The 898,970-nt window shown below is 66.3% G+C and carries 819 protein-coding genes, 12 tRNA genes, 3 rRNA genes, 1 other RNA gene, 27 pseudogenes and 7 riboswitches (2 of these 869 only partly in view); of the genes and pseudogenes, 477 read left to right on the plus strand and 385 right to left on the minus strand.

Features of this window, described 5'->3' with window-relative positions:
* The 5 genes from ACQCSU_RS11540 to ACQCSU_RS11560 all read left to right on the plus strand — a co-directional run.
* Positions 1 to 678: the 3' portion of a LacI family DNA-binding transcriptional regulator gene (locus ACQCSU_RS11540; protein WP_426975394.1), read on the plus strand. Its footprint begins 390 nt before the window's first position; the window shows 678 of its 1,068 coding nt (coding positions 391-1,068); the start codon falls outside the window, past its left edge; it ends in the stop codon at positions 676 to 678.
* Positions 679 to 1,088: 410 nt separating this feature from the next.
* The gene (locus tag ACQCSU_RS11545; protein ID WP_426975395.1) at positions 1,089 to 1,847 is read left to right on the plus strand and encodes a LamB/YcsF family protein; all 759 of its coding nucleotides are present in this window, start codon (positions 1,089 to 1,091) and stop codon (positions 1,845 to 1,847) included.
* Positions 1,848 to 1,960: 113 nt separating this feature from the next.
* Positions 1,961 to 3,298 carry an MFS transporter gene (locus ACQCSU_RS11550; protein WP_426975396.1) on the plus strand — a complete coding sequence of 446 codons (1,338 nt, stop codon included), beginning with the start codon at positions 1,961 to 1,963 and terminating at the stop codon, positions 3,296 to 3,298.
* A gap of 46 nt (positions 3,299 to 3,344) precedes the next feature.
* The gene (locus tag ACQCSU_RS11555; protein WP_426975398.1) at positions 3,345 to 5,018 is read left to right on the plus strand and encodes a 5-oxoprolinase/urea amidolyase family protein; all 1,674 of its coding nucleotides are present in this window, start codon (positions 3,345 to 3,347) and stop codon (positions 5,016 to 5,018) included.
* On the plus strand, positions 5,018 to 6,772 hold the full coding sequence (locus tag ACQCSU_RS11560) for a biotin carboxylase N-terminal domain-containing protein (RefSeq protein WP_426975400.1): 1,755 nt from the start codon (positions 5,018 to 5,020) through the stop codon (positions 6,770 to 6,772). The genes ACQCSU_RS11555 and ACQCSU_RS11560 overlap by 1 nt, the downstream gene beginning before the upstream one ends.
* 133 nt (positions 6,773 to 6,905) lie before the next feature.
* On the opposite strand, the gene ACQCSU_RS11565 is transcribed toward ACQCSU_RS11560, so the two are convergent.
* The 3 genes from ACQCSU_RS11565 to ACQCSU_RS11575 form a co-directional block, all read right to left on the minus strand.
* Positions 6,906 to 7,742 carry a carbohydrate ABC transporter permease gene (locus ACQCSU_RS11565; RefSeq protein WP_426975401.1) on the minus strand — a complete coding sequence of 279 codons (837 nt, stop codon included), beginning with the start codon at positions 7,740 to 7,742 and terminating at the stop codon, positions 6,906 to 6,908.
* Positions 7,736 to 8,335: a carbohydrate ABC transporter permease gene (locus ACQCSU_RS11570; RefSeq protein ID WP_426975402.1), complete on the minus strand. Its 600-nt coding sequence runs from the start codon at positions 8,333 to 8,335 to the stop codon at positions 7,736 to 7,738. Before ACQCSU_RS11570 ends, ACQCSU_RS11565 begins: the two co-directional genes overlap by 7 nt.
* A gap of 276 nt (positions 8,336 to 8,611) precedes the next feature.
* The gene (locus tag ACQCSU_RS11575) at positions 8,612 to 9,184 is read right to left on the minus strand and encodes a recombinase family protein (protein ID WP_426975403.1); all 573 of its coding nucleotides are present in this window, start codon (positions 9,182 to 9,184) and stop codon (positions 8,612 to 8,614) included.
* A gap of 402 nt (positions 9,185 to 9,586) precedes the next feature.
* Here ACQCSU_RS11575 and ACQCSU_RS11580 point away from each other — a divergent pair, with 402 nt between their 5' ends.
* The 5 genes from ACQCSU_RS11580 (at position 9,587) to ACQCSU_RS11600 (ending at position 13,854) form a co-directional block, all read left to right on the plus strand.
* The gene (locus tag ACQCSU_RS11580; protein WP_426975404.1) at positions 9,587 to 10,495 is read left to right on the plus strand and encodes an alpha/beta hydrolase; all 909 of its coding nucleotides are present in this window, start codon (positions 9,587 to 9,589) and stop codon (positions 10,493 to 10,495) included.
* A gap of 93 nt (positions 10,496 to 10,588) precedes the next feature.
* Positions 10,589 to 11,455: a helix-turn-helix transcriptional regulator gene (locus ACQCSU_RS11585; protein WP_426975405.1), complete on the plus strand. Its 867-nt coding sequence runs from the start codon at positions 10,589 to 10,591 to the stop codon at positions 11,453 to 11,455.
* A gap of 35 nt (positions 11,456 to 11,490) precedes the next feature.
* Complete coding sequence (locus tag ACQCSU_RS11590) at positions 11,491 to 11,679, plus strand: hypothetical protein (protein WP_426975406.1); 189 nt, start codon at positions 11,491 to 11,493, stop codon at positions 11,677 to 11,679.
* 326 nt (positions 11,680 to 12,005) lie between these two features.
* Positions 12,006 to 12,566 (plus strand): hypothetical protein, encoded by a 561-nt coding sequence (locus ACQCSU_RS11595; RefSeq protein WP_426975407.1) that lies wholly within the window; start codon positions 12,006 to 12,008, stop codon positions 12,564 to 12,566.
* Positions 12,567 to 12,660: 94 nt separating this feature from the next.
* Positions 12,661 to 13,854, plus strand: coding sequence for an IS30 family transposase (locus ACQCSU_RS11600; RefSeq protein ID WP_426975408.1), 1,194 nt, complete (start codon positions 12,661 to 12,663; stop codon positions 13,852 to 13,854).
* A gap of 50 nt (positions 13,855 to 13,904) precedes the next feature.
* Here ACQCSU_RS11600 and ACQCSU_RS11605 read toward each other — a convergent pair whose 3' ends face one another.
* Positions 13,905 to 14,690, minus strand: a complete 786-nt coding sequence (locus tag ACQCSU_RS11605) for an SDR family NAD(P)-dependent oxidoreductase (protein ID WP_426975409.1) — start codon at positions 14,688 to 14,690, stop codon at positions 13,905 to 13,907.
* Positions 14,691 to 14,815: 125 nt separating this feature from the next.
* Between ACQCSU_RS11605 and ACQCSU_RS11610 the strand changes: the two genes are divergently transcribed.
* Positions 14,816 to 15,331 (plus strand): MarR family winged helix-turn-helix transcriptional regulator, encoded by a 516-nt coding sequence (locus ACQCSU_RS11610; protein ID WP_426975410.1) that lies wholly within the window; start codon positions 14,816 to 14,818, stop codon positions 15,329 to 15,331.
* A gap of 690 nt (positions 15,332 to 16,021) precedes the next feature.
* On the opposite strand, the gene ACQCSU_RS11615 is transcribed toward ACQCSU_RS11610, so the two are convergent.
* Positions 16,022 to 16,408 carry a YunG family protein gene (locus ACQCSU_RS11615; protein ID WP_426975411.1) on the minus strand — a complete coding sequence of 129 codons (387 nt, stop codon included), beginning with the start codon at positions 16,406 to 16,408 and terminating at the stop codon, positions 16,022 to 16,024.
* Positions 16,409 to 16,610: 202 nt separating this feature from the next.
* On the opposite strand from ACQCSU_RS11615, the gene ACQCSU_RS11620 reads away from it, so the two are divergent.
* Positions 16,611 to 17,171 (plus strand): GrpB family protein, encoded by a 561-nt coding sequence (locus ACQCSU_RS11620; RefSeq protein ID WP_426979769.1) that lies wholly within the window; start codon positions 16,611 to 16,613, stop codon positions 17,169 to 17,171.
* Between the two features lie 140 nt (positions 17,172 to 17,311).
* Here the strand turns inward: ACQCSU_RS11620 and ACQCSU_RS11625 are convergent, their stop codons facing one another.
* Positions 17,312 to 17,875 (minus strand): dihydrofolate reductase family protein, encoded by a 564-nt coding sequence (locus ACQCSU_RS11625; protein ID WP_214966453.1) that lies wholly within the window; start codon positions 17,873 to 17,875, stop codon positions 17,312 to 17,314.
* A gap of 380 nt (positions 17,876 to 18,255) precedes the next feature.
* On the opposite strand from ACQCSU_RS11625, the gene ACQCSU_RS11630 reads away from it, so the two are divergent.
* From ACQCSU_RS11630 to ACQCSU_RS11680, 11 genes and pseudogenes are all read left to right on the plus strand, one after another.
* A complete protein-coding gene (locus ACQCSU_RS11630) occupies positions 18,256 to 18,417 on the plus strand; it encodes a hypothetical protein (protein WP_426975413.1) in 162 nt (53 codons plus the stop codon).
* On the plus strand, positions 18,414 to 18,992 hold the full coding sequence (locus ACQCSU_RS11635) for a dihydrofolate reductase family protein (protein ID WP_426975414.1): 579 nt from the start codon (positions 18,414 to 18,416) through the stop codon (positions 18,990 to 18,992). The genes ACQCSU_RS11630 and ACQCSU_RS11635 overlap by 4 nt, the downstream gene beginning before the upstream one ends.
* A gap of 554 nt (positions 18,993 to 19,546) precedes the next feature.
* On the plus strand, positions 19,547 to 19,687 hold the full coding sequence (locus tag ACQCSU_RS11640) for a dihydrofolate reductase family protein (RefSeq protein WP_426975415.1): 141 nt from the start codon (positions 19,547 to 19,549) through the stop codon (positions 19,685 to 19,687).
* 368 nt (positions 19,688 to 20,055) lie between these two features.
* Positions 20,056 to 20,381: pseudogene (locus ACQCSU_RS11645) on the plus strand (recombinase family protein).
* A gap of 67 nt (positions 20,382 to 20,448) precedes the next feature.
* Positions 20,449 to 21,450: a DUF3179 domain-containing protein gene (locus tag ACQCSU_RS11650; RefSeq protein WP_426975416.1), complete on the plus strand. Its 1,002-nt coding sequence runs from the start codon at positions 20,449 to 20,451 to the stop codon at positions 21,448 to 21,450.
* Positions 21,447 to 22,118: a hypothetical protein gene (locus ACQCSU_RS11655; RefSeq protein WP_426975417.1), complete on the plus strand. Its 672-nt coding sequence runs from the start codon at positions 21,447 to 21,449 to the stop codon at positions 22,116 to 22,118. The genes ACQCSU_RS11650 and ACQCSU_RS11655 overlap by 4 nt, the downstream gene beginning before the upstream one ends.
* Positions 22,119 to 22,279: 161 nt before the next feature.
* Positions 22,280 to 22,471, plus strand: coding sequence for a hypothetical protein (locus ACQCSU_RS11660; RefSeq protein ID WP_426975418.1), 192 nt, complete (start codon positions 22,280 to 22,282; stop codon positions 22,469 to 22,471).
* Between the two features lie 363 nt (positions 22,472 to 22,834).
* Entirely contained in the window at positions 22,835 to 23,317 is a 483-nt protein-coding gene (locus ACQCSU_RS11665; protein WP_426975419.1) for a MerR family transcriptional regulator, read from the plus strand.
* 199 nt (positions 23,318 to 23,516) lie between these two features.
* Positions 23,517 to 23,813: a hypothetical protein gene (locus ACQCSU_RS11670; protein WP_426975420.1), complete on the plus strand. Its 297-nt coding sequence runs from the start codon at positions 23,517 to 23,519 to the stop codon at positions 23,811 to 23,813.
* A 282-nt stretch (positions 23,814 to 24,095) separates the two neighbouring features.
* Positions 24,096 to 24,218, plus strand: coding sequence for a hypothetical protein (locus ACQCSU_RS11675; protein ID WP_426975421.1), 123 nt, complete (start codon positions 24,096 to 24,098; stop codon positions 24,216 to 24,218).
* The gene (locus ACQCSU_RS11680) at positions 24,212 to 24,391 is read left to right on the plus strand and encodes a hypothetical protein (RefSeq protein WP_426975422.1); all 180 of its coding nucleotides are present in this window, start codon (positions 24,212 to 24,214) and stop codon (positions 24,389 to 24,391) included. The genes ACQCSU_RS11675 and ACQCSU_RS11680 overlap by 7 nt, the downstream gene beginning before the upstream one ends.
* On the opposite strand, the gene ACQCSU_RS11685 is transcribed toward ACQCSU_RS11680, so the two are convergent.
* Positions 24,364 to 24,735, minus strand: a complete 372-nt coding sequence (locus ACQCSU_RS11685) for a recombinase family protein (protein WP_426979770.1) — start codon at positions 24,733 to 24,735, stop codon at positions 24,364 to 24,366. The genes ACQCSU_RS11680 and ACQCSU_RS11685 overlap by 28 nt on opposite strands.
* A gap of 178 nt (positions 24,736 to 24,913) precedes the next feature.
* Between ACQCSU_RS11685 and ACQCSU_RS11690 the strand changes: the two genes are divergently transcribed.
* Entirely contained in the window at positions 24,914 to 25,426 is a 513-nt protein-coding gene (locus ACQCSU_RS11690; protein ID WP_426975423.1) for a YceI family protein, read from the plus strand.
* 427 nt (positions 25,427 to 25,853) lie between these two features.
* On the opposite strand, the gene ACQCSU_RS11695 is transcribed toward ACQCSU_RS11690, so the two are convergent.
* The 3 genes and pseudogenes from ACQCSU_RS11695 to ACQCSU_RS11705 all read right to left on the minus strand — a co-directional run.
* Complete coding sequence (locus ACQCSU_RS11695) at positions 25,854 to 26,525, minus strand: class I SAM-dependent methyltransferase (RefSeq protein WP_426975425.1); 672 nt, start codon at positions 26,523 to 26,525, stop codon at positions 25,854 to 25,856.
* 448 nt (positions 26,526 to 26,973) lie between these two features.
* Positions 26,974 to 27,363: a hypothetical protein gene (locus ACQCSU_RS11700; protein WP_426979771.1), complete on the minus strand. Its 390-nt coding sequence runs from the start codon at positions 27,361 to 27,363 to the stop codon at positions 26,974 to 26,976.
* Positions 27,364 to 27,438: 75 nt separating this feature from the next.
* A pseudogene (locus tag ACQCSU_RS11705) lies at positions 27,439 to 28,359 on the minus strand (dihydrolipoyl dehydrogenase family protein); the annotation flags it as partial.
* A 57-nt stretch (positions 28,360 to 28,416) separates the two neighbouring features.
* Here ACQCSU_RS11705 and ACQCSU_RS11710 point away from each other — a divergent pair.
* Positions 28,417 to 29,100, plus strand: coding sequence for a class I SAM-dependent methyltransferase (locus ACQCSU_RS11710; RefSeq protein ID WP_426975427.1), 684 nt, complete (start codon positions 28,417 to 28,419; stop codon positions 29,098 to 29,100).
* Between the two features lie 10 nt (positions 29,101 to 29,110).
* Here ACQCSU_RS11710 and ACQCSU_RS11715 read toward each other — a convergent pair whose 3' ends face one another.
* Entirely contained in the window at positions 29,111 to 29,359 is a 249-nt protein-coding gene (locus ACQCSU_RS11715; RefSeq protein WP_426975428.1) for a LapA family protein, read from the minus strand.
* Between the two features lie 1,076 nt (positions 29,360 to 30,435).
* Here ACQCSU_RS11715 and ACQCSU_RS11720 point away from each other — a divergent pair.
* From ACQCSU_RS11720 to ACQCSU_RS11730, 3 genes and pseudogenes are all read left to right on the plus strand, one after another.
* Positions 30,436 to 30,978, plus strand: a complete 543-nt coding sequence (locus ACQCSU_RS11720; protein ID WP_426975429.1) for a DM13 domain-containing protein — start codon at positions 30,436 to 30,438, stop codon at positions 30,976 to 30,978.
* 136 nt (positions 30,979 to 31,114) lie between these two features.
* Positions 31,115 to 31,435, plus strand: a pseudogene (locus ACQCSU_RS11725) (NDP-hexose 4-ketoreductase); the annotation flags it as partial.
* 19 nt (positions 31,436 to 31,454) lie between these two features.
* Positions 31,455 to 32,561, plus strand: coding sequence for an FAD-dependent oxidoreductase (locus ACQCSU_RS11730; protein ID WP_426975430.1), 1,107 nt, complete (start codon positions 31,455 to 31,457; stop codon positions 32,559 to 32,561).
* 96 nt (positions 32,562 to 32,657) lie between these two features.
* Here ACQCSU_RS11730 and ACQCSU_RS11735 read toward each other — a convergent pair whose 3' ends face one another.
* A complete protein-coding gene (locus ACQCSU_RS11735) occupies positions 32,658 to 33,935 on the minus strand; it encodes a TrkH family potassium uptake protein (RefSeq protein WP_426975431.1) in 1,278 nt (425 codons plus the stop codon).
* Between the two features lie 467 nt (positions 33,936 to 34,402).
* Between ACQCSU_RS11735 and ACQCSU_RS11740 the strand changes: the two are divergent.
* A pseudogene (locus tag ACQCSU_RS11740) lies at positions 34,403 to 34,492 on the plus strand (IS5/IS1182 family transposase); the annotation flags it as partial.
* Positions 34,493 to 34,580: 88 nt separating this feature from the next.
* Here ACQCSU_RS11740 and ACQCSU_RS11745 read toward each other — a convergent pair.
* From ACQCSU_RS11745 to ACQCSU_RS11760, 4 genes are all read right to left on the minus strand, one after another.
* Entirely contained in the window at positions 34,581 to 35,792 is a 1,212-nt protein-coding gene (locus tag ACQCSU_RS11745; RefSeq protein WP_426975433.1) for an ArsB/NhaD family transporter, read from the minus strand.
* A 74-nt stretch (positions 35,793 to 35,866) separates the two neighbouring features.
* Positions 35,867 to 36,355 carry a hypothetical protein gene (locus ACQCSU_RS11750; RefSeq protein WP_426975434.1) on the minus strand — a complete coding sequence of 163 codons (489 nt, stop codon included), beginning with the start codon at positions 36,353 to 36,355 and terminating at the stop codon, positions 35,867 to 35,869.
* A 292-nt stretch (positions 36,356 to 36,647) separates the two neighbouring features.
* Positions 36,648 to 37,835: an FAD-dependent monooxygenase gene (locus tag ACQCSU_RS11755; protein WP_426975435.1), complete on the minus strand. Its 1,188-nt coding sequence runs from the start codon at positions 37,833 to 37,835 to the stop codon at positions 36,648 to 36,650.
* A gap of 394 nt (positions 37,836 to 38,229) precedes the next feature.
* The gene (locus tag ACQCSU_RS11760; protein WP_426975436.1) at positions 38,230 to 38,946 is read right to left on the minus strand and encodes a class I SAM-dependent methyltransferase; all 717 of its coding nucleotides are present in this window, start codon (positions 38,944 to 38,946) and stop codon (positions 38,230 to 38,232) included.
* Positions 38,947 to 38,973: 27 nt separating this feature from the next.
* Here ACQCSU_RS11760 and ACQCSU_RS11765 point away from each other — a divergent pair, with 27 nt between their 5' ends.
* The 5 genes from ACQCSU_RS11765 (at position 38,974) to ACQCSU_RS11785 (ending at position 42,997) form a co-directional block, all read left to right on the plus strand.
* Entirely contained in the window at positions 38,974 to 40,398 is a 1,425-nt protein-coding gene (locus tag ACQCSU_RS11765; protein ID WP_426975437.1) for a dihydrolipoyl dehydrogenase family protein, read from the plus strand.
* 332 nt (positions 40,399 to 40,730) lie between these two features.
* On the plus strand, positions 40,731 to 41,042 hold the full coding sequence (locus ACQCSU_RS11770) for a thioredoxin family protein (protein WP_426975438.1): 312 nt from the start codon (positions 40,731 to 40,733) through the stop codon (positions 41,040 to 41,042).
* Positions 41,043 to 41,472: 430 nt separating this feature from the next.
* Positions 41,473 to 41,925: a hypothetical protein gene (locus ACQCSU_RS11775; RefSeq protein WP_426975440.1), complete on the plus strand. Its 453-nt coding sequence runs from the start codon at positions 41,473 to 41,475 to the stop codon at positions 41,923 to 41,925.
* A 125-nt stretch (positions 41,926 to 42,050) separates the two neighbouring features.
* Positions 42,051 to 42,710, plus strand: coding sequence for a Crp/Fnr family transcriptional regulator (locus ACQCSU_RS11780; protein ID WP_426975442.1), 660 nt, complete (start codon positions 42,051 to 42,053; stop codon positions 42,708 to 42,710).
* Positions 42,707 to 42,997, plus strand: a complete 291-nt coding sequence (locus ACQCSU_RS11785; RefSeq protein WP_426975443.1) for a DUF427 domain-containing protein — start codon at positions 42,707 to 42,709, stop codon at positions 42,995 to 42,997. Before ACQCSU_RS11780 ends, ACQCSU_RS11785 begins: the two co-directional genes overlap by 4 nt.
* 894 nt (positions 42,998 to 43,891) lie before the next feature.
* Here the strand turns inward: ACQCSU_RS11785 and ACQCSU_RS11790 are convergent.
* Entirely contained in the window at positions 43,892 to 44,428 is a 537-nt protein-coding gene (locus ACQCSU_RS11790; protein ID WP_426975444.1) for a mismatch-specific DNA-glycosylase, read from the minus strand.
* A gap of 763 nt (positions 44,429 to 45,191) precedes the next feature.
* Between ACQCSU_RS11790 and ACQCSU_RS11795 the strand changes: the two genes are divergently transcribed.
* Positions 45,192 to 45,806 (plus strand): hypothetical protein, encoded by a 615-nt coding sequence (locus tag ACQCSU_RS11795; RefSeq protein WP_426975445.1) that lies wholly within the window; start codon positions 45,192 to 45,194, stop codon positions 45,804 to 45,806.
* On the opposite strand, the gene ACQCSU_RS11800 is transcribed toward ACQCSU_RS11795, so the two are convergent.
* Both ACQCSU_RS11800 and ACQCSU_RS11805 read right to left on the minus strand, forming a co-directional pair.
* Complete coding sequence (locus ACQCSU_RS11800; protein ID WP_426975446.1) at positions 45,781 to 46,191, minus strand: hypothetical protein; 411 nt, start codon at positions 46,189 to 46,191, stop codon at positions 45,781 to 45,783. The genes ACQCSU_RS11795 and ACQCSU_RS11800 overlap by 26 nt on opposite strands.
* A gap of 378 nt (positions 46,192 to 46,569) precedes the next feature.
* Entirely contained in the window at positions 46,570 to 46,866 is a 297-nt protein-coding gene (locus tag ACQCSU_RS11805; protein WP_426975448.1) for a hypothetical protein, read from the minus strand.
* A 264-nt stretch (positions 46,867 to 47,130) separates the two neighbouring features.
* Here ACQCSU_RS11805 and ACQCSU_RS11810 point away from each other — a divergent pair, with 264 nt between their 5' ends.
* Positions 47,131 to 47,526, plus strand: coding sequence for a hypothetical protein (locus ACQCSU_RS11810; RefSeq protein ID WP_426975449.1), 396 nt, complete (start codon positions 47,131 to 47,133; stop codon positions 47,524 to 47,526).
* Positions 47,527 to 48,353: 827 nt separating this feature from the next.
* On the opposite strand, the gene ACQCSU_RS11815 is transcribed toward ACQCSU_RS11810, so the two are convergent.
* On the minus strand, positions 48,354 to 48,986 hold the full coding sequence (locus ACQCSU_RS11815; protein WP_426975450.1) for a TetR/AcrR family transcriptional regulator: 633 nt from the start codon (positions 48,984 to 48,986) through the stop codon (positions 48,354 to 48,356).
* 136 nt (positions 48,987 to 49,122) lie between these two features.
* Here ACQCSU_RS11815 and ACQCSU_RS11820 point away from each other — a divergent pair, with 136 nt between their 5' ends.
* The 6 genes from ACQCSU_RS11820 to ACQCSU_RS11845 all read left to right on the plus strand — a co-directional run bounded on the left by ACQCSU_RS11820 (position 49,123) and on the right by ACQCSU_RS11845 (position 56,859).
* Positions 49,123 to 50,781: an amidohydrolase gene (locus tag ACQCSU_RS11820; RefSeq protein WP_426975451.1), complete on the plus strand. Its 1,659-nt coding sequence runs from the start codon at positions 49,123 to 49,125 to the stop codon at positions 50,779 to 50,781.
* 149 nt (positions 50,782 to 50,930) lie between these two features.
* Positions 50,931 to 52,331: an APC family permease gene (locus ACQCSU_RS11825; RefSeq protein ID WP_426975452.1), complete on the plus strand. Its 1,401-nt coding sequence runs from the start codon at positions 50,931 to 50,933 to the stop codon at positions 52,329 to 52,331.
* Positions 52,332 to 53,132: 801 nt separating this feature from the next.
* Complete coding sequence (locus ACQCSU_RS11830; protein WP_426975453.1) at positions 53,133 to 54,104, plus strand: helix-turn-helix transcriptional regulator; 972 nt, start codon at positions 53,133 to 53,135, stop codon at positions 54,102 to 54,104.
* A gap of 177 nt (positions 54,105 to 54,281) precedes the next feature.
* Positions 54,282 to 55,043: an SDR family NAD(P)-dependent oxidoreductase gene (locus ACQCSU_RS11835; RefSeq protein ID WP_426975454.1), complete on the plus strand. Its 762-nt coding sequence runs from the start codon at positions 54,282 to 54,284 to the stop codon at positions 55,041 to 55,043.
* Between the two features lie 25 nt (positions 55,044 to 55,068).
* Positions 55,069 to 56,049 carry an aldo/keto reductase gene (locus ACQCSU_RS11840; protein ID WP_426975455.1) on the plus strand — a complete coding sequence of 327 codons (981 nt, stop codon included), beginning with the start codon at positions 55,069 to 55,071 and terminating at the stop codon, positions 56,047 to 56,049.
* Positions 56,050 to 56,190: 141 nt separating this feature from the next.
* Positions 56,191 to 56,859 (plus strand): MFS transporter, encoded by a 669-nt coding sequence (locus tag ACQCSU_RS11845; RefSeq protein WP_426975456.1) that lies wholly within the window; start codon positions 56,191 to 56,193, stop codon positions 56,857 to 56,859.
* A 242-nt stretch (positions 56,860 to 57,101) separates the two neighbouring features.
* Here the strand turns inward: ACQCSU_RS11845 and ACQCSU_RS11850 are convergent, their stop codons facing one another.
* On the minus strand, positions 57,102 to 57,797 hold the full coding sequence (locus ACQCSU_RS11850; RefSeq protein ID WP_426975457.1) for a TetR/AcrR family transcriptional regulator: 696 nt from the start codon (positions 57,795 to 57,797) through the stop codon (positions 57,102 to 57,104).
* Between the two features lie 332 nt (positions 57,798 to 58,129).
* Here ACQCSU_RS11850 and ACQCSU_RS11855 point away from each other — a divergent pair.
* The 3 genes and pseudogenes from ACQCSU_RS11855 to ACQCSU_RS11865 all read left to right on the plus strand — a co-directional run.
* Positions 58,130 to 58,243: pseudogene (locus ACQCSU_RS11855) on the plus strand (IS630 family transposase); the annotation flags it as partial.
* A gap of 897 nt (positions 58,244 to 59,140) precedes the next feature.
* Positions 59,141 to 59,377, plus strand: a complete 237-nt coding sequence (locus ACQCSU_RS11860; protein ID WP_426975458.1) for a hypothetical protein — start codon at positions 59,141 to 59,143, stop codon at positions 59,375 to 59,377.
* 452 nt (positions 59,378 to 59,829) lie between these two features.
* Entirely contained in the window at positions 59,830 to 60,570 is a 741-nt protein-coding gene (locus ACQCSU_RS11865; RefSeq protein ID WP_426975460.1) for an ankyrin repeat domain-containing protein, read from the plus strand.
* Positions 60,571 to 60,708: 138 nt separating this feature from the next.
* On the opposite strand, the pseudogene ACQCSU_RS11870 reads toward ACQCSU_RS11865, so the two are convergent.
* Positions 60,709 to 61,598: pseudogene (locus ACQCSU_RS11870) on the minus strand (NADP-dependent oxidoreductase).
* A gap of 938 nt (positions 61,599 to 62,536) precedes the next feature.
* On the opposite strand from ACQCSU_RS11870, the gene ACQCSU_RS11875 reads away from it, so the two are divergent.
* Positions 62,537 to 63,094: an NADPH-dependent FMN reductase gene (locus ACQCSU_RS11875; RefSeq protein ID WP_426975461.1), complete on the plus strand. Its 558-nt coding sequence runs from the start codon at positions 62,537 to 62,539 to the stop codon at positions 63,092 to 63,094.
* A gap of 276 nt (positions 63,095 to 63,370) precedes the next feature.
* Here the strand turns inward: ACQCSU_RS11875 and ACQCSU_RS11880 are convergent, their stop codons facing one another.
* From ACQCSU_RS11880 to ACQCSU_RS11895, 4 genes are all read right to left on the minus strand, one after another.
* Positions 63,371 to 63,922 (minus strand): flavin reductase family protein, encoded by a 552-nt coding sequence (locus tag ACQCSU_RS11880; protein WP_426975462.1) that lies wholly within the window; start codon positions 63,920 to 63,922, stop codon positions 63,371 to 63,373.
* Between the two features lie 161 nt (positions 63,923 to 64,083).
* Positions 64,084 to 64,968, minus strand: a complete 885-nt coding sequence (locus ACQCSU_RS11885) for a LamG domain-containing protein (RefSeq protein ID WP_426975463.1) — start codon at positions 64,966 to 64,968, stop codon at positions 64,084 to 64,086.
* A complete protein-coding gene (locus ACQCSU_RS11890) occupies positions 64,965 to 65,954 on the minus strand; it encodes a S26 family signal peptidase (RefSeq protein WP_426975464.1) in 990 nt (329 codons plus the stop codon). Before ACQCSU_RS11890 ends, ACQCSU_RS11885 begins: the two co-directional genes overlap by 4 nt.
* A gap of 98 nt (positions 65,955 to 66,052) precedes the next feature.
* Positions 66,053 to 66,712, minus strand: a complete 660-nt coding sequence (locus ACQCSU_RS11895) for a hypothetical protein (protein WP_426975465.1) — start codon at positions 66,710 to 66,712, stop codon at positions 66,053 to 66,055.
* 702 nt (positions 66,713 to 67,414) lie between these two features.
* Here ACQCSU_RS11895 and ACQCSU_RS11900 point away from each other — a divergent pair.
* On the plus strand, positions 67,415 to 67,978 hold the full coding sequence (locus ACQCSU_RS11900) for a dihydrofolate reductase family protein (protein ID WP_214966453.1): 564 nt from the start codon (positions 67,415 to 67,417) through the stop codon (positions 67,976 to 67,978).
* A 475-nt stretch (positions 67,979 to 68,453) separates the two neighbouring features.
* Here the strand turns inward: ACQCSU_RS11900 and ACQCSU_RS11905 are convergent, their stop codons facing one another.
* Positions 68,454 to 69,065 carry a TetR/AcrR family transcriptional regulator gene (locus tag ACQCSU_RS11905; RefSeq protein ID WP_426975466.1) on the minus strand — a complete coding sequence of 204 codons (612 nt, stop codon included), beginning with the start codon at positions 69,063 to 69,065 and terminating at the stop codon, positions 68,454 to 68,456.
* Between the two features lie 144 nt (positions 69,066 to 69,209).
* On the opposite strand from ACQCSU_RS11905, the gene ACQCSU_RS11910 reads away from it, so the two are divergent.
* The 3 genes from ACQCSU_RS11910 to ACQCSU_RS11920 all read left to right on the plus strand — a co-directional run bounded on the left by ACQCSU_RS11910 (position 69,210) and on the right by ACQCSU_RS11920 (position 72,524).
* Positions 69,210 to 69,944 (plus strand): SDR family NAD(P)-dependent oxidoreductase, encoded by a 735-nt coding sequence (locus tag ACQCSU_RS11910; RefSeq protein ID WP_426975467.1) that lies wholly within the window; start codon positions 69,210 to 69,212, stop codon positions 69,942 to 69,944.
* 33 nt (positions 69,945 to 69,977) lie between these two features.
* Positions 69,978 to 70,601, plus strand: a complete 624-nt coding sequence (locus ACQCSU_RS11915; RefSeq protein WP_426975469.1) for an NADPH-dependent F420 reductase — start codon at positions 69,978 to 69,980, stop codon at positions 70,599 to 70,601.
* Between the two features lie 168 nt (positions 70,602 to 70,769).
* Entirely contained in the window at positions 70,770 to 72,524 is a 1,755-nt protein-coding gene (locus ACQCSU_RS11920; RefSeq protein ID WP_426975470.1) for an IS30 family transposase, read from the plus strand.
* A gap of 187 nt (positions 72,525 to 72,711) precedes the next feature.
* Here the strand turns inward: ACQCSU_RS11920 and ACQCSU_RS11925 are convergent, their stop codons facing one another.
* The 6 genes from ACQCSU_RS11925 to ACQCSU_RS11950 all read right to left on the minus strand — a co-directional run bounded on the left by ACQCSU_RS11925 (position 72,712) and on the right by ACQCSU_RS11950 (position 79,056).
* Positions 72,712 to 74,298 (minus strand): Na+/H+ antiporter, encoded by a 1,587-nt coding sequence (locus ACQCSU_RS11925; RefSeq protein ID WP_426975471.1) that lies wholly within the window; start codon positions 74,296 to 74,298, stop codon positions 72,712 to 72,714.
* Between the two features lie 255 nt (positions 74,299 to 74,553).
* Positions 74,554 to 75,252 carry a response regulator gene (locus ACQCSU_RS11930; RefSeq protein ID WP_426975472.1) on the minus strand — a complete coding sequence of 233 codons (699 nt, stop codon included), beginning with the start codon at positions 75,250 to 75,252 and terminating at the stop codon, positions 74,554 to 74,556.
* Positions 75,240 to 76,490, minus strand: a complete 1,251-nt coding sequence (locus ACQCSU_RS11935) for a sensor histidine kinase (protein ID WP_426975473.1) — start codon at positions 76,488 to 76,490, stop codon at positions 75,240 to 75,242. The genes ACQCSU_RS11930 and ACQCSU_RS11935 overlap by 13 nt, the downstream gene beginning before the upstream one ends.
* 112 nt (positions 76,491 to 76,602) lie before the next feature.
* Complete coding sequence (locus tag ACQCSU_RS11940) at positions 76,603 to 76,989, minus strand: hypothetical protein (RefSeq protein ID WP_426975475.1); 387 nt, start codon at positions 76,987 to 76,989, stop codon at positions 76,603 to 76,605.
* 163 nt (positions 76,990 to 77,152) lie between these two features.
* Entirely contained in the window at positions 77,153 to 77,695 is a 543-nt protein-coding gene (locus ACQCSU_RS11945; RefSeq protein WP_426975476.1) for a hypothetical protein, read from the minus strand.
* 5 nt (positions 77,696 to 77,700) lie between these two features.
* A complete protein-coding gene (locus ACQCSU_RS11950; RefSeq protein ID WP_426975477.1) occupies positions 77,701 to 79,056 on the minus strand; it encodes a DJ-1/PfpI family protein in 1,356 nt (451 codons plus the stop codon).
* A gap of 711 nt (positions 79,057 to 79,767) precedes the next feature.
* On the opposite strand from ACQCSU_RS11950, the gene ACQCSU_RS11955 reads away from it, so the two are divergent.
* Positions 79,768 to 80,187, plus strand: coding sequence for an antibiotic biosynthesis monooxygenase family protein (locus tag ACQCSU_RS11955; RefSeq protein ID WP_426975479.1), 420 nt, complete (start codon positions 79,768 to 79,770; stop codon positions 80,185 to 80,187).
* Positions 80,188 to 80,191: 4 nt separating this feature from the next.
* On the opposite strand, the gene ACQCSU_RS11960 is transcribed toward ACQCSU_RS11955, so the two are convergent.
* Both ACQCSU_RS11960 and ACQCSU_RS11965 read right to left on the minus strand, forming a co-directional pair.
* Positions 80,192 to 80,809: a DUF6919 domain-containing protein gene (locus ACQCSU_RS11960; RefSeq protein WP_426975480.1), complete on the minus strand. Its 618-nt coding sequence runs from the start codon at positions 80,807 to 80,809 to the stop codon at positions 80,192 to 80,194.
* A gap of 5 nt (positions 80,810 to 80,814) precedes the next feature.
* A complete protein-coding gene (locus ACQCSU_RS11965) occupies positions 80,815 to 81,366 on the minus strand; it encodes an SRPBCC family protein (RefSeq protein ID WP_426975481.1) in 552 nt (183 codons plus the stop codon).
* A gap of 249 nt (positions 81,367 to 81,615) precedes the next feature.
* On the opposite strand from ACQCSU_RS11965, the gene ACQCSU_RS11970 reads away from it, so the two are divergent.
* Positions 81,616 to 82,605 carry an ABC transporter substrate-binding protein gene (locus ACQCSU_RS11970; protein WP_426975482.1) on the plus strand — a complete coding sequence of 330 codons (990 nt, stop codon included), beginning with the start codon at positions 81,616 to 81,618 and terminating at the stop codon, positions 82,603 to 82,605.
* A 203-nt stretch (positions 82,606 to 82,808) separates the two neighbouring features.
* Here ACQCSU_RS11970 and ACQCSU_RS11975 read toward each other — a convergent pair whose 3' ends face one another.
* The 7 genes from ACQCSU_RS11975 to ACQCSU_RS12005 are packed head-to-tail and all read right to left on the minus strand — an operon-like array spanning position 82,809 to position 90,343.
* A complete protein-coding gene (locus ACQCSU_RS11975) occupies positions 82,809 to 84,245 on the minus strand; it encodes an NtaA/DmoA family FMN-dependent monooxygenase (RefSeq protein WP_426975483.1) in 1,437 nt (478 codons plus the stop codon).
* A 10-nt stretch (positions 84,246 to 84,255) separates the two neighbouring features.
* Entirely contained in the window at positions 84,256 to 85,476 is a 1,221-nt protein-coding gene (locus tag ACQCSU_RS11980; RefSeq protein WP_426975484.1) for an LLM class flavin-dependent oxidoreductase, read from the minus strand.
* Positions 85,473 to 86,327, minus strand: coding sequence for a DUF1684 domain-containing protein (locus ACQCSU_RS11985; RefSeq protein WP_426975486.1), 855 nt, complete (start codon positions 86,325 to 86,327; stop codon positions 85,473 to 85,475). Before ACQCSU_RS11985 ends, ACQCSU_RS11980 begins: the two co-directional genes overlap by 4 nt.
* Positions 86,311 to 87,411: an LLM class flavin-dependent oxidoreductase gene (locus ACQCSU_RS11990; RefSeq protein ID WP_426975487.1), complete on the minus strand. Its 1,101-nt coding sequence runs from the start codon at positions 87,409 to 87,411 to the stop codon at positions 86,311 to 86,313. Before ACQCSU_RS11990 ends, ACQCSU_RS11985 begins: the two co-directional genes overlap by 17 nt.
* Complete coding sequence (locus ACQCSU_RS11995) at positions 87,408 to 88,433, minus strand: transporter substrate-binding domain-containing protein (protein ID WP_426975489.1); 1,026 nt, start codon at positions 88,431 to 88,433, stop codon at positions 87,408 to 87,410. Before ACQCSU_RS11995 ends, ACQCSU_RS11990 begins: the two co-directional genes overlap by 4 nt.
* 9 nt (positions 88,434 to 88,442) lie before the next feature.
* Positions 88,443 to 89,288, minus strand: a complete 846-nt coding sequence (locus ACQCSU_RS12000) for an amino acid ABC transporter ATP-binding protein (protein WP_426975490.1) — start codon at positions 89,286 to 89,288, stop codon at positions 88,443 to 88,445.
* Positions 89,285 to 90,343: an amino acid ABC transporter permease gene (locus ACQCSU_RS12005; protein WP_426975492.1), complete on the minus strand. Its 1,059-nt coding sequence runs from the start codon at positions 90,341 to 90,343 to the stop codon at positions 89,285 to 89,287. Before ACQCSU_RS12005 ends, ACQCSU_RS12000 begins: the two co-directional genes overlap by 4 nt.
* A 259-nt stretch (positions 90,344 to 90,602) precedes the next feature.
* Between ACQCSU_RS12005 and ACQCSU_RS12010 the strand changes: the two genes are divergently transcribed.
* The 7 genes from ACQCSU_RS12010 to ACQCSU_RS12040 all read left to right on the plus strand — a co-directional run bounded on the left by ACQCSU_RS12010 (position 90,603) and on the right by ACQCSU_RS12040 (position 97,590).
* Positions 90,603 to 92,543: an FAD/NAD(P)-binding protein gene (locus ACQCSU_RS12010; RefSeq protein ID WP_426975494.1), complete on the plus strand. Its 1,941-nt coding sequence runs from the start codon at positions 90,603 to 90,605 to the stop codon at positions 92,541 to 92,543.
* A gap of 101 nt (positions 92,544 to 92,644) precedes the next feature.
* Positions 92,645 to 93,112 carry a GNAT family N-acetyltransferase gene (locus tag ACQCSU_RS12015; RefSeq protein ID WP_426979773.1) on the plus strand — a complete coding sequence of 156 codons (468 nt, stop codon included), beginning with the start codon at positions 92,645 to 92,647 and terminating at the stop codon, positions 93,110 to 93,112.
* Positions 93,113 to 93,181: 69 nt separating this feature from the next.
* Positions 93,182 to 93,829 carry a LacI family DNA-binding transcriptional regulator gene (locus ACQCSU_RS12020; protein ID WP_426975496.1) on the plus strand — a complete coding sequence of 216 codons (648 nt, stop codon included), beginning with the start codon at positions 93,182 to 93,184 and terminating at the stop codon, positions 93,827 to 93,829.
* A 124-nt stretch (positions 93,830 to 93,953) separates the two neighbouring features.
* Positions 93,954 to 94,631 (plus strand): GntR family transcriptional regulator, encoded by a 678-nt coding sequence (locus ACQCSU_RS12025; RefSeq protein ID WP_426975497.1) that lies wholly within the window; start codon positions 93,954 to 93,956, stop codon positions 94,629 to 94,631.
* A gap of 209 nt (positions 94,632 to 94,840) precedes the next feature.
* Positions 94,841 to 95,560 (plus strand): DUF969 domain-containing protein, encoded by a 720-nt coding sequence (locus tag ACQCSU_RS12030; protein WP_426975498.1) that lies wholly within the window; start codon positions 94,841 to 94,843, stop codon positions 95,558 to 95,560.
* A complete protein-coding gene (locus ACQCSU_RS12035) occupies positions 95,557 to 96,528 on the plus strand; it encodes a DUF979 domain-containing protein (RefSeq protein ID WP_426975500.1) in 972 nt (323 codons plus the stop codon). The genes ACQCSU_RS12030 and ACQCSU_RS12035 overlap by 4 nt, the downstream gene beginning before the upstream one ends.
* A 27-nt stretch (positions 96,529 to 96,555) precedes the next feature.
* Positions 96,556 to 97,590, plus strand: coding sequence for a DUF2891 family protein (locus tag ACQCSU_RS12040; protein ID WP_426975501.1), 1,035 nt, complete (start codon positions 96,556 to 96,558; stop codon positions 97,588 to 97,590).
* A 23-nt stretch (positions 97,591 to 97,613) separates the two neighbouring features.
* Here ACQCSU_RS12040 and ACQCSU_RS12045 read toward each other — a convergent pair whose 3' ends face one another.
* Positions 97,614 to 98,621, minus strand: a complete 1,008-nt coding sequence (locus tag ACQCSU_RS12045) for a bile acid:sodium symporter family protein (RefSeq protein WP_426975503.1) — start codon at positions 98,619 to 98,621, stop codon at positions 97,614 to 97,616.
* Positions 98,622 to 98,826: 205 nt separating this feature from the next.
* Between ACQCSU_RS12045 and ACQCSU_RS12050 the strand changes: the two genes are divergently transcribed.
* Complete coding sequence (locus ACQCSU_RS12050; protein ID WP_426975504.1) at positions 98,827 to 99,633, plus strand: IclR family transcriptional regulator; 807 nt, start codon at positions 98,827 to 98,829, stop codon at positions 99,631 to 99,633.
* Here the strand turns inward: ACQCSU_RS12050 and ACQCSU_RS12055 are convergent.
* Together ACQCSU_RS12055 and ACQCSU_RS12060 are read right to left on the minus strand one after the other, a co-directional pair.
* Entirely contained in the window at positions 99,630 to 100,763 is a 1,134-nt protein-coding gene (locus ACQCSU_RS12055; protein ID WP_426975506.1) for an aromatic ring-hydroxylating oxygenase subunit alpha, read from the minus strand. The genes ACQCSU_RS12050 and ACQCSU_RS12055 overlap by 4 nt on opposite strands.
* 70 nt (positions 100,764 to 100,833) lie before the next feature.
* Positions 100,834 to 102,024, minus strand: a complete 1,191-nt coding sequence (locus ACQCSU_RS12060) for an NAD(P)/FAD-dependent oxidoreductase (protein WP_426975508.1) — start codon at positions 102,022 to 102,024, stop codon at positions 100,834 to 100,836.
* 236 nt (positions 102,025 to 102,260) lie between these two features.
* Here ACQCSU_RS12060 and ACQCSU_RS12065 point away from each other — a divergent pair, with 236 nt between their 5' ends.
* From ACQCSU_RS12065 to ACQCSU_RS12100, 8 genes are all read left to right on the plus strand, one after another.
* Positions 102,261 to 102,611, plus strand: a complete 351-nt coding sequence (locus tag ACQCSU_RS12065) for a bifunctional 3-phenylpropionate/cinnamic acid dioxygenase ferredoxin subunit (protein WP_426975510.1) — start codon at positions 102,261 to 102,263, stop codon at positions 102,609 to 102,611.
* Between the two features lie 105 nt (positions 102,612 to 102,716).
* Positions 102,717 to 103,679 (plus strand): formyltetrahydrofolate deformylase, encoded by a 963-nt coding sequence (gene purU / locus ACQCSU_RS12070; protein ID WP_426979774.1) that lies wholly within the window; start codon positions 102,717 to 102,719, stop codon positions 103,677 to 103,679.
* A gap of 76 nt (positions 103,680 to 103,755) precedes the next feature.
* Complete coding sequence (locus ACQCSU_RS12075; RefSeq protein ID WP_426975511.1) at positions 103,756 to 106,263, plus strand: GcvT family protein; 2,508 nt, start codon at positions 103,756 to 103,758, stop codon at positions 106,261 to 106,263.
* Between the two features lie 59 nt (positions 106,264 to 106,322).
* Positions 106,323 to 108,068, plus strand: a complete 1,746-nt coding sequence (gene betA / locus ACQCSU_RS12080) for a choline dehydrogenase (protein WP_426975512.1) — start codon at positions 106,323 to 106,325, stop codon at positions 108,066 to 108,068.
* Positions 108,065 to 109,594 (plus strand): aldehyde dehydrogenase family protein, encoded by a 1,530-nt coding sequence (locus ACQCSU_RS12085; protein WP_426975513.1) that lies wholly within the window; start codon positions 108,065 to 108,067, stop codon positions 109,592 to 109,594. The genes betA and ACQCSU_RS12085 overlap by 4 nt, the downstream gene beginning before the upstream one ends.
* Positions 109,591 to 110,625, plus strand: coding sequence for a quaternary amine ABC transporter ATP-binding protein (locus tag ACQCSU_RS12090; RefSeq protein WP_426975515.1), 1,035 nt, complete (start codon positions 109,591 to 109,593; stop codon positions 110,623 to 110,625). The genes ACQCSU_RS12085 and ACQCSU_RS12090 overlap by 4 nt, the downstream gene beginning before the upstream one ends.
* Positions 110,625 to 112,658 (plus strand): ABC transporter permease, encoded by a 2,034-nt coding sequence (locus ACQCSU_RS12095; protein WP_426975517.1) that lies wholly within the window; start codon positions 110,625 to 110,627, stop codon positions 112,656 to 112,658. The genes ACQCSU_RS12090 and ACQCSU_RS12095 overlap by 1 nt, the downstream gene beginning before the upstream one ends.
* A gap of 75 nt (positions 112,659 to 112,733) precedes the next feature.
* Positions 112,734 to 113,711: an ABC transporter substrate-binding protein gene (locus ACQCSU_RS12100; RefSeq protein WP_426975518.1), complete on the plus strand. Its 978-nt coding sequence runs from the start codon at positions 112,734 to 112,736 to the stop codon at positions 113,709 to 113,711.
* Positions 113,712 to 113,735: 24 nt separating this feature from the next.
* Here ACQCSU_RS12100 and ACQCSU_RS12105 read toward each other — a convergent pair whose 3' ends face one another.
* Positions 113,736 to 114,029, minus strand: a complete 294-nt coding sequence (locus ACQCSU_RS12105; protein ID WP_426975520.1) for a DUF4287 domain-containing protein — start codon at positions 114,027 to 114,029, stop codon at positions 113,736 to 113,738.
* Positions 114,030 to 114,179: 150 nt separating this feature from the next.
* Here ACQCSU_RS12105 and ACQCSU_RS12110 point away from each other — a divergent pair, with 150 nt between their 5' ends.
* The 3 genes from ACQCSU_RS12110 (at position 114,180) to ACQCSU_RS12120 (ending at position 116,998) form a co-directional block, all read left to right on the plus strand.
* Positions 114,180 to 114,620: a protein-tyrosine phosphatase family protein gene (locus tag ACQCSU_RS12110; RefSeq protein ID WP_426975521.1), complete on the plus strand. Its 441-nt coding sequence runs from the start codon at positions 114,180 to 114,182 to the stop codon at positions 114,618 to 114,620.
* Positions 114,621 to 114,952: 332 nt separating this feature from the next.
* Positions 114,953 to 115,237, plus strand: a complete 285-nt coding sequence (locus tag ACQCSU_RS12115) for a DUF1540 domain-containing protein (protein WP_354238685.1) — start codon at positions 114,953 to 114,955, stop codon at positions 115,235 to 115,237.
* A gap of 96 nt (positions 115,238 to 115,333) precedes the next feature.
* Complete coding sequence (locus ACQCSU_RS12120) at positions 115,334 to 116,998, plus strand: IucA/IucC family protein (RefSeq protein ID WP_426979775.1); 1,665 nt, start codon at positions 115,334 to 115,336, stop codon at positions 116,996 to 116,998.
* A 71-nt stretch (positions 116,999 to 117,069) separates the two neighbouring features.
* Here the strand turns inward: ACQCSU_RS12120 and ACQCSU_RS12125 are convergent, their stop codons facing one another.
* A complete protein-coding gene (locus ACQCSU_RS12125) occupies positions 117,070 to 118,176 on the minus strand; it encodes a GTP pyrophosphokinase (protein WP_426975523.1) in 1,107 nt (368 codons plus the stop codon).
* Positions 118,177 to 118,404: 228 nt separating this feature from the next.
* Here ACQCSU_RS12125 and ACQCSU_RS12130 point away from each other — a divergent pair, with 228 nt between their 5' ends.
* The 10 genes from ACQCSU_RS12130 to ACQCSU_RS12175 all read left to right on the plus strand — a co-directional run bounded on the left by ACQCSU_RS12130 (position 118,405) and on the right by ACQCSU_RS12175 (position 128,476).
* Positions 118,405 to 119,196 carry an alpha/beta hydrolase gene (locus ACQCSU_RS12130; RefSeq protein WP_354238681.1) on the plus strand — a complete coding sequence of 264 codons (792 nt, stop codon included), beginning with the start codon at positions 118,405 to 118,407 and terminating at the stop codon, positions 119,194 to 119,196.
* Between the two features lie 61 nt (positions 119,197 to 119,257).
* Positions 119,258 to 120,649, plus strand: coding sequence for a TrkH family potassium uptake protein (locus ACQCSU_RS12135; RefSeq protein ID WP_426975525.1), 1,392 nt, complete (start codon positions 119,258 to 119,260; stop codon positions 120,647 to 120,649).
* Complete coding sequence (locus tag ACQCSU_RS12140) at positions 120,642 to 121,337, plus strand: potassium channel family protein (protein ID WP_426975527.1); 696 nt, start codon at positions 120,642 to 120,644, stop codon at positions 121,335 to 121,337. Before ACQCSU_RS12135 ends, ACQCSU_RS12140 begins: the two co-directional genes overlap by 8 nt.
* Positions 121,338 to 121,412: 75 nt before the next feature.
* A complete protein-coding gene (gene nhaA / locus ACQCSU_RS12145) occupies positions 121,413 to 122,774 on the plus strand; it encodes a Na+/H+ antiporter NhaA (RefSeq protein WP_426975528.1) in 1,362 nt (453 codons plus the stop codon).
* A 153-nt stretch (positions 122,775 to 122,927) separates the two neighbouring features.
* On the plus strand, positions 122,928 to 123,230 hold the full coding sequence (locus tag ACQCSU_RS12150) for a rhodanese-like domain-containing protein (RefSeq protein ID WP_426975530.1): 303 nt from the start codon (positions 122,928 to 122,930) through the stop codon (positions 123,228 to 123,230).
* Positions 123,231 to 123,277: 47 nt separating this feature from the next.
* Complete coding sequence (locus ACQCSU_RS12155; protein ID WP_426975531.1) at positions 123,278 to 124,642, plus strand: MBL fold metallo-hydrolase; 1,365 nt, start codon at positions 123,278 to 123,280, stop codon at positions 124,640 to 124,642.
* Positions 124,643 to 124,704: 62 nt separating this feature from the next.
* On the plus strand, positions 124,705 to 125,721 hold the full coding sequence (locus ACQCSU_RS12160) for a carbohydrate kinase family protein (protein ID WP_426975533.1): 1,017 nt from the start codon (positions 124,705 to 124,707) through the stop codon (positions 125,719 to 125,721).
* Positions 125,718 to 126,230, plus strand: a complete 513-nt coding sequence (locus ACQCSU_RS12165) for a YbhB/YbcL family Raf kinase inhibitor-like protein (protein ID WP_426975534.1) — start codon at positions 125,718 to 125,720, stop codon at positions 126,228 to 126,230. The genes ACQCSU_RS12160 and ACQCSU_RS12165 overlap by 4 nt, the downstream gene beginning before the upstream one ends.
* Positions 126,231 to 126,433: 203 nt before the next feature.
* Positions 126,434 to 127,252, plus strand: coding sequence for an HAD family hydrolase (locus ACQCSU_RS12170; protein ID WP_426975536.1), 819 nt, complete (start codon positions 126,434 to 126,436; stop codon positions 127,250 to 127,252).
* A gap of 423 nt (positions 127,253 to 127,675) precedes the next feature.
* On the plus strand, positions 127,676 to 128,476 hold the full coding sequence (locus ACQCSU_RS12175; RefSeq protein WP_426979776.1) for a glycerophosphodiester phosphodiesterase: 801 nt from the start codon (positions 127,676 to 127,678) through the stop codon (positions 128,474 to 128,476).
* Here ACQCSU_RS12175 and ACQCSU_RS12180 read toward each other — a convergent pair.
* Entirely contained in the window at positions 128,436 to 128,627 is a 192-nt protein-coding gene (locus ACQCSU_RS12180; protein ID WP_426975537.1) for a hypothetical protein, read from the minus strand. The two genes, ACQCSU_RS12175 and ACQCSU_RS12180, sit on opposite strands and share 41 nt — an antisense overlap.
* Between ACQCSU_RS12180 and ACQCSU_RS12185 the strand changes: the two genes are divergently transcribed.
* Positions 128,626 to 129,750, plus strand: a complete 1,125-nt coding sequence (locus ACQCSU_RS12185) for a glycerate kinase (protein ID WP_426975539.1) — start codon at positions 128,626 to 128,628, stop codon at positions 129,748 to 129,750. The two genes, ACQCSU_RS12180 and ACQCSU_RS12185, sit on opposite strands and share 2 nt — an antisense overlap.
* Before the next feature lie 60 nt (positions 129,751 to 129,810).
* Complete coding sequence (locus tag ACQCSU_RS12190) at positions 129,811 to 131,325, plus strand: MFS transporter (RefSeq protein WP_426979777.1); 1,515 nt, start codon at positions 129,811 to 129,813, stop codon at positions 131,323 to 131,325.
* 44 nt (positions 131,326 to 131,369) lie between these two features.
* Here ACQCSU_RS12190 and ACQCSU_RS12195 read toward each other — a convergent pair whose 3' ends face one another.
* Together ACQCSU_RS12195 and ACQCSU_RS12200 are read right to left on the minus strand one after the other, a co-directional pair.
* The gene (locus tag ACQCSU_RS12195; protein WP_426975540.1) at positions 131,370 to 132,032 is read right to left on the minus strand and encodes a DUF6766 family protein; all 663 of its coding nucleotides are present in this window, start codon (positions 132,030 to 132,032) and stop codon (positions 131,370 to 131,372) included.
* A 60-nt stretch (positions 132,033 to 132,092) separates the two neighbouring features.
* Positions 132,093 to 132,536: a DUF6328 family protein gene (locus tag ACQCSU_RS12200; RefSeq protein WP_426979778.1), complete on the minus strand. Its 444-nt coding sequence runs from the start codon at positions 132,534 to 132,536 to the stop codon at positions 132,093 to 132,095.
* 355 nt (positions 132,537 to 132,891) lie between these two features.
* Between ACQCSU_RS12200 and ACQCSU_RS12205 the strand changes: the two genes are divergently transcribed.
* A complete protein-coding gene (locus tag ACQCSU_RS12205) occupies positions 132,892 to 133,386 on the plus strand; it encodes a hypothetical protein (RefSeq protein ID WP_426975542.1) in 495 nt (164 codons plus the stop codon).
* A gap of 97 nt (positions 133,387 to 133,483) precedes the next feature.
* On the opposite strand, the gene ACQCSU_RS12210 is transcribed toward ACQCSU_RS12205, so the two are convergent.
* The gene (locus ACQCSU_RS12210) at positions 133,484 to 134,839 is read right to left on the minus strand and encodes a uracil-xanthine permease family protein (protein WP_426975543.1); all 1,356 of its coding nucleotides are present in this window, start codon (positions 134,837 to 134,839) and stop codon (positions 133,484 to 133,486) included.
* Positions 134,840 to 135,066: 227 nt separating this feature from the next.
* On the opposite strand from ACQCSU_RS12210, the gene ACQCSU_RS12215 reads away from it, so the two are divergent.
* The 3 genes from ACQCSU_RS12215 to ACQCSU_RS12225 all read left to right on the plus strand — a co-directional run bounded on the left by ACQCSU_RS12215 (position 135,067) and on the right by ACQCSU_RS12225 (position 137,785).
* Positions 135,067 to 135,672 (plus strand): malonic semialdehyde reductase, encoded by a 606-nt coding sequence (locus ACQCSU_RS12215; protein ID WP_426975544.1) that lies wholly within the window; start codon positions 135,067 to 135,069, stop codon positions 135,670 to 135,672.
* Between the two features lie 263 nt (positions 135,673 to 135,935).
* Complete coding sequence (locus ACQCSU_RS12220; protein ID WP_426975545.1) at positions 135,936 to 136,448, plus strand: 2'-5' RNA ligase family protein; 513 nt, start codon at positions 135,936 to 135,938, stop codon at positions 136,446 to 136,448.
* 182 nt (positions 136,449 to 136,630) lie between these two features.
* Positions 136,631 to 137,785 (plus strand): GGDEF domain-containing protein, encoded by a 1,155-nt coding sequence (locus ACQCSU_RS12225; protein WP_426975547.1) that lies wholly within the window; start codon positions 136,631 to 136,633, stop codon positions 137,783 to 137,785.
* A gap of 17 nt (positions 137,786 to 137,802) precedes the next feature.
* On the opposite strand, the gene pgm is transcribed toward ACQCSU_RS12225, so the two are convergent.
* Positions 137,803 to 139,452, minus strand: coding sequence for a phosphoglucomutase (alpha-D-glucose-1,6-bisphosphate-dependent) (gene pgm, locus ACQCSU_RS12230; protein ID WP_426975549.1), 1,650 nt, complete (start codon positions 139,450 to 139,452; stop codon positions 137,803 to 137,805).
* Between the two features lie 135 nt (positions 139,453 to 139,587).
* Between pgm and ACQCSU_RS12235 the strand changes: the two genes are divergently transcribed.
* Positions 139,588 to 140,139: a DUF4190 domain-containing protein gene (locus ACQCSU_RS12235; RefSeq protein ID WP_426975550.1), complete on the plus strand. Its 552-nt coding sequence runs from the start codon at positions 139,588 to 139,590 to the stop codon at positions 140,137 to 140,139.
* Positions 140,140 to 140,173: 34 nt separating this feature from the next.
* Here the strand turns inward: ACQCSU_RS12235 and ACQCSU_RS12240 are convergent, their stop codons facing one another.
* The 6 genes from ACQCSU_RS12240 to ACQCSU_RS12265 form a co-directional block, all read right to left on the minus strand.
* Positions 140,174 to 140,692 carry a hypothetical protein gene (locus ACQCSU_RS12240; protein WP_426979779.1) on the minus strand — a complete coding sequence of 173 codons (519 nt, stop codon included), beginning with the start codon at positions 140,690 to 140,692 and terminating at the stop codon, positions 140,174 to 140,176.
* Positions 140,693 to 140,813: 121 nt separating this feature from the next.
* Positions 140,814 to 140,936: a hypothetical protein gene (locus ACQCSU_RS12245; protein WP_426975551.1), complete on the minus strand. Its 123-nt coding sequence runs from the start codon at positions 140,934 to 140,936 to the stop codon at positions 140,814 to 140,816.
* A gap of 4 nt (positions 140,937 to 140,940) precedes the next feature.
* Positions 140,941 to 142,410 (minus strand): peptide MFS transporter, encoded by a 1,470-nt coding sequence (locus tag ACQCSU_RS12250; protein ID WP_426975552.1) that lies wholly within the window; start codon positions 142,408 to 142,410, stop codon positions 140,941 to 140,943.
* Positions 142,411 to 142,578: 168 nt separating this feature from the next.
* Positions 142,579 to 143,691 (minus strand): alcohol dehydrogenase catalytic domain-containing protein, encoded by a 1,113-nt coding sequence (locus ACQCSU_RS12255; protein WP_426975554.1) that lies wholly within the window; start codon positions 143,689 to 143,691, stop codon positions 142,579 to 142,581.
* A 118-nt stretch (positions 143,692 to 143,809) separates the two neighbouring features.
* Positions 143,810 to 145,249, minus strand: a complete 1,440-nt coding sequence (locus ACQCSU_RS12260) for an amidase (protein ID WP_426975555.1) — start codon at positions 145,247 to 145,249, stop codon at positions 143,810 to 143,812.
* Positions 145,242 to 146,096: a Type 1 glutamine amidotransferase-like domain-containing protein gene (locus ACQCSU_RS12265; RefSeq protein WP_426975556.1), complete on the minus strand. Its 855-nt coding sequence runs from the start codon at positions 146,094 to 146,096 to the stop codon at positions 145,242 to 145,244. Before ACQCSU_RS12265 ends, ACQCSU_RS12260 begins: the two co-directional genes overlap by 8 nt.
* A 110-nt stretch (positions 146,097 to 146,206) precedes the next feature.
* Between ACQCSU_RS12265 and ACQCSU_RS12270 the strand changes: the two genes are divergently transcribed.
* The 3 genes from ACQCSU_RS12270 (at position 146,207) to ACQCSU_RS12280 (ending at position 147,863) form a co-directional block, all read left to right on the plus strand.
* Positions 146,207 to 146,533: a rhodanese-like domain-containing protein gene (locus ACQCSU_RS12270; protein WP_426975557.1), complete on the plus strand. Its 327-nt coding sequence runs from the start codon at positions 146,207 to 146,209 to the stop codon at positions 146,531 to 146,533.
* A gap of 18 nt (positions 146,534 to 146,551) precedes the next feature.
* Positions 146,552 to 147,532: a prephenate dehydratase gene (gene pheA / locus ACQCSU_RS12275; RefSeq protein ID WP_426975559.1), complete on the plus strand. Its 981-nt coding sequence runs from the start codon at positions 146,552 to 146,554 to the stop codon at positions 147,530 to 147,532.
* Between the two features lie 94 nt (positions 147,533 to 147,626).
* Entirely contained in the window at positions 147,627 to 147,863 is a 237-nt protein-coding gene (locus ACQCSU_RS12280) for a hypothetical protein (RefSeq protein WP_426975561.1), read from the plus strand.
* Here ACQCSU_RS12280 and ACQCSU_RS12285 read toward each other — a convergent pair.
* Entirely contained in the window at positions 147,860 to 148,924 is a 1,065-nt protein-coding gene (locus ACQCSU_RS12285) for a diacylglycerol/lipid kinase family protein (RefSeq protein WP_426975562.1), read from the minus strand. The two genes, ACQCSU_RS12280 and ACQCSU_RS12285, sit on opposite strands and share 4 nt — an antisense overlap.
* Before the next feature lie 78 nt (positions 148,925 to 149,002).
* Between ACQCSU_RS12285 and serS the strand changes: the two genes are divergently transcribed.
* Complete coding sequence (gene serS, locus ACQCSU_RS12290) at positions 149,003 to 150,283, plus strand: serine--tRNA ligase (protein ID WP_426975564.1); 1,281 nt, start codon at positions 149,003 to 149,005, stop codon at positions 150,281 to 150,283.
* Positions 150,284 to 150,388: 105 nt separating this feature from the next.
* Positions 150,389 to 151,258, plus strand: a complete 870-nt coding sequence (locus ACQCSU_RS12295) for an HAD family hydrolase (protein WP_426975566.1) — start codon at positions 150,389 to 150,391, stop codon at positions 151,256 to 151,258.
* Positions 151,259 to 151,335: 77 nt separating this feature from the next.
* Here ACQCSU_RS12295 and ACQCSU_RS12300 read toward each other — a convergent pair whose 3' ends face one another.
* The 4 genes from ACQCSU_RS12300 to ACQCSU_RS12315 form a co-directional block, all read right to left on the minus strand.
* Positions 151,336 to 151,935 carry a hypothetical protein gene (locus tag ACQCSU_RS12300; protein ID WP_426975568.1) on the minus strand — a complete coding sequence of 200 codons (600 nt, stop codon included), beginning with the start codon at positions 151,933 to 151,935 and terminating at the stop codon, positions 151,336 to 151,338.
* A gap of 116 nt (positions 151,936 to 152,051) precedes the next feature.
* Entirely contained in the window at positions 152,052 to 152,807 is a 756-nt protein-coding gene (locus tag ACQCSU_RS12305; protein WP_426975569.1) for a DUF429 domain-containing protein, read from the minus strand.
* 63 nt (positions 152,808 to 152,870) lie between these two features.
* The gene (locus ACQCSU_RS12310) at positions 152,871 to 154,196 is read right to left on the minus strand and encodes a carboxylesterase family protein (protein WP_426975571.1); all 1,326 of its coding nucleotides are present in this window, start codon (positions 154,194 to 154,196) and stop codon (positions 152,871 to 152,873) included.
* A 119-nt stretch (positions 154,197 to 154,315) separates the two neighbouring features.
* Entirely contained in the window at positions 154,316 to 154,804 is a 489-nt protein-coding gene (locus ACQCSU_RS12315) for an inorganic diphosphatase (protein WP_426975572.1), read from the minus strand.
* Between the two features lie 142 nt (positions 154,805 to 154,946).
* Here ACQCSU_RS12315 and dacB point away from each other — a divergent pair, with 142 nt between their 5' ends.
* From dacB to ACQCSU_RS12390, 15 genes are all read left to right on the plus strand, one after another.
* Positions 154,947 to 156,434, plus strand: a complete 1,488-nt coding sequence (dacB, locus tag ACQCSU_RS12320) for a D-alanyl-D-alanine carboxypeptidase/D-alanyl-D-alanine endopeptidase (RefSeq protein WP_426975574.1) — start codon at positions 154,947 to 154,949, stop codon at positions 156,432 to 156,434.
* 110 nt (positions 156,435 to 156,544) lie between these two features.
* Positions 156,545 to 157,663 carry a zinc-dependent metalloprotease gene (locus ACQCSU_RS12325; protein WP_426975575.1) on the plus strand — a complete coding sequence of 373 codons (1,119 nt, stop codon included), beginning with the start codon at positions 156,545 to 156,547 and terminating at the stop codon, positions 157,661 to 157,663.
* 134 nt (positions 157,664 to 157,797) lie between these two features.
* Positions 157,798 to 158,835 carry a tRNA lysidine(34) synthetase TilS gene (tilS, locus tag ACQCSU_RS12330; RefSeq protein ID WP_426979781.1) on the plus strand — a complete coding sequence of 346 codons (1,038 nt, stop codon included), beginning with the start codon at positions 157,798 to 157,800 and terminating at the stop codon, positions 158,833 to 158,835.
* Between the two features lie 29 nt (positions 158,836 to 158,864).
* On the plus strand, positions 158,865 to 159,416 hold the full coding sequence (gene hpt, locus ACQCSU_RS12335) for a hypoxanthine phosphoribosyltransferase (protein WP_306907421.1): 552 nt from the start codon (positions 158,865 to 158,867) through the stop codon (positions 159,414 to 159,416).
* Positions 159,417 to 159,626: 210 nt separating this feature from the next.
* Positions 159,627 to 161,696, plus strand: coding sequence for an ATP-dependent zinc metalloprotease FtsH (gene ftsH / locus ACQCSU_RS12340; protein WP_426975577.1), 2,070 nt, complete (start codon positions 159,627 to 159,629; stop codon positions 161,694 to 161,696).
* 9 nt (positions 161,697 to 161,705) lie between these two features.
* Positions 161,706 to 162,368 (plus strand): GTP cyclohydrolase I FolE, encoded by a 663-nt coding sequence (folE, locus tag ACQCSU_RS12345; RefSeq protein ID WP_426975579.1) that lies wholly within the window; start codon positions 161,706 to 161,708, stop codon positions 162,366 to 162,368.
* 9 nt (positions 162,369 to 162,377) lie between these two features.
* A complete protein-coding gene (gene folP, locus ACQCSU_RS12350; protein ID WP_426975580.1) occupies positions 162,378 to 163,295 on the plus strand; it encodes a dihydropteroate synthase in 918 nt (305 codons plus the stop codon).
* A gap of 14 nt (positions 163,296 to 163,309) precedes the next feature.
* Complete coding sequence (gene folB / locus ACQCSU_RS12355) at positions 163,310 to 163,669, plus strand: dihydroneopterin aldolase (protein ID WP_426975582.1); 360 nt, start codon at positions 163,310 to 163,312, stop codon at positions 163,667 to 163,669.
* The gene (gene folK / locus ACQCSU_RS12360; RefSeq protein WP_426975584.1) at positions 163,666 to 164,205 is read left to right on the plus strand and encodes a 2-amino-4-hydroxy-6-hydroxymethyldihydropteridine diphosphokinase; all 540 of its coding nucleotides are present in this window, start codon (positions 163,666 to 163,668) and stop codon (positions 164,203 to 164,205) included. Before folB ends, folK begins: the two co-directional genes overlap by 4 nt.
* Complete coding sequence (locus ACQCSU_RS12365) at positions 164,202 to 164,729, plus strand: DUF3180 domain-containing protein (protein ID WP_426975586.1); 528 nt, start codon at positions 164,202 to 164,204, stop codon at positions 164,727 to 164,729. Before folK ends, ACQCSU_RS12365 begins: the two co-directional genes overlap by 4 nt.
* Positions 164,710 to 165,222 (plus strand): PH domain-containing protein, encoded by a 513-nt coding sequence (locus ACQCSU_RS12370; RefSeq protein ID WP_426975588.1) that lies wholly within the window; start codon positions 164,710 to 164,712, stop codon positions 165,220 to 165,222. Before ACQCSU_RS12365 ends, ACQCSU_RS12370 begins: the two co-directional genes overlap by 20 nt.
* A gap of 39 nt (positions 165,223 to 165,261) precedes the next feature.
* Positions 165,262 to 166,842 carry a PH domain-containing protein gene (locus tag ACQCSU_RS12375; RefSeq protein ID WP_426975590.1) on the plus strand — a complete coding sequence of 527 codons (1,581 nt, stop codon included), beginning with the start codon at positions 165,262 to 165,264 and terminating at the stop codon, positions 166,840 to 166,842.
* Positions 166,835 to 167,743, plus strand: coding sequence for a Rossmann-like and DUF2520 domain-containing protein (locus ACQCSU_RS12380; RefSeq protein WP_426975592.1), 909 nt, complete (start codon positions 166,835 to 166,837; stop codon positions 167,741 to 167,743). The genes ACQCSU_RS12375 and ACQCSU_RS12380 overlap by 8 nt, the downstream gene beginning before the upstream one ends.
* A 14-nt stretch (positions 167,744 to 167,757) precedes the next feature.
* The gene (panC, locus tag ACQCSU_RS12385) at positions 167,758 to 168,669 is read left to right on the plus strand and encodes a pantoate--beta-alanine ligase (protein ID WP_426975594.1); all 912 of its coding nucleotides are present in this window, start codon (positions 167,758 to 167,760) and stop codon (positions 168,667 to 168,669) included.
* A gap of 117 nt (positions 168,670 to 168,786) precedes the next feature.
* A complete protein-coding gene (locus ACQCSU_RS12390; RefSeq protein WP_426975596.1) occupies positions 168,787 to 170,289 on the plus strand; it encodes a DHA2 family efflux MFS transporter permease subunit in 1,503 nt (500 codons plus the stop codon).
* 73 nt (positions 170,290 to 170,362) lie between these two features.
* Here the strand turns inward: ACQCSU_RS12390 and ACQCSU_RS12395 are convergent, their stop codons facing one another.
* Positions 170,363 to 171,196, minus strand: a complete 834-nt coding sequence (locus ACQCSU_RS12395; protein ID WP_426975597.1) for an alpha/beta fold hydrolase — start codon at positions 171,194 to 171,196, stop codon at positions 170,363 to 170,365.
* 59 nt (positions 171,197 to 171,255) lie between these two features.
* Positions 171,256 to 171,882, minus strand: a complete 627-nt coding sequence (locus ACQCSU_RS12400; RefSeq protein WP_426975599.1) for a thymidine kinase — start codon at positions 171,880 to 171,882, stop codon at positions 171,256 to 171,258.
* Between the two features lie 120 nt (positions 171,883 to 172,002).
* Here ACQCSU_RS12400 and lysS point away from each other — a divergent pair, with 120 nt between their 5' ends.
* From lysS to dhaM, 10 genes are all read left to right on the plus strand, one after another.
* Positions 172,003 to 173,535, plus strand: a complete 1,533-nt coding sequence (gene lysS, locus ACQCSU_RS12405; protein ID WP_426975601.1) for a lysine--tRNA ligase — start codon at positions 172,003 to 172,005, stop codon at positions 173,533 to 173,535.
* A 2-nt stretch (positions 173,536 to 173,537) separates the two neighbouring features.
* Entirely contained in the window at positions 173,538 to 173,729 is a 192-nt protein-coding gene (locus ACQCSU_RS12410) for a hypothetical protein (protein ID WP_426975603.1), read from the plus strand.
* 132 nt (positions 173,730 to 173,861) lie between these two features.
* Complete coding sequence (locus ACQCSU_RS12415; RefSeq protein ID WP_426975605.1) at positions 173,862 to 174,188, plus strand: histone-like nucleoid-structuring protein Lsr2; 327 nt, start codon at positions 173,862 to 173,864, stop codon at positions 174,186 to 174,188.
* Between the two features lie 379 nt (positions 174,189 to 174,567).
* A complete protein-coding gene (locus tag ACQCSU_RS12420; RefSeq protein ID WP_426975607.1) occupies positions 174,568 to 176,340 on the plus strand; it encodes a PxKF domain-containing protein in 1,773 nt (590 codons plus the stop codon).
* A gap of 123 nt (positions 176,341 to 176,463) precedes the next feature.
* Positions 176,464 to 178,956: an ATP-dependent Clp protease ATP-binding subunit gene (locus tag ACQCSU_RS12425; protein WP_426975609.1), complete on the plus strand. Its 2,493-nt coding sequence runs from the start codon at positions 176,464 to 176,466 to the stop codon at positions 178,954 to 178,956.
* A gap of 198 nt (positions 178,957 to 179,154) precedes the next feature.
* A complete protein-coding gene (locus tag ACQCSU_RS12430) occupies positions 179,155 to 181,287 on the plus strand; it encodes a prolyl oligopeptidase family serine peptidase (protein WP_426975611.1) in 2,133 nt (710 codons plus the stop codon).
* A 124-nt stretch (positions 181,288 to 181,411) separates the two neighbouring features.
* A complete protein-coding gene (locus ACQCSU_RS12435) occupies positions 181,412 to 181,921 on the plus strand; it encodes an amino-acid N-acetyltransferase (protein WP_426975613.1) in 510 nt (169 codons plus the stop codon).
* Positions 181,922 to 182,499: 578 nt separating this feature from the next.
* Positions 182,500 to 183,501 carry a dihydroxyacetone kinase subunit DhaK gene (dhaK, locus tag ACQCSU_RS12440; RefSeq protein WP_426975615.1) on the plus strand — a complete coding sequence of 334 codons (1,002 nt, stop codon included), beginning with the start codon at positions 182,500 to 182,502 and terminating at the stop codon, positions 183,499 to 183,501.
* Between the two features lie 2 nt (positions 183,502 to 183,503).
* Positions 183,504 to 184,130 carry a dihydroxyacetone kinase subunit DhaL gene (gene dhaL / locus ACQCSU_RS12445; protein WP_426975617.1) on the plus strand — a complete coding sequence of 209 codons (627 nt, stop codon included), beginning with the start codon at positions 183,504 to 183,506 and terminating at the stop codon, positions 184,128 to 184,130.
* Positions 184,127 to 184,798: a dihydroxyacetone kinase phosphoryl donor subunit DhaM gene (gene dhaM / locus ACQCSU_RS12450; RefSeq protein ID WP_426975618.1), complete on the plus strand. Its 672-nt coding sequence runs from the start codon at positions 184,127 to 184,129 to the stop codon at positions 184,796 to 184,798. Before dhaL ends, dhaM begins: the two co-directional genes overlap by 4 nt.
* Positions 184,799 to 184,844: 46 nt before the next feature.
* Here dhaM and ACQCSU_RS12455 read toward each other — a convergent pair whose 3' ends face one another.
* Complete coding sequence (locus ACQCSU_RS12455; RefSeq protein ID WP_426975620.1) at positions 184,845 to 185,543, minus strand: hypothetical protein; 699 nt, start codon at positions 185,541 to 185,543, stop codon at positions 184,845 to 184,847.
* A gap of 141 nt (positions 185,544 to 185,684) precedes the next feature.
* Entirely contained in the window at positions 185,685 to 186,521 is an 837-nt protein-coding gene (locus ACQCSU_RS12460) for an A/G-specific adenine glycosylase (protein WP_426979783.1), read from the minus strand.
* Positions 186,522 to 186,798: 277 nt separating this feature from the next.
* On the opposite strand from ACQCSU_RS12460, the gene ACQCSU_RS12465 reads away from it, so the two are divergent.
* Positions 186,799 to 187,539 (plus strand): hypothetical protein, encoded by a 741-nt coding sequence (locus tag ACQCSU_RS12465; protein WP_426975622.1) that lies wholly within the window; start codon positions 186,799 to 186,801, stop codon positions 187,537 to 187,539.
* A gap of 26 nt (positions 187,540 to 187,565) precedes the next feature.
* Here the strand turns inward: ACQCSU_RS12465 and disA are convergent, their stop codons facing one another.
* Positions 187,566 to 188,642 carry a DNA integrity scanning diadenylate cyclase DisA gene (gene disA, locus ACQCSU_RS12470; protein ID WP_426975624.1) on the minus strand — a complete coding sequence of 359 codons (1,077 nt, stop codon included), beginning with the start codon at positions 188,640 to 188,642 and terminating at the stop codon, positions 187,566 to 187,568.
* Positions 188,643 to 188,974: 332 nt separating this feature from the next.
* On the opposite strand from disA, the gene ACQCSU_RS12475 reads away from it, so the two are divergent.
* Positions 188,975 to 190,588 (plus strand): peptide chain release factor 3, encoded by a 1,614-nt coding sequence (locus tag ACQCSU_RS12475; RefSeq protein WP_426975626.1) that lies wholly within the window; start codon positions 188,975 to 188,977, stop codon positions 190,586 to 190,588.
* 122 nt (positions 190,589 to 190,710) lie between these two features.
* On the opposite strand, the gene ACQCSU_RS12480 is transcribed toward ACQCSU_RS12475, so the two are convergent.
* Complete coding sequence (locus ACQCSU_RS12480) at positions 190,711 to 191,913, minus strand: PucR family transcriptional regulator (protein ID WP_426975628.1); 1,203 nt, start codon at positions 191,911 to 191,913, stop codon at positions 190,711 to 190,713.
* A 99-nt stretch (positions 191,914 to 192,012) separates the two neighbouring features.
* Here ACQCSU_RS12480 and ACQCSU_RS12485 point away from each other — a divergent pair, with 99 nt between their 5' ends.
* Both ACQCSU_RS12485 and ACQCSU_RS12490 read left to right on the plus strand, forming a co-directional pair.
* Entirely contained in the window at positions 192,013 to 193,095 is a 1,083-nt protein-coding gene (locus tag ACQCSU_RS12485) for a ferredoxin reductase (protein ID WP_426975629.1), read from the plus strand.
* Positions 193,096 to 193,108: 13 nt separating this feature from the next.
* Positions 193,109 to 194,311 (plus strand): fatty acid desaturase family protein, encoded by a 1,203-nt coding sequence (locus ACQCSU_RS12490; protein ID WP_426975631.1) that lies wholly within the window; start codon positions 193,109 to 193,111, stop codon positions 194,309 to 194,311.
* A gap of 172 nt (positions 194,312 to 194,483) precedes the next feature.
* On the opposite strand, the gene ACQCSU_RS12495 is transcribed toward ACQCSU_RS12490, so the two are convergent.
* The gene (locus ACQCSU_RS12495; RefSeq protein WP_426975632.1) at positions 194,484 to 195,245 is read right to left on the minus strand and encodes a FadR/GntR family transcriptional regulator; all 762 of its coding nucleotides are present in this window, start codon (positions 195,243 to 195,245) and stop codon (positions 194,484 to 194,486) included.
* 204 nt (positions 195,246 to 195,449) lie between these two features.
* Here ACQCSU_RS12495 and ACQCSU_RS12500 point away from each other — a divergent pair, with 204 nt between their 5' ends.
* The 5 genes from ACQCSU_RS12500 to ACQCSU_RS12520 all read left to right on the plus strand — a co-directional run bounded on the left by ACQCSU_RS12500 (position 195,450) and on the right by ACQCSU_RS12520 (position 202,243).
* The gene (locus ACQCSU_RS12500) at positions 195,450 to 196,967 is read left to right on the plus strand and encodes an ABC transporter substrate-binding protein (protein ID WP_426975634.1); all 1,518 of its coding nucleotides are present in this window, start codon (positions 195,450 to 195,452) and stop codon (positions 196,965 to 196,967) included.
* A 48-nt stretch (positions 196,968 to 197,015) separates the two neighbouring features.
* A complete protein-coding gene (locus ACQCSU_RS12505; RefSeq protein WP_426975636.1) occupies positions 197,016 to 197,963 on the plus strand; it encodes an ABC transporter permease in 948 nt (315 codons plus the stop codon).
* Positions 197,963 to 198,844, plus strand: a complete 882-nt coding sequence (locus tag ACQCSU_RS12510) for an ABC transporter permease (RefSeq protein WP_426975637.1) — start codon at positions 197,963 to 197,965, stop codon at positions 198,842 to 198,844. Before ACQCSU_RS12505 ends, ACQCSU_RS12510 begins: the two co-directional genes overlap by 1 nt.
* A gap of 3 nt (positions 198,845 to 198,847) precedes the next feature.
* A complete protein-coding gene (locus tag ACQCSU_RS12515; RefSeq protein ID WP_426975638.1) occupies positions 198,848 to 200,746 on the plus strand; it encodes a dipeptide ABC transporter ATP-binding protein in 1,899 nt (632 codons plus the stop codon).
* 72 nt (positions 200,747 to 200,818) lie between these two features.
* Positions 200,819 to 202,243, plus strand: coding sequence for an amidase (locus ACQCSU_RS12520; RefSeq protein WP_426975639.1), 1,425 nt, complete (start codon positions 200,819 to 200,821; stop codon positions 202,241 to 202,243).
* Between the two features lie 75 nt (positions 202,244 to 202,318).
* Here the strand turns inward: ACQCSU_RS12520 and ACQCSU_RS12525 are convergent, their stop codons facing one another.
* The 3 genes from ACQCSU_RS12525 to ACQCSU_RS12535 all read right to left on the minus strand — a co-directional run bounded on the left by ACQCSU_RS12525 (position 202,319) and on the right by ACQCSU_RS12535 (position 205,511).
* Entirely contained in the window at positions 202,319 to 203,107 is a 789-nt protein-coding gene (locus tag ACQCSU_RS12525) for a FadR/GntR family transcriptional regulator (protein ID WP_426975640.1), read from the minus strand.
* Between the two features lie 106 nt (positions 203,108 to 203,213).
* Complete coding sequence (locus tag ACQCSU_RS12530; RefSeq protein ID WP_426975641.1) at positions 203,214 to 204,023, minus strand: SDR family NAD(P)-dependent oxidoreductase; 810 nt, start codon at positions 204,021 to 204,023, stop codon at positions 203,214 to 203,216.
* A gap of 39 nt (positions 204,024 to 204,062) precedes the next feature.
* Positions 204,063 to 205,511, minus strand: coding sequence for an aldehyde dehydrogenase family protein (locus ACQCSU_RS12535; RefSeq protein ID WP_426975642.1), 1,449 nt, complete (start codon positions 205,509 to 205,511; stop codon positions 204,063 to 204,065).
* A gap of 282 nt (positions 205,512 to 205,793) precedes the next feature.
* Between ACQCSU_RS12535 and ACQCSU_RS12540 the strand changes: the two genes are divergently transcribed.
* Positions 205,794 to 206,510, plus strand: a complete 717-nt coding sequence (locus ACQCSU_RS12540) for a GntR family transcriptional regulator (RefSeq protein WP_426975643.1) — start codon at positions 205,794 to 205,796, stop codon at positions 206,508 to 206,510.
* Entirely contained in the window at positions 206,507 to 207,637 is a 1,131-nt protein-coding gene (locus ACQCSU_RS12545; RefSeq protein ID WP_426975644.1) for a 3-isopropylmalate dehydrogenase, read from the plus strand. Before ACQCSU_RS12540 ends, ACQCSU_RS12545 begins: the two co-directional genes overlap by 4 nt.
* A 70-nt stretch (positions 207,638 to 207,707) precedes the next feature.
* Here ACQCSU_RS12545 and ACQCSU_RS12550 read toward each other — a convergent pair whose 3' ends face one another.
* Together ACQCSU_RS12550 and ACQCSU_RS12555 are read right to left on the minus strand one after the other, a co-directional pair.
* Complete coding sequence (locus ACQCSU_RS12550) at positions 207,708 to 208,013, minus strand: hypothetical protein (RefSeq protein ID WP_426979927.1); 306 nt, start codon at positions 208,011 to 208,013, stop codon at positions 207,708 to 207,710.
* Positions 207,997 to 208,332: pseudogene (locus ACQCSU_RS12555) on the minus strand (aminotransferase class III-fold pyridoxal phosphate-dependent enzyme); the annotation flags it as partial. The pseudogene ACQCSU_RS12555 and the gene ACQCSU_RS12550, both read right to left, overlap by 17 nt.
* Positions 208,333 to 208,594: 262 nt before the next feature.
* Between ACQCSU_RS12555 and ACQCSU_RS12560 the strand changes: the two are divergent.
* From ACQCSU_RS12560 to ACQCSU_RS12570, 3 genes are all read left to right on the plus strand, one after another.
* The gene (locus tag ACQCSU_RS12560) at positions 208,595 to 210,028 is read left to right on the plus strand and encodes an FAD-binding oxidoreductase (protein WP_426975645.1); all 1,434 of its coding nucleotides are present in this window, start codon (positions 208,595 to 208,597) and stop codon (positions 210,026 to 210,028) included.
* A gap of 83 nt (positions 210,029 to 210,111) precedes the next feature.
* Positions 210,112 to 211,473 carry an MFS transporter gene (locus tag ACQCSU_RS12565; RefSeq protein ID WP_426975646.1) on the plus strand — a complete coding sequence of 454 codons (1,362 nt, stop codon included), beginning with the start codon at positions 210,112 to 210,114 and terminating at the stop codon, positions 211,471 to 211,473.
* Positions 211,474 to 211,598: 125 nt separating this feature from the next.
* A complete protein-coding gene (locus ACQCSU_RS12570; RefSeq protein ID WP_426975647.1) occupies positions 211,599 to 213,473 on the plus strand; it encodes a helix-turn-helix domain-containing protein in 1,875 nt (624 codons plus the stop codon).
* 95 nt (positions 213,474 to 213,568) lie between these two features.
* On the opposite strand, the gene ACQCSU_RS12575 is transcribed toward ACQCSU_RS12570, so the two are convergent.
* The 8 genes from ACQCSU_RS12575 to ACQCSU_RS12610 all read right to left on the minus strand — a co-directional run bounded on the left by ACQCSU_RS12575 (position 213,569) and on the right by ACQCSU_RS12610 (position 221,177).
* Positions 213,569 to 214,282 carry a relaxase/mobilization nuclease domain-containing protein gene (locus ACQCSU_RS12575; protein WP_426975648.1) on the minus strand — a complete coding sequence of 238 codons (714 nt, stop codon included), beginning with the start codon at positions 214,280 to 214,282 and terminating at the stop codon, positions 213,569 to 213,571.
* Positions 214,283 to 214,624: 342 nt separating this feature from the next.
* Positions 214,625 to 215,266: a class I SAM-dependent methyltransferase gene (locus ACQCSU_RS12580; RefSeq protein WP_426975649.1), complete on the minus strand. Its 642-nt coding sequence runs from the start codon at positions 215,264 to 215,266 to the stop codon at positions 214,625 to 214,627.
* A gap of 168 nt (positions 215,267 to 215,434) precedes the next feature.
* Entirely contained in the window at positions 215,435 to 216,169 is a 735-nt protein-coding gene (locus ACQCSU_RS12585; protein WP_426975650.1) for a maleate cis-trans isomerase family protein, read from the minus strand.
* Positions 216,170 to 216,176: 7 nt separating this feature from the next.
* A complete protein-coding gene (locus tag ACQCSU_RS12590; RefSeq protein WP_426975651.1) occupies positions 216,177 to 217,619 on the minus strand; it encodes an amidohydrolase family protein in 1,443 nt (480 codons plus the stop codon).
* Between the two features lie 10 nt (positions 217,620 to 217,629).
* Positions 217,630 to 218,448: an aspartate/glutamate racemase family protein gene (locus ACQCSU_RS12595; RefSeq protein ID WP_426975652.1), complete on the minus strand. Its 819-nt coding sequence runs from the start codon at positions 218,446 to 218,448 to the stop codon at positions 217,630 to 217,632.
* The gene (locus tag ACQCSU_RS12600) at positions 218,445 to 219,128 is read right to left on the minus strand and encodes a GntR family transcriptional regulator (protein ID WP_426975653.1); all 684 of its coding nucleotides are present in this window, start codon (positions 219,126 to 219,128) and stop codon (positions 218,445 to 218,447) included. The genes ACQCSU_RS12595 and ACQCSU_RS12600 overlap by 4 nt, the downstream gene beginning before the upstream one ends.
* Before the next feature lie 70 nt (positions 219,129 to 219,198).
* Entirely contained in the window at positions 219,199 to 220,539 is a 1,341-nt protein-coding gene (locus ACQCSU_RS12605; protein ID WP_426975654.1) for an MFS transporter, read from the minus strand.
* Between the two features lie 494 nt (positions 220,540 to 221,033).
* Positions 221,034 to 221,177 (minus strand): hypothetical protein, encoded by a 144-nt coding sequence (locus ACQCSU_RS12610; RefSeq protein ID WP_426975655.1) that lies wholly within the window; start codon positions 221,175 to 221,177, stop codon positions 221,034 to 221,036.
* A 259-nt stretch (positions 221,178 to 221,436) separates the two neighbouring features.
* On the opposite strand from ACQCSU_RS12610, the gene ACQCSU_RS12615 reads away from it, so the two are divergent.
* Complete coding sequence (locus ACQCSU_RS12615) at positions 221,437 to 221,856, plus strand: VOC family protein (RefSeq protein WP_426975656.1); 420 nt, start codon at positions 221,437 to 221,439, stop codon at positions 221,854 to 221,856.
* A 152-nt stretch (positions 221,857 to 222,008) separates the two neighbouring features.
* Here the strand turns inward: ACQCSU_RS12615 and ACQCSU_RS12620 are convergent, their stop codons facing one another.
* Positions 222,009 to 222,620 carry a nitrilase-related carbon-nitrogen hydrolase gene (locus ACQCSU_RS12620; protein ID WP_426975657.1) on the minus strand — a complete coding sequence of 204 codons (612 nt, stop codon included), beginning with the start codon at positions 222,618 to 222,620 and terminating at the stop codon, positions 222,009 to 222,011.
* Between the two features lie 131 nt (positions 222,621 to 222,751).
* Positions 222,752 to 224,203: a purine-cytosine permease family protein gene (locus tag ACQCSU_RS12625; protein WP_426975658.1), complete on the minus strand. Its 1,452-nt coding sequence runs from the start codon at positions 224,201 to 224,203 to the stop codon at positions 222,752 to 222,754.
* A gap of 139 nt (positions 224,204 to 224,342) precedes the next feature.
* On the opposite strand from ACQCSU_RS12625, the gene ACQCSU_RS12630 reads away from it, so the two are divergent.
* Positions 224,343 to 225,344 carry a LacI family DNA-binding transcriptional regulator gene (locus ACQCSU_RS12630; RefSeq protein ID WP_426975659.1) on the plus strand — a complete coding sequence of 334 codons (1,002 nt, stop codon included), beginning with the start codon at positions 224,343 to 224,345 and terminating at the stop codon, positions 225,342 to 225,344.
* A 23-nt stretch (positions 225,345 to 225,367) separates the two neighbouring features.
* Here the strand turns inward: ACQCSU_RS12630 and ACQCSU_RS12635 are convergent, their stop codons facing one another.
* The 7 genes from ACQCSU_RS12635 to ACQCSU_RS12665 form a co-directional block, all read right to left on the minus strand.
* The gene (locus ACQCSU_RS12635) at positions 225,368 to 226,414 is read right to left on the minus strand and encodes a 2-hydroxyacid dehydrogenase (protein ID WP_426975660.1); all 1,047 of its coding nucleotides are present in this window, start codon (positions 226,412 to 226,414) and stop codon (positions 225,368 to 225,370) included.
* 20 nt (positions 226,415 to 226,434) lie between these two features.
* The gene (locus ACQCSU_RS12640; protein ID WP_426975661.1) at positions 226,435 to 227,091 is read right to left on the minus strand and encodes a histidine phosphatase family protein; all 657 of its coding nucleotides are present in this window, start codon (positions 227,089 to 227,091) and stop codon (positions 226,435 to 226,437) included.
* Entirely contained in the window at positions 227,088 to 228,578 is a 1,491-nt protein-coding gene (locus ACQCSU_RS12645) for an FGGY-family carbohydrate kinase (protein WP_426975662.1), read from the minus strand. Before ACQCSU_RS12645 ends, ACQCSU_RS12640 begins: the two co-directional genes overlap by 4 nt.
* Positions 228,575 to 230,203: an FGGY family carbohydrate kinase gene (locus ACQCSU_RS12650; RefSeq protein ID WP_426975663.1), complete on the minus strand. Its 1,629-nt coding sequence runs from the start codon at positions 230,201 to 230,203 to the stop codon at positions 228,575 to 228,577. The genes ACQCSU_RS12645 and ACQCSU_RS12650 overlap by 4 nt, the downstream gene beginning before the upstream one ends.
* A gap of 48 nt (positions 230,204 to 230,251) precedes the next feature.
* Positions 230,252 to 231,508: a sugar ABC transporter permease gene (locus ACQCSU_RS12655; RefSeq protein ID WP_426975664.1), complete on the minus strand. Its 1,257-nt coding sequence runs from the start codon at positions 231,506 to 231,508 to the stop codon at positions 230,252 to 230,254.
* On the minus strand, positions 231,505 to 232,341 hold the full coding sequence (locus ACQCSU_RS12660) for an ATP-binding cassette domain-containing protein (protein WP_426975665.1): 837 nt from the start codon (positions 232,339 to 232,341) through the stop codon (positions 231,505 to 231,507). The genes ACQCSU_RS12655 and ACQCSU_RS12660 overlap by 4 nt, the downstream gene beginning before the upstream one ends.
* A gap of 75 nt (positions 232,342 to 232,416) precedes the next feature.
* Positions 232,417 to 233,496, minus strand: a complete 1,080-nt coding sequence (locus ACQCSU_RS12665) for a sugar ABC transporter substrate-binding protein (RefSeq protein ID WP_426975666.1) — start codon at positions 233,494 to 233,496, stop codon at positions 232,417 to 232,419.
* A 204-nt stretch (positions 233,497 to 233,700) separates the two neighbouring features.
* Between ACQCSU_RS12665 and ACQCSU_RS12670 the strand changes: the two genes are divergently transcribed.
* Positions 233,701 to 234,519: a DeoR/GlpR family DNA-binding transcription regulator gene (locus ACQCSU_RS12670; protein WP_426975667.1), complete on the plus strand. Its 819-nt coding sequence runs from the start codon at positions 233,701 to 233,703 to the stop codon at positions 234,517 to 234,519.
* Here the strand turns inward: ACQCSU_RS12670 and ACQCSU_RS12675 are convergent.
* The 6 genes from ACQCSU_RS12675 to ACQCSU_RS12700 form a co-directional block, all read right to left on the minus strand.
* Positions 234,513 to 235,703: a cytochrome P450 gene (locus ACQCSU_RS12675; protein WP_426975668.1), complete on the minus strand. Its 1,191-nt coding sequence runs from the start codon at positions 235,701 to 235,703 to the stop codon at positions 234,513 to 234,515. The two genes, ACQCSU_RS12670 and ACQCSU_RS12675, sit on opposite strands and share 7 nt — an antisense overlap.
* Entirely contained in the window at positions 235,700 to 236,383 is a 684-nt protein-coding gene (gene bioD / locus ACQCSU_RS12680; protein ID WP_426975669.1) for a dethiobiotin synthase, read from the minus strand. The genes ACQCSU_RS12675 and bioD overlap by 4 nt, the downstream gene beginning before the upstream one ends.
* The gene (locus ACQCSU_RS12685) at positions 236,380 to 237,543 is read right to left on the minus strand and encodes an 8-amino-7-oxononanoate synthase (RefSeq protein ID WP_426979785.1); all 1,164 of its coding nucleotides are present in this window, start codon (positions 237,541 to 237,543) and stop codon (positions 236,380 to 236,382) included. Before ACQCSU_RS12685 ends, bioD begins: the two co-directional genes overlap by 4 nt.
* 8 nt (positions 237,544 to 237,551) lie before the next feature.
* Positions 237,552 to 238,919: an adenosylmethionine--8-amino-7-oxononanoate transaminase gene (locus tag ACQCSU_RS12690; RefSeq protein WP_426975670.1), complete on the minus strand. Its 1,368-nt coding sequence runs from the start codon at positions 238,917 to 238,919 to the stop codon at positions 237,552 to 237,554.
* A 229-nt stretch (positions 238,920 to 239,148) separates the two neighbouring features.
* Positions 239,149 to 240,174, minus strand: a complete 1,026-nt coding sequence (gene bioB, locus ACQCSU_RS12695) for a biotin synthase BioB (RefSeq protein WP_426975671.1) — start codon at positions 240,172 to 240,174, stop codon at positions 239,149 to 239,151.
* 349 nt (positions 240,175 to 240,523) lie between these two features.
* Positions 240,524 to 240,901, minus strand: a complete 378-nt coding sequence (locus tag ACQCSU_RS12700) for a MarR family winged helix-turn-helix transcriptional regulator (RefSeq protein WP_354238499.1) — start codon at positions 240,899 to 240,901, stop codon at positions 240,524 to 240,526.
* A gap of 159 nt (positions 240,902 to 241,060) precedes the next feature.
* On the opposite strand from ACQCSU_RS12700, the gene ACQCSU_RS12705 reads away from it, so the two are divergent.
* Complete coding sequence (locus tag ACQCSU_RS12705) at positions 241,061 to 242,479, plus strand: MFS transporter (protein WP_426975672.1); 1,419 nt, start codon at positions 241,061 to 241,063, stop codon at positions 242,477 to 242,479.
* Positions 242,480 to 242,690: 211 nt separating this feature from the next.
* Here ACQCSU_RS12705 and radA read toward each other — a convergent pair whose 3' ends face one another.
* Both radA and ACQCSU_RS12715 read right to left on the minus strand, forming a co-directional pair.
* Entirely contained in the window at positions 242,691 to 244,064 is a 1,374-nt protein-coding gene (radA, locus tag ACQCSU_RS12710) for a DNA repair protein RadA (protein ID WP_426975673.1), read from the minus strand.
* Positions 244,065 to 244,107: 43 nt separating this feature from the next.
* Complete coding sequence (locus ACQCSU_RS12715) at positions 244,108 to 245,235, minus strand: FUSC family protein (protein WP_426975674.1); 1,128 nt, start codon at positions 245,233 to 245,235, stop codon at positions 244,108 to 244,110.
* A 253-nt stretch (positions 245,236 to 245,488) separates the two neighbouring features.
* Between ACQCSU_RS12715 and pstS the strand changes: the two genes are divergently transcribed.
* From pstS to pstB, 4 genes are all read left to right on the plus strand, one after another.
* The gene (pstS, locus tag ACQCSU_RS12720; protein WP_426975675.1) at positions 245,489 to 246,610 is read left to right on the plus strand and encodes a phosphate ABC transporter substrate-binding protein PstS; all 1,122 of its coding nucleotides are present in this window, start codon (positions 245,489 to 245,491) and stop codon (positions 246,608 to 246,610) included.
* A 141-nt stretch (positions 246,611 to 246,751) separates the two neighbouring features.
* Entirely contained in the window at positions 246,752 to 247,684 is a 933-nt protein-coding gene (pstC, locus tag ACQCSU_RS12725; protein ID WP_426975676.1) for a phosphate ABC transporter permease subunit PstC, read from the plus strand.
* Positions 247,685 to 248,794: a phosphate ABC transporter permease PstA gene (gene pstA / locus ACQCSU_RS12730; RefSeq protein WP_426975677.1), complete on the plus strand. Its 1,110-nt coding sequence runs from the start codon at positions 247,685 to 247,687 to the stop codon at positions 248,792 to 248,794.
* Between the two features lie 50 nt (positions 248,795 to 248,844).
* The gene (pstB, locus tag ACQCSU_RS12735) at positions 248,845 to 249,624 is read left to right on the plus strand and encodes a phosphate ABC transporter ATP-binding protein PstB (protein ID WP_426975678.1); all 780 of its coding nucleotides are present in this window, start codon (positions 248,845 to 248,847) and stop codon (positions 249,622 to 249,624) included.
* Between the two features lie 98 nt (positions 249,625 to 249,722).
* On the opposite strand, the gene ACQCSU_RS12740 is transcribed toward pstB, so the two are convergent.
* The 4 genes from ACQCSU_RS12740 to ACQCSU_RS12755 all read right to left on the minus strand — a co-directional run bounded on the left by ACQCSU_RS12740 (position 249,723) and on the right by ACQCSU_RS12755 (position 253,634).
* Complete coding sequence (locus ACQCSU_RS12740; protein ID WP_426975679.1) at positions 249,723 to 250,808, minus strand: ATP-binding protein; 1,086 nt, start codon at positions 250,806 to 250,808, stop codon at positions 249,723 to 249,725.
* A 168-nt stretch (positions 250,809 to 250,976) separates the two neighbouring features.
* The gene (locus ACQCSU_RS12745; RefSeq protein ID WP_426975680.1) at positions 250,977 to 251,993 is read right to left on the minus strand and encodes an inorganic phosphate transporter; all 1,017 of its coding nucleotides are present in this window, start codon (positions 251,991 to 251,993) and stop codon (positions 250,977 to 250,979) included.
* A 1-nt stretch (position 251,994) separates the two neighbouring features.
* Positions 251,995 to 252,612 carry a DUF47 domain-containing protein gene (locus tag ACQCSU_RS12750; protein WP_354238480.1) on the minus strand — a complete coding sequence of 206 codons (618 nt, stop codon included), beginning with the start codon at positions 252,610 to 252,612 and terminating at the stop codon, positions 251,995 to 251,997.
* A gap of 365 nt (positions 252,613 to 252,977) precedes the next feature.
* A complete protein-coding gene (locus tag ACQCSU_RS12755; RefSeq protein WP_426975681.1) occupies positions 252,978 to 253,634 on the minus strand; it encodes a hypothetical protein in 657 nt (218 codons plus the stop codon).
* A 211-nt stretch (positions 253,635 to 253,845) separates the two neighbouring features.
* Here ACQCSU_RS12755 and ACQCSU_RS12760 point away from each other — a divergent pair.
* Together ACQCSU_RS12760 and ACQCSU_RS12765 are read left to right on the plus strand one after the other, a co-directional pair.
* A tRNA-Lys gene (locus tag ACQCSU_RS12760) sits at positions 253,846 to 253,918 on the plus strand.
* Between the two features lie 298 nt (positions 253,919 to 254,216).
* A complete protein-coding gene (locus ACQCSU_RS12765; RefSeq protein ID WP_426975682.1) occupies positions 254,217 to 254,891 on the plus strand; it encodes a ScbR family autoregulator-binding transcription factor in 675 nt (224 codons plus the stop codon).
* Here ACQCSU_RS12765 and ACQCSU_RS12770 read toward each other — a convergent pair.
* The 5 genes from ACQCSU_RS12770 to ACQCSU_RS12790 all read right to left on the minus strand — a co-directional run bounded on the left by ACQCSU_RS12770 (position 254,807) and on the right by ACQCSU_RS12790 (position 260,245).
* Positions 254,807 to 256,384: a glycosyltransferase 87 family protein gene (locus tag ACQCSU_RS12770; protein WP_426975683.1), complete on the minus strand. Its 1,578-nt coding sequence runs from the start codon at positions 256,382 to 256,384 to the stop codon at positions 254,807 to 254,809. The genes ACQCSU_RS12765 and ACQCSU_RS12770 overlap by 85 nt on opposite strands.
* A gap of 302 nt (positions 256,385 to 256,686) precedes the next feature.
* Entirely contained in the window at positions 256,687 to 257,880 is a 1,194-nt protein-coding gene (locus ACQCSU_RS12775; protein WP_426975684.1) for an ABC transporter permease, read from the minus strand.
* Positions 257,877 to 258,575, minus strand: a complete 699-nt coding sequence (locus ACQCSU_RS12780) for an ABC transporter ATP-binding protein (protein WP_426979786.1) — start codon at positions 258,573 to 258,575, stop codon at positions 257,877 to 257,879. The genes ACQCSU_RS12775 and ACQCSU_RS12780 overlap by 4 nt, the downstream gene beginning before the upstream one ends.
* A gap of 11 nt (positions 258,576 to 258,586) precedes the next feature.
* Positions 258,587 to 259,276 (minus strand): hypothetical protein, encoded by a 690-nt coding sequence (locus ACQCSU_RS12785; protein WP_426975685.1) that lies wholly within the window; start codon positions 259,274 to 259,276, stop codon positions 258,587 to 258,589.
* Positions 259,277 to 259,918: 642 nt separating this feature from the next.
* The gene (locus ACQCSU_RS12790; RefSeq protein WP_426975686.1) at positions 259,919 to 260,245 is read right to left on the minus strand and encodes a hypothetical protein; all 327 of its coding nucleotides are present in this window, start codon (positions 260,243 to 260,245) and stop codon (positions 259,919 to 259,921) included.
* A 384-nt stretch (positions 260,246 to 260,629) separates the two neighbouring features.
* Here ACQCSU_RS12790 and ACQCSU_RS12795 point away from each other — a divergent pair, with 384 nt between their 5' ends.
* Both ACQCSU_RS12795 and ACQCSU_RS12800 read left to right on the plus strand, forming a co-directional pair.
* Positions 260,630 to 261,010 (plus strand): VOC family protein, encoded by a 381-nt coding sequence (locus ACQCSU_RS12795; RefSeq protein ID WP_426975687.1) that lies wholly within the window; start codon positions 260,630 to 260,632, stop codon positions 261,008 to 261,010.
* A gap of 81 nt (positions 261,011 to 261,091) precedes the next feature.
* The gene (locus ACQCSU_RS12800) at positions 261,092 to 261,778 is read left to right on the plus strand and encodes a haloacid dehalogenase type II (RefSeq protein ID WP_426975688.1); all 687 of its coding nucleotides are present in this window, start codon (positions 261,092 to 261,094) and stop codon (positions 261,776 to 261,778) included.
* Positions 261,779 to 261,822: 44 nt separating this feature from the next.
* Here the strand turns inward: ACQCSU_RS12800 and ACQCSU_RS12805 are convergent, their stop codons facing one another.
* The 3 genes from ACQCSU_RS12805 to ACQCSU_RS12815 all read right to left on the minus strand — a co-directional run bounded on the left by ACQCSU_RS12805 (position 261,823) and on the right by ACQCSU_RS12815 (position 264,152).
* On the minus strand, positions 261,823 to 262,518 hold the full coding sequence (locus ACQCSU_RS12805; RefSeq protein ID WP_426975689.1) for a maleylpyruvate isomerase family mycothiol-dependent enzyme: 696 nt from the start codon (positions 262,516 to 262,518) through the stop codon (positions 261,823 to 261,825).
* A 138-nt stretch (positions 262,519 to 262,656) separates the two neighbouring features.
* A complete protein-coding gene (locus ACQCSU_RS12810) occupies positions 262,657 to 263,421 on the minus strand; it encodes a YcnI family protein (protein ID WP_426975690.1) in 765 nt (254 codons plus the stop codon).
* Between the two features lie 119 nt (positions 263,422 to 263,540).
* The gene (locus ACQCSU_RS12815) at positions 263,541 to 264,152 is read right to left on the minus strand and encodes a hypothetical protein (RefSeq protein ID WP_426975691.1); all 612 of its coding nucleotides are present in this window, start codon (positions 264,150 to 264,152) and stop codon (positions 263,541 to 263,543) included.
* Between the two features lie 314 nt (positions 264,153 to 264,466).
* On the opposite strand from ACQCSU_RS12815, the gene ACQCSU_RS12820 reads away from it, so the two are divergent.
* Both ACQCSU_RS12820 and ACQCSU_RS12825 read left to right on the plus strand, forming a co-directional pair.
* A complete protein-coding gene (locus tag ACQCSU_RS12820) occupies positions 264,467 to 265,207 on the plus strand; it encodes a response regulator transcription factor (RefSeq protein WP_426975692.1) in 741 nt (246 codons plus the stop codon).
* The gene (locus ACQCSU_RS12825) at positions 265,204 to 266,352 is read left to right on the plus strand and encodes a sensor histidine kinase (protein ID WP_426975693.1); all 1,149 of its coding nucleotides are present in this window, start codon (positions 265,204 to 265,206) and stop codon (positions 266,350 to 266,352) included. The genes ACQCSU_RS12820 and ACQCSU_RS12825 overlap by 4 nt, the downstream gene beginning before the upstream one ends.
* A 104-nt stretch (positions 266,353 to 266,456) precedes the next feature.
* On the opposite strand, the gene ACQCSU_RS12830 is transcribed toward ACQCSU_RS12825, so the two are convergent.
* Genes ACQCSU_RS12830 through ACQCSU_RS12840 form a run of 3 tightly spaced genes read right to left on the minus strand, consistent with a single transcriptional unit; the run spans position 266,457 to position 269,925 of the window.
* Entirely contained in the window at positions 266,457 to 267,530 is a 1,074-nt protein-coding gene (locus ACQCSU_RS12830; RefSeq protein ID WP_426975694.1) for an NAD-dependent epimerase/dehydratase family protein, read from the minus strand.
* Positions 267,527 to 268,408: an MTAP family purine nucleoside phosphorylase gene (locus ACQCSU_RS12835; RefSeq protein ID WP_426975695.1), complete on the minus strand. Its 882-nt coding sequence runs from the start codon at positions 268,406 to 268,408 to the stop codon at positions 267,527 to 267,529. Before ACQCSU_RS12835 ends, ACQCSU_RS12830 begins: the two co-directional genes overlap by 4 nt.
* Positions 268,409 to 268,458: 50 nt before the next feature.
* Entirely contained in the window at positions 268,459 to 269,925 is a 1,467-nt protein-coding gene (locus ACQCSU_RS12840) for a glycosyltransferase 87 family protein (RefSeq protein ID WP_426975696.1), read from the minus strand.
* A gap of 111 nt (positions 269,926 to 270,036) precedes the next feature.
* Here ACQCSU_RS12840 and ACQCSU_RS12845 point away from each other — a divergent pair, with 111 nt between their 5' ends.
* Together ACQCSU_RS12845 and ACQCSU_RS12850 are read left to right on the plus strand one after the other, a co-directional pair.
* On the plus strand, positions 270,037 to 271,263 hold the full coding sequence (locus ACQCSU_RS12845; protein ID WP_426975697.1) for a molybdopterin-dependent oxidoreductase: 1,227 nt from the start codon (positions 270,037 to 270,039) through the stop codon (positions 271,261 to 271,263).
* A 50-nt stretch (positions 271,264 to 271,313) separates the two neighbouring features.
* A complete protein-coding gene (locus ACQCSU_RS12850; protein ID WP_426975698.1) occupies positions 271,314 to 271,745 on the plus strand; it encodes a hypothetical protein in 432 nt (143 codons plus the stop codon).
* On the opposite strand, the gene ACQCSU_RS12855 is transcribed toward ACQCSU_RS12850, so the two are convergent.
* From ACQCSU_RS12855 to ACQCSU_RS12870, 4 genes are all read right to left on the minus strand, one after another.
* Positions 271,700 to 272,407 carry a class I SAM-dependent methyltransferase gene (locus ACQCSU_RS12855; protein WP_426975699.1) on the minus strand — a complete coding sequence of 236 codons (708 nt, stop codon included), beginning with the start codon at positions 272,405 to 272,407 and terminating at the stop codon, positions 271,700 to 271,702. The genes ACQCSU_RS12850 and ACQCSU_RS12855 overlap by 46 nt on opposite strands.
* Positions 272,404 to 273,072 carry a TIGR04282 family arsenosugar biosynthesis glycosyltransferase gene (locus ACQCSU_RS12860; RefSeq protein WP_426975700.1) on the minus strand — a complete coding sequence of 223 codons (669 nt, stop codon included), beginning with the start codon at positions 273,070 to 273,072 and terminating at the stop codon, positions 272,404 to 272,406. The genes ACQCSU_RS12855 and ACQCSU_RS12860 overlap by 4 nt, the downstream gene beginning before the upstream one ends.
* 8 nt (positions 273,073 to 273,080) lie before the next feature.
* On the minus strand, positions 273,081 to 273,797 hold the full coding sequence (locus ACQCSU_RS12865) for a glycosyltransferase family 2 protein (protein ID WP_426975701.1): 717 nt from the start codon (positions 273,795 to 273,797) through the stop codon (positions 273,081 to 273,083).
* Between the two features lie 153 nt (positions 273,798 to 273,950).
* Positions 273,951 to 274,619, minus strand: a complete 669-nt coding sequence (locus ACQCSU_RS12870; protein WP_426975702.1) for a hypothetical protein — start codon at positions 274,617 to 274,619, stop codon at positions 273,951 to 273,953.
* Positions 274,620 to 274,905: 286 nt separating this feature from the next.
* On the opposite strand from ACQCSU_RS12870, the gene ACQCSU_RS12875 reads away from it, so the two are divergent.
* Both ACQCSU_RS12875 and ACQCSU_RS12880 read left to right on the plus strand, forming a co-directional pair.
* Positions 274,906 to 275,517 (plus strand): nucleotidyltransferase domain-containing protein, encoded by a 612-nt coding sequence (locus ACQCSU_RS12875; protein ID WP_426975703.1) that lies wholly within the window; start codon positions 274,906 to 274,908, stop codon positions 275,515 to 275,517.
* 44 nt (positions 275,518 to 275,561) lie between these two features.
* Complete coding sequence (locus ACQCSU_RS12880) at positions 275,562 to 275,765, plus strand: hypothetical protein (protein WP_426975704.1); 204 nt, start codon at positions 275,562 to 275,564, stop codon at positions 275,763 to 275,765.
* 490 nt (positions 275,766 to 276,255) lie between these two features.
* On the opposite strand, the gene ACQCSU_RS12885 is transcribed toward ACQCSU_RS12880, so the two are convergent.
* The gene (locus ACQCSU_RS12885; RefSeq protein ID WP_426975705.1) at positions 276,256 to 276,498 is read right to left on the minus strand and encodes a hypothetical protein; all 243 of its coding nucleotides are present in this window, start codon (positions 276,496 to 276,498) and stop codon (positions 276,256 to 276,258) included.
* 620 nt (positions 276,499 to 277,118) lie between these two features.
* Between ACQCSU_RS12885 and ACQCSU_RS12890 the strand changes: the two genes are divergently transcribed.
* The 7 genes from ACQCSU_RS12890 to ACQCSU_RS12920 all read left to right on the plus strand — a co-directional run bounded on the left by ACQCSU_RS12890 (position 277,119) and on the right by ACQCSU_RS12920 (position 284,239).
* Positions 277,119 to 277,610, plus strand: a complete 492-nt coding sequence (locus ACQCSU_RS12890) for an RNA polymerase sigma factor (protein WP_426975706.1) — start codon at positions 277,119 to 277,121, stop codon at positions 277,608 to 277,610.
* Complete coding sequence (locus tag ACQCSU_RS12895) at positions 277,607 to 278,746, plus strand: CU044_5270 family protein (RefSeq protein WP_426975707.1); 1,140 nt, start codon at positions 277,607 to 277,609, stop codon at positions 278,744 to 278,746. Before ACQCSU_RS12890 ends, ACQCSU_RS12895 begins: the two co-directional genes overlap by 4 nt.
* A gap of 263 nt (positions 278,747 to 279,009) precedes the next feature.
* Entirely contained in the window at positions 279,010 to 279,606 is a 597-nt protein-coding gene (locus ACQCSU_RS12900; protein ID WP_426975708.1) for an RNA polymerase sigma factor, read from the plus strand.
* Positions 279,572 to 280,627 carry a CU044_5270 family protein gene (locus tag ACQCSU_RS12905; RefSeq protein ID WP_426975709.1) on the plus strand — a complete coding sequence of 352 codons (1,056 nt, stop codon included), beginning with the start codon at positions 279,572 to 279,574 and terminating at the stop codon, positions 280,625 to 280,627. Before ACQCSU_RS12900 ends, ACQCSU_RS12905 begins: the two co-directional genes overlap by 35 nt.
* A gap of 143 nt (positions 280,628 to 280,770) precedes the next feature.
* Positions 280,771 to 281,298 (plus strand): PadR family transcriptional regulator, encoded by a 528-nt coding sequence (locus ACQCSU_RS12910; RefSeq protein ID WP_426975710.1) that lies wholly within the window; start codon positions 280,771 to 280,773, stop codon positions 281,296 to 281,298.
* Complete coding sequence (locus ACQCSU_RS12915) at positions 281,295 to 282,008, plus strand: ABC transporter ATP-binding protein (RefSeq protein ID WP_426975711.1); 714 nt, start codon at positions 281,295 to 281,297, stop codon at positions 282,006 to 282,008. Before ACQCSU_RS12910 ends, ACQCSU_RS12915 begins: the two co-directional genes overlap by 4 nt.
* Before the next feature lie 8 nt (positions 282,009 to 282,016).
* Positions 282,017 to 284,239 carry an FtsX-like permease family protein gene (locus ACQCSU_RS12920; RefSeq protein ID WP_426975712.1) on the plus strand — a complete coding sequence of 741 codons (2,223 nt, stop codon included), beginning with the start codon at positions 282,017 to 282,019 and terminating at the stop codon, positions 284,237 to 284,239.
* Between the two features lie 411 nt (positions 284,240 to 284,650).
* On the opposite strand, the gene ACQCSU_RS12925 is transcribed toward ACQCSU_RS12920, so the two are convergent.
* The 5 genes from ACQCSU_RS12925 to ACQCSU_RS12945 all read right to left on the minus strand — a co-directional run bounded on the left by ACQCSU_RS12925 (position 284,651) and on the right by ACQCSU_RS12945 (position 287,211).
* The gene (locus ACQCSU_RS12925; RefSeq protein WP_426975713.1) at positions 284,651 to 284,980 is read right to left on the minus strand and encodes a pyrophosphatase; all 330 of its coding nucleotides are present in this window, start codon (positions 284,978 to 284,980) and stop codon (positions 284,651 to 284,653) included.
* A gap of 101 nt (positions 284,981 to 285,081) precedes the next feature.
* Entirely contained in the window at positions 285,082 to 285,561 is a 480-nt protein-coding gene (locus tag ACQCSU_RS12930; RefSeq protein ID WP_426975714.1) for a histidine phosphatase family protein, read from the minus strand.
* A gap of 371 nt (positions 285,562 to 285,932) precedes the next feature.
* Positions 285,933 to 286,298, minus strand: coding sequence for a GNAT family N-acetyltransferase (locus ACQCSU_RS12935; RefSeq protein WP_426975715.1), 366 nt, complete (start codon positions 286,296 to 286,298; stop codon positions 285,933 to 285,935).
* Between the two features lie 88 nt (positions 286,299 to 286,386).
* Positions 286,387 to 286,791, minus strand: coding sequence for an NUDIX domain-containing protein (locus ACQCSU_RS12940; RefSeq protein WP_426975716.1), 405 nt, complete (start codon positions 286,789 to 286,791; stop codon positions 286,387 to 286,389).
* A gap of 117 nt (positions 286,792 to 286,908) precedes the next feature.
* Entirely contained in the window at positions 286,909 to 287,211 is a 303-nt protein-coding gene (locus tag ACQCSU_RS12945) for a DUF4193 domain-containing protein (RefSeq protein WP_426975717.1), read from the minus strand.
* A 261-nt stretch (positions 287,212 to 287,472) separates the two neighbouring features.
* On the opposite strand from ACQCSU_RS12945, the gene ACQCSU_RS12950 reads away from it, so the two are divergent.
* Positions 287,473 to 287,958, plus strand: a complete 486-nt coding sequence (locus ACQCSU_RS12950; RefSeq protein WP_426975718.1) for a hypothetical protein — start codon at positions 287,473 to 287,475, stop codon at positions 287,956 to 287,958.
* Positions 287,959 to 288,074: 116 nt separating this feature from the next.
* Here ACQCSU_RS12950 and ACQCSU_RS12955 read toward each other — a convergent pair whose 3' ends face one another.
* Entirely contained in the window at positions 288,075 to 288,617 is a 543-nt protein-coding gene (locus tag ACQCSU_RS12955) for a hypothetical protein (RefSeq protein ID WP_426975719.1), read from the minus strand.
* A 145-nt stretch (positions 288,618 to 288,762) separates the two neighbouring features.
* Positions 288,763 to 289,815: a diguanylate cyclase gene (locus ACQCSU_RS12960; protein WP_426975720.1), complete on the minus strand. Its 1,053-nt coding sequence runs from the start codon at positions 289,813 to 289,815 to the stop codon at positions 288,763 to 288,765.
* A gap of 317 nt (positions 289,816 to 290,132) precedes the next feature.
* Here ACQCSU_RS12960 and ACQCSU_RS12965 point away from each other — a divergent pair, with 317 nt between their 5' ends.
* On the plus strand, positions 290,133 to 291,155 hold the full coding sequence (locus ACQCSU_RS12965) for a PHP domain-containing protein (protein ID WP_426975721.1): 1,023 nt from the start codon (positions 290,133 to 290,135) through the stop codon (positions 291,153 to 291,155).
* 118 nt (positions 291,156 to 291,273) lie between these two features.
* Here the strand turns inward: ACQCSU_RS12965 and purU (ACQCSU_RS12970) are convergent, their stop codons facing one another.
* The 9 genes from purU (ACQCSU_RS12970) to gcvP (ACQCSU_RS13010) all read right to left on the minus strand — a co-directional run bounded on the left by purU (ACQCSU_RS12970) (position 291,274) and on the right by gcvP (ACQCSU_RS13010) (position 303,103).
* Positions 291,274 to 292,182: a formyltetrahydrofolate deformylase gene (gene purU / locus ACQCSU_RS12970; RefSeq protein WP_426975722.1), complete on the minus strand. Its 909-nt coding sequence runs from the start codon at positions 292,180 to 292,182 to the stop codon at positions 291,274 to 291,276.
* Positions 292,183 to 292,276: 94 nt separating this feature from the next.
* On the minus strand, positions 292,277 to 293,749 hold the full coding sequence (cycA, locus tag ACQCSU_RS12975) for a D-serine/D-alanine/glycine transporter (protein ID WP_426975723.1): 1,473 nt from the start codon (positions 293,747 to 293,749) through the stop codon (positions 292,277 to 292,279).
* On the minus strand, positions 293,746 to 294,573 hold the full coding sequence (locus tag ACQCSU_RS12980) for a methylenetetrahydrofolate reductase (protein ID WP_426975724.1): 828 nt from the start codon (positions 294,571 to 294,573) through the stop codon (positions 293,746 to 293,748). Before ACQCSU_RS12980 ends, cycA begins: the two co-directional genes overlap by 4 nt.
* Positions 294,574 to 294,592: 19 nt before the next feature.
* Positions 294,593 to 295,606, minus strand: a complete 1,014-nt coding sequence (gene lipA, locus ACQCSU_RS12985) for a lipoyl synthase (protein ID WP_426975725.1) — start codon at positions 295,604 to 295,606, stop codon at positions 294,593 to 294,595.
* Between the two features lie 102 nt (positions 295,607 to 295,708).
* Positions 295,709 to 297,124, minus strand: coding sequence for an L-serine ammonia-lyase (locus ACQCSU_RS12990; RefSeq protein ID WP_426975726.1), 1,416 nt, complete (start codon positions 297,122 to 297,124; stop codon positions 295,709 to 295,711).
* A gap of 189 nt (positions 297,125 to 297,313) precedes the next feature.
* Positions 297,314 to 298,627, minus strand: coding sequence for a serine hydroxymethyltransferase (glyA, locus tag ACQCSU_RS12995; RefSeq protein ID WP_426975727.1), 1,314 nt, complete (start codon positions 298,625 to 298,627; stop codon positions 297,314 to 297,316).
* Positions 298,624 to 299,007, minus strand: coding sequence for a glycine cleavage system protein GcvH (gene gcvH / locus ACQCSU_RS13000; protein ID WP_426975728.1), 384 nt, complete (start codon positions 299,005 to 299,007; stop codon positions 298,624 to 298,626). Before gcvH (ACQCSU_RS13000) ends, glyA (ACQCSU_RS12995) begins: the two co-directional genes overlap by 4 nt.
* 32 nt (positions 299,008 to 299,039) lie before the next feature.
* The gene (gene gcvT, locus ACQCSU_RS13005) at positions 299,040 to 300,191 is read right to left on the minus strand and encodes a glycine cleavage system aminomethyltransferase GcvT (protein ID WP_426975729.1); all 1,152 of its coding nucleotides are present in this window, start codon (positions 300,189 to 300,191) and stop codon (positions 299,040 to 299,042) included.
* Positions 300,192 to 300,202: 11 nt separating this feature from the next.
* Entirely contained in the window at positions 300,203 to 303,103 is a 2,901-nt protein-coding gene (gene gcvP, locus ACQCSU_RS13010) for an aminomethyl-transferring glycine dehydrogenase (RefSeq protein ID WP_426975730.1), read from the minus strand.
* Positions 303,104 to 303,142: 39 nt separating this feature from the next.
* Positions 303,143 to 303,250: riboswitch (glycine riboswitch) on the minus strand.
* 1 nt (position 303,251) lies between these two features.
* A riboswitch (glycine riboswitch) is annotated at positions 303,252 to 303,349 on the minus strand.
* Between the two features lie 335 nt (positions 303,350 to 303,684).
* Here gcvP (ACQCSU_RS13010) and ACQCSU_RS13015 point away from each other — a divergent pair.
* Positions 303,685 to 305,163, plus strand: coding sequence for an amino acid permease (locus ACQCSU_RS13015; protein WP_426975731.1), 1,479 nt, complete (start codon positions 303,685 to 303,687; stop codon positions 305,161 to 305,163).
* Between the two features lie 141 nt (positions 305,164 to 305,304).
* On the opposite strand, the gene ACQCSU_RS13020 is transcribed toward ACQCSU_RS13015, so the two are convergent.
* From ACQCSU_RS13020 to ACQCSU_RS13035, 4 genes are all read right to left on the minus strand, one after another.
* Positions 305,305 to 305,811, minus strand: coding sequence for a hypothetical protein (locus ACQCSU_RS13020; RefSeq protein WP_426975732.1), 507 nt, complete (start codon positions 305,809 to 305,811; stop codon positions 305,305 to 305,307).
* A gap of 65 nt (positions 305,812 to 305,876) precedes the next feature.
* Complete coding sequence (locus ACQCSU_RS13025; protein WP_426975733.1) at positions 305,877 to 306,674, minus strand: enoyl-CoA hydratase/isomerase family protein; 798 nt, start codon at positions 306,672 to 306,674, stop codon at positions 305,877 to 305,879.
* Positions 306,671 to 307,888, minus strand: coding sequence for a CaiB/BaiF CoA transferase family protein (locus tag ACQCSU_RS13030; RefSeq protein ID WP_426975734.1), 1,218 nt, complete (start codon positions 307,886 to 307,888; stop codon positions 306,671 to 306,673). The genes ACQCSU_RS13025 and ACQCSU_RS13030 overlap by 4 nt, the downstream gene beginning before the upstream one ends.
* A gap of 46 nt (positions 307,889 to 307,934) precedes the next feature.
* Positions 307,935 to 309,314 carry an SLC13 family permease gene (locus ACQCSU_RS13035; RefSeq protein ID WP_426975735.1) on the minus strand — a complete coding sequence of 460 codons (1,380 nt, stop codon included), beginning with the start codon at positions 309,312 to 309,314 and terminating at the stop codon, positions 307,935 to 307,937.
* Between the two features lie 126 nt (positions 309,315 to 309,440).
* Here ACQCSU_RS13035 and ACQCSU_RS13040 point away from each other — a divergent pair, with 126 nt between their 5' ends.
* From ACQCSU_RS13040 to ACQCSU_RS13055, 4 genes and pseudogenes are all read left to right on the plus strand, one after another.
* Positions 309,441 to 310,205, plus strand: coding sequence for an IclR family transcriptional regulator (locus tag ACQCSU_RS13040; protein ID WP_426975736.1), 765 nt, complete (start codon positions 309,441 to 309,443; stop codon positions 310,203 to 310,205).
* Positions 310,180 to 310,923 (plus strand): annotated as a pseudogene (locus ACQCSU_RS13045) (acyl-CoA dehydrogenase family protein); the annotation flags it as partial. The gene ACQCSU_RS13040 and the pseudogene ACQCSU_RS13045, both read left to right, overlap by 26 nt.
* Positions 310,924 to 310,934: 11 nt before the next feature.
* Positions 310,935 to 311,154, plus strand: a pseudogene (locus tag ACQCSU_RS13050) (hypothetical protein); the annotation flags it as partial.
* A 313-nt stretch (positions 311,155 to 311,467) separates the two neighbouring features.
* Complete coding sequence (locus ACQCSU_RS13055; protein WP_426975737.1) at positions 311,468 to 312,337, plus strand: putative protein N(5)-glutamine methyltransferase; 870 nt, start codon at positions 311,468 to 311,470, stop codon at positions 312,335 to 312,337.
* Here the strand turns inward: ACQCSU_RS13055 and ACQCSU_RS13060 are convergent, their stop codons facing one another.
* The 4 genes from ACQCSU_RS13060 to ACQCSU_RS13075 form a co-directional block, all read right to left on the minus strand.
* Positions 312,338 to 312,805 (minus strand): hypothetical protein, encoded by a 468-nt coding sequence (locus tag ACQCSU_RS13060; protein ID WP_426975738.1) that lies wholly within the window; start codon positions 312,803 to 312,805, stop codon positions 312,338 to 312,340.
* An 89-nt stretch (positions 312,806 to 312,894) separates the two neighbouring features.
* Positions 312,895 to 313,158, minus strand: a complete 264-nt coding sequence (locus tag ACQCSU_RS13065) for a GlsB/YeaQ/YmgE family stress response membrane protein (RefSeq protein ID WP_426975739.1) — start codon at positions 313,156 to 313,158, stop codon at positions 312,895 to 312,897.
* Between the two features lie 131 nt (positions 313,159 to 313,289).
* Positions 313,290 to 314,261, minus strand: coding sequence for an aldo/keto reductase (locus ACQCSU_RS13070; protein ID WP_426975740.1), 972 nt, complete (start codon positions 314,259 to 314,261; stop codon positions 313,290 to 313,292).
* A 33-nt stretch (positions 314,262 to 314,294) separates the two neighbouring features.
* Positions 314,295 to 315,170 (minus strand): aldo/keto reductase, encoded by an 876-nt coding sequence (locus ACQCSU_RS13075; protein ID WP_426975741.1) that lies wholly within the window; start codon positions 315,168 to 315,170, stop codon positions 314,295 to 314,297.
* 141 nt (positions 315,171 to 315,311) lie between these two features.
* On the opposite strand from ACQCSU_RS13075, the gene ACQCSU_RS13080 reads away from it, so the two are divergent.
* Positions 315,312 to 315,593 carry a hypothetical protein gene (locus tag ACQCSU_RS13080; RefSeq protein ID WP_426975742.1) on the plus strand — a complete coding sequence of 94 codons (282 nt, stop codon included), beginning with the start codon at positions 315,312 to 315,314 and terminating at the stop codon, positions 315,591 to 315,593.
* 36 nt (positions 315,594 to 315,629) lie between these two features.
* Here ACQCSU_RS13080 and ACQCSU_RS13085 read toward each other — a convergent pair whose 3' ends face one another.
* Both ACQCSU_RS13085 and ACQCSU_RS13090 read right to left on the minus strand, forming a co-directional pair.
* On the minus strand, positions 315,630 to 315,839 hold the full coding sequence (locus ACQCSU_RS13085; RefSeq protein WP_426975743.1) for a dodecin: 210 nt from the start codon (positions 315,837 to 315,839) through the stop codon (positions 315,630 to 315,632).
* A gap of 75 nt (positions 315,840 to 315,914) precedes the next feature.
* Positions 315,915 to 316,709, minus strand: a complete 795-nt coding sequence (locus tag ACQCSU_RS13090; protein WP_426979787.1) for an SGNH/GDSL hydrolase family protein — start codon at positions 316,707 to 316,709, stop codon at positions 315,915 to 315,917.
* 258 nt (positions 316,710 to 316,967) lie between these two features.
* Between ACQCSU_RS13090 and ACQCSU_RS13095 the strand changes: the two genes are divergently transcribed.
* A complete protein-coding gene (locus ACQCSU_RS13095; RefSeq protein WP_426975744.1) occupies positions 316,968 to 317,225 on the plus strand; it encodes a metal-sensitive transcriptional regulator in 258 nt (85 codons plus the stop codon).
* A 65-nt stretch (positions 317,226 to 317,290) separates the two neighbouring features.
* On the opposite strand, the gene ACQCSU_RS13100 is transcribed toward ACQCSU_RS13095, so the two are convergent.
* Positions 317,291 to 318,001 (minus strand): FadR/GntR family transcriptional regulator, encoded by a 711-nt coding sequence (locus ACQCSU_RS13100; RefSeq protein ID WP_426975745.1) that lies wholly within the window; start codon positions 317,999 to 318,001, stop codon positions 317,291 to 317,293.
* A gap of 174 nt (positions 318,002 to 318,175) precedes the next feature.
* Between ACQCSU_RS13100 and ACQCSU_RS13105 the strand changes: the two genes are divergently transcribed.
* From ACQCSU_RS13105 to ACQCSU_RS13120, 4 genes are all read left to right on the plus strand, one after another.
* The gene (locus ACQCSU_RS13105; protein ID WP_426975746.1) at positions 318,176 to 319,699 is read left to right on the plus strand and encodes a four-carbon acid sugar kinase family protein; all 1,524 of its coding nucleotides are present in this window, start codon (positions 318,176 to 318,178) and stop codon (positions 319,697 to 319,699) included.
* 76 nt (positions 319,700 to 319,775) lie between these two features.
* On the plus strand, positions 319,776 to 320,678 hold the full coding sequence (locus tag ACQCSU_RS13110; RefSeq protein ID WP_426979788.1) for an NAD(P)-dependent oxidoreductase: 903 nt from the start codon (positions 319,776 to 319,778) through the stop codon (positions 320,676 to 320,678).
* A gap of 67 nt (positions 320,679 to 320,745) precedes the next feature.
* Positions 320,746 to 322,212, plus strand: coding sequence for a GntP family transporter (locus tag ACQCSU_RS13115; RefSeq protein WP_426975747.1), 1,467 nt, complete (start codon positions 320,746 to 320,748; stop codon positions 322,210 to 322,212).
* Positions 322,212 to 323,087: a class II fructose-bisphosphate aldolase gene (locus ACQCSU_RS13120; protein ID WP_426975748.1), complete on the plus strand. Its 876-nt coding sequence runs from the start codon at positions 322,212 to 322,214 to the stop codon at positions 323,085 to 323,087. The genes ACQCSU_RS13115 and ACQCSU_RS13120 overlap by 1 nt, the downstream gene beginning before the upstream one ends.
* 376 nt (positions 323,088 to 323,463) lie before the next feature.
* Here the strand turns inward: ACQCSU_RS13120 and ACQCSU_RS13125 are convergent, their stop codons facing one another.
* Both ACQCSU_RS13125 and ACQCSU_RS13130 read right to left on the minus strand, forming a co-directional pair.
* Complete coding sequence (locus ACQCSU_RS13125; RefSeq protein ID WP_426975749.1) at positions 323,464 to 324,159, minus strand: alpha/beta hydrolase; 696 nt, start codon at positions 324,157 to 324,159, stop codon at positions 323,464 to 323,466.
* Positions 324,160 to 324,801 carry an NADPH-dependent F420 reductase gene (locus ACQCSU_RS13130; protein ID WP_426975750.1) on the minus strand — a complete coding sequence of 214 codons (642 nt, stop codon included), beginning with the start codon at positions 324,799 to 324,801 and terminating at the stop codon, positions 324,160 to 324,162.
* A 451-nt stretch (positions 324,802 to 325,252) separates the two neighbouring features.
* Between ACQCSU_RS13130 and ACQCSU_RS13135 the strand changes: the two genes are divergently transcribed.
* Together ACQCSU_RS13135 and ACQCSU_RS13140 are read left to right on the plus strand one after the other, a co-directional pair.
* Positions 325,253 to 325,597, plus strand: coding sequence for a GNAT family N-acetyltransferase (locus ACQCSU_RS13135; RefSeq protein ID WP_426975751.1), 345 nt, complete (start codon positions 325,253 to 325,255; stop codon positions 325,595 to 325,597).
* A gap of 98 nt (positions 325,598 to 325,695) precedes the next feature.
* On the plus strand, positions 325,696 to 326,478 hold the full coding sequence (locus ACQCSU_RS13140; RefSeq protein ID WP_426975752.1) for an SDR family NAD(P)-dependent oxidoreductase: 783 nt from the start codon (positions 325,696 to 325,698) through the stop codon (positions 326,476 to 326,478).
* Positions 326,479 to 326,482: 4 nt separating this feature from the next.
* On the opposite strand, the gene ACQCSU_RS13145 is transcribed toward ACQCSU_RS13140, so the two are convergent.
* Positions 326,483 to 327,526: an FUSC family protein gene (locus ACQCSU_RS13145; protein WP_426975753.1), complete on the minus strand. Its 1,044-nt coding sequence runs from the start codon at positions 327,524 to 327,526 to the stop codon at positions 326,483 to 326,485.
* Between the two features lie 208 nt (positions 327,527 to 327,734).
* Complete coding sequence (locus ACQCSU_RS13150; RefSeq protein ID WP_426975754.1) at positions 327,735 to 329,333, minus strand: MFS transporter; 1,599 nt, start codon at positions 329,331 to 329,333, stop codon at positions 327,735 to 327,737.
* Between the two features lie 398 nt (positions 329,334 to 329,731).
* Here ACQCSU_RS13150 and ACQCSU_RS13155 point away from each other — a divergent pair, with 398 nt between their 5' ends.
* Together ACQCSU_RS13155 and ACQCSU_RS13160 are read left to right on the plus strand one after the other, a co-directional pair.
* Positions 329,732 to 329,962: a hypothetical protein gene (locus tag ACQCSU_RS13155; protein WP_426975755.1), complete on the plus strand. Its 231-nt coding sequence runs from the start codon at positions 329,732 to 329,734 to the stop codon at positions 329,960 to 329,962.
* Between the two features lie 179 nt (positions 329,963 to 330,141).
* The gene (locus ACQCSU_RS13160; protein WP_426975756.1) at positions 330,142 to 330,399 is read left to right on the plus strand and encodes a hypothetical protein; all 258 of its coding nucleotides are present in this window, start codon (positions 330,142 to 330,144) and stop codon (positions 330,397 to 330,399) included.
* Positions 330,400 to 330,517: 118 nt separating this feature from the next.
* Here the strand turns inward: ACQCSU_RS13160 and ACQCSU_RS13165 are convergent, their stop codons facing one another.
* The gene (locus ACQCSU_RS13165) at positions 330,518 to 333,100 is read right to left on the minus strand and encodes an ATP-dependent DNA ligase (RefSeq protein ID WP_426975757.1); all 2,583 of its coding nucleotides are present in this window, start codon (positions 333,098 to 333,100) and stop codon (positions 330,518 to 330,520) included.
* 40 nt (positions 333,101 to 333,140) lie between these two features.
* Between ACQCSU_RS13165 and ACQCSU_RS13170 the strand changes: the two genes are divergently transcribed.
* A complete protein-coding gene (locus ACQCSU_RS13170; protein ID WP_426975758.1) occupies positions 333,141 to 334,148 on the plus strand; it encodes a Ku protein in 1,008 nt (335 codons plus the stop codon).
* A 29-nt stretch (positions 334,149 to 334,177) separates the two neighbouring features.
* On the opposite strand, the gene ACQCSU_RS13175 is transcribed toward ACQCSU_RS13170, so the two are convergent.
* Positions 334,178 to 334,465: a DUF7218 family protein gene (locus ACQCSU_RS13175; protein WP_426975759.1), complete on the minus strand. Its 288-nt coding sequence runs from the start codon at positions 334,463 to 334,465 to the stop codon at positions 334,178 to 334,180.
* A 337-nt stretch (positions 334,466 to 334,802) separates the two neighbouring features.
* Here ACQCSU_RS13175 and ACQCSU_RS13180 point away from each other — a divergent pair, with 337 nt between their 5' ends.
* Positions 334,803 to 335,234, plus strand: a complete 432-nt coding sequence (locus ACQCSU_RS13180) for an SRPBCC domain-containing protein (protein WP_426975760.1) — start codon at positions 334,803 to 334,805, stop codon at positions 335,232 to 335,234.
* 123 nt (positions 335,235 to 335,357) lie between these two features.
* Here the strand turns inward: ACQCSU_RS13180 and ACQCSU_RS13185 are convergent, their stop codons facing one another.
* The 4 genes from ACQCSU_RS13185 to ACQCSU_RS13200 all read right to left on the minus strand — a co-directional run bounded on the left by ACQCSU_RS13185 (position 335,358) and on the right by ACQCSU_RS13200 (position 339,543).
* On the minus strand, positions 335,358 to 335,636 hold the full coding sequence (locus tag ACQCSU_RS13185) for an HPr family phosphocarrier protein (RefSeq protein WP_354245651.1): 279 nt from the start codon (positions 335,634 to 335,636) through the stop codon (positions 335,358 to 335,360).
* Between the two features lie 72 nt (positions 335,637 to 335,708).
* Positions 335,709 to 337,757: a PTS fructose transporter subunit IIABC gene (locus ACQCSU_RS13190; RefSeq protein WP_426975761.1), complete on the minus strand. Its 2,049-nt coding sequence runs from the start codon at positions 337,755 to 337,757 to the stop codon at positions 335,709 to 335,711.
* A 2-nt stretch (positions 337,758 to 337,759) separates the two neighbouring features.
* A complete protein-coding gene (locus tag ACQCSU_RS13195) occupies positions 337,760 to 338,746 on the minus strand; it encodes a 1-phosphofructokinase family hexose kinase (protein WP_426975762.1) in 987 nt (328 codons plus the stop codon).
* Positions 338,743 to 339,543, minus strand: a complete 801-nt coding sequence (locus ACQCSU_RS13200; protein ID WP_426975763.1) for a DeoR/GlpR family DNA-binding transcription regulator — start codon at positions 339,541 to 339,543, stop codon at positions 338,743 to 338,745. Before ACQCSU_RS13200 ends, ACQCSU_RS13195 begins: the two co-directional genes overlap by 4 nt.
* 432 nt (positions 339,544 to 339,975) lie before the next feature.
* Here ACQCSU_RS13200 and ACQCSU_RS13205 point away from each other — a divergent pair, with 432 nt between their 5' ends.
* The 5 genes from ACQCSU_RS13205 to ACQCSU_RS13225 all read left to right on the plus strand — a co-directional run bounded on the left by ACQCSU_RS13205 (position 339,976) and on the right by ACQCSU_RS13225 (position 345,559).
* Positions 339,976 to 341,196, plus strand: coding sequence for a beta-ketoacyl-[acyl-carrier-protein] synthase family protein (locus ACQCSU_RS13205; RefSeq protein ID WP_426975764.1), 1,221 nt, complete (start codon positions 339,976 to 339,978; stop codon positions 341,194 to 341,196).
* 9 nt (positions 341,197 to 341,205) lie between these two features.
* Positions 341,206 to 341,823: an alpha/beta hydrolase gene (locus ACQCSU_RS13210; protein WP_426975765.1), complete on the plus strand. Its 618-nt coding sequence runs from the start codon at positions 341,206 to 341,208 to the stop codon at positions 341,821 to 341,823.
* A gap of 205 nt (positions 341,824 to 342,028) precedes the next feature.
* Positions 342,029 to 342,241, plus strand: coding sequence for a hypothetical protein (locus tag ACQCSU_RS13215; RefSeq protein WP_426979789.1), 213 nt, complete (start codon positions 342,029 to 342,031; stop codon positions 342,239 to 342,241).
* Between the two features lie 141 nt (positions 342,242 to 342,382).
* Positions 342,383 to 343,132 carry an HAD family hydrolase gene (locus tag ACQCSU_RS13220; RefSeq protein WP_426975766.1) on the plus strand — a complete coding sequence of 250 codons (750 nt, stop codon included), beginning with the start codon at positions 342,383 to 342,385 and terminating at the stop codon, positions 343,130 to 343,132.
* A 96-nt stretch (positions 343,133 to 343,228) separates the two neighbouring features.
* Positions 343,229 to 345,559, plus strand: a complete 2,331-nt coding sequence (locus ACQCSU_RS13225; protein WP_426975767.1) for a glycoside hydrolase family 65 protein — start codon at positions 343,229 to 343,231, stop codon at positions 345,557 to 345,559.
* A gap of 54 nt (positions 345,560 to 345,613) precedes the next feature.
* On the opposite strand, the gene ACQCSU_RS13230 is transcribed toward ACQCSU_RS13225, so the two are convergent.
* Positions 345,614 to 346,975: an MFS transporter gene (locus tag ACQCSU_RS13230; protein ID WP_426975768.1), complete on the minus strand. Its 1,362-nt coding sequence runs from the start codon at positions 346,973 to 346,975 to the stop codon at positions 345,614 to 345,616.
* A gap of 273 nt (positions 346,976 to 347,248) precedes the next feature.
* Here ACQCSU_RS13230 and ACQCSU_RS13235 point away from each other — a divergent pair, with 273 nt between their 5' ends.
* Together ACQCSU_RS13235 and ACQCSU_RS13240 are read left to right on the plus strand one after the other, a co-directional pair.
* Positions 347,249 to 348,160, plus strand: coding sequence for a hypothetical protein (locus ACQCSU_RS13235; RefSeq protein WP_426979790.1), 912 nt, complete (start codon positions 347,249 to 347,251; stop codon positions 348,158 to 348,160).
* Positions 348,151 to 348,900 (plus strand): LamB/YcsF family protein, encoded by a 750-nt coding sequence (locus tag ACQCSU_RS13240; RefSeq protein WP_426975769.1) that lies wholly within the window; start codon positions 348,151 to 348,153, stop codon positions 348,898 to 348,900. Before ACQCSU_RS13235 ends, ACQCSU_RS13240 begins: the two co-directional genes overlap by 10 nt.
* 626 nt (positions 348,901 to 349,526) lie before the next feature.
* On the opposite strand, the pseudogene ACQCSU_RS13245 reads toward ACQCSU_RS13240, so the two are convergent.
* Both ACQCSU_RS13245 and ACQCSU_RS13250 read right to left on the minus strand, forming a co-directional pair.
* Positions 349,527 to 349,712 (minus strand): annotated as a pseudogene (locus ACQCSU_RS13245) (DUF302 domain-containing protein); the annotation flags it as partial.
* Positions 349,713 to 349,724: 12 nt separating this feature from the next.
* Entirely contained in the window at positions 349,725 to 349,982 is a 258-nt protein-coding gene (locus ACQCSU_RS13250; RefSeq protein WP_426975770.1) for a metal-sensitive transcriptional regulator, read from the minus strand.
* A gap of 131 nt (positions 349,983 to 350,113) precedes the next feature.
* Here ACQCSU_RS13250 and ACQCSU_RS13255 point away from each other — a divergent pair, with 131 nt between their 5' ends.
* The 4 genes and pseudogenes from ACQCSU_RS13255 (at position 350,114) to ACQCSU_RS13270 (ending at position 353,385) form a co-directional block, all read left to right on the plus strand.
* Complete coding sequence (locus ACQCSU_RS13255; protein WP_426975771.1) at positions 350,114 to 350,749, plus strand: rhodanese-like domain-containing protein; 636 nt, start codon at positions 350,114 to 350,116, stop codon at positions 350,747 to 350,749.
* Positions 350,746 to 351,591, plus strand: a complete 846-nt coding sequence (locus ACQCSU_RS13260) for a sulfite exporter TauE/SafE family protein (protein WP_426975772.1) — start codon at positions 350,746 to 350,748, stop codon at positions 351,589 to 351,591. The genes ACQCSU_RS13255 and ACQCSU_RS13260 overlap by 4 nt, the downstream gene beginning before the upstream one ends.
* A pseudogene (locus tag ACQCSU_RS13265) lies at positions 351,545 to 351,793 on the plus strand (rhodanese-like domain-containing protein); the annotation flags it as partial. The gene ACQCSU_RS13260 and the pseudogene ACQCSU_RS13265, both read left to right, overlap by 47 nt.
* A gap of 188 nt (positions 351,794 to 351,981) precedes the next feature.
* Positions 351,982 to 353,385: an MBL fold metallo-hydrolase gene (locus tag ACQCSU_RS13270; RefSeq protein WP_426975773.1), complete on the plus strand. Its 1,404-nt coding sequence runs from the start codon at positions 351,982 to 351,984 to the stop codon at positions 353,383 to 353,385.
* 202 nt (positions 353,386 to 353,587) lie between these two features.
* Here ACQCSU_RS13270 and ACQCSU_RS13275 read toward each other — a convergent pair whose 3' ends face one another.
* Entirely contained in the window at positions 353,588 to 354,895 is a 1,308-nt protein-coding gene (locus ACQCSU_RS13275; RefSeq protein WP_426975774.1) for a DUF445 domain-containing protein, read from the minus strand.
* Positions 354,896 to 354,946: 51 nt separating this feature from the next.
* Here ACQCSU_RS13275 and ACQCSU_RS13280 point away from each other — a divergent pair, with 51 nt between their 5' ends.
* Complete coding sequence (locus ACQCSU_RS13280; RefSeq protein ID WP_426975775.1) at positions 354,947 to 355,846, plus strand: glycerophosphodiester phosphodiesterase; 900 nt, start codon at positions 354,947 to 354,949, stop codon at positions 355,844 to 355,846.
* 16 nt (positions 355,847 to 355,862) lie between these two features.
* On the opposite strand, the gene ACQCSU_RS13285 is transcribed toward ACQCSU_RS13280, so the two are convergent.
* Entirely contained in the window at positions 355,863 to 357,455 is a 1,593-nt protein-coding gene (locus ACQCSU_RS13285; RefSeq protein ID WP_426975776.1) for an ABC transporter permease, read from the minus strand.
* Positions 357,448 to 358,455, minus strand: coding sequence for an ATP-binding cassette domain-containing protein (locus ACQCSU_RS13290; protein ID WP_426975777.1), 1,008 nt, complete (start codon positions 358,453 to 358,455; stop codon positions 357,448 to 357,450). Before ACQCSU_RS13290 ends, ACQCSU_RS13285 begins: the two co-directional genes overlap by 8 nt.
* Positions 358,456 to 358,560: 105 nt before the next feature.
* Here ACQCSU_RS13290 and ACQCSU_RS13295 point away from each other — a divergent pair, with 105 nt between their 5' ends.
* The 4 genes from ACQCSU_RS13295 to ACQCSU_RS13310 all read left to right on the plus strand — a co-directional run bounded on the left by ACQCSU_RS13295 (position 358,561) and on the right by ACQCSU_RS13310 (position 360,390).
* Positions 358,561 to 359,043, plus strand: a complete 483-nt coding sequence (locus tag ACQCSU_RS13295; protein ID WP_426975778.1) for a DoxX family protein — start codon at positions 358,561 to 358,563, stop codon at positions 359,041 to 359,043.
* Positions 359,040 to 359,804, plus strand: a complete 765-nt coding sequence (locus ACQCSU_RS13300) for an AzlC family ABC transporter permease (protein ID WP_426975779.1) — start codon at positions 359,040 to 359,042, stop codon at positions 359,802 to 359,804. Before ACQCSU_RS13295 ends, ACQCSU_RS13300 begins: the two co-directional genes overlap by 4 nt.
* Positions 359,801 to 360,112, plus strand: a complete 312-nt coding sequence (locus ACQCSU_RS13305) for an AzlD domain-containing protein (RefSeq protein WP_426975780.1) — start codon at positions 359,801 to 359,803, stop codon at positions 360,110 to 360,112. The genes ACQCSU_RS13300 and ACQCSU_RS13305 overlap by 4 nt, the downstream gene beginning before the upstream one ends.
* Before the next feature lie 86 nt (positions 360,113 to 360,198).
* A complete protein-coding gene (locus ACQCSU_RS13310) occupies positions 360,199 to 360,390 on the plus strand; it encodes a hypothetical protein (RefSeq protein ID WP_426979928.1) in 192 nt (63 codons plus the stop codon).
* 161 nt (positions 360,391 to 360,551) lie between these two features.
* On the opposite strand, the gene ACQCSU_RS13315 is transcribed toward ACQCSU_RS13310, so the two are convergent.
* Entirely contained in the window at positions 360,552 to 361,184 is a 633-nt protein-coding gene (locus ACQCSU_RS13315) for a TetR/AcrR family transcriptional regulator (RefSeq protein WP_426975781.1), read from the minus strand.
* Positions 361,185 to 361,329: 145 nt separating this feature from the next.
* Here ACQCSU_RS13315 and ACQCSU_RS13320 point away from each other — a divergent pair, with 145 nt between their 5' ends.
* The 3 genes from ACQCSU_RS13320 to ACQCSU_RS13330 all read left to right on the plus strand — a co-directional run bounded on the left by ACQCSU_RS13320 (position 361,330) and on the right by ACQCSU_RS13330 (position 363,860).
* The gene (locus tag ACQCSU_RS13320) at positions 361,330 to 361,695 is read left to right on the plus strand and encodes a thiamine-binding protein (RefSeq protein ID WP_426975782.1); all 366 of its coding nucleotides are present in this window, start codon (positions 361,330 to 361,332) and stop codon (positions 361,693 to 361,695) included.
* Positions 361,696 to 361,763: 68 nt separating this feature from the next.
* Positions 361,764 to 362,441, plus strand: coding sequence for an O-methyltransferase (locus ACQCSU_RS13325; RefSeq protein WP_426975783.1), 678 nt, complete (start codon positions 361,764 to 361,766; stop codon positions 362,439 to 362,441).
* Positions 362,442 to 362,897: 456 nt separating this feature from the next.
* On the plus strand, positions 362,898 to 363,860 hold the full coding sequence (locus tag ACQCSU_RS13330) for a polysaccharide deacetylase family protein (RefSeq protein WP_426975784.1): 963 nt from the start codon (positions 362,898 to 362,900) through the stop codon (positions 363,858 to 363,860).
* 53 nt (positions 363,861 to 363,913) lie between these two features.
* Here ACQCSU_RS13330 and ACQCSU_RS13335 read toward each other — a convergent pair whose 3' ends face one another.
* Both ACQCSU_RS13335 and ACQCSU_RS13340 read right to left on the minus strand, forming a co-directional pair.
* A complete protein-coding gene (locus ACQCSU_RS13335) occupies positions 363,914 to 364,915 on the minus strand; it encodes a zinc-dependent alcohol dehydrogenase family protein (protein WP_426975785.1) in 1,002 nt (333 codons plus the stop codon).
* Positions 364,916 to 364,988: 73 nt separating this feature from the next.
* Positions 364,989 to 365,930 carry a universal stress protein gene (locus ACQCSU_RS13340; RefSeq protein ID WP_426975786.1) on the minus strand — a complete coding sequence of 314 codons (942 nt, stop codon included), beginning with the start codon at positions 365,928 to 365,930 and terminating at the stop codon, positions 364,989 to 364,991.
* Between the two features lie 218 nt (positions 365,931 to 366,148).
* Here ACQCSU_RS13340 and ACQCSU_RS13345 point away from each other — a divergent pair, with 218 nt between their 5' ends.
* Positions 366,149 to 367,075: a spermidine synthase gene (locus ACQCSU_RS13345; protein WP_426975787.1), complete on the plus strand. Its 927-nt coding sequence runs from the start codon at positions 366,149 to 366,151 to the stop codon at positions 367,073 to 367,075.
* Here the strand turns inward: ACQCSU_RS13345 and ACQCSU_RS13350 are convergent.
* Positions 367,061 to 367,969, minus strand: a complete 909-nt coding sequence (locus ACQCSU_RS13350; protein ID WP_426975788.1) for a LysR family transcriptional regulator — start codon at positions 367,967 to 367,969, stop codon at positions 367,061 to 367,063. The two genes, ACQCSU_RS13345 and ACQCSU_RS13350, sit on opposite strands and share 15 nt — an antisense overlap.
* Before the next feature lie 139 nt (positions 367,970 to 368,108).
* On the opposite strand from ACQCSU_RS13350, the gene ACQCSU_RS13355 reads away from it, so the two are divergent.
* A complete protein-coding gene (locus ACQCSU_RS13355) occupies positions 368,109 to 368,858 on the plus strand; it encodes a 3-hydroxybutyrate dehydrogenase (RefSeq protein WP_426975789.1) in 750 nt (249 codons plus the stop codon).
* A gap of 83 nt (positions 368,859 to 368,941) precedes the next feature.
* On the opposite strand, the gene ACQCSU_RS13360 is transcribed toward ACQCSU_RS13355, so the two are convergent.
* Both ACQCSU_RS13360 and ACQCSU_RS13365 read right to left on the minus strand, forming a co-directional pair.
* On the minus strand, positions 368,942 to 369,574 hold the full coding sequence (locus tag ACQCSU_RS13360) for a LysE family translocator (RefSeq protein WP_426975790.1): 633 nt from the start codon (positions 369,572 to 369,574) through the stop codon (positions 368,942 to 368,944).
* Positions 369,575 to 369,613: 39 nt separating this feature from the next.
* Positions 369,614 to 371,122, minus strand: coding sequence for an amino acid permease (locus tag ACQCSU_RS13365; protein WP_426975791.1), 1,509 nt, complete (start codon positions 371,120 to 371,122; stop codon positions 369,614 to 369,616).
* 208 nt (positions 371,123 to 371,330) lie between these two features.
* Between ACQCSU_RS13365 and ACQCSU_RS13370 the strand changes: the two genes are divergently transcribed.
* The 3 genes from ACQCSU_RS13370 to ACQCSU_RS13380 are packed head-to-tail and all read left to right on the plus strand — an operon-like array spanning position 371,331 to position 372,954.
* Positions 371,331 to 371,759: a hypothetical protein gene (locus tag ACQCSU_RS13370; RefSeq protein ID WP_426975792.1), complete on the plus strand. Its 429-nt coding sequence runs from the start codon at positions 371,331 to 371,333 to the stop codon at positions 371,757 to 371,759.
* Positions 371,753 to 371,986, plus strand: coding sequence for a helix-turn-helix transcriptional regulator (locus tag ACQCSU_RS13375; protein ID WP_426975793.1), 234 nt, complete (start codon positions 371,753 to 371,755; stop codon positions 371,984 to 371,986). The genes ACQCSU_RS13370 and ACQCSU_RS13375 overlap by 7 nt, the downstream gene beginning before the upstream one ends.
* Entirely contained in the window at positions 371,983 to 372,954 is a 972-nt protein-coding gene (locus ACQCSU_RS13380; RefSeq protein WP_426975794.1) for an NAD(P)-dependent alcohol dehydrogenase, read from the plus strand. The genes ACQCSU_RS13375 and ACQCSU_RS13380 overlap by 4 nt, the downstream gene beginning before the upstream one ends.
* A gap of 46 nt (positions 372,955 to 373,000) precedes the next feature.
* Here ACQCSU_RS13380 and ACQCSU_RS13385 read toward each other — a convergent pair whose 3' ends face one another.
* Together ACQCSU_RS13385 and ACQCSU_RS13390 are read right to left on the minus strand one after the other, a co-directional pair.
* Complete coding sequence (locus ACQCSU_RS13385; RefSeq protein WP_426975795.1) at positions 373,001 to 373,378, minus strand: hypothetical protein; 378 nt, start codon at positions 373,376 to 373,378, stop codon at positions 373,001 to 373,003.
* Positions 373,342 to 373,917, minus strand: a complete 576-nt coding sequence (locus ACQCSU_RS13390; protein WP_426975796.1) for an SDR family NAD(P)-dependent oxidoreductase — start codon at positions 373,915 to 373,917, stop codon at positions 373,342 to 373,344. Before ACQCSU_RS13390 ends, ACQCSU_RS13385 begins: the two co-directional genes overlap by 37 nt.
* A gap of 307 nt (positions 373,918 to 374,224) precedes the next feature.
* Here ACQCSU_RS13390 and ACQCSU_RS13395 point away from each other — a divergent pair, with 307 nt between their 5' ends.
* From ACQCSU_RS13395 to ACQCSU_RS13410, 4 genes are all read left to right on the plus strand, one after another.
* A complete protein-coding gene (locus ACQCSU_RS13395) occupies positions 374,225 to 375,010 on the plus strand; it encodes an IclR family transcriptional regulator (protein WP_426979791.1) in 786 nt (261 codons plus the stop codon).
* A gap of 242 nt (positions 375,011 to 375,252) precedes the next feature.
* Entirely contained in the window at positions 375,253 to 376,950 is a 1,698-nt protein-coding gene (locus ACQCSU_RS13400) for a urocanate hydratase (protein ID WP_426975797.1), read from the plus strand.
* Between the two features lie 7 nt (positions 376,951 to 376,957).
* The gene (gene hutH, locus ACQCSU_RS13405; protein ID WP_426975798.1) at positions 376,958 to 378,550 is read left to right on the plus strand and encodes a histidine ammonia-lyase; all 1,593 of its coding nucleotides are present in this window, start codon (positions 376,958 to 376,960) and stop codon (positions 378,548 to 378,550) included.
* Positions 378,551 to 378,700: 150 nt separating this feature from the next.
* Positions 378,701 to 378,937, plus strand: a complete 237-nt coding sequence (locus ACQCSU_RS13410; RefSeq protein WP_426975799.1) for a hypothetical protein — start codon at positions 378,701 to 378,703, stop codon at positions 378,935 to 378,937.
* A gap of 125 nt (positions 378,938 to 379,062) precedes the next feature.
* On the opposite strand, the gene hutG is transcribed toward ACQCSU_RS13410, so the two are convergent.
* Complete coding sequence (hutG, locus tag ACQCSU_RS13415; protein ID WP_426975800.1) at positions 379,063 to 380,019, minus strand: formimidoylglutamase; 957 nt, start codon at positions 380,017 to 380,019, stop codon at positions 379,063 to 379,065.
* A 186-nt stretch (positions 380,020 to 380,205) separates the two neighbouring features.
* Positions 380,206 to 381,651 carry an NCS2 family permease gene (locus ACQCSU_RS13420; RefSeq protein ID WP_426975801.1) on the minus strand — a complete coding sequence of 482 codons (1,446 nt, stop codon included), beginning with the start codon at positions 381,649 to 381,651 and terminating at the stop codon, positions 380,206 to 380,208.
* A gap of 111 nt (positions 381,652 to 381,762) precedes the next feature.
* On the opposite strand from ACQCSU_RS13420, the gene ACQCSU_RS13425 reads away from it, so the two are divergent.
* The gene (locus ACQCSU_RS13425; protein ID WP_426975802.1) at positions 381,763 to 382,485 is read left to right on the plus strand and encodes a copper resistance CopC family protein; all 723 of its coding nucleotides are present in this window, start codon (positions 381,763 to 381,765) and stop codon (positions 382,483 to 382,485) included.
* 5 nt (positions 382,486 to 382,490) lie between these two features.
* Here the strand turns inward: ACQCSU_RS13425 and ACQCSU_RS13430 are convergent, their stop codons facing one another.
* Positions 382,491 to 383,120, minus strand: coding sequence for an FAD-dependent monooxygenase (locus ACQCSU_RS13430; RefSeq protein ID WP_426975803.1), 630 nt, complete (start codon positions 383,118 to 383,120; stop codon positions 382,491 to 382,493).
* A 522-nt stretch (positions 383,121 to 383,642) separates the two neighbouring features.
* Between ACQCSU_RS13430 and ACQCSU_RS13435 the strand changes: the two genes are divergently transcribed.
* From ACQCSU_RS13435 to ACQCSU_RS13460, 6 genes are all read left to right on the plus strand, one after another.
* Entirely contained in the window at positions 383,643 to 384,677 is a 1,035-nt protein-coding gene (locus tag ACQCSU_RS13435) for a universal stress protein (protein WP_426975804.1), read from the plus strand.
* A gap of 39 nt (positions 384,678 to 384,716) precedes the next feature.
* Positions 384,717 to 387,440 carry a PEP/pyruvate-binding domain-containing protein gene (locus ACQCSU_RS13440; RefSeq protein ID WP_426975805.1) on the plus strand — a complete coding sequence of 908 codons (2,724 nt, stop codon included), beginning with the start codon at positions 384,717 to 384,719 and terminating at the stop codon, positions 387,438 to 387,440.
* Positions 387,441 to 387,518: 78 nt separating this feature from the next.
* Positions 387,519 to 388,238: a hypothetical protein gene (locus ACQCSU_RS13445; RefSeq protein WP_426975806.1), complete on the plus strand. Its 720-nt coding sequence runs from the start codon at positions 387,519 to 387,521 to the stop codon at positions 388,236 to 388,238.
* 113 nt (positions 388,239 to 388,351) lie between these two features.
* Positions 388,352 to 389,482 carry a LolA family protein gene (locus ACQCSU_RS13450; RefSeq protein WP_426975807.1) on the plus strand — a complete coding sequence of 377 codons (1,131 nt, stop codon included), beginning with the start codon at positions 388,352 to 388,354 and terminating at the stop codon, positions 389,480 to 389,482.
* 42 nt (positions 389,483 to 389,524) lie between these two features.
* Entirely contained in the window at positions 389,525 to 390,553 is a 1,029-nt protein-coding gene (locus ACQCSU_RS13455; RefSeq protein ID WP_426975808.1) for an ABC transporter ATP-binding protein, read from the plus strand.
* A 97-nt stretch (positions 390,554 to 390,650) separates the two neighbouring features.
* Positions 390,651 to 391,400, plus strand: a complete 750-nt coding sequence (locus tag ACQCSU_RS13460; RefSeq protein WP_426979792.1) for an ABC transporter permease — start codon at positions 390,651 to 390,653, stop codon at positions 391,398 to 391,400.
* A 45-nt stretch (positions 391,401 to 391,445) separates the two neighbouring features.
* Here ACQCSU_RS13460 and ACQCSU_RS13465 read toward each other — a convergent pair whose 3' ends face one another.
* The 4 genes from ACQCSU_RS13465 to ACQCSU_RS13480 all read right to left on the minus strand — a co-directional run bounded on the left by ACQCSU_RS13465 (position 391,446) and on the right by ACQCSU_RS13480 (position 394,820).
* Positions 391,446 to 392,366: a cation diffusion facilitator family transporter gene (locus ACQCSU_RS13465; protein ID WP_426975809.1), complete on the minus strand. Its 921-nt coding sequence runs from the start codon at positions 392,364 to 392,366 to the stop codon at positions 391,446 to 391,448.
* A 10-nt stretch (positions 392,367 to 392,376) separates the two neighbouring features.
* Positions 392,377 to 392,820 (minus strand): metallopeptidase family protein, encoded by a 444-nt coding sequence (locus tag ACQCSU_RS13470; protein WP_426975810.1) that lies wholly within the window; start codon positions 392,818 to 392,820, stop codon positions 392,377 to 392,379.
* Positions 392,821 to 392,841: 21 nt separating this feature from the next.
* Positions 392,842 to 393,849, minus strand: coding sequence for a DMT family transporter (locus ACQCSU_RS13475; protein WP_426975811.1), 1,008 nt, complete (start codon positions 393,847 to 393,849; stop codon positions 392,842 to 392,844).
* 89 nt (positions 393,850 to 393,938) lie between these two features.
* Complete coding sequence (locus ACQCSU_RS13480; RefSeq protein WP_426975812.1) at positions 393,939 to 394,820, minus strand: ArgP/LysG family DNA-binding transcriptional regulator; 882 nt, start codon at positions 394,818 to 394,820, stop codon at positions 393,939 to 393,941.
* Positions 394,821 to 394,889: 69 nt separating this feature from the next.
* Between ACQCSU_RS13480 and ACQCSU_RS13485 the strand changes: the two genes are divergently transcribed.
* The 4 genes from ACQCSU_RS13485 (at position 394,890) to ACQCSU_RS13500 (ending at position 396,044) form a co-directional block, all read left to right on the plus strand.
* Entirely contained in the window at positions 394,890 to 395,492 is a 603-nt protein-coding gene (locus tag ACQCSU_RS13485; RefSeq protein WP_426975813.1) for a LysE/ArgO family amino acid transporter, read from the plus strand.
* Between the two features lie 185 nt (positions 395,493 to 395,677).
* A tRNA-Glu gene (locus ACQCSU_RS13490) sits at positions 395,678 to 395,750 on the plus strand.
* A 96-nt stretch (positions 395,751 to 395,846) separates the two neighbouring features.
* Positions 395,847 to 395,920 (plus strand) — tRNA-Asp (locus ACQCSU_RS13495).
* A 48-nt stretch (positions 395,921 to 395,968) separates the two neighbouring features.
* A tRNA-Phe gene (locus tag ACQCSU_RS13500) sits at positions 395,969 to 396,044 on the plus strand.
* A gap of 635 nt (positions 396,045 to 396,679) precedes the next feature.
* Here the strand turns inward: ACQCSU_RS13500 and ACQCSU_RS13505 are convergent.
* Both ACQCSU_RS13505 and ACQCSU_RS13510 read right to left on the minus strand, forming a co-directional pair.
* Entirely contained in the window at positions 396,680 to 397,612 is a 933-nt protein-coding gene (locus tag ACQCSU_RS13505) for a GGDEF domain-containing response regulator (protein ID WP_426975814.1), read from the minus strand.
* On the minus strand, positions 397,609 to 400,920 hold the full coding sequence (locus tag ACQCSU_RS13510; RefSeq protein WP_426975815.1) for a response regulator: 3,312 nt from the start codon (positions 400,918 to 400,920) through the stop codon (positions 397,609 to 397,611). The genes ACQCSU_RS13505 and ACQCSU_RS13510 overlap by 4 nt, the downstream gene beginning before the upstream one ends.
* 759 nt (positions 400,921 to 401,679) lie before the next feature.
* Between ACQCSU_RS13510 and ACQCSU_RS13515 the strand changes: the two genes are divergently transcribed.
* The 13 genes from ACQCSU_RS13515 (at position 401,680) to ACQCSU_RS13575 (ending at position 410,677) form a co-directional block, all read left to right on the plus strand.
* The gene (locus ACQCSU_RS13515; protein WP_426975816.1) at positions 401,680 to 401,814 is read left to right on the plus strand and encodes a hypothetical protein; all 135 of its coding nucleotides are present in this window, start codon (positions 401,680 to 401,682) and stop codon (positions 401,812 to 401,814) included.
* Between the two features lie 401 nt (positions 401,815 to 402,215).
* Positions 402,216 to 402,671: a hypothetical protein gene (locus ACQCSU_RS13520; RefSeq protein WP_426975817.1), complete on the plus strand. Its 456-nt coding sequence runs from the start codon at positions 402,216 to 402,218 to the stop codon at positions 402,669 to 402,671.
* A 532-nt stretch (positions 402,672 to 403,203) separates the two neighbouring features.
* The gene (locus ACQCSU_RS13525) at positions 403,204 to 403,356 is read left to right on the plus strand and encodes a hypothetical protein (RefSeq protein WP_426975818.1); all 153 of its coding nucleotides are present in this window, start codon (positions 403,204 to 403,206) and stop codon (positions 403,354 to 403,356) included.
* Positions 403,357 to 403,528: 172 nt separating this feature from the next.
* Positions 403,529 to 403,990, plus strand: coding sequence for an Asp23/Gls24 family envelope stress response protein (locus ACQCSU_RS13530; protein ID WP_426975819.1), 462 nt, complete (start codon positions 403,529 to 403,531; stop codon positions 403,988 to 403,990).
* Positions 403,987 to 404,178 (plus strand): hypothetical protein, encoded by a 192-nt coding sequence (locus tag ACQCSU_RS13535; RefSeq protein WP_426975820.1) that lies wholly within the window; start codon positions 403,987 to 403,989, stop codon positions 404,176 to 404,178. Before ACQCSU_RS13530 ends, ACQCSU_RS13535 begins: the two co-directional genes overlap by 4 nt.
* The gene (locus ACQCSU_RS13540) at positions 404,175 to 404,558 is read left to right on the plus strand and encodes a hypothetical protein (RefSeq protein WP_426975821.1); all 384 of its coding nucleotides are present in this window, start codon (positions 404,175 to 404,177) and stop codon (positions 404,556 to 404,558) included. Before ACQCSU_RS13535 ends, ACQCSU_RS13540 begins: the two co-directional genes overlap by 4 nt.
* Positions 404,555 to 405,217 carry a DUF6286 domain-containing protein gene (locus ACQCSU_RS13545; RefSeq protein ID WP_426975822.1) on the plus strand — a complete coding sequence of 221 codons (663 nt, stop codon included), beginning with the start codon at positions 404,555 to 404,557 and terminating at the stop codon, positions 405,215 to 405,217. Before ACQCSU_RS13540 ends, ACQCSU_RS13545 begins: the two co-directional genes overlap by 4 nt.
* Positions 405,214 to 405,825, plus strand: a complete 612-nt coding sequence (locus ACQCSU_RS13550; protein ID WP_426975823.1) for a hypothetical protein — start codon at positions 405,214 to 405,216, stop codon at positions 405,823 to 405,825. The genes ACQCSU_RS13545 and ACQCSU_RS13550 overlap by 4 nt, the downstream gene beginning before the upstream one ends.
* Positions 405,826 to 406,047: 222 nt before the next feature.
* Complete coding sequence (locus ACQCSU_RS13555; protein ID WP_426975824.1) at positions 406,048 to 407,334, plus strand: ABC transporter substrate-binding protein; 1,287 nt, start codon at positions 406,048 to 406,050, stop codon at positions 407,332 to 407,334.
* Positions 407,335 to 407,340: 6 nt separating this feature from the next.
* The gene (locus ACQCSU_RS13560; RefSeq protein ID WP_426975825.1) at positions 407,341 to 408,378 is read left to right on the plus strand and encodes a carbohydrate ABC transporter permease; all 1,038 of its coding nucleotides are present in this window, start codon (positions 407,341 to 407,343) and stop codon (positions 408,376 to 408,378) included.
* Entirely contained in the window at positions 408,375 to 409,262 is an 888-nt protein-coding gene (locus tag ACQCSU_RS13565; RefSeq protein ID WP_426975826.1) for a carbohydrate ABC transporter permease, read from the plus strand. The genes ACQCSU_RS13560 and ACQCSU_RS13565 overlap by 4 nt, the downstream gene beginning before the upstream one ends.
* A 10-nt stretch (positions 409,263 to 409,272) precedes the next feature.
* Positions 409,273 to 409,527, plus strand: coding sequence for a hypothetical protein (locus tag ACQCSU_RS13570; RefSeq protein ID WP_426975827.1), 255 nt, complete (start codon positions 409,273 to 409,275; stop codon positions 409,525 to 409,527).
* Between the two features lie 82 nt (positions 409,528 to 409,609).
* Entirely contained in the window at positions 409,610 to 410,677 is a 1,068-nt protein-coding gene (locus tag ACQCSU_RS13575; protein ID WP_426975828.1) for a LacI family DNA-binding transcriptional regulator, read from the plus strand.
* Between the two features lie 28 nt (positions 410,678 to 410,705).
* On the opposite strand, the gene ACQCSU_RS13580 is transcribed toward ACQCSU_RS13575, so the two are convergent.
* Positions 410,706 to 411,641 carry a hypothetical protein gene (locus tag ACQCSU_RS13580; protein ID WP_426975829.1) on the minus strand — a complete coding sequence of 312 codons (936 nt, stop codon included), beginning with the start codon at positions 411,639 to 411,641 and terminating at the stop codon, positions 410,706 to 410,708.
* Positions 411,642 to 411,672: 31 nt separating this feature from the next.
* Positions 411,673 to 412,479: an exodeoxyribonuclease III gene (locus ACQCSU_RS13585; protein ID WP_426975830.1), complete on the minus strand. Its 807-nt coding sequence runs from the start codon at positions 412,477 to 412,479 to the stop codon at positions 411,673 to 411,675.
* A 132-nt stretch (positions 412,480 to 412,611) separates the two neighbouring features.
* On the opposite strand from ACQCSU_RS13585, the gene ACQCSU_RS13590 reads away from it, so the two are divergent.
* From ACQCSU_RS13590 to ACQCSU_RS13605, 4 genes are all read left to right on the plus strand, one after another.
* Entirely contained in the window at positions 412,612 to 414,111 is a 1,500-nt protein-coding gene (locus ACQCSU_RS13590) for a CoA-acylating methylmalonate-semialdehyde dehydrogenase (RefSeq protein WP_426975831.1), read from the plus strand.
* Entirely contained in the window at positions 414,111 to 415,232 is a 1,122-nt protein-coding gene (locus ACQCSU_RS13595; RefSeq protein WP_426975832.1) for an enoyl-CoA hydratase/isomerase family protein, read from the plus strand. The genes ACQCSU_RS13590 and ACQCSU_RS13595 overlap by 1 nt, the downstream gene beginning before the upstream one ends.
* Positions 415,233 to 415,323: 91 nt before the next feature.
* Complete coding sequence (gene mmsB, locus ACQCSU_RS13600; RefSeq protein WP_426979793.1) at positions 415,324 to 416,196, plus strand: 3-hydroxyisobutyrate dehydrogenase; 873 nt, start codon at positions 415,324 to 415,326, stop codon at positions 416,194 to 416,196.
* A gap of 61 nt (positions 416,197 to 416,257) precedes the next feature.
* Positions 416,258 to 417,037 carry an enoyl-CoA hydratase gene (locus ACQCSU_RS13605; RefSeq protein ID WP_426975833.1) on the plus strand — a complete coding sequence of 260 codons (780 nt, stop codon included), beginning with the start codon at positions 416,258 to 416,260 and terminating at the stop codon, positions 417,035 to 417,037.
* Between the two features lie 31 nt (positions 417,038 to 417,068).
* Here ACQCSU_RS13605 and ACQCSU_RS13610 read toward each other — a convergent pair whose 3' ends face one another.
* Complete coding sequence (locus tag ACQCSU_RS13610; RefSeq protein WP_426975834.1) at positions 417,069 to 418,043, minus strand: NAD(P)/FAD-dependent oxidoreductase; 975 nt, start codon at positions 418,041 to 418,043, stop codon at positions 417,069 to 417,071.
* A gap of 78 nt (positions 418,044 to 418,121) precedes the next feature.
* On the opposite strand from ACQCSU_RS13610, the gene ACQCSU_RS13615 reads away from it, so the two are divergent.
* Positions 418,122 to 418,700, plus strand: a complete 579-nt coding sequence (locus ACQCSU_RS13615) for a helix-turn-helix domain-containing protein (RefSeq protein WP_426975835.1) — start codon at positions 418,122 to 418,124, stop codon at positions 418,698 to 418,700.
* Positions 418,701 to 418,765: 65 nt separating this feature from the next.
* On the opposite strand, the gene ACQCSU_RS13620 is transcribed toward ACQCSU_RS13615, so the two are convergent.
* From ACQCSU_RS13620 to ACQCSU_RS13635, 4 genes are all read right to left on the minus strand, one after another.
* Positions 418,766 to 419,194, minus strand: a complete 429-nt coding sequence (locus ACQCSU_RS13620) for a DUF1761 domain-containing protein (RefSeq protein ID WP_426975836.1) — start codon at positions 419,192 to 419,194, stop codon at positions 418,766 to 418,768.
* A gap of 155 nt (positions 419,195 to 419,349) precedes the next feature.
* A complete protein-coding gene (locus ACQCSU_RS13625; RefSeq protein ID WP_354247642.1) occupies positions 419,350 to 420,138 on the minus strand; it encodes an amino acid ABC transporter ATP-binding protein in 789 nt (262 codons plus the stop codon).
* On the minus strand, positions 420,135 to 421,136 hold the full coding sequence (locus ACQCSU_RS13630) for an amino acid ABC transporter permease (protein WP_426979794.1): 1,002 nt from the start codon (positions 421,134 to 421,136) through the stop codon (positions 420,135 to 420,137). Before ACQCSU_RS13630 ends, ACQCSU_RS13625 begins: the two co-directional genes overlap by 4 nt.
* Before the next feature lie 5 nt (positions 421,137 to 421,141).
* Positions 421,142 to 422,068, minus strand: a complete 927-nt coding sequence (locus ACQCSU_RS13635; protein ID WP_426975837.1) for an ABC transporter substrate-binding protein — start codon at positions 422,066 to 422,068, stop codon at positions 421,142 to 421,144.
* Positions 422,069 to 422,238: 170 nt separating this feature from the next.
* Here ACQCSU_RS13635 and ACQCSU_RS13640 point away from each other — a divergent pair, with 170 nt between their 5' ends.
* The 3 genes from ACQCSU_RS13640 to ctlX all read left to right on the plus strand — a co-directional run bounded on the left by ACQCSU_RS13640 (position 422,239) and on the right by ctlX (position 424,832).
* Positions 422,239 to 422,670 carry an Lrp/AsnC family transcriptional regulator gene (locus ACQCSU_RS13640; RefSeq protein WP_426975838.1) on the plus strand — a complete coding sequence of 144 codons (432 nt, stop codon included), beginning with the start codon at positions 422,239 to 422,241 and terminating at the stop codon, positions 422,668 to 422,670.
* 181 nt (positions 422,671 to 422,851) lie between these two features.
* Positions 422,852 to 423,883 carry an ornithine cyclodeaminase gene (locus tag ACQCSU_RS13645; protein WP_426975839.1) on the plus strand — a complete coding sequence of 344 codons (1,032 nt, stop codon included), beginning with the start codon at positions 422,852 to 422,854 and terminating at the stop codon, positions 423,881 to 423,883.
* Between the two features lie 7 nt (positions 423,884 to 423,890).
* The gene (ctlX, locus tag ACQCSU_RS13650; protein ID WP_426975840.1) at positions 423,891 to 424,832 is read left to right on the plus strand and encodes a citrulline utilization hydrolase CtlX; all 942 of its coding nucleotides are present in this window, start codon (positions 423,891 to 423,893) and stop codon (positions 424,830 to 424,832) included.
* 9 nt (positions 424,833 to 424,841) lie between these two features.
* Here ctlX and ACQCSU_RS13655 read toward each other — a convergent pair whose 3' ends face one another.
* Both ACQCSU_RS13655 and ACQCSU_RS13660 read right to left on the minus strand, forming a co-directional pair.
* Complete coding sequence (locus ACQCSU_RS13655; RefSeq protein ID WP_426975841.1) at positions 424,842 to 425,348, minus strand: MarR family winged helix-turn-helix transcriptional regulator; 507 nt, start codon at positions 425,346 to 425,348, stop codon at positions 424,842 to 424,844.
* A gap of 36 nt (positions 425,349 to 425,384) precedes the next feature.
* On the minus strand, positions 425,385 to 427,124 hold the full coding sequence (locus tag ACQCSU_RS13660) for an AMP-binding protein (protein WP_426975842.1): 1,740 nt from the start codon (positions 427,122 to 427,124) through the stop codon (positions 425,385 to 425,387).
* Between the two features lie 227 nt (positions 427,125 to 427,351).
* On the opposite strand from ACQCSU_RS13660, the gene ACQCSU_RS13665 reads away from it, so the two are divergent.
* Positions 427,352 to 428,533 (plus strand): acyl-CoA dehydrogenase family protein, encoded by a 1,182-nt coding sequence (locus ACQCSU_RS13665; RefSeq protein ID WP_426975843.1) that lies wholly within the window; start codon positions 427,352 to 427,354, stop codon positions 428,531 to 428,533.
* A 73-nt stretch (positions 428,534 to 428,606) separates the two neighbouring features.
* Here the strand turns inward: ACQCSU_RS13665 and ACQCSU_RS13670 are convergent, their stop codons facing one another.
* Genes ACQCSU_RS13670 through eat form a run of 5 tightly spaced genes read right to left on the minus strand, consistent with a single transcriptional unit; the run spans position 428,607 to position 434,418 of the window.
* On the minus strand, positions 428,607 to 429,389 hold the full coding sequence (locus ACQCSU_RS13670; protein ID WP_426975844.1) for a 3-oxoacyl-ACP reductase: 783 nt from the start codon (positions 429,387 to 429,389) through the stop codon (positions 428,607 to 428,609).
* A gap of 39 nt (positions 429,390 to 429,428) precedes the next feature.
* Positions 429,429 to 430,802, minus strand: coding sequence for an aldehyde dehydrogenase family protein (locus tag ACQCSU_RS13675; protein WP_426975845.1), 1,374 nt, complete (start codon positions 430,800 to 430,802; stop codon positions 429,429 to 429,431).
* On the minus strand, positions 430,799 to 431,548 hold the full coding sequence (locus tag ACQCSU_RS13680; RefSeq protein ID WP_426975846.1) for a gamma-glutamyl-gamma-aminobutyrate hydrolase family protein: 750 nt from the start codon (positions 431,546 to 431,548) through the stop codon (positions 430,799 to 430,801). The genes ACQCSU_RS13675 and ACQCSU_RS13680 overlap by 4 nt, the downstream gene beginning before the upstream one ends.
* Positions 431,529 to 432,911 (minus strand): glutamine synthetase family protein, encoded by a 1,383-nt coding sequence (locus tag ACQCSU_RS13685; RefSeq protein ID WP_426975847.1) that lies wholly within the window; start codon positions 432,909 to 432,911, stop codon positions 431,529 to 431,531. Before ACQCSU_RS13685 ends, ACQCSU_RS13680 begins: the two co-directional genes overlap by 20 nt.
* Before the next feature lie 52 nt (positions 432,912 to 432,963).
* Entirely contained in the window at positions 432,964 to 434,418 is a 1,455-nt protein-coding gene (eat, locus tag ACQCSU_RS13690; protein WP_426975848.1) for an ethanolamine permease, read from the minus strand.
* Positions 434,419 to 434,666: 248 nt separating this feature from the next.
* Between eat and ACQCSU_RS13695 the strand changes: the two genes are divergently transcribed.
* Positions 434,667 to 435,377, plus strand: coding sequence for a FadR/GntR family transcriptional regulator (locus tag ACQCSU_RS13695; protein WP_426975849.1), 711 nt, complete (start codon positions 434,667 to 434,669; stop codon positions 435,375 to 435,377).
* 135 nt (positions 435,378 to 435,512) lie between these two features.
* Here ACQCSU_RS13695 and ACQCSU_RS13700 read toward each other — a convergent pair whose 3' ends face one another.
* From ACQCSU_RS13700 to ACQCSU_RS13710, 3 genes are all read right to left on the minus strand, one after another.
* A complete protein-coding gene (locus ACQCSU_RS13700; protein ID WP_426975850.1) occupies positions 435,513 to 436,187 on the minus strand; it encodes a response regulator in 675 nt (224 codons plus the stop codon).
* On the minus strand, positions 436,187 to 438,904 hold the full coding sequence (locus ACQCSU_RS13705) for a DUF4118 domain-containing protein (protein WP_426975851.1): 2,718 nt from the start codon (positions 438,902 to 438,904) through the stop codon (positions 436,187 to 436,189). The genes ACQCSU_RS13700 and ACQCSU_RS13705 overlap by 1 nt, the downstream gene beginning before the upstream one ends.
* Positions 438,905 to 439,330: 426 nt before the next feature.
* Entirely contained in the window at positions 439,331 to 439,741 is a 411-nt protein-coding gene (locus ACQCSU_RS13710) for a hypothetical protein (RefSeq protein WP_426975852.1), read from the minus strand.
* A 774-nt stretch (positions 439,742 to 440,515) separates the two neighbouring features.
* Here ACQCSU_RS13710 and ACQCSU_RS13715 point away from each other — a divergent pair.
* A complete protein-coding gene (locus tag ACQCSU_RS13715) occupies positions 440,516 to 441,385 on the plus strand; it encodes a hypothetical protein (RefSeq protein ID WP_426975853.1) in 870 nt (289 codons plus the stop codon).
* A gap of 10 nt (positions 441,386 to 441,395) precedes the next feature.
* Here ACQCSU_RS13715 and ACQCSU_RS13720 read toward each other — a convergent pair whose 3' ends face one another.
* Positions 441,396 to 441,614 carry a hypothetical protein gene (locus ACQCSU_RS13720; RefSeq protein ID WP_426975854.1) on the minus strand — a complete coding sequence of 73 codons (219 nt, stop codon included), beginning with the start codon at positions 441,612 to 441,614 and terminating at the stop codon, positions 441,396 to 441,398.
* Here ACQCSU_RS13720 and ACQCSU_RS13725 point away from each other — a divergent pair.
* Positions 441,590 to 442,173: pseudogene (locus ACQCSU_RS13725) on the plus strand (recombinase family protein). The gene ACQCSU_RS13720 and the pseudogene ACQCSU_RS13725 sit on opposite strands and share 25 nt — an antisense overlap.
* A 198-nt stretch (positions 442,174 to 442,371) precedes the next feature.
* Here ACQCSU_RS13725 and ACQCSU_RS13730 read toward each other — a convergent pair.
* The 6 genes from ACQCSU_RS13730 to ACQCSU_RS13755 all read right to left on the minus strand — a co-directional run bounded on the left by ACQCSU_RS13730 (position 442,372) and on the right by ACQCSU_RS13755 (position 449,087).
* On the minus strand, positions 442,372 to 442,575 hold the full coding sequence (locus ACQCSU_RS13730; protein ID WP_069950491.1) for a cold-shock protein: 204 nt from the start codon (positions 442,573 to 442,575) through the stop codon (positions 442,372 to 442,374).
* Between the two features lie 319 nt (positions 442,576 to 442,894).
* A complete protein-coding gene (locus ACQCSU_RS13735; RefSeq protein ID WP_426975855.1) occupies positions 442,895 to 445,624 on the minus strand; it encodes a PEP/pyruvate-binding domain-containing protein in 2,730 nt (909 codons plus the stop codon).
* 21 nt (positions 445,625 to 445,645) lie between these two features.
* A complete protein-coding gene (locus tag ACQCSU_RS13740) occupies positions 445,646 to 445,963 on the minus strand; it encodes a hypothetical protein (protein WP_426975856.1) in 318 nt (105 codons plus the stop codon).
* Positions 445,964 to 446,094: 131 nt separating this feature from the next.
* Entirely contained in the window at positions 446,095 to 447,150 is a 1,056-nt protein-coding gene (locus ACQCSU_RS13745; RefSeq protein ID WP_426975857.1) for a zinc-dependent alcohol dehydrogenase family protein, read from the minus strand.
* A 93-nt stretch (positions 447,151 to 447,243) separates the two neighbouring features.
* Positions 447,244 to 447,870: a response regulator gene (locus tag ACQCSU_RS13750; protein WP_426975858.1), complete on the minus strand. Its 627-nt coding sequence runs from the start codon at positions 447,868 to 447,870 to the stop codon at positions 447,244 to 447,246.
* Positions 447,867 to 449,087, minus strand: a complete 1,221-nt coding sequence (locus tag ACQCSU_RS13755) for a sensor histidine kinase (protein WP_426975859.1) — start codon at positions 449,085 to 449,087, stop codon at positions 447,867 to 447,869. The genes ACQCSU_RS13750 and ACQCSU_RS13755 overlap by 4 nt, the downstream gene beginning before the upstream one ends.
* A 205-nt stretch (positions 449,088 to 449,292) precedes the next feature.
* Between ACQCSU_RS13755 and ACQCSU_RS13760 the strand changes: the two genes are divergently transcribed.
* Together ACQCSU_RS13760 and ACQCSU_RS13765 are read left to right on the plus strand one after the other, a co-directional pair.
* Positions 449,293 to 449,889 (plus strand): GlcG/HbpS family heme-binding protein, encoded by a 597-nt coding sequence (locus ACQCSU_RS13760; RefSeq protein WP_426975860.1) that lies wholly within the window; start codon positions 449,293 to 449,295, stop codon positions 449,887 to 449,889.
* Between the two features lie 10 nt (positions 449,890 to 449,899).
* A complete protein-coding gene (locus ACQCSU_RS13765) occupies positions 449,900 to 450,637 on the plus strand; it encodes an ankyrin repeat domain-containing protein (protein ID WP_426975861.1) in 738 nt (245 codons plus the stop codon).
* A 31-nt stretch (positions 450,638 to 450,668) separates the two neighbouring features.
* On the opposite strand, the gene ACQCSU_RS13770 is transcribed toward ACQCSU_RS13765, so the two are convergent.
* The 5 genes from ACQCSU_RS13770 to ACQCSU_RS13790 form a co-directional block, all read right to left on the minus strand.
* On the minus strand, positions 450,669 to 451,688 hold the full coding sequence (locus ACQCSU_RS13770; protein ID WP_426975862.1) for a glycosyltransferase family 4 protein: 1,020 nt from the start codon (positions 451,686 to 451,688) through the stop codon (positions 450,669 to 450,671).
* A gap of 20 nt (positions 451,689 to 451,708) precedes the next feature.
* A complete protein-coding gene (locus ACQCSU_RS13775) occupies positions 451,709 to 453,862 on the minus strand; it encodes a glycogen debranching N-terminal domain-containing protein (RefSeq protein WP_426975863.1) in 2,154 nt (717 codons plus the stop codon).
* A gap of 262 nt (positions 453,863 to 454,124) precedes the next feature.
* A complete protein-coding gene (locus ACQCSU_RS13780) occupies positions 454,125 to 455,309 on the minus strand; it encodes an acetyl-CoA acetyltransferase (RefSeq protein ID WP_426975864.1) in 1,185 nt (394 codons plus the stop codon).
* Entirely contained in the window at positions 455,306 to 456,016 is a 711-nt protein-coding gene (locus ACQCSU_RS13785; protein ID WP_426975865.1) for a CoA transferase subunit B, read from the minus strand. Before ACQCSU_RS13785 ends, ACQCSU_RS13780 begins: the two co-directional genes overlap by 4 nt.
* Before the next feature lie 49 nt (positions 456,017 to 456,065).
* Positions 456,066 to 456,803 (minus strand): CoA transferase subunit A, encoded by a 738-nt coding sequence (locus tag ACQCSU_RS13790; RefSeq protein WP_426975866.1) that lies wholly within the window; start codon positions 456,801 to 456,803, stop codon positions 456,066 to 456,068.
* Positions 456,804 to 457,016: 213 nt separating this feature from the next.
* On the opposite strand from ACQCSU_RS13790, the gene ACQCSU_RS13795 reads away from it, so the two are divergent.
* Complete coding sequence (locus ACQCSU_RS13795; protein WP_426975867.1) at positions 457,017 to 457,793, plus strand: IclR family transcriptional regulator; 777 nt, start codon at positions 457,017 to 457,019, stop codon at positions 457,791 to 457,793.
* Positions 457,794 to 458,057: 264 nt separating this feature from the next.
* Entirely contained in the window at positions 458,058 to 459,032 is a 975-nt protein-coding gene (locus ACQCSU_RS13800; RefSeq protein ID WP_426975868.1) for a plastocyanin/azurin family copper-binding protein, read from the plus strand.
* 115 nt (positions 459,033 to 459,147) lie between these two features.
* Here the strand turns inward: ACQCSU_RS13800 and nadE are convergent, their stop codons facing one another.
* Positions 459,148 to 459,969 carry an ammonia-dependent NAD(+) synthetase gene (nadE, locus tag ACQCSU_RS13805; RefSeq protein ID WP_426975869.1) on the minus strand — a complete coding sequence of 274 codons (822 nt, stop codon included), beginning with the start codon at positions 459,967 to 459,969 and terminating at the stop codon, positions 459,148 to 459,150.
* Positions 459,970 to 460,199: 230 nt separating this feature from the next.
* Here nadE and ACQCSU_RS13810 point away from each other — a divergent pair, with 230 nt between their 5' ends.
* The 6 genes from ACQCSU_RS13810 to ACQCSU_RS13835 all read left to right on the plus strand — a co-directional run bounded on the left by ACQCSU_RS13810 (position 460,200) and on the right by ACQCSU_RS13835 (position 467,105).
* A complete protein-coding gene (locus tag ACQCSU_RS13810; RefSeq protein ID WP_426975870.1) occupies positions 460,200 to 461,444 on the plus strand; it encodes an FAD-dependent oxidoreductase in 1,245 nt (414 codons plus the stop codon).
* Between the two features lie 52 nt (positions 461,445 to 461,496).
* Positions 461,497 to 462,069: an orotate phosphoribosyltransferase gene (gene pyrE / locus ACQCSU_RS13815; protein ID WP_426975871.1), complete on the plus strand. Its 573-nt coding sequence runs from the start codon at positions 461,497 to 461,499 to the stop codon at positions 462,067 to 462,069.
* Between the two features lie 95 nt (positions 462,070 to 462,164).
* Entirely contained in the window at positions 462,165 to 463,091 is a 927-nt protein-coding gene (locus ACQCSU_RS13820; protein WP_426975872.1) for a LysR family transcriptional regulator, read from the plus strand.
* 112 nt (positions 463,092 to 463,203) lie between these two features.
* Positions 463,204 to 464,301 (plus strand): tartrate dehydrogenase, encoded by a 1,098-nt coding sequence (locus ACQCSU_RS13825; protein WP_426975873.1) that lies wholly within the window; start codon positions 463,204 to 463,206, stop codon positions 464,299 to 464,301.
* 145 nt (positions 464,302 to 464,446) lie between these two features.
* Positions 464,447 to 465,949 (plus strand): C4-dicarboxylate transporter DctA, encoded by a 1,503-nt coding sequence (dctA, locus tag ACQCSU_RS13830; protein ID WP_426975874.1) that lies wholly within the window; start codon positions 464,447 to 464,449, stop codon positions 465,947 to 465,949.
* Position 465,950: 1 nt separating this feature from the next.
* A complete protein-coding gene (locus ACQCSU_RS13835) occupies positions 465,951 to 467,105 on the plus strand; it encodes a glycerate kinase (protein WP_426975875.1) in 1,155 nt (384 codons plus the stop codon).
* A 166-nt stretch (positions 467,106 to 467,271) separates the two neighbouring features.
* Here ACQCSU_RS13835 and ACQCSU_RS13840 read toward each other — a convergent pair whose 3' ends face one another.
* From ACQCSU_RS13840 to ACQCSU_RS13850, 3 genes are read right to left on the minus strand one after another with little or no spacing between them, the layout of a single operon-like run.
* Positions 467,272 to 467,712 carry a ribbon-helix-helix protein, CopG family gene (locus tag ACQCSU_RS13840; RefSeq protein ID WP_426975876.1) on the minus strand — a complete coding sequence of 147 codons (441 nt, stop codon included), beginning with the start codon at positions 467,710 to 467,712 and terminating at the stop codon, positions 467,272 to 467,274.
* Positions 467,709 to 467,987: a hypothetical protein gene (locus ACQCSU_RS13845; RefSeq protein WP_426975877.1), complete on the minus strand. Its 279-nt coding sequence runs from the start codon at positions 467,985 to 467,987 to the stop codon at positions 467,709 to 467,711. The genes ACQCSU_RS13840 and ACQCSU_RS13845 overlap by 4 nt, the downstream gene beginning before the upstream one ends.
* Positions 467,988 to 468,007: 20 nt before the next feature.
* Positions 468,008 to 468,277 carry a hypothetical protein gene (locus ACQCSU_RS13850; RefSeq protein ID WP_426975878.1) on the minus strand — a complete coding sequence of 90 codons (270 nt, stop codon included), beginning with the start codon at positions 468,275 to 468,277 and terminating at the stop codon, positions 468,008 to 468,010.
* Between the two features lie 469 nt (positions 468,278 to 468,746).
* Here ACQCSU_RS13850 and ACQCSU_RS13855 point away from each other — a divergent pair, with 469 nt between their 5' ends.
* Positions 468,747 to 469,409: a hypothetical protein gene (locus ACQCSU_RS13855; RefSeq protein WP_426975879.1), complete on the plus strand. Its 663-nt coding sequence runs from the start codon at positions 468,747 to 468,749 to the stop codon at positions 469,407 to 469,409.
* Between the two features lie 311 nt (positions 469,410 to 469,720).
* Positions 469,721 to 470,761 carry a thioesterase domain-containing protein gene (locus tag ACQCSU_RS13860; RefSeq protein WP_426975880.1) on the plus strand — a complete coding sequence of 347 codons (1,041 nt, stop codon included), beginning with the start codon at positions 469,721 to 469,723 and terminating at the stop codon, positions 470,759 to 470,761.
* Between the two features lie 15 nt (positions 470,762 to 470,776).
* Here ACQCSU_RS13860 and ACQCSU_RS13865 read toward each other — a convergent pair whose 3' ends face one another.
* Complete coding sequence (locus tag ACQCSU_RS13865) at positions 470,777 to 471,631, minus strand: HAD-IIA family hydrolase (RefSeq protein ID WP_426975881.1); 855 nt, start codon at positions 471,629 to 471,631, stop codon at positions 470,777 to 470,779.
* A 91-nt stretch (positions 471,632 to 471,722) separates the two neighbouring features.
* Between ACQCSU_RS13865 and ACQCSU_RS13870 the strand changes: the two genes are divergently transcribed.
* From ACQCSU_RS13870 to ACQCSU_RS13880, 3 genes are all read left to right on the plus strand, one after another.
* Entirely contained in the window at positions 471,723 to 472,397 is a 675-nt protein-coding gene (locus ACQCSU_RS13870; RefSeq protein ID WP_426979795.1) for a TrmH family RNA methyltransferase, read from the plus strand.
* A gap of 143 nt (positions 472,398 to 472,540) precedes the next feature.
* Positions 472,541 to 473,563, plus strand: coding sequence for a class II fructose-bisphosphate aldolase (gene fbaA / locus ACQCSU_RS13875; RefSeq protein ID WP_426975882.1), 1,023 nt, complete (start codon positions 472,541 to 472,543; stop codon positions 473,561 to 473,563).
* The gene (locus ACQCSU_RS13880) at positions 473,563 to 473,985 is read left to right on the plus strand and encodes a DUF3151 domain-containing protein (protein WP_426975883.1); all 423 of its coding nucleotides are present in this window, start codon (positions 473,563 to 473,565) and stop codon (positions 473,983 to 473,985) included. Before fbaA ends, ACQCSU_RS13880 begins: the two co-directional genes overlap by 1 nt.
* Before the next feature lie 132 nt (positions 473,986 to 474,117).
* Here the strand turns inward: ACQCSU_RS13880 and ACQCSU_RS13885 are convergent, their stop codons facing one another.
* Entirely contained in the window at positions 474,118 to 474,750 is a 633-nt protein-coding gene (locus tag ACQCSU_RS13885) for a uracil-DNA glycosylase (RefSeq protein ID WP_426975884.1), read from the minus strand.
* A 237-nt stretch (positions 474,751 to 474,987) separates the two neighbouring features.
* Positions 474,988 to 475,160: pseudogene (locus tag ACQCSU_RS13890) on the minus strand (epoxyalkane--coenzyme M transferase); the annotation flags it as partial.
* 48 nt (positions 475,161 to 475,208) lie between these two features.
* Here ACQCSU_RS13890 and ACQCSU_RS13895 point away from each other — a divergent pair.
* The 6 genes from ACQCSU_RS13895 to ACQCSU_RS13920 all read left to right on the plus strand — a co-directional run bounded on the left by ACQCSU_RS13895 (position 475,209) and on the right by ACQCSU_RS13920 (position 479,602).
* A complete protein-coding gene (locus ACQCSU_RS13895) occupies positions 475,209 to 475,544 on the plus strand; it encodes a hypothetical protein (RefSeq protein ID WP_426975885.1) in 336 nt (111 codons plus the stop codon).
* Between the two features lie 188 nt (positions 475,545 to 475,732).
* Positions 475,733 to 477,022: an adenylosuccinate synthase gene (locus ACQCSU_RS13900; protein ID WP_426975886.1), complete on the plus strand. Its 1,290-nt coding sequence runs from the start codon at positions 475,733 to 475,735 to the stop codon at positions 477,020 to 477,022.
* 278 nt (positions 477,023 to 477,300) lie between these two features.
* Entirely contained in the window at positions 477,301 to 477,819 is a 519-nt protein-coding gene (locus ACQCSU_RS13905; RefSeq protein ID WP_426975887.1) for a hypothetical protein, read from the plus strand.
* Positions 477,820 to 477,907: 88 nt separating this feature from the next.
* Positions 477,908 to 478,456, plus strand: coding sequence for an RNA polymerase sigma factor (locus ACQCSU_RS13910; protein ID WP_426975888.1), 549 nt, complete (start codon positions 477,908 to 477,910; stop codon positions 478,454 to 478,456).
* Complete coding sequence (locus ACQCSU_RS13915) at positions 478,453 to 479,196, plus strand: hypothetical protein (RefSeq protein ID WP_426975889.1); 744 nt, start codon at positions 478,453 to 478,455, stop codon at positions 479,194 to 479,196. Before ACQCSU_RS13910 ends, ACQCSU_RS13915 begins: the two co-directional genes overlap by 4 nt.
* Before the next feature lie 220 nt (positions 479,197 to 479,416).
* A complete protein-coding gene (locus ACQCSU_RS13920) occupies positions 479,417 to 479,602 on the plus strand; it encodes a hypothetical protein (RefSeq protein ID WP_426975890.1) in 186 nt (61 codons plus the stop codon).
* A gap of 11 nt (positions 479,603 to 479,613) precedes the next feature.
* Here ACQCSU_RS13920 and ACQCSU_RS13925 read toward each other — a convergent pair whose 3' ends face one another.
* Genes ACQCSU_RS13925 through acs form a run of 4 tightly spaced genes read right to left on the minus strand, consistent with a single transcriptional unit; the run spans position 479,614 to position 484,835 of the window.
* The gene (locus tag ACQCSU_RS13925; protein ID WP_426975891.1) at positions 479,614 to 480,108 is read right to left on the minus strand and encodes a CoA-binding protein; all 495 of its coding nucleotides are present in this window, start codon (positions 480,106 to 480,108) and stop codon (positions 479,614 to 479,616) included.
* On the minus strand, positions 480,108 to 481,511 hold the full coding sequence (locus ACQCSU_RS13930) for an O-acetylhomoserine aminocarboxypropyltransferase/cysteine synthase family protein (RefSeq protein WP_426975892.1): 1,404 nt from the start codon (positions 481,509 to 481,511) through the stop codon (positions 480,108 to 480,110). The genes ACQCSU_RS13925 and ACQCSU_RS13930 overlap by 1 nt, the downstream gene beginning before the upstream one ends.
* Positions 481,511 to 482,719 (minus strand): dimethylsulfone monooxygenase SfnG, encoded by a 1,209-nt coding sequence (gene sfnG, locus ACQCSU_RS13935; protein WP_426975893.1) that lies wholly within the window; start codon positions 482,717 to 482,719, stop codon positions 481,511 to 481,513. Before sfnG ends, ACQCSU_RS13930 begins: the two co-directional genes overlap by 1 nt.
* A gap of 10 nt (positions 482,720 to 482,729) precedes the next feature.
* The gene (acs, locus tag ACQCSU_RS13940) at positions 482,730 to 484,835 is read right to left on the minus strand and encodes an acetate--CoA ligase (RefSeq protein ID WP_426975894.1); all 2,106 of its coding nucleotides are present in this window, start codon (positions 484,833 to 484,835) and stop codon (positions 482,730 to 482,732) included.
* Positions 484,836 to 485,161: 326 nt separating this feature from the next.
* On the opposite strand from acs, the gene ACQCSU_RS13945 reads away from it, so the two are divergent.
* From ACQCSU_RS13945 to ACQCSU_RS13965, 5 genes and pseudogenes are all read left to right on the plus strand, one after another.
* Positions 485,162 to 485,587 carry a CoA-binding protein gene (locus tag ACQCSU_RS13945; RefSeq protein ID WP_426975895.1) on the plus strand — a complete coding sequence of 142 codons (426 nt, stop codon included), beginning with the start codon at positions 485,162 to 485,164 and terminating at the stop codon, positions 485,585 to 485,587.
* A gap of 108 nt (positions 485,588 to 485,695) precedes the next feature.
* Complete coding sequence (locus ACQCSU_RS13950; RefSeq protein WP_426975896.1) at positions 485,696 to 486,526, plus strand: polysaccharide deacetylase family protein; 831 nt, start codon at positions 485,696 to 485,698, stop codon at positions 486,524 to 486,526.
* A gap of 50 nt (positions 486,527 to 486,576) precedes the next feature.
* Positions 486,577 to 486,976: pseudogene (locus tag ACQCSU_RS13955) on the plus strand (MmcQ/YjbR family DNA-binding protein).
* 89 nt (positions 486,977 to 487,065) lie between these two features.
* A pseudogene (locus ACQCSU_RS13960) lies at positions 487,066 to 487,518 on the plus strand (DUF1990 family protein); the annotation flags it as partial.
* Between the two features lie 98 nt (positions 487,519 to 487,616).
* Positions 487,617 to 487,910: a DUF503 domain-containing protein gene (locus ACQCSU_RS13965; RefSeq protein WP_426979796.1), complete on the plus strand. Its 294-nt coding sequence runs from the start codon at positions 487,617 to 487,619 to the stop codon at positions 487,908 to 487,910.
* 96 nt (positions 487,911 to 488,006) lie between these two features.
* On the opposite strand, the gene purL is transcribed toward ACQCSU_RS13965, so the two are convergent.
* Genes purL through purS form a run of 3 tightly spaced genes read right to left on the minus strand, consistent with a single transcriptional unit; the run spans position 488,007 to position 491,411 of the window.
* Positions 488,007 to 490,403: a phosphoribosylformylglycinamidine synthase subunit PurL gene (gene purL / locus ACQCSU_RS13970; RefSeq protein ID WP_426975897.1), complete on the minus strand. Its 2,397-nt coding sequence runs from the start codon at positions 490,401 to 490,403 to the stop codon at positions 488,007 to 488,009.
* On the minus strand, positions 490,400 to 491,158 hold the full coding sequence (purQ, locus tag ACQCSU_RS13975; RefSeq protein ID WP_426975898.1) for a phosphoribosylformylglycinamidine synthase subunit PurQ: 759 nt from the start codon (positions 491,156 to 491,158) through the stop codon (positions 490,400 to 490,402). Before purQ ends, purL begins: the two co-directional genes overlap by 4 nt.
* Position 491,159: 1 nt before the next feature.
* On the minus strand, positions 491,160 to 491,411 hold the full coding sequence (purS, locus tag ACQCSU_RS13980; RefSeq protein ID WP_011690410.1) for a phosphoribosylformylglycinamidine synthase subunit PurS: 252 nt from the start codon (positions 491,409 to 491,411) through the stop codon (positions 491,160 to 491,162).
* A gap of 238 nt (positions 491,412 to 491,649) precedes the next feature.
* Here purS and ACQCSU_RS13985 point away from each other — a divergent pair, with 238 nt between their 5' ends.
* Together ACQCSU_RS13985 and ACQCSU_RS13990 are read left to right on the plus strand one after the other, a co-directional pair.
* Positions 491,650 to 491,835 carry a hypothetical protein gene (locus ACQCSU_RS13985; RefSeq protein WP_426975899.1) on the plus strand — a complete coding sequence of 62 codons (186 nt, stop codon included), beginning with the start codon at positions 491,650 to 491,652 and terminating at the stop codon, positions 491,833 to 491,835.
* 291 nt (positions 491,836 to 492,126) lie between these two features.
* The gene (locus tag ACQCSU_RS13990) at positions 492,127 to 495,360 is read left to right on the plus strand and encodes a S8 family serine peptidase (RefSeq protein ID WP_426975900.1); all 3,234 of its coding nucleotides are present in this window, start codon (positions 492,127 to 492,129) and stop codon (positions 495,358 to 495,360) included.
* Positions 495,361 to 495,520: 160 nt separating this feature from the next.
* Here ACQCSU_RS13990 and ACQCSU_RS13995 read toward each other — a convergent pair whose 3' ends face one another.
* Genes ACQCSU_RS13995 through ACQCSU_RS14010 form a run of 4 tightly spaced genes read right to left on the minus strand, consistent with a single transcriptional unit; the run spans position 495,521 to position 497,962 of the window.
* Positions 495,521 to 495,901 (minus strand): serine protease inhibitor, encoded by a 381-nt coding sequence (locus ACQCSU_RS13995; protein ID WP_426975901.1) that lies wholly within the window; start codon positions 495,899 to 495,901, stop codon positions 495,521 to 495,523.
* On the minus strand, positions 495,898 to 496,905 hold the full coding sequence (locus tag ACQCSU_RS14000; RefSeq protein ID WP_426975902.1) for a 3-methyladenine DNA glycosylase: 1,008 nt from the start codon (positions 496,903 to 496,905) through the stop codon (positions 495,898 to 495,900). Before ACQCSU_RS14000 ends, ACQCSU_RS13995 begins: the two co-directional genes overlap by 4 nt.
* Positions 496,862 to 497,425 carry an SSI family serine proteinase inhibitor gene (locus ACQCSU_RS14005; RefSeq protein WP_426975903.1) on the minus strand — a complete coding sequence of 188 codons (564 nt, stop codon included), beginning with the start codon at positions 497,423 to 497,425 and terminating at the stop codon, positions 496,862 to 496,864. The genes ACQCSU_RS14000 and ACQCSU_RS14005 overlap by 44 nt, the downstream gene beginning before the upstream one ends.
* Positions 497,426 to 497,452: 27 nt before the next feature.
* Positions 497,453 to 497,962, minus strand: a complete 510-nt coding sequence (locus tag ACQCSU_RS14010; protein ID WP_426975904.1) for a MarR family winged helix-turn-helix transcriptional regulator — start codon at positions 497,960 to 497,962, stop codon at positions 497,453 to 497,455.
* Positions 497,963 to 498,043: 81 nt separating this feature from the next.
* Between ACQCSU_RS14010 and ACQCSU_RS14015 the strand changes: the two genes are divergently transcribed.
* Together ACQCSU_RS14015 and ACQCSU_RS14020 are read left to right on the plus strand one after the other, a co-directional pair.
* Complete coding sequence (locus ACQCSU_RS14015; protein ID WP_426975905.1) at positions 498,044 to 498,268, plus strand: hypothetical protein; 225 nt, start codon at positions 498,044 to 498,046, stop codon at positions 498,266 to 498,268.
* A gap of 153 nt (positions 498,269 to 498,421) precedes the next feature.
* Positions 498,422 to 498,649 carry a hypothetical protein gene (locus ACQCSU_RS14020; protein WP_426975906.1) on the plus strand — a complete coding sequence of 76 codons (228 nt, stop codon included), beginning with the start codon at positions 498,422 to 498,424 and terminating at the stop codon, positions 498,647 to 498,649.
* An 86-nt stretch (positions 498,650 to 498,735) separates the two neighbouring features.
* Here ACQCSU_RS14020 and ACQCSU_RS14025 read toward each other — a convergent pair whose 3' ends face one another.
* From ACQCSU_RS14025 to ffs, 6 genes and pseudogenes are all read right to left on the minus strand, one after another.
* Positions 498,736 to 500,094, minus strand: a complete 1,359-nt coding sequence (locus ACQCSU_RS14025; RefSeq protein ID WP_426975907.1) for an aspartate kinase — start codon at positions 500,092 to 500,094, stop codon at positions 498,736 to 498,738.
* A gap of 280 nt (positions 500,095 to 500,374) precedes the next feature.
* A complete protein-coding gene (locus ACQCSU_RS14030; RefSeq protein ID WP_426979929.1) occupies positions 500,375 to 500,509 on the minus strand; it encodes a hypothetical protein in 135 nt (44 codons plus the stop codon).
* 6 nt (positions 500,510 to 500,515) lie between these two features.
* A pseudogene (locus ACQCSU_RS14035) lies at positions 500,516 to 500,937 on the minus strand (GNAT family N-acetyltransferase); the annotation flags it as partial.
* A gap of 14 nt (positions 500,938 to 500,951) precedes the next feature.
* Complete coding sequence (gene recR, locus ACQCSU_RS14040; protein WP_426975908.1) at positions 500,952 to 501,551, minus strand: recombination mediator RecR; 600 nt, start codon at positions 501,549 to 501,551, stop codon at positions 500,952 to 500,954.
* Between the two features lie 69 nt (positions 501,552 to 501,620).
* A complete protein-coding gene (locus ACQCSU_RS14045) occupies positions 501,621 to 504,680 on the minus strand; it encodes a DNA polymerase III subunit gamma and tau (protein ID WP_426975909.1) in 3,060 nt (1,019 codons plus the stop codon).
* Positions 504,679 to 504,775, minus strand: an RNA gene (ffs, locus tag ACQCSU_RS14050) — signal recognition particle sRNA small type. The genes ACQCSU_RS14045 and ffs overlap by 2 nt, the downstream gene beginning before the upstream one ends.
* Positions 504,776 to 505,003: 228 nt before the next feature.
* Here ffs and ACQCSU_RS14055 point away from each other — a divergent pair.
* Positions 505,004 to 505,088 (plus strand) — tRNA-Ser (locus ACQCSU_RS14055).
* Between the two features lie 103 nt (positions 505,089 to 505,191).
* On the opposite strand, the gene ACQCSU_RS14060 is transcribed toward ACQCSU_RS14055, so the two are convergent.
* The gene (locus tag ACQCSU_RS14060) at positions 505,192 to 506,103 is read right to left on the minus strand and encodes an oxygenase MpaB family protein (protein WP_426975910.1); all 912 of its coding nucleotides are present in this window, start codon (positions 506,101 to 506,103) and stop codon (positions 505,192 to 505,194) included.
* A 576-nt stretch (positions 506,104 to 506,679) separates the two neighbouring features.
* Between ACQCSU_RS14060 and ACQCSU_RS14065 the strand changes: the two genes are divergently transcribed.
* Both ACQCSU_RS14065 and ACQCSU_RS14070 read left to right on the plus strand, forming a co-directional pair.
* Positions 506,680 to 507,654 carry a M23 family metallopeptidase gene (locus ACQCSU_RS14065; RefSeq protein ID WP_426975911.1) on the plus strand — a complete coding sequence of 325 codons (975 nt, stop codon included), beginning with the start codon at positions 506,680 to 506,682 and terminating at the stop codon, positions 507,652 to 507,654.
* Between the two features lie 739 nt (positions 507,655 to 508,393).
* A pseudogene (locus tag ACQCSU_RS14070) lies at positions 508,394 to 508,699 on the plus strand (M23 family metallopeptidase); the annotation flags it as partial.
* A gap of 215 nt (positions 508,700 to 508,914) precedes the next feature.
* Here ACQCSU_RS14070 and ACQCSU_RS14075 read toward each other — a convergent pair.
* Entirely contained in the window at positions 508,915 to 509,451 is a 537-nt protein-coding gene (locus tag ACQCSU_RS14075) for a hypothetical protein (RefSeq protein ID WP_426979930.1), read from the minus strand.
* Between the two features lie 92 nt (positions 509,452 to 509,543).
* Between ACQCSU_RS14075 and ACQCSU_RS14080 the strand changes: the two are divergent.
* From ACQCSU_RS14080 to ACQCSU_RS14090, 3 genes and pseudogenes are all read left to right on the plus strand, one after another.
* Positions 509,544 to 509,705 (plus strand): annotated as a pseudogene (locus tag ACQCSU_RS14080) (glutathione peroxidase); the annotation flags it as partial.
* Positions 509,706 to 509,962: 257 nt separating this feature from the next.
* Positions 509,963 to 511,174: a formaldehyde dehydrogenase, glutathione-independent gene (gene fdhA / locus ACQCSU_RS14085; RefSeq protein ID WP_426975912.1), complete on the plus strand. Its 1,212-nt coding sequence runs from the start codon at positions 509,963 to 509,965 to the stop codon at positions 511,172 to 511,174.
* A 258-nt stretch (positions 511,175 to 511,432) separates the two neighbouring features.
* On the plus strand, positions 511,433 to 512,374 hold the full coding sequence (locus ACQCSU_RS14090) for a phosphodiesterase (RefSeq protein WP_426975913.1): 942 nt from the start codon (positions 511,433 to 511,435) through the stop codon (positions 512,372 to 512,374).
* Positions 512,375 to 512,381: 7 nt separating this feature from the next.
* Here ACQCSU_RS14090 and ACQCSU_RS14095 read toward each other — a convergent pair whose 3' ends face one another.
* Positions 512,382 to 514,016: a stealth family protein gene (locus tag ACQCSU_RS14095; protein WP_426975914.1), complete on the minus strand. Its 1,635-nt coding sequence runs from the start codon at positions 514,014 to 514,016 to the stop codon at positions 512,382 to 512,384.
* 94 nt (positions 514,017 to 514,110) lie between these two features.
* The gene (locus tag ACQCSU_RS14100; protein WP_426975915.1) at positions 514,111 to 515,025 is read right to left on the minus strand and encodes a hypothetical protein; all 915 of its coding nucleotides are present in this window, start codon (positions 515,023 to 515,025) and stop codon (positions 514,111 to 514,113) included.
* Between the two features lie 179 nt (positions 515,026 to 515,204).
* On the opposite strand from ACQCSU_RS14100, the gene ACQCSU_RS14105 reads away from it, so the two are divergent.
* Together ACQCSU_RS14105 and ACQCSU_RS14110 are read left to right on the plus strand one after the other, a co-directional pair.
* Complete coding sequence (locus tag ACQCSU_RS14105; RefSeq protein ID WP_426975916.1) at positions 515,205 to 515,504, plus strand: type II toxin-antitoxin system VapB family antitoxin; 300 nt, start codon at positions 515,205 to 515,207, stop codon at positions 515,502 to 515,504.
* Complete coding sequence (locus tag ACQCSU_RS14110) at positions 515,497 to 516,174, plus strand: LytR C-terminal domain-containing protein (RefSeq protein WP_426975917.1); 678 nt, start codon at positions 515,497 to 515,499, stop codon at positions 516,172 to 516,174. The genes ACQCSU_RS14105 and ACQCSU_RS14110 overlap by 8 nt, the downstream gene beginning before the upstream one ends.
* On the opposite strand, the gene ACQCSU_RS14115 is transcribed toward ACQCSU_RS14110, so the two are convergent.
* The 4 genes and pseudogenes from ACQCSU_RS14115 to ACQCSU_RS14130 all read right to left on the minus strand — a co-directional run.
* On the minus strand, positions 516,171 to 516,809 hold the full coding sequence (locus ACQCSU_RS14115) for a TetR/AcrR family transcriptional regulator (RefSeq protein ID WP_426975918.1): 639 nt from the start codon (positions 516,807 to 516,809) through the stop codon (positions 516,171 to 516,173). The two genes, ACQCSU_RS14110 and ACQCSU_RS14115, sit on opposite strands and share 4 nt — an antisense overlap.
* A gap of 152 nt (positions 516,810 to 516,961) precedes the next feature.
* Positions 516,962 to 517,681, minus strand: a complete 720-nt coding sequence (locus tag ACQCSU_RS14120) for a DsbA family oxidoreductase (protein WP_426979797.1) — start codon at positions 517,679 to 517,681, stop codon at positions 516,962 to 516,964.
* A gap of 91 nt (positions 517,682 to 517,772) precedes the next feature.
* Positions 517,773 to 517,865, minus strand: a pseudogene (locus ACQCSU_RS14125) (GNAT family N-acetyltransferase); the annotation flags it as partial.
* Positions 517,864 to 518,048, minus strand: a pseudogene (locus ACQCSU_RS14130) (sugar phosphate isomerase/epimerase); the annotation flags it as partial. The pseudogenes ACQCSU_RS14125 and ACQCSU_RS14130, both read right to left, overlap by 2 nt.
* Before the next feature lie 99 nt (positions 518,049 to 518,147).
* Between ACQCSU_RS14130 and ACQCSU_RS14135 the strand changes: the two are divergent.
* Positions 518,148 to 519,341, plus strand: a complete 1,194-nt coding sequence (locus ACQCSU_RS14135; RefSeq protein WP_426975919.1) for a CynX/NimT family MFS transporter — start codon at positions 518,148 to 518,150, stop codon at positions 519,339 to 519,341.
* A gap of 206 nt (positions 519,342 to 519,547) precedes the next feature.
* Here ACQCSU_RS14135 and aceB read toward each other — a convergent pair whose 3' ends face one another.
* Together aceB and aceA are read right to left on the minus strand one after the other, a co-directional pair.
* A complete protein-coding gene (gene aceB / locus ACQCSU_RS14140; protein WP_426975920.1) occupies positions 519,548 to 521,212 on the minus strand; it encodes a malate synthase A in 1,665 nt (554 codons plus the stop codon).
* Between the two features lie 250 nt (positions 521,213 to 521,462).
* On the minus strand, positions 521,463 to 522,794 hold the full coding sequence (gene aceA, locus ACQCSU_RS14145) for an isocitrate lyase (RefSeq protein WP_426975921.1): 1,332 nt from the start codon (positions 522,792 to 522,794) through the stop codon (positions 521,463 to 521,465).
* A 143-nt stretch (positions 522,795 to 522,937) separates the two neighbouring features.
* Here aceA and ACQCSU_RS14150 point away from each other — a divergent pair, with 143 nt between their 5' ends.
* From ACQCSU_RS14150 to ACQCSU_RS14160, 3 genes are all read left to right on the plus strand, one after another.
* Positions 522,938 to 524,449: a helix-turn-helix domain-containing protein gene (locus ACQCSU_RS14150; RefSeq protein WP_426975922.1), complete on the plus strand. Its 1,512-nt coding sequence runs from the start codon at positions 522,938 to 522,940 to the stop codon at positions 524,447 to 524,449.
* 114 nt (positions 524,450 to 524,563) lie between these two features.
* Positions 524,564 to 526,312 carry a pyruvate dehydrogenase gene (locus ACQCSU_RS14155; protein WP_426975923.1) on the plus strand — a complete coding sequence of 583 codons (1,749 nt, stop codon included), beginning with the start codon at positions 524,564 to 524,566 and terminating at the stop codon, positions 526,310 to 526,312.
* A 215-nt stretch (positions 526,313 to 526,527) separates the two neighbouring features.
* Positions 526,528 to 527,793 (plus strand): serpin family protein, encoded by a 1,266-nt coding sequence (locus tag ACQCSU_RS14160; RefSeq protein WP_426975924.1) that lies wholly within the window; start codon positions 526,528 to 526,530, stop codon positions 527,791 to 527,793.
* Between the two features lie 78 nt (positions 527,794 to 527,871).
* Here the strand turns inward: ACQCSU_RS14160 and ACQCSU_RS14165 are convergent, their stop codons facing one another.
* Genes ACQCSU_RS14165 through ACQCSU_RS14175 form a run of 3 tightly spaced genes read right to left on the minus strand, consistent with a single transcriptional unit; the run spans position 527,872 to position 530,985 of the window.
* Positions 527,872 to 528,891, minus strand: a complete 1,020-nt coding sequence (locus ACQCSU_RS14165; protein WP_426975925.1) for a TAXI family TRAP transporter solute-binding subunit — start codon at positions 528,889 to 528,891, stop codon at positions 527,872 to 527,874.
* On the minus strand, positions 528,884 to 530,320 hold the full coding sequence (locus ACQCSU_RS14170; RefSeq protein ID WP_426975926.1) for a HAMP domain-containing sensor histidine kinase: 1,437 nt from the start codon (positions 530,318 to 530,320) through the stop codon (positions 528,884 to 528,886). Before ACQCSU_RS14170 ends, ACQCSU_RS14165 begins: the two co-directional genes overlap by 8 nt.
* Positions 530,317 to 530,985 carry a response regulator transcription factor gene (locus ACQCSU_RS14175; RefSeq protein ID WP_426975927.1) on the minus strand — a complete coding sequence of 223 codons (669 nt, stop codon included), beginning with the start codon at positions 530,983 to 530,985 and terminating at the stop codon, positions 530,317 to 530,319. Before ACQCSU_RS14175 ends, ACQCSU_RS14170 begins: the two co-directional genes overlap by 4 nt.
* Positions 530,986 to 531,243: 258 nt before the next feature.
* On the opposite strand from ACQCSU_RS14175, the pseudogene ACQCSU_RS14180 reads away from it, so the two are divergent.
* Positions 531,244 to 532,668: pseudogene (locus ACQCSU_RS14180) on the plus strand (MFS transporter).
* A gap of 242 nt (positions 532,669 to 532,910) precedes the next feature.
* Positions 532,911 to 533,606: a queuosine precursor transporter gene (locus ACQCSU_RS14185; protein WP_426975928.1), complete on the plus strand. Its 696-nt coding sequence runs from the start codon at positions 532,911 to 532,913 to the stop codon at positions 533,604 to 533,606.
* Between the two features lie 279 nt (positions 533,607 to 533,885).
* On the opposite strand, the gene tgt is transcribed toward ACQCSU_RS14185, so the two are convergent.
* The 5 genes from tgt to ACQCSU_RS14210 form a co-directional block, all read right to left on the minus strand.
* A complete protein-coding gene (tgt, locus tag ACQCSU_RS14190; protein WP_426975929.1) occupies positions 533,886 to 535,184 on the minus strand; it encodes a tRNA guanosine(34) transglycosylase Tgt in 1,299 nt (432 codons plus the stop codon).
* 33 nt (positions 535,185 to 535,217) lie between these two features.
* Entirely contained in the window at positions 535,218 to 535,943 is a 726-nt protein-coding gene (locus tag ACQCSU_RS14195) for an SRPBCC domain-containing protein (protein WP_426975930.1), read from the minus strand.
* A gap of 49 nt (positions 535,944 to 535,992) precedes the next feature.
* Positions 535,993 to 536,991, minus strand: coding sequence for a DUF6707 family protein (locus ACQCSU_RS14200; RefSeq protein ID WP_426975931.1), 999 nt, complete (start codon positions 536,989 to 536,991; stop codon positions 535,993 to 535,995).
* 119 nt (positions 536,992 to 537,110) lie between these two features.
* Positions 537,111 to 537,650 carry an NUDIX hydrolase family protein gene (locus ACQCSU_RS14205; protein WP_354242255.1) on the minus strand — a complete coding sequence of 180 codons (540 nt, stop codon included), beginning with the start codon at positions 537,648 to 537,650 and terminating at the stop codon, positions 537,111 to 537,113.
* A gap of 42 nt (positions 537,651 to 537,692) precedes the next feature.
* Positions 537,693 to 538,094 (minus strand): RidA family protein, encoded by a 402-nt coding sequence (locus ACQCSU_RS14210; RefSeq protein WP_426975932.1) that lies wholly within the window; start codon positions 538,092 to 538,094, stop codon positions 537,693 to 537,695.
* Here ACQCSU_RS14210 and ACQCSU_RS14215 point away from each other — a divergent pair.
* Positions 538,081 to 538,392, plus strand: a pseudogene (locus tag ACQCSU_RS14215) (M20/M25/M40 family metallo-hydrolase); the annotation flags it as partial. The gene ACQCSU_RS14210 and the pseudogene ACQCSU_RS14215 sit on opposite strands and share 14 nt — an antisense overlap.
* Positions 538,393 to 538,399: 7 nt before the next feature.
* Here the strand turns inward: ACQCSU_RS14215 and ACQCSU_RS14220 are convergent.
* Entirely contained in the window at positions 538,400 to 539,137 is a 738-nt protein-coding gene (locus tag ACQCSU_RS14220; protein WP_426975933.1) for a VOC family protein, read from the minus strand.
* A 103-nt stretch (positions 539,138 to 539,240) separates the two neighbouring features.
* Here ACQCSU_RS14220 and ACQCSU_RS14225 point away from each other — a divergent pair, with 103 nt between their 5' ends.
* Positions 539,241 to 539,837, plus strand: a complete 597-nt coding sequence (locus ACQCSU_RS14225) for a YdeI/OmpD-associated family protein (protein ID WP_426975934.1) — start codon at positions 539,241 to 539,243, stop codon at positions 539,835 to 539,837.
* A gap of 95 nt (positions 539,838 to 539,932) precedes the next feature.
* Positions 539,933 to 540,739 carry a phosphatase PAP2 family protein gene (locus ACQCSU_RS14230; protein WP_426975935.1) on the plus strand — a complete coding sequence of 269 codons (807 nt, stop codon included), beginning with the start codon at positions 539,933 to 539,935 and terminating at the stop codon, positions 540,737 to 540,739.
* A gap of 121 nt (positions 540,740 to 540,860) precedes the next feature.
* Here the strand turns inward: ACQCSU_RS14230 and ACQCSU_RS14235 are convergent, their stop codons facing one another.
* The 4 genes from ACQCSU_RS14235 to ACQCSU_RS14250 all read right to left on the minus strand — a co-directional run bounded on the left by ACQCSU_RS14235 (position 540,861) and on the right by ACQCSU_RS14250 (position 546,152).
* Positions 540,861 to 542,051: an ABC transporter ATP-binding protein gene (locus ACQCSU_RS14235; RefSeq protein ID WP_426975936.1), complete on the minus strand. Its 1,191-nt coding sequence runs from the start codon at positions 542,049 to 542,051 to the stop codon at positions 540,861 to 540,863.
* Positions 542,048 to 543,640, minus strand: a complete 1,593-nt coding sequence (locus ACQCSU_RS14240) for an ABC transporter permease (protein WP_426975937.1) — start codon at positions 543,638 to 543,640, stop codon at positions 542,048 to 542,050. The genes ACQCSU_RS14235 and ACQCSU_RS14240 overlap by 4 nt, the downstream gene beginning before the upstream one ends.
* 4 nt (positions 543,641 to 543,644) lie before the next feature.
* A complete protein-coding gene (locus tag ACQCSU_RS14245) occupies positions 543,645 to 544,694 on the minus strand; it encodes an iron ABC transporter substrate-binding protein (RefSeq protein ID WP_426975938.1) in 1,050 nt (349 codons plus the stop codon).
* Positions 544,695 to 544,859: 165 nt separating this feature from the next.
* Positions 544,860 to 546,152 (minus strand): glycoside hydrolase family 76 protein, encoded by a 1,293-nt coding sequence (locus tag ACQCSU_RS14250; protein ID WP_426975939.1) that lies wholly within the window; start codon positions 546,150 to 546,152, stop codon positions 544,860 to 544,862.
* 219 nt (positions 546,153 to 546,371) lie between these two features.
* Between ACQCSU_RS14250 and ACQCSU_RS14255 the strand changes: the two genes are divergently transcribed.
* Both ACQCSU_RS14255 and ACQCSU_RS14260 read left to right on the plus strand, forming a co-directional pair.
* The gene (locus ACQCSU_RS14255) at positions 546,372 to 547,205 is read left to right on the plus strand and encodes an SDR family NAD(P)-dependent oxidoreductase (RefSeq protein ID WP_426975940.1); all 834 of its coding nucleotides are present in this window, start codon (positions 546,372 to 546,374) and stop codon (positions 547,203 to 547,205) included.
* Positions 547,205 to 548,422 (plus strand): acyl-CoA dehydrogenase family protein, encoded by a 1,218-nt coding sequence (locus ACQCSU_RS14260; protein ID WP_426979798.1) that lies wholly within the window; start codon positions 547,205 to 547,207, stop codon positions 548,420 to 548,422. The genes ACQCSU_RS14255 and ACQCSU_RS14260 overlap by 1 nt, the downstream gene beginning before the upstream one ends.
* A gap of 121 nt (positions 548,423 to 548,543) precedes the next feature.
* Here the strand turns inward: ACQCSU_RS14260 and ACQCSU_RS14265 are convergent, their stop codons facing one another.
* A complete protein-coding gene (locus tag ACQCSU_RS14265) occupies positions 548,544 to 549,386 on the minus strand; it encodes a DUF1684 domain-containing protein (protein ID WP_426975941.1) in 843 nt (280 codons plus the stop codon).
* A gap of 84 nt (positions 549,387 to 549,470) precedes the next feature.
* On the minus strand, positions 549,471 to 550,118 hold the full coding sequence (locus ACQCSU_RS14270; protein WP_426975942.1) for a TetR/AcrR family transcriptional regulator: 648 nt from the start codon (positions 550,116 to 550,118) through the stop codon (positions 549,471 to 549,473).
* A 130-nt stretch (positions 550,119 to 550,248) separates the two neighbouring features.
* Between ACQCSU_RS14270 and ACQCSU_RS14275 the strand changes: the two genes are divergently transcribed.
* The 3 genes from ACQCSU_RS14275 (at position 550,249) to ACQCSU_RS14285 (ending at position 554,348) form a co-directional block, all read left to right on the plus strand.
* The gene (locus ACQCSU_RS14275; protein WP_426975943.1) at positions 550,249 to 550,929 is read left to right on the plus strand and encodes an NADPH-dependent F420 reductase; all 681 of its coding nucleotides are present in this window, start codon (positions 550,249 to 550,251) and stop codon (positions 550,927 to 550,929) included.
* Positions 550,930 to 551,172: 243 nt separating this feature from the next.
* Positions 551,173 to 553,992, plus strand: a complete 2,820-nt coding sequence (ppc, locus tag ACQCSU_RS14280) for a phosphoenolpyruvate carboxylase (RefSeq protein WP_426975944.1) — start codon at positions 551,173 to 551,175, stop codon at positions 553,990 to 553,992.
* A gap of 50 nt (positions 553,993 to 554,042) precedes the next feature.
* On the plus strand, positions 554,043 to 554,348 hold the full coding sequence (locus tag ACQCSU_RS14285) for a hypothetical protein (RefSeq protein WP_426975945.1): 306 nt from the start codon (positions 554,043 to 554,045) through the stop codon (positions 554,346 to 554,348).
* A 13-nt stretch (positions 554,349 to 554,361) separates the two neighbouring features.
* On the opposite strand, the gene ACQCSU_RS14290 is transcribed toward ACQCSU_RS14285, so the two are convergent.
* Positions 554,362 to 554,988 (minus strand): DedA family protein, encoded by a 627-nt coding sequence (locus ACQCSU_RS14290; RefSeq protein WP_426975946.1) that lies wholly within the window; start codon positions 554,986 to 554,988, stop codon positions 554,362 to 554,364.
* Between the two features lie 90 nt (positions 554,989 to 555,078).
* Positions 555,079 to 556,041, minus strand: a complete 963-nt coding sequence (locus tag ACQCSU_RS14295) for an RluA family pseudouridine synthase (RefSeq protein WP_426979799.1) — start codon at positions 556,039 to 556,041, stop codon at positions 555,079 to 555,081.
* Between the two features lie 173 nt (positions 556,042 to 556,214).
* On the opposite strand from ACQCSU_RS14295, the gene ACQCSU_RS14300 reads away from it, so the two are divergent.
* Both ACQCSU_RS14300 and ACQCSU_RS14305 read left to right on the plus strand, forming a co-directional pair.
* Positions 556,215 to 556,880, plus strand: coding sequence for a helix-turn-helix domain-containing protein (locus ACQCSU_RS14300; protein ID WP_426975947.1), 666 nt, complete (start codon positions 556,215 to 556,217; stop codon positions 556,878 to 556,880).
* On the plus strand, positions 556,873 to 557,571 hold the full coding sequence (locus ACQCSU_RS14305) for an SRPBCC domain-containing protein (RefSeq protein WP_426975948.1): 699 nt from the start codon (positions 556,873 to 556,875) through the stop codon (positions 557,569 to 557,571). The genes ACQCSU_RS14300 and ACQCSU_RS14305 overlap by 8 nt, the downstream gene beginning before the upstream one ends.
* A gap of 102 nt (positions 557,572 to 557,673) precedes the next feature.
* Here ACQCSU_RS14305 and ACQCSU_RS14310 read toward each other — a convergent pair whose 3' ends face one another.
* Positions 557,674 to 559,161 (minus strand): PLP-dependent aminotransferase family protein, encoded by a 1,488-nt coding sequence (locus ACQCSU_RS14310; RefSeq protein ID WP_426975949.1) that lies wholly within the window; start codon positions 559,159 to 559,161, stop codon positions 557,674 to 557,676.
* A gap of 61 nt (positions 559,162 to 559,222) precedes the next feature.
* Between ACQCSU_RS14310 and ACQCSU_RS14315 the strand changes: the two genes are divergently transcribed.
* Positions 559,223 to 559,852 (plus strand): YczE/YyaS/YitT family protein, encoded by a 630-nt coding sequence (locus tag ACQCSU_RS14315; protein ID WP_426975950.1) that lies wholly within the window; start codon positions 559,223 to 559,225, stop codon positions 559,850 to 559,852.
* 98 nt (positions 559,853 to 559,950) lie between these two features.
* Here ACQCSU_RS14315 and ACQCSU_RS14320 read toward each other — a convergent pair whose 3' ends face one another.
* From ACQCSU_RS14320 to ACQCSU_RS14380, 13 genes are all read right to left on the minus strand, one after another.
* The gene (locus ACQCSU_RS14320; RefSeq protein WP_426975951.1) at positions 559,951 to 560,886 is read right to left on the minus strand and encodes an Fpg/Nei family DNA glycosylase; all 936 of its coding nucleotides are present in this window, start codon (positions 560,884 to 560,886) and stop codon (positions 559,951 to 559,953) included.
* Positions 560,879 to 566,041 (minus strand): Lhr family ATP-dependent helicase, encoded by a 5,163-nt coding sequence (locus ACQCSU_RS14325; protein WP_426975952.1) that lies wholly within the window; start codon positions 566,039 to 566,041, stop codon positions 560,879 to 560,881. The genes ACQCSU_RS14320 and ACQCSU_RS14325 overlap by 8 nt, the downstream gene beginning before the upstream one ends.
* Before the next feature lie 98 nt (positions 566,042 to 566,139).
* Positions 566,140 to 566,781: a DUF4232 domain-containing protein gene (locus ACQCSU_RS14330; protein WP_426975953.1), complete on the minus strand. Its 642-nt coding sequence runs from the start codon at positions 566,779 to 566,781 to the stop codon at positions 566,140 to 566,142.
* 120 nt (positions 566,782 to 566,901) lie between these two features.
* Positions 566,902 to 567,048, minus strand: coding sequence for a hypothetical protein (locus ACQCSU_RS14335; protein ID WP_426975954.1), 147 nt, complete (start codon positions 567,046 to 567,048; stop codon positions 566,902 to 566,904).
* Complete coding sequence (locus ACQCSU_RS14340) at positions 567,035 to 567,277, minus strand: hypothetical protein (RefSeq protein WP_426975955.1); 243 nt, start codon at positions 567,275 to 567,277, stop codon at positions 567,035 to 567,037. The genes ACQCSU_RS14335 and ACQCSU_RS14340 overlap by 14 nt, the downstream gene beginning before the upstream one ends.
* A gap of 123 nt (positions 567,278 to 567,400) precedes the next feature.
* Positions 567,401 to 567,952: an SRPBCC family protein gene (locus ACQCSU_RS14345; RefSeq protein WP_426975956.1), complete on the minus strand. Its 552-nt coding sequence runs from the start codon at positions 567,950 to 567,952 to the stop codon at positions 567,401 to 567,403.
* A 257-nt stretch (positions 567,953 to 568,209) separates the two neighbouring features.
* Complete coding sequence (ppsA, locus tag ACQCSU_RS14350) at positions 568,210 to 570,615, minus strand: phosphoenolpyruvate synthase (protein ID WP_426975957.1); 2,406 nt, start codon at positions 570,613 to 570,615, stop codon at positions 568,210 to 568,212.
* Between the two features lie 151 nt (positions 570,616 to 570,766).
* Positions 570,767 to 571,585 carry a pyruvate, water dikinase regulatory protein gene (locus tag ACQCSU_RS14355; RefSeq protein ID WP_426975958.1) on the minus strand — a complete coding sequence of 273 codons (819 nt, stop codon included), beginning with the start codon at positions 571,583 to 571,585 and terminating at the stop codon, positions 570,767 to 570,769.
* 46 nt (positions 571,586 to 571,631) lie between these two features.
* Positions 571,632 to 573,302 (minus strand): amidohydrolase, encoded by a 1,671-nt coding sequence (locus ACQCSU_RS14360; protein ID WP_426975959.1) that lies wholly within the window; start codon positions 573,300 to 573,302, stop codon positions 571,632 to 571,634.
* 33 nt (positions 573,303 to 573,335) lie between these two features.
* On the minus strand, positions 573,336 to 574,934 hold the full coding sequence (locus ACQCSU_RS14365) for a 5-guanidino-2-oxopentanoate decarboxylase (protein ID WP_426975960.1): 1,599 nt from the start codon (positions 574,932 to 574,934) through the stop codon (positions 573,336 to 573,338).
* A 137-nt stretch (positions 574,935 to 575,071) separates the two neighbouring features.
* On the minus strand, positions 575,072 to 575,848 hold the full coding sequence (locus ACQCSU_RS14370) for an amino acid ABC transporter ATP-binding protein (RefSeq protein ID WP_426975961.1): 777 nt from the start codon (positions 575,846 to 575,848) through the stop codon (positions 575,072 to 575,074).
* On the minus strand, positions 575,845 to 576,573 hold the full coding sequence (locus ACQCSU_RS14375) for an amino acid ABC transporter permease (protein ID WP_426975962.1): 729 nt from the start codon (positions 576,571 to 576,573) through the stop codon (positions 575,845 to 575,847). The genes ACQCSU_RS14370 and ACQCSU_RS14375 overlap by 4 nt, the downstream gene beginning before the upstream one ends.
* Before the next feature lie 30 nt (positions 576,574 to 576,603).
* On the minus strand, positions 576,604 to 577,458 hold the full coding sequence (locus ACQCSU_RS14380) for a transporter substrate-binding domain-containing protein (protein ID WP_426975963.1): 855 nt from the start codon (positions 577,456 to 577,458) through the stop codon (positions 576,604 to 576,606).
* Positions 577,459 to 577,705: 247 nt separating this feature from the next.
* On the opposite strand from ACQCSU_RS14380, the gene ACQCSU_RS14385 reads away from it, so the two are divergent.
* Positions 577,706 to 578,650 (plus strand): Lrp/AsnC family transcriptional regulator, encoded by a 945-nt coding sequence (locus tag ACQCSU_RS14385; protein WP_426975964.1) that lies wholly within the window; start codon positions 577,706 to 577,708, stop codon positions 578,648 to 578,650.
* 512 nt (positions 578,651 to 579,162) lie between these two features.
* Positions 579,163 to 580,557 (plus strand): amino acid permease, encoded by a 1,395-nt coding sequence (locus tag ACQCSU_RS14390; protein ID WP_426975965.1) that lies wholly within the window; start codon positions 579,163 to 579,165, stop codon positions 580,555 to 580,557.
* Positions 580,558 to 580,732: 175 nt separating this feature from the next.
* Here ACQCSU_RS14390 and ACQCSU_RS14395 read toward each other — a convergent pair whose 3' ends face one another.
* The 3 genes from ACQCSU_RS14395 to ACQCSU_RS14405 are packed head-to-tail and all read right to left on the minus strand — an operon-like array spanning position 580,733 to position 584,438.
* Positions 580,733 to 582,511, minus strand: a complete 1,779-nt coding sequence (locus tag ACQCSU_RS14395) for a cobaltochelatase CobT-related protein (protein ID WP_426975966.1) — start codon at positions 582,509 to 582,511, stop codon at positions 580,733 to 580,735.
* Between the two features lie 8 nt (positions 582,512 to 582,519).
* Positions 582,520 to 583,539 carry an AAA family ATPase gene (locus ACQCSU_RS14400; RefSeq protein WP_426975967.1) on the minus strand — a complete coding sequence of 340 codons (1,020 nt, stop codon included), beginning with the start codon at positions 583,537 to 583,539 and terminating at the stop codon, positions 582,520 to 582,522.
* Entirely contained in the window at positions 583,527 to 584,438 is a 912-nt protein-coding gene (locus ACQCSU_RS14405) for an IclR family transcriptional regulator (RefSeq protein WP_426975968.1), read from the minus strand. Before ACQCSU_RS14405 ends, ACQCSU_RS14400 begins: the two co-directional genes overlap by 13 nt.
* Positions 584,439 to 584,640: 202 nt before the next feature.
* Here ACQCSU_RS14405 and xsc point away from each other — a divergent pair, with 202 nt between their 5' ends.
* The 4 genes from xsc (at position 584,641) to ACQCSU_RS14425 (ending at position 589,722) form a co-directional block, all read left to right on the plus strand.
* Complete coding sequence (gene xsc, locus ACQCSU_RS14410) at positions 584,641 to 586,539, plus strand: sulfoacetaldehyde acetyltransferase (protein WP_426975969.1); 1,899 nt, start codon at positions 584,641 to 584,643, stop codon at positions 586,537 to 586,539.
* Between the two features lie 131 nt (positions 586,540 to 586,670).
* Entirely contained in the window at positions 586,671 to 588,164 is a 1,494-nt protein-coding gene (locus ACQCSU_RS14415; RefSeq protein ID WP_426975970.1) for an NAD-dependent succinate-semialdehyde dehydrogenase, read from the plus strand.
* A 94-nt stretch (positions 588,165 to 588,258) separates the two neighbouring features.
* Positions 588,259 to 588,492, plus strand: a complete 234-nt coding sequence (locus tag ACQCSU_RS14420) for a phosphate acyltransferase (protein ID WP_426975971.1) — start codon at positions 588,259 to 588,261, stop codon at positions 588,490 to 588,492.
* 135 nt (positions 588,493 to 588,627) lie between these two features.
* Positions 588,628 to 589,722 carry a YeiH family protein gene (locus ACQCSU_RS14425; RefSeq protein WP_426975972.1) on the plus strand — a complete coding sequence of 365 codons (1,095 nt, stop codon included), beginning with the start codon at positions 588,628 to 588,630 and terminating at the stop codon, positions 589,720 to 589,722.
* 451 nt (positions 589,723 to 590,173) lie between these two features.
* On the opposite strand, the gene ACQCSU_RS14430 is transcribed toward ACQCSU_RS14425, so the two are convergent.
* On the minus strand, positions 590,174 to 593,002 hold the full coding sequence (locus ACQCSU_RS14430; RefSeq protein WP_426975973.1) for an FAD-binding and (Fe-S)-binding domain-containing protein: 2,829 nt from the start codon (positions 593,000 to 593,002) through the stop codon (positions 590,174 to 590,176).
* A gap of 55 nt (positions 593,003 to 593,057) precedes the next feature.
* Here ACQCSU_RS14430 and ACQCSU_RS14435 point away from each other — a divergent pair, with 55 nt between their 5' ends.
* Positions 593,058 to 593,783 carry a GntR family transcriptional regulator gene (locus ACQCSU_RS14435; protein WP_426975974.1) on the plus strand — a complete coding sequence of 242 codons (726 nt, stop codon included), beginning with the start codon at positions 593,058 to 593,060 and terminating at the stop codon, positions 593,781 to 593,783.
* Positions 593,784 to 593,850: 67 nt separating this feature from the next.
* Here ACQCSU_RS14435 and ACQCSU_RS14440 read toward each other — a convergent pair whose 3' ends face one another.
* The 5 genes from ACQCSU_RS14440 to ald form a co-directional block, all read right to left on the minus strand.
* A complete protein-coding gene (locus ACQCSU_RS14440; protein ID WP_426975975.1) occupies positions 593,851 to 595,233 on the minus strand; it encodes an MFS transporter in 1,383 nt (460 codons plus the stop codon).
* Positions 595,230 to 596,501 (minus strand): hydroxyacid-oxoacid transhydrogenase, encoded by a 1,272-nt coding sequence (locus ACQCSU_RS14445; RefSeq protein ID WP_426975976.1) that lies wholly within the window; start codon positions 596,499 to 596,501, stop codon positions 595,230 to 595,232. Before ACQCSU_RS14445 ends, ACQCSU_RS14440 begins: the two co-directional genes overlap by 4 nt.
* A 210-nt stretch (positions 596,502 to 596,711) precedes the next feature.
* On the minus strand, positions 596,712 to 597,494 hold the full coding sequence (locus tag ACQCSU_RS14450; protein ID WP_426975977.1) for an IclR family transcriptional regulator: 783 nt from the start codon (positions 597,492 to 597,494) through the stop codon (positions 596,712 to 596,714).
* An 18-nt stretch (positions 597,495 to 597,512) separates the two neighbouring features.
* Positions 597,513 to 599,039 (minus strand): PLP-dependent aminotransferase family protein, encoded by a 1,527-nt coding sequence (locus tag ACQCSU_RS14455; protein WP_426975978.1) that lies wholly within the window; start codon positions 599,037 to 599,039, stop codon positions 597,513 to 597,515.
* A gap of 93 nt (positions 599,040 to 599,132) precedes the next feature.
* Positions 599,133 to 600,254: an alanine dehydrogenase gene (gene ald / locus ACQCSU_RS14460; RefSeq protein WP_426975979.1), complete on the minus strand. Its 1,122-nt coding sequence runs from the start codon at positions 600,252 to 600,254 to the stop codon at positions 599,133 to 599,135.
* A 230-nt stretch (positions 600,255 to 600,484) separates the two neighbouring features.
* On the opposite strand from ald, the gene ACQCSU_RS14465 reads away from it, so the two are divergent.
* The 5 genes from ACQCSU_RS14465 (at position 600,485) to ACQCSU_RS14485 (ending at position 605,882) form a co-directional block, all read left to right on the plus strand.
* Complete coding sequence (locus ACQCSU_RS14465; RefSeq protein WP_426975980.1) at positions 600,485 to 601,849, plus strand: aspartate aminotransferase family protein; 1,365 nt, start codon at positions 600,485 to 600,487, stop codon at positions 601,847 to 601,849.
* A 63-nt stretch (positions 601,850 to 601,912) separates the two neighbouring features.
* A complete protein-coding gene (locus ACQCSU_RS14470) occupies positions 601,913 to 602,998 on the plus strand; it encodes a phosphotransacetylase (RefSeq protein WP_426975981.1) in 1,086 nt (361 codons plus the stop codon).
* A 92-nt stretch (positions 602,999 to 603,090) separates the two neighbouring features.
* Positions 603,091 to 604,158 carry a YeiH family protein gene (locus tag ACQCSU_RS14475; protein WP_426975982.1) on the plus strand — a complete coding sequence of 356 codons (1,068 nt, stop codon included), beginning with the start codon at positions 603,091 to 603,093 and terminating at the stop codon, positions 604,156 to 604,158.
* Between the two features lie 236 nt (positions 604,159 to 604,394).
* Entirely contained in the window at positions 604,395 to 604,733 is a 339-nt protein-coding gene (locus ACQCSU_RS14480; RefSeq protein WP_426975983.1) for a hypothetical protein, read from the plus strand.
* 285 nt (positions 604,734 to 605,018) lie between these two features.
* Positions 605,019 to 605,882, plus strand: coding sequence for an endonuclease/exonuclease/phosphatase family protein (locus tag ACQCSU_RS14485; RefSeq protein WP_426975984.1), 864 nt, complete (start codon positions 605,019 to 605,021; stop codon positions 605,880 to 605,882).
* Between the two features lie 313 nt (positions 605,883 to 606,195).
* Here ACQCSU_RS14485 and ACQCSU_RS14490 read toward each other — a convergent pair whose 3' ends face one another.
* A complete protein-coding gene (locus tag ACQCSU_RS14490) occupies positions 606,196 to 608,601 on the minus strand; it encodes a hypothetical protein (RefSeq protein WP_426975985.1) in 2,406 nt (801 codons plus the stop codon).
* A 1,745-nt stretch (positions 608,602 to 610,346) separates the two neighbouring features.
* On the minus strand, positions 610,347 to 610,535 hold the full coding sequence (locus tag ACQCSU_RS14495; protein ID WP_426979800.1) for a hypothetical protein: 189 nt from the start codon (positions 610,533 to 610,535) through the stop codon (positions 610,347 to 610,349).
* A 453-nt stretch (positions 610,536 to 610,988) separates the two neighbouring features.
* Here ACQCSU_RS14495 and ACQCSU_RS14500 point away from each other — a divergent pair, with 453 nt between their 5' ends.
* Positions 610,989 to 612,656, plus strand: coding sequence for a competence protein CoiA family protein (locus ACQCSU_RS14500; RefSeq protein ID WP_426975986.1), 1,668 nt, complete (start codon positions 610,989 to 610,991; stop codon positions 612,654 to 612,656).
* An 814-nt stretch (positions 612,657 to 613,470) separates the two neighbouring features.
* Here the strand turns inward: ACQCSU_RS14500 and ACQCSU_RS14505 are convergent.
* Positions 613,471 to 614,236 (minus strand): annotated as a pseudogene (locus ACQCSU_RS14505) (DDE-type integrase/transposase/recombinase); the annotation flags it as partial.
* A 697-nt stretch (positions 614,237 to 614,933) separates the two neighbouring features.
* Between ACQCSU_RS14505 and ACQCSU_RS14510 the strand changes: the two are divergent.
* Positions 614,934 to 615,485 (plus strand): hypothetical protein, encoded by a 552-nt coding sequence (locus ACQCSU_RS14510; RefSeq protein WP_426975987.1) that lies wholly within the window; start codon positions 614,934 to 614,936, stop codon positions 615,483 to 615,485.
* Between the two features lie 96 nt (positions 615,486 to 615,581).
* On the opposite strand, the gene ACQCSU_RS14515 is transcribed toward ACQCSU_RS14510, so the two are convergent.
* Both ACQCSU_RS14515 and ACQCSU_RS14520 read right to left on the minus strand, forming a co-directional pair.
* A complete protein-coding gene (locus ACQCSU_RS14515) occupies positions 615,582 to 616,565 on the minus strand; it encodes a hypothetical protein (RefSeq protein ID WP_426975988.1) in 984 nt (327 codons plus the stop codon).
* A 2-nt stretch (positions 616,566 to 616,567) separates the two neighbouring features.
* Complete coding sequence (locus ACQCSU_RS14520) at positions 616,568 to 617,074, minus strand: ImmA/IrrE family metallo-endopeptidase (protein WP_426975989.1); 507 nt, start codon at positions 617,072 to 617,074, stop codon at positions 616,568 to 616,570.
* Between the two features lie 708 nt (positions 617,075 to 617,782).
* Here ACQCSU_RS14520 and ACQCSU_RS14525 point away from each other — a divergent pair.
* Positions 617,783 to 619,738, plus strand: a complete 1,956-nt coding sequence (locus ACQCSU_RS14525) for an ATP-dependent nuclease (protein ID WP_426975990.1) — start codon at positions 617,783 to 617,785, stop codon at positions 619,736 to 619,738.
* Positions 619,735 to 621,663 (plus strand): UvrD-helicase domain-containing protein, encoded by a 1,929-nt coding sequence (locus ACQCSU_RS14530; RefSeq protein ID WP_426975991.1) that lies wholly within the window; start codon positions 619,735 to 619,737, stop codon positions 621,661 to 621,663. Before ACQCSU_RS14525 ends, ACQCSU_RS14530 begins: the two co-directional genes overlap by 4 nt.
* A 1,285-nt stretch (positions 621,664 to 622,948) precedes the next feature.
* On the opposite strand, the gene ACQCSU_RS14535 is transcribed toward ACQCSU_RS14530, so the two are convergent.
* Positions 622,949 to 623,956 carry a LacI family DNA-binding transcriptional regulator gene (locus ACQCSU_RS14535; protein ID WP_426975992.1) on the minus strand — a complete coding sequence of 336 codons (1,008 nt, stop codon included), beginning with the start codon at positions 623,954 to 623,956 and terminating at the stop codon, positions 622,949 to 622,951.
* Between ACQCSU_RS14535 and ACQCSU_RS14540 the strand changes: the two genes are divergently transcribed.
* Entirely contained in the window at positions 623,880 to 625,502 is a 1,623-nt protein-coding gene (locus tag ACQCSU_RS14540; RefSeq protein ID WP_426975993.1) for an MFS transporter, read from the plus strand. The genes ACQCSU_RS14535 and ACQCSU_RS14540 overlap by 77 nt on opposite strands.
* Before the next feature lie 41 nt (positions 625,503 to 625,543).
* Here ACQCSU_RS14540 and ACQCSU_RS14545 read toward each other — a convergent pair whose 3' ends face one another.
* Positions 625,544 to 626,569, minus strand: coding sequence for a LacI family DNA-binding transcriptional regulator (locus tag ACQCSU_RS14545; RefSeq protein WP_426975994.1), 1,026 nt, complete (start codon positions 626,567 to 626,569; stop codon positions 625,544 to 625,546).
* Between the two features lie 211 nt (positions 626,570 to 626,780).
* On the opposite strand from ACQCSU_RS14545, the gene ACQCSU_RS14550 reads away from it, so the two are divergent.
* The 14 genes from ACQCSU_RS14550 (at position 626,781) to ACQCSU_RS14615 (ending at position 640,216) form a co-directional block, all read left to right on the plus strand.
* Positions 626,781 to 627,254 (plus strand): iron-containing alcohol dehydrogenase, encoded by a 474-nt coding sequence (locus ACQCSU_RS14550; protein ID WP_426975995.1) that lies wholly within the window; start codon positions 626,781 to 626,783, stop codon positions 627,252 to 627,254.
* Positions 627,247 to 627,723 carry a hypothetical protein gene (locus tag ACQCSU_RS14555; RefSeq protein WP_426975996.1) on the plus strand — a complete coding sequence of 159 codons (477 nt, stop codon included), beginning with the start codon at positions 627,247 to 627,249 and terminating at the stop codon, positions 627,721 to 627,723. Before ACQCSU_RS14550 ends, ACQCSU_RS14555 begins: the two co-directional genes overlap by 8 nt.
* The gene (locus ACQCSU_RS14560) at positions 627,720 to 628,481 is read left to right on the plus strand and encodes an SDR family NAD(P)-dependent oxidoreductase (RefSeq protein ID WP_426975997.1); all 762 of its coding nucleotides are present in this window, start codon (positions 627,720 to 627,722) and stop codon (positions 628,479 to 628,481) included. The genes ACQCSU_RS14555 and ACQCSU_RS14560 overlap by 4 nt, the downstream gene beginning before the upstream one ends.
* The gene (locus ACQCSU_RS14565; protein ID WP_426979801.1) at positions 628,481 to 629,293 is read left to right on the plus strand and encodes a sugar phosphate isomerase/epimerase family protein; all 813 of its coding nucleotides are present in this window, start codon (positions 628,481 to 628,483) and stop codon (positions 629,291 to 629,293) included. The genes ACQCSU_RS14560 and ACQCSU_RS14565 overlap by 1 nt, the downstream gene beginning before the upstream one ends.
* A 6-nt stretch (positions 629,294 to 629,299) precedes the next feature.
* Positions 629,300 to 629,974 carry an HAD-IA family hydrolase gene (locus tag ACQCSU_RS14570; protein ID WP_426975998.1) on the plus strand — a complete coding sequence of 225 codons (675 nt, stop codon included), beginning with the start codon at positions 629,300 to 629,302 and terminating at the stop codon, positions 629,972 to 629,974.
* A 95-nt stretch (positions 629,975 to 630,069) separates the two neighbouring features.
* A complete protein-coding gene (locus ACQCSU_RS14575; protein ID WP_426975999.1) occupies positions 630,070 to 631,269 on the plus strand; it encodes a glycosyltransferase in 1,200 nt (399 codons plus the stop codon).
* On the plus strand, positions 631,266 to 632,033 hold the full coding sequence (locus tag ACQCSU_RS14580; RefSeq protein WP_426976000.1) for an SDR family NAD(P)-dependent oxidoreductase: 768 nt from the start codon (positions 631,266 to 631,268) through the stop codon (positions 632,031 to 632,033). Before ACQCSU_RS14575 ends, ACQCSU_RS14580 begins: the two co-directional genes overlap by 4 nt.
* 134 nt (positions 632,034 to 632,167) lie before the next feature.
* On the plus strand, positions 632,168 to 633,415 hold the full coding sequence (locus tag ACQCSU_RS14585; protein ID WP_426976001.1) for an aspartate aminotransferase family protein: 1,248 nt from the start codon (positions 632,168 to 632,170) through the stop codon (positions 633,413 to 633,415).
* Positions 633,412 to 634,470 carry a zinc-dependent alcohol dehydrogenase gene (locus tag ACQCSU_RS14590; protein WP_426976002.1) on the plus strand — a complete coding sequence of 353 codons (1,059 nt, stop codon included), beginning with the start codon at positions 633,412 to 633,414 and terminating at the stop codon, positions 634,468 to 634,470. Before ACQCSU_RS14585 ends, ACQCSU_RS14590 begins: the two co-directional genes overlap by 4 nt.
* 1 nt (position 634,471) lies before the next feature.
* Positions 634,472 to 635,641 carry a glycosyltransferase family 2 protein gene (locus ACQCSU_RS14595; RefSeq protein ID WP_426976003.1) on the plus strand — a complete coding sequence of 390 codons (1,170 nt, stop codon included), beginning with the start codon at positions 634,472 to 634,474 and terminating at the stop codon, positions 635,639 to 635,641.
* A 73-nt stretch (positions 635,642 to 635,714) separates the two neighbouring features.
* Positions 635,715 to 636,239 carry a DUF1349 domain-containing protein gene (locus ACQCSU_RS14600; protein WP_426976004.1) on the plus strand — a complete coding sequence of 175 codons (525 nt, stop codon included), beginning with the start codon at positions 635,715 to 635,717 and terminating at the stop codon, positions 636,237 to 636,239.
* Between the two features lie 34 nt (positions 636,240 to 636,273).
* Positions 636,274 to 637,035 carry an inositol monophosphatase family protein gene (locus tag ACQCSU_RS14605; protein ID WP_426976005.1) on the plus strand — a complete coding sequence of 254 codons (762 nt, stop codon included), beginning with the start codon at positions 636,274 to 636,276 and terminating at the stop codon, positions 637,033 to 637,035.
* Positions 637,032 to 638,294: an MFS transporter gene (locus ACQCSU_RS14610; protein ID WP_426976006.1), complete on the plus strand. Its 1,263-nt coding sequence runs from the start codon at positions 637,032 to 637,034 to the stop codon at positions 638,292 to 638,294. Before ACQCSU_RS14605 ends, ACQCSU_RS14610 begins: the two co-directional genes overlap by 4 nt.
* Positions 638,295 to 638,800: 506 nt before the next feature.
* Positions 638,801 to 640,216, plus strand: coding sequence for a DUF2130 domain-containing protein (locus tag ACQCSU_RS14615; protein WP_426976007.1), 1,416 nt, complete (start codon positions 638,801 to 638,803; stop codon positions 640,214 to 640,216).
* 106 nt (positions 640,217 to 640,322) lie between these two features.
* Here the strand turns inward: ACQCSU_RS14615 and ACQCSU_RS14620 are convergent, their stop codons facing one another.
* A complete protein-coding gene (locus tag ACQCSU_RS14620; RefSeq protein ID WP_426976008.1) occupies positions 640,323 to 640,658 on the minus strand; it encodes a hypothetical protein in 336 nt (111 codons plus the stop codon).
* A 92-nt stretch (positions 640,659 to 640,750) separates the two neighbouring features.
* On the minus strand, positions 640,751 to 641,722 hold the full coding sequence (locus tag ACQCSU_RS14625; RefSeq protein ID WP_426976009.1) for a DMT family transporter: 972 nt from the start codon (positions 641,720 to 641,722) through the stop codon (positions 640,751 to 640,753).
* A 75-nt stretch (positions 641,723 to 641,797) separates the two neighbouring features.
* Between ACQCSU_RS14625 and ACQCSU_RS14630 the strand changes: the two genes are divergently transcribed.
* The 4 genes from ACQCSU_RS14630 (at position 641,798) to ACQCSU_RS14645 (ending at position 644,312) form a co-directional block, all read left to right on the plus strand.
* Positions 641,798 to 642,109, plus strand: a complete 312-nt coding sequence (locus tag ACQCSU_RS14630; RefSeq protein ID WP_426976010.1) for an ArsR/SmtB family transcription factor — start codon at positions 641,798 to 641,800, stop codon at positions 642,107 to 642,109.
* 309 nt (positions 642,110 to 642,418) lie between these two features.
* On the plus strand, positions 642,419 to 642,760 hold the full coding sequence (locus tag ACQCSU_RS14635) for a transposase (RefSeq protein WP_426976011.1): 342 nt from the start codon (positions 642,419 to 642,421) through the stop codon (positions 642,758 to 642,760).
* Positions 642,699 to 643,097 (plus strand): transposase, encoded by a 399-nt coding sequence (locus ACQCSU_RS14640; RefSeq protein WP_426976012.1) that lies wholly within the window; start codon positions 642,699 to 642,701, stop codon positions 643,095 to 643,097. The genes ACQCSU_RS14635 and ACQCSU_RS14640 overlap by 62 nt, the downstream gene beginning before the upstream one ends.
* 918 nt (positions 643,098 to 644,015) lie before the next feature.
* Complete coding sequence (locus ACQCSU_RS14645; RefSeq protein WP_426976013.1) at positions 644,016 to 644,312, plus strand: hypothetical protein; 297 nt, start codon at positions 644,016 to 644,018, stop codon at positions 644,310 to 644,312.
* 628 nt (positions 644,313 to 644,940) lie between these two features.
* On the opposite strand, the gene ACQCSU_RS14650 is transcribed toward ACQCSU_RS14645, so the two are convergent.
* Together ACQCSU_RS14650 and ACQCSU_RS14655 are read right to left on the minus strand one after the other, a co-directional pair.
* On the minus strand, positions 644,941 to 646,092 hold the full coding sequence (locus ACQCSU_RS14650) for a hypothetical protein (protein ID WP_426976014.1): 1,152 nt from the start codon (positions 646,090 to 646,092) through the stop codon (positions 644,941 to 644,943).
* A complete protein-coding gene (locus ACQCSU_RS14655) occupies positions 646,089 to 647,153 on the minus strand; it encodes a helix-turn-helix domain-containing protein (RefSeq protein ID WP_426976015.1) in 1,065 nt (354 codons plus the stop codon). The genes ACQCSU_RS14650 and ACQCSU_RS14655 overlap by 4 nt, the downstream gene beginning before the upstream one ends.
* Positions 647,154 to 647,615: 462 nt before the next feature.
* Between ACQCSU_RS14655 and ACQCSU_RS14660 the strand changes: the two genes are divergently transcribed.
* Positions 647,616 to 647,831 (plus strand): hypothetical protein, encoded by a 216-nt coding sequence (locus ACQCSU_RS14660; RefSeq protein WP_426976016.1) that lies wholly within the window; start codon positions 647,616 to 647,618, stop codon positions 647,829 to 647,831.
* A gap of 422 nt (positions 647,832 to 648,253) precedes the next feature.
* On the opposite strand, the gene ACQCSU_RS14665 is transcribed toward ACQCSU_RS14660, so the two are convergent.
* Positions 648,254 to 648,742, minus strand: a complete 489-nt coding sequence (locus ACQCSU_RS14665) for a hypothetical protein (protein ID WP_426976017.1) — start codon at positions 648,740 to 648,742, stop codon at positions 648,254 to 648,256.
* 844 nt (positions 648,743 to 649,586) lie between these two features.
* Entirely contained in the window at positions 649,587 to 650,027 is a 441-nt protein-coding gene (locus tag ACQCSU_RS14670) for a hypothetical protein (RefSeq protein WP_426976018.1), read from the minus strand.
* 577 nt (positions 650,028 to 650,604) lie between these two features.
* Here ACQCSU_RS14670 and ACQCSU_RS14675 point away from each other — a divergent pair.
* Together ACQCSU_RS14675 and ACQCSU_RS14680 are read left to right on the plus strand one after the other, a co-directional pair.
* Complete coding sequence (locus ACQCSU_RS14675) at positions 650,605 to 651,408, plus strand: hypothetical protein (RefSeq protein WP_426976019.1); 804 nt, start codon at positions 650,605 to 650,607, stop codon at positions 651,406 to 651,408.
* Positions 651,401 to 653,128 carry a hypothetical protein gene (locus tag ACQCSU_RS14680; protein ID WP_426976020.1) on the plus strand — a complete coding sequence of 576 codons (1,728 nt, stop codon included), beginning with the start codon at positions 651,401 to 651,403 and terminating at the stop codon, positions 653,126 to 653,128. Before ACQCSU_RS14675 ends, ACQCSU_RS14680 begins: the two co-directional genes overlap by 8 nt.
* Positions 653,129 to 653,390: 262 nt before the next feature.
* On the opposite strand, the gene ACQCSU_RS14685 is transcribed toward ACQCSU_RS14680, so the two are convergent.
* Positions 653,391 to 653,480 (minus strand) — tRNA-Ser (locus ACQCSU_RS14685).
* 138 nt (positions 653,481 to 653,618) lie between these two features.
* Between ACQCSU_RS14685 and ACQCSU_RS14690 the strand changes: the two genes are divergently transcribed.
* Genes ACQCSU_RS14690 through ACQCSU_RS14705 form a run of 4 tightly spaced genes read left to right on the plus strand, consistent with a single transcriptional unit; the run spans position 653,619 to position 657,553 of the window.
* Positions 653,619 to 654,641, plus strand: coding sequence for a zinc-dependent alcohol dehydrogenase (locus ACQCSU_RS14690; RefSeq protein WP_426976021.1), 1,023 nt, complete (start codon positions 653,619 to 653,621; stop codon positions 654,639 to 654,641).
* A gap of 4 nt (positions 654,642 to 654,645) precedes the next feature.
* Entirely contained in the window at positions 654,646 to 655,044 is a 399-nt protein-coding gene (locus ACQCSU_RS14695; protein ID WP_426976022.1) for a 6-pyruvoyl trahydropterin synthase family protein, read from the plus strand.
* A 9-nt stretch (positions 655,045 to 655,053) separates the two neighbouring features.
* Positions 655,054 to 656,253, plus strand: coding sequence for a glycosyltransferase (locus ACQCSU_RS14700; protein WP_426976023.1), 1,200 nt, complete (start codon positions 655,054 to 655,056; stop codon positions 656,251 to 656,253).
* A gap of 4 nt (positions 656,254 to 656,257) precedes the next feature.
* On the plus strand, positions 656,258 to 657,553 hold the full coding sequence (locus ACQCSU_RS14705; protein ID WP_426976024.1) for a DNA glycosylase AlkZ-like family protein: 1,296 nt from the start codon (positions 656,258 to 656,260) through the stop codon (positions 657,551 to 657,553).
* A 47-nt stretch (positions 657,554 to 657,600) separates the two neighbouring features.
* Here the strand turns inward: ACQCSU_RS14705 and ACQCSU_RS14710 are convergent, their stop codons facing one another.
* Positions 657,601 to 658,104 (minus strand): nucleoside deaminase, encoded by a 504-nt coding sequence (locus ACQCSU_RS14710; protein WP_426976025.1) that lies wholly within the window; start codon positions 658,102 to 658,104, stop codon positions 657,601 to 657,603.
* A 61-nt stretch (positions 658,105 to 658,165) separates the two neighbouring features.
* Here ACQCSU_RS14710 and ACQCSU_RS14715 point away from each other — a divergent pair, with 61 nt between their 5' ends.
* The 3 genes from ACQCSU_RS14715 to ACQCSU_RS14725 all read left to right on the plus strand — a co-directional run bounded on the left by ACQCSU_RS14715 (position 658,166) and on the right by ACQCSU_RS14725 (position 660,174).
* Complete coding sequence (locus ACQCSU_RS14715; RefSeq protein WP_426976026.1) at positions 658,166 to 659,041, plus strand: phosphatase PAP2 family protein; 876 nt, start codon at positions 658,166 to 658,168, stop codon at positions 659,039 to 659,041.
* Between the two features lie 12 nt (positions 659,042 to 659,053).
* Entirely contained in the window at positions 659,054 to 659,689 is a 636-nt protein-coding gene (gene upp, locus ACQCSU_RS14720) for a uracil phosphoribosyltransferase (RefSeq protein ID WP_354242128.1), read from the plus strand.
* Positions 659,690 to 659,796: 107 nt separating this feature from the next.
* Entirely contained in the window at positions 659,797 to 660,174 is a 378-nt protein-coding gene (locus ACQCSU_RS14725) for a VOC family protein (protein ID WP_426976027.1), read from the plus strand.
* Positions 660,175 to 660,300: 126 nt separating this feature from the next.
* Here the strand turns inward: ACQCSU_RS14725 and ACQCSU_RS14730 are convergent, their stop codons facing one another.
* The 3 genes from ACQCSU_RS14730 to ACQCSU_RS14740 form a co-directional block, all read right to left on the minus strand.
* The gene (locus ACQCSU_RS14730; protein ID WP_426976028.1) at positions 660,301 to 661,095 is read right to left on the minus strand and encodes a hypothetical protein; all 795 of its coding nucleotides are present in this window, start codon (positions 661,093 to 661,095) and stop codon (positions 660,301 to 660,303) included.
* A riboswitch (cyclic di-AMP (ydaO/yuaA leader) is annotated at positions 661,094 to 661,253 on the minus strand. (Overlaps the previous gene by 2 nt.)
* 240 nt (positions 661,254 to 661,493) lie before the next feature.
* Positions 661,494 to 662,972, minus strand: coding sequence for a HAMP domain-containing sensor histidine kinase (locus ACQCSU_RS14735; RefSeq protein WP_426979802.1), 1,479 nt, complete (start codon positions 662,970 to 662,972; stop codon positions 661,494 to 661,496).
* Between the two features lie 96 nt (positions 662,973 to 663,068).
* Entirely contained in the window at positions 663,069 to 663,809 is a 741-nt protein-coding gene (locus tag ACQCSU_RS14740; protein ID WP_426976029.1) for a response regulator transcription factor, read from the minus strand.
* A 689-nt stretch (positions 663,810 to 664,498) separates the two neighbouring features.
* On the opposite strand from ACQCSU_RS14740, the gene ACQCSU_RS14745 reads away from it, so the two are divergent.
* From ACQCSU_RS14745 to ACQCSU_RS14765, 5 genes and pseudogenes are all read left to right on the plus strand, one after another.
* Entirely contained in the window at positions 664,499 to 665,368 is an 870-nt protein-coding gene (locus tag ACQCSU_RS14745) for a winged helix-turn-helix domain-containing protein (protein WP_426976030.1), read from the plus strand.
* Between the two features lie 292 nt (positions 665,369 to 665,660).
* Positions 665,661 to 665,864: a dodecin family protein gene (locus ACQCSU_RS14750; RefSeq protein WP_354189975.1), complete on the plus strand. Its 204-nt coding sequence runs from the start codon at positions 665,661 to 665,663 to the stop codon at positions 665,862 to 665,864.
* 67 nt (positions 665,865 to 665,931) lie between these two features.
* A complete protein-coding gene (locus ACQCSU_RS14755; RefSeq protein WP_426976031.1) occupies positions 665,932 to 666,459 on the plus strand; it encodes a SixA phosphatase family protein in 528 nt (175 codons plus the stop codon).
* A 113-nt stretch (positions 666,460 to 666,572) separates the two neighbouring features.
* Entirely contained in the window at positions 666,573 to 667,070 is a 498-nt protein-coding gene (locus ACQCSU_RS14760; RefSeq protein WP_426976032.1) for a hypothetical protein, read from the plus strand.
* A gap of 98 nt (positions 667,071 to 667,168) precedes the next feature.
* Positions 667,169 to 668,161: pseudogene (locus ACQCSU_RS14765) on the plus strand (EamA family transporter); the annotation flags it as partial.
* A 684-nt stretch (positions 668,162 to 668,845) separates the two neighbouring features.
* Here ACQCSU_RS14765 and ACQCSU_RS14770 read toward each other — a convergent pair.
* From ACQCSU_RS14770 to ACQCSU_RS14790, 5 genes are all read right to left on the minus strand, one after another.
* Positions 668,846 to 669,526, minus strand: coding sequence for a TetR/AcrR family transcriptional regulator (locus ACQCSU_RS14770; RefSeq protein ID WP_426976033.1), 681 nt, complete (start codon positions 669,524 to 669,526; stop codon positions 668,846 to 668,848).
* Positions 669,523 to 671,571, minus strand: a complete 2,049-nt coding sequence (locus ACQCSU_RS14775; RefSeq protein ID WP_426976034.1) for a YhgE/Pip family protein — start codon at positions 671,569 to 671,571, stop codon at positions 669,523 to 669,525. The genes ACQCSU_RS14770 and ACQCSU_RS14775 overlap by 4 nt, the downstream gene beginning before the upstream one ends.
* Positions 671,568 to 672,314: an ABC transporter ATP-binding protein gene (locus ACQCSU_RS14780; RefSeq protein ID WP_426976035.1), complete on the minus strand. Its 747-nt coding sequence runs from the start codon at positions 672,312 to 672,314 to the stop codon at positions 671,568 to 671,570. Before ACQCSU_RS14780 ends, ACQCSU_RS14775 begins: the two co-directional genes overlap by 4 nt.
* A 171-nt stretch (positions 672,315 to 672,485) precedes the next feature.
* Positions 672,486 to 673,943 (minus strand): dihydrolipoyl dehydrogenase family protein, encoded by a 1,458-nt coding sequence (locus ACQCSU_RS14785; RefSeq protein ID WP_426976036.1) that lies wholly within the window; start codon positions 673,941 to 673,943, stop codon positions 672,486 to 672,488.
* Positions 673,944 to 674,080: 137 nt separating this feature from the next.
* Positions 674,081 to 674,154 (minus strand) — tRNA-Arg (locus ACQCSU_RS14790).
* A 277-nt stretch (positions 674,155 to 674,431) separates the two neighbouring features.
* Here ACQCSU_RS14790 and ACQCSU_RS14795 point away from each other — a divergent pair.
* The gene (locus ACQCSU_RS14795) at positions 674,432 to 676,258 is read left to right on the plus strand and encodes a phosphoenolpyruvate carboxykinase (GTP) (RefSeq protein ID WP_426976037.1); all 1,827 of its coding nucleotides are present in this window, start codon (positions 674,432 to 674,434) and stop codon (positions 676,256 to 676,258) included.
* A 199-nt stretch (positions 676,259 to 676,457) separates the two neighbouring features.
* Here the strand turns inward: ACQCSU_RS14795 and ACQCSU_RS14800 are convergent, their stop codons facing one another.
* From ACQCSU_RS14800 to ACQCSU_RS14815, 4 genes are all read right to left on the minus strand, one after another.
* Positions 676,458 to 677,618, minus strand: a complete 1,161-nt coding sequence (locus tag ACQCSU_RS14800; protein WP_426976038.1) for a globin domain-containing protein — start codon at positions 677,616 to 677,618, stop codon at positions 676,458 to 676,460.
* A gap of 224 nt (positions 677,619 to 677,842) precedes the next feature.
* The gene (locus ACQCSU_RS14805; protein WP_426976039.1) at positions 677,843 to 678,292 is read right to left on the minus strand and encodes an RrF2 family transcriptional regulator; all 450 of its coding nucleotides are present in this window, start codon (positions 678,290 to 678,292) and stop codon (positions 677,843 to 677,845) included.
* Positions 678,293 to 678,312: 20 nt separating this feature from the next.
* Entirely contained in the window at positions 678,313 to 678,798 is a 486-nt protein-coding gene (locus ACQCSU_RS14810) for a hypothetical protein (RefSeq protein ID WP_426979803.1), read from the minus strand.
* A 13-nt stretch (positions 678,799 to 678,811) separates the two neighbouring features.
* On the minus strand, positions 678,812 to 680,224 hold the full coding sequence (locus ACQCSU_RS14815; protein ID WP_426976040.1) for a phosphomannomutase/phosphoglucomutase: 1,413 nt from the start codon (positions 680,222 to 680,224) through the stop codon (positions 678,812 to 678,814).
* 135 nt (positions 680,225 to 680,359) lie between these two features.
* Here ACQCSU_RS14815 and ACQCSU_RS14820 point away from each other — a divergent pair, with 135 nt between their 5' ends.
* Positions 680,360 to 682,561 (plus strand): RecQ family ATP-dependent DNA helicase, encoded by a 2,202-nt coding sequence (locus ACQCSU_RS14820; protein WP_426976041.1) that lies wholly within the window; start codon positions 680,360 to 680,362, stop codon positions 682,559 to 682,561.
* On the opposite strand, the gene ACQCSU_RS14825 is transcribed toward ACQCSU_RS14820, so the two are convergent.
* From ACQCSU_RS14825 to ACQCSU_RS14840, 4 genes are all read right to left on the minus strand, one after another.
* Positions 682,506 to 684,002: an MFS transporter gene (locus tag ACQCSU_RS14825; protein ID WP_426976042.1), complete on the minus strand. Its 1,497-nt coding sequence runs from the start codon at positions 684,000 to 684,002 to the stop codon at positions 682,506 to 682,508. The two genes, ACQCSU_RS14820 and ACQCSU_RS14825, sit on opposite strands and share 56 nt — an antisense overlap.
* Entirely contained in the window at positions 683,999 to 685,693 is a 1,695-nt protein-coding gene (locus ACQCSU_RS14830) for a phytoene desaturase family protein (RefSeq protein WP_426976043.1), read from the minus strand. The genes ACQCSU_RS14825 and ACQCSU_RS14830 overlap by 4 nt, the downstream gene beginning before the upstream one ends.
* Positions 685,694 to 685,832: 139 nt before the next feature.
* Positions 685,833 to 685,920: transfer RNA gene (locus ACQCSU_RS14835), tRNA-Ser, on the minus strand.
* A gap of 142 nt (positions 685,921 to 686,062) precedes the next feature.
* Positions 686,063 to 688,357, minus strand: a complete 2,295-nt coding sequence (locus ACQCSU_RS14840) for a prolyl oligopeptidase family serine peptidase (protein WP_426976044.1) — start codon at positions 688,355 to 688,357, stop codon at positions 686,063 to 686,065.
* A gap of 98 nt (positions 688,358 to 688,455) precedes the next feature.
* Here ACQCSU_RS14840 and ACQCSU_RS14845 point away from each other — a divergent pair, with 98 nt between their 5' ends.
* Positions 688,456 to 690,573, plus strand: coding sequence for an FAD/NAD(P)-binding protein (locus tag ACQCSU_RS14845; protein WP_426976045.1), 2,118 nt, complete (start codon positions 688,456 to 688,458; stop codon positions 690,571 to 690,573).
* Between the two features lie 94 nt (positions 690,574 to 690,667).
* Here the strand turns inward: ACQCSU_RS14845 and ACQCSU_RS14850 are convergent, their stop codons facing one another.
* The 4 genes from ACQCSU_RS14850 to ACQCSU_RS14865 form a co-directional block, all read right to left on the minus strand.
* Positions 690,668 to 690,895, minus strand: coding sequence for a hypothetical protein (locus ACQCSU_RS14850; protein WP_426976046.1), 228 nt, complete (start codon positions 690,893 to 690,895; stop codon positions 690,668 to 690,670).
* Complete coding sequence (locus tag ACQCSU_RS14855) at positions 690,892 to 692,331, minus strand: glycosyltransferase family 2 protein (RefSeq protein ID WP_426976047.1); 1,440 nt, start codon at positions 692,329 to 692,331, stop codon at positions 690,892 to 690,894. Before ACQCSU_RS14855 ends, ACQCSU_RS14850 begins: the two co-directional genes overlap by 4 nt.
* Before the next feature lie 435 nt (positions 692,332 to 692,766).
* The gene (locus ACQCSU_RS14860; protein WP_426976048.1) at positions 692,767 to 693,570 is read right to left on the minus strand and encodes a VOC family protein; all 804 of its coding nucleotides are present in this window, start codon (positions 693,568 to 693,570) and stop codon (positions 692,767 to 692,769) included.
* A 197-nt stretch (positions 693,571 to 693,767) separates the two neighbouring features.
* A tRNA-Ser gene (locus ACQCSU_RS14865) sits at positions 693,768 to 693,855 on the minus strand.
* A gap of 151 nt (positions 693,856 to 694,006) precedes the next feature.
* Here ACQCSU_RS14865 and ACQCSU_RS14870 point away from each other — a divergent pair.
* The 7 genes from ACQCSU_RS14870 to ACQCSU_RS14900 all read left to right on the plus strand — a co-directional run bounded on the left by ACQCSU_RS14870 (position 694,007) and on the right by ACQCSU_RS14900 (position 700,667).
* A complete protein-coding gene (locus tag ACQCSU_RS14870; protein ID WP_426976049.1) occupies positions 694,007 to 694,990 on the plus strand; it encodes an NAD(P)H-quinone oxidoreductase in 984 nt (327 codons plus the stop codon).
* Between the two features lie 150 nt (positions 694,991 to 695,140).
* Entirely contained in the window at positions 695,141 to 695,677 is a 537-nt protein-coding gene (locus ACQCSU_RS14875) for a PadR family transcriptional regulator (protein WP_426976050.1), read from the plus strand.
* 180 nt (positions 695,678 to 695,857) lie between these two features.
* The gene (locus ACQCSU_RS14880; RefSeq protein WP_426976051.1) at positions 695,858 to 698,158 is read left to right on the plus strand and encodes a carbon starvation CstA family protein; all 2,301 of its coding nucleotides are present in this window, start codon (positions 695,858 to 695,860) and stop codon (positions 698,156 to 698,158) included.
* A 13-nt stretch (positions 698,159 to 698,171) separates the two neighbouring features.
* Complete coding sequence (locus ACQCSU_RS14885; RefSeq protein WP_426976052.1) at positions 698,172 to 698,363, plus strand: YbdD/YjiX family protein; 192 nt, start codon at positions 698,172 to 698,174, stop codon at positions 698,361 to 698,363.
* Between the two features lie 199 nt (positions 698,364 to 698,562).
* A complete protein-coding gene (locus tag ACQCSU_RS14890) occupies positions 698,563 to 699,255 on the plus strand; it encodes a bacterial proteasome activator family protein (RefSeq protein ID WP_426976053.1) in 693 nt (230 codons plus the stop codon).
* A 7-nt stretch (positions 699,256 to 699,262) separates the two neighbouring features.
* Complete coding sequence (locus ACQCSU_RS14895; protein WP_426976054.1) at positions 699,263 to 699,718, plus strand: hypothetical protein; 456 nt, start codon at positions 699,263 to 699,265, stop codon at positions 699,716 to 699,718.
* 103 nt (positions 699,719 to 699,821) lie between these two features.
* Complete coding sequence (locus ACQCSU_RS14900) at positions 699,822 to 700,667, plus strand: aldo/keto reductase (RefSeq protein ID WP_426976055.1); 846 nt, start codon at positions 699,822 to 699,824, stop codon at positions 700,665 to 700,667.
* A 123-nt stretch (positions 700,668 to 700,790) separates the two neighbouring features.
* Here ACQCSU_RS14900 and ACQCSU_RS14905 read toward each other — a convergent pair whose 3' ends face one another.
* Positions 700,791 to 700,970 carry a hypothetical protein gene (locus ACQCSU_RS14905; protein WP_426976056.1) on the minus strand — a complete coding sequence of 60 codons (180 nt, stop codon included), beginning with the start codon at positions 700,968 to 700,970 and terminating at the stop codon, positions 700,791 to 700,793.
* A 39-nt stretch (positions 700,971 to 701,009) separates the two neighbouring features.
* The gene (locus ACQCSU_RS14910) at positions 701,010 to 702,026 is read right to left on the minus strand and encodes a hypothetical protein (protein WP_426976057.1); all 1,017 of its coding nucleotides are present in this window, start codon (positions 702,024 to 702,026) and stop codon (positions 701,010 to 701,012) included.
* An 18-nt stretch (positions 702,027 to 702,044) separates the two neighbouring features.
* On the opposite strand from ACQCSU_RS14910, the gene ACQCSU_RS14915 reads away from it, so the two are divergent.
* On the plus strand, positions 702,045 to 702,572 hold the full coding sequence (locus ACQCSU_RS14915; RefSeq protein ID WP_426976058.1) for a hypothetical protein: 528 nt from the start codon (positions 702,045 to 702,047) through the stop codon (positions 702,570 to 702,572).
* Here the strand turns inward: ACQCSU_RS14915 and ACQCSU_RS14920 are convergent.
* Positions 702,529 to 703,827, minus strand: a complete 1,299-nt coding sequence (locus ACQCSU_RS14920; RefSeq protein ID WP_426976059.1) for an MFS transporter — start codon at positions 703,825 to 703,827, stop codon at positions 702,529 to 702,531. The two genes, ACQCSU_RS14915 and ACQCSU_RS14920, sit on opposite strands and share 44 nt — an antisense overlap.
* A 264-nt stretch (positions 703,828 to 704,091) precedes the next feature.
* Between ACQCSU_RS14920 and ACQCSU_RS14925 the strand changes: the two genes are divergently transcribed.
* Both ACQCSU_RS14925 and ACQCSU_RS14930 read left to right on the plus strand, forming a co-directional pair.
* Positions 704,092 to 704,550 (plus strand): hypothetical protein, encoded by a 459-nt coding sequence (locus tag ACQCSU_RS14925; protein WP_426976060.1) that lies wholly within the window; start codon positions 704,092 to 704,094, stop codon positions 704,548 to 704,550.
* Positions 704,543 to 704,863, plus strand: a complete 321-nt coding sequence (locus ACQCSU_RS14930) for a hypothetical protein (protein ID WP_426976061.1) — start codon at positions 704,543 to 704,545, stop codon at positions 704,861 to 704,863. The genes ACQCSU_RS14925 and ACQCSU_RS14930 overlap by 8 nt, the downstream gene beginning before the upstream one ends.
* A 63-nt stretch (positions 704,864 to 704,926) precedes the next feature.
* Here the strand turns inward: ACQCSU_RS14930 and ACQCSU_RS14935 are convergent, their stop codons facing one another.
* The 5 genes from ACQCSU_RS14935 to tmk form a co-directional block, all read right to left on the minus strand.
* Positions 704,927 to 706,393: an FAD-binding oxidoreductase gene (locus tag ACQCSU_RS14935; protein ID WP_426976062.1), complete on the minus strand. Its 1,467-nt coding sequence runs from the start codon at positions 706,391 to 706,393 to the stop codon at positions 704,927 to 704,929.
* 89 nt (positions 706,394 to 706,482) lie between these two features.
* A tRNA-Thr gene (locus ACQCSU_RS14940) sits at positions 706,483 to 706,555 on the minus strand.
* A 136-nt stretch (positions 706,556 to 706,691) separates the two neighbouring features.
* Entirely contained in the window at positions 706,692 to 708,260 is a 1,569-nt protein-coding gene (locus ACQCSU_RS14945) for an alpha/beta hydrolase (protein ID WP_426976063.1), read from the minus strand.
* An 87-nt stretch (positions 708,261 to 708,347) separates the two neighbouring features.
* A complete protein-coding gene (locus tag ACQCSU_RS14950) occupies positions 708,348 to 709,490 on the minus strand; it encodes a DNA polymerase III subunit delta' (RefSeq protein ID WP_426976064.1) in 1,143 nt (380 codons plus the stop codon).
* Positions 709,487 to 710,143 (minus strand): dTMP kinase, encoded by a 657-nt coding sequence (gene tmk / locus ACQCSU_RS14955; protein WP_426976065.1) that lies wholly within the window; start codon positions 710,141 to 710,143, stop codon positions 709,487 to 709,489. Before tmk ends, ACQCSU_RS14950 begins: the two co-directional genes overlap by 4 nt.
* A gap of 88 nt (positions 710,144 to 710,231) precedes the next feature.
* On the opposite strand from tmk, the gene ACQCSU_RS14960 reads away from it, so the two are divergent.
* Both ACQCSU_RS14960 and ACQCSU_RS14965 read left to right on the plus strand, forming a co-directional pair.
* Entirely contained in the window at positions 710,232 to 711,428 is a 1,197-nt protein-coding gene (locus ACQCSU_RS14960) for a trans-sulfuration enzyme family protein (RefSeq protein ID WP_426976066.1), read from the plus strand.
* A 9-nt stretch (positions 711,429 to 711,437) separates the two neighbouring features.
* On the plus strand, positions 711,438 to 711,794 hold the full coding sequence (locus ACQCSU_RS14965; protein WP_426976067.1) for a DUF2516 family protein: 357 nt from the start codon (positions 711,438 to 711,440) through the stop codon (positions 711,792 to 711,794).
* 1 nt (position 711,795) lies between these two features.
* On the opposite strand, the gene ACQCSU_RS14970 is transcribed toward ACQCSU_RS14965, so the two are convergent.
* Positions 711,796 to 712,644 (minus strand): class I SAM-dependent methyltransferase, encoded by an 849-nt coding sequence (locus ACQCSU_RS14970; protein ID WP_426976068.1) that lies wholly within the window; start codon positions 712,642 to 712,644, stop codon positions 711,796 to 711,798.
* A gap of 83 nt (positions 712,645 to 712,727) precedes the next feature.
* On the opposite strand from ACQCSU_RS14970, the gene ACQCSU_RS14975 reads away from it, so the two are divergent.
* Complete coding sequence (locus tag ACQCSU_RS14975) at positions 712,728 to 713,474, plus strand: phosphoglyceromutase (protein ID WP_426976069.1); 747 nt, start codon at positions 712,728 to 712,730, stop codon at positions 713,472 to 713,474.
* A 104-nt stretch (positions 713,475 to 713,578) separates the two neighbouring features.
* Here ACQCSU_RS14975 and phoU read toward each other — a convergent pair whose 3' ends face one another.
* Entirely contained in the window at positions 713,579 to 714,241 is a 663-nt protein-coding gene (gene phoU, locus ACQCSU_RS14980; RefSeq protein WP_426976070.1) for a phosphate signaling complex protein PhoU, read from the minus strand.
* 207 nt (positions 714,242 to 714,448) lie between these two features.
* Here phoU and ACQCSU_RS14985 point away from each other — a divergent pair, with 207 nt between their 5' ends.
* The 5 genes from ACQCSU_RS14985 to ACQCSU_RS15005 all read left to right on the plus strand — a co-directional run bounded on the left by ACQCSU_RS14985 (position 714,449) and on the right by ACQCSU_RS15005 (position 717,749).
* On the plus strand, positions 714,449 to 715,696 hold the full coding sequence (locus ACQCSU_RS14985; RefSeq protein ID WP_426979804.1) for a sensor histidine kinase: 1,248 nt from the start codon (positions 714,449 to 714,451) through the stop codon (positions 715,694 to 715,696).
* Entirely contained in the window at positions 715,693 to 716,373 is a 681-nt protein-coding gene (locus ACQCSU_RS14990) for a response regulator (RefSeq protein WP_426976071.1), read from the plus strand. The genes ACQCSU_RS14985 and ACQCSU_RS14990 overlap by 4 nt, the downstream gene beginning before the upstream one ends.
* Positions 716,374 to 716,410: 37 nt before the next feature.
* Positions 716,411 to 716,698 (plus strand): hypothetical protein, encoded by a 288-nt coding sequence (locus ACQCSU_RS14995; RefSeq protein ID WP_426976072.1) that lies wholly within the window; start codon positions 716,411 to 716,413, stop codon positions 716,696 to 716,698.
* 132 nt (positions 716,699 to 716,830) lie between these two features.
* Positions 716,831 to 717,454: a spherulation-specific family 4 protein gene (locus tag ACQCSU_RS15000; protein ID WP_426976073.1), complete on the plus strand. Its 624-nt coding sequence runs from the start codon at positions 716,831 to 716,833 to the stop codon at positions 717,452 to 717,454.
* Positions 717,351 to 717,749 (plus strand): spherulation-specific family 4 protein, encoded by a 399-nt coding sequence (locus ACQCSU_RS15005; RefSeq protein ID WP_426976074.1) that lies wholly within the window; start codon positions 717,351 to 717,353, stop codon positions 717,747 to 717,749. Before ACQCSU_RS15000 ends, ACQCSU_RS15005 begins: the two co-directional genes overlap by 104 nt.
* Before the next feature lie 163 nt (positions 717,750 to 717,912).
* On the opposite strand, the gene ACQCSU_RS15010 is transcribed toward ACQCSU_RS15005, so the two are convergent.
* Positions 717,913 to 718,470, minus strand: a complete 558-nt coding sequence (locus tag ACQCSU_RS15010; protein WP_426979805.1) for a hypothetical protein — start codon at positions 718,468 to 718,470, stop codon at positions 717,913 to 717,915.
* A 361-nt stretch (positions 718,471 to 718,831) separates the two neighbouring features.
* Between ACQCSU_RS15010 and ACQCSU_RS15015 the strand changes: the two genes are divergently transcribed.
* The 6 genes from ACQCSU_RS15015 to rlmB all read left to right on the plus strand — a co-directional run bounded on the left by ACQCSU_RS15015 (position 718,832) and on the right by rlmB (position 723,979).
* On the plus strand, positions 718,832 to 719,314 hold the full coding sequence (locus ACQCSU_RS15015) for a CarD family transcriptional regulator (RefSeq protein WP_026266570.1): 483 nt from the start codon (positions 718,832 to 718,834) through the stop codon (positions 719,312 to 719,314).
* Positions 719,315 to 719,497: 183 nt separating this feature from the next.
* Positions 719,498 to 720,316: a 2-C-methyl-D-erythritol 4-phosphate cytidylyltransferase gene (gene ispD, locus ACQCSU_RS15020; RefSeq protein WP_426976075.1), complete on the plus strand. Its 819-nt coding sequence runs from the start codon at positions 719,498 to 719,500 to the stop codon at positions 720,314 to 720,316.
* A 2-nt stretch (positions 720,317 to 720,318) separates the two neighbouring features.
* Entirely contained in the window at positions 720,319 to 720,858 is a 540-nt protein-coding gene (ispF, locus tag ACQCSU_RS15025; protein WP_426976076.1) for a 2-C-methyl-D-erythritol 2,4-cyclodiphosphate synthase, read from the plus strand.
* Between the two features lie 102 nt (positions 720,859 to 720,960).
* A complete protein-coding gene (locus ACQCSU_RS15030; RefSeq protein ID WP_426976077.1) occupies positions 720,961 to 721,314 on the plus strand; it encodes a hypothetical protein in 354 nt (117 codons plus the stop codon).
* Between the two features lie 72 nt (positions 721,315 to 721,386).
* On the plus strand, positions 721,387 to 722,853 hold the full coding sequence (gene cysS / locus ACQCSU_RS15035; RefSeq protein ID WP_426976078.1) for a cysteine--tRNA ligase: 1,467 nt from the start codon (positions 721,387 to 721,389) through the stop codon (positions 722,851 to 722,853).
* A gap of 139 nt (positions 722,854 to 722,992) precedes the next feature.
* Complete coding sequence (gene rlmB / locus ACQCSU_RS15040) at positions 722,993 to 723,979, plus strand: 23S rRNA (guanosine(2251)-2'-O)-methyltransferase RlmB (RefSeq protein ID WP_426976079.1); 987 nt, start codon at positions 722,993 to 722,995, stop codon at positions 723,977 to 723,979.
* 568 nt (positions 723,980 to 724,547) lie between these two features.
* Here the strand turns inward: rlmB and ACQCSU_RS15045 are convergent.
* The gene (locus ACQCSU_RS15045) at positions 724,548 to 725,360 is read right to left on the minus strand and encodes a carbon-nitrogen hydrolase family protein (RefSeq protein ID WP_426976080.1); all 813 of its coding nucleotides are present in this window, start codon (positions 725,358 to 725,360) and stop codon (positions 724,548 to 724,550) included.
* A gap of 116 nt (positions 725,361 to 725,476) precedes the next feature.
* On the opposite strand from ACQCSU_RS15045, the gene glgX reads away from it, so the two are divergent.
* The gene (gene glgX, locus ACQCSU_RS15050; RefSeq protein WP_426976081.1) at positions 725,477 to 727,615 is read left to right on the plus strand and encodes a glycogen debranching protein GlgX; all 2,139 of its coding nucleotides are present in this window, start codon (positions 725,477 to 725,479) and stop codon (positions 727,613 to 727,615) included.
* A gap of 122 nt (positions 727,616 to 727,737) precedes the next feature.
* Here the strand turns inward: glgX and glgP are convergent, their stop codons facing one another.
* Complete coding sequence (gene glgP / locus ACQCSU_RS15055) at positions 727,738 to 730,356, minus strand: alpha-glucan family phosphorylase (RefSeq protein WP_426976082.1); 2,619 nt, start codon at positions 730,354 to 730,356, stop codon at positions 727,738 to 727,740.
* Between the two features lie 150 nt (positions 730,357 to 730,506).
* Between glgP and ACQCSU_RS15060 the strand changes: the two genes are divergently transcribed.
* The 7 genes from ACQCSU_RS15060 to ACQCSU_RS15090 all read left to right on the plus strand — a co-directional run bounded on the left by ACQCSU_RS15060 (position 730,507) and on the right by ACQCSU_RS15090 (position 744,810).
* Positions 730,507 to 732,579, plus strand: coding sequence for an alpha-1,4-glucan--maltose-1-phosphate maltosyltransferase (locus ACQCSU_RS15060; protein ID WP_426976083.1), 2,073 nt, complete (start codon positions 730,507 to 730,509; stop codon positions 732,577 to 732,579).
* A 5-nt stretch (positions 732,580 to 732,584) separates the two neighbouring features.
* A complete protein-coding gene (gene treS / locus ACQCSU_RS15065) occupies positions 732,585 to 734,381 on the plus strand; it encodes a maltose alpha-D-glucosyltransferase (RefSeq protein ID WP_426976084.1) in 1,797 nt (598 codons plus the stop codon).
* A gap of 1 nt (position 734,382) precedes the next feature.
* The gene (locus ACQCSU_RS15070; RefSeq protein ID WP_426976085.1) at positions 734,383 to 738,066 is read left to right on the plus strand and encodes a 1,4-alpha-glucan branching enzyme; all 3,684 of its coding nucleotides are present in this window, start codon (positions 734,383 to 734,385) and stop codon (positions 738,064 to 738,066) included.
* A gap of 465 nt (positions 738,067 to 738,531) precedes the next feature.
* Positions 738,532 to 740,055, plus strand: a 16S ribosomal RNA gene (locus ACQCSU_RS15075).
* A 547-nt stretch (positions 740,056 to 740,602) separates the two neighbouring features.
* Positions 740,603 to 743,751: ribosomal RNA gene (locus ACQCSU_RS15080) — 23S ribosomal RNA — on the plus strand.
* Positions 743,752 to 743,987: 236 nt separating this feature from the next.
* A 5S ribosomal RNA gene (gene rrf, locus ACQCSU_RS15085) occupies positions 743,988 to 744,104 on the plus strand.
* The 16S, 23S and 5S rRNA genes sit together here, the layout of an rRNA operon.
* 205 nt (positions 744,105 to 744,309) lie before the next feature.
* Complete coding sequence (locus ACQCSU_RS15090; RefSeq protein WP_426976086.1) at positions 744,310 to 744,810, plus strand: SRPBCC domain-containing protein; 501 nt, start codon at positions 744,310 to 744,312, stop codon at positions 744,808 to 744,810.
* Positions 744,811 to 745,001: 191 nt separating this feature from the next.
* On the opposite strand, the gene ACQCSU_RS15095 is transcribed toward ACQCSU_RS15090, so the two are convergent.
* Together ACQCSU_RS15095 and ACQCSU_RS15100 are read right to left on the minus strand one after the other, a co-directional pair.
* Positions 745,002 to 745,625 (minus strand): dihydrofolate reductase family protein, encoded by a 624-nt coding sequence (locus ACQCSU_RS15095; protein WP_426976087.1) that lies wholly within the window; start codon positions 745,623 to 745,625, stop codon positions 745,002 to 745,004.
* A 14-nt stretch (positions 745,626 to 745,639) separates the two neighbouring features.
* On the minus strand, positions 745,640 to 746,452 hold the full coding sequence (locus ACQCSU_RS15100) for an SDR family NAD(P)-dependent oxidoreductase (RefSeq protein WP_426976088.1): 813 nt from the start codon (positions 746,450 to 746,452) through the stop codon (positions 745,640 to 745,642).
* A 291-nt stretch (positions 746,453 to 746,743) separates the two neighbouring features.
* Between ACQCSU_RS15100 and ACQCSU_RS15105 the strand changes: the two genes are divergently transcribed.
* Positions 746,744 to 748,111 (plus strand): FAD-binding oxidoreductase, encoded by a 1,368-nt coding sequence (locus ACQCSU_RS15105; protein WP_426976089.1) that lies wholly within the window; start codon positions 746,744 to 746,746, stop codon positions 748,109 to 748,111.
* A 36-nt stretch (positions 748,112 to 748,147) separates the two neighbouring features.
* Here the strand turns inward: ACQCSU_RS15105 and ACQCSU_RS15110 are convergent, their stop codons facing one another.
* The 4 genes from ACQCSU_RS15110 to ACQCSU_RS15125 form a co-directional block, all read right to left on the minus strand.
* Positions 748,148 to 749,566 carry a DUF4032 domain-containing protein gene (locus tag ACQCSU_RS15110; protein ID WP_426979806.1) on the minus strand — a complete coding sequence of 473 codons (1,419 nt, stop codon included), beginning with the start codon at positions 749,564 to 749,566 and terminating at the stop codon, positions 748,148 to 748,150.
* Positions 749,567 to 749,734: 168 nt separating this feature from the next.
* Positions 749,735 to 750,817, minus strand: a complete 1,083-nt coding sequence (locus tag ACQCSU_RS15115) for an ABC transporter ATP-binding protein (RefSeq protein ID WP_426976090.1) — start codon at positions 750,815 to 750,817, stop codon at positions 749,735 to 749,737.
* Positions 750,818 to 751,045: 228 nt separating this feature from the next.
* The gene (gene otsB, locus ACQCSU_RS15120) at positions 751,046 to 751,864 is read right to left on the minus strand and encodes a trehalose-phosphatase (protein ID WP_426976091.1); all 819 of its coding nucleotides are present in this window, start codon (positions 751,862 to 751,864) and stop codon (positions 751,046 to 751,048) included.
* Positions 751,854 to 753,374: an alpha,alpha-trehalose-phosphate synthase (UDP-forming) gene (locus tag ACQCSU_RS15125; RefSeq protein ID WP_426976092.1), complete on the minus strand. Its 1,521-nt coding sequence runs from the start codon at positions 753,372 to 753,374 to the stop codon at positions 751,854 to 751,856. Before ACQCSU_RS15125 ends, otsB begins: the two co-directional genes overlap by 11 nt.
* A 179-nt stretch (positions 753,375 to 753,553) precedes the next feature.
* On the opposite strand from ACQCSU_RS15125, the gene ACQCSU_RS15130 reads away from it, so the two are divergent.
* Positions 753,554 to 754,444 (plus strand): DsbA family protein, encoded by an 891-nt coding sequence (locus ACQCSU_RS15130; RefSeq protein ID WP_426976093.1) that lies wholly within the window; start codon positions 753,554 to 753,556, stop codon positions 754,442 to 754,444.
* A 184-nt stretch (positions 754,445 to 754,628) separates the two neighbouring features.
* Positions 754,629 to 754,702: transfer RNA gene (locus tag ACQCSU_RS15135), tRNA-Thr, on the plus strand.
* 87 nt (positions 754,703 to 754,789) lie between these two features.
* Here ACQCSU_RS15135 and ACQCSU_RS15140 read toward each other — a convergent pair.
* From ACQCSU_RS15140 to ACQCSU_RS15150, 3 genes are all read right to left on the minus strand, one after another.
* Complete coding sequence (locus ACQCSU_RS15140) at positions 754,790 to 756,169, minus strand: hypothetical protein (RefSeq protein WP_426976094.1); 1,380 nt, start codon at positions 756,167 to 756,169, stop codon at positions 754,790 to 754,792.
* Positions 756,170 to 756,497: 328 nt separating this feature from the next.
* Positions 756,498 to 756,791, minus strand: coding sequence for a putative quinol monooxygenase (locus ACQCSU_RS15145; RefSeq protein WP_426976095.1), 294 nt, complete (start codon positions 756,789 to 756,791; stop codon positions 756,498 to 756,500).
* 46 nt (positions 756,792 to 756,837) lie between these two features.
* On the minus strand, positions 756,838 to 757,836 hold the full coding sequence (locus ACQCSU_RS15150; RefSeq protein WP_426979807.1) for a LacI family DNA-binding transcriptional regulator: 999 nt from the start codon (positions 757,834 to 757,836) through the stop codon (positions 756,838 to 756,840).
* A 166-nt stretch (positions 757,837 to 758,002) separates the two neighbouring features.
* On the opposite strand from ACQCSU_RS15150, the gene ACQCSU_RS15155 reads away from it, so the two are divergent.
* The 4 genes from ACQCSU_RS15155 to ACQCSU_RS15170 all read left to right on the plus strand — a co-directional run bounded on the left by ACQCSU_RS15155 (position 758,003) and on the right by ACQCSU_RS15170 (position 762,149).
* The gene (locus ACQCSU_RS15155) at positions 758,003 to 759,121 is read left to right on the plus strand and encodes a substrate-binding domain-containing protein (protein WP_426976096.1); all 1,119 of its coding nucleotides are present in this window, start codon (positions 758,003 to 758,005) and stop codon (positions 759,119 to 759,121) included.
* A 105-nt stretch (positions 759,122 to 759,226) separates the two neighbouring features.
* Positions 759,227 to 760,273, plus strand: a complete 1,047-nt coding sequence (locus tag ACQCSU_RS15160) for an ABC transporter permease (protein WP_426976097.1) — start codon at positions 759,227 to 759,229, stop codon at positions 760,271 to 760,273.
* Positions 760,270 to 761,064: an ATP-binding cassette domain-containing protein gene (locus ACQCSU_RS15165; protein WP_426976098.1), complete on the plus strand. Its 795-nt coding sequence runs from the start codon at positions 760,270 to 760,272 to the stop codon at positions 761,062 to 761,064. The genes ACQCSU_RS15160 and ACQCSU_RS15165 overlap by 4 nt, the downstream gene beginning before the upstream one ends.
* A 128-nt stretch (positions 761,065 to 761,192) precedes the next feature.
* On the plus strand, positions 761,193 to 762,149 hold the full coding sequence (locus tag ACQCSU_RS15170; protein ID WP_426976099.1) for a carbohydrate kinase family protein: 957 nt from the start codon (positions 761,193 to 761,195) through the stop codon (positions 762,147 to 762,149).
* A gap of 91 nt (positions 762,150 to 762,240) precedes the next feature.
* Here ACQCSU_RS15170 and ACQCSU_RS15175 read toward each other — a convergent pair whose 3' ends face one another.
* From ACQCSU_RS15175 to ACQCSU_RS15185, 3 genes are read right to left on the minus strand one after another with little or no spacing between them, the layout of a single operon-like run.
* Positions 762,241 to 763,803, minus strand: coding sequence for an APC family permease (locus ACQCSU_RS15175; RefSeq protein ID WP_426976100.1), 1,563 nt, complete (start codon positions 763,801 to 763,803; stop codon positions 762,241 to 762,243).
* A 12-nt stretch (positions 763,804 to 763,815) separates the two neighbouring features.
* Positions 763,816 to 764,841, minus strand: coding sequence for an agmatine deiminase family protein (locus ACQCSU_RS15180; protein ID WP_426976101.1), 1,026 nt, complete (start codon positions 764,839 to 764,841; stop codon positions 763,816 to 763,818).
* On the minus strand, positions 764,838 to 765,872 hold the full coding sequence (locus tag ACQCSU_RS15185; RefSeq protein ID WP_426976102.1) for a nitrilase-related carbon-nitrogen hydrolase: 1,035 nt from the start codon (positions 765,870 to 765,872) through the stop codon (positions 764,838 to 764,840). Before ACQCSU_RS15185 ends, ACQCSU_RS15180 begins: the two co-directional genes overlap by 4 nt.
* A 204-nt stretch (positions 765,873 to 766,076) precedes the next feature.
* On the opposite strand from ACQCSU_RS15185, the gene ACQCSU_RS15190 reads away from it, so the two are divergent.
* Complete coding sequence (locus ACQCSU_RS15190) at positions 766,077 to 766,565, plus strand: GyrI-like domain-containing protein (protein WP_426976103.1); 489 nt, start codon at positions 766,077 to 766,079, stop codon at positions 766,563 to 766,565.
* 46 nt (positions 766,566 to 766,611) lie between these two features.
* On the opposite strand, the pseudogene ACQCSU_RS15195 reads toward ACQCSU_RS15190, so the two are convergent.
* Positions 766,612 to 766,950, minus strand: a pseudogene (locus ACQCSU_RS15195) (hypothetical protein); the annotation flags it as partial.
* Positions 766,951 to 767,182: 232 nt separating this feature from the next.
* Between ACQCSU_RS15195 and ACQCSU_RS15200 the strand changes: the two are divergent.
* A complete protein-coding gene (locus ACQCSU_RS15200) occupies positions 767,183 to 767,485 on the plus strand; it encodes a DUF4193 domain-containing protein (protein WP_354247890.1) in 303 nt (100 codons plus the stop codon).
* A 253-nt stretch (positions 767,486 to 767,738) separates the two neighbouring features.
* The gene (locus ACQCSU_RS15205; RefSeq protein WP_426976104.1) at positions 767,739 to 768,284 is read left to right on the plus strand and encodes an AMIN-like domain-containing (lipo)protein; all 546 of its coding nucleotides are present in this window, start codon (positions 767,739 to 767,741) and stop codon (positions 768,282 to 768,284) included.
* Between the two features lie 28 nt (positions 768,285 to 768,312).
* Here ACQCSU_RS15205 and fliW read toward each other — a convergent pair whose 3' ends face one another.
* From fliW to ACQCSU_RS15225, 4 genes are read right to left on the minus strand one after another with little or no spacing between them, the layout of a single operon-like run.
* Positions 768,313 to 768,702 (minus strand): flagellar assembly protein FliW, encoded by a 390-nt coding sequence (gene fliW, locus ACQCSU_RS15210; protein ID WP_426976105.1) that lies wholly within the window; start codon positions 768,700 to 768,702, stop codon positions 768,313 to 768,315.
* A complete protein-coding gene (flgL, locus tag ACQCSU_RS15215) occupies positions 768,699 to 769,586 on the minus strand; it encodes a flagellar hook-associated protein FlgL (protein ID WP_426976106.1) in 888 nt (295 codons plus the stop codon). Before flgL ends, fliW begins: the two co-directional genes overlap by 4 nt.
* 2 nt (positions 769,587 to 769,588) lie before the next feature.
* Complete coding sequence (flgK, locus tag ACQCSU_RS15220) at positions 769,589 to 770,998, minus strand: flagellar hook-associated protein FlgK (RefSeq protein ID WP_426976107.1); 1,410 nt, start codon at positions 770,996 to 770,998, stop codon at positions 769,589 to 769,591.
* A gap of 10 nt (positions 770,999 to 771,008) precedes the next feature.
* Positions 771,009 to 771,539, minus strand: coding sequence for a flagellar protein FlgN (locus tag ACQCSU_RS15225; RefSeq protein WP_426976108.1), 531 nt, complete (start codon positions 771,537 to 771,539; stop codon positions 771,009 to 771,011).
* A gap of 231 nt (positions 771,540 to 771,770) precedes the next feature.
* Between ACQCSU_RS15225 and ACQCSU_RS15230 the strand changes: the two genes are divergently transcribed.
* The 13 genes from ACQCSU_RS15230 (at position 771,771) to ACQCSU_RS15290 (ending at position 782,026) form a co-directional block, all read left to right on the plus strand.
* Positions 771,771 to 772,643, plus strand: coding sequence for a flagellin (locus ACQCSU_RS15230; RefSeq protein ID WP_426976109.1), 873 nt, complete (start codon positions 771,771 to 771,773; stop codon positions 772,641 to 772,643).
* Positions 772,644 to 772,828: 185 nt separating this feature from the next.
* On the plus strand, positions 772,829 to 774,160 hold the full coding sequence (fliD, locus tag ACQCSU_RS15235; protein WP_426976110.1) for a flagellar filament capping protein FliD: 1,332 nt from the start codon (positions 772,829 to 772,831) through the stop codon (positions 774,158 to 774,160).
* The gene (fliS, locus tag ACQCSU_RS15240) at positions 774,157 to 774,687 is read left to right on the plus strand and encodes a flagellar export chaperone FliS (protein WP_426976111.1); all 531 of its coding nucleotides are present in this window, start codon (positions 774,157 to 774,159) and stop codon (positions 774,685 to 774,687) included. Before fliD ends, fliS begins: the two co-directional genes overlap by 4 nt.
* Before the next feature lie 10 nt (positions 774,688 to 774,697).
* Positions 774,698 to 775,099, plus strand: a complete 402-nt coding sequence (locus tag ACQCSU_RS15245) for a hypothetical protein (RefSeq protein WP_426976112.1) — start codon at positions 774,698 to 774,700, stop codon at positions 775,097 to 775,099.
* A gap of 147 nt (positions 775,100 to 775,246) precedes the next feature.
* Positions 775,247 to 775,588, plus strand: coding sequence for a flagellar basal body rod protein FlgB (gene flgB, locus ACQCSU_RS15250; RefSeq protein WP_426976113.1), 342 nt, complete (start codon positions 775,247 to 775,249; stop codon positions 775,586 to 775,588).
* Entirely contained in the window at positions 775,588 to 775,980 is a 393-nt protein-coding gene (locus tag ACQCSU_RS15255; protein WP_426976114.1) for a flagellar basal body rod protein FlgC, read from the plus strand. Before flgB ends, ACQCSU_RS15255 begins: the two co-directional genes overlap by 1 nt.
* Complete coding sequence (gene fliE / locus ACQCSU_RS15260) at positions 775,980 to 776,285, plus strand: flagellar hook-basal body complex protein FliE (protein ID WP_426976115.1); 306 nt, start codon at positions 775,980 to 775,982, stop codon at positions 776,283 to 776,285. The genes ACQCSU_RS15255 and fliE overlap by 1 nt, the downstream gene beginning before the upstream one ends.
* Positions 776,285 to 777,889, plus strand: coding sequence for a flagellar basal-body MS-ring/collar protein FliF (gene fliF, locus ACQCSU_RS15265; RefSeq protein ID WP_426976116.1), 1,605 nt, complete (start codon positions 776,285 to 776,287; stop codon positions 777,887 to 777,889). The genes fliE and fliF overlap by 1 nt, the downstream gene beginning before the upstream one ends.
* Positions 777,886 to 778,902, plus strand: coding sequence for a flagellar motor switch protein FliG (gene fliG / locus ACQCSU_RS15270; RefSeq protein ID WP_426976117.1), 1,017 nt, complete (start codon positions 777,886 to 777,888; stop codon positions 778,900 to 778,902). Before fliF ends, fliG begins: the two co-directional genes overlap by 4 nt.
* 79 nt (positions 778,903 to 778,981) lie before the next feature.
* Positions 778,982 to 779,587 carry a FliH/SctL family protein gene (locus ACQCSU_RS15275; RefSeq protein WP_426976118.1) on the plus strand — a complete coding sequence of 202 codons (606 nt, stop codon included), beginning with the start codon at positions 778,982 to 778,984 and terminating at the stop codon, positions 779,585 to 779,587.
* The gene (locus tag ACQCSU_RS15280; protein WP_426976119.1) at positions 779,584 to 780,912 is read left to right on the plus strand and encodes a FliI/YscN family ATPase; all 1,329 of its coding nucleotides are present in this window, start codon (positions 779,584 to 779,586) and stop codon (positions 780,910 to 780,912) included. The genes ACQCSU_RS15275 and ACQCSU_RS15280 overlap by 4 nt, the downstream gene beginning before the upstream one ends.
* Positions 780,909 to 781,343, plus strand: coding sequence for a flagellar FliJ family protein (locus ACQCSU_RS15285; protein WP_426976120.1), 435 nt, complete (start codon positions 780,909 to 780,911; stop codon positions 781,341 to 781,343). Before ACQCSU_RS15280 ends, ACQCSU_RS15285 begins: the two co-directional genes overlap by 4 nt.
* Positions 781,344 to 781,345: 2 nt before the next feature.
* Positions 781,346 to 782,026 (plus strand): C40 family peptidase, encoded by a 681-nt coding sequence (locus ACQCSU_RS15290; RefSeq protein WP_426976121.1) that lies wholly within the window; start codon positions 781,346 to 781,348, stop codon positions 782,024 to 782,026.
* Positions 782,027 to 782,582: 556 nt separating this feature from the next.
* Here the strand turns inward: ACQCSU_RS15290 and ACQCSU_RS15295 are convergent.
* Positions 782,583 to 783,479 carry a hypothetical protein gene (locus ACQCSU_RS15295; RefSeq protein ID WP_426976122.1) on the minus strand — a complete coding sequence of 299 codons (897 nt, stop codon included), beginning with the start codon at positions 783,477 to 783,479 and terminating at the stop codon, positions 782,583 to 782,585.
* 70 nt (positions 783,480 to 783,549) lie between these two features.
* Between ACQCSU_RS15295 and ACQCSU_RS15300 the strand changes: the two genes are divergently transcribed.
* From ACQCSU_RS15300 to ACQCSU_RS15310, 3 genes are read left to right on the plus strand one after another with little or no spacing between them, the layout of a single operon-like run.
* Complete coding sequence (locus tag ACQCSU_RS15300) at positions 783,550 to 784,491, plus strand: flagellar hook-length control protein FliK (RefSeq protein ID WP_426976123.1); 942 nt, start codon at positions 783,550 to 783,552, stop codon at positions 784,489 to 784,491.
* An 18-nt stretch (positions 784,492 to 784,509) separates the two neighbouring features.
* Positions 784,510 to 784,944 carry a flagellar hook assembly protein FlgD gene (locus ACQCSU_RS15305; protein WP_426976124.1) on the plus strand — a complete coding sequence of 145 codons (435 nt, stop codon included), beginning with the start codon at positions 784,510 to 784,512 and terminating at the stop codon, positions 784,942 to 784,944.
* A gap of 31 nt (positions 784,945 to 784,975) precedes the next feature.
* Positions 784,976 to 786,148: a flagellar hook protein FlgE gene (locus tag ACQCSU_RS15310; RefSeq protein ID WP_426976125.1), complete on the plus strand. Its 1,173-nt coding sequence runs from the start codon at positions 784,976 to 784,978 to the stop codon at positions 786,146 to 786,148.
* Between the two features lie 631 nt (positions 786,149 to 786,779).
* On the opposite strand, the gene ACQCSU_RS15315 is transcribed toward ACQCSU_RS15310, so the two are convergent.
* Positions 786,780 to 788,483 carry a DUF222 domain-containing protein gene (locus ACQCSU_RS15315; RefSeq protein ID WP_426976126.1) on the minus strand — a complete coding sequence of 568 codons (1,704 nt, stop codon included), beginning with the start codon at positions 788,481 to 788,483 and terminating at the stop codon, positions 786,780 to 786,782.
* A 213-nt stretch (positions 788,484 to 788,696) separates the two neighbouring features.
* Between ACQCSU_RS15315 and ACQCSU_RS15320 the strand changes: the two genes are divergently transcribed.
* The 13 genes from ACQCSU_RS15320 to ACQCSU_RS15380 all read left to right on the plus strand — a co-directional run bounded on the left by ACQCSU_RS15320 (position 788,697) and on the right by ACQCSU_RS15380 (position 799,528).
* A complete protein-coding gene (locus ACQCSU_RS15320; RefSeq protein ID WP_426976127.1) occupies positions 788,697 to 788,984 on the plus strand; it encodes a flagellar FlbD family protein in 288 nt (95 codons plus the stop codon).
* Between the two features lie 3 nt (positions 788,985 to 788,987).
* On the plus strand, positions 788,988 to 789,803 hold the full coding sequence (locus ACQCSU_RS15325) for a motility protein A (protein WP_426976128.1): 816 nt from the start codon (positions 788,988 to 788,990) through the stop codon (positions 789,801 to 789,803).
* Entirely contained in the window at positions 789,800 to 790,627 is an 828-nt protein-coding gene (locus tag ACQCSU_RS15330; protein WP_426976129.1) for an OmpA/MotB family protein, read from the plus strand. The genes ACQCSU_RS15325 and ACQCSU_RS15330 overlap by 4 nt, the downstream gene beginning before the upstream one ends.
* A 56-nt stretch (positions 790,628 to 790,683) precedes the next feature.
* On the plus strand, positions 790,684 to 791,571 hold the full coding sequence (locus ACQCSU_RS15335; RefSeq protein WP_426979808.1) for a flagellar motor switch protein FliM: 888 nt from the start codon (positions 790,684 to 790,686) through the stop codon (positions 791,569 to 791,571).
* The gene (gene fliN, locus ACQCSU_RS15340) at positions 791,568 to 792,287 is read left to right on the plus strand and encodes a flagellar motor switch protein FliN (protein ID WP_426976130.1); all 720 of its coding nucleotides are present in this window, start codon (positions 791,568 to 791,570) and stop codon (positions 792,285 to 792,287) included. Before ACQCSU_RS15335 ends, fliN begins: the two co-directional genes overlap by 4 nt.
* A complete protein-coding gene (gene fliO / locus ACQCSU_RS15345; RefSeq protein ID WP_426976131.1) occupies positions 792,288 to 792,902 on the plus strand; it encodes a flagellar biosynthetic protein FliO in 615 nt (204 codons plus the stop codon).
* A 50-nt stretch (positions 792,903 to 792,952) separates the two neighbouring features.
* Positions 792,953 to 793,795, plus strand: a complete 843-nt coding sequence (fliP, locus tag ACQCSU_RS15350) for a flagellar type III secretion system pore protein FliP (protein WP_426979809.1) — start codon at positions 792,953 to 792,955, stop codon at positions 793,793 to 793,795.
* Positions 793,792 to 794,067, plus strand: a complete 276-nt coding sequence (gene fliQ / locus ACQCSU_RS15355) for a flagellar biosynthesis protein FliQ (RefSeq protein ID WP_354248230.1) — start codon at positions 793,792 to 793,794, stop codon at positions 794,065 to 794,067. Before fliP ends, fliQ begins: the two co-directional genes overlap by 4 nt.
* Before the next feature lies 1 nt (position 794,068).
* Positions 794,069 to 794,827: a flagellar biosynthetic protein FliR gene (locus tag ACQCSU_RS15360; protein ID WP_426976132.1), complete on the plus strand. Its 759-nt coding sequence runs from the start codon at positions 794,069 to 794,071 to the stop codon at positions 794,825 to 794,827.
* On the plus strand, positions 794,827 to 795,951 hold the full coding sequence (locus ACQCSU_RS15365; protein ID WP_426976133.1) for an EscU/YscU/HrcU family type III secretion system export apparatus switch protein: 1,125 nt from the start codon (positions 794,827 to 794,829) through the stop codon (positions 795,949 to 795,951). Before ACQCSU_RS15360 ends, ACQCSU_RS15365 begins: the two co-directional genes overlap by 1 nt.
* A 37-nt stretch (positions 795,952 to 795,988) precedes the next feature.
* Positions 795,989 to 798,037 carry a flagellar biosynthesis protein FlhA gene (locus ACQCSU_RS15370; protein ID WP_426976134.1) on the plus strand — a complete coding sequence of 683 codons (2,049 nt, stop codon included), beginning with the start codon at positions 795,989 to 795,991 and terminating at the stop codon, positions 798,035 to 798,037.
* On the plus strand, positions 798,015 to 799,193 hold the full coding sequence (locus ACQCSU_RS15375; protein ID WP_426976135.1) for a hypothetical protein: 1,179 nt from the start codon (positions 798,015 to 798,017) through the stop codon (positions 799,191 to 799,193). Before ACQCSU_RS15370 ends, ACQCSU_RS15375 begins: the two co-directional genes overlap by 23 nt.
* 74 nt (positions 799,194 to 799,267) lie before the next feature.
* A complete protein-coding gene (locus tag ACQCSU_RS15380) occupies positions 799,268 to 799,528 on the plus strand; it encodes a carbon storage regulator (protein ID WP_354248220.1) in 261 nt (86 codons plus the stop codon).
* A gap of 19 nt (positions 799,529 to 799,547) precedes the next feature.
* On the opposite strand, the gene flgN is transcribed toward ACQCSU_RS15380, so the two are convergent.
* On the minus strand, positions 799,548 to 800,102 hold the full coding sequence (flgN, locus tag ACQCSU_RS15385; protein ID WP_426976136.1) for a flagellar export chaperone FlgN: 555 nt from the start codon (positions 800,100 to 800,102) through the stop codon (positions 799,548 to 799,550).
* Positions 800,103 to 800,335: 233 nt separating this feature from the next.
* Between flgN and ACQCSU_RS15390 the strand changes: the two genes are divergently transcribed.
* From ACQCSU_RS15390 to ACQCSU_RS15405, 4 genes are all read left to right on the plus strand, one after another.
* Positions 800,336 to 801,154: a sigma-70 family RNA polymerase sigma factor gene (locus ACQCSU_RS15390; RefSeq protein WP_426976137.1), complete on the plus strand. Its 819-nt coding sequence runs from the start codon at positions 800,336 to 800,338 to the stop codon at positions 801,152 to 801,154.
* Positions 801,155 to 801,306: 152 nt separating this feature from the next.
* Entirely contained in the window at positions 801,307 to 801,789 is a 483-nt protein-coding gene (locus ACQCSU_RS15395; protein ID WP_426976138.1) for a Dps family protein, read from the plus strand.
* A 114-nt stretch (positions 801,790 to 801,903) separates the two neighbouring features.
* Positions 801,904 to 802,275 carry an ArsR/SmtB family transcription factor gene (locus ACQCSU_RS15400; RefSeq protein WP_426976139.1) on the plus strand — a complete coding sequence of 124 codons (372 nt, stop codon included), beginning with the start codon at positions 801,904 to 801,906 and terminating at the stop codon, positions 802,273 to 802,275.
* A gap of 20 nt (positions 802,276 to 802,295) precedes the next feature.
* Complete coding sequence (locus ACQCSU_RS15405) at positions 802,296 to 802,769, plus strand: SRPBCC family protein (protein ID WP_426976140.1); 474 nt, start codon at positions 802,296 to 802,298, stop codon at positions 802,767 to 802,769.
* 10 nt (positions 802,770 to 802,779) lie between these two features.
* Here the strand turns inward: ACQCSU_RS15405 and ACQCSU_RS15410 are convergent, their stop codons facing one another.
* The gene (locus tag ACQCSU_RS15410; protein ID WP_426976141.1) at positions 802,780 to 804,387 is read right to left on the minus strand and encodes an MFS transporter; all 1,608 of its coding nucleotides are present in this window, start codon (positions 804,385 to 804,387) and stop codon (positions 802,780 to 802,782) included.
* 68 nt (positions 804,388 to 804,455) lie between these two features.
* On the opposite strand from ACQCSU_RS15410, the gene ACQCSU_RS15415 reads away from it, so the two are divergent.
* The 7 genes from ACQCSU_RS15415 (at position 804,456) to ACQCSU_RS15445 (ending at position 813,469) form a co-directional block, all read left to right on the plus strand.
* Positions 804,456 to 804,995 carry a TetR/AcrR family transcriptional regulator gene (locus ACQCSU_RS15415; RefSeq protein WP_426976142.1) on the plus strand — a complete coding sequence of 180 codons (540 nt, stop codon included), beginning with the start codon at positions 804,456 to 804,458 and terminating at the stop codon, positions 804,993 to 804,995.
* A 226-nt stretch (positions 804,996 to 805,221) separates the two neighbouring features.
* Positions 805,222 to 805,320: riboswitch (glycine riboswitch) on the plus strand.
* Position 805,321: 1 nt separating this feature from the next.
* A riboswitch (glycine riboswitch) is annotated at positions 805,322 to 805,438 on the plus strand.
* Between the two features lie 39 nt (positions 805,439 to 805,477).
* Positions 805,478 to 808,429: an aminomethyl-transferring glycine dehydrogenase gene (gcvP, locus tag ACQCSU_RS15420; RefSeq protein ID WP_426976143.1), complete on the plus strand. Its 2,952-nt coding sequence runs from the start codon at positions 805,478 to 805,480 to the stop codon at positions 808,427 to 808,429.
* 12 nt (positions 808,430 to 808,441) lie between these two features.
* Positions 808,442 to 809,590, plus strand: a complete 1,149-nt coding sequence (gene gcvT / locus ACQCSU_RS15425) for a glycine cleavage system aminomethyltransferase GcvT (RefSeq protein WP_426976144.1) — start codon at positions 808,442 to 808,444, stop codon at positions 809,588 to 809,590.
* Between the two features lie 608 nt (positions 809,591 to 810,198).
* Positions 810,199 to 810,582: a glycine cleavage system protein GcvH gene (gene gcvH / locus ACQCSU_RS15430; protein WP_426976145.1), complete on the plus strand. Its 384-nt coding sequence runs from the start codon at positions 810,199 to 810,201 to the stop codon at positions 810,580 to 810,582.
* Entirely contained in the window at positions 810,579 to 811,904 is a 1,326-nt protein-coding gene (gene glyA, locus ACQCSU_RS15435) for a serine hydroxymethyltransferase (RefSeq protein ID WP_426976146.1), read from the plus strand. Before gcvH (ACQCSU_RS15430) ends, glyA (ACQCSU_RS15435) begins: the two co-directional genes overlap by 4 nt.
* Before the next feature lie 19 nt (positions 811,905 to 811,923).
* Complete coding sequence (locus ACQCSU_RS15440) at positions 811,924 to 812,058, plus strand: hypothetical protein (RefSeq protein ID WP_426976147.1); 135 nt, start codon at positions 811,924 to 811,926, stop codon at positions 812,056 to 812,058.
* 13 nt (positions 812,059 to 812,071) lie between these two features.
* On the plus strand, positions 812,072 to 813,469 hold the full coding sequence (locus tag ACQCSU_RS15445; protein ID WP_426976148.1) for an L-serine ammonia-lyase: 1,398 nt from the start codon (positions 812,072 to 812,074) through the stop codon (positions 813,467 to 813,469).
* A gap of 32 nt (positions 813,470 to 813,501) precedes the next feature.
* Here ACQCSU_RS15445 and ACQCSU_RS15450 read toward each other — a convergent pair whose 3' ends face one another.
* Entirely contained in the window at positions 813,502 to 813,891 is a 390-nt protein-coding gene (locus ACQCSU_RS15450; RefSeq protein WP_426976149.1) for a hypothetical protein, read from the minus strand.
* Between ACQCSU_RS15450 and ACQCSU_RS15455 the strand changes: the two genes are divergently transcribed.
* The 4 genes and pseudogenes from ACQCSU_RS15455 to ACQCSU_RS15470 all read left to right on the plus strand — a co-directional run bounded on the left by ACQCSU_RS15455 (position 813,884) and on the right by ACQCSU_RS15470 (position 817,658).
* A complete protein-coding gene (locus tag ACQCSU_RS15455; RefSeq protein WP_426976150.1) occupies positions 813,884 to 814,972 on the plus strand; it encodes an acyl-CoA dehydrogenase family protein in 1,089 nt (362 codons plus the stop codon). The two genes, ACQCSU_RS15450 and ACQCSU_RS15455, sit on opposite strands and share 8 nt — an antisense overlap.
* 107 nt (positions 814,973 to 815,079) lie before the next feature.
* Positions 815,080 to 815,759: pseudogene (locus tag ACQCSU_RS15460) on the plus strand (enoyl-CoA hydratase/isomerase family protein).
* A complete protein-coding gene (locus ACQCSU_RS15465; RefSeq protein ID WP_426976151.1) occupies positions 815,756 to 816,619 on the plus strand; it encodes a 3-hydroxybutyryl-CoA dehydrogenase in 864 nt (287 codons plus the stop codon). Before ACQCSU_RS15460 ends, ACQCSU_RS15465 begins: the two are co-directional and overlap by 4 nt.
* A gap of 31 nt (positions 816,620 to 816,650) precedes the next feature.
* The gene (locus ACQCSU_RS15470) at positions 816,651 to 817,658 is read left to right on the plus strand and encodes an alpha/beta fold hydrolase (RefSeq protein ID WP_426976152.1); all 1,008 of its coding nucleotides are present in this window, start codon (positions 816,651 to 816,653) and stop codon (positions 817,656 to 817,658) included.
* 187 nt (positions 817,659 to 817,845) lie between these two features.
* Here ACQCSU_RS15470 and ACQCSU_RS15475 read toward each other — a convergent pair whose 3' ends face one another.
* From ACQCSU_RS15475 to ACQCSU_RS15525, 11 genes are all read right to left on the minus strand, one after another.
* Entirely contained in the window at positions 817,846 to 819,030 is a 1,185-nt protein-coding gene (locus ACQCSU_RS15475; RefSeq protein ID WP_426976153.1) for a thiolase family protein, read from the minus strand.
* 71 nt (positions 819,031 to 819,101) lie between these two features.
* On the minus strand, positions 819,102 to 820,034 hold the full coding sequence (locus ACQCSU_RS15480) for a cytochrome b/b6 domain-containing protein (RefSeq protein WP_426979810.1): 933 nt from the start codon (positions 820,032 to 820,034) through the stop codon (positions 819,102 to 819,104).
* On the minus strand, positions 820,031 to 821,041 hold the full coding sequence (locus ACQCSU_RS15485) for an electron transfer flavoprotein subunit alpha/FixB family protein (protein WP_426976154.1): 1,011 nt from the start codon (positions 821,039 to 821,041) through the stop codon (positions 820,031 to 820,033). The genes ACQCSU_RS15480 and ACQCSU_RS15485 overlap by 4 nt, the downstream gene beginning before the upstream one ends.
* Positions 821,042 to 821,055: 14 nt before the next feature.
* A complete protein-coding gene (locus ACQCSU_RS15490) occupies positions 821,056 to 821,838 on the minus strand; it encodes an electron transfer flavoprotein subunit beta/FixA family protein (protein WP_426976155.1) in 783 nt (260 codons plus the stop codon).
* Positions 821,839 to 821,889: 51 nt separating this feature from the next.
* Positions 821,890 to 823,047, minus strand: coding sequence for an acyl-CoA dehydrogenase family protein (locus ACQCSU_RS15495; RefSeq protein ID WP_426976156.1), 1,158 nt, complete (start codon positions 823,045 to 823,047; stop codon positions 821,890 to 821,892).
* Positions 823,048 to 823,109: 62 nt separating this feature from the next.
* Positions 823,110 to 824,534: an aldehyde dehydrogenase family protein gene (locus ACQCSU_RS15500; RefSeq protein ID WP_426976157.1), complete on the minus strand. Its 1,425-nt coding sequence runs from the start codon at positions 824,532 to 824,534 to the stop codon at positions 823,110 to 823,112.
* On the minus strand, positions 824,531 to 826,132 hold the full coding sequence (locus ACQCSU_RS15505) for a thiamine pyrophosphate-binding protein (RefSeq protein ID WP_426976158.1): 1,602 nt from the start codon (positions 826,130 to 826,132) through the stop codon (positions 824,531 to 824,533). Before ACQCSU_RS15505 ends, ACQCSU_RS15500 begins: the two co-directional genes overlap by 4 nt.
* Positions 826,129 to 826,935 (minus strand): SDR family oxidoreductase, encoded by an 807-nt coding sequence (locus ACQCSU_RS15510; protein WP_426976159.1) that lies wholly within the window; start codon positions 826,933 to 826,935, stop codon positions 826,129 to 826,131. The genes ACQCSU_RS15505 and ACQCSU_RS15510 overlap by 4 nt, the downstream gene beginning before the upstream one ends.
* 11 nt (positions 826,936 to 826,946) lie before the next feature.
* Positions 826,947 to 829,031, minus strand: a complete 2,085-nt coding sequence (locus tag ACQCSU_RS15515; RefSeq protein WP_426976160.1) for an acetate--CoA ligase family protein — start codon at positions 829,029 to 829,031, stop codon at positions 826,947 to 826,949.
* A complete protein-coding gene (locus tag ACQCSU_RS15520) occupies positions 829,028 to 830,239 on the minus strand; it encodes a Glu/Leu/Phe/Val dehydrogenase dimerization domain-containing protein (protein ID WP_426976161.1) in 1,212 nt (403 codons plus the stop codon). Before ACQCSU_RS15520 ends, ACQCSU_RS15515 begins: the two co-directional genes overlap by 4 nt.
* 84 nt (positions 830,240 to 830,323) lie before the next feature.
* Positions 830,324 to 830,929, minus strand: coding sequence for a TetR/AcrR family transcriptional regulator (locus ACQCSU_RS15525; RefSeq protein WP_426976162.1), 606 nt, complete (start codon positions 830,927 to 830,929; stop codon positions 830,324 to 830,326).
* 155 nt (positions 830,930 to 831,084) lie between these two features.
* On the opposite strand from ACQCSU_RS15525, the gene ACQCSU_RS15530 reads away from it, so the two are divergent.
* From ACQCSU_RS15530 to ACQCSU_RS15555, 6 genes are all read left to right on the plus strand, one after another.
* Positions 831,085 to 831,951 carry an ABC transporter substrate-binding protein gene (locus ACQCSU_RS15530; RefSeq protein ID WP_426976163.1) on the plus strand — a complete coding sequence of 289 codons (867 nt, stop codon included), beginning with the start codon at positions 831,085 to 831,087 and terminating at the stop codon, positions 831,949 to 831,951.
* A gap of 8 nt (positions 831,952 to 831,959) precedes the next feature.
* Positions 831,960 to 833,060 carry an amino acid ABC transporter permease gene (locus ACQCSU_RS15535; protein WP_426976164.1) on the plus strand — a complete coding sequence of 367 codons (1,101 nt, stop codon included), beginning with the start codon at positions 831,960 to 831,962 and terminating at the stop codon, positions 833,058 to 833,060.
* Positions 833,061 to 833,068: 8 nt separating this feature from the next.
* The gene (locus ACQCSU_RS15540; protein ID WP_426976165.1) at positions 833,069 to 833,812 is read left to right on the plus strand and encodes an amino acid ABC transporter ATP-binding protein; all 744 of its coding nucleotides are present in this window, start codon (positions 833,069 to 833,071) and stop codon (positions 833,810 to 833,812) included.
* A gap of 34 nt (positions 833,813 to 833,846) precedes the next feature.
* Positions 833,847 to 834,617, plus strand: coding sequence for an enoyl-CoA hydratase/isomerase family protein (locus ACQCSU_RS15545; RefSeq protein WP_426976166.1), 771 nt, complete (start codon positions 833,847 to 833,849; stop codon positions 834,615 to 834,617).
* Positions 834,618 to 834,822: 205 nt separating this feature from the next.
* The gene (locus ACQCSU_RS15550) at positions 834,823 to 835,896 is read left to right on the plus strand and encodes a lipid II:glycine glycyltransferase FemX (protein ID WP_426976167.1); all 1,074 of its coding nucleotides are present in this window, start codon (positions 834,823 to 834,825) and stop codon (positions 835,894 to 835,896) included.
* Between the two features lie 31 nt (positions 835,897 to 835,927).
* Positions 835,928 to 837,424, plus strand: a complete 1,497-nt coding sequence (locus tag ACQCSU_RS15555; RefSeq protein WP_426976168.1) for a threonine/serine ThrE exporter family protein — start codon at positions 835,928 to 835,930, stop codon at positions 837,422 to 837,424.
* 61 nt (positions 837,425 to 837,485) lie between these two features.
* Here ACQCSU_RS15555 and ACQCSU_RS15560 read toward each other — a convergent pair whose 3' ends face one another.
* Entirely contained in the window at positions 837,486 to 838,325 is an 840-nt protein-coding gene (locus ACQCSU_RS15560) for a siderophore-interacting protein (RefSeq protein WP_426976169.1), read from the minus strand.
* 66 nt (positions 838,326 to 838,391) lie between these two features.
* A complete protein-coding gene (locus tag ACQCSU_RS15565; RefSeq protein ID WP_426976170.1) occupies positions 838,392 to 839,192 on the minus strand; it encodes a uracil-DNA glycosylase in 801 nt (266 codons plus the stop codon).
* A 92-nt stretch (positions 839,193 to 839,284) separates the two neighbouring features.
* On the opposite strand from ACQCSU_RS15565, the gene ACQCSU_RS15570 reads away from it, so the two are divergent.
* The 6 genes from ACQCSU_RS15570 (at position 839,285) to ACQCSU_RS15595 (ending at position 845,132) form a co-directional block, all read left to right on the plus strand.
* A complete protein-coding gene (locus ACQCSU_RS15570) occupies positions 839,285 to 839,602 on the plus strand; it encodes a DUF3263 domain-containing protein (protein ID WP_426976171.1) in 318 nt (105 codons plus the stop codon).
* Positions 839,603 to 839,683: 81 nt separating this feature from the next.
* On the plus strand, positions 839,684 to 840,307 hold the full coding sequence (locus ACQCSU_RS15575) for a LytR C-terminal domain-containing protein (RefSeq protein ID WP_426976172.1): 624 nt from the start codon (positions 839,684 to 839,686) through the stop codon (positions 840,305 to 840,307).
* A gap of 159 nt (positions 840,308 to 840,466) precedes the next feature.
* The gene (locus tag ACQCSU_RS15580; protein ID WP_306913114.1) at positions 840,467 to 840,670 is read left to right on the plus strand and encodes a cold-shock protein; all 204 of its coding nucleotides are present in this window, start codon (positions 840,467 to 840,469) and stop codon (positions 840,668 to 840,670) included.
* 74 nt (positions 840,671 to 840,744) lie between these two features.
* The gene (locus ACQCSU_RS15585) at positions 840,745 to 841,989 is read left to right on the plus strand and encodes an ABC transporter substrate-binding protein (RefSeq protein WP_426979811.1); all 1,245 of its coding nucleotides are present in this window, start codon (positions 840,745 to 840,747) and stop codon (positions 841,987 to 841,989) included.
* Between the two features lie 315 nt (positions 841,990 to 842,304).
* Positions 842,305 to 843,942, plus strand: a complete 1,638-nt coding sequence (gene groL, locus ACQCSU_RS15590) for a chaperonin GroEL (RefSeq protein WP_426976173.1) — start codon at positions 842,305 to 842,307, stop codon at positions 843,940 to 843,942.
* Between the two features lie 206 nt (positions 843,943 to 844,148).
* Positions 844,149 to 845,132, plus strand: coding sequence for an RNase H family protein (locus ACQCSU_RS15595; protein ID WP_426976174.1), 984 nt, complete (start codon positions 844,149 to 844,151; stop codon positions 845,130 to 845,132).
* A gap of 29 nt (positions 845,133 to 845,161) precedes the next feature.
* Here ACQCSU_RS15595 and ACQCSU_RS15600 read toward each other — a convergent pair whose 3' ends face one another.
* The 4 genes from ACQCSU_RS15600 to ACQCSU_RS15615 form a co-directional block, all read right to left on the minus strand.
* On the minus strand, positions 845,162 to 845,449 hold the full coding sequence (locus ACQCSU_RS15600; RefSeq protein ID WP_426976175.1) for a WXG100 family type VII secretion target: 288 nt from the start codon (positions 845,447 to 845,449) through the stop codon (positions 845,162 to 845,164).
* Between the two features lie 262 nt (positions 845,450 to 845,711).
* The gene (locus tag ACQCSU_RS15605; RefSeq protein WP_426976176.1) at positions 845,712 to 847,256 is read right to left on the minus strand and encodes an ATP-binding protein; all 1,545 of its coding nucleotides are present in this window, start codon (positions 847,254 to 847,256) and stop codon (positions 845,712 to 845,714) included.
* Between the two features lie 2 nt (positions 847,257 to 847,258).
* On the minus strand, positions 847,259 to 847,969 hold the full coding sequence (locus ACQCSU_RS15610) for a response regulator transcription factor (protein WP_426979812.1): 711 nt from the start codon (positions 847,967 to 847,969) through the stop codon (positions 847,259 to 847,261).
* 54 nt (positions 847,970 to 848,023) lie between these two features.
* Positions 848,024 to 848,479 (minus strand): MarR family winged helix-turn-helix transcriptional regulator, encoded by a 456-nt coding sequence (locus ACQCSU_RS15615; protein WP_426976177.1) that lies wholly within the window; start codon positions 848,477 to 848,479, stop codon positions 848,024 to 848,026.
* 62 nt (positions 848,480 to 848,541) lie between these two features.
* On the opposite strand from ACQCSU_RS15615, the gene ACQCSU_RS15620 reads away from it, so the two are divergent.
* Positions 848,542 to 849,756, plus strand: a complete 1,215-nt coding sequence (locus ACQCSU_RS15620) for a phosphotransferase (RefSeq protein WP_426976178.1) — start codon at positions 848,542 to 848,544, stop codon at positions 849,754 to 849,756.
* Here the strand turns inward: ACQCSU_RS15620 and ACQCSU_RS15625 are convergent.
* The 3 genes from ACQCSU_RS15625 to ACQCSU_RS15635 are packed head-to-tail and all read right to left on the minus strand — an operon-like array spanning position 849,753 to position 854,135.
* Positions 849,753 to 851,399 carry a DNA repair helicase XPB gene (locus ACQCSU_RS15625; RefSeq protein WP_426976179.1) on the minus strand — a complete coding sequence of 549 codons (1,647 nt, stop codon included), beginning with the start codon at positions 851,397 to 851,399 and terminating at the stop codon, positions 849,753 to 849,755. The genes ACQCSU_RS15620 and ACQCSU_RS15625 overlap by 4 nt on opposite strands.
* Positions 851,396 to 853,891, minus strand: a complete 2,496-nt coding sequence (locus ACQCSU_RS15630; RefSeq protein ID WP_426976180.1) for a helicase-associated domain-containing protein — start codon at positions 853,889 to 853,891, stop codon at positions 851,396 to 851,398. The genes ACQCSU_RS15625 and ACQCSU_RS15630 overlap by 4 nt, the downstream gene beginning before the upstream one ends.
* Positions 853,892 to 853,901: 10 nt before the next feature.
* Positions 853,902 to 854,135 carry a hypothetical protein gene (locus ACQCSU_RS15635; RefSeq protein WP_426976181.1) on the minus strand — a complete coding sequence of 78 codons (234 nt, stop codon included), beginning with the start codon at positions 854,133 to 854,135 and terminating at the stop codon, positions 853,902 to 853,904.
* Positions 854,136 to 854,312: 177 nt separating this feature from the next.
* Here ACQCSU_RS15635 and ACQCSU_RS15640 point away from each other — a divergent pair, with 177 nt between their 5' ends.
* The 3 genes from ACQCSU_RS15640 to ACQCSU_RS15650 are packed head-to-tail and all read left to right on the plus strand — an operon-like array spanning position 854,313 to position 856,815.
* Entirely contained in the window at positions 854,313 to 854,696 is a 384-nt protein-coding gene (locus ACQCSU_RS15640; RefSeq protein ID WP_426976182.1) for a cold-shock protein, read from the plus strand.
* A gap of 8 nt (positions 854,697 to 854,704) precedes the next feature.
* Positions 854,705 to 855,406, plus strand: coding sequence for a DUF3027 domain-containing protein (locus ACQCSU_RS15645; RefSeq protein ID WP_426976183.1), 702 nt, complete (start codon positions 854,705 to 854,707; stop codon positions 855,404 to 855,406).
* Between the two features lie 41 nt (positions 855,407 to 855,447).
* Positions 855,448 to 856,815 carry an MFS transporter gene (locus ACQCSU_RS15650; protein WP_426976184.1) on the plus strand — a complete coding sequence of 456 codons (1,368 nt, stop codon included), beginning with the start codon at positions 855,448 to 855,450 and terminating at the stop codon, positions 856,813 to 856,815.
* A 30-nt stretch (positions 856,816 to 856,845) separates the two neighbouring features.
* Here ACQCSU_RS15650 and serC read toward each other — a convergent pair whose 3' ends face one another.
* Positions 856,846 to 857,973: a phosphoserine transaminase gene (gene serC / locus ACQCSU_RS15655; protein ID WP_426976185.1), complete on the minus strand. Its 1,128-nt coding sequence runs from the start codon at positions 857,971 to 857,973 to the stop codon at positions 856,846 to 856,848.
* A 331-nt stretch (positions 857,974 to 858,304) separates the two neighbouring features.
* Here serC and ACQCSU_RS15660 point away from each other — a divergent pair, with 331 nt between their 5' ends.
* The 9 genes from ACQCSU_RS15660 to ACQCSU_RS15700 all read left to right on the plus strand — a co-directional run bounded on the left by ACQCSU_RS15660 (position 858,305) and on the right by ACQCSU_RS15700 (position 868,998).
* Positions 858,305 to 859,000 carry a metal-dependent transcriptional regulator gene (locus tag ACQCSU_RS15660; RefSeq protein ID WP_426976186.1) on the plus strand — a complete coding sequence of 232 codons (696 nt, stop codon included), beginning with the start codon at positions 858,305 to 858,307 and terminating at the stop codon, positions 858,998 to 859,000.
* Positions 859,001 to 859,149: 149 nt separating this feature from the next.
* Positions 859,150 to 859,362, plus strand: a riboswitch (cyclic di-AMP (ydaO/yuaA leader).
* Between the two features lie 4 nt (positions 859,363 to 859,366).
* Positions 859,367 to 860,185: a M23 family metallopeptidase gene (locus ACQCSU_RS15665; protein WP_426976187.1), complete on the plus strand. Its 819-nt coding sequence runs from the start codon at positions 859,367 to 859,369 to the stop codon at positions 860,183 to 860,185.
* A gap of 135 nt (positions 860,186 to 860,320) precedes the next feature.
* A riboswitch (cyclic di-AMP (ydaO/yuaA leader) is annotated at positions 860,321 to 860,490 on the plus strand.
* A gap of 308 nt (positions 860,491 to 860,798) precedes the next feature.
* Positions 860,799 to 861,533, plus strand: a complete 735-nt coding sequence (locus tag ACQCSU_RS15670; RefSeq protein ID WP_426976188.1) for an NlpC/P60 family protein — start codon at positions 860,799 to 860,801, stop codon at positions 861,531 to 861,533.
* A 240-nt stretch (positions 861,534 to 861,773) separates the two neighbouring features.
* Entirely contained in the window at positions 861,774 to 862,274 is a 501-nt protein-coding gene (locus tag ACQCSU_RS15675; RefSeq protein WP_426976189.1) for an HNH endonuclease, read from the plus strand.
* An 83-nt stretch (positions 862,275 to 862,357) separates the two neighbouring features.
* Positions 862,358 to 863,080, plus strand: coding sequence for a molybdenum cofactor guanylyltransferase (mobA, locus tag ACQCSU_RS15680; RefSeq protein ID WP_426976190.1), 723 nt, complete (start codon positions 862,358 to 862,360; stop codon positions 863,078 to 863,080).
* Positions 863,064 to 863,351 carry a DUF6457 domain-containing protein gene (locus tag ACQCSU_RS15685; RefSeq protein ID WP_426976191.1) on the plus strand — a complete coding sequence of 96 codons (288 nt, stop codon included), beginning with the start codon at positions 863,064 to 863,066 and terminating at the stop codon, positions 863,349 to 863,351. Before mobA ends, ACQCSU_RS15685 begins: the two co-directional genes overlap by 17 nt.
* Positions 863,348 to 864,805 carry a molybdopterin-binding protein gene (locus ACQCSU_RS15690; RefSeq protein WP_426976192.1) on the plus strand — a complete coding sequence of 486 codons (1,458 nt, stop codon included), beginning with the start codon at positions 863,348 to 863,350 and terminating at the stop codon, positions 864,803 to 864,805. Before ACQCSU_RS15685 ends, ACQCSU_RS15690 begins: the two co-directional genes overlap by 4 nt.
* 158 nt (positions 864,806 to 864,963) lie before the next feature.
* Complete coding sequence (gene fdhD / locus ACQCSU_RS15695) at positions 864,964 to 865,833, plus strand: formate dehydrogenase accessory sulfurtransferase FdhD (RefSeq protein WP_426976193.1); 870 nt, start codon at positions 864,964 to 864,966, stop codon at positions 865,831 to 865,833.
* A gap of 132 nt (positions 865,834 to 865,965) precedes the next feature.
* Positions 865,966 to 868,998 (plus strand): alpha-mannosidase, encoded by a 3,033-nt coding sequence (locus ACQCSU_RS15700; protein WP_426976194.1) that lies wholly within the window; start codon positions 865,966 to 865,968, stop codon positions 868,996 to 868,998.
* A gap of 202 nt (positions 868,999 to 869,200) precedes the next feature.
* On the opposite strand, the gene ACQCSU_RS15705 is transcribed toward ACQCSU_RS15700, so the two are convergent.
* Genes ACQCSU_RS15705 through ACQCSU_RS15715 form a run of 3 tightly spaced genes read right to left on the minus strand, consistent with a single transcriptional unit; the run spans position 869,201 to position 871,464 of the window.
* A complete protein-coding gene (locus ACQCSU_RS15705; RefSeq protein ID WP_426976195.1) occupies positions 869,201 to 869,944 on the minus strand; it encodes a hypothetical protein in 744 nt (247 codons plus the stop codon).
* Between the two features lie 45 nt (positions 869,945 to 869,989).
* Positions 869,990 to 870,721, minus strand: coding sequence for a hypothetical protein (locus ACQCSU_RS15710; protein WP_426976196.1), 732 nt, complete (start codon positions 870,719 to 870,721; stop codon positions 869,990 to 869,992).
* Positions 870,718 to 871,464 (minus strand): hypothetical protein, encoded by a 747-nt coding sequence (locus tag ACQCSU_RS15715; RefSeq protein ID WP_426976197.1) that lies wholly within the window; start codon positions 871,462 to 871,464, stop codon positions 870,718 to 870,720. Before ACQCSU_RS15715 ends, ACQCSU_RS15710 begins: the two co-directional genes overlap by 4 nt.
* Before the next feature lie 260 nt (positions 871,465 to 871,724).
* On the opposite strand from ACQCSU_RS15715, the gene ACQCSU_RS15720 reads away from it, so the two are divergent.
* Together ACQCSU_RS15720 and ACQCSU_RS15725 are read left to right on the plus strand one after the other, a co-directional pair.
* Positions 871,725 to 873,425 (plus strand): ABC-F family ATP-binding cassette domain-containing protein, encoded by a 1,701-nt coding sequence (locus tag ACQCSU_RS15720; protein ID WP_426976198.1) that lies wholly within the window; start codon positions 871,725 to 871,727, stop codon positions 873,423 to 873,425.
* A complete protein-coding gene (locus ACQCSU_RS15725; RefSeq protein WP_426976199.1) occupies positions 873,422 to 875,335 on the plus strand; it encodes an ABC transporter ATP-binding protein in 1,914 nt (637 codons plus the stop codon). Before ACQCSU_RS15720 ends, ACQCSU_RS15725 begins: the two co-directional genes overlap by 4 nt.
* Before the next feature lie 74 nt (positions 875,336 to 875,409).
* Here the strand turns inward: ACQCSU_RS15725 and ACQCSU_RS15730 are convergent, their stop codons facing one another.
* The 3 genes from ACQCSU_RS15730 to ACQCSU_RS15740 form a co-directional block, all read right to left on the minus strand.
* Positions 875,410 to 875,814 carry an NUDIX hydrolase gene (locus ACQCSU_RS15730; RefSeq protein ID WP_426976200.1) on the minus strand — a complete coding sequence of 135 codons (405 nt, stop codon included), beginning with the start codon at positions 875,812 to 875,814 and terminating at the stop codon, positions 875,410 to 875,412.
* Positions 875,811 to 876,314 carry a DUF6314 family protein gene (locus ACQCSU_RS15735; protein WP_426976201.1) on the minus strand — a complete coding sequence of 168 codons (504 nt, stop codon included), beginning with the start codon at positions 876,312 to 876,314 and terminating at the stop codon, positions 875,811 to 875,813. Before ACQCSU_RS15735 ends, ACQCSU_RS15730 begins: the two co-directional genes overlap by 4 nt.
* 1 nt (position 876,315) lies before the next feature.
* Positions 876,316 to 876,388, minus strand: a tRNA-Arg gene (locus ACQCSU_RS15740).
* A gap of 86 nt (positions 876,389 to 876,474) precedes the next feature.
* Here ACQCSU_RS15740 and ACQCSU_RS15745 point away from each other — a divergent pair.
* The 3 genes from ACQCSU_RS15745 to ACQCSU_RS15755 all read left to right on the plus strand — a co-directional run bounded on the left by ACQCSU_RS15745 (position 876,475) and on the right by ACQCSU_RS15755 (position 879,567).
* Positions 876,475 to 877,263: a hypothetical protein gene (locus ACQCSU_RS15745; protein WP_426976202.1), complete on the plus strand. Its 789-nt coding sequence runs from the start codon at positions 876,475 to 876,477 to the stop codon at positions 877,261 to 877,263.
* 221 nt (positions 877,264 to 877,484) lie between these two features.
* On the plus strand, positions 877,485 to 878,060 hold the full coding sequence (locus tag ACQCSU_RS15750) for a hypothetical protein (RefSeq protein WP_426976203.1): 576 nt from the start codon (positions 877,485 to 877,487) through the stop codon (positions 878,058 to 878,060).
* A complete protein-coding gene (locus tag ACQCSU_RS15755; protein WP_426976204.1) occupies positions 878,050 to 879,567 on the plus strand; it encodes a putative bifunctional diguanylate cyclase/phosphodiesterase in 1,518 nt (505 codons plus the stop codon). Before ACQCSU_RS15750 ends, ACQCSU_RS15755 begins: the two co-directional genes overlap by 11 nt.
* A gap of 132 nt (positions 879,568 to 879,699) precedes the next feature.
* Here ACQCSU_RS15755 and ACQCSU_RS15760 read toward each other — a convergent pair whose 3' ends face one another.
* Positions 879,700 to 879,852, minus strand: a complete 153-nt coding sequence (locus ACQCSU_RS15760; protein WP_426976205.1) for a hypothetical protein — start codon at positions 879,850 to 879,852, stop codon at positions 879,700 to 879,702.
* 200 nt (positions 879,853 to 880,052) lie between these two features.
* Between ACQCSU_RS15760 and ACQCSU_RS15765 the strand changes: the two genes are divergently transcribed.
* Positions 880,053 to 881,078, plus strand: coding sequence for a hypothetical protein (locus ACQCSU_RS15765; protein WP_426976206.1), 1,026 nt, complete (start codon positions 880,053 to 880,055; stop codon positions 881,076 to 881,078).
* Between the two features lie 94 nt (positions 881,079 to 881,172).
* Here the strand turns inward: ACQCSU_RS15765 and ACQCSU_RS15770 are convergent, their stop codons facing one another.
* Positions 881,173 to 881,826, minus strand: coding sequence for a hypothetical protein (locus tag ACQCSU_RS15770; RefSeq protein ID WP_426976207.1), 654 nt, complete (start codon positions 881,824 to 881,826; stop codon positions 881,173 to 881,175).
* A 78-nt stretch (positions 881,827 to 881,904) separates the two neighbouring features.
* Here ACQCSU_RS15770 and ACQCSU_RS15775 point away from each other — a divergent pair, with 78 nt between their 5' ends.
* The 5 genes from ACQCSU_RS15775 (at position 881,905) to sucD (ending at position 889,595) form a co-directional block, all read left to right on the plus strand.
* Positions 881,905 to 882,762: an inositol monophosphatase family protein gene (locus ACQCSU_RS15775; protein WP_426976208.1), complete on the plus strand. Its 858-nt coding sequence runs from the start codon at positions 881,905 to 881,907 to the stop codon at positions 882,760 to 882,762.
* 500 nt (positions 882,763 to 883,262) lie between these two features.
* Entirely contained in the window at positions 883,263 to 885,782 is a 2,520-nt protein-coding gene (gene pcrA, locus ACQCSU_RS15780; protein WP_426976209.1) for a DNA helicase PcrA, read from the plus strand.
* Between the two features lie 171 nt (positions 885,783 to 885,953).
* Positions 885,954 to 887,285, plus strand: coding sequence for a glycosyltransferase (locus ACQCSU_RS15785; RefSeq protein ID WP_426976210.1), 1,332 nt, complete (start codon positions 885,954 to 885,956; stop codon positions 887,283 to 887,285).
* Between the two features lie 225 nt (positions 887,286 to 887,510).
* Positions 887,511 to 888,680, plus strand: coding sequence for an ADP-forming succinate--CoA ligase subunit beta (sucC, locus tag ACQCSU_RS15790; RefSeq protein WP_426976211.1), 1,170 nt, complete (start codon positions 887,511 to 887,513; stop codon positions 888,678 to 888,680).
* Between the two features lie 12 nt (positions 888,681 to 888,692).
* Positions 888,693 to 889,595 carry a succinate--CoA ligase subunit alpha gene (gene sucD, locus ACQCSU_RS15795; protein WP_426976212.1) on the plus strand — a complete coding sequence of 301 codons (903 nt, stop codon included), beginning with the start codon at positions 888,693 to 888,695 and terminating at the stop codon, positions 889,593 to 889,595.
* Positions 889,596 to 889,747: 152 nt separating this feature from the next.
* Here the strand turns inward: sucD and ACQCSU_RS15800 are convergent, their stop codons facing one another.
* From ACQCSU_RS15800 to ACQCSU_RS15810, 3 genes are all read right to left on the minus strand, one after another.
* The gene (locus tag ACQCSU_RS15800) at positions 889,748 to 889,912 is read right to left on the minus strand and encodes a hypothetical protein (RefSeq protein ID WP_426976213.1); all 165 of its coding nucleotides are present in this window, start codon (positions 889,910 to 889,912) and stop codon (positions 889,748 to 889,750) included.
* Positions 889,913 to 890,018: 106 nt separating this feature from the next.
* Positions 890,019 to 890,531: an SRPBCC family protein gene (locus ACQCSU_RS15805; protein WP_426976214.1), complete on the minus strand. Its 513-nt coding sequence runs from the start codon at positions 890,529 to 890,531 to the stop codon at positions 890,019 to 890,021.
* Positions 890,528 to 890,893: an ArsR/SmtB family transcription factor gene (locus ACQCSU_RS15810; protein WP_426976215.1), complete on the minus strand. Its 366-nt coding sequence runs from the start codon at positions 890,891 to 890,893 to the stop codon at positions 890,528 to 890,530. The genes ACQCSU_RS15805 and ACQCSU_RS15810 overlap by 4 nt, the downstream gene beginning before the upstream one ends.
* A 163-nt stretch (positions 890,894 to 891,056) precedes the next feature.
* Between ACQCSU_RS15810 and ACQCSU_RS15815 the strand changes: the two genes are divergently transcribed.
* The 7 genes and pseudogenes from ACQCSU_RS15815 to ACQCSU_RS15845 all read left to right on the plus strand — a co-directional run.
* The gene (locus ACQCSU_RS15815; protein ID WP_426976216.1) at positions 891,057 to 891,461 is read left to right on the plus strand and encodes a tautomerase family protein; all 405 of its coding nucleotides are present in this window, start codon (positions 891,057 to 891,059) and stop codon (positions 891,459 to 891,461) included.
* A 207-nt stretch (positions 891,462 to 891,668) separates the two neighbouring features.
* A complete protein-coding gene (iolC, locus tag ACQCSU_RS15820; RefSeq protein ID WP_426976217.1) occupies positions 891,669 to 892,682 on the plus strand; it encodes a 5-dehydro-2-deoxygluconokinase in 1,014 nt (337 codons plus the stop codon).
* Positions 892,679 to 893,629 carry a Cgl0159 family (beta/alpha)8-fold protein gene (locus ACQCSU_RS15825; protein WP_426976218.1) on the plus strand — a complete coding sequence of 317 codons (951 nt, stop codon included), beginning with the start codon at positions 892,679 to 892,681 and terminating at the stop codon, positions 893,627 to 893,629. Before iolC ends, ACQCSU_RS15825 begins: the two co-directional genes overlap by 4 nt.
* 39 nt (positions 893,630 to 893,668) lie before the next feature.
* Positions 893,669 to 895,597: a 3D-(3,5/4)-trihydroxycyclohexane-1,2-dione acylhydrolase (decyclizing) gene (gene iolD / locus ACQCSU_RS15830; RefSeq protein WP_426976219.1), complete on the plus strand. Its 1,929-nt coding sequence runs from the start codon at positions 893,669 to 893,671 to the stop codon at positions 895,595 to 895,597.
* A 35-nt stretch (positions 895,598 to 895,632) separates the two neighbouring features.
* A pseudogene (locus tag ACQCSU_RS15835) lies at positions 895,633 to 897,141 on the plus strand (CoA-acylating methylmalonate-semialdehyde dehydrogenase); the annotation flags it as partial.
* 177 nt (positions 897,142 to 897,318) lie between these two features.
* Positions 897,319 to 898,236 carry a sugar phosphate isomerase/epimerase family protein gene (locus tag ACQCSU_RS15840; protein WP_426976220.1) on the plus strand — a complete coding sequence of 306 codons (918 nt, stop codon included), beginning with the start codon at positions 897,319 to 897,321 and terminating at the stop codon, positions 898,234 to 898,236.
* 41 nt (positions 898,237 to 898,277) lie between these two features.
* Positions 898,278 to 898,970, plus strand: partial view of a Gfo/Idh/MocA family protein gene (locus tag ACQCSU_RS15845; protein WP_426976221.1) — the 5' portion only. 321 nt of this gene lie beyond the right edge of the window; 693 of the gene's 1,014 nt are visible here — the first part of the coding sequence; the start codon lies at positions 898,278 to 898,280; its stop codon lies off the right edge, out of view.

Raw genomic sequence — 898,970 nt, forward strand, 5'->3', positions numbered from 1 at the left:
GCCCCGGCGTCCTCCGTGGACACACAACATTTACGCCGGGTTTACGAATCAGGCCGGCCGTTGGTGTTGCTGGACCGCAAGGCGCCGGGGCTGGGTGTGGATACCGTGGCGGTCGATATGGAGGGGATATCCCACGAGTCCACCAGCTACCTGATCCAGTCCGGGCACCGGCGGATCGCGTTCATCTCGACCCTCAAGGCGGTGGACGCCTACCGCGACGGGATGCAGCTGGACTCGTCCCAGATCTCGGACCGGCGGGACGGAATGAAACGCGCTTTCGAGGAAGCCGGACTGGTCCAGCCGGACGATCTGGTCCGGCTCAATGCCGGAGATGCCGAGTCGATCAAGAAGATCACACGCGGGCTCCTGCAGCGGCCGGACCCTGCGACTGCGATTATCGCCTCGGACGGGCTCATCGGCCTCAGCGTCGTGGAAGCCATCCAGGAGCTTGGACTGTCCATCCCGGAGGATGTCTCGTTCCTCATGTACGACGACTTTGCCTGGACGCGCCTGACGACCCCTCCGCTGACGGTGATCGCGCAGCCTGTCTACGAGATGGGCGTAGCCGCCGCGACGGCACTGATCCGGCAGATCGAAGGAAGGAAGGCGTCCGCGGCGGCGTCCGAATTCACGGCGACGCTGATCCGTCGAGGCTCGATCCGGGTTCGTCGCCCATAAAAAGTAACGCCCGATACCGCAGGCGGCTGCGACCCGGGTTGGCCCCCAAGAGGCCAACCCGCGTCGCTCATTTCTGCGCGTCGTGGGGCTGAATGTGCGTCGCGGAGCTTGCCCATCCAGCGAGCTCAGTCCCCGTGGACGGCGCTTTGCTTTCGCTTCCGAGCGGTCCAGGTACGCCAGCAGGGGCCCTCCGCCAGCTGCAGGCGAAGTTCGGCCGCCACTCGGTGGGCCACCGAGGGGACCGGCAAGCGCAGCCGGGCGGCTTCAGCCCGACCCCGGGCTCCTGCCCCGGAAGTCGTCACAGCGCCGAATCTACCCAATTGTTTCAACGTCGAAGCGACGGATTGTTGAACAATCTGCCAAAGTGATGCATCCTTATGTAGGGGGCTATCATGAGACGAGGATCACAAATGGCAACCATCGACCTTAACAGCGACGTCGGCGAGTCCTACGGACGCTGGACCTTGGGCGACGACACAGCGATGTTCCGCTCCGTGTCCAGTGCAAACGTGGCCTGCGGATTCCACGCCGGCGACCCCAGCGTCATCCGCCGGACCTGCCGCGAGGCGGTTGCCGCCGGCGTCATGATCGGTGCCCATGTCGGCTACCGCGACCTGGCCGGTTTCGGCCGCCGCTTCCTGGACATCGATCCGATCGAACTGGCGGACGACGTCGTCTACCAGATCGGTGCGCTGCAGGCGCTGGCCGCCGTCGAGGGCGGCAAAGTCAGGTACGTCAAGCCGCACGGCGGCCTGTACAACGCCATCGTCGCGCACACCGCCCAGGCGAAGGCCGTCGTCGACGCCGTGAAGTCCGTTGACCCGAACCTGCCGATCCTGGGCCTGCCAGGCTCGGAAGTGCTCCGGCTGGCCGAGGCCGCCGGACTCCGCCCGGTCACCGAAGCGTTCGCCGACCGGGCCTACAACCCGGACGGCACGCTCGTATCGCGTACGCTCCCCGGAGCCGTCCTGCACGACCTCGCGGAGGTCACTGAGCATGTGCTCCGGATGGCCTCCGATTCCGCCGTCCGCACCATCGACGGCTCCATCCTGAAAATCCGCGCCGAAAGCATCTGCGTCCACGGCGACTCCCCGGGGGCCGTCACGATGGCCGCCGCCCTCCGCGAAGCGCTCACCGCCGCGGGCATCACCACCGCCGCGTTCGTGTAGACACGGATTCGTCTCAACACGAGTCCAGGCAAGCCCGGCACCACCCGGGCTCACCGGGTTCACACGCACCTACATCCGAGCAACAGGCAGCACCCGCACACCTGGAGGAAACCATGACCACACCGCACCAGGCCACCCCGGCCGCCGCCAAAAAGAAGCTGCCGCCCGGCGCCCTCAAGGCCTACATCGCGAGCCTCACCGGCACCTCGCTCGAGTACTACGACTTTGCGATCTACTCCGTGGCGTCGGCCCTGGTGTTCCCCAAGATCTTCTTCCCCGTCGGCGACGAGTTCGTCGGGCTCCTGCTCTCCTTCTCCACCTTCGCCGTGGGCTACCTCGCCCGCCCCATCGGCGGCATCCTCTTCGGCCGCCTCGGCGACAAGATCGGCCGCAAGCACGTCCTCGTGACCACCCTCTTGCTGATCGGCATCGCCACGGTGCTCATCGGCGCGCTTCCGGACTACGCGGTCATCGGCATAGCCGCCCCCATCATCCTCGTGCTGCTGCGCCTGGCCCAGGGGATCGGCGTCGGCGGGGAATGGGGCGGTGCCGTCCTGCTCTCCAGCGAATTCGGCGACGCCCACAAGCGCGGCTTCTGGTCCTCCGCCGCGCAGATCGGCCCGCCGGCCGGCAACCTGATGGCCAACGGTGTCCTGGCGGTGCTCGCCGCGACACTGAGCACCGAAGCCTTCCTGTCCTGGGGCTGGCGCGTGGCCTTCCTGGCGTCGGCCGTGCTGGTGGTCTTCGGCCTGCTGATCCGCCTCAAGCTTGACGAAACCCCGGTCTTCAAGGCCATCCTGGCCCACGGCGAGCAGCCGAAGGCCCCCATTAAGGAGGTCTTCACCAAGGAACCGCGCGCCCTCGTGGCCGCCGCCCTTTCCCGTGTCGGCCCGGACGTCCTGTACTCCCTGTTCACGGTCTTTGTGGCCGTCTACGCCACCAGGGAACTTGGTATGACCACCAGTAACGTGCTCGCTGCCATCCTGATCGGGTCCGCCTTCCAGCTGGTGCTCATTCCCGCGGCCGGCGCCCTCACGGACCGCATCAACCGCCGTCTCGTCTACGGCATCGCCGCCGTCGGCACCGCCGTCTACATCCCGCTGTTCTTCCTCATGGTCGAAGGCAAGTCCGTGCTCATGCTCACAGTGGGCGTAGTGATCGGCCTGGCACTGCATGCCTTCATGTACGGCCCGCAGGCCGCCTACATCACGGAGCAGTTCCCGCCGCGGCTCCGCTACGCCGGCAGCTCACTGGCCTACACGCTCGCCGGGGTGATCGGCGGCGCCATCGCACCGCTAGTCTTCACGGCACTTTATGCTGCCTCCGGCAACTGGTACCTGATCGCGGGCTACCTTGCCGTCGCCTCGATCGTGACGATCATCGGACTGGCCCTCGGCCGGGATCCGCAGACCCAGGAAGAAGAGCGGCTCCTGCAGGATGCCCGCGCCTGAGCGGCGCGGATACTTTGACCGGCACCGGCAATGATGGAAGCAGCTGATGATTGAGACAGCGGGGGACACCTTGGCAGGACAGCAGGCGGAAGTTCACAAAGTGGGCTCGGTGCGGGCCGTGGGGACCCGTGCCATGCTCGCCGAGCTCTCCGGCACCCAGGACGTGCTTGCCCTGCAGGCGCTGCTCCTCGAGCACCCGCTGCCGGGCCAGGAGGACGTTCTGGCCGCGGCCGAGACGGTCCTGGTCAAGGCAGACTCGCCGGCCTCGGCACGGCGCATCGCCACACTCCTGCTGCAGCTGGACCTCACCGCGCCGGTGCAGCGGGACGGCGAGCTGGTGGTCATCGACACCGTGTACGACGGCGAGGACCTCGCCGAAGTGGGGAAGCTGACCGGCCTCGGAACGGAGGGCGTGATCGCCGCACACTCCGGCCAGATCTGGACCGTGGCCTTCGCCGGCTTCGCCCCCGGCTTCGGCTACATGGTGGGGGAGAACCAGGCGCTAGAGGTCCCCCGCCGGGCCTCGCCGCGCACCGCCGTCCCCGCGGGTGCGGTGGCGCTGGCCGGCAACTACTCGGCCGTATATCCGCGCAGTTCCCCCGGCGGCTGGCAGCTGATCGGCCACACCGGCGCGAAAATGTGGGACCTGGACCGCGAGCAGCCCGCACTGGCCAGCCCGGGGCACCGCGTGCAGTTCCGCGCCGTCCGGGATTCCGTGACGCTGGCGGAGGAACCCGCCGCGGTGCCCTCGGAGTCGCACGACGTTGCGTCCGGTCTCCGGATTGTCTCGCCGGGCATGCAGAGCCTGATCCAGGACCTTGGCCGGCACGGCCACTCGGCCCTGGGCGTCTCGGCTGCCGGGGCGCTGGACCGGGCGTCGCTGCGCCGGGCCAACCGCCTCGTGGGGAACGCGCCGTCGGCGGCCGCCATCGAGACCGTCGCCGGCGGGCTCAGGGTCCAGGCCGTCAGGGACCAGGTTCTCGCGGTCGCCGGGGCGCCGTCGGAACTGAGCATCGAATCGCCGTCGGACGTGGACTCAGAGCCGGTCCGCCGCACAGTGCCGATGGCCACCCCCTTTGCCCTGCTCGACGGCGAAACCCTGAGCATCGGTGAGCCGGAGAGCGGCTTCCGCAGCTACTTGGCCGTCCGCGGCGGCGTGGACGCCATGCCGGTGCTGGGCAGCCGCTCCACCGACACGATGTCCGGACTCGGCCCCGCACCGCTGGCCGCCGGCCAGCTCTTCGCCTCCGGCGGGGAAGCCGAGTCCGGCGTCGTCGGAGACCCCGAACTGCAGCCGGACTTCCCGGGCACCGGGGTGACCGTGCTCGACGTCGTCCCCGGCCCGCGCGCCGACTGGTTCGACGCCGAGGCCCTGGCGTCCTTCACAGGCCAGGACTGGGATGTGAAGCCGCAGTCCAACCGGGTGGGCATGCGCCTGGACGGTACCCCGCTGCAGCGCAGCCGCACGGGCGAACTGCCCAGCGAGGGCACCGTCGCCGGTGCCCTCCAGATCCCGCCCGAAGGGCTGCCTGTGCTCTTCCTGGCCGACCACCCGATCACCGGCGGCTACCCGGTGATCGCCGTCGTGGTCGATACCCAGCTGGACCTCGCCGCCCAGGTGCCGATCGGCGGCAAGATCCGCTTCCGCTGGGCCCCTGCCGAAACCACTGCACCCGCCACCACCGAACACATCACCCCCGAACGAAAAGCGAGCAACTGATGCGCAAGGTCCTGATCGCCAACCGCGGCGAAATCGCCGTCCGGATCGCCCGGGCCTGCGACGACGCGCAGCTGGCCTCCGTCGCCGTCTACGCGGACATCGACGCCGACGCCCTGCACGTCTCCGCCGCGGACGAGGCCTACGCACTGGGCGGCAATTCGCCCGCGGACACCTACCTGAACATCCGCAGGCTGCTCGGCGTCGCGGCCGAATCCGGCGCTGACGCCGTGCACCCCGGCTACGGATTCCTCTCCGAAAACGCCGAGTTCGCCCAGGCCGTCCTGGACGCCGGCCTGACCTGGATCGGCCCCACCCCGGACGCCATCCGGCTGCTCGGCAACAAGATCACCGCCCGCGAGGCCGCCGTCCGCGCCGGAGCCCCGCTCGTGGCCGGCAGCGACGGCCCCGTGGATTCCGCTGAGGAGGCCCGCGCTTTCGCCGAACAGCACGGCCTCCCCATCGCCATCAAGGCAGCCTTCGGCGGCGGCGGGCGCGGCATGAAGGTGGTCCGCGCCCTGGATGAGGTGGAGGAAGCCTTCGACTCCGCCGTCCGCGAGGCCGTCGCCGCCTTCGGCCGCGGCGAGTGCTTCGTGGAGCGCTACCTGGACCGTCCGCGCCACGTCGAGGCGCAGGTCCTGGCCGACGCGCACGGCAACGTAGTCGTCGTCGGAACCCGCGACTGCTCTCTCCAGCGCCGGCACCAGAAGCTCCTCGAGGAGGCTCCCGCGCCGTTCCTCAGCGAGGAGCAGACAAAACTGATCTACGACGCCGCAAAGGCCGTCTGCCGGGAAGCCGGCTACTCCGGCGCCGGCACGGTGGAATTCCTCGTCGCGGCCGACGGCACCGTGGCGTTCCTCGAGGTCAACACCCGGCTGCAGGTGGAGCACCCGATCACCGAGGAGACCACCGGGATCGACCTCGTGCAGGAGCAGTTCCGGATTGCCGCGGGGGAGCCGCTGCGCTTCGCCGAAGACCCCGCGCCGCGCGGCCACGCCTTCGAATTCCGGCTCAACGCCGAGGACGTGGGGCGCGGCTTCCTGCCCTCGCCCGGCACCATCGGCGAGTTCGCCGGCCCCACCGGCCCCGGCATCCGGCTGGACACCGGGGTCCGTTCGGGCTCCTTCGTCCCGCCGCAGTTCGACTCCCTGCTGGCGAAGCTGATTGTCACCGGCGCCGACCGCCAGCAGGCGCTGCGCCGCGCCCGCCGCGCCCTCGCGGAGATGAGCATCACCGGCGTGGCCACCGTCCTGCCGTTCCACCGGGCGGTGCTGGAGTCGCCGGACTTCACCTCCGAGAAGAGCCTGGGCATCCACACCCGCTGGATAGAAACCGACTTCGCGGACCGGATCCCGGCCGACCCGGACTACAGCACCGCCGCGCCCGACGGCGAACGCCGCACCATCACCGTCGAGGTGGACGGCCGCCGGATAGCTGTCGGCGTGCCCGCGGACCTGCTGGACGGCTGTGCCCGCTCCGGCGGGGCTGTTCCTCCTGGGGTTTCGCTGGATTCAGCGTCCGACGGCGGTGCTGCCGCGGCTGACCCGGCGGAGCTGCGCGCCGACATGGCCGGCACCGTGGTGAAATGGCTGGTCGAGCCCGGCGCCGAGGTGTCGGCGGGCGATCCCGTGGTTGTTCTCGAGGCGATGAAGATGGAAACCCAGGTCTCCGCGCACCGCGGCGGGACCGTCACGGACGTACGTGCCGAGGCCGGCGGCGTGGTCGCGGCGGGAGCGGTGCTGGCCCTGATCGGGTAGCTTTCTCGTGGGTCAAATGGGCCGTTTCCGCTGGGCGGAAGCGGCCCCATTGCCTTGCGCGCTCCCCGAAGGGCACGCTGACAGGATGACCAAACTGCAGCCCGCCGCCAACCGGCCTTGATGGTACGCGCGGCTACTTCCCTACGCCGTCGGCCAGGCCCCGGATGAAGTACCGCTGGCCAGCGAAGAAGAGGACGATGACCGGAAGGGCAGCTATCACCATGCCCGCGAAGACCACAGGATAGTCCGTGCCGTGTTTGGACATGAGATTGGTGAGGCCCACCGGCAGGGTCTGCAGTGCTCCGCCACTCGTGAAGATCATCGCGAAAAGGTACTCGTTCCAGGTGAAGAGTATGTTCAGCAGGACCGTGGAAACGATGATCGGCCGACACATGGGGAGGATGACCTGCCAGAACGCCCGCGACTTTGATGCTCCGTCCACCGCGGCGGCCTCATCCACTTCAGCGGGCAGGTCCATCATGTATGCCCGGATCAGGAAAGTGGTAAACGGAACACGGAAGGCCGTGTACAGGATCAGCAGCGCCCAGAAGCTGTTGTAGAGGCCCATCGCCTGGAACATCTTCACCAGTGGAATGAGGGCCACCGTGGGCGCCAGCATCAGTCCGCCCAGGATAAGGATCAGTACGGTGCGGCTAAAGGGGATGCGGACCTTCGTCAATCCGTAGGCCGCCCAGGCGCTGATGAACACCGTGGCAATAGTGGACGCTACAGTGACCAGAACGCTCGTCGTGAGATAGTCTCCCACTCCCCGATTCCACGCCGTCACATAGTTTTCCCAGCGCCAGGCGACGGGGAGAGCGAACGGGTTAGAGAACAGTTCTGCATTGGACTTCACGCCGTTTAGCAGCATCCACAGCAACGGATAAATGACCACGACGGCGAGAGCCAATAGGAATGCCCGGACAAAGACCCGGCCAAGAACCATGAGTACAGACGTGCGCGTTACCATTCGACCCTCCTACGCCTGGATATCCGGAGCTGAAGTACCGCGAGCACCAGCGTGATGATGAATACCGCGGTGGCAATGGCAGCCGCGTAGCCGAAGTCGTTGCGGACAAACCCGCTTCGGTAGAGCCACGTGCCCAGGACCTGACTGGAGTTGTTCGGACCACCGGTCGTCATCACCATGACTTCGTTGAACACCTGGAAGGCCCCTGACACCGTGACGATCATCATGAGGCTGCTCATTTCCCGCACCAGCGGCAGGGAAATGGAAAAGAAACGCCGGAACGGACCGACGCCGTCAATCGAGGCTGCCTCATACAGTTCCGTGGGAACCCGTTGCAGCGCGACGGCAAACAGCAAGGTGCAGTAGCCAAAACCCTGCCATTGGCTCATGGCGATGATGCCGAAGATCGCGGTGTTCTCCTGGCCGAGCCAGGCCTGGGTGAAGTTGCCAAGTCCCAGGAACTCAAGGGCAGCATTCAGGATGCCCATTCGCGGCTCGTAGATGAAGTAGAACAGCAGGCCCGCGACGGTGAGCGATATCGCGGAAGGGACAAAATAGACGGCCCGAATGTCATTTTCCGAAGTCGTCTGCACAAGCTGCCCCGAAAGTACGGGAGTTGTGCAGTCGGGTATGGACATCTGGTGTCCGAAGTCCCCTGCACAAAGCGTCACTTTGGTCGGGAGTCGCCTGCACGAAACGTCAGGGTACCGAGGCTCGCCTAGGCGTTGTCCGGGGTCCCGGCTGTCAGCGTCTCGGGAGGCCTTGAAGGAGGGTGCCGGTGCAGGACTTGGTAGTAGCGGCGCGAAATTGAGCGCCGATGCCGTGCCGAACCGATGTTCACGATGCGCCGGCTCGCTGGCGGGAGAACGTCATGTGGCCGGCGCGGCGCGCTGGATGGCCCGGTAGACGGTGGAGCGGGCGACGCCGAAGAGTTCGGCGATCTCCGTTGTGGTGTGTGTGCCGTCCCGGTGGAGGCTCACGAGGTGTGTTTCCTGCTTTTTGGAGAGTTTGGGCTGTCGACCTCGAAGCTTGCCTTTAGACTTCGCCACCGCCATGCCTTCGCGGGTCCGGGCGCGGATGAGGTCGGATTCGAATTCGGCGACCATGCCCAGGACGTTGAACAGCAGCTTTCCAACCGGGTCATGGGGGTTGTAGATGCTGCCGCCGATGTTGAGGGTCACGCCCTTGCGTGTCAGCTCGTCGGCGATATCCCTCGCGTCCGGCAGGGACCGTGCGAGCCGGTCAAGTTTGGTCACGACGAAGGTGTCGCCGCTGCGGCACGCGGCGAGGGCCTTTTCTAGCCCGGGTCGGTCGCGTTTGGTGCCGGTGAATCCGTGGTCGACGTGGACCATTTCGGCGTCGACGCCGAGGGCGTGGAGGGCATGGTGCTGGGCGGTGAGGTCTTGGGTGCTGGTCGAGCAGCGGGCGTAGCCGATGAGCATGCTTCGGACTGTAGCGTATAAGGCACCTTCACCGGGCATTAATTCGGGCAGGGTATACGGGAATCCGGCAAGGGCGGAAACACGCGGATGTGAAGAAGGCCTAGGGGCAGGGCCGGGACGTCCGGTGGACGACCGGCTTACGGGCGGGCTGATTCAGTGAAAGGCCGTGCCGTTTTCATGGTTTGGCATACCGGTTCTTGGAACGGTCGTCTGGTCGCCGGCCAGGGGGTTGTCTTGCCTAGGAAAATTCTTTCCCATTGTGGGCCTCTAGGTGTCGGGGGAGTCTTGCTATGTGGCCACGAGCCGCACACTCAGAGACAGAGGCGCCGGCCTGGCGTCTTGCTAGTTTTTGCCGGCGATGCACCGGGCATCGCGGAAACAACATCGACGAAGGAACATACGTTGAAGCACACCATCAATTTCGACCGCGACGGCTTGACTCTCGCGGGCGACCTCTACACCCCTGAGAACTTCGACGAGAACGGTCACTATCAGGCCGTGGTTGTTCAGGGTTCGTTCAGCTCGGTCAAGGAGATGATGGCGGGGACCTACGCGCAGAAGTTCGCGGAGCAGGGCTTCGTGGCCCTCAGCTTCGACTACGCGCACTATGGCCAGAGCGCGGGAGAACCCCGGCAGCTGGAATCACCCGCCGAGAAGCTGGATGACCTTCAGGCCGCCGTCACGTACCTCACCGGGCTGCCCTACGTGGATGTTGTGGGCATGGTTGGGGTCTGCACTTCGGCCAGTAACGCGGTCTACCTCGCGGCAAAGGACGACCGGGTCAAGGGCCTGGCAACCATCGCCGGATTCCTCGTCAACGAGGCAGTCTTCACTGCCACCTACGGCGAAGATGGCATGGCCACCCGTCGGGAGCAGGCAGCTGCGGCCAAGAAGAAGTACGCGGAGACCGGCGAGCAGACCCTCATCACGGTCTACAGCGAGACGGACCCGGAGGCGGCAAACTACCTTCCCTATGAGGGCGTCTTCGACTACTACGACAACACGGCCCGCGGCGCCGTTCCCGAGTACACGAACAAGCTCGACGTCGCCTCATGGGAGAACTGGCTCTCCTTCGACGCACTGAGCGAAGCTTCAAAAGTCACGACCCCCACGATCGTTGTCCACTCCGACGAGTCCGCTCTGCCCGAGAACGCCAAAGCCCTCCACCAGGCCGTGCAGGGAGAAAAGGAACTCGTATGGTCCGACGGAAACCACTACGACTACTACGACACCCCGACACAGATGGACAACGCCGTCGCGAACGTGGCCCGCTTCTTCCGCACGCATCTCGTGCAGGAAGTTGCCGCCTGACACCTTTGGTGCAAGCCTGATCCTCAACCGGTGTTGTGCCCGGGACGATTCGAGTTCCGGGCACAACACCCACCGACAGCGGAAGACGTGAGCGTGAAAAACCCGCACCTGGAAGAGCTGGGACAGTTCCTGAAAGCGCGTCGCAGCGAACTGAACCCCGCCGACCTCGGCCTTGACCCCGGCGATCCTGGTACCCGTCGAGTGTCCGGCCTACGGCGCGAAGAAGTCGCGGCCCAGACCGCGATCAGCCACGACTACTACACCCGCATCGAACAGGGTCGGCTCGCGCCCTCTGAGCCAGTGCTTGAAGCCCTCGCCAACACGCTGCGCCTCGCCCCAGACCAGCGGGAATACGTTCAGGGCCTGGCACGGCAAGCCGACCGTGAGGCGCCGGTCCAACGCCGCACCAACCCGGTCCGCCCTCAAGTCCAGCGGCTCCTGGATCAGTTAACCGACAGTCCAGCGTTCGTCGTCGGAAAATACTTCGACATCCTCGCCTGGAACCCACTGGCCGCCGCAGTGCTCCTGGACATCGACAAGCTGCCACCGCACGAACGCAACTTCATCCGCATGACCTTCACAGATCCGCGGATGAAGGACTACTACGAGGACTGGGAATCCATGGCCCGCACGAACGTGGCCCTCCTGCGGATGCAGGCGGTTGACAACCCCACCGATACCAGGCTTGCGGCCATCGTTGGCGAACTCTCACTGTCCAGCCCGCAATTCCGCAGGTGGTGGGCAGCCCGCAATGTCGCCCGGCAGGAGTTTGGGACCAAAACCATTCATCACCCGGAACACGGCGAATTCACCATCGACTGGGACGCATTTCAGCGGGTCGGTTTTCCCGATCAGACGCTGATCATCTGGTCAGCGGAACCCGGATCGGCGACTCACGAGAAATTCCGCATCCTCTCCTCGTGGATTAAAAGCCCCACTGCGCCCAAACACGCGAGCTAACAAGCGCAGCTTCTACCGAACCTTAGACTCATGGCATGAGCACCTATTCACCCGCTGAACTCGCCTACAAGCTGGGCTACACCGAGGAAACTCGACCGGGTCGCGTCGTGCGATCCTACCTCCGCGAAAAGTACCCGGACCACCCGCATGGTCAGCGTTGGGTGCTTGATGAGGGCCAGGCAGCTGACGTTCTAGCGAACGTTCCGCCGAACGCCGCACGATGAAGGGTGAACGCGTCGAGCTACCGAGGAGTGTTTTGGAGAGGTGGGCCGCCGTCGCTCATTCCGCTCGGATGATGGCGGACGTTTTGGGGCAGGTCGGTGAACCACTGCCGGGCTCTCCTCTCGCTCAGGTCAATGCTGCTTACTCGCACGAGCGAGGCTCGGACTGGTGTCGAAGTTTTCTCTCTGCCGCACTCGAGCACTTGGAGTTTTGGGGCGATCAGGTCGCACCTCTGAAATTCCACCCAGAATTGGAGATACAGCACTCATTCCGTCCGGCTCAGACGTTGTCGAGGGCAGCGATTGAGTCGTCTGCCCACGCTGTCTGGGTGCTTGATGCACACACGGCGCAGGAATGCACTCGGCGCCACTTGTGCCTGGTGGTGCACGACTTTGAGGAACAGCGAAAAGCGGCTACCGGCAACGAGCGCAAACAGCTACTGGCGGAGCGCCGCAAAACCCTCATCGAACGAGTTGGACCCACCTTTACTGAGGACGATGTGAATCGGTTCCCGGGGTACATGGAGCTGGTGAAGCAAGCAGGGGCTGTTGTTGCGGCTAAAGGTTCACGAGAAGCGGCAGCACATGATGCGGACTCGGTCGAGCGGTTATGGCGCGCTTCGGCCGGATCTGCGCACGGCAAGCGTTGGCCGTCACACGAGTTACAAATCGTGATCCCCAGGGAGGAATTTCTACCGGGGCAATTCCATACATCCCAGATGCCCGACCCGTCCGCCATAACGAGCATCACGGAGCTGGCGGGATCTCTAACTTCATACGCCGTACTGCGTTTTGCCGACTACTCCGGATACGAGCCCGGCCTCGCGAGCATGATGAAGGGAGCTCGGGACCGCCTTTCAGCAAAAATACCTCGCCGTCGCGATATTTAGCCCCTACTTCCCGGATTCATGTCCAGAGTGCCCGGTAAAGGATGGCGAGTTCAATCGGTCGTTGCAACACCCCTTTTATTGTGAGGTGTTGCGCATGTTGTCGAAGAAGGAACGGATCGATAAGGAGGCCCGGTTCTGGGTGCTGATGGCCCAGGGTTCGACGTTGATCGCGGCGTGCGAGGCTGTGGGAGTGGATCGACGAACGGGGCGGCGTTGGCGCCAGGCGACCGGCGGGCGGATCCCGCGGAAGAAACCCGAACCTTCGGGCCGATACCTGTGCATGGAGGACCGGCTGCAGATAGCGGATCTGCACCTGGCCGGGACCAGTGTGCGGGCGATCGCAGCGCAGCTCAAGCGGTCGGCCTCGACGGTCAGCCGTGAGCTGCGCCGTAACGGACCCGAGACGGGCGCGCGGGGCCGGGGGAAGTATGCGCCGTATGCGGCGCAGAAACGAGCCGAGCTGCGCGGACGCCGGCCCAAGGCCAGCAAGTTCGATGACCTGGAACTGGCATCCTTGGTACAGGCCAAGTTGTGCGTGAAGTGGAGCCCTGAGCAGATCAGTGATGACCTTGCCATGACGTTCCCGGACCGGGCGGAGATGCGGGTGTGTCCCGAGACGATCTACCAGGCGCTGTATGTGCAGGGCCGTGGTCACCTGCGCGCTGACCTGCACCAACACTTGCGCACGGGCCGCGCCGTGAGGCGGCCAAGACGCTCCACCGGCAAGCGGGCGGGGAAGATCCCGGACATGATCTTGATCAGCGAACGACCCGCCGAGGTCGCCGACCGCGCCGTGCCCGGGCACTGGGAAGGGGATTTGGTGCTGGGGTCGAACTGCCGCTCGGCCATCGCCACCTTGGTGGAGCGCCAGACCCGGTTTGCGATGCTGGTCCACCTGCCCGATGACCACGGCGCCATAGCTGTCCGTGACGGCCTGCTGGCGGCGATCAAGACCCTGCCGGAGCACCTGCGTAAGTCGCTGACCTGGGATCAGGGCACCGAGCTGGCCCAGCACCGCCAGATCACCGCGGCGACCAGGATGGACATCTACTTCTGCGACCCGCACTCACCCTGGCAGCGCGGAACCAACGAGAACACCAATGGGCTCTTGCGCCAGTACTTCCCCAAGGGCACCGACCTGTCCGCGCACTCACCCGAGCGGCTGCTCGAAGTTGCCGCCGAACTAAACGCCCGGCCCCGCAAGTCCTTGGGCGGCATCACCCCCGCCCAGGCCATGGAACGGCTAATATTTGAACCAGAAAAACCCGCCGTTGCAACGACCGCCTGAATTCGCCGATCCTATGGAGGCACCGACTCGTCGTTGTGTGATTGTGCTGATCAGAGCATCGAAGTGAGCACGCCTCCATCGGCACGCACGGCAGCCCCGTTTGTTGCGGATGACAGTGGACTTGCGAGGAAGACTGCCAGGTTCGCGATTTCTTCAGGGTCTATGAACCGTTCAAGGAGCGAGGTCTGATTTCCACCGATGATGACCGCTTTGAGCTCACTTGTTGCGAGCTGCTGTGTCTTGGCGATGTGCTCGATTGTTTCGGCGACACCGTCTGAATAGGTGGGTCCGCCAAGGATCGTGTTTACCGTAACGCCCGTACCGCGGGTGAGTTTGGCAAGTCCGTTGCTCAAGGCGAGCTGTCCGGCTTTGGTCACGCCGTAGTGCGTCATGTCGGCAGGGATGTTTACTCCCGATTCGCTGCCGATGAAAATGATCCGACCCCATCCGGCGTCAATCATTTTGGGAAGTATTGCGCGCGAGAGCCGCACACCACTCATGACGTTGACGTCGAAGTAGCGCCCCCAGTCATCATCCGAGATTTCCCCGAAGGGTTTCACTTCGAAGAGTCCGACATTGTTCACCAGGATGTCGATGCCCTTGAGTGAACTCAGCAGATGCTGTACCTCGGCGGGGTCGCGGAAGTCGGCAGCAAGGCCTGAGACGGTTGCGCCGGGTACCTCTGACCTCAGTTTCCGCACTGCACTCTCGACCCGGCCCTCAACGCGCCCGTTGATGACGACAGACACTCCCTCTCGGAGAAGCGCCTTCGCAATCGAGTAGCCAATTCCCTGGGTGGAGCCGCTAATGAAGGCTCGTTTGGTCGCTAACTGCATTTCCATTATCTTGGGACCTCATCTTTTACTTGCTTGGGAAACAAAATGCTACGGTTTTATTGTTGCTCAGTCAACTAAATAAGCGGGCGGCCTAAGAGCCCGTCTGAATCTCGTACTCTGGTCGTATGACTGATACTCACCCTCCGGTAGTTCTCGCTGGAGAGGACCTTGAGACATGGGCAGGACTGGCTACGGTTCTGGAGTGGTTGCCGCCTGCGCTTGATGCGCCGTTGGTGCACGATTTTGACCTCACACACTTCGAGTACGGCATCCTGTTCGCATTGGCTGGCGCACCTGATCGGACACTTCGCATGAGTGATCTGGCCGGCTTTGCCAATAGCTCGCTCTCACGACTGTCTCGCGCCGTATCACGGCTGCAAAGCCGAGGCTGGGTTCAGCGATCCCAAGACCCCAAGGACGGTAGATCCACCCGAGCAACTCTGACCGACGCCGGCCTCGAGGTGATCAATGAGGCAACACCGGGTCATGTCGACACCGTCAGAAGGTTGGTCCTCGACCCGCTAACAACTGCTCAAAGACGCCAGTTGCGTGACATCACCTTGCGCATTCAACAGGCAATCAGGACACAAGAGGGATGGCGACCACCGCGAAGTATCCGCCCTCCCGCAGCATCGGACTAAGCACCTGCAGTCCTGGCAGGATTGAGCTAGCAGCTCGGGAACCACGCGGGTGTCCGGTAACGGATCAACTTTCGGACAGTGCTACACCCAGCATGCCGTGCGAGAAGACGTATTGTGGTCGCATGTCCGTCCTCGTGGAAGTTGTCGCGGCTGTAGTTCAGGGCGTTCTCGAAGCCGTAGGTGATCTTCTCTTGCACCGTAACTCAGGCGATCATCAGGACGAAGAGTGATCTGAATCAGCCTGGTGCAGCCCCAGGTTCCCATCAAAACCCTGAATGCGACAGCGACATCTCATTACAGGGCACGCCCACGCCGGTCCCAATCAGCTCTCGCGGCCTCTTCTTCCTCCCAGAACCTGCCATCGTGGTGGCGAACATACAAGAGGTACACCAGGGCTGCCACACCAAATATCAAAGCTATGAGGGCCCAATAGTCCTTTGGATCCCAGACGGTTGCCGACGCAAGGTGCGTGATTACTGACACGAGCTGCAGAATTGTCCATATCGACCATATGACGAACTGCCATCGAAAGGCGCCGCGCGTCATCCTCGGCTGCAGTCTTTTGGGACCCTTCCCGCCCTCGCTCATCTGCCGAGGCTACAACTCTTGAATGCATTTGAGAACGGGGCATGCGACGGTGCTGGGCGCCCGGTAAAGGATCCTTCAACGGGCGTTCCTTCAGCGGATTGATCAGAGGTTGAGCGCGGACAGCACCCTCGTGCGAAGCAGCTGGTACTCGCTGACGTACGCTCGGGGCCCTCCCGGCGGTCGGACGACGACGCGGGGCTCCCCGATGATGCGGTGACTTTTGAATTGCTCTCGGGTGAGGTCGATCTCGAGGCCACAGGGGAACCGGTTCCAGTAATGGACTTCGTCCTCCTCGTTGCCGCCGCTGACGTCTGCGATGAGCAGATCACCGCCGAGCAGGTCTTGAACGATGAGAGCTGTAGGTCCGCACTGGCCATGTGCCGCATTGCCGGGGTGCCACTTCGTGAGGCTCTTGGCGTCGAGACAGGTCGTATCCGCACTCCAAGACAGACGGAATGCGCGTTCGAGCTCGAGCAACGTGTGGGTCATGGCGACAGCGTAGCAAGGGACCTACTGAACAGTGACGGATCGGCTAACTGGCGCTGGTGCGACATCGAGCGATCACAGAATGCCGCCACGAAACGATGAAATCCACAAAGGACCGTCAATCGGACAGTCCCCAAAGCGTCGCCCGTGCTGCTTGCTCATTGCACAACAGTCTTCTGTTTGGAAATGGGAGGATATTTACGTGATGAAGAACCTCAAGCCACGCCGGCCGGACGTTGGAGACGTTGAGCTTGTCGGGGGTATCGAGAACCGCCAGCTCGGCCTGAAGCACTATGACGCTCGGTGGCACAGCATGTACCTCGATCACCAGCGCCGGATTCGCGATGCGCTATCGGCAACACAGGTTGAAATTGAACACATTGGGTCGACTTCAGTTCCTGGGCTGGCAGCGAAACCAATCATCGACATCGTTGTCACAGTTCACGACATCACCGCGGAGGAGGACTATCTCGATGTACTGGTGGCGGCAGGTTACGAGCTCAGGGTTCGCGAGCCGGGGCACCGCATGGTGCGCACGCCAGCACGCGACGTGCATGTGCACATTCTCGAGCGACGCGATCCTGCCGTTGATGACTACCTTCTGCTCCGCGACCACTTACGCACCGATGCAGATGACCGCACTCTCTACGAAGGCACCAAACGGGCTCTGCTCACTCAAGACTGGGACGACATGAATGCCTACGCCGAGGCCAAGAGCGAAGTGATCTCAGCAATTAAAGCTCGTGCCCGAGGCAGGCGCGAGTAGCGTCCGGTGAAGGATCCCTATCCGGACGGATCGTCTGCGGTGAAGAACAGGATCCGGCAGGAACGTCACGATCGCCTCGGAACACAGCGGCACGAGATCCTTGGGTGGCCCGAAGCCCGCGCTGATTCGACGTCGGGCACTCAGCTCCTGGTCTCGTACCTGGTAAGGACCACACCGTCGGGAAACGTCCGGGTCTCCACCAGGCTCAGGTTCACCCAGTTGTCCAGGGCTGTGAAGAAAGGCGTGCCGCCGCCCACCAGGACCGGATGGGTGACGATCGCGTACTCGTCGATCAGCCCGGCCCGCATGGCCGCCGCGGCGAGTGTGGCACCGCCGATGTCCATGGGGCCGCCGTCGTCGGCCTTGAGCCGGGTGATCTCGGTGACCGCGTCGCCGGTGACCAGGCGGGTATTCCAGTCGACCGTGCTGGTCGTCGAGGAGAACACCACCTTCGGCATGTCCCGCCAGCGGCGGGCGAACTCGATCTGCGCCGGTGTGGCGCCAGGCTGCTGGTCGGCGGTCGGCCAGTGCGAGCTCATCGTCTCCCACAGTTTGCGGCCGTACAGCGCCAGGCCCGTCGCCCCCACCCGGTCGGACCACCATTGGAACAGCTCGTCGCTCGGTACGCTCCAGCCGAGGTCGTCGCCGGGCGCGGCGATGTAGCCGTCCAGGCTCAGGTTCATGCCGAAGGTCAGTTTGCGCATGGCGCCAGTCTCCCGTGAGTCGGTATTCGTTGTACAGACCCGCACGGCGCGGAAAAGTCATCGGTCAGGCCACACCGAGGGCCAGTTGACCACCACGCCAAGCAGATGCTCCGTACGGAAAGGATCCCCATGCGGGCGGGGTTGTGCAGACGACTTTGGACATTCTGTGCAGTCGACTTCGGAAACTGACACCCGCAGAATGACGCCTTCGTGTGGCCACTCGCCGCAAGCTTCACGATTCTCGAATCAACCTGTTCTTGAAATCCTTCGTTTCTGAGAAGGGGGCAATCACGACCTTGAGCGACATTGCCTCGTTCGGGAACGCCGTGATCGATCACAGTGGACCTGTCGGGGGTCGGGGCGGGAGGCGTACTGTGAGGATGAAATTCACAACGACCCTCCCGGGCAGCGGCAACAAGGCAGGCATCAAGGTCCCCGAGGACATCGTCAACGCGCTCGGTGCCGGGAGGCGGCCGCCGGTGGTCGTGACCATCAACGGCAAAAGCGCACCCCATCCACCGCACTCGAGGAGAGCATCATGACCGCTACCTACACCTTCGATGTCTTTACCAGCCTCGACGGCTTCGGCGCCGCCAGCGGCAACTGGACCGGCTACTGGGGCAAGCAAGGCCCCGAGCTGCTCGACCACCGCCTCGCCTTGTACGACCAGGAGCAGCGGATGGTCATCGGGGCCAACACGTATCGGGCGTTCGCGAAGATGCTGGCCTCGAGCACCGAGGAGTCCGACGTGCGTGACCCATGGGTCACCCGGATGAGGAGCCTGCCAGCAACGGTGGTCTCGACCACACTGGAAGGGCCCCTCGACTGGCCGGACGCGACCGTCGTGAGCGGCGACGCCGTCGACGTCGTCGCCCGGCTCAAGCAGGAGTCCAAGGTGCCGTTGCGCTCGCACGGCAGCCTGTCGATGAACCGGGCGCTGATGGCCGCCGGTCTGGTCGACCGCGTCCAGGTGACACTCTTCCCTGTGATTACCGGTCAGACCGGACTGGACCCGATCTTCCAGGGTGCGGCCGACTTCGACCTCGAGCTGATCGAGAGCCGGACGCTCGACGGCCGCACCCAAGAGCTCATCTACCGGCCCACCCTGCATGTCTGAGTCCGCCCATGGACCCCACCAGTCAGCAGCCGAACCCGACCCGGAAGCTCCCGCAGACCGATCTCGTAGCCGGCCCGGTCGATCGACTGGAGACCATGGTGCCCTACGGGCTGCCGCGGCGGTCCGGTCTTACCGAATGACGACTAAACCAACGAGAGGGGAACCACAATCATGAAACTGATGACCAACACGCAAGTCTCTGTCGACGGCGTGATGCAGGGAAACGGGGGTCGCCACCCAGATCTCGACCCAGGATTCGAGCGCGGCGGATGGGCCAGGCCGCTGTTCGACGACGCGGCCATGACATTCGTCAACGAGTTCTACCAGCGCGCCGACGCGTTCCTGTTCGGCCGGCGGACCTACGAGCTCTTCGCCGGATACTGGGGCGTGAGGGAAGATCTGGAGAACCCCATCGTCGGGGCCTTGAACATAAGGCCCAAGTACGTCGCATCGAACACGCTCACCGACCCGAAGTGGGCTGACACGACCGTCCTCTCCGGAGACGTCGCGGCCGCCATCCGCGAGCTGAAGCCAAGCCGGGAGGCGAACTGCAGGTGCACGGCAGCGGCAACCTGGTCCGCTGGCTTCTTGAGAACCAGCTCGTCGACGAGATCACACTGCTCGTCTGTCCGGTGGTCGTCGGCCAGGGCACGCGCCTTTTCCCCGACACCGGCCGGACACAGCGCTTGACCTGATCGAATCGCGATCCTTCCCGAAGGGCATAACGCTCCAAGTCTACCGGCCGGCCGGGCGCCCGCAGTATGCAACCGACTGAAGCACGCCGCGGTGGGCCATGGCACCTCCTAATTCGAGGCGTGGCCCGGAAACCGGGAGAGGGCGTGCCGCAGGCTCCGGCAGCCGCTAGCCAGGGGCCCCGCTGCGGCTTCATGCGATGGAGTACCGGCCTCCGGCTCAGTGCAGGCGGCTTCTGACATTCAGTGCAGACGACTTCGGAAAATGACAACCGGGGCGGTATCCGGCCCCTATTTGCCGAACAAAACCCGCCGCTAATTCAAACTAACAAAACCAGCTTGCATTTATGGGTTGCGATAGGCTTTCGAATATGGGCCACACGATCGGATACGCCAGAGTCAGCACCACCGACCAGGACCCGCAGCTGCAACTCGACGCCCTGGCGCTCGAAGGCCGCCTGAAGATTTACACAGACACCTCAACCGGCACCAAAGCCGACCGCCCCCAATGGAACCTTTGCCTGAAGGACCAGACGACACCCTTGTCATCTGGAAAATTGACCGTCACGGACGAAACCTCCGCGATCTGATTGACATTGTCACCACCCTCGATGAACGCGGCGTCGGCGTTCAGTCGCTGACCATGTCAGCAGAGCGACAGTCGGTGCTCCTCCACGACACGCGACTGGCATGGTGAAATAATGGGGTTGTAGTGATCGCGGTGGTGGATTCCGCGGCGCAAGGCGTGGTGGGGATGTTTGGCTGTGGAAACTCAACCGAGTCCGAGTCGCCGTCAGGTGCTCAAGGGCCTCGCCGTGCTCGGCGGGGTCGCCGCCGTGGGTGGCGGCGCCACCGTGGTCTGGCAGAGCTTGTCGTCTCCGGATCGAAAGACCGCTCCTTCCGACCCAACGTCATTGGAGGGGCTGGCGGGCGCCGTGGTGTCGGGTGGTCCGGGCAAGGATGGTATCCCGGCCATTGATGGGCCGGAGTTCGTCTCCGCTGCCGGCGCGGACTTCCTGGCCGGGGATCAACCGGTGTTCGGCCTGGACTATCACGGTGAACTCCGGGCGTACCCCCAGCTGGTTCTGGTCTGGCACGAGATCGTCAACGACGTCGTGGGAGGTCAGCCCCTGTCGATCACGTACTGCCCGCTGACCGGCACGGTGGTCGGTTTCCACAGCCCGCCCGGGCAGAAGCTGACCTTCGGCACGACCGGCAACCTCGTCAACTCGAACTTGCTCATGTACGACCGGCCGACCGATTCGCAGTGGCCGCAGATCCTGGGAACCGCGATCACGGGCCCGTTGAAGGGCAACCGGTTGTCCACGGAGCCGCTCGTGTGGACGACGTGGAATGCCTGGCGCAACGCTCACCCAAACACCAAGGTGCTCTCAGCCGACACCGGGTTCCTGCGGAGCTACGGCACCGACCCCTACGGCTCCTACCCCCGACGGAGCGGCTATTACACCGGCGGCGAACCGATCTTTCCCGTGCAAGCGCGGGATCACCGCTTCGCCGCCAAGGACGTCGTGGTCGGCGTGCGGGCAGGCGACGGCAGGCTGGCCATCCACAAAGAGCACCTCCGGCGCGTCCAGGCCATCGAAACCCAGTCCGGAGGCATCCGGGTGCGCGCGCACTGGGCCAACCAGCTCGACACCGCCATCGTCGAACAGCAGGTACGGGGCCGGTGGGAGGCGGCGGATTACCTCGACGCGATGTGGTTCGCCTGGTATGCCTTCTACCCGCACACCGAGGTGCTGCCGTGAACCCGCTGCTGCACGCCGTCGCCCGGGTCGGCACGAGTTGGGACAACGTGATCGCCGCGGGCGCGTCCACGCCGCGCAAGGTCCTCGCCGCTCTCGCGGTGCGGCGCGATCGGCGCACCGGTCTGGTGGCGGCCACGGTGACCCTGGTGCTGTACCTCATCGCGATCGGCGACCTGGCGGTGTCGTTGTCTGGAGACTGGGACCACGCCCCAGTCATCCAGACCGCGCCGGCGTCGCTGTGGCGAATCCGCGCACCGTACCTGTTCGAACCGGTGCTCGTCGTGCACCCGATTCCACAGCTCGCGGTGTTTGTCAGCCCGGTCAACATCGCCCTCGGTGCTGTCCTTGCCGCTCTGGTCGGTTGCAACATTGCTGTTGCGGCCAACTCAGCGCGTACCGCAGTCTCGTGCCGGCGACCCGGTTACAGCAGGGCTCTGGCCGTGCTGCCCGCGTTCCTCATGGGATTGGCCTGCTGTGTGCCGACCTTCCTGCTCGTGCTGGGCAGCGGTGTGGCGGCGACGTTGCTGCCTCTCGTGCTGCCGTTGCGGCCGATCTTCTACCCGTTGGCTCTTGTTTTGCTGCTCGCTGTCCTCGTCTCCGGCACCCGGGAACGGATCCCGCCGCCAAGCACATCACCCCGAACGGTTGCCGACCATGGTTCGAGGTGACCGGTGAGTACCGGCAGTGGCAAGGAAACCCGCTCGCGGGTTTGCACGGACCGGCTGCCGATGTGGCGGATCGTGTCCTGTCTCAATTTGGTTGGCACTTTTCGCAGTTTAGTTGGCAACCTACGGATTTTGGGGGGCCTGTCTCGGTTAAGGTGGGAATCGTGGATGCTGCTGGCGGCCTGAGGTCGATGCCCTCGAACATGACGGACGAGCCACGTCTTCTGGCGCGCTTGGACGGCAGGATGGCGAATGCGCCGGTGTCCGTGGCTCTGGCGTCGCTGGCCTTGGAGACGGCGCTTCCTGTCCGGGCGTTCTTCTCATGCCAGGGCAAGCGGAACTACGAGGGCATGTGATGGTCCAGCACGACAAGTTCCCATGTGGGGCCTTCTGGAGCGGACAAGATGGCCGACTCTTCACCGTGAAGAGCCGGCAATCGTCGCTCAGGCCGTCGGCGCGGCGGTCACCCGGTCCATGGTCCGGCCGCAGCAGCACGTCGGATTTCTGTCGCCCGCGCAGTCGGGGGGTGCACCCTTGGTGACTGTGAGTTCACACGCGCAGCCCAGGTCCGGGCAGCGGTAGACCTCTCCCTCTCGGAATGCCATAGCCTTCCTCCTCTCCGTTTCGTACCATCAGACTAGAACCCGGCCCTTGGGGCCGGGTCAATACTGGTTGGAGCAGGTACCATTCGGGGCCGAGGGCGAGACCGAGGAGGAACCATGACCGTCATCGAGCCAGAGAACTACACGGTCGGGCAGGCCGCCCAGATCGCAAGCACGACTCGGAAGGCCATCCGGATCTACGAGTCCAAAGGGCTGCTCCCGACGCCGGGGCGCACCGAGGCTGGCTACCGGCTGTTCACGGCCGAGGACATCGAGGTGCTGCGGTTCATCCGCCAGGCCAAGTCCCTCGGCCTGCGCCTGGCCGAAATCGGAGACATCCTCGACCTCCAGCGCGGCGGCGCCCAGCCATGCGAATATGTTATCCGCCTGCTGGATGCGCACCTTGCCCAGATCGAGAAGACCCTGGGCGAGCTCCGGCAGCTCCGAGGCACGCTGCGCTCCGCGAGACGAGCTGCCGGCCAGGCCCGCCTCTCGGGCGGAGACGCAGTCATCTGCCGCATCATCGAGACCCCACAGCCCGGGGCCCGGCCGATGCTGCCCCTCCGACCGAGACCCGTCACCGCAAACCGTCCGATCTGAGCAGGGCGAGTCCTCCAGGCCGGCGGTTCGACTTCAGTTGGCGAGGGCCTGGCCATGCCCCAAGAGCCACAACCTTCTCTACGGAATTGCCAACCAATCTGAGACACGACTCGGAAGACTTGTCTCAATTTTCTTGGCAATTTCCCACGTCAGCGTTGCCAAGTAAATTGCGACGGGACAGATCGGCCTCACCGGCGGCGTGGTCGCCATCCTGTGCTGGGCCGGCCCAACCGTGCTCGCCCTGCTCGGCATCGTCAGCGCCGGCACCGCGTTCGCGTGGGCCACCGCCCTATACGGCAATTACGCCTGGTGGTTCCGCCTCGGCGGGCTCGCCGTCATAGTCCTGCTCGTGTGGCTGGCGTTGCGACGGCGCGATCAGTGCAGCATCGCCGGGGTGCGGCGCTGGCAGTGGCGCCTGCTCGGAGTCCTCACGGTCGCGGTAGGGACCTACGCCGCGTTGTATGCGGTGACGACCTGGCTCGGCACGCTGGCATAGCGCCGCGCGACGACCCGTGCTTGGCACGGCCCGCCACCGCCGCCTTACGTTGAGGTGCACCATCCTGACGGGTCAGCGGATGTTCTAATCGCTGTCAGTTGACGCAGCCTCGGGGTCTGACCTGCAGGGGAACAGTGGTTGGCGCTAAGGATTGTCTACGTCAATCTCATTCAGGACCATCGTGACGGTCTGATCCAGGCCCACCATTGACCGGCATATGGCCCCCGTCTAACGTTGTGGTCGGCGCCGAAGAGCTCGGCGCTTTGTTGATGGGAGCCTGTGATGGCAATTGCAGTAGTCATGGAATTCGTCGGCGCTACCCTGGACCAATACGACGAGGTCATCAAACGAATGCACTTCACCCCGGCGGTCCCGGTGCCCCGGGCGGGGTGTCCCACTTGGTGACGGCCACGGACAACGGCATCCGGATTACGGATGTGTGGCAGACCCGGGAAATCGCCGATGCCTTCTACCAGGAGCAGCTCGGCCCCATATCCGCCGAAATCGGGGTGCCCGCGCCGTCCGAAACGACGTTTTACGACGTACATAACTATCTGACCCAAGGGCCGTCGGCCTGACCACACCGCCCGGATTCGCGATCAAAGGATTCTGTTCGGGTTGGACTGTTTGGGGGTTGCTGGTTGGTACGTGGCGGTAGAGAGACGCAGAGTGCTCTGGCGATCTGGGTGGGGCTTTCGCCTTTGGCGTGTCTGGCCCGGGCGGCTGCGATGGTATCGGTATCCATGACTGTTGGGCGGCCGCCGGTGCGGCCTTGGGCCCGGGCGGCTGCGAGGCCGGCCATGGTTCGTTCATGGATCATGTCGCGCTCGAGTTCGGCGAACGCGGCCATCATGACGAAGAAGAATTTCCCTTCTCCGGTCGGGTTGTAGGTTCCGGTGAGGGTGCCGGTGAGAATCCGCAGGCCGACTCCCTGGTCGTACCGCCCGGCGTCCCGGCGCCCGGCGGTTCATCCGAAGGCAGAGCGCTACGGGCAGAGACACCGTTGGCTTCCCGGCAATCCTCAACGCGCAGGAATTCATCGTGGTCTTCCGCCGGCCGTTCAGCATCGGTACTGTTTGACCGAAGGAATGGAGTCGAAAATGGGCAATGAGGCCGAGGGCTCCGATCTCGCGGGTGACTACATTTTCGATGTCGCACACACGCGGATCGGGTTCGTTGCCCGGTATGCGATGGTCACGAAGATCCATGGCCTGTTCAAAGAGTTCGAGGGGCGTGTGCACATCGACGCCGCGGAGCCGGCAAAGTCCAGCGGTCAGCTGAGAATTGTCGCGGAAAGCATCGATACGGGTGTGGAACAACGTGATAACCACCTGCGCAGCAACGATTTTTTTGCGATGCCCACGTACCCCGAGATCACGTTCACCAGCACCTCGATCGAACAGGCCGGCGCTGACACCTACCGGGTGACCGGGGAGCTAACGATCAAAGACGTGACAAACACAGTGGCCTTGGACGTCGGCTTCACCGGATCCGCCGTTGACCCGGCGGGCAATACGCGGATTGGTTTCGAAGCCACCGCCACGATTAACCGGAAAGACTGGGGGGGTCAGCTGGAATGCGCCCCTGGAAGCCGGTGGAGTCCTCGTCAGTGACAAGGTGACCCTCGAAATCGACATCTCAGCAATCAAGCAACAGCCGACAAGCTGACCCCCGCTCCGGCAACCGACAGCATGGCAGGTCCCTGTATCGTGGCTGACGTCCGCGGCATGGTCCGGTGCGTGAAACCAGTCAGCCGGCGGCGGATGCGCATAACAAGAATTCCGGGACTATGTTCGCCGAAGGCCGCCGTTGAACCGGTCCCGTCACATTCAGCATCCCCAGGCGGCGGCTTGGCGGCCAACGCCCTCGCGTTGATAACCACCGGGGTCAACAGAGACGGGCACTGCAAATTCCTGGGCGTTCAGTGATGTCGAACACACAGGCCGAGGACCTTTTCGAAGCGATACCCCGGCGGTCTCAGTGCCCGGCCATCCATCCGGGGTGCCTGGGCCGGTCGTGACCAGTACCGGGGATGGATTCTTATGAGGGTTCGGACGCGTCCGCGGCTGACCGTCCGGCTCTGATCTGCAGGTGGCCGCCGCGGGCCGTGGCGCGGAGGACACCGGTACAGTCACGCTCCACGGCCTGCCAGGGGCGGGCCGCAATGTCGGCTCCGCCCAGCCGGCAGGCCAGCCGGGCCAGCGGGGTGAAAAGTGCGGCCGCACCGACAGGGTCCTGCATGTCAACGACGCTGAGCATGGCCCCGGGCCGGCACAGTGCCCTCATATTGTCCCAGGCCCTGGGCCACTGCGGCATCAGGGACAGCGCATAGGAGGCAATGGCCGCATCCGAGCGGTCCTGCCCGCCGGCGGCCGTGACGCGCGCGGCGACCTCCGCGGGGTCGAGCGTGGCGGCATCGGACTGAAGAAGTATGACGTTGTTCCAGCCCCGTTTCGTGGCCCGGCGGCGTGCCTGGCGAAGCATGTCCGCGCTGCTGTCGAGGCCGACGATGGTGCCCGTTTCCCCTATTCCGGCCTGAAGGAGGGGAAAGTTCAGGCCGGTTCCGCACCCGACGTCCAGGACCTGGTCCCCCATCCGCGGGGCCATCGCCGCGATGCCGAGCACCCTTCCGGCCCGGTATATCGGAAACTCGGCCGACAGCACGTCGTAGAGAGGAGCGAAGATGCTGTACCTCTCCGGGATGGGGCCCACCTCCGGGTTCAGCGGATGACTGTCATAATCGGCACAGGCAGTCCAGCACCGCCCGCCGGACCAATTTAACACAAGGAGCCCACCGTGGAAGCTCATGCCGACTGGACTTGCCGCATCAGGGGACCGCTTCAGAAAACGGAAGAAATCGTACGCTAAGGGCGTGCTGAGGCAGGTATCCGCCGGGCCGGCCGACGAAAAGGAAGAGGACAACTCGCTGTTTGCCAAGGCAACGCGTCACTGAGTGTCCGGAAGGGGAACCTTTACCGGAGGATGAAGGTAAAGAATGTCACAGGGGACGCCACGGCTCCCTGTGCCCGGTAGAAGTCGAGAGCGTGCTTGTCTTCGTTGTCGGCTGGGACAACACCTTGCTGACGCCTGCCGCCGCGGCGGCCTACAAGGATCGGCGCCGTTGATTTGGGACGGTGGCGGGCAGGTGCCATGTGGCCGGTTATCGTCGGTTGCGCCGGGTGTCCAGGTCGGTCCGCCACCGGCGCAGGAACAGCAGTGTTTTGATAACGGCTGCCGTGGCTGGTGCGCGCAGGCGGGCACGGGTGTCGGCGATCGCTGCGTGCCATACCCCGTCCGAGTAGGTGGGGTAGGGGTGTGTGGCCGCGGCGATGTCGGGGAGGGATTCCCCGGCGCGGGGCCCGACGATGGTGGCGCCCAGGATCCGGCCGGCCCGGTCTACGTGCAGCCGGGTGAAGCCCCCGGTGGTGTTGTCGGTGACGGCCCGGTCCACGTGGGTGTGGTGGATGGTCCGGACATGGATGTCCGTCCCGGGGGTGTCCGTTGTGCCGACGGCGGCGAGTTCGGGAGATGTGTAGGTGACCCGGGGCACGACGGGACTGATTTTGCTGGCCAGGCCAAGAACGGCGTTGCGGGCGGCGATGCTGGCATGTACCCCGGCGACATGAGTGAAGCGGGGATGGGCGGTGACATCACCGGCGGCCCAGACGGACGGGTTCGTGGTGCGCATCCTGGCGTCGGTGATGATCTGGCCGTGGGCGTCGGTGGAGATGTCCAGGTGTTCGAGTCCGAGCCCGGCCGTCCGCGCCGTTCGGCCGGCCGCCAGCAGGACGGTGTCGGCGGTGAGGGCTGTGCCCTCGTCCTATTCCAGACGGGAACCGGATCCGGCCGGGCTGATCCGTTCCACACGGGTGTGTTCCAGTATCCGGATGCCGTCCGCTTCCAGGCTGTTCTTGATCAGTGCGGCCGCTTCCCGGTCTTCTTTGGGCAGGATCGTTGACCGGATGATCAGCGTCACCTCGGAGCCGAGCCGGGCGAACGCTTGGCCCAGCTCACAGCCAAGTGGGCCGCCGCCGATGACAGCCAGCCGGGCCGGGATCGCGGGGAGGTCCCAGACGGTTTCGGACGTCACCACGCCGGCGGCCGTGAGCCCGGGAATCTCGGGGATGTGTGGGGCCGCCCCGGTGGCGATGAGAGCCTGCCGGAACCTGATTGTCCGGCCGTCAACGGTGGCTACGCCGGGAGCCTCAAATCTGGCGGCGCCCCTGATGAACCGCACACCGGCGGCCTCCAGGGCCTCCGGGGAATCCACCGGTTCGATGGCGGCGATGGCATCCCGGATCATGGTGCGGACGAGAGAAAAGTCGGGGGCCTGCCCGGTGAGCATTGCCCTGGTGCGGGCCGTGGCGGCTGCGGCCAGGAGTGTCTTGGACGGCACGCATCCGGTCCACAGGCAATCACCGCCCGTCCGGTCGCGTTCGACCAGCACCGTCCGGGCTCCGACGCCGGCGGCAGTCATCGCGCTGACAAGCCCGGCAGTGCCGCCGCCGAGCACCAGCAAATCAACAATCCCGTCCCTGTCCACCATGTCTGTCCTCTCCGTCGTCGGGTATGTTGGCACCCAAGCCGGCCAATACCATCAGCTGTGCGTGGCCAACGGGAACGGGAGTGCACCGTCAAAGACAAGTACAACATCTATGCACCGGTCTACGATGTGCTCTCCGGCGAGTTCGCCGTGTACCGGGCAGGTCGGATCCTGGGCATCGATGCACTCGACCCCCGGCCCGGGGATCAGATCCTGGACATCGGCTGCGGGACCGGCCTGAACTTCCCGCTCCTGCAGGACAGGATCGGCCCCGCAGGGACAATCATCGGCATCGACCGCAGCCCCGGAATGCTCCGCCAGGCACAACGCCGTACCACGCACCACGGCTGGGACAACGTCATCCTGGTCCAGGCCGACATGACCAGCCTCGACGCCCGGGCCGTCACGGCCCGGATCCGAGACCAGGGCGGGGCAGCCGCCTCGGACGGAGCCGTCGCCACCTACTCCCTCTCGCTGATGCCGGCCTGGCGGTGCGCCTGGACAAATATCCCCGGCCTCCTCCGCGCGGAGGCCCGGGTCTGCGTGGTGGACATGCAGGAGCCGGCCGGGCGGGCACGCTGGCTGGCGCCGCTCGCCCGCCTTGCATGCAGGATTGGCGGAGCCGATATCCTCGCCCACCCCTGGCAGGCCGTGGAGGAAGACTGTGTGGGCGTCCTCAGCCGGTCCGCCCGGGGCGGGCATCTCCAGATCCGGGCCGGGACCCTGCAGCGCAGCCACTCCTAGCGCGGCGGGCTCAGGGCCCGGGCGTGCGTTCGGGTCGGCCGGTGGTCGCGGATCCCGGCGGGGCCGGCGGCCGAGCGCGCGGGTGGCGGCGTTGGCTTCTGAGCTGGAGGATCCGCGCTGCACCGGTGATCGCGACCAGAATCCCGCCGGCCACTGCTGCGATGAACAGCGCCATGCTCAGGGAAAGCTCCCCGGCGACCCCAAGATAGTGCACGGTCACGCGATCCTGGTTCTGCAGGATGAAGATGATGAGCAACACCAGCAGAACCAGTCCCGCGCTGACGGCAACTCAGATCATCCCGGCCCGCGTCACTTCCGCGTCCCCGGCCGTGTCCTGGGCCGGTTTCCGGGGAGGCCGTTTCGGCGTGGAAGGCGCAGGCCTGTTTGCCGGCCGCCGGGCGGGGCGCGGCCCAGTTGATGGACCCGGCGCTGGATCAGCAGCCACGTTTCTTCATCCCCTAAACCGAGTGGCTTGTGAATTGGTGAAATATCCGACGCTAACGGTGCAGCGCTCGGTGGCCAGGCATGGAATCGGGGTGGGAACTGCCATGGCGGGTTCACGGGTGGCAGATCCGCCTAACCGAAGGTGCTTCCGTTCGGGACGGTGGGCACTTTGTACATGGCCCCCATATCTTCCAGTGAAAGAGAAGCTGGCGTCGGGCCTCTCCATGTCAGCGTCACTCAGGACCGGTGTGACGGCCTGAACCAGGACCACCTTGGGAATTCTCAGCCCTACAGGCGTGCTTTGGGCGTGGCAGGGCGCGCCAGTCGGGAATCGGCGGCCGTTTGGCCCGCAAGCCGCCATTCGGTATCCGGGCGGTCTCAACGATTGAGAGCGTGTGGGATGCTTCCACCGTGCCTTTCTATGTCGATTACACCGTCAAGCAGCATGCCGACATCCGCTCAGCTGTTTCACCCGGGTATCGCCCGCCACGTGCGACGTAGCAACTCGGCGCCCGACCGGCACTGGCAGCCAGCAGCGCATCCGCTGAGAGCACAGGCTCCGCCCATGCCGAATCATCCCCTCGCCGAGTCCCGGAACGGACAGCGGCCCACAACATCACGGGCAGGTACGGTCTGGGCCGTCGTGGTCGCCGGACTGGCATGGTGCTGCTCATCATATTTATCCAGGACCAAGTCCGGGTGACCGTGCCCGACATGGGCCCGATCGGCGACCTCGGGAATGTCCCTGCTGATCGCAGCCGCTGCTCGACCCTCTCCGAAACAGGTGTCCAGCGCCGCGTCCATACACCCCTGTCACAGCCACACCCCCGGAGAACACCACGCCATCGGCAACCTCCGGCTTCGTTGGCAGTAAAGGACATATAATTGGGCATGCGACGGCGTATCATCCTCATCAGCTCAACAGCTCTCCTCGCCGTGCTGCTCGGAGTCGGACTCTACCTCTTCCAGCCATGGCGGCTCTTCACCAGCTCAACCATCTCCGAAGCCGTCCCCACCCGCACAGCAGCAACACCCCCCATTGACGCCGGCTCCGTGACGAAAACCCCTGAAGTGCCAGCCGGTCCTGTTGTCCTTGCCGTAGGCACCCTCATCAGCCACGAACACGCCAGCAGCGGAACGGTGAAAATTCTCCGGCTCCCCGACGGAAGCCAGATCATCCGCTTCGAGAACCTGGTCACCTCCGACGGCCCCGACCTGCGCATCTGGCTCACAGACGCCCCCGTCATCGACAGCACCGAGGGCTGGTACGTCTTTGACGACGGCAACTACCTCGACCTCGGCCCCCTCAAAGCCAACAAGGGCGATCAGAACTATGTCATTCCATCCGGGACGGACCTCTCCACCTACAGCTCGGTCAGCATCTGGTGTGCACGCTTCGCCGTCTCCTTCGCCGCCGCCGACCTCCCCGCATAGGTGTACTCACTCGGTAGGTTGCTAGCTCCGACCGGTGGGCGGTCTGTCCCGAAACCAAATCATTGACCGTCCGCCAGTGGGCTTGGGGGTCGAGGACCATTCCGCGGAAAAGTAGCGCTAAGGAGCGTTACTGTTCGGCGACCGCGACATCTCCAAGAGCGTGGCCACCGGCTTCCAGTCCGGCACGGACACGCAAACCGGTTACAACAGGATGCGCGCCCGCGTAACCTGAGGAGCTCAAGCAGCACTTCGGCCCCGAGTTCCTGAACCGTGTTGACGACGTTGTGGTCTTCCCCCAGCTGACCCAGGACGAGATCATCGAGATCGTGGACAGTTCGTCGGACGGCTGGAGAAGCGACTGGCGGACAAGGACCTGGGCATCGAGCTCACGACCGCGGCCAAGGTACTCCTGGCAACCCGCGGCTACGACCCCGCGATGGGTGCCCGGCCGTGTCGTTCCCGTTAAACTGACGGGCATGGGACAACGCACCGTGTTGATCTGCGGGGCGGGCATCGCCGGCGCCACCCTGGCGTACTGGCTGGCCCGCCACGGGTTCCAGCCGACGGTGGTCGAACGCGCCCAGGTATTGCGCTCCAGCGGCAGCCCGGTCGACGTTCATGGCGCGGCCATCGAGGTGGCCCGGCGGATGGGCATCCTGCCGCGCCTGCACGAGGCCGCAACCAACGCGCCGGGCCTGGCTTTCGTGACCGCATCCGGGCGTCGGGTCGGCCCGCTGCGGCTCGGCCGGCCCCGGGGCGATGACGTCGAGATACCCCGTGCCGACCTCGCGGCGATCCTTTGCGAGGCCGGCCGAGACGAGGCCGAGTTCCTGTTCGGGGACTCGATCACCGCCCTGCGGGCGGATGACGACGGCGTCGACGTCACCTTCAAGCGGGCGGCCCCGCGCCGGTTCGACCTGGTCGTCGGCGCCGACGGACTGCACTCCACGGTACGGGCCCTGGCGTTCGGCCCCGAAAACGGTTTCGTCCGCCATCTCGGCCTCTACATCGCCACGCTATCGCTCGGTAGACCCGCAGCCGACCCCGGAACGGTGCTCATGTACAACCAGCCGGGCCTGTCGCTGACCATCCATCCGGTACGCGGAACCGCCGGGGCCGGCTTCATCTTCCGCGGCCCGCCCGGCCTGGACTATCGAGACACCCGGACCCAGCAACGGATCGTTCTCGACGCCTATACCGTATACGACTGGCCCGTGCCCGAGCTGCCCGACCTGCGCGAGCAGGTCCTCACTGCCAAGGACCTGTATTTCGACTCCGTCAGCCAGATCCGGCTGCCGGGCTGGTCCCGGGGGCGGGTGACGCTGCTGGGTGACGCCGCCTCCTGCGTATCGTTGTTCGGCGACGGGTCCAGCCTCGCCATGACCGGCGCCACTACTCTGGCCGAAGCCCTGGCCGCCACCCCTGAGGACCTCCCGGCCGCGCTGCGCGGCTACGAATCCCGCCACCGCAAGCTGGCCAGCTCGCGCCAGCGCGGCCATAATCTGGCCGCCGCGCTGCTCGTCCCCGCGACCCGCACGGGCCTCATTGCCCGCAACCTCACCGCCGGGTTACTCCCGCGCTGAGGATCGCACCCCCAGTCGCGACCGTCATCTAGCTAGGGATGCTGTCATGGGACGTGGAGTGGGTGCGGCGGGTCATCTGGCCTGCCGCACCAGGTGTCAGCCGATAATGGGTCGTTCTTCGGGCAGTTGGTACAGGCGGGGCCGTGAGGACAGGGCGAGGGCGGAGGCGACGGTGATGGTCCCGATGCGCCCGGTGAACATGAGCGCCATGAGAACCCATTGGGCGCTCGGTGGCAGATCATAGGTGATGCCGGTGCTCAGGCCTACGGTCGCGAAGGCCGAGATGGATTCGAAGAGTACTTTCTCGAGGCTGTGGTCGGTGAACATGAGCAGCAGCAGGGTGCCGCTGATGACCGCGGCGACGCCCAGGAGTGCGACGGAGAGGGCCTGGCGCTGGGACGAGGAGCTGATGGAGCGGTGGGCGATCGTGACGTGGTCCCGGCCGCGGATTTCGTTCCAGATCGCGAAGCCGAGGACGAGGAAGGTGGTGATCTTGATACCGCCTGCGGTTCCGGCGCTGCCGCCGCCGATGAACATCAGGATGTTGGTGACCATCAGGGTTTCGGGTGCTGCGGCGCCGTAGTCGATGCTGTTGAACCCTGCGGTGCGGGGGAAGACACTGCCTGCAAGCGTGGCCAGAAGTTTCCCGGCGAATGACGGCGGGGCCAGGGTCTGCTCTCTGTTCCATTCAAAAGCTGCGAAGAGCGCGGCACCGGCGGCCAGCAGAAACAGGGTGCCGTAGATTGTCAGGCGCAGGTGGACGGTCCAGTCTTTCATCCTGATCCCGCCCCTGAGCAGGGCGATGAGCACGGGAAAGCCGAGCCCGCCGGCGATGATGGCTGCGCAGATGGGGATGATGATCCGCGGGTCATCGGCAACGCTGATGAGGTTGTCGCTGTAGAGGGCGAAGCCGGCGTTGTTGAACGCTGAGATGGCGTGGAAGGCCCCGTGCCAGAGCGCTGTGGCCGGGTTCTCGTCGTAGGCAATCCAGAACCGGACGGTGAGGATGACGGCGGTGGCGGCTTCGAACAGGACCATGATGCGGGCGACCCGGAAGAGGACGGAGCGGACGTCCCCGAAGTTCAGGGTGTGGGTTTCGGATTGTGCGACAAGTTGGCCCCGCAGGCCGATGGTCTTCCTGACCAGGAGCGCCAGCAGTGTTGCCAGGGTCATGATGCCGAATCCTCCGACTTGGATGAGTCCGAGAATCACCCCCTGGCCGAAGGGTGTCCAGAACGTGGCGGTGTCTACGGTAACCAGGCCGGTGACGCAGACGGCCGAAACGGCTGTGAACAGGGCTGGCAGCAGGGGGTCAGTGCCGGCTGCGGTGCGTGCGGCCGGCAGCATCAGCAACCCGGCGCCGAGGAGTATCACGGCAAGAAACGCCAGCGGCACGGAGCGGACCGGAGATCACCACTGCCTGGCACCACCACAAGAACCTCATCACCCGACACGGACGCTCCGGAGTACGCAAAGCCTTCCACATCGCCAGCACCATCAACCGGACCTGGTACGACCAATTCCAGCACCACCCACACCGTGGAAATCTCTGACGCCCTCGCATGCGACCAGCCCCGCCACGGCCAAGGCCTGGCCATCGTCGCGGCGTCTCTCTACCCGTCCATCGCGGCCCTGACCGCTGCCGTCGCCTCGCCACACTGGGCCGCCATCGCCCACTCACCCGCCCCGACGCTTTCCTGGACAGAGTCATCCAAGAAATCACCGAAGGCTGGGCCCCCGCGGGAGTCGACCCGCTCCGCCACTGGATGACCGGAGACTGGCTCCCAGGATTCCGTGGATCGGACACTATTCGGCCGATTGCGCGCCGATGATCCACTGGCCTGCCGCGGCGCTGGGTCGTTGAACGGACCTTGGCCTGGATTGTCCGGCACCGGCGATGCGTGCGCGACTACGAACGGTTACCGCCCACCACGAAGCCATGATCCGCTGGACCATTGTCAGAATCACCAGCAAACGACTGGCCAAGCAGGTTTAGGAACAGACTCTTAGCGAACCGGTTCAGAACAGGTAGTACCGCAGGAGCAGGTAGGGCACGCAGAGACCGATGGTGACGGCGGTGACCACCAGCCCGTATTTGGTGAACGTCCAGAACGAGATGGGGTGATCGTAGCGCTTCGCTATCCCGATGACGACGACGTTTGCACTGGCTCCGACGGCGGTGGCGTTGCCGCCGAGGTCCGCACCGAGGGCCAGCGCCCACCAGAGGGGCTTGGCTGCGGCGCCTCCTGCCTCCACAAGGTCATGCGTAATCGGAGCGAGTGTGGCCACGTAGGGGATGTTGTCAATGATGCCGGACGCGAAAGCCGAGCCTGCGAGCATTGCGACGGCGGCGGCGTCGTAGTTGTCCCCGATGAGAGAAGCGACGGCCTCGCCCACCGCGTCGATGACTCCAAGGTTGACCAGGGAACCGATCATGATGAACAGGCCCGCAAAGAACAGCAGCGTCTCCCATTCGACGTCCCCGAACACTTTTCGCGGTTCAAGCCGGGCGAGCAGCACCAGGAGCCCTGCGCCGAGCATCGCGACAACGGACGGTGCGAACCCCAGCACAGGGCGGGCAACAAAACCGATCAGCACCAGGCCCACCACCACGAGCGATTTGATCAACAATGACTTCTCCCCCAGCGCCTCCTTCTCGTTCAAGGCCATGACGCGCGCGGCACGGTCCGGATGGAAACGGAAGGCGGAGCGGAACATCCAGCGGCACAGTCCGATGAAGACGACGAGGAGCACCGCCACTATCGGCGCAAGGTTGATGATGAAGTCGTTGAAGGTCAGGCCCCCTCGGCTGGCGATGATGATGTTTGGCGGGTCGCCAATCAGAGTGGCCGTGCCTCCGATGTTGCTGGCCATCACCTCCGCAATCAGGAAGGGAACCGGCGGCGCGGCGAGCCGTTCACACACCAGGAGCGTCACGGGGGCGGTGAGCAGCACCGTGGTGACGTTGTCCAGTAGTGCCGAGAGCACCGCCGTGATGACCACCAGGATCACCATGATCCGGAACGGATGGCCCCGTGCCTTCTTCGCCGCCCAGATCGCGAGGAACTCGAAGAGTCCCGTCTGCCGGAGGATGCCGACAATAATCATCATGGCCAGCAGCAGGAAGATGACATTCCAGTCGATCCCGCTCTCGGCCGAAAAAAACATTCCCGCGTCATTGGTGGCACCGATCAAAACCATTGCAGCTGCGCCGCCCAGCGCGGTGGTCATCCGCGGCAGCTTTTCGGTAGCGATCAGAACATACGCTGTGAGAAAGACACCGAGAGCAAGAATGACCTGGACCGTCACTGCTCCTCGCTCCGTGAGTCAGGAGCGCCGGCGCTGGCCAGGACGGCCTTGATGACGGCGGGAAGAGTGACAAACATCGGGGCATCCCGAGGTGAGTCGCGGACCAAGGCAATCTGAGTCCGGGCATCCACCATGCGCGCCGCGATCTCGACCAGGGTCGCATCGGACTCAATGGAAAGGATCTTGCGTACGGCGACGCCCTCATCGTCAAGCATCTCGCCGACAGTCCGTTCTGCGAGGTATTCCCACAACTCGCCTGCCCCAGCCTCGTCGAACACGGCCGCCAGCGACACATCATCGAGAAGGTAACCGGGCACCATGAGCCGCAGCACGTCCACGGCCGAGACTATGGCAGTGGGAACTCCCAGCTCGTTTGCAATAACCAGCCCCACCAAACCGCTGTCCGCGATCAGGCGCCCGGCTTCCACCGCATTGGTCTCGCGGCGCACAACGGGTAAAGCAACTTGCAGGTCGGCTGCGCGCACAGCGGCTCCTCATGCCTCCGAAGACAGAACGTAGGCCCATCCAACCACCGATTCCCTGCGCTTGGCAGGGGTTGTCTTCGTGTTCAGCGATCAGGCCACCTGCCGAACCCGTTATTCTGCAGGCGCGGCCCTGGACGTGGCTTTGTCGCTTGCCTGTCCAGAATTACTCTCAGGCGCGTGCGTTCCCTTCCTTGAGGGGAAAGTGCGATCTTACCGGCCTCGATAGGGCCGGGCCAGAGGTGACTATGACCGTACCGATGCTACCCGTGTCGGTGAGAGCGGAGGTTGGTGGTTACTTTGCGATCCTGCCCACGATCTGGCGGGCCACCAGCCGATCGATGCCCGGCAGATGGGTGGCACGTATGATCCAGCGGCGCAGGAGTCGCTGGGTCCTGTTCGCGGGAAGGAACGACGACGACGCGCGCCTCCCCGCGGCCTGTGCTTCCTCCACGACCGGCCGCCAGCGCCGTTCGAACTCGGCCATGGCCGGGTCGATCCCGGACGGAGAGTCCACGGGCCCGAGGAGGTCCCCCAGAAGCGCTGCCCCGGCTATGGCGAGGGAGCCGCCTTGGCCGGCCAGGAGCGAGACTGCCCCGCAGGCGTCCCCGATCAGAATGGCTCTGCCTTTGTGCCAGGCGGGCATGACGATTTGGGCGACGACGTCATCGTATGGGTGCTCAGGGCACAGCTCGAGCAGCCTGTCGACGGCGTCGCCCAGGCCGGCGAACTCCCGGCGGAGCCGCTCCCGGGTACTCTGAGGCTGCCCGTCCCCCTGTGCTCTGTTGGCGTCACGGTAGACGAGGAAGGCGGCCACCTCGTCGGTGCGCAGGCTGTAGAGCCCGGCCAGCCGGTCGACCGTGTCGGTGAGCAGGAAGCGGTTCGCGAAGCGGGCGTTCAGCCCGGGATCGGCCACGATGAACGCGGCGGCGCGCATGCCCAAGGGGCGCAGGTAGTCCTTTTCGCGGCCGAACACGTGGGCGCGCACCTCGGAATGGACGCCGTCGGCGCCGATGAGGAGATCGGCGCCGGGCAGCGGCACCGCTGAGGCGTCGACGGCCACTCCCGCGCTGTCGTCGTCAGCCCAGGCGCCGGAGACCCGCGCCGCGTAGCGGACGCGGACCCGCCCGGAGGGAACGTCCTCGAGCGCGGTGAGGGCGGCGCGCTCCATGTCCGGGCGCAGCAGGCTCAGGACTTTCTCGCCAGCGAGCCGGGCGAACTGGTCGTAGTCCAGGCGCGCGGTCGGGCGTAGCTCGGCGTCGACGTACTCGACCGCTTCGACGTGGTAGGCGACCGCCGCCAGACGCGGGTAGAGGCCGATCCTCTCCGATGCCTCGACCCCGGGACCGAAGAAATCCATCATGTACCCGTCAGGTCGGGGGGCAGGGGATTTCTCCAGGACCTCGACCTCCCACCCCGCCAGGCCCAACTGGCGGGCTGCGACGAGCCCGGCAATTCCCGCCCCGGCGACTATGGCCTTCACGTCCTACCCCACTCCATCGGCTCGGCCCCAGAGAAGCCGCCGGCGCAGTGACGAGCACCCCGACGGCAGCTGTTGCCTCATTCTTGGACCCTCCAGGAGGCTCGTCAAGAGTGCAGGACACCCGCGAGGACCAGACGCGGATTCTGCTCGGTCCCTGGGGCAGGTCAAGGAGTCAAGCAAACAGTCCCAACAGCCAGCCGCCTAACTCCCGTTGGTACCGCTCAGCTTGAATAATTCCGCGTCCGTCGTCTCGCTGGCCGATGCCATCGCTTCACCGTTCTGGCTGGAATCGCACACTCACATCGACCGGACGCGTTCCTGGACAGAATCAGCGACGAAGTCACCGACGGCTGGCGACCTGGACGGAGCTCCCTGAAACCTTGAGTCGACCAGCCTACTCGTGGCGGTGTTGCAGGGTCCCTGCCCGGATCTGGAGATGCCCGCCCCGTGCCGACCGGCTGAGGACGCCCACACAGTCTTCCTCCACGGCCAGCCAGGGGTGGGCGAAGATGTCTGCACCGCCAATCCTGCAGGCGAAACGGGCAAGCGGGGCAAGCCAGCGTGCGCTCCCGTACGGTTCTTGCATGTCGACAATACTGACCCGTGCATCCGCGCCCAACAGGGTCTGGATGGTCGCCCATGCGGTCCGCCAGGCCGGCATCAGCGACAGCGAATATGTGGCAATGATGCCGTCCGAGGCCGGGGTGCCTCCTTGGCCGCTAACCTGCTCCATGACCGCCGACGCATCGAGGCTGATGACGTCCGCCTGCACCAGAATGATGTTGTCCCAGCGGTGCAGCCGGGCACGGCGCTGTGCTTGGCGGAGCATTCCGGGGCTGCGGTCGATACCGATAATTGTCCCCGTGGGGCCGATCCTGTCCTGCAGGAGCGGGAAGTTCAGGCCGGTCCCGCAGCCGATGTCCAGGACCTGATCCCCGGGCCGGGGGTCGAGGGCGTCGATGCCCTGGATACGACCCGCCCGGTATACGGCTCGCTCGCCGGAGAGCACGTCGTAGACCGGTGCATAGATGTTGTACTTGTCCTTGACGGTGCCCTCCCGTTCCAGTTGGCCACACTCGGCCGATGGTAGTGACCGGGGCCTGGGTGCCAAACTTACCCGACGACGGAGGGCACGGACATGGCGGACAGGGACGGGATTGTTGATTTGCTGGTCCTCGGCGGCGGCACCGCCGGGCTGGTCGGCGCGATGACGGCCGCCGGCGTCGGCGCCCGGACCGTTCTGGTCGAACGCGACCGGACCGGAGGTGATTGCCTGTGGACCGGCTGTGTCCCGTCCAAGACACTCCTGGCCGCCGCCGCCACGGCCCGCACCAGGGCAATGCTCACCGGGCAGGACCCGGACTTCTCCATCGTGCGCACAATGATCCGGGATGCCATCGCCACCATCGAGCCGGCGGATTCCCCGCAGGCCCTGGAGGCTGCCGGGGTGCGGTTCATCAGGGGCGCTGCCAGATTCGAGGCTCCCGGCGTAGCCACCGTTGACGGCCGGACAATCAGATTCCGGCAGGCTCTCATCGCCACGGGCGCGGCCCCGCATGTCCCCGAGGTTCCCGGGCTCGCGGGCCCTTCGGTGGTGACGTCCGAAACCGTCTGGGACCTCCCCGCGATCCCGGCCCGCCTGGCCGTCATCGGCGGCGGCCCCCTTGGCTGCGAACTGGGCCAGGCCTTCGCCCGGCTCGGATCCGAGGTCACGCTGATCATCCGGTCAACGATCCTGCCCAGAGAAGACCGCGAAGCAGCCGCGCTGGTCAAGACCAGCCTGGAAGCCGACGGCATCCGGGTCCTGGAACACACCCGTGTGGAACGGATCAGCCCCGCTAAACCCGGTTCCCGCCTGGAACTGGGAGATGGCACGGTCGTCACCGCCGACACCGTGCTGCTGGCGGCCGGCCGCACGGCGCGCACAGCCGGGCTCGGACTCGAACATCTGGACATCTCCACCGACGCCCACGGCCAGATCGTCACTGATCCCAGGATGCGGACCACGAACCCGTCCGTCTGGGCCGCCGGTGACGTCACCGCCCATCCCCGCTTCACCCATGTCGCCGGAGTACACGCCAGCATCGCCGCCCGCAACGCCGTTCTTGGCCTGAACCTCAAAATCAGCCCGGTCGTGCCACGGGTCACATACACATCCCCCGAACTCGCCGCCGTCGGCGCCACACACCCTCCCGGGACACACGCCATGGTCCGGACCATCCACCACACCCACGTGGACCGGGCGGTCACCGACAACACCACGGACGGCTTCACCCGGCTGATCGCGGACCAGCGCGGGCACATCCTGGGCGCCACCATCGTCGGGCCGCGGGCAGGGGAATCTTTGGCCGAGGCCGTCCTGGCCATGGAACACCGGCTCAGGACCTCCGACATCGCCGCAGCCACGCACCCGTACCCCACCTACTCGGACGGGGTATGGAACGCCGCGATCGCCGACGTCCGGGCCCGCCTGCGCGCACCCGCCGCGGCCGCCGTTATCAAAACACTGCTGTTCCTGCGCCGCTGGCGGGCCGACCTGGACACCCGGCTGATCCGACGATAACCGGCCACATGAGCGCACCGACGCCTGCCCGGCGGCACGATGGAGGAAGTGAATACCGTTTCGCGTCCGGAGAGCGATCCCCACCAGACAGCCCCGCTGACCGAGGATGTGCGTATGGACGCTGTTTGAGCCATCTGCGACCAGGCCCGGGCCATGGGCGCCACGGTCCCACCGTCCCAAATCAACGGCGCCGATCCCTGCCGATCCGAACACGCAGATCATGACCGCCCCTGGAATCGGCACGCCACGCCCCGGCAGAGACCTGACGACATTCCAGCCCGATAGGTTGCTCAGCTGCTGCATGTCAGTGGTCGGCGATGGAGAATATCTGCATGAGGATAGAACTGCTGCACATCGATGAGTGCCCCAACTCGACTGAAGCAGCCCAGCGCGTGGAAACTGCCCTGGCCGCTTTGGGCCACGGGGACACCGCAGTACACATGCGGCTGCTGGAGTCTTCAGCGGACACAGCGGGCACCGCCTTTGCCGGTTCTCCGACGATCACAGTTGACGGGGCCGATATCTTTCCCGGTGGGGCCCCGACCAGCGACCTCGCCTGTCGGATCTACCGGACTCCAAGCGGCTTCGCGGGTCTGCCAACGGTCGATCAACTCAAAGAAGCGCTCAAAAACCATGGATTCTGACAGCGAATACACGTGCTCCTGTTGCGGCAGGACGATGCAGCGCAAAAAGCTGCATGCACTCGCAGCCGGACACACCTATATTTGCCGGCGCTGCGGCCTCTGGGTTGCACTTCGGCCTTGGAGGGATACGGCGCGGTCCGCCTGACTTGTCGCAGAGCCTCCCGCAGCGGGACGGTGTGATGCCGCCGATGGACACCAGCATCAAATCCACCAATGAGTCGGTGTAGTTCTTGTACCGCTGGAGAAACAGCAAGAACAACGAACCTTCATCCCGCTGCTGCTGGGACTCAAGGTCCGCGCCCGATCAAGCACGGTGACCCCTGCCGGCCGGGACAGAAGCGTTCCGTTGTGTAGTGCAGATTACTGAACGCCTTCGGAGCCCGGCAATACGCTGGGGAGGTCAGCACAACTTCGATCAAAGGTGATTGCCATGAGCTCTGCATCAGCTGTTTCCCATCAGGGTTCCGTCTCGGGCCTGGGCCGGCGCGTTGCTGCCGGGGTCGCGGGAGGTATTGCCGGTGGTCTCGTGTTTGGAGTGCTCATGGCGATGATGGGCATGCTGCCCGTCATCGCCTCCATGGTCGGTTCCAGCTCGGCAGTGGTCGGGTTCGGGGTGCACCTGGTGATTTCAGTGTTCATCGGGCTGGGCCTCACGGTGCTGTTCGGCAACCGGTTCCTGTCCGGGTACGGCCGCGGCGCTCTGACCGGACTCGGTTATGGGGCGATCTGGTGGGTGCTGGGGCCACTGATGATCATGCCGGTCATGATGGGCATGCCCCTGTTCGCCGTTGACCTCACCGCGTTGATGAGCCTCATGGGCCACCTGATTTATGGCGTTATTCTGGCACTGGTGGCGGTCCGCGTTCTCAAGAGCCAGGCATGACCGATACGTGCCGGGTCGATGTGGCAGCCACCGTTTCCGGGGATCTGCGCCCCTGGTCCCCGGAGCGACGAGAGGCTGACCCCCTGATGACAGGACCCGCTGACCCATTCAGCTGTTTAAACGAAGTGGACCTGTTCGCCGACCTGAGCGCGCAGGAAATCGAGGCGATGAACCTGATGGCCCCGGCCCGGCTGTTCCGGCGCGGTGAGCTGCTGTTCAGCCAAAGCCAGCCCGTCAAGGCGCTGTTCATCCTCAAAGCCGGCAGGGTACGGATCTTCCGCGTCGCCGAAGACGGCAAAGCCCTGACCATGGCCATCCTGGAACCAGGGGCCGTGTTCGGGGAGATGATGCTCGTGGGCCAGCGGATGTATGACAACTACGCTGAAGCCATCGAAGACGCAATGATCTGCCAGCTCAGCGTGGACGAAGTCGAACGGTTCCTGCTCTCGGACCCGCGCATCGCCATCCGCATCTCGCGGCTCCTGGGCGAACAGGTTGCCCGCCTCGAAGAACGTCTCACGGATCTTGCTCTGCGCCCGCTGGCAGCCCAGGTGGCGTCCACCCTGCTGAAACTCGGTGACGCCGCGGCCGCTCCCCGCTTCGGACAGGCCCGGACTATCCATCTGACCCACGAACAGCTTGCCGGCCTGCTCGGCGCCTCCCGGGAGGCCACCAGCAAGATCATGAGTGACCTCACGGCCAGGAAAGCCATCCGCCAGGGCCGCGGACGCATCATCATCCAGGACCGCGACATCCTCTACAAAATAGGCCGGAGCACCTCATGATCACCGCGACCTTCCAGGGCCAGGTGATCGCCCGCTCGGAGGAGACGGTCTATCTGGAAGGCAACCACTACTTCCCCATGGAGTCGGTGAGCCCGGACGTTTTGGAGAAGAGCTGGGTCCGGACCCTGTGCTATTGGAAGGGCGTTGCCCGCTACTACCACGTACGCACCGGGAGCCGCCGGGCGGCGAATGCCGCCTGGATGTACCCGCACCCGACACCGCTGGCCCGGAAAATCAAGGGCCACATCGCCTTCGCCCCCGGAAGCGGCGTGGACATCAGGCCCTGAAGTCCCTGGCCGGCTGTGCCCCCCCTAAATTGTGTCCCTGTAAATACAACAGACACAAAGAATCTGCACGCCACGCGGTCATCGCCAGACTCCCGGCCCCTGCCCGCCGTCAGCGCCTATGGCGAGCTGCTGGCCAACGCACCGAACACCCCGTAGGAACTAGATGAGGGAGAACATCTCATGAGCCCGGTAACGGTGGAATGGTCATGATTGACTCTGACGTGCGAGCTTGATTGCGATCATGATATGTCCGGACCGGCCTGAACAACATGGGCACCCTACATGCTTGGGTTGCTGTCCCTTGTCCGGGCTGGAGGTGTTGATCCCTCGGCGGCGCATTTTCGCTGCGGGCTGTCCGTGGACGAACGTTGATGCTCGCCATCAGGGCCTGGAGGAGGAATGTGGACAGTTGACCCAGCCCTGCGAGAACGAGGACGGCCGTCCAGAGCAGGCAAAGACCCCAGGACGTCCGGCCATACCCAGCACGTTCCGCGCGCGAATCAGCTTCATGGCATCGCCCGCTGCAAGGTTCCCCAAACGGACCGACAGTGACTCGTTCCTTATCACCCTGCGTGTTGTCCCATCCACTTCTTGAGCTGACCAGGGGCATAGCTGCGTTCCGCCCGCGTTAGCGTACGATTTTTCCGTTTTCGAAGTAACCCCACGTTGACCCGGTGTCCGGTAACGATCGTTCGCAAGACAGCACTTGGTTTTCCCTCCTGCCCCGAGCGTCCAAGGGCTCACGGTGTAACGCTTGCCGTGTACGCGCCAAGGTAACGGGTGGCTCCCTGCGCGAGACACCGCGCTTGCCGAGATCAATACCCCCAGGGGGACAGTGCCCGCCCGGGAGGCCTCCGTGGGTTCCGCTCACCCCGGCCCCGCTTCAGGTGCCGGCTATTCCCCCTGCCCGTCGCTGCGCCGCCCCAGGTGCATGGCTAGCCGCGCCCACCAGCCGGGCCTGCCCAGAAGCAGTCCGTCCCGGCCCAGCAGTCGTGGGTGTGTGTTCAGGCTGGAGCTGCTGGGCAGGACGAACACTTCGTTGCCGGCGATTCCCCAGTCCTGAAGGCCCATCTCGACGCGCCGACGGGTACCGGCCTGCCTGACGTAGTCCTCGGCAACACCCCTGCCGTTGAAGGCCACACATTGCGGGCGGAACCGGCGCACCAGTGCCTCCAACCGGGTGTGGCCCGAGCCAAGTTCGTCGGACTTGTTCAGGTCGGTCAGACTGATCCCCAGTCGCGGAAGGTCTTCGTCGTCTGTCCAGGCCAGCGCCTCGGAGGTCAGCCCTGAGTCGTAGAGCAGGGCCCAGAACTTATTGCTGCGGTCCACGTAGTAGTGGCCTTCGTTGAGGCTGCTGCTGCCTGGATAGTCCCCGGTGATGAGGACCTGTATGCCCGCAGCAATCCGGTCCGGCAGACCCGCACTATCCATTCCCCGTCTCCTTCGCCCAGGCGCCTCCGGCCGCCATGTCATGGTATCGGGCTTCCAACGTTTCCGGGCGTGCCGAGGCTTAGCGTTGGATATTTCACTTTTTCACAAGCCCCAATCAGGAATGTCGGTCCTTGCTGGAAGAATGAAACGCATGAACGGTCGAGTGAGTCAGTCAGGTAGCGGAAAGCTGCGCGCGGTCGTGAGGTTCACCGGCTGGATAGCGTTGTTTTGTTTGGCGGTGATCGTTGCCGCCTTCTGGCTACCGCGGGACTCGCAGCTTGTCGTCCAAGTACCTGTCTTGATCGTGCTTAGCGCCGCGCTCGTCGTCTGGTCAATCGGCGGCGACGTACTCGGTGCACCTCGACGCCGTGGTGGCACGTCGACAGCAGACCGTTAACGGCCCGTGTGCGGGCGGGCTTTTGGCGGCGGCCGACACGCCGAGAAAAGACCTGCCCACAGTTGTGACTGTTAACTGGGAATGGCGGTCAATTCACAGTTGGGAATGGCGGTTTCGGTGTCCCGTATGGGGAACCCTTAGCGGCTTAAGACGGCGAACACCGTGGCGACGCGCCGCCACGGGAACGCCAGGGGAGAGGCCCGTCGAGAACATCAATAACGACCCTTTATGCCTGTACTGACGGCTGTGGTTTTGATCGCTTCGTGGCGGCATTCTGTGATCGCTCGGTGTCGCACCAGCGCCCGTAAGCCGATCCTCTATCGGGCGGACATACATGAACGTTTTGCGCATCGGTAGGCTAGGCCCATGGCGTTGGGGGACGCGGCGCAGCCGCAGGCAGTTCGATCACACAGGGTGGTCCTGGACGCGTACGCATTTATCAAGGGCTGGTTGATCGCCACTTCGCTCTGGGTAGGCCTGCTGCTGCTCTTGGTTGCGGCAGGCTACGGCGTGCCCGCCGCGCGAGACGGCACGGACGGCGGGCATGTATGGGGCCTTTTGGGCGTGGTGGTTTTTTATGGTTTCGGAGTTTCCCTGGTGTTCGCGGCGCCACTGGCCTGGGTGTTGGCCTACCTTCTGCGCCCAGTCCGGAATCAAAGGATCCACATCGGGGCCTTTTTCGCGGTGCCCACCCTAGCGTTCTGGCTGCTGGGAAGCGTCCTGGGTCTCGGCTGGCAGCCCTTGCTGCTGATCCCATGGGCCACCGTTGGCGCAGCGGCAGCGGTCGGCCGTTGGGCGGTCCGCAAGGACGTCCTTTCCTCGGCTTCCGGAGCTGCCCCCGGCTGCTGCATGATCGGCTTACGCAGGTGCGACACTAAGCGATCACAGAATGCCGCCACGAAGCGATCAAATCCACAGGTAAGTGGCGATTATCTCGCAGCTCTGATTGGCGTTGTCACCGTCCCGTTTGGGGAACCTTAGCGGGCTCGTGAGCTCCGGCAGGCTGGAAGTAATCGGTCAGGAATCCAGCCAAGGTCCCAGCAAGGATCAATACGAGCCCCGGCCAGAGCGTGATCGGGCCGACGTACTCTCGAATATCGGCTCTGAAGAGGATCGCGAGGAGGATCGCGAAGAGAATGTAGGCGATCGCCAATACTCCCCCTATGACCACGATGGCGCTTCCCCGTGTCCGCCTCTTCTTCCTGGGGAAATGCTTCGCGTAGTCCTCGGCCGTGCTGAAATCGGCGTTAGTTAGATTCCCTGCGGCGGCCTCATGCGCCCGCACGTCGTCGAGTACTCCGGCGATCTCGGCTTCGGACAACCCGCGCATTCTTAGGTTGAAGGTCAGGCGCCGCTCGTAGCTCATGCGCTTGCTCCGTGTGAGTCTTTGGCCCGCCGGCGTGATGCCAGCACTCCATAGAACGCGGTCACGACGAGGACAAAGGTTATGAGAACTGACGCATTGACGACGAGCGAGAGTTCCATTTGGTGAGGCAGGAGCATGGTCATGTCCCACCCCGCACTGTCAGCGCGAGTGATGAAATCCGTGTCGATCGGATTCCACAGGATGGCCGCGGCACTTGTTGCCGCCAAGGCGCCGAGGCTGAGGACAAGATGGACGACGGACAGTACCGGTGGCTTTCCAGTGTGATGTGTCGGACGTTGGTCCAAAGCTTCCCCCGTTTTGTTTCGATGATGGTCGTTGGAGCCGCTGTCATTACGTTGCCCGCGACCCGGAGCAACGTCAGCCGGGATATTCGCGTCGGTAGGCCTGGAGCGCGTCTTCCCTGATCCAATTTCTGGTCAGGACGGCGTCCAGAACGCAAGAAGCGACGAAGGTGGCCCAAGAAATCCATATTGGTGCGAGACCCGCAAAGACCAATGTCACGACGGCAACCACGATGCCGGCAGAGACATAGCCATACATTCGGCGCGCAGGGGTTGCAAATCGCGCCTCCTGCGCCTCGCGAAAGTAGTTCAGCATCAGTCCTCCAAGGTTCGAATCGGAGCCTACAGCAATCGTTGCGTCAAAAAGCGCCATTACATGCGGCCCAAATACCGCGGCGATTCACAGCCCTTGTGGCGCCGGGAACTCCTGGAGCCCCGGGCGATCCACCTCCTGTCTCATTAATCGATCCTTTTTATGAGACGGCTCTGATGTTTCTCGCTGAACGTCGCCGGCACAGCAGAGCCGGGAATGATGCCAGCCCTGCCCTATACGGCACCTCCAGTACTCCATGTGTGGCATGAAGGACTCGCGTACTCTGCCTCTATGGCTCACATTGAGAACTATAGGATCGAGACGATGAAAATCCGTTTGCTGGTCACGAGCGTTATGGCATGCGTTGTCCTGCTCCTCTCACTTAGCGCCTGCACGAGCGGACCGGCACCTGATCTAGGTAAACGCGATGCGGTGGTCTCATCGGTCATGCAGGCCTTGAATGCCCAGGACAAGGACCAGTTGGTCAAGCTTGCGCAGCCCGGCCCGCAGACTGCGGACTCTAACGCCAAGTTGATGCTTTCGGAGTGGGGCGGGGTCAAAGACTCTGGATCCACCACTGTCTATTCTTCGGAATCCACCCCGGACGTCGCTGCCGTTCGAGTAAGCACCACGGACTCATCCGGGAACCCTGCGGTGGTTCAATTTTCACTCAGATGGAATGATAATTCCTGGTTGTTGAACCTCGGCCCCGATTTTTAACAGACCGGGACATCCAGCCCGGCGAGCCCCTAAGGTGTGAACTTTGCCGCTGTGTGGCGGCGTTCTGTGATCGATAAGTGTCGCTAGTTGCCGATGACGAGGATGCTGGCGGCGGCTTCGATGACGTCGTCGGTGATGGTTTCGAGTTGGTTGATTCCTGCTCCACGAACAACTCACTTGGGCCACAATCCTCGGAGGCATCGCCGTCATCCTCTGCGCCGGTGTCGCCGTTCGAGTTCGACTAACCGGCCCCTACGCCGACGTCCCGCTGAGGAACCAGGATCGTCGTTGTTGGCCGTCCTCGTCGTGTCCGGTAAAGGATCCCCTTGCGGACAGCTCCGTGCGCCAAATAGCGCTGTGAAAACGCCGCCATTTATCGCTGAAAGTCACAGCATTGAATCTCTTCAACGAGTTGGCTGGTTTGTAGCAGATACGGTCCTTTCTGAAACACGGTGATGTCTTCACCTGAAGAACCCGCAACCGTGGACGTTCGGCCTTCGATGGCGATCCAAGCATGATCGCCGGAGGCCGAGCGCCGCTGGCGCGGGCTTTGTATGTTCTGCCGGACGAGTGGAACTAGATGGGACACCGCGCGCGAAGGCGCAATTCGCGAGCTTGCGCACCTCGATAGCGCTTCATTTTTGATCGCGCTTCATTTTTGTCGGTTGGACGTACGTGAGGAGCCTGGGAGGTTCCCGTTTCCCTTAAGTCGGCGATGGCATCCAGTTCGTTAAAGTTTTGACGCGCTCTCGTTGTGCTAACTGACTTCATGCCTTCTCGACATTATTGGCGGCATGTTCGAGATGCGGACGCGGGCCGGCCGGCGTTCAGTGTTGCCGGCTGGCCTGGGTCAGGACGGCTCGCGTGGCCTCCATCCCTGTAACTATTGCTGCCAGTCCCAGTTCGAAGGCCTGGTCCGCTGGCGAAATGGAATTGGGCGCCTGGTCCCGGGCCCGGAGTCCGGCGGCGAATACCGGAACCTCCTCAGCAAAGTCCCCGGGTTCGAGCATGTCGGGAGGCGCCACTGCATCGAGGGCCGAGCCGAGGATGTAGTTTTCCAGGGCCACGACGGTGTTGATGATCAGTGCTTCCGGCCAGCCGCTGTCCCTGAAGCCCCGGGAGACGGCCTCGTACATTGTGAGTGTGCGGCGCGCGCCGGTGATGGGAAGCGTTGCTAGTAGTGCGATTGCATGCGGATGGGCTGCGAATGCCCTGCGATAGGAACGGGCCCAGACCGTGACGGCCTCGGACCAGGGCTGGACACCAAAAGCCGAGGTGTCGATGCGGTCGGAGATGTATTCGCGCATGCCGGCAAGGATGTCGCTCTTTCCGCCGAGATGGTGGTAGAGGGCAGGAGTCTTGACCCCGAGTTCGGCAGCTAGGGCGTTCATAGTGAATCCGTCCGGGCCAGTGCGTTTGAGCACCCGGAGGGCCGTGGTCAGGATCAGCTCCCGGCTCAAGACACTCTTATTCGGCCGTCCGACCCTGCGCTGGACCACGTTCGACATTTTCCCCCTCGCCTATTGCATGTTGCCTCCATCACATCATAGAGTAGCTCCAACAAATTTATTCGCATTAAATTTATTGGAGCTCTTCATGACACTGACAGTCTTCCATTCAGGTACTGTTGCCGACGCCGATCATGCGGCGGGCCAGTCAGGCCCTACAGCCCTCGCCGTGCAGGATGGCATCATCACGGCCGTCGGCGACGCAGCCATGGCTCTGCTTGCGGGGGCCACAGAGACCGTAGATCTGGCGGGAGGCTACCTCTCGGCATCCTTCGCAGACGGCCATGCCCATCCGTTGTTCGGCGGCCTTGAGGACTTTGGCCCGCAGATCCGATCCTGCAGGTCGGTGGAGGAAATCGCGGCATCAGTACGCGGCTGGGCCGATGCCAATCCGGACAGTGGCTGGGTAATCGGCGCTAGCTACAATGCCACGCTGGCGCCAGGCGGAATGTTCGACGCTGAGTGGCTGGACGCCGCAGTCGCTGACCGGCCGGTGCTGCTTAGGTCGTGGGACTATCACACGATCTGGGTCAACTCCGCGGCCCTGCGCGCTGCCGGGATCGATCGGAACACGCCGGAACCGGCGCTCGGCCGGATTGTGCGACGCCCCGATGGATCACCGCTGGGCACGCTTATGGAGGCAGGGGCCATCGACCTGGTTACGCGTGTGGCTCCGGCGTTCACGCTGGAGCAACGGGTTGCCGCTCTGCAGGCTGCCACCGCCAAGTATGCCGCTGCCGGTGTCACTTGGATCCAGGATGCCTGGGTGGAACTCGAGGATGTGCCCGCCTATGAGGCCGCCGTCGTTTCTGGGCGCCTCGATGCCCGCATCAATCTTGCCTTCCGTGCGGACCCAAGGATCTGGAACACCCAGCCGGAAGGATTCGTTGCCGCGCGGAGCAGGATCGAGAACCTCGGCAGCGGCATGCTCACGGCCAACACGGTGAAGTTTTTTATCGACGGGATCATCGAAAGCCACACTGCCTGCATGCTCGCCCCCTACGCGGATGCTCCGGCTGAAACGGGACTGGCGAACTGGCAGCGCGACCAACTCCACGAGGCCATGGCGTCCTTCGACGCGCTGGGGTTCCAACTTCACCTGCATGCCATCGGTGACGCCGCGGTCCGGAGTGCCTTGGACGGGCTTGAGGAAGTCCAAAGACGCAACGGCTACCGCGACCGGCGACCGGTGATCGCCCACCTGCAACTGGTCGATCCTACCGACATTGAACGCTTCGCCGCGCTCGGAGCCGTGGCCAACTTCGAACCGCTTTGGGCCTGCTCCGACGAAGTCATGCGGCTGCTCACAATTCCCCGGCTGGGTGCACCGCGGGCGGAGCAACAGTACCCGATCGCTTCGCTGGCACGGGCCGGCGTACACCTGTCCTTCGGCAGTGATTGGCCGGTCACCGGCCACCACCCCGTGGCCGGTCTGGCGACGGCAGTGACTCGGCAAGGCGGCGACTACGTCGCCGGCGCAGCCTGGATCCCGGCCGAGAGGATCCACGTCGAAACGGCCCTGGAAGCCTACACCTCAGGCGTTGCCTATCAGGCGTTCGCGGAGCGGCACTGGGGGGCGCTTCGTCCAGGTATGAGTGCTGACCTTGTCCTGCTCTCGGAAGACCCGAGGCGTGTCCCCGAAGACGGGCTCGCCGCCCTCGAAGTCCTTGGCACGTGGCTGGCAGGCCGCCCTACCTTTATCACCAACAATGCCGACACCCGGCTCGCGCACACGAGTCCGGTATGACAGCAGGAAGGTACCCGCTACCCAGAACCCCGTACGGACTTTGACGTTCCTGTCATCCGCACCTGTCCGGCCGAACACACCTTACTCTTCCCTGAATTCCGGAGCTCCCCCGGGACAACCTGCACCACAACGTCCATTTGGAGGCAATCATGCCAAACTATTCATCCGGTCCTGAAGCCGCCCCGCCAGCCCGGGCAGCCAGCTCGATCCAGCCTCAGCAAATCAAACTCAAACGGGTCCTCGGACTGCCGTCGCTGGTCTTTTTCGGACTGGTCTACATGGTTCCCCTGACCATCTTTACAACCTATGGTGTAGTGTCGGCCAGCACCGGCGGTCGAGCGTCACTGGCGTACATCATCACTCTCGCGGCGATGATCTTCACCGCCAAATCGTACGCTTCGATGGTCAAGGTGTTTCCGGTAGCAGGCTCGTCGTACTCCTACGCCAGTAAGACCTTCGGGCCAAATATCGGCTTCCTCGCCGGCTGGTCGCTGCTGCTGGACTACATGCTGCTTCCCATGGTCAGCTACCTGGTCATCGGTATCTACCTCAACATCCTCTTCCCCGCCGTTCCCGCCTGGATCTTCGTCGTTGCCTGTATCTTGCTGGTCACGGTGCTCAATGTCGTCGGCATAAGCTCAGTCGCAACAGCCAGCAACCTCATCGTCCTCGTTCAATTCGTCTTCATCGCGGTTTTCGTCGTGATCGCCGTCGGCTTCGTTGCCACGGGAAACCACAGCGTCAACCTCGGCGCGCCCTTTACCGGGGACGGGGGGGCAAACGTCACCTTCTCCACCCTCATGGCCGGTGCAGCCGTGCTGTGTCTGTCCTTTTTGGGCTTCGACGCCATTTCGACGATGGCAGAGGAAGCCAAAAACCCAAAGAAGGACATCCCCCGGGCCATCATCATTGTCACGGTGGGTGCTGGCCTCCTTTTCCTCGTCCTTGCCTACATCAGCCAACTCGTTTTCCCCGGCACCGGATTCAACGACCCCGTCTCGGCCGCAAGCGAGGTCATGCTCAAGGCCGGCGGGGATTTCCTGAACATCTTCTTCATCGCGGCCTACGTCGCCGGGGCAACAGGCTCCGCCATTACCTCGCAGGCCTCCGTTTCACGCATCCTCTACAGCATGGGCCGCGATGGCATGTTGCCCCGCCGCATCTTCGGCACCCTTTCGGCGCGTTTCAAAACCCCCATCATCCCAATCATGCTCGTCTCAGTCATCTCCGTTCTGGGAGTCAACGCCGACGTCAATCTGTTGTTCTCCATTGTCAGCTTCGGGGCGCTAATCGCCTTCTCGATCGTCAACCTTTCAGTTATGAAGCGCTACCTGTGGGACGAAAAGCGTCGCAGCGGCAAAGATGTCTTCCTCTACGGCGTCCTCCCGGGAATCGGCTTCCTGCTGACACTTTGGATCTGGACCAGCCTGGCACCGAACGCGCTCACCATCGGCGTGATCTGGCTGGCAGCGGGCCTCGTGTATCTCCTGATCCTCACAAAAGGCCTCCGCAGAAAGGCGCCCCAGGTCGAATTCTCAGAAACGCTCTAACAGCCGCGACTGCGGACCACCAACATCGGTGGTCCGCAGCACGGGTATCTACCGGTCCGATTTGAGCTGGTAACAACCGGCGGTCTTCCGGATTGTGCGATGCCGTCGGCCCAGCGGCCGGCACGTGGCTGGTCAAGGCCGCCAGGGACACTGCCGTGATAGGCATTACGGCCAGGTCCACCATCGTTCCAACCAGGGACAGACCAACGGGAACGCCCGACGGAGGTTCAAGGGTGACCACCATTCCTTGTAATCAGCGCGCCGTCGGATCAGGTGCCGATCGATCACCCCTGTGATTGATCTGGTTATCGTTGACGAGCGCGACCGCCGGCCCATGGGTCGCTCATCTCTGACCGTCGCCATCGAATGTTTACAGTCGTTCCCTACGGAGGAACCGACCTCCTCTGCCGCTTCAAATGGCGCGTTTGCGGATCGACTCGATCACCGCCTCCACCGCCGGCGACGACGCCCGCCTCGGCCGCCACCTGACCCGGCCTGGAACCAGATCCGTCACCCTACCGGGTGCCGCGCCTGTAGCCGCTCGACCAGCACGTAAACCTGGCGACCCCGCCCTCGAGCGGGCGCGTCAGTTCCCTTACCGCAGTCAGCACCAACAACTCGAAACCGCCAAACCCAACTGTGAAAAAGCCGCCAATCTGAATTAACAGTCACAAGTTACACGGCCGGGAGCGACCACTCTCAAAAAGGGTCGTTTCTGAGCGTCCATACCTGCATCCACCTCAAGTGGGGGTGTCTGATAGACACTGCCACCGCCCGCCCAGCCTGCGTAGCGTGGTGGATGTGGAAAGAAAAGAAGAAATCCGTGATTTCCTGATCTCGCGACGCGCGAAGATCACCCCGGAGCAGGCCGGCATCCCCAGCTACGGGGAGCTGCGGCGCGTGCCGGGCCTGCGCCGTGAGGAAGTGGCGCAGCTCGCCGGGGTGAGCACGGACTACTACACTCGGCTGGAACGCGGCAGCCTGCGAGGCGTCTCGGACGCTGTGCTCGAGGCTGTGGCCTCGGCCCTTCAGCTGGACGAGGCAGAGCGGACGCATTTGATGGACCTTGCGCGAACGGCCAACTCGCCGTCGCGGCGCGCGGCGCGCCGGCCACCACAGCAGCGGGTCCGTCCCGGAGTGCTGCGCTTGCTGGACGGGATGACCGGAGCGGTCGCCATGGTGCAGAACGGACGTTCGGACGTGCTGGCCGCCAACCTTCTGGGCCGCGCGCTCTACGGGCCAGTGTTCGAGTCCACAGCGGCTGCCGGTCCGGGGACCGCGAGCCGGCTGCCGAACCAGGCGCGCTACCTCTTCCTCGATCCGGGTGCCGGGGACCTTTACCCCGATTGGCAAGCGATCGCGGCCACTACGGTGGCGATGTTGCGAACGGAAGCGGGGCGCAATCCCCATGACCGGGCGTTGAACGAGCTGGTTGGGGAGCTGACGACACGCAGCGGGCTGTTCGCCGCATTGTGGGCCGGGCATGACGTGCGGATCCACACCACGGGGACCAAGCGATTCCACCATCCGGTCGCCGGGGACTTGTCGCTGCAGTTCGAGACGCTTCACCTTCCCGGCGATGAGGGACAATCCCTGTTCACCTTCACGGCCGAGCCGGGGTCCGCGTCCGAAAACGCGCTGGCGTTCCTTGCCAGCTGGGCGGCATCACCTCCCGAGAAAACCGCCACCAGCGGATCTTCTGCCCCAGATCTGCGCTCCCACGCGGGGCCCGGAACACTCAACCCCCAGCCAGGAAAGACAGAACATGACTGAACAAAATAACGCTAGGAACTAGCAGAAGCCTGACGCCCCCTATCGGCGCCGGCCGTGCCCCTGAACCCAGGGCGCGGGCAGGCCGACCATTTCAAGCAACTCCCAAAACAATTCCGTTGGACGCACGTGGCTGGCGCCTGCCCAAAAATCGGCCACACCTTGAAGGAGAACAAACCAATGACATCAAAACTGACCGGCACCGTTGCCCTGGTAACCGGCGCGAGCAGCGGCATCGGTGACGCCACCGCCCGCCGCCTCGCCGAGCAGGGGGCGTCCGTCGCCGTCGTCGCCCGGCGCAAGGACCGCCTCGACAAACTCGTGGCCGAGATCGAGGCCGCCGGCGGCACCGCTTATGCCGTCGCGGCCGACATCACCGACCGCACCCATGCCGAACAGGCCGTAGCGGAGGTTGTCGACCGCTTCGGCCGCCTGGACATCCTGATCAACAACGCCGGGCTCATGCTCCTCGGCCCAATCGTTGGTGCCGATGTTCAGGAATGGGAGCGGATGATTTCCGTCAACCAGAACGGCCTGCTCTACATGACCAACGCGGCACTGCCGCACCTGCTCGAGGCGGCCAAAGACGAGCTGCGGGAAGTGGCCGACATCGTTAACATCTCCTCGATCGCCGGACGGCAAGCGTGGGCGAACTTCGGCGTCTACAACATGACCAAGTTCGGCGTGAACGGCTTCACCGAAGCCCTGCGCCAGGAGGTCACGAAGAAGCACGTCCGCGTCGGCGTGCTCGAGCCGGGTGCCGTGGACACCGAACTCGTCTCGCACAACAAAGACACCATCAAGAACGAACTCGCCGCCTCCGACGCGATCCCCGAGCCGCTGCAGCCCGGGGACATCGCCGACAGCATCACGTTCATGGTGACCCGCCCGCGCCGATCCTCCATCGCCGAGCTGTGGGCCATGCCCACGTCCCAGGCCTGAAAACCACACCGAAAGGAAACACAACATGAAGAACGCACGCCTCGGAGGCCTGGAAGTCTCCCGCATCGGCCTCGGTGCCATGACCATGGCCGGCACCTACACGAGCGAAGGGACCCTGGATAACGCGGAATCGATCCGCACCATCCACCGCGCCCTCGACCTCGGCGTCACCCACATCGACACCGCCGAGATCTACGGCCCGTTCCTCAGCGAGGAACTCGTCGGCCAGGCCCTCAAGGGCCGCCGTGACCAGGTGAAGATCGCCACGAAATTCGGGCTCGTCTCCCACAAGGGCGGCGGCCCCGGCGTAATCGACAGCAGCGCCGTGAACATCCGCACGGCCGTCGAGGGATCCCTGCAGCGCCTCGGCACCGATCACATCGACCTGTACTACCAGCACCGGGTCGACCCGAACACCCCGATCGAAGAAACCGCCGGAGCAGTCGCTGACCTCATCACCGAGGGCAAGGTACTGCATTTCGGACTGTCCGAAGCGTCCCCGGCCACGATCCGCCGCGCCCACGCCGTGCAGCCCGTGACCGCGCTGCAGACCGAGTACTCCCTGTGGACGCGCGACGTCGAAGAGGAGATCCTGCCGCTGCTGCGCGAACTGGGCATCGGCTTCGTCCCCTACTCACCGCTCGGACACGGGCTGTTGACCGGGCAGATCCGGACCGTGGACGACTTCGCCGACGACGACTGGCGCAAAACCAACCCCCGCTTCACGGGCGAGAACTTCGTCCGGAACCTCCGCATCGTCGACGAAGTCCAGAGCATCGGCGCAGAAATCGGCGCGACCCCAGCCCAGACCGCGCTGGCCTGGCTGCTGACCCGCGGCGGGGACATCGCCCCGATCCCCGGCACCCGCCGCGTCTCCCGGGTCGAAGAGAACACCGCAGCCGACTCCGTCGAGCTCACCACCGACCAGCTCGAACGCCTGAACTCACTCCAGCCCGCAGCAGGGGCACGGCACGACGACGCCAACATGGACTCCATCGATCGCTGATCCCAGGACCAGCACACGTACCGGCTTAGCTACCGGCACAAGTACTCATACTTTTCCTGACTCTTCCCTCCACGAACGGAGTACCCAGTTATGAAGTACCGCTCGCACCGCCGACCCCTTGTCCCAGGAATCAGGAAGATCATGACCAACTCCGCCGTGCAGCTCACAGACCCGGCCGCGGCCCTCACGGAAGCCGCCGCCCGCCCTACGGAAGCGGGTGCGCCGACGCGGTTCCCGTGGGTGCCGATCCTCGTTCTCGGGTTCGCCTGGTTCCTTGCCGTTGCCATCGAACTCAGTCCGGCCGGGCTGCTCGGCGGCATCGCGGCCGATATGAACATCAGCGCTGCGGCCGCCGGAACTCTCACTACGTCCTATGCGCTCGGCAACGCGGTCCTGGTGCTCCCGCTGACCGCGCTTGCCCTGCGCTTCTCGCGGCGCAGCGCGCTCAATGTCGTCATGGTCGCTTTCGTCGCCAGCAACGTGATCGTCGCCGCGGCGCCGACCCTGGTCGCCGCCGACGTGGGACGGTTCCTGGGCGGCGCCTGCTACGCGCTGATTTGCACTCTCTTCCCGGCGGTCGCTGTCCGCATCGCCGGTCCGCGGCACGCCGGGAAGGCGATCACCGTCGTCTTCGCCGCCACCAGCCTGGGCATTGCACTCGGTGCACCCCTCGCATCGTTGGCAGGAAACGCGTTTGGTTGGCGGGTCACGTTCGCTGCTGCGGCAGCGCTTGCCCTGATTGCTGGCGTAATGATGTCTTTCATCGTTCCCGCCGTGCGGGAACGCCAGGAGAAAGGTATAAAGGCCTAGGCTGCGAGAGCCTGGCTCGAACAGGCAACCACCCTCACCAAACTACGGGCTGGACACGCATTCAGTACCTAGCAGCTGCGGATGCTCGGTCGAAAGTGCTACAAGTGTAGCGTCCGCTAGGGGATCGTCTAACGGGAAGGTTTTCATCTTTCGCGTTTGTTATCCGAGGGCTGATACCCAGGTCTGCTGAGCCGCTGTGCTTCTCATTTCGTATTGATGCGCCAGGCGCCGCGTTGGCGGGGTTAGGTGCTTCGCGTCGCGTGTGAGTTGTCCGCGTCGATGGGGCCGCTGAGGAGTGTGTGGAGCTGCGCCGTCGTAAGTGCCTGTACGGGGAGTGGTGCGGTGTCGTCGCGTTGAGGGGTCAGGCCGTCGAGGATGACCCATAGATAGCGGCGGTATAGGTCGGGGGCATCGTTGCGTTCTTCGATTTCGGGGCCGTCCTGCACGACGTTGCTGATGGAGATGCAGGCTATCTGGAGGAAGATCAAATCGGTGCCGGTAGCGTCTGCGCGTATTACTCCGGCGTCGCGTGCACGTTTGGCGACGCGATTCACGAGGGGCGCGAGTCGGTTGCGGCTCTGATCGTGCATTTCCGGCCGGACGCGCCGTCCGGTGAGGAGTTCGGCCATGGCGCGATCTTTCACATGCAGAGCGAGCGATTTCTCCAAATAGAGTACGAGTGCGTCCCAAGGGTCATCCATGGCGAGGGATTCATTAAGGATTGCCTCGAGCTCATTGTCCTGTTGGCATCGAATTGCGTCGATGAGGTCTTCCTTGTTCGCGAATCGTCGGTACGCGGTCCCCACACCCACGCCGGCATGGTGGGCGACATCGTTCAGGGTCGCATCCAGGCCCCGCTGGGCGAAGACCTCGCGCCCTGCTTCCAATAGTCGTGCGCGATTGCGGGCGGCATCCTTACGCAGCTTTACGTCGGTCATATCCAAGAGCCTACCAAAGCGGTTGCGACGTATCCGCTTCTATGGTAATTTCGTTATACGGATGCGCGGTATCCGCTTCTTTGTAATTAAGTTTGCTGCCGTCAGACAGCGTGCATCCAGCCTCCGAGGTTTAGACACCAAAACCCGGCGCTCAAGCAGGGGCTTCCAAGTCCCGTCTTGACTCGGGCGTTTCAGATTTGTAGCAGTCAACGCTCCGGCGCCCAGCGCGAGCAGGGGCTGTCGTACTGCCGATTAGAAGTGAAGGAAAACATGCTGACATCTGAGCAGCGTCGCGACGCCGAATCGGCGATCACACGCTTGATATACACCTACAGGCGTTCAAGCTTTCCACCGATCCGCGGTTCGAGGAGAAACTCATCGATGTGGTGGGCCTGTATCTGAACCCGCCGGAGCAGGCGATCGTGTTGTGCATGGATGAGAAGTCCTACCTATAGCCAAAATCCTCGTCAACGAAGAGTTCGAAAGTTCCGGTCATTGCGGTCCTCCTGGAGGCGGGCACACAAGCCCACGTTCAACAAGCTGTCTCCCGGGGCCGGAACGCCACGCTGCGTTCCTTCCCCTCCGGTCTGGCAACTCAATCAGTTGTTCAATGAACGAAAATGTGAAACGCGCCACAGCGCGTCCCCAACCAACATACGCGGAAGAACCGTCTATTTCCAGCCAACAGAACCGCCGCCTGAAACCGTCTGGCCGGTTCCCGTGGAACGACGCGCCCGACCGACCCCGCAGCCGGACGTGGATGGCCCCCGCACCACATTTTCCCCGCTGTCCCGCACCGGACAGTCAAAAGGTGCAGCCTGCCCCGTACGCCCTTCCGATGCCCAGGCGTCCGGGATAGGCTGGATACCTGCCCCCAGGGGCGCTGACACGCAGTGACTCGAACGGCGGGAACACGGCATTCTCCCGCCGCATTGGTTGCGTGGTTCGACGATGACCACGGGACATAGCCAGAGGCAACGGCAACGGCCGGAACGCAGCACGCATACCCGCACGCGGACCGGCCCCGGCACCGGCACCAACGAAGGTGGCAACACTGTGACCGTGACTCAACCGCGCGGCCGGGGACACCGCACAACCGAAGCCGGTCCGACCCCGGACCTGGCTGCGCCGTACTGCACCGCCTGCGGCACGGACAGCTTCTGATCTTTGACGTATTTGTCCCACCCCGGGTGTTGCCCGACGGCCGGCCGCTGCCGGCCACCGTCAGCTACACCTGCGGCAAATGCGGCCGGTTCAGCAGCCACACAGTCCCGCCGGCATGGACGCCTCCCGGCTGGCAATGGTACGTCTGAGGCTCAACCACGGACAGGACGGAACGGACCATGGGTTCAATGGAGCAGTGGTGGGATCAGCTCGATTCCAGCACCCGGCAGTGGCTGGTGGAGAACCCCGGGTGCGTTACTCTGCCCCGGACCGTGGTCCACGCCATCAATACGGTCATTCACGGGAACCTTGGCGAGGATCAGCACGGGCAGCTCGAACTCTCCGACGAGGACCGGCAGTTTATTCGGTCCAGGGCCGGACAGGAACAAGCCGACGGGCCCGGGATCGATAGGTAACAGCCACGATCGGTACCGCACCGAAAGCGTATAATGTGCTTACGGCCTTGATCCGCTTCACGCGCCACATCGTCGCGGACATTCATGGATCGGCACGCGCTACTTTCCACGAGAAACGTGGCCAGCGCCGCCCCGGCGGGACCGGGTGAGCGTCAGTCCGTGAGCCGGGGACAATTGCTTCGTCGCCGCGTGTGCGGCGTTCCCTCCGTTGACTGCTACGCAGCGCTCCCGCGGGAGTTACCGGACCCTGTTCCCCGGCATTCGCGGGACAGGGACTGCTGAACAGCCACCCGGTCGAGTCCGGCCGGGGGCCGGCACTGCGGTCTGACGACCGGCGGATGCCCCGGATTCCTGACAGCTCCCCTCAGCCGACGCCGGTCCCCGGCCACGTGGTGAGTGCCTCCACCGGTGCCGGGCTGATAGTGCATGCAGTTGAAGAAAGAGGCGTTGCGATGATTGATATTGCGGGTCCGCCCGCTGATGCCATGGTCCGGGCGATCCACACCGGCGACCCGCTGACGGTGAGGCGGCTGTTGCGTGAGAACCCCGCCCTGGCCGGCGCCAGATTTGGCACCGGAGACCCGCACGGGGTGGCACGCACACTCCTGCATGTGGCCACCGACCTCCCGGGCCACTACCCCCACAGTGCCGAGACTGTCACGATACTCGCCGAAGCCGGGGCTGACGTCAGCGCCCCGTGCACCGGGCCGTACGCCGAGACCCCGCTGCACTGGGCCGCGAGCAGCAACGATGTCGAGGCCCTCGACGCCCTGCTGGACGCCGGCGCGGACATTGAAGCCCCGGGAGCGGTGTTCGGAGACGGCACACCACTGGCGGATGCCATCGGCTTCGGGCAGTGGCAGGCGGCCCGGCACCTGATCGACCGCGGTGCACGCACGACGCTGTGGCAGGCGGCGGCTACGGGACTACGATCCCGCATCCTCGAGGGCTTCCCCGACGCGGCGCCGCCGTCGCCGGAAGAGCTCAATGCCGCGTTCTGGTACGCCTGCCACGGCGGGCAGTTCAATGCCGCGATTTACCTTCATGGCCGGGGGGCCGACCTGAACCGGATACCGGCGCGGGAAGAGCTGACGCCTCTGGACGCGGCGCGGCGCAACGGTGCCGCCGACCTCGTCCGGTGGCTTCACACCCACGGTGCCCGGTCGGCCACGGAACCGCGGTTCCCCCGGTAACGGCGCATTGGTTCATCATTTCCCCGCGGATCGCATTCGATGTTCCGGCTGGTTCCGGCCGGGTCACGGACACTGAACCGGCTGCCTCAGGAACAGGCCGCAGCAGCGGTACATCACGGCTGCTGCCAGGTCCGAGGCTCAGCTGACCCTCACGATGTACTTCCCGAGCCCGTGTCCCTGTTCGCTTTTCGCGTGGGCGGCCGCGATGTTTTCCAGCGTGAACGTCTCCGCGACCGGCAGCCTGAACTTTCCCCGCGCGAACAGCTCCGCGGCTTCGGCACGTGCTTCCGGCGCGCGGCCCACGCCGCCGGAAGCGAACCCTACACCGTACCGGGCGGCATCACTGTCGGCGATGGTGATGACCTTATCGGCACTGCCCGTGAGCCGAGTAAGGTCCGGCAGCACGCCGGAGCCGACCGTGTCCAAGGCGACATCGACACCCTGCGGGGCGAGCTCGCGCACACGGTCCACGAGACCCCCGCCGTAAGTCGTCGGGATCACCCCGAGTGACCGCAGGTACTCGTGGTTCTTGTCGCTGGCGGTACCGATCACGGTCACTCCGCCGCGGCCAGACCCACCCCGCCGGCGGCACCATTGACAACCAGTGTCTGTCCCGGACTCATGGGCAGCAGGTTCAGCGCCCGCCGCGCCGTTTCAGTGGCCATCGGGAAACCCGCAGCCTCTTCAAAGGACAGGCCGCCGGGCTTCCGCGCCCATTCCGCCAGCACGGCGTAATCAGCGGCGGCACCCGAAACCGCGGTGCCGAACACCGCGTCGCCGATGACGACGCCACCAACACCCTCACCGACCTCGTCCACGACGCCCGATGCGTCCATCCCCACCCCCGAGGGAAGCCTCAAGGGCATCATGGCCGCCAGGGCCCCGCTGCGGGTCTTCCAGTCGATCGGGTTCACGCCGGCCGCCCGGACGGCTATGCGGATCTGGCCGGGCCCGGCATGCGGCTCCTCAACCTCGACGACCTTGAGGACCTCCGGACCTCCGTACTCGGCGAACTGGACAGCTTTCACGACATCCTCCTCATGGTGAACCCGGCCAATGCGGGTGCCGCGGCATTTCACGCATCTGACCGGCCTGCCCCCCGGAACCGGTGCCACAGCTCGCGCTTGCTCTCCGCTAGAGCATCGATGACGTCCTGCTTGGACCCGGCAGCCTCGGCTACTCCAAGAACCCGGCCGATGTCACGCCACGGGGTTCCAGCGGCGACAGCCGCATGGATCGTCTCGCCAATGGCCGTGGAAGCGCGGCAGCATTCGCGCAGGTCCTCCACCGGGTCCTTTCCCCAATGGCCGCGCCGCCGCACGCGCGGCCGGGCCCCCTGCCTTGACGGGCGTACCCGCTGACGGTGCGTGGACATGGCTGCCGCCTCTCCCGGGGTGCCTTTCACTTCAGGCTAAGCCGCGCGGTGGAACTGCGCCAGTGGCCAAAGGCTTCCGGCCGGGGCCGGCACGCCCCCAGCACCCGCACGCGCGGACCCGCCACCTTCACCACGGAGAAGAACAGAACCCGCCGGCCAAGGACCGGCTCCGCCGCGCGCCGGCGGACCGGGCCGTCGAACGTCTCGACGTGATTCCATGCCGAGTCTCGTCAGGGCCGACGGTGAAAGCACCCTCTGAGAGTCGGCCAATTCGAACTGCGACTAATGGCCAACGAAAGCCGACGGACAGCCGGGCATGATCGACTTCATCGCCTCAGCAGCTATCTATGGAGACATGAATCGGGTCGGACTCTTGAACCGGGCTTTAGGAACACCTTTCTGGGCGATTTCGGGCGTTTCCTCGCTTCATCTCCTGACGTTCCCCTTCCCAGTATCTGAGACACCGCAAACGTGCTGTGCAGTCCGCCGGGTCCGGTGATGGCTCCAGCGACCGTCTCAGGGGAAGAAGCGCCCTTCCCACAGTGTTTTAACGGGCACAGGCTGCCATGGAAGCAGGGGAGATGAGGTGCCATGGTGAGGATAGCCATCGTGCTGGGAAGCACCCGCCCGGGCAGGGTCGGGAAAGCGGTCGCGGACTGGGTCTATGAGCAGGCGAAGAAGCGTTCTGATGCACAGTTCGAACTTGTCGATGTGGCCGACTTCGGTCTACCGCTGCTGGATGAACCGCTCCCGCCCTCCCGCGGGCGGTACCGGAACGAGCATACGAAGGCCTGGGCGCAGGTCATCGCCTCCTTCGACGGATACATCATCGTCACCGGCGAATACAACCACTCCGTGCCGGGGGCACTGAAGAACGCCATCGATTACCTCTACCGGGAGTGGAACAACAAAGCCGTCGGTTTCGTCAGCTACGGCAGCGCCGGCGGGACCCGGGCGGTGGAACATCTGCGGCAGATCGCCGCCGAAGTGCAGATGGCCGATGTCCGCGCCCAGGTCTCCCTGCCACTGGCCACGGAGTTCGAAAACTACACCACGTTCACCCCGTCGCCCCCGGCGGTGCAGGGCCTGGGACCGGTCTTCGACCAGGTCATCGCGTGGGCCGGCGCCCTCAAAACGCTGCGCCCCTGAAGGAGAAAGCGGCTAAAGCACGGCAGGAACCTCCCGGAGCATTCGCCGGCGGGATCCGTCCGGCAGGTAGCAACGGTTCCCTCGTCGGCACCGCCTGCCGCGACGACGGCGATGTCACCACTGGACTCTGCTGTAACTGTGGTTTCGGCACCGCCCCCAGGCGAGGACTTCATCGAGCACTACAATCACCACAGGCCCCACACGGCGCTCAAAAGGCGCCTCACCCACCAAACGCGTCACCAACGTACCGGGTTAGTACATCTGGGCGGGCAGCTTCTAAAGCGCCAGGCGGTGGTAGGCGGAGGCAAAATGTATGAGCGGGTCCGGTACCTCCGACCCCGGAGCATCACCGCCCAACGCAACTACCTCTCCTACGACGAGCAGATGTGTAGCCGCCGGATGGATGGCAACCGTTCTCAGCTCGAAGTACGCGATCGATCCGTCGAGGATCACCGACCCGGTGGCCGGGCCACGGCGGTACGGGACCCGGGCCAGCAGGCCCTCAACCGGGGTCCCTGGACTGGCCAGCCAGTCCGCCGCGCCTTGGTGCCTGCTGCGCAGCAGACTCAACGCCCATGTACCCGTCGCGGCGACCGCTTCGCCGATGCGTGAGCCCGCGTAGAGGCTGACCAGCATCGTAGGAGGGTCATCGGAGACGGAGAGAAAAGCAGTCACCGTTGCCGCGTAGTCGCGCTTGCGCAGGGATGTGGAAACCACAGCGACGCCGGCGGAGATGTCCGCGCTGAGCACGCGGTACAGATCGATGTCCGCCTGGGAAGGCTGTTCGCCGTCAAGGCGGTGCGCGTCCAACGTCCCTGGACTCTCCATAAAGTACATCGTTTCACGCGCCGAACCATAGGAGTGCTGTTATTCCCTGGGGGTCGGGGACCAAAGCGCGGGAAAGTAGCGGTAACGGTCCGGGTAGTAGTGAAACGGGATCGTGCGCTGGGGCCGGCGGGGGTCGGTGCCAGATGGCGGGTGGCCACCACTTAGCGGCCGGCGTTGTAGTGGGTGGTGATCTGGGTCGGGGTGAGGGCGGTGGTGTAGACGGCGGCGAAGCGCAGGCTGCCTTTGTAGAAGAAATTGGTGGGCTGGGTGGGGGCCCAGCCGGCGAGGTTGTCGTATCCGATGCGCCAGTACCCGTTGTAGGCCTGTGCGGTGGTTGTTGCCGGGTCGGTGGCTACTTTCTGCCCGTCGAGGTAGAGGTTCATCCCGGCCGCGGAGAGGGTCGCCACGGCCAGGTGCCATGCCCCGTCGTTGTAGGCCAGGGGGGTGGTGATGGTTTTCACGGCACCGGGGTAGACGCCGAAGACGATCCGGCCCGTGTCCGTCATGTAGAGGTGGCGGTCGGAGCTGGAAGAGGGGCCGGTCTGGGCGTTGCCGAATCCGATGAGTTTCCCGCCCGCGGTGGTGGTTTTGAACCAGATTTCCAGGCTGAAGGTGTTTCGTCCGGCTTGCAGGGCCGGGGTGGAGATGTAGCTGGTTGAGCCGTTGAGGGTGTAGGCGCCGCCGGGGTCTCGGGGGCAGGCCCGCGCCGTGGTGGTGTCGCTGGTCATGGAGCCGCGGTAGGTGCCGTTTGTGGGGGTGGGGGTGAAGTCGGCGGCGGTGGTGGAGCCTGTGGTTTCGGCGAGTTTGTAGCCGAAGACGGCGCTGGATGCGTCGGCCCGGACGGCGTCGTTGCAGGTGAAGTAGGTGGCGGTACCGGTCTCGTTGACCGTGTTCTGTACGCTGGCCAGGAATCCTGCCGAACTGGATGGTGCCATGACGGCGCTCAGGCACAGCACGGCCGCGGCGGTCAGGGCAAGGAGCACAGTCACGGGGTGTCGGCGGTACACTGCCGGGACGCCCGGTCGCCGGTACCGGGAAGGTTTCACGCCCGGACCTTGCCCCTCGCCTTGGTGCCCCGGGCCATGGTGTCCGGGGGCAGCCCCACGACCAGGCACCACAGCAGCGGCAGCGCGCAGAGCAGCGCCAGGATGACCCAGCCGCCTGCCGAGAGGTTCAGGGCAGAGGAGAGCTGGTAATACCCGGTCTGGGCCATTGACGGGATGGACAGGTCCCCGACCTGACCGGCGGTGAGGTCGGCGTAGGACCCGCCGGCTGCCCGGACCCGGATGGGCAGGAGCCCGGTGGAGACAACTGCCGCCTGGGCCCCGCCCTGGTCCGTCCTGGCGGTCAGCAGGACGAATCCGGTAAAAGGGTGCCAGATGAAAGCGGCGGCGGAGAAGACCACGGACAAACCCGTCATGCGCAGCGGCGCCCTCCACCGGGAGGAGGCCCACCGGCGGGTCAGTACCCACAGGAAGATGGTCCCGAGCAGCAGCAGGGGTGCGGCACGGACCAGCCAGCCGAGTCCGGGCAGGACCGCCACGGACCGGCCGACGAGGTCCCCCTGGTGCAGCGTCCACGGGTCGTTGGCCCCGTTGATGTCCCCGCGGGTGGTTAGAGATCCGGGGTCGGTGAGGGCCTGGACCCGGTGCGTATACACCTCGCCCGGCGCGGTCGGGGGGTGGAAGGTGATCACATCCCCGGCACGGATGGTGGACACCGGTTCCGGGGAGGTGACCACGAGTGTTCCGACCGGGGCAGCCTCCCCCATGGACGGGGTGCTGATGATGAACCAGCGCCCGCCCGCCAAGTACAACACCACGGCGGCCACAACGAGGATCCCGACCACCACGGAAAGTACCCACGCCGACAGGACGCCGGTCCGGCGTGCCCGGTGGTGCGCACTCCGCTGACCGCCGGAGGGTGCGGCAGGAGCCGTGTGAACTCCGGAGGCCGGTGTCGGTTCAAGAGCCGGTTCTGGTGCGGGGTCCGGTGTAAGGGCCGGCACCGGCCTCATGGCCAGGTCCGTCATGATGACAAACGCCTAACTGTATGGTGGGCTGCCCTGCCGGGATCGGCGCCGCGGACAGGACGTCGCGGCACCGTTCCGGTGCCGGTGGGGGCTGTGGATCAGCTGGCGAAGGCCCAGGTCAGCGGCAGAGAGGCAGCCAGTCCCTGATAGGTGTTACCGGCGGATGGATCCAGTGACACGGCGATGTTGAAGGGGACGCTGACGCCGGCCGCGGGGGCGGGCGGCATCGTGATGGCCGACGCCGGGGCGGCGGCCAGGGACGCCGCGGTGCCGGAGAATACCGTGGTCGCGCCGGAGGTGATGACGACGTTGAGCTTCGCGCACAGATCCAGGGCGGTACCGTTCTGGGCGCCGTTGTTGGACTGGGTGCAGGTTGCGCCGTGGGTGAGGGTGAATGTGCCGGCCGCGACCGAGCCAATGTTTTTGATGGTGATGGGCGTATTCACCGCGGGACCACCGGGAACCATGGTCATGCTGCCGCCGAATTTATTGATCGTTGAACACGTTGCGGTATTGGTGGAGACCGTTCCGCCGTCGGTGCTCAGGCAGGTCACGGGGGTGCCGCCGGTGGTCTTTTCCTCCATCACCAGGGACCCGGAACCGGCGGTGTTGGTGTTGTTCGTGATGCTGGCCGCGAACCCGGACAGTGTTCCGGTCATCGACAGCGACAGCAGGACCGTCCCGAGGACTCCCGCGCCCAGCGCGATGGGGGTGAACCGGCGGCGGTTGGGGCGCGGACGTGCTGGGCTATCAGACATGGGGAGACCCTTCGGGGAAATGAAGATCGGGCAACAATGAAAGATTGCCCGTCCATGGGCCTAAAACTCCGGGAACACGGTGCGAGCAGCGACTAATCGTCGCCACCAACCGTCTTCCATGAAACTACCGATGCGGCCTCAAGAAAGGCCACCGGATTCCCTCAGGAATTAATCAAGAACTGATGAATAACACACCCCGGTATTCCGGGGACGAAATACCAGCGCCCTGAGGTCCTGAGCGCAGTCTAGCCCGGGAATTGCGCATGGCAGCAATTCCAACCATCCACGGGCACGTCGGCGCCCCGGTGGCCGGCTCAGTGCCACCATCGCGGCCCGATCCAATACGCTCCTGATACGTGCCGTCACGTCTGAAGCGAACCCTGATGGTCCGGTAGATCGTTGACCGGGCAACGGGGTCGCGGACCAATGCACGGGAAACTGGCGCTAAGGCTGGTGGGTGGGGTGTCCGGTAACGATCGTTCGCAAGACACTCCTGGGCATGTCTGAAAAGTGTCATTTTCCGAAGTCGACTGCACAGAATGTCCAAAGTCGTCTGCACAACCCCGCCCGCATGGGGATCCTTTCCGTACGGAGCATCTGCTTGGCGTGGTGGTCAACTGGCCCTCGGTGTGGCCTGACCGATGACTTTTCCGCGCCGTGCGGGTCTGTACAACGAATACCGACTCACGGGAGACTGGCGCCATGCGCAAACTGACCTTCGGCATGAACCTGAGCCTGGACGGCTACATCGCCGCGCCCGGCGACGACCTCGGCTGGAGCGTACCGAGCGACGAGCTGTTCCAATGGTGGTCCGACCGGGTGGGGGCGACGGGCCTGGCGCTGTACGGCCGCAAACTGTGGGAGACGATGAGCTCGCACTGGCCGACCGCCGACCAGCAGCCTGGCGCCACACCGGCGCAGATCGAGTTCGCCCGCCGCTGGCGGGACATGCCGAAGGTGGTGTTCTCCTCGACGACCAGCACGGTCGACTGGAATACCCGCCTGGTCACCGGCGACGCGGTCACCGAGATCACCCGGCTCAAGGCCGACGACGGCGGCCCCATGGACATCGGCGGTGCCACACTCGCCGCGGCGGCCATGCGGGCCGGGCTGATCGACGAGTACGCGATCGTCACCCATCCGGTCCTGGTGGGCGGCGGCACGCCTTTCTTCACAGCCCTGGACAACTGGGTGAACCTGAGCCTGGTGGAGACCCGGACGTTTCCCGACGGTGTGGTCCTTACCAGGTACGAGACCAGGAGCTGAGTGCCCGACGTCGAATCAGCGCGGGCTTCGGGCCACCCAAGGATCTCGTGCCGCTGTGTTCCGAGGCGATCGTGACGTTCCTGCCGGATCCTGTTCTTCACTGCAGAGGATCCGTCCGGATAGGGATCGTCTACGAAACAGGCGACCCGGCGAGTTCGCATATCCAAAGCTCGCTTGATCGTACGCAGCGTCTGCTGCCGCCCCGATCGTCTCGTCTGAGCTGTCCGGCAGAGCGCTGAGGCTGTTCAAGCACTACGGCAGCGTGCGGGGCCAGCAGCTGCAAGGCCGACCACGTCGGCGGGTCCTCGGGGGGCGCCGGTCTCCCCGGCGGCTTCTGCTGCGGCCTTCAGCAGGCGGGCGGCCAGTTCCGTAAAAGCCAGCAGGTCCGGGCCAGGTGCCGGGCGGCTGGTGTCGCGTACCAGCGGGTGCAGCCGCGCGACCGGCAGCGCGTCCAGCCCGGCCGCGGAGTGCCAAGTTAACTTGACACTTCCTCCCGTCGCCGGTCATCGCTGGCTGTGGCGGGGATGGCGTTGTCGATGAGGACGGCGGCGATGGCGGCGGCGGCAGGGAAGGCGTCGGCGTTGAGGACCCGGGTGCGGGCCGCGGCGCCGTCGATGAGCAGCGCGAGCTGCTCGCCGAGCTGTTCAGGGTCGGCCGCGCCGGCTTCGCGGGCGGTGTCGGCGAGCCGCGCGGCGACGGCTTTCTTGTAGTCGCGTGCGTACTGGGATGCGGGGTGCTGGGGGTCGTGGAGTTCGACGGCGGCGGCGATGTAGGGGCACAGGGGGGTGGTGGGGGGGATGTCGAAGGCGGCGAGGAGCCGTTCGCGGGGCGTGAGGTCGGTGCGGTCGAACACGCCGGACAGAACGGAGGGGTCGAACCGGCGCAGGTACTCGGCGACGAGTTCGTCCTTGCCGGTGAAGTGCTGGTAGGCCGTGCGCTTGGACACCTGGGCCGCCGCGCAAAGCTGGTCCATGCCGGTGCGGTTGATGCCCTGCTCGCGGAACAGCTGCTGGGACGCGCTGAGGATGCGCTCGTGGGCGCCCCGGCCGCGGCGGCGGCCCTTGGGGCCCTTCTCCAACTCCGTCATGGGTCCATGGTACCCCATCTGGGTAACGACCGGTGTACATAGTTTGCGTCCCAGCCGCTCGCCCGGTACCGTAAGCACACAGAGCGGTGTACATAACACCGTCACCCCAGGTGCGCACCGCACCACCGACCCAAAGGAGCAACCATGGGAAAGCTTGAAGGCAAGGTAGCAGTCATCACCGGCGGCACCACCGGCATGGCGCTGGCCGGCGCGAAGCTGTTCGTCGACGAGGGAGCGCACGTCTTCATCACCGGCCGCCGCCAGGACGCCCTGGACGAGGCCGTGAAGCAGATCGGCCGCAACGTCACCGGCGTCCAGGGCGACGCCGCCGACCTGGACGACCTGGACCGCCTGTACGACACCGTCAAGCGGGAGAAGGGCAGCCTCGACGTGCTGTGGGCCAGCGCCGGCATGGGCGAGCCCGCCCCGCTCGGCGAGATCACCGAGGCCCACTTCGACGCAGCGTTCTCGCTCAACGCCCGCGGCACCCTGTTCACCGTCCAGAAGGCCCTCCCGCTCTTCAACGACGGCGGCTCCATCCTCATGACTGGCTCTAACGCCTCCCTCGGCGCCTTCCCCGGCTGGAGCGTCTACGCCGGCAGCAAGGCCGTTCAGCAGGCCTGGGCCCGCGTCTGGCTCAACGAGCTCAAGGACCGCCGCATCCGGGTCAACGTCCTGACCCCCGGCCAGGTCGCCACCGCCAAGCAGGAAGAACTCTTCGACGAGGCCACCATGCGCCAGTTCGAGTCCCTCATCCCCCGCGGCCAGATGGGCCGCCCCGACGAAATCGCCGCCGCCGCCCTCTTCCTCGCCTCCGACGACTCCAGCTACGTCAACGGCATGGAACTCGTCGCCGACGGCGGCACCACAGCCATCTAAACCGAACAACACACAACCAAGGAAGGACATCTCATGAGCAACATCAGCATCATCGGTACCGGGAACATGGCCCACACCATCGGCGCGCGGGCGGTAGCGGGCGGCAACACCGTCGAGGTCATGGGCCGCGATCAGTCCAAGGCCGCTGACCTGGCCAGGGCTCTCGGCGGCGGCGCCACGACGGGAGAATGGGGCACCGCCCCGGCCGGGGACATCGTCATCGTGGCCCTGTTGTACGACGGTGTCGTGCCGGTCGTCGCCCAGTACGGAGACGCTCTCGCGGGCAAGGTTATCGTCGACATCAGCAATCCCTTCAATTCCACGTTCGACGGGCTAGCCCACCGCGAGGAGACCTCGATCGCGCAGGAAGTCGCCAAGGCGGCCCCGGCCAGCGCCAGCGTGGTGAAGGCGTTCAACACCGTCTTCCGTCATGTCCTGGAGAAGGGTCGGCCCGACGTCTTCATCGCTGGCGATAATGCGCAGGCCAAGGCAAGTGTGGAGGCGTTCATCGAGAGCCTCGGGCTGCGCCCGCTGGACGTCGGCGGCCTGAAAATGGCGCACTGGCTGGAAGGAGCGGGCGTGGTCACGGTGGGCCTCGCCAACCACGGGGTTGGGAACTTGGACTTCGCCTTCAGCATCACCGAACTTCCCGTCTGAGCAAACGGTTGACGGATCACCGAAAGGACTCGCCAATGAAGCTTGGTTTCACACTTCCCATAGTCGGGCCCGCTATCAGCAGCGCCGCTGCACGCCCCTCAAAGTGCCCGCTGAGGGATCGCGGGATTCTGTTGATCGAAGCAACACCTTCTTTCAAGGTGGTTCGACATGTATCTCAGTTCCTCGTCAGCAGCAGGCATCCGGTTTCTTGCCTCGGTAAAGCACGGGCATGGTCTCAAACCGTCCGCCCGCCAAGCTGGCATTGATAAAGAGGTCGGCTACCGCTTGCTGCGCGAGGAATACTTGCAACGGCGTCGCGACGGCAAGACTCCTAGCGAGACGACAGCGGAGCTTGGGTTCACCACGTCCCGGCTCGTGGCGTGGGAAGCGGACGTCGGCCAGGTCAAAGACCGCCATCATCTTCGAGTTAACGTCGACGAGGAGGCCAGCTTTTGGGCGGCGTTTGATCGCGGGAAAAGCCCTGGGGAGGCAGCTAAGACAGCGGGAGTGAGCCGTTCAACGGCGTATCGGTGGATGCACAATCGCTTCGACCAGCTACGTCAGTCCAAAGTGACCGTTAGGCGGTGCCAGCGCCAATTGCGCCTGACGGACCGCCTCAGCCTGAACTTCGAACGCGAACGACTATCGCGACAATCGAAAGAGCGGAATGCGGCGACGGCGGCGCAGCACGCCGCTGTTCTCTCCTCCAGCCGTTATGCAGACCAGATGCTCGGTGCGGTGCTCTCCGAGGCGCAGCAACACCGCGCGGCACGGGCCGGGAAGTATTGGCAGCTGATGCGCAACGGGGTAAGCAACGCAGAAGCATGCAGACTTCTTGGTATGCACAGAAGAACGGGGACGCAGTTACGTCGAGCCAGCAATTTCCAGATCCCACCCATCAGAGTTCCATCCGTAACCGCGGGCCGCTACCTGGATGCGCGGGAGCGGTTGCGGATCGCGGACCTGCTGCGGCTGGGGCACTCGATGCGGCGCATCGCGGTGGAACTGGGCCGTCACGCCTCCACGATCAAACGGGAACTGGACCGTCATCGGGACGCTCAGGGCCTCTACCTGCCCCGCACTGCCGATCACGACGCCCGGCTGCAACGGGCCCGACCGAAAGTGCATAAGCTCGTTGCCAACGCCCGGCTGCGCACCCTCGTGCAACGCAAACTCAACCGTTTCTGGTCGCCGGACGAAATATGCGGGTGGATGAAGAAGACATACCCCGATGACCAGGCGATGCGGTTATGCCCAGAAACGATCTACCGGGCATTGCTGCTGCGTGAGGGCCACGGCCTGCACCAGCGGTATGCCACGAAGCTGCGCACCGGTCGTCGGATCCGCAAGACGCGCTGGCGCACCCGCACCGGGCAGGGATCACGGATCCGCAACATGACCATGATCGACCAACGGCCTGCCGAGGTCGAAACCCGTCTAGAGGCCGGCCACTGGGAAGGGGACCTCATCGTCGGTGTCGGGTCAGTCTCGGCGATGATGACACTCAGGGAAAGGAAAACCCAGTACGGCATCATCGTGAATCTGCCCCTGGATCACACCGCTGCGAGCGTCAACGCGGCCGCCATCAGCGCGTTCGCGACGCTGCCACCTCATCTGAAGCGAACACTCACTTGGGACCAGGGCGTGGAAATGGCCTGGCACGAGGAACTAACAAAGAAGACCGGGGTTGCGGTCTACTTTGCCGAACGCTCCAGCCCCTGGCAGCGCGGCGCGAACGAGAACTTCAACGGGCTGGCCCGCCAATATTTCCCCAAGGGCACCAACCTCGCCGTTCACAGCGTTGAGCACGTCTCTTACGTGATGCGTGAACTCAACGAACGGCCACGGAAGACCCTCGCCTACGACACCCCGGCAGCACGATTCAAAGCCGAACGTACCGCGCCGTCCGCCGCTTTGCGGTAGCCTCAAAACACCGGGAAAACGTCCCGATATCACGCATCTGTTGCGTCGACCCTTAGAATCCGCCATCCTTGAACGGGCACTTTCTCGGGCGGATCTAACGCGACAAGTTGAACGCATGTTTCCTGGCCCAGGCCTCGGCCGGAAGGATGAGGATAAGCACGGCTGCCAGCTGGCTCGTGGAGGGAACTTATTCATTGCTGTCGTGGCGTGACAGCCTTACTTCTTCTATGTCGAGCCTGGTCTGCACTTGGCGGAGCACTGTGTCATCAATGCGGCTTTCGTCCCGGAGTCTGACGACGGCGGCGCGTTTGCGGGCGAGTAGTGCCAGGCGCAGCGCGGTGTAGTGCTGGTGGTGCCGGAGCGCTGGTTCGTCTCCGGCCTGGTCGTTGCTGGCGTGCAGGACGCGCAGGCGTTCCTCGTACTCGCGGCGGAGCCGGTCGGTGACTTCCTGGTCGGCACCAAGGGCGTCGGCGAGTCCCGGGAGGGCTGCCAGGGCCTCTTCGGTGGCGGTGGTTTCGGCGAGCTGGCGTTCCTCATCGACGGACCTGTCGTGGGGCAGACGGGCCCAGCGGACCACGGCCGGCAGCAGCGGACCCTGGATAACCAGGGTTACGACGATGACTCCTGAGGTCACAAAGATGATCATGTCCCGTCCGGGGAACGGAGCGCCGGAGGCCAGCGTCTCGGGTACAGCCAGTGCCGCAGCGAGCGACACGGCCCCGCGGAACCCTGCGACTCCGCTGACTACCCGGGCACGGTTGCTGACCCGGCGCAGGCGCTGCTGGGGCCGCCTGTCGATGAGCCGGATCGCATAGGTGGTGAGGAACAGGAAGAGGAAGCGGATGCCGACCACCACTGCCGAGACTGCCGCCACAGCCAGCAGCCCGGTCGCGAGGCCTACGCTATTCAGCCCCCGGACAGCGGACTGCAGCTCCAGGCCAACCAGGACGAAGAGGGCTCCGTTGAGCAGAAACGCTGTCAGGGACCAGAACGCTTGTCCCTGCCGGCGGGCTCCGGCCCGGATCACCCGGGGACCGATCTGGCTCATGAACAGTCCGGCGACGACGACGGCCAGGACCCCTGAGGCGTGGACGGTCTCGGCGAGCAGGAAGGCGGTGAAGGGGGTCAGGATGGAGACGACGTTGGCCAGCAGAGGGTCCTCCAGGCGGCGGTGGATCTGCATTCCAACCCACGCTGTCACGGCCCCGGCCAGTGCCCCGGCGCCGTAGGCGAGCAGGAACAGCCAGGAGATGTGGGGGACGTCGAAGTGCTCCTCGCCGACGGTGATGCCCACGGCCAGGCCGTAAATCACCAGGGCGGTTCCGTCGTTGATCAGGCTCTCGGCGCGCAGCAGCGTGACGTTGCGGCGGGGCAGCGCCCGGGCGAGTACGCCGACGGCGGTCGCATCGGTGGGGGCGACGGCGGCGCCCAGAACCCAGGCCGGCGCCCAGGGCAGGCCGAGTGCGTGCGCGGCCAAGGCAACGCCCCCGGCTGTGGCGATTACCAGCGCCGTACTCATCAACACGATACCGCGCAGGTTGTTCCGGATTTCCCGCAGGGACGTGGTCAGGCTTTCCCAGTACAGCAAGGCCGGCAGGAACAGGAGCAGCACGGTTTCCGGGGGCAGATGGACCTCACGCAGTGTGGGAATGAAACCCAGCAGGGCACCGCTGGCCAGCAGCAGTACCGGGGCGGCGACCCGGACGCGGCGCGCCGCGATGTTGCACACCAGCACCACCACGCCCAGGATCACGACCAGTTCAAGTCCAAGCACGAATACCGCCTTTCACGTGGTCGGTTGCTCCGCTTCGCCGATGATCCCCAAGCCTTCCTCATCCATTACTAGCTTGCAGCCATAGGCGATCGGACGGCGTCAATGTCCTCCGGGCCGCGACCCATGAGGGTGCCGTCGTAAAAGTCCCGGGCCGACGACGCCTGCGTAGGGATGATGGCATCCATCCGGCCGGTGGGGGTGTCCCCCAGGCTACCGGTGCACACCAGAGTGACGCTTCGCCCGGTCGTCCGACAGTCATCCCGGCCGGCGGTGCCCGGTCAAGCCGTGTTCGTAGGCGAAGATAACGGCGTGCACGCGGTCGCGCAGCCCGAGTTTCATCAGGATGCGGCCCACGTGTGTTTTCACTGTTGATTCGGCCACGAACATTCGCTCCCCGATCTCTGTGTTGGTAAGTCCGCCGGCGATGGCCGAGAGGATTTCCCGTTCCCTCGGGGTCAGGGCCGCGACGGCTTCGTCGCCCCCGGAGGGCGGACCGGAGGGAAGCCTTTGGCTGAAGAGATCCAGCATCCGGCGGCTGACCCTGGCGGAGATGGCGGCGTCTCCTCCGGCGACGGCTCTGATGGACGCGAGCAGCTCAGCTGGTCCGACATCCTTGAGCAGAAAACCACTGGCACCGGCCCGGAGCGCCGCGAATGCATACTCGTCGAGATCGAACGTCGTGAGGACAACGACCCGTGAATCCGGGCACTCCTCGGCGATTAGCTCCGTCGCGGCGATGCCGTCCATGCCGGGCATGCGCACATCCATCAGCACCACGTCCGGTGCCAGGGTACGACACATGTCGATTCCCATCCGGCCGTCAGCGGCTTCGCCAACGACTTCCACCCCCTCATGGGCATCCAGCACCATGCGGAATCCCATTCGAACAAGGGTCTGGTCATCAATGAGCAGTACCCGGATCGGGCGAGTGGGCAGGATAGTTACCGTTTCCATGAGGCTCCCTCCTGCCGCGGGAACCGTGCGGTCACGGACCATCCCCGGCCGGCCAGAGGACCTGCCTGCATCGTGCCGCCATACAGTGCGACGCGCTCACGCATTCCCACGACGCCACGCCCGGTATGGTCGGGCGGAACGCCCTCGTGTTGCCCGTCGTCGGTCACCGAGACCATGATCGCCTGCGCGCTGAACTGCGTTCGGACAGTCACCGCTGTTGCTTCCCTCGCGTACTTAAGCGCATTGGTGAGCCCTTCTTGGATGACCCGGTAGATGGCGAGCTGGATCCCGGGATCGGCCGGAGGAACACCAGCCGACTGCAGGACCACCGGAAGGCCCGTAGCACGAAAAAGCTCCACCAGCGCCTGGACGTCCCCCACTCCGGGCGCAGGCGCTACCGCGCCGGCTGACTCCCCGGTGTTGCCTTCGTTCAGAACTCCGAGCATCCGGCGCATGTCCGCCACCGCCGTGCGGCCCGTCTCGGCGACCTGGTGCATGGCCTGGACGGCGCGGGCAGGATCAGTGGGGGCGATCTCCGACGAACCATGGGCCAGGGAAATCATCACTGCCAACCCGTGCGAGACTATGTCGTGCATCTCCCGAGCGATCGCGTTGCGCTCAGCGGCAGCGGCAATGCTGGCCAGGTGCTCCCGTTCACGCATCAGCCGGTCGGCACGGTCCACGAGGGCGGCCACGTAGCCGCGGCGCGTGCGTACGTTCAGGCCGGCCAACGCCGCGATCACGAGTACGACTATTGCCTGGCCGGCTTGGCCAAGGTCCACCATCGACCCGGGTAGGAGGACCGCGGCGAGAAGGAGGAGTCCGCTGGTCCCCAGCAGGGCAAAGACGGCGTGCCGGGCTGACCTGTAAACGGCGACGGCGTACAGGGCCATGGCTGTCGCCACCGCTGCGAAGCTCCCCGGGGCCGAGAACGTGATGAGCATGATGCCGGCCGTGGCAGCCAACGAAGACATCGGAGCCCGCCGGCGGAAAAGCAGCGCCGTGCCGGAAACCACCACCGCGAGCAACTGGAGAACGGCCCCCGGGCCCTCGGTCTCGTGAACGATAGCCGTTGCCGCCAGTGCCGGCCCCGTGTACGAGGCGGCGACCAGAAGATCTGCAATGAGCGGACGGGAGCGCAGTCCGCCTCGCGGAAGCGGTTCGCCGGGCGAGACCGGCGCCGTGAAGTCCACTTCCGGCAACGCCGCCAGGCGCTCAGTGCCCGCTTTCCCGGTCATGCTCCGGACTCTACCCGTCGTGGAGTGCATAAGGGTCCTCCGGTCTTCAGTTATGTAGGTGGATGGTACCGCTGAAGCACAGGTGGCCCGTACCGCAGCCCCCTGTTGAAGATCAGTGGAGTGCAAGGATCAGGTAGAGGGATGCGAGGGCAGCTGTGGCGGGGGTCATGATGAGGCGCTCGGGTTTGCTGCGGGAGATACCGTTCATGAGGACGCCGAGTACGAAGTATGCCGTCAGCACCCACATGGTGATCGAAGTAAAGGATTCGCTGACCAATGCCGGGACAAGGCCGGCCTTGGCCAGCGCGGCATAGGCGAAGAGGGCATACACGCCGATGGATACCGCGCTCCCGATTCTGAGGTTGGCCGGGAGGACACGGTGTTGTCCGCCCCACGCCATCCTCCCGAGCGGAGCCCCGGCGATAAGCGCACCCTGGAAGATCGTCAGGGCGGCCAGAAGCGCGCAGGCGAGTATTGCGGAAAGCTGATCCAACGACATTACAAAACCACCCTCTTGCCCAGTGCCAGGCCATCAATACCCCCGCTTGTGAGGGTGTTCTTCTTCCCGGGCCTGTGGGGGCCGTCCGTGATGCGACGCCTCAGCTGAAGTTGTCGAACGCGCGTGGGCAACAGGTGCCTTGCGGGTGCTGCGACGATGATCATTATTTCCCCCTGAGTTCGCGGATGTTGTGCTTCCTCCAGTTGCTGCCCTCTCCGCACCGTGCCCTGCGGTCGTGGCTGTAGCGGGCATATTCCCGAAAGCGGAGAATCATGGCAACCGCCATCAGCGGGATCATTGTTGCATGGCTGAGAAACATCATCGTCCCGGCTGTCATAGTCCCCAGAAGGTAGGGACCCATCGTGAGGGCTGCAGGAAGAAGCATCGCTGCCGACATTTCTCCGATGGCCCGCCGGGTGTGACGCTGACGCCGCATGTATAGGACCATCGGAATGCTCATGTTGAGCGCCATGACGATGTTCGAGAGCACGGGCAGCCGGCCCCACGGATCGCCGACTCCGGCAAGGGCCGCCACAACCTCGTAGAGGGGCGCCAGAACGAACATTCCCGCGTACATCAACCCGACCATCACAGCGAAATGCTTGGCAAAGTAGAAGTATCTGGGCCGGAACTTCGGGACGGCGTGATCGCCCCCGCCCAGGGAATCGGCTGAGCGCGGGCGGAATTCCGGCATGTACGGCGTCATGTCGTCTACCCCTCTGCCCGGCGGCGTACAAGCATTCGTATGATCGCCGGCAGGAGACCGGCGAGAATGGCGAGCAACAGACCGAGCGCGAGCAGGACAGGAACCCGGACCGAGGCCTCTCCGGCCGGAAGGTTCAGATGCGCGGCGGGATAGTCGATCATCTTGGCTGCCGACAGGGCGGTGGCACGGTCAGTATGCCGTGCCAGATAACCGAGGGCGCCGTCGAATCCGAGCACTCCATCGGCGCCAGCAAAGGCATCGACCGACACGTTGCGGGACGCGGCCCAGTCCCTCAACTGCGGGTCAATATCCTGGTCCGCAGCCGCGCCGGGGGCGATGAACCGGTCCACCGGAGGAGCCTGCCGCTCCGGGACCGTCAGGAGAACCAGGCCGTGTTTGGTGGTGACTGTGTCCGTGGCGCCGACCGCCACTGCCCGGGCCGCGAAGGACATGTTGTAGACCTCGAATGCGCTGGCGACGTCGATTTCTCCTACTCCGCTGAAGAGCCCGACGGCGATCGTCGGCCGGAGCCACGGGATGATGGCGTTGAGGCCGACGGGAATGTCCGGGGCGGCGAAGGACTGGACGGGTATCGATGCTGACGCGGCGACCGACCAGCCCGGATAGTTCATCAGCCGGCCGACTCGTTCGGCTTCCTCAGCCCCTGCCAAGTCCTCCATGACTTTCAACGCGCCTGGGATACCGGACGTCACGCCGGCTGTGGTGGTGATCATGCCGTCCTGGACGTATCGCAGACCTCCCGTCCATTGGACCTCGGGATGGTTCTGCTTCAGAGCACCCAGACGTGACCAATGGCTTGTCGCCGTGCGCCCGCTCAAGAGTCCGGTCTCGGCTAATACGCTCGATCCGTTGCAGACGGCCAGGATGCGGGCCCCGCGACCTGATTGTTCCATGATCCAGTCCCGCATCGAGGCTTCCTCCGGGCCCTCCGGGGCGCCGACGGCCGGGACGACGACGACGTCCGGCTGCCGTGCCCTGCCCGATCTGATGTTCTCGAACGTGTAGGTGGGCACTATCGCCGGGCCTCCGTCAATGGCGGCCGGGCCTGACTGCACCGCGATTGTGTAGACGGAGAAATTCGGGGAGCTGGCAAATACTTCGTAGGGAGCTAGAACGTCGCTCCCGACGGTGCCCGACGAGCCCAGGACCACGGCGACAACAATCGCGCCGGAAGAGGAGGGCAAATTCGCAGGGAGTTCTTTCCGGCCTTGGATGGGCGGTGCGACGTGGCTTTCTGCCTCCGCCACCTCTGCGCCGGCGAAGGCGAGTGCGACTACCGTGAGGAGGGATAACCCGACCGAGAGGGCGGCGTAAATAACGCGTTTTGAACGGGAAGCCATGGATGAGTCTCGATTCCGTGGAAGGTGTGGGGCCATCAACCTGTGTGGCTGGTTGCTCTTTCACGCTACGGATTGCCGCCCGCACATCCATCAGCCAGCGGGACATTCCGCAGCAGGTACAACCGGTACCCAGGTACTACACGATCGCCCACTAACCGGCACCCCTACGGCCATCGACCGCAGCCCTAATTCGCGGCTCTGCCGTGCCGTTCCGCCTTCGCGCGCGGCTGATCTTCGGCCGGCAGAGTGGGGGACCTGTTCGGCCGCTCACACTCTTCAACTCGGCGCCTTGCTGTTCACCCGAAAGGCCGCCAGTCTCGGAAAACAACAGTTTGATAAGACACTGGGCCAGGAGTTCCGGCCCGGGGCTTTGACAGTCTTCTGGTGTCATTTTCCGAAGACGTCTGCACGAAATGTCCAAAGTCGTCTGCACGGCCACTAACGGCCACTACAGGTCCGTAAGGGGAACCTGCGGGAATCCTGGCCGCTAAAGTCTACCGATGCGCTGTAGAGGTCGCGGATGTGAAAAGCAGACTTGAGGTTCAGCTGGCGCCGCGGCTGGCTTTCCTTGAGGCTGTCGATAAGAACGGATGCTCCGACCCACGTCGCTGTGGAGAGCCCGGGCAGAGCGACGAATCCAACTGACGCCGACTCCGCCCACTTCGTCCAAGCCGAGCAGCCAGACCTCGTCGCGGAAGGGATGGGCGCTAAGTGACCCCGCGTTTCCTGGGGACGCCGCCGGGCAGTTGGACCCTACCGCCGCCCGGGGGACAGGCCCATAATCGGGCGTATCAACCCGTGCAGAAAATGGAGGCGGTCGACGTGTCGGTCTATACGCTTGGAATCTGGCTGGTTCACCCCGGCCGCGAGAACGATTTCGTGCAGGCCTGGCGGGATCTGGCCAGGAAGACGAAGGAAGATTTCCCGCACGCGAAGGCAGTGCTGATGCACGACCATGACGTGCCCAATCGGTTCATCAGTACCGGACCGTGGGAATCGATTGAACAAATCGAGCAGTGGCGGGCCTCAGCGGTGTACAAGCAGGGCGTGGAGGCCATGCGTGAACTCCTGGAACACTTCGAGCCGCACACCCTGGACGAGGCCGCCAGCATCGGCTGGGATACGCCCTAGCCGGCTATCGGTTTGCGGGCTCCCCGTCTGCCAGCGCCCCGAGTACCGCGGGCAGGAGCACGCCGTTCCGTCCCCAGACCGGGTCGAAGACCTCGACGTACCAGGCGTCTGCCAGCACGAGCGCCAGGCTCTCATTGGCCTCCTCGGACCAGTCGCGGAGTTGATCGTCGCCGACAGGAACCTCGCTGCTGCCTAGCACCGTCACCACCTCGCCGCCCCGCAGGGTGACGGGAATGGACGCCTGGCTGGCTTCGCCGGGGGCGTGAGCCACGGTCACCAGATCAGTACGGCCGGACAGCTCCAGGAGTGCTGCCGCTGACTCCACACTGCAAAAGCCCGTCACATAGGCGCGTTGGGAATGCCCCTCGGTCAGCACTCCCGGCTGCGATTCCTTGGTGAACAGCCCGTTGCGGTTCAGCTCCGCGAGATCGAGGGCGATCGCCCGGGTTTCGTCGTCGATTCGCGGCGCAAAGGTTCCCGGCTGGTACTCGCTGTGGCCTTCCAGCCAGCGTGCGGTCAGCTCGCCGGCGGCCGGAATGGTCCCGGCCTGACGCCAGATCTCGCGGTCCGCGAGGAGCCGCCCGAAGGTGTCCCGTTCCGTGGTGAACCTGTCTTCCGCCATCGGATTTACGCTTCCCTTGCGGCAGACGGCACGGCTGAGGGTCCACCGGGACCGACGCCCGCCGGTGCGACGGTGGTCCCGATGTGCTGTTGAAGCAGCAGCGTTAGTCGCTCGCAGCTCAGGCGCAGCGCCTCAAGTTCACGCCGGCTGTACTCGTCGAGGCTGCGGTGGATCAGCTCGGCGAGTTCCCCGGCATCATTGTCCACCTCGAACTCATGATCCAGCGTGACCTCGGAGGACCCCTCGGAACGGCGGATCGCCCAGCCGCCGCCGAGACGCAGCAGCGGAGATTCCAGCCCAAGCTGACGGAACTCGGCGCGGAGTTCCGCGGCATCAAAAATCCGATGGCAGTGGCTCGAGTTCAGGGAACCGTTGGACACCACCGAGGTCCGCAGCTCATGGTTCGAATCGTCGCCGCTGACCCGCTCGGAGTACACCGTGAGTCCCTCCAGATACGGCCAGTGCGAGGAGTCCCGCAGCATGCGGAAGATCAGCTCGCCTGGGGCATCGATGATGAGCCGGTGAGTTGTCCGGCGCGTTGTCTGCGGCAAGTCCACACCTCCTGTAATCAGCGGGCTTACTTAGCAGGCTAGGCCAGCAGCGCCCCGCCGCGCAGAAAATCTTCCCGCCGCGTCACGCTGGGCAATGTTGGGTAACACTGAGCCTCCCCGGTTCATCTCCGCGGCCCCCTCATGAAGCACCGTGACCCCCGGTATCCCTTGGTTTCGCGGCACTTTGACCGGCTTCTGGCGGCGCCGGATAGTTGCTGGCACCAGCACGAATCCGAGACTTCCAAGGGGAGAACAATGTCCAGCACCACACTCACATCCGGCGTCAGCGCGGCGCTCGCCGCCACCACCCTGCTGGCCCTCACGGCCTGCTCCGATCCCGGCGCGTCCGCTGCCGCCGGCGCCAACCCGGCGGCGTCGTCCTCGTCGTCCGCCGCGGTCAAGCAGTTCAACCTCTCGCCCCAGCAGGACCGGGTGAAGGTCACCGTCAGCCCGGAAGCCGCCGCCCTGGTCCCGGACGCAATCAAGCAGGACGGCAAGCTGACCGTCGCGGTCAGCCCCTTCGCGGCCCCGCTGGCCGTGTACGCGACCGATAACAAGACGCCGGTGGGCAACGAGGTGGACATCGCCGTCGCGCTGGCCCAGTCGCTGGGGCTGGAAGCGGAGATCGTCCCGACCGCCTGGGCGGACTGGCCCCTCGGCGTCGACTCCGGCAAGTACGAGGCCGTGCTGTCCAACGTGACCGTGACGGAGGAGCGCAAGCTCAAGTTCGACTTCGCCAGCTACCGCGACGACAAGCTGGGCTTCTACGCCAAGGCCGACAGCTCCATCGGCAAGGTGGAGGCGGCCGAGGACGTGGCCGGCAAGCGCGTCATCGTGGGCTCGGGCACCAACCAGGAATCCATCCTGCTGCGCTGGGACGAGGAGAACAAGAAAAAGGGCCTGAAGCCGGTCGAGTTCCAGTATTACGACGACGACTCGGCCTCCCAGCTGGCCCTGCAGTCCGGCCGCGCCGACCTCACTTTCGGCCCCAACGCCACGGCAGCGTTCAAGGCCGCCACTGACGCCAAGACCAAGCTTGTGGGCCTGGTCGACGGCGGCTGGCCGCTGAAGGCCAGCATCGCCGCCACCACCAAGAAGGGCAACGGCTTTGCCGCCGCGGCTGCGGCCGGTCTGAACCACCTGATCGAGGACGGCAGCTACGCCAAGATCCTGGACCGCTGGGGGCTGAGCTCCGAGGCCGTCACGAAGTCCGAGCTGAACCCCGCGGGCCTGCCCAAGAAGTAGCCGCACCGAGGCACAAAGAATCCCCGCCGGAAGGTGTCCGGCGGGGATTCCTTGTGCCTGTGTGGTGATGAGCGGGCCGGGATCCTCTAGAGATACTGCTGCCAGAGCGTCAGCTGCAGCCGGATGGTGCCGGAGCTGCCGATGGTGCTGCTGTCCGTTCCGGTGTTTCCCACGGCCGTGCCGGATTCCGAATCGCTCATCGTCTAGGCCCGCGCCGCTGCGGCGTCAGAGGCGCCGGGACCGGTCACGACAACGTCGCCGCCGGGACGGACCGGGGTGGCCAGTCCGAGGTTTTCCCGCAGCGTGGTGCCGGCGTATTCCGTCGGGTAGATGCCGCGCTCCTGCAGGGCAGGAACCAGGTGGTTGACGATGTCATCCAGCCCGCTCGGGATGAGCCACGGCGAGATATTGAACCCGTCGACGGCGCCGGTGCGGGCGTACTCCACCAGCCGGTCCGCCACCTCCGTGTAGGAACCCGTGAAGGTGGAGTCCCCGCGGGTGGTCTTGGCGGAGACGAACTGGCGGATGGAGAGGCCCTTTTCCTTGGCCTCGGCACGCCACTGGTCCGCCAGCTGCCGGGCCTTCGCACCGTGGAAACCGCTGCCACGGGTTTCCGAGGTTTCCTCCACCACGGGATCGATGACCGGCAGCGGGCCGTCCGGGTCAAACTCCTGCAGCTCCCGCCCCCAGAACTGCTCCAGGTAGGCGACGGCCTGCTGCGGACCGATCTGCAGGCTCCGCACCCACTCCTTCTTCGCCAGGGCCTCCTGCGGGGTGGCGGCCAGGATGAACTCGCTCGCGGGCATGATTTTGACGTCGTTGGCGCCCCGGCCGGCCTTGAGCGTGCGTTCCACAATGTCGCGGCGGAACGCCAGGGCGTCATCGAGCTGGGGGTGGGCGGAGAAGATCACGTCGGCCTGGCGCGCGGCGAAGTCCCGGCCGTCCGGCGAATCGCCGGCCTGGAACAGGACCGGCCGGTACTGGGCGCTGCGCGGCAGCCGCGGCGTGACGTCCACGGTGTAATGCTTGCCGGCGTGCTGCACCCGGCGGACCGCACCGGGAACGGCCCAGCGGGCAGCGGCCGGGGAGGACGCGACGGCGCCGTCGTCCCAGGCATCCCAGATCCGCTTGGCGGTCTCCACGAAGGCTTCGGCGTGGACATAGCGGTCCGCGTGGTCGAGGTAGCCGCCGCGGCGGAAGTTCGCCCCGGTCCAGGCGTTATCCGTGGTGACGATGTTCCAGGCGGCGCGGCCGCCGGAGATCAGGTCCAGGGAGGAGAGCCGGTGGGCGAGGTCGGCGGGATCGTTGTAGGTGGTGTTCTGCGTGGCCACCAGCCCGATGTGCGAGGTCACGGCGGCGAGGGCCGCAAGCGCTGTCTGCGCGTCGGGCCGGCCGGCGACGTCAAGGGCGTGCGGCCGGCCGAGGTGTTCGCGCAGCCGCAGCCCCTCGCCGAGGAAAAACGCGGAGAACAAGCCGCGCTCGGCCGTCTGGGCGATGCGCCGGAAAGACTCGAAGTCCGTCTGGGAGCCCGACTCGGCCGTCTTCCAGATAGTTCCCGAGTTGACGCCCTGGAAGAAGACCCCGAGGCTGAGCTGCCCGGAAGGCCTGAACTCCGGGCCCGGATTTACAGTGTGGCTCATGGTTCTCTCCTTAGGATCGTGCGCTGGAAGCGGCGGATGCGGAAGCGGCGGCGTAGCGGCTGATGGGCCGGGCGAGTCCCAGCTGCTCCCGGAAGGTGGCGTCCCGATCCGCTGGCGCCAGGACTCTCCGTCGGCGCAGTTCGGGAAGGACCCGCCGGGACAGTTCTTCCAGCTCGGTGTCCAGCACGGCCGGATGGAGGCGGACCCCCTCGGCCACGGTCAGGACTTCGGCCAGAAGGTCGGTGAGCTCCGCGGCCGTCCCCACAAACCGCGCACGCGGGCTCTGCCACGGGGCATAGCTGTCCAGTTCGGCGAGCCGCCCGGCGGCGCTCTGCCCGCGGGAGTCCAGGGCGACGTCGAGTTCCGCGATCAGCGCCGGGGTGTGCGCCGCCGCGCCGAAAATGGCGCCGAGGGTTGCGCGTGTTTCTGCGAGTTCGGCAGCGAGCAGATCCGGCGTGGGGGCGGAGACCAGGAGTGCATCCACGGCGCCGGCGGCCAGTGCCTCGGGATTCAGCAGGCCGGCCGGCGCGAGCACGGGAAGCTGGCCCTGCAGCGGCCGCGGAATGATCGACGGGCCTTTGACGGAGTAGCTCCCGCCCTCGAAGTCAACATAGTGAAGCTTGTCCACGTCCAGGTAGCGCCCGGTGGGGACGTCCCGGATCACCGCATCGTCCTCCCAGGAGTCCCAGAGCCGGCGGCTCACCTCGACCGAGTCACCGGCTTCCTGCGCCAGCCGCTCCTGCTGCACGGCGGTGCGTCCGACGGCTGCGGCGTCGGCGGCGCTGGCCGAGGCGCCCACGAGCCACCCGGCCCGCCCGCCCGAGACATAGTCCAGGCTGGCGAGCTGGGTGGAGACGTGGAAGGGCTCCGTGTAGACCGTGTCGAGTTCGGGGATCAGGGCGATGGAGCGCGTGATGGGTCCGGCGAAGGCCGCGCGCTGCAGGGCGTTGAGCCGTGCGGCGGCGTCCGCGCCGTCGTTGTCCGTGCCGTCGCTGTCCGCCAGCGGGATGTCGCTGAACGTGGCGGCGTGGAATCCGGCGGTTTCGGCGGCCAGCACCACCGCGCGGAGCCGGTCCGGGGTCAGCACCGCGGCGGGAGCTGTCCGCACGGCCCGCCAGGCGGCGGGGTGGCTGCCGGCGGCGTCGAGTTCCAGCAGCAGGAGGCCGCGGCCCTGCCTGCCGGGTTCCGGGCTGGAGTTGAAGGGCTCCCGGGGTTCGGGTGCAGTGCTCATGAGGCGTCCTGACGTTCGAAAGGGATCTGTTCTCCGGCCGCGATGGCAACCGGCAGCCGGTTTTCCGCGGGCGGCAGCGGGCATGTGGCGAGGTCCGTGTAGGCGCAAGGCAGGTTGACGGCCCGGTTGAAGTCGAGCGTGACCGTGCCGTCCGCGACGGGGGCCGCAACGCTGAGCGCTCGGTTCGCCGCGTAGGTGGTCCTGCCCGAGGTCGCGTCGGTGAACAGCACGGACAACGTGCCCGGCGCGTGGCCGTTGAACGCCGTGAGGACCAGGTCCTGGCCGCCCAGCCGGAAGCGCAGCTCGCCGGGCGCCTCGTAGACGTGCTGGATTCCTTCGACCGCGGCACCCACGGTGGTGCTGCGCGGCTGCTCAAAGGGGACGAATATGCCAGAAACGGAATATTCAGGATTGGGTGCGTAGGCGGAGGTTCCCCGGTAGCCGGCCAGCAGACCGTTGCCCGGGTGCCGGGGACGGACGATGTACACGCCGCCGCGCTTGGCGAGCTCGATCACGGTGTCGCCCGAGACCAGGTCCAGGCCGCCGCGTTCCTCGATCGGTTCGAAGATCACGGTGGCGCCTGCACCGTCGGGGTTCAGTTCCTGCCCGTCGCGGAGGACGCGTTCGCCTGCCCCCAAGACCAGGCGGACGGCGTCGTCCTCGACGCTCCAGGTGCCGGGCGCACCGTCCAGGCGGGCCGGCTCGGCCCCGAGCCAGTGCAGGTGGTTGACGGCGAGGAACCCGTGCGGGGCCGCGCGCTGGCGTTCGTGGGCGGCGTGCCATGCGGCCCAGTCCGCGGCGAACGCTTCGGCACTCTCGGCGGGGGCGGCAGTTTCAGTGGGCGTAGGCATTCGAGCTCCTGTGGTTGGCGTGGTCGGTGGCGACTCGGGCTGCGGCGTCGGGTTCGGTGGCGTCTGCTATGCCGGCGGGGATGACCTCGAGCGCGAACCGCTCCAGGATGTCCAGCTGCTGCCCGAACGGCAGCGTGGTGGGCAGGGAAATGGACTGCAGGTCGTGGCCGTCGAGCTCGTGGTAGCTGAGGATCTTGTCGATCACCTGTTCCGGGCTGCCCACGAGGGCCGGACCTTCGGCGACGGCGTGGTCGATGTCCCGGTACGGCGAGTTGTTGCCGGGGACGTTGCGGCCGGCGGTGAGTGCCTCATAGACCGGGCCGAACTGGCGCTTGGCTTCCTGCGTGGTGTCCGCGATGAACACCCCTCCCGCGCCGGCGCCTGAGCCCAGGTACTGGTGCCGCGGGTCGTGGCCCTGGCGTTCGTATTCCTCGCGGTAATGGTCGATCAGCACCTTGTAGTTTTCGCGCGGCTGGATCGCATTGGCAGTGAACAGCGGATCGCCCCACTGCGCCGCCAGCGCCGCGGAGGTCAGGCTCGTGGCCGAACCGTGCCACACCCGCGGTGCGCCCGCGAACGGCCGCGGCGTCGTGGTGGTGGGCTCGGTCAGCGCCGGGCGGAACTTCCCGGACCACGTAACGTTCTCCTCGGTCCAGAGCCGCCGCAGCAGCCCGTACTTTTCCGCCAGCAGCTCCCACTGGTCCTCAAGGTCCAGTCCGAACAGCGGGTACTGCAGCACCTCGTTGCCCTTGCCGATCACGAGTTCCAGCCGGCCGCGGCTCAGCTGGTCGATCGTGGCGTAATCCTCCGCCACCCGCACCGGGTCCAGGACGGAGAGCACCGTCACCCCGCTCTGCAGCCGGATTCGACTTGTCACCGCGGCAAAGGCGGCCAGCACGGTGGTGGGGGAGGAGGAGATGAACGCGCCGGCATGCCGTTCCCCGACCGAGAAGCTGTCGTAGCCCAGTTCCTCGGCGCGTTGCGCCGTTTCGAGCACCCGGTTGAGCCGGTCAGCGGTGGAAACGATCTCCCCGGTCACCGGGTTCTTCAGGTGCGGAATGATGTCCAGGACTTGGAATTTCACTGTGTTTCCCCTGCCAGGGGGGTCCCGAAGTTCGTCTCGGTGACAGTCGTGGATTCGGGCAGAGCTTCCTCGGCGAGCCCCCAGCGTTCCAGCACCTTGCCGTAGGAGCCGTCCTTGATCGCGGAGTTCAACGCGTCCGTGATGGCCGGGGCCAGGCCGTTGCCCTTGAGCGTGGTCGCGGCCACGAGGGTCTCAGAGGGCCAGCCGGCGTTGACCTTGCCTACCACCTTGAGGTCATCACGGGTGTTCTCCCGGTAGGTCACGGACGGGAAGGGGGCGATGTTCAGGTCGGTGCGGCCGGAGGACAGCGCCAGGATGGTGTCGGCGTCGGAGGAGTAATACTGCAGCACGGCGGGGGCCTTGCCCTTGGCTTCGAGTTCCTGGTTCCAGGCAATCAGGATCTTCTCCTGGTTGGTGCCGGAGCCCACGGAGATTTTTCGGCCGGAGATGTCGTCCGAGCCCTTGATGTCGTACGTGGAGCTCTTCTTGGCCTCGAAGCCCATGTAGGCGGCCCGGTAGCTGGAGAAGTCGAAGAGCTTCACCCGGGCGGCGTTGATGCCCACGTTGGAGAACACGGCCTCGAAGTCGCCGGACTGGGTCTTCAGCGGCCAGTTCTCCCAGGAGGTCACCTGGACGTCCAGTTCCAGGCCCAGTTTGTCTGCGACCAGCTGGGCGATGTCCAGCTCGACGCCGATCGGGGTCTTGTCGTCGCTGGCGTGGAAGGACAGCGGGATGGATCCGGCGGTGGTGGCCACGGTCAGTTTGCCGTCCTTGTTGATCAGCTCGGGGACCTTCGCGGCCAGGGCCGGGTCCTTCTCCGCCCGGAGGCGCTGCTGGTCCGGTGAGGTGTTGTAGACGACGCCGTTGCGGGCCGCCGTCGTTGGCTGTGCGCCGACCGCCGCGGCGCCGGGATCGGAGCAGCCGCTGAGTGCCAGCGTGCCGGCCAGGGTGCCGAGGAGGACGACGGCGGGAAGCGCCGGGAGTCTGCGGAGACGGACCGTGGGGGTGCTGAGGGTTGCCATGGGTGTTCCTTAGATGTTGAAGGCGGGTTCGATCACCTTGGAGAAGAAGCTCCGGGTGCGTTCTTCCTGCGGGTTGGTGAAGATGTCTTTGGGGCTGCCCTGTTCGACGATCTGGCCCTGGTCCATGAAGATCACGGTGTCCGCGACGTCGCGGGCGAAGCCCATTTCGTGGGTGACGATGATCAGGGTGGTCCCGGACGTGGCGAGCTCTCGGATGACATCGAGGACCTCGTTGACCAGCTCCGGGTCCAGGGCGGACGTGGGTTCGTCGAAGAGCAGGATCTTGGGGTCCAGTGCCAGCGCGCGGGCGATCGCCACGCGCTGCTGCTGGCCGCCGGAGAGCTGGCGCGGGTAGGCGCCGGCGCGGTCCTTCAGGCCGACGCGGTCCAGGAGTTCCAGGCCGCGCTCGCGGGCTTCCGCCTTGGAGCGGCGCTGGGCGACGACGGGTGCCTCGGTGACGTTTTCCAGCGCGGTCAGGTGCGGGAAGAGGTTGAAGTTCTGGAACACCATGCCGATTTCGGTGCGTTGCTTCAGGATGTCCTTTTCCCGCAGCTCGTGAAGCCTGCTGCCACGGACCTCGTAGCCCACCAGCGTGCCGTCGATGGCGACGAAGCCGCCGTCGACCTTTTCCAGGTGGTTGATGGTCCGCAGCAGGGTGGACTTGCCGGAACCGGAGGGTCCGACGATCACGGCCACGCCGCCCGGTTCCACGGTCAACGTGATGCCCTTGAGGACCTCCACGGCGCCGAAGGACTTCCGGACCTTGGTGATTTCCACGAGGCCGCGGGTGGCCCCGGCGCCTTTGGTGGCATTGGTAGCCGGGACGGTGGGGGTTTCGGCGGCAACGGTGCTCATCGGGTTACCTTCGCTGAGTTGTCGGCAGACAGGGCGTGGGTGGACAGGAATTTGCGGGCCTTCTGCAGCGGGGTCAGCGGCAGGGTGCGGACCGCTCCGCGGGAGTAGTGCCGCTCGATGTAGTACTGGAAGACGCTCAGCACCGAGGTGATCACGACGTACCAGAGGGTCGCCACGAGCAGCAGCGGCAGGACCTGCTGGGTCCGGTTGTAGATGACCTGGACGGTGTAGAAGAGCTCGGAGTATGCCAGCACATAGACAATGGACGTGCCCTTGACCAGGCCGATGATCTCGTTGAAGGCCGTGGGCAGGATGGCGCGCATTGCCTGTGGCAGGACGATCCGGGTGGAGCGCCGCCAGGCCGGGATGCCGAGCGCCGCGGCGGCCTCCAGCTGGCCCTGGTCCACAGACAAGATGCCGCCGCGGATGATCTCGGCCGAGTAGGCCGCCTGGTTCAGGGTCAGGCCGAGGACCGCCGCCGCGAACTGGCTGATCAGCGTCGTGGTCTGCACCTCGAAGAACCGGACGTCCGTGAAGGGGATGCCCAGGCCGATCTTCTCGTACAGGTACCCGAGGTTGTACCAGAGCAGCATCTGCACCAGCAGCGGGGTGGAGCGAAAAATCCAGGAGAAAGTCCAGGACACGGACACCAGCAGCGGGGATGCGGACAGGCGCATGATGGCCAGGATGAAGCCCAGCACAAAGCCGAGGATCCCGGAGATGGCGGTCAGTTTGAGCGTCTCCAGCAGGCCGTCCACGATCGACTTCGCGGTGAACCACTGCGCCACGACGCCCCACTCCCAGCGCGGGTTGGTGGCAAGGGACCATGCGATGCCGGCGACGCCCAGGGCCACGACGGCGGTGCCCACCCAGCGCCAGGGGTGGCGGGCCGGGACCACCCGGTATTCGGCGTAGTCGGTGGCGGGGCGGCGGGGTCCCGGGTGGGATCCGCCGTTGCGGTCCTTGCCGCTGTTGGCCGGCGCCGCACCGGCAGGGGACTCTGTGACCACCGGCTCGGGTGCAGACTGCGTCACCGTGGCTGTTGTTGAACTCATGCGCCACCTCGCTTCCAGTTGCTTCGTTGGGGTTCGGTTGGCTGCAAATCTAGGGGTGCCTCGAAAGCCCGGCAAGGCGGCAAGTTGCATTGGTTCACGGGGCTACGCGCGGCGTCATGAGACGGTTTCTTGCGCCTTTTGACGCGCCGTTACGCGGGGTGAACCGCCGTGAACGGAGCCTCGCCCGCCGCCCGTTCCGGTGCCTAGCATGAGGGCCCTGAGCCACCCGGAATATGTGCCGCCCTGAATAGGAGTCCCCATGCCAGCGAGTCCGCCGTCCGTGGTCTTTGTCGGCGGCGGCCCGCGCACCGCCGGCATCCTGGAACGTCTGGCCGCCAACCGGCCGGAGCTCTTCAGCGGGAGCATGGACATCCACGTCGTGGAGCCGCACACCGCGGGCTCCGGGCGGATCTGGGGCTACCGGCAGCACCCGGGCCTGATGCTGAACTCGGCCGCGGCGGACGTCACCATGTTCACGGACGCCTCGGTGCAGTGCGAAGGACCAGCCGCGGAGGGACCTGCGCTGGCCGATTGGGCCGCCGGAGTGCTGGACGGCTCAGTTGCGGACGTCCCGGAGCTCCCGGCCGGCTTGCGGTGGCAGCTGAAGGAACTCGCCGGCACCACGTTCCCCACACGGCAGCTCCAGAGCGCCTATCTCGAGTGGTTCTTCCGGCGCGCCGTCGCCCAGCTTGCTCCCGGCGCTCCGGTCACCGTCCATCGGGACACCGCCGTCGGCCTCGAAGCTGTCACTGAGGACGACGCCGGCGGGTACCTTGTGCGGCTGGCCGGCGGCACGGCGCTGCGCGCCGACGTCGTGGTCACCGCACTGGGGCACACGGATTCGCTGCCCGATGCGGCATCCGCGGCCTGGGCGGACTTCGCCGCCCGGCACGGGGGCTTCCATGCGGCGCCCAGCTACACGAGCGACGTCGACTACTCGCCGATCCGTGCGGGACAGGACGTGATTGTCGCGGGCATGGGGCTCGCGTTCGTTGACCTGCTGGTCCTGCTGACGGAAGGCCGGGGCGGCCGCTTCGAGGACACCCCCGACGGCGGCCTGAGGTACCTCACGTCCGGAGCAGAGCCGCGGATCTGGGCCGGGTCCCGGCGGGGCGTGCCCTACCACTCGAAGATCTCCTCCACGCTGCGCGGCGAGCCCGCCGGGGCGCCGCGGTTCTTCACCGCCGGGGCAATCGATGCCCTCCTGGCGGACCACGGCGAACTGGATTTCCGCACCCAGCTCTGGCCGCTCATCGCCAAGGACGCCGGCTACGGCTACTATCGTGAGCTGTTCACCGGCTACCCGGAGCGGGCCAGCATCGGCTGGGACGAGTTTGCCGGGCGCTTCGCAGCCGTGGACTGGTACAGCCAGGAACGGCGCCGGCTGGTGGCCGAGTCCGTACCTGACCCGGAACTGCACCTGGACCTCGAACAGCTGGATCACCCCTTCGCCGGCCGGAGTTTCTCCGGACTGGACGAGGTCCAGGACGCCGTGACCGGCTACATCGAAAACGACCTGCGGCTGCGCACCGGGCCGGACCACTCCGAAACCCTCGCGCTTTTCACCGCCCTGCTCAAGGTGTACATGGACCTGGGCCGGCTGGTGCCGCCGGAGCGGCTGACCTCCCGCTCGCAGCAGGACGTCCATGGCTGGTGGCACGGCTTCTTCAGCTTTGTGGACTCCGGCCCGCCGCCGCGCCGGCTGCGCGAGATGCTGGCCCTGCACCGGGCGGGCGTCCTGCGGTTCCTCGGCCCGGGGCTGCAGGTCACGGCGGAGGAGGAATCCGGGCGCTTCGTGGCGTGCCAGGCCGGCTCCGGCGTCACCGTGGCGGCCACCGCCTTCATCGAGGCGCGGCTGCCGGCCCCGTCCGTGGACCGCTCGGCGAACCCGCTGGTTCGCCAGCTGCACCGCGCCGGGATCGGCGCCGGACAGCAGCTGCTCAGCGCGGACGGACTGCACTCCACCGGGCGGCTCCTCGTCTCGGAACACAACGAGCTGCTCAGCTCCGTGGGGGAGCGGCAGCCGAGGCTGTTCGGCGTGGGCCCGGGAACCTCCGGCTGGGGCGCCGGGGCATTTGCCCGCCCAGGCACCAACGCCGCACCCTTCCGTGAAAACGATGCCCTCGCCCGGCGTATCCTGACTATCCTCGCGGGGGACCAGGTGCGCCAGCAGGGGGCCACCGCCAGCAGAAAGGCCTGACCATGCACCACCCAACGATCCCGGCGGCATCGCCGCCGAGCACCCCAGCGTTGACGGCGCCGGAACTGAAAGCGCCGGAACTGACGGTGCTGAACCTGCCGATGAGTGATCCCCGCGTGCGGCCGCTCCTGGACGAACTGGCCACGGAATACGACACCCGGTACGGGAACCTCTTCGGCCGGGGAGCCGCCGCGGAGGAGCTCAACCGCTACCCGGCCGGGGAATTCGCGGCTCCCGGCGGGGCGCTGCTGATCGTCCAGGAAGGCGGTGAGTCCGTGGCCGGCGGCGCGTTCCGGCGTCGTGGTCCGCAGACGGCCGAATTCAAGCGGATCTGGACGCACTCCGCCCACCGGCGCCGCGGGCTGGCACGGTTCGTGCTTGGCGAACTCGAGGCGCTCGCGGCCCGGCGCGGCTACCGCAAGGTCTACCTGACCACCGGCCCCCGCCAACCCGAGGCCAAGCACCTCTACCTCAACACCGGCTATGAGCCGCAGTTCGACCTTTCCGCCGATCCGGAAACCGTCGGCCCGCTGGCCTTCACCAAGAATCTGCGGCCGGCTTCGGGCTAAAGTTCAACGCAGGACAGCGTTTTCAGAACCGCCGCGTTGTCGCGGCGGCGAACTACCCGGGAGCAACCAGTGCGGCAAGGATCCACGCCCACCATCCGCGACGTCGCGGAGGCGGCAGGGGTGTCCCTGACCACCGTCTCCTACGTGCTCTCCGGCCGGCTCGGCGGGACCACCCGGATCAGCCAGCCCACCCAGGACCGCGTGCACTCCGCAGCCCGCGAACTCGGTTACGTTCCCAACCGGGCGGCCCGCGGGATGCGGCGCGGACGGACGGACGTCGTGGCCGTGGCCATCACGGATCTCGACGATTCCTGGGACCGGGCACTGGCCGCCGCCGCGGCACGGATCCTGCCGCGGCACGGCTACCAGCCGGTCATCCTCCTCGGCGAAAGCTGGCGGCAGTTCATGCTCTCCGGCGGGGCCGACGGCGTCATCCTCGGCTCCGTGCCGGCGGACCGCAGCCCCGGCGACCTCGCGACGATGGCAGAACTCGACTCGCGCGGCGTGGCCCAACTGGTCTTCTCGGACACCCTGCAGCCGGCGGGCTTCGATGTCCTGGCGCCCGGTGCGGGTTCGGCGTCGGGCGCGGAAGTCTGGGCGGAACACGCCGTGGCCCTGTTGCAGGACCGGCTGAACGGCCAGACCCCCACCGACGGCCAGACCCCCGCAGACGGCCAGACCCCCACCGACGGCCTCAGGGCCGACGTCGGGGATTGAACGGTGGCGGTGGCCGTGCTGCCGCACGACGGGCCGGCCGCATGATTCCTGCCAGGGTTGCGGGCACGGGCTTTGCAGTTGTGCTGTGCTCCCCGGCTTCGAAGACGGGCCTAGGCTGGTGGTCATGACTTTTGAGGCGGTATTGGAAGAATTGCGCCAGCTGGCCAGGGGTGCAACCCATGCCCACACCGGCCTGTGGGTCTCGGCCCAGCTGCGCCAGCGGATTTCGGCCGGCCAACTACCCCCGGGCACAAAACTGTCCGAGGAAGCCCTGGGCGAGGCGCTCGGCGTCAGCCGCAATACCCTGCGCGAGGCTTTCACGGCCCTGCATGCTGAACACATCATCACCCGCATTCCGAACCGGGGCGTGTTCGTCGCCCAGCCCAACGCGGAGGATGTCCGCGAGATATACCGTGTGCGGCGCTTCCTCGAGCCGGCCGCCATCATGTGGCAGGCTCCGGCCTCCGTCGACGAGCTGCGCGACATTGTGGCTGCGGGCCAAATGGCCCGATCCCGCGGTGATATTCCCGGCATGGCAGCCGCCAACCAGGAATTCCACCGCGCCGTGGTGGCACGGGCAGCCAGCGAGCGGCTGAACGCACTCATGGCGCAGGTGCTGGCCGAGATGCGCCTGGTGTTCCACGCGATGGGGTCCGATCCCGCCTTCCATGAACCCTACCTGGCCGACAATTTGCGCCTGATCGAGCTTGTGGCCTCCGGGGACAACGCCGCCGCGGCGGAGTTCATGCGCCAGTACCTGGACCGTGCGGAGGCCCAATTGCTGGCGGCAATGGCCCCGTAGCTGTATGCCTGCGGCGCGGGCGGGCGGGCGCGCCGTTAAATCCCGCGCGCCGGACGCCTTGTCAGATTGTTGAACAAAAGCATATGCTGTTGGTCACAGTGACGGGCACCACTGTCCGTGGAGAGTTGATCCGCGACAGGCCGTTGGCCGTGCCTCACCAACTACAATCGACCGCTGACCGGCCATGGCCCATGCGGGAACGGATAAATATGCTCGTACTCATCGGGGTCTTGCTGGTGATCGTTGGCTTCGCCATCCGCCTGAACCCACTGATCGTTGTCACAGTCTCCGGCATCGTCACAGCCCTCCTCGGCGGTCTGTCGCCACTCGAAATCCTCAATGCGTTCGGCTCCGGCTTTGCCAGCAGCCGTTCCGTGACTGTCTTTGTCGTGGTGCTGCCGGTGATCGGCATCATCGAGCGTTACGGCCTGCAGGAGCAGGCCAAAGCGCTGATCTCCAAGCTGGCCAAGCTGACGGCCGGACGGGTGCTGCTCGGATACCTGCTCGTCCGCCAAGGTACGGCGGCGCTGGGTCTGAACAGCATCGGCGGCCATGCCCAGACAGTGCGTCCGCTCGTCTTCCCGATGGCGGAAGGCGCCGCTCTCCGCCGCTACGGCAAGGTCTCAGAGAAGGTCAAGGAAAAGATCAAGGGACACTCCGCCGCCGCGGACAACGTGGGCGTGTTCTTCGGCGAGGACATCTTTGTCGCCGTAGGTTCCATCCTGTTGATCACCACGTTTGTCGACACCACCTACGGCCTTCACCTGGAGCCGCTGGAGCTCGCCGTGTGGGCCATCCCCACCGCAATCATCGCCTTTCTGATCCACGGCTTCCGCCTGCTGCGCCTCGACCGGCAGCTGGACAAGGATGCCCGCCCAGTAGAAGAAGAGAAGACCCTGCAGACCGTCACCGCCGGAGGAAACGCATGATCAAGGTTGAAGCCGTCTACTGGCTGATAGGCCTGCTTTTTGTCGCCTGGGCATTCCTGATCGCCCGGGACACGAGCCACCCCAAACGCTGGGGCAGCTCCACCTTCTGGGGCCTGCTGGGCCTGTGTTTCTTCTATGGCACCTGGGTCCAGGCCGGCACGGCGCCGCCGTGGGTCCTCGGCATCGCCGTGCTGGTTCTGGTCGCACTGGCAAGCACCGGTCTGCTGGGTGACGGCAGAGCCAAGACCACCAGCGTAAACAGCCGCACCGAGTCCGCTGCCAAGTTCGGCAACAAGCTGTTCATTCCGGCCTTGACCCTGCCCGTGGTCACCGTCATCATCGTGCTGCTGGCTCCGGTGTTGAACATCGGCGGCCAGCCCTTGTTCGATCCAAGCAACACCACGCTCGTGGCGCTGGCCGTGGGCGCCGTGGTGGCCGCGGTCGTCGCGGTGGTGCTCCTGCGCCCCCAGCAGAAGCTGGCCCCGGTATTCGAGGGGCGCCGCATTCTTGAATCGATTGGCTGGGCCGCGCTGCTGCCTCAGATGCTTTCCACCCTCGGCATCCTGTTCACCAAGGCCGGCGTGGGGACGGCCGTCGGCACTCTGGCCAAGGGCATGCTGCCCGAAGGCTCGCTGCTCGCCGCGGTCCTTGTCTATTCCGTGGGAATGTTCCTCTTCACGGTGCTGATGGGCAACGCCTTTGCCGCGTTCCCCATCATGACTGCGGCCATCGGCTGGCCGGTTTTGGTCCAGACCTTCCACGGCACCCCGGCGATCATCTTCGCGATCGGCATGCTCGCCGGTTTCTGCGGCACGCTCTGCACGCCGATGGCGGCCAACTTCAACCTGGTCCCGTCGGCGCTGCTGGAAATGAAAAACAAATACGGCGTGATCAAGGCACAGATCCCGACCGCCATCCCGTTGCTGGGCGCCAACGTCGGGCTGATGTACTTCCTGGGCTTCAACTAGCCTGCAACCGAAACGCAAGGAGAACGCATGAATGCCACCACCGTCCACGCTTCCGTCGAGATGGACACACTCGCCAAGCAATACTCGGATATTGTCCTGGAGAACCTGTCCAGGCCCTACCTCTACGCCTCGCACCATGTGGAAAAGTCCTTGGCGGACCGCCCCAGCCCGCAGGAATTGCACCCGGCGTTCCACACGTCCTTCGATTGGCATTCCTGCGTGCACATGACCTGGCTGGGCGTGAGCCTGCTCGAGCACGGTCTCGACGCCGGGCGGGACGCGGCACTGCGGACCGCGCTGGAGGCCAACCTCACGGCGGAAAACCTGGCGGTGGAGGGCGCCTACCTGTTGGCCAACCCCAGCTGGGAGCGCCCGTACGGCTGGGCCTGGCTGGTGCGCCTGGCCGCCACTGCCGCCAGCTCCGAGGATGAGCAGGTCCTCCGCTGGGGAGCCGCCCTGGACTCGCTGGTGGACATCGTGGCATCCCTCGTGGCCGGCTGGATAGCCAAAGCCGAGTTCCCGGTACGGCACGGACTGCACACGAACGCGGCCTTCGGACTGGGCATGATGTTGGATTCCTTCCGCCTGCTGGGCCGCGACGACGCCGCAGCAGTATGCGAACAGGCTTCCCTGCGCTGGTTCAGGAACGACGCCGGCTGGCCGGGGGAGTGGGAACTGAGCGGCCAGGATTTCCTGTCCGCAGGCCTCAGCGAGGCTGACCTCATGGCGCGGGTGCTGGAGGCCGACGACTTTTCCCGCTGGTTTGACGCATTCCTGCCCGGCCTGTCCGTGGATGCCCGCATCCTGGCCAAGGCCACCGTGACGGATGAGTCCGACGGCTACCTGGCCCACCTCAACGGACTGAATCTCACGCGTGCCGGCCAGATCATCCGCATCCGGAAAGCCCTGGCGGCAGGCGGCGCCACCAGTGCCGTGGATGTCCTGGACGAGGCGCTGGAGCCGCTGCTCTCGGCCGGCCTGAGTTCGGTCGTCACGGAGGAGTTCATGTCCAGCCACTGGCTTGCCAGCTTCGCCTGGGACGCGCTGGTCTCCGCGCGGTAGTCAGATCGGTCCAGCGCCGAACCCTAAGCGTCCTCCAGCGGGCGCCGCGCCAGCCAGGCCGCGACGATCGCGCCGGAGATGTTGTGCCACAACGAGAACACTGCTGACGGCAGCGCGGTCAGCGGGCTGAAGTGCGCGGTGGCCAGGGTCGCGGCCAGGCCCGAGTTCTGCATGCCGACCTCGAAGGCCAGCGCCCGGCGGGCCTTGTCATCCAGGCGCCCCAGCTTGCCGGCGAGGTAACCAAGGCCCAGGCCGAAGCCGTTGTGCAGCACTACGGCGAGGAACACGATCCCGCCGGCGGCGACGATCTTGCTGGCGCTCCCGGCGACCACGATCGCCACGATCAGTGAAATCACGACGGCGGAGGCCCAGGGAAGGGCCGGCAGCACCCTGGCGACGAGCTTCTTGAGGAACAGGCGGGCCAGCAGACCGGCGATCACCGGCAGGAGGACGGTCTTGACGATGTCCAGCACCATGGCGCCGGCGTCGATCTGCAGGTAGGACCCGGCCAGGAACAGCACCAGGAGCGGCGTCACGATCGGGGCAATCAGGGTGGACACGGAAGCGACGGCGACCGAGAGGGCGACGTCGCCCTTGGCCAGGAACGCCATCACATTGGAGGCCGTGCCGGAGGGGGCGCAGCCGACCAGGATCAGGCCCACAGCCAGTTCCGGCTGCAGGTTCAGGGCGACGGCGATCAGCCAGCCGGCGCCGGGCATGATGACGTAGTGCGCCACGATGCCCAGGACCACGGCCCAGGGGCGCTTGGCGACCGAGGCGAAGTCGGGCGGCGTCAGGGTCAGGCCCATGCAGAACATGATGATGCCGAGCAGGTACGGCACGCTGGGGCCGAGGGGCTTGAAGGCCCCCGGCAGCAGGTATCCGGCGACGCCGGCGGCGACGACCAGCAGCGGGAAGACGGTGACCGCGATGCGGGCGATCTTGGCCTCGGCGGCGAGAGCGGGATTGACCGGGACCGCGCCAGCGCTGGTCTCCGGGGCGGACTGGGGGGATTTGGTTGCCTCAAGCATCCAAGCATGGTGACACCGCGGCCGCGCCGGAGCCAGTTCATGACCGGCCGGCGGAGGAATATGTCAGATTTTTTGGACGAGCTGCCACGTCCAGCGGGGGAGGCCCGAAGGCCGGGCGGGCGGAAGCAGTCGGCACGAAGTGCGGCACGCTGCCCCGACGGCGGGGTCCCTGCGGCCCTTGACCTCGTTTGAGACGATGGCTTCTATGATGGCCGACGACTTCTCCCCGCTTGACCCCGAATCCGGCTCGCAGCATGGCGGCGTGCAGTCCGTGGACCGCGCTATCACGGTCCTGGAAATCCTGGCGCGCACCGGCGATGCAGGCGTCAGCGAGATCGCGGAGGAAATGGGGGTCCACAAGTCCACGGCGTCCCGGCTGCTCAGCGCCCTGGACGCCCGGGGCATGGTGCAGCAGAACAATGATCGCGGAAAATACCAGCTGGGTTTCAACATCCTGCGGCTGGCCAGCGCCATCCCCGCCCGGCTGAGCGTGGTCAAGGAAGCCAGGCCGGAGCTGGAGGATCTCGTGGAAAAGTTCGGCGAAACCGTGAACCTTGCGGTGCTGCGCTCCCACTACGCGGTGAACGTGGACCAGGCCATGGGCCCGTCCACCCTTGCCACCCAGGACTGGATCGGCGGACTGACTCCGCTGCATGCCACCTCCAGCGGGAAGGTGCTGCTTGCCGCCCTGGCCGCCGAGGCGCGCAACCGCGTCCTGGCCGAAGCCGGACTGGAACCCTATACCCAACGGACCATCACCTCCCGGGACGAACTGGAAAGGCAGCTTGCCGGCATCGCGGACGCGGGTTACGCCACGGTGTATGAGGAACTGGAACCGGGCCTGAACGCCGTCGCCGTCCCGGTGCGGAACCACCGCGGTGCAGTGGTTGGTTCGGTGAGCATTTCCGGGCCGGCGTTCCGTTTCGATCCGGAGCGGATACCCGGCCTGATTGATGAGCTCAAGCAGGCCGGGCATTCCATCAGCGCGAAGATGGGCTACATCGACGCTTAGGCCGTTCCGGCGCCGCCGATTTTTTCCGTCACCCACCGGTGGAAAGCTTGGATGTGGTGCTCGCTGGGCACCAGCACCCCGCCCTTGGCGTAGATCTTCGATCCCATGGCCGGCTGGCAACGTTCGCAGGCATCAAAGTCCTGCTCATTGACACGGTGGAACAGTTCAACCGAGGCACTGATGTCCTTGCCGCTGTCCACCACGCTGGGCAGGTACAGCCAGTCGCATTCAACAATGGTCCGGTCCGCCGCCATCGGGAACATCCGGTGGATGATCACGTGGTCCGGCACGAGGTTCACGAAAACCGTGGGCTTGATGGTGACGGCGTAGTAGCGGCGGTCCTGATCGTCGCCCACCCCCGGGATCCGGTCCAGTCCCTCGGAGCCGTCAATGGTGAAGCCCTTGACGTCGTCTCCGAATTCGGCGCCGTGGCCCACGAAGTACTGCGCGGCCAGGCCGTCCGCGAACTCCGGCAGCACCTCCGTCAGCTCGGGGTGGATGGTGGCGCAGTGGTAGCACTCCATGAAGTTTTCGATGATGAGTTTCCAGTTGGCCTTGACGTCATACTTGATGCGCCGGCCCAGGCTCAGGTTGGCGATGTCGTAGTCATCCACCGCGCGCAGGTCGCCGAGCCGTTCCGCGATGGCGCCCATAACGTCCGTTTCAAAGGACGGCGGCTCATCAGCCAGGCACACCCAGACATACCCGAGGTATTCACGGACATGGACCTTCACCAGCCCGTATTCGTTCCGGTCGATGTCGGGCATTTTCGTCAGGTTGGGAGCCGCGATCAGCTTTCCCTCGAGGTCGTAGGTCCAGGCGTGGTACGGGCACTGGAAGGAGCGGTTGGCCTCGCCGGATTCCTCCATGCAGAGCTTGACGCCGCGGTGCCGGCAGATGTTGTAGAACGCCCGGACCTCGCCCTTTCTGGTGCGGTTGATGAGCACGCTCTCACGGCCCACCTGCACGGTCCTGAAGGATCCGGGCTTTTCGAGGTCGGCGGTACGCACGGCGCAGAACCACATCTGTTCAAAGATGCGCTCCTGTTCCGCGCGGAAGATTTCCTCGCTGACGTAGGTGTGGCCCGGCAGGGTGGGGATGAGACTCGGCGAGGCTACTTCGGTGGTCATTAATGCTCCTCTGCGGTGACGGACGTCGGGGTGGTCATTCGGGTAATCACGCAAGTGGTGTGTCAGTTTTTCAAGCGGGTGCCAGGCAGGCTGCGGCGTTGAGCCGGCGGCGCCACCGGGTGAAGAGCCGCGGCTGGTTGGCGCCCAGCACAGCCACGGGATCAGCGCCGCGGTAGTAAACAGCCAGGAAGCTGTGTTCCGCGGGATCGCCGGCCTCGATGGCCACGCGGTCCGCGTCCCGGGCGTGCCCGGCGAACTGAAGCTTGACGTTGTATTGGTCGGACCAGAAATACGGCAGGCTCACGGGGCGTTGCGGGGTCTCCGGGTCGAGGACGGCAGCCACGGCCAGCGCGGGCCGCTCGGCGGCGGCACTCCAATGTTCCACGCGGTGATGCCGGGCGGACCGCCCGTCCCACCATGCGGCGCAGTCACCCACGGCGACCACTCCCGGTACGCCGGTCCGGCCCATCCCGTCGCACAGGACGCCGTCGCCGAGCTGCAGGCCCGAGCCTGCCAGCCAGCCGGTGTTGGGTGCGGCTCCGATTGCCACCAGCACGACGTCGGCGGGCAGGTAGCGCCCGTCGGCAAGCCGCACTCCGGTGACGTTTCCCTCACCGCTGTAGTAGGAGTCAATGCTCGCGTCACACACCAGCTCCACCCCGTTAAGGCCATGAAGCCTGGCCATGACCGCACCCATTTCGGCTCCGAGGGGGCCGGCCAAGGGGACCGAGGAGGCGCAGATCACTGTGACCTCCATTCCGAGAGCGCGCGCGGTGGAGGCCACCTCCGCGCCGATGAACCCGGCCCCCACGATCACCAGATGGCCACCGGGCAACAGCTGGGGAGCCAGGTCCTGCGCATCCTGCAGGGTCCGGAGCGTGAAGACATTGTCCAGTCCGGCGAGTTCGGGCAGGGTCCGGGCGCGGGCCCCGGTGGCGATCACGACGCCGTCGGCCGGGACGGCCCGGCCGTCACTGAGGAAGACGGTCCGGGACTCCGCATCCAGCCGCACGGCCTTGGCGCTGAGGATCCATTCGGCCTGCAACGGTTCGGCGTCGGGCCCTATCCCGGGGGCTTCCAGGAACAGGTGATCGCCGTGGAGTTTGCCTGCCAGGAAATCCTTGGACAGCGGCGGCCTGTCATAGGGCCGATGTGGCTCTTCACCGATGATGACGAGCCTCCCGTTGAAGCCCTGCGCCCGGGCTGCCCGGGCGGCGGATATTCCGGCGAGCGATGCCCCCACGATTGCCAAAGTCCTCATGGCTGCCTTCCCGTTAAATTAATTGCAACCAATTGCGTATAGCGCAACAACAGTCTTCTGGTAGACAGCGTGACTTACGCCACTCGCCAGTGTCAATAGCCCCGGGCTGTTAAGCCCGGACCCTTGACAAGGCCGAGTGGCATAGATCACTCTGTTGCGTATTGTGATTGCCGTTGACGATGGCACAACCCTCCAGGGGGCCAGGCCCGTCACCAGTGAAAAAAGAGGTTCATTCAATGCACAACGTATGCCCACTCAGCGCACTGGCTCCCGGAGACGCACTCCGGCTCGACACATCCCCGCCCATCGCCGTTTTTCACACCGAAGACGGCGAACTCTTTGCACTCGACGACACGTGCACCCATCAGGACGCCTCACTGGCAGACGGCTGGGTGGAAGGGTGCGAGGTCGAATGCCCACTGCACGCCTCCAGATTCAACCTGCGGACCGGGGCCGTGGACGCCCCGCCGGCAAAACTCCCCGTCCGCGTCCACACAGTGACGGTGGTGGACGGCCAGATCATGGTCCAGGAGTCCGAAGACGCTCCCAACCTTCCTCCCGGCCTCACGGTTGACGGACACGCCTAAGGCCTTCGCAGCACTAAACCAAACTCCAATCCAGGCAAAGAGGGGAAGACCTTGACGCTACAACTGAGCAATGAGCTCCAGGAGTTCGCAGCCCCGCCGGCACACATCCCGGCGGCGCAGACCACGGCAGCACCCGGGCGGCAGGCGACGCCGTTCGTCCTGACAGTGGCCTGTCCCGAGCGCCGCGGAATTGTCCACGCCGTCTCCAGCTTCCTGGCTGTGCGGGGCTTCGACATCGCGGAGCACCAGCAATTTGACGACCATGTGAGCAACACGCTGTTCCTGCGCACCGCCTTCACGGGAACTCTCTCAGCCATCCCCGCCCCCGGCCCGTCGGGCTTCGCCGGCTCGCCCGATCCCTCTTCCGGCAGCATCGGGAACGAAACCAACAGCACCGCAGCTTCCCTCGCCGCTGACTTCGCCGCGGTCGCCGACGAATTCGGGATGACATTCCGCTTCCATGACGACCGGCCGCAGCGGGTACTGGTCATGGTCTCAAAATTCGGCCACTGCCTCAACGACCTGATTTTCCGCTGGAAGGCCGGGAGCCTCGGCGCGGACCTCGTCGCCGTCGTATCCAATCATGAGGACCTGCGCGCCATGGCGGAAGCAGCAGGCCTGCCGTTCATCCATGTCCCCGTTACGGCGGCCACCAAGCCGGAGGCCGAAGCCACGTTGCTCAGCCTCGTGGACGAGTACCAGGCAGACCTCGTCGTACTGGCCCGCTACATGCAGATCCTCACCGACGAACTGTCCGGGGCACTCCTCGGCCGGGCCATCAACATCCACCACTCCTTCCTCCCGGGGTTCAAGGGCGCCAAGCCCTACCATCAGGCCTACGACCGGGGGGTCAAGCTGGTGGGCGCCACCGCGCACTACGTCACCGTCGAGCTGGACGAAGGCCCCATCATCGAGCAGGAAGTCTTCCGCGTGGACCACAGCGCGGATCCGGATTCCCTGGTCACCACCGGCCGGGACGCCGAGGCCATCGCGCTCTCGCGGGCAGTGAAGTGGCACTGCCAGCACCGGGTGCTCCTGAACGGTTCCCGGACCGTCGTCTTCCGCTAGACCCCGCCACAGCCGCGAGCCCTTAGCGGGTTCGCCGCCCTGCAGTATGCCGTATGTCAAGAACAGGAGCTTCCGTATGAGGGCTACACCCCGCGTCGTGATCATCGGTGCCGGCATTGTCGGTGCAAACCTGGCGGACGAACTGTCCACCCGTGGTTGGACCGATGTGACAGTGGTCGAACAGGGTCCGCTGCACCTGGCCGGCGGCTCCACGTCGCACGCGCCCGGCCTGGTGTTCCAGACCAACCCGTCCAAGACGATGGCCGAGTTCGCCACCTACACGGTCAACAAGCTCCTGGCCCTCAGCGATGAAGGCGTCTCCTGCTTCAACCAGGTGGGCGGGCTGGAGATCGCCACCACCCCTGCACGGCTGCAAGACCTCAAGCGCAAGCTGGGCTACGCCACCTCCTGGGGGATCGAAGGCCGCCTCATCGATCCCGACGAGTGTTCCAAGCACTATCCGCTGCTGGACCAGGGCATGGTGCTCGGCGGACTGCATGTTCCCTCCGACGGCCTGGCCTCGGCAGCCCGCGCAGTCCAGCTGCTCATCCGCAAGGCGACGGCCGCGGGCGTGACGTTCCTCGGGTCGACGGCCGTCACCGGCGTCGAGCAGTCCGGCGGACGGGTCACCGGGGTCCAGACGCCCGACGGCGTGATCCCGGCGGAGATCGTGGTGTCCTGTGCCGGGTTCTGGGGGCCGAAGATCGGCGCCATGGCAGGAATGGCCGTGCCGCTCCTGCCCCTCGCCCACCAATATGTGAAGACCACCGCGGTGCCCGAACTCAGGGGCACCAACCTGGGCACCAACCCCCTGGACCCGGCCAATGGAGCCAGGATGCCCATCCTCCGGCACCAGGACAAGGACCTGTACTTCCGTGAGCACGGCGACAGGGTGGGCATCGGCTCCTATGCCCACCGGCCCATGCCCGTGGCGCTGGACACGCTCCCGGAAGTCACCGCCGGGCAGATGTCCGAGCACCGCATGCCGTCGCGGCTGGAGTTCACCGAAGCAGACTTCCTGCCCTGCTGGGAGGACAGCAAGCAGCTGCTCCCGGCCCTGCGCGGGGCGGAAATCGCCGACGGCTTCAACGGCATCTTCTCCTTCACCCCCGACGGCGGCCCGCTGATCGGCGAGTCCCCCGACGTCGGGGGCTTCTACGTCGCCGAAGCCGTCTGGGTGACCCACTCGGCAGGCGTGGCGAAGGCCGTGGCGGAGCTGCTGATCGAGGGCCAGTCCCGGACGCCGCTGCACGAATGCGAGGTTTCCCGCTTCGAGAAGGTGCAGACCTCCGAGAGCTACGTCAGCGAAACATCGCAGCAGAACTTCGTGGAAATCTACGACATCCTGCACCCGCTGCAGCCGCGGCAATCCCCGAGGGAGCTGCGGGTCAGCCCGTTCAACTGCCGGCAGCGGGAACTTGGCGCGTACTTCCTGGAGGCCGGCGGCTGGGAGCGTCCGCACTGGTTCGAAGCCAACCGCGCGCTCCTCGCCGAACTGCCGGACGAATGGCGGGCCCCGGAACGCGAGCCCTGGGCCAACATGTTCCACTCGCCCATTTCCGCAGCGGAGGCGTGGAAGACGCGTACCGGCGTCGCGCTCTATGACATGACGGCGCTGAAGCGGCTGGAAGTTTCGGGCCCCGGCGCGCTGGCACTGCTCCAGCGCCTGAGCGCGGGCCAGATCGACAAAAAACCCGGGGCAGTCACCTACTGCCTGCTGCTCGCGGGCGACGGCGGGGTACGCAGCGACATCACCATTGCGCGGCTGGATGAAACCACCTTCCAGGTGGGCGCCAACGGCAACATCGACGTCGACTACCTCACCCGGGAGGCCCGCAAGCAGACGTCCCAGGATGTCAGCCAGTGGGTCCAGGTCCGCGACATCACCGGCGCCACCTGCTGCATCGGGCTCTGGGGGCCGCTGGCCCGGGAGGTCATCGCGAAGGTCAGCACCGACGATTTCAGCAACGACGGCCTGAAGTACTTCCGCACCAAGCAGGTCCGGATCGGCGGCATCCCCGTCACCGCCATGCGGCTGTCCTACGTGGGCGAACTCGGCTGGGAGCTCTACACGTCCGCCGACTACGGGCTCAAGCTCTGGGACCTCCTGTTCGCCGCAGGCCAGGAACAGGGCATCATTGCCGCCGGCCGCGCGGCCTTCAACAGCCTGCGCCTGGAAAAGGGCTACCGGCTCTGGGGCACCGACATGACCCCCGAGCACGAGCCGTACCAGGCCGGCCTTGGCTTCTCGATCGGCAAGAACAAGGAATCGTTCGTGGGCTCCGAGGCCCTCGCCGCCCGCCGCGGGCAGCCGGCCACCAAGCAGCTGCGCTGCCTGACAGTCGACGACGGCACCTCGGTGGTGCTGGGCAAGGAACCCGTGTACTTCAACGGCGAACCCGCCGGCTACGTCACCAGCGCCGCCTACGGCTACACCGTGGGCAAGCCGATCGCCTATGCCTGGCTGCCGGCCCACACCGCCGAGGGCGACACCGTCGAAATCGAATACTTCGGGACCCGCATCGCGGCCACCGTGACTGCAGAACCCCTGGTTGATCCGGGGATGGAGCGCCTGCGCGGCTGAACCGATTCCATCCAGGCACTTCAACGAATCCCGAGACCACGCCCAAGGAGATGTACACCATGACCAACGAGAGCTACGACTACGTGATTGTCGGCGGGGGAAGCGCCGGATCCGTGCTGGCCGACAGGCTCAGCGCCGACGGGACGCACACCGTGCTGGTGCTGGAAGCGGGCCGGAGCGACTACCCCTGGGACCTGTTCATCCAGATGCCCGCGGCCCTGACGTTCCCCAGCGGCAACAGGTTTTACGACTGGCGGTACCGCTCCGACCCCGAACCGCACATGCACGGACGCCGGATCGCCCACGCCCGCGGGAAGGTGCTGGGTGGCTCCAGCTCCATCAACGGCATGATCTTCCAGCGCGGCAACCCCCTGGACTACGAACGGTGGGGTGCCGATCCCGGGATGGAAGCCTGGGATTTCGCGCACTGCCTGCCGTACTTCAAGCGCCTGGAAACCGCCCTCGCCGCGGACCCGGCCGACGAGCTGCGCGGCCACGCCGGGCCCCTGGTGCTGGAACGCGGCCCGGCCCGCAACCCCCTCTTCCGGGCCTTCTTCGCGGCGGCCCAGGAAGCCGGGCACGCCAGGACCGACGACGTCAACGGGTACCGGCAGGAAGGGTTCGGCCCCTTTGACCGCAACGTCCACAAGGGCCGGCGGCTCTCGGCATCACGCGCCTACCTCCGGCCGAACCGGCGCCGGCCCAACCTGACCGTCCGCACCCGGGCGCAGGTGACCCGGATCAACTTCACCGGCACCGTGGCCACCGGGGTCAGCTACCGCAGGAACGGCCGGCTCCGCAACGTGGACGCCAGGGAAGTGGTCCTGTGCGGCGGCGCCATCAACACCCCCCAGCTCCTGCAGCTCTCCGGCGTGGGCCAGCCGAAACACCTGAAGTCGCTGGGAATCCAGCCCGTGGTGGACCTTCCCGGCGTGGGCGAAAACCTGCAGGACCACCTGGAAGTCTACGTCCAGCATGCCTGCACCCAGCCCGTCTCCATGCAGCCCTACCTCAGCCTCTGGCGCTATCCGCTGACCGGCCTGAAGTGGCTCCTGGGCAGGACCGGCCCGGCCGCCACGAACCACTTCGAGGGCGGAGGGTTCGTCCGCTCCAACGAGGACGTCTCCTACCCCAACCTGATGTTCCACTTCCTTCCGGTGGCCGTGCGGTATGACGGCCAGAAGGCCGATGCCAAGCACGGCTACCAGGTCCATGTCGGCCCCATGTATTCGGACGCCCGGGGAAGCCTGAAAATCACGTCCACCGATCCGTCGGTGCACCCGTCCCTGCAGTTCAACTACCTGTCCACGGAGCAGGACAAGCGCGAATGGGTCGAAGCCATCCGCGTCACCCGGGACATCCTCGGCCAGCCGGCCCTGGCTCCATACAGCGGAGGCGAACTCTCACCGGGCGCGTCCGTGCAGACGGATGCGGAGATCCTGGACTGGGTAGCAAAGGACGCCGAAACCGCCCTGCACCCCTCCTGCACGGCGAAAATGGGACCGGCCTCGGACCCCCTGGCCGTGGTTGACCCGCTCACCATGAAAGTCCACGGCACCTCCGGCCTGCGCGTGGCCGACGCCTCGGCCATGCCGTACGTGACCAACGGCAACATCTACGCCCCGGTCATGATGCTGGCCGAAAAGGCCGCCGACCTGATCCTCGGCCGGCAGCCCCTGCCGGCGGAAGAAGCCGGGTTCTACCGGCACCGGGCCGTGCAGCCGGGGGCCGACGTCGGGATCCCGGACCCTGAAGGTGAACCGTTAGCGGCGGCCGGGCCCGCTACCAGCGTGGGCCGCGCATGAACGCCGTGCAGCTCTCCGAAACGGTCAACGGGACGGTCCGCGGCGCGTACGTCAACGGCCGCTGGACCCCGCCGGTTGACGGCAACACCAGGACCATCATCTGCCCCGCGGACGGAAGGACCGTGGCCGAGGTGGCCGAATGCACCGCTGCGGATGCCGAGGCGGCTGTCGCCAGCGCCCGCACGGCATTTGACGACGGCGTGTGGCCGGGAACCAGCGAAAAGGAGCGGGGCCGGGTCCTGCTCCGCACCGCAGAACTGCTGGAACGGGACAAAGCCGCGTATGCGAGGGCGGAAGCACTGGACACCGGGAAACGCTACGTGGAGGCCGAGTACGATATCGACGATGTCGCTGCCTGCTTCCGGTACTACGGCGGCATCGCGGGAACGGATGCCGGACGGGTCATCGACACCGGCGTTCCGGGCACCATCAGCCGGGTGGTCCACGCCCCGGTGGGCGTCTGCGGCCTCATCACCCCGTGGAACTACCCGCTCCTGCAGGCCTCCTGGAAGGTGGCACCCGCGCTTCTGGCCGGCAACACCTTCGTCCTGAAACCGAGCGAGCTGACGCCCTCAACCTCCATCCTGCTCATGGATACGCTCCGTGAGGCGGGACTGCCCGACGGCGTGGCCAACCTGGTGACAGGCGCCGGACCCGCCGTCGGGTCGGTCCTGAGCGATGACCCCCGGGTGGATCTCGTCTCCTTCACCGGAGGGCTGCCCACCGGAAAGACCATCATGAAAGCTGCCGCTTCCACCGTGAAGCGGGTGGCATTGGAGCTCGGCGGAAAGAACCCGAACATCATTTTTGCCGACGCCGGCCGGGAAGCGGCCATCGACAACGCCCTGACGGCCGTATTCCTGCACTCCGGCCAGGTGTGCTCGGCGGGAACCCGGCTCCTGGTCGAGGAGTCGGCGCACGACGAGGTGGTGGCGGAACTGGTCCGGCGGGCACGGACCATCAGGCTCGGCGGGCCTTTCGACGAACGGGCCGAAACGGGGCCGCTGATCTCCGCCGCGCACCGCGACAAAGTCCATGCCTACGTTCAGGCCGGCATCGCCGAAGGCGCCACGCTGCTGTGCGGCGGCTTCATCCCCGACGCCGGGCCGCTGGCCGGGGGCAGCTACTACCCACCCACCATCCTGGACGGGTGCCGCAGCGGAATGCAGGTGGTGCAGGAGGAGTCATTCGGGCCCGTGCTCACCGTGGAAACCTTCACCACGGAGCACGAAGCCGTCAGGCTCGCCAACGATACGGTATACGGCCTCGCCGGCGCGGTGTGGACCTCCGACGCCTCCAGGGCCCAGCGGGTCGCCGGAGGAATGCGGCACGGAACGGTGTGGATCAACGACTACCACCCCTACGTGCCGCAGGCCGAGTGGGGCGGCTTCGGCCAGTCCGGCAACGGCCGCGAACTGGGCCTGCAGGGCCTCGCGGAGTACCGCGAAACCAAACACATCTGGCAGAACATCGACCCCAAGCCCAGCCACTGGTTCGAGCCTTCAGAGGCAGGAGTGCAGCAATGAACAGTCCCGACATATCAGTGCGCAACCTTTGGAAGGTCTTTGGACCCGGTGGCGACAAGATACCCAGCAATCCAGAACTCTCAGCCCTCAATTCCGCGGAACTGCTGGAACGCACCGGCTGCGTCACCGCCGTCCGCAACCTGAGTTTCGACGTCGCCAAGGGCGAGGTGTTTGTGGTCATGGGACTTTCCGGCTCCGGGAAGTCCACCCTGATCCGCTGCCTGACCCGGCTGATCGAACCGACCTCCGGGCAGGTTCTGGTGGACGGCAAAGACGTGCTGCAGGCCGGGACCGCAGAGCTTCGCGAACTACGCCGGCGGAAGATGTCCATGGTGTTCCAGCACTTCGGCCTCCTCCCGCACCGCACCGTCCTGGACAACGTCTCCTACGGCCTGCAGATCCGCGGCGCCGCCAAGAATGAGCGCTACGCCCGGTCCCGGGAAATCATCGAACTGGTGGGGCTCAAAGGGTACGAGCAGCACTTTCCGGACCAGCTGTCCGGCGGCATGCAGCAGCGGGTCGGCCTGGGCCGCGCCCTTGCGGGCGACCCGGACACAATCCTGTTCGACGAACCGTTCTCCGCCCTGGATCCGCTCATCCGCCGGGACATGCAGGCCGAGATCATCCGCCTGCACAAGGACATGGGCAAGACCATGGTGTTTGTCACCCACGACCTCTCCGAGGCCCTGAAACTGGGCGACCGCATCCTGATCATGCGCAACGGCGAGACCGTCCAGTGCGGTACCGGCGACGAGCTCGTGGGGTCCCCGGCGGACCAGTACATCGAGGATTTTGTCTCCGAAGTACCCCGCGCCGACGTTCTGACGCTGAAATGGATTACCCGGCCGGTGGAACCCGGCACTCCTGCCGATGCCCCTGTCCTCAGCGGCGGCACCATCATCCGGGACGCCATTCCCACCGTGATGAAGTCCTCCTGCCCTGTCCTGGTGGAGCACGCCGGCAAGATTACCGGCCAGATCGACCGCGACAGCATCCTCTCGGTGCTCCGCAGCCCGGAAGCGGCGGCCTAATGTCCACCCTCGTCCGTGACAGAGCCCCGGTACAGGCCGGCGGCGTCCCCGTCCGTGAACCCCGCCGCAGGCCCAGCCGGCGCACCATGCTGCTGGCTGGCGCAGGGGTCCTCTGGCTCCTGGGCTTCCTGATCCTGCACGGCACCGGCACCTTGACGCTGCCGGCGTCGGAGCTGACCGACCTGCACCGCTCCCTGAACCAGTTCAACGCCTGGGTTGCGGCAAACCGGAGCGGCAACCCCGTCTTCCTGTTCGTACTTTCCCCCCTCCGGGCCGCCGTCGACGCGGTCGCGAACGTGTTCATCACGATTTTCGCGGCCAGCGCCACCGGCCTGCGCCTCCCTGAAATCGGCTGGCTGGGAACCGTGGCACTGCTGAGCTGGATCGCCTATGCCGTCGGAAACGCCCGGGTGGCTCTGCTGACGGCGGCCGTGTTCATCTTCTTCGGCCTGCAAGGGCTCTTCGTCGAAGCCTCGTACACCTTCGCCCTGGTCATCACGGCGGTGCTGCTGACCCTCCTGATCGGCATCCCCGTGGGTGTGATGGCGGGAGTCAACGGACACGCGGCGAAAGCCGTCACGCCCGTGCTCGACTTCATGCAGACGCTCCCGACGTTCGTGTACCTGGCTCCGTTGGCCCTGATCTTCCTGATCGGCCCCGCTTCCGCCGTGATCGCCACCGTGATCTACGCGGCGCCGCCGGTGATCCGGCTGACGGCGCACGGGATCCGGTCCATTCCGGCCGATACCCGGGAGGCGTCGGACTCGCTGGGCACCACCGGCCTGCAACGGCTTGTCACGCTCCAGCTGCCGATGGCCCGGCGCACCATCGTGATGGGCATCAACCAGACCACCATGGCCGCCCTGTCAATGGTCACCATCGCGGCCCTCATTGCGGCTCCGGGGCTCGGCCAGGTGGTGGTCCGGGCGCTGCAGTCGCTCGACGTCGGCACCGCGGTCAACGCTGGACTGTCCATCGTCCTGCTCGCCATTGTGCTGGACCGGGTGACCACGGCGGCCAGCCAGCGGGCAGAGCCGGGGGCACGGCAGCGCAGCAAGATGCCGCCCCGCACCCGGCTGGTGCTCCTTGCCGTCACGCTGGTGCTCGCGGTGGTGCTGGTGCAGCTGTCCCGGACCATGCTCTGGGCCGCAGCGTTCCCGAAGGACCTGAACATCGGACCGGCCATTGTCAGCGGAGTGACGGCCGCCAGCGAATGGCTGCAGACCCATCTGTCGCTGTTTACGGTCTCATTCCGGGAAGCCGTGACCACCGGCATCCTCAATCCTTTCCAGTCGCTGCTGACCGACACCCCGTTCTTTGTCCTCGTGGCCGTCATCGCCCTGGCCGCCTATGCGATCGGAGGCTGGAAACTCGCCACCCTGACCACATTCTGCCTGGCCGTGATCATCTTCCTCGGGCTGTGGAGCGACGCCATGGTCACGCTCGCCGGCACCCTGGTGGCCACGATGGTGGTGATGGTCCTGGGAGTCGTGTTCGGCGTGGCGATGGGCCGGTCCAACAGGATTGACCAGTTCATGCGGCCCATGCTTGACGCCGCCCAGACCATGCCGGCCTTTGTCTACCTCGTCCCGTTCCTGGGGCTTTTCGGAGCCACCCGGTTCACGGCTATCGTCGCCGGCATCATCTACGCGGCACCGGTGGCCATCAAGATCACGGCAGACGGAATTGCCGGAATCTCCCCCACCGTGGTGGAGGCCGCAGTAGCCAGCGGCTCGACCCCCTGGCAGGTCATCACCAAGGTGCAGCTGCCCATGGCCCGGCAGTCGCTTGCACTGGCCGCCAACCAGGGCCTGATCTACGTCCTCGCCATGGTGGTGGTAGGCGCCCTGGTCGGGGCCGGCGGCCTGGGTTACGACGTCGTCGCGGGATTCGTCCAGAGTTCGCTCTTCGGCAAGGGGCTCGCGGCCGGCCTGGCCATCGTTTTCCTGGGCATCCTGCTGGACCGCATGACACAGGCGGCCGCCGCCATTCCCGTACGCAGGATCCCCACATCCACATCACCCGCACCATAAACGCCTCAAGCCCCAACGCGACAGGCTGAAGAACGCACGCTCTCCCAACCCGCACCAGAACAAGGAGATGTACCCATGAACAGAGCCGGACAGCTATTGAAACGAACCATTCCCACGGTTGCCGGGACCATAGCGGCCGGCTTGCTGCTTGCCGGTTGCGGCGGTGCCACGGTCAACCAGGCAGCGACGGCCCCAGGCACGACGGAGGCGCCCTGCGGAACCGTCAACGTGGCACTCAACGCCTGGGTGGGATATACGGCGAACGCGGCCGTTTACAGCTACGTGGCGAAGAACAAGCTCGGCTGCACCGTGGTGCAAAAAGACATTTCAGAACAGATTTCCTGGCAAGGCTTCGGTTCCGGCGAAGTGGACGTGATCATGGAAAACTGGGGCCACGACGATCTTGCGAAACAGTACATCACCGAGCAGGCTGTCGCCGTTGACGCGGGGCCCACAGGCAACTCAGGAAAGATCGGCTGGTACGTACCACCGTGGATGGCAGAAAAATACCCTGATATCACGGACAGCCAGAACCTGAACAAATACGCCTCGCTCCTGACAACGTCCGAATCAGGAGGCAAGGGCCAACTCCTGGATGGCGATCCAGCCTTTGTCACCAATGACGAGGCCCTGGTCAAGAACCTCGGTCTTGACTACAAGGTGGTCTTCTCCGGTTCGGAGGCGGCGCTGATCCAGTCATTCCGCACGGCAGAGAAGAACAAGACGCCGATGCTGGGGTATTTCTACGATCCGCAGTGGTTCCTCGCCGAGGTTCCCCTGGTAAAAGTCAACCTGCCGAAATGGACCGAGGGCTGCGATGCGGATCCGGAGAAAGTGGCGTGTGACTACCCTGATTACAAACTGAACAAGATCATCTCGAAGAAGTTCGCGGACAGTGGCTCACCGGCGGCCAAGCTGGCGAAGTCCTTCACCTGGACCAACGAAGACCAGAATTCGGTGGCCACGGACATCCAGGCCGGCGCCACGCCGGAAGCCGCTGCCCAGAAGTGGGTGGAGGCCCACCCGCAGGCGGTGGAGGCGTGGCTCAAATAACGGCCCTTGTCCGGGCCGCACCCTCTAGCTCGCGGGCTTCGTCGCCTGGCCGTCGAGCCAGAGCACGTCCGACTCGTCGCTGTGCGCGCCGGTGGCCCCCACATGCTTCATGCCGATGTCGGGTCCCTGCTTGATGACATGGACGAGTGCCATGCCATGGCCGCGCCCCAGCCCGTAGTCCTCCTTCAGCCAGTCGAGGATCGCGCCGGCCTTCACTGACGCGTCAGCGAAGCCCTTCTGCTGGGCGATCTCAAGGAGCTGGCGGGGGGTCAGCCCGGTCTTGTCCTCGATCGTGTCGAGGTACGCCTGGAATGACATTCGTGGCTTCCTTTCAGCGGAGGGCGTTCCTTGGACACTCTAAGGAGCACGTTCCGTTACCGCCAGAGTCTCCCGGCCGAAATTCAGGCGCAATCAGCCCCATGGCCCCACCCCTTCGATGCCGCCGACGGAACGACTACGCTCGGAATCATGACGCAGACGTGGGAGCCAGGCCAGGCCGGTGTGCTCAGTCTTCCCTCCGGGCGGACCATCCGGGGCCGGGCCCTGCTGGCGCCGTTTCCAGCGGGGTCACGGCCCGAGTTCGGACTCTACCTGCTGGGCAAACGTCCGCGGCCGGTGGACTGGGCGTCGCGCTGGGTCCGCTGGCGGGACCTGCGCTTGCCCGCGGATGATCTCGACGCCATGGACGCCTTCAAGGAGGCATGGCGCCGCGCCGAAACCGAGCGTGTTGAGGTCGCCTGCTGGGGCGGCCGCGGCCGGACTGGCACCGCCCTCGCCTGCATCGCTGTCCTGGACGGTGTCCCGCCCGCCGGGGCCGTCGCCTTCGTGCGGCAGCATTACCGCCGGGGTGCAGTGGAGACGCCCTGGCAGCGGAGTTACGTCGCGCGCTTCCGTGCCCCGGGCGAATGACCGGCACATTGACTCACGACCGGCACATTGACTCAAGACCGACATACGCGCTCAGGCCATCGGCGTGAGCACGGCAATCTGGTACCCCACAGGTCCGTCGATGAGCTGGTAGCAAAGATGCTCACGCGGACGGCCGTCGTAGGTCCACACGACGTCGGCCCAGACCAGGCCGGGCCGTCAAGGGCGAGGCAACGGTGCCGTCCGGCGCCGACTGTCACAGATTCCCTGGAAATACGTCACACGATTGGGTCTTTTTGATTGCCTTGGCGCGGCCTACCGTGGGACGCAAGGAGCCGCCCAGCCCGGGCGACCGAAACCGCGAGGACCTTCCGATGACGACGCACGTAGCCGACTGCAGCGTAACCAACTGCTCCTTCAACGACCATTCCGCCTGTAATGCCGCCGCCATCACCGTCGGCGGCGCCGAAGATCATGCCTCCTGCGCCACCTTCATCGATATCGGCGTCCACGGCGGCCTGCCCAAGGTGCTGGCCGACGTCGGAGCCTGCCAGCGCTCCGAGTGCACCCATAATGACCATCTGATGTGCAAGGCCCCCGAAGTGCATGTCGGCCCCGGCGTCGACAACGCCGATTGCCTGACCTACGCACACAGGTAGGGTCACACAGCGGGAGAGCCGGGCCACGGCGGGCCGGCGGACTATCGCGTCGTGAGCGACGACGGCTCCGTGGAGTACCGTTTCGCCGCCCGGAAAATGGAGCTCGACCACTGGTCCATCGCGGACATGTCCATTTGCCGCCTCGACGCCGGCGCATGTTCCGACATGTCCAGGCCACGGGCTGAAGAAGGGACATGTCCCCCGGGGGAGGGGCTTGAGCTGGATGCCCTGCGCTTCATCACGGAATTCCGGGACACCCTGGGAATCCGCGAGGAGATGCTCCCGGTCTATCTCGAGGAAATCAGCAGCACGCTCGCCAGCCACGCGTACAAGCAGTGGATGGGCCAGCCGCCGGCCGCGGAGCTGGCAGCCGGAGTGACCCGCGGGGCCGACGTCGCCGTCGACTTCCAGACCATCGAGCGCAGCATGGCCGAGGGCCACCCCTGCTTCGTGGCCAACAACGGCCGGCTGGGCTTCGGGATCGCCGACTACCGCGCCTTCGCACCCGAAGCGGCGCCCGTGCAGCTGGAGTGGATTGCGGTCCACCGGAGCAGAGCCGCCTTCACCGCCAGCGAGGGGCTGGGCGTCCGCGGCCATCTGGAGGCCGAACTGGGGGCGCCTGCCCTCTCCTACTTTGACGCCGAGCTCGGCGTCCTGGGCCTGGATCCGGCGGAATACTTCCTGATGCCGGTCCACCCGTGGCAGTGGGACAACAAGCTCACCGTGACGTTTGCCGCCGAAATAGCGCAGCAGCACATCGTCCATCTGGGGATCGGAGCGGACAGCTACCAGGCCCAGCAGTCCATCCGGACGTTTTTCAACACCGTCTCGCCGGAGAAGTGTTACGTCAAGACGGCGATGTCGGTGCTGAATATGGGGTTCATGCGGGGGCTGTCGCCGCAGTACATGAAGGCCACTCCAGCCATCAACGACTGGCTCGGCGAGCTGATCCTCAACGACGAAGCCCTGCAAAAGCGCGGGCTCAAGGTCATCCGGGAAGTCGCCGCCATCGGGTACCACAACGGCTACTACGAGGCGGCGGCAGCCAAGGATTCGCCGTACCGGAAGATGCTGTCCGCGCTCTGGCGGGAAAGCCCCCTGCCGTTGCTGGAACAAGGGCAGCAACTGACCACCATGGCGTCACTCCTGCACGTTGATGCTGCAGGCAGGCCGATGGTGTCGGCGCTGATCGAACAGTCCGGGCTGGCGCCTGCGGAGTGGTTGCGCCGGTACTTTGAGGCCTACCTCGTCCCGCTGGCGCACTGTCTTTACCGATACGAACTGGCCTTCATGCCGCACGGAGAGAACGTGATCCTGGTGCTGGAAAACGGGGTTCCCGTCAGTGCCGTCATGAAAGACATTGCCGAGGAAATCGTGGTCATGGGCGACCGGCTGGACCTGCCGGAGGAGATCTCACGGATCAAGGTGGACATCGCCGATCATGAGAAGGTCCTGGCCATCTTCACCGATGTCTTCGACTGCATCTTCAGGTTCCTCAGCGCCCTGCTGGAGGAAGACGGCCAGCTCAGCGGCGAGGAGTTCTGGCGCACTGCCGCGGCCGTCCTCCGGGAATACCAGGCGGAGCACCCCGAACTTCAGGAGCAGATCGCCCGGCATGAGCTGTTCGCACCGGATTTCGAGCTGTCCTGCCTGAACCGGCTGCAGCTGCGCAACAACCAGCAGATGCTGGACCTCACGGACCCGTCCGGCGGCCTGCAGATGGCCGGCCGGCTGCGGAACCCGCTGGCCCGCTTCGCCTGACACGGACGCACAGGCTCTCGACGCGCAGTCTGCCTCTCGGTTCAGGTTCGTGACGAGGCGCTCCCGGCCAGCTACCCCTGCGTCAGCCGGTACCGCTCGATCTGCTTGAGCCGCCGCAGCAGGCTGTCCCGGCGGGGGTGCGGGACGGCGTCGGCCGGTTCCGCGGTGAGGTCGATGTGTTCGGTGCCGTACTGCCAGAGCAGCAGGTCATCCAGCAGCCGGTCCGGGCCGGGGGAGTAGCGGTGGTCCAGGGCCTTGCGGACCTCGGTGATCCGGTTGGCGTTGAGCAGCCCCGCGAGCTGGACGGTCTGGTTGAGGCCGTGGGCGGCCATGAGTTCGGCGGCCCAGCCCCAGTCGTCGTCGACCTTCCGGTCCACGTGCGGCAGCAGTGTCCGCCAGACGTCCCGGATCCGGTTCGGGGTGAGCTGCGCGGCGCCCTCGCCGTCCAGGTCCCAGTAGCTGCGGACCTCCTCGTAGCGTTCGTGCAGGTCAGCGAACGCGCCCTCCACCGTTTCCAGCATCGCGGCCGTGGCGGTGAACTGGCGGTCGAAGTGCGGCGTCCAGGCGCGCGGGTCCTCGGCCTTGAACCGGATGTCGTGCTCGATCTCGCTCCAGGCGTGCGCGAACACGGTGCGGATCTGGCATTCGAAGAAGTAGCTGCCGTTCGGCGGGACCTCCGGATTGAAGGCCTGCTGGTACTCCTTGACCGCCTCGTTCTGGATGGTGCGCAGGATCAGGTGCCGGCTGGAGTAGCCGTAGGTCCCGGATTCGATCGAGCCGATGTCCTTCTCGCGGTCGCCGCGGCAGTCAAAGAGCTGGCGCTGGCGCTTGATCAGGTTGGCCACCACGGCGTTTTCCGCCGGCAGCTTGGTGATCACGCGGATGCCCACCATGTCATTGAGCGTCCGGAACGGGTCCGGAAATTTCAGCACCGGGGGGCCGCCGGGTTCCAGGGGCTCCTCGGTGCGGGAGATCTTCTCGCGGAAGGATTCCACCGTCTTGGTGCGGCCGGTGACGAACAGCGGCGTCACTTCGGTGCCCTTGAGCATGGTCCGCAGCGTGAGCAGGACCTCGCGCGTCACCAGCTTCAGGGCAGGGCGGAGCCGCTCGTAGAGTTCCACGTTTTCCTGCACGGATTCGCGCAGGCTCGGGTCCAGCCGATCCCAGTTGCTCGCCATGCGTCCAGCTTACGGCGGAGGTACGACGGCGGCGGAGGTGACACCCCGCGGCCGCCCGTCTCGCGAACATCGCGCACCGCGCCGTGATCACGAAGCCAGCCCCGCCGTGCCCAAGGTAGGCTCTTGCACATGGCTGATGTGCGGCGTCGGGCTTTCATCGCGGCCGCAGCGACGGTGACGTTGGGGGCAATCTCCGCCGCCTGTTCACCGGGCCCTAAGGAGGACACTGTGAAGCGGCACAAGTACAGCTACGGCGATGACCCGAGCCAGTGGGGCGAGCTTTTCCTGCCGGAGGTGGCCGCGCCCAAGGGGCTGGTGGTGGTCATCCACGGCGGTTACTGGCGTTCCCAGTACGGCGCCGAGCTCGGTGAGCCGCTGGCCAGGGACCTTGCGGCGCACGGCATGGCCGCCTGGAACCTCGAGTACCGCCGTGCCGGCAACGGCGGCGGCTGGCCTCACACGTTTTCCGACGTGCTGGCCGGGATCGACAAACTGCGTGAGGTCGCCGGCGAGCACAGCCTCGGGCTGGACAGGGTTGTCGCCCTGGGGCACTCCGCCGGCGGGCACCTGGCGGTCTGGGCGGCCGGCCGTGACCGACTCGGCCAGATCGGCGCCCCGGATGCGGACCGCCAGCTGCTCCGCAGGGACGACGGCGCGGTGCGGCTCACCGGCGTCGTCAGCCAGTCGGGGGTGCTGAACCTGGCCTCGGCCGAGCGGCTGAACCTCAGCAACGGCGCGGTCAGCAACCTGCTGGGCGGCTCCTCCGAAAAATACCCCAAGCGGCATAAATATGCGGACCCGATGAGTGCGGTGCCCCTGAACGTCCCGGTCTACGCGGTCCACGGGACCGAAGACGACACGGTCCCGATGAGCCAGTCCGAGACGTATGCCGCAGCGGCGAAATCCGCGGGGGCGCCCGTCCAGCTCCTCAAGGTTCCGGGTGACCACTTCGCGCTGATCGACCCGAAGGCGGCCGCCTACCGGAAATGCCGCGAGCTGGTGCAGTTGCTGCTGGCCTGAACGGCCCGGCGGGCGCTGTTCCGGCCTTCAACGAGTGATATCGAGTGATAGCGTGACGCGTATGCACGTTGAAGTTCCCGCAGTCCTGCGCGCCCTGGCAGCGGGCTTCACAAAGTTCATCAGAGCGTTCGCGCCACGCCACCCGGCGCAGGTGATCGTGCTGGGTTTCGCCGGTGCGGTCGCGGCGGGAACCGGGTTGCTCCTGCTTCCGGTGGCCAAGGCCGGCGGAGGCGGCGCCACTTTCCTGGAGGCATTGTTCACCGCCACCTCTTCGGTGTGCGTGACAGGCCTCATTACCGTTGATACTCCGGTCTTCTGGAGCGGCTTCGGCCAGGTGGTCATCCTGGTGCTGATCCAGATCGGCGGCTTCGGCGTGATGTCCTTCGGCACCCTGCTCGGGGTGCTGACCGCGCGCCGGCTCGGCCTGAAGTCCAGGCTCTCAGCAGCCGCCGAAACCAAAAGTGACGGACTGGGCGACGTCCGCCGGGTGCTGCTCGGCGTGCTCCTGATCAGCCTGGCAGTTGAGGCCGGCTTGGCCCTCATCCTGACGGCCCGGTTCATGGCCGGCTACGGCTACCCGCTCGGTGAGGCCCTGTGGCACGGCGTATTCCACTCCGTTTCCTCCTTCAACAACGCCGGGTTCGCACTGTACTCCGACAACCTGATGGGTTTCGTCGGCGACGCGTGGCTGTGCCTGCCGATAGCCGCCGCCGTGATCATCGGCGGGCTCGGGTTCCCGGTCCTCTTTGAACTGGGCCGCCAGTACCGGCGTCCGATCCACTGGAGCATGAACACCAAACTCGTCCTGGTGGGTTCAGCCGTCCTGCTGGGAGGCGGCACCGTCTTCCTCACCGCCGTCGAATGGTCCAACCCCGCGACGCTCGGCGGCCTTCATCCTGCGGAGCGCGTGCTGGCAGGTTTTTTCCAGTCCGTCATTACCCGGACTGCAGGCTTCAACAGTATTGACATAGCGCAGATGCGCCCCGTCTCCTGGATGGGGATGGACATCCTGATGTTCATCGGCGGCGGCCCGGCCGGTACCGCCGGCGGCCTGAAGATCACCACGTTCGCCGTGCTGTTCTTCATCCTCTCCACCGAGCTGCAGGGTGGCACGGCCGTGAACGTCTTCGGCAAGCGGCTGTCCCGGGCGGTGCACCGCCAGGCCATCACCGTGGTCCTGCTGGCGATCGCGCTCGTCACCGGGTCGACGATGTTCCTGATGATGATCACGGACTTCGGGCAGGAGCGGATCCTGTTCGAGGTCGTCTCCGCCTTCGCCACCGTCGGACTGTCCACGGGCATCACCGCCGGGATCCCTCCTGCCGGTCAGCTGGTGCTGATTCTGCTGATGTTCGTCGGAAGGCTGGGCCCGGTCACGCTGGGCGCCGCCCTGGCCCTCCGTGAACGCCCCATGCTTTACGAGTACCCCAAGGAAAGGCCGCTCATTGGCTAGGAATATCTTCTCCACGCGCCCCGCTGGCACCATCGCCAAGGCGTCATCCGTGGTGGTCATCGGCCTGGGCCGCTTCGGCGGTTCGCTGGCGCTGGAGCTGGAAGCCCAGGGTACCGAGGTGCTGGGCATCGACGCCAACGAGGAGATTGTGCAGTCCTTCAACGGCCGGTTGACCCATGTGGTCAAGGCCGATTCCACCAAGGAGGAAGTGCTCCGCCAGCTCTCGGTCCACGAGTTTGACCGGGCGGTGGTGGGCATCGGCTCGGACCTTGAGGCCAGTATCCTCACGACGTCGAGGATTCTGAAGTTCCGCCGTCCGCAGATCTGGGCCAAGGCCATCAGCGAACCCCATGCCGAAATCCTCGGCCAGCTCGGCGTCGAACACGTCATCCGCCCGGAACATGACATGGGAAAGCGCGTCGCCCACTTGGTCCTCGGCTCGATCCTCGACTACGTGGAGTTCGAGGACGACTTCGTGATGATCAGGACCAGCCCGCCCGCCAGCGTCCGCGATCGCCCGCTCGGCGTGCTCGGACTCCGGGAGAAGTACGGTGTCACGATCGTGGCAGTCAAGCGCCCCGGCGGGACGTGGGGCCACACGACGGCGCAGACCGTCCTCTACGACGACGACCAGATCATCGTCCAGGGCAGCAAGGCGAAAGCCGAACGGTTCAGCACCATGCCCTGACCCCCTAGACTGGATGCAGGTGCGCCGGGAAGTCTGGTCGGCATAGTTCTGTCGACCCAACTTTTAGGACCCCGCATGAGCACCACACCGCGTTCCACACCGTCTCCCGTCCCGCCGCGTTCCACCATCTTCGGCCGCGGCAGCTACGCCGAATCCCTGCGGATCGGGGAGATCCTCCGTAAGGAAACAGTGGGCGGCGCCCTGCTGGTGGCGGCGGCCGTGATCGCCCTGATCTGGGCCAACTCGCCGGCGTCCGGCGGCTACTTTGCCCTCCGGGACTTTAAGATCGGCTACGAGCCCTGGCACCTGGAACTGAGCCTGGGGGCCTGGGCCGCCGATGGGCTGCTTGCCATCTTCTTCTTCCTGGTCGGGCTCGAGCTGAAGCGGGAGTTCGTGGCAGGGGACCTGCGGCAGCTGAACAAGTCAATCGTTCCCGTCGCCGCGGCAGTCGGCGGAGTGGTTGTCCCAGCGCTCATCTACGCCGCGGTCAACCTCGCCAGCCCGGAGACCCTCCGCGGCTGGGCCATTCCCACGGCCACCGACATCGCCTTCGCCGTCGCGGTCCTGGCCATCATCGGCTCGCACCTGCCGAGTGCACTGCGCATTTTCCTGCTGACCCTCGCCGTCGTCGATGATCTGCTCGCGATCAGCATCATCGCGGTGTTCTACACGAGTGAACTGCACCCGATGCCGCTGCTGCTGGCGCTGATCCCGCTGGGCCTCTACACCTTCCTGGCGCAGAAGTACCGGCGCTTCTTCGGGACCAAGCCCGCTGCGGCCTGGCTGATCCTGCTGCCCCTCGGCGCGGCCACGTGGGCGTTGGTTCACGCCTCCGGCATCCACGCCACGGTGGCCGGCGTCCTGCTCGGTTTCGCCATCCCGGTGATCCGTTCCAAGGCCAGCGGCGGACCGGAAGCCGGACCTGGCCTTGCGGAGGTATTCGAGCACAGGTTCCGGCCGATCTCCGCCGGAGTGGCCGTTCCGATCTTCGCCTTCTTCTCGGCCGGCGTCGCGGTGGGCGGCTGGGAAGGGCTCGGTTCGGCGCTGACGGATCCCGTGGCCATCGGCATCATTCTTGCCCTCGTTCTGGGCAAGCCGGCCGGCATCCTCGGAATCACCTGGCTGCTCACCAAGGTCACAAGGGCGCGGCTGGATGATTCGTTCAAGTGGATCGACGTCTTCGGAGTCGCGCTCCTGGCCGGCATCGGCTTCACGGTGTCGCTGTTGGTTGCAGAGCTGAGCTTCGGCCAGGGCAGCAGCCACGACGACCACGCCAAGGTGGGGATCCTCGCGGCGTCCCTGCTGGCCGCACTGCTGGCCGCCGTGGTGTTGCGGACCCGGAACCGGCAGTACCGGAAGGCAGAGGAAGACGAGAAAATCGACTCCGACCATGACGGCATCCCGGACGTCTACCAGCAGGACAGCTCTCAGGGATAGCCCGGGTGGCCGCTCCGCCCAGTGCGGACGCGGGAGGCTTGCATCCTGCCGTCCAGGTCTTCTGCCGCCCCACTCCGGGGCTTGTATTCATACCCTCGGGGGTATCATGGGTGTAGAGAGTCGCCGGGTTTCCGGCACCGCGAAAGGACAACCATGAAGAGCATCTCCGTCAAAGAACTGGCAGCCATGGGACAGGACGCCGCAATCGTCGACGTCCGCGAGGATGACGAATACGCGGACGTCCGGGTGGCGGGCACCAAGAGCATCCCGCTTTCCCGCTTCGCGCAGTCCCTGGCCGAGGTTCCTGCCAGCGGCACCGTTTACGTGATGTGTGCAGCCGGCGGCCGGAGCGCCCAGGCCGCCGCCTACCTCGAGGACCAGGGATACGACGCCGTCAACGTCGCCGGCGGCATCAACGAGTGGCAGCTCGACGGCCTTCCGGTCGTTCGCCGCTGAGCAGACCCGCTGAGAAGACCCGCTGAGCAGACCCGCAGGAGTGGACCATGGATGTCATTGTCATCGAGACCCGGCAACTGGGGAACCGCAGCTACCTCGTCCATGACGGTTCGGTGGCGCTGGTCATAGATCCGCAACGGGACACGGACCGGGTCGAAGCGGCCGCCCGGGACGCCGGGGTGACCATCACGCACGTGGCCGAGACCCATCTGCACAACGACTACCTCACCGGGGGCTTCGAGCTGGCGAAGGCGCACGGCGCGAGCTACCTCGTGAACGCCGCGGACCCCGTGAAGTTCGAGCGCCAGCCGATCACGGACGGCCAGACCGTCCGGGTGGGTTCGCTCACGGTCAAGGCCGTCGCCACGCCGGGGCACACGCACACGCACCTTTCCTTCATCGTGGACGACGGCGTGAAACAGGCCGTCTTCTCGGGCGGCAGCCTGCTCTACGGCTCGGTCGGCCGCACGGACCTCGTTGCGGCCGCCGACACCATCGGTCTCACCCGCGAGCAGTACTCCTCGGTGCGGCGCCTGGTCCAGGAGGCCGCAGCGGACGCTGCCCTCTTTCCGACCCACGGCTTCGGCTCCTTCTGCTCCTCCGGTCCGGCCAGCGGTGCGGGATCCTCGACCATCGGCGAGCAGTTGACCACGAACCACGCCCTCACGGACCCGGATGAGGACCACTTTGTCCGCGAACTCCTGGCCAACCTCACGGCCTACCCGTCCTACTACGCCCACATGGCCGTGACCAATGCCGGCGGCCCCGGCCCGGCGGAGTTGGCCGTGCCCGAATCGCTCGACCCCGCGGAGCTCACCCGGCGCCTGGCGAACGGCGAGTGGGTGGTGGACCTGCGGCGCCGCGTGGCATTTGCCAGCAACCACCTGCAGGGCAGCGTGAGCTTCGAGTACGGCAACAGCTTCAGTACCTACCTGGGCTGGATCCTGCCGTGGCAGGAGCCCCTGACTCTGGTCGGACCGCACGAGGACGTGGAGCACGCCATCCGCGACCTCTCCCGGATCGGAATCGACTCCCCGGACGCCGCCGTCGGCACTGACCCGCACACGCTGGCACCCCGGACCGCCGTCGCCTCCTATCCGCGGGTGGGCTGGGACGGCGTGCTCGCGGGCCGAAATCCAGCAGACACCGTCCTGGATGTACGCCGGGCCGACGAATACGCCGCGTCGCGGGTTGCCGGCGCCGTGAACGCCCCGCTCCATGAACTGCTGCCGCGCCTGGACGCACTGCCCGCGGGGAAGCTGTGGGTGCACTGCGCCTCCGGGTACCGGGCCGGCATTGCCGCCAGCCTCCTTCACCGCGCCGGCAGGGACGTGGTCCACATCGACGCCCGGTTCGGCGACGCCGGGGCCGCCGGCGTCCCGATGGACATGTCCCACGCGCACCGCGGCTGAGCGAACTGCGGAGCCGGCGAAACACAGGGGCGCCGGGCCGCGTTCTCTGGCAGAGTATGACCATGCTCACAGTAATCGGCGAGGGCCTTGTTGACGTGGTCCAGCAATCCTCCGGTAGCCAGGCCCACGTGGGCGGAAGTCCCCTCAACGTCGCGGTGGGCTTGGCCCGGCTGGGCCATCCGGTGCAGTTCATCGGCCGCTACGGCCGGGACGCCTACGGCGAAGCGCTGGCGGCGCACCTCAAGACCAGCTCCGTGCTGCTCCCGTGGGGGCCCGATAAGCTGCCTACCAGCGTGGCCACCGCCCTGATCGACGACGACGGCGCCGCCGGCTACACCTTCGACCTCGCCTGGGAGCTGCCCGGCCTCGCGGACCGGCTGCCGTTCATGCTGCAGGGCACCACCTTGCTGCACACCGGCTCGATCGCCACGATGCTGTCGCCCGGTGCCGCGGAAGTGCTGGCCGCCGTCGAGCATGCCCATCCCTCGGCCACCATCAGCTTCGATCCCAACTGCCGGCCCAGCATCATCACGGACGTGGACTACGCCCGCCGGCAAACCGAAAAATTCGTCACCCTCGCGGACGTGGTCAAGGCCTCGGATGAGGACCTCGAATGGCTCTATCCTGGTGAGGATCCGCTGGATTCAGCCCGCCGCTGGCTGTCGCTGGGCGGCTCGGAAGGCCCGGCCATGGTGGTGGTGACACGCGGCGCGGAAGGGCCCTGGGGTGTCAACGCTTCCGGCGAAGCGCACTGCCCCGCTCCCGCGGTGACCGTGGCGGACACGGTGGGCGCCGGGGATTCCTTCATGGCGGCGCTGCTGTCCGGCGTGGTGGATCTGGGCCTGGACGGGGCCCAGAACCGCAAGGACCTCCGGGAGCTCTCCGCCGGAAGCCTCCGCGAACTCCTGTCCCACGCAGCGTGGGCGGCCGCGGTGACGGTCTCCCGCGCCGGCGCGAATCCGCCTACCCGGGCGGAACTGAACCGGATGGAACTGGGGGCGCAGGCTCCGCTTCCCGCGGATTCCGAGTCCGCCGATCCGGAAAGTGCCGATCCCCCAACAATTGAAAGGCAGCCATGACACGCCAGGACGCCCCGACCTTCCACGTCAGCAGCGAGTCGTTCCAGGACGGCGCGACCCTTCCGCCGGCCCAGCGCAGCGGCAAGATGCGCGCCGGCGGGCAGGACGAGTCCCCGCAGCTGGGCTGGAGCGGCGCCCCGGCCGGAACCCGGAGCTACGCCGTGACCATGTTCGACCCGGATGCCCCGGGCCGCGGCGGCTTCTGGCACTGGGCCGTGCTGGACCTTCCGGCCGAGGTCACCTCGCTGCCGGCGGGGGCGGGCGCGGAGGGCGGCCGGCTGCTCCCGCCGGGGGTCAAGCAGTTGAAGAACGACGCCGGTTTCCACGGCTATCTGGGGGCCGCGCCGCCGCCCGGCCACGGCCCGCACCGCTACATCGTCACCATCCATGCCCTCGACGTGGAGCACTCCGGACTGGAGGCGGGCACCTCCCCGGCCAGCCTCGAATCCAGGCTCGCGCGGCATACCCTGGCCCGGGCCACCCTCACCGGAATCTTCGAACGCCACTAGCTACCTGGGCGGCGCCGGGCCCGTGGTGGCCTCCCGCGGTCCGCCCCGTTTCGACGCGCACCCCTCCCGCGCCCCGAAATCGCCGGAGGCCTGCGGATTCGCCGTAAGCCTCCGGCGAATCCGCAAGCCTCCGGCGAATCCGCAAGCCTCCGGCGAAGTCGACGCCGCCCGCCCCGCCCGCGCCGCCCACGTAGACTGGCAGTATGCGGCTGGTAGCAAGTGACATTGACGGAACGATTCTCGGCCACGACGGCAAGATCAGTGACCGCACCGTGCGCGCGTTCCATGCCTGCCGCGAAGCCGGGGTCGAACTGGTGTTCGTCACGGGACGCCCGCCGCGCTGGCTGCGCCCGCTGCAGGACCGGTTGGGGCACACCGGAACCGTCATCTGCTCCAACGGCGCCGTCGTCTGGGACCTCGAAGCGGACCGCATGGTCTCGGCCCGGGCCCTGGAGCTCGACGCCGTGTTCGAGGCCCGCCGCATCATCCAGCGCCTCCGCCCCTCGGCACTGTTCGCCGCCGAGACCCTGACCGGCTTCCACCTGGAGCCGGGGTTCATCGAGAACGGCTCCAGCGAGCTGCTCGCCGAGTTCACCCCGGCGCCGCTGCACAGCACCCTCACCGCGTCGGACGCGGTGGTGAAGTTCCTCGCCGTTGTCCGGGAAGGCACCGCCGACGAGTTCCTCGCCGAAGTGTCGCCGGCTGTCGCGCACCTGGCCGCGGCCACGCACTCGGCGCCGAACATCGCCCTCCTGGAACTGTCCCTGCCCGGCGTCAACAAGGCCGTCACGCTCGCCGAATACGCTGCGTCGCTCGGCGTCGAGTCCGGCGACGTGGTGGCCTTCGGGGACATGCCCAACGACATCGAGATGTTGCGCTGGGCCGGCCACGGGTATGCGATGGCCAGCGGCCACCCGGAAGCCATCCGCGCGGCCGGCCAGCAGGCGCCGCACTTCGACGACGACGGCGTGGCCCAGATCCTCGAGGCCAAGCTCGCAGCCCTGGGTGTCCGGCTTCCCTGACCGGACTGCCCGCCGGTGTCCGGTCACCGGATTCCCAGCTTCCGGTCAACTCGCGTTCACCTTGGCCTCCTAGGCTGAGAGCTCGCGACGGATCGTTCAACTGATGGTGGGGAAATCATGGCCAGGTACCGCATTGAAAGCACTTACGAACAGCCACTGCGCAGGGTCGAACCGGACACCCGTTGGAAGAGCCTGCGCCAGGGCGACAGGGTCAGCGTCCGGATGGCTCCCGGCTACGAGACCACGGGCCTGATCCACGCCGTCACGGAGGATCACTCGGCTGTCTGGGTAGACCTCGACGGCGGGCGGGGACGCGCGCTGCTGCACTGCAGCGACGGCGTCGAAATCCTCCCGCCCGCCCTCCTGACCAGCCTCCTGACCCGGTCACCGCCAGGGGCGCCGGGGCTCCGGTACGCTTCAGGAGTGACGACGTCCCACCCGTATTTTTCCGCCGGCGGAGCCCCCGACGCGCCCCTCGCCATGGCTCACCGCGGCTTCTCCCAGGCCGGCCTGGAAAACTCCATGGCCGCCTTCGGCGCCGCCGTCGAGCTCGGGTTCCGGCACCTGGAGACGGACGTCCACACCACCGCCGACGGCGTGCTGGTGCTGTTCCACGATGCAACATTGGACCGGGTCACGGACGGCAGCGGCCGGATCTCAGAACTGCTGGCGGAGACGGTCGCCCGGGCCAGGATCGGCGGGGCGGAGCCGATCCCGCTGTTTGAGGAACTCGTCACGGCCTTTCCGGACGTCCGGCTGAACGTTGATGTCAAAGACTCGAACTCGGTGGACTCCCTGGCCGCAGCGATCGAGCGGTACGGGCTGCATGACCGGGTGCTGATTGCCAGCTTTTCGGACCGCAGGCGCCGCGCCGTGCTGAAGCGGCTCAGCCGTCCCGCCGCGAGCTCTGCGGGAATCGTGTCCAGCGCCCTGTTCGTCCTGCTGGGCCCGGTGTTGCCTGGCCCGCTGATGCGGCTGGTCGCGGCGCGTGTGCTCCGCGGCGTTCACGCGCTGCAGGTGCCGGTCAGCTACGGCGCCGTGACCGTGGTGACGCCAGGCTTTGTGCGGCGCGCCCACCGCCACGGCCTGCAGGTGCACGTCTGGACCATCAACGAGCAGGCCGAAATGCACCGGCTGCTGGACCTCGGCGTGGACGGGATCGTCACGGACCGCGCCGACCTGCTCAAAGCGGTGCTGCAGGAACGCGGCGAGTGGCGGCGCTGACGCCCGCGCCTCGATGCAGGCACCGGGCTCCGGCGGACAGCTCCGTCATCAGCGGCGCGAGCTCCTCGACGAGGTCGCGGACGAAGTAGCCCAGCCCTCCCAGCCGGCCGCCGGCACCGGTCCCGCAGCCGGGCTGGCAGGATAGAGCCATGCGCATCCTCATCGCCCCGGACAAATTCAAGGGCTCGCTCACCGCCATCGAAGCCGCCGCCGCCATCGCCGAAGGTGCCTTGCGCGTCTACCCCGACGCCGAGACCGTCCAGTTTCCGATCGCCGACGGCGGCGAGGGAACCCTGGAGGCCGCCGTCGCGGCCGGGTACGAGGAGCGGCTCAACGCCGTCGTCGGCCCCATCCTGGCGCCCATTGGCGCCGCCTGGGCCCTCCGCCTGGATGCGTTCGGCGGCGGCACCGCCGTGATCGAAACCGCGCAGGCATCCGGCCTGGCGCACATGGAGCCGACCCCGGCCAACGCCCTGCGCGCCCACAGCTACGGCTGCGGCCAGCTGATCGCCGCTGCCCTGGATGCCGGCGCCACGGAGATCGTGCTGGGCGTGGGCGGCTCGGCGATGAGCGACGGCGGCAGCGGGGCGCTCCGGGCCCTGGGCCTCAAGCCGCTGGACGCCGCGGGCAACGTGGTGCCCCTGGGCGGCGGCTCGCTGGCAGATGTCGCCTCCGTGGATGTCAGCGGACTCGATCCCCGGCTGGCCGCGGTCAAGTTCCGGATCGCCGTCGACGTGCAGAACCCATTGTTCGGAAGCGACGGAGCGGCGCACGTCTTCGGCCCGCAGAAGGGCGCCGACGAGGACGCTGTGCAGCTGCTCGACGCGGGGCTGCGGAACTGGGCCTCGGTGCTGCGCCAGGCCACCGGCCGGGACGTCAACGTTCCGGGGGCCGGGGCGGCGGGCGGATTCCCGGCGTCGTTCCTGGCCTTCAGCAACGCCGCCCTCGAAGGCGGCTTCGAGCTGGTGGCCGGACTCACCGGCCTCGGAGAAAAACTCGCCCAGGCGGACCTCGTCATCACCGGGGAGGGGTCGCTGGATTCGCAGTCGCTCACCGGGAAGGCGCCGATTGCGCTCGCCGACGCCGCCCGGGATCTCGGCATCCCGGTGATCGTGGTGGCCGGACGCATCCTGGTCACCCCGGAGGACCTCGCCCAGCATGGTGTGGTGGCCGCCGCGCAGCTGCTGGACCTCGCGGGAAGCCCGGACGACGCCGTCGCGAACGCCGCGAAGTACCTCGCCTGGGCCACCAGCCAGGTCCTGGAAGGCGCCTGACGCCTCCGGCGTTCGCCGTCGGCCGCGAGCTCTGGAAGGCGCGTAGCCACGCGGACACTCATACCGCGGCGGTTGAAGGTTCACCACATCAACATCGTCGATCGCCCGATGATGCGCAAGGCCCTGGGCGGCACCATCGTGGGCAACACCATGGAATGGTACGACGTCGGCGTGTTCGGCTACCTCATCACCACCATGGGCCCGGTCTTCCTGCCGGAGGCGGACAAGACCGTGCAGAACCTGTTCCTGCTGGGGACCTTTGCCGCGACCTTCATCGCCCGTCCGCTCGGCGGCGTGTTCTTCGGCTGGCTGGGTGACAAGATCGGCCGGCAGAAGGTGCTGTCCATGACCCTCATGATCATGGCGGCGGCCACGTTCGTCGTCGGCCTGCTCCCGGGGTACTCGGTCCTGGGAATATGGGCTGCCGTGCTGCTGGTGGCGACCAAGCTCGTTCAGGGCTTCTCCACCGGCGGCGAATATGCGGGCGCCACGACGTTTGTCAGTGAACACGCCCCCGACAGCCGCCGCGGTTTCTTTGCCAGCTTCCTTGACCTCGGAAGTTATATGGGCTTCGCCCTCGGCGCTGCCCTGGTTTCCGTGCTGCAGGTCACGCTCGGCCAGCCCGCCATGGAGGGCTGGGGCTGGCGGATCCCCTTCCTGATCGCCGGGCCGCTTGGGATCGTGGCCATCTACTTCCGCCTGAAGATTGAGGAATCTCCCACGTTCCAGGCCACCCTTGACGCACGGACTTCAGGGGAGGCTGAAGGGGCGGTCGAGGCCAAGGGTCCGGTGGCAATTATTGCGTCCCACTGGCAAAGCATCCTGTTGGCGATAGTCCTGGTCGCGGCCGCCAACACGGTGGGCTACGCGCTGACGTCCTATATGCCGACTTATCTGACCGCGACCAAGGGCTATGACGAATTGCATGGGACGCTGCTGACGATTCCGATCCTCGTCGCGATGGCTGCGGCCATTCCGCTCACCGGCCGGCTCTCGGACCGGATCGGCCGCCGCCCGGTGCTGTGGATCGGTTCGCTCGGGACCGTGATCCTGGCGGTCCCGGCCTTCATGTTTATCGGCGTGGGGGAGATCTGGTCCACCCTCCTGGGGCTGGCTCTCGTCGCGTTTCCGCTGACGTTTTATGTGGCGAATCTGGCCTCGGCGTTGCCGGCGCTGTTCCCCACGGCCAGCCGCTACGGCGCCATGGGCATTGCCTACAATTTCGCGGTCGCCATTTTCGGCGGTACGGCCCCGTTCATCATTGCGGCGCTCATCGCCTCCTCGGGAAATGACATGATGCCTGCCTACTATCTGGTGGGCACCTCCGCGATCGGCGCCGTGGCCGTTTTCTTCATCAGGGAGACTGCCGGACGCCCGTTGCTCGGTTCCATGCCCAGCGTGGATTCGCTGGAGGAGGCCCACGAGCTGGTCGCGGGCCAGGACTCCAACGAGAACCTGGATCTTAGCAAGATGCCCTTCGATCACACCTACGAGTCACCGGCCCAGGCCGACGAGCGGCAGGCCGGCGAGCGGCAGAACAGAGCAGGAGACCGGAAGACCGGCACGCCGGACTAGGGACGCGCCGTAGGACAGCGAGCGTCCGAGCGGACCGGCCCGGCTCAGGTGCCGGTCTCATAGTGCGGCTCGGCCACCGGCTTGGACTCCGGGGAACCCTTCTCGCGGAGGTAAACCGAGGCGCCCACCAGCACGGCTACGGCCAGGAATTCGCTCTGCCAGTTCTGGAAGGACTCGAACCAGAACCGGCTCGTCGCGAGATACCCCAGAACGGTGACCGGCGGTTGCCCGTGGCTTTGCTGCTCTTCGCTGTACGCTTCACTGCCGCCCACCGCGTGAAGGGCGATGGACATGAGGAACAGCAGCAGGAACATGATCGACAGGGAGTGTTCATAGAGTTTGAGGACCCAGCCGCCGCGCCGCACCGGCCACGGCGTGCTGGCCTTGAGGGGTGCGTTCCGCGGATCCTGATCCTGCGGGACGTCCTTGCCCATCGGCTTCGATTCCGAGGATCCCTTCTGGAAGAGAAAGACCGTCAGGATGACGTACATGCCCATCTGCAGGAATTCTGACTCCCAATTCTCAAAGGTCGCCTCCAGAAATGCCCCGGTCCCGAGGTACTCAAGGACCGAAACGGCTGATTCGCCGTGGGTCACCTGATCCTCGCTGTAGTCGGCGGCCCCGCTGAGGATCATCCCGCCGAAGAAGACGAGGAAGAGTCCGATGTTGGCCAACAGCAGGCCGCGTTCCCTGACCCACTTGCTCATGGTTCCTCCTTGCTCATGGTTCCTCCTGAAGGTGTGCTGCGTTGTGGCCTGCGGTGCCCGTCATGTCATTTCCCGATTGTTTGCCTGCCGGCGGAGCCTGCCCGGCACAAAGACCAGCAGGATGAGCAGGGCCGCCAGCAGCACCGCCCCGGCGGTGAAGCCCGCCGTCCGCCCCGCCGTGACATCGAAGACCAGCGCGGAGGTGCCGACGCTGAGGAGCGCGACGCCGGCCAGGGCCACCTTGGCTATCCGGTCGGCGCTGGACACCAGGGTGGCCTTGAGGCGCAAGCGGAACAGGCGGCGGTGCACGCTCACCGGCAGCAGGATCAGCGCGGTGGTGAGGGCGGCCAGCGCCACGTTGGCAAGGTAGAGGGTGATCTGGACGTCGTCCAGCGTCTCGAACCTCGACTGGAACGGCAGGGTGAGCAGGAAGCCAGCGAGGATCTGCACTCCCGTCTGCAGCACCCGGAGTTCCTGCAGGAGCTCCATCCAGTTGCGGTCCATTTTTTCCTCGACGGACTCGTTTCGTCCGTGTCTGGTGGACTCTTCTGGACCGGGCACTGGCGCACCTCCGGGTGAATGCGGATCGGACTGCGGGGGCAGTTAACACTCAACCTAGGCTTGAGGCCTGCTAAATTCAAGCTGGTACTAAGTCTGCTGATTATTTTCCGGGTGGGCTGGAACTGTTTACTTCGCTGGGATGGTTTCGAGGGGCCGGTTTCGCGCCGGCGGCCGAGGGCCAGCCCGCGGAACTCGCCCCCGGCAAGGGCCTCCGAGCGGCCGTGGGTCCGGGCACATTTCAAGCAAGGTCATCCAGCAAGTCCGTTTCCACAACGATTCCAACAGCAGGAGGAATGACATGACTCAGGACAACCAGCAGGACCCGATCGAAGAAGCCGGCGGCTATGGAACCCCGACGGCGGAGCAGGAAATGCCCGGCGATGACGCGAAGAAGTTCGCACAGCCCCGGGAGGACGAGGCGTTCGACGCCGCAGGCCTGAGCCAGGACAGTCCGGACGGTGAGACCTACCCGGCCGGAGCGCTGGACCTCAGCGAGTTCGGCCCAGAAGACCAGGACAGTGCAGGAGAACCCGGAGCCGGACGCTTCGGAGGAACGGAGGAACAAATGAGTTCAGAAAACGCCAGTTCAGAGCCCGGATTCGACGCCGAAGTGCCTTCCTCGGAGGCCGAGATGGATGGTGCCAACACCGAGCAACCCGACGCCTGGCGGCCGTTCTCCTCGGAACCCGGCCAGGACGCCGCGGGGCTGCCCGACGGTTCCGGCGAGGACCTGCCGGAGAGCAAGGCGCCGAAGGGCAGCGGCGACGATGAGGAACCGTTCGACGCCGGCTAAACCGCCGTCGACAAGTCGCTGCCATCGGCGAAAAAGGCCGGCGCCCTGCCACCATCCGGTGGCCCGACGCCGGCCTTTCGCTTGGTTGCTGCTGGCGTTAGCGCCGCTTCTTCGGCGCGCGCTTCGCGGCGGCGTTCGTGGCGGCCCTGACCGCAGCCACCGTCGCGGGCTCCTCGGCTTCCGGCTCCGCGACCGTGCCGCGGGCCTTCGCGATGGCCTTCATGCCGTGGTAGATCACCAGCGCCGCGGCGGAACCCAGTGCGATGCCGGTGAACTTCAGGTCGCCGATGGTCCAGGTGTAGTCCGCGATGCCGACAATAAGCGCGACGGCGGCCGTCGTCAGGTTCACCGGGTTGGCAAAGTTCACCTTGTTCTGGACCCAGATCTTCACGCCGAGGACGCCGATCATGCCGTACAGCATCGTGGCGGCGCCGCCGAGCACACCGGCCGGGACAGTGGCGATGAGTTCGCCGAACTTCGGCGAGAAGCTGAGCACCACGGCGAAGCTGCCAGCCACCCAGTACGCCGCCGTGGAATAGACCTTCGTCGCAGCCATGACGCCGATGTTCTCCGCGTAGGTGGTGGTGCCTGAGCCGCCGCCCAGGCCGGCGAGCACGGTCGCCGCGCCGTCGGCCATCAGCGCGCGTCCGGAGACGCCGTCGAGGTTCTGGCCGGTCATCGCGGACACGGACTTCACATGGCCGATGTTCTCGGCGACCAGCACCAGCACCACCGGGACGAACAGGCCGACGACGCCGAGGTGGAATTCGGGGGTCTGGAAGTGCGGCAGCCCGATCCACGCCGCGCCGTCCATCTTGGAGTAGTCCACTTCGCCGCGGATCATCGCCACGATGTAGCCGACCACCACGCCGACAAGGATGCTCAGCCGGCCCAGGATGCCGCGGAAGAAGACGCTGACGAGGATGATCGTGGCGAGCGTGATCAGGGCCGTGACCGGGGCGGCGTCGAAATTGTTCTTCGCGGCGGGCGCGAGGTTGAGGCCGATCAGCGCCACGATGGCGCCGGTGACGATCGGGGGCATCAGGCGGTTGATCCAGCCCGCCCCGAATTTCTGCACGACGGCGCCGATGATGGCCAGCCCGACGCCGGCCAGCACCACGCCGCCGAGGGCTCCCGGAACGCCGTACTGCTGCTGCGAGGCCATGATCGGGGCGATGAAGGCGAAGCTGGAACCGAGGTAGCTGGGTACCTGGCCCTTGGTGATGACGAGGAACAGCAGGGTCCCGATGCCGGAAAAGAACAGGGTGGTGGCCGGCGGCATGCCGGTGATGATCGGGACCAGGAAGGTGGCGCCGAACATGGCGACGACGTGCTGCATACCGACGCCGATGGTCAGCGGCCAGGCGAGGCGCTCATCCGGCTTGACGACCCCGCCGGGGCGGATGGACCTGCCGTTGCCGTGGAGCTTCCATTTGGTACCGAGCATGCTCATTGCCGGAGCCTTTCAGAGAATGTGTGGCGGGGCGGGAAGGAATCTTCCGGAGCAACTTTACCGCGCCGGTCTTGCCCGCCCGCTCCGGCGGTGCCGCTGTGCCGGACGTCCTGTGTGCTGGACGTCACGGGGCGCCACGGGAAGCAGACTGCATCAGTTGAAGTTGCAACTATGGACAGCACAAACGCCCTGCTCCCAGGCCGGGCAGGCAAGCGAAAGGGACGCGAATGACGATCGCCCATGATGAAGCAGTAATCGACGCCGCCGCGGTGGACGCCATCTTTGCCGAGGCCCGCACGGCCAACGCCTTCACCGGCGAGGTCACCGATGAACAGGCCCGGGCCATCTACGAGCTCACCAAGTTCGGGCCGACCGCCTTTAACTCGCAGCCGCTGCGCGTGAGCTACGTCCGCTCCGCCGAGGCCCGCGCCACCCTCGTCGACGCCCTCTCGAACGGCAACCGTGCCAAGACGGCGTCGGCACCCCTGGTCGCGATCCTCAGCTACGACACCTCCTGGCAGGAGCAGTGGGACAACTTCCTTCCCGGCTTCAACGCCCCCAAGGCCATGTACGACGCCGCCCCGGACCTGGCCGCGGCCACGGGCAACAACAATGCGCACCTGCAGGCCGGCTACTTCATCCTGGCGGTGCGCTCGCTTGGCTTCGCCGCGGGTCCCATGACGGGAGCGGACTTCGCCGCGATTGACGAGGCGTTCTTCCCCGATGGCAGCCAGAAGAGCTTCCTGGTGGTCAACATCGGCCGGCCCGCTGCCGACGCGTGGGGTGCCGCGAAGCCGAAATTCGCCTACGAGGACGTCGTCCGGACGCTCTGACGCCCTGGCCCTGCGCATTTTGTGGATGCAGGGTGCCTCCGGCACGCCGGGACGCAGGGTTCCTCCGGCTCGCCATGACGCGGAGGTGCCTCCGGCACCATGGGGGACAGGCCGGAGGCACTCGGGACGCATTCTGCGGGTGAGCGCAAGGCCGCATCCGTGCCCACTTCCCAGTCTAGTCCGCATCGGGGCCGATACCACAGGGCGTTTCGCAGGTGGGGTGCCGCCGTCCCTTGGCCCGGCTGCCGTGGCAGACTTTCCCCATGCGGAACCTGATTGTGGTGGCTTTCCTGGAGCCCGTCACCGAGGGGCTCGAATTTCCCCGCGATGACTGGCCGCTGCACGTCACACTGGCCAAGTTCGAGGTAGTGGGTCACGCAGGCGCGCCGGCGTCGGTCCCCGATGCGCTGGCCGAGAGGATTGCCGGACTCATGGCGGCCCCCGTCGCCGCGGCGCTCGGCATCCGTCTGACTGCCGGCGGGGAAGCAGGGTTCGGCAGGTCCGGCTTGATCCCGGTCCGCCTGATCGAGCCCAGCGAACCGCTGCAGGCGCTCCATGAATCGCTGGTGCGGATGGTGGCGGCTGTGCCCGGCAGGATCGCGGCTCCCGCCTACGCCCTGGCGGGCTACCGGCCGCACGTCTCGCACCGCGGTGACAGGCGTGTGCGGGACGGTCAGGTGGTGGTCCTGGACCGGATCGCGCTGGTGGATATGGCGCCCGGCGGCGGGCATGCGACCCGGCGGGTCCTCAAGCTCTGGACCCTTCCAGCGGCATGAGCAGCGTCCCGCGGCCGGTGTCTGGTTCCGCGGCGGTCCCGGCGGTCGATGCCGCGGGTGGCTCGAGGCGAGTCACATCCTCAGCACGCACCATGAAATCCGGCCCGGGGGTGCCATACTTGGGTCACGCGACGCTGCGTCCACAAATGTGGGGCTATTAGGTGCGGACCGGGGGCCACAACATGATGCTTGACACCCTGACCTTGCGAGTCGCTTTGGCGGTGGTTGATTTGACCCTGCTGCTGCTTTTTTATTTCATCACCTTCCGCCGCACCCGATCCACTTACAGCGGCTGGTGGTGCATGGCCCTGTTCCTGTTCTTGACCGGCAATGCAGCGTATCTGTTAGACGGCACCGCCCATCAGGTGTGGGCCAACCCCGGAGGAAACGTACTCCTCGTCGCAGGAGCGGCCAGTATCTGGGCCGGCGCCCGTTCGCTCCGGACCGCGGTTCCCAAGGCATGGCTTCTTGCCGCCGGTCCCGCCGTCACCGCCGTCGCGTCGGTGCTGGACCAGCCGGCCACGAACGTCTGGGCGGGGGGCCCGGCCTATCTGGCGTTCATGGGCGTCCTGATCGGCCTCGCGTGCCGTGAGCTCTTCCTGCTCGACCACAATTTTTCGCGCGTGCACCGCACGCTCGCCGTCGGCTCCGGCATCTTGGCCGTGTTCTACCTGGGCCGCCTTGTTGCCTTTCTGGCGGACGGGCGCGAGGGCCCGGTGTTCCTCTCGATCTTCGGATCAGCGACGACGACCATCTTTTCGGCCGTGATTCTGGTCGTGGCGTCCTTCACCATGGCCGAATTGAGCAATGAGCAGCTGACCCAGGATTTACGGGCGCGGGCGACGGTCGATGGCCTGACCGGTCTGCTGAACCGGACGGCATTCCTTGACCTGGCCGAACACGAACTCAGCCGGACCAGGACCATCGGCTCCTTGGTCCTGGCCGATCTCGACCATTTCAAGGCCATCAACGACGACTTCGGCCATTCGGCAGGCGATGCTGCGCTCAAGGCCTTTGCGGACGCGTGCACGTCCACTGTCCGGTCCACCGACCTCGTGGGCCGGTACGGGGGCGAGGAGTTCATCCTGCTGCTCCCCGGGGTGACGCCGGAGGTGGCCAGCGGAATTGCGGCGGACATCAGCCGCCGCCTGGAGGCGTTGCGGTCCAGCACGATTCCGCGACTCCCGACGGTGAGCTACGGCATCGCGGCCACCGGCCCCGGAAGGGCGGAACTCCCGAAGATGGTGGCCGCAGCCGATGCGGCCCTCTACCAGGCGAAATCGCTGGGCAGAGACCGCTCGGTGCTGGCCAGCCACCTTGAGGAAAAGTCGGCCTGACCGCTACGGCCTGACCCTTAGGAAATGACGCCGTCGACGAGGGCTTTAGCCTCAGCCTGGACCTGCTTGAGGTGATCGGCGCCCTTGAAGGACTCGGCATAGATCTTGTAGACGTCCTCGGTGCCGGAAGGCCGGGCAGCGAACCAGGCGTTTTCGGTGACCACCTTGAGGCCGCCGATCGCCGCGCCGTTGCCCGGTGCTTTCGTCAGCTTGGCGGTGATGGTCTCCCCGGCCAGTTCCGTGGCAGTGACGTCCGAAGGCGACAGCTTGCCGAGGGCGGCTTTCTGCTCGCGGGTGGCAGCGGCGTCGATCCGGGCATAGACGGGGTCGCCGAACTGCTCCGTGAGGCCCTTGTAGAGCTGCGACGGCGATTTGCCGGTCACCGCGGTGATCTCCGAGGCCAGCAGGGCCAGCAGGATGCCGTCCTTGTCAGTGGTCCACACGCTGCCGTCCATCTTGTTGAAGGACGCGCCGGCTGATTCCTCGCCGCCGAAGGCGCCTTCGCCGGACAGCAGGCCCGGGACGAACCACTTGAAGCCCACAGGGACTTCCACCAGCTTGCGGCCCAGGCTTTCTGCCACCCGGTCGATGATCGAGGAGGAAACCAGGGTCTTGCCGATCACGGACTGCGGATTCCAGCCGGTACGGTGGCGGTAGAGGTAGTCGATTGCGACGGCGAGGTAGTGGTTCGGGTTCATCAGCCCGCCGTCCGGAGTAACGATCCCGTGGCGGTCGGCGTCCGCGTCGTTGCCGGTGGCGACGTCGAACTTGGCGCCGTCGGACATGCGGTTGATCAGGGACGCCATCGCCGACGGCGAGGAGCAGTCCATCCGGATTTTCTCGTCCCAGTCGAGGGTCATGAACGCCCACTGCGGGTCGACAGTGGGGTTGACCACGGTGAGGTTCAGGTGGTGGCGCTCGCCGATCTCTCCCCAGTAGTCCACGGACGCGCCGCCCATGGGGTCGGCTCCGATCCGGACGCCGGCCTCGCGGATCGCGTTTAGGTCCAGGACCGAGGGGAGGTCGTCCACGTAGCTGCTGAGGAAGTCGAACTTGCCGGTGGTGCCGGCGCTGAGGGCATCGGCGACGGGAATCCGCTTGACCCCGCGCAGTCCGTTCTCCAGCAGTTCGTTGGCACGGTTGGCGATCCAGCCGGTGGCGTCGGTGTCCGCGGGTCCGCCGTGCGGGGGGTTGTACTTGAAGCCGCCGTCGCCGGGCGGGTTGTGGCTGGGGGTGACCACGATGCCGTCAGCCTGCGGCGCCCCGGCGGGGGAGTTGTTGTTGTGGGTGAGGATGGCGTGGCTCAGGGCCGGGGTGGGTGTGTAACCGTGGCGGGCGTCGATCAGAACGTTCACGCCGTTCGCCGCGAGCACTTCCAGGGCGGAGTTTTGGGCCGGCTCGCTGAGCGCATGGGTGTCCTTGGCCAGGTACAGGGGGCCGGTGATGCCTTGGCCAGCCCGGTATTCCACGATCGCCTGGGTGATGGCCAGGATGTGCGGCTCGTTGAAGGAGGCCTTCAGGCTGGAGCCGCGGTGACCGGAGGTGCCGAACGCCACCCGCTGTCCGGGGTCGCCAAGGTCCGGCGATACGTCGTAGTACGCATCCAGGAGCGCAGTGAGGTCAACAAGGTCTTGGGGTTGGGCAACAGTGCCCGCGCGGCTAGCCATGGCACCAGCATGCCAGACGGGGGGCGGACCACAACACGATTTGTAGGGAATCCGGCCCCTGTGACGCAGAATTTCCTGATCGTCGGAACCGGGCGGCGGTAGTCTGGAGCCAGGGACTTTCAAAAGGGGACTTCCATGACTGACCAGCCGACATCGGGCAAGGACGAGACGCCGCACGGCTACCAGCCGCCGTCGTACACCCAGCAGCCGGGAGACGAGATCTCCGCTACGCAACCAGTACCGCAATCCGACCCGGGCTACGGCCAGCCGCAGGGCCAACCGTACGGTGCGCCGGGCCAACCGTACGGTGCGCCGGGCCAGCCGGGCGGCCCCTACAACGCGTACGGCCAGCCGGGCGGCCCCTACAACGCGTACGGCCAGCCGGGCGCAAGCTACAACGCCTACGGCCAGCCAGGCTACTACGGGATGCCGCCCGAGCCCAAGGGCCTGAGCGTAGCGAGCCTTTGCTGCGGCATAGCCGTGTTCGTGGGGTTCGGGTTTTTTATCCTTCCGCAGATCGCGGCGGTCATCCTGGGTCACCTGGCCCTCACGAGGGAGCCGTCAGGCAGGGGCATGGCCGTCGCGGGTCTGGTGCTGGGGTACGTGGGCATCGCACTCACCATATTGGTCATCGTGATTCTTGCGGCCGTGTTCGGCAGCGCACGCTACAGCGGTTACGGGGTCTAAAGAGGCACTGACAGGCGCCTCCGGCCGGCTTTTCCTAGGCGACCTCTGACCAGAGGCGCCTTACGCTGGATGCCACCGCCGCGCGGGAGTCAGCGTGGGCGGACACCTCCTCGGGGAAGATCGAGTTGAGTGACAGGAGTCTGTCCGCAAGTCCAGCCTCGGATCCGGCGGCTGCCTCGCGCAGGGCATCTGCCATCGGGTCATCGAGGGCCAGGGCCTTCCCGTTGACGTCGCGTCCGCGGTAGATGAAAACCATCCAGGCGGCAAGCAGCAAGGCTGCGGAATAGGGCACGTCACCGGCCGTGCGCCGATCCGCCACGGTGCCGAGGACGCGGACTGGCAACTTTTGAGATCCGTCCATGGCGACCTGGATGGTGGTGGGGCCAAGGTTCGGATTCGCGAACCGCGTGAGGATTGATTCGCCGTATTCGTAAAGATCGAGTCCGGCCGGCGCTGTCTGCGTGGGGATCACGTCATCGCGTTGGAGTTTCCGGGCTACCCGCACCAGGGCGTCGTCGGCGACGGCATCGGCGATCGTCGGATATCCCCGCAGCGCGCCGAGGCGTGCGGAGCTGGAGCTGCTGGACGCCGCGGGACCCGTGAGCCGCTGAGGGACCGTCTCCGTCTGGCCTTCTCCGTCCGGGCGGTCAGCCCCTGGACGGTGAGGGCTGCCGTCAGCCGCCCGGCGTCACACCGTCGGTGACATCGCCCGCCGGCATGAGTTCGACGTCGGACGCCTCGCCGGGGGCGGGGACGTAGACGCACGACTCAACCGGCGGGCGATGCTTGGTGCTCATCGGGTCAGCGTACGCCGCCCATGAGCTTCTTGATTGCCGGCGAGGCCGCGGCGAGGCCGACGGCCAGTAGCATGGCGGTTCCGCCGATGCCGGTGAAGTACGGCAGCTCGTCCTTCGGGTTGTACAGGCCGGACAGGATGCCGGCCAGCGTGGTGCCGAGGGACACCGAGAGGAAGAACAGCGCCACCATCTGCGTGTGGAAGGCCTTGGGTGCCAGCTTGGTGGTCACCGACAGCCCGATCGGGGAGAGGAACAGTTCCGCGAGGGTGAACAGGAACAGGATCCCGACCAGGGCGAGCAGCGGCGTCTTGCCCCCGCCGGCCAGCGGGATGAAGGCTAGGAACGCCAGCCCCATCACGAACAGGCCGATCGAGAACTTCAGCGCCGAACCGGGCTGCTTCCGGCCCAGCCGGGTCCACAGTGCAGCCATGACGCCGGCGAAGATGATGATGAACACCGGGTTGATGGACTGCACCCAGGCCGCCGGCATTTCCCAGCCAAACAGGTTGCGGTCCAGCTTCTCCTCCGAGTACACGGCGATGAAGGTGAACTGCTGCTGGAACAGGGCCCAGAAGGCGGCCGAGGCGATGTACAGCGGAATGAACGCTGCAACGCGCTGGCGCTCGGTGCCGGAGACCTTCTTGCTGCTGAAGATCAGGACGAAGTAGAGGACGGACGCGCCGATCGCGGCGTAGGCCATGGACATGGCCAGGTTCCCGGCATTCACGGTGCCGGTGGCGAGCAGCACGGCGATAGCGGCCGCGATGCCGGCGAAGATCGCGCCGTACTTGGTGCGCTCCGGGGCGGGCAGCGGGTTGGGCACCCGGTGGGCCTCGTCGGGGAGCCTCTTGCGGCCCGCAGCGTAAATCCCCAAGCCCAGCGCCATGCCGACGGCGGCGGCGCCGAAGCCCCAGTGGAATCCGTGGCTTTCCTGCAGCCAGCCGGTGACCAGCGGGCCGATCAGGGCGCCGGCGTTGATGCCCATGTAGAAGATGGAGAAGCCGGCGTCGCGGCGTTCATCCTTCTCGCGGTACAGGCTTCCCACCAATGCGGTGGCATTCGCCTTGAGGCCGCCGGAACCGACGCCCACCAGCACCAGGCCGGCGATCAATCCGGGAATGCCCGGAACCAGGGCCAGCGCGATGTGGCCGGCCATGATCATGACGGCGGAGCCGAACAGCACGCGCTCGGAGCCGAAGAGCCGGTCCGCGAGCCAGGCACCGAGGATGGTGGAGAGGTAGACGCCGCCGCCGTAGGCGCCGACCAGGCTGGCGGCCAGGCCCTGCTCAATTTCCAGGCCGCCCTGAGCAGCCGTGAAGTACATGTAGTAAAGCAGGATTCCCTGCATTCCGTAGAAGGAGAAGCGCTCCCACATTTCTACGGAGAAGAGGCTGGCCAGCATCTTTGGGTGGCCAAAAAAGGACGTATCGCCCGGCGTTGTAGCGGGGGGATTGGATAAATGAGTTGTGCTCATTTACTTAATGCTGACAGTGTGACGCGCGATTGTCACATTCGCGGGGGCCCGGGGCAAGTCCTTCGCCCGGCGTTTTGTCCCGGGCCCACCCGCCCTTTGACCTATCAGCAGATGTCGCTATGGACCCGGAATAGCAACTACAAGTGACAGCGCAACCTGGATGAGGGGCTACCCGGCGTCGAAGATGATGACCTGGCGGACGGCTTTTCCGTCGGCCAGCTGGTCCATGGCCTGGTTGATGTCTGCCAGTGCTATGCGGGCTGAGATCAGCTCCTCGACTGGCAACTTCCCTTCGCGCCAGAGCTGGGCGTACTTGGGGATGTCGCGGGAAGGCACGGCGGAGCCGAGGTAGCTGCCCACGATGGTGCGGGCTTCGGCCGTGATGGTCAGCGGGGAGATCGCGGCCCGGGCCTCGGGCGAGGGCAGGCCCGCGGTGATGGTGGTTCCGCCGACGGCGGTGGCCGCGAAGGCGGTCTCGAAGGCACGCGGATTTCCGGCGCATTCGATCACATACCTGGCCTTGACGCCCTGCTCGAGGACCTGCCGGGGGGTGTACGTCTCGTGGGCGCCCAGCCGGCGGGCGTGCTCGAGTTTCTCCTCGAGGGTGTCCACCGCCACGATCCGGGAGACGCCCTGGGAGACGGCCGTGATCAGGGCGGCCATGCCGACGCCGCCGAGGCCCACGATCATGATGCTGTCCTTCGGTTCCGGCCGGGCCGCGTTGAGGACGGCCCCGCCGCCGGTCAAGACGGCGCAGCCCAGGACCGCGGCGATGTCCGCGGGAATGTCGTCGCCGACCGGCACGGCCGAGGCCCGGTCCACCACGGCGTGGCTCGCGAAGCCCGAGACGCCCAGATGGTGATAGACCTTTTCGCCCCCGCGGCTCAGGTGCGTGGAGCCGTGCAGCAGCGTCCCTTCCCCGTTGCTCTTCGAACCGGCGGTGCAGGGCAGCCGGCCGTCCGCGGCGCAGTTCCCGCACGATTCGCAGCGGGGCAGGAAGGACATCACCACGCGCTGGCCCGGTTCCAGGTCTGTGACCTCGGAGCCGACCTCGACGACGCGGCCCGCCGCCTCGTGGCCGAGCAGCATCGGGACCGGGCGCACCCGGTTGCCGTCAACAACGCTCAGGTCGGAATGGCAGATCCCGGCGGCCTCGAGCCGGACCAGGATCTCAGTGGGCCCGGGACCGTCCAGCTCCAGTTCCGAGATGGTGATGGGCCTGGAGTCCGCGAACGGGCGCGGGCGGCCGATTTCCTCAAGTACTGCACCGGTGATCTTCATCGATCCCTCTCATGTCGTTTCAAGACGGTGTCGCCTCAGGTCATGTCGCTTCAAGCCATTCGCTTCAGGTCATGTCGCTTCAGGACGAGGCATGTCCACCGTACAACCGGAACCGGCGCTAGAACCCCAGCTGCGCGGCCACCTGCAGCAGCAGCGCCTCGGACCCCATCGGCCCGATCAGCTGGATTCCCATCGGCAGGCCGGCGCCCGGGGCGCCGCCGGTCCAGTGCACCGGGATGGTGATGGCGGGCAAGCCGCATACGTTCACCATCGAGGACCACGGCGCGAACTCGCACTGCTTGCGGTAGTCGCCGTCGGCGTCGCCCGTCCACTCGGACGCGGGCCAGTAGCCGTCGCCGTGGGCGGCGCCGGTGAACCAGCCCACCGGCCGGGGAGTCTGCGCCAGCGCAGGCATCAGCATGAGGTCCCAGGCTGCGTACTGGACGATCGTGTCCCGCTGGAACAGCCGCAGGAACCCTAACGACTCGTTGAGTTTGGCGGCGCTACGCTGCTGTGCCCGACGCCGGAACGTGCGGGTCAGCGGCGACAGGAGCGCCTCGCGGTGGGGCGCGATCCGGGCGCTTCCGACGGCGGCGGTCCAGGCGGTGGTGAACGCGTCCGGGTAGCGGTTGTCGTAGCGGACCGTGGCTTCCGTTGTTTCATGGCCCGACGCCTCCAGCATCCTGATGCCTGCCGCCAGCGCGTCGCGGGCCTCCTGGCCCGGGGTGAAGGGGAAGATCGTCTGCCACGGACTGTCCAGGCTCACCCCGATCCGGAGCCGGGGCGGTTCCTGAGCGGCGAGTTCGAGATAGCTGGGCGCGGCATTTCCGTGCGGACCCGGTTCCGCCGGGACGAGCGCATCGAGCATCAGCGCTGCATCCGCTGCGGAGCGGGCCAGCGGGCCGGTAGCAACCAGTCCCGCGGGATCACCGGAGCTTTCCCCTGCGGGCACCAGGCCACGGCCGGGCTTGAGTCCAACGAGCCCGCAGGCGGCCGCCGGGATGCGGACCGAGCCGCCGCCGTCGGACCCGGGGGCAAAGGGCAGCAGCCCGGCGGCCACGGCGGCAGCGCTGCCGCCCGAGGAGCCGCCCGAACTGCGGCTGAGAGCGTAAGGGTTGCGTGACGGCGGTGCGATCCGGTTCTCGCTGTAGGCCGTCAGGCCGAACTCCGGAACCTGGGTCTTGCCCAGGGAAACGGCGCCGGCACCCTTCAGCACGGAGGTGAGCGCGGCGTCGGCCAGGGCGGGCTTGTGGTCCAGGGCGGCGCTGCCGTGGGTGGTGACCACGCCGGCGACGTCGGTCAGGTCCTTGAACGCCACGGGCATCCCGTGCAGCATCGGCAGCCCTGCCCGGTCGCGCGCCGCGCGGGCATGGCGCGCGTCCGCCGCGGCGGCGTCCTTCAGGGCCTGCTCCGCCGTGACAGTGATGAACGCGCCGAGGTGCGGGTTCTCGGCCCCGATCCGGTCGAGGAAATGCCCGGCCGTTTCGCGGGCCGAGACTTCGCCGGAGCGCAGAACATCGCGCAGCCCGACGGCAGAAAGTTCGTGGATTTCAGCCAAGGAAACGCGGCTCCAGCCGTTCCTCGGCTGCGACGGGCTCCCCGCCCGGGGGACATGCCCATTCATGGGACGCAGGAGTGGACATGGTGGCATCATGCCCAGTCCTAGCGTCGAGGGGAGGGCATGTCCGCGGGTGGGCGCTGGACATGTCCCCCCGCGCCCCGTCCCGCCGGGTCACGATGTAGGCACCCTTGCCCCTGGTCTCGCTCACGGCCTCCACCAGCTCGGTCCCCACGTAGACCAGTCCCACGCCGTCGTCAGAGCAATGCGTCTCGCCAAGGGTGCCGTCGGCCACGAGCCGGTGCACGAGGGGGCGCCGGCGTGCCTCGGAGTCGTAGTGCACCCCGTTGGCGTACGGCAGCAGCGCCAGGCAGTTGGTCACGGCCGCCAGTTCGGGGCCGAAGGAGTCGGTGGCGCCGCCCTGGAACCAGCACAGGGACCCGGCGGAGACGCCTGCGAGGACCACGCCCTGCTCCCACACCCGGCGCAGGACGGCATCGAGTCCGTGCGCCCGCCAGACGGCGAGCAGGTTCACCACCGAGCCGCCGTTGACCCAGACGACGTCCTGTTCCATCAGGTGCGCCTCGGGGTCCGGATGGTTGGGCATAGTGAAGAGGTTGAGATGGCTGAAGTCAAAGCCCGCAACCCGGGCGGCCTCGTCCAGCTCGGCATTAAACCAGCGCTGATCTCCCGACGCGGTCCCGATGTGCGTGATCCGCGGTGCGCGCCCGCTCACCCCGGAGAGTTCAACGGCGTGATGCACCAGGCGGTCGAACTCCAGCCGGGTCCGGTTCCCGGCTTTGTAACCGCCGGAGGTTGCCAGGATGGTGGGCCGGTCAGCTGCCATGGGATCTCCTTTGCGCCATCCCAGAAGCGTAACGTGCCGCCCGTTGGGGTGCGCTCTTAGCGGCTGGCGATAGGCTGGTGGCAGACCTTGATTGCTGCGAAAGGACCAACGTGAGCGACTTCGACACCGTCACCGTGTCTGACATCCCTGAAGAGGCCAGAATCCTGGACGTCCGCGAGGACTATGAGTGGGTTGCGGGCCACGCGGAAGGTGCCCTGCACATTCCGCTGGACCAGCTCCCGGCACGGATCGACGAAGTGGACCCGGATGAGGACCTCTACGTCATCTGCCGTACCGGCGGACGCTCATTCCGGGCCGCGCAGTGGCTGGTGGGCCAGGGGTATTCCGCCCTGAACGTGGCCGGCGGCATGGACCAGTGGCTGGAAACCGGCATGCCGCTGGTGTCCGACAACGGGCTCAAGCCAGTCATCCTGTAAGCGAAGAAAGAAGAGCCGATGCCCGCATCTCCCGTCACCTACACCTTCCTCGGGCCCGAGGGCACCTTCACCGAGGCTGCCCTGATGCAGGTGCCGGGCGCGGCGCAGGCCATCCGCATCCCGGCGTCCAATGTGAATTCGGCGCTCGACAAGGTCCGGGACGGCTCAGCGGACGCGGCGATGGTGCCGATCGAGAACTCGGTTGAGGGCGGTGTTACGGCAACCCTTGACGCCATCGCCACGGGGCAGGAGCTTCGCATCCTCCGGGAGGCCCTCGTGCCAATCAGCTTTGTCCTGGTCGCCCGCCCCGGCGTCCGCATTGAAGACATCCGCCGGATCTCCACCCACGGCCATGCCTGGGCGCAGTGCAGGCTCTGGGTCGACGCTAATATTCCCAATTCGGAATACATCCCGGGGTCCTCGACAGCGGCGGCAGCGATGGGTCTTCTCGAGGACGGCGCCCACTATGACGCCGCGATCTGCGCCCCGATCGTGGCCGCGGAGCAGCCAGGGCTGGCTGTCCTGGCCGAGAACGTCGGGGACAACCCCGGTGCCGTCACCCGCTTCGTGCTCGTGGGCCGGCCGGGTGCCCTGCCCGAGCCGACCGGCGCGGACAAGACCACCGTGGTGGTTCCCCTGCCGGAGGACCGGCCGGGCGCCCTGATGGAGATCCTGGACCAGTTCGCCACCCGTGGGGTGAACCTGAGCCGGATCGAATCCCGGCCCACCGGCCAGTACCTGGGTCATTACTTCTTCAGTATCGACGCGGACGGCCACGTTGCCGATGCGAGGGTCGCCGATGCCCTCGCCGGCCTGCACCGGATCAGCCCGGCCACCCGCTTCCTGGGTTCCTACAGCCGTGCCGACGGTCAGCGGACGCTCGTGGCCCCGCATACCTCGGACCAGGCATTCCGCGCGGCACATGCATGGGTGAAAAATATTCTGGCAGGAGCATCTCTGGTGCCGGAATATACGCCGAGGGCTTCGCCCAGAGCGTAGACAAATGCCGCACCGGGCACTTCCACGCCTAGGAAACTGTGCGTATGCTTGCCTGATCCATATTGGGGAAGTCCTCTAACGGAGGGAGCAGGTCATGTCGAGTACCAGCACAGAAAATGACGGCCAGGGAATGATTGTGAATCCCAAACCGACCGCTGACAACCAAGACTGGGACGGTGACGACGCCGACCGTGCTGACCGGCTGCGCTTCGAAGAGGAGCAGGCCATGATCCGCGAGCAGTCCGAGGCGCGCGCCGCGAAGGCCGCTGCGGAGGCGAAGAAGTCCGCGGATGCGGCAAATACTGCTTCGAAGAAGGAAGCCAGCGCCTAGTCTTCCTCGGTGCCGTTCCTGACCCGTACCAGCAAGGATCCGGGTGCCACCTGGACGGTCACCGTTGTGGCCTCGCCGGAGGGATCGCCGTCGACCTGGGTGGCCATGGGTTCCGCGCACCGGATGGTCACCTTCCCTGAGCGGTAGTAGCTCATCACCGGCAGATTCCTCTTGTGCTTCAGGACTATCTTTGTGTACATCGCCAGCCAGCCGATGGCGCTGCGCGGGCTCATGACCACCACGTCCAGCATGCCGTCATCGATCATGGCCTGGGGGATGAAGTCGATGCCGCCGGGGATCAGCCCGCAATTGGCGAACAGCACACTGCGGATTTTCCTGGACTGCTCGGGCTGGTCATCGAGGGCGACGGAGATCTTCTTGCGGCGCCCGGGAAGATGCCGGACACCGGCTTCCGTATACGCCAGCCAACCCACGGCCTTCTTCAGCCCGTCATTGGTGTCGCCCACGATTTCGGCGTCCATGCCGATGCCGGCGATCACGAGGAAGGTGTGCTCCGACGACTGACCGGTCCTGGAGTTTTCAACCCGCATGCGCGCCGTATCGATGAACCGCTGGTGTCCGAAGAGGGCAGCCTGTACGCTGCCGTGCACGTCATTCACGTCAAGATCTATGTTGCGCGCCAGGAGGTTGCCGGTGCCGAGCGGGATCAGGCCCATGGCGATGTCCGTGCCGGCCAGGATCTCGGCCACGACGCGCACCGTCCCGTCACCTCCGCCCGCCAGGACGACGTCGGCACCGTACTCCACCGCAGCCCGCGCCTGGGAGAAGCCGGCGTCCTCGGCAGTGGTGTCAAAGAAGCGCGGCGGCTCCCAGCCGGCTGAGGCGCATGCACTCTCGATCAGCTCCCGGGCTTCGGCAGATTTGGCCTTGATCGGGTTCATCACCACGGCCACCTTCTGCTGTCCCAGGCCTGGGCTGTGCGTTTGTTCCCAGACGGCGCTGCGGGTGTGCTTGGCTTTCAGCCTGCGCACTCCCCACCAGCTGGAGACGGCGAACGCCAGAACTCCAGCGATGATGAGGTACAGCAGCCAGTCGCGCATTGTGCTCCAACACTATCCCGCCGCTGCCATGCGGCCGGATAGCCAGGCAACGCCTACCGGATTGGATAGTCTTATCCGGTGATCGATGTAAAAGACCTCAGCGAAAATCCGGACAAGTTCCGTGCCAGCCAGCGCGCCCGCGGCGCCGACGAATCAGTGGTGGACGCGATCATCGCCGCGGACTCGGCCCGTCGCGCGGCGCTGATCCGCTTCGAGAACCTGCGCGCCGAGCAAAATGTTTACGGCAAGAAGGTGGCGCAGGCCAAGGGCGAGGAAAAGCAGGCCCTGCTGGCAGAGGTGAAGGTTCTCGCGGGCTCGGTCAAGGCCGCCTCCGCCGAAGCCGACATCGCCCAGGCTGCCCACGAAGAGCTGCTCCGCGTGGTCCCCAACCTCATCGAGGACGGCGTCCCCGCCGGCGGCGAGGACGACTACATCGTGGTCAAGACCGTCGGCACGCCCCGCGAATTCACCGATTTCGAGCCCAAGGACCACCTGGAGATCGGTGAGCTGATCGGCGCCATCGACATGGAACGCGGCGCCAAGGTTTCCGGCTCGCGGTTCTACTTCCTGCGGGGTGTCGGCGCCCGGCTGGAAATGGCACTCCTGCAGATGGCCATGGAGCAGGCAGTCGACGCCGGCTTCGTGCCCATGATCACTCCCACGCTGGTCCGCCCCGAAATCATGCAGGGAACCGGTTTCGACGTCAAGCACGACGCCGAGATCTACCGTCTCGCCGAAGACGACCTTTACCTTGTGGGCACCTCGGAAGTGGCCCTCGCCGGCTACCACTCGGACGAGATCCTGGACCTCTCCGCCGGCCCGATCCGCTATGCGGGGCAAAGCTCCTGCTACCGCCGCGAGGCCGGCTCGCACGGCAAGGACACCCGCGGCATCATCCGTGTCCACCAGTTCAACAAGGTGGAGATGTTCATTTACACCACCGTGGAGGAAGCGGCCGCTGAACATGCCCGCCTGCTGGCCTGGGAAGAGGAAATGCTGGCCAAATGCGAGCTGCCGTACCGAGTGATCGACACCGCGGCGGGAGATCTGGGCAGTTCCGCCGCCCGGAAGTTCGACTGCGAGGCGTGGGTCCCCACCCAGGGCGCCTACCGCGAGCTGACGTCCACGTCCAACTGCACCACCTTCCAGGCGCGCCGGCTCAACATCCGCGAACGCGTGCTGAACGAGGAGGGCGCACCCAAGGGAACCCGCGCCGTCGCCACGCTGAACGGCACGCTGGCCACCACCCGCTGGATCGTGGCGATCCTGGAACACCACCAGAACCCGGACGGCTCCGTCAACGTCCCCGCGGCCCTGCAGAAGTACCTTGGCGGAATGACGGTCTTCCCTGTCCTTTAGCGGTCCGCCCCCGACCCCCGACGCCCCGCAGCGTTCACGCCGAGTTCACCGCGCGCTGTGGCGTGGATCCTAGCGGCTGTCGGGGGCGTCTGCTCTACTAGTTGGATGACAACATTGACTGAAACCTCAGTCGCCGGCAACGATGACCGGCGAAATAGCAACCAGAACAACCAGAACAACAACGGCCACAAGCTGATGATCGCCCTCGACGTCGACGGTACACTGGTCGACCACGACGGCCACATGTCCGTCCCGGTCCGCGAGGCAGCCCAGGATGTCGTGGCCGCCGGCCACCACGTCATGATCGCGACGGGCCGCTCACTCAACGCCACCCTGCCCATCATCGAGCACATCGGCATCGAGAACGGCTATGCCGTGTGTTCGAACGGCGGGGTGACCCTTCGTCTCGATTCCAGCCTGTCCTCAGGCTACGAGGTTCTCCACAAGGCAACCTTCGACCCGGGTCCGGCCCTCCGCGCATTGCGCAAACGGCTGCCCTCGGCCAAGTACGCCCTGGAGGACGAAGACGGCAACTTCCTCTCCACCGAGCGCTTCCAGGACGCCAGCTTCGGCGTGGAGGCCATCGGTGTCGACTTCCAGACCATGCTGGAGGCCACCGCGGTGCGTGTGGTGGTGTTCAGCTCGGAAAACACGCCCGAGGAGTTCAACACGGCCATCCGCCACATCGGACTGGCCGGCGTGACCTACTCGGTCGGCTGGACAGCCTGGCTGGACATTGCCGCCGCCGGAGTCACCAAGGCCAGCGCCCTGGAGCAGCTCCGCGGCCGGCTGGACATCGAGGCACACCGCACGATCGCCGTCGGCGACGGCCGGAACGACATCGAGATGCTCACGTGGGCCGCCCGCGGGGTGGCCATGGGACAGGCACCGGAGGAGGTCATCGCCGCCGCGAACGAGATCACCCACTCCGTGTACGACGACGGCGCCGCCCACGTGCTGCGCAGCCTCCTTTAGGAAACTGCCGCCCTGGACTGGGGCTGTGCTCTACGAGGAGTGTCCCGCGCCCCCGGCCCTGCAGCCGCCCGAACCGGTCAGCGGACCTCCAGGATGAGGCCCAACAGCCGTGCGGCGGCGGGCCGTGCGGCGTGTTCCTCGTTCCACTGTGCCCGGGCCACGGCCTTGCTGACCGCCTGCGTCGTGATGCCGAGTTCCATCGCGACGGTCTTCTGCTGTCCGCGGACGCCCGGAGTCAACAGGTCCAGGACCCGCCATTCAGCCTGGCTCCGGCCGTGAACAATATGGCCCAACAGCCGCAGCACGGCCTCTGATTCCGCCGCGAGGTCAGCCAGCGGGCCTTCAACCGCCACCGGGACCCGGTCCTTGCCGTTGCGCAGCCTGTCAACGGCCCGCCGTGCATAGATGAGCCCGTGGCCGGAAGCATCCTTGATCTGGTTGGGCAGCGGTTCGTTCACCGGCCCCACCCCGATTCCGACGTACCAGCTGCCGCTGCGCAGTGCGATCATCGCAGCTTCCACGGCCTGGTGCGGGCAGTCCACAATGCCCTGGACCTCGTCCTCCACCGAGCGGTCGAAATCGAGGCGCGCCGGTATGTGCCGCAGGTCCTTGAGGAGCTGCGGCACGCGGTCGCCGTCGCGCCGGCTGTCGGTTTGGTTGATGGTCAGCGTGAACATTCTGGATCAACACTACCCGCTGGTAAATCGGAGGCAAGAGAGGTCCGGGACCGGCCGACGCCTCGCACCACTGCCGCAGCGGAACCTCTGAGGCTTGAGTAACCACGCCGTCGTGTCTAAGCGCCGTTGAGCTCGTGGAGCCCGCCAGTGGGCAGATGGATCCAGCCCTCGGTCCGGGCAGCCTTGGCATGGCCGTCATCGGGGCGCATTGTCCTGCCCAGGGCAACGGCGCGCGCGGTCAGCGAGGCGATGAGCGCGTCGAACATGTCATCGGAGCCGGCCAGCCGGTCATCGTATCCGGCCAGGTCCAGCCAGGGGGCTGCCGCGGTCAGCCCGTCAAGGATCAGGGCCAGCCGCTCAGTTTCCGCTCCGCCCCGCCCCTTGTAACCGCGAGCGGGCAGGCCCCAGGATTTCAGCGAAGCCGCCGGGTAGACCTCGGCAAGCCGGCCGCTGCCGTCCCTGGCCTGCGGCCCGTGGTCCCGTGCGATCTTTGCCTGGATGACGGCGCAGCGCATCGCCGGGTGGGCCAGCCGGTCCGCGGAGACGCTGAGCGGGATCAGGCCGGTTTGACGGGTGACGAACCTGTCGGTGTCCCGGTAGGCCAGCAGCCGGCGGCCTTCGATCCCGTCATGGTCCAGCACGGGGTGCGCGTCGAAACTCAGGTGCCCGGCAAGGAAGGGAAGGAAGGCGTCCGGCCAGCCCACGGGGCAGTCGATCCCCGTCATGTCGCAGCTGCCGAAGCGCCGGACAATGTCCGCGTCGCTCACGTCCAGGGACAGTGCCACCAACCGGGCGCCGCCGCCAACCCAGTCCAGGACCGCCACTGCTGTTTTCTTGGTCCCGGCGGCAAGGTCGACGCCGAGGGTCCTCACCGGGATCCTCCCGGGATGGTGGTCAACGGCATGGGCATGCGAGCAATCTACCTGTCGCCCGGTTCAGACCGCGCGGTACCGGAGTGCGCCGGGAATCCCGCCCCGGCTACCCAGGCCGTCCCCGGAGGCAAACCGGGCCCAAACAGCGCGGAGGGCCCGGCCCTGGGCGTTGATTTCCTCCCAGGTGGCGCCCGTAAGCAGCCCTGCACCTTCCCAGGTCCGTTGGTCTCCGAACAGCAGCGGCAGGTCAATGGTGTGGGCGGCCCCGTAGATATTTCCCTGTGCACTCCAGGTCAGCACGTAGCTGTAAGCCTTGCCTCCGGCCTGGGCGTGCCGCCGGGCGAATCTCCTGGCTGATCTGCCGTAGACCGTTTCCGTCACGGCCCAGCTGATGGCCTTGAGGATGGCGGCGCCAAGGACCGGTACCTTGGCCAGGCGGCTAACAAGGGGGCTGCCTGGCAGGAACAGGCGGGCCTCGTCGGACGTGTGCCCGATCAGGACCTCGATCTCCGGGGCCGCCGTGTTCCAGGCGGCGTCGATCCCGGATTCGGCCGGCAGGGGTGAGTGCCCGTATTGCGTGCCGAAGGGCATGGCAGCCATCAGGCCGAACCTTCGGGCCACCTGTGCAACATTGTCCTCAATGGCGACGACGTCCAAGGCAGGCGTGTCATCGGTGACGGCTTCCGCTGCGATCCCCATGGCGGTGTTCATCTTTTGCCTTCCCCTTGAAATGCCCAGGGGTGCACTTTGAATGATGGCGCGCTGGAACAGTGATGGTGCGTCCGCCGTCGCCATGAGGTGGGCTACGGCGTCGCCTCCTGCGGACTGTCCGAAAGCGGTGACGCGTCCAGGATCGCCGCCGAAGGCGCCGATATTGCGCTGCACCCAGCGGAACGCCTCAAGCTGGTCCAGGAGGCCGAGGTTGGCGGGCCGGCCCGTGCCGGCTGCCAGGTATCCGAATAAGCCCAGGCGGTACGTCACGGAAACCACGATGACCCGGTTTTCGGCAACCAGGGCCTTGGCGTCGAAGATTGCCAGGTCCCCGGAGCCGGACGTATAGGACCCGCCGTGCAGCCACACCATGACCGGCACCCGCTCATCTTTATCGATGTCCGCCGGCAGCGTGATCGAGAGGCGCTGGCAGTCCTCACTCCCGGGGAGTTCACCGTAACGGGTGCCCAGGACATCGTCCAGGAAGGGTACCGGGGCCTGCGGGCAGGCGGGTGAGAGTGAGGTGGCGGTGAGCACCCCGGTCCACCCAGGGGCACTCACCGGAGCCTGGAAACGTCCAGCTGTGGCGTAGGGAATACCCGTGGCACGCACCACGTCACCGTCCCGCCATCCGGTGATCGGACCGCAGAGCGGATCAAAGGCCGGGTCGGTGTTCATAGGCCAACGATTTCACAGATTCCGGGCGCGCCACTGAAAACCGCCGAACGGACACTTGAGGCCCCTAAATCCTTGGATTCGGGGCCTCAAGTGACCGTTCGCGCTTTGGCGGGCGAAGGTTAGTGCGTGTGCGGTACGTAGCGCTTGATGGAAGCCTCGAGCTCGGCTTCGGCGGCGGCACGGTCGCCCCAGCCCTCGGCCTTGACCCACTTGCCCGGCTCCAGGTCCTTGTAGCGGGTGAAGAAGTGCTCGATCTCCTTGATCAGGAACTCGCTGATATCGCCGATCTCGTTGATGTGGTCGAAGCGGGCATCGGCCGGAACGCAGAGGACCTTGGCGTCGCCACCGCCGTCGTCGGTCATGTTGAACACGCCGATGGGGCGCGCCTCAACGATCACGCCGGGGTGCAGATCGAAGTCCTGCAGGAGCACCAGCGCGTCCAGCGGGTCGCCGTCTTCACCCAGGGTGTTCTCGAAGAACCCGTAGTGGGTGGGGTACTGCATCGAGGTGAACAGGACGCGGTCCAGGCGGACGCGGCCGGTCTCGTGGTCGATTTCGTACTTGACGCGTGATCCCTTGGGGATCTCGATGGTCACGTCATGCTTCATGGAATGCTCCTCGACGGATTCAGGGGGTGCGCGGCACACAAAAAGGACTGCCGGTGCCGCCGACTACTATTGAGGATATAGCGAGAGGCCCTGGTTTCAGGAACTAGTGGGGACATTTCAGGACTAAAGGACCAGCAGCAGCATGAAACGCAGAACCGGCCGCGCAGGCACGGACCAGATGCCCGGCCCGCTGCGGCGGAGCCTCCCGATGCTGCTCCTGACCCTCCTGGTCCTGGCGCTCGCCGTTCCCGCTGGCCTCACCATCGCCCCGGCTTTCCTTGGCCACAATGGCGCCGCGGAAGCCGTCGCGTCCGCCCCGCCGTGGCAGCAGCCGCCGACTGCCCTGGCCGCCCGCGGCGGCGCCGGGATTGAACCGCTCAGCGCTGCCGCGCCCGTCCCGGAGCCGGGGACCCTGGCCGCCCAGCTCAATGAAACCCTGAAGACCGACGGCGCCGGAACCTTCACCGGGGTAGTGCAGGACGCCACCACCGGAAAGCTGCTCTTTGACCGCTCCGCGGGCGAGGCCAGGGTTCCGGCCTCCAACATGAAGCTGCTGACGGCCAGCGCAGCACTGCGGACCCTCGGCCCGGAACGGCGGTTCAGCACCCGGGTCCTGGCCGGTTCCGCACCAGGCACGGTCATACTCGCCGGCGGGGGAGACGTGCTCCTGGGTGCGGGCGACTCCGCCCCGGAGGCCGTCCTGGGCCATGCCGGACTCGCCACGCTCGCGCAGTCCACCGTCAAGGCCCTCCAGGAGGACGGCGTCTCCGGCACCGTGAACGTGCTGCTGGATGATTCCCTCTTTACCGGCCCGTCCCTCAACCCGGCCTGGAGCCCGGAGGATGTTGCAGCCGGCGAGATGGCCCCGCTGTTCCCGCTGGCGCTGAACTCTGCCCGGTTCGACCCTGCCAAGAGCACAGGGCCACGCCCCCAGGACGCCGCCATGACTGCCGCCGAGGCGTTTTGGGCGCAGCTTTCGGCGGCCGGAGCGCCGGCCGGGCTCACGGTGGCGCCCGGCGTCGTACGGGCCCCCACCATAACGGCCGGATCAGCGGGGGAGGCCAAGGTGCTGGCCGAGGTCCGGTCGGCCACGGTGGGCCAGCAGGTGGATCTGCTGTTGCGGACCTCCGACAACTACCTCACCGAGGTCATGGGCCGGATGACAGCCCTCGCCGCCGGCAAGCCCGCCAGCAACGACGGCGCCACCGCGGCCGTGCTGCAACAGCTCGGCGAGCTCGACGTCGACACGGCCACGCTCCGCGCCGCCGACGTGTCCGGCCTGGCGCTTGCCAACCGGGTCTCCGCCCGCCAGCTGGCGGGGGTGGTCCGCGCCATCACTTCCGGAACGGACACCCGGCTCCGGGCCGCCCTGGCCGGATTCCCCGTCGCCGGACTCACCGGCACGCTCGGGGACCGCTACACCGACGCGACCACCGCGCGGGGGGCGGGCCTTGTCCGCGCCAAAACCGGGACGTTGAACACCGTGATCGCCCTCAGCGGCTACGTGGTCGACGCCGACGGCCGGCTCCTGGTGTTTTCGTTCATCGGCAACGGCCTCGCCCCGGGCGCAGCCAACAAGACGGCACTGGACCGCACGGCGTCCGTCCTGGCAGGCTGCGGCTGCCGCTGACAGGAAGCGCTGACAGGAAGCGCCGGTTCCGTCCGCCCGGGCGTCCCCTGCCGTTCGCCGCCCGACGAATTTAAGGCGGACAGTCGTGGCCTTGTGATCTGATGGACCCTATGGAGTCCTCTGCACGCGAGACGTCTGCCCAAGCCCAAGCCCTGATCAACTGGGAGCTGGCCGCCGCCACCGCCGCGAGGCTGGCGCCCGCCGGTCCCACGCTGGGAGCGGCCGAAATCGGCGCCGCGGTTGAGAACCTGCGCCACCTGGCGGACCTATCAGTGCCCCACGTCCATGACATCACCGGCCTCGAGGCTGCCAGGGACCTGCGGGATTCCTCGGTCCTCGTCGTGGACCGGGCCTCCTGGGCCAGGGCCAACACGCAGAGCTTCGCCGTCATGCTCAAACCCGCGATGGAAAAAATGCTCGAGAGCCACCGCGGCACCCTGAACCCCGGTGCTGCCAGCGTCAGCGGCGCCATCACCGGCAGCCAGCTCGGCGCCATCCTGGCGTTCCTCTCCAGCAAGGTCCTCGGCCAGTACGACCCTTTCTCCGCCCTCGCCGAGAACTCCGCTGCCCCCGCCGGGGGGCGCCTGCTGCTCGTGGCGCCCAACATCATCTCGGTGGAACGCGAGCTCAACGTCGAACCGGAGGACTTCCGGCTCTGGGTCTGCCTGCACGAACAGACCCACCGGGTGCAGTTCGCCGCGGCGCCCTGGCTCCGGCACCACATGCTGGACGAGATCGAAAACCTCAGCGGACTGCTCCTCGGCAACGTCGATTCCCTGATGGAGCGTGCCTCGGCGGCGGCGAAATCGCTCAAGGACCGCACGGCAGCCGGCGCCGGCGCCAGCCGCGGAGCCATCCTGGACCTGCTGCAGAACCCGGAGGAAAAGGCGGCGCTCTCCCGCCTGACGGCACTGATGAGCCTGCTCGAAGGCCACGCCAATGTGGTGATGGACGCCGTCGACGCCAGCATCGTGCCGTCCGTGAAAACCATCCGGCAGCGCTTCAACTCCCGGGACAAGGACCGCGGCGTGATTGAGAAGTTCATCCGCAGCCTCCTGGGCCTCGACGCCAAGATGCGCCAATACAGCGACGGCGCGAAGTTCGTCCGGGAAGTGGTGGCAGTGGCCGGCATGGACGGCTTCAACGGGGTCTGGGAGTCCGCCGGCCAGCTGCCGACCGAGCCGGAAATCCACGATTCCAAGCTCTGGCTCGAACGGATGGGACTCTAATTTCCGTGGCAGCAGTTCCCGTGCCGGGCGGCGATCCCGCCTGGGTTAATCCCCGCCCCGCCGATTCTCCTTCCGCTGCCAGCGGACGACGCCGGCCCGGGCGGCTGGCCCCCGTCGTCGGCGCCGCGCGGAAAATGCTGCAGGACGCCCTGGCCGAAGCGGGCTACCCGGAACGGGTACTCGTCGCCTGCAGCGGGGGACCGGACTCGCTGGCCCTGGCCGCCGTCGCCGCGTATTTCGCCCGCCGGGGGCACGTTGAGGGCCACCCCGTCTCTGTCGGCGCGGTCGTCGTTGACCACCAGCTGCAGCCGGGCTCCGCCGGGGTCGCCGCCACCACGGCCGAGGTGCTGCGCGAACTGGGACTCGCCCCCGTCGAAATCCGGACCGTCGACGTCGCCGCCGCCGGCATGGGCCCGGAAGCGGCCGCCCGGGAGGCCCGGCACGCCGCCCTGGAAGCCGTAGCCGATGACACCGGTGCCGGCGCGATCCTGCTCGGGCACACCCTCGATGACCAGGCCGAACAGGTCCTGCTGGGCCTGGCCCGGGGCTCGGGCACCCGGTCACTGGCCGGGATGCGGCCAGCCCGCGGACGCCTGCTGCGGCCCTTCCTGGGCCTCCGGCGCGCCGACACCCTGGAGATCTGCGCCGTCGAAGGCCTGGAACCCTGGCACGATCCCAGCAACGCCGACCCCGCCTACGCCAGATCCCGGACCCGCGTTGAAGTGCTGCCCGTGCTGGAGGAAAAGCTGGGCCCCGGCGTCGCGGAGTCGCTGGCCCGGACCGCCGCCATCCTGCAGCTCGACGCCGACTACCTCGAGGACGTGGCGAACGACACCTTCGCCCGGCTGCAGGAGCGGTCGGCAGCCGGCATCAGCCTCCCGGAGACAGCCTTACGCGAACTGGCTCCGGCCGTGAGGTTCCGGGTCATCGCCAAGGCGGCCGCCGCCGTCGGCGGTCAGCAGCCCAGCTACCGGCGCCTCCTCGCGGCGGAAGCCTTGCTGCGCCGGCACGGATCGGCGGGTCCGGTGGAGCTCCCCGGCGGGGTCAGCGTCTACCGCCTGTCCCTCGCCCAGCTGCTCGCCGAGGACCAGTCCGCACCCTCCGGTGTTCACCGGGAAGGCGCCCGCTGTGGGAAGCTTGTATTCCGGCCTCAAAAACCGCCCCAAATATAGTCGCCCCCGCATCTACACAGGAGTCATTGGTGGATTCAACCGACGTCCAGGCAGACCTCAAGCACGTTCTGTACTCCAAGGAGCAGATCCAGTCCCGGATCACCGAACTCGCTGCCCAGATCGACAAAGACTACGAAGGCCGCGATCTGCTGATCGTCGGCGTGCTCAAGGGCGCTGTCATGGTCATGGCCGACCTCGCCCGCGCACTGCACAGCCACGTCTCGATGGACTGGATGGCCGTCTCGTCCTACGGTTCCGGGACCCAGTCCTCCGGCGTGGTCCGCATCCTCAAGGACCTCGACACCGATCTGATGGGCAAGGACGTCCTGATCGTCGAGGACATCATCGACTCCGGCCTGACCCTGTCCTGGCTCAAGACCAACCTGGAATCACGCGGCACGGCCTCGGTGGAAATCTGCACCGCCTTCCGCAAGCCCACGGCGGCCAAGGTCAAGATCGACGTCAAGTACGTCGGCTACGACATCCCCAACGAGTTCGTCGTCGGCTACGGCCTGGACTACGCCGAGAAGTACCGCAACCTGGACTTCGTCGGCACCCTCGCGCCGCACGTCTACGAGTAGGAAGCTCCCGCCCCGGCGCGATGCCGGGCCTTTCCTGGGCCTCACCAGAGCCTTCCCTGCGGCCCCCCGCTACGCCGACAGGGAACTTTTGATCTCCACCGTGCGTGAGTCACTGCAACGGTGTATAGCTAGAAGCTGACGCAGCACCACACGCGCGCAGATCGCTCGCCGTGCAGCACTACCAGGAGGGACGGGGCCAGCCCCGAACAGATGAAAGCTAAGAGTTTCTTCAAGGGCCCGGGCATCTGGATTGTCGTTGTTGTCGGCATGCTCCTGCTGGCCTTTGCCACCCTTGCGCCTGGCGGCTCCGCCCGGATCGACACGGACAAGGGCCTCGCGCTGTTGGCGGACAACGGCAAGATCGAACAGGCCAAGATCTTCGACGCCGAAAACCGGGTGGACCTGGTCCTCAAGGACAGCCTGCAGGTGGACGGGCAGGACAAGGGCAAGAACGTCCAGTTCTACTACGTCAACGCCCGAGCCGCCGACGTCGTGAAGGCTGTCACGAATGCCAAGCCGCCGAGCGGCTTCACCGACCAGCCGCTCGAAAACAACTGGTTCACCGGGCTGTTCTCCCTCCTGATCCCCGTGCTGCTGCTCGGCGTCCTGTTCTGGTTCCTGCTCTCCCGCATGCAGGGCGGCGGGTCCAAGGTCATGCAGTTCGGCAAGTCCAAGGCCAAGCTGGTGAACAAGGACATGCCGCAGGTCACCTTCAGTGACGTTGCCGGTGCCGACGAGGCCGTCGAGGAACTCGAAGAGATCAAGGAGTTCCTCGCGGAGCCGGCCAAGTTCCAGGCCGTCGGCGCCAAGATCCCCAAGGGCGTGCTTCTCTACGGCCCGCCAGGTACCGGTAAGACCCTCCTCGCCCGCGCTGTCGCCGGCGAGGCAGGCGTGCCTTTCTTCTCAATCTCCGGCTCTGACTTTGTTGAAATGTTCGTCGGCGTGGGCGCTTCCCGTGTCCGCGACCTGTTCGAGCAAGCCAAGGCCAACGCGCCCGCCATCATCTTCGTGGACGAGATCGACGCCGTCGGCCGTCACCGCGGCGCCGGCATCGGCGGCGGCAACGACGAGCGCGAACAGACCCTCAACCAGCTGCTGGTTGAAATGGACGGCTTCGACGTCAAGACCAACGTCATCCTGATCGCCGCCACCAACCGCCCCGACGTCCTTGACCCGGCTCTGCTGCGCCCGGGCCGCTTCGACCGCCAGATTGGCGTCGAGGCCCCCGACCTGATCGGCCGCGACCAGATCCTGAAGGTCCACGCGAAGGGCAAGCCGATGGCTCCCGGCGTCGACCTGAGGGCCGTGGCTAAGAAGACGCCCGGGTATACCGGCGCGGACCTGGCCAATGTGCTCAACGAGGCCGCGCTGCTGACCGCCCGCTCCAACGCCAACCTGATTGACGACCGCGCCCTCGACGAGGCCATCGACCGCGTCATGGCCGGCCCGCAAAAGCGCAGCCGCGTCATGAAGGAACACGAACGCAAGGTCACCGCCTACCACGAGGGCGGCCACGCCCTGGTGGCAGCGGCCCTGCGCAACTCGGCTCCGGTCACCAAGATCACCATCCTGCCCCGCGGCCGCGCCCTGGGCTACACCATGGTGGTCCCGGAGAACGACAAGTACTCCGTGACCCGCAACGAACTGCTGGACCAGATGGCCTACGCCATGGGCGGCCGCGTCGCCGAGGAGCTCGTCTTCCACGATCCGTCCACCGGCGCGTCCAACGACATCGAAAAGGCCACCGGGATCGCCCGCAAGATGGTGACCGAATTCGGCATGAGCGAACGCGTCGGCGCAGTGCGCCTCGGCCAGGGCGGCGGCGAGCCCTTCCTGGGCCGCGACGCCGGCCACGAGCGCAACTACTCTGACCAGATCGCCTACATTGTCGACGAGGAAGTCCGCCGCCTGATCGACGGGGCCCACGATGAGGCCTACGCCATCCTCACCGAGAACCGGGACGTGCTGGACGAGCTCGCCCTTGAGCTGCTGGAACGCGAAACCCTGAACCAGGCCGAAATCGCCCAGGTCTTCACGCACATCCGCAAGCGCGACTTCCGCGAGATCTGGCTGTCCAAGGAGACCCGCCCGATCCGGGACGCCGGCCCGGTGGAGTCCCGCCTGGAGAAGGCCGAACGCGAAGCCCAGGAAGAGGCCAAGGAGGCCCGGCTCGAGGAGCCGCTCGACGCCCTGCCCCCGCACGCCCAGGGTGTCGTCTCCGGACAGGAGCCGTTCCAGGGCGGTGTGACGGATCGCGGGCCTGATGGCCGTCCCGGCTAGGCTTCTGCTGTGACTTCTTTCATTAACGACGACGACGCTCCCGCCACCGACGCTCCCGCCACCGACGCTCCCGCGGCGGCGGGAGAACCCGCCAAGCACACCGGCACCAAGGTGGACCGTCCCCGGATCGAGGCAGCGGTGCGTGAGATCCTGCTGGCCATCGGGGAGGATCCGGACCGGAGCGGCCTCGTGGACACCCCAAAGCGGGTCGCCAAGGCCTACACGGAGATGTTTGCCGGCCTGCACCATGATCCGGCGGAGATCCTGGCGACCACCTTTGAGCTGGACCACGAGGAACTGGTGCTGGTCAAGGACATCCCGTTTTACTCCACCTGCGAGCACCATCTGGTGCCGTTCCACGGGGTGGCGCATGTGGGCTACATCCCGTCGCACGACGGCAAGGTCACCGGCCTGAGCAAGCTGGCGCGGGTGGTGGATATGTTCGCCAAGCGCCCGCAGGTGCAGGAACGGCTGACCACCCAGATCGTCGAAGCCCTCGTCACCCACCTCAAACCGCGCGGCGCGATCGTCGTCGTCGAATGCGAACACCTCTGCATGTCCATGCGCGGCATCCGCAAGCCCGGCGCCAAGACCGTCACCAGTGCGGTACGCGGGCAACTGCATGACCCGGCCACCCGTGCCGAAGCCATGAGCCTCATACTCGGAAGGTAAGAACAGACTATGGACTCCCTAGCCGCAGCCCCCGGAACCGGCCCCGCAACCTCGCCCCTGCCACTGCTGCGCAAACCGCGCCCGGCGGCGAGCTTCGAAGACCTCCCCTCGGACCGGACGCTGGTCATGGGGATCCTGAACGTTACCCCGGACTCGTTCAGCGACGGCGGCCAGCACTCGACCACGGACACCGCCATTGCCGCGGGCTTGCGGATGTTCTACGCCGGCGCGGACATCATCGACGTCGGCGGCGAATCAACCCGCCCCGGCGCGGTCGAAGTCAGCGTTGACGAGGAACTGAAGCGGGTGCTGCCCGTGATCCAGGCGCTGGTCAAGGCCGGTGCCCTCGTCAGCATCGACACGACGCACACCGCTACCGCCGCCGCGGCGCTCGGGGCCGGCGCCACGATCATCAATGACGTCTCCGGACTAACCATGGAGCCGGAGATGGCGGAACTCGTGGCCCGCAGCAAGGCGCCCTACATCCTCACCCACCGCCGCGGCAACGCCAGCACGATGGACTCGCTGACCGACTACGGGAACGTGGCAGAAGACGTCGCCGCGGAACTCGCCGGCATCCGCGACAAGCTCTACGCGGCCGGCGTCGCCCCGGAACAGATCATCCTGGATCCGGGTCTGGGCTTCTCGAAGAACGAGGGGCAGAACTGGGAACTGCTCCGGCACCTGGACGTCCTGCAGGCCATGGGCCATAAGGTTCTGGTCGCAGCCTCCCGCAAGCGTTTCCTCGGCAGCCTCCTGACGGTCGCCGGCAAGGCGGCACCGCCGGCGGAACGCGATGCCGCCACGGCCGCCGTGACGTCCATCAGCGCCTTCCGCGGTGCGTGGGCCGTCCGCGTGCACGACGTCGGTGCCAGCCTCGACGCCGTGAAGGTCGCGGCGCGCATGGCCCCGGCCGGCAACAACTGATCCGGCAAGCGAACATGGACCAGATCACGCTGAGCGGCGTCACCGCCGTCGGCCACCACGGGGTGTTTGATTTTGAGCGCCGGAACGGCCAGCCGTTCGTCGTCGATGCCGTGCTGCACCTGGACTTCGGCAAGGCCGCCGCCTCCGATGATGTCCTGGACACGGCGCATTACGGCGAAGTCGCGGAATGCATCCGGGGCTGGATCACCGGGGAACCGCTGAACCTGATCGAGGCCCTGGCCGTGCGGATTGCCGACGACGTTCTGCGGAAGTTCGGCGTCGCCGCCGTGGACATCACCGTGCACAAGCCGAAAGCCCCCATCGAGGTGGACTTCGGCGACGTGGCCGTCAGCGTGCACCGGGAGCGGCCATGAGTCCGTTGTACACCCGCGCCGTGATCGCACTCGGAAGCAACCTGGGGGAGCGGAGCGACACCCTCTCGTCCGCCGTCGCCGACCTGGTCGACCCGCCGGAAGTCCGTCTCCTGGCCATCTCGCCGATCGTCCAGACGAAGGCCGTGGGCGGGCCGCCGGGCCAGCCGGATTTCCTCAACATGGTGATCGCGGTGGAAACCAGCCTGCCGCCGCTGGAACTGCTGCGGCACTGCCACGCCGTGGAACAGAAGCACCTGAGGGTGCGCGAGGTCCGGTGGGGTCCGCGGACCCTGGATGTGGACATCATCAGGTACGGGGACATCGTGAGTTCCGACCCGGAGCTGACCCTGCCCCATCCCCGGGCGGCGGAACGGGCGTTCGTGCTCTATCCGTGGTCGCTCATCGACCCGGCCGCGGAGCTGAACGGCGAACGGATCGGCGAGCTCGCCGCCAGGGCCGCGGACTTTTCCGACCTGGTGACGTTCGACGGCTTCCAGGACGTCAACGGCGCGGCCGGTGCGGTGGAGCGGCCGTGAAGCTGACCAACCCCCTGCTCCTCCTCGTCATCGGCGTAGGCGTGGCCGTTGCGGGCTGGTTCGCTACGGTGCTGACCACGCGTTACAGCCTGGCGACGCCGGTTCTGCCGCTGACCGGGCTGCTGACCATGGGCGTGATCGTGGTCCTCACCCTTGTGCTGGGCATCCGCGTGCTGCGCTGGCGCAACGGCAAGAAGAAAAAGAAGATGCTCAACCCGATCCTGGCCGCGTGGACCCTGGTCCTCGCCCAGGCCTGCGCGTACACGGGAACTGTCCTGCTGGGCTGGCATGCCGGGATCTTCATGGACCAATTGCGGCTCTGGAACCTGCGCAGCAACCAGGGCATCACGTGGCAGGCACTGGCCATGGCCGGCGGCGGCCTGATCATGATCGTCGTGGGCCTGGTGGTGGAACGTTTCTGCCGGATCCCGCCGGAGGACGGCGACACCGACGGCGCCGCTGGCGTCCAGGAAAAGCGCGGCAAACCGAAGGCGGAGGGCGAATATGCCTACCGAGGCGATTGACCCGCCCGGCGTCACCTGGCTGCGGGTTTCCCCCAGGTACGTCACGGTGCGGATCGCGGGCTGGGCGCTCGGGAACCTGATCGTGGTGGCGGTGCTGTCACTGCCGCTGGTCCTTGTCCTGAGCGGCTGGTGGAAGGCGCTGCCGCTCTGGCTGGGCGCCGCCTTGCCTGCGGCGATGGTGCTCCTGGCGCTGTGGCGGCTGCTGCTCATCCCGCGGCAGGTCCGCGCGATCGGCTATGCCGAGCGCGAGGACGATCTGCTCATCCGCAGCGGCATCTTCTTCCAGCGCGTTCTCGTGGTGCCCTACGGGCGCATGCAGTACGTGGATATCGGGGCCGGGCCGGTGGAACGTGGCCTCGGCCTGTGCACGCTGAAACTGCACACCGCTTCCGCCGGGACCAATGCCGAGATCCCCGGCCTGCCCGCCGCGGAGGGAGCCCGGCTGCGCGAGCAGCTTTCCGCCCGCGGCGAAGCGCGGCTGGCCGGGCTGTGACGGGCCAGCTGTGAGGATTGCACCGGGAAAGGGAGCGCCGTGAAACCGGGCGGTACCGGGACGGCCCCCGAAGCGACCGCCGGAGCCGAGGCGGAACGGCCCGACGGCGGCTGGCTGCGCGTGCATCCGGCCTCGCCGTTTGTCCGCGGCTGGGTGGCGCTGGCCGCCATCGGATTCTTCTTCGGCCGGGATACCTTCGAGCGGATGCTCCAGGGCGGTCCCCTGATCGATGAGCAAGTCGCCGGCCGGGCACCCTGGCTGCTGCTCGGCGGCGGCACGGTCCTGCTCCTTACGGTGGCCGGCTACATTCTGAGCTGGTACTTCACCCGCTACCAGGTGGCGGAAGGCTACGTCCGGGTCAATACCGGATTCCTCTTCAAGCAGCAGCGGCAGGCCCGGCTGGACCGGGTCCAGGCGATCGACATCGTGCAGCCGCTGCTGGCCAGGATCTTCGGACTGGCCGAGCTAAAGTTCGAGGTGGCCGACGCCGGCGAGTCCGCGGTGCGGCTCGCCTACCTCCGGATGGGCGAGGCCCGGCAACTCCGGGCCACCATCCTGTCCCGCGCCGCCGGGGTGGTGCCGGACCCCGCACGCCCCGGGGCGGCCGCCACGGAGGCGCCCGAATACGCCGTGCTGACCGTGCCGCCGCCGCGGCTTGTCGGTTCGCTGCTCCTGAGCGAACAGAGCGCCTTCATCGCGCTCGGCGCCGTCGCGTCCGTGCTGCTCTCCGCCGTGACCGAGAACCGCAGCTTCTACCTCTACCTGATCCCGGCCGCGCTGGGACTGGTGGCCGCCTACTGGAACTCCTTCAACAAGGGCTACAACTTCACCGCCGCCATTTCCCCGGACGGCATCCGGCTGCGCTACGGGCTGCTGGACACGCAGGCGCAGACCCTGCCACCGGGGCGGATCCAGGCCCTGCGGGTCAGCCAGCCTCCGCTCTGGCGGATCTTCGGCTGGTACCGGATGCAGGTCAACGTGGCCGGCTACGGCGCCGCCGGAAACAACGGCGAGGGCTCGTCCCGGACCACACTCCTGCCCGTGGGCACCCTTGCTGAGGTGCTCACCATGCTGTCCCTGATCCTGCCGGACCCCGGAACCGCCGAACCCGCGCGGATCTTCACGGCGGGCCTCACCGGCCTTGCGGGGGAGTCCGGTGCCGGCGGGGCCTCAGCGGCGGAGCGCGACGGCGGCTTCGTCACCACGCCGCGCCGCGCGCGGCTGCTGGCGCCGCTGGGCTGGCGGCGCAACGGCTTTACCGCCACCGACACGGCCCTGCTGATCCGTTCGGGGCGCTGGTGGCGGCAGCTGGTGGTGGTCCCGCACCAGCGCACGCAGTCGATGGCGCTGCAGCGGGGTCCGCTGGCCCGGCGTTTCGGTGTGGTGGACCTTGTCCTCCACACCACCGCCGGCCCCGTCTCCCCGAGACTGATCCAGGCCGGCATCGCGGAAGGCAAGGCGCTGCTCGACGCGCAGGCCGCACGCGCCCGGGCCGCGCGGAAGCGCCAGACCAGCGAGCACTGGCTGGACCAGGTGAAGCCGCTCCTGGTTGGGCCCGGTCACCCGACCGGCGCCGTTGACCCCGAGGCAAGCGAAAAGGAAGGCCCGCAGCATGGCTAAGCCAGGACGCCTCGGCGTCGGAATCATCGGTGCCGGCAAGGTCGGCGCTGTCCTGGGGGCCGCGCTGCGCGGTGCCGAGCATGCCGTCATCGGGGTGTCCGCGGTCTCGGACGCCAGCCGGGAACGCGCGGAGACCCTGCTTCCGGGTGTGCCGGTGCTGGATGTGCAGGACATCGTCGAGCGCGCCGAACTCGTGCTTCTGGCCGTCCCAGATGATGCGCTCGGCCCCCTCGTGGAAGGGCTGGCGAAACTCCGCGCCTGGCACCCTGGACAGCTCGTGGCGCACACCTCGGGCCGCTTCGGCGTCGGCATTCTGCACCCGGTCCGCGCCGCTGGCGCCGTGCCGCTGGCGTTGCATCCCGCGATGACCTTCACCGGCATGAGCCTGGACCTCACGAGGCTGCTGGACTGCACCTTCGGGGTCACTGCCGACACCGCGATGCTGCCCATCGCGCAGGCCCTCGTTGTCGAGATGGGTGCCGAGCCGGTCGCCATTGCCGAAGCCGACCGCACGCTCTATCATGCAGCCCTCGCGCACGGTTCGAACCACCTCGTCACCCTCGTGGCGCAGGCCTCGCAGCTCCTGCGGGAAGTCGGCGTCGAAGCCCCCGAACGCATGCTGGGCCCCCTGCTGCGCGCCACCCTGGAGAACGCCCTCGCCTCGGGCGAATCGGCGCTGACCGGTCCCGTGGCCCGCGGCGATGCGGGCACCGTGGCCGCGCACGCCGAAGCCCTCCGGGAGCACGACGCCGGCTCCGGCGGCGATATTCTGGAGGCGTACCTGGCCATGGCCCGGGCGACGGCCCGCCGGGCGGGAAGCCGCGGCCTGCTGAAACCGGACCAGCTCGAGGGCGTCAACCGTGCCCTTGAAGACCCGGATCAGGGTGGCCCGGAATCCTAAGGAAGGACCCTAACTTGGCGATCCAACTCGTGACGACGGCCGCGCAGCTCCGCACCGAAAGCGCCCGCCTGCTGACGCAAAAGGGCGGCACCTCGCAGGGCCTGGTGCCCACCATGGGCGCCCTGCACGAGGGACATGCCCAGCTGGCGCGCACCGCCGTCGAGCAGAACGACGTGGTGGTGGCCAGCATCTTCGTGAACCCGCTGCAGTTCGGCCAGGCAGTTGACCTGGAACGGTACCCCCGGACGCTGGAAGCGGACCTGGCCGTCCTGGACGCCGAGGGCGTGGACCTGGTGTTCGCGCCGGGCGTCGACGAGGTCTACCCCGACGGGGAACCGATGGTGCGGATCACCGCGGGGCCGATGGCAGGGAAATGGGAGGGGGCCTCCCGCCCCGGGCACTTCGACGGCGCCCTGACCGTCGTCGCCAAGCTGCTGCACTACGGAATGCCCGGCACTGCCATAGGCGGGGCAACCGGCGCGGCGCTGCCGGCGTACCGGGCGTATTTCGGCCAGAAGGACGCCCAGCAACTGGCCCTCGTCCGACGCATGGTGGCGGACCTCAACTTCCCGGTGGAGATCGTCCCGGTACCGATCGTGCGCTCCCCGGACGGGCTCGCACTGTCCAGCCGCAACCGGTTCCTTTCCGCCGGGGAACGCGAAGCAGCCCTGGTGCTGTCCCGGGCGCTGCGTCTGATCGAGGACCGGGCCAACGCCCACGAGCCGCTGGACCTGGAATCCGCCAAGGCGCTGGTGGAATCGCAGCCGCTCGTGGAACTGGACTATTTCGAGGTGGTGGATCCGCGCACCCTGGAGCCGCTGGCCGAGAACTGCAAGGACACACCCTTCCGCGGTGAAGGGCTGGCCCTCATCGCGGCCAAAGTGGGCCCGGTCCGCCTGATCGACAACGTGCCGCTGGACTCCTGACGGACGGCAACCCGGGTTCTCCCTCATCGCGGGAATTAGCTCCGGGAATACACTGTTGGAACCAGCAGCAGCGCCGACGCTCGCCGGACACCATTTCGCACTCCCTGAGGGAACCCCATGTCAACAGACGTCTCTTCCAACGCCCACGGCGACCCATTGCAGACTCCAGCCGCACTGACTGAAACCTCGGCGGGGGCGCCTGTTTCGGCGCCGGCGAATTCGGCGCCGGCGAAGATCTCCCGGGAATCCGTCACCATCATCGTCACCTTGCTGGTGGCCACGTTTGTGGTCATCCTCAACGAAACCATCATGAACGTCGCCCTGCAGCGGCTGATGGTGGATCTCCGGATCGACGCCCCGACCGTGCAGTGGCTGTCCACCGGCTTCATGCTCACCATGGCCGTCGTGATCCCCACAACGGGCTTCATCCTGCAGCGGCTGTCCACCCGTGCCGTCTTCATGCTGGCCATGGGACTCTTCTCCGGCGGCACCCTGCTCGCGGCGCTGGCTCCGGGCTTCGAAGTCCTCCTGCTCGCCCGGATCGTCCAGGCCGGCGGCACGGCAATCATGCTTCCGCTCCTGATGACCACCATCCTTACCCTGGTCCCCGTGTCACGCCGGGGCGCCGTGATGGGCAACGTCAGCATCGCCATCTCGGTGGCGCCGGCCATGGGCCCCACAGTTTCCGGCCTGATCCTCGAACACTTTTCCTGGCGCTTCATGTTTGTTTTTGTCCTGCCGATCGCCCTTGTCGCGTTCGCCATCGGTGCCAAGTACCTGACCAACATCGGCGAAACGGAGAAGACGCGGCTTGATGCCCTGTCCGTCCTGCTGACGGTTCCCGCCTTTGGCGGCCTCGTGTACGGGCTGAGCCAGATCGGTGGCGGCCAGGGCGGTCCTGGTTCACCTGCCGTGATTGCCCTGGCCGTCGGGGTGGCGGCCATGCTGGGGTTCGTGCTCCGGCAGTTGAAGTTGCAGAAGTCCGCGGCGCCCCTGCTCGACCTGCGCGCGTTCAACTTCCGTATGTTCACGGTGTCCGTGCTGCTGCTCGTGGTGGCGATGATCGCCCTGTTCGGCGCCGTGATTCTGTTGCCGCTGTACCTGCAGGAAATCCGCGGGCTGAAGTCGCTGGAGACAGGCCTTGCCCTGCTGCCCGGCGGCCTCGCGATGGGCCTGCTGGGCCCTTTCATCGGCCGGATCTTTGACAAGGTTGGCCCGCTTCCGCTCACTCTCGCGGGCTCGGCCATGCTGGTGCTGTCCCTGTTCCAGTTCTCCCTGCTGGACGCGGACACGCCGGTCGGGTGGATCATCGCACTGCACGTGGGTCTGAGCCTGGGCCTTGCCTTGCTGTTCACGCCGGCCTTCACCACCGGGCTGAACCCGTTGCCGCCGCATCTCTATTCGCACGGTTCGGCCATCATGAGCACGCTGCAGCAGGTGGCCGGCGCCGCCGGCACGGCGCTCCTGGTCTCGATCTACGCCGTCGTGTCCGCCGCCTCGGGACTCGTCGCGGGCATGCACGCGGCGTTCCTGACGGCGGCAGTCATAGCCCTCGCCGCCGTCGTGCTGTCCGCGATGATGCGCAAGACCGCCGGAACGGACCAGCCGGCGGCCCACTAACTCAACGCGGGGTCACCTGGCGCCCATACGTCCGGAATGGGCGCCAGGTGACCCCGCGTTGCCGTGGTTGGGCTCAGCCGGCGAAGAATTCACTCAATTCGGTGATCAGCTTGTCCGGCGCCTTGTTCACGCCGTCGTGCCCCATGCCCGGCAGGATCGTGTAGCTGGAGCCGGAGAGCACGTCGTGGATCTGGGCGCAGGCCACGCCGAAATACGCCGGGCTCTTCTCGCCCACGACGATCAGCGTCTCCAGCGGGAGTTCCAGGAACGGTTCGGCCGGCATGTCGGCGGCGATGATGGCCTTGATCTCGCGGACACCGGTCTGCATGAGCACGCGCAGCTGCTTGCCCACCGGGGTGCCGGCGGCGAGCTTGTTGGCCAGCGTCAGCATGGACAGCGGCATCCGGGACAGGGCGCTGCCGGTTTCGAGCCCCTTGAGCAGGACGGCGAGGGCGCGGTCGTCGTCGCCGGCCGCCGTCGCCCGCTCATATTCGGCGGTCCAGTCCGCGGTGACGCTGTGGTTGACGGACACTGCGGGGTCATAGACGGCGAGGCGCTCCACCGGCAGGGTGCGGGCGGCGTGCAGGGCGACGGCGCCGCCGAAGCTGTGCCCGAAGACGTCCGTGCTGGAGGTGTGCTTCATGACCGCGTCCAGGTCGCGGATATCAACGTCCAGGGTGTAGTCCTCCGGCTGCGGGGAGGAGGAGCCGCGCCCGCGCCGGTTGAAGGTGTGGACCGGACGGCCCAGCGCAGCGCTGAGCTTCTGTGCGAAGCGGCCGTAATCGGCGGCAGTCACCATCGAGGCCGGCACGACGACGACGCCGGAACCCGCCGAGGCCAGCTCGGCACCCGTGCTGAAAAGCTCGATGGTTCCGCCGTCGGTGGTTCTGATGTTCTCGCGGGTCATGCTCCGAGCCTAGCCGAGGCTGCAGCTACGGCGTAGTAGGTACCGGGCGCCGGGGGCGGTCAGCCGCCCAGCCGCCCGCCGGAGGCCTCGAGGTAGCAGGAACCGCACAGCGATTCGTACCAGATGTCCTGGCCGTCGATGGCGACCTGGTCGCCGTCGAACACCACCTGGTTGCCGACCCGGCGGGTGTTGAAGATGGCCTTGCGGCCGCAGCGGCAGATCGTCTTGAGTTCCTCGAGGGTGTGCGCGACCTCCAGGAGCCGGAGCGAGCCCGGGAACGCCCGGGTCCGGAAGTCGGTGCGGATGCCGTAGGCGAGCACCGGGACCTGGTCCAGGACGGCGATGCGGAAGAGATCGTCCACCTGGGCCGGTTCAAGGAACTGCGCCTCATCCACCAGCAGGCACGCCACCGGCTGGGTGTCGACATGCTCCAGCAGGGCATCGGGATCGTCGCCGTGCGCGCGGGCGGTGAACAGCCCGCGGGCGGAGGCCCCGGCCGGGATCAGGAAGTCCACCGGGCGGGTCATGCCCAGGCGGGACACGACGTCGGAGTCGCCCTTGGTGTCGACGTCGGGCTTGGCGAGCAGCACCCGCTGGCCCCGTTCCTCGTAGTTGAACGCGGCCTGGAGCAGTCCCGTCGACTTGCCGGAGTTCATGGCGCCGTAGCGGAAGTAGAGCTTGGCCAAGGGGGTCCTTTCGAAAGGGTCGCCCCCCGATTGTAGAGGCCTGTCCTTCAGCGCCCCATTCTCAGCTGGCCGCGTCGACCGGAACCCGGGCGGGAGGAACTCCCGGTAAACTTGGGGATTGTGACTTCCCAAAACACCCCCGCCCCGCACACCGCAGCCGAGCCCCACGACGCCAGCGAGCAGACGCGCATCCGGATGGAGAAGCGCGCCAAGCTGATCGAACGCGGCATCGAGGCGTATCCGGTGGGTGTCGGGCGCACACATTCGCTGAATGAAATCCGCGAGAAGTACGCGCACGTGCAGGCCGACGAAACCACCGGCGACACCGTCGGCGTGACCGGCCGCATCGTGTTCATCCGCAATACCGGCAAGCTCTGCTTCGCCACCCTCCAGGAGGGCGGCGCCGACGGCAAGGCCGTCCGGCTGCAGGTGATGCTGAGCCTGGCCAACATCGGCGAGGAGGCGCTGGCGGACTGGAAGTCCCTCGTGGACCTGGGCGACCACGTCTTCGTCAAGGGTGAGGTCATCTCCTCACGCCGCGGCGAGCTTTCCGTCATGGCGGAATCCTGGTCCATGGCGTCCAAGGCGCTGCGCCCGCTGCCGGTGCTGCACGCCGGGCTCAACGAGGAAACCCGCGTCCGCCAGCGCTACGTGGACCTCATCGTCCGCGACGAGGCCCGCGAAATGGTCTACACCCGCGCCGCGATCACCCGTTCCATCCGCGAGACCCTGCACCGCCAGGGCTACGTCGAGGTGGAAACCCCGATGCTGCAGCTGGTCCACGGCGGTGCCACCGCCCGCCCGTTCCAGACGCACATGAACGCCTTCGACCAGAAGATGACGCTGCGCATCGCCACCGAGCTGTACCTCAAGCGCACCGTCGTCGGCGGGATCGACCGTGTCTACGACATGGGCCGCGTGTTCCGCAACGAGGGTGTGGACTCCACGCACAGCCCCGAGTTCACCACCCTCGAGAGCTACGAGGCCTGGGCGGACCAGTTCGTCATGGCGGACCGGATCAAGGAAATCATCCTCGACGCCGCGGATGCCGCCGGTGTGGGCCGCGTACTGCAGACCGAGGCCGGGGAGATCAACCTCGACGGCGACTGGGCCTGGCTGGCGGTGTACCCCGGACTTTCGGAAGCCGTGGGCCGGGAAATCACCCCGGAGACCCCGGTTTCCGAGCTGCTGGCGCTCGCCGCACAGCACGAGGTCAAGGCCGACGCCGGCTGGGACGCCGAAAAGCTGGTAGTGGAGCTCTTCGGGGAACTCGTGGAGCCGACCCTGATTAACCCCACCTTCGTCTACGACTATCCGCCGTCCGCGCAGCCACTGGCCCGCCAGCACCGTGAGGATGACCGCCTGATCGAGGCCTGGGACCTCATCATCGGCGGCATGGAGCGGGGAACGGCCTTCTCCGAGCTGATCGACCCCGTCATCCAGCGCGAACGGCTCACCGAGCAGTCCCGGCGCTCCGCGGCCGGCGACGTGGAGGCCATGCAGCTGGACGAGGACTTCCTGCGGGCCCTGGAATACGGTGCACCGCCCATGGGCGGGATCGGACTGGGAATTGACCGGCTAGTCATGCTCTTCACCGGAGCTGGCATCCGAGAGACCATCTTGTTTCCGCTGCTGAAGCCCGAAGGACACTGACCGTGGAGTACATCGCCGTATTGCTACCCTCCGTGGTGGTCGGCCTGATTTTCTGGTTCGCGATGAAATCGATCTTCAATGCGGACAAATCGGAGCGCCAGGCTGAGGCGCGAGCCCAGGCTGAAGCCGAGGAAAAGGCCCGGGCGGGCGATACCGGTCCCGACGACGGCCATTCTCCCGGAATGGTCAAATAGGGCCTATTCGGTCCTGTGGATTTCCTTTAGAAAAACTCCGTCCGCTTTGACTCGCCGCGGCAAAGCGGAGGATACTTATTACAGATACATCCTGCTTTTCTAAATACTCGTTCTTTTGGAAAGAGAGTCTTTGTGGCACAGAAAGTAAAAATCATCCTGGTAGATGATCTGGATGGGGGATCCGCGGACGAGACTGTCCGGTTTGGCCTTGACGGGGTCAGTTATGAAATCGACCTGTCGTCGAGTAATGCGGCAGAACTCCGTTCTGCGGTTGAGCGCTTTGTCTCCCATGCACGCAAGACGTCCACCGGGCGCGCCACGCGCACCAAGGTCATGAGCGGCCGCAACCAGGACTCTGCGCAGATCCGTCAGTGGGCCCGGGACAACGGCTACACGGTAAACAGCCGCGGACGTATCCAGGCCGAAATTCAGGAAGCGTACCAGAAGGCAAATTCCTAGAACTTCAGGACTTCCGCTGTACAGGCCCGGCCTCCGCAACAAGCTGCGGAGGCCGGGCCTTTTCACGGGCATTTCGGACCGTTTGCCGCAACGACTCCCTGCGCCCTTCCGCATGCTTGAGCCTTGCCGATTGACCCGACGCAGGAGTACCGTGGGTGCACATTGCCGGCGCGTCGTTAATACGATGCGCCGGCAGTTGGGGCTTGAGCTCCGGTCTGGAACGCCCGCTCGATTTCCCCGCTCGAATCGATTCTTGGCGGGAGATTCTATGTCTGATATTCAGTTCTTGAACGGGACGTTTGCGGAGCGGGCTGGTTCTTGGGCCAATTCCTACCACCGGCGACGCCGGTTCAGGCTTGCCGGGCTACTGGCGGCGCTCATGTTGCTGCTGGCTGTGCCCCTGGCGCCCCCCGCTTCGGCAGACGAGGGACGGGTGGACGTGGGCGTCATCCTGGACTCCTCCGAGCTGCTGGAAATGATCAACGGCGGCGGGGCACCCGCGACTCCTGTGACGTTCGACGTCCTGGCCGCCGGCAATGCGTCGTCGGTGGTGGCATCGGCAACATCCGGCGACGCCTTTGTTCCCGTTTCGTTTGTCCTCGCTGATGGCGAGTACAAGATCCGCGCGACCGCACCCGGATTTCTGGACGGCTGGTTCTCCGCCACGTCCGGAGCGACCGGCGACTCGGTCCTGGAGATGTTCGGCTACCAGTCCAGGCGGGACTTCGCGTCCGCCGACGTGATTGTGGTGGATTCGTCGGCACGGGGCGCCTCAACGTGGACCTCGACCGGGTGGACGGTTCTCCACCGGTCCGCCAGTTCCGTCTCAGGGGCAGTGGCCAATGACGCCTCCGGGCAGTCAGGATCCCTGCTGGAGGGCGTGGGCGTGGAACTCCACGAGGCGGCGGCTCTCCCCGGGAGCGCTCCCGTGGCCGGGACGACGACCGACCGGAACGGGTACTACTCCTTCGATAACCCGCCGCCGGGGGACTATAAGGTGCGATTCTCCAACGGCTCCGCGGAAAAGTGGTGGCCCGAAACCAGCCACCGCGCCGAGGCCGAGGTGATCTCTCTCGACGGGGCCAAGTATTACAACCTCGCCTACGCCACATTCCCCGCCGCCGCCGTGCCGGTGGACCCGCAGCGGACCCTCACACTCACCGGGGCCCCCGCAACCGGAGCGACGCTGACCGCTGTGCCCGACTTCGTGGAAACAGGGGGGCTCCTTGCGGACTGCCTACAGCGGTACACATGGTTTGTTGACGGCAATCCGGTGGCCGGTGCGTTCGGCCCCGGCTTCGTGGTGCCGCTCGCCGCGGCCGGCAAGCAGGTTACGGCACGGCTGGACATCGCGGGACTGGGCTGTGCCTACACGGCGTTACTGAGTGAGCCCATAGGGCCGATTGACCCGCGGCTCACCATCGCGGGCCCCGGCGTGAAGGTGGCGCCGCCGGACGAGTCCGGCAATGTCAGCGCCACCCTGACCTTTGATTCCGTGACCGCTTCCGGGACTACTTCCCTGACCCTCCTGGACATCGGTGACGCGCAGACTCCGGCTCCCACGGGATTCTCCTTGCAGACAGACCCGCCGCTCATCTACGAAATAACCACCACCGCCGCGTTCGAAGGTTCCGTCGAGGTCTGTTTCTCCGTTCCTGCCGCCGGAGCCACAGGCGCCGAGCGTATGTACCACCATGAAAACGGCAGCTGGAAGGACATTACGACGTCGTACCTGGGCGGGCTGCTGTGCGGTGTCACCGATTCGTTCTCACCGTTCGCCGTCGGCCAGCCTTGGTGGCCGTTCAAGGGCTTCTTGCAGCCGGTTGAGAACGGCAGCACCCTGAACACGATGAAGGCCGGGGCAGCGGTGCCGATCAAGTTCAGCGTGGGCGGCGACAGGGGTCTGGGCATTCTGGCACACGGCGCCCCGTGGTCCTCCGCGGTCAGCTGCGGCGGCAGTGCCGGGCTGGGCAACATCGAACAGGCGGTTGCGGCTGGCGGAACCTCGCTGAGCTATCACGCAGGCTCTGCCGCGTACACCTACGTATGGAAGACCCAGAAGTCCTGGGCGGGCACCTGCCGGCAGTTCATATTGGTGTTGAAGGACGGCAGCAGCCACCGCGCGCTGTTTGACTTCAGGAAAGCTGTTTGACTTCAGGAAATAGCAGAACTTACGGACAATCGCCCCCCACGGTTTCCCCTGTGGCGAACAAGCCCCAAATCTCGAACGGGGCCACGTAGCATCAAAGTACGTCGTAGCTAGGAGTGTGGCGAAATGTTTGAGCGATTCACGGACCGTGCCCGTCGCGTAGTTGTGCTTGCCCAAGAAGAGGCACGCATGCTGAACCACAATTACATCGGTACCGAACACATCCTCTTGGGTCTGATCCATGAGGGTGAAGGTGTTGCCGCCAAAGCCCTCGAGTCCTTGAGCATTTCGCTCGACGGAGTCCGCGAGCAGGTGCAGGAGATCATCGGTCAGGGCCAGCAGGCCCCGTCCGGCCACATCCCCTTCACGCCGCGAGCCAAGAAGGTGCTGGAGCTCTCGCTGCGCGAGGCCCTGCAACTGGGACACAACTACATCGGCACCGAGCACATCCTGCTCGGCCTCATCCGTGAGGGTGAAGGCGTAGCCGCCCAGGTGCTGGTCAAGCTCGGCGCGGACCTGAACCGCGTCCGCCAGCAGGTCATCCAGCTGCTCTCGGGCTACCAGGGCAAGGAGACCACCGGCGCCGGCGTCGGCCCCGGCCAGGCCGAAGGCACCCCGGCCGGTTCCGTCGTCCTGGACCAGTTCGGCCGCAACCTCACGCAGGCGGCCCGCGAGAACAAGCTGGACCCCGTCATCGGGCGCGAATCGGAAATGGAACGCGTCATGCAGGTCCTTTCCCGCCGCACCAAGAACAACCCGGTCCTGATCGGCGAGCCCGGCGTCGGCAAGACAGCCGTCGTCGAAGGCCTTGCGCAGGCGATTGTCCGCGGTGATGTGCCCGAGACCATCAAGGACAAGCAGCTGTACACCCTGGACCTCGGGTCCCTGGTGGCCGGCTCCCGTTACCGCGGTGACTTCGAAGAGCGCCTCAAGAAGGTCCTCAAGGAGATCCGCACCCGCGGCGACATCATCCTGTTCATCGATGAGATCCACACCCTGGTGGGTGCCGGTGCTGCCGAAGGTGCCATCGATGCGGCTTCGATCCTGAAGCCCATGCTGGCCCGCGGCGAGCTCCAGACCATCGGCGCCACCACGCTGGATGAGTACCGGAAGCACATCGAGAAGGATGCCGCCCTGGAACGCCGTTTCCAGCCCATCCAGGTCAAGGAACCATCTGTCGCGCACGCGATCGAGATCCTCAAGGGCCTGCGGGACCGGTACGAGGCGCACCACCGCGTCACCATCACCGACGGCGCCCTCGCCTCCGCAGCAAGCCTTTCCGAACGCTACATCTCGGACCGGTTCCTGCCGGACAAGGCGATCGACCTGATTGATGAGGCCGGCGCACGGTTGCGCATCCGCCGGATGACCGCCCCGCCGGAGCTCAAGGTCATGGACGAGAAGATTGCCGCCATGAAGCTGGAGAAGGAATCCGCGATTGACGCGCAGGACTTCGAAGGCGCCGCCTCGCTGCGCGACAAGGAGCAGAAGCTCATTGCCGAGCGTGCCGAGAAGGAACGCCAGTGGAAGACCGGCGGCATGGATGACATCTCCGAGGTTGATGAGGACCTCATCGCCGAGGTGCTGGCGAACTCCACCGGCATCCCGGTCTTCAAGCTCACCGAGGAAGAATCCTCGCGACTGCTGAAGATGGAAGATGAGCTGCACAAGCGCGTTGTCGGCCAGGATGAGGCCATCAGGGCCCTGTCCCAGGCGATCCGCCGCACCCGTGCAGGGCTCAAGGATCCGAAGCGCCCGGGTGGCTCGTTCATCTTCGCCGGCCCCACCGGCGTCGGCAAGACCGAGCTGGCCAAGGCCCTCGCCGAGTTCCTGTTCGGCGAAGAAGACGCACTGATCACCCTGGACATGTCCGAGTACTCGGAGAAGCACACGGTGTCGCGTCTCTTCGGTGCCCCTCCGGGCTACGTGGGCTACGAGGAGGGCGGTCAGCTGACCGAGAAGGTCCGCCGTCGTCCGTTCTCCGTGGTGCTTTTCGACGAAGTGGAGAAGGCGCACGCCGATCTCTTCAACTCGCTGCTGCAGATCCTGGAAGACGGCCGCCTGACCGACTCCCAGGGCCGCGTGGTGGACTTCAAGAACACCGTGATCATCATGACCACGAACCTCGGCACCCGGGACATCTCCAAGAGCGTTGCCACCGGCTTCCAGTCCGGCACGGACACGCAGACCGGCTACAACCGGATGCGGGCCCGCGTCACGGAGGAGCTCAAGCAGCACTTCCGCCCCGAGTTCCTGAACCGTGTTGACGACGTTGTGGTCTTCCCGCAGCTGACCCAGGACGAGATCATCGAGATCGTGGACATGTTCGTGGGCCGGCTGGAGAAGCGCCTCAAGGACAAGGACATGGGCATCGAGCTCACGACGGCGGCCAAGGTGCTCCTGGCGACCCGCGGCTACGATCCGGCGATGGGTGCCCGGCCGCTGCGCCGCACCATCCAGCGTGAGATCGAGGACCAGCTCTCCGAGAAGATCCTGTTCGGCGAACTGCACGGCGGCGACATCGTGGTGGTGGATGTGGAAGGCGAAGGCGACGACGCGAAGTTCACGTTCGCCGGCAACGCCAAGCCGCGCATCCCGGAGATCGCTCCGAGCGTCTAAGCACCAAGAGCAAAGGCCCCGTCTGCTCCGAAAGGAGTTGGCGGGGCCTTCGTTTTGTCCGGGCTCGCCTGCGGAGGCGGGGCCGGCGCTGCCGGGCGTCACCGGGCGGGCCTCGCCTTTGCTGAGGAGTATGAAAGCAGTGTTTCACTCTTAGTGAACTTGGTGTGATCAGGGGCACGGGGGGTGTTGAATCGGGGCATGGCTTCCACTGATTCAGAGACTCTGAGCGAAAAACCCGAGACACCCTTTCACGACCTGGACTATTATCTGGCGATTCCCAGGGTCAGTGGCCTGGCGTTGAGCCCTGACGGTGGCCGGCTCGTCACCACCGTGGCCACCCTCAACTCCAAGGGCACCGAATACGGCACCGCCCTGTGGGAGCTGGATCCGGAAGGGCACGAGCAGGCGCGCCGGATCACCCGCAGCGCCAAGGGCGAGGCCGGAGCCGTGTTCGCTGCCAACGGCGACCTCTATTTCACCTCCGCCCGCCCCGATCCGGAGAGCCCCGAGGCTGAGCCCGTCAACGCCCTGTGGATGCTCCCGTCCGGCGGTGGAGAGGCCCGGGTGGTGCTCGCACGCGCCGGCGGCGTCAGCGGAGTCGTGGCCGCGAAGGAGGCCGGCGCCGTGTTCATCGCGGCCTCCGTGCTGGCCGGCTCCACGGATGAGGACAGCGACGAGGAACGCCGCAAGGCACGCAAGGACAACAAGGTCACCGCCATCCTGCACAGCGGGTACCCCGTGCGCTACTGGGACGCCGACCTGGGACCGGCCCAGCCGCGGCTTTTCGCCGTCGAACCGGGAGAGGAGCTGGAACCGGGCAGGCCCACCACGGTTGACGCCGTCGCCCCACTCAAGCTGCGCAACCTGACGCCCGACGCCGGGAACGGGCTCCGCGACGCGGATTTCGTCGTCAGCCCGGACGGGAAGACCGTCTACAGCAGCTTTGAAAAAACGCTCGCAAACGCTGATTCGCGTTCCATGCTGGTCGCGATCGACGTCGCTACCGGCACACGCACGGTCCTGCTGGACACCAAGGGCATGAGCTACTTCCCGGGGCCGGTCAGCCCGGACAACAGGACCCTCGTGGTGCTCAGTGAAAGTGACACCACGCCGGTTGACGCCCCGCGGGTCTTGCTGCACCTGCTCGACGTCTCCGGCGGTGCCCCCGGAACTGGGGAGGCAAACGAGGCCGCGCTGACGCCGCTCGCCCAGGACTGGGACCGCTGGCCCCGTCCCGCGGCCTGGCTGCCGGACGGATCCGCCATCCTCGTCACCGCGGATGAGGACGGAGCCTCGCCGGTCTTCCGGATCAGCGTCTCCGGCAGCGATAACGGCCTGGTCACCCGCCTGACGTCGGACGCGGCGGCGTACACCGACGTCGTGGTTTCCCCGGACGGCCGCAGCGCCTACGCGCTGCGCAGCTCCTACGAGTTCCCTGCCGAAGCTGTGCGGATCGACCCCGCCAGCGGCGACGTGGTCCGGCTCCCCGCGCCCGCCGAGCGCCCGCACCGCAAAGGCTCGCTGGAACGTGTCGAGACGACGGCGGCAGACGGTTCCCGAGTACCGGCGTACCTGGCTCTTCCCGACGGCTCCTCCGCCGGGTCTCCGGCCCCGCTGCTGCTCTGGATCCACGGCGGCCCGCTCGGGTCCTGGAACGCCTGGACCTGGCGCTGGAATCCCTGGCTGCTCGTGGCCCGCGGTTACGCCGTGCTGCTGCCGGATCCGGCGCTCTCCATCGGCTACGGCCAACAGCATATCCAACGTGGCTGGGGTGAATGGGGCAAGGCTCCCTTCACCGACCTGATGGCCATCACCGACGCCGTGGTGCAGCGGGCGGACATCGATGAGACGCGCACCGCAGCCATGGGCGGCTCCTTCGGCGGTTACATGGCCAACTGGGTGGCCGGCCAGACAGGCCGGTTCAAGGCGATCGTCACCCATGCCAGTCTCTGGGCCCTCGACCAGTTCGGCCCGACCACGGACTCCGCGCAGTACTGGCTGAAGGAAATGACGGCCGAGATGGCGCTGGAGAACTCCCCGCACCTGCACGTCGGGAACATCAGCACGCCGATGCTCGTCATCCACGGCGACAAGGACTACCGCGTTCCGATCGGCGAGAGCCTGCGGCTCTGGTACGAACTGCTCTCGAAGTCGCAGCTCGCGGCCGACGAGAACGGCGAGACCGACCACCGCTTCCTCTACTTCCCGGACGAGAACCACTGGATCCTGCAGCCGCAGCACGCTAAGGTCTGGTACGGCGTAGTCGAGCACTTCCTCGCCAAGAACCTGCTGGACAAGGACTTGCCTGTTCCTGCCGAATTGGGGCTCTAGGTCCAGCCCGGGCACACCCAACTGACCCGCATTTGTTGTCGTTTTGACCGCTGAAAACGACAACTACTGCGAGTCAGTTGGGTCTAAACCGAAGCGCAACAGGGCAGCGCCGTAAGATTGGGCTGTGACTGAGACGATCCGCATCCGCCCTGCCCGCACTGGCGATGTCGCGGCCATCAAGACGCTCGTGGCCCCGCTGGCGGACCAGCGGATCCTCATGGCCAAAGAGACTGTGGCGTACTACGAAAGCCTGCAAGAGTTCCTGATTGCCGAAGCGGGCGACGGCGAGGTGATCGGTTGCGGGGCGCTGCACGTTATGTGGGAGGACCTGGCGGAAGTGCGTACGCTTGCCGCATCGGATGGCTGGCGCGGGAAGGGCGTGGGACACATGCTCGTGGAACGCCTCCTGGGAAAGGCGCGGGCGCTCGGGGTTTCCCGGGTCTTCTGTCTTACCTTCGAAGTGGACTTCTTCAAAAAGCACGGCTTCGAAGTCATGGCGGACCAGAGCGCCGTCGACCCGGTGGTGTATTCGGAACTGCTGCGCTCGCATGACGAGGGCGTTGCCGAGTTCCTGGACCTCGCACGGGTGAAGCCCAACACCCTGGGCAACACAAGGATGATCAAGGTTCTGTAGCCCACCGCCTGTAGCCCACCGCCGGGCCGCGATCGAACCGGCCCGCCGGAAGCGCCTGCTGGAACGCGCCGCGCATCCGCGCCAGGCCCAGCTCTTCCTTTCAATAAATTTGATGGATAAACTGATCCCGGCCCAGGGGGTGGGCCGCCCCAGCTTCCGGAGGCAAGAGATTGCACAATCGCGTGATTTTTCCAGATTTCTCCGCATTCCAGATGACCATCGCAGGCGCACCCGCAGCGCCCCGTACAACGGACCAGGCACCCGAGGGCGATGCAGCCCCCGGACCCGCGCCAGGACAACGCGCTGACCAGGGCGGGGACGCCGGAACCCAACATCACCGCGTCACGGCGCCGCCGTTTTCGTGGCTGGGAATCGACGCCTGGCCGAATTTCCCGGCCTGGGCGGATAGACGGCCCTGACACGGCGTCACTGCCAACGCGCGCAGATCCGGTGGCCGCGCGGCGGCGGCGCGGCGCGGAGAGTCCGTGCCGGCTGTTCCAGACCGGAGCCTTTCGCTGGCTGGGCCCCGGTAGTAGGGTCTTAGCAAGCAGCCAGGACACCATCCAGGGAGCACAGCCATGAAGAAGCTCATCAATGATCCCCGCGCCGTGGTCGACGAGTCAGTGGAAGGGTTCGGGCTTGCCCATGCCGACCTCGTGACCGTCTCTTCGGACCCGAAGTACATCGTGCGCAAGGACGCGCCGGTGGCCGGAAAAGTGGGGCTGGTGTCCGGCGGAGGCAGCGGCCATGAGCCCCTGCACGGCGGCTACGTCGGGATGGGAATGCTCGACGCCGCGGTGCCGGGTGCGGTGTTCACCTCGCCCACCCCGGACCAGATCCTTCCGGCCACGCTCGCCGTCAACTCGGGCGCCGGCGTCGTTCATATTGTGAAGAACTACACGGGCGACGTACTCAACTTCGAAACGGCAGCGGAACTTGCGCAAGCCGAGGGTGTGGAGGTCCGCACGGTGCTCGTCAACGACGACGTCGCGGTGGAGGACTCGCTGTACACCGCCGGACGGCGCGGGGTTGGCGGCACGGTGCTGGTGGAGAAAATCGCCGGTGCGGCCGCCGAGCGCGGGGACAACCTCGACGCAGTCGCAGCCATCGGTGACCGGGTCAACCAGAACGTCCGCAGCATGGGCGTGGCGCTGACGGCCTGCACCGTCCCGCACGCCGGGGCGCCCAGCTTTGTCCTTGAGGAAAACGAAATCGAGATCGGCATCGGCATCCATGGCGAGCCCGGCCGGCACCGCATCGCGATGGAAAACGCCGACGGCATCACGGACCGCCTCCTGGAGCCGGTGGCCAGCGACCTCGGCCTTGCCTCCCGGGACAAGGTGCTCCTGTTCGTGAACGGCATGGGCGGCACACCTCAGAGCGAGCTGTACATTGTCTACCGCCGGGCCGCGCAAGTGCTGGCCGAGAAGGGCATCACCGTGGCGCGCTCGCTGGTAGGCAACTACATAACATCCCTCGAGATGCAGGGTTGCTCCATCACGGTCCTGCGCCTGGACGATGAAATGACGGCGCTCTGGGACGCGCCCGTCCACACGCCGGCCCTCCGCTGGGGCGTCTGACCGTGGGGCTGGACGTCGGCTGGGCCCTGCGGTGGCTGGCGCTGTCAGCGCAGGCCATGGCGGAACACCGGGAAGAGCTCATTGAACTGGACCGGCCGATCGGCGACTCGGACCACGGCGAGAACATGGACCGCGGCTTCAAAGCGGTGATCGTGAAACTTGCCGAGACGCCCCCGGAAACACCCGGGGCCGCCCTCAAGCTGACGGCCATGACCCTGATGTCCAAGGTGGGCGGGGCGGCCGGCCCGCTCTACGGCACCGCCTTCCTGCGCGCCGCCACGGCACTGGGGGACACGGCGGACGTGGACGCAGCCACCCTGGCCACGGCCCTGCAGGCCGCCCGCGACGGCATCGTAGCCCGCGGAAAGGCCGAGCCCGGGGACAAAACCATGGTGGACGCCTGGACGCCGGCCATCGAGGCGGCCGCCGCCGCAGCAGCCCACGGCGACGTCCGAAAGGTGCTGCTCGCCGCCGCGGAAGCGGCCGAGGCGGGGGCCGTGTCCACCGACCCGATGCTGGCCCGGAAGGGACGCGCGAGCTACCTGGGGGAGCGCAGCATCGGCCACCGGGACCCGGGCGCCGTCTCCAGCGCCCTGATCCTGAGGGCCGCCGCCGGAGCGTCCGAATGACGGTGGGGCTCGTCGTCGTCTCCCACAGCGAGAAGATCGCCGACGGCGCCGTCGAACTTGCCGCCCAGATGGCGCCTGACGTTCTGATCATCCCCGCCGGAGGCACCGACGACGGCCGGATCGGCACCAGCCTGGAGCGGGTCCTGGCGGCGCTGGAACAGGCTGCCGGCGGCGACGGCGTTGTGGTCCTGACCGACCTCGGCTCGGCGGTGATGACCGCGGAATCGGCCGTGGAATTCGCGGCCGACCCCACGTCCGTGCTGCTGGCTGATGCGCCGCTGATCGAGGGGCTTATCGCTGCTGCCGTGGCCGCCCAGGTCGGTGCCGACAAGGAGGCGGTCAAGGAAGCCGCCGAAGCCGTCTACCGGCCCCCGGCCGCGCCGGAGCACGTGCACGAGCACCGGCAACCGCCCGAAGCGTCAGGGGATTTCGAGCTCGTGAACCAGGCCGGAATGCACGCCCGTCCGGCAGCAAAGATCGCGGGCGGTCTGTCCGGCATGGACGCCGAAGTGACAGTCAACGGCGCCGACGGCGCGTCCATGACAGAGCTGATGATGCTCGGGGCCGGACGGGGCACGGTGCTGCACATCGAGGCCAGCGGCCCGGATGCTTCCAAGGCCGTGGATTATCTGGGCGGCCTGATCAAATCCGGCTTCGGTGAAGCGTAGGCGCCCAGTCACTGGCCCTTGGTCCCCAGCCGATGATCATTGGTCCCTACCCTCCGCCGGTTCCGGCGGCGGCCCGGTCTAAAGCTCTTCGGCCCTCCCGCGTCACGTTCCACGCAATCCAGCCGCCGGCACCCGCCGCGAGCAGCGCCCCGGCGGTCTGGGTGGGCAGGCTGCTTCCTGTCGTCGCCTGCCCCAACACCACGCCCAGGACGTAGAAAAGCACGGCGCCGGCCACCCAGATCGCCCCTGCCCAGCGCGGCAGGGTCCGGGAGTGCCACACGGCAATCCCCAGCAGCACATTTCCGAGGAAAGCCAGCAGGAGTCCCAGCAGAAACGACCCCGACATGGCGGCGGGGAACTCGAGCTGCATGACGTCCTGATTTCCTCCGAGATATGCCTTCCCGATCGCGGGGGTGGCGAAGGTGGAGACCGCCGCGGGAACCAGCAGCAGGGCGGTCCCGGCGACGGTGACGACCATCGCTGCCAGTGCCAGGCGCCCCACCCGGCTGTTAGCCAGGCTGCAGCCGAGGGCGAACACGCCGAAGATCGCGAGGACGGTGCCTCCGGTGCTGCCGAGCAGGTGGCTGAGCTGGTACGAGTCCGAGCTGACAAACCGGGCCCAGGCATCCGGGTCCCGCTCCTGGTCCGGCTGCGGTTCGCGCGTGGCCCAGGCGGTGATCAGTCCGGAAAGGGGCAGGGTCCACAAGCCCGCGAGGATCCAGTGCCTGATGTTCTGCGCGTTCATGGGTACCCCTTTCTTGGCGTGGACTAATCCGCCTGCCGGAGGCCGTCCGCGTCGCCGCGTACTTGCGCATGCTTCAGGGTAGTTCCGGGAGGCGTGTCCAGCTAGGGCCTCGGGATTCAGCCCATCGGAGTCAGCCCATGCTCAGCCAGGGAGCCGGAGTCCGCCGAGGTGCAGTTCCGCCAGTCCGTCACTCAGCAGGCCAGCCAGTGCGCGTTCAATCTGCTCGGGCGCGGAATTGAGCCGATGCAGGGCGGCCAGCGGAATGCCGATACCCTCCGGTTCGAAGCCGAGGTCGGCCGGCGCCCGCTGGAACAGCTCCGGCGCCACAGGGGCGTCGGCCAGGCGGAGCACGGCCAGCACGGCACCGCGTACTTGGCGGTCGGTGCCGTGCCACGGCTGGCCTTTCGGCGTGTAAGTCGGCGGCGGCCCGCCCGCAGCGAGCCAGGCGCAGGAGCTTCGCACCGGGCACTCTGCGCACTTCGGCGCCCGAGCGGTGCACACCAGCGCGCCGAGCTCCATCACGGAGGCGTTCCACCGCACGGAGGTGCCGACGTCGTCCGGCATCACCTGCGCCGCCAGCCGCATCTCGGCGGCCGTGAGCGACTGCGAGGGCAGGGCGGCGCCGGAAAACAGCCGCGCATGGACCCGGCGGATGTTGGTGTCCACCACTGTTTCGCGGCGTCGGAAGGCGAAGGCGGCGACTGCCGCGGCCGTGTAGCTTCCCACTCCGGGCAGCCCCAGCAGTTCAGGATACGTGGCGGGAACCATCCCGCCATGGCTGTCCCCGATCGCGACGGCAGCCGCGTGCAGACGCAGGGCCCGCCGCGGGTAGCCGAGCCTGCCCCAGGACCGTACGGCCTCGCCCGAGGTCTCCCTGGCCAAATCGGCCGGCTCCGGCCAGCGCCGCAGCCATTCCTCCCAGACCGGCAGGACACGAACCACCGGGGTCTGCTGGAGCATGATCTCGCTGACCAGCACGCCCCACGGAGTGCAGCCGGCAGCCCTCCAGGGGAGGTCACGGGCATGGGACTCGAACCAGGTGTCCAGGGCCGCATGCAGGCTGGCCAGCGGAACGCCGGCAAGCGGCGGGCGGACGCCGGGAACGCCGCCCGGCAGGTTTTCCGGGGGTGCTGCCAACGGGAGGGCGGGGGAATCGGCTAGAGCTTTGATCCAATCAGCGTAATAGACGCGGGCCGTGGCCCGTCCCGCGGCGTGGTGGGTCCCCATAGTCTGCGCGGTTCTCTAGCCTAGAAGGATGGGCAGGCAAGGCAACTCAGGAACGAACGGTTCACGACCGAAGGCTTCCGGCAGCGGACAATCCGCGCGCAGGCCCGCAAAGAAACCTGCCCGTAAGGCGGTACGTAAACCGGGCAACGCCGTCTACCGCCGCCGTCGGCTGTTCGTCGGTGCCTCCCTGCTCCTGGTCGTCGCCGTCGCCGTGGGTGGCTTCATTGCTGTCTCGAGTGCCATCAACGGCCCCCGGCAGCCTGCTGCGGAGGCGGGCGGAACCGCTGCTGGGAGCCCCGGGACCGGACCGAGTGGCGGCCCGGAGGGGGCCACTGCGACGCCCACCGCCAGCCCCTCGGCAACCCCTTCGCAGGGCAATGGCTGCCAGCAGAACCTCGTGACTGTCACGGCAGCAACTGACAAACCCGCCTACGAGGACGGCGAGGAGCCGCTGCTCAGTCTCAAAGTCACGAACGGCAACAAGGTGCCGTGTGAGGTCAATATGGGGACTTCGCAGATGGAGTACCAAATCACCAGCGGCTCGGATCGGATCTTCTCGTCCCAGGACTGCCAGGCAGACAGCACGGAGCTGATGAAGACCATCGCCCCGGGCCAGAGCGAGACGGCGAATTTCCCCTGGCCGCGCAACCGCAGCGTCCAGGGCTGTGACCCCATTGCGGCAAAGCCCGGAGCGGGCGGGGCTTACTACGTCTTCACCGCGCGGCTGGCGAACAAGACGAGCCCGAAGGCTGTGTTCCAGCTCAACTGAGTCCGACGGCGGCCGCAGACGAAGTTCTAGAGGAACCTGTCCAGCAGGCTGGCCTCCGCCATCCGGCTCAGCCCTTCGCGGACCGTGCGGGCACGCTGGTCGCCGATGCCGTCCACGGTCATGAGGTCATCGATGGTGGCAGCCATAAGGAACTGCAGGCCGCCGAAGTGGTCCACCAGCCGGTCGGCGACGGCTTTTGGAACGGCCTTGAGCCCTGACAGCAGACGGTAGCCGCGCGGCTGGACGACGGCGTCGAGGTTGGCCTCTCCGCCGGCGAAACCCACGATGCCCGCGATCTTGCTCAAATCGATCAGCTCCGTTGGACCCAGGTTCACGAGAGCCTTGACGGCCTTGTCGATGACCTCGCTGGAGGTGTCCGGGCCGGAGTAGTCGCGGATGATCACATCGCTGCCGGGGCCGCGGCCGACGGTCAGCTCGTCCAGCTGCAGTGACAGCAGGCGGCCGTCTTCGCCAAGTTCCAGCACGTACTGCGAGATCTCCTCGGAAATCCGGCGCACCATTTCCTGGCGCTGCAGGGTCACCGCGACGTCGCGGACGGTCACCATGGCCTCGATTTCCAGCGCCGAGAGCGAGCTGGTCACCTGGTCCAGGCGCGAGCGGTAGCGTTCCAGGGTGGCCAGGGCCTGGTTGGCGCGGGCCAGGACCTTCTCGGAGCCCTCCAGCACGTGGCGCAGACCGTTCACGTACAGCGCGATGATCTGCATCGACTGGCTGACCGAGATGACGGGCACGCCGGTCTGGATGGCCACGCGTTCCGCAGTGCGGTGCCGAGTGCCCGATTCCTGGGTTTCGATGCTGGAGTCCGGCACCAGCTGGACGGCGGCGCGCAGGATGTTGCTCGCGTCCTTGTCGCAGATGATGGCGCCGTCCATTTTGGCCAGTTCCCGCAGCCGGGTAGGGGAAAAGTCGATGCCGATGTCGAAGCCGCCGGAGCAGATGGATTCGATGGTCCGGTCGATCCCCAGCACGATCAGGGCGCCGGTCCGTCCGCGGAGGATGCGTTCCAGGCCGTCGCGAAGGGCAGTGCCCGGTGCCACCCTGCCCAGAGTCGCCTTGAGTGAATCTTCAGGGCTCCGGGCCATAGATTTTCCCTTCAAAGGTGCAGGCTACCGCCCGCAGGTGCGCCGGTTTCCAGTGTTTGCCGGCAGGATCAAAAGTACTCGGTTCCCCGCTCTCATCATGATAGAGGTAAACGTGGCCCGGAACCGCACGGGCAAGCCTTAAAGTGGCCCATTCGGACCCGTCATCCAAGCCCTGCGGAATGGCCCCGCCGCCCTCCGTCCAGGAGCGCACTTTGGCCCCGGCGCGGACCCGCTTCGCGTCAGCTCGGCGGCCTGCGATAAACTGGAGGCCGTGGGTGTACCGCGGGCTCTCCGCGCAATTCCCCTCCCAACGCCGCAGCGAAAGTAGCACCGTGTCCCAAGAAGTCCTTAGCCCCGCACGAGTCCAGGAGATTCACAAGCAGGCGGCCCGGCGTCGGACTTTCGCGGTCATCTCACACCCTGACGCCGGAAAGTCCACGCTGACCGAGGCGCTTGCCCTGCACGCCAAGGTGATCGGCACCGCCGGTGCTTCCAGCGGCAAGGCGAACCGCAAGGAAACGATCTCCGACTGGATGCAGATGGAAAAGGACCGCGGCATCTCCATCAGCTCTGCCGCCCTGCAGTTCTCCTACCGCGACACCGTGATCAACCTGTTGGACACCCCGGGCCACGCCGACTTCTCCGAGGACACGTACCGCGTGCTGGCCGCCGTCGACTGCGCCGTGATGCTGGTGGACGCGGCCAAGGGCCTGGAAACACAGACCATGAAGCTGTTCGAAGTCTGCAAGCAGCGGAACCTGCCCATCATCACGGTGATCAACAAGTGGGACCGGCCCGGCCTGGACGCCCTGGCGCTGATGGACGAGATCACCGAACGCACCGGCCTCCTGCCCATGCCGCTGACCTGGGCCGTGGGCATTTCGGGTGACTTCCGGGGCGTGTGGGACCTCCGCAACGACCGCTTCGCCAAGTTCCAGCGCAACAATTCCGGCGCCAACATCGCCCTCACCGAGTACTTCACGCCGGAAGAGGCCGCGGCCAGCCAGGGCGATGACTGGTCCAACGCCGTGGACGAGGCCGGGCTCGTGGTCGAATCGAACCTGGAATTCGACGTCGAGTCCTTCCACGCCGGCAAGGCAACGCCGATCCTCTTCAGCTCGGCGGCCCTGAACTTCGGCGTGAAGGAAATCCTCGATGCCCTCGTGGACTTCGCCCCGCCCGCTGCGCCCCGGCCCGACGTCGACGGCGCCGCCCGTCCCGTCGACGCGCCCTTCGCCGGCTTCGTCTTCAAAGTCCAGGCCGGCATGAACAAGGCGCACCGCGACCACGTCGCCTTCATCCGCGTCTGCTCCGGCATCTTCGAACGCGGCATGGTGGTGACCCAGGGCCGGACCGGGAAGTCCTTCGCCACCAAGTACGCCCAGCAGGTGTTCGGCCGCGAACGCGAGGTCATTGACGAGGCCTTCCCCGGCGACGTCGTGGGCCTGGTCAACGCCTCCTCGCTGCGGGTCGGCGACAGCCTCTTCCTTGAGCAGCCGGTGGAGTTCCCTGCCATCCCGCTGTTCGCCCCGGAGCACTTCCAGGTGGCGCGGTCCAAGGACCCCAGCCGCTTCAAGCAGTTCCGCCGCGGCATCGAACAGCTGGAGCACGAGGGTGTCATCCAGGTCCTCCGCTCCGATATCCGCGGCGACCAGGCTCCGGTGCTGGCTGCCGTCGGGCCGATGCAGTTCGAAGTGGTTGAAGACCGAATGGCGCACGATTTCAGTGCGCCGATGCGGCTGGAGCGGCTTCCGTATTCCATCGCCCGGATCTCGACGGCGGATGCCATGCCCGCGCTGGCCAACGTGCCCGGCGCGGAAGTGCTGCTGCGCTCCGACGGCGAGTATCTGGCGCTGTTCAACGACGTCTGGGCCCTGCGCCGGATCGAGAAGAACCACCCGGACCTGACGCTGCTGCCGATCGGCACGCACAACCCCGCCAAATAGCGGCGCCGCGTCGCCGGCTTGGTGCGGCGCCGCCGGACTAACGCCTGCGCTTGCTTAACGCCTGCGCTTGCTTAACGCCTGCGCTTGCTTAACGCCTGCGCTTGCTTAACGCCTGCGCTTGCTTAACGCCTGCCGGCGTGGAGCGCCAGCTCCAGCTCGAACCGCGCCTTCGGGTCCTCCAGGGTGTCACCGAACAGCTCGCGCAGCTGCGTCGCCCGGTAGCCGACGGTCTGCGGATGGATGCCCAGCTCCGCCGCCACCGGGGCGCGCTGGCCCCAGTGGCGCAGCCAGGAGAGCAGCGTTTCCGCGAGCCGCTCGCGCTGGGCCGGACGCAGCCCCTCCAGGGGCGCCAGCCGGCGGCTGGCCAGCTCGGCGATGGCAGAGGGTTCCGCGCCGAGAATCACCTGCGCCAGATGGTCGTCAGCCCAGATGGGCGGGTCCTCCGGGCCGTCCCGCGGCGGCACCACCGACGCCGCGAGCACGGCGAGCCGCAGTGAATCGGGGACCTTCTCCCAGCCTCCGGCCGGCCCCACAGAGGCGCCGCGCCCCTGCAGCGCCTTTTCCAGGTTTGCCCGGGTGGTGCTGGACTGCTGTGCGGGAACCAGGGCGACGGCGTCGGTCTCGCGTTCGATCACCAGTGTTCCGGGCCCCAGCCGCAAACGAAGCCCGGCCGCCCGATCCAAGGGCAAGGTCACCACCACCATCCGCTGGGGCAGCGACCAGTCCGCCAGGGCTGCCTTCTGGCGCAGGGCTGCCTCATCCGCCTGGCCCAGCAGCAGCAGATCCAGCAGCTCGGTGCGGCGCCGGTCCACCGCACCGGCTCGCTCGGACTGCTCAAAGGCGTAGGCCTCGGCGCTGACCGCGGACAGTTCGTCGATGTAGGCGAGGATCGACTCGCCCAGGTCAACCACGACGCTCTGGCCCAGGTGATGCTCCACGGATACCCGGGACATCTCCCGGAACGTCACCCGGGCGCCCATGCGGTAGGCGCTCAGCAGCGCGTCCATGCTCCGGCCCTGCCGGAACTCGCCGCTTCCCAGCCCCGCCACGAGCTGGCGGCTCTCCTCCGACAGCGCCGGCAGCCGGGTCCCGGGCAACTGCAGGAAGCGGTCCAGCGCGGCTGCCACGCCGCGCCGGAGGCCGCGGCCGAAGCGGCCCTCAATGGGCCGGGCATAGGCGGGCACCAGTTGCGGCACGGCGTCGATGATGGCCTCGACAATGCCCGGCATCATGGGCCGGAGCATATCGCTGACTTCCCGCGGCAGGGCCAGCCACGGCGGGTCATAGGCGGGGGTGGCGGGCTGTTCCGTTGAGTAAGCGTTCATGTGCCACATCCATGAGGTTGTTGCGGACAGACAGTTTCTTAGACTCGATCGTATGCCTTGGGTGAAGAACTATGGCGCAATCTGACATAAGCTTGATGAATGATCCGGCTCCGTAAGCTGGCGCGCGCCGCATCTCTACTGACCACCCCCTTAGCTCCAGAAGACATTCTGGCGCTGTTCAACCCCGTGTTCTCCGCCCGCCAGTTGCGCGGCGTGGTCACCAGGGTGGTTCCAGAAACGGCCGATTCCGCCACCATTTTCTTCCGTCCCGGCCGCGGCTGGCAAGCACACCTTGCCGGCCAGTGGGCCCGCATCGGCGTCGAACTCGACGGCGTCCGCCACTGGCGGTCCTACTCGCTCAGCGCCCCCGCGGGCCAGGACCCGGCCATCACCGTCACGGACATGGGCGCCGTCTCCGGCACGCTGGTGCGCAGCACCAAGCCCGGCGACGTGCTCTTCCTGGCACCCCCGCAGGGCGACTTCGTCCTGCCGGAACACCCGCGGCCGCTGCTGATGCTCACCGCCGGCAGCGGCATCACCCCGGTCATGTCGATGATCCGCACGCTCGTGCCGCACCGGCCCGACTCCGACGTCGTGCTCATCCACACCGCCCGGACTCCGGCGGACGCCATCTTCCGCGAGGAGCTTGCCGAACTCGCGGACCAGTTCCCCAACTTCCGCGTCACCCACTGGTTCACCGGGGAACGCGGACGGCTGGACTTCACGTCAGCCGACGCACTTGAACAGCTCTGCCCCGACTGGCGCCAGCGGGCAGCCTACGCCTGCGGCCCCGAAGGCTTCCTTGACGATGCCGAGGCGCTCTGGGAAGCCGAAACCAAGGAGTCCTCAGTCGGCGACGCCCAGGCGGCAGCCACCCTGACGATCGAACGCTTCAGCACCAAGCTGGCCGGCGGCGAGGGGCACGACGGCGGACTCGTCACCTTCGAGGCCTCCGACCGCGAGGTCGAGGCGGACGGCGACACGCCGCTGCTCGACGTCGGCGAGGATGCCGGCGTGCTGATGCCCAGCGGCTGCCGGATGGGCATCTGCCACAGCTGCCTGATCCCCCTCCGGGCCGGCCAGGTCCGTGACCTGCGCACGGACGAAGTCCACGGCGAGCCCGGCCAACTAATCCAGACGTGCGTTTCGGCAGCCGCCGGACCCGTTAACCTCGACCTCTAAGGAGTACCACCGCATGACGATTGTTTCCGACAAGCCGGACGTTTCCGGGGACGCTGCCAAGGGTGACGCCGCCACGGCCAAGGTGACCGCTGCTGCGAGGACGCGGCCCGGCGCCCTCGCCGAGTCCGGCCACCCGTTGGTCCGTCCGGACGCCGCGGCGCACCTCTCTGACGAGCAGGTGGCCGAGCTGGGCCGCGAGCTCGACGCCATCCGCGACGAGGTCCTCGCCAAGCGCGGATCCAGCGACGCCGCCTACATCCGCCGGGTGATCAAGGTCCAGCGCGGGCTCGAGATCACCGGCCGCGCGACGCTTCTGGTGAGCAAGCACAAAGCCGCCTGGGTCGCCGGCACGGCGATGCTCAGCTTTGCCAAGATCCTGGAAAACATGGAACTGGGCCACAACATCCTGCACGGCCAGTGGGACTGGATGCGGGACCCGGACATCCACTCCACCACCTGGGACTGGGACTTCGTCACCCCCACCCGCTCCTGGCAGCACACCCACAACGATCTGCACCACCGCTGGACGAACGTCGTGGGCAAGGACAATGACATCGGGTACAACCTGCTGCGCATGGATCCGTCCCAGGAATGGAAGCCCTTCAACCTTGGCAACCCGCTGTACAACGCAATCCTGGCACCCGTGTTCGAATGGGGGATCGCGCTCTACGATCTTGAGTTGCCCGACTACAAAGAGGGCAAGAAGAGCAAGGAGGCCATGACCAGGGACCTCAAGGCGCTGGGGCTCAAGGCCCTGAAGCAGTTCGCCAAGGACTACGCCGCCACACCCGCGGTCGCCATGCTGACCGGCTCCGGCAAGCAGGCGCTTTATGGCACCCTGACCGCCAACGCGGTCCGGAACGTCTGGGCGCATGCGATTATCTTCTGCGGGCACTTCCCCGACGGCACCGACACCTTCACCGAAGAGATGGTCGAAGGCGAGACCCGCGGCGACTGGTATGTCCGCCAGATGATCGGATCCGCCAACATTTCCGGGTCCAAGTTCATGCACCTGATGAGCGGTAACCTCTCGCATCAGATCGAGCACCACCTCTTCCCGGACCTGCCGTCCAACCGCTACGGCGAGGTGGCCCCGAAGGTGCGGGAGATCTGCAAGCGCTACGGGCTGCCCTACACCACCGGGCCGCTGCTGAAGCAGGTCGGCTCCACCTGGGCCAAGGTCTTTAAGCTGGCCCTGCCGCCCAAGAAGCCATAGCGGCCCGGGACTGCGTCCCGGCGCCACAATTTCAGATCGAGGAGGAGGCGCCTGCCAGTGCGGCAGGCGCCTCCTCTTTGTGCGCCGCTGTGGGCCTCGGTCGCAGCGGCGCCGTGATCATCATTACCAGGACGTCCGGGGAGGCCTCCCATGCAGAGACCGGGCTCAATGGTTAGTCGATCACGGCGCCCAGGGCCTGAAGACCCCTCGCGCCGTCTTCGTTCAGGTACTGCTCGAAATAGGAGGCGATTGCGTTGCGCGCGGAGTCACCGGCACCGGCGCTGTTGCCGTCCGCGATGGCGGCAAAGATGGCCCGGTCGCGCTCTAAGGATTCCTGCATGGCCCGGCTCTTGTCCGCGGCACGGTCCATCCGGTCGTCCATGAGCTTCAGGATGGAGCCGGAGACCGCCTGGCCGCAGATCTGCAGCAGGTCATTATGGCTCGCCGCCCAGATGCTGGCGTGGAAGTCCAGATCGGCGCGGTTGAAGCTGTCCGAGCCGTTGGCCACCTCTACTTCCATCCTGCCGATCGCATCGCGCATGGCGGAGAGTTGCTCAGGTGTGTGCAGGGCGGCCGCGAGTTGGCAGGCCGAACTTTCCAGCACGATGCGGAACTGGACCAACTCGGAGAGGGAAAGCGACGCAACGCGGGCCATCGTCGTGAAGGACCGGGCCAGGGTTTCGGGTGAGGGTGCCAGGACCTCTGGCCCGCCACGCCCGCCCGGTTTGGAGGCGATCAGTCCCTGGGCCTGCAGGACCCGTAGGGCCTCCCGGATCGTGGGACGGCTGACGGAGAACTGCACCATGAGCTCGCGTTCACTGGCGAGCCGCTGGCCGGGTCTTATATCCCCGGAGACTATGGCGTGCTCGATCTGCTCCACGACCCGTTCGTAAGTCAGGACAGCAACGGCAGGTCTGAATGTGACATTGTTCATTGGGATCCTTCGGCAAGGCCACCTCGGGTGTGGCCTGAGAAAAGCATACGGCCCACCCAGACCTAAGTTGGCTCAGATTAATTTGTTAACAGAGATGACTGGTCAGACCAGCAAACGAGGTAGTAATGTCGTTAGTGCTGATGTTATGTAGGTCACACTATTTTTTCCACCGCGGAATACCGCTATAGCCGATGGAGAACCCGTATGCGCAGCTCGAAGCGTTTCAAAACGGCTGCCGCCGTCCTTGTGGCAGCCTCCATGTCCCTCACTGCGTGTTCCGCAGGCTCCAGCGCGGGGTCAACGAACAAGTCAGAGGTCAAGAACTCGCTGACCGTTGCGCTCACGGGCGAACCCAGCAACTTGGATTTCACCAAGACGGCGGGCGCCGCAATCCCGCAGGCGCTGATGGCGAATGTCTACGAGGGCCTCGTGAAGATCGATCAGGAGGGCAAGATCCAACCCGCTCTGGCCGAGTCCTGGACTCTGAGTGACGACCGTAAGAGCTACACCTTCGCTCTGCGCAAGGATGTAAAGTTCTCGAACGGTGAGGCCTTCACAGCTGCGGACGTAAAGTTCAGCCTGGAGCGGGTCAAGTCTGCGTGGGTCTCCAGCCTCAAGAAGAAGATGGACGTCGTGGACGCTGTCAACGTCGTGAGCGACACCGAGGTGACTGTGGTCTTGAGCAGGCCGAGTAACGCCTGGCTCTTCGATCTTGGCACCCCAGTAGGCGCCATGTTCGATCCCTCAGGTGTGGCGGACCTGGCCAACACTGCGATCGGCACGGGACCGTTCGCCATCGACTCTTGGAAGCGGGGAGAAGCCATCAAGATGGCCGCCCGGGACGGTTACTGGGGGACCGCCCCAAAGGTTAAGACCGTCACCCTGCGCTACTTCGCAGATGCCACGGCCACCACGAATGCCCTGCGCTCGGGCGACGTGGACGTCGTCTATAACATGCAGGCACCCGAGCTTCTGCCCACCTTCGAACAGGACAAGGGCTTCCAGATCCTGGACGGCACCTCCAACGGCAAGGTGGAGCTAACCATGAACAACAAGGCGGCACCCTTCAACGACGTGAGGGTCCGCCGGGCCGTCATGTACGCGATCGACCGCAAGGCTGTTCTGGACACCGCCTGGAGCGGGTACGGCACCCTGCTGGGTGCGCCGGTTCCGCCGACCGACCCATACTATGAGGATCACAACGACGCCTACCCCTACGATCCGGCCAAGGCCAAGCAGTTGCTTAAAGAAGCCGGCGCGGAAAACCTGAAGATCACCTTCACTGTCCCCACCCGGCCTTACGCGAATGCAGTCTCCCAGATTATTGTGTCCCAGCTCGCCGAGGTCGGTATCAATGCCACGATCGAGACGGCCGAATTTCCCGCCGTATGGCTCGACAAGGTCTTCACTAAGCACGAGTACCAGATGTCCGTTGTGCTGGCCGTTGAAAGCCGCGATCTGCTGACCGTCTTTAACAACCCGGACTACTACATCGGTTACGACAATTCGAAGATCAAGGATGTCGCCGCGGCGGCTGACACTGCGGATCAGGCGGGTTATGTGGCCGGCATGAAGCAGGTGGTCCGCACGATCACCGACGATGCCCCCGCCAACGTACTCTTTCTTTTCCCGAACCTGGTGGTGGCCAAGGCCGGCGTGACCGGCATTCCCGCCAATTCCGTCACCGAGGCGCTAGACCTGACCGCGACGGGTTGGAAGTAACCGCCGGACGTCCGCACCACACGGTAGAGCACTAGAAAGGGGGCCGGAATGGTCGTACGGCTAATGGTTAACGTGAGCAGGTTCATGGTGACCTTTGTTGTGGCCACGGTGGCGGTGTTCCTGCTGATGCGCGCTATCCCGGGGGACCCCGCCCAGATTGCGCTCGGCGTCAATGCCTCACCCGAGCTTCTCGCGGAGACCCGAAGGCAGCTCGGCACCGACCGGCCCCTCCCGGTTCAGTACGTCGACTGGGTCATGGGCCTGCCGCAGGGCAGCTTCGGCGTCTCCTACGTCACGCGGCAGGACATCAGCCCAATGATCGCGGACCGGGTCCAGGTCAGCCTGATCCTGGTGGTGCTGTCCATGATCGTGGCCCTGCTCATCGCGATTCCCTTCGGCACTCTGGCCGCCGTACGGCACCGCCAGCCGAGCGGTGTCCTGATAAGCGGCCTTAGCCAGCTTGGTGTTGCCATTCCCGGCTTCCTCGCTGGCATCCTGCTGGTGGTCGTCTTCGCCGTCGGGCTGGGCTGGTTCCCCTCCAACGGGTGGGTCCCTCCCGGGGAGGACTTTGGCGACTTCCTTCGTCGCATCGTCCTTCCCGTCGCGGCCCTGGCCTCCGTCCAGGGAGCAATCCTGACCCGGTATGTGCGCTCCGCGGTGCTGGAGGTCATGAGCGAGGACTATCTGCGCACGGCCCGGGCCAAGGGCCTGGGGAGGTTGGAGGCCTTGGTGCGCCACGGCCTGCGCAACGCCTCGATCCCCGTTTTGACAGTCACCAGCGTGCAGCTTGCCGCGCTCATCGTCGGGGCCGTGGTCGTGGAGCGAGTCTTCGTCATCCCCGGTCTGGGCTCCATGCTGCTGGACGCCGTGGGTAATCGCGACATGCTCACGGTCCAATCGGTCGTCATGGTGCTAGTGGCGATCACGCTCATCATCAATCTGGTGGTCGACCTGCTCTACACGGTCCTGGACCCGCGAATCCGGAAGAAGGCCTAATGTCCCAATCAATCGGCTCTGCATCACTTCCCGGCGAGTCGCCGGCCGTCGTCAGGCGCCTCCGTCACAGACTTTCGGCGACCTTGACGGTAGGAATCATCATCGTGGTCATCGTCGTCCTGGCCGCGCTGGTCTCCCTGTTCTGGACCCCATACGACCCCGTCAAAGCCTTCCCCACGGACCGGCTACAGGGCTCCAGCGCTTTGCACCTAATGGGCACCGACAAGTTCGGCCGCGACATCTTCTCGGGCATTCTCTACGGCGCGCGAATCACACTCATGGTGGGACTCATCTCAGTGGGAATCGCAGTGGTGATCGGCACGCCGCTCGGCATCCTCGCCGGCATGCGGGGCGGCACGACCGAGGAGGTCACGATGCGCGGGGCCGACATTCTGCTGGCCTTCCCGGCGCTGTTGCTTGCAATCATGTTCGGAGCCGTCTTCGGCGCGAGCACGACGACGGCGATGATCGCGATCGGCATCGGTTCGATCCCGGGCTTCGCCCGGGTGGCCCGCAGCGGCACCCTCCAGGTCATGAGCACTGAGTATGTCCTCGCAGCGAGAGCCTCGAGCCAGAGCGCCTTCCGCATCGCCCGCCGCCATGTGCTGCCAAACATCGCGGGCATGGTGGTGGTGCAATGCTCCGTGACCTTCGCCCTCGCCGTCCTGGCCGAGGCCGCGCTGTCCTTCCTGGGACTCGGCACCCCGCCGCCGGTGCCATCCTGGGGGCGCATGCTGCAGGAATCGCAGCAGTTCCTGGGAACTTTCCCCATGCTTGTCGTCTGGCCGGGCGTCGCGATCGCGGTTGCGGTGCTGGGGTTCAACCTGCTGGGCGACGGCCTGCGGGACCGCTTTGATCCGAAGCTGAATGGAGAACGGTAAGCCGTGAGCACCCCGAAAAACCCAGGTACCGGACCGCTGCTGCAGGTGACCGGACTCAATATTGCCACCAAGGACCGTTCCCTGGTGCGGGACTTCAACCTGACAATGGACCGCGGCGAACGGGTAGGGCTCATCGGTGAATCCGGCTCCGGCAAGTCCATGACCACCACGGCCCTGATGGGCCTGCTGCCACCAGGAGTCAACGCCACTGGCTCCATCCAGCTGGCCGGGCGGGAGGAGGACCTGGTCACGGCCACAGACCGGCAGATGTGCCGGATCCGCGGCAACGACATGACCATGGTCTTCCAGGAGCCGCTCACGGCCCTGAATCCGCTCATGAAGGTTGGTCCTCAGGTTGCCGAGGTCATGCTCAAGCACAAGACCGTGCCCGACCGCCGTGAGGCAAGGGACAAGGCCGTACAGTTGCTCGCCAGCGTCCGGCTGCCGGACCCCGCCGAGGCCGCCAAGGCATACCCGCACCAACTCTCCGGAGGTCAGCGCCAGCGCGTCATGCTGGCAATGGCCCTGGCCAACGACCCCGAGCTGCTGCTCTGCGACGAGCCGACGACGGCACTGGACGTCACGGTCCAGCGCCAGGTGCTGGACCTGATTCTGGAATCGGTTCAGCAGCGCGGCACAGGGCTGCTGTTCATCACACATGACCTGTCGGTGGTGGCCAACGTCTGCGACCGGGTCCTGGTCATGAACCGTGGCATTGTGGTGGAGGAGGGCTCCGCGGAGGACGTCTTTACACGCCCACAGCACCCCTACACACGCGGATTGCTCGCGGCCTCGGACTTGGATGCCTCGGATGAGAATGGCCGGCTGTTCACGGTGGCCTCCGCCGCGGCCTATGTGCCGCCCACCGTCCAGGAAGTACTGTCAATGGTTCCGCAGAGCGTACTGCGGCTCAAGACCCCCGCCGTCGCGGGCGAGTCTGCGGCCGAGGAGTCCCACCCCGGCGGGACCGGCGTCGACGAATGCACGCCCACCGCTGGCCGGCTGGACGGCTCCGCGTTGGACGAGCAACCGACCGACCGGGGACCTGCCGTGTCAATGGGCTCGGCGGCTGCCAGCGAGCCCGTCATCAGCGTGAAGGATCTGGTGCGCAATTATGAACGCGGCCGGACGTCCCTGTTCAAGAAGCCCGGCGAGGTCAGGGCACTACGAGGCATCTCCTTTGACGTGCAGGCCGGGCAGCGTTTCGGGGTGGTGGGGGAGTCCGGTTCCGGCAAATCCACCTTGCTGCGAATCCTGGCCGGGCTGGACCGGCCGAGCGCGGGCAGCGTGCGGGTGGCCGGCAACGAAGTGGCAGGCGCGCGCGAGAGCCAGCTCATTGAGCTGCGCCGCGAGCTCCAAATCGTCTTCCAGGACCCCATGGGTTCGCTCAACCCCAGAATGCGGGTCCAGGACATCATCGCCGAACCGCTGCTGGCCCCGGGCCAACGTGTCGACACCGCGCTCCAGCGCAGGCTCGTGCGGGAAATGCTCGCCGCTGTGGATCTGCCGGCCGATTCTGCGGAGCGTTTCCCGCATCAGTTCTCCGGCGGTCAGCGCCAGCGCATCTCGATCGCCCGCGCGCTGATCTGCAGACCTCGGGTCCTCGTCGCGGACGAACCGGTCAGCGCCCTGGACGTCTCCGTCCGCGCCCAGGTGCTGAACCTGCTCTCCGACTTGGTGGATCAGTACCAGCTGACCCTCGTCTTCGTCTCCCACGATCTGGGCGTGGTCCGGCACATCTGCGACAACGTGGTGGTCATGCGGTCCGGGGAGATTGTGGAGAGCGGGAGCACGGAGCAGATCTACGAGCGGCCGCAGCACGAATACACCCGCACACTGGTGGGTGCCTCCATGTCCCTCCGAGCTGAAATGGCCGCCCGGGAGGCGGCCCTGCAGCACTAGACAAGCCAGCAGTCAGTGCCGGCGCCGTTCCACAACGAACGCCCGGCCGTGAACGAAGTGAAGGAACCAACCATGGCCGCCACGCTTTCCACCGAAATCCACCTTCTCAGCGCCCGGGAACTCGGCGCGGCGTACGCCGCAGAAGAGCTTTCTCCCGTGGAAGTCTGTGCTGCTGTGATCCGCCGCATTGAGGAGCGAGAGCCGGTGCTCAACGCGCTCTTCGTGTTCAACCCCGAGGAAGCGCTGCAAGGTGCGCGGGCAAGCGAGCGTCGCTGGAGCATCGGCAGCCCGCTGAGCGCGCTGGACGGAGTGCCCACCACGGTCAAGGAAAATGTGGCCCGCGCAGGCGTGCCGATGCCCGGCGGCACTGCCCTGCCCGGCCCTCGGGTGCCAGCCGCCAACGCGCCCATCACGGACCGTATCCTCGAGAGCGGCGGTATCATCATGGGCTCCACCACGATGCCGGACTGGGGCATGCTCTCCTCCGGCGTATCGAGCCTGCACGGCGTGACGCGCAGTGCCTGGAATCCCGCTTGGACAACAGGCGGCTCTAGCGCCGGAGCCGGTGCCGCCGCTGCGGCGGGCTATGGCCCCCTGCACGTCGGAACGGACATCGGCGGGTCCATTCGTCTGCCCGGAACCTGGCAGGGTCTGGCCACGATCAAACCGAGCGCAGGCCTCATCCCGCTGGACGTGCCGTATCTCGGCCGGACCGCAGGCCCGATGGCCCGCACGGCAGCGGACGCGGCGCTCTTCATGACTGTGCTGGCCCGCCCCGATATTCGCGATTACACGGCCCGCCCATACCCTGCGATGGACTGGCTGGACCCCGATGGCGGGATTGGCCGACCGGACATCAGAGGCATGAAGGTGGCCCTCCAGACCGGTGCGGGGGCGGGTGCGGACGTCGACCCGGAAGTTCTGGCCGCGGTGGAAGCCGCCGCGGAGGTCTTCGCCATGGCTGGCGCGGAGGTGACCCACCTGGACGCATTCATCGACCAGAACATGCTCGACGGGCTCGACAACTTTTGGCGAACCCGTTCGTGGGCGGACTACAGCGCCCTGCCGCCAGATCATCAGAATCTGGTGCTGCCCTACATCATCCGATGGTGCTCCCGCGGAGCCAGCTTCGACGGCGCCGCGACCATACGCCACTTTAATTGCATCGACCAGATGCAGAAGGCGACCATCGCAGCCACGGCAGGGTTCGACGTCGTTCTCTCACCAGTAGCGCCAATGCCCGCCTTTGCCGCCGAGCAGCCCATGCCTGTCGACGATCCCGACAGCACCATGGCGCACATCGCTTTCACTGTGCCGTTCAATATGTCGGGACAACCCGCCGCCACGGTCAATTGCGGCTTCACCCCCGACGGCCGTCCCATCGGGGTGCAGCTGGCCGGCCCGGTGGGCGCGGACGCCAAGATCCTGCGCGCGGCAGCCTGGTACGAATCCGTGCGCCCGGCTTCCGCGGTGCCAAACTGGGCGGCGCTCGACTAGTTTCGCGGCGGATGGCAGTCGGGACCATCCGGGCAGCCCCCGCCGCACCGGCGCGCGTCCGGCAACGCCGAATGGTTAGTCGGTGCCAGCGGCGTCGGGAGTCGGTGCGCCGAAGGATGCCAGCGCGGCCAGGGCCGCGCGGTCGTCTTCAGCAAGCAGTTGGCCGTAGTACTCGAAGAGGCTGCTGCGGGCGAGATATTCGGCGCGGTGCGCGTCCCGGTCCCGGATTGCGGCGAAGACGTCCGCGTGGTGGGAGAGCGTGCGCAGCATCAGTTCTTCGTCATCACCGCTACCGCGGATCGAACTCTCGATGAGCGTTTCGATGGAGTCCCGGACCGCCTCGGCCGAGACCTGGATCATGGCATTGCCGCTGGCCCAAGCAACCACGTCATGGAAGTCGAGGTCCGCACGGCTGAATTCGTGTCGTCCTAGGGCCATGCACTGGCGCATCCGTGCCATGGCCTTTTCCAGCTTGAGCAGATCGGCCTCGCTGCGACGCGAGGCCGCCAGTGAATTGGCGGCCGACTCCAGCGTCATGCGGTAGATGAGTAAATCGGCGAGGCTGCTGCTCGAGGAGACTGTAAGCCGGGTCATGAGCTTGCTGAGCGGGGCGGCAGTAGGGGCCAGGATGACCGCCCCGCGCGGGTCCCCGGGCCGGGACGCGATGAGGCCGCCGCTTTCCAGCACGCGCATGGCCTCCCGCACCGAGGAGCGCCCCACCTCAAAGCGGGTGACCAACTCCCGCTCGCCGGGAAGCCGGTCTCCGGCCTTAAGCTCGCCGTGGAGGACGGCCTGTTCAACGTGATCGACGACTGCCTCGAAGGCGCGTTTGGCGCGGGGCGCAGCGGGTACAGCTTCGGCCACGGTCTAACTCCCTTAGCTGGTGCGCATGGTCTACTGCTGTCATTCTAGAAGATGCCGCCCCGGCGGCGATCCGGGCCCGGCCTGGGGGCGGCCGAACGGGGCCCGTCTAGGCATTTGGCGGATCGAAGCGGCCGTCCACGGCAGTCCAGCCGCCGTCGACCGTGAGAACAGACCCTGTGACAAAGCTGGAGGCGTCGGAGGCCAGGTAGACGACGGCGCCCGCCAGCTCCTCCGGCCGGGACCAGCGGCCCAACGCGCTCTTGCTGGCGTAGGCGTCGTACCATTCTGTGTTGTTCTTGATCTGGGCGGTCAGCGGAGTCTCCACAACCCCCGGGGAGATGGCGTTGACGCGCACGCCGGACGGACCATATTCGGCCGCGGCGGTGCGCAACAGCTGCACCAGGCCCGCCTTGGTGGCCGCGTAGACGCCCTGCCCCGGTTCCACCGTGACCGCACGGATCGAGGCGAATCCGATGATGCTGCCGCCGCCGTTCGCGGCCATGGCGGGCGCAAAGGACTGGATGAGGCTGAAGGAGGCGCGCAGGTTAAGATTCACGACACGGTCAAACTCGTCCAGGGTATAGTCCGCGATGCGTTTGCGCACATTCGTGGCCGCGGTGAAGACGAGCGCGGCAATGTCACCGAACTGCAGCGCAGCGGCGCCCACGGCCTCATGGTTCAGCACGTCCAGGGTGGTGGAACTGGCGTTATCCCCGATCATCGCGGCGGTGTCGGCTGCTGCCGCGCCGTCGCGGTCCGCACAGACCACGGCCGCGCCGTGCGCGCCAAGGGCCAGGGCGGACTCGCGGCCGATGCCGCTGCCGCTGCCGATCACCATGACGCGGCGGCCGGAAAAGTGGAAAAGCTGGGTGTAGTCCAAGGCACGACTCTCTTCGCTGGGTTGGGTGGCTCGCATTCGCCTGACGGAAACTTGGCGTGTCGCCAAAGGTACTGACTAGGGGCGGATCATGGCCATGCGGGTCACGGTGAATTCCTCAATGGCGAAGCGCGGACCCTCGCGGCCGATCCCGGAGTCCTTGACGCCCCCGTAGGGCATGATGTCGGAGCGGAAGCCGGGAATCTCGTTGACCACCACGCCGCCGACGTCGAGCTTGTTGATGGCCTCGAACGCCGACGCAAGGGACTTAGTGTAGATGGCGGCCTGTAGCCCGTAGCGCGATTCGTTGACCAGCTCGATCGCGGTCTCCACATTCGGCACGCGGCGCAGGCAGACCACGGGGCCGAAAATCTCCTCGCGCCACAGCTCGGCGCAGTCGGGCACCTCTGCTATCACGGTGGGGGCGATGCTGCGCCCGATCAGGCTTCCCCCAGTCAGCAGACGGGCCCCGTCCTTCAGGGCCGCCTCGATCCAGCCGGTGATCCGGCGGGAGGAACTCTCGTTGATGACCGGGGCCACCCGAGTGCTCTCCTCCCGGGGGTCGCCGACACGCACCTCGCCCATCCGTGCCAGCAGGGCGAGCTCGAACTCCTCGGCGATGGATTCGGTTAGGACCACGCGCTGAACCGAGATGCAGGCCTGGCCGTTGGCGTAGAAGCCGCCACGGATCACCGCGTCGACGGCGTCGGCAATCACCGCGTCGTCCGCGACGATGAGAGCGGCGTTGGAGCCGAGTTCCAGGATGGACTTGCGCGGTGCGGCGTCCCGAGCTATCTGGTGGCCCACGGCGGCGGAGCCGGTAAATGAGACGACGGCGGTGCGAGGATCGGCCACGAGGCTGGCGCCTACCTCGACGCCGCCCGTGACCAGCTGCACGGCGGCGGCGGACACCCCGTGCGCGGTCAGGACCTGACGGATCAAGTGCACTGCCCAGAGCGAGGCCAGCGGCGTGTTCGGTGCAGGTTTGACGATCATGGGGCAGCCTGCGGCGAGTGCAGGGGCCAGCTTGTGGCTCGCGAGCAGCAGAGGATAGTTGAAACCCGTAATGCCGACGACGACGCCGGCCGGTCGGCGGGTCCAATAACCGATCATGCCTTCGCCGAGCGGCTGCAGATCCAGCGGGACGGTCTCCCCGTGCATGTGCGACACCTCCTCGGCGCTGGCGGCCCACGTGGTCAAAGACCTGGCCAGCTCGGTGTTGCAGTCGATGCGTGGCTTGCCGGTTTCCAGAATCAGCAGCTCGATGAGCTCGGGGCCGTGTGCGGCCAGAGCATCATGGATCGCCATCAGGAGGGCGCGCCTGGCGCCGGTGCTCAGGGCCGCTACTTCGCTGCGCACAGCGGCCGCGGCGTCCATGGCACGGCGGGCGTGATCGACGCTGCCCACGGGGGAGTCCGCCACAAGGGAACCATCGTACGGGAAGACGACCTTCTGATGGTCCGGACAGTCGGCCCAGCCCTCGCCTATGGGGAGTCCGTCCGGGTAGGGAATCGTGAAGGTGGACATGGTGCCCGCTTCCTTAGTGGTCTGACCAGTAACAGTCTTAGGGTAGACGTGGGTAGAGCCCGCGGTCAACGATTCGGCCGAAACTCGGGAAGACAGAGCCTCAATTCGTGGGCGCTTATTGACAATCACCGACTTCACGCGGCAAGGTCGCAGTGATGAACCGGAATGGGATCCCACGCGGGGCAACCCGCCGGCGTCGGACCGGTTCGCTGTCCTGGCCGCCGGCCATCCCGTGGCCCGTCCCATGCGCTAACTGAGTACGAATCGAAAGAGGCGGTGTAGATGGCCCAGCCGGCGGCCTGGCGCAGCGCAGTGTCGCTGGTGGAAGAGACGGCCGCCTTGTTGCGGGAACGCATCTTCGATGGGCGCTATACGCCGGGGGAGCGGCTGCCCCAGGCCGAGCTCTCCGCTGAGCTGAGCGTTAGCCGGACACCCCTGCGGGAGGCGTTGCGATTGCTGGAGGAACAGGGTCTAGTCCGCACGGACAACCGCGGCGGGGCACGGGTGTCCACGATGGGCCCTGAGGAGGTGCTCGCCGCACTTGAATTTCGCGAGGCCGTGGAGGGCATGGCCGCCCGGCTTGCCTGCGATCGGTTTGCCGCTGTCAGCCGAATCTCATCGACCGAGCCGCCCGCCCTGGCGGAGCTTCGCGAGCTTGCCGCGGCGGAGGCCCGGGAACTGCTGCCAGGCCGCGAGCGGCGCTTTGCGCTGCTCAGCGGCAGATTCCATGAGCGCCTGTTGCGGGCCTCGGGCAACAGTTTCGTGCAGCGGCAAAGCGCCGTCGTCCGGCTGACCGAGCAACTCTTCAGACCGCCCGTCCTCTCCACGCCCGAGGCCGCCGCCGCCGCACAGGCCGGACATGCCGCTCTCGTCGTCGCGCTGGAAACCGGAAATGCTGACGACGCCGAACGGCTGGCCCGCGAACGGCTGCGCGCTGCCGCCGCCCTGATCCGCCGCGACATGACCTCATCCGCATCATCAGAGCAAGGAGCCCCATGAGCACCCACAAGATTGCCGTCATCCGCGGAGACGGGATCGGCCCGGAAGTCATCGAGGCCTCGCTGGCCGTCCTCGACGCTGCCGAATCCGCCTTCGGCTTCAGCACTGAGCGGATGGAGGTGGCCGCAGGCGCCCAGCACTATCTGCGCACCTCAGAGCTGTGGACGCCGGATCTGCAGCTGCGGCTGCGTAGTCAGGACGCAGTCCTCTTCGGCGCCATGGGAGACCCAGCCGTGCCCCCGGGAATTCTCGAGCGCGGCTTCATCCTGGAGATGCGCCGGACTTTCCAGCAGGCAGTGAACCTCAGACCAGTGAAGCTCTATCCCGGGGTCAAGACGCCCATCTCCGGGTTAACGCCCGAACGATGCGACATGGTTATTGTGCGGGAAAACACCGAGGGCGCCTACGTGGGTCGGGGCTCCACGGTGCATGCCGGCACGCCATACGCCGTGGCCGTGCAGGAATCGGTCAACACCCGGGTCGGAGTGGAGCGGGTGGTGGACTTTTCCTTCCGGCTGGCCCAGAAGCGGCGCGGCAAACTGACACTCTGCCACAAGACCAACATCCTGGTCGAAGCTGGAAAGCTCTGGCAGGACACGGTCAACGACCTCAGCAAGCGGTACCCCGACGTTGAGTTGGACTACGTGCACGTGGATGCGATGTGCTTCCATCTTCCGCTCTCGCCCGAGCGCTTTGACGTGGTGGTCACTGACAATCTGTTTGGTGACATCATCACGGACCTGGGCGCCGTCATCCAGGGCGGCCTGGGCGTTGCCTCGAGCGCCAACCTTAATCTGGATGGTTCTGCGCCCAGCATGTTCGAGGCCATTCACGGCTCCGCCCCGGATATTGCGGGCAGGGGCTGGGCCAATCCTGTCGGCTCCATCCTCTCCACCGCCATGATGTTGGCACATCTGGGCGAGAAGGCAGCGGCCCTCGCCGTAGAGGCTTCCGCCGTGCACGTGCTGGCCCAACTCCCCGCGCCCTCCGGCGCGGGGATGGGGAGATCCACGCTGGAACTGGGTCTGGAGATCGCGGCGCTGGTGAGCGCTAAAGGGTCCGTGCCGACTGTGCCCGGACGGTCTCTCATGGCGGAACTGGCGGAACTGGCGGGGATGCGGGGTTGAGGCCAGAGTGACGACTCTGGCACTCGTGCCCCATCCAAAATCGTGGCCTGCTCGTTGAGGCCCGCCGCGCTCACGAGGACTTGGTGGCAGGCAGGCACTTCCGGGGAGTGGATCGGGCCACTCCCCGGACGTGCATAAGGCCTGCCACCGATGGACGCTTACAAAGGACGCGTTTCATGATCGTTGTGAGTGTCCCGCCATCAATTCGAGGACCCGGAGTATACGCGTCGGCGATGTCCAGGACTTCGTCGAGGATGGCGAGGCCGGTCTTCGTGTTTTCCACGCTGGTGTTGCAGGGCGGGACCACATGGATGCAGTTGAAGTTGGCGAACGGCAGCAGGCCGCGGGACTTGCAGGCCGCCTCCAGCCGGTTCATTTCCGGAGTTCACGCCTTTGGCGAAGGTCAGCAGGTCGGGGGACGACGTCGAAGTGCTCGACGGCGAACCACTTGCCGGTCCTGCCGAAGCCGGCCATGACCTCGTCGGCGATGAGGACGATGCCGTGCCGCGTGCACAGTTCACGCACACCCTGCAGATATCCGGGGGTGGCATGTAAATGCCGGCGGTCCCGGGAATGGATTCCAGGATCAGTGCCGCGATCGTGGACTCGAAACTGATCAGCTGCTCCAGCTGCTCCAGGTGCTCGAGCGCCCGCGGGCTTTCCTCCTCCTGCGTCGTGGAGTGGAAAGCCGTGCGAGGCCATGACGCCGTAGTCCTGTGTCTGGCGTTAGTAGTTGCCGTACTCGGGCGTGTGGGGCGGATCGACTCGGTGATGGAGGCAACGGCTTGGGGACGTTTGGCAGAGTATGATGCGCCCTTGGGTGCGCATGGACTAAATATCCGTAACTGACGCTATTTTATGGACACATTCTGCATTGTTGTGACCTGAGTCTCCCGTTACCGTTGACTCTGGGCCAATTCTCACTAGTCAGAGGGCGGACGGTAAAGGAATTGCAAAATGATCAGGACAGCAATAATTTCAAACCATTTGGCGGAAGATTTGGCGGCGTTGGTGCAAAAGGGGATGGTCCTCACCGACGACGATTCCCTTCAGACGTACAGCCATGACGACGCTGAATGGGCGCCGTTCGAGACACCTCTCGCAGTAGTGCTGGCGGGCACCACATCAGAAGTGGCCAACGTCGTCCGCTATGCCGATGAACGCGGAATCCACGTAGTTCCCCGAGGTGCGGGAAGCGGGCTCTCTGGTGGTGCGAATAGTGTCGGAGATTGCATCATCCTCTCGCTGGAGCTCATGAATGATGTCGTTGAGATCAACGCCGATGAGCGCTTTGCCGTCGCACAGGCCGGCGTCATCAACGATGCCCTCCGGGACGCTGCGGCCGCCGTCGGACTCTGGTACCCGCCGGACCCGGCAAGCTCAGGCATCTCCACGATCGGCGGCAATGCCGCCACCAACGCTGGCGGCATATGCTGCGTCAAGTACGGCGTTACACGCGACTACGTGCTCGGCATGACCGTGGTCCTCGCCGACGGGGAGATTGTCCACCTCGGCCACCGCACCGCAAAGGGCGTCACGGGCTATGACCTGACCGGTCTGATGGTCGGCTCGGAGGGAACTCTGGGCATCATCACTGAGGTGATCGTCAAGCTCCTGCCGCTGGCAGGGCGTGAGGAACAGGGCATTGTCGGATACTTCCCGTCCTTGAGGGCAGCGGGCGTCGCTGTAGCTGCGATCTCGTCTGAAGGGATCGTTCCTGCCGCCCTGGAACTCATCGACCGTACCTGCCTGCGAGCGGTAGACGAGTGGCTGGATCTCGGTCTTCCGGCGGACGTTGACGCTCTCCTTCTTGCCAAGATCGATGAACGAGGAACGGCTGGCCGCGAGCTGGCCCACCGCGTCGCAGCGATCTTCAGGGATTCAGGCGGATCGAACGTTGAGCAATCTGTCGATCCCGCAGACGTCGGCCGGCTGTTTCTGGCCCGGCGCATGGCCTACCCGGCGCTCGAACGCCTCGGTCCGGTTCTGACGGAGGACGTTTGTGTACCGCGCTCAGCCGTTCCTGAGATGCTCTCCCGGATTCAGGCGTCGGCGGCGAGGCACGACGTTGTCATTGCCAATATTGCTCACGCCGGCGATGGAAACCTGCACCCACTCATTATTGCCCCCATGGGCGACATGCCGGCGAAGGCTCGGGCGAAGGCCGCCTTCGACGAGATAGTCGATGATTGCCGCGCCCTGGGAGGTACGGTCACCGGGGAACACGGCGTGGGCCTGCTCAAGCTGTCCGGAGCCGCTGACGAACTGGAACCAAGGGTCATCAGCATGCACCAGTCGGTCAAGGACGCGCTCGACCCCCATGGAACGCTCAATCCCGGCAAGGCATTTCCACACAACGATGTCGTAGGCCAACGGGCCGAAGCTGGATAACCCAGAGCTGCCGGCGAACGCGGCGACCCTGGCAATGGTGCCAACGCGTCGCCTTGTACTCAATCAACTCAACGAGGAGCCCCATGAAGACGATCAACCGGCATCAGGCAGCGGATCCGGCGATGCGCAAACGCGTGCTGCGCAAGGTGGCCTTTCGGCTGTCCCCATTTCTCGGCTTGCTGTACTTCATAAACTATCTGGACCGGACCAATCTCGCCTTCGCTGCACCCCACGGGATGAACGCGGCACTGGGTCTAACGGCCACTACCTTTGGCTTGGCTTCCGGCCTGTTCTTCATCGGCTATCTCATCCTTGAAGTTCCCAGCAACCTGGCTCTCCACAGGTTTGGGGCCCGCCGCTGGATAGCCCGGATTATGGTCAGCTGGGGAATTATCGCCACCGTCATGGCTTTCGTCCCGAACGCAGAGACCCTGTATGTATTGCGTTTTCTGCTTGGTGTCGCCGAGGCCGGATTTTTCCCTGGCATCATCTTTTACCTCACCTTCTGGTTCCCCAAGCGTGAGCGGGCCAAAGCCATAGCCCTGTTCATTCTTGCCGTGCCGCTGTCCGCCGCGATTGGCTCGCCAGTGTCGTCCTGGCTGATTACTGCCGGCGACCAGATCATGCTTGGTCTGGACGGCTGGCGGTTCATGTTCCTGGTCGAGGGCCTGCCGGCTGTCATTCTGGGCGTGGTCTGCTGGTTCTATCTGACTGAGCGGCCGGCCGACGCCAAGTGGCTCGCCGACGACGAACGGGCCTGGCTGCAACATGAAATGGACACTGATTCCGCACATACCGCGGCTCGCCCCCACGTATCCATCAAGCAGGCCCTGACTCAAGGACGTATCTGGGCGCTGGCCTTCGTCTATTTTGGCATCGTCTATGGCCTGTATGCCATCAGCTTCTTCCTGCCAACGATTGTCGCGGGTTTCAAAAAGGAGTTCAACACCGATTTTTCGGTGATGCAACAGGGCTTTATTGTCGCAATTCCGTTCGTGTTTGGCTGTTTCTCCATGTATTTCTGGGCCAGACACGGAGACAAGACGGGTGAACGAATCTGGCATGTTGCCGTCCCGACCATCATCGGCGGCATGGCGATCCCGATCGCGCTCTACCTCGATTCACCGTTTGCGGCCATGGCCGCAATCACCGTTTGCACCATGGGAATCTGCGCAGCCCTGCCCACCTTCTGGCCGCTGCCATCCCTGTATCTCTCCGGGGCGGCCGCAGCCGCCGGCATTGCGCTCATCAACTCCGTTGGCAACCTGTCCGGCTTCATCGGCCCCTACATCACCGGCCAGCTAGCGGAGCTAACCGGGTCCCAGCAGGCGGGCATGTGGGTGGTCGGCGCCGTCATGGTCCTGGCTGGGGTGGTAGTCATCGCAATGAAATCCACGCTGAAGCAGGACGCCGCCGAAGCGTTGGAGCAGGGCCTGGGCGAGTAAAACGCATCGTGCAATACTGAAACGTGCCTCCAATCGATGCAAACGACGCTTCCGCTGGACTGAAGAGGTCGAGCCATCCTCCGAACTTAGGGGGCTGGCTCGACCTCCTTGCCGGTGATGGACAGATGTCCGAGGCAGAGAGCTACCGGAAGCGGCTCTTGGACGAATCCCCGGAGTCCATGCATGAGGAGATTGAGCGCCAAACCGGGAAGGTATTGGCAATCATGAAGCGGCTCTCGGAGCGCCGGCAGCACGCCGATGAACTCACCGTGCTCAATTCCCTTGCCCGCAGGCTTGCCTCCCTGCGCGAACCACGTGACGTGCTCCAGGAGGTCGCCATGCAAACCCGGCGCCTCCTCGCCACCGACGTTGCCTACCTCATGCTTCGTCATGAGAGGGACAGCCTGCGCGTCGAGGTCTCGGACGGCTCAATGGGTTCTGTGCTGGGGGGCATTGAAATCGGTCCCGGCCAAGGACTGGGCGGCGAAGTCTTGCGCGCCGGGAAGCCGCTGTGGACGGAGGATTACCTGAAGGACAGCATGATCGACCACGTTCGACATGTAGACGATGCCGCATCCAGTGAACATCTCGGTGGCATTCTCGGAGTGCCCTTGATTGTCGGCAACGAGGCCCTAGGGGTGTTGCTAGCCGCTAACCGCAGCCCCCGTAAATTCACGGAACGTGAGATCGAGCTCCTGGCTGCTCTCGCCGCGCATGCATCTGTGGCAATCCGCAATGCCACGCTGTTCGAGCAGCAACAACGCTCCGCCGAAGCCCTGCGCGGCGCCATTGCGGCCCTGAAGAAAACTGATGACACGCGCCAGCGCGCATTCGAGCTGCGGGAGAGACTCACCGGGATCGTGATCAGCGGCGGCCGGCTCACGGACATACTCCACGAGGTTGAACAGGCCGCCGGGGTGCCAGTGAGGTTCGAAAATGCCGAGAATCCCGAGTTTTCATCTCTCTTCTCCAATTCAACGTCCGCCGTTCCGCTCAGAGCCAGCTCAAAAGCAACCTCCCGGGTCGCAGTCCCTGTCCTGCTGTCGGCCGGATATGGCGGTTGCCTTGTTGCGGAAAGCCAAGTACCGCTCGACGAAGAGTCCGTTCGGCTGCTCTCAATCGGCTCGACCGCCGTCGCCATCATGGTTGCCTCCGAGCGTTCGCTTGCCGAAGTCGAACTTCGCACTCGCAGCGAGTTCATCAACACATTGCTCTGGAGCCAGGCGGATGAAGAAAGCGTGGCCCGACACGGGGCATCCGTGGGCATCGATATCGACGAAGTGTCAGCGGTTGTGGTGGTGTCTGCCGACCCCGGAACCGGTGACGCGGAGGAGGCGCGCCGCCTGGCCTTCCTTCTGGCGCAGGAATTCCACGGCTGGTCGGGACAGCACGCCGAGCAAATCGTTATTCTCTTGCCCGGGGCACCGGTGGAGGCGGTGAAGCAGTGCGTGCAACGCCTCGCGGACGGGAACTATCCCGGGGCGATAGGCATTGCGCCGAGCATGAGTGGCGTTCGTGCTGTGCGGTCAGCCCACGAGGCAGCGCAGCAGACCACGACAATGCTCAACGCACTTGGACGTTCGCACGACATCGCAGAGGTATCAGAGCTCGGCATCTATCGCTCGGTGTTCAGCCAGGCAGGTCGCAACCAGCTCGCTGTCTTCGTCAGACAGACAGTTGGTCCGCTGATCAGCCACGACCATGATTATGGGCGAAACCTGGCTACGACGCTGTCTACTTATCTGGAACTGTCGCAACACCACGCCCGCACGTGTGCGGCCCTGCATATCCACGCGAACACGCTCTACCAGCGGCTCGAACGAATCACCGCGCTCATCGGGCCCGGGTGGAAGGAACCATCCCTCAGCCTCGACGTTCAACTCGCGTTGCGTTTGAACGGTTTGATGAATTCGATAACGCAGGTCGCCCCTGCAAGCAGGCATAAGGCGGAATGGGATAGAAATGTCGATGAGGCTTCCCGGTCAGGGGCAGACGCCTGAAGCGATGGATCGAGAGCTCTTGCTGCTGGCGAATTCTTAAGGAATTACCAGTGGCAGGGCCGGCTACGGGAATGTCTCGCTTACAGCAGGATCGCTTAATCTTGGCCGCCCCGCCGCACAATGCGACGGCTGCGCGGCCAGATCTGACGCCTAGCACTGTTTGTGCCTCGTACTTGGCTGGTCCAACTCACTGACCATCGACTGTTGTAGGCTGGCGAGAGTAAGGCTGACCTTGGCCTGAATCCACACGTCAAAGCTAACGAAGCCACCTCGCTGACCCAGGGAACCGGCGCCTGGGCAGCGATCGGCAACCCCGCCCTGAACACCCCGTCCAACAACACCGCATCGGAGGATGCCCGATGAGGCCCGTCACGACGCTCCACACCGCCGCTCCGCCGCTGCCGGCCGCGTAGCGGGGGCGTATGAGCACTCCCTCCTGGCGTGCGCGGGAGGACGAACTCTGCTTCATCAACGGTTGCTGCCGCGCACATGCGGACCTTCCGCGCGAGGCTGTGGCGCTCTACCTCCGGAAGCCCCTGCCGGATGGCCTTGGACTGTTCTGCCGGGGTGAATCCACGCCCGGCACGGAGATCTCCAAGCTGGTTGAGGCCGTACTTTTTCTCCAGTGTCCGGGCGACCTGCTGGGACTTGTATTTGATCTTCCAGCTGTTCCATTTGGTGCCGTCATCGCGGACCATGCTGGCCGCGATGTGGATGTGGATGTTGCCGTTCTTGCTCAGTCCGTGGCGCACGGCAACCCGCCGGGACGGGGCCTTTCCGCCGTCCTCGGTGAAGTCCATGTCCTTCATGAAGTCGTTGGCGATTGCTCCCCATTGCTCTCGGTGAGCTGGCCTTTTTCTTCGGCCAGGCTCAGGGAGCAGTGGAAGACGTGGCCGCTTTCTACTTCCGTGTCGAAAACTGCTTGGCCCGGTCCAGGGGGTTGGCAATATCGAGGCCTGCGCCGCAATTCAGTTGGTTGGCGTCGTGCCCCGCCAAGAGCGCGGAATCGCCGGAAACAAGGTGCGGCTCTTCGTGTTCGTTCGCACGCCCCGGACCGGCAAGGGAGATCAGCGGACGGCCTAGGGGATGCCGCTTCGATGCCGTAACGGCTCTGCACGTGCTCGCGGATCTCCTCCGATGCCTCGGCAGCCTTATGCCCAGGGTTTGGCCGCCGCCCCGAGAATGTGGGCCACCCGCGGGTTGCCGGGGAGGGCTGAAAAGCCGAAGCGCTCCAGATCCCGCATGGTGAGGCCGGCCCCGGCGATCGTGGCGGCGGTGTCGCGGTTCGGGTGGCATCCGCCTGCCATCCGGCTCCACAGCGGCGTGACCAGGTCTTCGGCCGCCGCAAGCACACGGTGCGCCGAGCGGACGTGTTCATAGAACAGCAGCAGGCCGCCGGGTCGGAGTACCCGGATCGTCTCCGCCAGGACGGTGGACTGGTCCGCCACGCTGCAGAGCACCAGGCTGGAGACGACGACGTCGATCGAGGCATCCGCCGCCGGCAACGATTCCGCCACGCCGTTTTGCACGGTGATGGGCACCGGGGCCCTGGTTGCGGCGGCCAGCGCCAGCTCCCGGAGCGTTGGGTCGGGCTCGAGCGCTAGCACGCTCGTCACCGCGGAAGTGTAGAACGCGAACGTAGCCCCGTAACCCGCCCCGATTTCGACGACGGCACCGTGCGCCACTTCCACGAGACGCCGGCGGTGCGCCGCTGCCCCGCGGGCGTCCATGCGCGGGCCCACACGGGCGAAGTGTGGCCCGAATGATGGATAACGGGGGTTGGAGTCTGGCATGGCGGCGCCCTTCCGGTCAGCGGGCCTCGGCGGGGTTGCGGCTTCAGCCGTCGCAGCAGCCGGGCGTTGAGGGCCACCACGATTGTGGAGGCGGACGTCAGCACGGCGCAAGCGACAGAGAGGACGACGCCGGCGAAGGCGAGCACCCCGGCAGTCAACGGCACGGAATTAGAAGGCGTCGGCCAGCAGCCTGCCCCACCTTGGTGCCAGCAAGGGGGAACCGGCAAGTTTGAGGCAATGCCACAGGGTGACGGCTACCGAGTCCAGCACGGGGACTCCCGTGCCGGCCTCGATTTCCGCCGCGACGTTGGCACCGTAGAGGTTGGTGCATAGGTAGACCAGTGCGTCCGGTTTCGACACTGCAAGCTCCAGCGATCCCGGCCGCATCTCGTCATCCGTGACCCGGGCGAACGACTCGTTGTCGCTCAGCCCCAGGAACCGGTGATCCACCGTCTTGATGCCGTCTCGTTCGTAGGACGCCACGATGGCTTGGTTCACGTCCTCGGTGTAGGGGGTGAACAGGCCGATCCGTTCGGTGCCGAACGACTTGAACGCCTCCATGTACGCAAGCGTGGATGTGGTGGCTGGGATGCCTGTGGCGTCACGAATTTCGCTGACGAGTGAGCGGTCGTGATCCGCTCCGAGCCATGAGCCCGAGGTGCCGTTCCAGGCGATGACGTCCACGTCTGCGGTTGCCAGCAGCTCTGCGGCAGACCGCATCACACTCGAATCGAATTGTTTGTCGGACGAATCGTCCAGGGCAATCCTTGTGACCGGGATCCGGGTGAAGTGGATCGTGACGTCGTCGCGGTCGCCCAGGATTCGGTAGCTTTGAGGTTCGAGGCAGGTGTTGGAGGACGGCACGATCATGCCGATGCGGGTCTTGCGTGTGGCGGATGGCATGTCGCTCCTAGAGGGTCGCCGGTACGGCGGGTGTGCTGTCTGCGGTGGCGGCCTGATGCTCTCGGAAACCGTTTCGGGCCACAAAGCGGCCAGCAGCCCCGGGGTCATGGAAACCGGCGTCGTCCAGCACCACACGGCCTGCGGAGACGACGACGGCGGGCCAACCGCTCAGCGTCTTCCCTTCGAAAGGCGAGAAGTCAGTACCCATGTGGAGAGCGCCGCCGTCGACCGTGCGTTCCTCGGCGGGATCGAAGATGACGAGGTCGGCGTCGAAGCCGGCGGCGATGGTTCCTTTGCCGGGGACGGCGTTGATCCTGGCGGGTCCGGCGGCGAAAACCTCCACGAAGTCCTCCACCCGGCCCTCTCCGCCGCTGGCCGAATCCATCATGGCCGTGAACGTGACAGGCATCCGGGTTTCCACCCCGGGCAGGCCGTGGGGCATGGCACGGATGTCGTCCGTGCGCTCGCGCTTTTGGGAGAGGTCGTAGCACGAGTGGTCCGAGGCGATGGTGTGGATGGCACCGGCGGCCAGCCGGTCCTTGAGCGCGGCCACGGTTTCGGCGCTGCGCATCGGCGGGCAGCACGCGTACCACTCGGGAAACGCGCTGCCGTAGACGGAGTCGTCCAGCGTGAGGTAGTGCGGGCACGTCTCGGAGTAGGCTTCCTGGCCGCGGCTGCGGGCTTCGGCGACCAGATCAACCGCACCCGGTGTCGACTGGTGGACAAAATAAACCGGCGCCTTGGTGTACTCGGCCATGGCCAGAGTTTCCTTGACGGAGATTTCCTCGGCCAGCTCCGGCCGGGTCTGGTGCAGGTGCTCAATCCCGATCCGGCCGTCGTCGGCGTGCTGCTGGGTGCAGTCCGAAATGATGGGGTCGTGTTCGGCATGGATGTAGGTCAGTCCGTCCAGGCGCACCATTTCACGCATGACTCTAAGGATTGTGTCCCCGTCTGCCATGGTGGTGCCGCGGTTGGTGGTGTACATCTTTACCGAACGGACACCCTCGGCTGCCAGCTGCTCCAGCTGCCAGGGCACAGTTTCATCCCAGCTGACCACCGAGCCGTGCAATGCCACATCGCAGCGGGAGTCCCGGGCCAGTTCCTTCTTATGGAGCACTGCCGCCAGCGGAGTTTCCTGGGCGTCACGGGGGATACCGAAGTCGATAATCGTGGTGGTGCCACCCCAGAGGGCGGCAGTGGACGTGGTCCGGTAGTCATCGAGTGTCCGGAACCGCCCGGTCACCTGCGCCACGTGGCAGTGCCCGTCCACGCCGCCGGGGATCACCAGGCGGCCGTTTGCGTCGATGGTACGTGCAGCATCAGGGGCCGGTTCCGTGGCCTCGATCAGTTGTTCGATCCGGCCGTCCCGCACCACTACATGGGCGTGCTGGCGGCCGAAGCTGTTGACGATGATTCCGTTGGCAATAACGAGATCTGGTTTGCTGGACATCGTTGTCCTCCTAAAGTGATGAAGCAGCGGTGCGCTGCTGGGCAGGTGCCTTCTGCGCTGACTGGCCAGACTGCGCGGCGGTGAGGGCGGCGTCGAGGTTTTCGGATAGGCCCTTGCGGGTCTTGGCGGGCGGCGCGGCAAACGAGCCGGCCCGGTGCTGGCCGGACTGCAGCCCGACGACAGCCTCCGCCATGCGGATACCGGCCGAGATGCCGTCCACCACAGGCACGGGGATCTGGCCCTGAAGCTCGCGGGCCAGGCCGGCGAGCGGCGCACCTGCCAGGATCACGACGTCGGCCCCATCCTCTGCGACGGCCTGCCGGCTGAGTGCCAGCAGCGTTTCTTTGAAATCCTGTTGCACGGCACCGATGCCGTTGAGGCTTTCGTTGATGGAACGGATGGAAGCCAGCCGGCCGCCGAGGCCGAAGCGGTCCACGCAATCCTGATACCAGGGCCGGATCCGGTCCGAGATGGCGATGATGGAGAAGCGGTGACCCAGGAGAGCCGCTGCGCACAGGGCAGCCTCCGTGATGCCGATGACAGGGACGTCGGAGAGTTCCTTCAGCGCGGGCATGCCGGGATCACCGAACGCGGCGACCACCACACCGTCCACCCGCCCGGAGGCCGGGCTGCCGCTGTATTCCGCGATGATTTCCGCAACGGCACCGGCGGCGATCAGGGATTCGAAGCGGGTTTCAATGTACTCAACGCCGTGGCCTGCGGTGCGGACCACCAGTTCGGTGCCAGGGGCAGCGGACCTCAGGGCCTCCGATTCGATCAGTGCGGTGACGTCCTCGCTGATGTTGGGATTGATGACAAGCAGTTTCATTTTTTCTTCCGATGGAGGGTGGGTTCGGTTTTCTGGAAGTCCTCCGGGAACTGCTCACGGTATTTGCCGATGTGCGACGCCGATTGGCCGGCGGCGCGCTCGGGGTCGCCGCTGGCGATCGCTGCGTAGAGTTCGCGGTGTTCCTGGATGAGCTCCGGCAGGTCGCTGACGTGGCGGAAAAGCCAGTGCATGCGGCCCTGCAGGGGTTCCAGCGCGGACTTGAGGAAGCCGTTGTCCGCGATCCGGGTGATTGAGTCGTGGAATTCGCTGTTGGCGCGGTGAGCCTCCATGATGGCGCCTTTGGCGAGGCAGCGAGTGGCCTCATCCAGCAGGCCGTCAAGCTGTTCCAGGTCCCGGGGTGTGGCGCGCACAGCGGCGAGCCGGCAGGCAAGAACCTCGAGCGACTGCCGGACATCGAACAGATCCTCGACGTCCTTCGGGCTGAGGCTGCTGACCTCTGCGCCGCGGGAAGCCCGATCACTGATGAGGCCTTCCTGGCGCAGCATCCGCAGTGCTTCCCGGATGGGGAGGCGGGAAACGTTGAACTCGGCAGCGAGGTCGCGTTCCACCAGCCGGGTGCCGGGAGCGTAGTGCCCTTCAAAAATCCTGGTGCGGAGCGCATCCCGGACAGCCTCACGGAGGGGGCGTTCTTTGTCCTGGGTTTCTTCTGCGGCAAGCATGGTGCTCCATTCTGGTTTCTTGGATGGCATTGCGCTCCCGGCGCCGGGAGCAGGTACTGCGTGGCTGCGGTTAGACCGGCAGCCGTTTGTTGTAGTCCAGCACAAGTACCGAGGCTCCCATGATGATGGCGGATCCCACGAAGTACAGCAGTGCCCAGGTGTAGGAGCCGGTGGCGCCCACAATCAGACCTACCACAATCGGAGTGACGAAGCCGGAGATATTGCCGCTGAAATTCATGGCGCCACCCAGCACGCCGGCGTTTGTCCGGCCGCCCAGGATGGACGGGATGCTCCAGAACAGGCCCACCCAGCGCAGGAAGAACATCACCACGGAGAGCAGGACGACGGCGGTGGTGGAGTCGGCCACAACGGTGACTCCGATGAGCCCTCCGATGACCACAACACTGGAAATGCCAAGGAGAGTGCGCATAACGCGGTTGGCCGAGGCTCCGCTGTTGCGCCATTTGTCGGCGATGGTGCCGCCCAGGATTTCACCGACGAAGCCGGCGCCGAAGATCACAAATGTGGACCAGCCGATGGTCTTCAGGTCGAAGCCCTTGGCCTGCGCCAGGTAGAGCGGGCCCCAGGTGAGGAGGCCGTAGAACACGCCGTTGAAGCCCAGCCAGCCGAAGCACATGGCCCAGAAGGAGCGGAACTTCAGGTAGGGGAGGAGCGCACGCTTGCCCTTGCTGCCACCCAGCTCGGCCTCGGCGTCCTCTTCGGCATGCGAGGACTCGATGTAGTCTGCTTCGGCGTCATTGACGGCCCGGTGCTGACGCGGGTTGTCCCGGACGTACCACCAGACGGCCAGGCCCATGAGGACCGTGGCTGCGCCGGCGATGATGAACGAGTAGCGCCAGCTGCCGGTGGATGCGATGAGCCAGGTGATGAGGATACCGCCAAGGCCTGCACCCAGCGGGGCGCCGGCGTCGAGGATGGTGGCGCCGCGGCCACGTTCCTTCTTGTGCATCCAGATGGCGTTGAGCTTGCCGCCGGCCGGCATGACTCCGGCCTCCGTGACGCCGATGCCCAGGCGGGCGATGAACATGCTGAGGAAGCCGCCAGCCAGGCCGGAAGCGGCAGTCGCAGCCCCCCAGCCGATGCACGATGCGGTGACCACTTTGCGGGGGCCGAATTTGTCGATCAACCAGCCGACGGGGATCTGCATGAGGGCGTAGGTCCAGAAGAACGCTGAGAGCAGCAGGCCCACCATCTCTGGTGGGAGGTTGAATTCCTTCTGAATGATGGGGAGGGCAACCGAGATGGAGCCCCGGTCGATGTAGTTGACGGAGACGAGAACCAGCAGGAGAAGGAACAGTTTCCAGCGGACGTTGGTGCGCCGTTGCACGCCGCCCTTGCCTGTCTTACCTTCAGCGGGCGTTACTTCAGTTTCGGTATTTTGGAGAGACACAGCTTCTCCTTCAAGGGGAGGAAGATTGCGGGCGGGGGAGAGAATCTGGTCGTTCGCAGGAAGGGAGGCCGAGTTGTGGGGGCGCCCTGTTCCTGATCCGGAAGGTGACCCAGCCCATGGAACTGGGCGAGGGATTATGGTCCGGGGAGTCGATTCATTTGGGATCCCGTTTTGGGATCCCAAGATTTAGAATAGAAGTGACGTGTGCCACTGTCAAGGGTTCTGTTTGCCGAAGCCGCGAGAGACCTGAAAATTACCGATTGTGTCCGTCCATATCAGGCTGGGGAGCCTGGAGGCCGGGTAGCCTCACGTCATACCAGCCACGGCGGCCACCAAGCCCATAGCTTCGAGCGCGCGGACGTGCCGCAACATCGGTACGTGCCGCCAAGCCGCGCCAATCCAGGGGCACCATGCAGACGCTGGTCGCCGCCAAGGCGATGCGCGTCCAACGGCTCTGGAGTCTCCGTAAGCAGCGTTCGATGGTCATCCGCCGGTCAGCTCGATCTACTCGTGCCGGTCTGATACGTAACGTGCGGTTCGTTTTCGCCGTCTTCCTGTTGCCATGCGGTGAATTCCGCCAGCGACATGAAGCAGTAGTAGTCGGTGTACCGCAGGTTCTGTTTCTCCGCCTTGCTCATGAAAGTGATTCGACACCCGCGTCTTCACGGATGGTCTCCCAGCTCACGGCGCCGGGGTCTGCGGGCATCCCGTCCCGGCGCGGCTGCCAGTCGCAAGCTCACTGGCCCAGCGCAGCGCGATGGTGACCAGCTCCCACCTGCGCCAGTGATCCGCCAAAGACACTGCCGGGTGTCGCGGTGGGGGACCGGCGTACGACGCGTCCGACACACTGAATTTGAGTGTGTCTACCGCGACTAGCATTCAACCCTGGAACAACAATTGCACTTCATCACGTTCGCGACCGAAAATCTCGACCGCGCCCGCGCGTTCTACAAGGACGCGCTCGGCTGGGATCGGCTGGCAGATGTTCCCGGCGAAATCATATTCTTCCAAGTCGCGCCCGGACTGGTGCTTGGGTTGTTCGAGGCGAAGAAGTTCGACGAAGACCTGAATAACCAACACCGAACTTCTGGTGTGAGCGGCGTCACCCTCTCGCACAATGTCGCTAGCGCGGCCGAAGTGACCGTCACCATCGAGAAACTTGCGTCAGCCGGCGCCACCGTACTGAAGCCAGCACAGGCTGGTGCGTTCGGCGGCATCTTCCACGGTCACGTTGTCGATCCGAACGGCATTGTTTGGGAAATTGCGCACAATCCTGGCTGGCGTATCGATGAGGACGGCAAGGTGGCTTTCGGCTGAGTTGCCCGAGCTCATAGAGCGGTGAGCTCGTCGGACATTTTGATGTCGTGGCCAGAGTCAAAGTTGATGTTGCCCCGCCGCGGCTTCTTCAAGCATCGCCGTCACGGACAAGCGTGGAAGTGGGCAATCCGCCGTCGGCGGTGGCGTTTTGTTCAGTCGGATTGGGTGAGTGCTGCGTAGCTGTCGGGGCGGCGGGTTGCCAGGAGGGGGAGGCGGTCGAGCCAGTCGCGGCGCTGGTCAAGGTCAAGGTCGGCGATGAGGACGGCATCACGATCCCGTGGGGCCGAGACGAGGACACGGCCGTACGGATCGGAGATGAGGGGGTCGTTGTAGTCGATGACGGGGTAGGGATTGGCTGCGGCCGGCCCTGGACGGAAGTAGTGGTCCTCGTAGTATCCGGCTGTTTTGGGTATGTGGAGCTTTCGGGTTCTGGCCAGGAGTGTTCCGTCCGGGGCCACCAGGATCGCTGTGTTGTAGCCCAGCCCATCCGGGCCATCGGCTCCGTCAGCTTTCTCGAAGACCGAGGCGTGGACGGTGACACGGGTTTCGGCGGCTGCCTTCGCGGCGAAGACGTGAGTGGGTCCGCCGGGAAGCTGTTCCGCGAGGGCGTTGGGTTCGTTCGCCGGACGTTCGTCGGCCAAGTACCGCGAGAGCGTGAGCTCTTGAAGGAAGACGATCCGTGCTGCGGCTTTGGCTGCGGTGCGGATGCCGTCCAGGAACGTGGCTTCGTGGTCAGCAGGATCGGGCTGCCAGCGCGCCTGCACCGCGGCTACGCGCAGGGGGTCCGGCTGGGGGCGTCAACCCTTGCGGTGGACTGGAGGGGCTGGGCGGTGAAGAGTTCCATCGTGTGTCCTTTGTGGGTCGTGGTCGGAGGCGCGGCTGACGGTGGTTGGACTCAGTGACGCATGTGGCCCTCGGCCTCGCTCATCTCAAATTCCTTGCTCAGATCCGATGTCCGGTGCAGGAGGAGGTAGGCGACGGCCGCGACCGGCAGGCCGACAAAGACGGAGTAGTCGACGGCGCCGGCGGCGGCGGCGATGAATCCTGTAAACGGTGCCGTGACCATGAAAGGGACCATCGCCAGCAGAGCGATGAGGTAGGAACTTATGCCCCGCCAGCCCCAGCGGCCGTAAATGCCGTCGGGATTGAAGATTTCGGAGACGACGTAGCGGCCCTTCCGGACGAAAAAGTAATCGATGAGATTGATGGCGGTCCAGGGAGTGAACAGGTATGCGAGGAAGATCAGGACGTTGCTGAAGAACGCGTTGAAATTGTCGATCCCGACGAACTGGCTGATGACGAAGACGATGGTGCCCATGACCAGAATCGAGAGCACACGGATGGCCCGGGTCGGCCGGATACGTGTGAATGAGTCAACGATCGAGATCAACGCGAGGCTTCCGCCGTACTGGTTGATGACCATGATCGACAGGACGCCAAGGAACAGAACCGAAACGCCTATGACGCCGAACCCGGGGAAGAGCCTGTCACCCAGGGCGATGAAGGCGCTGACAGGGTCAGAACCCGGAGAAACGGCAGCCACGACGGCGCCAAGAACGAAAACCCAAACTGAAGAGATCACGCTTGGCGCGTAGGTCCACCAGAAGGTGGCTTTGACGCCGACGGTCGCCGGCAAGTAGCGCGAGTAGTCGGAAACGTAGGGTGCCCAGCCCAGCTGGAATCCGGCCACGATCACGAAGACGGTCATGAACGGGGCCAGCTCGAAGTTGCCCGGCGCCAAGACCTCCACAGGGAGTGCATTCGAACCCAAAGCTATGCCGGTGAATACCACTAGAACGGCGACCATGGGCCAGGTCAGCCACTTGTTGATGCGGTGGATCGCCTTGTAGCCGTAGATCGCCATCACGGCGGCGACCGCTGTTGCTATGAGATACCCCGCCGTCGCGTTGATGCCGGTTATCTGCTGGGCGGCGCCGCCGGAAAGAAGTGCGTCCGACGTGTTGTACGCGACGTAGTTGATGAACGCGAAGATCAGCACCGTTACGGCCGAGCCCAGGTATCCGAACTGCGGGCGGGACTGCACCAGCTGCGGCAACCCGAGCTGAGGTCCCTGAGCGGAATGAAGGGCCATAAAGAAAGTACCGAAGAGCGAGCCCAGCACGGTAGCCATGATTGTCCAGAACAGCGACGCTCCGATGGACAACGTTGCCACCCCGGTGGCTATGCCTACGAGGTTGACACTGCTCACAAACCAGATGGGTCCGAGGTCGCGGACCTTGCCGAAGCGCTCGGAATGCGTCACGAAGTCTATGGAGCGGGTCTCGATCTTGGAGCCCGGCTGAGTTAGAGCAGTCGCCACTGACTGCGGGGAAGTTTTGATTGCCATGGAAGAACCTCTTCAGAAATCTGCGGGAACGATTCCGCAATCATGGCGGTGCGGGAACGATTCCGCAATAGTTTTGGCCAAAATTACCCTGCGGCCAAGGTGCCTGTTCGGGCCGGTTCTGACTGCTAAAGTCCCAAGTATGCAATCGCGTCCGGCCGTGACCATCCTCGACATCGCCCGGGAGGCGAAGGTTTCCCGCACCACCGTTTCAGCCGCACTTGGCAGCACGGGCCGGGTGTCCGGAGCGACGAGGGAACATGTCCGGGCGGTGGCCACGCAACTCGGATATGCCCCGAACCAGGCGGCACGGAATCTCCGCCGCAGCCGGACCGGAGCGATCGGCCTGCACCTCCCCGAAAAGGTGACCGGCCTCGCGTATTACATGGACTTCACCTTTGGAGTGGTGGACAGAGCCAATGAGGATGACGTCGCCGTCGTCCTGACGTCCTCGTCGGCTCATTCGTCCGCGCTTACGGCAAAGATTACGGACGGAATCGTCGCCGTGGATCTCATCGACGGGGACCCCATTATCGGGGACCTTGAATCCCGGAATATCCCTCTTGTGACAGGCGAACACGGGCGCCAGGCGGTCGGCAGAAATGGCGGAACAGTCTGGTCGGACCACCGTTCCAGCATGCTGGAGCTGCTGGACCACCTTTACCTTAGGGGCAGCAGGCGTCCGGCTTTCCTCGGGCCGGGAAAATCCAGTGACTGGGGCCGCTCCCTCCACCGCGGCTACCTGGAGTGGTGCACAAGACACGGGGTCCAGCCCAATGCGGCCGATCTGGCCTTCAACGCGACCGCTGCCGACACGCGGGAAAAATCCCTGAAGCTGCTGCGTGTCGATCCGCGCCCGGACGCAATAGTCTGTGCACCGGACGGCTCGGCGATCGGGGTCCTGACAGCGGCGGCGGAATGCGGCCTGACCCCCGGCGAAGATCTCCTGGTCGCATCCTGCGTCGACAGCTCGGTTATGCAAATGGCCAGCCCGCAAATTACATCAATAGAGCTTTCCCCGCGCGAGATGGGACGGCGCTGTGCGGACATGCTCATGCGCCTGATCCAGGAGCCAGGTACCGGCCCCTGGGACAAGGAGCACCCCACAATGCTCAACGTCAGAGCTTCCACACGGCCCATCTGACGACGAACACTTTTGGGGCGCTGTTATCTGTTGGCTGGGCGGAGGGCGTCGGGGTTGGCGCAGTGGGCCAGGGGTTCCCCGCGGAGGTACCGTCCGACGTCTCCGGCGACGATCGTTGCGGCTTTGGCAGCCGTTTGTTTACTGGCGCCGGCCAGGTGGGGGGTCATGACGATGTTGCGGGTGGTGAGGAGGCGCGAGCCTGCGGGGATCGGCTCTTCGGGAAATACGTCGAATGCGGCCCCGAACAGGTGGCCCGAGTCGAGGGCATCGCACAGGGCGTCGTAGTCCAGCAGTGCCCCGCGGGCACAGTTGATGATGATGGATCCTGCCGGCATGGCGGCGATCTGTGCGGCGCCGATCATTTTGGTGGTCTCCGGGGTAACGCGGGCGTGCAGGCTTACCACCAGGCTGCGGGAGAGCAGTTCGTCCAGACCCACCTTTTCGGCGTTACCTGCCAGGAGGTCGGCGGTGACGTAGGGGTCGTGGACCAGGACCTCAGCGCCGAAACCTTTGAGCATGCGCGCTACGCGGCTGCCGATGGCGCCGTAGCCCACGAGGCCGATTGTGCTGCCCTCCAGCTCGGGACCGACGTTGTCGTACGTGTAGTAGTCGCCCCGCCAGGTTCCGGCGGACAGATCGGCGTTGGTCTGGGGGATGCGGCGGATGGCTGCCAGCATCATGCCCAGGGTGTGTTCGGCGGTGGCGGCGGCGTTGCGTCCGGGTGCGGAGGTGACGGCAACCCCGTGGCGGGTGGCTGCTTCCAGATTTGCGTTGACCGGTCCGCCGCGGCTGATGCAGAACAGTTTCAGGTCCGGGCAGGCCTGGAGGACCTTTTCGGTCAGCGGCGCCATCTGCGTGATGCAGATTTCGACGCCGCGGAGCGACTCGATCAGCTGTTCTTCGGTTCCGGAGGCTTCGTCCACTTCGGCGACCGGGCCAAACGGGGTCAGCGGCCACGGAAGCGTCATTTCGGTGAATTCGACGCCGTCCGGCACTTCGCGTTCTACGGCGTCGATGAGGAGGCGGTTCAGGACGAAGTGGTCTCCTGCGGCGAGGATGCGGGTTGTCATGTGGAACTCCTAGGTTCTGGTCAGGATGCCGGGGACGCAGCAGGCGGTCTGGCTGCGGATGGTTCAGTCAGAGGCCCGGCGGCTGCGTTGTATTCGAGGAGGCCGGCCTGTTGGCCCTGAAGACGGATCGTGGTCAGGGCGCAGTTGCCGAGGGAGGGGAAAACCCGCCGGTATTCGCCGAGGGGGATACCCAGGAGCCGGCAGAGAGTGAGCCGGATGGCCGTGGTGTGGGCGACGACCAGGACGCGGCCGTCCGGCTGTTCCTCCGCTATGTCGTACAGACACTGCACGAACCGTTCAGCGGCCTTGAAAGGGTCTTCGCCGCCGGGCAGCGGGGACGCGGCCGGGTCGGTTTGAAAGGCTTTGCGGGCCTCGGGGAATTTGGCTTCCATCTCGGCACCGGTCATGCCCTCTCCGTCGCCGAAGTCGAGCTCGCGCAGCCGCGGGTCGATCTTAAGTTCGTGGCCTGTGGCCTCGGCACAGCATTCGGCGGTCCGGCGGGCCCGGCTGAGGTCCGAGGCCCAGATACCTGTCAGTCCCGCGGTTTCCGCCCAACGGGCGAGTCGGGAGGCCTGTTCCAGACCGCGGGGCGTCAGGTCGACGTCGCTGCGGCCGGCGTACCGGTTTTCGGCGTGCCAGACGGTCTCGCCGTGCCGGACGAGGATGAGATCGGTCATGCGTTTGTCCTTTCACGTGCGTGTGCGGCTACGGCTTCCGGGAGCCAGCCGCGTTGTTCGAGCTCCCCGACCAGGTTCAGGTAGGAGGCGTCGTACGTGCCGGTGGATCCGTCACGGGGATCGATGGTCCGGCGCATCCGCACCATCTCCGCGGCCACGTCGGCGGTCTGCCGCCCCGGGGAGGCCGCGAGGACGGCCATGCCCAGCGCCGGCTCCGCGTTCTGCGGCAATGTCACGGGACGGCCCAGAATGTCGGCGCGCAGCTGGCACCAGTACTCGCTTTTGGTGGCTCCGCCCGTGAGGATCAGCTCGCCGTGCAGGGGCGCGCCCAGGAGGTCGAGGTAGTCGAAGCAGAGCCGTTCGATGTAGGCGATGCCCTGCAGGACTGCGGCGTACCGTTCGCCGTCGGTGGCGGGGGTCCCGAGGATGAATCCTTCCGCTCCGGGGGCGAGGAAAGGGAAGCGTTCACCGCGGGACACGAGCGGGTAGGCGAGGACGCCGGCGGGTTCATAGGTTCTGGCCTGAGGCTCAAGCTGGGCCAGGTCCTGGCCGGAGAAGTCCCGGCTGATGGCGCCGGCTCCGGTGCTGGAGGCGCCCCCGGGGAGCCAGTCGCCGTTGGGGGCCTTATGTGAATAGACGACGCCCAGGGGGTCCTGGATCAGGTCCCGGGTGACGCCTTTGAGTACCAGTGTTGTGCCGAGTACGGAGTTCCAGCTGCCGACTTTCAGTGCCCCGGCGCCGAGCTGCGCGGCGCAGCCGTCGGTGGCACCGGCGATGACCGGGGTGCCTGCGGGGATGCCGGTGGCCGCGGCAGCCGCGCTGCTGACGGACCCGATCCGGGTGCCCATGCGGACGAGGTCCGGGAGGATCGTCAGGGGGACACCGAGGTTCTCCATGAGTTCCTCGGGCCACTTTTCCTGAATGAGGTGTGCCCCTGTTTTGAGGGCATTGCTCAGGTCGGTGGGGACGTCATGGCCAGTGAGCTGGCGGTTGATGAAGTCGTTCTGATGGGCCAGCCGGGCGCCGGGGACTTTGTCCTGATGCTCGCGCAGCAGCCAGAGTAGCTTCGGCAGGGCCCACGCCGGCTGCATCCGCTGGTAGCCCAGTTCGCCCCAGACGTCGGCCCCGGCATTGTTGACGCGGGCGGCCTCCGCTGCGGCGCGTCCGTCGTCGTACATGAGCCCCGGCGTCAGTGGCCGGCCGTCCCGGTCCATGAGCAGGATGGTGCCGGAAGTCGCGTCGACGGCAACGCCCCGTACCGCCGATGCGGGTGCGTCCCGAAGCGCCTCAGAGGAGGCGCCGGCGACCGCCTCCCACCATTGTTCCGGGTTCTGCTCGTGGCGGGCGCCGTCCCGGTGGCTGGTGAGCGGGCGGCTGCCGGAACCGAGCACCGTACCGGATCCGGTGACGGCAAGGACGCGGACGCTTTGGGTCCCCAGATCGATTCCGACCCACACGTCGTCGATGGCGTTTGGTTGGTCTTTCATATGCTTCTCTCTGGCCCGTGACTGGTTCGCGGCTGGATGGTTCGCGGCGCGGCGACGGGGGGCGGTGGGGCCCCGGGGGAGTCGCCCGGGGGCGCGGGGTTGTGAGACGGTACCGTGTCCGGCCTGTTGTTTTCCGTGGAGCGCTGCCGCATCATGGCCAGCCGGGGCCAGGCCTGCCTGGTCACGTGCCGCAGGGCCAGGAAGTCTTCGTAGAGTTCGCTGTAGAAGGCCGCCCGGGACGGTTCCGGTGTGAAAGTGTCCCGGATCCGTATATACTTGGGGGCTGCTTCCTGCACGCTGCCGGCGCGGCCGGTGGCGACGAGTCCGATCAGGAATGCACCTTTGGCTCCCACCTCGGTGTCCGTGGACCTCAGCACCGGGATGCCGGTGACGTCGGCGATCATCTGCAGCCACAGCGTGCTGGCTGCTCCTCCGCCGCATACCCGCAGTTCCGTGGGGGAGTCTCCGGAGGCGGTGAGGCAGTCCCGGATGACCAGGGTGAGTCCTTCCAGGACAGCCTTGGCGATGTGTTCGCGCCGGTGTTCGAAGGACATCCCCAGGAACGTCCCCCGCGCCAGCGGATCCAGGAATGGCGCCCGCTCGCCCGCGGGGGAGAAATACGGCAGGAACATCAGCCCCCCCGCGCCGGGACCGCACGTGGAGGCTAATTCCGTGAGCGCGTCCGGGTCCGCGATTCCCAGCAATTCACAGGCCCATTGGATGACCTCGCCGCCGGCGAGTGTGGGGAAGGAGCGCAGGATCAGTCCCGGCAGTCCCGGGGCAATGTTCAGGCCGGCGGCAGGGTCGCTGATCCGGACCTGGTCGGTGATGATCTCGGTGCACAGTGTTGTGCCCAGGATGCAGCAGGCCTGGCCGGGAGTGACGGCGCCGACGCCGATAGCGGTGGAGGCTATGTCGTATGAGGACATCACGACCGGCAGCCCGGCCGGAAGGCCGAGAAGTGCCCCGGCGTGAGCGGTGAGCTCCGCCGCTCGGTGGTGGTCGTCGCGGATGGGCGGCAGCAACGCCTGTGCCCATTCCATGTCGTAGAGGCGCAGCAGCTCCGGGGAGTACTGGCGTGTGTGGATGTCCATGAAGGGGGCGGCCGCGTCGGACTCGTCGATCGCGAATTCGCCGGTCATTTGGGCGAAGATCCATCCTCCGCAGGTCAGGGACGCGTGCGAGCGGTCGAGCCGGTCCGGATCGTTTTGCCGCAGCCAGCTGAGGATGACGTTGGGCATTCCCGAGGATGTCAGCGAACCGTTGATGGGGAAGGCCCGTTCAAGGACCCCGGCGTGAGTCCAGGCGGAGAGGATGTCCACGCCGCGGCCGTCGTTCCACAGGATGGCCGGACCCGTGGGCGCCCCGTCGGAGGCGACGAGCCACGCGCCGTCGCCCTGGGCGGTGATGGCCAGATAGTCGACCTCGGATTGGAGCCGGGCGGCGACGCCGCGGACGGTGAAGACCACGGCGTCCCAGACCGATTGCATGTCCTGCTCCGCCCAGCCCGGCTGCGGGCGGGCCAAGGCTGTGGCCTGGCGGACGACCGCGACCTCGATCCCGTCCTCGTCGTACCCGACTGCTTTGATCATCGTGGTGCCGGCATCAACGCAGATGACCGCCATGTCCGATCCTTCCTTCGTGCTGTGGATGTGTGGCCCGCAGGTTGCGGGTCAGGCCCTGCCGTGCGAGGTGCGGGAGCGGCGGGAGACGGAGTCGAGCATGACGGCCAGCAGCAGGACGACGCCGGTGACCATGAAACGGAACGAGGAGTCCAGGTTCAGCAGGGTCAGTCCGCTGGATATTGACTGGATGACGACGATGCCCAGAAGTGCGGAGAAGGCGCTTCCCCGGCCGCCGAAGAGGCTGGTGCCGCCGATGACGGCGGCGGCGATGGCGTTGAGGTTGACGTCTCCGCCGCCGCTGCCCTGGTTGGCTGCGGCCAGGCGTGCCGCGGCCAGCAGTCCGCCGACGGCTGCCAGGGTGGAGCAGGTGACGAAGACCGAGGTGTAAACGGCTTTGACGTTGATGCCCGCCCGGCGGGCCGCTTCGGCGTTGCCTCCGACTGCGTAGACTGACCGGCCCCATTTGGTCCGCTTCAGCAGGTAGTTCATCGCCAGTATCAGGGCGATGAAGAAGACGAACATCCAGCCCACACCCCGTGTCTGGTTCAGGTACCAGACGACCAATCCCAGGACCAGCAGCAGCAGGACGCTGCGGGGGATCATGCTCTGCAGCGGCATCGATGACAGCCCAGCGGTCCGCCGGGCACGGGCGTGGAGGTAGTCGGTGGCGAACAGGCCGCCGGCCGCTGCGGCGACGAGGACATAGGAAAGCCACGGCGGCACGAAGGCGAGCTGGGCGAAGTAGACGAGGGCCGAATCGAAGGGAAGGTTGATGGAGCCCTTGGCTCCGAGAACGTACAGCTGCAGGCCAAGGAACCCCAGCAGACCGGCGAGGGTGATGACGAAGCTGGGCACACCGAAGCGGTTGAAGATCTGTCCGTAGACCCAGCCGATGACCGCGCCCAGGGCCACCGTGGCCAGAACGGCGAGCCAGACCGGCCAGCCCAGGTTGACGACGGTCACGGCGACGACGGCCGCGGACAGTCCGCTGACGGAACCGACGGACAGGTCGATCTGCGCGACGAGGAGGACCCCGACGATGCCGAGCGCGATGATTCCGACCGCGGAGCTTTCCATGCTCAGGTTCACCAGGTTGGCGCTGGAGAGGAAGATCGGGTTCAGGCTTTGAAGGATGGCCCAGATGACGATGAGCCCCGCCACGACGGGCAGGACGCCGAGGTCTCCGGATCGTGTCCTGTCCACGAAGGCCTTGAGTTGTCCCTTGAGTCCGGTGCGGTCCTGAAGCCGTTCGTCCTGCAGGTCCAGCGGCCGGATCTGGGGCGTGGGTGCGGTTTTGCTGTTCATTGTGCCAGGTTCTCCTCGCTGGGTGTTGCAGGTCCGGGTGTTCCGCGTGTGGCGGACCGGCGGGAAACGACGTTGTCCGTCGCACCGGTAATGGCGGCGATGAGGTCTTCCGTTGAGACGTCGCTGACGCGGAAGTCGCCGTTGTTGCGGCCAAGCCGGAGCACGGCGACGCGGTCGGCGACCGCCTGCACATCGGCCATGTTGTGACTGATCATGATGACGCCGTGCCCTCTTTCGCGCAGCCGCTCCACCAGGTTCAGCACTTCAGCGGTCTGGGCTACGCCGAGGGCGGCGGTGGGTTCGTCCAGGATGACTATTTTGGGCTCCCCGAGAAGTGACCGCGCGATGGCCACGGTCTGGCGTTGCCCGCCCGAAAGGGAGGCGACCTGTGTGCGCAGCGAGGGAATCTTGGCGGAGAGCTGCTTCAGCAGCTCCCAGGACCGGGTTTCCATTTCGACTTCGTTCAGCCGCAGCGGTGAGATCTCGCGGCCAAGGAAGAGATTGTCGACGACGGTGAGGTTGTCGCAGAGGGCAAGGTCCTGGAAGACGGTGGCGATGCCCAGGTGCAGGGCGGCCATCGGTGTCGGGATGGTTACGTCGCTGCCCTCGAAGGCGATGGTCCCCGAGTCGGGGGCATGCACTCCGGAGAGCACTTTGACCAGTGTTGATTTGCCGGCACCGTTGTCCCCGACGATGGCCACGACCTCTCCCGCAGCCACGTCCAGATCGATGTCCATGAGAGCGGCGACGGCGCCGAAGGATTTATTGATGCCGCGCAAAGCCAGAAGGGGGGCTCCGGTCCCGTCACCGGGTGAGTTGGGTGTTGAAGACATGTGATCCTCTAAGCAGTAATCGTTGTTCGTACGGTGGATCGGTGCCCCGCCGGACGGGCGGGGCACCTTTCCCTGTTATTTGATGCCGGCCTTGGCGCAGGCTGCAGCGTAGGTCGGCGTGCAGAGGTCGGAGACCTTCAGGATCCCGCTCGACACCAGGGCCTCGTTGAGGTTGTCGATCGTGACCACGGTCGGGACGAACAGCTCCGACGGGGTATCAAACAAGGTGGCCTTGCCCTCGGGCTTTTCACCCTTGGCAAACTTGTAGGCGATGTCCGCGGCCGCTTCGGCAACGATCTTGATCGGCTTGGAGATGGTGTTGTACTGGTCCCCGGCGATGATCCGCTGGGCGGCTGCAAGCTCGGCGTCGTTGCCTGTCACGGGCGGTACCGGGTTGACTCCGGCGGCCTTGAAGGCGGCAATCGCGCCGCCGCCGGTGCCGTCATTGGCAGCCACAACGCCGGCGATCTTTCCCGGGAACTGGGTGATCTGTCCGCTGACCCAATCCTGGGCCTTGGTCGGTTCCCAGCCCGGGGTGTCGAATTCGGCCAGCAGCTTCAAACCGCTGGCGTCCACCGCGGTGTGGATGCCCTTCTTGATCAACCCTGCGGCCGCATCCGTGGGGGAACCGTTGACCTGAAGCAGCCCGCCCGTGGCATTGGTCTTCTTCAGGTGGTCCACCAGGGACTGGGCGATGAGGGAACCGATCTTCTCATTGTCAAAGGACACGTAGTAGCTGGCCGGAACCGAAGGGACTGGCCGGTCATAGGCGATGACCGGAACGTTCTGTGCCTTGGCTGTGTTGACGATGGTGGCCGCCGCCGCCGAGTCAACAGGGTCGATCACGATCGCCTTTACCCCCTGGGCCAGGGCTGAGTTTGCCTGCTCCTGCTGCTTAGCGGCGCTGGCGTTGGCATTGGAATAGATGACCGAACAACCCGAACACAGGGACTTGATCTTGGCCTCGAACAGCGGCTTGTCGAACAGTTCATACCGGGTCGAGGCGATGTCCGGCATCAGGAACGCGATCTTGGCGTTCGACGCGTCACCGCCGGCGCCGGTGGTGCCCTGGGGTGTGGAACAGCCCGCCAGGGCCGCCACAGTCGCCACGACAGCCACGGTGACGGCGGCTGCACGGGTATAGAAGTTCTTCATTGAATTCCCTTTCTCGGGGTGAGATGTACGGCGTGCGATCATCCCGGCCGCTGCCGATGTGATAAGAGTAACAGAAATAATGTGAATTCGACCACAAAAGTTGGTACACTTTTCACAACGGCGGACGGGATATCCTGAACGGATGCCCAGCCGCAATGAACCCCGACAGGTGCCGGGAACGATATCCAAGGCGAAGGCGAGCCGATGACCGATACAAATGCGTTGAAGAAACCCCGGGCACGCCGCCAGCAGAAACTCGTCGAGCACGTGGTCGGAGCGGGGTTCGCCACTGCCGCCGAACTGGCAGCCCTCGCCGGCGTCAGCCTCATGACCGTTCACCGCGACATCGACGACCTTGCCGGGCGCGGAGTTCTACGCAAAGTCCATGGAGGAGTTTCCGCGCTGCCGTCAACCGTGTTCGAAGCCAGCTCCGAAATCCGCATGCAGATGCAGGCCCAGGCCAAAACAGCCCTGGCCCACAAGGCGCTGGAGTTCGTAGAGGCCGGCATGTCCGTCATGCTCGACGACTCCACAACCGTTCTCGCGCTGGCACGCCTGCTGAACAAGACCGGCCCCCTGACCGTCCTCACGAACTACCGACAGGCCCTCGAAGTCCTGCGCGAGAATGACGACATCCGTCTCATCGTCATCGGCGGCCAGTACTCCCGGACACACGACTCGTTCATCGGACTTCCTACCGACAGCTCCGTGAACTCCTACGCCGTGGACATAGTGTTCCAGTCAACCTCGACCATGGGGTCCGAGATGACCTACCACCAGGAACAGGACATTGTCTTCATGAAGCGCGCCATGCTCAAAGCAGGCACCAGGCGAATCCTCATGATGGACGGAAGCAAAGTGGGCAGGACGTCCCTGCACCATTTCGTCCCCGTCAGCGATTTCACAGACGTCATCCTGACCGACGACGTACCGGCCCAGGACCGGGACGCCATAGCAGCGAACTGTAAGGTGCATATCGCCCCCCTCGCCCCTCACAGGCCGGCGCACTCAGAAGTTCAGTAGGGACACCATACGCTGACCGTCCGAGGGGCCTGGAAAGACAAGAGCCGGATCCATTGGGGCTCGCGGTCCCGCAACCGTATTCCGGGCAGCGCGGCTGCCGTCTCCTGGACAACGATGGCCGCCTCCAGTTCTGCCAGCTTGGCCCCGAGGCAGCGGTGGATGCCCGAGCCAAAAACCAGACCATGTGAGGTTGACGGTCTGTGCCGGGCCGATTGCATTGGTAGGGGCAAACCCTCGGGCGCGGCTGATCGCGTGCCGTGATTGCCGGTCAGCTCGAGGAGGATCTCGGCTCCGGTCGGGATCAGCTCGCCACCAAGCCGCGTGTCCTGCGCTGCCACGCGGCGCCAGGTTGGCACTGATGATTCGGTGGCAAGCACGTGCCTGACCATGGATCGGGAGCCTGCCTCGGATGCCGCGTCGTCCCAGCCCACGGGCGCGGATCCCTCGAGGAGCCGGAACAGGCTCGTGCTGATCAGCTGGGTGGTCGTTTCCTGTCCAGCGATGAGCAGGAAATAGCCAAGCGAACAGAGCTCAGGTGTTGACAAGCCGTGTTCGGCCAGTGACTTGAACAGATTACGACCGGCCGCGGGCACGGATTCCTCTACAAGCTGGCGCAGCCAGACGTAGAAATCGGCGGCACTCTGGGCGAGTTCGAGTTGCCGGTCCTCGTCGGGCCAACCCCAGAACAGTTCCATGGAGTCAAGGCCCCAGCACTTGAGCCTCGCCAGATCCCGGACGGGCAGCCCAAGGAGTTCAAGCATGATGACGGCGGGAGGGAACGCCGCTACCGTCGGCAAGAGGTCCACGTGGCCCAAACGTTCGAGCTGCTCCGCTGCGTTCGCCGCCGCTTCCTGCGCGAGTTCGCGGATACGCGGCTCCACGGCGGTGACCCTGGCCGGCGTGAAATAGCCCGCCACGACCTTACGGATCCCCGCATGCGTGTCAGTGTCATTGCTGGCCAGGACAGGCGGCAACGCGAAGCGCACGCGCTGCAGCACCCGCAGGGCAGGCCCCGCAAGGGGCGTCACCGCGACCAGGGCATTGGCGGGGCTGAAGTCGCCCGGCCGGTGCAGAACTTCCCGGACGGCATCCGGGTCACGGACCACAATGTATGGGCACCGGTCCGGTCCAAGGTTCTCCGTCTGCGGTTCCGAGGGTCCTGTGGTCGCTGGTGCCTGGTTCATGCGGGCAGGCCGTTCAGCCAGGCCGCTGCCTCAGCACGGAAAACGGCCGGGGTCAGTTCCGAGGCCTGCTCGGGAATGGCGCCGATGAAGGGAACCCGCAACGATTGGAGCACCTGCCGGTTGCTGAGGTGCACGAAGCCCGGGTTGCCTGGCCAGCTTCCGAGCACGACGCCCAGCACCTGAAGCTCGCGGGCTTCCAGCGCTTCGAGGGTCAGCGCGCTGTGGTTCAACGTTCCGAGGGCCGCACGCGCAACGAGCAGTAAGGCCGCGGCGGGTGCCAGAAGCACTGCGAGCTCGGCCAGCGTCCCGCCGTCGGAGTCCAGCTCAACCAGCAGACCGCCCGCGCCCTCGACCAGAACATGATCGTGAGACCCGGCGAGCTCGCGGATCCTGCCCGCGTGCACCGCCAGCGGCGGGAGTGCCGTTCCGTCGACGGCGGCCGCCGCGACGGGCGCCAACGGCTCCCACAGCACCACGCCGGTTTCGGCTGTCATTGCGCCGGTAAGCCGGACAATCTCGGCGGTGTCAGAGTCGCCGGCGGAGGCTCCAGACTGGCAGGGTTTGTAGACGGCGACGCTGCGCCCCAGCCCCTGGAGGACGGCGGCGAGGGCCGCCGTCGTTATGGTCTTGCCGACTCCGGTGTCTGTTCCCGTGACCAGGATGATGGCGGGCAGGTTCATGGAAGGTCCTCCAATATGCCGCGCAGCACTGCGCAGCTGTGTTCAATGTCCTCAGGTGTTAGGCTGGCGCGAGCGGTGAGCCGAAGCCGCGAAATCCCGTCAGGGACGGACGGCGGCCGGAAGCAACCGATCCGCACGCCGGCGGTTCGCGCGGCCAGGGTGGCCTTCAGGGCCGATTCTGCGGAGGGCATGGCAATGGACTGAACCGCCCCCGCCCCCGCCGACGGTTCGATGGTGGTCCCGCGGACTGCTAGCACCGAAGCCAGCCCCGCGGCAAGCGCCGCAGCGTTGTTCCGGACGGATCCCGCGCGCCAGGGCTCGTCGCGGATGATCCGCACCGCGGCGAGGGCGGCAGCGACGGATGCCGGGGCCAGTCCGGTGTCGAAGATGAAGCTGCGGGAGCGGTTGATGAGGTGTTCGCGCAGCAGGGGAGAGCCGAGGACCGCGCCGCCCTGGCTGCCCAGGGCCTTGGACAGTGTGGCGGTGACGACGACGTTCGGGTGGCCGGCAAGGGCTGTCCCGGCCACGGAACCGTGTCCCCGGTAGTGGCCGGTGCCTGTGACGCCGAGGCTGTGCGCCTCGTCAACCAGCAGCACCGCGTCGTGCTGCTCGGCCAGCGTGAGCAGCTCCTCGAGCGGGGCCTCGTCGCCCAGCACGCTGTAGACGGATTCGACGGCGATGAGTGCGCGCGGTTCCGTCCGGCCGGCGAGTAGCCGGCCGGCTTCCTCCACGCTGTTGTGGGCGAAGGATTCCGTGCGGGAGCGGCTCAGCCGGAATCCGTCGATCATCGAGGCGTGGCAGTGCTCGTCCGCCACGAACAGGGTCCCCGGGCCGCCCATCGCCGTGATCACACCCATATTCGCCAGATAGCCGGAGGAGAACACCAGCGCAGCTTCCATGCCGGCCAGCCGGGCCAGTTCCTGCTCCAGGTCCAGATGCAGCTGAATGGTCCCGGCCACCAGGCGCGAGGATGTGGCGCCGGTACCCCACAGCGAAGCGGCTGCCGCGGCAGCGTCCGCAAGCCGGGGATCTGAGGACAGGCCCAGATAGTCGTTGCTGGCCAGGTCGATGAAGCGTTCATCCGCGGCCCGGGGGAGGGGTCGTCGGACCAGACCTCGGCGATCCCGGACCGCGGCCTGCCGCTCGAGCCACTGCGTCATCGAGGCGCTCATGCCGCGTCTCCGCGCCGGACGGCGGCGTGTTCATGGACTTCGGCGACGGCCGCGGTCATGCCTGCGGTGATCTGTTCAATGTCCGCCGCGGTGCTGACATAGGGGGGCATGGTGTAGACGAGATTCCGGAACGGCCGCACCCAGACGCCGCGCCGGATGGCCTCACTGGTGACGGCGCGGACGTCGACGGCATCATGCAGCTCAATGACTCCGACTGCACCAATGGTGCGGACATCCGCCACGGCCGCAAGTTCCCGGGCGGGGGCGAGCCCATTGGCCAGCCCGGAGCCTATCCGGGCCACGTCGGAGCGCCAGCCGCCACCGTCGATGATGCCGAGACTGGCATTAGCCACCGCACACGCCAGCGGGTTCGCCATGAACGTCGGGCCGTGCAGCAGCGCCCCGGCCTGGCCGCCGGATACCGTCGCAGCCACGTCGCCGGTGCAGAGCATGGCGGCGAGGGTCAGGTATCCGCCGGTCAGGGCCTTGCCCAGGCACATGATGTCCGGAACGACGCCGGTATGGCCGGCCGCGAACAGCTCACCGGTGCGGCCAAAACCGGTGGCGATCTCATCGAAGATCAGCAGCAGCCCGTGCCGGTCCGCCACCCGGCGCAGCGCCGTCAGGCATGCGGCCGGATACGCGTACATGCCGCCGGCGCCCTGGAGCAGCGGCTCGACGATAATCGCGGCCAGCTCTTCGGAGTGTGCAGCCGTGATGGCCTGGACCTCCGATGCCCACGCCTGAACGGATTCCGGGGTCGCAGAAGCCGCGGCCGGCGGACGGGGAGCAAACACGTTGCCCGCGAGCAACCCCGGGAATGCCGCGTGCATGCCGTCCACGGGATCACAGACCCCCATCGCCCCGAAGGTGTCGCCGTGGTACCCGCCGCGGATACTCAGGAACCGCTGCCGCCGGGGATGCCCGGACGCGGTCTGGAACTGCACCGCCAGCTTCAGCGCAACCTCCACGGCAACCGAGCCTGAGTCAGCGAGGAACACCCGCTCCAAACGCGACCTGCCAGCAGCTGCCGGCGCCATGTCCACCAGCCGCTCAGCCAGTTCAACCGCCGGGGCATGCGTCAGGCCGCCGAACATCACATGGCTGAAACCGTCCAGCTGCCGCTTCGCGGCGGCGTCCAGCACGGGGTTCCGGTAGCCGTGGATCACCGACCACCACGAGGACATGGCATCCAAAACCTCATGCTGCGTGCCGTCTTCGCCGCGGAGCCGCAGCCGCACGCCCTCGGCCGCCTCGACCTCCCACAGCGGAAGATCCGGGGAAGCCGGCGCGTACGGGTGCCACAACCGTGCGCGGTCCCGCTGGATCAGGCTTAGCGGCGCCGAAACCGGAACCTGTGTCATCTGACAAGTACCCCGTGGCGGGAGCACTCTGCGGTCCAGCCCAGCGGCGTGACCTGGACCTTCATCCGCCTGCGGCAATGCTCGCAGTACCGTGGCGGTTCCAGCGCCAGCTGCTCCCGGCAACGAAGGTGAGTGTCCAACGTCGGCAGCTCACCGCCGTCGGATGTGCCGCCGCAGTGACCGCAATAGTCGGTGGGCCCGGAGGGATCCGGCTTCTGGATGGAAGATTTCACAGTGTCTTCTGGAATTCCTTGATGGGCATGTTCAGTTCCACCAGGAGATTCAGGTCGGCATCGGCGGGCCGGCCCAGGGTGGTGAGGTAGTTCCCTACGATCACGGCGTTAATGCCGCCCAGCAGGCCTTCCCGGGTGCCCAGATCACCGAGGGTGAGTTCGCGGCCGCCGGCATAGCGCAGCACGGTCCGGGGCATGGCCAGGCGGAACGCGGCAATGGCGCGCAGGGCGTCCTTGCCGTCCATGATCCCCTGGTTCTCGAGTGGAGTGCCGGGCCGCGGGTTCAGGAAGTTGAGGGGGACCTCGTGCGGTTCGAGGGCTGCGAGCTCGGCTGCGAGCTCGGCCCGCTGTTCCAGGGATTCGCCCATACCGATCAAAGCCCCGCAGCACAGCTCCATGCCGGCCGCCTTGACCATGGTGCAGGTTTCGAGGCGCTCCTCGTAGCTGTGCGTGGTCACGACTTCGGGGAAGTAGCTGCGGGCGGTCTCGAGGTTGTGGTTGTAACGGTGCACGCCCCACTCTGCAAGCTGGTCCACCTGCCGCTGGGTGAGCATGCCCAGCGAGCAGGCGATGTTGATGTCCACTGCCTCGTTGATCCGGTCGATCGCGAACTTGATCTGGTTCATCAGCTTGATGTCGGGTCCTCGGACGGCCGCCACGATACAGAACTCCGTGGCTCCTGTGGCCGCGGTTTCCTTCGCCGCCTTGACCAGTTCAGGAATGTCCAGCCACACGCCGCGGACGGGCGAGTCGAAGAGTCCGGACTGGCTGCAGAAGTGGCAGTCCTCGGGGCAGCCTCCGGTCTTGATGGAGACGATGCCTTCCACCTCCACGTCCTCGCCGCAGTGCCTGAGCCGCACCTCGTGGGCCAGCTGCAGCGCAGCGGGAAGGGCCTCATCGGGCAGTCGCAGCACGTCCACCAGCTGGTCCTGCGTCAACCCGCGTCCCTCTTCAAGGACATGTTTGCGAGCGGTTTCGAGAATTTCGTACCGGGTAGTCTCCGGATGTGCCTGAATCGTCATTGATCGTCCTTTGCGCTGGCTGGCTGCGGATATGCCTCACAGCTGACGCTAGTTTCCTGTTGACGCCAGGATTTTGTTGGGTGTCCACAAACTGGCGGCCTGGGCTTTGGTCCCGACCATGTAGGTCATGCAGCCCGGCGGGGCCGTGCCCGGCATCGGGCAGCTCATAAACGTCCGCTATCGGGAATCTGCCGATGGAAAGGTTGACCCCAAATAATTGGTCCTTGGAGCTCCTACCCTGGGACCCAACCACTGTCTCGTCTCCTACTCAGAAGCGATTCCCTCCGCCTGAGTCTGGTCCTGCCGCAAGAGGCCGATGCGCGGTCGTCTTGTCAGCCTGACGGCGGTCTCAGGCCAGGTTCTCCTTGAGCAGGGCGCGGTGTTCGACGGCGGCTTTCCCGTGCAGGGCACGGCCCGCGTCGGTGAGTTCCAGAAACAGTGAGCGCCGGTCATCTTCGCAGGAATGGCGGCAGATGAGTCCGGCTTTCTCAAGCCTGTCCACCACCTTGGACATGGCACTCTGGGTCATGGGCGTCCGCTCCCCGAGCTGCTTCATCCTGCACGCCGAGTCCGCGCTGTCGGCCACGAGGTCCAGGATTTCAAACTCAGTCAGGCCGATGCTGAACCGCGACTCCAGGGCACGGTCGATCGCGCCCGCGGTACGGAAGTAGGTGGTCTGGATGCTGCGCCATTGCTCAACCAGCTGGCGGTCCTGCGGTGTTGCCATGCAGCGATTCTAGTTCATGACGGATTCAAAGTCCACGTCATAATATTCCTTGTCATTCAATGACACGTCATGTAAGTTGAGGCCATGACTTCATCTTCCACGCTTGAAAGATCTGCCGGAGAACGGCTTATACCTGTCCGATGGACCCGTGCGCAGTGGATGCTGCTCCTGGTCCTGTGCACCGTTCTGGCGCTCGATGCGCTGGACGTATCCATGGTCGGTGTGGCACTGCCCTCGATTGGCACCGAACTCCACCTTGGAACCGAATCCCTCCAATGGATCGTCTCCGCCTACGTGCTCGGCTACGGAAGTCTTCTCCTGCTGGGCGGCCGGATGGCGGATCTCCTCGGCCGGCGCCGCATCTTCCTCATTGCCCTCAGCGTCTTCGCTGCCGCGTCCCTGCTCGGCGGACTGGTGGACGACCCCGCCCTGTTGATCGCCACCCGCTTCGTCAAAGGACTGGCCGCGGCGTTCACGGCTCCTGCCGGCTTCTCCATCATCACCACCAACTTCCCGGAAGGGCGCGAACGAAACCGCGCCGTGTCCATCTTCACCACCTTCGGCGCAAGCGGCTTCTCACTCGGCCTGGTCGTCGGGGGTCTCATGACTGCCATGAGCTGGCGCTGGACCTTCCTGGTCTCGGTACCGGTGGCAGTCGCCGTCGTGATTCTTGGCCTGAAGTACATCCCCCGGGACAACGCCGCCGGCCAGGCCGAAGGCAGGGATCAGGACAGCGGGCATGACGTCTGGGGCGCGGTCACGCTCGCCGCCGGCATGCTGGGGCTGGTGTACACGCTGGTTTCGGCACCTGGGAACGGCTGGGGATCTGTGGCAACTATCGCCGGATTCGTGGCCTCTGCAGCGGTGCTGGCAGCGTTCGCCGTAATCGAAAACCGCGTCAGGCACCCGCTGATCCGGTTCAGCATCCTCAGGGAAGGCTGGGTTGCCCGGGCCAACCTCAGCGCGGTGGGGCTGTTCGGCTCGTATTTGAGTTTCCAGTTCATCCTCACGCTCTACCTGCAGTCCGTGCTGGGATGGAGCCCGCTGGGCATGGCTCTGGCACTTCTTCCCACTGGCCTGCTGGTGGCCTCGAGTGCACCTTTCGCGGACCGGCTCATTGAAAAGTTTGGCGCCCCGCGGCTCATTCTGACCGGCCTGGCGTCGTTGGCGCTCGGCTATGTGCTGTTCCTGCGGGTGGGCACCTCGCCCAACTACGTGACGGACATCCTGCCGTCGGTCCTGCTACTGGGCATCGGCTTCGCCCTCGCCTTCCCGTCCATCAACGTCCAGGCCACCGCGGGCATCCGAAATTCGGAACAGGGCCTGGCGGCCGGCCTGATCCAGACCAGCACGCAGGTGGGGGCCGCCCTGGTTCTGGCGGTCACCACGGCGATGGTCAGCGGTCACGGCAACGCGTCCGACGGCGGCGCCGGCGTGAATGCGGCGGCAATGCTGGAGCAGTACCGTCCCGGCCTGATCCTGAGCGCAGCCGTGGCCATTGCGGCCCTGGTCATTGCCGCGACACCGTCCCGTCGCCGGAACCGGTCGCGGCAGACCACTGAGCGGCCTCAGCCGTGACTTCGGCCGAGGCGGGCGTTTACCAACGTCCGCCTCGGCCGAACCGTTACTCAGCTCCAACGGGGGATGGAGGTCCTCGGCAATGCCGGCGTATCCCTTGTCGAGCTGACCTTCCTCCACGGTGCCGGCCGACACCGTGGTGTCCGCCCTGGCCTCGCCGTATTCCCGTCCGTTGGTGCTGAAGCGCATCATGCCCGCGCCCGGCCGTCCGTCAGCTGATCAGCAGCCCCAGCGCCTCGGTCAGGTGCCCGACCTCCCGGACTGAGAACCCGGTGGGGACCGGCCCCGGTCCGTTGGGGCTCGCCGGAACCACCGCATGGGTGAATCCGAGCCGGTGGGCCTCCTGGATGCGCTGGTTGATGCCGGGCACCGGGCGGACTTCGCCAGCCAGGCCCACCTCACCGAAGGCAATGAGACGCTGCGGCAATGGTTTCTTGGCTTTCGCCGAGGCCACGGCCAGCGCGACGGCGAGGTCCGTGGCGGGCTCGCTGAGCCTCACGCCGCCCACGGTCGCCACGTACGAATCATCCTTATGCAGCAGACAGCCCGCCCGCTGCTGCAGCACGGCCAGCAGCATGGCAACCCTGGAGCTGTCCAGCCCGCTGGTGGCCCGGCGGGGCTGGGAGCTGGAGCTTTCGGCCAGCAGGGACTGCACTTCGGCCAGCAGCGGCCGGCGCCCTTCCAGGGTCACTGTGATGCAGGTGCCGGACACCGGTTCCTTGGTCCGCGAGACAAACAGCCCGCTGGGGTCGGCCAAGCCCACGATCCCGTCCTCGTTCAGGTCAAAGCAGCCGACGTCGTCGGTGGGCCCGTAGCGGTTCTTCACGGCCCGCAGCAGCCGCAGCCGGGAGTGCCGCTCGCCCTCGAACTGGCAGACCACGTCCACGAGATGCTCGAGCAGGCGGGGTCCGGCGATGGAACCGTCCTTGGTCACGTGCCCCACGAGCAGCGTGGTCATGTTGCGGCGCTTGGCCGAGGCAATCAGGGAGGCGGCAACCTCGCGCACCTGGGACACGCCGCCGGCGCTGCCCTCCACATCGGCGCTGCTCAGGGTCTGGACCGAGTCCACCACCAGCAGCCGCGGCTCGAGCTTCTCCACCTGCCCCAGGGCCTGGCCGAGGTCGGTTTCGGCAGAGAGGTACAGGGATTCGGCGACGGCGTCTATCCGGTCCGCGCGGAGCTTCACCTGCGCCGCGGATTCCTCGCCCGTGATGTAGAGGACATCCTGGGCGGTGCGGGCAAACTTGGCTGCGACGTCCAGCAGCAGCGTCGACTTGCCCACGCCGGGTTCGCCGGCGAGCAGGATGACGGCGCCAGGAACCAGCCCGCCGCCCAGCACGCGGTCAAGCTCGTCCACACCGGTGGGCAGGAAGGCGGCCGTGGTCGCGTCAACCTCGGCGATCCGGCGGGCCGGCTCCAGGACGGTGGTGGCCGCCGTCGTCCGCGCCACGGCGCCGCCGGTCTCCTCAACGCTGCCCCAGGCCTGGCACTCGCCGCAGCGGCCCACCCACTTGGCCGCGGTCCAGCCGCATTCGGCGCATTTGTAGCCCGGCGCCTTGGGCGCACGGGAAGTCTTGGTAGCCATTGCTCCACCCTATCCGCGGCCGGCGACAACCACGGGCCGGGAGCTACAGCGGCGGCAGGATCTCCCGGGCTTCCTGGGGATCCATGCCGGTGGCTTCGAGCAGGTCCACCATGAGCGGACGGAAGAGCATGACCACCGTCTCGCCCTCAAGCCGCTGGACGTCCAGCAGCCGGGGGTGCAGCCTGCCGGCGATCTCGCTGAGGTCCGTCCTGGCCGTCCGCAGGTGCGCGCGCCGGACGCCGTCATGGACTTCGGCCAGGCCCAGGGACAGATCGTCGACGGCATCGGCGGTCTCCCGCAGGACCTCGGCGATGTTCTGGGTGGCCTCGTCCGAGAGCGCTGCATGGTTGATGGCGCTGGTCAGGCGGCGGGCAAAGACCCGGCTGTTGCGCAGCGCGAGGTCGATGTAGTCCAGCGACTGCTCCATCCGGTCCAGCTCGTCCCGGTGCCGACGGTAGGCGGGAGCCAGGGTGGCCACCTCGCCGGAGGCGCGCAGGGACTGGCGCATGGCGTCGACCAGGGGCTGGCAGTTCCGCCCGCGGATGAGCGCATGCCAGGCCTGGGTGGAGTCGCTGTAGCTCAGGGCGGAGGCGCATTCCCGCAGCACCTCGGCGAGCTCGTGCAGGAGCTTCTTGACGTCATTGCGGGGTTCCCGGCGCGGGTCCTTGGGAATGAGGATGGTCACCAGCAGTGCGAACACGCCGCCCACGACGGCGTCGATGCTGCGGGTGAACGGCCCCCCGGCTGGCGCGGGCAGGAGCACCACCAGCAGGGACTGCAGACCCAGCTGGGTGGTGAAGATGGTGCCGCTGTCCAGGAACCGCGCCAGCAGGATGGAGAAGAGCAGCACGACGGCGGCCTGCCAGATTCCGGCGCCCAGCCAGTGCAGCAGCAGGTCCCCGACCACGATCCCGATGGTGCAGCCCAGGCCGACTTCCACGACGCGGCGCAGCCTGGGATCGCGGGAGAAGCCGAGGGCAATGAGGGAGGAGGTGGCCGCGAAGAGCGGTCCGGTATGGCCCAGGACGTATTCGGCGAAGGCGTAGGCCCCCACGGCGCAGGCGGTCATCTGCATGGCCGGCAGGAGCGAGTTCCGGCTCCGGACGATGCCGGTGCGGACGCGGCCGCGCAGGAATCGTGCGCTTACGGAAAGTCCAGTCGCGGAGGCCATGTCCTCCAGTCTATTTGCTGGCAACGGCCGCACGTGCCGCCGGCTGCCAGTACGGCTGCGGCGCAGTGAGCGCAATGGCAACCCGGCAGATGTAAGCCAAGGTACCGGCGTCGTTAACCCCCCGTTCACTTTGGACGGCAATTCTCTTCATCTGGGGCACCTACCTTCGATAGAGGTACAAACCGTACGCATCCTTGTGTCCGGGCTTCTCCGGCCCGGCACGAATAGAAAATCCCTGGAAGGGGTACATCCAGTGAAGGCACTCCGCTTCGGCCGCCACGCGGCTATCGCTGTCATCGCAGCCGGCGCACTCGCGCTCACCGCCTGTGGTTCCGACAACGCAACGGGCACTGCCGCAGGCACGCAGTCCGCTGCCGCAGGCACCAAGGTCACCGGCACCCTGACCGGCATCGGCTCCTCCGCCCAAGGTGCAGCCATGGACGTGTGGAAGACCAACTTCGCCTCCGCAAACCAGGGCGCCAACGTGCAGTACTCCCCGGACGGCTCCGGTGCCGGCCGCAAGGCCATCCTGGACGGCTCCGCGCAGTTCGCCGGCTCCGACGCTTACCTCAAGGACGATGAGTACGCCAGCTCCATGGCGAAGTGCGGCCCCGAGGGCGCCCTCAACATCCCGGTCTACATTTCCCCGATCGCGGTGGCCTTCAACCTGCCCGACATCAAGGAACTGAAGCTCGACGCCGCCACCGTCGCCAAGATCTTCCGCGGCGAGATCGCCAAGTGGAACGACCCCGCCATCGCAGCCCTGAACCCGGACGCCACGCTGCCGGACCTCAAGGTCACCCCGGTGAACCGCTCGGACGATTCCGGCACCACCTCCAACTTCACCGATTACCTTGCCGCCGCTGCCCCCGAGGCCTGGACCGACAAGTCCGCCGGCATCTGGCCCGCAGCCCTGAAGGGCGAGAACGCCAAGGGCACCTCCGGCGTGGTGAAGACAGTGACCGACACCCCGGGCGCCGTGACCTACGCCGACGACTCCGCCGTCAGCGGCAAGCTGGGCATCGCGCAGATCAAGGTCGGCGATTCCTTCACGAAGATCTCCGCCGACGCCGCTGCCAAGGCAGTCGACGCCGGCAAGCCGGTTGAAGGCCGCAACGCCAACGACCTGTCCATCAAGCTGGACCGCACCACCACCATCACGGGCGCCTACCCGATCGTGCTGGTCTCCTTCCACGTTGTCTGCAGCACCTACGACAAGCAGGAAACCGTCGACCTCGTGAAGGGCTTCGATAAGTACGTGGTTTCCGACGCCGGGCAGAAGGCAGCCGCCGACGCCGCCAAGTCCGCCCCGCTGTCCAAGACCCTGCAGGACAAGGCCCTCAAGTCCATCGAGTCCATCAAGGTCAAGTCCTAGGGATACCTTGCGCTGACAGGCATAGTGGAAACACCAGCCTGATCCAGGTTCCCTGTCCCGGTACGGCCGTCACCGACGGCCGGCCGGGGCAGGGAACCGACGTGTTTGTCCGAAGTACCCAAAGATCTGAAGGATCGTGAAGTGACCACCACCTCCCTGACCACGTCCCGGGGCGCAGGCCGCACCGGAGACAAAGTCTTTTCCGCAGCCACCTTGGCCGCAGGGTGCCTGATCCTGGCCGTGCTCTTCGGAGTGGCGCTCTTCCTCGTCATCCAGGCCATCCCCGCCCTCGTGGCCTCCCCGGACAAGATCCAGGGCGGCGAAGGCTTCTTCGCCTACATCTGGCCGATCGTCATCGGCACCCTCATCGCAGCCGTCATCGCCCTCGTGATCGCCACCCCGGTCGCGATCGGCGTCGCGCTCTTCATCTCGCACTTCGCCCCGCGCCGGCTCGCGTCCGCCCTGGGCTACGTGATCGACCTGCTGGCCGCCATCCCCTCGGTGGTCTACGGCGCCTGGGGCGCCGCCTTCCTGGCCAAGGAAATCACCCCGGCCTACAACTGGCTGGCCAACAACATGGGCTGGCTGCCGATCTTCCAGGGGCCGGCCTCGGCCACCGGCAAAACCATCCTCACCGCAGGGATCGTGCTGTCCGTCATGGTCCTGCCCATCATCACCTCCCTGACCCGTGAGATTTTCCTGCAGACCCCCAAGCTGCACGAGGAGGCCGCGCTGGCGCTCGGCGCCACCCGCTGGGAAATGATCCGGATCGCCGTGCTGCCATTCGCCCGCCCCGGAATCGTGAGTGCGGTGATGCTGGGCCTCGGACGCGCGCTCGGCGAGACCATGGCCGTCGCGCTCGTGTTGTCCTCCGGCGCGCTCACCGCGAGCCTGATCCGCTCCGGCAACCAGACCATCGCCGCCGAAATCGCCCTGAACTTCCCCGAGGCCAGCGGGCTGAAGGTCAGCACGCTGATCGCCGCCGGCCTGGTGCTGTTTGTCATCACCCTCGGCGTGAACATGATCGCCCGCTGGATCATCACCCGGCACAAAGAATTCTCGGGAGCCAACTAAATGACCTCCACCCTGACCCCCGTCCAGAAGCGCTCGGCCCTCACCAAGGGCCAGTTGCCGAAGTGGGCCCCCTATCTGGTGCTGGGCATCGCCCTGATTCTCGGTGCTGCCATCCTGGCCCTGATCGGTTTCAACGCCTTCGGCTGGGGAATCGTCTCCGCCATCCTCTTCGCCGCCGGCCTCGTCGGCTGGAGCGCCGTCGTGGAGGGCTCACGCCGGGCCAAGGACAAGCTGGCCAGCTGCCTCGTCGTGGGCTCCTTCCTGGTCGCCTTGCTGCCGCTGATTTCCGTGATCTGGACCGTGCTGGTGAACGGCCTGCCCGGGCTCACGGACCCCGGCTTCCTCACCACGTCCATGAACGGTGTCACCGGCGCCTTCGACAACAAGAGCGTCGAGGAAGGCGCCCCGGTGGTCGGCGGCATCTTCCACGCCCTGATCGGCACCCTGCAGATCACCCTGCTGGCGACCGTCATCTCGGTGCCCGTCGGCCTGCTGACCGCCATCTACCTCGTGGAGTACGGCAACGACCGTCCGCTGGCCCGCGCCATCACGTTCTTCGTGGATGTCATGACCGGCATCCCCTCGATTGTGGCCGGCCTGTTCGCGGCGGCCTTCTTCTTCGCCGTAGTGGGGCCGGGAACCAAAACCGGTGCCGTCGCCGCCGTCGCACTGTCCGTGCTGATGATCCCGGTGGTGGTGCGCTCCAGCGAGGAAATGCTCAAGATCGTCCCCAACGAACTCCGCGAGGCGGCCTACGCCCTGGGCGTCCGCAAATGGCGGACCATCCTGAAAGTGGTCATCCCGACGGCGATCTCCGGCATCGCCTCGGGCGTCACCCTCGCGATCGCCCGGGTGATCGGCGAGACCGCCCCGATCCTCGTCACCGCCGGCTTCGCCACGTCGATCAACAACAACGTGTTCGGCGGCTGGATGGCCTCGCTGCCCACCTTCATCTACACGCAGATCCTGAACCCCACCTCGCCGTCCAACCCGGATCCGTCCTCCCAGCGCGCCTGGGGAGCCGCCCTGGTGCTCATCGTCCTGGTGATGCTGCTCAACCTCGGCGCCCGCCTGGTTGCCCGCATGTTCGCCCCCAAGACCGGCCGCTAGCCCGGCGCGCCAACTCTTCAGCCCGTACCTCCAGCAAGTGAAGGAACATCATGTCTAAGCGCATCGACGTCAAAGACTTGAACGTCTACTACAGCAAATTCCTCGCCGTCGAAGACGTCAACATCAACATCGACGCCAAGTCCGTCACCGCCTTCATCGGCCCCTCCGGCTGCGGCAAGTCCACTTTCCTGCGCACCCTGAACCGCATGCACGAGGTGATTCCCGGCGCCCGGGTTGAAGGCGAAGTGCTGCTCGACGGCGACAACCTCTACGGCCCCGGCGTGGACCCGGTGACCGTCCGCTCGCAGATCGGCATGGTGTTCCAGCGCCCCAACCCGTTCCCCACGATGTCCATACGCGACAACGTGCTCGCCGGCGTGAAGCTGAACAACCAGAAGATCTCCAAGGGCGAGGCCGATGCCCTGGTGGAGCGCTCCCTGCAGGGCGCCAACCTCTGGAACGAGGTCAAGGACCGGCTGGCCAAGCCCGGCTCCGGCCTGTCCGGCGGCCAGCAGCAGCGCCTCTGCATCGCCCGCGCCATCGCCGTGGAACCCCAGGTCATCCTGATGGACGAGCCCTGCTCGGCGCTGGACCCCATCTCCACGCTCGCCATCGAGGACCTCATCAATGAGCTAAAGGACCAGTACACCGTGGTGATCGTGACCCACAACATGCAGCAGGCCGCGCGTGTTTCGGAAAAGACCGCGTTCTTCAACATTGCCGGCACCGGAAAACCGGGCAAGCTGATCGAATACGGTGACACCCACACCATCTTCAGCAACCCGACGCAGAAGGCGACCGAGGACTACGTCTCGGGCCGTTTCGGATAAACACCCGATATACCAATAATGGATCATCGGTCGGTCGGTCGGCCGATTCGCTTCACCGCCCTGGTGCACGGATCGCCGCGGCAAGCTTCAGCTGGCAGCTATCCTCGAAGGTGTTGACGAAGGCCGGGGATGGCGAAGTCGACCTTGCCATAGCCGGCTGATTCGATCAGGCCGGCTGCAATCAGTCTGTTTCGGTACTTGGACACCACGTTGGGTTTGGATTTGATGATGAGCCCGATCTGGCTGGCTGCTGATGGGCCGTCCTGCTCGGCCATGGCATGAAGGAATTCACGGTCCTTGTCGGAGATGTCCGATAGCGCGGACTCCACGACAACCAGGGTGTTCCGTCGCTGCGCGGCGGCGACGGCGGTGCGAACGCTGTTCTGGTCCAAGGTCCAGTCGGCCTTGTCGGCTTCCATCCAAAGGTAGTAGCCAACGAGCTGAATGAGGAAAGGGTAGCCCTCAGTGGCCTCCGCTGCCTCGTTAACCAGCTCCGGAGAGACGTCGATGCCCCCTTCGCTGAAAAGTTCCCGGTAGGACGCGGTGACCTCGGCGATTGCTGCCTCGTGAAGGTTAATCCTGTCGGCTCGCCGCAGGAAGGTGGCCACACCTTCGTTAAGCAGATCGGACACGGCCGACGGGAGGCCAGCGAAGATCAGGCCGATGGGCAGCCCGTCGCGGATGAAGTGCTGCACGTCGGCGGCGAGCTGTGAAATTTCAGTCCGGTCGACGGCATGGATTTCATCAATCGTGATGACCAGGCCTGTACCTTTGGCTTCCAGCAGCCGCAGCAATTCCTCCCCGGTCCGGCGCCAATCCGGAATGCGTTCCTGGGCGAGTTGGGTGGTCAACCCGAACCCTGCCGCCGAGAAGGCGGTGATCTTCCGTGTGGGCGGGCCGTCCCCGAGCTCGTCGACAAGGCGGAGCATGTCGTCGCCGATCTTAGCCAGGAAACCGGGATTGGCTGTCCGGGAGATCACGGCCCAGCCGTGGTTTCTCGCGATCGCTTCTGCAGCGCTCAACATGACGGTCTTGCCGATGCCCCTGGACCCGGTAATGATGGTGAGGAGTCCGGGAGCGCCCGAGCCCTGCTGCAGGCCGTACTCGAATTCGTCCAGGAGCCCGGCCCGCCCGATCAGGTCCGGCGGGGTGGCTCCGGCGGTCGGTTTAAAGGGGTTCTGCACCGGGGCCTCCGGGGTGAAAGTAGGTGAAACTGGTGAACGTGGTGAAACTTCGCCCAGCGTACCACTCGGCGTTGGCCGCCTGTGCCGCGAGGCGCCTCGGCCGCGATCTGTTCCTCGTTGCGGGCGATCTTCGCCGGATCCGCGTCGGTGGCGGTCAGCAGTCCACTCCTAAAGTCCCGCGAGCGGCGAGAGCGAGAGTTCCAGCACGAACGCGACGGCTGCGGTGACGATCGGCGTGAGCACCCAGAAAGCCAGGATGCGCATCACGAGCCGCCGGTTTGTGGCGGGGAATCCCTGGTTCGTGCCGGCCCCCAGCACGGCAGTGGTCACGGTATGCGTCGTGGAGATGGGCCAGTGCAGCCCGATCGCGCCGACGAGCAGGATCACCGAGCTGTAGAGCTGGGCGACGAACCCGCGCAGCGGATCCATCCGGATCAGCCGGTAGCCCACGGTGTAGGAAATCCGCCAGCCTCCGGCCAGCGTCCCTGCCGTCAGCATGGACGCGGTGAGCAGCGCCACCCAGATCGGCACGGAGCCGACGTCGGACAGCCCGGCGGCCAGCAGGGCAAGGATCAGCACGGCGCCGGTCCGCTGTCCGTCCTGCAGCCCGTGGGCGAACGCGACAACGCCGGCGGCGATGGCCTGGGCCCGGCGGGACCGGCTGTTGACGACGTTCGTGGGTGTGTAGCGCGCGGCCCAGGTCGCGGGCCACACCAGCAGATAAGCGCCCGCGAACGCAATGGCCGGTGACAGCAGCAGGGGCAGCACCACCTGGAACAGCAGGGAATTATCCACACCGGCGACCGAATGCCCGCCCACCGCGACGCTTGCGACGCCGGCGCCGGCCAGGCCGCCCACCAGCGCATGGGTCGATGAGGACGGGATCCCGCGCCACCAGGTGTAGACACCCCAGGCGGCGGCGCTGGCGAGGCCCGCCATAAGGATGGTCAGGCCGTTCCGCCCGGCCGGCAGCTGGATCCAGCTCCGGCTGACTTCCAGCGCCAGGGTGGCGCTCAGGCCGGCGCCGATGAAGTTGAATAGACCGGCCAGCAGTACCGCGACGGTGGGGGTCAGGGCCCGTGTCCGCACCGCCAGGGCCACGGACGTGGAGGCGTCCCTGAAGCCGTTCAGGAAGGCAAACGCCCCGGCGAAAATCACCACCAGGGCAAAGAAGAACCCCGTCACCTCAGGATTCCTTGACGATGATGCTGCCTACCTGGGTGGCAATCCGCCGCATATCCTTGGTGACTTCCACGAGCTGGTTGGCGATGTCGCGGTTGCGCGCGTACTGGGCCGACTTCATGTCATTGAGCATGTCCGCCACCCAGACTCGGTGGGTCCGTTCCGCGCGCTTGGCCAGCCGAAGGATCTCGATCCAGTAGTCCTCGAGGTCGTCCAGGTTGTTGAGCCTGCGCATGGCGTCGACGGTGAGCTCGGCCTGCCGGCTGATGATCTCCAGCTGGTCCGCGGCCCGCTTGGGCAGGCGGTCCAGCTTGTACAGGGACACGAGCTCGGCCGCGGCGTCGAGTTTCTCCATTGCCTCGTTGAGGTAGCGGGAGAGCGCGTACATGTCTTCGCGGGGGAGCGGGTTCACGAAACTGGTCCGCATGTGGGTCAGCAGGGCAAAGTGCAGCTCGGCGGACTTGGCCTCGTGGTTGTGCATGTCCTCCACGAGCCGGCCGTGTTCGCTTGCCGGGGCGCCGAGGATTTCCGAAAGAGTGCCGGTGGCGAGCACAATCTGCCGTGCCAACAGGGAAAGTAGGTTCAGCCCGGCGGGCTCCTGGGGAAAAAGGCGCAGCTTCACGTGGGGTCACCGGTCTTCGGGAGGGAGATGCTGGGGTGTTGTCTGCCGGCCGTGTGACTTGACGATGACCCGCGCATGAGGATTACTTTACCGGCAGCGTTGCGGGGGCCGGGAAACCGTCAAAAGAGGCTCGGGGAATGTGACGCCGGCCAGCAAAAGGGCAGAAAAAATGGTGCCGAACCGGATACGCCTCTCGGCGGTAGGCCGCTCTAGGCGGCTAGATGTTGAAGCCCGGGGGTTTCGCGGTTCGGCACCGCTTTTAGTGTTCTACGACAGTTGCACCAAGTCAACGTTGACAGTCCGGCGTCGGCGTGTGTACGGGGCCGCGGCCGGTGTCAGTCCGGTTCGCCTCAGTCCGGTTCGCGTCAGTCCAGTTCGCCCAGCCGCCAGGCATTGGCGGCGTGTTCCAGGTCCTCGGCGGTCTTGACCAGGAGGTGCGAATTGCGTGTGAGCTTGCTCGCGTGGTTCTCATTGCTGTGCTCGGCACCGTCGGCGAGGGTTGCCTGGCCCAGCGCCACGACGCGGCAGAAGGCTGCGGAACGTTCCAGCGCGACGTCGAACTCGCCGTCGAACGCTCCGGAGAGGATGGCATCCGCCATCGACTTCATTTCATCCGCCCCCGGCGGCTCGGCAGCGCCGGCCACCACATGGGAAACCTGCGCCGTGTCCTTGCCCGCCTTGAAGTAGACCGAAATGCGCTCCGGGTCCTGGATGGTGGCGGCGCGAAGGGCGTACAGGCGCCACAAGGCGCCCGGGAGCGAACGTGCCGGGCTTTCGGCCCACATCTCGGCAATGGCGTCCAGTCCCTGCTCATCGGCGAGTTTCACCAGCCGCTTGGTGATTGTGGGGTCATCGCTGTCGCGTCCGCGGCGGACGAGCGCCTGCGCAGCGAGGTGGGCGGCCTCGGAGATGCGGGCCGGATCGGCGCCGCCGGCGAAGGGCTCAAAGTCGATCGGCGCGAAGGGCTTCGGCTTGTGGTGCCGGTGCGGTCCGGGGCTGCTGGATGCTGCTTGCTCGCTCATGCCACCACGCTACTCCTGTGCTGTGCGGGAATCGACCATGGGGCCGGCCACCGGCACGGGGCAGCTGGGACAGTGACGGCACGACGGCGGCGCACCGCCGTCGTGCGCAAATCCGGCTCCGGTCTGGGGTACAGTGTTAAGGTCCAGAAATGGACTGGGCTGATCGGCTCCTGAGCCGCGGATTGATCCGCGATTCAAGGGCTGTTGGCTGGGGCCTTTAGCTCAGTTGGTAGAGCATCGGACTTTTAATCCGTGGGTCGTGGGTTCGATCCCCACAGGGCCCACCCCGTCGCAGGTCAGAGACAATTTGCCTCTGACCTGCTGTCGTTTAAAGCCGGCGACCCCACGGAGACGCAACGCTTTCATTTGATCATTCCGTGCATGCGGGCTTCCTTCCCGCCGTCTTGCTAGGATTCAAACAAGGACGCCGTCCCGTGCCCGGAGCGCCTGAAAGTCCCGGCGAGCAATGAAACCGACGGCTCCGATCAGCAGGATCTCCGTCGGCAAGGATGCCTGCTTGCTACAGGCCGCGAATGAGTGAAATCCGGGAGCCAGACCGAATTGCAGAGTTGGGGTTCATTTATGGTCCTTCAGGATCGCGCCAAGGCCACCCGTGAGGCGATAATTGCCGGAGCTGCAGCGGTCTTTGAGGAGCACGGCTACGGCAGCGCCAGTCTGACCCAGGTATCCGATGCGGCCCAGGTGACCAAGGGGGCGCTCTACTTTCACTTCCAGTCCAAGGAAGATCTGGCCCGAGCGGTCATCGAGGAGCAGCACCGGATCGTCGTGGCTGAGAGCGAAACTCTCCTCGCCGAGGACCGGCCCGCCCTGCCCGCCATGATTCTCCTGTGCCGCGTGTTCGGGCTCAAGCTGGTGCACGAACCTGTCGTCAGGGCAGGCATCCGTCTCACGCTGGAAGCAACAGCATTTTGCCAGCCGGTGCAAGCCCCGTACGAGGACTGGATAGCGGTCATGAAGCAGCTGACCGATCGGGCCAAGGGAGAGAAACAGGTACGATCCTCCGTCGACTCCGTGGCTCTTGCCAGATACATTGTTGCATCGTTCACCGGGGTTCAGATGGTCTCCGGCGTCCTGACCGGGCGCGCTGATGTCATGCAGCGGATTGAAGAGATGTGGTCCATCCTGCTTCCCGGGATCATGCATGAAGATTTTCACGAGGACCCGCAGACCCTGTCCAGACTGGTTGCCACCGAAATTCCCGTGCCGCGAGGGGCGAGGATGGATTCCTCGGCGTGATGCCTGCGACTGCCCGCAGCAGCCTTGCGGCGCCCTGCCGCGGAACCTCTAGTTCTGGCTGGCCATAGCTTGGACGGGGCGCTGTCCCCGTGGAGGTCGAAGGCCGGCGCCAGCGAGCCCCGGCGGAGGGCGACGAACCAGCACACCAGGATGGCGAGGGCGCAGAAGACTCCGGCGCTCGAGGCCATGATCCAGAGCCCGGGCGTCTGGATGTCCAGGTTCTCCGCGCCCAAGGCGGTGCCGATGGTCTTCGGCGAGAACAGGAACACGAGCACGGAGATGCCCAGAACCCCGCCCATCAGCCAGCGCGTGACCGGGTAGCGCCCCGGCGTCTCGCGCAGGGTCCAGGCGAAGGCCGGCAGGACGGCCGCGACCCACACCCAGTGGTGGGACCACGAGACCGGGCTGATCAGCAGCATGGTGAGCGCCGTCGTCGAGATGGCAACCACCCGGGCACCCTGGTCGCTGGCGGTCTTGATGATCACGGCGGCCAGCACCACCACCAGCAGGCTCAGCGCCAGCCACGGCACGGTGACGGCTGCCGCGGGGACGCCGAAGTGCAGCAGGGCACCCTTGAGGGACAGGTTGTCCACGTAGCCCGCGCCGCCGATCCTTGAGGTGTCCGGCAGGATTTCCAGCCAGAACTGCAGGGATTCGGCGGGGCGCAGCAGAAACCCGGCCAGCACGGTGGACGTGAATCCCGCTGCCATGTTCAGCAGTCCGCGCCAGTCCTTGCGCATCAGGAAGTAGAGCCCGAAGACCAGGGGTGTGAGCTTGATGCCCGCCGCGACGCCGACCAGGAAGCCGCCGCCGGGGAAGCCCCGGGTCCAGCGCGGGTTGCGGGCCAGCAGGTCCGCGGCCATCAGGCCCATCAGCAGGATGTTGATCTGGCCGAACGCCAGGGTCTCGCGCCACGGGCCGAGGTTCAACACGGCCAGGACCATCAGGGCCGCAGCCAGGCGGTTGCCGGTGGAATGGAATGTTCTACGCCAGTCCGCCTTGGCACTCCAGTAGCGGACGCCGCGCACCGCAACCCAGAGCGCAACCAGGACGCCGGCGGTGTTGAAGAGGTTCAGGGCGAGCTTTTCCGGAAGCTGGGCCAGCAGCCCGAAGAACAATGCGGCGAACGGCGGGTAGGTAAAAGGCAATCCTGGACCGCCGGCCCAGGCAACGGAGGGTCCGTAGAGGCCTGACGCCGCCGGGCCAGCCTCATTGAGGATCTTGCCGCCGTGCCAATAGACGCTGAAGTCGATCCCCTGCTTTGACCAGACGCCGAGCCAGATAACCACCAGGGCCACCAAGCCGGCAAGGGCCAAGGGCGCAGTCAGCCGGTTGGCGAGCGGAGGCAGGGCCGGGAGGCCCCACGACCGGCGCCCCGTCCAGCTCCAGGTCCTGCCGGGCCGGCCGGGCCGGTCCGGGCTGGAGTCCGGCACGGCCTCAAGAGAGGGCACGGCAGACGGTGCGTTCGTTTCTTCGGCGTCGAGCAGTGCCATTCGTGTATCCCCCAATTTTGACTGCCGATCCGGCACGTCCTCGAAGCCCCCGGCCTATCGGTCGCTACTAAACCGGACAACCGTCTTGTTTCATCCTACCGAAGCCAGATCAAGACGCCGTATCCGGCGGCGCGCCGTCATGTCCATCCTTTTCCTGAGGCGGCCGGCCAGGCGGCGCTGGGATGCGGCTGTTTCCAGCCCGAACCCACCCCGGGCCCACAGATGCGCAAGTTAGCGGCGTAAGCCTGAGTGGTGCGGCTGAGTGCCCTGTGATGCCGCCCAACTGGCGGCCGCCGCGTCTCCTAGAAGCGGATAGCGTCGATCACCTTGACGCGGACAGCCACGAACGCCGGTATCGCTCCGGCTATCGCACCGACGAGGACGGCTGCCCCCAGGCCCAGCATGGCAGCCTCGATCGGAAACGCCGGGTATTCACTCAGGCCGGGAGCGATTTTGGACTCGATCCATGGGTTCTTGACCACGGCAACGGCCAGCATCACTCCGGCCATCCCGGCCACCGCCGTTGCCACGACAGACTCCATCATGACGCCAAGGAAGATCCGTCGGGAGGTGGCCCCAAAACTTCGTCTTATGCCGATCTCGCGCACCCGGTACCGCACGGTGACCATTGAGATGTTCAGCATGCCGACAGCTCCCAGGAGCAGAACGAGCCCGGCGATGCCGCCCACAGCCAACTGCACTGTCGCGAATGGGTCTCCCTGGCTGGCGTAGTCCATCCGCTCGACCTGGGCCTGCATACCCGGGAACTGCAGTTGAAGGTCTGACGTGATGGCCGCCTTGAGCGCATTTGCCTGGCCGTCCTGGACCCAGAGTTTGAACTGCCCGAATCCTCCCCCGGAGCCGGCGGAGACCCCGGCCCGGTCCGCGGCGCCCGTCAGCATAAAGGCAGTCGGCGGTGACTCCGGGTACGGATCCGGAACCACGCCGATCATGACCGCCGTGGTCTCCTGGGCGGCGAGCACTTTCACCTTCGGGTTTGTGGTCAGGTTTGGCCGTCCAGCGGCATTGTAGAACGCCTCGGAAACGACCAGCGCTGGGGCAAGACGTTCCTCGTCTTGAGCCGCGAACCAGCTTCCTTGCCTGACGTCCAGCCGGTGAATGACGCCGTAGCCGGGATCCACGACCTGGAGCTGAACTTGCTGCACGCCGCGAGGAAACTGGAACGGCTGCTGCGCCTGGGCCAAATGTGTGTAATGCGTTATCCCGTAGCGCTGGATGATGCCCCGGTAGGCTTGCTCGAGTTTCTGCGGATCCGGCTGACTGGGGCCGAAGACGCCGATGCCAAGCGTCGCCGACCGGCCGCCGTTGCGTTCGGAGCTCGCTGTGAACCCCTCACGCGCCAGATTTCCCACACCGACCACGGAGGTCAGGGCTGCAACCGAAAGAGCCACTCCCAGCAGTGCCAGAAGTATGCGTGTCTTGTTGATCCACAGTTCCTGCCACGCCTCCACCAGGGCCGAGGCTACCCCGGTCATGCTGGCATCACCGCCGGGACCTCGGCCGGGGTCAGAACGCCCGATTCCAGGCGGTAGCAGGCTCGCGCCAGGGCCGCGACATTGACGTCGTGGGTGATGGTGATGAGGGCGGCTCCAGATTCCGTCGCCACGGTGTCGAGCAGGGCCATGACCGCCTGTCCCGTGTCCACGTCAAGCGCCCCTGTGGGTTCGTCCGCCAGGATCAGCCGCGGCCGGCGGACGAGGGCCCGGGCTATCGCCACTCTCTGCTGTTCACCGCCGGAGAGCATATTGGGGTGGGTCTGCGCACGCGCGGCGAGACCCACCCGGTCCAACATATCCATGGCGATTTCCCGGCGGCGCCAGAATGTGGCCCCGCGGGCGTACAGGAGGGGCGTGATCACGTTGTCCAGTGCGCTGCGGCCCGGCAGAAGATTGAACTGCTGGAACACGAAGCCTACCGACGAGCCCCGCAGCTTGGCCCTTGCGTTGCCCCCGAGCTGCTGCACAGGAGTTCCCAGGAAGCAGAGTTCGCCGCTGGTGGGCAGGTCCAGTAGTCCGAGCAGGTTCAGCAAAGTTGACTTGCCACACCCGGATCGCCCGATCACTGCGGTGTGGTCGCCGCTGAAGACGGCGAGATCCACGCCCCGGAGAATGTGCAGCTCCTGATCATCGGGCAGCCGGACGGTCCGTGTCACGCCCTTGAGGGTCACCAGTTCCTCCACAGTCAACCTCCGGCCGGGAAAGAGCCGGGCCCGGCGAAGCCCGGGCCCGGCTGCACCTGCGCCGGTGCGCCGGGAATGAACTCGAGGACAGATTCCCCTTCGGCCAGGCCGGAGACGATCTCCACCACCGAGCCGTCGTTGAGGCCCAGCTGAACCTTGCGCTGTTGAGGCTGCCCGGCACCGTTTCCTGCGGGCTGTCCTGGAGCGGCGCCCGGGGCTGCGTCCGGGGCTGCGCCTGCGGTAGCAAGCCAGACCGATCCTTCCTTCACGCTCCCCTCCACAGAAGTAAGCGGCACGGTGATGACGTCGTTTGCCTGGCCGGCTGTCACTGTCATCGTCGCGCCCAGTCCCGCGAACACCTCCACCCCGGCAGGGACGGCGCAGCTGATGGTTCCGGTGGGTGTGCCACCCTGTTCGGGGGCCCCGCCTCCGCCGGGGATGGCTGCGGCGTAGGGGACGGACCGGGCCGCGCCTCCGGAAATTCCGCCCGAGCCGTTCCCGCCGGCGCTCCCTGCGCTGCCGCTGTCCGCGCTCTTCAACACCACGGAGGAACACTCGAAAGGAGCGGGGCCTCCCACGACGGATATCCGTGCGGAACCGGGCTTGGCCAGCAGCCGGTACTGTTGTGCGGCGTCGACTGATCCGCCGACGGTGAAGGTCCCTGGATTGACGGTCCCGGTAGATTCGCCCACGCCCACCTGCTGGTCAATGAGGACCTATAGGCACTCGCCGCCGGGGCGTGGATATTCAGCAAGCCGCCGCGGACGCAGTCGGTGTTGTCAGCCAATCAGTTCGAGCTAGGCGGCATTGGCCGGCCCGTTGCGGCGGCCGTCCGCTTGCTGCCTGCGGTGTTATGTCCGTTCCCGGCGGGCCGGCCGTCCCGTCAGTTGCCGTCGGCACTCCGAGCTGTCCCTCGCGCAGCGCTTGGTGGGATTCGCGGCACGCTCAGCCCCGGCCTGGTGGGGTCGAAAGTCCCATACACTCCGATCGGAGCATGACCTACACTTCCGGGCAAGGGACTCTGGGGTTTCTGGCTCTACTCATCCGGCGAGTGCATTGAGCGCCCCGACCAGAGAGTGAACATCATGGACCCTCCAACCATCCCATCCCGTCTCCTGCCTGGGTCCAGGCCATGAAGGCGACCAGGAGGACGCGCTGCACCAGGCCTTTCCACTCGGACAGTCCGCTCCCGTGCTGCTGGCTCATCTTGAGCAGGACGATAGCGAGGCTGAGGAAAGCACCGGTGGCCAGTGTCCACCCCGCCAGCGGGCGCCAGGCCGGTTCGCTGCGGAAGCGCCGGTAGAAGACGAAGCAACTGAGGGGCGCCGGGACGGTCAGGCCGCCAGACCAGCCATCCCCGTGGTGGTGCAAGCATTCCCGGGCGCCAGGACGCTGAGCCTGCAGTCGGCCTGGAACGGATCAATATGCGCGGGCAGGTGATGGGACTGCGAGCAGGCGCGCAGTTGTTCCATGGCGGCGGGCTCGACGCTGGCGCGGGTCATGTCGATTTCCACGGCGAGGCCTTCCATCAGCGCGTTGGCACGTTTGACGATGACGTAGAGGGCCTGAATGCTTTGCGCCGTCACGCGGCCCTGGGCCGCGATCTGGGCGTGGGCGCAATCGAGGTCCACGCGGACCAGGACGCTGAGCTTGTCTGTCATGGTACTCCTTACCCTTTGTGGACGGCCGCGACGCTGCGGCCGCCCACGCAAGCGTAGGCACGAACTGTGACGAACGCAACAGGGATATTGGGTATGACGTGCTCACATGCAGAGCGGCGAAGGCGATTGGCACCGTTCTTGGAGTCGCCATGAACGGGTTCCGCATTCGCTGTATCCGTGGAGGCCAATTTGCGTTCATAATGGCGAAATGAAGGCTGTGGAGACTCCTCGGGCCAGCCCGCGCTGACACGGCACTGAAGAGCTCCCCGGCGGCCGCCCCGGGCGTCGCCGACAAGCCGGATGGGCCCCGGAAAGCGCGGATGAAACGCGAAGACCAGGTTCGGGGGAGAGCACCGCCATCACTGCCAAGAAGGAGATATCAGCATGCTGAAGGAACTCGACATCATCGCGGTCCTGCCGGCGAAGGACATGGCCAGGGCGAGAGGATTTTATCGGGACGTGCTTGGGCTCGAGCCCGCGGACGCCATGGACGAGGAGAATCTGCTCTACCGCTGCGGGAACGGAACAGCCTTCCTGCTCTACAAGACCGACAATGCGGGCACCGCAAAAAATACCCAGATGGGCTGGGGGACCGACAACATCGAGGGGGAGATCGAGGAACTGCGGGGCCGCGGCGTCGTCTTCGAGGAGTACGACATTCCGGGCCTGAAGACTGAGAACGGCATCGCGACGACCCCGGTGGGGAAGGCCGCCTGGTTCACCGATACCGAAGGCAACATTCTCAACCTCTTCCAGCGCCAGTAACCGCACCGTTGAGGTCTGGGTCAACCGGGCCTCGTTGGTGGCCAAAGAGCCGGGCAACACTTACCTGCGCAAGGAGAAGCTGTGACCACTCCGCCGTCCGTCATTGTGTTCGATGTTAATGAAACTCTCTCCGACATGTCCCCCCTCGGGGCACGGTTCTCCGACGTCGGTGCCCCTGCACCGCTGGCCACGCTGTGGTTCGCCACTCTGCTGAGGGACGGGTTCGCCCTTACCGCGGCCGGGGACAACGGCCGGTTCGCCGAGATCGGGGCCGAGGTTCTGCGCGGAGTCCTCGGCCGGCTGGCTCTGGACGGGGGCCTGGATCAGGCGGTAGAACACGTCATGGCCGGCATGGCAGAACTGGGGCTGCATCCTGACGTACCCGAGGGCGTCCGGGCACTTAAAAGCGCCGGGTACCGGCTGGTGACCCTGACGAACGGGTCCACTTCGGTTGCTGAAGCGCTGTTCACTCCGGCCGGGATCCTTGGCGAGTTCGACCTCCTGCTCTCCGTCGAAGACGCTTCGGGCTGGAAGCCGGCCCGGGCAGCCTACGAGTACGCAGCCGCCGCCTGCGAGGTGGCACCGGAGCAGATGATGCTGGTCGCCGTCCACCCCTGGGACATTCACGGCGCCGCCCGTGCGGGGCTGGCCACCGCGTGGATCAACCGGTCCGGGAGTGCCTACCCGGGCTACTTCGCTGGGCCGGACCACACCGCGGAATCGATCGGCGACCTTGCCGTGGTTCTGGCGCGGGCAGCCATGCCGTAGTCCACGCCATGCGCCAAAGTTAGTATGGTGCTGATCGTGCCAGCTCACGGTGTGAGTGGGCCTTGAAGGACGCGGAGTGCAAGGGCAGCATCACCTTCGATGATTGCGGTATCTGCGAGATTGGAGCGGCCCCAGAGACCGAGGTACATTCCGTGTACGTGGGCGGTAACCGATGCCGCGGCGGCACCCTGGCCGAGAGCCCAGCTGGTGCCCCCGGGTACGTGGAAGGTCACGGCCTCTTCTGGGTGCGGCATCCGTTCGAGCCGCAGCTGACGTGGGGCGAACATTGCCAGGACCTCATCAATACCGTCGAGCATGAAGTCCTCTCCGAGGGCTGGGCCTTCCAGATCTGACGCTTGGCAGGCGTCGACGAGGTGGATGGCGTGTTCGTGTGCCTGGCGCCGGAGCCAGAACCCGGCCGTGCGCGGGGGCGGGCCAAAGTTCCAGCACTGAGCCTCCGGGTCAAGCGCCGACATGGTCCCGAGGAACGCGTCAGCGCCTTCAAGGAACCATGCCGCGGCGCCCTCGGCCGGCGGGGCCGGTTCGTCGACGAACGTCCCCTCACGTACCACTGCGGCCGCCCACCGTTCGATCGAACCGAGGTGGCCGAAAAGCTCAACGAGTGTCCAGCCCGGACAGGCCGGAACAGATCGGGCCAGCACTTCGTCCGGCTGGCGTGCCAGCGCCCTCAGACGCTCGAGGCTGCTGGTCAGCTCAGCAAGGTAGCAATCGGGCCACATGAGTTGAGCATAACTGGCCACCGGGGAAGCTATCCGGGATCTACGGACGGGCCGCGGCAGGCACCGTCGACAGGGCTGCACGAAGCTACCCGCGGCGGAGGACCCGGCGCGGGTAGCTACGCGTGTGGCCAGTGGCGGTCAGTTGGCCTTGGCTGGGCGGGTTCGGGCCAGGGCCGTCACGCCGGCGGCGAGGCCGATCAGTCCCGCGGCCAGTCCGAACCAGCCGGCGGTGGAGCCAGCATCACCGGATGCTGTCGTTGCCGCGGCCGGGGCAGCAGACGGAGCCGGGGACGCGGAGGTCGCAGTGGTGGCGGGGGCCGCGGCTGCGGCCGAAGCGGCTGAGGAGGGGGCGTCCTTGGCTGTGGTCACGAACGACGGGGCCGGATGTTCGGGTTCGGCCTGGCCTTCGACGGTCTTCTCGTCCCACTTCACCACAGTGCCGTCGGTGTAGGTCTGAGCCGTGGGAAGTGTCACCGTGGTCCCGGCATCGGGGAGGACGCCGACGGAGAGCGAGAACGCCTGGTATTCGTTCTGTCCGATCTGGTGAGCGGCGTCGGCAGTCCACACCACGGAGCTTACGGCTTTGGTGACAGTGGCCCCGGCGACTGTGACCGGCTGGGGAAGGTCGCTGGTGGTGACCTCGGCCTTCCAACCCTCGATGGGTTTCACGGACACCGACGTGAACGGGGTGTCGGTAGGCACTGTGACTTCGAGTTTGGTGGTCTTGGCCGTTGCGGATTCGTTGGGGACGTTGAAGGTCAGGTGCGTGTAGCCGCCCGCGGCCGGGTCATCCGGGTCGACGTGGACGTGGGCCGAGGCTGCAGCGGCGCCGGCGGCGAGCAGGCCGGAGGTCATCGTGGCGGCTGCGGCGGTCTTGAGGGTACGGCGAAGGGAGGTCTTCATGGCAATCGTGCCTTTCACAAAAAGAAAAATCGGAGCAGGAACGGGCGGAACAGCATCCGTCCGGTGAAAGCAGCGGGTGGCCGCCTGCGGTCCCTGTCCGTGTATGAAAAGGGTTCGTCTCAGGCGGCCGGCACGAGAGCGGGCGGACCCCGCCGGGCCGGCAGCCGCCGGCCCGCCCGGTCCATAGGGCGGCTTGGGGTGGCTGTGCAGGGTCCGGGGACGCGCACGGGCACGACGGTGAGAGGTTCGGGCTGCTGCACCAAGGGGCGCAGCCACTCGGAGAGCGCGGAAAGGGCCAGTTCCCCGCGGGCCAGCAGCACGGCGGTGCCCAGCGTCGCCACCGCGTGGGCGGCGAACATGGCCCCGTCCATGCCCGCCGCAGTAGCCGGCATGGCTTGGCTGAACAGCTCGGGGGCCAGACCCGCAGCCGTATTCCCGGCATGGCTGTGTGTCCCTGCCTCCGGAAACGTCGCGGGCGCAGAGGCGGACAGGGCGCCGAAGGACCAGTGAAGCCAGGCCTGCCCCGCCCCGAGCAGCCCGGTCAGGACGAGAAAGGACAGCCGGAAGCGTGTCAGGACCGCGACCGGGATCATCGCCACGGCACACAATGCCGTCAAGATCGCCGGCTCGGGCAGCCGACCGGCGCCGGCCAGGTGTCCGCCGGCGGCCAGTCCCAGAATGATGGATCCGATCAGCCCGGTGCGGAACAGCCGGAAGGAGGCTCGCGTCATCGTGGGCGGTCCTCTCCGGGTTCCAGGGGCAGGCTGGGATTCATTTGGTATTCTACGGGCCGGCCGGCCTCGGTGCGCACGAGGGGAGTTCATGACACCGGGCCGTCCGCGTCGTGTCCGGACAGGCGGCGGCGGACGTGAAATGCTGTCCCGGCCAGTCCCGCCGCCATTTCGGCACCGCCGCGCTCTCGCCGTCTGTGTCGTAGGCGGAACCGGGACGGATTTGCGAACGCAATCATTACGAATTACCGACGTGTTCCTGCCGGGGCCGTTGGGCTCTCGCAGCCTGGACGGCGGCGACATAGGGTGGGTACATGGCGCAAACCAGAGGTATTGTGCGGCACCTTGACGGAGATCTGCGCGACCGTCGGGTCCTCGTGGTCGAGGATGATCCGACTGTCAGGGAGGTCGCGTGCGACTACCTTCGCTCGGCCGGCCTGATAGTTGACCAGGCCATCGATGGAATCAGCGCCTTGACTGCTGCGGAGCGCACGCGGCCGGACCTGATCGTGCTGGACCGGATGCTTCCCGGTATCAACGGGGCGGAAGTCTGCAGAAGGATCCGGGCCCGTGCTTCGACACCGATCCTCATGCTCACCGCTCTCGGCTCCACCGAGGAGCGCATCGAGGGACTCGAAGCGGGCGCCGACGACTACCTGACCAAGCCTTTTTCGCCGCGGGAACTCGTCCTTCGTGTGCAGTCAATCCTGCGGCGCAGCGTCACTGACATCACCCCCGAAGCCCCCTTCGTCCTGGATGGCTTCAGGGTGGATGCGTCCAACCGCAGGATTTTCCAGGACGGCCGCTTGCTGGTCCTGGCGGTCCGCGAATTCGATTTGCTTGCCTTCCTGCTGAAACATCCTGATCATGTCTTCAGCCGGGCGCAGCTGCTGAAAGAGGTGTGGCGTTGGGATTTCGGGGACCTGTCGACTGTCACGGTCCATGTCCGCCGGGTCCGCGAGAAGATCGAAGTCGACCCGACGAAACCGCGGTTCCTGACCACCGAGTGGGGCGTCGGGTACCGGCTGAGCGTCCCGGGGACCGGTGAGTCATGATCGGGCTGGCCGACTTCGGCATCATCCTCCTCACCGCAGTGGTGGCAGCGGCCGCCGTCGCGGTCCTCGCGGGGGTTGCGCTGCGGCTCGCGCGGCACAAATCGATGCTGTTTCGGCTCCTGATTGTCGTAGGGGCCACGGTTGCATCGATGGCGGCGGCGACCATCGCGATCGCTGCCGAGATGTATATCTCGGATCACGATCTCCTCGTGTTGTTCTGGATGATGGGGGTCACGGCAGCTATTAGCCTGGCCGGCGCCGCGGTGATCGGCGTCGGCATCACCCGTACGAGCGACCGGCTGCGTTCCACGGCCAGGGCAGTCGGGGACGGCCAGATCGTTGTGCCCGAGGATCACGACGGGCTGGAGTTCGCCGCCCTGGCCCGCGAACTGGCCGATACTTCGCAGCGGCTCGCCCGGTCCCGGGAGGAGGTGGCCACCCTGGATGAATCACGACGCCGCCTGGTTGCGTGGATCTCGCACGATCTGCGCACCCCGCTGGCCGCGCTGCGGGCGATGGCCGAGTCCCTTGAGGATGGCGTCGCCGAAGACCCTGCCCGCTACTACCGGCAGATCCGTCTCCAGACGGAAACCCTGGGCAGTATGGTCGAGGACCTGTTTGTACTGTCCAAGATCCAGACGGGAACGCTGTCCCTGCATATGGGGCCTGTGTCGCTGTTTGATCTGGTCAGCGATGCTGTGGCAGACCTGCACCCGGTCGCCGCATCACGATCGATCACGCTCAAGGAGTCGCGGACCGGAAACCTGACCCTTTTCGGCGACGCGCGGGAGCTCTCCCGGGTCATCGACAACCTTCTGATGAACGCCATCCAGCACTCCCCGGCGAACAGCGAGATCCTCATCTCGGCCCGCGAGACCGGGGACGAACACGTGGCGCTGAGCGTCGTGGACGCCGGCGGTGGAATCCCGGAAGAAGACCTCGGCAAGATCTTCGACGCCGGCTGGCGCGGCACGCCCTCCCGGACACCCTCGACTGCCGCAGGGATGTCTGCAGGGGCCGGCCTCGGGCTTGCCATCGTGGCGGGCATCGTTGAAGCCCACGCCGGTGGGGTGTCGGTCCGCAATGTTCCCGGCGGATGCCGGTTCGATGTCACCCTTCCGCGGTTCGGAGCCCGCGCGGCTTAAGGGCCCGGCATCGCGGAGTGCCGCGGGACGGTCGTTGTGGCGGGGCCCATCGCCGGCGGCGTCCGGGATACCCGACGGCGGGTCTGCGGCCCTGCCTGTCCCGGTCAGCGGCTCGCGCCTCGCAGGGGAGCGGTGGCAAATTCCCGCATGCCTTCGGCAAAGCCGACGGCCGGAGACCAGCCCAGTTCGGCCTTGATCCGCTCGGAGGAGGCGGTGATGTGCCGCACGTCCCCGAGGCGGTACTCGCCGGTCACAACCGGCATCGGACCGCTGCCGAACTCACTCAGCACCCGGGCTACGTCGCCGATGGTGTGCACTTCGTCGGCCCCGACGTTATAGGCGCGGAAGTTATAGGCGCGGAAGCCCGGGCCGCCGCCGGACAGCGCCTCCGCTGCGGCGGTATTTGCCGCGGCGACATCCCGGACATGGATGAAGCTGCGCCGCTGCGCGCCGTCTTCGAACACGCGTGGCGCTTCGCCGCGGGCCAGAGCCGAACGGAACAGCGAAGCGACGCCGGCGTAGGGAGTATCCCTGGGCATCCTGGGGCCGTAGACATTGTGGTAGCGCAGCGCGACCGCTGAGCCGCCGGTACTCCTGGCCCACGAAGCGGCAAGATGCTCCTGGCTGAGTTTTGATGCGGCGTACACGTTCCGAGGATCCAGCGGGGCGTCCTCGGTGACCATCGCCGGGATCAGGACTGCGCCCGTTTCCGGGTTGCGGGGATCGAAGATCCCTGCGCGCAGGTCAGCCTCGTCACGGGGACCCGGCCTGCAAGGCAGCCCGGTCTCGGAGTCCGTGTAGGCACCTTCGCCGTAAACCACCATCGAGGAAGCCAGGACCAGCCGCGGGATGGCACGGCGTTCCATGGCAGCCAGCAGGACAGCGGTCGCGAAGTCGTTATTTCGGATGTAGTCGGGCGCGTCCGCGAAGCTGACGCCGAGCCCCACCTTTGCGCTTTGGTGGCAGACAGTGTCCATTCCCTCCAGCGCGCGGTCCACCGCGTCCGGGTCTGTGACATCTCCGGTCAGCAACTCCACCCTCGGATCAAACTCCGGCGGGCCGGCGTGGAGGGCAGGGTCCAGCGAATCCAGCACCCGGACTGACCATCCTTTGGCGAGCGCGGCGTCGACGATATGGGAACCGATGAACCCGGCACCGCCGGTGACGAGGAGCCTCACCGGGCGGACACTCCCTGGCCCGCAACCGGAAGAGCCATGATCCGGTCCACGGCTGTCTGATCCATCAGGGTGCGGGGGGCATAGTCATCGCCAATCGCGGCGATCGTCGCTTCGAGCACGGCCAGGACGCTGCGCTGGGCATCCTTCAGGCGCGCAAAAACGGCTTCGGCGGTCACCGGATCCGAACCGTCATGCCCGGTATCGGAATCGGTGATGAACGCCAGGTTGGCGAATCCCATGTTCAGCTCGGCGGCCAGGACGGGTTCCGGGTACTGGGTCATGCTGATGATGTCAGCGCCGCCGGTGACGTACCAGGCCGACTCGGCCTTTGTGGAAAAGCGTGGCCCGTTGACAACCACCACGGTTCCCTGCGGAACGTAGCGGACATCCTGCGCCGCCAGCGCGGCACCGAGAAGTGAACGCAGTGCCGGGCAAAACGGCTCCGAGGCCGGCAGGTGCTGGACGCCGGCCGGGGTGACGCCGTCGGCCACGGTGCCGTCGAAGAAGGTATCGGTGCGTCCCCAGGTCCGGTCGATCAGCTGGTCCGTGACAACAAACGTCTCCGGCCCGAAGCCTTCGTGCAGTCCGCCCACCGCCGAGGAGGAAATCACCGCCTCGACGCCCAGGCTCTTGAGCGCCCAGAGGTTCGCCCGGTAGTTGATCTTCTGGGGCGGCAGCGAATGTTCCCCGCCGTGGCGGGGTAGGAATGCCACGGTCCTTCCGGCGACGTCGGCCAGCGTCACGGGGCCCGACGGCGGTCCGTAGGGAGTGCCGACGTCGACGGTCGCCCGGATTCTTGCGCCGGGGAGCCGGTATGTCCCGGAGCCTCCGATGATTCCGACGCGCGCCTGTGCCGTGCGGCTTGCTGATTGTTCCATAGGGCCATCCTGCCAGCCGTGCGGGAGCTCCGATGACGGGGCCGGTCCGGTCACCGCTGATCCGGGCTGCGGCTCAAGGCCTCGGTCCGGAGCGCCGACGCGGCGGCCAGGCGCAGCCCAGCTCGGCGCCGCAGCCAGGCTCCGGCGCCAAGTGCGGCGCCCGCGGCGAGGAGAACGCCCTGGTTGATCGGCTCGCTGTAAGGCTCGACCTTGGGCACCATGTAAATGACGTCCAGGGCAAGGATCACCGCGATGTACTCCCACCTGCGGCTGAGCACGATGAACGGCAACAACATCAGCGCGTACCAGGGATAGTTGGGGCTGACAATCAGCAGGGTCAGCCCGATCATGACGGTCTGCTGGTCCCAGACCTTGTCGGCGCGTGTCCGCCGCATTACTCCCAGCGCCACGACGGCTAGGGCGGCCGCGCTGAGAAGCGGCGGCCACGTGCCGGTGGAAACGATCTGCGCGAGGCCGAACCGGATGCCGCCGCTCTGGCTGTACCCCTCTTCCCTGAGGTATCCGGGCAGGAACCCGAGAACCCCGGCCCCGGCGACCGCCAGGTACGGCACGTAGAGGAGCACGAAGGTGCCCGCCGCCGCGGCGATGAACCTGACCGGGCGCCGGAAAAGCAGTGCGGGCGCGGCGATGACCGGGATGAGTTTGGTCGCCACCGCCGCCCCGAACGCCGCTCCCGAACGGAGCGGCCTCTCGCCGGCCAGCAGCATGCCGGCGGCCAGAATCAGCGCTCCGCTGAGCACGTCGACATGGGCGTTGTTCACCGCCTCAAGAAGCACGAACGGGCTCCACCCCCACACAGCGGCCAGCTCGCGGGGCAGCCCGCGTCTGGCCAGCACACGGAGCAGCATCAGGGTGACGGCCACACTGATGAGCAGCCCGCCGAGCTGGAAGGGGATGTAGCCGACGGTGTCCGGCACGGTGGCACGCACGCCGAGGAAGTAGAGCTCGGCCGCGGGCGGATAGATGGTGGGCACATGCGGCCGGTTGATCGCCGTGCACAACGGATCCCCGGAGGGAAAACCGGATGCGGCAATGGATTCCGTCCCGAACAGGTCCTGGGGACAGACAGGTTTGCCAGCGGGGCCGGAGGCGCCCGGCGCGAACAGCCAGCCGGGCCGGAGGCCGCTGAGGGTCTCGTCGATGGGCACATAGGAATAGGGCGAGATGCCTGCTTTTTGAATGATGCCGTCCCACGCATACCGGGCTGAATCGTTGCTGGTCCGGGGCGGGGCGCTCACGGCAACCACGCCCAGCAGGACAGTGCCCGCGACGATGACGGCTCCCACCCGGCGCCGCGGCACGTGCCGCAGGAGCAGGACGGCAGCGATGAGGACCAGCCAGGATAGGCAGGTGCCGACGACGGGCGCCGGCTGGAACGGGTTGCCGGGGAGCACCATCCACCTCAACAAGGCCGCACCCGCAAGGAACACGAAGGGAAGGACCACAAAGAGCCTGATCCCGTTTGTGCGGATTGATTCTGATGTACTGGCAGCCACCCTACCGATCCTGCCTCATTTCGGGCGCTGCCTTTGCGCTCTGCCGAAGGTTTCAGCGAATCGTAAGGTCTGGCGGCAGTTCGGCGGCCGGAATGGTGGTGTGATCTACGTATGGAGAAGCTCACCAACGCCTTGGCCGCCAGATTTGCGTCGCCGACGCGCAGTACGCGGCTGACGGTTGTTCTGGGGCGGTGGCTCGGCCTGAGCTTCACCATCTGTTTCCTGACGGGTCTTTTGAGCCACGGGTTGCAGGAACCGCCGTCGTGGATGTTCTTCCCCACCCGGCCTGTCTGGATCTACCAGCTGACCCAGGGGCTCCATGTGACCGCCGGTATCGCTGCCATTCCGCTGCTTCTGGCAAAGCTGTGGTCCGTCTACCCCGAATTGCTGAAGTGGCCTCCGATCAAGTCCGTGGCGCACGGCCTGGAGCGGGCTTCCATCGCCTTGTTCATCTCCTCTTCGCTGGTGCAGCTGACCATCGGCCTGATCAACACCTACAAGTGGTACCCCTGGCCCTTCCCGTTCCGTGAAACGCACTTCTGGCTGGCCTGGGTCATCTGGGGGTCGCTGCTGCTGCACATTGCCGTCAAGCTTCCGGCGATCATGGAGCACTGGCGCGCCCGTCCGGGCCGCGGGTCCGCGGGGGCTTCCGGCGCGTTGGTCCCCGTGCGTGAGACGAACGATGACGCGCCGCTGACCGACGACGGCGTGGCGCTGACCGACGACGGCGTGGCGGCGCCGGGCCGCTGGTCGCGGCGTGCTTTCCTGGCCGCCGTCGGGACCACCACGGGGGTGGTGGTGCTCACGACGGCCGGGCAGTCGTTCTCGTGGCTGGACCCGCTCAACTTTTTCGCGCCCCGGAACATGGGAACGGGCCCTCAGTCCGTTCCGGTGAACCGCACTGCCGCCGATGCGAAGGTCGCGGCCCTGGCCGGCGCTAAGGACTGGAAGCTGACCGTCAGCCACCAGGGGATCAGCCGTTCCTTCACCTGGGCGGAGCTCAAAGCCCTGCCGCAGTACGAGCACGAGCTGCCCATCGCTTGTGTCGAAGGCTGGAGCCAGACGGCCCGGTGGAGGGGCGTGCGGATCCGGGATCTGATCGGCGCTGTCGGCGCCCCGCCGTCGTCCTCGCTCCGTGTCACTAGCCTGGAACCTGAGGGCGCCTACCGGATCATGTCCATGCCCGCCATCTACGTGCAGGATGAGCTGACCTTGGTGGCCCTGGAAGTCAACGGGCAGACTCTCGATCTGGACCACGGGTATCCGGCCCGCATCATCGCCCCCGGACGCCCCGGCGTCCTGCAAACCAAATGGCTGCAGACTGTGGAGGTCCTGTGAAAACCGTGAAGAGCGCGAAGGTTTCAACCCCGGCCCGGGCGGGAAATTCCGTGAAGATCACGCGGTACGTCCTCGGAGTGGCGGGCGCAGGGTTGATCGGGTACGGGCTTTTGGGGTTGCCGACCAAGCTCGGGCCTCCGCAACTGATCGGGCTGCTGATCTGGCTGGCGGTGGCTGTCCTGCTCCACGACGGCGTCATGGTGCCGGTCTCCACCCTGGCCGGCGCGGGTCTCACCCGGGTGGGGTCCCGGCTGCGTCCGGCGTCGGCGGCGGTTCTCCGCGGCGCACTGATGACGGGCGCCGTGGTAACGCTGATCGCGGGGGTGCTGCTCAAGGCGCAGTCCGTGGCCCGCAACACCAGCGCACTGGAGGGCGACTACGCCGCCAATCTGCTCTGGTTCTGGGCGATCCTGGTAACGCTGGCAGCAACCCTCATCTACGGGCTTGAACGTGGCGGCTCCGGCCGCGGCGAGAGACGGTAGAACACGCGGCCTTGACGGTGCTGGATGGCGGAAACCGTCCATCCAGCGGACTGCGCCCGGGATACCAGACCTGCCCCGCCGGTCCGCGCCCAGCTGAAAGGCTCGCTCCGGTTGCCCAGTTCGTCTTCCAGCACCGCCGGGTAGGCGGTATCCAGGTCCTCGTCGGCCTCCACTTCCACCAGGAGCGTCCCGGAGGGTGCAATGAGCTGCCGGCAGCGGCGAAGCAGGGAGGTGATACTTCCCCCGATGCCGATGTTGCCATCGAGCAGGAGAACAGTCTGCCAGTGCCCGGATTGGGGTACCGCGGCGAATACCGACTGCTCCAAGGCGCGGTCACCACGGCCGCGTGCCCAGCGGACCGCTTCGGCGCTCGTGTCTATGCCCACCGCCTGCAGCCCAAGTGACCGGGCCGCCGCCAGCAGCCTGCCGGGTCCGCAGCCGACGTCGAGGATCGGCCCTTGAAGACTGTGCAGGAGCGACCTTTCCATCAGGCTGGCATCCTCGCACCAGCTGCTGACATCGAATTCCACAGGTTCCGCGTGATGGTACTGGCTCTCCGGGCGCAGCGTCAGCGTTCCGGCACCATTCTGCAGGGCGCGGGCATACGGCTCGCGCCGGCCCTGGCCAAAGAGCGCCACGGGTACAACCCCGGCGGCGGTCACCGCAGGACTCCGGCGCGTAGGGGTTCGCCCTTTGCCAGATCCGAGGCCTCATCCACTGCGAAGGCGAAGTCCGTGCCCGGAATTTCAGCAGCGATCTGCAGGGCGTCGCTGAAGTGGTCCATGTCCCGAAGCTCGGGGAGCATTCCGACGGAGAGTCCGGCCGCGGCAAGCCGGGCGAGCTGCTCGGCTCCGGTCGTGTCAGTGGACATCGGCACTCCCCGGAGCAGCGCTCCATCGGGCCGGAGCAGCGCAAGGGCCCAAAAGCCGCCGTCCGTTGCCCGCCCCAGCCATGCTTCGTGCCGGGGTGCGTCCGAGGACCAGTCGCGCAGCAGTGGAGCGACGTGCTCCGTTGAGAGCTGCGGGGTGTCCATGCCGACAATGAGCAGCGGCCCCGTGGCTGCATCGCAGATGGCGGCCAGACGCTCGTCGAGGCCGCCGGCTGCCTGCGGCAGCACCGTGAATTGCGCCGCGTCAAGCGCGTTCGGGGTTCCGTCCATGACCAGAACCCTGTGGCGTGCCCGGAGAAGCCGAAGCGTGTTCAATGTGCGGCTGAGACTCAGCTGCGCCAGCGCGGCCGCGGCTTCGGGCGTCAGCGGAGGGCTGAGCCGGGTCTTGACCTTACCCGGCACGCACTCCTTGGCGATGACCGCCACTGTCAGATCCATGCTGTCCCTCATATAGATTCTTCGTCGCGGGCGGCGGTCTGGACGGGTCCGGAAGCCGAAGCGGTGGCGGCAGCCTTCAGCTGGGCGGACATATCCTTCACCGCGGTCAACGTTCCGCGGACGGTGCCGGTCACCTTGGACTTCCCGGTGCGCGGGGCATAGGGCACGGGGATCTCCCGGATCCGCCAGTGCCGCAGGCTTGCCTTGAGGAACATCTCCAAGGGGTAGCCGCTGCGGCGGTCCTCCAGTCCCAGAGACAACAGACCCTCCCGGCGTGCGGCCCGCATCGGGCCTAGATCCGTGACCCGTTCCCCGGTCAGGCGCCGGAGCCGCCACGCCAGGACAACGTTGGCGATGCGGGCATGGAGGGGCCATGACCCGCGCTGGGGCTGCCGGCTGCCCAACACCAGGTCCGCGCTGCCGTCCATGACGGGCGCGAGAAGCGTCGGCAGCTGCGCCGGATCGAGTGAGCCGTCGCAGTCGCAAAAAGCGACGAACTCTGCCGTTGAGGCGAGAAGGCCGGCATGGGCGGCGGCCCCGAAGCCCCGGCGGACCTCCGTCACCACGACGGCGCCCAGGCTGGCCGCCAGCGCGGCGGAACCGTCCGTGGAGCCGTTGTCCACGACGATGGCCCGGTACCCGCGCGGCAGTCGGGACAAAACCCACGGCAAGGCACCTCGTTCGTTCAAACACGGGAGAACGACATCAACCATGGCGTCGGTCATTTCAACCATCCTTCAAGGCTACGGATCCGGCAGCGTTGCTTGGCCCGGGAATCCTTACGGTGTGCGCACGGAAAAGTGCCGCGGACCCTCAGGGAGGGGCCGCGGCCTTCCCGCCGGTGCAGACCATGCATCCGGCAAGTTTTCCCGAGTGGGCTATTTGGTGTTGACGGTGATTTTGGCGATGCCGACGAGCATGCCGGCCTTCACGGCGTCGGTCTTGAAGGTTTTGTTCAGCAGGCCGGCGGCGGTGTCGGAGATCAGCACGCGGGTGCCTTCCAGGATGGCGGTGTCGCCGGACTTCGCCAGCGGCTTGAGGGTGGAGCCGTCGAGGTTGAAAATGTAGGCCTGCTTCGCGGCGGTTTCGCCGTTGACGGCGACGTCACCGTAGAGCTTGGAGGTGCCGGGGTCGATGGTGAAGTTGGTCAGGTCCACCTTGGTGTCCCCGGCGGTGAGGGAGAAGCCGGAGCCGGCGTGGCTGATCAGGCCCTGGACGTAGGGGCGGTAGGCCTTGGCGGGGTCGTAGTAGTCAACCTTGCCGGCGGTGATGGGGAAGACCAGCGACCCGTCGGTGAGCGCGGCGGTGCCGACGACGCCGGGGGTCAGCTTCAGGGTCTCGAGGGCGGCGGCGAAGGAGGCGTCCAGCTTCACGGCGGTGCTGACCCCGGTCAGGGCCGGGATGGACGCCAGCGGCTTCGGCATTTCGGCCGACGCCGAAGAGGTGGCCGGGGCGGGGGCGTTGTTGGCCGGGCTGCAGGCGGCCAGGGAGAACATGAGGGAACCGGCGGCGGCGACGCCGAGGAATGTCTTGAGTGGGGTATGCATGGTGTGCTCCTTTTGTGTGGTGGGGGTGTCCCGTTCCCGAAGCCGTCGTGTTGGCCCGGGTTTTCCGGCGGGTCCGGAGTGGTCTGTCAGGAGTACTTCGGCGGCGGACCCCGCTCCGGATGGGTCCCGCCGCAACCGTCACCATTCCGTTACACCCACCCGGCCAGGCCCACAACCGACCCGCCGGCCTGCCACCCCGGAAGTTTGCACCCTGGCGGACCGTGCGAACGCGGCCCTTCCGAAAGCAGAAAAACGCGTACAATTGTGAGCGATCAGGAGGTCAGCTATGCAGTTGCAGAACCCATTGCGGGCCATCTGCCCCGCACTCGAGGCCGACGTCCTCATAGCGCTGGTCGACGGGGCCCCCAGTACCCCGGGCGCTCTCGTGCGCGCACGAGGTGTCCAAGCTTCGATCTCCGGCGTGCGCCGTTGCCTGGAACGGCTGGAGGAGAACGGTGTCGTCGACGCCGGCCGCCATGGCAACCGAGTCGAGTACACACTGAACAACCAGCACATGCTTGCCGGTCTGGTCGTCGAGGCGTCGAGGGCGACGGAGCGATTCACCCAGTTCCTGGCCGACGAGATCTCCCGGTGGAGCGAGCAGCCATTGCAGGTGACTCTGTTCGGTTCCGCGGCCCGCCGCGAGATGCGCAACGATTCGGACATTGACCTGCTGTTCGTCGTCCCGGACGGGGCCAGCGACCAGCTGTACGAAGGGATCGGTGACCTGGCCGTCGACGGGTACCGCCTCACCGGCAACGACGTCCGTCCGGTGGTCTACGAGGTATCCGAAGTCCACCGCGCGCCGGTCTTCGACTCGATCGACCGCGATGGCGTACACATCTTCGGAGACAGCCGTTGGCTCTCGCGTCGGCTGCACGCGTTGGCGGTTGCCTGACGACGGCCCGCCCGGACGCTAACGCGCGGCTCGAGGACGCCCGCGTGTTCCTGGAAGCAGCGGAGACCATCGACACGCTGAACGACGCCGAGTCCTACGCGGACGTGATCGCGACGCTCGCGGTCCATGCAGGTATCGCCGCCTCGGACGCCTTCTGCCTGCTGATGCTCGGCCAGCACTCCATTCGGAAAACCACGCCGACGCTGTCAACGTGCTGTAGAAGGGCGGAGGGGACAGCGCCACCTTGAGTCGCCTGCTGGGTGAGAAGACAAAGGCCGGATACAGCGTTAAGAGCCTGACTCGCGCCAAGGCCACAAAGTGCATTGAGTGGGCCAGTAAGCTGCCGGCCGCGGCACAGGAGAAGTACGCCCAGCCGTGACCCCCGGTGTGTTCCGTGACCGCTGGGCCGCGCTGACCACGGCCGGAGTCAGCAGCACCGCCGTCGTATCCAGGGACAGGAAAATGGTGCTCAACGCGGCCAGAAACAGCCACAGGAGAATGCTGCGCCCGCGGTCCCAATGCTGTGCGGGACCCGGCGACTCAGGCGTGCGGTGTCCAGACCCAGGGAGTGGTGGTGGTGACTTCTTGGAAGCCGAGACGCCGGAGGATGGGCCTGCTGGCAGCAGAAGCATCGACCAGCAATAACTTGGTGCCGCGTTGGACCGCGATTTCGGCGCGGCGCGCAACGAGGGCACGGTAGATGCCTTGGCGGCGCCACTGAGGTAGTGTCGATCCGCCCTATAGGCCGCCAAAATCGGTTCCGGGAATCGTGACCAGCCAGCCGGCGGAAACAATCTCACTCCCGGCCTCCGCGACCATGATGACGATGTCGTCGGGCGTCGAAGCCAGGCGGTCAGCAAGGTCATCGGACAGCCAGGACCGGTCCTGGCCCCAGACTTCGGATTCCATCCGGGCGACTCGGACAAGGTCCTCCCCGTCGGTCGTCGCGCGAATGGACAGGCCGTTCGGGAGTTCGGGCACCCCTGCCACTTCTTGGGCAGTGCAGATCAGAACCGTCTCTTCGTCCTCTGGCTCAAAACCGGCCAGTTCCAGTCGTTGGGTCAGGTCCGCGCGGTCATTGCCGTACGTCTTCCACGGGTGTCGTGACCCGAAGCAATGGTCCGTCCCAATCAAAATCCCAGCTATTCGGCAGCCGTGTCGCGATCCCCCCACGAACCTGTTGGTCGTGAGCGGCGAGGAGCTCTGCAGTGGTAAGCATTAGCCGATCCTGCCACACGGGTGGGCTCGGACCTCCGCTTAAGCTCGCTTTCAAGCTCGTTGACCTGTTAGAAACGACCAGTTTGTGACAAGCGGTGACCGCCAGCCGGGAATGGCGGCTCCTTCGCAGGATGAGTTGGCGGTTTCAGCGTCCGACCTCCTGGTAGAGGAAGCTGCCGCCAGCGTTTCACTTTCCTGGAATTGGAACACCGAAGTGCAGGCCCGGGTGCCGTCACGTCAGCTGGTCAACGTCCTTTTGAATCTCCCCCGGATTGAGCGCGCCCCATCTGCCAAAGTTTTTTGGGTCGCGTGGTTACACTTTGGGGGCTGCCGGACATTAACAGGGCATGAGCCTACAAACAGTCCGTAAGGAACGAGGGGACTTGGAGAAGGAGAAGCGCTTCTTGGCCGCGCATGCTGCCGGCCACGACCGCATCTATCGCTATTTCCGCCGTCGAACAGAAAACGCCGCTACCGCTGAAGACCTTTGTGCCGAGGTCTTCAGGATCACCTGGGAGAAGACAGGGCCGGACGACAGCCTTTCAGTCATGGTCCTCTTCGGGATAGCGAAAAACGTGCTCCGCAACCATGACCGGTCATCTGTCCGGTCCGCCGGCCTCCTCGGAGCTCTTCAGTTCGAACGGAACCACGAGCGCCACAATGATGAATCCCCCATCCATGAGGCACTGAGTCAACTTGGCCCCGACGATCGCGAAGTACTGCTTTTGACCTACTGGGACGGCTTCAGCTCCACCGAGGTCTCCGACCTGCTTAACACCAGCGCCACCGCGGTCAGGATGCGCCTGCACCGGGCCCGCAAGGCACTCAGCCACCTACTTCAGACCCAGACGCAGCCAGAGGGAGCAGCAAGATGAACAAAACCACTATGTCCGGTGACCTCGAAAGCCATCTTGCATCTGTCGATCCGGGAAACTCAGTCACCGAATCTGAACTGGCCAGGAGCCGGGCCAGATCGCTGTCCTTCCTGACTCCCGACGCCGGCTCGGTGCCCCATGACCAGCTTCGCGCGGGCCACCTGGATGGGCCGTACACGCCCGTCGAAGCCCGGCCTGCCGTTACTTCGCTGTCCTCGCGCCGCCCGCGTCGGTTCGTGCGCCGGGTTGTGCTCGCCTCGGCAGCCGCCGCCATGCTCGTCGGGGCGATCGTGGCCGCCGACGTCATTGTGCCCGGCAGCCACGGCGGCGCAACCGCCGAGGCAGCCGAAGTGTTGAACGCCGCCGCAGCCGCAACCATCACCACGTCCGACCCGCTCGTCGGACCTGGCCAATACCTGAAGATAGATACCACAGCCGTCTACGCCATGGGCGTCCTATTGGGGGACCCTGGAGGAGACCGCCGTACGGTGGAGTGGCTGGACAAGTCCTCCGACCATCTCTACGTTCCCGCCGACCAGACAGCCGAATGGATCTGGAACCGCGAAGCCCGCATCCCAACGACGTTCTTCAGCGAGGATGCCAAGGCGGAGGCGGCCAAATACCAGCAGTCCCAGGCCGGTGACCCCATCAGGATGGGAGAACTGCTGAGGGCACCGGGTGGGAACTTCTACGGAGAACAGCGGATGCTGTTCGCCGGCATGCCCCTGCTCGAGGGGGTGAAGACTCTGCCCCGTGACCCCCAGGCCCTCCTGGACACAATTCGTCAGCGAGGAAAGCAAGGCAGGCCGGAAGCCGAAACGCTAGAAGCCATCGCGGAAGCCCTGGGCACCGGAGTCGTCCCGGCAGACCTCCGCGCTGCACTGTACAAAGCGGCCGCGCTCATTCCCGGAGTCACCGTCGTAGACCGGCAAGCGAACCTTGACGGCAAGGTAGGCACAGCGATCGGGATCGAGCGTCCGGGCATAGAAACCCGGATGGACATCATTATTGATCCGGCCACCGGGCTGCTGATCGGAGAACGGGAGGTTGCGCTGACAGCCACCGCTGATTTCCCCGCCGGAACGGCGACATCCTGGACCTCGGTTCAAACCTCAGTGGTCGATTCTGCGCCCTAGCAACCACTGAACCATCGGAAGACCTCCCGGCATCACGAGCTCCCGGGAGGTCTTCTCACTGTTCAGACCTCCGGTCTCATCGACGGCCCGGCGCTTCCGGCCAGATCCAGCCGGCACAACCGGCAGTCCAGGGTGTGAGTGAACCTTCAATCGTGGGTGCCTGCGACCCCGGATATGCTTGATTTTTCTCCCGATCAGGGACCCCTAGCGCATATCGCGGAAGCCTCCGTGAACTCTTTTGCGGGGAACGGGCAATACATAGTGTGAGCACAGACAACGACATCATCAGGCGGTCCCGGGCCAGCCCAGCAATTTTCGGGGAGTTGTACGACAGACACGCCTCAGTCATCTACAGATACGCCGCCAGAAGGGCCGGCGACTTCGCCGCCGACGACGTCACGTCGGAGACCTTTCTGGTCGCCTGGGAACAGCTGGAAACCTACGACCTTGACCGGGAAGATGCCCGGCCCTGGCTGTTCGGCATCGCCATCAATCTGCTCCGGCGGCACCACCGGGCCGAAGCCAAGGTGCTGAAAACCGCGGCGAAAGCGGCTTCACGGGAAGCCGTGGCTGATGCTTCGGACCGGATCGCCGGCCAGGTGGACGCCGGTGTGGCCACCGGGCGCATCGCCGGCACGCTGAAGTCCATGGCCGCCATCGACCGCGAAACGCTGCTGCTCTACGCCTGGGCAGACCTGACCTATGAGGGCATCGCCCTGGCCATGGACGTTCCGGTGGGCACCGTGCGGTCCCGCCTGAACCGCGCCCGCCGGACACTGCGGACCCAGCTCAACCTCGGAATACTTGATGAAACGGAGAACGACCATGGACGACTTGCAGCTGCTCCGCGAAATGCGTAGCGACATCGGCTCCGCCCCACCGGCCACCCTGGCCCGCGGCCGCACCAAACTCATGGCCAGGATCGACTCCGCTTCCCGTCCCGGGGCAACGACCAGTACGCACGCTCCAGCCAAGGTGAGTCCGATCCGCATCCGGCGCCGCATTGCGCTGGCCTCGGCAGCGGCAGCTTTCCTCGTGGGCGTCATCGTGGCGGCCGATGTTGTTCTGCCCGACCGTCCGGGAGCAACTGCCGAAGCAGCCGAGGTCCTGAACAACGCCGCGGCGGCAACCATCAAGACCTCCGACCCGGTGGTGGGACCGGGCCAGTACCTGAAAATCGAAACGACCGCCCTCTACGGCGCAAGCAGTGGTGGTACGGGGGGAAACGTGTCCTGGCGGGAAAAAACCGGGGGCCAGGTCTATGTTCCGGCAGACCGGAAGGGGGAATGGGTCTGGAACCGTGAAGACCCTGTTCCTATGCAGTTCTCCAGTGAAGCCGCCAAGGCCGTAGAAGCCGAGATACGGAAAGCACGGCCGACGGAAGGGCGGCCCCTGCTGGTCGGGATTCTGCGTGCCCCGGGGGGCGCTTTCTACGGGAACGAGCAAACAGTCCTTAACGGCACGCCCCTCAACGAAGCCGGCAGCCTGCCCAAGGATCCATGGGCCCTGCTGGACGTCATCTACGAGCGGACAAAAGGCTCCGGGAAGTCCCCTGAAATAAAGGCCTTCGGTGCGATCGCGGATGCCCTGCGCACCGGCGTCATCCCTGCCGACCTGCGCGCCGCCCTATACAAGGCCGCCGCGCTCATCACCGGCGCCACCGTCGTGGATAAGCAGGCAACAGTTGACGGCAGGACGGGCATCGCCATCGGCATCCCGTCCCCGGATGGAGGATCCCGGACGGAGATCATCATTGATCCCGACTCGGGACTGGTGATCGGCGAACGGGACGTCCTGCAGAAGGATTACCCTGATTCCCCCGCAGGAACAGTCATGTCCTGGACCTCCGTGCGGACGTCCGTGGTGAACTCCGCCCCCTAAGCTCCATCGGACAAGAATGGCCGCCTGGAAAGCTCAATTCCAGGCGGTCATTGCCCGCTCGCCTCGCCTCCGCCGCACGACACGGCCAGATCCAGTGATGCGAAGCTGGCGTCACACTATTCACTCAGTGTATAGATGGAGGGGTGAACAACTCCCTCACCCTGCTGGGCCTTCTCAGCCGCCAGCCCAGTTACGGCTACGACCTCAAGCACTCCTATGATCGCTATTTCGGGGCCGGGAAGCCCCTGGCCTTCGGGCAGGTGTATTCCACTCTGGCCCGGATGATCCGTGACGAGCTGATCCGCGCCCTGGGTGAGGAGACCGGCGGCGGTCCGGACCGCAAGAAGTACGAGATCACCGTTGCCGGCATGGACAAGGTGCGCGAGTGGTTGTTCACCCCGGATGTTCCATCGGAGACGCTTCAAAGCAACCTCTTTGCCAAGACCGTGATCGCCTTGCTGATCGACGATGACGCCGACCGGCTGCTCGACGTGCAGCGCAGCGAACACATGGCCCGCATGCGCGAACTGACCCGACTGAAGCAGGACGCGGACCTGCTGCGGGTCCTGATGTGCGACCACGGCCTGTTCCACATCGAAGCCGACCTGCGCTGGATCGACCTCACCAGCGCCCGCCTCACCCGACTCAAGAAGGAGCTCCAGAGCGCATGAACACCAATGACACCACTGCACCCATCCTCAGTGCCCGCGGCCTGCACCACTCCTTCGGGCAGACCGAGGCCTTGCGGGGCATCGACCTCGACGTCCACGCAGGCGAAGTACTCGCCGTCGTGGGCCCGTCCGGATCCGGCAAGTCCACGCTGCTGCACTGCCTGGCCGGTGTTCTTGTCCCCGACGGCGGTTCGGTGACGTACAGTCCAGCAGGCCGGTCCCCGATGGAGATCAGTGCCCTCGGTGAGCCGAAACGGGCCCGGCTGCGGCTGACGGATTTCGGGTTCGTCTTCCAGTTCGGCCAGTTGCTGCCGGAGCTCACAGCGGTGGATAACGTCAGCATCCCGCTGCTCCTAGCCGGGACCAGGCGCCCGGAGGCGCTGCGCCGGTCGGCGGACCTGCTGGAACGCCTCGGCCTGGACGGGTTGGGCGCGAAGCTGCCCGGTGAACTGTCCGGAGGCCAGGCCCAACGCGTCGCCGTTGCCCGGGCGCTTGTGACGTCCCCTGCCGTGCTGTTCGCCGATGAGCCCACCGGATCGCTGGATTCCCTCGCATCAGAGAACGTGCTGACTCTTATGCTCGAGCTTGTCCGGGAAGCAGGCACGACGGTGGTGATGATCACCCACGATGCGCGCACCGCCGCGTATGCGGACCGGGAAGTGATGGTGCGCGACGGCGTGATCGGCGCCGGCTACCGGGTGTCCGCGTGAATCCCGGGTTGCTGAAACTGGCAGTAGTCGGCAGCCGGTCCGCCTACGGCCGGCTCGCCGGAATCGCTGGAGGGATCGCCGTCGGAGTATGCCTGCTGTTGTTGCTCTGGGGCGGCGCCAACGGACTGAGCGCCCGCGATGACCGCGGTGCCTGGCTGCGCGTGGACGGGAGCCTATCGGCCAGTACCCCGGTGGCCGCCGGCGATCCCGCCGCCGCGGGACCGGCAACACCAGCGCCTTTGACAGCCGACACTGTGCTCATGAGGACAAACCCGGTGGAGGTCTTCCGCGACCAACTGATCAACCGCCGCGATTTCGCGGCACTGAGCTCGGCCACCGTAAAAATTCCCGGGATCGATCATCTTCCGGCGCCCGGCCAATACTATGCCTCCCCTGCCCTCCAGCGCCTGATCGAGTCAACGCCACGGGACGAGCTTGGAGACCGTTTCGGGCAGTTTGCCGGCACGATTGACGATGCCGCCCTGCCCGGACCGGATTCCCTGATCGTCATCACGGGAGCAACGGAAACCGAACTCCGCCAGAGCGGGAGAGCTTTCCTGGTGTCAGACTTCACGACCAACCCTTATGGTGGCAGTGCGGCCGCCTACAGCACGGTGCTGTCCATCGGGGCCATTGCGGTGTTCTTCCCCGTGCTGCTGCTGATCAGCATCGCCACCGGCCTGGGCGCGGTCCAGCGCCGGGAACGTTTCGCGACCCTGCGCCTCATTGGCGCATCCCCACAGGTAATTTCGCGGATCGCCGCCGTCGAAACCGCTGTCCCCAGTCTGGTCGGTGCACTGCTGGGCGTCGTGCTGGCCGCCGTGCTGAGGCCGGCTGCCGCACAGATACCGGTCAATGGAACCAGGATGTTCGAAGCTGATCTGGGCGCCGGGTGGGTGGCTGCCACCGCCGTCGTCGCCGTGGTGGTCGCGGCCTCGGCACTGGTGGCCGCGCACCGCACGGCCCGGGCAGGCATTGGCCCCCTGGGGGTGACGCGTGCGGTGCACGAAAAGACACCCACCATGTGGCGGATCGTGCCGTTGCTGGCCGGACTGGGGGCCATGATCACGGCTGTCGTTACTATCCGGGTCCTGGAAGTGCGCCTGCCGTGGCTGGAATCACCGCTGCTCATCGGCGGTTTTGTGCTGATCCTGGTGGGAATCGTGGTCATCGGCCCCTGGCTGACCCGCCTGGTGAGCCGGATCGGGCTGCGCCAGGCGCGCAGCGCGGCGGCAGTCATTGCCGTCAGCCGGATCCAGAGAAATCCGGTCGCGACATTCCGCTCCGTCTCCGGGCTGGTCATCGCGGTGTTCGTCGTCTCTGTCTTCGCCGGAGCATCCAGCATCATCCAAACAACAGAGGCGCCGCCGGCCCGGCCCGGCCTGCTCCAGCCCACCAGCCTCCACGCGACCGTGGGCGCCGGACACACTCCGGCCCGGGTGTCGGAGGCCGCGCGCCAGGCGAAGGATCTGCCCGGAATCCGGAGCGCCACCGTCGGCTATGGCCCGGCAGCCCTCTCCGGAAGGGATGCCGGCCCTGAAATCTACCTTCGCGCCGCGGATGCTCCCGGCCTGGGATTCGAGGACATCCCGGCAACAGAGGCCGTTGCCGTTGATTCGTCGTTCCTCTACTTCTGGACAACGCAGCCACTTGCCCTGACCCCGGCTCCCGCCGGAACCCTGGACGGACTGGTACCGGTCGTGATTGTGCTCGACACCGATGGGACTCCCGAGGCCATGGACCGCGCCCGGACAGCGCTGAACGGTTCAGGCATCACGGCCATCCCGGCCACCTCCCCGTTGGACATCAAATTGCAGTCCGCCACCCGCCTGATTCAGGGCCTGGCGGTGCTCGCCTACCTCGGCATGTTCGTCGCAATCGCAATTGCCGGCCTGTCCCTGGCCGTCGCCACCGCCTCCGCCGTCCTGGACCGGAAACGCGTCCTCGGCCTGATGCGGCTCATGGGAATGCCGGTCTCCGTCCTGCGCCGGATCATCACCCGCGAGGCAGCCGTCCCGCTCCTGACCGTGCTGCTGCTCTCGATCGGACTCGGGTTCCTCGTGGCCTGGCTGATGGTCACCGGCATCAACGACGCCTACCGGGTGACCTGGCCGGCGCCCGACTACTTCGCAGCTTTGGGCCTCAGCCTGCTCCTGGCCCTCGGCGCGGTGGCCGCAACCTTCAGCCTCATCCGGGGCAATACAGCAATGACGGTTACACGCTTCGAATAGGAGCGCCACGGCCCGCACGAAGGTTGTCCCATCGGTGCCAGGAGGCCCCGACCAGGAAGTCTGGTCGGGGCCTCACTTGCCGCCTCATTGGCCCGTCGCACTTCCTTGGGACTGACACGCCAATCGTTTGCGATCAGCGGGCTCGGCGGAGGCGTAGCAGGCTGCGGACCGTGGCAAAACTTTCTGGGTCAACGCGCGGCGCCCGGAAAACTCACGTTGCAATATCCGATTTTTTGGATATGCGTGTATAGCCTCTGATACGCGTCTGCTTGCAGCATGCGCCCGGGCACTCCGACGACAATAATTCTGGTCCGGGGCTTCTACGGTGCTCACTGTCTCGCAGCATCATAGACATCCCGCCGGTCCGGCGAGGGACGGGCGGGACGCACGGATCCGAGAAAAAATGCCCGCTTACGAGTTGGCCGGCTCCGCGCGGGACGGATGCCACCGAAGCCATTTGTCGTCCACGGCGCCGAGTACGTCGATGCCATGGTGCCTTGCCAGGAGGAGGATATGAGCGAAAACGTCGGCTATTTCAGCTTTGAAATTGTCCTCAATTTCGACTTGGCTCAACCCCTTGGATCGTGCCTGTCCGGTCTTCATAAGGTATGCCTGCGTGAGCTCTCCGACTTCTTCATGAAGCTTGAGTGTGTACCAGTTCGAGTCTCGCTCGATTCCATTTGTTCGCGCATACCTTTCAGATACGTCTTCTAATTCTTGCTCGAGTTGGCTCAGATCCATGGGGCAACCCTAAGGCCGCCTTGACGTGAGGGGTCAAAGGCACGCGGGCCAGATGTTCGCAGCTCGGCGACGACAATCTCATGGACTCATGGACTCATGGACTAGGCCTGGTCTGGGTCCAGATGATCGACATCGGTGAGAGCGACCACGGTGCGGTTGCGCCAGAATTTGTCCTGCCGCAGGTGAGTGATCGCCCCGGGTTTGGTCGCGAAGGATACGAAGCCTGCTGCTTCCACGGGGACCTGCAGCCACGTGGTGATGACGAAGGTCTGTGCATAGCCGTGTGTGACGACGATGTGGTCGTGGGCGCGGTCGGCCATCAACTCGCGCACGCACGCGCCGATCCTGGCCGCGACCTCGCGGCGGGTCTCCGCACCGGGGATGGGGCCGCGGTGATCAAGCCGATCGTGGTCGGGCGCCGGGACCTGCCGGTGGGCGAGCCAGCCGTTCGGCCGTCCCTCGGCTTCGCCGAAACTGATCTCCCGCAGCCGTGCATCCGGTGTGACGGGGGCGCCGAGCACGGTGGCAATGATCTGAGCGGTATCGGTGCAGCGGGCGAGGTCGGACGTGGTGATGCGCACCGGCCGTCTGGGCGACGGCGGCGCTCCAGTTCCTCCGCAACAAGGCCGGCGTCGCGGCGTCCGAGCGGGGTCAACTGCGAGTCATACCAGCCGCCGACGAGGTCAAGCTCCGTGTGCTCAGCGTGCGGATGGGTCACGACGTAGATCTCATGCATGGGCTGCCTTCCCCGAATATGTATCAGTGCAGGATTGGGGGTCGGCCGGACGGAGCCGGGAGTACATGTACAGATCCTTGCGCCGTCCGCCGATCTCTTGCCAGCTCCGCAGCAGCCCCTCGCGGGTATAGCCGCTGCGCTCGGCTGCGCGCCACGAGCCCTCGTTCCACGGCTCCACGTATAGCTCCAACCGGTAAATGCCTGACCTGGCAAGGCCTAACTGGAGAGGGCGTTCAGTGCTGTGGACGCGGCGCCTTTGCCCCGGTGGCTTGGCGCGATCCAATACCCGATGCTCGCCCGCCCCTGGTTTATGTTTTTCAACCACAGCCCGATCTGCCCGACCGCCCGGTTAGATGTTGCATCGGCTATTGCGAAGGAATAACCGGATCTGTTGGCCAGGCGTTGGTGCTGCCTTTCGATGAAGGACAGGGCTGCCAGTCTGGATCGGCTAGCGGGAACCGTCGTGATTAACGGGATCAGCGGATCCCTCGACGCTTCCTGGACAAGCGCAATATCACTGGCTGCAAACGGACGGAGCAGGTACGGTGGGGCATCAATTATGGGCTGATCCAGGGCATCCATTCACCAAACTCTACGGGCGGCCTCGGACTGCTGCTGTTGGCCTGCCGCAAGCCGTGCTTCACGCCGCCGGCATGCTCATTCCCACGGCTCAAGCCCCGATGCGACGCAGCACCTCCGCGTAGGCGTCATGGGCTAGTTCGAGCTGGAGGGCATCGCTGGGCGCGAACCATTTGACCTCGTCGTGCTCTTCTGCGGCAATATTCGCGGGGTTGCCTGACCATTCCGTGAGGACCCATCCGGAAAGAGCCAACCCGTCCGGCGAGTCCTCGTTTTCGCGGATGATGAAGTCCGGATCACCCGAAGGCGAGGCAACTATTACCGCGATTTCCTCACGAAGCTCACGAGTCAAAGCGTCGCCGGCCGTTTCGCCGTTCTCGACATGACCACCAGGAAAGTCCCACTTACCGGCATACCAGCGCACGGACGGGCGCCGGTGGCACAGGAGAACTCCCAAAGGCCCGACGAGCGCCCCGACTACAACACGATGGGTCATGGAACGAGTCGACCAGACAGGTTCGCGTCACACAAATCACAGCAGTCATGTCCGTCCGATGCACAAACCCCTACCGTTCGAGAAGACTCGAGCCTCGATCCATCCAGGCAGCGATCGTTAGCGTTCGCACTCGTTGCAATAGGCGTGGCCGTTTTTCTCACGGGCGAGCTGGGAGCGGTGCCTGACCAAGAAGCAGGAGTAGCAGGTGAACTCGTCTTTCTTTTGCGGGATCACCTGGACAGTGAGTTCTTCGGCGACGAATTCGCCGCCGGGGACGTCGAGCCCGTCCAGGCCGTCGGCTTCGTCCAGGTCCCGGACGACGCTTCGTGCGTCCGGGGCGTTGGCGGACTGCAGAGCCTCCAGGGAGTTGTTTTGTGATTCCTTGACGTCGGAGCGGGGTTCGTCGTAGTCGGTTGCCACTGAGGTGGTTCTCTTTTCTCGTGTTGCGGGTGTCGGCTATGCAACGTACACGATCTCGTCCGTATTCCATAGCCATTGGGCCGAACGAATTGCCTGTGGCGGCAGATTCGTGAAGTCCAGGGCAACCCGTGACCTCATGAGGTACTCGGGCGTCCAAGAGATGGTGTGAATTGTCAGGGCCTGCGCAGACGCTGGCCAGGGAGCCTAACGGGTGCCAAACGGACCGGGCAGTTTCGAAGTGTCGCTCTGTAGGCTGTAAAAATGCCGACTGAATTTGTTGTGGGCCTCGCCGTGGTTGTTTTGCTGTTGCTGCTCTTGCGGCTTTTTGTTCCCGGATTGCCCCTGGTGGGGCTGGCAGCCAAACTGGCCGCCGTGGATTTCGCACTTGCCGCGGCGGGGCTGCTGGGCCTCATGCTTCACTGTGCGTCGATGTTCTATCAGCCGCTCGTTGCCTTTATCCCGGGCAGCGCCGCCATCACCGAGCAGATCAATTCTATGGGCACCGCCAGTGTGATCTGGTACGTCGTTCCGGCGCTTCTGCTCCTGGCGGGCCTTCGGCGGCAAAAGCCGGTGGTCCTGACTGTTTTGGCCGCCTCGCTGCTGGCGGTCGGGCTGACCATGTACAGCGGCGCGCCGCTCTCCACCCATCTCGCTGCCATCTTTGCGGCCGGCGTGGTGACCGCGGCCATCATGTTCCTTCTCGTCCAGCCTCCCTGGCAGGTCCGGCCCGAGCCTCACCGGGATTAACAATGGTGGGCCCGTTCGGCCCGGCAGCCATCATGTAGATCACGCCCGCCCCTTCAGGAACGGAAGGGTGCCGCGGACCCTCACGGAGGCCCGCACCGTTGTCCGCCTGCGTCCGGTCAGGGCCGGCGGGGGAGGCCGGGGTGGAGTGCGTGCAGGGTGGTGGCGGTTACGATGCCGTAGGCCAGGTGGGGGATGATGTCGCTGGCCCAGTCCGTGGGTGACCAGGTGCGGGGGTCGGTGATTCCGAGCATGGTCATGGGTCCGTTGCTGCCAAGGAGTGCGCCGGCGGTCGCGGACAATGAGGAGCCGAGGAGTCCGGGCCGGTAGCCGGCCTCCCGGGCGAGGCCGAGGACGGCGCCGACGCCGGCGCCGACGACGAGCCCTGTGAGCGGGCCGAGTCCGGCGATGCGGTTGGTGCGTTCTTCCTCGTTGCCCTTGATGGTGAGGCCGGTGACGTCGGCGAGTTTTTCCACGGTCGCCTCCGGGGTGCTGCTGGCGGGACGGGCCCGCCAGACCATGTCCAGGTAGGTGAGGGTGTTCAGTGCTGTGGTCCCGGCGGCCCCGGCGGCGGCTCCTGCGGCGAGCGCGCGGATGAATCTCATGGCTGCGGTGGCGGCTCCGAGGCGCTCCTGGGCGTGGATATTTGCGTCCCTGGTCATGAATCCTCGGGTTGTGGTCATCGGGCCGGTCCGCGCGGACCGCCGCTGTGGTCATCTGTCATCCTGCCCGCTGATCCGTTAGGGAGCAAGGGAGCAGTGCGTGTCCCGCCACTTCTGCTGACCCACAGCGGCCCCGGTTCCGGCTTTAGTGGGCGGCCTTGCTGGCAAGGGCGAGGCCGACGACGGCGCGGTTGCGGCCCGCAGCCTTCGCCTCGTACAGGGCGCCGTCCGCTTCCCGGATCAGCCGCTGGAGCCCGCTGATGCGGTTCCGCGTGTCGACGATTCCGAAGCTCGCGGTGGCCGGCGGCGCGCCGTCGGGCAGGGAGCTGTGCTCAGCCAGCACCGCATTGATCCGGTCCGCGATCCGTACTGCCTCTTCCGCATCGACGCCGGTGAGCAGCATGGCGAATTCCTCGCCGCCGTAACGTCCCACCAGATCGGCGGTCCGCATCGCGGAGCGGCAGGCATCGCTGAAGGCCCGGATGACGCCGTCGCCCGCGTCGTGGCCGAATGCGTCATTGATGGCCTTGAAGCTGTCCAGGTCCGCCATGACAATCGCCGTTTCAAGGCCGGCGTCCAGGTTGTTCCGGAGCTGCTGTTGTGCCTGTTGCGTGAATTCGCGGCGGTTCAGCAGCCCGGTGAGCGCATCGCGGGCGGCCAGTTCCTTCAGGTCCTCGGTCCGGCGGGCCGTGTTCAGCGCGGTGATGCTGGAGGAGACGACCACCAGCAGCACCATCGCCATCAGCAGGGTGACGCCGGTGCCGAACAGGAGCTGGAACAGCGCGTTCTGGGGTCCAAGGACGGCCAGTCCGGCCATCCGGCTGAGGTAGTAGGCGGCACAGACAGCGGTGGCGACGGCGAGCGAGCGCACCAGGTGCCAGGAGCTTGCCCGTTCGCGCCAGAGCTCGAGTGAGGCCAGCCCGATTGCCGTCCCCATCATGGCCAGCAGGACGATGCTGCCGATCCGGGTGTCGCCCGACGTGTGGACCGCGAAGCCAACCGTGCAGGCCGCAGCAGCGGGAAGGGCCAGCAGCACGGGGCGGACGCGTCGTCCCGCCAGGGAGCGTACGCCCGCCCAGACGCAGCCGGAACCCAGCACCATGACCCCGTTCCCCACGCTCGGCGCCCAGGCCACGCCCGAGACCTCGCCCAGGAAGTAGAAGACGGCGGCACAAAAAAGGAGCCGACGGCGACGCACCACCAGCCGGCAAACGGTGCCCGGCTCTTCCGGTAAGTGTCGAAGTAGAACAGCACCAGCATGGTCAGCGTCATCACGGCGAAGACCACCATGAGCGTTGACCTGTCGAGTAGGACCATTTCCGAACGATTTCCAAGCTGCCGGAGGCGGCCCCCGGCAGACCCTCAGCGTAGTTCCCTGCCGGATCAGGCCCCGGCCGGGTCAAGTCTCTCAGAACCCGGACCGGCACCCGGGTTGCGACGCGGTCTGCGGCTGGCGCCCCCTACGTCAGGGTTAGTTGAGGCCCGTGTGGGCCCGGCCTGGTGCAAGATGGTGGCATGGACGCCGCCGCTGCCCTCAATGAGATTGCATTCTGGCTCGAACGCGAGCTTGCCCCCACGTTCAAGGTGAAGGCGTTTCGGAAAGCCGCCGGAATCATCGCCGGGCTGGAACTGGGGGAGCTCGAGGCGCGGGCGCGGGACGGCCGGCTCAAGCGGACGAAAGGGATCGGGGACCGCACCTTGGAAGTCATCCGGGAAGCTCTCGACGGCGATGTGCCCGGCTATCTGGCGGGACTGCGCAGCCGTGGCTCCCACCCCCTGGCTGAAGGCGGCCGAGAGCTGCTGGGATTGCTTCGGGGAGATCTGCACAGCCACAGCGACTGGTCAGACGGCGGGTCTCCGATTGAGCTCATGGTGGACGCCGCGCAGCTGCTGGGCCGCGAATACCTTGCGCTGACCGATCATTCTCCGCGGCTCACCATCGCCAACGGGCTGAGCACCGAGCGTCTGGAGCAGCAGCTCGACGTCGTGGCACGCATCAACGCCCGCCGCAACGGGGACTTCCGCCTGCTGCGCGGTATTGAGGTCGACATCCTCGAGGACGGCACCCTGGACCAGACGCCGGAACTACTGGAGAGGCTTGATGTGGTGGTGGCAAGCGCCCACTCCAAGCTGCGCTCGGACAAGCGCACGATGACCCGGCGGATGCTCAACGCGATAGCAGACCCGCACACGGACGTGCTCGGCCACTGCACGGGCCGGCTGGTTCAAGGGCCGAGGGGGACGCGCCCCGAGTCGGAGTTCGACGCGGAACTGGTCTTCGCCGCCTGCGCGGAACACGACGTGGCGGTCGAGATCAATTCGCGGCCGGAACGCCAGGACCCGCCGGACCGGCTCATCCAGCTTGCCCTCGACGCCGGATGCCTGTTCAGCATTGACAGCGACGCGCACGCCCCGGGCCAGCTCGATTTCCTCCAGTACGGGGCCGAGCGGGCGGCAGCCAACGGCGTCCCGGCGGACCGGATCATCACCACCTGGCCGCTGGAACGCCTGCTGGCCTGGGCCGCGTCCGGGAACTGAATCCGGCTGTTCTGTCCGGCTGATCTAAACACCTGAGGCCGGAACGCGTGGCGCGTTCCGGCCTCAGGTGTCCGGCCATCAGCTGCCGGCTCTTAGTGGTGCAGCCTAGGACAGTGCCCTATCGCAAAATCACGGTCCGGTTGCCGAGCAGCAGGATCCTGCCCTCGCAGTGCCAGCGGACCGCGTTGCGCAGGGCGGCGCATTCGGCGTCCCGGCCCACCGCGACCAGGTCGTCGGGTGTGTACGTGTGGTCCACGTCAATGACCTGCTGCGAAATGATGGGCCCCTCGTCCAGTTCGGCATTGACGTAGTGGGCCGTGGCGCCCACGGTTTTCACGCCGCGGTCATAGGCCTGGTGGTAAGGCTTGGCACCCTTGAAGCTGGGCAGGAAGGAGTGGTGGATGTTGATGGTCCGGCCTGCCAGCTGGGCGGAGAGGCCGTCGCTGAGGACCTGCATGTAGCGGGCCAGGACCACCAGTTCAACGTCAAGTTCATCCACGAGTTCCAGCAGCCTGGCCTCGGCTTCCGGCTTGGAGTCCTTCGTGACCGGCAGGTGGAAGAACGGGATGCCGTGCCACTGGACCAGTCCCTCCTGGTCGCGGTGGTTGGACACCACGGCCACGATTTCGATCGGAAGATCTCCGGTGCGTGCCCTGAAGAGCAGGTCGTTGAGGCAGTGCCCGAATTTCGAGACCATGACCAGGACCCGGCGTTTGCGGCCCTGTGGCTCCAGCTGCCAGTTCATCTTCCATTTCTCCGCCAGGGCCGTGAAGTCGCTGCGCAGCTGCTCGGTGCCGAAGGCCTCCTTCGCGGAGGAGAAGTGGACGCGCATGAAGAAGTGCCCTTCCCCGCGGTCGCCGTACTGTTTGTTGTCGATGATGTCGCAGCCGTGGTCCAGCAGGAACCCCGAGATCGCGTGAACGATGCCGGGGGACTCCGCACAGTCAAGGGTCAGCACATGCTCGGTCAGGGCGGTAGGTTCCGCCGGTTTCTGGGCGGGATTGGTCAAAGTCAGCGCGGTGTTCATTGTTTCAGCCTTCCAAAATTTCGGCTGCCTTCCGCGGATGGCCGCCAGTACGAAAACGACGAGCCCGGTACCCGCGCGGGTACCGGGCGCGCACTCAGGGACGCTGCCGCCCGGTGGTTGCTTCCTGCTCCCTGTCCTGGGCGAGTTCGGTGGCGAGTTCGGCCTGGAATGTCGCGTAGCGGGCCAGGTGGGCGGGGCGCCGGCGCAGGACGAGCCAAGCAATGCCAAGAAGGATGAACCAGACCGGCGTGACCAGCAGGGCCGTCAGCGTGTCCGGCTGGGTGGTCAGTGTCCAGAGCACGAAGGCGAAGAAGGCGAAGACCACCCAGACCATGGGGATGCCGCCGGGCATCTTGAACTTGGATGCCTCGTGCAGGTGCGGGCGGCGCTTGCGGAAGGCAATGTAGCTGGCCAGGATGATGGACCAGACGAAAACAAAGCAGACAGCGGACACGGTGGTCACCATGTCGAAGGCCTTGCCGATGTCCTGGCCCGCGTACATCAGCACCACGCCGGAGAGCAGCAGTACGCAGGACAGGAACAGCGCGTTCTGCGGGACTTTCCGACGGGACAGGGCTCCGAACACGGCCGGAGCGTCGCCTTCCTGCGCCAGGCCATAGACCATGCGCGACGTGGAGTAGATGCCGGAGTTGGCCGAGGACATGGCCGAGCTGAGCACCACCAGGTTCACAACGGTGGCGGCGGCACCCAGGCCGGCCAGGGAGAACATGGCGATGAAGGGGCTGTGGCCGGCCTGGAACTGGGTCCAGGGGGTGACGGACATCAGGATGATGAGGGCGCCCACGTAGAAGAGCAGCACGCGGATCGGGATGGAGTTGATGGCGCGCGGCAGGTTCTTCTCCGGATCTTTGGCCTCTGCAGCCGTGGTGCCCACCAGTTCAATGCCCACAAAGGCAAACACGGCAATCTGGAAACCGGCTACGAAGCCCATGAACTCGTTCGGGAAGAAACCGCCATGGCTCCACAGGTTGGTGAAGGTGGCCGGGCCGGCGTCGGACTGGAAACCGCTAAAGATCATGAACAGGCCCACCACGATCAGCGCCGCGATGGCGATGATCTTGATCAGCGCGAACCAGAACTCGGTCTCACCGAACGCCCTCACTGTGGCCAGGTTCAGCAGCAGCAGGATGGCGATGGTGACCAGCCCGGGGATCCACAACGGTAGACCCGGCCAGAGTTCCTGCGAATAGCCGGCAATCGCAATAACATCCGCGATTCCGGTGATCACCCAGCAGAACCAGTACGTCCAGCCCGTGAAGAAGCCGGCCCAAGGTCCGAGCAGGTCCGCGGCAAAGTCGCTGAAGGACTTGTAGTGCAGGTTGCTCAGCAGCAGTTCGCCCATCGCCCTCATGACGAAGAACAACATAAAGCCGATGATCATGTACACGAAGATCACGGAAGGCCCGGCCGCCGAAATCGTCTTGCCGGAGCCCATGAACAGGCCGGTTCCGATGGCGCCGCCGATCGCAATCAGCTGGATATGCCGGTTGCTGAGCTGCCTCTCCAGGTGCGGGGCTTGCGCCAGGTTTTCAGTCTGGGTCTTCATTTTGCTGCTCCTTGAATCGAAACGAGTTCGGTAGCCACAGGACTCGACGGCGGGGTTGCCCGGTCCGTCACCGCGTTCAGGTGATTGAAAGTGTAGAAATGGATGCCTGATACCTTGCCCGGGTGTTCGGCAAGCTCGGAAATCAGGGACGCAGGCTCGTACCTTTCCCCGCTGAGGAGCCGGCGGGCCAGCGGGCCCTTGCGGCTGAGGAATTTCAGGGAGGCCCCGACGCCGATCTGGGTGCCAAGGGCGACCAGCCTGGTCCGGGGCACGGTACCGGCGACCCCCGCCCAGACCGGCAGCTCCACGCCCTCGCGGCGCAGCAGGCCCACGTAGTCCACGATCTTCTGGGCGGAAAAGCACATCTGGGTGACAATGTGGCTCGCCAGGTGCTGCTTGGCCAGCAGTGCGTCCAGGAGGTCGAGGCCGACGACGGAGGGGTGCCCCTCGGGGTAGCCGGCGACACCAATGGAGATTCCACCGCCGGAGTACTGGGCGATGTCTTCCATCAGCTCTGCCGCCGTGCCGTAGGGTCCGGCGGCCCGCGGGGAGTCCCCGCCGATGGCAAAGACTTCCCTGATGCCGGCCGCGTCGCAGTCGCGCAGGATTCCGACGAGCTGGGAGCGCTCCTGCAGGGCGCGTGCCGCGAGGTGCGGGACCACCGCGTAGCCCAGCTGGGCCAGCTCGACTGCCGCGCGCATGGTGCGCCCGATGCCGTGGTGGGGCAGGCAGGTGATGGTGAGTGTGGTGCCCAGGGGCGCAGCCGCCGTGACTTTTTCGACGATGTCTTCGGAAGGGATGATCTCTAGTCGTGTGGGGAACATCTTTGGTCCTTTACGGGTGTTAGACGCCGGCGTGCGCGGCGAGGATTGAGCTGGCTTCCTGGCGGGTGCTGCCGGAGCTTTCGATGTGGGCGAGCTCGGCGGGGATTTCCCTGCCCTTCTTGCGCATCGCGGTGGCCCAGAGCCGGCCGGCGCGGTACGAGGAACGCACCAGCGGCCCGCTCATGACACCGAGGAAACCGATCTCATCGGCTTCCTGCTGCAGGTCCACGAATTCCTGCGGCTTGACCCAGCGGTCCACCGGCAGGTGCCGCTCGCTCGGGCGCAGGTACTGCGTGATGGTGATGAGATCGCAGCCGGCGTCGTGCAGGTCCCGGAGGGCTTCGGAGATCTCTTCGCGGGTTTCGCCCATGCCCAGGATCAGGTTGGACTTGGTGACCATGCCCAGGTTCCGGCCCTGCGTGATGACGTCCAGGGAGCGGTCGTAGCGGAAGGCGGGGCGGATCCGCTTGAAGATCCGGGGCACGGTTTCGACGTTGTGCGCGAACACCTCGGGCTTGGAGTCGCAGATGGCCTGGATGTGCTCGGGCTTGCCGGAGAAATCGGGGATCAGCAGTTCGACGCCGGTGCCCGGGTTCAGTTCGTGGATCTTGCGGACCGTTTCGGCGTAGAGCCAGACGCCCTCGTCGGCGAGGTCGTCGCGGGCCACACCGGTGACGGTGGCGTAGCGCAGCTGCATTGCCTGGACGGAGCGGGCCACCTTGGTCGGCTCGAAAACGTCAACGGGGGAGGGCTTGCCGGTATCGATCTGGCAGAAGTCGCAGCGGCGGGTGCATTCGGAGCCGCCAATCAGGAAGGTCGCTTCCTTGTCTTCCCAGCACTCGAAGATGTTGGGGCAGCCGGCCTCCTCACAGACCGTGTGCAGGCCTTCCTTTTTGACGAGGTTTTTGAGCTGCACGTATTCGGGGCCCATCTGGACCTTGGCCTTGATCCACTCGGGCTTGCGTTCGACCGGTACTGCCGAGTTGCGCTGTTCAACGCGCAGCAGCTTGCGGCCTTCAGGTGCCAGGGTCATAGTTTTCTTTCTTTTTGTTGTCAGCGTGCTTGTAGGTGGGTCTGCTGGCCTTGGACTGTGGACGTTCGTCCGCCCTGCCCTCAGTTCCCATGGGTCGCTCCTCTAGCACTCCACCACGTTGACGGCGAGGCCGCCCATGGCTGTTTCCTTGTACTTGGAGGACATGTCCTTGCCGGTTTCGCGCATGGTCACGATGACCTCATCGAGGGAGACGCGGTGCGTGCCGTCGCCCCAGAGCGCCATCTTGGCGGCGTTGATGGCCTTGGCGGCGGCGATCGCGTTGCGTTCGATGCAGGGGATCTGCACGAGTCCGCCGATCGGGTCACAGGTCAGGCCGAGGTTGTGTTCCATCGCGATTTCCGCGGCGTTCTCCACCTGCCCGGGGGTTCCGCCCATGACTTCGGCCAGGCCGGCGGCGGCCATCGACGACGCCGAACCCACCTCGCCCTGGCAGCCGACTTCCGCGCCGGAGATCGAGGCCTGTTCCTTGTAGAGCACCCCGACGGCGGCGGCGGTCAGCAGGAACTTGACCACCACGTCGTCGCGGTCCTGCTGGGTGGCCTTGTCCATGCCGGGGGCGAAGTGCAGCGCGTAGTAGAGCACGGCCGGGATGATGCCCGCGGCGCCGTTGGTGGGGGCCGTCACGACCCGCCCGCCGGAGGCGTTTTCCTCGTTGACGGCCAGCGCGATCAGGTTGACCCATTCCTGCCAGTACTTCGGGTCCCGGTCCTTGTCCTCCTTCAGGAGCCGCTCGTGCCAGTCTGGCGCCCGGCGGCGGACCTTGAGGCCACCGGGCAGCAGGCCCTCGCGCTTGAGGCTGACCTGCACGCAGCCCTCCATGACGGAGTAGATGTGCAGCAGTCCCTCGCGGATCTCCTCCTCGGTGCGATTATCTTCTTCATTGACCCGCATGACGTCGCTGATGCTGAGAGAGGTAACCCGGCAGTGCTCCAGCAGTTCCGCGGCGGTGCGGAACGGCAGCGGCAGTTCCTTCTTGGACTCGTCCAGTTCCTTCAGGGCCGCGTCTTCCTCGCCCTCGCGGACGATGAAACCACCGCCCACGGAGAAGAACGTGACCTCGTGCAGCAGGGCGCCGTCGGCGTCGGAGACGCTGAACTTCATGCCGTTGGTGTGGCGCGGGAGCACGGTGAGCGGGTGCAGGACCATGTCCGATTCCCCGTACGGCAGCGGCATGCCGGAGGCCGGGTCCGCGCCGCCGCCCAGGTTCAGGGTGCCGGTTTCGGCGATCGATGCGAGCCTTTCCTCGACCTCATCGGGGAGGATGACTTCGGGGTGGTATCCCTCCAGGCCCAGCAACACGGCGGTCATGGTGCCGTGGCCGCGGCCGGTGGCGGCCAGCGATCCGTAGAGGTCAACGCGCAGCGAGGCCACGCGGTCCAGCGCACCGGAGTCCTTGAGTTCACCCGCGAAGACCGCGGCGGCCCGCATGGGGCCCACGGTGTGCGAACTGGATGGTCCAATACCAATCGAAAAAAGGTCGAAGACTCCAACGGCCATGGTCGGTTCCTAACTAGATAATCGTGGCAGGGACGGTGGGTGAGGCGATCAGCAGGCCCTTTGGGACCGACATCCGGAAGCGTGCGTCTAAGGGAGCGACACGTCCGCTCAGCGGGCGTCTTCGCGACCGAGCACGCGGAGGATGCCGGTCCCAAAGGGCCGCGAGCCCCGGAGCCGGTCCCGGCGCCGTTAGGCGAGATTGGCCATGCCCGGGTAGAGCGGGTGCGCGGCGGCGAGGGCCTCCACGCGGTGACGCAGACCGGACAGGTCGGCGCCGGCGTCGGCGGTCAGTGCCTCGGCGATGATGTCCGCAACCTCCGCGAAGGCTGCTTCGCCGAAGCCGCGGGTGGCCAGTGCCGGGGTGCCGATCCGCAGGCCTGAGGTGACCATCGGCGGGCGGGGGTCGAACGGCACGGCGTTGCGGTTGACCGTGATGTCGATTTCCGCGAGGCGGTCCTCGGCCTGCTGCCCGTTGAGCTCGCAGTTGCGCAGGTCCACCAGGACCAGGTGCACATCGGTGCCGCCGGAGATCACGTTAATGCCCTTGGCGGTGACGTCCGGCTGGACCAGGCGCTCGGCCAGGATCCGGGCGCCGGCGAGGACCCGTTCCTGGCGTTCCCTGAACTCCGGGGACGCGGCGATCTTGAACGCCACGGCCTTGCCGGCGATGACGTGTTCCAGCGGGCCGCCCTGCTGGCCGGGGAACACCGCCGAGTTGATCTTCTTGGCGATGCCGGCGTCGTTGGACAGGATGATGCCGCCGCGCGGACCGGCGAGGGTCTTGTGCGTCGTGGACGTGGTGACGTGCGCGTAAGGGACCGGGGACGGGTGCAGACCGGCCGCGACCAGCCCGGCGAAGTGCGCCATGTCCACCATCAGGTACGCGCCCACGGAGTCGGCGATCCGGCGGAACTCGGCGAAGTCCAGCTGCCGGGCGTAGGCGGACCAGCCGGCCACGATCAGCGCCGGCCTGTGCTCCAGCGCCAGCCGCTCCACCTCGGCCATGTCGATCCGGTGGTCCTCCTCGCGGACCTGGTACGGGACCACGTTGTACAGACGGCCGGAGAAGTTGATCCGCATGCCGTGCGTCAGGTGCCCGCCGTGCGCGAGGTTCAGGCCCATGATGGTGTCGCCGGGCTTGATCAGCGCGTGCATGACCGAGGCGTTGGCCTGCGCGCCGGAGTGCGGCTGCACGTTGGCGTATTCGGCGCCGAACAGGGCCTTGACCCGGTCGATCGCGAGCTGCTCGATCACGTCCACGTGCTCGCAGCCGCCGTAGTAGCGCTTGCCCGGGTAGCCCTCGGCGTATTTGTTGGTCAGCACCGAGCCCTGCGCCTGCATCACGGCCACGGCGGTGTGGTTCTCCGAGGCGATCATTTCCAGGCCGTCCCGCTGGCGGGTCAGCTCGGCATCGATCTTCGCCGCGATTTCCGGGTCCAGCTCGGACAGGTCTGCGTCCAGGCTCGGCGAGACAACCTGCTCAATGACGGATGTGTTGCTCACAGTTCACCACCGTTCGCAGCAGCGTATTCCTCGGCCGACAGCAGCGGACCCTCGGACTCCACCGCGACCTTGAAGAGCCAGCCGGCACCATAGGGGTCCGTGTTGATCAGCGCGGGGTCAGCGACGACGCCGTCGTTGACGTCCGTGACCTCGCCGGTCACCGGGGAGTACAGGTCCGAAACGGACTTGGTGGACTCAATCTCACCGCACGTCTCACCGGCCGTCACGGTGGAGCCGACCTCGGGCAGATCCACGTAGACGATGTCGCCGAGGGCGTCGGCTGCCACAGCGGAGACACCGATCACGGACGGTCCGGAGCCGTCAACGGCAACCCACTCGTGCTCGGCGGAGTACTTCAGTTCAGCAACTACCTTGCTCATATCAAATTCCTTAGGATCGAAAGGGAGAAGAATTACTTCTGGCGCTTGTAGAACGGCAGGGCGACGACTTCGAAGGGCTCGGTCTTTCCGCGCAGATCGATGTCCAGGACGGTGCCGGGTTCGGCGTGCTCGACGTCGACGTACGCCATCGCCACCGGGTAGCCCAGGGTGGGGCTCGGCTGGCCGGAGGTGACCTCGCCGACGAGGGTGCCGTCCTTCAGGACCGGGTAGTGGCCGCGGGCCGCGCGGCGGCCCAGGCCCTTGAGGCCTACGAGCTTCTGGCCGGTTGAGGTGCCGACGCCGGCTGCCTTGATCGCGGTCAGGGCTGCCTTGCCGACGAAGTCGCTTTCCTTGGCGAGCGAGACAACCGGGCCCAGGCCTGCGGCGTAGGCGTTGCCTTCGCGGGAGAGCTCATTGCCGTACAGCGGCATGCCGGCCTCCAGTCGCAGCGAGTCACGGCAGGCCAGGCCGGCGGGGATGAGCCCGCGGCTGGCGCCGGTTTCGAGCAGGGCTTCCCACAGGCCTGCGGCGTCCTCGTTGGGGATGTAGATTTCGAAGCCGTCCTCGCCGGTGTAGCCGGTGCGGGCCAGCAAGAGCTCCTGGCCGTTAATTTCGACCTCGACGGCGGCGTAGTACTTGAGCTCGGTGACGAGGGAATGCTGTTCGGCCGGGACCAGGGTCAGCAGAATGGCCTCGGCGTTGGGGCCCTGGACGGCGATCAGCGAGGTCGCGTTGGAGACGTCCTCCACCACGACGTCGAAGCCTCCCTCTTTGCCGGAACCGGCCCTTTCGGCCAGCGCGGCGGCGACCACCTTGGCGTTGCCGGCGTTGGGGACCACCAGGTACTTGTCAGTGCCGTCGGCCCCCGCCGGACGGCGGTACGAGATGAGGTCATCGATGATGCCGCCGTCTTCCTGGCAGATCAGCGAGTACTTGGCCTTGCCCACGGCGATCGCGGAGAGCTTGCCGGCCAGGGCGTAGTCCAGGAACGCCGCGGCGTCGGGGCCGGTGACCCAGACTTCGCCCATGTGGGAGAGATCGAACAGGCCGGCGGAGTTGCGGACTGCGTGGTGTTCGGCGAGCTCGGAGTCGTACTTCAGGGGCATCTGCCAGCCACCGAAGTCGGTGAAGGAGGCGCCGGCCTTCTGGTGCTGCTCGTAGAGCGCGGTGTAGTTCTCAGTCATCGGGGAAATCCTTAGTTTTCGAAGTCTGCTGTGTTGTCCTCGAAAGCTTCGAGGGGTGGGCAGGAGCAGACGAGGTTGCGGTCACCGGCTGCGCCGTCGATGCGGCCCACGGGCGGGAAGTACTTGTCCTGCTTGAGGTGGTGGACCGGGAAGGCTGCCTGCTCGCGCGGGTAGTCGCGGTTCCAGGCGGAGGAGACGACGGCGGCCGCGGTGTGCGGTGCGTTGCGCAGCGGGGAGTTCTCCAGGGTGAAGTCGCCGTTGGCGACCTGCTCGATCTCCTGGCGGATCGTGATCATGGCCGTGATGAAGCGGTCGATCTCGGCGAGGTCCTCGGACTCGGTGGGCTCCACCATCAGCGTTCCCGCCACGGGGAAGGACAGGGTGGGGGCGTGGAAGCCGTAGTCGATGAGGCGTTTGGCCACGTCTTCCGCGGTGACCCCGGTGCGGGCGGTCAGTTCACGAAGGTCCAGGATGCATTCGTGGGCCACGAGTCCGCCTTCACCGGTGTACAGGACCGGGAAGGACTCGTTCAAACGGCTCGCGATGTAGTTCGCAGCCAGCAGCGCGGACTTGGTGGCCTCCGTCAGGCCCTGGCCGCCCATAAGCTTCACGTAGGCCCAGGAGATCGGCAGGACACCGGCGGAGCCGAAGCGTGACGCGGAGATGGCCACGCCAGTCCCTGGCACGGAAGCGCCGGCTTCGTGCGCGGCCTTGTTGGCATCGCCCGGCATGAAGGGTGCCAGGTGGGCCTTGGCCGCGACCGGGCCGACGCCCGGGCCGCCGCCGCCATGCGGGATGCAGAACGTCTTGTGCAGGTTCAAGTGGGACACGTCGCCGCCGAACTTGCCCGGCCGGGCCAGGCCCACCAGCGCGTTCAGGTTGGCGCCGTCCACGTAGACCTGGCCGCCTGCCGCGTGCACGGAGTCGCAGACCTCGCGCACGTCGGCGTCGTACACGCCGTGCGTGGACGGGTAGGTGATCATGATGCAGGACAGCGCATCCTTGTGGGTGTCGATCTTCGCGGCGAGGTCCGCGTGGTCGATCGTGCCGTCAGATGCCGTGGCGACCACGACGACCTTCATGCCGGCCAGCACTGCCGAGGCGGCGTTGGTGCCGTGGGCCGAGGCTGGGATCAGGCAGATGTCGCGGTGCTGATCGCCGCGGGACAGGTGGTAGCCGCGGATGGCCAGCAGGCCGGCGAGCTCGCCCTGGGAACCGGCGTTCGGCTGGATGGAGACCTGGTCGTAACCGGTGATCTCCGCCAGGTCAGCTTCCAGGCCATCGATCAGTTCACGCCAGCCCTCAGTCTGGGAGTCCGGAGCAAACGGGTGGATGGAGGCGAACTCCGGCCAGGAGATGGCTTCCATTTCGGCCGTGGCGTTCAGCTTCATGGTGCACGAACCCAGCGGGATCATGGTGCGGTCCAGCGCGAGGTCGCGGTCGCTGAGCTTGCGGATGTAGCGCAGCAGCTGGGTTTCGGAGCGGTGCGTGTTGAACACCGGGTGCTGCAGGAAATCGGAGGAGCGCACCACCGAGCCGGGCAGCTCAAAGCCCGTTGCAGAGCCAACCGGACCGGCGCCAAAGGCGACGGCTACCGCGGAGAGGATCTCCGGCGTCGTGGTCTCGTCAATGGAGACACCCACCGTGTCCGCGTCGATGGCGCGCAGGTTGATGCCGCGGGCTTCCGCCGCGGCGATGACCTTCTTGGCCTTGCCCGGGACGCGGACGGTGATGGTGTCGAAGAAGGACTCGGAAACGAGTTCGCGGCCGGCCGTCTTCAGCGTGGTGGCGAGGGTGCGGGCGTTGCCGTGGACGGTCTCGGCGATGGCCAACAGACCTTCGGGGCCGTGGTAGACGGCGTACATCGAGGAGACGATGGCCAGCAGTGCCTGCGCGGTGCAGATGTTGGAGGTGGCCTTCTCGCGGCGGATGTGCTGCTCGCGGGTCTGCAGGGCCAGGCGGTAGGCGGGGATGCCGGTGTTGTCCTTGGAGACGCCGACGATGCGGCCCGGGAGGGTGCGCTCCATGCCTTCACGGACGGCCATGTAGGCGGCGTGCGGGCCGCCGAAGAACAGTGGAACACCCAGGCGCTGCGCGGTTCCGACGGCGATGTCCGCGCCCTGCTCGCCCGGAGGGGTGATCAGGGTCAGGGCCAGCAGGTCCGCTGCGACCGTGACCAGCGCGCCGCGTGCCTTGGCGGCGGCAATCACGCCGGACTGGTCCCACACGCGGCCGGAAACGCCCGGCTGCTGCAGCACGATGCCGCTGATCTCGCCGTCGGGCAGGCCCTGGGAGAGGTCCGCGACCTCCACCTCGAAGCCAAGCGCCTCGGCGCGGCCCTTCACGATCGCGATGGTCTGCGGCAGCACATCGGCGTCCAGGACGGTCTTGCCGCCGGCAGCGGATTTGTTCTTGTTGGCGCGGCGCATCAGCAGCACGGCTTCGGCCACCGCGGTGGCTTCATCCAGCAGGGAAGCGTTGGCCACCGGGAGGCCTGTGAGGTCCTGGACCATGGTCTGGAAGTTCAGCAGGGCCTCGAGGCGGCCCTGGGAGATTTCCGGCTGGTACGGGGTGTAGGCGGTGTACCAGGCCGGGGATTCGAGGATGTTGCGGCGGATCACTGGGGGCGTGACGGTGTCGTAGTAGCCCTGGCCGATCATCTGCACGGCCGTCTTGTTCTTTGACGCCAGGCGGCGCAGCTCGGCAAGAACCTCAACCTCGCTCAGCGCGTTGTCCAGGCTGAGGGCGGTTTCCTGGCGGATCGAGTCGGGAACGGCAGTGTCCACCAGGCCATCAACGCTGTCGTAGCCGACAGCCTTCAGCATGGTGTCGATGTCGGCCTGGCGGCGGGCACCAATGTGACGGTCTGCAAACGTGGAAAGGGACGACTGAATCGTCATGAGGAACTCCATAATTCAGGTGGCACTAAGGGTGCCACGATGATTCGGGTTCCTCCCCGCTCTGTCTTGGACCTGAGAGATTCCGCAGACCCTGCTGTTACAGGGCGCCGCTTGCACCGTCGGTGAGTAAGGCCGGAGCCTTGCTGCTTTCCAGAGTTGCCTTGCCGCGGCGGTACATGGGCCTGAGAGATTCCTGGGGAGGATTTGCTCCTACGGCGCCTGCTGAATGTACCGGCAGGACTCTCCCGCCGCAGTTCATAAGCACGCATCACTCGTAAGTGACGCGCTTCACACACTAGCTGCTTTCCCGACTGCGTGCAAGAAAAATAAGTCATTTTTATCCGAGTGTGGTCCCTCTTGACATTGTCGAGTGACGGTGTTCACAATTGTCGCTGTGACTTCGGCAACGACGCCAGCCACCCTGATTCTCCGCTCCTGAGTCAACGGAAGCGGACTAAACAATCCCTGACGAAACTCCCGGATCCGGCCGAGTGATGCGTCACTCGAGGCCCGCCAGCGCTGCTGCACGCGTCGGCGCCGGCGTTTTTTGCGCCCATTTTGGCGCACTCCACCGCACACAGGAAAGAATCCATATGACGGAACTTCGTTCGACCCTCACTGCCGACGGAACAGCCCCAAGGCCTTCATCGCCCCCGCACCTTGCACGCTCGCTGAGCAACCGGCACATCCAGCTCCTGGCCATCGGCGGCGCCATCGGCACCGGCCTTTTCATGGGTTCCGGCAAGACCATTTCGGTGGCCGGGCCCTCCGTGATCTTCGTGTACATGATCATCGGCTTCATGCTGTTCTTCGTGATGCGGGCCATGGGCCAGCTGCTGCTGTCCAACCTGAACTACAAGTCCTTCAGCGACTTCGCCGGCGACCTCCTGGGCCCCTGGGCCGGCTTCTTCACCGGCTGGACCTACTGGTTCTGCTGGGTGGTCACCGGTGTGGCGGACGTGATCGCGATCGCCGGCTACGCCGAGCAGCTGTGGCCGGGCATCCAGCTCTGGGTCCCGGGCGTTGCCACCATCATCATCCTGCTTCTGCTGAACCTGCCCACCGTGAAGGCCTTCGGCGAGACCGAATTCTGGTTTGCGCTCATCAAGATCGTGGCCATCGTGGCGCTGATTGTGGTGGGCCTGGTGATGATCTTCACCGGCTTCCAGTCCAACGCCGGCACCGCCAGCTTCACCAACCTCTGGAGCCACGGCGGCTTCTTCCCCAAGGAATTCATGGGCTTCGTGGCCGGTTTCCAGATCGCCGTGTTCGCGTTCGTGGGCATTGAACTCGTGGGCACCGCCGCGGCCGAAACGAAGAACCCGGAGCACAACCTGCCCCGCGCCATCAACGCCATCCCGCTGCGCGTCATGCTCTTCTACGTCGGCGCCCTGATCATCCTGATGTCCGTCACCCCGTGGACCGAGTTCCAGGCCGGCCACAGCCCGTTCATCGGCATGTTCTCGCTGGCCGGGCTGGGCATCGCAGCGACCGTGGTGAACCTCGTGGTGCTGACGTCCGCGATGTCCTCCGCCAACTCGGGCATCTATTCCACCTCGCGGATGGTGTTCGGGCTGGCCAACGACGGCGACGCCCCCAAGCTCTTCGGCCGCCTCTCCACCCGCAAGGTCCCGCAGAACGCCCTGTTCCTCTCCTGCGTGCTGCTGCTCGCCGGCGTGGCCCTGCTCTACGCGGGCAAGGACGTCGGCGTCGCGTTCGACATGGTCACCACCGTGTCCGCCGTCTGCTTCATGTTCGTCTGGTCCATCATCCTGGCCAGCTACCTCGTGTTCCGGAAGCGCCGCCCCGAACTGCACCAGGCCTCACCGTTCAAGATGCCCGGCGGCATCCCCATGGTCTGGGTGGTCTTCGCGTTCTTCGCGTTCCTGATCTGGGCCCTGACCACCCAGCCGGACACCCTCACCGCGCTGCTGGTCACGCCGATCTGGTTCGCCATCCTGGGCGGAGCCTACGCCGTGGTCCGCAAGTCTCCGCTGCACCAGGCCCGCGTGGCCGAGTGGAAGGCCATGGCAGAGTCGGAAACCCTGGCCGCGGAAGCAGCCGCAGTCTAGGAGCCACCGCTTAAGCACGGCGCCGGAACCCGAGATGGGTTCCGGCGTCGCGCTTTAAGGGACTGCTTAGGACTCGGCCTTGCTGTCATTTTCCGAAGACGGGTGTCGCGGAATGTCCGAAGTCCACCCAGGGTGGGAGTCTTATCCGCGGCTTCTGAGCCGGATTGTCCGTGCCTGGTGGATGGCAGCCAGGGCAACCGCGCTGGCGGTGAGTCTCAGGGCGTGGACCCTGTACCACCGCTTCAGCAGGGGGTTGCGGCGCATCTCGCTGAGCGGTTGTGGGCTGAAGAACAGGTCGGGGTTGATGGACCGGAGCAGGTATGCGGTAGCGGCCGCACCCGTCGTGGAGCTGGCTGCAGCCACTATGAGCCAGACCCTGCTGTTGGAATGATTCCAACCCGCCGCGAGGGCAGCGATGGCGGCAGGGGCGTTGATCGGGGCGATCGGGGCGTAGTAGCGGCCGGGGCTTCCCGCTCCAAAGGGGGACCGCGGGAGTTCACGGCTTGCTTCCGAGGCCGCGACCCGGTGCGGGATTTTGACGAGGGCCTCATAGAGATTGCCGAAGAACCAGTGCGCGTGGCTGAACTCCGCTACACCCAAGAGCCGATCAGCGAGCAAATCTCGACGGCCTGAGGAAATCTGTCCCATGCCCACAATCTACCCCCGATGCTCAGCGCCGGGCCATGTCCATGTGGACGGTCGCCGGGACCGCATCACCCGGGCCATCTAAACCGCGGCTGCTCCCGGTTCAGGAATGCGTTGATGCCGATTCCCATGTCCGGGCTGTCTGGCATGGCCGCCCAGGCGTCCTCCCATTCCTTGTCAATGCCAGAGTGATTCATGTCCGTCAGGTTCACCAGGTGCTTCATGGAATGCATTGAAAAGCGGGAGTGGTTCAGGAGGGAGCTGACAATGGAGCTGCACCGCTCCTCAAACGCATCGTCGGGAACGGCCTCGGCCACCAGGCCGAGGGCCTGGGCTCGGGCTGCGGTAAACGCCTGGCCGGTGAGGAGAATGAACTTCGCGTTGGCGTGCCCGACCTGACGCACGAGCCGCTCGATGCCGGGCCGGGGGTAGATGATGCCGATCTTGGCTGGGGTGATGGCGAATACGGAGCGTTCGCTCGCGATGATGAAATCGCAGGCTGAGGCGATCTGCCAGCCCCCTCCCATGCAGGCCCCGTCAACCATTGCCATGGTGGGTTTCGTGATCGATGCGATGGCTTGGTCGGCCCGGCTCAGTTGGTCGACGCTGGTGTCATCGTCCTGCCGGTCCAGAAGCACCGAGGACAGTTCGCCGATGGCCGCGCCCGCGCAGAACGTATTGCCAACGCCGCGAAGTGCCACGACGGTGGCGTCAGGATCGGCATCAAGCCGTGGCATCAGGTCCTGGAGCTCCAGGCACATGGTCTTGGTCAGGGCGTTCCGCTGGGTGGGATTGTCGATCTCGACTGATGCCACCCCGCCGGTGATGCTGACGTTGATTCTGGGGTTGCGTGCTGAATTGCTCATCGCCGCGCTTCTGCCGTTTCCTTGTTGGTCTTCAAGTGGCCATTGGCCTCAAGCCGCTCGATGTCGTCGTCGGAGAAGCCAATCTCCCGCAGGACCTCCGCGGTGTGTTCGCCCAAAAGGGGAGGCGGTGACAGAATCTCGCTGGCCTCGCCGTCGAGACTCAGAGGCCCCCGCAGAAGCGGCAGTGCGGAACCGTCGCGCCGCCGGCTCTGCTGGACCAGACCCAGAGCGGCCACCTGCTGGGATGCCAGGGCTTGCGTGTAGTCGTAGATCGGACCGCACGGGATGCCTGACTGGTTGATCATCGGGACCCACTCCGCGGCGGCCTTGGAAGACAGCGCCGATTCAATAAGCTCCGTCAGCTGGTCTCTGTTTGCCGAGCGGTCCGCGCCGGTGATGAACCGGGGATCCTCCACCGCCAGTGGAACTTGGAGCAAATCGCAGAACGCCCGCCACTGCTTGTCATTGCCGACGGCGATGTTGATGGGTTCCGTGGCGGTCTTGAATATGCCGTACGGGGCGATCACCGGGTGGTTGTTTCCCTGAGGAAAGGGGGTCTCGCCGAGGCTGAGGGCTCTCTGGCCCTGGAACGCCGAAAGGTTCAGTGCCGTTTCCAGCAGGGACGTTGATACGCGGCTGATGGAGTGGCCGTTGCTCCGTCCCAGCAGTGCTGAGACGATGCCGAAGGCGCAGACCATTCCTGAGGTGATGTCCACAATCGGTACGCCTACACGGTAGGTGTGCCCGGGATCGGCGCCGGTGACGGACATGAGTCCGGACATTCCTTGGATCACCTGATCCAGGCCAGCGTCGTCCTTGAGCGGGCCGGCGGCGCCGAAGCCGGTGACGGACCCGACGACGAGCCGGGGGTTGAGCTCTTCGAGGTGCTCCCCGGTCAGCCCCATTTTCTCCAGGGTGCAGGGCTTGAAGTTCTCTACCAGGACGTCCGCCCCGGCGATCAGCCTGCCTAGGATTTCCCGTCCCTCAGGGGAGTAGAAGTCGAGGCAGACCGATGTCTTGTTGCGGTTCACAGAGTCGAAGTAGAGGCTGTGGTTGTCCTGGAACGGCGGCCATTGGCGGGCTGTGTCGCCGCCGTTGATGCTTTCGACCTTGATGATCTTGGCGCCCATGTCGGCAAGCAACGCGGTGCAGTACGGGCCGGCAAGCGCTCTGCTGAGGTCAACCACGGTGATTCCGTGGAGTGGCTTGATCATGATGGATTCCCTAATTCGTTTAGCACGGAAGTCGGTTGAGCGATGTTCACAAGCTGGCAGGGATGACGAGCGCGCCGACCAGCATGAGCGGGCCGACCACCACCATTGAGAGGCCCCAGCGCGTGAGCAACCTGGTGATACGCGGCCGTTCGTCCTCATCGACGGTGGCCACAAAGGTGGCGCCGACCGTGGAGAATGGCGAGACGTCCACGATGGATGAACATACGCCCAGGGCGGCGATGACTGCCCAGCCGGCGATGTCCCCGGACGCGACCAGCGGCAGGGCCAGCGGCACCAGCGCCGCGAGCATTCCGGTGGTGGAGGCAAAGGCAGAAACCAGGCCGCCGATGGCGCAAATCACGAGCGCAGCAAGAAGCGGAGTCCCGGCGCCGGCGGCTGCTTTGCCGAGCAATGCGACGGCGCCCATGGTCTGAAGCACTCCGACGAACGTGATGATGCCGCCGACCAGAAGGACGGTGGACCAGTCGATCTTGGAGACTGCCGTCTTGCCCGAGTGTGGATCGCAGAGCGTCAGGACGGAGGCGAAGGCGAAGCAGAGGATGCCGATGTCCGGATTCCCGCCAAGGAGCGCCATCACGCTGACTGTCAGGACCAGGCCTGCCATGCAGAGCACGGTGATGATCTGGTTCCGGTTCATCTTTTCCGCCGCCGGCGCCGCCGCACCCGGCTCGCCCAGAACCTGCACCCCGTGAGCCACGACCCGCTGGCTCCGCGCGGCATTGCCGTCGCGCTCAAAGGGGTGCGAGGGATTCGGGCGGCTTGTACTGAACCGCGGGAGATTGCCGAAACCGTCGGCGGTGCGGGTGTTAAGCAACTTGAAGCCGCCAAAGAGGACATAGGCGGCAGCGACCAGGAGCAGGTTTGCGCCAAGGGCGACGGTGAACAGCACCAGCGGGTCAAGACCGATTCCCGCGGCGCGGGCCGTTCCATACGTAACGATGCCGAACAGGCTGGTGGGGGCGAAGGCGCCGGCACTTAGGCCGGAGCCCATCGCGATGCCCATGAGCATGCGGTCGATTTTGTATTTCTTCGCCAGCGGCATGCCGATGGGAGCCATGACGAGACCGGCCAGGGGCGATCCCATGGCCGAGATCCCGGCGGTGAGCGCGAAGAACGCGAGGGGAAGGAAGAATGCCCTGTCCCCGACCTTGCTAATGGCTAGTCCGATAATGCGGTCGATGGTGCCATTGGCCTGGGCAATGGCAAAGAAATAGGTCACACCGACCAAGAGGACCAGGATCCCGACAGGGAAGCCCGCCACCACTTTCTCGATTGTCATGCCTGCCATCCAGATGCCGACGCCGGCGGCCGCGGCAAACATGAGCACGCCGATGTGCACCTTGCGCAGACTGGCCACCACAAATACGCCAACAAAAATGACTAAAGCCGCAATTTGAATACCCATAGGGTCCGTTCTCCAATCAAACATCATCGGTCCACTGGTTGAACCACCGGTTCATTTCTGGAAGTCGGCTGTAATGTAGATCACTAAAGTGGGGCGGTCAAGGGCCAGCGATGATCAGGAGGTCGAATGAGCACTCAAAGCGTCGTCACGGCAATGAGGGTTCTCGAAGCCGTATCGGATAACCAGCCGGCGGGCCTGTCCGAACTCAGCCGCGAGGTCGACGTCCCCAAAGCCACCGTGCTGCGCATGCTCCGGACGCTCGGCGAACTTGGGTGGGTGGCGCAATCAGAGGCGCAGGCCGGCAAATGGGTGCTGACCAACCATGCCTTTGCTGTGGCCAGCCGGGGCAGCAGCGGATCCGCGATCCGGGACGCCGCGATGGGGCCGTTGAACGGCCTGCAGCTGGACACCACCGAGACGGTGCACCTGGCCGTGCCGGACAGGCGCTTCATGTTGGTACTCGAACGGCTCGACACCCCGCACGTGCTGCGGGCCTTCCTGCCTTTGGGCTCGCGCGTGCCCATGCACGCTTCGGCCACCGGGATCGCGTACCTGGCCGCAGCCGAGGAGAGCTACGTGGACGAATACCTGTCCGTTCCGCTGGACGCCGTTACCCCTCAGACAGTGGTGGATCCGCCGTCGCTTCGGCAGATGATCGCGGACACCCGGGACCGCGGATTCTCCATCAACGAACAGGGCCTGAGTACCGGAATCACCTCCATCGGCGTCGCGTTCCTGGGACCGGGCCAGGCGCCGGCCGGATCGATCTCGATCTCGGGTCCGTCGAGCCGGATTGTCCGCGAAAAATTCGATGAATACGGCCAAGCCGCCGTTGGAGCCGCCCGGGATATCAGCCGGGCGCTAGGCTCGTACTCGTCCAAGAGGTACTGACTCCGCGGCTGACGCCGGCTTCCTGCTGAACGGGGAGAAGAAGTGGATCGGCAACGGTTCCATCGGCGGCATGACGGTAGTCTGGGCCCGGGCCGGGGATGGCCAGGTGCACGGCTATCTGGTGCCCCAGAACTCCCCCGGCTACACGGCGACAACGATCGAAGGAAAGTCTTCTCTTCGGGCCATCTGGCAGGCCCACATCCGGCTGCAGAACGTCTTTGTCCCGGCCGAAAATGTCCTGCCGGGCGCCAACTCCTTCAAGGACACCGCCCGGGTGCTGCTGGCCACCCGGTTGGGGGTCGCCTGGTCCGCTGTCGGCCACGCCACCGCCTGCTATGAGACCGCGGTGCAGTACGCGGCGCAGCGCCAACAGTTCGGCCGCCCCCTGGCCGCCTCGCAGATCGTGCAGGAACGGCTGGCCCGGATGCTCTCCGAACTGGCAACCATGCAGCTGATGGTCATCCAGATGACCCGTCTGGATGAGGCTGGAAAACTCACCCCGGTGCAGGCATCGCTGGCAAAGTACACGTGCACCAGAACCGCGCGGTCCATCGCTTCGAACGCGAGGGATCTGCTCGGCGGCAACGGCATCTTACTGGCCAACCGGGTCGCCCGGCACATGGCGGACATCGAGGCGATCCACACCTACGAGGGCACCGAAACCGTCCAAGCCCTGATCATCGGCCGCTCCATCACCGGCATCTCCGCCTTCAATTAAAGCGGCCGCCGCCCAGCATCTCCGAGCAACTGCTGGTCCGGGTCCAGGACGCCCTCGCCGAAGAGATCGGACTCATGCTCGACGAAGGTGTCGTCGCCACCACTGGGCCCCTGCACCTGGGCGGCATCACCCCCCTACGTGGACCGGACAGGGGCCTCCGAAAGAGTCAACGGGCGGTTGTTCCGTCCAGCCTCGAACAAGGAACTACCGGACCGCCAGCAAGTCCTTTAGCGGATACGGAGTGAGGCAAGCCGCACCCGGACCGTCGACTCTGTCCACGTGCTTATGGGGGAGAGTGCAGCGAGGCGGTCGTCAGTCCCACCGCCAGGGTCGGACCCGTGGAACCAACTGCTGTCTCGACTTATTGACCTCTGCCTTCCTACGTGATCCGGGCTCAACACCAGACCGTAGGCGAAGATCGTCCCGTAGGCGCCGCCCTCGGCCAGATCCGCGGTGGCGGCCAGGGTTCGCCTTACGCTGGTGTCATCCTGCCAGTTCGGTAGCATGGGAATTCCGAGCACCAGGAGCGGAAAGGGGCCTTGCCATGACGGGATCCCCGGCGTCCCAGCCCGCCAATCACCGCCTGAGTCCTGCGCTCGTCACTGCGGTCGACACCGACCCTGCGGTCGTCGGGAGGCTCCGGGCGGCCGGCTGCGTTTTCGCCGAAGAAGAGGCCCGGCTGTTGGCCGCAGCCGCCGGTTCGACGGAGCAACTCGATACCCTCGTGGACCAGAGGGTTTCGGGGCTGCCGCTCGAGCACATCCTCGGCTGGGCGGAGTTCTGCGGGCTGCGGATCGACGTGGATGCCGGCGTTTTCGTTCCCCGCCGCCGCACCGAGTTCCTCGTGCGGCAGGGGGTACTGCTCCTGCAGGCATCCGGGCAACCGTTTCAGTTGTCCGACGGCGCCGGTCTTCCGGTCGTCGTCGACCTGTGCTGCGGTTCGGGGGCCGTCGGGACCGCGCTCGCGGCACTGGCGGGGCCGGTGGAACTGCACGCAGCCGACGTCGACCCGGCTGCGGTCAGCTGTGCGCGTCGGAATATCCTCCCCCTCGGAGGGGAGGTCCACGAGGGCGATCTGTACGGTCCGCTGCCGGCGGGGCTGCGCGGGCGGGTCGACCTGCTGGCGGTCAACGCGCCCTACGTGCCTACTGCGGGGATCAGGACCATGCCGCAGGAAGCCCGCCTGCACGAGCCGCGGGTCTCCCTCGACGGCGGTGCGGACGGGCTTGATGTTCAACGGAGGGTGGCCGACGCGGCACCGCAATGGCTGGGACCGGGCGGGCACCTGCTGATCGAGACGAGCCGGCGTCAGGCGCCGCAGACGGTGGACTTGTTCCTCCGCAACGGGTTGACCGCCCGGGTGGCCAGTTCCAAGGAACTGGACGCCACGGTGGTCATCGGTGCGCTGGTGTAGCTAGGACGCCTTGTCCGGATCAACGTTAGTGGCCGCCCCGGCAGCAGTGGCTCCGCCCTCGTCGGACCAGTCCTGGCCGGCCTGGTCGTTCAGGGCCGGATCCGACTCGACATCGGGCGCCGCGAAGGCCGCGGAGGTCCCGAGATTGACTGTTTCCGGATGCGTGCTGTGGGCCGGGATGTTGCCTTCCGGAGCCCCCTTGGCAGCCCCCTGAGCGCTGCCCTCGCGGCGGAGGGCGGAACCGATGACGGTTCCGGCGCGGCGCGCGGCCTCGGTGAACTGTTCCGACACCTCGGGGGCCTTTTCCTTGACTGCCTCGCCAGCGGCGGTCAGCTTGTCCTGGACAGGTTTGCTCTCCCAGAGGGTTGCAGCCCGGGACTTGAGCTTTTCGTAGGCTGCCCGACCGGACCGAGACCCGAGGACGTAGCCCGCGGCCATTCCGGTTCCGAAGAGAAGTTTGGCTTTCATGCTGTACTCCTGCTCTTTAAAGTTTGTAGTGTGGCAAAAAGCGGGCCCCGGGATAAACCCCGGGGCCGGCTGTCAGCCAGGCTCCGCTATTAGCGAGCCGAGCGCCTGGTGATCATGCCATAAACGAGCAGGACGATGATCGCGCCGCCGATGGCCAGCAGCCACGTCGACAGCGAGAAGAACTCATTGATGCCCGTGTGGAAGAGCAGTCCGCCAATCCAGCCGCCAAGAATGGCACCGACAACGCCGAGCAGCAGCGTCATGAAGATGCCGCCGCCCTGACGGCCCGGCAGGATTGCCTTAGCGATTGCTCCGGCGATCAGACCCAGAATCAGAAATGCGAAAAAACCCATGTTTATCGTTCCTTCTTCTTTCATTGAGGAGACACCCGGGTTGCCGGGTGCGCTTCATCCTTCCGCATCAATACTAATCATGCTTAGTAAAAAAGAGCCACCCGGGCTGGGGGAAAATCCCCGGCTTCGCCTCACCAGGCATAGTCCTCCGGGGCGGTCCGGTGGCCAGGGAAGATTTCGTCGAGACGCTTGAGCGCATCGGCGTCGAGCGTCACATCGAGCGCGCGGACGGCGGCGTCGAGCTGGTCCTGGGTGCGGGGGCCCACGATCGGTGCGGTCACGGCGGGCTGGTGCAACAGCCAGGCCAGGGCCACGTCCCCGGGTTCGTGCCCCAGTTCACCGGCGAAGTCCTCGTACTGCCGGATCTGTTCCTCGTGTGTCTTGAGGGAATCGAGCGCGCGGCCCTCCGCGCGGCGGACGCCGTCGCGCTCCTTCTTCAGCACGCCGCCGAGCAGGCCGCCGTGCAGCGGCGACCAGGGGAGGATGCCCAGGCCATACTGCTGCGCGGCCGGAATGACTTCCAGCTCCACATTGCGGGTCAACAGGTTGTAGATGGACTGTTCGCTGACCAGCCCGTTCGTGTGCCGTCGCGAGGCTGCCTCCTGCGCCTGGGCAATGTGCCAGCCGGCGAAGTTGCTGCTGCCCGAGTACAGGATCTTGCCCTGCTGGACGGCGACGTCGATTGCCTGCCAGATCTCGTCCCACGGGGTGTTCCGGTCCACGTGGTGGAACTGGTAGAGATCGATGTAGTCGGTCTGCAGCCGTTTCAGGCTCGCGTCCAGGGCCCGCCTGATGTTCAGGGCGGAGAGCTTGGACTCGTTGGGCCGGTCCGTCATGGTGCCGTAGAGCTTGGTGCCGAGCACGGTGCGTTCGCGGCGTTCGCCGCCTTTGGCGAACCAGCGGCCCAGGATCTCTTCCGTCCAGCCCCGGTGGCCGCTTCCGCCGTAAACATTGGCGGTGTCGAAGAAGTTGATGCCGGAATCCAAAGCCGAATCCATGATCGAGTGGGCGTCCGCTTCCTCGGTCTGGGGGCCGAAGTTCATGGTGCCCAGGCAGAGGCGGGAAACTTTCAGGCCGGAGCGGCCCAGATGGGTGTACTGCATGGATTCTTCCTCGTTTTCTCTTGCTGGGACGTCCTAAAGCTGGCTGTGCGACGCCGTGGCGGGGTCTGAGCCGATCCGGGAACCGGTCTCCAGCTGTGTGATGGCGGCCAGCTCCGCGGGAGTCAGGGTGATGGCCGCTGACTTGAGGTTTTCCAGCATGCGGCCCGGCGTCGAGGACTTGGGGATGGCAATAGTGCCGGAGCCGAGGTGCCAGGCGAGAACGATCTGAGCCGGCGTGGCACCATACTTGTCGGCCAGGGCCGTGACCGTATCTTCAGCCAGGTCTGAACCCTGCCCCAGCGGGCTGTAGGCCTCGACGGCGATCTCCAGCGAGCGGCTCCTGGCGGCGAGTTCGCGCTGCTGGAAGCTGGGGTGGATTTCGATCTGGTTGACGGCCGGAACCACCTCCGCGGCTCCCAGGAGTGTGTCCAGGTGGCCGCTGAGGAAATTGGAGACACCGATCGCGCGGACCTGCTGCTGGGCGTAGAGCTGCTCCATTGCCTGCCAGGCTTGGGTGTAGAGGCCTTGTGCGGGCACCGGCCAGTGGATGAGGTAGAGGTCGATGACCTCGAGTCCCAGCGCCTTCCGGCTGTTCCGGAAGGCTTCGCGAGCGTTGCCCTGCTCGCCGTTCCGCAGCTTGGTGGTGACGAAGAGTTCCTCGCGCGGGATTCCGGAGGCGGCAATCGCCGCCCCCACCCCCGCCTCGTTGCGGTAGGCGGCGGCCGTGTCGATATGGCGGTAGCCGGCGGCCAGCGCGTCCTCGACGATCCGCTGGGTTTCCTCCGGCGGCACCTGGAACACGCCGAAGCCCAGCTGGGGGATGGTCACCCCGTTGTTGAGCGTCACTTCGGGGACGATGGGGAGCTGCGCGGCGGCCGCTTCGGTGCCGCCGGGCTGGATCTCGGACATCTCGTGCTCTCTTCGCTGGTGGGGCCGGACCCTTGTGATGTTCCGATGCTGCTTGAGGGTCCCTGTCGAACCGAGCCTATGCAGTCCCGCGGGGATTCGGAAAATTCCTCAAAGCCATGCGGTCGCGGCTGAAGCCGGAGGATGCCGGCCTGCCCGGCGGTGTTGGCGCGGCATCCCCATGCGGTCCAGTCCCAGGGTGTGCGCCCGGCGCTGCGGCAGTTGCTGGAGGCCGGGGGAGACGTGCCGGCCCTGGTCCTCGGACGCCGGACTGTGGCGGCGCGGCCCTCGGGCGTCCTGCGGCTCCGCCGCCCGATCGGCGGCGAGCCGGAACTGAATTTCGAGAACCTCGTCCTGCCGGACGATTCCGGCCAGATGCTGCGGATCTTCTCTGCCGGCCGGGGACGCCGTCGGCCGATTCGCTGATGCTGCTGGCCAGCTACGGCGCCCCGGCCGCGGACATCAGCGCTCCAGGCGGAACCCGAGCTTGATCGTCACCTGCCAATCGGCAACCTCGCCGTTTTCGAGGTGGCCGCGGACTTCCTTCACTTCAAACCAGTCGAGGTTGCGCAAGGTCTTTGCTGCCTCCGAGATCCCATTGCGGACGGCCGCGTCAACGCCTTCATTCGAGGTTCCGACAATTTCAGAAATGCTGTAAGTGTGATTAGACAACTTCGCTCCTCGTGATCGCCTTCGATGCCCGGCTGCGGGCCGTTCCTGCAGATTAGCCGACAGATCGCGGCTGGACTAGGGGTGCGGCACGGCGCTTTCGGACCCAGCGACCGGACCCGGCTGGGGACGTTTGGCTGCCAGCGGCGCACCGTCGCCCCGTGGCCGGACCCGGCTCACCATCCAGGGCAGCAGGTAGTTCGTGAGCCAGGCGACGTCGCCTGCCTTGCTTTCCCGCCAGCCGCCGGACGGCAGGGGCTTGGGTTGCAGGGGCCGCAGGCTGTGGGGCACGTTCAGGGTCTCCAGGACCATTGCCGCGATGGTGTGGTGGCCCATCGGCGAGAAGTGCAGGCGGTCCGGATCCCACATCTGCGGATCCGACAGTTGCCGCAGCGTCCACAAATCGGCGATAACGCCGTTATGGCGCGCCGCGATGGTCCGGATGTTCTCGTTGAACACGGCCACTTTTCCCCGGATATGGCCAAACAACGGAGTGTCCCCCCAGTCCGGGCCGGTGAACAGAACGATGGTCGCCCCCGTGGCGCTGAGCATGCCCACCGCGGCGTCGAGGGTGGCGGCCAGCCGGTCCGGATCGCTCCGGTGGAAGACGAGATCGTTGCCGCCGGCCGAGAGGGTGACCAGATCAGGCTTCAGCTCGATCGCAGGGCCCAGCTGCTGGTCCAGGATCTGGCGAAGCACGAGTCCGCTGATGGCGAGGTTCGCGTACGCGAAGTCCCTCCGTCCCTCGCTCAGCTCTTCGGCAATACGGTCCGCCCAGCCCCTCATGCCGCCGGGACTGCGCGGCTCAGGGTCCCCGATCCCCGCGGTGAACGAATCCCCCATGGCCACGTACCGGTTCCACGGCCCTGCGATCCCTGCACCCGCGGTGTGGCCCCTGGTGTGGACTGTGGCGTCGGGGCGGCCGGCGCCTGAATCGAAGAAACGGGCGGCGTTCACATTCCCAGCAATACGCTGATATTCCGGGCGCCGGTAGGTACTAAGGTCCCTTGCGCGCCGAGGGCGGGGAGGGTGCTCCGCGGCATTGTTCCATGTAGGTATACCGCTAGGGGTATAGATAATACTGCCCGGGGTATACGACGGATAGGAAGTCGACTGCTCCCGGAGGTGCCCATGGAACTCGATCCCGCCGACATGAAGTCCGTCATCAAACGCCTTCGTCGTGCCCAGGGCCAGCTTGCTGCCGTCACCCGGATGATAGAGGAGGGCCGCGACTGCAAGAGCGTGGTGACCCAGTTGGCGGCCGTCTCCAGCGCCTTGGACAAGGCCGGATTCTCCATCATCGCCACGGGCCTGCAACAGTGCATGCAGCAGGAAGACCCCAGCCTGGACCGGGCTGAGCTGGAAAAACTGTTCCTCTCCCTGGCCTGAGCCCGGGCAGCCCGGATGCCGCCCGGGCGCACTGCACGCCGCCGCAGCTTCGTGGTGCGCCCTAGCTAGGCGGAATGCACCTTCAGGACGTAGCTCTTGAGGTCGTCGAGCGTCTGCTGCATGTGTGCGTCCATGGCGTCGCGGGCGCGGTGCGGATCGCGTGAGGCCAAGGCATCCGCGATCTGCTGATGGTGCCAGACCGCATGCTCCTGGATGTCCGGCACCTTCGAGGTTTCGGTGCGGCCCTTCTCCAGAATCCGGTGCAGGGGTTCGAACAGCACTGCGGCAAAGACGTTCTCGGAGGCCTTGAGGATGAGGTCGTGGAACGCCAGGTCTGCCTCCACAAAAGCCGCGACGTCGTTGCTGCCGTGGGCGCTCCGCATCGCCTCCAGATGCCCGTAGAGGCTCTCGAGGTCGGCGTCCCCGATCCGGGCCGCGGCTAGTTCGCAGGCACCGCTTTCCAGCATCCGGCGGAGTTCGATCAACTGGACGGCCGCGGAAGCATCGTTTTTCCCTTCCGAGGCTGCCCGCAGCACGGCCTCCAGGGATGCCCAGCGGTTGAGCGGGTTCACGAAAGTGCCCCGGCCCCGCTCCACGCTGAGGATTCGTTGGGCCTCCAGGGTCTTCATTGCCTCGCGTACGGTCATGCGGCTGACTTCGTGCCTCGCGCTGAGCTCGAGCTCGCCGGGGACACTTGTTCCCGGCGGAAACTCGCCGGCAATGATCCGGTCCAGCAGTTCGTCCGCCACGACCCCGACCAACGATTTCCTAGCCAATATTCCCCGTCCAACGACTTGGTCCTGCTTGATGACGTCCTGCTCGAAGACACAGTCAACTTGCGCGCCCCTGTGCCTTATGACACACTATCACTCGGACATAAGATGTCAGACATCTTACAAATATCTCAACTGCGGACCTGCCGCAGATCTATATACACAATGGAGTGCAAAGTGCCCCTTGAAGCAGACGTGCTCGCCGCCTTCCCGGCCGAGGTACAGATCCCCGCCCGGCTGGTCGCCAACAGCGTGGCCGCCTCGGCCCAGGACTTTCCCCGGATCCTGGTGGTCCTTGACGATGACCCCACCGGCACCCAGTCGGTAGCGGATCTGCCGGTCCTGACCCGCTGGGAGCCGGCCGACTTCGCCTGGGCCTTCGCCCACCAAATCGACGGCCAACGCCCCCGCGCCGTTTATGTGCTCACGAACACCCGCAGCCTGGACCCGGCCGAAGCGGCAGGCCGCAACGAGGAGGTCGTCCGGAACGCCCTGGCGGCCGCCGGTGCCGCCGGATCCAGTGCTGCTGAAGTCGCGATCCGCCTGAGTTTCGTCAGCCGCAGTGATTCCACCCTGCGGGGCCACTTCCCGCTGGAACCGGATGTCATTGCCGCCACCGTCGCCGCGGTCAGCGGCGAGCAGACTGACGGCGTCGTGATCGTCCCCGCGTTCCCCGACGCCGGCCGCGTCACCATCGGCGGCGTGCACTACATGCGCGGCCCCGGCGACGACGCCGGCCGGCTCACGCCCGTCGCCGAGACGGAATTCGCCAAGGACGCGAGCTTCGGCTTCGTCAACTCCGAGCTGGCCAGGTATGTGGAGGAGAAGTCCCAGGGGCGTTTTGCCGCGGACTCGGTGATTGTCCTGGATCTGAACATCATCCGCGCCGGCGCCGCCCGGGACGGTGTCCCAGCGGACCCGGCCGTCTCCGCCAAGGCCATCGCCGACGCGATCGAGACCGCCGAGCAGTCCACCCCGATCGTCGCGGACATCGTCACCGAAAACGACCTCCGCGCCCTGGCCCTCGGCCTGGAGGAAGCCGAACGCCGCGGCAAGAAGCTCCTCTACCGCGTCGGCCCGCCGTTCGTCCGCGCCCGGATCGGCCAGGAGATCCGTTCCGAGCTCAGCGGCGAGGAAGCCTACGCCGGCAACACCCCCTCGGAGGCCGGCGGCCTGATCGTCGTCGGCTCGCATGTCGGCGTCACCACCCGCCAGCTCAAGGTCCTCACCGAACAGCACAGCGCCGCCCGCATCGTCGAGATCGACGTCGAACAGCTCCTCGGCGAGGAAGCGGACAGCTACCTGGACCGGACCGTTGACACGGTTATCGAAGCCCTGCACGGCGGCGACGTGATCGTCCACACCAGCCGCCTGCTGATCAAGACCGACGACGCCGCCGCAAGCCTGCGGATCGCGCGCACCGTCTCGGCCGCCGTCGTCGCCGTCGTGAACCGCACGCTCAAGGCCTTCCCGCCGCGGTTCGTGATCGCCAAGGGCGGCATCACGTCCTCGGACGTCGCCGCCCACGGGCTGGAGATCCGGCACGCGATCGTCCGCGGGCCCATGCTGCCGGGCATCGTGAGCCTCTGGGAACCGGTGGACGGGCCCGCGAAGGGCATCCCGTACATCGTGTTCGCCGGCAACGTCGGCGACGACGAGTCCCTGGCCCAGGTCACCCGCAAACTCAGCAACACCTTCTAGTCCCCACCTGCCCCTGGCAGGTGTGGGCCCACCCAAACTCACGCCTTCAACGGAGAAAACCATGACCGCACAGCACATGACCGCACACGACTACACAGTCGCCGTCCTCGGCCTTGGCGCCATGGGCCTGCCGATGGCCACCCGCCTGGCCACCCGGCTGACCGTCCACGGCTTCGACATCGCCGAGCCGCGGCTGAAGCTCGCCGAAGAGGCGGGCATCCGGACCTTTGTCTCCGCCCGGGACGCCGCCGGGGGCGCCGACGCCCTGCTGCTGGCCGTGCGCAACGGCGAACAGCTCGACGACGTCCTCTTCGGCGAGAACGGCGTCGCCTCCGTGCTGAAGCCGGGCGCCGTCGTGATCCTCGGCAGCACCGTGGGCACCGAAGCCATCCCGGCCACCGTCGCCCGCCTCGCGGAATCCGGCGTGGCCCTGGTCGACGCGCCGCTCTCCGGCGGACCCAAGCGCGCCGGCGAAGGCGACCTGCTGATCGTCGTCGGCGCCGAGCCGGCCGCCCTGGAAGCCGCCCGCCCGGTCCTGGAACTGCTCGCCTCCACCCTGACCGTGGTCGGGGACAAGCCCGGCGACGGCCAGGCCCTCAAGACCGTCAACCAGCTGCTGTGCGGCATCCACATCGCCGCCGCCGCCGAGGCCATGGCCCTGGCCGACGCCCTGGGCCTGGACCAGGCCAAGACCCTCGCCGCCCTCGAAGCCGGCGCAGCAGGCTCCTTCATGCTCTCCAACCGCGGCCCCCGGATCCTGGATGCCTACACGGAAAACGGCGCCGAGGTCCTCAGCCGCCTGGACATCTTCGTCAAGGACATGGGCATCGTCGGCAAGGCCACCCGCGCCGCCGGACTCGCCGCCCCCGTGGCCGCCGCCGCCGAGCAGCTCTACCTCCTCGGCCAGGCCCAGGGCCTCGCCGCCGCCGACGACTCCGCCGTCATCAAGGTCATCGCCCCCACCAAACGCACGGCCTAGCAAGAATCCCTTCTGCTTCCCACCCCTACTTTTACGACACATTCCTGTCAAAGGAGACACCCTCACGATGACCCCCCTGATCAACTCCCTGGCGGTGCGCGCCGCAGACGCGCCCGTCATCAAGCCTGCCGTGGAGCTGGGAACTCCGCTGCTGCTGACCATCGCCGTTGCCGGCGTAGCCCTGCTTCTGCTGATGATCATCCGCTTCAAGATCCAGGCCTTCGTGGCCCTGCTGAGCGTCAGCATCCTGGTGGCCGTGGCCGCCCAGATCCCGCTCAAGGACGTATTCACCGTGGTGGCCAACGGCGTGGGAAGCACGCTGGGCAAGGTCGCAATCCTGATCGCCCTGGGCGCCGTGCTGGGCCGGATGATCGAGGTCTCCGGCGGCGTCCAGTCACTCGCGGACCACTTCACCCGGAAACTGGGCGCCAAGCGCGTGGCCGTGGCCCTCACCGCCGTCGGCTTCCTCGTCGCCATCCCGGTCTTCTTCGAGGTGGGCATCATCGTGCTCGTCCCGATCGTCTACGCGTTCTCCAAGATCGCCAACCTGCACCCGGTGAAGTTCGGCCTGCCGATGGCGGGCATCATGCTCTCCATCCACGTCGCGGTCCCGCCGCACCCGGGAATCGTGGCCGGCGCGGGCGTGCTCGGCGCAGACATCGGCCTGATTGCCCTGATTTCCCTGGCCATCTGCGTGCCGCTCGGCTTCCTGTCCTACTGGGTGGCCAGCATCATGAACCGTAAGGACTACGAGCTGCTGCCGAGTGTTAAGGCCCAGGTCGACGAGTTCGGCTCCGATTCGCTGGTCCGAGCCGGCCACGTCGGCCCCGGCCACCACGCCATCGCCCCGCCCCGCCCGGGACTGATCATCTTCCTCATCGCCGCGCCGATCACGCAGATCCTGCTGGGCACCGTCGGCACCCTCGTGATCGACAAGAAGGACTACTGGTACGGCGTCGCCGCCTTCGTCGGCAACCCGTTCTTTGCCCTCCTCGTGGCGGTGGGGCTCTCCTTCTTCCTCCTTGCCGTCCGCCGCCAGTGGTCCCTGAAGGAAACCGGTGAGATCTTCGAGGGCGCGCTTCCGCCGATCGCCTCGATCCTCATGGTCGTGGCCGCAGGCGGTGTCTTCGGCGGCGTGCTGCAGGTGTCCGGCATCGGCAAGGCGCTCTCCGAGACGCTCGACACGCTGGGTGTGCCTTTGCTGCTGCTCGGCTTCATCATCTCCCTCGCGCTCCGTGCCGCCCAGGGCTCGGCCACCGTCGCCATCGTCACCACCACGGGACTCCTGTCCGCTGCGGTGGCAGCCGGCGGTTACACCCCGGCGCAGATTGCCGTGATCGTCATCGCGATTGGGTTCGGTTCCCTTGGGCTCTCGCATGTGACCGACGCCGGCTTCTGGGTCGTCGTGCGCTACTACGGATTGACCGTGGCGGACGGGCTACGCACCTGGACCGTGCTGACCACCATCCTCGGGCTCGCAGGCTTCGCGCTGACGTTCGTGGCCTGGATCATGGTGGGAGGCATGAGCGCCTGATGCGGGCCCGACTCGATCACCTTGTTTCCTCTGCCCTCCAGCAAGGCTCGGCGGTGCCGGCCTTCACATGCTACGACTTCACCACGGCCCTCGCCGTGGTGGGCGCGGCCGAGGAGGCCGGCCGGGGCGCCATCCTCCTGGTGGCGCCCAAGACGGCGGCCACGCCGAACGGCCTGCGGCTGATCGCCGCTCTTCGCGGGCTGGCCGACGGCGCCGGCGTGCCTATCGCAGTCCAGCTGGACCACGCCGCCGACCTCACCGTGATTGCCGACGCCGTCGCCGCGGGGGCGGACTCCGTGCTGGTGGACGGATCGTCGCTGCCGTACGAAGAAAACATTGCGCTGGTCCGGGCAGCCCGGACGGCCCTGGACGGGCAGGGGCGTGCCGACGTCGTCCTCGAAGCCGAACTCGGCGGCATCGCCGGGGACGAAGACCGGGCCTTCGGAGCAGGCGCCGCCGGCAGTGCCCCGGCGGCGGGTGCGGCCGGTCTCACCGACTCCGGCCAGGTGGAGGACTTCGTGTCCCGGACCGGCGCACAGCTGCTGGCCGTGGCGGTCGGAAACGTCCACGGGAAGTACCAGGGGGAGCCACGGCTCCGCTGGGACGTGCTGCAGGACATCGCGGTGCGCACCCGCATCCCGCTGGTGCTGCACGGCGCCTCGGGTATCCCCGCCGCCGAACTCGTCAAGGCCGCCGCCATGAACGTCGGCAAGGTCAACTTCAATACCGAGCTGCGCACCGGAATACTGACGATGCTGGAGGAACGCACAGTGGCGCACCGGGCTGACGGCGAAAACCTCCAGGGCCTGCTGGCCGAGTGGGACCACGCCGCACGGAACTTCGCCGCGAACGCCCTGCGCACACTGTCCCGCTGACGCCGGCGCAAGACGCAACCGGCGGAAGGGGGAGGCCAGGATCAGACCATGATCCTGGCCTCCCTCCTTTTGGCCTGAACCAGTGGAGCAGCCTTGCGGATCCAGGCACCGCCTTTCTGGCGGCACCACGCCACAGCGTCGCTGACCCACAGCAGTGGTTCCTCGTGGGGCTTGCAGTGTATGTACTGCGAGCCCTCCCCACTACCGTGAGATTTCAGATGCTTTCTACCGTGAGATTTCAGATGCTTTGCGATCATCCGGCGGTCGGCCCGTTCCAAAGATTCGTCGCTTTCCAGCACAAGCTTGGTTGCCCCGCGGCCACCAGATCAGCTTCCGAAGCGTGCTCTCCCGGAGCTCAGGCAGTAGTCGTGAATACTCAGGTGCGCCTTTCCAACTCCTCGTCAGGGTCATTTGCGGGGCTACTCGCCTCCGGACGGGCGAGGAACGCAAGCCGTTCGTGGATCCAGCCCCCGAGCTCGGCCAGGGTCTGGCCGGTAATGCCGTGCCCGCCGGGATCGCGGCGTGCGTATGCAGATGCAGCGGATTCCGTGACCAGGTACCGCCAGGTGCGCTGCAGCAGCTCCGGCGGGATAACTCTGTCCTGCTCACCCTGAGCGACGAATACCGGAACACCGGCCAACCGGGCAGGCGTGACGGGCACGCCTGCGTCGAACGGCAGGGTGCCATACAGAATCGCCGCGCCGGCAAAGCGTTGCGGGTCCGCAAGTAACAGGCCGCCCGCGAAGGCCGCGCCCCCGCTGAAACCGACCAGCACGACCGGCCGGCCGGCCGGGGCCACGGCGTCAAGCCAGGTCCGGAACCACGCCATGGTATCGGCTAGCGACTCCGCGACGGGGCGGCCGATGCCGCGGTTGGCGAACCACGCATAGCCGCCGCCTTCGGCAATCGGCGCCCGTACCGCGGCATAGGCAGGACCGGATGGCAACTGGTCGGCGAGACCGATAATCTCACGTTCGTTTGAGCCCCGGCCGTGCAGCAGCACCACCAGTGGCTGCGCCGGGTCAGATGATCCGGCAGTCGCCACCACAGGCGGGGTGTTGGTGGGTTGCATCTAGTTGGTGACCTTAAGGCCGGTGTCCCAGTTGAAGTCGGAGAACTCGGGGTTGGCCTGGAGTGTCATCAGGACAAACTGGAAGCCTTCGAGTTCCCCGGCGCGCTTGAGCGGTCCGACGACCAGGGGGCGCAGGCCTGCGGTGCTGACGAAGCTGCTGACTGCATTGGTGGCGTCGGCGTCGTCTCCGGCGATGAAGACATCCAGCGGCTGGCCGCCGGACTCGCCGGCGACAAGGGTGCCCGCGAAGGTGGTGTTGAAGGCCTTGACCACGTTTGCGCTAGCCGGGGCAAGCTTGGCGATTTCCTCGGCGGCGGACGTGCCTGCCTCCACCACCAGTGAGTCGAAGGTTTCGAAGTTCACCGGGTTGGTGATGTCCACGATTGTCTTTCCGGCCAGGGCTTCGCCGTACGTGCTGACCACGGACTTGGCGGCATCGAAGGGGACGGCCAGGACCACGATGTTGCCCTGCGGGGTGTCGGCGGTGGTGCCGAAGGTGACGCCTGCCCCCAGCTCGTTGGCCAGGGCCTGGGCCTTAGCGGTTTCCTGGCCGAGGATCTCGACTGTCTGGTTTGCGGCGAGGGCGCGGGTGGCGATGCCCCGGGCCATGTTGCCGTTGCCAATGATGGTGATGTTCGTCATGGGGGTCTTCTTTCCAAATATGCGGGCGAGGAGGATTTTCATCAGATTCTGTTCTGTCGAGTGATTTTTCAATACTTGAAGCTACAACCAACATACTCCTGAAAAGTTGAATACTCAAGCATTTGCGTGATTGCGCAGCTGCTCTACGTTGATGACGTCCATGATGACGCCGCCCTTGAACATCTCCGCCGTGCCGCGCTTGACGTGGCCGCAGGGCAGCAACCTTGCGCTGGGGCCGCCCGTCGCACTGGTCCTGTACTCCGGAAACAGTCTCCCTCGGCGATGCCGCCTCAACGGGCCCACGCTGGGACTCCTTGGCGGGGGAGCGGCATGTTTTGCGCTCGCGGTTCTGCTGCCGGGCCGCGACGGCCGGGAGGCATCCGAGGACGGGTCGGACGGACGGGTCGGACGGACCATTGCCACGCCCGCCTTTTAGTGCCAATGTCGAACCATGACGGAGAACTCGGCAGCCACTGAAGACACGTTCCGCCCGGACGTCACCACCACCCGCAATGATGCCCTGCACCGCTACGAGTTGCACGTCGGCGGCAAGCTGGCAGTCGAGATTCGTTACATCGACGAACCAGGCCACGTGGACTTCATCCGCACCGACACAGTGGAACAGTTCCAGGGCCAGGGGCTCGGCAAAGTGCTGGCCCACTTCGCCTTGGATGACGTTGTGGCGTCAGGCAAACGGATCATCCCGAACTGTCCGTTCATGTACCGGTACCTCCGCAAACATGACGCCTACAACCAGTGCGTCGACTGGCCGGAGCAGCCCCCGCCGGGAGCCTGATCGAGGTTCCGTGCACCTCCGGACAGGGCCCGGGGCACCACCTGGCCGCGGGACTGCCCCTGGCCTGATGGGCCGCCTGGCTCGCCTAAGCTGTCGCTATGACGCCAACCGCCGAGAAGCACTCTGACACCACTGCCCTGATCACCGGCGCCACCGCGGGAATCGGGGCGGAGTTCGCCCGCCAGCTCGCCGAGCAGGGGCACCATGTGGTGCTGGTTGCCCGCGACGCCGCCAGGCTCCAGGCCAAGGCGGAGGACTTGGAGCGGCGCTACAGTGTCCGCGCCGAAGTGATCTCCGCCGACCTGGCGGACGACGCCGGCGTGGCCACCGTCGTCGCACGGCTCTCAGATCCTTCACGGCCGGTGGAGATCCTGGTCAACAACGCGGGGATCGGTTTGCTGCGTTCCTTCGCGGAGAACGATATTGCCGAAGAGAGAAGGCATCTCAAGCTGCACGTTGAAACCGCCATGGAGCTCAGCCATGCCGCGCTGCAGGGAATGCTGGAGCGCGGGTCCGGCAGGATCATCAACGTGGCCAGTGTGGCGGCATTCCTGCCCCGCGGAACGTACTCCGCCGCGAAGGCCTGGCTGCTGAGCTTCTCCCGCGGCGCCAACCTTGCCTATGCCAAGCGCGGCGTGAACGTCACGGCGGTGTGCCCCGGCTTCACGCACACCGAGTTCCACGACCGCATGGGCATGGACAAGGCGGTGGCTCCGCGCTGGATGTGGCTGCAGGCGGAACGTGTGGTGCGCGAAGGCCTGGCCGACAACGGCAAAGGCAAGGCCGTCTCGATCCCGACCAGGCGTTACAAGCTGCTGACCGCGGCCGCGAGGATCCTGCCCTCCCGGTTTGTGGCCGGGCCGCCGCGCCGGGCGAAGTAGCCTCTCACCGCCGCCGGCGGATCAGGACAACAACGAGGATGCCGATGCCGGCGCCAAGCAGGGTCTCGACGGCGCGTTCAGTTACCAGCGTCCGGGGGTCTGCGGGGGCTGCGAGCTGGGTCATCAGCAGGATCACTGGCGTGAAGGACACCATGGCCAGCCCATAGTGCCGGGTCATGAACAGCTCCGTGGTGAATTGCAGGACAATCACGAGCAGTGCCAGGACGGCGGTCTCGTGGCCGGGAAAGGCACGCAGGGGAGAGAGCACCCAGGGAAACAGCACCAGGGAAACCACGACGAGTCCCACCAGGGTCCCGACGATCCGGTGCAGGCCGCGGTAGACGCTGCTGGGCATGTCCGCCCCTGCCAGGGGCACTGCCGCGGCGGCCATGGCCCAGTGCGGGTGCCCGCTTCCGCTGAGGACCCCGATGGATCCGGCCGCCCCGACCGCGGCGAGATAGCGGGCCGCATGAATCCGGGCTGCCCGGCGTCGGGCCCCGAGCAGCGGCGGGACATCGCGTTCGGCGCCGCGTTCCCAGACGCGGCCTCGCATCCAGCCGCCAAAGCCAACCACCATGGAAAAGAGAGCGGACAGCGCGCCGATCAGGACCGCGGTGTGCCAGTGGACGGTTGTGGGAATGGAGGCGCAGGCGCCCAGGGCCAGAATTCCGAAGAACGGGCCGTTGGGCTTCAGGGCGACCTTGTCCGCGAACACGGACCCTGCCGCCGCCAGCAATGCTTCGGTGACTACGAGCACCCAGGATTGGACATGGTTTATCGAGAGGAAGACGCCGACGGCCAGCCCGCCCACCAGCAGGAAGGCGGCCTGGCCCTGGTGCTTGAGCCGCAGCTGATGGGGCTCGGCCCGGCCGTACATGCCGGTCAGGGCGCCGAACACCGCGTAGATGATGAGGTCCGGGCGGCCCGCGACGAGGAGCGCGAGGGACGGGACGGCCACGCTGACGGCCACGCGCACCGCTGAGACATGGTCCCTGTTGGCCGGTGCCAGGCGGTGCAGGCTTCGGAGGTGCCCTCTGAGGGACTGCACGGGGTGCCTCCTTTTCCTATCTCGGGCTGGGCTGGCTGCTGGGGGCTGCTTCACGGGTTGCTTCCGGACGCGCCTAAGGCCTGCCTTGAGTGCTTCCCCCAAGGGGTAAAGCACGCAAGGCAGGCCTCAACGGGCGGGGCTGAACTACAAAGTCTGAACTAGCCGGTCCGGATCAGGATGATCCGGACCGGGCTGCCAGGGGGCAAGCTCAGGCCGGGGCCGGAACTTTTTCGGTTTCGCGGGCCGTCGTCGAATCAGCCGCCGGAGCAGCGAATGGCATGTCCATGTGCTCCAGATCGATCAGCGGGTTCTCGTCCTGGGTGGCAACGAGCTCGCGGGCCTCGGCCTGCGTGTCGACGCTGGGCATGGAGCCCGGCAGCGGACGCTGGGCCGATTCCTTCAGGAAGTAGATGGCCACCGCGCCGATCAGCGAGGTCCCCATCAGGTAGTAGGCGGGCATCATGTCGTCGCCCGTGGCGCCGATCAGTGCAGCGACGATGAACGGCGTGGTTCCGCCGAAGATGGCCACGGCGAAGTTGTAGGCAATGCCCATGGCCCCGTAGCGGCTGGCGGTGGGGAACTGCGCCGGAAGGGCTGAAGCAAGATTCGCCACGTAGAACGTCACCGGAAAAGCGATGAGCGACAGCCCGGCCAGCGTGGACCAGATATCGCCGATGCCGATCAACAGGAACGCAGGGGTTGCCAGCACCACGGTGCTGATGGCGCCGATCCACAGGACAGGCCGGCGGCCGATCCGGTCGGACAGCTTGCCGGTCAGCGGAATGCAGAGGCTCATGATGACGAGCACGGGGATCGTCAGCAGTGTGCCGTGAACGGGATCGTACCCCTTGGACTCGGTGAGATACGTCGGCATGTAGGAAGTCAGGGCGTAGCCGGCCGTGTTGGCGGCTGCCACCAGGATCATGGCAACGATGAGCGAGCGCCAGTAGGCCTTCACGATGCCCACCGGGCCCTTCGACGCGGCGGCATCCCCGGCGCTGGCGTCCTTGGAAGTTTTCTCCTGGGCGTCCAGGGTCGACTGGAACTGCGGGGATTCCTCGATCTTGTTCCGGAAGTAGATTGCGATCAGGCCCAGCGGGCCGGCCACGAGGAACGGGATCCGCCAGCCCCACTGCTCCATGGTGTCCTGCCCCAGGGTCAGCTGGAGCGCGGAGACGAGGGCGGCGCCGAGGGCGAAGCCGATGTAGCTGCCCATGTCCAGGAAGCTGGCAAAGAATCCCCGGCGTTTGTCCGGGGCGTACTCGCTCACGAACGTGGTGGCGCCGGCGTATTCGCCGCCGGTGGAGAAGCCCTGGACGAGCTTGAGGACAACCAGGAGCGCTGCTGCCCAGATGCCGATCTGGGCGTAGCCGGGCAGGAGCCCGACGGCGAAGGTGCTGGCCGCCATGATCATCAGCGTGGTCGCGAGAACCTTCTGGCGGCCGATCTTGTCGCCGAGCAAGCCGAAGAGGACACCGCCCAGGGGGCGGGCAATGAAGGTGGCGGCAAAGGTTCCCAGCAGGAACAGCGTCTGCACGGACTTGTCAGCCTCGGGCAGAAACACCGGTCCCATGGTGGTGATCAGGTAGCCGAACACGCCGACGTCGTACCATTCCATGGTGTTACCGACGATGGTGCCGCCGAGGGCTTTCTTGAGCATCGGCTGGTCCACGACGTTTACGTCGGACTCTTTGAGTCGACGGCGAAGTAGCTTTGGTTTTCTCGCACCCTTGGGTGCAATTTGGTTGGTCCGGCTGGCGTTCAAAACGCCTGCCGAAGAGTCGGTCATGCTTCGGTCTGTGGGCATATGGGAAACTCCTGTGGAGGTCATTTGCTTGCGACTTGTAGCTGCCCCGCTCTGGGCAGGCTTTCAATTTTACTCGATTTCCATGGATTTTCCGAGTCCAGTGCAGTATGATCCACTGTTTCCGCCCTCTGCAGGGCCGGTCGGCGAAATTTTTTTCCCCGGTTTCACCGCGCCATTGCTAGGAAGCGGCGGCGTGCGCGGGGCCGCATCCAAACTTTCTGCAGCGACGGCGTCCGGAACCGGGTTCTGGCCGGAATCGGCGCCTTCCGGGCCGGCCGGGACGCACCGCCGAGGACCCCTTGGCACCCGAAAAAAGGGGGTACCCACGGTGTCCGGAATGCACTTAGGGTTGAATCCAGCGGAGTGCTGATGAGAAGCCACACTGAGGAGAGCAGTCCATGACTGGCAAAGACACCGAAAAAAGCAACAAGACCGCACCCGAAACCGGTGCGGATGCCAAGCCGGCGGAGGAGGGGAAGGGCATCAAATCCCGCCTGACCGATGCTCAAAAGGAAATGCTGGCCAGCAAGTCGCGCGGCGGAGCCGGTTCACAAAGCGTCGGCCACAGCCACAAGCCGACCCACGTCAGCGGAAAGCAGGGCCCGGCGGAAAAGAAGGTCCGCTGGTAACCGCTACAGACAACTCATCCGTGCCGACCTACCATGGATGAACACTTCATTTCACAGCGGTAGTGCACATGATCAATGTGCACCGACGTTAATTTGCACCGACGTTAATTTGCACAGACGTAAATGTGCACGGCGGTTACTTGCACGGCGGTTAATTTGCGCAGCGGAAAGGAAGAGCAATGGCGGAACATCACCACGGAAAAGAGATCGAACCGGAGGTGGCGAGCCATTTGGCGGAGTCCATCGATGACGCTCCTGGCCCCGAACCGGTGCACCGCGTCCCACCGCCAGCGTCCGAGGGGCACGAGTGGCCGGACGGCAGCGGCAAGCATCGCCATCCCAAGGAGCACGAACCGAAGCTGGGCAGGGCGGGCCAGGAGGCCGCGGTGAACGCGGTCCACCGGATCACCCCGCCGGACACACCGCACTCCTCCTGAACCGCCACCGCTCCGGCTCTTGAACGGCGCCCGGATGGCCCGGAACAACCGGACTCGGTTGCTCCGGGCTTCTCCGTGTCCAGGAATTGTGCGCGCTTGCGTTGCCTGTTGCAGCTGCTCAACCCTGCTCAAGCACCACATCCGCCGGTTTCTTGTCCAGCCGCCAGCCGCGCCAGACGGGGTGGCGGAGTTTGCCGCTGCCGGTCCATTCGCCGTAGGTGACTTCTCCGACGAGGGTGGCACTCACCCAGTGGGCGTCCGAGGCGTCAACGGCCGGCACCTCTTCAAAGGGCGAGGTCTTCCGGGGCAGGGCATCAAGCTGCTGCCGCAGCTCGTTGAGTTCCCGCATGCTGAAGCCGCTGCCCACCCGCCCCACGTACCGGAGTTTCGAGCCGTCCGGGATGCCCAGCAGCAGCGAGCCCACGGATTGGCTGCGCCCGCCCTTACCCGGACGCCAGCCGCCGACAACTACTTCCTGGGTGCGTTCAAACTTGAGCTTGAGCCAGGACCGGCTGCGCTGGCCGACGTACCGGCCGTCCGTGCGTTTGGCCATCACACCCTCGAGCCCCAGCTCCTGGGCGCTTTCCAGGATGTGGGTGACCTCGCCGTCGATCACCGCGGAGAGCTCCACCGGGCAGCCGGAGGGCTGGAAGAACTTCTCCAACCGGCCGCGGCGCTTCGCCAGCGGCAGACGGCGGAGGTCCTCGCCGCCGTCGGACAGCAGATCGAACAGCATCAGCCGCACCGGCGTGGACGGCTGGGCCCTCGCGACGTCGGAGGGCTTGGTCAGCTTCATCCGCCCCTGGAGCAGCCCGAAGTCGGGACGCCCGGCCGGTCCGACGGCGATGATCTCGCCGTCGGCGATAAAGTCCCGTTCCGGCCAGCAGGACCGGTCGGTCAGCTCGGGGTACGTTGCGGACATGTCGATGCCGTTGCGGCTGATGAGGCGGACCTGCGTCGCGTCCGCCACGACCAGGGACCGCACGCCGTCCCATTTGAGTTCGAACTGCCAGTCCTTGTCCGGCAGGTCCGCTGTGCTTCCCGGGCTGGCCAGCATCGGTGTGAAGTCCGCGGCGGGCCGGGCGGCTCGGGCGCCACCTGACTCCGGTCCCTCTTGCGCCTGCTTCTCCGCCGTGCCGTTTCCGGGGCGGTCCTTCGACGCCGGCGCCGAGTACCCCGTCTTCGGGCCCCGGGGGTCCATCAGATGGATGAGCCACTGGTCGTCGGCCTGGCCGGTGTGGATCAGGGCGAATCTTCGGGTACCGCCGAGACCGCCGTCGTCCTGTCCGGTCAGGGTGGCGATGACCTCCTTGCCCGCGATCCACTTCTCGTATTCGTAATACCCGCGGTCCCAGATGCTGACCGTCCCGGCGCCGTACTGGCCTTTGGGGATGGTGCCTTCGAAGTCCGCGTAGTCCATCGGGTGGTCCTCGGTCTGGACGGCGAGGTGGTTCTTCGTCTTGGACGTGGGGACGCCTTTGGGCAGCGCCCAGGACACCAGGACGCCGTCGCGCTCCAGCCGGAAGTCGAAGTGCAGCCGGCTGGCGTGGTGTTCCTGGATGACGAACGTCTCCCGGAGGGTGCCGCCGTCGGTCTCTGCGCGGTGCCGCACCGCGGTGAAGGGCTCCGGGGTGAAGGGCTCCGGGGTGGCCGCCGGGTCCCGCTTCGTGCGGTACTTTCCCAGCCGGGGATCGGAGTCTCCGCCGCCGCCCGTGCCTCCGCCCGTGCCGCCCGTGCCGCCCGTACTGTCGGAGGGACGGTCCCCGGAGCGTGCCGCCGCGTGGCCGCCGGCTCCCTTTCCTCCCGAAATGGCGGCGAAGGGATCCTTGCCGGCCTTCACCCGCGTCATGACCTCCTGGTAATCCAGCTGGTGCAGGGACGGGGAGCTGAGCTCGCGCCAGGTCCGGGGCGCCGCCACCATGGGCCGGAGCCGGCCGCGCAGGGAGTAGGGGACGATGGTGGTCTTTGCGGCACTGTTCTGGCTCCAGTCCACCAGGACCTTGCCGGTGCGGAGCGATTTCTTCATGTCGCTCACCGCCAGCCCCGGATGGTCAGCCTCCAGCGACCGCGCCAGCTCATGGGCGAACTCCGAGATCTGCTCCGAACTCTGCGTCCCGTCGAGGGACGCGTAGAGGTGGATACCCTTGCTGCCGCTGGTTACCGGCACCGGGTCCAGGCCGACATCCTGCAGGATGGTCCGGGCCAGCTTGGCCACCTCCACGCACTCCGCCAGTCCGGCGTCCTCGCCCGGGTCGAGGTCCAATACCAGCCGGTCCGGCGCCATGGCGTTTCCATGCGAGTCCACGCGCCACTGCGGCACGTGGATCTCGAGCGCGGCGGTCTGGGCCAGCCACGCGAGGGTGGCGGGATCGTTCACGAGCGGGTACTGGTTGGTCCCCTCCTTGTGTTTGATCGAGGCGCGCGGCACCCAGCCCGGCGTCGAATGGTCCAGGTTTTTCTGGAAGAACATTTCGCCGGGCGCCTCGGCGGTTCCCACGCCGTGGACCCAGCGCTTCCGGGTGGCTGGCCGGTTGGCTGCCGCCGGGATCAGCACGGGCGCCACGGCCGCGTAGTAGGCCAAGACGTCGGCCTTGGTGGTGCCGGTCTCCGGATACATGACCTTGTCCAGGTTGGTGACCAGGAGCTCGCGGCCGTCAACACGGACACGTTCCCGGCTGCTGGCCGGTGTTCTTTCCGGCATGGGGCTTCACCTCCGTGCAGCTGTGATGTTCACTTGATCCATGAGAGCCATCTGGAAAGGCGCGATAGCGTTCGGGCTGGTCAACGTGCCGGTCAAGGCCTACACGGCGACCGAGGACCACGACATCAGCCTGCATCAGGTCCACAACGCCGACGGCGGCCGGATCCGCTACCAGCGCCGCTGCGAGGTCTGCAGCATCATCGTGGACTACGAGGACATCGACAAGGCCTATGAGGACGACGGCCGAACGGTGGTGCTCAGCCGCGAGGAGCTCAAAGCCATCCCCGCCGAGAGCAGCCATGAGATCGACGTCGTGCAGTTTGTTCCAGCCGAGCAGCTCGATCCCATCATGTTCGAGAAGAGCTACTACCTGGAGCCCGACTCCAAGTCGCCCAAGGCCTACGTGTTGTTGCGCAGGGCGCTTGAGGACACGGACCGGGTGGCGATCGTCCAGTTTGCGCTGCGCGACAAGACCAGGCTGGGGGCGCTGCGGATCCGCGGCGAGGTGCTGATGCTGCAGGCGCTGCTGTGGGCGGACGAAGTGCGCGAGGCCAGCTTCCCGGCGCTGGAGACCTCCATCCGGATTTCCGCCCAGGAGCGGGAGATGTCCGCCGCGCTGGTGGACTCGATGGCCGCCGACTTCGAGCCGGAACAGTTCACTGATGATTACCAGCTCCAGCTGCGCCAGCTCATCGAGGCGAAGCTGGAAAAGGGGGAGTCCCTGGACACCGAGGAAACCTTCGGCGCCCCGGCGGCCGAGGCCGGCAGCGGCGAAGTGATCGACCTGATGGAGGCGCTCAGGCGGAGCCTCGAGAAGAAGCGCGGTGGCGGCGCGGCTGGCGCCGCAGGCAAGGCGGCGGACCAGCCGGTCACGAACAAGTCCGCGAAGTCTGCGACGAAACCCGCCGCCACGTCGGCGCCGGCCAAGGCCGCGGCCGGGGCGGGTGCCAAGACACCTGCCAAAACTGCCGCCACGGCCACTGCTAAGAGGACCGCTGCGAAAGCCGCTCCCAAGGCCGCCACAAAGAGCACTCGCAAGGAGGCCTGAGCCCGGAGTGCGGCCCGCGGCCATCGCGATCAGGAGTTCCTGAGCGCGGAAATGAGCTCGCTTTTCTTCTTCGCCGAGTAGCCCTTGAGCCCGATTTCCCTGGCCCGTTCCTTCAGCTGGGGGACCGTCCAGTCCTCGTAATCGCCCGCCTGGCCGCCCTTCCGGCCCACGGCGGAGCGGCCCCGCTTTGCGGCGGCGTTGGAGATGCGGGCGGCCTTCTGCTTGGAGGCCCCGTCCTCCAGCAGTTCCTCGTACAGTTCCGGGTCCTTGATGCTCGGGTTCCCGGAGCCGGGCGGGGGGTTCTTCTTCGTGGGCATGGCTACCTCGGCACCAGGTGTCCGGTGTTGCGGGGCTTGTCCGTGCTGACCCAGGCGATCTTCCGGTCGGGGGTCTGCTCGGTGATCCGGGCGAGGTAGTGCACGCTTGCCACGGGTTGCCTCCTCCGGACGAGTACTCAATCTGCGGCGCCCCCGGGTGGTAGTGCCGCGAATTCCAAACTATCGGCGCGGGAGCGCTGTGACAAGCACTTACTAAGGTTGCTTACCGCAGGGGAGAGGGGGCCGGTTATCTGCTCGCGTCTGTCCGCAGGCCGGCTCCCGGAGTAGTCTCGGTGCCGGGCGGGCCGCCCGCCCGAACTGTAAGGAAAGGGAAGCCATGGCAGGTAACTATGTAGCGACGTCGACCGTCACCATTGATGCTCCGCAGCCCCGGGTCTGGCAAGTGATCACGGATCCGGCGGCTGTGAAGGAATTCATGTTCGGGACGGAGTTGATGACTGACTGGAACGTGGGCGCGCCCATCGTGTGGCGTGGCGAGTGGGATGGCAAGGCCTACGAGGACAAGGGGGAGATTCTCGAATTTGCACCCGGGCAGCGCCTCGTCCACACGCATTTCAGCCCCCTTGGCGGCCAGAAGGACGCGCCGGAGAACTACCATACGTTGACCTGGACACTCGAGGACGAGGCCGGGAAGACGCGGCTCACGCTCTCGCAGGACAACAACGACACCGCTGCGGCAGCCCAGCACTCCCAAGGCATGTGGGACCAGCTCGTGGCCGGCGTCAGGAAGATCGCGGAACGGGCGTAGGTCCGCCGTCGCCAAGCACGGCTGGAACGGGTCAAATATCCCCTTAACGACCTCCGGCCGCCGTCCCGCCACAGCCCCCGGCAAGCGGGCGGAAGGCGGCACGGCGGCCGGAAGGAAGGGCTGCTATTCGGCGTCGTGATCCGTCTCGAGGATCTGCACGAGCCGCTCGAGGGCGGCGTCGGCGCCGTCGCCCTCGGCACGCAGCACCACAACTTCGCCGTGTGATGCACCAAGGCTCATCAGCGACAGGATGCTGGCGGCGTCCATGGCTTCGTCTTCCGGTTCGCCCAGCCGGGCGATGGTGATTTCGAGATCGAACTCGCCTGCAGCCTCGGCAAAGATGGCGGCCGGGCGGGCGTGCAGCCCTACGCGGCTGCCAATGGTGGCGTTACGTTCGGTCATTTCTGCTCCTTGAATATCAAAAAAGGAATGTCAGCCGGGAAATTCAGCTGGGGAAAAGTCGTCTTGACCGGGTCAGACGGTTACGGGAACCGGTTCCACCGTATCAATCGTCTTCTTGACTGCCCAGCGCTTGAGGCCGATCACGGCCAGCGCAGTGACGACGGTGCCGGCAATAATTGCGACGACGAACATCAGGAAGTTGTCGATGGCGAAGAAGACGAAGATGCCGCCGTGCGGGGCCTTCGACCCCACCCCGGCCGCCATCGAGATGGCCCCTGTCACGGCGCCGCCGAGCATGCTGGCCGGGATGACGCGCAGCGGATCCGCAGCGGCGAAGGGGATGGCGCCTTCGGAGATGAAGGAGGCACCCAGCAGCCAGGCTGCCTTGCCGTTTTCCTGTTCCGCCAGGCTGAAGAGCTTCCTGTTCAGCACTGTCGAGGCGAGTGCCATGGCCAGCGGCGGAACCATGCCCGCGGCCATTACGGCCGCCATGATCTGCCACGGCGCCTGGTTGGTCAGGGTCGCTGCGCCGAGGCCGGCGACGGCGAAGGAGTAGGCAACCTTGTTGACGGGTCCGCCGAGGTCGAAGCACATCATCAGGCCCAGGATCACACCGAGGGCGATGGCGCTGGCCCCGGTGAGGCCGGACAGCCAGCTGTTGAGCCCAACCGTAATCGCCGTGATGGGTCCACCCAGAATCACGAACATCAGGCCGGACGCGACGAGGGACGCAAGCAGCGGGATGATCACCACCGGCATCAGTCCGCGCAGCCAGCGGGCGACCTGGAGCTGGCCGATGACGTGCGCGATGTAACCGGCGAGCAGGCCGCCGACGATGCCGCCGAGGAAGCCGGCGCCCATGAAGCCGGCCACCGCACCGGCCACGAAGCCGGGGGCGATGCCAGGGCGGTCGGCGATCGCGTAGGCGATGTAACCGGCCAATGCCGGCACGAGGAAGCCGAGCGAGAGGGCACCGATCTTGAACAGCACCGCGCCGAGGTAGGCGCCGAGCGGGCCCCAGGCATTGTCCGGGAACTGGGTGGGCAGGTTGAAGATGCTGTTTTCCACCACGATGGTGTCCGCGAACTTGGTGATCAGGTAGCCGCCCATCAGGAAGCCGAGGGCGATCAGCAGACCGCCGCCCGCCACGAAGGGGATCATGTAGCTGACGCCCGTGAGCAGGGCTTTCTTGAGCTTTTGGCCGATGTGCTCGCCCTTTTCCTCGGCCTCGTGCTCGGCCTGCTCCTCGGCGCCGAAGTGCGGCACCCGGCGGGCGTTCGGGTTGTCCGCGGCGGCCAGGGCCTCTTGGACCATTTTGCCGGGCTCGTCAATACCGCGCTTCACCGGGGCGTTGATGACCGGCATGCCGGCGAAGCGCTCCTTGCCGCGGACGTCGACGTCGACGGCGAAGATGACGGCGTCGGCGGCGGCAATCACCGCCGGGTCCAGCGGCTTGGCGCCGGAGGAACCCTGGGTCTCGACCTGCAGGTCCACGCCGGCTTCCTTGGCCGCGGCCACGAGCGAATCGGCCGCCATGTAGGTGTGCGCGATGCCGGTGGGGCAGGCCGTGACGGCAACGAGGCGCCTCGGCCCCCGGGCGCCAGCCGCCCCGGCAGCGGCGGCGGGTGCTGCCGCTTCGGCGGCAGCCGCGGCAGCGTGGGCTGCCGGCTTGTCCGCCAGTGCGCCCTCGACCAGCTCGACGACTTCCGCCGGTGAGCTGGCTGCGCGCAAGGCCGCGGTGAAGTCCTTCTTGATCAGGGAGCGGGCCAGCTTGGAGAGCAGCTTGAGGTGCTCCTGGTCCGCGCCTTCGGGTGCCGCGATGAAGAAGATCAGGTCCGCGGGGCCGTCCTTCGCGCCGAAGTCGACCGGCTGGGAGAGCCGTGCCATGGCCAGGGTGGGCTCGGTGACCGCCGTCGAGCGGCAGTGCGGGATCGCGATGCCGCCGGGGACACCGGTGGCGGTCTTCTGTTCCCGGGCGAAGGCGTCGGCGAAGAGGCCTTCCACCTCGGTGGCGCGTCCGTTGGCTGCAACTTTGCCTGCCAGGTGCCGGATCACGTCCTCGGGCGAGCTGCCCAGGTTCTGGTCGAGCTCGACCAAGTCGGTGGTAATGAGCTGAGTCACTGTCAATCCTTCCGGAGGGCCGTGATGGTTACGGCATCAGGGGTGGTTTGGTGGACTGCCGGCACCGTGGAGCCCGGCAGGGAAGCGGCGGCGGCACCATGGGCCACCGCCTGTCGGAGGCAATCGGCCGGGGCGGCGCCCTGGCTGGAGGCGAGCAGGTAGCCGGCCAGCGAGGAATCGCCGGCGCCGACGGTGCTGACAGCCTTGACCGGCGGATGCGTGGCGAGCCACGCGCCGTCGGACGTTACAAGCACCGCACCCTTGGAGCCGAGGGTCGCCAGCACGGCACCCACTCCGGAACGCACGACGGCGGCGGCGGCCGCCGCGGCAGCCTCGGGGTCCGCTTCGAGTTCCTCGGCGGTCTTGCGGGTGGCGAACCCGGCTGCGGCAGCCAGTTCCGCCAGTTCCTCGGCATTGGGTTTCAACAGGTCCGGTTTCCCCGCCGCGTCGCCGGAAATTGCGGCGGCGAGCGGTTCGCCGGAGGAGTCGACGGCGATGCGCGGCGCATCGGTCCCGTCATGGATGGACCGCAGCCGCCGGGTGACGGTGGCGTAGAAGTCGGCGGGCACTCCTGGCGGGAGCGAGCCGGCCAAAACCACCCAGCTGGCGCCGCGGGAGTGGTCCAGGAGCAGCCCGATCAGGGCCTCCTGCTGGTCCTCACTCAGCACCGGGCCGGGTTCGTTGATTTTCGTCGTGACGCCGCCGGGCTCGGTCAGCGCCACGTTGCTGCGCAGCGGCTCTCCGATCGGGAGGGCCGCGAAGGGCACGTCGCCGTCCCGCAGACCGGCGAGGACCGGATCGGCCTCGGACCCGGGCAGCACGGCAAGGGTCTTCAGCCCGGACGCGACCAGGGCGCGGGAGACGTTCACTCCCTTGCCGCCGGATTCCTGCCGGACGGAGATTGCCCGCTGGACTTCCCCTCGGAGCAGGGGGCCCGGCAGTGCTACAGTGCGGTCCAGGCTCGGGTTCGCGGTCAGGGTGACGATCACGCGACCACCACCTCCACGCCGGCATCGGCAAGCGCGTCGGCCAGGGCCCGGCTTGGTTTCGTGTCAGTGATCAAGGTGTCCAGATCTTTCAACGAGGCGAACTGGACGAGCGTTTCCGCGTCCAGCTTGGAGGAATCAGCCAGCACCACAATGCGGCGCGCTGATTGGACGAAGGCAGCCTTGACGGCGGCTTCTTCCGGATCCGGTGTGCTCAGCCCGAAGGCTGCGTGGATGCCGTTGGTCCCGATGAAAGCGATGTCCGGCCGGATCCGGCGTGCCGCTTCCACCGTGGACTGGCCGACGGCGGCCTGGGTGAGTCCGCGGACCCTCCCGCCGAGCAGGTGGAGGGCGATCCCGGGTTCCCCGGACAGCTTCACTGCGATGGGCAGTGCGTGGGTGATGACGACAAGTTCGGTATGGGAACCCTGGGCGGCGCCGGCTGCCGCGCGTGCGGCCAGCAGGTCCGCGAGGGCCTCCGTGCTGGAACCGGCGTCGATCAGGACGCTGCCGGAGTGGTCCTTGGGGATCAGCGCCAGGGCGGCCTCTGCGATGCGGGTCTTTTCCGGCTGCCGCAGGACGGTCCGCTCCAGGATGCTTTCCTCGGTGGTGCTGAAGCGGTCCGGGGAGACAGCGCCGCCATGGACCCGGCGTACGCTGCCGGCCGCTTCAAGGGCGGCAAGGTCCCGGCGGATGGTCTCGGTGGTGATGCTGAAGCGATCGGCGAGGTCCGTGACGCTCGCCCGGCCGCTGGCGGAGACGAGCCCCGCAATCAGCTGTTGGCGTTCTTCGGCGAACACTGGCCCTCCCTTGCGTCAGTAGTGAGGATTCTCGTTGCAGATCCTCCGACCGCTTCCGTGATAGCCATCACATGAAGTGGAATTGATTGACTTTATCTTTGATCGTGTTGCTTTGTCAATGGAAAACAACATGAACGCAGATATTGCTTGGTGCCTCCCGGGGGACATGTCCAGTCTTCGCGCGCTGGAGTGAGCATGTTGGGACCATGTCCAGCGGCGGTCCCGAGCGCGGGACATGTGCGCTGGGCGTGCTGCGACGCGGATCCGCGCAGCGGCCGTCCGATTCCCGGGCGCATTTCCGGACAAGGCCTCGACGCTGCGCGGGATTCGGGCACGTACTCTTGAAGGGTGCATGGCGTCAGGCCTTGAAGCACGTCCGCCCTCGCACTCCCGGAGGGCCTATCAGCGGGCCTCACAGAAACACGGTTAGCAATGTCTGAATTTTCCCCCAGGATCGTTGTCACCGGGCTGGGCGCGGTGACCCCCGTCGGCGGCACGGCCGCCGAAACCTGGTCCGCACTCCTGGCCGGGCGCTCCGGAATCGCGGCCCTCGACCAGGACTGGGCGCAGGAGCTGCCCGTCCGGATGGCAGGCCGGGTCACCGTCGACGTCGCCTCGCAGCTGTCCACCCCCGAGTACAAAAGGATGGACCGGTGCGGGCAGCTGGCGCTCATTGCGGCCAGGGAGGCCTGGGCGCAGGCCGGCCGTCCGGACGCCGACCCGGAACGGCTGGCCGTGGTGATCGGCTCCGGCTACGGCGGCCTGGACACCACGCTGGAGCAAACCCGGGCGCTGGATGCCAGCGGACCCCGCAGGGTATCCCCGCACACCCTTACCCGGATCATGGCCAATGCCCCCTCCGCCTGGGTGTCCATGGAGGTGGGCGCCAAGGGCGGCGCGCGGACTCCGGTGAGCGCCTGCGCCTCCGGAGCGGAAGCCATCTCGCAGGGAGCAGACATGATCCGGGCCGGTGCCGTGGACGTGGTGATTGCCGGCGGTGTGGACTCCTGCATCAACGGCCTGATCGTCAGCGGTTTTGCCCAAATCCGGGCCTTGTCCACGCGCAACGGAGACCCGCAGTCCGCCTCCCGGCCTTTCGACCGGGAGCGGGACGGCTTCGTGCTGGCAGAAGGCGCCGGGATCCTCGTGCTGGAACGCGAAGACCATGCCCGGGCCCGCGGCGCGGAAATACTCGGCGTCGTAGCCGGGACCGCGGTGACGTCCGACGCCGTCGACATCGTGGCTGCCGATCCCGCCATGCAGCGGCGCGTGATGGAAAAGGCCATTGCGGCCGCGGGCCTTGGACCCCAGGACATCGGGCTGGTCCATGCCCACGCGACGTCCACCCCGGTGGGGGACCGGCTGGAGGCGGAAGCCATCAAGGCCGTCCTCGGCAACCAGGTGCCGGTCACGTCGACGAAGTCCCTCACCGGGCACCTTCTCGGTGGTGCCGGCGCGCTCGGCGCCGTCGTCATGGTGCAGGCATTGCGGGCCGGAACGTTCCCGGGCACGCGAAACCTTGAAGACCCGGATGAGGGGATCGACCTGAACATCATCGCGGAAACAGTCTCGGGGCTCCCGGCGACGGCGGGCATAGCAAACGCCTTTGGATTCGGCGGGCACAGCACCGCCCTGGTGATCACCGGAAGCTAGGCTTGCCCGATGGAGACAGTCGTCTGGTCGAAACCGGAACACCAACGTGCCGGAACGCCGCTGCTGGTGATGATGCACGGGTACGGGACGGACGAATCCCGGATGGCGAAACTGTTCGACAGCCTCCCGCCCGACTTCACCTGCGCCGCCCTGCGCGGCCCCAAGGTGATCGGGGACCACCACGGCTGGTTCCTGCTGGACTACTTCCTGACGCATGACTTCGCGGACGTCATCTCCTCCACCAACGCCGTCTTCAACTGGATCGAGTCGGTCAAGGCCCGGCACAGCAGCGTCAGCCTGCTGGGCTACTCGCAGGGGATGGCCATGGCGAGCACCCTGCTGCGCTTGCGGCCGGCGCAGTTCCGGGCCGTCGTCGGGCTGTCCGGTTTCGTCCTGGAGAACGAACTCCTGGCCATGAGCGAGTCCTTCGAGGCGCGTCCGCCGTTCTTCTGGGGCCGGGATAAGGACGACATGGTGATCAACGATGCTGCCACGGAACACACCGAGGAATGGCTCCATGAGCACACCCAGCTCACGGCCCGCAGCTATCCCGGAATGGGACACAGCATCTCCAAAGAGGAGCTCGTGGACGTCGGCGCCTTCCTGCGCCACTACGTGCTGCACTGACGACGCCGGCGCAGCCTCCGGAACAGGCCCGGTGTGCACCGCAAGCTCTGCGGCGGCCTTGCCGGGCCGTCCCGGCGGGCGGACGGTGTGCAGCTGCTGAATATCGCCCTCAGCGAAGCCGAAACGGCAGCCCTCCCCGCCTCGGGGCTGGCCGGCAGCGAAGCCAGTGAACCCTCCCTGACCACCGCCAATGAGCGGCTGGCTGATGGCTTTGCGGGATCTCGGTTTGTCAGCACCGAAAAACGTGTCCATCATAGGAAGAGAAGATCATCAGATGAGCCGGTTCCTGGGACCGGCCACGATCGCCCAGCCAGTAGCCGATCAGGGCGCGTTTGCGGCCAGTCTGCTGATTGAAAGACTTCAACGCTCGGGGCTTCCAAATCCCCGTCCAGCCACGTGCTGGCGACCAAACTGGTGAGCGCAAGAGCACCCGCCGCCGGCGCTGACGCCTGCGGAGGCCGCCCGGTGGCCACGACCCCTCACAGAGTCCCCGTCCACGGCGTGCCTTCACGTGCGGGCACCACTGACTTCCCGTCAAGGTCTGAAAGGACATCGATCCATGACTGAGCTTCCCAACGGCCCCGCTGCCGGCCGTGCCGACGCGATCTCCGGTGCTTCCGCCATCCTCTTTGACCTCGACGGCGTGCTGACGCCGACGGCGGTGGTGCACGAACACGCGTGGCAGGAACTCTTCGATGGCTTCCTGAAGACCGTCCCCGAGGCGCCGCGTTACCGCGAGAGCGACTACTTCGACCACATCGACGGCAAGCCCCGCTTCGACGGTGTCCGCGACTTCCTGGCCTCCCGCAACATCGTCCTGCCGGAAGGCCCGCTGGATGACGACCCGGCGCATGACACGGTGCACGGCCTGGGCAACCGCAAGAACAAGGTCTTCAACGACATCGTGGCCGCAGGTGGCGTCCAGCCGTACGAGGGCTCCGTGCGGTTCATCGAAGCCGCACAGGCCCGCGGACTCAAGCTCGCCGTCGTGTCCTCGTCCCGCAACGCCCCGGCCGTACTCCAGGCCGCCGGGCTCTCCGGCCACTTCCCGGTGGTGGTGGACGGCGTCGTCGCTGTGAGGGAAGGGCTGCCCGGCAAGCCCAACCCGGACACCTATGAGTACGCCGCCCGGCTGCTGGGCCTGCCCAGCGAGGAATGCGTCGTCGTCGAGGACGCCGTGTCCGGAGTCCAGGCCGGAAGCGCGGGGAGCTTCCACTCGGTGATCGGCGTGGACCGGGGCGCGGGCCGGCAGACCCTGCTGGACGCCGGCGCCAGCCTGGTGGTCAACGACCTCGCCGAACTGCTCTAGCCGTCCACGCCAGCCGCACCCACCACTGCAAGCGGCACGACTCTTACCCGCAGCACTTTCACCGCAATACTTTCACCGCCAAAAGGATCCCCCACCATGGCACTCATCACCTCGGACCGCGCACGGTTCCCCAACGACCCCTGGCAGCTCGTGGAGACCGTCCACCTCCCCGGCAGCGCCGGGACGCTGGAGACCTTGTTCAGCCTCGGCAACGGCCACCTGGGTATCCGCGGCGCCCACTGGGCTGCCGCCGACGCCGATCTGCCGGGCAGCTTCATCAACGGCTTCCACGAGACCTGGGACATCAAGCACGCTGAAAACGCCTACGGCTTCGCCCGCACCGGCCAGCGGATCCTCTACATTCCGGACGCCAATAACTTCACGGTGATCATCGACGGCGAGACGCTCAGCCTCGACGAGTCCACGGTGCTGGACTACCGGCGCAGCGTTGACTTCGCCACCGGCATCTACGAATGCCGGATCACCTGGCAGTGCCGCTCGGGCGCCACCGTGACCACCACGGAACGCCGCGCCGTCGGCTACGAGTCCCGCGGCACACTTGGCATCTCCCTCGAGGTGGCAGCCGACAGGGACATCTCCGCCGACGTCACATCCTCCGTGATCAACCGCCAGGACCAGCCGGTGGACGACCACTCGGCGCATGACCCGCGCCGTGCCGGTCGCCACGCCGGCCGCGTGCTGCTGCCGGTGCGCCTCGAAGGCGGCGACGGCTCACTGCGCCTCGCGTGGGAAGCTGCGGAATCCGAGCAGCGACTCGGCATGGCCGTGGACCACTGGACGTCCGCCGGGGTCCAGCCCTTCGACACCCTCGTGGACCAGGACGACAGCAGCGTCCGCTACGTCCTGGCCGTCGGCGCGGACGAGCCGTTCGTGCTGGAAAAGAGCGTCAGCTACGCCGTCGGGCAGGCCTCGACGGACCTGGCCGACGAAGCCGAAGCCGGCCTCAAGCCCCTCGGCGAGATCTTCGCCGAGAGCACGGCGTACTACCGCGATTACTGGACCACGAGCGACATCGAACTCGCCGGCCAGACCGAACTCCAGCAGGCCGTCCGCTGGAACCTCTTCCAGCTGGCGCAGGCAACGGCCTGCGCCGACGTCGCCGGCATCCCGGCCAAGGGCGTCAGCGGCTCCGGCTACGACGGGCACTACTTCTGGGACCAGGAGGTGTACCTGATGCCGTACCTGACCTACACCAGCCCCGGGAACGCCCGCCAGGTGCTCGAGTTCCGGCACAAGATGCTGCCCGAGGCCAAGATCCGCGCCGAGGAGCTCAGCGTCGGCGGCGCCCTCTTCCCGTGGCGCACCATCAACGGGCTCGAGGCCAGCGCCTACTACGCCGCCGGCACGGCCCAGTTCCACATCGCCGCCGCGATCGCCTTCGCGACCAACCGCTACATCTGGGCCAGCGGGGACACCGGCTTCCAGGACACCCTGGGCTCCGAGCTGCTGATCGAGACCGCCAGGATGTGGGTCTCGCTCGGCTTCTTCGGCAAGGACGGACTGTTCCACATCCACGGCGTCACCGGCCCCGACGAGTACACCGCGGTCGTCAATGACAACCTGTACACAAACGTCATGGCGCGCTTCAACCTGCGTGCCGCCGCGGCGCTGGACCACCCGGAGATCGGCGACGCCGAACGCCAGCTCTGGGAGCAGGCCGCCAACCGCATGCAGCTGCCCTACGACGAGGACCTGCAGGTCCACTCGCAGGACAACGACTTCATGACCCTGGAGCCGTGGGACTGGAGCACGCCGCGGTCCAAGTACCCGCTGCTGCTGAACTTCCACCCACTGGTGATCTACCGGCACCAGGTGCTCAAGCAGGCCGACACCGTGCTGGCCATGTTCCTGCAGTGGCAGGACTTCACGGCCGAGGAAAAGCGCCGCGCCTTCGACTTCTATGACCCGATCACCACCGGCGACTCCACCCTGTCCGCCTGCGTCCAGGGCATCATGGCGGCCGAGGTCGGTTACGGCAAGGCCGCGCTGGACCACTTCACCCATGCGCTCTTCATCGACCTGGACGACACCCACGGCAACACGATCGACGGCGTCCACATCGCCTCCACCGGCGGCGTGTGGAGCTCGCTGGTCAGCGGCTTCGCCGGCCTGCGCGACCAGGGCACGGTGCCGTACTTCGATCCGCGCCTGCCCGCCGAATGGGACGGACTGTCCTTCTGCCTGTTGATCCAGGGCCGGCTGCTGCGCATCGGCCTGGAGCAGGGCTCCCTCAGCCTGACCGTCCGGGAGGGCGCACCGCTCGACGTCGACGTGCGCGGGGAGTTGCTGACCGTGGGCGGAGACCCCGTCCGGGTACCGCTGGCGCCCGTCGCGGCCCCCGAACCGACCATCTTCCCCAGCGGTCTCCCGACGGCGTCGATCCCGGTGGTGCGCGCGGCGGTCTGAGTCGCCGTCAAAGCAGCGCGGGGTCACTTAACGCCCGCCCCGGGGACATGGGCGTTAAGTGACCCCGCGTTGTTTCGGACCGGACTGCCCTGGACCGGAGGCTTCGGCAGGGGCCGTGGCATCCGCGACGTCGTCGCCCCGGTCCAGGGGATGGGCCAGTTCGTCGGCGGGCATCCTGGCCACCACCATGGCGACGACGGCCATGACGGGGCACACGGTCCCGGCCACGAGGAAGATGAGCCACACCGGCAGCACCTCCGCGGCCGGTCCGGCGAGGGCCATGGAGACCGGCATGAGGGCCAGCGAGACGAAGAAGTCCAGGCTCGAGACGCGGCCCAGCAGATGCGGCGGCACCCGGCGCTGCAACAGAGTCCCCCAGATCACCATGCCGACGCCGCCGGTGGCACCGAAGATGAACAGGGCGGCCGCCAGGGCCCAGAAGCTGTCCATGATGCCGACGGCGGCGATCGGCAGGCTGCCGGCGCCCCAGGACACCATCATCACGCTGAGGTAGCGGCGCGGGAGCGGAAACGAGGCGGTGGCCAGCGACGCTACGGCGCCTCCGACGCCCATGACGGCGAGCAGGAAACCGAACATGCGCGAGTCGCCGCCGAGCTGGTCCCGGACCACAAACGGGACCAGGACCTCGATGGGGCCGATCAGGAACAGCACGGAAATGCAGGCCCAGAGCAGGGTCCACAGCAGCCAGGGCGTCCGGACGGTATAGCTGACGCCCTCGCGGAGATCGCGGAGCAGGGCGGTCTTGGCCCGGGTCTGGACAGCGTCTGCGGCCTTGCTGCTCCCTGTGCCCGGCGCCTCTGGCCGTGGCTGGCTGCGGAGGAAGTTCAGGATTGAAAATGCCAGGAGATGGCAGACGGCAACACCGGTGACGGCATGCGAGGGTGACAGGGCTGCCACCAGGATGCCTCCCACTGCCGGTCCCGCGGCCTGCTGCAGGATCGGTCGCATCGTCCCCTCCATGCCGTTGGCCGCCAGCAGGTCCTCGGCGGGCAGGATCCGCGGCAAAATGGCGGAGTAGGCGGGGAAGAAGAAGGCGGCGCCGACGCCGAGCACAAAGGCCCCGAGCGCCAGGTGCCAGAGCTGGAGCCAGCCCGCCATGGCCAGCCCGCTGACCGTCGCAATCACGGCCAGGTTGGCGCCCTCCACGGCGATGATCAGGAGCCGCTGTGGCAGCCGGTCCGCCGCGACGCCGCCGGCCAGGACAAACGCCACGAGGCCCACGCTGCCCGCCGCGGCCACCAGGGAAAGTTCCAGCGGGCCGCCGCCGAGGTGGATCACCTCGTAGACCATCGCAACGGCCCACATCCCGGAGCCGAAGATGGAGATGGCCAGTGCCGTGATCAGCACCCGGTATTCCCGGTGCGCGAAAGGCCGGAGGGCTCTCAGTGAGCGCATGGATTTAGTCTAAACGCGTGCCCGCGCCCGGGAGCGGCGGACTTCGGCCGCGACGGACGATACCGGGAAGGCCCAGGGCGTGGCGGGCCGGCTGGACACCGGCATAGTTCATCATTTCCGGAAAGTTTCATGGGCGGGCGACCGAGGTGAGATTTCACGCCCAAGATCGGACGGGACATCGGCGCGAAATGTCACCTCGACGGCGGCCGACGGCGGGCTGTGGCCTAGTGTTAAGATACGCACCGACTGTTCCGGTTCCGACGAGAGGCGATGATGGCCAAGCGCAGCAACCCGGCAATGAAGATGGCCCAGAAGACCGCCCACAACGCGATGTTCGACGCCGAGGGCAAGCCCAAGCCAGGGGTCCACAACGTGCTCCTGCGCGCCGTCGAGATCCAGCGCCCCCTCGTGCTGGCAAACCTCCGGCGCCTGCAGAAGAGGCACCCGCACGCCACGGCGGCCCAGCTCGCCGCGAAGCTGGAACGCGACTATCTCGTCGCCGTCACCGGCGGAGGGGCGCTCGTGGGCGGATCCGCCGTGGTCCCGGGCGTCGGAACAATCGCCGCCCTGGGCCTTTCGGCCGCCGCAACCGTGGGTTTCCTTGAGGCCACCGCACTCTTCGCCACCTCGCTCGCCGAACTGCACGGCGTGCGGATGGTGGACCCGGAGAAGGCCAGCGCTTTGGTCATGGCCATCATGCTCGGCGAAGAGGGCACCGCACTGCTCAGCTCGCTGAGCGGCCAGGCCGCCGGGCAGGGCAAGGGCCCCACCCAGGCCTGGGGCTCCCTCTTTGCACGCCGCGTCCCGCTGGCCGGCCTCGGCCCGGTGCGCGAGCGGATCCAGACGATGTTCCTCCGGAGCCTGCTGAAACGCCAGGGTACGGCCCTGCTGGGCCGGGCGCTGCCGTTCGGCGTCGGGGCCGTGGTGGGCGGCGTCGGCAACCGCCTGATGGGACGCGCCGTCGTCGCCAACGCCAAGGAAGCGTTCGGATCCATGCCGGACACCATCCCGGGCGAACTGCGGGCCATCGCAAAAACCACCGGGCCGGACGCGCTCCGCACTACCGGCCCGGACCCTCTCGACGACACCGCACCGGACACCGCACCGGACTCCGGCCCGGGCGCCCCCACTGGCGACGGCAGCCGGAAAGACTCTGCTAACGAAGGCGGCAACTTTTGGATCTGAACGCTGACCTGGGGGAGTCCTTCGGGACCTGGACCATGGGCGACGACGCCGCCGTGTTCCCGCTCGTCACAAGCGCCAGCGTGGCCTGTGGCCTGCACGCCGGTGACCCCGTGACGATGCTGGACACCTGCCGGGCGGCCTACGAGCTCGACGTCCGGGTGGGTGCCCACATCGGCTACCCGGACCTCGTCGGCTTCGGCCTCCGGTCCCTGGACATGTCCTTCGACGATCTCTTCGGGACGGTGCTGTACCAGCTCGGCGCGCTGGACGGGGTGGCCCACGCCGTCGGGGCTTCGGTTGACTACGTCAAAATGCATGGCGCCCTCTACGACCGGACGGTGCTCGACGCCGAGCAGGCGTCCGCGGTGATCGCTGCCATCCAGGCCTACGACCCGGGGCTGCCGGTTCTCGGCTTCCCCGGCTCCGCCCTGCTAGCGATCGCAACGGAAGCCGGCCACCCCGTCTTCTCCGAAGCCTTCGCCGACCGCGCCTACCTCCCGGACGGCACCCTCATGCCGCGCTCGCAGGAAGGAGCCCGGCTGCACGACGAGGGACAGATCGCCGAGCGGGCCGTGCGGCTTGCCACCAAGGGCGAAGTCGAGGCGGTCGACGGCACCGTGCTCCGGATCGAACCGCACTCGCTGCGCGTACCCGGGGACGCGCCCGGTTCCGCGGGCACGGCCACCGCGATCCGTGCCGCGCTGGAGTCCGCCGGCGTCGAACTGGAGAGTTTCGCCTGAGCTGCTGCAGGATTCCCGCCGGGTCGGCAGTCGCCGGCCGGCACCTGCCTTGCTGACGGGTCTCTCCTCGCCTGGTCATCGCGGGCTCGGATCCGGCCCCGTACTGTCAGTCGGTGCCGGCGCGGCTGGCGTTACTTGGCATGGCCATTGCCGTATTACGCCGGGGACATCGCAGCGCTGGTTCTCGCGTTAGCCCTGGTGTCGAGGTGGCGGCCGGATCCGCGGGCGCGGCGGCGCGTCGGGCGGCAGAAGGCCCTTTGGGGTTCGGACTGAAAGTGAGTGCGGAGCCCCGGGATCCTGTGCTGTCAGCCCGGTATGGTGTGCTCGGGGCTGGTGGCGTAACCCAGGATGTGGGCGACCGCAGGGGCCAGGGGATGGACCGCGAAGCCGAAGCGCCGGCTGTCCCGGATGGTGAACCCGGCTGCAGCGATAGAACTGAGGGTATCCCGGTTGGGGTGCCTCCGGCGATTCGCTGCCATGCCGGGGTGAGCAGGTCTTCGGCCGTGGCGAGCAGGCGATGGGCGGAGCGGACGTGTTCGGAATCGTTGCCGATGCCCATGGTGTCCCCTCTTTCGTTAGGTTTCGTCTGATCTGTCCCTGCCCCCGGCGGCGGCCGGGGGTGTGTTTCAATTCTCGGAAGTTCCGGCGCCGCTCAGGGCGGCCAAGGCTGCGCGGAGTCTGGCGTCGGCGTCGTCGGCGTCGTTGGCGACGTCCCGGATGGACGGACTGTCGCTGAGCTGGACCATGGTCCGCGGGTCGATGGCCTGGATGGGCTTGCCGCGGCGCACGACGGCGTTGCAGGGCAGAAGCGCGCGGGCTGTGTCTCAGGCGAGGGACAGGAAGAGCTTTTCGAGGTCCTTCTTGTCCATGCTGGGGTCTTCGCTTCTGAGGCACTGCTCCAGGCCGGTGGCGATGATCGCGAACCCTGCCCGGTCCAGCGCCTTCGAAACGGCGGCGAGCTGGGTAACGATGTCCTTGCAGTCGCGGCCTTCCTCCAGCATCCGGGTGACTGCGGCGAGCTGGCCCTGGGCACGCTTGAGCCTGTTCACGACGGGGGTCAGTTCTGATGAATCAAGTTGCATGGGATCTCCAAATCACGGGGTGTCTGTCCAAAATTCTATACCCCCGGGGGTGTGTTGACTACCCCCGGGGGTATCTGTAATACTCGGTGGGGTATCCGGCTGTAGCCAGTAGTTGTCTCGAAAGGACATCCATGACCTCCTCTTCCACGCAAGCTTCGGCATTCCCGGCAGTGACCGCACTGGACCCGGAAACGCTTCACGGCTGGTCCCGGGACCACGAGGACCTGCTCGTGATTGACGTGCGGTCCGGCGCCGAGTTCGAGTCCCTGCATATCCGCGGCTCCTACAACGTGCCCCTTCCGCTGCTCGCCGAGCACACCGGCGAACTGGCTTCCCGGCTGGGCAGCCGCGTCGTGCTGGTCTGCCAGTCCGGAGTCCGCGCCGAACAGGCCCGCCAGCGTCTGGGCGCCGCGGGCATCGACACCGCCTACGTCCTCACCGGCGGGGTTCCGGGATTCGCCGCCGCCGGCGGCGACGTCGTCCGGGGCAAGGGGCGCTGGGACATGGAGCGCCAGGTCCGCCTCGCCGCGGGCTCGCTCGTGGTTCTGGGCCTGGCCGGCGGCCGGTTCGTCTCCCCGAAGGTGAGGATGCTGGCGGGCGCGATCGGCGCCGGCCTGACTTTCTCGGCCGCAACCAACACCTGCGCCATGGGCAAGGCGTTGTCCGCGATGCCGTGGAACAGGGCCGCCACGGAACCCACCCGCGAAAGCGCTATCCTGTCCCTGCCCGGAGCAGGCGGGCGCACCGGACCGGCACAGACGGCATGATTCCGGCCCTGGTTCTGGGGCTTGTCGTCGGAATCGTGCTGGGCGTGGTCGGGGGCGGCGGATCGATCATTGCCGTCCCCGCCCTGGTCTATGGCGTGGGCCTGAGTCCCGCCGAGGCCATCCCCACCTCGCTGCTGGTCGTGGGCTTCTCCTCGCTGGCGGCCCTGGTCCCCCGGATCCGCCAGGGCCTGAACTGGCCGGTCATCCTGCTGGTCGGCGCCGCCGGCATCCCGTCCGCCTGGGCGGGCGCGGCGGTGGGCCGGCTGCTGGATCCGAACATCCTGATGCTCGCCTTCGCGGCCATCATGGTGATCGCCGGAATCCGAATGCTCTCCCACACCGCCGAAACCGAGGGCTCCTGCAGCACAGGCCCGAACCGCGCCTTCCGCTCCTGCGCCCCCAAGGCCATCGCCGTGGGCCTGCTGGTCGGGTTCCTCACCGGGCTCCTGGGTGTCGGCGGCGGATTCCTCCTCACCCCGGCACTGACCCTCTTTCTGGGACTACGGATGAGACAGGCCGTCGGGTCATCACTGGCGATCATCGTGCTCAACTCCGCCTCCGGCTTCAGCGCCCACGCCGCAGGCTTCACGATCGACTGGCCCACCGTGCTGGCCTTCGCCGTCCCCGCCGTCGTCGGCTCCCTGGTAGCGGCCCGCTTTGCCCGCCTCCTCAAGGACAGCCACATCCGCATATCGTTCGCCGTGCTCATCTTCGTCGCCGCCGCCGGGGTGACCGCAAGCACCGTCCTCACCCTGACAAGCACCAACCGGTACAGCGCCGCCAAGGAGATCACCCATGGGACTCATCAGCTCCCTCAAGAACGCATTCACCAAACCGCTTAGGACCATTTCCGTGGCCGAAGCCAAGGAGCTGCTGGCCTCCGGCGCGGCGCTGATCGACGTCCGCTCCGCCCAGGAATGGCGGACCGGGCGTGCGCCCCAGGCCAAGCATGTGCCCCTGGACCGGCTGCAGACCAGCACCACAGGCATCCAAAAAACCCGGCCCGTGATCGCCATGTGCCAGTCCGGCAGCGCCCAGGCCACCCAACAGCAGGCCTACCCCCGCTAAAAAAGAAGAGGCACTGGACCCGGCATACCCCGGCCCGCCCTCAAACCCTCAGCGGCCCGGGAACCGCACTCTTTGCGGCCTACCCCCGGGGCATTTGAATTGTAGTCAGCAGACGGAGGAAAGGTTCCACCCCGCCTTCCACCGCCCTCACGAAGGAGAGCACCATGCTCATCGAGCGCATTTACGACGAAGATCTCGCCCAGGCCAGCTTCCTCATCGGCTGCCAAAGCAAAGGCGAGGCGGTCGTCGTCGACGCCCGCCGGGACGTAGCGGTCTACCGCGCCCTCGCCGCGGCCAACGGCATGAAGATCGTGGCCGTCACCGAGACCCACATCCACGCGGACTACCTCTCCGGCACGCGGGAACTGGCGGCCGCGACCGGGGCCACGGTCTACGTCTCGGGAGAGGGTGGACCGGACTGGCAGTACAAATTCGACGGCGAACGCCTGCACGACGGCGACAGGATCACCATCGGCAACATCAGCATCCAGGCCCTGCACACCCCCGGCCACACGCCCGAACACCTGTCCTTCCTCGTCACCGACGGCGCGTTCAGCGACAAGCCCGGCTACCTGCTCTCCGGAGACTTCGTCTTCTCCGGAGACCTGGGCCGCCCGGACCTGCTGGACGAAGCGGCCGGCGGCGTCGACACCCGCTTCGAAGGCGCCAAGCAGCTCTTCGCCAGCCTCCGGAACAAGTTCCTGACCCTGCCCGACTACGTCCAGGTCCACCCCGGACACGGAGCCGGCAGCGCCTGCGGCAAGGCCCTCGGCGCTATCCCCTCCTCCACCGTCGGCTACGAACGGCTCTACGCCTGGTGGGGCCCCTACCTGACCGCTAACGACGAGCAGGGATTCATCGACGAGCTCCTCAACGGCCAGCCCGAGGCCCATGCCTACTTCGGGCGAATGAAGCGCCAGAACCGGCGGGGCCCGGCCATCATGGGCGAACGCGCCCCGCTGGCAGAGCTCGACCCCGCGACCGTCACTGCCCGGCTTGCCGCCGACGCCGTGACCTTCGTTGACACCCGCCCCAACAACGACGTGCACAAGGGGACCGTGGCCGGAGCCCTGAACATCCCGGCAGGCAAGAGCACCGCCAGTTTCGGCGCCTGGGCCATCGATCCGGAGCGCGACAGCCGCCCGCTCGTGCTGCTGGCAGCAGACCAGGAGCAGGCACATGAAATCTGGGATCACCTGGTACGGGTCGGCATCGACAAAGTGAACGGCTACGTGACCAGCCTCCAGGGCCTGCCTGCCAGCACACCGCAGCTAATCCAGCCCGAAGAACTCGAGGGCTTCGATATGGCCCTCCTGCTGGACGTCCGCGCCAGGACCGAGCACACCGCCGGACACATCCCCGGCTCCCGCCATCTGAACGGCGGCCGCGTGCTGTGGAACTTGGACCAGCTGCCCGGCGCCGGCACCATCGTGTCCTACTGCCAGAGTGGGGTCCGGAACTCCGTCGTGGCCAGTACCTTGCGCCGCGAAGGCTACGACGTCGTCGAACTCGACGGCAGCTACGCCGTCTGGGCCGCGCGGCAGGACGCCCCGGCCCCGGCCCGCTAACCGACGGCAGCACCACAAACAGATATCCACCAGCTTCAAACAGATATCCACCAGCTTCGGCGGTGGTTCAGGACACCGGACCGCCGCCGATGACGGCTGCCGACGCCTCCGACGCTTCAGGTGCCGGGAAGCGGCACCGGCCCCCGGAACACAAAAAGCCAGGAGCGGCTCATCCATGCCTCTTGACAACCGGACCTACATATCAGCCGAACACCAGGTGGGCCACGGTGAAGATGGCCAGCCCGGCGAGGGCGCCCACCACGGTGCCGTTGATCCGGATGAACTGCAGATCCCTGCCGACCTGGAGCTCGATCTTCTGCGAGGTTTCCTCGGCGTCCCAGCGGCCCACGGTATCGGTGATCACGCCGGCGATGTCAGAGCGGTAGGTCTTCACGAGGTAGCCCGCGGCGTCGCCAATCCACTTGTTCACCTTGCCGGCCAGCTCGGGATCGACCACCAGCCGGGTGCCGAAATCGTGCACGGCCGCCTTGAACCTGACGGTCAGCTCGCTGTGCGGATCGTCGACGGCGGTGAGCAGCGCCGCCTTGACCGTGCCCCAGGTGCGGGAGGCGAGTTCCCGGACCTCCGGGTCGCCGAGCACTTGGGCCTTGATGCCCTCGGCACGGGCGATCATGACCGGGTCATGCTGCAGGTCCTGCGCGAGTTCCTGGAGGTATTTGTCGATGGACTTCCGGACCTGGTGCTGCGGATCGGACTGCACCGCGCGGGTGAACTTCAGGATCTCCACGTAGACCTTGTCTCCCACGAGCCCGTCCACGAACGTGGGCACCCACGTCGGAGAACGGTCGGTGACGAGCCTGCTGACGGTCTCGTGGTTGTCCCGCACCCAGTCCACCGTGCGGTCAACGAGCAGGTCCACGAGCGCGTGGTGGTGCCCGTCGTCGAGGATCCGTTGCGCGAGCCGGCCCACCGGAGGTCCCCACGGCGGAGTGAGCAGATGTTTGCGGACCATGCCCTCGATCACGGCCTGGACGTCGTCGTCGTTCAACACCGTGAACGCGCCGCGGATGACGGCGGCACCTTCCTTGGCGACGCGCTCGGCGCCGCCGGGCCCGGACAGCCAGGCGCCCGCCTTGCGGGCGATGTCCACGGAGGCCAGCTTCTCCTGGACCACCTTCTCGGAGAGGAAATTGGTCTCCACGAATTCGCCCAGCGAGGCGCCGATCTGGTCCTTGCGGCGCGGAATGATGGCGGTGTGCGGGATCTTGAGACCCATCGGGTACTTGAACAGGGCCGTGACGGCGAACCAGTCGGCGAGGGCGCCCACCATGCCGCCCTCGGCTGCCGCCCGGACGTATTCGAGCCACGGATACTGCTTCTGCAGGGCGAAGGCCGCCACGAAGATGACGGCCATGACGATCAGCAGCGACACCGCCAGCAGCTTCATCTTCCGCAGCGCCACGGCCTTCTCGGCGTCGGCCGCGTTGAGCCGGTGTTCGACGGCGGCGCCGGACCCGGGCCGGGCGGATCGATCAGTGTTCACCTGCATGTGCCCAGCCTAGCCGTGCTTGAGGCAGGCCCGGTCCGCTAACGTGGCACCATGACGACTGACGAGTGCCGCGCCGCCCGTCCGCTGGTCTACGCGCACCGGGGCTCCAGCGAAGCCTTCGCCGAGCACACCCGCGCCGCCTACCTGCAGGCCATCGCCGAGGGCGCGGACGGTGTCGAGTGCGACGTCCACCTGACCCGGGACCAGCACGCCGTGCTGCTGCACGACGCCAACCTGGACCGCACCTCGGATGGCACCGGGCCCGTCGCGGACCGGACCCTCCAAGAGCTCCGCCGGCTGGATTTCTCCTCCTGGCGGGGCGCCAGGATTCCCGCCGAATACGGTGGTGTATCGACCCAGTTCCTGACCCTTCCCGAGCTGCTGGACATCCTCCGGGAGGTGGACCGGGAGATCGGCCTCGCGATCGAGCTCAAGCACCCGAGCCCCTACCAGCTCAAGCTCGAAGACCGCGTCCTCGAGGTCCTGAGGGCCGAGGGGTGGAATCCCGATACGTCGATGCTGGGCAACATCAAGGTGTCCTTCATGAGCTTCAGCCCGGATGCGGTGAAGCACCTGCTCAAGTCCGTACCGGCTGAGGCCGTCTGCCAGCTCATCGACGACATCGACGTGGAGGAAATCCGCGAAGAACTCGGCCTCGGGGCGCTCACCGGCGGTGCGCTGGCAAATGTCATGAAGGCGGCCCAGACCGAGGGAGGGCGGATTCTGGACGACTGCGAGGTCGGCATGGCCGGACCCGGCATCGACTACGTCCGCAAGCACTCGCGGACCGTCCGGCGCTGGCTCGACTCCGGACGACGGTTCCGGGTCTGGACCGTGGACTCGGACAACGACGTCGCCCTCTGCCAGGGTCTGGGCATCCAGGAGATCACCACGAACAGGCCGGCGCAGGTCCTCGCCCAGCTCTCGGCGGGCAGCCAGCGGCTTCGCTGAGTGCCGGCGCCCGGGCTCAGGCGGCGAGGTCCCGGCGCCGCCAGCCGAGGTAGCCGAGGGCGGCAAGCACCGCAGCGGCTGCCGTGAGGCCGGCCAGCTCACCCATCGAGCCGGACCCCACGGGGAGCAGCGGGGAATGCCGGAACGGGGAAAGATCCATCAGCCATTGGGGTGCGTTCCAGAGCACGCCGAACTCGCCTAGTGCGACGAAGGCGAACAGCAGCCCCCAGACAGCGCCGGCGAATCTCGGCGCCCAACCGAACACGGTCAGGGCGGCGCTCGTCATGACCCAGGCCGCCGGGATCTGGGCCAGGGCAGCCGCCGTGGACCGGCCCAGCTGGTCGACGTCCAGGAGGACGGAGGCGGCTCCGGCGCCGATGGACAGCCCGGCGAGCAGCATCAGGGCGCTGACTCCCGCCAGGGCAGCCGCATAGTGGCTGCTCGCCCAGCGGACGCGGGTGGTGGCGGTGCCGAGGAGAGCTTCGGTATGGCCTGCGGCCTCCTCGCTGCGCAGGTGGTTCGCTGCGGACACGCCATAGACGGCTGCGAGGAGCCCCATGATGCTGATCTCGGCGGCGAGGAAAGCATCGTTAAGGGCCTGCCGCCCGCCCAGCTGCGTGATCAGGTCCTGGGCAGTGGGGGAACTCAGAAGCTCCGCCACGTTCCCGACCAGCGAGCCGATCACCACGCCGAAGAGCACGAACGCCACGGCCCAGGCAACCCAGATCCGCAGCTGCAAGCGGACCGCCAGGTCCCAGACACCGGACAAGGAGCCACGGACCGGCCCCGGGCCCGCCTCGCGGAGGCCGGAGCCAAGGTCGCGCCGGGCCCGGAGGGCGCGGGCTGCCGGCACCAGCACTACGGTCAGGGCCAGCGGGAGGGCCAGCACCCACCAGTGATCCCCGGCGAAGGCCCGGACCTGCTGGTTCCAACCGATGGGGGAGAGCCAGGCCAATACCGAAGGTCCCGGTTCGGCGAGGTCGCCGACGGCGCGAAGGGCGTAGGTGACGGAGACGACGCCGATGCCAAGGCCGGTGGCGGCCCGGGCGCTCGCGGTCAGCTGGGCCGTCACCCCGGCGACGGCGCTGAAGGCCATCCCGGTGGCGGCCCAGCCCAGCCCGAACACCATTGACCCGGTTGCCGGGAGGCCGCCGGCAATCAGCGCGGCGGCGGAGAGCAGCCCGAGGGCCAGGCTGGCACCGAAGCTGATCGCCAGGGCGGACACGAGCGGGGCATCGCGGCCGAGCCTGCCGCCGCCGAGCAGCTCCAGGCGCCCGCTCTCCTCGTCGGCGCGGGTATGCCGGACCGTCAGAATCACCATGAGGACAGCCAGGATGGCCGTCATGAAGGCGGTGTATTTGATCAGCGAGAGCGCCCCGAGCGAGGACGGATCATAGATCCGTCCGAACATCGCCACCATCGAGGCCGTGGCGTTCAGGGCAGTAGCGGCCTCGACGCGGCTGGCGACTTCCGGATAAAGCTCGGCGCCGGCCGCCGCCGTCGAATAGGCGATCAGGGCAAAACCGAGGATCCAGACCGGCAGCAGCCAGCGGTCCCGCCGCAGTGCAAGCCGGATGAGCTCACCGGTCCCGGCCAGCGTCTCACGCATCGCCGGACCGGCCCGTTCCCGAGCCAGCGGTTCCTGAACCTACGGTTCCCGGGCCAGCGGTCCCTGAACCTACGGTTCCCGGGCCTGCGGTTCCTGAACCGGAAACTCCCGCCCCGGCGGCGGCACCGTAGTGCCGCAGGAACACGTCCTCCAGCGTCGGCGGCTGGCTCGTGAGTGACTGCAGGCCCGCCGCGGTCAACGCCTGCATGAGCTGGTTCAGCCCGGAGGGCTCCACCTGGGCGTTGATCCGGTGGCTGGTGACCACGACGTCGTGGACTCCCGGCAGGAGGTCGAGGCCTTGAGGCACGGTTGCGACGTCGGCGGTGACGGACGTCCGGGTCAGGTGCCGCAGCTGCTGCAGCGGGCCGGTCTCCACCACGCGGCCGGCGCGGATGATGCTGACCCGGTCCGAGAGCGCCTCAGCTTCACTCAGGATGTGGCTGCTCAGCAGCACGGTGCGCCCCCGGGCGCGCAGTTCGCGGACGAAGCCGCGGAAGGCGTCCTCCATCAGCGGATCCAGTCCGCTGGTGGGCTCATCGAGGAGGAAGAGTTCGGCGTCGGTGGCGAGCGCGGCGACGAGGGCCACCTTTTGCCGGTTGCCCTTGGAGTAGGTGCGCGATTTCTTGCCCGGATCCAACTCGAAGAGCTCCAGCAGCCGGTCCCGCCGGACCCGGTCCTGGCCGCCCTGCAGCCGGCCGAGCAAATCGATCACCTCGCCGCCGGTCAGGTTCGGCCAGAGGGCGACGTCACCGGGGACGTAGGCGAGCCGGCGGTGCAGCGACGCCACCTCGCGCCAGGGGTCCATACCCAGCACCCGGATGGAGCCTGCATTGGCATGCAGCAGCCCCAGAAGCAGCCGCAGGGTGGTCGACTTCCCGGCTCCGTTGGGGCCGAGGAATCCGTGCACCTCGCCCGCGACGACCTCGAAATCCAGGCCGTCGAGGGCAGTCACAGTTCCGAAACGCTTTACGACGCCGGTCATCTCCACGACACTGCTCATAGTCAACAAGGTACGCCGCATCGGGGCGCGGGACCCCGGCCCTAAGACCCGTCCGCGGAGCACTCGCGGTTTCAGCGGGGTCCGTGGCTGTGATTGAGTTGTTGCATGCCATTTCGCTGGTCCGGCCGGGCCACCCAGACGCTTGCCGCGGCTGCCCTGAGCGCGTTGCTGCTGGCCAGCGCCGGAAAGCACTTCCGGGAGCCGGAGTTCTTTGACCAGGTGGTTCCGGACTTCCTTTGCCGCGACGACTCCGGTGCCGGGCCCAACGGTCCGCTGGCCGTGCTGTCCCGGCAGGAATGGGTTGCCGTGTGCGGGCTGCTGGAAGCCGGCGCCGCCGTCGGACTCCTGATCCCGGCCACGCGCCCGGCGACGGCCGGCTGCGTCACCGCCCTGTTCACGCTCTTTCTGGCCGGGCACGTCGACGCCCTGCGCCGGGCCTATGGACCGGACGGCACGCCCCGCCAGCGCCGGGTCCACGCACTGCGCCTCCCGCTGCAGGCACCGCTGATGGCCTGGGCCTGGAGCCCCACGAAGCCGGGGGCCGGCCAACCGGCCCTGCCGAAAACCGTCCCGGGGCGGCGGCCATGAAGTTCCTGCAGTCCCCGGCCGTGCGGGTGGGGCTCTCGATCAGCATCGCCACGGGCCTCTATGGCGTGTCTTTTGGTGCCTTGTCGGTCACCTCGGGGTTCGACTTCTGGCAGACCATGGCCCTGAGCCTGCTGCTCTTCAGCGGCGGTTCGCAGTTCGCCTTCATCGGCGTGGTGGCCGGAGGCGGCTCCGGCGTCGCCGCGATGGGGGCGGCCACGCTGCTGGGCATGCGCAACGGGATTTACGGCATGCAGATCAACGCCCTGCTCCGGCCACGCGGCTGGCTCAGGTTCGCCGCCGCCCACGTGACGATCGACGAGTCCACCGCCACCAGCACCGGGCAGACGGATCCGATCGAACAGAGGCGCGGCTTCTGGACGGCAGGCCTCGGCATCTTCGTGTTGTGGAACGTGTTCACCGCGGTCGGCGCGCTCGCGGGAGCCGCCCTGGGCGACCCCAAGCAGTGGGGTCTCGACGGCGCCGCGGTGGCGGCGTTCCTGGGCCTGCTCTGGCCGCGGCTGAAGGGCCGCGAACCGGTGGCGATCGCCGTCGTGTGCGCGCTGGCCACGGTGCTTGCCGTCCCGTTCGTGCCCGCCGGGGTGCCGATCCTGGTGGCCGCCGTGGTGGCAGCGGGAATCGGCTGGCTGAGCCACGGCCGCAGTGACGAAGGCCTGGAACCGGATGTGGATCCCTATGCGGCGCATCACCCCGCCCACCCCTCTTCCCGTCCCTCTTCCCGTCCCTCAGGGGATACCCCATGAGCCTGTGGCTGTGGCTGCTCCTCGCCTGCCTGCTGGGCTATGCCTGGAAATTGCTCGGCTATCTGGTTCCCGCCAGCCTGCTCCGCGATCCCCGGATGTCCAGGATCGCCGGCACCATGACCATCGGGCTGCTGGCATCCCTGACCATCGTGAACGCGGTGGCTTCGGGCCAGTCGTTGGCGCTGGACGCCCGGCTGGGGGCGCTGGCGGCGGCCGGCGTCGCCTTGTGTTTCCGGGCGCCGTTCCTTGTGGTGGTCCTCGCCGGTGCCGGCGCCGCCGCCGGGCTTCGGCTGCTGGGCTGGAGCTAGCAGGGCCGCCGCATACCGCCGTCGTACCGGGCCGTAACGGTCTTTAGTCCCTACTTACCCCGGATGCCCCATGGGAGCATTCGAATATGAGCGACAACGACGTTCCGGAGCGGGGTGCAGCCGGTAAGGGGCAGCACCCCAAACCGCACGAGCCTCATGTCCCCCCGGGAGCTGAGTCCACCCGGGAACTGCGCGAGATGGCACGCCGCCGCCGCGAGGCCGAGGAGAAGCTGCAACACCATCTCCAGGAAGCCAAAGAGAAGCCGGCGGAGGACTGAAGCGGAGAATCCGGCTTTCGGAGCGCAGGACCAGGGCCGCCATGATGACATCGTCGGCGTAGCCGATCACGGGCAGGAAGTCCGGCACCGGGTCGATCGGTGTCGGCAGGAACGTAGCAGACCGCCGACAATTCCGCCGATGGTCTCCCGCACCACCGGCGCTAGCCGAGTACTGCGTCGAACGCCGTGCTCGGCAGCGGCCCCTGCGGCGGCAGCGGCCGGTGCGGCCGTTCCGTGCGGATGGCGTCCTCGACCAGGGCCACGGGGCGGCGCCAGGCGTCCGAGCCGGCCTCCATGGTGTCCACGACGCCGATCAGCATGGCCAGGAGCCGGATCAGGTCCGTCATCGAAATGTCGCTGCGCAGGGTTCCCTGGCCCTGTCCGCGGCCGAGCAGCACGGCTACGGATTCGATCAGGTCACCGGTGATGCCGGTCAACAGGCCACGCCGGCCGGCGACGGCGCCGAGCAGGTTGGCCTCCTCGCTGGCGACGCCCATCAGCGCGTCGATCACGCGGAAGAGCCCGTCGGCGGCATCCGGGTTGGCAAGGGCCTCCTCGATGACTGGACCCACCAGCAGTCCGAGCTGCCGGTGCAATGCTGCGAGGACCAGTTCTTCTTTGTCCGCAAAGTTCCGGAACAGGGTGGCGGGTCCCACCCCGGCGGTCACGGCGATGGTCTGCAGCGGGACTTCCGGGCCGTGCTCGCGGAAGCATTGCCGGGCCGCCGTGATGATCTTGTCCACATTGCGCGCGGCGTCCGCGCGGAGCGGCCTGCCTTCTATAACCCGGTTCATTTGCTCAGGGTAGCAACGCAAAGGTTGAGTAAACCTGTTACCGACGCGTAGTGCCCAAGATGACGATTGCAGGGCCGGAACCGGTCCCGGCACCGGTGCCGGAACGGGTGCCGACGGTCTCCTGGCGGCATGAAAGACTGGGACCATGTTGCTTGCATTTTCTGTCGCCCCGTCCGGCCGGCCCGCACCCGGCGCCTCGTCCGGCCCAACAGATTCCTCTGCCGCGGCGGACGAGGCCTCGGTCCACGACGCCGTCGCCGAGGCGGTGCGGATCGTCCGGGAGTCCGGGCTGCCCAACCACACCGATTCGATGTTCACCACTATCGAAGGCGAATGGGACGAAGTCTTCGCGGTGGTGAAGCGCGCCACGGAGGCCGTCGGACGCTACGGCAGCCGCGTCTCGCTCGTCATCAAAGCGGACATCCGCCCGGGCTACTCGGGGGAACTTACCGGCAAGCTGGAACGTCTCGAAGCTGCGATCGGCGAGGCCAAGGCCCCCGGCCAGGGCTAAAACACCGGAGGTTGGGAGGTTCCGGCCGGACGCTACCGCCGGGCCCGCCCAGCTGGAAGACTGGGGGCATGATCGAGCATCAGTCCACCGCCCGCTGGATCGCCGTCGAGGACTTCCTGTCCGACGTCGTGGTCCGTCCGGACAGCTCCCTGAAACGCGCCGTGACAAGTGCCCTTGAAGCGGGCCTGCCACCCATCGAGGTGACGGCCAATGCCGGCAAGCTGCTCAAGCTGCTGGTCCAGCTCTCCGGTGCCCGCCGCGTGCTGGAGATCGGTACGCTGGCCGGCTTCAGCACCATCTGGATGGCCCAGGGGCTGCCCGACGGCGGCAAGCTGGTCACCTGCGAATTCCTTCCCAAGCATGCCGAAGTGGCCCGCGCAAATGTCGACGACGCCGGACTCGGCCACAAGGTGGAGGTCCGGGTCGGCGCGGCGCTGGACACTCTGCAGGCCCTCCAGGACGAGGGCGCCGAGCCGTTCGATTTCGTCTTCATCGACGCGGACAAAGAAAACGACGCACACTACCTTGACTGGTCCATCAGGCTCGGCCGGCCCGGCACCACGGTGGTCATGGACAACGTGGTCTGGGAAGGCGCCGTGCTGGACCCGGCCCTCGATACCGTCAACGCGCCCGGCATCATCAGTGCGCTGCAGATGATGGGCGAGGACCCGCGGCTGGACGCCACCGTGATCCAGACCGTGGGCTCGAAGGGCTGGGACGGCTTCGCCCTGGCGCTCGTCCGCTAGATCGTGCGCCGGCATCCGGGGTTCTGTGCGGCTGCCCGGCGACCGGCACGGGGCAAGCGGGCTGTAAGCCCCACCCGTTCACTGCAACCTGACGACCCCGATCCGTGGGTCCCCGCGGCGGCATTCGCGGCGACACGGACACCATCCTGTATTAGCGCTCAGTCCTGGTTTGCGAGGCCGACGATGGTCCGGGCCAGAACGTTGATGCCATCGGACTGACCGCCCACGGGCCGGACGGTGATCTGGGCCCCAACCTTGAGGTGGTCACCGATATGAGCAAGACCCGTCTTGCGACTTCACCGACTACCGCCGAACGGACGACTCCTTCATCCTCCTGTTCGACCGGTACCGGGCCTCCTGATTCCGGCAATGTCATAGACAGGCCCGCGGCCCGGCCATGAGCGCGCGGGCCTTTCAGCCCTAGGCGGGCCCGGGCCCGTGGTGCCACAGTGAACCATGTGGTCGATTTTTTCCGACCGGCGGCGCGTGCTGGCTGCTGGGGCTGCTGTGGCGCTCGTGGTAGCCGCGGTGTTCGTGGCTCTCGCCTTCTCCATGCGCCCCCCGGCTGCCGAGCCGACTGCCACGCCGACGGCCCCGGTTACGGGGACGCCGACCGGAAAATCGGCCACCCGGACGCCGGGTACGTCGGCCAGCCCGCCGCCGTCGGAAACTTTGGTTCCCGCCCCAAGCGGGTCGGTCCCCGCTGAGCCGGCCCCAGCACCACCGGCCCCGGAGCCACCGGCACAGGGCCCGCTTGTACCTCCCGCCCCCGCGGCGCCGTTCCCCGCCGCGCTCGCCGGCCGCGACCTCGAGCTCATCCCCGGTGCCGGCCGGGTGGTGGCCCTGACGTTCGACGCCGGAGCCAACTCGGCAGGGCTACCCAGCATCCTGCAGACGCTTGGTGCCACCGGCGTGCGCGGCACGTTCTTCCTGACCGGCAGCTGGGCCGGCGCCAACCCGGCGGGAGTCGCGGCGATCGTGGCCGGGGGCCACCGCGTGGGCAACCATTCGATGACGCATCCGGGCTTCACCGGACTCTCGGACGCTGCGATCGGGGACCAGCTGGTCCGGGCGCAGCAGGCAATCCAAGCCGCCGGCGGGGATCCCCGGCCCTTGTTCCGGTTCCCCTTCGGTGAACGCGATGCCCGGACCATCGCCACAGTGAACACCCTCGGCTACCTGCCGGTCCGCTGGACCGTGGACTCGCTTGGCTGGAAAGGCACCAGCGGAGGGATCACGGCGCAGGTGGTGGCGGACCGGGTCCTCGGGCAGCTGCGGCCGGGGGAGATCGTCCTGATGCACGTCGGCTCCAATCCCGACGACGGGACCACGCTGGACGCCGACGCCCTGTTACAGATCATCAACCGGATCCGGCAGGCCGGCTACGGTTTCACCACCCTCGCTGCGCTGCTGGATTAGCGATCCGTGGACTGCCGCGGCCCACTCCGGCGAGGACTGGGTCAGGTACCGGCTCAGGTCATGAGCAGCACGGCGGCCCCGGTGATCCGGCCCTCCGCCAGGTCCAGCAGCGCTTTGTCCGCGGAGGCGAAGGGATACGCCACCGTGGTGGGGTGGAGTGGGATCTCGGCGGCGATGCGGAAGAACTCCTCGCCGTCGGCACGGGTGTTGGCCGTGACGCTTCGGAGCTGGCGTTCCTGGAATAGTTCCCTGGCGTAGTTCAGCGGCGGAATATCGCTTAAGTAGATGCCCGCGACGGCGAGGGTCCCGCCGCGGTCCAGGGCGCGAAGCGCCACCGGCACCAGGCCGCCCGCCGGCGCGAAGAGGATCGCGGAGTCCAGCGGGTCCGGCGGATCCTCCTCCGCGCCGCCGGCGAATGTGGCGCCCAGCTCGAGGGCAAGACGCCGGGCGTCCTCTGACCGGGTCATGACGTACACGCGTGCACCCCGGTACAGGGCGATTTGGGTGGCCAGATGCGCGGACCCGCCGAAACCATAGATCCCCAGCCGGCCGCCGATGGGCAGCTCCGCCCGGGCCAGGGCGCGGTAGCCGATGATCCCGGCGCAGAGCAGGGGCGCTGCCTCCTCGTCCGTAAAGACGTCCGGAATCCGGTAGGCGAACTGCTCGGCCACGGTGATCAGCTCGGCATAGCCGCCGTCGCGGTCCCACCCGGTGAAGGTGGGGGACAGGCAGAGGTTTTCTTCACCGCGCAGGCAGAACCGGCAGGAACCGCAGGTCCCGCCCAGCCACGCCACACCGACGCGCTCCCCGGGCCTGAACCGCCTGGCCCGCGTGCCGCAGCGGAGTACTTCGCCGACGACTTCGTGGCCGGGAATGGTTCCGGCGTGCTTCGGCTCCAGCTCACCCTCCGCCAGGTGGAGGTCCGTCCGGCACACCCCGCAGACCCGCACCCTCAACAGCACCTCGCCGGGGCGGGGCCGGGGGTCCGGGCACTCGCCTGCAACCAGGGGGCCGCTTCTGATCGGTCCCGGCTGAGCAACCCGCCAGGCTCGCACGGCGCTCTCCTCTCCTCGCGCTTCCGGTCCCGTACAGCCGTGGCCGCTGAGGCGGCATTCCGGCGTAACGGGATCAGCGGGTGATCAGCACGTTGCAGCGTGCTTTGTGCAGCACTGCGGAGACGGTGTTGCCGGGACCGCCCTCGCGATTGTGGGTTCCAATCACCAGTACGTCCGCGTCGCTTGCCGCTGCGAGCAGCTCCTTGGACGCGGAATGGCCTTGAACCAGCTTGCCGGAGACCGCCAGCTCCGGGGCCAGCTTCACAGCGTCAGCCAGGGCGTGGTCCAGCAGCTCCTGACCATGGAGCGGGGCATGGCGGCCATGCTCTTCGCGGTCCGCTTCGCGGTCCGCTTCGCGTGACTGGTCGATGTGGATCAGCTGCAGGGAGGTGCCGAGCGCGGTCGCGAGCCGGACGGCACCGGCCAGTGCCGCCGAAGCCCGGGACGTCGCGTCGATCCCCACCACCACGGGGCTCCCGGGGCTGCGCGGACGCCGGATGACCATCAGCGGGCAGGGGGAGGAACCGGCCAGATCCAGGCAGACCGAACCGGCCAGCTGGCCCAGCACGCCGCCGATGCCGAGGCTGCCGACCACAAGGAGGCGCGCGTCCCGGGCAGCGCTGCGCAGGACCTGCGCCGGGAGCCCGGCTTCGATGACGCCGTCGACGTCGGCCCCGCCGCCGGCTAGGGTCCCGGCGCTGGCTGGGGTCCCGGCGCTGGCTGGGGTCCCGGCCCCGGCGTCGGTCGTGGCGAGCGGGCGGTAGGCCTGGCGCCCCAGCTCGATGCCTTCGGCCAGGATGGTTTCGGCCGAGTGCCGCAGCCCGCTGCCTTCCACGCCCTTGACCGGGCCGAGGTTTTTGGTGAACACCGGCCAGACCCAGGCGTGGATGACGCGGAGCGGCGACCGTACGGTGACCGCGTATTCGGCGGCCCATCTCACGGCCTGCTGCGCGGCCTCGGACCCGTCGTAGCCCACAGCCACGGTACTGCGTCCCTGCCCTGCTGCGGGTGCCAAATGCTGCCTCCCGGGTCGTCGTCCCTACCCTGCCCCCAGCGTTACTTGCCCCCAGTAGAGCGCAGGACGCCCGGCCGGGCTAGGGGCTTTGGTCCCGCGAGGAGCCCTGAACGGCGCGATTTTCCTGCGGTGATCGCCATCGGCGCCGCCGCCTCAGGCCCCAGCCGCTGCGGCCCGGTGAACTAGGCTTGAAACATGAGCAAAACGGTGGACGACTGATGGCGAAGCGGGGCAGGGCGGCCGGCCGGAACACCGGAAACACGACGCCGGGAGTTGTGGAAGTGCCCAAGGGCAGCCGCCCGGACGGTCCGGTTGAAGGCATCTACTACATCGACACCGGTGACTGCGAGCTGATCGCGGACCAGGACAACTCCACCGGCTGGTTGCTGCGCATCAACGGCGTGATGAGCTCCCACATTGACCTCGCCGATCCGCTGTTCCTCGACTTCGAGTACATGCGCTGGATCTCCGCGCTGGTGGAATCGCGCTGGCCCCGGGAGACGAAGCCGAAGCTGCGCGCCCTGCACCTCGGCGGGGGAGCTTGCTCCCTGGCCCGTTACTTCCACGCCGCCTACCCTGAGGCCCGCCAGGTCGTCGTCGAACTGGACGGCAGACTCGCCGAATACGTCCGCGGCTGGTTCGACCTGCCCAAAGCCCCGCTGCTGCGCCTGCGCGTGGGGGAAGCCCGCGAGGTCACCGAGAGCCTCACCCCGCAGACTCGGGATGTGATCATCCGCGATGTCTTCGCCGGCTCCGTGACGCCCAGGACGCTCACCACCCGGGAGTTCAACGAGCACGCCAGGGCTGTCCTGGCTCCCGGCGGGATCTACATAGTGAACTCGGGTGACGCCCCGGATTTGAAGAACTCCCGCGAGGATGCCGCCACCATCGCGGATGCCTTCAAGCACACCGTGATCATTGCCGACCCGGCAATGCTCAAGGGCCGGCGCTACGGAAACATGATCATGGCCGGAAGCGACGTTCCGTTCGACGACGACCCCCAGTTGGCGAGGCGGCTGCTCGGCGGTGCGGTGCCCGCCCACATCTGGGACGACGCGAAAGTCCGCGCCTTCGCCGCCGGCGCCCCGGTCCGGCACGACCCGAAAGTTCCGATGGCCGCAATGCCGGAATCACCCGCGGGCTGAGCCCCGGCCCATGAGCGCCTCGCGGTGGTCCGCGGTCTGTAGGCGCAGTGCCTGCGCCACCGCCGCCACGGCCGGTCGACGCATGGAATCGGGACGCAGCACCATCCAGTACGGCAGCAGTTCGGCGAAGGACCCGGGCAGGAGCCGGACGAGGTCCGGGTGCAGATCCGCCGCGAAGCAGGGCAGGAAGCCGATCCCGGCGCCGGCGCGGGTCGCCTCCACGTGGACAAACACGTTGGTGGAACTCAGCCCCTCCCGCATAGTCGGCACCAGCCGGCGCGGGGCGTCCAGATCGTCCACCTGTTGCATGGAATCGACAAAGTAGACGAGGGGGTGGGCGGTCAGTTCCGCCACCGTGGCGGGGGTGCCATATTCGGCCAGATAGTCGCGCGAGGCATACATTCCGAGCATGTATTCGCCGAGCCGTGCAGCCGCGGCCCGGTGCACCTGCGGCTCTCCGACCACCACCTCGATGTCCAGGCCGGAGCGCTGCTGGAGCGCCCGCCGGGTCACGGTAATGATCTCGACGCTGAGACCGGGATGCTCGCGGCGCAGCCGGGCCACTGCGGGGGCGGCGATGTAGGCGCTGAAGCCGTCCGTGGCGGTCATCCGGACGACGCCGGTGATCGGGTCCGGGGTGCTCCCGGGCTGTTCGAGGGGCTGGATGGCAGCTTCCACCTGTTCGGCTACCCGCACGGCTTCGGCGCCGAGGTCCGTGAGCTCCCAGCCGCCGGCGGCGCGGGACAGGACCCGGCCGCCCAAAGCCTTCTCAAGGGCCGCTATCCGCCGGGAAACAGTGGTGTGGTTCAACCCGAGGGCCTGGGCCGCCGTCGTGAACTTCGCGGAACGGGAGACGGCCAGCAGCACCAGCAGGTCGTCGGGGTTTGCGGTCATATCTGCAATTCTGCACATAAGGGGTGCTGCTTTGACCATTGAATCGCCGACTTTCTGCGGCAATACTCAGTGAAGCTGCTCAGTGCCGTGCATCCTGCCTCGCCTGGGCCGTTAAAAATGCGAACTGAGGAGTGCAGACATGGAGAGCAGCTTGAACGGCCGCAAGGCCCTCGTCACCGGCGGCGCCGGCGGGATCGGGGCTGCAAGCGTCCGCGCCCTGGCGGCGCGGGGCGCCAAAGTGGTGATCGCGGATGTCGACGACGCCGCGGCCTCCGCCCTCGCGGATGAAGTGGGCGGAACGGCCTGGGCTGTCGACCTGCTCGACGTCGAGGCGCTCGAGGCCCTCAGCCTGGACTGCGACATCCTCGTCAACAACGCCGGAATCCAGCGGATCAGTCCCATCGAAAACTTCGATCCGGCCGACTTCCGCCGCATCATCAAGCTCATGCTGGAGGCGCCGTTCCTGCTGATCCGGGCCGCCCTGCCGCACATGTATGCCAACGGCTTCGGCAGGATCATCAACCTGTCCTCCGTGCACGGCCTGCGGGGCTCGCCGTTCAAGAGCGCCTACGTCTCCGCCAAGCATGGACTGGAAGGGCTAAGCAAGGTGACGGCGCTGGAGGGCGGCGCCCACGGCGTCACGTCCAACTGCATCAACCCGGGCTACGTCCGGACGCCGCTGGTCGAGTCGCAGATTGCCGACCAAGCCAAGGTGCACGGCATTCCGGAATCCGAGGTGCTGGCGAAGATCATGCTGACCGAATCCGCGGTGAAGCGGCTTGTGGAGCCGGAGGAGGTGGCGTCCCTCGTGGCGTGGCTCGCCTCGGACGACGCCGGTATGGTCACCGGCGCCAGCTACACCATGGACGGCGGCTGGTCGGCAAGGTAGCTTGCTGCACCCTCCGACGACGCCGAGGTGACAGTTGGCGCCCGTGTTCCTCGGGAATATGGGCGCCAACTGTCACCTCGGCGCTAGTTCTTGTTGCCGAAAAGCGCCAGGGTGCCGCCCAGCCCGATCATCATCACACCACCGGTGGTGCCCAGGGCGGCGATCCTTCGGGGCGAACTGGCGAACCAGTGGCGGGCGGTCCCGGCCGCGAGGGCCCATGCGCTGTCCGAGATCAGGGCGATCAGCAGGAACAGCGCCCCGAGTGTACCTAGCTGCAGCGGAATCGCACCGGCCTGATAGTCCACGAACTGCGGGAGCACCGCCACGAAGAAGATAATGGACTTAGGGTTGGTGGCGCCGACGATGAACCCTTCCCGGAGCACGCGGAACGTGGATGCCGAACGGGATGGGTCTGCCGCCGGACCACCTCCGCGGTGCCGGATCGCCTGGATGCCGAGGAAAATGAGGTAGGCGGCGCCGGCGAATTTAACCACGCTGAACAGCAGCACGGACTGGGCCAGCACCACCCCGACGCCCAGCGCCACCGCGGCGATCTGCAGCAGTTCGCCGAGTGCGTTACCCAGCACGCTCAGCAGGCCGCCCTTGCGTCCCAGGGCCAGCGTCCGTCCGATCACGAACAGCACGCTGGGCCCGGGAACGGCAATGATAACGAAGGCGGCAATCGCGAAAGTCAGCAGGTTGGCGGCGGGGACCATGCCCGATCGTAACTCCGGGCGGCCCCCAGCGGGAGGCCCCTAACGTGCCGCCGGAACCTGCGGAACCTGCGCGGTCGTGTCCGCGGTCTCGTCCGCGAGTTCGGCCCGGACCAGGCCGTGGCCGCGGACCCAGAGGCGGTACGCAACCACGAGCAGTCCGAGCCAGACGGCGCCCACGTAGAGCGCCACCCGGGTGTCCTCAAAGGCGCCGAGGATTCCGATGACGAGGGCCATGAAGACGATGGTCAGCACGGAAGCCGCAGGCCACCACGGGGAGGGGAACTCCGACGCCGGCAGTCCCTTGCGGGAGATCTCGCGCTTCATCGCGACGTGGGAGGCCAGGATCATCACCCAGACCCAGACGGTGGCGAAGGTGGCGATCGAGGCGATCAGCAGGAACACGTCCTCCGGGATGACGGCATTCAGGACCACGCCCACCAGCAGGATGCCGGCCATCATCACCACGGTCAGCCAGGGCACGCCGTGCCGGGAGACCTTGCCGAAGCTGGCGGGGGCGTGCCCCTGCCGGGCCAGCCCGAAGAGGATCCGGCCGGCGCCGAAGATGTCGCTGTTGATCGCGGAGAGCGCGGCAGTGATCACCACGGCGTTGAGGATGTGGGGCGCGGCCGGAATGCCCAGGCCGCTGAAGATCTGCACGAACGGGCTGCCGCTGGTGCCGATCTCATTCCACGGGAACAGGCTCATGAGCACGCCGAGGGTGAGCACATAGAACAGCAGCACCCGCACGGGAACGGTATTGACGGCCTTCGGAATTACGGATTTCGGGTCGGCTGCCTCACCGGCCGTGACGCCGATCGTCTCGATCCCGCCGAAGGCGAACATCACGACGGCGAACGAGGCCAGGAGCCCTTCGAAGCCGTTGGGGAACAGGCCGCCGTGCTCCACGAGGTTGCCCAGGCCAGGTGCCACCGTGGCGCCACCTGCCTGGAAGCCGAACACGATGATGGCGGCCCCGCCGGCGATCATGGCGATGATCGCCACCACCTTGATCAGCGAGAACCAGAATTCGAGTTCGCCGAAGACTTTCACGCTGAGCAGGTTCAACGCCGCGAGGAAGAAGATGATGGCCAGGACCCAGATCCAGCGTTCCACCTCGGGGAACCAGAAGCCCATGTAGATGCTGAAGGCGGTGACGTCCGCGATGGCCACGATCGCCATCTCGAACACGTAGGTCCAGCCGGTCACGAAGCCGGCCAGCGGGCCGAGGTACCGGCTCGCATACTGGCCGAAGGAGCCGGACACCGGGTGCCGCACCGCCATCTCGCCCAGGGCCCGCATCACCATGAAGACGGCGGCGCCGCCGATCATGTAGGCGAAAAGCACGGCCGGGCCCGCCTTCTGGATGGCCGAAGCGGAGCCGTAGAACAGCCCGGTGCCGATGGCCGAGCCGAGGGCCATGAAGCGGATGTGCCGGACGTTGAGTCCCCGGCTCAAGACGGTCTCGACGGCGGCGCCGACGGTTCTGCCGGCGCTCCCGGCCTGGGCTGAACGGGGTGCTGCCTCGGCGGCGGTTTGGGCTTGTTGCATGCGAATACCTTCTCGTCATTGGGAGGGGGATCGCTATCCAGCAGAACATGTCCGGCGGAGCTGTGATGAGCCTCACGGGCAACCGGTGTCTTTGATCTCAGACTGCGCGGCCGGAGGGGCAATTTTCTTCGACGTCGAAAACCCTTGACACCATGTCAAAGTTTCTTTACCTTTAGGGATGTCAGCTTTGTTTTACATGGGAGCGGAAATGTCCTTTGAAGAGAAGAGCGCCTGGGTCATGGGGGTGCTGGCGGTAGCGGCCTATGCCGTATACCTCGCTATCGTGTTCGGACTGTCCGGGTCCACGCCGTTGACCGAGGTGCCGTACGTGGCGCCGCTGCTGTGGACGGTCGGAGGATCGATCGTGGCCTCCATCGTGCTGCACACCGCGATCCGGGCGTTCTCGGCCAAAGAAGCCGGCATCAAGGATCAGCGCGACAAGGAGATCTACCGCTTCGGTGAGTCAGTCGGCCAGTCCTTCCTCGTCGTCGGGGGAGTGGCGGCCCTGATCATGGCGATGGCTGAGGCGGACCACTTCTGGATCGCGAATGCCATTTACCTGGCCTTCTTCCTCTCGGCGATCCTGGGCTCCGTGGCGAAGATTGTGGCCTATCGCCGGGGCTTCCAGCCATGGTGAAGCCGACCAGGGTCACGAACTCGATCCGCCGCCTGCGGTTTGAGCGTGGCGAGCTGACCCAGGCGGAGCTTGCGGAGCGCATCGGCGTCACCCGACAGACCGTCATCGCCATCGAACAGGGCCGCTACTCGCCCTCGCTCGAGCTGGCATTCCAGATTGCCCACGTCCTCAGGGTTCCCCTCGACGATGTGTTCCAGTACCCCGACCCTGAAGGAGAAGCACCATGAAAGCGATCATCCAAGACGTATACGGTTCCACGGAGGTCCTGGAGCTGCGCGACGTCGACAAGCCGGTGCCCGGCGACGACGAGGTGCTCATCCGGGTCCATGCGGCCGGCGTCGACCAGGGGGTCTGGCACCTCATGACCGGACTGCCGTACCTGACCCGCGCCGTCGGCTTCGGGCTGCGGGCACCCAAGACCGGCATCCGCGGTCGGGAGGTTGCCGGCGAAGTGGAAGCGATCGGCAGGAACGTCGTGGGATTCCGTCCCGGTGACGAAGTCTTTGGCACGTGTGAGGGCTCCTTTGCCGAATATGCGTGCGCCAAGGAGGGAAAACTGGCGCTGAAGCCGGCGAACCTCAGCTTTGAGCAGGCGGCCGCCGTGCCCGTCTCCGCAGTCACGGCGCTCCAGGGGCTCCGCGACAGCGGGCAGGTCCGGCCAGGACAGGAAGTCCTGATCATCGGTGCGGGTGGAGGCGTCGGCGCCTACGCCGTGCAGCTGGGCAAGGCGTTCGGGGCGCAGGTCACGGGCGTGTGCAGCACCGGGAAGCTGGAGCTGGTCCGCTCAGTCGGCGCGGACCACGTCATCGACTACAAGCACGACGACTTCGCCGACGGCCGGAAACAGTACGACCTCATTCTCGACACGGCGGGCAACCGCCCGCTCTCCGTCCTCCGGCGGGCACTCAAGCCGCACGGAACCCTGGTCATCGTCGGCGGGGAAGGCGGCGGAAAATGGACCGGCGGCTTCGGGCGCTCGCTCCGTGCCGCAGCGCTGTCCCTCTTCCTGGGCCAGAAGCTCAAGGGGCTCCTGGCGGTCGAACGTGCCCAGGACCTCCGCGCCCTGGCGGAACTCATCGAAGCAGGCACCGTGAAGCCGGTCATCGACCGGAGCTTCGCCCTGGCTGACGCCCCGGCCGCGATCCAGTACATGCACGATGGCAAGGCCCGTGGCAAGGTGGTTGTCACGGTCTGAGCGGCCGGCCCAAGGCTCTGAATGTCTGCCGGAAACACCGGAATACTCACCGGTACCCGGAGGCGTCCGCCGGAAGCCCGGCATCCTGCACTTCCACCAGGTACCGCCAGCAGTCGGGCTGGGAGCCGTCGACGTCGGTGAAGCCGTACTCGCGTGACAGGCCGCCGGAGGAGTAGGAGCCGCCGCGGCGGTGAACTACTTCGGGGTCCGCGGCGAGGGCCGCGACCGCACGACCGACGAACCGCGGGCTTTCCGAGATCGCGGCAAAATGCGGCTGGATGGCGGCGGCGTCCCGCCAGTTCCCCTCGCTGACGCCGAAGGCTTCAAGCATCATCTCGGAGCGCATCCAGCCGGGGGTGAGGGCCACCGCGGCGCAGCCGTAGGGTTTCAGATCCTCGGCCTGGCTGAAGGCGAGGCGGAGCACGGCAGTCTTGACCAGGTCGTAGAACACGGACACGCGGTAGTGCCCGGCGTTGTACTCGCGGGTCCCGTCGGTATCTCCACCACAAGCCCGCCGGGTCGCCGGATGAGCAGCGGCAGCGCGAAATGGCTCGTGACCAGGTGCGTGTCGACGCCCGTGTGCAGCATCCGGAGCCCGGCCTCCAGATCCTGGGCCCACAGCGGGGTGTTCCACCGGATGAGGTTTTCGCCGCCCCAGATGTCGTTGACCAGAATGTCCAGCCGGCCCTGTTCGGCGTCGATCCGCTGGACCAGTGCCTCCACCTGGCCCGGCTCGCGGTGGTCGACGGCGGCGGCGATCCCCGCGCCACCGGCAGCGGTCACCAGCTCGGCCGTCTCTTCGATGGTTTCCGGCCGGTCGTAGTCGGAGCGCCGGCCCAGCGCCGAGCGGCCGGTGCAGTACACCGTTGCCCCGGCCTCCCCGAGGGCGACGGCGATCCCGCGGCCGGCACCCCGCGTCGCCCCGGCAACGAGGGCCACTTTGCCGGACAATGCTGGTGCCATGCCCTTGCCTCCCTGCCGCAATCAAGGCGTCCAGCCAACCACGTGCCTCGCGCTTCGGCTAGGGGCGGACGGCCCGCATCCCTATCGCCTTCGATGAATGTCCGGGATTCCAGACACTGGGAAGCTGGGCGGTCTGTCCGATTGCGCCGCCGGGGCGCATGCTTAAGTACGGGATACCGGACACCGCCCAATTCGAAGAGGACCGATGCCAGCCACCAGCACAGCCTTGAGCGGCACTTCCATGAGCGGTACTGCCGCGGATGCCGCCGTCGTCGAACCCTCGCCCCAGCCGGCCGCCGCCAGGACCATGTCCAAGGCGACGTCCAAGGTGCCGGCGGCGGAGAACACCCTGCGCATCCTCAAACTGCTGGCCTCAAAGCGCGGGCCGATGGCGGCGTCGAACATTGCCACGGCACTGGGCCTGCCGCGCTCCAGCGTCTACCACCTGCTCGGCGTGATGGAGGCAAACGGGTTCGTGCTGCACCTGCACGAAGAGCAGCGGTACGGCCTGGGCATCAGCGCCTTCGAGCTCAGCTCCGCCTATTCGAGGCAGGAACCGCTGTCCAGGCTGGGCCGGCCGATGCTCGCCTCGCTCGTGGACGTGATCGGCGAAAGCGCCCATCTCGCCGTGCTCCACGGCCGGGATGTGCTCTACATCGTGGAGGAGCGGGCCAAGAACCGCCCATCGCTGGTGACCGACGTCGGCGTCCGGCTCCCCAGTCACCTCACCGCCAGCGGGCGCGCCATCCTCGCCGCTCTGCCGAAATCCCAGGTCCGCGCGCTGTACCCGAACGCCGCCGCGTTCACGGCCCGGCACGACATGGAAGGTGCCATCATGAAGTACTCGGCGCTGTCCTCGCACCTGGACCAGGTCCGGCAGCGCGGGTACGCCACCGAGCACGGCGAGGTGACGCCCGGATTCGGGTCGATCGCCGCGGCCGTCACGGACCACGTGGGCTGGCCGACGGCGGCAGTCGCCGTGACCTTCCTGGAGGACAAGCTGCCAGCGGATCAGTGGCCCGCCCTGGCCGCGCGGGTGCAGAAGGTCGCGGACGAGCTCTCGGTCCGGATCCACGGCCGCCGCTCCGCCTGATCCCTGTCCGCACGCCCCGCACGCCTTTTGCCCCGCACGCCCCGCCCTCCGAGTTGCGCTATCACTTAGGGCTCCCATTTGCCCGTTTTAGCGACCGGAAGTGATGGCGCAACGGGCGAGAGGGGTGGGTCTGGAATCCCGGACAGCACCCACCAACAAGCCCTGTTTCCGCGGCCGCGCACAGGCTTTAGTGGATATAGAACTTCATCCCCCGAACCACCACGAAACTAAAGGAGCCCCTCATGGCACCCGCCGATTTCACCACCGGTGCCCGCCCGGTCAAAGCGGCCCGCGGCACCACGCTCACCGCCAAGAGCTGGCAGACGGAAGCCCCGCTGCGCATGCTCATGAACAACCTGGACCCCGAGGTCGCCGAACGCCCCGATGACCTCGTGGTCTACGGCGGCACCGGCCGCGCCGTCCGCTCCTGGGCCGCCTTCGACGCGATCACCCGCACCCTGGAAACCATGGAAAAGGACGAGACCCTGCTGGTCCAGTCCGGCAAACCGGTCGGCGTCTTCCGCACCAATGAATGGGCGCCGCGGGTGCTCCTGGCCAACTCCAACCTTGTCGGCGACTGGGCAAACTGGCCCGAGTTCCGCCGGCTCGAGGCCGAGGGCCTGATGATGTACGGCCAGATGACCGCCGGGTCCTGGATCTACATCGGCACCCAGGGCATCCTGCAGGGCACCTTCGAGACCTTCGCCGCGATCGCCCGCAAGCTCACCGGAGACGAGGACGGCACCCTCGCCGGCACGCTGACCCTCACCGGCGGCTGCGGCGGCATGGGCGGCGCCCAGCCGCTCGCCGTCACCCTCAACGACGGCGCCTGCCTGATCGTCGACGTCGACGAGAGCCACCTGCGGCGCCGCGCCGGCAAGCGCTACCTCGACGAGGTGGAGACCGACCTCGACGCCGCCATCGCCAAGGTCCTCAAGGCCAAGGAAGAGCGCCGCGGCTGGTCCGTGGGCTACGTCGGCAACGCCGCCGAGGTGTTCCCGGAAATCCTGCGCCGCCACAACGCCGGCGAGCTCACCGTGGACATCGTCACGGACCAGACCTCCGCGCACGATCCGCTGAGCTACCTCCCCGAGGGCATCACCGTGGAGGAATGGCACCGCGAGGCCGCGGCCGATCCGGAGGGCTTCACCAAGAAGGCCCAGGCCTCCATGGCCAAGCACGTCCAGGCCATGGTGGAGTTCCAGGACGCCGGCGCCGAGGTGTTCGACTACGGCAACTCGATCCGCGACGAGGCACGCAAGGGCGGCTACAACCGCGCCTTCGAATTCCCCGGCTTCGTCCCGGCCTACATCCGGCCGCTGTTCTGCGAGGGCCTGGGCCCGTTCCGCTGGGTGGCGCTCTCCGGCGACCCGGAGGACATCGCTGTCACGGACAAGGCCATCAAGGAGCTGTTCCCCGAGAACAAGCACCTGCACCGCTGGATCGACGCCGCGCAGGAGCGCGTCGAGTTCGAGGGCCTGCCGGCCCGCATCTGCTGGCTGGGCTACGGCGACCGTGCCAAGGCCGGACTGCTGTTCAACCAGCTCGTCAAAGAAGGCAAGGTCAAGGCGCCCATCGTGATCGGCCGCGACCACCTCGACTCCGGCTCCGTGGCCTCCCCGTACCGCGAGACCGAGGCCATGGCCGACGGCTCCGACGCAATCGCCGACTGGCCGCTGCTCAACGCGCTGCTCAACACCGCCTCCGGCGCCACCTGGGTCTCCATCCACCACGGCGGCGGCGTGGGCATCGGCCGCTCCATCCACGCCGGCCAGGTCTCCGTCGCCGACGGCACCGACCTCGCCGCCCAGAAGCTCGAACGCCTGCTCACCAACGACCCCGGCATGGGCGTCATCCGCCACGCCGACGCCGGCTACGACCGCGCCGTCGAGGTCGCCCAGGAACGCGGCGTCCGCATCCCGATGAACGAAAGCAATTAGGAACATCATGTCTGTACTGACTCACGAACCGCTCACCGTCACCCTCGGCTCCAGCGGCGTCACCCCCGAGGACGTCGTCGCCGTCGCACGCCACGACGCCAAGGTGACCATTTCGCAGGACGCCCTGGACGCCGTCGCCAAGGTCCGCGCCCACATCGACGACCTCGCCCACAGCGAGGTCCCGGCCTACGGCATCTCCACGGGCTTCGGCGCCCTCGCCAACCGGCACATCCCGAACGAGCTGCGGACCCAGCTGCAGAAGTCGCTGATCCGCAGCCACGCCGCCGGCATGGGCCCGGCCGTGGAACGCGAAGTGGTCCGCGGCATAATGTTCCTGCGCGCCAAGACCCTCGCCTCCGGCCGCACCGGTGTCCGCCCGGTGGTGCTGCAGACCATGGTGGATGTGCTCAACGCCGGCATCACCCCGGTGGTCCGCGAGTTCGGCTCCCTCGGCTGCTCCGGCGACCTCGCCCCCCTGTCCCACTGCGCCCTGGTCCTGATGGGCGAGGGCGAAGCGACAGGACCGGACGGAACGCCCTACGGCGCACGCGGAGAAAGCACTGTCGCCGAACTCCTCGCCGAACACGGGATCGAACCCGTCACCCTCGCCGAGAAGGAGGGCCTGGCGCTCGTCAACGGCACCGAGGGCATGCTTGGCATGCTGCTGATGGCCATCGCGGACATCCGCCAGCTGCTCACGACGGCGGACATCACCGCCGCGCTCAGCGTCGAGGCGCTGCTCGGCACGGACCAGGTGTTCCTGCCCGAGCTGCACGCGGCGCTGCGTCCGCACCCGGGCCAGGCCGCCTCAGCGGACAACATGCTGCGCGTGCTGTCCAACTCCCCGATCGTGGCCTCGCACCGGATCAACGACACCAAGGTGCAGGACGCCTACTCGCTGCGCTGCGCCCCCCAGGTGGCCGGCGCCGTCCGCGACACCGTGGACCACGCCGCCCTGGTCGCCTCCCGCGAACTCGCCGCCGCGATCGACAACCCGGTGGTCCTGCCGGACGGCCGGGTCAGCTCCAACGGCAACTTCCATGGCGCACCGGTGGCCTACGTGCTGGACTTCCTCGCCATCGCCGTCGCGGATCTCAGCTCCATTGCCGAGCGCCGCACGGACCGGATGCTGGACCCGGCCCGCTCGCACGGGCTGCCGGCCTTCCTCGCCGCGGACCCGGGCGTCGATTCCGGCCTCATGATCGCCCAGTACACCCAGGCCGGGCTGGTCTCGGACAACAAGCGGCTGGCCGTTCCGGCGTCGGTGGACTCGATCCCGAGCTCCGCGATGCAGGAGGACCACGTCTCGATGGGCTGGCATGCGGCCCGCAAGCTCCGCCGGGCGGTGGAGAACCTGCGCCGCGTCCTGGCGATCGAACTGGTGACCTCGGCCCGGGCGCTCGATATCCGCACCCAGGTCTCCGGCGGGGAGCTCACGCCGGGGCCGGCGGGCGCCGCCGTGATCGCGGCACTGCGCGACGTCGTCGACGGTCCGGGGACGGACAGGTTCCTCTCGCCGGAACTGGAGGCGGCGGATCTGCTGCTCGCCTCGGGCAAGGTCCGCGCGGCGGCCGAATCCGCCGTCGGAAATCTCGCCTGAGGGAAAACAAAATGCAGTTTCCGTGAACATTTTCCGGCGCCCCCGAAATACTCGGCAACACGGCCAGCGGGGGCCCGGGAAGTGTAGTACTAATGGAGAGTCACACCAATGAAGTTGTGGCGAAGAACATATACAAAGGGGTAGAAGTTCATGAAAGCACGCGGGACGGTTCTGTCCAGGCGCCTGGCATCAGCCGCCACGGTTTTCGACTGGAGAAGCCTCAAGGCCGGAGATCGGGTCGAAATCCTCAAGCACGCACAGGTTTTGGCGGCCGGTGAAGTCGAAGAAGTCTCGGTGAGCGGCAACGTGCTCTGGCTGGTCCCGGCGGGCCCGTCCGAGACGCAGCTTTTCCTGAAGTCCGACGGCGTCCAGGTGCGGCGCAGCTAGCCGCACCCGGCGTCACCACAAGAAGTCCCCGTCTCCCGGACCGGTCCCCGCATCCAGCGGGAACGGTCCGGGAGGCGGGGACTTTTTGCGTTCCGGCAGCCCGTGTCCTTTGGCTCCGCCTCCGCCTACCCCAGCAGCGTAGTGATCAGCCGGGCGGCCACCCTGGCCGTGCGGCCGTCAATGTCGAACTCCGGGTTCAGCTCGGCGACATCCAGGTGCAGGAGTTTCCCGCTCGCCGCGACCTGCCGGCACACGGCGCTGATCACGGGCAGCGGCACACCGTACGCGGCCGGAGCGCTCACGCCCGGGGCCACCGATGCCGGCAGCACGTCCAGGTCGATGGTCAGGTAGAGCGCGTCCACCTGCGCCAGGAACGCCGCCACAAAGGTATGCGCGGTCTCCGCCGAGCAGTCCTCGTCCAGCAGGTAGTCCACGCCGAGCTCCCCGGCAGTGCGGAACAGTGCCTTGGTGTTGTTCGGTTCGGAGATCCCGACGACGGCGTACCTCAGTTCGCGGCCGGCGGCAGCTTCCGCGCGGGCCATCTGCAGGAACGGGGTGCCGGAGCTCGGCACGGGCTCGTCGCGGAGGTCGAAGTGTGCATCCAGGTTCAGCACGCCCACCCGCAGGCCCTCCCGGACCGCGGCCGAGCCGGCCACGCCGAGGTAGCTGGCGAACGCGGTCTCGTGGCCGCCGCCCAGCACCACCGGAAGCCTGCCGGCGTCGAGCAGTCTGCTGATGGCGAGTCCGGCACGGGCCTGGCCGGCCTCCAGGGCGTCCCCGGCCACGGTGACGTCACCGGCGTCGTGCACGTCCCGGGTCAGGTGGAAGGCGAGCGGGCCCAGTGCGGCGCGGATGGCGGCGGGGGCCGCGGCGGCGCCCGTGCGGCCCTTGTTGCGGCGTACCCCGGCGTCGCTGCCGAAGCCAAGGACGACGGCGGCCCGCGTGCCGGATCCGGCCGGAAGAGTGCGCCCGGAGTACGGGGTGACGGCCTGCCACCAGCGGCGGTCCTCGGCGCCGTCGCCGTCGAACCGCCCGGTCCAGGGCTGCGGCGGGATATCGACGGAGAGCGCGGGAGAATCCATGGTCCCAGCTCACCGCAGCCGCGACCCGAAAGCCAGCCGCGCCGCCGTCGGGCTGTCCGGAATCCCGGAAAACTGGCCGAAACGCCACCGAAACGCCGCCGAGGTGAGACTTCACGCCGATGTCTTTGCCGGACAAACATGGGCGCGACGTCTCACCTCGGCGGAGGGGATCGGAGGGAGAGGCCCTTAGTGCATCCCGAGGGCGGCTTCGATCGGGCCGATTGCGAAGAACAGCAGGAACGCGGCCGCCACGGCCCACATCAGCGGGTGTACCTCGCGCGCGCGGCCCTGGAAGGTGCGGATCAGGACGAAGGCGATGAAGCCCGCGCCGAGGCCGTTGGCGATTGAGTAGGTGAACGGCATCAGGGTGAAGGTCAGGAAGGCCGGGATCGCGATGCCCCAGTCCTGCCAGTCGATCTTGCCGACCTGGGAGACCATCATGAAGCCGACGACGACGAGGGCCGAGGCGACGGCCTCGAACGGAACCAGGTTGATCAGCGGGGTGAAGAACATGGCGACGAGGAACAGCAGGCCGGTGACGATCGAGGCCAGGCCGGTGCGGGCGCCTTCACCGATGCCGGCACCGGATTCCACGTAGATCTGGTTGGAGGAGACCGACGCGCCGCCGCCGATGATCGCGCCCACGGCGTCGACCATCAGCACGCGGTCAACGTTGGGGATGTTGCCGTCCTTGTCGATGGTGCCGGCCTCCGTGGCCAGGCCCACCATGGTGCCCATGGCGTCGAAGAAGAAGCTCAGCAGGATCACGAAGGCCAGCAGGGCCGCGGCCACGGCGCCCAGGTGTTCAAACGCGCCGAAGGGGTTGGCCTTGCCGATCAGGGACAGGTCCGGGGCCGCCCAGTCCGTGAACTTCGGGGCCACGAGGGACCAGCCCTGCGGGTTGAAAGGCTTATCCTTCTGAACGCTGGGACCGATGTGCAGGGTGAATTCCAGGACCACGGACAGGATCGTGGAGGTGACGATGCCGATCAGGATCGCGCCCTTGACCTTGCGGACCACGAGGGCGATGGTCAGGATGAGTCCGAAGACGAAGACGAGGGTGGGCCAGCCCAGGAGCTTCCCGTCGAAGCCCAGCCCGACCGGGACGGTGGTGCCGGCGGCGTCCGGGATGCGGCGCACGAAGCCGGCGTTGACCAGGCCGATCAGGGCGATGAAGAGGCCGATGCCGACCACGATCGCGGTCTTCAGCCCGTCCGGGACGGCCTTGAACACCGCGGTCCGGAACCCGGTGAGGACCAGGATCAGCATGGTGACGCCGGAAATGACCACTACGCCCATCATGTCCGGCCATGTCAGGCCCGGGTTGGTGGCCACCGTGACGGCCACGAACGCGTTGACGCCCAGCCCCGTTGCCAGCGCGAAGGGGTGCTTGGCCCAGGCCCCCATGAGGATCGTCAGGATGCCGGCCACGAACGCGGTGACCGCGGCGACGGCCGGGAAACCCAGCGTGGCGCCGGAGGAATCGGGGCCGGAGAGGATCAGCGGGTTCAGCACCACGATGTAGCTCATGGCGAAGAACGTGGCAAAGCCGCCACGAATCTCGCGCGAGAAGTTCGACCCCCGCTCGGAAATCTTGAAATACCGGTCGAGCGCAGAGCCCTGCTTGAGCATTAGTCCTCCGGGAGATATGGGTGGTTACCTGAATCCTACTTGGGCGCGGACCCGCCGACCCAGCGATTTCGCCTAGTCTGTTAGCAAGCCAACACGAGGAGTAGTCAGCCCATGCGCCTGATCCGACAGCTGCTGAGCGCCGTGCTCGGTGCCATGATTCTTGCCTCCGCCTTGTTCGGGGCCGCCGCCCCGGCGTCGGCGCACGACACCGAGGAATCGAGCAGTCCGGCATCGGGAGCCACGGTGCCGACGCTGCCGGAAAAGGTCTCGGTCACGTTCAGCAAGAACCCGCTGGCGATCGGTTCGCAGATCGCGGTGACCGACGCCGCGGGGACAAACTGGGCCGACGGCGCCGTGGAGATCGTGGACAACGTCGCCTCGGAGAAGCTCAGGCCCGGTGCCCCTGCCGGGGTGTTCACCGTCGCGTGGCGGGTGGCCAGCTCGGACGGCCACCCCATCGAGGGCAGCTTCACCTTTACCGCGACGGCAGGGTCAGGGGCAGCGGGTTCGGCGCCGGCCGCCGCGGTCCCCACGCTGGGGACGCCCCAGCCCGGCCTCACGGCGACACCGACGCCGGCGTCGGGCGCTTCCGAGCCGTTCCCCTTCAGCATCGTGATCTTCGTCGGAACGGCCGTGGGCATCCTGGTCGTCCTGGGCCTGATGGCCAAGCGGCGCCTCGGCCCGGGCAGCGAGGACAACGGCACGGAGGACAACGGGACTGAGGACAATGGCACGGCGGACAGCAGTAGTGACGACAACGGCGCTGCCGACGACGGCGGGGAACCGGGCCCCGCGGGCCAGGCCAGCGAAGGCGACCGCAAAACCAAAGAATAGGCCCCCTAGGCAGGTGCCGCCAGGGCAAAGCCGCCGGACAACGTGGACGGAAAGCCGCCCGGGTGGACCTTGGCGGAGATCGCGTGGCCTACCACCTTGGCCTGGCGCAGTACTTCCTTCGGCGTGGGAGTGATGAGCTCGCCGACCCCCACCAGGTACATCCCCAGTGCGTGCATTGCTGCCATCAGGTTCTGCCCGGCGGCCACGCCGAGTTCGGAGAGCATCCGGCGCAGCTGGCTGTGGGCGCAGCGGGTCAGGACAAGATGATCCGCCAGGAGGACGCCGCCCGGGGTGCGGACGGCCCACTGCTTTGCGGGGGACCCGGGACCGCCGGCGTCGAGGTGGTCCAGCTGCAGGGCCCGGATGTTGTTGCGGACGTCCAGCTTGTGGCTCGCGGCGTAGTTCCGCAGATGCCGCAGGATTTCGTTGCGTTCCCGGAGCGTGGCGGCGTCTGCCGCATCGCAGCGCTGCAGGGACGACGTGTTGGCCGGATGGCCTGCGCCCAGCAGATCAAGCCCGTCCACAATGATGGAGTCCACTCCGCGGCGCTGCAGTTCGCTGGCGACCGCGAGTCCGGAAAGGCCCGTGCCGATGATTACCGCGGTGGTCCGCTCGATACCCCCGGGCGCAGGCATGTTCGACACTGCTAGGGTCCCTTCTCGAATGGTGCCAGTCACGGGGCCGTACCCCGGACGCGATCGCTGACCTGGCCCGGACGCCGGCTCCGGTGCGGAGCCGCGTCCTGAAACACGAGTTCTGAAACACTAGTCTCGGTTCAGCGATGCCTCGAAGACTACCTAAGAATCCCTGCCGTGGATAGAGCCAGCCACACATTCCCGAAGTGCGGGCATTTCCGGCCAGTACGCCCCGGACGGACGGCCGAAAACCGCGGGATCCTGCCCCGCCGGACAGCCTGTTAACACTGTGTAAGACCTTCCGTTAACACTGTGTAAAACCTTCGCCGGGCTGCCGCCGCAGGGTGCCCGGCGGCCAGCTTGCCAGTTGCCGATTAACCGAGAATAGTGAGGAAAATCAGGGGTTGTAGCGCGCAGATTCCGGGGCGCGACGCCGGTGGACGGTGCACCCGGACCCTGCACGCCGACGCCTCTGGCAGAATAGCCGCAACATCAGGCAAGAATCGCGAGGAGGCGGACCCCATGGGCCGAGAACAGGTGCATCCGGACCCGGCAGGGGAAGCCGACGGCGGGCCGTCGGCTCCGCGGGGGATCGTGGTCGGTGTGGACGGTTCGGACCACAGCCAGTGCGCCCTCGTCTGGGCTGCCCGCGAGGCCGAGCGCCGCCAGCGTCCCCTGCATATTGTGACCGCCTACTCCGTCCCGATCTTCGCCGCCTCAGGGCTCGACGGCGGCTACGCCACGGTCGACGACTCGGTGATCCGCGAAGGTGCGGAAGCCATCCTGAAGCAGGCCCTGGACAAGGTCGCCGGCTACAACATCGACGTCGACGCCTCCGTCGAAAACGGCGACGCGTCCGGTGTGCTGCTGGAAATGACCGAGACCGCCGAACTCCTCGTCTTCGGCACCCGCGGCCGCGGCGGCTTTGTCGGCCGGCTGCTCGGTTCCGTCAGCAGCGCCCTGCCGGCCCATGCGAAATGCCCCACGGTCACCGTGCCGCTGATCTGTGCCGACCGCCTCGGCGAAACCACCGATGACAAGCACGTCCTGGCCGAACGGGCGAAGTCCGGCCGCCAGCCGATCGAGAACGTCGTCGTCGTGGGTGTGGACGGCTCCGAGCAGGCCCGTGTGGCCGTGCTGGAGGCGGCGGCCCAGGCCGAGCGGTTCTCGGCGCCCCTCCGGCTCGTCTGCGCCGTGCCCCAGTACAGTGGATCGCTGGCCTGGGTTCCCACCCCGATGGACCGCGAAGCCCTCTTCGCCGACATCAAGGTCCAGCTCGACGCCGGCGTGGCCTGGCTCAAGAGCCACTTCCCCCGGCTGGCGGTGGAGACGCAGCTCGTGGACGGTTCCCCGGTCGACATGCTTGTCGAGGCCAGCCGGCACGTGGAACTGGTGGTGGTCGGCACCCGCGGCCGCGGCGGGTTCGCGGGAATGCTGCTCGGCTCGACCTCGGACGGCATCCTGCACCACGCCAAGGGCCCCGTCATGGTGATCCCGGACCGGGATGATCCGCGGCTGGCAGACCGGGCAAACTTCGGGCCCATCCTCGGCGACTGACAGACCCGGAATCTTCCGCGCCGAAGGGAGGGCCGGCCGATGGAGCAGCTCCGCAGCCCGGGCACGCCGGGGCGTGCGCCGCGGGATGAGCCGCGGCACCACCTGGTGCTCGGGCTGGCGCTGGTCAGCAAGGACATGCTCCCCGAGGTCGGCGGGAAGGCAGCCAACCTGGGCGAACTGCTGCGCGCCGGGCTGCCGGTGCCGGCCGGGTTCTGCGTGACCACGGAGGCCTACCGGCAGGCCATGGCGCCCGCCGGGCTGGAACAGGTCCACCGCCGACTCACCGCGACCGACGCCGATGACCTCCCGGCACTGGCCGGGCTGGCCGCAACCGCCCGGGGCCTGGCCCTGGACGCCGCCGTCCCTGCCGGAATCGCCGATGCCCTCCGGGCCTCGTATGCGGCGCTCGGGGCGGACATTCCGGTTGCCGTGCGGTCCTCCGCCACGGCCGAGGACCTGCCGTTCGCCAGTTTCGCCGGCCAGCAGGACACGTTCCTGAACGTGGTCGGCGCCGAGGCCGTTATTGCCGCCGTCCGCCAATGCTGGGCCTCGCTGTGGACGGACCGGGCCGTGAGCTACCGCGCCACCCACGGAATCAGCCCCTCGACCGTGGCCCTGGCAGTGGTGGTGCAGCGGATGGTAGACGCCGCCGTCGCCGGGGTGCTTTTCACCGCGAATCCGGTTACCGGGAGGCGGCACGAGGCGGTCATCGATGCCAGCCCCGGCCTCGGAGAGGCGGTGGTCTCCGGGGCGGTCAACCCGGACCACTTCGTCGTGGACGGAGCAAGCCGGAGAATCCTGGAGCGCCGGATCGGCAGCAAGGCCCTGGCCATCCGGTCCCTGCCGGGCGGCGGAACCGAGCGGATTGAACAGTCCGACGGCGCTTCCGCACCCTGCCTGACCGACCCCCAGCTCGCGGCGCTGGAACTGCTCGGCCGCCGCGCGGAGGTGCACTTCGGCTCGCCGCAGGACCTCGAATGGGCCATCGACGGGGACGGCACCGCATGGCTGACCCAGTCCCGCCCCATCACCACGCTCTACCCGCTGCCGGACAAGCCTCCTTCCGGGGACGGGCTGCGCGTCTATCTGTGCTTCAGCCTGGCCCAGGGCCTCACCCGCCCGCTGACCCCGATGGGGCTGGCCGGCTTCCGGCTGATAGCCTCCTCCGTGGCCGTTGCCGCACATTTTGACGTCCCGGAACCGTCCAAGGGCCCTTCCCCCTGTGTCCAGGCGGGACAGCGCATCTTCTTCGACCTGACCCCCGTGGTCCGCAGCTCCACGGGCCGTGCGATTGTCCCGCGCGTGTTCGACGTGATGGAGTCCCGCTCCGCGACGGTGCTGCGCCGGCTCTTCGGGGACCCGCGGTTCTCCGTCACGGTCAGATCCCCCTGGCCGGTCCTGAAGCACATCGTTCCCGTGGCCGCCCGCGCCCGGGTCCCGGAGTCCCTGCTCCGCGCCTTGTTCCGCCCGGAGGCGGCACTGCGCCACGTGGAACGGTTCGGCGAGCGGTTCAGGGCCGCCCTCGTGGTGCCGGCGGACTCGACGCCGGTCCAGCGGCTGGACCACGCCGAGCGCATCCTGGGCCAGGAGCTCTTCCCGGTGGTCCCCAACGTCATTCCCCTTCCCGCCCTCGGCTTCGCCCTGCTGGCCGCCGCCGGCAAGCTGCTCGGACGCCGCCCCGAACCGGGGGAACTGCAGGCCGTCCTGCGGGGGCTGCCCAACAACGTGACCACCGAGATGGATCTGGCCCTCTGGCAGCTGGCCGCCGCCATCCGGGCCGACGCCGCCTCCGCCTCGGTGTTCGCCGGCACTGCGCTCCTGGAGCTGGTCCGCCGCTACCGGGCCCGTGAGCTTCCCGCCGTCGTGCAGTCCGGGCTCGCCGGTTTCCTGAGCCGCTACGGCCACCGGGCGGTGGCCGAAATCGACCTCGGGATGCCCCGCTGGTCCGATGACCCGGCACATATCCTCGGTGTCCTGGCCAACTATCTGCGGCTGGACGATCCCGCTCTGGCCCCGGACCGGCAGTTCGGCAACGCGGCGCGCCAGGCGGAGGAGCAGGTGGGCAGGCTCGTCGCCGCGGCGGGGGAGCGGAACCGGCTGCGGGGCGCGCTGGTCCGCGCGGCCCTGAAACGGACCCGCCTGTTTGCCGGGCTGCGCGAGCTGCCGAAGTACCACCTCGTGGAGGCCCTGGCCTCAGTGCGGCAGCAGCTCGCCCTGGTCGGGACGGAACTGGCAGCGGCCGGACGCATCCGCGAAGCCGATGACGTTTTCTTCCTGGAGCTTGCCGAGGCCCGCGCTGGTCTGGGCGGAAAACTGCTGCACGGCATCGTGGAGCAGCGCCGCGCCGCCTACGAAGCGGAACTCGGCCGCCGGCACATTCCCCGGGTGCTGCTTTCGGACGGCACCGAGCCCGAGGCCCTGCAGCCCGCCGCCGCCGCCGCGGCGGGCACGCTGCGGGGATCGCCGGCCTCGGCCGGCACCGTCACCGCCAGGGCCCGCGTCATCCTGGACCCGCAGGGGGCCCACCTGGAACCCGGCGAGATCCTCGTCGCGCCGTCCACGGATCCGGGCTGGACGCCACTGTTCCTGACCGCCGGCGGACTCGTCATGGAGATGGGCGGTCCCAACTCCCACGGCGCCGTCGTCGCCCGTGAATACGGAATTCCCGCCGTGGTAGGTGTACCGGACGCCACCACCCGGATTCTCACCGGCCACAGCATCACGGTCGACGGCGCCGCCGGCACCGTGGTGGCGGCGGGCTGACTCCCGTGGCGCCGGCGGCGTTAGGCCCTTCCCCGGAGCCGGCGTCTCGCTACAGTGAGGCCATGAGTGAGTGGGGCCATGAGTGAAGAGAGCAGCCCGGGCATCCGGACGCCGGCCGACGGCGGACCGGCCCGGCGGCCGCCGTTGCCGGGCACGGACGATCCCTGGCTGCCCGGGTGGCTGGTGCGTCGCCCGCTGACGGCCGGCTGGGTCTGGGCGGGAATCTGGGCGGTGCTGATCGTCGCCGATGAATTCCTCGACCTGGCGGGCTGGGCCTGGTACGTCCTGGTCGGGATGGCCGCGCTTCCCACCCTGCTGGCGACGCTGATGCTGCTGCAGGCCACACCGCGCAGATTCCTCAAGCCGCGGAGGGAGTCGGTGCTGGGACATTTCTTCGTCCGCTTCCTGGCCCTGATTGCGGCGTTCCTCGTCTGGGGGCTCTCGGTGGTCATGAGCGCCTCGGTCTCGACGACCATCCAGTCGCTCGTCGGCGCCTCGGAACGGGAGGTCACCTCCTTGGGATTCAACCTGCTGCTGGCAGCGATTCCCCTCGTGGTCTCGGTGCTGTGGCTGGCTTTCATCATCCGTTGTGCCTGGTTCCTCCGCCGGCTCCGCGGCTGGAAGCAGGATCCGGCCGGGGCCCGCGTGCCGAAGAAGTTCCTGCGCAGCAGGCCACGGCTCAGGCGGGTGGTGCTCGGGCTCGCCCATCCGGGGCTGCTGCTCGTCGCCGGGCTGGGCACCTCCGTCCTCGCGCTCCTGCTGGGAGCAGTCGAGCTGACGCTGTCCGTGCTGCAGTAGCAGAGCGGTAGCCGCCGCAGCGTTGCCGCATCGTCAGTGTCCCGCAAGGGTGAAGCCGTGATGTTCCAGGCGTACTGTTGAACCATGAGCTGCAACGTTGGAGTGCGGTCCCTGTGACCGGTAAATGGCTGCGCTGGATTCCTGCCGTGGCCGTCCCCGCCGTGATCGCCGGGGGCGTGCTGGTGGGTTCCCTACCCGCGAGCGCCGGGGATCCCCTGCCGGCCAAGACCCCCCAGCAAGTGTTGCTGATGATCGCCCAGCACCAGGAGAAGTCCCTTTCGGGAACCCTGGAGCAGAGTTCCGAGATCGGCCTGCCCCAGCTGCCGAAGGCCGGACCGGGCGCCGGATCCCCGGACACCGCCTGGCTGGAGCTGCTGACCGGTCCGCACACTGCGCGCGTCTACCTCGACGGACCCGAGAACGCCCGTGTCCAGGTCATGGACCGGATGGCGGAACGGAATGCCATCAAGCACGGCAACGAGCTCTGGTTCTACAACTCCAAAGACAACACTGCCGCCCACGCCCAGCTTCCGGCCGGCACCGCTGAGCACCACCGGACCGGGCCAGGCACCATGCGGACCCCGGCGGAGCTGGCCGACACGCTGCTGGCCAAACTTGACGAGACCACGGACGTGAAAGTCGGCCCGGACGTCCGGGTGGCCGGCCGGCCCGCGTACAACCTCGTGCTCACGCCCAAATCCACGGTGACCCTGATGGGTTCCATCGCCATCTCGGTTGACGGTGAGAGCGGACTGCCGCTCGGCGTCGAACTGAAGGCGCGCGGACAGTCCGAACCGGCCTTCCGGGTCGCGTTCACCAACCTCTCGCTGGAAACCCCTGACGCTTCCGTCTTCGAGTTCAGCCCGCCGCCCGGGGCCACCGTCAAGGAAATTCCGGTTCCGGAGCACACCTCGGAAGGCCCGATGGCGCGGCCGGACAAGGCCCACGAACCGAAGGGCGCCACGCGGCCTGCCGTTACCGGAACCGGCTGGGAATCCGTAATCGAGCTCCCGGCCGGGGCGCTGGCGGCACCGGCGACGCCGGCCGGCCCACCGTCGCCTGACCGCGGGCTTTCCGGCGGGTCCTCCTCCGGCGCTGCCGCGTTGCTTGAGCAGGCGGCAACCCCCGTCCCCGGCGGCAGGCTCGTATCCACCGCGCTGGTGAACGTCCTGATCCTCGACGACGGGCGCGTCTTCGCCGGCGCCGTGCCCCTGGAACGGCTCCAGTCCGCCGCCAAGGGTTGATCGCGCGGTGACGGCGCGCGGTGACTGTCCGGTGGGCCTCCGGTGACCGCCGTCGTTCTTGATGCTGACCTGAGCATCGAGACCCGGGGTCTCAGCAAACGGTTCGGCCATCAGCTGGCCGTCGACAGCGTCGACCTGGCCGTGCCGAAAGGCTCGGTCTTTGGTTTCCTCGGCCCCAACGGCTCGGGCAAGACCACCACCATCCGGCTCATGCTCGGCCTCGCCGCGGCCACCGGAGGTTCCGTGCGCCTGCTGGGCCAGGAGATGCCCCGGCAGCTGCATGAGGTGCTGCCCCGCGTGGGCGCCCTCGTCGAAGGGCCGGCCTTCTACCCTTTCCTGTCCGGCACTGCCAACCTGCACCGTTTCGACGCCGCGGACCCGCACGGTTCGGCCGCCACCCGGAAGGCCCGGGTCCAGTCAGCGCTGGAAAAGGTCGGCCTGACACACGCCGCGGACAAGAAGGTCCGGGCCTACTCGCTGGGGATGAAGCAGCGGCTCGGCATCGCCAACGCGCTGCTGGCTCCCCGCGAGCTCCTGGTCCTGGACGAGCCCACGAACGGCCTCGATCCGCAGGGGACCCGCGAGGTCCGCAGCCTGGTGCGTTCACTTGCGGCCGACGGCGCCACGGTGTTCGTCTCAAGCCACCTGCTGGCCGAGGTGGAACAGATCTGCACGCACGCTGCCATCATGAGTGCGGGCCGGCTGGTGGCGCAGGGGACCCTTGCGGAGCTCCGCCAGGCCGGGCAGGCACGGCTCCGGGTGCTGACCCCCGACGCCGGGGACGCGGTCCTGGTCCTGGCCGGCCTGGGATTGACGGTCGACGCCGACTGCGGCGGCAGGTTCGCCGGTGGCCGTTCCGGCGCGGGAAACTCCGCCAACGGTTCCACGAGGGAGGGCGAAGTGCTCTTCGCGCCCCTGCCGGCCGGGGCCGACGGCGGGGTGGAACCCGAGACGGTGGTGGCCGCCCTGGTGGCAGCCGGTGTCCGGGTCCGGGGCTTTGCGACCGAACAGGTCAGCCTCGAGGAACGTTTCGTGGCACTGACCGGGGAGGGCTTCGACGTTGTCCAGTGAATCTTCCGGGGCAGCCCGGGTCCGGCGCCGGCCGTGGGGCGGCGGCCTGCTCGGGTCCGAACTGGGTGTGCTGTTCCGGCGCCGCCGGACCTGGGCGATGCTCTGCGCCCTGGCCGCCATCCCGATCCTCGTTGCCGTGGCGGTGCGGGTCTCCTCCAACGTGCCGCCGGGCCGCGGCCCGGCCTTCCTGGACCGAATCTCCCAGAACGGGTTGTTCGTCGGCCTCACCGCCATGCTGGTGTCCGTTCCGCTGTTCCTCCCGCTGACCGTGGGGGTGGTGGCAGGGGATACCGTGGCGGGCGAGGCCGGGCTCGGGACGCTGCGCTACCTGCTGGTGGCCCCCGCCGGCCGGGTCCGGCTGCTGCTGGTTAAATACGCCGGTGCGGTGGCGTTCGCGGTCGTGGCCCCGCTGGTTGTGGCGCTGGTCGGGGCGGGAATCGGGGCCGCGCTCTTCCCGGTGGGCCCGGTGACGCTGCTGTCGGGGGACACTGTCGGGGCCGGCGAGGCGTTCGTGCGGCTCCTGCTCATCGCCGCCTACCTCGCCGTCTCGTTGATGGGGCTCTCGGCGATCGGTCTGTTCACGTCCACCCTCACGGATGTTCCGGTGGGGGCCATGGCGGCCACGGTGGTGCTCTCGGTGGTCTCGCAGGTGCTCGACGCACTGCCGCAACTGGAGTGGCTGCACCCCTGGCTGTTCAGCCACTACTGGCTGGATTTCGCGGACCTGCTCCGCCAGCCCGTGTCCTGGGACTCGTTCGCCACGAACGCCCTGCTGCAGGGCGGGTACGTCGCCGTCTTCGGCGCCCTCGCCTATGGCAGGTTCGTCACCAGGGACGTGCTGTCCTGAGGGCGGCGACCGGCCGCCGGAGGTGCGGGGCTGCCGCCGCCGGGCTCAGGCGTGCTGGCGGGCCTCGTGCTCCGCGTGGGTCGCGGGTTCCAGCTGGAACGTGCAGTGTTCGGTGTCGAAGTGTGAGCCCAGACAGGTGACGAGTTTGTCCAGCACGCGGTCGGCGCCGCGGGCGCCCAGGGCTGCGTCCGCCACCACCACATGGGCGGAAAACACCGGCACTCCGGAGGTGATGGTCCAGATGTGGATGTCGTGGACGGACATTACCCCTTCCACGGCCAGGATGTGTTCCCGGATGAGCTGCACGTCCACGCCCTTGGGGGTGGCTTCGAGGAGCACGTCCACGACGTCGCGCAGCAGGTGCCAGGCCCGGGGAAGGATCATGAAGGCAATGACAATCGAGGCGATGGTGTCCGCCGCCTCGTACCCGGTGACCATGATGACAATTGCGGCGGCGATCACGGCAAAGGACCCGAGCAGGTCGCCCAGCACCTCGAGGTAGGCGCCGCGGACGTTGAGGCTTTCCTTCTGGGCGCCGCGGAGGATCAGCAGCGAGACCAGGTTGGCGACGGCGCCAAGGACGGCGGCGGCCAGCATGACGTCGGTCTGCACTTCGGGAGCCGAGCCGAGCCGCCGGATGGCCTCGGTGAAGATGACCACCGCGATGACGATCAGGACCAGCGCGTTGGCCAGCGCCGCGAGGACTTCGGCGCGCTGGTAGCCGTAGGTGCGCTGGTCGCTCGCCGGACGGGTGGCGATCCAGGCGGCCAGCAGGGCGATGAAGACGCCGGCGGCGTCGGACAGCATGTGCCCGGCGTCGGCCAGCAGCGCGAGCGAACCCGACACCACGGCCCCGACGATCTGGACCAGCACGACGGCGAGGGTGATGCCGAGGACGGCGACCAGGCGCTGCCGGTGCTTCCCGGTCGCTGTGATGCCGTGTGAGTGGCTGTGGTCGTGTCCCATGCCTACTAGGCTATCCCCAGCCGAGCTCGTGCAGGCGGTCGTCGCTGATGCCGAAGTGGTGCGCAATCTCGTGCACCACCGTGACGGTGACCTCCTCGATCACGTCCTCGCGGGAGGCGCAGATGTCCAGGATGGGCTGGCGGTAGATCGTGATGCGGTCCGGCAGCGAGCCGGCGTCCCACCAGGAGTCCCGTTCGGTCAGCGGCACGCCCTCGTAGAGGCCCAGCAGCACCGTGTCCGGGTCCTCACCCGGCTGCGGCGTGTAGTCGTCCTCGATGAAGATCGCCACGTTGTTCATGGTCTTCGCCAGCTCCGGCGGGATCCCGTCCAGGGCGTCGCTCACCGCGGCTTCGAACTCGGATTCCGACATCGGGAACGGCATTGAACCGCCGTCGTTGTCGCCGTCCGGGTCATCCGGGACGATGGGCAGGCCGGGCGGCAGCGAAGGGGGCATAGCTGAACTGTAGCGCTGAACCTAGCGGGACCCGCGCCGGGTCAGTCCGACGCCGACGAGGCAGATGACGCCGCCGACCAGGCCCCAGATGGTGGGAATTTCGCCCAGCACGAGCCAGGAGATCAGGATGGTGGTGCCCGGCACCAGATACGTGGTGGCCGCAAGCCGTCCGGCGTCGATCAGCGAGAGGGCGTACGCCCAGGTGGTGAAGGCGATGGCGGTGGGGAAGACGCCCAGGTACACGAGTCCGAGCGTGGCCGGCAGCGGTGCGGCCTGAAGTTCGGTGAGAAGCTGGCCGCTGAAGGGCAGGCAGCAGACGGCGCCCACCATGATGCCGAACCAGGTTGCCTGGGCTGCGGGGAATTTCCGCAGCACCGGCTTCTGCACGATCACGCTGACGGCAGCGAGGGCGGCGGCGAGCAGGCACAGCAGCACCCCGGCGACGTCCGCCGTCGAGCGCTGCCCCGAACCGAGCGCGATCACGGCGACCCCGCAGAACGCCACCAGGCTGCCGACGATCAGCCAGCGCGGGAACCCCTCCTTCAGGATCAGCCCGGCCATGACCGCGACGAGGATCGGATTGACGTTGATCAGCAGGGCGGCGGTCCCGGCGTCGAGCAGGTGTTCCGCGGCGTTCAGGGCGACGTTGTAGCCGCCGAACCACATGACGCCGTAGGCCAGGATCGGCCACCACTCGCGGCCCTGGGGCAGCATGCTCTTTTTTCGGAGCTTTGGCAGTACCACGAGCCCCAGCACGACGGCGGCAACCGCCAGCCGTCCGAGCGTCAGGGGGCCGGGGGAGAAGCTGGGGCCCACGGCGCGGATGCCTACGAAGGCGGACGCCCAGAGCACCACGGTGACCACGACGGCGGCGATGCCGAGCCTGCTGATCCGGCCGGGCGGGAGCGGCGGTTTCGGGGATGCGGGGGTGGGAGCATGCGGCGGCACTTCGTGGGTGCTGTCCGGCTGCGTCTTTTCCCGGTGGGTGCTGTCCGGGGTGGGGGAGCCTGTCTCGGCGGTTGTTGCCATGCTGCCAATCTAGTCCGTGCGGCGCCCGGGCGGCTGGCGGAAATCGGTCACTTCTAGTCGAGTTCCTGCCAGTCAACGGGCCATCGGCGTCACCGGAGCACCCGCGCCGCGTCCTGGATCGCCGAGGCCACCTCATCGAGTGCCGCCGATCCATACCGCCACTGCTGCCAGTGAAGCGGCACATCGAGGTAGCTCGAGGGGGCCAGGGCAGTCAGCCGCCCGTGTTCCAGGTCTTCCGTTGCTTCGATCTCGGGGAGCAGACCCCAGCCCATTCCCAGCCGGATGGCTTCGCCGAATTCGTGGGCGGCGGGGACGTAGTGCCGCGGCGGCTGGAGGAGTTTCCGGCTGAATCTGCGCAGGTAGCGGTCCTGCAGATCGTCCTTGCGGTCGAAGTGGATGACCGGGGCCTTGGCGAGCGTTTCCGCCGTCACGTCGGCGTCGAACCATAGCCGGGCGAAGTCCGGGCTGCAGACCGGCAGGTAGCGCATCACGCCCAGCCGGCGGGACGAGCAGCCGGGGGCGGCTTTGGCCGTGGTGGTGATGGCTGCGGCGGCGGCACCGCTGCGGAGGAGCTCCAGCGAATAGTCCTGGTCCTCACGCAGGATTTCGAGCTGGACCGCGCCGGCCACCGCGGCGAGGCCGGCCAGCGCCCAGGTGTGCAGCGAATCGCTGTTGATCACCAGGGTGAGCCGGATTCCGGATTGAGGGACGCCGGGCTGGAGTTCCTCGGCCAGATCGGCGGAGAGCATGTCCAGCTGCCGGGCGAAGCGCACCACGGCTTGCCCCGAGGGGGTGAGTTCGACGGGACGCGTTCTTCGCAGTACCGGGCGGCCGACGGCTACCTCGAGGGCACGGACGCGTTGGCTGACGGCCGAGGCGGTGACCGACAAGTGGCTGGCCGCCGCGTCGAAGCTTCCATGGGCGACGATGGCCGCCAGCGTCCGGGCCTGCTCGGGGTGAATGTCTATCATTAGCTGATCTTATGTTGAAGCAGAAAGATTAACTGGTTTCATGGCAGTCCCGCGCCTAGCGTTGGGCTGGTGATCCTCTCCGCGTTTTCCGGCCTGGCAAGTGGGCTGTCCCTTATTGTCGCCATCGGTGCCCAGAATGCCTTCGTGCTCCGCCAGGGCATCCTGCGTTCCCATGTCGTCCTGGTTGTCGCCGTGTGTGCAGTGTCGGACCTCGTGCTGATCGTGCTGGGTGTGGCCGGCATCGGCGTCGTCATTGAGCGGGCGCCCGCGGTCCTCGTCGTCGTGCGCTGGGCAGGTGCCGCCTTTCTCCTGGTCTACGGCGCACTCGCTGCCTCGCGTGCCATCCGCGGCGCAGAGCCGGCCCAGCCCGGAGCCCGCCACGGCGGCACGCGGCTGGCGGCCCTGGGCACCTGCCTGTCCCTGACCTGGCTGAACCCGCACGTCTACCTGGACACGGTTTTGCTGCTGGGATCCCTGGCCGGCACTCACGGCACGGAAGGACGTTGGTGGTTTGCCGCCGGGGCCGGCCTGGGCAGCATCGCCTGGTTCGCTGCGCTCGGGGCCGGCGCGCGGTTCCTCGCGCCGCTGTTCGAGCGCCGGAACGCGTGGCGCGTGCTCGACGCCGGCATTGCCGTGGTCATGATCACCCTCGCGGTGATGCTCGTCGCCTGAGCCCCGCCGGGTGCCGGGCGTGCTGCGGCGGCTTTTGTGGGTGCCCGGCCGATTTTGGATAATCCGGGGGTCTGCCCTTATAGTTTTATAGTCCAGTTCGGAGGAACCCGAAAGGACAAAAACGAAAGGCTTCGGCCCTTAATTTTTGCCCTTGTTTTTCGCGTGTTTAGCCGGATGGCGTTCTGGCCCCCATCGTCTAGCGGCCTAGGACACCGCCCTTTCACGGCGGCGGCACGGGTTCGAATCCCGTTGGGGGTACGCAAGGAACTGGTCAAACCGGGGGTGAAAGTCTGGTAGGCTAAAGGCCTTGAAAAATTGCGGTAGCGATACTGCAGAGAAGCAAGAAAATAGCAAGGCCCTGTAGCGCAGTTGGTTAGCGCGCCGCCCTGTCACGGCGGAGGTCGCGGGTTCAAGTCCCGTCAGGGTCGCTCTGATTGCCGGAAGAGATTCCGGCTGTCATGGTGACATGTCACCTAGGCTCTGTAGCTCAGTTGGTAGAGCGTTCGACTGAAAATCGAAAGGTCACCGGATCGACGCCGGTCGGAGCCACCAGCTAGAACCCCGCAGTTCCCAGTGTTTACACGGGAACTGCGGGGTTTTTTCGTTATGGCTGGACACCCGAGTTCAGCGTGCATCAGGACGGATGCCTCCGAGTTCCGAAGCGGACCTCTGGTATTCCCTTGGTAGAGCACCCTGTCCTTTGCGGCATCAGCCGCAGCTCCACCTGCTCCAGACTCCCGGATAGCGGCAGCGGCATCCACGCTGCCCGGCTGGCACACCATTTCTAGGTCCGGGCCTCCTTCCCCGTGTCTTGCCATTGCGCAATCCAGGCAGGACAGAGTCCAGCGCCTCTACTTTTGCGGCGTCCAGTTCGTTGAGTCGGAGTTTGATCCGCTGGCCGTGCAGCCACACGCCGAGCGCGCGCCCCAAAACCGCTCCCGGACGTGCCCAGAATGCGGGCACCAGGCACGGCGCAATCGCCACGATAGTCAGCTCGGTAAGTCACCTTTCAGAGGGCAAGAAAAAGCTCGAAGCTCGTCAGGACAACCCTGCGATCAGCGGTGATCTTCAGATGGCCTGCGATCTGTGTGTGCTTGCTTGGCGGTATTCCTGTAACGCGTTTCTTCAATGGGAGCAGGGCGGTGCAGGTATTGCCCCCGTCCCACGGCCGTGTGGCCGTCGGGGTCTCAGCCGGGTAGATCATCGCTGGCCGATTCTGCCTCGGCGACGGTGTTTCTTCCGGCGGCTTTGGCAGCGTACAGGGCGACGTCGGCTTCTTTCAGGAGCTGTTCGGTGCTGACTCGGTGTCCGGATGAGTAGGCCGATATGCCTGCACTCATGGTCAGGACGCCGAGGGGACGGCCGGAGTGCAGGATTCCCATGGCCTGGACCGCCGCCCTTGCCCGTTCCACGGCCATTCTGGCCCCGGACACCGTCTGGTTGTGCAGTACGAGGAGGAATTCCTCTCCGCCGTAGCGGTAGACGCCGTCGCTTGTCCGGGCATGGCTGGCGAGTGAGTCTGCGACGGCCTGCAGTGCAGCGTCGCCGGCCGGATGTCCGTAGAGGTCGTTGTAGCTCTTGAAATTGTCGACGTCGCAAAGGGCGACGCAATAGTCCTGCCCGTACCGCTCGCTGCTGTTTTGCAGCCGTTCGATGTCTTCGGAGAGCTTGAGCCGGTTGTAGAGCTTGGTCAGAGGATCCCTGCGTGCCTGTTCGGCCAGGGCGGTGCGGTAGCGGGCGAGGTCCGTGTGCAGCGACGTTACCCTGAGTGCCACGAGAAGGCGGGTGTGAAGGGTGAAGGGTTCGAGGGGCTTGGTCACGTAGTCGTCAGCCCCGGCCTGCAGCCCTGCCAGGACATCGTCCTGCGACCCGTGGGAGGTCACGAGGACAAGGTACGTGTACGAGTTCTTTTCGGTAGACCGGATGGCGCGGCAAAGAGCCAGTCCGTCCAGGCCCGGCATTTTCAGGTCGGTCACCACAACCTCCGGCCGGTGGATCTGGAACAGCTCCCAGGCCGCGTCTCCATCGGCGGCGACAATACATTCGTGCCCGGACTGCTCCACCGCCGCCTTCGCAACCAGCCGCGAAACGTAGTCGTCGTCCGCTACCAGGACCTTCATGGCTTCCCCGCCACTTCGTAGCCCAGCGCCGCTTCGACCAAAGCGAGTTCTGCTTCGAGCCGCGCCAGCAGGTCCGGGTGGGCGTGATCCGGAGTGCCCGCAGTGCGTTCGAGTTGGTGGCAGAGCGCCGCCGCCCGGTTGGCGCCGATGCTGGCCGCGGCGCCCTTGAGCTTGTGGGCGGCCTCTTCGAGGGCTTCGCCGCGGCCGTCATCGAGTGCCCGGCGCAAAGAGTCCAGGCTCGGTTGAATGTCCTGCCGGAAGGCTTCTGCGGCTTGGGGCAGCAGCCCTTGCCCGTCCGACGCCCCGAGGGACCGAAGAATCGACAGCCTCGCCGGATCGAGAATCGGCTCTTCGCCGGGCGGCGCGACCGGGGGTATCCATCGAGCGAGGACTGCCTCCAGTTTGGCCAGATCCACCGGCTTGGAGAGGTAGTCGTCCATGCCTGCGGTGCTGCACCGTTCGCGGTCCTCGTCCAGAGCGCCGGCCGTCATGGCGATGATCGGCAGCCGGCGACCGTTCCCTTCCCGGGCCCGGATCGCACCGGTCGCCTCGAAGCCGTCCATGACCGGCATGTGGCAGTCCATGAGCACGGCTGCGTACCGGACCTTCTCGGTGGCGGCGACAGCCTGTGAGCCGTCCTCGACCAGGTCAACCTGGTATCCCAGCTTCGCGACCATGCCCCGCGCCACGAGCTGATTGACTTCGTTGTCCTCGACGACGAGGATCCTGCCGCGTGAGGGCCCGCCGTGCTGCGCGGGCAGGGTGCGGGCAACTGGCCCGACCACCGCCGCGGAAGGGGCGGCCACCAAGCGCATGAGACGGTCGAAGAGCGCCGAGCTGCGCACGGGTTTGGTCAACCATTCCCGGACACCGGCCGCGGCAAGTTCTGCCCTGTCGACGTGCATCGTGGAGGTGAGCATCATCATCCGGGCGGACACCGCGGCTCCCTCACCGCTGAGGATGCGTGCAAGCTCCAGCCCGTCCATTTGTGGCATGCACATGTCCAGGACAGCGATGTCGTAGGGCCGTCCGGCCGCCTCCTCTGCCCTGGACCTGACCAGGGCCTCCTGGCCACCGGTGACGGCGTCAGGTTTCATTCCCCAGTCCGTCAGCTGCGATTCCAGGACCAATCGGTTGGTCGCATTGTCGTCCACGACCAGCACCCGGAGCCCGGTCAGCAGGTCCGGCGGGAGAATGGCCGCGGCCGGGGCCGCCGGCGCCACGGGCAGGGGGATGGCGAACCAGAAGGTGCTTCCCTTGTCCAGGGCGCTCGAGACTCCGATTTCCCCGTCCATGGCCTCGGTGAGCCGGCGCGAGATCGCCAGGCCGAGGCCGGTTCCGCCGAAGCGGCGGGTGGTGGACGCGTCGGCCTGGGAGAAGGATTCGAACAAACGGTCGTGATCGGCGGCGTCGATCCCGATCCCGGTGTCACGGACTTCGAAACGCACCGTGACGCGGCCGGCGTCGGCCTCCACAACGTGGACGCGGACGGCGACCTCGCCGGAGGCAGTGAATTTTACGGCATTGGAGGCCAGATTCAGCAGGATCTGGCGGATGCGGCCCGCATCGCCGACCAGCCGCGGCGGGACGTCGTGGTGGCAGTAGGCGATAAGTTCGAGCCGTTTCGCCTGTGCCGATTCGGCCAGGAGGACGGCGACTTCTTCGACGAGCACGCGCGGATCGAAAGGGGCTGGGTCCAGGTCAACCTTGCCCGCCTCGAGTTTCGAGAAATCCAGGATGTCGTTGATCAGCGTCAACAAGGCTTCGCCGGCACCCTTCACGCCGTCGGCATACAGACGCTGCGTCTCATCCATGTCCGTCTCCAGCAGCAGCGAGGTCAAGCCGATGACGCCGTTCATGGGAGTACGGATTTCATGGCTCATCGTCGCCAGGAACTCTGATTTGAGACGGCTCGATTCCTCCGCTGCCTCACGGGCGACCAGCAATTCCGCTTCCGCTGCCCGGCGGGCGGTGATGTCCTGGGCAATCGTCGCTATCCCGCGCACGCCATGCTCGCCCCGGATGGGTGACACGGTCATCGAAACAGGCAGCACGGACCCGTCTTTCCGCACACGTTCGGTCTCGTAGCTGCAGGCATCCCCGCTGTCGAACACTCCCTTAATGGTGGCCAACTCGGACTCGCGGTCATGATCCCGCATGAGGAAACCCCGGTTCCTGCCGATCATCTCGGACGCCGCGTAACCGTAGAGTCGTTGCGCCCCGGGGTTCCAGATCGTGATCAAACCCTCGCTGTCCGAGCCGAGGATCGCGTCGTCCGAGGAATTCACGATCGCGCCCAGGCCCTCTAGCTGCGCGGTGCGCTCGGCCACCTTCGATTCGAGATCACGGGTCAGCGTGACGTTCTGGTAGATAATGACAAACTGGCGCGCCACGACCAGCACCACAACGGTCAGGCCGGTGAGCAGGAGGAATGGATCGTGTTCCTGCCGGAGGCGGTCCGGGGACACAAGGATTGCGCCGGCGACGGGGACGTAGGGCAGCAGTTCCAGCGCCAGGGTGTACACGCGCCGGTCGGTCCGGCTCCGTTCCGTGTGGCGGGCCAACGGAGCCAGCGCTAACAGCAGGAACGCACAGACCCATCCCGCCGCCAGCGGCGTTCCGGTCACCCCGGTGACGCCTTCGAAGGTCAGCCTCACGTATACGCTGTCGGTCAGCGCCAGGACGAGGAGGCCGCCGCCCAGGCAGAGCCACCGCAGCCGGTCTCCGGGCGCACTGCGCATGGTCAGCACCAGGACCAGCGAACCCATGAGGACATCAACGACCGGGTATGCCACTCCGGTGAGGTGGGCGAGAAAATCCTGGCCTTTGGTCTGGGATACAGGGCCAAGCACCGTGGCCCAGCTGATGAACAGGACTGCACTCGCGATGACCGCCGCGTCCAGCAGGGTGCGCATGAGGGCGACGCCGGAGCCCTGGGGCCGCGGGAAGGAAAACAGGGCAATTGCCGCGGGTAACGCGTAGCCGAGGAATGCGGCGTCGGCCAGTGACGGGAACGGATAGACGTTGTGTTGGGTGATGCCGAAAAACGTCCAGACCCCCTGCCCTGCCGCCCAGAGGGAGGCGGCGATGGTCATGAACCGCCAGCCCCGCGCGTTTGCGTCCGGCCGCCGGGCGGCACGCGAGCAGCTGGCCACAGCGACGAGCACGGCCAGCAGAATGGCGAAATCAGCGACCGTCAGCGCCAGGGTCGTTCCCGGGACAGCGGCCACGAATCCGGCCAGGGCTGCAACCGCCGTGCAGGCGGCAGCGATCAGCCAGGGTACGGGTACGATACGGGCCGCTCTCATGAGCGCCGGAGGGAAGCGACGGCCGGAACACCGGGAGGAAAGTCCGGCAAAACACCCGGTGGCGTGTGGAAGAGCCAGAGCGCCTGGGCGCGGTACGCATCCCAGTCGCCCACAGTCACGCCCAGGATTACGGGGGCCCGGCCCACAGCCAAGGTCTGGTGGTGGTAGACGGTTATCCGGTCACGCCGGATCAGCTTGGGCGCTGCCGCGGATGCACTCCCGGCATCGGCGTAGTTTTTCGATTCCCTCGAGCAACCACGCGGCAAGATCCGCTTAACCCCGGCGGTTCCGGCCGGTTGAAGAGCTAACATTCATTTCCCAGCTGCCGGTCTTTTTATATTCAGATGATGGTGAATCTACCGTCCCACACCGGGAGAAACGCGTCCGGCGCGTTCGCGCAGGAATACCGAAAGATCTGCACAGCATCCCTCGCCGGCCATTCCCAACGCCGGAGATGCTCCAAGACAGATCACGGAGACCCCAGGAAACGGTCCGATACTTGGTCGGTGGTGCCGATTGCGAAATAGATCCAAGCTGGGGTTTGCATCCGTGCATGGGTCACCCGGAACGGTCACCCGTTACATGGACGCATTGTCAAAGAACATGCGACCCAAAGTGCTCTGAGACTGCCGGGGACCGGTCCGGCTCGACAACGACGTCAACTGGGCGGCCCTGGCGGAGCACGAAACCGGGTCAATCCTGATCGTGGCGGTGCTGTCGTTGACGGTGACGACGTCGACGCGGAGCGCGTATCTGTCCGTGACCAAGAATGTAAAGCATGTGCAGCGTATAGCCAGTCACAAGGACGGCACTACAACGATCAACACCTGCGGCGAACTGTTCGATGACGACTTCTTCAAAGCTGCGGCCGGCCTGGATGCGCTGATCGAATGACGCGACTCGGAGGTCTCCTCTGGTAAACCTCTGGTAGGGAGAGAGGCTTCCTCGCCATCGTTGGGATGTACGCCGATTCAGCGTTCGACTGAAAATCGAAAGGTCACCGGATCGACGCCGGTCGGAGCCACCACTGGGAAGCATCAGTTCTTTTAGAACTGGTGCTTTTCTTCTTTAAGCCGCCTCGATGGGTCCTCCGCGCCGAAAGCCAGAGCCGCTCAGGAGATTCTCCGGCTCCGGATCCTGCTGGATGCAGCGGCCCTGCTTCTGCCGCCGGACGCTGCTTGGAGACTTCACTGCCGGCCGGGCTAGACTCGGATGCTGGGGAAAGAACGCCAATGCCGCCGGCCGCCCGACCGGGCCGGCGGTGCAATCTCTACCGGAAAAGTGATTCCTGAACCGTGATTCTTAAGAACATTGCACGCCCTCTGACCGTAACCGCCCTCTTCGCCGCCCTGGCGCTCACCTCGTGCTCCGCGCCGGAAGCCGGCAGCTCGCCGTCGGCCGCGGCCGCCAGCGCCGCTCCCTCCTCTGCGACACCGAGTCCCAGCAAGTCATCCGGACCCTATGGCGACTTCCCGACCGCGGCGGAAGCCTGCGCCACGATTTCAGAACAGGCCACCGGCGCCACCCTGCTGCCGCTCTCGGCGGCGCAGGGAAAGACAGCCGAGCTGGAGCAGTCCAAGACGGAACTGAGCCGGACCGCGGAGCGGGTCCCGGACAGCGTCAAGGCCGACTTCGCCAAGCTCACCCAGGTAGCGGTCGCCGGGGTGAAGGACCAGACCGTCTTCTCCAGCGGCAAGCTCCAGGAGGCCATGGCCCCGGTGCAGGGCTGGCTCGCTGCCAACTGCACCTAGGCTGCCCGGAACCTCCCAGCACCGGTTGTCCTCACCGGGTTGTCCTCACCGGGCTTGTCCTCACGGGGTGTCCGGGCCTGTTCAGCGGCGTTCCTCCGGCAGTAGCCTTGCCCTGCTGAGTGTCACCGGAATTCCGTGAAGGGGCTGGCATGGGACAGATCACGTCGCAGAATCGTCGTCGGGGCTTTAACGCAGGGGCCGCAGTCCTCGCACTGGCCCTCGCAGCGTGCTCCGGCCCGGCGCCGTCGGGCCCGGCGCAGTCGGGCCCGGCGTCCAGCCCTGGAACGTCCAGCCCGGTAACGTCCACCCCGACGCCGGCTTCCCCCGCCACCAGCGTCTCCTCCTCGCCTGCGGCGACATTGGACACTGCCACGCCGGGCGCTGACAGGAGTGCGGAGGCCAGCGCAGCCCCGGGCGACGGCGGGCTGGGGGGCTTCGGCAGCATTGCGGAGGCCTGTGGTGCGGTCAGCGCTACGGTGCTGTCCGTGCTGGTCCTGCCGATGTCGAGAAAGCCAAGGAGGCGCTGGCGAAGATGCAGGGCCAGGTGCCTGCCGAGCTCAAGGATTCCTTCGACAAGCTGACGTCCATCGCGGACGACGCCGGCCAGGACTACTCGAAGTTCAACACCGAGGAGTTCGACAAGGCCATCGCACCCATTGATGCCTGGCTCCAGGCCCACTGCTGACGGCCCGGCCACTGGAACCCGGCCACTGGAACCCGGGCACTGGAACCCGGCCCCTGGTGCCCCGCGTCCTGATAACCGGTACAGGTCCCGACTTTTCGGCCATCCCGCGGCATGCGGTCACCTTGTCGCAGGCAGGGGCTAGGGTGGTGTCAACGAGAAGGGGGAGTGCCTCATGGAATACCCGAATTCCGAGCCCATAGCGGGTTCCGTTCCGGAGCTGCCCGCAGCCGCGCCGGGAGGCGGCGGACGCACCATCATTTCCGAGGCCGCCGTCGCGAAGGTTGCCGGGATCGCCGCCCGCTCGGTTCCTGGCGTCTATTCCCTTGGCTCCGGACCGTCCCGCGCCCTCGGGGCCATCCGCGATGCCGTCGGCAGTTCGGACCACGCCGCCGGCGTCCGTGCCGAAGTCGGCGAAACCCAGGTGGCCGTGGACATTGACCTCGTAGCGATCTACGGCACACCCCTCCATGCCCTGGCAGACCAGGTCCGTGCCGCCGTCTACGCAGCCGTTGAGGAGCTTGTCGGGCTGCAGGTCATTGAGGTTAACATCGAGATCCATGACGTGTACGTGCCCGGCCCGGCGAAGCCGCCTGCTCCCGGTGAAGCCCGGTCCATGAGGGAGGCAATCCAGTGAATCTGACCGTTGTTGGGATCGCAGCCGGCGCCTTCCTGGCGTTCATGTCCTTCCAGTTTGGCGCGTGGGGGTTCCTCGGCTCCTTGCTGTTCATGGGCATCGGAGCCCTGCTGGGCCGTGCAGCGGAAGGGAAACTGGACCTGCGCAGCGTGCTCGACGCCCTCACGGGCCGGCGCTCCTCCTCATGAGCAGCGCGGCTGGGGCGGCGGTCCACGGCAGGGCGCTTGTCGGCCACAACCGGATCAGCACCCAGGCCCTGACCAGCGTGGCACGGGCAGCCGCGGCAGAGGCCCTCGGCGTGGCGCCGCAGGAGGTGCGCGCCGAGTGGTCCGACGACGACGGCCTGCTGGCGTTGTCCCTCGTCGCCCCGATCACCGTGCCCTCGCTGTCGGCAGTTCTCCGGGACCCGGGCCGGGTGGCAGGCTTCGGCGGCTCCATCTGGGACCGGACCGTGGCCGCCAAAGCCACGATCCTGCGGCGCGTGACGGAGCTGAGCGGCGCCCAGCTGAGCCGGGTGGACATCCGGATCAGCGGTGCCAGCGTGAGGGAAGGAAGGCGGGTCCGGTGAGCCACGATACGGACCGCAGGAACCCCGGGCACGACGCAGGCCCGGGCGGCCCCGGGGCCGGGACACGGACCCCGGCGGGGACTGGAGCCGCGGGCATGGACTGGATCCTCAAGCGCGAAACCCGTTCCTCACGGGCCGTGGCAGCCGTCATCGCCGCCGTCCTCGTGATTGCGCTGTGCGGCTACGCCCTCCTGGAAACAGCAGTCCGCGCCGTCGGGCAGCCGCCATGGCTCGTGGATCCGGAAACCGCCGCGGAGCAGCTCGTGGCGCTCCCCAGCGGGGTCCCGCCGCTGCTGCTCGGCGCCCTCGGCGCGGTGCTGGTCATGGTCGGCTTGTTTTTCTTCCTCAATGCCGTGCTGCCAGGCCGCCGGGCCCGCCACCTGCTGCGGGACCGCCGCGCCGCCGTCGTCGTGGACGACGAAGTGATCGCCTCCGCGCTGGCGCGCCGGGCGCGGCTGGCCGCCAACGTGACGCCAGAACAGGTGATGGTGATCGTGTCGCGAAGCCGCGTACTCGTCAATGTCCGCCCTACCTCCGGGGTCCCGCTGAGCGCGGATGCCGTGCTGGCGGCGGTCCAGAACGAACTCCGGGAGATGGGGCCGTCCCCGATGCCGGAGGTCCGGATTAATGTGGCCTCGGCGGGAGTGATCGGCGCATGAACGGCACCCCCAGACTCCTCAACCGGATCCTGATCGGCATTCTGGGAATCAAACTCCTTGCCATCGGCACGCTGCTGATGCTGCTGGCCACCGTGCCGGCCGTCGCCTCCTGGTGGCGGGGCTGGTCCGCCGGGGCCTGGAGCAACTGGCGTGACCTCTTCGGGCGCACGCGCTTCCCCGGGCGCCAGGAGAGTTGGCTGTGGATTGTGCTGGTGCTGCTGCTGGTGGTGGTGATCGGGGCCATGGTGGCCTGGGCCGCCCAACAGGGCAAGGGCCGGGCCAACCTGCTGGTGGCCGAAGAGGATCCGGGCGAGGTGCCCGGAAATGTCCGGATCGGCAGCGGGGTCGCCGAGCAAGCGCTCCGGGCAGCGCTGGCCGACCGTCCGGACCTCGCCGGAGCCACCGTCGCCACCTATGAGGTCCGCGGCGAACCGGCCCTGAAGATCCGCGTGCAACCGCGCCAGGGCGTGGCCCCGCATACGCTGGCCGCCGAAGTGTCCGCCCTCGTTGAGGCGCTCGACTCCGTGCTCGGCAAACGCACCCCCGTGCTCATCCACATCGGTTCGGGAGCGCGGTCCAGGTTCGGCCGGGCAGAACGCGTCCGCTGAGACGCTGGTGAAGTCTGTGCAAACCTTCGCGTCCGGTGCCGCACCGGCCCAGTCCTGCCGATAACGCCGGACTGGAGCGGGAAACGGCCTGCATGAAATGCATCTCCTTTTGGTAAAGAGTCATGTAAACGCTTGCATTCCGCACCGCATGGTGATTACTGTGATGGTCACCACACCAACTGCACCGCTTTTTTACCGGTACTCAGCGAGGAGCCCCCCAGTATGAAAACCCCTAAATTCCTACTTCCAGTAGCCACGGCAGGCGTTCTGGCCCTGACCCTTTCAGCCTGTGGTGGCGGAGGGGGCGGCGGCACCAGTGCCGGTGGCGCCGGCGGCGACGCCGCGCAGGGTCTGGATGGGCGTGGCCCCATCACCTACGTTCAGGGCAAGGACAACAGCAACGTCGTCCGTCCGCTGATCGAAAAGTGGAACGCGGCCCACCCGAACGAGAAGGTCACGTTCAAGGAGCAGACGGACAACGCCGACCAGCAGCATGACGACCTGGTCCAGCACTTCCAGGCCAAGGACGCCGGCTACGACGTCGCGACCGTCGACGTCGTCTGGACCGCCGAGTTCGCCGCCAAGGGCTGGCTGCAGCCGCTCAAGGACAAGATGACGCTCGACACCTCGAAGATGTTGAAGCCGACGGTTGAGAGTGCCTCCTACAAGGGCACCCTGTACGCCGCGCCGCAGAACTCCGACGGCGGCATCCTGTACTACCGCAAGGACCTGGTTCCCACGGCCCCGAAAACCTGGGACGAGATGATGAGCATGTGCTCCATCGCTACGGCCAACAACATCGGCTGCTACTCCGGTCAGTTCAAGAAGTATGAGGGCCTCACGGTCAACGCCTCCGAGGCGATCAACTCTGCCGGCGGGTCCGTGCTGGACAAGGACGGCAAGCCGAGCCTGAACACGCCCGAGGCAAAGGCAGGCCTCGGAAACCTTGCGAAGGCCTACGCCGACGGCAACATCCCGAAGGAAGCCATCACCTTCCAGGAGGAGGAGAGCCGCCAGGCGTTCCAGGACGGCAAGCTGCTGTTCCTCCGCAACTGGCCCTACGTCTACAACCTGGCCACGACTGAAGGTTCCTCGAAGGTCAAGGACGTTCTGGGCATGGCCGCCCTCCCGGGTAAGGACGGACCGGGCGCATCGTCGCTCGGCGGCCACAGCGCGGCGGTCAGCGTCTACTCGAAGAACAAGGCCACGGCACTGGACTTCCTGAAGTACCTCACCTCTGAGGAGACCCAGAAATTCTACGCAACCCAGGGTTCGCTCGCCCCGGTGCTCGGCAGCCTCTATGACGACCCGGAGCTCGTCGCCAAGCTGCCGTACCTGCCGGTCCTGAAGACCTCGATCGAGAACGCCGTGCCGCGCCCCGTCACCCCGTTCTACCCGGCGGTCACCAAGGCCATCCAGGAGAACGCCTACGCCGCGATCAAGGGTGAGAAGGCAGTCGACGCCGCACTGTCTGACATGCAGAAGTCCATCGAAACCCAGTCCAAGTAGTCAGCCATGGCAACCGAATTGGGCCCGGCGCCGGTAAAAAAGCCGGCGTCGGGCGGGACTGAGATCCATCACGCACCCAAGGGCGTGGGGGAAGACAACGCTATTGCGAGCCAGGGCCGGTGGGCGGCCTGGCTGCTGGCCCCCACCGTTCTCGCGCTCGCGATCGTGATTGTCTACCCGATCGTCAGCGCCATCATCATGTCCTTCCAGAAGGACGCCGGACTGGACCCCGCCACCGGCCTCTTCACCGAGGGCGGGCCGGCCGGCATCTCGAACTACGTCAACTGGATTGCCCAGCAATGTGCCGCTCCGGGCGGCGGAACCCTGGCCTGCCCGCCGGGAACGCTCGGTGCGCAGTTCTGGTCCGCCACAGCGACGACCTTCTTCTTCACCGTCGTCACCGTGGCGCTGGAGACCGTGATGGGGTTCTGGATGGCGATCATCATGGCCCGGACCTTCAAGGGCCGCAGCCTGGTCCGCGCCGCCGTCCTGGTGCCGTGGGCCATCCCCACCGCCGTTACTGCCAAGCTGTGGCTGTTCATCTTCGCCTTCGAAGGCATCGCCAACAAGCTCTTCAACACCAGCATCCTGTGGACCGGCAGCGAATGGCCGGCCAAATGGGCAGTGATCATCGCGGATACCTGGAAGACCACTCCGTTCATGGCGCTGCTGATCCTTGCCGGCCTGCAGATGATTCCCGCCGAGGTTTACGAGGCGGCCAGGGTCGACGGCGCCTCGGCCTGGCAGCGGTTCCGGCTGATTACCCTGCCGCTGGTGAAGCCGGCGCTGATGGTGGCCATCCTCTTCCGCACCCTGGATGCACTCCGTATGTTCGACCTCCCGTACATCCTGACGGGCGGAGCCAACAACACCACCACGCTCTCGATCCTGGTGATCAACCAGATCAGGCAGGGCTTCAACGCGGCCGCGGCATTGTCCACCATCACCTTCATCATCATCTTTCTTGTCGCTTTCATCTTCGTGCGCTTCCTCGGAGCGAACGTCGTGGAACAGAGCGGCGCCACCGGTAAGGGGAAGAAATGACCGCCGCGACCGAGCTACGCGCAGAGCAGGACCGGGGACGGAAGACCGCCCAGAACCGCGAAAAGCGGGCCCAGGGACGCACGTACGTCAGCGCCGCAGTGATCCTGATCTGGTGCCTGGCTCCGGCCTACTGGATGGTTGTGACGGCGTTTCGCGACGTCGGCTTCACCTACGACACCTCGCTGCTGCCGACCCACGTGACGCTGGACAACTTCAAGACGGCGTTCGACACGTCGTTCGGCAACCGCTTCGGACAGGCGCTGCTCAACAGTGTGTTCATCGGCGTCGTCGTCACCCTGATTTCGCTGCTGATCGGCGTGTTTGCCGCCTACGCGCTTGCCCGCTTGAACTTCCGGTTCAAGTACCTCGTGCTGGGTTTCATCCTGGGCGCCTCGATGTTCCCGGGCGTCGCCCTCATCACGCCGTTGTTCCAGCTGTTCACCAATATCGGCTGGATCGGCACGTACCAGGCGCTGATCATCCCGAACATCTCGTTCGTGCTGCCGCTGACCGTCTACACCATGACGTCCTTCTTCCGGGAGATGCCCTGGGAGCTGGAGGAATCGGCGCGGGTGGACGGCTGCACGCAGGGACAGGCGTTCAGGAAGGTCATCATGCCGTTGGCGGCGCCAGCCATCTTCACCACGGCCATCCTGGCGTTCATCTCCTCCTGGAATGAATTCCTGATCGCCAGCCAGCTCTCCAGCGACGCGACGCAGCCGGTCACCGTGGCCATTGCCAGCTTCGCGGGCGCACAGCCCAACCAGGTCCCGTACACGGCGATCATGGCTGCGGGCACCATTGTGACCATTCCGCTGGTCATCCTGGTGCTGGTGTTCCAGCGCAAGATCGTGGCCGGCCTGACGGCCGGCGCGGTCAAGTGACGGCTGCGTTATGACCGGCAAGCAGAACCAGGGCCACGTGGCCGGGGTGCACCGCAAGGTACGTTCCGGCGAGGACTTCGACATCATCATCGGATTCCTCGGCTTCTGGGCCATGGTGCTGCTGGCGGTCACTGTCTGGATGGAGGTGACCGCTCAGCCTGCCCTTGGTTGGGCCCTGGGTCTGCTGGCGAGTCTGGCCGCCCTGTACGGAATGATCAGATTGCGACGGCGGCTGCCCGGCCGTACGGCTGCCCGACGCCGCTGAGGGCGGGAGTGCTTTGAAAGGTCTGGCAACCGCCCGGGCGGCAAGCTCAGTCGATCCCGCGGATAGCAGGCAAGGGGACACGGTGGTACGGACAAATGCGAGGGCCCAGCGCGGCGGCCACTCCGGCGTCAGCATTGAGGACGTGGCAGCCGCGGCAGGAGTCTCCACCGCCACCGTGTCCCGGGCTGTCCGCGGCCTGCCCAGGGTTTCACCGGCCACCCGGGAGAAGATCCTGGGCATCGCTGAAGCACTGGGCTACGTGGCCTCCTCCTCGGCTTCCGGCCTGGCCACGGGGCGCACCAAGACCATCGGCGTGCTGGCACCTTTCGTCAGCCGCTGGTTCTTCTCCAAAGCGATTGAGGGCGCGGATCGGGAACTGCACGCCCGCCAGTACAACCTCTCCCTTTTTAATCTGGGCGGCCACGGAAGCAACCGTGAGCGGCTCTTCAGCAAGACCATGGTCTACAAGCAGATCGACGCGCTCCTGGTCCTCTGTATGGCCCTGACGCACGAAGAAATCGAGCACCTCCAGAAGATCGACATCCCCCTCGTCATCGTGGGCGGACATGTGGAGGACTGCCCCTACGTAGGCATTGACGACTACGCCGCAGCCGCCACGGCCGTGCGCCACCTCATTGGTCTAGGGCACCGGGACATCGCCTTGCTGCACGGCGATGACGAGACCGACCTGAATTTCGACGTCCCGAGGGTCCGGATCAGGGCCTTCCAGGAAGTGATGGCCGATGCCGGGCTGGCGGTCCGTCCCGAGTGGGACGAGTGGGGGGATTTCACCGTACGAAGCGGCCAGGACGCGTTCAACCGGCTCTGGGACCGCCCCGGTCCGAAGCCCACCGCCATCTTCTGCGCTTCGGACGAGATGGCCATGGGAGTGATTTTCGAGGCGAACCGGTGGGGGGTCCGGGTTCCGCAGGACCTCTCCGTGATCGGAATCGACGACCATGACTTCGCCGATGCCATGGGTCTCACCACGGTCGGGCAGAGCCCCGACGAGCAGGCCGAGCTGGGGACGAAAATGCTGCTGGACGAGCTCGACGGCATGGCCGGCGCCGTCCGCTCGACCATTGCGCCGCACCGGCTGATCGTCAGGCGTACGACGGCGCCGCCGCGGTCCGGGGACCCGGCCACCTAGGAGGCGGCAGCGCGTCCGGGACGGCTGATCAGGAGGCGCGTGCGAGCTGCCGGATGGGAATCCAGCGGGACGCCAGCCGGCGGTACGCTGCGGCCGCGCCGGTCATATCGCCCTCGGCCAGGCACTCGATGCCCAGCCTCACATCAAGGGGTGAGTCGTCCGGGTAGACCTTGTCCGCCACCGCACCGTAGTCGAGTTCCACCACGGAGCCCGGGTGGAAGAGCTCGAGCCATTCGGTGAGCTGGGTCAGGTCCTCGAGCATGTCCAGGTCCGGGGCGGCCAGTGCCAGATGTCCCACTGCATAGCGGACCCTCTCCAGCGATTCGCGGATGCCGGCACGGATCCGCACGGTGACGATATGCCCCTCGGATTCCACCACGTCTGTGGGGTCCGATTCCTGGAACAGGCAGAACCAGCTGAACGGGATGCCCCAGGTCGATGCCCGGGTGTGGACCCGGCCCAGCCCGGCGTGTGCCCGCACCTCATCGATGCGTTCCTGATGCTTGTCGCGCTGCTCTTCCGGGATCAGCAGCTGGGCCAGGGGTCCGTGGATCCCCTCCATCAGGGCGTTTGCGGCGAGCCCGGCGCGGAGCACCAGCTGGCTCGGGCAATACAGCAGCCTGTCCGGGGTGCCGCCGTCCGACGGCGCAGCGCCGGTACCGGCTTCGGTGCCGGCACCCGCGGCGGACGGGGCGGCGTGGGCCGTGCCGTCCCGGGGCGGTGCGGCGACAACCCGGACCAGGTCGGTCCGTCCGGTGGGGAACGGATCCCCGCCGGCGCGGGTGATCCGGCCGAGGGAAGCGAGCAGTTCGGCGTTTTCCACCGCCGCACGGGACGCGCCCCGGGCCCCGGCCGTCCGCAGGGTGTCCTGCTGGTCCGCCGGGTAGGCTTCCAGCGGCTCATAGATCCGCAGCGCGGAAAAGAACGGCAGGCCGGCCTGTCCCCGGTAGAGGTTGCCCGTCATCGGAGCACGCCGCTTCGGTGGTCCGGGGTCATCAGTCGCTCAGCTCCACGATGACCGGGGCGTGGTCCGAGGCGCCCTTGCCTTTGCGCTCCTCGCGGTCGATCGCCGCGCCGGTGACGCGTGCGGCCAGGGGCGCGGAGGCCAGGACGAAGTCGATCCGCATGCCTTCCTTCTTCGGGAAGCGCAGCTGGGTGTAGTCCCAGTAGGTGTAGACGCCGGGGCCGGGGGTGTACGGGCGCACGACGTCCTGGAATCCGGCGTCTTCGAAGGCGTGGAAGGCCGCCCGTTCCGGCGCACTGACGTGGGTGAGGCCCTCGGCACGGAAATAGTCGATGTCCCAGACATCATCGTCCTGCGGGGCGATGTTCCAGTCGCCCATCAGCGCGATCAGTGCTTCGGGATCATCCTTGACCCAGCCCTGGGCATGCGTCTTCAGCGTGTCCAGCCAGCTCAGTTTGTAGGGCATGTGCTCGTCGTCGAGGGCCCGGCCGTTGGGCACGTAGAGGCTCCAGACGCGGATGCCGCCGCAGGTGGCGCCGATTGCCCGGGCCTCCTGCACGGCGTCTTTGCCGCTCTTGCCGAAGACCGGCTGGTCGATGAAGGTTCGTTCTACGTCGGCAAGACCCACCCGGGAGGCAATCGCTACGCCGTTCCACTGGCTCAGGCCGAAGTGTGCCACCTCGTAGCCCAGGTTCTCGAACAGCTCCCACGGGAAGTTGTCGTCCTTGCACTTGGTTTCCTGGATGGCCAGGACGTCGCAGTCGGTGCGCTGAAGCCAGGCTTCCACGCGGTCGGCTCGGGCGCGGAGGGAGTTCACATTCCAAGTAGCAATCTTCACACTCCCTAACTTACCGAACTTGGCTGCCAGGCGTTGCTGCCGGGGACAGGCGGCTCTCTGGAAATTAGTAGGAAGTCCGAGTATATTCAGCACCAGAGATGATCTGGATCACATGCAAAGGAGCATTCGACCATGGTTCGCGAACTATCCCATTACATTGACGGTCAGCGGGTGGAGGGCACCTCGGGGCGCTTCAGTGACGTCTACGATCCCTGCACCGGCGAAGTCCAGGCCAGGTTGCCGCTGGCCAGCGCCGAGGAAGTGCGCAACGCGATTGCCAGTGCGGAAAAGGGCCAGCTCGAATGGGCCGCCATGAACCCGCAGCGGCGCGGCCGGATCCTGCTCAAGTTCGTCGACCTCGTCAACGAGAACATGGACGAGCTCGCCACCCTGCTGTCCTCCGAGCACGGCAAGACCTTCCCGGACGCCAAGGGTGACATCCAGCGCGGCATCGAAGTCGTGGAGTTCGCCGCCGGCGCCCCGCACCTGCTCAAGGGCGAGTTCTCGGACAGTGCCGGGACAGGCATCGACGTGCACTCGATGCGCCAGCCGCTCGGCGTCGTTGCCGGCATCACGCCGTTCAACTTCCCGGCGATGATCCCGCTGTGGAAGTCCGGCCCGGCCCTCGCCGCCGGCAACTCCTTCATCCTCAAGCCCTCCGAACGGGATCCCTCCGTGCCGCTCCGCCTGGCGGAGCTCTTCACCGAGGCGGGCCTGCCCGACGGCGTCTTCAACGTGGTCAACGGGGACAAGGAAGCCGTGGATGCGCTGCTGGAGGACCCCCGGGTCCAGGCGATCGGCTTCGTCGGTTCAACGCCCATCGCCCAGTACATCTACGCCACCGCCGCGGCGAACGGGAAACGCGCCCAGTGCTTCGGTGGGGCGAAGAACCACATGGTGATCATGCCGGACGCCGACCTGGACATGGCCGCGGACGCCCTGATCGGCGCCGGCTTCGCGTCCGCCGGCGAACGCTGCATGGCCATCTCCGTAGCCGTCCCGGTGGGCGAGGAAACCGCCAACGAGCTCGTCGCCAAGCTGCAGGAACGGATGAAGACCCTCAAGGTGGGCCACAGCCTGGCCAAGGACTCGGACTTCGGCCCGGTAGTGGCCGGCTCCGCCAAGGAACGGATCGAAGGCTACATCCAGTCCGGCGTCGACGAAGGCGCCACGCTCCTCACGGACGGCCGCGGCCTCAAGGTCGAGGGCTACGACGGCGGTTTCTGGGTGGGACCCACGCTCTTCGACAACGTCACCAAGGACATGAAGATCTACAAGGAAGAGATCTTCGGCCCCGTGCTGAGCGTCCTCCGCGCCGCTGACTACGACGAAGCCCTCCGGCTCTGCAGCGAGCACGAATTCGGCAACGGCGTCGCGATCTTCACGCGCGACGGCGACGCCGCCCGGGACTTCGCCAGCCGGGTCCAGGTGGGCATGGTGGGCATCAACGTCCCCATCCCGGTGCCGATCGCCTACTTCAGCTTCGGCGGCTGGAAGGCCTCGGGCTTCGGGGACCTCAACCAGCACGGCGCCGACGCCTTCCGCTTCTACACCAAGACCAAGACGGTCACCACCCGCTGGCCCTCGGGCATCCGCCAGGGCGCGAGCTTCGTGATGCCGGAAGGCAGCTGATGGCGGGGAAGCACGCCGAGGAAGTCTCCGAGCCGGCCGCTGAGGTCCTGTTCGACGAAGTTCTTTTTGAAAAGCGCGGCCGCCTCGGCATCGTCACCCTGAACCGGCCCACGGCGGTCAATGCGCTCACCGCGGGCATGGCCTCGGCCATGCTGAAGCAGCTCACGCAGTGGGCCGACGACGACGCCGTGGCCACCGTGCTGGTCCGCGGCGCCGGCGGGCGGGGCCTGTGCGCGGGCGGGGACATTGTGGCCATCTACCGGGACATGCTCGACGGCGGCCATGCCACCGCGGACTTCTGGGCGGAGGAGTACCGGTTGAATTCCATCATCTCCGGCTACCCCAAACCTTATGTGGCCTTCATGGACGGCCTGGTCCTCGGCGGCGGCGTGGGCATTTCCGCGCACGGCTCGGTCCGGATCGTCACGGAACGCACCCGGATGGGCATGCCCGAAACCACGATCGGCTTCGTGCCCGACGTCGGCGGGACCCTGCTGCTCTCCCGTTCGCCGGGGGAGTCCGGCACCCACGCCGGGCTGACCGGCGCTCACCTGAGCGGTGCCGACGCGCTGTTCCTGGGGCTGGCGGACCACTTCGTGGCATCCGGACGCCTGGCTGAACTGGCGGTGGCGCTGGAGAGTGAGACGGCGGACGCCGCCGTCGTACGCTTCACGGAACAGGCTCCACCCTCGACACTGGCGCAACAGCAGGAGTGGATTGACGCCTGCTACTCCGGCGACGACGCCGAGGAGATCCTGCGCCGGCTGCGCGCCTTTGAGGGAGGAGCGGACGGAGAAGGGGCCGGGGAGGCCGCCGAGGCGGCCGACACGATCGCGGCCAAGTCGCCGACTGCCGTGAAGGTGGCGCTGGAATCCCTGCGGCGCGTCCGTGGGCTGAGCCTGGAGGAAGCCCTCGAGCAGGAGTACCGGGTGGGCCTGCGCTTCCTGGCCGGCCCCGACTTCCGCGAGGGCATCCGGGCCCAGGTGGTGGACAAGGACCGCAATCCGCACTGGCAGCCCGCCACACTCGCGGAGGTCAGCCGCGACGACGTCGAGTCCTACTTTGCGCCGCTGGGCGACCGCGAACTCAAACTGGCTTCAAAGGAGACAGACCATGTCTGAAAAACTACAGGCTGAAACAGTGCAGCCTGACCCAGCGCCGTCCGGGACCACGCCGGACGCGGGCTCCATCGCGTTCCTGGGCCTCGGCCACATGGGCGGACCGATGGCCATCAACCTGGTCAAGGCAGGCTACGCCGTGACCGGGTTCGACGTCGTACCGGCGGCGATCGACACCGCCCGGGCGCATGGCGTCGCGACCGCGGCCACCGCGGCCGAAGCGGTGGCGGGTGCCGCCGTCGTACTGACCATGCTGCCCAGCGGCAAGCACGTCCTGGATGCCTACCGCGGCACGGGCGGGCAACCCGGGCTGCTGGCGACCGCGCCGGCCGGCACGCTATTCCTGGACTGCTCCACGATCAACGTGGACGAGGCCCGCGAGGCCGCCGGGCTGGCCGTCGCCGCCGGCCACCGCTCCGTGGACGCCCCCGTCTCCGGCGGTGTTGTGGGGGCCGAAGCCGGCACCCTGACGTTCATGGTCGGCGCGCTGCCGGAGGACTTCGAGGCGGTGAGGCCGATGCTTGAAGTCATGGGCAAGCGCGTGGTCCACTGCGGGGAGCACGGCGCGGGACAGGCGGCAAAAATCTGCAACAACCTGATCCTCGGGGTCTCCATGATCGCGGTCAGCGAGGCCTTCGTGCTCGGTGAGAAGCTCGGGCTGACGCACCAGGCGCTGTTCGACGTCGCCTCCGCGGCCTCGGGACAGTGCTGGGCGCTGACCACCAACTGCCCCGTGCCGGGACCGGTCCCCACGAGCCCTGCCAACCGGGACTACCAGCCCGGATTCGCGGGTGCACTGATGGCGAAGGACCTCAAGCTGGCGCTCAACGCCCTCGAAAGCACCGGCGTCGCCGCCCGGCTGGGACCGCTTGCCTCCGAAATCTACGATACTTTTGCCGCAGAGGGCGGTGCCGGCCGGGACTTCTCCGGCATCATCACGGACATCCGGGACAAGTCCGCGCACTAGCGGCCCGGCCCACCAGCTCTGAATCAAGACCATCCGAAAGACAACCCGAAAGGGGACACGAATGACGGAGCAGTACGCAAACATCCTGGTGGAGCGCCGCGGCCGCGTGGGTCTCGTGACGCTCAACCGGCCCGAGGCGCTCAATGCCCTCAACAAGGCCACCATGGACGAACTGGTGGCTGCCGTCACCGCTCTGGACGCGGACCCCCAGGTGGGCGCTGTGGTGGTGACCGGCTCGGCGAAGGCCTTCGCCGCCGGGGCAGACATCAAGGAAATGCAGTCCAAGGGCTACATGGACATGTATGCCGCAGACTGGTTCCGTGGGTGGGAGGACTTCACCAGGCTCCGGATCCCCGTCGTGGCGGCGGTCTCCGGGTTCGCCCTGGGCGGCGGCTGCGAGCTCGCGATGATGTGCGATTTCATCATCGCCGGGGACAACGCCAAGTTCGGCCAGCCGGAAATCAACCTGGGCGTGCTGCCCGGCATGGGCGGCTCGCAGCGACTGACGCGGGCGGTGGGCAAGGCCAAGGCGATGGACATGATCCTGACCGGGCGCTTCATGGACGCCGAGGAAGCGGAACGCTCCGGCTTGGTGTCCCGCGTGGTGGCCTCCGCGGATGTAGTCGAGGAGGCGCTGAAGGCTGCAGAGGTGATCGCCTCCAAGTCCAAGCCGGTGGCGATGGTGGCGAAGGAAGCGGTCAACGTGGCTTTCGAGACCGGGCTGGCCCAGGGCGTCCTGTTTGAACGACGCGTGTTCCATTCGTTGTTCGCCACCGAGGACCAGAAGGAAGGCATGGCGGCCTTCAGCGAGAAGCGCCAGCCGGAATTCAACCACCGCTAGGCAGCTTTCGCGGCGGGGCTCCGGGAGCGGCTCAGCCGGTAACGGCGGCGGCCCGGCCTGTCCACACCGCGACGGCTTCCGCCAGTTCCTCCGCCATCAGGTCCGCATTGATGCCGACGCCGGCCCACGCCCCGGCGGCTGCCGAGGACAGCACCTGCGCGCGGAGATCGGTGACGTTGCCTGCCGCCCACACCCCGGGCACGCCGGTGGCTCCGTCGTCGTCGGTTTCGAGGTGTTCGCCCATTCCGGTCAGGTGTTGGACGGCCTTGAGTCCCAGCTCCGCAAAGGCAGCGGTCCGTGCCATGAATCGGGGTGCCGTCACCACGGCGTCCACTGCCACGACGCTGCCGCCGATCAACGCGACTCCGGTCAGCCTGTCCCGCTCCACGCGAAGGGAGTCCACGCGGCCGTCAACCACCGTAATGCCGCGCGCTGCCAGCTGGTCCAGTTCGACGTCCGTGGGCTGCAGGGCGTTATTGAGGAACAGCGTGACGTTGGCGCTCCACTGCCGGAAAAGTAGTGCCTGATGGGCCGCGAGCGGTCCGGTGGCAAGGATGCCAATGGCCTGGTCCCGGACTTCCCAGCCGTGGCAGTAGGGGCAGTGCAGGACATCCTTGCCCCAGCGTTCACGCAAACCCGGTATGTCCGGCAGTTCGTCCACCAGCCCGGTGGCGATGAGGAGCCGGCGGCCGCGGACCATGCTTCCGTCCTCCAGCGCTACCGAAAAGCGGCCCTTGGAGCCGGTGACGCCAACCACCTGCCCGTTGAGGAACCGGCAGCCGTAGGACTCCGCCTCGGCGCGGCCAATCCGGTACAGCTCGGCAGGGCTGATCCCGTCGCGGGACAGGAAGCCGTGCACCGCGTCGGCCGGTGCATTCCGGGGTTCACCGCCGTCCACCACCAGTACCGACCGGCGTGACCGGCCCAGCATCTGGGCCGCATTCAAGCCGGCTGCACCACCGCCAACAATGACGACGTCCACCAATGTGTTGTTCATTTCTGTCATTTTTCTTACCTCCACATCCATCGTCGGTGGCGGCTCGGACGGTGGCAACCTTCTTTGCTGAAGTGGCAAACTGAAAGCATGGATGAACTTGATGATGTCCTCGCAGCCGTCGGTCCGCGGCTCCGCGCCCTGCGGATCAGCCGCGACACCACCCTGTCTGCGCTTTCGACGGTCACGGGTATCTCGGTCAGCACGCTCTCCCGGCTGGAATCGGGACAGCGGCGGCCCAATCTGGAACTGCTCTTGCCCCTGGCCAAAGCGCACCAGGTTCCGCTGGACGAACTGGTGGGTGCGCCCACAACCGGGGATCCGCGGGTTCACCTGCGGCCCATCATCAATAAGAGGATGACCATTGTGCCGCTGACCCGCCGGCCCGGTGGCGTGCAGGCCTACAAGCTCGTCCTGAACGCAGGTGGTCCAGAGGAGCCGACACCCCAGGTCCATGAGGGCTACGAATGGATTTACGTGCTCAACGGCAAGCTGCGGCTGGTGCTCGGGGACCAGGACATCGTGCTGCCTCCCGGCGAAGCGGCAGAGTTCGACACGCGGATCCCGCATTGGTTCGGCCGGGCGGACACCCGGCCGGTGGAGTTCATCAGCCTCTTTGGGCGCCAGGGCGAGAGAATGCACGTCCGCGCGAAGCCGGCCCGCGGCTGAGCAGGGCCGAAGTTGAGCAGGGCCGCGGGAGCGGCTCCGCCGGTAGCTGTCGGGGAGCGGGCAGGCTACGCCGCGCTGATCCCGAACAGGCCGATGATGAGGGCCATGACCTCAAAGGTGGCCAGTTCGTGGGCGCAGTTCAGGAGCGTCAGGCGGGCGGGGCGGCCCTCGAAGGCATCGTGGGTGATGAAGCGGGCCGCAGTGAAACCGGCCCAGAGAATGGTGGCCGTGATCAGGGTGTTGGGAAGGAAATTTCCGCCGTAGAAGTGCTGGGAGATGGCGGCGGAACCGGCAAGGACCCAGGCACTGACGAAGCTGACCACGAGGGTGACCAGAATGGGCTTGACGGCGTCCCGTGAATTGCCGCTCGGGGTGACCTTGGCGACGCGCATCCAGTAGTTGCCGAACACCTTGGGCGTGTACCAGACGGAGCCCACGACCATGCTGGACAGCGTGGCCACCAGTACCGCCCAGAAGTTGATTTCCGGAATCATTGTGTTCTCCTCAGGTCCCAGGCACGTTCCATCCGAACGCTCCGCTCCACCGAAGTCTAGGGGACGGCCGGGCCGCGTTCACGGCCAGACGGCGCTTGGTGTCTGACCTCAGCCGCCGATGCCTCCCGCCGTTGCAGCGGAAGCAGGCCGGGATCTCACAGGACCTTTGAAAGGAACTCCCGGGTCCGGGCATGCTGGGGGTCAGCGATCAGCTGGCGCGGGTCGCCGCTTTCGACGACGACGCCGCCGTCCATGAAGGTCAGCGTGTCACCGACCTCCCGGGCGAAGCCGATCTCGTGGGTCACCACGATCATGGTCATGCCGGACTTGGCCAGGTCCTTCATCACGTTGAGGACATCACCCACCAGTTCGGGGTCGAGGGCGGACGTGGGCTCGTCGAAAAGCATCAGTTCCGGGTCCATAGCCAGTGCACGGGCAATGGCCACGCGCTGCTGCTGGCCGCCCGAGAGCTGGGCGGGATAGTGATTGGCGTGGTTGGCCAGGCCCACCCTGTCCAGCAGCTCCATGGCCCTCGCCCGGGCCTTCACCTTGGATTGTCCTTTGACCTGGGTGGGTGCCTCGATGATGTTCTGCAGCGCGGTACGGTGGGCGAAGAGGTTGAACTTCTGGAACACCATGCCGATGTCCCGCCGCTGCGCTGCTATCTCCTTGGTGGTGAGGTCATGGAGGCGCCCGCGGCTTTCGCGGAAACCGATGAGGTCATCGCTGACGCGGATCCGGCCGGCGCTGATGGTCTCGAGCATGTTGATGCAGCGCAGAAGCGTGGACTTCCCGGACCCGGACGGCCCGATCAGCACTGAAACCTCACCCTGCCGGACTGTCATGTCAATGCCGCGGAGCACATGGTGGCTGCCAAAGTACTTGTGGACCCCGTCAATCCGGACGAGGGCTTCCTTCGTCACGACGTCACTGGTGATGGTCACAGAACCTCATCCTCTTTCCGGGGTGCGTGGGGTGCGTGGGGTGCGTGGGCTGCCGGGGCTGCCGGGGCGGCGACGGCGCTGGCGGGGGCTTGTAAGGGTTTGACCGGCGCGGGAACGAGGTTGTCCACACCCTTGCCGAAGTGGCGTTCGATGTAGAACTGACCCACCATGAGAACGCTGGTGATGACGAGGTACCAGACCGCGGCGACGATCAGCAGGGGAATGGGCAGGTAGCTCCTGTTGGCGATTCCATTGGTGGCGAACGTCAGATCCAGGGTGAAAGGCACTGCAAGGACCAGCGAGGTGGTCTTGAGCATTCCGATGGTTTCATTGCCGGTCGGGGGCACGATCACGCGCATGGCCTGGGGCAGGATGATGCGCCACATGATCTTGGACTTGCGCATGCCCAAAGCCTCGGCGGCCTCCATCTGGCCGGGGTCGACCGATTTCAGGCCCGCCCTGAAGATCTCGGCAAGGTACGCGGACTCGTTCAGCCCCAGCCCCAGGACCGCCGCCACGAAGGCGGTGATCACGTCCTGTGTGCTGAAGCTGAACAGCTCGGGCCCGAACGGAACGCCCACGGCGATCTTGGGATAGAGCACCGAAATGAGGCCCCAGAAGACGAGCTGGGTGTAGACCGGCGTTCCGCGGAAGAACCAGACCCAGGCCCAGCTCACGCCCCGGAACAGCGGGTTGTCGGACTGGCGCATGAAGGCGAGCAGCACGGCCAGCACAATGGCGATTACCATCGAGAGCACCGTCAGGAGCAGCGTCCAGCCGATGCCTTGGACCACCAGAACGTCCAGGAGGTACTTCCCCACCGTCTCCCAGCGGAAGTTGGCGTTGGTGAACACGCTCTGGGCCATGATGGCGGCGAACAGCAGGATGACAGCGCCCGCGGCCCATCGGCCGGGGTGCCGGACCGGAACGGCGTTGATGAGTTCCGGTCCCCGGCGTCGTTGCCCGGGCTGGACGGTTGTGGTCTCGCCCTGCGTCAGGATGCTCAACTGCCCACCACCGGGTTCACTTCAGACGTGGTCACGGCGCCCTTGGAGTTGTTCCATTTGTCCAGGATTTTCCCGTAGGTGCCATCGCTGATGAGCTTGTTCATGACCTTGCCGATGAGTTCGGACAACGCAGTGTCCGACTTCGCAATGGCAATTCCCTGCGGTGCGGCGTCGTAGACTTCGCCCAGCGTCTGGAGTTTGTCCCCGGTCTGCGACAGGGCGTAACCGATGACCGGCGAGTCTGCGGCCATGGCGTCGATGCTGCCGTTGACCAGGCGCGTGGTGACATCTGTCTGGTTCTTCAGCGTGACGATGTCGATGGCGGGCTTGCCCTCGGCGACGCACTTGCGGGAGCGGCCGGACACATCGGGGTCCTCCTCTACGGTGCCGGTCTGGACTCCCACCTTCTTGCCGCAGATATCCTCCACCGCGAAGTTCTTCGGGTTGCCCTTGGCCACGGCCCACAGCACGCCTGCATTGAAATAGCTGACAAAATTCACGGTCTGGGCGCGCTCGGGGTTGATGGTGAACGAGGAGATGCCGAGATCATACTTGGGGCCCAGTGCCGGCAGGATGCCGGTGAACTCCGCCGTCTCAACCTTGGTGCTCAGGCCGAGGGTGGCACCGACCGCTTTGGCGATGTCGACGTCGTAGCCCTGCGGCGTCTGGCCATCGGCACCCAGGAATTCGGCGGGGGCGTAGGACGTGTCGGAGCCGACGGTCAGGACGGCTTTTGCCTTCAGCTCCGGGGAAACCAACGCGGCCAGTACTTCGTCCTTCCGGATTGCCGAGGGGTCGAAGCCGTCAGGCACCGACGAGGAGCCTGCGGCGGTCTGCGAGGCGTTGGTGCAAGCGGTGAGGGCCAGCGCGGCGGCTGCGACAACGGCAGCGAGCCTCAGCGACGGCATGAAGGAAGACGGCATCTTTTAACCCTTTGAACTTGGTGGGAGCGGAGTGGCGGCAGCGTTTCTTGTGTCCTGCATCACCGCTGCGACAACACTACGGTTGAGTGATGTGCATCCTCAATGGCCAAAAAACCAACTTTTCATTGAAAAAACTCACAAAACGATGAAGCCGGGTATACATTATGACGATGACCCCCCTCACTGACCTTGATCGCCGGCTCCTCTCCGCCCTCCGTGAGGACGGCAGGGCCTCGGTGGCCAGCCTGGCCCGCAGGCTCGATGTCGCCCGGGCAACCGTCAACAGCCGGCTGGAGCGGCTGGTGGCATCGGGGACCATCGTCGGCTTCACGGTCCGGGTGCGCGACGAGCTCGATCCCCTGGCGATCCACGCCATTGCCCTGATCGCTGTGGAGGGCAGGACTACGGACAGGGTCATCCGCCAGCTCAGGGGCTTTCCGGAAATCACGGCGCTGCACACCACCAACGGAGGCTGGGACCTGGTGGCGGAGCTCCGGACCGAGAGCCTCACCGGCTTCGACCAGGTCCTGGGGCGGATCCGGGGGGTCGACGGCATTGTCAACAGCGAGACGAGCCTCCTGCTCAGCTCGGTGCTGCGCTAGGGAACGGGCATCCGGGGATCCGGCGGGGGATCCAGAGGACCAGGTGTACACAATGCGCAAAGCCGATCGTCATTATGCTCAGTAACTCAACAAAAAGCTTACTATTCGGCAATTGAGCCTGCATATCGCCGAAGTTTAGAGTTGTGGCATCAATGGATAGCTAGAGAATTAGGGGGCGCAGATGACGCGCTTTGTCGATGTCCACAACATGGTGCGCTGGGCTGCAGGACGCGGGCCGGAGAACATCATTTCCGGAATGATCCAGTACCTTGAGGATGATTTCCGGCGCTGGCAATCGTTCGATAAGACGCCCCGTGTGGCCAGCCACACGCCGTTCGGCGTCATCGAGCTCATGCCCACGAGCGACCACGAGACCTATGGTTTCAAGTACGTCAACGGGCACCCGTCCAACCCCGCGCGTGGGTTCCAGACCGTGACGGCGTTTGGCGTCCTGGCCGACGTCCACAACGGCTACCCCACGTTCCTTACCGAGATGACGGTGCTGACGGCGCTGCGCACCGCGGCGACGTCCGGCATGGTGGCGAAAAAGCTGGCCCGTACCGACGCGCGCGTCATGGCGATGATCGGCAGCGGAAGCCAGTCCGAGTTCCAGGCCCTCGCGTTCCGCAGCGCCCTGGGTATCTCCACGCTCCGGGTATGGGACACCGATCCCGCCGCACTGGAGAAGTTCGTGGCCAACATGGCGCCCCTGGGCTTCGACATCACGATCGCCACGTCCGCAGCCGATGCAGTGCGCGGTGCCGATGTCATCACCACGTGCACCGCGGACAAGGCGAACGCCACCGTCCTCACAGCGGACCTGATTGAACCGGGCGTCCACATCAACGCCATCGGCGGGGACTGCCCGGGGAAGACCGAGCTTGAACCTGCTATCCTCGGACTCGGCGACGTGTTCGTGGAGTACGCCCCCCAGACCCGCATCGAAGGGGAGATCCAGCACATGCCGGCCGACTTTGGCGTGACGGAGTTCTGGCAGGTCCTGGCGGACAGGGCGCCCGGGCGCACGTCCGCTGCGCAGATCACCATCTTCGACTCAGTCGGCTTTGCCATTGAGGATTTCTCGGCCCTGCGGTTCGTGCGCGACGCCGTCGACGGCACCGACTTCTTCGTGGAGATCGACCTCGTGGCAAGCCCGGAGGACCCGAAGAACCTGTTCGGTCTCGTGGGTGCTCTCTCCCCGGTTGGCTCCTGAGTCTCCGATGTCCGTTCAAGCCCCGTCCGCCGTCGTCCTCGTACGGCCGCACACCTTCATGCCCAACCCGGCGACGGCAGGGGACAATGCCTTCCAGATGCCGGCTCGCTCCGTGGACCGGAAAACGCTTGCCGCTGCAGCCCGCAGTGAGGTGACCGGGCTGGCCGAGGCGCTGGAAACTGCCGGCGTCACGGTGCACGTGTTCGAGGACCATGACGAAACCCGCCCGGACAGCGTGTTTCCCAACAACTGGCTCTCCACCCATGCGGGCGGCCACATTGGGATATTCCCGATGTACGCCCCGAACCGCCGCCACGAACGCCGCAGCGACATTCTCGACTTCCTCAAGACCCACTACCGCGTGCAGGACGTTATCGACTACTCCGGGCTGGAAATGGACCGCGTGTTCCTGGAGGGAACGGGCGCCATGGTCCTGGACCACGCCGGCCGTGTGGCGTACGCCGCACGCTCCCGCCGGGCCGATCCCGTCGCGCTGGAGCGGTTCTGCACGAACTTCGGCTATGAGCCCATGCTGTTCGACGCGGCCGACGCGGACGGCACCGCCGTCTATCACACGAATGTGATGATGTCCGTGGCGACGGACTTCGCGATGGTCGGGCTGGGCCTGATCCCGTCGGCGGAGCGCCGGCGCGAGGTGGCGGAACGGCTTTCCGGCGGGGGACGGACGGTGATCGAGTTGAGCCACAACCAGATCCTCAATTTCGCAGGCAACGCGATCGAGCTCCAGGGCGCGGAGGGCCGCGTGCTGGCGCTGTCCCGGCGGGCCCTGGGGAGCCTGACGGCGGAACAAAAGGCCATCATCGAAAGCAGCTGTACCCTGCTGCCCGTCGATGTTCCCACGATTGAACTGGCCGGCGGCTCCGTGCGGTGCATGATCGCCGGAATCCACCTCGATCGCAGGCCCGTCCTCGCCGGCATCGGAGGCTGAGCCGGCTTTTCAGCCGCTGAAGTCCCCGGCATTGCGGCGGAAGGCGCCCAGGATCCGGATCAGCTGGTCGACGTCCTGCCCGTCGAAACCGGACTGGCCGAAGACCTCGGAGTTGAGCACCGCCGTCGCCCGCTTGGCAAGGGTGCGCCCCTCGGCGGTCAGTTCAATCAGGGTGGTGCGCCCGTCGGTGGGATGCTTGGAGCGGACCACCAGCCCGGCGTCCTGGAGGCGGTCGACGGCGTTGGTCACCGAGGTGGGGTGGACCTGGAGCAGGGCGCTGGCCTTGTTCATGGGCAGCGCGCCGCTGCGGGCAAAGCTCAGCAGCGCCAGCAGTTCGTACCGGGCGAAGGTCAGCCCGAACGGCTTGAGGGCGCCTTCGATCCGGGCCAGCAGGATCTGCTGGGTCCGCATGATGGCGGTGATGGCGGCCATTGGCGCGGCGACGTCGGCCCAGCCGTGCCGCTCCCAGTTCAGCCGGGCATCGGCAATCGGATCACGCGGCAGCGGGGTTCCCACGGCACCCCCTGTAGCTCGTCTCAAGCGTCATGCGTTTCAGCCTAGCTTTTCCGGCTGGCTTTTCAGGCCCGGGAAATCAGCCTCGGAGTACTCCGTGCCGAGGCCCGCCGGCAGCGTCCCTCCGCCGTGGCGCAGCTCCTCGCTGTGCCGCAGCTCCACGCGCCGGATCTTGCCCGAGATCGTCTTGGGCAGCTCGGCGAATTCCAGCCGGCGGATCCGCTTGAACGGGGGCAGATGGTCGCGGCAGTACCGCAGGATCTCCTCGGCCAGTTCCGGCCCGGCCTCGTGCCCGGCAGCGAGGACCACAAACGCCTTGGGCACCGAGAGCTTAAGCGCGTCGGGGGAGGGGACGACGGCGGCCTCAGCCACGGCCGGGTGCTCGATCAGCACGCTTTCCAGCTCGAACGGGGACAGCCGGTAGTCGGAGGACTTGAAGACGTCGTCGCCGCGGCCCACGTAGGTGATGATGCCGCGCTCGTCCCGGCTCGCCATATCGCCGGTGTGGTAGTAGCCGTCGCGGAAGGCCTCCGCCGTCTTTTCGGGGTCGCCGTAGTACGCCTTCATCAGCCCGACGGGGCGGGGATCCAGGCCCAGGCAGAGTTCGCCGTCGTCGCCTTCCTCGCCGGTGGCGGGATCAATGAGCACGACGTCGTAGCCCGGCAGCGGCTTGCCCATGGCGCCGATCTTGATCGGCTGGCCGGGAGTGTTGGCGATCTGCACGGTGGATTCGGTCTGGCCGAAGCCGTCCCGGATGGTCTGACCCCAGGCGCGGTGGACCTGGTCGATCACCTCCGCATTGAGCGGCTCGCCGGCGGACACCACCTTGGTGGGCGGGTTCTTCAGCTGCGTCAGGTCGGCCTGGATCAGCATGCGCCACACGGTGGGCGGGGCGCAGAAGCTCGTCACGGACTCGCGGTCCATCTGTTCCATCAGGGCCTTGGCGTCGAAGCGCTCGTAGTTGTAGATGAACACGCAGGCCTCGGCGATCCACGGCGTGAACACATTGGACCAGGCATGCTTCGCCCAGCCCGGCGAGGCGACATTGAGGTGCACGTCGCCCGGCTCCAGCCCGATCCAGAACATCGTGGACAGGTGCCCCACGGGGTAGGACGTGTGCGTGTGTTCCACCAGCTTGGCCTTGGAGGTGGTGCCCGACGTGAAGTAGAGCAGCAGGGTTTCGTCAGCCATGGTGGGGGCGTCCGGGGCGAAAGCCGCGTCGGCGTCGTGGGATTCGGCGTACTGCAGCGCGCCGGTGCTGCTGCGCTCGCCGGCGCCGACCTCGATCAGGGTGTAGCGTCCCGGAACGTCGGCGAACTTGGCGATGTTGGCGCTGCCGACGGCGGCCCAAAGTGCCTCGCCGCGCTCCACCCGGTCCCGCAGATCGGCAGGGCCCATCAGGGTGGTGGTGGGGATCATCACGATGCCCAGTTTGATGCCGGCCAGCATCAGCTCCCAGAGCTCAACCTGGTTGCCGAGCATGATGATCATCCGGTCCCCGCGCCGGACGCCCTGGCCGCGCAGCCAGTTGGCCACCTGGGAGGAGCGGCGTGAGAGCTCCGCGAAGCTGCGGCGGGTCGCGGAGCCGTCCTGCTCGACGATCACGAGGGCCGGACTGCCTGCCTTGGCGGGATCCGCGGCGATCTGGTCAAACCAGTCCAGCGCGAAGTTGAATTCTTCAAACCGCGGCCACTGGAATTCGCTGCGCGCCCCGCTGTAGTCCTCGCGGAGGGCAAGCAGTCTGTCGCGTGCGGCGCGGAATTCCTCGGTGACGGTCATGGTGCACCTTTCGACGTCTGGTGGCGCCGCCGTTCCGGGCCCGGCGCCGTTGCCCGGGGGACCGCAATCCTAGTGATCCCCGTCACTGTGCAATATACTAGGACATCCAAGGGTTTGGAAGAGCGGCGCTGCTCTGCGGGCGCTGCATGACGAAGGGATACATGCCTGTGCAGCCACAAGGACGTGCCAGCGGACAGGCGGCACCCCCGGAGGGGACGGCGCCGGGTATGGTGCCGAAGGACGTGGCGTCGCCGCCCTTTCCGGACGCCGACCTGATGTACATCGTGGACCTGCTGCCCCCGGACGAACAGGCCCGCTACCAGGAGGTGCGGGACTTCCTCCAGTCCCGGATCCGGGCGGCCTCGATCGACTACTGGAACCGTGAGGAGTTCCCCTTCGGGCTGCTGGCCGAGCTGGGGAAGTACGGCCTCGGCGGGCTGCAGACGGACGGCACCTCCAAGCTCTTCAAGGGCCTCATGTATGTCGAGGTGGCCCGCGCCGATGTTTCGCTCTCGGCCCTCGTGGGGATCCATAATGAGCTGATTGTCGGCATGATCGACCAGCTCGGCTCGGAGGAACAGAAGCAACGCTGGCTGCCGGGACTCACCGCCTTCACCCAGCTCGGCGCCTTCGCCCTCACCGAGCCGGACCACGGCTCGGACATCGCCGGCGGGCTGGCCACCACTGCACGGCGCCAGGACGGCGAGTGGGTGATCAGCGGCGCCAAGCGCTGGATCGGCGCCGGGACTATAGCCGACTTCGCCCTGGTCTGGGCCCGCGACGTTGCCGACCAGCAGATCAAGGGCTTCATCGTGGAGACGGACCGCCCCGGCTACACCGCCACCAAGATCGCCAACAAGATCGGGCTGCGGATCATGCAGAACGCGGACATCGTGCTGGACGAGGTCCGCATCCCGGAATCGAACATGCTGCCCGGCGCCACCGACTTCTCCAGGGCCAACGAACTCCTGCGCGATTCGCGCGCCTGGGTGGGCTGGCAAGGTGCCGGCATCCAGCTGGCCGCGTTCGACGTCGCGCGTGCCTACTCGCTGGAACGCAAGCAGTTCGGCAAGGAACTGGCCAGCTTCCAGCTCATCCAGCAACAGCTGGCCGAGATCCTGGGGAATGCTTCCGCCTCCTTGGCGCTCATGGCGCAACTGGCGAGGATCCAGGAGGAGGGCAAGCTGGAAATGGTCCAGGCCGCGATGGCCAAGTCCACCACCACGCGGCTGGCCCGGGCTTCCGTGGCGATGGGACGGTCCCTGATGGGCGGCAACGGCATCAGCAGCGACTACGAGATGGGCAAGCTCTTCGGCGACGCCGAAATCCTGTACACCTACGAGGGCAGCTACGAGATCAACTCGTTGATCGTGGCCCGGGCCGTGACCGGGAAATCGGCCTTCGTCTAGGAACCAACGAGACGGTGCCGGCCAGGATCTAATCCTGGCCGGCACCTGTCCGAGATGATCGTCCGCAGTGCGGTCAGTCGATCGGTGTCACGTAGGCCCCGGAAATCCCGCCGTCAACCAGGAAAGTCGAGGCGGTGATGAACGACGCATCATCGCTGGCCAGGAACGCCACGGCTGCAGCGAGTTCCTCAGGCTCCGCGAACCGGCCCAGCGGGACGTGGATCAACCGGCGCGCGGCCTTCTCCGGATCCTTGGCGAAAAGTTCCTTCAGCAGCGGGGTGTTCACCGGTCCTGGGCACAGGGCGTTGATGCGGATGCCCTGACGGGCGAATTCGACGCCGAGTTCCCGGCTCATGGACAGCACACCGCCCTTGGACGCGCTGTAGGAAATCTGCGACGTCGCCGCACCCATGACGGCGACGAAGGAGGCGGTGTTGATGATGGAGCCCTTGCCCTGCTCCTGCATGTACGGAATGGCGTACTTGCAGCAGTAGTACACAGACGTCAGGTTTACTTCCTGTACCTTGCGCCAGGCATCGATGCCGGTGTCCAGGATCGAGCCGTCGTTGGCCGGGGAGATGCCGGCATTGTTGAAGGCGATGTCAACGCTGCCATAAGTTTCCTTGGTCTGGGCATAGAGGTTCCGGACTTCCTGCTCGCTGGTGACATCGACCTTGACAAAGAGGCCGCCCACTTCGGTTGCCGCTGCCAGCCCCGTAGTGGGCTCGATGTCGGCGATCACCACGTTGGCTCCTTCGGCGGCCATGCGGCGGGCCGTGGCCAGGCCGATGCCGCTGGCGCCACCGGTGATGACGGCGCTGCGTCCTTCGAGGCGGTTGGAGACTACTGCTTTCATGGGAACTCCTTTAGTAATGGTGGAAAGTGCCGGGATTGTTTAGGCCAGGGCCTGGGTTGAGATGAAGACGTTCTTGGTTTCGGTAAAAGAATCCAGGGCATCGGGTCCGAGTTCACGGCCCAGCCCTGACTGCTTAAAGCCGCCGAAGGGCGTGGAATATCGGACGGAGGAGTGGGAATTCACGGACAGATTTCCGGATTCAACGCCCCGGGCCACACGCAGCGCGCGGTCCACGCTAGAGGTCCAGATGGAGCCGGACAGCCCGTAATCGGTGTTGTTGGCGATCCGGATCGCGTCGGCCTCATCCGTGAAAGGAACCACGGCCACCACGGGGCCGAATATCTCTTCCGTGAAGGACGGTGAGCCCAGGTCCGGGGTGAGCACAGTAGGCGGGAACCAGAACCCCGGTCCGGCCGGGGCCTGGCCCTGAAAGGCGATGGGGGCGTCGTCCGGCACGAAGCCGGCGACCGTCTGGCGCTGCTGGGCCGAGATGAGGGGGCCCATTGAGGTTCCTTCGTCGGCAGGATCGCCGACGGTGAGGGCCATGACGGCGGGCTCAAGCAACTCCATGAAACGGTCGTAGACGTCGCGTTGGACCAGGATGCGGGATCGTGAGCAACAGTCTTGACCTGCATTGTCAAAGGCGCCGCCGGGCGCCGCCGCCGCTGCCATTTCCAGATCGGCGTCGTTGAAGACAATGTTGGCGCTCTTCCCCCCGAGTTCCAGCGTCACCCTCTTCACCTGGCCGGCGCAGCCCGCCATGATCTTCTTGCCGACACCGGTGGACCCTGTAAAGACCACCTTCCGGACGGCAGGATGGGTGACGAAACGTTCGCCCACCACCGAACCCTTTCCCGGAACCACCTGGAAGACACCCTCCGGGATGCCGGCCTGAAGCGCCAGTTCCGCCAGGCGGATGGCAGTCAGCGGAGTCATCTCGGCCGGTTTCAGCACTACGGTGTTGCCCGCCGCCAGTGCAGGGGCAAAGCCCCAGGCGGCTATCGGCATGGGGAAGTTCCACGGCACGATGATCCCCACCACGCCGAGGGGTTCGTGGAAGGTGATGTTGACACCCCCGGCCACCGGGATCTGCTTCCCGAAGTGACGCTCCGGCGCGGCGGAATAGTAGTTGAGCACATCGCGGACGTTGCCCGCCTCCCAGCGTGCATTGCCGATGGTGTGCCCTGCATTGATGACTTCAAGCCGGGCAAGGTTTTCAAGATCCGCGTCGACAGCCGCGGCGAAGCGCCGCAGCAGCAGCGAGCGGTCCGCCGGCGCAACGGCTCGCCAGGATTCGTAGGCGCCGGCCGCCCGGGCAATGGCGGCATCCACTTCGGCCAGGCCGGCCAGTGCGACCGTCTCGATGACTTCCTCGTTGGACGGGTTGATGACGTCAAAGGTTGTTGCTGTCATGTCGTGGACATCTCTTTCATGTTGGCTCGGTAGCTGCCGGCGGCCTGCACAAATCCGCGGAAAAGCCGCAGGTCTTCAGGGTTTTGCTCCGGGTGGAATTGAACGCCGAGCACCCAGCCGGCGCCGTCTGTCGCTTCCAGAGCCTGGACGGTCCCGTCGGCGGAGGAAGCTGTGACGCGCAGGCTCGGCGGTACGGCGTCCATGCCCTGGTGGTGATAACACGGTGCTTTCGCCGCATCGCCCAGCAGCCCGTGTATCAGGCTGCCGGACTCGGTAGTGAAGGCAGCCTCGCCGTACACTCCCGGGGCCGGCTGGAAGTTCGCTGTGGGGTTGGTGTCCGGGATGTGCTGGTTGAGGCTGCCGTTCAGGGCAACGTTGAGGATTTGCGCCCCGCGGCAGATGGCGAACAGCGGCAGGCCTCGGTCCATGGCGGCCCGCGTCAGTATGGTGTCGTGCTCGTCACGCAGCGGCTGGGGAGCGGTTTTCGGGTGCGCGGCGGCCCCGTAGCGGGCGGGGTCCACATCGGGCCCGCCCACCACGATCAGCCCGTCCACCAGATCCAGCACCGATTCATCCGTGCCCAGCGGAGGCAGCAGGATTGGAGTGCCGCCAGCTGCCACCACAGCCTCCACATAGGTTCCGGGGACGATGGCCGCTTTGGCTTTCCAGACTCCCCACGCGGCGTCCTGATAGTAGCTGGTCAGGGCAATCCTGGGCCGGTAAGTGTCAGAGTCGTTCGAAGCCACGCACGCGCTCCCAGTCAGTGATAGCGCTGTCGAAGGCTTTCAGTTCGACGCCGGCGGCGTGGACGTAGTGGTCCACCACGGCGTCTCCGAACGCTTTGCGGGCGATGCTGCTGTCAGCCAGCATGTCCCGTGAGTCGCGGAGGTTTGTGGGGAGCCGTTCGGCGTCCGACTCGTAGGCACTGCCCTTCATGGCGGGGCCCAAAGGCAGCCTGTTTTCCAGCCCGTGGATGACGGCGGCGATCAAGGCGGCCGCTGCAAGGTAAGGGTTGAGGTCTCCGCCGCCCACCCGTATCTCGGTGCGCAGACCCCGCCCATGACCTACGACGCGGAGCGCGCAGCTGCGGTTGTCCATACCCCAGGCGATGGCAGTAGGGGCAAAGCTGCCTTCGACAAACCGCTTATAGGAGTTGACGTTCGGGGCAAGGAAATATGTGAGTTCCTTCAGTGCGGCCAGCTGGCCTGCCATGAAGTGCTCCATGACGGGGCTGAACCCGTGCTCGCCGTCGCCGGGTAGGACGGGGTTGCCGTCCAGATCTGTCAGGCTGAAGTGGATGTGGCAGGAGTTTCCTTCCCGCTCATCGAACTTCGCCATGAAGCTGATGCTCTTGCCGTGCTGGTCGGCGATTTCCTTGGCGCCGCTCTTGTAGAAGGTGTGCTTATCGCAGGCCTTCAGGGCTTCGTCGAAGCGGAACGTGATCTCCTGCTGTCCCAAGTTGCACTCGCCCTTGGACGATTCGACCACCAGGCCGGCTGCTTCCATGTTGGTGCGGATAGAGCGGATGACCGGTTCCAGGCGCGCGGTCGCGAGAAGCGAGTAGTCGACGTTGTACTGGGTGGAAGCATCAAGGCCGTGATAGTTCTTCTGCCAGGCCGCACGGTAGGAATCGTCGAACATCAGGAACTCAAGCTCCGTGCCCATGAAGGCGCGGTAGCCGAGTCTTTCGAGACGTTCCACCTGGGCGCGCAGGATCTGCCGCGGTGAAGCAACCACGGGGGACTTGTCCGTCCACATCACGTCGCACAGCACCAAGGCCGTGCCTTCCTGCCACGGAACTCGGCGCAAAGTGGAGATATCCGGGAGCATCATCATGTCCCCGTACCCGGATTCCCAGGAGGACATCGCGTAGCCGTCAACGGTATTCATCTCGACGTCGACGGCCAGCAGGTAGTTGCAGCCTTCGGCGCCGTGGTCAAGGACGTCTTCGAGGAATGAGCGCGCGCCGCAGCGCTTGCCCTGAAGCCGCCCCAGGGAGTCCGTGATGGCCACGACCACGGTGTCGATGGCTCCGGAGGCCACCTCCTCTCTCAGCGTATCGAGGGTGAGCTGGACGTTCAGGCCGGATTGTTTTGGTTGTTCAGTCATGGTTGCTCCGCAACGTTGGTCTTCAATGGGTGGGATTATGTTCGAAGGACAGCTACTGCTTCAGTTCGGCCTCAGCCAGGGCCAGCCGCGCAAATTCCTCATCCGGGGATCCCGTGACGATGCGGTGGCGGCTGTAGAACCAGTAGTACGCAATGGCTGCGGCGAAGATGGCCGCCGTTATTGAGGCTGCGTAGACGTCCACAACGAACGTAGCTACGACGGCGACGGCGGACAGGACGAGGGCGATCGATGTTGTGACGATGCCGCCCGGAGTCCGGTAGCCGCGTTCCAGCTCAGGCTCCTTGATCCGAAGGACGATGTGGGACAGGTTCAGCAGCACATAGGAGACCGTGGCCCCGAAAACTGCGATGTTGATGAGCAGTGCGCCGTCGCGGGTGACCGCGGCGAGCAGGAAGCCTATGGTTCCCGGGACGATCAGGGCCCAGTAGGGTGTGCGGCGTGCCCCTGTGAGGGAAAGCCATTTTGGCAGGTAGCCGGCGCGTGAGAGCGCGAACAGCTGCCGAGAGTATGCGTAGATGATCGAGAAGAAGCTGGCCACGAGCCCGGCAAGTCCGGCGTAGTTGATGAAGTCGGCCAGGAAGGTATTTCCTCCGTAGGCCAGACGGAGCGCCTCCGGCAACGGGTTGTCCGAGGTGCTCATGGCCTGCGCTCCGGCAGCGCCCGGAACGAGTACCAGCATCAGGGCACCGAAGCCGACCAGGATGAGGACGGCGACGATTATGCCCCGGGGCATGTCTCTTTTCGGGTCGGCCGATTCCTCGGCCGCGAGTGGAACGCCTTCAACGGCCAGGAAGAACCAGATCCCGTAAACGAGGGCCGCTAGTATGCCGCTGATGCCCATCGGGAGGAAAGCGCTGGAGCCAGCGGATCCGTCAGGCACGATGTCGAACAGCTTGGTCGGGTCGAATTTCGGCAGCAGCCCGATGGCGGCAGCCACCAGGGCAACGACAGCCACAGCGGTGATGGCGAACATGATCTTCAGGGCCTCGCCGACCCCCCGGAGGTGGATCCAGATGAAGATGGCGTACGTGACCAGGTAGACCGGCCACGAGTTGGTCAGTCCAAACAGCCCGAGCGCTTCTATGTAGCCTCCGATGAAGGTGGCGATCGCGGCTGGCGCGACGGCATATTCGATCAGCACGGCTATCCCGGTAGCGAAGCCGCCCAGGGGTCCGAGGGCGCGCCGTGCGAAAGCGTACCCGGCGCCGGCAGTGGGAAGCGTCGAGGAGAGCTCGGCGAGCCCGAACACCATGCAGGTGTACATGATGCCCATCAGGACGAAGGCTACGAGCAGGCCGCCCCAGCCGCCCTGGGCCAGCCCCAGGTTCCAGCCGGCGAAGTCGCCGGAGATAACGTAGGCGACGCCCAGCCCGGCGAGCAGGACCCATCCGGCAGCCCCGCGTTTGAGCCGTCGATGCTGGAGGTAGTCCGCTTCGTTGCCGCTCGCGGTGTCCCGAATGCCGGTGCCTTCGTCTGCTGATTTCATGCGTTTCCCTTTGATGAGAGGATGTTGCCCAGGACCTACCCAGGGCCTTAAAGGACTGTTTTTAGTCCAAGAGCATGAGACTTAGTCTGGTGGTGTGCATCACACACGTCAAGGGGCGCGGCTAAATTGAGCAAAATCTGGAGCGGGGTTGAGTCATTGGTGTCTTAGGAGACCTTTGGGCCCCGTCGCGGTACTGTGAGGGAAAGTAGTTGCAGCACTTCGGACGATCTGGAGCTGATCATTTGACCGTGTCCCCCTTCAGCCAGTCCTACGCCATGCTCCGGCCTGTCCGCGGCGGAAATGCCTTCGAGGAAACCATCGAGCACATTCTCCGGACAATCAAACTCGGGATCTTCGCCCCCACAGAGAAGCTCCCGCCGGAACGGGAACTTGCCGAGCACCTGGGCGTCTCGCGGGCGACTCTTCGGGACGCGCTGGGCGAACTTCAGAGTGCAGGTTACCTGGATGTCCGGCGCGGACGATACGGCGGGACCTACGTTTCCGGCACTACCGTGCGGGCGCAGCACGACATCCGGCCACTGGAGCCTGCCGATGTTCACGATGTGCTCGTCTTCCGGGGGGTCATCGAGCCCGCGGCAAGCGCGCTGGCAGCAGGTTCCGATTTATCTGCGGCAGCGCGCAGCCACTTGCGCCATTGTCTCGCGGAGGTCAGTGCTGCCACCGATGCCAGCTACCGGCCCAGGGATGCCCGCTTCCACATTGCCATTGCCGAGTTGACAGGCGCGCCAAGCCTCGTGGCGTCCGTCGCGGAAACCCGGGGCAGACTCAACGAACTGCTGGACCGGATTCCGTTCCTGGGGACCAACCTAGAACACTCCAACGAACAGCATGCAGAGATCGCGGACGCTATTCTGAGTGGCGATCCCGCTGCCGCGGAACAGGCCACCCGGCAACATCTTGAAGGGACCGCCGCCCTGCTCCGGGGGTTCCTGTCCTGACACACTTGGACCCACAATGCCGTATCTGCCCGGGCGCGCAACTTTTCTGCCGTTGTCGGCCGGCGTCAGGGCAACGGGCCGCGGCCGGAGCGGTCTGCGGACTCAACGGAGAGGTGCCGGGCGGAGCGCACCGACTCAGGGCCGGAAGCGGTATCCAACCCCTGCCTCGGTGATCAGGTGACGGGGGTTGGAAGTGTCTGGCTCCAGCTTGCGCCGCAGCTGGGCCATGTACACGCGCAGGTAATTGGTTTCCTTGGCGTAGGACGGTCCCCACACCTCAGAGAGCAACTGTTGCTGGGTGACGAGTTTTTCGGGGTTACGGACGAGTATCTCGAGCATGTGCCATTCGGTCGGGGTGAGGCGGACGTCCTGGCCGTCGCGGAGCACCAGGCGTTTAGCCAGATCCACGGTAAAAGCATCTGTGGTGATAACCGGAGTCTGGTCCGGATCGATGCTGCGGCGCAGGAGGGCACGGAGGCGGGCCAGGAGCTCATCAAGGCCGAACGGTTTGGTGATGTAGTCATCGGCGCCGGCATCCAGGGCCTGAACCTTGTCCTCGGAGCCGTGGCGTGCGGAGAGCACCAGGATGGGAACCCGGCTCCAGCTGCGGAGCTCCCGGATTACACTGGTGCCATCCAGGTCGGGAAGGCCAAGATCCAGGATCACTACTGCCGGTGCATTCTGCCGGGCCGCGAGCAGCGAGGATCGTCCGTCCGCGGCCGTGCTGACGGCGTAGCCGTGGGCCTGCAAGGTGATCCGCAGGGCGCGCAGCAAGTACGGATCATCATCAATCACCAGGACAGCTGTCATCAGGCGTCCGGCCCGGACGAAAGGATCGGCGGGGCGTGGTGGCGCCGGGCAATGGCCGATTGCGGTTCCAGCGGTGCCTGCTCAACAGGCGCATCGAAAGGAACGCCCTCGGACAACGGGAGGCTGATGGCCATGGTCAGGCCGCCGCCCGGTGTGGCTTCAGCGGTCAGGCGGCCGCCCATCGCCTCGGTAAACCCCTTCGCCACGGCCAGGCCCAGCCCGACGCCGGTAGCCGGCGATGCGTCGTCCAGACGCTGGAAAGGCCGGAACATTTCCACGACTCTTTCTGCCGGGACGCCCGTGCCATGGTCGATGATGCGCAGCTCCCCGGCCGGACGGCCAGTCACACTGGCCCGGCTCAGGCCACCGGCGGAACCGGCCAGGACTATGTCCGAATCGGGGGCGTACTTGACGGCGTTTTCAACGATGTTGGCAATGACACGTTCGAGCATGCCTGGGTCCGCGTCGACCTCGGGCATATTGGCGGGGAGCTCGGCGCGAACCCGGCCCGGTGCGATCCCGTGCAGGCCACCGGGAATGACCTCCTGCCAGCGCACGGGCCGCAACAGCGGCCGGATGGAGTCGGACGTGATCCGGGACATGTCCAGCAGGTTTCCCACCAGCACGTCCAACCGGTCGGAGCACTCCTCGATCGTCGCCAGGAGTTCCTGCTCTTCCTCGGGGGTGTAGCTGACCCCCTGCTGCCGGAGGCCCCCAACAGCAAGTTTGATTCCGGCCAACGGGGTGCGGAGATCGTGCGAGACGGCGCGGAGGATTGAGGTGCGCATGGTGTTGCTCTCTGCCAGCCGCAGGACCTCATTGCGGCTGGCGAGCAGACGCTGGCGCTCCAACTGCGCCACCAGATGCACGCCGAAGGCCCCAAGCAGCCTTCTGTCGCTCGCCGGCAGCACCCGCCCGGAGAGGACCAGACAGGTGGTGGCATTGATCTGTTCAACGTTGTCGCCCTGGATACCTGACGTGCCGGGGGCATCGCCGGAACCGGGTGGGGCCGGCGGAACCTCGCCGACGCTCGCGATCAGGCGCCAGCCAGGCCGGGAACCGTCACCCTGGGACCTGGTGCTGCCGCCGCCGCGGCTGCCGTCGCGGTCGTCGTCGTCGTCGGGCAAGCTGAACAGTGCCGCGCCCCGGACCTGAAAAACGTCCATAGCCTGTGCCAGCAACCCCATGACTGTGTCCTCCGAGTCTGCTGCCCCGCGCGAGAGGTCGGCCAGGGTGGTGGCTTCGGCGCGGGCCAGGGCAGCCTCCTTGGACCGCCGGGCTGAGACGTCAACTACGATTGCCACAGCGGCTGACACCCCAACAAAGACGAGAAGGGCGAGCACGTTTTCCGAATCGCTGATGATGAGGGTGCCCAGCGGCGGCGTGGAGAAATAGTTCACCAGCAGGCTGCTCCAGAGGGCCGCGAGGATCGCCGGCCACAAGCCGCCAACGAGGGCCACCGCGACGGACCCCGTGAGCTGGACCAGGACTGTCGTGGCAAGGTTTTTATCAGGGCTAACCGCAAGCACCAGCTGCAGGAGGGCGGGCAGGAAAACGGCCAGGAGAAAACCGACGGTGGCCCGGACCCGGCCCAGGTCCTGTCGCCGTGGCAGGCCGGAGCGTCCGTCGTGGAGCGGCTGGGACACCATATGGACGTCGATGTCACCGGAGTCGCGCACCACCCGGGTGCCCGTGGCGCCGCCACGAAGGCCCTTCAGCAGCCCGGCGAGCTTGCCCTGGCGCGAGACACCCAGGACGATCTGGCTGGCGTTGACGCTGCGGGCGAAATCCAGCAGGGCGGCCGCCGGGTCCTCCCCGGCCACGATGTGGTAGCTGCCGCCGAGATCCAGGACCAGACGGCGCTGGGCCTCGAGGGCCTGCGGGGATTCGGCGGCGACCCCCTCCGCAGCCCGCACGTGCACCGCCAGCAGGTCGCCACCGTTGACCCGGTTGAGGATCCTGGCCCCACGGCGGATCAAGGCTTCGCCGTCCGGGCCACCCTTCAGCCCGACGACGATGCGCTCGCGCGCGGGCCAGCTGTCTTCGATCCCGTTTCCCTGCCGGTAGCTGGCCAGGCTCTCGTCCACCCGGTCCGCGAGCCACAACAGAGCTAGTTCGCGCAGTGCCGCCATGTTGCCCGGACGGAAGTAGTTGGACAGGGCGGCGTCGATCCGGTCCTTCGCGACGATCTTGCCGTCCGCGAGCCGCTGTCGCAGGACGTCGGGGGAGACATCCACCAGCTGTATCTGCTCAGCCCGTCGGGCGATCGCATCCGGGACGGTCTGGGCAGGGCGGACCCCGGTGATCGCGCTGACAACGTCGCTGAGCGATGCGAGATGCTGGACGTCCACAGTGGAGAGGACATTGATCCCGGCATCCAGCAGTTCATCGATGTCCTGCCAGCGATAGGGGTTCCGGCTGCCTGGGACGTTGGAGTGCGCGTATTCGTCCACGATTGCAGTGGCGGGCGAGCGGCGGAGCGCCGCGTCCAGATCCAACTCTTCGACCAACAGGCCGCCATACGGCACCCGGGCGGCCGGGATGAGCTCGAGCCCTTCCAGCAGTTCGCGGGTCTCCTTGCGGCCGCGGTCCCGGGCCGCGACGGCGACGACGTCCTGGCCGTTGGCGCGCAGCCGGTGCCCCTCACGGAGCATGGCGTAGGTCTTGCCGACGCCCGGTGCTGACCCCAGGAAGATGCGCAGCGTTCCACGTGCCATGCTGTCATTCTTCCAGTTTCCGCACTGCGCGACCGGCCACAACGGCGTCAAGGATTCGTCAAGATAGGCACCCGCCACGGCTGTGGAGTTCGGCGCTTCGTGGCGGCGTTCTGTGATCGCTCGATGTCGCAGTTGTCGGCGGCAGGTGCCGTCTTGCATGGCATGCGTTTCGAGACACAGAGGTTTCGAGACACCCGAGCCGGATTAGGAGAAGGTGTCGGCCGCCCGCAAGCGGAACGGTCACCGGAACAATTTCGGGCGGATGCATGAGGTGTTGAATGGAGCTGGGGCTTGAGACTGGTAAATACCGACTACTCAATCAACGGTCATTACCAGTCTCAAGCCCCGAGCTGTGACGGACAAACTGGGAAGAGGGCCGATCCACTATGCCGCCATCGATGTCATGCCCGCTTCCGGAGGCTACCTTTAGACCGCGAACGGGCCGTCGGCACCGACGGCCGCGTCGGCGAAGCGCTCACCGATGCGACGGTGGCCGGGGGGATCCGGGTGGAGCTGGTCTGGCAGCGGAAGCTCGACAACATCTGCTTCACCGAAGAGAGAGCGCCCATCGATGTAGTGCAGATTCGGGTCGTCGACCGCTCTCTGCGCAACGATGCGGATTAGTTCGTCTCGGATGATGTTCAGCCTCAGCCGGGTACGGTCCCGGGCCTGGGAAGCGCAGGATGACAGTCGGCGGATCAATGACAGGATCCGGACCATCGGCCAGGACTTCGCCGCCGAACAGCCGTTCCTGGCACCGTTGCCGGCAGAGGAATTTGATCCGGGCCTGGTGCTGACACCCAGGGTGGACCGGTCCTCGATGGTGGGGAGGACCACCGCGCGGAAAAGTACCGCTAAGCATCAAAATGACCAAAGTTGGAGCGGCTTTTCCTGACCGCGATGGGAAGCCTTGTTCAGCATGAGCAGTCACCCAAACGTCCGTAGGCGTTGCATTGGCCCGGACACGGCACGCTTTACAGCTCTGACCTGCGGAAACGTTTCAAGTGCAGAAGTGTATGGCGAACGAACGTTACCCGACACCGCCAACAGTCTTAGCGTCGGATATTTCACGAATTCACAAGCCACCCCAAGTGGTACAGAACTGGCGAGCACGAAGCTGGCGTCACGCAGTTTCTGGTTGCAGATCCGGACGGGTACTCGATTCGATTCCAAGCGTCCCTGGGACAAAGACTTGTCTCTCCAGGACCGAAATAGGTATCCATCGAGGAGCCACCGGGGAAGAAGACGCGGCGGAAACGACCGGTTGTGAGACAACGGGCCAGTGGCGGAACACTGCAGGCCTCCTGGCTCGCACGGGGCGCGGTCTGCCCCGACCGCGCCCCGGCAATACCGGGCCCGGATCCCCAGCGGCCCGGAAGCCTTGGTCTGCAGAGCGAGGAGAGTGTTGCCAACCGTTCCGTGCTGCACGCTCCGCTCCCCGCGCTGGCCGGGAGTGCCGAGGGAGCGAGTACCCGCTACTCGTGACAGAGAGACAACCGTGTCCTATGATGCAGGCGCCGGAAAGATCCGGCGCCTGAAGCGGCCGGTCTCGCCGCGCCGGGCTTCACCGCCCCAATAAACACCGGGGACACAATTTCCGGGGAGAGACCCATGAAAAAAACCCTGCTCGCGTTCGCCACAGCCATCGCACTGATCTTCGCCGCCCCGATGGTCGCAACAGCCACCACATCGATCAACAACAACAGCAACAACAGCAGCAGCAGCAACAGCAACAGCAACAACAACAAGAACAACAGCAACAACAACAAGAACAACAACAAGAACAACAAGAAGAACAACAACAAGAACAACAAGAACAACAACAACAACAAGAAGGCCCCGGCCCCGGTCTGCCAGAGCGGCACGCCGCCACCTTCCAACCAGTACCCGGGTGTACTCGTGGTGGCAACCAGTTTCGAATCCGGAACGCTGAAGGGATTTATTGCCAGCACGTCGGGGACCGGGACAGCCGCTGTCACCTCCGACCAGCACCATTCAGGGGGCTGCGCGGCCTTCCTGCACGTCACGGATGAGTCAGGCTCGGTGGCAAACATGTCAGCAACCCTGCCGGGAGGCTCCTCGGGCGCCTACGCCGACGGCTGGTTCAACATCACCACGGCGGGCAACGTAGGAAACAACGTCCCGTATTTCCGGTTCTTCAATGGTGGCATCCGTGTGGCCGATGTTTTCCGGGACAACGGCAACGGCCAGCTGTGGCTGCGCGTAGCGTCCCCTTCGGGCACTTACGGGTACACCAACCTTGGACTGGCGGTACAGCTCGGCTCCTGGCACAAGGTGGTGATGCACGTGGTGGCCAACGGTGCCGCCTCCACCGTTGAGGTCTGGTTCGACGCCAGGCTCCTCTACAGCAACCAGGTCAGCACAGGGTTCACGACGCTGACCCGGGTGCAGCTGGGAGCGGAGCACCCCCGGCAGGTGGGCGACAGCTATATCGACGATGTCATTATCAAAGCTTCATAACGCCGCTGCCCTACGCGGACTGGCTACCGGGGCATGTGGGCTGAGATCCCGCCGGAAGAAGCCCGAACCTGACCAGCTGGAAGGGACGTTCAGCAGGGTGGAGGAAGTCGAACTCGAGGTCGATGTACTCGTCTTCGAGAATGGCGTCCGTGATGACGGCGATCTGGCTGTCATCACGTTCCGGGTAGTCGATCGGAGCAGCCCATGACGAAACTGATCGGCTACGCACGCGTTTCGACGCGGCAGCAAGTCCACCGACCGGCAGCAGGCGGACCTTCTGGCCGCCGGCGTCCGACGCGATGACCTCTACGTGGATCACGGTGTATCTGGGGCGGTAGCCTCACGACCCCAGTTCGATCGAGTACTCGACGCGCTGATCGACGGAGACACCCTCGTGATCACGACGCTGGATCGGCTCGGGCGATCCACCCAGAACATGCTCGCCGTCGCTGACGAACTCCGCGGTCGAGGCGCGGGCCTGCGCGTCTTGAACCTTGGCGGTGGCGACGTCGACACCGCAACACCCATGGGGTCGATGCTTTTCACGCTCATGGCCGCCCTCGCGCAGATGGAACACGAGATCAAACGCGAACGCGTCACCGACTCCATCAGTAAACGCAGAGAAGCCGGAAAGGACCTCGGCGGCCGACCCCGTCGGATCACCGACAGTCAGATTCGAAGCGCTGTCCGCCTGGTCGAAGGCGGCGAGCCCGCTGCGCAGGTTGCCCGCGATCTCGGGAATGTCACGCGCAACGTTTTATAGACGGTCGCGAGCACTCACCGACTAGCTGCTCGGCGCGTCCTCCCGGAAGGCGACACCCAGCGATCACAGAACGCCGCCAAAGAGCATCCAACTCCACCCGCCACGGCGCAACGGTGCTGACCGCTGCGGACCACAAACGCCCCGCCGGAGGAATCCTCCGGCGGGGCGTTTGTGGTCTTCGCGGAAAACGTCCCGGCCTGGCCGGGGGTGCTTTACTGAGTGCTTAGAGCGGGCGGATGTTCTCAGCCTGCGGGCCCTTCGGGCCCTGGGTGACGTCGAACTCGACCTTCTGGTTCTCGTCCAGTGAGCGGTAGCCGCTGCTGGAGATTGCCGAGTAGTGGGCGAAAACGTCGGCTGACCCGTCATCCGGGGCAATGAAGCCAAAACCCTTTTCGGCGTTGAACCATTTAACTGTGCCTGTAGCCATGCCATTATCCTTCTGAAATGCTGCTGATCTCCGGCGGCCCTGGGGCCAACGGCTGCGGAGACATTCGTCCGCTGTCCCCCAACGTACGGGTCGGCGGGCCGCGGTGCAAGAGGCCACCGGGGCCATTTTGTTCCGGATGGAGACCATGGTCAGGGCACGATGGCCACAATCCCGGTCATTGTCCCCTCCCGGAGGAAGCTGAAATGCTCGCCGCCCGCCTGGAGGCGCGGGTCCGGCAGGCCCGGCGCGCCGATGAAGTCATCGTGGTGGACAACGGACGTTACGGCCGAGGTCTGTGCGGCGGAAACTCCCCGCGCCGTCACTGGCGGACAGTGCCGGCGGATCCGTCCACGGTGACAGTCTGGCCGGTGCGCAGCCGCGTGGTGGCCTCAGGCACGCCCACGACGGCGGGGATGCCGTACTCGCGGGCCACAACGGCCCCGTGCGAGATGACCCCGCCCATTTCCATGACAAGGGCACCGGCGGTCAGGAACAAGGGGGTCCACCCCGGGTCGGTGGAGGGGGCTACCAGGATTTCGCCGGGTTCGAGGCGGGCGCCCACCGGGTCCAGAATCACCCTCACCCTTCCGGTGGCCGTGCCGGCCGAGGCCGGTGTGCCGGACAAGCCATCGGGGGCCGGGGACTTCGCCATCATTGCCGCCTCCACGTCTGTGCCGTCGGACAACAGGACCCGGGGGATATGCCGCCGTCGCAGTTCCACGTCGTAGAGCCGGCGGCGGTCCGCGACCAGGCCCCATAAATCGGCGCCGCGCAGTCCGACGCGGATCTCATCGAAGTCCAGGAAGAAGACGTCGTCCTGGCTCGCCACGCTGCCGGTCGCGGCCAGCTCGGCGCCGACCGTGGCGAGCTGCCGGTGCATTTCTGCCAGCGCCATCACGATGTAGAACTTGGGCAGTTCCCGCAGCCCTGACAGCTCCCGGGCCCGGCGCAGGCACAGTTCCAGGAGGCGCGCCCGCCAGCGGCCGCGGGCCCGCGCACGCTCCACGAGGCTGTGGATCCGGTCCTCGGCGTGTTCTGCCGCCCGGGCGAACTGCCGGTCCGGAGCCTGTTCGGGATCCTCTACCCGCAGATAGTTGGAGATCATGCCGAGGATATGGTCCGACTGCTCCGACCACCGCGGCATGCCGAGATCGATTTCTGCTACGGCGCGGTGACCGTATCGCGCAAGGAAGCTCAGGATGCCGGCCTGCGCCGGCGCGGGCAGGCCGCCGGCCCGGAAGATCCCGGCGAGCTCGTCGGGGCGTTTCGCCAGAAAGGCCTCGCGTGCAGCCGGATCGGCGCCGATGGAGACCGCCAGCTCCCAGAGTTCAAGATCCATCTCGGTGGTCACGTTGTTCGGCAGCCCACGCAGCACCGCTTCGAGTTCGCGCGGCTGGGCAATTCCGCGCAGCAGCCTTCGCGCCGCGGCCAGCATGATGTAGCCGATCGATGGGCCCGGCAGGGTGGCCTGGATCAGTCCGTCGACCGTCCCGTCCAGGATGTTCTGGGCGTAGTCGAGCCGCTGGAAAGGCGTGGCAGGCTCGGGCAGCGCCAGCTCCGCTTCGAGCCGCTTTCCATACGCCTTCGCCCGGCGCAGTTCCGCCTCCGGACGGAGTGCAGCCCCGATGAGCGCCGGTACTAACTTCAGTATCAGGCCAAGACTCGCGGTCACCGCTGTACTCCGGACTTGCCAGGCACGGCCGGACCGCTTCGCCTGGGCCGGGAACTTTCGGGAGTTCTTGATAACCCGGAATCTCGGGTCCTCCAACAGCGCCGGAAAAACGGCCGCGGATCTCCCGTCCGCCAGCGGCAGAAACCTCAGCAGGTAGCGACGGCCGAGCCTGCTGCGCACTACGGACGTCAGGTCCACATACATGCGCAGCCCGGGGTTGACGTACTTCCAGGGCCCCTGCCGCATCCCGCCGAGGACCGAGAGCCCCAGCGGCGTGATCGGCCGGGTCAGCCCCTGGAGCAGGGTGCCGCACAAATACACCCGGGTTCCGCCGTCGGCAGCCGCGCCCGCCGATTCCCTGGCTGACGGGTCCGGCAGCGGATACAGCGTGGTGATCGGCCGGGACTGGGTCAGCCAGATCGTGCCCGAAGCATCGATGACCCACTCCACATCCTGCGGGGCGTCGAAAAGGCGCTGGACCGCGTCGCCCAGCGAGGTGAGCTCGCTCAGCTGCGCGTCGCTGAGGCTTGGTTGCCGGCCGTGTTCCGGGCCGCCCGCCGTGCGGTGCAGGACCCAGGCCGTGGCGGTGTCCAGCACGAAGTGGTCAGGATTGACCGCCCCGGAGACGACGGCCTGCCCGGGGCCGGGGCTGGCGTCGATGACCGTCTCAGTCCTCGTTCCGGTGACGGGATTGGCGGTGAACAGGACGCCAGCGGTGACGGCATCCGCGACCCGTTGGACGACGACGGCGAGGCCGACGTCACGGTGGCTGATCCCGGTGGCCGAGCGGTAGGCGACCGCCCGCTCGCTCCAGAGGGAGGCCCAGCAGCGGCGGACGGCGTCGATCACGGCGTCGGCGCCGACAATGTCCAGATAGGAGTCCTGCTGGCCGGCGAAACTGGCGAACGGCAGGTCCTCCGCCGTGGCTGAGGACCGAACAGCGACGGCGGGCTCGTCGCCCGGGGCGGCTCCAAGCCCGGCGTAGGCCGCGCGGAGTGCGGCGTCCACCTCGGGCGGGACCGGCGATGACCCGACCAGGTCCCTGGCGCGCTCCGCCGTCCCGGCCTGCGCCGTCCTGGGCTCCACCGTTCCGTCCTGGACAGTCCCATGCGCCACAGCCCGGGCAGCCGCCGTATCGAGTTGCTCCGCCAGCGCTGCCAGTTCTCCCGGCGCCGCCAGCTCGTAGGCCTCTGTTGTCAAGCAGAACCCGGACGGGACCGGAAAGCCGGCTGCCAGGAGCTTGCCGAGGTTTAGGGCCTTACCGCCCACGAGGCGCAAGGCGACTGAGCCGGCCTCTTGGAGGTCCACCACGAAGGGGGCAACCAGGAGCCCGTCCGCCGCATCTCTGACCGGGGGAGTCCGGTCTGCAGCAACCATTTCCCGCTCCTATTCCCGCTCCTAGGCAGTGTCCGCGGCCTCGCCGGTGTCCTCCCACAAGACGTCCAGATTGCGGAAGACAGGAGGACTGTCGCACAGGGCGGCCATCTTCGCGGCGAAGTCGGAGGTTTCCGGCCGGCTGGAATTTTCCATGGCCGACTCATAGGACTCGAACTCGACGATCGTGAAATAGGTTCCGGGGTGGTCGCGGTCCGCGGTGGCCAGGATCCGGCCGAACGTCGGTGCGGTGCTTCCCTCCGTCCTGGACGGCCGGCCGAGTTCTTCAATTTCCTCGATCCGGGAGGACTGAAATTCGATGATCTGCACAAACCTTGCCATGACGGCTCCTCGACGGCGGCGCTGCTGATGCGGCTCACGCTAGACCTGCTGTGTTAGCAGTGCAAGAGGTGCGGCCAGAGCGCTGCGGGAGCCCCGCGCCGCCGTCGTCGGAAGTCCCGAACGGAGCCCGGCTAGGGCGTCAGCAGGACCTTGATCGCGCGCCGTTCGTCCATGGCGCGGTACGCCTCGGGCGCCTCCTCCAACGGCATGACGACGTCGAACACCCGGCCCGGATTGATGGTTCCGGCGAGCACGTCCGCGAGCAGTTCGGGGATGTAGGTCCGGGCCGGCGCCATGCCGCCGGCGATCGAGATGTTGGTGTCGAAGAGGTAGCGCAGCGGGGCTTCGGCGCCGCCGGTCGGGACGCCGACAAAGCCCAGGGCGCCGCCCGGGCGGACGCTGTGCAGGGCCTGATCCATCGATTCCTTGGTCCCGACGCACTCGAGCACGGAGTCGGCCAGCACACCGCCGAGCAGTTCGCGGACCTTCGCGACGCCTTCTTCGCCGCGTTGCGCGACGATGTCCGTCGCCCCGAACTCGCGGGCAATGGCCTGGCGGTCCGCATGCCGGGACATGGCGATGATCCGCCCCGCCCCGAGCCGCTTTGCCGCCAGCACGCCGCAGAGCCCCACGGCGCCGTCGCCCACCACGACGACGGTCCTGCCGGGGCCGGCCTTCGCGGCGAGGGCCGCGTGGTGGCCGGTGGCCATCACATCGGAGAGCGTCAGCAGGCTCGCGAGCAGGGCGTCGTCCGGTTCGGTGACACCCGGGACCTTAACGAGGGTGGACTCTGCCAGCGGCACGCGGACCGCCTGGCCCTGGCCGCCGTCGATCGCCAAGCCCGTGTCATCCTTGCCGCCCCAGCCGGCCAGGTGGTCGCAGGCCACGGTGACGCCGTTGAGGCACTGCGGGCATTTGCCGCAGCTGACCACGAAGGGCGCGATCACGAAGTCGCCCACGGCCAGGCCGCTGACCTCCGCGCCGACGCTTTCCACCGTGCCGACGAATTCGTGCCCGATCGCGGAGGGCTTATGGGTGGGCCTGACGCCGCGGTACGGCCACAGGTCCGAGCCGCAGACGCAGGATGCCGTGACCTTCACGACGACGTCGGTGGGCAGCTGCACGGTGGGGTAGTCCCGGTCTTCGACCCGGATGTCCCCGGGGCCGTGGATGATGGTGGCGCGCATGACGGCTCCTGGAGTGGGGGGGGTGGGTTACCTACGAGTCTATCCGCGCGGCGCCTGCCGCCCCGGCAGCCGCCGCAACTTGGCCAGGGTTGGCTAGCGCATCCCCTCCCGGCGAATCGCGGTGGCGATGGCCGCGGCCCGGGTCTCCACGCCCAGCTTGGCGTAGATGTGTGCCAGATGGGTCTTGACCGTGGCCTCGGAGATGAAAAGCCGCTGGCCGAGCTCCCGGTTGCTGAGCCCCTCCGTCAGGAGGCCCAGCAGCTCCGCCTCACGCGGCGTCAGGACCTCGTCCGGATTCCGCAGCTGCTGGAACAGCCGGGAGGCCACCGGTGCGCTCATGACGCTCTTGCCCTGGACCGCGCCGCGGACGGCAGCGAAGATCTCCTCCGGTGCTGCGTCCTTGAGCAGGTAGCCCATGGCCCCGGCATCCACCGCCCGGACAATGTCGGCGTCGGAATCGTAGGTGGTGAACACCAGTACCGCCTGTTTGCCGTTGCGCCGGCGGAGTTGCTTGATGGCCTCGATGCCGTCCATGCCGGCACCCATGGCGAGGTCCATCATCACCACTGCGGGGGAGTGCTCCTCCACCGCCATCAGGGCTTCCTCGCCGGAGGCGGCCTCGGCCACGACGGCGATATCCGGCTGCGTTCCCAGCAGGGCCTTGAGCCCGCTGCGGACCACCAGGTGGTCGTCCACCAGCAGCACAGTAATGGGACTCACCGATCCTCCTCCGCGGGCAGTTGTGCGGCCACAATCGTCCCTTCGCCCGGGGTGCTTTCCACCGAGAAGACGCCACCCAGCTGCTCCACCCGCTGTCGCATGGCCCGCAGGCCGTAGCCTCCCGCTTTCGACGGCGGGGCCAGCGACGACGGGTCAAAGCCGATGCCGTCGTCGTACATGTCCAGCGTGACGGCGCAAGGCAGGTAACCGAGCGTCACCGTGACGTGGGTGGCCGAAGCGTGCAGTTTGATGTTTGCAGCGGCGCTCTGGACCACCCGCAGCAGGGCATGCCGGACATCGGGCGGAACCGGGCGTGGCTCACCGGTGACCAGCAGCCTGGCGCCCGGGACATAGAGCGTCGCCGCCTGAAACACTGCGTCCGGCAGGGCTGAAGCCTCCAGGCCGGGCGAGGCCAGTTCGTGGACCAGGCTGCGGGTATCGGACAGGTTTTGGCGCAGCATCCCGCTGGCGCGGCGCACGTCCTCCTGCGCAGCGGGGCTGGGCCAGGATCTATTGGCGGCTTCGAGGAGGAGCAGGCTGCTGGCGAGGCCCTGCGTCACGGTGTCGTGGATTTCACGGGACACACGCTCGCGCTCCTCGATGGTGCCGGATCTGCGCTCGCTGGCCGCCAGCCTGCCCTGGGCCCGGGAAACCTCGGCGTGCAGGCGGCGCTGCTCCCCGGCGTCGTGCTCGATGCGGTCGTAGATCAGGGTCAGCATGACGCCGACGGCCAGCGGCCCCAGCAGCATGGCAACATCGCTGCCGCCGCTTAGCCGGAACAGTCCGACGGCGGTGGCCGCCGCCGTCGCGCCTCCCGCCAGGTACGCCACCCAGCCGGCGAACGCCGTCCGGCACAGGAAGAACACGGCGAACGAGCACCACGCGAAGCTGGGCGCGGCGATGACCAGGACCGCCCACAGTGCCGCGAGCACAAACATCCACAGCGCCCACGGCCGCCTGCGCTGCGCAAGGACCGCGATCACTGCATAGAGCGCACACACCGCTGCGGCCAGCGCCAGGATCCATATGTTGTCTGCCGGGCTGTGCCGCATCACGTAGCGGACCGCCGACGCCACCATCAGCACGGCGAAACCGAGATGGACGACGGCGTCAATCCGGCCGCGCGGCCAGCCGCCCGCTGCACGGTGGTTCTGCAGGGCGGCCGTTGCGTTGTCCTGGGCAGGTTCCGGGGGTCTGGCTGGTGCTGAAGAAGGCATGGGGTGTCCGGTTCCGGTGGATGGAGTGCTACCCCCATGCTAGGGCCCGCGTCGTTGCTGGTCTCTCAGCCTTTTGGCTGACACGGCAAGCCCGATGGGGGAGACCGGAGCAGGCGAATGCCCGATGCCCGGACCGGGGCCAGCCGAAAGGATGGACGTATGCCCAGGGGGCACGGCCCCGCAACCGCATTCCGAGGAGAAACCCATGAAGAAGTCCAACAAGACTGCTGCCATCGCCGCTGCCGGAGCGTTGCTCCTGATAGGGGGCGTCACCGCAGCGGCCAACGCCGGTACCGTTCCGGTTGCGTCAGCACCCGTAGCTGCCCCGGCGGCGGTTCCGGCGGCGGTTCCCGCCGTCGATCTCCAGCCGGGTCCTGAAACCGTGGTGGCCCAGAACCGCATCAGCGTGGGCGCCTCTGCGGCCGCCGTCAACGCTGCCCTGGCCAAGTGCCAGGCCGACAAGTTGCCGTTCGTCACGGTCGCCTTGGTGGACCGCTTCGGTACTGTCCAGGCCCTGCTCCGCGGCGACAACGCGGCGGAGCACACCATCGAAGCCGCCCAGCAGAAGGCTTACACGGCCGCCGCCTTCGGGACGCCCACGAGTGAGCTGGCCAAGCGGATCAACGGAAACGGACCCAGCATCGCTGACCTCCCCGGCACGCTTTTCCTGGCCGGCGGAGTCCCCCTTAAGGTCAATGGAGTGTCGGTGGCAGGCATCGGTGTGGGCGGCGCTCCCGACGGCATGCTGGACGAAGCCTGCGCAACAGCAGGCGCCGGTGCCATCGCCGGAACCGCCAAGTAGGCTCTGATTCATGACGTGGTTCAATGCTCCCGGCCGGCGCCATGGTCTGCCGGCACTGGCCGGGGCAGCGGCATTCGCCGTGCTGCTCACGGGCTGCACCTCCGAAGGCGGGACGGCGGCGGCCCCGCAACCGTCGTCGTCGTCCGCAGTCCCCGCAACGAGCCCGACGGCGGCGGCCGCCGCGCTGGCGACGGCAACCACTGCACCGGCGACGGCAACCACAGGGAGTACCCGCCCGGCGCTTTCCCCGGAGGCCCAAATGGAGCTGGATCAGCGGCTGATTCTCGCGGCCAAAGCCAACGATCTGCCGCTCGTGGCGCAGCTGATCCGGGCCGGAGGAGACGTCAATGCCAAGGACGGCATCCAGGACTCGGCGTTCCTCTATGCGGGGGCGGAGGGCTTCAATGAGATCCTGCAGCTGACGCTCGCCAGCGGCGCCGATGTTGCCAGCACCAACCGTTACGGCGGCACCGCGCTCATCCCGGCGAGCGAACACGGCCACGTGGAAACGGTACGGATTCTCATTGCCGCCGGGGTGCCGGTGAACCACGTCAACAACCTGGGTTGGACCGCCATGCAGGAAGCCATCCTGCTGAACAGTGGCGGCCTCAGGCAACAGGACGTGGTCCGGCAGCTGCTCGACGCCGGTGCGGACCCGGGCATCCGGGATCCTCAAGGCCGCACGGCGCTGGAGAACGCCGAACGGCTGGGCTTTGGCGAGATCGCTGCCCTGATCCGGGCCCGCTGACCGGGCGCGCTGACCGGGCGCGCCGCTTGGGCTACGTTCCGGCGAGCACGTCCTCGAACAACTCCACGTATTTCCGCGTCATCGCCTCCGCGCTGAAACGGGTTTCGACGGCGGACCGGCAGCCATGCCGGTCCAGGCCGGACGCACGCTGCAGGCAGATGGCCAGTTCATCGGTACCCGCGGCGAGGAAACCGGTGACTCCGTGCTCGATGATTTCCGGTGCGGAGCCCCGCGGAGTGGCCACAACGGGGGTGCCGGCGGCCAGCGCCTCGATCATGACCATTCCAAAGGGTTCGTCCCACTGCACAGGGTTGAGCAGCGCGACGGCATTGCCCAGTAGGGCGAACTTTCCGACGGCGTCCAGTTCTCCGAGGAACTCTTCATCAGGCCCGAGCAAGGGGGCGACCACGGAGCGGAAATAATCCACTTCCGCCGGGGCGCTCATTTTTGCGGCGATCTTGAGCCGGATTCCCGCTCTGCGGGCCACCGCTATGGCCTCAGCGATGCCTTTGCACGGCGCCATCCGGCCCAGAAAACACGCGTAGCCGCCGGCTCCGGTACCGGGTGGAACAGTTGCGGGATCGATGCCGTGGTGGATGACCCGTCGGATTTTCACGTCCGGGGCGCTGTTGGCCTGGTGCTGCGAGATGGCCACCAGTGACACGTCCCGGGTGAAGGCTTCATATACCCGGCACAGCGCCGGCGTCATGTCCGAATGAATGGTGCTGACCACTGGAATCCCGGGTGGGCGGTGCCGGTACAACGGTCCCGCCAGGGTGTGGTCATGGATGATATCGACGTCGTCCAGTCCGGCGTAGGCCCTGATCACGTGCGGCAGCTCTGAGCTTGTTCTGCCCATGGCGGCACGCTCCGCCCGGGCGAAACCGCCGATCCGTTCGACCGGGCAGGTGCTGTCGGCCGCCGCGGCAAGCACCACGCTGTGCCCGGCCGCCGCCAGCGAGGTGGCCAGCGCATGGATCATCGCCTCTGTTCCGCCGTAGCCCGGGGGCGGGACGGGGATCCATGGTGGAGCTATCAGTCCTATCCGCAAGATGCGCTCCTGCTCGAGGTTTAGCCTGTCTTGTCCAGCTTCTCGGCGAGCTCAACCAGATCGGCAAGGGGGGGACGTGTCCCGCGGTGGAACGTCATGCCCGGCGGGAGCCCCTCGATCGTGGCCTGGCTGCCTGTCACGTCGATGGTGATCCGGCCATCGCCTATGGGGCAGTTGGTGATGTGGACCCGGCCCCAGGACTCCGGCAGCACAGGGTCCATCCACATACCGTTCATGGAGACGTGGGGGTCATAGCGCAGCAGTGTGCGCAGCAGATGCACCGGGGTGGTGGCAGCCCAGGCCTGGGGCGAGCAAGCCGTCGGGTAAGGCACCGGTTCCGGGAAATCAGCGCGGTCAAATCCGCAGAACAATTCAGGCAAGCGGTGGTCCGTGAAATCCGCGGCCTCAGTAAGCCCGAGGGCAACCCGCCGGGCCTCGTCCACAAATCCGTACCTCATCAGGCCCGTAGCAATCATCGCGTTGTCATGCGGCCACACGGATCCGTTGTGGTAGCTCGCCGGGTTGTAGGCGCCCATATCCGTGGCCAGGGTGCGGATCCCCCAGCCGCTGAACATTTCCGGCGACATCAGCCGGGCAGCCACCTGGGGCGCCTTGTCGGCGTCGATAATCCCGTTCCACAAGCAGTGCCCCATGTTGGAGGCACAGGCATCCACAGGTCTCTTGTCCCGGTCCAGGGCGATGGCGTAGTAGCCGCGGTCCGGCAGCCAGAACTGTTCGTTGAATTGCTTTTTTAGCCGCGCCGCGCGTTCCCGCAACTCCCGCGCCAAAGCCAGGTCCCCGGCGTCGTACGCCATCCACGCCCGGGCGATGTAGGCGCCGTACACGTAACCCTGCACTTCGCAGAGGGCGATCGGCGGCTCTGCCATGCGGCCGTCCGCGAAATTTATGCCGTCCCAGGAATCCTTCCATCCCTGATTGATCAGCCCCTGGTTGTTGAGCCGCTGATATTCCACAAAGCCGTCGCCGTCGCGGTCCCCGTAATCCCTGATCCATTCCAGCGCCCTGTCAGCGTTGGGAAGCAGTGCGGCCACCTGGTCCGCGGCGAGGCCCCAGCGGCTGACTTCGCCGAGCAGCGTGACGAACAACGGCGTGGCATCGGCCGTGCCGTAGTAGGCGGACTTGCCGCCCAGTGCCAGGCCCGTGCTGACGCCCAGCCGGACCTCATGGAGGATCCGGCCGGGCTGCTCTTCGGTCAGCGCGTCCACCACGTTGCCCTGCCTTTCGGCCAGCGTCTGCAAGGTGTCCAGGGCCAGCGACGGGTCCACAGGCAGCGCCATATAGGACGAGAGAAGCGAATCGCGGCCGAAGAGGGCCATGAACCATGGAGCACCCGCCGCGACGACGGTCCGGTCCGGATGCAGCGGGTCCTCGATCTGGAGGGCGCCGATGTCATCATGGCTGCGCTGCAGGGTGCGGGCAATCGACACGTTGCTGACGTGCATCGCGGGGATCTTCCGGATCCACTCCTGGCGCCGTATTTCCGCAGGCGAGGTGCCGGTTGCCTGGCGCTGGAAGGGCGCGGGCGTTTCGGCTGCATCCAGTAGCGGCGATACCGTCACCCTTGTTTGCCACTGGCCGTGCGGCGGCACCACGGTGCGGTAGCCCAGGCCTTCGTGGCTAAAAGTCGCGTGGGGAGCCCGCAGGACAACCCCCTTGTGAATTCCCCGCCAGACGCCCTGGATGGTGAGGGCGTCGCCTTCCGGGTGCCGGGACTGGTCCCAGTACCGGATGATCCGGGCGTCCTTCACCTCAAAGAGGTCCGCGAAGTCCGCGTCCATCGCCAGTTCCACCACGCACACGGCAGGCTCGCGGGAATGGTTCCGGACGGTGATCTCCTCCAGGATGCCCGCGCCCACCTCGCGGTTTCGTTCCACGATCAAAGGGCTGTCCGCTTGGCCGGCTGCCCGGGCCGGACGGCCGATGAAGACGGCCCGGTACGGTTCGAGGGCGCGGGCGGCCAGCGGCTCCAAAGTCACATCATTGATCGTCAGTCTCCAGCGGGAGACGATCCGGGTGTCCTCATGGAACACACCATGGGGGCGGTCTGAGTACATGTCGCCGGCCAGGCCGGAAATGCAGAAGTTCGAGCCATCCACAAGTGTCACCGTGGCCCCCAGGGGGCCAGCCGCGTTGTCAGCATTCCATCCAGCCATCCCTGGCTCCTTTGACGCTAATCCGGTAGGCAACGCTGCGGGGCCCGTTCCTGGGGACCCCAAGGTGGATCAGAAGGGCTGCCGCCGCGGATCGATCAGTCGTGGGATCTTCGTCCTCATCGGTCTCCAACGGAGCCTGATGGGCAACGAATCTGTCATGAACGAATCTGTCATGGCGGACCTCCACCAGGAGCACGTTGGTTCTATGACCCTACGCTTGTGGTTCTGTGGACGCTAGACCTGCGAAACCCACCTCATATCTCTAGACCGCTTCGAGCACGCTGACGTAGTTGGCGATGCCCACGCCGCCCATATTCTGCACCGCGGCGCGGCGGGGGTTGGCCAGCTGCATGGCGCCAGCCGTGCCCGTGAGCTGCATCGCCGCGACGACGTGCTGGGACACGCCGGTGGCGCCCACCGGGTGGCCCTTGGCCTTGAGGCCGCCGGAGATGTTGATGGGCAGCCGGCCGTCCTTGAAGACCCAGCCCTCCTCGACGGCGCGGGAACCCTGGCCGGGTTCGGTCAGCCCCATGGCCTCGTACATCAGCAGTTCGGCGATGGTGAAGCAGTCGTGCACCTCCGCGAAGTCCAGCTCCTCCAGCCCGACGCCGGCCATCGCCAGCGCGCGCTGCCAGGACGCGCGCGTCGCGGCGAACGCGGTGGGATCCCGCCGCTCGGCGGGGAAGAAGTCGTTCGCCTGGCCGAAGCCGGCGAGCCGGACCGGGGCGGTGGCCCCGCCGGTCGGGGCGAGGCTCAGCACGACGGCGGCGGCGCCGTCGGACACGGGGGAGCAGTCGGTGCGGCGCAGTGGGTCGGCCACCATCGGGTTCTTGTCCGAGACGGTCCGGCAGAACTCCTCGCCGAGGTCCTTGCGGAGCTGGGCGTAGGGGTTGTCCACGCCGTTGCGGTGGTTCTTCGCGGCGATGGTGCCGAGCACATCGCTGACAGGCCCGTAGCGCTTCTCGTAGTGCTTGGCCACCTCCGCGAACAGCCCGGTGAACCCGGTGGTGGAGGCCTTGCCGGCCATGTCGTAGTCCGCGCCCAGGAGGGCAGCGCCCACGACGTCGGCGCCGGCCTGGGTCATTTTCTCGGCACCGATCACGAGGACCGTCTTGGCCGTGCCGGCCAGCAGCGACTTGGTGCCCTGCTGGAACGCGGCCGAGCCCGAGGCGCAGGCGTTCTCGACCCGGGTGGACGGTACGTTGGCCAGCTGGTCGGAGACCTGCAGCGCCAGCGAGGAGGGGAAGGCCAGTGGCATCATGCCGGAGTTGAACTGGCCGAGGTAGATCTCGTCGATCTGGCCGGGCTCGATGCCGGCGTTGCCGATTGCCTCGGTGGCGACCTGGACGGTCAGGGACTCCAGGGTCTCGTCCGTCAGCTTGCCGAAGCGGCTGTGTCCCCAGCCGGTGAGCAGGACATCCTTGCCGAACTGTTCGCGCAGGCTCATGCTGAGGCTCCTTCGAATTCTGTTGTCTCTTCGGGTACTTCAAGTACTTCCAGTGCGACGTCGAACTCCGCCTCGGTCTTCTCCCGGATCTCCGCCACGGTGACGCCCGGGGCGAGGCGCGTGAGCGTGAGCTGCCGGCCGCCGGCTGTTTCGTGTTCATGCTTCACGAGGTCAAAGACGGCGAGGTCGCTGATGATCCGGTCAACGCAGCTCAGGCCGGTGAGGGGCAGGGTGCATTCCTTTACGATCTTGGCGGTGCCGTCCTTGGCGTTGTGCTCGGTGAGGACCACCACGCGGGGCGTGCCGGCGACGAGGTCCATGGCACCGCCCATGCCTTTGACCATTTTGCCGGGGATGGTCCAGTTGGCGAGGTCGCCGTCGCCGGAGACCTGCATGGCGCCCAGGATCGCGACCTTCACGTGCCCGCCGCGGATCATGCCGAAAGAGGTGGCGGAGTCGAAGATGCTCCCGCCGGGCAGCACCGTGACGGTCTGCTTGCCGGCGTTGATGAGGTCCGCGTCCTCCTCGCCTTCGTAAGGGAACGGGCCCATGCCGAGCAAACCGTTCTCGCTCTGCAGAACGACGCGGACGCCCTCGGGCAGGTTGTTGGCGACCAGCGTGGGGATGCCGATGCCAAGGTTGACGTAATCGCCGTCGTTCAGTTCTTCGGCCGCGATCGCAGCCATTTCATTCCGGGTCCAGGACATGATGATTCTCCTCAGGTGGTGTGGGGGCGGCGGTTCAGGCCGGTACTGTTCAGGCCGGTACGACGGCGGGGGCTGCTTCTGCGGCGACCGGGCGCTCGCGGACCGTCCGCTGTTCGATGTCCTTGACCCGGCCGCCGGCCTGCACGAGGCGCTGGACAAAGACGCCGGGGGTGATGATGTGGTTCGGATCGAGCGTGCCGGGTTCGACGATCACCTCGGCCTCCGCGACGGTCACGGCGCCCGCGGTGGCCACCACGGGGTTGAAGTTCTGGGCGGTGTAGCGGTAGATCAGGTTGCCGTCGGTGTCCGCGGTGTGCGCGTGGACCAGGGCGACGTCGGCCCTGATGGCGCGTTCCTGGACGAAAGTCTCGCCGTCGAACTCGGCGAGCGGCTTGCCCTCGGCGACGAGGGTGCCGACGCCGGTCTTGGTGTAGAAGGCGGGGATGCCGGCGCCGCCGGCGCGCAGGCGCTCGGCGAGGGTGCCCTGCGGGGTGAACTCCACTTCCAGCTGGCCGGCAAGGTACTGCTCGGCGAAGAGCTTGTTCTCCCCGACATAGGAGGCGATGACCTTGCGGACCTGGCCGGCCTCGATCAGAACGCCGAGGCCCTTGCCGTCCACGCCCATGTTGTTGGACACGACCGTGAGGTCCTTGACGCCGGAATTGCGAACGGCCTCGATCAGATCCGCCGGGATCCCGCTGAGGCCGAAGCCGCCTACGGCGAGCGTCATGCCGTCCCGCAGTACGCCCTGCAGTGCGGCAGCCGCCCCGGATTTCACCTTTGACATTGCATCTCCTCGTTGAGCGGTCAGGAGCGGCCGGACACGTTCCCGCCGGCTCGATCCACGTTGTGGACTGTTCGTCTGAGGAAGGAGCCTATGGCGTGCCGTGGGCCACTGTCAACGCCGTTATTCCGCTACATTTGGCCCATTTCTACAGTGTGGACGCTAGGATGGGCAGTGTCCATAATATGGATAATTTGAGGAATCCTGAGGTGAAAGATGAACTCCGTACCTGTCCAGGGCGCCCAGGTGGTCAGCCGCGTCGCGGCGTTGCTGAGGATTGTGGGACGCAAGCCCGAGGGCTCCCCGCTGACGGCACTGGTCCGGGAATCGGGCCTCACCCGTCCCACCGTGCACCGGCTGCTCAGCTCCCTGGCAGCCGAAGGGCTGCTGGACCAGGAACCGGGCAGCGGCAACTGGGTGTTGGGGCCGGAGATTCTGTTGATGGGCTCCGTGGCCTCGGCGCGGTTTCCCCTGGAAGATATCGCCAGGCCCAGCCTCCGGCGGCTGGCCGGGGAGACCGGGGAAAGCGCGTTCTTCTCCATCCGCCGCGGCGCCGAAACGGTGTGCCTGCTGCGGGAGGAGGGAAGCTTCCCGGTACGTTCCTTCGTACTGCACGAAGGCGTGCGCTTCCCGCTCGGAGTCGCCTCCGCCGGCACCGCCATCATGGCGTTCCTGCCCCCGGAGGAACAGGAGGAGCTGCTGGCCCACTGGGCCGCGCACGCCGGCAGCTTCGCGGCGGCCCATACCGAGGCGCTGGTCCGGACGAACCTGGAAGCGACGCGCCAGGCAGGCTATTCGGTCAATCCGGGGCTGGTGCTGGAAGGCAGCTGGGGGATGGGCGCCGCGGTTTTCGACCAGCGCGGACACCCCGCCTGGGCCCTGTCCCTGACCGGCATCGAGCCGCGCTTCCGGGCGGAGCGGCAGGCGCAGCTGGGCCGCCTGCTGATGGACGAAGCCCACCGGATCTCGACCCTGCTGCAGGGCACCGGGTAGGCCGGCCATTGCCCGCAGTCTCGACAAAACATGGGCCGCGGAGCACCATGAGAACTGCATGTGAAACCGCATAACCGTTTATGCCCGGCAGCGGGCCCGTTTCCGGCGGCTTCCTGCCCACCCGGTCCTGGGTGGTTGAGGGAGCGGATGAAGCCTGGCGGAAGCGCACCCTTCCGGCCCCGGCCGCCGTCGTGGTCTACGGCGTCCGTGAAATATACCAGGCCGGTAGCCGGCCGTTCACCCAGCGTCAAAGGAGTGAGTCTCGTGGCTCCTCATGCAGAAATCTTGTCTATGCCGCGTCTGTTGCGCGTTCTTGTCGCCTCCCTCGCAGCCGTGTTGTTGCCGGTGGCCCTCAGTGGCGCCGCCGTCGCCGACGGCGGTAAGTCAGCCCGCACTTGGACTGTCCAGGTCGGTTCCGAATCCTCCGACCAAGCGATCCAGGGCATGGCGTTCCTGCCCGAGAACATCTACGTCAACGCGGGTGACAAAGTCACCTGGAAGGCGAACGCGGCGGAAATCCACACGGTGACGTTCCTGGCGGCCGGCCAGTCATTGGAGTCCACCCAGCCTTTCAACCCGGCGCTTGACGCGAATATCCATCAGCAGGGCGGAAAGAGCTATGACGGGCAGTCCTATTACAACTCAGGCGTCATGACCAATGTGTCAAACAGCGGTTTTGACCAGACCAAGGAATACTCGCTGAAATTCCCGGACACGGGTGAATTCACCTACTACTGCCTGGTGCACGGGATGGCCATGAAGGGGACGGTCCACGTCCGGGAGGCCGGAACCGAGTACCCCTACAGCCAGTCCGAATATGACCACCAGGCCCACAAGCAGGAGCGGAAGATCCTGCGCGACGGAGAAAAGCAATGGGAGGCTGCCCGCGAGCATGTGGACCAGGCGGACCAGCCCACGGTGATCGCCGGCACGGACAACGGAACCGCCATGGTGATGCGGTTTGTGCACCGGGAGATCAAGATCCACGTCGGTGACAGCGTGACGTTCGTGAATAACGGCATGGGTGCCCCGCACACCGTCACGTTCGGCACGGAGCCGGCCGATCCCTTTGCGGAAGTTGGCGACCCGGCCGGCTTCACGGGCGGGGATCTCAGCTCAGGACTGATGCCTCCGGGCAGCTGGTTCAAAGTGACCTTCAAGAAGGCCGGGGACTTCGACTACATCTGCGCCCTGCACGACTTCATGGGCATGGTGGGCACAGTGGAAGTCCGCGACTGATCACTTCTCGTTTTGCCGTCGAGGGGCACTTTGACACGGACACGCCGCCCAATTGCGGGTGGACCACAGCATCACGGCTCAAAGTGCCCCGCGACGACGCCCCGTTGGGGCCCTACTACTTCCACCAGGTGTCGTTGATGGTGACCGGGACGGTGCGCTTGTGCCGGGTGCTGAGGTATTTCTGCTCGATGAGCTCGGCGGCGCCCTCGGTGACGTCCCGGCCCTCCAGATAGTCATCGATCTGGTCATAGCTGAGGCCTAGCTCGTCCTCATCCGTCCGGCCAGGCGCGCCGTCCAGCAGGTCCGCCGTCGGCACCTTTTCCCAGACGCGGGCCTGGGCGCCCAGGTGGGCCAGCAGGGCGCGGTTCTGCCGCTTGTTGAGCCCGAAAAGCGGGAGGATGTCGGCACCGCCGTCTCCATACTTGGTGAAGAACCCGGTCACGGACTCGGCGCCGTGGTCCGTGCCGATCACCAGATAGTTGTACTCACCGGCCAGGGCATACTGCGCGGTCATGCGGGCCCTGGCCTTTGTGTTTCCCTTGTGGAAATCGGAGATAGCGGCACCAGCGGTCTTTTCGAACTCGGACTCGAACGCCTCCACGGCCGGGGCGATGTTGAATGTCAACTCGGTTTCGGCGCCAATGAAGTCCAGTGCCGCCTGGGCGTCTTCTTCGTCGTGCTGGAAGCCGTGGGGGAGCCGGACGGCCAGGAACTTCGCCTCCACGCCCTCGGTTTGCAGTTCCTCGACCGCCAGTTGGGCCAGGCGTCCGGCCAGGGATGAATCGAGGCCGCCCGAGATGCCCAGGACGAATCCGTTCGTCCGGGTTGCCTTGAGGTATTCCTTCAGGAACGTGACGCGTTTGCGCACCTCCCCGGCGGGGTCGATCCGGGGCTGCACGCCCATTTCTTCAATGATCTTCGCCTGGAGTTCACGCATGACTCAAAGCCTAGCCAGCGGTGTCAACCGGGCTCAATTGTTGCGGGCGGAATGGCACCGGCGCGGCGCGTGCCGGCGCTGCGCAAAATACCGGGCGCGGCCCGGATCCGGATCCCGGCAGCACCGGTGCATTTCCGCAGCGCCGGTGCGAATCCGCAGCGAAAACCGCTGCCGAAAACCATTCCCCAAAACCGCTGCCACCCGGCGTCGCGCAGGCGTACCGTGGGGCCATGGAAACTACCGGATGCGCTGTGGTGGGCGGCGGTCCCGCCGGCATGATGCTCGGCCTGCTGCTGGCACGGGCCGGGGTGAAGGTGACCGTGCTGGAGAAGCACGCCGACTTCCTGCGGGACTTCCGCGGCGACACCGTGCACCCCTCCACCATCCGCCTGATCGACGAACTCGGGCTGGGGGAGGAATTCCGCCGGCTGCCGCAGAGCCGCTTGAGGAATGTGGCCTTTCCGGTGCCGGGCGGACCGCCCGTGACCATGGGCGACTTTGACACCCTGCCTGCGCCCTACAATTACGTCGCCATGATGCCGCAGTGGGACTTCCTGAACTTCCTTGCCGATGCCGCCGCCAGGGAACCGGGGTTCACCCTGCTCATGAGCCACGCCGCCACGGGGTTGGTGCGCAACGGCGGGCGGGTCCGGGGCATCCGCGTCCGGACACCCGATGGCGCCGAGGACGAACTCCTGGCGGACCTGGTCATCGCCACGGACGGGCGGCACTCCACGCTCCGCAGCGCGGCCGGGCTCGCCCCGAAGGAGTTCCCCGTGCCGTTCGACGCCTGGTGGTTCCGGCTGCCCCGCTATCCCTCCGAGCACGGTGCGGTTGCAGGGATCGTCCCGGCGTTCGGCCGGGGCGAGGCACTGGTGGCCCTTCTCCGCAACGACTACTACCAGATGGGATATCTCGCGCCGAAGGGCACGGACGCCCGGATCCGTGCCGAAGGCCTCGAGGGCTTCCGACGGCGGATCGCGGCACTCCGTCCAGACCTCGCCAGCCGGGTGGACGCCATCTCCTCGCTCGAGGATCTGCACTGGCTGGACGTCCGCCTGGACCGGCTCCGTTCATGGCACATCAACGGCCTGCTCTGCATCGGCGACGCCGCCCACGCCATGTCCCCGGCGGGCGGGGTCGGGATCAACCTCGCCATCCAGGACGCCGTGGCCGCCGCGGAGTGCCTCGCCCCCGCGCTCCTCCGCGGCCGGGTGACCGTTGAGGATCTGGTGAAAGTCGAACGACGGCGGCGCATGCCCACCGTCGTCGTGCAGACCGTCCAGCGGCTGATGCACCGCGCGCTCTTCGCGCCCATCATGACCGGGAAGAAGTCACGGCTGCCCTCCGCCGTGCTGTATGTGGGCCGGCGCGTCCCGGCGGCCCGGCGCATCATCCCCCGGTTCATCGCGTTCGGACCGCGGCCCGAACATGCTCCCGCGTTTGCCCGCCGCGCCCAACGGACGTCGACGTAGCACCGGCAGCCGGCTGGGAAAACGGACCCGGCTGAGCACTAAACTGGGACCCATGACTGCCACCCCTGACACTGCCGCTGCCCGCGCCCGCCTGCTGGAACTCATCAAGGAACTGGCCGTGGTCCGCGGCAAGGTCATCCTCTCCAGCGGCGCCGAGGCCGATTACTACATCGACCTGCGCCGCATCACCCTGCACCACGAGGCGTCGAAGCTGGTAGGTCAGGTCATGCTCTCGCTGCTGGCCGACGCCGGGATCGACTTTGAGTGCGCCGGCGGCCTCACCATGGGGGCGGACCCCGTCGGTACCGCCGTGATGCACGCCGCCACCGACGCCGGCCGTCCCGTCGATGCCTTCGTCGTCCGCAAAGCGCAGAAGTCCTACGGCATGGGCCGCCAGGTGGAGGGCCCCTCCGTCGAAGGCCGCAAGGTGCTGGTCCTGGAGGACACTTCCACAACGGGCGGCTCCGCACTGACCGCCGTCGAGGGCGTCCGCAAGGCCGGCGGCAACGTGGTGGCCGTGGCAGTGATCGTGGACCGCGCTACCGGTGCCAAGGAAAAGATCGAAGCCGAGGCCGGCGTTCCCTACCTGTTCGCCTTCGGCAAGGACGAACTCGGCCTCGCGTAGGCTATCTATGCTTCAGCGCAGCACTCATTGTTCCCGTCGGCCGGGCACCATCACTGCGCCGGAAGCCCAAGGACCGAACCGGCGAAGGAGCTGGCGTGGACACGCGAAAGCTGAAGTATTTTCTGGCCGTCGTTGACCACGCCGGGTTCAATCGCGCGGCCGAGCATCTCCTCATCGCCCAGCCCTCCCTCTCCCAGACCATCGCCGGACTGGAAAAGGAGCTTGGCGTGCCGCTCTTCCACCGCATCGGCCGCCGGGCGGTCCTCAGCGAAGCGGGCAAGGAACTCGTCGGACCGGCCCGGCTGGTGATGCGCGATCTTGATGCCGCACAGTCCGCGGTGCAGGCACTCAGGGGTGTGCGCAGCGGCCGGCTGGACATCATCACTATGCCCTCGCCCGGGATCGAGCCGCTGACCTCAATGATCGCCGGCTTCACCCGGCAGCACCCTTCCGTCCGTCTAAACGTCAGCGCCGCATTCACGCCGGAGGAAGTCATCGAGTCAGTCCGGACCGGCAGCACCGAGATCGGCCTTGCCGGAGCCTCCACTCCGATCCGCGTGCCGGGTGTCCAGGTTTTGGAGCTGGAGCGCCAGCCGCTGATCCTCATCGTCAACCCCCAGGCCGACACTTTCAGCCCCGGGGAGGCCATCCAGCGCGAAGACCTGGGCGGCCACCGGCTGATAGCCAGCCAGCGGGGATCACTGATGCGCTGGCTGGTTGACGATGCACTGGCGCACGGCGTCGATACGGAAATCGTCGTCGAGGTTGCGCACCGCACCTCGATCCTGCCCTTGGTGCTGGCCGGCGTCGGGCACGCGGTGATGCCGTCCTCCTGGGCGCCGTTGGCGCACAGGTCAGGGCTGCGGACTTTGCTGATCGAACCGGTGTCCCACTTGGATGTGGCGATCCTGAGCCGGAAGGAAGACCTGACACCGGCGGCCCGGGCGTTCCTGAAAGTGGCGGAACTGCACGTGGAAGCCGGGCCGGAAAATGCGCCCCCGCCGGTTCGATCAATAGGCTGAGCCTATTTGCCCTATCGAATCTTGGTCTTGGACGCGGTCTGGTGTCATGGCCTCTACTTGAAGAGGAAGGGCAGTGTGACGCTGCTAACACACTCAACGAGGAGGTAGGCACATGAGCGCCACCCAGAAATTCAGCATCGCTTCAATCCCCGCAGACGGTGTCGGCAAGGAAGTCGTCTCGGCTGGCCGCCGCGTCCTGGACGCCCTGGCAGTGAACTCCGGCGGAAAGTTCGCCTTCGAGTGGACCGAGTTCCCCTGGGGCTGCGGCTACTACGAAAAGACCGGCCAGATGATGGACCCCAATGGCCTTGAGACCCTGAAGGACTTCGACGCGATCTACTTCGGCGCCGTCGGCTGGGAAAACGTCCCGGACCACATCAGCCTCTGGGGCCTGCGTCTGAACATCACGCAGAACTTTGACCAGTGGGCCAACATCCGCCCGGTGAAGTTCCTCCCGGGCATCCAGTCCCCCCTGCGCAAGGCCGACAACACCGAGCTCGACTGGATCGTTGTCCGCGAAAACAGCGAAGGCGAGTACGCCGGCCTGGGCGGCCGGAACCTCAGCGGCCGTGGCCCGGGCAACGAGGTTGCCCTGCAGACCGCGCTCTTCACCGAAAAGGGCTGTGAGCGGATCATGCGCTTCGCCTTCGACCTGGCCCGGACCCGCACGGTCAAGAAGGTCTCCTCCGTGACCAAGTCCAACGCCCAGCAGTACGGCATGGTCCTCTGGGACGAAACCTTCCAGCGCGTGGCCCTGGACTACCCGGACGTGACCACCGAAAGCGTCCTCGTCGACGCGATGAGCGCCAAGTTCATCCTGCACCCCGAAGACCTCTCCGTCGTCGTCGCCTCGAACCTGAACGCAGACATCCTCTCGGACCTGGGCTCGGCCCTGGCCGGAAGCCTCGGCCTGGCAGCCAGCGCCAACCTGAACCCGGAGCGCCGCTTCCCGTCCATGTTCGAACCGGTCCACGGCTCCGCACCGAACATCGCCGGCAAGGGCATCAGCAACCCGATCGGCGCGATCGCCAGCGCCGCCCTGATGCTGGACCACTTCGGCCTGCACGCCGAAGCCCGCCTGATCGAGGCCGCCATCGAGCAGACCACCGCCGCCGGGTACCTGACCCGCGACGTCGGCGGCGAAGCCAACACCGAAGACGTCACCGAAGCAATCATCAAGGCCCTCAGCCACACCCTGGCCGCCGTCTAGCCAGAACGCGCGACCAGCCGGGTCAAACCCCGGCGGTCAGTACAAAGCCCGGAGTGGACGGCGGTGCACCATCCCGCCGCCGTCCATCCCGCCACTTCATTCTTCAAGCACCCCTCCAGCGACATTCCACAACGAGGTAGGAATCATGGACCAAATCACCACCGCCGGATCGGCTGCCCCAGCCAAGACGCAGTCAGCTAAGAAAGCGGCCCCCAAGACACGCTGGTACAAGCAGCTGTACTTCTGGGTACTGACCGCCATTCTCATCGGCATCCTCGTCGGCTGGCTCGCCCCGACCGTCGGCATCGCCATGGAACCCATCGGCACCACCTTCGTCAACTCGATGAAAATGCTCATCGGGCCGATCGTGTTCCTGACCATCGTCGGCGGCATCGCCAGCGTCGCGGACCTCAAAAAGGTCGGCATGACCGGCCTGAAGGCCCTGACCTACTTCCAGGTCGGCACCATCTTCGCCATGATCTTCGGCCTGGTCGCCATCAACATCTTCCGCCTCGGCGACGGCGTCAACGCCGACGCCGGCTCGATCAAGACCTCCGACTCCGCAGCCAAGCTCATCGACGCCGGCGCGCACCAGGAATGGTGGCAGTTCCTCACCCACATCATCCCCAACAGCATCGTCGGGCCCTTCGTTGACGGCGACATCCTCCAGATCATCTTCATCGCCGTGGTCTTCGGCATTGCCCTGAACGCCATGGGCAAGGTCGGCGCCCCCGTCCTGGACGGGGTGCAGCGCCTGACCGGCGTCATGTTCAAGATCCTGGGCTTCATCATGAAAGCCGCCCCGATCGGCGCCTTCGGTGCGATGGCGTTCGCCGTCGGCAAATACGGCGTCTCCTCCCTTACCAGCATGGGCGGGCTGATCGCACTCTTCTACATCACCTCGATCCTCTTCGTTGTGGTGGTCCTCGGATCCGTCATGGCCTTCCTGAAGCTCAACATCTTCACGATGATCCGCCACCTCAAAGAGGAATACATGCTCATCCTGGGCACCTCAACCGCCGAACCGGCCCTGCCGGGCCTGATGCGCAAACTGGAGCACGCCGGCGTGAAGAAGGAAACGGTCGGACTCGTCGTGCCCACCGGATACAGCTTCAACCTCGACGGCGCCGCCATCTACCTCTCCCTGGCAGCCCTCTACATCGCCCAGGCCACCAACACCGACCTGACCATCGGCCAGCAGCTGGGCCTGCTCGCCGTCATGCTGCTCACCTCCAAGGGCGCAGCCGGCGTCGCCGGCGGCGGCTTCATCGCCCTGACCGCCACGCTGACCACCATCGGCACCATCCCGGCCGCCGGCATCATGCTCATCTTCGGCATCGACAAGTTCATGTCTGAATGCCGGGCCCTGGTGAACTTCACCGGCAACGCCGTCGCCACGCTCTTCATCGCCTGGTGGGACCGCACCCTGGACGCAGACCGCGCCCGCCGGGTCTTCGCCGGAGAAACCGTTGAGCCCATGCCCAACGAGGACCCTATCCACCTCGACGAAGTGACCGACATCGACGATGCCCTGACCGAATATGGGCACCACGCGCCCAAGGAAATCAGCGCCAAGCACGCAGGACACGCCGATGATGCCCCGCCCTCCACGGACGACCGCCGTCCCGCCTACTCGGAAACCATCTGAGATGTACAACGCAACCGCCCCGAAAACCGTGCGGACCCTCATCGCACCCGATAAGTTCAAAGGCAGCCTCACCGCTGGCGAAGTAGCGGATGCCCTGGCAGCGGGGCTCCGCTCCGCAACCGGAGCCGGGACCGGGACGGTCCATTGCGAACTGCTTCCACTGGCGGACGGAGGCGACGGCAGCGTTGACGCCGCCGTCGCCTCCGGGTTCACCCGGCGCAGCTACACCGTCGCCGGACCCACCGGCCAGCACGTCCAGGCCAGCATCGCCTTCGACGGCATCACCGCCGTCGTCGAAGTCGCCAACACCTGCGGGCTTGGACTCCTGCCCGAGGGACAGCTGGAGGCGCTGAACGCCTCCAGCCGCGGCTTCGGCGAAGCCATCCTGTTCGCACTCAGCCTGAACCCGGCCCGAATCGTCATGGCCCTGGGCGGCAGCGCCAGCACCGACGGAGGCATGGGAATGCTCACCGCACTGGGCTACAGCTTCCGCGACGCCGACGGCCGCCAGCTCTACGGCAGCGGCCGTGCCCTGGCCCAGATCGACACCATCCACCGGACCACCCTCCCCGCACTCGCCGACACCGAACTCATCGTCGCCAGCGACGTCCACAACCCGCTGCTCGGCGACCAGGGCGCCCCGGCGGTCTTCGGACCCCAAAAGGGCGCCGGCCCCGAGGACATCGCCGCACTAGACAAGGGCCTGGAACACCTCGTCACCAAAATGGCCGAAGCCGGGTTCGCCGACGCGGCCGCCCTGGCAGAGCACGACGGTGCCGGAAGCGCCGGAGGCATCGGCTACGCCTGCCTGCTGCTCGGGGCACAGCAGGTCTCAGGGGCCGACTACTTCCTGGACCTGCTGGACTTCAACACCCGCAAGGACAACTGCGACATCGTCATCACGGGCGAAGGCAGCATCGATGAACAGACCCTGGCCGGGAAACTGCCCGCCGCCGTCGCACGGCGGTCAGGGACCCGGCCGATCATCGCCGTCGCCGGCCGTTCCCTCCTCCCCACGGAGCGGTGGCCGGAAATGGCACTGACCCGGGTCTACACCTTGGCCGAATACACCGACCAGGACTCGTCCAAAGACCCCGAACTGTCCGCCGCCCTGCTCCACCGGATCGGCAAAGACATCGGGACAAGCCTCCTGTAGCGGCTCGTCACCTGCTGCAAGAGAACTCAGAAATGCCTGACCGTAGCCCGGGCGGGCGTTTCTGTCTTCACCCGGGCGCAACCAATACCGAAGACCTAGGTATCAACGCCCACGAGGAGGAGTATGCGCGCGTTGAGCGGGAGATCGGTCACGTCCCCGCCCGCTTTCAACCACTCCGCCGCGGGGGATCGACTTGAGGAGCGGTTCCGCTTCCCTTGAAGCGGAACCGCTCCTCCTTGGTCGGGTCAGGAGGCTTTGGCGCGAGATATTCGGCCAGGGCATCCCGAAGGATGGCGGAGGGTTTCCGGTGTTCCATTTTCGCCCGTGCGACCAGCTGGGCGTCCATGTCCTCGGGCAGTCTCAGGGAACGTGACGGCGATGTTCCCTTGGCGCTAAGTGAGGGTTTGCCGACAGCGCGCCTGACTTCTTCCGCAGAACCCAGAGCAGCTTCCAGCAGCGCCCGTCCGGCCTCGGGTCCTTGGGCTTTGGTGATGCGGGCTTCCGGCCCGATATCGGCGGTCTCTGCCCAGGTGGCGAGTTCCGCGTAGCGGGCCTGCTCCTCGGCGTCGAGCCCGTGGCCGCCCTTGGCCTTCTTCGTTTCATTCACTTGTCTGTTTCCCTTTCTGCGATGTCCAGGATTTTCCGGCGGGCTTCCATGACGTGGAAGACCAGGATGTCGTTCGGAGGTGTGATGACGGCCATGACTTCAAGGATTAAGCGCCGGTCCCGGCTGGGGCCGATAAACAGGTCCAGGCGGATGCTCGAATCCACACGCGGTTCATCGAATTGCCGGACATGGTAGACCTGATTCAGGATCGCGTTCAGCGCGTCCTCACGGTCTACGCCGTGCTTGTCTGCGCTCTCTGCCCACCTGATTCCCACACCAATATTGTCGTACTATATTAGGAGTATTGCAAGACAATATCTCCCGCGTCTGCACCCCGGATCACGGAGGCGTTCACCGCGCTGGTCCACCGTGACGGCACCGACGCTGCCGGGATCTGGCCGGCCGCGGCGCCGGCAGCTGCCGGGCGGGCGCTTTCTGCGGTGATGGCATATGCGCGGGTGCTCGCGGCCCGGTTCGGGATCGTCACCATGGCGTGGCAGGCTGCGGGGCTGGCCGCGGCGGGCGCATGGTTTTTCAGCGCCGGGTGGCATGGCGCGGCCAACACGAGCTGGCCCTTATGCCGGCCGTCCCGGGCGGCAAGGGTGGGAGGGCGCCGGCTGATCCGCCCGAAACCGTCCGAACCGGGCCCTGCAGCTCGTCGGCATCAATATCGGCTAAAAGACTTTGCAGTCGCCCTGGCGTCGCAAGTGTTTTGCGGTCCGTGACCATGAGCCCCGTCGGGGCGGAAGGGTCGACGGCGATGCGGACGTCGATGCCCTCGGCCAGGATCTTCCGTTCTGGCGAAATGATGGAAGCTCCTCTGATCGTCCGCTCAGTTCCGCGGGACAAAGGCACGAGACTCCTACGGCGTCTCGATTGAAGGACGCACTGCTGGCACGTACTGTGAAGGCGGCGCGCTCCGGTGCAGCGCGAAGACGCGGCGGCCATCTGCGGCGACCGTCAAGCTGCTGGCAGAAGCGCTTCCGAACGGTGACTTCTATGACCACGAGGCCATTGCGAGCTTCGCCTGGCCCTTGCTGATCCAGGCCGGTGGTCTTGCGGACGGCAACCGGCTTCAGCTGACCCCGCGAGGGCGCTCGGCGCTGTCGAAAGAGCCGGCAGACGTGCTGAGGCTGCTGTGGCGGCGGTGGATCAAAAACGGTGTCATCGACGAGTTCAGCCGCATCGAGGCGGTGAAGGGACAGCGGTCCACCAATGTGCTCAGCGCGGCCGGACGGCGGCGTGCAACCACAGCCGACAGCCTGCGCCTGCTGCCTGCCGGTGAGTGGGTTGAGGTCGATGACCTCTTTGCCCGGATGCAGAACGCGGGTATGGAGCCCACCGTCCACCGGAGTGAACGCGGGCTCTGGAAGCTCTACCTGGAGGACCCGCAGTACGGCAGCTTCGGCTATGACGCCGCGCACAAGTGGGAACTGCTCGAGGGCCGGTATGTTCTTGCAGTGCTTTTTGAGTATGCCGCCACGCTGGGACTGATCGATGTGCGCTACATCGAGCCGGACGGCGCACGCACCGATTTCCGCGACCACTGGGGCGCCGATTGGCTGCCACGCCTCAGCCGCTATGACGGGCTGCAGGCCCTGAGGATCACGGCTCTGGGCCAGTACTGTCTCGGACCGGTCCCCAGCCTTGAGGGCCACCTACCGCTCGCCGCGCAGCCGCCTCGCGTGCCCCGCTGATGTGCCTTAACGCTGGCGGGCGCGGCGGCGATCACTGGCGTGCACCAGCATGGTGCCACCCTTCCCCCGCATCACAGGGTGGCACCGCCGAAGGACAAGAAAATCGGCGATGAGGGGCCCGACATGGCCAGCTCGGAACTCCTGGCCTCCTACGAGGAAATCAGCCGCGAAATCGGCAGGCGCGGGGTCGGCCGCGAGCCGGAACCGGTCTAGCGACTGTACTACTGGGCCGGATTCCGCCCGGAGACTGTGGCTGAGCTGTTATCCGGCCGGGTTTCTGATCCGTGTTCAGCAGTGGATACGGTAGGGGTGTGCCGCGTGAGACGGAAGAAAACAGTGGGCGCGGTCCCGGTTCCGCCGAGGCCCGCATACTCCGGCACGCCGCAGAACTGAAGCGGTTTTCGCGCCGGAATTTCCTCCTTGGCATGGGCTCCGCCTCGCTCCTGGCCGCGGACATGCTGCTCACCCGGCAGGTCCAGGCCGCCCGCCGGGTGAACAAGATCCTCACTGTGCCGGACGACACCGCCGAAATGTATTTCCCCTCGGCCAGCTGGATCCTGTTTCCCGGCTACAAGACCAGCTGGGAGGAAGCCCAGTGGATTCTTAACTCCCTGCGCGGTGCCCTGACCGAGCGGGGTCAGCTGGCCGCCGTCGGGTATTCCAATGTGGGCCTGGACATCGACCAGATCGTGATCGCCGTGATCGAGCACGTGCGCGCCCGGAAGCTCACTACCCTGTATTTCTACGGCCACAGCTTCGGCGGCATGGTGGCGACCCAGGTCGCGGCCCGGCTCCGTGAGCTGCACGGCCTCGAAGTGGCGTTCATTCTTCTCGATTCCAGCCCCAACAGCAGATACGACGTGCTGGACCAGAGCTGGTTCGAGGGGGTGGTGTTCCTCTATGAAAGCGGATTCCGCTTTCCCTCGGTGCTGCGCGGCGGCTATGAACTCGGTGAACGGATGCTCCACAAGGACGAGCGCAGCTGGGGACAGGTCCTGGACCAGACGCTGGAGCAGCTCTCGCCGATCGCCCCCTCCAGCGTGCTGGTCCAGTCGGAGTCCGCCTACATTTATCATTTTGATGCCAGCCGCTTCGCCGGGAAGCTCGGCGGCACGCGGATGGCGTTCATCGGCAACCCGCGGGACCGCACCGTGGACTATGAGACTGCGCGGGAGGCCTGGATGCTGACCTTTAAGGACAACATGGTGTCCGACGAGCTGCGCACCGACGGCGCCCGCCCGGCGCACGCCAGCCCGGGCTGGAACCCGTTCGTCTACCGCCCGCTGATCGAGGAGCTGCAGGACCAACTGTTCCCGCTGCCCTCCGGTGGAGGCAGGAAAACCGCGTTCTAGTGGTGTTCCAATGGGCTAGATCTGGTTCTTCAGATCCGCCACGGAGTTCAAGATCTGGTTGGGCCGGAACGGGTAGGCGGCGATGTCGTCCCGGTGCGTGATGCCGCTGAGCACCAGCACCGTATGCAGCCCTGCTTCCATGCCGGCGATGATGTCCGTGTCCATGCGGTCACCGATCATCGCCGTGGTCTCGGAGTGCGCGTCGATCTGGTTCATCGCCGAGCGGAACATCATTGGATTCGGCTTGCCGACAATGTAGGGCTCGCGGCCGGTCGCCTTGGTGATGAGCGCGGCGATCGCGCCCGTTGCCGGCATCGGCCCGTCCTTCGACGGCCCGGTGGCGTCCGGGTTGGTGGCGATGAACCGCGCGCCGCCCAGGATCAGGCGGATGGCCATCGTGATCGCTTCGAAGGAGTAGGTGCGGGTTTCGCCGAGCACCACAAAGTCCGGGTCCTGGTCGGTGAGGATGAAGCCGGCCTCGTGCAGCGCCGTCGTGAGTCCTGCTTCACCGATCGTGTAAGCCCGGTTGCCGGATTCCGAGCCATGCACCTGGTCCTTGAGGAACTGCGCCGTGGCCAGCGCCGAGGTCCAGATGTTCTCCTCGGGGATTTCCAGGCCGGAGCTCTTGAGCCGGGCGGCGAGGTCCCGGGGCGTATAGATGGAATTGTTGGTCAGGACGAGGAAGCGCCGGGAGGTGTCCACCCAGCGCTGGATGAGGTCCGCGGCGCCGGGGATGGGCTGGTTTTCGTGCACCAGTACGCCGTCCATGTCGGTCAGCCAGCATTCGATGTCCTGGCCGCTGCGGTACACCGACGACGAGGATCGTACTTCGTCTGCATCTGTCCGCTGGGCTTTGCGCTGGTCCGCCATGGTGTCCTCCGCTGTAAGTGTGCCGCTTCCTGTGTCCTAAGTCTAAGGTTGAGTCGTGACTGAACCCGAGACGCCCAGCGAAGCCCCCGCCATCCCGCCGGCCGGAAAAGGGGTCGAGAATGCGGTCGAGCCAGAGGCGGGTGCAGAGACCAAGGCGGAGGTCGGCGTCGGCCCCTGGGAAGGCGAACTTCCCCAGGGCGGGCACTGGGATCCGGACCTCCTGGCGGATGGCGACCGCCGCAATGTCGTCGACAAATACCGCTACTGGAAGCACGAGGCGATCGTGGCGGACCTCGACTCCCGGCGGCACAACTTCCACATCGCGATCGAGAACTGGCAGCACGACCTCAACATCGGCACCGTGGTCCGCACCGCCAACGCCTTCCTCGCCAAAGAGGTCCACATTATCGGACGACGCCGGTGGAACCGCCGCGGGGCCATGGTCACCGACCGCTACCAGCACGTCCGCCACCACCCCACGGTGGACGACTTTGTGGCCTGGGCGCAGGGGGAGGGGCTGGCGATCATCGGGATCGACATCTTCCCGGACTCCGTCCCGCTGGAGACCTACGAGTTGCCCAAGGACTGCGTGCTGGTGTTCGGCCAGGAGGGCCCCGGGCTGACGCCCGAGGTCCATGAGGCCGCCCTCGCCACCCTCTCGATCGAGCAGTTCGGCTCCACCCGGTCCATCAACGCCGCCTCCGCGGCGGCCATCGCGATGCACGCCTGGATCCGCCGGCACGTCTTCCACCAGCTGCCGGGCTGACTCGCGCGCCGGCCAGCCAGTATTACAGGGCCGAGTGAGGAGAAACACGGCCAGGGCGCAGGAATGGCTAGGATGGATCGTAGCCGACAGGTTCACTCCAGGGTCAACCCAACCAGCAGACGAAATTCACTTTAGGAGTCAGCATGCCCATCGCAACCCCAGAGATCTACTCCGAGATGATCGACCGCGCAAAGGCGGGCGGCTTCGCGTTCCCGGCTGTCAACGTCACCTCCTCCCAGACCCTGAACGCCGCCCTCCGCGGATTCGCCGAGGCGGAGTCCGACGGCATCGTCCAGGTCTCCACCGGCGGCGCTGCGTACTGGTCCGGTGCCTCCACCAAGGACATGGTGGCCGGTTCGCTGGGCTTCGCCGCGTTCGCCCGCGAAGTCGCCAAGAACTACGGCGTCAACATCGCCCTGCACACGGACCACTGCCCCAAGGACAAGCTCGACGGCTTCGTGCTGCCGCTGCTCGCCGCGTCCGAGGCCGAGGTGAAGGCCGGCCGCAACCCGCTGTTCAGCTCGCACATGTGGGACGGTTCAGCCGAGACCCTGCAGGAAAACCTGCGGATCGCCCGTGAACTCCTCGAGCGCACCGCGGCCGCCAAGATGATCCTCGAGGTCGAGATCGGCACGGTCGGCGGCGAGGAAGACGGCGTCGAGAACGCCATCAACGACAAGCTCTACACCACGGTCGAGGACGCCCTCGCCACCATCGAAGCCCTCGGTTCCGGCGAAAACGGCCGTTACATCACGGCGCTGACCTTCGGCAACGTGCACGGCGTCTACAAGCCCGGCGGCGTCAAGCTCCGCCCGGAGATCCTGAAGGACATCCAGGAGCAGGTCGGCGCCAAGATCGGCAAGGCGAACCCGTTCGACCTCGTCTTCCACGGCGGCTCCGGCTCCTCCGAGAAGGAGATCGCCGACGCGGTCTCCTACGGAACCATCAAGATGAACATCGACACGGACACGCAGTACGCCTACACGCGCCCCGTGGTGGACCACATGTTCCGCAACTACGACGGCGTGCTCAAGGTCGACGGCGAGGTCGGCAACAAGAAGCTCTACGATCCCCGCGTCTGGGGCGCGTCCGCCGAAGCCGGCCTCGCTGCCCGCGTCGTGGAGGCGTCCCAGCAGCTCGGCTCCACCGGCAAGACGCTCAAGTAATGTCCGACGAGTTCCGCAAGAACCTGATGGGTCCCGAGCCCACGCTCCTGCCTGCCGAGACCGAGGTCTACGCGGCGCTGGACGCGGGCGCGGAAGCGCTGGATCTGGTGGAGAAGCACCCGACATCCTCGCTGCTCTGGGCCGTGCTTGCCGAGGAGGCCTGGAGCGAGGGCCGGACCATCGATTCCTACGCCTACTCCCGCGTCGGCTACCACCGCGGCCTCGATTCGCTGCGGCGTAACGGCTGGCGCGGCGTCGGGCCCATCCCGTGGGAGCACGAGCCCAACCGCGGTTTCCTGCGCGCCCTGTACTCGCTGGGCCGCGCCTCCGCGGCGATCGGCGAAGCCGAGGAACCGGAGCGGATCGAGAAGTTCCTCAAGGACTCCGATCCCACCGCCAAGGCAGCGATCGAAGCGAGCTAACAACAACGCGGTCGAAACGACGACGACGGCGGGCGCCCACCTTTCGGTGAGCGCCCGCCGTCGTCGTTGCAGGTGGGCCCACGCCCGCCGGGTTCCCTGGCCGAGCGTGCGAGGTTAGGGCGCGGGTGGGGACTAGCTGGTCTTGGCCAGACCGGTCCGGGCCATGGCGTCCTGGTAGACGGTGTGCATTTCCTCAAGGTACTGCTCCTGGCGGGCCGGGGTGCCGGCGAACGCGCGGCCGCTCAGCGAGCGCACCTTGTAGGTCTTGAGACCGCGGCGCCACAGCAGCGGGACCTCCGTCTTGAGCAGCAGGTTGGCCAGGCGGTTCGCCTCGGTGCCGTGGGCAACGATGACGGAGGCGCGGGGAACGAGGGCCAGGAACTTCAGCAGTGGCTTGAGTCCGGCGGAGATCTGGTCCGGCGTGAACTTGCCGTTGGGCTCGCCGGCGACGTGCCAGGGGTGAACGTTCCACGGCATGACGTACTCCGGGCGAAGGCCCAGCTTCCACTGGACGCCGAGCATCCGGGTGGCCGCTTCTTCGTCGCCGGCGGTGATGAAGCCGGACTCGTCCTCGGTCCCGATGTTCGAGAAGAGGCTGATGATGCGGCACTCGTCGACGTCGTGGATCGGGTCCACGTAGGGCACAGTGGTGCCAGCTTTGGCGGCCTGCAGCGTGTCGCACAGCTCGTTGACGGCCGCGACGCTAGCTTCGTAACGACGGCTCAGAAGCTGTTCGCGGGAATTTTCAGTGGCCAAGGCTGTCATATATTGCTGAGTCTCCTGCGGGATTGGTAACGCTGCCAGGCCGTACGCGGGCACGCCAAATACGGTGTGGTTTGAAAATGTGGTGTGGACCGATTCCTGGTCGTTCCTTATTTAGTCTATCAAGCCCTGCGAAATGACGGGCCGGCCCGGGGCGGCGGGAACCGGCTGGGGCGCCGCCCCAGCCCACGGAACAGACCCCGCATCAGGCTGCCGCCGGCACCCCTCGGAAAGCGAGCAAAGCCGCGAGCTGGCGCGGCGTGGGCCCTCACCGGGGGCCTCCAGCTTCGCGAAAGCAATCTGCGGATGAACCTGCCGCCGAGGCCGCAATCTGTGGACGCAATCACATTTTCCCGGCCCGCCAGGTCCGCGAAACGCACGATCCGGTCCGCCACGAGGTCCGGATGCTCAAGTCGTGACCGCTCTGTGCCGCAGACAGTGCCGTGGGGGATGATGCAGCTATGAAGAAGCAAGAATCCTCGGCCGCCGCAGTCGGGGCCTTCGAAGCGGTGGCCGCGGACCTGGCCGGTGCCGGCGTCACCCTCGGCCAGACCTTCGGTGCCCGCGCGCTGATGGTCAACCGCAAGGCCATCGCCTGCCTCAACGGCGACAGCATGGCGTTCAAACTGGGCCGGGACTCACCGGAGCACTCCCGGGCGCTCGGGCTTCCGGGTGCACGGCTCTTCGATCCCTCGGGGATGGGGCGGCCGTTCAAGGACTGGGTCGAAGTGCCGGCCGGCTCTGCGGAGGAGTGGACGGTGCTGGCCGAGGCGGCCCTCGCGTTCACAGCGGCCTAGCCACCGCGCCCGCCCCTTGGATGGTCGAATGAGTGCCCGGCACTGTGATCGGCTAAACTTGGGTGGTAAGAGCCCCGGAACTCTGGCGTTGGTAAAGAGCAGCGGCAGAATTCGGGGCATTCTCATGAACGGCGCTGAGCTGCGGGAATTCGACTGCGGTTCGGCCCGAACGAATGGGGGAGGATCCCATGCCAGCAATCGTGATCGTCGGAGCCCAATGGGGCGACGAAGGCAAAGGTAAGGCCACTGACCTGCTCGGCCACCGCGTCGACTACGTCGTCAAGCCCAACGGCGGCAACAACGCCGGGCACACCGTCGTCGTGGGCGGTGAGAAGTATGAGCTCAAGCTCCTTCCGGCCGGCATCCTGAGCCCGAACGCGGTCCCGATCATCGGCAACGGCTGCGTGGTGAACCTTGAGGCGCTGTTCCAGGAGATCGACGGCCTGGAAGCCCGCGGTGCGGACACCTCCAAGCTGCGCATCTCCGCCAACGCCCACCTGGTTGCGCCGTACCACCAGGTCCTGGACAAGGTCACCGAGCGTTTCCTTGGCAGCCGTGCCATCGGCACCACCGGCCGCGGCATCGGCCCGGCCTACATGGACAAGGTGGCCCGCCTGGGCATCCGCGTCCAGGACGTCTTCGACGCCTCGATCCTGCGCCAGAAGGTCGAGGGCTCGCTGCGCCAGAAGAACGAACTGCTGGTCAAGGTCTACAACCGCCGCGACATCGAGGTGGACGAGATCGTGGAGTACTTCCTCTCCTTCGCCGAGCGTCTCCGCCCGCTGGTCATCGACAGCACCTTTGTGCTGAACACCGCCCTGGACGAGGGCAAGGTGGTCCTGATGGAAGGCGGCCAGGCCACGTTCCTGGACGTTGACCACGGCACGTACCCCTTCGTGACGTCCTCGAACCCGACGGCGGGCGGCGCCTCCGTGGGCTCGGGCATCGGCCCCACCCGGATCTCGCGTTCCATCGGCATCATCAAGGCGTACACCACCCGTGTGGGCGCCGGTCCGTTCCCCACGGAACTGTTCGATGAGATGGGCATGTACCTGCAGAAGACCGGCGGCGAGTTCGGCGTCAACACCGGCCGTCCCCGCCGTTGCGGCTGGTACGACGCCGTGCTGGCGCGCCACGCCTCCCGGGTCAACGGCTTCACGGACTACTTCGTCACCAAGCTCGACGTCCTCACGGGCATCGAGCAGATCCCGGTCTGTGTGGCCTACGACGTCGACGGTGTCCGGCACGACGAAATGCCGATGACGCAGACCGAATTCCACCACGCCAAGCCGATTTTCGAGTTCTTCGAAGGCTGGACCGAGGACATCACCGGCGCCCGCACCCTGGACGACCTGCCGGAGAACGCCAAGAACTATGTGCTGGCCCTGGAGAAGCTCTCCGGCACCCGCTTCTCGGCGATCGGCGTCGGCCCGGACCGTGACCAGACCATCGTGGTCAACGACCTCATCAACGACTGACTCACTGACAGCCCACGTTCGACGGCGGCGGGTCACCTGACACGGTGGCCCGCCGTCGTCGTCGTTAAGCCGGTCTTGAATCATTGCGGAAAAGAAAAAAAGAAAATCGGGTAGCTGCGTAACCTTTCGGGGTGCCCCAGCGATTACTCCTTTGTAAGCGCCGCCGGAGCCTGGCCCCCATCAGGGATCCGGCCGGCCTTTCAATGTAAGCGCGGGCCGGCGCCTGCCCCCATCAGGCGCCGGCCGGCCTTCCAACAAACCAAAGGATGTACGTTCTTATGAAGACTGTTAGCAAGACCACCAAGATTGCTGTCGGCGCCGCCATCCTCGCAGTCGGAGGCTTCTCCGGCATCGGACTGGCCAACGCGGCCCAGGTGTCCAGCACCCAGCAGGCTGACGTGACCCACGCTACGCCCGCCGTCCCGGCTACCCCCGCTGCCCCCGCAACTCCGAAGCTGCCGGCAGTTCCTGCCGTTCCGGCAACCCCCGCTGTCCCGGCCATCCCTTCGGTTGACGGTTCGGCTGACGGCAAGGCCGGCGCTTCGGTTGACGGCGAGGCCGGCGTCGAGGGCCATGAGGCTGCAGCCGAGGGCTCCGTCACGGCCGGCAAGGACGGTGCCAGCGTCAAGGGCAACGCCGTCGCCCACGGTGCTGCCGCAGCGGCCGCCGCCCACGCCAATGCCGAAGTGAAGCCCGCGGTTCCGGCTGTTCCCGCTGTCCCGGGCGCCAAGGGTGTGCCAGCCGTTCCGGCCGTTCCTGCCCAGCCGTCCGTTGAGCTGCCTGAGCTCGACAAGTAGGTAGTGCACGCCTCCCACCGGAGGCATCGGGGTGCGGCCACTAGACTAGCTGGGGCCGCACCCCCGGCAGTCACGGAAGGACAGCCTCTTGGCAGAACAGCTAAGCGATGACGAATTGTCAGCAGCCTTAGCTGGCGACCCGTCAGGCTTCAGCGCTGTCTACACCGCGATTTCGCCCGCGGTCCTCGGCTACTTCCGGGCCCGCGGCGTGGAAGACGCGGAGGCACTCACGCAGGACGTCTTCGTGGACGTCCTGCCGAAACTGGCCAATGTCAGCGGCGGCCACGCCGGTCTGCGAACCTTTGTCTTCTCTGTCGCGCACGCGAGGCTGGTCGACCAGCGGCGGCGCTCAGAGCGTACGCCGTATTTGGCCGAATACGATCCCCGGGATGACACACGGTCTTCCGCCTCCGCCGAGGACGAAGCCCTGGGCTCCCTGGGCGGCATCTCCGGCACCCTCTCACAGCTCAACGAAGAGCAGCGGGAGGTCTTGGTCCTGCGGATCGTCGCGGACCTCTCGATCGACCAGGTCGCCGGCATCATGGACAAGACACCGGGAGCCATCAAACAGCTTCAGCGGCGCGGGCTCAGTGCCCTGCGCGAACTCGTCACGGAAAAGGACCACGCAGCATCATGACCGGCACACGCGAACCCCAGCAGGATGGCAGCATCCAGGCGATGCTCCGCGAGTCCGGCCTCGAAGCTGCCACCGAGCTCCGTGGCTCGCTCGAACAGCTCCGCGACCTGGTCCCGGACCAGGCCCCGGCTCCCCGGGCCGACCTGGCGGCCCTGTTGGCGGCCGGTGCTTCCGGGGACGAAGCGCTGCCTGCCGGCGTCGCGAGCCTGGCGGACCGCCGTGGCCGGAAGCGCCGGCTGGCGGTAGTCGGCGGAGCCGTCATCGGCGCGATGAGCCTCGGCGCGGGCGCGGTAGCTGCCTCCAGCGAGGACTTCCGCCAGAGCGTCAGCCACACCGTGGGAGTTATCCTCCAGCGCGCAGACACGGCACCCGACGTGGCTCCGAAGCCAGCCAGTCCCTCACCTTCCAACGTTCCGGCCGCTCCGGTACCAACGGCTGCCGCCAGCGCAGGCACGACGCCGACGGCCGAAGCCGTGCCGGCGGGCCCAGGGTCCGCCGCGGCGCCGCCTGCCTCCCCGGCCCCTGCTGCCACGCCGCCCGCTGCCACGCCGCCCGCCGGCGGACGTGGCGGAGTCCTGCCGAACCCACCCCGCGGTCCGGTAAGCCCGGCTTCGCCGGGCGTGCCCGGTATGCCGGCGGTGCCTGGACCACCGGACGGGCAGGGCACCTCTGTCAGCGCGCTTCCGGCGCCGCCCACGCTCCCGGGCGCAATCCCCACGAAAGCCCCGGGCAGGCCCTAGACGACTCCCCGCGGGCGAGGAAACCCTGTCCGTTGCCGGATCTGGGCCCCGCCTACGAAAGCCAGGATGCGCCGGCTTCGGGAAGGCCTTGACCATGAAACGTGTCCAAGCCACCATGAGAAAAGCAGTACCGCTCCGGAAAAATCGACTGCTCCAGCTACAGGCTTCCAGGTAGCGGGCAGTGGAGCGGCGCCAGGGCAGGGACACGAAAGGACGCGACATGAGCGAAACGCCTGAGGCATTCGAACGCCGCCATAGCGAGGCGCCGGCTGAGGGTGATCCGAGCGCCGACGTGTCGGAGATCCGGGTCCACGCCCAGGACCCCGCCGAGGGCGCAGATTTCGAGGACACGACGGCGGACAGCTTGCCCGCCCCCGAGACCGCAGAGGACGGGGAAGCCGGCTAGGCCGTCGTCCCTTAGGCCAGCACCTGCCGCTTGGAAGAGATGACCCCGGTGTCGAAACCGGCCAGGTGCAGGCCGCCGTGGAAACGGGCATGCTCAATTTTCACGCAGCGGTCCATGACGACGTCGAGCCCGGCGGCTTCCGCCCCCTTGGCAACATCCTCATGCCAGGATCCGAGCTGCAGCCACAGCGTCTTGGCGCCCGCCGCGATGGCCTCGTCCAGGACGCCCGGCAGATCATCGTGCTTCCGGAAGACATCCACAATGTCCGGGCTCTCCGGGAGGTCAGCCAGCGACGCGTACGTCGGCTGGCCCAGGATCTCCTTCACCACCGGGTTCACGAAATACACCTTGTACCGGGTGGAGGATTGCAGATAGGTCGCCACGAAGTAGCTGGCCCGGGACGGCTTGTCCGAGGCACCCACGATTGCGATCGACTTCGCCTGCCGCAGCAGGTTCAGCCGCTCCGGCGCCGACGGCCCGGTCCAGGTACGGTCTTCAACAGTCATCAGTGTGCTCCGATCGTGCAAGAGTCGGCCGACAGTGCATCCGCACGCGGCTTAGACACACCGCCTCGTTCCTCGGCGGCGCGATGCGCCGCTTCCGCGGATACACCGTCGGCCGTGGCTACTTGCGCGGCGTCGAGGGCCTGGTCGAGGTCCCAGAGGATGTCGTCGATGTCTTCCAGCCCGATCGAGATCCGGACCAGGTCCTCGGGGACGCCGGCTGATTCGAGCTGTTCGGGGCTGAGCTGCTGGTGGGTGGTGGAACCGGGGTGGATCACGAGGGTCCGCGAGTCGCCGACATTGGCCAGATGCGAGGCCAGCTGCAGGGACTCGATGAACTTCTGGCCCGCGGCGCGTCCGCCCTTCACACCGAAGGAGAACACCGAGCCCGGACCCAGCGGCAGGTACTTCCGGGCCCGCTCGAAGTGCGGGTGCGAGGGCAGCCCGGAGAAGTTCACGTAGGCCACCCGCTCGTCCGCCTCCAGCCATTCGGCGACGGCCTGCGCGTTCTTCAGGTGCTCGTCCAGGCGCTGGGGGAGCGTTTCGACGCCCTGCAGGAGCTGGAACGCCGAGGTCGGAGACAGAGCGGGGCCGATGTCCCGCAGTTGCTCGCAGCGCAGTTTGGTCAGGAAACCGTACTCACCGAAGTTCCCCCACCAGGAGACGTTGCCGTAGGAAGCCACGGGTTCGGTCATGGTGGGGAATTTGCCGTTGCCCCAGTTGAAACGGCCGCTCTCCACGATCACACCGCCCAGGGTGGTGCCGTGGCCGCCGAGGAACTTGGTGGCGGAGTGGATCACGATGTCCGCCCCGTGCTCGATCGGCCGCACGAGGTACGGGGTGCTCAAGGTGGCGTCGACCACGAGCGGGATGCCGGCGTCGTGCGCCGCCTTGGCCAGCCCCTCCAGGTCCTGGACTTCCGACGACGGGTTGGCCACCGCCTCGACGAAGATCGCCTTGGTGTTCTCCCTGATCGCGGCGGCGTAGTCGGCCGAATCGGTGCCGGGGACGAACGTGGTGTCCACGCCGAAGCGGCGGAGGGTGACGTCCAGCTGGGTGACGGTGCCGCCGTACAGCTGGGAGGCGGCGACGATGTGGTCGCCGGCCTGGGTGAGCGCCGCGAAGGTGATGAATTCCGCGGCCATGCCCGAGGACGTCGCCACCGCGCCGATGCCGCCTTCGAGAGAGGCGATGCGCTCCTCGAACGCGGCGACCGTGGGGTTGCCGATCCGGGAGTAGATGTTGCCGTACTTCTGCAGCGCGAAGAGGTTCGCGGCGTCCTGGGTGTCCTTGAAGACGAACGACGTGGTCTGGTAGATCGGCACGGCGCGGGCGCCGTGCTCGGCGTCGGGGGTGCCGCCGGCATGCAGGGCGCGGGTGCGGAATCCGAACTTGCGGTCAGCCATTACGCGGCCACCTCCGCGTTTGCTGCCGGGGTGTTGGAGAGGTCCAGCTCGGCACCGTGCTTGCGGGCAAGGTCCGCTTCGAGTTCGCGGACGATCGGCAGGATGTCCTGGCCGAACGCCGCCACTTCCTCCTGGAAGTGCAGGTAGCAGGTCAGCATCAGGTTCACGCCGATCTTCTTGTATTCCACGATCCGTTCGGCGATCTGCTCGGGGGTTCCGATCAGCTGGGTCTTGAAGCCGTCGTTGTACTGGATGAGGTCCTCGAAGGAGGAATCCGCCCACATGCCCTTGCCGTCCTGTGTGGACGCCCCGGCTTCCTGGACGGCGTCGCGGAAGCCCTGCACTGCAGGCTTGTGCGCTTTCGCGACGATCTCGCGGAGGGTGTCGCGGGCCTCCTTCTCCGAATCGCGGGCGATGACGAATCCGTTGAGGCCAAACCTGGGTGCGGTGAGTGCCGGCAGGGTGCCGCCGCGCCCGGCTTCACGCCTGCTTTCTCCTGCGGAGGACACGACGCCGGCGATGTTCTCCTTGAAGCCGTCGAGGTCCTTGCCGTTGGAGAAGTACCAGTCGGCCACGCGGCCGGCAGTGGCCTGGGCTGCGGTGGAGTTGCCGCCGAAGAAGATTTCCGGGTGCGCGCGGCCCGGCACGTCCACCGGCGCCGGCTGCAGGGTGAAGTCGGTGATGTTGTAGTACTTGCCGGCCTGGCTGAACTCCTGCTCGGTCCACAGCCCGCGGAGGATCTTGATGAACTCCTCGGTGCGGACGTAGCGTTCGTCGTGCTCGAGCCAGTCGAGGCCGAAGTTGGTGAACTCGTTCTTGAGCCAGCCGGAGACGATGTTCACGGCGGCGCGGCCGTTGGAGATGTGGTCCGCGGTGATGATGTACTTGGCGAGTACGCCCGGGTGCCACATTCCCGGGTGGACGGCGGCAATCACCTTGAGCCGCTCGGTGGCGGCCAGCAGCGCGAGGCTGAAGGAGGTCGCCTCGTGCTGTTTGTCGGCGCCGTAGGACGCGGCGTACCGGGTCTGGGTCAGGGCATATTCGAAGCCCGAGTTCTCGGCGATCCGGGCGAGCTTCTTGTTGTAGTCGAAGTCCCAGCCGGTGCGCTGTTCGATGGTGGATACCACCAGGCCGCCGGAGACATTGGGAACCCAGTAGGCGAACTTGAGCGGTTCGGACAGGCGTGCGACGTTGCTGATCTCGGTCATGAGTGTTCCTTTACTTCCGGGTGGTTAAGCGGGTGCGCAGGACATCCTGGATGGCTGCGATGGATGGTTCGTTCTGGAGCGAGGTGGTGTCACCGAGCGTGGTGCCCTCGAACAGCTGGGTGAGCAGCCGGCGCATGATCTTGCCGCTGCGGGTCTTCGGCACATCAGGAACGACGACGACGTCCCGCGGCTTCGCGATCGGCCCGATCTCCTTCGCGACGTGGTTGCGTAATTCGGACGCGATGTCCTCGGTAGCCGCGCATCGCGCGAGCGAGGAACGAGCGAGTGTGTCTAAGCGGCGCGAGGACAGCGCGTCCGAATCCTTGAGCACCACAAACGCCACAATGGCATGCCCGGTCTTCGGGTCGGCGACCGGGCAGACGCCGGCCTCCACAACGTCCGGGTGGGACACGAGGGCCGATTCGATCTCGATCGTGGAGAGCAGGTGCCCGGAGACGTTGAGGGTGTCATCAACCCGTCCGAGGATCCAGATGTCGCCGTCGTCGTCGTATTTGGCGCCGTCCCCGGCGAGGAACCAACCCTGCTCGGCGTACTTGCGCCAGTACGAATCGAAGTAACGCTGCGGGTCCCCCCACACGGTCCGGGCGATGGCGGGGCCGGGGGCGTCGACCACGATGAACCCCTGGACGCCCGGCGGCACGGTGTTGCCGGTGTCGTCCACGATCCGGGTGCCGACGCCGGGCAGCGGCCGGGCCGCGCAGCCGGGTTTGAACTCGGTGTCGGTGGGCGCGGGGGAGAGGATGGTGGCGCCGGTTTCGGACTGCCACCAGGTGTCCACCACGGGGGCGGTGCCGGCGCCGATGTTCTTCCGGAACCAGCGCCACGCCTCCGGGTTAACCGCCTCACCGACGGTGCCGAGCAGGCGGATGGAGGAGAGGTCGTAGCTGGCCGGGACGCCGTCGGGGAACCAGCCCATCAGGGAACGGACCAGCGTGGGCGCCGTGTAGTACTGCGTCACACCGTAGCGTTCGATGATCTCGAAGTGCCGGCCCGGGTGCGGGGTGTTCGGCGTGCCCTCGAAGATCACCTGGCTGACGCCGTTGGAGAGCGGGCCGTACAGCTCGTAGGTGTGGGCGGTGACCCAGGCGAGGTCGGCCGTGCACCAGTGGACGTCCTGGTCCCGGAGCTCGCGGTCCGGGTTGCTAAAAAGGTGCTGGTAGCTCCAGGACGCCTGGGTGAGGTAGCCGCCGGAGGTATGCACCAGGCCCTTGGGCTTCCCCGTGGTGCCCGAGGTGTACATGATGAACAGCGGCGTCTCGGCGTCGAACGCCTCCGGGGTGTGGACCTCGGAGGCCTGCCCGACGGCGTCGTGCCACCACACGTCGCGGCCGGCGGTCATCGGGACGGTGTCCAGCAGCTCGGGGGCGGTGGTGCGGTTGACCACCAGGACGTGCTCGATAGCGTTTTCGCCGGAGACCGCCTGGTCCGCGTTGTCCTTGACCGGCACGGCGGCACCGCGGCGGAACTGGCCGTCGGTGGTGACGAGCAGTTTGGCCCCGGTGTCCTCCACCCGGAACTTGAGCGCTTCGGCGGAGAAGCCGCCGAAGACGAGCGAGTGGATGGCGCCGATGCGGGCCACGGCGAGGGTGATGATCACGGTTTCGGGGATGACCGGGAGGTAGATGACCACGCGGTCGCCCTGGGCGATGCCGAGGTCCAGCAGGGCATTGGCGGCCTGGGACACCTCGCGCTGCAGTTCGGCGTAGGTGATGGTGCGGCGGTCGCCGGGTTCGCCCTCGAAGTGGAGGGCCACTTTGCCGCCGCGTCCGGCGTCGACGTGGCGGTCCACGCAGTTGTAGGCGACGTTGAGCCTGCCGCCTTCAAACCAGGTGATGTCCGGGCCGATGCCGGCCTCGACGTCGGCCGGGATGAGGCGGTGCGCAGTGTGCCACGGCTTCTCCTGCCCGGGGGACTGGCTGCCGGGGGTCTCCGCCCAGTCGAGGCGCAGGGCCGCTTCCTCCCAGAACGCGATGCGTTCCGCTTCGGTGCCGGGGGTGCCGGTGGCCCCGGCACGCGTCTCAGTCGTTTCGGCTGCGAGGGTTTCGGCCGCGGTATTTTCAGCTGCGAGGATCAGGCCCAACGGTTCACCGCCCATTTCTTTCATATGCCGGTAGGGCGTCGGTACCCTGCCGTTCGTACTTTGCCGGCGACGGCGGGCAGCAGGACGCCGGCACGAGGGGCCGTGTCCGGCCTTCGGCGCCGGAAACCCGGGAGGGGGAGGCGTGCCGGATCCCTCCGTTGCTTGGGATGGTCGCCCTTAACTAAAACGGAATCGCTGATTTTTCCAAAATGTCGGCGCTTTATCGCGTAATATTCGTCCACGCCTTTCGACCTGGTCCTGGCTCAGTCACTTGTTCGGCAATGCACCGCGTCGCGCCGTCACTGCCGGGGGCCTGCTGCCGCGGCCGCTAGGCTGTGCTCATGCCTCACGTCAACGATCCTGCCGTCCTGGAAAGGCTCCTGCGCGCCAAGGGGCGGTGGGCCGTCGTCGGCCTCACCACCAACCAGTGGCGCGCTGCCTATGACACCTCGCTATTCATCCGGGACCGGCTGGGCATGGAGATCATCCCGGTGAATCTTCCGGCGGATCCGGTCCACGGCGAAACGGGCTACGCCAGCCTTGCCGACATCCCGGCGGAGAAGCGCCCCATCGACGTCGTCGACTGTTTCGTGAACTCGCACAAGGTGGGGAATATCGTGGACCAGGCGATCGCCGTCGGCGCCCGGGCCGTGTGGCTGCAGCTCGGCGTCATCGATGAAGCGGCGGCTGCCCGGGCGAGAGCCGCCGGACTCGACGTCATCATGAACGCCTGCCCGGCGCAGGACGCCCGGCGCTTCGGTCTGTAAGGCCGTTCGCAAACCGGTCTGCAAACCGGTCCGTGAAGCTCGCGCCTGGAACCGCCTTGTTCCTCTGCTAGTCTTCTGCTGAATCATTCCCCGGAAGCCAGGATCAGCATGCGCAGCAACCGACCGCCTGGGCTGCCGGTTTTCCGCCCGGACGCCCCCGGACGCAGGGCGGCGCTTGGTCTGCTGGGAGCCTCGCTCGTCGCGGCCGTCGGGGCGTGTGCGGCGCCGGAACGCTCCGGACAGCCCGACACATCGACCGCGTCCGACGCCGGCACCCCGGCGCCCGGGCCGGCCGGCATCAAACGCCTCCGCCGCTCCTTCATTCCGGATTTCACCCTGCCGCCCGTGCACGGCGGGCTGGTTCCGGTCCTGACGAGAATCCCGACCAAGCACCCCGTGGTCTTCCTGACCATCGACGACGGGGCGGTCCGGACTCCCGAAATGGTGCGGCTCATGGCCGCCTACGACTACCCGGCGTCCCTCTTCCTCGCCCGGACCTTCGTCCAGGAGGATCCTGGCTTTTTCCAGCAATTCGCCGCGCAGGGCAGCCTGGTGGAAAACCACACGCTGAGCCACAACATCAACATGGTCCGGCAATCCGGCTACCCGCAGCAACTGGCAGACATCGCGGGAATGCAGGACTACGCCGAGCAGCAGTTCGGGCGCCGGCCCACCCTCTTCCGGCCCCCCGGAGGCGCGTACTCCGACGCCATGCGGCAGGCCGTGGCGGCCGCGGGCCTGAAGGCCATCGTCACGTGGGAAGCCAAGGCGAACGCCGGTCGGATGGATTACCAGCACGGGAACTCGCTGCGGCCAGGCGATATTGTGCTGATGCACTTCCGGCAGGAATTCGCCGCCGATCTGGCAGCGTTCCGCGCGGCCCAGCTGGCTGCCGGACTTGAAGTAGTGCTGCTGGAGAGCTTCCTCGGCGTCGCCTGAGCCCGACCCAGGCCGCCCCAAATGTCGGGGGAGGGAAGTAGGCTCGACACATGGAAGTAGCTGAACTCCGGGGGCTCTGCCTGGGCTTTCCCGGCGCCTTCGAGGATTTTCCGTTCGGGCCGGAGACGTCAGTCTTCAAGGTACGGGCCGCGGTATCCGGAGGCGCCCGCCACGAAGCCAAGATGTTCGCCCTGTCATCGATGGACGAGGATGATTTCGCGGTGAGCCTGAAGTGCGAGCCGGCACTGGCCGAGCAGTTGCGCGCCGCCCACCCTGAGATCACCGGAGCCTGGCACCTGAACAAGACCCACTGGAACGGCGTCCGGCTGGACGGGTCCCTGCCCGATTCGATGGTTTGCGACATGGTGGAGGACTCCTACGACCTCGTCGTCGCAACCCTGACAGGAACAGCTCGGCTGGGCGCGGCTCGCCCGGGAGGCGCGGCCGTGAGCGGGCGCATCGCCGACGGCGAGCTGAACTACGACGGGATCGGCTCCACGGAGCACGGCCCGCCGCCGTTGGACGTCGAGTGCCTCGTGACCTTGGCGTACGTCGGCGAAGGCCTCGCGACGTACCGGCGCGTGGTCCGGGGCGTGTTCTCGTGGCAGCTCCAGAAGCGGGCGGGTTTGCGGGTCCGCACCGACTCCGACGTCGTGAGGCCCGGCGCGCGGGTTGTGAGCGGCTTCGGAATCGGGCCGTTCCGGATCAACGCGCCCTGCGAGGTCGTCTGGGTCCGCCGCCCGGTGCCCGGGGGCGAGCCGCAATCCGCTGGTTTCGGCTACGGCACCCTGCCGGGGCATCCAGTCCGCGGCGAGGAGGCGTTCGAGATAGAAATCAATGACAAGGGCATCGTGACGATCGAAATTACGGCTTTCGGTGTTCCGGCTAACTGGTTCTACGCCGCCGGCGGCGCCCTGGCGAAGCGGGTACGGGGCCGCATCACGTCCCGCTACATTAGGAGCGCCCAGGAACTGGCCGCCGGAGTGAACTGAGCAGGAGTTGGCAGATGCTGGATCAACGTACCCTTGACCGGCTGCGGGACTTCGACCGGACGGGAACTCACCATCGCGTAGCGAAGAAGGGGCGCGGCATGTGGATCGGCTGGATTGAATTCGACCTCCTTCTCGGCGATGTCCACAGCCTGAAGGAGAAACGCTCAGTGGTGCGGCCCGTGCTGGCGGAGCTCAAGCGCCGCTTCGATGTTTCTGTCACCGAAGCGGCTTTGCAGGACCAGTACCGGCGCACTGTCATCGGCGTCGGGCTGGTCGCGCCAGACCGTGCACACCTCGTTGAGGTGCTGGCCGCCGTCGAACGCTTCATGGCCGCACGGCCCGAACTCGAACTGCTCAGCGCCCGCCAGCGGGAACTCCGCAGCGACGACTGAACAGCAACGCGGGGTCACTTAGCGCCCATCCCGAGGGGGATTTATGGGCGGCAAGTGACCCCGCGTTGCTGTCAGCGGGAGGGGCTCACCGAGGGGTTAACCGAAGTACTTCGGCAGGGTCGCCTCGTGGGCTTCGCGGAGCGCCTCGAGGGACATTGTCTCGACGCCGTTGATCTCCAGCTTGCCGCTTTCAGCGTCGACGACGCCGACCCGGACGTGCGCGAAGCCGCGGGCGGTGCACATGTCCTTGAACCGGATCTCCTCCGAGCGCGGGACCGCCACGATGGCGCGGCCCTGGGTTTCGGAGAACAGTGCCGTGAACAGGTCCACGCCGTCGCGGTCCAGGACATCCTGCAGCGCGATCCGGGCACCCACGCCGTAGCGCAGTGAGGACTCCACCAGGGCTGCCGCGAGGCCGCCTTCGGAGAGGTCGTGCGCCGAGTCCACCATGCCGTCGCGGGAGGCATTGATCAGGATTTCACCCAGTGCGCGTTCGGCGGCGAGGTCCACCTTGGGCGGCAGCCCACCGAGGTGGCCGCGCATGTTGGACCATTCCGAACCGTCCAGCTCTGCCGCCGTCGTGCCCAGCAGGTAGATGGCCTGGCCGTCCTCGCGCCAGCCTGACCGCGTGCGGCGGGCGACGTCGTCGAACTTGCCCAGCACGGCCACCACGGGGGACGGGTGAATGGGCGTGGTGCCGGTCTGGTTGTACAGCGAGACGTTGCCGCCGGTGACCGGGATGCCCAGCACCATGCAGGCGTCGGAGAGGCCTCGAATCGCCTCGGCCAGCTGCCACATGACGTCGGGGTCCTCGGGGGAGCCGAAGTTCAGGCAGTCGCTGACGGCCATCGGAACCGCGCCGGAGGTGGCGACGTTCCGGTACGCCTCGGCCAGGGCCAGCTGTGCGCCGTGGTATGGATCGAGGTAGGTGTAGCGGCCGTTGGCGTCGGTGGCCAGGGCCACGCCCAAGCCGGTCTCCTCGTCCACCCGGACCACGCCTGCGTCATCAGGGAACGCCATGGCGGTGTTGCCGCCGACGTAGCGGTCGTACTGCTTGGTGATCCAGGACTTGCTGCACATGTTCGGCGAAGCAACGAGTTCGGTCATGGCGGCGGCCAGTTCCGCGGGGGCGGAGGGGCGGCCGGTGTCCTGCACGGACCCGGTGAACGAGTCGGCCTGGACGGCGTCCTGCCACTCGGGGCGGGCATACGGGCGGTCGTAGACCGGACCGTCGTGGGCCACGGTGCGCGGGTCGACGTCGACGATCACTTCGCCTTCCCACGTGATGATGAGGCGGCCGGTATCGGTCACCTCGCCCAGCCAGGAGTACTCCACCGCCCACTTGTCCATGACCGCTTCAAACGCGGCGATGTTCCCGGGGGTGACCACGGCCATCATGCGTTCCTGCGACTCGGACATCAGGATTTCGCCCGGGGTCAGGGTGGGGTCGCGCAGCAGGACGGAGGTCAGTTCGACCTCCATGCCGCCGTCGCCGTTGGAGGCGAGCTCGGACGTGGCGCAGGAAATGCCGGCGGCGCCCAGGTCCTGGATACCCTCAACCAGGGAACCCTTGAACAGCTCCAGGCAGCACTCGATCAGGACCTTCTCGGCGAAGGGGTCGCCCACCTGGACGGCGGGGCGCTTGGACGGCTTGGTGTCATCGAACGACTCCGAGGCCAGCACGGAGGCGCCGCCGATGCCGTCGCCGCCGGTGCGGGCACCGAACAGCACCACCTTGTTGCCCTTGCCCGAGGCGTTGGCGAGGCGGATGTCCTCGTGGCGCATCACGCCGACGGCGAGAGCGTTGACCAGCGGGTTGCCCTGGTACACGGAGTCGAAGACCATTTCGCCGCCGATGTTGGGCAGGCCCAGCGAGTTGCCGTAGCCGCCGATCCCGGCCACGGCGCCGTGCATGACGCGGGCCGTGTCGGGGTGGTCAATGGCGCCGAAGCGCAGCGGATCCATCACCGCTACCGGGCGGGCGCCCATGGAGATGATGTCGCGGACAATCCCGCCGATGCCGGTTGCGGCGCCCTGGTAGGGCTCCACGAACGACGGCGAATTGTGCGACTCGATCTTGAACGTCACGGCCCAGCCGTCGCCCAGATTGGTGACACCGGCATTTTCGCCGATCCCCACCAGCATGTCTTTCTTCATCTCGTCGGTCACCTTTTCGCCAAACTGGCGCAGGTGGTTCTTCGAGGACTTGTAGGAGCAGTGCTCGCTCCACATCACGGAGTACATGGCGAGCTCGGCGCCGGTCGGGCGGCGGCCCAGGACCTTCACGACCTCGTCGAACTCGTTCTGCTTCAGGCCCAGCTCGGCCCAGGGAAGTTCAGTGTCCGGCGTCTTGGCCGCGTTCTCGACGGTGTCGATGTTGAACTTCTTGGTCTCGGTGGCGTTTCCGGCCGTCCGGCCGGGGTCCACGTCGGCAGGGTTCCCTGGCCGAGCTTGCGAGGTTAGGGTGCCGATGGGGCGCGACGTCTCCGTCATTTGTTATCTCCCACGATCTTGTTCAGGACTGAGGTGAAGAAGCCGAGGCCCTCGGTGCTTGACCCGATCTCCGGTCCGTACCCGGTTTCCACCGCGTGCTCCGGGTGCGGCATGAGGCCCACGACGTTGCCGGCGGCGTTGGAGATGCCGGCGATGTCGCGGCGCGAGCCGTTCGGGTTGAAGCCGACGTAGCGGAATACGACGCGGCCTTCCGCCTCGAGGGCGTCCAGGGTCTTTTCGTCGGCGATGTACTGGCCGTCCTGGTTCTTCAGCGGCACGGTGATTTCCTGGCCGGCGGCGTAGTCGCCCGTCCACGCCGTGGTGTTGTTCTCCACCCGCAGTACCTGGTCGCGGCACATGAACTTCAGGTGGTCGTTCTTGATCATTGAGCCGGGCAGCAGGTGCGACTCGGTCAGGATCTGGAAGCCGTTGCAGATGCCCAGCACCGGCAGCTTGGCATCGGAGTTGGCGGCGTCGATGATCTTGGACATCAGCGGCGCGAAGCGGGCGATTGCGCCGGCGCGGAGGTAATCGCCGTAAGAGAAACCGCCGGGAATCACGACGGCGTCGACGTCGCCCAGAGCGGTGTCGGCGTGCCAGAGGGCAATCGGGGTGGCGCCAGCCAGACGGACCGCGCGGGCGGCGTCGCGGTCATCGAGGGTTCCGGGGAAGGTGACGACGCCGATTTTCGCACCGGCGAGCCTGGGTTCTGCCGCAACGGCGATTGCCTCGCCGATCAGGGGGAGTTCAGTCATCTCAGGCCTCGACGACCTCGACGTTGACGACATCCTCGATGACGGGGTTGGACAGCAGCGTCTCCGCGGCGTTCCGGGCCTGGGCCAGGATTTCCTCGGTCACCTCGCCGTCGACCGTGAGTTCAAAGCGCTTGCCCTGGCGGACAGAGCTGAAGGCGGTGAAGCCCAGCCGGGGGAGTGCACCCACGATGGCCTTCCCCTGCGGGTCCAGAATCTCGGGTTTGGGCATGACGTCGACAACGATCCGGGGCATCCGGCAACTCCTGTGCGTGAGCATTGGGTAAGGGCGCAGCGGAGTGGTGCCGTCTCACGCCGATCCGCTGTGTGGTGAGGGCAACGTGAAAGGGCGCTCCGCGAGCTTGCATGCCCATTCTACCGGCCGCGGTGCGTGCAGACGCATTCAGGCCCTGACTGTGACCGGGACCGGCGAACGGGCCGGTCCCGGAGCGGCAGCTATGGTCTACTTCGAGGCCCGTCAGTAGGATGTGCCCATGTCTGAGAAATCAAAATCCGTGCTCTTGCCCGTAGTCGCTGCCGCTGTGTTCGCGGGGCTGGGCCGGATGGTCCTGCAGAAGATCAAGGCGGACCGCGCGGCCAGGGCAAGCAAGGTGGCCGGACCCCTCGACGAAAAGACACGCGCCTGGATCAGCGAAGTCGTCAGGACGCCGCGGCAATAGGGCGGGGGAGCTGACAGCGGCCCCCGGCAACCGCCACCGGTAACCGCTTCAAAGCCAGGGCCGGCCGTGCCGGCCCTGGCTTTGCCGTGCCCGCCGCGCCGGCCACTTGTCGAGTCGCGTGACAAATTTTGATTCCCCTTGTGGGCTATGTCATATCTCGCTCTCAGTCTGTACTGTATGACTCGGCTGGTATCCGCCGGGGCTGCGGAAACGTCTGCTCCTGCAGCCCCGCCAGTCTGCACCCCCGGCACGGACGCCGGGACCGTTCCTTACGAAAGGTTCCAATCACTCGTGAAAGCACCAGGAAAGAGCTTCCTTCGAAGCGGGGGACTCCGGAGGGCCGCGGCACTGACCCTGGGCTTGCCGGTTCTTCTGTCAACGGTCGCCATCGCACCCGCCACCGCGGCTCCCTCACAAGGGGCATCCGTTGCCGGGGTCGCACAGAAGAATCTGGATCCAAGCAACTACCTGGACGGGCGTTACATCGTCGTCCTGGCCGAGAAGCCGGCAGCCACGTACGACGGCGGAACGGCGGGACTGCCGGCCACAAAGCCGAAATCCGGCAAGAAGCTCGACGCCAACAATTCTGAGGTCAAGAAGTACAAGGCGCACCTCGAAAAGAAGCAGGCCGAGGTCGCCGGGCAGCAGAATGTCCAGATCCAGCGCCAGTTCACCGCTGCAGTCAACGGTTTCAGCGCCACGCTGACCGCGGGCCAGGCCGTCAAGCTGGCGAAGGACCCTGGCGTCCTGGTGGTTGCCCCTGACACTGAAAACGCGCCGGACTACTCCAGCACCGACTTCCTGAAGCTCAGCGGAGCCAATGGCACCTGGAACGCCACGTTCGGCGGCCAGGATGCCGCCGGCAAGGGCGTCGTCGTCGGAGTCATCGACACCGGCTACACCCCGTCCAGCCCGTTCTTCGCCGGCGAGCAGGTCAAGCCTCTCGTCGGCGACCCCGTCGTCGGCGTGCCCTACCGGACCGACGACGGCAAGATCGCCATGCTCAAGTCCGACGGCGACACCTTCACCGGGGAGTGCCAGAAAGGCGTGGAAACGGGTGCGGACTTCGACGGTTCTGCCTGCAACTCCAAGGTCCTCAGCGCCCACTACTTCGCCGATGACTTCGTGAAGTATGTCCCCGCGCAAGGCCGTGCACCCGAAGAACGGTTGTCCCCGGTCGACGTCGCCAGCCACGGCACGCACACGGCCAGCACCGCGGCCGGCAACGCCAACGTTGAGACGTTTGTTGACGGCCGCAGCTTCGGCATGACGAGCGGCGTTGCGCCGGCCGCGAAGCTCGCCATCTACAAGGTCTGTTGGGAAGACACCAACCCTGACTCCGGTGGCTGCTACAGCTCCTCGTCTGTCGCGGCAGTGGAGCAGGCAATTCTTGACGGTGTCGACGTCCTGAACTACTCGATCTCGGGCTCCACCACGACCACCACGGATCCGGTTTCCATGGCTTTCCTGTCGGCCGCCTCGGCCGGCATCTTCATCGCAGCTTCGGCCGGCAACTCGGGTCCGACCGCCAGCACCGTCAACCACGGCGCCCCCTGGCTCACGACGGTAGCCGCCAGCAGCTTCTCCCAGGAGCTGCAGGGGACAGTCGAGTTCTCCGACGGCAGCAAGTTTCGGGGTGCGAGCATCATGAACCGCCAGGTGGCCAATGCCGGCGTCGTGTTGTCCGCCAACGCGGCCGCCGCCGGGAACAAGGACGCTGCGCTGTGCGGCCCGGACAGCCTGGATCCCGCCAAGGTGGCCGGCAAGGTAGTGGTCTGTGACCGCGGTGTCTTTGACCGGGTGGCCAAGAGCGCCGAGGTGGCCCGCGGTGGCGGCATCGGCATGATCCTGGTGAACCTGAGCAACTCCTCGCTGGACACGGACAAGCACGCCGTCCCGACCGTCCACGTGAACCCGCCGGCCACCGGGATCATCAAGGCCAAGGTGACCGCCAACTCCGCCCTCACTGTGTCCCTCGTCAACAAGGACACCACGGGCCTGGCGCTCGAGGCGCAGCCGCAGATCGCCGGCTTCTCCTCCCGCGGACCGCTCCTCGCCACCGGATCCGACCTGCTCAAGCCCGACGTCGCAGCCCCGGGCGTCGCGGTACTGGCCGGCGTGTCGCCGATCGGCACGGGCGGGGACAACTACGGCTTCATGTCCGGAACCTCCATGGCCTCGCCCCACGTCGCCGGTTTCGGCGCCCTGATCCTGGGCAAGAACCCGATGTGGTCGCCCGCCGTCGTCAAGTCCGCCATGATGACAACCGCCAGCGACGTCAAACTCGCCAACGGTGCCAAGGATACGGATGTCCACGCCACCGGTGCGGGTCAGGTGGACCCGGCACGCGTGCTGGATCCGGGCCTGGTCTACGACGCCGCCACCGATGATTACCTTGCCTTCATCCAGGGCACCGGAATCGACCTGGGCATCCCGGGACTGGGTACCACCAAGGCGCGCGACATGAACGTTCCGTCCTTCTCGCTGGGCAACCTGACGGGCAAGATCGAGGTCACCCGCACGGTGACCGCCCTGACGCCGGGTCTCTACCGCGTCAAGGCCGATGTTCCGGGCGTGAAGGTCAACGTGAGCCCGAGCGTGCTGAACTTCAGTGCAGCCGGCGAGAAGAGGACCTTCAAGGTCTCCTTCGAGAACCAGGGAGCGCCTCTCGGCAAGTTCGCCATGGGTTCGCTGACTTGGCAGGGTGCCGACAAGAACGTGGCGTCCCCGATCGCGGTCCGCCCGCAGTCGGTCGTGGCGGCCCCGGATGTAGCCTTCACCTCCGGGGGCGGCACCGGTTCCGCCGCCATCAACGTCGTCTCCGGCACCAACGGTCCCATCGACATGACCCTCGACGGCCTGTCCAAGGCGGATTCCACCCCGGTGGAGCTGGTACCGGGACCGTTCACTGGTGGCACGGACGACTCGAACTTCGTCAAGGACGTGGAGGTTCCGGCCGGCAGTCCGCTGGCCAAGTTCTCGGTCTACTCCGCGGACCCGAACGCCGACTTCGACATGTACGTGTTGACCCCGGACGGCCCGCTGACCGTCGCAACGTCGTCTGCCAGCGAGTCTGTCTCCATCCCGTATCCGGCAGAGGGCACCTACAGGATCTACGCGAACCTGTACGCCAGCCAGGACGGCAAGACCACTAAGGGAAGCGTCGATGCGTCCGTGCTCGTTCCGAATGTGGGCAACGCGACCTTGACGCCGGCCCCGCTGCGGCTGGCCAACGGCAAGACCGGCGCAGTCACGCTCAACTGGAAGGGTCTGGAACCCGGTTCCTACATCGGCCGCGTGACGTTCGCCGGAGCAAGTGATCCTACGTTCGTCAGCGTGCTGGTGACCCCGGCCGGCACGGTGGTGGTCCCGCCGACCTCCGAGGACCAGGACAGCAATGACGGTCCGGGTGACAGCGGGGACGGCGGAAGCCACGACAAGAAGGACAAGGGCAAGAAGGTGAAGAAGGAGAAGGGGAAGATCCAGAACGAGGATCTCGACCACGCTCCGAACAACGCCATCTGACGCGAAAATAAGGTGATTTTCAGTCCCCACGGCGGAGCGAAGCGCCCCTCAGGAACTAGGCTGAAGACAGCACCCTAGTCACGGCAATGGCCGGCGGTTCCACCGCCGGCCATTGCCGTTTCAGTTTCCTCCCGGAACGGGCGGCTGGCCTAGGTTGCGCCTAGATTGCGCCGGTGCCGCCGGCGACTCCGCCAAGCAGCGGTGCCATGGCGCGCCAGCGGGCGATCTCGCAGCCGTCGGTGCGGCGGAACTCACTGAGCACCTCGCGGCCCAGGAACCGGCCCGTCACCACGGCCACCTGCGGGCCACCGTACTGCTGCGTGCACAGCTTCGGCGGGCCGGGCTTGGGGAAGAAGATGTCCTCCCCGAACCGCTGCACGGCCTCGAGGGCGGCGGCCGGATCCGGCAGGGTGGACCCGGCGCCGATGGCGCCGTCGCGGGCCTCCAGCCGGAAGGTGTACGCCGGGGCTCCCGGCGACTCCGTCAGACGGATGGTGAGGTCGACGTCGTGCCGGCCGGGCACGTCCTGGGCGTCGGTCATTGCGGTCCTTCCAGGCTGATAGCGGCCAGCGCGTGCGGCGCGGGAAGGGCGAGAAGCGCCTGAAGCGGCTGTGTGAGCTCCTGCAGCAGCCGCTGCCGCAGCTCCTGCGACTCGGCGGCGAAGGACCGCTGGAGTTCCACGTACTCGGCCTTGCCCTCGGGGGTTTCGATCCTGATGGGCGGATAGCCCCACTCGTCCAGATCGTACGGGGACGCCTGCATGTCCATCGCCCGGATCCGCCAGGACAGTTCGAAGCAGTCCATCACCAGTTCGCTGGTCAGCAGGGGCGCGAGCTTGTAGGCCCACTTATAAAGATCCATGTTGGCGTGGAGACAGCCCGGTTGCTCCATGGTCCGCTGATTCTCGCGGCTCGGCTCGAGATTGTTCAACGGCACGGCGTCCGGGGTGTAGAAGCGGAAGGCGTCGAAGTGGCTGCAGCGGATCCGGTTCTCCTCCACCACCTGGTCCGTGCGCTCCGGGCCGAGCCGCAGCCGGAGGTACTCATGGCGCAGCTCGAACTTGTCCTGCCGGTAGACCATGGCCCATTCGTGCAGCCCGAAACAGCCGAACTGCGCGGGCCTCGCCGCCGTCCCGGCCAGGATGATGCGCGCGAACTCCAGCGCGTCGCGGCGGTCCCGGAGGAAGGATCCGACGTCGGCCGTGACCGCGGGGATGCCGGCCGGCAGCCCGGCGGCGGCGAGTTCGCCGTCGTCGGCAGCGCGGTAGTACTTCCAGCCGGTCCGTTCCGACGCCTCAGGGCCGGAGAGCACGACGCCGGTGCCGGGGTGCCAGCGCAGCAGCTGGCCGGGTTTCTGGGTGTAGTAGGTGAAGAGGAAGTCTTCCACCGGGTGCTTCCGGCCGGCCGACCGCCGGGCCAGATATGGGTCGGAGTAGCGCCGGACACGTTGTTGGTAAGCGGCCTGGCGCGGCAGCCAGTCTTCCCGCGGGAGGTGCAGCAGCTTAGACAGCCCCTGCGGCCGAGCCAAGGACGTCCTTGGCGGCATTCCAGGCGTTAATCTCGCAGCCGTCGACCAGGCTGAAGCTCGCTTCAACGGGCCTGCCGTCTACGACGCCGGTGACAGTGGCCTTCTGCGGGCCGCCGTACTGCTGCGTGCAGGCCTGGTCCGTGGCCTTAGGTGCCAGGCTGAGAATCGCAGCGTTGTTCTTCAGCGCCACGCAGGCCGGGGCGGCACTGGGGTGCTGACTTTCGGCCGTAGGGACCCCGTCCCGGCACACGAGCGTGAAGTTGGCAGGTGTTCCGGTTTCGGAAGGTTTGACCATGATGGCGAGTTCGGCGTTGCCCTCCCCCGGGCCGGAAGTCACCGGTGCGGCGGACGGCGAGGGAGCCGGCGAAGTCGTCTCGGTGTCAGGTGAGGGGGTGCCGGAGGAGGGGCTGGCGCCTGTGCTTGTGGGGGCCGCGGTGCTGGCTGAGGGAGATGGGGTGGTCCCGCCACCGGGATTGCAGGCGGCCAATCCTGCCACCGCCATCAGGACGAGCGCCGCGCGGCTCACTTGCTTGTACATCAGCAGTCCTCCTCTGTTACGCACAGTCTACCGCCGGGGCGTGTCCTCGGCAGCGGCCCGGGTGGCGGCAATCAGGTCCATCATGGAGGCGTGGAGTTGCCCCACCTGCTCCCGGGTCAGGCCAAGCCGGGCCATCATCGCGACCGGGACCTCGGTGGCCTGCTGGCGCAGGGCCGCGCCGCGCGCGGTCAGCCCCACCGCGAGGGTGCGTTCATTCCCTGCCATGCGCTGCCGCGTGATGAAACCCGCAGTTTCGAGGCGGCGGAGCAGAGGCGAAATGGTAGCAGGCTCCTGGGCCAGCGCATCGCTGATGTCCCGGACGGAGCGGGGGTTGGACTCCCACAGGCTCAGCATGACGAGGTACTGCGGGTGCGTCAGCCCGAGCTTGTCCAGCACGGGCTTGTACGCGCCCACCACGCTGCGCGAGGCAACGGTCAGGGCGAAGCAGAGTTGCTGTTCGAGCAGGAGGTCATCGTGTGCTGCATCAGCGGCGTCCGCGCCCGGGTTCTCCCGGGACTCCTCGGTCACATCTGTCATGGGGGCGCCTCCTGTAATAGTTAGTGGCCTAATGATTAGCGTACACTTGTGGGAGTATTTCGTTCTGAGGAGTGGATAATAATGGCCAAGGAAAACCCGGCCCAGAGGTTCATGCGTGCAACCGGCAAGCTCCGGGCGGTCTTCGGCCCCGCCAACCGGAGTTCCCTCGCGCACGAGATGACGGAGCAGAACCGGCAGCTGCTGGCACAGCGCGAGGCCGAGACCCAGCAATGGGAGACCGTCCACCGGCCGGACGGCAGCACCTACGTCGTCCCGCGGAACCCTGACGACCAGTCACTGCGGTAGGCAGTTCCAGACCGCGCGCTTCCGTGCCAGTTTGGGGCCGCCGCTCGCCATGCCTTTCCCCGCCGCCGGGCGTAAAATAAGGGCACTGGCACCGGCACCAGCTGTGAGCCACAGCCGTTCCGCGTGACCCAACGCTGGAGAGGGGGTGGAATTGTGGCAATTGCACTGGCTGTAATAAGACAGCACCTGCATCCGTCGTCGTGGGCTCGCTTCCTTTTCGGCCCTGCCTCGCGGGGTGATTACTCCGCACCGATCGTGCACACGCACGACGACTTCGAGCAGGCCTCCGAAGTGGACCTGGCCGGGTTTGAAGTGGAGACCGATGCGCACGGGCATCGATATGCGGTCCGTCGGGAAGACCTCCCGAAAGAACAAGTCTGAGAAGCGCCCCGGCCATGCGGCGTAAAAGGGGAGCGGCAGGTGCCGCTCCCCTTTTGTCTGTCCGTTCGATCGTATGCGGGCGCGGCCTAGCGGCCGGTGCCGCCGTACACTGTCGCCTCGTCCTCGCTGTCCAGGTCGAAAGCCTTGTGGATGGCGCGCACCGCGTCGTCCAGCAGGTCCGCGTGCGTGACAACGGAGATACGGATCTCCGAGGTGGAGATCATGTTGATGTTGATCCCTGCTGCCGAGAGCGCCGCGAAGAAGCGCGCCGAAACGCCCGGGTGTGAGCGCATGCCGGCGCCGATCAGGGACAGCTTGCCGATCTTCTCGTTGTACTCGATGCTCTCGAAGCCGATCTCGGCCTGGGCGGCGCGGAGGGCGGCCAGGGCGTCGGCGCCCTCGACGATCGGCAAGGTGAAGGAGATGTCCGTCCGGCCGGTGCCGTGGGTTGAGACGTTCTGGACGATCATGTCGATGTTCGAATGCGCATCGGCGATGACCTGGAAGATCGCCGCGGCCTTGCCGGGAATATCCGGAACTCCGACGACCGTGACCTTCGCTTCGGAACGGTCGTGTGCAACACCGGAGATGATTGGCTGCTCCAAGGCAACTCCCTTTTGGGTCGTGATCTTGTCGTCGGCGCCGGGCAGGACCCAGGTGCCTTCGTTCTGGCTGAATGAGGAACGGACGTGCAGCGGCACACCGAAGCGGCGGGCGTATTCGACGCAGCGCAGGTGCAGGATCTTGGCTCCGGAGGCGGCCAGTTCCAGCATTTCCTCGCTGGAGATCCTGTCGATCTTGCGGGCTGACGGAACCACGCGCGGGTCGGCGGTGTAGATGCCGTCCACATCCGTGAAGATCTCGCAGACGTCGGCGTCGAGCGCGGCGGCGAGCGCCACCGCCGTCGTGTCCGAACCGCCGCGGCCCAGCGTCGTGATCTCGTTGGTGGTGCGGCTCATGCCCTGGAAACCGGCCACGATCGCGATGTGTCCCTTGTCCAGGGCAGTGCGGATGCGGTGCGGGTCGACGTCGATGATCCGGGCCTTGCCGTGGATGCCGTCGGTGATCATGCCGGCCTGCGAGCCGGTGAAGGACTGGGCGGAGGCGCCGAACTTGTTGATCGCCATCGCCAGGAGGGCCATCGAGATGCGTTCGCCGGCGGAGAGGAGCATGTCCATTTCCCGGGCGGGGGCGGAGTCGGTGACCTGGGCGGCGAGGTCGAGGAGCTCATCGGTGGTGTCACCCATGGCGGAGACGACCACAACCACTTCGTCGCCGGCGTGGTGGGCATCCACGACCCGTCTGGCCACGCGCTGAATGCCCGCCGCGTCCGCCACCGAGGAACCGCCGAATTTCTTCACCACAAGGTGCTTGGTGACGGCGGCCGAGACGGGCAGCTCCTGGGGCTGGGGTCCGGGCTGGACTTCGGTAGTGGGCAAACTCATGCGCGCACCCTCACTGGATCATCGGGGTTCTGGGCCAGGCAACCAAATGGCGCGACCGGATAACTTCTACGCCAAGTTTATCGCCGGCAGGCCTCCGGCGTTGAATTGTGACCGCATTCCACACCCGCCCGTCCGGACATGCCCTCCGCTGCGGGTCAGGAATGGGCATGTTGGCATTATGTCCATCCCAGGGCGCCGGGGCTGGGCATGTCCACGGAGCGGTTTGCTGCACGACGGCGGAGCGCGCCGGGTGCCGGGCCGGACGAGCTTCTCGGAGGGACTAGGACCGGTCCAGCCTGTACCGCCAGGACGGCAGCATCTTGCCCGTGGTGTCCTGCGCGGCAGCGAAGTAGTGGTCCTGCCGGAATCCGAGGCTCTCCAGGAGTCGTCTGGAGGGGACGTTGGGTTCATACACGCCGGCGAACACCGTTTGTGTTCCGCGTTCCTGGAACAACCAGCCGACCAGGGCTTCCGCAGCCTCCGACCCAGGCCATGTCCGTGGTGGTCGGGGTGGAGGACGTACCCGAGGCTCGCGCAGCGGGCCGGGATTCTGCCCGGTGCCGGCGGCTCGGCGGTGTTCCAGGTCCGGCCGTCGCCGATTAGCTGGCCGGTGGCCTCGAGCTCGACTGCCCAGCCGAGGTGGAACCATTGGGAGGTGGAGGCCTCTGCGGCGGCCACCAACTTCTCGAGGCGGGCGCGGTTCTCTTCGGGACCCAGCGGTTCGTGGGACAAATACCGCGTGGCCTCGTGGTGGCCGCGGAACCGGAGGACAGCCTCCGCATCCTCGATTGTCAGCGGACGCAGCAGCAGTCGTTCGGTGCGGATCGGGACCGGTCTGCTCATGGGCCGGACCCCGTTCAGCTCAGCGCGTTGCGGCGGCCTTCAAAGGCCCTGCCCAGGGTGACTTCGTCCGCGTATTCGAGGTCCCCGCCGACGGGCAGCCCGGAGGCCAGCCGGGTGACGGCGATGCCGATCGATTTGAGCATCCGCACCAGGTAAGTCGCCGTGGCCTCGCCCTCGAGGTTGGGGTCCGTGGCGATGATGATTTCCTGGATGGCGCCGTCGTTGAGCCGGGTGAGGAGCTCGCGGATCCGGAGCTGTTCGGGGCCGACGCCGGCGATCGGGTTGATCGCGCCGCCCAGCACGTGGTATCTGCCCCGGAACGAGCGGGTGCGCTCCACCGCGAGGACGTCTTTGGATTCTTCGACGACGCAAATGACCGAGGGGTCCCGGCGCGGGTCGCGGCAGATATTGCACAGATCCTGCTCGGTCACATTGCCGCAAACCGTGCAGAACTTGACCCGTTCCTTGACCGTCGTGATGGCGTCAACGAGCCGTTTCATGTCCTGCGGGTCGGCCTCGAGGATGTGGAAGGCCAGCCGCTGGGCGGACTTGGGCCCGACTCCGGGAAGGCGTCCGAGCTCGTCGATCAGCTCTTGAACTGCACCTTCGTACACAATGTCCTCGTTCGTTTGGGGTGGCGGCAGGCGGACGGATGGCTGGGCCAGCGGCTAGAAGCGGGGTTGCTAGAAGCGCGGCGGCAGCGGGCTGCCGTCTTGGGACCGCTCTTCCACCAGCTTCCCGCCCAGAATACGCTCGACGGCGGCGCGGCCGAAGACGCCCGATTCCTCGATGGTCTCGTCATCGGCGCTGGGGATGTCCTGGACATAGGTGGTGGTGGCTGCTGCGGCACGGGTCGGAGCTTTGGCGCGCCCCGCCTCCGCCTCCGGGCTGTTGGACAGCCGCTGGTACAGGCTCTGCCTGCCGGCGGCGCCTTGAGCTGCAGGCGCGGCGGGCGCGGGTGCGGGAGCGGGATTGGTGATCGGTGCCGAGGGCGGCGCGGTCAGGGGGGAGGACGGGGCAGCAACCGGGGCAATGCCGGCGGCACTGATGGCGGCGCTGTCGGCGGGAGCGGTGACAGCGGCCGGCACGAACTCCGGCGCCCCCCAACCGCCCGAAGAGTTGTCAGCGGCGGTCGCGGACATGGCCCCCACATACTGTGGGAGCTGGGCTGCCGCGGGCGCGTAGTGGGGCGGAGCCGGCGCATCCGCCGGCAGCGGATCCGCCGCCTCCGCCGCCGGCAGCGCATCCGTCGCCGGGCCGTGCTGGCCCACGTTCGAATCCGTGCCTACAGTCCAGATGCCCGGTGACTGCTCGAGGGCCCGTGCCCACGGGTCATCAACCGGTTCCGGTGCGGGGTGTACCGGAGTGCCGGCGGAAACTGCGGGAGCGGCGGTGCGGGCACCTGCCTGAACCGCGGCCTTCTTGCGCGTTGGCGCCGGTCCTGAGCCGACCGATGACCGCACCGTCCCGGATGCCGTGGAGGCAGAGGGGTCCCAATCCATGGGCGGTTCCTCGTCCAGCGGGGGAGCGTCCTCGTCCCGGGGCGGGCCCCAGTCATCATCGGCGTAGGCATGGGAGCCCGAGGGCTCACCCGCCGCCGCGGGCGCCGGGGCAGAGGCCGGGGCGGCGGTGGCTCCGGGCGATGCTTGCGGTCCGGGGCCGGCCGCAGACTCCGGTCGGCGGGCAACCGGCGCCTGAACCGCGGGAGACGCGGCGGGCGGTGTTGTGGGCTCTTCCGCGGGGTCCGACTGCGGCGCGGACTTCTCGGTATCCGGTGTCAGTCCCCAGGCCGCATCGGCGGACGTTGGCGGGATCTCCCGGTCAGCGGGTGCTTTTGGGTTTGGCTCAGAGCTCGCTGAGCTGTTGCTGCCACCGGCGACGGCGTTGATCTGGCAGTCAATCCCGATCGTCTTGTGGATCGCCTGGCGCAGGTTGTCGGCGTGATCAGCCCGGCCGAAGGCGCCCGCCAGGCCGGAGGTGGTGAACGCCAGCGTCAGGACCTGGCCTTCGAAGTGGCCGACCTGGGCATTGGGTTCAACCAGCGCCCAGGTGCTGCGTTTGATCTTGGTCAGCGTCTGCAGGATCTCCGGCCAGGCACGGCGGAGTACCTCGACGTCGGCCCCGGTTCCGGCAGCCGGCGGCACCGCTGCGGGGCCGGACACCGGGGCAGGCGGGGCCGGGGCCGGGCTCTGATGGGCTGGTGCGGATTGCGGAGGACCGGACGGCGCTGGCTGCGCCGGTGCAGAAGTCAGGGCTGCGGGAGCCTGGCCGGAGGTGCCCCGGTTGGCTGCGGCGGGTTGGTCGACGGGCCAGTCGCTGGTGCTGACTCGGGGCGCCGTGAGCGGTTCCCGGGACGCCTCGACGGGCGCCGGAGCAGCCGCTGTTGCGGGTTGCGGGACCGGCGCCGTGGCCGGGGCAGGCTCGGTGACAGCGGCCACGGGAGCGGGGGCCTCCCGGACGGGGGCAGGCGCAGCCGCGGCGGGCGCGGAAGCGGTAGGTGCCTGTGCCGGGGCGTCGGCGGCGGGAGCTCCGACGTCGTTCCCGGCGTAGTTCAGGCGGCGCTCGACCCGGTCTATCCGGGCGGCGATGCCGCGTTCGCTCTGCTCGGAGGAGGGCAGCAGGATCCGGGCACACAGAAGTTCAAGGTGCAGCCGCGGCGAGGTGGCCCCGGTCATCTCGGTCAGCGCGGTGTTGGTGACGTCGGCCGCGCGGGAGAGCTCGGCCGCGCCCAGGTTGCGGGCCTGGTTCTGCATGCGCGCGATCTGGTCCGCCGGCATGCCGCGGAGGATGGACTGGGCGCTTTCCGGCATGGCCTGGACGATGATGAGGTCGCGGAAGCGCTCGAGCAGATCCTCCACGAAGCGGCGGGGATCATGGCCCGTCTGGATCACCCGGTCCACGGCGCGGAAGACGGTGGCGGCGTCGGAAGCGGCCACGGCCTCGACCACATCGTCGAGCAGCGATGCGTGGGTGTAGCCGAGGAGTGCGACGGCGAGTTCGTAGTCGAGTCCGGTCGGTCCGGCGCCTGCCATGAGCTGGTCCAGCACGGAGAGCGAGTCGCGGACCGAACCGCCGCCGGCGCGGATGACGAGGGACAGCACGCCGGGGGCCACCGGGACGTTTTCCTGGCTGCAGAGCAGCTCCAGGTACGCCATGAGGGGCTCCGGCGGCACGAGCCGGAAGGGGTAGTGGTGCGTGCGGGAGCGGATGGTGCCGATGACCTTGTCCGGCTCCGTGGTGGCAAAGATGAACTTGATGTGTTCCGGCGGCTCTTCGACGATCTTGAGCAGGGCGTTGAAGCCGGCGGATGTGACCATGTGGGCTTCGTCGATGATGAAGATCTTGTAGCGGTCGCGGACCGGGGCGTAGGTGGCCCGTTCGCGCAGGTCCCGGGCGTCGTCTACGCCTCCGTGGCTGGCGGCGTCGATCTCGATGACGTCCAGGGATCCGGAGCCGCCGCGGGCGAGTTCGACACAGCTGGGGCACTTGCCGCAGGGGGTGTCGGTGGGGCCCTCGGCGCAGTTCAGGCAGCGGGCCAGGATCCGGGCGGAGGTGGTTTTTCCACAGCCGCGCGGGCCCGAAAAGAGGTAGGCGTGGTTGACGCGGTTCTTACGCAGCGCCGTCATCAGCGGCTCGGTGACGTGTTCCTGCCCGATAACGTCTGCGAACGAATCGGGGCGGTATCTACGGTAAAGCGCGGTAGTAACAGTCACAGATTTAACCCTACCAATCGGCACAGACATAAAAGACCCCCCATGCACCCGCCAGAGCCCATTTACCCTTGCTACCTTCCGGTCCTGGGGGAGTTCAACAGGATGACGCCACATGAGGGGCCGTCAGCAAGTTTACCCGACGTTTGAGTGTGCCTCGAATCGGCCCCGTTTCCCCCGCCAATCCCGGTGGGGACATGCCCATTATTCGTGGGCTGCGGTGGGCATGTTGGGGCCATGTCCATCCCATGCGGGCAGGGTGGGGCATGTCCCGCGGCGGGAGGGCAGGCAGGGTCAATTGGGCGAAGCCGGAAAGTTCAGGTATTCTAGTATCTGCTTTTGATTCAGAAGCTACTGGAGAATTCGCCTAGCGGCCTATGGCGCACGCCTGGAACGCGTGTTGGGTTAACGCCCTCGGGGGTTCAAATCCCCCATTCTCCGCGGCTGGCCCCGGTCCCTTGGACCGGGGCCTTTTTGCGCACTCTTCGTGCCGGCACCCGCCCTGGCGCGAGTTCCGTCCCGGGACCATCCCCCGCTTCGCGGCTCAGATCCGGTAGCCCAGCCTCCGCAGCCGGTCCCGGGCAGCCTGCTCGCTCGGCCCCACCCGGCCCAGCGCAAGACGGACGACGGCGAGCGTCACTCGTGTGGCCAGCACCACCGGCAGCGGGATGGGACCCAGCCGCGCGGTCCGGAGGCCCAGCAGCTCCCGGTACTTAGGTTCGAGGCTGGTCACGGCGGCAGCGAACAGCACCCGGTAGCCCGGCCTGAGAGCAGGGTGGAGGGGCGGATCGCGGATGAACGCCACCGCCTCGGCGACCCTTTCATCGGAGCGGAGCTCGCCGTCGTCGTACCAGCGGTCCAACTGCCGGCGCATTTCCGCCTCGCTGAGCGGCGGCGCGTCCACGCCCATCAGCCGCCCGGCCTGGGCCCACTCACGGACATAGGCGTCCGGTCCGCCCGGGATGGGACTGCCCCACAGCTGGTGGGCGGCGAGGAACGCGTCGGTAAAGGCAATGTGGACCCAGCGGAGCAGCTCGGGATCGTTCGCGGCGTAGCTCCGGGCGACGCTGTGGCCGTCGACGTAGCTTCCTCGCACAGATTCGTGCAGCCGCAACACTCTGTCCGATGCCCCGCGTGCGGCGTCCGTCGAGCCGTAGGACACCGTGAAGATCCAGCGGATCGTCCCGGCCAGCCGTCCGAGGGGATCGTCGCGGAAGCGGGAGTGGTCGTGCACCCCGGCCAGGGCGCCGGGGTGGAGTGCCTGCATCAGCAGTGCCCGTATGCCGGCCACGATGGTGGGCATGCCGCCGTGCACGGCCCAGACAGCCGAGCCGGGCAGGTGGTAGCCGGCGTCGTCACCGTTCGCGAGCCGGGGCACCCAGTCCGGCACCTCCTCCCGGGTCCCGGTGAAGGTCTGCTTGAGCTCGGACTGCCACTCCCTGAGGACATTGCGCATGGTCAATTCTCGCGCACATAAAGTCGCACAGCCGACCGCCGCCGCCGCCGGCCGTGCACGGATTTCCACCACTCACCACAGATGCCCGAACGGGCACCTTGACGGCCACGCGGGAGTCCCCCAACGAGCGCGGTTTAGGGATTCCCAGAGCTTGCCAGCTGTGTTCCCGTGGAACGTGAGCCCGCCGAGATTGGGGTCTGGCGGGCATATCGCGGGAGTCGCATCGTGGGAATACCAGGGGGAAACGGACGCGAAAAGCGGTCAGGCGGACCGTGGTCAAAGTTTGCATGGATACTCGCGGTGTGTGCGGTTTCGGTGCTGACCGTGTTGGCGTTTGGGTTCCACGGCCCGCAACTCACACCGCTCAATGGCGGGTTGCCGACGCAAGGGGCGGCGGCAAATCCTGCCACGGCGTCTGCCATGCCTCATGCCGACAGCCCCGCGCGGTCCTCCCCTGGAATGTTTACCGGGGACGTGAATGCCCTGGTTTCCTTCAGCCGCTCTGGCATCAGGACGACGTCCAAAGACGGCAAGCACGAAATGAATGTTGCGTCCCTTGGAATGCGGCGTCCGCCCTTGGGGTCTCTCACGGCGCCTCTCGAGACGCTGACCCCAACGTCGCCGTTCGGGCTCCGTATCAGTCCCCTCTCCGGTTCCGCGGGAGAGTTCCACTGGGGCCAGGACTTCGCAGCACCGTGCGGCACCCGGGTGTACGCGGCCGACGCCGGCGTGGTCCGGGCAGTTGGGTGGCATCCGTGGGGCGGGGGTAACCGCGTGGAAGTCGACCACGAAAACGGGCTGATTACTACGTACAACCACCTGCAGGCGATAGCGGTAAAGAAGGGCGAGTCCGTCGAGGTCGGCGAGGTCATTGCAAAGGTGGGCACCACCGGCTCATCCACAGGTTGTCACCTCCATTTCGAGACCATCCGGAATGGTGCCCACACCAACCCGCTACAGTGGACGCTCCAGCCCATCAAGCAGCGCGATGAACTCGGGAACATCGAGATGATCAGCTACGTCCCCGGCACGAACGCCCCCAAGGGGGCGCCGACCTGGGCTATCCCCGTGCGGCAAGACAACTCGCATGCCGTCACCGGCGGGAACGCCGAAAAGGTCGTTCCGCCTCCGCCGGAGCCACCCGTTACTGAACCGCCTCGGAAGGCGCCGCCCCCGCCCGTGGTGGAACCACCGGTGGTGCCGCAGCCGCCGCCGGTGGTGGTGGAGCCGCCGCCCCCGCCGGTGGTGGAGCCTCCGGTAACTTCGCCGCCCCCGCCGGTGGTGGAGCCGCCGCCCCCGCCGGTGGTGGAGCCTCCGGTAACTTCGCCGCCCCCGCCGGTGGTGGAGCCGCCGCCCCCGCCGGTGGTGGAGCCTCCGGTAATTTCGCCGCCCCCGGTGGTGCCGCAGCCGCCGCCGGTAGTAGTGGTGCCGCCGCCCCCGCCGGTGCAGCAGCCGCCGGTGGTGCCGCCACCCCCGCCGGTGGTGCCGCAGCCCCCGGCGGAACAGCCACAGAACTTCGCGCCGACGCGAGCCCCGGAACCAGCTCCCTAGGCCCTCGCCAAGATGCAGCTGGAGGACCTAGTCGGACGCTGCGCTGGCGGCTGCCGGTGAACCATCCGACGAAGGGAACTTGATCGTCGCGGCCGGACGCATGGGTCCTCGCGGTTACTCCCATTCCTACCCGGCTCCGCGGTGGCCAACACCTGCTTTTGCAGCGGGCGCTACTGGGCCGCCCCTGAGACGCTACTGGGTCGCCCCTGAGGCGCTACTGGGGGCGCGCGAAGAACCCGAATTAGCACCCCTAGAGAGTGGTTTTTACGGTTCACAGACCTACCCGTCTGTGGTCACATAGGGAGGTGAGTCCGTGAAGATTGGGGTCTGGCGGACATGATGCAGGAGTCGCAGCGTGGGAAAACACCGGGGAAACTCATCGAGTGAGCAGCCGATCAGGGCACGGACCATTGCCGTGCGCTGTTTATCCGGCGGCTTCTGCTTGTCCCTCGCGGTCCTGACCTTCGCGGTTCACGGGTTGGCAGGCGGCGTGACGCAATTTGCGCCAAATACGGCAGCCGTTTCCGGTGCCGTTGCGCCCGTGCCACTGGGCGCCGCGATTCCGGCCGGCCCGGCCGTCGCCAGCAACGCAGCAGAGGCCCCCGTCGCTTTCACCGCGGACCCCTCGGCGCTGGTTGGCTTTAGCCGCTCCACGGTTGAGACGAGCTCCGAGCAGGGCGGAGGCGGGGAGCTGAATGTCGCCTCCGCCAGCCTGAAACGTCCGGCGCTGGGCTGGCTCATGGCGCCGCTGGAATCGCTTCGTGAGTCTTCCCCCTACGGTCTGCGCACGAGCCCGCTGACTGGTCACTCCGGCGAATTCCACTGGGGCCAGGACTACGCCGCTGCCTGCGGCACCCGGGTCTATTCGGCCGACGCCGGCGTGGTGCGGGCCGTCGGCTGGCACCCCTGGGGCGGCGGGAACCGGGTGGAGATCGACCATGGCAACGGGCTCATCACCACCTACAACCACCTTGAGGCCATAGCCGTTAAGAAGGGCGATTCGGTGCGTGTCGGCGAGGTCATTGCCCGGGTCGGCACCACTGGATCCTCCACGGGATGTCATCTCCATTTTGAAACCATTCTGAACGGCTCCCACACGGACCCGCACGGCTGGAAACTGCTCCCCACCACGCAAGTGGACCCCCTTGGCACCATCGAGATGACAAGCTACCAGCCGGAAGCCAACAGGTCGTCAAACGCCAGCATTGGCTGGGCCATCCCGGTCCGGGAGGACCTGACACACGAAGTGACGGGCGGCGTTCAGGAAAAACCGGTTCCAGCTGTTGTCGCCACGCCGACGCCCAGCGCGCCACCGCCGCCACCCACGACGACCGCGCCACCCACGACGACCGCGCCACCCACGACGACCGCGCCACCCACGACGACCGCGCCACCCACGACGACCGCGCCACCCACGACGACCGCGCCACCCACGACGACCGCGCCACCCACGACGACCGCGCCACCCACGACGACGCCGACCGCGCCGCTCAAGACGCAGCCGCCGACCGCGCCGCTCAAGACGCAGCCGCCGACCGCGCCACCGACCACACCGACGCCGACCACACCGCTCAAGACGCAGCCGCCGACCGCGCCGACGACCACGCCGCCGCCGACCGCGCCGACGCCGACACCCACCCCCTCGCCGGCCACCACGCCGATTCGGAGAACAGCCCCGGCGTCCAGCGCAGCTGCTGCCGCGCCGCCCAGTACCCCCGTCGCCCCCACCCCGGTGACACCCGTCGCGCCCACCACCAGCGTGACGCAGCCGAAGAAATCCGCTGCAGTGACGACCACGCCCCCGGCGCCTGCTCCCACCAGTACGCCGAAGCGTTAGGCCCGCGACGGAGCCAAAACGGGGCCGTGCCGGTCAAGGCGGGGCCAGCAACGCCGAACTGACCAAATTCAAGAACAGTGTCCTTCCTGGGCTGGTGAAGTGGAACTTCGAGAAGTTCCTGGTGAACCGCGACGGCGAGGTGGTGGCCCGCTTTGCGCCCACCGTGGAACCGGACTCGCCCGAGGTCATTGAGGCGGTCCAGGCCGCCCTTTGACGGAAAACCGGGCCGGGCATCAGGCTTGAGGGCCCGCTCGGCGCCCGGTTAGGACAGGGCACAACGGCCCCTGTTCCTAAATTTGCTTACCGCCTAGACTGGCGGAACCATCCAATATATCCGGACAAACCCGCGGTGCGGCCACGCCTGCCCGCCGGCAATGTGGCCGAAATCTGCCGGTGGATGGCGAATCAGCACGCTTCGTGAATCACAACTGGACACTCTTATTGGGGGTCCGTGAAACCAGGAGGAAAGTGATGACAGGGAACAAAGCCGTTGCCTACAAGGGACCGGGCAAGGTCGAACTCATCGACATTGACTACCCCACTTTTGAACTTAAAGACGGCCCGGGGGTCAACCCCGCCAACGTGGGCCGTTCGGTGCGCCACGGCGTAATCCTTAAAACCGTCGCCACCAACATCTGCGGCTCCGACCAGCACATGGTCCGGGGCCGTACTACCGCCCCCCCGGACCTCGTGCTCGGCCACGAGATAACCGGTGAGGTCGTCGAAGTGGGCCCCGACGTCGAATTCATCAAGGTGGGGGACATCTGCTCCGTCCCCTTCAACATCGCCTGCGGCCGCTGCCGGAACTGCAAGGAACGTAAGACAGGCATCTGCCTCAACGTTAATCCCGACCGCCCGGGCAGCGCCTACGGCTACGTTGACATGGGCGGTTGGGTGGGCGGCCAGGCCAACTACGTCCTGGTGCCATACGCGGACTGGAACCTGCTGAAGTTCCCGGACAAGGACCAGGCCCTCGAAAAAATGTTGGATCTGACCATGCTGTCCGACATCTTCCCGACCGGTTACCACGGCGCGGTCTCGGCGGGAGTCGGTGTCGGTTCCACCGTCTACATCGCCGGCGCCGGTCCGGTCGGGCTCGCTGCGGCCACCAGCGCCCAGCTGCTGGGCGCCGCCGTCGTCATCGTGGGGGATCTAAACGCCGACCGCCTGGCTCAGGCGCGCAGTTTCGGCTGCGAAACGGTGGACCTGACCAAGGGCGGACCGGCAGAGCAGATCGAACAGCTGCTGGGCGTTCCGGAAGTCGATTGCGGTGTGGATGCGGTCGGTTTCGAAGCCAAAGGCCACGGTGCCGGAGCCCAGGAGGCACCGGCCACGGTGTTGAACTCACTCATGGAGATCACGGCCGCCGGCGGTGCGCTCGGCATCCCCGGGCTCTACGTCACCGGTGATCCGGGCGGCGTGGACGAGGCCGCCAAGAAGGGCTCGCTCTCCCTTAGCCTCGGCACGGGCTGGGCCAAGTCGCTGAGCTTCACCACCGGACAGTGTCCCGTGATGAAGTACAACCGCCAGCTGATGATGGCGATCCTGCATGACAGGGTCCACATCGCTAAGAACGTCAACGCGAAGGCCATTACTCTGGAGGATGCGCCGAAGGGCTACGCCGAATTCGACGCCGGCGCGGCCACGAAGTATGTCCTGAATCCGAACGGCTACCTGAGCTAGAACACGCTGTTAAGGCGGCGGCACTGCCCGGTTTCCGCTCTCCGCGGGGACCGGGTGGTGCGCTCCCGCACCGGGCTGTGCTGCCCCGGCCGTCCAGGGAATATTCCGGAAGGGAAATGGGTGACGGCATAAGCTTTAACGCCCATTTTTCGAACATGCCTGCCGACGTTTGCACATTGTTTGCCTAATGTCTGGTTGGATAGACCTTACTGAGAGGGACACTGGAGGCACCGCTTCCACCCAACCAAGAAGGTAGCAATGGAGCTCATCGAGGCCGAACACCCCCGGCCACGTCATTTCCTACTCCACCTGAGCGACCCCCACCTGCTGGGAGGTACGGAGCGCCTGCACGGCGTAGTCGACAGCGACTCATTGCTCCAACAGCTCTTCGACGAAGTCCGGGCTTCCGGCGCGCGACCCGAAGCCGTGGTCTTCACCGGCGACCTCGCGGACCGCGGCGAGCCGGAGGCCTATGCCAAGCTGCGCGCGATCGTCGATCCCGCCTGCAAGGCCATGGGCGCCAAAGTCATCTGGGCCATGGGAAACCACGACAACCGTGCCAACTTCCGCACCGGACTTCTGGACCAGGCGGCCGATGACTCGCCAGTGGACCGCAGCTACTTCATCAACGGGCTGAGGATCATCACCCTGGACACGACCGTCCCGGGATTCCATCATGGCGAACTCAGTCCCGCGCAGCTGGAATGGCTAGCTGCGGAACTGGCCACACCGGCCCCCGACGGGACCATCCTGGCCCTGCACCACCCTCCGGTGCCCTCGGTGCTGGACCTCGCCATCCTGGTCGAACTTCGGGGGCAGGCGGCCCTCGCGGGAGTGCTGCGCAACTCTGATGTGCGCACCATCCTCGGCGGCCACCTGCACTACTCGACGACGGCGACCTTCGCTGGCATCCCCGTGTCCGTGGCATCGGCGACGTGCTACACCCAGGACCTGAACGTGGGTGTGGGCGGAACCCGCGGGCGCGACGGCGGCCAGGCGTTCAACCTGGTCCATGTCTACGAGCACACGATCGTGCACTCCGTGGTCCTGCTGGGCGAGACTGCTGCGGTGGGTGAGCTGGTCTCCGCGGAAGAGGCCCAGCGGCGGATTTCGGCCGCCGGGATCCGCGTTCCTCGTCAGGCCAAGCTGGAAGATCCGGCCAGGATGCCGGGCCACCGCACGCTGACCACCCGGAACTAGTGCCCCTTTACTTCTCCCAGGGAGCCTTGATCGGGTAGTACTTCTCCAGGAAATCCGTCACGAGGGCGGCCCGCTCCTCGGCCGGCACCTCGGGGAAGCTGCCGTCGTTCAGGCAGAAGAAATCCATGTTCCGCTTGGACAGCAGCTTGGGCAGGTAGTTGAGGCCGGCCCGCGCCGTGGTGTCCACGTACCGCACCTTGGCCGCCGTCTGGGTGACGGCGCGGCCGGTGAGCAGCGCGTAGTAGTGGTAGAACGAGTTGGTCACGGAGATGTTGTCCGCCGCGCGGAAGGTGCTGGCGGCGGTCTTGGCAAACTCCGCCGGGAATTCCTGTTCCATCTGGGCAACCAGGCTGCGCCGCAGCGGGGCGGCTGAGTGCTCGAGGTGCCTCGTGGTGATCCGGCCGAACCGGTCCCAGAGCAGTTTGCGGTTCACCCGGGCGGCGTTCTCGAACCCGCTGCGCTCGGCGTCGTTGTCGCCGAGCCCGATTCGGGTTTCCGCCTCGATGAACTTGGTGATGCCGCCCGGGGTGAAGAACATGTCCGGTCCGACGGCCCGCCCGAAGAACATGTCGTCATTGGAGTACAGGAAGTGCTCGGAGAGTCCCTCGATGTGGTGGAGCTGGCACTCCACCGCCTGCGAATTGTGGGTGGGCAGCACGGACGGGTCCGCAAAGAACTCCTCGCTGCGGACAATTGTCACACTCGGGTGGTTGGCCAGCCAGGACGGGGTGGGGGAGTCTGTGGCGATGAAGATCCGGCGGATCCACGGCGCGAACATGTAGACCGAGCGCAGGGCGTACTTGAGCTCGTCGATCTGGCGGAAGCGGGCCTCATGGTCATCGCCTTCCCCCACGACGACGCCCGCCATCCGTGCCCGGCGGGCTGCGATGTACTCCGGGGAGCTTCCATCGACCCACGAGAACACCAGATCAATGTCGAAGCTGATGTCGCTTGCGTGGTCCGCGAACATGTTCTCGATGGTGGGCCAGGTGTGCCCGTAACGCTCCACCGTGCCACGGACGGCGTCCTGGGCCAGCATGGTGCGGCGGGTCAGCGAGTTTTCGATCGGGAGGATCAGCTGGTCCCCTTCGAAGCTCCACAGCTCAAGCTGGACGCCGGCCGAGGCGCCGAACTCGAAGCCGCCCTCCGGCTCGACGCGGGGGCGGTACAGCCGGAAGATCCGGGACTGGCGGTTGGGAGACAGCTCGCCGTCAGCCACCAGCACCGACGACTTCTTCTTCGCGTCGACGCTCATCGAGTAGAACGGCTCGTCGTGGCAGGCCTCCACGAGCGCATCGCGGAGCTCCTTACGGTTCTTCCAGTCCACGGCGATGACCGGCCGGTGGTTGTTGCCGCGGACCAGCAGGTAGTCCAGACCGGCGTCGGCAAGCACAGAGCGGATAAACAGCAGGTCTTCGACCATGGCCTGGTACGGCGTGCGGTTTTCGTTGATCAGCGCATACCGGCCCCGCCGGCGTACTACGTCAGGGCGGGGCCGGAACCTGGCGACGGCCGCGGCGGAGGTGACCTCTTCGTGGGCGTCCTCGGAGGCCTGGCTGCCGTAGTAGATCTCATCCTGGACCAATGCTTCTGTAATGTCGTTTCTCCGGGCTTCTGTGCGTGAACGTGTACCTACTTGCATGATAACGCGAGGCCCAAAATCGCAACGGAAATCCGCCGGTATGGCTCCGGCAGGGCTCCGGAATGGCACCGGTCTTACGCCGGCAAGCGCAGACTCAGCCGATGAGGGCGGACCGCCAGCTGCGCAGGAAGGCCGCCCCGGCGTCGTCGTGGATGACGTCCCCGCCCAGCCCCAGATCCGCCGCGGTGAGCACCTCATAGGGCTTCACCGGAACACCGTCGGCCGGGCGCACATCCACGTGCTTCACCGGATGGTCGTTGTGGTGCAGCCAATCGGCCATGGCGTAGTCGGTGCGGGAGTCGCCCACCGTGCGCCAGGCCTGCGGTGTGATGCCTTGGGCTGCGAGCAGTTCCACGGCACGGCTCGCGCCCAGGTCCTTGCCCAACCGAACAGACTCAATGTCCGTGGAAATGATGGTGGGATCCACGCGGTAGTCGATCTGGTCGTCCGAGTTGGGTGCGTGGTGGTCAAGCCGCACAACCCCGAGACCGTGCCGCCCCATCAACGCCATGGCATCGGCGTCGAAAAGCTCCTGCTCGGCGCGGTAATCGGAATTGGCGACGGCGACGTGCTGCTCCACGGACACCATGGCCCGCTTGGTTTCATCGAAGAACATGTGGGCGGAATAATCCTCGGCCACGAGACGGCGCACATCGTCGCCTAAGGCCTGCGGCATGGCGAGTTCCCGGTCCACGTGTACGGGTCCGGGGCCTTCCGCGGTGTAGCTGAACCACACTGCGCCCTTCTCGCAGATCGCGTGGATGACGGTCCCTGCCGCCATCCCGGCGGCGATCATCGGCTCCATCACCTGCTCACGGATGAAGGCATCCGAGCGCCCGGTGTTGAAGATGACCGGGATGCCCGCTGCCGCCAGCGCGAGCATGTCCGCAATAATCCCCGGCTGCACGTCGCGCGTCACAGGGCTCGCCACGGGCCCGTCGACGTCGAGCAGCAGGGCCAGCCGGGGAGTCGACGGCGAGGGGGCGGCCGGCGTCTGAAGTGCAGTCATGCACCCATTCTGTCAGCCGTTGGGCCCCTTGGCATTCGCGGTTGACCCGGGCGACTGGATGGTGTGGCCCGTGACAACCAGGCGCCGCCGGTGTGACAAATGGTTACCGTTTGGCTACAACCTCACGCCTGCGGTGGTCTTGGATTCCTTTGTCCGCCCAAGTTCCCTAGGCTGGTAGGGTGATATTCAAAGCTGTGGGCGAGGGACGCCCGTACCCCGACCATGGTTACAACACGCCCAAGGAATGGGCGGCTCTGCCGCCGCGGCCGGTCCGGCTGGACGAGCTGGTGACCACCAAGCAGACACTGGACCTTGAAGCCCTGCTGGCGGAGGATTCAACCTTCTTCGGCGATCTGTTTCCGCACGTTGTTGAGTTCCAGGGCGTCCTGTACCTGGAGGACGGCCTGCACCGGGCCGTGCGCACCGCCCTTCACCAGCGCACCGCCATCCACGCGCGCGTCCTGGTGATTAATGGCTAGAAAGCCGAAGGACGTCACCGCCCTGCACGGGCACCGAGTCGTCAGTGGTTCCGAACTCCGGGCCACCTTCGTCGAAGAGGACGACGCGCCGGACAACCCCGTCCGGCTGCGCCGCCGCATTCTGCATGGCGTCGTCCTGGTGCTGCTGGTCGGCCTCATTGCTGCGGCGATCGTTGTCGCCCTGGCGATCATGAACGGCCAGATCAAGGTTCCGACGGCGGAGCGCAGCCGCGCTGCCACTCGGCTGTGCCCGGAAGCAACGTATGACTACACGCCGCCGGACAAGATCACTCTTAACGTTTTCAACTCCACCAACCGTCCCGGTCTGGCACAGAGCGTGGCGGACGCGTTTGCCGCCCGTCACTTTATCGTGGGGGCGGTGGGCAACACTGCGTCAAGCTACCGCGGCGTGGCACTGATCGTCTCCGGCGCGGCGGGCCAGTCGGCTGCCTTCAGCGTCCAGCGCAACGTCCCGGGCTCGGACTACGTCCAGGACGACCGCACGGACCCGAGCGTCGACGTCATCCTTACCGGGGACTACAAGGAGCTGACCGGTCCGGAGCTGGTGGACCAGACGCCGGGAAAGCTCAGCTGCCCGCGGGAGGAGCGGCGGATCGTCGACGACTCCGCCGTCCCGATCATGCCGACTGCGCCGCCGTCCACCGGCTAGCGACTGACGCGCACGGCCCTACCGGCGTCGTCGAACCGGGCGCCGGCGCCCAACTGGATAAACCGGACCGTCCGCGCAATCCGCGCCTCGGCGTCGGGGTCCTGGCCTGCGCCGTCGCCCCGGGCCGCACTTGAAGAGAGCGTGCCGTGGATGAGCTGCGCGAGCTGGGCGATGTCCGCCCGGGGCAGGTAGCCCTGGGCCATACCGTCGCGCAGGATGCCCTGCAGCAGCACGCTGAGCTCGCCCACATGGTCCGCCAGCTTCGCGAAGGACGCAGGCGAAAGCACCGCGCCCATGGCCGGACCGGGCGGGAGATGCCGGCGGCTGAGGTCCTCGACCTGGGCGCGCACATAGAGTGCCAGCCGCTCCACCGGGTTTTCCAGCGAGTCCAGCGAGTCCCGGAGGTCCAGGAGGAACCGTTCGGTCTCGTCCAGGGCGTATGCGATCAGGAGCTCTTCGATGTCCGCGTAGTAGTTGTAGACGGCGGTACGGCCGATCCGCGCGTGCCGGGCCACATCCGTCATGGTCAGGCCGGGCAGCCCGTGGGTGAACAGCAGTTCGCCGAACGCGGTTAGGATGCGGCGTTGGGTCTCGGCACGTTGGGCGGCGTTGCTCGCGGCCGAAATCCTGGGCATACGGACACTTTAGCGCGATCTGTCACCAAAGCTCCGGTTTCCCGGCGCGAACGGACACTTCGCGCCCACAAAACCGCGATTTCGGGGCGCCAAGTGTCCGCTCGCGCGGGGGCGGGGCGGGGGTGGCGGAGGTCCAGGGTACGGACGTTGGGCTAGACAGCGCACCCGTCCGGTCCGCAGGCATCTCCGGCACCGTCGACCGTGCCGTCGCCGGTGGCGTTGACCATCACGAGAGGGTTGCTTTCCTGCCACGCCTGTTCGAGTGCCGCGGTGAAGGTCTCCGCAGACTGGGCGCCGGAGAGCCCGAACGTCCGGTCGATCACGAAGAACGGTACGCCGTTGATGCCCAGTGCGCGGCCCTCCTCAAAGTCCAGCCGGACGTCGTCGGCGTACTTGTCGGTGCTGAACAGCTCGGTCAGTTCGCCGGCGTCGATCCCGTGGTCCAGTCCCAGGGACGTGAGGTACTCCTCGTTGCCGATGTCCTTGCCGTGCTCGAAATGGTCGCTGAGCAGCCGTTCCTTTGCGGCGTCCTGCTTGCCGCGGGCGGCCGCGAGGTGGATCAGGCGGTGGGCGGTGAAGCTGTTGGCCACGACGACGTCGTCAAAGCGGTAGTTGAGGCCCTCGCCTTTGGCCTGGGCCGCCACGTGCTCGAACATCTGCGAGATCTGGTCCGGTGCCATGCCCTTGCGCGTGCTCAGGTACTCCAGTTCAGTGCCGTCGTAGTGTTCGGGGAGAGTGGGGTCCAGCTGATAGCTGCGCCATTTCACCTCCACCGAATCGCGGTGCGGGAAAGCGGCCAGGGCGGTTTCAAAGCGGCGCTTGCCGATGTAGCACCAGGGGCAGGCCACATCGGACCAGATCTCAATCTTCATGCTGGCCACAACCGCGCGGGTGGCAACCGCATTCCCCGGAGGGGTTGTCACTTCGGTCACGGACGTGCCCGTACCCTGGCGCCGGCACTGCTCAGGGCGTGACCGCGCGCTCCATGACGAAGTCGTTTTCCACGGTGTTGCCCAGTTTGAAGGACTTGGTCCCGACCGTGCGGAAGCCGGATTTCCCAGTTCAGCCCGAACGCCGGCCGCTGGCCGATCGCCTCGAGGGTGCGGGCGGTGGACCAGGAGTCGTAGGCGATTTCGGAGGGGTGGAGTTCGTGGGCGAAGCGGACCCCTATTCATCGACTACGTCCAGGATCGGGTTCCAGCGGTCGGCGAGGTCCTGGTAGCCGGCGCCGAGCGCTTTCGGGTAACCCAGCTACGCCGTGATAGCAATGACGGGTAAGGATCTCAATCCATAAACCTGATTTGTGGCCAAGCACGCCCAAGAGTACGGACACTTCCTATGACGGCGAATATTCTCTCCAGGGTGCCGCGCGGCTGGCTCCTGCTTGCCGCCATCGGGCTCATCGCGCTGAACATGCGCGGTCCGCTGGTGGCGGTGGCGCCGGTGGTCGGGCTGATGCAGGCGGAGCTGGGCTTCTCGCCCGTGGAACTGGGTTTCCTGACCGGCATCCCGGTGCTCTGCTTCGCCCTCGCCGCGCCGCTGGCTTCCCTCGCCGGCCGCAAGATGGGCGCCGAAGTCGCCATCACCCTTACCCTGCTGGGCGTGCTGCTGGGCGTGATTGTGCGGTCCGCGGGCGGCGGCGGCCTCGTCATGGTCGGCACGGTGATCCTCGGCATCGCCATCACGGTGGGCAACATCGCCGTCCCCCTGATCATCCGGCGCGACTTCGCCCCCGCCCGGCAAGGCACGGCCATGGGCATCTACACCGCGGCGCTGAACGTCGGCTCCTTCGTGACCTCCGTGGTGACCGCGCCACTGGCCGAACTGCTGGGTTGGCGGCCGGCGCTGGCGGCCTGCGGACTCTTCGCGCTCGCGGCGTCCTTGGTCTGGGTGCTCGCCTTCGGCAGCCGGGCCCTCCGCCCCGAAGCCGTTCCCGGATCAAAGCCTGATCGCACGGCCACCAAACCGGCGTCGCGCTGGATCACCGTCGGCCTGACCGCCGGGTTCGCCGGGCAGGCCTTTTCCTACTACGGCGTGACCGCCTGGCTGCCGAGCCTCCTCGCCGACGAACTCGGCATGACGCCGGCCGCCGCTGGTGCGGGGTCATCACTGTTCCAGATCCTCGCCATCGCCGGCAGCCTGGGTGTTCCGTTCGCAGCCCGCTTTGCCAGTACGACGACGGTCGGCCTCACCTTGGGGCTGTTGTGGCTTACGGTGCCCGTGGGCTTGCTGCTGGCCCCGGAGCTGTGGTGGCTGTGGTCCTCGTTCGGCGGGGTGGCCCAGGGTGGCGGCATCACCCTGATCTTCATCGCCATCATCCGGTTGGCCCGGGACCAGGCCTCGGCGGGGCGGATGTCCGCCGTCGTGCAGGGCGCCGGCTACTGCTTCGGAGCCCTGGCGCCGACCCTGCTGGGCTACGTGCACGGCGTCTCGGACTCCTGGGCCGGCCCGCTGCTGATGGTCCTCGGCTCGGTGGGCGTCTTCATCCTCGGCACCGCACTGTCCCTGCGCCACGTCCCCAAGGTCCACTGACTGGCCGCTCCGACGCCCGAACGGACACTTGAGGCCCACGTTTGTGTAAAACGCGGGCCTCAAGTGTCCGTTCGACGCCGTTGTCGAGCGAGGGGGTGTTCCGTCGCCGGGCTGCCGCCCCGGATCTCGGGGTGCCTGTTGCGAAGGGCGTGGCGGCCCGGCGGACGGAAATCTATGCGCTACGGACCTGTTGCCCGTATCCAGCCCTAAGCCGCGACGAGCGCGGGGGCCCCGGCGGTGACGTCACCGCCGTCGCGCGCTTCATGCAGGAAGCGGTCGTAGGCCGGCAGCGTCAGGAACGCCGGGAACTCGGTGCTGAGCGTGACTTCCTCGAAGATGTCCCGCGCGTCGGCGAAGCGGTCCCCTTCGAAGCGTTCCAGCCTGACGAACTCCTCGTCCAGCATGTCCTCCACCCACTCACGGGTGATGACCTCGCCCGTGTCCGTGATGGCGCGGGCGAAGATCCACTGCCACAGCTGCGAGCGGGAGATCTCCGCGGTGGCGGCGTCCTCCATCAGGTTGTGGATGGCGACGGCGCCGTTGCCGCGCAGCCAGGACTCGATGTAGCGGATGCCGACCTCGATGTTGTTCCGGATGCCCTGTTCGGTGATGGTGCCGCTGGTGGCGGCGATGTCGAGCAGGGCGCGGTCGTCGGGGGTGACGTCCTCGCGGAAGCGGTCCAGCTGGTTCGGGCGCTCGCCGAGGACGCCGTCGAACACCTCGCGGCACACCGGAACGAGGTCCGGGTGCGCCACCCAGGATCCGTCAAAGCCGTCGCCGGCCTCGCGGGTCTTGTCCGCACGGACCTTCTCGAAGGCGCTCGCGTTGGCTTCCGGGTCCTTGCGGTTGGGGACGGCCGCGGCCATCCCGCCGATCGCCATGGCGCCGCGCTTGTGGCAGGCCCGGACCAGCTGTTCGGTGTAGGCGCGCATGAACGGCTGCGTCATGGTGACCTGGCCGCGGTCCGGCAGGACGAACCGGGGCCCGCGGGTGCGGAAGTTCTTGATCAGGGAGAAGATGTAGTCCCAGCGGCCGGCGTTCAGGCCCGCGGCGTGATCGCGCAGCTCGTAGAGGATCTCCTCCATTTCGAACGCGGCGGTGATGGTCTCGATCAGCACCGTGGCGCGGATGGTGCCTTGCGGGATGCCCAGCAGGTCCTGCGCCAGGACGAAGATGTCGTTCCAGAGCCGGGCCTCGAGGTGGTTTTCGATCTTCGGCAGGTAGAAGTACGGGCCCTTGCCCTGGGCGATCAGGCGGCGGGCGTTGTGGAAGAAGTGCAGTCCGAAGTCCACGATTCCGCCGGCGATCGGGGTGCCATCGATGAGCATGTGCTTTTCCGGCAGGTGCCAGCCGCGGGGACGGACCACGATCGTGGGCAGGTCCTCGGCGGGGCGCAGCCTGTACTCCTTGCCCTCCGGGGAAGTGAAGTCGATCCGGCGTTCCAGCGCATCCGTGAGGTTCAGCTGGCCTTGGATGACATTGCGCCAGGACGGCGTGGAGGAGTCTTCCATGTCCGCAAGCCACACCTTGGCGCCGGAATTCAGCGCGTTGATGGTCATCTTCTTATCCACCGGGCCGGTGATTTCCACGCGGCGGTCCTCCAGGCCCGGAGCCGGGGGAGCGACGCGCCAGTCCGGATCGTTGCGCACGGACTCGGTCTCGCGCAGGAAGCGCGGGTCCTGGCCCTTGCTGATCTGCTGACGGCGCTCCTGCCGGGCCTGCAGCAGTTCCAGCCGCCGGCCCGCCGTGGCCCGGTGCAACGTGGCAACAAAGGCCAGAGCGTCCGGAGTAAGCACCTCGCTCTGCCGGCAAATCGGCTGCGCGGTCAACGTAACCCCGTTGATGGTGAAGTTGTCAGTGAAGCTGTTCATTTCAATCTCTCCTTGGAGAAGCAAATGTTCGACGGCGGGTGCGGTTTGGGGCCGAAAAAGGCAATCCTCCGCGTGCTATTCCCCATCCCCGCCTTAGGCCTCGCAGAGCTCGGCCGGGCGGGGACGGGGCCCCTTTTACGCACGCTTCCGGATCACCTTTCCCAGCCCCGGGGGCATGGGCACCATGGGTGCCGGCCGCCGTCGTGCCTTCAGATGAGCGGCATCAACAGCTCACCTTGGGCGGGGAATGTTAGTGGAACTGGCCTTCTTCGGTGGATCCCACCAGGGCCAGAGTGGATGCGTTCGGGTTGAGCGCGGTTGCGATGTCGTCGAAGTAACCGGTGCCGACTTCGCGCTGGTGCTTGGTCGCGGTGTAGCCGCGGGACTCGGAGGCGAATTCCTTCTCCTGCAGCTCGACGTAGGCGCTCATGCCTTCCCGGGCGTACCCGTGGGCGAGGTCGAACATCGAGTAGTTGAGGGCGTGGAAACCGGCCAGGGTGATGAACTGGAAGGTGAAGCCCATGGCGCCGAGTTCGCGCTGGAACTTCGCGATCGTGGCGTCGTCGAGGTGCTTCTTCCAGTTGAACGACGGCGAGCAGTTGTAGGAGAGCATCTGGTCCGGGAACTCGGCCTTGACGGCCTCGGCGAACTTGCGGGCCAGCTCCAGGTCCGGGGTGCCCGTCTCCATCCAGATGAGGTCCGAGTACGGGGCGTAGGCCTTGGCGCGGGCGATGCACGGTTCGATCCCGTTGCGGACCTTGTAGAAGCCCTCCGCGGTGCGGACCGGCTGTCCCCCTTCGCGGAGGATGAACTCCTGGTCCCGCGGGTCGACGTCGGAGGTGATCAGGGTGGCTGCCTCGGCGTCGGTGCGGGCGATGATGACGGACGGGGTGCCGGCGACGTCGGCGGCCAGGCGGGCGGCGTTCAGGGTGCGGACGTGCTGCTGGCTGGGGATCAGGACCTTGCCGCCGAGGTGGCCGCACTTCTTCTCCGAGGCGAGCTGGTCTTCCCAGTGCACGCCCGAGGCGCCGGCCTGGATCATGGACTTCATCAGCTCGTAGGCGTTCAGCGGGCCGCCGAAGCCGGCCTCGGCGTCGGCGACGATCGGCACCATCCAGTCCTCGACGGTCTGGATGCCTTCGGAGAACTCGATCTGGTCGGCGCGGAGCAGGGCGTTGTTGATCCGGCGGACCACCGTCGGCACGGAGTTGGCCGGGTAGAGCGACTGGTCCGGGTACGTGTGGCCGGAGTTGTTGGCATCCGCGGCGACCTGCCAGCCGGAGAGGTAGATGGCGCGGAGCCCGGCCTTGACCTGCTGCACGGCCTGGTTGCCGGTCAGGGCGCCGAGGGCGTTGGTGTACGTGCCTTCCTTGTGCTCCTCGGTGAGCTGCTTCCACAGCTTCTCGGAGCCGCGGCGGGCCAGCGTGTGTTCTTCGGAGACGCGGCCGCGGAGGCGGACGACGTCGGAAGCCTTGTAATCCCGGGTGACACCTTCCCAGCGCGGGTTGCCAGCCCACTCGAGCTCCAGGGCGGCGGCCTGCTCTTCGGGCGTCTGCTGGGTGGGCTCAAATGCTGCAGTCATCGTTGTCTCCTTGGTTGTGCCCGGGGCCGGCCAGTCTGCGTCTCTGCAGATCCTGGCTGCTTGTTCCCGGATAGTGAATCTTTCCGTGAGATCTACTTTTCTGCACTTTCAAGGGGGTTTCTAGACTAAAAGGGTGGAAAGAAATGCACTTCTTCGCGTATCCTCAAGAAATGCACTCAAGCAGCTGGAACCGACAAGCCACTTCACCCTCCGCCCCCGCAGCGCCGGAGGTGGATGTCATCAGCATGGGCCGCCGCGTCCGCCACCTGCGCAAGGCGGCGGGCCTCACCCTCGATGACCTGAGTGCCGCCGTCGGCACCGCCCCGAGCCAGCTGAGCCTGATCGAAAACGGCAAGCGGGAGCCCAAGCTCGGCCTGCTGCAGCAGCTTGCGGCCGCCCTCGGGGTCAGCATCGATGAGCTGCTTGGCGCGGAGCCGCCCAACCGCCGCGCGGCCCTGGAGATCGAGCTGGAACGCTACCAGCGCAGCCCGATCTACGAGTCCCTGAAGCTGCCCAAAATCCGCATTAGCTCGCGGCTGCCGATGGATGTGCTGGAGTCGATGGTGGGGTTGCAGCATGAGCTGGAGCGGCGCTTGAACGAGCAGGTCGCGACGCCGGAAGAGGCCCGCCGCGCGAACGGGGAACTGCGTGCCATGATGCGCGAGCGGAACAACTACTTCCCGGAGTATGAGGCGGAGGCGCAGAAGGTCCTCGCCTCCGTGGGGCACACCAGCGGCCCGCTGTCCCATCACGTCATCGCGGACATCGCCGGGCACCTCGGTTTCAGCCTCCACCACGTGGGCGACCTCCCGCATTCCACCCGTTCGGTGACCGATCTTAAGAACCACCGAATTTATCTGACCCAAAATGTCCGCAGCGAACACGACCCCCGTTCGGTGCTGCTGCAGGCTCTGGGGCACTACGTCCTGGGCCACCAGACCCCCCACAACTACGGCGATTTCCTGATGCAGCGGGTGGCCACGAACTACTTCGCCGCGGCGCTTATGCTGCCGGAGCAGGCCACCGTGGAATTCCTGCAGAAGGCCAAGCAGGCCAAGGAAATCGCCGTCGAGGACGTCCGGGACGCCTTCGCCGTGTCCTACGAGACCGCCGCGCACCGTTTCACCAACCTGGCCACCCAGCATCTGGACATCCGCACGCACTTCCAGAAGACGCACAAGAGCGGCATCATCTACAAGGCCTACGAGAACGACGGCGTGACGTTCCCGCAGGACCATACGGGCGCCATCGAGGGCCAGTTTTCGTGCCGGAACTGGACCAGCCGGGTGGTGTTCGATGTCGCGGACAAGTTCAGCGCGTACAACCAGTACACGGATACCCCGGCCGGGACGTACTGGTGCACGGCACGGACAGAACGCTCCGCAAGCGGTGAGTTCTCACTGTCCGTTGGCGTGCCGTACGCCCAGGTGAAGTGGTTCAGGGGGCGTGACACCACGGAGCGGTCCAAGTCGACCTGCCCGGACGAGAACTGCTGCAAGCGGCCGCCGGCGGCCCTGGCTTCGGAGTGGGCCGGCAACGCCTGGCCCTCGGCGCGGGCGCGTTCGCACCTGCTCGCCGCGATGCCGCCAGGCGCGTTCCCCGGCGTGGACGAGACCGAGGTGTACTCCTTCCTGCAGGCCCACTCCGGGAACTGACCGGGCTGTTCCTCCCTCAGCTCTTCCGAGGAGGATTCCCGGGCGGCGGCCGGAAGCTGGGCGGACTATATTGGCCGTGTCAGCTAATGGATTCGACTGCGGGAGCGCCCAGCCATGGCCAAGGAACTTGCAACCCAGCTCATCGAACAGCTTCAGGCCGCCGGAGTGCAGCGGATCTACGGCATCGTCGGGGACAGCCTGAACCCGATTGTCGACGCCGTCCGGAAGATCGGCGGCTCTGCCAAGGGCGGCATCGACTGGATCCATGTGCGGCACGAAGAGGCTGCGGCGTTCGCGGCCGCGGCGGAAGCACAGCTGACCGGCCGCCTCGCGGTGTGCGCCGGCTCGTGCGGACCCGGGAATCTGCATCTGATCAACGGGCTCTACGACGCCAACCGCTCCGGGGCGCCCGTGGTGGCGATTGCCTCACATATTCCCAGCAAACAGATCGGCAGCAGCTACTTCCAGGAAACGCACCCGGACAGGCTCTTCAACGAATGCTCGGTCTACTCCGAACTGATCAGCACGGCCGAACAAGCTCCGCGGGTGATGCACAGCGCCATCCAGCACGCCGTCGCGCTCCGCGGAGTCGCCGTCGTCACCTTGCCGGGGGACATCGCCGGGCTGGAAGCAGCGGCCGAGACCCCTCTTCCCGCCGCGTTTGCGCCTGCCAGCCTGGTGCCGGCGCCGGGCAGCGTCCGGCAGTTGGCCGATGCAATCAATGCGGCCGGCAAGGTCGCCATCTTCGCCGGGGCCGGAGTGCAGGGCGCCCACGACGAAGTCATTGCCCTGGCCGAGCTGATCAAGGCGCCGATCGGGCACTCGCTGCGCGGCAAGGATTTCATGCAGTACGAGAATCCCTATGACATCGGCATGACGGGCCTGTTGGGTTACGGTGCCGCGGCTGAAGGGATTGAGGATGCGGATCTGCTGATTCTGCTGGGAACCGATTTTCCCTACGACCAGTTCCTCCCCGCATCCCGGACCGTCCAAGTGGACTGTGCCGCGCAGAAACTGGGCCGGCGGACGGATGTCGACATCGCCGTTCATGGCGATGTCCTCCCCACGCTCGCAGCGCTGATGCCCTTGCTCCAGGCGAAAAAAAGCAGCCGCTTCCTCGATCAGATGCTCAAGAAGCACGACAGGCTGATGAACAAGGCCGTGGGCGCTTACACCCGAAAAGTGGAAAAAACCGAGCCCATCCACCCCGAGTACGCCGCCTCACTGCTTGACCAGGTTGCGGCGACGGACGCAATCTTCACCGCCGACACCGGCATGTGCAACGTCTGGAGCGCACGATACATCAACCCGCTCGGCACCCGCAGATTGATCGGGTCGTACCTGCACGGGTCCATGGCCAACGCACTGCCCCATGCGATCGGCGCCCAGCTTGCTTACCCTGGGCGGCAGGTCGTTTCCGTATCGGGCGACGGGGGCCTGTCGATGCTGCTGGGGGAGCTGATCACCGTCGCTGCCCACCGGCTGCCCGTGAACGTTGTGGTATTCAACAACTCAACGCTGGGAATGGTCAAACTGGAAATGCTGGTGGACGGGCTCCCTGATTTCGGTGTGGACGTCCCGGACGCCAACTATGCCGCCGTGGCCCGGGCACTGGGGTTCCACGCCGTCCGCGTCACCGACCCGGCCAAGATCGAGGACGCTTACCGGGAAGCCTTCGCCCACCCCGGCCCGTCGCTGGTGGAACTGATCACGGATCCCAAGGCGCTTTCCATCCCGCCGAAAATCAAGGGCTCCCAGATCCTGGGTTTCGCGACCGCGATGTCCAAGGTAGTGCTCAACAGGGGAGCCGGCGAGGCGGTCAGCATGGCGCGGAGCAACCTGCGCAACATCCCGCGGCGTTGAGCCAGGATCCAGCGAGCCAGGATCCGGCGAGCCGGACGTCAGGGCCGCTGGGCGTTGCCATGGGCTCGGGGGTCCGTGTCGTCGCCAAAATGACGGCAAACCGTGACGCGACAGGCATGGTTAGGTTCAGCCACGGCTGGTTGACTGGGCAGAGGCGGATCCCCGCCATTCCAATTGGCAGACCTGTCCGAGGGGTGGCAATGAAGCATCATCGCATGGCCGGAATTGTGGTGGCAGGGACCATTGTGGCGCTCACGGCGTGTTCGCCCCCGGCGCCCGGGCTCTTGAAGGCCGACGGCGTCGAGCGGATCTCGGTCGACGGCGCCGCTTACCGAGCTGAACTGAAGGCACTCCGGTTGTCCGCGCTGAAGCTCGGAGCGGCGCTCCTGTCCGACGGCGGTGACGGTTCCACCGGAAACGTCGTCTCCTCGCCGGGAAGCCTGCTGATTGCCTTGGCGATGCTGCGGGCCGGCGCCTCGGGGGGAACGGCCGCAGAGTTGGACGGCGTGCTGAAGCTCCCGTTGGAACGCCGCGACGAAGCCATGAACGCGCTGCTCGCGTCCCTCGAATCGTTCGACGGCGATCCCGGCTCCGTGGATGAGAAGAACCCGCCGCGGAAGCCGGTGATGCACGCGGCGAACGGACTGTTTGTGGACAAGCAAGTGACGACCGGTCCGGAGTACCTGCGTACCTTGGCCGGGCATTTCGGAACCGGTGTGTACCCGGTGGACTTCCGGGATGAGCGCACCACCAAGCCGGCGATTGATGCGTGGGTTGACAGGAATACGGGAGGGCGGATTAAGGAATCGCCGGCAAAGTACGATCCCAGCAACACCTTCAGCCTGCTCAATGCGCTGTACTTCGCGGCCGCCTGGCGTGCCCCTTTTGATCCGGACAACACCTCGGACTTGCCGTTCACCAAAGCCGACGGTGAGGAAATCATCGCTCCCACCATGCACAACGAGCTGAAAATGAAATACGCGGAGGGTCCGGACTGGCGCGGGGTGGATCTGCCGTACGCGGAGGGCTTTGTGATGCGGCTGGTACTGCCCGACGCCGGTGCGGCCGGCGCCGGGGACCCGACACTGGAGTCGGAAAAGCTGGCGCAAATCGCTGATGCCTTCGACGCCGCACCGCTGGAGACGGTGCAGATCCAGCTGCCCCGGTGGGACCACAAATGCAGCTTCGACCTGCGCAGGGTGCTCGGTTCGTTGGGATTGCCTAAGACGCTCACCACCACCGAGGACTTCGACGCCATCCAACCGAAAATGATGCTCACGCAGGCCGCCCAGGGGGCCAACATCACCGTCGCCGAAAAGGGCACGGTGGCTGCGGCCGTCACCCAGATCAACGGCGCGGTTTCCAGTGCCCAGCCCCTGCCGGAGCGCACCATCGAATTCGACCGGCCGTTCCACTACCAGGTCGTGCACAGCGAAACAGGCCTGCCGCTGTTCATGGGGAAGGTGGCCGACCCCAGGTGAGCGCCGGGAAAGTTACCGGTTGTGACGGCAGAAGGGTTGTTTGAGGCAACTGAAGTCATGTCACCCCCTGCCATTGTCCTAGCCATGCAGGTCACGATAGGCGGCGGCCGCGGCGGGGTGCAGGGGTAAGCCCGCGGTGTTGATAAGTGATTCCGGGCTCAGGAACTGGACCCCCAGGCTGGAGCGCGGGATGAGTTCCTCGGCGTGTCCCACCAGCAGTTCGACAGTCCGCTTCACCGTTCGGTCATCCAGATCGTTCCGGCACAGGAGCAGATTCGCCACGCCCACCGTCCAGACGGCCGGAATGCCCTCGTAGGCACCTTCCGGGATCAGCACCCGGTCGTAGAAAACGCCGTACTTGGCGCGCAACGCCGGAAGCAGCGGGGAGAGATCGAGGAATCCCAGCCCGACGTCATGGTGCGCGGCGGCAATTGCAGCGGTAGGCACGCCGCCGGACCAGAACAGCGCTTCCACTGATTCATCCTGCAGAGCCGCGAGGCCCTCGTTGAGCCCGAGGTTCAGCACTGTAACGGCCTTTTCGGTCGCAACCGGGTCCGCACCAGAAGCAGTGGAGCTGAGCTCGGCAGCCTCGATCAGGCGGGGAGTGGTCAGCGACGTCCCCGAGCCAGGCTCGCCGACAGCCACGGTCCTGCCGGCAAGCCCGGCAATGTCCCGGATGCCGCTGTTCTTCCGGATGACGCAGTGGACGTAGTTTTCGTACACCTTTCCGACGGCGGAAATTTCGACGGCGGGCGGGTCGCCCGCCCCTGCGCGCTGGGACGCCGAGTCTGCCAGCGCGACGGCGAAGGTCGCTTTGCCGGTCAGTAGATATTCGAGGTTATCCAGGCTGCCGCCAGTGGTCAGCGCCGTGGCCTGGCCGGCCACACCATGTCGCTGGAGGGACTCCGCCAGCAGGGTGGTGAACTCTAGATAGAAGCCTCCGGGCTCACCGCCGGCGACGGTGACAGCGCCCGGACGGTCCGCGGGCGTGCACGCGCTAAGGACCGGCAGAAGGATGCCGGACAACCCGGCGGCCAGGCCGGCTTGGAGGACGGTCCGCCGCGGGGGAAGGGCTCGCGCTCCGATCACGTCAGGCATGCGGAGCCGCCTGCCCGTGCACAGCCGCGGCATGTGGAAACTCGATGCGCGCGATCAGGCCATGCGGCGAGGCGTCCGCGAGCAGCAGGCGGCCACCGTTGGCCCCCGCCAGCTTGTCCACAATGGTCATGCCCAGGCCGTTGCCGCGGATCTCCCGGTGCCGGGGGGACCGCCAGAACCGGCTTGTGGCCGCTGTCCGTTCCTCCGCGGAAAGCCCGGGACCATCGTCGGACACTTCGATGGCCACCGCGCCTTGGCGCACACGGGCAGCAACCGAGATGTGGGCACCAGCTGCGTATTTGATGGCATTGTTGATGAGTTCTCCCACCATCTGGGCCAGTTCCGCGGCGTTGCAGGCGATGTGCACGGCCGGTTCGGGCGGATTTTCCAGCAGGATCGATGCTCCGCTGCGCCGGGCGGCAGGTCCTGCCCGTTCGGCTTCTTCCTGCAGGATCGGGTAGGGGTCAAGGGGAGCCTGCACGCCGCGCGAAGGGGTGCCCAGCGGACCCCTGGCAGAGTCTTCAAACGCCCGGTGCTCAGCTGCCGCCAACCTCAATACTCCGTCCAGGATCTCTTCCACACGTTCGAGTTCGGCCAGCACCGCGGCTGCCGCGTCGTGTTCCCGGGCGGTCTGCAGTTCCAGCTGCAGCAAATCGAACCTCAGCCGCAGTGCGCCCACGGGATTGCGCAGCTCGTGCGATGTGTCCGCTATCAGTTGCCGCTGGGAATCGATGCTGTCGCTGACGGTCCGCGCCATCGTGGTGAACGAACGGCTCAGTTCCCGCAGTTCCGGCGGCCCGTCCTCCGGAAGCTGACCAGTCCGGCCTGTTGCCTCAAGCTCCGTGACCGCCGAATTCAGGCGATGCACCGGGCGCAGCACCCACCGGGTTACCCGGGCAGCGCCCAGGAGGAGCACCGCAGCCAGGGCCGCGGCCGCCAACCCGACCACGAGCCACCGTTCCCGCAGTTTCTGCCGGGCCGCATCCAGGTTGACCTCGAGGACTGCCTCGCCTAGAACCTGGCTGGCGCTGCCGAAGGAGCGGGAGATCACCTCGGAACCTGATCCGAAGGGCTGCAGCGGGGTGAGCGTGGTGTCGCTGAGGTTCAGGTTCGCCCTGGCCACTGCATCGCGGACGTCTGCCCTGTCCTCGCTCAGGCCGCCGGAACGCAGGGTGTTCTGCTGGAGGCGGATCAGGACTCCCTCCCCGTACAACTCCGAGTATCTGTCCATCTCCGTCTGCAGTTGGGTGGATTCTCCGGCCGTCGCAGCGTCGAACGCCACCTGCGCGAGCCGGTTGAGCGAAGCAACGCGGTTGATCTGGAGTTCCTGGGTCAGTTCCCGGCCGGCGGACGTCAAGATGGCGTTGGAGGCGATGATCACCATGAGAACGGCCAGCACACTCAGGATGCCGAGGACACGGAGTTTCACGCCGGGTCCGCCTCGATCCGGTAGCCAACACCGCGGACGTTGATGATGAAGCCTGGCAATTGGAGCTTTGCCCGCAGCCCCGTCAGGTGCACGTCAAGGGCCCGGGAGGAGGCGACGAAAGCATCCCCCCACAGCGCGTCCAGGATCTGTTCGCGGGTCACGACCGAACCAGCATGACTGGCTAAAAGCGAGAGCAGGTCGAACTCGGTGGCCGTCAAGGGCAGCACCTGAGATCGGAGGGCCGCCACGCGCCTCTCAAGGTCGATCTCAAGATCCCCCAGCACGACGCTCCGCTGCCGCGTGCCGCTGTGACGGCCTGCACGCCTGGTGACGGCTTCGATGCGGGCGAGCAGCTCAACGAGTTTCACAGGCTTGACGAGGTAGTCGTCCGCTCCGGACCGCAGGCCAAGCACCACGCTGCGCTCGTCGTCGCGGGCGGTGAGGATGAGGATCGGAACGGGTGTGACTTGGCGGAGCTTCCGCAGTACGTCGAGGCCGTCAATGTCCGGCAGCCCCAGGTCCAGCAGGATCACCTCGAACTTCCGGTGGACCAGCAGGGCGTCAGCCCCGCGGGCAACCCTGGTGGGGTTGTGTCCCGCGGTCACTACGGCGGCGGCGAGGGCAGACGCCATGGCGTCGTCGTCCTCGACGATGAGCAACTCCATGGCTTGGTCCCTTTTCGCTGAGTGGGCACCTGCAATCTGCCCGCTTTGGCAATTACCCATTCTCCCGGCGAAACCTAAGGAAGTGTTAGGAAATGCCCTCCCACGTTGGATGTGCCGTGGATCACGCATAGTTTGGATGTGGCCCTCGGCGTGTGAGGGGGACCGTCAACGTCGAGGAGGAACCATGGGCAATGTGGCCATGGACAGCAAGAAAGTACGCCAGGAACCCGTGCTGCCGCAGCCTAGGAAGGTTCAGCGATGAGCACCCAGCAAGCCATGCCCCAGACTGAGGCAGCACAGACCCGCAAGGCCGTAAGCAACATCCTCAAGGGATCTGCCGGCAACCTTGTGGAGTAGTACGACCTCTACGTTTACACAGTCTTCGCGGCATATTTCCAGTCGCACTTCTTCAACTCCAAGGACGAGCTCCAGGCCGGTCTCGAGGCTATGGCCGTCTTCTCGACGTCGTTCCTGATGCGGCCGGTCGGCGCCTGGTTCTTCGGCCGCTACGCCGACCGCAAGGGACGCAAGGCCGCGCTGACGCTCAGCGTGACGACGATGTCCGCCGGTTCGTTCGCCATCGCCTTGCTGCCGACGACGCAGCAGATCGGCGTCTGGGCTCTGCTCCTGATGATCCTGGTGCGTCTGATCCAGGGCTTCTCCGTGGGCGGCGAGTACGGCACCAGCGCCACCTACATGTCCGAGGCGGCCACCTCCAAACGCCGCGGCTTCTTCTCCAGCTTCCAGTACGTCACCCTGATCGGCGGCCAGATGATGGCCCTGCTGGTCCTCGTCATTCTGCAGAACACCATGGACAAATCGACCCTGACCGAATGGGGCTGGCGCATCCCGTTCGCGATCGGCGGCGTGGCCGCGCTCGTGGTCCTGTGGCTGCGGCGCTCAATGGAAGAGACCGTTTCGGCCGAGCAGGTCGAGGCCGCCAAGGCGCCGGTCACGGCCGGCGTTGCTCAGCCCGGCACCATGAAGCTGCTGTTCACCCAGTACTGGAAGCCGCTGCTGATCTGCATCGGCGTCACCCTTGGCGGCACCGTCGCGTTCTACACCTACACCAACTTCATCCTGAAGTTCATGAACGATACGTCCGGCATCGCCAAGACCGACACCTCGGTGATCAACTTCTGGGCGCTGTTCATCTTCATGCTGCTCCAGCCGGTCTACGGCATCATCTCCGACAAGGTCGGGCGCAAACCCCTCCTGCTCTGGTTCGGCATCACCGGTGTGCTGTTCACCTGGCCCCTGCTGAACGCACTGTCCGGGACCAAGGACCCGTTCACTGCGTTCCTGCTCATGATGGGAGGCCTGCTGATCGTGGGCGGCTACACCTCCATCAACGCGCTCGTCAAGGCCGAACTGTTCCCGGCATCGATCCGCGCCCTCGGCGTGGGCCTGGGCTACGCCATTGCCAACTCGCTCTTCGGCGGGACGGTTCCGCTGCTGGGTGCCGCGTTCCAGAAGGCCGAGCGCGTGGACCTGTTCTTCACGTACGTCACCGTGGCCATCGCGATCTCGCTGGTGGTCTACATCTTCGCGCTGAAGAACAAGAAGTCCACGCACCTGGACCACGAACAGGGCCACGCCTGGGAGACCACTGCCGGCCCCGCTGTGCCGGGCGGCGGCCCCAAGGACGACGCCAGGGATCTCGTCGACGCCTCGCACCGCTAAACCGCAGTCCGTTTCGGCGGATGGTACGACGGCGGGTCGCCAGCTACGGAACGTCAGTTCCGGGAGCCAGCGGCCCGCCGTCGTCGTTAGGGCCGGGGCGTCGGTGTTCCTCCGGGTGAGAGAATGGAGGGCGGTTCCCGGCGGTCTGTTCGCGGGGCCGACCAGTGCTAATACAGCCGGCTGCCGAGCGTGGTCCTTCCCCGGGCCTTGGTCGCCGAGCGAACCACTATGAATGGAACCCCATGACCTCCGCCCAGACATTCCCGGCCTCAGCGCCGCCAAAGTTCGCCCGGATCGGCTCCCCGTACTTCGGCATCATGCTGGCCTTCATGGCCGTGGTGCTGATCCTGTCCAACATCGGGGCGTCCAAGGGCGTAGCCATCGGCCCGATCATCACCGACGGCGGCTTCTTCCTCTTCCCGCTCGCCTACATCCTGGGCGACGTCATCAGCGAGGTCTACGGCTTCAAGGTGGCGCGCAAGGCCATCGTCACGGCGTTCGCGCTGTCAGTCTTCGCATCGCTCTGCTACTGGATCATCATTGCGCTGCCCGGGTTCGACGACGATTTCGGTGCCTCCAAGCAGGCCGCCCTGGAAGGGGCGCTGGGCCCGGTCCCGCAGATCGTGCTCGCCTCGCTGCTGGCGTTCCTGGCCGGCCAGACCATCAACGCCTGGATCCTGGTGAAGTTGAAGGCGCGCACGGGCGAGAAGACCCTGTGGGCCCGGCTCATGGGATCCTCCGTGGCCGGCGAATTCGTGGACACCCTGATCTTCTGCAGCATCGCCGCGTCCGTCATTGGGATTACCGACGCCGGCACCTTCGTGAACTACGTCGTCGTGGGCTTCCTGTACAAGACCCTCGTGGAGTTCCTCTTCGTCCCGGTCACCGCGGCCGCGATCGGCTGGATCAAGAAGCGCGAACCCTCCTACGGGGCGTAGGACCCCCGCCGCCCCCGCCGACGCCGCCCACCCGCCCCGCCGCCCGCCCCGCCGCCGCCCCCCACCCGCCCCGACGCCGTCCACCCGCCCCGCCGCCCCGACGCCGTCCACCCGCCCCGCCGCCGCCTAATTCGCCGATCACCTGCGGGGTCGCCGGACGGTCACTATGTGCCAGCCAAACGAATAATCTGTCTCACGTAAGGCTGGCACATAGGGACCGTCCGGCGACCTGGCACGGTTCCGGCGACTTCGGCGCCTGGACGCCACCGGCGGGATGCCCTACGAGTAGTACTTCGCCAGCGTCTCGGCCTTGAACTCGAAGAAGCTGCCGGACTCGATGGCCAGCCGGGCGTCATCGACCATCTTCACCACGAAGCGCTCGTTGTGGATCGAGATCAGCGTGGCCGAGACCATCTCCTTGGCCTTGAAGAGGTGATGGATGTAGGCCCGCGAGTAGTTCAGGCAGGCGTAGCAGTCGCAGCCTTCCTGCAGCGGGCCGAAGTCGCGCTTGTACTTGGCACCGGAGAGGTTGTACCGGCCGCTGGGGTGGTAGAACGCCGAGTTGCGGGCCACCCGGGTGGGGGAGACGCAGTCGAAGGTGTCCGCGCCGTTCTCGATGGCGGTGAAAATGTCGTCCGGTTCGGAGATGCCGAGGAGGTGCCGCGGCTTGTTCTCCGGCAGTTCCTCGTTGCACCAGCGCACGATCGTGCCGAGGTTCTCCTTCTCCAGTGCCCCGCCGATGCCGAAGCCGTCGAAGTTCATGGCGCCGAGGTCGCGGCAGGCCTTGCGGCGCAGGTCCTCGTACTGGGCGCCCTGGATGACCCCGAACAGGGCCTGGTAGGGCTTGCCGGCGCGCTCGTTCGTCAGCCGGAAGTGCTCGGTGATGCAGCGCTCGGCCCAGCGGCGGGTCCGTTCCAGGGATTCCTCCTGGTAGCCGCGGGAGTTCTGCAGGGTGGTCAGCTCGTCGAAAGCGAACATGATGTCCGCGCCGATCTGGTGCTGGACGTTCATGGAGATCTCGGGGCTGAAACGGTGCCGGTCGCCGTTGAGGTGGCTCTTGAACCACACGCCTTCCTCGTCCACGTGGGCCAGGCGTTCCTTGCCTGGTGCGACGGCGTCGTCGGGTCCGGAATTGTCCACCGAATTCATGTCGATGACCTTCTTGAAGCCCGAGCCCAGGCTCATCACCTGGAACCCGCCGGAATCCGTGAAGGTGGGGCCGGCCCAGTTCATGAAGGCGCCCAGCCCGCCGGCCTCGTCCAGGATGTCCGCGCCCGGCTGCAGGTACAGGTGGTAGGCGTTGGCCAGCACGGCCTGCGCCCCCAGCTCGGCGACTGATTCGGGCAACACTGACTTCACCGTGGCCTTGGTGCCGACGGCGATGAACGCGGGCGTCTGTATTTCACCGTGCGGGGTGGTGATGGTGCCGGTGCGGCCCAGGAAATCGCCGCCGTTCGCCGCCAGCTGCGCGCCCGACGGCGCGCAGCTTTCGCTCAGGCGTTTGCCCACGCGGAAGGAGAACTCGGATTGCTGGGCTGGCTGGAGCGGCGACGCGTCTGGTTCAGGTTTGGCTGGCACCGTTCAAGTGTGCCAGCTGAATGCCTTCAACCTTTAGTGCAGCGGATCGGAGGTGGGGTAGTTTTCGGCCCGCCATTTGTCCCAGTAGTTGCGGACGGCCTCAAGCTGGTGCGCCCCCAGATCGTAGCTCGAGACGATCACCAGCGAACCGCCGTCGGGCCGGACGTCCGGGATGGCCGGCTGGTCTGCCACGATCACGAGGCCCTCGCCGTGCTCCGCGTAGTTGTGGACTGTCAGCCCCGCCTGGTGGTTGCTCCGGAACCATACCCTGCCGGAAATGTCCTCGCCGGTGGCCAGGGTGAGCGAATACGGTTCGCCCGGGGCGGGCACATCACTGAGGCCGAGCTTGTCGATGACGGATCCCTCCGTTCCGGGCACCGAGAAGAAAAAGGTCCGGCGTCTGCCGCGGGGATGCCGCTCCAGGGCAAAGCGGAGTTGCTGAAGGAAGGTCAGCCAGCCCTGGGTGATGTCCTCATCCCAGGCGGCCCACTCCGAGTTGTGGTCGATCGCGGCCCTTGTGACGCTGACTTCCGTACCGGCGGGGACCGGTTTCAGCGTGAAGACGTCCCCGCCGTCGACCACGAGGGAGGTGTGGTCCGCGCCCTCGACCACCTTGGGACTGAAGTAGATTTCAGTGATCTCGGCGGCCTGATCATCAGCTTGCCAACCGTGCCACTCTGCCACTTTGGACGGTTCGCGCAGCATTGTCCAAACCTGCTGCGCGTCGGAGTTGATCACAACGCTCAGATTGTTCGTCATGGGGCGAATCTACAACGCCGGGCCGCCACGGGGTAGGGCCAAACGGAAGTCAGGCGCGGACAGATTCGAGTTCGTTGCCGATCCGGCGCTCCAGCTCCGGGGCGCCGATGGTTTCCGAGCCTCCGTGGGCGCGCAGGACGAGCAGCGACTCCAGCCGCAGCAGCCGCCATTCCCGTTCCGCATCCGGGTTCGAGTTGTCGATGGCGCGGAAGATCTCCTTGTCATACAGGTTCGGTTCATTGAGTGAGCGCTGGCGCACCTTGGCGTTGATCCGGGCCTTGAACGGGTCAGTTTCCATGCCGTCCGGCGTCCGGAGGAACTTCTCGTAGACTGCCGCGCGTTCCTCCTGCCCGAGCTGGCGGCAGATGTAGCTGGAGAGTGCCAGTGCCGCCTCGACCGATGCCCATCGTCCGGGGTTCCCATCGAAGGGCAGGACGTTGAGCACGTCGGCGACGGCGAGGGCGTTCTCGGCGTCCTTGCGGATGATGAACAGCTCCTGCGCCAGATCGGCGAGGTCCTTGAGGCAGCTGCCGGACTTGGTGTTGATGCCCTTGGCCAGCCGCTCGGTCAGCAGCAGCACCCCCACCGCGTCCGGGTACGCCTCGGCCACGGCTTCCACCACGGACTCCGGTGTGCCTTCAGCGGACGGGATCAGTGCCAGGTCCTCCTCGCTGGGCCCGCTCGTTCCCGGCGGTGCGGCAGGCAGGGGAGGGACGACGACGGCGGGCGCCGTTGCGGGGGTGCCGGCGGTGTCAGGAGTGGTGTCCGCGGCCGTGGTCGCCTGGACGTCTTCGCGGCCGGCAGCCTCCACCACCTCATCAGGGGCCTCATCCACGATCTTGACGGCGGAGCCGGCAGCGATCCGCAGCATGCCGCCGCCGGTGAGCGTCGCCAGGACCATTGCGGGGGTGCCGAAATCGTCGGTTTCGACGTCGACGCGCTGGATTTCGGCGGAGCGTTTGCCGTCAGGAAGGAGCAGGTGGTGGCCGGTCTGCAGAGTTCCAGCCTGCTGTTCGCTGTAGTTCCGGGAGGCTGGGGGGTGGGTCATCTGGAGTCCTTAAATTCTCTTACGGTCCGCCCAACAGTCTACAAAAGGCACCTGTGAAGTCGGGGACGCACGGGAACCTCCGGGAGTCCCGGGACTTTTACGGTGCGGCCAGGCAGCGGTCAGTTGCCGACGCCCGCGAAGGCCAGCGCCTGGCGGATGAGCGCGCCACGGCCTCCGCTGAATTCCAGCTGCACGTCCGAGCTCATGACTTCCTGGGGGGTCATCCAGGTCAGCTCGAGGGCGTCCTGCCGCGGGGTGCATTCTCCGGTGACGGGGATGATGTACGCCAGCGAAACGGCGTGCTGGCGGTCGTCGGTAAACCCCGTCTGGGACGGGGCGGGGAAGTATTCGGCCACCGTGAACGGCACCGGGCTGATGGGCAGCTGCGGGAACGCCAGGGGGCCGAGGTCTTTCTCCATATGGCGCAGCAGTGCGGCCCGGATGGTCTCGCGGTACAGCACCCGCCCGGAGACCAGGGAGCGGACCATGGTGCCGTCCTCGTCGGCCTGCAACAGGGTGCCGACCTCGTTTACGAACCCCAGCGGATCCAGCCTGACCGGCACGGCCTCGACATAGACCATGGGCAGCCGGCCGCGCGCCTCGAACAAATCGTCGTCGGAGAGCCAGCCGGGATTCGGGTCGGGAGTGCGAACGTTCATGGTTAAGTTCTACCGCATCCCTGACCCGTTCCCCGCCGTCCGTCAGATCGCCATCACCGATTCCAGCGGCTCGCCGGATGCGATCCGTGCCAGCAGCGCCGGTTCGGCGGCGTCGGAGACCAGTGCCTGCGGCGCCTTGCGCAGTGGCCGCCGCCGCGGTGACGGCGCCCACCGGCGCGTGCCGGTGGTCACCGGACATGTCCACGACCAGTACCGCGCCGGGGTACAGCTCCAGCAGGGCACGGTGAGGTAGGCGTTGACCTTGACCACGTGTTCCAGGCCGGACCCGGCGGCCTCGAGCACGGACCGGAGGTTGAGGATGGTCTGGCGTACCTGGTCCTCGAACGTGTCGGGCTGGTGGTCCAGCCCGCTGATCGCGGGAATTTGGCCGGCGGTGAACACGAAGCCGTTGGCGACGACCGCCTGGGAGCTGGCGAACGTCACGGTGGAACGCAACCACGCCCACTCCTGGCCCGTGACCCCGTACCAGCCCGAGGGCGTTGAACTCGCGGCCAAGGTGGCGGCGGACCTGGGCCTGGCCAACAAGCAGGTCATGACCCTGGCCGGGCACGATTCGACCAACATGAAGGACCTCGCCCCGACGGTCATGCTGTTCGTGCCCAGTGTGGACGGGATCTCCCACAACGAGCACGAATACACCACGGACGAGGACATCGTGGCCGGACTGACGATGCTCACCGAGGTCGTCAACCGGCTCTGCAACGGCGTGCTGGAGGACTGACCCCGGGTCAGGCCCCTGCCGGTTTCGCCGAAATCCAGAGCGTCGCCCCGTTGGGGTTGTCCGACAGATCGGCCGCGTCGGGGTTGGCAACGTGCAGGCTCCGTCCGTACGCCTCTTCCGTCATGCTGACCCGGTGGCCCGCGGCCGCCAGCCGGTCCCGCAGGGCGGAGAGGTCACCGGTGTATTCAAAGCCCAGGCCGGACCGTGCCGGGCCGGAACCGGTGCGCACCATTAGCACCCCGCCATTCTTGGCGGTGAAGTCGGCAGTCTCGTCGTCGTCAGGGACGGGACGGAACCGGGCGCCGATGCTCCGCAGCGTTTCGGCGGCAGCGGCAGCATCCCCGGTGAACCAGACTTCGACGACGGCGAGCGCCGGGTCAGCGTCCGCACGGTTGGCGCCGTGGGCAGCCTTGTCGGCCAGGAAGCTGAAGCCGTCCTCGCCGGTGATGCGGCAGGAGTCCCCGTGGTCCGCCTGGATGAGTTCAGCCGGGGCGTTTCCCGTTTCTGCGCCGGCTTGATTCGCACGGCGGGCGAACTCCGCGAGGTCGCCCACTTCGACGCCGAAGGAAGTGGTGCCGTCATCGGCGGAGCCAGCCGCGCTGCGGTGGAGTGCCAGGCGGCCTGCGCCGGCGTCGAACTCCCGCCATTCAGTCCCGTCAACGGTCTTCACCAGGCCCAGATCGGTGAGGAGGCTTTCCCACTGATCCATGCGGGAAGTGAAGTGGATGGGACGGACACGCAGCATTGGCTTCTCCCTGGACGCGGAATCGACGGTGACATGCAGTCGATGGTGACATGGCCATGATGCCACGCCTTGATCAAGGCGGCTCCTAGAGCACAATGGTGCCATGGCTGAACTTGAGGAACTGCTGGTTAGAGACGCCGCCGAGTGGCGGGCATGGCTTCAGGCGCATCACGCGGACAGCCCCGGGGTGTGGCTGGTGCTGCACAAGAAGGGCGGCTCGGTGACCGAGCTGGACTATGAGGCCGCGCTGCAGGAGGCGCTCTGCTTCGGCTGGATCGACGGCCAGGGCCGGCGCCGCGACGCGGAGAGTTCCTTCCAGCGGATGACCCGGAGGGGCGCCAGGAGCGTATGGTCCGCGCGGAACGTGGACCGGATCGGACGCCTCGAAGCCGCGGGCAAAATGGCGCCGGCGGGCCGTTCCGCCGTCGACGCCGCCAAGGCCGACGGGCGGTGGGAAGCCGCCTATTCCGGGGCTTCGACCGCGGAGCTGCCCGAGGATCTCGCGGCGGCCATTGCGGCCGATCCCCGGGCGCAGGCCATGTTCGACGTCCTGACCTCGGTGAACCGCTACGCGCTGATCTACCGGACCAACGCGGTCAAGCAGGCATCGACGCGGGAGAAAAAGATCACCGGCTTTGTCGAGATGCTATCCCGCCACGAGACGCCGTATCCGCAGGTCAAACGCCCGTCGGACTCCTGACCCGGCCGCCGGGCCCATCCAACGGGCAGCCGGGGTCATGCGAACTCCCAGCGGATGCCCGGGGTACGGGCAGGTCGGGGTGGCAGACTCGGCTGATGCCTACTGCCCACCGACTGCCGCGCGCCTCGGACATCTCCCGCGCCTCCGACGTCTCCACGGTGCCCTCGCAGCGCCGGCTGTTCTTCGGCGCCGCCGGTCTGCTGGTGGCCGGCGACGCCATCTTCTGGGCGATGCTTGCGGCGGTTCAATCGGACAGCGGGATCGCCGCCTGGGACGCGCCGGTACATGACGGGCTCGTGGCGTCCCGGAACCCGGCGGCCACCGCCGTCCTGACGGCTGTGACCACGGTGACGTCGCCGCTCTGGATGACGGTGATCGGGTTCGCGTTCGCCCTGGGCTGGGCCGCCTGGAAACGGGAGCTCTGGCGGCCCGCCCTGCTAATCGGTGCCATGGCGGCAACCTTCGCCCTGTCCACCCTCATCAAGCACGAGGTGGACCGCGCCCGGCCCGCTGCCGGTGACTTCCTGCTGGGCCCGGACGACGCCATGTCCTTCCCCTCGGGCCATACCTTCGGCGCCGGGGTCTTCCTCCTGGTTCTCGCCTACCTGTTCGCGGCGGGCCGGGGGAGGCGTCCGACGTCGTTCCTCGCCTTCGCCGCGGCCGCCGCCGGCGCGGTGCTGGTCGCCGTCAGCCGGCTCTACCTCGGCTACCACTGGCTGACGGACGTGCTCGCCTCGCTCGGACTGGCGGTGGCCGTCACCGGGATGGTCATCCTTACAGACGGACTGCGCTCGGCCAGGACCGCCCGGCTGTCAGCGGGAAGCGCCGTTGCGGAAACCTTCATCCCATCCGGATCAGAACCCCACCCCCATGGCCTGGGCGATCACCACAGCCGAGGCTGAGGACCACGCCTGCGGATAGCGATGGCCGTGTATGGGACTGCAGACCGAGCCGCAGTGGTAGCTGAAGGGCCAGAGTCCGGCTTGACGCGCAGGCGCTAACCACCGCGCACCGCCACAGAATTTACTCGTGCGCCGCGTCGTCCATCGGGAAGGCCACGGCCTCGCCCACCACGCGCAGGCACAGCTCGGTGCCGGGGCGGGCGATGGAGGCGTTCCAGTGCCGGATGGTGATGATCTCGCCGCCGCCGGGGTACCGGTGGTCGGCCACGGCGCCCTCGGCGAGGACAGGCGGGACGGCGAGCTTGAGCCGGACGGTGGTTTCCGGTCCGAAGTAGTCGGTGTCCACCACGACGCCGCGGATCGGCCCGTCCTCGGCGATCCGGATCTGTTCGGGGCGGAGCATGAGCTGGACCCGGCCCTGCGCCGGAGGCCGTCGGACCGGGATGCCGCCAAGCGAGCAGGTGGCCAGCGAGCCCTCCATCCAGGCGTCAAGGATGACGGCGTCGCCCAGGAATTCCGCGGTGGCGCGGTCCGCCGGGCGCGTGTAGACGACGAAGGGGTTGCCGATCTGTGCCAGTCTCCCGCCGCGCATCACTGCGACCTGGTCCGCGAAGGACAGCGCCTCGGCCTGGTCATGCGTGACGAGGATGGTGGTCACGCCGGCGTCGTGCAGAACCTTGCCTACGGCACGGCGGGTCGCGACCCGCAGGCCGGCGTCGAGGGCGGAGAAGGGTTCGTCCAGCAGCATGAGCTCGGGCTCGCGGGCCAGGGCCCGGGCCAGGGCGACGCGCTGCTGCTGCCCTCCGGAGAGCTGGTGCGGCCGGCGCTTGGCCATGGCCGCGTCGAGGGAGACCATTTCCAGCAGCTCTGCGACCCGGGTCTTGACGCCGCGGTGGCCGCCGGGGAGCTTGGAGGCGTCGAGGCCGAAGGAGATGTTTTGTCCGACCGTCAGGTGCGGGAACAGGGCGCCGTCCTGAGCCACGTAGCCAACGTGGCGCTTGTGGGCGGGGACCCAGACGCCGTCTCCGGCCACCTTGCTGCCGTTGAGCGAGATGGTGCCGGTTTCGGGGTGCTCGAAGCCGGCGATGAGGCGCAGCAGCGTGGTCTTGCCGGAGCCGGACGGGCCAACGATCGCCGTCGTTCCGCCCTTGGCTACCGAGAGGTTGACGCCCTTGAGCACGGCCTGGGAACCGAAGTTCTTCGTGACCGCGTCGATCTCCAGGTGGCTGTTGGTGCTGGGCGCCACGGACGCTGCGATTCGCGGTTCCGGAAGCCGGGAGGGGGCGTCGCGCGAAGAGTAAGAATCGGTCACTGTCCCGCTACTTTCTTGGACTGCTGGAAAAGGAGATAGGTCATCGGTGCCGAGATCAGGATCATCAGCAGTGCGTAGGGGGCGGCGCCGGCGTAGTCGATTTCGCTGCTCTTGTTCCAGAACTCGGTGGCAAGGGTCCGGGTCCCGCTGGGGGAGAGCAGCAGGGTGGCCGTCAGCTCGTTGACGATTCCGAGGAACACCAGTGCGGCCCCGCCCGCGGCTGCAGGGGCCGTGAGGCGCAGCGTCACCCGGAGGAAGGACAGCAGGGGAGGCTTGCCCAGCGCCTGGGCGGCCTCATCGAGTTCCTTGGGCGCCTGGGACAGGCCGGACCGGATATTGACCAGCGCCCGCGGCAGGAACAGCAGCACATAGGCGGCGATCAGGAGCCCCGTGGTCTGGTACATGCCGGGTACCAGCCGGATGCCCACGGTTACGAAGGCCAGGCCCACCACGATCCCGGGCATGGAGCTCGTGACGTAGTTGGACAGTTCCAGGGCTTTGCTGAACCAGCTGGGGTGCCGCACGGCCAGGTACGCCATGGGGAACGCGACCACGGTGGTGACCACGGCCCCGGCCAAACCGTAGGCGAGCGTCTGCAGCAGCGCCGGCAGGAACTCCTCCGCGGCCCAGATTCCCGGTCCGCCTGCGAAGATCCAGCGCACGACGAACCACAGTGGAAGGCCGAAGGCCAGCGCGGTGAGGGCGAGCAGGGACAGCTGGGCGGGAAGCTGGTAGGAGTGAAGGGGAAGCTGCAGCGCTTTCGCCTGCGCTCCGGAGCCCACGCGGGCGTACCGTGCGGTGCCGCGGCTGCGGACCTCCGCGAGCAGAAGGATCAGGCAGAGGAACACCAGCACGCTGGCCAGCATGTTCCCCGCCGTGCCGTTGAACGTGGACCGGTACTGCACCATGATCGCCGTCGTGAAGGTGTCGAAACGGATCATGGCGAAGGCCCCGTATTCGGCCAGCAGGTGCAGGGACACCAGGAGGGCTCCGCCGGTCATGGCGATGCGCAGCTGGGGCAGCACCACGCGGAAGAAGGCACGCCAGGCACCGAGGCCCAGGGACGCGGCGGATTGTTCAATCGCCGGATCCAGCCGGCTGAGGGTCGCCGCGGCCGGGATATAGACCAGCGGGAAGTAGGAAAGCGTGGCGATCAGCACGCCGGAGGACAGGCCCTGCAGAGACGGCACGGCCGAAACCCACGCATAGCTGTTCACGAAGGCCGGAATGGCAAGGGGGGCCGCGAGCAGAACGGCCCAGATCTTGTGTCCACGCAGCGTGGTCCGTTCCACCAGCCACGCGCCGCCGACGCCAAGGACGAGGCACAGCGGTACGGTGATCGCAATCAGCAGGACTGTGTTCAGCAGCAGCTCGCCCACGCGCGGCCGGAAGATCAGCCCCGCCGCCGTGTCCCAGCCCGTGACGGCCGTCATAAAGGCGACGTAGCCCAGCGGGACAAGGGAAAACAGGGCGATCAGCACCGCGAGGACCGCTACCGCAGATACGCCGAAAGGCGGGCGGGGGCGCTTGCCCCTGCCCGCCGTCGTCGTGCTCCCGGACGTTTCCGGGGCCGATAGATCAGTGGTCACAGAATTACAGCAGTCCTGCCTTGGTCATCAGTTCGGTGACCTTCTCGGAGTTCAGCTTGGCCGGGTCCACGGTGGGAGCCTGAAGGTCCTTGATCGGGACTAGCTTCTCGTTGGCGGGGACCTCGGAGGCGATGGCGTACTCGAAGGATGTGCCCTTCTGCAGCACTTCCTGGCCCTTCTTGCCGGTGATGAACTTCAGGAAGGACTGGGCCGCGGCCGCGTTCTTGGAGGACTTCAGCACGCCGCCGCCGGAAAGCGAGAGGAAAGCGCCCGGGTCCTGGTTCTTGAAGTAGTACTGGGCCACGTTCTTGGAGTTTTCACCGGTCTTGGCCTGGTCGCCGAAGTAGTAGTAGTGGTAGATCAGGGCGGCCTCGACTTCACCGGCATTGACGGCCTTCATGGCGGTGCTGTTGCCCTTGTAGTCCTTGGCGTTTTCCTTCATCGCCTTGAGCCATTCTTCCGTCGCGGCCTCGCCCTTGAGTTCCAGCAGTGCGGCAACGACCGCCTGGAAGTCGGCGCCGGACGGTGAAGCAGCCCACTTGCCCTTCCACTCCGGCTTTGCCAGGTCCAGCATCGACTTGGGCAGCTTGTCTTCGGTCAGCTTGGTCTTGTCGTAGACCAGCACGGTGGAGCGGGCGGCGATGCCGGTCCACTTGTTGGTGCTCGGGCGGAAGCCGGCCGGCACCTGCTCCGTGGTGGCTTTGTCCACGTCAGCGAAGAGACCCGCGTTCTCCACCTGGGCCATCGCCGGGGAGTTCTCCGTGAGGAAGACGTCGGCCGGAGAGGCCTGGCCTTCCTGGATGATCTGGTTGGCCATCTCCGGGTCTTCGCCGTTGCGCAGGGTGACCTTGATGCCGGTCTCCTTGGTGAAGGCGTCCACCCATTCCTGGGTCAGGCTTTCGTGCTGGGCGTTGTAGACCGTGATCTCACCTTTGCCGTCCGCTCCGGCGCTGCTGCTTCCGGAGGGGGAGGTCCCGGAGCCACAGGCTGCCAGGCCGAGCGCGGCGGTCGCGGCGAGGGCGATGCCCGCCAGCGCGTTGTTGCGGATCTTCATGGGGCTACTTTCTGCAAGGAAAAAGGTCAGGGAACCCTAGCCCCCGTGAGCGGGGAGTTAGGGCATGCTCACTAACGAAAACTGTAGGTTAGCCAAACCTAAGCAACCAAGCCGAGACCGGCCTAAGTGATCAGGATCACATGAATTACGAAACTATTGCGTGACTTAATTCCCTTCCTCGCCTTCCTGACTTGGCGCGTCTGCTGCCGCTTCTTCCGTGGGCGCCGGATCGGTTCCGGCCCCGGCCGGCGCTTCTTCCGCGGCCGGGCCCCCGGTCCTGCCGGCGATTGCAGCGGCGGCTTCCAGCACCATCCAGGCCTGGAGCTGGGTGGAGACTTCGACGACGGCGCCGGCCGGGTAGCTGCGGCGCGCCGCCAGTTCGGGCCGGGCCGAGAACACCAGCCGGCTGCCCTTGCGCGCCAGGGGTTCCTGGGCCGAGATGACGCGCCGGCCTTCCCAGAACGCCTCGGCGGTGTCATTCACCAGCACGGCGGCCGCGGCGCGGGTCTCGTCCGGAAGCCGCTCATCGAGGGCAGCCAGGGCCAGATAGCGGGCCAGGATGCCGGTGAAGAGCCCTCCGTCGCCGCCTCCCTCGCAGCGCAGCACGGTGGCAGTGCGGGCCAACAGCGGGGCGGGGATGGTGAGGCTGCGTGCCGCCGAGGCCACAAGGGCGGACGCGCGCTCCAGGTTGGCCGTGCCGCCGAGCTCCAGCAGGGCGCCGAGGACGGGGCCCTGGTTGTAGGTGTAGATCGCGGATTCCAGCACCACCTCGCCGGTGCCGGAAATGCGCAGGCCGTCCTGGTACATGCCTTGTTCCGGGTCGTACAGCCGCGCGTCCAGCCAGTCCAGCAGGGCCTGCGCCTTGGCTGCCTTGCCGGTGCGGGCGTAGTAGAGGGCCACCGGAGCGGTGGCCGGTGTGTTCTTAAAATCCCGTTTCTTGCTCCAGAACGTGCCGCCGCCCAGGTCGTCGGTGGAAGCGGAGTCGAACTGCAGCGTGAGGCTCTTCAGGACCTTGGCGTTCCGCCGGCGGCCGGCGGGTTTGCGGGTGTCCTCCGCCAGGCCTTCCAGCCGCAGCGTGGCAAGGGCCAGCCAGGCCATGTCGTCGTAGTAGTTGTTGACGAAGGTGAGGAAATTGCGCAGCCGGATGCCGGTGACCAGCTCGGAGGCGAGCTGGCCTGCGCTTGGCCGGTTCTCGCCGTCGAACCGTGTTCCGGGGTGGCCGGCGCTGCCCAGTTCGCGGCGGCCGGTGTCCACCAGAGCGTCCACGTAGTGCGCCTGCCACCAGTAGTGCCACGGCCGGGCGAGGTTCTTCAGCCGGCCCGACGGCCGCACAATCGCCGCGATGTGGGTCCCCGGCAGGAAGAAGAGCCGCTGCCCGAAAAGCCTGGTCACCGAGCGGGCCGCTTCGTCGGCGCGAAAGGACCAGTTGGGGGCGGCGGGGGCATCTGCTGGGCTCATGGGCCAAGCCTAGCGGCGGCGGTGCTGCCGGAGCGGGATCTTCGCGGGAGGTGCGGGCCGCCCGGATTTCAGTTAACCTGAACTAACTAATGTTCCCTGCCGCGGGTGATTGCCGCGCGTGATCGCCTCGGGTGATCGCCGCAGTGATTGTCGCGCGGCGGCCGCAGCACGCTGCGTGCAGTCCGCGGCCGGGGCCAGGTTCCACATCAAGGAGGATGCATGGACATCAAAGGTACTGTTGCGCTGGTCACCGGCGGGGCGTCGGGCCTGGGCGCGGCGACCGCGAGGCGGCTGTTCAACGCCGGCGCCTCCGTGGTGCTCGTGGACCTGCCGGGCTCGGCCGGGGCTGCGTTCGCCGCCGGGCTGAATGCCGGGGGCCCGGTGGGCGCAGGCTCCCCGGAAGCCGGCGATCCCATGGAACCCGCCAACAAGGCAGTCTTCGTCCCCGCGGATGTCACCAACGAGGAGCAGGTGCAGGCCGCCGTCGACGCCGCCGTTGCGCTGGGCCCGCTGCGGATTGTGGTCAACTGTGCCGGGATCGCCACCCCCGGCAAGGTGCTGGGCCGCGACGGCGTGCTCCCGCTGGAGGCCTTCAACCGCGTCATCCAGATCAACCTCGTGGGCACCTTCAACGTCATCCGGCTGTCCGCGGCGGCGATGGTTGCCACCGAGCCGGCCGTGACCCAGCTCGGGGGGCCGGAACGGGGCGTCATCATCAACACCGCCTCAGTGGCCGCCTTTGACGGCCAGATCGGCCAGCCCGCGTATGCCGCCTCCAAGGGTGCCGTGGCCGCCATGACGCTGCCGATCGCCCGTGAGCTGGCACGCTCGCTGGTCCGCGTCGTCACGATAGCCCCGGGCATCTTCGAGACCCCCATGATGGCCGGCCTGCCGCAGGAGGCCCAGGACTCCCTGGGGCACCAGGTGCCGCACCCGTCCCGGCTGGGCCGCCCCGCCGAGTTCGCGAACCTTGCCGCGCACATTGTGGACAACGCCATGCTCAACGGCGAGACCATCCGCCTCGACGGCGCCATCCGGATGGGGCCCAAGTGATGCAGGCCGGGTTCGGCCCCGGCTCCTCCCCGTCCACGGCCGGGCTGCCGGCCGCCGACTTCTTCGACTTCGAGTCGCTGCTCAGCGCGGCGGAGCAGGCGAAGCTGGCGGAGCTGCGGGAGTTCCTGGCCCGCGAGGTCGCGCCGTTCGCCACGGACTGGTGGAACAACGCCGAATTCCCCGCCCACATCCTGCCGAAGCTCGCCGCCCTTCAGCTCAGTGCCCCGGCGCAGCGCGGCTACAGCAACCTCTTCGCGGGACTGGTCATCGCCGAGATGACCCGGGTGGACACCTCCCTCGCGACGTTCTTCCTGGTCCATCACGACCTCTTCGTGGAGTCCCTCTACGGCTTCGGCTCCGAGGAACAAAAGGCCCGCCTGCTCGACGACGCCGCCAGCCTCCGGACCACAGGCGCCTTCGCGCTCACCGAACCGGAGCACGGCTCGGACGTCGCCGGCGGGATGGAGACCAGCGCCCGCAGGGTGGCCGGGGGAGCGGCCGACGGCGGTGACTGCTGGGTGCTCAACGGCGCCAAGCGCTGGATCGGCAACGGGACGTTCTGCGACTACATGCTGGTGTGGGCCCGCGATGAGGCCGACGGCGGCATCCGCGGCTTCATCGTGGACGCGGCCCTGCCCGGGGTGGGCCGGAGCAGGATCGAGAACAAGATCGCGCTGCGGACCGTGCAGAACGCGGACATCGTGTTCGAGGACGTCCGGGTGGCCGAGACGGACCGGTTCGCTGGAATCAACAGCTTCGAGGACACGAACGAGCTGCTCCGTGGCTCCAGGATCATGGTCGCCTGGCAGGGTGTCGGGCAGCAGCTGGCCGCGTTCGACGTCGCGCGGCAGTACGCCGTCGAACGCCAGCAGTTCGGCCGGCCGCTAGCGAAGTTCCAGCTCGTGCAGCAGCAGCTCGTGACGATGCTCGGCAACGCCGTGGCCAGCATGGGCATGATGGTCCGGATCGCCCAGCTGCAGGAGCAGGGCGCCGCGGACATGCCGCAGGTGGCGCTGGCGAAGTCCTATGTGAGCGCCAGGATGCGCGAAACCGTGGCGATGGGCCGGTCGCTGCTGGGCGGCAACGGGATCGTCACCGACTACCGGATGGCCAAGATCTTCTCCGACGCCGAGGCGATCTACACCTACGAGGGCTCGTTCGAGATCAACACCCTGATTGTGGGCCGCGCCGTGACCGGGGTTTCCGCGATCGTGTAATCTCCTGGAATCTCCGGCCGAGCGGACACTTGAGGCCCCGAAATGCGCAATTTCGGGGCCTCAAGTGTCCGCTCGCGCGTGGCGTTCGCGCGAGGGGCGGGCGCGTGGCTCAGGAGTCGGCCTAGGTGAACGGCTCCTTCTCCCCGGCTTCGATCCGGTAGTCCAGGCTGTTATTCTTCACCGGCATGGGGCAGGTGCCGTACGGGGTGAAGGCGCTGGGGTAGTTGATGGCCCGGTTGAAGTCCAGGATCACGGTGTTGTCCGGGCGGGGCCGGGCGGTGGACACCTTGCGCCACTCGGCTGTCGCTTGTTCGGGCGGGCCGGCGCCGTTGGTTTCGTCGTGGAAGGTGACCGTGAGGGCCCCGAGTTTCTCCTCTTCGGCCTGCAGGTGGAACTCGTGGGCCTTGCCGGGCAGCCGGAACACCAGGTCGCCGACCGAGCGGTGCACCCCGTCGACCAGCGGGTTGGCGGTGCCGATCGGGACGTCCACAGGCTCCGGGTACGGCAGGAACTTCGCCTCGACCACGAGGTCCGGCCGGAAGTCGAAGGTGGGCACGCCGTCGAATTCGGTGAACACGGGCGACTTCGCATCCCGGGTGCGGACGGCGTACCTGCCAGCCCGCATCGCCAGCTCCACCACCACCTGGCGGCCGTCGTTGCCGCCGTACTGGGCCCACATCAGCGACTCCTCATCGGAAAGCGTCGCACTGACGGTTCCGTCCACGGGTTCGCCGGCCGCCACCAGCGTCAGTCCGTCGGACGCAGCAGCGGTGAGGGACGCCGTCGTGCCGTCCGTGGACCACAGCCCCGGGACGAGTTCGACGGCGGAGGGCTCGCTGTCCAGCCACTGGAAAGAAGTCAGCGTGAGCCAGCCGTGATCGCTCGCGAGGGCGGTGTTGCGGCTGCTCCGAAAACGCTGCCAGCGGGCAAGCCGCGGGTCAGGGGTGGTTAGGTCGGTGCTCAAGAAGGTCCTCCAATGCGGTCAGTGTGATCCCAACTAGATCGCAGTTGTGTCGTTTTCACGGTTCAAAACGGCAACAAATGCGACTCAGTTGGGGGAGTGGGGGCGGTCGGCGTCGGGCGTTTCCGGGGAGCGGTTCAGGCCCGCGGCCACAAGCTGGGCCGCGGTGGCGCGGGCAGCAGCGGCGGCTGCCGGGTCGGCGTCGAGGACGCCGCTGGCCAGGCCGCCGTCGAGCAACAGGGTGAGGCTGCGCGCGAGCTGGCCCGGGTTACGGGCGCCGGCCTCCTCAGCCATGCCGTGGATCCAGGCCTGGATGTGCTGTTTGTGCGCCACCGTCCGCTCATGAACCCGGGTGCCGGAGGCGGACTCGGCGGCGGCGTTGATGAAGGCGCAGCCGCGGTAGCCATCGCGACGGCAGGCGCTTTCCAGCGCATCGAACAATCCCACGAGCCGGGCTGCGGGGTCCGGCCCGGCGGCGTCGGCGGCGGCGTGGAGCTGTCCGGTCCAGATGCCGTCCGCCTTCTCCAGGTAGGCAAGGATCAGCTCATCCTTCGCGGGAAAGTACTTGTAGAAGGTGGCCTTGGCGACGCCGGATTCGGCAATGATCGTATCGATGCCGGCCGCGCGAAGACCCTGGGCGTAGAAAAGCCGGAAAGCCGTGGACAGGATCTTGTCCCGGGCGTGTCCGGCGGGAGTGCGGACAGCCTGCGCGGTTTTGGCTGCGGGCGGGGTCATGGCTCCATGGTACACAGACAAGTCTGTCCATCCTTGCCGCAGAAAAAGCTGTCTGATAACGTCTCGCTCAAATCGTAGACGGGCTTGTCTACCCCTCCACCAACCTGCATCCATCCCGAACGGGGACATCATGAAGATCGCAGTATTCGGAACCGGAACCGTCGGACCCACCGTCGCGGCCGCCCTGTCAACCCTCGGCCACAACGTCGTGATCGGTACGCGCGATCCGCAGGCGACGCTGGCCCGGACCGAACCCGGTGCGACCGGCGGCCCGGCATTTGCCCCGTGGCACGAGACGCACCGCCAGATCGGAGTCGCGACCTTTGCCGATGCCGCGGCGGGCAGCGAGATCATCGTCAACGCCACCAATGGCGGCGGCTCCCTCGAGGCACTAACCGCGGCCGGTGCCCCAAACCTGGCCGGCAAGGTGCTCGTCGACATTGCGAACCCGCTGGATTTCTCCCAGGGGTTTCCGCCCTTCTTGAATCCGGTGAATACCGACAGCCTCGGTGAGCAGCTCCAACGGGCATTCCCGGAAGCGCGGGTGGTCAAGACACTAAATACGATGACCGCCAGCGTGATGGTGGATCCGGTGCGCGTGGCCGGCGGGGACCACTCCGTGTTCGTCTCGGGAAATGACGCGGAGGCCAAGGAGACTGTGAGGGGACTCCTCACGGGCCTGGGACACCGGGACATCATCGACCTGGGCGACATCACCACGGCCCGCGGCGCTGAAATGATCCTGCCGCTCTGGCTGCGCGTCTGGGGCTCTCTCGGCACGGGGCACTTCAACTTCAAGGTCGCCCGCTAAGGGCATCCGCCGGGCCCAACCAGCTCGCAGTTGTTGTCGTTCCCACGTCGTTCCCACGTCCCAAAACGTCAACTACTGCGAGCCACTTGGGGGCCCGACGGCCGGCCGTCGCGGACGGACACTATCTGAGACGGATTCCCGGCATGCGCGGGCTGCGGGTAACATCCCTTAGGAAGAAGTAACCGGGCTCACAGTATCCAGCGCAGTGTACGAGCCAAGTCGAACCCTCGAAAGATAGTTTCCATGGCTGACACTGCAATGAATTCCGGCACCGATCTCGCCTCTGAACTCCGCGCCGACGTACGCCGGGTCTCCACCCTGCTCGGCGAATCCCTCGTCCGCCAGCACGGCCCCGAACTCCTGGCCCTGGTGGAGCAGGTCCGCCTGCTGACCAAGGAATCCAAGGAAGCCGCCCGCGGCGGTGCCGATGCCACCGGACCGTGGAGCTCGTACGACGTCGTCGCCCAGGTCCGCGAACTGCTCGGCTCGCTGCCCCTGGAGCAGGCCACCGACCTGGTCCGCGCCTTCGCGTTCTATTTCCATCTGGCCAACGCCGCCGAGCAGGTGCACCGGGTCCGCGGGCTGCGCACCCGCCAGGAAAAGGACGGCTGGCTCGCCAAGGCCGTCGCGGACATCGCCGGCCAGGCCGGTGCCTCGGTGCTGCAGGAGGTGGTGAACGAACTCGACGTCCGCCCGATCTTCACCGCGCACCCCACCGAAGCCTCCCGCCGCTCCGTCCTGGACAAGGTCCGCAGGCTCTCCGACATCCTCGCCGAAGCCACCGAGGAGGGCACGTCCGGGCGCCGCCGCCAGGACCGCCAGCTCTCCGAAGTGATCGACCAGATGTGGCAGACCGACGAGCTCCGCCAGGTCCGGCCCACCCCGGTGGACGAGGCCCGGAACGCCATCTACTACCTCACCGGCATCCTCACCGACGCCATGCCGGAAATGCTTTCGGACCTCTCTGAGCTCCTCGGCGAGCACGGTGTCACACTGCCCGCGGAGAAGGCGCCCATCCGCTTCGGCTCCTGGATCGGCGGGGACCGGGACGGCAACCCCAACGTCACCGCGGCTGTCACCCGCGAGATCCTGCAGATCCAGAACCAGCACGCAGTGCGGATCAGCATCGGCCTAATCGACGGGCTCATCTCCATCCTGTCCAACTCGACGGCGCTCGCCGGGGCGGACCAGGAGCTGCTGGACTCGATCGACGTCGACCTCGAGAACCTCCCGGGCCTGGACCGCAGGGTCCTCGAGCTCAACGCCCAGGAGCCCTACCGCCTCAAACTCACCTGCATCAAGGCCAAACTGCTCAACACCGCCCGGCGGGTGACGGCGGGCTCTTCGCACGAGCCGGGCCGCGACTACACCGCCACCGCGGAGCTCCTCGCCGAGCTGGGCCTGCTGGATCGGTCCCTGCGGAACCACCACGCCGCGCTCGCAGCCGACGGCGCCCTGGCCCGGGTCCGCCGCGCCATCGCCTCCTTCGGCCTGCATCTGGCCACCCTCGACATCCGCGAACACGCCGACCACCACCACGACGCCGTCGGGCAGCTGATGGACCGCCTCGGGGGCCCCGGCGTCCGGTACGCCGAGCTCAGCCGCTCCGAGCGGCTGGAGGTGCTGGGGTCGGAGCTGGCCTCCCGCCGACCGTTGTCCGGCCATCCGATCAAGCTCGACGGCGTCGCGGACGGCACCTACGACGTCTTCCGTGAGATCCGCCGCGCCCTGCGCACGTACGGCCCTGACGTGATCGAGACGTACATCGTCTCCATGACCCGCGGCGCGGACGACGTCCTGGCCGCGGCCGTGCTGGCCCGCGAGGCCGGGCTGGTGAATCTCTTCGGCGAGGCGCCGTATGCCAGGATCGGCTTCGCGCCGCTGCTGGAGACGGTGGAGGAGCTGCGCGCGTCGGCCGAGATCGTGGACCGGCTGCTCTCGGATTCGTCCTACCGGGAGCTGGTCCGGCTGCGCGGCGACGTGCAGGAAGTCATGCTCGGCTACTCGGACTCCAACAAGGAATCCGGCGTGATGACCAGCCAGTGGGAAATCCACAAGACCCAGCGGAAACTCCGGGATGTCGCGGCCAAGCACGGCGTCCGGGTGCGCCTCTTCCACGGCCGCGGCGGATCCGTGGGCCGCGGCGGCGGCCCGACCTACGACGCCATCATGGCCCAGCCCAACGGCGTGCTGGAAGGCGAAATCAAGTTCACCGAGCAGGGCGAGGTCATCTCGGACAAGTACTCGCTGCCCGAGCTGGCCCGGGAAAACCTGGAACTCTCGCTGGCGGCGGTCATGCAGGGCTCCGCGCTGCACCGCACCCCGCGCACCTCCGAAGACCAGCGGGAACGCTACGGGCATGTCATGGAGACCATCTCGGACGCCGCCTTTGCGCGGTACCGGACGCTGATCGACGATCCCGATCTGCCCGCCTACTTCATGGCCTCCACCCCGGTGGAGCAGCTGGGTTCGCTGAACATCGGCTCGCGGCCGTCCAAGCGGCCCGATTCCGGCGCCGGGCTGGAAGGCCTCCGCGCGATACCGTGGGTCTTCGGGTGGACGCAGTCCCGGCAGATCGTTCCCGGCTGGTTCGGCGTGGGGTCCGGCCTCAAGGCCGCCCGCGAGGCCGGCCACCCGGCCCAGCTGGCCGAGATGATGGAGGGCTGGCACTTCTTCCGTTCGGTGCTGTCCAATGTCGAAATGACGCTGGCCAAGACGGACCTGGACATCGCCGGCTACTACGTCTCCACCCTCGTTCCGGCGGAGCTGCACCACCTCTTCCGCACCATCCGGGCGGAATACGAGCTCACCGTCGCCGAGGTCCAGAACCTCACGGGCGAGCACGTCATCTTGGATGCCCAGCCCACCCTCAAGCGCTCGCTCGAAATCCGCGACCAGTACCTGGACCCGATCAGCTACCTGCAGGTGGAGCTCCTGCGCCGGATCCGCGCCGGGTCGGCCGCAGGGGAGGGCATGTCCGGTGCCGAGATCGACGAACGCCTCCAGCGGGCCATGCTGATCACGGTCAACGGAGTGGCGGCAGGCCTGCGCAACACCGGCTGACCGCGACTCCCCGGCCCGCGTCCGTTGTGCGGTCCCGCTAGGGTTGTTCCATGCCGTCGTTCCAGAGCAGACTCAAGATCACCGGGCTCAAGCCGGGCAACCCGCCGGAGGCCGTGATGGCCGCGGCCGTGGAAGCGCTGGAAACGCGGCACCACGTGGAGTCGAACCAGCTGGAGCTGGCCGGCGGGGTCCCGCAGCTGAATCTGCGGTTCCTGGTCGAGGCCACGTCCTACAGTGGCGAGAACAGCCAGGCGCTCGCGTCGGCAGCCATGATGCGCGACGCCGTCGAACGGGTTGCCGTGACCGGAGCCCTGACGGTCCTCCGCCGCAACCGCGGCCGCTGGGCGCCCGTCTAAACGCCGGCCAGCCTCAAAAGTCCAGTTCCTCCTCGGGTCCGTCCACCACCGGGGAGCGGTTGCCGCGGCGCCGCGTGACAATCACGCCCACGACGGCGCCGATCACCAGTCCAACGCCGACGCCGATCAGGGAGCTTGCCCAGAACGGCAGCTTGGTGGCCGCGCCGGTGAAGTATCCGAGGCCGACCGACCAGATGGCCCAGAGCAGGCCGCCGAGGGCCGCGCATAGGCTGAAGCCGCGGCTGGAAACGTTGGCGATGCCGGCGGCGGCGGTTGTCGCCAAGCGTCCGCCGGGGATGAAGCGGATGCCGATGATGGCCCCGTACGTGGAGGACCGGCCCGCCTGGGCAATGGCGCGGTGCACGGCCAGATGGAACGAGCGGCCCCATTTCCAGCGGTCGAGCACATGGCTGAGCCGCCGCTTGAAGAGCTGGAAAACGAGGATGTCGCCGAGCCAGGATGCCATGGCGGCGAGGAGCACCACAAGGAAGGCGTTGGCGCGCCCGTCCGCGGAAAGCGCGCCGCCGGTGATGACGACCATTTCGGACGGGACGGGCGGGAAAATCGCATCGCCCATGACCACCGGGATGATCCAAAAATAGATCGCGTCCCCCCAGCTGTCAGCGTTGCCGAAGTCCATGGGCACAAGGTACCGCACTTCCGGGCGTACGTTCGCTCCTGACGGGGCGGCGAGCCATCGCTGTTGCGGGATGGTCCGTGGCCGGCGGGCTCAGCGGGCTTCGCTGAGCTGCAGCCCGCTGCGGTATTCCACTGCCCTGCCGGAGATGGGGTCATCGAAGCGGATCCCGCGGGCCAGCAGCTGCAGCGGCTTCGCGTAATCGTCCGGGGCCTTGTCCAGCAGCTCGGGATAGAACGCGTCGTTCACGATGCCCAGTCCGAGGGATGCCATATGCACGCGGAGTTGGTGGGTCTTCCCCGAGTGAGGCGCCAGCCGGTACAGCGCGCGGCGGCGGCTCCCGCCGTCGGTCCCGTCGTCAGCCGCATGTGCGGGTCCGGCGTCAAACGTCCGGAGCCGTTCGATGCGGGTCTCCGCGTTGGGTTCGCCGTCGATCACCTCGGCGAGCAGGTAGCTGCGCGACTTGGTCATCCGGTTGCGGACCACCACGGGGAAGTCGACGGCGGGGTGGCCGGCGGCGGGCTCGGCCGCAGCCACGCACTCGTATTCCTTCTGGACCTGGCGTTTTTCGAAGAGCACCTGGTATTTGCCCCGCGTCTCCGGATTGGTGGAGAGCAGCAGGATGCCGGCCGTCATGCGGTCCAGCCGGTGCATGGGGATGAGATCCGGCAGCTCGAGCTGGTTGCGGAGCCGGACGAGGGCGGACTCCTGGATGTAGGTGCCGCCGGGTGTGGTGGGCAGGAAGTGCGGCTTGTCCACCACCAGGAGGTGCTCGTCCTGATGCAGGATGTCCAGTTCCACCGGGATCCTGGTCTCCGGCGGCAGGGTGCGGTAGTACCAGATGAAGGTGTGGTTCCGCAGCGGGGTGGCGCGGTCCAGTGCGATGCCCGCCTCACCCACGATCTCCCCGGCGTCAAACCGGTCCTCGATGCCCTGGGGGTCGATGTGGCCCCAGCGGTGCATCATGTAGTCCATCGCGGTGCCCCAGGGCCCCTCCTCCGGGAGGCGGAGACGGGTCGCGTTGACGCCGTCGCGCACGGGAAGGGGGGATTGCATCACCGCTCCATTCTACTTTGCCTGCCCCGGCCCCCTCTCCGCGCCGGATTCGCCGGAAAGCGTCCGGTTCGCCGCAAGGGAGTTTCCGGCGAACCCGCAGCGTTCCCGCGAACTCGCCACCGACGGTAAAAAAGTTCTTGACAAATAAAACTGTCGGCGGGCACGCTGGAAGCATGTTGGACATCGAAGTGATCGAGGACCCGGCGGCGGCGGAGGCCTCGCTGGACCCGATTCGCACCCGGATCCTGCTGGAACTTGCCGAGCCCGGCTCGGCCACCCAGCTCGCCGCGAAAGTGGGGCTGGCGCGGCAGAAGTTGAACTACCACCTCAAGGCGCTTGAGCGGCACGGGCTCGTGGAGCTTGTGGAAGAACGCCGCAAGGGCAACGTCACGGAGCGCATCCTGCGGGCGACGGCAGCTTCGTACCTGATTTCCCCGGCGGCCCTGGCCTCGGTGGCGCCGGATCCGCACCGGTTCTCGGACCGTTTCTCCGCCTTCTGGCTGCTCGCGCTCGCCGGCCGCATGGTCCAGGAGATGGGCCAGCTGATTGCCGGCGCTGCGGCGGCGAGGGAGAAACTCGCCACCTTCGCCATCGACGGCGAGATCAGCTTCCGCACCGCGGCGGACCGGGCAGCCTTCGCCGAGGAGCTCGGCGTGGCCGTGACCCGGCTCGTGGACAAGTACCACGACGACGGCACCGGCGCCCCCGACGGCACCGGCACGCCGACGGGCAGCGGGCGAAAGCACCGTCTCGTCGTCGCGCTTCACCCGGCATTGAAGGCATCGGCATCCAAAGCATCACCCAAGATCACTCAGGCAAAGGAGCAGGACAATGACTGAAAAGCGGAACTTCGAGATCGTCTACGACACCGATCTCCCGGGCACCCCGGAGCGCGTGTGGAACGCGGTCACCAAAGACGCTCCGGCCTGGATGTTCCCCACGGATGAGTGGCCGGCCGTCAGGACAGTCGACGAGTACCCCAGGCATCTCGTCTCCCGGATGGACGGCCCCAACGGCTGGTTCAACCAGCTGGAGCACGTGCTGGAACCGCTCGACGGCGGCCGCGCCCGGCTGCATTACGTCCACAGCGGCATTTTCGCGGGCAACTGGGACGAGCAGTACGACGGCGCCAGCAAGCACACCGAGTTCTACCTGCACACCCTCGGCCAGTACCTGAAGTACTTCGACGCCAAGCCCGTGGTCTTCACCGACGTCCAGGCGCCGGCGGCTTCACAGTCCCCGGACGGTTTCGTCCAGCTGAAGAAGGCCATGGGCGTGGACAGCGTGGCGCCGGGTGACGCCGTGGAGCTGGAGCTCGACGGCGTGGGGCGGCTCACCGGCGAAGTGGACTTCGCCAACGAGCACTTCCTGGGCCTTCGGACGGCGGACACCCTGTACCGCTTCTTCGGCCGGAACGCCTTCGGGGCCCCGGTGGGCATGACGGTGCACGATTTCAGCGGCAGCCCGGACTCCGAGGCCACGGCCGAGGTATGGGGCGGCTTCCTGGACAAGGTCTACGGCCGGGACTGAGCCGGCGGCCCAGCGACGCGCGGGCCGCTGGGCGCTGCGCGGATGCCCTGGCGATACCCGGATCCCGGCGTCGCCAGGGCTCTCAGCCAGGCGTCGTCGCGCTCAGGCGATGGCGACGGCGGGCGGGTTGGTCAGGTCCCGCCGCAGCCGGGGCGAGGCCTCCAGCCGGTCCTGGGCCGAGCGCAGCGCTTGGACCGCGGTCTCGAGCTGCGCGGGCGGCAGGGTGAACGGCACGCGGAGGTAGTGCTCGAAGGCGCCGCCAACGCCGAACCTGGGTCCGGCCCCGAGCCGGATGCCGAAGTCCGGGGCGATCACCGTCATTGCCGTACTCAGCGGAGCCGGCAGCCGGCACCAGACGGACAGCCCGCCGCCGGGCCGCTCCGTTTGCCATGTCGGCAGGTTCCCGGCGATCAGCGCCAGCAGGGTGTCCCGGTTGGTGCGGAGCGAGGCGAGCCGTTCGGGGAGCGGTTCAGTGAGGTCCTTGACCAGATGGGCTGCCGCGAGCTGCTCCACGATGGGGCCGCCCAGGTCCATGGTGGTTCGGGCGGCGGCGAAGCGCTGGATGAGGGGCTCGCCGGCCCGGATCCACCCGGTCCGCAGTCCGGCCCAGTGCGACTTGCTGAGCGAACCGATGGAGACCACGGCCGGGCTGAACGCGGCCAGCGGCGTGGAGGGTGCGCCGTCGAGGTTGAGCTCCCGCATGGTCTCGTCCACCACCAGCACGGTGCCCGAGGCGGCAGCCGCCCGGACCAGTTGCCGGCGTTGGGCGTCCGGCATCAGCCGGCCGGTGGGGTTGTGGAAGTCGGGGACCACGTAGGCCATCGCGGGCCGCTGCTGCCTCAGGGCGGTCTCCATGGCCTCGATGTCCCAGCCGGCCCCGCCAGCCTGGCGTGCCGGGGGCATGGCCACCGGAACCGGGCGGCAGCCGGCCGAGCGGATGGCGTCGAGGGCGTTCGGGTAGCTGGGATGTTCCACGAGCACCTTGGCGGAACGGCCGGCGAGGGTTCGCAGGATGATGTTCAGCGCGTGCTGGGCGCCCGAGGTCACGAGGATCTGGTGCGCGGTGGTGGGCACGCCGGCGGCGGTGTACCGGGCGGCGATGGCTTCGCGGAGCGGGCCGATCCCGAGTGCGTCGTAACCGAACCCCGGCAACAACGCCGGCAATTCCGTCAGGGCGGCCGCGAAGGCTCGGTGCACCACCTCGCCGCTGGCCGGCAGGGAGGCGTAGGCAAGGTCCAGCAGTCCGTCCGGAATGGCCAGTCCGGGCGCCCCGCTGAGTTCGGATCGGCCATCCGGCGCGGTTCCGCGCGGGCCGCGGTGCGGGATGCAGGTCCGGCCCCGGCTGCCCTGGCCGCTGCTCAGGAAGCCCTGGTCGCGCAGCAGGGCGTACGAGGCGGTCACCGTGGTGCGGCTGATGCCGAGCGTGGCGGCAAGTGACCGCTCGCTGGGCAGGGCGACGTCGAGCGGGACGCGGCCGTCCAGCACCAGCAGACGGACGACGTCGGCCAGTTCGCGGTAGGCGGGGGACGCCCCAGGGTTCCACTCGCCCAGGAGGCGGGCCAGCGTGGTGGGATTCAGGGAGCCGGACATAGAGCCAGTATTTCAAACTGGCTATGGAATGCAAGGCCAGTTCTCGGGGAGGATGAATGACATGATGACCCGAAGGCTCCTCCAGCTCCTTATTGGCCTCGCCATGTATGGCGTATCGCTCGCAATGTTCATCCGGGCCGGACTTGGACTGGACCCCTGGGACGTCTTCCACCAGGGCATCGCGCTCAAGACCGGGCTGAGCATCGGCACCGTGGTGGTGATCGTCAGCTTCCTCGTGTTGCTCCTCTGGATTCCGCTCCGGCAGTGGCCGGGCGTGGGCACGCTGTGCAACGCCGTGCTGGTGGGGGTGTTCGCCGACATCGGCCTTGCGCTGATTCCCGCGTTCTCGCACCTCGGCGGGCAGATCGGGATGCTCGCGGGCGCCGTCCTGCTCAACGGCATCGCCTCGGCCTGCTACATCGGCGCCCGCCTCGGACCCGGTGCCCGTGATGGTCTCATGACGGGACTCGCCCGGCGGACCGGCTGGTCGGTGCGGGCCTCGCGGACCGGCATCGAGGTCGTGGTGCTGGGCGCAGGGTGGCTGCTGGGCGGCTCCGTCGGCGTCGGGACCGTGCTCTATGCCCTGGCGATCGGACCGCTCGTGCAGCTCCTGCTGCCGCGGTTCACGGTGCCCGAACGGGAAGTACCCGAGGTCCCGGTTGCGGCCGGCACGGCAGTCACCGCACCCTGAGGCCGCGGCGAGGGCAGGCGGCGTGCATTTTCCCTGCCGACGCTCGAGGGAATTTGAGTGTCGTCAGGAAATTTGAGGGTCAGCGGGACGATTACGCGTCATGACCTTCGGCCCTCTTCCGGCACCGGCTGGCAATTCGGGCAGTAGTAGATGTCCCGCTCTTCGGTGCCCGCCGCTTTGCCAAGCACCCCGCGGCGCACCGACGTCCCGCATTTCAGGCACGGCTGGTGCTCGCGACGGTAGACCCAATGGCCAGGCAACCCCGAAGACCGGCCCACGGCAACACCGCGGGGGTTCAGCACGGTGGTCCGGCGGCCGGGGCCCAGATTCGCCTCCAGGAGGACCTTGGCACCGGTCATCAGGGCAGGCAGATCAGCTACCGCGGAGACGGGCGACGCGGGATTGATGCCGGCGAGGAAGCAGGTCTCGCAACGGTAGATGTTCCCGATCCCGGCGAGGTTCCGCTGGTCCAGCAGGGCGACGCCGATCGGGACGTCGGGGGCGGCGCGGATCCGCCGTTCGGCCTCGGCCAGGTCCCAGTCGGGGCCCAGAAGGTCCGGGCCCAGGTGCCCGACGATCGACTCCTCCTCGGACGTGCGGATCACTTCGAGGATGCCGAGGGAGAAGCCGACGGCGTCTGCCGCGGCGGTGCGCAGCACGCAGCGGGCGGTGAATCCCGGTTTCTTCCAGCGTCCTCCCGGCGGGTAGACCTGCCAGTTCCCCTCCATTTTGAGGTGGGAGTGGATGGTCAGCCGGTCCGGTTCCGCCCGGCTGGCTAGTCCCGCCCGGCTGCCGTGTTTCGGCCCGGATTCTTCCGACTGATCCGCCGGACCCGGACCCGGACCCGGATCCGCCGGACGCTGCAGCCGCATCAGCAGGTGCTTGCCGCGGGGCACCACCTCGGTCACGGTCCAGCCGCCAAGCCTGAGCGTGGCGAAGCGGGGCACCCTGAAGTCGGAGGAGATCAGCTGCTGACCTGCCAGGGCGGCGTGGAGCTGCGCGGCAGTGCGGAAGACCGAGTCGCCTTCAGGCACGGATTCTCAGTCCCTTCGGGGTGGAATAGGCGCCGGCCTGGGCGAGGGCGGCGGCCACGGGGGTGTCGAGGATGCCGTGGCCGTTCACTTTTTCCATGATGAGCTTGTCGACCGCGCCGCGGGTCACCACGCTCACGAGGGCGGCGCCTGCCGCGGCCAGGATCTCGGTGTCGTCGCTGAATACCAGCAGGGTCTTGCCCCCGCGTTCCACGTAGAGCACCAGGGCGCCGTCGACCAGCACCACGAGGGCTCCCGCCTTCCGCCCCGGCCGGTGGCCCGTGCCTGCCTCGACATTGAGGGCGGGCCAGGGCAGGGCTGCGCCGTAGGGATTGGCCGGGTCCGTTGCCGCGAGGGCCAGGGCACTGGGTTCGGGTTTTTGCAGCTGGGTGTCCTCGGCGTAGGAACGCAGCCGGTCCACAGTGGCCGGTACGGCGAACTGCGCCGCGCCAAGATGCTCGATGAAGTAGCCCCGACGGCACCGGCCGGCTTCCTCCAACCTGGCGAGCACCTTGTACATCAGTCCGAAGCCGCCCAGGATGTTCTCCGCCATGACCGAGCCGCGGGTGACCACCCCGTACCGGTCCAGCAGCAGTTCCGCGGTGGCCCGGGCATGGATGGTGGGATCCAGTTCGGGGGCCGGCAGGGCGGACCAGCGGCCCGCGGCCAGCGGGGGAGTGGGTGCGGAGCCGGTGACGGAACCATAGCGGCCGCCGGTCAGCCCGGGTGACCCCAGCAGCCCGGTGCCGTGGGAACGTCCCAGCCGGCTCAGCCGGGGTGCGCGGGCCCGCGGCGCCCGGGACACCTGCCGATGGGCGGTGTGACCGCCGGCGATCAGGGCGCGGACGGGGGCAAAGGTGTCGCCGGTGATCCGGCCTGCCCAGGCAAGGTCCCAGAGGGCGGAGACCACGTCCTGGTCGCTCGGCACCGAGTCCATGCCGCCGGCTATCTCGGCCAGTTGCCGGAAGAAATACCCGCCGCCGTTGTTCCGTAGATGGTCGAGCAACCGCAGCTGCGCGTCGCCCGGCTCGAACTCCACGGCCGGATTCAGGGTCAGTTCGGCTGAATCGGCAAGGTGCAGGCTCACCCAGCCGTCATTGCCCGGGAGCGAGCCCGCACCGGACCAGAGGACTTCCCCGGCGGCCATGAGCTCGTCCAGCATGGCCGGCTGGTAGTCGGCCACCCTGCTCGCCAGAACCAGCGGTTCCCAGGCCGAGGCCGGAATGGGCACGCCGGAAAGCTGGTCGACCGCAGTGACGATGCCGTCCAGCCCGCGCAGTGCAGACTGGCCGCGCCGGCCGGGCGCGCGGACGTTCTGCCAGGCGGGCAGGAACCGCCCGTAGGCGGCGGCGTCCACCGGCTCAACCTCGGCCCGGAGCGCGGCGAGGGACCGGCGGCGGAGCTTGCGCAGGACCTCGGCGTCGCACCACTCGCTGACGCCGGCCAACGAGGAGGCGATGGGGGGAATGGTTTGTTGGGCCTCGGCAGCACCGCCGCCGCGGGCCGACTCCACGCCATCCGTTTCCGTCGCTGTGGGCGGTTCCGGCGCTGTGGCGTGGGGGCGGAACTCGCCCTCCACCACGCGGCCGTCTGCGGCGAGCCGTTTCAGCGCGGTGCCGACGACGGCGACGCCGAGTCCCAGCCGGGCGGCCGCCTCGGCGGAGGTGAACGGCCCGTGGGTGCGGGCGTAGCGGGAGACGAGGTCGCCCAGCGGATCCGCGACGGGTTCGATGAAGGCCAACGGGACGCCCATCGGCAGGGGGACGCCGAGGGCATCGCGCAGCCGGGCGGCGTCCTCCACCGCGGCGAAGCGTTCGCCGCCGCCAATGTTGACCTTGATGGCGCGGTTGGCGCGCTGGAGCGCGGTCAAGTGCGCGGCGGCGTCGGCGACCGGCAGTTCCGGGGCATCCTCCCGGGTCCCGGCAGGCTCAACCACCTCGGCAGGCTCAACCACCCCGGCAGGCTCAACCACCGGGAAAGTTTCAGCCGCATCCGCAGGCCGGGCGACGGGCGCAGGTTCGACGGACTCCGCCGGCGGTTCCAGCCGCGCTGCGACTTCCTCCGGGGTGAGCGGGCCCAGCAGGCGGAGCAGGTCCGCGACCCCTTCCACGCCGCGCACCTTCCGGTCCGGTGCGAGGCGCTGCAGCTCGCGTTCGGTGGCGTCGATGACCTTGGCGTCTAGCAGTTCGCGCAGCTCCACCCGGCCCAGGAGCTCGTTGAGCAAGGTGGAATCGAGCGCAAGCGCGGCGGCCCGGCGCTCGGCGAGCGGAGAATCCCCCTCGTAGAGGAACTGTGCCACGTAGCCGAACAGCAGGGACTTGGCGAACGGCGAAGGCTGCTGGGTGGTGGTCTGCACGATCCGCAGTTCCCGGCGCTCAACCGAGGCCGCGATGTCCTTCAGTGCGGGGAGATCGTAGACGTCCTGCAGGCACTCGCGGACCGTTTCGAGCACGATCGGGAAGGTGGGGTACTTCCGGGCGACATCCAGGAGCTGGGCCGAGCGCTGCCGCTGCTGCCACAGCGGCTGCCGTTTGCCCGGTGTCTGCCGGGGCAGCAGCAGCGCGCGGGCGGCGCACTCGCGGAATCGGGAGGCAAAGAGGGCGCTGCCGCCAACTTCCGCCGTCACGATCTGCTCGAGTTCCTCGGAGTCGAAGAGAAACAGTTCAGCTCCGGGCGGCTCGTCTTCCATCATCGGCACGCGCAGCACGATGCCGTCGTCGGCGGCCATGGCGGAGCCGTCCACCCCGTAGCGCTGGTGCAGGCGCTGCCCGACGGCCAGCGCCCACGGGGCGTGGACCGGCATGCCGAAGGGACTGTGCAGCACCACGCGCCAGTCGCCGAGCTCGTCAAGGAAACGCTCCACCACGAGGGTCGTGTCGCTGGGCACCACTTCGGTGGCCAGTTTCTGTTCGGCAAGGTACTGGATCAGGTTGTTCGCCGCGAAGTCGTCCAGACCGCTGGCCTTGCAGCGTTCCATGGCCGGTCCGACGTCGGACGCGGACAGTTCGCGCACGAACGCGCCGAGCGCGCGGCCCAGGTCCACCGGCCGGCCGAGGGAGTCGCCCTTCCAGAACGGGAGTTTTCCGGGCTGGCCGAACGCGGGGGACACCAGGACCCGGTCGTGGGTGATGTCCTCGATCTTCCAGCTGGTGGCGCCCAGGGCGAAGACGTCGCCGACCCGGGACTCGTAGACCATCTCCTCGTCGAGTTCACCGACCCGGCGCCCGCCCTTGGCAGCGGCCGCGGCCGGGCTCGCGGCCCTGCCGTCCGCGCTGGCACCGCCGGAGGAACCCGAACCTTCCACTTCGGTGCCGATGATGTAGACCCCGAACAGCCCACGGTCCGGGATGGTGCCGCCGGAGGTGACGGCCAGCCGCTGGGCGCCGGGCCGGCCCTCGATGGTGCCGGCGTTGCGGTCCCAGATGATCCGGGGCCGCAGCTCCGCGAATTCGTCGGAGGGATAGCGTCCGGCCAGGAGGTCCAGGGTGGCCTCGAAGGCGGAGCGGGGGAGCGAGGCGAAGGGTGCGGAGCGCCGGACCGCGGAGAACCATTCCTCCACGTCAATGGCGCCCAGTGCTGTCGCGGCGACGGTCTGCTGGGCCAGGATGTCCAGCGGGTTGGCCGGGACACTGAGCCGTTCGATCTTGCCGCCGAGCATCCGCTCCACCGTGATGGCGGTGTGGACGAGGTCCGCACGGTGCTTCGGGAACAGCACGCCCTGGGAGATTTCGCCGACCTGGTGGCCGGCCCGGCCCACCCGCTGCAGCCCGCTGGCCACCGAGGGCGGGGACTCCACCTGGACCACGAGGTCCACTGCGCCCATGTCGATGCCGAGTTCCAGAGAGGACGTGGCCACGACGCAGCGCAGCCGCCCGGACTTCAAATCATCCTCGATCAGGGCGCGCTGGTCCTTGGAAACGGAGCCGTGGTGGGCGCGGGCCAGCACCGGATCGGCGCCGGCGGTGCTGCCGGCCTGGGCCATCATGTGCGCCGGCGTCGCAGTCGAAGTGGGCGCTGGCGTCGCAGTGGAAGTTGGCGGCGCAGCAGCGCTACCGGACGGTCCGCCGGACCGAACCCCGGCGTCCGCCGCCTCCACGTCCGCCGCCCCCGCGCCAATCCCGGCCCAGCCGCCGGCGGCCATCAGCTGCCGTTCGGCGTAGATCTCGTTGAGCCGGGCGGTGAGCCGTTCGGCGAGCCGGCGGGAGTTGGCGAACACGATGGTGGACTGGTTGGCCAGCACCAGGTCCACGATCTTCTCCTCCACATGCGGCCAGATCGACGCCTGCGGCTGGAGCCCGGATGCCGGACCGGAGTCGAATGCCCCCGCCGCCCCCTGCAGATCGGACATGTCCTCCACCGGGACGGAGACGGTCAGGTCCCAGTTCTTCTTCGACGGCGGGGCCACGATTTGCACCGGCGCAGCGCCGGCCAGGAACTGTGCGACGAGCTCCTTGGGCTCCACGGTGGCCGAGAGCCCGATCCGCTGGGCGGGTTTGGACAACAAGGCGTCGAGGCGTTCCAGTGATACCGCCAGATGCGCCCCGCGTTTGGTGCCCGCGACGGCGTGGACCTCGTCCACGATGATGGTGTCCACCTCGCTGAGCGTCTCCCGCGCCTTGGAGGTGAGCATGAGGAACAGCGATTCGGGCGTGGTGATGAGGATGTCCGGCGGGTGGCTGAGCAGCGTGCGGCGCTCCGACGCCGGTGTGTCCCCGGAACGGACTCCCACGCTGATCAGCGGTGCGGGGAGTCCCAGCCGTTTCGCGGTCTGGGTGATGCCGATCAGCGGGGCGCGCAGGTTCCGTTCGACGTCGACGCCCAGCGCCTTGAGCGGCGAAATGTACAGCACACGGGTAGTCCGCTTCGGTGCCTTCGCCCGGGTGCCCTTCACGGCGCCAAGACCGGGCAACAGTTGGGGCTCGGCGGGGGCGGAGACGAGCAGCCGGTCCAGTGCCCAGAGGAAGGCCGCAAGCGTCTTGCCGGAGCCCGTGGGTGCCACCACGAGGGCGTGCGAGCCGGAGGAGATGGCGCCCCAGGCACCGTTCTGGGCCGGGGTGGGCGCGGAAAAAGCGCCCAGGAACCAGTCCCGGGTCGGCTGGCTGAACTGGTCCATGGCGTCGGCCGCGAGTGTGCCGCCAGCGAGCTCCTGCCCCTTCATTCCTCCATCATGCCCTACGGCACCGACAGTATTTGGCGGTAACGTTCCGGGCTGGATTCCGGGCATCGCAGCGGGACGGCCGCCGGGTTGCCCGGATACTACTTTGCCTGGAAAGCCCCAATAGTCAGCAGATTGATGCCTGGGTTACTGCAGGCGTCCATGGGCTGGGCGAGGAACAGGGACGCCGTGTCCTCCGGCGGGTAGATCCGGAAGCCGGCCGCCGGGGTGCGGGTGCAGTCCGGGTAGTTGCCGGCCTGGGTATAGCGCAGCGTCGCGGTTCCCGCCTGGCCCGGCGCGAGCAGTACTTCGATGACGGTGGTGGAATCGTCACGCGTCGCGGCAGCACCAATGGGCTCGCCGTTGGCGTCAGCGGCCAGGGAGACACCGGCGAAGCCCGTCAGCAGGCAGGGTTCGGCTCCGGAGTTCGTCAGGATCAGCTGCATGTAGACGCTGCCGGCCGCGCCGCCGCCGGTGGAATCGGTGGTGGCCGTCAGGCTGGCGGCCTTGCACAGTGCGGCGCCGGACCGAGTGGGCGCGGGGGATGCCGACGTCGGCTGGGCCGTGTCAGTGCCGGCAGCGGCGGCGCTGCCGGCCGTGTCCGACGAGCTGGCCGTGGGGGCCACTGTTTCGCTGGCAGCCTGCGCTGGCGGCTTGCTGGCCCCGCAGCCGCTGAGCAGGAGCGCTGCTGCGGCAACCGCCGTCGTGAGTGCCAGTCCGTTCTTGGTTCGCTGAGCCGTCATGGCACCACCTTTACGTTCCATGCTGGCTTAGTCAACGACGCCACGGCGGCGGAGCCGGATTGATGCCCCGATTGTGATTTCCGGGCATCAACCGAGGTCAAACCAGCCGTGCAGCTGCTGCTAGTCCGTCTCGGGTCCTGAGCAGTAGTGGCAATCCTCGGGGCACGAGTCGGTGACAGCGGGCCACGCCGCCGCACGGGCCGGCAGACCGCGGGCAATGTCCAGGGCCCCGGCGCCAGGCTGTCCGGTGGTGCTAGTTGTCCTCATGGTGCGTTCCCTCCGCAGCGACGGTCAACTGGTAGCCATCGGCTGCGTGGAACAGCTGCCGGGTGCCACCATCCGGCATCACCCACACGACGGCGCCGTCGGCGGTCCGGTTGTCCACCCGGCCGATGAGCTCGAGGTGGCCTTCCCGCCGGAGCTGGACGCGGTCACCGATCTGGACGTCGTCCCAACGGTCTGGGCTGCGGGTGGCCCGGTTCTGCTGCAAAGTCACGATGCTTCCTGGAGGTCAGTGGTGGAGAACGCTGTTGTGACTTAGCTAACCCGGTGAGATGCCGGCGGTTCAATGGACCAACTCACGGCGGAGAGGGTCTGTTGTTGTGCAGGCGTCCAGCCGCTAAGGATCGCGGCGGGCCGCCCGCCGGAACGTGGGGGGCGGAGGCGGCGGGACGGCCCACGGCTGAGCGGCGTGCCGACGGCGCCGCAATTCCAGGGCGAGGCTCTCCTGTCCGCGGGCCATCGCCCAGCGGTGGTTGGCTGCGAACGCCGGTTTCAGCAGCCAGCTCAGGCGCCGCAGCAGGGGCTTGGCCGCGCTGACGCGCCAGTCGTAGGTGATGACGGTTTCGGGGCCGTCCTGCTCGAAGGTCCAGCGGCCTGTTCCGTTCAGGTCTCCGCGGGTGGTGAGTGCGAATCCGCGGGCGGTGACCGGTTCGGTGACGGTCAACGTCCAGCGAAGCGTGTACGGCAGCCACCCCTTGGTGTGGAGAGCCACGGGCCTCGGGATGCCCGGTGCGGTGCTGTTCCCCGCGCCGGGTGCAGCCTGGACGCCCAGATACACGGAAGGCCACCAGCGGGGAAGGGTGGTGGCATCGCCGAGGACGTCCGCGACCTCCTCCGCAGTGCCGGCCACCCGCCACACGGTCTGGAATTCGTAGTCGGCGCTGCCCATCGGGGACTCCTGCCTGTTCTTCCGTGCGGATTGACTGCGTCTGGATTGCCTGCCGCCTGGGTTGCCTGCGCCTGGATTGCCTCGGGTCCGGCGGCGATCTGGTCCGTAGTACTAGTTCAGGCTGACGTGGGTGGCTTTGGCGAGCCATGAATGTCTCAGAGCTGCCAGGCAAAAGGAACACCCCGGTCCGAAGACCGGGGTGTTGCCGGGGCGCGGGACAGGCCTGCGCCTTGTTCCGCGGCCTTAGCGGCGTGCCGTCAGTCCGCTGCGCCGCCGGTTGCCGCGCCGGCTGCCGCGCCGGCGAGCCGGAGCCAGGTGTCCACCACGGTGTCCGGGTTCAGGGAGACGGAATCGATGCCTTCCTCGACCAGCCACTGGGCGAAGTCCGCGTGGTCGCTGGGTCCCTGGCCGCAGATGCCCACATATTTGCCGCGCTCCTTGCAGGCCTTGATGGCCATGCTGAGGAGCTTCTTGACGGCCGGATCGCGCTCGTCGAAGCTGCCGGCGACGATCGCGGAATCCCGGTCCAGGCCCAGGGTCAGCTGGGTCATGTCGTTCGAGCCGATGGAGAACCCGTCGAAGTGGTCCAGGAACTCGCCGGCCAGCAGCGCGTTGGACGGCAGTTCGCACATCATGATGACCTCAAGGCCGTTTTCGCCGCGGCGCAGTCCGTTTTCCGCCAGCAGTTCAATGACGCCGCTGGCCTCGTCCAGGGTCCGCACGAAGGGGATCATCAGCTTGACGTTGGTCAGGCCCATCTCGTTGCGGACGAAGGACAGTGCCTCGCACTCGAGGTCGAAGCAGTCCCGGAACGACGGTTCCAGGTACCGTGAGGCGCCGCGGAAGCCGATCATCGGGTTCTCTTCATGCGGCTCGTAGGCGGGTCCACCAATCAAGTTGGCGTACTCGTTGGACTTGAAGTCGGACATGCGCACAATCACCGGCTCCGGGGCGAACGCCGCGGCGATGGTCGACACACCTTCGGCCAGGCGCTTGATGTAGTAATCACGCGGGCCGTCGTAGGCGGCAATCCGTTCCCGGATTTCCGCGGCCACCTCCGCCGGCTGATCGTCCAGGTTCAGCAGCGCCTTGGGGTGGATGCCGATCTGGCGGTTGATGATGAACTCGAGCCGGGCCAGGCCCACCCCGTGGTTGGGCAGCTGGGCGAAGGTGAACGCCTGCTCCGGGGTGCCGACGTTCATCATGACCTTGACCGGGGCCTCGGGCAGCTGGGTGATCTCGGTTTCCTCGACGCTGAAGTCCAGGAGTCCTTCGTAGATGACGCCGGTCTCACCGTCGGCGCAGGAGACGGTCACCTCGAGTCCGTCGGAGAGGGCATCTGTGGCGTCCCCAGTGCCGACGACGGCCGGAATCCCCAGTTCCCGGGCGATGATGGCCGCGTGGCAGGTGCGTCCGCCGCGGTTGGTCACGATGGCGGAGGCGCGCTTCATGATCGGTTCCCAGTCCGGGTCGGTCATGTCGGCGACGAGGACGTCGCCGGTCTTGAAAGCGGCCATCTGGTCGATCGCGGTGAGGATGCGGACGCTGCCGGCGCCGATGCGCTGGCCGATGGCGCGGCCCTCGACCAGCGCCCGGCCGGTCCCGTTGAGGCGGAAGCGGCTCAGGCTGCCGGTCGCCCGGCGGGACTGCACGGTTTCCGGTCGTGCCTGCAGGATGTACAGGCCGCCGTCGATCCCGTCCTTGCCCCATTCGATGTCCATGGGGCGGCCGTAGTGGTTCTCGATGGCGACGGCGTGGCGGGCCAGCTGCTCGACGTCGTCGTCCGTGAGGCTGAAGCGGTTCCGCAACGAAGCCTCGACCGGTACAAAGTCAATGGTGTGGCCGACCTCGCGGTTGCTTGTGTAGGTCATCTGGAGCGCCTTCTCGCCCAGCCCGCGCTTGAGGATGGCCGGGCGGCCCGCCTGCAGCGCGGGCTTGTAGACGTAGAACTCATCCGGGTTGACGGCACCCTGGACGACGGCCTCGCCGAGGCCGTAGGAGGAGGTGACGAAGACGGCGTCGTTGAATCCGGATTCGGTGTCCATGGTGAACATCACGCCGGAAGCCCCGACATCGGAGCGCACCATGCGCTGGATGCCCGCTGAAAGTGCCACCTCGGCGTGTTCGAACTTGTGGTGCACGCGGTAGGCGATGGCCCGGTCGTTGTAGAGCGACGCGAACACATCCTTGATGGCCAGCAGGATGTTCTCGATGCCGCGGACGTTCAGGAAGGTTTCCTGCTGCCCGGCGAAGGAGGCATCGGGGAGATCTTCCGCCGTCGCGCTGGAGCGGACGGCCCAGGAGAGGTCCTCGGAGCCGCCGTGCTTGTCCACCAGCGTCCGGTAGGAGTTCCGGATCTGATCTTCGAAGTCCGGCAGAAAGGGCGTCTGACGCATCAGGGACCGGATCTCCTGGCCCGCCGAGGCCAGTGCCGTCACGTCATCGGTATCCAGGCCCACCAGCCGGTCGGCGATCTTCTGGTCCAGGCCGGAGTCGGCCAGGAAGCTGCGGTAGGCGTCCGCTGTCGTGGCGAAGCCGTCAGGCACCTGGACACCGGCAGAGGTCAGATTCTGCACCATCTCGCCGAGCGAGGCGTTCTTACCGCCTACTCGATCCAGATCCTTGAGTCCGAGTTCTGAGAACCACAGGATGTCTGTCGTCATGGTTGCTGCTCCTTTGCAGATGGTGGCATGCATGTGCGCCGCCCCTCGTGCGGGTTTACCGGTTGATGGGCGCAATTTCCTCTCCACAGTGACAGGTCTGGAGCCGTCTTTCCACATGAGCTCCGACACACAATGATTGTGAAAATTTTCCCTAATGCTTTAGCTTCATGCGCTGCAGGATGGTGGCTGCCATTTCCTCCACCGACACAGTGGCTGAATTCAGGTATGGAATCCCGTGGGAGACGTACAACTGCTCGGCGCTGCGCAGCTCAAAGCCGCACTGGCGCAGCGACGCATACGGTGAGCCGCGGCGGCGCTCCGTGCGGATCTGGCTCAGCCGCAGGGGGTTGGAAGAGAGGCCGAAACACTTCTCAACGAAAGGCCGCAGCGGTCTGGGGAGCCCCTCCCGCTCAAAATCCTCATCCACCAGCGGGAAGTTCGCGGCGAAGATCCCGTGCTGCAGCGCCAGGTACATGGTGGTGGGTGTCTTGCCACAGCGGGATGGGGCCACCAGGATGACCTGTGCCTTTTCCAGCGCGCGCAGGCTCTGGCCGTCGTCGTGTTCCATGGCGTATTCGACGGCGGCCATCCGGGATTGGTAGCGCTCGGCGTTGCCCAAGCCATGGGCCCGGCCCGGTTCCCCGCTGGCCGTGGTGCCGAAGGCGCGCTCCAGTTGACCGACATGCGTCCCGATCAGGTCCACGATGATGCCCTTGCACGCCGCCAGGGTCTGGCGGATGTCGCTGCCGACAGCGGTGGAAAAGACGATCGGCTGCAGGCCGCTGGCGGCCAGTTCGTCGATGGTGCGGACGACGGACTTCGCCTGTTCAACAGTGGTGATGAAGGGGATCGTAATGCGGTCAAAATTGTTCGCGGGGAACTGCGTCAGCAAGGTGTTGCCGAGGGTCTCCGCGGTGATGCCGGTACTGTCCGAAAGGAAGTAGACAGGCCGAAGATCGTCATTGGTCATGAACGCATTCTCCACCAGGGCGGGCCGGGTGGGGGAATCCCGGGGACTACATGGCGTAGGCTCGGGCGCCGTCGACCCAGGTCTCCAGGACGGCGATCCTGGAGATGTCCCCCGCCGCCACGGCCAGTGGGTCGGCGCTGAGCACGACAAAGTCCGCGCGCTTGCCGGGGGAGATGCTGCCCAGCTCGTCCTCGCGGCCCAGGGCCCGGGCGCCGTTGATCGTGTGGGCGGCCAAGGCCTGTTCCGCCGTGATCCGCAGATCGTCCGCTCCCAGCCGGTGGCCCTGCCGGGTCACCCGGGTCACCGCCGCCTGGATGGCCTCGAGGGGTTTGGGCTCGGCCACGGGCGCGTCGGAGCTGAGCGTGACCGGCACGCCGGCCGCCACAAACTCGCCAAGCGGGTTGAACCTTTCGCCGGGGGTGCCGATCGCCTCGGTTACGCCTTCGCCCCAGTTGAAGTAATGCTGCGGCTGGTTGACGGGGTAGACACCCAGCTCCTTCATCCGCACAATCTGCTCCGGGCTGGGCAGGCCGCAGTGCTCGATCCGGTGCCGGGCGTCCGACGCGGGGAAGGCCGCCTGCGCGGCTTCGATCGCATCCAGAACCATGCCGATCGCGGTGGGGGACTGCGCGTGCGTGGCGGTCTGGAGGCCCACGGAATGCGCCCGGGTGATGAGTTCGGTGTACTCGCCCGGCTCATGGTAGAGCTGGCCCGTGCGGCACGGGTCGCCCACATAGCCGTCGGGGAAGTACGCCGTCCAGCCGCCGAGCGTTCCGTCGGCGTAGAATTTGATGCCGCCCACGGCCAGGTGGGAGTTGCCGAAGGCGCCGTGGATGCCGATCTCGATGGCCTGCTCGAGCAGGTGGGACAGCAGGTACATGCTGACCCGGGTCTTGAGCTCGTTCCGGGCGGACAGGCGAAGGTACATGTCCAGCTCGCGCCGGGTCACTTGGCAGTCGCCGATGCTCGTGACGCCGCCCCGCAGGAACTTCTCCTGGGCCGCGCGCAGCTGGCGCAGGTGCTCCTCGGGCTCGTCCTCGAGGTGGAAGTTCGGGCCGTGGTGGCCCACCTTGACGCCGTCGACGCCCGTCAAAATGTTGCATGCCGCGTCCGAGAGCTCACCCGTGAGCTCGCCGTCGGCGTCCCGGAAGAACTCGCCGCCTTCGGGGTTGGGGGTGTCCCGGTCCACGCCATGCAGGGCGAGCGTGTAGTTGTTCACGACGCCGCCGTGCCCGCTGGCGTTCATGAGATAGACCTCGCGGTCCGTGGCGACCTGGTCCAGTTCCTCCTTGCGCGGATGCCGGCCCTCCGCCAGGTTCCTGTGCTCGTAGCCGTAGCCGCGCACGGGGGTGGTGCCGGGACGCTCAGCGGCCTCGCGAAGCAGAGCCACGATCTCGGGGATGCTGGCCGCCTTCGCGGGGCCGCAGTCCACCCAGCTCATCATCTGCCCGTACATGAGCGGGTGGGCGTGCGGGTCGATGAAGCCCGGAACCACCACCTTGTCCGCCAGGCCCACTACTGCGGGTTCGGTCGGGCACCGTCGGCGGGCCTCTGCGCGGCACTCGGCCTCGGTGCCGACCGCGGCCACATGCGAGCCGTGGACCAGGAACGCCTCGGCGCGGCCCAGTTGCGGGTCCAGCGTGTGGACCGTGGCGCCCGTGAAAATGGTGCTGACGGCATCCAGCGGGGATGCTTCCAGGTGGTGAAGCTTGCGCATGTTGTTGACCTCGCTTTGCAGGGGTGGCTGAGGCTAGCGGCGGATGCCGGCCGGCATGTCGGGGGCGGTTGCGACGATGACGCTGACGCCGTCGTGCCCGTAACTTTCCTTCAGGGCCCGGCCGAAGGCCTCGGGGTCCTCGACCCGCGAGGAGCGGGCGCCGAAACCCTCGGCGATCTTGACGTGGTCGACGGCGGTGACCTCCGTGTCGATCCGGGTCACGTTGGCGCGGTCGAAGGAGTCCCGGATTTCGCCGTAGCCGGCGTTGTCCCACAGGACCACGGTGAGCTGGGACCCGCGGTCCACGGCGCTGGCCAGTTCGGTCAGCGTGAAGAGGGAGCCGCCGTCGCCGGCGATGGCGAGCACGTGCTTGTCAGGTGCCGCGATCCGGGCGCCGACGGCCATCGGGATGGCCGCACCCAGGGTGCCCAGCCCGTAGCTGGCGATCCAGGTGCCGGGGGTGGAATGCGGAAGGTACTGCTGGGCCGTGTAGGCCAGCTGGGTCGAGTCCAGCACGGTGATGGTGTCCGGCGGCGTCGCCTCGGCCAGGGCGTCCAGCCAGGGCATGTGCACCCGGGAGGCGTCGACCCATTCGATCGCCGAGCGCATGGCGGCGGCCCGCGCGGCGCCGTCGTGGGCGGCGGGCGGCAGTTCCGCCGTCGCGTCGAGCAGCGCGGCCAGCACGGTCTCGGCGCGGCCGGCCAGTCCCACCGCGGCGGCGAAGGGGACGTTGAGCTGGGCGGGGTCCACGTCGATGCGGATGATGCGGCCCCCGATGCGGACGGGGCTGCCCGTGTAGATGGTCTCCGTCTCGGAGAATTCGGTGCCGATGGCGACGACGACGTCGGCCGCGTGCAGTTCAGCTTGCGTCCCGGAGAAGGGCAGCTGGTTGGAAGCGGAGAGCGGGTGGTCCGCGGGGATGATGCCTTTGGCGTTGGTGGTGGCGATGACAGGGGCGTCGAAGCGTTCGGCCAGCCGGATCAGTTGCTTCGAGGCGAGCAGGGCGCCACCGCCGGCGAGGATGACGGGCCGCGAGGCCGTGCGCAGCAGCTCGGCGGCCTCGCGAAGCTGCGCCGTGGTCCAGACCTGCGCCGGAGCGGGCGGGGACACCGGCTCGATCGTCCCCACCTCCTTGGCCAGGATGTCGATGGGGATCGCGATGTGCGCCGGGCGCGGCCGCCCGGTCCGGAAGCCATGCCAGATTTCGGCCAGTACCTGGGCGTACTGCTCCGGATCCGTCACGGTCACGGAGGGGGACGTCAGCTTGCCCACGAGCCCGGCCTGGTCCGGGATGTCATGCAGCGGGCCGCGGTTCCGGCCCAGCAGCGCCGTCTCGGTCGTGGAGGCGAGGACCAGCATGGGCACGGAATCGTGCCAGGCCTGGGCCATGGGGGTCAGCGCGTTAAGCACGCCGGGGCCGGAGATGAGCAGGCAGACGCCGGGCTTGCCGCTGACGCGGGCGTAGCCGTCCGCCATGAAACCGGATCCCTGCTCGTGCCGGGCCGGGATGGAGCGGATTCCGGTCTCGCCCAGTCCGCGGTACAGCTCGATCGTATGGACCCCGGGGATCCCGAAGACGGTGTCGACGTCGTAGTGCTCGAGGAGTTTGACTGCTGCCTGGCCGAATTTCATGTCGCTTTCTCCGCGTTCAGTTCAGTGGTGGTTCCGGGGCGTGTTTGGGTGCGCTGAAGCTGCCTGGGAGCCCTGTGGGGCATGGCGGCGTGAACCGTTCGCACCTCTGGGTGCCGGCGGGACGCGGTCCGGGAGGGCTAGTGGACGTGGCTGAGGAACTTTTTGGTCCGCTCGTGTTGCGGGTTGCCGAAGAACTGTTCCGGGGCGGACTGCTCGATGATGTAGCCGCCGTCGAACATGACCACCTCGGAGGCCACGCGCTGGGCGAACTTGACCTCGTGCGTCACCACGACCATCGTCATGCCCTCGCGGGCCAGGGTCTCCATGACCTCCAGGACCTCGCCCACGAGTTCGGGGTCCAGGGCCGAGGTCGGCTCGTCGAAGAGCAGGACCTTCGGGTTCATGACCAGGGCCCGGGCGATCGCCACGCGCTGCTGCTGTCCGCCGGAGAGCTCCGAGGGGAAGGCGTGCGCCCGATCGGCCAGGCCCACTCGGGCCAGCATCTCGTGCGCGACCGTTTCGGCTTCCTTCTTGTGCGTCTTGCGGACGGTGGTCATGCCGACCATGACATTGTGCAGCGCGTTCAGGTGCGGGAACAGGTTGAACTTCTGGAACACCATGCCGATGTCGACGCGTTGGTGCGCCATGGCGCGTTCGGAGAGCGGCACGAAATGTCCCCTGCGTTCCACCACCCCGATGCGCTGGGACTCCAGGTAGATCTCGCCGTCGTCTGCGGTCTCGAGCAGTGCCATCAGGCGGAGCATGGTGGACTTGCCGGAACCGGAGGGGCCGAGGACCGCCTTGACCTGGCCGCGCTGGATCTCGAAATCGACACCCCTGAGGACGGGATTGTGGCCGTAGCTTTTCTGCAGGTTCTTGACCCGCAGGATCGGCTGACCTGAGGCTTCACTCACAGTATGACTTCTTCCTTCTCCGGGCGAGTCCGGATGACCTTGGCCGCCTTGGTGGTCCAGCGGAATTTCCGCTCGAAGTAGCTCTGCAGGATCATCAGGATCGACACGATGACGAGGTAGTAGATGATGGCGGCCGCGTAGTACTCGGCGTAGCGGAACGTCACCGAGACGCCCACTTGCGCAGTAGTGAGCAGTTCCCGCAGCGAGATGACACTGGCCAGGGAGGTGTACTTGACCAGACCGATGAACTCGTTGCCCGTCGGCGGGATCGCGATGCGGGTGGCCTGGGGAATGATGACCTTGAGCATGACCTGGGCCGGCGTCATGCCCAGTGCCCGGGCGGCCAGGGGCTGTCCCTCATCGACGCTCAGCAGCGCCGAGCGCAGGATTTCAGCCATGTACGCGCCCTCCACAACGGACAGTGCGATGAGGGCCGCCAGGAAGGGTGTGTACCAGCTTTCCGTCAGGGCCGGAATGAGCTGCGGGCCAGCATTCCAGACGATCAGCAGCACCAGCAGGGTGGGAATTGCCCGGAAGAACCAGACATAGGAGCCGGAGATGCCCCGGGCCGTCTTGTTCCTGCTGATGCGGCCCACCGCGAGGGCGAAGCCGATCAGGATGGCCACGATCTGGGAGAGCGCGGCCAGGCCCAGGGCGATGCCGGCGCCCTGCACGTACTCCAGGGAGAAGAGTTGCTCCCAGAAGATGGCCGGATCAAATTGCATGGCGTCCCACCTTCAACGTTGGCATTCGGCCTAGCCCTTGACCAGTTTGTCGGGGTTGAGGCCGTACTTCTTGGCGAGCTCGGCAAGCGTCCCCTTGCTGATGAGCGCCTTGACGGCCTTGGCCACCGGCTCGCTGAGCGGGCCGCCCTTGATCGTGAATACACCGAACGTCGTGTCGGTCGGGAAGATCCCCTCCACGGGGACCAGCGCGCCATTGCTCTTGGCCACGATGTCCGCAATCGCGACGTCGGTTTCCACCAAGGCGTCGGCCTTGCCATTGGTGACGGCCAGGACCGTCTCGGTGACCTTGGGGTATTCGGCGACGTTGATGTTGCCCTTGCCGCCCTGCACGCACTTCTCGCCCAGCGCCCGGACGGTGGCGGCGTTGGCCCCGCCGTTCTGGGCCGCGACGGTCTTGCCGCAGAGGTCGTCTGCAACCTTGACGCTGTCCTTGTTCTTGGCGGCGACGATGATGCCCGGGCCCGTGTTGAGGTACTTGGCGCCGTCGGCAACCTGCAGGCGGGGCTCGCTCGTGTAGAGGCCGGACCACATGACGTCGCAGCGTTTGGCCTGCAGCGCAGGCATCAGACCGTCGAAGGCGGCCTGCTGGAACGTCGGGGTGAGGCCCCAGTAGGACGCGAGGGCGCGGGCGCCGTCGGCGTCGAAGCCGATGATGTCTCCGCTGGTTCCGTTGCTGAAGTACTCCAGCGGGGCGTATTCGGGGTCGATGCAGATCTTCAGCTGGCCGGCGGTGATGAGCCCGCTCGGCGCGGCTTCTACCGCGGCCGCCGTGGAGGCGGTGCTGGCGGGACTGGATCCGCCTCCACAGGCGGAGAGGGACAGCGCGAGGATCGCTGTGCCGAGGAGGCTGGCAGTTTTCTTCAAGGCCATCTCACTTTCGAGTTCGTGGTGCAGATCACACTGACTGGGGATGAGATGACCGTAGTCCCAAGCTCTAGCCGTGGCAAGCAATCGAATTGATACATTGCCGACTTGGTGATTCTTTTGTTGGGACGCCCGACAATAACGTGACTCTTAAGCCTGAATCTACCGTTTGCTCCTCGTTTTTTGTCAGTTCGATCGAGATAAGATTCTTCAAGTTAGTTCCGCTCGCGGTTCCGAAGGGTACGCCATGGTCGACATCGACGAACAGATCTTCTCCCTGCTGCAGGACGACGGGCGTGCCAGTTACTCCGCCATGGCGCAAAAGATCGGAGTATCGCGGGCCGCGATCACGGCCCGGGTCGATGCGCTCATGGCGGATGGATCACTTCGCGTCGTCTCCGCAACCCACCCCGACTTCCTGGGCCTTCACTCCATCTCGCACGTGTCGATCCAGACAGACGGACCCTCGGACCCTGTCGTTGAGGCGCTTTCCTCCTGGCCGGCCGTTGTGCTGGTGTTGGGGGTGGGCGGCATCCACAACCTCGTGGTCGAAATCCGGCTCCCCAACCAGGTGGACCTCTATGCCACGATCGGGCGGATCCGCTCCCTGCCGGGGGTCTTGACCGTGAACACCCTGGTCTATGTGGACGTGGTCAGGGGCATCTTCATGCCGCGGCATGCGCTGCCGGAGAACGTGAAGGTCGACGACGTCGATCTCCAACTGATGCGCCAGCTCGAGCAGGACGGCCGCATGAGCTACAAGGATCTGGCCCCACTCCTGGGGCTTTCTCCCAGTGCGGTGCGGAACCGCGTCAACTACCTGCTGGAGAACCACGTGATCCGTATTGGGGCCGCCCACAACCGGCGGGGCAGGACCCGCAACGTCGCGACGGGGCTCGGCGTGAACCTGCGGGGGGACGGGGCCTCCGTGCTTGATGTCATGGCCACGCTGCCGGGCATCGAGTTCCTGGCCCGCACAATAGGCCGCTTCGATCTGGTCGCCACACTGGCCGCTGACTCCGCGGCGACCCTCCGCCATCTCATCGACCGGCTCAGGCAGGTTGACGACGTGGTCAAGATCGAGTCCTGGATGCACCTTGAGGTCTTCAAGGAGAAGTACGAATGGCCCGTCCCGGACGCAGCCAGGCCCTTCGCCTTCCCCTCCCCGTCGAACGGCGCCAGCCGGCGTTAGGAAGGCGTTAAGACTTCCCTGGAACCGCACAAGGCGACTCTCTTGCAAGGTAGCTTGTGGGGGAGTGCCGCCCCTGCAGATCCCCCAATGATGCGGGGGCGGCACGTCTTATCTTTGGGGTCGCTTCTTGGCTGTCGCCGCGTGGCGTCCTGGTCGGCTGCGCCGCTGCCGGCGACGGAGCCAGCTTGCGGGTCTCATCGGTGGCACTGGCAGGTGCAGTAGGCGCTTCTGTCTCCAGTCGACGCTGGCTCCCTTTTTTCGGCTTGATCTGGCCCTGTGCACCCCCACGCCACATCCGTAGGTTTGGGGCTACACCAGGAGGAGTGATCGGGATCACTCAAAGTTAGACTGTGCGGACCGATACCTCCGGTGGACCCTAGTCTCGCCTCTTGGCGCAGGCGCAAAAGTGCACTTCTACGGGTTCCGTCAGAAATTTTGGAGGAAACGTGAACATTGCCGAACCTCGGCAGGCCGAGAATGCAGGTCTTAGTAAGGGCCTCAAAAACCGACATATGAATCTGATCGCCATTGGGGGTGTCATCGGCGCCGGATTGTTCGTCGGCAGTGGCGTGGTGATCAGCAGCACCGGTCCGGCCGCGATTATTTCTTTCTCGATCGCCGGCCTCATCACCTTGCTCCTGATGCGGATGCTGGCCGAAATGGCCGTTGCGCGCCCCGTGTTGGGCGCCTTTTACGTCTATGCGCGGCAGGCGCTGGGCCAGCGGGCGGGCTTTACCACAGGCTGGATGTACTGGTACTTCTTCGTGATTGTGGTGGCCGTCGAGGCGATTGCGGGCGGGAAGATCATCCAACTGTGGTTCCCCATGGTCCCGCTATGGATGCTCAGCCTGGGCCTCATGGTGGTGTTGAGTGCCACGAACATGGTTTCGGCCCGCTCCTTCGGCGAGTTCGAGTACTGGTTCTCCTCAATCAAGGTGGTGGCCATCGTAGTGTTCCTGGGATTGGGCATCCTGTGGATCACGGGGCTTTGGCCCGAATCCACCCCAGGTCTGGGGAACCTGTTCGACCATGGAGGGTTCACGCCACTGGGCTGGGGGGCGGTGCTGGCCGCCGTCGTACCGTGCGTGGCTTTCTATACCGGCGCGGAAATCATCACCATAGCGGCTGCTGAATCGGAGGATCCCGAGAGGGCCGTCAAGCGCGCCATGCGCTCGATTGTCGCCCGGGTGGTGACCTTTTACGTCGGTTCGATCTCCGTTGTGGTGTGCATTCAGAGGTGGGACGCCGAAAGCGTTGGTGTTAGCCCCTACGCGGCGGTGCTGGACGTGATGGGTATTCCGGCGGTGTCCACCATCATGAACTTCATCGTCCTGACAGCAGTGCTCTCCTGCCTGAACTCTGCGCTGTACACCACCTCGCGCATGCTCTTTGCCCTCACCCGCAATGGTGACGCACCCAAGTTTTTCACCAAGCTTTCCAAGGGTGGCGTTCCTCGCCGTGCCATCCTGCTGGGCACCACTGTGGGGTACATCTCCGTGGTTTGCGTCTACGTGTGGGGTGACGTGGTGTTCGCCTTCCTGGTGAACTCCTATGGAGCGGTGGCGCTCTTCGTCTACCTGGTGATCGCCATTTCACAGGTGGTCCTGCGCAAGAGGCTTGACCGCGAAGACCCCGGGGCATTGAAGCTCAAGATGTGGCTCTTCCCGTGGCTGAGCTACGCAACCATCGCGCTGATGCTGGCCGTGATCGCAGCCATGGCCATTCTTCCCAGCACCCAATCCCAGTTCCTGATGAGCGGCGTGACGCTCGTTGTCATCCTGCTCGGCTACGAGCTGCGCCGGCGGCACGGCAGGAAGCCGGGAGAAGAGGCAGGCAACGACGCCGCCGAACTGCCAGCAGAACTGCCGACAGACCTGGACAACGAGCCAGCAGCAGCCCGCACATGATCTTCAGGCCGGATCAACCATCCGGCCCACGGAGCCCGCTGCAGGAGAGTGCCAATGGCGGCACTGTCCTGCAGCGGGCTCTTGTGTTTAAGCGGGTGCAGGTTTGGGCGCAGGATCGGTGTTGTCAGCGGCGCCCGGCGCCCAAGGGCCCGGCTTCCCCAAAGGCTCGGTGTTGTCAGCGGCGTCCGGCCAGCATGGCCAGGACCTGCCCGACGACGGCGCTGGTGGTTCCGCGGGACAGGTCCAGTGAGATGTTCCGCCGGTAGTACGGCGAGAGGTCCAGCCCGACGCCCAGTCCGAAGATGTCCGCGCTGCCGGACGCCTCGTGCGCCGCCACCACATCCTGCAGGTGCTGCTCCAGGTAGTGGCCGTCGTTGGCCAGCGCTGTGGCGCCGTCCATCGGGCTGCCATCGGAAATCACCAGCAGGATCCGGCGGGCGGCGTCGTTGCTCCCGGTGCCGCCGTTGAGAAGGCGCGCGCAGGCCCAGTCCACGGCTTCGCCGTCGACCCCCTCGCGGAACAGGTCCTTCTTCATCAGCCCGGCAATCCCCGGGCGGGCCCGCCGCCACGGGGTGTCGGCATCCTTGAAGACCAGATGCCGCACCTCGTTGAGCCGCCCCGGATGCGCGGGCCTCCCGGCGCGGATCCAGTCTTTCCCGGCCCGGCCGCCGTTCCAAGCGGCGGTGGTAAAGCCGAGGATCTCGCACCGCGCACCGGCCAGCTCCAGGGCGCGCGCATAGACGTCCACCAGTGCGGCCACGGCGGCGCTGTATTCCTTCATGGATCCGGAGCAGTCCACCAGGAACGTCACCGCGGCGTCGGTCCGGGGTTCGATCCGTTCAGTCCTGAAGACCCTGCGGTCCCCGGAGGATGTGACCAGCCGGGCCAGCCTGCTGCCGTCGAGCCGACCCTCCAAGGCGTCCCCGTCCCAGCCGTCGTGGATGGCCGTGGACAGCACCGCGCCCAGGGCCCGGCCCAGCCTGGGCACGTTGATGCCCTGCCGGGCGATGTCGTCGTCGAGCTGTTGCCGGTAGCTGCGCAGCAGCTCGGCGCGGACCAGGTCTTCGGCCTGGAACTGGCGGTCATGGGCGGTGGTGAACCGCCGGTAGCCGCCATCGCCGGCCTGCAGGGCGTCGCTGTGCCCGTATCCGGCGGTGGGGACGGCGTCGTCGTTACTGTCCTGGTCGAAGAGCAGCTGGAACTGCGGCACCCGGCTGCCGGAGCGGGCCGGCCGCGCATCCCGGGATTCCAGGTGCTCGCTGATTGCCGCAACGGTCTCCGCGATGGCAAGGGCATGGCGGGCGAAGCCGGACTGCGAGAACCGTTCCCGGCGCAGGGCGGCCAGATGGGTGCCGATGTACGGGGCAAGGTCGGCCCGGGTCGATTCGATCCGGTCCTCGAAGTCCGGGGTCATCGGCTCGGCGGTGATCCGCGCCCGGCAGACGAGAGCCACGGTGAAGAGGATGATTCCCAGCGCAGTGTCGATCTGGGTGGATGCCTCGAACTCCCGGGACCACTGCTGGAAACGGCCGTTCAGGTTGGCCCGGACCCCCGGCATGGCAGGATCGGTCAACGATTCGGTGCGGAACTGTTCCAGCATTTCGAACACCAGCATGCGTGTGGGAGTCGCCGGGCAGAGCCGGCCGTGCAGGGCGGCGTCGCTGTGCCGCAACCGCAGCGCCATGCCGTCGGCCGCGCCGCGGAAGGACGCCAGGGCGGCGTCGTCCGTGTCCGGGTGCAGATGCGGGGCGGGCATCGCCACCGGGGTGCCTTCCCGATAGAGGACCGGGCCGCGGAAATGCAGGCCACCCTGCCCGCTGAGCGCGCGCAGGGCCGCGGCGCACAGTTCAACGGTCTGCTTGCGGCGGCGCAGCGATGCGGCTGCGCGGTGCCGGGAGGCGGTGTCCGCCCGTTCCTTATCCGCCTGCGCCGTCTGTTCCGGCAGGGAGGCCATGCGAGGCCCTACCCCGCGGCGGCGGCGAAGGCGCCGGCCGGCTGCGGTTCGGCCGGCCCATACCCCGGCGTCCGCGGTGCTTCCAGCTCGCGGTCGAAGCAGCGCTGGAAGTACTCGGCGATGACCGGCTGTTCGGCTTCGTCGCACTTGTTGACGAAGGACAGCTGGAACGCCTTGCCCGGGTCGCCGAAGATCTCGATGTTCTCGGCCCAGGTGATCACGGTGCGCGGGGACATCAGGGTGGACAGGTCCCCCACCCGGAAGCCGTCCCGGGTCAGCTTGGCCACGGCCACCATGGAGGCCACCAGCTTGCGGCCGGCCGGGTGGTCCATCTCCGGAACCCGCGCCAGCACGATCCCGATCTCGTCCTCCGCCGGGGGATGGTTCAGGGCCGCAACAATGTTCCAGCGGTCGATCTGGGCGTGGTTGAGCCGCTGGACGCCGTGGTACATGCCGTTGAGGTTCCCCAGTCCCACGGTGTTGGCCGTGGCAAAGAGCCGGAAGCCGGGGTGCACGTCCAGGACCCTGTTCTGGTCGAGCAGTGTCAGCTTGCCGTCACGCTCCAGGAGCCGCTGAATCACGAACATCACGTCCGGCCGCCCGGCGTCGTACTCGTCCAGGATCAGGGCCACAGGCCGCTGGATGGCCCAGGGGACGATACCCTCCTGGAACTCGGTGATCTGCTTGCCGTCCTTGAGGACCACGGTGTCGCGCCCCACGAGGTCCAGCCGGCTGATATGGCCGTCCAGGTTGACGCGCACGCACGGCCAGTTCAGCCGTGCGGCCACCTGCTCGATGTGCGTTGACTTCCCCGTCCCGTGGAGCCCTTGGAGCAGCATCCGCCGGTTCCGGGTGAAGGCGGCCAGGATGGCCAGCGTGACGTCGTGGTTGAACCGGTATGCCGGGTCAACCTCGGGGACGTGCTCCTCGGCATCCCGGAACGCGGCCACCTTGAGGTCCGAGTCGAGGTTGAACACCTCGCGGACAGAGACCATCTCATCGGGCATCAGGCGTGTCAACTGCTCCACAGCTGGTCCTCCGCCGCGTCAGCGCTGCCCGAGCCGGTGCCGCCCGTGCCGGCCGGGCTGCCGCCGTCGACGGCTGCTTCCCCGGTGCCGGCACCGGACTCGGCCTCAATCCTGCCGAGCTCCGCCGCGGCACGCTGCAGGGCGGGGAGTAGCTTCAGCCCTTTCTCCGGAGTGAGCCGCATGACGGGCGCCTGGACGGCGACACAGAGATTGGACACGGCGTTGGTGGTGGGCACCAGCACTGCGACGCAGACCATGCCCGGCAGGAATTCCTCGTCGTCGATGGCATAGCCGTCCCTGCGGACGCGCTGGAGTTCCTCCTCGATCAGCTCGGGGTCCGTCACGGTCTTGTTCGTGTAGCGCTCCAGCGGTGCGGCGGCAATGAGCCGCTTGCGCTGGGCCGGGCTGAGCTGGGAGAGGATCATCTTCCCGCTGGCCGAGCAGTGGACCGGAACCCTGGACCCAGGCTGCAGCGTGATCCGGAGCGGTTCGGAGGTTTCGATGCGGTCCAGGTAGACCACCTCGCTGCCGGACACAGCCGTCACGTTGCAGCTCTCGCCCAGTTCCGCGACCAGATTGCGCAGCACCGCGCGGCGCGCGCCGTGGTGCATGTCGTTAATCAGCAGGTCCTCGGCCATGCGCCGCAGGCGGACCCCGGTGCCGTAGTGCCGGCCGTTGTTTTCGCGGATCAGCAGGCCGGCGCTTTCCAGCTGCTGCAGCATGCGGTGCAGGGTGGGCTTGGGGGTGCCCGTTTCCTCCACCAGCCCCTGGAGCGTGAAGAGCTGGTCCTTCGTGGCGATCAGTTCCAGCAGCGAGAACAGCCGCATGGTGGGCGTCTCCCCGAGCAACTCCGTCGGTGCCTGCACGCCTGGGTCACCAAGCCTGTGAATCTCAGCCATTTGTTGTCCTCCACTGCTCAAGCCGCACTGTTTTTGGCATCTATTTCAAGAATATCGTACGTCTAGTTCCAAATATTTGAAATACCTGTTGACCTTGCGGCGCTTTTGTCATAATCTCGGCATCAGCACCAAAACAGGAACGTTTTGTTCCATTTTTTATATATCTAGCGTATCTAGGCGAAGTCCTGGAGGAGGAGTCATCATGAGCCAAGACACCGTCGAAACCTCATTCGTTGCCGACGACGGCGCGGAAGAAGCGCTCGTCACGGAGGCATCTGAGGCACAGGGCGATGGCGCCCCGGCCAAGGCCGCACGTGAAGTAGTCAAGGGCCTGCAGAAGATGACGCCGTCGGAGGCCTTCGTGGAGACCCTGGTCGCCAATGACGTCACCGATATTTTCGGCATCATGGGCTCGGCATTCATGGACGCGATGGACATCTTCGCTCCCGCCGGCATCCGTCTGGTCCCGGTGGTCCACGAACAGGGCGCAGCCCACATGGCCGACGGCTATGCCCGTGCCAGCGGCCGCCACGGCGTGGTCATCGGCCAGAACGGCCCCGGCATCAGCAACTGCGTCACCGGCATCGCCGCCGCCTTCTGGGCCCACAGCCCGGTGGTCATCGTGACGCCGGAAGCCGGTACGACGGGCATCGGCCTGGGCGGCTTCCAGGAAGCCAAGCAGCTGCCCATGTTCCAGGAATTCACCAAGTACCAGGGCCACGTGACGCACCCGGCCCGCATGGCAGAATTCACCAGCCGCTGCTTCGACCGCGCCATGTCCGAAAACGGGCCCACCCAGCTGAACATCCCGCGTGACTACTTCTACGGCGAGATCACCGCCGAAATCCCGCAGCCGCGCCGCGTGGACCGCGGTGCCGGCGGCACCAAGAGCCTGGACGAGGCCGCAGCGCTGCTCGCCACCGCCAAGTTCCCGGTGATCGTCTCCGGCGGCGGTGTGGTCATGGCCGACGGCGTCGAGGAATGCAAGGCGCTCGCCGAGCGTCTGGGCGCCCCGGTGGTCAACAGCTACCAGCACAACGACTCCTTCCCGGCCAGCCACCCGCTCTGGGCCGGACCGCTCGGCTACCAGGGATCCAAGGCAGGCATGAAGCTCATCTCCCAGGCCGACGTCGTCATCGCCCTTGGCACTCGCCTGGGCCCGTTCGGCACCCTGCCGCAGTACGGCCAGGCCTACTGGCCCACCGAAGCCAAGATCATCCAGATCGACGCCGACCACACCATGCTCGGCCTGGTCAAGAAGATCAGCGTCGGCATTTGCGGCGACGCCAAGGCCGTCGCCCTCGAACTGAGCAAGCGCCTGGACCAGCTGACGCTTGCTTGCGACGCCACCAAGGCCGAGCGTGCCGCCACGATCAAGGCTGAGAAGGAAAGCTGGGAAGAGGAGCTGACCGCGTGGACTCATGAGACGGATGAGTACAGCCTGGACATGCTTGAGGAGCACAAGAACGAGGAAGGCAACTGGCTGTCCCCGCGCCAGGTGCTGCGCGAGCTGGAAAAGGCGATGCCGGAGAACGTCATGATCTCCACCGACATCGGAAACATCAACTCCGTGGCCCACAGCTACCTCAGGTTCGAGAAGCCGCGCAGCTTCTTCGCCCCGATGAGCTTCGGCAACTGCGGCTATGCGTTGCCGACCATGATCGGCGCCAAGGCCGCGGCCATGGACCGTCCCGCAGTGGCATACGCCGGCGACGGCGCATGGGCCATGAGCATGGGCGAAGTCCTGACCGCGGTCCGGCACGACATCCCGGTCACGGCCATCGTCTTCCGCAACCGCCAGTGGGGTGCGGAGAAGAAGAACCAGGTGGAGTTCTACAACCGCCGCTTCGTGGCCGGCGAACTCGACAACGAGAACGAGAGCTTCGCCGCCATGGCCCAGACCATGGGTGCCGAAGGCATCGTGGTCGACCGGCTCGACGAGGTCGGTCCCGCCCTCAAGCGCGCGCTCGCCGCCCAGATGGAAGAAGGCAAGACCACAGTCATCGAGATCATGTGCACCCGTGAACTGGGCGATCCCTTCCGCCGCGATGCCCTCGCCAAGCCGATCCGCATGCTCGAGAAGTACAAGGACTACGTCTAAATCCTGATTTCGTTTCCGGTTTTACCCTTGCGGAGGTCTTCCTTGTGGAGGCCTCCGCAGGCCTTCTTCTCTTCCAGACCCGGCCGCCACCGGGCCAGACTTCTCGGCCCGACCCATAGAAAAGGACGCTCATGAGTATCCAGTCAACGACCAACTCCCGGACCTCGCAGCAGGCGCTTGACGCAATCGCCACGGTCAGCACCGGCCTGTTCATCGACGGCGAATGGGCCGAAGCGGCGTCCGGGGCCCGTTTCGACGTCGTAAATCCCGCCACTGAAGAGGTCATCGCCACGGTAGCCGACGGCGGTCCCGAAGACGCCCGCCGGGCCATCGAAACCGCCGGCCGCGTACAGAAGCAATGGGCCAAGACGTCGCCGCGCGAGCGGAGCGAGATCCTCCGCCGTGCCTACGACCTGATCACGGCCCGACAGGATGAGCTCGCTCTCATCATGACCAGCGAGATGGGCAAGCCGTTCCCGGAGGCCAGGGGCGAAGTGGCCTACGCCGCGGAGTTCTTCCGTTGGTTCTCCGAGGAGGCCGTGCGGATCGGCGGCGACCTGACCACCACCGGCGACGGCAAGAACCGCATCCTCGTCTCCAAGGAGCCAGTGGGCCCCTGCGTGCTGGTCACGCCGTGGAACTTCCCCCTGGCCATGGGCACCCGCAAGATCGGCCCGGCCATCGCGGCCGGCTGCACCATGGTGTTCAAGCCCGCCAACCTCGCCCCGCTGTCCTCCCTGGCGCTCGTGGACATCCTGATCGAGGCCGGCCTGCCCAGGGGTGTGCTCAACGTGGTCTGCACCACCAAGGCTTCGGAGGTGGTGTCGCCCTGGATGGCCAGCGGCATCGCCCGCAAAGTCAGCTTCACCGGCTCCACCGAAGTCGGCGTGCGCCTGCTCCAGCAGGCATCGCAGCACGTCATGCGCTCCTCGATGGAACTGGGCGGGAACGCCCCGTTCATCGTGTTCGAGGACGCTGACCTGGACCGTGCCGTGGACGGCGCTGTCGCCGCGAAGATGCGCAACATGGGCGAGGCCTGCACGGCAGCCAACCGGCTCTTTGTGCAGCGCCCCATCGCGGACGAATTCGCCCGACGGCTGGCCGCCCGCCTCAGTGCCCTTTCGGTGGGCGACGGAGCCGACTCCGGCACCGACGTCGGGCCCCTCGTCGAAGAGAAGGCACTCACTAAAATGCAGGAACTGGTGGACGACGCCGTGTCCAAGGGCGCCACGGTGGTGTGCGGTGGCTCCCGCCCGGACCGCCCCGGCTACTTCTACACTCCCACTGTTTTGTCCGGCGTCAGCCCGGAATCCGACCTCATGAGCCAGGAGATCTTCGGGCCCGTGGCTCCTGTAGTTCCCTTCGACACCGAAGAGGAAGTCACCCGGCTGGCCAACGACACCCCGTGGGGGCTGGTGGGCTATCTCTTCACCCAGGACGTGGACCGGGGCTTCCGCATGGGCGACGCCCTTGAAGTTGGCATGGTCGGGCTCAACACTGGAATTGTCTCCAACCCTGCGGCGCCCTTCGGCGGCATCAAGGCCTCCGGCCTGGGCCGCGAGGGTGGCCGGGTCGGGATCGAGGAATTCCTCGAGACCAAGTACATGGCTATTCCCCGCGTCTAAGCCTTGGCTAAGGCGCGGCCGGCTGCTGCCGTGGGGCTGGCAGAAGCTGGTGCCCCAGGCATACCGAGCGGACATAGCCGTATCGGCGGCTGCGATGCACCGGGTTCTGACCGGGCAGACTCCGAAGGTGGCCATGCTGTCCTTCAGCACCCGCGGCAGCGCCGTCCATCCGCACGTGGACAAAGTCAGTGCCGGAAACATCGGCTACAAGATCACCGAGCGTCTGGGCGGGGCGGTTGCGCTGGGACCCATTTTGGACGGTCTCGCCGCGCCGTTGATCTGTCCCGGGGATGCAGCGCGGAGGACATCATCTCCGTGGGTCTGCTGAGCGCCATGCAATCGCTCTCGCCGGCGGCGGCCTGAGCTTCCTGCCCCGAGGGGCGTTCCATGAGGCCTGTCCCGAAAGAAAGGAGATCCGGCCCGTATCTGGCGCATGCCGGCTCAGGGAGGATCGCAGACGACTATGACACAAGACATTGCCACATCCGCTGAAACAGGCGGCCGGGGGAGTCTTCCCCCCGGATTTCGAAGCCCGCGGCTTCCGGGGCTGGCGGTGGCCGCGGCTGCCGTCGCCGTCGCCTGGCTCATCCACTCGGCCGTCCCGGTGCTGCCGTTCCTCACGGTGTCCGTAATTCTGGGGATTCTTTCGGCGAACCTTCCCGGGATCAGTACGGCCGTGGAAGGGGTCCTTCAGCCCGGTCTGGTGCTTTCGGCCAGGCGCTTCATGCGGCTGGGCATCGTTTTGCTGGGTCTCAAACTCAGCCTCATCGATGTGGCCGCGCTGGGCTGGAAGACGCTGGGGATAGTGGTTGGTATCGTGCTGCTGACCTTTGCGGGGACACTGATGCTGGGTAAGGCACTGAAACTTCCGGGCGATCAGTCTTTGCTGCTGGCCGCAGGTTTTTCCATCTGCGGGGCCTCCGCGATCGGGGCGATGAGCGGGGTCACCAAAACGGATCACCGCGATACCGTGGTTCCCATCGCGCTCGTGACGCTGTGCGGAACGCTGGCAATTGCGGCGCTGCCAGTGCTGCAGGGGCCCCTTGGCCTGGACCCTGTTCAGTTCGGGTACTGGGTGGGGGCCAGCGTCCACGATGTGGGGCAGGTCGTGGCAACGGCGCAGACGGCCGGGGCGGCCGCCCTCGCCGGAGCGCTGATCATCAAGCTCACCCGCGTGCTGATGCTCGCGCCGATGGTTACCGGAGCCGCCCTCGTGGACCGTTACCGCCGCCGCCGGACGGCAAAGGGAGCAAAGAAGAACGGCGCAGGGGCAAACGGCGCACGGGAATCCGGCATCAAGCTCCCGCCGCTGATCCCGCTCTTCGTGGCCGGGTTCATGGCGATGATCGTTCTGCGCACACTGGGAATCCTGCCGCCCGTGGCCCTTGAGATTGCCGGCACGGTCCAGGACTTCCTGCTGGCCGCAGCCCTCTACGGGCTGGGAGCCTCGGTGCGGGTACGGTCACTGCTCCAAACCAGCGGCAAGGCAATCATCGCAGCGATGCTCTCCTGGGCCCTCATCGCGGCACTGGCATATGCCGGCGTGCAATTCATCTAGGAGCACACAAGGCCAGCTGGTCGGATACTTCTGCTGATGGGTGGTCCGTCCTCCGAGGGCGCTGTCGGCGCGTCGGCTACCGTCTTTACAACCAGCGTTCGCTGAGGCCGGTTGACCACCGATTCAGCAACATTTCGTGCCGGACTACGACCAGGTCGGCATTGCATCCGACGTCCAGCCCATAGTTCTCAAGGCCCAGAATCTGAGCACTGTTGCCAGTATCTGAGCACCGTTGTAGGTCGCCGAGTCCAATGCCAGCTCAATGTCCTTATCGCGGCGAAGGCCGCTTCGATAATCAACAAACATGGCACGTTCGAGCATGTCACCGTTGCCATATGGAGACCGTAGGTCTCGAATCCCGTCGTTTCCGCAGGCGACGTTCACGCCGCGATCGGCAAGTATCTTTAGCGGTAGCACCGGCCGGTTGAAGACGGGCGTCGGTGCGACCTTGCTATGACGGCGGCTCGGCAGCTTGGTCCAGAAGCTGGGCCAGGTGCAGCCCGCGCCGGTCCGTGAGGTCTTCCAGCTGGGTCCGGCACGAAAAGCCGTCGGCCAGAACCAGGGCATCAGGCGCCGCGGCCCGGACGGCGGGCAGCAACTGCTGTTCCGCTACGGCGACGGAAATATCGTAGTGGCCGCGCTCCACGCCGAAGTTGCCGGCAAGCCCGCAGCAACCGCCCAGTTGTTCGAGCTCGGCACCAGCCTCCTTGAGTAACTCCGCATCCGGACTCCAGCCCATCACCGCATGGTGATGGCAGTGCGGCTGCGCCACCACGGACTGTCCGGCCAGCGACGGCGGGGTGTAGTTCGGGAGGGTGCCGAGGTACTCGGCCAGGGTGCGGGTCGCGTTGGCGACCGGCAGCGCGGCGTCCGCCCCCAGCAGTTCGAGTGCGTCTGAGCGGAGGACGGCCGTGCAGGAAGGTTCCACGCCCACGATCGGCGTGCCTGCCTCCGCCGCGGCGGTGAGCGTCTCCACCGTCCGGCCAAGTATTTTGCGGGCGCTGTCCAGCTGCCCGGTTGAGATCCAGGTCAGACCGCAACACAGCGGCTCCGCGGGGATATCGACCGTCACCCCGGCCGCCTCCAGCACCCTGACGGCGGCCTGCCCGATTTCCGGCGAGAAGTAATTGGTGAAGGAATCGACCCACAGCAGTACGGTGCGCTGCCTTTCTCCGGCCGGTTCCGAACGCGAGTTAAACCAGGCGTGGAACGTCTGCGGCGCGAATTCCGGGATGCTGCGCCGGCTGTCCACGCCGGCAAATCGCAGGCTCAGTGGACCCAGGCCGGGAAGCCGCATCATGGCGTTGACCAGCCGCGGTGCCTTGGAGGCCAGCGCTGCCCATCGCGGCAGCCAGCCGAGGGTGTAATGCGCCATAGGGCGCAGACGGCCCTTGTAGCTCTGGTGCAGGACCTCGGCCTTGTAGGCGGCCATGTCCACCCCGGTGGGACAATCCGAGGCGCAGCCTTTGCACGAGAGGCAGAGATCCAGAGCATCATGGACTTCCGGTGCCCGCCAGTTTGCGCCGCCTTTGCTGATCATCTCCTGCAGGACCCGGGCGCGCCCGCGGGTCGAATCTTTCTCTTCCCTGGTGGCCAGAAAGGAAGGACACATGACGTCGTCGCCGGTGTTATCCGCCCGGCACTTGCCGACGCCGGTGCACCGGTGCACGGCCTGGCTGAAATCGCCCTTGTCATCGTGGTAGGCCCATGCCAGGCCCTTGGTGAGGGGGTGCGCGAGAGCGACCCGCACATCCGCGTCCAACGGGCGGGGGTCAACGATCACGCCGGGGTTGAGGAGATTGTCCGGATCCAGAATGTGTTTGATGTTGGCGAACATCCGGATGGCGTCAGGGGAGTACATGTGCGGCAGCAGTTCACTCCGGGCGCGGCCGTCGCCGTGTTCGCCGGAGAGTGATCCGCCATAACTTGCCACGAGCTTGGCGGCCTCGGTCATGAATTCACGGAAAACAACCGTGCCGCCCGGGTGGTCCAGCGGCAGGTCCAGGCGGACGTGGACACAGCCGTCGCCGAAGTGGCCGTAAGGGAAACCGGTCAGCCGGTGCCGCATCAGCAGCCTGTCGAAGTCCCGCAGGTAGTTGCCGAGCTCCGCCGGGGGAACGGCCGCATCCTCCCAGCCGGAGTGGGCCGGGACGCCCGCCGGCGAGCGCCCGGCCAGGCCCGCGCCGTCCTCGCGGATCTTCCAGAGCCTGGCCGCCTGGGTCTGGTCAGTCACCACCCGGCTCTCCTTGGCCGCGTCCAGCAGCGCAAGTTTCGCTGCGCGGTCCCTCACATCGGCCGGATCATCGCCGGAGATTTCCACGAAAAGCCAGGCAGCCCCTGCCGGAAGATCCGGAACCGCGGCCGCCCCGCGCCGGTTCGCAACGACGTCGACGATCCTGCGGTCCATGCCCTCGCAGGCTGTCGGCGAGAACGGAAGCACCTGCATCACGGCGTCCCCTGCGGCACCGATGTTTTCGAACCCCAGCACCACCATCGTCTTATACCGGGCGTCGGCCACGAGCCGCACGCCGGCCTCCAGCACCACGGCCAGGGTGCCCTCGCTTCCCACCAGGGCGCGGCGCAGGTCGAAGCGACGCTCCGGCAGCAGGTGCTCGAGTGAATAGCCCGAGACCTGACGGCCGAAGCGTCCCAGCTCCGTGCGGATGGTATCCAGGCCACCTCCGACAAGGGCGCGCAGGGCGTCGGTCTGCGGCGTGGACGGGGTTCCGTCCGGACCCAGAAACAGTCGCTGCCCGGACCCTGTGACGACGTCGAGTTGGGTGACGTTGTCGCTGGTGCGCCCGTAGGCCAGGGTGCGGGAGCCACAGGCGTTGTTGCCGATCATTCCGCCGATCGTGCACCGCGTGTGCGTCGACGGATCGGGCCCGAACCGTAGCCCCTGGGCCAGTGCCGCCTTCTGCAGCGTCGCGTGGACGGTTCCGGGTTCGACGACGGCGGTGCGGGCCTCATGGTCGAGTGACAGCACCTTGTTCATATTCCGGCTGAAGTCAAGGATGACGCCGGTGCCCACGGCGTTGCCGGCAACTGAGGTTCCTGCGCCTCTTGCGGTAAGGGGGATTCCGCGGTCCCGGCACGCTTCCATCGCGGCCAGGACCTCGTCCGTGCTCCTGGGGAACACCACGACGGAGGGTTCCACCCGGTACAGCGAGGCATCGGAAGAGTAGGCGGCCCTGGAGAGGGCGTCGTCCCGGACGTCTGCGATGCCGCGCGAGCGCAGCAAGGAGGCCAGCGAACGGGGTGCCTGCAGCGAAGTAACCATGACTAACATGTTACAGGCCACATAGTGGAGAATGTCCAGAGAGTTAGGCTAAAACATGCCACGTACCCACATGCAGATGACCCCGATCGTCACCAACGCGCCCTCCTTGACCGAGCGCGCCATCGAAGCCGTGCGGGATGCCATCAGGGAAGGAACCCTGGTTCCGGGGGAGCTGTACTCGGTCTACACCTTGGCCGAAAACCTAGGGGTTTCCCGAAGCCCGGTACGGGACGCCCTGTTGCGGCTGGCCGAGACCGGCGTGGTGCGGTTCGAACGTAACCGCGGGTTCCGCGTGATCATGCCCGGACCGGAGGAACTGGTGGAGATCTTTGCCGTCCGCCTGGCGCTGGAAGTCCCGGCGGCCGGGCGGGCGGCGCGGGCGGCGGTCAGTGACCGCGAAGCGCTGCGTGCCGCGAGCGCGGAACTGCAAGACGCCGTCGACGCCGATGACGAAGCGCTGTTCATGTTGCGCGACCAGCGATTGCACGGATTGATCCTGGCACTGGCCGGTAATAATCTGGTGCGCCAGACCATCGAGAACCTCCGGGACGCGATCCGCCTCGTGGGCGCCTCCACCGCGGAGAAGTCCCGCACGCTGCAGGGCATCCACGCGGAGCACACGCCGATTGTCCAGGCCATCCTGGCCGGCGACGGGCCCGGTGCGGCAGTCGCGATGGCCGTGCATCTGCGGGAAACCGGCCGCTTGCTGACGCGGGAGGCTGCGCGTCAGGAGGGGGAAGGTCGGGACGCCGACGCACTGTGGGCTGCCCTCATCGACTGACCGGCTACGTTCCGCCGGAAAAGACGGAGTGCGGGGCGCCGGCTGACAGGCGCCCGCGCCCAAGACGCTATCTGACCGGAGCGGCAACCAATGGTTCGTCCGATGCGACCGCTACGGCGGCGTCGTCCGCTTCCGTGTACATGTCACGACGACGTATGGCCATGGTGCACACGGCGCTGATGACAGTGACCGCGGCAATGTAGGCCATGATCCAGTACAAGCCGCCATCGGCTTCGCCCAGCAAGTAGACCAGTACCAGCGGCGTGAGGCCGGAGGCGAAGAGGCCGGACAGCTGGTACACCACTGAAATTCCGCTGTACCGCACCCGCGTGGGGAAGAGTTCGGAAAACAGCGAGGCCTCCGGCGCGTAGATCACCGGATAGATGATGCCTAGGACCAGAACGATAGTTCCGCCGACCACCAAGGCATTGCCGGTGCCAAGCAGCAGGAAGGCCGGCCAAGCCGCCAGTCCCAGAATGATCACGCCCACCGTATACATGTGCCGTCGGTCCACCCGGTCTGACAGCCGGCCCATGATCGGGATGAAGACCACCATGGCGGCGGCTGCGGCCATGACCGAGAGCAGAAGTGTGCCTTGGTCAAGTTTCAAGGTTCCGGTGCCGTAGGTGATGGCGAAGACGGCCCAGGTGTTGAAGGCCACGCCCTCGGCCCAGCGGGCTCCCATGCCAAGCATGATGTTGCGCCGGGATCCCCGGTTCTTCACGAGCTCTAACGCAGGGATGGTGGCGCGGGACTCGGCCTGCTGGAGTTTTTGAAAAGCCGGAGTTTCCATGACTTTCAGCCGGATGAACAGCCCAACGATCACCAGGACCGCACTGAGCAGGAAGGCTATCCGCCACCCCCACGCGAGGAACGATTCGCCGCTCATCACTGCCCCCAGGAGGGCAAAGATGCCGGTTCCCAGCATCAGGCCGAGGGCGAGCCCCACTTGCGGCAAGCTGCCGTACAGCCCGCGCTTCCCTTTGGGCGCGTACTCGACGGCCATTAGTACGGCCCCGCCCCATTCTCCGCCTACTGCCACGCCCTGAGCCAGGCGGAACACAATCAGCAGGATCGGGGCCGCGGCGCCGATCATCGCATAGGGCGGTATGACGCCGATCAGGAACGTGGCCACGCCCATGATCATCATGGTGGCCACGAGCGTCTTCTTGCGCCCCACCCGGTCGCCGATGTGGCCGAAGATGAGACCGCCCACTGGGCGGGCCACGAACCCCACGGCAAAGGACGCGAAGGCCAGGAGGGTGCCAACCAGCGGATCCTCGCTCGGGAAGTACAGCTTGTTGAAGACCAGTCCGGCCGCCATCCCGTAGAGGAAGAAGTCGTACCATTCGACCGTCGTTCCCACCACACAGGAGATGATGACCGTACGGAGATCCTTCTTGGAGATCTCAATGTCGGCGCCGCTGCGGAGCTCCGTTCCGGCACTCACAGGGACTCCCGGAAGATGCCGAGAAGGGCGTCTCTGGTGACCGGACGCGGTACCACCGCCAGTTGCCGAGTCTGCTTCATGGTGCCGTCCACGAGTTCATCCAGATCAGCCTCGGTGTAGCCGAAGCTGCGAAGGCCCGCGGGCATCCCGATGTCAGTCATGAGTTCGGACAGCACCTGGGCCAGGGCGTCAGCGCCGTCGGTGGCGGTGAACGTCTGACCGCTCAACAGCTCAGCGGCGCGAAGATGGCGGGCCGGATCGCCGTCGTAGGTCCAGCGGAAGACGGCTGCCGCCGTTGAGGAAACCGCCTGGCCGTGCGGGACCATGGGCATCTCCGGGTATCCCTCGGCGCGGTAGTTCTTCACAGCGCCTGCGACGGGATAAGCGTTGGCGTGCGGCAGGTGGGTGCCGGCGTTGCCAAACCCGGTGCCAGCGGAGGTCGAGGCCAGCGCCATCTGGTAGCGGGCTTCGAGGTCGGTTCCGTCATGGACGGCCCGGCGAAGGAACTTACCAACCAGCCGGAGTGCCTGCTCGCACCAGACGTCACTGATGGGGTTTGAACCGCAGAACGCCGGCCGCTTGCTGGGGTCCACCGGGGCCGGCTTGGAGTCGAAGGGGACGCAGGTGTAGCTCTCCAGCGCGTGTGAAAGCACGTCCATGCCGCTCGCGGCGGTGACCTGGCTGGGCAGCGTGAGAGTGGTCAAAGGATCGACGACGGCCAGTACCGGCCGCAGCTTCGCGTGGCTGATGCCGGCCTTGAGGTGGAGGCCCAGAAAGTCGATGACGCAGATGGTGGTGGACTCGGAGCCGGTTCCGGCCGTCGTCGGAACTGCAATGAGCGGCTTCAGCGGAAGCCACGGCGCCTTGCCGCCGCCGATCGGCGGGGTGACGAAATCCAGCAGTTCGCCCGGGTGGGTGGTCAGCAGGTTGACTGCCTTGGCGGTGTCGATCGCGGATCCGCCGCCGATGGCAATGTAGCAGTCCCATTCCCGCTGGCGGGCGTGGGCTACGGCCTCGTTGATGCTGTCGTCCGTGGGTTCGATAGATACCCGGTCAAACACCTCGCATTTGATGCGGGAAGCCAGCAGGATCTGCTGGACCCGCTCGGGAATGCCCGTATTACGCACACCCGGATCGGTGATGATCAGGCATGAGGAGGCTCCAAGCGCGGCCACCTCGAATCCGATCTCTTCCAGTGCGCCATTCCCGAAGTTCAGCGGGGGCGCAGCCCATGTGAAAACTGTTTCGGTGGAGTTAGGAGCGTTCATGACTGACCTCTTTGTCGTCGCTATGTGTGGAGGCTCCCCACATAATGGATTCACTGTAGTGCCGTCCATTGCAGATGTGAAGTACCTCATACCGCAAAGGGGCAGCATTAAGTGTTGTGATGCGCCCGCGATTGCAGGCAGGGAGCGGGTGAAGAACGCCGTGCGCGTCAGGTGGGGCGGGCAGGAGCCCGGCGGCGAAGTGTTCCCCGCTTAGCGGGAAGTGGTCCGGTTGACAGGGACGAACCAGGCCGCTTCTGCAGCAATCTGGACAGCGCGTTCGCCGAGTTCGCGGACGCGTCCCTTAGGCATTCGGACTGCCGGTACCTGTACTACCAGTGCGGCCTGGGCATTCCCCGCGCTGTCAAGGATCGGAGCGCCGACGCTGCGGACGCCGTCGACGTTTTCCTGTTCGTCAATGCTGTAGCCGCGCTTCCGGACCGCGGCAATCGCCTGTTCCAGCTCCTGCGGTGTTTCCAGTGTGTGCGGGGTCAATTTCTGCAGCCGCGGCGGCAAGGCTGCCACGTAGTCTTCCCAGCGTGGCGTGAACGCCAAAATGGCTTTTCCTGAGGCGGTGGTGTGGAGCGGGAACCGCGCACCGGTCCTTTGCTCGAACCGAAGCGGCAAGGTGGACTGAACCCGGAGCATGACCACCGATTCATCGCCGTCACGGATGGACAGGTTGACCGATTCGCCGGTTTCGGCGTTGAGCTGCTCAAGCAGCGGCAGCATCTTATCGATCCCGAAGCCGCGCTGTGCCGCCTGGCCCAGCAGGACGGTCCCGCTGCCGAGGTAGTAGCAGTCGGTCCGTGGGTTGCGGGCGATGAAATCCTCGGCCACGAGCGCCCTGATGATCCGGTTCGCGGTGCCGGAGGAGAGGCCAACTGCGTTGGCAATTTCCGCGCCGCTGAGCTCGCCGGTGGCCGAACCGAGAAGCTTGAGTACGCTGAGCGCCCGGCCCACTGCTTGTGTCCCGGCGGGCGCATGATCAGTCATTGCGCCAGTCTACCGGCGCTACGCCCGCGCGACCGTTCCGCCGGCAGTGCCCCCTGGGCCGCCGTCGTAATCCTCGATGGCTCCCTGCCCGAGCAGGATCTTTGCTTCCTCGCCGACCACTGCCAGACCCTCCGCAATTGAGCGCAAGGGAATGGCGCCAAAACCAATCCTGAAGCAATTCCGCGGTGCGTCCGGCTGGATGAAATAAATATCGCCCCGTTCAATGAGCACTCCGCGCTTTTCTACGCGGCGGACCAACTCCAGGGCATCCAGCCCGGGCGGCCCCTCCACCCAAAGACTGACGCCGCCGGGCGGGTAGCTGCCCTGATCCCAGGGCAGATATTGTGCCGAGAGGCTGCTGACCATCTCCCAGCGGGACTTCATCTGCCGGCGGTGGCGCCGCAACGCACGGTGATAGTCCCCGCTGTCAATCATCAGAGCGAGCGCCCGCTGTAAATGGCCTGGCGGATGGCGGACCTGGTAACGGCGCACCTTTCTTAGTTCGCGGATCAACTCAGCCGGGCCGACCAAAAACCCCAGCCGCAAACCGGGTGACAGGAACTTGGAGAACGTACCCAGGTACAGGACGTCGCCGGTGGAGTCCAGCGCCTTCAGCGCGGGACTGGGGCTGCCTTCGTAGCGGAACTCGCTGTCGTAGTCGTCCTCGATGACCACCGTCCCGGAGGCGGCGGCAAGGTTGAGCAGACGACGGCGGCGTTCCATGCTCAGCGTGACGTTGGTGGGGTGGTGGTGGCTGGGGGTGACGTAGAGCAGTGCGGTGCCGCTGAGTGTCTCCGGGAGGCAGAGCCCGTCCCGGTCGACGTCGATCCCGTAGACCTGGGCGCCGGTGCGCAGGAAGATGTGGCGCGCGTCCAGATAGCCGGGGTTCTCGATGCCCACGCGATGGTGGGGGCCCAGCAGGGTCCTGGCCAGCAGGTCCAGTCCCTGCTGGGATCCGACGGTGATCAGGATTTCGTCCGGCCCGGCCTCAATGCCGCGTGCCGGAAGGATCTGGCGCCGGATCATCTCTACCAGCATGGGGTCGTCGGCACCCACGCTGTCCTGGAGGCTGGCGAAACGGTGGGGCTGGTACAGGGCTTCCCGCAGGCTCCGGACCCAGGCGGTGGCGGGGAAGCTGTGGACATCCACCTGGCCGGCCACGAACGGGTACGGGTACTTGTACCAGTCGGCCGTTTTCTCCACCTCGGGGACGCCTTCGTCGGCGTAGCGGCGCATCCGGGAGGACCAGTCGATCATTGATTCCGTTGCCGGCGCCTCGACTGCCGCCGCGGCCAGCATTTCAGGGTTCACGAAGATACCGCGGCGCTCGTGGCTCAGCACCAGCCCCTCCGTGAGCAATTCCTGGTAGGCCAGGTTAATGGTGTTGCGTGAGACCTTGAGCTCGGCGGCCAGCTCCCGGGAGCTGGGGAGCCGCCGGCGCGCATCGAAGATGCCCACGGCGATTCCATGCTCGATGACGCGGCGGACCTGCCGGTACAGCGGCTCGCTGGAACTGCGGTCAATCTCTATGAGTGTCCGTGGCACGTGTCGCCTCCCAAGTAGCGCGATGAAGTATCAGGACCGAACGAAGCGAGGGAGTTCAGCATGAACTCCCTCGCCAAGAATTCCTCTTTGACTTTAGCTAAATGCCACAGCATCCACTGAATCCATGACATCGATGCCGTGGGCTGCGCCGACGGCGGCGTTGGTCAGCTGACCGCCGAGGGTGCTGAGGCCGGAGCGCAGCGCTGCGTTTTCGGCCACGGCCCGCTCGACGCCCTTGTCGGCGATCTGCAGCACGTACGGCAGCGTGACGTTGGTCAGGGCGTAGGTGGAGGTGTGGGGGACGGCGCCCGGCATGTTGGCCACGCAGTAGAAGACCGAGCCGTGCACGCGGAAGGTGGGTTCCTGGTGCGTGGTCGGGTGCGAGTCCTCGAAGCAGCCGCCCTGGTCGATGGCGATGTCCACAAGGACGCTGCCGGGCTTCATGCGGGAGACCAGTTCATTGGAGATGATCTTCGGGGCCTTGGCGCCGGGGACCAGGACGGCGCCGATGACCAGGTCCGCCTGGATGACTTCCTGCTCGATGGCGAGCTGGTTGGCGGCGAGCGTGCGGACGCGGCCCTGGTACATGCGGTCTGCGGCGCGCAGCTTGTCCACGTTCTTGTCGAACAGGACCACGTCGGCCCACATGCCGGCGGCCACGGCGACGGCGTTCATGCCGGAGACGCCGGCGCCGATGATGACCACGCGGGCCGGTGCGACGCCGGAGACGCCGCCGATCAGCACGCCGCGGCCGCCCTCGGGGCGGGTCAGGCACTGGGCGCCCACCAAGGGAGCCAGCCGGCCGGCCACTTCGCTCATGGGGAACAGCAGCGGCAGGGAGCCGTCCTCAAGCTGTACCGTTTCGTAGGCGATGGAGGTGCTACCGGCGTCCAGCAGCGCCCGGGTGCAGGCTTCGTCGGCTGCCAGGTGCAGGTACGTGAAGATCGTCAGATCCGGACGCATGCGGCGGTATTCCTCGGCGATCGGCTCCTTGACCTTAAGCAGCAGATCAGCCGTGGCCCAGACCTCGTCGGCCGTCTGGAGGATGCTGGCTCCCGCCACCGTGTACGCATCGTCGGCGATGGACGAGCCTATCCCTGCGCCGGCCTCGATGAACACCTCATGCCCGTGGGCAACCAGCTCATGGACGCCCGCAGGCGTGACGGCCACTCGGTATTCGTGGGACTTGATTTCCTTCGGGATGCCGATCTTCATTGGGACCTCCGTGTTGTTGATGGGTGCTGTCAGATAAGTCCGCTGTGCGGGCTGCGCAGCATTATCGAAGTATGGGCCGGGCCCGGATGGGACCAGAAGGGCCAGAAGAGTTCCAACTGAAGGGACCAAACTGGTCCCATCAGACGGCGCCCATGTGGCACTGACGCCCGCCGGAACCCGCGCCTAGGCTTTCGATCATCGCTACTCACCTCGACAAAAAGGAGATGATCGTGGACGCCACCACACTCAGGGCCCAGGCCCGACGACACCTCGGACCCCATTTCACCCGCAAGGACACCTGGGACAGCGAGTTCCCCATTTTTGTTCGTGGCGAAGGCAGCTACCTCATCGACACAGAGGGGGGCCGCTATCTGGACGGCCTCGCCGGCCTCTTCTGCGTGAACATGGGCCACGGCCGCAAGGACATCGCCAAGGCAGCCAGCGAACAGATCAGCACCCTGGCCTACGCCTCCAACTGGGGCTCGGCGCACCCGCCGGCCATCGAGGCCGCCGCCCTCATCGCGGACCTGGCCCCCGGCGACCTGGGTACCACGTTCTTCGTCAACTCCGGCTCCGAAGCCGTGGAGACGGCCCTGAAGTTTGCCCGCCAGTACTTCCGCAGCCAGGGCCAGCCGCAGCGCACCAAGGTCATCAGCCGCGACATGGCCTACCACGGCACCACCATGGGCGCCCTGTCGATCACGCAGCTGCCCAAGATCAAGGACCCGTTCGGCGAACTCCTGCCGGGCATCCGCAGCGTCCCGAACACCCTCGGCTTCACCGGCGACTGCGGCCCGGTCACCGAACTCGACTGCTTCCGAGCCATTGAGCGTGTGGTCCTCGAAGAGGGCCCCGAAACCGTTGCGGCGATCTTTGCCGAACCGGTCCAGAACGGCCGCGGAGCCCTCGTGGCACCGGACGGATATTGGCCGGCACTGCGCGCCCTGTGCGACAAGTACGGGATCCTCCTGGTCTCCGACGAAGTCATCTGCTCCTTCGGCCGGCTCGGCCACTTCTTCGGCTACGGCGTCACCGGCGTCGTCCCGGACATGGTCACCTTCGCCAAGGGCTCCACCTCCGGCTACGCACCCCTGGGCGGCCTGATCGTCCGTGAACAGCTGGTCCAGGAGCTGTTCAACTCCTCCACGGGCGGAGTCTTCACCCACGGCGCCACTTGGGGCGGGCACCCGGTGTCCACCGCCGTCGCGGTCGCCAACATCACCGCCATGCGGGACGAAAACGTCCTGGGGAACGTCCAGGAACAGGGCCCCAAGATCAGGGAGGCGCTGGAATCCCTGAAATCCTCGCACCGCTGCGTCAAGGCGGTCCGGGGCACCGGCTTCTTCTACGCGATCGAACTCATGGCGGACAGCTTCAGCGGCCGCGAACTGACCGAGGCCGAGTCGCTGAAGGTCCTGCGCGAAGTCCTGCCCGAGTCCTTCAAGCGGACCAAGGTGATCCTGCGCGGAGACGACCGCGGCGCCACCATGATCATGATCTCCCCGCCGCTCGTGGCCGACGCCGAGGTCCTGTCCGCGTTGCTGCACGGCGTGGACGGCATGCTCAACGACGTCGAAAAGGCCATCCAGCCTTAAAGCCGCGGCTCCCGGTTTCCCCCTGCGGAGACCTCCCTGACGGGGGTCTCCGCAGGGTTCGATATGAGAGGCAAGACGATGGCGACGGCGGTTACTAACAAGCGGGGATCGCAGGCAGCGCGGCCCGCGGGGAGCGCAGTGTTTGAGCGCTGGCGACAGGAACTGTCCGGCCGCGGCCGGGTGGTGGGATTCGCCGACGGCGAGGACGCACGTGCCGTCCGCGCCGCCAGTATGCTGGCGGCCGAAGGGATTCTCCAGCCCCGGCTGATCGGCAGGAACGACGAAATCCGGCGGCTGGCCGCCGGGCTGGGCTGTGCCCTGCCCGGGGATGCCATCCTCGACGTCGGTGCGCTGGCCCGCGACAGCGCGGTCGCCGCGCTGATCGGCGAGGCCTATGCCCGCAAACCCCGGCAGCTGCCCCAGGCCCAACAGGAGCCTGTCCATGTTGCCGCGGCCGCGTTGCGGGCCGGGTACCTTGATGCCTGCGTGGCAGGGGCGGGCGCTCCCACAGCCCTGGTGCTCCGTGCCGCGCTGCGTGTGGTGGGATTGGCTGCCGGCTGCACCACCCTGAGCAGCTCATTCCTGATGCTCCTTCCCGACGGCGGGGAACTGACGTTCGGCGATTGCGCCGTCGTGCCGGATCCGTCCGCGGAACAGCTGGCGGACATCGCCGCTTCGGCGGCGGCCTCGCACCAGGCGCTGACCGGGCAGACTCCGAAGGTGGCCATGCTGTCCTTCAGCACCCGCGGCAGCGCCGTTCATCCGCACGTGGACAAGGTCAGGGCCGCGATGGGGATCCTGCGGACCCGTCACCCGCTGCTGCAAGTGGACGGCGAGCTGCAGTTCGACGCTGCCCTTGTCCCCACGATCGGTGCGTCGAAGGCGCCCGGCTCGGAGGTCGCAGGCCAGGCGAATGTCCTGGTGTTCCCCAGCCTGGATGCCGGGAACATCGGCTACAAGATCACCGAACGCCTCGGCGGAGCCGTCGCCGTGGGCCCCATCCTGCAGGGCCTGGCCGCACCCTTGAACGATCTGTCCCGGGGCTGCAGCGCGGAGGACATCGCCTCCGTGGGCCTGCTGAGCGCCATGCAGTCGCTCTCCGCCGCCGCTGCCACCGGCCGGCCCGGGCTTCCGCCCTCAGCGGCCTGAGCATCCGGCCACCGTTTCAATTGCTGCCTCGAAAGAAAGGAGATCCGGCCTGGGCCTGGCGCGTGCCGGCTCCGGATGGATCGCAGACCACCATGACACAAGACGTTGCCACACCCGTAGGAAGCGACAAGCAGGGTGGACTTCTTTCCCGGGGCCTGCGGTACAAGCGGCTGCCCGGGCTCGCGCTGGCAGCCGCCGCCGTCGCCGCCGCGTGGCTCATCCACGCGGCCGTGCCGGTGCTGCCCTTCCTCACGGTGGCCGTCATCCTGGGCATCCTCTCCGCGAACCTGCCCGGGATCAGCACGGCAGTTGAAGGAGTCATGCAGCCCGGGCTGGTGCTGGCCGCGAAGAGGTTCATGCGGCTCGGCATCGTGCTGCTCGGCCTGAAGCTCAGCCTCATTGACGTGGCCGAGCTCGGCTGGGCGACGCTGGGGATCGTGGTGGGCATCGTCCTGCTGACCTTTGTGGGGACACTGCTGCTGGGCAAGGCCCTGAAACTTCCGGGCGACCAGCCCTTGCTCCTGGCCGCAGGCTTTTCCATCTGCGGCGCCTCCGCCATCGGCGCCATGAGCGGGGTGACCAAGACGGACCACCGCGGCACCGTCGTCCCCATCGCGCTCGTGACATTGTGCGGAACGCTTGCCATTGCCGTGCTGCCCGCCCTCAAGGGTCCTCTCGGCCTGGACGATGTCCAGTTCGGGCACTGGGTGGGGGCCGGGGTCCATGATGTGGGGCAGGTTGTGGCGACCGCGCAGACGGCCGGTGCCACCGCCCTGGCCGGAGCGCTGATCATCAAGCTCACCCGAGTCCTGATGCTTGCCCCGATGGTCACCGGAGCCGCGCTGGTGCAGCGTTACCGCAGCCGGGCGGCGGCCAACGGCACCGAAAAAAGCAACCTGAAGTTCCCGCCGCTGATCCCGCTCTTCGTGGCCGGATTCATGGCGATGATCGTGCTGCGGACGCTGGGAATCCTGCCGCATGCGGCCCTGCAAGTTGCCGCCATCGCCCAGGATCTTCTGCTGGCCGCAGCCCTCTTCGGACTGGGGGCATCGGTGCAGATGCGGTCCCTGCTGCACACCAGCGGCAGGGCCATTGTCGCCGCTATGCTCTCGTGGGGCCTCATCGGAGTACTCGCCTATGTGGGAGTGCAACTTATCTAGGAGTGGACGCCATGACCACCACGGAACTCATCATTTCGGCGTTCGTTGTTGCCATCGCCGTAGTGGCACACCGGTGCACGGGATCACCCGCCAGCACTATCCAGGCGGAGGTTTTCAGCTGAGGCAACGTATCCGGCTACGCGGAGGTATGAGACGAGTCAACGCCGTCCCTATGCGGCGTTCCGGCACAGACGTAGACTGCTGGCGTACAACGGCAACGACGTCGGGAGAAGGACATGAGCTATTCAGGGACCGGTAACGAGAAGGCCGTCGCAGCAAGCGATCTTAACCGTACACACGTCGGACTGACCGTGAGCTTCCAGCCGGACGAATTCACCGTGGTATTCGGCCGGATCGGCGCGATTGCGCGCAAGGAGGGCGGAGTCACCATCGCGCTGGAAGGGGTGGACGGTACGGGCGGTCTTCCAGCCCACTACAGCTTTCCTCCGACCCAGCAGGTCTACGTTCAGCCGGACATGCTCACCAACACAGAGTCAACCATCAAGGATTTGTTCGGCAAGGTGCAGGACAACCTGCGCGGCCATAAGGGCGATCACCGGCCTGAAAACGTGTAAGGCCCGCGCCAAGCCCCAGCCCCGGCAAGGCAAAGGTCCTTGGTGCCCTGGTAAGCAATGGGAACCAGGGGTCTTTCCGTTGCGTTGACGGCTTCTCCAGGCTTGGCTGATGCCCTGTATCTGGCTCCGTCCGCGCCCTACAATTGAGGCCTCGGCGTTATCGAGAAACTCATCAGGACGGTTGAGGATCAGCGAACGGGGAACACGTTGCTATCTTTCCAGCAGAAAAATCCTGACCGCAGCATATCCAGGAAGACGAGGACTGCCACCACCGCATCGGTCCTCATGTTTGCCGTCGGAACCTCCGTGCTCGGTGCCGCACCGTCAAACGCGGCGAGCACCACTACCGTCACAGTCGCTTCGTACAACGTCGACTCGGCCTGGCGCGAGGTGTCACAGCCCGAAATCCCTCGTTGGGATTCACGCGTTTTCGGCGTCAAGAATGTCATCAACACGGTAAAGCCTGATGTGATTGGCATCCAGGAAGCGCCGAACATCACGGTTGGGCGGCGCCAATACACGCAGGCATCAGACATTCGGCGGATGACGGGTTACGCCATGTACCAGCCTGCCAACGGCACGGCGGAACCGATCCCTATCATGTGGCGTGCGGGGTTGTTCAAACTGACTGCTTCCAGCTACAAAGTTTTCGAGTTCAAGCCGTATCCGGACTACGGTCGCGCGATGACCTGGGTCAAGCTGAAGTCCCGGGCGACAGGCAGAGAGTTCTTCGTCTTCAACACCCACTTTGAGGTCGGCGTTGGCGGGCAGGCTGCCCGCAACTCCGAAGCAGCAAAGCTCGCCGCCGAGATCAAGCGGGTCAACCCCGGCGGGTTGCCGGCCTTCGTGACTGGAGACTTCAACGACCCTTCGAGTATCTCGGCCCCGCACGCAATCCAGCTCAACGCCATCGGCTACGCGGACAGTTACGGGCTCACGGCTGCAAGGATGCACCCTGAATTCAACACCTACAACGACTACAGGCGTCCGGCCGTCGGTGACTACCGCATTGATCAGGTGTACGTCGGTGCTGCCAACGGCATCATGGTCCAGTACTGGGAGAACTGGACGCCGTCTGGCAATCAGATCGTCGGTGGACGACCGCCGTCCGACCACAACCTGATCTACACCACCGCCACGTTCCAGTAGCCGCAAAGCGCGCTCCCGTGACTGAACGACTCAGTAGAAGGCGCCTACTTCGATGAGTTATCAACGATGGAGACGCCTTCTCCATTCGCGGGCATCCTCATGGCGGCCGATGCCACCAACCGGGCCGTTCCTCGGCGAGCCGATCGACGTGAGCCTGAAGATTGTCGACTTCGAAGGACAACGAGGGTCGCCGGCGGGGAGGACCGGCATTATTCCGCGAAAAAAATCAGAGCATTGCCACGCGGCGGTCGTCGGCTCGTCGAGATGCCTTGGAACCCGAGGGATTCGGGACATCGAACAAAAATTCGATGCTTCATTGCGGGAGACGACCCCTCACCCTAGAAATATCTGCCCGTAGGGCTACTGACGCGAATTCCCAATTCCAATCAGGGCTGTCGGGGACGTGCGCCCATTGGTCGTCTAGGTACGCAAGGACGGTCTCAGCCCGGTCAACCCTCTGACGAAGGTCAAAGGCATCGCGCACATTGACCCGCACGTCAGCGTCCAAAATTGAGATGTCGACTGAGACCGCGTCCAGGTAGGTGAACTTGTCTATGAGAGTTTTGTAGCTGTAAGCACCCACGGTTGTGATGCGAAATACCTCGTCCGAAACGGCTTTGCCGTACTTTCGAGTTGAATCCACTAGGCGGAAACGCAGGGCGTATTCCAGGCAGTCCGCTACCTCCAACGCCTCATATCCGAGCGCTTGCAAGTAGCGGTAAATCTCGCTTGCCGCAACGTACCCATGATCGACATCAAGTTCGCCGGCCTTCTGAATGTGGGCAAGACAAAGAGGCAAGACGAAGTGCTCTTTGGGGTCTCTACGTGTTAGCCGGAATAAATTCGGAACGGGGGAGGAATCTGGATCGTAATACCTGTTGTCTCCGAACATGATGGACCGGAGGAACTCGTGGTCAGGAATGGTGTACCGACCGGAACGCTGTTGCATTTCGATGATCTTCTGCGTGTTGATGTGGCCGCTACCGACGAAGTCCGTAACGAATTGAAGGGCCATCCGCATGTTACCCCCGGCCAGATTGTCGACTAGTCGCACGAACGGATCATTGGCTTTGAGATTATCCGAAAGTATCTGAAGGAAAAGCTCCAGCGTTTCACTGTCAACTTGAATTCCAGTCGGAAACGAATTTAGACGTCCCGAATCGCGCAACTGCCTGAGAGCAAAATCGATGCGACGCCGCAACATGACATCGGTACGCGGCGGCGAAATCGTGAAAACTCGGGGGTGGTAGCCGGAAATTGCCCCCTCTCTTTCAGAGGTATAGAAAGTCTCCGGGCGGAGTGCAACGAAGACAGTGGCTGGCCAAGTGCGAGCAAGTTCATTCGCGATCAGGAACACCTCGTTCTGGTCCTGGCTGCTGCGCTGGTCAACGTTGTCCAGGAATATGACGATTTGGCGCCGCCAAGATGATCCAATCCATTCAAAAGCCTTGCGAAGGTAGTTAGATCTGTCGCTTAGTTCCTGCTGGAGGAACTGAATACGCGACGTCTGATAAGCCACGTTATCGATGTCTTTGAGATAGCCCGCCGGGGACTCGTCGAACAGGCGCAGCTCACTTTTCAGAGCTCTTTCAGCAAATTTCAAGCCCATGACATTGGTCTCATATTTGTCGCGGAGTTGATTGACGCACGCATCCAAGACATGCTCCGATAGTGATTTCAGAGTCGATGAGGCCCCAAAATCGACATAGAGGCTGATGCTTTCACCCAGCACTTCCTTGGCATCGACATGAATCAGGCGTTCGATGAAGGTGCTCTTCCCGGATCCAACATCTCCGAGAAGGATAACCGGCCTATTAGACAGCGCCGCCTGCATCACATCGGACGTGAAGCCTGCTGTCACGCCCCGTCGACCGCTGGCTTCTTGGACAGAGGCGTTTCCTACCTCGGACAACAATTCGTACCGAGTGGACAGGATTTGCTTACTGACTTCGGCATATTGCGACAGGGCCCCGCTCGACGCGTAGCACTCTCGTAAGAACTCCTCTTGCAATCCTTCAAGATCTTCTAGATCGCCGAGAAAAAGGTCGCTAAGAATTTGGAGCCCGGTCTGAAGATCGTTTCTACGTTGACTGCCTGGGTAATCATTGAGCCTGAAGGCCAGCGGGTCGGGAGGAAAGGGAACTGAAGATTGGAGGGTTTGGTGTAGGACTCTGTTCGCGACTCCCTCCGGTGACAGGTTGTTCCAAAGAATGAGTAGATCATCGAGAAGTGCACTACTGCTGGCAAAAACCAGTGCTCGTCCTTTTAGCGGGGCCAATCCATCAGTCCGAGAAGCAAAAAAAACCACCAATTGGTATCCGTTGAAAGCGCACGCGATTGGAACCCCTCGCTCTTGGGCATAACGTGAGGCCTGCTCGAGGGCTTTTTGCAGATTCTTTCCAGCGGCAGAGCCTGATACGAGTGCGGGAATTGACATCACCGCAGAAGTCGCACCGTGCGGTAGCTCAAAGTGGACACCGACTCGTTTTGCTTCCAGGACAAATTGTGCTCCTGCGCTTCCAACGCAGTAATCCATGTAGCCACTCTCTGTGTGCAGCTCATTCTGAACGGCGGAGGCTGGCCACTGAAGGACATCTGTGATAAGCGTGTTTATGACCCTGAACCGCGTATCGGCTTCGTTTACATCCTCGGTTCGTGCCTGCTCAATAATCGGCGCCAAAGCGCTCATCGCAAGGAAGGCTTGGTCAAAATTTTCCATAGACTGAACGGTACCTGTGAGGACCAACTATTTCTGTCCTGACATGAAACATACTGTACCGACCTATCAGTGAAGAGCCGAGGGGCACACGGCGCGTTGGGCAGACGTCTATGCGGCGCTGGTGCGCGGCGAGTTCGGTGATGAGGCGAGCGACATTCTCATTGACGTCGATTGGCTCCATCGCCGAGCCTGGATGAGTCCTACCGAGCGATTGCTCAGGGGACTTCGCGTTGTAGACGCCTTACTCGGCTCAGTGGTAGCGAGACCTATGCGAGCTGTAGCCCCTTCTAGCCCAACGTGCTGGAAGATCACTGGAGCGTGCCTGCGGTAGTTCGCCTCAATACGCATGACAGGAGCCTCGATGTCGGCCTAGCTGTGTGACGGACCAGCGACTCGGCCGTCTCGGTGAGCGAGTCAATTGTGAGCTGCGCATTGCTCCTCGGCGCTATCGGCGAAGAGCACCCGGGAAATGTTTGTTACCGCTGCGTTACTGCGGGACGAATTCCAGACAAAGCAAAAGGCCCTGCTTCCCTTTGTTTACAAGGGAAGCAGGGCCTTTCTTTCTGGCGGGGGTATTACGAATTACCTAGACCCCTTCTGGGACTTGGCATCTTTCCGTGAGTCCAAAGGTGCTAGCACAGGCTAAGGGTCTCGTTTAGCACACCTGTTGTCGGCGCCCCTGAGGTGGCATGGCGAATGCACGACCGTGGCGGCAAGTTACGGGCGAACAGGGCTGTCGACTTCCGGCCCTCGATCTGAACAACGACGACGTCAACGCCTCCACCCTCGGATGATTCCTCGACCGTTTGTGGCCGTAGGAGTTGCGTCAGGTTATCCACTAGTGCCAGGACCCGCGCGTCTGTGAGGAGCACCTTCCCTCGGGCCCACGCTCACGTGCTCGATTGGGCCCTACTTAGCCATCCGAAGGGACGGCGGCCGCCGACATCTGATGTAGCGGGACGACACTCGCGTCGGTCGTATGAAGGATCAGCGGGTCGCTGCTCACACGGAGGACCTGCCATAGTGAGCCTGGCCGTCCAGAAAGAGGGCGGCAAGTCCATCCACGCTTCCACGGGCAGCTCCTCGCAATGGATCTCAAGGTACTCCCTCGGCGTGAGCCGGTATGGCGTGCTCGCGATTCCGTCTCGCTCGAAGTCCCTGAACGGTGACAAAGAACTCTGGAGGCGGAACAGGATCTCGCGGGGCTGACCTGTGCTACTTCCGTAAGCGATGGCGGGCATGAAGGCGCTTTCCATTGTGTCCCCATGCCCGCCACGCGTGCATGAATGGGACCTCAAATGCCATATTGGTGGAGTCCAACTTCTTGACGCCGGACACCGCTAGGCCCGCCTGATTCCGTTCGCGAGGAGAAGTTGCTTCTGCTTTTTGGTTAGGCCGGCCGTGCCATCCTTCGGTGCGTGGTGAAAGTCGCAGCCTTCACAATAGAAGGTGGGTGAGCGGTGGATGGCCAGCCACTCAGGCCCGGGGCCACGTGCGTTCGCCCGCCTAAGCTCCGCGTTCTTTCGCCGCAGCCCGCGTCCGGGTTGCTGCCGCAGGGCAGCATGGAGGTGGCCCCGGTGATCCGGGTGACGTGGTAGCCCGTCGGCGCCGGGGTTCCTGTGGAGGCAGTCCAGCTGAAGGCGACGTTCGAGGTGCTGCCGGCATTGTTCCAGGTCCAGGGTAGTTGAAGCCCTGCAGCTGGAACGCGGCGAAACCCTTGATGTGGAACCAGCCGTTGTTAATTTTCAGTCAGTGAGGTCTCCTGAGGTGGTCTGTCGTGGGAGCGGATGCAAAGAACCGGCTGGCTGCTGGCGGTGTGTGAGCTCGACCGCGACGGAACCGACAAGCAGCTGCTCCAGCCGGATTCCCAGGCCAAGTTCGCGGGTGCCAACGACGATGACCGATGCGTTGGCGGATTCGGCAAATTGGTCCAGTGCCCCGGCCGGGTCGCCCCGAGAGCGTCAGGAAGGACCAGCGGACTCTGGTGCCGTCCAGGGTGTTTCTGAGACGGTCCCGGACACCGGCACTAGCTAACTCCGCTGTCCGAAATCCCCGCGGCAGCTCAGTACGGGACGAACGCGGCCCGGTCGTACGTGTCCCACCTCTTGGCTGGCGTTTGGGCCGGCGATGCTCCTCGGCGGCTGCATAGGCTCCGACGCTCCAGAACGATGAGTACCTACGGCAAAAGTCGCATTCGCGGCATTGTTTGTCAGGGGCGTCTGAGAACATGCGACGTATGAATAACAAGTTCAATCCGATGACAGATTCCGACAAGGGGAGACTACGGATTTTTCCCGAACGGATGAGCAGGCCTCCTCTCGAGGAGGCGTGGTGGGAGCGACTATCTGGCTCAGAGGCCGCATTCCAGTGGGCGGGTAGGGCAGGTCATGAAACTGCATGATGATGAGACATTGCGCGAATTCTTGGACGCAGGAGAAACCCGACAATTATGGGCCCGCCACCGGATAACTGGGGAACGCATCTACCTCAAGGTCGGGGAAGCGAACCTGAAGCGGTCTGAGGCGAAGGCGAACTGGGCCTGCATCATTCCCTACTGTGATGTGGCAATCAACACCCGAGGAGGCTCGAAACGGGATAGCTTCTACCATCCCAAAGGGCATGACCACGGCGGGAATGGACCAGAGACACTAAATCATCTGGCTGGCAAGGCCATGCTCCTCACCTGGGCCGATGCTCAGGCCCCGGAAGCGACAGTGACTGAAGAAACCACGCTGAAGGACAAGGCAATGGACTTTCACCGCCGACCTGACGTGCTGGTGAGGTGGGACAGGCCCACCGAGATGCTGTTGGCTCTGGAGGTCGAATACAAGAACTTCGCATACGGGCCATGGATAGCGAAGCAGAACGACTTCACCGCCCAAGATATCGCCTCCACATGGCTTCTCGGGCACACCAACTTCAAGCCCACCCGGAAACAGGCAGGAAGCTGGGACAGGACAGTCAAGGTGCCGTCACAGGCGAACATCATCGCCGAAACCGGGAAGCACGTACTCATCATCAACCCCGGCACCGAGCAGATCGGCACCCTGGCCGGAGACAAAGGATTCACCACGAAAGTCGCTTCGAAACAGGCGACAGCTTGGCTTGCCCTGGAGGCTATCGCGGACTGCGAACTGACCCCTGACGGGCTGATCACTCCCACGATGCGCCGGATAGATAAAGCCATCAAAGAACGAGAAGAAGCCGAAGCCGAACGACGAAGGCAGGCGGAGGAAGCCAGGTTACGCGAACTGGCTGAAAAGCAGCGACTTAAAGAGGAGGAAGAACGCAAGAAGCGCGAAGAACAGGAACGCACGGAACGGTGGGCCCTCTGGCGCTCGGAATGGGAGCAACACTCGCTAAGAGCCGAAATGATCGAACGCTGGGTGGAACTGCCCAAAGTCATCGACAACTACGACAACAAGCCAGGAGGAATACACGCCAACCCAGTTCACTGGCATGCCGTCCTCTATGAACGCCTGGTCCACCCGAAACAACCCGGTGAGGAGATCACCGAACAGGACTGCTGGAAGGTACTGAGCCAAGAGCGCATTCCTACCAGCCGCAGCATTTCACAGCGTACGAACTCCCTTCAGTCCTTCCTTACCGCTCTTGCCAAGGAAGGATTGACCGAACGCATCGAGAAGGGATGGGTGCTGCTCCGCAAGCTGGAAACCCTGGAGCAGAAACGTGCCCGGAACGAAGCGCTTCTTCGCGAACGGGAACAAGCCCCTCAAGAAGAACAACAACTCAAAGCCCACGAGGAGCAGCGGAAGGCCGCGACCCAAGCAACCCTAAGGCAAGTCGAAGAAGAGCGCTCCGAGACTGAAACGCGGGCACCACAGGAACCAGAAAAGCAGTCAGATGAGAAACGGACTCAGGCTTCCGACGAGTTTCGGTTGACACCCGAGACGCACAGCGCGGCCCATCTGGCGCCTGTCGCGAAGCGGGTCATTTCACCCGAGCCTGAAGACCACCTTCAAGCAAACCGGAGTCAACACAAAGCCAAAGGCATCCTAAGGAAAATCGGCAGATTCATCTTCGGGGGCGAATAAAGAAAGTGCGTGGCAGTCCCAGCTAGTAACGTCAGACTTCACTAGCCACGGCTTTTATGGGAGCGGGTGATGCAGAGGCATTTACAGGTAGGGAAAAGCGCCCAGGCAGCGGGACAGACCATCAACTCACCGTTTCGCCCCGGCTCAAACGAGCACCTTTTCTGGTGAACCATATGCCATCGGGGGATGGGGTTGTGTCCAAGGCGGGCTGGGCTGACTAAACGATCTCGTGCCACTGGGTTGTCGGCAGCAGGGGAGTGCCATGGCGCGGGTATTTCGCCCGCTACGATCCAAAGTCACAGATGCGCGCCTTCGCGGGTCCGTTCTTCGTATACATACCAACCCGCGGAAGCGTGTTGCCTCGCTGGCCGAGGCGTGGCCAGAAGGGACTCCAACACTGCGTCACCGTTCAACCTTATCTCCGGGTGATGGAGAAATCTGGCTATGGATCGGTCCGCTGTTCTCGACTCAGGTTCCCCTGTGGCGAGCACTACAGAGACGGCCGAGAACTGCTTCGCCCGGATTTCGCACGGTCAGAGGTCTGTGAGCAAGCGAGCACAAGTAGAGTTTTGCAAAGCCCCGACAGATCAGATGCGGCGATCCCCTCATGCCAGCCGAACCCTACGAATCCGTTTGGCGTTCCGTGGGTGCTGATCGCGAGCAGGTCAACTGGCTTGCTCAAGGCCTTCCTGAAGTCATCCACACTGCTCGTGAAGCACGTGCCTTCGACGCCTAGAACCGTGCGCTGGTATTTCCGCGCCGACGGACGGTCGAGCGTAACCACTCGGACACTGATCTCTCGTCTGTGAACAACGGTATCCACGCCGGCGGTATTGCACCAACCGATCAGCGCGGCCGCAGTGAACTCGGGCCCGTTGTCGCACCGGACGTAGGTCGGGGTGGTGCCGGTTTCGGCGATGATGTTCTCCAGCACCGCGACCACGTCCGACACTTTGAACGACCTGCGCGGGGTGATGGCCAGGGCGCTGCGCGTGTATTCATCGATGACGTTGAAGAAGCGGATGTTCCGGCCGCAGGAAGTCACATCGGACTGGAAGTCGAAGCTGACCACGTGCATCGGATATTCGGCCGTGAGACGCTTCTGCTGCCCGGCTCCGGGCCCGGTCCGCCGCTTCTTCCTCGCCCTGGGCTTGCAGGTGAGTCCTTCGTCGCGCCAGAGCCGGCGCACCCGCTTCCTGTTCAGCGCCACTCCAGCCCACTCCGGCTGGGCGAGCAGCTGCCAGCGGGCTTTCCGCCATCCCCACGCCGGGTGCGTCACCGCGACGGCGCGCAGGGCTGCACGGAGCCGCACTTCCTCGAAGCCCATGTCGGGCTTCTTCTTGCCGAAGGCTGACCGGTTCTGGCCGATGACCTTGCAGGCGAAGCGTTCGGAAGCCCCGAACTTCTCCACCGCCATGCGCACGGCACGGCGGCGGGGTTCGGGGCTCAGAATTTTCCAGTGATGATGTTCTTACCGGCTTGAACACCCGGCGGAGGCGATGAGGGAGGCCGTCATTGAGCATTTTCTGGCCCTGCCGGACCTTGGCGATGACCTGCTCGGGGGTGTGTCTGCGTGCCATGATTCGTGAATTTCCTCCTGTGTCCATTCTCGGACACGAAACTCACACAAACACTGGACTTCTATCCGGGGACCCAACCACTCCGTAGGAGTCCTCGGTGGACGGGGATCACAGCCGACGCCGTCCTGATTCGGGGGTGACGGGACGTTGCCAGCTTCCGCTCGTTGACCATGGAAGGCCTGAACTGCTCCTGCGTAGGAGCAAGTAGTATGGCCGGAACAGCAGCGGGAATGGCGTCTAGTACAGACCGCAGGAGTCGGTGCTGGCTTTGGGAGATCCAACCAAGTCGACGGTAGGCGGTTATGAACGCTTCAGGATCCAGCGGTTCGCGGCTGATGAGAACACGCTTGCCAGGCTCCAGATAAACTTTCAGTGATGACATGAAGATGCGATGGTAGAGCCTGCAAGATTTCTCCCCAGTCAGCCAGTAGGGAAAAGGAATCAAACTGACGAAGAAGACCAATCTCGTTCGCGGGTTCCTTGACACTGGCGACGCAAGCAGACGACTGATATGCGTCGTTTTACCGCCACCGTGCGGGCAGGGGACGGGTCAAAGATGCCGCAGGCCCGGGGGGAATGAGTCGAGGTGCAGCTGGGGCTAGAACTCGTTTGGGACGATGGGATGCCGCGTCCGTGCCCGGCAGAGTGTCGTGAGCATCAGGAGCATGTGTATGTTCTGTGTTACGGGTGGCCGACGATGGTCTCTGATATCGACATTTCGGGGGAGGTCTATCCGATCAGGCACTATGTCGGATACACGGCATCCCCGAAGTACCCGCCGATCAAGCGAATCGTTTCCCATGGGGCGATGAGCCGGAATTTTGTGGCCGATATCCGTCCGGGCACGCTTGAGGACGAAGCGAAGGCCAAAGAGCTTGAAGCCTGTCCGAAATGTGGGAAGAGCCTGTGGTACTTCGGTGAGTCTCCGCGGGCCGTGGACCGCTTCCAGGTCGGTGATGTCGTCACGAGGGGAAAGGGGAAGATCGGTTACGAGATCATCGACGGCCGACCCGGCAGGAAGGGCCTCCTGCGCCCAATCACCGTACCTTCAAGCGGGCTGTCGATACCGCGGACCGTTCCCCTCTCGACGCTCACCCTCCGGCAGAGGAATCCCGATTCCTACCTGGCCTTCCAACAAGCCCTGCAAGGATACTTCCGGCAGGAGTGCGGCAACACTCATCAGGAAGAGATCGAGCAGCTCCGAACAGCTGCTCTGAGAGCATGGCCTGGACAGGCAACCATCAGCTAAGCCCACCAGTCTATGGGCAGCCGTTCGTATGCAGGGGTCCATGCCATGGCCCCCGGTGTCTTATGGTCCGAGCTCACACGGTGCTCACACAGGCGCTTATCCGAGCGGTGGCGAATCTTCCAGCGACTCTCCGCCTTCATCGTCGACAAGGGTCTCTGCTCCTTCTCGAGTTGACTCGGAGAGGAGCAGATCCGCCATCACGTCTTCAGGTTTCTCCTGGAAGCGGGCGTGCGTCGATTCAGGAAGGTACAGGGCAAATGGCCAGTGCTCGTCGCTGGCGCAGGCTGTACCAACCCTAATTATCTGCTCCGCCTTTAGCCGCTCGCCATTCATGTCGGCAACAGCCTCATTGACTTTGTCGGTGCATTCCCGGTCGATGGCGAAAAGCGGATACTCCCTCGCTCTCCAGACTCCCTTGAGGATGTGCGAACCTTTGAATACGAAGTCACTGACTACGTGAGTCTTTTCGTTCGCATCGTCTGGCGCGGCGGCATGGGCGGCTAGGGCGATTGCCCATGCGACTTCTACGGACAGGGTGAAATATCTGCGTTCCGCACGCCCAATTACCCTAAAACCAGTATCAATGCTGGGGCCGAAGTAGTCATAGAGGTAGCGACGCGTCCTGCGCTGACCTGTCAGTGCCTTGTCGTTGAGAACAACAACAGCTTCGTCGGAGTCCTCATCCTCGGGGCTAATGGGGATAGTGGACTCGCTGTCGGGACCTGGGAAGGTTGCAATGAACGCTCCCCCTTTCAGGGCAAGTTTGTAGTCAGCAAGGACCTGATCCTCGTAGCGCCCCACTGCGGCCAGCCACACGCGGACGGCACGGCTGATCTGCCTCTCCGTCGTGACGTCGACTTCAAATAGCAGCTCGTCGCCCACACCTTTCCACAACGAGAAGGATGTTTTCTCATTATCGAGTTGAGTTTGAGCACGGTCGGCATCCACCAAGAACTGGGGAAACTCCCAGTAGAAGCTCAAGAACACCTTCTGCCAGCCACGCTGGGTCTGCTTGAAACTGGTAGATCCCACGAGGTCGCAGGACATGAACAACTTCGACTTCGCCCTAGATGCTGCCAACGCTAAAGCCTCAGGGCTTGGGCACGGACTTCAGCGGCCTTGGCCGAGACCCCAAACTCGTCCCCCAAAGCAAACCAGTCACTTCCGAGCCGCCTGTAGGCCTGCCTGAAATAGTCTGCCGGCATGAGGAGAGAAGCTGCAAAGACGTTAGCCTGCGTCTCAGTGCGGTTCCGCTCCCCCCTGCCGAAAGAGACCCGCTCCGTCCGGCCAGGTTCGAGATAATGCAGAAAGTAGTGACCCAGTTCATGAGCGATCGTGAAGCGATCTCGCCGTTCGGATGTCAACGGTGGCAGGTGAACGACGAAGCCGGCCTGAGGCCCATACACGGTCAATGCTTCCGAAGCGAAGATGGAGTTGGAAACGTCGACCGTCCCGCCAAGCTTGTCCAGAAGATGCTTTAGATCAGCCCGTCCTGAGGGCGAGTAGATGCCGTGATGATGCCCCACCATCTCGGCATAGTTCGATATCGCACTGTTCGACAGCGCAGATTCCTGTGTCGTGTACACCATAATATTCCCCGCCCTCCGGCTTACATTCTATTGCGCCGCCGACCACTCACGCTGTCATCTGCGTCTCGTCTGCGCTACATTTTGACGACTCTTTCGCAAGAAGCATCTTTGTCCAGCTTGGTGACGTCATCGAAGAGGCATGAATAGAAGCAAGAGTGCATCCACCAAGTTGTGGGAGGGGCGCTGATTGGCTTATCAGATGCTGGCGCCGGATCCGTTGCTCCTGCTGGGAAGAATTCGGCGTGAGCGCGTTCGCCTGGATACTTCGCATCCGCATCCATCGGTTGACCTCCGTAAATGTCGCAGGGGGAATCAGACGTTCATTCGCCAGAGGGATCCCGTTCCGGAGGCAGCCCGTACGTTCGTCCACCGTAGTCGAGGCAGTGATGGGAGTCCGCAGAGGGCTACTTCATGACAATCTCTGGGGGTGAGCAAGGCCGTCGCCAGGTCCGTGCACTGTGGTTTGAACATTGTGGACCCGCCAGCGGCGAGGTGGTTCACCACCCCGGAGTGCTTCCATAGTTCACCATCCCGCCGCAGCTATTCAGGGCAGTGTCGAGGGGCGCCTTGATGAAAGAAACCGCCCGACACACCCGCTAACGAGCAAGCTAAAGCGAAGTTCGAACTGCGAGCTTGCTGTCACAATCCAACGAGTCCGCGGCGATGTACTAGCCTCTCAGGCACCAGTTGGTGTCAAAGGGGGACAAGATGCACATCGAATCCGTGACGTTGCGGAATTTCCGGTGTTTTGGTGATGAGCCGGAGAAGATTGAGTTCGAGCCGGACCTTACGGCGTTCATCGGGAACAACGGGAGCGGGAAAACCGCGGCCTGCCAAGCACTCCAACGCGTATTTGGCATATCGGCTGAAGAACGAAGCGTGCGGCTCGATGACTTTCACGTTCCGCCTGATGGGAGCGGCGACGAAGAGGTCACAACGCGGTCGATGTCGATCGAGGTTGTCCTGGCTTTCCCCGAACTGGACAGCGAGGACGGGGACAGGCGATTTGTTCCGGAGTTTTTCCGCCGCATGGCGGCTGACGATGAAGGGAACCTCAAATGCCGCATTGTGCTTGAGTCGAGCTGGACAGCTGACAGCACGGTTGACGGTGCGATTGAGACGAGTCTCATGGCCGTGACCTCTTTCGCGGATACTTACGACAGCGACGATGAACACAGGTTTTCGCCCGCTGAACGATCCCGTGTGCAGTTTGTCTATGTGCCGGCCTCTCGAGATGGAGCCCGCCAGGTCACTGCATTCTTGCGGGGTCGCTTGTGGCGCGCAGCTCGATGGTCAAACGACCTGCGTGACCTTGTTCGCGAGATGTCCGCTGACGTCGGTAAGAAGTTCCATGAGGAGAAGGCCACACAGTCCGTCGAAACGGCCTTTGGTGAGAGGTGGCAGCAGTTACATGGGGCGGGCACGCATTCGACCCTTCGGTTCCAGCCTCTCGAACCTGATATTGACCAGTTTCTGCGTGGTGCCGAACTCACATTTGAACCAGATCCGATGAAGACAGCCCGGCCTGCCCGGCTCCTTAGCGACGGCCAACGCTCTTTGTTGCATCTGGCGTTGACTACAGCTTCGTTGGACCTTGAATCGGAAATTGCAAATGATCCGGAGAACGACAGTTTTGATTCGGCGGCAACTAACTTGCCGGCATTGACTGTTCTTGCCGTGGAGGAACCCGAAAACAATCTCTCTCCGTTCTACCTCTCCCGCATCGTCAGCCAGCTTCTGGAGCTGGGTGCAGGTTCCCGAGTGCAAGTGCTGTTGTCCACACACTCAGCAAGCGCGTTGGGGCGGGTTGACCCCGGTGCTGTTCGGTATTTCCGTCTCGATGGCGGCACGGGTGGTGTCTCTGTTCGAGCCATCACTTTGCCTTTGGATGGCTCGGTAGCCGGGACCTATGTGCGTGAGGCTGTTCGAGCCCATCCAGAGTTGTATTTCGCGCGGTTTGTCTTGCTTGGTGAGGGGGATTCTGAGCAGGTTGTCTTACCTGCGATCGCCCGCGGCCTTGGCTTCGATTTGGATCCGTCGTTTGTGGCCATGGTGCCTTTAGGTGGTCGGCATACGCAGCACTTTTGGCGGTTGCTTACTGATTTGGGAATTCCGCATGCGACGTTGCTTGACCTCGACCATGGGCGCGCAGGTGGGGGTGCGGGACGCTTTCGGAATGCGTGCAAACTCCTCGCAGAATTCGGCCACGATGTGATCCCTGCTTTGGACGGGTTCGCATCGGTGGAAGACATCAGTGATGACCTGGCTATCCAGTATCTTCGTCCCGTGCGGGACAAATTGAGGGAACACGGAGTGTTCTTCTCGGCACTGCTCGATTTGGACATGCTGATGCTGGACCACTACTGGGATGCCTACACATCGTTGGACGACGGGGAGCGGGGGCCACAGAACTCCGATGCCACAGAATCAGTTATTGGCACCGGGGGTACAAGCCGGGGGCGGAAATACTGGAACCCGACGAATAAACAAGATTCCGAAGAGAAACAGGAGCTGTTGCGTTGGTATCGGTATCTATTCAGTAATCGTTCCAAGCCTGCCACGCACTTGCGTGCCCTGAGCCAGTTGCAGGAAGGAGCCTTGGCTGATCCGCCACCGGTCTTGAAGGCCTTGGTTGAGTTCGTTCGTGAGCGTGTTCAGCCATGAATCTTGATGATGAATATCCGGAGGAGTTGGCAGGTGCCCGTACGGTGGCGCCTGGGTTGTGGCGGCCGACGGACATTGAGGATCTTGAGCCAACGGCCTGGGAGGCCCTGCGGCATACGGGCAATGCTGCTGTTACGGCCGGCCCCGGGGCGGGCAAGACGGAATTCCTTGCGCAACGTGCGGCGTACCTTTTGCAAACCGGTGTCTGCCGCGCGCCGGGCCGAATTTTGGCTATCTCTTACAAGCGTGACTCTGCGATCAATCTGGCACGCCGCGTTGCCGCACGTGTTCCTGACCACGCACATCGTTTTGTGTCCCTTACCTTCGATGCGTTCACCAAAGGACTCGTAGACCGTTTCGCACAGGCGCTGCCCTCTCCGTGGCGCTTTGACCATGCAGGCTACGACATCCAATTCTGGTATGAGAGAGCAGTGCGCGACTTCCTGACTGAGATTGCCCGGAATGGCCCCGCGGGGATGGAACGCAAGCTGTACTCCATCAATGCTGGCAGATTCCTGGCCGATACCGTCGGGATTTGGAAGCTGCCTCTAAACCCCGAAGAAGTGCCAGCATCGGCTGAGGAGTACGCCGCCTGGTCCTGGTGGCAAGAACAATACTTGGGATCCCGTGTGCCGACGGTCGATTTCACGATGCTCAACCGGATTGCGGACCTCCTCGTTCGTTCAAACCCCCGCATAGCAAGGGCCTTACGCGCCACCTACCCATTCGTGTTCGTCGACGAGTTCCAAGACACCACCAGCGCCCAAATCACCTTCCTTCAGACTGTCTTCGGGCATCCAGGCGTCGATACTACTGCCGTCGGAGACAGCAAGCAGCGAATCATGCGTTTTGCCGGTGCCCTCGAAGACGCCATGGGGCGCTACGAAAAGGATTTCTCCGCCAAACGCTTCCATCTGACCTGGAATTTCCGCTCGTCAGCCGAACTGGTATCCGCGCAGCACCATGTCGCCAGCAAACTCGACCCGGCAATTACCCAAGGGGTATCCAAAGCCAAAAGCGAAACAGGACATGTCCCTCTCGAGATCTGGACCTACCCCAACGAAGCCCGCCAGTCCGAGCACATCGCCGAATGGATCGCAACCGATATCTCGTCGTCCGGGCGGAGCACGTCGGACTTCGCACTCGTCGCCCGACAAAAGGTGGCCGATATAGAGCCCACGCTCGCCATCGCACTGTCCCGGCGTGGAATCTCTCTCCGGAATGATGACACCACCTACGGCAAGCTCCGCCTCACAGAACTCCTGAAAAACGACGTCATCCAACTGCTCATAGGAGTGCTTCAGCTCGCCGCCGAGAAATTCGGGCTCGCCTCCACCTGGGTCGAAACCCAAGCCTTGCTCAACCGGATCAACGGCAATGAGCACAGTGTCCGTGAGGAACGTACAAGCGCCGACCACCTCAGCGCATTCACCTCAGACCTTCGACAATGGCTCAGGACGAACCCGGTTTCGACGACGGATCCTGTCAGCGTCATTCAACGCGCAACCTTGATCGTTGAAGCCAAACAACTGAAAGCCTTCGTGCGATCCCAACACGCCGGAGATGACCTCGCCCTCCTTCTGGAGGCACTGACAGAGCGCCTCCGGGCTGTCATGAAGGCAGAGCGCAGCTGGAGCCAAATCTTCTCTGACGTAGCTGCGCAGGATGCAGCCACACTCATGACTATCCACCGCAGCAAGGGACTGGAATACCACACGGTCATCATGCTGGGCTTGGACGATCAACAATGGTGGTCCTACAAGAAGGACAGCCAAGAAGCCACCTCCACCTTCTTCGTCGGGCTCTCCAGGGCTGCGCACCGCGTCATTTTCACAGCCACCACTCCAGGACACCGCACAGGAGGCATCCGCGCGTTATACGAACTCCTCGACAGCGCCGGAGTGAAAGAAACGCATTGGAACTAGTTGGCGGGCGTTCAATGCTCGGGTCTTAGGACTGGGCAGCCCGGTAACCGAAGAGCCAGCCGTGGTTACCGGGACCCTTGGATGGCATGCTCCCGCCGGAACGCTGACCTTTCCGCTGGGCTCATTGCGTCAGCCATACCCTGCGGGTGGTTTCAGGAACTTATGGAGCAGTTAGGGCAGCTGAGTCTAATGCCAAAAGGACTGCGACGCCTCCGACTCGTGAACCTAAAACCCATTCATGACAAGTGCTACGCACCCTCTAGGTCACGGACATATACCCAGAGGTTCAGACGCGATAGTCCTTCGGGCGCACCGCCCTTGGTCCTCGCGATCCAAGCTGCGGTAGGTTTCTTTGCCGCGGTGACCACCCATTCCTCCAGTAGAGGGGCGGGTCTGGTCCAATCGGGCCTGGCAATGTTCAGCCGATCGCATTCCCTCCCTACAACAGCTGCGAGCAAAGTGTCCCATCGTTTGGAGCCTGTTGATTCGGGAGGTGGTACTAAGAAGTTTTCTTGATCCGTTCGGGAGGCTACGCGAAATGACTGAAGCGCGGTGGCCATATTTCTGAAGGCAAAGTAGATGTCGCCGTCCCGTAGTTCACGGCGCATGCCCTGGGCGGTGCTGTGTACTGACAAAGCGTGGTCGGCCATGACTAATACTATTCCAGCAAGCTGCATGGCAGGTGTTGAGGGACTGAACCGCAGCTTCCGATCCCATTAACCTGTCGAAGCAAAAGTCCGATTTCCTGACAATAAATCGTGCCGGAAAGCAATGCTGGTAGTACCTATGGCATGATCTCCCGGGATGGCAGAGATGCTCCTCAGTCGCAGAATGTCCCCGGGCCTTTCAGACTCTAAAGCTGCCTCAAGTACCCGCGCCCAACGCTAACCCTGGTGCTGCTGTGTCAGCAGGGCCCTGGTCGACCTCGTTACCGGCCCGAGCTCCAGGCATACGTTCAGGGGTACTGATTGGGGTGGATCCGGGATGTTCAGACTCGCAGCACCCGTTATTGACCTTCAGTGAGCGTCAATCGAATCTCCTCTACCAATGGGTCAGACTGAGCGTGACCCCCAACGCCCGGCTAGTCGACGGCCTCAAAGAACCATAGAAACACGGCGTTGGCAGGCGGCCACGGCACCATTTTCAGCCCGGAACGGGCGTCCGGCAAGGACACACAGGTTAGTCGCCTCGGCTTCGGGCCGATCGAGCGGAATTGATCCGCCACTCCGTCGAGGATGCTCTCGCTGTCGCCGCGGACGCTATAAGTATCGTCCTTGGATACTTTTCAATCTATCTGCTTCTGTCGCGAGAGTGCTCCGGACGGCTCTTTGAGGTGCTGGGTTTTGTCGGTCAATGCAGCGGGTGTCTCCTGAAGGGATGATGAGCTTCGGACGATCAGCTCGAATGGGGTTGTCACCGAAGAGGGCTCTCCGCTGGCTCCGGCGAGCTCATCAAGGAGGATTCTGACTGCCAGAGCCGCTTGATCCGCTGGATGTTGAAGGATGGATGTCAATCCAAGGGGGGCAGCCAGGTCATTTCCTTCCAAGCTGACAACCGCAACCTGCTCAGGGATTCTTACTCCTCGTCTAGCGCATTCGAAGAGGATCCCAATGGCCGCTTCATCTGAGGGACAGATGAACGCGACAGGTCCCGATGTCCAACCTGTCCATAGCTTTTCAAAGACCGCCCTGGCCCGAGTGAATGATTCAAGGGGTGATTCCGTTGCCCTGTATGTCAAGGACTTTCGCACTGCCTCAAGGATCTCCGGGCAGCCGGTATCCTCTTCTATCCATATGTGGCTGTCCGCGATCAACAGCGCTGTGCGCTTATGCCCTGATTGGCGCAAATGGCGTACTGCTGCGGAGAGCATTTGCTGCTCATCTACTCCAACGCTGTGGCCGCGAGAGGCGCTGCCGCCGACGACAACACAGGGAAGTGTTGAGCCTGTCAGCTCCGATAGTGCTGTTCCTGACTCGGCGGCGTTGCCGAGGATGAGGAAGGCATCGACATGGCTTGGGCCTAGCGCCCCGATGCGGTTGCGATCGTGCGCATCGGTAACAACGATGTTGAGACTGTAGTTTCGGGCCGCCAGTGCGCGGGACGCGCCTTCGAGAGCTTTGGAATAGAACCAGTGGCTCACCGAGGGGGTCAGTACCGTTATGATTCGGGACCGTCCTGTGGCCAGGGCCGCGGCCGAGGGGGAAATGGAATAGCCCATGGCCGCAGCGATTCCGGTGATTCTGTTTCTGGTCGATGGTGTAACGCTAGGTTGTTGTCTCAGGGCGCGTGACACCGTAGCCGTCGAGACTCCGGCGGCCAATGCTACGTCCTTGATGTTGACGGTCAAACCCGATGTCCGCCGACGCTGTGTTTTCAATGCCGCTCCTTTGATTCGACCTGCTTCATGGGAGGACAGCTGGACCTTCAGCCCGCGTGTCCCTGGCAACCTACTGTTCGGACCTCACTGGCAACTCATAAACGGACAGAAGCACCGGCCTTTCCAAACCAACAGAAACCTCTCCTGCCTCTTTGCACTTCATATTTCCCTGCGTATTGATGATCCTGTCACTAGCCTTAGCTCGATTGGGGACTCAAGGTGTATCGTTACACAAATGATGATCACACGTCGAGTTCGAGTTGGACTGCTCATGCTTGCCCTGGCCGCCTTTGGGTACAACACCTCGGAATCGTTTCCCGTGGGCTTGCTCCCGAGGATGTCGGCTGACCTGCAGGTGGCTGAATCCCAGATCGGCGCCCTATTGACTTTGTACGCCGCAGTCGTGGCAGTAACCGTTATCCCCGTCGTTGTGATGACGTCATCTGTTGGTCGCCGCCGTCTTATCCTGATCACTGTGGCCGCACTGGCCGTTTCCAATGTGGCCATATCGGTCGCGCCCACCTACGAACTACTGCTCGGGGCCAGGCTGCTCTCCGCCACTACGCACGGAATCTTTTGGTCGATGATCGCCCCCACGGCCGCCCTGCTTGTTCCCAGAGGCCGTGAAGGTTATGCCACGGCGATTGCCTTCACGGGGAGCTCTCTGGCGATGGTGGCCGGAACACCGCTCGTCACGGCCTTGGGGGAACTGATCGGTTGGCGATTGGCCGCGGCTCTTCTTGCATTCTTGGCAATTATCACCTTCATCGGACTCCGATCGGCCCTTCCAGCTTTGAGATCACCTTCGGGGGACAGAGGCCACCGGGCGCAGTGGGAGCCGTTCGTCCGTACGATCAAGGATGGGACACTCATTGCGCTGTGTGGGGGAACGGTGCTCGTTGTTGTTGCCTATTTCGCCACTTACACCTACATAGCCGTCTTTCTTGAGCGTTATGCGGGGGTGACGGGGACTGCGCTGTCCATAGTTTTGCTGGCCTTCGGCCTTGCCGGGCTGATGGGGGTATTTATCGTGGGGAAAGTGACCGACCGCCGCCCCAGGCTGGCGGCTGTCGTGTGTCTGGGTACCTTGGCGGCCGCCCTGTTCGGTATGGCTGCTTTTGCTGACGTGGCACCGGTCGCCGTCATCGTGTCAGTGGTTGCACTCGGCGGAGCATTCGCGGCGGTGCCGGTCTGTCTGCAGTCCGCCGTCATTCGGGTTGCTCCAGGATCTGCGGATGTAGCCTCATCGGTGTACGTCGTCGCTTTTCAGATCGGAATAGCCGGTGGTTCCTTTGTTGGAGGATGGATGATCGACCAGGATCAGCTCGTCATGGTCCCGGTTTGGGCAGGAATCATCGCCCTTGCCGCTGGCTTCATAGTGATCCGCCTGCGGCGGGCCTTCACGCCGCTGTCGCTGGAACCGGCCGCCTTCCCTGTGGCCGAACTGGTCGAGCGGACCTAGGCAAGACGGTATCGAAACGCCCGATACCATGTGGAGAAAAGTCAGCGCCTGGTGCTTCTTCTTTCGATGACACGCCAGGATGCCTGCGGCTGATCGGCCGTGAGGCCGGCCGCGATCTGACCGCAGGTCCGCCCCTGCTCATACAACGACTGCCGGAGGGTCGTCAGGCCTTCGGCGGCGGCCGCCAGCCCGTCATCCCATCCCGAAACCGAAAGACTGCTCGGCACCACTCGCCCGTGTTCGGAAGCGGCCTCCAACACTCCCACAGCCAGTTCGTCACTCATGCACAGAACAGCATCAACAGGGATACGGGCCTCCTTCAAAAGGAGATCGAAGGTGGCTTTCGCCTCGGTCCTGAGGTTACGGGAAAGCGCGACGACATAGACGTCACTCCACTTGAAGCCCGCCGCCTCAAGACCTTCCCGAAAACCTTGCAGGCGGTCCTGCGTTACGGGAAGTTTGGCCTCAGTTACATCCAAGCCGTATCCCTGGCATGGCGTGCGCGTGTGATCGAGGGAGAAACTGACAATTACCGGATGGTTTGTTTCCTTCAGGCACGTCTTGCTCATCGCCCGCGCCGCCGCCCGGTCATCAGCACCCACTTTAACGATGCCATCATATTCAGGCCCACCTTGAATGGCGCAAGGGCGACCAGTCCTGACCGCTGCCCCCAATGTTGGATCATCCGCGACCGTAGTCCAGAAGACGTACCCATCCACAGCCGCTTCCGACACCCGGGAGGCGTCTCCAGGGGTCCCTTCAGTGGGAATAAACGTCAGACCCAGATGGTGTTCAACACAAACGCTGGCAACCCCCGCGAGAAATTCGCTGGCCTGTGGATCACGGAACGCGTAGGTAAGGTGCTCGCCAAAAACAACACCCAGGCTGTTCGACCTGCCCGTTTTCAGTGAGGTCGCCCACGGATTCTTCCCGGTATACCCCAAATCCTTGGACGCTTTGAGCACGCGCTGGAGCGACTCCTCGGAGACACGCTCAGGGTTATTGAATGCATACGAGACGGTCATGACCGACAGGCCAGCCTCATTAGCAACGTCGCGGAGGGTCACTCGACGCTGATTCTGTTTTGTCACCAATCGAGACTACGTGGCCAACTCAGTTCCATCAAGCGATTTGTGTAACGCTACACGCTCGACTAGCGTCTTGTGTATCGTTACAGGTTATCGGGCCCCCACAGCGCCGTTCCCAGCCGATGACTCCGTCTTATTGCAGAAGCTACCCAACACCGTTGCGCTCCAAGTCAAAGGAATTGAGAGTCTCATGGAAACCTTCCCGGCTGAATCGAAGTTCGACCCACTCAACACTTCAGGCACATGGACCGTCGAACATTCCCACACGATCACCTACGACGTTCGCATTTGCAAGGGACTGCTCGATGTGGAGAGCCCGGTGCTTGCCGAGTGGTGTCTTTCGACGCAGGACCGGGAGCATCAGGTTCTTATCGTTCTCGATGACGCGGTGAACAGAATTTATCGGCAGGAGATCCACCGCTACTTCGTGCACTGGGGTTTGCTGCCTTCGTACATGGTTCTTGAAGGAAATGAGGGCACCAAGGACGTCGAATCAGCGATGAAAGTCGCCGCCCGAATCGGCGAGGTTGGGCTGCTGCGCCGCTCAGAAAAAGTCGTCGTAATCGGAGGCGGCGTAGTGATGGACGTAGTCGGGATGGCCGCCAGCCTGTTCCGGCGTTCGCCTTGTATCCCGTCTGGACTTCGACACCATCAACGTGTCTGACATTTTCCCCGACACGGACACTCCTGCCGGGGTGATCCTTGCAACGCCGCGAGACTCGACACTGGACTGCTTATCAGCCGCTCTGGATGAGGCACCGCCCGGAAGTCTTATCGATGTGATCGGCGGTTTCCAGCCGCCGGCTGAAGGGCCTTACCTCAGAATTTTTGAGACACGAGCATCAAATGTTTGCGGCAATCCATCCACCACCCGCACTTACACTCACCTGGGCGGAAAAGGAGAACTGTCGGTAACCGGGCACCGCGGCGTATCGGCCAGGCATCTGGCGGCATCCGCACAAATACTGAAGCAGGAGCCGAACCGCTTTAAACAGCTGCTCACTCATTGTGTTTCCCCTATGGCTGCGGTTCGGTATTTCAACCAACTCTCCGAGGGAGGAAGCCGAAACCTGGACGACCGACCCCTCAAAAAACTCGTAATCGATATGCAGATGGGTCTGGTTTCCGAATGAACCGTGAGGAGGATAACGACCGCAATTCGGCCCGGGCCGTTGTGGTGGGAGGGTCAACAGGAATCGGCCATGGAATAGCCCAGGGCCTGATACTGGCAGGTTACACAGTTGACATCGTCAGCAGAAGCGAGCCGAAAGGTCTCGGCCCCAAAGCACGCTGGCACCATTGCGATCTAGGTGATCAGGCCGCGACCTCCCGTACCATGCAGAGCCTTGCAGCCGAGCCACTTGATGTCTTCTGTTTTGCCGCCGCCTACTACGGCGAGGCCCGCAAAAAAATGGCGGAGACGACCGAGCTCGAGTGGGCACGACAAGTTCAAGTGATGATGCACGGATTATGGACGGGGCTTCATAGCTGCCTTCCTGCACTGCTGGATGCGGGTGACGGGTTGTTAATCAGTGTTTCCTCGGAGGTCGTTTACAACTCCGGCCCGGACAGGAGCGGCTACGCGGCGGTGAAAGCCGCAGCGTCCGCCCTCGTTCAGTCTGTTGCCCAGGAATACGACGCGAAGGATCTGCGCGTCGTGGAGCTATTGCCCTCAGGAATGGTGGATTCACCAGGTATCCGGAGCCGGCGCCCGTCCCAGTTCGATTACACGGGCTATATGACCCCGGACAAATTTGGGGCGATCGGCTATCACCTTGGCACGACCAAGGGCAGGACCGACGCGGGGAAGGTGTTGGCGGTAGCTGCGGACGGTACCTGGACAGAAGTTACCGAAGGGTCAATGCCTACCTCCCAGAGTGGCAGCCGATGATGGGGGCGAGCAAGAAAGTTCCCCTCGGATTGACTTCGTGGCGCCTCCCTGGGACCACGTTCGACGCCCCGAGCCTGGCCGCTCAGGCTGGCATCAAGCGTCTTCAGATCGATGTTGGCGGCGGAACCCGGGGACCTGTTCTGCATTCGGGGGAGCATATAACCAGGCTTCAGGACCACGCAGACTCGGCCGGGGTTCAGATCACTGCCGTGGCTGTCAATCGGCTGAATGACCTGGGGATTAATACAGTTGACAGTTCCGCAGTGGCGCGGGCGGTGGATTTCGCCAGGATATCCCTGAACACCGCACATTCCCTCGGCGTCCAGACGATTCTTATCCCAAGCTTTCGGCAAAGCTCGATAAACACGGATGACGACCTGCGCCGGACAGCCGATTTTCTGCGGATCATCTGCGATGAAGCTGTATCCGCGCGCATTGAGGTTGCTACGGAAAACGTCTTGACGGCACCACAGCTAGTAAAGCTTCTGCAGATGGTCGGCCGCAGCAACCTGAGAGTGCAGGGAGATGTTGGCAACCTTGCACTCCACGGAGTGGACCTTTCCACCTACTGCGAGGCCGCGCGAAAGTCTTTGCTGGGTGAATGGCATTTGAAGGATCATCCCAAGCCGCCGCTGGAAAATTGCCAACTAGGGGCAGGGATGGCAGAAGTCGCTGGGGCGATGTCAACACTCCTGCGCCTCAACTATGCCCGATCGTTCGTCATCGAAACGGATCATCGACACGCAACCCTCTCCGAGATCCGTGAAGACATTACCTGGGTGCAGAACACCCTTACTCAACTAGAAAGGTAGGACCAGATGCGAGCACAATTCGATGCAATCCTGTTCGATATGGATGGCACTCTCGTCGATTCCACTGCTGTCGTCGAAAGGACATGGAGGAACTTCGCCGCAATCCACGATCTTGACGCCAAAACAGTCATAGGCCACGCACACGGGCGCCCCACAGCGGAAACCGTTTCATTCTTCATCGGGAACCCGGAGGTAGCAGAAAGCGAAACCGCCCGAATCACCCAGGCTGAGAGCATCGACACCGAAGGAGTCACTGAAATCCCCGGTGCGGCTGCAGTCCTGGAGGCTCTTGCCGACCAGAAATGGGCCGTTGTCACCTCCGCTGGCACCAACGTGGCGAGGGCCCGCATGAAGGCATGCGGGCTAGTGCTACCGAAAGTTTTTGTCACAGTCGAAGACATCAACGTGGGCAAGCCGCACCCTGAGGGATACCTGTTGGCATGCACGCGCCTTGGAGTTGAACCTCAGCGCTGTCTCGTGTTTGAGGACGCCGGACCAGGGATCGCGGCGGGACTGGCATCTGGCGCGTCGGTTGTCGTCGTCGGTGGCTACCAGGGGAGCGAAACGGCCGGCCTCCGCGCCATCTCCGATTTCACGGATGTAGTTGTCGAAGCCGGAGCGGTCCGCCTGTCTCAGGAGAACCGTTCCGACCTCAATCACAAAGTGGCCTCGGTGGGATGACTCAGACAATCGCAGGCCTGCGATGGCACCGGAAACCGGCCAGCCGCGAGAAACCGTGGGTAGTACATGTGAACACCACTGCAACAGGAGGGGGAGTGGCAGAGCTGCTCGAAGTGCTGACAGTGGACGAGCAGGACAGCCCATATGAATCAGGGTGGCTTCTCCTTGAAGCACCTGCGGAGTTCTTTCACTTCACCAAGAATCTCCATCACTTGTTCCATGGAGGCGGCAATCCTTCCCTCCTCCAAAGCGGATCCGCCGCTATTTACAGAGGGGTGTTCCTCGCTCCGTTCAACCACCTGCTTAGTTCTCTTCTGCCGGGCGATACCGTCGTGCTCCATGACGCCCAGACATTAGGCCTGGCGAGTGCTCTGACACCTTTCGGCGTCCGAATTGTCTGGCACTGCCACGTTGGTTCTGCTGAAGATGGACCAGGGAAAGCTGCACTGTGGTCATTTTTCGCACCCGATCTGGCGAAAGTCGATGTCATTGCTGTTACCCGGCGGGAATATCTTTCGGGGGCAGGTGTGGACATAAAAATCCGCGAGGTATCACCGGCAATTGATCCGCGGGCCCCCAAAAACCGTGCCCTGCCCAAGTCGACGCAAAAAGAACTCCTAGATGGTCTGGGGCTCCACGGTACTTGCCGCAAGCCCGAGGGCTACAGGCTGTGGCAGGAGGAACCCCTGCCTCAGGACGCCTCAGTTGTCCTCCAAGTATCAAGGTGGGACCCGCTCAAAGACATGATGGGAGTTTTAGGCTGCGCCCACGCACTCCCCGCAGAAACTCATCTCATCCTGTGCGGCCCAGATCCTGACGAAATCTCCGATGACCCGGAGGGCGGGGAGCAACTCCAACTTGTCCTCAACGCACGCTCACGGTTGGAACCTCATCTGAGACGCCGGGTGCACGTGCTGGCGCTCTCGCTCCAAGACAACACCCTGAACGCGCTGCGTGTAAACGCCCTCCAGCGCCGAGCCGACGTAGTGGTGCAAAAAAGCATCCAAGAGGGCTTCGGCCTCACCGCGACAGAAGCAATGCACAAAGGAAAGCCCGTCGTCGCCACCCGGGTTGGCGGGATGATCGACCAGATCCAGGACGGTCAAAACGGGATCCTGATTGATCCCGCTGACGCCGAAGAGTTCGCCTCAGCGGTGCGAAGACTCATTGACGACCCGGGCATCCGCGCTACCCTCGGCCAAGCCGCGGCCCGATCGGTAAGTGAGCAGTATTTGATGCCGCGCCTCGTCGATGACTACCGACATCACCTCATAGCAAGGAGGAAGACAATATGACTGGGTCAAGATCCGCAATCATCACCGGAGGCTTCGGGCAGATAGGTGATGCCATTGCAACCGAGCTTCTGGAATCAGGGTTGGTTGATCAAATTTGGTGCCTTGACAGCCGCGTGCCAGATGTTCGAACAGATCCCCGGGTGCGGTACATCCAAGTGGATCTGTCCGGGGAGGAAGAAATGGAGCAGGTCAGAGCTCAACTCCCGGACAAGATCTGCATGCTAATTAATGCTGTGGGAGGTGAAAGACGTCCGTCCGTCGCTGTCGTCCAGGATAAGAGCTGGCCCCCCTCAGCGGTGTGGGACGACATCACAGTCCTGAACATGGGCCTCCCATATAAAGTCACCGAGCGGCTTCATGACCGCATCGAAGACGGTGGCACCATTTGCAACATCAGCTCCATTGCCGCAGGGATGCCCTGGGTCGTGTCTCCTGCATACGGAGCCGCGAAAGCGGCACTGGAGCACTGGGGTAAGTCCCTCGCTGTTGTGTTAGCCCCTCGCGGGATCCGCGTCAACGCGGTCCGGCCGGGCTTCGTCTGGAGCCGGCAATGGGCGGAGGTGTCCCGTCAAGAATTCGACGAGGTGGTACGGGACAGAGTGCCCTTGGCTCAGGTATCAACAGGCGATCACGTGAGCAAGGAACAGACGCCTGGGGACATAGCACAGGTCGTTGCTTTCCTATGTTCTAATGCGGCGAAACACCTTACAGGACAGACGCTCGATGTAGACGGTGGTGCGGCTCTTGCGCGCGCACCGCGGTGACTCTCAAATTCGGCTCAAGAACAGCAGCAGTCTGGGGCCACTAGGCACAATCCGACGTCCGGCCTCCACCCGAGGTACTCGCTATGTCGGCGCAGCAGCCGACCCGATGCTGAGAGATGTCGAGAAGACTGACCATGACAACACAAAATAGTCTCCTCGTTGAACAATGGCAGGCATACCGTGGAGAGGGGGTGCGGCTGTTCGACGGTGCCCTTTCCTATATCGACTGCGCTTCGGGCACCTTCAACCTTTCACTCGGCTATTCGAACGCGGAAGTGACGAGCGCGCTCCACGAGCAGATCGATCGCTGTTCCCACCTCTCATCGGACCTTACACAGGCAAAGACGTCGGCCATATTCGAGTCGCTGAAAGATTTTTTACCCCCGCACATTGCGGCGTTCTGGTTCCGGGATATTATCGGGTCTTCGGCCACCGAATGTGCCATTAGGATCGCCCAAAAAGCCACCGGCCGCTCGGGCATTGTGTCGTTGTTCCTGTCACATCACGGACAGACTGTAGGAGCGGCCGGCGTTTCGGGAAATGCGTTCCGGCAGGCAAGCTTCACCCTTCCCTTTGTCGGTTCTTTGAAAATACCGGCACCAGACTGTTTGAACTGTTTCTATGAAAAGACCCCTGACTCATGCAACATGCTGTGTGCCAGAAGGCTCGACGATTTTCTGGAATATGCCTCCAACGGGCAAGTAGCAGCAGTAATCATCGAACCTGTGCTGGGCAACGGCGGGAACATTGTGCCTCCTCCGGACTACTTCAAGACGCTCCGGGAAGTATGCGATCAGAACAAGATACTCATCATCGCCGATGAGGTACAAACTGGATTCGGCAGAACGGGGACCTTCTTTGCCAGCAACGGTTTTGCCAAGGATCTTCGCCCCGACATCATTACCTTCGGGAAAGGCGCCGGCGGCGTGGGTATCCCAGCAGCCGGAGTAGTCATGCGCGCCGAACTGGACGTGCTTGAGCCATGGGAACATTCGACAACCTCCGGCGCAAATCCGCTTGCCCTCGCCGCGATGGAAGCGACTATCGCCTACATCAAGAATCATCAGGTGCTCCAAAACGTGCAAGTCGCGGGAGCGGCCCTCAAACAAGGACTGCATGAACTCGAGACCGAGTTCCCGATTATGCGAAACGTCCGCGGCGTGGGACTCATGCTTGGTTTCGATCTTCCAAATTCAGAAACGACATCCCTCTTCATCAGCATTGCGAAGAGCCACGGACTGATCCTTCGCGGAAGCCGCTACGGATTCGGACACACGATCAAGGTCCGACCACCGCTGATCATCAGCAACGACGAAGTCGACGAAATCCTCGTCTCCCTACGATCGGCCCTGGCCGACCTCTCGATAAGGAAAACGGCATGAGAGCACTGAAATACGCGGACCCCTGGGACCTTCGGCTAGTTGAGGTGGAAGCCCTTCACGCTCTAGGGCCACACGATGTGGTAGTTGACATCCATTACTGCGGTATATGTGGGACAGATCTGGGAATCGTTTCCGGATCCTATCCGGTCGCGCAGCAGGGAGTCACTATCGGGCATGAAGCGACGGGCATAGTGGCCGAAGTTGGCGAGAAGGTCACCAACGCCAAGGTCGGTGACAGGGTCGTTATCAACCCGACACCGTTCTGCGGCGAATGCAGAATGTGCGAGAGCCGTCGCACGAACCACTGCACCAACAAGATGGGCACGGAAAGCGGGGTGAGCTACGACGGGGCATTCGCTGACCGCTTCCTCACCACCGAAGAATATGTGCACGTTCTACCGGAAGATGTGTCTCTTAAGGCGGCAGCGCTTACAGAACCCCTGGCTTGTGTCCTCGGGGGTGTCCGCCAACTTGACCTGAGCTTGCCCAGCCCGTACACGTTCGTATTTGGCGCGGGACCCCTGGGCCTGTTGTATGTATGGGCTCTGTCCCTGAGAGGCGTTCTCCCAATCGTCATTGAACGTTCCGAAGCCCGGCTTCGGTCCGCGGGCCCGCGCCTGCCTAAAGGAGCGAAAATTTACCGCTCACTGGAAGAAGCGCGGCGATCTCATTTCCGCAACCTTGAGGCACCGCTCGATCTCGTCATAGACACCACATCGGGCATGTTGATGGAGTTGTACCCTCAGTTGGCGTGCGGCGGCACTTTTCTATCAGTGGGCTTGAAAACACAAGACGCGACCATTGATGCGCTCCAGCTCGCCGACCGCAGCCTTACCATCCTCGGATCCATTGATTCACGTGATGGCTCCTTCTCAGAGGCTTTCAACCTCATCGCATCCGGGCTCCTTCCTGCCGAGGAACTGATCAGCGAGGTGATAAGTCTCGAGGATTATGAACGGGCCTTCTCTACGCTGGGATGTGACATCAGAAATCAGCAGCTGGGCCCTGCCCCAGACGCCAGCTGCAAGGTCCTATTAAGCATTGGCGGAGAATGAAATGGACGCAATGAAGTTCAGCATCGTCATACCGTACAAAGACCGGCTGGCCAACATGAGTTTGGCGCTAGAGTCGCTCTCACATCAGACTCTCCCCACTGACGACTTTGAAGTCGTAGTCGGTGTAATGGAGAACTCGCCGCAATATGCCGAGCTGTGCAGAAAATTCGAGAACCGTCTCAACATTGTCTCTGTCGTCACCGCGAAGAAGTGGCAGCTGGGCCTGGCCCGCAATATGGCGATGCGCCTGTCGTCCGGGCAGATAATTGTCCTGCTCGACGCAGACATGGTCCTGCCGGACCAATTCCTCGTCCGCTTATGGAATGAGCATTACTCAAACGGGGAGAATCAATGTGTTGTGGGCCAGATGATCGATTACTCGAACAATGACACAGACGTTACCGTCGTCGATCATCATCCCTACAGCCACTACAAGGACCGGCTCGAAGAGGTGCAGGCTAAAGGCCCTGGCGAATCGGATCCTCGACTTCAATTCGACCATATAATTCCTTGGGCCTACGCGTGGACCGCCTTGATCGCGCTGCCACGCGAGAGTGTCGAGCGTGACGACTTGACCTTCGACCTCAACTTCTGGGGCTACGGTGTTGAAGATCTTGAATGGGCCCATCGGATCAGCGCCGCCGGAATCCCCATCGTGATGAGCCGAAGTGCGTTTGGCATCCACCTGCCGCACGTCAGGAGCTTGGCAGCCAATAAGAAAACTGAGGCCGTTAACTATCGATATTTTGTAAAAAAGTGGCCATCCATAGAGGTGGAGCTCGCAGCGTGCTTCGGCGACTTCGAGGCAAACCAGCTCATCAACCCCCTGAGACAGGAGCTGGACCACGTCCTGGAAATCGGTAAGTCTTTCGCCACAGTCTGCGCCTCCCGCGGAGAAGTCCGAACTCTTTACCTCGGCGCCCTAATTTCCGCTGATGGGAGCCTCGAAGGCCTTCCTGAAGCAGTGCCGAACGAAACAAGGGAAGCCTACCCGCTGATCGGTCTTGCACTACCGTTTGGCGATAAGTCCTTTCAGGAGGTAGTTACCTTGGCCCCTGTCCGAGGCCTTTCTCTGAAATACCGGAAAGCAGTGCAGTCGGAGGCCATCCGAGTCTCTGAAAAGACACATGCAACGGAACTAAACTTTGCTGCACACACTCATTCATTTTAGCCGGAAGAGCCTCATGGGGAGACAACAGATGCACGCGGATATGCAATGGATAAACGAACCAAAAAACTGGTGGATGAACGGCGAAGTCCTACACGTCGAGACCGGTCAAGGCACAGACTTCTGGAGGAAAACATTCTATGGATTCACCAGAGACACAGGGCATTTCTACTTCAGGACGGTTTCAGGAGACTTTACCGTCACAGTCACAATCGGTGGAAATCTTTCCTCACTCTACGACCAGTGCGGCTTGATGGTGCGAGCAAATGACACAACCTGGATTAAAACAGGAGCGGAGTTTGCCGACGGGGTGGTCAACCTGAGTACCGTCATCACCAACGGGTTTTCCGATTGGTCAGTTCTTCCTCTGGCCGGTGTTCCGCGAGAAGTCACCATCCGGCTGACAAGACACGGGGAGGCAATACGGGTTCAATATTTGGATGGTGAGGGGATCTGGCAGTTACTGCGGCTGGGCTATCTCGACTTGTCAGAGAGTTGCCAGATCGGCGTGATGTCCTGCGCTCCGGAACGGGCGGGATTTGAAGCGACGTTCCGAGACTTTCAAATCTCAGAGCCCATATCGCGAGACCTACATGACTGACGGGGGCGAGCGGGCCAGAAGTAAGGAATGGTTCTTGAATCTGGCCACACGGGCAGCAGCCGCTGGGGCTGCGGAAGTGGTCTCGCGTGTCGCCGCGCCAGGTGCAACCACGACGAAGTCCAGCGCCACCGACCCGGTCACCGACGCGGACCGCGCGAGCGAGGATGCCATCGTTGAACTGATTCGACGGCACCGCCCCAGCGACGAAATTATCGGCGAGGAGCGCGGCCATCGATCTGGCTCAAGCGGATACAGATGGGTGATCGATCCCCTCGATGGCACAGTAAATTTTCTCTACGGAATACCTGCCTTTGCCGTTAGCGTGGCGTGCGAGATTCTGCGCGACGGGACATGGGTGCCATGGGTTGGGGTGGTTCATGACATTGGAAGGGAAGAAACCTTTAGCGCCGCAGCCGGCCTGGGCGCCCGAATGAACGGGGCCGTTATTCAGGTGGGTTCGGTTGAGGCTCTAGCTGCAGCGCTGATTACGACAGGGTTCTCCTACGAAGCCGCCTCACGTGCCCGACAAGCCAGGGCTCTATGCGCGCTCCTGCCTGCTGTCAGAGACATACGAAGTGGAGGCAGTGCCGCCATCGAGCTGTGTTGGGTCGCTTCGGGGCGCTTCGACGCATATTTCGAGGATGAGTTGGCAATATGGGACACGGCGGCGGGAAAGCTGATAGTGGCAGAAGCAGGCGGGCGTACCACGAGCCTTGGTGTTAGCGGCATCATTGCATCCAACACTGCCCTTCACCACGAGCTGAAGACACGCCTGTCCGATGAGGTTGCCCAATGAACAGGACAGTGCTGGCTGAAGACGGCACAGCCAGGAGGTCCACTCAAGGAAAAAACGGTAGAGCCTTTGCCGTAATCGCCCTACTCGCGGCATCCACTTTCATGTTCATTACCGTCGAGAACATGCCCATTGGTCTTCTTACGCTCATGGCGCCATCCTTCGAGACCACACCTGCGATGATCGGTTTGCTGGTAACCGGCTATGCCGTGATTGTCTCTCTGTCCTCAATTCCGCTCACCAAGCTGAGTATGGGTATTCCGCGACGGCGACTGCTTTGCTCAGCTATCGCCCTCCTTGTTTTGGCGACTCTGAGCACTGCATTCGCGCCCAACTACTATTTTCTCCTCGGCGGCCGCATCCTAGGAGCCCTCGCGCATGCCGTTTTCTGGTCCATTGTCGCCACTACCGCGGTATCGCTGTTCGACCGGCCAAAACACGGCACGGTAATTTCCATCGTCTTCGCAGGTAGTTCATTGGGTACAGTTTTGGGAATTCCTGCCGTCGTCTGGATCGCTAACCAGCAGGGGTGGCGTCTAACGTTCTTATTAATGTCCGCACTGGGTGTATGCATCTTCGTACTTCTGAGCATCCTGCTGCCGGGTGGTTCTCGTGACGATGAAGCCACCTCATCGGGATCAACACCGGACGGGCGAACGTTTCACGTTATCCTTCTGACAGCCGCGGTGGGAGTATCAGGCATATTTATCGCGCAGACGTACATCACACTATTCCTTACGGAGGCAACTGGGCTCAGAACCTCTGAATTGAGTCTGGCGCTTCTTGCAGCAGGCATCACAGGAGTTTTAGGTGTTTTTATGGGTGGCTGGCTGGCACCCAGAATGCCCAATGCGGCGATTGCGGGACCTCTAGCCCTCATCTCCGCGGCCATGTTTTGCGCCTACGCGGCAGCGGCCAGTGCGATGCTCGTGGTTGTGATGTTCGCAGTTGTTGCCCTCGGCTTCACCGCCTTCGCCGCCGCCGTACAGGTACGAGTACTCGTCGTGGCACCCGGCAGCACGGACATCGCATCGGCCGCTAGCTCGACCATGTTCAACATCGGTATCGGATCAGGTGCGCTTATTGGTGGCGCAGTCGTAGAAATTCTCGACGTCCGCACCACCGCGCTGGCTTCTGGATCATTGGCCGCCATCGCCGTGCTTGTCTTCCTGCTGGGACTCAGTCCCGCTGCGCAGCGACAAGTTGGAATTCGAATGCGAAACTTAAAGAAGGCCCCCCTCGAACCAGGAAATATGCAGTAGTTTCAACGCTTGGCCCATAAGGTGGGCGGTTCCTGCTCAGCTCACCTGCAATCAACGTTGTAGGCGTAGCCCATGATCCCGGAGCCGTGAAGACAAATTGGTTGATTGCCAATAGCTCTGCGCTGGCCGGCGCTGCCAGCTCCATGGGGTTGGGCCAAGCAGGACCGGATCGAAGTGTTTCAACGTGCGCCCGGTCGTAGCCGGAAAGATCGACATTGATGATCTCGACCGCAGCGTCAAAGTCACCGCTACTGACGGCCGCTGTCACGAGCGGCAGCGCCTCGACACCGAATGGGTATGCGACCGACTCGTACAGTACTAGCGAACGAACATTGGCACCTTGTAGAACCACTTCTGGGGGGCAGCGAACGACACATCAGCCTGCGTTCGGTTTGTATGCCGCCGGAGCCCGGCGTATCTCGATAATTTTTCTCCCCTCTGAGAGACCAGAGGGCCATTCAAGTGCGGCCATTCGGGGCCGCCGTAGCCTAATTGGGGTTCCAGCTATGCATGAAATCAAGTGCCCGCACTGCGGGCGGACATTCACTATCGATGAGGCCGGCTACGCCGACATCGTCAAGCAGGTTCGTGACGCTGAGTTCGAACAGCAGCTCCACGATCGGCTTGAGTTGGCAGAGCAGGACAAGGCCAACGCTCTCGAACTGGCGGGGACGAAGGCCGCCAGTGAACTTCAGAAGACTGCGGCGGCCAAGGATGCCGAGATCCAGGAGCTGAGGGTGAAGCTGGATACCGGTGAGGTCATGCAGAAGCTCGCCGTGACCGAGGCCCTCCATGCCGTTGAAAAGGAGCGCGACGCGCTTGCGAATGAGCTCGAACAGATGAAGCAGGAGAAGCAGTCCTCAGTGGAGCTGGCCGAAGCTAAGCTCGTCCACGAACTCCAGAAGGCCGCATCGACGAAGGACGCCTCGATCCAGGAGCTGAAGGTGAAGCTGGATGCCGGTGAGGTCATGCAGAAGCTCGCCGTGACCGAGGCAGTCAATACCGTCGAAAAGGAGCGGGACAAACTCAAGAGCAGTCTCGAACGCGCCGAGCTCGAGAAGCAGCTCGGCGAGAAGTCCCTGAAGGACAAGTACGAAACCCAGATCAAGGACCGCGAAGAACAGATCGAGCGACTGCGAGACCTGAAGGCAAAGCTGTCGACCAAGATGGTCGGTGAAACCCTCGAACAGCACTGCGAGACCGAGTTCAACAGCATCCGTGCCACAGCTTTCCCGCTCGCCTACTTCGAGAAGGACAACGATGCCCGGACTGGCAGCAAGGGCGACTATATATTCCGCGACTCCGACAAAGCTGGTACTGAGATTGTCTCGGTCATGTTCGAGATGAAGAACGAGAACGATGGCACCGCGACAAAGCACAAGAACGAAGACTTCCTGAAGGAGCTCGACAAGGACCGCACCGAGAAGGGGTGTGAGTACGCTGTGCTGGTCTCTCTGCTCGAGCCCGACAGCGAGCTCTACAACACCGGGATCGTCGACGTATCTCACCGCTACGCGAAGATGTATGTCATCCGTCCGCAGTTCTTCATCCAGTTGATCGCGCTGCTGCGGAACGCCGCGATGAACTCGCTCAAGTACAAGACTGAGCTCGCGGTGGTAAGGGCGCAGAACATCGATATCACAAACTTTGAGCAAGAGATCGATGATTTCAAGGACGCCTTCGGCCGCAACTGGCGGCTTGCTTCTGACGGTTTCGAGGAGGCGGTCAAGCGCATCGACGAAGCGATCAGAGACTTGGAGAAGACGAAAGCGGCGCTGCACAAGTCGGCTAACAACCTGCGACTTGCGAACGACAAGGCCGAAGGCCTCACGATTAAGAAGCTCACACGAGGCAACGCGACAATGGGCGCCAAGTTTGCCGAGATGGAGCCGGCTAAGGCTGGCGAATGGGAAGTCAACTGATCGGGCGCTTTCCGGTTGTGAGCAGCAGCGTGGCTACGGGCCACGACGAAGCGACTCACACTTGGGGTTGAATTCAAGGATTGGACTGCCCCAGGATTTCGTTGACTCAAGTCAAGCAATCCTGGGGTAGTCCCATCCTCCTGCTAATCCCACCCGGTGTCTCGAAACCTCTGCGCCTCAGTCCGCCCGTGTAGCCGACCCGCTGGGCGAGTGTTGGTGCGCCCATGCGTGGGAACTGGGTGAGGATCCGGGTCATGTCCTGCACGTATGGGTCGACTATCGAAGGCCGGCTTCTCGTCGGATATTTCGCCGGATGCTCATTGGCCAGCGCCCGGTCAACCGTCTTCCAAGCTATTCCCAACCGGTTGGAGATTTCGCGCACGGACAGGCCCTCGGTCATGTGCAACCGGCGGATCTCAGCCCATTCACCGATGTCGATCATCGTCCGAATCCTCTCAATCTCTCACTGCGTGACTCCGGCCCCATGTCGGCGCCGGCAGGACCCGCGCTTCTTCACTGCGGAGGTTTCTGCGGTCAGCTGGCGGTGGCCTTCTGTTCCCGGGGTGTATCGCTTCGGGACTGGGCGGCCTCGATCCGTGGAGCAGCTTTCGCCTTCCGGCGCGCGACCAGGTTCACGGCCAGAAGGGCAGCGAGCGTGAGGGTCACTCCCGCGATTTCACCGCCCGTGGGCTGGTGTCCGCGGATGGCCTCGATGGTGAAGGCCGTGATGGGGACAAGGTTGATGAACAGCACGCCGTTGGATGCCCCCAACGCGGCGACGGCATGATTCCAGGTGAGCACGGCCAGCACCGTGGCTGGAAGTGCCATGTAGAGGATCTGCCAGATGACGGCGCCGACGTCCCCGACAGTTATGGGCGGCTCGTTCCAGGTCAGCGCCGCGGTGAGGACGATGATGGAAACCGTTCCCAGCAGGCAGGTGTGCGTGGTGAACCGAAGCAAGCTGAACTTCGGGAACGCGCCGCGGCTGGTCGTGTAGATGACCCACGCGATCACGCCGGCAAAGGTCAGCGGGACGCCCAGGCCGAGACCGCCGTGAAGGACGGCGGCCGGGTTGCCGTTCCCCAGAACTATGGCGACACCGACGAGTGCGATGGCGGAGAAGAGAAACACCAGGCCGGCGGGGCGCTTCCTGGTGCGGGCCCACATGACGAACAGTGTGACCATCGGCAGGGTCGCCATGACCAAGGAGATGGTCTGTGGCGCCGAGTAGGCCAGGCCGGCGTACATGAGCATGTTGAATCCGGCGAAGCCAATGGTTCCCACCAGCCACAGGGCACCGACCCTCCTACCGGGGATGAGGGCCCGGGGACCCTCATTGAGGGCAAGGACGACCACGAAGACGATCGTTGCCACGATGAACCTGGCGGCCGTCAGCTGGAACGGCCCCAGGTGAGGAAATGCGGTTTTGGCGATGGTGAACATGCCTCCCCAGGCCAGGGCCGTTGCCAGGCCGCCGACGGCGGCGAGTGACGTGGTGCGGTTCATGAAGGCTCCCAAGTGTTCGCTAATTGACGAAGACACGAACACTGTACATGATGGTGAGACAAAAGAAAGGCCTGTATGAAACCCCTATTTCACCCCCGGGTGGAGGACCTGGACCTGTCCATAGTCCTTCACGCCTGTGCCGATCCCACACGGCTTCGGTTGCTTGCCGACATCAACACTGAACCCGGCAAGACCTGCGGAACCTTCGAAACCGAACTTTCCAAATCAACGCTATCGGCGCACTTCAGAGTGCTCCGGGAATGCGGTCTCATCCGTCAGGAGCTCGGCCCAGGCAACAGCAGGCTCAATTGGCCAAGGACCGCGGAAGTCCAGTTGCGGTTTCCCGACGTCATCAGCGCCATACTCAAGTCCGCCACTCGAAGTTAGGGCAGAAGTTCGATGGCGTTGAAAACCATGGCCACTTTTCGCCCGGCGCCACCGGCAACCTTTTACTTCAGCGCAAATGGCCTACATTCTGTCCGGCGTTGACAGGGCCGTGTCGGAAACAGCTGCCGGCTTCGCCGTGTCCTGGTGGATGGTCCGTGCGGCGCTGAATGAGGCCTGTCTCCTGCGGCTGCCCGACGTGGACAAACTCAGTCCCAGGATGCTTGGCATCGATGAACACCGGTTCCGGTCCGTGCGCTATTTCCAGGACCCGGCGACGAAGACCTGGACACCGGACAGGTCCTTGGGATCGTGGATGGGCGGGACCACAAGGGCGTCGGTGAGTGGCTGTTTGCCCGGCCGCTTGAGTGGAGGCTGGCCGTGCAGGTCGTCGCGATCGACCCCTTAGCAGCATTCCGGAAAGCGTTGCGGATGTGGCTGCCGCGGACTGCCGTCGCCGTTGATCACTTCCACCTGATCTCGCTGGCGAACCAGGCCGTGACCGAGACCCGGCAAAACCTGTCCCAGCAGGTCAAGGGCCGCCGCGGCAGGGCTGCCGACAAGGCATGGGCCTACCGCATGCTCCTGCTGTGTGGCGGCGATCAGCTCAGCCCAGAGGGCAGCCCTCCGGCTCGAGGAAGTGTTCGCTGTTGATGATCCGACCGACACCCTCCAAGCGGTCTGGAAAGTCAAGGAACAGCTCAGGGTCCTGCTGCGCACCGGCTCCCTGGAGGACGCGGCGGCGGCGAAGGAGATACTTGAGGAACTGGTCAAGGCGGCAGTGCGGCCGGAGACGAACAGGCTCTACCGCACCGTCTGCAGGTGGTGGAAGGAGATCGAGGTGCTGATCATCACCGGCGCCACGACAGGCAAGGTGGAGGCCAACAACACGGCGATCAAAAACATCAAGCGCACTGCCCGGGGGTACCGCAATCCTGCCAACTACCAATCAGTTATTCTCTTGAGAAGTGCCGTCCGGACGGCGGCATGACACTCATCTCAGGGATTTCAATTCCCCACGAACCGTGAAGAGCCCACAAAGGTGCCGGCAAAGCTTCCCCTTTGGGGACACATTATCCTCCGCCAGTAGACGCCATGCCTCCTGCCCTTACAGATCGACCGCCCCCAGCGCCGACTTGCCAGGGACCAAGTCGTTGTCCTTCCCAGCACCCTTGCCGCGCGCAGTTTCGTTCTCCGAGTTCGGCTTACGCATGCCAGTCGTAAATGACGGAGGCTAAGAGTGGAAGGCGGGGAGCCATCAGAGTGAGGTCCAGTTCGAGGAATCGGGTCAGGGTCAACGTGAACTTCCAGATGTCATCATCATCATTTGGGCTTTTGAATGGTTGCTAGTGCCTGTGAACCCTGCCTTTTGAAGTGCCCTCACGGATGTGGGCCTTGTCGACGACAGTTATGACAGCAGCAATCTTGCTGCTCTGTCGCGACGCGTCGGAAAGCGTAGCCGTGTAAGCGTCGTCAAGACCGGGCCTATCCATGCTGCCGGAATATGGAGAAAGAGGACAGCCTGCTCGCCCAGAGGCAGTTGCGAGGATGCCTTCTTGACAGTCTTGACCACGGTCCTTTCACTGAAGCGTGTGCCATCATCCTTTGTTTTCACTTCGACGTTTTCACTTCGACAGGGACTCTGCCGGCACCCATGTGAACAGAAATGTCGAAGTCTTGCCCAAGCTCGCCCGTTTCCTCGGTTCGGATTACCCGCGCCGGCATTGCCGTGAGGGCCATGAGAGTGTCGGCTTCAAAGCGGAGCCGGAAAGCTGGCTGGTTGCCATATGGCTGAGAAACCCCTCGAATCACGGCTGAGCTTTACCTTTTGAGATGTCGCGTCGCCGCGGGCGGAGATTTGCTCCACGAAGCGCAATGCGAAAAACGCATTCTGCATTACAATGTAACTGTGGCTAATGTAGCGCGTGCCGATGAGTGGTCGAAACTGCTCTTCAACAACATCTACGTGCTCCGGGTGTCCGCAGCGATATCAAACGGCGACGTGGAAACGGACAGCGGCACGTTGCAGCGCGAGCTGTCGCTCGGTCAGACGGCGGTCTATCGGGTTATGCGAACACTAGAAAGAGTTAACCTGTTGGAGAGAATGGAGCGGAGCTCGCGGACTCAGCCGCTGAAGTATCGGAGGGTTAGCCACCCCTTCTGGGACGCGGCGCTCGAACTACTTTCAACGGCGGAGGGTGCGTGATGAGTCTACTTTTCGAGCCGGTGAACTTGTCCCTGACCCGTGCGGCCAGGGCCGGAGCGAGCGTTTTCAGGCACAGTGGCATGTTCGACGGGTGTCCATTGACGGTCACCTACTTACTCGACGAACAAGAGCATCAGGCACGCTTGGAAAGGAGGGTAGGGGCAGTTGTTGACGAGCGGACCCTCGCGGCCTTGCTCGCGCTTCCCGACGACGACCTAGCGCCTGTGCCGACACGATTCTTGAGTGCACTGACCAGCGATGGGGCATCTGCGTGGGCGGCTCTCATTAGTGAGCCGCACGGCTCGACGTGGGGCCGGAGGAAGCTGGGCATCCCGGTTGAAGTCATTGATATCGAGGCTCGGGCCAAGGACTGGACACGTGGGTGTGCCTTGGCACACCGGTGGGTAGGTTACGCGCCGCGGACGGTGCGTGTGGCACGGCCCATACCGGGCGACAAGACGCTGCTGCTAACGGAAGCGGCGCACTACGGGTTGGGGGTCATCGCGGGGGACCAGGATACGCGACTTCTCGAACCATCCGCCTACGAACCGCGGCGGTGGACCCCGGCGCGATGGCGTTTCGCTGAGCTCGTGTACGAGCAATTCCTAACTTCCGATGCGGCCAGAGGTTAGGTGACGGGTTCGGCCCAGACGTCGAGGTCTTTGGTGGGCCGGACAGGAGCGCCGATATGTGTTGTGAGTTGTGGATACGCGTCACGTGCCCCGGCCACAAGCTTCGCCCACGCTGCCCTCGTTTGCGCGGGCGGGAGATGACCAACAACGGAAAACAGCCGCCCGATCTCCAGAACGTTGTGCTGGTGGCCGATGATCCGGTCGGACTCGTCGCCATACAACCGGTCGATATCATCACCGCGGCACACCATGCAGAAGCAACGCATCGGAGGCGCTTCGGCGAACCAATGCCGCCGCATGTATTTCGACCGCGTGAACCTCAGAATATCGCCGATCAGCATGTGGGGTGACTTGTCCTCTGGATCTGCCGAGGAGCCGCCGCGGCCTACCGGGGTGAGCCGTCGGGCGGCCGGGTACGCTCCGATGGCCGACGCGATGGCCCCGCCCGCGAGGGCGTCAAATCCGAACAGATCGACACGATAGGCTAGAACTGCCCCAGTCGTCTCGCTAATGAGGCGGCGGTAAGCGCGCATCCTCTTCAGGCTGCCCAGTGGGTTAGCGCGGTCAATAAACGTCAGTGCGACAGGGTGGCGGCTGCGGTCGATAGCCTTGATGACCTGTCGGGTCGCCGCTTCGTCACTCAACCAGTTCGCCGCCAACGGCAGCGCGAGAAGTGTATCCTCCCTATCGAGCGCATTGGCTGCGAACAGCGCGGCTTTCAGCGATGCCGAGTCACCGGAAGCAATCTGACCGGTTGGTGTTATTGCGAGGTCACTTCCATCTGCCCTTTGATCATCGAGTGCACCGGCCAGATCGCCTGAGTGAAACAGGTTGCCCGGAGGCAGGACGAACGGTTGATCTGGCGTAGCGATGTGATGGGTTATGGACCGGGGCTCCAAGATCATGGGAATCGTCGGGTGGTGCCTCCGCAGATCATTCATCCTCTTCGCGCCGTACTGGCCTGTGAAGAACACCCCTCCGGATGTGTCGTCGACGTACTGAAGTGTGTTGAGAACGTTGTCACCGCATACGTGGAATTGGCGGAAAGCGAGGAGCTCTTTGGCTCGCCCCGTTTCTACTCCACGGTCGAAGTGAGTCGGGGCGGAACTTGCCATGCGGGGGTTGCTTACGACCGAGAACTGGTTCATGCGGACTTCTCCAGGAAGATGGACGAGAATTCGTCGGTTGACATGTGTGTGCGTTCGGCGAGCTTTTCGAGGGTTGCGCCCTTGGCAAGTTCGGCGTGGATGTTGTCGGTCACGAGTCGTGGTCGTTCCGGTGGCAGCGGGTCCGGTTCCCTGCGGTGCATGCCCGAGGTGCTCAGGACGATATTCCAGTGACGATAGGCGCTTTCGTCAAGGAGGTCGCAGTCGTGAGCCCGACGAATTAACGCAGAGAGGGAAACGCCCCAGCGGCGTTTGAGTGGCAGGAGATCTTCCAAGTGTGGTGGAGTCGGCCATTCGCGGCGTAGGCGTGCTGCCGGCAGGAGGAACTCTGCTCCGAAGGCGTCTGCTTCGCGTTCCTGCTGTTCGGTGGCTTCCCCGTCGTGCAGTACCGCGTGACCTAGTTCATGCGCCATCGTGAAGCGCTGACGCTCGGCGCTTGCATCTTCCCTGAGAAGGATCAGCGGGGCAGCGTCTTCTGGCCACGCGGCGATGGCGTCAACTTGCAGCGAGTCCAGAGCCCAGCATAGAACGGTAACGCCGGCGTTTTCGAGTAGACCTGTTAGATCTGTGATGGGTTCAGTCCCGGCGCCCAAGTCTGACCGCACTGCCTGGGCGATCTCCTGGGGTGTGACGAACCCATCCTCTAGGTCATGTCGTTGCAGGGTCGTCGCAGGAGCACCTATGAGCCGGGCAATGCGCTGCCGCGTTAACGCCAAGTCCGCGCCGATTCGCCGAATCTCACTCTTCGGCGTAGTGCGGCGCTTGCGGTGGAAAATGCGTTCTGGGTGCACTGTGATTGAAGCCTCTGTGAAAGCCCGTACGGGAACGCGAAGGGCGGCCGCGATCTTCTCCCACCGATCCGCGTCGAGGTCCATGACCCCTGACTCCACCTTCGACAGCGTTGCCTGTGCAATGCCGGTCGCACGAGCGAGTTCGACCTGGGTCAAGCCTCGAGAGAGACGCAAAGTCTCCAGCAAGGCAGATGCTGGTGACGGTGCTTGTTCCATGAAATCGAGAATAGCAGCATGTGTGGAATATTCCAAACATTTTTGAGCGCGATGAATGTGCCGTTCTATAACGCGATCCAAAGTTGGCCCCCGGCGGAGTGGTGGATGACACGTGTCCCATTAGCACTTCGATGGACGGCCACGCCACTTCGGGGGTGTCCTCGGATCGCATCTCAAGAGCACTGCTCTCATTTGTGGCAAGGTGGAGGCATGATGTTAACGTCAACCGAAAATAGGGCCAGGAACGCCAACTGAAAATAGGGCCACCGACCATTATGGAAGGTGATCAATTTGGATGATTGGGCGGAGATACGCCACCTGTTTTCGACGGGTAAGCACTCGAAGCGGGAGATCGGTAGGATCGTGGGGGTTTCCCGCGGGACGGTGGACCGGGCGCTGGAGTCGGATCGGGCGCCGAAGTATCAGCGGGCATCCGGAGGGTCGAGTTTTGATGCGTTTGCTCCCAGGGTCCGGGCGTTGTTGGTGAAGACGCCGACGATGCCGGCCGCGACGCTGGCGGAGCGGGTGGGCTGGTCTGGTTCCGCGTCTTTGTTCCGGGCGAAGGTGGCCGCGACCCGGCCGGAATACGCGCCGCCGGACCCGGCTGACCGTCTGGTCCACGAGCCGGGATTCCAGGTCCAGTGCGATCTGTGGTTCCCGCACGAGCCGCTGCCCGTCGGTGCGGGCCAGAACGACACGCCCCGGTGCTGGTGATGACCTCGGCGTTCTCCGGTTTCATCCAGGCACGGATGCTGCCGTCGCGGACGACGCCGGACCTTCTGGGCGGAATGTGGACTCTGCTGCAGGACGCGCAGGCGGTTCCGTCCCGGCTGTTGTGGGACAACGAGTCCGGCATCGGCAGGCAGCCGGCCGACAGAGCCGGTGGCCGCGTTCGCCGGCTCCCTGGGGCTGGAGATCCGGAAAGGAACTGAGCGACCTAACCCACTTGCCTGGAACGCCGTGGCATCGAGTGCGAATGGAACATGGTCTCCGCCCCTATGAGCGCACAAGCCAAGTCATTGGGCATGCGGAGATGGAGGACTACTTTGCCAGGATCCTTTCCGGGTAAGGTCGCGGCCGCGGCCGCGGCCGCCTCCGACGTTCACGGGTCTAGCTGCTCACTAAGGGCCGGCTATTCACCACTCCAACGTCAATGAGCTGCGTAGCTTCGCAAGGAGAATATCCGTATCCGTGTCGTCAAGACAGTCGACAAGCGTCCGACCCTCCCCAAGATGTGTCGTCGGGCTGGTCAGCGCTGTGATCATGTCCAGGTCATCGCAGCCCACCTCCCGCGCTAGTGCCCGCACTTGAACAAGGAACGGTCTGACCGTCGACAGTTCGCCCGCCCCCCGCGCACGTTCAAATTGAAATCCTGGGAAGACGACATTCCCCTGGTACACAAGCGCCAGAAGGTCGGGGAGCTCGGCGCCTCCGGGTAAGCCAAGCATTCTGTGAACGTCGGCATCACTCAATAGCCCATAATCCTCGCGAATGCGGATCTTCAAATTAACGGTCGCCTGGACGGAACGGGCCAGCTGAGGGGATACCTGACGACCAAAAGATTCCATCGCCTCCACCAAGTGTCGTGTTCGCTCAGGTTGGCCTTGGCCTTCGACGTCGTTCATGTTTCGATGATCTCCTTTGGCGCCGCAGTCTTCAAGATGCTTTGGTACTGTCCGGGGGAGATTCGAGACTGGCATTACTGGGAGGTATCCGGTTCGTTCGCGAATGGCCCTTTGGTCGGTCGGGCGAGGCATCCTAGTCGATATCCCAACAGAACGCGTAAGCGACGTTTTAAGCATTAGCGGAGCTAGTCTAAAGAATCTAAAGGAGTCTAAAGCCTCACCAGGGCGCCGTCGGTGCTAGGGGGCATCGGATTTTCGATCGTTCGTCTTTTGCGACCCGGCCGGGTGGCGTGCCCGCCCCAGCTGATGAAATAGCAGTAAGGGTCAGGCTGAGTCAAGGTTTCGAGGGTCGAACCAGATACCGAGATCCGAGAATTCCTTTGGCGTTCTTGATCTGACCCGTGCGACCCATTGCTTGCTTGGGCGAGCAATCGAGGTGGCCACCCATTCGTGGGCAAGTGAAGGGGGGCGCGTCCAGCCTGGACGCGGAGTTCCTGCTTTGTCACATTCTAAGCCGACGACGACGGCCAGTAGGGTGTCCCACTCAGTGGAACCAGTTGTCTCCGGTTTTTCTAAGCCTCTGGAATGCTGGTCAGGTGGCAGCTGCCGAAAGCGGGCTACGGCCATGGCAAGCATGCGAAGTGCGAAGTCGTTGTCTCCGCGTGCGAGCTCAACTCCGATGGATCCCGCGGTTGCATGAGCGCTGAACTGTGCGCTGTTGGGTCTCTCACCCCGGCTATCGTCCTGCATTAGCGGTGATTTGGGATCTTGGCGACGAAGCGGTGGAAGGGCGTACCCGATGGGTCGATTACGTCGTCGAGCAGCATCTCTGCGCGGAACACTTCTACCCAAGATGCCCAATCCCGGCATTACAGTCAGACCCGCCGTGAACGACGCGGACGACGTTTGGGGTGCCTGACGGTATTTGTCGAGTGCGGTGGTCTCCCGGCGAGGAGGCCGCGAGACCATCCCCGCCGTTGAGGATGTGACCGAGGAGCCGCTCCGCTTCGGTGACGAAGTCCAGGCGCATGACGGCGTTGCCTCCGAGTATCTTGAGGTTTCGGTCGTACGTCTGAGCGGTCTGTGCGGAGTAGGTTGCGAGCGACATGCCGAGTTCAGCGATTCTGGACCGTATTTTGTAGGCGTAGCGATGCTGGAGTATCGAGGCAGCCAGACGGTCGGAATCAAGCAGCGAATCGGCGTCATTCCAAGGGATCTCGTTGCGTTTGCCGAAATCGGCAGGGACCTTGGCGAAGCTTTTCGGCGCGTACTTGGGTGAGCTCATGGTGCGACTGTTCCAAAGGGCATGGTATTAATTGTACTGCCGAAGGTAGATCAAAGATCCTACTGTCCCATGCTACACACTCTTTGTCGACTTGCCAAGTGGTGTGTAGTGTTACGGCTCAATTTGTTTGATCGAAAGGATTGATCGACCACATGACTAGCCGCCCCAAGGCGGCACTGGATACTGAAATGGCCCCCAAAACGAAGTCACGCGCCAACGCGACTTCCGGGGGCCCTCAGCAAAACGTCTTCTCCGACGTCCCCGATGTTACCCAGTTTCACTTGGGTAAGCAACGCATGGATTCAGTGCGCCCATTTTCAGTCCCCTTGCCTCTCGATCCGCAGGCCTGCCCTGGTCCGGGTTGGATGGCCCTATTGGGCTCTATAGCGGGTGTCGCGCACGTGCCGGCGCTGGGTCCGCAAAGCGTCTGGGTGAGTTACTCGTGACCGGCCCAAGTCCTGCTGAGCTGGTCGCGTCGTACAGACCAAAAGCTGGAAGTGTGCCTGCTGGACTATGGGGGATCATAGGGCCTCTCGTACGCGAGGTCGCGACTAGGTTCATCGAGATGGAACCCGGCATGGCCGCATCGACCCTGCGGAACTACATCAATGCCATCGTCTATATGGTGGCGTGGGCGCACGAGCATGGCGTGCCGTTGGAAGTCGAGACGGTCTTTACGCCGCTGCGGGTTGAGCATTACATCCAGACCGGCACGGAGCATCTCGTCCCCAATTCGCGTGGAACCCGGCGATCCAGCCTGATCCGCGTAGGGCGCCACGTGACTCGTAAGGTCGCATGGACCCCGCCTGCGCTGAAGTTCCCAGTCGCGCAACTTTCACCTCCCTACTCGGCCGAAGAGGTGAAGCGCTATTTCCGGATGGCTGCCCAGCAAGGCACAGAGTTCTGCCGACGCGTCGCGACAGCCCAACTCTGCCTCGGGCTAGGCGCCGGCCTCCGCGCGGATGAATACCTGCTGGTCGGATCCGAGAGCCTCGTTCTGCACGACGAGGTTTTCATGCTTGACATCCCTGGCGCTCGAGCCCGCAAAGTGCCAATGCACATCAGGTACGTGGATCCGCTGCTTGAAATCGCCGACGCCAACCCGAACGAGCCGTTCATGGGCCCCCTCACCGGGACAAGCCCCATGAATCGGCTTGACGGCATGCTGAGTAAACCCCACTACCCCAGGGTGCGGCGCCCGACAACAAACAAGCTGCGCACTACCTGGTTGCTGAGGATGCTCCGCAGCCGCTGCACTCTCTCGGAAATTCTTTACATGTCAGGACTCCGGAACACCAAGTCCCTTATCGAGTTGGCGGCGCACGTCCAGTACCGGGACACTGACGAGTGGTTCGTGGATGTGGCGACGTTCCATGACTGAGACGATCAATGTCCGCCCCCTTAACGGACCTCCCAGGCCAAGGAAGCGGCAGGCTTTGGAATACGCGATGCTGGTCCTCGACCGGACCCCCTGGCCGGAAGCGCTGACCATATATGAGCAAAAACGATCCGGTCCCAAACGACTCGTACCCTTCAAGGCCTTCGTTGTCGGCCTCATCTACTATGCCGTCCGCTTCGGCAAGGAGAGGGTGCCGATCAAGGGAATTGCCCAGGAACTTCACGCCCTCTCCGCGGAGGAAAAGGCCTCACTCGGAATCCATCAGCTTGGAATCATTCAGGGAATTGACTACCACCAGGTGTGGCGAACGTTCGATATCCTGCGCAAAGTCCTCGACCGGCAAACATGTTTTGGCGAGGAGTGGGTTCATCCTGAAACAGGGGAAATCCTGGCGATGCGGGATGAAGCGAACATCCCGTATTCAGGGCTTGACGCTTTCATCCACGAACTGATCAGAGCATCCATCCCTGAGGCCCAGCCGGCCCCTGTCGGGCTGGCCCTGGACGGAACAGCGATCGAGACATACTTCACGGTGAAAAGGGACGGCCCTGGATCCGATGATGCCTTGCAAGGAAAGCCAGACAAGCCCCGGAGGAAACCCGGCGACAAGATTTGGTTCAACGCGGACAGGCCCGTTCCCACCGACGACCGAGATGCCAGATGGGGCCACCGAACAACCACCCCGACAAACCAGAGCGAGTTCTACGCGGGGTATGAAGCGCACATAGCAGTGGATGCATGGCCCAAAGGCACCATCGAGGCCCCAAGAGTCGCCCGTGGCTTCCTTCTGGCGCCGGCCGGGACAACCCGGGCGATTGCGGGTCTGACGCTCTTAGACCTGGTGGCCCAGGCATGTGCCAACCAACACCCGGAAGGCGCCGCCCCCAACGCGGGCTACCCAGAGAACCTCTACGTCGACCGGGGGTACTCGATGCATACAGCCGAGAACTGGCAACTCCCACTGTGGCAGCGTGGCGTCAACCCAACGTTCGACCTTGCCGATAATCAACGGACTACCAGGGCGAGCCCGTTTGACGACACCATCTACGTCGATGGGGGGCTGTATTCCGACGCACTCCCGCAGACGCTGAAGAAAAAGCTTCCCCGGCCCAATCCATTCAATCTCGACTCCGAAAAGCTGAAAGAACTGACAAAAAAGTATGATCAACGGCGGGCCTTCGCTTACAGCCCCCACGGCGCCCGAAACCCGGAGAACGGCCATCAGCGCTGGAAGGGCCCAGCCACTGCAGGAACCGTTCGCTGCATGAACAATCCGGCCTCGATGACGCTCAAGGAAACTATTCCTCTCACCAATTGCGAAGAAGGGGAGCCCTGTGGCTGCTCAGGAACACTAACAGTCACCCCGGACGAATATGCGCGAGAGTCGCAATGGCCCCCGTACCAATCCTCCGCCTGGCGGAAAAACTACGGTGCCCGCAACGCTGTCGAATCGTTCAACGCTGACGCAAGGGCCAACATCTCGTCGTGGCAGAAAGGTTACACGATGGTCCGCACACGAGGACGCACCGCCCTCCTCCTTGCCGGGTCAGTGGTGGGGCTGAACTTCCACATCGTGAGGAACTGGCACTTTAAGCAGAGACTCCAAAGTCCCTTGGACAGCGAACAATGGGACTACGGTGCAGAACCGAAGAACACGAGGCAGCGCCGCACACAGACACTCAGCGAAAGACTAGACCCCTAAAGAACGCACCGACTAGGACCCCGCCGCCGCACGGCGACGGGGTCCTACCCATGCCTGCAATCCAAAGCAAGCACCGGATCCGGCCTTCCGCCCACACATGCAGAGACGCTGGCAACAACATAGTGTGAAGCATTTCACCCAAACCGGTGCCGTCAAGCATCAACCTTGCGCTCCGCCCCCGAAACGACGAATTCCCTCGGGCAGAAAACATGCCCAAGGGAATTCGTAACTAGGTACTTCGGGGATTCGTAAAACCCCCTTCTGGCGGTGACGGTGGGATTTGAACCCACGTTGGCTTTGACACCAAACAACATTTCGAGTGTTGCACCTTCGGCCGCTCGGACACGTCACCAACCTGTATAGGGTACCGGAGCAAGGCGCCCAACCCCAAAACGGCCGGCACGGAGCGGTTCGGCCATGTCCCGGGACGACCCGCCGGTACAGGACAGGCTTCCCAGTACCCTGCCTGGGCACTAGATTCATCAGCAAGATGGGTACTTCTGAGCAGCAGGCCACAGCAACCGCATACTGGACCGTCGGACCCGAAAAAGGTGAGCTCCGGCGCGAAGAGCTGCCCGCCCCCGGGCCAGGCGAAGCCATCGTGTGCACCCTGTACTCCGGCATCAGCAAGGGCACCGAACTCGTCGTCCACAACGCCCGCGTGCCGCCATGCGTCGCCGCGGAAATGGCTGCCCCCAACCAGGAGGGTTCCTTTCCCGGGCCGGTGAAGTTCGGCTACCTCTCCGTCGGCGTCGTCGAAGAAGGCCCGGCGGACTGGCCGGGCAGGACAGTTTTCTGCCTGTACCCGCACCAGGACCGCTATGTCGTCCCGGTCGAGTCGCTCACAGTCGTCCCCGATGGTGTTCCGGCCCGCCGCGCCGTCCTCACCGGAACCGTCGAGACCGCCGTCAACGGGCTCTGGGAGGCCGGCCCCCGGCTCGGCGACCGCGTCGCCGTGATCGGCGCCGGACTCGTGGGCGGCATGGTGGCCAAGCTCCTCAGCGCGTTCCCGCTCGGACGGCTGCAGCTGATCGACGTCGACCCCGCCAAGCGCGCGTTCGCGGAAACCCTCGGCGTCGAGTTCAGCCACCCCGACGACGCCCTGCCGGACTGCGACATCGTGATCCACTGCTCGGCCTCGCAGGAAGGGCTTGAACGGAGCCTGCAGCTCGTGGGCGACGAGGGCGACATCATCGAGATGTCCTGGTATGCCGACCGGAAGATCACGCTGCCGCTGGGGGAGGACTTCCACGCCCGCCGGCTTTCCATCCGCGCCAGCCAGGTGGGCGTGGTGGCCCGCGCCCGCCGCCACCGCCGCACCCACGCGGACCGGCTCGAGCTCGCCGTCTCTTTGCTGAATGACCCCGTCTTCGATGTGTTCCTCACCGGATCGTCCAGCTTCGAAGAGCTGCCCGACGTCGTCCGGCAGCTTTCCGAGGGCACCCTGGACGCGCTCTGCCACGTCATTGAATACCCAGTCCCCGATCCCAAGACCACAGAAGCCACGAGGTAAGACCGTGTTCAGCCTGACCGTCCGCCGCAACTTCATGATCGCCCACAGCCTCCCGCGCCCCGCCTTCGGCCCCGCCCAGGGCCTGCATGGAGCCACCTTCGTCACGGAGGTGACCTTCCGCCGTCCTGCGCTGAACGACGACTCGATTGTTCTGGACATCGGAGAGGCCGGCGACGTGCTGGATTCCGTCCTCGAGGGCCTCAACTTCAAGAACCTGGACGAGCACCCTGACTTCGCCGGAAAGCTCAGCACCACCGAGGCCCTGGCCCAGTACGTCGCCGACGCCGTGGCGGCGAAGATCCGCCAGGGACAGGACGGGCCGGAGCTGGCCGGGCTGGACGTCACCCTTCGCGAGACCCCCGACGCCTGGGCCAGCTACACGCTCGACTTCGACGCCCGCTAGGCACCCGCCGTGCAGCCGCCAGACCTCCGCCTGCGCCTGGTGGTGCCCGGCAACGTCCGGCATAACTCCGGCGGCAACGTCTACAACGCCGCCCTCGCCCGGGAGCTGTCCGCGCTGGGGGCCGCGGTGGAGACCTGCCCGCTCGACGGCGACTGGCCCGGCGGCAGCCCGGCGGACCGACGGCGGCTGGCCGCCCTCCTGCACGACCCCGGCGACACCGGGGCGGGGAACTCCGGCGCGGACAGCAGGATAACCCTCGTTGACGGACTGCTCGCCTGCGGGGCGCCGGAGGAACTCGCGGCCGCGGCGGCCGCCGGGCGGCCCGCCTGGATCCTGCTGCACATGCCGCTCGACGACTCCGGTCTAGAAGGGGCAGGGCTGGAACGCCGGGCGCTTCGGGAAGCGGCCGGGGTGATCTGCACCAGCAGCTCGGCCGCGGCCGGGATCCGGGCCAGGTACGGGCTGGGCGGCGTCACGGTGGCCCTGCCGGGCACGGAGCCCGCCCCGCTCGCCCACGGCTCGGAACCCCCGCACCTCCTTGCGGTGGCCGCCCTGCTGCCGAACAAAGACCAATCGCTGCTGCTCGCCGCGCTGGCCCCGCTCACCGGGCTGCCGTGGACGGCGTCGCTGATCGGCTCCGACTCCGCGGACGCCGCGTACGCCGCGCAGCTCAGGGATTCAGTCGTCCGGCTGGGGCTGCAGGACCGCGTCCGCATCCCGGGGGAACTCCGGGGCGAAGCGCTGGAGGCAGAATGGGCCGCCGCGGACCTCAGCCTGCTCATCTCCCGGGCCGAGACCTACGGGCTGGTGGTCACCGAGTCGATCGCCCGCGGCATCCCCGTGGTGGTGCGTGCCGGCACCGGAGCCGTGGAGGCGCTCGCGGCCGGCAGTGCGCCAAGCCAGAATCTGGCTGTCCCGCCGGACACCGCGGCAGCCGAGGTGACCGCACTGCCGGGCACCGCCGTCGCACTCGGCTCTGACCCGTCGGCGCTGGCCGAGGTCCTCCGGCGCTGGCTCACTGAGCCGGCGCTCCGCGCCCGGTGGCGGGCGGGCGCCGCCGCTGCCAGGGACCGCTTGCCCGGGTGGGAGACCACGGCCAGGACGGTGTTCGAAGCCTTGGACACAGCTCCGCGCGCGCCGCACCCGCGGGACCCGCCGGAATTGCCTGCGGCAGATGATTCCCCTGCCGCGCAGGCTGTTGGACAATGACCCCATGACGCCCGAGCCCCTCACCACCGTGCCCCCGACCGTGAACATCCCTCCGGCCAGGACGCTCACGCCCGAGCGGCTCCGCGCCTGGGCCTGGCACAGGCAGGGCCTGGACGGCTCGCTCGCGGGCTGCACGGCGGAGCAGGTCTTCGCCCGCGCGGGCTGGGCAAGGTCCGTAGGCGGCGCCAACCCGTACCTCTCGCTCTTTGCCCGCGCCGGCATCCGCCGGGAACAGGTCGACGCCGACGTCCTCTCCTACCGGATCCTCGAACTGCCCACCGCCCGCGGCTGCACCTACGTGCTGGGACGCGACGACTTCGCCTGGGCCCTCAAACTGGGCAAGGACGCCGCCGAGGCTTTCCGGGTGCTTGGCAGGCTCGGCGTCGACCGCGGGGAAATCACGCTCCTGGAGGAACAGGTCCTGCACACCCTCGCCGAAGCCGCCGCGCCGATGGACCCGCGGCAGCTCAAGGACGAGCTCGGCGACTCGGTGCGGAACCTCGGGGAGGAAGGCAAGAAGAAGGGCGCCACCACCACACTGCCCACCGTCCTCGGTATCCTGCAGGCGCAGGGAAGGATCCGCCGCGTCCCCGCCAACGGACGTCTCGACCAGCAGCGCTACGCCTACGAGCTCTGGAACCTCCCCGCCAGCCCCCTGGACGAGGACGAAGCCCGCACCGAACTGATCCGCCGCTACCTCGGCTGGACCGGCGGGGCCACGCTCAAGCAGTCGCAGGGGTTCACGGCTTTCACCGTGGCGCAGAGCAAGGCTGCGCTGGCAGCCGTCGGCGCCGTCGAGGTGGCCACCGAGGTGACCACCGCCGGGGGCGGGGGGCTGTGGTTGCTGCCCGACGACGTCGAACGCCTGGCCGCGTTCGAGGAACCGGCCGAGGAACAGATCCAGCTGCTCGCCGGCACCGATTCGCTGGTGCTGCTGCGGCGCAACGCGGCGGAGCTGCTCGCCGAGGACGGACCTGACGGGGACAACATCGGCAGGGACGTCATTACTTCGCTGGCGCTGCAGGCGGACCTGCCGGACCACCCGATCCTGGACCGCGGACGGATCATCGGGCTCTGGCAGTACGAGCCGGGCCAGGAGCGGATCGTGCCCTGGCTGTTCCACGGCCCGACGCCAGCGGTGACCCGGCGGATCGCGGAGGTGGAGGCCTGGATCCGGGAGGACCTGGGTGACTTCCGTGCATTCAGCCTCGATTCACCGGCCACCCGGCAGAAGCGGATCGACGTCCTGGCGGCAGCCGCAACAGGCTCCGCCGCAGCAGCTTCCGCCGTCGGCACGTAAGCCAGCAGGACCGGATGCCACCGGAACGGGGCCGTGATGTCCGAGGTTCAGCTGCCGCGGTGTCCGGCGAAGAAGCCCCGCAGCAGCGCCGCGCACTCCGGCGCCCGGACTCCCGCGTACACTTCCACCCAGTGGTTGAGCCGGCGCTCGCGGAGGATGTCGAACACGGAACCCGCGGCCCCGGCCTTCTCGTCCCAGGCGCCGAACACCACCCGGGGAATCCGGGCCAGCACCACCGCCCCGGCGCACATGGCGCAGGGCTCCAGCGTCACCACCAGGGTGCAGTCCTCCAGGCGCCAGCCGTCATCGCGTTGCCCGCTCCGTGCGCTGCGCTCCCGCAGCCGGGCCGCGGCCTCGCGGATGGCCACCATCTCGGCGTGCGCCGTCGGGTCCCCGAGCGCTTCCCGTTCATTGCGCCCGGAACCGAGCACAGCGCCGTCGGGTCCGATCACGACGGCTCCGATCGGCACGTCGTCGGTGGCAAGCGCCCGGCGTGCTTCGGCGATGGCAAGGCCCATCCATTCGGTATGGCGTGGCTCCGGGGAAGTCATGGCTCAATGATAGTTTCGACACTAAGCACGCTGTGCACCACCGGAACGTCAGGAGACAGCCGTGAATACCAGGACTGAGAGCTGGTTGACGCACCGCTGGGGCAAATGGGTGGTGCCCTACGCGGCGCTGTGGGTCACGATGCTCATCGGCGGCGTGGTCGTGGTGGTCTTGGCGCTGTTGAGCGCCGAGGTCTATGACAACGTCGTGGACGACGTCGGCCTGGCGAACCTGGACAAGCCCACCCTGGCGTTTATGGAACAGCTACGGAGTCCAGGCCTGGACTCGTTCGTCACGGGGTTCACCAACATCGGCGGCGGGATTGGCATGCCTATCCTGGCCAGCATCCTGACGGCCTGGCTCATCTGGGCCAGCCGTACCTGGCGGCCGCTGATCCTGATCGGAGGCGCAGCCGCCGTCTCCGTGACCGCCACCACCCTGGGCAAGAAGCTGATCGGCCGGAACCGGCCGGACCACGCCGACGCCGTCCCGCCCTACGAAAACTCGCCGTCCTTCCCGAGCGGCCACACGCTCAACACCACGGTGGTGATCGGGCTTGTGGTGTACCTCGCCTGTCTGGAGGTCCATCGGGCCATCGCCCGGGCCGGCCTGATCACGGCGGGTGTGATCTTCATCGTCGCGATGGGAATGAGCAGGGTCTATCTGGGGCACCACTGGATGACCGATGTGATCATCGGGTGGGTGCTGGGGCTGGGCTGGGTGGGGATCGTCATCCTGGCCCACCGGCTCTTCCATGTGCTGCGCCACCGGGAACAGGCCGGCCCAGCACCGACTTTTGACCATCCCGCCCGCCTCCACGAGGGCGGCGCGGAGGGCGGTGCGGAGGCCGGTGGCGGGGGCTCCGGCAGCGGCCGTCCTGCCGAGACCAACGACGCCGATACCCCCGGCCCCTCGGGAAGGTCCTCGGCGACCGGGTGATAGTTTTGACCCATGCGCACTCTCGTTGTGGACCACCCGCTGGTCGCCCATAAGCTCACCGTTCTGCGGGACAAGAACACCCCGTCCCCGGTCTTCCGCCAGCTCACCGAGGAGCTCGTCACGCTCCTGGCGTATGAGGCCACCCGTGAGGTCCGCACCGAGCCCGTGACCATCGAGACCCCGGTCAGCACCACCATCGGCACCGCCTTCACCAAGCCCACTCCGCTGGTGGTCCCGATCCTCCGTGCCGGGCTCGGCATGCTCGAGGGCATGACCAAGCTGGTCCCCACCGCCGAGGTCGGCTTCCTGGGCATGGCCCGGGACGAGGAGACCCTGGACATCATCACCTACGCCGAGCGCCTCCCCGAGGACCTCACGGACCGCCAGATCTTTGTCCTGGACCCCATGCTGGCCACGGGCGGCACCCTGCGCGAGGCCATCAAGTTCCTCTTCAAGCGCGGCGCCTCCGACGTCACCTGCATCTGCCTGCTCGCCGCCCCCGAAGGCTTGGCCAGGCTGGAGGAGGAGCTCGCGGACGCCAACGTGACGATCGTCCTCGCCTCGATCGACGAGAAGCTCAACGAGAAGTCCTACATAGTGCCCGGCCTGGGCGACGCCGGCGACCGCCTCTACGGCATCGCGGGCTAGTACAGCCAGGCAGCCGCGTCGAGGACCCGGCGCCGAGGACCCGGCTATTGCCGGGACCGGCACACGTTCCCTTCCGGAATCCCGCAACCCGCGCTAGCGTGTGGGCCATGGACTGGAAACTTGAACTCGTGTTTGTCCCCGTGTCCGATGTGGACCGCGCCAAGGATTTCTACGTCAACAAAGTCGGCTTCAACGCCGACTACGACGAGCGGCCCACGGACGGCATCCGCTTCGTCCAGCTGACCCCGCCGGGCTCCGGCTGCTCGATCGCCATCGGCGAGGGCCTCAACGAGGCGCCGCCAGGCACCGCTCCCAGCCTGCAGCTCGTGGTCAGCGACATCCAGGCCGCGCACAAGCAGCTCAAGGATAACGGCGTGGACGTCAGCGACGTCGATGTCCAGGACTGGGGCCACTTCGTCCATTTTGCCGATCCCGACGGCAACAAATGGGCGGTGCAGTACATCCCCAACCGGCCCAACGGCTAGACGCACCAGCGCACGTCCGTCCCGCCTCCGTCCACTGACAGCACTCAGCACGAAAGAATGCCCCGAACCGCAGGGATTCGGGGCATTCTTGCTGAAGCAGGTTCGTCCGGGAAACTGCCGGCTGGCTTAGTACCAGTTGTGCGCGTAATGGAAGTTCAGGGCGCCGCTGGGGGAGCCGTAGCGTTCCTTGACGTAATTGAGACCCCAGTTGATCTGGGTCCGGTAGTTGGTCAGGTAGTCAGCGCCGGAGCTCGCCATTTTTTCGGCCGGCAGGGACTGGACCACACCGTAGGCGCCGCTGCTCGGATTCGTGGCCGTGGTCTTCCACTCGGACTCCTTGGTCCAGAGCTTCATCAGGCTCTGCATTTCGCCGGGCCCCCAGCCGTAGGATTCCAGTTGCGATGCGGCGTAGGCCTGCGCCGCGGCGGGATCGTCAACGGCGACGGGAGTCGCCGCTTCGGGGGCCGGTGCGGGTGCCGCGACAGGTGCGGGGGCAGGTGCCGGAGCCGCGACAGGTACAGGTGCCGGAGCCGCGGCAGGTGCAGGTGCTTCAGCGGGCTTCACCTCCGCGGACTGGGCCTCGACGCTGGCGCCGGGGGGCACAGAGGTCTGGGCGTCGACGCGGACCCGTTCGAAGTTCAGGGGCGTCAGCGGGTCGGCAACGGTGGCCGACGCCTTGGAGCTGCCGGCGGCGGAGGGACCGTTGGCCGTCTCGGCGGCCTGACCGGCAGCGCCAACTCCGACGAGGACCGCGCAGGCGGTGGCAACGACGGCGGCGCGGCGGCCAGTGGAACCGATGCCCGCGGCAAACCGGGACAGGGCCGAGGCCGGCTTGGCTGACTCTGCGCGGTGGCGTGAATGCGTGGAGCGGGACTTGCCTGCAGCGCTGTCGGGGCGCGTTTGTACTTTGAATTCAGTCATGATGCCTCTCAAACGCCTGCGGAGTTAGCTGTCGGGTTCGGATGAGAAATCCGGCCGCACGGTGCTTCACGTGTCGGCTTCACCCCAAGGGTGCATAGATGCAGAATGCCCGGGAACTCTGGGTCCCCCGCCTCTGCCTGGTCCAGCGAATCCGGGAAGCGGCAGAGTTTGGCGTCCATCCGGATATACGGCGCCAGTGGTGGCCGCACTCTAAAAACCGTACAGGAGTTCCATCCGAGAGTCACATTTTGGTAACGGACATCACGACAGCGGAGTGTCGCCTTGTGCTCTTCCGCCTGGCCGTCGGTGCCGTTGCGCCGCCTGCGTGCCCACTCGACGCGCAGTAACGTCTAGCCGGCACGTAACCGTCGAACGGCGGTGGACGGACGCGACCGCGGCTAGGTCACGGGCGGGCTCGTGGGCAGGCGAACGGCGAACTCCGTCCGGCCTGGCCGGGAGGTGACCTCGACGGTGCCGCCGTGGGCCGCGACAATCGCCTGCACGATCGACAAGCCAAGCCCGCTGGTCCCCTCGGCAGTGGTTGCCGTCGTTGCCGGGGCGGGGGCCCAGGGGCTGCGGGAAATCGCCGAACGGGAGGTTGGCGCCGTCGTAGCTGCCGGATTCTTCCGCGCGGCGTCCGCGCGGGCAAAGCGTGAAAAGACCTTATTCATGAACTGAGGGGGGATCCCGTCCCCGTTGTCGGTCACCGTGACCACGGCGCTTCCATCGGCTGAACGCATCACTCCGGTCACCACCGTCGTCCCGGCCCCGGTGTGCTTGCGCGCATTGGACAGCAGGTTGGCCAGCACCTGATGCAGCTGGGCGGAGTCGCCGCGGACCACCACCGGCTCTTCGGGGAGTTCCAGTTGCCAGACGTGATCCGGGGCCATGACCTTCTCGTCACTGACGGTCTCGATCGCCAGCTGGGTGAGGTCCACCTCGCTGAGCTTGAGGGGCTGGCCCTCGTCCAGGCGGGCCAGCAGCAGCAGATCCTCAACCAAGGTGGTCATCCGTTCGGACTGGCTCTGCACCCGTGCGAGGGACTTCTCACCGTCCGGCGTGAATTGCTCGGTCATCCGCATCAGCTCGGTGTAGCCGCGGATAGCGGTTAGCGGGGTCCGCAGCTCATGCGAGGCATCGGCCACGAACTGGCGCACCCTCATTTCGCTGAGCTGCCGCGCCTCGAGCGCGTTGGAGACATTGTCCAGCATCTGGTTCAGCGCGTATCCCACGCCGCCCACTTCCGTGCCACGATGGGCGGCCGACGCCGGCACCCGGACTGCAAGTGCCACCTCGCCGGCGTCGAGGGGGAGTCGGGAGACCTTGGTAGCCACCTCGGACAGCTGTTCGAGCGGCTTCATGGTCCGGCGGATCAGTGCCGTGCCGGCGAGACCGATGACGATGAGGCCGCCGGCAGACACCACCACCATGGTCCACACGAGCGAAGCCAGGGTGTTCTGCTTTTCCGCCAGCGGCAGCCCGGTGACGATCACGTCTCCATAGGGGGTCCGCCCGGCAGTGAGCCGGTAGCCGCCGGCCGAGAGCGTACGGTCAACCGGGACGCCGTTGGGCGTGAGTCCGAGGAGGACGTGGTCGTCATCGGGGGAGAGGCTCTTCCGGGTGGCGTCCCCGGCGAGGAAGCCGGCCCTGCTGACGGCGCCACCCAGGATCCGCGCGTTGAGCGTACCGATGCCCTGGCCTCGGGCCTCCAGCGGATCGGTGCGTCCGCCGGAGTCGCCGGGCGAGGGCCGTCCGAACACGCTGGCGCGGTGGGACGCCTCATCCAGCTGCGTGTCGAGTTGCTTGGTGAGGAAGACGTCCATGGAGGCGTAGCTGAAAAGTCCTACGGCGCCGCAGATGGCCACAAGCAGCGCCATGGTGACGAGGACCAGCCGGGTGCGCAGATGCCAGGTGGAGGGGTCGCGCCACTTTCGCCGGGGGGCAGGGGTCTCACCGGGGAGAGCGCGCACGGATCAATCCGCCGGCTTCAGGACGTAGCCGGCGCCGCGCACGGTGTGGATCATGGGAGCGCGGCTGGCATCGATCTTTTTGCGGAGGTAGGAGATGTACAGTTCGACGATGTTGGCTTGTCCGCCGAAGTCGTAGTCCCACACCCGGTCCAGGATCTGCGCCTTGCTGATGACCCGTTTGGGGTTCTCCATGAGGTAGCGCAGCAACTCGAACTGCGTCGCGGTGAGGTGCAGTTCCTCGCCGGCCCGGGTGACTTCACGGGTATCGACATTGAGTACGAGGTCACCGACCACGAGCTCCGCTGAGTCCATGGCGGCCACGCCGGAGCGCTGCACGAGCCGGTGCAGGCGCAGCAGGACTTCCTCCATGCTGAAGGGCTTGGTGACATAGTCGTCCCCGCCGGCGGCGAGGCCGGTGATCCGGTCCTGGACGTCGTCCTTCGCGGTGAGAAACAGGGCAGGCACAACCGGAGCGAAGGCGCGGATCCTGCCGAGCAGTTCGACGCCGTCGAACCCGGGGATCATGACATCGAGCACCAACACATCTGGGCGGAACTCCTTGGCGAGTTTGACCGCTTCGGGGCCGTCTGCCGCGACAGCGACGGACCAGCCTGCCATCCGCAGGCCCATGCTCATGAGCTCGGAGAGGCTGGGTTCGTCATCCACGACGAGAGCTCGGATGGGGGAGCCGTCCGGGTGGGTGAGCTGCGGAAGGTTGTTGGTCATGGAGTGCGAGGAGGCCATGGGACAACTCTCCGTTCTGCCGGTTAGGCGTGGCTTTGGGGATCCTGTGCTGCACCTGTGAATCCCAGCCTAGCGAGCTGGCAGCCGCCGCGGTGGTCCGTCGCGGGCTTTTGGAACCGTCTCTGACGGAACGGCCGGCATGGGCGGCGGAACTTTGAAGGCGTTCCGCCGCCGGGCAATTCGGGCCTGACGGTGTGACCACTCTGTGGGACGGTGGACATTGAATGATAAGTAGGCGAAGCTTCCGCCAGACTGCCCTCCCATGAAGGATTCTTGGCAAACAGCCATCCGAGGCGAACAATATTCGGCTAAACGCCACGACCGACCAGTCAGTCAGGAAAACATCTGTTATTTTATCGACGCGGCAGAATTGTGATCTGCACTACAATCCCGCGTTTCGTCTCACTATGTGGAACCCGAATCCCTTTGTTACTTGCAAGTTGGCATTGTTACGTTGCACACTTCAATTGTGAACAAGAACTCAACAGCACCTGCAGCCGCAGCTTCCTGGATCAGCCCACCCGCTGATACCGAGATGCGCTGTTGTCGAATGTACGCCTAACTTTTACACCCCAAGAGTTTCTAGGCATTCGCCCCAGCCCAGCGTCGGGCGCCCCTCCCCAGTTTCATTGCGGGGAAAAGTAGCATTCGAGCCGCGATGACGGCCATTCACATTGAGGTAAGCATTCATGTCAGTTGCATCCGGATACGTCCACATCTCCGTCCGTAACGCCGGCAAGGCCGGCCAGGCCTCGGGTATCCGCCAGGGTTTTGGTGGCGGCGGCCGCCCGCCCTTCGCCCCCGCCGGTCCCAGCAACAGCTTCCCGGCCCCTGGTTATGCAGCACAGGGCTACAACCCCGATTCCTACGGCCAGCTCCGCGCCGTTCCGGCCGCCCCGGCCACGGCGCCCACTCCTGTCATTGGTCCGGCTAACGGCAACGCGGTCCGCCCCGTCCCGGCCGACAACGTCGCCCGCGGCTTCGTGCTCTACATGGGCATCGACGAGGAGACCGCCGCGGCTGCCGGCACGTCCATCGCCAAGCTCGCCCAGGAGATCCGGGCCTACGCCCAGTCACTGGTCGCGGGTGCGGAGAGCTACGCCGCCGTCGCCGTTGCGCCGGCCAGCGCCCCGGGTTCCGCGCTCGACGTCGTCCGCTCCACCTTCGGCGACCCCACCGTCGGCGCCCGGCAGCGTGCCGAGACCGCACGCCTCCAGCAGCCGCAGGACCCGCGCCCTTCCGGCGTTCTCATCGACCTTGCCCGCCGCGAGGTCCACCTCGACGGCGATTCCCTGAACCTCACGTTCAAGGAATTCGAGCTCCTGAACTACCTCGTGGAGAACGGCACCCGCACCGTGGGCCGCGACGAGCTGCTCGAAGGACTGTGGCGGAACGCCGAAGAAGTGCCGAATGAGCGCACCATCGACGTCCACATCCGCCGCCTGCGCTCCAAGCTCGGCCGGCTCGCCAACACCGTGCGCACGGTGCGCGGCCAGGGGTACCGCTTCTACGAGCACCCCGAGGTTGTTGTCTGGGCTGCTCCGGAATACTCGATCTAGTCTCTAGCTCACGCAAAGCGTCCGTTCCTGTTGCAGGGGCGGGCGCTTTTGCGTTGGCGGGACGCTTCAGCGACTTTCCGCCGTGCCTTAGACACCTCCTTCGTTCCTCAGTCGGCGATGCGGCACTACGCGGAAAGCCGCTTCGCTTCCGCCGGGCAGTTACGTTCCCCGCCGTGTGGCGGGCGCTTTGGGTGCCTGGCTGGCGGGTATGTGCCTCCGCGGCTGAGGGACCTGTTGTGATTCGTGGGTGCGGCGTAGGCTCTGAGCGTTGATCCGACTATTGGGAGGAAGCATGTCTGTTGCACGTATTACTACCCTGAGCTCGAACTCCAAGACCTCGTTTGATGCTGCCATCAAGGAGGGGATCGAGCGGGCCAACAAGACGCTGCGCAATGTCACGGGTGCGTGGGTCAAGGAACAGAAGGTGGAGATCAGCGACGGCGCAGTTGTTGCCTGGCATGTTGTGCTGGAAGTGACCTTTGTCCTGGAAGACTGAACCGCCGCCTGAGTAGCAGCCCGAGTGATGCGCGCCCGTGGAATTCTGTCCGCACTAGGATTGGTGCATGAGCGCGCATCACATCAAACGGCTGGTGATCATGCGGCATGCCAAGGCCGACTGGCCCGGAGGGGTTGCGGATCACGACCGGCCGCTGGAGGAGCGTGGCCACAGGGACGCGCCTATGGCCGGCAAATGGCTGCTCAAGCACGGCGTGGTCCCCGATTTCATCCTTTGCTCCAGTGCGCTCCGGACACGGCAGACGTGCACGTGGGTGTGCAACGAACTCGGCGACAAGGCACCGACGCCGAAACTTGAGGACGGGCTCTACGCCGCCTCAGCCCTGCGGATGCTGACCGTCATTAACGACGTCCCGGACACCGTCACCACGCTGATGGTGATCTCGCACATGCCGGGGGTGCAGGACCTTGCCATGCACCTCGCTTCCCGTGATTCCAACCATGACGCCTACATGGACGCGGCCACCCGGTACCCCACGAGCGGCCTGACCGTGATGGAAACGGAGAAGTCCTGGTCCGAGCTGGATGGCCAGGACGCACGGCTCACGCACTTCAAAGTGCCCCGGGCCAAATAGTCCCCGGCTGCGGGCTCCCGGCCGCCCTGAATCCATAGTCACGGGACCAATTCTGCGGTTTACTGATGCTGTTACTCGTCGACTTTCGTGTTCGAGAGAAAAGGTGGATCATCGTGGATTCAGGACAGCTCATAGGGATCATTGTTGGCGTCATCGTCGTGCTGGCGATCATTGCAGTGGCAGTCATGCTCAACCGCAAGCGCAAGGTGGAGGCAAACCGCAGCCGGGCGGTCGAGATGCGTGAACAGGCCAAGACCGACGAGATCGGTGCAAGGGAGCGCGAGGCGAAGGGGGCGCGCGCCGAGGCGGATGCGAAGCAGGCCGAAGTTGAGGCCGAGCGCCTGCGCGAGGAAGCCCACGGCCGCCAGTCAGAGGCCGAGAACGTCCGCGCCGGCGCCCAGGAACAGCTGCGGAAGGCTGACGAACTGGACCCTGACGTAGTGACCAGCGAACGCGGCGACGCCGAGTCCCGGGACGAAGCGCCCCGCGACGGGATGAGCGGTGAGGAATTGCGCCGGGACCGCGGTGCGACGAACCACGTCCAGGGCGATACCGGCACCCACCGGCCGGAGGATGACCAGCCCCGCGGCGACCGGCCACGGAATCTCTGACAGCAAGTCTCCCCGAATCCCGGCTGCCTGGGCCGGACTTTCGGTGCGTCGTCCCCGTCATAGGGGCGGAGCACGCCTGAAACCGGCATAGTAGCACTGTGAACCCTCGCCATTCCGCCCTGGCCCTGCTCGTTGCCGTGCTGTGGGGCGTCAACTTCGTCGCGATCGATCTTGGCCTGCACCCGAATGGGACGGAGATGCCGCCGCTGCTGTTCGTCGCCATGCGCTTCACGCTCGTGGTGATCCCCTGTATCTTCTTCATCCGGAAGCCGGACGTGAGCTGGAAGGCGATCGTCGGCGTCGGGCTCTTTATGGGCGCGGGCCAGTTCGGTCTCCTCTACCTGGCCATGGCCCTGGGCATGCCGGCCGGCCTCGCCTCCCTGGTCCTGCAGGCGCAGGTCCTCCTGACGGTGCTGCTGGCTGCCGGCTTGCTCGGCGAACGCCCCAGCCGGCGGCAGTTCGCCGGCGTCGTCCTGGGCGTGGCGGGCCTGGCCGTGGTGGCCGTCGGGCGCAGCCTGGTGGCCCCCGCGTTGCCGCTCATGATCGTGCTGGCGGCGGCCCTGTCCTGGGCGGCCGGAAACATCGTCGCCCGGAAGGCAAAGGCAGCCTCAGGGCTGGGTCTTGTGGTCTGGTCCGGTGCCGTGGTGCCGCTGCCGCTGTTGGGGCTTTCACTGCTCCTGGACGGCCCGGCCGCGATGTCGGGGGCTCTCATGGACGTGCAGCCCGTCACCCTGCTGAGCGCCCTGTACACCGCGGTCTTCGGTTCCCTCGTGGGCTACGGAATCTGGAACCGGCTTCTCAGTCTTTACCCGTCCTCCGCGGTGGTCCCGTTCACGCTGCTGGTCCCCGTGGTCGGCATGACCACGGCGTGGCTGGTCCTGGGCGAGGTCCCCTCTCCCGCCGAAGTGGCCGGGGGCCTGCTGCTGCTGGGCGGGGTGGCGACGGCGGTGCTGCGACCGTGGCGTTTGTCGCGCACGAGTTCGACGCCGCGGGGTGTGGCGCCGCACGCTCAGCGGCGCGTGGACGACCCTGCGGCAGGCAGGGCCGGGGACTTGGCCGGAGACTTGACGGACGCTTCTTTGGCAGCAGGTGCCTTGGCGGCAGACGTCTTGGCCGCCGGCCGTGGCGTGGCCCGGGGTGCTGCCGTCCTGGCGGCTGACGTTCTGGAAGCAGAGTCCCGCGGTCCGGGACGCGGCGCGGACGTCCCGGAGGAGGCGCCCCTCGTCGACGGAACCCGGCGGGACGGACCCCCGGCCGGACCCCTGGAAGCCGGACCCCCGGAAGCCGGACCCCTGGCTGTGCCGCGGGAGGCCGACGTCGGACGGCGGCGCGGGGCGTAGCTGGCGCCACGCCGGGTGCCGCCCCTGCCGGGCAGGACGGTCCCGGCGAACAGCAGCAGCAAGGTGGCGGCGCCGGATGCCGCCGCGAGGTAGAAGTACAGGTCCGGATGCTCGGAATCCACCGGAGTGGATATGGCGTCCGGGTCCGAGTTGAAGGCCAGCCCCCATTGCCGCAGGAATGCGATGCCGAACGCCATGAAGAGGATGCTGCCGATGCCGCTTGCCACCAGGGTCTTGTGCCGTCGGCGGACGACCACCTCGGCAACGCAGGCCACATACGCGGCGGCGGAAGCGGCCAGGAACCACACGAGTACCGTCTCGTGCAGGGTGACCCCGGTCAGCACCAGCAACGCGAGGGCAGCCAGAAACGCTCCGATGGCTGTCTTGCCGCTGTTACCCATGTGGCGCATGTGACCCATCATCCCTGAGCGGGGGCTACTTCACCACGTAGCCGCGCATGGATGCCATGATTGCGGCGACGCTTTGCTCGCGGGTCCGTTCCGGGTTGTAGGTCTGCCGGTCGAGCCCAACGACAAAGCAGGCACCGAAAATAGCGGTCTCCAGGCTGCCGCGGGAGACGGTGGGATCAACCGGGTGGACGGCGGCCACCCCGTCGATCGCGGCTCCGATCACGGCGAGCAGGCGTCCGCGCAGTTCGGTGAAGGTGTCCTGCCACTCGCTCGGCGTCCGCCAGTTCTCACTGACCCATAGCCGGGCGAAGGAGGGGTACTCCGCCATGAAGTCCATCGCCTGGCCGATCATCTCGTCCATGGCGGCGAGGGGATCGGCGGCGGTGTCCTTGACGCTTAGCAGCCGTGCCAGCAGGATGTCCACCCCATGGCGCAGCAACTGGGCGATCAGGTCCGACTTGCTGCCGAAGTTGTAATACACCGTGCCCTTGGAGACCCCGGCGGCCGCCGCGATTTCATCGACGGTGACCCCCGCCGCGCCGCGCTCGCCGATCAGCTCCATGGAGGCCTCGAACAGCTTCTGCTTGGTGGCGTTGGTGCGCGCCGGACGTAGCCTCTTCGCCGATTGAGCCGATTGAGCCGATTGACCTGGCGTCCCAGCGGCGACGGAAGAGGGCGAGCTGCTGTCCGAAGGGCTGCTGCTCATACGGCGATCTCCGGTTTCAAGGTCTTGAGGGTCCAGTACTTGTGCTTGCGAACGGCCATGGTGGACATTGCCGTACCCAGCAAAGTGTATCCAAGCAGCCCCAGCATGGTGGGAGGGATGCTGGTGAGGTCGGCGCCGTAGATCAGGTGCCGCATGCCGCTGACCACGTAGCCCATCGGCAGGAGCTGGTGCACCACATGCAGCGGCTCGGGCGTGGTCTGCCACGGGAAGGTGCCGCCGGAAGAGACCAGCTGGAGCACCAGCAGGATGAGGACCACGAGCTTGCCGGGAGATCCGAGCAGCGCCACCACGCCCTGGATTATCGCGCTGAACGCCATCGCCGCGGCCAGCATGAGGACCCACATCAGCAACGGATGTGCTGGGTTGAGCCCCAGCCCCACGTCCACCACCAGGGTCAGCAAGCTCGCCTGGACGGCGGCGACCGCCAGGAACGGAAGCCAGCCCCCGACGGCGATCTTCCACGCCGGGGCGTTGGAGGCCAGTGCCCGCTGGGTGACGGGCCGCATCGCCTGGATCAGCATGAAGACGCCAATCCACAGGGCGAGGGTGAGGAAGAACGGCGCGAGTCCTGCTCCATAAGACCCGGCCTTGGCCTGCGAGACGTTGCTGACGGCGACGGGATCGGCCATCACCCGGGCGAGGCTGTCCTTCTGGGCGTCGTCGGGGTTGGGGACTTTCCCGGCGCCGCTGGCGAGCTCGCCCGCAAGGGTCCGGGCGCCGTCGGACGCCGTGGCGGCCCCGCCCTCCAGCTGAGCCGCGCCCTCATCAAGTTTCCCCGCACCCTGGGAGAGTTTCCCGGCGCCGTCCAGCGCGCTCTGCTGCCCGGCGGCGAGGGCAGCTGCGCCGCCGTCGAGCCGGTCCGCCCCGGAAGCGGCCTGGGCGACGGCGCCGCTGAGGGCCGGGCCAGCGGCCGCCAGCTTTGCCGCGCCCGCGCTCACGGCGGCAGATCCGTCGGCAAGCTGCTGGATCTGTGCCGCGGCGGTCTTGAGGCTGGCCGCGGGGCCCGCTGCGGCGCTGGGGGCCGGGTTGGCATCGAAGTCGGCCAGGATGGCGTCCGCCTGGGCGGGGGTGATGGCCCCCGCCGAGACCAGCCGGGAGTTGGATGCCACGATCCGGCTCCGTTGCGCCTGGGCGGCGGCTTGGTCGGAGGCGGCCAACTGGCCCGCCAGGCCCTGCACCTGGGTGTTGAGCGCGGCGTTGCCGGCGGCCACCTGCGCGGCACCGTCCGCGAGCCGCTGCGAATCGGCAGGCAGCGTGGCGGTCTTGTCCTGCAGCTGGGTGAGCCCGGCGCTGAGCTGGGACGCGCCCGTGCTGAGTGAGTTTGCGCCGTCCCGCAACTTGAGCTGGCCGTTGTAGAGGTCCGCGGCGCCGTCCTTGAGTTCGCCGGTTCCCTGGTGCAGGGTCACCGTCCCGTCGTGCACGGTGGCGACGCCGTCGGCCAGCTTCCCGGCGCCGTCGGAGGCCTTGAGCATCTGGGAATGGATGGTGCCGAAGCCGGTGAGGAGCTGGTTGGCGGTTTCCTCGCCCACCTCGGTGGCAACCGTGGTGTGCACGGCGGTGGTGAGCTTATCCACGATGGTGCTCAGCAGATAGTTGTTCGCGTCGTTGGTGGTGACGTTGAGCATGGCCTGGTTGGCGGCGTCGAAACTGCCGGGGGAGACCAGGTTGGCCGAGAAGTCCTTGGGGATCTTCAGCGCGAAGGCGTACTTGCCCGTGCTCACGCCCTGGTCCGCTTGCTCCGATCCGGAAACGGTCTGCCAGTTGAAGACATGGCCGTCGGTCAGGCTTTCCGCCACCTTCTTGCCGGCCTCCAGCCGGGTGCCGTCCGTGGACGTGGCGCCGGAGTCCTCGACCACGAGCGCAGCGTCGATCTGGTTCAGCTTTCCGTACGGATCCCAGTTGGCATAGAGGTACACGGCCCCGTAGAGCAGCGGGACCATGACCAGCGCCAGGATGGTCAGCTTGGGCAGCAGGCCCGCGGTCATGCGCTTGAGTTCCGAGCGGGCCAGCCGCAGCACAGTCACTTTGCGCCCTCTTCCTGCAGTGTTTGACTTCGCTGCGTTTGATTTTGCAGCGTCTGAGCAGGGTGTTCGTCCCCGGACGGCGGTTCCGCCCGTTGTTCGGGCCCGGGGCGGGCGTTGCCGATCGAGGCGGCGGGACCGGCCCACCCGGCCGGGAGGCTGGTGACGGTGGCGACGACGGCAAGCGGCCGCCCGGCGTCGTGCGCCAGCTCCTCAAGCCGCGGCAGCCAGTCCGCGGGATCGCCGCTGTGGCGGTCGGGGGAGTCGACCACGAGGAGATCCGTGTTCGGGTTGGCGAGGGCCAGGGCCGTCAGCAGCTCGATCCGCCGGCCGGCGTCGAGCTGCTCGGCCCACAGCCCGGCGATGTCCTCGAAGCGGTTGACCTTGAGCCAGGGTTTGCTGAGCAGGGCGCCGCGGTAGCGGCGGGGGACCAAAGCGAGGTCCTCCGTGACGAGATCCTGGACGCTCAGGTGCTGCTCGGGCTCGTTGACGCCGGGGGAGTCCACCACGGCGCTCGCCGCACGCAGCTGTTTGATCCTGGCGCTGCCATCCCATTCCCTGCCGTCCCAGGAAAAGTGGCCGCCGGAGGGCTTCATGCGTCCACTCAGTGTCAGCGCGAGGGCCGTGCGCTGGTCCTGCCGCGTTCCAGTCACCAGCAGGAGCCCGCCGCGCATGGCCTGGAGCGACGTCGCCGGAAGCAGGAGGTCCCGCCGGCCGTTCACGGAGAGCTGTTGCACGGAGAGCAAAGGGGGCCTTTCGCAGAGGAATGTCTGCTCCAAGTCTAACTAAACCGACTGGTCAGTTCAAGTAAAGCCCGTCCCCGGAAGCGCGAACGTACACTTGAGGCCCCGAAAAGCGCGTTTTCGGGGCCTCAAGTGTACGTTCGCGCGTCCTGGGGGCGTGCGGAGTGGGCCTGCTTAGAGACCGTATTCCTCGAGCAGCCGGAGCCAGACTTCGCTGATTGTCGGGTAGGACGGCACGGCGTGCCAGAGACGGTCCAGCGGCACCTCACCCACAACGGCGATCGTGGCGGCGTGCAGCAGCTCGGCGACGTCCGGGCCGGCGAACGTCGCGCCCAGCAGCACCTTGCGGTCCTCGTCGATCACCAGCTGGGCCCAGCCCTCATACTGCTCGGAATGCAGCGAGGATCCCGCCACCTGGATGGGCAGCTCCACGGAGGCGGCTCGGAAGCCATCCTTTTCCGCCTGCTGCACGGACCGCCCCACGTTCGCGAGTTCCGGGTCGGTGAACACCACATTGGGTACGGCATGGCCGTCGGCGGTCTGGGCATAGCGGCTCCACGGCTCCGGCTCTCCGGTGAGTTCGCCCCTCGCGCGCGCTGCGATGGCGTCGCCGGTGGCCCGGGCCTCGTATTTTCCCTGGTGGGTCAGCATGACCTTCCCGGCCGCGTCGCCGACGGCGTAGAGCCACGGTCCGCCGTCGTCGCCTGTTGCGCCGGAGACCAAACCGGTGGAGTCGGTGCCGAGCCTCAGCGCCTTGCCCTCCGCTGCGGCGAGCCCCACGCTCTCCAGGCCCAGTCCTTCGAGGGCCGGGTGCCGCCCCGTGGTGACGAGCAGCTTGTCCGCCGTGACTGTGCTGCCGCCGTCGAGCGCCAGGCTGAGGGAGCCGTCGTCGTTCTCACTGACGCCTTGCGTTCCGGTGTGCAGGTGGAGTTCGACGCCGTCGGCCCGCAGGCCCGCCGCAACCAGCCGCGACGCCTCCTCCGGGAACATGCCCAGCAGCCCGCCGCGGGCCACGAGGGTCACTGCCGATCCCAGGCGCGCGTAGGCCTGGGCGAGTTCGGTGCCGGCCACGCCGCCGCCGAGCACGGCCAGCCGCTCGGGAATCTGGTGGGCTGAGGTCGCCTCCCGCGTGGTCCAGTACTCGACGTCGTCCAGTCCTTCGACCGGCGGCAGATTGGGGGTGGACCCTGTCGCGACCACGACGGCGTGCCGCGCCGCGAGCGCGTAGCTGTTGCCGTCCAGCCCCGCGACCTCCACTTTCCGCGGCCCCGTGAGCCAGCCGTGGCCGCGGATCAGTTCGATTCCGGTTTCCTCGACCCATATGACCTGGCCGTCGTCCTGCCAGTTGGAGGTGAAGTAATCGCGGCGTTTCAGCACTGCGGCGGCATCCAGGGTCCGGGCGACCGCCTGCCCGGCGCCGGGGACGGACTGGGCTGCGTGGAGGGCGGTTCCGGGCCGCAGCAGCGCCTTGGAGGGCATGCAGGCCCAGTAGGAGCACTCGCCGCCGACCAGTTCCGCCTCGACCAGCACCGCGGACAGCCCTCCCCGGACCACCCGCTCCGCCACGTTCTCGCCCACGGCCCCCGCGCCGATCACAATGACATCGAATTCCCGCTCAAGCTGTGCCGTCATGGCAGAAGCCTACGCCCGGACCTTACCGGCCGGGCGCGGGTCCCCACCCCGGAGAGTCTTAGCACGAGGCGATTGCGGAGTAGGGCTTAAACGAGAAAATCCGCAACCGGCGGACCGGTGCGGATTTTCTTGTTCTGTGCGCCCAAAGGGATTCGAACCCCTGACCTTCTGTTCCGTAGACAGACGCTCTATCCAGCTGAGCTATGGGCGCATTCTCGGCTCTTGGAGAACTTCTCGCTCCCCGAACCTCGAATTACTTTACGCGAGGTGGGCCGTGCTGACAAATCGAAAGGGGTGTAATCTGGCTGACTAGACCGGTCTACGTGACCTTAGTCACAAAATATCAGCTTGCGGAGGCAAAAGTTCGTTGAATTTCCGGGGTTTTTGATTTCCGGCCTCCCGGATGTCCCGTAACTGGACCACTTTTGAGGGGGTGATCTAGCCCTACATTTAGGAACACACCACTGAACCCGAGGAAGGGAACCGTAATGGGCGATCTGGCGCGACTGCCGTTGCTTGAAAAAGCACCCACCACACATGCTGGTCTGCTGGCATGGGTCGAAGAGGTAGCTGAACTGACCCAGCCGGACCGGATCCACTGGGTTGACGGCTCCGAAGCGGAGAGCACCCGGCTCACGGACGAGCTCGTAGCCGCAGGCACACTGACCCGGCTGAACGAGAAGCTGTTCCCCAAATCTTTCGCGGCATTCTCCGACCCCGCCGATGTGGCCCGTGTCGAAGAGCAGACCTTCATCTGCTCCGAGAACAAACGCGATGCAGGCTTCACCAACAACTGGATGGCTCCGGCGGAGATGAAGGAAAAGCTGCGCGGGCTGTTCAGCGGCTCCATGCGCGGCCGCACCATGTACGTCATCCCCTTCGTCATGGGACACCTTGACGCCGAGGACCCCAAGTTCGGTGTCGAGATCACGGACAGTGCCTATGTTGTCGCCTCCATGCGCATCATGGCCACCGTCGGCACCAAGGTCCTGGACCGCATCACCGCCACGAACGCCTTCTTCGTCCCGGCACTGCACTCCCTGGGCGCGCCGCTGACCCCCGGCCAGGCCGACGTCGCCTGGCCGTGCAACCCGGACAAGTGGATTGTCCACTTCCCGGAAGAGCGCTCCATCTGGTCCTTCGGTTCCGGCTACGGCGGCAACGCCCTGCTGGGCAAGAAGTGCTATGCCCTGCGCATCGCCTCCGTGATGGCCCGCGACGAGGGCTGGCTGGCGGAGCACATGCTCATCCTCAAGCTGACCTCGCCGGAGCAGAAGAAATACTACGTCTCCGCTGCGTTCCCGTCCGCCTGCGGCAAGACCAACCTCGCCTTGCTGGATCCGACGATCGAGGGCTGGGAGGTCGAGACTCTCGGTGACGACATCACCTGGATGCGGATCGGCAAGGAAGGCGAACTGCGCGCCACCAACCCGGAAGCCGGCCTGTTCGGTGTCGCTCCGGGCACCGGCTGGGGCACCAACCCCAACGCCATGCGCGCCATTGCCAAGGGCCACAGCATCTTCACCAACGTCGCCCTGACGGACGACGGCGGCGTGTGGTGGGAAGGGATGACGGAGGAGACTCCGGCGCACCTGACCGACTGGCAGGGCAACTCGTGGACGCCTGATTCAGATAAGCCGGCAGCCCACCCGAACTCCCGCTTCTGCACGCCGATCTCCCAGATCGACATGCTGGCCGAGGAGTACTACAGCCCCGAAGGCGTCGAGCTTTCCGCGATCCTGTTCGGCGGCCGCCGGAAGACCACCATCCCGCTGGTAACCGAATCCCGCACCTGGTCCAACGGCGTCTTCATGGGGTCCACGCTGTCCTCGGAGACCACGGCGGCTGCTGCCGGCCAGGTGGGCGTGCTGCGGCGCGATCCGATGGCCATGCTGCCGTTCATCGGCTACGACGCGGGTGACTACCTGAACCACTGGGTCAACCTGTCCGCCAAGGCCAACCAGGAACGCCTGCCCAAGATCTTCCTGGTCAACTGGTTCCGGCGCACCGCCGACGGCGGCTTCGCCTGGCCCGGCTTCGGCGACAACGCCCGCGTCCTGAAGTGGGCCATCGAGCGCATCGAAGGCAAGGCTGCCGCCGTCGAGACCCCCATCGGCTACGTGCCGACCGGCGACTCGCTGGACGTCACCGGCCTGGCCCTGACCCCGGCCGAGGTGGAAGACGCAGTCCGCGTCGACCCCGAGGAATGGGCAACCGAGCTGGCCTCCATCGAAGAGTGGTACGCCCGGTTCGGTGACTCCCTGCCCGAGGCCCTGCGCTCCGAGCTCGAGGGGCTGAAGGCGCGCCTCAGCTAGGTCCCACCGCCTCCCTCGCTTCGCTCCGCCCAGCCAGGGAACCCTCCCCGCTGCCTCCCCAATCTCGCAAGCTCGATTGGGGCCCCTCGGTAGCGTGGGCCCAGGCGGAGGCCCCGTTTAGTACGACGGCGGCGCCGCACCTTTTCGAAAGGTGCGGCGCCGCCGTCGTCTGCTCGCTCGGACCGGTCGGCCCGTGCAGCTAGCTGGCCAGCCAGATGTCCGGGCCGAAGACCTCGTAGTGTATCTTCGTGGCCGGGATGCCGGCGTTGATGGCCTCGTTGCGGATGCTCTTCATGAACGGCAGCGGACCGCAGAGGTACAGCGAGGCGTTTGCCGGGAGGTCCACTTCCCGCAAGGTCATGTTGCCCTGCTTGGCCCCGGCTGACGGCTGCTCGAGCCAGAGCTGGAGGTCGGCGCCGTTTAGGCGTTCGACGTCGTCCGTCATCTGGCCGCGAAGGGCCCAGCTGTCCAGATCGCTTTCCGCGTGCAGGACCAGGACCTGGCGGTCCGAGCCGGACTCGGCGAGGGAGCGCAGGATGGACGCGGTGGGGGTGCAGCCGATGCCGGCGGAGGCCAGGACCACGGGGCCGTCGCCTTCCTTCAGGGTAATCTCGCCGTAGGGGTTGGAGATCTCGAGGATGTCGCCGAGCTCCACATTGTTGTGCAGCACCGGGGAGACTTCGCCGCCGTCGTCCTTCTTGGTGGTGAAGGTGCGGCTCGCGCCGGCCTCGCCGGACAACGAGTACTGGCGGACCTGGCGCAGGCCGTCCGGCAGCTGGACCTTGACGCTGATGTACTGGCCCGGGAGGGCGGGAGTGATGGGGGTGTCGTCGGCCGGTTCCAGGGTGAAGGTCACGGAACCGGTGCCGGCGGGGGTCTTGGCGGCGACCCGCCACGGGCTCCACATCTTGCCGTTGGCCTGGGCCGCGTAGAGGCCCTTCTCGAGCTTGATCAGCGCGTCCGCCATGAGCCAGTAGACCTCGGTCCAGGCCTCGGCGATTTCCGGAGTGATGACCTCGGCGAGGTCCTCGGCGATGGCGGCGAACAGGTGCTCGTAGACCACCTGGTACTGCGGTTCGGTGATGCCAAGGGAGGCGTGGCGGTGGGCGATGCGGGCGAGGACGGTCTCCGGCAGGGTGCCGGGGTTGTTCACCAGGTGGGTGGCGAAAGCGGCGATGCTTCCGGCCAGGGCCTGCTGCTGATTGCCGTTGCGCTGGTTGGAGCGGCTGAAGAGCCCGTCCAGCAGTTCGGGGTGGGCGGCGAAGAGGCGTGCATAGAACTTGGGCGTGATCTCCCCGATCCGGGAACCGACCAGCGGGAGGGTGGCCTCGATGACGGGGAAGGACTTGTCCGAGAGCATGTTGACTCCTGAGATAGTGGCCCGGTCTTCAGCCGGACCGTGATGAATACCTGCATTTCAAATACGAGTATTTATAGTTCAGTTCTACACGGCGTAGAAAACGACGACAAATCGGCAGGATTCCCGGGCGTGGCGGATGGCGCCGGCTGGTGCAATCCGAGCAGGTTGCCAGGACGACGCGGGACGGTGAAATGGCCGGGCGGTGCCCGAGTCCGTGCGGCCGGTCAGAGCCCGGGGCGCAGGCCGATTGCCTGGAACACGGGGTTCATCTGCCGCGAGGTCGGCAGCGAGGTGACCACGACGCCGTCGAGTTCCCGGTAGAACGCCTCGCGGGCCCGGGCCAGGGCGCCGCGGAGCCGGCACTCATTGATGAGGGGGCAGGTGCCGGTGGCCACGACGCAGTCGGCCGGGTCGGTCCGGGTGTCGAGCTGGCGCAGGAGCTGGCCGACAGTGGCGGCCCGGCCTGAGCTGCTCAGCCGCGACCCGCCATGGCGGCCGCGTTCGACGTCGATCAGGCCCAGTTCGCGCAGCTTCGCCATCGCCTTGCTGACGTGGTTGTACGGCGTACCGACGGCGTCGGCGACGCTCTGGGTGGTCATCAGGCCGCCGTCGGGAGCGGCCGCGAGCACCATCATGGCGCGCAGGCTCACGTCCGCGAAGGCGTTGATCTTCATGGCACCAGCTTACGGTTGGTCTAGTCCACCCAGACGACGGGTTCGTTGGTGTCGGCGGCGAGCTGGCCGAATTCGAGGTCATGCGTGTCGGGGTCCGCGGTGTACGGGAGGACCGCGGCGAACAGCGAGCCGTCCTGGTGCTCGGCGGCAACGTGGATGGCGTCCGAGTCCTCGTCCAGCAGCGTGATGTCACAGACCACGGCGGCGGCGCGGAACTCATCCCGGTGCTGCCGCAGCAACTCCTTGAGGTCGCTGATCATCGAATCCGCATCGAAGTCCGCGTCCGTGCCGTCGGCGGCGTCGGCGGGCGTCACGGCTACCAGGCGGACCTCGCCGTCGTTCTCGACGACGAGGGCGAAGGGAAGGAAGCCGCCATTGCGCTGCAGTTGCTCCTGCGCCGCACCGACGCCGGTGCCCAGCAGGTTTTCCAGGTCCGTGGCACTGGCCTCGGGCACCGAGTCACGCCAGGAGCCGGCGGGAATTGCTGACGGCAGTTCTGACGGCATTTCCAGCACGGGCCTAGCCCCGGACCTGGGCCAGGACACGGTCGCGGACGCGCTCCATGGTGTCCTTGTCCGTGGCCTCGACGTTCAGCCGGAGGAACGGCTCGGTGTTGGAGGGGCGCAGATTGAACCAGTAGCTGCCGTCCGTGGCGATGAACGTGCTGCCGTCAAGGTGGTCCACCTCTACGTCCTCGGATTGGAAGTCACGGCGGACCCGTTCCACGGCGCCAGCCTTGTCGTCGATCTCGGAGTTGATCTCGCCGGACGATACGTAGGGCTCGTATTCGCGGGCCAGCTCGGACAGCGGACCGTCCTGTTCGCCCATGGCGGCCAGGACGTGCATGGCGGCCAGCATGCCGGTGTCCGCATTCCAGAAGTCCCGGAAGTAGAAGTGGGCGGAGTGCTCGCCGCCGAAGATGGCGCCTTCCGCGGCCATGTCGGCCTTGATGAAGGAGTGGCCCACCCGGGTGCGGACGGCCCGGCCGCCGTGCCTCTCCACCAGTTCGGGAACGGCCCGGGAGGTCAGGAGATTGTGGATGACGGTGGGGTTGGCCTCGCCCAGGCCCTGCGCGCGGGCGATCTCCCGGCGTGCGACCATTCCGGTGATGGCCGAGGGCGAGACGGGCTCACCGAGCTCGTCGATGACGAAGCAGCGGTCGGCGTCGCCGTCGAAGGCCAGGCCGATGTCCGCGCCGTGTTCGACGACGGCGGCCTGCAGGTCCCGCAGGTTTTCCGGCTCCAGCGGGTTGGCCGGGTGGTTCGGGAACGAGCCGTCGAGCTCGAAATACAGGGGGACGATCTCCAGCGGGAGCTTGGGCAGCAGGGCATCGCCAAGCACCGCGGGGGTGGTCAGGCCGGCCATGCCGTTGCCGGCATCCACCACGACTTTCAGGGGCCGCGAGCCGCGGAGGTCCACGAGGCTGCGCAGGTATGCGGCGTAGTCCTTGAGGACGTCCTGCACGCCGATCAGGCCACGGCGGGCGGCCTCGGGGATGGCGCCGGCGTTGAGGTACTGCTCGGCGAGGGCCTGGATTTCCTTGAGCCCGGTTTCGGAGGAGATCGGCACGGCGCCGGCCTTGGCCATCTTGATGCCGTTGTATTCGGCCGGGTTGTGGCTCGCGGTGAACGTGGCGCCGGCTGCGTTGAGGGCGCCACAGGCGTAGTAGAGCTCATCGGTGGAGATGAGGTCAAGCAACTGGACGTTGGCTCCGCGCCTGGCGGCGCCGTTGGCAAAGGCCTTGCCGAACTCGGGCGAGGACGGCCGCATGTCTCCGCCCACGAGCACCGTCTGCCCGTCCAGGTTCAGGACGTCGACAAACGCCGCACCCACGGCCTCGACGATTTCCGCGGTGATGGATTCGCCCACAATTCCGCGCACGTCGTAGGCCTTGAAGGAGGCCGAGAGGTCAAAAGTCTTTGTCTTGTCCATAGTCACGCGTCTTATCTTACGTGGAAGCCGTATGGCGCTGTGGAGGAGCAGTGGCGGTGCCGCGCCGATGTGATTGTCCACATGTCGGGGCCCCCGGGCTTCGCGGCCGTCGGAGGGGGCTGGGATACTGGAGCAATGGCCAATAACCAGAACGCTGCAGTCCTTTCCGCCTCCAACCCCGCTCATGCCTCCGGTTCCAATGGAGTTGCCGGGACGCGGGAACAGGCCCAGGAAGTGCTGCGCGAGCTGGTGGGGCACCCGGCCGCGGAATTCCATGACGGCCAGTTTGAGGCCATCGAGGCGCTGGTCGACGGCGGCCGGCGGGCCCTCGTCGTGCAGCGCACCGGCTGGGGAAAATCGGCCGTGTACTTCGTGTCCTCCCTGCTGCTGCGCCGACGCGGCGCCGGACCCACCCTGATCGTTTCCCCGCTGCTGGCGCTGATGCGCGACCAGGTTGCGGCCGCAGCCCGTGCCGGGGTCCGCGCCGTTGCCATCAACTCCGCCAACCAGCTCGAGTGGGACACCGTCCGCGAGCAGCTGGCGGCCGACGAGGTCGACGTGCTGCTGGTGTCCCCGGAACGGCTCACCAACCCGTCCTTCCGCGAGAACCAGCTGCCCGAACTGATCCGCCGCACGGGGCTCCTGGTCATCGATGAGGCGCACTGCATCTCGGACTGGGGCCACGACTTCCGGCCCGACTACCGGCGCATCGCGGACCTGATCACACAGCTGCCGGATTCCGTTCCCGTGCTGGCCACCACCGCCACCGCCAACTCCCGGGTGGTCCACGACATCGAGGAGCAGCTCGGCGCCGGTGTGCTGACCATCCGCGGCGCACTGGGCCGCGAGTCGCTCCGGCTGGGCGTGCTGAGCCTGCCGGACTCCCGCGACCGGCTGGGCTGGCTGCTGACGCACCTCTCGGACCTGCCCGGCAGCGGCATCATCTACACGCTCACGGTGTCCGCGGCCGAGGACACCGCACGCCTGCTGGCCGAAGCCGGGCACGAGGTGCTCGCTTACACCGGCCGCACCGACCCCGCGGACCGGGAACGCGCGGAACAGCTCCTCAAGGACAACCAGGTCAAGGCCCTCGTGGCCACCTCCGCCCTCGGCATGGGCTTCGACAAACCGGACCTGGGATTTGTGGTGCACCTGGGCGCGCCGTCCTCCCCGGTGGCGTACTACCAGCAGGTGGGCCGCGCCGGCCGTGGCGCCGCGAACGCCGATGTCCTGCTGCTGCCCGGCTCCGAGGACCGCGACATCTGGCAGTACTTCGCCACGGCGTCGATGCCCTCCGAGGAAAAGGCCGCCGCCGTCCTCACCGCCCTGGCCGAAGCGGGGACGGGCGTGTCCACCGTGGCGCTGGAGGCCCGGGTGGACCTCCGCCGGACGCCGTTGGAACTCCTGCTGAAGGTGCTGGCCGTGGACGGCGCCGTGGAACGTGTGGGCGGCGGCTGGCGCTCGACCGGACATCCCTGGGCGTACGACGCCGAGCGGTACAGCCGGATCGCCGAGGCCCGCGTGGACGAGCAGGATTCCATGGTCATCTACCAGGACACCGCCGGCTGCCGGATGGAATACATCACCTCGGTCCTGGACGACGAGACCGCCCACGCCTGCGGCCGGTGCGACAACTGCGCAGGCCAGTGGTTCCCGGCAGACATTGCCACCGCCGCCACGGAAGCCGCGGGCCAGACGCTGAGCCGCGCCGGCGTGCCGCTGGAACCGAGGCTGCAGTGGCCCAGCGGCATGGACCGCCTCGGCGTGAGCGTGAAGGGCAAAATCAAACCGGAGGAAAGCGTGGCCGGCGGCCGGGCGCTGGCCCGGCTCACGGACCTGGGCTGGGGCGGCGCCCTGCGCGAGACCTTCGCCGCGGGAGCGCCCGACCGCACGGTGGACTCCGGCATGCTGCAGGCCTGCGTCCAGGTGCTGCGGGAGTGGGGAACCGGAGACGCGCGCACCCCGGGGTGGAGCGGTGCCGGCCGGCCCGCCGCGATCATCAGCGTCCCGTCCCGCAGCAAGCCGGCACTCGTGGACTCGCTGGCCCGCGGTATTTCGGAGATAGGCCGCATCCCGTACCTCGGCCAGCTGGAGCTCGAACACGGCGGCCCCACGGGCGGCCGCGGCGGCAACAGCGCCTACCGGCTCGCCGGGGTCTGGGACCGCCTCGTGGTGGGGCCGGAACTGGAAGCGGCGCTCACCGGGCTGCAGGGCCAGAGCGTGATGCTCATTGACGACCTCATCGACAGCCGCTGGACCGTGACTGTGGCCGGACGGGCCCTCAGGCTCGCCGGCGCCGGAGCGGTCCTGCCGCTGGTGCTTGGCCAGGCCGGCTGACCTCAGCCCCCGCATGGCGGGGCAGCGTCAGGCTGTCCACGGTGCTCAGGAGCATGACGGCGGCAATCGCCAGGAACGCTGCGCGGTACGGCGCCGTCGGATAGTCCCCAACGGTGGCTGCCGGGCCTGCCAGCGGACCCGATGCCTCGAAGATCCGCAGCAGCAGCGCCCCGACGGCGATCCCGGCGGCCGTTGCCAGCTGCACGAGGGTTGCGGAGACGGCGTTGGCTGACGGCAGCTGCGACGGAGCCACATCCGCGTACTGGACCGAGGCATAGGCCGAGAAGCCGAGGGAACGGAACGCTCCGCTGGCCACGAGCAGTGCGAAGATCAGCGGCTCCGGAGTTCCGGCGTCGAGCAGGGCGCACAGGCCAAAGGTGGCCGCCGAGGCCAGCGATGCGAACACCAGCACCGGCTTGAACCCGAACTGCCGGATGATCGGCGTCGTGGCCGGCTTGATCCCGATGTTTCCCACAAACACCGCCGCCACCAGGATGCCCGCGTGCAGGGGGTCCCAGCCGAAGCCGTTCTGGAACATCAGGGGCAGCAGGAACGGCACGGCGCTGATGGTCAGGCGGTAGACGAAGCCGCCGGTGGCGGTGGCACGGAACGTCCGGGTTGCGAAGACGGCGAGGTCGAACAAGGGCTGCGGGGCCCGACGCATCCTCGCCACGGCGCCGGCGAGGAACAGCAGCCCTGCCGTGACGCTGACGGCCGCCGGCAGGGCCGAGGGCTGGCCGCCCGCGAGCTCAAGTCCCACCACCAGCGCCCCGACGCCGAGGGTGGTCAGCGCCAGCCCCGGCCAGTCGAGGCGGCGCCGGCGGTCCCCGCCGGCGGCGGGGACGAGGCGCAGCGCGGCCAGGAACGCAGCAAGCCCCAGGGGCAGGTTGATCAGGAAGATCCAGTGCCAGGAGAGGTAGGTGGTGAGTGCTCCGCCAACCAGCGGAGCGAGGACGGGCGCCAGCAGGCCGGGCCACACCAGATAAGCCGTGGCCCGCAGCAGCTCCTTTTTCGGCGTTCCGCGGAGCACCACCAGGGTGCCCACCGGAACCATCATCGCGCCCCCGGCGCCCTGCAGCACCCGGCTCAAGGTCAACATGGTGAGATCCTGGCTCAGCGCGCAGAGCAGGGACGCGGCCGCGAACGTGGCGATGGCCAGGCAGAAGACGCGCCGTGCCCCCAGCCGCTCCGCCATCCAGCCGCTGAGCGGAATTCCCATCGCCACCGTCATCAGGTAGGCGGTCATGGTGATGTTGACGTCTGCCGCGGGCACAGAGAAATCCGCGGCAATGCTGGGAATTGCGGTGGTCAGGACGGTTCCGTCGAGGAACTCCATAAAGAATGTCGCGGCGACCAGCAGCGCCAGCCGCGGACTCGACTTCCCCGGCGCGGCGGCGGACCCGGAGGAGCCCGCCTGGGCGGGATCTGCGGGTCCGTTCATCCAGCGGCAGGAACTGATAGAGCGGCGGGACCGGATTCAGCCATGGGACTTGATTCGGCCACGGGACCGGATTCCAGCACCGCCTTCGCCGCGTTGTGCCCGCCTATGGCACTGACCGCCCCGCCGCGCCGCGCGCCGGATCCGCAGAGCAGGATCTGCGGATCATCCGTCGCCACGCCCCAGCGCCGGGCCGGGGTGTCCAGGGGTGCACCGTCCTCCACAAAGGGCCAGTCGAGGCCACCGTGGAAGATATTGCCCCGCGGCATCCCGACGGCCCGTTCGATATCGAGGGTGGTTTTCGTCTCGATGCACGGGCGGCCGTCCGGTCCGGTGAGCAGCAGCTCCTCGACCGGTTCGGCCAGCACCGAGTTCAGCGACTTCAGCACTGCGGCCTGGAGCTCCGCGCGCCGCTCCTCGTTGTTGTCCTCGGTGATCAGCCGGTCCGGGACGTGCAGGCCGAACACCGTGAGGGTATGCGCACCGGCCGCCTGCAGTTCGGGGGACAGGATGCTGGGGTCGGTGAGGGAATGGCAGTAGATCTCGCAGGGCAGCGGATCCGGGATGGTCCCCGCCGCGGCGGCGAGGTACGCGGCGTCGAACTGGGACCAGGTCTCGTTGATGTGGAACGTGCCGCCGAAGGCCGCTTCCGGGCTCACGTTGCCATCCAGGAGCCGGGGGAGCCGCTTGAGCAGCAGGTTGACCTTGACCTGGGCGCCTTCGCGCAGTTGGTTGGGGTTGTGCGTCGCGGGCGGCACGGAAGCGGCCGGGGCGGATCCGGATCCCCGGAGCCGGTCGAGAACCACCGGGGCCACGTTGGCCAGGACCCACGGAGCCGTGGCGGCGTGCTCGGAGCCGTCGTGGCGGTAGCTGACCAAGCCGCCGGGACGGACGGCGGTGACTTCGGCGGCGGTGAGGATCGTGGCTCCGGCGCCGCGGGCGGCGCGTTCCAGCTCTCCGGAGACCGCGCCCATGCCTCCGACGGGCACGTCCCAGTCGCCGGTCCCACCGCCGATCAGGTGGTACAGGAAGCAGATGTTCTGCTGCAGGTCCTCGTCGTCCGCCCGGGCGAAGGTTCCGATCAGGGCGTCGGTCAGCACCACGCCGCGGACCAGGTCGTGCTGGAGTTCCCTGGCGATCACGGTCCCGATCGGCCGCTCGATCATGGCCTCCCACGCTTCCTCCGCCCCGGCCTGGACTGCCAGTGCGCGGGCCTCGGACCGGGTCCGCAGCGGTGCAGTCATGGTGGGCCAGAGGGCTTCGGTGAGCTGGCGGCAACGGGCGTAGAAGTCGGTGAAGGCGCGGAACTCGCCAGGGGGAGCACCGATGGCGGCAAAGGACGCGGCAGTGGCGCCGTCGTCCCCGTTGTCGATCAGCAGGGCCCGGCTGCCGTCCGCCGGGTCGGGCGTGTACGAGGAATACCGCCGCCGGGCCAGCTGGATGCGCAGGCCGAGATCGTCGATGATCTGCTGCGGCAGGAGGCTGACGAGGTAGGAGTAGCGCGAGAGGCGGGCGTCGACGCCGTCGAACGCCTGGGCAGACACCGCGGCACCGCCGGCGTGCTCGAGCTTTTCCAGCAGCAGGACCTTGCGGCCGGCCTGGGCCAGGTACGCTGCAGCGGCCAGTCCGTTGTGGCCGCCGCCTACGATGATCGCGTCAAACGCGCTGGTGCTCGACATGGGGTTGCTGGACATGGGCCTATCCTGCCATCCGGCCCGGCAGGACGCGCCAGGTGTCCGGCAACCGGACAGTGCCCTCGAATCCGCCGGCCCTCGCGGCGCCGAAACGCTCCGGGTGCGCAAAAGGCCCCGGTCCAGGGACCGGGGCCAAACGCGGAGACGGGGGGATTTGAACCCCCGGTGGAGTTGTGCCCCACACTTCATTAGCAGTGAAGCCCATTCGGCCGCTCTGGCACGTCTCCAATTGCTACTAACTAGCCAACCAAGGATACGCAGAAGGTGCCATGCAGTGCAAAACGACCGGCGCGGGGTCACTTCTGGCCCGTTCAGGCCCGGATGGGCTGGAAGTGACCCCGCGTTGCTCTTGGCTCGGGACGTTCCCGCTCAGGCTCCGCTGCCGGCCAGCGCACGCCACAGGAAATGCTGGCTGCGGCTCTGCAGGGCCGCGGCCTGGCGGTTGTCCGAGGCGCCGGCGTGGCCGCCCTCGAGGGCCTCATGGAACCAGACGTTGGGGATCCCCATCGCCTGCATGCGGGCGGCCATCTTCCGGGCCTGGACCGGGCCCACCCGGTCATCCGAGGTCGCCGTCCAGATGAACGTCTCCGGGTAGTCAATCCCGTCCCGGAGCAGGTGGTACGGCGAGAACGTCTTGATGGACTCCCACTGCTCCGGCACATCAGGGTCGCCGTATTCGGCAATCCAGGAGTAACCGGCGGAGAGCTTGGTGTAGCGGCGCATGTCCAGGAGCGGGACCCCGCAGGACACGGCCCCGAACAGCTCCGGGTACTGGGTGAGCATATTGCCCACCAGCAGGCCGCCGTTGGAGCCGCCCACGCAGCCCAGACGCTGGCGCGACGTGACGCCGCGGGAGATCAGGTCCTGTGCGACGGCCGCGAAATCCTCGTACGCCCGGTGCCGGTTCTCCTGCAGCGCGGCGCGGTGCCAGGACGGTCCGTATTCGCCGCCGCCGCGGATGTTCGCCACGACGTAAACGCCGCCGCGGGTGTGCGGGGCGTCCCCGTCATGGCCGGCGGACTCCTCGGTGCGGCGTTCCAGCCAGGCGCGGCCGACCGCGCCGCTGTAGGCCGGCGTCCGGGAAATCTCGAAGCCGCCGTAGCCGGAGAGCTGGGTCGGGTTCTGCCCGTCGAGCACCAGATCCTTGGACGCCACCTGGAAGTACGGCACCCGCGTGCCGTCCTTGGACACGGCGAAGTGCTGCTGGACCTCGTAGGCCTCGTCATTGAAGAACGACGGCGAGGAGCGGATCACCTCGTGCGCGCTGGCCACGCGGGCGTCAGCCCCGGTGCCACCGGCACGCCTGAGCGTTCCGCGGGTGAGCGTGCTCGGCGTCGTGAATCCCGTGGCCACGAGCCAGAAATCGTTCCCGGCGCCGGGGGCTTCCCCCTCCGACGCCGGGGCGCCGCCGCCGGTACCGTCGTCGTCAGAGCCCTCGGGGGCGTCCTCGTCGTCCACCGCGAAGGCGTTGACGTCGTGCAGCGGCGGGCAGGCGTCCAGCACGGTGGAGGCCCAGGCCGCGTCCGTGCCGGGCCGCTGCGGATCCAGCACCCGGATCTCCGAGGAGACGTCGCGGAGCAGGTTCAGCAGCAGGAAGTCCCGCGTCCAGCTCCAGGACTGCAGCGAGGTGTGCTCGTCCGGGGTGAAGAGCACGGACAGATCCCGGCCGCCGGCCAGGAAGTCCTCGAAACGGGCCGCGAGCAGCGCTCCTGCCGGATACGTCCTGCCGTTGACTGTCCAGTCCTTCTGTGGCCGGAACAGCAGCCATTCGCGGTGCGAGCTCAGGTTCACGTCGGCCGGGACGTCTATCTGCACCCACTCGCCGTCACGAAGCACCGAGGTGTTCTTCTCGAAGAAGCTGATCCAGTCCACGGCAAAGGTCCGTTCGAAGCCGGGCGTGGAGTCGTGGGCCACCAGGGCCATCATGTGGTCCTCGGGGATCTCGAACAGCCGCTCTGCGGCGGCCAGGGAACCTCCGCGCTGCAGCTTCACGCCGGTCCGGGCGTAGGAGGACGAGGTGCTGGGCAGCCCCTCGGCCGTGGTGGCCACCAGGAGCGTGTCCGCGTCGAGCCAGGAGGCGTTTCCCTTCGCCGTGGGCAGATCGAAGCCCCCGGCTGCGGCGTCCACGAAGCTGCGGCTCTCGACGTCGAACTCGCGGTGGCGGTTCGCGTCACCGCCGTCGGGGGAGAGGGCCAGCAGGGCACGCCGGTGCGGTTCGCCCTCGGACGGGCGGAGGAAGTTGGCGCCGTGGAAGACCCACTCCTGGCCCTCGGCTGCGGCTAGGGCGTCCACGTCCAAAAGGATGTCCCACTCCGGTGATCCGCCGCGGTAGCTCGCCCAGCTGGTCCGCCGCCACAGCCCCTTGGGGTTGTCCCGGTCCTTCCAGAAGTTGTAGTACCACTCGCCGTGCTTGCCCACCATGGCAATCCGGTCTGTGGAGTCCAGCACTTCCAGGATGCTGCCCTCGAGCCGGGCATATTCGGCATCCTCCAGCAGGTCCTCCGTCCTGGCGTTCTGTTCACGGACCCAGGCCAGTTGCTCCTCGCCGTAGATCTCCTCCAGCCAGATGTTCTCATCGACGGGTTCGGGGGCGGTTCCTGCCCCGGCGGCGGGTCCGGAAGGGCGGCCGGACGCGGACGGGTGAGCAGCTTCAGTGGTGGTCATCTTTCCATCCAAGCAACATCAGCGCGCGGCTAGCAAGTCAAGCGCCCGTCGGCGTCCGCCGGCCAAGCAGGAAGCCGGTTGCCGATACGCTGGATGCCGTGGGCATATCGCAAAGCATCCGGACGGCACTGATAGGCGCCGGTCCCCGGGGCACGAGCGTGCTGGAGCGGCTGCTCGCCAACTGGGTGCCGGCCGGCCCGGACGCAAGGCTCCACATCGATGTGGTTGATCCCTACCCCGCCGGCCCGGGCCATGTGTGGCAGCCGGGACAGTCCCGGCTTTACCTGATGAACACGCAGTCGTTCTACCCCACGATCGTTCCCGAGGACCCCGCGTTGGCGCCTCCGCTGGCCGGAGACACCTTTGACCGCTGGCGCGAACTGCAGCAGCGGCGTCCCCACCCTTCGCTGACCGCGGAGGAACGTGCCGAACTCGCCGCCCTCGGCTCCGCGGACTTCCCCAGCCGTGCCCTGTACGGCCGTTACCTCCGTTCCACGCTCGAGGAACTGCTCTCCGTGCTGCCCGCGGGAGTCACGGTGGAATTCCACGAGACGACGGCGGTCTCCGTCCGGCACGCGGCGGCCCCCGCGGCCGGACCCGACGCCGTGGCTTCGCCTGACGCCGGGACCGGATCCCACGCCGGGACCGGGCATGACGGTGACCTGAACGGGCGAGTGAGGTTCGACGTCGGACTGGCGGGCGGCGCAGTGCTTACCGTCGACTCCGTGGTCCTCGCGCTGGGCCACCTCGAATCGCGGCTGAACCCGGAGCAGCGGGAGCTGAAGGCCGCGGCGGAGGAGCTCGGGCTGCTGTACCTGCCGCCGGCCGCGCCGGCCGACGTCGACTGGTCCCGGGTGCCGGCCGTCAGGCCGGTGCTGGTGCGCGGCATGGGCCTGAATTTCTTCGACGTCATGGGCCAGCTGACCGAGGGACGGGGAGGCACCTTCCTGGCCGGGGAGGACGGCGGGCTGAGCTACCGGCCGTCCGGCCGAGAACCGCTTATCATCGCGGCCTCGCGCCGCGGCACTCCGTACCGGGCCAAGGCCGCCCTGGCCGGGTATTACCCCTCCGCCGTGACGTTGCGGTACTGCACGGAAAGCGCGCTGGCGAGGTTCGGCGAGGCGGGGATCCAGCCCGCCTTCGACCACGACCTCTGGCCGCTCCTGCACCGCGACGCTGTCTGGGCGTACTACTCGACGCTCGCGCGCTCGCAGCCCGGCGCCATCCTGACCGATCCCACCGAGTTCCTGCGGGCGCTGGAGGAGTCGCTGCGCCCGCACGCGCACAGCGCGGCCAAATGGGAGGACGCGGTGGATTCCGCGATCGCGGTGCATGTCCGACCGGCCCACCGGCTGGACCTGCTGGGCCTGGCGGCACCGCTGGCCGGCCGTTCCTTTGACTCCCGGGCGGAGCTGGACGCCGCCGTCGTCGAGTATCTCCTCGACGATGCCCGCCGCTCCGCGCTGGGGGAGGACGATCCGGTAAAGATGACGATCGGAGCCCTGCACCACGGGCGGGCGGTGCTGAAGACGGCGGTGGCCGACGGCGGCATCACGGACGAGTCGTGGGTGGCCGGGCTGCGCGGCTGGTTCGAGTCGTTCGTTGAAGGCCTTGCCAGCGGGCCGCCGGCGCTGCGCGCCGAACAGCTGGCAGCGCTGGCGCGTGCCGGCGTCGTCCGGTTCGTCGGGCCGGATCCCAAGTTCGGCGTGGACCGCAAGGCCGGGACCTTCACGGCGGCGTCACCGTGGGTAGGCGGCCGGGGCGCCGGCTCTGGCGGCCGGGGTGCCGGCGGAACGGGCACCAGGGGGACAGGCGCCGGCGGGGCACAGGGCGAGGCAGTGGCGGCCGGTGCCCTGATTGAAGCGCTTGCGCCGGCGAACAGGGTTGCCGTCAACGTGTCGGCGCTGCTGGAACAGCTGCTCGCGGAGGGGCTGGTGCGGCCGCGCCTCATGATGACGGTGGAAGGGGTTCCGGTGCAGACCTCCGGCCTGGACGTTTCTCCGCACCCGTACCGGCCGCTGGGCTCAAACGGCACAGTGACCGAGGGCCTCTATGTCCTCGGGCTGCAGCTCTCCGCGGCGCAGTGGGGGACCGCCATCGCGGCCGAGGCCCGGCAAAAGAACGGCCCCGCCTATCGCAGCGGCCAGCGCACCCTGCACGACGCCGACGAGATAGCCCGCGGCATCCTTGGGATCCTGACCCGCAACAAAGAATGAGCATGCCCCGCACCCGGGCTGAACACTGGACATATGGGCAATATGTCCCGTGCTGCAGCCCAGGGGAGGGCATGCTCATGGCTGGAAGGCTCTCTTACCGCGGCGCGTCCGGGTAGATGCTTCGGGTCTCGGCGCGTTCGTGACGCACCGGGAGCCAGGAGCCGGGGTGCAGCTTCGGCAGGATCTTTGCCACCGCCAAGGCGCCATACATGACGGTATTGATGGCCACGAAGGTCGCCAGGATGGCGAACCATTCGGTGTGCAGGATCGACTCCGGAAACAGGATACCGGTGGGGACGAGGGGGCTGACGGCGGGGATCATGCCTGTGCTTTCACGATCTCGGGGGCGGCCTCGTGGGTGAGGTGTTTCCAGTTGGCGGTGCGTCCCAGTGCGATGTCGATGATGCCTTTGACGTAGACGATGTTGAGGAACATGTCGAAGAGCAGCTCAGGGAACAACGTCAGGGCCAGCAGGCGTGCCCGCCAGCCGCCCTTCCACACCGTGACGACGCGCTCCGTGATGAACACTGCGCCGAGGCCCAGCCAGAACGGGAACCAGATCCAGACATCGAGCGAGAACATCATGAGCAGGATGAGCAGGAGGTAGGCGCTCAGGGCAATGACGCCGTAGCCGATGCCGAGTTGCTGTGCCCAGTACCGGAAGGTCTGCGGGGTCACGCCGTAGGCGCCGATGTTTTCCAGGGCGCCGCGTTGCCAGCGCAGACGCTGGGACCAGAGGGTGCGCCAGCTGGGCATGAGTTCGGTGACCACCGTGCACTTGGCCGGCGAGATCATCAGGGCGCCGAGGGACTTCAGGGCGATTGTCAGCTCGTTGTCCTCAGTCAGGGCAACGGTGTCGTACACGTCGCCGGGGTTCCCCGGGAGGGAGTCCCCGCGCTGTGCGGCGATCGTGCGTAGGGCCCGGGGCCGGAACATGGACGCGGTGCCGGTGAGCACGAAGACGCGGCCCCGGCGTCGGCGGATCTCGCGTCCGTAGCGGATGTATTCATTGCGTTGGAACTGCCCCAGCACGCCGTGGCCCTCCTCCCCGTAGAAGAGGCCGCCCACGGCCATGAGGGCCCGGTCGTCGGTGAATCGTGCCACTGCGGCGGCCAGGAAGCCGTCGTCGAGGCTGGTGTCCGCGTCCATCACCATCACGACGTCGTTGTCGCCCTGGCCGGGCAGCAGCTGTTTAAGGGCCTGGTTCAGTGCGCCTGCCTTCTTCTTGGTGTTTCCGACGGACTCAATGACCTCGACGCCGGCCTGCCGGGCGAGCGCGGCCGTGCTGTCGGTGCAGTTGTCCGCGACCACGATGATGCGCCCCGGGCGGTGCGACTGGGCCAGGAGGGACGCGATCGTGGTGGGCAGCGAAGCTTGTTCGTTGTGCGCCGGGATCAGCACCGTCACGGTCACGGGACCGGCATAGACCTCTCGCGTGTCCGCCATGACGATCCGCGGCGCAAGCGGGGCGGCCTGGGGATTCGCCGAACGGCGCGATTTATTGGTGATGCGGCGTTCCAGCAGCGCGATTCCGGCCGCCAGCAGGAGGGCGAGGGCAATTGCGGCGACAATATTGCGCAGAGCCGGCGCATCGGTGTTGTAGAGGACGTTCCAGACACCCAGGACCAGTCCATGACTCGGCGACTCGTCAGCCCGCGGACTCCCGGCCGCGACCGCAAACCACAACAGCGCCGCTGCGCCGGCGGCGGCCAGTGCTATGACAATGCCAACCGCCCGATGAAACCTTCCCCTGCCCATTGGCCAGACGATACCAGTGTCTCCTGTGCACCGCCTGTCACATTGGTCCCAGCGGTGTCACGAGCACCAAGGCCCGGCCGCGGGAACGAACTTGGTCCCCGGCATCTCCGCCCCAAAGAATGAGCATGCCCCGCCCCCGGGCTGAACACCGGACATATGGGCAATATGTCCCGTGCTGCAGCCCAGGGGAGGGCATGCTCATGGCTGGAAGGCTAAGAAACTAGGCCTTGAGGCGCTTCTGGTACTGGATCCAGGCGATCGTGTACTTGATCCACCCAAACACGTCGTACCACTTAGGTGAGCGGTGTCCGGGTGCCTCCACCGGACGCTCCACAGCAGAATACCGGCCAGTAGCCCTTTGGAAAGGGTCTGGCCGGTATCTCTTATAGCAATTTTCGTAATTGTGGTCGGAGGATCTTTCCGGCCCTTCTTCGTCTAGGCGCCCGCGGCGGCCTGAGCCCCCTGTGCGGTGTCAGCCACGATCTTGAACATGGCGCCGGTGGGGTCGGCAAGGGTGGCAAGCCGTCCGAACGGGGTGTCGTCCGGCCCGTCGATCACCCGGGCGCCCATGGAAACGGCCTTCTCGATGGAGGCGTCCGAGTCCTCAACGGCGAAGTAGACCTGCCAGTTGGACGGGACCTCGGCGGGGAGGTAGGCCGAGGCGTCCATGATCCCTGCCTTGGCGGCGTCCCCGGCACCCAGTGTTGTGTAGCGGAATTCAGGAGTGTCACTCATGACGTCGGTGTCCCAGCCGAACACGTCCTGGTAGAACTTGACGGCGGTGGCATAGTCCTTGGTGTGAAGCTCATGCCACGCCGGGGCGCCGGCCTCGGCCGCCAGCTCATAGCCCTTCATCTCAGCCGGCTCCCACACGCCGATGGATGCCCCGGTGGCATCGGCGATCATGGCCATGCGGCCCTGATCCGGCACGTCCATGGGCTGCATATAAACCTGTCCGCCGTTTTGGGCCGCAGCCTGCACGGTCGCCGCCGCATCCTCCGAGCGCAGGTACGTGCTCCACATGTCCGGCATGCCCGCCATCGAGTCGTCCTTCTGCATCATGCCGGCAACGGTTTTCCCGTCCTTCGCCGCCGTGATGTACCCGCCGTATTTTTCCTCGTCGCCGGTTTGGAAGGTCCAACCGAAGAGCGTCCCGTAGAACGCCTTGGCTTTTTCGGTGTCCGAGGTCATCAGGTCGACCCAGCACGGTGCGCCGTTGGTGTAGTCAGGTGTTGGCATTACAGGCTCCTGCTCTGTCTGGCGGCACATGCGCGCTGCGGCGGCCGCCGGATTCGGATGGGTGGTGGAGACATCAGAGAGACTATGCCGGGGGACCGACGGTTTCAATGGTTCGCCGGTTCTGGACCGCCATCATGCCCAGGGCGCAAAAATGCCCCCGGCTCTGCGGCAATCGCAGGAGCCAGGGGCATTATTCGCGGAAGGTAAGAGATTCGAACTCTTGGTACGGGGTCACCGCACACTGGTTTTCAAGACCAGCTCCATCGGCCGCTCGGACAACCTTCCCTAACGAGTAGTGTTTCATAGGCAGTCGACTGCCACAAAAAACGTGGCCGCGCTCGCGGACAGCGGCGCTTCCCCCACATACTCTGGTTGAAGGTGCCGTCTGCCGCAGGCGCATTCCGGCACGATGCACGGATGGAATCGGGAGTTCTCAATGAAGGCTGTCTATATCTCGGAGCCCGGGGGACCCGAGGCCCTGGAAGTCCGCGAGGTCCAGGCACCGGAGCCCGGCCCCGGAGAGGTGCTGATCGACGTCGTCGCCGCCGGACTTAACCGCGCGGACGTCCAGCAGCGCAAGGGACACTACCCGCCGCCGCCCGGTGCCTCGGAGATCCCCGGGCTGGAAGTTTCCGGCCGGATCGCCGGCTTCGGACCGGGCGTGACCAAGCCCTTCTCGGTGGGTGACAAGGTCGTGGCACTGCTGGCCGGCGGGGGCTACGCCCAGCAGGTCGCCGTCCCCGCGGGTCAGGTCCTGAGGGTCCCCGACGGCGTCGACCTGGTCACCGCCGCCTCCCTGCCGGAGGTCACGGCCACGGTCTATTCCAACCTGATCATGACCGCCCAGCTGCAGCCGGGCGAGACCGTGCTCATCCACGGGGCCACGGGCGGCATTGGCACCATGGCCATCCAGCTCGCGAAGGCCTTCGGGGCCGTTGTGGCCACGACAGCGGGCACCGCCGAGAAGGTCGGCACCGCGAAGGCTTTCCTCGGTGCGGACATCGCGATCAACTATGCCGAGGAGGACTTCCCGGAGAGCCTGCGCGCCCAAAACGCCGGCAAGGGCGCGGACGTCATCCTCGATGTCGTCGGGGCCAAGTACCTCAGCCAGAACATCGACGCCCTGGCCGACTACGGACGGCTCGTGGTGATCGGGCTGCAGGGCGGGGCCAAAGGGGAGCTGGACCTCGGCCTGTTGCTCCGCAAGCGCGCCGCCATCATCGCGACGGCGCTTCGTCCGAGGCCGGTCGAGGAAAAGTCCGTGATCATGAACGCGGTGCGCGACGCCGTCTGGCCGCTGCTGGCCGACGGGCAGATCCGGCCGCTCGTGGCGAAGACATTCCCGCTGGACCAGGTCCAGGCCGCGCACCGCTACTTCGACTCAGGCGACCATGTCGGCAAGATCCTCCTGGTGATGTAGGCGGCACCGGCCGGCCAATGCCGACTTATGCTTCGAGTGGCATACGTTTTTGCTTCCGGGCCCTCAATGACGGTACTGTGATCCCATACGCGGTATACACGCGTCTTGGGGCGCGTGTATGCTGTCGTCCCCGCTACCTCCGGGAGCATCATGTCGATCCGCCACAGCCTCCTCGCACTTCTGAAGGACCGCCCACGCTACGGGTACCAGCTGAGGATTGAGTTCGAGGACCGGACGGGCGCATCCTGGCCCCTGAACATCGGTCAGGTGTACACCACCCTGGATCGGCTGGAACGTGACGGCCTGGTCCGCAACGAGGGGGCCGACGGCGAAGGCCACGTGATCTACCACATCACCCCCGACGGTCTGGCCGAAGTCCGCGGCTGGTTCACCGCTCCGGTTTCCCGAGCCTCGCCGCCACGGAATGAGCTGGCCATCAAGCTGGCACTGGGGTTGACGCTTCCCGGGGTGGACGTCGGCGCCATCATCCAGGCACAGCGCGGTGTCTCGATCAGGGCGCTGCAGGACTACACCAAGGCCCGGCGGGACACCGCGGCCCAGCAACGCCCTGCCGACACCGCACGGCTCCTGGTCCTGGATTCGCTCATCTTCCAGACCGAAGCCGAAGTCCGCTGGCTCGATCTCTGCGAGGCCCGGCTGATGCAGTTGGCCAACCCGCCGCGATAGCCCCGGTGCCGTTCCTCGCGCCCTTCCTACCGTTCATCGCCGTTTCCGGGCCGCCTGGCGCACACCCGCCGCAAAGCCACACCCACGCAGTTGCCAGCTTGGTAGGGTCCCTTGGGGCGGATCCGTCGATTGGGTCTGGTCTATTAGGTTTGTCCGGCTGGGGTTCCTCAAGGAGAAGACATGGGCACAATGCCAGATGGCACGCCAAAAAACTTACAAGTCGATGACGGCATCACGCGGGATCCGGCGCTGCCGCCGACGTCCGTGGACGACTCCGTCCGCGAAGCCGAAGAGCGCAAATGGACGCCTGCCAAGATCGCAATCTGGGTAGGAATCTCCCTGCTGGGCGCTGTTGCCTGGTTCATGCTCGCGATTGTCCGCGGCGAAACCGTCAACGCGATCTGGTTCGTCTTCGCAGCCGTCTGCACCTACCTGATCGGCTACCGCTTCTACTCCAAGTTCATTGAGCGCTACCTGCTCAAGCCGAACGACCGCCGCGCCACCCCGGCCGAGTACAAGGCCGACGGCAAGGACTACGTCCGAACCGACCGCAACGTCCTGTTCGGCCACCACTTCGCCGCCATCGCCGGCGCCGGCCCGCTGGTGGGGCCGATCATCGCAGCCCAGATGGGGTACCTCCCGGGCACCATCTGGATCATCATCGGCGTCGTACTGGCAGGCGCCGTCCAGGACTACCTGGTGATGTTCTTCTCGATGCGCCGCGGCGGACGCTCCCTGGGCCAGATGGCGCGCGAGGAGCTTGGCGTGATCGGCGGCACCGCCGCGTTGGTCGCCACGCTCCTCATCATGGTGATCATTGTCGCCATCCTGGCCCTCGTCGTCGTGAACGCGCTGGCCGAAAGCCCCTGGGGTGTCTTCTCCGTCGGCATGACCATCCCGATCGCGCTCTTCATGGGTGTGTACCTGAGGTTCCTCCGGCCCGGCAAGATCATGGAAGTGTCCCTCATCGGCTTCGTGCTGCTGATGGCGGCCATCATTGGCGGCGGCGCCATCGCCGGGACCGAATGGGGTGCCGCATTCTTCCACCTGGACAAGGTCACCATTGCCTGGGCCCTCATCATCTACGGCTTCATCGCCGCCATCCTGCCGGTCTGGCTGCTGCTGGCCCCGCGTGACTACCTCTCCACCTTCATGAAGATCGGCGTGATTGTGATGCTGGCCCTCGCGGTCATCGTGGTCCGCCCGGAAATCACCGTCCCGGCCTTCAGTGAGTTCGCCAGCCGCGACAACGGCCCCGTCCTGTCCGGCGCGCTGTTCCCCTTCCTCTTCGTCACCATTGCGTGCGGTGCCCTCTCCGGATTCCACGCCCTGATCTCCTCCGGCACAACGCCGAAGCTGATCGAGAAGGAACGCCAGACCCGCTTTATCGGTTACGGCGGCATGCTGATGGAGTCCTTCGTGGCGATCATGGCACTGGTTGCCGCGATTTCGATCGACCGCGGGCTGTACTTCGCCATGAACGCTCCCGCTGCCTTGACCGGCGGCACCGTGGAAACCGCCGCCACCTGGGTCAACAGCCTGGGACTGTCCGGAGTGAACATCAGCCCGAGCCTGCTCTCGGAAACGGCCGCCAACGTCGGTGAAGAGAGCATCGTCTCCCGCACCGGCGGCGCGCCCACCCTGGCTGTGGGGCTTGCCCACATCATGCAGCAGTTCATCGGCGGCACCGCCCTGATGGGGTTCTGGTACCACTTCGCCATCATGTTCGAGGCACTGTTCATCCTGACCGCCGTCGACGCGGGCACCCGCGTTGCACGCTTCATGCTGCAGGACTCGATCGGCAACTTCGTGCCGAAGTTCAAGGAGCACTCCTGGCGGCCCGGGGCCTGGTTCGCCACAGCCGTTATGGTGGGCGCCTGGGGTGCTGTGCTGCTGATGGGCGTCACCGATCCCCTCGGCGGCATCAACACGCTGTTCCCGCTGTTCGGCATCGCCAACCAGCTGCTTGCCGCCATTGCGCTGGCGGTCTGCCTGGCCATCGTGGCCAAGCGCGGCTCCTTCAAGTACCTGTGGATCGTGGCGCTCCCGCTGGCGTTCGCGGCCGTCGTCACTATCACGGCCAGCTACCAGAAGATCTTCTCCTCCACCCCGGCTGTCGGCTACTTCGCCAACAACGCGGCCTTCTCCAAGGCCCTCGCCGACGGCAGGACCTCCTTCGGCACCGCCAAGACGGTCCCGGCCATGGAGGCCGTGGTGCGCAACACCGCGATCCAGGGCTGGCTCTCGGTCATCTTCGTGGTGCTCAGCATCATCGTCATCGTGACGGCCCTGGTGGCCACCTACAAGGCATTCCGGAACGTCGAGGCCGGCGTGGCGATCCGGGACCATGAGGACCCGGTCCTGCCGTCACGCGTCTTCGCCCCGGCGGGCCTGATCCCCACTCCGGCCGAGCGCGCGCTCATGGCCGAATGGGAAAAGCTGCCGGCCGATAATCGGCTCGAAAAGGCCGCTCACCACTGATGCGGAACTGGTCATGAACGCGGTAGTTGAGGGATTCCGGGGATTCGCCCGGTACCTGGGCGGTGTGATGGGCGCGGATGCTTACGCGAAATACCTGGAACACCAGGCCGTCTCCGGGCACGGCGACCCGCCGCTGACGGAGCGGGAGTTCTGGCGGGACCATTCGGACCGCCAGGACAGCAACCCGCAGGGCCGGTGCTGCTGACCCAGGATTGCTGACCCCGGATTGCTGATCGGGGTTCGCTGATTCGGCTGCCGCGTTCCGGAGGACGCCGTCGTGCACAATAGTGCCCGACGGCGTCCTCCGCGGTTTCGTACCACCCTGCGCCATCGCGCGGCCCGGTGGTTTCGCGGACGCGCAGCCGGCAGGGTTCCCGGTCCCGGGCTCGTGAGAGTATGAAGCCATGAGCGATCCGAACGCCACTCAACCTGCCGAAGACGTTCCCGTCGAAGGCACCACCCTGGACGACGACGCCCGGACCCCGGTCGACGGCCGCGCAGCCCCAGCTGCCGAATCAGGACACCGCGCGGAGCCAGCACAACCCGGGCCCGCCGACGGCGGCCGGCCCGCCGCGCGTCCCAAGGGCAGCCAGCTGCGGGACCTCGTGGATGAACCCGCGAAGGTCATGCGGATCGGCACCATGATGAAGCAGCTGCTGGACGAGGTGAAGTCCGCGCCGCTGGATGACGCGGCGCGCGCCCGCCTTGCCAGCATCCACGAACGCTCCATCAAGGAGCTCGAGGACGGCCTCGCGCCGGAGCTCGTCGAGGAGCTCGAACGGATCAACCTTCCCTTCTCCGAAGACATCACGCCCTCCGATGCCGAGCTGCGGATTGCCCAGGCCCAGCTGGTCGGCTGGCTCGAAGGCCTCTTCCACGGCATCCAGACAGCCCTCGCCGCGCAGCACGCCGCCAGGGAACACGCGGCCGCCCAGCTCCAGCTTCGTCAGTTGCCGCCCGGAACGGTGATCGCGCCCGGTGTCATCATCGGGGAGAACGGTGAACCCCAGCGGGCCGCCGCGTCCAGGCCCGGGGCGGCACCCGCCGGGCCTCCCGGGCCCGCCGATCCGGACCACGGTCCCGGCCAGTACCTCTAGGGCACCCTTGGGATTCTTCAGGACCGCCCGGCAGGGAAAGATAGACGACGCCGAACTCGGTACGGGCCTCTGGCGACGGGCCCACGACCGCTTCATACGCGGACTGGACCGTTATCACCAGGTCTTGGAAGGCGTCGAGGATGAAGTGCTCTATGCCGAACTCGTGGACATCGCCAACGAGCTGTCCGAACTCGCTGTTCGGGTCCGGATGGTCTGCGTCGAGGCCCAGAGGCGCTCGCCCAGTGACGGCCTCGACATCCCCGGCGACCTGGCCGGCGTCCACCGCTCGCTGTCCACCGCAGGCAACTCCCTGGCCACCACGGCCGAGGCGGCTGCGATGCTCCGGCTCGCCGTCGGGCCGGTGCCGACCGGCGCGGTATCGGTCAGGCGTCGGGCCGAATCCGTGCTGGAACACATCAGTGATGCGGAACGGCGTCTTGCCGAAGCCTCCGCCGGGGACTGAGAACCCGGCTCCGCAGTCCGCCGGCCGGTATTCCCGGTTTCGCGGGTAGCTTAGCTTGGCACCTACGCTGGCCGGGCCGCACAGAAATTGGCAGAGTAGTCGGATGACTTCTTCTCCGGAACTGACTTTCAATGACGGCAACACCATTCCCCAGCTCGGCTACGGGGTGTGGCAGGTTGAGGACGATGTAGCCGAAAAGGTGGTTGTCCAGGCGTTCGAAGCCGGCTTCCGCCACATCGACACCGCGAAGATCTATGGCAACGAGGCAGGAGTTGGCCGGGCGATTGAGCGCTCCGGCCTCCAGCCCGAGGAAATCTTCATCACCACCAAGCTGTGGAACTCGGACCAGGGCTACGAATCCACGCTGCAGGCCTTCGAGGCCTCCCTGGAGCGGCTCGGCCTCGAGACCCTGGATATGTACCTGATCCACTGGCAGCAGCCGAAGCAGGACAAGTACGTGGAGACCTGGAAAGCGCTCATCGAACTGCAGAAGCAGGGCCGCGTGAAGACCATCGGCGTCTCCAACTTCACCAAGGAAGGCCTGCAGCGCCTGATTGACGAGACGGGCGTTGTTCCGGCCATCAACCAGGTCGAACTGCACCCGTTCTTCAACCAGGCTGAGCTGCGTGAGTTCAATGCCTCCAAGGGGATCCTCACCCAGGCCTGGTCGCCGCTGGGCCAGGGCGGCGAGCTGCTGGACAGCCCGGTGATCGCCCGGATTGCGGCCAAGCACAACGCCACCCCGGCACAGGTCGTCATCGCCTGGCACCTCGCCATCGGCAATGTCGTCATCCCCAAGTCCGTGACCGAGTCCCGCATCCGCGAGAACTACGCGGCGCTGGACGTCACCCTGGACGAGACCGACGTGCAGGCCATCAACGGCATGGACAACTCGGCAGAGGGCGCCGGACGCATCGGCCCCGACCCGGCAGTCTCCGACTTCGCCTAAGCGAACGCCTCGGCTCCGCCGCCGGGACCACCCCGGCGGCTGACGCCGGAACCGCAGCAGGGCCTTCACCCGTTCCGGGTGGGGGCCCTTTCTGCTGGACAGTTCGCCCGCCGGATGGACGGCTCAGGCGGCCTTCCGGCGTTGCAGAAGGGGCACGGCGTCGATGATGGCCCAGCCGTCCTCGTCTGCAACACTCCGGCTCGCGAAGCGCTCCGCGTCGGCGGCGTCGTCGAAAGCCTCGGTGCGGATGCGGCCGCAGTCGGTGTCCAGATACGTCACTTCAAAGTACTGGTTCGTTTCCATGCATTAAGTGTGCAACCGGCCTCCGACAGTATTAGGCCGTTAGCCCGGCGTGTTGCCAAGCCGCAACACCCGCTCGCGGGCGAGGTCCTCTTTTCGCCGGGCCCTGTCCGAGGCCCGGACCGCCCGCTGCGCCTGGGCGGCCACCAGCTCGTGCTGTTTGCGGGCTGATTTGAGGTCCAGCTCTGTCTGTTCCAGCTGTTTCCTCAGCGTCAGTGCCGCCTCGGCCAGGCCGGCCGCCAGGGCTCTGGCCTCGTCCAGTTCCTGCCCGTACCGCAGGGCTTCCTCCGTGGCCTCGCGGGCGGACTGTTCGGCCTGGTCCAACGCCTCCCGGGCGCGTTCGAGCGCCGACGGCGCGGGCGCCCGGGATTCCTCCCGCACCGCCCGCAGCCGGGGCTGGGCCGCCTGCTTCGGGACCGCGTGCTTCGGGGCCGCGTGCTTCGTCGCCCGGGCCCCGGCCGGAGCGGAAGAGCTGGACGGGACCTTCGAGGGAACCGCAACAGAAGCTGCCGGGATGGCAAGGGACGGCAGCGCCACGGCACCGGCGAGGTCCACGACGTCGACCCCGTCGGCGGACAGCCCCCGGAGCAGGCGCCCGCTCCGCACCGCCTCCGCCGCGCCTTCGTCAGCCGTGGCGGCACGCAGCGTCTCCTCCACTTCCGTTGCGATCGCACCGCTGATCTTCCGGCCCTGCTGTGCTGCCACAGCCTGGGCATCCCGGACGGCAGCGGCCAGGAGTTGCCGCCGGTGTTGCGCCAGCTTACGGAGTTCCGCCGCGTCCAGGGCCGACTGCGCGGCGCGCATGGACTGCCCCAACGCGGCGAGTTCCCGGAGCGTCTCGGGCTGGCGCGCCGCGAGCATGTTCACGGTCCACGCCGCCACGGACGGCTTGGGCAGGGACCGCACGTCTGCGGCGAGGGACCGCTGGTCCGTCGCGGTGATACCTTTCCCCGACGCGGCGGCCACTTCCTTTGCGGCGGCCGTCCGGGCGGCAACAAAATCGTCGAACGGCAAGGCATAGAGCCGTGCCGCAATGCCCGCCAGCTCCAGCTCTCCCATGCAAGAATCATAGAAGCCGTGACCCCGGCCATGGCGGCACAAGGGGCGCGCCCAACGGAGGAGGGCACACTTGATCGAAATCGCTGGCCTCCGGCCCATATCCTGCTCATCCATGCCGTCGTGGTGCTGGCGCCCATCGCCGGACTGGCCGCCATCGTGTACGCCGCCGCCGCGCGCTGGCGCAGCTACCTGGCCTGGCCCCTGGGACTCCTGTCCCTGGGCCTTGTCCCGTGGTCCCTCCTCACTGCCCAGGCGGGCGAACAACTCGAAAAATCCCGCCCCTCCTCGGCGTTCATCCAGGAGCATGCCCAGCAGGGAGATGTGCTCAAGGTCACCTCGGTGATCTTCTTCGTCATCGTTGCGGCAATGATCGTTGCCAGCCACGAGCCGATCGGCCGGCGTTTCGCGTTCCTCGGCGGCCTTCGGACGAACCGCGTGGTCGGAATCGTCCTGCTGGCCGCCGGCGCGGCGGCCGGAGCCTTCTTCATCTACCAGAGCATCATCACCGGCCACTCCGGGGCCACCTCCGTCTGGTCGTCGCGCTAAGCGACCCGGGTCGCCAGGACCGGCGCGACTTCCGCAGCGTCACGAGCAGGACCACAAAGGCGACCAGCTGCAACGCACCCACCGCCCCGATGAGCAGCGGCCGGGCGTCGTAGAGCGCCCCGTACAGGGCACCTCCCGCCAGCGCCCCGCCTCCTTCGAAGGCTGCGAAGACGCCGTAGGCCGTGCCCTGCCGGAGTTCCGGCACCAGATCGGCTATCAGCGCCTTGACCGTGGAATCCTGGATGCCCGCGGCGGTTCCCCAGACCAGAACCCCGAGCAGGACAGGGCCAGCTCCCGGCGCCAGGGCCAGGACCGGCACGGCGGCGATCAGCACGGGCAGGGCGAGCAGCACCCCCGCGCCGGCACTGTCGTACACGACGCCGCTGGCGAGGGCGCCGAGTGCCGCCGCGCCCATCGCGCCCGCGTACAGCAGCGGAACCACCGCTACCGGAACGGCCAGCGACGTCGTCAGGTGGAAGGAGATGACGCCGAACGCCACCAGACCCGCGCTCCAAAAGAAGGCGGCGACGGCGAACAGAATGAAAGTTCCGGTGAACAACGACGGCGGCTGGCCGGCAGTGTCCGCCGCCGTCGGAACCTCCGGTTGCTGGCCCGCACCCGGAACCCGGACCCGGCGTCGCAGCCAGACCAGCAGGAACAGTGCCGCGGCAGCGGGAATGGCCAGCACCGCCAGGGCCACGGAGATGAGTCCCGTGGCAGCGAGCACTGCGGAGACCAGGAGCGGCCCGAGCAGGGCCCCGGCGAGGTCGAGGGACTTGTGGACCGCGAAGCCGCGGCCGCGGCCCACCGGCTTGGCTACGGCGGCCAGCAGCACGGTCTTGGCCGGGCTCCGGACGGCCTTGCCTACCCGGTCGCCGATGATGAGCACGCAGGCCAGGACCAGGCCGGCGGCTCCGATCAGTGGCGCCAGCGCGAGCAGCGGAACACAGACAGCCGTGAGTGCGTAACCGGCCAGCGTGAAGGTCCAGTACCTGCGGGTGCGGTCCGCCCACGGGCCGAAGATCAGCCGGAGCCCCTGGGCTGCGGCCTCGGCGCCGCCGGTCACGAGGCCCACAATCAGGGCCGAGGCGCCGAGCTGGGCCAGTAACGGGCCTGCCAGCGGACGGGCTCCGTCGGAAACAACGTCGGCCGCCAGGCTGACCAGGCCGAACCCGACCACCGGACCCCAGGAGGGACGGCGCTTCACGCCAGGCGTGGCAGCGTGCTGCCCACGCGTCCGCTCCGGCTGTCCCATTTCCCTAGGTTTGCCGATGTCCTGCGCAATGACAAGGCCACAGAACCCCGGCCGGGCTGCGGCGCGGGCAGGAAATATTCAGCAAACTGCATATTTTCCGTGTTCGCTTGGTAGTTTTTGTTTGCCCAGCCCCGTGAACAAGTGCGCGGTTCCTTCACCTCCGACTCCGGCGCCCGGGCCAGCGGTCAGCGACGCCTGTCCTGAAACGGCTGCTACGTCGCCAACATCGACGTCACCGGACTGCGGAGCGCCCTCACCTGGTCCGTGACCTGGCCGGATCCGAACGTCACGAGGGTCGTCAACTCCTGGGGTGTGAAGTGCACGTTCATCGCCAAGGTCTCGGTCACGTGCACAGGCTCCGCTTGGGCCACAACCATCAGCACCGGCCAGAAGCGCACCGTTGGCCTGCAGGTTGACGCCGTGAAAGCACCGATCAACCCGGTGTTGACCGCCAGGTTGCGCTCAGGCGCGCCGTCGAAGGCCGATGGCGGCCCACACCATCAGCAGGAGACCACCGAGAGCGAGCAGCATTGGGCCGGGAGAGCCACGGCCTTCCTGCTCTTCGGACGTCATCGGCGCCGCGGCGACCCCGGGAGCCTCCGTCGCGGTGGCAGCGGGAAGGGACGCGGTTGCGGTGGGAGTCGGTCCGGCGGCGGGCGAAGTCGTGCCCCGGTCCACTACTGGTGCCCCGGCTGCTGGCTGACCGGCGGACGGCGTGGTTGAACTTCCGGGAGCCGGCGGAGCCGGCCCGGCCGGCACCGCCCGGGTCGGCGTCGTCAGCGGTGCGGGCGTGCTGCTCGCTGTCGGGGCAGGTGTGGGCGCCGCCGGAGGCCCCGTCGGGGACGGCGGGCAGATCAGTACCGGGAGGAGGCCACCGATGGTCCCGCACGGCTCGGCCACCGCGGGCGCCGCGAGGACGAGCGGCGTCAGCGCAAGAGTCAGGGCAGCTGCGGCGGCATACCCTGTCCTCTTGTTCATCCTCATCCGGACCATCGTAGGGGGCAACAGCCGGCTGAGCTGGGATTTCGCCGGGTGAAAACCGCGGCTTAGAGCAGAACGCCGGCCAGAATCTCCTGGCCGGCGTTCCCGGCTGCGCCCGCTAAGGGCGGATGTTCTGATTCATCCGGAAGACGTTGTCCGGGTCCCACGCGCGCTTGAGCCCGACGAGCCGCTCGTACTTCTCGTCGCCGTAGATCGCACGCGCGTCTTCTCGCGATTCGGCGACATCGTTGACGTAGCGGCCCCTGGTTGCGAACCGCGCGACGTCGGCCATTCCCGCCCGGGCCCACCCGCGGGAGGGCCCGTCGAGCGCCGGATCGTCCCACTGGATCTCGGCGCCCATCCAGTACGCCGCCGTGCGGCCCGTGAACGCGGTCGCATCCTCCGGCACCTCGGCGATCGCCCGGCCCCACGACCAGATACCGAACTCGCCCCCGGCTCCCGCAGGCATCCCGTGCGCGTGTTGGACGGTCAGGTCGACGAGCTCGTCGGGCAGTCCGCGGAGGAAGGCGCTCTTCATATAGAAGCGGTGGCCCCAGGCCGAGGCCTCGTCTGCGAGGCGCTGCGCGACCAAGTGGGGTTTCGGCTCGATCGAGTCGGCGACCGGCGGTCCGAACGCACGCAAGATCGCGAGATCCCGCTCGGCCTCCCGGGGTGGCCCGCAGTGCAAGACGGAGACAGCGGCGATCGGCCGCCCACCGATCCCGGGCGGGAAGTTCTCCGCCGGGAGCGCCAGACGGACGTAGAAGCCGAGCCACAGCTCGTCAGGGCCAGCCTCGGCGGTCTCACTGAAGAGCTGCGCGAGCTCTCCGGCCCGCTCGATCGGGTGGACGACGGTCCCGTGCGTAATCGGATGCTCGAGCGGATGGAGCCCGTATTCGAATGACGTCGCGACGCCGAAGTTTGCGCCGGCCCCGCGGACACCCCAGAAGAGGTCGGGGTTCTCGTCCGCCGAGGCCCGGACAACCCTGCCGTCGGCTGTCACGAGGTCGACTGCGCGCAGGTTGTCGATCGTTAGCCCGAACTTCCGCTGAAGACGGCCCATCCCCCCGCCGAGCGTGAGCCCGGCGACACCGGTGTGGGAGACCACGCCGACCGGGCAAACGAGGCCAACCGCCTGAGCGGCGTTGTCCAGCTCTGAAAGCAGCGCGCCGCCGGCGCAGACAGCCGTGCGGCGTGCGGGATCGATCTTCGCGCCGCGCATCCGCGAGAGGTCGATGACGATTCCGTCGTCACACGTGGAGAGGCCAGGGATGCTGTGGCCGCCGCCGCGCACGGCGACTACGAGGTCCTGCTCCCGGGCGAACCGCAGGGCCGCCACGACGTCGGCCGTTCCCCTCGGCAGCACGACGAGCCCCGGCCGGCGGTCGACCAGCCCGTTCCAGACAGCACGCGCAGCGTCGTATTTCGGATCCCCCGGCCTGACCACGTCGCCGCCGAAGCCGTCCGCAAAGGCCTTCACCGTGCGGGTGTCCAGCATGGCTCCATGGTAGGGCCGGGGTACGGAGGTTTCCAGAGGAAGGACGGCCGGTACGTTTCCGGCCCCAGGTCGAGCGGGGTCCCGCATCGTGATTGCCGCGCTCTTGGCGTCGCTGACGGAGACTCTGGGAATTGACAGAACCCCCGGAAATCGTTGATTTCCGGGGGTTCTTCTAGAGCTTCCTGCCAGAATCGAACTGGCGACCTTCTCATTACGAGTGAGACGCTCTACCAACTGAGCTAAGGAAGCAACCGCATGAAATCCCGGGAAACCGGGCGGATCATGCAAGAGATAACTGTAATGGAGTTCCGGCGCCCGGGTCAAAATGAGCGGTGGCAGCCCTCGGCCGACGTCCCGCGGGAGGCCGCCGGAGACGAAACCAGGCTCAGCAGACGGTGTTGTCCGCCGGCGCCTTGCCGTCGACCAGATAGCGGTCCACGGCGTTGCCGATGCAGTCGTTGGAGCGGCCGTAGGCGGTGTGGCCCTCGCCCTTCCACGTCAGCAGCGAGGCGTTGCCGAGCTGCTTGCGCAGCGAGCTGGCCCATTCCACCGGCGTGGCCGGATCGCCGGTGGTCCCCACCACGACGATCTCGGCGGAGCCCTTGTAATCCACCGGCGCAGGGGTCCGGACGTTCTTGTAGGGCCACTCCTTGCAGTCGCTACCGCCGTAGGCGAAGTAGTAGCCAAGCGTCGGGGAGTCCTGGCGCAGCCGCTGCTCGTCGGCGCGCATCGCGGCGGTGTCCGTCACCATCGGGTAGTCCAGGCAGTTGATGGCGCTGAACGCGAAGCTGCTGTTTGACGAGTAGCTGCCGTCGGGCTGCCGGCTGGCGTTGAAGTCGGCCAGCCGCAGGAACTGCGTCGGATCGCCCTTCATGATCTGGTCAAGGGCCTGGGTAAGGATGGGCCAGTTGGTGTCGGCATAGAGCGGCACGATGATGCCCGTGACAACCGTCGACGCAGAGACGATCCGGCCGTCCCGGGCCCGCATCGGGTTGGCCTCCACGGCCTGGATCACGTCGCGGATCTGCTGCATGCCGTCGTCCACGCTGCCGCTCAGCGGGCAACCGCTGCCCTGCTGGCACCGCTCCACGTAGGCGCGGAGGGCCTTCTCGAAGGCCTTGGCCTGTCCGCTGGTGAGCTCCTCGTAGCTGATCGAGGGATCGAGGGCGCCGTCCAGGACCATCCGGCCCACGTTGTCCGGGAACAGCGAGGCGTAGGTGGAGCCGATGAGCGTTCCGTACGAATAGCCGAGGTAGTTCAGTTTCGTGTCGTTGACCACGGCGCGGAGCACATCAAGGTCCTTCGCGGCGCTCACGGTATCGATGTGGCCCAGGAGGGGACCTGTCTTCTCGGCGCACTTGGCCGCGATCACCTTGTTGTCGGCGAGGGCCGCATCAAGGCCGGCGTCGGTGTTCAGCGCGTAGATCTTGGCGCGGGAGGCGTCGCGCTCCTGGTCGGTGAGGCAGGTGACCGGAGCGGAGCGTTTCACGCCCCGCGGGTCGAAACCGATGATGTCGTAATTTGCGCGGACCTTGTCCGAGATGTTGGTGGCCCCGGCGTCCTTGACGAAGTCATACCCCGAGCCGCCGGGCCCGCCGGGGTTGACCAGCAGGCTGCCCTTCTTGGTGCTCTTGGTGGTCAGCTTGATGGCAGCAAGTTCGATGCTGTCCCCGTCCGGCTTGCTGTAGTCCGCCGGGACCTTGATCTTGGCGCACTGGAAGCTGCTCTCGCAGGGCGTCCAGTTGACCTGCTGCGAGTAGAAGCTGCGGAGCTCAGCCGGCGCCGAGGCAGCAATGGCAGGATCGGGCTGACCCGGCCTGGCGTCCTGAGACGCACCACCACCACCGAAGAGGCTGCACGAGGCAAGCACCACGGCCAGGGCCATGGCGCCGACAGCCCGCACACCGATCGCTACGGATCGGGATCTGGCGGGCACTTCTCGGGCAGACTTCATGCGGTTCTCCTCGGTGGATAGGTACGGAACGGCGGGGCCGGCCACATCAGACCGGCCACTTCGGGCCGGGCGGAGAGACGGGCACGGTCAGATGAGGCTGCTGGCCATGGACTCGATGGCCAGCAGCGGAGCAACGTTGGTGGTGGTGATCCTCGTCCTGGCCTTGTTGATGGCGTCCATGCGGGCAAGCGTGGTTTCGGCACCGGAATGTCTGGCGAATTCTTCGAGTTCGCCTCTGAGTTCAACGTTGACGAGTTCAACAGCGTTCCCCATCTGGATGATGAGCACATCCCGGTAAAAGGACAACAGGTCGGTCAGCGTGCGGTCAAGGGAATCGGTCACGGAACGCTTGGCGCGGCGTTTCTGGTCATCCTCGAGTTGTTTCACCTGGGCCCGAATGGCCGGGGGCAGGGTGCCGCTCTCCGGTGCCCCGAGGGTGGCAAGCAGCGCAATCTTCTCTGCCGCATCACGCTCGTCATTGGAGCTGTTGGCTTCCTCGGTGGCGATCTTGACTAGCTTTTCCGCCATCAGGACTGCCGCCGTGACGCCCCGCAGGCCCAGCGGGAACCGCACGGTTTCAAGCCGGCGCTCCCTGGCTTCCGGGTCCCGGGCCAGGCGGCGTGCGATGCCGACATGGCTCTGCGCCGCGCGGGCTGCGCGTTCCGCGACAGCCTGCTCCACGCCGTCGCGCTTGACCAGTAGGGCTGCGACGTCGGCAGGCGGCGGAAGCCGGAGCGCGACGGCCCTGCAGCGTGAGCGGATCGTGACCAGGACATCGGCCGGCGACGGCGCGCACAGCATCCACACGGTGCGGGGGGTGGGTTCCTCGATGGCCTTGAGCAGCACGTTGGTGGTGCGCTCGGCCATCCGGTCCGCGTCCTCCACAACGATGATCCGCCAGCGGGCCGACGACGGCCGGTTGCCCGCGGTGGAGACCAGTTCGCGGGCCTCGTCGATGGTGATGGTGACCTTCTCGGTGCGCACGAAGGCGACATCCGAGTGTGTTTCGCCGAGGATGGTCAGGCAGGCGGCGCATTCGCCGCAGCCGCGCCGGGTGACGTCCTCCTGGTCGCAGTTCAGGGCCGCGGCGAAGGCCTTCGCCGCGTTGGAGCGGCCGGAACCCGGCGGCCCGGTGAAAAGCCAGGCATGGGTGAGGCCTTCGCCCTGGGCCGCCTGTCGCAACTGGGCGACGACGGCCGGCTGGCCCTGGAGGTCGTCCCAGACGGTCATGCGGTCACGCTGCCGGACAGGGTCAGCAGGGACTCGACCCGCTCGAGGATCCGGGCGGCAAGTTTCTCGACCGGCAGGTGCGCGGCGAGCACCAGATACTTCTCCGGCCTGGCGGCGGCGAGCTCGAGAAAGGTGGTCCGGATCCTGGCGTGGAATTCATCCGCCTCGGATTCGAGGCGGTCCTCGGCGGCGTCACCCGCGGTTCGACGGCGGCGGCCGACCTCGGGGTCGACGTCGAGCAGCACGGTGAGATCCGGCCGGAGTCCGGAGGTGGCCCATTCGTTGATCTCCCGGACCGCGTCCGTGCCGAGCTCGCGTCCCGCGCCCTGGTAGGCGACCGAGGAATCGATGTAGCGGTCGGTGAGGACGATCTCGCCGCGGTCCAGAGCGGGTCGGATGACCTGGACCGCGTGGGCGGCCCGGGAGGCCGCGAAGATCAGCGCCTCGGTGTGGGCGTCGATGTGGCCGTGGCCGTGATCCAGCACCAGGGAGCGCAGCTTCTCGCCGATCGGGGTGCCACCCGGCTCACGGGTCCGCAGCACTTTCAGGCCGCGCGACTCAAGGGCCCCGGCCAGTTCTGCCGCCTGCGTGGACTTGCCGGCGCCGTCGCCGCCTTCGAAGGCGATAAACAGTCCGGGGTTCTGGGTAGTCACTGCTCTAGCCTACCGATAATCACCGACAGCATAATGCCCTGGCGTAACGCCTTGGCTGCCCTGCGGGGCTCCGAAGTACGCTGTGACCATGAGTCTTTCCGAAGAACAGGCAGCGACGCTCTCGGCCGAAACAGTGGTTGTCGCGGCAGGCCGTCCGCCCCGCACCCGTGACCAACCGGTCAACCCGCCGCTCGTGCTGTCCTCGACCTATTTCGGCACCGGGCCCCTGGGCGACGGCGACCGCGGCTACGGCCGGTATTCCAACCCCACGTGGGACCCGTTCGAGGAAGCTCTGGGCCAGCTCGAAGGCGCCGAACTGCCGGGACTTCTTTACGCCTCCGGGCTCGCCGCGGTCAGCTCCGCGCTGTCCCTGGTCCCGGCGCAGGGAGTGCTGGTGATGCCGTCCCACAGCTACGCCGGGTCGCTCGTGATGGCCACGGAACTGGCCCAAAAGGGCTTCCTGGAACTGCGCACCGTGGACATCGCGGACACCGACGCCGTACTGGAACAGCTCGCTCCGGCAGGTGGGGCAGCGGCCAGCATGCTCTGGCTGGAAAGTCCCACCAACCCGATGCTCGGCGTCGCTGACATCCGTGCGCTGACAGCGGCGGCGCACGCGGCGGGCGCCGTCGTCGTTACGGACAACACCTTCTCGACACCTTTGGTGCAGCAGCCCCTCTCCCTGGGTTCCGACGTCGTGCTGCATTCCGTGACAAAGTACCTGTCCGGCCACTCCGACGTCGTGCTCGGCGCCCTGGTGACGTCCGACGCCGGGCTGCGCGCCACGCTGCTGCACCACCGCACCATCCACGGCGGCATCGCCGGTCCCTTTGAGGCGTGGCTGGCGCTGCGCGGACTGCGCACGCTGGCCCTGCGCATTGAACGCTCGCAGGCGTCGGCGGCCGTTCTCGCGGAGCGGCTGAGCAAGCACCCGAAGGTCGCCAGCATCCGCTTCCCCGGCCTCGCCTCGGATCCGGGCCATGAGCGGGCCAAGGCGCAGATGAAGGGATTCGGCTCAGTGCTCTGCATCGAAGTCGCCCCCGTTGGCGGACAAAACGGCGGCCTCAGCGGGGCGGACGCCGCCGACCGCGTGGTCCGTGCGTTGCACTTGTGGCTGCCGGCCACCTCGCTGGGCGGAGTGGAATCCCTGATCGAACGCCGCCGCCGGCACACCGCCGAACCTGCCAGTGTGCCGGAGAACCTGGTCCGGCTGAGCGTCGGAATCGAAAACGTCGAGGACCTCTGGGCCGATTTGGAGCAGGCACTGGCGACTCTGGACGGCTAGGCTGGGGCTATGGACGGAAGAGCGCTTATTTTCTATATCGAGACCGGGGTCTATTTTCTCCTGGCCCTCGTAGCCCTGGTAATTGAGGTGTGGGCGTTCTTCGACTGCCTCCGCCACAAGGCACCGGTCTTTGAGGCCGTCTCGAAACGCACCAAGACGTTCTGGCTGGCCCTGACCGGCGGCGCGCTGGCCGTGGGCCTGCTCTCGGTGCTGGGAGGCGGCGGCGGAGGTCTCCTCGGCCCGCTGGGGCTGTTCGGCCTCGCGGCCGTGACGGCAGCTTCCGTTTACCTCGCGGACGTCCGCCCGGCCGTCAAGGACGCCGGCCGCGGCGGAAGCCGCAACATGGGACCCTACGGCCCCTGGTGACCTAACTCCCGGGCGCGACGGCGTCCCAACCCACCGTCAGTTCACCGAGACGCCAACGCGACGGCCCGTCGTGGACCGGCCAGCCGCCGTCGAACAGGGTCCGGCACATGGCCGACCAGCGCTGCCGGTTTCCGAACGAGGCCAGCGGCGCCGCGTCCAGCCAGGCCTTGTCCATCGCCTGCAGGTAGGAATGGATCCTCTCGCCCGGCACGTTCCGGTGGATGAGGGCCTTCGGCAGCCGTTCCGCCACCTCGGACGGCAGCTCGAAACCGCCGAACCGCAGGGACACGGACAGGCTCAGCGGCCGTTCGGCGTCGAGCGCCACCCAGGTGACGCGCCGGCCGATCTCGTCGCAGGTGCAGTCGATGAACAGGCCGCCCGGCGCCAGCCGGGCCTGCACCAGCTGCCAGATGTTCCCGACGTCGGCTTCCTCGTACTGCCGCAGCACATTGAACGCGCGCACCAGCACCGGCCGGCCCTGAACGGGGAGCTCGAAGCCTCCCAGCTGGAAGCTGAGCCCCGGCCGTTCCAGTTCCTTAGCCAGCCGCACGCGCTCGGGCTCGATCTCGACGCCGACCACGCGGACGTCCGGACGGATCACGGACAGGCGCTCAAAGAGTTCGACGGCAGTGGCAGGCGAGGAGCCGTAGCCCAGATCGACGACGAGCGGATCGGCCGCCGCGCGGAGCCGCCACGCCTGCGGTCCGGTCAGCCAGCGGTCCAGCCGGCGCATCCGGTTGGGATTGGTGGTTCCCCGGGTCACGTTGCCCACCGGCCGCCCGCTCCGGACCGCGTTCTTGGTGCCGCTCCTGATTCCGGAGGAGTCCACGCGCTCAGCCTTCTGCACCACACGCCCAGCCTATCCCGGGTCCGCGTGCGGACGCGTACGTAACGCTCGGCACCGTCCCTGACTGCTCCGCTAGGATGAAAACCATGACTTACAAGCTGATTCTGCTGCGCCACGGCCACAGCGACTGGAACGCCAAGAACCTGTTCACCGGCTGGGTGGACGTTGACCTGAACGACCAGGGCCGCGCTGAGGCGGTCCGCGGCGGCGAGCTTCTCGTGGAGAACAACATCTTCCCGGACATCCTGTACACCTCGGTGTTGAAGCGGGCCATCAACACGGCGAACCTGACCCTCGACAAGGCAGACCGCGGCTGGATCGACGTCAAGCGTGACTGGCGCCTCAACGAACGCCACTACGGTGCCCTGCAGGGCAAGGACAAGGCCCAGACCCTCGCCGAATTCGGCGAGGAGCAGTTCATGCTGTGGCGCCGGTCCTACGACACCCCGCCGCCGCCCCTCGCCGACGACTCCGAGTTCTCCCAGGTGGGCGACCCCCGGTATGCCGGACTGGGCGATGCCATCCCCCGCACCGAGTGCCTCAAGGACGTCCTGATCCGACTCATGCCGTACTGGGAATCGGACATCAAGGAAGACCTCAAGACCGGCAAGACCGTCCTGGTCACGGCCCACGGCAACTCGCTGCGCGCCCTGGTCAAGCACCTCGACGGGATCAGCGACGAGGACATCGCCGGCCTGAACATCCCCACCGGCATCCCGCTCGTGTACGAACTGGACGAGGACTTCAAGCCGCTGAACCCGGGCGGCACCTACCTCGATCCCGAGGCCGCTGCCGAAGCCATCCTGGCCGTCGCCAACCAGGGCAAGAAGTAGCGCTCACTTCGCTGAAACAACCAGCGGCCGGCCACCCCGTGAGGTGACCGGCCGCCGTCGTCTGTTCTGCGCTGCTGTGCCACTGCCGTCCCGACAGGGCAGTGCTAGCTGTGTTCGATGCTGTTCGGCTGCCAGGCCCCGGTGACCAGGTAGGTCACCTTCTGGGCCACCGAGACGCCGTGGTCGGCGAAGCGCTCGAAGTAGCGGCTGGCCAGCGCGACGTCGACCGTGGTGGCCGGGGATTCCTGCCAGTCGCTCCGGGCGATTGCCTTGAAGACGCTCAGGTGGAGATCGTTGACCGCACTGTTGGCCTTCATGATGTCGCGGGCCACTTCGAGGTCGCGGGTTTCCAGCAGCACGGTGAGCTTGTGGGCGATCAGCAGGTCCTGCTCGGCGAAGCTCTTGAACGTCCCGCGCAGCTGGGCGGGAACCACCGTCGCCGGGTAGCGGAGCCGGGCAAGCTGCGCGAGGTGGCGGGCGAGGTCACCCATGCGCTCCAGCGAGGCGCTCATCCGGAGCGAGCCCACGATCATGCGCAGATCGCTGGCCACCGGCCCCTGCAGCGCCAGGATGTCGATGGCGCGCTCGTCGAGGCTGTTCTGCAGGAAGTCGATCCGGGCATCGGCCGCTATGACGTCCTCGGCCAGGTCGATGTCGGCGCCGTCGAAGGCTCTTGTGGCCTTGTCGATGGCCTCGCTGACCAGCTTGGAGATTTCGACGAGCTGTTCCCCCACTTGGGTGAGCTCTTCCTGAAAAACCTTACGCACGTGTGCGTCCTTTCCTCGGAAATATTGCCGGCCGCCGCAGCGGCTGGCCTATTTCGGTTCACCTCTCGGCGCTTCAACTGTCAACTCTTGCAGTGTCCGGTGAACTGTTACGCCCCACTAGGTGAACGTTAGCTGAACCGGGGCCCGAATAGCAGGAGATTTCAGTTTTCGCCGCGTGGCAGAGCATAAGCTGGAGCCGTGGATCCAATGCTCATCGGCGTGATCGCCGGCCTGATCGGCCTCTCGCTTGGCATCTTCGGCGTGCTTGCGTTCCGGGTCAGCGAGCAGCAACGCCAGCTCGTGGATATGGAGTTCGAGGACCCCGCGCTGCCGGACGGCGCCGCGGAGGTACTGGCCGCCGTCGGACGAGCTTTCGTGGTGGTGGACGCGATCGACGGCGTCGTGCGGGCCAGTCCGGCGGCCTACGCCTACGGGCTGGTGCGCGGACACACCGTCGTGCACGAGCAGCTGCTGGAAATGACCGCCAGAGTGCGGCGCGACGGCGTCATCCTGGAAAAGCTGCTCGAGCTGCCCCGCGGCCCGCTGGGCCAGGGGACCATCGTGATCCAGGTCCGGGCGGCCATGATCGCCGAGGAATACATCCTCCTGCTGGCCGATGACCGCACCGAATTCACGCGCACCGAAGAAGTCCGGAACGACTTCGTCGCCAACGTCTCGCATGAGCTGAAGACACCCGTCGGGGCCGTCTCGCTCCTGGCCGAAGCACTCGAGTCCTCCGCGGACGATCCCGAAGCTGTCCGGCGCTTCGCCAAACGCATGCACAAGGAATCCGCGCGGCTGGCCGCCCTCGTGCAGGACATCATCGAACTGTCCCGGCTGCAGGGCGCCAACGTAGCCCAGCAGGGACGGCCGGTGGACATCAACACCGTCGTGTCCGAGGCCGTGGACCGGTCCCAGTTGCCGGCGGAGACCAAGAACATCCAACTGGTCGTCGGCGGCCGCGCCGACGCGATGGTCTACGGCGACCAGGATCTGCTCGTGACCGCGCTGCGCAACCTGATCGACAACGCGATCCGCTACTCCCCGGAGAACACCAGGGTTGGCGTGGGCGTCCGCGCGAAGGACGGCCTGGTTGCGGTGTCCGTGACGGACCAGGGCGAAGGGCTCAGCCCCGAGGACCAGGAACGTGTCTTCGAACGCTTCTACCGGGTCGACTCCGCCCGGTCCCGCCACACCGGCGGCACCGGGCTGGGCCTGAGCATCGTGAAACACGTCATCTCCAACCACGGCGGTGAAGTGACCCTCTGGTCACAGCCCGGGCAGGGATCCACGTTCACCATCCGGCTTCCGGAAATGGAAGGCCAGGACGACGCCGATGCCCCCGAGCCGCGCAAGCCGGCCGCCAAGGCCACCACCCCGCCCGCGGGACCACCCAAAGGACAACCCCACAGACGCGACGCCGCAGGCGTCCATGAGCAAGGAGCCAGCGCTTGAGCCGGATTTTGATTGTCGAGGACGAAGAGTCGTTCAGCGACCCGCTGTCCTATTTGTTGGGCAAGGAAGGATTCGAGGTGGAGGTGGTGGACAACGGGCTTGATGCCATCACCGAATTCGACCGCAACGGCGCCGACCTGGTGCTCCTGGACCTGCAGCTGCCCGGCCAGTCCGGCACCGAGGTCTGCCGCCAACTGCGGCAGCGCTCGTCCGTTCCCGTCATCATGCTGACGGCCAAGGACTCGGAGATCGACAAGGTGGTGGGGCTGGAGCTGGGAGCCGACGACTATGTCACCAAGCCCTACTCCTCCCGCGAGCTCGTCGCCAGGGTCAGGGCCGTGCTGCGCCGGCAGGGCGAACCGGAGGAGCTGGTCGCCAGCACCGTGCAGGCCGGTCCGGTCCGGATGGACGTCGAGCGGCACGTGGTCAGCGTCCGAGGCGAGCAGGTCTCGCTCCCGCTGAAGGAATTCGAGCTTCTGGAGATGCTGCTGCGGAACTCCGGCAGGGTGCTGACCCGGGGCCAGCTGATCGACCGGGTCTGGGGATCGGACTATGTCGGGGACACCAAGACCCTGGACGTCCACGTCAAGCGGCTGCGCAGCAAGATCGAGCCGGACCCCTCGGCGCCGCGGTTCCTCATCACCGTCCGCGGCCTGGGCTACAAGTTCGAGCCCTAAGCCTCGGCGGTCCGGGCACGCCCTAAGCAAGCTGGGCATGGACATCGAAAAACCGGAAGTCCGGGAGGCAACCGACGAGCTGATCAACGAGGGGCCGTTCGACTGGCACGAAGGCGTGCAGATGTACAAGTCAAACGACGGGTCCATTGTGGACTTCAGTGCCGCGACCGGGCGGGGCTGGCCCTGCTGGGAAGCGGCGCGTGCGTCCCGGAATACCAGGTTCGCCACTATTCCGCCCGGCGGCCGTATGGAGCATCATGGAGTACCGAGGGCCACGATCCATCGATCCGCACAACGGCTCTCCCTGAGAGGGTTCGTTCGCTGAAAGACCCGAAGCGTTACGCCCCGTGAGCCGTGAGAGCCAGCGGCAGAACACCGAGACATACCCTCCACACAAAAGCGGGAAGCCGCCATGTTCCGTGTCCCTATTCTTCGCGCCGCACACGTGACTGCTGCGGTGGCCACCACAAGCATGCTGCCCGAGTCTCCAGTGGCAGCAGCGCCGGATCCGGCGCCGCCACTTGCCTCATCCGAACAGCGGGAACTCGTCCCCGCCTACTTCTACCCGGACCTGGGAATCCCTCAGAGTCCGGGTAATCCCATACCCGGTGAGTGGCAGAAAATGTGCGACGTCGCCAAGCGGGGATCCATCATCATCGCGAATGAACATAACGGAGACCGCGACGAACCCGGCGCAGTTGCGGACCCCGCCTACCAAAAGACCGTTGCGCACTGCCAGAAGAAGGGCTACAAAGTCGTAAGCTACGTGGCCACGACTTATGGAACGAAGGCGCGCGACAAGCTCGAAACGCAGGTCCGCAATCAGATGTCCTGGTACAAGCCGAACGGCATCTTCCTGGACGAGATGAACTACAAAGGGGGAGAGGCGGCCCCCGGCGGCACGGTCCAGGACTATTACACGTGGATCAGCGGAATCATCCGGCAAGGACCGGCCAATCCCGACGGTTCGGCCAAAGATGATCATTGGAAATCCTGGCAATGTCAGCGAGCCCCAGGGGGACTGGGCTTTTGTACGACAGGCCGGCGCTCCCCCGGTGGTCGACATCCTCGTGGTCTTTGAGGGCTTCGCGAAAGATTACAAGACGTGGCCTCAGCCTAAATGGGTGTATCCGGGAACCGACCGCGCCCACGCATACCGGTTCGCGCACTTGGTGCACGATGTGCGGGAGTTCCCCTTCTCGCAGGAGCGAGCGATAACTGAACTCAGCCGAAAACACCATGCCGGATACGTGTACGTGACCACGGAGGTCACAGGAACTCAACCCACGGATAACCCATACACGGACAACGTACTTTGGAACATGCTTGCGCCGTCGTGGTTTTCAAGGGTTGGCCCCACACCGCCTGTCGGTTGATGAGGTAGCCGCATCAAGCAACGATCCGTCTCAGGCCAGCCGCCACCACGCACGCCGAACGCGCCCCCTCAGCCTCGGCTCCCCAGAGGCCCGCTGGGCCCTAAGGATGCAGGCAAGAAAAAGAGGGGCACCCGGACAGGGTGCCCCTCCTTCTGCCTGGAAGCTAGTGGTTGGCGCTGCTACTCGGCGACGGAGTCGAGGTTGCGGTCGACGTCGGCGTGGCCGTATCGGTGCCCGTCGGCGCGCTGCTCGGCAGGTACTGCTTGTAGTCGGTGATGGTGGCGTCCAGGACCGGAACCTTGAACTTGGCGTTCTGGTTGGTGCCGTCTTCGCTGATGCTGACCTCGACGACGGAGCCCGGCTTGGCGCCGGTGCTGCTGAGGATCGCCTCGTCTGTGGAGTCGTTGAGCATGGTGGAGGACTTCTTCTTGACCGGGATATCGGTCTGCGAGCCGCCGGCACCGGTGATGGTCAGCTTCACATCGCTGGAAGAGGAGTTGTAGACGGCGCCGATCACACGGCCCGGCTTGTCTTCGCCGGCGGAGATGATCATCATGTTGCGGAGCTGCAGCGGGCCGAGGTCCGTACGGGTTCCGTCCGACGCCGAGTACTGCTCAGAGGTCTGCTGGGGGTTGATGTAGCCGCAGCCGGTTACCGACAGCAGGCCGATGCCAAGTGCAGCCGTTGCCATTGCCAGCTTGCCGCGCTGGCCCCGGTTCATCGCAGTGAAACGCACGTCACGCACTCCTTGAGAGTCTTGAAACATTATTCAGCCATAGCCTATCCGCAATCGGTGGCAAACAAGGATTCCGCCCGTACACATGGGCGCTGGCCCAGCGTCCGCCCAGCATCGGCTCGGCGTCGACCCCGGCACCGGCCCAGCGGCCGGGGAGCTTTCACGCGCGCTACCCGCGGACCCTTGGCAAAGACGGGGCCATGCACTAATATCCGCTTTCGTCAAGGGGTCCGAAGGGGCCGTTTAAGGCCATTTTCCCCGGATTCACGCGGTTCCAGGGCGCGATCCATGGCAGTCATATGCCTTAACCGTGATAAACTGGTCTGCGGGAAAGGGGAATGTCCACATGGTTTTTGAGGTCGGCGAGACAGTAGTTTACCCTCACCACGGTGCAGCCAAAATTGAAGAAATCAAGATGCGCACTGTCAAGGGCGAAGAGAAGATGTATCTCAAGCTCAAGGTGGCTCAGGGTGATCTGACCATTGAAGTTCCAGCAGAGAACGTTGACCTAGTTGGGGTCCGGGATGTAGTGGGCAAGGAAGGCTTGGAGCACGTATTTGATGTGCTGCGGGCTGAGTTCACTGAAGAACCCACCAACTGGTCACGTCGATACAAGGCAAACCTGGAGAAGCTTGCTTCCGGTGACGTCATCAAAGTGGCAGAGGTCGTCCGCGACCTGTGGCGCCGCGATCACGATCGGGGTCTCTCCGCAGGGGAGAAGCGCATGCTGGCCAAGGCCCGCCAGATTCTGATTTCAGAACTGGCATTGGCTGAAAAGACGGATGAAGAGAAGGCCGCAAGCGTTCTCGACGAAGTCCTGGCTTCCTAAGGCAAAAGAAACAGACAAGAATCGAACCCCGGTGGCGTAAGCCGCCGGGGCTTCTTTTTTGCCCGATATCAGCACCCGCGTCCCCAACTGACTCGCAATAGTTGTCGTTTTCAGCGCCCAAAACGACAACAACTGCGAGCTACCTGGGCGGTGGGGTGGGGGCGGGGACGTAGTCTTGTGCGCATGAACTCTGCATCGGCTACTCCCGCCACCGCGGTCATCGTCGTCGCGGCCGGCTCCGGCCAGCGTCTCGGCTACGGAATGCCCAAGGCCAAAGTGCCGCTGGGCGGAGACACCATCCTCACCCACGCGTTGCGGGGCGTCGCCGCGGCAGGCGTCGCGCAGCAGATCTGCGTGGCCATCCCGCCGGGGGATCAGGAACTGCAGGCTCTCTGTGAGTCCTTCGTTGCGGAGATCCAGGCAGCACATCGGCTGAACGCCACCTCCGGGCAAGCCGTGCAGCTCCCGGTGGTGACCGTCGTCGAAGGCGGTGCCAGCCGCGCCGAGTCGGTCCGGGCCGCGTTGGCGGCGCTCCTGCCGGGCACCGAAGCCGTGCTGGTCCACGACGCTGCCCGCGCCCTGACCCCGGAAGCCGTTTTCCACAGGGTTGCCCAGTCCCTTGCCGCCGGCGCAAAAGCAGTCATCCCCGTCATCCCGGTGGTCGACACCGTCAAGACGGTGGAGCGGACCACCGGCGACGGCGCTGCGATCGCCCCGGAACTGGTCACCGGAACGGCAGCCCGGGAGTCGCTCCGCGCCGTGCAGACCCCGCAGGGCTTCGAGCTGGCCACGCTGCGGCGGGCCCACGAGGCCGCGGGCGGATTCGACGGAGGCCAGGCGGCCGCCGTCACGGACGACGCCATGCTCGTCGAACTCCTGGGTGTGCCCGTCCACGCCGTGCGCGGCGCCAGCCAGTCGTTGAAAATCACCACGCCGCTGGATCTGATCATTGCCGAGGGGCTCCTCGAAGGACCACTGGGCACACGCTGGGTGGAAGGCTGACCATGACCGCGACCCCGAACGATGTATCCCCGGACACGCCCCGCCCGGTCATCCCGCGGACCGGAATCGGCGTCGATGTGCACGCTTACGCCCCCGAGGACGCCCCCCAGCCGCTCTGGCTCGGCGGCCTGTTCTGGGAAGGCGAGCGCGGACTGTCCGGGCATTCCGACGGCGACCCCGTGGCTCACGCCGCGGCAGACGCCCTCTTTTCCGCCTGCGGACTCGGGGACCTCGGGACACATTTCGGCACCGACCGGCCCGAATACGCGGGCGCGTCCGGCGTGACCCTGCTGGCCGAGGCGGCTCGGATCGTCCGTGCGGAAGGCTTCGAGATCGGCAACGTCGCCGTACAGTTCGTCGCCAACCGGCCGAAATTCGGTCCCCGCCGGGAGGAGTCACAGCGGGTCCTCAGCGCGGCCGCCGCGGCTCCGGTCAGCGTCACGGCCACCACCAGCGACGGGCTGGGCTTCACCGGCCGCGGCGAAGGAATTTCGGCCATCGCCACGGCCCTTGTCTACCGGACCGGCCAGGCCGCGCGTTAGCCCGGGCACGGCGCGCACCGGCCATGCCGGATGTGGTCAAGTCACCTACGCTTAAGACACCTCGTTTAAGACACCCCGTTCCCGCGACAACAGGAGACCACCGTGAAGAAGCCGCTAACCGCCGTCGTACTCCTCGCAGGAACGCTGCTGACCGGCTGCGGCGGGGCCGGGACTGCGCCGGCGTCGACGCCGGCAAGGTTGAGTGTCCAGGAAAGCTGCACCTTCCTCAACGGCGACAACTTCGCACCCACCGGAAGCCAGAAAGAGCAGTCCGGCCAGATTGCCCAGCACTACCAGGAGGTGGCGGACAAGGTGGCCCCGGAGATTGCGGCCCCGATCCAGAAGATGGCGGACGTCATGAAAGAGGTGGCGGCAACCACCGACGGAACCAAGACTGCCGAGCAGACCGCGCAACTCACCGAGCAGATCAACAAGATCGGCCAGTACTGCAAGTAGGCGTCCGGCCTCAGGGCTGCCAGCGGGAGAGGGCCAGCGGACCGGACTGGGCCCATCGGCTAATCTGGAGCGGTGACCCTGCGCTTTTACGACACTGCATCCGCCGAAGTCCGTGACTTCGTCCCCCTGGTTCCCGGCAAAGTGAGCCTCTACTACTGCGGCGCCACGGTGCAGGGCATGCCGCACGTCGGGCACATCCGCTCCGCCATCGCCTTCGACCAGCTCACCCGCTGGCTGCAGTACCGCGGCTTCCGCGTCACGGCGGTCCGCAATGTCACCGACATCGACGACAAAATCCTGGCCAAGTCCGAGGCGTCCTTCGGGCCGGACTTCGAGGACGAGCCCGGCGCCGTCCGCGACGAGGAATGGTGGGCGCTGGCCTACCGGTATGAGCAGGAATTCCTCAACGCCTACGACACCCTCGGCGTTTCCCGGCCAACTTATGAACCCCGCGCCACCGGCCACATCCCGGAAATGCACGCCCTCATCCAGCAGCTGATCGAGCGCGGCCACGCCTACCCGTCGCCGGACGGCTCCGGCGATGTCTACTTCGACGTCCGCTCCTGGGACCAGTACGGCTCGCTCACCCGGCAGAAGATCGACGACATGCAGAGCGCCCCGGACGTGGAAGCTCAGTTCAGCAACAGGAAGAAGGATCCCCGCGACTTCGCGCTCTGGAAGGGCCACAAGGACGGCGAGCCGACGACGGCGAGCTGGGCCTCGCCCTGGGGCGCCGGCCGTCCGGGCTGGCACCTCGAATGCTCCGCCATGGTCACCAAGTACCTCGGCACCGAGTTCGATATCCACGGCGGCGGACTGGACCTGCGCTTCCCGCACCACGAGAACGAAATGGCGCAGTCGCAGGCTGCGGGGCACGGCTTCGCCAACTTCTGGATGCATAACGGGATGGTCACCTACGCCGGCGAGAAAATGTCCAAGTCGATCGGAAACACGGTTAGCCCGGCCGAAATGCTCGAGCTGGCCCCGCCGCGGGTGGTCCGGTACTACCTCGGCCAGGCCCAGTACCGCTCGAACCTGGACTACCAGCCCGGCTCGCTGCAGGAGGCTGCGGCCGCGGTGGAGCGGATCGACGGCTTCATCAGCCGCGCCCTTCGGAGCACCATGACGCATGACGGCGATGTCAGCTTCTTCAGCTACGGCACAGTTCCGGATGCCTTCGCGGCCGCGATGGACGATGACCTCAACGTGCCGCAGGCCCTCGCGGTCCTGCACGACACCGTCCGCGCCGGCAACACCGCCCTCACTGCCGGCGAGCTCGACGGCGCCCGGCAGTCACTCGCTTCCGTCTCCGACATGCTGCGTGTCCTTGGTCTCAACGACACCGCGGCCCCGGCCGTCGACGAGGAGAGCACCACCGCCCTCGGCGTCCTCGTCGAGGCGCAGCTCGCCGCCCGGGCGCAGGCCCGGGCCAGCAAGGACTGGGCCGCCTCGGACGCCATCCGCGACACCCTCGCCGCTGCCGGCGTCGTCGTCGAGGACAGCGCGGACGGCGCAAGCTGGAGCCTCAAGCGCAACTGATACGTCGAGTTCACCGGCCCGGAACTGTTCCCCTGGACCGGCCCCGCCCCAGCCCGCGGTCGTGGATTTAACTCGAGTCAGTAGACTGGAGTTCAGACTTATCAACAAATCGCGTATTACCAAAGCAGGGGTGGAACTCATGGCCAACAACGGTCGCCGGTCGGTCAAAATGAAGAAGGGCCCCACCGTCGGAACCGGCGGTCACGGCCGCAAGGCTCTCGAGGGCAAGGGCCCCACTCCCAAGGCGGAGGACCGCCCGTACCACAAGGCCCACAAGAACAAGCAGCTCGCGGAACGTTCCGAGGCCAAGCGCGGAACGGGCGCCCGCAGCGCCGGCGCCCGCTCCGGCCCCAAGGGCCGCGCCACCGAGGAAGTCGTCACCGGACGCAACTCCGTGGTCGAGGCGCTGCGCGCCGGCATCCCGGCCAAGGCGCTCCACGTCGCCATCCGCATCGAGATGGACGACCGCGTCAAGGAATCCCTCAAGCTTGCAGCCGAGCGCGGCATCCCGCTGCTGGAAACCGGCAAGCCCGAGCTGGACCGGATGACGGACGAGGCCATCCACCAGGGCCTCGTGCTGCAGATCCCACCGTACGAATACCAGGACGCCTACGAGCTCGCCGAGGAAACCTTGGAGAGCTGGAAGAAGGGCCACGTCGCCAACGCGCCGCTCTTCGTCGCCCTCGACGGCATCACCGATCCGCGCAACCTCGGCGCCATCATCCGCTCCGTCTCGGCCTTCAGCGGCCACGGCGTGATCGTGCCGGAGCGCCGCTCCGTTGGCGTCACCGCCTCGGCGTGGAAGACCAGCGCGGGAGCCGCCGTCCGCGTCCCCGTGGCACGTGCCGCCAACCTGAACAACACGCTCAAGGCCTTCAAGAACATGGGAATCTATGTTCTGGGGCTCGACGGCGACGGCGACGTCACACTGCCGGACCTGTCCCTGGCCACCGAGCCGGTCTGCCTCGTGGTGGGCTCCGAGGGCAAGGGCCTCAGCCGCCTGGTCCGCGAAAACTGCGACCAGATCGTCTCAATCCCGATCGACTCGGCCATGGAATCGCTCAACGCCTCCATGGCGGTCGGCATCTCCCTCTACGAAATCTCCCGCCAGCGCGCGGCTAAGTAGTCCTCGCCGGGTTTGGGCTGGGTCCGCCGGAACCGGAGTTTTGGCTGGGTCCGCCGTCACCGGAGTTTTGCCGTCGCTTAGACACCTCCCGACGCTCCGCGCGGCCGCTGGCGGCCTTGCTGCGCTCTGGTCGGCGATGCGCTCCTTTGCAAAACTCCGGTAACCGCTCTGACGCTCGCTCACCTTTTACGAAAAACAGGAATACGCTCCCTCACCTGTCGTGCAAAACAGCAAACGCTCCCTCACGTCTCGTGAGGGAGCGTTTGCCTTTAAAATTCAGAGTGGGGGAGATCCTTGGTCAACTGTTCGTCAGGCGCGGGAGGGCCGTTCCTCCTGAAGCACCTCGACGCAGGTTGCCGGATATTCGAGCGGGCGCCGGGGGCTTGCAAAGGAGCTCATCGCCGACCAGAGCCGGATGAGGCCGCCCGCGGCCGAAGTAGGCGGCGGGAGGAAGGGAGGCCCCGCGGGCCCCGAACTGAGCTTGCGAAGTTTGGGAAGGGGCTGACCGCTAAGCGACGGCAAGGCCTCGGTGTCCGCGGAGGTGACCCAAGTGCGAGACTACGGAAGCCTAGAACTTGTGGCGGTTGGCGAGGACCGGGAGCTTGGTGCGGGCTTCCTTGACGACGTCGGTGTCCAGGTCCGCGAAGAGGAGACCCGGGGCGCCGTCGAGCTCGTCCAGGACGTCGCCGAACGGGGACACCACCACGGAGTGCCCGACGCCGGTGGGGGCGGCACCCCTGGGCTCCAGACCCAAGCTGGCGGGATCGCCCTGGCCGCAGGCGAGGACCACCGTGGTGGAGTCCAGGGCGCGGGCGCGGGCCAGCAGCTTCCACTGCTCCGCCTTGCCGGGGCCGGATCCCCAGGACGCGCAGACGATGTTCACGTCGGCGCCGCGGTCGGCGTTCTCGGTAAAGAGGTCCGGGAAGCGCACGTCGTAGCAGGTGGCCAGGCCAAACGTCACGCCGCCAAGTTCGAACGTGACAGCATCGCTGCCGGCTTCCACCGTGTCTGATTCCGCGAAGCCGAAGGCGTCGAAGAGATGGATCTTGTCGTAGCTCGTTTCGACGCCGCGGCCGGTAACCAGGAGGGTGTTGCGGACCTTGGCGCGCGCGCCGCCGTCGGCTACGGCTCCCGGTGTGAACATCCCGGCGACGATCACAATGTCGTGCTCCGCGGCGATGGCGCGCACCCGGGTGGCCCACGGCCCGTCCAGGGGCTCGGCGATGTCCAGCAGCGAGTTGCCGAAGGCACGCATGGTCGCCTCGGGGAACACCACAAGCTCCGCGCCGCCGGCCTTGGCACGCCCCGCGTAGTCCTCCACGATGGCCAGATTGCCGGCAAGATCGCGGCCGGTGATGATTTGAGCCAGTGCAACCCGCACAATTACCTCCATATTTCGGCGCTTCAATCCAGTATGCAACGCTCTTTTCCGTACACTGCACAACGTCAGGAAAAACAGGTAGGGGCGGTTTGTCCGGCCCCGCTAAGCTATAAGCGATGGTCATGCCTTATGTAGATACAGCCTCCACCGTAGACGCCTCCCGGGCGTTTCCGCTGGGCATCAGTGTTCCAAGCACGGGTTCGCCGGCAATGGACGACCCTCGGGGTGCCTTCGCGAATGTGGCGGTCTACGCGCCCGGGGTGACCACCCTCGAGATCGCCTACCAGGCCCCCGGCGGAATGTGGCAACTCGAGACGCTGCCCAATGTGACGAACGGCGTCCACCACGGCATCGTGGAGGGTCTCCCGGTCGGCTCCCGCTACGGACTCCGTGCCTCGCCGGACCATGAGCCGCTGCCGCTGCCGCTGCCGCTGCCGCTGCCCCTGTCCATGACCGCCACGGATTTCGACGCCGACGGCGGGCAGCCGCTGCTGCTGGACCCCTACGGCCGGGCCGTGGACGTGCACGACGATTTCATGACGAACGTCCGGATGGCCAGCGACTTCGATTGGGAAATCGACAGCAGCCGCCGGATCCCGTGGCGCAGCACCATCATTTACGAGGCCCATGTCCGTGGCCAGACCATGCTCCATCCGGACGTGCCGGAAGACCTCCAAGGAACCTACGCCGGCTTGGCGCACCCCGCCATGATCGAGCACCTCGTCGCCCTCGGCATCACATCCGTGCAGCTGCTGCCGGTCCATTTCCATGTCGACGAACCGCATCTGCAGAGCCTCGGACTGACAAACTACTGGGGCTACAACACGGCGGCGTTTTTCGCCCCGCACCCCGCGTACGCCACCGAAGCAGCACAGGCCGCGGGCGCGCAGGCGGTCCAGGACGAGTTCAAAGGCATGGTCAAGCTCCTTCATGCCGCCGGGCTGGAGGTCATCCTCGACGTCGTCTACAACCACTCGGCCGAGGGCGGCAGCGACGGCCGCACGTTGAGCTTCCGCGGCCTGGGCGAAATGCAGTACTACCGCAACGACGGCCACGGCAGGTACGTGGACACCACCGGGTGCGGCAACAGCCTGAACTTCGGCGAACCGCGCGTGGTCCAGCTGGTCCTGGACTCGTTGCGCTACTGGGTAGACGAATTCCACATCGACGGCTTCCGCTTCGACCTCGCCGTGACGCTGGCCCGGAACGCCGCCAACGAGTTCGATCCCCGCCACCCGTTCCTGGTCGCGATCGCCGCCGACCCCGTCCTGTCCACCGCCAAGCTGATCGCCGAGCCCTGGGACATGGGCTACGGCGGCTGGCAGACGGGCCGGTTCCCGGCAGGCTGGGTCGACTGGAACGATCACTTCCGTGACGCCGTCCGCACCTTCTGGCTCGCTGACCGTGCCGCGATCGACGCCGGCGGCCAGGGAGGCTCGGTGGGCCCCCTCGCGGACGCCCTGTCCGGCTCCGCGAGCCTTTTTGAGGCCTCTGGCCGGTCCCGGCTTGCCTCGGTCAACCTCGTCTCGGCCCACGACGGCTTCACCCTGGCCGACCTGGTGTCCTACGACCGTAAGCACAACGAGGCCAACGGCGAGCAGAACCGGGACGGCCATGGGGACAACCGCAGCTACAACCACGGATTCGAAGGCCCCACGGAGGACGAGGACATTCTGGCCCGGCGGGCGCAGACCAGCCGCAACCTGATGGCCTCCCTCATGATCTCCCAGGGCGTGCCCATGTTCACGGGCGGGGATGAGGTCGGCCGGACCCAGCAGGGCAACAACAACGCCTACTGCCAGGACAACCCCATCGCCTGGATCGACTGGACCAGCACTCCCGAATCGCATGCGATGCTGCGCAGCACCAAGCGCATGATCCGGCTGCGGAAGGAATTCCTGGCCGGCCAGGCGCACGACGATCCGACCCGCGAGAAACAGTCCTACTTCCACTGGTTTGATGCGCACGGGGAGCCGATGGCCGGGGACAGCTGGCATGACCCTGCCCACCGTGTGGTCCAGCTCCTGCTCGGCTCCGACGACGGGCAGGTGGACGGACTGGTGGTGGTCAACGGCAGCACCCAGGACGTCAAGGTCACGCTGCCCCTGCTCAGCAACGATGACGGCACGGGCAACCGGCTCTTCGAACTGCGCCTGACCACCTCAGAGCTGCACGACCGCCGTCAGGGCGTCCGCGTGTCCTCCGGGGAGCGTGACGTGGTCCAGGCAAATTCCATCAGCATCTACCGCACCTAGGCCCGACGGCGGTACACGGCGGACCCCTAAACCTCCACGTCGTCGCCGTGCCCGCAAGCAGCAAGCAGACAAAAACGCCGCAGGCCGGGTGACCGGTCTGCGGCGTTTCTGACGGTTCGGTCCTAGGCGTTGACGATCAGGCCCAGTTCCGCCTTGGACGCCAGCGCCTCGTGCTTGGGCAGCACGCGGACGGTGTAGCCGAAGGACCCGGAGCGGTCGATCAGGATGGTGTCGGAGAAGAGATACCGGCTCTTGCCGAGGTCCTCGACGGACGTCAGCTCAGCCACCGTGACATCGGCCAGCTCATCGCTGTCTCCCGCCTTGCCGTAGGCCACTTCCACGGACACATCGTCCGGGGTGAGCCCGTGCAGGGCCACGTAGGCGTTGACCTGGAGCAGGTCGCCGATCTGCGGATCCTCGGAGACCCCCACCGAGTCGACGTGTTCCACCTGGATCTGGGGCCAGGCGGCGCGGATCCGGGCGGTCCAGGCAGCGAGAGTCTTCGCCTCTTTGAAGTTGTCCGCGACGGCCCGCCGGCCCGCGATCGCGGCCGGGCGGTACAGGATGTTGACGTAGTCCTTGAGCATCCGGTCCGCGGACACCTGCGGACCCAGGTGCGACATGGTGTGCTTGATCATTGACACCCAGTGCGTCGGGACCTTCTGCGGCCCGGGCTGCGACGGCCCGGCGGCGCCGGCGCTGTCGGACACCGTCAGTCCGTAGAAGCGGGGGGCCACCTGCGTTTCCAGCAGCTCGTAGAGCGCTGCCGCCTCGATGTCGTCGCGCTCTTCGGAGGAAGCGTCGTTGTTGGCGGTCGGAATCGCCCAGCCGTTCTCGCCGTCGTACATCTCGTCCCACCAGCCGTCCAGGACCGAGAGGTTCAGCGAACCGTTGAGGGCGGCCTTCATACCCGAGGTCCCGCAGGCCTCCAGCGGGCGCAGGGGGTTGTTGAGCCACACATCGCAGCCGGGGAACAGCGTCCGGGCCATGGCGATGTCGTAGTTGGGCAGGAACGCGATCCGGTGGCGTACCTCGGGGTCGTCGGTGAAGCGGACCAAGTCCTGGATCATCTTCTTTCCCGCATCGTCGGCCGGGTGCGACTTGCCCGCGATCACCAGCTGGATGGGGTGCGTCTTGTGCAGCAGCAGGGCCTTGAGCCGGTCCGGTTCGCGCAGCATCAGGGTGAGGCGCTTGTAGGTCGGCACCCGCCGGGCAAAACCGATGGTCATGATGTCCGGGTCCAGCACGGAGTCCGTCCACGCGAGCTCAGCGTCGGCCGCGCCACGTTTCTTCCAGGCGGCCCGGAGGCGGCGGCGGACATCCTCGACCAGGGAGACGCGCATCTCGCGCCGGAGGGCCCAGACGTCCTCGTCGCTGACGTTGTAGGCAAGGTCCCAGCGGCCTTGGGCTTCCGCCTCGGAACCGAACTGGTCTCGGGCCAGCTTGGAGACGCGCGGGTCCACCCAGGTGGGGACGTGCACGCCGTTGGTGACGGAGGTGATGGGCACCTCGGAGTGGTCGAAGCCGGGCCACAGCGCGGAGAACATCCCGCGGGAGACCTCGCCGTGCAGCTTGGCGACGCCGTTGGCCCGCTGTGCCAGCCGGAGGCCCATGACCGCCATGTTGAACACGAACGGGTTGCCGTCCGTGAAATCTTCCCGGCCCAGGTCCAGGATCTTGGCCACCGGCACGGCCGGCGCCAACCCGGCCTCGAAAAAGTGCTGGATCTGCGAGGTCTCAAAGCGGTCGATGCCGGCCGGGACCGGGGTGTGCGTGGTGAACACCGTGGAGGCGCGCCCGGCAGCCAGGGCTTCTTCCCAGCTCAGCGGCTCCGCAGCGGACATCATCTCCTGGATCCGTTCGACGCCCAGGAAGCCGGCGTGGCCTTCGTTGGTGTGGAAGACTTCCGGCGCCGGGCTGCCCGTGAGCTTCTGGTAGGCCCGCAGTGCCTTGACCCCGCCCATGCCCAGCAGGAGCTCCTGCTGGAGTCGGTGGTCGCCGCCGCCGCCGTAGAGGCGGTCGGTGATGCCGCGGGCAGCGTCGTCGTTGCCCGGGACGTTGGAGTCCAGCAGCAGGAGGGGAACGCGCCCGACGTCGGCCCGCCACACGTGCGCCAGCAGGCGGCGTCCCTGGGGGAGCGGCAGCGAGATCTGGATCGGCCTGCCGTTGCCGTCCGCGGAGGCCTCGCGCAGCAGGGTCAGCGGCAGGCCGTCGGGGTCCAGGACCGGGTAGGTTTCCTGCTGCCAGGCATCGCGGGACAGCGACTGCTTGAAGTAGCCGGCCTGGTAGAGGAGGCCGACGCCGATCAGCGGCACGCCCAGGTCCGAGGCTGCCTTCAGGTGGTCGCCGGCAAGGATGCCCAGGCCGCCCGAGTACTGGGGCAGCACCTCGGTGATCCCGAACTCCGGTGAAAAATAGGCGATGCAGGACGGCGCGTCGCCGCCCAGGCTCTGGTACCAGCGGGGCTGCTCCAGGTACCGGTCCAGGGCGTCGGCCGCCTCGTGGACACGCCGCACCACGTCCTGGTCCGCCGCGAGGCGCTGCAGTTCCTCCCTGCTGACCAGGCCCAGGAACGAGACGGGGTCGTGGTCGCTCTCAGCCCAGATCCGGGGGTTCAGCCCTTCGAAAAGCTCCCGGGTGGGCCGGTGCCAGGACCACCGAAGGTTGGTGGCGAGCCGGGCCAGCGGCCGGATTGACTCCGGGAGGACGGTACGGACGGTAAATCTGCGGATAGCCTTCACCAGCGAAACACTAACGGACAAGTCAGAGCCCCGGAACCGGTTTGAGTTTCTTACGCATAAATGACGGTCCACCGCCGGAAAAATCCGGAAACCACCGGAGGAACTTCGTTGCCTTAGCAATCTGGCCGATTTGTAGATAACGTCGAGCCTGTGACGAATAACTCGCGAACCAGTGCCGTATCCAAGCAAAAGCCCAAGGCCCTGATTGCGGAGGGCCTTCGATTTGGCCGTTTTCCGATCACCGCCGTACAGCCCGCCGTCGAAGGCGGGAAGTTCCCTGCCAAAGCCGTTGCGGGAGAAAGCCTGGTGGTCGGCGCCACCGCCTTCCGCGAAGGCCATGACCAGCTCGGCGTCAGCGCCGTGCTCCTGGACCCCCGCGGGAAAGAACGGCAGCGCGTCCGGCTGGCCCCGCCCGGGGGCGACCGCGGCAAGGGCACCGACCGCTGGGAAGGTCTCCTGACGCCCCCCTCAACCGGTAACTGGTCCTTCGTTATAGAGGCCTGGCATGACCGCTACGGCACCTGGCACCACAACGCCGGGGTGAAGGTGGAAGCCGGGATCGACGTCGAGCTGATGCTTGCCGAGGGCGCCGCCCTGCTTTCCGAAGCGTCGGAGGACCCGTCCCGCCCGTCAGCCGACCGGCGGATGCTGCGGATGGCCGTCGTCGTGCTCTCGGACGCTTCCCGGACCCCCGAGGAGCGCCTCGCCGCCGGTTTCAGCGCCGAGGTGGCCGCCGTCGTCGAACGCCAGCCGATCCGCGAACTGGTGACCGTCTCGAAGCCGTACCCCCTGCTCGTGGAGCGCGAACTCGCCGGCCGGGGTGCCTGGTACGAATTCTTCCCCCGCTCCGAAGGCGCCGTCCGCAACCACGAAACCGGGGAGTGGACCTCCGGCAACTTCCGCACGGCCGCCCAGCGGCTCGACGCCGTCGCGGCCATGGGCTTCGACATCATCTATCTGCCGCCGATCCACCCGATCGGCGTCCAGTACCGCAAGGGACCGAACAACACCCTGCTGGCCGGACCGCACGATCCGGGCTCGCCCTGGGCCATCGGCTCCAAGGAGGGTGGGCACGACGCCATCCATCCGGACCTGGGCACCTTTGAAGACTTCGACGCCTTCGTGGCGCGGGCCGGTGAGCTGGGACTGGAAGTGGCCCTGGACCTGGCCCTGCAGGCCGCCCCGGACCACCCCTGGGTGGAGAACCACCCGGCGTGGTTCACCACCCGCGTGGACGGCAGTATTGCCTACGCCGAAAACCCGCCCAAGAAGTACCAGGACATCTTCCCGCTCAACTTCGACAACGACCCCGCGGGCCTGTCCAACGAGATCCTCCGCATCGTGTTCCTCTGGGTGAGCCACGGCGTCAAGATCTTCCGCGTCGACAATCCGCACACCAAGCCCGTGTGGTTCTGGGAATGGCTGATCGGCAAGGTCAACAAGAAACACCCCGACGTCGTCTTCCTCGCCGAGGCGTTCACCCGCCCGGCCATGATGCACGCGCTGGGCCGGGCCGGCTTCCAGCAGTCCTACTCCTACTTCACCTGGCGCAACACCAAGGAGGAACTGGAGGAGTATTTCCAGGAGATCAGCCACGAATCGCCGGCCTACTTCCGGCCGAACTTCTTCGTCAACACCCCGGACATCCTCACCGAGTATCTGCAATACGGCGGCCCGGCCGCCTTCAAGATCCGTGCCGTCCTCGCCGCGACTGCAAGCCCCATCTGGGGCGTCTACGCCGGGTACGAGCTTTACGAGCACGTGGCCCGTCCGGGCGCTGAAGAGTACATCGACAACGAGAAGTTCCAGTACAAGGCCCGGGACTGGGACGCCGCGGCCGGATCGGGCCGTACGCTTGCCCCGTACCTGACCAGGCTTAACGAAATCCGGCACACCCACCCCGCGCTGGGGGACCTGCAGAACCTGACCGTCCACAAGAGCACCGACAACGCCACGGTGGTGTACTCCAAGCACAAGACCCTGCCGGACGGCTCGAAGGACACGCTGATCATCGTGGTCAACGTGGACCCGCACGGCACCCGGGAGAGCACCGTGTCGCTGGACCTGGCCGCGCTGGAGTTGGACCCGGAGACCCTGACGCACAACGGCGGGTTCATGGTGGATGATCTCTTGACCGGCGAAAGCTGGGAGTGGGGGGAGTACAACTACGTCCGGCTGGACTCCCATGTCGAACCCGCCCATGTTCTTAGCATCCGGAGGTAGCACGAGTGAGTTTCAGCATGCAAAACCCCAGCCAGCACTTCAGCCCGAAGGGGACCTTTGAACTGAACGCTCCCGGCCTCCAGCATGATCCCCTGTGGTACCGCAAGGCGGTGTTCTACGAGGTGCTGGTCCGCGGTTTTGCGGACGGAAACGGCGACGGCTCCGGTGACTTCCACGGCCTGATCGAGAAACTGGACTATTTGCAGTGGCTGGGCGTGGACTGCCTATGGCTGCCGCCGTTCTTCCAGTCCCCGCTGCGCGACGGCGGCTACGACATCTCGGACTACAACTCCGTGCTCGACGAGTTCGGCACCATCAGCGACTTCAAGCGCCTCGTGGCCGAGTCCCATGCCCGCGGCGTCCGCGTGATCATCGACCTGCCGCTGAACCACACCTCGGACCAGCACCCGTGGTTCCAGGAGTCGCGCAAGGACCCGGACGGCCCTTTCGGCGACTTCTACGTGTGGAGTGACACGGACGAGAAGTACGAAGACGCCCGCATCATCTTCGTGGACACCGAGGAATCCAACTGGACCTTCGATCCGATCCGGCGCCAGTTCTTCTGGCACCGCTTCTTCAGCCACCAGCCGGACCTCAACTTCGAGAACCCCAAAGTCATCGACGCGCTCTTCGACGTCGTCCGGTTCTGGCTGGACCAGGGGATCGACGGTTTCCGGGCAGACGCCATCCCGTACCTGTTCGAAGAAGAGGGCACGAACTGCGAGAACCTGCCGCAGACCCACGAGTTCCTCCGCAAGCTGCGCAAGATGGTAGACGAAAGCTACCCCGGCCGCGTCATCATCGCCGAGGCGAACCAGCCGCCCGCCGAGGTCGTTGAGTACTTCGGCACCGAAGAGGAACCGGAATGCCACATGGCCTTCCACTTCCCGATCATGCCGCGCCTGTACTACGCGCTGCGGGACCAGAAGGCCGCGCCCATCATCGAGACGATGAAGGACACTCCGAACATTCCGGAAGGCGCCCAGTGGGGCACCTTCCTGCGCAATCACGACGAGCTGACCCTGGAAATGGTCACCGCCGACGAGCGTGCCGCCATGCTCGGCTGGTACGCACCGGATCCGCGTATGCGCGCCAACATCGGCATCCGGCGCCGGCTGGCCCCGCTGCTGGACAATTCCCGCGCCGAGATTGAGCTGATCCATGCCCTGCTGCTTTCCCTGCCCGGCAGCCCGTTCCTGTACTACGGGGACGAGATAGGCATGGGGGACAACATCTGGCTCGAGGACCGCGATGCCGTCCGCACACCGATGCAGTGGAACCCGGACCGCAACGCCGGCTTTTCCAACGCCGACCCGGGCAAGTTGTACCTTCCGGTGATCCAGTCGCTCGTCTACAACTACAGCATGGCCAACGTCGAGGCCGAGGCTGCCCATTCGGGCTCGCTGCTGCGCTGGACCCGCCAGATCCTCAGCGTCCGCAAGAACCACCCCGCCTTCGGGCTGGGCGCGTTCGAGCACGTCGAAGCGGATCACGACGTCGTCCTCGCCTACCTGCGTGAGCTTCCGGAAGGCAATTCGGCCGGTGTGGACGGCGAAACGATCCTGTGCGCGTTCAACCTCTCCCAGCACCCGGTGGCGACTACCCTGCGGGTGCCGAAGTACGCCGGGCGCGGACTGCGGGACGTGTTCGGCGGCCAGGCCTTCCCCGCGATCGGCGACGACGGAATGCTGACGCTGACCCTGGGCAGCCATGATTTCTTCTGGCTGCGGATCCGCTCGGCTGCCTCCAATCCGGCGTCGCCTTTCACCCAGGCGATGCCTATCCTGTCCATCGAAGGCTGACATGACCCGACCGACCCTTTCCCCCGCCCTGAGTGGCCTGCTGGGCAGCTGGCTTCCGGCGCAGCGCTGGTTCCCCGTCAAGAGCGCGGAGTTCAGTTTCGAGCCGGTAGGCGGACTGAGCCTGGCGCCAGGGCGGGGTGATGCCGATCTCGAGGTGTGGCTGCTCGCCGTGACTTACCCGACGGCGGATGGAAGCCGCACGGACGTCGTGCAGGTGCCACTTAGCATCCGGCGCTCCCCGCTGGCCGGGGCGGAGTCGGCCCTGGTAGGGGAGACGGACGGCGACAGTGCCGGTCCAGGCAGCGGGCAGCGCTGGATCTACGACGGCGTCCACGACCCCGCGTTTGTCGCTGCGTGGCTGGAACTGATGCGCAACGGCAGTACCTCCCCCAGTGGAAACGCCGCCGGCCACCTCATACAGTCCGGCTACCGCCTGCCCTTCGCCACCGGTACGGTGAAAGTGCTGTCCGGCGAGCAGTCGAACAGTTCGGTGATTGTGCACGACGGCGAATCGGCCGCGATCCTGAAGTTCTTCCGCGTCCTCTCCGAGGGCCAGAACCCGGAAGTGGAGGTCGGCGCCGCCCTGACCGCCGGGCGCACGGTTGAAGTGCCGGCCACGCTAGGCTGGGTCACCGGCCAATGGGACGTTCCCACGGATGCCGCGGAGGGTGGCACCCGCCCGGCCCACGGCGAACTGGCCGTGGCCCACGAATTCCTTGCCGGCGGACTGGATGCCTGGCGGCTGGCCGTTAACGCGGCGGTCCAGGGCAGGGACTTCACTGCCGCGGCACGTGCCCTGGGCGCCGCCACCGCCACGGTGCACCGCCGTCTGGCCGAGGCCCTCGGCGCCGCCTCGGAAGCCGTCCCGGGCAGCGACATCGCGCCCGGTGTTGCCCAGCGCGTGCGCCAGTCCTGGGCGCAGGCCGGGAGCGTCGTCGGGCGCTACGACGATGCCCTCGAGGAGCTCCTGCTGCGCCTCCGGGGCTACAACGCGGGCCCACTGCAGCGAATCCATGGCGACCTCCACCTCGGACAGATCCTCCGGGTTCCGGGCGGGACCGGTATGGCCCCGCGGTGGGCCATCCTTGACTTCGAAGGCGAGCCGCTGCGGCCGATCTCGGAACGCAGTTTCCCCGACGTCCCGCTGCGCGACGTCGTCGGGATGCTGCGCTCCTTCGACTACGCCGCCGGCGCGGCTGCCCGGGAGACTCCCGGCGCCGCCGTCCCGGCGGGCTGGGTGGACGACTGCGCCGAAGCCTTCCTGGCCGGCTATGCGGACGTCATCCCCGGCAGCATCGACCGCGATTCGCCCCTGTTTGTGGCCCTGTGGCTCGACAAGGCGCTCTACGAAGTCATCTACGAATTACGCAACAGGCCGGATTGGCTCTCCATCCCGGTAAACGCATCACGACGTCTCCTCGGCAGTACAGGCTCCGGCGTTCCGGCCGAAGCCGAAGCGGAAGGTATCACAATGACAGGATCAGCACGGATCGATCGGCCCGGGGCTCCCCTCCCCGTGGACCCGGACACCCTCGCGAGGGTCGCGGCCGGCGAGCACCACGCGCCGCACTCAGTCCTCGGCGCGCACTTCGACGACCACGGCCACGTCACCATCCGTGCGGTGAAGCACCTGGCCGAGGCCGTCGCCGTCGTCACGGCGGCCGGCACGGTTCCGATGGAGCATGAGTCCGGCGGTGTCTGGGTGGCCGTGCTGGAACCGCTGGAGCCCGGCCACGTGCCGGACTACCGCTTGGAAGTGACGTACGAGGGCGAAGCCGCGCAGACCGTCGACGACCCCTACCGCTACCTGCCCACCGTCGGGGAGGTGGACCTGCACCTGATCGGTGAAGGCCGCCACGAGCGGCTCTGGGACGTCCTCGGCGCGCACGTCCAGCACTACAAATCCTCCCTCGGCGACGTCGACGGCGTCACTTTCGCCGTGTGGGCCCCCAACGCCCAGGCAGTGCGCGTCAAGGGTGACTTCAACGGCTGGGACGGCCGGCAGCACTCCATGCGCTCCCTTGGCTCTTCCGGAGTGTGGGAGCTCTTCATCCCCGGCGTTCTGGCAGGGGCGTGCTACAAGTTCGAAATCAGGACGCGGCACGGCTACTGGGTGGAGAAAGCCGACCCGCTGGCGTTCGGCACAGAGGTTCCGCCGCTGACCGCGTCCCGCGTCGTCGAGCCGTCCTACGCCTTCAAGGACGCCGAGTGGATGGAGGCCCGGGCCGCCCGTGATCCGCACAACGCCCCCATGAGCGTGTACGAAGTCCACCTCGGTTCCTGGCGGGTGGGCCTCGGCTACCGCGAGCTCGCCAAAGAGCTCGTCGAGTACGTCAAGTGGCTCGGTTTCACGCATGTGGAGTTCATGCCCGTGGCCGAGCACCCCTTCGGCGGATCCTGGGGCTACCAGGTCACGTCCTACTTCGCCCCGACGTCCCGTTTCGGGCACCCGGACGAGTTCCGGCACCTCGTGGACGAACTGCACCAGGCCGGCATCGGCGTCCTGCTGGACTGGGTTCCGGCGCACTTCCCCAAGGACGAATGGGCGCTGGCCCGTTTCGACGGCGAAGCCCTCTACGAGCACGCAGACCCGAATCTGGGCGAGCACCCGGACTGGGGAACCCTGATCTTCGACTTCGGCCGCCGGGAGGTCCGCAACTTCCTTGTATCCAACGCGTTGTACTGGCTGGAGGAATTCCACATCGACGGCCTGCGCGTGGACGCCGTCGCCTCCATGCTCTACCTGGACTACTCCCGCGAGGAGGGCCAGTGGCAGCCGAACCGTTTCGGTGGCCGGGAAAACCTCGAAGCGATCTCCTTCCTGCAGGAAGTCAACGCCACGGTCTACAAAACGCACCCCGGTGCCGTCATGATTGCCGAGGAGTCCACGGCGTTCCCGGGGGTGACGGCACCCACGAGCCAGGGCGGCCTGGGCTTCGGCATCAAGTGGAACATGGGCTGGATGCACGACTCCCTGAAGTACATGGCCGAGGACCCCTACAACCGCCGGTGGCACCACGGCACCATCACCTTCTCGATGGTCTACGCCTACACGGAGAACTTCCTGCTGCCGATCAGCCATGACGAAGTGGTGCACGGCAAGGGATCCATGTTGCGCAAGATGCCCGGCGACCGATGGCAGCAGCTGGCCAACCTGCGCGCGTTCCTGGGCTACCAGTGGGCCCATCCCGGCAAGCAGCTGATCTTCATGGGCACCGAGTTCGGCCAGGAAACGGAATGGTCTGAACAGCACGGCCTGGACTGGTGGCTCGCGGAGACTCCCGCGCACCACGGCATGCAGCTCCTGACAAAGGACCTGAACGAGCTCTACGGCTCCACCCCGGCCCTGTACGAGCTGGACAACGATCCCGCCGGTTTCCAGTGGATCCATGGCGGTGACTCGGACCGCAATGTGCTGACCTTCATCCGCCGTGACAAGGCAGGCAACCCGCTGGTCTGTGCGTTCAACTTCTCGGGCGGCCCGCACACGGATTTCCTCCTCGGCGTGCCGATGGCAGGGAAGTGGCAGGAAGTGCTGAACACCGACGCCGAGAGCTACGGCGGCTCGGGCGTGCAGAACGAGGGAACGCTGACAGCGTCCGACGCCGGTGTTGACGGCCAGCCGGCGACGCTCACCGTCACGCTGCCTCCGCTGGGAGCCGCGTACTTCCAACCGCTGGTCTAGTTGCAGCCAGCGCCCAAAAAGCCCGGAATCCCTGTGATTCCGGGCTTTTCGGCGCCGCCGCAGCGGGACGTTTGGGGACTGCTTTGTCACCCGGTCAAAGTGGTGGTAGAGTTTATTTCCGCGCTGCTCCCCGGAGTTGATCGGCCAAGAAGACCCAGATGCCCACGGCAACACTGAGTCGGAAGCGCCGATTTGACCAGGGTGAAGCGGCCGGGTAAGTTTGAAAAGTTGCTCCGGAGCGATCCTCGACTGGATAAGTCGTGGTGGTGCCGGGTGTGTCTGTTGTTTGAGAACTCAATAGTGTGCCAAGTTTGTTGATACCAATTTGTTTATATGGATTGGTTGAATTTGCCGGATCCCGCCACCCCGTGGTGTGGTCTGGTGTTTTTGGCTGGTTTCAAATTTTGTGCAGCCTTCGCGTCCCGTTTTCCCGGGGGTGTTGGTTGTGTCTGTTTTTGTTTTACTTCAACGGAGAGTTTGATCCTGGCTCAGGATGAACGCTGGCGGCGTGCTTAACACATGCAAGTCGAACGATGACCCGGTGCTTGCACCGGTGATTAGTGGCGAACGGGTGAGTAACACGTGAGTAACCTGCCCTTAACTCTGGGATAAGCCTGGGAAACTGGGTCTAATACCGGATATGACTCCTCATCGCATGGTGGGGGTGGAAAGCTTTATTGTGGTTTTGGATGGACTCGCGGCCTATCAGCTTGTTGGTGAGGTAATGGCTCACCAAGGCGACGACGGGTAGCCGGCCTGAGAGGGTGACCGGCCACACTGGGACTGAGACACGGCCCAGACTCCTACGGGAGGCAGCAGTGGGGAATATTGCACAATGGGCGCAAGCCTGATGCAGCGACGCCGCGTGAGGGATGACGGCCTTCGGGTTGTAAACCTCTTTCAGTAGGGAAGAAGCGAAAGTGACGGTACCTGCAGAAGAAGCGCCGGCTAACTACGTGCCAGCAGCCGCGGTAATACGTAGGGCGCAAGCGTTATCCGGAATTATTGGGCGTAAAGAGCTCGTAGGCGGTTTGTCGCGTCTGCCGTGAAAGTCCGGGGCTCAACTCCGGATCTGCGGTGGGTACGGGCAGACTAGAGTGATGTAGGGGAGACTGGAATTCCTGGTGTAGCGGTGAAATGCGCAGATATCAGGAGGAACACCGATGGCGAAGGCAGGTCTCTGGGCATTAACTGACGCTGAGGAGCGAAAGCATGGGGAGCGAACAGGATTAGATACCCTGGTAGTCCATGCCGTAAACGTTGGGCACTAGGTGTGGGGGACATTCCACGTTTTCCGCGCCGTAGCTAACGCATTAAGTGCCCCGCCTGGGGAGTACGGCCGCAAGGCTAAAACTCAAAGGAATTGACGGGGGCCCGCACAAGCGGCGGAGCATGCGGATTAATTCGATGCAACGCGAAGAACCTTACCAAGGCTTGACATGAACCGGAAACGCCTGGAAACAGGTGCCCCGCTTGCGGTCGGTTTACAGGTGGTGCATGGTTGTCGTCAGCTCGTGTCGTGAGATGTTGGGTTAAGTCCCGCAACGAGCGCAACCCTCGTTCTATGTTGCCAGCGCGTGATGGCGGGGACTCATAGGAGACTGCCGGGGTCAACTCGGAGGAAGGTGGGGACGACGTCAAATCATCATGCCCCTTATGTCTTGGGCTTCACGCATGTACAATGGCCGGTACAAAGGGTTGCGATACTGTGAGGTGGAGCTAATCCCAAAAAGCCGGTCTCAGTTCGGATTGGGGTCTGCAACTCGACCCCATGAAGTCGGAGTCGCTAGTAATCGCAGATCAGCAACGCTGCGGTGAATACGTTCCCGGGCCTTGTACACACCGCCCGTCAAGTCACGAAAGTTGGTAACACCCGAAGCCGGTGGCCTAACCCCTTGTGGGAGGGAGCTGTCGAAGGTGGGACTGGCGATTGGGACTAAGTCGTAACAAGGTAGCCGTACCGGAAGGTGCGGCTGGATCACCTCCTTTCTAAGGAGCACCTACAAACGTTCCGCCTCCGTGTATGCGGGGTGTGGGGTTTGTCAGGAGTACGCCCGTTGCGCAGACGCTAGTTCTGCGGCGGGTGCTCACGGGTGGAATATCAGCAGATAGCGGCCGCGTGTTCTTCTCCTTACCCAGTACGGATCCTCTCTTGAGGGGTTCCTGGAACGGTGCGGGGGCGGGTTGCATGCGGTTTAGTGTTTGGCACACTGTTGGGTCCTGAGGCAACAGGACCATGGCACGGCCGGGTTTCCTTACGGGGAGGCTTGGTTGTGGTGTGGGTTTTGTTTGTTTCTGGTTTCCTGGCTGCACCGATCATACGGTTGTGCCCCTTTTGCGGGGGTTCGTGTGGGGTGTGTGGTACGGGGTTGTTGTTTGAGAACTACATAGTGGACGCGAGCATCTTTTATAAGAAGCAATTTCCAAGAATATGAACCTGGATCTGTGCCGTGGTCTGGTGGTGCCCTTCGGGGTGTGGCCGGTGTGCGGTGTGGTTTCTGTGGTTCTCTCGTGAATTAGTTTTTTGATCTTTTGTGGTCAAGTTTTTAAGAGCACACGGTGGATGCCTTGGCATTAGGAGCCGAAGAAGGACGTAGGAATCTGCGATAAGCCTGGGGGAGTCGATAACCGGACTGTGATCCCAGGGTGTCCGAATGGGGAAACCCCGCCGGGGGCGCGAGCTGCCCGGTGACCCGCATCTGAACACATAGGGTGTGTGGGGGGAACGCGGGGAAGTGAAACATCTCAGTACCCGCAGGAAGAGAAAACAATAGTGATTCCGTCAGTAGTGGCGAGCGAACGCGGATCAGGCTAAACCGTTCCATGTGTGATAGCCGGCGGGCGTTGCATGGTCGGGGTTGTGGGACTTCCCGTTCTGTCTCTGCCGGGACAGTGGGGTGAGTAGTACAGGCATAGGTGAACGGTCTTGAAAGGCCGGCCAGAGAGGGTGTGAGCCCCGTAACCGAAATGTTGTGTACCGCCTGGTGAAGTATCCCAAGTAGCACGGGGCCCGAGAAATCCCGTGTGAATCTGTCAGGACCACCTGATAAGCCTAAATACTCCCTAATGACCGATAGCGGACCAGTACCGTGAGGGAAAGGTGAAAAGTACCCCGGGAGGGGAGTGAAACAGTACCTGAAACCGTGTGCTTACAATCCGTCGGAGCAACCGCAGCTTGCTGTGTAGTTGTGACGGCGTGCCTTTTGAAGAATGAGCCTGCGAGTTAGTGTTACGTCGCGAGGTTAACCCGTGTGGGGAAGCCGTAGCGAAAGCGAGTCTGAACAGGGCGTTGCAGTGGCGTGATCTAGACCCGAAGCGAAGTGATCTACCCATGGCCAGGTTGAAGCGACGGTAAGACGTCGTGGAGGACCGAACCCACTTCAGTTGAAAATGGAGGGGATGAGCTGTGGGTAGGGGTGAAAGGCCAATCAAACTTCGTGATAGCTGGTTCTCCCCGAAATGCATTTAGGTGCAGCGTTGCGTGTTTCTTACCGGAGGTAGAGCTACTGGATGGCTAATGGGCCCTACAAGGTTACTGACGTCAGCCAAACTCCGAATGCCGGTAAGTGAGAGCGCAGCAGTGAGACTGTGGGGGATAAGCTTCATAGTCGAGAGGGAAACAGCCCAGACCACCAACTAAGGCCCCTAAGCGTGTGCTAAGTGGGAAAGGATGTGGAGTTGCGAAGACAACCAGGAGGTTGGCTTAGAAGCAGCCATCCTTAAAAGAGTGCGTAATAGCTCACTGGTCAAGTGATTCCGCGCCGACAATGTAGCGGGGCTCAAGTACACCGCCGAAGTTGTGGATTTCAGATGATAGCCAAGCCGCCTCCTTTGTGGGGTTGGTTCAGGCGTCTGGAGTGGTAGGGGAGCGTCGTGTGGGCAGTGAAGTCGCGGTGTAAACCAGCGGTGGAGCCTACACGAGTGAGAATGCAGGCATGAGTAGCGAAAGACGGGTGAGAAACCCGTCCGCCGAATGATCAAGGGTTCCAGGGTCAAGCTAATCTGCCCTGGGTAAGTCGGGACCTAAGGCGAGGCCGACAGGCGTAGTCGATGGACAACGGGTTGATATTCCCGTACCGGTGAAGAACCGCCCATGCTGAACGGGGGACACTAACCGCCCGAAACCTGCCTGACCGCCCTTCGGGGCGGGAGGGTTTTGGTGGAGCGCGGGACCTGATCCCGGGAGGCAAGCGTATTAACAGGTGTGACGCAGGAAGGTAGCCGAGCCGGGCGATGGTTGTCCCGGTCTAAGGAGGTAGGGCGAACGGTAGGCAAATCCGCCGTTCATGATGCCTGAGATCTGATGGGACCCCCTCACGGGGGGATTCGGTGATCCTATGCTGCCGAGAAAAGCATCGACGCGAGGTTCCAGCCGCCCGTACCCCAAACCGACACAGGTGATCAGGTAGAGAATACTAAGGCGATCGAGAGAATTATGGTTAAGGAACTCGGCAAAATGCCCCCGTAACTTCGGGAGAAGGGGGGCCCCCATCGTGATGGACACTAGCTGTCCGGAGCGTGCAGGGGCCGCAGAGACCAGGGGGAAGCGACTGTTTACTAAAAACACAGGTCCGTGCGAAGTCGCAAGACGATGTATACGGACTGACTCCTGCCCGGTGCTGGAAGGTTAAGAGGACCGGTTAGCCGCAAGGCGAAGCTGAGAATTCAAGCCCCAGTAAACGGCGGTGGTAACTATAACCATCCTAAGGTAGCGAAATTCCTTGTCGGGTAAGTTCCGACCTGCACGAATGGAGTAACGACTTCCCCGCTGTCTCAACCATAAACTCGGCGAAATTGCAGTACGAGTAAAGATGCTCGTTACGCGCAGCAGGACGGAAAGACCCCGAGACCTTTACTATAGTTTGGTATTGGTGTTCGGAGTGGCTTGTGTAGGATAGGTGGGAGACGTTGAAGCCCGGACGCCAGTCCGGGTGGAGTCATCGTTGAAATACCACTCTGGTCACTTTGGACATCTAACTTCGGCCCGTAATCCGGGTCAGGGACAGTGCCTGATGGGTAGTTTAACTGGGGCGGTTGCCTCCTAAAAAGTAACGGAGGCGCCCAAAGGTTCCCTCAGCCTGGTTGGCAATCAGGTGTCGAGTGTAAGTGCACAAGGGAGCTTGACTGTGAGAGAGACATCTCGAGCAGGGACGAAAGTCGGGACTAGTGATCCGGCGGTACATTGTGGAATGGCCGTCGCTCAACGGATAAAAGGTACCTCGGGGATAACAGGCTGATCTTGCCCAAGAGTCCATATCGACGGCATGGTTTGGCACCTCGATGTCGGCTCGTCGCATCCTGGGGCTGGAGTAGGTCCCAAGGGTTGGGCTGTTCGCCCATTAAAGCGGTACGCGAGCTGGGTTTAGAACGTCGTGAGACAGTTCGGTCCCTATCCGCTGCGCGCGCAGGAAATTTGAGAAGGGCTGTCCTTAGTACGAGAGGACCGGGACGGACGAACCTCTGGTGTGTCAGTTGTACTGCCAAGTGCACCGCTGATTAGCTACGTTCGGATGGGATAACCGCTGAAAGCATCTAAGCGGGAAGCTCGCTTCGAGATGAGATTTCCATACACCTTGTGTGTGAGAGGCCCCCAGCCAGACCACTGGGTTGATAGGCCGGATGTGGAAGCGAGGACTAACGACTCGTGAAGCTGACCGGTACTAATAGGCCGATAACTTACACCACACACTCTCTTCGTGAACGGATTCAAAAGACGTTCACACCATGGGGAGGGTACAAAGAAACAAGACTGCTTGCGTCCACTATGTGGTTCCCAGACAACAAACCCGTTCACACGGCATGTTGTCCCAGGAACCTTCAACTGAATAACAACACCACAACTGCGATCCATCGCAGTCAGCATGTTGTAACCACAGATTTCCCACCCCCACGCCCAGGCATGGAGGGTCGGGAGCAAGGGTTACGGCGGTCATAGCGTGGGGGAAACGCCCGGTCCCATTCCGAACCCGGAAGCTAAGACCCACAGCGCCGATGGTACTGCACCCGGGAGGGTGTGGGAGAGTAGGTCACCGCCGGACAACCATTAAACACGGTCGAGAGCCTCCAGACACTTCTCTGGAGGCTCTCCCGCATTTAACCCCCAACCACACCACGCTCCAGCAGCTTTCATCCGGACCCTACCTCGCCTGCCGCCGGCGCCCCCGCCGCTCCTTCGGGAGCGTCGCGTGGGAGGGGCCGGAATGTGGAGGAGCGCGTGTTCGGGCACGGGTAGAGTAAATGCCCATGGATAACCTCTTCAGCCACGCTCCTGCCGACCCGTCTGATACTCCGGAGCCGGAGGCAACCCAGAGTCTGGAGCCCGTCGTTTTCACGGTGGTGGTGCCTGGTGCCGTCGCCCGCGCCTTCGTGGGTTTCACCGAGCATACGCACCTCTGGTGGCCACTCGAAGACCACGGTGTCTACGGCGCGGGGTCGTATGTGGAGTTCGAAGAGAACCTGATTCTGGAGACTGCGGAGGACGGCAGGACGGCGATCTGGGGATCGATTGACGACTGGCAGCCGCCGCTGTCCTTCCACGCGAGCTGGCATCCGGGAAGTTCCGCCGTGTGGTCTACGGAGCTGCGCGTGGCATTCCGGGCTGTCGAAGGCGGTACGGAGCTCCGCCTGGTGCACACCGGCTGGGAAGGTGCGGAGGACCCGGCTGCCACCCGGGCGGACTACCTGGCCGGCTGGCCCGGCGTCCTGCGGCAGTTCGTGCGGTTCATGGGCGGTGCCGATGACTGACGAGCTGACACTCTCGCCTTCGAAGGCAACGTGGCCGGGCAGCGTATCGGAGTTATCAGGGTTAGCGGCCTGGACCATAATGCCCGTCGGGCAGGCAGCAGGATCAAAACGAGTGGCGCTGGTCAGTCGAAGACGGCAATGGTTTGAGTCGGCTGCTTGAATTCTAGGGGACGATAGTGTGCCTCAACGCCCTAGCCCTCCTGGTCGCCGGCCGACATATCGCCGACGCCAGGCGTGCCATCGGCGAGCGCGTAGCGCTGCAGCACCGCACCCTTCGGTGAGGCGACGACCGGCTCGATGAGTCTGAGGTTCGTCGGAACCACCCCGTCGGCGAAGACCTTCTTTCCACCGCCGAGGAGGATCGGATACACCCAGAGCGTGAACCGATCGAAGAGCCGTTCGGCGAACAGGCTCTGCACGAAGTTGAGACTGCCGATGACGTGGATGTTCGCGTGCCGGTCGCGCAGTTCGCGCACGGCGGCGACGACATCAGGACCGAGCAGTGTGGAGCCGGCCCACTCGAGGGTCGGCGTCTGGCGCGAGGCCACGTATTTCGGGAGGCGGTTGAACAGCCGCGCGATGCCCCCGTCCGCGTGCGGCCAGTACGCGGCGAAAATGTCGTAGGTCCGGCGCCCAAGCAGCAGCGCGTCCATCCCCGCCATCCCGGCGTCGACCTGCTCGCCGACGACCTCGTCGAGGAGAGGCGCCTGCCAGCCGCCAAACGCGAAACCGCCGTCAGCGTCCTCGTCCGGCCCGCCGGGCGCCTGCGCGACGCCGTCGAGCGTGGTGAACAGGTCGATATGGATGAGTCCCATGCCGTGCTCCTTCTCTAGATGTCCGCAAGTGTCAGCGCCGGCGGCGAACTTCCGTCGATGTCCAGTACGCCGAACTCCTTCGCAACTGCGGCGGCGATAAGCACCTGGCCGGTCCGCGCCATTAGGTTCGGATCGTGGAACAGCGCGCTGATCACGCGGCCGATGAACTCAGGGCTTTCGCTGGTCGAGAGATCGAACGTGCCACTTTTCGCCGCTGCCAGGACCGACTCGGTTCGAACCAGACCGGGGTAGAGCGAGATTACCGGAATAGCGAACGGTTTCAGCTCTACGGCCATGTCGGACGTCATCTTGTCCGTCGCCGCTTTTGCGATGCCGTAGATCGTGTTGCCGAGGTGACGCTGCGCCGACCAGAAGCTGATGTTGATGATCAAGCCGCGGTGCCGCGGCGTCATCATGCGCGCCGCGTGCGCCGAACACACAAATGCCGCGCGCACGCCGGCGTCCATCATGCCGGTCCAGCGATGCGGCGGTTGATCCCAAAACGGCGCAGGCCACGTGAACGCGCCGTCTTCGACCATCTTCTCGTAGCCGCCCCAGGCGCAATTGACGAGGAGATCGAGGCCGCCGCACTCGGAGCGGATCGCTTCAAACACGCGCGCCGTCTCTTCGTCTTTGAGATGGTCGCAGCGCAGGCGCCGTATCGCCCGCGGCAGGTCCGCCTGGTCGATCGAGCGGCCCGAGCCGTACACTCGAAACCCCGCTGCCAGAAGGGCAATTGCGATGCCCCGGCCGACCCCTCGGCTCGCACCGGTCACGAGCGCAACGTTTCCCGTCGGCGCTTCATTGCGTTCGCGTTCGTTGGTCATGCTAAGCGGCCCCGCTTACCTTCCGTTCCGTGATCCCCATGATAGGCCGGAGCTGGCGCCTTGGGCCCGCAGCGCACGCACCCTTGCTTCGTCCGCGCGCATGAGCGAGCCGATACCGGGGGAAGCGCATCTCGCCAGCAAGACGGCCCGCCTGATGGCGCAGCAGCTGCAGACCATCGCCCACGTAGCCAGCTTTAAGCACCGGGCCCTACGCCCGGCACCTGGCCACAACCCGGGGCGCCCGGCTTCGCGCCTTAGACTGAAAGCTGGATTCGAAGAACTGGAGACCACATGAGCATCATCGACGAGCTCACCTCTGCCCTGGGCCCGATGAAGATCCTGGTGGATGCTGCCACCCTGGCCGCATACGCCGTGGACCAGGCCCCGGTGCTGGACTACCAGCTGCCACAGGCGGTGGTCCTCGCCGAATCCGTGGCAGACGTCCAGGCCACCGTCCGGGCCTGTGCCGCACGCGGGGTCCCGGTGGTCGCGCGCGGAGCGGGCACGGGCGTCTCCGGCGGCGCCCACGCCAGCCAGGGCTGCGTGGTGCTGAGCCTCGAGCGGATGAACCGCATCCTGGACCTCAACCCGGACGACGAGACCGCCGCCGTTGAACCCGGCGTCATCAACGCGGACCTCAACGCCGCCGCCGCCGCGCACGGCCTGATGTTTGCCCCGGACCCGGCCAGTTACAAGATGTCCACCATCGGCGGCAACGTGGCCACCAACGCCGGCGGGCTGCGCTGCGCGAAGTACGGGGTGACGCGGGACTCGGTCCTGGCGCTCGACGTCGTGATGGCGGACGGCTCCCTGATCCACACGGGCCACCAGACCTTCAAAGGCGTCGCCGGCTACGACCTCACCGGGCTCTTCGTAGGCTCCGAGGGGACGCTGGGGATCGTCGTCGGCATCACGGTCCGGCTCAAGTACCTTCCGCGTGAAGTGCACACCATCGCTGCGTTCTACCCGGACTTCCGCAGCGCTGCGGCGGGCGTCCTCGCGGTCGGCAAGGCCAGGGTGCAGCCGGCCATCATGGAACTGCTCGACGGCGGCTCGCTCGCCCAGCTCGACGACGCCCATGGCTCGGACCTGTCCGCGCGGGGTGCGTCCCTGCTGCTGATCCAGACCGACGGTTTCGGCGCCGCGGCCGAGGCGGCAGCCATCCGGCCGCTGCTGGTAGCGGGCGGGGCCGTGGTCACCCTGGAGGCCAATGCCGAGGCCGAGCAGCTCGTGGAGATGCGCCGCAACAGCCGGGGCGTGGAGGTCGACGACGAATACCGGGTGGGCGAGGACGTCGCCGTGCCCCGGTCCCGGCTGGTGGACTACGTCGCCGAGCTGGAGGCCATGGCCGTGGCGCACGGGGTCCAGCTCAAGGTCGTGGCGCACGCCGGCGACGGGAACCTGCACCCCACCTTCTGGGTGGACCGCGTGGACAACGCCGTCGACGCCGACGCCATGGCGCGCCTGGGCGCGGCGCTGGACAAGTCCGTCGCCGTGGCGCTGGCAATGGGCGGCACCATCACGGGGGAGCACGGGATCGGCCAGTACAAGCTGCGCTGGCTCGGACTCGAGCAGAAGGAGCCCGTTCGTGAACTGCAGCGCCGGATCAAGGAACTGTTCGACCCGGCCGGCATCCTGAACCCCGGCAAGGCGATTTAACCCGACCGGGCCAGGACGGCCGGCGTCAGGCGGGGATCAGTCGTCGGAGTCCGGGTACTCCTCGACGGATTCGTCGGCGCCGTAGCGCGATTCCTCGGTTTCGACCTCGAGGATTTTCAGCAGTTCAGTGTCCGGGTTGAGCATGATGGCAGCCTCGTCGCGGCGGTGGCGCAGCTCGGAGTCGATGTAGGACTGCACGGCTTCGGCCAGCGGGATGTGCCGGTTCTCCTTTTCGGACATGTACCAGCGGTGTTCCAGGATTTCGTGCACGGCCTCCGCCGGCTCGAGCTTCCCGGACAGATCGCGGGGAATGGAACGGACGATCGGCTCGAAGATCTGACTGACCCAGAGGTGCGCGCTGTATTCCTCGTCCATGCCCGGGTTGTTGTCCGCCCGGAAGGAGTCCATGTCGTTCAGGAGCCGGCGGGCCTGGTTCTCCTGGGCGTCCAGGCCGGTCAGGCGCAGCAGCCGGCGCTGGTGGTGCCCGGCGTCCACCACCTTCGGCTGGAGTTGGATCGTGGAGCCGTTCTGGGTGGTCTTGATCGCGTATTCCTCGACGTCGAACCCCAGCTCGTTGAGCTTCCGGATGCGGGCGGCCACGCGCCAGCGTTCGCCGATTTCGAAGGATTCCTTCTCGGTCAGCTCCGTCCACAGGCGGCGGTAGCTGTCCATGATCAGTTCGCTGGTGGCCACCGGGTCCACCTTCTCCTCGATCAGGCCGCCCTCGAGGAGGTCCATGAGCTCGCCGGCGATGTTCACCCGGGCGATTTCCAGATCGTACTCGCGCTGTCCGGTGGAGAGGTCCGGGTAGAGTTCGCCCGTCTCGGCGTCCACGAGATAGGCGGCGAACGCTCCGGCGTCGCGGCGGAACAGCGTATTGGAGAGCGAGACGTCGCCCCAGTAGAAGCCGATCAGGTGCAGCCGGACCAGCAGGAGCGCCTGGGCGTCGATCAGGCGCGTCAGGGTGTCCTTGCGCAGCATCTGGGAAAAGAGCGCACGGTACGGCATGGAGAACTTCAGGTGCCGCGTCACCAGCACGGGGTTCAGCGGCCGGCCCTCTGGCGTGGTGCGTCCGGTGATGACGGCGACCGGCTCCACGCACGGGACGTCCAGCCGGGCCAGTTTCCGGAGCATGTGGTACTCGTGGCGCGCGATGTGCTCCGAGGTCTCCTTGATGGCTATGACCGAACCGCCGAGGTGGGCGAAGCGCACGATGTGGCGGGAGATGCCGCGGGGGAGGGCGGCGAGGTTCTCGGCCGGCCAGTCCTCAAGGGGGATGTGCCATGGCAGGTCCAGCAGTTCGGGATCGGTGGCAGCGGCCGTGATGCTCAGTGAGCTGGAGGCCACGGAGGCCTTGGCATCGTTGGCGCTGGCGGCCTGGAACCGGGGCAGTTTGCCGATCTGACCGTAGTCGGTGGGCTCGTCGTGCCACTGGGCACTGTTTTCCTCGCTGATGGGGTTTTCCTCGGTCATGAATCCAATTCTTCCGTACTAAGGGCAAGCGCCCTAACGATCGGGCCGGGGATGCGGTTAATGTTCCACGGTCAAGCCGTGCCGTTAAAGGGCGACGGCGGCCCTCCAGTTGGGGAGGACCGCCGCCGGACGTGCAGTGCTACCTGGGGACTAGTCGCCCAGGCGCAGACCCGTCTGGGTGTCGAACAGGTGCACGTGGCCTGACTGCGGGCGGACCCAGATGGACTCACCCTTCAGCGGGGGGCGGCGGCCGTCGACGCGGGCCACGATGTCGTGGCTCTGGCCGTCCAGGGTGGTGTGGCCGTAGACGTAGGCGTCGGCGCCGAGCTCTTCGACGACGTCGACCTCGACCTGGAGGCCTTCACCCTGCGGCGCGGTCTCGAGGTCCTCGGGGCGGGAGCCGAGGGTGACGGTGTTGCCCTTGGTCGCCTGCAGCACGTCCTGGGGAACCGGGTAGACGGTGCCGCCAAACTGCACGCCGCCGTCGACGACCGGGAGCTCCAGCAGGTTCATGGCAGGCGAGCCGATGAAGCCGGCGACAAATACGTTCTTCGGCTTGTCGTACAGGTTGCGCGGGGTGTCGACCTGCATCAGCAGACCGTCCTTCAGCACGGCGACGCGGTCACCCATTGTCATGGCCTCGACCTGGTCATGGGTCACATAGACCGTGGTGACGCCCAGACGGCGGGTCAGCGACGCGATCTGCGTACGGGTCTGCACGCGGAGCTTGGCATCAAGGTTGGACAGCGGCTCATCCATGAGGAAGACCTGCGGGTTACGCACGATGGCGCGGCCCATGGCAACACGCTGGCGCTGGCCGCCGGAGAGCGCCTTCGGCTTGCGATCCAGGTACGGCTCGAGGTCCAGAAGCTTGGCAGCTTCACGGACACGCTCGGCGCGCTCTTCTTTGCTGACGCCAGCGATCTTCAGGGCGAAGCCCATGTTGTCTGCCACCGTCATGTGCGGGTACAGGGCGTAGTTCTGGAAGACCATGGCGATGTCGCGGTCCTTCGGCGGCACATCCGTGACGTCGCGGTCGCCAATGAGGATTCGGCCGGCGTTGACGTCCTCAAGACCTGCAAGCATGCGCAGGGAGGTCGACTTTCCACAGCCGGAGGGTCCAACCAGGACCAGGAATTCGCCATCGGCGATTTCAATGTTGAGCTTGTCAACAGCGGGCTTATCCGTGCCCGGGTACAGACGTGTTGCGTTGTCAAAAGTAACTGTAGCCACAGTTATCAATCCCTTCACCGGCAGGTACGTGCCGGACGATCCGTAGTGAATGGTCTTTTTATGCAGTTGTTAATTCAGTTGTAAGCATCGAACGTGCGCATACTCCCCGGCCGAAGCCGAGGAGTATCCAATGACGCCGCACGGTATTTGTGCGCCACATCACAAACAGAGTATGTCAGACTTTTAGCAATAGGGCTAAAAAGTTACGAATGTCACACGTGATCCCGCTTACGTGACGTCGGGGCCGGCCACCGGCTTGCGTTCCCGCAGGAGCGCCTCCAGCAGTTCGGCGATATGAACCGGGGCCCCGACGCGGAACTGCGCCTGGGTGAAATCCAGGCCGACCTTCACGCCAAGGTCCCCCTGGACCAGACGGCCCAGGGCGTCCTCGTCAGTGGTGTCGTCGCCGGCGAAGACGACCGCCGAAGCGCCGGTCGCCTGCCGCAGGAACGCGATCCCCTCGCCCTTGGAGGCATGGACCACGGAGGTTTCCAGCACGCGGTTGCCGGCTTTCAGGAAGACGCCGGGCCGGTCCTGGAGGACGGCGCGGGCTGCCGCCACGGCGTCCTCCGCGACGTCGTCGGCGGCAAGCCTCGTGTGCAGCACGACGCCGGCCGGCTTGTCCTCCAACAGAGTGCCCGGAGCCTCCTCCACGATTTCCGCGAGAACCCGGCGGACCTCGGCGAGCAACTCGCGTTGGGCGTCGTCGAGCACGAGCTGGGAGGAACCCGGACCCATCCAGACTTCCGCCCCGTGGCTGCCGATCAGCAGGGTCTTCTCCGGAGGGGAGGCGACTGCCCGCAGGCTGTCCAGCGCCCGTCCCGAGATGAGCGCCGTCGACGTCCGCGGGAGTTCGGTCAGCGCGGCGAAGGCCGCCGCGGAGCGGGGGAGCGCCCGGGAGTCCGCGGCATGGTCCACGAGGGGGGCCATGGTGCCGTCGAAGTCCATGGCGACCAGGAGGTGGTCCGTGGCCGCGACGCGGCGCACGGCCTCGAGCAGTCCGGGGGAGAGCGAGAGCGGCGTTTTGCCCGTGGTCTCAGGAGTCATCGCGGATTACCTTCTCTCTGAGAGCGCTGAGGAAGTCGGAAGACCATAGGTCGACGTCGTGGTCCAGGATCTGCTTGCGCATCGCCCTCATCCGGCGCCCGGCCTCGGCCGGCTGCATGTTCACGGCCTTCATGATGGTGTCCTTGAGGCCGTCGATGTCGTGCGGGTTCATCAGCAGCGCCTGCTTGAGCTGGTCCGCGGCGCCGGCAAACTCACTGAGCACCAGTGCGCCGTCGTTGTTGGTGCGTGCCGTGACGTATTCCTTGGCCACGAGGTTCATGCCGTCGCGCAGGGCGGTGACCAGCATGACGTCCGCCGCGAGGTACAGGGAGACCATTTCCTCGATGGGGTAGCTGTGGTGCAGGTAGCGCACTGCCGTGTTCTGCAGGGTGTCGTAGGTGCCGTTGATGTGGCCCACGGTGCCCTCGATCTCCTCGCGGAGCAGGCGGTACTGCTCCACGCGTTCCCGGCTGGGGCTGGCCACCTGGATCAGGCTGGCGTCCTCCACCGTGACCTTGCCGTCCGCCAGGAGTTCCTCGTAGGCCTTGAGCCGGTGCTGGATGCCCTTGGTGTAGTCGAGGCGGTCGACGCCGAGCAGGATGGTCTTGGGGTTGCCGAGATCCCGGCGGATCTGGCGTGCGCGCTCGATGATCTCGGGCTTGCGTGCCAGCTCGATGATCTGCTGGACGTCGATGGAGATGGGGAACGCCTGGGCACGGGCAATATGGGTGGTCTTTCCGTCCGCGCCCCTGACGTGGACCTGCTGCTGCTTGACGCTGGCGCCGAGGAAGCGGCGGGCGGAGCGCATGAAGTTTGCGGCGTCGCTGCTGCGCTGGAAGCCCACAAGGTCCGCGCCCAGCAGGCCATCGATAATCGCCCGACGCCACGGCAGCTGCGCGAAAATCTCCGGCGGCGGGAAGGGGATGTGGTTGAAGAAACCGATCTTCAGGTCCGGCCTCGCCTCCCGGAGCATCTTGGGGACGAGCTGGAGCTGGTAGTCCTGCACCCAGACGGTGGCGCCGTGCTCCGCGTGCTGGACGACGGCGTCGGCGAACCTCTTGTTTACCCTCCGGTACGAGTCCCACCAGGTCCGGTGGAACGCCGGCGGGGCGATCACATCGTGATACAGCGGCCAGAGCGTGGCGTTCGAGAAGCCCTCATAGAAGTGCTCGATGTCCCCGGTGCTCAACTGGACGGGTACCAGGTCGATGCCTCCGTGGCTGAACGGCTTCACTGTCTCGTCCGGTGCACCGTGCCAGCCCACCCAGGCGCCGTCGGTCCTGGTCATCATCGGTGCCAGCGCGGTCACGAGGCCGCCTGGGGAGCGGCGCCAGCCGTCCTGGCAGCCGGGCTCGTCCTCGGAACAGCGGTCAACGGGCAGGCGGTTGGAGACCACCATGAAGCTGTACTGGACATCAGACTCGGCGGCACCCTTGCTTGCGTTGCCTTCGGATGTCCCGCCCGCCGCGGCTGTCATTTTCTTGCCGTCGGCGCGGTCCGTTGCTTGCATTGCTGCCCCCTGGGGTCGCTCGTGGCTCTCACCCACCCTATCCGTACGGAATCTTCCGGGCTATTCGTCCGTTGGGAGGCGTGAAGGAAACCTGAAAGCGCAAGCTCTCGGGTTTCTCCCCTAAAATGATGAAGTTGCCACCCAGTGGACCATTCCAGGCCGATCGACCCGAGGAACCAATGAGCCCCGCAAACGAACCCCGTCAGTCCAAAGCAGAGCGAACTGCCGCGGCCCGCGAGAAAGCCCGTGAAATCCGCGAGGCGCAGCTGAAGAAGGAAAAGCGGAACAAGCTGCTGATCGGCTGGGGCATTGTTGCCGCCGTCGTTGTCATTCTCGCCATCGTGGCGCTGGTGGTCACCTCCAGCATCAAGAACAACGCCCCGGTCGCGGATGAGGGCCCCACCCCGGCCAACGGCAACATCCACGGTGGCGTCACCCTGCTGGCGAATACCGAGGTTGCCAAAGCGGATCCGGCCACAGTCAAGCTCGCCGATGTTCCCTCCGCGCCGGCCACTCCGCCGGCAGTGGTCACCGCGCCCGGCGCCGAGTCTGAGGCGGGCAAACCGGTCAAGGTGGTCCTCTACGTCGACTTCATCTGCCCCGTGTGCAAGAGCTTCGAAGCGCAGTACAACGAGTCCCTGACCAAGCTGCGCAATGAAGGAAAAATCACGGTGGAATACCGCTCGCTGGGCTTCCTGGACACCCGGTCCACCACCAACTACTCCTCGCGTGCGGCCAACGCTGCCGCCTGCGTCGTGAACGAGTCCCCGGAGAAATACGCGGACTTCGTCAACGCGCTCTTCGAAAAGCAGCCCGCCGAAGGCGGCCCGGGCCTGTCCGATTCGGAGCTGAAGAAGATGGCTGCCGACGTCGGAGCCAAGAGCATCGACAAGTGCGTGGACGACAAGACCTACCGCCCGTACGTCAAGTACTCCACCCAGGAAGCCTCGGCCATCGGTGTCACGGGCACGCCCAGCGTCTTCGTCGAAGGCAAGCAGTGGGGCAAGGGCGACAGCGCCCAGACCCCGTTCGAGGAGTTCCTGACGGCAGCAATCGACGCCAAGAAGTAACAGCAGCACCTGACGGCAACAACAGTCGGCCCGTTCCCGGATTCGTCCGGGTACGGGCCGACTGTTTGGTTTCAGGCAGCGGCATTGCCCTGGTTTTTACCACCGGGGGTCCGTGGGCTAACCTTATCTAGCGCCAAGGCGCCGGCCCCTCAAAGCGGCACGGTTCCGCTCGGCACGAAGGAATGCCTCCTTAGCTCAGTTGGCCAGAGCACCGCTCTTGTAAAGCGGGGGTCGTCGGTTCGAATCCGACAGGGGGCCCTACGAACCCCTCCTCCCGGCAATCTTGCCGGAAGGAGGGTTTTTTCGTGCCCGGAAATGGTCCGCCGCGGGCCGGGAGCCTGGAACTCAGATGCAGGACTTGTTGTAGTCGAACCCGCCCGAGATGTACTGGGTCATGGTGACTTTCCCGCCGCCTGTCAGCGGCGCTGCCGAACACATGCTGCTGGCGTTTGACAGCGAGCTCGCGCCGGCGAGCCAGCTTCGCTGGGCGTAAAGGTTGCTGGTCGTGGGCACCGCGCCGACGATCTGTGCCCACTGGTAGCCGGTCGAGTAGAGCCCTGTTTTGGCGCCGATGCTGGCAAAGTAGGCGGCCATGCCCTCCAGGTCTGCCCTGTTGGCGGCCTTGTTCGTTGACCAGGAGTTTTCGGTCTCGACGTCCAGCCACCAGATGTAGGAGGCCGGGTTCTTAATCCCGCGGATGTTGGCGTCGTCATAGGCCTTGGCGTAGCCGTACATATAGGAGCAGGCCGTGCCGACCGAGCCCTTGGTGCAGTTGCCGTACGGGTTGGCCACGGTCTTCCCGCCGTACGCGTTGCTGGTGGGCCACCAGGACCCGGCGGTGCCTGGGTTTCCGGTATTGACGTACAACGCCACGAGAGGCTGGCCTGTCCCGCCTGTGGATGTGGCGGCCCAGGACAGCTGTGTGGCCAGGCACGGGTTGGTGTTGTTCGCCAGGCCGTTGTTCACCCCGATGATCGCGAAGCTCTGGCCCTTGGGGAGGGGTTTGCCGCATTGGGGCCAAGACACATCGACGCCGGGTCCTGCGGGCGTGACTGCTGCTGTTCCGGCCGAAGTCTTCGCGGTGCTGGTGTAGCCGGTCTTGGTTCCCGTGACGGTGACGGTGAGGGTCTTGCCAGCCTGGGCAGTGGCTAGTTTGTAGGTGGCGGCGGTCGCGCCGGCGATGACGACGCCGTTGGCCTTCCACTGATACTTCAGGGTGACGGGTGCCGGTCCCCAGGAGCCCGGGACTGCGGTCAGGGTGTAGCCGACCGTCGTTTTGCCGGCGATCGTCGGCACGGGAACCGGCCCGAGCGAGCCGGCGGCGGTGGCGGCGGTGGCGGTCGAGGTCTTCTCGGTGGTGGTGTAGCCGGTCTTGGTTCCGGTGACGGTGACGGTGAGGGCCTTGCCCGTCTGGGCCGCGGCCGGTTTGAAGGTGGCGGCGGTCGCGCCAATGACGACGACGCCGTTGGCCTTCCATTGATACTTCAGGGTGACGGGCACCGGACCCCAGGCGCCCGGGACTGCGGTCAGGGTGTAGCCGACTTTGGCGGTTCCGGTGATCGTCGGCGCCGGGGCCGGCTTCAACGGCGCAACGGACACTTCACGTACCGCCGTCGTCGTGTCCGCCGCCGCAGATGCGGGGGCAAGCGGCGCCAGGGAAAGCATCAGGACCACAACGAGGAACAATCGAATCGATAGAGCCCGGACGCGATCGAATAGCAGCATAAAAATATCCCCCAAATTGCCGCGCCCGGAACGGGCTGCGCTAGAGCCCGCAGAAATGCAGACAGCGTGAATCTAGCACGTGGAGTTGTTCCAAAACATATCTTGGTGGTTTCACTCGGTTCCCATTGGCCGGGCATCGGATTTCCGCGGCGGTCGGCTGGTCTTTGACGCGCGGACAGGCGCGGTCAGCGGATAGCGCCTGCGCCGTCCCCGGAGCTGTCGTCGAAAGAACGTGGGAAGCGCCTCCAAGTAGCAGCCTCGGGTTGTCTGGGTGAAGTGGCCGCCGTAGCAGGCGTAAGAGGCCGCGGCGGCCTGCGCGCGGCCGGTCTCAGTCCACCGGCAGGAGCCAGGTCAGGTCCGAGCCGTCGCCTTCGATGTGGCGGGCAAGTTCTGCGTTGAACGTACGGCCGTACTCAGCGCCGATGTGCTCCTGGAACGCCGCCTCGTCCCGGTAGACCTCGAAGACAAAATACTTCCGCGGATCCGTCTCGCGCGTGCACGGCAGGAACAGGACATTGCCGGGTTCGCTGCGGACGTTTTCGGTAAGCTCGCGCATCATGTCGGCGACTCTGGCTTCGCTGCCTGATTTGACGGTGAATTCCGCGTACAACGTTCTGGTCATGGTGTGTCCTTGATCTGTAGGGTTTGTCCGCAGCCGGGTGGCGGCTTCAGTTTGGCGGCCGGAGCTCGCCGGAGCCCCGGGGTATCAGTTCGGTGGGGACAACGTAGGTCCGGGGCGGGACGTGGTCGCCGTCGATCCTGGCCAGCAGCCGCTCGGCAGCAAGTTTGCCGATGCGCTCCGGGTGCTGGGCGATCACGGTGATGCCTGGATCCATCATGTCGGCCAGGGAGAAGTCGTCGAAGCCGACCAGCGCCGTGCGCTTGCTCAGCCCTAGATCTTTCAGCGCGCGCATGGCACCGAAGGTGACGAGGTTCTGGCTGGAAAAGATCGCCGTGGGGGGATCATCGGAGCCGAGCAGCGCGTGCGCCGCGCGGCAGGCCGATTCCTCATCGTGCAGGCCCTCGAGGACGGGAATGGTGGAGATGGCGATGCCTGCCCGGCCGAGTTCTTCCGTGAATCCCCTCCGGCGTTCCCGGGCTGTCTGGATATCGGTACGGTCGCCAAGGTAGGCGAGTTTCCGGTGGCCGTGGCTGATCAGATGCGCGGCCGCCCTGGCCGCGCCGGCGGCGTTGTCAGTGACGACGGCGTCCGCTTCGATGCCCACAGGTTCACGGTCGATGAAAACCATGGGCAGATCCCTCGAATGCTCCGGAATGACGTAGGCCTGGCTCTTGGCGATGGGCGTCAGGACCAGGCCGTCGACGCGGCGTCGAAGAAACGCAGCAACGAGGGTCTTCTCCCGCTCGGGATCGTCATCGAGGCTGGCCGCGAACACCGCTATCCCGCGGGCGGCCAGTGCGTCTTCAATGGCCCGGTGGATTTCCCCGCTGAAGGGGTTGGCCACGCTGGGCAGCAGCAGGCCGATGGACAGCGTCCTGCGTCCGGTGCGCCTCAGGCTGCCTGCCGCTATGTCCAGTTGGTAGTTCAACTGCTCGGTCGCCTTCAGGACGCGGAGCCGGGTGGCCTCTGTGACGCCCGCCTCGTCGTTCATTACCCGGGAAACGGTCTTGGTCCCTACCCCGGCCAGTGCGGCCACGTCGCGCATGGTGGGGCGGTTGTTAGCGGGTTCGGCCCGGTAACGATTCGACATCGTTGTCAAAGAACTTCTCCTTAGCCTGATCCACTGCTTGACTCGGCTGTGTGATCCTGATTACATGCTACCTGACATCGTTGTCAGGCACAGAGTGTGCCACCCGAAAACAGGAGATTCAATGTTGAGTTCCAAAACCCCCCGGTCCAAGGCTACTCGTCTCCTCGCCGCCGGCGCGGTCCTGACCCTTGCCGGGCTGGGCCTGACTGCCTGCGGCGGAACTTCCGCCCCGGCCGCGACCGGAACCGCTGTCGCCGCGGAGAAGGTCGGTGTTTCGCTGATCGTCAAGACCACCACGAATCCGTTCTTCGTGTCGATGCAGGACGGTGCCAAGAAGGCCGCGGAAGCGGACGGAGTGGATCTGAAGCTGGCCGCCGGCAAGGCCGATGGCGACGAGGACACCCAGATCCAGGCGATCGAGAACGCCATCTCCAAGGGCGACAAGGGCATCCTGATCACCCCCAATGGCCCCTCCGTTGTTGACGCGTTGAAGAAGGCCAAGGATGCCGGGCTGTTTGTCATCGCGCTGGACACCCCTCCGGACCCGGCCGACGCCGCGGACATCACCTTCGCCACGGATAACTTCGCCGCCGGCGAACTGATCGGGAAGTGGACCGCGGCACAGCTGGACGGGAAGAAAGCCACCATCGCCCTGCTTGACCTCTTCGATGACAAGGTCGTATCCGTCGACTACAACCGTGACCAGGGATTCCTGACAGGCCTGGGCATCGACACGGCAGACAAGAAGAAGAACGGCGACGAGGCCAAGACCGGAAAGTACACCGGCGGCAAGGGCGGCGACTACGAGATCGTCGGCAGCCAGGCCACGCAGGGTGCCGAAGACGGCGGCCGCACGGCCATGGAGACGCTGCTCTCCAAGAACCCGGCCGTGAACGTCGTTTACACGATCAACGAACCCGCAGCGGCAGGGGCCTTCGAGGCCCTGAAGTCCGCCGGCAAGGAAAAAGATGTCCTGGTCGTCTCTGTTGACGGCGGCTGCGCCGGCGTCAACAGCGTCAAGTCCGGCATCATCGGCGCAACCGCGCAGCAGTACCCGGTCAAGATGGCCGAGCTGGGAGTGAAGGCTATCGTCGAACTCGCGAAGACAGGCAAGAAGCCGGCCAACTCCGAAGGCCTGGACTTCTACAACACCGGCGTCGAGCTCGTCACGGACAAGGCCGCCAGCGGCGTCAAGAGCATCGGCACCGCGGATGCATCGAAGATCTGCTGGGGCAAGTAACCCGCACCGCCTACTGGCGCCGGGGCGGCGCGTGGCACGCCCGCCCCGGCACCCTCCCCTTAGCAAACGCAAAAAGCAACCGAACATGGAAGTTCAGGAGCAATCGTGACCCAGCAACAAATGGCCGGTCCGCCCGGTACCCGGCATCCGGATCTGGCCGAGGAATTCCTCGACCGCCAGACGCCCCTCAGCCGCATCCGCAACGTCCTCCACCGCTACCCGGCGGTCAGCCCGGCCATCGTCCTGCTGGTCGCCGTGATCGTGTTCGGACTGCTCAACGACAGATTCCTGCGCGTCGAAAACCTCTCACTGATCACCCAGCAGGTCGCCGTCGTCGGAACCCTGGCCATCGCCCAGACCCTCATCATCCTCACCGCCGGGATCGACCTTTCCGTTGGCGCCGTGATGATTCTGTCCTCCATGGTGGTCGCACAGCTCGCCGTGAGCAACGGCGTCCCCGCCCCGCTCGCACTGCTGGCAGGGCTTGTTGTCGGCCTCGCTGCAGGGGCACTGAACGGATTCCTCGTCACCCGGCTCAGGCTTCCCCCGTTCATCGTCACGCTCGGCACACTGAACATCTTCATCGCCCTGACGCTCCTGTACTCCAACGGCGCCACTGTCCGCGGCTCGAGCATGCCGGGGCTGCTCACCTGGACCGGAAGCACGTTCCCCGTCGGCCCGGTCCGGATCTCCATCGGCGTCGTACTGATGCTGCTCGTCTACATCGCGGTCGCGTTCATCCTGGGCAAGACCGCCTGGGGACGCCACGTCTACGCCGTCGGCGACGACAAGGAAGCAGCCCGCCTCGCCGGAATCGCGGTCAACAAGGTCCTGATGAGCGTGTATCTGGCCGCCGGAGCCGTCCTGGCCGTCGGCGCCTGGATCCAGATCGGGCGCACCAACGCCGCCAGCCCCAACGCCGGGATGGACCTGAACCTGGACTCCATCACCGCCGTCGTGATTGGCGGCACCAGCCTCTTTGGCGGCCGCGGCTCCGTCTGGGGCACCCTGCTCGGCGCGCTGATCGTCGGCGTGTTCCGCAACGGTCTCTCCCTCGCCGGCCTGGACATCTTGTACCAGACCCTCGCAGTGGGCGTTCTCATCATTCTCGCTGTGTCCATCGACCAGTGGATCCGAAAGGTCAAGTCATGACCGCCACAGACATCTCCTCCGCCACGCCCGGAACACGGCAGCCGATCCTGCAGGCACGGAACCTCGTCAAGACCTTCGGGCGCGTCGTCGGCCTGGACGGCGTCAGCCTGGACCTCTACCCGGGCGAAGTGCTTGCCATCATCGGTGACAACGGGGCAGGAAAGTCCACCCTGATCAAATGCCTCACGGGCGCGGAAATCCCGGACTCCGGAGAGCTGACCGTCTCCGGGCAACCCGTCCACTTCAAGCGACCCCAGGATGCCCGCATCCACGGGATCGAAACCGTTTACCAGAACCTGGCCGTATCACCGGCCCTCGATGTCGCATCCAACCTGTTCCTGGGCCGGGAAGAACGGCTGCCGGGTCCGCTCGGCAAGCTCTTCCGCATCCTCGACACCAAGGGCATGCGGAAAAAGGCCAAGGAAGAACTGGCACGTCTGGGCATTTCCACCCTGCAGGACGTCACCGTGCCGGTGGAGAACCTGTCCGGGGGCCAGCGCCAGGCCGTCGCCGTTGCACGCGCCGCAGCCTTCGGATCAAAAGTGGTGGTGCTCGACGAACCCACCGCGGCCCTGGGGGTCCGCGAATCCAACCAGGTTCTGCAGCTGGTCCGCGACCTCAGGGACCGCGGCCTGCCCGTGATCCTGATCAGCCACAACATGCCCCACGTCTTCGACGTGGCGGACAGGATCCACATCCAGCGTCTGGGCAAGTGCGCGGCCACCATCACTCCGCAGTCCCACACTATGACCGACGCCGTCGCCATCATGACAGGCGCCGCCACGGCCTAGAGGCCGGCTGCACCTGTTTGATTGCATCGCCCCCACCCTCTTCGTCCGCGGACCTGTCAACCGGTCCGCGGGCGGACCCATCTGCGGCTTGGAACGGCGAAACCCCAGAACCCCAAGAAAGACAGAAAATGAAAAACACCGAGCCCGCGAGTTCCGCACGGAACATCTTCGACGCCATCGTCGTAGGCGAAGCCCTCATCGACATCGTCACCTCGGCCGACGGCACCAGTGAACACCCCGGCGGATCACCGGCCAACGTCGCCTACGGCCTCGGACGGCTCGGCGTGAGCACCGGACTGCTGACAGCCATTGGCGACGACGAACGCGGCGGCGAGATCGAGGCACACCTGCGCGCCGGGGGAGTGGTGCTTTTGCCGGGTTCCCATTCCCTGGCCCGCACTGCGTCAGCCACGGCGACCCTCGCTGCGGACGGCTCCGCCAGCTACGAATTCGACATTGACTGGAAACTGCCTCCCGTCGCCCCCGCCCACCTCCCTCGGGTGCTCCACACCGGGTCAATCGCCACCTTCCTCGCGCCGGGAGCCGGCACCGTCAAATCACTTCTGGAACAATCCCACCGCTCCTGCCTGGTCACCTACGACCCCAACATCAGGCCCGCCCTGCTCGGCAGCCATGCGCAAGCCCAAGGCATCTTCGAGGACCTCGTCCCACTCACGGACGTCGTCAAACTCAGTGACGAGGACGCCCTGTGGCTCTACCCCGGGAAGACCCTTGAAGACACCGCCAGGCATATCCTTCGCCTGGGCGCCGATCTGGCCGTCATCACCCAGGGCCCGGAAGGGTCGCTCCTGGCCACCGCCGCAGCAGAGCTGAGCGTCCCGTCGGTGAAATCCCAGGTCGCGGACACCATCGGAGCCGGCGACTCCTACATGGCGGCGCTGATTCTGGGGCTGCTTACACGCGCCGGCGAGGGACTCGGCCCCGAGGTCCTGGATCGGCTGGGCCGGACAGCCTCTATGGCAGCAGCGATCACGGTACGCCGGCCCGGAGCGAACCCCCCGACGCTGGAGGAACTGGAGCACCATCTGCAAGCACCTGAGGCGGCGGCGCACGCACACGCCTGAAGCCAGGGCATGCCGCACGGCGTTTAACGCCGAACGGCCTTGCCCCGGATTCCCGGGGCAAGGCCGAACATGGGCTCTCGGAGGCGGCAGGCTATTCCGGGACCACCAGTGCCGGTGTGTCCTGCCGGATGGTCTCGCCGCGGAAGAAGGCCGGCCGGAGCCGCGCCATGAGGATCATGAACACCCCTCCAAGCGCTAGGACGCCGATGCCCAGCACAAAGACCAGTCCCACACCGAGGAACTCCGATCCGCTGCCAAACTCTGGCGCCCAGCTGTCCACAGCGGTCTGCAGGAACACCACGAACAAGCCGGCCCCGCCCAGCAACGGGCACAGCAGCCGCAGAAAGAAGTGGCGGGCGCTGCTGAAGACACTTTCGCGGAAATACCAGACGCACGCGAAGGCCGTCAGCCCGTAGTAGAAACAAATCATCAGGCCGAGCGCCAGAATGGTGTCATTGAGGACGTTTTCGCTGATCACGTGCATCACGGCGTAGAAGCCTGCAGAGACCACTCCGGCTGCCACGGTGGCGAATCCGGGGGTGGAAAAGCGCTTGCTGACGTGGTTGAACGGCTTGGGCAGCGCGCCGTAGTGGGCCATCGCCAGGAGGCTGCGCGAGGGCGACGTGAAGGTTGACTGCAGCGAGGCCGCCGAGCTCGAGAGCACCGCGAGTGACATCAGGATGGCGAACGGCCCCATGATGGGGGACGCCAGGGCCGTGAAGATGTTCGCCTGGTTGTCGGCGTTGGTCAGGCCGATCCCGGCGTCTCCGATCCCGGCGAACATCATGGTGGCGATGGTGACGACGAGATAGATCCCCAGGACCACGACGGCGGTCAGGGTTCCGGCGATGCCTGCGGTCTTTTTGCCGTTGGAGGTTTCTTCATTGACCGTCAGGCAGACATCCCAGCCCCAGTACACGAAGATGGACAGGGAGATACCGGCCGCGATCTGGCCGAAGGTCTGAATCTTGGTGACGTCGAACCATTCCCAGCTGAACGGGATGGCCGTTTCCGAGGTGGACCAGTTGGCGAAGGCCATGACGACAAACAACCCCAGGACCAGCAGCTGAAAGCCGACCAGCCCGTACTGGACCAACTTAGTGGTGTGCAGGCCGCGGTAACTGATCCAGACGGCCAAGGCGACGAACACGAAGCAGGTGAGGACGTTCAGGGGTTTGTTGGCTGCGAGATCGGCCAGCTCCGGAGCACCGGTCAGCTGCGCCAGGAAAAGGTAGAAGAAATCCACCGCCACACCGGCCAGGTTGGATAGCACGATGATGTTTGCCGCGAGCAGCCCCCAGCCGCCCATCCAGCCCACCCAGGGGCCGAATGCCTTTGTGACCCAGGTGAACGTGGTGCCGCTGTCCGGGGAGTCGGCGTTGAGTTCCCGGTAGGCGAGGGAAACGAGGATCATCGGGATGAAGCCGATCAGGAAGATCACCGGCAGCTGCAGCCCGGCTTCGCTGACGGTCGGGCCGAGGGCGCTCGTGAGGGTGTAAGCGGGGGCGATCGTCGAGATCCCCAGGACCACGACGGCGAGCAGGCCAAGCTGTCCGCCTTTCAGGCCTTTTCCGGTGATGCCGTGGGCTGAACCGGCGGCGTCGGTGACGGCTGCGCGGTCAGGCGTGGGGGTCTGGCGGCTGGTTTGAGTCATGTCCGGCCCTTTCTAGGAGGCAGCAGGTTGCTGTTGGGTGATGCAGTGGATACCGCCCCCCCGGGCGAAGAGCTCGCGGGCGTCGATGCCCACAACCCGCCGGCCGGGGTAGGCGTCTGCCAGGATGCGGAGCGCCTTCTCGTCGTTGGGATCCGAGAAGGTGCAGGCTATGACGCCCCCGTTGACCACCAGGTGATTGATGTAGCTGTAGTCAACGAACCCCTCCTCATCGGAGAGGGCCAGGGGCGCGGGGACTTCGATGATGTTCCACTCCCGGCCGGCGGCGTCCCGCGTGGTGGACAGGAAGCTGATGATGTCCCGGCTGACCTCGAAATCCGGGTGCTCCGGGTTCTGCTGCGAATGGACCAGCAGCGTGCCCGGGGACGGAATGGCGGCCACGATGTCCACGTGTCCGCGGGTGCCGAATTTTTCCGAGTCCCTGGTCAGGCCGCGGGGGAGCCAGATGGCGTGGGTGGCGCCGATGGTCCGGGCCAGTTCGGCTTCGACGTCCGCTTTGCGCAGCCCGGGGTTGCGCCCGGGGTCCAGCTGGACGGTTTCGGTGATCAGCACGGTGCCTTCTCCGTCGACCTGGATGCCGCCGCCCTCGTTGACGAGGGCGGAAGGAATATGGGTCGCCTGGGAGCGGCCGGCCACCTCCGCGGCGATCTTGGAGTCCTTATCCCACGATGCCCACTCCTGGGCTCCCCAGCCGTTGAAGACCCAGTCCACAGCGCCGAGGTTTCCGTTGCCGTCCAGCACGAAGCTGGGGCCGATGTCGCGCATCCAGGCGTCGTTGAGTTCCGCGGTGAGCACCTCGACGCCGGGCCGGAGGTAACGTCCGGCGATATCGACGTCGCACGGGTTGACGACGACCGTGACCGGCTCGAAGTCGACGACGGCGTTGGCGACGGCGGCCCAGGCGGACCGGGCGGCGTGGGCTTCTTCGGCTGACTCACCGAGGGTGTAGCCGCCGGTGGGGAAAGCCATCCAGATCCGCTCCTGCGGCGCGGTCTCGGCGGGCATGTGCCAGGCGCTCATGCTGTCACCTCGAGGTACACGGGTGCCTCGCCGCCGAGCGGCGCTTCCCGGCGCACGGGATGCGTGAGCCGGGCGTAGGTGTCCGGGCGGCGGGTGGCCAGGAACGGAAAAAGCGTCAGCCAGTCCCGCCGCTGGTCCAGGTCCAGGTCGGCGACGAGGACGGCGGACTCATCCCGCGGGGCCTGGACGAGGACCCGGCCATAAGGGTCCGAGATGAAGGACGAGCCGTAGAAGTTCAGTGTCCCCTCGTTGCCCCAGCGGTTGGGGGCGACCATAAAGAGGCCGTTGGCGATGCCGTTGCCGACAATGACTTGCTGCCAGAGCGGCTGGGTGTCAAAGTCCGGATGGTCCGGCTCCGAACCGATGGCCGTGGGGTAGACCAGGATTTCGGCGCCGCCGAGGGAGTACAGGCGGGCGAGTTCCGGGAACCACTCGTCCCAGCAGGTGGGCATGCCCAACCGTGCCCCGCCGAGTTCGGCCGGGGCATGGACCTCGTAAGCGTCGTCGGAGGAGGGACCCTGGCGGAAGAACTTGTCCTCGTAGTACCCGGCCGTAACCGGGATGTGCAGCTTGTGGGTGCGGGCCAGCAGATCGCCTGCCGGGGACACCAGAATCGCCGTATTCAGTCCAAGGCCGTCGTCCGAGCCGTCCGGGTTGTCAGCACGCTGGTACAGCGAGGCATGGATGCAGATCCCGTGGCGGCGGGCAGCCTCGGCAGCGAAACGGAACGTGGGCCCGGTCAACAGATCTTCTGCTGTGTCCGAGGGGCGCGGACGCACCGCTCCGGACCGCGAGATGTCGTTTTCGGGAAGCGTAGCGGCTGGATAGCGGGAGAGCGTGAGCTCCGGGAGGAAGACGACGGTGGCTCCCAGCCGGGCTGCGCGCTCAATTCCCTCGTCGAGTTCGGCGCGGAGGGCGGCCATGTCCGGGTGCCAGCGGTGCTGGACCACCCCGACGCGGAGGGCCGGGCGTGTTGACGGCTCGGTCCGGGCCAGCGAAGGCGGTGAATTCAGGCAGGTGATTTCGATCATTTGGCTACTCCAGTGAGATGGGCGTCACTAAATGAATGACGTTCATTTCATACTGACGTGGATGGCATCGGAAGGCAAGGACTAAATGAATAAAGTTCATTTTGTTACGGCGGCACGCGTTCCCGGCGGTGGCTGGGCGGGGCGCCCGGTCCGCCGGGACGTTAGGCCCTAGACCCCACAAAACGGCGGGCGGAGTCTGGGCGTATGACTGAAACGAATCCGGAAAAGACGCCGGACATCAAGTCCACCCAACTCCACGAACAGCCGACCGCCGTCGTGCGCGAAACCGTCCCGATGACTGCCCTGCGCGAGTTCTTCAGCAGGGCCTATGCTGCTGTGATGGGCGCCGTGCAGCAGCAGCACGTCCAGCTGGCCGGGCCACCGTTTGCGCTCTACCGGGGGATGCCCACTGACGTCGTCGACGTCGAGGCGGGTTTCCCGCTGGCCGCGCCCTACCCGGGCACCGCCGAAGGTGGTGTGACGGCCGCGTCGCTCCCTGCCGGCCAGGCGTTCGAGGCGATGCACATCGGATCGTACGAGACCCTGGAGAACACGTATCACGCGCTCATGGCGCGGATGGAAGCCGAGGCGGTGACACCCGCGGAGAAGATGTGGGAGTACTACCTCAGCGATCCGGCGACCGAGCCGGACCCCTCAAAATGGAAGACCCTTGTCGTGTGGCCGGTGGCCTGAGAGGCGGTTCAGGCGCTGGATGAACGGCGCTGCCGTACGAGCCGGCGTCGATCTTCTCAAGCAGCTCCTTGGCGGCTTTGGCGATGTCGTCGTGACCGTGTTGCGCCGCGCGGCTCTCCAGGGAAATGACGGCGCACCGGTGGACCTTCCTGAAATCTCCGAAGGGGAAGGTCACGCTGCCTTTGGTCCCCGCGGACGCCTCACGGTCAAGGCCCAGGTGCCAGCTTGAGAACCCCGGAAACCCGTGCTTTTCGATGTACGTGTTTTCCTGCGCGGCCGACGGCGCGTGTTCGCTCCAATCGTCTCGTTCGTCCCGCTGGACATGTCCTTCCTTGATCAGCTTTTTGGCGTGTTCCAAGGCCTCCTTATTAAGTTTCGTAGCCATTTGAAACAACCTCTTCGACTCGTGTCCGGAATGCGGCTGCGCCGGTGTTCCAAGCCTAAATCCCGCTCGGCTGGACCGCCACAGCCGGCGTCCGCCAGTCGGTGGGCAATGGGCCGGGCGACGCAAAGTGTCTGTTTGAACACACTATGCTCCAACTCCATGCATAATGACCTAAACTGCTTCACTGAGGTGCCTGAAATGGCGCTGCGCAGCAACGAAAGTGAACCCCGACATGGCTACCGATTACGACGCCCCACGCAAGACAGAAGAAGAGTCCCCCGCTGAATCGGTGGAGGCCCTTCAGGCATCCCGCGGCGGCGGCGCCCAGACCGCCATTATTGACGTCGATGAGAACGACACGGCTGAAGGCATCGACCTTCCCGGTGCCGATCTCTCCGGCGAAGAGCTGACCGTCATTGTTGTTCCCGAGCAGTCCGATGAATTCACCTGCTCCTCCTGCTTCCTGGTCCGTCACCGGTCCCAGGTGGCCAAGGAAAAGAACGGCCTGAAGTACTGCCGCGACTGCGAAGGCTAGGGGACTTTCCAGCGCGCGGCACCCACTTCAGAGCACAAACAGTATTACCCAGCAAAGCGTCGGCACCCCAGCGGGGTCCGGCGCTTCGTTGCATCCGGCGCCCCGCGCGGCGCCGTGCGCGGCGCCAGATCACGTTCCGGTGACCCGGAACGGCCCGCGTTAACGGTTCGGCGCCGAAGTCCGTCCGGCCCTCGATTCCGGACCCGTACGCTTCTACGCTTGAACTATCTCATCGCTTCAGGGGGTGGCTGGATTGAAGAAGATCCACGTATGGCTCGCAGCCGTGTTGCTGGCCGTCGGCATGGTGCTGGTGGCATCCGGGCCGGCCTCGGCGGAACCCTATTGCGGCCTGGTGTGGGGATCGCTGGCCAAGGCTGATCCGGCGCTGAGCCAGGCCAAGGTGACCAACGTACGCACCGGCCAGCACTACTGCTTCGACCGGCTGGTGGTCGATCTCAACGGCCCGGTGGCGGGGTACAACGTCCGCTACGTTCCGCAGGTGACCCAGGACGGCTCGGGGGCCGGCGTGCCGCTGAGGGGCCAGGCGTTCATCCAGCTCACGGTCAACGCTCCGGCCTACGATGACACCGGCAACTCCACCTACAACCCGGCGGACAAGAATGAATTCACCACTGTCACGGGATACCAGACGTTCCGCCAAGTGGCTTTTGCCGGCAGTTTTGAGGGCTACACGACGCTTGGGCTCGGGGTCCGCGCGCGGTTGCCGTTCCGGGTGTTCACCCTCGCCGGGCCCGACGCCGGCTCACGGCTCGTGATCGACGTCGCGCATTTCTGGTGAGGCCTGGTTCAGGGCGGGACGTTTCCCGTTAGAGGGAGTTGAGCTCCGCCCGGAGCGGGTACTCGCGGCCGTCCAGGACCAGCTGGCTGCAGCGGCGTGTTGCCGGGTTGAGGACGAGCGGGGCCATCAGGTTGACCGTGGTGGCATTGGCGGTGTGGTTGAGGACCACCAGCACCTGGTGCCCCGCGCCCTGTTCCAGTTCGAGGGCCTCCAGCGATGCGGACGGAATCGGCGGGGCGTATCCCGGCACAAACACGGCCGCGTCGGCGAGGAACAGCCGCACCGGGGTGGAGCTTGACTCCAGGGCGTAGAGCCCCGCCGCGCCGTCGACGCTTCGAAGCGTGAAGTCGTGCACGTGCTCCAGTCCCGGCATGGGGGCGGTGAAGGTGACGGGGGTGTTCATCACGGCTGTGCTCACCGGAGGAAGTCCATCAGCGTGGGCTGCAGGACCCGTGCCGTGGCGGCCAGGGCCACCTGGTAGTTGGTTTCCTGAAGTTTCAGGTCCATGATGACGCTGCCGAGATCTGCCTTCTCAATGCCGGTCCGCTGGGCATCCAAGGTGGCCTCCAATTCTGTATTGACGTTGCCGGCACGTTCCAGCTGCGATTGGCGTGTTCCTATTTCAGCACGTCCGTTGACGACGTTCTTGAAACCAGTTTCCACCGCAGCGAGCCGCGGCGTAATATCCGTGCCGCTCCGCAGATCGGCGGCGATCTTGCTGACGACGTCGAAAAGGGAGCCGGTGCCGCTGCCGAAGATCGCCTCGCCATCGGCGTCGACGCGCACCGTCTGCGTGGCGCTGACTCGGCGCTCCACGGCGCTGCCGGAGACGCCGTTGAACACCGGCGGAGCCGCCGAGCTGAAGGCCGCGGCAGCATCCGAGCTGCCGGCAAAGATGTTCCGGCCCAGGTGCTTGCTGTTGGCGATCGAAACAAGGTCCTTGCTCAGGGCCTCCAACTCGAAGGCGATGGCGTCCTTGCCGGACTGGTTCAGCGAGCCGTTTCCCGCCAGCACGGTGAGGTCCTTGACCCGGTGCATCACATTGGTGGCCTGCTCTAGCGCGGAATCCGCCGCGGTGAGCCAGGTGCCGCCGTCGTCGATGTTACGGCCGTACTGCGCCGTGGCGGCGAGCAACGCACGGGTTTCGAGCGCCTTGGCAGTAGCGGCCGGGTCGTCCGAGGGGCGGGAGATCTTGTTGAGTGTGGTGGCCTTTTCCTGCAGCTCCGCCAGCCTGGACTGCTGGGTCTGCAGGGTCCGCTGGGCGTTCGCGCTCATGGTCAGGTTTGTTACCCGGTCCAGCATGTCTACCTTCCTACCAATCCGGTGCGGTTGATCAGGACGTCAAGGGCCTCGTCGACGGCGGTCATCACGCGGGCCGCGGCCTGGTAGGCGTGCTGGTTGGTGAGCAGGCTGACGTTTTCTTCGTCCAGGCTCACGGAGGCCTGCGAGGCGCGGCCCGTCAGGGCGGACGCCTGGGCGGCGTTGGTGAGTGACTCGTGCTGCTGGGCTCCGCGGGACTGCACCCCGATGTTGGTCACGATGCCTGCCCAGAGCTTGTCCGGGGAACCTGCGCCGGTGCCGAGCTGCGAGATCTTGTCAGCAATGCTGGTGCCCAGCGCGCCGCCCGTCGAAGCCTTGAGGGCGATGTTGTCGATGTTGGCGGGGCCGGAGATGCTCAGCGCAGCGGGGCCTGTGCCGGCGGTGGTGAAGAAGTCGACGTTTGTGGCGCCGGTGCCCGTGACTCCGGACTGGTGGACGGTGTTCACTGCCGTAGCGAGGGCGGTCGCGAAGGTGTTGTAGGACTGGGCTGCCTCGGCGATGGGGCCTCCGGATCCTCCCGAGGCGGGAGCCAGCACGGAGAGGGCGCCGGCGAGTTCGCCGCCGTCGGGGGCTGCCACGCCGGGTGGGTTCTTCCAGAGAAGCTGCACCGGGGATCCCATCCGATCCGAGGGCGTGCCTGAGAGGGCAAGAGTCCGCACGGAGCCGCCCGTGACGAGGGCGTTGCCGCCGACGAGGACGTCCACCGTGCCGTCGGCCTGTTCGCGGACGGTGCCGCCGGCGAGACTGGCGATGCTGTCCGTGAGTTTGGCGCGCGCGTCGATTAGCTCATTTGCGGACCCACCAGCGGCAAGGGTGGAGCGGATGGCCGTGTTGTAGGCGGCAACCTGGGCGGCGGCCGCGTTGACGGCGTCAACCGAGTCGGCGGCCTGGCCGCGAACACTGCTCCACTGGGAGTCGAGGGCCCGATATGCGGAGGAGATCTTGTCCGTCACGGAATTGGCAGCGTTCAGCAACAGTCCCTTGGGGCCAGGCTGGTCCGGCTGGTTGGCTGCACCCTGCCACGCTGACCAGAAGCCCTGCAATGCGGTGGAGATGCCGTTATCGCCGGGTTCCTGGAGGATCCCTTCGATGCCCTGCAGCGCGGAGGAACGGACGCTCGCGTAGCCGGCCTGGGCGCCCGCCGAGCGGACTCCGGCGTCGAGGAAGCTGTTGCCGAGCCGTGCGATGGCGTCCACGGACACACCCTGGCCGGGCTGCAGTGTGCCGCCGCTGAAGACTCCGCGGGCGGGCGCGGCCAAGGAAGACTGTTCCACCCGCTGCCGGGTATAGCCCTCGGTGGCGGCGTTGGCAATGTTCTGCCCGGCTATGTTCATGCCCTGTTGGGCTGCCGTCAGTCCACGGTAGGCGGTGTTCAGGGCGCCAAAGGTGCTCATGGTCGCTTCCTTAGAATTTCTTGTCGAAAATGCGGGAGCCGGCGGTTTGCCCGGTCTTGCCGTGTGCGTCGTAGGTGCCGGCGGCCGGGCGCAGATCGGCCAGCGATTCCTGGGTGGAGCGGACGGCGGTGCGCAGGTACTGGTCGTTGGAATCGCGCAGTTCCTTGATGAGGGAGGTCTGGCGGGTCAGCGCGGTGAGGTGCGCGGTGAGGATCTCGGCCCAGGCACCTTCCGGCGCCGCGGCGGCCAGTTCCGCCAAGGACGCGTCGGTGGGAAGGCCCCAGACCTCGGCGACGACGGCGGCCTCGATGGTGCGCGCCAGGCTCGCTTGGGAGAGGTGCCCGAGGACCTGTTCTACTTCCCGGGTGCCGTGGGGAAGCCAGCGGGACTTGCCCGAGGTGAGCAGCAGCTGCTCTTCCTCAAGCTTGAAAGTGAGTATGTCCAGGAGTTCACGCTCCCGCCACAGCAGGGCTGAAAGTTCGTGGATGGCCATGGTCTGGACGGCTCCCTCAAAGGTGACTAAAGCGGTGGTGCCGGGCATGCAGCACATAAGGAGGCGGCTGCAGCCATCAGCAGGGTTCGTAGAAACTATCGGCAGGGGAGTGGGATCCGTTAGCGGGAACAAGGCGGATTACAGGCGGAACGGCAAGGAAAAGCCGTCCGGAAAAGAATTTTGGAATTCTGCTTACCTGTGCTTCAGAAATGGCGATAACTACTCCTGAAGGCCCACGGATGGGCCATCGCTTACAGTCCCACTCACGGAGGAAACATCATGGGCTTCGTTATCAATAACAACCTTGCGGCAAACAACTCTTACCGCAGCCTCAACAACACCCAGAACGACCTCTCCAAGTCCCTGGAGAAGCTGTCCACCGGCCTGCGCATCAACCGCGCCGGCGATGACGCAGCAGGTCTGTCCATCTCCGAGGGCCTGAAGTCTCAGATCACCGGTTCGGCCCAGGCAGCCCGCAACGCCCAGGACGGCATCTCTGTCATCCAGACCGCTGAAGGCGCCCTGACGGAGGTCCACTCCATCCTGCAGCGCGTTCGTGATCTGGCAGTGCAGGCTGGCAACGACTCGAACAACACCGACGCCCGTACGGCGATCAAGACGGAAGCTACCAGCCTCGTCGAAGAACTGGACCGCATCGGCAAGTCCACCAACTTCAACGGTATCGATCTTCTGACCGGTGCCGCGGCCGGCGGAGGGGCGACTCCGGACGGCAAGATGGTTTTCCAGGTAGGCACGGGTCCCACCGCGGCCAACGACACGATCACCCTCGACCTCACGGGCGCCGATGTCAAGACGATGGCGGCCACTCTCAAGGCTGCCATCATCACGACCGACGGCTTTGCAGACCCCACTGTGGCAGCAACCACCATTTCTTCGATCGATGCACAGATCAAAGCCACTTCCACTGCTCGTTCAAACCTGGGCGCAACCCAGAACCGCCTCGAGCACACCATCAAGTCCCTGAACGTTGCCGGTGAGAACCTGCAGGCCGCTCAGTCCCGCATCGCCGACGTCGACATGGCCCAGGAAATGGTCAAGTTCACCAAGGCCAACATCCTGTCCCAGGCCGGCACCGCCATGCTGGCTCAGGCAAACCAGTCCAGCCAGGGTGTTCTTTCACTCCTGCGCTAAACCGGTTCCGGCAGACCGGCAGTCCAGAAGTGAGTCTGCCACCCTGATCGGACGAAGAGACACCCCCGATCACCATGCTGCGGAAGGGCCGGACGATGACACAATCATCGTCCGGCCCTTACGTGCAAAATTTGAATTTCCGAATACTTGGCACCAGTAGTCATTTGCAGCAATGAGAGGCAGCGATGGGAATCTCACTCGACGGATTGGCCAGCGGGCTCGACACCACCGCCCTTATTGCTTCGGTGATGCAGGTTGAAGCCATTCCCCAGACGCTGCTCAAGAACAAGTCCTACGACATCCAGTACATGGTGTCCGCACTGCAGGGCCTCAACAGCAAGGTCGCCGCCCTCGCGACTCAGGCCGCCACCGCGGCCAAGCCCGGTGCCCTCGACTTGTATTCGGCAACCACGACTAGCGACAAGGTCGTTGCCACGACGACTACAGCCGCCAAGGCTGGCTCGATCGACTTCCAGGTAACCAAGCTGGCGCAGGCCCAGGTCACGGTGACGCCCAAAGTGAATGCAGTGGTCGGATGGCCGTATACCACAATGACCATCAACAGCGGGGGCATTGATTACACGGTCGAGCCGCTCTCAAGCAACCTCGACGACGTCGTGACCGCCGTCAATACGGCCGGGGCCGGCGTCACTGCCAGCAAGGTGGCTGTTGGCGGCGGGGAGTTCCGACTCCAATTCACGGCAACGAAGTCCGGCGAAGCCGGCGCCTTCACCATCAGCGATCCCGGTACTACTTTCACGAACGTCAAGGCCGCGCAGGATGCAGAGATCACACTCTGGCCAGGCACCGCCGTGACCCAGACCGTGAAGTCGCCGACGAATACCTTCACGGACCTGTTGCCCGGCGTGTCCGTCACCGCCAAAGAAGTGACTGCCGCTCCCGTCACGCTCACCGTGGCCCGTGACGACGCCGGCATCACCAAGCTCGCCTCCGACCTCGTCTCAGGCGTCAACGGCATCTTCTCCTTCGTGGCCAGCAAGACCGCCGTCACCAGCACCACCAACACGAGCGGGACATCGACCACTGCCGGCATCTTCGCCGGCGACAGCGCCGTGCGTTCCGTGAACCAGAGCATCCTGTCTGCGGCATCGCTGCCGGTCGGCACGCCGCCGCGGTCGCCGTCGGAAATCGGGATCAGCATCACCAAGACCGGAACGATGGAGTTTGACGAGAAGAAGTTCTCGGCAGCTCTTGCCTCGGACCCGGCAGGCACCGCCGCCAAGGTCCAGGAGATCGCCACGCGAATCGCCGCAGCGGCAACCTCTGCTTCGGACAAATACGACGGCACCCTGACAAAGAAGATCACCGGCCAGGAATCCGAAGTCCGTGACCTCGCGAATCGCATCAGCGACTGGGACACCCGGCTCGAATCCCGCAAGGCCACGCTGCAGCGCACCTACTCTGGACTGGAAGTGGCCCTCAGCAACATGAAGGCGCAGCAGTCGTGGCTTACCGCCCAGCTCGGCGGCCTTTCTTCAGGAAGTAACTCAGCATGACCACCACGTCTTACGGCAGCGGCCTCGGCAGTGCCGCCCAGCGGAACCAGTACCTCGCCGATTCCGTCCTCTCGGCTCCGCCGGCACGCCTGCTCACGATGCTCTACGACAGGCTCCTGCTGGACCTGGGCCGGGCGGAAGCCGCGCAGCAGTCGGCCAATTGGCCCGTCGCTTCGGAGAACCTCCTGCATGGCCAGGCCATCATCGCCGAACTCATCTCCTCGCTCAAGACGGACGCCTGGGACGGCGCCGACGGTCTCCTGGGCCTCTACAACTATGCCTTCACCGCACTGGTCAACGCCAACATCCAGCGTGACCCGGGTCTGACCCGCGAAGCCATCGAACTCCTGGAACCCCTGCGCCAGGCCTGGCACGAGGCCGCTGCTGCTGTTCCTGCGCCGTCCGCAGCCCCCGCTTCCGGAGCCCACGGTGTAAGCACTGCCTTCCCCGCCCCCACAGGCTTCTCCGCAGCGGGAGCCTGGAACACGCAGCCCGGAACAGGTGGCGGGAGCCTCGGCTTTGGGTAGCCAAGCGGACGTGGCGAACGGCATAGGGGAAGCCAGCATCCAGCACTACGAATCAACTCTGTCAACGCCCGCGGACACCACCGTGGCCGCGTGGAAGGCAATCCTGGACGTGCTGGAGATGGCCGTCGGCGCCGCCGAACGCACCTTGAAGGATCCGCTTGGTCCGCTGTCCTCCCCGCCCCGGAACCTGACGGACCCGCTTCCGGAGAAACGCTGGTCGCCTCCCACCTTTACCGGCCCGGTGCCGGCCGAGGCTAGGCGCCGCGCCATCGCGCTGTCGGACGCCCAGGAACGGGTGGCCCGGCGGCTCGAAGAAGCCCGAATGGACGTGGCCCGCCAGCTCCAGGCCGTCTCCTCCGTGCCCGGCGTCGGCGAGTCTTCCAGTGCCGTCTACCTCGACGTAAACGGCTGAGACACTCCGGCCGGGAGACATCCGAAAATACTCTCTCGTTTTCTCCTAACGCACGGCTGACCAGTGCCGATAACCACTGATAGAGCACGGATCGCTCGCTTACCGGCCACGGATCGGCCTCTCATCTCCATCCCCAGGCAGGACTCTGTGCTCGAATCCGTGACTTCCGCCGCCTTGGCCAGCGCCATGGATGGCCTTGCGCTGCGCCAGCGCACCATCGCGAACAACATCGCGAACGTCAACACGCCGAATTACCAGGCGAAGCGCGTCAGCTTCGAGGCAGCCCTCGCAGCCTCCGTGAAGTCCGGCGACGGCCGCGCCGAGGCCACCACCGCGGAGTCTCTCGAGCCCACCCAACTGAACGGCAACAACGTCAACCTGGACACGGAGACCCTGTCCAACATCGACACCGTACTGCGCTTCCAGTTCGCCGCCCGCGCCATCGGCGGTGAATTCAACGCCGTGCGCGCCGCCATGAGGACCAACTGATGACCTTCGACGCAATCGGGATCGCCGGCTCGGCCTTGACCGTCCACCGCAAGTGGCTCGACGCCGTCTCGGACAACCTTGCCAACATGAACAACGCCTCGCCCACCAGCGGCAACGCGTTCCAGGCCCGCTATGTGGAGGCCGCCGAGGGCTCCGAGGGCACCGGCGTGTACGTCAGGAGCACCCAGCTCGGCAACGCCGAGGGCCGGATCGTGTACCAGCCGGACCACCCGCTGGCGGACGTGGACGGCAATGTGAAGTACCCGGAGATCGACATGGCCGAGCAGATGGGCGCGCTCATCATCGCCCAGCGCGGTTACCAGGCAAACGCGCAGGTCGTCGACCGCGCCCGCGAAACGTACCTGGCCGCCCTTGAGATTGGACGATCCTGATGCCTGTTTCCCCGATCGCCCCGGTCCAGGGAGTACTTCCCTCGAATTTCGTCTCCGGCGCGGGAGCCGCCACTGGCACCGACGGCTCCGGCTTCGCCACGACCCTCACCGGTGCTGTGGATAACCTCCAGCAGCTGCAGTCGACGTCGAAGGAGCTCGCCGTCTCGGCGGTCACCGGCAACCTCGACGACATCCACAACGCCACCATCGCGGCCAGCCGCGCGCAGATCACCCTTGAGCTTGTGGCAACCGTGCGGAACAAGGGTGTTGACGCGTTTAACGAGATCATGAGGATGCAGGCCTGATGCCGCCGCAGATAACGGGCTTTTTCCAGCGCTTTGGCGCGGGCCTCAAAGGTTTCTCCACCGGCCAGCGAACCCTCGCCGTGATCGGTTCCGCCATGCTGGTGGTCGGCATCATCGCCCTCTCCGCCTGGTTGGCCAAGCCTGCCCTGACGCCGTTGTTCTCCGGCTTGAAGGACACGGACGCCAACGGCATCGTGGAGCAGTTGCGCAAGGACAATGTGCCCTACGAGCTCAGCGACGGCGGCTCCACCATCCTCGTGCCGCAGGACAAGGTCTACGACGAGCGCCTCAAGGCCGCCGCCGCCGGCCTCCCCACCGCAGCGGCCACCGGCTACTCCCTGTTGGACAAGATGGGCGTGACGTCCTCCGAATTCCAGCAGTCCGTCACCTACAAGCGGGCCCTCGAAGGCGAGCTGGCCAGCACCATCTCTGCCATGGACGGTGTGAAGACCGCCGCTGTCCGCCTGGCCATCCCGGAAAAGACCGTCTTCGTGTCCAAGGCCCCGGACACCACAGCCTCCGTGTTCGTGGAGACCGCGCCCGGCTCCACGCTCTCCGGCGACAAGGTCCAGGCGATCGTGCACCTGACCTCGGCCGCCATCGAAAGCCTGTTGCCCGTCAACGTGTCCGTTGTTGACTCGCAGGGTAATGTGCTCTCCTCCGTCGGCGGCGGGGCTGTCGGCTCATCCTCGAAGCAGGCCAGCGACTTCCAGCAGCGCACGTCCGACGCCGTCAAGACCGTTCTGGACCGCGTGGTCGGTCCCGGCAACTCCACCGTGGCCGTGGCCGCGGACGTCACCGGCGAATCCGCCCAGCAGAAAAGCGAAACGTTCTCCAACGCCGAGGGCGCCCTGCCGCTCAGCGAGTCCTCCAAGACCGAGAAATACACCGGAACCGGGGGAGGAGCCGCAGGTGTCCTCGGCCCGGACAACATCGCCGTTCCCGGCGGCACCAGCGGAAACGGCAACTTCGACTCCTCGACCGCCACCAAGAACAATGCCGTCAACAAGGTCACCGAGGACCGCGTGATCCCGCCGGGCGCCGTCAAGCGGCAGACGATTTCCGTGGCGGTCAACCAGTCCGCCGCAGGCGGACTGAACCTGGCCTCGTTGACGTCGCTGGTCACTGCCGCCGCCGGCATCGACACCGCACGCGGCGACGTCGTCACGGTGGAGGTCGTGCCCTTCAGCACCGCCGCCGCGGACCAGGCTGCCGCCTCCCTTGAGGCCGCCAAGGCCGAGGCGGAAGCCCAGAAGCAGGCCGAGTTCTTCGGGACGCTGATCACTGCAGGCAGCATCCTGCTGGGGCTGCTGATCCTGGCGCTTGTCATCACGATTGTGCTGCGCCGCCGGCAAAAACGCGAACCGGTGGACCTGGGCGAACGGCTGGACCTCCTGCCGGTCATGCCGGCTGTCTCCGCACTGCCGCTTCCGCCCGCGACGTCGGCCATTCCGCTGACCGCGCTGCCCCCGCTTCCCGGCCCGCCACCCGAACTGCTGGAGGCTGAGCGGCGTCGCTTCGAGATCGACAGCATGGTCGCCGCCAACCCGGAAAAGGCCGCCGACTACCTGCGCGGCCTCATGGATGACAGGCAGCCGGTATGAAACTAGCCGAAGTCACTCTCACCGGCACCCAGCGTGTCGCCGTGGTCCTCATGCAGATGAGCTCCGCCAACGCTGCCAAGGTCATGGCCCAGTTCACGGATTCCGAGGCGGAAGAAATTGCCGCCGAAATCGTCCGGCTCCGGAAAGTGGACCCGGACGTGGCAGAGCAGATCATGAAGGACTTCCATCACGCCGCGCTGTCCAGCCCCCGGCAGGCCCGGGGTGGCCGGGAACTCGCCGAAGGCCTCCTCGAAGCCTCGTTCGGTTCCGAAAAGGCTGCCGGCCTGATCAACCGTCTGACGGTCAACATGGCCGGAAAGTCCTTTGAGTTCCTCGAAGACATTGAACCCGTCCAGGTCCTGTCACTGATCGACGGCGAACTGCCGCAGACTATTGCATTGGTCCTGGCCCACCTCAGCCCCCGCAAGGCCTCCGCCGTGATGTCCGGACTGCCGGGCTCGCTGCGGGCCGACGTCGCGTTGAGCATCGCGACGATGGGTTCCGGCGCGCCGGAAGCCATCGGCATCGTGGCGGACACGCTCAAGCTGCGCGGTGGCGCCGCCGTCTCGCAGCAGGCATCCAAGGTAGTGGGGGGCATCCAGCCGCTGCTGGAGATCATCAACCGGACCGATGCCGGCACGGAACGCTCCGTGCTTGACGGCCTGGACCTGCTGGACCCGGAACTCGCGGTGGAAATCCGCGCCCAGATGGTGACCTTCGACGACATCGTGAAGCTGGAGCGCAAGGACGTCCAGCTGGTGCTCCGCGGACTGGACGCGTCCGTGCTGGCCGTGGCCATGAAGGGCGCCTCGGAGCCCGTCCTGGAAACCATCACCACCAACGTCTCCGGCCGCAACCTGGAAATCCTCGAGTCCGAGATCGCCGCCATGGGCCCGCTGCGCGGCTCCCAGATCGAGGAAGCCCGCGCGGCCGTGGTCCGGTCCATGCGCGAGCTCGATGCCGAGGGCTCGATCACGATCCAGCGCGGGGACGAGGAAGACTATGTTTACTGACGCGGCCCCTACTGGCACTGCACCTGCTGACGCTGCCCCTACTGGCACTGCCCCTGCTGACGCCACCCCGGAGCGGATTGTGTTTCCCTCGCTCCGCGCGAGCGGGCCGGCCAGCGAACAGGCCGGCTACACGGAGGGCCATGCCGCCGGCTATGCAGCCGGCGTCCGGGCCGCCGCGAAGGAACAGCGCCGCTGGCGGGACCGGATGGCCGCCGAGCAGGCCGCCTCCCTCGCCGCCGGTCAACATGACCTCGACCGTGCCGTGCGCGCCCTTGCCGTGGCACGGACTGACTTCGCCCACCGCAATGTACAGGCCCTGCAGGACGCCGAGGAAGTACTGGCCCGCACCGCGCTGGAACTCGCGGAGGCCATCCTGGGCTACGAACTCGCCGAAGGCACCCGGACGGCGCGCGCCGCCCTAGACCGGGCCCTGTCCGGGAACGACGCCGCCAACGTGCTGGCGATCCGGCTCAACCCGGCCGACATCGACGTCCTCGCCAAGGAAGGCCTGGACCTGCCCGCCGGACTGCCGCTGCTCGCGGACCAGTCCCTCAGCCGGGGCGACGCCAAGGTGGAATATCAGCAGGGCTGGCTCGACGCCAGCCTGGGCAGCGCCCTGGCCCGTGCCCGTACAGCGCTCCTGGGCGACGGATTTCCCGGCGGATTTCCGGGGGACCAGCGATGATCGCCGGGTGGCGCCCCAAGGGTGCCGACTACGCCGCGGCCCTCAAGGCTGCCGTCCCCCAGCGGGTCGGCGTCGTCACCTCGGTGATGGGCCTGGGCCTTGAAGTGTCCGGACTCGACTGCGCCCTGGGCGATCTGGTGACCGTGGGCTCCAACCCGGGACTGGACGCTGAAGTGGTCGCCGCCCTGGACAGCTCGGTGCGCTGCATGCCGCTGGGCCGGCTCGCCGGCGTCGCGGCGGGCGACCCCGTCCGGGCCATGGGCGGCACTCTGCTCGTCCCCACCGGGCCGGGACTCTTCGGCCGGGTCATTGACGGACTGGGCCGGCCCATCGACGGCAAGGGTCCGCTCAACAGCGGCCCCCGGGTGCCGATCGACAACGAAGCCCCGAACGCCATGAAGCGTGCCCGGATCGACACCGCGCTGCAGACAGGCGTCCGTGTGCTGGACACGATGACCACGCTCGGCAAGGGCCAGCGCATGGGCCTCTTCGCCGGTTCCGGCGTCGGGAAATCCTCCCTGCTCTCGATGATTGCCCGCGGCACGGACGCCGAAGTCTCGGTGATTGCCCTGGTGGGGGAGCGCGGCCGTGAAGTCCGGGAATTCCTCGAGGATGACCTGGGACCCGAAGGCCTGGCGCGCTCCGTCGTTGTCGTCGCAACGTCGGACGAACCCGCACTGATGCGCATGCGCGCGGCCTTCACCGCCACCCGCATCGCCGAATCCTTCCGCGACAAGGGCCAGGACGTCGTCCTGATGATGGACTCCCTCACCCGGGTGGCCATGGCCCAGCGCGAAATCGGCCTGTCCGCCGGCGAACCGCCCGCCACCCGCGGCTACCCGCCGTCGACCTTCTCCATCCTGGCCCGGCTGCTCGAACGCGCCGGGACGGCCGAAACCGGCTCTGTCACCGGCATCTACACCGTCCTCGTCGACGGCGACGACCACAACGAACCGATCGCCGACGCCGCCCGGTCCATCCTCGACGGGCACGTCGTGCTGGACCGGAAACTCGCCGTCACCGGACACTTCCCCTCGGTGGACGTCCTCGGATCCGTCTCCCGGGTCGCCACCAAGGTCAACTCACGGCCCCACCTCGAGGCCGCAGCAACCCTGCGCCGGGTCCTTGCCGCGCGCAAGGCGGCACAGGACCTGATCGACGTCGGCGCCTACCAGACGGGCACCAACCCCCTGGTTGACGCGGCCCTGAACCACGAGCAGGACGTGAGCGGATTCCTGCAGCAGCCGATGGAGGAATCCACGGCCCACCCCGAGTCCTGGCAGCGGCTCGAGAACCTCACGTCAATCCTGGGAGCCGCAGCATGAGCCGCCAATTCTCACTGGCAGGGCTCCTTCGCCTCCGCCAGATCCAGCAGGACCAGGCCGCCACCGGGCTGGCGCGCGCCCGCTCGCGCTCAAGCTCCGTCCGGGTCCGGGAAGCCGCCGCGCGCCGCGAGCTGGCCGCCAACGACGAGCCGATCTCCAGTTCCGCCTCGCTGCGTGCCATTGCGGCTGCACGGTCCTCGTCCCAGAGCATGCTCGCGGACCTGCAGACCCTGACCCGGATCGCGGAGACCCAGGAAGCCGACGCCCGAAGCGACTTCATCGCCGCGCGCACGCGCTCGGTCGGCCTGGAGAAGCTGCAGGCCCGCCACCACGCCGAAGTCACCACCGAGGACCTCCGGGCCGAACAATCGACGTTGGACGAAATCGCGTCGACCGTGTGGCACCGCGATGCGCAGCAGGTGAAGCAGTGAGCATGACCGAGGCGATCGGCCGGATGCAGGGCATCCAGTCCATGATTGCGGAACTGACCCGCCCGGCGGCTGAGGCTAACGCCGCAGCGGTGAAGTCCGCCGCCGGGTCTTCGCTTGCCACCGCGACGGGCAGCGGCGACGCCGAATCCTTCAGCCAGGCGCTCACCGCGGCACTGGGCGGAAATACCGGAACCGACATCTCCTCCCTCGCCAACGGCCTCGGACTGGGAAGCACGATGGCGGTGGGCGCCCTCAAGGGCCTGACCGCGCCGGGCGCTGTTGCCGGGTCCGTTCCCGCCGCCGGGTCTGCCACCGGCACCGACGTGGTGGCCATGGCGAAGAAGTACATCGGCGTGCCGTATGTCTGGGGCGGAACCAACCCGGCCACCGGCATGGACTGCTCCGGCTTTACCCAGCGCGTCTTCAAGGACCTGGGCGTCGAGATTCCCCGCGTCGTGAGCGACCAGATGCGGCAGGGCACCCCGGTTGCGTCATTGGCCGAGGCCAAGCCCGGTGACCTGCTGGTGAGCTTCGGGGGAGGTCACATCTCCATCTACCTCGGCAACGGCAAGGCGATTGACGCCCCCGTTCCGGGCAAGACCATCCAGATCCGGGACGCCTGGGAGCAGCACTCGAACCTGACGTCCATCCGACGCATCGTTCCGGCAGGGGCAGCGTCGTGAACGGGATGGTATCGACGGACCTTGCTCCGGCAATTCTTGCAGCGGCGCCCGCCGCAGGGACTGCGCTTGGCCGCGGTGCGCAACAAGAGACCGCAGGAAATACGGACGCGGGCACCTTCGCCACCGTTCTCAGTGACGTCCTCAACTCAGTGTCCGGCCAGGCTCCGGAGACCGAGACGCCTGGAGCGCAGGAGACTGCCGGGGTTCCCGCCGAGTCAACTGTCGACGGCGAATCCGCCACCGCCACAAACCCGGCTCAGTTCGTTCCTGCTCAGTTCGATCCTGCTCAGTTCGTTCCTGCTCAGTTCGTTCCGGCCGTAGCCGTTCCTGCTGCGGTGGACCCTTCGGGTGCTGCGTCGGCGATGGGATCGTTTGCTGTTCCCGCCGCTGCCGCATCGTCGGTTGGAACCATGGCCCCGAACCTCGGCCCGGGTTCCTCGCGGTCACCCCTTGCGGCCAGCGCCGCACGCCGTGGGCTGCCGGCCGACGTCGGAAATCAGGTGGCCGTCGGAAGTCAGGTGGCCGGGACGCCAAACGTCCCCGCAGCGCAGCCGGCCTACTCCGCGGCTCCCCTCGCGGCGGCCCCCGGACTGGCAACTTTCGTGCCGGGCGAACCCGGCCTGCCGGATTCCCGGCTGATCCAGGCCGGCGGCGCGCCCGCCGATGCCGTGCAGCCCCTGGCCGCAGCGTCCCCGGTGACGCAAACTTCCACCGCGCAGCCCGCAGCGAGGCCGCCCGTCAATAGTGCGACGGCGACGGCGACCGCGACGGCACCGGCAACGGCCGTGCCCCCGGTGGTGCAGCAGTCGGCGGTGGCGGCCAGCACTGCGGCGCCGATGACGACGGCGACCGCACTTCCCGCAACGACGCCGCCGACCACGCCGGCCTCGACCGTCTTTCCCGCGACGCCGATGACCGGTGCCCGGGCGACCACGCCGGCTTCGACCGTCTTTCCCGCAACTTCGCTGACGACCACCGGTGCCCGGGCGACCACGCCGGCCTCGACCGTCTTTCCCGCGACGCCGAAGCCGGTGCCGGCCACTACGCCGGCGCACGGTGCGGCGGCGACCGCACCTCCTGCAACTTCGACGCCGCCCACGCCCGCCACGACAGTCCGTCCCACAACGCCGGCGCACGGTGCGCGGGCGACCGCACTTCCGACGACGACGTCGGCCACCACCGTCCTTCCCACTACGCCGTCGCCCGGTGCGGCGGCGACCGAACTTCCCGCAACTGCGACGACCACGCCGTCCACGACCGTCCTTCCCACTGCGGTTGCTCTAACGCCAGGAGCGGGGGCGACCGTGCTTCCCGCAACACCGGCGGCTGCGGCCTCGCCGGCCACGACCGCCCTTCCCACTACGGTTGCTCCGACGCCAGGAGCGGGGGCGACCGTGCTTCCCGCAACACCGGCGGCTGCCTCGCCGGCGGTCCCGGTGCAGGCCGCCACCATTCAGCGCGCGGCTGTGCAGCCCGACACCGGGAAGCCCGCAGCCGCTCAGTCGTCGACGGCGGAATCTGCGGTGCCACCGTCTCCAACCGCCCCGACGGCCGTAACCGTTCCGGCCAGCGCGGCCGCAGCGAACGGTTCAGCCCCCGTCGAGGGTGCAACGCGTCCGGGCACGCAAACGGCCGCCAGTACTTCCACCGCGCCCCAGCCACAGCCCCACCCTGCGGCTGCAGCGCAGGCGGTCGCCAGTGCCGCCGCAATATCGGACACCCAGACCGGCGTCGCCCTTCCGGATACGACCGGAAGCATCGCCTTGCCGGAGACGCCGGCCGTCGTGGATCCCGCCGGCAGCACGCCTCTTGAGTCTCCTGCGCCCGTTGCCGCCACCGCCGCCACAGCCGCCACAGCCGCCACCGCCGACGCGCTGGCGGCTGCCGGGACGGCGACGGCGACAGCGCAGCCGACGCCGGGTCCGGCGCATTCCCCGGCGCCCTCAGCCGCGCCGCAGCCAGCGCCGCACACGCCTTCCCAGCCCGCGGCCACTCTTCAGCCCCAGCTGGCCAAGCCGCTCTTCACCTTGGCCGGGGCGCCGCACGGACAGCACATCATGACCTTGAAGGTGTCGCCGGAGGACCTGGGTCCGCTGACGGTCCGGGCGCACATCGATGCTGCCGGCGTCCGGATCGAGCTCTTCGCCCCAGGAGATGCCGGGCGCGAGGCGATCCGGGGGATCCTGCCCGAGCTTCGCAAGGAACTTGCAGATTCCGGCTTTGGAGCCAGCCTCGACGTCTCTGACCGCGCTGGGCCGGGCGGAACAAGCCAGGACAACCCCGGCCGGGATGCGGGCCAGGACGGCAGCGGCCGTGGAAGCCGGAACGGCTCCAGCCCGGGCGGCGGAAACGTCGCCGGCGAGCAGCGCAGCGGACACCGCTGGGATGCTCTGGCCGACGAGTCGGCCATGCGCAACGCCAGATCCCTGAACGGACCCCAAACCACCCTCGACATTCTTGTCTGACACGAAGGAAAGCGACTCATGACGATCCAGCCCATCGCCTCCCAGCCCATCGCGGCCACGGGGGAGACCGCCAAGGCAGCTGCCGTGCGGGCACCCGTGCAGACCATGGATTCGGATGTCTTCATGTCCCTCCTGGTGGCCCAGCTCAAGAACCAGAACCCGAGTGCTCCCATGGATACCAACCAGATGATGAGCCAGACCATCCAGCTCTCCATGATGGAGAAGATGTCCGAGCTGACCACCAACAGCAAGGAAGGGTTTTCCCTCCAGATGCGCTCGGCCGCAGCCCAACTGATCGGCCATTCCGTCGGCTACACCCTCGGCGACGGCACCACCGGCACCGGCGTCGCCAGCTCGGTGTCCTACGCCGGAACGGTACCCACCGTGAAGGTCGGCGACCTTTCCATCCCTCTCGACTCCATCACCGGGCTCACGGCTCCGGCCGCTTCCTAAGTAGTTTTTCAACCGTAGAAAGGCAGTTCCCATGCTCCGCTCGCTGTACTCCGGAATCTCCGGCCTTCGCGCCCACCAGACCATGCTGGACGTTACCGGCAACAACATCGCCAACGTCAACACGGCCGGCTTCAAGGCGTCCTCCACCCAGTTCCAGGACACCCTCTCGCAGATGCAGCAGGGTGCCACGGGCCCGCAGGCCGAGACCGGCGGCAGCAACCCGGCCCAGATCGGCCTGGGTGTCCGGGTTGCCGGCGTCAGCACCAACTTCGCCCAGGGCTCCTCGCAGAGCACCGGCCGTGCCACCGACATGATGATCTCCGGCGACGGTTTCTTTGTCACGAGCAAGGGCGGCAACCAGCTCTTCACCCGCGCCGGCGCGTTCAGCCCCGACGCCGCCAACCAGCTGGTCAGCCCCGACGGCGGTATCCTGCAGGGCTGGACGGCCACCAACGGTGTGATCAACGCGGGTGCCCCGGTCGGCGGCATCACGCTGAACCCCAACACCATGGTTGCCAAGGCAACGGACACAGTGACGCTGGACGGGAACCTGCCCAGCGACTACGCCACGACCGGCGCTGCATTGGACCGTGTCGTCAAGGTCTACGACGGCGCCGGCGCCGAGCGCAGCCTGACCGTGACCTTCGCTAAGACCGCTACGGGCTGGGACGTCTCTGCAAAAGACGGGGCAGCCACGTCAACCATCCAGCTCGCTCAGAATCCGAACGGCCAGCTCACACCCAACGGCCCGTTGGCGATCAACGGCATCAACGTAGACCTCTCCAAGGTCTCCGGCTACGCCACCATGAGCTCCCTGACGGTCAGCGGCCAGAACGGCGCTGCGGTCGGCAAACTGGAGTCCTACACGCTGGGCAACGACGGCTCGCTGATCGGATCCTTCAGCAACGGCATCAAGCAGGTCCTCGCCAAGATCGCACTCGCCAAGTTCACCAACCCGGCGGGCCTGGAGAAGTCCGGCGGCTCGTCCTATGTGGCGACCGGCAACTCCGGCGGCGTGCAGCTGGGTGCGGCGGGCGACCCCGGCATGGGCAGCCTGACCGGCGGAAACCTGGAAATGTCCAATGTGGATCTGTCCCAGGAATTCACCAACCTGATCGTCGCTCAGCGCGGCTTCCAGGCAAACGCCCGCATCATCACCACCTCTGACGAGGTGCTCCAGGAGCTCGGAAACCTCAAGCGCTAAGACGTCGGAAAATTTGACTGTCTCCCAAAGATGATTGGGAACAGCTTCGGGTCCGCATACTTCCGGAGCCGAAGCTGTCTCCTTCACTACCCTGTGCGCGTCCGCGCTCATGTCCTTCGCTCATGCAGAAGCGGTCAGCGGAGGACCCTTTCGGCTCATTAAGGTCATCCCTGGGAGCCGGCCGCGCTCCGTGTGTATTTTCGGATCAGGACCTAACTCCCACCGATGACGTCCACTCCCGGCAGCACCTGGCGGAGTGGGCGTCATCGTTCAGCCACGACGGTGCATCAGCGCGCGGAGTGCAGGCACCCAGGCTAGTCGCTGATCCGTCCGAAGAGGGTCAGGCAGCCCTGTCGGACTCGGTCAGTTTCGACTTTGCTCCAGGCCCCGGGGGGCGTCCATTGGGCCGCGTCGGCCCTAACGATGCGGATCGCCGGGAACTCAGCCGGCGAACTCGTGTACCGGCATCCCGGTCACTTGAAGGTCTGCTCGGAAGAGGGATCCCGCCAGCGGATCTTCCCGGGTTCGAGCTGCTCCCTAGTCCGAAAATGAGATGACTTGCCTGCGGTCGGCGCGCCTGGGGGTGTCCGGAGGGCGACAGAGGGCCTCCGGACGTCATGGAGATTGGTAGTCAGGCTGCCGGGGTCAGGGTTACGGTGTAGCCGAGGGGGGCCGACCAGGCCGGATCGTCCGTGTCTGCGGCGGGCAATGGGTGCCAGGCCGTGAATTGGTGCCAGTCCGGGAAGGGGTCCGGGGGCAGTTCCGGTTCGGGATCCGGGCCGGGGTGCCCGGTTGGCGCCGGGTCCGGATGATGTCCCGGATCCGCGGGCAGGCCTTGGTCCGGGCCGGTGTCCGTGCCTGGGTCCGTGGTCAGGGTGTGGTGTGGCCAGTGGGGTGGTTCCCAGTCCTGGTGTTCGCTGGGCTGGTGCCGGCCTGAGGGTGCGGTCCACCCTGGTGGGTTGTCTTTGCTGGCTTCGGTTGGTGTCCAGGCGGAGCTGTGTTTGAGGCGGTGGTGTCTGGGGCAGGGCTGGCCGAGGTTGGAGATGCCGGTGTTGCCTCCGTCGGCCCAGGCCAGGAGGTGGTCTGCTTCGTTGTCCAGGGAGTGGTTGCTGCAGCCGGGGAAGGGGCACTTGCCGTCGCGGAGCCGGAGCCATTGACGCTGGGCCTTCGTGACGCGGTAGCTGGTCCGTCCGATTTCCAGCGGTGCGCCGTCGCGGGGGTCGGTCAGGACGCGGTGGAAGGAGTCGGCGCCGTCGGCGATCAGGCGGCGGGCCATGGACGGCGGGATCGGCCCGTACCCGTCGAGGGTGGCGGGTTCGTCGGTGGCGCCCAGGAGGGACAGGACCGGGACGGTGATCAGGACCTGCGCCCGCGGGGACGGGACACCCCCGGCCACGCCCCCGCCCACACCCCCGCCCGTGCCGGTTCCGCCGCCGGCCGTTCCGCCGCCGGCCGTTCCGCCGGTGGTGCCGGTGCCGGTGGTGTGGCTGGTGAGGAGCCAGGTGGCGGTGATGTCGGCGCGGAGCTGGGCCAGCGGCCGGGCCTCGGCCGGGCCCTGGAGGGCGCGGGCGGCGGCGGTGGTCCGTTCCCAGATCCCTGCGGCGGTGTCTGCCGGGAGGTAGGCGGAGAGCCAGGCCATGCCGTCCCGGTCCGGGGTGTAGTCGACCCGGCGGTCCTCGGCGCTTTTGGTGTGGCGTTTTTCGATGCTGACCGGGTGGTGGCGTTCCCGCCAGGCGCGTGCTTTGGCGCGGAACCGGGACGGGACGAGGTCCCCGGCCCGGCACCCGCGGGCGGGGTTGGAGGCGCCGGGGTCCAGGAAGTGCGCTTCCAGCGCGGCCGCTCCGGCGGGATCCAGGCTGCTGGTTTCGTCGACGATGATCCGGGCGTGCTGCCAGGAGATCGTCCCGGCCTGAAGGGCCGTCAGGGTCAGCGGCAGCGCCGTCGTCAGTGCCTGGCATTCGGACAGGAGGGCTCCGGCGGTCCGTTCGCTGACGGTCAGGACACAGGCGACCTCGGCGACCAGGGCCATCTCCTGGGCGGTGTGTTCCTGCGGGGACGCCGCCGGTGAGGCCAGGGCCCTGGCTGCCTGCACGTATTCGGCGGCCAGCCTCACCTTCAGCGCGGCGGTCCGGGCTTCCAGCCGGGCGACGTCGGCGAGACCGTCCAGGCAAGCATCCGCCAGATTCCGCAGCGGATCGATGTTTCGCAGCGGATCGGCGCCGGGCGGATCAGGGCGGTCCGCGCCGGTGAAGGCAGCAAGCACAGCAGTGGACGCGCGCGACGGCCTCCACGGCCTCCCTGCTTTCCACACTCCAAGCTGTTCTGCTGTCCACACCCACAGCATCTCAGGAGGCACTGACAATTTAAGGCGGCGCCGGCGGCAACTAGTCGTCGGCGGCGGTTCGCGCTGGCTAGCTTTAGCAATTTAGCTAGTCCGTAGCAGCGCGGTGCCTAACGAAGGTGCCGGGGCTGCCGACAGTAGGAGGAGAACACCCCTTCCCGCCGCTGAGCTGCAAAGCTGAGCAGAATAACAAAGCAGAATCGGCCCATGATCGTCGTCACACGCCTCAACGGAACGCGCTTCGCGGTCAATCCGGATCTGATTGAACGGATCCACGAGAGCCCGGACACGCACGTGGTGACGCTCGACGGCGCCGCCTACGTGGTGCTCGAAAGCCTCGCGGAAGTGGTCGAACTCATCGCCGACTACCGGGCCTACGTCCTCAGCAAGGCGCGGGATTTTCCCGCAGTCACGGGCTACCCGCTAAGCCTGGTGCCGACGTCGGACCCCGAGAGCGACGCCACCCGCCCCGCGCCTGAGCAACCAAGAAAGTAAGCCATGGATCCCGCTACAGTCATCGGGCTGCTCCTCGCCTTTGGCTCCGTCATAGCCATGGTGACCATGGAGGGCGCCAGCATTTCCTCCCTCCTGCTGCCTGCCCCCATGATCCTCGTTTTTGGTGCCACGCTTGCAGTCGGCCTCGCCGGCAACACCCTTAAGGACGTGCTGCAGGCCTTCAAGGCGTTGCCGAAGATGTTCATGGGGAAGACGTCCAAGCCCCAGGAGAGCATCGACCAGATTGTCCGCTTCGCCGAAAAGGCGCGTTCCGAGGGGCTGCTGTCCCTCGAGGAAGAGGCCGCCAGCGTCAAGGATCCTTTCCTGGCCCGCGCCTTGCAAAACATTGCCGATGGCACCGACGCCGAGGACCTCCGGGTGCTCCTTGAGGACGAGATTGACTCCAAGTCGCGCAGCGACCACGCCAACTCGAAGTTCTTCGCCAGCCTGGGCGGCTACGCCCCGACCATCGGCATCATCGGCACCGTGGTGTCCCTGACCCACGTCCTCGAAAACCTCTCCAAGCCCGACGAACTGGGCCACATGATCGCCGCCGCGTTCATCGCCACCCTGTGGGGCCTGCTCTCCGCCAACTTCATCTGGCTCCCGTTCAGCTCGCGTCTGGCCCGCCTGTCCGAGCTGGACATCGAACGGATGACGCTGCTCATGGAAGGCGTGCTGGCCGTGCAGTCGGGTGCCCAGCCCCTGCTGCTCGCCGAACGGCTCCGGTCCATGGTTCCCGAACACCAGCTCAAAGCCTCCGGAGGCGGCCGAAAGGGTGCCGGCAAGGACGCGGACACCGTGGACAAGGCCGCGTGAGTCCCAGGCGGCGCCCGCGCAAGAGGCCGGAAGAGCACCACGTCGACGAACGCTGGATGGCCTCCTATATGGACATGGTCACGGTGCTCATGTGCATGTTCATCGTGCTCTACGCAATGTCCACGGTGGACGCCAACAAATTCGAGAAGCTCCGCAACTCCCTGGCCACTGGCTTTGGGGCGACCGTGAGTGAGACCGTGGACACCGCCTCAGGAACCGTCGTGCCACCGGAACTGGCGGACAAAGACTCGGAAGCCTTCGCCGCCCCGGTCACCCCCAACGCCCCCGTCACCCCCGACGCCCTGGCTGCGGCAATGAAGGAAGTGGACCGCCTGCGCGCCCTGGAGGAGCAGATGAAGGCCGGTCTGGCCGCCGCCGGACTCAGCGAGAACGTGGAATTCCAGATCGACCAGCGCGGCCTGACCGTCAAACTCATCGGCTCCCAGACCTTCTTCGCCCCTGACCGGCCCGAACTGACTGACCGCGCGTCCCAGGTCCTGCGGATCATCTCTCCGGTCCTTGGCCCCGCAGCACTGGAGATCATGGTCGAGGGCCACGCGGCGAACGGCGTCACCTCCTACCCGTCGACGTGGGAGCTGTCCTCGGCGCGCGCCGTCAACGTGCTGCGCTACATGGTGGACCGCGGCGGGATCGCACCCGGAACCATCGGCGCCGTCGCCTTCGGCTCCGCCCGGCAGGTCAACGACGACTCCACCCCCGAGCTGATGGAGCGAAACCGCCGGGTGGACATCGTGATCGTGTCCGACCAGCCCGACGTCGTCCGTGCGCTCATTCCCGAGGCACTGAAGCTCACCCAGAAATAGCTGCCGCACTGCTTACGGCGGCGGATCCCTGGCCGATAGTGACAACCGTGAGTGTTATGGATGAGCGGGAAGTGGTACGGGAGCGGACCGTCAGCGTCTATGACTTCCGGCGTCCCGCGACACTGGCACGGGAACACAGCCGCGTCCTGGAACTGGCCTTTGAAACCTTCGCCCGCCAGTGGGGCACCCAGCTGACCGCCAAAGTACGCGTCAAGTCCGTCGTCCGGCTCGAAGACGTCAGCATGGTCAGTTACGACGAGTACGCCGCGTCCCTGCCCGCCGTCACGGCGATGGTGCTCTGCACGGTCGAGACCCACGATTCCAAGCTCGTCGTGCAGTTCCCGGCCCCGGCGGCGCTCGGCTGGGTAAACCGGATGCTCGGCGCCTCCAACGATGCGCCCATGCCCGACCGCAAATTCACCCAGATCGAGCAGGCCCTGATCAAGGGACTCATGGACGAGGCACTCGAAGACCTCGGCTACTCCCTCGGACCGCTCCTGAGTGAAGCCGTCCGGGTGGACACCATCCAGTACAACTCCCAGTTCGCCCAGGCGGCCGCGCCCAGCGAACTGATGATCGTCGCCGCGTTCACCATGAACGTCGGCAACATCAGCGCCCCGGCCACCCTGGCCGTTCCGGCCAGCATCCTGCTGGGGCGGCTCAAGAAGGTCAACCCCACGGACAACCGCGGGGATGCATCGGCCCGCGTCAGCGCCCAGCTGGAGCGGGTTCCCGTCGAGCTGTCCGTGCGGCTCTCGACGTCGTTCGTCACCCCCAACCAGGTCCTTGGCCTCGCCGTGGGGGACGTGCTCACCTTGCCGCACCTGGAAAACCGGCCGTTTGACGTCACCCTGGACGGCACCAGGCTGGCCACCGCGGCCCCGGCCCGCAACGGATCCCGGGCAGCTGCAGTCATTGTCACAATCGAGGAGAACCACCGATGAGCATCACCCTGACCAAGCACGAATTGTCGGCGGAGCGGCTCGTCGAGGAGCTGCCGAGCCCGGTGGCCCTCAAGGTTGTCGCGCTGGTGCCCGCCCGGGCAGCCGCGGCGTACGCCCGCCAGGCCGTCACCGCCACCTTCGTCGGTGCGGTCACGGCAGACCTCGCGCTGATGCTGAGCGACCGCACCTTCCTCGATGAAGCGGCCGGGGCAGGATCCCAGCTGGGGCACGTCTCGGTGACCGATGTGCTGCGCCCCGCGATGGAAAGCGCCAGCTCCGTCTTCGGCGCCGGCGTCCTCAGCGACCTGCGCGAATCCGACGCCTCCGGATTGCTCTCCGACCCGGACACGGCCGTTTTCGAACTCTCCGACGGCAGCAACGCCGCGGCCTGGTTCGCCGTCCGCCTCCGTGAGCACAGCACCGGGCAGGACCGCGGAGACGTGATCAGCGGCGGGGACACCGTGGCGGGCCGCCTGGGCCGGATCAACAACATCGAAATGGCGCTGACCGTCGAGATCGGACGCACCAGGATGTCCGTGCGCGACGTGCTTTCCCTCGAACCGGGCAAGATCATCGAACTGGACCGCTCCGCGGGCGCCCCGGCCGATGTCCTGCTCAACGGCCGGCTGATTGCGCACGGCGAGGTGGTGGTCCTGGACCAGGACTACGCCGTCCGGATCACCCGCATCCTGGACGTGGCCGAGGGGCTCAGCTGAATGGACTCGCTGATCCTCGGGCTGCGGGTACTCGTGGCCCTGGGCGCGGTGCTGGGCCTCATGTGGTTCCTGCAACGCCGGCTCGGCCAGGGCACCGGACGGCGGCGGGCTGACCGCGCGCTGACCGTCGTCAGCCGCCAGAGCGTCGGCCAGAAGGCCTCGGTGGTAGTGGTCGACGCCGCCGGCCAGCGATTCCTGCTCGGGGTCACCGAGCACGCCGTCAATGTCCTGCACACGGGCGATATCCCGCTGGAAGCGGAAGACGCCGCCGCACCGGAGACGCGCCGCGGCACGGGGGAATTCGCCCGGATCCTCGCAGTCTTCGGCCCCCTTTCCGGCGGCCAGGACGGCGGACTGGACAGGATCCAGGACGGCGGCCACGACGACACCCCGGATGACGGGGACGGCGGACAGGACGGTGGCCACGACGGCGCCGGCGATGTCGCTGACAACGTCCCGCTGTCACGCCGCAGCACCCTGCACCGGGATTCCCATGGCCGTGGACCCGCGACCCGCGCTGCCACGGCAGGACACCCGCCCCTGCACGGTTCAATTCTTGCCGGCTCCACCTGGAAGCAGGCCGCTGCCGCTCTCAGGAGCGGACGCCGCAATTGATCCGCCTGCCCGCCGCCCGCCGCACTTCCACACGCCGCACTTCCGCACGCCTGGCAGTTGCCGCCCCTGACCGGCTCCCGCCGGCCAGGGCATTCGTGCTGGGCCTGGCCGCTGTCCTGCTTGCCGTCCTGCTGCTGTGGCTGAACGCTGCCACCGGCCACGCCGCCCCCATCGTTCCCACCCCGCCGGTGGCCCCGACGGATCCGGCAAACCCCGACGACGGCAGCGTCAACATCCAGATCAACGGCATGGACGGCAAACCGTCCACGGCCGTGCTGACCCTGATCGGGATCACGCTGCTTTCCGTGGCGCCGGCCCTGCTGCTGATGATGACGTCCTTCACGAAGATCTTCGTGGTCCTGGCCATGACCCGCAACGCGCTCTCGCTTCCGTCCATCCCGCCCAACCAGGTCCTCGCCGGCCTCGCCCTGTTCCTCTCGATCTTCGTGATGTGGCCCGTCATCAACGAGATGAACAACATCGGGATCCAGCCGTACCTCAACGGAACCCTGGACTTCAACGGCGCCGTCGGCGCCGCGTCCGGCCCGCTGCAGCACTTCATGCTGGCCCACACCCGGGAAGAGGACATCGCCCTGATGTCCCGCGCCGCGGGTGCGGAGAACCCGGCGACCCCGGAGTCCGTGCCGCTGCAGACCCTCATCCCGGCCTTCATGATCTCCGAACTCCGGGCCGCGTTCATCATCGGCTTCGTCATTTTCATCCCGTTCCTGGTGATCGACCTCGTGGTCTCCGCGGCCCTGATGTCGATGGGCATGATGATGCTGCCGCCAGTGATGATCTCCTTGCCGTTCAAGATCCTGCTCTTCGTCCTCGTGGACGGCTGGGGCCTCATCATCACCGCGCTGATCCAGAGCTATGCGGGCACCGGATGAACGCCAACGCCGTCCTGGACATCTGCCTCCAGGCCATGATCGTGGCCGCCAAACTCTCCGCGCCGGTGCTCGTGACGGCCCTCGTCGTTGGCCTGGCCATCTCGCTGCTGCAGTCCATCACCCAGCTCCAGGAAGCCACCCTGTCCTTTGTGCCGAAGGCCGCCGCCGTGGCCGTTGCCCTGGTGGTCTGCGGGCACTGGATGATCTCGGAGATGGTCGCCTTCACCAATGACCTCTTCGCCAAGATCCCGTCCCTGCTCGGAGGCCTGTGAGGTGGGCATTCCGATCGACCCGACGTGGCTGGAAGCGCTCCTGCTGGCCACCGTCCGGATGACGGCGTTCCTGATCGTGGCCCCGCCCTTCGCACACCAGGCCTTCCCGGCACGTATTAAGGCCATGCTCGGCCTCGGGCTGGGCCTCGCGGTGTCCCCGCGCGTGTCCGTCGGCTACGCGGCCCGGGACACCGCCGGCTTCGTCACGGGGATCGTCCTGGAACTCGTCACCGGACTGGCCCTGGGCTTCCTGGTCCTGGTGATCTTCGCCGCCATCCAGTCCGCCGGCAGCCTGATTGATCTCTTCAGCGGCTTCCAGATGGCCCAGGCCTTCGACCCCCAGATGAATATCAACGGCGCCCAGTTCACTCGCCTCCTGCAGATGGCGGCCCTGGCGCTGCTCTTCTCCTCGGACGGCTATCAACTCGTCATCACCGGCCTGACCGGAAGCTTCGCGGCCCTGCCGCTGGCCGGCGGCATCGACCTCGCCCAGCCGGTGCAGGCGATGACGACGGCGGTCACCGGCATGTTCCTCTCCGCGGTCCAGATCGCCGGACCGCTGATCGTGGTGCTGTTCCTCGCCGACGTCGGACTCGGCCTGCTGACCCGCGTGGCCCCGGCGCTCAATGCCTTCTCCCTGGGCTTCCCCCTGAAGATCCTCCTGACGCTGTCGCTGGCGGGCTTCATGTTCCTGGCGCTGCCCAGAATCGTCTCCAGCCTCGCCGGCCAGGCAGCCAAGACAGTGCTGGGGGTGGGCTGATGGCGGATTCACAGGAAAAAACCGAAGAAGCCACCGACAAACGGATGAAGGAGGTGCGCTCCAAGGGCCAGCTGTCCCGGTCCCAGGACCTCACCGCGTGGGTCGGCGTCGGTGCCGCCGCCATCATGATCCCGGCCACCGTGGACCGTGCCTCCAGCGCCGCGACGGACCAGCTTTTCAGCATCCGCGGCATCGTCGCCGAGCCCGATCCGGGCAAGGCCGTCAAGGCGCTTGAGGACGGACTAACCGCGATCGCCGGGATCGTCGGCCCCATGCTGGTCGTCGTGTTCATCGTGGTCCTCGCCGGCTCCGCGCTCCAGGGCGGGGTGCACCTGAAGAAGTTCAAGCTCGACTTCGAGCACTTCAAACTGCTCAGCGGGCTGAAGCGGACCTTCGGGGCCCAGGCGGTCTGGGGCGGCGTGAAGGCGCTGCTGAAGGCCAGCGTGGTGGGGCTTGTGCTGTACAGCGTGGTGCAGGGACTCATCCCGGTCCTGCTGAGCGCCGGGGGACTGCCGGTGGCCGGAGTGGTGCAGGCCGCGGCCGGCGGTATTTCCTCCCTCGTCCAGTTCGCCGTGGCCGCCGGAATCGTGCTCGCGGCCGCGGACTTCTTCGTGGTCATGCGGCGCAACCGGAAGAAGACCCGGATGTCCAAGAAGGAAGTCCAGGACGAGAACAAGAACAGCGAAGGCGATCCGCTCATCCGGTCCCAGCGCCGGGCACGGCAGATGGCGATGAGCCGGAACCGCATGATCGCCGCGATCGGGGACGCCGACGTCGTTCTGGTCAACCCCACTCACGTGGCGGTGGCCCTCAAGTACGAACCAGGGAAATCCGCGCCCCGCGTGGTGGCCAAAGGCTCAGGACACGTGGCGGCCAGGATCAGGGAAGAGGCCGAGGCGAAGAACGTGCCGATGGTCCAGGACATCCCGCTGGCCAGAGCACTCCACGGAGCCTGCGAGCTGGGCCAGGAGATCCCGGTGGACTTCTACCGCGCCGTGGCCGGAGTGCTCGCCTTCGTCATGGCGCTCAAGGCCCGCGGCGCCGCCTCCGGAATGCACCGGATGGGCAGCGCGGCCCCTGCCGTAGGAACAGCCGTTGGAAGCCCGGCAGCAAGCCCGGCATGAACACTTTTCGAACCAGCGTCTGTGAAAGGACCGCACCATGAACAACAGGCTCGCCCGACTGTCAGTGCCCATCGGCATCGTGGGCATCGTGCTGCTGCTGGTTGTTCCGGTGCCGGCGCCGCTGCTGGACTTTCTCATTGTCTGCAACATCCTGCTGGCACTGCTGGTGCTGCTGACCAGCATGTTCGTGAAGAAGCCGCTGGACTTCTCCGTCTTCCCGTCGCTGCTGCTCGTCGCCACGCTGTTCCGGCTGGGCCTGAACGTCGCCTCCACCCGCCTGGTCCTGGGGGAGGGGTACGCCGGGCAGGTCATTGAAGCCTTCGGCAAGGTGACGGTGGGCGGCTCCCTGATCATCGGTGCCGTCGTCTTTCTCATCCTCGTGGTCATCCAGTTCGTGGTGGTCACCAAGGGTGCCGAACGCGTGGCCGAGGTGGGCGCCCGCTTCACCCTGGATGCCATGCCCGGCAAGCAGATGGCGATCGACGCCGACCTCAACGCCGGGCTGATCACCGATACCCAGGCCCGCGAGCGGCGGGCCGAGGTCTCGGCGGAGGCGGACTTCTACGGCGCCATGGACGGTGCTTCGAAGTTCGTCAAGGGCGACGCGATCGCCGGCATCATCATCATCATCATCAACTTCGTCGGCGGCATCGCCCTCGGCATGCTGCAGCGCGGCATGGAGATCGGCGATGCCCTGAACACCTACGGCCTGCTGACCATGGGCGACGGGCTCGTCACCCAGATCCCTGCCCTCCTGATGGCAGTCTCCACCGGCATGATCGTCACCCGGTCCAACGCGGAATCGGACATGGGCCGCACGGCCTCCACCCAGCTGCTGCAGTCACCCAACGCGCTCATGATCGCGGGTCTTGCCGCCATCGCCATGGCACTGATCCCCGGCATGCCGCCCATCCCGTTCCTGCTCGTCGGCGCCGGGCTGCTTTTCGCGTCCCGCCGGATCGCCGCCAGGCAGCGGCAGGAGGAAAACACCCGCGACGCCGAGGCCAACGCGCTCAACTTCCCGGAAATGGATCCGAACGAGAAGCTGCTCGAGGACATGCGCATCCACCCCGTCGAGATCCTGCTGGCACCGGACCTGGTGGACATGGTCTCCGGAGCATCCGATGACCTGCTGGCCAGGGTCCGGTCCCTGCGGCACAAGATCGCCATGGAGCTGGGGCTGGTGATCCCACCGGTCCGCACAAGGGACAGTGTGGACCTGCCGCTGGCCAGCTACGCGATCCGGATCGCCGGGGTGGAAGCCGGCCGCGGCACCGCGCCCACCGGCCAGATGCTGGCCCTGGGCGACAACCTCGACTCGCTCCCCGGCGCCGCGATGATCGAGCCGGTGTTCGGCCTCGCCGGTAAGTGGATTCCGGCGGAAATGCGCCACAACGCCGAGATGACCGGAGCCACCGTGATCGACCGGGTCTCCGTCCTGGTGACGCACCTGTCCTCGATCGTCACGGCCAACGCCGCCCGGCTGCTGTCCCGCGAGGATGTCCGGGTGCTCACCGAAGGCGTGCGGAAGCAGAGCCCCTCCGCCGTCGACGAACTCACCCCGGCGCTCCTCTCCCTGGCCGAGCTTCAGCGCGTGCTGCAGGGCCTGCTGGACGAACAGGTGCCGATCAATGACCTCGCGCGGATCTACGAGGCGCTCACGCTCCGCGCCAAGATCTCCACGGACCCGGAGTCGCTGGTGGAATCCGCCCGCCAGGCCCTGGGTCCGGCGCTGACGGCCAAGTTCATGGACGGCCCGGTGCTCAACGTGATCATGATCGACCCGCTCCTGGAGCAGTCCATGCTGGAGGACATGCGGCCGGCCGAGGGCGGCAGCCAGATCGTCATGGGCCAGGACAGGCTCGACGCCGTGCTGCGCTCGGTGGCCGCCGCCGTTGACTCCGCTGCCGCGGCCAATCGCCAGGCCGTGCTGGTCTGCGCGCCGGCGCTCCGCCCGGCGATCCGCCGCCTCGTCGGGGCCCATGCCGGCTCGGTGCCCGTGCTGTCCTACCGCGAAGTCACGTCAGCCAACGTCCGGATCGAAACAGTAGGAGTCGTGCGCCATGCCGAACCGCTATCGGCTTAAGGGAGCCTCGCTCGAGGAGATCCGCCGCAAGGCGGAACGGCAGCACGGCCCCGCAGCCCGCATCGTCTCCGCGGAACGCGTCACCAGCCCCGGAATCGCCGGCCTCTTCGCTGGCGACCGCTACGAGGCGATCGTCGAGGTGCTGACCAGCCACGAGGTCGTCTCGGGCGAGGTGGTTCCCGAACCGGACATCCTCGCCGAGGCGGATGCAGGCGCTGACGCCCGGGCGCGTGCCGGCAATAAGAGCGCCGGCCCGAACGGCGCCAGCCCGAACGGCGCCAGCCAGCAGCCGCCCGCCGGCGCTCAAGGCGCCGGAACCAGCGCCCCGGCGCCCGCCCCGGCGTCGGCCGCGGCTGCGCCGCCCCCCGCAGCGGGTGCCGTACCGTCCGCTGCGACGGCGTCCGCTGCACCCTCGCACCAGCTGCACGCCGCCGCCATCGCGGCCCTGCTCGAAGAGGCCGACGCGGCCGAGCTGAACCTGCACCGGTCCGGCAACACCGGTGTGTCAACGGAGTCGCCGGACTTCGCCGAACTGCTCGAGCAGCTCGGCGCCGGGCTGAGCGCTCCGGCTGCCGGCACCGCGGACGTGCCGGTTCCGCGGGTGCCTGTTTCGCCAGTGCCGGGGCCCGATGACGGCACGTCCGCCGCGCCGGCGCAGCCCCGCGAAACCGTTCCGGTCCCGCTGTCCGGGGTCGGTGACTTGGTGGTCCTCGTCGGCCTGGGGGAGGACGCGCTGGACGCGGCCCTGGCGATGTCCATGGCAGCCGGCGGCGCGGACGTGCGCACTGCGGGGAAGCTGTCCGCCTACGGGCATCTGCACGTGGACGGCCGTCAAAGCGCGACGGCGGCCCGCGCCCACGCGGTGCTCACGGACCAGACTGTGCTGGTTGCCTTCGGGCTTGGAAAGGCCCGCGACGCCGTCGCGCGGCTGCAGTCCGTAGCCGCAATCTCCGCAGACCAGCTCTGGGTGGTGGTGGATGCCGGGCGCAAGCATGAGGACACTGCACGCTGGGTCAGCGTCCTTGCCTCCCAGCTCAACGTCAGTGCTGTAGCCGTCGTCGGGGCGGCGGAAACCGCCACACCGGAGACCGTCCACGGGCTGGGACTACCCGTCGGCTGGGCCGACTCAGGCCAGGCCACAGTCGTGAGCAGCTGAGATGAGCTCAACTAGGCGGCTCCAAGCGCCGGGATTCGTCCGCAGTCCCACACTGCGAAGGGTAGATTGAGAGGATGCTGGTACTTACACGCAAGCCGGGCGAACAGATCATGATCGGCGATGGCATCGTCATCACGGTTCTGGAAGGCCGCGGCGACGGTGTTCGGATAGGCATCGAGGCGCCCCGAGGCGTTCCGATCCAGCGGCGGGAAGTCATCGAGGCGATTGCCGCGGCAAATCGGGCGGCAGCAGAAGCAGGCGCCGGGGCGGGACCGGATACTGAGGACGCGCTGCGCGGGCTACTGCCCCCAGCTTCTGCCGGAAGCGCTGACTGACGCGTCGCCCGGCCCGGTATTAGCCCCGCTCGCCGCCGAGGTACTGCGCCAGCATAGGCTGCGTTGTCCGCCGGTTTATGATCAGGGCGCGCTGTACGTTCGCGGCAGTCGTCAGCTCTTCAAGGATCTCCGCGGTATCCGTCCCGGACGCGGACCCTGTCCCGGACGCCCCACCGGGGGAAGCGCCGGAAGATGCCGGCAGGCTCCGCTGACGCAGGGTCTCTTCGGTGGACCGCGCAGTGTCGTTGAGCTGGCGGAGCAAGTCCCGGAGAGCATCCAAATGCTCGCCCAGGACCTCCTGCCAGGAACCGGCCGGCGCACCGGCGATCAGTTCGACGAGGGTGGCCTGGGCCGGCAGCCCCCATTCCGCCGCCACGGCCGCCGATTCGACGCTCCGGGCCAGCGCTTGAAAGCGCAGGCGGTCCAGGACACTCTCCACTTCGGTGGCGGTGACACTCAGCCACTGGAAGTTCCCCGCCAGGACATGCAGGCGCTGTGTCTCGAGCCTGAACAAGAGCAGTTCCAGCTGACGGCGCTCCTGCCAGAGAGCTGCCGAAAGATCACCTGCACTCATGCGCCCCCTTTAGTCGCCACGCCGGCAGAAACAGTGCTGCCGCAGTTTCAGCCAAGCTTTTTCCTGAGGGTACACGCAGATTGTTGATAGGGTGATAAGTTTCCTCCATGGGTGCTGCGCCCGGGTATCGAACACCGCCTCCCATGGGGGAGTGAGGGACCGTTTGCGGGTGCGGCTCTCGGTGTTTTAAGTGGTTTGACGCTTCGGATCCGGTCTCATGGGGGGACACACTATTGAATCGCGTAGAACGCAACGAGCTGGTCACACAGCACCTTCCGCTGGTGGGCTACCTCGTTTCAGATTTGTGCTCGAAAGCGTCACACCTTTCCCGCGATGACCTGGCGTCAGCGGGTGCCGTCGCCCTGATTACCTCGGCCGACTCCTTCGACCCGGACCTCGGCGTACCCTTCGGAGCCTTTGCCCGCCGGCGCATCCTCGGCGCGTTCGCGGACGAGATGCGTGCGAGCGACTGGGCCACCCGCTCGGCGCGGCGACGGATCAAGGAAACCATGTCCGTCCAGGAGACCTTGGCCGCCGCCCTCGGACGTACGCCCAGCGTCGACGAGATCGCCTCCGCCCTGGGCGTGCAGCAGAGCGTCGTCGAGGCAGCCCTGGCCGATGCGTCCCGAACGCTGACCCCGCTCGACGACGCCGTCGTAGACACGCTGGCAGCGGAGACGCTGTCCCCCGAGCACTCCGTGCTCGCCGATGAACGGCTGCAGTACCTGCGCGCAGCCGTGAAGTCGCTCCCGGAGCGCATGCGCTACGTCGTCGAGGAGATCTATTTCGGCGACCGCACCGTGAAGGAACTGGCCGCGGAACTCGGCTCCACCCACGCGGCTGTGTCCCAGCAGCGCTCCGAAGCCATCCGGCTCATGCGCGACGGCCTGACCGCGCACTACGCGGACGATCCCGAGCAGACCTTTGAACCGCAGTCCCGGATCACGCCGCGGCGCCGGAACGACTACCTTTCCCAGCTGGCCGAGACCACAGCGGGTGGCATCACCCGGGCCATTTTCCCGCAGGGGCCGATGCTCAACGAGGCGGTCTGAGCTTCCTGCACGGCAGATAGTAAGCCCCTTAGCAAGCTGGCCGGGGAAATTTCGGCGGGACGGTCGCCGTCCTGCTGGCCCCTGGGGTAGCGTCGGAAGCATCGGCCTTGCGGTATCGGACGCAACGGTATTGGACCTACTCAGGAGGACGCATGAAAGCAACACCTACGCTTACCGCGAACTGTCAGGCAGTGCTCGTGGACCTGATCGAACTTCACGTCCAGGGCAAGCAGGCGCACTGGAACATCGTGGGGGCGAACTTCCGGGACCTGCACCTTCAGCTGGATGAGATCGTCGACGCCGCCCGCACCTTCGCGGATGACATGGCCGAGCGTATGCGTGCCCTTCACGCCCTGCCGGATGGCCGCAGTTCCACGGTTTCCAAGTCCACTTCCCTCGCGGAATTCCCGGCCGGCCTGATCAGCACCAAGGACGCCATTGACAAGATTGTCGCGGCACTCGAGGCGGCGGTCGGTACCATGCGCAAGGTCCACGACGAAGTGGATGAAGAGGACCCCACGACGGCGGACCTGCTGCACGCGTTGATCGCCAAGTTCGAGCAATTCGCCTGGATGGTGAACGCGGAGACCATGCGCGCCACCGCCAGCGTCACCACCGCGGACAGCAAGAAGTAGCATCCCACACTCAGCCAAACCGCAGTCCAAGCGTCCGGCGCCGGGTTCTTCCCGGCGTCGGACGCTTGGCTTTTAAGCCTTGACATCCGGACGGGTCGGTGAATACTTAAGTATGTGCTTAACAATCAGGCGGGCCAGAAGGGGGAGCGGGAGCTCGACGGCGTATTCCATGCGCTCGCCGACCCCACCCGGCGCGCCATCGTCGCCCGGCTCTGCGAGGGCCCGGCGACGGTTTCGCAGCTCGCGGAGCCGTTTCCGATCAGCCTGCCCGGGATTGTCCAGCACCTTCAGGTCCTGCAAGCCAGCGGCCTGATCCGCAGCGAAAAGATCGGCAGGGTCCGCAGCTGCAGCATCGATCCTGCCACGGTCCGGCGTGCAGAAAACTGGCTGGGCCAGCGCCGGACGCCGGCCGAGCGACGCCTCGACCGGCTCGAGGGCTTTCTGGGTGAGGACAGCCCGGACCGCCCGCCCCAGCCTCCCGACTGAACCAATTCCAGGAGCCCACCATGAACACCCCGGTAACGCACGCCAGCTTCAGCCTGGAACGCAGGCTGAACGCCCCGCCGTCGCGCGTCTTCCACGCGTTTTCCGACCATCCGAGCAAGAAGAAGTGGTTCGCGGGCCCGCCCGAATGGAACCAGGGCGAGTCCAGCCTGGACTTCCGGGTGGGCGGCCGCGAAACCGACGTCGGCGGCCCCGTCGGCGGCTTCGTCTCCACGATGCACGCGGTTTACCACGACATCGTGGAGAACCAGCGGATCGTCTACAGCTACGAAATGCTGCTGGACGGGGAGCGCATGTCCGTTTCGCTCAGCACCCTCGAGCTGGAGCCCGACGGCGGCGGCACCCTGCTGACACTGACCGAACAGGGCGCCTTCTTCACCGGTACCCGGGACAGCGACCAGGCGCAGGTGGCAGGCCGCAAGGAAGGCACCGGCGAGCTGCTCGACGCCCTCAAGGCGTACGTCGAGGGCAACTGAATCCAGCCCGCTATTTGGCGGTCGGCACCTTCCGCAGGACGACGGCGGCAAGGACTGACGCTCCCGCCATCAGTATCAGTGCGATGGCGGCCGTGACATGTACGCCCGAATCAAAGGCGGCACGAGCGGCCGCCATCACTGCTTCCGCCAGCGGGCCGGGAAGGGCTTGCGAGAGTTCCACCGCTCCGGCGAGCGTTTCACCGGCCTGGGCAACCCCGTCCGCCGTTGCCGCCCCGGTGACGCCGCCCGGGAGCCGGAGATTGCCTTGGTACGAGGCGGTCAGGATGGAGCCGAGGATGGCCGTACCCAGCAGTGAACCAACCTCGTAGCCGGTCTCGGAAATGGCAGCAGCCGCGCCGGATTTCTCCGCCGGCGCCGCACCGAGGATCAGGTCGTTAGAGATGGTCTCCGCGGCCCCGACGCCCAGGCAGAGGACCAGCAGGGCCGCCAACAGGATCCCCGGGCCGCTGCTGTGGTCGCCGAAGGCCACCAGGAAGTAGCCCGCGGCGCTCAGCAGCAGGCCGCCGGCCACCACGAAGCCCGGCCGGATCTTCCGCACCAGCGGCACTACCAGCAGGCCGGCCGCGACGGTGGCGATCAGGGCCGGAACCATCGCGACGCCGGATTCCGAGGGGGACTGGCCTTCCAGCAGCTGCAGGTGCTGGGCCAGGAAGAGGATGAAGCCATTGTAGGAAAACAGGGCGAGGACGTTTGCCGTGATGGCCGTGCTGAAGACCCGGTTGCCGAAGAGGCTGACGTCCAGCAGCGGGGCCGCCGTGCAGCCCGCGGCCCCGCGTTCCTGACCGCCTCGCAGCAGGGCCCGCTGCCGCCGGATGAAGACGTATCCCATGAGCAGGCCGAAGCCGATCAGGGCCAGGGGCGCCGGGGCGGGGCCATGGGTGGCTAGATCCTTGATGCCATAGACCACCGGCACCATTACCAGGAGGGACAGGACGATGCTGGGCACGTCCACCCGGCCGGGATTCGGATCGCGCGATTCCGGGATCAGGATGGGCCCGAGCGCCAGCAGCGGCAGGATGATCGGCACAGCGACGAGCAGGACGGCGCCCCACCAGAAGTGCTCCACGAGCCAGCCGCCGAAGATCGGGCCCAGGGCGGCGCCGCCGGAGAAACCCGCAGCCCAGATGGCCACGGCCAGCCGGCGCCGGTTCGGCTCTGGGAAGATGTTGCGGATCAGGGACAGGGTGGACGGCATCAGCATCGCGCCGAAGAAGCCCAGCCCCGCCCGTCCGGCGATCAGCCATTCGGCGCTGGGCGCGAAGGCGGTGACAGCCGAGACCGCCGCGAAGCCCGTGCTGCCGATGAAAAGGAGCCTGCGGCGTCCGATCCGGTCGCCCAGGCTGCCCATGGCCACGAGCAGCCCGGCCAGGACCAGGGGATAAGCATCCACAATCCACAGCAACTGCACCCCGGAGGCGTCCAGGCCGCGGGCGATGGCGGGCAGCGCAAAGGTGAGCGCCGTGTTGTCCACCGCGACCAGCAGCACCGGGAACATCAGCAGCGACAGCGCCAGCCAGTCGCGCCACGGCGCCCGCGGGGCCCGCGGGGCGGATGCCGGCGTTGTGGCGGTGGCTGCAGGAATCGATGTAGTCCTCATAATTAATAACTATACCGTCCAGACGGTACAGTTAAGAAATTCCGGGCCGGACAGGCATGATGGGACCCATGCCCAGAAAACCCGTCGCCCGCGAAGCCGTCCTTGACGCCTTCGAATCCCTGCTCATCGAAGAGGGCGAACGTGCCGCCACGCTGGACGCCGTCGCCAGGCGGGCCGGGGTCTCCAAGGGGGGACTGCTGTACCACTTCCCGAGCAAGGAAGCCATGGTTTCCGTGCTGCTGGAGCGGCTCGACCGGCTCCTCGGCGAGGACCTCGGGAGGATGGCCGCCGCGCCGGAAGGGGCTGCCGCATACTTCATCAAATCCTCGGTCTGGGCGGACACCCCGATGGACCGCGTGTTCGTCGCCGCCACCCGGCTGGCCGAAGTGGCCCACGAAGAAACACTGCAGCGCATTGCCGCCGCCCAGGCGGGCTGGCTGGAACTGCTCGCTGCCGACGTCGGGCCGGGCATGGCCAAGGCGGTGCTCTACATGGGCGACGGGCTCTACTTCAACGCGATGCTGGCCCGAGGACCGGGCGGACCGCTCCCACAGGTCAGCGGGGATGTCGCGAGCCTGCTGGCCGCCGTCGAACGGCTGCGTGGCTGAGCCGGACGGCCGGGCAACTCCCGTCCGCCGAGGTCGCCGGAAGCGCGCGGGGTCGCCGTAATTTCGGGATTTTCCGGCGAATCCGCAGTCTTCCCGCGATTTCGCGTCCGACGGCGGTCCTGGGGCGTAACTCTCTCGCCTGGGTCCGGTCATTGGTTTGCGGACGCGCGCCCGCCATAGGACAATGGGAGCTGTGACTGTTGTCACGAGCAATTGAATATGCCTTTGATCTGCGGCGGGAGAGTTCTGCTTGTAGGTACAAGCGGGCGCCGTAGGAGCAAACCCTCCCCAGGAATCTCTCAGGCCCATGTACCGCCGCGGCAAGGCGACTCTGGAAAGTAGCAGGCTGTCCTCTGACATGCTGTGCTCACCGACGGTGCAAGCGGAGCCCTGCGAACGCGCGGCTGCGCGGAAACTCTCAGGTCCAATACAGAGCGGGGAGGAACCCGAATCAATGTGGCGTACCCTGCGCCGCCTTAGTTATGGAGTTCCTTGTGACTGTTACCCCAGCCTCCACGTCCTTCGTTGACCGGCACATCGGCGCCCGCCGCCAGTCCGACGTCGACGCCATGCTGAAGGCTGTCGGCTACGACACCGTCGATGCGCTGGTGGACACCGCCGTTCCGAAAGACATCCGGCAGGATTCGCCGCTGGCGCTCGGCGAAGCCCTCAGCGAAGTCGAGGTCCTCGCCGAACTGCGCAAGTTGGCCGGCAAAAACAAGACCGCGGTCCAGATGATCGGCCAGGGCTACTACGACACCCTGACCCCGGCCGTCATCCGCCGGAACATCCTCGAGGCGCCCGCCTGGTACACGGCGTACACGCCCTACCAGCCCGAAATCTCGCAGGGCCGGCTTGAGGCGCTGCTGAACTTCCAGACCATGGTCCAGGACCTCGTCGGCCTGCCGATCGCCAACGCCTCCCTGCTCGACGAAGCCACCGCCGTCGCCGAAGCCGTGCTGATGATGCGCAGGGCAAACAAGAACAAGACCGCCCACGACGGCAAAACCGTCCTCGACGCCGACTGCCTGCCGCAGACCATCGCGATCGTGAGGGGCCGCGCCGAAGCGCTCGGCTTCGAGGTCGAGATCGCCGATCTTTCCAAGGGCCTGCCCGACGGCGTCATCAACGGCGTCGTCCTCCAGCAGCCCGGCGTCTCCGGCCGTGTGTTCGACCACACCGCCGTGATCGCGGACGCCAAGGCACGCGGCGCGCTCGTCACCGTCGCAGCCGACCTGCTGTCCCTGACCCTCATTACCCCTCCGGGTGAGCAGGGCGCCGACATCGCCGTCGGCTCCGCCCAGCGCTTCGGCGTCCCGCTGTTCTTCGGTGGTCCGCACGCCGCCTACATGGCCGTCCAGAAGGGCCTGGAGCGGTCCATGCCCGGCCGCCTCGTGGGAGTGTCCAAGGACAACGCCGGCGTCCCGGCCTACCGCCTGGCGCTGCAGACCCGCGAGCAGCACATCCGCCGCGAGAAGGCGACGTCCAATATCTGCACCGCCCAGGCGCTGCTGGCGATCGTGTCCTCCTTCTATGCCGTCTACCACGGCCCGGACGGGCTGAAGGCGATCGCCGAGACCACCCACGGCCACGCCAGGACCATCGCCGCCTCGCTGAAGGCCGCCGGCCTGGACGTGCTGCACACGTCCTTCTTCGACACCGTCACCGTCTCCGTCCCCGGCAAGGCCGCGAACATCATTGCCGCCGCCGAGGCTAAGGGGATCAACCTGCGCGTCATCGACGCGGACACGGTCGGGATCTCCGCCGATGAGGCCACGACGGCGGCCATTGTCGCCGACGTCGTCGCCGCCTTCGGCGCGACTGTCACAGACACTAACTCAGACGCAGAATCCGGCGATGACTCAGACACTGACTCAGGTGACGATTCCGCTTTCCGCCTGGACACCGCCGTCGAGCGCACCTCCGACTACCTCCAGCACCCGGTGTTCAACACCCACCGCTCCGAGACGCAGCTGCTGCGCTACATCCGCCGGCTCTCGGACCGTGACCTCGCGCTGGACCGCACCATGATCCCGCTGGGCTCCTGCACCATGAAGCTGAACGCCACGGCCGAGATGGAAGCCATCTCCTGGCCGGAGTTCGCCTCCATCCACCCCTTCGCCCCGGACTCCCAGACCGCCGGCTGGCGCGAACTGATCGAGGACCTGGAAGCCCAGCTGACCGAGATCACCGGCTACGACCAGGTCTCCATCCAGCCGAACGCCGGTTCCCAGGGCGAGCTCGCTGGCCTGCTGGCGATCCGCGGCTACCACTTGTCCCGCGGCGACGAGCAGCGCAACATCTGCCTGATCCCGGCCTCCGCGCACGGCACCAACGCGGCCTCGGCCGTGCTCGCCGGCATGAAGGTCGTCGTCGTCGCCACCGCCTCCGACGGCACCATCGACCACGCCGACCTGCAGTCCAAGATCGAGCTGCACAAGGACGCCCTGTCCGCGATCATGATCACCTACCCGTCCACGCACGGTGTGTACGACGCCGACGTCCGCGAGGTCTGCGACGCGGTCCACGCCGCCGGCGGCCAGGTCTACATCGACGGCGCCAACCTCAACGCCCTCGTCGGACTGGCCCAGCCCGGCCTGTTCGGCGGCGACGTCTCGCACCTGAACCTGCACAAGACCTTCTGCATCCCGCACGGCGGCGGCGGACCCGGCGTCGGCCCGGTCGCGGCCAAGGCCCACCTGGCCCCGTTCATGCCGGGCAACGCCGCGGATCCGGCCAACGGCGCCGACGGCACCCCGATCTCCGCGTCCCGCTACGGCTCCGCCGGCGTGCTGCCGATTTCCTGGGCCTACGTGAAGCTCATGGGCGGTACGGGCCTGACCGAGGCCACGAAGTCGGCGCTGCTCGCGGCCAACTACATCGCGGCGCGACTCAACGACTTCTTCCCGGTGCTCTACACCGGCGAAGGCGGACTCGTGGCCCACGAATGCATCCTGGACCTGCGCGAACTCACGGCCAAGACCGGCGTGACCGCCGAGGACGTGGCCAAGCGCCTGATCGACTACGGCTTCCACGCCCCCACCCTCGCGTTCCCGGTGGCCGGCACCCTCATGGTCGAACCCACCGAATCTGAGGACCTTGGCGAGATCGACCGCTTCATTACCGCCATGGTCTCCATCCGCGCCGAAATCGACCAGGTGGCGCACGGCGATTTCACCGTCGAGCACAGCCCGCTGCGCAACTCCCCGCACACAGCCGCGGCCGTCATCAGCACCGACTGGACCCGCGAATACCCGCGCGAGCAGGCCGTCTTCCCGGTCCACACGCTCAAGCAGGACAAGTACTTCCCGCCGGTCGGCCGGATCGACGGCGCCGCCGGCGACCGGAACCTGATCTGCTCGTGCCCTCCCCTTGAAGCGTTCGAGGACCACACAGAAGCCGTCGAGGACCACTCCGACGACTCCGCGAACTAAGGACAGCCACCGATGACTGAGAACTACACGGCCCTGTACGAAGAGCACAAGAAGCTCGGCGCCTCCTTCACGGACTTCGGCGGCTGGCAGATGCCGCTCAAGTACAGCTCCGAGCTGGCCGAGCACCACGCCGTCCGTGCGTCCGCCGGCCTCTTCGACCTCTCCCACATGGGCGAAGTCTGGGTCACCGGCCCGGGCGCCGCCGCCTTCCTGGACTACGCCCTCGTGGGCAAGATCTCCACCATGTCCATCGGCAAGGCAAAGTACTCGCTGATCTGCAACGAGGGCGGCGGCATCATCGACGACCTCATCACGTACCGCCGTGGCGATGAGAAATTCCTTGTGGTCCCCAACGCGGGCAACGCCAAGGTCGTGGCCGCGGCCCTGGCTGAAAGGGCCGGTTCCGGCAAAGAGGGGGGCTTCGACGTCGTCGTCGAGGACGCCTCCGCCTCGACCTCGTTGATCGCCGTCCAGGGCCCCAAGGCCCAGGAAATCCTGCTCCGCCTGGTTCCCGCCGCGCAGCACGAGCTCGTCACCGGGCTCAAGTACTACGCCGCCGTGGACGTCCCCTTCATGGTCGGCGGGGCCAGCCAGGAGCTGCTGCTGGCCCGCACCGGGTACACCGGTGAGGACGGCTTCGAGATCTTCGTGGCGAACGACTCCGCCGCCGCCCTCTGGCAGGCCATCGTCGCCATCGCCGAGGACGGGGAGCTGACACCCGCCGGTCTCGCTTCCCGCGATTCGCTCCGCCTCGAGGCCGGTATGCCGCTGTACGGCAACGAACTCTCGCTGGACGGCGACCCGTTTGCCGCCGGACTCGGACCCGTCGTCGCGCTGTCCAAGGAAGGTGACTTCGTCGGCAAGGCCGCCTTGGCCGCCAAGAAGGAAGCCGGCGCCGGAACCACCACGGGCCGCAAGCTCGTTGGCCTCAAGGGCCTCGGACGCCGGGCCGGCCGCGGCCACTACCCGGTCCTCAAGGACGGAAACGTGGTCGGCGAAGTCACCTCCGGCCAGCCCAGCCCGAGCCTCGGCTTCCCGGTCGCGATGGCCTACGTCGACGTCGCGTTCACCGAGCCCGGCACGGCCCTGGACATCGACCTCCGCGGCAAGACGGAGCCGTTCGAAGTAGTGGCACTGCCTTTCTACAAGCGCGCTAAGTAGCCCTTCGGGTGCCCGGGTGCCGTCGCGGCCGGTATCCTCTGCCGTCCCCGGCACCGGGACCGGCTGGCCCCAGTTTTCACGCGTGCTCGCTCGTTCTCCCCACCGTCTCCCTAACCTCGCAAGTCCCCACCGGCTCCCAGCCTTCGCAAGCTCAGGCCGGGTCCCTCGCCGGCGTGGCCCCACGGCCAGGGAACCCGGACGGCGGGGGCCCCACGCTTAGACGCACGCTTTCGAAAACCGCGGCCAGCCAGCCCCTCAAGGGCAGCTCACCTTCAGGGAACTGAAGAGATCCGGACCAACGCGAACCAGCGCCTTTGAAAGCCAAGGGTGCTGAAAATTGACCGCCTACCGAGGGTCGGCACTAGAAGAATACGAAGGACCACGGTTCCTTTCCGGGAACTGGTGGTCTGTCCGAAACTGTTGGCCCCGAAAACTGAACTGGCCGATAGCGGCAGGGGAGCGGATTCCGGAAGCGTGCGTCTAAGCGAGGAACGAGCGAGCACGCGGAGGAATTCGGTTTCCTGACGCGTAACCCGGCCACGGCTGATATCAACACCCAGCCACAATTGATTTAGCACCACGACCAAACCAAGACTTAGGAAAAACACATGGCAAGAGTTGCCCCTGAACTGCAGTACTCCGCCGAGCACGAGTGGGTTGCGCGGGAGGCCGGGAACGTTGTGTCCATCGGCATCTCCGCCGTGGCCACGGATGCCCTCGGCGACATCGTCTACGTGGATCTCCCCGAGGTCGGCGCAGCGGTGACCGCGGGGGAGACCTGCGGCGAGGTCGAGTCAACCAAGTCCGTCTCGGACCTGTACTCCCCGGTCACCGGCGAGGTCACCGAGATCAACCCCGCCGTCGTCGCTGACCCCGCGCTGATCAACAGCGACCCCTATGGTGCCGGCTGGCTGTTCAAGGTCGCTGCCGAGTCCGACGGACCGCTGCTCTCGGCCCAGGAGTACGCGTCCAAGAACGGCGGCGAACTGTGAGCGGCGCACATGCAGGCACAGTAACGTTCGAGCAGGTCATTTCCCCGAGCCTGGACGCCTTGCTGTCCGAGCTGGACCCGGAAATCGCGGCGCAGATCGATGCCGAGCTGACCCGCCAGCGGGACGGCCTGGAAATGATCGCCTCGGAGAACCACACCGCCGTGGCCGTGATGCAGGCGCAGGGCTCGGTGCTGACCAACAAATACGCCGAGGGCTACCCGGGCAAGCGCTACTACGGCGGCTGCGAGCACGTGGACGTGATCGAGCAGCTCGCGATCGACCGGGTCAAGGCCCTGTTCGGCGCCGAATACGCGAACGTGCAGCCGCACTCCGGCGCGCAGGCCAACGCCTCGGTCATGCACGCGCTGATCAAGCCGGGCGACACCATCATGGGCCTGAACCTCGCCCACGGCGGGCACCTGACGCACGGCATGCGGATCAACTTCTCCGGCCGTCTGTACAACGTGGTCCCGTACCAGGTCCGCGAGGAGGACCACCGGATCGACATGGCCGAGGTGGAGCGGCTGGCGCTGGAGCACAAGCCGGCGCTGATCGTGGCCGGCTGGTCCGCCTACGCCCGGCAGCTGGACTTCGCCGAGTTCCGCCGGATCGCCGACTCCGTGGGCGCCTACCTGATGGTGGACATGGCGCACTTCGCCGGGCTGGTCGCCGCCGGGCTGCACCCCTCCCCGGTCCCTTACGCGCACGTCACCACGTCCACGACGCACAAGACCCTCGCCGGTCCGCGCGGCGGCATCATCCTGTCCAACGACGCCGGCATCGCCAAGAAGATCAACTCGGCGGTGTTCCCCGGCCAGCAGGGCGGCCCGCTGGAGCACGTCATCGCCGGCAAGGCCGTGGCCTTCAAGATCGCCGCGTCCCCGGAGTTCAGGGAACGCCAGGAACGGGTCCTCGCCGGCGCCCGGATCCTGGCCGAGCGCCTGGTCCAGCCGGACGTCACGGCCAAGGGGATCAACGTGATCTCCGGCGGCACGGACGTGCACCTGGTCCTGGTGGACCTGCGCAACTGCGAGCTCAACGGGCAGCAGGCCGAGGACCGCCTCGCGGAAATCGACATCACGGTCAACCGCAACGCCGTGCCGTTCGACCCCCGCCCGCCGATGGTCACCTCAGGCCTGCGGATCGGCACCCCGGCACTGGCCACCCGCGGCTTCGGCGAAGCAGCCTTCGCGGAGGTTGCGGACATCATCGCCGAGGCCCTGACCGCCGACGCCGGCGCCGACCTGTCCGGTCTGCGTCACCGCGTGGAGGCCCTCGCCGCCGCGCACCCGCTCTACCCCTCGGTTGCCAACCTCGCCTAAGGGACGTATTACAGAAGTAGTGGCACTACAGATCACGACGCCGGGCCGCCGCCACCAGCTGCCGCCCGGCGTCGTGCATCCGGCAGCGATGCCGCCCACCGGCGGCCGCACAGCCCTCCGGCAGGACCATCTGCCGGACCACAGTTTGACCTAGTTAGGAACCGACAATGGCTGTTGGAGTCTTTGACCTTTTTTCCATCGGGATAGGACCGTCCAGTTCGCACACCGTGGGCCCCATGCGGGCCGCCGCGGTCTTCGCGGGTGAACTCAAGGCGTCCGGAGACCTGGACCGGGTGGCCTCGCTGCGCGTGGACCTCTACGGGTCCCTCGCCGCCACCGGCCGCGGCCACGGCACCATGACCGCCATCCTGCTCGGGCTGGAAGGCTACCACCCCGAGCGCATCCTCCCGGACGAGGTGGAGGAACGGCTTGCCGCCATCGCCGCAACCGGCACCCTGAACCTGGCCGGTGAGGTTCCCCTGCCCTACGGGGAATCCGACATGGTCCTACGCCCGCTCACCGTGCTCCCGCGGCACACGAACGGGATGACGTTCACGGTCTCCGACGCCGGCGGCGGGGTCCTCCATGGCGCTACCTTCTTCTCCGTGGGCGGCGGCTTCATCGTCCGCGAGGGCGAGGAAGAGGCAGCCCAGAAGGAATTGGACGAGTCCAAGAAGGAACTGCCGCTGCCGTTCCGCACCGCCGCGGAACTGCTGGGCCACTGCTCCGCCAAGGGGCTGTCCATCGGCGAGATCATGATGGTCAACGAGCGCGCCTCCAGGTCGGAGCAGGAGATCCGGGAAGGCCTGCTGCACATCTACTCCGTGATGGAAGGCTGCGTCGCAGTCAGCCTCAAGCGCGAGGGCCTGCTGCCCGGCGGGCTCAAGGTCCGCCGCCGCGCCCCCGACTGGCATGAGCGGCTCCTGAAGGAGGACACGGACCGGGACCCGAAGTACTGGCAGGAATGGGTCAACCTGATCGCGCTGGCCGTCAACGAGGAAAACGCCTCCGGCGGGCGGGTCGTGACGGCCCCCACGAACGGCGCGGCGGGCATCATCCCGGCCGTGCTGTACTACGCCCTGCACTTTGCCCCCGGCATGGACAAGGCCACCCAGCAGGACCGCGACGAGACGATCGTCAAGTTCCTGCTGACCGCCGCCGCCGTCGGGGTGCTCTACAAGGAACAGGCCTCGATCTCCGGCGCCGAGGTGGGCTGCCAGGGCGAGGTGGGCTCGGCGTCGTCGATGGCGGCCGCCGGCCTGGCCGAAGTCATGGGCGGAACCCCCGGGCAGGTGGAGAACGCCGCGGAGATCGCGATGGAACACAACCTCGGCCTGACGTGCGATCCGATCGGCGGGCTCGTGCAGATCCCCTGCATCGAACGCAACGCGATCGCCGCGGCCAAGGCCATCAACGCCGCGAAGATGGCGCTCTGGGGCGACGGCACGCACCGCGTCTCCCTCGATGAGGTCATCGTGACCATGCGGGAGACCGGCAAGGACATGAGCTCCAAGTACAAGGAAACCGCCATGGGCGGCCTCGCCGTCAACGTTCCGGAGTGCTGAGACTATAGTTCCAAGGCCGAGCGTGGCGGGACCTAGCGCGCGGTAAAGGCCGGTTCGGTGAGCTCCGCCACACGCAGCTCGTGTCCCCGCAGCACCACCTCAGCGAACTGCCACAAGATGGCGCCCGTTGGCGCGTGGACCACCATGTCACGGCGCAGCGGCATTTGGAGGAGCGAACCACCGGCTGGCTGCGGTTGCCAGCGCGGGACCCCCGGGGCCGTCAGGACCCCGAGTGGCAGCGGGTGCAGCGAGGCCACTTCGGCCGGATGCCGGCGGGGCCGCTGCGGCCCGTCCAACAGGACAACAACGGGAGTGATGACGATGCCGCGGCTGGCTGGAAAATCGTCCAGCACGCCAACGACATCGTCACGCGATGCCGCGATCCCGGTTTCCTCGTGCAACTCGCGCAGTGCTGTGTCCACAAGATCCTCGCCCGGATCCATCCGTCCGCACGCCAAGGTCAGGCAGCTGGTCATCAACCACGGGCTCGCCGCCATCAACATGCCGTCGGAATGGGGCGGCGCAGGCCTCAGCGTGCTGGAACACGCAATCGTCTCCGAAGAGGTGGGCAAGCTGACCGGCGCCCTGTGGGACACACTGTGGCGCCCGGCCAACGCCCTGAAGGCCTGCACCCCGGCCCAGCGCGAGGAATACCTGATCCCCGAAATTCGCGGTGAACGCCGCGACGCCGTCGCCATCACCGAGCCGGAGGCCGGATCGGACCCCCAGAACATCCAGACCACCGCGGTCAAGGACGGCGATCACTACATCATCAACGGTGAGAAGCTCTTCGTCACCGTCGGGGATGCGGCGGACTTCATCCTGGTGCTCGCCAGCGTGGATGGTGCCCCCACCATGTTCCTGGTGGACAAGGACCTCCCGGGTGTCTCCGTAACCCGCACCCCGCGCTACACGCACACCTTCGTCTACGAGCACCCCGAATTCCTTTTCGAGGACGTGCGGGTCGGTGCGGACAAAATCCTGGGTGGGATCGGCCAGGGCTACGAACTGACCCGTGACTGGTTCGTGGAGGAGCGGCTCATGATCGCGGCCCGCACCATCGGCGCCGCCGAACGGGCCACCCTGCTCGCGGCCGAATTCGCCAAATCCCGGGTGCAGTTCGGCAAGCCCATCCTGGAATTCCAGCTCATCCAGAACATGCTCGCCAAGAACACCGTGGACATCATGACCAACCGTGTGCTGACGTACCAGGTGGCCTGGGAAGCGGACCAGGGCATGGACCGGAAGCTCCTCAACGCCAAGGCGGCTGTCATCAAGCTCGGTGCCTCCGAGGCCTCCAACCGCTGCGTGGACAACGCCCTGCAGATCTTCGGCGGCCGCGGCTACATGCGTGAAAACCCGGTGGAACGCCTGTGGCGCGAACTCCGCGTGGATCGCATCTGGGAAGGGACTTCGGAGATCCAGACGGTCATCATCGGCAACGAAATCAACAAGCGGGGCGCTGAGGGCCTGCTGGGCTACGCCGGCGCGGTGGCCAAGTGACGTCGGTGGCACACACTGCAGAACCTCAATCCGCGGTGACCGGCCCCGCATCCCAGGATCCCGGCGTCGAGCCTCTCGTCAAGCTGCAGCGCCACGGCAAGGTGGTGGTGCTGCAGCTCAACCGTCCCGGCAAACTAAATGCCCTTTCCACCGCCTTGGAGCAGGCGCTTCTGGACGCGCTGCGCTCGCCGGAGGTGGCGGGCGCTTCGGCGATTGTGCTCGCGGGTTCGGAGCGGGCCTTCTCGGCCGGCGCGGATACGTCCGAGCTGCCGGAGATGACACCCCAGCGGATCGCGGCCTACTACCGGGGGAGCGGTTCACTGTATGAGGTCGTGTCGCGGTTGCCGCAGCCCACCGTGGCCGCCGTGTCGGGGTACTGCCTGGGCGCCGGCTTCGAGCTCGCGCTGGCCTGCGATATCCGGATCGCGGACCAGACTGCTTCGGCCTGCCGGAGGTGGGACTCGGCATCCTGCCCAGCTCCGGCGGCCTGACGCGGCTGGTCCGTGCGGCCGGCCCCGCCATTGCCCGGGAGATCATCCTGTTCGGAGAGCGCTTCCCGGCGGCAGAGGCGCACCGCCTGGGCCTGGTCCGTGAAGTGGTACCGGCTGGCGATGCCCTGACCGTTGCCCTGGCGCGGGCGGAGTTCCTGGCCGAGCAGCCGGCGATGGCGGTCGCCTGGACGAAAGCGGCAATCGACGCCGCCGCGGAGTCCTCGGCCTCGGCTTCGCTGCTCATCGAACAGCTGGCCTACGCCGCCCTCAACCGTCCCGCGGGGGAGCCCGGATGAGCGTCGGCGAATTCGAGCGGGTAGGCGTACTCGGGTGCGGACTCATGGGTTCCGGCATCGCGGAGGTCTGTGCCCGGGCCGGTGCCGGCGTTGTGGTTGTTGAAGCCGACGACGGCGCCGTGGCCGCCGGGCGCAAGCGGCTCACCGCTTCGCTAGAAAAGGCTGTGACTGCCGGCAGGCTGGATTCCGCGGACAAGGACGACGCCCTGGCCAGGATCAGCTTCGGTACGGATATTGAGGCCTTCTCGGACAGGCAACTGGTGATCGAGGCCGTACCCGAGATCATGGATCTCAAACTCGATGCGTTCCGGCGCATCGATGCCGTGGTCCGGGCCCGTGAGGCGATCCTGGCCTCCAACACCTCGTCGATGCCGATCGGCCGCATTGCTGCCGCCACCCGGCGCCCGGAACACGTCCTGGGGGTGCATTTTTTCAATCCGGTACCGGTGCTGCCCCTCGTGGAGCTCGTCACCGGTCTGCAAACGAGCCGCGACACCCTGGCACGGGCCCGCGCATTCGCGAACGGTCTCGGCAAGGAGGTCATTGTGGCCAAGGACCGTGCCGGGTTTGTGGTCAATGCCCTCCTTATCCCGTACGTGCTGTCCGCCATCCGCATGGTGGAAGCTGGTCATGCCTCGGCGGCGGACATCGACACCGGGATGGTGGCCGGCTGTGCGCATCCGATGGGCCCCTTGAAACTGGCGGATCTGGTGGGCCTGGATACTGCGCTGCACGTGGCCAACTCGCTGTACGAGGAATTCAAGGAACCGCACTACGCCCCGCCGCCGCTGCTCTTGCGGATGGTGGATGCAGGCATGCTGGGCCGCAAGAGCGGACGCGGCTTCTACGACTACACATAACTTCTACGACTACACATAGGAGGACACAGCCATGGATGTACTGACTGACGCTGTTGAAGCGATCCAGGTCCGGAATTCCGGCTTCGATCCGATGGGTCCGGTGGTACGCACCGCCGTCGTGGGCTCCGGCCGCACGGTGAACTACATCGACGACGACGACGGCGGGGCCGGGGCGGTTCCGCTGCTGTTCCTCGGCGGTGCCGGAACGACCGTCCGGGCATTCCGGCTCCTGGAGTTCGCGCGCTCGTTCCGGCAGGAGCTGGGGATCCGCGTGGTGTCCGTGGAGCGCAACGGACTGGGGCAGACGGCGTTCGATCCCGCCGTCGGATCTGCCGAGTACGCCGAGGACGTCTGGTCCCTGCTGGATACGCTGGGCATCGGCCAGGTCTCCGTCATTGCGATTTCCGGCGGGGGTCCGTACGCAGCCACGATCATTGCGGCCCGCCCGGGGCGGGTGCGCTCCCTGCATCTGGCCTGCGCCTTCGGGGAGATGCTGGAGGGCGCGGACTCCCACTTGGAGGCAGGAACTGTGGCGGCGGATCCGGTGGCCTGGTGGCGGTTCCCGGCCGAAAGTTCCGTCCACTCGATTCCTGGCTTCAGGGACTCGGTGATCGAGGAGGCCACGCGGGGGCTCTTTGCGAAGGGACGGGACGTTTCCCCCGAAGGGCTGAGACAGGCCTTTGAGCTGTACGCCTCCCAGCCGCTTCCGGACCTGTCGTCGGTCCGGGCCCCGGTGTTTCTGTACTGGGGGAGTGCAGACGAGCTGGTCCCTCTGGCACAGATGGAGCGCTGGAAGTCAGCGCTGGCAGGGCGCGAAACGGTGGAACGGGTCTATCCGGGCGAGGGCCACGATGTCCAGTATCGCCACTGGGATCAGATCCTGGCGGATGTGGCGTTCCTGGGTGGCCGGATTGTGGCAAGCAGCGACGGCCGGACACAGTTGATTGTGCCGATGGAAGAGGAGGGCTTCCTTGCGGCTGGCGGCGTCCTGGGGCTCGCCGCCTGGCAAGACCCGGCGGGCGCACCCGTCGAGGCCTGATCGGCTCCACATTTCAGCCATAGCGGGGCCCGCTTCAACCTGGATGTGTGTTCCTCCTGGCTGGCGCGGCCCAGGAACGCTCGTGATTGAAAGGTAGGCCACTTGCAGGGGCACCGCTGCTGCCGGGCCGCGTATGCCGGAGAGTTGCCCAGCGGTCCTTTGGCGGCTTTGGCCCGTAGTTTGCGGCTCAGGAAACGCGGCGGAACAAGGCAGCGAGGGCCTGGCCACCACCGATGCACATAGTGACGACACCCAGTTCCAGGTCCCGCCTCTTCAGATCCTTGGCGACGCGCAGGCTGAGCATGGCTCCTGTCGCCCCGACAGGATGGCCAAGCGCAATGGCACCGCCGTAGGGGTTGGTCTTCTCCGGATCGAGCTTCGCGTCGCGGATCACGGCCACTGCCTGCGCTGCAAAGGCCTCATTCACCTCGAACGCGTCGATATCGGCCGGGGTTGTCCCCGTCTGCGCGAAAAGTTTCTCGAGTGCGAGCACCGGCGCATAGCCCATCAGCTCCGGTTCCAGGGCCGCCGTCGTGACGGCTTCAAGGGTGACCAGCCCAGCCAATCCTCTCTCCGCAGCAGCGCTCCCGCTCGCCAGCACCACTGCGGCTCCGCCGTCGTTGATACCGGAGGCGTTTCCTGCGGTGACCGTTCCACCCTCTTCGAAGGCCGGGCGAAGCTTGGCGAGAACTTCCAATGTCGTGTCTGGTTTGGGATGCTCGTCGGCGACGACGGCCCTGCGGTTCCGGCCGCCGATCTGCACGGCCGTGATTTCTTCCGCGAATGCGGCCTTGGCGGCGTGGGTGGCGGCCCTGCGCTGGGATTCGAGCGCGAAGTCATCCTGGTCCTGCCGGGAGATGCCGTACTTTGCGGCCACGTTCTCGGCCGTGACGCCCATGTGCATGCCGTGGAACGGATCCGTGAGCATTGCGACAGTTCCGTCAACCAGGGTGCGGTCACCAAGACGGTAGCCGGATCTGGCGTTGAAATCGTAGAACGGCATCCGGCTCATTGACTCGTTGCCGCCGGCCAGCGTGAAATCCGCCCCGCTCCAGCGCATCTGCATGGCCGCCGACCAGATGGCCTGCAGTCCGCTGCCGCACAATCGGTTGACTGTGTAGGCGGGTGTGGATTTGGCGAGACCGGCAGCCAACGCCACACGCCGGGCGTTGTAGGCGTCCGGGCCGACCTGCCCGATGCATCCCATGACAACTTCGCTGATGTCCGCCGCTTCAATCCCTGAGCGCTCAAGGGCTCCTTTGGCGGCAATCGCTCCCAGCTCAAAGCCCGGGATGTCCTTGAAGACGCCTCCGTAACTTCCGATCGGTGTGCGGGCACCATCGAGAATGACAATCTTTTCTGCATCGCTCATGAGTGCAAGCTCTTTCCTCTGTAATGGCTCTGTTTTGGCAGCGCAGCTTGGCCCGGCACTGCACATTTTGCTCAGCGGGTGACGGATCCGCTCAGTGATGCGATGGGGCGCAGGAACAGGGGCCTGGCCAGGAACCAGGCGGCGATCATGAGCACCACGGAAGCCGCGAAGATCCAAAAGCCCACCCAACTGCCGTCGTCGCCCGCGCCGTACATGTGATTAAGGTTCTTCAGCGCGCCCGTGGCCAGGACCAGGGTCACGTGCACGATGACGAACCCCACGAAGTACAGCATGACCGGCAGGTGGACCGCCCGGGCCATCTCGATCGGATAGAGCCTGCTGAGTCTTGTGGCTTTCTTCGGCCAGAGCGAGGACATCCGCAGACCTGTGGCCAGCGCCAACGGGGCCGCCACGAAAACGGTCACGAAGTACGCCAGCAACTGCAGGCTGTTGTAATTGACCCAGCCGTTCTCAACCGGCCAATCCGTCGACGCGTACTGGATCGCCGCCGAGAGCGCGTTCGGGAACACCTCCCAGCTTGTCGGCACGATCCGCATCCACTGGCCGCTCGCAAAGAGCAGCACCAGGAACACAACACCGTTCAGCAACCACAAGGCATCGAGGCTGAGATGGAGCCACAGCTCAAGGCTGATCTTCGCCGGCGCGTTCTTCGTCCGGAGCAGTCCTTTGTTGTTCCGCGTCCAGTAGGTGTTCGGGCGGGCCGTGGTGCGCACCTGCCAGCCTGAACGGATGATCAACACGATGAACAGTCCGTTCAGGAAGTGCTGCCATTGAAGCCAGCCCGGCAACCCGACGGGGGCTGCCCCAGGCAATTCCGAGTGCCCGGGAAACTCGGCCACGAACGACTGGACACCGGGAAGGTCCCGGAGCCATTTGGCCACCAGGACGAGCACGAACAGGATCACTAGCGCAGCAAGGGCGGTCAGTGCAGGCCTGGACCCTTTGCTCCTGTTGCTCCTGGTCTTCGGAGTGGGTTTCGTCAATGCCATGACGCAACATTCTTCTCAAGGTTGGCGGAGCCGCCGCGGCGGGCTTCGATCGCTTCAATCAACTGCGGAACCACCGTGAAGACATCGCCGACGACGCCGAAGTCCGCGACGTCAAAAATCGGGGCGTCCGCGTCCTTGTTGATCGCGACGATGGTTTTCGCGGTCTGCATCCCGGCCCGGTGCTGGATCGCCCCCGAAATACCTAGGGCAACATAAAGCTGCGGTGAGACCGTAATACCTGTCTGGCCGACCTGTGAGCTCTGCGGAACGTACCCGGCGTCCACGGCCGCACGGGAGGCACCCACGGCCGCGCCAAGGGCATCCGCAAGCTGCTCAACGAGCACGAACTTCTCCTTCGAACCCAGGCCACGACCCCCGGAGACAACCCTCGCAGCGTCCCGGAGTTCCGGCCGGCCCGAGCCCTCGGCGGCATGGTTGACTGACTCGATCACGGCCGAACGAGCCGGATCTGCGGAAACCGTCACGGTAGTCACGGCCGCGGTCGACGCGGCGGCCCGCTCCTCGATGGCCCCATGCCGGACCGTCACAATGGCCAGGCCGCCCTCAATGGTGGATTCCACCGAATACGCGCCGCCAAAGACCGAATGCGTTGCCACAATGGGTCCGCCGTCCGAGCGCACATCGACAGCATCGATGGCCAGGCCGGCCTGGGTCCGGGCTGCCAGTCGGGCCGCAACGTCGCGGCCCTCCGTCGAGTTGGCGATCACCACTGCCGCAGGTTCCAGGGCTGATACGGCCGCGGAGAGTGCCTCCAGCTGCGGGGCAACCAGGAGCGAGCCGAGCTGTTCGCTCTCGGCCATGAAGACGTGCTCAGCACCGAGCGAGCCGAGCTCCCCGGCGAGATTCCTCCCGCTGCCGGGTGCCACGGCCACAACAGCCACGGGTGTACCGAGCTTGGCCGCGGCGGCCAGCAGGCCGGGAACGGAATTCCCCAGCCCTCCCGTGCTCGACGTTTCAATCAGAGTCAGTATGTTCGCCATGTCCAGCTCCTCCCTCAGACCAGGTGGCCTGCGACAAGGAAGTCCGCAAGCTCGATGCCTGCGTTTCCTGTATCGACAGTCTTTTTTCCGGCGGTGCGCGCCGGACGCTCACTCACGGAGACGACGACAGAACGGCCCAGCAGCGGAAGCATCGTGGCGGGGTCAATCCCCAAATCGGCCAGGGAAAGCACTTGCAAGGGCTTCCGCTTGGCTGTCAAGATTCCCTTGAAATTCGGGAAACGGGCCTCAGCGGCGCGCTCCGTGACCGAGATGACGGCCGGCAACGACGCGCCGACACGTATTGACCCGCTCTCGGTGCCGCGCTCCCCACGGACCATGTCCCCGGTGATCTCCACAGAATCAAGGAAACTCAGGTGCGGCAGGCCAAGGTGTTCGGCAACCATCGCCGGAACCACTCCGCCGCGGCCATCTGTGGACTCATTGCCTGCAACGACGAGGTCGAATCCCGCGGTTTTCACGGCGGCCGCAAGCACGACGGCGGTCCGTGCCACATCCGCTCCCGCGAGTGACTCATCGAGTACCTGAACGGCGGAGTCGGCGCCCATCGTCAACGCCTTCCGCAGTGACTTGGTCACGGCCTCGGGCCCCATCGAAACGGCAACGACTTCCGTCCCCTTGTGCGAGTCCTTGTACCTCAGCGCCACCTCCAGCGCGCGCTCATTGATTTCGTCGGCGACACTCTCGCCCGCACTGCGATCGAGTGCCCCCGAGGCGGGGTCGAGCTTGCGCTCTTCCTCGGTATCCGGCACCTGCTTGACCAGCACCAGGATCTTCATAGGACTGCTCCTTCTGTTGCTTTGACCTCGAATGGAAACGCGGCTCGCCGGCTAGAGGTTGCGGGAGATCACGAGCCGCATGATGTCCGAGGTGCCCTCTTCGATTTCCTCAAGCTTCGCGTCACGCATCCACTGCTCCACGGGATACTCGCGCGAGTATCCCCAGCCGCCCAGCGTCTGGACCGCACCCCAGGTGCAGAACATGGCCGTCTCCGAAGCCTGGAGCTTGGCCATGGCGGCGAGGCCGTTGACGTTCTCGCCGGCGTCGAGCTGCCGGGCGGCGTGCAGAGTCATCAGCCAGGAGGACTCGATGCGGGTCGCCATGTCGGCCAGGCGGAAGGCCACGGCCTGGTGCTCGATGATCGGCTTGCCGAACTGCGTGCGGGTGCGGGCGTAGTCGAGCGCGTACTCGTAGGCGGCGCGGGCCGCACCGCTTGCCGCCGCGGCAAGAACCACTCGCGAGATGTCGAACGTCTCCATGAGGCCGTAGAAGCCCTGGCCCTCACCGCCAAGGCGGTCCTCTTCCGGGACGAAGACGTTGTCGAAGAAGATCTCGCGGCAGACTATGGCGCGCTGGCCCATTTTCTTCATCGGCTCGCCGAAGGTCATGCCCTCGGCACCCTTTTTGATCAGGAAGGCCGAAACACCTTTCGAGCGCTGCGTCGGGTCAGTCTTGGCGAACACCACATACTGGTCGGCGAGACCGGCGTTGGAGATCCACGCTTTCTGGCCGCTGATCGAATAGCCGCCTGCGACCTTGTTGGCCCGGGTCACGATCGACGCCGAGTCCGATCCCGAGCCGGGTTCCGACGTGGCGAGAGACGTGAAGGAGGCATTGGGACCGACCAGCGGAGAGAGCCACTTTTCCTTCTGCTCGGGTGTGCCGAGCGCGAGGACCGGATCAGCAAAAAATCCGTTCGAGCAGACGAAGTTGCCGATGCCAGGGTCCCCCCAGCACAACTGCTCCTGGACGAGGCATTGCGTGAAGGCATCGGTGAATCCGCCGCCGCCATACTCCTCGGGAAGCATGAAGTCGGTGATGCCGATCTTCGCAGCACTGTGGAAGATGTCAACGGGCGACACCACGTCCGCCTCGTCAACTTCACGGCCGCGGGGACGGATTTCTTCGCTGGCAAACTGCCTACACAACTCAACGATGTCGCGTTGCTCATCGCTTAGCGGCCAGTACTCAGTGGCTTTTTTGGCCATGGTTTTCTCCTGTTTCTTTCTTGTGCGTTAGCAGTTGTCGGCACGAATGGTTTGGGGACGGTTCACCGCTGAACCGCCGTGATTTCGGTGTATTCCTCCAGGCCGGCGACGCCGAGTTCGCGGCCCATACCGGATGCCTTCCAGCCGCCAAAGGGCGCTTCCGGATTGAATGCGGCACCGTTGATGTCGACCTGTCCGGTGTCCAGCTGCCGCGCGATCCCGAGGGCGCGGGCCTCGGTGCCGGCCCAGACTGCTCCACCCAGACCGTAAGGGGTACCGTTGGCAATCTCGATGGCTTCCGTTTCGCCGTTGTAGGGGTGGACGACGAGTACCGGACCGAAGATTTCCGATTGGCTGGCCGGATCGGAGGGATCCAGATCGGCGAGGATGGTCGGGCTCACGTAGTGCCCCCTCTCGCTCGGGCGGGATGAACCGCCGGCCACTGCGCGTGCTCCGCGGGCGATGGCGGCGTCGATCACGCCGGCAACGTCGTTGCGCTGTTTGGCGCTGATGAGCGGTCCGACATCAGTCTCTTCGGACTGCGGATCACCGACGACGAGGCTGTTGGCATGATCGCCCGCAATGGCCAGCGCTTCCTCGTACCGAGGGGCCGGGACGAGCAGCCTGGTCCAGGCACTGCAGGTCTGGCCGCTGTTGAGCATGGCCGAGTCGACGCTGGCTTCCACGGCGCTCTTGAGATCGGCGTCTTCGCAGACGATGCTTGAGGACTTTCCGCCGAGCTCCAGGCAGACGCGCTTGAGTTGGGCCGCGGCGTCGGCCCCGACCTGCCGGCCCACTGCGGTCGAACCGGTGAAGGACACCAGATCGACGTCGGGATGGGTCGTCAGTGCAGAACCGACCACGCTGCCGGCGCCAGGAACCAGGTTGAACACGCCCTCGGGCACCCCGGCGGCAATGGTCGCTTCCGCGAAAAGGTACGACGACAACGGTGCGAGCGCGGCAGGCTTCAGGACCACCGTGCAGCCGGCCGCCAAAGCCGGCCCGACTTTGGCGGCGAGTTGGTACAGCGGGTAGTTCCATGGCGTAATGCAGGCCACCACCCCCACCGGTTTGCGGATCAGGAGTGAATTGCCGAGCTCCTGCTCGAAGTCATAGTTCCGTGCGTTGGCAGATGCCGACTCGATCAGCTCGATCGCGAGGTCAACATGCCAGGCGCGTGCGTTGACGACCGAAACGCCCACCTCGGCAACCGTGACGTCGACGAGCTCGTCGCGCATGCTGCGCAGGGCCCGGGCCAAGGCAGCGATGGCGTCCGCGCGTGCGGCGGCCGGCGTCAATGCCCAGCCTCGGGCCGCCTTGCGGGCGGCGGTGACCGCCGCATCGACCATGGATCCGTCGCACAAGGCGCTCGTGCCGATGACCGTTTCAGTGGCAGGATTCTCGACGTCGTCCGTCGCCGGCGCCTGGACCCAGGCGCCACCGATCAGGGCGTCGTCGCGGTAGGTATCCGTCAGCGGCGCGTTCACAGCATGGCCTCCGACGCGCGGCTCTGCTCGCGCAGATGCAGGACTGTGGGGCGGTCGCCGTCCAATGCGGTCTTGATGGCCCGGGGCAGATCGGCGGCCGACTCCAGGTGGGCCGCCTCGCAGCCGAGCGAACGGGCCAACGCCACGAAGTCCGGCCGCCCCAGGGCGACGGCATGGACTGGTTCGTTGCGGTCGGCCATTTCGTTGCGGATCTCACCGTAGCCGCCGTTGTCCACGACGACGATGGGCAGCGCGAGGCGCAGTTCCGCGGCCATCGCGAGCTCCGCCACCGTGAACATGATGCCGCCGTCCCCCTGCAGCACCAGAACTGGCACCACCGGGTTGGCAACCTTGGCACCGATGCCGGCCGGAAGCCCGTAGCCGAGGGTGCCTGCGCCGCTCGGGTAGAGGAATGCGTTCGGGCGGTACAACGGCAGGTTGGACAGCGCACCGTAGTAGCACGACATCGAACTGTCGGCAGCAACGATCCCGTTCCGGGGCAAGGCTTCGGCGATGCCCGCCACGATCGCCAGCCACGGCCCGCCCTCGGCCTGGGCGTCGGCCTGGAACCGTTCCCGCCAGCTGGCTGCGCGGCCGCTGCCGTCGTTCTTGGTGCCGTCCAGACCCGCGAGCAGCGCCTCCAGCACGGCCGCGCTGTCACCGACGAGTCCCAGGGCCGGCACGGCGTTCGTGTTGACCGACGTGGCGTCGACGTCGATGCGGATCAGTTTGCCCGTGAACTCGGGCAGACCGTTCCACCAGTCCGAAGGCGCCAGTTCGGTGCCGATCGCGAGCACGCAATCGCTGTCGTCGATGGCGTCGAGAACCGCCCGGTGCTGAAGACCCGCGCCGATCGACAGTGCGTGGTCTTCCGGAAGGGTGCCTTTGCCATTGGCCGTGGCGAGCACGGGCGCACCAAGTGCTTCGGCAATGGCCTTGACCTGGGCGGACGCCCGGGAAGCCCCGCCGCCAACAATCAGGAGCGGCCTTTCGGCGGCGGACAAGGCTGCGCCAGCGGCTGCTACAGCGTCGGCGGGAGCGTTGAGGACTCCTGCCGAAACAGGCTTGACGAGGACAACCTCAGCGGATTCATCGAGAAGATCAAGGGGGATTTCAAGGTGCACGGGGCGCGGGCGGCCTGTCGACATCGCGGCGAACGCCTGGGCAACAGCCAGGGGGATTTCCTCAACGCTGGTGACGCGGTGGCTGTAGGCAACGAGCGAAGCCATCGCAGCGCTCTGGTCCTTGACCTCGTGCAGCAATCCGTTGCCGCGTCCCGGGTGGCGCAGCGGCATCCCCGGGGAGATGAACAGCACCGGCACGGAGTCCGAATAGGCCTGCGCGGCCGCGGCGGCCGCATTGAGAATTGCCGGTCCCGTGGTTGTCAGGACAATCCCCGGGCGCCCGGTGGAGCGCGCAAAGCCGTCGGCGGCATAGGCGGCGCCCTGTTCGTGACGCGGCGAGATGTGCGTTATGCCGTATTTGGCGAGGGCCGCGTACGCGGAAAGATTGTGGGTACCGGGGATGCCGAAGATAGTATCCACGCCATGTTCGGCCAGACCGGCAACGAGTGCTTCCCCTCCGGTCATGATGCTCATGAATTGCCCTTTTCATCCGTGTAGACGGACTTGCCCAGCCACTGGCCGCCGTCGACGACGAGAACCTCGCCGGTAATGTAGTCGGCACGGTCGCTCATCAGGAAGGAAGCCGATTCGGCAATCTCTTCCGGACTCGCGAACCGTCCCGCGGGCACGCCGCCCCGGACGCGGGCGCGCGCGGCATCGGTGCCCCACAGGGCCTTGCCTGCCCCCTCGGTCTCTGTGGGTCCTGGTGCAATGCAGTTGACGCGGACGCCCCGGGCAGCCCATTCGACGGCAAGCGTGCGGGTCATCGCTACGATGCCCCCCTTGGCGGCAGCACTGTGGACAGTGCCGGGATGGCCGTGCCAGGCGTAGGTGGCGATGACGTTGAGGATCGAGCCCGAACCGGCTGCGAGCATGTGCTGGGCAGCGGCGTGGGTCGCATAGAAGGAGCCATTCAGGACGATGTCGATTACGGCCTTCCACCCGTTAGGGCTGAGGCTCTCACCCGGCGCCACGAAGTTGCCTGCGGCGTTGTTGACCAGGCCATCGATGCGCCCTTCGCGGGCCACGACGCCGTCGATCGCTTCGGCAACGGCTGCGGCGTCGCGGACATCGCACGTCACATAGTCGGCCGATCCGCCGGCTGCGGCGATCAGTGCAACGGTTTCCTTGAGCGGCTCTTCGCGCCGGCCGAGGACAATTACTTTGCCGCCGGCAGCACCGTACCTTTGGGCGATGGCCCGGCCGATGCCTGAGCCGCCGCCGGTCACGACGGTCACGCGCCCAGCGAACTCATTGCGGATGTCAGGAACGCTCACGGGGTTCTCCTTCATGCTGTGACCGCGGTGGCTGGGACGAGCAGGGCGTCGACAGCCAATGCACCCTGGGGTGCAACACGGATGGGGTTAACTTCGAATTCGCTCAGTTCGGGGCTGGCAGCGATGGCTTCCGAGCCGGAGACGACGATGGCCGCGAGGGCGTCGATGTCCGCGGCCGCGTTGCCGCGCCAGCCGTCCAGAAGGGGGAAGCATCTGAGCCGCCGGATCATGCCGAGCGCGGTTGCGTGGTCCACCGGGGCGAGTTCCACGCAGACGTCACGGTGAAGCTCGGCCTCCGTGCCGCCCGCGCCGACTGCGATTAACGGCCCGAAATCCGGGTCCTGCCGCCCGCCGACGAGCATCTCAACCGCGCTGGACCGCGTGTCTTGCTCCTCCACAACATACTCCCCGTCACCGAGGCGCCCCCGCATATCCTCGTAGGCGGCCACGAGTTGCTCGGGCGAATCGAGGCCAAGCTTGACACCGCCGTGCTCGCTCTTGTGCTCGAGCCAACCGGCCTTGAGGACAAGCGGAAAGCCCAGCCGCTGGCCGGCCTCTTCCAACTCCTCCCGGGAGGAGATCCGCCTTCCGGCAGGGACGGCGATGCCAAGCTCGGCGAGGAAGCCCCGTGCGGCCCAATAACCTGGCTCCGGAAGGCTCCGGGCGGCGTCGGGCCCCTTAGTCTCACGGCCCGGCCAGGCTGCCAGATCCGCCGCCTGGGCCACCGCTTTCATGGCGAACTCGATGCCGGCAAACACGGGGATTCCGTGGTCCCGCATCCTGCCCACGGCTGTTGAGTCCGGACTCATGCTGTGCACAATAAGGGGCAACTGCGAGCTCCGGGCGGCTTCCCCCATGCGGTCGATGACGGCAAGTTCAGCATCCTCGATCCCCGCCGTATCTTCACCGTAGCAACCCAGATAGCCGGAGAGTACGAGGGCGTCGACCTCGCCGGACTCGAGGAGCCGCCGGCTCAGTTCCGCGTAGACGTTCAGATCCGCCTCCCCGGCACCGGCCAGGTCGACCGGGTTGGAGACGCCGGCTCCGACCGGCAGGACCCTGGCCAGGCTTGACTGCAGAGCATCCGAGAACACCGGGGTGGCCAGACCGCAGGCCGCGGCGACATCGGCGGCGATGCCGCCCTGTCCTCCGCTGTCACTGACGACGGCGACGCGCCGGCCCCGCGGCTTGGGGGCAACACCCAGGTAGCGCGCCACGTCGACAAGTTCATTCGGCGTGGACACCCGGATGGCGCCGGCAGCACGGCAGGCTGCGTCGACGGTGGCCAGCGCCGAGGTCAACGAACCGGTGTGCGAGCGGGCGAGCCGCTGGCTGCCCTCGCTCGCACCGGTGGTCAGGATGATCGTCTGTTTCCCGGCTTCGCGCAAGCTGCGCAGGGTCTTCACCAGGCACCGGCCATCAGCGAAGCTCTCAAGGTAGAGGGCGATCATCTGTGTCGCATCGTGGTCCAGGAGGTCTTCGAGCAATTCGGGGGCGCCGACGTCGAGCTGGTTGCCTAGGGAGATGAAGCGGGACACGCCAAGTCCGGCGCGGGCACCGAGCTTGGCTATCTCGGAGCCGAGTTGGCCGCTTTGCGAAACGATTGCCAGGGAGCCAGCCTTGAAGTGGCCCCAGGTGAGCTGCAATTCAGCGGGAGCATCATAGATCCCCAGGCTGTTGGGGCCGATGATGCGTGCTCCAGCGGCCCTGATCATGCTGCCGATGCGCTCTTCGTCCGGCACGCCGGCGGTGATGCCGAGAAACGCCTTGACGCCCTTGGCAAGCGACTCCACGACCACACCTTCAATGAATCGCGGAGGGACGGAGAGGACAACCAGTTCCGGCGCTTCGGGCAGTTCCGAAACGCTCGGGTAGGCGCGTTCCCCGTGCACCATCTTTGCCGTGCTGTTGATGAGATAAACGGGACGGCGGTGCCTTCCACCCAAGGCTCCTTGAGCCAGCCAGTAGCCCCATTTCGACGGGTCATCGGAAGCGCCCACCACGGCAACGGATACCGGGTTGCGGAACGGATCAAGTGAGGACGGGGCCAGGACTTCGCTTGGGAACTCGCTAACGAGCTGCTCTTGCTGTGTCATGACCGCCCAAAGCGGGTCTCGATCGCCCGGAGCTGGTCAGCGGTGAACGCCAGGGCAGCCTCGCGGAGGGTGGTGCCGCGGTGCCCTGCTCGGGCGAACATATCGGTGACTATCCGCCTCATCTCGGAGCGGATTTTGGCCTCGGACTGCCCGGCGTCGTCGCCAATGTCACCGAACAGCGTCCACCACCACCATGCGTTGGTTGCCGAGTTGGACACGAAGTCCGGTACGACCTGCGTGCCGCGGGCGGCCAGGAGAACCTCGGCCGCCGGCAGCACAGGCATGTTCGCCGCCTCGACGATGAGCGATGCCGTGATCTGGCTTTGGTTTTCCGGGGTGATGCAATAGGAGATCGCGGCCGGCACCAGGACATCCGTTTCCACGGCAAGCCACCGGCTGCTCGGCAGTTCGGCGTCTTCGGACCGCAGGGCGGACCTGTCGATTTCGCCGAAGGAGTTCCGTGACTTCAGCAGGGTTTCTACGTCCAGGCCCGCGGGATTGACGATGACTCCGTTGGCATCGGCAATACCGACGACGAGCATTCCTGCCCGGGCCAGGTACCGGGCAGTCGCCCCGCCCATCGAGCCAAAGCCCTGGATGACCACCCGGGTTCCGGCGATTGGCCGGCCCAGTTCGTCAAGGGCCGCCAGTACCGACTCCGCAACACCGAGTCCGCCGGCCAGCTCGCCGAGTCCGATGCCGTCCACGTCGATGCGGAAGGCCTTGTCCAGGCGCTCGATCGCGCTTGCCCGGTCTTCAAGCAGCGGGTAGACGGCCTGAATCGAACTCTGCAAACCGAGCTCGGCGATGACGTTGTCAATGAGCTTCTGTTGAAGCCCAAGGTCCTCGCCCATTGCCCAATGTGACTCGAGCAGGGCGCTGATTCCGTGGATGTAACGCGCCAGGACACCGCGCATGTCCGGATCGTGGGGATCGCAGTCGATTCCGCCCTTGGCCCCGCCGAGCGGCACGTAGCGGTTCTCTGGCCGGTAGTAGAGGCTCTCCTTCAACGTCATGCCTGCGGCCAGGCCGCGGACCTCTTCGAGGGTGCAGCCTTTCCGCATACGGAGACCGCCGCTGCAGACTCCTCTGACAAGACGGTCAATGACGAGAAACCCTCGGCATCCACTCACAGGATCGGTCCACGTCACCTCAAGGAGGGGCGGCTGCGTGGTCAGCGTGTGCTTCTCTTCGACTGCGATCGACATAGCTCGGCTCCTGATTCGCGTGCAACTTCTTACTGAATGATGAGTCAGTCTGTATTGCATCTCGAGAGCTTGTCAAGAGGGGTCTCACCCGGGCTGCGGCACGAGGTCCGATTCCTCGACGCCAAGCTCCCAGGCCACCTGACGAACAAGCCAGCCACGCAGGACCCCGCGCTTGAACTCGACCTTGTGAACCAACATCCGCACGGCGAGGCCGTCGAGGAGGGAGGTAATCCTGGTGGCGGCATCATGCGCATCGTCGGTGTGGAAGACGCCCTCAGCCACGCCTTCATCGATCACCCTGGCAATGACGTCGGTCCATTGGTCCTGGAGATCGGAGAAAACCTTGGAAAGCGTCATATCGCGCATGGCGGCGGACCAGCCGTCCACCCAGACCTGCCAGCCCCTGGCCGGCCCTGTTGGCGCATACCAGTCGAGGGCAGCCATCAGCCGGGCGGCGGGCGAAGTGGTTTCTCGCATGATTCGATGCAGCTTCAGCAAGTCACGTTCAGCGGCGTGCTTCAGCGCTTCGACAAGCAGGTTCTCCTTGGTTTCAAAGTGGTAGATGATCAACGCCGGGCTAACATCCATCGCACTCGCAACGTCCGTAATCCGCATCGCGGTCATGCCTTTTTCGCGGATCTTCTTCAGGGTCGCCTCGAGTACTTCCACCCGGCGCGCCTGGGCGCTCATTCTCTTCATGACTCGCACTCTAGCGGCGCCCTCCGCCCGCAGAAACATTTGAGGAACGGTTGACATGCCGTGTGAGGCGCGGCACAGTCTAGCTATTACCTGTACAGCGAGTCAGTACCGGGTTTCCCTGTCAGCAACAGAACGGAAGCGAAACGATGGCTAGATACCGGCTTGGAACCATTGCGGCAGCTGCTGCCGCGGCGAGCCTGACCCTGTCCGCCTGCGGCGGTGCCGCCACGCCGAAGGCCAGCGACTTCGGCTCCTGCACGGTTTATGGCGAGAAAGGCTCGATTTCGATCAATCCGGTCACACCGGACACGCTCACGGTCCAGACAAACCTCCCGTCGCCCGGCTGGTGGAAGGGCACGTCTCCTGAAACCATCGATGGCGGCTATGAATATTGCCTCGCCGCGAACATCGCCCACCGCGCGGGCCTGTCCAGCGTCAAGGTCATGAATGCGTCCTTCGATGCACTCGTCGCAGGCCAGACCAAGGATTACGACATCGCGATGGCCCAGGTGTCCATCACGCCGGCCCGGGAAGAGGTGGTCCAGTTCTCCAAGCCGTACTTTGACTCCAACGTCGCGGTCCTGGTCAAGAAGGGCTCGGACCTTACGGCGGCCAACATCTCCTCAATGAAGCTCGGTGTTGCGCTGGGCACCACGTCGGTGGACTTCGTGAAGGATAAGACCCAGCCTTCCACGCCCGCCAGAGTCTTCCAGGACACCGACACCATGGTGACCGCCGTGGCTTCCGGACAGATTGACGCAGCCGTCCAGGACACGGCGATCATGCTCGGTTTCGCCAAGGGTTCCTCCGGTGCCCTGGAAGTTGTAGGGCAGTACAAGACGGGCGAGCAGTACGGTGCCATCTATCCGAAGGGTTCTGCCAACGCCGCACCGATGGACAAAGCAATCGCCGCAATGAGCGCTGACGGGACACTCGAAAAGCTGTCGGCCAGCTGGCTTGGCCCGACGCTTGGCGGCGATCCGGCCAAGGTTCCGGTGTTCGCGGCTCCATGAATGACCTGATGACTACCCGGGAAGGTGTCCTGGAAACCGTCCAGCCACGCCGCTCCACTCCATCGGCTGTCCTGCCGCTGGCCGCCACCGCGATCATCGTCGTGATTGTCGCCGCAGGAAGTGCCTACTTTGCACTCAGTGGCGTCCAGTCACTGTACGGTTCCTACGGCCTGGCCACCGCCCTGGTGGTCACGCTCGGTTCCGTGGCCGCCTGGGCGCCGGTCATCCCGGCCATCCGGGCCTTGGCCCGGGCCAGGCGGCGGAGCTCGCTGATGCGCCAGGACAGGATCGTCGAGGCGCGCCATACTGCCGCCCTCGGGCGGGAATCTGCCTTGACCAGCATGGGCTATTCGGCGGCGGTGTTCCTGCTGGCATGCCTTGTGGGCTTTGCCGTGACAAACGACGGCGCCATTGCCCGTACCTTCCTTCGCGGTTCGTTCATCGCCGAAACCTGGGGGGACATCGCAAAGGCTTTCTGGGTGAATGTCCAGGTGTCTATCGGGGCCGAAACCCTGGTCCTGGTCCTCGGCCTGGCCATCGCCATCATGCGGATGCTTCCGGGCCGGGCCGGTCGGCCCCTGCGTGCCATCGCCATCCTCTATACCGACACTTTCCGGGCCATCCCGGGAATCATCGTGCTCTACCTGGTGGGCTTCGGCTTGTCGCTGGCAAAGGTGCCGGTGTTCAAGGACCTGCCGCCCATCTGGCTGGCCATTTTTGCCTTGACCCTCACCTATGGGGCCTATGTTGCCGAGGTCTACCGCGCCGGACTCGAGTCGATCCACCCCAGCCAGTGGGCGGCGGCACGCTCCCTCGGTCTCTCCTACACGATGACGTTGCGCAAGGTCATCGTGCCGCAGGCTGTGCGGCGGGTGATCCCGCCGCTGCTGAACGACTTCATCGGCCTGCAAAAGGACACGGCACTCATCGGCGTCATGGGCGTCATCGACGCGTTCACCCAATCGCGCTTGGCGGCATCGTCGGTATTCAACCTGTCGCCGGTTGCCGTGGTCGCCATCATCTTCGTACTGGTCACCATCCCGCAGTCCCGCTTTGTGGACCGGATGGTCGAAAAGGATCAGGCTCGGCGTCGAGCCGGGTCAGATTAGGAACCGCCATGACATTTCTGCAGATCCGCGACCTCCACAAGTCCTACGGCCAGACGCCCATCCTCCAGGGCGTCTCGCTCGAGGTAGCCAAGCACGAGGTCGTCTGCCTCATCGGGGCTTCCGGCTCCGGTAAGTCGACCCTGTTGCGTTGCATCAACGCGCTGGAGACCATCGGTTCCGGCGAAATCCTGGTTGGCGGCGACCAGGTGACTGGCCTCGGCGTCGATCTCAACGCGCTGCGCCGGAAGGTCGGGATTGTTTTCCAGTCCTACAACCTCTTTCCACACATGTCGGTGCTGAACAACATCACCCTCGCTCCCACCATGATCGGCGGCATCCCCAAAGCGGTCGCCGCGGAGCGTGCAATGGAGCTGCTGGACAAGATCGGCCTCAAAGACAAGGCCGGGTCCTACCCGGACTCCCTGTCCGGGGGGCAGCAACAGCGCGTCGCCATCGTCAGGGCCATGGCCATGGATCCGGAGGTGCTGCTGCTCGACGAAATCACGGCCGCGCTCGATCCCGAGCTCGTTGGCGGCGTACTCGAAATTATTCGGGAACTTGCGGTCGGCGGCCTGACCATGCTCCTTGCCACGCACGAGATGGGATTCGCACGGGAGGTTGCTTCACAGGTCTGCTTCCTTCACCGAGGCAAAATCCTCGAACGTGGAACCCCCGAAGAGATTTTCGAGAACCCGAGTGAAGAGCGGACCCGGCAGTTCCTCAGCCGCGTGCTCACAGCCGGCAGGATCTAGGGACCCTGCCGGGCAGGTCAATGGAAGGAAACGAATGAACTTCGAGCACATCAAAGTCACGCGGGACGGCGCAACCGTGTGGCTGACATTGAATCGCCCGGAACAGGCCAATGCCCTGACAATTGCTATGGCCGAGGAATTCTGTGCAGCCGTATCCCAGGCCGAGGCCGACCCCGGGTGCCATGTCCTCATTCTTCAAGGTGCGGGCAAATACTTCTGCGGCGGCGGCGATTTGGCCGGCATGGCGAATTCCGAGGATCCCGCCGGCTTCCTGCGGACTCTTGCTGGAAAAATGCATGAAGGACTTCTGGCTCTGGCGCGGTCCAGGCTCGTGACAGTAGCCGCCGTGCAGGGTGCAGCCGCTGGGGCAGGGCTCGGTCTGGTGCTCAATGCGGACTTCGTGATCGCCACACCAGCCGCATCGTTTCTGAGCGCCTACTCACGAGTCGGATTGACCCCCGATTGCGGAGTCTCCTACCTGCTCCCCCAGGTGGTCGGACCGCGCCGCGCCGCGGAGATGGGCCTGGGCGGCCGCGTGGCAGCTGCTAAGGAGGCCTTGGACTGGGGGCTCGTCACAGAGCTGGTTGAGGAATCCGAACTGCATGGCAGGACCGTGGAGCTGGCAGCGCAACTCGCCGGTGGGGCCACCCAGATGCTGGGCCCGACGAAGCGGCTGCTGACCGCGGCAAGACTCTCGGCTTATGCCGGGCACCTCGCCGACGAGGTCCAGTCGATTACAGCCATGATCTCCCAAGCAGACACCGGCAGCCGCATCGCGGCCTTTGTGGAGCGCATAAAGGTTTAGGGCCCAGCTCCGTTCGTCAGGGCCCAATACTCCTTCCGCGGGTCCGGAACGGCACGTTCGAGCCTGTGGGCAGATGAGCCACCCCCGCAGGGCCTTTTCAGCGTGCGCCAAGGCGTAGCCGATAGACTTGAGTCTGCGCGCCCGGGCGTGCCGTCGAAGCACCGAACGCAAAGATTGGATGTCGCTGGCTTTGAACCAGGAACACTTGCGAGAATTCACTGCCCGCTTTGCCTCCGCCGAAGAGATCGCCACGTGGGATGCGCACGTCACCGCGAACCCCAATGGCGGCAATCTCCTTCAGTCGGAGGCCTTCGCAGACGTCAAACAGCACTTCGGCTGGAAACCCCTTCACCTCGTTTACGAGACGGCCGACTATACGAGCTACAACCTCGTCCTGGAGAAGTCCTTCCCCCTCCTGGGCAAACTCTGGTACCTGATCAAGGGCCCCGACGTGGCCTCCGTCGACGACATCCCGGGCATCGCGGCAGCCAACGCTGAGTTCGTGAAGCGGGCGAAGCTGGGCGTTTTTGCCATCAAGATCGAGCCGGACATCGTGCTGACCGACGAAGCAAGGCGTGTCATCGAAGGGGCAGGGCTGGTCAAGACCCACAACCTGCAGCCCAATGACTCGACTGCATTGCTGGATATCTCCCCGGAGGAGAACCAACTGTTGCGCAACCTCCACTCCCGCGGCCGCAACGCCGTCCGCCGGGCCATCCGCGAGGGCGTGGAGGTCCGCACAGCGGAGCCCACCGAAGAGAACTTCCGGGCCATGTATGCCCTGATGACCACCACGGTGGAGGCCAAGTCGCAGGTCCGGGTCCGCGAATTCGAGTATTACCGCCAGTTCTGGACCAACTTCATCAACCGGGACCAGGGCCGGCTGCTGTTCGTCCAGGAGAACGGCGTGCCGTCCGTGGGCGCCTTCGTCATCAACTACGGCCGCAAAGGCACCTACAAGGATGGCGGCTCGCTGCAGAAACGCAGCCAGTACGGCGATTCGCACCTCGTCCAGTGGACCGCCATGAACCAGCTCAAGGAGCTGGGCTGCACCGAGTACGACTTCTGCGGCACGCCTCCGAGCGACCAGCTCAAGGACACATCCAACCCGTTCCACGGCCTGGGCCTGTTCAAGACCAGCTTCAGCAAGACCGTCACCGACTTCGTCGGCTGCTACGACCAGGTGCTGAGTCCGCTGAAGTACAAGGCCTGGATGGCCGCAGGGGAGCGCCTGGCCCGCCAGGTCTACACCCGCCGCACAGGCCAGCAGTTCTACTAAACCGGCTGCACAGGATAAAGAGGAGGCCGGAATGACCAAGGAACCCGACGGCCGCCGCAGGCCGCACACGGAGGGACTGCCCCCGACCGAGCCGATGTCGCCCATGCAGGTGCGCCAGAACGCAGCCGCGAAGCGCATGTTGCGGAGGCTGGTACAGGGCGAGAACCCGCCGACAGCCCCCATGAGCATTGTGGACCGGCTTGCCGGCAGCCCCTACGCCAACCCGATGATCCAGGTCGGCGGTGTTGACACCTCGGCCCGCAAGACCATTGACTTTGCGCTGCATCTGGCCGAGTCCATGTTCCGGTACGGCGCCGGAGCCCTCGAAGTCGAAACCAGCATTATCGCCATCACCGCCGCCCTGGGACTGAAGAACATCGAGGTGGACATCACCAACCAGTCGGTGGCCATCAACTATGCACCCAAGGACCAGACCCCCATCACCCTGCTCCGCGTCGTGCGGTCCTGGACCAACAATTACGCGGGTCTGGCAAAGGTGCACCAGCTGGTCACGGACATCGTCGCCGGCGGGGTGGGACGCGAGGAGGCCGTACGCCGGCTCGAGGAAATCACGCACAGTTCAAAGCCCTTCCCGCGCTGGATGGTCACGGCGGCGTTCGGAGTTTTCTCCGCTGTCTTCGTCGGTGTCCTCGGCGGCGGGCCCGGCGCCTCGGCCGTCGCCTTCGTCTCCAACCTGCTGGTCAGCCTGCTGGCCCGCCGGCTGGGGCGCTGGCGCACCCCGGACTTCTTCATCACCGCGTCGTGTTCCTTCCTGGTCACCTTCATCGCGCTGCTCCTGTGGCGGTTCGGCACCCCGATAGGCATCCAGATCCCCCCCGCCATCGTGGTGGTCGGCGGAATCCTGCTGCTGCTGCCAACCGGACGGCTCGTCTCCTCGGTGCAGGACGCGATCAACGGCTTCCCGGTCACCGCGGCGGGCCGCTTCCTCTCCACGATGCTGACCTTCGGCGCGCTCGTCACAGGAATCGCCGTCGGCTTCGTGGTGGGGGACATGACCGGCATGGAGCCGATCGACGTCACCGAAACATTCCCGCCCGCGTATCCCTGGTGGGCCGTGGGCATCATGATCGCCGTTGCCGTCGTCGCGATCGGGATCACCGAACAGACCAGCTGGACGCTGCTGCTGCCTACGGCGGCCGTGGGTGTCGTGGGCTATCTGGTCCTCATCGGGGGAGACGCCCTGGGGATCGGGCCGCGGTTCGCCCCGGCTCTCGCCGCCGTCGTGATCGGCCTGCTTGCCCGTGTGGTCGCCCTGCGGATGGGCGCACCACAGCTTGTGGTGGCCGTTCCGGCTGCCCTGATCCTGCTGCCCGGACTCACTATATTCCGGTCAATGTATGTATTGACGATTGAGGAATCCGAGATCCTGATGGGTGCCGGCGGGATGCTCAACGCCGGCGCCATCGTGCTGGGCGTTGCGGCCGGCATCGTGCTCGGAGACACCCTCGCCCGGCCGCTGACGAGGAGCCTGGCCAGCAACGAGCGACGGCGGGCGCGGCGCCGCTAGCACCGGGCCGCCGCGGCGGGCTGACGCTGCCGGTCAGATCTTCCCGGTCAGATCTTGCCGGTTAGATCATCCCTACGGGTAGCTTCTTCTCTGCCTGGAAGTCGTCCTCCACGCGGCCCATCGCCCAGTAGCCGGAGAGCGAAACCTGTCCGCGCTCCAGTCCGCGCTGCCCGTAGAAGACGTCCCGCAGGCTCTTCATGTACCCGCGCTCACCGTGCGCGAAGACCTGGACCCGGCCTTCGGGCCATTCTGTGTCCCGCACGGCGTTGACCAGCAACTCGCTGGCACCTGCAGGCACGCCGCCGCGCAGGAGCCACCGAAGTTCGACGCCGGCGGGTGCGGCCAGCGACTGGATCTCGGCGTCGCCGTCCACCTCCAGAAAGGCGAGGCCGCGGGCGTGCTCCGGCAGGGATTCGATCGCGGCGCTGATCGCCGGCAGGGCGGACTCGTCGCCGGCAAACAGGTACCAGTCCGCCGCGGGGTCCGGGTTGTAGCCGCCGCCTGGCCCGGTGAAGACGAGGCTGTCGCCGGGCCGTGCGGAAGCCGCCCAGGGTCCGGCAAGGCCCTCATCGCCATGGATCACGAAGTCGATGGCGAGCTCTCGGGCCTGCACGTCCACCCAGCGGACCGTGTAGGTCCGGGTGTGCGGCCACTCTTCGCGCGGCATGCTTTCCCTGATGGCCCAGAGGTCCAGCGGCTCCGGGTACTCGATCCCGGGCTGCGGGAACGCAATCTTGATGTAGCGGTCCACGAAGCCGTTGTTGACATAGCCGTCAAAGCCCGGGCCGCCCGCGACGACGCGGACCATATGCGGGGAGAGTTGCTCGCGGCGCAGCACGGAGAGGTTGATCTGCGGTCGCGATTTCCGGCTGGCCGAGGTGGTGGCGGGAACTGAAGTCATGGGGCCAAGCCTAGCCAATGAGCCTGTGTATGAAGCGAGCCCGTGACGCCGGGCCGGGAAGCCCGGTTACGGAAGCGGTGGCAGTTCCCAGTCCACCGTGCCGTTGCCCTGGGCCTGGAGCAGGGCGTTGGCCCGGCTGAAGGGCCGCGAGCCGAAGAAGCCCCGTGAGGCCGACAGCGGGCTGGGGTGCGCGCTCGCGATCACCGGCGCCGGCCCCAGCAGCGGGCGGGCGGATTCGGCGTCCTTGCCCCACAGGATGACGACGAGGGGGGCCGGGCCGCCGGCAGCGGTCCGGCGGGTCGTGACAGCGCTGATGGCAGCTGCCGTGATCGCTTCCCAGCCCTTGTTGCGGTGCGACCCTGCCGCCCCGGCCCGGACGCTCAGCACCCGGTTCAGCAGCAGGACACCCTGCTCCGCCCAGCCGCCGAGATCCCCGTGGATCCGGGGTGGAAGGCCCAGGTCGGCGTCGAGCTCCTTGTAGATATTGGCGAGGCTGCGCGGGATGGGACGGGTGCCGCCGTCCACCGCGAAGGACAGGCCCACGGCGTGGCCCGGCGTCGGGTAGGGGTCCTGGCCCACAATCAGGACCCGGACGCCGGCCAGGGGCTGCCGGAAGGCCCGCAGCACGTTCGACGGCGGCGGGAGCACCTCGTGCCCCTCGGCTGCCTCCGCCGCGAGGAAACCCAGCACCTGCCGCAGCTGCCGTTCCACGGGAGTCAGCGCCTCAGCCCAGTCGGGCGCGACGAGTTCGCTCAGCGGCAGGCGTGCCAGCTCGGCGAAGCCCACGGTGTCACCGGCCGGCCGCTCCAGCTCGAACAGTGCATCGGAATCACCGGGGTCGGAGTGGGGGGAAACGGAAGCAGGCACGGCTCCATTCTTGCAGGGTGCCAAATGACAACCTTGTTATTCGCCCGTAGCATGGGGACTGACCTTTGTCGGATCCAGCCAGGGAGTGTGTCGTGGCCGAAGCAGCACCGGAGCACCTTTCGACGGCGGAATCAGTTGCCGCGGATTTCCGCAGCGAGTCGCCGCTACGCAGCCGCGATCAGCAGATGCTGGCTTTGGAGCGGCAGTGGTGGAAGTACGCCGGGGCCAAAGAACAGGCCATCCGTGAGCTCTTCAATCTGTCCGCGACGCACTATTACCAGATCCTGAATGCGCTCATCGATACCGAGGATGCGCTGGCCCACGATCCCATGCTGGTGAAGAGATTGCGTAGACTACGTACGTCACGCCAACGTGCCCGCACTGCTCGCCGCTTGGGTTCAGACGCGTAAAGCACGGCCGGATGCGCAGACGATCTGCGCGGAAAAGCCCCTGGCAACTCGTAAGAAATCAGCAAGGACGTCGTTTTTACCATGACCAAATACGCGCGGGATGAATTTGACCGGGTCCCGGAGACCCCCACACGGCAGGGTGTGCACCGTGCCGCCGCCGAATCCCGACGCCGCAGCCTGGGTCCCATCCTGGCGGTCGGCGCCGCCGCCCTGGTCATCGGCCTCGTGGCCTTCCTGTTCCTGCCGAAGCTCGGCTTCAACCCCGCCGGAAACTCATCAGCCGTGACTGCGGAACAGCCTGCCGGCAGTCCCACCGCCTCACCGGCGGCCAGCGCCACCAGCCCGGCTCAAGCCAGCCAGACAGCCTCCGGCTCCGCAACACCGTCCGGGGCCGCATCGCCCACCGCCACGCCGGCAGAGGGAGCCGCCGTGGACAAGACGCAGCCCGTCACGGTCTACAACGCCAGTGGCACCCCGGGACTGGCGGGCCGGGTGAGCGCACGGGTCGCTGCCGACGGCTGGGTCCCGGGGCCGCTGGGCAACTGGACCGGCGCGCCGCAGACGGGCTCCGTGATTTTTTACGACGGGCCGGAGCAGAAGGCCAACGCCGAAGCCTTGGCCTCGCTGCTCGGCATCCAGGCCCTTGTCGACTCGGCCGAGTTCAAGATGCCGCTTGTCGTCGTCCTGGGACCCGGGTTCCAGTAGCCGGTTTCGGTTACGCCTGAATAACTATTAGCCGCCAACGCGGTCCGCAGCCTGCACTCCGGCGCGCTGCCGCGGGTACAGTATTGGCGGACTTCGTTTCGCATTCCGCGGCGCACATCGTGGTGGGCCGCCCGCAAGCTAGCTGAAAGTGTGGACACCATGGCATTGGGAACCGTCAAGTGGTTCAACGCCGAAAAGGGCTACGGCTTCATCACCGTGGACAATTCCGGAGACGACGTCTTCGTGCACTGGTCGGCCATCGTGGGGGAGGGCTACCGCGCCCTCGACGAAGGACAGCGCGTGGAACTGGAAGTGGGCGAGGGCGAGAAGGGCCCACAGGCCGAAAGCGTCCGGCCGGCCTAGTGACACCCCCCGCGGCAGCGCACGTCCGGCAGGTTCCTGCCGGACCGAACCCCGTTCGGCGCCGGACGGCTGCCCTGCGGCTGGTCCGCTGCGCGGCGGTGGGGGCGGCTGCGGTGCTGGCCCTGGCCGGTTGCCTGGCGCCCGCGGGCGGCGCCCGGGTGGAGCGCGCTGAAGCCAGCGGGGACGGCACGCTGAGGATTGGCCTCATCCTGGACAACACGGGCAAGCAGGATTTTCTCAACGCATCCCAGCTCACGGCCGCGAAACTTGCCGTTAAGGAAATCAATGCCGCCGGCGGTCATAAGGGCAAGCCGGTCGAGCTGCTGCCGGAGACCATCAGCGCCGACGCGGCCGCCCAGGCCAAGGCGCTAGCGGCCGCCAAAGCCGACGTCGTGATCGGGCCGACCGACTCCAGCCGTGCCCCCGGCGCCATTGATGTGCTGTCCAACGCGAAGATCGCCCTGATTTCCCCTGCCAACGCGGCGCGCGGTCTGAGCACCTACAATAGCGGCGGCTATTATTTCCGCACCTCCGCTGCCGATGTCGCGCAGGCCCCGGTCCTGGTCAAACTCGCCAAGGATGGCGGCGCCAAAACGCTCGCCATCGTGTACGAGGAAGGCAGCTACGGCACAGACGTCTCCACCGCCGTTGGCGCTGCCACCAAGCAGGCCGGCCTCGGGCCCGTGGCCGTCGCTTCCTTCAAACCGGGCCAGGCGCAACAGGCGGCCGCGGCCGCCAAGGCAGCGGCTCCCGACGCCGTCGTCCTCGTCTCCCGTGACGGAGCGCAGGGCGCCATCGCCGAGCTGAACAACGCCGGCCTCGCGGGACGCAAGCTCATCCTCAGCGACGGCGCCGTCAGCCAGTACGGCTCCGGTCTCGGCTCCCGCGCCCTCGACGGGGCCCGCGGTATCCTTCCGGGGGCGTTTCCGTCGGCACACTTCCAGGGCGAACTGGTGGCCGTTGATCCGGGCCTGAAAGACATGACCTTTGCCGCGGAAACGTACGACGCCGTCAACCTCGCCGCGATCGCGGCGGCCGCGGCAGAGGACGACGCCGGCACCTCCATTGCGTCCCGCCTGATTGCCGTTTCCGGCGGCAGGGCCCAGCCCTCCGGCGAGGCTGCGGTGTGCACGTCCTATCAGAAGTGCGTCGACGTCCTGCGCGCGGGCAAGCGCCCTGACTACGACGGCGAATCCGGGCTGATCAACTTCGATTCCCACGGCGATGTCACGTCGGCGGCCTACATGGTGTTCGGCTATGGCGCGGACAACAAGGCCACCATGAGCGGAAGCGAAACGGCCCGCAGCGGCGGCAGCTGATCGCTCGTAGCGTATTGTGCCGCAGCACAAACCGGGCAGAGCGCCGATGCGGGCCCGCGCGGGAGGCACACTGGTTGCACTCTCCCCGGGGGAGTGCTAATTATTGACTTAGCACTCCCGCGTATTGACTGCTAAAACGACGCCCGGTTCGACCGGTCGCGAAGTGAGGCAGTCGGACCGGGAGCGAAAGAAATACCAGGCTGGGTGAGATCCCGGACCCAGCGGCGTACAGAGGCCGCCGGGGAAGGATCGTCCGTCGCGGGCACCGCAGCCAGGTTCATTCTTAACGACTGTCCCGAAAGGACTACTGCCGTTATGGCCAAGATCATTGCATTTGATGAAGAGGCACGCCGCGGTCTTGAGCGGGGCCTGAACATCCTCGCCGACGCCGTCAAGGTCACCCTCGGCCCGCGTGGACGCAACGTTGTCCTCGAAAAGAAGTGGGGCGCCCCCACGATCACCAACGATGGTGTTTCCATCGCTAAGGAGATCGAGCTGGACGACCCGTACGAGAAGATCGGCGCCGAGCTGGTCAAGGAAGTTGCCAAGAAGACGGACGACGTCGCCGGCGACGGAACCACCACCGCTACGGTGCTGGCACAGGCCCTGGTCAAGGAAGGCCTGCGCAACGTCGCAGCCGGAGCTGATCCCCTGTCCCTTAAGCGCGGCATCGAGAAGGCTGTCGAAGCCGTCACCCGCGAACTCCTGGCTTCGGCCAAGGAAATCGAAACCAAGGAAGAGATCGCTGCCACGGCGTCCATCTCTGCCGGTGACGACGAGATTGGCGCCCTGATTGCCGAAGCCCTGGACAAGGTCGGCAAGGAAGGCGTCATCACCGTCGAGGAGTCGAACACCTTCGGCCTCGAGCTGGAGCTCACCGAAGGCATGCGCTTCGACAAGGGTTACATCTCCGCGTACTTCGTCACCGACGCCGAGCGCCAGGAAACGGTCCTTGAGGATCCGTACATCCTGATCGTCAGCTCCAAGATCTCCAGCGTCAAGGATCTGGTTGCTGTCCTTGAAAAGGTCATGCAGTCCAGCAAGCCGCTGCTGATCATTGCCGAAGACATCGAGGGCGAGGCACTGGCCACCCTGATTGTCAACAAGATCCGTGGCACGTTCAAGTCCGTTGCCGTCAAGGCTCCGGGCTTCGGCGACCGCCGCAAGGCGCAGCTCGCGGACATCGCCATCCTCACCGGTGGCCAGGTCATCTCCGAGGAAGTCGGCCTCAAGCTTGAGACTGCCGGCCTGGAACTCCTGGGCCGCGCCCGCAAGGTCGTTGTCACGAAGGATGAGACCACCATCGTTGAGGGTGCAGGTGACGCCGACCAGATTGCCGGCCGCGTTTCCCAGATCCGCGCCGAGATCGAGAACTCCGATTCGGACTACGACCGCGAGAAGCTGCAGGAGCGCCTGGCCAAGCTGGCCGGCGGCGTTGCGGTCATCAAGGCCGGTGCCGCAACCGAGGTCGAGCTCAAGGAACGTAAGCACCGCATTGAGGACGCAGTCCGCAACGCAAAGGCTGCTGTCGAAGAGGGCATCGTCGCCGGCGGTGGTGTTGCCCTGATCCAGGCTGGTGCCAAGGCATTCGCCAACCTGCAGCTCGAAGGCGACGAGGCAACCGGTGCGAACATCGTCCGCGTAGCCATTGACGCCCCGCTGAAGCAGATCGCCTTCAACGCCGGCCTCGAGCCGGGCGTTGTTTTGGACAAGGTCCGCGGCCTGCCTGCAGGCCACGGCCTGAACGCTGCAACCGGCCAGTACGTCGACCTGCTGGCTGCCGGCATCAACGACCCGGTCAAGGTCACCCGCTCTGCCCTGCAGAACGCGGCTTCCATCGCCGGCCTGTTCCTCACCACCGAGGCCGTTGTGGCCGACAAGCCGGAGAAGAACTCCCCCGCCATGGGCGGCGGCGACGACATGGGGGGCATGGGCGGCATGGGCGGTTTCTAACCACCCGGCTCCTACGCCACTGAACATATAGTTCGACACATATAGTTCGACACATGTAGTTCGACGACGGCGGTCTCACCTCAGGGTGGGGCCGCCGTCGGCGTTAACCCGCCCGCCCCAACCCCGACGCTCCCACAGACGTCGGCGCGCCTCACCGGTTATGGGGGGAGCGTCGATGCGTGCGGGAGGTCTGGCAGGATGGACCAGTGACGATTACAGCAGCAGCCGACGGTTCGGCTTTAGGAAATCCCGGTCCGGCCGGATGGGCCTGGTATGTGAATGACGACTGCTGGCGGGCCGGCGGGTGGCCGCACGGCACCAACAACCAGGGTGAGTTGATGGCGGTCCTCGACCTGTTCCGGTCCACGGCACACCTGCCCGGCGAGGATCTGCACATCCTCTGCGACAGCCAGTACGTCATCAACTCCGTGACCAAGTGGATGCCGGGCTGGAAGCGCAAGGGCTGGCGCAAGTCTGACGGCAAGCCTGTCATGAACGTGGACTTGCTCAAAGAGATCGATCAGGCGCTGGTTGGCCGCAAGTACAAGTTTGAATGGGTGCGCGGACACGCCGGGCACGACCTCAATGAGGCAGCGGACGACCGCGCAAGGGCGGCGGCCACGGCCTTCCAGCAGGGCGTGGCGGCCCGCCAGGGCCCAGGGTTCGGCCCGACGGCGGGGGGCACTGCGCCCGCGCCGCAGGCCGCACCAACCGCCGCGCCCGCCGCCCTGTGGCAGGCGTCGGCGCCGGAAGGCCAGCAGGAGCTGTTCGGCCAGGCCGGGTCCTTCGACGAACCCGATCTTTTCAGCGAGCTCGAAGAGGAGTCCACGCCGGCCCCCGGCACGGACTCCAGCCCGGAAGCCATAGTCGGAGCGCTGGAACGCGAGCTCCTCCTTCCGGAAACCCGGGCCGACATCGGACGCATCGGCGTGCTGCTGCACCCTGACTTCACCGAAATCGGGAGCTCGGGCCGTATCTGGACACGGGACGCCATGATGATGGCGCTGGAAGAGAACCCGAAAGGACCCACCGAACTGGAGCTTCTGGGTGCAGACCGTCTGGGCGAGAGCGCCATCCTGCTGACCTACCGCAGCTATACCCGCTCGGGAACGACCCTGCGCAGCTCCCTTTGGGTCCATGACGGGGCGCAATGGCGGCTCCGCTTCCACCAGGGCACTCCCGAGGCTTAGGGCCGGGAACGGGGCCGGTGCGGCGCCACTCAGCTGAAGCGCTGGGTGTTGTTCAGCTCGGTCTGGTCATAGCTGGCCGCCGCCGAATTGAGCGCCAGATTGATGGACGCCAGGGACGACTCAACCCTGCCTTGGGTCAGGGTCCACTCTGCGACGAGGGCTTGGAAGTTGCTGGCCGCGGAGCCTCGCCAGCTGGCCTGCAGCTCGTCCAGGCCGCGCTTCATGGCTTGGACGTCCGCGCTGATCCGCTCGACTGTGGCCTTCACATTCGCTGACTTGAGCTGGAGTAGTTCCGTGTCGACGGAGATGATGCTCATGGGGGTAGCCTCTCGACGGTGCCTGGAAGCAGCCCCGCTCCAACGTCACGAAGGCGACGCCGGAAGGGGGCTGCCCCGTCCGGACTTTCCGGACACAACGAGAGTAGACCGGGGAGACCAACGCGGCCCGCGGCCGATTCGGCTATGTGGACAACCGGCGTGCGGAAGAGCCCAGACGAAGAGCCCCAGCCCATGAGGCCGGCCGAAGAGCCCCAGCCAATGAGGCCGGCCGAAGACAGGAGCCGGGGGCCCCGATCAGGAATCAGGCGTCGGCTGAGGCTCCGGGGCCGGCGCTCGTCGGTGCGTCGGCTGACACAGTTTCCTCTGACGGTGCGTGGGCTGCCCTGGCCTCATCCGACACGGTGTCGTCGGCCGCGGCTTCGTCCAGGAACGGAAGGCTGACCACGAGGGTGGCGCCCCCGCCGTCGGTCTTCTCGACCCGGACCGTGCCGGAGTGCGAGCCGACGATGGCCGCCACGATCGCGAGCCCGAGCCCGCTGCCGCCTGTTTCCCTGGTCCGTGACGTGTCCGCGCGGTAGAACCGCTCGAAGACCCGGGAAGCTTGCTCGTCGGGCACTCCGGGGCCGTGGTCCCGGACCTCGAAAACGGACTGCCGCGATCCGTCCTCGGACGTCCGGACGCCGACGGCGAGTTCAATGGGGGTGCCCTCCGGCGTGTAGCGCAAGGCGTTGCCGACGAGGTTGCCGACCACCTGCCGCAGTTTCGCCTCGTCGCCCAGCACGGGCGCCGGGCCGGCGGGACCGCCGTCGAGCCCCGTGAGCGAGATGGTGCGGCTGCGCTCGCTGGCCTGGGTGTCCACCATGGCGTCGTGGGCGAGCAGCAACAGGTCAGCGGGCTTCTGCTGCAGCGGCCGCTGCTCATCGATGCGGGCCAGCAGCAGCAGGTCCTCCACCATGGTGCCCATCCGCTTTGCTTCACTTTCGATCCGCCCCATGGCGGTGGCTACGTCCTCCGGAGTGGATAGTGCGCCGTGCCGGTACAGCTCCGAGAACCCGCGGATGGTGACGAGCGGGGTCCGCAGCTCGTGGGAGGCATCGGCGGCGAAACGACGCATCCGCGACTCGGACGCCATGCGGGCGGCGAAGGCCGTTTCGATATGCGCCAGCATGGCGTTGAGTGAGCTGCCGAGCCTGCCCACCTCGGTGTTGGGGTTTTCGATTTCCACCCGCCTCGAGAGGTCACCGGCGGCGATGGCCGCCGCGGTCTTTTCCACCCGCGCCAACGGCCGGAAGGACCGGGAGATACTCCAAGTGGCGATGAAGAAGGCCAGCACCAGGGTCAGCAGCCCGACGCCGACCATCACCAGGACGGCGTGTTCCATCACCGAATCCACCGGCGCGAGCGGGAGCCCGATCACCACCACGGAGGTGCGCTCGTTGCTGTCGACCACGCTGAGGGCCACGACCCGCCAGTTGCGATCGTCGGTTCCGCGGACCTGATAGGGCGCCTGCTGGCGCACCCTGGCCTCGGCGGCGGAAATATTCTTGATGTCCGGGTGTGATTCCTTGTCGCCACCGAACGGATAGGGCGGCAGTCCGGGGCTGAAGAGCATCAGGGAATAGTCGGTGGGAATGTTCGGGTTCTGCTCCTGCAGTTGGCTGAAGGACTTTTGCTGGCGCACGGAATCGACGGCGGCCTTGAGCTTGTCGTCCACCTGGCCCTGCAGGTAGCTGTGCAGCAGCGTCAGGGTGCCGGCGCCGGTGGCGGTGAGCGCCACCAGCATCAGGGCTGTCATGATGGCGACGAGCTGCGACCTCAGCGAGGCCGATTTCCAACGGTGCAGCAAGGTCAGCGCTTCTCTGCCGTCCGCAGCACGTAGCCCACGCCGCGCTTGGTCTGGATCAGGGCCGGGGCGTCCGGATCGATGTCCACCTTGCGGCGCAGGTAGGAAATATAGGACTCCACGATCGACGCGTCACCGTTGAAATCGTATTCCCAGACGTGGTCCAGGATCTGGGCCTTGGACAGGACACGGTTGGGGTTGAGCATGAGGTAGCGCAGGAGTTTGAATTCGGTGGGGGAGAGCTCGATCACGGTGCCGCCGCGGCGTACCTCGTGGGCGTCGTCGTCGAGCGCCAGGTCATCCACGCGGATGACGGCGTCGTCGTCCTGCAGCGGCTGGGTGCGGCGCAGCACGGCACGAATGCGCGCCACCACTTCGTCGAGGCTGAACGGCTTGGTGACGTAGTCGTCGCCGCCCACCGTCAGCCCCATGACCTTGTCCTCGGTGTCGTCCTTCGCGGTCAGGAAGAGCACAGGAAAGTGCTTGCCCGCGGCGCGCAGCCGGCGGGTGACGGTGAAGCCGTCCATGTCCGGCAGCATGACATCCAGCACGGCGAGGTCGGGGGAGTGGAGCTCCGCCGCGGCCAGCGCCTCGCGCCCGTTGCCCGCGGAGACCACCTCAAAGCCGGCGAAGCGGAGCGACGTGGAGAGCAGCTCGCGGATGTTCGGTTCGTCATCGACGACGAGGAGCTTGGCTTCTGGACCGTTCTTTTTCATAACTCCCATGATGCTCCCAGACTCTGGGAGTTTTCTGAATGGCAGATGTATGTTTTATGGATCGTTCCGTGGCGTCAGCAGGCTGACCTCATTGAGGGCGCGGCGCAGCTCCTGGTACCGCTTCGCCCCCAGGGCGGCGGCCCATTTCTGCTCCGTCTCCGCAATGATCCGCAGGGAAAGCTCGACGGCGGCCTCGCCGGCCGGGGTGAGCGTGGCGATTTTGGCCCGTGAGTCGGAAGGGTCCGGGGTGATCCGGACGTACCCGTCCCGCTCCAGGTGCTTCATGAACTGGCCGATGCCCGCCTTCGTGATGGCGGCCCGCTGGGCAAGCAGCGAAAGCCGCAGCCCCTCCGGCGGGATGAGTGCCATCACGCGGTAGTGCGAGGGCCGCAGTCCCGGCAGTGAATGCGCTGAAATTTCGGCACGGAAGCTGTTGAACGCCCCGGCGAGCAGGCCGGCGATGTGGGGTTCCGCGGCGGGTTGCTGCCCGGGCCCATTGACGTCGATCATAAACTTACTTTACCATCAGCGTAGTAAATGTAGTTTACCAACGGAGCGCTGCGAGGATCGTCATGACGGCTGCAGTTCTGGACAACATGGACATCCTGGGCGTAGCGGTCCCGGAGCCGCGGGAACTCGCCGCAATCGCAGCCGCGTGCCTCGGTGAATCCCGGGTGGAGCTGCTCTCCGCCGATGCAGCGCCGCTGGCGCCGGTGTACAACATGACCACGGGCGGGCTGTGGCGGGTACGGGGGACCGCACGCACCAGCTGCGGGGGCCCGCGCGGGAGTATCGGCGTCGTCCCCTTCAGCGTAGTGGTGAAGCTTATCCAGTCGCCGCTGCTCTGGTCCGGGATCGGTCAGGTTCCCGAACCACTGAGGAGCGGGCTGCTGGAGCGGTTCCCCTGGCAAACGGAAGCCCTGGTCTACGGCTCCGATCTGCCGGCCCTCCTGCCCCGCGGCGGACGGATGCCGCGCATCTACCGCGTGGCCGAGGTCGATCCGCAGCGCATCGCCATCTGGATGGAGGACGTGGCCGAGGCCCCCGCCGCGGCGTGGACGGACCACCGCTTCGCTGGCGCCGCCCGATTCCTGGGCCGGCTGGCCGGCAGCCGGCAGGTGCGGGAGCGCGGTCCCGCCGGGAGTGCCATCCGCGATGTGCAGGGGCTGAAGTTCTATCTGGACGGCGTGGCGTCAGCGGTGTTCATTCCGGGCATCCAGGGAGCCGAACTCTGGGCGCACCCGGCGGTGGCCGCCGCCGCAGACGCGCAGCTGATCACCGGCCTGCGCGGCCTGGCGGAACGCGCGCGCGGTCTGCTCGACATTATTGCGGCGCTTCCCACCCTTCCGGCCCACGGTGACGCCAGCCCCCAGAACCTGCTGATCAACCCTGACGCCGGGCCGGCCGGCAGCGCCGGAGATGCAGGGTTCACTGTGATCGACTGGGGCATGTACGGCTTCGCCTGCGTGGGGTTCGATCTCAGCCAACTGCTCGCCGGGTGGGTTAACCAGGGCCAGCTGCACGGCAGCGAGCTGTACCGGCTCGAACCGCTGTGCCTGGCCGCCTACTGCGAGGGGCTCGCCGAGTCCGGGACCCCGGTGGCCGAAGCGCACGTCAGTCGCGGCCACGCCGCCTCCATGGCGCTTTTCACCGGCCTGGCCGCGGTCGCAACGCAGCGGCTGGCGGAACCGGACTCCGCCGAGCTGCGCTCCCTGGTGTCCGGGCGGGTGGAGATGGCCCGCTTCATCCTGGAGCTGCTCGCTGCTACGGACAAGGAACGCTGCTAGCTCGCCGTGCCCACGTCCTTGGCATCCATGATCCGGTACGCGTAGCCCTGCTCGGCCAGGAAGCGCTGGCGCTTGGCCGCGAAGTCCTGGTCCAGGGTGTCCCGGGCAACGAGGGAATAGAACCGGGCCGCGCGGCCGTCCTTCTTGGGCCGCAGCAGCCGGCCCAGGCGCTGGGCTTCCTCCTGGCGGGAGCCGAAGGAGCCGGAGACCTGGATTGCGACGGAGGCCTCGGGCAGGTCGATCGAGAAGTTGGCGACCTTGGACACCACGAGGGTCTGGACCTCGCCGGCGCGGAAGGCGTCGAAGAGCTTCTGGCGATCCTTCACGGAGGTGTCGCCCTTGATTACCGGGGCCCGGAGGCGTTCGCCGATCTCGTCCAGCTGGTCGATGTACTGCCCGATCACGAGCAGCTGCTCGCCGGCATGCTCGGCCACGAGCTGTTCCACCACGAGCGTCTTGGACTCCGAAGTGGCGCACAGGCGGTACTTGTCCGCGTCCTCGGCCATGGCATAGGCCACGCGTTCATCGCGCGGGAGATCGATCCGGACCTCCACGCAGTCCGCCGGAGCGATGTAGCCCTGGGCCTCGATGTCCTTCCACGGCGCGTCGTAACGCTTGGGGCCGATCAGGCTGAAGACCTCGCCCTCGCGCCCGTCCTCGCGGACCAGGGTGGCGGTGAGGCCGAGCCGGCGTCGTGCCTGCAGGTCCGCCGTCATCCGGAAGATCGGGGCAGGCAGCAGGTGGACCTCGTCGTAGATGATGAGCCCCCAGTCATTGCCGTCCAGAAGCTCCAGATGGGAATACAGGCCGCCGCGCTTGGTGGTCAGCACCTGGTAGGTCGCGATCGTGACGGGACGGACTTCCTTGAGGGAGCCGGAGTATTCGCCGATCTCCTCCTCGGTGAGGGACGTCCGCTTGAGCAGCTCGTCCTTCCATTGCCGGGCGGACACCGTGTTCGTCACCAGGATGAGGGTGGTGGTGGAACTCGTGGCCATCGCCGCCGCGCCTACCAGCGTTTTGCCGGCTCCGCAGGGAAGCACGACGACGCCGCTGCCGCCGGCCCAGAAGTTCTCCATCGCCAGCTGCTGGTACGGGCGGAGCTTCCAGCCGGACTCGTCCAGCATGATCGGATGGGGCGTGCCATCGACGTAGCCGGCCAGGTCCTCGGCAGGCCAGCCGATCTTGAGCAGCAGCTGCTTGAGCTGACCGCGCTGGGAGGAATGCACCACCACGGTCTCGCCGTCGATCCGCGCGCCCAGCAGGGGAGCGATCTTCTTGGCGCGGCTGACCTCCTCGAGCACCGGGTAGTCGGAGGTGCGCATCACGAGGCCGTGCTGGGGATCCTTCTCGAGCCGCAGCCGGCCGTAGCGGGACATGGTCTCTTCGACGTCGATCAGCAGGGAATGCGGCACCGGGAACCGGGAGTACTTCAACAGCGTGTCCAGGACCTTTTCGGCGTCGAGCCCTGCGGCCCGGGCGTTCCAGAGGCCCAGCGGCGTCAGCCGGTAGCTGTGCATGTGTTCCGGGGCGCGCTCCAGTTCGGCGAAGGGGGCGATGGCGTGGCGTGCTTCGGTGGCCAGTTCGTGGTCGACCTCAAGCAGGATGGTTTTGTCACTCTGGACGATCAGCGGTCCGTCATTCACTGGAGCAATTCCTCAGCGGCTTCTACGTCAATAATCCGGTGGATGGACAGGACGCGTTCGGTTTCCTTCTCCGGGTCAAAGACCCGCACGCGTCCGCCGTTTACAGCTACCGGAACAACCGTTTCGCGGTTGGCATTCCCCAGGCTGTCCACCACGTTCATGACCACCCGCTGTTTGAGCCTGATCGCCTTCAGCAGGGTTTCCAGCCCCAGCTGGGTGGCCTCCTCGCTGCCGGGAGACGCGGCGGGATGGCCCCCGGACCCGCCGGCTGCCGGGCGCCCGCTGCGCAGCACAGAGAGTTGGGCGTCGACGTCGGCTGCCGGCGGGGCGGTGCGCGGGGCGGTGTACACCGGGCGCGCGGAGCCGGGAACGGCGGTGCCGCGGCGCAACCGGAGGACAGCGGACTCGGGCTCCTCCAGCGCCGGGGACAGCCCCAGGCTCCGGAGCAGCTGCGCGGTTTCCCGGGGCGCGGCCTGGGAGATCAGCACGGTGGGTGCGATGCGCGTCAGGCCCAGGCCGGCCGCAGCGGAGGTATTGAGCAGCTCCAGCAGCGCCGTTTCATCGTCGCTCTGGATGAAGCTGGCGGCGGCGCCGACGCGGAGGCTGGCGTGGCGGGCGGCGGTGTCTTCGATCAGGTAGCTGAGCGGCTGCGGGATGTCCGTGGCCGAATGCTGGCGCAGGAAGTCCAGCAGGGCCCCGGCGTCCTGGCCGGCGTCGAGCGCCCGGCGGACTGAGGAGACGGAGAAGCGGTAGATCGTGGCCGGCCCCTGGCCCTCGGCGTCGGCCATGGTCAGGAGTCTCTCGCTCAGTTCCGGGGCGAGGTAGCCGGGTGCCACGGCGGTCAGGTCGGCCTGCAGCAACACGTGGTTCAGTGCGGCGGGCAGGTGCTCGCCCAGGATGCCGAGGGCATCGTCGGGCTGCTCGGCCGCGATTGCCGCCCCGATCTGGCTCAGGGCGCCGGAGCCGATGAGACCGAGCATTTCGGCCTCGGCCAGGACACCGCGGATCAGCGAGCTGAAGCGCCGGGCCATCCGGGGCTGTGCCCAGTCGGCGCGTTCCAGGACGGCCGCGGCGTCCAGCACCGGAGCCTGCCCGTCCGGCGCCGAGGCTTCCTGGGTGAGTTCATTCAGGATTTCCAGTATCCGTTTCCGGACTACGGGGGCGTCCGGCCGCTGGGCCTCGGCTGAGAGCGCATTGATGGTGGTGCCTGCCGGGCCACGGTGTGCGGCCGGTCCCGGCGCGCCGCCGTTCACGGGCTGACCGACGAGCGAGGGAGCACGCTCGCTGGCGAGCCAGGCGTTGACCAGCCAGAGCCATTGCTCCTGGCGCGGCAGCGTCAGCCACTCCAGCTGGGGCGGCTGGACCCAGGCGGAGCTGTCGACGTCGAGGCGCAGCAGGCCGGCGAGGGCGCACAGCTCGGCCAGAACGCCGGCCTCGTGCAGCTCGATCCGCAGTGAATCGGCCAGGCGCTTCAACTCCCGCACCCCCACACCGCCGCTGCGCAGGGTGACCAGCGGTTGTTCACGGGCGATGTAGAGCAACTCGCCGACGAGGCGAAGGGTTTCGGCGATCGCTCCCAGGGCGGCGTTGCGGCGCAGCGCAGCGCTCGTTGAACCCAGCCGGGGCACCGGGGGGGCCAGCGCGAAGTTCTCAATGACGAAGCCGCCGCGCAGCGAGACGCCGACGCTGTGCGGAAGTTCCACGTGGGCGGCGTCCAGCGGCACCAGCAGACCCCGGCCCAGCAGCCAGTCCACGGGTCCGACGTCGGAGCCTTCGGTGGCCACGGAAGCGCGGCGCTGCGCCTGGGGTACGGCACCCATGGCCCAGTTCCCGAACCGGGCGAGCAGCGCCGTCGTGCGTTCCGGGGCGGTGGCAAGGATCTGCTGGAGGGATTCGGGCGAGGCTGTCCAGTGCTGCAGCGACAGGGCCGCCTCCATCGGCGTGGTGGCGGGGGAGATGGCGGCGCCGCTGCGGTGCAGCTCCCCGACGAGCTGGACCACGCGTTGGGCAAACGCGGGCTGGAGCCGCACGAGCTCGGTGTAGCTGCGCCCCAGCCCGGCCGGGTAGATGCCGATGACGTCTTTGAGGCAGCCGACCGGAAGGTAGTAACGCTGCCGCGCGGCGGCGGCCGGAGCGACGCCGTGCGGGGGCTCGGCCCGGTGCACGAGCGCCAGCTCCTGCAGCGAATGCAGCAACCTGTCGATCGATGTCAGGGAGGAGCCGTTGATCAGCTTCTTCAGCATCGCGGACGAAGCGCTGTGGCCGGTGTCGGTGTTGGTGCACAGGTGCAGCGTTTCCAGCGCCTGCATCTCCGGGCGGTTAAGCCGCTCCAGGGCGCGCTGCACGCTCACCCGGCCGCTCGCCCGGGCGGCGAGGGCGGCGAAGTCCGGAACACCGGGGGAGATGAGGTCCGGCCGCGCGGAGAACAAGGCCCGCAACGAGTCGTCGCTGCGTGCCTCCAGTTCCTTGCTGAGCGCGCGAATAAGGGACATCAGTCCAACGTTACCTTTCACCCGGCTCGCGCGTCCGGCGCCGGGCCGCGACACCGTCCACCACGAGCAACAGCATCAGCAGGAAAGCAAGGGGCAGTCCGTAGAGAGCCAAGGAGGTGATCCAGGCCGGGGCCACCAGATTGCTGAACGCCATGGCCATCACGATGCCCACTGTAAGCAGAGACAGCACGGCGGCTGCTGCCGCAATGATCAGCAAGGGCCGCCGGAAGCGCAATGGTGTCATGGGGGCAACGCTAACAGTCCGGCTTCGTCCGCGTCTCACGCCGTCAAAGTTGGGAAGGCAGGATAACCTTGGGGGAACAGACGAACACGGTCCGGCAGTCATACTTTGAACCCGCATATCCATGCGGATGCGGTGACGGCCGGCTGTGTCCCCAGCAGAACGAAGAAGGTTGATTACGTGCCTACCGGCAAGGTCAAGTGGTATGACAAGGACAAGGGCTTCGGATTCCTCGCAGCGGAAGACGGCCAGGAAGTCTTCCTGCCCAAGTCGGCGCTGCCGGAGGGTGTCATGGAACTCAAGGCCGGGACCCGGGTGGAGTTTGGCGTGGCCGACGGACGAAAGGGCGCCCAGGCACTGGGCCTGCGCGTGCTGGACAAGACGCCCTCCATCGCCAAGGCCAAGCGACCCAGCGCCAAGGACCTTGCCCCGCTGGTGCAGGACCTGGTCACGGTGCTGGACAACCTCTCCGGCACACTCTCCGCGGGCAAGTACCCGGAAGGCAGCAAGGCCAAGGCGATCGCCGTCGCCCTCCGTAAGGTCGCCGACGAGCTGGATGCGTAAGGCACCTGATGTCACCGGAACCTGAGCAGAACGCGCCTAAGGCGGCCGGCGAAGCCGGATTAGATACAGCCGGATCAAATACAGCCGGAACAAATACAGCCGGATCCAAAGCAGCGGGGTCCAAAGCAGCGCGGTCCAATACCGCCGGATCCAAAGCAGCGGGGTCCAAAGCAGCGGGGTCCAAGCCGCGCGCCGGTGTCCCGGTCTGGCGCACCGGCAAACCCGACGCCGTCCTGGCCGACGCCGTCGACGCCGCGCGCGCCGCGGTGGAGAGCATCGCCCCGGCCGAGCAGATCGGCCGGCACCTGAGCGCCCGCAGCGAGGGCGACCGGCTCGTCACGCACCTCTTCGAGTCCAAGCTGGCCGGCTACGGCGGCTGGCAGTGGTACGCCGTACTCACCCGCAACTCCCGCTCCAGGGTGGTCACGGTCGACGAGCTCGGCCTGCTGCCCTCTGAGGACTCGATCCTGGCCCCTGAATGGGTGCCGTGGGCGGAACGGGTCCGGCCCGAGGACGCCCAGGATGAGGAGGCCGCTGAACAGGCCCCCGGGTCCCCGGCCGCGGAGCAGGCTGCCGACGCCCCCGAAGGTGACTCCGACGACGCGGACGGCGACGGCGCCGACGAAGAGTACGACGAGGACGACGCCGACGAGGCAGACGGCGACGCAGACGGCGACGCCGGCGGACAGCCGGCCGGAGAGGCTGACTAGGGGTTGAAACGCTTCGGGATGATGCGGGGTGAGGGCCGGGCATGACGTCCACCTTCAAGTCCCTGCGCATCCCGAACTACCGGATCTGGTTCATCGGTGCGCTCATCTCCAACATCGGGACCTGGATGCAGCGCACCGCCCAGGACTGGCTGGTCTTCGCCCACCTCACCGAGCACGACGCCGGAGCCATGGGCATCACGATGGCCCTTCAACTGGGCCCCCAACTTTTCCTCGCGCCCGTGGCAGGGCTGGTGGCCGACCGCTTCAACCGCAAACAGCTGCTGGTACTGACCCAGTCCGCCATGGCACTTCTGAGCGCGGGACTCGGCATCCTCGTGGTCTCCGGGGCCGCCCAGCTCTGGCACGTGTACGGCTTCGCCCTGCTGCTCGGCGTGGTGTCCGCCCTTGATGCCCCGGTGCGGCAGACCTTCGTCTCCGAGCTGGTCCGGGACGACTACCTGCCCAATGCTGTGGCGCTCAACAGCGCCTCCTTCAACGTGGCCAGGATGATCGGACCCGCCGTGGCCGGCATCCTCACGGTTGCGGTCGGCCCGGGCTGGGTCTTCCTGATCAACACCGTCACATTCCTGGCGATGCTGCTGAGCCTGTGGAAGATCCCCACTGCCTCGCTTCGCCAGCTTCCCCGGGCGGTGGCCGGCAAGGGCCGCATCCGCGAGGGCCTGCGCTACGTGCGGTTCCGGCCGGACATCGTGGTGGTGCTGGTGGCGGTTTTCATCGTGGGTACCCTGGGACTGAACTTCGTCCTGTTCATCGCCGCCATGGTCGGCACCGAGTTCGGCCTGGACGCCAGCGCCTTCGGGCTGATGAATTCGATCATGGCCATCGGCTCCGTCGCCGGCGCCCTGCTCTCCGCCGGCCGGGGAAAGCCCAGGCTGCGGATCATTTTCGGGGCCGCCGGCGCGTTCGGAGTGACCTCAGGAGTCGCCGCCCTCGCCCCCGACTATTTCTGGTTCGGCGTGGCGCTGGTGCCGGTGGGCCTCTTCGCGATCACGATGATGACGAGCGCCAACGGCTACGTCCAGACGACCACCGACCCCGTGATGCGCGGCCGCGTGATGGCCCTCTACATGGCGATCTTCATGGGTGGAACCCCGATCGGCGCTCCGCTGGTGGGCTGGGTGGCGAATGTCGCCGGGCCCCGCTGGTCGATGGGCGTCGCGGCAGCCTCCGGCCTCATCGCCGCCGTGACCGGCCTGCTGTGGATCATCCGCGCGCGCGAGTTGCGGATCCGTTTCGATCGCAGGGCGCGGGGACTGCACCATTTCCGCCTCGAATCCGGCACCGCCGGAGGCCAGCCAAATGGCGGCGCCGGCGGCACCGCCGGAGGCACTTCCGGCGCCGCCCGGGGACGAATCCCAGACGACGCCGACGACGCCGTCGATCACTGACGCTTCAGCGTTACCTGTTTCGCGGGGGAGCTATTTCTTCAGCTCGCCCACGACGAAGTCGATGCATTCCAGCAGCGCCGACACATCGTCCGGCTCGATCGCCACGAAGGTCGCGATGCGGAGCTGGTTGCGGCCCAGCTTGCGGTAGGGCTCGGTGTCCACGATGCCGTTGGCGCGGAGCACCTTGGCGATCGCCGCGGCGTCGATCGCGTCGTCGAAGTCGATCGTCGCGATGACGTTGGAGCGGTCCTCGGCCTTGGCGACAAAGGGGGTGGCGTAGTCGGAGGCTTCGGCCCAGCGGTAGATCCGCCCGGCGGAGTCCGCGGTCCGGCCTGCGGCGAAGTCCAGCCCGCCGTTGGCGTTGAGCCACTGCACCTGGGCGTCCAGGGTGACCAGGGTGGCCAGCGCCGGGGTGTTGTAGGTCTGGTTCAACCGGGAGTTGTCGATCGCCGTCTGCAGGTCCAGGAAATCCGGGATCCAGCGGTCGCTGGCCTTGATCCGTGCCGCCCGCTCCAGTGCGGCGGGGGAGAACAGGCCGAGCCACAGACCGCCGTCGGACGCGAAGTTCTTCTGCGGGGCGAAATAGTAAACGTCCGCCTCGGACACGTCGACGTCGAGGCCGCCGGCCGCGGACGTGGCGTCAACCAGCACGAGCGAACCCTGATCGGCGCCGGCCACGCGCTGGACCGGCGCGGCCACGCCGGTTGAGGTCTCGTTCTGGGGCCACGCATAGACGTCGACGCCGGCCTCAGCGCGGGCGGCCGGACGGGTGCCAGGCTCGGACTTGATGATGGATGATTCGGCCAGGAACGGCGCCTTGTTGGTGGCCGAGGCAAACTTCGAGCCAAACTCGCCGAACGAGAGGTGCTGAGCCTTGGTCTCCACCAGGCCGAAGCTCGCAATGTCCCAGAACGCCGTGGAACCGCCGACGCCCAGAATGACCTCGTAGCCATCGGGAGCGCGGAAGAACTCGCTCAGTCCCTTCCGGACCGAGCCCACGAGGTTCTTGACCGGCGCCTGGCGGTGGGACGTTCCCAGCAGGGTTGCCGAGGCGGCAAGGGCTTCCATCTGTTCCGGGCGGACCTTGGAGGGGCCGGCGCCGAACCGGCCGTCCTTGGGCAGGAGGTTTGCGGGAATCGTGATGCTGGTGTCGCTCACAGTGGCTCCATTTTCGGCTGGTAAACGCTTGGCGGCTGGTACAACCCTTGCTTGGGAGGTGGCCCGGCAGGGTGGCTGCAACGAAGCCTCCTTGTCATTCTGCCTGACTGCCCCGGGCGGGCGGGAAAAGAGTCCGTCATAGTCCGGTCATTGAGACAAAGCCGCGAGCCCCCGGCTCCTGCTGAAGCGGCCGGGGGATTATCCGGAGTAATTCAAAATAGGCTAAGCTGTCCTGCGAACGTACGGCCGTTCCCGCCAGGGCACGCTGCCTACAACCGGCACGCGGTACGGTGGGAATGACGCAAGGACGGCGCTCGAGGAGCTGAGCTGAATGACGGATCTGATCGATACAACCGAGATGTATCTGCGGACCATTCTGGAACTTGAAGAAGAGAACATCGTCGCCCTCCGCGCCCGCATCGCCGAACGGCTGCGCCACTCCGGCCCCACCGTCTCGCAGACCATCGGCCGCATGGAACGCGACGGCCTGGTGGTTGTTTCGGGTGACCGGCACCTTGAGTTGACTGAAACCGGCCGGAAACGCGCCATCGGGGTCATGCGCAAGCACCGCCTGGCCGAGCGGCTGCTGGCCGACGTGATCGGCCTCGACTGGGCCTACGTCCACGAGGAAGCCTGCCGCTGGGAGCATGTCATGAGCGAGCGGGTGGAACGGCGGATCTTCGAGATGCTCAACCATCCCACTGTCTCTCCTTATGGAAATCCGATCCCCGGGCTCGCGGAGCTCGGCGGCGTGCCCTCCCAGCCCTACTCCGACGGAGTCGTGAGTCTGCTGGAAGCGATGGCCGGCTACGGGGCCGATTCCCGGATCACGGTGAACCGGCTTGCCGAGCCCATCCAGGTGGAACCGGAACTGCTCGTCCAGCTCGACGAGGGAGGCATCCGTCCCGGCGCCCTTGTGTCCCTGGAACGCGTCGGCGAGTACATCTCGGTCCGCGTTCCGGACATCGAAGGCGCCCTCGAGCTGCCTCCCGAGGTTGCCGCCCACGTCTTTGTTACCGTCGGCTAACCGTCCGGAACCACAACTCGTGGGATGACCCATGAGTTGTGCACAGCAGAGATAACGGGATTATTACTGGGCGGCTTAATCGCCTATAGTTAGTCACCAGTACCGATACCAAAGCGTTACCTGATCCGAAGCCGAACTCTGCCAGCGGATCAGTCGCAGAGTCACCTTATGGCAGAGGCGGGGGAACCACTTCCGGCTGTTTTCAAGCAGCCTTGGGGTGAAGTCCGCCAGCGGCAAGCACACTTCACCGAGGGACTTTTTGGATTCCCCTGTGCCTGGATGCTTGTTCACGGCGGACCGGGTCTTTGATCTCTCTGACCCGAATCCGACAGCTAACTTCGCAGGCTATCCAGAGAGGAACCGTTCTTGACCACCCAGACCTCGCGGGGCCGCCGTCGTGCGACCGGCCCCGCTCCGGAGCCGCGACCGGCCGTCGCCGTTATGGCAGACCGCCCGCGTGACGCGCACCGCGACGAACGCCGCGGCCGCCGGAGCCCGTTCCGCCAGGTAACGGAATTTGCCGCCGCCAGTGGTGTGGGGCAGAAGGCCGGCATTGCCCTGGCTGCTACGGGTCTGGTCCTGACGGTCGCCGTCCCCGCCACCGGCCCGGTCATGGCTACCGACGCCTCGTCGGGCTCGGTCTCCGCGGCGGCGCAGCCGAATGTGACGGCCGCCTCCGCCGCCAAGATCGACTTCAGCCGGACTGCCGTGACCACCAAGGGCGATCCCGACGGCAAGCTGAAGCAGTTGCTGAGCGCACAGTCCGCGGGCAGCATCACGCGCGCCGCTTCTTCCGGCAGCCTGGGCGCACCGCTGGACCAGATGGTTTCCGCCTCGCCCTTCGGCTACCGCGTCAGTCCCATCACCGGCGGTTCCGGCGAGTTCCACCGCGGCCAGGACTACGCCGCGCAGTGCGGAACGGCGGTCCACGCGGCCGCCAGCGGCACCGTCACGTTCACCGGCTGGCATCCCTTCGGCGGCGGCAACCGCGTGGTGATCGATCACGGCAACGGTCTGGAGACCACCTACAACCATCTGTCCTCAGCCAGCGTCCGTGTTGGCCAGACGGTCTCACGCGGCGATCTTGTGGCCATGAGCGGGACAACCGGCGCCTCCACCGGGTGCCACCTGCACTTCGAAGTGATGGTCAACGGCGACGTCGTGGACCCCACTGGCTGGCTCTAAAAGCCGATGGATGACTCTCGCATTCTTATGACACGCCGTGATCTGAATGTGACATTGAATCCCAACTGCTGTACCGTATGAAGTACGCCAACTTCTCCGAAGTTGGCGCTCTTGAGTGGATTGCCTAGCTCTGCCACCGCTCAAGGTCCGTTCGCATTACATCGTCTGGCAGGGGCGGGGGAACCAATTTTGGTCTTCGCAAGAAGACCTTGGGGTTAAGTCGCAAAGCTTCCCAGGAAGCAGCGCGGCCGGGTGACTCCCATCCGAATCCGACAGCTCACCTCGCAGGCATTGGGAGAGGCTACTTTCGTGTCTTCACGCCACAATGCTGCGCGTCACCGCGCTTGCGCGGCTCATTCGAGCCCGCTGAAATCCACGTCCCGTGCTGCCCTTGCTGGCGCCCGGAATGGATCTCACCCCGCCGACTCAATCTCTGCTGAGTCCGGCCCGCAGGCCAAGCACCTGCAAGCAGTTCCCGCTTTTGGCGCGTCTTCGCAGTACACCCTTCGCTAAGTAACCCATTCGGGGCGATCCGGCGTACCCCCAAGATGCCGGAGCGTCCTCTGTCCGCGCCTGAAAAGTGCGGTCCAAGGATCACGAAAGAGAGAACTTAATGACTACTCGTGCAAATACTGCACGGCACCGCGCCGAGGTCACCAAGACCAGCTCGCTTGCTGTCATTGCCAAGGCCGTCGGCGACAACGCCGGCACCATGGGCCGCCAGGCCGCAGTCGTCGCTGCCGCTTCCGGGCTTGTCCTGACCAGCGGAATCGCAGCCAACGCTGCCGAGACCAACGTTCAGCGCGAATCCACCTCCGCTTCGGCCCTCGAAGTCCAGTCGGGCACCCCGGCAACGATCTCGGCGGCATCCACCATTGCAATCTCCTACGAGAAGCCGGCCGTTTCCACCTCACCTGCTCCCGTCGTCGAGGCCGCAAAGCCCGTCGTCAACGTCCAGGACTCCCAGGCCGGGACCGCCGGCGCCTCGGCCTCGACGCAGGGACTCTCCGTTGCCAGCGGCGCCGGTGCTTCCATCGCTGCCGCCGCCTACGCCCAGCTCGGAGTTGCGCAGGACTGCACCGCACTGGTCACGAACGCCCTGGCTGCGGCGGGCGTCAACTACCACGGCTGGCCGGCAGGTTACCTGTCCCTGGGCCGCACAGTGGGCGCCGCCGAAGCTCGTCCGGGCGACCTGGCGTACTACCAGAACGGTGGCGTGGGCATGGCCCACATCGCTGTCTACGTCGGCAACGGCATGGCTGTCCACGGCGGCTGGAACGGCGGAACCACCGCACTGAACAGCGTCAACGTCGGCTCCGGACCGGTCTTCATCCGCGTCGGCGCTTAATCGCCTCTGGCTGAAAACAGCCTGAAAGTCTTCAACAGGAAGAGGACCCCCGCCCCTGTGGCGGGGGTCCTCACCTGTCTGCCCGGCCATCTCCGGCAGACACGCACACCTTTGCGGGAGAAAAATTCGGTGATCCGGCCTTGGGGTGTTTACTCTTGTGGTGTCGATCCATAGCCCGACCATGCAGAGGGCAGCCGGCCCTCGTGCCCCTGGCGGGTGCGGCCGTGAAGAGGTATGCGGATGCGCACTCTCGTTCTGAATGCTGGATATGAACCGCTCGCGGTAGTCACCTTCCGCCGGGCGCTCGTTCTCGTGCTTACCGGAAAGGCCAGTGTGGTGGCCGAAGGCGACGATCCCGTCGTTGGTCCCCAGGACATCCTGGGCCGGCCGTCGGTGATCCTGCTCCACCGCTACATCCGGCCCCGGTACAACACCGTGACGGCGGTCAGCCGCCGGGGTGTGCTTCGCCGGGACGGACAGCGCTGCGCTTACTGCGGCAAAGCGGCCCACACCATTGATCACATCCAGCCCAAGTCCAGGGGCGGTGCCGATTCCTGGGAAAACCTCGTGGCTGCCTGCCTGCGGTGCAACAACGCCAAGGGTGACCACACCCCCGCCGAGATGGGCTGGAGGCTCGGCTTTGTCCCGGGGCCGCCGAAGGGCACCACCTGGCAGATTAAGGAACTGGAAAAGCCGGCGCCGGCCTGGGATCCGTTCCTGCTGCCGGAATCCGCGGCCTGATTCGTTTGCTTGACCTTTCTGCCGGGCCCTGTTGCGGCCCGGGCCCGGGCCGGGGCCGCGTGGCACCGCGCTAGGCTGGGCCAATGGAATTCGATGCTGTGGAATTCGACCCTGTGGAATTCGATGCTGTCATACTCGCCGGAGGGCGGTCCTCACGGTTGGGCGGCTCGACCAAGTCCGCCCTGGTGCTCGGCGGCCGGACCCTCCTCGAACGCGCGCTGCAGGCCGCGCAGGGGGCCGGGGTGATCGTCGTCGTCGGACCGGACCCGGGATCGCTTCCTGCGGGGGTGCTGAACTGCCGGGAAGAGCCGCCTTTTGCTGGGCCGGCCGCCGCCATCGCCGCCGGACTCGCCGCCCTGGCGGCCCACCATTCGGGGGATGGCCGGACCGTCCGTGCGCCTCCGCTGACCCTCGTGCTGGCCTGCGACATGCCCCGGGTGGATGCCGCTGTCACGGCGCTGCGCGAGGCCCTGGATGCCGGGCCGGAGGCCGACGCCGTCATGGCAGTCTCCGCGGACGGGCGCCAGCAACCGCTCGCCGGCTTTTATGGCACGGCCGCGCTACAACACTCCGTCGCGGAAGCCGCACAGCGGGGCGGGCTGGCGGACGCCTCGGTGTTCTCCCTTCTTGCTAGTCTTGATGTGCGGGGAATTCTCGTGCCCTCCGGTTCCACGGATGACGTGGACACCTGGGACGATGCCGCCGCACTTGGGGTATCCGGCCGGAGTCCGGACCATGGACCGGACGAGTCCGGAGCTCCGCGACTGAACCCGACTTTGGAGGCAAACGGTGAAGAGCCAGGATGAAACTCTGGAAGATTGGTGCCGTGCCCTGCTCCAGGCCCTCGAGCTGGAGGATGTTGAGATTGACGTCAACGAAGTCCTTGCCCTCGCCGGGGTGGCCGCACATTCGGTGGTGCGTCCTGCCGCCCCGCTGACTACTTTCATCGCGGGCTTTGCCGCCGGGCTGGCCTCCGGTTCCGGCCAGGCGACGGACGCAGTCTCGATGCAGGCGGCCATCGGCGTGGCCCGGAAGCTCGCCACCGACCACGCGGCCACCGAAGCCTCCGGGGCATGACGCCTGCGCCTCCTCATGGCAGTGCTGCTGCCGGGGACGACTCCGCGCCCGGCGGTATCCAGGCCCCAGCGGGCGGTGAAGAGCGCGCCGGGAGCGCCTCGCCGGAACCGCACCGGCACGCGGCACACACCTGGCAGGAGGCCAGGCAACTCGCGTTTGACTGCGCCACACCCATACCTGCCGCGCGGGTGACTCTCAGGAATGCCTTGCGGCGTATCCTCGCGGAGGACATCAAAGCGCTGCAGGATATTCCGCACTACGCCTCTTCCGCCATGGACGGCTGGGCTGTCAACGGCAGCGGGCCGTGGATTCTGGCGGAACCCGGCCAGCGGCTGGCCCCGCACCAGGCGAGCCCGATCGTTACCGGCGGCCTGATCCCGGCTGGAGCCAAAGCGGTGCTCCGCAGCGAGAGCGGCATCATTTCCCCGGACGAGGACGGGCTGCCGGCCCTGACCACCAGCGGCGCTGCCAGGCCCGGCGAGCCGAGAAACGGTGAACACGTCCGCAAGGCCGCGGAGGAAGCCGCCGCCGGAGAGCTGTTGATCAAGGCCGGCACCGTAATTAACCCGGCCCACCTGGCCCTGGCCGCCCTGGCCGGGCACGACACCGTTCCTGTTCTGGGCAAGCCGGTGGTCAGGCTCGTGCTCACCGGCTCCGAGGTCGTCTCGTCGGGTATCCCTCAACCGGGGGAGGTCCGCGACACCTTCGGCCCGCAATTGGCAGGTGTGGTGGAGCTGCTCGGCGGGATCTGCAGCGGCCAGGTGAAGATCGGGGACAGCTACGCCGAATGGCTGGCCGCCCTGGAAGACAATGACCCTGCCGTTCCGGACTCCGGGCCCGCAGGGGACGCCGGGTTTGAGATCCAGCCCGCCGACGTCGTCATCACCACCGGGGGTACCGGCCGCTCAGGCACCGACCATCTCCGGCGTTCCGTCGCCGAGCTCGGCGGCCGGCTGCTGATCGACGGCGTCGCGATGCGGCCCGGCCATCCCGCCGTGCTGGCCGAACTGCCCGACGGCCGCTTCATCATTGGCCTGCCGGGGAACCCGCTCGCGGCCATGATGGCACTTTCCACCCTGGCCGCACCGCTCCTGGCGGCCCTGGGGCACGGAACGATGCCACCCGTCGTCGAGGTGCCGTGCGGCTCGACGATCGAACCCGATCCTGGCCGGACGCGGCTGATGCCTTTCCGGTTGCTGTACGGCATGGCGTCGCCGGCACAACACGCGGGACCAGGAATGATGCGCGGGCTGGCTGCCGCCGATGGCGTGCTGGTGGTGCCGCCACACGGCGTCCAGTTGGGGGAGCTGGTCTCCGCCTTCGCCCTCCCCTGGGGCGCCCCCATCCCGGAACCGGAAGCCGCCGGGGCGAAAGCCAAGTCCTCACCCAAGCGTCCCGCCCGGAAGCCCGCCGGCACGGACGGTCCGGTTGACTGGAGCGCCCTGCTTGGCTGAGACCGGCGAGGTCCCGCCCTGAGGGAGGCGTGTTCGGGGGTCCGCGCCTGCGGCCCCTTATATTGTGTGGCCCGTGCTTCGGGCGGACCCTTGAGGCCCGCGCTGGCCGCCCGGCCCGGTGCTTGCGATGATGGATGCATGTTTCTAAGGAGTTTTTGATGGGTCGCGTGACGCAGCGCCGCAAAGTACACAAATTTGTCCTGGACGGCTCGCCGCAGGCTCTCGAGTTCCCGGTCCGGCACCGCGAGGACATTCTCGCCGTGGAGGAACCGCTGGAGATCCGGATCGGGGAGCTCTCCTACTCCGTCACCATGCGGACGCCCGGAAACGACTTCGACCTTGTGGCGGGCTTCCTCGTCTCCGAGGGCGTCATCTGGAGCCCTGAACAACTGGTGTCCCTGCGGTTCTGCGCCGGAGAAGATGAAAACGGGGTCCAGACCTTCAACGTCGTGGAGGCGCAACTGAGGCCCGACGTCGTGCGTCCCGACACCGGACGGAATTTCTACACCTCCAGTTCCTGCGGAATCTGCGGTACGGATTCCATCGAGGCCGTCCACAAGTCCTCGCATTTCAGCCCCGCCGCGGACCCGCTCACCGTTCCGGTGGGCGTCCTGGCGTCCCTGCCCGATCTGCTGCGGGAAGCCCAGGCCGTCTTCGATGTCACCGGTGGCGTGCATGCGGCGGGGCTGTTCCGGATTGCCGACGACGGCTCCGCCGAGCTGCTGTGCCTCCGGGAGGATGTGGGACGCCACAACGCGGTGGACAAGGTTGTCGGCTGGGCGCTCCGGGAGGGCCTGCTGCCCTTGAGCGGTACCGTGCTGCAGGTCTCCGGACGGGCTTCGTTCGAGCTGGTCCAGAAGGCCTCGCTGGCCGGCATCCCCGTGCTCACGGCCGTCAGCGCACCATCGAGCCTGGCTGTCGAGCTCGCGGAAGCCAGCGGAATGACCCTCGCCGGGTTCAGCCGCGGCACCACCATCAACGTGTACGCGGGCCACGGACGGGTCTCCACCCCCGCGCCCTCGGCCTGAGCGGCGCCCTTGGCCTGAGCGGCGCCCGCGCCCTGAGCGGCGCCCTTGGCTGATTGCCGCCGCGCAACGTAAGTTTTATCTATCGATTGGATACGATCGGGCTTCAGCCACACCAGCGCTAAGAGGATCACATTGCACGACGACCGCCGTCTCACGGAAGTCCGGCTGGACCGCTTTCTGCGCGAACGCATCATCCCCGCGATCTACTCGCGCAGTATCCCGCTGGCGCTGAGCAGCTGGGAGGTTCCCGGCGAGCCGGTGCCGGTCATGGAGGCCCTCCGGCAGGACTTCGCCCCGCAGGAACATGGGGCGCCCTGGGGCCGGCCCTGGAGCACCACCTGGCTGCGGCTACAGGGCGACGTGCCGACCTCCTGGGGCACCCGGGCGGACACGGCCGTGGAAATCGTGGTGGATCTGGGTTTCAGCGGCGGCCTTCCGGGCTTCCAGTGCGAAGGCATCGCCTGGCGGCCCGACGGCACCATCATCAAGGCCATTTCCCCGCGGAACCAGTACATCCCGCTCAAGCTGCTCGGCAGCGGAATGTCCGTCGATTTCTATGTCGAGGCCGCGGCGAACCCCGACCTTTCGCAGGGATGGACCTTCGCCCCCACCCCCTACGGCGACAAGGCGACCTCGGGCAATGAGCCGGGATACCGGCTGGGGCGAATCGTCATCGCCGAGCTCAACCAGGCTGTCTGGGAGCTGCAACAGGACATCTGGACGCTTAGCGGGCTGATGCACGAGTTGCCCCTGGAACTTCCCCGCCGCCACGAAATCCTGCGGGCACTCGAACGCATGCTGGATGTGATGGATCCCGACGATGTCCCGGGAACCGCAGTTGCCGGCCGGGCCGCCCTCGCCGGGGTCCTGGCCCGTCCGGCCTACGCCTCCGCCCACCAGTTGCTGGCCACCGGCCACGCACACATCGACTCCGCCTGGCTGTGGCCCATCCGGGAAACTATCCGCAAGTGCGCCCGGACGTTCTCCAATGTGGTCGCGCTCATGGATGAGAATCCTGAGTTTGTATTTTGCTGCTCGTCGGCCCAGCAGCTTGCCTGGATCAAGGAATACTATCCGGAGCTGTTCGGGCGCATCCGGGAAAAGGTCAAGTCCGGCCAGTTCGTGCCGGTAGGCGGCATGTGGGTCGAGTCGGACACGAACATGCCCGGCGGCGAGGCCATGGCCCGCCAGTTCCTGGAAGGCAAGAGCTTCTTCCTGGACGAGTTCGGCGTGGAGTGCCGGGAAGCGTGGCTGCCGGACACCTTCGGCTACTCCGCGGCCATGCCGCAGATCGTCAAGGCCGCCGGCAGCAAGTGGTTCCTGACCCAGAAGATCTCCTGGAACCAGGTCAACCGGATGCCCCACCACACCTTCAGCTGGGAGGGAATCGACGGCACCAGGCTGTTCACCCACTTCCCGCCCGTGGACAGCTACAGCTCCGAGCTGAGCGGACGCGAGCTCGCCCACGCGGAGCGGAACTACCGCGACCATGGCCGCGGCACCGTGTCCCTGGTCCCGTTCGGCTATGGCGACGGCGGCGGCGGACCCACACGCGAAATGCTGGCGGCGGCGCGCCGCACGGCAGACCTGGAGGGATCCCCCAAGGTGCTGATCGGCTCGGCGGCCAGCTTCTTCACCCGGGCGCAGGCCGAGTACGAGCCTCTTCCGGTCTGGGTGGGGGAAATGTATCTGGAACTCCATCGCGGGACCTACACGAGCCAGGCCAACACCAAACTGGGCAACCGTCGCAGCGAGCACCTGCTGCGGGAAGCGGAGCTCTGGTGCGCCACCGCGGCGGTGCGCGCCGGCTACAGCTACCCGGCGGCGGAACTGAAACGCCTGTGGCGCCTGGTCCTGCTGCAACAGTTCCACGACATCCTTCCGGGCAGCTCGATTGCCTGGGTCCATCAGGACGCTGAACGGAACTATGCCGCCGTCGGAAAGGCACTCGAAGCGATCATCACGGACGCCGCCCGGGTGCTGCTCGGCACGGGCGATCGGGACTTCCTGCTCAACGCGGCACCGCATGAGCGCCAGGGTGTTCCCGCCCTGGCCGTCGCCGAGCCGGTCCGCGCCGAGCAGCCCGTATCTGTCACCGAGGCCAAGGGCGGCTACATCCTGGACAACGGGATCATCCGGGCGGTCGTCAATGCCGACGGTCTGCTGGCATCCCTGATGGACTACGCCAGCGGGCGCGAGGCCATTGCGCCCGGTCAGTTTGGAAACCTCCTGGAATTGCACCGGGACACCCCCAACGAATGGGACGCCTGGGACATCGATGCGTTCTATCGCCGAAACGTCGTGGCCCTGACCGAGGCGCGCTCGGTGACGCTGGAGCGCGACCCCCGAGGGGAAAGCCCGGACGCCGTCGTCGTGGTGGAACGGCTCGCCCGCTCCTCAGCTGTGACCCAGCGGATCTCGCTCGAGGCGGGCTCCGACTCGCTATCTATTGCCACGGCCGTGGACTGGCAGGAGAGCGAGAAGCTGCTCAAGCTCGGGTTTGCCCTCGACGTCCGGGCGGACCGCTCCGCCTCGGAGACCCAGTTCGGGCACGTCTTCCGCCCCACCCACGTCAATACCTCCTGGGAAGCAGCCAAGTTCGAGATCTGTGCGCACCGCTGGATCCACGTCGCCGAGCCCGGCTACGGCGTCGCGGTCTCCAACGCCTCCAGCTACGGCCACGACGTCACCCGGACTATCCGGGACGACGGCGGGACCACCACCACAGTGCGTCTCTCGCTGCTGCGGGCACCGAGGTTCCCCGACCCGGGCGCAGACCGCGGCCAGCACGAACTCAACGTGACGATCCGGCCGGGCGCCAGCATTGCCGACGCGGTCGAGGAGGGCTACCGCACCAACCTCGCACCCCGGATCGTCAAGGGTGCCCACGGGGTGGAACCCCTGTTCACCGTGTTCAACCAGGGCCTCGTCATCGAGGCCGTGAAGCTCGCCGAGGACGGTTCGGGCGACGTGATTGTGCGGCTGTACGAGTCCCTGGGGGAACGATCCACCGGGATGGTGACGGCCAACTTCGACGTCGCCAGCGTCCACACTGTGGATCTGCTGGAACGTCCGGTGGCGGCGCCTGGAGTGACGCCGGGGCGCGATTCGGCGGAACTGGTGCTCCGGCCCTTCCAGCTGGTGACCTTGAGGTTTGTGCGCTGACGCCCGGGGTAGCTGGGTTTTTAGGGGCGGAAAGTCGCGCTAAACAGGCTGAGTGGTAGCGGTCCGATGGACCGCTACCACTCATCCCCCCAATGGTGCTTGGACGACTGCCTCGGCTTCGCACGGCTGATTCCCGTACACGAAGCGAATGCCGCTTTCACACATTCATGATTCTCTCACGGTCTAATGATTTTGTGAATGTCTAATCGCTGTTCTTTCCTAATGTTGCATTAGCGTTACCAGATTTGCTGGCGATCAGCCCGGAGAACCAGAACAGGGCGAGGCCCAGTACGTAGCCCAAGACCGCTGAGTAATTGACCACATGCTGCCCGAGGGCCCAGTCCGGAGGGGCGAAGGACGCTGGAATGCTCACCACCACGGCGAGGGCCCCGAGCAGCGTCACGAGCGCGGCTGCCCGCACGAGTCGCGGCAGCTGGCTCCTGACTGCAGACAGCAGGGGTGCCATGAGGACTAGTGAGACGAAAGCCGGGTAGCTGCGGCCGGCGGCGGCATAGAAGGGAGCAAGGACCGCGTTCCGCCCGCCGCTGCCCGAGAGGGCCTCCAGGCCAGCAGAGGACCCTCGCGTGTCCATGAGGAGGAAGAGCGCCGCTACGGCCACGCAGCTGATGCCCAGGGCCCAGCGTCCCGTTCTCCCGGCAATCAGCCGGTAGCCCCTGGTCGCGGCGAGCCCCCGCGTAATCCGCAGGCCGGCCAGCAGGACGGTGGCGAAAACGAGGTACCGCAGGATGAGATGGGTGAGGTTCCAGCCCCCGAGCACGCCGTCGATCGCCTCGTAGGGACCGGAGACGGCGAGTACGCTGCACAGCGTCGCCAGGAGCAGGATTCCGAATACGGTTCTGTTCCGTCCCTTCACGGCATCAGGAACGCGGAGGAGAAGCACGGTGCAGCACACCACCAGCGTGCCCCATTCAAGGACTGCCATCATCCCCGACTCTTCCAATTCGCTCGCCCGCCCAGCTCACGGTAACCGTCAGTTGAAGCCAGTTTGCGTCTTCGGCGGCCGCTTCGCCACTGTCTTCCCCAGCCAGATCAGGGCAAGGCCCAGAACCAGGCAAAGAATAGCGGTGTAGCTGAAAACGAAACGCAAGAACCCCAGCGAAGGGGGAATCGCCGGGGACAGCAGGCTCAAGGTGATGGCAACCGATCCCACGGCGAGCAAAGCCGCGCTCAGCCGTACGAGGACGGGAAGTCTGCTGGCCGCGGTACGCACCATGGCCGGCAGCAGGGCCAGTGTCACATACGCGGGGTACAGGCGGCCGGCGGCGCCGTAGTACTCCACGAGGGCGGCATGGCGCGCATCCTTGGCGAAAACATCGACCAGTCCGGCGGACGAGCCGGCCGTATCCATCATCAGGAAAACCGCCACCACCACCACGGAGGCTGCTCCCAGCACCACGATCCCGACGGGGCCGGTGATGAGCCGCAGGGCATCGTCGGCGCCGAACCCCCGGGCGACCCTGAGCCCGAGAGCAAAGATAGCGCCGAAAATGATGAAGCGGAGCATCAGATTTGCCAGGTTCGTACCGCCCAGAACCTGATCCACGGCGAGATACGGGGCATCCATACTCAGCAGGATAGCCACCGTCATAAACGCGTAGATGAAGAAAAGCGAACGGTTCTCACCCCGGAGCGCGCTGGGGATGCGGGCGAGCGCTACGATGCCGCAGACCGCCAGGGTGGTCCATTGCAGGATCGCGATCATCCGAGGTTCTCCCAAATCTTTTCTGTTTGTGCCTGTTCCTGCTCCTGGCGACGGAGGGTCTTTCCGAGCGTTTGCAACCGTTCGCCGGCCAGGGCGGTGAGCTCACCGTCCGGGAGCGCATCCAGGGCCGACTGCTTCGCGTCCGGCGGCCAGCCGGCCTCTTCCTCGGTGATCAAGCCGGTGGCCACGAGTCCGCCCGTGAATCCTACGCCAGCCGCGCGCGCGGTGGCGACCGCGAGCTCCGGAGACAACCTGTTGGCGGTCAACTGTGCGGAGTAGTTTTGGGGCGCGACGCCGGTGGCGGCCGACACCCGGTGCCGCAGCTCGCCGTCGTCGATCGAGTCCACCCAGTTCCGGACCGACGTCGCGTGCGGGGCCGGGCTGAGGGCGGGCCGGCCCGCCCTCGGCCCGGCCCCGGCGCCGCCGTCCGCGGGGGAAGAGCGGTCTATGACTGCGCGCAGCAGGTCCATCGTGGCAATCTGGCTGACGAGTTCGGCGGGGGTCGGCGGCTGCGGGTTGCCGGCAAGTTCGGCGTAGTGGTCGAAGGACGCCAAGGCCGTCAAGGGGCTCAGCCGCAACGCGCGGCTGATGCTCACCAGGGTGTTTTCCGCCACTTTCCCGCGCACCAGCTGCTGGGCCAGGGTGGTGCGCTTGATGCCGGAGATCCTGCAGATATCGGCCGTGCTTGCCGTCGGGGCGACACCATGAAGCCAGAGTTGAAACGCCTTGGCTGGTAGTGGCATCTACGGCTTCCTGCAGGCTCGGGCGGACGGGCGGCAATGGGCGTGCGGCTGCGCTGTGGAACTTCGGGTGCGGATTTTACGGGAGGAGCTGATTCAACTATGCTAAATGGTCGAACCCGCTGGTCCGTACACCCCCCAAGTCCGGACCGGCGGGTTCTTTCATGCCCGGCGGATATCCGCACCGCCCGGAGCTGTGTTGGGCTGCCGTTGCTACTGCGCGTTCGGGCGCCCGTTTTGGGCCGCGGTGAGAGGATGGACTAATGACTGCAACCCTTGTTGCCAAGGACCTTTCCGGTGGTCACGACCACCGCACCCTCTTCGCCAAACTCTCCCTTACTGTCGCGCCGGGCGACGTCGTCGGCGTCGTGGGCGCCAACGGCGCGGGCAAATCGACCCTGCTCCGGTTGCTTGCCGGCGTCGACGCTCCGCAGGAGGGCACTGTCAGCCTGGCCCCGGCGGACGCCTTTGTGGGCTGGCTGCCGCAGGAACACGAACGCCTGGCCGGCGAAACGGTCGGCGGGTACATCGCGCGCCGCACCGGCTGCGCCCAGGCCACGCTCGAGATGGAGTCCACCGCCGAGGCCCTGGGTTCCGGCGCCCCCGGCTCCAACGACGCCTACTCCCTGGCCTTCGACCGCTGGATGGCGTCCGGCGCCGCCGACCTGGAGGACCGCATCCCGGCCGTCCTGGCGGACCTTGGCCTCGACGTGGGGCCCGACGCCGGGATGACCGGCCTCTCCGGCGGCCAGGCTGCCCGGGTGGCCCTGGCGGCCCTGCTGCTGAGCCGATTCGACATCGTGCTCCTGGACGAACCCACCAATGACCTGGACCTCAACGGCCTGGCCAAGCTCGAGGCCTTCGTGCAGGGCCTGCGCGGCGGAGTGGTGCTGGTCTCCCACGACCGCGAGTTCCTTGCACGGTGCGTGACCACCATCGTTGAGCTGGATCTGGCGCAGAACTCCGTGGCCGTCTACGACGGCGGCTATGAGGCTTTCCTGGAAGAGCGCGCCGTCGCCCGCCGGCACGCCCGGGAACGCTTCGAGGAGTACGCCAACACCAAGGCGGACCTCGTCTCACGGGCCCGGACCCAACGCGAGTGGAGCTCCCAGGGCGTCCGGAACGCCATGAAGAAGAACCCGGACAATGACAAGATCCGGCGAGCCGCCAGCACCGAATCCTCCGAGAAGCAGGGCCAGAAGGTCAGGCAGATGGAATCCCGCATCGCACGGCTCGACGAGGTGGAAGAACCCCGCAAGGAATGGCAGCTGCAATTCAGCATCGGCCAGGCCCCGCGGTCCAGCGCCGTCGTGTCGACGCTCCGTGACGCCGTCGTCCAGCAGGGGGACTTCACCCTGGGACCGGTGAACCTGCAGCTGAACGCCGGTGAACGGATCGGCATCACGGGGCCCAACGGTGCCGGCAAGTCCACGCTGCTACGCCTCCTGCTGGGCGTTCAGCGGCCCGATTCCGGGGAGGCCTCCATGGGCGCCTCCGTTGCCGTCGGCGAGATCGACCAGGCCCGCGGGCTGCTCGCCGGCGGGCTGTTGCTCGGAGACGCTGTCGAAGCCGTGCTGACGGGCCACACCCCGGCCGAAGTCCGCACCCTACTGGCAAAATTCGGGCTCAAGGCCGACCACACCACCCGCCCGGTCGACTCGCTCTCGCCGGGGGAACGCACCCGGGCCGCCCTCGCGCTGCTGCAGGCGCGCGGTGTGAACCTGCTGGTCCTCGACGAACCCACCAACCATCTGGACCTGCCCGCCATCGAACAGCTCGAGGAAGCCCTCGAAAGCTACGACGGCGCGCTGCTCCTGGTCAGCCACGACCGCCGGCTGCTGGAAAACGTGCGCCTTGACGCGCGCTGGAACGTGGACAACGGCGTCGTCACCGAGCTGCTGGGCCATACCTCCCCGGCAGCACACGGCCGACGAGATACCGCCCCGAAAGGCAACAACACATGAGTATGGACCGGGTGGCCTGGAGCTCCCTCTACAACATCACACGCGCCTCGAGCGGCTCCAAGCCGTTCTCCAAGGAAACCCTCAAGCGGGTGTTCAGCTTTGCCCGCCCGCACCGGGGAAAGCTGATCGCCTTCGTGCTGCTGTCGATCGTGATGGCTGTGCTGGCCGTCGCCACCCCGGTCCTCGCCGGCCAGGTGGTGGATGCGATCATCGCCGGAGCGGGCACCGACGTCGTGGTCCGTCTGGCCGTGCTGATCGCCATCGTTGCCGTCGCGGAAGCCGGGATCGGCCTGATCACGCGCTGGTTGTCCTCGATCATCGGTGAGGGCGTCATCGTGGACCTGCGCACCAGGGTGTTCGACCACGTGCAGAAGATGCCGATCGCCTTCTTCACCCGCACCCGCACCGGGGCGCTGGTCAGCCGGCTGAACAACGACGTGATCGGCGCGCAGTCGGCCTTCGCCGGCACACTGTCCGGCGTCGTCAGCAACGTCGTGGCCCTCGCGCTGACCCTCGTGGTGATGCTGGGCAAGTCCTGGCTGGTGACCGTGCTGGCCATGATCCTGCTGCCGATCTTCCTGATTCCGGCCCGCCGGATGGGGTCCAAGCTGGCCGACCTGCGCCGCGAAGCCGCGGACAACAACGCAGCCATGGGCACCCAGATGACGGAGCGGTTCTCCGCCCCGGGCGCCACCCTGGTCAAGCTCTTCGGCCGTCCGGACGAGGAATCCCGCGAGTTCGCCCTCCGGGCCGGCCGGGTCCGGGACATCGGCGTGCGAACCGCCATGCTGCAGTTCACCTTTGTCACCGCGCTGACGCTCGTCTCCGCACTGGCCCTCGCGCTCGTGTATGGCCTGGGCGGCTGGCTGGCGCTCGCCGGGCAGCTGGCGGCCGGCGACGTCGTCGTGCTGGCACTGCTGCTCACCCGCCTCTACGCGCCGCTCACGGCGCTCTCCAACGCCCGGGTGGAGATCATGAGCGCCCTGGTCAGCTTCGAGCGGGTGTTTGAGATCCTGGACCTCAAGCCGCTCATCCAGCAGAAGCCGGACGCGGTGTCCTCGCCGCCCGGCCCGCTCTCGGTCGAGTTCGACGACGTCCGCTTCGCCTACCCTTCCGCTGACAAGGTCTCGCTGGCCTCGCTGGAGGACGTGTCCACGCTGGACACCCGCGGCGGCGAAGAGGTCCTGCACGGCATCAGCTTCCGGGTGGAGCCCGGCCAGACCGTGGCCCTCGTGGGCTCCTCGGGGGCCGGCAAGTCCACCATCGCGCAGCTGCTCTCGCGGCTGTACGACGTCGATTCCGGCGCCGTGCGTTTCGGCGGCACGGAACCCGGCTCGGGCGTGGACGTCCGCGATCTCACGTTCGATTCGATGCGGGAAACGCTCGGCATGGTGACGCAGGACGGGCACCTGTTCCACGAAAGCATCGCCTCCAACCTGCGCCTGGCGCGCCCGGAGGCCACCGAGGCGCAGATGTGGGATGTGCTGCGCCGCGCCCGCCTCGAATACATGATCCGGTCCCTGCCCGATGGCCTGGACACCGTGGTGGGGGAGCGCGGCTACCGGCTCTCCGGCGGCGAACGGCAGCGCCTGACCATTGCGCGCCTGCTGATCGCGCAGCCGCGGGTGGTGATCCTGGACGAGGCCACGGCCGCCCTGGACTCCACCAACGAAGCCGCGGTGCAGGAAGCGCTCGGCGCCGCGTTGGAGGGACGCACCGCCGTCGTGATCGCCCACCGGCTCTCCACCATCCGCGCGGCCGACGTCATCCTGGTGGTGGAGGACGGCTCCATTGTGGAGCGGGGAACCCACCCCGAACTGCTTGCCGCCGAGGGCCGCTATGCGGAGCTGTACCGGACCCAGTTTGCCGAGGCGACGGCTGTTGCCGGAGAGGCCGTGCCGGAGCACTAGGCGTGCTGCGGGGCCGGAACGCTGGTCCGGAACGCCGGTGCGGAACGCCGTGGGGCGGAACGCTGGTCCGGAGCCTAGGGCCGGCTGGCCTCGAGGGCGGGCAGCACGTGGTCGGTGATCAGGGGCGCGAGATCGTCCGGCAGCTCGACGGCCAGATCCAGCCAACGGATTTCGGCGATCTCGGCGGAGGGATGAGCGCTCCACACCCCGGGCGCGGTGAAGACGGTGGCTTCGATCTGTGTGGCGGCCTCGTTGGCGGCGTCCGCGAGCCAGATTCCCAGCAGCTTCAGCTTTTCCGGCGCGAGCACGATCCCCACCTCTTCCTCCAGCTCGCGGGATGCCGTCTGGGCGGCGTTTTCGCCGGCCTCGGGCTTGCCGCCGGGATGCATGAACTTGTCCGTGCCCCGCTTCCGGACCGTCAGGAGTCGTCCGGCGCCGTCGAAGACGCAGACGGCGGAAACAACAATAAGGGGATTCACGCCGGGGTTCCTGTGATGCGGTGCAGTACGGATTCGATCAGCTGGTCTTTGGCCGGTCCGGTGACATTCCAGCGGTAGCGGAAATCGTCCGGCCCGATCAGGGTGTAGCCCACCTGGTAAGTGTCCGGGTCGCACCAGTGCTGGGCGTGGCTGCTGGCCGTGCCGAACCCCATCCGGTGGAAGGGGCGGCCGTCGGGAAAGAACATGTCCATCGTGGCGCGGGCCTCGGTGGGCCGGAGCAGATACTCCCGGCTCGCCGGTCCGGTGAAAGGTTCCCCGCTGAAGGACGGCCAGGCAATGGTGCCTTCTTCGCGGAAGCGGAGGCCGCCGTCCTCGTCCTGACCGTCCGGACGGGTCAGGGGAGTGAAGCGGACGACGCCGGTGAAGGTCCCACGGGTGCCGGTGGCCCGGTCCAGCAGGGTCCGGGCCACGTTCCAGCTGCCCAGCAGGTAGCCGCGGAGATCGAATTCCGGAGCGGTGCCCGGTGCTGGCAGGTTCAAGTGCCCTCGATTGGAATCGAACCAACGACACCGGCTTTAGGAGAGCCGTGCTCTATCCACTGAGCTACGAGGGCGGGCATCCGCGGCGGACGGCTGCAAGGCCGGCCCGTGCGGACACGGATATAAGCATACAAGGTGAGGGGCGTACTACGCTCTTGGCATGACAGCCCCAGCCCCCGCGGTCCCCGAGGACGTCCTCTACATTCCGGACGTGGCGTCCACCAGGTTTTACGTCGGCGCCCTCGCCAAGCTCAGCGTGCTGCAGTATTTCGTGGCCGAGGCGGCCGTTATCGGAGTGTGGGCGGGGCGGGATCCGTACAGCCGCCGGACCGGCTACATCAGCGATCTCGGTGCCCTGGGCTGCGGGGTGTTTGACGGCCGGGACGTGTGCTCCCCGGCGCACCTGCTGATGAACGCCTCGTTCGTGGTCCAGGGCCTCGGCATGGTGGTCGGCGCCCTGCTGCTGAGCTCCGCCCTTCTGTGCACCGCGGCGCGGCCCGGGGCCCGGATCCCGCGGCGCCCGGGCCAGCGGCCGCTGTCGCGCGCCGCTCTCGCCGCACTTGCCGCACTTGCCGCACGGCTGCTCAGTTTCACGGCGGGCACCGGAACTGTCATTGTGGGTCTGGTGCCCGAGGACGCAGGGTCCGGCTGGCACGGGGCCGGGGCGGTGATCTACTTCGCGGCCGGAGCGTTGGCCCTGCTCATCCTGGGCTGGCTGTGGATCCGGCAGACGGCGCTGGGCTGGTTCATCCTCGCCTGTGGTGCGGTATCCCTCGGCGCGCTCGTCACCGCTGGTGTGACCGGGATGGCGGTCCCGGAACCGGGAACCCTGGAGCGGCTGATGGGCTACCCCATCACCATCGGCATGGCCGCCGTGGGGTTGGTCGTTGCCCAGCGCATCCGGAACGGGCTCAGGGCAAGAAGGAGCCCTGCTGGCCGGGCCGGATGAAGATCAGGCGACCACGGGGTGTCGTATGTCTCACAACGGCCCGAGCTTGCATTATCATAAGGGCACTCACCGGAATTCCGGTGCCTCGTGCGCGAGCTGTCTCTAGCGCACGCCGAAATGCCGACTTTGTAGTCTTTGGGGACGAATGTTTGATCAGCTAGTCTCGCCGCGCCTTGATGCTGCGACTGCCTTCCGGAACCGACGCAGGGGGCTGCAGTCCGATGACGGTTGAAGCGCTCGCCGCGCCCGATGACCAGCTCCCCGAGGAGACCACGGGGGCCCCGGCTCCTGCCCCTGCTGAGGTACCGGAACTCGCCACTGGCGTGGTCGCCGGACTTGCCTCTGCGGTGGTCGCGGGCCTTGCCTCTGCTGCGGTCGGGGGGCTTGCTCCGGATGTGGCCGCCGGACTTGCTGCGGATGTGGCCGCCGGCGCGGCGGCCCCGATCGGTGTTCGTCTGCTCGACGGCGGGATCATCCAAGTCACGCTGCCGCCCAACGAGGAGATCGCGGGGGCCGAAGCGCGTGTTGCCGGAGCGGCGGTCCGTGCACTGGCCATCGGCCGTCGCATGCCGGTCCTGCTTGTCATCACCGGTGTGGTCGGGGTCAGCGTCGAGGCGCGGCATGTGTACGCATCCTCCATCGCGGCATCGGCCTTCGCCCTGGTCGGCGAAAGCCCCGTCGACCGCGTCATTGCCCACTATCTGCTCCGCTCAAAGACAGAGACGATTCCGGCGCAGTTCTTCACCTCAGAGGCCGAGGCCGTCGAGTGGTTAGGGCTATACGCGAGTGAAGACTGATCCTCCGGACCCCAGGCTGCACGCCCTTGTGGAGGGTATCGTCCGGATTGCCGGTGGTGACCTGACCACCAGGATCCCCCACTCGGGTGCCCGGGACGACGTCGCGGCCGTCATCGCGGGGATCAACCTGATGGCTGATGACCTGCAGACGATCTACCAGGAGCTTGAGGAGCGGGTGGAAAGCCGCACGGCAATGCTGCGCGATGCGCAGGTTGAGCTTGAGCGCATGGCGTTGACGGACCCGCTGACCCAGCTTGCCAACAGGACGGCGCTTAACTCGGGGCTGAGCCATGCCCTCGCCGAGACGTCGCGGGGTGAAATGCCGCCGGCGCTGCTGATCCTCGACCTGGATTCGTTCAAGGGCATCAACGACACGCTGGGACACAGCGCCGGGGACGACGTCCTCCGCGTGATCGCCCGGCGGCTCCAGGAAGCAGTCCGCGAGACTGACACTGTGGCACGCCTCGGCGGCGACGAGTTCGCCGTCATGCTGCCCAAGTCCAACCTCGTCCGGGCCCGACGCGTGGCCAACAGGATCCTGAAGGCGCTCAGCGAGAGCCTGGAAATCGGGGACCTGCGGATCACCTGCGGCACGAGCATCGGACTGCGGATTGCCGAGCCGGGGCAGTCGGTCGACGATCTGGTCATGGAAGCCGATACCGCCATGTACGCGGCCAAGGCCCAGCCGCACAGCAGCATCAAGGTGTTCGAACCCGCCTTGTTGTATGCCCGCCGGCTCCAGAGCGTGATGGTCACGGAAATGCGTGAAGCGATCCGCCAGGACCAACTTGTCTTGCACTACCAGCCGGTGGTGGCACTCGCGACCGGCAAGTTCGAAGGCGTCGAGGCGCTGGTGCGGTGGAACCATCCGGAGCGGGGACTGCTCATGCCGGACCAGTTCATTCCGCTGGCCGAAGAGACCGGCATGATCGTGGATCTGGGCCATTGGGTCCTGCGGAACGCCGTGCGCCAGCTGCGCGACTGGCAGCGGGAACTGGACGTTGACCCGAGCTTCAATGTCCGGGTCAACATCTCGACAACCGAGCTGCAGAACCTGGACCTGATCGAACACGTGCGCGACATCCTCCGTGAAACCGGGGTGGATGCCGCAAACCTCATCGTGGAGCTGACCGAATCAATGGCCATCAATGGCGGGGACGTGGACAAATACTCCCTGAGCGGGCTGCGCCGACTCGGCGTGCAGCTCGAAATCGACGACTTCGGCACCGGCTATTCGTCCATCAGCTACCTGCGGAAGCTGCCGGTCAACGTGGTCAAGATCGACAAGAGCCTGATCGACGGGCTGGGCTCAGACGAAGAGCAGAGCAACTTCGTCGCGGCGGTACTGCACCTCATCCACGCCTGCGGGCTCAAGGCAATTGCCGAGGGAATCGAGACGGCCGAGCAGGCGGCCGAGCTCGTGAGGCTGGGCTGCGCCAGCGGCCAAGGCTACTATTTCAGCCGGCCCGTCCCTGCGGCCGAGATCGCCGCGTTGATCAGCCGCTGAACAGCCACGCCGCGTTGTTCAGCCACGGAGCAGGGGTGGACCGGGCCCATCAGGCGCAGGCTCCGTTTTGAGGATTAAGCAAGACGGCGGATACCGGAATCAATATCCGGTACCCGCCGTCGTTGTTGTTGGTTAGTTCTTCGGGGTGGAATTCGGCCACCAGTTGACTGCCTGCACGGAGCCCTGTCCGGAGTTTTCGCCGGTAGCCGAGATTGCTGAGGTCGCGGAAAGACCTGCGACTGCCAGCGCGCCGGCGATAAGGAGTGTTGCGAGGGATTTCTTCATGAAGGACTCCTGATACGTAAGTGGCTGATGTGACTAATGTGGTACTTGGTCAGTATAGAGGAGTAGACACGCCGTTGTATAACAATTACGGCCGCAATATTCGATACTGTGCTATCGGCGCGACTCCTGCCCAAATCTTTCGCCGTTCCTGCTTGCGGGGTTTGTTCATTTCCGCTTGCGTGGCAACGGATAATGGAGGCATGCCATTGAACTCCGTTTCGCCGTTGTACGCCGCCGCTGAATTGCAGGCATACGAGCACCGGACCAACCATGCCTTCTTTCAAGCAGCCAGCAGTGCCCAGGATGCCGCGGAAATAGCCCGCAATGAAGGTGATATGGATTCGTGGTGGAACATGACGTTCCTCCGGGCCGAGAACCTCCTGGACGCCGAGGACTTCGAGGCCTGCGCTGCTCTGGCGTGCTCGCTGGTTGCCGGTCCTCGTTCCGCGACCGAATCGCAGCCCGAAGCACAGGCCTACATTCTCCTGGCGAAGGCCAGGCAGGGGGCCGGGCTGCTGGAACGGGCTGCTGACGCTGCGCGGGAAGCCGTGGCACTGGTGGCAGATGAGGATGACATCGAAACGAATGTCAAAGCCCGCCAAGCGCTGATTGCCGCCCTGGCCGACAGCGGGAGGCTCGAGGAAGCCTGGGCCGAAAGCCTCGCGCTCGCCGAGGCCATCGAAGCCGAAGTCGACGATCAACTGGTGGGCAAGGGTTACTGGGTCATCGGAAACGTCGCCTTTCTCTGCAACAAAGTCCAGGAAGGTCTCCACTACCACGAGCTCGCGGCGGCCACTCTTTCGCCCGCCAGGAACCTGGACATCTGGGCGAAGTTCAACAGGGCCTCCGCAGCCATGCGGCTCGCGGCCGACGTGGCCGACGCCGACACCCTGCGCTGCATCGAACGAGCGGAGCTAGCCACGGATGTCATCGGCGGAAGCGCCAACGACTACCTGCTGATGAAGCTGAACCGGGCCCACTGGAAATTTCTGGCCGGTGAGGCCACCGCAGCAATCGAATTGTTGGACCAGATCTGTGCGGAGCCGGACGAGCCTTCACCCCAGATCCTCGGCGAGGCGTGCCTGCTGCTGGGCCGGGCACATTTTGCGATTGGAAACGCGGATGCGGCCGGGGAGAACCTGCTTCGGGCAGCAGACCACTTCGAAGGGTCCGGCGCCCAGCAACGTGCGGATCAGGCCCGGGGCTTCCTCGCAGCCGAGGCCTGAGCCTCCGCCCGCGGATCCTTCACCAATCCCGGCGGACATGCCCCCTGGACGCCGCGAGGGATGGACATAGCGGGACTATGTCCACGGGCCGCGACTAGGGCTGGGCATGTCCCGCGGACCGGGCCGCGGGGGAGGCGGATTTCCGGCCCAGGAACACCGCGGCGCCACCTGCCACGAGGCTCAGCACCAGCAGCACCCAGCCGGCCACGGTGAGCCCCGACGCGAGGGCAACCTGGCCGGCGTCGACCGCGTCTGCGGACATCATGGCGTCAATGGCGGTGTTGCCCCACAGCCGCACGGCGGCGAAGAGCAGCGGAATGGCCCACAGCGCCCAGCGCAGGGGTTTTCGGGCCACGTTCGTTCCGATCAGCAGGAGCCAGCTGAAGCCGAAGATCAACGGGAAGAGCGTGCCTGCCGTCTTGTGGATGTAGTTGAGCTGCCCGCGGGCGTCCGGATCCGTGGCGTCTCGCAGCCGCTCCACGAAGCCCTGGTCGAAGCCCCCGATCAGCGAGTCCGGCATCGGCAGGCCGCCGGAGAGCTGGGTGAGCTGGTTCAGGGTGAGCAGGTGGAGGTACCAGAACAGGAAGAGGCTGGCCACGACGCCGGCGATCAGGATCAGGCTGCTGTTGTTCTGCGCCTTTTGCGGGGTCCGGCTGGTGCTGGGATTGATCACGGACGGCAGGTGGTGCTGAGGGACGGCTGCATTGGCGCCGTGCTTCTTGATCCGCTGTGCGGGTGTCTTGGCCATGGCTCCATTATCGCCCGCCCGGGCCGCCGGGCCGGCGCTGTCTGTTCACCGCCATCCGCCGCCGATAGGCTGGAACGCGTGACCGAACTAGGAAAACACCGGCTTGGCCGGCACAGCACCGCAGATCTCGACCCCGGCCTGGATGACTACCAGTTGGCGGAAGCCCTTGTCCGGGAGGCCGGCCAGTTGGCGCTGCTGATGCGGCAGGCCGGGCTGGAAGGACGGCAGAAGACGTCCATCTCGGATGTTGTCACCGCCGCCGACCATGCTGCCGAGGCGTACGTCCTGGAACAGCTCCAGCGCTGCCGCCCCGACGACGGCGTTCTCGGTGAAGAGGGCGCTTCCGTGGCCGGCGCCAGCGGCCGCACCTGGGTCATCGATCCGGTGGACGGAACGTACAACTTCCTGCACGGGTCGACGTACTGGTGCTCGGCGATTGCACTGAAGGACGCCTCCGGGGTACTGCTGGGTGCGGTCTTCCAGCCGCAGGAGGAGAAGCTCTGGCTCGGCGGGACGGCCCGGACCGCAACGCTCAACGGGGAACGGCTGACCGCCTTCCAGCCGCGGGGCGCCGACGGCGGGGGCCGTTCGGACACTCCATTGTCCGAACTCGGTGCCGCCAGCTACATCCACCCCAGCTGGCTCGCCGATCCGATGTGCGCCATGCCCTGGCACGCCGCTGCAACGTCCGCTGCCACGCTGCGGATGTTCGGCTCGGGCTCGTGCGACCTCGGCCGCGTGGCCGACGGCGAGCTGGGCTGCTGGTTCCAGCACAGCTGCCCGGAATGGGACTGGCTGCCCGGAAAGGCGATCGTCCTCGCGGCCGGCGGCGCGGCCGACGTCGTCCGGGTCAACGGACTGGAGTGGTTCCTTGCCGGAGGCACGACGGCGGTCCGGCAGCTCCGCGCCGCGCTCGAGTCAGGCTCCGTGGGCTAGCTTCAGGACTCCGCGCCGCGCCCGTGGGACATGCTCATTCTTGGCCACGGTGCGTGGACATGCTTGAGTCACGCTCCGGGTCCCCCGTGGGACATGCTCATTCTTGGCCACGGTGCGTGGACATGCTTGAGTCACGCTCGGGGTCCCCCGTGGGACATGCTCATTCTTGGCCACGGTGCGTGGACATATCGGCTCAGTGTCCAATGGTCGCGGACAAGGGTGGACATGCTGCTCCGGGGTCTGCGAGTGCGGGGGACATGCTCAATCCAGGGCGCGAGGACTGGACATGTCCCGTCCTGCACCGGGACCGGACACGCCCGGTCCCTGATGCGTGAACTGGACATGCTCAATCCTCGCCTCGAATTCCGTGGGACATGCTCATTCTTGGCTGCGAGGAATGGACATGAGGGGCATATGTCCAGCGGAGACGGGCAGGGGAGGGCATGTCCCCGAGGGGGCGGACTCCGCGGTCACTGGCACCGCCTAGACTTGTTAACACCATGGACATGTTGTTTGACCCTTTCGCCGACGGACCCTTCCAAGCTGCCTCCAAGATGGCGGCGGCCACCAAATCGTCCGCCGGAACGGGCACAGCGGCCGTGGGATCCCCTGCCGGGTGGGACCCCAACCGCGCCGAGAGCGGCACCGCGGGGGACTGGGACCGCCCCCGGCTTCCCAGCGCGGAGGAGCTCCTGGAGGGGCTGAACCCGGAGCAGGAGGAAGCGGTCAAGCACGCCGGCAGCGCCCTGCTGATAGTGGCCGGCGCCGGCTCCGGCAAGACGCGGGTGCTCAGCAACCGGATCGCCTACCTGATCGCCACGAAGCGCGCGCACCACGGCGAGATCCTGGCCATCACGTTCACCAACAAGGCCGCGGCCGAAATGCGGGAGCGGATCGAAGCCCTGCTCGGCGGCCGCGCCAAGACCATGTGGATCTCCACCTTCCACTCCTCCTGCGTCCGGATCCTGCGCCGCGAGGCCAAGAACGTCGGCCTGAGCTCCAACTTCTCCATCTACGATGCCGCGGATTCGCTGCGGCTGATCACGCTCGTGGCCAAGAACCTGGACCTCGATCCCAAAAAGTTCGCGCCCAAGGCCATCCAGCACAAGATCTCAGCGCTCAAGAACGAGCTGATCGACGCGGACGGCTACGCCTCCAGCGCCAGGCACAACGATCCCTTCCAGCAGGCCGTCGCCGAGGTCTTCACGGGCTACACCCAGCGCCTGCGCCAGGCGAACGCCATGGACTTCGATGACCTGATCGCCGAGACCGTCTACATGTTCCGGGCCTTCCCGGCCCTGGCAGACTCCTACCGGCGCCGCTTCCGGCACGTCCTGGTGGACGAGTACCAGGACACCAACCACGCCCAGTACGCCCTGGTGCGCGAGATCGTCGGTGAAGGCCCCGGTGCGGCCGAGCTCACCGTCGTCGGCGATTCGGACCAGTCCATCTACGCGTTCCGCGGTGCCGATATCCGCAACATCGTGGAGTTCGAGGAGGACTACCCGGACGCCCGCACCATCAAACTCGAGCAGAACTACCGCTCCACCCAGACAATCCTCAGCGCGGCCAACTCGGTCATCTCCCGCAACCCCAACCGGCCGGAGAAGCGGCTCTGGACGGCGGAGGGCGACGGCCACAAGATCATCGGCTACGTGGGCGAGAACGAGCACGACGAGGCCCAGTTCATCGCCAAGGAAATCGACCGCCTCCAGGACGAGGACAACCTCCGCCCCGGCGACGTCGCGATCTTCTACCGCACCAACGCCCAGTCCCGCTCCATCGAGGACGTCCTGGTGCGGGTCGGGCTGCCGTACAAGGTGGTCGGCGGAACCCGCTTCTACGAGCGCAAGGAGATCAAGGACGCGCTCGCCTACCTGCGGGTGCTGGTCAACCCCGACGACGACGTCAACCTGCGCCGGATCCTCAACGAACCCAAGCGCGGCATCGGCGACCGTGCCGAGGGCGCCGTGGCCTCGCTCGCCCAGCGCGACCGGATCTCCTTCATGGCCGCCGCCCGCCGCGCCGACGAGGCGCCCGGCATGGCCACCCGGTCCGTCAACGCGGTGCAGGGTTTCGTGAAACTGCTCGACGACCTCGCCGAAGTGGCCTCCGGCTCCGGTGCGGTTGCGGCCCTGGAGGCCGTCCTGGAACAGACCGGCTACCTCGCCGGGCTGCGGTCCAGCACCGATCCACAGGACGAGTCCCGTGTGGAGAACCTCGCGGAACTCGTCGCCGTCGTCCGTGAATACGAACGCGACAACCCCGAAGGCTCCCTCGGCGCCTTCCTGGAGCAGGTGTCCCTCGTGGCCGACGCCGACCAGATCCCGGACGCGCCGGCGGGGACCGCCGAAGACATAGTTGCCGCCGTGGCCGCGGCCAAGCGCCTGGGCGTCGTCACGCTGATGACGCTGCACACCGCCAAGGGGCTGGAGTTCCCGGTGGTGTTCCTCACCGGCATGGAACACGGGCTGTTCCCGCACCAGCGCTCCGCGACGGACCCCAAGGAACTGGCCGAGGAACGCCGTCTGGCCTACGTGGGCCTGACCCGTGCCCGGAAGCGCCTGTACCTGACCCGCTCCGAGGTGCGCAGCATGTGGGGCCAGAGCCAGTACAACCCCGCGAGCCAGTTCATCGAGGAAATCCCCGCCGAGCTCGTGCAATGGAAGCGCGAAGGCTCCAACCGCCAGACCGGCAGCTGGGGGAGCGGTGCCTCGATCGGCTCCAGCCGCTACGGCGGATCGTCCTGGGGCGCCGGTGCCGCCCGCGGCGCCGAGGCCAGCCCGTCCGCAGGCTTCAACGCCGACGTCCCGGCCGCCATCGCCAAGAACCGCGTGCAGCCGCAGAAGGAGATCGTCGCGGTCAGCGTGGGAGACAAGGTCAACCACACGAGCTTCGGCAACGGCACCGTCCTGGCCGTCGAGGGCGCGGGGGACAAGACCGTGGCCAAGGTCAGCTTCGAAATCGGAGAGAAGCGACTGTTGCTCCGGTACGCGCCGCTGACAAAGCTGGACGCCTAGGAGCGTCTGCGTCCGCGGGCTAGGAGCGCCCCGCCGGCACGGTCGCAGCTTGGCCCGGCCGCCGCATTACACGCGGCAGGGGCATTGTGGCTGGGAATCCGGGGGCATACAGTCGTGGCAGATGTGCCGCGGCCGGCACCCACCCGCCGCAGGTCCCGCCAAGGAGCCCACGTGAAGATTCTGCTTGCCAGCCAGGCGATTGACGGCCACTTCAACCCGATGACCGGCATCGGCGTGCGCCTGGCCGAGGCCGGGCATGAGGTCGCGTGGTACACAGGCCCCGTGTTCAACAAGAAGCTCAGGGAGCTGGGCATCCGGCATTTTCCGTTCGACCGGGCTATTGAACACACCGCGGAAAACCTCAACGAGCTGTATCCGGAGAGAGCCAGGCTGAAAGGGCCCGCGGCCATACGGTTTGACGGCGAGCGGATTTTTGCCAGCAACGTGTCCAATTTCTTCGAGGACATCCGGGACATCCACAGCACGTTTCCGTTCGACGCTGTTGTGATGGACAGTGCAATGTTTGTCCAGCGGCTTGTTTCGACCATCCTGGGCAAATCGGTTGTCAGCTTCGTGGCTGTTGGCAACATGGAAAGCGACCCGTTGGTTCCTCCGCTGTTCTTCGGCTTCTCACCGGCGCGGACCCTTCCCCAGAAGCTGCTCCATGCGGGTGCCCGGCTTGTATCGGAACAGCTCGTCCTCAAACCCGCCCGGGTCAGTTACGTCAGGCAGCTGGAGCACTACGGCCTCCGCACCCCGAAGCGCGGGCCCATAACCGACGAACCCTACCGCTGGTCCGACGCCGTGATCCAGACGGGCACCGCGGCAATCGATTTCCCCCGCCGGAACGTCAATCCCAAGGTCCGGTACGTCGGCGCCGTGCTTCCCTACCGTGCGGACACCGAGGCCGAGGCCCCTTCGGCTGAACTTCCCCGGCACTACGCCCGCACCGTGGTGGTGACGCAGGGGACCGTGGACAACAAGGACCACGGCAAGCTCATTGTTCCGGCCATCGAGGCGCTCAAGGACACGGACGCCCTGGTTGTTGTGGCCACGGGAGGGGCCGGGACGCAGGAACTGAGGCAGCGCTACCCGCTGCCCAATATTCTGGTGGAAGACTTCGTCGACTTCGACCGGACATTCGCCTCAACGGACGTGTTCATCACCAACGGCGGCTTCGGCGGTGTGCTCCTGAGCCTGTCCCACGGGGTGCCGGTGATTGCGGCAGGAATCAATGAGGGCAAGAGCGACGTCAATGCGCGGGTTGAGTACGCCGGAGTTGGCATCAACCTGCGGACCGAGTCGCCCAGTACCGAAGCCCTCGCCGCCGCGGTGCAGAAGGTCTTCTCAGATCCCGTCTGGAGGGCGCGTGCACAGGCTATGCGCCGGCAGTTCGAAGCCGAGGACAGCGCGGGCGCCGCCCTGGAAATCATCGAAAATGCGGTCCGGGCCCACGGCAAAAAAACCACCGGGACGCCGTCAGAGGCCCCAAAAAGCCCGTAATCTAGCGGTTTTTCTACGCTCCATAGAATAGTGTCCTTACTCACATAACGGGTACTCTGGGACGGGCTTCTCCCAAGGAACGACTAGAGTTCGAAAGAGGAGCATTGCGCCGTGTGGCTCGTTTCCGAGCCAGTCGCAGGGTGCGTTTATTCCGCAGCCCGGTAACCGCGAGAACGTGGGGTCCGGCTGTACAGAAACTACTTCGACGTAGAAGGACACTAACCCGTGGACCTGTTTGAATATCAGGCGCGCGATATGTTCGAGGCGCACGGTGTACCCGTGCTTGCTGGCATCGTGGCGCACACCCCTGAAGAAGCAAAGGCAGCTGCCGAGAAAATCGGCGGCGTAACTGTCGTAAAGGCGCAGGTCAAGGCCGGAGGCCGCGGCAAGGCCGGCGGCGTCAAGGTCGCCAAGACCGCTGACGAAGCGTTCGAACACGCCACCAACATCCTCGGCATGGACATCAAGGGCCACACCGTTCACCGCGTGATGATTGCCCAGGGTGCGGACATCGCCGAAGAATACTACTTCTCCGTCCTGCTGGACCGGGCCAACCGCAACTACCTGGCCATGTGCTCGGTTGAAGGCGGCATGGAAATCGAGCAGCTCGCCGTCGAGCGTCCCGATGCCCTGGCCAAGATCGCCATCGACCCGGCCGTCGGCATCGACCAGGCCAAGGCCGACGAAATCGTCGCCGCGGCAGGCTTCGCCGAGGAACTGCGCGGCAAGGTCGCCGGCGTCATCCTGAAGCTCTGGGACGTCTTCAAGAAGGAAGACGCCACCCTCGTGGAGGTCAACCCGCTGGTCCTCACCGGTGCAGGCGACATCGTTGCCCTCGACGGCAAGGTCTCCCTCGACGAGAACGCCGGCTTCCGCCACCCCAAGCACGCCCACCTTGAAGACAAGGACGCTGCTGACCCGCTCGAGGCCAAGGCCAAGGAGCAGGACCTGAACTACGTCAAGCTGGACGGCGAAGTCGGGATCATCGGCAACGGTGCCGGGCTGGTCATGTCCACCCTCGACGTCGTCGCCTACGCCGGCGAGAACCACGGCAACGTCAAGCCCGCCAACTTCCTGGACATCGGCGGTGGAGCGTCCGCCGAGGTCATGGCCGCCGGCCTCGATGTCATCCTGGGTGACCCGCAGGTCAAGTCCGTCTTCGTCAATGTCTTCGGTGGCATCACCGCCTGTGACGCCGTGGCCAAGGGCATCGTCGGTGCACTGGCCGAACTGGGCCACTCCGCGAACAAGCCGCTGGTCGTCCGCCTCGACGGCAACAACGTCGAGGAAGGCCGCCGCATCCTGGCCGAGGCCAACCACCCGCTGGTTACCCTGGCCGCCACCATGGACGAGGGCGCCGACAAGGCTGCCGAGCTCGCCAACGCAGCGAAGTAAAGGGACCCGACTATGTCTATTTATCTGAACAAGGACTCCAAGGTCATCGTCCAGGGCATCACCGGCGGCGAAGGCACCAAGCACACCGCCCTGATGCTGAAGGCCGGCACCAACATCGTCGGTGGCGTCAACGCCCGCAAGGCCGGCAGCACGGTCGTGCACGGCGACAAGGAGATCACGGTCTTCGGCACCGTCAAGGAAGCCATCGCGGAGACCGGCGCTGACGTTTCCATCGTCTTCGTGCCGCCGGCCTTCACCAAGGACGCCGTCGTCGAGGCGATCGAGGCCGGCATCGGCCTGGTCGTCGTCATCACCGAAGGCGTCCCGGTCCAGGACTCCGCCGAGTTCTGGGCACTGGCCCAGTCCAAGGTCGATTCCGACGGCAAGCAGGTCACCCGCATCATCGGGCCGAACTGCCCCGGCATCATCACCCCGGGCGAGGCCCTCGTCGGCATCACCCCGGCCAACATCACGGGCAAGGGCCCCATCGGCCTCGTCTCCAAGTCGGGAACCCTGACCTACCAGATGATGTACGAACTGCGCGACCTCGGCTTCTCCACCGCCATCGGCATCGGCGGCGACCCGGTCATCGGCACCACCCACATCGACGCCCTCGAGGCATTCGAAGCCGATCCGGAGACCAAGGCGATTGTCATGATCGGCGAAATCGGCGGCGACGCCGAAGAACGTGCCGCCGAGTACATCAAGGCACACGTCACGAAGCCGGTTGTCGGCTACGTGGCAGGCTTCACCGCTCCGGAAGGCAAGACCATGGGCCACGCAGGCGCCATCGTCTCGGGTTCCGCGGGCACCGCACAGGCCAAGAAGGAAGCCCTTGAGGCTGCCGGCGTCAAGGTCGGCAAGACGCCGTCCGAGACCGCCACGCTCCTGCGCGAGGTCTTCGCGACCCTCTAGGTCCGAAGCACCACAGCACCACAGTACGACGGCGGCAGGTCACCATCCCCAGGGGAGGTGGCCTGCCGCCGTCGTACTTTTCCCTTAACAGTCCGTTTGCTACTGCCTGTCTTGCTGGCCGAGGAGTTCGTCCAGCTGCTCGTAGCCGGCGGCTATGCCGGCTTCCATGCCGTCAGCGAGGTACCTCGCGCGGGCCTCCACGCGTGTTGGCGGCCATCGTTGCCCTCCTGCACGAAGCGGTAGGATCCGCCCGGCCTGCAGTCGAATTCGTCCATCCGCGTGGTCAGCTCCCGCGGCCCGATCCACTGCCGGAACATCCCCGGATCGGTGTGTGCACGGAAAACGCTGCCGCCGGGAAATCAAACTCGCGTTCGGAGTCCACGAACGGCACGTTCTCCGGGACCACAAGCTTCAGCGCATTGCTCATGCTGTTACCTTCCCCGGCTGCGGGTGGCCGGTGACGGCGCCGGCCAAGAGTTCATCGAGCCGTTCGTAGCCTTCGGACAGTCCGCCTTCCATGCCGGACTGCGCCATGCCGTCCCGGGCCTCCATGCTGGGGTAGACCGCGTGGGCGGTCAGCCGGGTGCGTCCGCCGCCAAGATCCTGGAAGGTCAGAAACTCGATGCTGACCACGTCCGGGTAGCCGTCGAACTCGAAGGTCTGGATGGCGAAGTCGTTCTCACGGACCGTGTGGAAGACGCCGCTGAATCCGTAGGGGACTCCGTCCGGGCCAATGTGGTGGTAGAGGTAGCTGCCGCCGGTGCGGAAATCATAGTGGTCGATCTCCATCCGGAGCCGCCGCGGGCCGAGCCACTGGGCGACGAGCTCGGGCTCCTTGTGGGCCCGGAAGACATCGGCGACGGGAAAGTCGAACTCCCGCTCGAAATCGATGTAGGGCAGTCCCTCCGGGACAGTGACTTTCAGGGCGTTGGTCATGATGATTCGTCCTTTGCCTGCGTGCCGCGTGCCGCGGCGTTTGATTGGAGCACGGCGTCAAGGCTGCGGAACTGCCCCTCGCGGACCAGCCGGTACTGGTCGATCCATGAGGTGAGCGCCTCCAGCCGTGCAGGGTTCAGGTGGACGGGCCGGCGCTGGGCGTCACGGGTACGAGTGACCAGCTGCGCCTGCTCGAGGACCTGGATGTGTTTCGAGACCGCCTGCTTGGTGATCGCGAAAGGTTCCGCCAATTCGTTCACGGTGGCCGGACCCCGGCTGAGCCGGGCGATGATGCGGCGACGGACGGGGTCGGCGAGGGCCAGGAAGGCCGAGTCGAGCTGTTCGTCGTCGCCAGAATCCATGTGTTTCCGCGCCTCCTTGTAATCAATCGTTTCATTTATCAACCTCTTGGTTGTTAACGCTACGCCTGGCGTTCGCTATCTGCAATGGCCCGCGGCAGAAAACTCTTGCCCCACGTCTTCGTACTTTGTTAGTATGTCAGGACAAACTATGAAGGAGAAGCGAATGCCCCTCGTACGAATCGACGTCAACCAAGGCCGCAGTCCCGAGCAGCTCCGCGCGCTCAGTCAGGGCATCCACGACGCCATCTTGGCCGAATATGGCATTCCGGAGCGGGACTACTTCCATGTGCTGACCGAGCACCCCCAGGGGCAGATCTTCGCCCAGGACGCCGGCCTCGGATTCGAGCGCACGCCGGATGTGGTGATGATCCAGATCTTCACGCAGGGCGGACGCGGCCGGGAGTCCAAGCAGTCCCTGTTTGCTGCCATTGCCGGGAAGCTGGCGGCCATGGGTGTCGGCGGCGAGGATGTGTTCATCGGCTATGTCGAGAACAGTGCGGAGGACTGGTCCTTTGGTTTTGGCCGCGCCCAGTATGTCACCGGCGAGCTGGCCGTCCCCAAGAAATAGAACCCGGGTTCGCCTCCCGGAACGCCTGGCTTCGGCACCATGTGGGGACCGCATGGCAAGTTGTAAATATGTCAGTACAAACCTTTGACAGGACATGAATTCTAGGGCAAAGTAGTGGATGTGTCCCGGCTCACGCCGGCCCGCAAAGCACCGAAGCCCCAGCTGTGTAGAGGTACAGAGTTCAAACGAGAAAGGTCCACGATCACCGTGACCCACGAACTGCTCACGATCGGGCGCATCAGCGTTGATATCTACCCGAATGACATCGGGGTGGATCTGGAGGATGTCACGTCCTTCGGAAAGTACCTGGGGGGATCCCCGTCCAATGTGGCTGTTGCCGCTGCCCGGCATGGCCGCCGGACCGGAGTGATCACCCGCACCGGCGATGACCCTTTCGGCAACTATCTGCACCGCGAACTGCGTAAGTTCAGCGTGGACGATTCCTTCGTCACCGCGGTGCAGGAATGGCCCACTCCGGTCACCTTCTGCGCGATCAAGCCGCCGGAAGACTTCCCGCTCTACTTCTACCGTTTCCCCACCGCGCCGGATCTGCAGATCAAGGCCGAAGAACTGGACCTCGAGGCTATCCGGGTCGCCGGAATCTTCTGGTCCACCGTGACCGGCCTGTGCCAGGAGCCGAGCCGCGAGGCGCACCTCAAGGCCCATGAAGCGCGGCCCCGCACCGGCCTGAAGCAGGGGCAGTACACCATCCTGGACCTCGACTACCGCCCCATGTTCTGGGCCTCCGAAGAGGAAGCCCGCGCCCAGGTTGCCAAGATCCTCCCGCATGTCACCGTCGCTATCGGGAATGACAAAGAGTGCGCGGTCGCTGTCGGCGAAGGCACCCCCGACGAGCAGGCAGACCGACTCCTGGCCGCCGGCGTGGAAATCGCCGTCGTCAAACTCGGCCCCGAAGGCGTGATGGCCAAGACCCGCACCGAGCGTGTTGTATCCGCCCCCGTCCCGGTGGAGACCGTCAACGGCCTGGGCGCCGGCGATTCCTTCGGCGGAGCCTTCTGCCACGGCCTGCTGTCCGGCTGGCCGCTGGCCGAGGTCCTGGATTTCGCCAACGCGGCAGGCGCCATTGTGGCGTCCCGTCTGTCCTGCGCCGATGCCATGCCGACGCCGGAAGAGGTCACCTCGCTGCTGGCCGAGCGCGGCCGTATGGCTCCGGGCCGGTTTCTTCCCGGCCACTATGCCCCCGAAGGAGCAGCACTGTGACTCGCGACCCCGCCTCCTCAACAACGACGCCGTCAACCACCACGGTGGATGACGATCCCCGCCGCTACGCGCACCTGAGCACCATCCGCCTGGAGGATCCGGACGCAATCGCGCGGGCGGCGAAGGCCCGCCGCCGCCATCCCGGCCCCAAGTACGGCCGGCAGAACTTCATTGTTGCCGCCGACCACCCGGCCCGCGGCGCCCTCGCGGTCGGCGACGACCCGGTGGCGATGGCGGACCGCCGCCAGCTCCTGGATCGTCTGCAGATCGCCCTCGCCAACCCGGACGTGGACGGAATCCTCGCGTCCACGGACATCATGGATGACCTGCTGCTGCTCGGGGCGCTCGACGGCAAGCTCCTCTTCGGCTCGATGAACCGCGGCGGCCTCTCCGGCCTGGTCAACGAGTTCGACGACCGCTTCACGGGCCACACTGCCGCCGCCCTGGAAGCGCTGGGGGCCGACGGCGGCAAGATGCTCACGCGCATCTGCCTCGGCGACCCGGACACGGTGGCCACCCTCGAAGCCACCGCCAAAGCGATCGATTCGCTCGCCGAACGCAAGCTCATCGCCATGGTGGAACCCTTCCTCTCCGTGCGGGAACACGGCAAGGTCCGCAACGACCTTTCAACCAATGCGGTGATCAAGTCAGTTGCCATCGCGGAGGGGCTCGGCTCCACGAGCGCGTACACCTGGATGAAGCTGCCGGTGGTGGCCGACATGGAGCGCGTCATGGCGGCCACCACCATGCCGACCGTGCTGCTGGGCGGGGACCCGGACAGCACCCAGGACGAGGTCTTCGCCAGCTGGGAGGCCGCTTTGGCCCTCCCCGGTGTCCAGGGCCTCACCGTGGGCCGGACCCTCCTGTATCCGCAGGACGGCGACGTCGCCGGCGCCGTGGCAACCGCAGCCTCCCTCCTTAACCGCACCGCAGAAGCATCGGAGTAACTACCCATGGGAATGAGATCTGCATCAGGAACACGCAGAATGACGGTCGCCCAGGCCGTCGTCGAATACCTGTCCAGGCAGTACACCGTTGACACGATCGGAGGCCTGGACTACCGCGAGCGGCTGATCCCGGGCAGCTTCGGCATCTTCGGCCACGGCAACGTCGCCGGCGTCGGCCAGGCCCTCAAGCAGTACCAGCAGCTCGATCCGAAGATCATGCCGTACTACCAGGGCCGGAATGAACAGGCACAGGTCCACCAGGCCGTGGGCTACGCACGCCACACCCGGCGCCGCCAGACGTTCGCGATCAGCACCTCGATCGGCCCTGGTTCGACCAACCTGCTCACCGGTGCGGCGCTGGCCACCACCAACCGCCTGCCCGTGCTGCTGCTTCCCAGCGACACCTTCGCCACCCGCGCCGCCGACCCCGTGCTGCAGCAGCTGGAACGCCCGGATGCCTATGACGTAACCGTCAACGACGCCTTCCGCCCGTTGTCCCGCTTCTTCGACCGCGTCACCCGCCCGGAACAGCTGTTCTCCGCGTTCCACCACGGGCTGCGCGTGCTGACGGACCCGGCCGAGACCGGCGCGGTCACCATCTCGCTGCCCCAGGACGTCCAGGCCGAGGCCTTCGACGTGCCCGAGGAATTCCTCGCCGAACGCGAATGGCGGATCCGCCGCCCGGACGCCGACGACGAGGATATCGGCCGCGCCGCCGAGGCCATCCGTGCCGCGAAGCGCCCGCTCATCATCGCCGGCGGCGGTGTGCTCTATGCCTACGCCAACGAGGAACTGGCCAGGTTCGTGGAGCTGACCGGCATCCCGGTGGGCAACACCCAGGCCGGGGTGGGCGTCCTGCCCTGGGACCACCCGTTCTCCCTCGGTGCCATCGGCTCAACCGGCACGACGGCGGCCAACACCATCGCCGCGGAAGCGGACCTGATCATCGGCATCGGCACGCGCTACGAGGACTTCACCACCGCGTCCCGGACGGCATTCCAGAACCCGGACGTGAAGTTCATCAACATCAACGTCGCCCCGCTCGACGCCTACAAGCACGGCACGTCTCTGCCGATCGTCGCGGACGCCCGCAAGGCGCTCATCAAGCTGAACCAGGCCCTCGGCGGCTACCGGATCGGCGCGGACCTGGAACAGCAGATCGCAGCCGAAAAGACCCGGTGGAACGCGACGGTCGACGAAGCCTTCGACACCCGCTTCACGCCGCTGCCGGCCCAGAACGAGATCATAGGCGCCACGAACCGGGCCATGGACGCCCAGGACGTCGTCATCTGCGCCGCCGGATCCCTCCCCGGTGACCTGCACAAGATGTGGCGCGTCCGCGACCCCTTCGGCTACCACGTCGAATATGCCTACTCCTGCATGGGCTACGAAATCCCCGGCGGCCTCGGCGTCAAGCGCGCGGCGCTGGCCGAAGCCGCAGCGGGCGGCAAGCAGCGCGACGTCGTCGTTATGGTGGGGGATGGCTCCTACCTCATGATGCACACCGAGCTGGTCACCGCCGTCGCCGAACGGATCAAACTGATCGTGGTCCTGATCCAGAACCACGGCTACGCCTCCATCGGCTCGCTCTCCGAGTCCCTGGGCTCCCAGCGCTTCGGCACCCAGTACCGCGCGCTGGATGAGGAGCACCACAGCTTCGACGAAGGCGAAAGGCTCCCCGTGGACCTCGCCCTGAATGCCGAAAGCCTCGGCGTGAAGGTGATCCGGATCGAACCGGGGGAGAAGGTCATCGCCGAGCTCGAACAGGCCATCCGCGACGCCAAGGCTGCGCCGGAAAAGGGCGGCCCGATCGTCATCCACGTCGAATCCGATCCGCTGCTGGATGCCCCCGGCTCCGAGTCCTGGTGGGACGTTCCTGTCTCCCAGGTCTCCGAGCTCGAATCCACCCAGCAAGCCTTCAAGACCTACACCGACCACAAGAACCGCCAGCGCAAGCTGCTGGGCTGAACCCCTTCAGTAACAGACCAAGGAAGTCCATTATTATGTCGACGACGACCACCACTAAGACCATCCCACACTTCATCAACGGCGTTGAGACCGCCGGCGTTGGCGACCGCACCCAGCCCGTCTACAACCCGGCCACCGGCGCCGTCACCGCAGAGCTGCGGCTGGCCAACCGGGAAGACCTGGACGCCACCGTCGCCGCCGCCCGCGCCGCCGCCGACTCCTGGGGCGACATCTCCCTGGCCAAGCGCACCGCCGTCCTATTCAAGTTTCGCGAGCTGGTTGCAGCGCATATTGACGAGCTGGCCGAGCTGATCACGGCCGAGCACGGCAAGGTGCTCTCCGATGCCAAGGGCGAGATCGGCCGCGGCCTCGAGGTCATCGAGTTCGCCTGCGGCATTCCGCAGCTGCTCAAGGGTGACTACTCGGACCAGGTCTCCACCGGGATTGATGTCTTCTCGTTCCGCGAACCGCTGGGCGTCGTTGCGGGCATCACCCCGTTCAACTTCCCGGTCATGGTGCCGCTGTGGATGGCGCCGATGGCCATCGCCACGGGCAACGCCTTCATCCTCAAGCCCTCCGAGCGCGATCCGTCCGCCTCCATGCTGCTGGCAAAGCTGTGGAAGCAGGCAGGCCTGCCCGACGGCGTCTTCCAGGTCCTGCATGGCGACAAGGAAACGGTGGAGGGTCTGCTGACCCACCCGGACGTGGACGGCATCTCCTTCGTCGGCTCCACCCCGATCGCCAAGTACGTGCACGAGACCGCCACGGCGCACGGCAAGCGCGTCCAGGCCCTCGGCGGGGCGAAGAACCACGCGATCATCATGCCCGACGCCGATCTCGACAGCGCCGCGGACCACCTGGCCGCCGCCGCCTTCGGTTCTGCCGGCGAACGCTGCATGGCCATCTCGGTGGCCGTCGCCGTCGGCGACGCCGCCGACCTGCTGGTCAAGAAGGTCGAGGAGCGCGCCCTGGCCGTCGAGGTCGACAACGGCACCGCCCCCGGCGCCGAAATGGGCCCGGTCATCACCCCGGCCTCCAGGGACCGCATCGTGAAGATCGTCTCCGAAGCCGAAGCCGCCGGCGCCGCCATGGTCGTGGACGGCCGCGACCTCGTCGTCCCCGGCCACGAGGACGGCTTCTGGGTCGGCCCCACCGTCGTGGACCACGTCACGACCGGGATGACCGCCTACACCGAGGAAATCTTCGGACCCGTCCTCGTGGTGGTCCGCGTCGAGGACCTGGATGCCGGGATCGCCCTGATCAACGCCAACCCGTACGGCAACGGCACCGCCATCTTCACCTCCTCCGGCGCCCACGCCCGCAAGTTCCAGCGCTCCGTCACCGTGGGCATGATCGGCATCAACGTGCCGCTGCCCGTCCCGGTGGCGTACCACTCCTTCGGCGGCTGGAAGGCCTCCCTCTTCGGCGACAAGCACATCTACGGACCCGAAGGCGTCTCCTTCTACACCCGCGGCAAGGTGGTCACCTCACGCTGGCCCGACCCCACCCACGCCTCCGGCGCCTCCTACAACTTCCCGTCCCACGCCGACGACAGCCACGCGGTGCGCCACGACGGCATCGCCGAGGGCCTCCCTGACGAGTTGCGTCACGGAGAGGACGCGGTTCCGGGACGCGCCGATGACGACACCGAAGGCCGCGGGCGGCGCGACTAACCACCGACCACCGACCACCCAAGCTCGCAAGAGAAAGACAACGCTGTCATGACTGAAGTAGAGAACAAGCTGATCATCGGCACCGCGCCGGACTCCTGGGGCGTCTGGTTCGCTGATGACCCGAAGCAGACCCCGTGGGAGCGGTTCCTCGACGAAGTGGCCGAATCCGGCTACAAATGGATCGAACTCGGCCCGTACGGCTACCTGCCGAACGATCCCACCCGGCTGGCCGAGGAGCTCAAGGCCCGCGACCTGAAGGTCACCGCGGGAACGGTTTTCACGGCGTTCCACCGCGGTCTGGACCAGTGGGAGACCGCCTGGGAGCCGGCCCGCAAGGTTGCGGAGCTCACGGCGGCAATGGGCGGCGAGCACATCGTGGTCATCCCTGCCATGTGGCGCGATGACGTCACCGGCGAGGCCGTGGAAAGCGGCGAGCTCACCGGTCAGGCGTGGAACGACCTTTTCGCCGGCCACAACCGCCTCGGCAAGACCCTGCTGGAGGACTTCGGCCTGAAGCAGCAGTTCCACTCCCACGCGGATTCGCACGTCGGAGCGCAAGAGGACATCGAGACCCTACTCGCCGCCACAGACTCGAAGTACCTCAACCTCTGCCTGGACACCGGCCACGCCGAATACTGCGGCGCCTCCAGCCTGGAGCTGATCAAGAACTACCCCGACCGGATCGGGTACCTGCACCTCAAGCAGATCAACCCGGACATCCTCAAAAAGGTCAACGAGGAGAACATGACCTGGGCCGCTGCAAACCTGGCCGGCGTCATGACCGAACCGCCGAACGGACTGCCGGACCTGCGCGCCGTCATCGAAGCCGTCGAGGCGCTGGACCGGCCGATCTTTGGCATCGTGGAACAGGACATGTACCCCGTAGCGTTCGACGTCCCCATGCCGATCGCCAAGCGCACCCGCAATTACCTGCTCTCCTGCGGCTCCCGCACCGCGGTCCGCTGACCAAGCACCCCGAGAACCTCCAAACATCGAAGGACAGAACAATGACTGAATCACTCCGCGTCGCCGTCATCGGTGCAGGCCGCATGGGCGCCGACCACATCCAGCGCCTCAACAAGCGCATCCACGGCGCTGAAGTCGCCGCCGTCGTCGACGTTGACCTTGCCCGCGCCCAGGCAGCCATCGAAGGCATTCCGGGCGCCGTCGCCCTGGCCGACGCTGAGGAAGCGCTCAACAACGGCGACGTCAATGCTGTGCTGATCGCCACCCCGGGCTTCCTGCACGAAGACATCCTGCTCAAGGCAATCGCCAAAGACATCCCTATCCTGTGCGAAAAGCCGCTGACTCCGGATGCAGAAACGGCCTGGAAGATCGTCCAGGCAGAGGAACAGCTGGGCCACCAGCGCATCCAGGTGGGCTTCATGCGCCGCTTCGACGCCGAATACGCCGCCCTGGGCAAAATCATCCGCGACTCCGAACTCGGCGAGCTGCTCATGTTGCACCACCAGCACCGCAACCCCAGCACGCCGGCCGGCTTCACCAACGAGATGCTGATCAACGATTCAGTGGTCCACGAATTCGACGCGATCCGCTTCTTCACGGGCGAGGAAATCACCAGCGTCCAGGTCCGCCTGGGCAAGGCCACCAGGAACGCCCCGGCCGGCCAGCACGACCCGCAGCACGTCCTGATCGAGACCGAGTCCGGCGTCCTAGCCGACGTCGAGATCTACGTCAAC

Source organism: Pseudarthrobacter sp. O4 (assembly GCF_050157025.1).
Taxonomy (GTDB): domain Bacteria; phylum Actinomycetota; class Actinomycetes; order Actinomycetales; family Micrococcaceae; genus Arthrobacter.

What these genes read in the sequence shown, in the direction of transcription:
- ACQCSU_RS13835 (WP_426975875.1), top strand. Translation starts at nt 465,951, where the DNA reads ATGTACAACGCAACCGCCCCGAAAACCGTGCGGACCCTCATCGCACCC.
- ACQCSU_RS13215 (WP_426979789.1), top strand. Translation starts at nt 342,029, where the DNA reads ATGGCTTTGCGGGATCTCGGTTTGTCAGCACCGAAAAACGTGTCCATC.
- ACQCSU_RS12185 (WP_426975539.1), top strand. Translation starts at nt 128,626, where the DNA reads ATGCGCATCCTCATCGCCCCGGACAAATTCAAGGGCTCGCTCACCGCC.
- ACQCSU_RS15540 (WP_426976165.1), top strand. Translation starts at nt 833,069, where the DNA reads ATGACATTTCTGCAGATCCGCGACCTCCACAAGTCCTACGGCCAGACG.
- ACQCSU_RS13595 (WP_426975832.1), top strand. Translation starts at nt 414,111, where the DNA reads ATGGCGGGGAAGCACGCCGAGGAAGTCTCCGAGCCGGCCGCTGAGGTC.
- ACQCSU_RS15675 (WP_426976189.1), top strand. Translation starts at nt 861,774, where the DNA reads ATGCGCACTCTCGTTCTGAATGCTGGATATGAACCGCTCGCGGTAGTC.
- ACQCSU_RS15580 (WP_306913114.1), top strand. Translation starts at nt 840,467, where the DNA reads ATGGCATTGGGAACCGTCAAGTGGTTCAACGCCGAAAAGGGCTACGGC.
- ACQCSU_RS12205 (WP_426975542.1), top strand. Translation starts at nt 132,892, where the DNA reads ATGACTCAGGACAACCAGCAGGACCCGATCGAAGAAGCCGGCGGCTAT.
- ACQCSU_RS11880 (WP_426975462.1), bottom strand. Translation starts at nt 63,922, where the DNA reads ATGGAGAGTCCAGGGACGTTGGACGCGCACCGCCTTGACGGCGAACAG.
- ACQCSU_RS14405 (WP_426975968.1), bottom strand. Translation starts at nt 584,438, where the DNA reads ATGGCTGAGATTCACAGGCTTGGTGACCCAGGCGTGCAGGCACCGACG.
- ACQCSU_RS13730 (WP_069950491.1), bottom strand. Translation starts at nt 442,575, where the DNA reads ATGGCTACAGGCACAGTTAAATGGTTCAACGCCGAAAAGGGTTTTGGC.
- ACQCSU_RS13555 (WP_426975824.1), top strand. Translation starts at nt 406,048, where the DNA reads ATGAAAACCCCTAAATTCCTACTTCCAGTAGCCACGGCAGGCGTTCTG.
- ACQCSU_RS14855 (WP_426976047.1), bottom strand. Translation starts at nt 692,331, where the DNA reads ATGGGCAGGGGAAGGTTTCATCGGGCGGTTGGCATTGTCATAGCACTG.
- ACQCSU_RS14725 (WP_426976027.1), top strand. Translation starts at nt 659,797, where the DNA reads ATGGACTGGAAACTTGAACTCGTGTTTGTCCCCGTGTCCGATGTGGAC.
- nhaA (WP_426975528.1), top strand. Translation starts at nt 121,413, where the DNA reads ATGAGCACCACACCGCGTTCCACACCGTCTCCCGTCCCGCCGCGTTCC.
- ACQCSU_RS13930 (WP_426975892.1), bottom strand. Translation starts at nt 481,511, where the DNA reads ATGGCTGACCGCAAGTTCGGATTCCGCACCCGCGCCCTGCATGCCGGC.
- ACQCSU_RS13430 (WP_426975803.1), bottom strand. Translation starts at nt 383,120, where the DNA reads ATGCCTGCGCCCGGGGGTATCGAGCGGACCACCGCGGTAATCATCGGC.
- ACQCSU_RS14175 (WP_426975927.1), bottom strand. Translation starts at nt 530,985, where the DNA reads ATGGAGTTGCTCATCGTCGAGGACGACGACGCCATGGCGTCTGCCCTC.
- ACQCSU_RS14995 (WP_426976072.1), top strand. Translation starts at nt 716,411, where the DNA reads ATGGACATCGAAAAACCGGAAGTCCGGGAGGCAACCGACGAGCTGATC.
- ACQCSU_RS15660 (WP_426976186.1), top strand. Translation starts at nt 858,305, where the DNA reads ATGACGGATCTGATCGATACAACCGAGATGTATCTGCGGACCATTCTG.
- ACQCSU_RS13470 (WP_426975810.1), bottom strand. Translation starts at nt 392,820, where the DNA reads ATGCCCCCTTCGCTGCCGCCCGGCCTGCCCATCGTCCCGGATGACCCG.
- ACQCSU_RS11630 (WP_426975413.1), top strand. Translation starts at nt 18,256, where the DNA reads ATGAAATTCACAACGACCCTCCCGGGCAGCGGCAACAAGGCAGGCATC.
- ACQCSU_RS13775 (WP_426975863.1), bottom strand. Translation starts at nt 453,862, where the DNA reads ATGGCTGGATGGAATGCTGACAACGCGGCTGGCCCCCTGGGGGCCACG.
- ACQCSU_RS13550 (WP_426975823.1), top strand. Translation starts at nt 405,214, where the DNA reads ATGAACGGCACCCCCAGACTCCTCAACCGGATCCTGATCGGCATTCTG.
- ACQCSU_RS13560 (WP_426975825.1), top strand. Translation starts at nt 407,341, where the DNA reads ATGGCAACCGAATTGGGCCCGGCGCCGGTAAAAAAGCCGGCGTCGGGC.
- ACQCSU_RS13140 (WP_426975752.1), top strand. Translation starts at nt 325,696, where the DNA reads ATGACGCCAACCGCCGAGAAGCACTCTGACACCACTGCCCTGATCACC.
- fliN (WP_426976130.1), top strand. Translation starts at nt 791,568, where the DNA reads ATGAGCATCACCCTGACCAAGCACGAATTGTCGGCGGAGCGGCTCGTC.
- ACQCSU_RS13635 (WP_426975837.1), bottom strand. Translation starts at nt 422,068, where the DNA reads ATGCCGTCTTCCTTCATGCCGTCGCTGAGGCTCGCTGCCGTTGTCGCA.
- purL (WP_426975897.1), bottom strand. Translation starts at nt 490,403, where the DNA reads ATGACGGAGACGTCGCGCCCCATCGGCACCCTAACCTCGCAAGCTCGG.
- ACQCSU_RS14795 (WP_426976037.1), top strand. Translation starts at nt 674,432, where the DNA reads ATGGGCGATCTGGCGCGACTGCCGTTGCTTGAAAAAGCACCCACCACA.
- ACQCSU_RS14485 (WP_426975984.1), top strand. Translation starts at nt 605,019, where the DNA reads ATGTTTGCCGTCGGAACCTCCGTGCTCGGTGCCGCACCGTCAAACGCG.
- ACQCSU_RS12030 (WP_426975498.1), top strand. Translation starts at nt 94,841, where the DNA reads ATGCTCGTACTCATCGGGGTCTTGCTGGTGATCGTTGGCTTCGCCATC.
- ACQCSU_RS13165 (WP_426975757.1), bottom strand. Translation starts at nt 333,100, where the DNA reads ATGCCGGAAAGAACACCGGCCAGCAGCCGGGAACGTGTCCGTGTTGAC.
- ACQCSU_RS12310 (WP_426975571.1), bottom strand. Translation starts at nt 154,196, where the DNA reads ATGAACACCGACCCGGCCTTTGATCCGCTCTGCGGTCCGATCACCGGA.
- ACQCSU_RS13665 (WP_426975843.1), top strand. Translation starts at nt 427,352, where the DNA reads ATGGTGCCGAAGGACGTGGCGTCGCCGCCCTTTCCGGACGCCGACCTG.
- ACQCSU_RS12300 (WP_426975568.1), bottom strand. Translation starts at nt 151,935, where the DNA reads ATGTTCACGCTGACCATCAACCAAACCGACAGCCGGCGCGACGGCGAC.
- ACQCSU_RS15090 (WP_426976086.1), top strand. Translation starts at nt 744,310, where the DNA reads ATGGATAACCTCTTCAGCCACGCTCCTGCCGACCCGTCTGATACTCCG.
- ACQCSU_RS12085 (WP_426975513.1), top strand. Translation starts at nt 108,065, where the DNA reads ATGAACGCCGTGCAGCTCTCCGAAACGGTCAACGGGACGGTCCGCGGC.
- ACQCSU_RS12935 (WP_426975715.1), bottom strand. Translation starts at nt 286,298, where the DNA reads ATGGATGCCCTGGATCAGCCCATAATTGATGCCCCACCGTACCTGCTC.
- ACQCSU_RS14890 (WP_426976053.1), top strand. Translation starts at nt 698,563, where the DNA reads ATGAGCGATCCGAACGCCACTCAACCTGCCGAAGACGTTCCCGTCGAA.
- ACQCSU_RS15750 (WP_426976203.1), top strand. Translation starts at nt 877,485, where the DNA reads ATGACGGTTGAAGCGCTCGCCGCGCCCGATGACCAGCTCCCCGAGGAG.
- ACQCSU_RS14420 (WP_426975971.1), top strand. Translation starts at nt 588,259, where the DNA reads ATGCACCGGGTTCTGACCGGGCAGACTCCGAAGGTGGCCATGCTGTCC.
- ACQCSU_RS15200 (WP_354247890.1), top strand. Translation starts at nt 767,183, where the DNA reads ATGGCTACCGATTACGACGCCCCACGCAAGACAGAAGAAGAGTCCCCC.
- ACQCSU_RS13355 (WP_426975789.1), top strand. Translation starts at nt 368,109, where the DNA reads ATGGAGAGCAGCTTGAACGGCCGCAAGGCCCTCGTCACCGGCGGCGCC.
- ACQCSU_RS11910 (WP_426975467.1), top strand. Translation starts at nt 69,210, where the DNA reads ATGGGAAAGCTTGAAGGCAAGGTAGCAGTCATCACCGGCGGCACCACC.
- pstA (WP_426975677.1), top strand. Translation starts at nt 247,685, where the DNA reads ATGACCTCCACCCTGACCCCCGTCCAGAAGCGCTCGGCCCTCACCAAG.
- ACQCSU_RS12040 (WP_426975501.1), top strand. Translation starts at nt 96,556, where the DNA reads ATGAATGCCACCACCGTCCACGCTTCCGTCGAGATGGACACACTCGCC.
- ACQCSU_RS13735 (WP_426975855.1), bottom strand. Translation starts at nt 445,624, where the DNA reads ATGGTTGCTGCAGACCGGACTCCCCCGGTCAGAGATGCGGCGGACGGG.
- ACQCSU_RS13795 (WP_426975867.1), top strand. Translation starts at nt 457,017, where the DNA reads ATGAACTCCGTACCTGTCCAGGGCGCCCAGGTGGTCAGCCGCGTCGCG.
- cycA (WP_426975723.1), bottom strand. Translation starts at nt 293,749, where the DNA reads ATGAAGACCCAGACTGAAAACCTGGCGCAAGCCCCGCACCTGGAGAGG.
- ACQCSU_RS13925 (WP_426975891.1), bottom strand. Translation starts at nt 480,108, where the DNA reads ATGACTGTTGAAGACCGTACCTGGACCGGGCCGTCGGCGCCGGAGCGG.
- ACQCSU_RS13425 (WP_426975802.1), top strand. Translation starts at nt 381,763, where the DNA reads ATGCGCCTGATCCGACAGCTGCTGAGCGCCGTGCTCGGTGCCATGATT.
- ACQCSU_RS12845 (WP_426975697.1), top strand. Translation starts at nt 270,037, where the DNA reads ATGGAGAAGCTCACCAACGCCTTGGCCGCCAGATTTGCGTCGCCGACG.
- ACQCSU_RS12035 (WP_426975500.1), top strand. Translation starts at nt 95,557, where the DNA reads ATGATCAAGGTTGAAGCCGTCTACTGGCTGATAGGCCTGCTTTTTGTC.
- ACQCSU_RS12010 (WP_426975494.1), top strand. Translation starts at nt 90,603, where the DNA reads ATGCCAGCGAGTCCGCCGTCCGTGGTCTTTGTCGGCGGCGGCCCGCGC.
- ACQCSU_RS15635 (WP_426976181.1), bottom strand. Translation starts at nt 854,135, where the DNA reads ATGACACCATTGCGCTTCCGGCGGCCCTTGCTGATCATTGCGGCAGCA.
- ACQCSU_RS13540 (WP_426975821.1), top strand. Translation starts at nt 404,175, where the DNA reads ATGAGCAGCGCGGCTGGGGCGGCGGTCCACGGCAGGGCGCTTGTCGGC.
- ispD (WP_426976075.1), top strand. Translation starts at nt 719,498, where the DNA reads ATGAACTCTGCATCGGCTACTCCCGCCACCGCGGTCATCGTCGTCGCG.
- ACQCSU_RS12495 (WP_426975632.1), bottom strand. Translation starts at nt 195,245, where the DNA reads ATGAACAATGTCACATTCAGACCTGCCGTTGCTGTCCTGACTTACGAA.
- ACQCSU_RS15170 (WP_426976099.1), top strand. Translation starts at nt 761,193, where the DNA reads ATGAAAAACACCGAGCCCGCGAGTTCCGCACGGAACATCTTCGACGCC.
- ACQCSU_RS12865 (WP_426975701.1), bottom strand. Translation starts at nt 273,797, where the DNA reads ATGACCGACGCCATGGTTGATGTCGTTCTCCCGTGTTTGAACGAACGA.
- ACQCSU_RS14135 (WP_426975919.1), top strand. Translation starts at nt 518,148, where the DNA reads ATGACGGCGAATATTCTCTCCAGGGTGCCGCGCGGCTGGCTCCTGCTT.
- ACQCSU_RS15285 (WP_426976120.1), top strand. Translation starts at nt 780,909, where the DNA reads ATGAGCCGCCAATTCTCACTGGCAGGGCTCCTTCGCCTCCGCCAGATC.
- flgK (WP_426976107.1), bottom strand. Translation starts at nt 770,998, where the DNA reads ATGAGCACCTTTGGCGCCCTGAACACCGCCTACCGTGGACTGACGGCA.
- ACQCSU_RS14870 (WP_426976049.1), top strand. Translation starts at nt 694,007, where the DNA reads ATGAAGGCTGTCTATATCTCGGAGCCCGGGGGACCCGAGGCCCTGGAA.
- ACQCSU_RS12590 (WP_426975651.1), bottom strand. Translation starts at nt 217,619, where the DNA reads ATGTCCAGCAAACCAGATCTCGTTATTGCCAACGGAATCATCGTCAAC.
- ACQCSU_RS13270 (WP_426975773.1), top strand. Translation starts at nt 351,982, where the DNA reads ATGCTCATCGAGCGCATTTACGACGAAGATCTCGCCCAGGCCAGCTTC.
- ACQCSU_RS14295 (WP_426979799.1), bottom strand. Translation starts at nt 556,041, where the DNA reads ATGCAATCCCCCCTTCCCGTGCGCGACGGCGTCAACGCGACCCGTCTC.
- ACQCSU_RS14670 (WP_426976018.1), bottom strand. Translation starts at nt 650,027, where the DNA reads ATGAGCTCACCCAAGTACGCGCCGAAAAGCTTCGCCAAGGTCCCTGCC.
- purQ (WP_426975898.1), bottom strand. Translation starts at nt 491,158, where the DNA reads ATGACTGAACTCCCCCTGATCGGCGAGGCAATCGCCGTTGCGGCAGAA.
- ACQCSU_RS12500 (WP_426975634.1), top strand. Translation starts at nt 195,450, where the DNA reads ATGCGCAGCTCGAAGCGTTTCAAAACGGCTGCCGCCGTCCTTGTGGCA.
- ACQCSU_RS14595 (WP_426976003.1), top strand. Translation starts at nt 634,472, where the DNA reads ATGGACGCAATGAAGTTCAGCATCGTCATACCGTACAAAGACCGGCTG.
- ACQCSU_RS14600 (WP_426976004.1), top strand. Translation starts at nt 635,715, where the DNA reads ATGAACGGCGAAGTCCTACACGTCGAGACCGGTCAAGGCACAGACTTC.
- ACQCSU_RS14290 (WP_426975946.1), bottom strand. Translation starts at nt 554,988, where the DNA reads ATGGACTTCGGCAACGCTGACAGCTGGGGGGACGCGATCTATTTTTGG.
- ACQCSU_RS12015 (WP_426979773.1), top strand. Translation starts at nt 92,645, where the DNA reads ATGAGTGATCCCCGCGTGCGGCCGCTCCTGGACGAACTGGCCACGGAA.
- ACQCSU_RS13095 (WP_426975744.1), top strand. Translation starts at nt 316,968, where the DNA reads ATGGAACTCGATCCCGCCGACATGAAGTCCGTCATCAAACGCCTTCGT.
- ACQCSU_RS14820 (WP_426976041.1), top strand. Translation starts at nt 680,360, where the DNA reads ATGGCCAATAACCAGAACGCTGCAGTCCTTTCCGCCTCCAACCCCGCT.
- ACQCSU_RS11825 (WP_426975452.1), top strand. Translation starts at nt 50,931, where the DNA reads ATGCCAAACTATTCATCCGGTCCTGAAGCCGCCCCGCCAGCCCGGGCA.
- ACQCSU_RS15810 (WP_426976215.1), bottom strand. Translation starts at nt 890,893, where the DNA reads ATGGATTCTGGCGACGACGAACAGCTCGACTCGGCCTTCCTGGCCCTC.
- ACQCSU_RS12235 (WP_426975550.1), top strand. Translation starts at nt 139,588, where the DNA reads ATGACTGACCAGCCGACATCGGGCAAGGACGAGACGCCGCACGGCTAC.
- ACQCSU_RS15620 (WP_426976178.1), top strand. Translation starts at nt 848,542, where the DNA reads ATGACGGCTGCAGTTCTGGACAACATGGACATCCTGGGCGTAGCGGTC.
- ACQCSU_RS13380 (WP_426975794.1), top strand. Translation starts at nt 371,983, where the DNA reads ATGAAAGCGATCATCCAAGACGTATACGGTTCCACGGAGGTCCTGGAG.
- ACQCSU_RS13060 (WP_426975738.1), bottom strand. Translation starts at nt 312,805, where the DNA reads ATGAAAGCCAAACTTCTCTTCGGAACCGGAATGGCCGCGGGCTACGTC.
- ACQCSU_RS13235 (WP_426979790.1), top strand. Translation starts at nt 347,249, where the DNA reads ATGGCCAAGCGCAGCAACCCGGCAATGAAGATGGCCCAGAAGACCGCC.
- iolD (WP_426976219.1), top strand. Translation starts at nt 893,669, where the DNA reads ATGACGGTCGCCCAGGCCGTCGTCGAATACCTGTCCAGGCAGTACACC.
- ACQCSU_RS12790 (WP_426975686.1), bottom strand. Translation starts at nt 260,245, where the DNA reads ATGACAGACAAGCTCAGCGTCCTGGTCCGCGTGGACCTCGATTGCGCC.
- pstB (WP_426975678.1), top strand. Translation starts at nt 248,845, where the DNA reads ATGTCTAAGCGCATCGACGTCAAAGACTTGAACGTCTACTACAGCAAA.
- ACQCSU_RS15140 (WP_426976094.1), bottom strand. Translation starts at nt 756,169, where the DNA reads ATGCTGCTATTCGATCGCGTCCGGGCTCTATCGATTCGATTGTTCCTC.
- ACQCSU_RS12560 (WP_426975645.1), top strand. Translation starts at nt 208,595, where the DNA reads ATGATCAGGACAGCAATAATTTCAAACCATTTGGCGGAAGATTTGGCG.
- ACQCSU_RS13675 (WP_426975845.1), bottom strand. Translation starts at nt 430,802, where the DNA reads ATGACAGCAACAACCTTTGACGTCATCAACCCGTCCAACGAGGAAGTC.
- ACQCSU_RS12635 (WP_426975660.1), bottom strand. Translation starts at nt 226,414, where the DNA reads ATGACAACCCGCATCCTCGCCGCAGGAGACCACTTCGTCCTGAACCGC.
- ACQCSU_RS13785 (WP_426975865.1), bottom strand. Translation starts at nt 456,016, where the DNA reads ATGTCCTGGACCCGGAATGAAATGGCTGCGATCGCGGCCGAAGAACTG.
- ACQCSU_RS14950 (WP_426976064.1), bottom strand. Translation starts at nt 709,490, where the DNA reads ATGACCGTCTGGGACGACCTCCAGGGCCAGCCGGCCGTCGTCGCCCAG.
- ACQCSU_RS15095 (WP_426976087.1), bottom strand. Translation starts at nt 745,625, where the DNA reads ATGGGACTCATCCATATCGACCTGTTCACCACGCTCGACGGCGTCGCG.
- ACQCSU_RS12575 (WP_426975648.1), bottom strand. Translation starts at nt 214,282, where the DNA reads ATGAAGGACATGGACTTCACCGAGGACGGCGGAAAGGCCCCGTCCCGG.
- ACQCSU_RS15610 (WP_426979812.1), bottom strand. Translation starts at nt 847,969, where the DNA reads ATGAAAAAGAACGGTCCAGAAGCCAAGCTCCTCGTCGTCGATGACGAA.
- ACQCSU_RS13780 (WP_426975864.1), bottom strand. Translation starts at nt 455,309, where the DNA reads ATGAGCCTGCGCGAACAGTTCGGCAAGGATGTCCTGCTCACCGGCTGG.
- dctA (WP_426975874.1), top strand. Translation starts at nt 464,447, where the DNA reads ATGGACCAAATCACCACCGCCGGATCGGCTGCCCCAGCCAAGACGCAG.
- ACQCSU_RS12430 (WP_426975611.1), top strand. Translation starts at nt 179,155, where the DNA reads ATGGCTTCCACTGATTCAGAGACTCTGAGCGAAAAACCCGAGACACCC.
- ACQCSU_RS12820 (WP_426975692.1), top strand. Translation starts at nt 264,467, where the DNA reads ATGGCGCAAACCAGAGGTATTGTGCGGCACCTTGACGGAGATCTGCGC.
- ACQCSU_RS12505 (WP_426975636.1), top strand. Translation starts at nt 197,016, where the DNA reads ATGGTCGTACGGCTAATGGTTAACGTGAGCAGGTTCATGGTGACCTTT.
- ACQCSU_RS11775 (WP_426975440.1), top strand. Translation starts at nt 41,473, where the DNA reads ATGAGCTCTGCATCAGCTGTTTCCCATCAGGGTTCCGTCTCGGGCCTG.
- ACQCSU_RS12600 (WP_426975653.1), bottom strand. Translation starts at nt 219,128, where the DNA reads ATGCTTGCCGCAGAAGAAACCCAGGACAAAGAACGCCCCCTCCGTGAG.
- ACQCSU_RS14165 (WP_426975925.1), bottom strand. Translation starts at nt 528,891, where the DNA reads ATGCCTGACGTGATCGGAGCGCGAGCCCTTCCCCCGCGGCGGACCGTC.
- ACQCSU_RS12550 (WP_426979927.1), bottom strand. Translation starts at nt 208,013, where the DNA reads ATGAACCGGCTGGAGGCGGCCTGCAAGTCCCGCGGCCTGCTGCCGTTC.
- ACQCSU_RS13280 (WP_426975775.1), top strand. Translation starts at nt 354,947, where the DNA reads ATGACGACTGACGAGTGCCGCGCCGCCCGTCCGCTGGTCTACGCGCAC.
- ACQCSU_RS13180 (WP_426975760.1), top strand. Translation starts at nt 334,803, where the DNA reads ATGGCAGGTAACTATGTAGCGACGTCGACCGTCACCATTGATGCTCCG.
- ACQCSU_RS15535 (WP_426976164.1), top strand. Translation starts at nt 831,960, where the DNA reads ATGACTACCCGGGAAGGTGTCCTGGAAACCGTCCAGCCACGCCGCTCC.
- ACQCSU_RS13465 (WP_426975809.1), bottom strand. Translation starts at nt 392,366, where the DNA reads ATGGGACACGACCACAGCCACTCACACGGCATCACAGCGACCGGGAAG.
- ACQCSU_RS14965 (WP_426976067.1), top strand. Translation starts at nt 711,438, where the DNA reads ATGGACGGAAGAGCGCTTATTTTCTATATCGAGACCGGGGTCTATTTT.
- ACQCSU_RS13055 (WP_426975737.1), top strand. Translation starts at nt 311,468, where the DNA reads ATGACGGGATCCCCGGCGTCCCAGCCCGCCAATCACCGCCTGAGTCCT.
- ACQCSU_RS12050 (WP_426975504.1), top strand. Translation starts at nt 98,827, where the DNA reads ATGATGGCCGACGACTTCTCCCCGCTTGACCCCGAATCCGGCTCGCAG.
- ACQCSU_RS13995 (WP_426975901.1), bottom strand. Translation starts at nt 495,901, where the DNA reads ATGACCGACGCCCAGGACGTGCCCGGCCGGCACGACGTCGACCTCACC.
- ACQCSU_RS11960 (WP_426975480.1), bottom strand. Translation starts at nt 80,809, where the DNA reads ATGGCGGAAGACAGGTTCACCACGGAACGGGACACCTTCGGGCGGCTC.
- ACQCSU_RS13670 (WP_426975844.1), bottom strand. Translation starts at nt 429,389, where the DNA reads ATGAAAGCAGTAGTCTCCAACCGCCTCGAAGGACGCAGCGCCGTCATC.
- ACQCSU_RS13900 (WP_426975886.1), top strand. Translation starts at nt 475,733, where the DNA reads ATGCCAGCAATCGTGATCGTCGGAGCCCAATGGGGCGACGAAGGCAAA.
- ACQCSU_RS11560 (WP_426975400.1), top strand. Translation starts at nt 5,018, where the DNA reads ATGCGCAAGGTCCTGATCGCCAACCGCGGCGAAATCGCCGTCCGGATC.
- ACQCSU_RS12395 (WP_426975597.1), bottom strand. Translation starts at nt 171,196, where the DNA reads ATGACCCGCGAGAACATCAGAACCACCGACGGCGGAACCATCGAGCTT.
- ACQCSU_RS11975 (WP_426975483.1), bottom strand. Translation starts at nt 84,245, where the DNA reads ATGAGCCACACTGTAAATCCGGGCCCGGAGTTCAGGCCTTCCGGGCAG.
- ACQCSU_RS12390 (WP_426975596.1), top strand. Translation starts at nt 168,787, where the DNA reads ATGTCAACAGACGTCTCTTCCAACGCCCACGGCGACCCATTGCAGACT.
- ACQCSU_RS12870 (WP_426975702.1), bottom strand. Translation starts at nt 274,619, where the DNA reads ATGCATACCCCACTCAAGACATTCCTCGGCGTCGCCGCCGCCGGTTCC.
- ACQCSU_RS11995 (WP_426975489.1), bottom strand. Translation starts at nt 88,433, where the DNA reads ATGGCAACCCTCAGCACCCCCACGGTCCGTCTCCGCAGACTCCCGGCG.
- ACQCSU_RS15175 (WP_426976100.1), bottom strand. Translation starts at nt 763,803, where the DNA reads ATGACTCAAACCAGCCGCCAGACCCCCACGCCTGACCGCGCAGCCGTC.
- ACQCSU_RS13040 (WP_426975736.1), top strand. Translation starts at nt 309,441, where the DNA reads ATGAGCACTCAAAGCGTCGTCACGGCAATGAGGGTTCTCGAAGCCGTA.
- ACQCSU_RS15185 (WP_426976102.1), bottom strand. Translation starts at nt 765,872, where the DNA reads ATGATCGAAATCACCTGCCTGAATTCACCGCCTTCGCTGGCCCGGACC.
- ACQCSU_RS12685 (WP_426979785.1), bottom strand. Translation starts at nt 237,543, where the DNA reads ATGACGCAGTGGCTCGAGCGGCAGGCCGCGGTCCGGGATCGCCGAGGT.
- ACQCSU_RS12120 (WP_426979775.1), top strand. Translation starts at nt 115,334, where the DNA reads ATGGAGCTCGACCACTGGTCCATCGCGGACATGTCCATTTGCCGCCTC.
- ACQCSU_RS12805 (WP_426975689.1), bottom strand. Translation starts at nt 262,518, where the DNA reads ATGTGGCCCGATTGCTACCTTGCTGAGCTGACCAGCAGCCTCGAGCGT.
- ACQCSU_RS13510 (WP_426975815.1), bottom strand. Translation starts at nt 400,920, where the DNA reads ATGAGAGCGGCCCGTATCGTACCCGTACCCTGGCTGATCGCTGCCGCC.
- ACQCSU_RS11770 (WP_426975438.1), top strand. Translation starts at nt 40,731, where the DNA reads ATGAGGATAGAACTGCTGCACATCGATGAGTGCCCCAACTCGACTGAA.
- ACQCSU_RS11800 (WP_426975446.1), bottom strand. Translation starts at nt 46,191, where the DNA reads ATGAGCTACGAGCGGCGCCTGACCTTCAACCTAAGAATGCGCGGGTTG.
- ACQCSU_RS14830 (WP_426976043.1), bottom strand. Translation starts at nt 685,693, where the DNA reads ATGTCCAGCAACCCCATGTCGAGCACCAGCGCGTTTGACGCGATCATC.
- ACQCSU_RS12895 (WP_426975707.1), top strand. Translation starts at nt 277,607, where the DNA reads ATGAACAAAACCACTATGTCCGGTGACCTCGAAAGCCATCTTGCATCT.
- ACQCSU_RS13255 (WP_426975771.1), top strand. Translation starts at nt 350,114, where the DNA reads ATGACCTCCTCTTCCACGCAAGCTTCGGCATTCCCGGCAGTGACCGCA.
- ACQCSU_RS11795 (WP_426975445.1), top strand. Translation starts at nt 45,192, where the DNA reads ATGGCGTTGGGGGACGCGGCGCAGCCGCAGGCAGTTCGATCACACAGG.
- ACQCSU_RS14060 (WP_426975910.1), bottom strand. Translation starts at nt 506,103, where the DNA reads ATGCGCAATGTCCTCAGGGAGTGGCAGTCCGAGCTCAAGCAGACCTTC.
- ACQCSU_RS14005 (WP_426975903.1), bottom strand. Translation starts at nt 497,425, where the DNA reads ATGTACAAGCAAGTGAGCCGCGCGGCGCTCGTCCTGATGGCGGTGGCA.
- ppsA (WP_426975957.1), bottom strand. Translation starts at nt 570,615, where the DNA reads ATGACGACAGACATCCTGTGGTTCTCAGAACTCGGACTCAAGGATCTG.
- ACQCSU_RS11550 (WP_426975396.1), top strand. Translation starts at nt 1,961, where the DNA reads ATGACCACACCGCACCAGGCCACCCCGGCCGCCGCCAAAAAGAAGCTG.
- ACQCSU_RS12915 (WP_426975711.1), top strand. Translation starts at nt 281,295, where the DNA reads ATGAACACCAATGACACCACTGCACCCATCCTCAGTGCCCGCGGCCTG.
- ACQCSU_RS12200 (WP_426979778.1), bottom strand. Translation starts at nt 132,536, where the DNA reads ATGGACCGCAACTGGATGGAGCTCCTGCAGGAACTCCGGGTGCTGCAG.
- ACQCSU_RS14745 (WP_426976030.1), top strand. Translation starts at nt 664,499, where the DNA reads ATGTCAGTTGCATCCGGATACGTCCACATCTCCGTCCGTAACGCCGGC.
- ACQCSU_RS14195 (WP_426975930.1), bottom strand. Translation starts at nt 535,943, where the DNA reads ATGACGAACAATCTGAGCGTTGTGATCAACTCCGACGCGCAGCAGGTT.
- ACQCSU_RS13590 (WP_426975831.1), top strand. Translation starts at nt 412,612, where the DNA reads ATGGTTCGCGAACTATCCCATTACATTGACGGTCAGCGGGTGGAGGGC.
- ACQCSU_RS14675 (WP_426976019.1), top strand. Translation starts at nt 650,605, where the DNA reads ATGGCCGCATCGACCCTGCGGAACTACATCAATGCCATCGTCTATATG.
- ACQCSU_RS13295 (WP_426975778.1), top strand. Translation starts at nt 358,561, where the DNA reads ATGCCATTTCGCTGGTCCGGCCGGGCCACCCAGACGCTTGCCGCGGCT.
- ACQCSU_RS14525 (WP_426975990.1), top strand. Translation starts at nt 617,783, where the DNA reads ATGCACATCGAATCCGTGACGTTGCGGAATTTCCGGTGTTTTGGTGAT.
- ACQCSU_RS13035 (WP_426975735.1), bottom strand. Translation starts at nt 309,314, where the DNA reads ATGGGTATTCAAATTGCGGCTTTAGTCATTTTTGTTGGCGTATTTGTG.
- ACQCSU_RS14305 (WP_426975948.1), top strand. Translation starts at nt 556,873, where the DNA reads ATGACTGAAAAGCGGAACTTCGAGATCGTCTACGACACCGATCTCCCG.
- ACQCSU_RS12095 (WP_426975517.1), top strand. Translation starts at nt 110,625, where the DNA reads ATGTCCACCCTCGTCCGTGACAGAGCCCCGGTACAGGCCGGCGGCGTC.
- ACQCSU_RS14285 (WP_426975945.1), top strand. Translation starts at nt 554,043, where the DNA reads ATGCCGTCGTTCCAGAGCAGACTCAAGATCACCGGGCTCAAGCCGGGC.
- ACQCSU_RS12060 (WP_426975508.1), bottom strand. Translation starts at nt 102,024, where the DNA reads ATGAGGACTTTGGCAATCGTGGGGGCATCGCTCGCCGGAATATCCGCC.
- ACQCSU_RS12065 (WP_426975510.1), top strand. Translation starts at nt 102,261, where the DNA reads ATGCACAACGTATGCCCACTCAGCGCACTGGCTCCCGGAGACGCACTC.
- ACQCSU_RS15410 (WP_426976141.1), bottom strand. Translation starts at nt 804,387, where the DNA reads ATGAGGACTACATCGATTCCTGCAGCCACCGCCACAACGCCGGCATCC.
- ACQCSU_RS13320 (WP_426975782.1), top strand. Translation starts at nt 361,330, where the DNA reads ATGTTGCTTGCATTTTCTGTCGCCCCGTCCGGCCGGCCCGCACCCGGC.
- ACQCSU_RS13175 (WP_426975759.1), bottom strand. Translation starts at nt 334,465, where the DNA reads ATGCCCACGAAGAAGAACCCCCCGCCCGGCTCCGGGAACCCGAGCATC.
- ACQCSU_RS14885 (WP_426976052.1), top strand. Translation starts at nt 698,172, where the DNA reads ATGAACGCGGTAGTTGAGGGATTCCGGGGATTCGCCCGGTACCTGGGC.
- ACQCSU_RS13640 (WP_426975838.1), top strand. Translation starts at nt 422,239, where the DNA reads ATGACCCCCCTCACTGACCTTGATCGCCGGCTCCTCTCCGCCCTCCGT.
- ACQCSU_RS12700 (WP_354238499.1), bottom strand. Translation starts at nt 240,901, where the DNA reads ATGGCAACACCGCAGGACCGCCAGCTGGTTGAGCAATGGCGCAGCATC.
- ACQCSU_RS14335 (WP_426975954.1), bottom strand. Translation starts at nt 567,048, where the DNA reads ATGAGGACAACTAGCACCACCGGACAGCCTGGCGCCGGGGCCCTGGAC.
- ACQCSU_RS15765 (WP_426976206.1), top strand. Translation starts at nt 880,053, where the DNA reads ATGCCATTGAACTCCGTTTCGCCGTTGTACGCCGCCGCTGAATTGCAG.
- ACQCSU_RS11845 (WP_426975456.1), top strand. Translation starts at nt 56,191, where the DNA reads ATGACCAACTCCGCCGTGCAGCTCACAGACCCGGCCGCGGCCCTCACG.
- otsB (WP_426976091.1), bottom strand. Translation starts at nt 751,864, where the DNA reads ATGACTCCTGAGACCACGGGCAAAACGCCGCTCTCGCTCTCCCCCGGA.
- ACQCSU_RS15405 (WP_426976140.1), top strand. Translation starts at nt 802,296, where the DNA reads ATGAACACCCCGGTAACGCACGCCAGCTTCAGCCTGGAACGCAGGCTG.
- ACQCSU_RS12825 (WP_426975693.1), top strand. Translation starts at nt 265,204, where the DNA reads ATGATCGGGCTGGCCGACTTCGGCATCATCCTCCTCACCGCAGTGGTG.
- ACQCSU_RS13685 (WP_426975847.1), bottom strand. Translation starts at nt 432,911, where the DNA reads ATGACTGAACAACCAAAACAATCCGGCCTGAACGTCCAGCTCACCCTC.
- ispF (WP_426976076.1), top strand. Translation starts at nt 720,319, where the DNA reads ATGACCGCGACCCCGAACGATGTATCCCCGGACACGCCCCGCCCGGTC.
- ACQCSU_RS11665 (WP_426975419.1), top strand. Translation starts at nt 22,835, where the DNA reads ATGACCGTCATCGAGCCAGAGAACTACACGGTCGGGCAGGCCGCCCAG.
- ACQCSU_RS14310 (WP_426975949.1), bottom strand. Translation starts at nt 559,161, where the DNA reads ATGTCCGGCTCCCTGAATCCCACCACGCTGGCCCGCCTCCTGGGCGAG.
- ACQCSU_RS11555 (WP_426975398.1), top strand. Translation starts at nt 3,345, where the DNA reads ATGATTGAGACAGCGGGGGACACCTTGGCAGGACAGCAGGCGGAAGTT.
- ACQCSU_RS15715 (WP_426976197.1), bottom strand. Translation starts at nt 871,464, where the DNA reads ATGCCACTACCAGCCAAGGCGTTTCAACTCTGGCTTCATGGTGTCGCC.
- ACQCSU_RS13645 (WP_426975839.1), top strand. Translation starts at nt 422,852, where the DNA reads ATGACGCGCTTTGTCGATGTCCACAACATGGTGCGCTGGGCTGCAGGA.
- folP (WP_426975580.1), top strand. Translation starts at nt 162,378, where the DNA reads ATGGACTCCCTAGCCGCAGCCCCCGGAACCGGCCCCGCAACCTCGCCC.
- ACQCSU_RS14430 (WP_426975973.1), bottom strand. Translation starts at nt 593,002, where the DNA reads ATGGTTACTTCGCTGCAGGCACCCCGTTCGCTGGCCTCCTTGCTGCGC.
- sucD (WP_426976212.1), top strand. Translation starts at nt 888,693, where the DNA reads ATGTCTATTTATCTGAACAAGGACTCCAAGGTCATCGTCCAGGGCATC.
- ACQCSU_RS12665 (WP_426975666.1), bottom strand. Translation starts at nt 233,496, where the DNA reads ATGAAGAACTTCTATACCCGTGCAGCCGCCGTCACCGTGGCTGTCGTG.
- ACQCSU_RS14900 (WP_426976055.1), top strand. Translation starts at nt 699,822, where the DNA reads ATGACTTCTTCTCCGGAACTGACTTTCAATGACGGCAACACCATTCCC.
- purS (WP_011690410.1), bottom strand. Translation starts at nt 491,411, where the DNA reads ATGCCCCGGATCGTTGTCGACGTCATGCCCAAACCCGAGATTCTGGAC.
- ACQCSU_RS12135 (WP_426975525.1), top strand. Translation starts at nt 119,258, where the DNA reads ATGCACGTTGAAGTTCCCGCAGTCCTGCGCGCCCTGGCAGCGGGCTTC.
- ACQCSU_RS12545 (WP_426975644.1), top strand. Translation starts at nt 206,507, where the DNA reads ATGAGCACCCACAAGATTGCCGTCATCCGCGGAGACGGGATCGGCCCG.
- ACQCSU_RS14710 (WP_426976025.1), bottom strand. Translation starts at nt 658,104, where the DNA reads ATGACTTCCCCGGAGCCACGCCATACCGAATGGATGGGCCTTGCCATC.
- pcrA (WP_426976209.1), top strand. Translation starts at nt 883,263, where the DNA reads ATGGACATGTTGTTTGACCCTTTCGCCGACGGACCCTTCCAAGCTGCC.
- ACQCSU_RS12425 (WP_426975609.1), top strand. Translation starts at nt 176,464, where the DNA reads ATGTTTGAGCGATTCACGGACCGTGCCCGTCGCGTAGTTGTGCTTGCC.
- ACQCSU_RS14910 (WP_426976057.1), bottom strand. Translation starts at nt 702,026, where the DNA reads ATGGGAGAGCTGGAGCTGGCGGGCATTGCGGCACGGCTCTATGCCTTG.
- ACQCSU_RS15670 (WP_426976188.1), top strand. Translation starts at nt 860,799, where the DNA reads ATGACTACTCGTGCAAATACTGCACGGCACCGCGCCGAGGTCACCAAG.
- ACQCSU_RS13905 (WP_426975887.1), top strand. Translation starts at nt 477,301, where the DNA reads ATGAAGACTGTTAGCAAGACCACCAAGATTGCTGTCGGCGCCGCCATC.
- fliF (WP_426976116.1), top strand. Translation starts at nt 776,285, where the DNA reads ATGCCGCCGCAGATAACGGGCTTTTTCCAGCGCTTTGGCGCGGGCCTC.
- ACQCSU_RS14730 (WP_426976028.1), bottom strand. Translation starts at nt 661,095, where the DNA reads ATGACTGAATTCAAAGTACAAACGCGCCCCGACAGCGCTGCAGGCAAG.
- ACQCSU_RS15560 (WP_426976169.1), bottom strand. Translation starts at nt 838,325, where the DNA reads ATGACTTCAGTTCCCGCCACCACCTCGGCCAGCCGGAAATCGCGACCG.
- ACQCSU_RS15375 (WP_426976135.1), top strand. Translation starts at nt 798,015, where the DNA reads ATGCCGAACCGCTATCGGCTTAAGGGAGCCTCGCTCGAGGAGATCCGC.
- ACQCSU_RS13475 (WP_426975811.1), bottom strand. Translation starts at nt 393,849, where the DNA reads ATGGCAACAACCGCCGAGACAGGCTCCCCCACCCCGGACAGCACCCAC.
- ACQCSU_RS11895 (WP_426975465.1), bottom strand. Translation starts at nt 66,712, where the DNA reads ATGTCTGATAGCCCAGCACGTCCGCGCCCCAACCGCCGCCGGTTCACC.
- ACQCSU_RS12815 (WP_426975691.1), bottom strand. Translation starts at nt 264,152, where the DNA reads ATGACGCGAGCCTCCTTCCGGCTGTTCCGCACCGGGCTGATCGGATCC.
- ACQCSU_RS11840 (WP_426975455.1), top strand. Translation starts at nt 55,069, where the DNA reads ATGAAGAACGCACGCCTCGGAGGCCTGGAAGTCTCCCGCATCGGCCTC.
- ACQCSU_RS15150 (WP_426979807.1), bottom strand. Translation starts at nt 757,836, where the DNA reads ATGCGCGACGTGGCCGCACTGGCCGGGGTAGGGACCAAGACCGTTTCC.
- ACQCSU_RS13275 (WP_426975774.1), bottom strand. Translation starts at nt 354,895, where the DNA reads ATGCAGGTGAACACTGATCGATCCGCCCGGCCCGGGTCCGGCGCCGCC.
- ACQCSU_RS15365 (WP_426976133.1), top strand. Translation starts at nt 794,827, where the DNA reads ATGGCGGATTCACAGGAAAAAACCGAAGAAGCCACCGACAAACGGATG.
- fliS (WP_426976111.1), top strand. Translation starts at nt 774,157, where the DNA reads ATGACCACCACGTCTTACGGCAGCGGCCTCGGCAGTGCCGCCCAGCGG.
- ACQCSU_RS14300 (WP_426975947.1), top strand. Translation starts at nt 556,215, where the DNA reads ATGTTGGACATCGAAGTGATCGAGGACCCGGCGGCGGCGGAGGCCTCG.
- ACQCSU_RS12370 (WP_426975588.1), top strand. Translation starts at nt 164,710, where the DNA reads ATGCCTACCGAGGCGATTGACCCGCCCGGCGTCACCTGGCTGCGGGTT.
- ACQCSU_RS13525 (WP_426975818.1), top strand. Translation starts at nt 403,204, where the DNA reads ATGCAGGGCCAGGTGCCTGCCGAGCTCAAGGATTCCTTCGACAAGCTG.
- lipA (WP_426975725.1), bottom strand. Translation starts at nt 295,606, where the DNA reads ATGACCCTGGCACCTGAAGGCCGCAAGCTGCTGCGCGTTGAACAGCGC.
- ACQCSU_RS12955 (WP_426975719.1), bottom strand. Translation starts at nt 288,617, where the DNA reads ATGACCAGGGACGCAAATATCCACGCCCAGGAGCGCCTCGGAGCCGCC.
- ACQCSU_RS14690 (WP_426976021.1), top strand. Translation starts at nt 653,619, where the DNA reads ATGGGTACTTCTGAGCAGCAGGCCACAGCAACCGCATACTGGACCGTC.
- ACQCSU_RS14480 (WP_426975983.1), top strand. Translation starts at nt 604,395, where the DNA reads ATGAGCTATTCAGGGACCGGTAACGAGAAGGCCGTCGCAGCAAGCGAT.
- ACQCSU_RS15530 (WP_426976163.1), top strand. Translation starts at nt 831,085, where the DNA reads ATGGCTAGATACCGGCTTGGAACCATTGCGGCAGCTGCTGCCGCGGCG.
- ACQCSU_RS12675 (WP_426975668.1), bottom strand. Translation starts at nt 235,703, where the DNA reads ATGAACCAGGCACCAGCGACCACAGGACCCTCGGAACCGCAGACGGAG.
- ACQCSU_RS13250 (WP_426975770.1), bottom strand. Translation starts at nt 349,982, where the DNA reads ATGCAACTTGATTCATCAGAACTGACCCCCGTCGTGAACAGGCTCAAG.
- ACQCSU_RS12925 (WP_426975713.1), bottom strand. Translation starts at nt 284,980, where the DNA reads ATGGATCTGAGCCAACTCGAGCAAGAATTAGAAGACGTATCTGAAAGG.
- ctlX (WP_426975840.1), top strand. Translation starts at nt 423,891, where the DNA reads ATGTCCGTTCAAGCCCCGTCCGCCGTCGTCCTCGTACGGCCGCACACC.
- ACQCSU_RS11950 (WP_426975477.1), bottom strand. Translation starts at nt 79,056, where the DNA reads ATGGCTTCCCGTTCAAAACGCGTTATTTACGCCGCCCTCTCGGTCGGG.
- ACQCSU_RS12160 (WP_426975533.1), top strand. Translation starts at nt 124,705, where the DNA reads ATGCTCACAGTAATCGGCGAGGGCCTTGTTGACGTGGTCCAGCAATCC.
- ACQCSU_RS14585 (WP_426976001.1), top strand. Translation starts at nt 632,168, where the DNA reads ATGACAACACAAAATAGTCTCCTCGTTGAACAATGGCAGGCATACCGT.
- ACQCSU_RS13440 (WP_426975805.1), top strand. Translation starts at nt 384,717, where the DNA reads ATGGAGCAGCTCCGCAGCCCGGGCACGCCGGGGCGTGCGCCGCGGGAT.
- pyrE (WP_426975871.1), top strand. Translation starts at nt 461,497, where the DNA reads ATGACTGCCACCCCTGACACTGCCGCTGCCCGCGCCCGCCTGCTGGAA.
- ACQCSU_RS14160 (WP_426975924.1), top strand. Translation starts at nt 526,528, where the DNA reads ATGGCCGGAATTGTGGTGGCAGGGACCATTGTGGCGCTCACGGCGTGT.
- ACQCSU_RS13120 (WP_426975748.1), top strand. Translation starts at nt 322,212, where the DNA reads ATGCGGGCCCGACTCGATCACCTTGTTTCCTCTGCCCTCCAGCAAGGC.
- ACQCSU_RS15145 (WP_426976095.1), bottom strand. Translation starts at nt 756,791, where the DNA reads ATGACCAGAACGTTGTACGCGGAATTCACCGTCAAATCAGGCAGCGAA.
- ACQCSU_RS14225 (WP_426975934.1), top strand. Translation starts at nt 539,241, where the DNA reads ATGGCTGAACTTGAGGAACTGCTGGTTAGAGACGCCGCCGAGTGGCGG.
- ACQCSU_RS14530 (WP_426975991.1), top strand. Translation starts at nt 619,735, where the DNA reads ATGAATCTTGATGATGAATATCCGGAGGAGTTGGCAGGTGCCCGTACG.
- gcvH (WP_426976145.1), top strand. Translation starts at nt 810,199, where the DNA reads ATGGCAAGAGTTGCCCCTGAACTGCAGTACTCCGCCGAGCACGAGTGG.
- ACQCSU_RS15255 (WP_426976114.1), top strand. Translation starts at nt 775,588, where the DNA reads ATGACCTTCGACGCAATCGGGATCGCCGGCTCGGCCTTGACCGTCCAC.
- ACQCSU_RS15600 (WP_426976175.1), bottom strand. Translation starts at nt 845,449, where the DNA reads ATGAGCATCATCTCCGTCGACACGGAACTACTCCAGCTCAAGTCAGCG.
- ACQCSU_RS14425 (WP_426975972.1), top strand. Translation starts at nt 588,628, where the DNA reads ATGACACAAGACATTGCCACATCCGCTGAAACAGGCGGCCGGGGGAGT.
- ACQCSU_RS15840 (WP_426976220.1), top strand. Translation starts at nt 897,319, where the DNA reads ATGACTGAAGTAGAGAACAAGCTGATCATCGGCACCGCGCCGGACTCC.
- ACQCSU_RS14245 (WP_426975938.1), bottom strand. Translation starts at nt 544,694, where the DNA reads ATGAAGATCCGCAACAACGCGCTGGCGGGCATCGCCCTCGCCGCGACC.
- ACQCSU_RS15280 (WP_426976119.1), top strand. Translation starts at nt 779,584, where the DNA reads ATGATCGCCGGGTGGCGCCCCAAGGGTGCCGACTACGCCGCGGCCCTC.
- bioB (WP_426975671.1), bottom strand. Translation starts at nt 240,174, where the DNA reads ATGACGATTCAGGCACATCCGGAGACTACCCGGTACGAAATTCTCGAA.
- ACQCSU_RS14740 (WP_426976029.1), bottom strand. Translation starts at nt 663,809, where the DNA reads ATGGCCTCCTCGCACTCCATGACCAACAACCTTCCGCAGCTCACCCAC.
- ACQCSU_RS15370 (WP_426976134.1), top strand. Translation starts at nt 795,989, where the DNA reads ATGAACAACAGGCTCGCCCGACTGTCAGTGCCCATCGGCATCGTGGGC.
- ACQCSU_RS13480 (WP_426975812.1), bottom strand. Translation starts at nt 394,820, where the DNA reads ATGATAGACATTCACCCCGAGCAGGCCCGGACGCTGGCGGCCATCGTC.
- ACQCSU_RS11935 (WP_426975473.1), bottom strand. Translation starts at nt 76,490, where the DNA reads ATGACCGGGAAAGCGGGCACTGAGCGCCTGGCGGCGTTGCCGGAAGTG.
- ACQCSU_RS15690 (WP_426976192.1), top strand. Translation starts at nt 863,348, where the DNA reads ATGACGCCTGCGCCTCCTCATGGCAGTGCTGCTGCCGGGGACGACTCC.
- ACQCSU_RS12585 (WP_426975650.1), bottom strand. Translation starts at nt 216,169, where the DNA reads ATGCCATCCGCCACACGCAAGACCCGCATCGGCATGATCGTGCCGTCC.
- ACQCSU_RS14150 (WP_426975922.1), top strand. Translation starts at nt 522,938, where the DNA reads ATGCACTTCTTCGCGTATCCTCAAGAAATGCACTCAAGCAGCTGGAAC.
- ACQCSU_RS12520 (WP_426975639.1), top strand. Translation starts at nt 200,819, where the DNA reads ATGGCCGCCACGCTTTCCACCGAAATCCACCTTCTCAGCGCCCGGGAA.
- fliD (WP_426976110.1), top strand. Translation starts at nt 772,829, where the DNA reads ATGGGAATCTCACTCGACGGATTGGCCAGCGGGCTCGACACCACCGCC.
- ACQCSU_RS15770 (WP_426976207.1), bottom strand. Translation starts at nt 881,826, where the DNA reads ATGGCCAAGACACCCGCACAGCGGATCAAGAAGCACGGCGCCAATGCA.
- ACQCSU_RS12645 (WP_426975662.1), bottom strand. Translation starts at nt 228,578, where the DNA reads ATGAAAGACCAACCAAACGCCATCGACGACGTGTGGGTCGGAATCGAT.
- ACQCSU_RS13410 (WP_426975799.1), top strand. Translation starts at nt 378,701, where the DNA reads ATGAAAGCACGCGGGACGGTTCTGTCCAGGCGCCTGGCATCAGCCGCC.
- ACQCSU_RS15295 (WP_426976122.1), bottom strand. Translation starts at nt 783,479, where the DNA reads ATGGTGGCGGCCTGCACCGGGACCGCCGGCGAGGCAGCCGCCGGTGTT.
- ACQCSU_RS13705 (WP_426975851.1), bottom strand. Translation starts at nt 438,904, where the DNA reads ATGGCACGTGGAACGCTGCGCATCTTCCTGGGGTCAGCACCGGGCGTC.
- ACQCSU_RS14445 (WP_426975976.1), bottom strand. Translation starts at nt 596,501, where the DNA reads ATGAACGCTCCTAACTCCACCGAAACAGTTTTCACATGGGCTGCGCCC.
- ACQCSU_RS14935 (WP_426976062.1), bottom strand. Translation starts at nt 706,393, where the DNA reads ATGCGGGACCCCGCTCGACCTGGGGCCGGAAACGTACCGGCCGTCCTT.
- ACQCSU_RS11730 (WP_426975430.1), top strand. Translation starts at nt 31,455, where the DNA reads ATGGGACAACGCACCGTGTTGATCTGCGGGGCGGGCATCGCCGGCGCC.
- ACQCSU_RS14330 (WP_426975953.1), bottom strand. Translation starts at nt 566,781, where the DNA reads ATGACGGCTCAGCGAACCAAGAACGGACTGGCACTCACGACGGCGGTT.
- hutG (WP_426975800.1), bottom strand. Translation starts at nt 380,019, where the DNA reads ATGGATTCTCCCGCGCTCTCCGTCGATATCCCGCCGCAGCCCTGGACC.
- ACQCSU_RS14945 (WP_426976063.1), bottom strand. Translation starts at nt 708,260, where the DNA reads ATGAAGTCTGCCCGAGAAGTGCCCGCCAGATCCCGATCCGTAGCGATC.
- ACQCSU_RS12510 (WP_426975637.1), top strand. Translation starts at nt 197,963, where the DNA reads ATGTCCCAATCAATCGGCTCTGCATCACTTCCCGGCGAGTCGCCGGCC.
- ACQCSU_RS13810 (WP_426975870.1), top strand. Translation starts at nt 460,200, where the DNA reads ATGGAAACTACCGGATGCGCTGTGGTGGGCGGCGGTCCCGCCGGCATG.
- ACQCSU_RS14920 (WP_426976059.1), bottom strand. Translation starts at nt 703,827, where the DNA reads ATGGGACAGCCGGAGCGGACGCGTGGGCAGCACGCTGCCACGCCTGGC.
- ACQCSU_RS12265 (WP_426975556.1), bottom strand. Translation starts at nt 146,096, where the DNA reads ATGGCAGCTGACCGGCCCACCATCCTGGCAACCTCCGGCGGTTACAAA.
- ACQCSU_RS15010 (WP_426979805.1), bottom strand. Translation starts at nt 718,470, where the DNA reads ATGAACCGGGGCCAGCGCGGCAAGCTGGCAATGGCAACGGCTGCACTT.
- folB (WP_426975582.1), top strand. Translation starts at nt 163,310, where the DNA reads ATGGACCAGATCACGCTGAGCGGCGTCACCGCCGTCGGCCACCACGGG.
- ACQCSU_RS13615 (WP_426975835.1), top strand. Translation starts at nt 418,122, where the DNA reads ATGGATGAACTTGATGATGTCCTCGCAGCCGTCGGTCCGCGGCTCCGC.
- ACQCSU_RS14960 (WP_426976066.1), top strand. Translation starts at nt 710,232, where the DNA reads ATGAGTCTTTCCGAAGAACAGGCAGCGACGCTCTCGGCCGAAACAGTG.
- ACQCSU_RS11985 (WP_426975486.1), bottom strand. Translation starts at nt 86,327, where the DNA reads ATGCCTACGCCCACTGAAACTGCCGCCCCCGCCGAGAGTGCCGAAGCG.
- ACQCSU_RS14260 (WP_426979798.1), top strand. Translation starts at nt 547,205, where the DNA reads ATGCAGGCCGGGTTCGGCCCCGGCTCCTCCCCGTCCACGGCCGGGCTG.
- flgL (WP_426976106.1), bottom strand. Translation starts at nt 769,586, where the DNA reads ATGCTGGACCGGGTAACAAACCTGACCATGAGCGCGAACGCCCAGCGG.
- ACQCSU_RS12950 (WP_426975718.1), top strand. Translation starts at nt 287,473, where the DNA reads ATGCCGACTGAATTTGTTGTGGGCCTCGCCGTGGTTGTTTTGCTGTTG.
- ACQCSU_RS12220 (WP_426975545.1), top strand. Translation starts at nt 135,936, where the DNA reads ATGCGGAACCTGATTGTGGTGGCTTTCCTGGAGCCCGTCACCGAGGGG.
- ACQCSU_RS14860 (WP_426976048.1), bottom strand. Translation starts at nt 693,570, where the DNA reads ATGCCAACACCTGACTACACCAACGGCGCACCGTGCTGGGTCGACCTG.
- bioD (WP_426975669.1), bottom strand. Translation starts at nt 236,383, where the DNA reads ATGAACCTGCCCGCCATCATCCTGGTCACGGGAACAGACACCGGAGTC.
- ACQCSU_RS11565 (WP_426975401.1), bottom strand. Translation starts at nt 7,742, where the DNA reads ATGGTAACGCGCACGTCTGTACTCATGGTTCTTGGCCGGGTCTTTGTC.
- ACQCSU_RS15555 (WP_426976168.1), top strand. Translation starts at nt 835,928, where the DNA reads ATGACCAAGGAACCCGACGGCCGCCGCAGGCCGCACACGGAGGGACTG.
- ACQCSU_RS14095 (WP_426975914.1), bottom strand. Translation starts at nt 514,016, where the DNA reads ATGCAAGTAGGTACACGTTCACGCACAGAAGCCCGGAGAAACGACATT.
- ACQCSU_RS14090 (WP_426975913.1), top strand. Translation starts at nt 511,433, where the DNA reads ATGGAGCTCATCGAGGCCGAACACCCCCGGCCACGTCATTTCCTACTC.
- ACQCSU_RS14985 (WP_426979804.1), top strand. Translation starts at nt 714,449, where the DNA reads ATGCTCATCGGCGTGATCGCCGGCCTGATCGGCCTCTCGCTTGGCATC.
- ACQCSU_RS13130 (WP_426975750.1), bottom strand. Translation starts at nt 324,801, where the DNA reads ATGACGAACATCACCATCATTGGCAACGGCAACATGGCCCGGGGCATC.
- ACQCSU_RS14810 (WP_426979803.1), bottom strand. Translation starts at nt 678,798, where the DNA reads ATGCCGTCAGAACTGCCGTCAGCAATTCCCGCCGGCTCCTGGCGTGAC.
- ACQCSU_RS12420 (WP_426975607.1), top strand. Translation starts at nt 174,568, where the DNA reads ATGTTGCTGCTGGCTGTGCCCCTGGCGCCCCCCGCTTCGGCAGACGAG.
- ACQCSU_RS11875 (WP_426975461.1), top strand. Translation starts at nt 62,537, where the DNA reads ATGGTGAGGATAGCCATCGTGCTGGGAAGCACCCGCCCGGGCAGGGTC.
- ACQCSU_RS15710 (WP_426976196.1), bottom strand. Translation starts at nt 870,721, where the DNA reads ATGATCGCGATCCTGCAATGGACCACCCTGGCGGTCTGCGGCATCGTA.
- ACQCSU_RS15005 (WP_426976074.1), top strand. Translation starts at nt 717,351, where the DNA reads ATGATCATTGGAAATCCTGGCAATGTCAGCGAGCCCCAGGGGGACTGG.
- ACQCSU_RS12905 (WP_426975709.1), top strand. Translation starts at nt 279,572, where the DNA reads ATGGACGACTTGCAGCTGCTCCGCGAAATGCGTAGCGACATCGGCTCC.
- ACQCSU_RS14025 (WP_426975907.1), bottom strand. Translation starts at nt 500,094, where the DNA reads ATGAGTTTGCCCACTACCGAAGTCCAGCCCGGACCCCAGCCCCAGGAG.
- ACQCSU_RS14185 (WP_426975928.1), top strand. Translation starts at nt 532,911, where the DNA reads ATGACCTCCGCCCAGACATTCCCGGCCTCAGCGCCGCCAAAGTTCGCC.
- ACQCSU_RS13350 (WP_426975788.1), bottom strand. Translation starts at nt 367,969, where the DNA reads ATGACCGCAAACCCCGACGACCTGCTGGTGCTGCTGGCCGTCTCCCGT.
- ACQCSU_RS13150 (WP_426975754.1), bottom strand. Translation starts at nt 329,333, where the DNA reads ATGCCCACAGACCGAAGCATGACCGACTCTTCGGCAGGCGTTTTGAAC.
- ACQCSU_RS14315 (WP_426975950.1), top strand. Translation starts at nt 559,223, where the DNA reads ATGATGACCCGAAGGCTCCTCCAGCTCCTTATTGGCCTCGCCATGTAT.
- ACQCSU_RS11890 (WP_426975464.1), bottom strand. Translation starts at nt 65,954, where the DNA reads ATGACGGACCTGGCCATGAGGCCGGTGCCGGCCCTTACACCGGACCCC.
- ACQCSU_RS12005 (WP_426975492.1), bottom strand. Translation starts at nt 90,343, where the DNA reads ATGAGTTCAACAACAGCCACGGTGACGCAGTCTGCACCCGAGCCGGTG.
- ACQCSU_RS14390 (WP_426975965.1), top strand. Translation starts at nt 579,163, where the DNA reads ATGAATCTGATCGCCATTGGGGGTGTCATCGGCGCCGGATTGTTCGTC.
- ACQCSU_RS12765 (WP_426975682.1), top strand. Translation starts at nt 254,217, where the DNA reads ATGGTCCTTCAGGATCGCGCCAAGGCCACCCGTGAGGCGATAATTGCC.
- ACQCSU_RS13080 (WP_426975742.1), top strand. Translation starts at nt 315,312, where the DNA reads ATGCCGGCCTGCCCGGCGGTGTTGGCGCGGCATCCCCATGCGGTCCAG.
- ACQCSU_RS14540 (WP_426975993.1), top strand. Translation starts at nt 623,880, where the DNA reads ATGGCCGCAGCGATTCCGGTGATTCTGTTTCTGGTCGATGGTGTAACG.
- ACQCSU_RS12965 (WP_426975721.1), top strand. Translation starts at nt 290,133, where the DNA reads ATGGACGCCGCCGCTGCCCTCAATGAGATTGCATTCTGGCTCGAACGC.
- ACQCSU_RS12210 (WP_426975543.1), bottom strand. Translation starts at nt 134,839, where the DNA reads ATGAGCATGCTCGGTACCAAATGGAAGCTCCACGGCAACGGCAGGTCC.
- ACQCSU_RS14255 (WP_426975940.1), top strand. Translation starts at nt 546,372, where the DNA reads ATGGACATCAAAGGTACTGTTGCGCTGGTCACCGGCGGGGCGTCGGGC.
- ACQCSU_RS11610 (WP_426975410.1), top strand. Translation starts at nt 14,816, where the DNA reads ATGACTGATACTCACCCTCCGGTAGTTCTCGCTGGAGAGGACCTTGAG.
- ACQCSU_RS12295 (WP_426975566.1), top strand. Translation starts at nt 150,389, where the DNA reads ATGACAACATTGACTGAAACCTCAGTCGCCGGCAACGATGACCGGCGA.
- ACQCSU_RS12570 (WP_426975647.1), top strand. Translation starts at nt 211,599, where the DNA reads ATGTCCGAGGCAGAGAGCTACCGGAAGCGGCTCTTGGACGAATCCCCG.
- ACQCSU_RS15630 (WP_426976180.1), bottom strand. Translation starts at nt 853,891, where the DNA reads ATGTCCCTTATTCGCGCGCTCAGCAAGGAACTGGAGGCACGCAGCGAC.
- ACQCSU_RS11675 (WP_426975421.1), top strand. Translation starts at nt 24,096, where the DNA reads ATGGCAATTGCAGTAGTCATGGAATTCGTCGGCGCTACCCTGGACCAA.
- ACQCSU_RS12180 (WP_426975537.1), bottom strand. Translation starts at nt 128,627, where the DNA reads ATGGCTCTATCCTGCCAGCCCGGCTGCGGGACCGGTGCCGGCGGCCGG.
- sfnG (WP_426975893.1), bottom strand. Translation starts at nt 482,719, where the DNA reads ATGACCGAGATCAGCAACGTCGCACGCCTGTCCGAACCGCTCAAGTTC.
- ACQCSU_RS15290 (WP_426976121.1), top strand. Translation starts at nt 781,346, where the DNA reads ATGACCGAGGCGATCGGCCGGATGCAGGGCATCCAGTCCATGATTGCG.
- ACQCSU_RS13330 (WP_426975784.1), top strand. Translation starts at nt 362,898, where the DNA reads ATGTGGTCGATTTTTTCCGACCGGCGGCGCGTGCTGGCTGCTGGGGCT.
- ACQCSU_RS13325 (WP_426975783.1), top strand. Translation starts at nt 361,764, where the DNA reads ATGATCGAGCATCAGTCCACCGCCCGCTGGATCGCCGTCGAGGACTTC.
- dacB (WP_426975574.1), top strand. Translation starts at nt 154,947, where the DNA reads ATGAAACGCAGAACCGGCCGCGCAGGCACGGACCAGATGCCCGGCCCG.
- ACQCSU_RS15800 (WP_426976213.1), bottom strand. Translation starts at nt 889,912, where the DNA reads ATGTTCCGGCAGTGGATCGGGCCGCGGGAGCTGACCACGCGGATGGAC.
- ACQCSU_RS12630 (WP_426975659.1), top strand. Translation starts at nt 224,343, where the DNA reads ATGCAATCGCGTCCGGCCGTGACCATCCTCGACATCGCCCGGGAGGCG.
- ACQCSU_RS13160 (WP_426975756.1), top strand. Translation starts at nt 330,142, where the DNA reads ATGGCGGAACATCACCACGGAAAAGAGATCGAACCGGAGGTGGCGAGC.
- ald (WP_426975979.1), bottom strand. Translation starts at nt 600,254, where the DNA reads ATGAAGATCGGCATCCCGAAGGAAATCAAGTCCCACGAATACCGAGTG.
- ACQCSU_RS12875 (WP_426975703.1), top strand. Translation starts at nt 274,906, where the DNA reads ATGCAGTTGCAGAACCCATTGCGGGCCATCTGCCCCGCACTCGAGGCC.
- ACQCSU_RS13445 (WP_426975806.1), top strand. Translation starts at nt 387,519, where the DNA reads ATGAGTGAAGAGAGCAGCCCGGGCATCCGGACGCCGGCCGACGGCGGA.
- ACQCSU_RS12690 (WP_426975670.1), bottom strand. Translation starts at nt 238,919, where the DNA reads ATGACACAGGTTCCGGTTTCGGCGCCGCTAAGCCTGATCCAGCGGGAC.
- ACQCSU_RS12980 (WP_426975724.1), bottom strand. Translation starts at nt 294,573, where the DNA reads ATGTTCCCCACACGACTAGAGATCATCCCTTCCGAAGACATCGTCGAA.
- ACQCSU_RS13300 (WP_426975779.1), top strand. Translation starts at nt 359,040, where the DNA reads ATGAAGTTCCTGCAGTCCCCGGCCGTGCGGGTGGGGCTCTCGATCAGC.
- ACQCSU_RS12150 (WP_426975530.1), top strand. Translation starts at nt 122,928, where the DNA reads ATGAAGAGCATCTCCGTCAAAGAACTGGCAGCCATGGGACAGGACGCC.
- ACQCSU_RS12155 (WP_426975531.1), top strand. Translation starts at nt 123,278, where the DNA reads ATGGATGTCATTGTCATCGAGACCCGGCAACTGGGGAACCGCAGCTAC.
- ACQCSU_RS13075 (WP_426975741.1), bottom strand. Translation starts at nt 315,170, where the DNA reads ATGTCCGAGATCCAGCCCGGCGGCACCGAAGCGGCCGCCGCGCAGCTC.
- ACQCSU_RS13225 (WP_426975767.1), top strand. Translation starts at nt 343,229, where the DNA reads ATGGCACTCATCACCTCGGACCGCGCACGGTTCCCCAACGACCCCTGG.
- ACQCSU_RS13390 (WP_426975796.1), bottom strand. Translation starts at nt 373,917, where the DNA reads ATGGCACCAGCATTGTCCGGCAAAGTGGCCCTCGTTGCCGGGGCGACG.
- ACQCSU_RS11720 (WP_426975429.1), top strand. Translation starts at nt 30,436, where the DNA reads ATGCGACGGCGTATCATCCTCATCAGCTCAACAGCTCTCCTCGCCGTG.
- ACQCSU_RS14630 (WP_426976010.1), top strand. Translation starts at nt 641,798, where the DNA reads ATGAAACCCCTATTTCACCCCCGGGTGGAGGACCTGGACCTGTCCATA.
- ACQCSU_RS14615 (WP_426976007.1), top strand. Translation starts at nt 638,801, where the DNA reads ATGCATGAAATCAAGTGCCCGCACTGCGGGCGGACATTCACTATCGAT.
- ACQCSU_RS14115 (WP_426975918.1), bottom strand. Translation starts at nt 516,809, where the DNA reads ATGCCCAGGATTTCGGCCGCGAGCAACGCCGCCCAACGTGCCGAGACC.
- ACQCSU_RS14000 (WP_426975902.1), bottom strand. Translation starts at nt 496,905, where the DNA reads ATGCCGCCAAGGACGTCCTTGGCTCGGCCGCAGGGGCTGTCTAAGCTG.
- ACQCSU_RS12565 (WP_426975646.1), top strand. Translation starts at nt 210,112, where the DNA reads ATGAAGACGATCAACCGGCATCAGGCAGCGGATCCGGCGATGCGCAAA.
- ACQCSU_RS14010 (WP_426975904.1), bottom strand. Translation starts at nt 497,962, where the DNA reads ATGACAGATGTGACCGAGGAGTCCCGGGAGAACCCGGGCGCGGACGCC.
- ACQCSU_RS12480 (WP_426975628.1), bottom strand. Translation starts at nt 191,913, where the DNA reads ATGAACGCTTACTCAACGGAACAGCCCGCCACCCCCGCCTATGACCCG.
- ACQCSU_RS13765 (WP_426975861.1), top strand. Translation starts at nt 449,900, where the DNA reads ATGACGTGGTTCAATGCTCCCGGCCGGCGCCATGGTCTGCCGGCACTG.
- ACQCSU_RS11590 (WP_426975406.1), top strand. Translation starts at nt 11,491, where the DNA reads ATGAGCACCTATTCACCCGCTGAACTCGCCTACAAGCTGGGCTACACC.
- ACQCSU_RS13580 (WP_426975829.1), bottom strand. Translation starts at nt 411,641, where the DNA reads ATGACGGGCAACCTCTACCGGGGACAGGCCGGCCTGCCGTTCTTTTCC.
- ACQCSU_RS12670 (WP_426975667.1), top strand. Translation starts at nt 233,701, where the DNA reads ATGACCGATACAAATGCGTTGAAGAAACCCCGGGCACGCCGCCAGCAG.
- ACQCSU_RS13745 (WP_426975857.1), bottom strand. Translation starts at nt 447,150, where the DNA reads ATGCGCGCCACCATCATCCACGGCCCCGGGGACATCCGGGTCGAAGAC.
- ACQCSU_RS12940 (WP_426975716.1), bottom strand. Translation starts at nt 286,791, where the DNA reads ATGACCCATCGTGTTGTAGTCGGGGCGCTCGTCGGGCCTTTGGGAGTT.
- ACQCSU_RS12105 (WP_426975520.1), bottom strand. Translation starts at nt 114,029, where the DNA reads ATGTCATTCCAGGCGTACCTCGACACGATCGAGGACAAGACCGGGCTG.
- ACQCSU_RS13895 (WP_426975885.1), top strand. Translation starts at nt 475,209, where the DNA reads ATGAAGAAGCAAGAATCCTCGGCCGCCGCAGTCGGGGCCTTCGAAGCG.
- ACQCSU_RS15545 (WP_426976166.1), top strand. Translation starts at nt 833,847, where the DNA reads ATGAACTTCGAGCACATCAAAGTCACGCGGGACGGCGCAACCGTGTGG.
- ACQCSU_RS12610 (WP_426975655.1), bottom strand. Translation starts at nt 221,177, where the DNA reads ATGAGCAAGGCGGAGAAACAGAACCTGCGGTACACCGACTACTACTGC.
- ACQCSU_RS11820 (WP_426975451.1), top strand. Translation starts at nt 49,123, where the DNA reads ATGACACTGACAGTCTTCCATTCAGGTACTGTTGCCGACGCCGATCAT.
- ACQCSU_RS15815 (WP_426976216.1), top strand. Translation starts at nt 891,057, where the DNA reads ATGCCCCTCGTACGAATCGACGTCAACCAAGGCCGCAGTCCCGAGCAG.
- ACQCSU_RS12465 (WP_426975622.1), top strand. Translation starts at nt 186,799, where the DNA reads ATGGGCAGGCAAGGCAACTCAGGAACGAACGGTTCACGACCGAAGGCT.
- ACQCSU_RS13700 (WP_426975850.1), bottom strand. Translation starts at nt 436,187, where the DNA reads ATGACAGCTGTCCTGGTGATTGATGATGATCCGTACTTGCTGCGCGCC.
- ACQCSU_RS15320 (WP_426976127.1), top strand. Translation starts at nt 788,697, where the DNA reads ATGATCGTCGTCACACGCCTCAACGGAACGCGCTTCGCGGTCAATCCG.
- ACQCSU_RS11940 (WP_426975475.1), bottom strand. Translation starts at nt 76,989, where the DNA reads ATGTCGTTGGATCAGCTTTCCGCAATACTCGCCTGCGCGCTTCTGGCC.
- ACQCSU_RS13375 (WP_426975793.1), top strand. Translation starts at nt 371,753, where the DNA reads ATGGTGAAGCCGACCAGGGTCACGAACTCGATCCGCCGCCTGCGGTTT.
- ACQCSU_RS13865 (WP_426975881.1), bottom strand. Translation starts at nt 471,631, where the DNA reads ATGGCGGACCAGCGCAAAGCCCAGCGGACAGATGCAGACGAAGTACGA.
- glgX (WP_426976081.1), top strand. Translation starts at nt 725,477, where the DNA reads ATGGTCATGCCTTATGTAGATACAGCCTCCACCGTAGACGCCTCCCGG.
- radA (WP_426975673.1), bottom strand. Translation starts at nt 244,064, where the DNA reads ATGGCTACCAAGACTTCCCGTGCGCCCAAGGCGCCGGGCTACAAATGC.
- ACQCSU_RS13135 (WP_426975751.1), top strand. Translation starts at nt 325,253, where the DNA reads ATGACGGAGAACTCGGCAGCCACTGAAGACACGTTCCGCCCGGACGTC.
- ACQCSU_RS13310 (WP_426979928.1), top strand. Translation starts at nt 360,199, where the DNA reads ATGAGCGACAACGACGTTCCGGAGCGGGGTGCAGCCGGTAAGGGGCAG.
- ACQCSU_RS12595 (WP_426975652.1), bottom strand. Translation starts at nt 218,448, where the DNA reads ATGAAACTGCTTGTCATCAATCCCAACATCAGCGAGGACGTCACCGCA.
- ACQCSU_RS12540 (WP_426975643.1), top strand. Translation starts at nt 205,794, where the DNA reads ATGGCCCAGCCGGCGGCCTGGCGCAGCGCAGTGTCGCTGGTGGAAGAG.
- ACQCSU_RS11635 (WP_426975414.1), top strand. Translation starts at nt 18,414, where the DNA reads ATGACCGCTACCTACACCTTCGATGTCTTTACCAGCCTCGACGGCTTC.
- ACQCSU_RS14840 (WP_426976044.1), bottom strand. Translation starts at nt 688,357, where the DNA reads ATGACCACCACTGAAGCTGCTCACCCGTCCGCGTCCGGCCGCCCTTCC.
- ACQCSU_RS14650 (WP_426976014.1), bottom strand. Translation starts at nt 646,092, where the DNA reads ATGAACCAGTTCTCGGTCGTAAGCAACCCCCGCATGGCAAGTTCCGCC.
- groL (WP_426976173.1), top strand. Translation starts at nt 842,305, where the DNA reads ATGGCCAAGATCATTGCATTTGATGAAGAGGCACGCCGCGGTCTTGAG.
- ACQCSU_RS13315 (WP_426975781.1), bottom strand. Translation starts at nt 361,184, where the DNA reads ATGAACCGGGTTATAGAAGGCAGGCCGCTCCGCGCGGACGCCGCGCGC.
- ACQCSU_RS11810 (WP_426975449.1), top strand. Translation starts at nt 47,131, where the DNA reads ATGAAAATCCGTTTGCTGGTCACGAGCGTTATGGCATGCGTTGTCCTG.
- gcvT (WP_426975729.1), bottom strand. Translation starts at nt 300,191, where the DNA reads ATGACTGAGAACTACACCGCGCTCTACGAGCAGCACCAGAAGGCCGGC.
- ACQCSU_RS12325 (WP_426975575.1), top strand. Translation starts at nt 156,545, where the DNA reads ATGGAGTCCTCTGCACGCGAGACGTCTGCCCAAGCCCAAGCCCTGATC.
- ACQCSU_RS14550 (WP_426975995.1), top strand. Translation starts at nt 626,781, where the DNA reads ATGGAAACCTTCCCGGCTGAATCGAAGTTCGACCCACTCAACACTTCA.
- nadE (WP_426975869.1), bottom strand. Translation starts at nt 459,969, where the DNA reads ATGCGTGAACTCCAGGCGAAGATCATTGAAGAAATGGGCGTGCAGCCC.
- ACQCSU_RS13365 (WP_426975791.1), bottom strand. Translation starts at nt 371,122, where the DNA reads ATGCAACAAGCCCAAACCGCCGCCGAGGCAGCACCCCGTTCAGCCCAG.
- ACQCSU_RS13945 (WP_426975895.1), top strand. Translation starts at nt 485,162, where the DNA reads ATGCCTCACGTCAACGATCCTGCCGTCCTGGAAAGGCTCCTGCGCGCC.
- ACQCSU_RS14785 (WP_426976036.1), bottom strand. Translation starts at nt 673,943, where the DNA reads ATGACGGCACAGCTTGAGCGGGAATTCGATGTCATTGTGATCGGCGCG.
- ACQCSU_RS14565 (WP_426979801.1), top strand. Translation starts at nt 628,481, where the DNA reads ATGGGGGCGAGCAAGAAAGTTCCCCTCGGATTGACTTCGTGGCGCCTC.
- ACQCSU_RS11865 (WP_426975460.1), top strand. Translation starts at nt 59,830, where the DNA reads ATGATTGATATTGCGGGTCCGCCCGCTGATGCCATGGTCCGGGCGATC.
- ACQCSU_RS13620 (WP_426975836.1), bottom strand. Translation starts at nt 419,194, where the DNA reads ATGATTCCGGAAATCAACTTCTGGGCGGTACTGGTGGCCACGCTGTCC.
- mobA (WP_426976190.1), top strand. Translation starts at nt 862,358, where the DNA reads ATGGAATTCGATGCTGTGGAATTCGACCCTGTGGAATTCGATGCTGTC.
- ACQCSU_RS14975 (WP_426976069.1), top strand. Translation starts at nt 712,728, where the DNA reads ATGACTTACAAGCTGATTCTGCTGCGCCACGGCCACAGCGACTGGAAC.
- pheA (WP_426975559.1), top strand. Translation starts at nt 146,552, where the DNA reads ATGCCCGCATCTCCCGTCACCTACACCTTCCTCGGGCCCGAGGGCACC.
- xsc (WP_426975969.1), top strand. Translation starts at nt 584,641, where the DNA reads ATGAGCCAAGACACCGTCGAAACCTCATTCGTTGCCGACGACGGCGCG.
- ACQCSU_RS12655 (WP_426975664.1), bottom strand. Translation starts at nt 231,508, where the DNA reads ATGAACAGCAAAACCGCACCCACGCCCCAGATCCGGCCGCTGGACCTG.
- ACQCSU_RS12705 (WP_426975672.1), top strand. Translation starts at nt 241,061, where the DNA reads ATGCTGCTCCTGGTCCTGTGCACCGTTCTGGCGCTCGATGCGCTGGAC.
- ACQCSU_RS13740 (WP_426975856.1), bottom strand. Translation starts at nt 445,963, where the DNA reads ATGGCAAGGTTTGTGCAGATCATCGAATTTCAGTCCTCCCGGATCGAG.
- ACQCSU_RS12170 (WP_426975536.1), top strand. Translation starts at nt 126,434, where the DNA reads ATGCGGCTGGTAGCAAGTGACATTGACGGAACGATTCTCGGCCACGAC.
- ACQCSU_RS12625 (WP_426975658.1), bottom strand. Translation starts at nt 224,203, where the DNA reads ATGGCAATCAAAACTTCCCCGCAGTCAGTGGCGACTGCTCTAACTCAG.
- ACQCSU_RS15070 (WP_426976085.1), top strand. Translation starts at nt 734,383, where the DNA reads ATGACCCGACCGACCCTTTCCCCCGCCCTGAGTGGCCTGCTGGGCAGC.
- ACQCSU_RS12530 (WP_426975641.1), bottom strand. Translation starts at nt 204,023, where the DNA reads ATGCGAGCCACCCAACCCAGCGAAGAGAGTCGTGCCTTGGACTACACC.
- ACQCSU_RS12250 (WP_426975552.1), bottom strand. Translation starts at nt 142,410, where the DNA reads ATGAGCACAACTCATTTATCCAATCCCCCCGCTACAACGCCGGGCGAT.
- ACQCSU_RS13610 (WP_426975834.1), bottom strand. Translation starts at nt 418,043, where the DNA reads ATGACAGAAATGAACAACACATTGGTGGACGTCGTCATTGTTGGCGGT.
- ACQCSU_RS13185 (WP_354245651.1), bottom strand. Translation starts at nt 335,636, where the DNA reads ATGACCGAACGTAACGCCACCATTGGCAGCCGCGTAGGGCTGCACGCC.
- ACQCSU_RS14705 (WP_426976024.1), top strand. Translation starts at nt 656,258, where the DNA reads ATGACGCCCGAGCCCCTCACCACCGTGCCCCCGACCGTGAACATCCCT.
- fliQ (WP_354248230.1), top strand. Translation starts at nt 793,792, where the DNA reads ATGAACGCCAACGCCGTCCTGGACATCTGCCTCCAGGCCATGATCGTG.
- ACQCSU_RS14680 (WP_426976020.1), top strand. Translation starts at nt 651,401, where the DNA reads ATGACTGAGACGATCAATGTCCGCCCCCTTAACGGACCTCCCAGGCCA.
- ACQCSU_RS13220 (WP_426975766.1), top strand. Translation starts at nt 342,383, where the DNA reads ATGACTGAGCTTCCCAACGGCCCCGCTGCCGGCCGTGCCGACGCGATC.
- ACQCSU_RS15125 (WP_426976092.1), bottom strand. Translation starts at nt 753,374, where the DNA reads ATGCAAGCAACGGACCGCGCCGACGGCAAGAAAATGACAGCCGCGGCG.
- ACQCSU_RS11905 (WP_426975466.1), bottom strand. Translation starts at nt 69,065, where the DNA reads ATGACGGAGTTGGAGAAGGGCCCCAAGGGCCGCCGCCGCGGCCGGGGC.
- ACQCSU_RS13505 (WP_426975814.1), bottom strand. Translation starts at nt 397,612, where the DNA reads ATGAAGGTCCTGGTAGCGGACGACGACTACGTTTCGCGGCTGGTTGCG.
- ACQCSU_RS14660 (WP_426976016.1), top strand. Translation starts at nt 647,616, where the DNA reads ATGCCGGCCGCGACGCTGGCGGAGCGGGTGGGCTGGTCTGGTTCCGCG.
- dhaK (WP_426975615.1), top strand. Translation starts at nt 182,500, where the DNA reads ATGAAGAAGCTCATCAATGATCCCCGCGCCGTGGTCGACGAGTCAGTG.
- ACQCSU_RS13260 (WP_426975772.1), top strand. Translation starts at nt 350,746, where the DNA reads ATGATTCCGGCCCTGGTTCTGGGGCTTGTCGTCGGAATCGTGCTGGGC.
- ACQCSU_RS11625 (WP_214966453.1), bottom strand. Translation starts at nt 17,875, where the DNA reads ATGCGCAAACTGACCTTCGGCATGAACCTGAGCCTGGACGGCTACATC.
- ACQCSU_RS13125 (WP_426975749.1), bottom strand. Translation starts at nt 324,159, where the DNA reads ATGCAACCCACCAACACCCCGCCTGTGGTGGCGACTGCCGGATCATCT.
- ACQCSU_RS11620 (WP_426979769.1), top strand. Translation starts at nt 16,611, where the DNA reads ATGAAGAACCTCAAGCCACGCCGGCCGGACGTTGGAGACGTTGAGCTT.
- ACQCSU_RS12580 (WP_426975649.1), bottom strand. Translation starts at nt 215,266, where the DNA reads ATGCCAGACTCCAACCCCCGTTATCCATCATTCGGGCCACACTTCGCC.
- ACQCSU_RS13880 (WP_426975883.1), top strand. Translation starts at nt 473,563, where the DNA reads ATGTCCGACGAGTTCCGCAAGAACCTGATGGGTCCCGAGCCCACGCTC.
- ACQCSU_RS13605 (WP_426975833.1), top strand. Translation starts at nt 416,258, where the DNA reads ATGACGGAGCAGTACGCAAACATCCTGGTGGAGCGCCGCGGCCGCGTG.
- ACQCSU_RS14155 (WP_426975923.1), top strand. Translation starts at nt 524,564, where the DNA reads ATGGCCAAGGAACTTGCAACCCAGCTCATCGAACAGCTTCAGGCCGCC.
- ACQCSU_RS12835 (WP_426975695.1), bottom strand. Translation starts at nt 268,408, where the DNA reads ATGGAACAATCAGCAAGCCGCACGGCACAGGCGCGCGTCGGAATCATC.
- ACQCSU_RS13715 (WP_426975853.1), top strand. Translation starts at nt 440,516, where the DNA reads ATGAAAAAAACCCTGCTCGCGTTCGCCACAGCCATCGCACTGATCTTC.
- ppc (WP_426975944.1), top strand. Translation starts at nt 551,173, where the DNA reads ATGGCTGACACTGCAATGAATTCCGGCACCGATCTCGCCTCTGAACTC.
- hutH (WP_426975798.1), top strand. Translation starts at nt 376,958, where the DNA reads ATGTCTGTACTGACTCACGAACCGCTCACCGTCACCCTCGGCTCCAGC.
- purU (WP_426975722.1), bottom strand. Translation starts at nt 292,182, where the DNA reads ATGAACACCGCGCTGACTTTGACCAATCCCGCCCAGAAACCGGCGGAA.
- ACQCSU_RS14450 (WP_426975977.1), bottom strand. Translation starts at nt 597,494, where the DNA reads ATGACTGATCATGCGCCCGCCGGGACACAAGCAGTGGGCCGGGCGCTC.
- ACQCSU_RS15705 (WP_426976195.1), bottom strand. Translation starts at nt 869,944, where the DNA reads ATGATGGCAGTCCTTGAATGGGGCACGCTGGTGGTGTGCTGCACCGTG.
- ACQCSU_RS14120 (WP_426979797.1), bottom strand. Translation starts at nt 517,681, where the DNA reads ATGAAGATTGAGATCTGGTCCGATGTGGCCTGCCCCTGGTGCTACATC.
- ACQCSU_RS13530 (WP_426975819.1), top strand. Translation starts at nt 403,529, where the DNA reads ATGGAATACCCGAATTCCGAGCCCATAGCGGGTTCCGTTCCGGAGCTG.
- ACQCSU_RS15015 (WP_026266570.1), top strand. Translation starts at nt 718,832, where the DNA reads ATGGTTTTTGAGGTCGGCGAGACAGTAGTTTACCCTCACCACGGTGCA.
- ACQCSU_RS13170 (WP_426975758.1), top strand. Translation starts at nt 333,141, where the DNA reads ATGAGAGCCATCTGGAAAGGCGCGATAGCGTTCGGGCTGGTCAACGTG.
- ACQCSU_RS15100 (WP_426976088.1), bottom strand. Translation starts at nt 746,452, where the DNA reads ATGACCAACGAACGCGAACGCAATGAAGCGCCGACGGGAAACGTTGCG.
- ACQCSU_RS14665 (WP_426976017.1), bottom strand. Translation starts at nt 648,742, where the DNA reads ATGAACGACGTCGAAGGCCAAGGCCAACCTGAGCGAACACGACACTTG.
- ACQCSU_RS12100 (WP_426975518.1), top strand. Translation starts at nt 112,734, where the DNA reads ATGAACAGAGCCGGACAGCTATTGAAACGAACCATTCCCACGGTTGCC.
- ACQCSU_RS15575 (WP_426976172.1), top strand. Translation starts at nt 839,684, where the DNA reads ATGACCAAATACGCGCGGGATGAATTTGACCGGGTCCCGGAGACCCCC.
- ACQCSU_RS13230 (WP_426975768.1), bottom strand. Translation starts at nt 346,975, where the DNA reads ATGCGCTCACTGAGAGCCCTCCGGCCTTTCGCGCACCGGGAATACCGG.
- ACQCSU_RS12485 (WP_426975629.1), top strand. Translation starts at nt 192,013, where the DNA reads ATGATCCGGCTCCGTAAGCTGGCGCGCGCCGCATCTCTACTGACCACC.
- ACQCSU_RS12280 (WP_426975561.1), top strand. Translation starts at nt 147,627, where the DNA reads ATGTCGAGTACCAGCACAGAAAATGACGGCCAGGGAATGATTGTGAAT.
- ACQCSU_RS11745 (WP_426975433.1), bottom strand. Translation starts at nt 35,792, where the DNA reads ATGACCACCGCGCTGGGCGGCGCAGCTGCAATGGTTTTGATCGGTGCC.
- ACQCSU_RS12165 (WP_426975534.1), top strand. Translation starts at nt 125,718, where the DNA reads ATGACACGCCAGGACGCCCCGACCTTCCACGTCAGCAGCGAGTCGTTC.
- ACQCSU_RS12660 (WP_426975665.1), bottom strand. Translation starts at nt 232,341, where the DNA reads ATGTCTTCAACACCCAACTCACCCGGTGACGGGACCGGAGCCCCCCTT.
- tilS (WP_426979781.1), top strand. Translation starts at nt 157,798, where the DNA reads ATGCTGCAGGACGCCCTGGCCGAAGCGGGCTACCCGGAACGGGTACTC.
- ACQCSU_RS12075 (WP_426975511.1), top strand. Translation starts at nt 103,756, where the DNA reads ATGAGGGCTACACCCCGCGTCGTGATCATCGGTGCCGGCATTGTCGGT.
- ACQCSU_RS15335 (WP_426979808.1), top strand. Translation starts at nt 790,684, where the DNA reads ATGGATGAGCGGGAAGTGGTACGGGAGCGGACCGTCAGCGTCTATGAC.
- ACQCSU_RS12795 (WP_426975687.1), top strand. Translation starts at nt 260,630, where the DNA reads ATGCTGAAGGAACTCGACATCATCGCGGTCCTGCCGGCGAAGGACATG.
- ACQCSU_RS15380 (WP_354248220.1), top strand. Translation starts at nt 799,268, where the DNA reads ATGCTGGTACTTACACGCAAGCCGGGCGAACAGATCATGATCGGCGAT.
- ACQCSU_RS15310 (WP_426976125.1), top strand. Translation starts at nt 784,976, where the DNA reads ATGCTCCGCTCGCTGTACTCCGGAATCTCCGGCCTTCGCGCCCACCAG.
- ACQCSU_RS13305 (WP_426975780.1), top strand. Translation starts at nt 359,801, where the DNA reads ATGAGCCTGTGGCTGTGGCTGCTCCTCGCCTGCCTGCTGGGCTATGCC.
- ACQCSU_RS13460 (WP_426979792.1), top strand. Translation starts at nt 390,651, where the DNA reads ATGCTCTGCGCCCTGGCCGCCATCCCGATCCTCGTTGCCGTGGCGGTG.
- gcvP (WP_426975730.1), bottom strand. Translation starts at nt 303,103, where the DNA reads ATGGAGTTCCTCATGACGATTCAGTCGTCCCTTTCCACGTTTGCAGAC.
- ACQCSU_RS15745 (WP_426976202.1), top strand. Translation starts at nt 876,475, where the DNA reads ATGACAGCCCCAGCCCCCGCGGTCCCCGAGGACGTCCTCTACATTCCG.
- ACQCSU_RS15720 (WP_426976198.1), top strand. Translation starts at nt 871,725, where the DNA reads ATGACTGCAACCCTTGTTGCCAAGGACCTTTCCGGTGGTCACGACCAC.
- ACQCSU_RS14395 (WP_426975966.1), bottom strand. Translation starts at nt 582,511, where the DNA reads ATGGCCTCCCTGCCGGAACAGACGGCGCAGGCGGATAAGGAACGGGCG.
- ACQCSU_RS11605 (WP_426975409.1), bottom strand. Translation starts at nt 14,690, where the DNA reads ATGCAGTTAGCGACCAAACGAGCCTTCATTAGCGGCTCCACCCAGGGA.
- ACQCSU_RS12090 (WP_426975515.1), top strand. Translation starts at nt 109,591, where the DNA reads ATGAACAGTCCCGACATATCAGTGCGCAACCTTTGGAAGGTCTTTGGA.
- ACQCSU_RS14490 (WP_426975985.1), bottom strand. Translation starts at nt 608,601, where the DNA reads ATGGAAAATTTTGACCAAGCCTTCCTTGCGATGAGCGCTTTGGCGCCG.
- ACQCSU_RS13755 (WP_426975859.1), bottom strand. Translation starts at nt 449,087, where the DNA reads ATGCCTTCTTCAGCACCAGCCAGACCCCCGGAACCTGCCCAGGACAAC.
- ACQCSU_RS15105 (WP_426976089.1), top strand. Translation starts at nt 746,744, where the DNA reads ATGAGCATCATCGACGAGCTCACCTCTGCCCTGGGCCCGATGAAGATC.
- ACQCSU_RS12755 (WP_426975681.1), bottom strand. Translation starts at nt 253,634, where the DNA reads ATGAGCGAGCAAGCAGCATCCAGCAGCCCCGGACCGCACCGGCACCAC.
- ACQCSU_RS11785 (WP_426975443.1), top strand. Translation starts at nt 42,707, where the DNA reads ATGATCACCGCGACCTTCCAGGGCCAGGTGATCGCCCGCTCGGAGGAG.
- ACQCSU_RS14500 (WP_426975986.1), top strand. Translation starts at nt 610,989, where the DNA reads ATGAAACTGCATGATGATGAGACATTGCGCGAATTCTTGGACGCAGGA.
- ACQCSU_RS12535 (WP_426975642.1), bottom strand. Translation starts at nt 205,511, where the DNA reads ATGTCCACCTTCACGATTCCCTACCCGGACGGACTCCCCATAGGCGAG.
- ACQCSU_RS11765 (WP_426975437.1), top strand. Translation starts at nt 38,974, where the DNA reads ATGGCGGACAGGGACGGGATTGTTGATTTGCTGGTCCTCGGCGGCGGC.
- ACQCSU_RS14850 (WP_426976046.1), bottom strand. Translation starts at nt 690,895, where the DNA reads ATGATCCCCGCCGTCAGCCCCCTCGTCCCCACCGGTATCCTGTTTCCG.
- ACQCSU_RS15225 (WP_426976108.1), bottom strand. Translation starts at nt 771,539, where the DNA reads ATGCCCGGCACCACCGCTTTAGTCACCTTTGAGGGAGCCGTCCAGACC.
- ACQCSU_RS14805 (WP_426976039.1), bottom strand. Translation starts at nt 678,292, where the DNA reads ATGAAGATCAACGCCTTCGCGGACGTGAGCCTGCGCGCCATGATGGTG.
- fliG (WP_426976117.1), top strand. Translation starts at nt 777,886, where the DNA reads ATGAAACTAGCCGAAGTCACTCTCACCGGCACCCAGCGTGTCGCCGTG.
- ACQCSU_RS15305 (WP_426976124.1), top strand. Translation starts at nt 784,510, where the DNA reads ATGACGATCCAGCCCATCGCCTCCCAGCCCATCGCGGCCACGGGGGAG.
- ACQCSU_RS14880 (WP_426976051.1), top strand. Translation starts at nt 695,858, where the DNA reads ATGGGCACAATGCCAGATGGCACGCCAAAAAACTTACAAGTCGATGAC.
- ACQCSU_RS12115 (WP_354238685.1), top strand. Translation starts at nt 114,953, where the DNA reads ATGACGACGCACGTAGCCGACTGCAGCGTAACCAACTGCTCCTTCAAC.
- ACQCSU_RS12285 (WP_426975562.1), bottom strand. Translation starts at nt 148,924, where the DNA reads ATGCGCGACTGGCTGCTGTACCTCATCATCGCTGGAGTTCTGGCGTTC.
- ACQCSU_RS14250 (WP_426975939.1), bottom strand. Translation starts at nt 546,152, where the DNA reads ATGAGCCCAGCAGATGCCCCCGCCGCCCCCAACTGGTCCTTTCGCGCC.
- ACQCSU_RS11915 (WP_426975469.1), top strand. Translation starts at nt 69,978, where the DNA reads ATGAGCAACATCAGCATCATCGGTACCGGGAACATGGCCCACACCATC.
- ACQCSU_RS14275 (WP_426975943.1), top strand. Translation starts at nt 550,249, where the DNA reads ATGAAGATCGCAGTATTCGGAACCGGAACCGTCGGACCCACCGTCGCG.
- ACQCSU_RS14800 (WP_426976038.1), bottom strand. Translation starts at nt 677,618, where the DNA reads ATGCTCTCGGACAAGTCCTTCCCCGTCATCGAGGCCACCCTCCCGCTG.
- ACQCSU_RS11970 (WP_426975482.1), top strand. Translation starts at nt 81,616, where the DNA reads ATGTCCAGCACCACACTCACATCCGGCGTCAGCGCGGCGCTCGCCGCC.
- ACQCSU_RS14875 (WP_426976050.1), top strand. Translation starts at nt 695,141, where the DNA reads ATGTCGATCCGCCACAGCCTCCTCGCACTTCTGAAGGACCGCCCACGC.
- ACQCSU_RS14355 (WP_426975958.1), bottom strand. Translation starts at nt 571,585, where the DNA reads ATGACCAATGACGATCTTCGGCCTGTCTACTTCCTTTCGGACAGTACC.
- ACQCSU_RS13420 (WP_426975801.1), bottom strand. Translation starts at nt 381,651, where the DNA reads ATGCTCAAGCAGGGCTCTGCGCTCGACCGGTATTTCAAGATTTCCGAG.
- gcvT (WP_426976144.1), top strand. Translation starts at nt 808,442, where the DNA reads ATGACTGAGAACTACACGGCCCTGTACGAAGAGCACAAGAAGCTCGGC.
- acs (WP_426975894.1), bottom strand. Translation starts at nt 484,835, where the DNA reads ATGGGCGGTGAACCGTTGGGCCTGATCCTCGCAGCTGAAAATACCGCG.
- ACQCSU_RS12490 (WP_426975631.1), top strand. Translation starts at nt 193,109, where the DNA reads ATGACGATTGTTTCCGACAAGCCGGACGTTTCCGGGGACGCTGCCAAG.
- ACQCSU_RS15650 (WP_426976184.1), top strand. Translation starts at nt 855,448, where the DNA reads ATGACGTCCACCTTCAAGTCCCTGCGCATCCCGAACTACCGGATCTGG.
- folK (WP_426975584.1), top strand. Translation starts at nt 163,666, where the DNA reads ATGAGTCCGTTGTACACCCGCGCCGTGATCGCACTCGGAAGCAACCTG.
- ACQCSU_RS13825 (WP_426975873.1), top strand. Translation starts at nt 463,204, where the DNA reads ATGAGCGCCACCCAGAAATTCAGCATCGCTTCAATCCCCGCAGACGGT.
- ACQCSU_RS14620 (WP_426976008.1), bottom strand. Translation starts at nt 640,658, where the DNA reads ATGATCGACATCGGTGAATGGGCTGAGATCCGCCGGTTGCACATGACC.
- ACQCSU_RS15520 (WP_426976161.1), bottom strand. Translation starts at nt 830,239, where the DNA reads ATGTCGATCGCAGTCGAAGAGAAGCACACGCTGACCACGCAGCCGCCC.
- ACQCSU_RS13395 (WP_426979791.1), top strand. Translation starts at nt 374,225, where the DNA reads ATGTCCAAGGCGACGTCCAAGGTGCCGGCGGCGGAGAACACCCTGCGC.
- rlmB (WP_426976079.1), top strand. Translation starts at nt 722,993, where the DNA reads ATGGCCAACAACGGTCGCCGGTCGGTCAAAATGAAGAAGGGCCCCACC.
- fdhD (WP_426976193.1), top strand. Translation starts at nt 864,964, where the DNA reads ATGGGTCGCGTGACGCAGCGCCGCAAAGTACACAAATTTGTCCTGGAC.
- ACQCSU_RS12380 (WP_426975592.1), top strand. Translation starts at nt 166,835, where the DNA reads ATGGCTAAGCCAGGACGCCTCGGCGTCGGAATCATCGGTGCCGGCAAG.
- ACQCSU_RS15325 (WP_426976128.1), top strand. Translation starts at nt 788,988, where the DNA reads ATGGATCCCGCTACAGTCATCGGGCTGCTCCTCGCCTTTGGCTCCGTC.
- disA (WP_426975624.1), bottom strand. Translation starts at nt 188,642, where the DNA reads ATGGCCCGGAGCCCTGAAGATTCACTCAAGGCGACTCTGGGCAGGGTG.
- ACQCSU_RS15470 (WP_426976152.1), top strand. Translation starts at nt 816,651, where the DNA reads ATGGATGTACTGACTGACGCTGTTGAAGCGATCCAGGTCCGGAATTCC.
- ACQCSU_RS13290 (WP_426975777.1), bottom strand. Translation starts at nt 358,455, where the DNA reads ATGAGCAGTGTCGTGGAGATGACCGGCGTCGTAAAGCGTTTCGGAACT.
- ACQCSU_RS12315 (WP_426975572.1), bottom strand. Translation starts at nt 154,804, where the DNA reads ATGAAGCATGACGTGACCATCGAGATCCCCAAGGGATCACGCGTCAAG.
- fdhA (WP_426975912.1), top strand. Translation starts at nt 509,963, where the DNA reads ATGACAGGGAACAAAGCCGTTGCCTACAAGGGACCGGGCAAGGTCGAA.
- eat (WP_426975848.1), bottom strand. Translation starts at nt 434,418, where the DNA reads ATGAAATCAGCAGACGAAGGCACCGGCATTCGGGACACCGCGAGCGGC.
- betA (WP_426975512.1), top strand. Translation starts at nt 106,323, where the DNA reads ATGACCAACGAGAGCTACGACTACGTGATTGTCGGCGGGGGAAGCGCC.
- ACQCSU_RS15395 (WP_426976138.1), top strand. Translation starts at nt 801,307, where the DNA reads ATGAAAGCAACACCTACGCTTACCGCGAACTGTCAGGCAGTGCTCGTG.
- ACQCSU_RS13110 (WP_426979788.1), top strand. Translation starts at nt 319,776, where the DNA reads ATGACCGCACACGACTACACAGTCGCCGTCCTCGGCCTTGGCGCCATG.
- fbaA (WP_426975882.1), top strand. Translation starts at nt 472,541, where the DNA reads ATGCCCATCGCAACCCCAGAGATCTACTCCGAGATGATCGACCGCGCA.
- ACQCSU_RS12640 (WP_426975661.1), bottom strand. Translation starts at nt 227,091, where the DNA reads ATGACCGATCTCATCCTCGTCCGGCACGGCGAGACCGTCTGGCACGCC.
- ACQCSU_RS15725 (WP_426976199.1), top strand. Translation starts at nt 873,422, where the DNA reads ATGAGTATGGACCGGGTGGCCTGGAGCTCCCTCTACAACATCACACGC.
- ACQCSU_RS14755 (WP_426976031.1), top strand. Translation starts at nt 665,932, where the DNA reads ATGAGCGCGCATCACATCAAACGGCTGGTGATCATGCGGCATGCCAAG.
- ACQCSU_RS13570 (WP_426975827.1), top strand. Translation starts at nt 409,273, where the DNA reads ATGACCGGCAAGCAGAACCAGGGCCACGTGGCCGGGGTGCACCGCAAG.
- ACQCSU_RS13435 (WP_426975804.1), top strand. Translation starts at nt 383,643, where the DNA reads ATGGGCCGAGAACAGGTGCATCCGGACCCGGCAGGGGAAGCCGACGGC.
- ACQCSU_RS14385 (WP_426975964.1), top strand. Translation starts at nt 577,706, where the DNA reads ATGGTCGACATCGACGAACAGATCTTCTCCCTGCTGCAGGACGACGGG.
- ACQCSU_RS14520 (WP_426975989.1), bottom strand. Translation starts at nt 617,074, where the DNA reads ATGGTGTACACGACACAGGAATCTGCGCTGTCGAACAGTGCGATATCG.
- ACQCSU_RS11920 (WP_426975470.1), top strand. Translation starts at nt 70,770, where the DNA reads ATGTATCTCAGTTCCTCGTCAGCAGCAGGCATCCGGTTTCTTGCCTCG.
- ACQCSU_RS12255 (WP_426975554.1), bottom strand. Translation starts at nt 143,691, where the DNA reads ATGAAGATCACCGGTGCAGTACTTGAGGAAATCGGCCGCCCGCGCCCG.
- ACQCSU_RS12650 (WP_426975663.1), bottom strand. Translation starts at nt 230,203, where the DNA reads ATGGCGGTCATCTGCGTTGATGCCGGCACCACGATGATCAAAGCAGTC.
- ACQCSU_RS14590 (WP_426976002.1), top strand. Translation starts at nt 633,412, where the DNA reads ATGAGAGCACTGAAATACGCGGACCCCTGGGACCTTCGGCTAGTTGAG.
- ACQCSU_RS11600 (WP_426975408.1), top strand. Translation starts at nt 12,661, where the DNA reads ATGTTGTCGAAGAAGGAACGGATCGATAAGGAGGCCCGGTTCTGGGTG.
- ACQCSU_RS15415 (WP_426976142.1), top strand. Translation starts at nt 804,456, where the DNA reads ATGCCCAGAAAACCCGTCGCCCGCGAAGCCGTCCTTGACGCCTTCGAA.
- ACQCSU_RS14475 (WP_426975982.1), top strand. Translation starts at nt 603,091, where the DNA reads ATGACACAAGACGTTGCCACACCCGTAGGAAGCGACAAGCAGGGTGGA.
- ACQCSU_RS14610 (WP_426976006.1), top strand. Translation starts at nt 637,032, where the DNA reads ATGAACAGGACAGTGCTGGCTGAAGACGGCACAGCCAGGAGGTCCACT.
- ACQCSU_RS12775 (WP_426975684.1), bottom strand. Translation starts at nt 257,880, where the DNA reads ATGACCGGGGTAGCCTCGGCCCTGGTGGAGGCGTGGCAGGAACTGTGG.
- aceB (WP_426975920.1), bottom strand. Translation starts at nt 521,212, where the DNA reads ATGAACAGCTTCACTGACAACTTCACCATCAACGGGGTTACGTTGACC.
- ACQCSU_RS11790 (WP_426975444.1), bottom strand. Translation starts at nt 44,428, where the DNA reads ATGGATAGTGCGGGTCTGCCGGACCGGATTGCTGCGGGCATACAGGTC.
- ACQCSU_RS14110 (WP_426975917.1), top strand. Translation starts at nt 515,497, where the DNA reads ATGGCTAGAAAGCCGAAGGACGTCACCGCCCTGCACGGGCACCGAGTC.
- ACQCSU_RS13790 (WP_426975866.1), bottom strand. Translation starts at nt 456,803, where the DNA reads ATGTCAAAGGTGAAATCCGGGGCGGCTGCCGCACTGCAGGGCGTACTG.
- ACQCSU_RS12810 (WP_426975690.1), bottom strand. Translation starts at nt 263,421, where the DNA reads ATGAAGACCTCCCTTCGCCGTACCCTCAAGACCGCCGCAGCCGCCACG.
- ACQCSU_RS12195 (WP_426975540.1), bottom strand. Translation starts at nt 132,032, where the DNA reads ATGAGCAAGTGGGTCAGGGAACGCGGCCTGCTGTTGGCCAACATCGGA.
- ACQCSU_RS11900 (WP_214966453.1), top strand. Translation starts at nt 67,415, where the DNA reads ATGCGCAAACTGACCTTCGGCATGAACCTGAGCCTGGACGGCTACATC.
- ACQCSU_RS11805 (WP_426975448.1), bottom strand. Translation starts at nt 46,866, where the DNA reads ATGGCGCTTTTTGACGCAACGATTGCTGTAGGCTCCGATTCGAACCTT.
- ACQCSU_RS13345 (WP_426975787.1), top strand. Translation starts at nt 366,149, where the DNA reads ATGGCGAAGCGGGGCAGGGCGGCCGGCCGGAACACCGGAAACACGACG.
- ACQCSU_RS14560 (WP_426975997.1), top strand. Translation starts at nt 627,720, where the DNA reads ATGAACCGTGAGGAGGATAACGACCGCAATTCGGCCCGGGCCGTTGTG.
- ACQCSU_RS14015 (WP_426975905.1), top strand. Translation starts at nt 498,044, where the DNA reads ATGGCCAAGGAAAACCCGGCCCAGAGGTTCATGCGTGCAACCGGCAAG.
- ACQCSU_RS12000 (WP_426975490.1), bottom strand. Translation starts at nt 89,288, where the DNA reads ATGAGCACCGTTGCCGCCGAAACCCCCACCGTCCCGGCTACCAATGCC.
- ACQCSU_RS15190 (WP_426976103.1), top strand. Translation starts at nt 766,077, where the DNA reads ATGACTGAAACGAATCCGGAAAAGACGCCGGACATCAAGTCCACCCAA.
- ACQCSU_RS15515 (WP_426976160.1), bottom strand. Translation starts at nt 829,031, where the DNA reads ATGACACAGCAAGAGCAGCTCGTTAGCGAGTTCCCAAGCGAAGTCCTG.
- ACQCSU_RS12245 (WP_426975551.1), bottom strand. Translation starts at nt 140,936, where the DNA reads ATGAGCACCAAGCATCGCCCGCCGGTTGAGTCGTGCGTCTACGTCCCC.
- ACQCSU_RS14770 (WP_426976033.1), bottom strand. Translation starts at nt 669,526, where the DNA reads ATGAGCAGCAGCCCTTCGGACAGCAGCTCGCCCTCTTCCGTCGCCGCT.
- fliO (WP_426976131.1), top strand. Translation starts at nt 792,288, where the DNA reads ATGGACTCGCTGATCCTCGGGCTGCGGGTACTCGTGGCCCTGGGCGCG.
- ACQCSU_RS13155 (WP_426975755.1), top strand. Translation starts at nt 329,732, where the DNA reads ATGACTGGCAAAGACACCGAAAAAAGCAACAAGACCGCACCCGAAACC.
- ACQCSU_RS15230 (WP_426976109.1), top strand. Translation starts at nt 771,771, where the DNA reads ATGGGCTTCGTTATCAATAACAACCTTGCGGCAAACAACTCTTACCGC.
- ACQCSU_RS14270 (WP_426975942.1), bottom strand. Translation starts at nt 550,118, where the DNA reads ATGACCCCGCCCGCAGCCAAAACCGCGCAGGCTGTCCGCACTCCCGCC.
- ACQCSU_RS11980 (WP_426975484.1), bottom strand. Translation starts at nt 85,476, where the DNA reads ATGAGCACTGCACCCGAACCCCGGGAGCCCTTCAACTCCAGCCCGGAA.
- ACQCSU_RS13760 (WP_426975860.1), top strand. Translation starts at nt 449,293, where the DNA reads ATGAAGAAGTCCAACAAGACTGCTGCCATCGCCGCTGCCGGAGCGTTG.
- fliE (WP_426976115.1), top strand. Translation starts at nt 775,980, where the DNA reads ATGCCTGTTTCCCCGATCGCCCCGGTCCAGGGAGTACTTCCCTCGAAT.
- ACQCSU_RS13920 (WP_426975890.1), top strand. Translation starts at nt 479,417, where the DNA reads ATGAGCGAAACGCCTGAGGCATTCGAACGCCGCCATAGCGAGGCGCCG.
- ACQCSU_RS14375 (WP_426975962.1), bottom strand. Translation starts at nt 576,573, where the DNA reads ATGCAATTTGATCCGGCCATCTTCTGGGAGCAACTCTTCTCCCTGGAG.
- ACQCSU_RS12215 (WP_426975544.1), top strand. Translation starts at nt 135,067, where the DNA reads ATGACGATCGCCCATGATGAAGCAGTAATCGACGCCGCCGCGGTGGAC.
- ACQCSU_RS13015 (WP_426975731.1), top strand. Translation starts at nt 303,685, where the DNA reads ATGACGGAACTTCGTTCGACCCTCACTGCCGACGGAACAGCCCCAAGG.
- ACQCSU_RS11575 (WP_426975403.1), bottom strand. Translation starts at nt 9,184, where the DNA reads ATGCTCATCGGCTACGCCCGCTGCTCGACCAGCACCCAAGACCTCACC.
- ACQCSU_RS13565 (WP_426975826.1), top strand. Translation starts at nt 408,375, where the DNA reads ATGACCGCCGCGACCGAGCTACGCGCAGAGCAGGACCGGGGACGGAAG.
- ACQCSU_RS15615 (WP_426976177.1), bottom strand. Translation starts at nt 848,479, where the DNA reads ATGATCGACGTCAATGGGCCCGGGCAGCAACCCGCCGCGGAACCCCAC.
- ACQCSU_RS14570 (WP_426975998.1), top strand. Translation starts at nt 629,300, where the DNA reads ATGCGAGCACAATTCGATGCAATCCTGTTCGATATGGATGGCACTCTC.
- ACQCSU_RS13360 (WP_426975790.1), bottom strand. Translation starts at nt 369,574, where the DNA reads ATGGTCCCCGCCGCCAACCTGCTGACTTTCGCGATTGCCGCCTTCGTT.
- ACQCSU_RS13065 (WP_426975739.1), bottom strand. Translation starts at nt 313,158, where the DNA reads ATGGGTTTTTTCGCATTTCTGATTCTGGGTCTGATCGCCGGAGCAATC.
- ftsH (WP_426975577.1), top strand. Translation starts at nt 159,627, where the DNA reads ATGAAAGCTAAGAGTTTCTTCAAGGGCCCGGGCATCTGGATTGTCGTT.
- ACQCSU_RS15475 (WP_426976153.1), bottom strand. Translation starts at nt 819,030, where the DNA reads ATGAGCGATGCAGAAAAGATTGTCATTCTCGATGGTGCCCGCACACCG.
- ACQCSU_RS15165 (WP_426976098.1), top strand. Translation starts at nt 760,270, where the DNA reads ATGACCGCCACAGACATCTCCTCCGCCACGCCCGGAACACGGCAGCCG.
- ACQCSU_RS14825 (WP_426976042.1), bottom strand. Translation starts at nt 684,002, where the DNA reads ATGAACGGACCCGCAGATCCCGCCCAGGCGGGCTCCTCCGGGTCCGCC.
- ACQCSU_RS15505 (WP_426976158.1), bottom strand. Translation starts at nt 826,132, where the DNA reads ATGAGCATCATGACCGGAGGGGAAGCACTCGTTGCCGGTCTGGCCGAA.
- ACQCSU_RS13285 (WP_426975776.1), bottom strand. Translation starts at nt 357,455, where the DNA reads ATGCGTGAGACGCTGGCCGGGACCGGTGAGCTCATCCGGCTTGCACTG.
- ACQCSU_RS14045 (WP_426975909.1), bottom strand. Translation starts at nt 504,680, where the DNA reads ATGTCTGTGCCGATTGGTAGGGTTAAATCTGTGACTGTTACTACCGCG.
- ACQCSU_RS11835 (WP_426975454.1), top strand. Translation starts at nt 54,282, where the DNA reads ATGACATCAAAACTGACCGGCACCGTTGCCCTGGTAACCGGCGCGAGC.
- ACQCSU_RS12770 (WP_426975683.1), bottom strand. Translation starts at nt 256,384, where the DNA reads ATGGCACTGCTCGACGCCGAAGAAACGAACGCACCGTCTGCCGTGCCC.
- ACQCSU_RS14200 (WP_426975931.1), bottom strand. Translation starts at nt 536,991, where the DNA reads ATGACCCACCCCCCAGCCTCCCGGAACTACAGCGAACAGCAGGCTGGA.
- ACQCSU_RS12990 (WP_426975726.1), bottom strand. Translation starts at nt 297,124, where the DNA reads ATGGCCGTTGGAGTCTTCGACCTTTTTTCGATTGGTATTGGACCATCC.
- ACQCSU_RS12860 (WP_426975700.1), bottom strand. Translation starts at nt 273,072, where the DNA reads ATGGATCTGACAGTGGCGGTCATCGCCAAGGAGTGCGTGCCGGGTAAG.
- ACQCSU_RS12455 (WP_426975620.1), bottom strand. Translation starts at nt 185,543, where the DNA reads ATGAACGCGCAGAACATCAGGCACTGGATCCTCGCGGGCTTGTGGACC.
- ACQCSU_RS13070 (WP_426975740.1), bottom strand. Translation starts at nt 314,261, where the DNA reads ATGCAGTACACCCATCTGGGCCGCTCCGGCCTGAAAGTTTCCCGCCTC.
- ACQCSU_RS14435 (WP_426975974.1), top strand. Translation starts at nt 593,058, where the DNA reads ATGCCACGTACCCACATGCAGATGACCCCGATCGTCACCAACGCGCCC.
- ACQCSU_RS14580 (WP_426976000.1), top strand. Translation starts at nt 631,266, where the DNA reads ATGACTGGGTCAAGATCCGCAATCATCACCGGAGGCTTCGGGCAGATA.
- ACQCSU_RS14365 (WP_426975960.1), bottom strand. Translation starts at nt 574,934, where the DNA reads ATGAAATTCGGCCAGGCAGCAGTCAAACTCCTCGAGCACTACGACGTC.
- ACQCSU_RS15490 (WP_426976155.1), bottom strand. Translation starts at nt 821,838, where the DNA reads ATGAAGATCCTGGTGCTGGTCAAGCAGGTGCCGGATACCGAGGAAGAG.
- ACQCSU_RS14360 (WP_426975959.1), bottom strand. Translation starts at nt 573,302, where the DNA reads ATGCGCAAGCTTCACCACCTGGAAGCATCCCCGCTGGATGCCGTCAGC.
- ACQCSU_RS13985 (WP_426975899.1), top strand. Translation starts at nt 491,650, where the DNA reads ATGTCTGAGAAATCAAAATCCGTGCTCTTGCCCGTAGTCGCTGCCGCT.
- pgm (WP_426975549.1), bottom strand. Translation starts at nt 139,452, where the DNA reads ATGGCTAGCCGCGCGGGCACTGTTGCCCAACCCCAAGACCTTGTTGAC.
- ACQCSU_RS12045 (WP_426975503.1), bottom strand. Translation starts at nt 98,621, where the DNA reads ATGCTTGAGGCAACCAAATCCCCCCAGTCCGCCCCGGAGACCAGCGCT.
- ACQCSU_RS11690 (WP_426975423.1), top strand. Translation starts at nt 24,914, where the DNA reads ATGGGCAATGAGGCCGAGGGCTCCGATCTCGCGGGTGACTACATTTTC.
- ACQCSU_RS14100 (WP_426975915.1), bottom strand. Translation starts at nt 515,025, where the DNA reads ATGACTGCACTTCAGACGCCGGCCGCCCCCTCGCCGTCGACTCCCCGG.
- ACQCSU_RS15495 (WP_426976156.1), bottom strand. Translation starts at nt 823,047, where the DNA reads ATGGCCAAAAAAGCCACTGAGTACTGGCCGCTAAGCGATGAGCAACGC.
- ACQCSU_RS14325 (WP_426975952.1), bottom strand. Translation starts at nt 566,041, where the DNA reads ATGAAGGGGCAGGAGCTCGCTGGCGGCACACTCGCGGCCGACGCCATG.
- ACQCSU_RS14415 (WP_426975970.1), top strand. Translation starts at nt 586,671, where the DNA reads ATGAGTATCCAGTCAACGACCAACTCCCGGACCTCGCAGCAGGCGCTT.
- ACQCSU_RS14510 (WP_426975987.1), top strand. Translation starts at nt 614,934, where the DNA reads ATGGTCTCTGATATCGACATTTCGGGGGAGGTCTATCCGATCAGGCAC.
- ACQCSU_RS14750 (WP_354189975.1), top strand. Translation starts at nt 665,661, where the DNA reads ATGTCTGTTGCACGTATTACTACCCTGAGCTCGAACTCCAAGACCTCG.
- ACQCSU_RS13915 (WP_426975889.1), top strand. Translation starts at nt 478,453, where the DNA reads ATGACCGGCACACGCGAACCCCAGCAGGATGGCAGCATCCAGGCGATG.
- ACQCSU_RS12110 (WP_426975521.1), top strand. Translation starts at nt 114,180, where the DNA reads ATGACGCAGACGTGGGAGCCAGGCCAGGCCGGTGTGCTCAGTCTTCCC.
- ACQCSU_RS15645 (WP_426976183.1), top strand. Translation starts at nt 854,705, where the DNA reads ATGTCACCGGAACCTGAGCAGAACGCGCCTAAGGCGGCCGGCGAAGCC.
- ACQCSU_RS14815 (WP_426976040.1), bottom strand. Translation starts at nt 680,224, where the DNA reads ATGGACAAGACAAAGACTTTTGACCTCTCGGCCTCCTTCAAGGCCTAC.
- ACQCSU_RS13025 (WP_426975733.1), bottom strand. Translation starts at nt 306,674, where the DNA reads ATGAGCAATTCAGCACGCAACCCCAGAATCAACGTCAGCATCACCGGC.
- ACQCSU_RS12125 (WP_426975523.1), bottom strand. Translation starts at nt 118,176, where the DNA reads ATGGCGAGCAACTGGGATCGGCTGGACCCGAGCCTGCGCGAATCCGTG.
- dhaM (WP_426975618.1), top strand. Translation starts at nt 184,127, where the DNA reads ATGACGGTGGGGCTCGTCGTCGTCTCCCACAGCGAGAAGATCGCCGAC.
- ACQCSU_RS11860 (WP_426975458.1), top strand. Translation starts at nt 59,141, where the DNA reads ATGGGTTCAATGGAGCAGTGGTGGGATCAGCTCGATTCCAGCACCCGG.
- ACQCSU_RS12225 (WP_426975547.1), top strand. Translation starts at nt 136,631, where the DNA reads ATGATGCTTGACACCCTGACCTTGCGAGTCGCTTTGGCGGTGGTTGAT.
- ACQCSU_RS12055 (WP_426975506.1), bottom strand. Translation starts at nt 100,763, where the DNA reads ATGACCACCGAAGTAGCCTCGCCGAGTCTCATCCCCACCCTGCCGGGC.
- ACQCSU_RS13205 (WP_426975764.1), top strand. Translation starts at nt 339,976, where the DNA reads ATGTCTGAATTTTCCCCCAGGATCGTTGTCACCGGGCTGGGCGCGGTG.
- ACQCSU_RS13020 (WP_426975732.1), bottom strand. Translation starts at nt 305,811, where the DNA reads ATGGGACAGATTTCCTCAGGCCGTCGAGATTTGCTCGCTGATCGGCTC.
- ACQCSU_RS12025 (WP_426975497.1), top strand. Translation starts at nt 93,954, where the DNA reads ATGACTTTTGAGGCGGTATTGGAAGAATTGCGCCAGCTGGCCAGGGGT.
- ACQCSU_RS15485 (WP_426976154.1), bottom strand. Translation starts at nt 821,041, where the DNA reads ATGGCGAACATACTGACTCTGATTGAAACGTCGAGCACGGGAGGGCTG.
- gcvP (WP_426976143.1), top strand. Translation starts at nt 805,478, where the DNA reads ATGGAGTTCCTTGTGACTGTTACCCCAGCCTCCACGTCCTTCGTTGAC.
- ACQCSU_RS11930 (WP_426975472.1), bottom strand. Translation starts at nt 75,252, where the DNA reads ATGGAAACGGTAACTATCCTGCCCACTCGCCCGATCCGGGTACTGCTC.
- ACQCSU_RS14345 (WP_426975956.1), bottom strand. Translation starts at nt 567,952, where the DNA reads ATGGGCAGCGCCGACTACGAATTCCAGACCGTGTGGCGGGTGGCCGGC.
- ACQCSU_RS15525 (WP_426976162.1), bottom strand. Translation starts at nt 830,929, where the DNA reads ATGAGCGCCCAGGCGCGCCGGGTGGAAGTACTCGAGGCGACCCTGAAG.
- flgN (WP_426976136.1), bottom strand. Translation starts at nt 800,102, where the DNA reads ATGAGTGCAGGTGATCTTTCGGCAGCTCTCTGGCAGGAGCGCCGTCAG.
- ACQCSU_RS14205 (WP_354242255.1), bottom strand. Translation starts at nt 537,650, where the DNA reads ATGAACGTTCGCACTCCCGACCCGAATCCCGGCTGGCTCTCCGACGAC.
- ACQCSU_RS15130 (WP_426976093.1), top strand. Translation starts at nt 753,554, where the DNA reads ATGAGCCCCGCAAACGAACCCCGTCAGTCCAAAGCAGAGCGAACTGCC.
- ACQCSU_RS13370 (WP_426975792.1), top strand. Translation starts at nt 371,331, where the DNA reads ATGTCCTTTGAAGAGAAGAGCGCCTGGGTCATGGGGGTGCTGGCGGTA.
- ACQCSU_RS15155 (WP_426976096.1), top strand. Translation starts at nt 758,003, where the DNA reads ATGTTGAGTTCCAAAACCCCCCGGTCCAAGGCTACTCGTCTCCTCGCC.
- ACQCSU_RS13400 (WP_426975797.1), top strand. Translation starts at nt 375,253, where the DNA reads ATGGCACCCGCCGATTTCACCACCGGTGCCCGCCCGGTCAAAGCGGCC.
- ACQCSU_RS13210 (WP_426975765.1), top strand. Translation starts at nt 341,206, where the DNA reads ATGGAGACAGTCGTCTGGTCGAAACCGGAACACCAACGTGCCGGAACG.
- ACQCSU_RS14905 (WP_426976056.1), bottom strand. Translation starts at nt 700,970, where the DNA reads ATGGAAACGAACCAGTACTTTGAAGTGACGTATCTGGACACCGACTGC.
- ACQCSU_RS13965 (WP_426979796.1), top strand. Translation starts at nt 487,617, where the DNA reads ATGTGGATCGGCTGGATTGAATTCGACCTCCTTCTCGGCGATGTCCAC.
- ACQCSU_RS13950 (WP_426975896.1), top strand. Translation starts at nt 485,696, where the DNA reads ATGCGCAGCAACCGACCGCCTGGGCTGCCGGTTTTCCGCCCGGACGCC.
- ACQCSU_RS14230 (WP_426975935.1), top strand. Translation starts at nt 539,933, where the DNA reads ATGCCTACTGCCCACCGACTGCCGCGCGCCTCGGACATCTCCCGCGCC.
- ACQCSU_RS13030 (WP_426975734.1), bottom strand. Translation starts at nt 307,888, where the DNA reads ATGATCAAGCCACTCCACGGAATCACCGTGGTTGACCTCAGCAGAGCG.
- upp (WP_354242128.1), top strand. Translation starts at nt 659,054, where the DNA reads ATGCGCACTCTCGTTGTGGACCACCCGCTGGTCGCCCATAAGCTCACC.
- ACQCSU_RS14470 (WP_426975981.1), top strand. Translation starts at nt 601,913, where the DNA reads ATGAGAGGCAAGACGATGGCGACGGCGGTTACTAACAAGCGGGGATCG.
- aceA (WP_426975921.1), bottom strand. Translation starts at nt 522,794, where the DNA reads ATGACTGCAGCATTTGAGCCCACCCAGCAGACGCCCGAAGAGCAGGCC.
- mmsB (WP_426979793.1), top strand. Translation starts at nt 415,324, where the DNA reads ATGGGCGGACCGATGGCCATCAACCTGGTCAAGGCAGGCTACGCCGTG.
- ACQCSU_RS15465 (WP_426976151.1), top strand. Translation starts at nt 815,756, where the DNA reads ATGAGCGTCGGCGAATTCGAGCGGGTAGGCGTACTCGGGTGCGGACTC.
- ACQCSU_RS13660 (WP_426975842.1), bottom strand. Translation starts at nt 427,124, where the DNA reads ATGACCGTCACCGAGGAATTCCGCGCCGCACGCGACAGACTGCTTGCC.
- ACQCSU_RS11615 (WP_426975411.1), bottom strand. Translation starts at nt 16,408, where the DNA reads ATGACCCACACGTTGCTCGAGCTCGAACGCGCATTCCGTCTGTCTTGG.
- ACQCSU_RS12715 (WP_426975674.1), bottom strand. Translation starts at nt 245,235, where the DNA reads ATGGCCTCCGCGACTGGACTTTCCGTAAGCGCACGATTCCTGCGCGGC.
- ACQCSU_RS11850 (WP_426975457.1), bottom strand. Translation starts at nt 57,797, where the DNA reads ATGACCGACGTAAAGCTGCGTAAGGATGCCGCCCGCAATCGCGCACGA.
- ACQCSU_RS13885 (WP_426975884.1), bottom strand. Translation starts at nt 474,750, where the DNA reads ATGACAGCCTTGGCCACTGAAAATTCCCGCGAACAGCTTCTGAGCCGT.
- ACQCSU_RS11545 (WP_426975395.1), top strand. Translation starts at nt 1,089, where the DNA reads ATGGCAACCATCGACCTTAACAGCGACGTCGGCGAGTCCTACGGACGC.
- ACQCSU_RS13115 (WP_426975747.1), top strand. Translation starts at nt 320,746, where the DNA reads ATGACCCCCCTGATCAACTCCCTGGCGGTGCGCGCCGCAGACGCGCCC.
- ACQCSU_RS15180 (WP_426976101.1), bottom strand. Translation starts at nt 764,841, where the DNA reads ATGAGCGCCTGGCACATGCCCGCCGAGACCGCGCCGCAGGAGCGGATC.
- ACQCSU_RS11945 (WP_426975476.1), bottom strand. Translation starts at nt 77,695, where the DNA reads ATGACGCCGTACATGCCGGAATTCCGCCCGCGCTCAGCCGATTCCCTG.
- ACQCSU_RS14220 (WP_426975933.1), bottom strand. Translation starts at nt 539,137, where the DNA reads ATGCTGCGTGTCCGTCCCATCCACTTCACTTCCCGCATGGATCAGTGG.
- ACQCSU_RS14625 (WP_426976009.1), bottom strand. Translation starts at nt 641,722, where the DNA reads ATGAACCGCACCACGTCACTCGCCGCCGTCGGCGGCCTGGCAACGGCC.
- gcvH (WP_426975728.1), bottom strand. Translation starts at nt 299,007, where the DNA reads ATGAGCAAGGTAGTTGCTGAACTGAAGTACTCCGCCGAGCACGAGTGG.
- ACQCSU_RS15805 (WP_426976214.1), bottom strand. Translation starts at nt 890,531, where the DNA reads ATGACCAACGCCCTGAAAGTCACTGTCCCGGAGGGACTGCCCTACATC.
- ACQCSU_RS14735 (WP_426979802.1), bottom strand. Translation starts at nt 662,972, where the DNA reads ATGGCGCTGCTTGTGGCCATCTGCGGCGCCGTAGGACTTTTCAGCTAC.
- ACQCSU_RS15760 (WP_426976205.1), bottom strand. Translation starts at nt 879,852, where the DNA reads ATGAAGAAATCCCTCGCAACACTCCTTATCGCCGGCGCGCTGGCAGTC.
- ACQCSU_RS15445 (WP_426976148.1), top strand. Translation starts at nt 812,072, where the DNA reads ATGGCTGTTGGAGTCTTTGACCTTTTTTCCATCGGGATAGGACCGTCC.